The sequence below is a fragment of the Streptomyces collinus genome (assembly GCF_031348265.1).
In the GTDB taxonomy this organism is placed as follows: domain Bacteria; phylum Actinomycetota; class Actinomycetes; order Streptomycetales; family Streptomycetaceae; genus Streptomyces; species Streptomyces collinus.
Genome location: NZ_CP133771.1, coordinates 1 through 922,746, shown reverse-complemented (window position 1 = coordinate 922,746; position 922,746 = coordinate 1). Strand labels below are relative to the sequence as shown.

Genomic DNA, 922,746 nt, shown 5'->3' with positions numbered 1-922,746 from the left:
CGTGCTGTCGCCGGACGGGGTGTGCCGCCCGTTCGACTCCGGCGCGAACGGCACGCTCTTCACCAACGGGCTCGGGCTCGTCCTGCTGAAGCGGCTGCGCGACGCGATCGCCGACGGGGACGAGGTGCACGCGGTGATCGCCGGCTCGTCGGTGAACAACGACGGTGCGCAGAAGGTCAGTTTCACCGCGCCGAGCGTCTCCGGCCAGGTCGCGGTGCTCAGCGACGCCCTCCAGGTCTCGGGCGCCAAGCAGACGGACGTCTCCTACATCGAGGCGCACGGCACGGGCACGGCGCTGGGCGACCCCATCGAGATCGAGGCCATCAAGCAGGCGTACGGCGTCGACGGGGCCCCGTGCGGGATCGGTTCGCTCAAGGGCAACTTCGGACACGTCAACATCGCCGCCGGCATCATCGGGCTGATCAAGACGGCCCTGGTCCTCAAGCACCGGTACGTGCCGCCGACGGTCAACGTCGGTGAGGTCAACCCGGCGCTCGAACTGGACGGCTCCCGCTACTTCGTGACCACCGAGGGGCGGCCCCTGGACAGCGACACCGAGACCTGGGCCGCCGTCAGCGCCTTCGGCATGGGCGGCACCAACGGCCATGTCATCCTCAAGAGCTTCGAGCAGGCACCCGCAGAGCCCGCGGCGCCCGCCGACGGCCCGAGCATCCTCACGTTCTCGGCACGCACGGAGGAAGCCCTCGAAGGCCAGGCGGCCGCACTCGCACGGCACCTAGCCGCGCACCCGGACGGTTCGCTCGCCGAGTACGCCTACACGCTGCGCGAGGGACGGACACGGCACCCCCACCGGGCGTCGCTGGCCGCGATCGACCGGACGGAGGCGGTCTCCCGCCTGAGGGCCGGGCGGTACCACAGGGGTACGGAAGCGGGCCCGGACGAGATCGCGTTCGTCTTCGCGGGGCAGGGGACGCAACGCCAGGCGATGGGAGCCGTGCTCGCCGCGAACAACGAGCACTTCTCGCGCCGGCTCGCCGAGGCGACCGCCGCGGTCAACCAGCACACCGACGTCGATGTGACCGCGTTCCTCGGCCCCGACTCCCAGGTCGACGGCATCGACACCTCCGTGGCACAGCCCCTGCTGTTCGCCGTGGAGCACGCGCTGGCGTCCGCCCTGATCGACTCGGGTGTCCGGCCCCGGTACGTCTTCGGGCACAGCCTCGGCGAGATCGTCGCCGCGACCGTCGCCGGCGTGTTCGACCTGGAGGCGGCGGCCGAGTTCGTCGCGACGCGGGCACGGCTGATGGGGCGGTGCGAGACCGGAGCCATGCTCGCGGTCGACCGCCTGGAGCCGTTCACGGACCTGCTCGACGACGCCTCCCTCGTCGTGGCGGCTACCAACTCCCCCCAGCAGTACGTGCTGTCGGGCACCCACGAGGCGATCGCCACGGCAGCGGCACGAGCCGCCGAGGCCGGAACGCACCACCAGCGGCTGGCGACCTCGCACGCCTTCCACTCGCCGCTCATGCGGCAGGCCGCTGACGACTTCCTGGAGTTCCTCAAGCCCCGCGACTTCCGGGCACCGCGCATTCCGCTGGTGTCGAACGTCACCGGACGGTTCCTCACGGAGTACGAGGCCCGCAGCCCCCACTACTGGGCCGACCACCTGCTCCGTACGGTCGACTTCGCCGCATCGGTGCAGACGCTGCGGGACTCCGGCGTGAGCAGGTTCGTCGAGATCGGCCCGGGCCGGTCGATGAGCAACCTGGTGCGGGCGGGCTACGGGCCCGACGCCTCCCAGAACCTCCAGCTGGCCCAGGCGCTGGGGGAGCGGGAGCACGAGGACGAGTCCTTCGCGGACGCCGTCGCGCTCGGCTGGGCCACAGACTCGGAGGTTCCCCTCGGCAGGTACGCGACCGCCGCGCGGATGACGTCCCTTCCCACCTACGCGTTCGAACGCCGCGTCCACTGGGTCGAGCCGACTCTGGGCTTCGCGGCCGACGACCGCGCCGGTGAGCAGGAGGCCCCGCCCCGCACCGTACCGACGGGCACCGCCGAGGCCGTCCTCGACGGCGACCGGGTCCAGAACGCGACGACCACGCCGGCCGACGGCCCGCCGGACCCGGACGATCCGACCGAGGAGATCCGGCGCGTCGTCGGGCGGATCTTCGAAGGCTTCCTCGGGGAGGCCGCCGCAGCCGACAACCGGGGCTTCTTCGAGCTCGGCGGCAACTCGCTCATGGCCATCCAGCTGATCAACAAGCTGCGGGAGACATTCCAGCTGGACTTCTCCGTCCGTGACTTCTACGAGAACAGCTCGGTCACGGCGACCACCCAGGTGGTCACGGCACTGCTGCGGGAGGAGCCCGCACATGTCTGACGACTCCCTCCTGGACGCCGGACAACTGGCACGCCTGAAAGCGAAACTGAGGTCGGGGGACGCACCCGCACCAGCCGGAGACCAGCGGCCACCGGCGCCGGCCCTTCCCGAACTGGGCGTCATCTTCTTCTCCGGACTGAGCGGCGACAGCGATCCCTACGACCTCCTGGTCGAGGTCTCCCGGTTCGTCGACCGCGCGGGCTACAACGCGGTCTGGACGCCGGAGCGGCACTTCACCGAGGTCGGCGGCGCCTATCCCAATCCGGCGCTCCTGGGCGCGGCCGTCGCCGTGATCACCGAGAACGTTCGCATCCGCTCCGGAAGCGTGAACCTCCCGCTGCACGACACCCTGCGGGTGGCGGAGGAATGGGCCCTCGTCGACAACCTGTCGGGCGGGCGCGTCGATCTGGCGGTGGCGCCCGGCTGGCATTCACGGGACTTCGTCCTCAAGCCCGAGGCGTACGAGACCAGGGGCCAGGTGCTCAACGAGTCACGGGAGGAGCTGCGCAAGCTCTGGCGCGGCGTCGCCGTCGAGCGCACCGACCCCGCCGGGGAGCGCCACGACATCCTGACCTTCCCCCGGCCCGTGCAGCCGGACCTCCCCCTCTGGCTCACCTCGTCGAAGAGCGTCGACTCCTGGCGCTTCGCGGGGGAGCAGGGCCTCAACGTCCTGACGGCGCTCATCAACTTCGGGCCGGCCGAGCTCCAGAACCGCATCGGCATCTACCGCGAGGCACGCGCCCGGGCCGGACTCGACCCCGAGGCCGGTGTCGTCTCCTTGATGCTGCACACCTACGTCGGCGCCGACACCTACGAGGCCGTGGAACGCGTCCGGGGGCCGATGATCGAGTACCTGGGTTCCTTCGTCACGCAGCACGCGACGTCGGGACAGGCGGAGGCCCAGGACAAGGCGCGGACCCTGCAGAACCTCGACGCGGACCGGGACGAATTCCTGGAGATGGTGTTCCAGCGGTACGTCTCCTCCAGCTCCCTCATCGGCGATGTGAAGCAGGCCCGGCAGACGCTGGAGGGATTTCGCGACATGGGGGTGGACGAGGTCGCGTGCCTCGTGGACTTCGGACTGTCCAAAGACGAGGTGCTGGCCAGCCTCGGCCGGCTCTCGCAGCTACTTCAGAAGGGAGCCTGACCTGTGCGCACGTACAGCTTCCAGGGCATCGAGCCGCGCGTTCACCCGAGCGTCTACGCGTTCGACGACGTCGTGGTGATCGGGGACGTCGAGATCGGGGAGGACGTCAGTCTCTGGCCGGGCGTCACCGTTCGCGGGGACAAGGGGACGGTGCGGATCGGCCGGGGCTCCAACATCCAGGACCACGCGATGCTGCACTCGGACCCAGGCGCTCCGCTGGACATCGGACGGGACGTCACGGTCGCCCACAGCGCGGTTCTGCACGGCTGCTCGGTCGGCTCCGGTACGGTCGTCGGGATCGGCGCGATGCTGCTGAACGGCGTCTCGGTCGGCGAGAGCTGCCGGGTGTCGGCGGGCGCGGTGCTCAGCGCCGGCCCCGTCTACCCGCCCCGGAGCCTCATCGCGGGCACGCCGCCCTCCGTCCTGATGACGCTGAGCGACAGCGACGTGTCGGTGCTGGACGAGACGGCCGCCGAGTACCGGGAACTCGCCGCGCAGTACCGCACCGGACTGCGCCGGGTCGAAGCGGCGGGCCACGAGCAGCCCCGGACACGGGCCGCTGTCTGATGGAGCAGGTCACTTCCGAGGAAGCGCGACTGCTCAGACGGTACGGGCCCGGTCACCGGCAGGTGGCCGTCTGCTTCCACCACGCGGGCGGTGGCATGTCGTCCTACCGCGGCTGGGCGGATCGGCTCCGCACGCACGTGGACGTGGTCCTGGTCCAGCTCAAGGGGCGCGAGGACCGCACCGCGGAACCGCTCACCGACGACCTCGGTGAGCTCGCCGTGCGCATCGCCCGGGGGATCTGCGAGATGCCCTACGACGAGATCCTGCTCGTCGGCCACAGCATGGGCGCGACCGTCGCGTGGGCGGTTGCCGACGCGATGTGGGCGGTCTACCGGCGGCGCGCGCGTGTGGTGCTGTCGGCCCAGGCCCCGCCGCCGTACACGGACCAGGTCGGCCGGCAGCCGCCGCCAGCGGACCACGACCGCCCCGCGGAGGACCCGGGAGCCTGCGGCGACACCCTGACCAGTGCCGCCGACGCGTTCCACGCGCGTCTCCTGGCCGCTGACCTGGCCTGGATGGCACGCGAGTTCCCCGCGCTGGTCCCACGGCCGCTGCCGGTCGACGTGCACTGCCTGGCGGCCGACCGGGACCCGCTGCTGGCACCCGGGGACATGGCCGGCTGGGCGTCGCTGACGACCCGGCGCTTCTCACGGCGGACGGTGCCAGGGGGACACATGTACCTCCTGACGAATCCGGAGCCCGTCCTCGACCTGGTCGGGGAACTGGCGGTCCACGGCACGACAGACAGGGTGATCGGTGTTGTTCACTGACCCACACGACGGCACGACGGTGCGGGTGGGGCTGCAGCGCAGCACGCCACCGTTCTCCTACGCCCCGACGGCGGAATTCCGTCCCGTCGGCTACTCCGTCGACTTGGCGCGGCTGGCCCTCGACCGGGTCTTCTCCGGAGCGGGCGGGGTACCGCCGCTGGATGCGGTCGAGGTCACCTCCTCGACGAGACAGAGGCTGCTGGCAGAGCGCCGCATCGACATCGAATGCGGGTCGACGACCATCACGCGGGAACGCTCGCGGCGCTGCGCCTTCAGCCGGCCGGTGTTCCGCACCGCGCACCGGATCGCCCTGAAGCCCGGCGCGGACCTGACGGCGGGCCGGCCGCGCGTGGTCGGCATCCAGGGCTCGACGAGCCAGGCCGCCCTGGAGAGCCACGCGGACCTGGGCTTCGACCACGCCTTCGTCGGGGTCCGGTCCATCGGCGAGGCCAGGGACGCCTTCCTGGCAGACCGGCAGATCGACGCCATGGTGGCGGACGAGGTGATCCTCCGCGCACTGCTGCGCGGCTCCGGCGCGCCGGCGGGCACGGAACTTCTGGACGTGCGCCTCGGCGGGGAGAACTACGGATTCATGATGCGGCACGAGGACGCGGCGTTCGTCCGCGCCGTCGACGACGCCCTCGCCGACGTGTTCGCGTCCGAGGAGTACACCCGGCTCGTCGAGCGCTGGTTCGTCGACGAACTGCCCGGTCTCGGCTTCGGCCTGGGCATGGATCCCGCGGACGAGGCCTTCGTGCCGCGGACGAGGAAGACGGGGAAGCACCCTGCCGAAACGGGGGAGACCCTGGCGATGGGAACAGGCGGATTCGATGAACATCACTGAAACCACCGTGCAGGAGGCGTTCAAGGACGTCATGGCCTGCGTGGCCACACCCGTGTCCATCGTGACGGCCATGCCGCGCGACGGCGCGCCGTGCGGAGCGACCGTCAGCGCGTTCGCCTCGCTGTCGGTCACGCCGGCCATGGTGATGGCCAGTCTGGACAGGGGGTCGCGGACGCTCGCCGCGATACGCGACTCGGGGCGCTTCGGCCTCAACGTCCTCGGCGCCGACCAGGACGACCTGGCGATGTCCTTCGCGACCAGGAGCGGGACCGACAAGTTCCGTGACACCTCCTGGGACGTCGACCACGGAGTCCCGCGCCTGGCGCGGAGCTCGGCCTGGATCGCGTCGACCGTGGCCGGCCTGGTGGACGGCGGTGACCACGTCATCGTGCTCGGCCGCGTCGACGCGGCGGAGGCCGCCGGGGGCGAAGCACCGCTGGTCTACCACCGGCGCAGCTTCGGAACCCACCGGCCGCACGGCCTGACCGAGAGCGTGAGGGCGCCGGAATGAGGAACATCCGCATCGGACTGCTCGGCTGCGGAACCGTCGGGGAGGAGTTCGCCGGACTGCTTCTCGAACGGCGATCCGCGATCGAGGACGTCGCCGGGATCTCCCTGGAACTGGTACGGGTCGCGGTGCGCGATCCCGGCAAGCCGCGCTCCGTGGCACTGGACCCGGCGGTCTTCACCACCAACGCCTACGACGTCGTCAAGGCCGAGGACGTCGACCTCGTGGTCGAGTTGATCGGCGGCACCTCACCGGCCGGTGAGCTGGTGACGGCCGCGCTGAACGCCGGGAAGCCGGTCGTGACCGCGAACAAGGAACTCGTCGCGAGCGCGGGTCCCGACCTGTTCGCCGCGGCCGACCGGGCGGGCGTGGACCTCTTCTTCGAGGCGGCCGCGGTGGCCGCCGTGCCCCTCCTGCGGCCCGTCCGGGAGTCGCTGCTGGCCGAGGACGTGACGCGCGTCGCCGGTATCGTCAACGGCACCACGAACTACATGCTCACCCGCATGACGGCCGACGGTCTGGGCTTCGAGGAGGCACTGGCGAAGGCCCAGGAACTCGGATACGCCGAACCCGACGCGAGTGCCGATGTGGAGGGCGCCGACGCGGCGTCCAAGATCGCCATCCTCGCCTCGCTGGCGTTCAACCGGTCCGTCGTGGCCGACGACGTCAGCCGGGAGGGCATCACCGGCCTCCTCGCCGAGGACTTCGAACTGGCCGCCCGGTTCGGATTCGACATCAAACTCCTGGCGGTCGCCGAGCGCTTCACCGGCCCGCCGGATGCGCGGGGCACGATCGGCGCACAGGTCTTCCCCGCGCTGATCTCGCGCGATCACCCGCTGGCGAGCGTGCGGGAGAGCTTCAACGCGGTCTTCGTGACCACGTCCGCGGCCGGTGAGCTCATGTTCTACGGGCACGGCGCCGGCCCCCGCCCCTCGGCGTCGGCGATCCTGGGCGATGTCGTCGGCGCCGCGGAACACCTGGCGCGCGGGACCCACCGGCGCGTCCCCGTCGGCCGGCCGGCGGCCCTGCGGCCCACACGGGACCTGGTGCACTCCTACTACATCCGGGCCGACGTCGACGAGGCACCGGGCGTGCTGTCCGAGGTGACCGGGGTGTTCGGGCGGCACGGCGTGTCGATCCGCACAGTGGACCAGCACGGTTCGGAGTCCCAGGCACGCATCGTGTTCCTCACCTTCCCGGCACCCGAGCACGCACTCCACGACGCGCTGGAGGAGCTGCACGACCTGGACCACGTCCGGGCGGTCGGCCGGGTGCTGCGCATCTACACCTAGCGGCCGGCGTTCCGGCGCCCCGCGACATGTGACCAGGGCCCCGGCGAACCCGCCGGGCCACAGCAGGAGAAGAAGGGTTCGACAGATGTCCCAGCCGATACGGCTCGTCATCCACATCACCACGCTCCCGGGCCGGGGGAAGGACCAGATCGCCGCCTTCGAGCGGACCGCCCCGCTCGTGCGGGCCGAAGAGGGATGCCTCCAGTACGACATGCACCAGGTGTGTGACGCCCCCGACCGCTTCGTCCTGATCGAGCGGTGGTCGTCCGAGGAAGCGCTCGCCGCGCACGACGTCAGCCCGCACATGGTCGAGGCCGACGCGGCCGCCACCGCGTTCAGGGCCGGCCCGGCGACGGTGGTCCAGCTCGTCTCCGAACCCCTCGCCTGACGCACCTACCCACGGCACCCGTCTGCTCACCGGGCTCGCCCCGGTCGTCTCCCCGCCGGTTCGCGTCCGGCGGGGAGACTCGTCTCTTCCACGGAGGGAGAGGACGGGTGGGTGTCGTCACCACCCGGAGATGGGTACCGGCACCGATGGCGACGCCACCGGTGCCCGTGTGAGGCTGGCAGCACCGCCCGGACCGCCGCACCGGCCGTCACGGCCGCGGCCCCGGATCGCGCCGAGAGGCGCACCACGCCACCCCTCAAGGCCCCTGAAGGAGGAGCCCCTATCCATCCCTGCCCGGTGAAACGATCCGTCTGCGCGCCCTCGAAGGTGGTGATCCGTGGGACACGCTGACAGCCTTCTCGCCATGGGAGGAGCCTTCCTGGCCGCCGCCCTCCTCGCCCGCCTCGGCGGCAGGATCGGACTCCCCACCATCCCGCTGTTCATGCTCGCGGGCATCCTGCTCGGCCCCCACACTCCGGGCCTCGTCATCGTCGAGGACGCACACGACTTCGAGATGCTTGCCGCGCTCGGCCTGGTGCTGCTGCTGTTCTACCTGGGCCTGGAGTTCCACCTCGACGATCTCAGGAGCGGCGGCCGGCGCCTGCTGACGGCGGGTGGGATCTACCTGCTGCTCAACGTCGGCGCGGGGCTGGGATTCGGCTTCGCCCTGGGCTGGGGCCTCCGGGAGGCGCTGGTCCTCGCCGGTGTCCTCGGCATCTCCTCGTCCGCCATCGTCACCAAGGTCCTCATCGACCTGGGCCGCATCGGCCGCCCGGAGACGCGCCTCATCCTGGGCGTCATCGTGGTCGAGGACATCTTCCTCGCCCTGTACCTGGCCGCCCTCCAGCCGGTCATCAGCGGCGCCCAGGGCGTCGGCGACATGGTCCTGCAAGGTGCCAAGGCCTTCGGTTTCCTGCTGCTGCTGGCCGCGGCGGCCCGCTACGGCACGAAACCGGTCGGGCGGCTCATCGCGACCCGTGACAACGAACTGCTCGTCATCAGCTTCCTCGGCGTGGCCGTCCTGGTGGCAGGGGTCTCCGAGGTCCTCGGCGTCGCCGACGCCATCGGCGCGTTCATGGTCGGCCTGATCCTGGCCGGTACCCCCTCCGGCCCGCGCATCAGGGACCTCGTGCATCCACTGCGCGACGCCTTCGCGGCCATCTTCTTCTTCGCCTTCGGTCTCTCCATCGACCCCGGCGACATCGTCTCCGTCGTCGGACCGGTCGCCGCCGCGGCCGCACTGACCCTCGTCATGAACGTCCTCGCGGGTCTGCTCGTCGCCCGCGTGTACGGCTACGGCACCGACCCCGCCGCCGAGATCGCGACCACCCTCGTCGCCCGGGGCGAGTTCGCGCTCATCCTGGCAGCCATGGCCGCCGGCGCCGGACTCGACGCCCGGCTCGCCCCGTTCATCGCCGGGTACGTCCTCGTCCTCGCGGTCCTCGGCCCCATCGCCGCCGGACGCGCACACCTGCTCGCCCGTGCGCTCCGGGCGGGGCAGGGCTTCCTGCCCCGCGGCACGTCCCCGGCGCCCGGCACCGAGCCCGAGCACACCGCCCCACCCGCCGCTCCCCAGCACGCCGAGGCCGAGCGCTAGGCGTGCTGCGGCGCTGAGGGCCCGATCAGCCCGACGCGGGTGGCGTAGCGGGGCGGCGATCCCAGGCGGTCCGTCAGGCAGGCCTCACGAGCAGGTCGGCGCGGCGCCGCTCCATGCGACCGTCGCCATGGCGCGCGCCGGACGCGTGCCCTGCCCGGCCCCACGCGGCCATCCGTGACAGCACCCATCCCCGACCCGAACACCCCCTTTCCGGACCGGCGTTCATGAGGGTCGGCCACCGGGAAGAATGAGCATGGGGCCCGATGGCGTAAGCCGTTGGAGGAGGGAGAAGCTGAAGCCCTGGTGAGACAGCCGCGGCCGGCCGCACCGGCGTATCGGCGGCCCGTCTCCCTCCGTACCGCCGCAGGGCCCGACACCCCAGGACTTGTCATGACCTCGGTCGTGCCTGCCTCGAAGCGCTCGGGTTCCGGGAAGGAGAAGCCGTGCCCCAGTCCGAAGACCACCGCCTCGTCGATCTCGAAGCACGACTCGAGCAGGAGGACCCCCGGTTCACCCGGGCCATGAGATCCGGCCGCCCCGCCCGGCCCCGGGAGTACCGGCGTACCGGCGCCTGGTGGGGGCTGGCACTCGGCGTCGCCGTGCTGGCCTGCGGCATCGCCCTGGCCCAGGGGCTGCTCATCGCGGGCGGGCTGGTCCTCGTCGGCATGGCGGCCCAGCTGGCCGATCCGGACCCGGCCCGCATGGCGCACCGGGGCTTCGGACGGCGTTGACGGGGAGGGCCTCCGGGCCCCTCCGGCGCCCCCGGGACACCGGGGCGTTCCGCCGTCGGAGTGCCGTCGTAACCCGTGTGAACGCCCTGGATGGTGGGGCCGCCCGGCATGACTGACGGTGGTTCAGTCGAGGCCGGGTCTCGTGAGCTGGCGAGGCGTCAGCTGCCCGGGTCGCGACGGAAGGACTCACCGATGCGCTCTGCCCGCATGCTGCTCGCAACGGCCACCGCCACGGCCGCCCTCGCGATCACCGCGCCCGCCGCCTACGCCGAGGCAATGGGTGACTGGGACAACGACTCCAGTTCCTACAGCAAGGAGCACCACAAGGACGGCAAGCACCACGAGCCGCGCGGCGGCGTACACACGGGTGGCGGAGCCCTGGCCGCGGTGACCGCGGACGACGAGTGGGACGGCGACAAGGGCGACCACGGGGGCAAGGAAGAGGAGCACGGCAAGGAGAAGGGGCACGAGAAGGGCTCCTGGAAGGGCAAGCACCACAAGCCGCACGGCGGGATGCACACCGGCGGCGGAGCCCTGGCCGCGGTGACCGCGGACGACGAGTGGGACGGCGACAAGGGCGACCACGGGGGCAAGGAAGAGGAGCACGGCAAGGAGAAGGGGCACGAGAAGGGCTCCTGGAAGGGCAAGCACCACAAGCCGCACGGCGGGATGCACACCGGTGGCGGAGCCCTCTCCGCGGTGAACTCCGACGACTGGGGCAACTCCAAGCACGACACGGACACCTTCAAGGAGGACGACTGGGGCGGTAAGCACGACAAGGGCTCCTGGGAGGGCAAGCACGACAAGCACGGCAAGCACGACAAGCCGCGCGGCGGCATGCACACCGGTGGTGGCGGGCTGGCCTCCGCGCCGGGCGTGACCGCGGGCGGGATGGCCGTGCTGGCGGTGGCCGGCACCGGTCTGTACGCGCTGCGACGCCAGAAGGCCTCGCGCGGCACGGTGTGACCGACGCCTGATCCCACAGCAGCCGTGGCCGCCGCACGCGCACCTCGCGTCGCGGCGGCCCGGCTCGTCGTCCCGCGTTCCGTGCCCGCTGCCGTGCCCGAATGAGGTGGTCCTTGATGGCAGCCAGTCCCCCCGCTCTCCCCGGCCCAGACCCCGGCCCCGAACAGTCGAAGCGGCGGCTGCGCACCGTCGTGTCGGTGCTGTGGGCGGTGGCCGCCCTCGTCCTGGCCGTGAGCCTGGTCGGCGGCCGCGGTGGGTCGTCCGACGCCGCAGGCCCGCCGCACGCCCCGCCGGCCGTGGCCGCGAGCCCGGCCGTCCCCGAGGTGCCCGCCACGCCGCCCACGTCCGCCGCGCCGCAACGGTCCGCCGCGCCTCAACGGTCCGCCGCGCCGCAACGGTCCGCCGCGCCGCAACGGTCCGCCGCGGCCGGCGCCGGCCGGCATCTGCCGCGGTCCCGGCCGGTCCGCCTGCTCATCCCCAAGATCTCCGTCGACGCGCCCTTCACCGACCTCGCCATCGGCAGCTCGGGCCAGCTGGAGCCCCCGCCGTCGCACGACACCAACCTCGTCGGCTGGTACGCCAAGGGCCACACCCCCGGAGAGGCGGGTACCGCGATCATCGCGGGGCACGTGGACACCGCGACCTCCCCGGCCGTCTTCGCCGGGCTCAGCGAGCTGAGGAAGGGCGACCGGTTCCAGGTGGCGCGGGCCGACGGCGGCAAGGCGACCTTCGTCGTCTACGCCACGGAGTCGTTCGAGAAGGACGCCTTCCCCAGCGACCGCGTCTACGGCGACACACCGGACGCCCAGGTCCGGCTCATCACCTGCGCGGGTGCCTACGACCGTCAGGCCCGGGACTACACCGAGAACCTGGTCGTCTTCGCCCGCCTCGTCTGACTTCCGGGGCCGCGGCCTGACTTGGTGTTTTACAGTGACATCCAGTTCAGGCGACTGTGGGACCTGTGAGGGATTCGCGAACCATGACGACCGAAACGTTTGAGTTCCAGGTAGAGGCGCGTCAGCTGCTCCAGCTGATGATCCACTCGGTCTACTCGAACAAGGATGTCTTCCTGCGGGAGCTCGTCTCCAACGCCTCCGACGCGCTCGACAAGCTGCGTCTGGAGAAGCTGCGGGACGACTCCCTCGACGCCGATGTGTCGGACCTGCACATCGAGCTCGACATCGACAAGGAGGCCCGCACCCTCACGGTGCGGGACAACGGCATCGGCATGTCGTACGACGAGGTCGGGCGGCTCATCGGCACCATCGCCAACTCCGGGACGGCCGCGTTCCTGGAGGAGCTGAAGGAGGCCAAGGACGCGGCCGGGGCCGAGGGGCTCATCGGCCGGTTCGGCGTCGGCTTCTACTCCGGCTTCATGGCGGCGGACGAGGTGACGCTGGTGACCCGGCGCGCCGGCGAGGGCCAGGGGACCCGCTGGACGTCACGCGGCGAGGCCACGTACACCCTGGAGAGGGTCGACGACGCGCCGCAGGGTACGTCCGTCACGCTCCACCTCAAGCCCGCCGACCCCGAGAACCAGCTGCACGACTACACCTCCGAGTGGACGATCCGGGAGATCGTCAAGCGCTACTCGGACTTCATCACCTGGCCGATCCGGATGGTCCCGGAGGCGAAGGACGGCGAGGGCGCGCCCGAACCCGAGACGCTGAACTCCATGAAGGCCCTGTGGGCGCGTTCGCGCGACGAGGTGTCCGACGGCGAGTACCACGAGCTGTACAAGCACATCAGCCACGACTGGCGCGAGCCCCTGGAGACGGTCCGGCTCCAGGCCGAGGGCACCTTCGAGTACCAGGCCCTGCTCTTCGTCCCCTCGCACGCCCCGCACGACCTGTTCACGCGGGACTTCAAGCGCGGCGTCCAGCTGTACGTGAAGCGCGTCTTCATCATGGACGACTGCGAGGAGCTGCTGCCGCCGTACCTCCGCTTCGTCAAGGGGGTCGTCGACGCGCAGGACCTCTCGCTGAACGTCTCCCGCGAGATCCTCCAGCAGGACCGGCACATCCGGATGATGCAGCGCCGGCTGACCAAGAAGGTGCTCTCGACGGTCAAGGAGATCAAGGCCAAGGACGCCGACCGCTACGCCACGTTCTGGCGCGAGTTCGGCACCGCCCTGAAGGAGGGCCTGGTCACCGACTCCGAGAACCGTGACGCGATCCTCGCGGTGTCCTCGTTCGCGACCACCCACTCCGACGACGAGCCGACGACGCTCGCGCAGTACGTGGAGCGGATGAAGGAGGGGCAGGACGACATCTGGTTCATCACCGGAGAGTCCCGGCAGAGCATCGAGAACTCGCCGCACATGGAGGCGTTCCGTGACAAGGGCATCGAGGTCCTGCTGCTCACCGACGCCGTCGACGAGGTCTGGGTCGACGCCGTCGGCGAATACGAGGGCAAGAGGCTGCGGTCCGTCACCAAGGGCGAGATCGACCTCGACGGCGAGGGCGGGGAGAAGGCCGGCCAGGAGCGCGAGAAGCAGGCCGAGGAGTACGCCGGGCTGCTCGGCTGGATGCGCGAGCAGCTCGACGAGGACATCAAGGAGGTCCGCCTCTCCACGCGGCTCACGGTCTCCCCGGCCTGTGTCGTCTCGGACGCGCACGACCTGACCCCGGCCCTGGAGAACATGTACCGGGCGATGGGCCAGGAGGTGCCGCGCACCAAGCGGATCCTGGAGCTCAACCCCGGCCACCCGCTGGTGAAGGGCCTGCACGAGGCGTACGGGGCGAGCGGGGACCGCACGGAGCTCGCCGAGTCCGCCGAGCTGCTCCACACCCTGGCGGTGCTCGCGGAGGGTGGCCAGCCCAAGGACCCGGCGCGTTTCGTCAAGCTCGTGGCCGACCGCCTGGAGCGCACGCTGTAGCCACTGGGCGGATCAGGGGTGGTCCGGGGTGCCCGCCGTCCGGGCACCGGGCGGGGTCGTGCCGGTGCCGGGCGGGACGATCTCGCCCTGGACCACCCGCGGCGCGGGGGCCGTCCCGGCCTCCTCGTCCTTCGCCGCGCGGGCCTCGGCCTTGAGGATGCGGGCCGCCTTGCCGGCCGAGCGGGTCAGCTCGGGGAGCTTCTTGATCCCGATGACCGCTATGACGACGATGAGAATGATCGCGAACTCGCTCAGTCCGAACATGGTGTCCTGTCCTCTCTCGCCCGGGCCGGGCACGGCGAGAGCGTATCGGGCGGCGAACACGGTGTGATCGCCGTATCGGGATGCGGCAGCAGGTGCCGGCGCAGGTGCGGCAGCATCCCGCGGTCGAGCAGCTCCTGCCGCCAGACCAGCCGGGCGTGCTCCACCTGGTCGGCGGCCGGGGGCACGCCGCGCCGTCGCAGGGCCGTGTGCAGCAGGGCGGCCAGGGTTCCGAGGCCGGTCACGGCCGCCACGAGCGCCAGGGTCCAGCCGGCCGCGACGAGCGATCCGGGCAGCGGGCCGAGGGCGTCGGCGAGGTGCAGCAGACCGCCGGTCAGGAGCAGCGCCGCGGCGGACGTGCCCGCCACGAGCGGTGTGAGCACCGCGAGGGCCGGCAGCAGACTGCCGGTGTCCAGCGGACCCCGCGTCTCGTGCCGGGCGGCCCTGCGCACGGTGAGGTAGGAGCGGTACGGCACTTCGGCCGCCGCCGCGATGTCGTCGGCATGGGCGAGCGCGCAGGTGCGCTGCCGCCCGGCCGCCCGGGTCGGTGCCCAGGGCGCCACGGATGTCCGCGGTGCCCAGCGCGTGGTGCAGTACGGCTTCGAAGTCCGCGCGGTCGTCCGGGCGGAGGCGGGACGGGTCGGCCACATGGTCTCCCGGTCGGTTGCTGATGCGGTCGCCGGGCCCGGCCGCACGCGGTCGGGCCCGGCGGCGCGGTGGTCCGTCAGACGTTGACGCCGAAGTCGGCGGCGATACCGGCGAGACCCGAGGCGTAGCCCTGGCCGACCGCACGGAACTTCCACTCGGCGCCGTGCCGGTAGAGCTCGCCGAAGACCATCGCGGTCTCGGTCGAGGCGTCCTCCGACAGGTCGTAGCGGGCGATCTCCTGGCCGCCCGCCTGGTTGACGACCCGGATGAACGCGTTGCGGACCTGCCCGAAGCTCTGGCCGCGGTTCTCGGCGTCGTGAATGGACACCGGGAAGACGATCTTGTCGATCTCGGCCGGCACGGCGGCGAGGCTCACCTTGACGGACTCGTCGTCGCCCTCGCCCTCGCCGGTGAGGTTGTCGCCGGTGTGCTCGACCGAACCGTCGGGGCTCTTGAGGTTGTTGTAGAAGACGAAGTGCTGGTCCGAGGGGACCTTGCCGGACGCGTCCAGGAGCAGGGCGGATGCGTCGAGGTCGTAGTCGGTGCCGGTGGTCGTGCGGACGTCCCAGCCCAGGCCGACCAGGACGGCGGTCAGGCCGGGCGCCTCCTTGCTGAGCGAGACGTTGCCGCCCTTGGACAGGGAAACTCCCACGGGGTACTCCTTCTTGAGCGTTGACGTGTGCGGTGTGGATGCCACTGCGGATGTCACTCTGAATCTACAGCAATGTAGAAGCAGGCGGCATCGGCCCGACGGATCTATACGATGTCCGCAAGGGCAACGCAGGGCGGTGAAAGGGAGGCGGGGCGGTGACGGGTCCCGGGCAGCGTCCCCGGCGGGGACAGGGCGAGCTGGAGGCGCTGGTGCTGTCGGCGCTGCGGGAGGCGGACGGCCCGGCCACGGCCGGCTGGGTGCAGGAACGCCTCGGCGGTGACCTGGCGTACACGACGGTGATCACGATCCTGACCCGGCTGCTGGGCAAGAGCGCGGTCACCCGGGAGCGGGTCGGCCGGTCCTTCGCCTGGACACCGGCCTCGGACCAGGCGGGCCTGGCCGCCCGCAAGATGCGCAAGGTGCTGGACGCCGAGAGCGACCGAGGGGCCGTGCTGGCCAGCTTCGTCACCGGCCTCGGCCCGGACGAGGAGCGGCTGCTGCGCGACCTGCTGGATCAGGCCCAGAGTGAAGGGGAAGACTGAAGCCTCATGGGGGTCTTCGTCTTTCTGCCACTGATCCTGCCGCTCACCGCCTGGCCGGTCGCCCGCCTCGCCGAACAGCATCTGCATCCGCGCACCGCGACCCGCCTGCTGACCGTGCTGGCCGTGGTGCTGGCGCTGTGCAGCACGGTGTGCCTGGCGCTGGTGATGGTGGTCGGCACCGCGCAACTGCCCGGCAACCCGCTGCCGGACGGCTGGTCCGACCCCGAGGTGCGCGCGGCGGTGCCCTACGACGAGGTCGTGGGCAAGGCCGCGATTCCCGCGCTGTGCGCGGTCGTCGTCGCCTGTGTCCGGACGGTGCGGCGGCACGGGCGGGTACGCCGTCAGGCGCATCGCGCCCTGGCCGGGCTGCGGGAGACGGAGGTGGCGGTGCTCCCCGACGCCGTGCCCTATGCGTACGCGCTGCCGCCCGGAGGCCGCCGGGGCGGTGGGGTGTCGCGCGCCGGCGCCGGGCGTGGCCGTGTCGTGGTGACCACGGCCCTGCTGGACCGGCTCCCGCCGGCCGAGCGCCGTGCCCTGTTCGCCCACGAGCGGGCGCACCTCGCCGCACGGCACGACCGCTACCTGCTCGCCGTGCAACTGGCGGCCCGCGCCAACCCCTTCCTGCGGCCGCTGCCCACCGCCGTGGCGTACACGGCGGAGCGGTGGGCGGACGAGGAGGCGGCCCGGGTGATCGGCAGCCGCCGCACCGTGGCGAGGGCGATCGGCACGGCCGCGCTCGTCTCGCGGGGCACCCCGCTGCCCACCCTCGCGGGACTCGCGGCTCCCGGCCCGGTGCCGCGCCGGGTGGCGGCGCTGCTCGGCCCGGCCCCCGCCGTGCGCCCTTGGCCGCCGGCGTTCACGGCGGTCGGACTGGCCGCGTGGGGCGCGGCGGCGGGTACAGCCGTCTCGGCGATGTCGTCCGCGAACGCGGCCGTGACGATGTTCCTCATCCTGCACGCGGCGACACCGCTCTGACCAGCGCGCCCGAGCGGTAGGGCGCGCCCTGAGGGGCGCGGGGAACTGCGCGACAGGCCGCAACGGCGCCGCACCCGGCAGGTATCGGGAAGTTCCACCCCGGGAGCCGCCGGGGTCCGGCGTCAGCCCTTCCTCTTCCTCTGCGCGGCGGGCCCTGAGGGGCGCGGGGAACTGCGCGACAGGCCGCAACGGCGCCGCACCCGGCAGGCATCGGGAAGTTCCACCCCGGGAGCCGCCGGGGCCCGGCGTCAGCCCTTCCTCTTCCTCTGCGCGGCGGGCCCTGAGGGGCGCGGGGAACTGCGCGACAGGCCGCAACGGCGCCGCACCCGGCAGGCATCGGGAAGTTCCACCCCGGGAGCCGCCGGGGTCCGGCGTCAGCCCTTCCTTCCTCTGCGCGGCGGGCCCTGAGGGGCGCGGGGAACTGCGCGACAGGCCGCAACGGCGCCGCACCCGGCAGGCAACGGGAAGTTCCACCCCGGGAGCCGCCGGGGCCCGGCCTCAGCCCTCCTCTTCCTCCTCGTCACCCTCGAAGAAGTCCCCGACCTCGTCGACGACTTCGCCCGCGACCATGCCGCCGCCGACGCCGGCCGCGAGTCCCGCCGCACCCGCAGCGACGGCCGTGCCCATGCCCGGCCCCGAGCGGCGGCCTTCGCGGTGCCCGGCCTCGTGCCCGTGGCAGGGGGTGCGGGCGGAGGGAGGTCGCGCCGAGCGTCCCCGCGTGGCGGGATCGGCCGAGAAGGGGGCACCCCCGACGCGACAGTGCCGCAGCCCGCCTCCACGGCGGACTGCGGCACCCGGACCCGCTGACCCGGTGTCAGCAGTCGCGTCGCTCAGCCCACGACCCGGCCCAGCTCGATCCGGTCTATGTTCGGCGCCCAGGCGGCGGCGTTGCCGAACGTCACCTTGTTCGCGCCCTTCGCCAGATCGACCGGGACGCCGACCGTCCAGTAGTCGTCCCAGCTCCAGGTGTTCTTGAACGTGACCTTCCGCGGTGCGGCGTCCCCGACCCTGATGTCCGCCGTACGGGACATGATGTCCGTGTTGTAGGCGTGGCCGTTGTCCCGGCGGTCGTTGTGGGCGTAGTGGACGACCATCACATAGCGTCCGGACCTCGGCGCGGTCACCGTGAACTCGGCGGTGCTGGAAGGGCTGTTGCCGAGCCAGCCGATGTAGGAGCCGGCGGACGCGTGCGGGCTGTCCACGAGCTTCGCGCCACCCGCGAGCGTGGCCGAGGCCCCCTCGTAGGAAAGCGTGCCGGAGGTTGAGCCGTCGCCGGAGACGTCGAGGGAGCGGACCGCGGCATGGCCCGACGTCATCGCGACCCGGTTGTTGCCCGCGACGAGGTACAGCCGCAGCGGGCGGCCGGGCGCCGCCGTGACCCTCTCGCCGTGCAGGGCGAGCCCCACCGCCGCCGAGGTCCGCGGAGTCACCGTGTAGTAGCCGTCCCGCGGGGCGTACACGTCGAAGACGGCCTTGTCGCCGGAGCGCAGCACCAGGGCACCCGTGCCCACGCCGGACGAGGACGAGTAGTCGTACGACGGCTTGCCGCTGATGTCCGCCAGGGTGGCCTCGTACGACGCGGAGGCCGCGCCGGTGTCGCTCGTCAGGTCGATCCGGTCGAGCGTGACCTCGGCGTCACCCTTGGACAACACCAACTGGTGTTCCCCCGCCTTCAGCTGGATGCGGACGTCGTTCTTCGCGCGGTAGGTCCAGTTCTCGGTCGAGGGGTAGGTGACCGTCACCGGGTCGGCGCCGTCGACGGTCAGCTTCTGTGTGGCGGGGCCGCCGGACTGGTTGCCGTAGAGGACCGCCAGGTCGTAGGTGCCGTCCTTCGGCACGTTCACCGTGAACGCGACCTTGCTGCCGGGCTGGTTGAGGGAGCCGACGTCCTGGGTGCCGGAGGCGGCGTAGCCGTTGGCGTTGCTCACCGTGCCCTGGGTGTAGACCTTGCCGTCGGTGATGGCGGCGTTCTCGGCCTCGTACGACGCCGACCACGGGACGGAGGCGGCGGCCGGGCTGCCCGAGCCGCCGGGGGTGAGGACGATCCGGTACGCCGACATCTTGTGCAGCCCGCGCAGCGGGACCGTCGCCGAGCCGTCGTCCGCGACCTTCACCTTGGTGCGCGCCAGGACCCGCGGCGCCGCGTGCTGCCCCTCGTACCCCGACCAGGCCGCCTCGGCGACGGTCGCCGTGACCGTACGGCCGAACACGGACCGGGGGACGTTCTTCACGACCACGTCCGAGTCGCCGTCCGCACCGCCGAGCAGCACCTGGGCCTGGCGGCGGGAGGTGTCCAGGGAAGCGAGTCCCTGGAGGGTGTCGACGGTGTTCGGCTGCGGCGGCGTCACCTTCACGGTGTTCCCGGTCAGGCCCGCGTACCAGCGGAACAGCCACCAGCCGCCGTTGGGGATGTTGGAACGCACCACATGGCCGCTGAGATTGCCGGCGGCGTCCCAGTACGCCATGTTGGCGAACACCTTGTTGCGCTCGAACATCGACACCCACTGCACGAGCTGCCCGGGCACGGACAGGTCGCGGCGGTTGGCGTACTCGTCGATGTTGATCTTCAGGGGGGCGATGCCCGCCTCGCGCTCCAGCCTGCGGTAGTCGTCGTAGTGGGCCTGGAAGTCACGCAGGGAGCCGGAGCCGAGTTCGTGCCAGGTCATCACCTGGGGCACCACGTTCTCCCGCTTGGTGAAGGCGAGGAAGTCCTTCAGCAGACGTGTGTGATAGGCGGCTTCGTTGGGTCCGGCGATACGCGCGTCCGGGTCGATCGCGCGGATCCGCTGGTACACCGTCTTCCAGTCCTTGAAGAACCGGTCGCGGTTCTTCTCGTACTGGACCTGGTCCTGGACGTCGAGCTTGTACCAGATCTGGTCGGGCTCGTTGAAGGGGATGTAGACGAAGCGTTCGCTGTTCCGGTCGGCCGATATCTCCTTGACGATCTTGTCGACCTTGGGGAGGTAGTCGTCGATGCCGAGGTCCTCGTACGGCCACTTGGCGTAGATGTCCTGCATCATCACGTTGATCTCGCCGCCGCCGCTGCGGAAGAACGACTTCGAGACCGTGAGCGCGTCGCCGTTGGGGTGCTGGGCGCCGCCCTCCGGCTTCTGCGAGATGCTGGTGATCTTCAGGGGCTCCATCACGGCGTCGCTGGGCACCCCGTCGTCGCTGAGCCCGTAGAGGGAGCCGTTGGCGCCGAGCATCACGGGGCCCTCGGAGGCGCCGAGGTCGACGGTGAGGCGCTGCGGATCGGCTGCGGCTGCCGCGGGACCGGCCGCGGGAAGGGTGGCTGCCATGGCGGCTGCTCCAAGTAGTGCTGCGAACAGGGCGGTTCTGGTACGGGATCTCGTGCGGGTGGGGGTGATCACGCTGCTGGACCTCCAGTCATTTGACGGCTCCACTGGTGATTCCGGACACGATCTTTCGCTGGCCGACGAGGAACACGGCGACCATGGGCAGGCTCATCACCACGACGTACGCGAAGACGAGATGCCAGTTGTTGAGGTAGAGCTGGGCGCTGGCGACCTGGTACAGGTTGAGCGGCAGGGTCGCCCGGTCTCCGCCGCCGAGGACGAAGAACGCGTAGAAGACGTCGCTCCAGGCGTAGAGCGTCACCATGATCGTCGCCGTGGCGATGACCGGCCGGAGCAGCGGCAGGACGATCCGCCAGAAGATCCGCGACGGCGTCGCCCCGTCCATCCGGGCCGCCTCCTCAAGTTCCATGGGGATGGCGCGGATGAAGCCCGTCATGAAGAAGATCGACGTCGACAGGTACATGCCGGTGTAGACGGCGATCATGCCGGGCCGGGTGCCGGCCAGACCGAGCTGGCGCAGCTCCATCACGATGGTGATGACGGCCGGCGGCAGCAGCAGCCCGCTGATGCACAGCGCGTACGCCGCCGACACCAGCCTCGACTTCCGGCGCGCGAACACCCAGGCGGCACCAGCGCCCAGGATCAGCACCAGGACCACGGAAGGCACCACGACCAGCAGGGAGTTGAGGAAGCCGCGCAGCATCTCGCCCTCGGCCAGGGCGTCCGCATAGTTGGCGGCGGGCTGCCAGTGCCGGGGCAGGTCCAGGTTCGGCTTGATCGCCTCAGCCTGCGGCTTGGCCGAGGTGACGGCGACCAGCCACAGCGGCACGCCCACCGCCAGCCCGGCCAGCAGCAGGACCAGGGCGGGACGGCCGTAGCGCCACACCGGGGTCACAGCAGCTGCTCCCTTCGCCGGAGTCCCACGACCAGCGGGATCGCCACGGCGACCACGACGAGGAAGAGCACGAGACTCATCGCGGAGGCCTGCGCGTACAGGCCCTGACCGAAGATCCGGAACATGTAGATGTTGAAGACCTCGGTGGAGGCCGCGGGCCCGCCGCCGGTCGTGGCCTGCACGATGTCGAAGGTGTTCATCGAACCGATCAGCGCCGTGGTGACGTTGAAGGTGACGGCCGGCGCGAGCATCGGCCAGCGCACCGACCAGAACGTCCGCCACGGCCCGGCCCCGTCGATCCGGGCGGCTTCGAGCATGTCGCCCGGGATGCCCTTCAGCCCCGCCAGATAGATCAGCATGGCCAGGCCCATCCACTTCCAGCCGTGGATCAGGGTGACGATCACCAGCGTCCAGGTCGTCGAGCCCAGCCACGGGATGTCGGTGCCCAGCACCGAGTTGACGGCTCCGTCCTGGTCGAGGAGCGCCTGGAAGACGTACCCGGTCGCGAGGGCCGAGATCAGCACCGGCAGGAAGAAGACGGCCCGGAAGAACCGGTTGAAGCGGCTGTCGTCCTCCAGCAGCAGCGCCAGCACCAGCCCGAAACCGTTCTGGAACACCGCCGCCAGCAGCGCGTACACCAGCGTCGTGCGGATCGCGCGCAGCAGCGAACCGTCGTCGGCGATGGTCCGGAAGTTGTCCAGGCCCGTGAAGGCGATGTCCGCGTGGTACGACGACCAGTCGGTGAACGGGTAGTAGAAGTTGAGCAGGTTGGGCACCAGGAAGAACCCCGCGAAGACGGCGATCGCGGGGAGAGCGAACCACCAGGGGTGGTGCACCGCGGCGCGCGGGAGCCGTCCGACGCTCCTGGGCGGGCCGGCTGCCGATGGCTGCTTGCGTGTCCGTACGACCGTGTCCGCCATCGTCAGAACCCGGGTGCGCCCTGGGCCTTGGCCACCTGCGCGAACTGGTCCTGGATCGCCTGCGCGACCTGCTGCGGGCTCTTCTTGCCGAAGATCATGTCGGCCAGGTAGAGGTGCGTGTCGGGGGCGACGATGGCCTTGGCCTGGAACACGCCGATGGCCTTCGGCAGGGCCGCGACCTGGGCCTTGGACGTCTCGGGCAGCCCGCCGGGGGTGGGCACGGACGGCTGCACGGACGGGATCTTCATCGCCTTGATGTAGTCCGGGTAGTCCGGGCCGAGCCAGAAGGCGAGGAACTGCCGGGCCGCGTTCTGCCGCTTCTCGTCACCGGTCTTGAAGGCGACGACCCCGTTGGTCTGGTCGGGGGAGTACAGGCCGGTCGCCGAGGAGTTGGCGACCGGGAACCAGCCGATCTTCTTGTCGATCTCGGCGGTGGAGTACTTGGCCTGCAACTGGCTCTGGAAGGAGGTGACGTTGAGGACCATGCCGGCCTCGCCCTTCCACAGGGCGTCGGCCTGCCCGGTGAACGTGCCCGTGCGGTAGTTCTTCTGGGCGAGCCCGGCGCCGAGCAGCTTGTCCTTGTACTTCTTGACCGCGCCGACCACGACCGGGTCGGTCCACTTCTTCCTGCCGGCGTTCAGGTCCGCCCACCACTGCCGGTCGAGGTCGGTGAGCTGGACCTGCATCTGCCACTGGAGCGGCCACTTGTCGCCGCCGGCCTCGTAGAAGGCGGCCGCGTCGGTCTTGTCTGCGACCTTGTGGCCGAGTGCGAGCAGCTCGTCGTAGGACTGGGGGAAGTCCTTCTCGGCGATGCCCGCCTGCTTGAAGACGTCCTTGTTGTAGTAGACGCCGAGCATGGCCGGGCTGGTGACGATCGCCGCGTAGCGCTTGCCGTCGATGACGCCGAGGGACTTCTCCGTGTCGCCGAGCTTCGAGACCCAGGGCTCGCCGTCGAGCGTGAGGAGGTTCTGCCCTGGCTGGACGAACGGCAGCGTGGAGATGGACGGCTGCCAGAACATCAGGTCGGGACGGTCGCCGGAGGCCAGTTTCGTCGGCACGTTCTGCTCGTAGAGGTCCGGGATCGCCTGGGTGTCGACCTCGGCGCCGGTGGCCTTCTCGAAGGCGTCGATGACCTGCTTGGGCGCGTTGACCGTGTTCTGCGCGGTCCACATGGTCAGCTTCACGCCGTCCAGCCGCGCGGTCGGGTTCACCGCCGTCTGCTCGGCGTCGCCCGCACCGGAGTCCCCGGCGGTGGGATCACTGCACGCGGTGGCGGCCAGCCCCGCGGCACATATCAGCGCCAGGGCGGGGAGAACTCTTCTGTTCATCTCGAGCCTTTCCGAGCAGGCGGTTCGGTTCAGGAAGCGGGACTCACAACTGAGGTGCTCACGGGGGACGTTCAGGTGCCGGAGGGCGGAGGGCCCGAGCTTTCCCGCACCACCAGTTCCGGTACGGACACCGGATGCGGGGCGACCGGCGCGGACTCCTCCAGCGCCCCGTGCAGCAGGGCGAAGGCGGCCCGGCCGAGGCCGGTGAAGTCCAGGCGCACGGTCGTCAGGGACGGGGTGAGGAAGGCGGAGTGCGGGGCGTCGTCGAACCCGGCCACGCTGACCTCGCCCGGCACCGCGCGGCCCCTCTCGTGCAGGGCGCGGAGCACGCCGAGGGCGAGGTCGTCGTTGCCGCACAGGATCGCGGTGACGGACGGGTCCCCGGCCAGCTTCAGCGCCGCCGCGTGTCCGCCCGCAGGACCCCAACTGCTCTGCACCGGGCGGGGTTCCGGGGCGCCCGCCTCCTTCAGCGCCTGCCGCCAGCCGCTGGTGCGGGCACTGGTGCGGCGGGTGCTGGAGGGGATGGCGACGTAGTGCACGGTCTCGTGGCCGAGGGAGAGCAGATGCCGGGTCGCCTGGTAGGCGGCCTCGCGGTCGTCGGTCCACACCCACGGGCTCTCGCCGCCGGGCGGGCTCGCCGGGGTCTCGACCACGCCCACCACCGGCAGCCCGTCGGGCACGGCATCCAGCGCCCGCACACCGGCCGGATCGTAGGCGATCACGATGATCCCGCCGCCGGCGTCCGTCGCGCGTTGCACCTCGGCGGCGACGGCCGCGTCCTCGGCGGATTCCAGCACGCCGATGCCGACCGCGTAGGACGCGGCCCGGGCGGACTCCTCGATGCCCTGGAGGATCGAGGCGTAGCCGTAGTGGGTGGTGTTCGCGGTGAGCACGGTCACGGTGCGGGTGCGCCCGCTGGCCAGGGCGAGGGCGGTGGCGTTGCGCCGGAAGCCCAGCTCCTCGATGGCGGCCAGCACCCGCTCGCGGGTGGCCGGCCGGACGCTGGGATGGCCGTTGATGACCCGCGAGACCGTCTGGTACGAGACCCCGGCGGCCGTGGCGACGTCCCTGATGCTCGCCGGGCGCCTTGTGTGACCGGTCACATTCATGCCAGGATTGTGACCGGTCACACTTGGGTCGTCAAGAGACCGTAACGAGGGATTCACGCGGACCTCCGCTCCCCGGCAACGGGGCGGGGCCAGGAGGGGGAGCACCTTGACCGGCACGGCGGATGCGGCGCACATGGCCTCCAACCAGCGGCACAGTGACTTCACTTGGGGGCACGAGACACTCGCTGCCCGGTTCGCCGTCGCCGCCGACGGGACCTTGCGACTGCTCCGGCTGACCCACCCCGGCGATGATCGCCGCGCCGACCCGCACTCCGCGCTCCCGCTCGTCGAGCTCACCGCCCTCGGCCACGGCAGCGGCTGGTCCGGCCCCCGCTTCACCGGCACGGCTTTCGGCGCGCGGCTCGCCTACCGGAACCACCTGATCGGCAGCCGCGACGGCTGGGAGTGGCTGACCGCCGAACTCCACGACCCGGCAACCGGGTTGACGGCCTTCGTCGAACTCACCTCACCGGTCGGCCTGCCCGTCCTGCGCTCCCGCGTCCGGCTCCGCAACGACGGCCGTGCGCGCCTGGTCGTCCAGTCCGTCAGCAGCCTGCTGCTCGGCGGCCTGCCCGCCCCCGACGCCCTCGACGTCCACCGGGCCCGCAACGACTGGCTCGCCGAGTGCCGTTGGTACGCCGAGCCGCTGCGCGCGTCCGTCGCCGACATCAACACCGACGTCCACGAGCACGACAGCCGGGCCGCCCTCGCCCTCACCGGGCGCGGCAGCTGGCCCACCGACGGCCATCTGGCCATGGGCGCGCTGACCGAGCGGGACGGCGGCCGGGCCTGGGCGTGGCAGGTCGAGTCCCCAGCAGGCTGGCGCTGGGACCTCGGCGAACGCGCACACGGCACCTACCTGGCGCTGAACGGCCCCACGGACGCGGAGCACCAGTGGCGGATCCGTCTCGAACCGGGCGAGGAGTTCACCACCGTCCCCGGTGCCCTGGCCCTCGGGCCGGACCTCGACACCGCGCTGGGCGCCCTCACCTCCTACCGCCGGGCGATCCGCCGCCCGCACCCCGACCACACCGTTCTCCCCGTCGTCTTCAACGACTACATGAACACCCTCATGGGCGACCCGACCACGGCCAAGCTGCTGCCGCTGATCGACGCCGCCGCCGACGCGGGCGCCGAGTACTTCTGCATCGACTCCGGCTGGTACGACGACGACACCCGGGGCTGGTGGGACAGCGTCGGCGCGTGGCAGCCCTCACCGCGGCGCTTCCCCGACGGCGGCATCCGGGCCGTCCTGGACCGGATCCGGGAACGCGGCATGGTGCCCGGGCTGTGGCTGGAGCCGGAGGTCGTCGGCGTGCGCAGCCCCGTCGCGGCCGAGCTGCCGCCCGAGGCGTTCTTCCAGCGCGACGGCGTACGCCTCACCGAGCAGGGCCGCCACCAGCTGGACCTGCGGCACCCGGCCGCCCGCGCCCACCTCGACAAGACCGTCGACCGGATCGCCGGCGACTGGGGCGTGGGCTACCTCAAGCTGGATTACAACATCGTCGTCGATCCCGGCACCCAGGCCGCCGACGACCTCGCACCGGGAGCGGGCCTGCTCGGGCACGCCCAGGCCTACCTGGACTGGCTCTCCGCAGTCCTGGACCGCCACCCCGGCCTCGTCGTCGAGAACTGCGCCTCCGGCGGCATGCGCATGGACGGCGCCACCCTCGCCGTCGCCCAGCTCCAGTCCACCAGCGACCAGCAGGACCCGCTGAGCTACCCGCCCATCGCCGCCTCGGCGCCCGCCGTGGTCCCGCCCGAGCAGGGCGCCGTCTGGGCCTACCCGCAGCCCGAGTACGACGACGACCTGATCGCCTGGACCCTCGGCGGGGCCCTCCTCGGTCGCATCCACCTCTCCGGACACCTGAACCGCATGTCGGATCACCAGCGCGCCCTCGTCCGGGACGCCGTCGACGTCTACAAGTCGATCCGCGGCGACCTCGCCCGGGCCCTGCCGTTCTGGCCGCTGGGCCTGCCCGGCTGGACGGACGAGTGGCTGGCCCTGGGGCTGCGGGCCCCCGGGGACGGCACGGCGTACCTCTCCGTCTGGCGGCGCGGCGGACCGGCGCGACTCCGTATCCCCGTCCGGCACCTGGCGGGCAGGGACGTCCGGGTGGATGTCCTGCATCCGTCGTCGGCGGATGCGGGCGGGGCCGTCTGGGACGGGGAGGGGCTGACGGTGTCCGTGCCGCGCACGCTGGGGGTGTTGCTGATCCGGCTCGGTCAGGAGCCGTGAGACGGTCCGCTCACGCCCGTACGGCGTTCCGCTCCCGCGCCCGATCGCCCGCGTCCCGGCGGAACGCCCACGCCATGTCGGGTTCCATCACCCAGCGGAAGACCCGTCGCACCGGCGGAGTGCACAGTGCGGTCACGAGCACCGCGGCGGCGACCGTCACGAGGATCTCGCCCAGGGGCCGGTGCACCCACGCCGGCTCGTACCAGCCCCAGAACTTGGACCCCTGCGCGACGAAGCCGTGCAGCAGGTAGCCGTAGAGCGTGCCCGCGCCCAGCGCGGTGAACCAGGTGTGGCGGCCGGGCACCCAGGCGAGGAAGCAGGCGACCAGCACCAGCGAGCAGCCGAAGGTCGCCAGCGTCATGACGGGCCCGTACCAGGAGGGGGCGGCGAGTTCCTCGGCGCTGTCGCGGTGGTAGAACCAGGCGCCGCTCATCCGCGGCACGGCCCAGTAGGCCACCGCGAGCGCGCCGGCGAAGACCGGCACGGCCAGGATCCGCGCCGCGCGGCGCCGCACCAGATGGAAGTGCTCGGGCCGCAGCAGCAGACCCAGGACGAAGTACGGCAGGAACTGCAGCGTGCGCTGCAGATCGAGGTCGTTGCCGATGGACGGCGAGAGCGTCGCCAGCATCGCGACGACGAGGGCGATCGGCAGCGGCCACCGCACGCGCTGCCAGATGGGCGTCGTCAGCCGCCAGATGAACAGGGCCGCCAGGAACCAGGTCAGGTAGAGGGGGTCCAGCAGGGTGACCGGCCGGTCCGGCTCCTGGTCGGTCCACCGGGTGAACAGGGTGTACGCCGTCTCGAAGACGAGGTACGGCACGGCGAGCCCGGTGACCAGGCGCCTGATCCGCCCCGGGCTCGCGTCGAACGAGCGCGAGAAGTAGCCGGAGATGACGATGAACGCCGGCATGTGGAAGGCGTACACCACCATGTAGAGCGCGCCGGCCGCCCGGCTGCCGTCCCGCAACGGCTCCCAGGCGTGCCCGATCGCCACCAGCACGATCGCCAGGTACTTGGCGTTGTCGAAGAACGCGTCCCGCCGGCCGGCCGGTTCCGAGGCCGGTACGGGCTGCGGCGCTCGCCGTTCCGTCCCGCCGGCCGTGACCGCGCGCATGCGCAGGGTGTCCTCGCTCATCACGCCTCCCGTGCGGGGTTCGGGCAACCCGGACGAGTGCCTGCGCGTTGTGCCGGGGGTGCGGCGGTGGGGTGCCGGTGCGACATCCCCGCCGCCTGACCACTGCGGAACGACGTAAACCGCTTTCCCGTGCGGTGTAGCGCGGATCACAGCAACGGCGGTGCCGCCCGTGCCCGGAGCACGACGGCACCGCCGCGCCAGGGCGCGGTCAGCTCACGGCGCAGTCCGCGCCGTTGAGAGTGAAGGCCGTCGGGCTGGGGTTCGCGGCCGGCCGGGTGGCCGTGAAGCCGAGGGTGACCGAGCCCGACGCGGGGATCGTCGCCGTGTACGAGGCGGCCGCGACGCTCACCTCGGATCCGCTCTGGGTCGCCGTACCGCCCCACAGGTTGGTGATGCGCTGGCTGTCCGGGAAGGTCCAGCGCAGCGTCCAGCCGTTGATCGCCGAGGTGCCGGTGTTGCGGAGGACGATCTCGCCCTGGAAGCCGCCCGGCCAGCTGCCCGTCACCCGGTAGCCGACACCGCAGGCCGACGGTGAGCCGCCGGGGGAGGTCGTGACCGTCACCGTGCCGGAGCGGGGCGAGCGGTTGCCGGCGGCGTCGCGGGCGTAGACGGCGAAGGTGTGGGAGGTCGCGGGGGACAGGCCGGTGAGGGTGGCGGTGGTCCGGGTGCTGCTGGTGACGGCCGTCTCGGTGCCGCCGCTGATCCGCACGACGTCGTAGCCGGTGACGCCGGTCGCGTCGGAGGCGGCGGCCCAGGTCAGGGTGGCCGACGAGGAGGTCACCCCGGAGGCGGTCGGGGTGCCGGGAGCGGTCGGGGGAGTGGCGTCGCCGCCGTTGCCGGAGTAGATCGCGGCCTCCTTGGCGGTGGCGGCGATGCCGTTCGCGCCGTTGAAGAGCCGCCGGCCCCAGCTGGTCAGCTGGTCCGGGTCGAAGTTCGTGACCATGTCCAGGTACTCGACCCCGCCGCCGTTGCCGCTCCACGACCAGCCGAGGTAGCCGAGGCGGAGCTGCTGGGTGACGGCCAGGATGGTGTCCTCGTCGGGGTTGCCGTCCGAGTGGTCGTGGCCGAACTCGCCGACGACGACGGGCAGTTTGGCGGTCACGAAGCGGTTCAGGTAGTCGGTGATCTCGGCGGCGGTGTCGAAGACGCCATACATGTGGATCGAGAAGACCGTGTTGGCGTCGGGGTCGGCGGCGAAGACCGAGGCGGCGTTGTCGCGCATCGTGAATGCCCAGTCCTGGCCCCAGTTGGGTGCGTCGACCATGATCGTGTGGTCGAGCCCGGCGTTGCGGAGCTTCTGGATCGCGGCCTTGGTGTCGGCCGTCCACGCCGTGTAGTTGGTGTTGCCGTACGGCTCGTTGCCGATGTTGACGATGACGTAGTCCTCCTGGCCGGCCAGGGCGCTCTGCAGGCTGATCCAGTAGTCGGCCGCGCGGGACAGGGTGGTCGCTCCGCTCTGCTCGCCGTAGCCCGTGGTGTCGTGCACCTCCAGGACGCAGATCAGCCGGTTCTGCTTGCACTGGGAGATCACGTTCGTCACGTCGGCGGCGTCGTTGCGGGTCCAGCGGTCACCGTTGGACAGGACCACGCGGACGGTGTTGGCGCCCTTGGCCTTGATGTGGGAGAGGGAACTGATCCGGTCCGGATACCAGGTGTGGGCGTGGTTGACGCCCCGCATCACGAAGTCGTTCCCGCCCGCCTCCAGCAGCCGGCCGTTCTGCACCCGGAAGCCGGCGGGGGCGGCCTGGGCCGGCGGGGTGAGGACGAGGAAGGACACGAAGAGGGCGAACAGGGTGGCGGCCACGGTGGCCAGGCGTGGAGGGGTGGGGGTGGGGCGGAGTCTCATGACGGCTCCATCGGTGGGGGTCGGTCGGGGCACGTTGCCGGTCGCGCTGTGGTGCTGCCGTGCTGAACGGGTCCTGCCGGCGGGGTCGGTGCGGAGAGGCCCGTCACCGGGGGCGTCCGGCCCGGCGCGGCTGTCGTACGGCCGTCATGCGGCCGGTGCGGCCCCCGTGCAGGTGACGGTCGCCGCCGGGGTGCCGGCCGTTGCCGGGGCGGTGGCGACGAATCCGAAGGAGGCGCTCGCGCCGGGAGCGAGGGCGCCGTTCCACGCCGCGTTCCTGACGGTGGCCGTGCCGTCGGCGGCCGTGGAGAGGCTGCCGTTCCAGAGCTGGGTGAGACGCGCTCCGTTCGCCGGTACGACGGTCGCGGTCCAGCCGCGGACGGCGGAGGCCGACGTGTTCGTCACCGTCACCTCGCCCTGGTAGCCGCCCTGCCAGGAGGAGACGGCCCGGAAACGCGCGGTGCAGGCCGCGGGGTCCTCGCCCGGGTCACCCGGATCGTCCGGATCCTGCGGGACGCCGGCGTCGAGAACCGCCGACAGGGCCGGGAACCAGCGGGCGGCGATCTTGTCGTCGCCGGAGGCGTTGGGGTGCACGCCGTCGTAGGTGTCGGCGGCCGTGCTGAAGCCGGTCCACTGGTCGACCACCGTGACGGGGGAGCGGTCGGTGCCGGTCGCCCGGGCCCAGCCGGGAATCCGCGCGTTGAAGTCGACGACCCGCTGTGCGCAGCCGGCGCAACTGCTCGGGTTCATGGGGATGAGCTGCGCGACGAGGATCCGCATGTCCGGGTTGGAGGCCCTCATCTGCGCCACGAGCTTGGTGTAGGCGGCGAGGATGCGGTCGGGGGCGATGCTGCTCCACACGTCGTTCGTGCCGAAGTGCATGACAACGATGTCCGGGCGGGTGGAGGCCAGCCGGCCGGGCAGCAGGTTCTGGTCCGCCACGTTGGTGACCAGTTCGCCGCCGTGCCCCTCGTTGTCCCCGTCGTGCGCCTGGCCGCAGCCCTGCGGGGGGAGGGTGCCGACGAAGTCGATGTCCTGGTATCCGCTGCTGGCCAGCCGGTTCCACAGCACGGCCCGCCAGCAGCCCGGCGAGCCGGTGATCGAATCGCCGAGCGGCATGACGCGCACGGGGTCCGCCGTGGGCGCGGCCAGCGCTCCCGGGGCGAACGTCATGCCGAGGGGGAGGAGCAGGGTGGCCAGGAGGCCGAGAACGGACATGGCGCGTAAGTGCGGGGACGAGTGGGGGGTTCTGTGCATGGTGGTCCCTTCCCTTGATGAGGTGGGAGCGCTCCCACCTCATCAAGCCATCCTTGTCATTGACGCGTCAAGAGGTGTGGCGTCCCGACGGCGGGCCCGGGGGCCTCGAAGGCCCGGCGGGCAGCGGACTTCTCGCAGGTGCGGCCTGTGATCGAGTCACAGCTCCCTATGACGCAGCAGGAAGGACAGTCCCTCCGGGCTGCTCAGCCGCACCACGCGACGGCCGTGCTCTCGGAAGAGGTGACCGAGGCCCGGCCGTCATCGTGTGCTCGGATGACGTTGTCCAGATCATCGAGGCGACCACCAGTTCCCACTGCGGGGTGGATGCACCGGGCTCCGCCGCGGCGATGAAGTCGGCGCAGAACAGGGGCGCTCCGGTCGTCTTCTCGTAGAAGTGCCGGGCCTCGTCGGGCCGATCGCAGGCGAGGACCATGCGATGCGGAGCGCCCGCCAGGCCGGGAGGGAAGCTCCATCCTGGGAAGTGGCGCCGCTGCCAGAGGGAGAAGGCGGCGCCCTCAGGGTCGGTCAGTGTCGCGATGCGGCCCTGACCGCCCGCGTCGAAGGGGGATACGACAAGGCGAGCGCCATGGGCCGTCGCCGCTTCGACACGGCGCTCGATGTCGTCCACCGCCAGGTAGTAGGCGATGTGGGCGGGTGTACCTGGAGGGTAGGCCGGGCTCGCCACGTCGCTGACGCCACCGATCGGTCGGCCGTCGACGGACATCTTGATGGCCTTGCGCCAGTCCTCCTCGTCCACCGCGAAGCTCCAGCCGAGCGTCGTGGACAAGAAGGCGGCGGTGCCGGCCGGGTCGCGGGTTTTGAGGTCCATCCAGCAGAACTCGTTCAATGAACCCGGACGGGTCGTCATCTCGTGCTCCTTGTCGTCCCGATGCTGGGTATCGCGCCCCCGGACGGCTCCGCAAGGGAGTTTCCGCCACCGCGCACGCGGAAGTGCCGGCGGGGAAGCCGGAAGAGGGCCCCGCCCGTTGGCCGGAAACCGCCAGGACTTTTGCCGGGCCATGAGGCATTCATGACCGGATGCCCAGGGAGTCGAGTCCATGATGGTCGGCGTTGGTAAGGCATGCCTTGGCTAACCCGCCTGTGCGGGGCCGGGGCGTTGGGCCGGGAGGGCCGGTACATGTGGGGCGACGCGTTTCCGAGCTTTCTGATCGGGCTGAGGGAAGGACTCGAAGCCGGGCTCATCGTCTCCGTGCTGGTCGCCACCCTCGTACGGGCCGGGGCCAGGTCGCGACTGCCGCAGGTGTGGACCGGGGTGCTGGCGGCGATCGCGCTGTCGATGAGCTTCGGTGCGGTTCTGACCTTCACAGCGGCCTCCCTGCCCACCACCGCGCATGAGGCCTTCGGCGGAACGCTGAGCATCGTCGCCGTCGCCTTCGTCACCGCGATGGTGTTCTGGATGCGGCGATCCGCCCGCGGTCTCGCGGGCGAGATCAGGGAGAAGGTCACCGGGGCCCTGGCCATGGGCGCCGGTGTCCTGGTCCTCACCTCCTTCCTCGCGGTGGGGCGCGAGGGCCTGGAGACCGCGCTGTTCCTGTGGACCACGGCCCGCGCGGCGAACGAGTCGGCCGGGCCCCTCACCGGCGCCGGCATCGGACTCGTCCTGGCTGCGGCCCTGTGCTGGGGGTTGTACCGGCGGGTCCTGCGCATCAACCTCACCCGCTTCTTCACCGCCACGGGCGTGGTGCTCATCGTCATCGCCGCGGGCGTGCTCGGCTACGGGTTGCGCGACCTCCAGGAGGGCACGGTCCTGCCCGGCGGGACGGCCTACGCCTTCGACTTGAGCGGCAGCGTCGACGCCGGAGCCTGGTACAGCACGCTGCTCCAGGGCGTGCTCAACCTGACTCCGGCGATGACCTGGCTCCAAGTGGCCGGGTACGTCGGGTATCTCGCCGTGGTGATGACGCTGTTCGTGCGGGAAGTGCGGGAACAGTCGGGTGCGGGTGCGGGCGCCCCTGCCGGTGCCGGTGCCGATGCCGGTGCCGGTCAGCGTGTGGGCTCCGGCGGGGCGGTCGCCGGCGGGAAGCGTGCGGCGGCCCCCCGTGCGGCCCCACCGGCCGACCCGCCGTCCGCCCGGCCCCCCGCCGCCGAGCCGCCGCCCACCCTCACCAGCGCACCCACCCCCACCACCGCACCCACCCGCCGCCGCCCCGCCTGGCTGATCCCCGTCGCCGTAGTCGCCGTCCCGGCTCTCCTGGCCGGCCTTGTCGTCGCCCTGGCGGACCCCAAGCCCGCCGCCGGCGAGACCGTCGCCGTCTCCGAAACGGCCTGCGGGCAGGGGTTCACCGCTCCCGAACCAGGGCGGCAGGACTTCCTGATGCACAACACGGGGAACCAGACCTCCGAGGTGTATCTGATCGACCCGACCTCGAACGCGGTCTACGGCGAGATCGAGGGGCTGGCCCCCGGTACCACCCGGGACCTGGTCGCCACCGTGTCGGGCGGGACGTACGCCTGGCGCTGTGTGCCGGCCGACGGCAAGGCCGTCACCTCCAAGGTGGTCCGGGTCGGCGGCGCCGCCGGCGCCTACGCCGTCGTCCCCGTCTCCGAGCGGGATCTGGCCGCGCCGCTCAAGGCGTACCGGGCGTACGTGGACCGGGGGCTGGCGACCCTCGTCACCCAGACCGGGAAGCTCAGTGACGACATCCGCGCCGGGCACCTGGGCACCGCCCGCGCCGACTGGCTGACGGCCCACCGCACCTACGCCTCCCTCGGCGCCGCCTACGGCACCTTCGAGGACTTCGACCAGAAGATCGACGGGCGTCCCGACGGTCTGCCGGGCGGCGTGCACGACAAGGACTTCACCGGCTTCCTCCGCATCGAGTACGGGCTGTGGCACGGTGAGCCGGCGGCCGGACTCAAGGGCGTGGCGCAGCAGTTGGCCGAGGACGGCGCCGGACTGCGAAAGGCCTTCCCGCACCAGGACTTCGACTCCTCCGACCTGCCCCTGCGCGCCCACGAGATCCTGGAGAACACCCTCCAGTTCGAACTGACCGGCGACACCGACCAGGGCAGCGGCACCGGACTGGCCACCGCCGACGCCAACCTCGCCGGCACACGCGAACTGCTCGCCGTACTCAAGCCGTTGCTCACCACGCGCGCCCCCCGTCTGCTGCCCACCGTCGACGCGGACATCGCGCGGCTGCAGAAGCTGCTCGACTCCGCTCACCACGGGACCGGCTGGACCCCCGTCGACCGGCTCGACCACGCGGCGAAGGCCCGGCTCGACGGAGCCACGGGGCAGCTCCTCGAAGACCTCTCGCCGGTGCCGGACCTGCTCGAAGTCAGGAAGTCCGCATGAGCGCCGGGCGACGCGACCACCCCGCAGAAGACTCCGAAGGGAACCCCCTGATGCCGTCCGCCGACACGCCGCCGCCGGGCTGCCCCGCCCACGCCGGCCGCCGCTCCTTCGTGAAGACGGCCCTGGGCGCCGGGGCGGCCGGAGCCGTCCTGGCCGGGGGCGGAGTCGCACTCGCCGGGAGCGGCGGCGCGAGAGCCCATGCGGCCGAGCAGCAGAGCGCCGCCCCGGTGGCCTTCCACGGCACCCACCAGGCGGGGATCCTCACCCCCGCGCAGGCCGCCGCGGCATTCGTCTCCTTCGACGTCATCGCCGAGAGCCGCAAGGGCCTGACCGAGTTGCTGCGAACGCTCACCGACCGGGCCCGCTTCCTCACCTCAGGCGGCACGCCCGAGGATCTCGGTGTCGGTGCCCCGCCCTCGGACAACGGCATCCTCGGTCCGGTCGTCCCGGCCGACGCGCTCACCGTCACCGTGGGTGTCGGCGCCTCCCTGTTCGACGACCGGTTCGGGCTCGCCCGGGCCAAGCCGCGCCGGCTCACGCCCATGCGGACCTTCCCCAACGACAACCTGAATCCCGCCGAGTGCCACGGCGACCTGTCCCTGCAGATCTGCGCGGCCCGCCAGGACACCGTGCTGCACGCGCTGCGCGACATCGCCAAGCACACCCGGGGCGCGCTGCAGATCCGGTGGCGCGTCGACGGGTTCCAGAACGTGCCCCGGCCCAGCGGCACCCAGCGCAACCTGCTGGGCTTCAAGGACGGCATCGTGAACCCGGACGTCGCCTCGGCCCGCGAGATGGACCACCTGGTGTGGGTCGGCGAGGGACAGGGTGAGCCCTCCTGGGCGGCCGGCGGCAGCTACCAGGTCGTCCGGATCATCCGGATGCTCGTGGAGTTCTGGGACCGGGTCTCGCTGTCCGAACAGGAGCTGATGCTCGGCCGGCGCAAGGACACCGGCGCCCCGCTGGACGGCGCCCGCGAGACCGACAGCCCGAACTACGCCAAGGACCCGCGCGGCACCGCGATCCCGCTCGACGCGCACATCCGGCTCGCCAACCCGCGCACCGCGAAGACCGACAACTCCCGGCTTCTGCGCCGGGGTTACAACTACGACCGGGGCGTCGACGACGTCGGCGACCTCGACATGGGACTGGTCTTCTGCTGCTACCAGCAGGACGTGCGCCGCCAGTTCGAGGCCACGCAGACCCGGCTGATCGACGAGCCGCTCGTCGACTACATCTCCCCGACCGGTGGCGGCTACTTCTTCGCCCTGCCCGGCGTGCGGGACTCCTCCGACTGGCTCGGCAGGGGGCTGCTTTCGGCCTGACGCGCCGAGGCCCGGCCCGAAGTCCCGTCCGTGCCGGAGGTGTTGACCGCGCATTGAAAACGTTTTAGCTTCCCTTCACCGGACACGCCGACGTGAGGGGGAACCGTGGCAACTGGCTTACGGGAACGAGCAGGTGCGAAGGGGGTGAGTCCCAGCCGCCGCCCCTCCGGAGGGGCGCAGGGCGCGCGTAAAGGTTTTCAGAGCTGTAAGAACAGGACGCTGTTCCTGCTCATGCTCCCCGGCGTCGCCTACTTCCTGCTGTTCCACTACGGCGCACTCGTGGGCAACGTCATCGCGTTCAAGGAGTACGTTCCGTTCGACGGCCTGTGGGGCAGCCCCTGGGTGGGGTCCGGCAACTTCCGGCGCATGTTCGAGGACGAGGCCTTCTGGGACGCGGTCCTCAACACCCTCTGGATCGCCGTCCTCCAGTTGGTCTTCTACTTCCCGGTGCCGCTCGGCCTCGCCCTGTTGCTGCACACCCTCACCTGGAGCTCGGTGCGCCGGTTCGTGCAGTCCGTGGCGTATCTGCCGCACTTCATCTCATGGGTGATCGTCGTCGCGCTGTTCCAGCAGGTGCTCGGCGACACCGGCCTGCTCAACAGCGGCCTGAGTGGGGCCGGTCTGCACACGGTCGACATCATCGGCGATCCGGACGCCTTCAAGCCGCTCGTCGTCGCCCAGGTCATCTGGAAGGACGCCGGCTGGGGCACGATCATCTTCCTCGCCGCGCTCGCCCAGGTCGACGAGCAGCAGTACGAGGCGGCCGCCATCGACGGCGCCGGGCCCTGGCGGCGGTTCTGGCACGTCACCCTGCCCGCCATCCGCCCGGTGGTCGTGCTGCTGCTCATCATGCGGCTCGGCGACATCCTCTCCGTCGGCTTCGAGCAGATGCTGCTGCAACGCGACGCGGTGGGCCCCGAGGCCGCCGAGGTCATCGACACCTTCGTCTACCACCAGGGCATCGTCGGCGGCGACTACGGGTTCGCTGCGGCGGCCGGGCTGTTCAAGGGGCTCGTCGGCGCCCTCCTCGTCTACGCGGCCAACAAGGTCGCCCACCGCCTCGGCGAACAGGGGGTCTACCGGTGAGCGCGTCCGCCCGGCCCGGCTGGATGGAGAAACCACGGCCCCTCACCCAGGCCGCCAAGGCCCTCGCCCTGACCGCGGTCGTGCTGCTGGTGTGCGTGCCGTTCCTGGTGATCGTGTCGACCTCCCTGGCCTCCACCCAGGAGGTCGTCGACAACGGCGGCTGGGTGCTGTGGCCCACGGAGCCCACGCTCGACGCCTACCGCGACATCTTCGACGGCGGCATCGTCACCCACGCCCTCGGCGTCAGCGCCGGAGTGACGATCGCCGGCACCCTGCTCAGCCTCGCCTGCACGGTCACCCTGGCCTACGCGCTGTCCCGGCCCGGTGTCTTCGGCGGCAAGCCCGTCCTGCTGCTGGTGCTGTTCACGTTCCTCTTCCCGCCCGGCATGATCCCGAGTTTCCTGCTCGTCAAGGAACTCGGCCTGCTCGACTCCTACGCCTCGCTGGTCCTGCCCGTCCTGGTCAACGTGTTCAACCTGGTCGTCCTGCGCGGCTTCTTCCAGTCGATCCCCGAGGAGCTGTACGAGGCGGCCCGGCTGGACGGGGCGGGGGACTGGCGGGTGCTGGTGTCGGTGGTGCTGCCGCTGTCCAAGGCCGCGCTCGCCGTCGTCGGCCTGTTCTACGCCGTCGCCTACTGGAACTCCTGGTTCTACGCGTCGCTGTACCTGGAGAGCGACCACTGGCCGCTCCAGCAGGTGCTGCGCACCTATGTGGTGGCCGGGGCCGGGCTCACCGACGCGACCACCGGGGAGGCCACCGTCACCGCCCCGCAGACCGTGCAGATGGCGGTGCTCGTGATCGCCACCGTGCCGATCCTTCTGGTCTATCCCTTCCTGCAGAAGTACTTCACCAAGGGCGTGCTCACCGGCGCCGTCAAGAGCTGACACGAGGTGGTTCATCCATGCCCAGCATGTCCCGACGCACCCTCCTGCGCTCCCTGGCCGTGGGCGGCGCCGCCGTCTCCGCCCCCGTCCTGCTGACCGCCTGCTCCTCGGGCTCCGGTGACGGCGACGTCTCCAACGCCGGGAAGAAGCTCGCGCCGTGGCCGTCGTACCGGCCCGCGACGGGTCCGAAGCCCGATCTCGCCCCCACCGCCGCCGGTGTCCAGGCCGGATACACCTCCTACCCCTCCGACCTGGTCAAGTCCGTCTCCCGCACCCCCGGCGACGGCTCCACCGTCCGCGTCATGACCGTCTCCTTCGGTACGCCGCCCAAGCCCGCCTCCGCGAACCGGTTCTGGGCGGCCGTCGAGAAGGCCCTCGGCGTGAAGATCGAGTACACGATCATCTCCCAGGCCGACTACCAGAAGAAGATGGCCACCGTCATGGCGGGCGACGCCGACGCGCTGCCCGACATCATCAACATGTTCACCGGCTTCACCCTGCCCAGGGAGGCGCAGTTCGTGCAGCGCCGCGCCGAGGACCTCACGCCGTACCTGTCGGGCGACGCGATCACCGACTACCCCAACCTCGCCAACATCCCCACCCACGCCTGGCGCGACATGGGCCGTATCGGCGGGCGTATCCACGGAGTCCCGCTCGAACGCCCGCTGCCCGGCTCGACCCTGTGGATCAACCAGGACATGTTCGCCGACTCGGGCATGAAGGCGGGCTGGAGCGCTGAGGACTTCACCGCCGTAGCGAGGAGGGGCACCCGTGGGAAGACGCACATGCTCGGCGCCGCCAACGGCTCCCTGTTCGGCAACGGCTTCCACTCCGCCGCCCACAACGCGCCCCAGCGCTGGGCCGTCACTGATGACGGCACCTTCCTGACGGCGGCGGCCGACGAACGCTACAAGGCCTCGATCGCCTTCCAGGCACGGCTGCGCAAGAACGGCTCCTACCACCCCGACGCCACGTCCATCTCCCAGATCGACCTGACAACCCTCTACTACAACGGCACCGTCGGCTCCATGCAGGACGGCTTCGGCGCCTACCTGCCCAAGTACCGGGAGTCACGGGGCAAGATGACCCCGGCTCCGGCCCTCCCGTACGGCGTGGGCGGCGAGCCCGGCGGCATCGTCGCCGCCCGCCGCTCCTTCGGCTACACCGTCCTCAAAAAGGCGGACGAGGAACGCGTCCGGCTGCTGCTGCGCATCCTCGACTACCTCGCCGCGCCGTTCGGCAGCGAGGAATGGGAACTCGTCCACTACGGCGTCGAGGGCGTCCACTTCACCCGCGGCAAGGACGGCTCACCCGAGCCCACCCGGCTCGGCGAGGTGGAGAACAACACCAACCTGCCGCTGAAGTACCTCGCCGAAGGACCCCAGGTGCTGTTCGTGCCCGGCATGCCCGACGCCGTACGGGCCCTGCACACCTGGCAGCGCAAGGTCGTGCCGCACGCCATCCGCGACGCCTCCTACGGGCTCCAGTCCCCCACGAACAACTCCCAGGGCGCCACGCTCAAGACGTTCCTCGACGACACCGTGACCGGGATCATCGCCGGGCGCCTGCCGTTGTCGGAGTGGGACGCGGCCGTCAAGAAGTGGCGGAGCCGGGGCGGCGACAGAATGGCCGACGAGTACGCGAAGGACTACGCGGCCAACACCTGAACAGCGGTGGGCGGAAGAGGAGACGCGGGGGATGGGGAACGACATGGGGTCCAAGGGGCGGGTCACGATCCGCGAGGTCGCCGAGCGGGCGGGCGTGTCCACGGCGACCGCCTCCCGCGCCCTCAGCGGCAACCACCCGGTGCCCGCCGCGACCAGGGCCCGGGTCCTGCGCGCCGCCCGCGACCTCGACTACGTCGCCAACGCGCACGCCCGCGCCCTGGTCGGCGGCGGCCGCAAGATGGCCGCCGTCGTGGTCCGCCAGGTCACCAGCCCCTTCTACGCCCAGGTCGCCGAGGGGGTGGAGGCCGAGGCCGCCGACCGCGGCTGGCTGTGCGTGGTCGGCGCCACCGGCGGCGACGCGCAGCGTGAGATGGAGTTCGTGCAGCTCATGCGGGAGGAGGGCGCCCGGCTGGTCATCCTGGTCGGCGGGGTCGTCGAGGACGACGCCTACCGCGAGCGCGTCGCCCACTACGCCCACGCCCTCGACTCCTCCGGAGCCCGGCTCGTGCTCTGCGGCCGGCCCGCGCCAGGGCCCGAGATCCCCGCGCTGGTCGTGGAGTTCGACAACGAGGCCGGAGCCCGCGCCGTCACCGGCCACCTGCTGTCGGCCGGGCACCGGGGGATCGTCTTCCTCGGCGGCCTGCCCGGCAACACCGCCCTCGACGCCCGCGTCACCGGCTACCGGGCCGCCCTCGCCGAGCACGGGCTGCCGGCGGAGGCCGCGCAGGTCGTCGACTGCGGACTCGGCCGCGCCGCCGGCCACCGGGCGATGACCGAACTCCTCAAAGCCGAACGGGAGTTCACCGCGGTCTTCGCCGGGGACGACATGGTCGCCGCCGGTGCCCTGCGCGCCATCGCCGACGCCGGGCTGAGCGTCCCCGGGGACATCTCCGTCGTCGGCTACAACGACATCCCGCTCGCCGAGGACTTCAACCCGCCCCTCACCACCGTCCGCACCCCCGCCGAGGAACTCGGACGCGCCGCCGTGCGCATCGCCCTGCGCGACCCCGAGCACGCCGCCGGGGCCCATCATCTGCTCGGCACCCACATCGTCGTCCGCGACAGCGTCGGCCCGCCCCCGCCCGGGCGCGCCCTGTGACCAACGGAGGAACCGCACCCCCATGAGCGCGCCGCACGTGTCGCTCCCCGACCCGACGCACCTCCCCAACCTGCCCCGCCTGCCCCCCGCCGAGCCGTTGACCTCGCCCGTCACCGGCTGGACCCGCGCCCACTGGGAGGCCGTCGCCGACCGCCTTCTGGACGCCCTGACGCCCTACGCCTCGCCGGGCCTGGCCCAGTACCGTCTGCCGGGGCGGCCCAGCCACTCCGGGCCCTGGTCGGACGGACTGGAGGGCTTCGCCCGCTCCTTCCTGCTGGCCGCGTTCCGCATCGCCGGTTCGGGCGGGCGGGAGACGCCCGGCCTGATCGAGCGGTACGCGGCCGGGCTGGCGTCCGGCACCGACCCGCGCAGCCCCGACCACTGGCTGCCCGTCACCGACCGGAGCCAGCCCATGGTCGAGGCGGCCTCCGTCGCGATCGCCCTGCACGAGACCCGCCCCTGGATCTGGGACCGGCTCGACGACCGCGTACGGCAGCGGATCGCCGACTGGCTCGGAGGCTTCCTCGGAGCGGTCGTCAACGACTCCAACTGGCGGCTGTTCCAGGTCATCACCGAGGAGTTCCTCGCCTCCGTCGGCGCCCCGCACAGCCGCGCCGAGATCGACGCCGGGCTGGCCCGCCTGGAGGACTGGTACCGGGGCGACGGCTGGTACACCGACGGCGACGGCCGCAAGTTCGACTACTACAACGCCTGGGCCCTGCACCTGTACCCGGTCCTGTGGGCCCGTATCGCCGGGCCGCGCGCCGATCCCCTGCTGGTGGCGGGGCACCGCGCACGCCTGCGCACGTTCCTCCACGACCACCAGCACTTCTTCGGCGGCGACGGCGCCCCGGTCCACCAAGGCCGCTCCCTCACCTACCGGTTCGGTACGACGGCGCCCCTGTGGGCGGGCGTGCTCGCCGACGCCACTCCGCTCCCGCCCGGCCGTACCCGCCGCCTCGCCTCCGGGGCGCTGCGGCACTTCGCGGAGCGGGGCGTGCCCGACGAGCGGGGGCTGCTCACGCTCGGCTGGTACCGGCCCTTCCTCCCGGTCACCCAGCGCTACTCGGGCCCCGCCTCCCCGTACTGGGCGAGCAAGGCCTTCCTCGGCCTGCTCCTGCCCGCCGACCACCCCGTGTGGACCGCGCCCGAGGAACCCGGCCCGGTCGAGACGGGCGACGTCCGCCTCGCGTTACCCGCCCCGGGCTGGCTGCTGCACTCCACCGCGGCCGACGGGATCGTACGGCTGGTCAACCACGGCAGCGACCGCCTGCCGCCCCCGCCGGCGGCACCGGACGACAGCCCGCACTACGCCCGCCTCGCCTACTCCAGCGCCACCGCCCCCGAGACACCACCGGCCCCGCACACCGGCCCCGACAACCACATCGCCCTGCTGGCCCCCGACGGCACACCCACCCGGCGCGGCCGCATCCACCCCCTCGCCGTCGAGGGCGCCCGTGCCGCCTCCTGGCACCGGGCCGTGCTCCCCGGCAGCGGCGAAGGGCATCGCGTCGAGACGGTCAGCGTGGTGCACGGCCCGTGGGAAGTACGCGTGCACCGCGTGGACGCGCCACCCGGCACGCCCGTACGCGAGGGGGGATGGGCCGTCGCCGACGACACCGCACCCCCGCTCGGCAGGACCGGCCCGGGCAGGGCGCTGGCCCGGCGCACGGACGGTCTGACCAGCACGATCGTGGGACTGCACGGGTGGCTGGACGCCCGGGCGGCGGTGGCCCACGCGGCCGGCGCCAACGCCTACGGGCACCACTCGGCGACCCCGTACCTCACCCTGCCCGCACACCCGGGCGGCACCCACCTCCTGGTCACCCTCGTCGTGCTGAGCTCCGACCCGGAGGTGAACGGCGACCTGAACGTGAACGGCGACCCTGAGAGGAACGGCGACCGAGAGACGAACGGCGGCCGAAAGACGAACGGCGACCCGTACGCGCGAGGTTCAGGAACGCGCGTACGGGTCGCCGTGTCCGGTGAGGTGGAGATCCGCTTCCCGGACGGCACCCGGGAGCGGGTGCCGTGACAACCGGGTCAGGCCGCCTCGGCGCGGCCCCGCGTCACCGCCTTCCTCAGCAGCGGCCACACCAGCAGCAGCACGATCACCGCGTACACGGTCACCGCGAACGGCGTGTTGACCAGTCCCGTCACACTGCCGTCGCTGATCTGCAGGGCGCGCCGCAGCTGCTGCTCGGCGTTCGGGCCGAGGATCACACCGATCACGGCGGGCAGCACGGGAAGCCCGTAGCGGCGCATCCCGAAGCCGATCAGGCCGATGATCAGCAGGATCACCAGGTCGATCACCTCGCCGCCGACCGCGTACGCGCCGACCGCCGCGAAGAACATGATGCCCGCGTACAGGTACGGCCGGGGGATGCGCAGCAGCTTCGCCCACACCGGTGCCAACGGCAGGTTCAGCGCGAGCAGCAGCACCATGCCGACGAAGAGCGAGGCGATCAGGCCCCACACCAGGTCGGGTTCGCGCTCGAAGAGGAGCGGGCCGGGCTGGATGCCGTACTGCTGGAAGGCGGCCAGCATCACGGCCGCGACCGCCGTGGTCGGCAGACCGAGCGTCAGCATCGACACCAGGGTCCCCGCCGCCGAGGCCGACGCCGCCGACTCCGGGCCCGCGACGCCCTCGATGGCACCCTTGCCCCACTCGTCCTTGTGCTTCGACAGGCGCTTCTCCGTCACGTACGACAGGAAGGTGGGTATCTCCGCGCCGCCCGCCGGGATCGCGCCGAACGGGAAACCGATGAACGGGCCGCGCAGCCACGACTTCCAGGTCCTGTTCACGTCGTCGCGCCCGAGCCAGGGACGCCCCACCGGGATCGGCTCCGGCGGCCTGCGCCGCAGATGGGCCGCCACCCACAGGGCCTCGCCGATCGCGAAGAGCCCGACCGCGACGATCACCACGTCGATGCCGTCGGCCAGTTGGAGCGAGCCGAACGTCAGACGCTGCTGGCCGGTCATCTGGTCCAGGCCCACCAGCCCCAGCGTGAGGCCGATCAGCAGGGAGGCGAGACCCCGGATGCGGGACGATCCCAGCACCGACGTCACCGCGATGAACGCCAGCACCATGATGGCGAAGTAGTCCGGCGCGCCGATGTCCACGGCCAGTTTCGCGACCGTCGGCGCGAGCGCCACCAGCAGCAGCGTGCCGATCAGGCCGCCCGCGAAGTGCCCGACGGCGGCCGCCGCGAGGGCCTGGGCGCCGCGCCCGGACTTGGCCATGGGGTTGCCCTCCATGGCCGCCACCACCGCCGCGCTCTCTCCGGGCGTGTTGAGCAGGATGGAGGTGGTCGAGCCGCCGAACATCGCACCGTAGTAGATGCCGGCGAACATGATGAACGCGCCGATCGGGTCGAGCCCGTACGTCACCGGCAGCAGCAGCGCGACCGCCATCGCCGGGCCGATGCCCGGCAGCACGCCGATCGCCGTGCCGAGCAGCACTCCGATGACGGCCCACAGGAGGTTGATCGGCGTGAGGGCTGTACCGAAGCCGTCCAGAAGGGAGTTGAAGGCATCCATGTCACAGCACTCCCATCAGCGGACCGCCGGGCAGGGGCACTCCGAGCAGGTTGTTGAAGACGGTGTAGGTGACGAGGGAGAGCCCGGCCGCTATGAGCGGATCACGGTCGATCCTGCGGCTGCCCAGCGCGTAGGCCGCACCCCAGAAGAGCAGCGCGCCCGCGATGGGGAAGCCGAGCGGTTCGATCAGCACGGCCGCGCCGAGGAACACCCCGGCGAGCAGCAGCACGGTGCGCCAGTCGGCGGGCTCGGACAGGTCGATGTCCTCACCGCCCTCGGCCTGGCCCCGGCCGCCGCGCAGCACGTCCAGGGCGAGCAGGGCGGCGATGACCAGCAGTCCGGATCCGACCACGATCGGCACGGTCTTCGGGCCGACCGGGCCGCGCTGGGCGATGTCGACGTCCATGGTGAGAGCGTCGGTCAGGACGAGGACGCCCAGGGCCAGCAGCAGTGCGCACACGCCGAGTTCGGAGTGCTCCCGCAGCCACGAGCGCCGCTCGCCGCCGGTCTCGGCGGGGGGAATGTCGGTCTGTGTCGTCACAGTCCCAGCTCCTTCAGCACCGAAACCACGCGCTTGTCCTCGGAGTCGAGGAACGCGCCGAACTTCTCACCGGTGAGGAAGGCGTCGTCCCAGCCGTTCTGCTCCAGCGACTTGCGCCACTCAGCCGAGTCGTGGAGCTCCTCGACGAGCTTCACGAGCTTGTCGCGCTCCCCGTCGTTCAGGCCGGGCGGGGCGACGATGCCGCGCCAGTTGGTGAAGTTCACGTCGTAGCCCGCCTCCTTCAGCGTGGGCGCGTCCAGCCCGTCGACGCGCTTCGGGCCGGTGACCGCGAGGAGGCGCAGCTCGCCCGCCTTGATCTGGTCCAGGTACTCGCCCACCCCGGAGACACCGAAGGCGACCTTGTTGCCGAGGATCGAGGCGAGCAGTTCGCCGCCGCCGTCGAAGGGGATGTAGTTGACCTGCTTCGGGGAGATCCCGGCGGCCCGGGCCATCAGCATCGGCGCGAGGTGGTCGGGCCCGCCGGGCGACGAGCCGCCGCCCACCGGGAGCTTGCCGGGGCTCTCCTTCCAGGCGCCGATCAGGTCGTCGATCGTCTTGTACGGCGAGTCCTTCGCCACGACGACCACGTCCTGCTCCTCGGTGAGCCGGGCGATCGGCGTGGTGTCCCCGAGCGTCTTCGGCGCGTCGTTGGAACGGACGGCGCCCACGACTCCGAGGCCCATGGACATGGCGAGCTTGCCGTTGCCGTGCTCGCTCACCAGCCGGCTCAAGCCCACCGTGCCGCCGGCACCGGGCAGGTTGAACACCTCGATGTTGTGGGTGAGTCCGGCGTCCTCGGCGTTCTTCGCGGCCGTGCGGGCCGTGATGTCGTAGCCGCCGCCGGGCGTGTTGGGGACCATGAAACGCAGGCCCGGGATCTGTGTGCCGGTCTCGGAGCCGCTGCCGGTCGTCAGCAGCGGCGGTCCGACGAGCACGAGCACGGCGGCCCCGAGCAGGGCGAGGGGGGTGCGCAGGCGCACGAGTGCCACCACCTGTCGGTACGTCGATGCGGGTAGGGATACGCCCTGTGGGGGAGGGTGACGTGGGCCACATGGTGCCCGGGCTCCGGTGGGCTGTCTCCCTTCCGGAAGCAACGGAGGTTTTGGTCATTGCGGTCGCAGGAAGCGCCGCCGGGCGCGAGCCGAACGCACGGGGCCCCGGCGCGTGCGCGCCGGGGCCCCTCGATCAACGGTCACTGATCCGTGTGGACCTCCAGGGCGGCCCGCACGGCCGACTCCAACGCCCCCTCGATCCACGCCGGTTTGACGGACGTGTGGTCCCCGGCGAAGTGCAACGGCCCCTCACGCTGGGGGATGACGGGCAACAGCTCCGTGTGCTGCCCGGGCAACAGCACCGACGCCTCCCCGTAGGCGTACGGGTCGCGCAGCCAGCTCTGGGTACGCCCCGCGCCGGTGTAGAACACCTCGATGCGCCGGCCGTAGACCTGCTGCAGACCGCACAGCGCGTGCGGATACCGCGCCTCGTCGTCCAGGGAGTCCCAGCGCAGGGCATCGTCGGCCCAGCTGTAGGACGCCAGGACCACACCCCCCGCGCTGCCCGGGACCGGGTGGGACGGGTTGAACATGAAGCGGTTGGCGTTGTCCGACACCGAGCCGCCGCCCACGACACCGGCCGCCTCCGGCTGGTCGCGGCCGATCGCGCGGTTCGCGGCGTAGTGGGTGCGCTGAGCCTGCGTGATGTGCCCGCCGGGCACCGAGGGGTGCGCTCCGAGCAGGCTGCCGTCCGCGGGGGCCTTGCCGCTGCGGTAGGCGTCGTACAGGCCCGGGTCGACGGCGTTCAGCTCGCGCTTCCAGTCGTCCTCGTCGAACTCCCACCAGCGGCGGCTGAACTCGAGCAGCACCTTGGTCGCGCTGTCGTAGTGCAGCTCGCAGACCGCGCGGCGCTTGCGGTAGGACAGCGGCGGGTCGATCTGCACATGGCGCAGCCCGGAGAACGGCACCGTCACCACGGCGACGTCGGCCGTGAACTGCTCGCGGACGACCGGGCCGTCGCGCCCCTCGGACACGGTGTCCACCCACACGTGCGGGCCCTTGCTCCGCACATGCCCGCCGTCCGCGGAGGGCCGGTCGGGGTGGTGGTACTGGATGCGCGTCACCCGCCGGTCGAACCGCACCTCCTTGCGCACGCGTTCGAGCAGGGCGTCCGGCAGCACGGCCGTGCCGCCCTCCAGCTCGTAGAAGGGCGTGTCGGGGCTGATGAGGGAGGAGCCGATGAAGCTGTGGATGAAGGACAGCGGGAGACGTGAGGTGAGGTTCTCCAGGGTGCCGATCAGGTCGACGGTCCGCTCGTCGAGCCCCGCGTGCTCGGTGAGGAAACGGAACATCGACCAGTCGCCGAACCGCTTCACCACCCGCGCCCAGCCCCGCAGCCGCTCCGGCAGCGGTTTGTCGACCCGCTTGCCGTCCCGGCCTACGTGACTGAACTCGTCGCGCACGGGGTCCAGCGCGGCACGCAGGATCGCTGCGGCGGGGATGTCCCAATGGGCCTTCGGTACGCCGAAGGACCGGTTCACGCGCCGGGGGGAGCGGGCGTAGTCGGCGCGCCGCACGCGGATGCCGTTGACGTGGATCCAGGTGCGCGCGGCGGGACGTCCCTCCTCGTCGACGTCGACGTAGTGGAAGCGCTGCTTCTTCAGATCGAACCGGTCGATGAGTTCCATCACCAGCGGATGGCTGCCGGGGATGCGCATCGCGCCCGCCTCGGCGTACTGGCCGGGATCCGCGAAGGGCTGCCCGGCACCTTCGTGGCCGCCCTTTCGGAAGGTCTTGATGCGGCCGCCCGCCCGGTTGCCGTTGGCCTCCAGGACCGTCACCCGGTGCCCCGCCTCCTTCAGCAGCCAGGCGGTCACCAGCCCGGACGGGCCGGCGCCGATGACGAGGACGTCCTTGGGGCGGGTCCGTCGCGCCGGCAGTCCGTCTTTCAGGACGCGCACGTAGCGCGGAACGAGGGGGCGGTCGTCGGAGTCCAGGACGAGCAGGGCACGGGCGACGGCGAGGCATCTGTCGAAGTCGGCGCCGCGACCGCCGCCGGGAAGGGCCGGGGCGAGCGGCGCGGCCGACGCGGGCAGGGCCGTGGCGGTACCCCCGGCCAGGACCGTCGCCACCGTGGCCGTGCCGGCCACCGCCGCGAACTCCCGCCGGGAGAAACCATCTTCAGAGCACACCATCGCGTGATCATCAATCATGGCGATCTTTGTAACGGCGGCCGTGACGGGCCGCCGCCGTTCGCCCCGGCGTTGCCCCTAAGGAGCGAATCAGAGGCAAAACCCTCACGTCACAGCGGATCCACCGCCCACGACGTGCCCGGCGAACCCGAAGGGATGAACGCGCTGCGAACCGCGTCCGCCGCCGCGAACGGGCCTCCACACTGCGACTGCGTATCCACAACCCTGATCTCCGGCCGTCCCGCCCGGCGCATCGCGCACGCGGCGCCGGCGGGCCGCACGAGAGCCGGGGACGACGAAGGGGGAAGGGTGGCGCAGCGGCGCACTCTGTTGGGCGACCGGGCCCGTTACTGGTTCGACAGCACGCTTGCCCGCGGTGCCTCGGCCCTGGTCGGCTGGATGGCGCTGCTGTGTCTGACCGTCGTCGTACCGGCCAGCGCCCTTGTGGTGTGGACCGACCCGCACGCTCCGCAGTCCCTGCCGGACCGGCTGGTACAGGTCTGGCGCCTCACCGGGGAGACCCTGCGCCTGGGCGGGGCGACCGGCACGCCGCTGCGCGTGACGATGTCGGTGCTGCTCGCCCTGGTGGCGCTGCTGTACGTCTCGACGCTGGTCGGCCTGATCACGACGGCGCTCACGGAGCGGCTCACCGCCTTGCGGCGCGGCCGGTCGACCGTGCTCGAACAAGGGCACGTCGTGGTCCTGGGCTGGTCGGAGCAGGTGTTCACGGTCGTCGGCGAGCTGGTGGCCGCCAACGCCAACCAGCGGCGCGCGGCGGTCGCGGTGCTGGCCGACCGCGACAAGACCGCGATGGAGGAGGCGCTCGCCACGAAGGTGGGACCCGTCGGCCGGACGCGGCTGATCTGCCGCAGCGGCCCCACCACCGACCCGGCCGTTCTCACCCTGACCAGTCCGGCGACGGCCGGTGTCGTGCTGGTCCTGCCCCGCGACGAGCCCGACGCCGATGCCGAGGTCGTCAAGACGCTGCTGGCGCTGCGGGCGGCCCTGGCCGGGCTGAAGAACCCCCCACCCGTCGTCGCCGCCGTCCGGGACGACCGCTACCGCCTGGCCGCCGGCCTCGCCGCCGGCCCGGGCGGTGTCGTCCTGGAGAGCGACACCGTCACGGCCCGGCTGATCGTCCAGGCCGCCCGCCGCCCCGGGCTCTCCCTGGTCCACCAGGAGCTCCTCGACTTCGCCGGCGACGAGTTCTACCTGGTCGGCGAGGAGTCCCTGACGGGCCACCCGTTCGGCGACGCGCTGCTGTCCTATCCGACGTCCAGTGTCGTCGGACTGGTGCACGGCGACACCCCGCTGCTCAACCCGCCGCCGCAGACGACCGTCGGCGCGGACGATCTGCTCATCGTCATCTCCCGCGACGACGACACGGCCTGGCCGGGGGAGTGCGGGCAGTGGGTCGAGAAGGCGGCGATGGCCTCCGGACCCGCGACGCCCGCGCGGCCGGAGCGGGTCCTGCTGCTCGGCTGGAACCGCCGGGCGCCGCTCATGGTCGAGCAGCTGCGCCGCCGCGCCCGGTCCGGGTCGGTCGTCGACGTGGTGGCGGACGGCGGTGAATCGACGGTCCGGCAGGTGCGCGAGTCCCAAGTGCCCGAAGGCACCGGCCTGACCCTCACCCTCCACCCGGGGGACGTCACCCGCCCCGAGACCCTCCGGCGTCTGGACGTGCACTCCTACGACAGCGTGATCGTCGTGGGCGAGGACCCCGCTCCCGGACAGCCCCCGGACCAACCCGACAACCGCACGCTCGTCACCCTGCTGTTGCTACGACAGCTGGAGGAGGCGTCCGGGCGTGAACTACCCGTCGTCACCGAGCTGGTGGACGACCGCAACCGGGCGCTGGCACCTCTCGGACCCGGAGCCGACGTGATCATCAGCGGCAAGCTCATCGGCCTGCTCATGGCACAGATCTCCCAGAACCGGCGGCTCGCGGCGGTCTTCGAGGAGCTCTTCTCCGCCGACGGCACCGGCATCCGCCTGAGGCCGGCCGGCGACTACGTGCTGCCCGGCTGTGAGACGGCCTTCGCCACCGTCGTGGCCGCGGCACGCGGGCGCGGCGAATGCGCCATCGGCTACCGGAGCCACGACGACGCCTCCACGAGTCCGGATCACGGCGTGCGGGTCAATCCGCCCAAGTCCGAGCGCCGCCGTTGGACGGCCGACGACGAGGTGATTGTCGTGGGGACGGACTGAGGGAGAGCCGGGGGTTCGACGAGTGGAGAACAGCTCCTTGCGGCGAGCTGAACTTGGGGCGTGACGACCCCGCCCGGCACAAGCGATTCACATGCCCGTGATCCTTGTGAAGAAACCTGGGAATTCGACTGTGTGTTCGTCCATGTGCAGGGCACCAGAGGGAGCGGAGGTTGATAACTATGGTTCCCCTGCTTCTCGTCCTGCTGCTGGCCCTGGTCCTTTTCGGTGCGGGCTTCGCACTGAAGGCCCTCTGGTGGATCGCGGTGATCGTGCTGGTCCTGTGGCTGCTCGGCTTCGTGCTGCGTACCGCGGACAGTGGTGGCCGCCGGGGCCGCTGGTATCGCTGGTAGACCGGCGAATCGCCGCCTTGTGGCGAGCAAAACGTCAGGAATGGGGTAAACGAAAATGGCCCGATTCTCTTCCAGGAAAGGCGTTCCTTTTCCATGGCCGATACACAAGACGTCGTAGAACTCATTCTTCAGGACCACCGGCGCATGGAAGACCTCTTCCGGCGGATGCGCAGCGTCGAGGACGACCGGGCGGGTGCCCTGCGGGAGTTCGCGGACCTGCTGATCGCCCATGCGCAGGCCGAGGAAGCCGAGGTCTACCCGGCGCTCAAGCGGTACAAGAACATCGATGACGAAGAGGTCGAGCACGGCGAGCACGAGCACGACGAGGGCAACGAGGCCCTCCTGGAGCTCCTCCTGGTCGAGGAGGTCGGCTCCGACGAGTGGGACTCCAAACTCGAAGAGCTGGTGGAGGCCGTCAACCACCACGCCGACGAGGAGGAGCGCACCATCCTCAACGGCGCACGGGAGAACGTGGCGATGCAGCGCCGTCAGGAGCTGGGCCGGGCGTTCGTGCAGGAGCGCGAGCGTCAGCTGAAGGCCGGCTGCGGCTCCGTGGAGAACGTCCGCAAGATCGTCGAGTCCTGAACCGGCATGCCGGCCCTGATGGCCACCGCTCGCGGGCGGTGACCATCAGGGCCGGTTGCCGTCGCGGACGGCTCACCTGGCACGGACGGCCTGGCGCGCACGGCGCACCTAGTGGGTGTCGTGAGCGGCGCAGTCGGCGTCCCGCGCCGGCAGCCGCCCCGTGGCGAGGTACGCGTTGACCGCGGCGTCGGCACAGGCCGACCCGTAGACGCCGTACACCGCGTGCTGGTCGGCCCCCTTCAGGGTGACCAGGCGCGAGGAGGGCCACATCGCGCGGACGGCCTGGGCGCCGTCGTAGGAGGTGCGCGGGTCCCCGGTGGCGTTCACGAGGAGGGCCGGCAGGTCGTCCCGGATCCTGGTGGGCCGCTCGCGCGGCCGGTCCCAGAACGCGCACGGGTTGATGTTGTCGGTGACGGGCGCGAAGAGCGGGTCCCCGGCGCGGGCGCGCTGGACGTCACGCCAGTACACCTCGGGATCACGCGGCGCGGCGTTGTCGCCGCAGATGATCGCCGTCTGCGCGCTGCCGTAGCGGGAGTCGGCGCCGGTGAGCACGAACTCCAGCACCCCGGCCAGCCACGGCGACGGCGTCACCCGCTCCCCTCGCGAGGCCCGGAGCATGTCCCGCACGCCCTGGGCGAAGTCCCCGTAGGCGGCGTCGTTGTGCTGCGAGAGCCCGTTGAGGGCGACGAGGGGCATGACGTGCTCGTCCAGCCGGTGCTCGCCGAGCCGCAGCGGGGTGCGGGCTGCGGCGGCCCGGACCCGCTCCACCGTCGCCAGCACCTCGCCGCGCGTACGGCCCAGCCCGTAGGCCGTGTCGCGGGCGGCGGCCCAGGAGGCCCAGCCCTTCAGGGCGTGGCGGTTGGCCGGCTCGGTTCCCCGCCACAGCCGGGCGCTGTAGCGCTCCGGGTCGATCACACCGTCCAGGACGACCCGGTCCGTGCGGCCCCGGAACATCGAGGCGTACACCTGGCCGAGGTAACTGCCGTACGAGTAACCCAGGTAGGAGATCCGCCGCTCGCCGAGCGCGGCCCGGACGACGTCCATGTCGCGGGCGGTGTTGCGGGTGGTGGCGTGGGGCAGCGCGTCGCCCGCGTGGCGGCGGCAGCGGTCGGCGAGGCCCTTCGAGAAGGCCGCCATGCGGTCGAAACCGGCCCGGTCCTCACCCGCACCGCGCCAGGCCGATCCGGTCGGCCAGCGGCAGTCCAGCGGGGTGCTGCGGCCGATGAAACGGGGGTCGACGCCCACCACGTCGTACCGTGCGGCCATGTCCTTCATCGCCTCGCGCACCCAGGGCGGATCGCCGAGCGAGGTCCCACCGGGGCCGCCGCCGTTGAGGAGCAGGGGACCGACGCGGCGGGCGGTGTCCGTGGCGCGGATCCGGGAGACCGCCACGGTGATCGTCCGGCCGCCGGGGTGGGAGTAGTCGAGCGGTACGGTCACGTCGGCGCAGCGGGCGCCCGCCTGCGCCAGTTCCTTGCCGGTGGTGTCGTCCGGCCCGAGCACGCAGCTCTTCCAGGTGAGGTGCTGCCGGTGGTAGCGGGCGAGAGGGTCCTCGGCCGCCTCGGCCGTGGCGGTCAGCGCGGTGCAGGCCAGTGCGGCGGCCGTCAGGGCGAGGACGGCTCGTCTCGCGGTTCCCGGGGAGCGGGATAACACGTGGGGGGTCCTTTCTGTCGCCGATGTCCCCTCGGCGGGCCAGCAGGGACATGCCGCCGAGGGGTGCTGTGCGACAGAACGGTAGGGACGGCCCGCCGTCCGATCACTCCGGCTGGCAGCCGGTTCGTGGTGGGGTCAGCCCCACCGGAGAAGTGGTGGAATGCCGTTTCCACAGCGGGGGCGGCGCCCCGAATCTCCGCCCCAAGCTGGGACAATGCTCGGGCAGACCTTGTGCAGGTCGCCGCAGGGGGGTTGTCCAGACATTCTCTCGCGCCTAGGGTCCCTTCCGAGTGCAAGCGCTTTCCAAGCGCGTGTCCGCAGGCTGTCCGAGGAGCGCCGCATGTCCTTGTCCCCCACCCGCCGCCGCGTGGCCGTCGTCGGCACCGGAGCCATCGTCAGCGGCAGCCATCTGCCCGCGCTGCGGGCCCACTCCGACCGGGTGGAACTGGTGGCCGCCGTCGACGTGGACCAGGAGCGCCTCGACGCCTTCCGCGAGCTGGCCGGTGAGCAGGTCGCCGGGTACACCTCGATGGACGCGATGCTGGACGCCGTACGCCCCGACCTGGTTCTGATCGGGACGCCGCCCTCCCTGCACCGCGACCAGACGGTGGCCGCGCTGAAGGCGGGCGCCTGGGTGCTGTGCGAGAAGCCGCTGACCCTGTCGCTCGCCGAGTACGACGAGATCGCCGCGGCCGAGGAGGCCTCCGGTGCCTACGCGGCCGTCGTCTTCCAGCACCGCTACGGCTCCGGCGCCGTGCACGCCCGCGAGCTGATCGCGAGCGGCGAGCTGGGCGCCCCGCTGGTCGCGCACTGCCAGACGACCTGGCGCCGGGACGCCGCGTACTACGCGGTGCCGTGGCGCGGGAAGTGGGCCAGCGAGGGCGGCGGCCCGACCATGGGCCACGGCATCCACCAGTACGACCTCCTCCTGCACCTGCTCGGTGAGTGGGAGGAGATCCGGGCCATGGCCGCGCGCCTGGTCCACGACACCGAGAGCGAGGACGTCTCCACCGCCCTGGTGCGGTTCAGGAGCGGCGCCCTCGCCACCGTCGTCAACAGCGTGCTCTCCCCGGACGAGGTGAGCCGCATCCGCATCGACTGCGCGGACGCCACGGTCGAACTCACCCACCTGTACGGCCACAGCAACGACAGCTGGGCCTACACCCCGGCCCCGCACGTGGCCTCCGAGCGCGCCACGGCCTGGCGCACCCCCGTGGCCGACGTGCCGAGCTCGCACACCGCCCAGTTGGGCACGCTTCTCGACGCCTACGACACCGGCACCCGGCCCCCGGGCAGCGGCCGCGACGCCCGCGCCACCCTGGAGTTCGCCGCCGCCCTGTACAAGGCGGCGTTCACCGGCAGCTCGGTGCACGCGGGGGAGATCGGCCCCGGTGACCCCTTCTACGAGGCCATGCACGGCGAGTACCCCGACTGGGCCCCCAAGGAGCGCGCATGACCATCCGCGTCACCCACACGCACGGCGAGGCCATCGCCGTCACGGCAGGCGGCACGGAGATCCTCCGCTACGTCTACCGCCCCGACCCGGACCCCTTCGAGTCGCGCAAGCCCTACGCCCACCCGGTGCGCACCCTCTCGGGCCGCACGGTCACCGGCTACCGCCCGAACGACCACCGCTGGCACAAGGGCCTGCAGATGACCGCGAGCCATCTGTCCGGCCAGAACTTCTGGGGCGGCAACTGCTACGTCCACGGCCAGGGCTACCTCCGCCTGCCCGAGCGCGTCGGCTCGATGCGGCACGACGGCTTCGCGGACTTCACCGTCGAGGACGACCGCCTCGCCTTCACCGAGAACCTCACCTGGATCGAGAACGGCGGCGAGGAGTGGGCGCGCGAGGTGCGCGGCCTGACCGTCCACTCGGTGGACGAGGAGGCCGGCTCCTGGGCCCTGGACTGGTCGATCCGCCTCACCAACACCCGCTCCGAACCGCTGGTCTTCGGCTCCCCGACCACCGCGGGCCGGGAGATGGCCGGCTACACCGGACTCCAGTGGCGCGGCCCGCGCGACTTCACCGGCGGCACGGTCTTCGCCCCGGACACCGACGCCGACGCGGGCAAGCTGATGGGCACCCAGGGCCCCTGGCTCGCCTTCACCACCGAGCACGACGATGTCGACGGCCACTCCACCCTGGTCTTCGCGCACGCGCCGGAGAACCTCGACGCGGCCTCCCCGGTCCACGAGTCGCACTGGTTCGTCCGCTCCGAGCCCTTCCCCACGGTCGCGTTCTCCTGGGCCTTCTTCGAGGAGTTCGAGCTGCCGCCGGGCGAATCCTTCGCCTACCGCTACCGGCTGGTGATCGCCGACGGCGCCTGGGACCGCGACCGGGTCGGCACACACCTGGAAGGCCTGGCGTGGTGAGCGGACCCGGGCACGCCGCACTCCCGCACCCGCTGCCCGGCGCGATCGGCCTGTCGCACCTCAGCGCCTACGACTGGGAGGCCGCCGACGGTGTCTGCGGCGGCAGCCCGCACCTGCACCTGGTGTGTACGGAGGCGTACGTCGTCACCGGTGGCCGGGGCGCGGTCCAGACGCTGAGCCCCGACGGCTACCGGGACATCCCCCTCGAAGCCGGCTCGATCGCCTGGTTCACGCCGGGCACCGTGCACCGCATGGTGCAGGGCGGCGATCTGCGTATCACCGTGCTGATGCAGAACAGCGGCCTGCCCGAGGCCGGGGACGCCGTGTTCACCTTCCCGCCCGAGGTGCTCGCCGACCCCGACCGGTACGCCGCCGCCGCTGCCCTGCCGCCCGGCACCGGACCGGAGACGGCGGCGGCCGCCCGGCGCCGCAGGGACCTGGCCGTCGAGGGCTACCTCGGGCTGCGCGAGGCCCTCGTGAACGGCGACAACGGCCCGTACCTGGAGTTCCAGCGGGCCGCCGCACGGCTCGTGCGCGACAAGGTGCCCACCTGGCGGAAGCTGTGGCGGGAGGGTGCCCTGGCCACGGCGGAGCGCACCGGCGCCCAGCTCGACGCCCTGGCCGCGGGCGTTCCCGCCCACCTCGGCGAGGCCACGGCGTACGAGGCCGCGCCCACCCGGCTCGGAGGCTTCGGCATGTGCGGCCGCCGTGACGAGTACGCGCTGCCGGGCACCACGCTGCCGAACCACGGGGAGTAGCGGGGGCAGCAGGGGGCGAGGGGGATCCGAGAGGGATCCGAGCGGGACCAGAGGGGGGCTCAACCGAAACTCCGTATCGAGAGGAGTGACCTCGGCATGCCCGGAAACAGGACAAAGGGGTTCTGCGCGTCGGCCGTCGCACTGGCACTGTGTGCCGTGCTGGCGGGCTGCGGAGGATCCGGGGAGTCCGCCGGCGGCGGCAAGGTGGTGCTGCGCTACACGTGGTGGGGCAACCCCGACCGCGCGGAACGCACCGAGCGGGCCGTCGCGCTGTTCGAGCAACAGCACCCGGACGTCGACGTGACGACGTCGTTCTCCGGCTACGACGCCTACAAGCAGAAGCTCGCCACCCAGGCCGCCGGCGGTGACGCCCCGGACGTGATGCAGCTGGACTACCGCCAGATCGACCAGTACGCCTCCGGCGGAGTCCTGCTCGACCTCGCGCGCCAGAAGTCCGTCCTGCGCACCTCCGAGATCGACCCGGGCCTGCTCGCCACCGGCCGTGTCGACGACGTCCAGTACGCGATCCCGCAGGGCCGCGGCACCGAGACCGTCGCCTACGACGTCCGGACCTGGAAGAAGTCGGGCGTCCCGCTGCCCGGCAAGAGCTGGACCTGGAGCCAATGGGCGGACACGATGCGGGCCCTCGCGAAGAAGACCGGCAAGCCCGGGGCGACCGACCCCGGTCAGAGCGAGGACGCCTTCGAGGTCTGGCTGCGCGGCCAGGGCAAGGCCCTCTACACGAAGGACGGCGGGCTCGGCTTCACCGCCGCCGACCTCACCCGCTGGTGGACCTTCACCGACGAACTGCGCCGCGAGGGCGCCGTCTCGCCCGCCGAGCAGACCACCCAGCTCGACGGCTCCGTCGAGAACACCCCGCTGGGACGCGGCACGTCCGTCACCGACGCCAACTGGGACGCCCCCGCGAGCGGCTTCGTCGCCCTGATACCGACCGGCATCGCCCTCGCGCCCGTGCCGTCCGGCGAGGACGGCACGCCCGGCCAGTACTTCAAGCCGTCCATGTTCCTGGGCGTCTCGGCCCGCACCGGCCACCCGAAGGAGGCGGCTCAGCTCGTCGACTTCATGATCAACGACCGGGAGGCCGCGAAGATCCTCGGCGCGAGCCGCGGCATCCCCGTCAACGAGACGATCCGTGCCGAGATCGGCCCGCAGCTCAAGGACTTCGACAAGACCATCGCCGGCTTCCAGGCGTCCCTGGAGGGCAAGCTCAAGGACCCGCCCCAGGCCCCGCCCTCGGGCGACAACGCCCTCCAGAGCACCTTCCAGCGCGACTACGACCAGGTGTCCTACGCACGCATGTCGCCCCGCGAAGCGGCCGAGAACTACGTCACCGAGGCGAAGGCGGAGCTGAGGTCATGACCACCACCGCGATCCCCCCGGAGGCGAGGAACGCCCCGGCCGCCGCCCCGAAGCGCCGCCCCCAGCGTGAACGCGAGGGCGCCGCCTGGGTGTTCCTCTCACCCTGGGTGCTCGGCGCGATCGTCCTGACACTGCTGCCGATGGCCGTGTCGCTGTACCTGTCGTTCACCGACTACGACCTGTTCAGCCCGCCGAAGTGGGTGGGCCTGCGCAACTACGTGCAGATGTTCACCGAGGACCCGCGCTACTGGCGCTCGGTCGTGACGACCCTGATGTACGTCCTGGTCGCCGTGCCCCTGCAACTCGCCCTCGCCCTGGTCGTCGCCCTCGCCCTGAAGGGCATGAAGCGCGGCAAGGGCTTCTACCGCTCCGCGTTCTACGCGCCGTCCCTGCTCGGCGCGTCGATGTCCATCGCGCTGGTCTGGCGGGCGGTCTTCAACGACGGCGGCACGGTCGACAACCTGCTCGGCACCGGTGGCTGGGTCAACAAGCCCGGCTGGGCGCTGCTGGCCGTCGCCCTGCTGACGGCCTGGCAGTTCGGGGCGCCGATGGTCATCTTCCTCGCCGGGCTCCAGCAGATCCCCGCCGAGCTCTACGAGGCGGCGGCGGTCGACGGGGCCGGCAAGTGGCGGCAGTTCCTGTCCGTCACCGTGCCGATGCTGTCCCCGGTGCTCTTCTTCAACCTGGTCCTCCAGACCATCCAGGCCTTCCAGGTGTTCACCCCCGCCTTCGCCGTCAGCGCGGGCAAGGGCGGACCGGCCGACTCGACCCTCGTCTACACCATGTACCTCTACGACCGCGGCTTCGTCGCCTCCCACATGGGCTACGCCTCCGCCATGGCCTGGGTGCTGCTCCTCGTGATCGGCATCGTCACGGCGGTGCTCTTCCGCACCTCGCGCTCCTGGGTCTTCTACGCCTCCGAGGGGGACCGGTGACCTCTACGACCGTTGTCCGCAAGCCCGTTCGGTGGGGCCGCGTCGCCCTGCACGTGGGCTGCCTGGCCGCCCTGCTGGTCATGCTGTACCCGCTGGCCTGGCTGCTGGCCACCTCCCTCAAACCGGCCGACGAGGTCATCGCCAGCCTCGACCTGCTGCCCAGCCACCTGGAGTGGTCGAACTACAAGACCGCGCTCGACGGCGTGAACGACGTCTCCATCTGGCGGCTGCTCGCCAACTCCCTGCTGATCGCGGGCGGTGCGGTCCTCGGCAACGTCATCAGCTGCTCGCTCGCCGCCTACGCCTTCGCGCGCCTCAGGTTCCGCTTCCGCGGGCCCCTGTTCGCCTTCATGATCGCCACGATCATGCTGCCGCACCACGCGGTGCTGATCCCGCAGTACATCATCTTCAACCAGCTCGGCCTGGTGAACACCTACTGGCCGCTGATCCTGCCGAAGTTCCTCGCCACCGAGGCGTTCTTCGTCTTCCTCATCGTGCAGTTCATGCGCGGCCTGCCGCGCGAGCTGGAGGAGGCGGCCCGCATCGACGGCTGCGGACCGTTCCGCAGCTTCTTCCAGGTCGTCCTGCCGCTCACCCGGCCGGCCCTGATCACCACCGCCATCTTCACGTTCATCTGGACCTGGAACGACTTCTTCACCCAGCTCATCTACCTCTTCGACCCGGACAAGTTCACCCTGACCCTCGCCCTGCGCTCCTTCGTGGACGCTTCCAGCACCTCGGCGTTCGGCCCGATGTTCGCCCTGTCGGTGATCGCGCTGCTGCCGATCGTGCTGTTCTTCCTCGCCTTCCAGCGGTTCCTGGTGGAGGGCATGGCCAGCTCCGGACTCAAGGGGTGAGCGGGATGCCCCCACGCGAGGCGGACGAGGTGTTCGGCCCGCGCATGACCCTGTTCGCCGACGTGCTGGCCGTCGGACTCGCCACGGCCGCGGCCTGTCTGCCCCTGGTCACGGTCCCGGCCGCGCTGTCGACGGCGTGCGCCGTGCTGCGCGGGGCGGGACAGGGCCGGCCCGTCACGGCGGGGCGCTACGTCGCCCTGCTGCGGCGGCGGTTGCGCGCGGGTGACCTGGTTGCGGGAGCCGTTGCTCTCGCGGGCCTGCTGCTGCTCGCCGCCGACCTGGCGCTGGCCGGGGCCGGGCTGCCGGGGGCGCGGCTGTTCGCGGTGGCCGCCGCGGCGATCGGCGGGTGCGCGGCGGTGATCGGCCTGCGGGCCTGCGGGCGCCCCGAGTCCCTCACCGACTGGCGTGCGGCGGTGCGCGGGGCGAGCCGGGACGCCGTCACGGACGTGGGCGGCAGCGGTCTCGTCCTGCTCGCCGTGGCGACGGCCGCGCTGTGCGCCTGGATGCTGCTGCCGCTTGCCTTCCTCGCCCCCGGGCCACTGGCCCTGGCACTCACGGCGGTCGACGTACGCCGGTCCGCCGGCGTTCTCCTCCACTAGCCGGTAATTCAGCTGCTGTTGGGGCACCTCGGGTGTGAGCACCGGCAGGAGGTGGTCATCCTCTCGTCGTGAACCTGCGACGCGATGGCCTGGTCGCAGCCTCATGGAGGTGTGGGATGCACGAGGACCTCAAGAGGGTCTGCGCGGCATACGGCGGCGGTACCCAGACCTCCTGCCACGGCACGGCGTGGACGTACTGCCAGGCGGTCAGGGCCTTCGGCTGACGGCTCGTCCCTGCGGCGCGCGCCGGGCGCGGGGAAGCCCGCGCCCGGCCCGGGACTCACCGGCGCGGGGCGCCGCCGATGCTGATCCGCGGCCAGGAACGGGCCGCCGCGAGCAGCGCCTGTGTCCTCGCCGAAGGGGTGGCCGCTGCCGCCGCCAGGGCCGCCGCCGCGCTCGCGATGCCGAGGACCGCACCCGCCGCCACGTCGCCCGGGTAGTGCACGCCCGTGTGGACGCGGGAGTAGCCGACGGCGCTCGCCAGCGCCCCGAGCGGAACCGCCGCGGGCGGCAGGACCACGCCGACGGCGGTGGCGAACGCGACCGCCGACGCGGTGTGCCCCGACGGGAACGAGGCCGAGGTCGGCATCTTGACGTGCCGGTCCACCGTCACCCGCGCGGCCTCCCGGTCGGGCCGCGCGCGGCGCACCAGGCGCTTGCCGAGCAGATTGGCGGAAGCCGATGCCACGGCGATCGCGCCGACGCCGGCCAGGGCGGCCTTGCGCGGCCGCTTCCCGCTCAGGGCCAGGACCGCGGCGATGCCGAACGAGATCTTGGAGTGATCGGCCGCGTGGGACAGGTGGCGCAGCGTCCGGTCCAGGGTCGGCGTGGGAGTGGCGGCCACCGCCGCGTACAGGGCGCCGTCCACGGCCCTGAGATCGCCGAACACGGCGCTCAGGAGCCGGCCGGCTCCGCCCGCGGAGTCCCGGGCGTTCCGAAGCGGACGGGGGGCGTCCGCGTCTGTGATCGTCGGATCGGTCATGTGCTTCTCCCCGCAGTGGCCTTCCCCAGCAAGGTACCGGCTCACGCCCGGCGCACGCTCGGCGCCCCTGCGAGCCGGTACCTCCCGAGTGCCCGGACGGCGGACGGCCACCCCCGTGAGCCGCGACACTGAGCACATGTCACCTCTGCCCCGCCGGGTCCTGCACGCGCTGGAGCGTTTCCACGCCGCCCGCCCCTGGGACCACAACGCCCACTTCCACCCCTGGATCCTGCGGCAGCTCCCCGGGCGGGTGGGCAGCGCGCTGGACGTGGGATGCGGCACCGGCGACCTGGCCCGGCTGCTGGCCCGCCGCGCGCAGCGCGTGCACGGCGTCGACGCCGACCCGGAGATCACGGCCCGGGCGCGGGAACTGACCCCGGCGGCGGCCCCGGTGACGTACACGGCGGCCGACGCGCTGACCGGGCTCGGTGAGCGGTCGTACGACGTCATCACCTGCGTCGCCGCCGTCCACCAGCTGCCCTTCGACCGGGCGCTCAGGACCTTCCGCGACCATCTGGCCCCCGGCGGCACCCTGGTGATCGTCGGCGTGGCCCGGGAGCGGACGCCCGTCGACCATCTGCTCGGCGTCGCGTCGATCCCGCTCAACATCGTCATGGCGCTGCTGAAGACCCGGGGCCGCCCCGTGCCCCGCCCGGTCTCGATGACCGCCCGCACCCGTCCGGCGGACCTGACCTTCACCGAGATCGTGCGTGAGGCCCGGGCCGTCCTCCCCGGCGTCCGCCTGCGCCGCCGTCTGCTCTGGCGCTACACGCTGGTATGGCGCCGCCGGTGACCCGCCGGCGGTCCGGAAGGTGCGCGCCGGCACCTCAGCCGGCGGCCCGGAAGGTGCGCAGCCGCAGCGAGTTGCCGACCACGAAGACGGAGGAGAAGGCCATGGCCGCCCCGGCGATCATCGGAGTGAGCAGGCCGGCCGCGGCCAGCGGCAGGGCCGCCACGTTGTAGGCGAAGGCCCAGAACAGGTTCGAGCGGATGGTGCCGAGCGTCCGGCGGGCCAGCCGGATGGCGTCCGCCGCGGCCCGCAGGTCGCCGCGGACGAGGGTCAGGTCACCGGCCTCGATCGCGGCGTCCGTGCCGGTGCCCATGGCGAGGCCCAGATCGGCCTGGGCGAGGGCCGCCGCGTCGTTGACACCGTCACCGACCATCGCCACCGACCGGCCCTCGGCCTGCAGCCGTTTCACGACGTCGACCTTGTCCTGCGGGAGCACCTCGGCGATGACCTCCCCGATGCCCACCTCCCGGGCGACCGACCGGGCCACCGCCTCGTTGTCCCCGGTCAGCAGGATCGGCGTGAGCCCGAGCGCCCGCAGCCGGCCGACCGCCTCCGCGCTGGTGTCCTTCACCGCGTCGGCCACCTCCAGCACCGCACGCACCTCACCGTCCCAGGCGACCGCGATGGCGGTGCGCCCGGCTTCCTCGGCCGTGACTCGGGCCCGGGCCAGCCCCTCGGGAAGCTCCATGGCCCACTCGGCCAGCAGCCGCTCCCGGCCCACGAGCACCGCGTGGCCCTCGACGACGCCCTGCACACCGAGCCCGGGCACATTGGCGAAGTCCTCGGGTGCCGGCAGCGCACCCAGCTTCTCCAGCGCCCCGTCGGCGACGGCCCGGGCGATCGGGTGCTCGGAGGAGTGCTCCAACGCCCCGGCCAGCCGCAGCACTTCGGCCTCGTCCGTGCCCTCGGCGGTGTGCACGGCCAGCAGGGTCATACGGCCGGTCGTGACGGTGCCGGTCTTGTCGAGGACGACGGTGTCGACCCGGCGCGTGGACTCCAGGACCTCCGGACCCTTGATGAGGATGCCGAGCTGGGCGCCCCGCCCGGTGCCCACCATCAACGCGGTCGGCGTGGCCAGCCCCAGGGCGCACGGGCAGGCGATGACGAGGACGGCGACCGCCGCGGTGAAGGCGGCCGTCAGCCCGACGCCGTTGCCCAGCCAGAAGCCCAGCGTGCCCAGCGCGAGGGCGATCACCACCGGCACGAACACGGCGGAGATCCGGTCCGCGAGCCGCTGTGCCGCGGCCTTGCCGTTCTGCGCGTCCTCCACGAGCCGGGCCATCCGGGCCAGCTGCGTATCGGCGCCCACGCGGGTGGCCCGTACGACCAGCCGCCCGCCGACGTTGATCGTGGCGCCGGTGACCGGGTCGCCCGAGCCCACCTCCACGGGCACGGACTCGCCGGTGAGCATCGAGGCGTCCACGGCGGAGGATCCCTCGACGACCGTCCCGTCCGTGGCGATCTTCTCGCCGGGCCGGACCAGGAAGCGGTCGCCGGCCTTCAAGTCCGTGACGGGAACGGTCTCCTCCCGGCCGCCGTCCCGCAGCACCGTGACGTCCTTCGCGCCCAGCTCCAGCAGCGCCCGCAGCGCGGCACCCGCCTTGCGCTTGGCACGGGCCTCGAAGTAGCGCCCGGCCAGGATGAAGGCGGTCACGCCCGCGGCGGCTTCCAGATAGATGTTCCCGGCGCCGTCCGTGCGCTCGATGGTCAGCTCGAAGGGGTGCGTCATGCCCGGCGTCCCCGCGGTGCCGAAGAACAGCGCCCACAGCGACCAAAGGAACGCGGCCGAGGTGCCCACCGAGATCAGGGTGTCCATGGTGGCCGCGCCGTGCCGCGCGTTGGTGAACGCCGCCTTGTGGAAGGGCCACGCGGCGTACGTCACGACGGGCGCGGCCAGGGTGAGCGACAGCCACTGCCAGTACGCGAACTGCAACGCCGGAACCATGGCCATGGCCACCACGGGGACCGACAGCACCACGGCCGTGACCAGGCGCTCGCGCAGCGGCCGCAGCTCGTCGGTCTCGGGGGCCTCGTCGGTCTGCTCCGCGGGAGGTGCGGGCTCCCGCGCGGTGTACCCGGTGGCCTCGACGGTGGCGATGAGGTCGCCGACGGAGACGCCGCCGGAGTAGCTGACCTTCGCCTTCTCGGTCGCGTAGTTGACGGTGGCGGTGACCCCGTCCATGCGGTTGAGCTTCTTCTCGACGCGCGCCGCGCAGGAGGCGCAGGTCATACCGCCGATGGCGAGCTCCACCTCGGCGTCCGTGCCGGTCGTCGTACCCGTGCTCATGGCTCAGACCCTCCCGGTCAGCTCGTAGCCGGCCTCGTCGACGGCCTCCGCGACCGCGGCGTCGTCGGGCTCGGCGGAGCCGGTGACGGTGACGTGCCCGCTGTCGAGGTCGACCTCGACACCGCTGACGCCGTCCAGCTCGCCGATGACCCTGGTCAGCGTGGCCTTGCAGTGGCCGCAGGACATTCCGGAAACGGCGTAGGTGGTGGCGGGCATCGGGTGCCTCCTCTGGGTGAATCCAACAGATGCGGAGATACGGGGCGGGGGTATCCCCTCGCCGACTTCATGTATACCCCTGAGGGGTATATGATGCAAGTGTCGGAACGCCTTGACTGGATACCCCCCAGGGGTATTGTGACGTGTATGGAGGCCCCGCATCCGAGCGGGAGGCCCGGTACCTGAAGGAGCCGACGGCCATGAACACCGGACTGAGGATCACCACTTTCGCGGCCGCGCTGGCAGCGACCTTCGGCGCGGCCTACGGCGTCGGACAGGGCGTAGACCCCGTGGCCGCCGAGAACCAGCCGAAGCACGAGGGCGAACACACCCGGCCCGTGCCGGAAGGGGAGAAGGGCGGCGGCCACACCGGCCACGACACGCCCCCGGCCGGCGGGCTGCAGATCTCCGAGGGCGGCTACACCCTCGATCTCCAGACCCCGCGCGTCACCGCGGGCGAACAGGCCGGCCTGCGCTTCACCGTCCGGGACGCCGACGGCCGCGCGGTCACCGCCTACCAGCGCGAGCACGACAAGGAACTGCACCTCATCGTCGCCTCACGCGACCTGGTCACCTACCGTCATCTGCACCCGACCCGCGCCGCCGACGGCACCTGGAGCACCCCCGTGGACCTGCCCCGCGCGGGCGGCTACCGCGTCTTCGCGGACTTCACCCCGGCCGGGAAGGACGCCGAGAACCTCACCCTCGGCGCGGACCTCGCCGCCTCCGGCCCGTACGAGGCCCGGCCCCTTCCGCCCGCGAGCACCACGGCCCGGGTCGACGGCTACGAGGTGAAGCTGTCCGGCGGCCCGCAGCCGGGCAGGGCGAGCGAACTGAAGCTGAACGTCTCCCGCGACGGCAAGCCCGTCACCGACCTCCAGCCTTACCTCGGCGCCTACGGCCACCTGGTCGCCCTGCGCTCCGGCGACCTCGCCTACCTGCATGTCCACCCGAACGGCGAACCCGGCGACGGCACGACCAGGCCCGGACCGGGCATCTCGTTCACGGCCACCGCACCCAGCTCCGGCGCCTATCGCCTGTTCCTCGACTTCAAGCACGACGGCAAGGTCCACACGGCGGCGTTCACCGTCCGCGCCGGGGGAGCGGCGGCCGGCTCCGGTACCCCCGAGGGGCATGCGGAGGACGGCCACGGGCACTGAGCGTCAGCCGAGCGCCCGGTCCAGGTTGAACGCCGCGCTGATCAGCGCGAGATGCGTGAACGCCTGCGGGAAGTTGCCCTGCTGCTCCCCGGTGTGGCTGATCTCCTCGGCGTACAGACCCAGGTGGTTGGCGTAGGTCAGCATCTTCTCGAAGGCCAGGCGCGCCTCGTCGATCCGGCCCGCGTGCACCATGGCCTCGACGTACCAGAACGAGCAGATGGAGAACGTGCCCTCGTCGCCGCGCAGCCCGTCGGGGCTGGCCCGGGTGTCGTAGCGGTAGACCAGTGAGTCGGACACCAGTTCCTCGGTGAGCGCGTCCAGCGTCGACAGCCACTTCGGATCGGTGGGGGCGATGAACTTCGTCAGCGGCATCATCAGCACGGCCGCGTCCAGCACGTCACCGTCCTCGTGCTGGACGAACGCCCCGCGCTCCTCGGACCAGCCCCGGCTCATGATCCGCCGGTAGATCGTGTCGCGGCACTCCCGCCAGCGCGGCAGGTCGGCGGGCAGGCCGCGCCGGTTGGCCATCCGGATGGCCCGCTCGATCGCCACCCAGCACATCAGCCGCGAGTACAGGAAGTTCCTGCGCCCGCCCCGCGTCTCCCAGATCCCCTCGTCGGGCTGGTCCCAGTGCGCGCACACCCAGTCCACCAGCTCGCACACGTCGTCCCAGTGACCGCTGGAGATGGGCTTGGCCCACTTGTCGTAGAGGTAGATCGAGTCGATCAGCGCGCCGTAGATGTCCAGCTGGAGCTGGTCGGCCGCCGCGTTGCCGACCCGTACCGGCGCCGAGCCGTGGTGGCCCTCCAGATGTCCGAGGGTGCGCTCGGGCAGCTCGGTGCGGCCGTCGATGCCGTACATGATCTGCAGCGGGCCGGAGACCTTGCCGTCGCCCGGGCTGATGTGCCGCGTCACGAAGTCCATGAAGGCCTCGGCCTCTTCGGTGAAGCCCAGTCGCAGCAACGCGTAGACGCAGAACGCCGCGTCGCGCACCCACACGTACCGGTAGTCCCAGTTGCGTTCCCCGCCGAGTTCCTCGGGCAGGCTCGTCGTCGGCGCGGCCACGATCGCCCCGGTCGGCGCGTAGGTGAGCAGCTTCAGCGTCAGGGCCGAGCGGTGCACCATCTCCCGCCAGCGGCCCTTGTACCGGGACGCCGACAGCCAGCGCCGCCAGTACGCCACCGTCGCCGCGAACTGCTCCTCCGCCTCCGTGCGGGCACAGCGCCGGGGCGTCACATCGCCGCCGACCTTGTCCAGCGCGAACACCGCCGAGTCGCCCTCGGAGAGCTTGAAGTCGCCGCACACGTCCGGCCCGTCGGCCTCCAGCGGCACGGTCGCCGTCAGTGCGAGCGTCAGCCCGTCGGTCTCGAACTGTGCGGTGTCACCGGTCAGCCGGACGGTGTGCGGCAGGGAGCCGTAGTCGAACCGGGGCGCCACCCGCGTACGGAACGGGATGGAGCCGCGCACGCACACCACCCGCCGGATCAGCCGGTGCCGCTCCGCCTCGGCCGGCCCGCCGCCGACCGGCATGAAGTCCTGCACCTCGCCGACCCCGTCCTCGGTGAAGAACCGGGTGATCAGGACGTTGGTGTCGGGAAAGTAGAACTGCTTGGTCCGGGCCGGCACGGTCGCCGCCAGCTCGAAGCAGCCGCCGCGCTCCGCGTCCAGGATCGAGGCGAACACGCTCGGCGCGTCGAAGGCCGGACAGCAGTACCAGTCGATCGTGCCGTCGGTCCCCACCAGGGCGACGCTGCGCAGATCGCCGATCAGCCCGTGCTCGGCGATCGGTACGTACCGCCGGCCGCCCGGCACGCCCCGGTCCTGTGCCGTTCCGCCCATGACAGCCTCCCTGCCCGGTAGGCGCCTCAGCCCAAGCCTAGAGCCGCCGCCGGCGGACCGCCGCTGCCGGACGGCTGCCGGACGCCGCCGTCAGACGGTGACGACCCGCAGCCCGGCCTCCTCGAAGCGCCGCACCGCCTCCGGGTCGGCCGCCGTGTCCGTGACCAGGGTGTCCACCGCCTCGGCCGCGCAGATCCGGGCGAAGGCCCGCTGCCCGAGCTTGCTGGAGTCGGCGGCGACCACCACCCGCTCCGCCCGCTCGCACAGCAGCCGGTTGATCGCCGCCTCGGCCTCGTCGTGCGCCGCCGCACCGTGCGTGACGTCGAAGGCGACGACACCGAGCACCGCCACGTCGACGGTGATCTGCCCGAGCACCCCGTCCGCGAGCGGCCCGACCAGCTCGTACGACTGGGCCCGCGCCACCCCTCCGGTCAGCACGATCTTGAACTGGGGCCGCACGGCCAGCTCGTTCGCGATGTTCAGCGCGTTCGTCACCACGGTCAGCGCGGGCGCCCCGGACACCAGATCCCCGCGCACCGCCAGCGCCCGCGCCACCTCGGTCGTGGTGGTTCCCCCGGTCAGCCCGACCGCCTCGCCCGGCGCCACCAGCTCCGCCACCGCCTTGGCGATGCGCTGCTTCTCGGAGGCGTGGCGGGCCGTCTTGTAGCGCAGCGGCAACTCGTACGACACGCCGTGCACGACCGCGCCGCCCCGGGTGCGCACCAGCATCTGCTGCTCGGCGAGCCCGTCGAAGTCACGGCGGATCGTCGCCGCCGACACCCCGAGCTCGGCCGCCGCGTCCTCGACGTCCAGCCGGCCGCGCTCCACGAGCAGTTCCAGCAGCGCCTTCCAGCGGGCGTCGCGCGACATCCGCACCTCCACGTCCTCGATCTCAGGGCGACCCTAGCGCACCCGAAGCGGCCGAATGCTTGATGATGCTCGAAACATGGGACTATCTTGCAGGAACAATCAGAATGGAGGGTGCGGGATGACGCATGTCGAGGACGAGCTGACCAGTCAGCCCGAGTGCTGGGCACGCGCCGCGTCGCAGGCGGCCCACCACGCGAAAGTGCTGCCCGCGCCGGGGGAGCGGGTCGCGATCGTCGGCTGCGGCACCTCGTACTTCATGGCGCGGGCCGCCGCGGCCCTGCGCGAGGGCGCGGGCCAGGGCGAGACCGACGCCTTCGCCGCCTCGGAGTTCCCCCACGGCCGCCGCTACGACCGGGTCGTCGCCCTCACCCGCTCCGGCACCACGACCGAGATCCTGGACCTGCTGGGCCGGCTGAAGGGCGCGACCCGCACCACCGCCATCACCGCCGACCCGGACACACCCGTGCGGACGGCCGCCGGCGACCTCGCCGTCCTGGACTTCGCGGACGAACGCTCCGTCGTCCAGACCCGGTTCGCGACCACGGCCCTCACCCTGCTCCGCGCCCACCTCGGCCTCCACCCCGACGCGGCCGTCACCGACGCGCGCACCGCCCTGGCGGAGCCGCTGCCCGAAGGGCTGGTGGAATGCGGGCAGTTCACCTTCCTGGGGCGCGGCTGGACCGTCGGCCTGGCCGACGAGGCCGGACTGAAGATGCGCGAGGCTGCGCTGGCCTGGGCGGAGGCCTACCCGGCGATGGAGTACCGGCACGGCCCCATCAGCGTCAGCACCCGGGGCACGGCGACCTGGATGCTGGGCGACGCGCCCGACGGACTTGCCCAACAGGTGCGTGACACGGGCGCGTTGTGGATCGCCGGGCGCCTCGACCCGCTCGCCGAACTCGTCCGCGTCCAGCGCCTCGCGGTCGCCGTCGCCGCGTCCCGCGGACTGGACCCCGACAGCCCGCGCCACCTCACGCGCTCGGTGATCCTCGCGCCCTGACTTCAGGACTCCGCCCGGATCGCGCCGCCGTCGTGAGGCCTGACTCGTCGTCCGTCGCCGACCGCCGCCCGCCCGGCTGCGCTCGCACGGGAAGGGACCGCCACCGCGTCGACCCCCCTCCTCCGCCCTGCATCTGCACGCACCACGCCCCCTTCGGGCCGGCCGAAAGACGCAGTCCCTCTCGGCCGGCCCGATCCGAACGACAGGCCCCAGGAGACCCCGTGCCTCTGACCACCACCGGCGACCTCGTCACCCGCGCCGCCGCGGCCGGCTCGGCCGTCGCCTCCTTCAACGTCATCACCCTGGAGCACGTCGAGGCCGTCGTCGCGGGCGCCGAGTCGGTGTGCGCCCCCGTCGTCCTCCAGGTCAGCGAGAACGCGGTGAAGTTCCGCGCCGGACAACTGCTCCCGCTCGCCCGCGCGGCCGTCGCCGTGGCCGAACGTGCCGCCGTGCCGGTCGCGTTGCACCTCGACCACGTGCAGAGCGACGCCCTGCTGCGCCAGGCCCCGGACGCCGGCTTCAGCTCCGTGATGTACGACGCGGCCCGCCTGCCCTACGCCGAGAACCTCACCGCGACCCGGGCGGCGGTCGACTGGGCACACACCCAAGGACTCTGGATCGAGGCCGAGTTGGGCCAGATCGGCGGCAAGAACGGCAGACCCCCGCTGGACGCGCACGCCCCCGGCGCCCGCACCGACCCCGACGAGGCGCGATCCTTCGTCGCCGACTCGGGCGTGGACGCCCTGGCCGTCGCCATCGGCAGTTCCCACGCCATGACCACCCGCACGGCGGCCCTCGACCACGCCCTGCTCAAACGCCTGTCGGCCGCCCTGGACGTCCCGCTCGTCCTGCACGGCTCCTCCGGTGTCCCGGACGACGAACTCACGGCGGCCGTCGCCGGAGGCATCACCAAGGTCAACATCGGCACGGCCCTGAACATCGCGCTGACCGGAGCGGTCCGGGATTTCCTCACCGAACGCCCCGAGGCGGTCGACCCGCGCAGCTACCTGACCCTCGCCCGGGAGGCGATGACCCGAACGGTCGCCAGGACCCTCCAGACCCTGGGCTGCGCTAGCGCTTGACGGCCTTCAGCACCACGAACTTCGGATCGCTCGCGACGAGCCGGCTGTTGCCGAACAGCTTGCGCAGCTTGACGTGGTAGCCCAGATGCCGGTTGCCGACCACCCACAGCTCCCCGCCCGGCCGCAGCGTGCGCCGCGCCCCGGTGAACATCCGCCAGGCCGTGGCGTCCGTCGTCGCCTGGTGGGAGTGGAACGGCGGGTTGCTGAGGACCACATCGACACTGCCGGAGGGCACGCCCGCCAGACCGTCCCCGACCCGGAACTCGGCATGCCCCGGCGCGCCGTTGGCCTGGTACGTGGCCTCCGCCGAGGCCACGGCCTGGAACGACTCGTCCACGAACAGCACCTCGGCGTCCGGGTCGGCCAGCGCCACCGACGTACCCACCACGCCGTTGCCGCACCCCAGGTCCACCACCCGGCGCCCCCGCCCCTGCGGCAGATGCCCGAGGAAGAACCGCGTCCCGATGTCGAGCCGGTCGGCGCAGAAGACCCCCGCGTGATTGACGACGGTGCCTCCCGCGGCGGGGCCGATGCCGTCCGGCAGCGTGTAGACGTACGGCCACGGGTTGGCGGGCCGCTCCAGTGCCGGGTCCGGCGCGCAGAAGATCAGCCGGGCCTTCTTCTCGGCGAGCGAGGTGCGGGTCGGGCCGAGGATCCGCTCGAAAAGCTGCAGCGTCGAGGTGTGGATCTCCTTCACCATGCCGGTCCCCACGACGACCGTCCCCGCGTGCACGGCAGGCGCCAGCCGCAGCAACTGATCCTCCAGCAGCGCCAGGCTCTTCGGCACCCGCACCAGCAGCACGTCGATCCGCTCAGGCGGCGGATCCTGCGTGGTGAGCAGTCGCACCGCACCCGGCTCGGCACCCGCCCGCGCTACGTTGGCGCGGGTCGCCTCCTGCGCGAGGAAGGAGTCGCTGATCTGCACCGGCCGGTGCTCCGCCAGCGCCGTGACCAGCGCGCCCCACCGGTCCCCGACGACCACGACCGTGCCGTCCAGCGGCACCCGCTCCGCGGCCAGATGCCTCAGCAGGTACTCGTCGGAGGCGTCCCAGGCGCGCAGCCCGGCGCGCGGGTCCTCGGGGAAACGGGTCAGCGCCGGCTCGCCCCACGGCGTCGTCATACGGTCGTTCATCGTGCGACCAGGCTAGCCGAGCCGCAGCTCAGGGCGTGTCGTGCACCATGGAGGGCATGGACGCCGAGCTGTTCCCCAGGCCGCGAGCGCAGATCGCGCCCGGCGCCGTGCACCTGCCCGGCTGGCTGGACGCGGATCACCAGCGGGAACTGCTCGACTCCTGCCGCGAGTGGGCCCGGCCCCCCGCCGGCCTGCGCACGGTCCGCACCCCCGGCGGCGGCACCATGACCGCCCGCCAGGTGTGCCTGGGCTGGCACTGGTACCCGTACGCCTACGCCCGCACGGTCGCCGACGGGGACGGCGCGCCGGTGAAGCCGTTCCCGCGATGGCTCGGCGAACTGGGCCGCCGGGCGGTCCGCGACACCCTCGCAGGACCCGCTCCGGACTACGACATCGCCCTGATCAACTTCTACGACGCCGACGCCCGCATGGGCATGCACCGCGACAGCGACGAGAAGTCCGACGCACCGGTGGTGTCGCTGAGCCTCGGCGACACCTGCGTCTTCCGCTTCGGCAACACCGAAACGCGCACCCGGCCCTACACCGACGTCGAGCTGCGCAGCGGCGACCTGTTCGTCTTCGGCGGCCCGTCCCGCCTGGCCTACCACGGAGTCCCCCGCGTCCACGCGGGCACGGCACCGCCCGGGCTCGGCCTCACGGGCCGTCTCAACATCACGCTCCGGGTCAGCGGCTTCCGGCACCCGGCCGAGCGGAGCCCCGCGGCTCCGTGACGCCCGGCGGGCAGGCTCGGCCACCATCCCGGCGGATCATGGGAGACTCGCCCTCATGAGCGGGAAGGCGGACCCCCGGCAGGCGGGGGATGGGAGCACCTCGAGGACGCGGCTGGACCGGGGGCGCGCGGCGCTCGGACCCGCGCTGGAGCTCGTCCACACCGGACGCGCACCGACCCGGGCCGTGCTCACCGCCGAGCTCGGGGTGACGCGTGCGACGGCCGGCGCGGTCGCCGCCGAGCTGGAGGCACTCGGGCTGATCCGGGTCGACGCCCGGCCCGGCGCCGCAGCCGGATCGCAGGGCAGGCCTTCCCACAAACTGGCCGTCGCCGACGACGGACCCGTCGCGCTCGCCGCGCAGGTGCACGCCGACGGCTTCCGGGCGGCGCTGGTCGGCTTGGGCGGCCGGATCGTCGCCACCGCGCCCGGCTGCGAGGTCGTCGACGCCGACCCGGCCAAGGTGCTCGCCTCCGTCGTCACGGCCGGCGCCGAGCTGCTGCGCGAGACCGGACTCCGGTGCGTGGGCGCGGGCCTCGCCGTACCCTCCGCCGTCGCCGAACCCGAGGGTCTGGCGCTGAACCCCCTCCACCTGGCCTGGCCCGCGGGCGCGCCCGTGCGGGACATCTTCGCCGAGCAGGTGCGCGCGGCCGGCATCGACGGGCCCGCGTTCGCCGCGAACGACGTCAACCTCGCCGCGCTCGCCGAGCACCGGCACGGCGCCGGCCGCGGCGCCCGGGACCTGCTGTGCGTGGCCACCGGCCACCGCGGTGTCGGCGGCGCGCTCGTCCTCGACGGCCGCTTGCACCGGGGCAGTTCGGGCCTCGCGCTGGAGGTCGGGCACCTCACCGTGCACCCCGAGGGCCGCCCGTGCCACTGCGGCAGCCGCGGCTGCCTCGACGTGGAGACCGACCCGCTGGCCTTCCTCACCGAGGCCGGACGCGAACCGGGCCCCGAGGTCTCCCTGCTCCAGCAGTCCATCGACCTGATCCGCCACCACCACGACGACCCGGCCGTCCGCACCGCCGCCGAAGCGCTGATCGACCGCCTCGGCCTCGGCCTCGCGGGCCTGGTCAACATCCTCAACCCGGACCGCATCATCCTCGGCGGCCTGCACCGCACCCTCCTCGACGCCGACCCCGCCCGCCTGCGCGCCGTCGTCGCCGACCGCAGCCTGTGGGGCCAGAGCGGCGGCGTCCCCATCCTGCCCTGCACCCTCGACCACAACAGCCTGGTCGGCGCGGCGGAACTGGCGTGGCAGCCGGTCCTGGACGATCCGCTGGGAGCGCTGTCCTCGCGCGGGTGACCGGTCAACCGGGCGTGCTCCCGCGAGGCTGACCCCACGGGTATCAGGCTTGAGCGCGCCGCTTGCGGGAAGGCGCGCCGCTGAGCGGGCAGGCTGGGGACCGGACAGTCCGCCCGCGACCGCACCACCGAGGAAGTTGACGCAATGACCCACCAGCTCACCGTGAGCGTCCTGGGCACCGGCATCATGGGTGCCGCGATGGCCCGCAACCTCGCCCGGGCCGGTCACACGGTCCATGCCTGGAACCGCACCCGCGCCAAGGCCGAGCCGCTGGCCGCCGAGGGCGTGCGCATCGCCGACAGCCCCGAGCAGGCGGTGCGGGACACCGACATCGTCCTGACCATGCTCCACGACGGCCCCGCCGCCCTGGAGACGATGCGCGAGGCCGCTCCCGCCCTGCGCCCCGGCATCGCATGGGTGCAGTCCAGTACCGCAGGCCTCGACGGCGTCGCCGAGCTGGCCGCCTTCGCCCGCGAGCACGGCCTGCTCTTCTACGACGCACCCGTCCTGGGCACCCGCCAGCCCGCCGAGGCCGGGACACTGACCGTGCTCGCGGCCGGCCCCGTCGAGGGGCGCGAGAAGGTGACGCCGGTCTTCGAGGCGGTCGGCGCCCGGACCGTCTGGTCCGGCGAGGACGGAGCGGAGGGCGGGGCCACCCGCCTCAAGCTCGTCGCCAACAGCTGGGTCCTCGCCGTCACGGCCGCCGCCGGCGAGGCCCTCGCCCTGTCGAAGGCCCTCGGCGTCGACCCGCACGGCTTCTTCGACCTCGTCGCCGGCGGCCCGCTCGACATGGGCTATCTGCGCGCCAAGTCGGATCTCGTTCTCGAAGGCAGGCTCACACCGCCCCAGTTCGCGGTGAGCACCGCCGCCAAGGACGCCCGGCTCATCGTCCAGGCCGGCGCAGGCCACGGCGTCCGGCTGGACGTCGCCGAAGCGGCCGCCGCCCGAATGGAGCGCGCCGCCGCACAGGGCCACGCCGACGAGGACATGGCCGCCGCCTACTTCGCCAGCTTCGACGAGAAGACCGACTCCTAGGAGGTTCCCTCATGTCCAAGCCGCCGCTGCCGCCCGAGGCCGACGCCCTGCTGAGCCGGCCCAACCCGTGCGTCATGGCCACGCTGCGCTCCGACGGTGCACCGGTCTCCACCGCCACGTGGTACGCGTGGAAGGACGGCCGCGTCCTGGTCAACCTCGACGAGGGCCGGGTACGCCTGAAGCATCTGCGCCGCGACCCGCGCGTCACCCTCACGGTGCTCGCCGGCGACGACTGGTACACCCACGTCACCCTCATCGGCCGCGTGACCGAGACGTACGCCGACGAGGACCTGGCCGACATCGACCATCTCGCCCGGCACTACACCGGCAAGCCGTACCCCGACCGCGTCCGCCCCCGGGTGAGCGCCTGGATCGAGGTCGACCGCTGGCACGGCTGGGGCTCGATGAAGGACAGCGACCAGGCCGGCGGCTGAGGCCGGGGACCAGGCGGGTCAGGGCCACTCGGCCCCGAACGCCCGCCCCGGATTCTCCGTGAGGATGCGCCTCACCAGCTCCTCGCCCACGGCGTCCACGAGCCGGGGCCGCACGCGGCGCAGCAGGTACGGCATCCCGGGGCCGCCGTCCACCGAGCGAGCGGCGGCCGTGGTGGTGTCCGCGCCCAGCAGCAGCCGGTCGCCGAACCCGGCGTCGGCGAGGGCCCGTACGGCGTCCGGCATCCGCCAGTCCGTGGCGTGGTGGGCGAGCGACGGCCCGTCGAAGGCCAGATAACAGCCGTACTCCGCCGCCTGCCGGTGCACCACCAGGTCGGGGGAGCGGTTGAGGTGCCCGAGCACCACCCGGTGCGGCGGCACCCCCAACTCCCCGCACAGCAGGTCCAGTACGTCCAGCGCCCCGGTTCCCCTCTCCAGGTGCACGGCGATCGCCGCGCCCGTGGCGCGCTGCGCCTCGGCCGCCGCCGTCATGGTCCAGCGGGCGTGCGCGTCCAGGGTGTGGAAGCCGCCCGCGACCTTGACGAGCCCCGCCGGCACCCCCGATGTCCCGATGCCCTCGGTGAGTTCGGCGACGAAGACCTCGGCGAGCCGGCTCCGCAGCCCGGCGAGCGTGTCCTCGTCGTAGTGCACGGCCTGGTGCAGGCCGGTCGCGGCGACCACGTGCACACCCGTCTCCCGGGACAGGGGCGGCAGATCGGCGGCCCGCCGCCCGAGCCCGTACGGCGTCCACTGCACGACGGTCCCACCGCCCTGCTCCCGGAACGCCACCAGCTCCGCCCGCGCCGCCGCCATGCTGCGCAGCTCCTGGCCGGGCAGCCGGGGACTGCCGAAGAACAGATGGTCGTGGGCGTCGCACACACCCAGGTCTGCGGGGGACACGTCCCCCAGCACCGTGCGGACCGCGCTCACCACCGGCGTCCCCGGGGCAGCCGGTCCCGGCCCGGCGCGGACAGGTGCAGCACCTCGAACACCTCGCCGTCGGCCGTGGGCGTGTCATGATCCCAGTGCTCCCAGAGGGAGAAGTGCACCAGCTCCCAGCGGCTCGTGTCGACGGCCGCGGCGGCGAGGACGGCCCCGCGCTCCCCGGCCAGCCGCCGGGCCTCGCCCACGGATTCCGCCGCGGCGTCGGCCAACCGCCCGCTGTCCGGCACCGGTTGGCGCCGCCGCACCGCGAACCGCGCCTGCGAACCGCCCCCTTCCTCGTACGCGAGCCCCGTCCACTGCCGCACCGACGGACGCCCGAAGTCGTCACTGACCCCCTGGAACCCGCCGCCCCACAGGAAGGCGTTCATACCGTCCACGGTGTTCCAGAGGTAGAACGGCGCGTACTGGTCGACCGGCGAGCCGCGCAGGCCGCGCTCGCGTATCAGGTATGCCTTGACGCCGAGCCCTTCCCGGTCGTCGAGGAGGTGGCCGCGGCGGGCGACGCGGTCGCGGATGAGGCCCATGTCGTATCCGGCCGGCAGGGTGAGCTCGTACTGCATGGCGTACAAGGAAGCCTCCTCAAGAAGTCCGGGGTGCCAGCAGGGAGAGGAGCCCCCGGACCCCCGCGTCGAACGCGGCGGGGGAGCCGGACGCGCGGGCGAGGACGTAACCACCCTGGACGGTCGCGACGACCGCCGCCGCGATCTCGCCGCCGTCGAGCCCGGGCGCGAACTGGCCCTGAGCCTTACCTTCCTCGACGATCCCGGCGATCCGCCCGCGCAGCCAGTCGAGCGTCTCGTCGACCGGTGCGCGCAGCTCGGCGCTCGCGATGACGTCCGGATCCATCGTCAGCCGGCCGACCGGGCAGCCCCGCAGCACGTCCCGCTCGCGCCGCAGATACGCCTCGATGCGCTCGTACGGCGTGCCCGGGCCGTCGAGCACTCCCGCCGCGGTGGCGCGCATCTCCTCGGCGGTCCGGCGGATCGCGGCCAGTGCGAGATCGGGCTTGCCCTTGAAGTGGTGGTACATGCTGCCCTGCCCGGCGTCCGCGCGTTCCAGGATCGCCTTGGGGCTGGTGCCCACGTAGCCACGCTCCCACAACAGTTCGCGGGTGGACTCGATCAGCCGTTCCGGGGTGCTCATGCTCGCACTGTACATACCAGTAGTTACAGAAGTCGAGGGGTGCGGAGCAATGGAGAGCCGTCCGTCTACTCCCCGTGGGGTACGGGCGGTGCCGCTGGCCGTACGACGACCCGGGGCGCCTGCCGGAGGACTCTCGTAAGCGACACGAGCCATCGAGTGATCGAGGAGTCGGACGACATGCAGACCCTGGCGAACTTCGGCGACGGCGGCGGGCCCGGCCCGTGGATCCTGCTCTTCCCGGTGATCTGGGCGCTGGTGATCGGCGGCGGCGTCGCGCTGCTGCGCCGCTCCGTGTGGCGTGGCCGCCGCGGCGGTCCCTGGCGGCAGTCCGCCGTCAGGGACGACTCGCCCATCGCCGTACTCGGCCGCCGCTTCGCCTCCGGCGAGATCGACGAGGACGAGTACTGGCGCCGATTGTCCGTACTGAACGAGGAGTTCGGCCACAAGGGAGGTGTGGCGTAAGGGCGGCCGCCGCGACTCAGGGCCCTGGTCGTCGTGACCGTCGCGGCCGGCGCCCTCCCCGTGCCGCTTCCGGCCCGGCGCGCGCCGCCGGGCCCGAGCGTGCTGCCGGCGGTCGCCACGGGGTGACGTGCGCCCCCGGAGCGCCCCCGGGGGCGTACGCCCCCGAGGCTCCTCAGGGGAGGGTGGTCACCGCCCGGTCAACCGGCAACGGCGGACCGGGCGGGAGCATGGTCGGGCCGGAGCCCGTCGGCGGAAGCCCCGACCTCGGCGAACCGGCGCGCGGGCTTGTCCAGGACCGTGCGCCGGGCGTGAAGCGACGGCGCGGTCACCGCGGGGGCGGACGTCGGCAGGGTGAACCACACGACCTTGCCGGACTCGCCGTCCGGCCGGACGCCCCAGCTCTCGCTCATGGCGGCCACCATCGCGAGCCCGCGCCCGCAGGTCGCCAGCGGTTCGGCGTCGTCGACCACGGGCATCCGCGGGTCACCGTCGCGCACCGAGACGGTGAGCCGGTCGAGCAGCAGCTCTATCTCCACGGTGCACGTCTTGTCGGGCTGGGCATGGCGGTGGACGTTGGACAACAGCTCCGTCACGCCGAGCGAGGCCCGGTCGATCAGGGGATCCAGATGCCAGTAGCGCAATTGCGCAGATACGATTCTGCGGACCTGGCCGATCCGCGACGGCAGGGCTTGGAGCTCCACCGTGCAGTGCCTGCTTGGGTAGCTGATCACGGCTGCGACTCCCCGACGTGAGGTCCGGAAGAACACGGAGTTCGGATCCAGCAGGGCGCCTGCGTGACACTGCCGCCTGCTGTCGTGGCCGGCGGGCTGGTTCGCAGCGTTATCGCCGGTAAACCCAGAGTGACGTGAGACCAGAGTGGCGTAGGGGATGAAGTACCGCAACTCGCGGACATCTCAGTCGCCACGCCCCGCTGCCCTGCGCACGGCTTCGATGAACCGCCGCGCCGCCGGCGGGCCCGGCTCCCCCGGGGCGGGGTCGTGGTCGCCCAGAGTGAGCAGGTACCGCTGGCCGTTGAGGTCCGCCGTGGCCCGGTCATCGGGGCCGAACCAGGGCTTGGAGGCGCGCACGGCCTGCACCGGCGCGCTGTCGATCTCACTGCCGTAGCTGGTCAGCAGTTGGAGCCGGCCGTCGCTGATCCGGACCTGCCCGGCCCGGGTGAGCGAACGCAGCCGCTTTCCGATCCGCACGCCCGTGGCCCTGAACTCCGGCTCTCCCATGCCACCCGCCCCCTAGTGCGCGTCGGTGTACCGGCCCGCTCCGCGCGGTGCCCGGTACGGGGTCGTGTCCTGATCCAGTGTGCCCCGTCCGGCCGAAGGGTCCCCTCCGGGGTGGTGCACCCGGACGAAGGTTCCCCTCCGGGGTGGTGCGCCCGCTCGCCCGGTCCGGACCCGGCCCGGCCGTGCGGTGTGCCCCGCCGGCCGTCGCCCCCCGAGAGGGTGGTGCCCGTGCCCGAGGCCTGCCCCGGGAGGCGGTCGTACCCTGCGCTCACCCCGTCCGGGGCCTTGGTCCCGCCGAGCAGTCTGCCCCCGCCCGGCGTCGAGCACCAGTGCCCGCGCCCCCCTCTCCGGGGGCGCCCGCAGCACACTCGCCCATGCGCTCCCTGGACCGCGCGCCCCCTTGCCCCGGGCCCTGCCCCTGGGGGCGCTTTGGGGGGCTCAAAGATGCGTTTATGCAGGTGAGAAGCGTGCTCAAGGTGCTTATGATCGGTGTGCCGGCCGTGCGCCCCCTTGCCGGCGCGCAGCGTTAGGAGCCCCCGTGAGTACCCCCCAGCAGACCCGGACCGGCGTGACCCTCGACGTCGACCACAGCGACGCCGCCTACCGGGCGTGGCTCAAAGAGGCCGTCCGCAGAGTCCAGGCGGACGCCAACCGCTCGGCCGACACACACCTGCTGCAGTTCCCCCTGCCGCAGCGGTGGGGCATCGACCTGTACCTGAAGGACGAGTCCACCCACCCCACCGGCAGTCTCAAGCACCGGCTCGCCCGCTCCCTCTTCCTCTACGGCCTGTGCAACGGCTGGATCCGGCCGGACCGGCCCGTCATCGAGGCCTCCAGCGGCTCGACCGCCGTCTCCGAGGCGTACTTCGCGAAGCTGATCGGCGTGCCCTTCATCGCCGTCATGCCGCGCACGACGAGCGCCGAGAAGATCCGCCTCATCGAGTTCCACGCCGGCCGATGTCACTTCGTGGACGACCCCCGCACGATGTACGAGGAGTCCGCCCGCCTCGCGGCCGAGACCGGCGGCCACTACATGGACCAGTTCACCTACGCCGAACGGGCCACGGACTGGCGCGGGAACAACAACATCGCCGAGTCCATCTTCCGCCAGCTGCGCCTGGAGCGGTTCCCCGAGCCGGCGTGGATCGTCGCCACCGCGGGCACCGGCGGCACCTCCGCGACCCTCGCGCGCTACGTCCACTACATGCAGTACGACACCCGCGTCTGTGTGGCCGACCCCGAGAACTCGTGCTTCTTCGAGGGCTGGACCACCGGCGATCCGGACGTCACCTGCGACTGCGGCTCCCGTATCGAGGGCATCGGCCGGCCCCGCATGGAACCGAGCTTCGTGCCCGGCGCGATCGACCGGATGATGAAGGTGCCCGACGCGGCCAGTGTCGCCGCCGTACGCGCCCTGGAACGCGCCATCGGCCGCAAGGCCGGCGGCTCCACCGGCACGGGCTTGTGGAGCGCGCTGAAGATCGTCGCGGAGATGGTGTCCGAGGGTCGGCAGGGCAGCGTCGTGACCCTGCTGTGCGACCCCGGGGACCGGTATCTCGACAAGTACTACTCGGACGCCTGGCTGACCGCCCAGGGGCTGGACATCCAGCCGTACACGGCCGCGATCGACTCACTGCTGAAGACGGGCGTCTGGCCGGACTGAGCCCCCGGGTCCTCAGACCTTCAGCCGCCGGTCCAGCGCCCGCACGGCGTCCCGGAAGGCGCGCGCCTGACCTGCGCGCGCCACCTTCACCGCCAGCCGGTACGCAGCGGTCCCGTCGGTGGCGAAAATCCACCGCACCCGGGTGCCGCCGCCGGCCGGCGCGAGCCGCCACTCCTCGGCCAGCGCCCGCACGCCCGGCAGATTGGTGACGTCCACGCGGTAGGCGTACAGCCCGGGTCCCTTCGCCGCGATGACCGTCTCACGGAACCGGATGCCACCGGTGAGCGTGATGTCCCGCCCCGCGCCGGCGCCGACCGGGCGGGCGGCCGACACCTGCGCGAACCACTCGGCCCAGCCGGGCACGTCCTCCAGCGCGCCGTACACCGCCTCCGGCGGAGCGGCCATGTCCCGTTCGAAGACATGCCGGACGGGAGCCGTCGCCACGAAGTCGAGTTCCACCGGGCGCAGTCGACGGGGCATGGGCGCAGCCCTCCTGGACGGGAGCGGGCGATGACCGGGTGCGCCACCCTAGCTGAGCTACCGTCAGATGTCTGCGCCGTCCTCGGGCTCCCCGGCCACCACCAGCCGTCGCAGATGTTCCGCGACGACCCCGCGCGCGTCGTCCGGCAGGCCGGCGTCCGTCACGAGCGTGTCGATCCGCTCCAGCGAGGCGAACGAACTCAGCCCCACCTTGCCCCACTTGGTGTGGTCCGCGACCACGACCACGCGGCGGGCGGACTGCACGAGCCGCCGGTTCGTCTCGGCCTCCGCGAGGTTCGGCGTCGACAGGCCGGCCTCGACCGATATGCCGTGCACCCCGAGGAACAGCAGGTCGAAGTGGAGCGCCGCGATCGCCTGGTCGGCCACCGGCCCCACCAGCGAGTCGGAGGGCGTGCGCACCCCGCCCGTCAGCACGACCGTGGCCGCGCCCTGCCGCGGGCCCGAGGTGCGCTGCGCCGCGTGGAACACATCGGCGACCCGCACCGAATTGGTGACCACCGTCAGGTCCGGGACGTCCAGCAGCTGGTGCGCCAGCGCGAAGGTCGTCGTGCCGCCCGACAGGGCGATCGCGGCGCCCGGCGCGACCAGCTTGGCCGCGGCGCGTGCGATGTCCTCCTTGGCGGTCAGCTCCAGGCCGGACTTGGCCTCGAAGCCCGGTTCGTGGGTACTGGCCTCGACCACCGGGACCGCGCCGCCGTGCACCTTTTCCAGCACGCCCTGGCGGGCGAGCGCGTCGAGGTCACGGCGGACCGTCATGTCCGACACGCCGAGCTTGCGGGTCAGCTCGTTGACCCGGACACCGCCCCGGCGGCGAACCTCGTCGAGGATCAGGGATCGCCGCTGCTCCGCGAGGAGGTTCTGATTCTCGCTCACGTACGCTCCGGTCCTTTCGCCTCAATGCCGTCCGACACCCCCCGCACCGGCTCCGACTAGGGCATTCTCCCGGGCCGCGGTGCGAGGACGTCCCATCCTCGCATGTCGCGGAGCGGAGAGCGCCACCACGCCCACTCGTCGCGCACATGCCACCGGTGGCTCAGCCGTCACAACGCTTCATCACGGATCGGGGAGATTCCGTGACAGGAGGTGTGCGGCGCCGCGGAAGTGGAGATCCTTGTGCCCGCACGGACAGAGCCGACGGCGTGTCACGGGGGAAGTGCGAATCAGTGGAACGTGCGCAGGAACATGCGTCGACCGGCGGGTCAGACGGTCCCGCCACGCGGCCCGGCGAGCCCGGGACCGCCCTGGAACTCCTGGTCCACGGCGTCGGCGGAACCACGCCGCAGGAGATGCTCAACGATCCGCGGACGGTACGGATCACCGGCGACGACACGGCGGCCGTCTTCCGGCGCGCCGACGACGTCGACGCCGAGCACACCCCTGACGACCGTCGCCGTGAAGGGCCGGTGCCCGAGGCCTACGTCTGGTGCAACCTCACCTCCGGCAACGGCACCCGCGCCCTGTGGCTGTTGCTGCTGCCGTTCATGGTCGTCAACCTCGCGCACTGGATGCGCCCCTCCGCCCACGGCCGCCGCCGCACCGTACGCCTCTACGGCCTCCTGGTACGGCTCACGGCACTCACCCTGACGGCGCTGCTCGTGGCGGCCGCCTGTGAGGTCGCCCTCGACCTGGCGGCCTGGCAGTGCGCGGGCACCACCGCCTGCGCCGACCGCCACACCTGGCTGGGCTTCCTCTCGCCCACCGTCTCGGACGGCGGCTGGTGGAGCGCCCCCGGCCGCAGGCTCGCCCTCGCCGCCGTCGTGCCCACCGCCCTGACCGTCCTCCTCTGGTACCTGTCCCGGCGCACATGGAGCGACTACGAGTCCCAGCAGCCCATCGAACGTGCACCCGAGCCCGAAGGAGACGGCGGCCCGACCGCACTCGGCCGGCCCGGGTTCTGGTACGGGCGCCGGCTGGTGGCCCGGCTGCGCGCCGCGCACACCGCCGCCGGACTGATCACGGTCGCCGCCGCGGTCGGCAGCGCCGCCGCCCGCTTCGACCGGCGCCCTGGCGGCCCCGCCGTACTCGGCGTTCTGGGCCTGGTCCTGGAGGCGGCCCTCGCGGCCTGCGCGGTCGCCGTGGTGTGGGTGGTGTGCCGCCGCGGCCGCAGCGAGAGACGGCTGGACCGGAAACTCGACGAGCGTTTCGTACGGCGCCTGCCGCTCGTCGCGCTCGTCCTGCTCGCCCTCGCCCTGCTGTACGCCGGATGGGAGCGCCCCGGGTGGACGTCGGAAGGCCGGCTGCCGGGTGATGCGACCTTCGGCGGGATCGCCCTGGTCCAGGGCCTGCTCGTGATCGTCCTCGGCGTCGTCGCCCACGCCCTGCACCGCACCGACCCCGACCGGCGGGCGGTGCTGCGGGGCCTGGGCGGACCGGCCGTGGCGATGCTGGCCTGCGCGCTCGGCGGCGTCATGTCCGGCGGTGTGTCGCAGCGCGTGTCCGACTGGCTGGACGGCACCGGAGCGTCACTCGAGGGCCCGCCGGTCCTGCTGACCTGGCAGGCCTCCGTGATCCCGCCCCTGCTCGTCGTGCTGCTCGGGCTCATCGGCTGGCTGGCCCACCGCGCCTGGCAGCTCGCCCGCGCCGAGCGGGCCGCCGTGGCACTCGACTACCCGGACGAGGACCTCGACCCCGCCCGCACCCGCCGGATCGCCTACACCCGGGCGATGGCCGCGCTCACCGACCGGGGACCCCGCATCGTCGCCGTCACCTCCGGCGTCACCCTGCTGCTCGGCGCCGGAGCCCTCGTGGGCGCCCTCGCCACCGACGAGACCCCCGGCGAGGCCGCGCAGGGCGCCTACCCCGTCGTCCACGGCGCCGCCGAGACCTCGCAGGCCCTCGGCTCCTGGCTGATCGGCCTCGGCTTCCTCCTCTTCGTCACCTGGGGCCGGCGTGCCTACAAGGACGCCTCGGCCCGCCGCACCATCGGCATCCTGTGGGACGTGGGCACCTTCTGGCCCCGCGCCTCCCACCCCTTCGCCCCGCCCTGCTACGCCGAGCGCGCGGTGCCCGACCTGACCTGGCGGATGGCCACCTGGACCCGTGCCACCGGCGGACGGCTGGTCATCTCCGGGCACTCTCAGGGCAGCGTCCTCGCCGCCGCCGCGGCCTGGCAACTCACCCCGTCAGCCCGCAAACGCGTCGCGCTGCTGACCTACGGCTCCCCGCTGGAGCGCCTCTACGGCCGCTGGTTCCCGGCACACTTCGGACCTGACGCGCTCAGCTCCCTGCACCGTGACGTCGACTGCTGGCGCAACCTCCACCGGCTCACCGACCCCATCGGCGGCCCGGTGCGCCTGCCCGGCGACAGCGGCCCGCAGGTCGACCACACCCCCCTGAAGGACCCCCTCGCCTACGGCCGTACCGATCTCCTGCCGCTGCCCGCGCCGATCCTCGGTCACTCCGACTACCAGGCCGATCCGGTCTTCGCCGAGGAACGCCGCAGGCTGCTGGCGCGGCTGCGGCCCGAGGGCCCGGCGGCCGGGGAAGTGCCTGCGCCGCGCCACCAGCCCGAGCCGCCCGCCGCGTGAGGGGCCCTCAGGGCAGCTGGAGGCCCTCAGAGCAGCTCGGGCAGATCCTCGGCGTAGAGCAGGGTCAGGTCGTCCGTGCTCGGCTCCGCCACCTGGGCGACCCGGCTCGCATGCCGTTCGACCATGGCCTCGAACGTCTGCCGAGCGGTACGGCCGTTGCCGAACGCCGGGCCCTTGGGCAGCACCGTGAAGTACTTCCGCAGGGCCTCCGCCGCGCCCGGCGCCAGCCGGTACTCGTGCTCCTCGGCCTGCTGCTCCACGATCCGCAGCAGATCCTCAGGGCCGTAGTCGCTGAAGGTGATGGTCCGGGAGAAGCGGGACGCCACGCCCGGGTTGACCGACAGGAAGCGCTCCATCTCGGCCGTGTAGCCCGCGACGATCACCACGACCGCGTCCCGGTGGTCCTCCATCAGCTTCACCAGCGTGTCGATGGCCTCCTTGCCGAAGTCGCGGCCCGCGTCCTCCGGGGACAGCGCGTACGCCTCGTCGATGAACAGCACGCCGCCGCGCGCCTTCTCGAACGCCTCTTGTGTGCGGATCGCGGTGGAGCCGATGTGCTCGCCGACCAGGTCGACCCGGGACACCTCGACCAGGTGGCCCTTCTCCAGCACGCCGAGGGAGGCGAGGATCTCGCCGTAGAGCCGCGCGACCGTCGTCTTGCCGGTGCCGGGGGAGCCGGTGAAGACCAGGTGCCGCTTGACCGAGGCCGCCTTCAGACCGGCCTGCTGCCGGCGCCTTCCGACCTCGATCATGTCGGTGAGGGCGCGCACCTCGCGCTTGACGCTCTCCAGGCCCACCAGCGCGTCCAGTTCACCGAGGACGTCCTTGGAGGTGCGGGCCGGCTGCTCGGGCTCGGCGACCGGCGCCGGGGGCTCCGGCTCGGTGCGCTGTCCCGGGACCGCGCCCAGCAGGCCGGGGGAGTGGCTCACCGTCTGCACGGCCGTCGCCCGAGCCGTGGGCGTACGCAGCCCGGCGCTCTCGTCGCTCGTGCAGTCCTCGACGAGCGGGCCCGCCCCGGACGCGGCGTCCGCGCCACTGTCCGCGAACTCGTAGCCCCCGCGCGCGCACCGCTCCGTGCGGCACTTGCGCAGCGTCGTACGGCTGCCGTCGATCACGTGGAAGCCGTAGCCGCCGCTGCCCGTGACCCGGCAGTTCTGGAAGCTGCCGCGGCCGCCGGCCGAGACGTAGACGCCTGCCTCCGCCGGTGAGTCGATCGTGCAGCGCTCCACGGTCGGGTCGGCGCCCTTGGTGACGATCACGCCGGTCTGGGTGCCGTCCACCGTGCAGTTGCTGAGGGTGCCGCCGCTGCCGTGGTCGCGGAACCAGGCGCCCGTCGCCGCGTCCCGGATCCGGCAGTCGTCGAGCTGCGCGGTCGCGCCGTCGCTCACCGACACCGCCGTGTTGCGCACCTGGGACAGGTCGCTGTCGACGACGTCCGCGCGCGAGCCGCGGTCGAGGACGAACAGCGCGTCCGGCACGTCGTGCACCCGGCAGGAGTCCAGGACGGCGGTGGCGCCGTCGCTGACCCACACCGCCGGATAGTCGCCCGTGCTGTCGAAGATCTCGCACTGGTTGGCGTCCACCCGCGTGCCCGGGTCCCACACCGACAGGCCGTTGCGCCCGAACTGCCGCACCGTGGTGCGCGTCAGCGTGAGAACGGAACGGGAGCGCAGGTCGACCGCGTTCTCCGGGATGTCGTGGATGCGGCAGTCGGCGAGCGTCAGCACGGCGTCCGTGTCGAGCGTGACCCCGTCGGCCGTCGTGCGGTGCACGTCGCAGTCGGTGAGGTGCGCCGTGGCGCGGCCGGTGATCTGCACACCGCTGCCCCGCACTTCGTAGATCTCGCAGCCCACCGCCTCCAGCGCCGAGTTCTCCCCGGTCGCCGACAGGCCCGAGCCCGACGTGTGGTGGATCCGGCAGCGCTCCAGGCGGGGGTGGGCGCCGCCGCGCACCGCCACGCCCGCCTGGCCGGCCGCGACGACCTCGCACTCCTCGAACACCCCGCCCGCGCCGTCGAGTACGGCGATGCCGATGCCCGCAGGGTTGTCGACCGCGCAGCGCCGGACCGTGGGCCGGGCGCTGCCGCGTACCTCGATCCCGGCCGCCGACCGCGTCACGACCCGCACGTCCCGCAGCTCGGGGGTGCCCTCCTCCACCAGCACGGCAGGGGCGGCGGCGTCCTGGCCCTCCACATGGAGGTCCTGCACCACCGCAGAGGCGCGCACGGTCAGCGGCACGCCGTCCACGGGCGCGATCCGCACGGAGCCGGGGGAGCCCTCCGGGCCGCGCAGGGTCACCGCGCGCTGCAGGACCAGGTTCTCCCGGTAGGTGCCGGGCGCGACGGTGAGGACGTCCCCGTCGGCCGCGGCCTCCAGGGCGGCGGCGAGCGATGCGTACTCACCCGTGCGGCGCCGCCACCGCGACGTGCCGGTGTGCGTCACCTGGACCGTGCCCTGTGCCATGGTGTAGCCGTGCCCCCACCTCGGTCGTACTGATGGCTCGTCCGCCCTCGGGGCGCGTCCCTGGGGCTCGCTCGCGCGCGGGTTGTGCCGAACTGTTCGGCCGGACCACCGTAGCGTGCGCGCGGGCGGTGGGTTGACCAGAGCCGGAAGGCCGTCAGCTGCCGGTGCCCGTCCTGCCCCAGTCCGGGCCCGCCTTGTCCCATGCCTGGTCCCAACGGGCGTACCGGCGGCGGACCATGCGCCAGACGATCAGCCGTCTGCCGGCCTCGATGAGACCGCCCGTCGCCAGGGCGGCGCCGAAGCCGGCTAGGACCGCGTGCGTCGACGCCGTCGCGGAGTCGAGCGGGCGGCCCACCATCCGGCCGTGCCGGTCGGTCCATATCCGGAACTCGTCGCCCTGCTGGGGGTTCTTGAGGCTCGCCAGGACGGGACCCTGGTGCGGGGTGCCGTCCGGCGCGGTCCAGTCGGCGAGGACACGGGTGCGCAGATCCCTGCCCGACGAGGTCTCCGGGTCGGCGTCCAGCGGGGAGCGGTCCAGCTTGCGGACCACGGTGGCCGTCACCAGGTGCCGTGCCTCGTGCTGTGTCCGGACGGAGCGCTGCAGGGCGTCCTCCGCCGTCCCCCCGACGAGCGAGCCGGCCACCGGGGCGGCCAGCAGGATCAGCATCAGGGCGGCCAGTGCCACCCAGGCCTCGGCCAGGTCGGTCGCGCGGCACAGCGGATTGCGCCGCCAGCGCCAGAGTCCGCTGATCGCTCGCACCGCCTGCACCCCCTTCCCGCTCCGTGATACTCCCCCGGCGGAGCCGCCCACGCATGGACCCGGCGAAGAGAGAGCGACATCACTTCCCCCGGGGTCTCTCATGCATTTCTCACACAGGCCAACGGCCGGGCCCGCGGGACGGTTCCCGCTCGGCCCGAAGCGCTATGCGAGGATCCTGACCGGGTCCCCGACCCGGATCGTGCCGCGGGACAGCGGCACCAGGTTCTGACCGAAGACCAGCTTGCCGTCGAGGCGGCGGTGGCGGCCCAGGCTGAACAGGGGCTCGTGGCCACGCTCGCCGGTGCCCTGGTCGGTGGTGGTCACCACGCACCGGCCGCAGGGCTTGGCCACGCGGAAGGGCACTTCCCCGACGGAGATGCGCGACCAGTCGTCCTCGGCCCAGGCGGAGGTGCCCGCCACGACCACGTTCGGCCGGAAGCGGTTCATGGGCAGCGGGCCCTCGCCGGCGTGCTCGCCCTGCGCGATCAGGGAGTTGAGGGCGTCGAGCGAAGCCGTCGTGGCGAGCAGCAGCGGAAATCCGTCGGCGAAGGAGACTCTCACCGGGCCTGGCGTACTCCGGGGCGAGGGGCCGGCGGGTGGCCGGGTCGTCCATGTACACCAGGCGCGCGTCGGAGCCGAGGCAGGAGCTGACCCAGGCGTGCGCGGTCTCGTCCTCGGCCGGGACCGCCTCGACCTTGTCGCGGAAGATCTCCACCGGCACACTCGCGACGGGCCGGGGAACGGGCACCGCCAACGGCGGCATGCCGGGCGCGGACAGACGGACGCCGCCACCGGGCTGAAGCTCGGCGGCGACGAGCGCGAGGCGAGGGTGCCGGCGTTGCGTGACGACCTTTCCCCCGTCGTCGATCAGCACCCAGCGCCGGTCTCCGGCCAGGCCCCAGGGCTCCACGACGGCCTCCCGGGGCGCCAGGCCCCGGACCGCCTTGACCGGATGGATGTGAATCGAGTGCAGGTGAGCGTTCCCCATGGGGCCATCGTGCCAGCCGGCACCGGCAACCCCCGGAGGTCGGCTCAGTACCCGCGGTACTGCTGGTTGTTGTACGGGTCCTGATAGGGAGCCGGGGCCGGCCGGGGAGCCGCGGGGCGCATCGCCTCGTAGCCCGCGGGTGCGGCCGGGCGGGGCTGCTGCGGCTGGGGGCCGGGGTAGCCGCGCGGAGCGGTGGCCTGCTGCGGGATGTACGCCGCGGGCGCCTGCTGCAGCGGTGAGGGCTGCTGCGCCTGCGGATAGCCGTAGGCGGGCTGGGAGGGGGCTGCCGGCAGGGCGGGCAGCGCCGACGGGAGGGCGGGCAGGTTGCCGCCCGGCATGTCGTACTGAGCGGGGACCCGGATCGGTGCGATCTGCGGGGTGCCCCGCTCGGCGACGAGCTTGTCGTAGATCGGGGTGTCCGGGAAGGAGGCGGAGTAGTAGCCGCCGCCATAGGTGGAGCGGGGGGAGGTCATGGCACATAAGTTAAGCCCACGATGTGCTGGTTGGGGAGACCGATAAGAGGGTTGTTTTCCGTGTCCGCAGTGACCTGGGATCCCCAATGCGAGCGAACTCGGCAAAATGGGGCGCCGAACGAGGGTCTGATCGTGTAAAGGCCGAGTTCCGGGCCGGTTACCAGGGGTTGGCCGCCGGTCTTCCGGCCGCCGGCGTGGGGGACTTCGACGCGGCGGGGAATTAGGTTGTGCGCACGGAACTCGACGGACCGCCGGGACGGCCCGGCGCGGTGACACGCAATGGGGGCGGACATGCAAATGCTGAAAGGTTCAAATACTCCGGTGCCCACCGCGGCCTTGCGGGTGGAATTGGGGTGGCGGGCCGGAGCGGGCGTGCCCGACGCCGACGCCTCCGCTTTGCTGCTGGTAAGCGGAAAGGTCCGCTCGGACGCGGACTTCGTCTTCTACAACCAGCCCGCGCACTCCTCCGGCGCGATCCGTCACGAGGGAAAGCGCACCACCGACGGCCGGGTGACCGACGCGCTCCTCGTCGACCTCGCGCGCGTGGAACCCGCGATCGAGACGGTCGTCATCGCCGCCTCCGCCGACGGCGGCACGTTCGGAAACGTTCCCGACCTGTACATCGAGGTCCAGGACGCGGCCCAGGGCACACCGGTGGCCCGCTTCGACAACCCGGGTGCCACAACCGAAACCGCTTTCGTGCTGGGCGAGTTCTACCGCCGCCAGGGCGCCTGGAAGTTCCGCGCCGTCGGTCAGGGCTACAGCAGCGGCCTCGAAGGACTGGCCACGGACTACGGCATCACCGTGGACGAGCCGCAGCAGGCGGCACCGGCCCCGGCCGTCGCTCCGGCGCCCCCCGCGGCCACACCGCCCGCCGCGTCCACGCCCCCGCCGATGCCGCAGCCCGCCGCGCCGCCCCCGCCCGCGCCCGTCCGTCTCACCAAGGTGACGCTCACCAAGGCCGCCCCCTCCGTCTCGCTCACCAAGCAGGGCGGCACCTCCGGCGCGTTGCACGTGAACCTCAACTGGGAGGTGCGCAAGCAGTTCTCCGGGTGGAGCAGCAAGTTCGGGCGCCCGACCGCGCTGCACTCCGACCTCGACCTCGACCTGTGCGCCCTGTACGAACTCAACGACGGCAGCAAGGGCGTCGTTCAGGCGCTCGGCAACAGCTTCGGAGCGCTGCACCAGCCTCCGTACATCCACCTCGACGGCGACGACCGCACCGGCGCCGTGTCGGCGGGGGAGAACCTCACCGTCAACCTCGACCACAAGAACGCCTTCCGCCGCATCCTCGTCTTCGTCACCATCTACGAAGGAGCCCGTTCCTTCGCCGACCTCCACGCATCGGTCACGCTCCAGCCGCAGCACGGGGCGCCGATCGAGTTCTCCCTCGACGAGTGCACCGTCCCCTCACTCGTGTGCGCGCTCGCCCTGATCACCAACACCGGCGGCGACCTGATCGTCCAGCGGGAGGCGCGCTACCTGGTGCCCGAGCGCGGGGTGAGCCCGCAAAGGACCGTCGATTACGCCTACGGGTGGGGCATGAACTGGACCCCCGGCCGCAAGTGACCCCCTGGGTGCCGTCAGCCCTCGTCGGGCAGGGCGTCCGGGCGCGTGTAGGTGCGGCCCTTCCAGGCCGCACCCCGCCCCCGGTAGTGCTGCACCGCGGAATCGACGGTCATGAGGAGATAAAGGAACGCGGTGAACGGCAGCAGGGGAGCGAGCCACAGCGGCTGCCGGTAGTAGCGGAGCATCGGGACGTACGTCCCCGCCATGACGAGCCACGCGAGGCCGCCGAGGACCGCCGCCGGCGTACGGCCGGCGGCGAGACCCGCCAGGGCCGCCACGGGCGGGACCAGATACACCAGTGCCAGCCCGGCGACCGTCCCGGCCAGCAGCAGCGGACGATGCCGCAGCTGGGCGTACGCACTGCGCGACACCATCCGCCACAGGTCGCGCAGCCGCGGATACGGCCGCACGCTGTCCACCCGCTCCGCGAGCCCCAGCCATACGCGGCCCCCGCTCCCCTTCACGGCCCGGGCGAGCGCCACGTCGTCGATCACGGCGTGCCGGATCGCCTCCGGGATCCGCGCCCGCTCGGCGGTCTCCGCCCGCAGCAGGACGCAGCCCCCGGCCGCGGCCGCCGTCCGGCCCTCCCCGGCGATCCGCCGGAAGGGGTAGAGCTGCGCGAAGAAGTAGACGAACGCCGGCACCACGAGCCGTTCCCAGACGCTCTCCACCCGTAGCCGGGCCATCTGCGAGACGACGTCGAACCCACCGGAACGGGCCGCCGCCACCAGCTCGCGCAGACTGTCCGGCCGATGGGCGATGTCGGCGTCCGTCAGGAGGACGTACTCGGGCTCACGCGCGCGTGCCAGCCCGAGACCGTGGCGCACCGCCCACAGCTTGCCGGTCCAGCCCGCCGGCGGCTCACCCGGCGAACCCACGGTCAGCGGCAGCCCACCGTGCCTGCGCGCCAGCTCGCGCGCGAGATCACCGGTGCCGTCCGAACTGCCGTCGTCGACGAGGAAGATCTCCGCCCGCCCCGGATAGTCCTGCGCGAGCAGCGACGGCAGCGCGGCCGGCAGCACGGCCGCCTCGTCGCGCGCCGGGACGACGACGCACACCGACGGCCACTCGTCGGGCTCCACACGCGAAGGCAGCCGCACGTCGGTGCGCCAGAAGAAGCCCTGGCCGAGCAGGAGCCACAGCCAGGCGAGCAGTGATCCAGCGGCAGTCCACACAACGGCGCTCACGCGCGCAGTCTGCCCCACCCGGCCTGCCCGGGACGGCTCATCGTCTATCGTGATCGGGTGAAGATCGCGCTCATGGACTCCGGAATCGGTCTGCTGGCGGCCACCGCCGCGGTACGGCGGCTGCGCCCCGACGCCGATCTCGTGCTCTCCCTGGACCCCGACGGCATGCCGTGGGGCCCGCGCACTGCGCAGGACCTCACCCATCGTGCCCTGGCCGTCGCCGAGGCCGCTGCCGCGCGCCGCCCCGACGCCCTGATCGTCGGCTGCAACACCGCGACCGTGCACGCGCTCACCGCCCTGCGCGCCCACCTCGAACCGGCACTGCCGGTCATCGGCACCGTCCCGGCGATCAAGCCGGCCGCGGCCGGCGGCGGGCATCTCGCCATCTGGGCCACCCCGGCCACCACCGGCAGCCCCTACCAGCAGGGCCTGATCCGGGACTTCGCCGGGGGCGTGCCCGTCACCGAAGTGCCGTGCTGGGGCCTGGCCGAGGCCGTGGAACACGCGGACGAGGCGGCGATCGACGCGGCCGTGACCGCGGCCGCCGCCCTCACTCCGGACGACGTGACCACCGTCGTCCTCGGCTGCACCCACTACGAACTGGTCGCCGAACGCATCCGGACCGCCGTCCAGCGTCCCGGCCGCCCGCCCCTCGTGCTGCACGGCTCCGCGGGAGCCGTGGCCGCCCAGGCCCTGCGCCGGCTCGGCGAGCAGCCCGCGCCGGGAGCCACACCGCACGGCACACTCACCGTGCTGCTCAGCGGACGCGAGGGCACACTGCCCGCCCCCGCCCTGGCGTACGCCGAAGGGCGCTTGATGCAGGCGGTCACGCCCGCCCGCTGACCGGGACCCGTCACCGACGGTCATCGGCGAGCCGGATCAGCCCGGCGCCCGGCCGGCGCAGTCACCCTCCGCCACACGGTAGCTGCGGAGCGAAATCTGAGTACCCTCAATGACATGAGGGACCACCGCCACGGCGAGAACGCCGCCCACCCGCCCTCGGCCGTCTGGACCGGCCGTGCCACCAACCGGGTGCAGTGGCTGCTGGCGCTCGTGGGTGCCGCCTGCATGGGGCTCGGCATCGAGCTGGCCGTCGACTCGGCATGGACGTCCGGCGTCGCCCCGCTGGTCATGGCCGTCGTCGGGTGCATCGCCGCCGGGCTGCTGGTCCTCTTCGGAACGCTCGCCTTCGTGCACGTCGCCCTGCGGGTCGACGAGGAGCACCTGGAGGTGCGCTGCGGCCACATCGGCGTACCCCGCCGCCGCATCCCGCTCTCCCAGGTGGCCGGCGCCACGTACATCTCCCACGTCACCCCGCGCCACTGGGGCGGCTGGGGATACCGATGGCGGCCCGAGAAGGGCACCGCGGTGGTCGTCCGGCGTGGTGAGGGCGTCGAGCTGGAGCTGTGGGACGGCCACACCTTCACGGTCACCGTGGACGACGCTGAGGCGGCCGTACGGGTCATCGAGGCACGGCTGCGGCCGACCAAGCCGGGGGCTCCCGCGCACTGAGGCCCCGCCGGTCACCCGCCGGCGGCCGTGATCACCGGCTGTCACCACGCGGGGGTGCGTCCCGCTCCCCGTGCCTGTGTCTCCGGAGTACGGCTCGACGGTTCGAGGGGGCGCGCCGTGGCCATGCCCGCCAGCAGGCCCGCTCCCACCGACACCGCCGTGAAGCTCAGCGCGTTGCCGATCGCGGCGATGGCGGCGAGCGCCGTCAGGGCCGCGCCGGCGGTGAGCGCCACCGGGGTCGGACGCGGGCCGCGCCACAGCGCGTACAGGACCCAGCCGAACGCAGTCGCGAGCAGGACCACGCCGACGACCCCCTGCTCTGCCGCCTGCTGCAGGGGTGCCGAGTGGGGCTTGCCGTCGGACAGCAGCGACTGGGCGGACGTCGTGCTCAGCTCCCCGAAACGGCCCGGGCCGGCCCCCAGGGCGGCGTCGTCGCCCAGCAGATGCCACGCGTCCTGCCACAGCAGCACGCGGTGCGGCGTCAGCCGCCCCTCCAGAGCGGCCAGGAACCCGCCCGGTACGGCCTGCGCGGCGACCGCCCAGACCAGCCCGGTCACCATGGCGGCGACCGCGGCCAGTACGGCCATCCCGGCGCCGCGGTGACGGGTGCGGCCGGCGGCCAGAGAGCACACCAGCACCGCGAGACAGGTCACGAAGCCGGTGGTCGAGCCGAGCACGGCCGCCAGCACCGCCGTGCCCGCGGCCAGCAGACGCAACGCGAACCGAACGGCCGGAACCGGCGCGGACCAGGCCGCACAGCACGCGGCACCGGCCGCCAGCGTCAGGACGGCGGCCGTGCCCCCTGCGTGCCCGAGGGGCGCGGCGATCTGCGGGCCCGGAGCGAGGTGCGGAACGGCCACCGTCAGCGCGATGCCGGCCAGCGCCCCGGCGAAGGGCGCGCCGACCGGCAGCAGCGCCCCGCTGATCCGCCCCGCGGCGTACCCCGCGGCCACGGCAAGCACCGCCAGGAGAACCCCCTCGGGCCTGCCGTCGTGCACGGCCGCCGTGATCAGTGACCAGGCTGCGCAGGTGCCCAGCACCACGACACCCGCCGCGTCGGAAACGATTCGTCTCTCGCCGTCCGCGTCCGGTCCGGACACGGACGTCACCCCACTGGAACCCACCCCGCCCGCCCCCCGGCGCACCATCGCCCCCGACTTGTGAAGACCCCGGCCGCACGGGCCGCCGAGGGCCGTACGACTGAGGCTTGGCACACGGTAACGGCTGGTGGGCGGTTTGGGGATGTGTCGTGACGAAATGAACAGGGAGTCCACGACGCCTACCGCGCTGTCGGCCCCAAGGTCACGCGCCTTAGACTCCGGGAGTGACCGTCACCGCAACCTCCGTCGGCGAGTCGGACCAGCTGGAGCCGCGGACCGCGCCCGGGGCGCGGACGTGGGCCCGGCGGCTCGTGCGTCTCGTTCCGGCCGCCGCAGCCGCGCTCTCCGGCCTGCTCCTGTACGTCTCCTTTCCGCCCCGCACCCTGTGGTGGCTGGCGCTGCCGGCCTTCGCCGTCTTCGGCTGGGTGCTGCGCGGCCGCGGCTGGAAGGCCGGGCTGGGCCTCGGCTACCTCTTCGGCCTCGGCTTCCTGCTGCCGCTGCTGGTGTGGACCGGAGTGGAGGTGGGGCCGGGACCCTGGCTCGCGCTGGTGGCGATCGAGGCTCTCTTCGTCGCCGCCGTCGGCGCCGGCGTCGCGGCCGTGTCGAAGCTGCCCGGCTGGCCGGTGTGGGCCGCCGCCGTGTGGATCGCCGGCGAGGCGGCACGCGCGCGTGCGCCCTTCAACGGCTTCCCCTGGGGGAAGGTCGCGTTCGGTCAGGCGGACGGCGTGTTCCTGCCGCTCGCCGCGGTGGGCGGCACCCCAGTGCTCGGCTTCGCTGTCGTGCTGTGCGGTTTCGGCCTCTACGAGGTCGTCCGCCTCGCCGTGGAACGGCGGCGGACCGGTGAGGTACGGCGCTCCGCCGCTGCCCTGGGTCTGCTGAGCCTGGCCGTCCCGGTCGTGGCCGCCGTCGCCGCCCGGCCCCTGGTCAGCGACACGGCGGAGGACGGCAGCGCCACCGTCGCGGTGATCCAGGGCAACGTGCCCCGCGCCGGACTCGACTTCAACTCACAGCGGCGGGCCGTGCTCGACTACCACGCGCGCGAGACGGAACGCCTGGCCGCCGAGGTCAAGGCGGGCAAGGTCGCGCAACCCGACTTCGTGCTGTGGCCGGAGAACTCCTCCGACATCGATCCCTTCGCCAACCCCGACGCCCGCGCCGTCATCGACACGGCGGCCAAGTCCATCGGCGTGCCCATCTCGGTCGGCGGTGTCGTCGAGCGGGACGGCAAGCTGTACAACGAGCAGATCCTGTGGGACCCGGCGAAGGGCCCCGTCGACACCTACGACAAGCGCCAGATCCAGCCGTTCGGCGAGTACCTGCCGTTCCGTTCGCTGATCGGGGCCATCAACAGCAACTGGACCTCGATGCAGCGACAGGACTTCAGCCGGGGCACCAAGCCGGGCGTGTTCACCATGGACGGCGCCAAGGTCGGGCTCGTCACCTGCTACGAGGCCGCCTTCGACTGGACCGTGCGCTCCGAGGTCACCGACGGCGCCCAGATGATCTCCGTGCCCAGCAACAACGCCACCTTCGACCGCAGCGAGATGACGTACCAGCAGCTCGCCATGTCCCGCGTGCGCGCGGTCGAGCACAGCCGGACCGTGACCGTGCCGGTGACCAGCGGAGTCAGCGCGATCATCATGCCGGACGGCCGCATCACCCAGAAGACCGGCATGTTCGTGGCCGACTCCCTGGTGCAGAAGGTGCCACTGCGGTCCTCGCAGACCCCCGCCACCCGGCTCGGCATCCTGCCGGAGATCGCCCTCGTGCTGGTCGCGGCCGGCGGACTCGGCTGGGCCGTCGGCGCCGGACTGCGCGGACGACGCGCCGGTGACGTGTAGCCGTACGCAGTCCCCACACCGCCTGAATCGCGCCGGGGCGCCGGAGGCGGCCCATTAGGGTCGACGGCATGGCTACTCCCGACTTCATCCGCACACTCCGTGCCTCGGCCGGTCATCAGCTGCTCTGGCTCCCCGGGGTCACCGCCCTCGTCTTCGACGACGAGGGCAGAGTGCTGCTCAACCGCCGGGCCGACACCCGCCGGTGGTCCGTGCTCGGCGGCATCCCCGACCCGGGGGAGCAGCCCGCGGCCTGCGCGGTACGGGAGGTCTACGAGGAGACGGCCGTGCGCTGCATCGCCGAACGGGTGGTCGTCGTCCAGGCACTGCAACCCGTGACGTACGAGAACGGTGACACCTGCCAGTACATGGACATCACCTTCCGCTGCCGGGCCGTCGGCGGGGAGGCGAAGGTCAACGACGACGAGTCGCTGGACGTGGCCTGGTTCGACGTCGACGCGCTGCCCGAGCTGAACGAGTTCGGCCTGCTCCGGATCAAGCAGGCCCTGTCGGACGACCCCACATGGTTCGACCCCACTGCCTCCAGCTGAACTATGGGGCGTGACCACATGGGGTGGGGCAGGGACGCTGCCTAGGGTCGAACCATGACCGCGCCCCATGCCCTCCCGGCCCCCCACGCCTCCCCGCTCGACCTGGGCGGCCGCACCGCGCTCGTCACCGGCGCCGCCGGCGGCATCGGCCGTGCCTGCGTGCTGCGGCTCGCGGCAGCCGGGGCCAAGGTGAGAGCCGTCGACCGGGACGCCGCGGGCCTGGAGGCACTGGCCGGACACGGGCGCGGCCTCGCCGGCACGGTGGAACCGCACGTCCTCGACCTCACCGACCTGGACGCCGCCGAAGTCGCCGCAGCGGGCACCGACGTCCTCGTCAACAACGCCGGGCTCCAACTGGTGCGCCCCATCGAGGAGTTCCCGCCGGAGGTGTTCCACACGGTGCTCACCGTGATGCTGGAGGCACCGTTCCGGCTCATCCGCGGGGCCCTGCCCCACATGTACGGGCAGGGGTGGGGCCGCATCGTGAACGTGTCGTCCGTCCACGGCCTGCGCGCCTCGGCCTACAAGTCGGCCTATGTGGCCGCCAAACACGGGCTGGAGGGACTGTCCAAGACCACCGCCCTCGAAGGCGCGCCCCACGGTGTCACCTCGAACTGTGTGAACCCTGCCTATGTGCGCACCCCACTGGTCGAGAAGCAGCTGGCCGACCAGGCACAGGCGCACGGCATCCCCGCAGAGCGCGTGCTGTCCGAGGTGCTGCTGCAGGACAGCGCCGTCAAACGGCTGATCGAACCGGAGGAGGTCGCCGAGGCGGTGGCGTATCTGTGCGGTCCGCAGGCCTCCTTCGTGACCGGTGCCTCGCTCGTGCTCGACGGCGGCTGGACCGCCCACTGAGCAGCCACTTCCGTCCGCCCGGGGGAGTTGTCCACAGGGCTGACGGGACCGGCCGGTCATGGTGAATCCTGTGAGCATGTCCAGCGATCACGTGCAGTCCGCCGAAATGCCGTTCCTCGAGCTCCTGGCCCGGGGCGCGTCGGCCGACGCCTACGAGCAGCCTGAACTGCTCGCGCGTGCCGAAGGGCGCCCGGCGGAGTGGATCGCCGCGCTCCGGCAGGCCAAGCCGCTGGCCCTGCGCGTACGCGCCGAACTGGAGGGACGACGGCGGCGCGAGGCCGAGCTGTCCGCCCTGTTCGAGACCGCCCACGACCTCGCCGGGCTGCGGGACCTCGACGCCGTGCTCCAGGCGATCGTGCAGCGCGCCCGCTCGCTGCTGGGCACGGACGTCGCCTACCTCAGCCTGCACGACACCGAGCGCGGCGACACCTACATGCGGGTCACCGAGGGCTCGGTCGCGGCCCGGTTCCAGCAGCTGCGGCTCGGCATGGGGGAGGGGCTCGGCGGCCTGGTCGCACAGACCGCGCGCCCCTACGTCACCGACGACTACTTCAAGGACGACCGTTTCCAGCACACCCTCACCATCGACGCGGGCGTGCGGGACGAGGGGCTGGTGGCCATCCTCGGCGTGCCGCTGACGCTCGGGCACCACGTCATCGGCGTGCTGTTCGCCGCCGACCGCCGCGCCCGGGTCTTCGAACGGGAGCAGATCGCCCTGCTCGGCTCCTTCGCCGCCCTCGCCGCGGCCGCCATCGACACCGCCAACCTGCTCGCCGAGACCAGATCGGCCCTGGCCGGCCTGGAGCGTGCGAACGAGATCATCCGGGACCGCAGCGGCGTCATCGAGCGCGCCTCCGACGTGCACGACCGGCTCGCCGAACTCGTCCTGCGCGGCGGCGGGGTGCACGACGTGGCCGCCGCCGTCTCCGAGATCCTCGACGGCACGGTCGAGTTCGCCGAGGCCGCCGCCGCACCCGCCGGGGCCCTGGAGAAGTCCGGAGCGCAGGGACACGCGGTGCTGCACGATGACGACTGGATCGCCGCCGTCGCCGCCGGGGGCGAACTGCTCGGCGCACTGGTGCTGCGGGGCCACCCGGGGCTCGACCCGGTCGACCAGCGCACCCTGGAGCGTGCCGCGATGGTCACGTCCCTGTTGCTCCTGGCCCGCAGATCCGCCGCCGAGGCCGAGCAACGCGTGCGCGGTGAGCTGCTCGACGACCTGCTGGACGCCCGTGACCGCGACCCGCGTCTGCTGCGGGAGCGCGCGGCCCGGCTGCACGCCGACCTCGACGCTCTGCACGTGGTGCTGGCCGCGCGGCCGGCGGGCGATGCCGCCGACGCCGAGCAGGAGACCGACGCTCGCAGACGCCTGGCAGCGGCGGCGTCCCACCTGGCCGCTACCGGGCACGGCCTGGCCGCCGCCCGCGACGGCGGCACCGTCCTGCTGCTGCCCCTCGGCTCCGGCGACACCGCCACGGACGTGGCCCGCCGTGCCGCCCGGCATCTGGGCACGGCGGTCCACGCACCCGTCACCGTCGGCGCGTCCGCACCGGTCGAGGACCTCGCCACCCGCCCCGAAGCCGTGGCCACGGCCTACGCGGAGGCCCGCCGCTGCCTCGAAGCCCTGTGTGTCCTAGGCCGCTTCGGGGACGGAGCCGCCGCCGAGGACTTCGGCTTCCTCGGGCTGCTCCTGGCCGGCGACCGGGACATCCCGGGCTTCGTCGACCGCACCATCGGCGAGGTCGTCGCCTACGACCGCCGACGCGGCACGGAACTGCTGCGCACCCTCGACGCCTACTTCGCCTGCGGCATGAGCCCCGCCCGCACCAAGGACGCACTGCACGTCCATGTGAACACCGTCGCCCAGCGTCTGGAACGCGTCGGCCGCCTCCTCGGCGACGACTGGCAGAGCCCGGCACGGGCACTGGAGATCCAACTCGCCCTGCGTCTGCACCGGTTGTCGGCACCGGAACAGCCCTGACCCCCGTACGCGGAACGTACGGGGGCAGGCCGGCCACAGTCCCGGGCCGATCAGGCGCGGGCGTCCTCCGGGGCGGCGGCCGTCCGCTCTGCTCCCTGGCCTGAGGGAGGAGCGACGTCGGCCAGGTCCCGGTGGCGCGTTTCCTTGGCCGCCGCCACTGCGACGACCGTGAGCACGGCGGCGGCGATGACGTACAGGGAGATCGGCGTGGAGCTGCCGTAGTCGGACAGCAGCGCGGTGGCGATCAGCGGGGCGGGCGCACCCGCCGCGACCGAGGCGAACTGCGCACCGATCGAGGCACCGGAGTAGCGCATGCGCGTCGCGAACATCTCGGAGAAGAACGCGGCCTGGGGCGCGTACATCGCCCCGTGCAGGACCAGCCCGACGGTCACGGCGAGGATCAGGTTGCCGAAGCCGCCGGTGTCGATCAGCGCGAAGAAGGGGAACATCCACAGCCCGACACCGACCGCACCCATCAGATACACGGGCCGGCGGCCGATCCGGTCGGACAGCGCGCCCCACCCGGGGATGACGGCGAAGTGCACGGCCGAGGCGATCAGCACCGCGTTGAGCGCGGTCTGCTTGGAGACACCGGCCGAGGTGGTGGCGTAGACGAGGATGAACGCCGTGATGACGTAGTAGCTGATGTTCTCCGCCATGCGCGCGCCCATGGCGACCAGGACGTCACGCCAGTGGTGCCGCAGCACGGAGACGAGCGGCGTCTTCTCGGCCTCCGCGGCCACGTCCGCCTTGCGGGCCTCGGCCTGCGCCAACGCCTGCTTGAAGACCGGCGATTCATCGACAGACAGACGAATCCACAAACCGACGATCACCAGCACCCCGGAGAGCAGGAACGGGATCCGCCAGCCCCAGCTGCCGAACGCTGCGTCCGACAGCAGGGCCGTGAGCAGCGACAGCACACCGGTGGCCAGGAGCTGTCCCGCCGGCGCGCCGGTCTGCGGCCACGACGCCCAGAACCCACGCCGCCGCGCGTCGCCGTGTTCCGACACCAGCAGCACGGCACCGCCCCACTCACCGCCGAGCGCGAAACCCTGGACCAGCCGGAGCACGGTGAGCAGCACCGGCGCGGCCGACCCGATGGTGGCGTGCGTCGGCAGCAGCCCGATGGCGAACGTGGCCCCGCCCATCAGCAACAGACTCAGCACCAGGAGCTTCTTGCGCCCGAGCCGGTCGCCGTAGTGCCCGAACACCAGCGCGCCCAGCGGCCGGGCTGCGAACCCGACGGCGTACGTCAGGAACGACAGGAGAGTGCCGACGAGCGGGTCGGAGTCCGGGAAGAACAGCTTGTTGAACACGAGCGCTGCGGCGGAGCCGTAGAGGAAGAAGTCGTACCACTCGATGGTGGTGCCGATGAGGGACGCGGCGACGATGCGCTTGAGGTTGCCCTGGGGTGGGGGAGCGGTGGGTGCGGAGGCCATGGGCGCCACTTCCTCGTGTGCGGTGGGGACGGGTACGTGTCGGCACACGGTAGGAAGATGCAGGTCAGGGGCACATGTGGTGGGACTACATAGTTCGCGGGCGGGGTGTGCGTGTCGCCCCCATGCCAGTGCTTCAAGGGCCGTCCTGAGGGCTTCATCGGCGGCTGATCAGACAGAGTCCATGTTGCGTAAATTGGGGGGATTTGATGCTGGCGTGCTTACTCCCGTGCTGGTTCGGTAGCGACAGTCACATGGTTTGACAGGGAGCTGAGACCTGGGGGGGGCATGAAGATCGGCTCTGCGGTGAACGAGATGTTGGCCTGCGCATGGTCCGCAACTTGGACTTGTGATGCGGCGGGCGTCCCAGCCTGCGACCAGGTCCGTTGGTAGACCGCACGGGGCGACGCGAATGGCGACTCCTGCACTCTCCACTGAGGGCTGCCTGCCGGGAGTGTGCTTGCCGGGGGGGCGCCGAATCGACCGCTGGGAAAGGATGTTGACGGGGGCCACAAGCCGCGGACGGCTGGTCCGGGTATGTCCGGATCTTGGTTCGAAAGTGTTCGTGGTGATGAGCGCTGCTCGGTGAACTTCGCGAGATCACAGAATCCGGTCCTCCGACTGGGCCGCTCGTCCGGTGCGAGCCGAGCTGCCCCGTCACTGGCGCAATCGGTCGAGAGTAGACCTCGTTCGGGTGAAGCGGCGCTGCGTGTCCTGAGACAGCGGCTGCATCTGGTGATCCTCAGGTACGTCGGTCTGTGACATCGAGAGGAGTGGGACTGCTCATGAGTCCGGATGTGCATAGTGGCGAAGGGGCGGACACAGCCGACTCGCGACGCCGCAGGTTGACGATCGCCGGCGGGCTCATGGTCGGGGGCTTCCTTCTCAATGTCATCTTGACCGCCGCACTTCATCCTTCAGGGGAGGAAGACGACCATCCGGCGATCTTCACTGAGTACGCAGAGAGCGGCGCCTGGATCGCGGTTCATCTGGGCCAGTTCATCGGCGTCCTGGTGACGCTGAGTGGCCTGCTCGTGCTGTACCGCGTCCTGCGCGGTGCCGACGGGCCTCCCCTGGTTGCGCAGCTCGCGGCAGCGGCAGCTGTTGCGACTGCCGCAATCTGGGCTGTTCTGCAGGGACTGGATGGCGTGGGGCTGAAGCAGGCCGTCGACTCATGGGTCGGCGCGTCGGGCACTGAGAAGGAGATCCGCTTTGCCAACGCTGAGACCGTGCGCTGGCTGGAATGGGGATTCCAGAGCTACTTCCGCATCATGCTTGGCCTGACCCTCGCGCTCTTCGGGGCTGCGATTCTCGTTGGTCGCCGGGTTCCTGGCTGGCTGGGGTGGACGGCGCTTGTGGCAGGGGTGTGCTCTTTGATCTTCGGCGTCGACGTGGGCTACAGCGGCCTGGCCAGTGGGCTTCAGGACGTCCTCGGCATCGCCATTTTCATCCTCGTCCTGGTCTTCGCCATCGGAGTGCTCGTCACTGGAGTGCGCGTGCGCGGCCGGCACCACAGCTGAGCGAAACACGCGCGCCAGCGGTCGCCGTGCCTCGTCTCCATCGATGAATCGCTGCCCCGTCGGCACTGCGGAGATCCGGCCGACTTGGGCGACCGGGTCTCTTTCTGCTCGAAGCCAGAACGCCATGACGACGACACCGGCAGCCTCCGGCGGACTCATCACCCTGCTGCTGATGCGCAAGGGTCCTTCACCACTGGCCAGTCAGCCCGTAAAACAGCCGCAGAACGAGTCTACGGGTGCGTAGGCCGGCCTGGGCAGCCGGAGGATTCCACACACGACTCACCCCGAGGCCGTCTGCCACCGGCACCAGGCGGCCCTCGCCATTCCGATCGCGGTGAACTCCGCGCTGAAGCCGAACCGATCCCCCGCGCCACGGCGATCGGTCACCCAGCGATGGGCAGGGAAGCCGTCGGCGCGACACAGCCGTCGCCGCACACCACACTGCCAACTAGGGACGCATCCCAGGAGATGCCATGAACACCGCAACGAAGGTCACCACGTTCGCCGCCTCCTTCGCCGTCGTAGTCGGCGCCGCTTACGCCCTGGGCACCGTCATCGGGCCGGTCGCGGCTATGGTCGACCCTGCCGGCCATCCCACCCGCAAGCCGTCGGAAGGGCATGCGGACGGTCACCAGGCCAGCGCCCATGAAGCGCCTCCAGCCGGCGGGCTGCAATCATCCGACGGCGGCTACACCCTTGAGCTGAAGACCCCCCACCTGGAAGCCGACCGACGCGCTGAGCTGCGCTTCGCCATCCGCGACAAGGAAGGCCGGCCTGTCACTGCCTACCGCACAGAGCACGGCAAGCAGCTGCACCTCATCGTCGCCTCCCGCGACCTGTCCTCCTACCAGCACCTGCACCCCACCCGCGCTGCGGACGGCACGTGGAGCGCACCCATCACGCTGCCCGACGCAGGCGACTACCGGGCCTTTGCCGACTTCACCCCGGCTGCCGAGGGCAGCAAGAACCTCACCCTCGGAGCCGACCTTGCGGCCTCCGGCACCTACCAGCCCAAAGCCCTGCCCGCACCGTCCCGGACCGCCGAAGTCGACGACTACACCGTCACCCTCGACGGCCGACTGCGCCCCGGCTCTGCCCAGGAGCTGACGCTGACGGTCTCCAAACAGGCCCGTCCCGTCACCGACCTGCAGCCTTATCTCGGCGCCTACGGCCACCTCGTGGCGCTGCGCTCCGGCGACCTGGCCTACCTGCACGTCCACCCCCACGGCACGCCCGGCGACGGCACCACCAGGCCCGGCCCGGACATTTCCTTCACCGCGACCGCCCCCAGCGCCGGGGCATACCGCCTCTTCCTGGACTTCCAGCACAAGGACACCGTGCGCACCGTGGCCTTCACCGTCCACGCTGCGGAGAGCGGCGAAGAGCCGTCGGGGCCCGCTGGCGGGTCGGACAGCGGTGATCACCAGCACTGACCCACGGTCACCATGATCATCGCGTACCGCCGACACCTACCCACTGCCGCTGGTGGACGCCTCAGTAGACGGCTACCGCACGGAGAAGGTCTTCCGTGAAGCGACCGCAGGTAATCAGCCTCGACGGCCATGCCGGGGTGCCGGCATCCGTGACCGGGAGGCCGACTCATTGCGGTGAGCGCGACGACTCAAACTGCGCTCCCTTCTGGCCTTCGCCGTGGCACGGCCTCGCCTCCTCCTCGACTTCCGCTGGCGCGCCCGTAGCAGACGCCTCAAGCGCGGCGTCCCCGTTGAAGTAGTGCCCCGGGGAGGTGCCGACGGTACGGCGGAATGCCACGAGAAACGCGCTTGGTGTCGCGTAACCCACGGCGTGTGCGACCCGGGAGACGGATGCCTTCGGCCAGGAGGGGCAGGGCGGCCCGCAGCCGCATATGGGTGCGCCAGCGGTTGAAGCTCATGCCCGTGTCGTGGACGAACAGCCGTGTCAGAGTGCGTCGGCTCACTCCGACGGCCCGTGCGTGCGCCTCCAGGCTCCGCGGGATCGGCAAGCAGGGCGTCGGCCACGGCGCGTACGCGTTCGTCGACGGGATGCGGCACATCGATGGGCCTAGTCGGCAGAGGGTGCAGCAGATCCAGTTCGACTGCCTCGGCCCGCAGTCGCACGTCGTCGGCGAGGTCCTGGGGTTGAGGTAGGCGATCAGGTGGGCCAGCAGCCTGTCGACGCTGACCGGAGTGGGTTCCGTCCAGTCCAGACCGCACCGGTCCGGTTCGAGGTAGAGACTGCACAGCACCGCATCGCGGGTCGCACCGGTTCGGTGGACGACCCCCGCGGGCAGCCACAGTGCCCGGGTGGGCGGCAGAACCCGATAGGCGTCGTCGACGGCGACGCCGAGCACACCGCGTCGAGTCCAGGCCAGCTGGTGCTGTGGGTGGCTGTGCGGGGGGATCCACTCCCCAGACGACAAAGGAAAGCAGGGGCGGGCGCCGAACAGCGCCCGCCCCAGTGGGGCAGCGTGCTCCGCTCCCACTGGCCAAGCCGGTGGCGCCCGCGGACCGGCTACGCGGCCTCTCCGTCTTGGGATGTGAGAGTCCCGGGTCCCGCGCTGACCGATGCTCCGCCGCCCGCCACTTGAGACATACCCCCGGGGGGTATATGGTTTCTGGTGTGAGGCCCCCGGGAACGGGCCACACTGGACGGGATTGGGGATGAAAGGTCATGGACCACAGCGCTCATCACGCCGGCACGGAGCACGATCACGCCGCCCACCACGCTCCCGCTGATCAGGCGGCGCACCACGGCGGGCACGCAGGGGCGTCCTGGGGGACGGCGGCAAAGGCGACGCTGCACTGCCTGACCGGCTGCGCCATCGGCGAGATCCTCGGCATGGTGATCGGTACCGCCCTGCTGTGGGGCAACGTGCCCACCATGGTCTTGGCGATCACACTCGCATTCCTCTTCGGCTACTCCTTCACCCTGTTCGCGGTCCTCCGGGCCGGCTTGGACCTCAGGTCCGCGATCAAGGTCGCGCTCGCCGCCGACACCGTCTCCATCGCCGTGATGGAATTCGTCGACAACGCGATCATCGCTCTCACCCCGGGCGCGATGGATGCCCATCTGTCCGACGGGCTGTTCTGGTCCGCCCTGCTGGGCGGATTCGGTGTCGCCTTCCTGATCACCACCCCGGTCAACAAGTGGATGATCGGCCGCGGCAAGGGCCACGCCGTCGTCCACGCCTACCACTGACCTGCCCGAGCCGGCGCGCGCCTGGGGTGCCCCCTGAGGGGGGCGCCCCAGGCGCGTTTGTCACGCCTCCTGATGGCTATCCGGAGAGTGCAGCGCCGCAAGTCGAAGAATTAGGCCGCCCCGCCCGCCGGCCTGCGGCAGACAGAGGAGACGATCCCTGACGGCCACGTCAAGGACATGCTCGCCACGTACCCGGCCGATCTCGGCGACGTCGGCCGCGAGAAGCTCACCCGCTGCATCGAAGAATGCTTCGCCTGCGCCCAGGCATGTACGGCATGCGCCGACGCCTGCCTGTCCGAGGGCATGGTCGGCGATCACACCAAATGCATCCGCACCGACATGGACTGCGCCGACATCTGCAACGCCACGGCGTCCGTCCTGTCCCGTCGGTGCAGCAGAGGTGAGGCTCGGGCTTCTGCAGAAGATCACCGACGAGTACACCCCCGACCGGTTGGTCCTGCGGGACCCGGTCTGGATGACCGACTTCCGGCTCCACAACCGCGGCGCCGCCCACTACCGCTCGGGCCCCTGCCTCCTCGCCGGCGACGCGGCCCATATCCACAGCCCGGTCGGCGCCCAGGGCATGAACACCGGCATCCAGGACGCCCTCAACCTGGGCTGGAAGCCCGCCCTCGTGTGCCGGGGCAGGGCACCGGAGGGGCTGCTGGAGACGTACGAGATCGAGTGCGCCCCGGTCGGCCGCAGCGTGCTGCGCTTCACTGACCGCGCCTTCACCATCGGCACCAGCCGCAACCCGCTCATCCGCCTGGCCTGCACTCGACTCGCCCCGCGCCTGACCCCGTTGGCGCTACGCGCGACAGGACCTCGTGGGCGGGTGTTCCGTACGGTCTCTGAGCTGGGCATCCACTACCGACGAAGCCCCGCCTCCACCGCGGGCTCGCGGCCACCGAGGAAGGGGCCGCGAGCGGGCGACCGGCTCCCCGACATTCCGCGCGGGCTTCAGGCGCGGAGTTCGGGGCCGGGCTGGCACCTGCTTCTATCCGGGCCGCCCGCGCTTTGGCCCGACGAACGCTTCGCCTCAGTCTTGCGCGGACGGGACGACCTGATCAGCGTGCACCGGCTGGGCGGGGAGAGCCCGTGGCCGGACGCGGCCCAGGGGCTCGTACGCCCTGACGGCTACCTCGGCTAGTCGCGCGCGGTGCACACCTCGAAGGGCTGCGCGCTTACATCGAGCGTTGGCTGCCCGTACAACAGTGTTGATTCGTACGGCGCGCAGGCCCTTGAGTGGGGCGCATGAGGCATGGGCGGGCATGTGCTTGTCGCTCTTGGAGTCGAGGCCGAGCCGGGCGTAGAAGGCGCGGGCCGCCGCCATGTCGGCGACGACGATGCCCACGGGGTTGAGCCGGGGCTCTGGCACGGCAACCTCCAGAAGGTGGTCAGGCGCGCGGATGGGTCTCGTACATGCGGATCGCGACGACGATGCCGGAGGCGGCGGTGAGGGCGGCGACAGTCCAGATGGCGGTGGTGAGGCTGTAGGCGTCGGCAAGGACTCCGGCGACCAGCGCGCCCACGGCGAAGCCGCCGTCCCGCCACAGGCGGTAGACGCCCACGGCTCGGGCGCGCCAGGCGGGGTGGGCGACGTCGCCGATCACGGCGAGCAGGGTCGGGTAGACCAGCGCGGTGCCGATGCCAAGAAGGATCTGGGCGGTGGCCCACAAGGAGAAGGTGGTGGAGGCGGCGACGAGAGCGATGGCAGCTGCCTGCAGCAGCATGCCCGCGGTGATGAGGTGTTTGCGTCCGATGTGGTCGGACCACGAGCCGGTGAGCATCTGGCCCGCGCCCCACACGGCGGGGTAGAGGGCTGCGAGGACGCCGATCTGGGCGATGGACAGGCCGTGGGCGGCGAAGAGCAGGGGGAAGATGCCCCAGGCGAGGGCGTCGTTGAGGTTGTTGACCATTCCGGCCTGGCTGGCTGCGGACAGGGCCTTGTCGCGGAGGCTGGTGAGGCGGGCGATCTGGCCGGTGGTCAATTCGGCTTCCGAACCCGGCTGTGCGGGGTGCTGGGCGGCCTCGGCGCGGGCGTGCTCGCGAGTCTCGCGGACGAAGATGGTGGACAGACCCAGGGCGCGGTCGACGCGATCTCACCCGAACCTGGGAAACGGCACACACGGGATCCGAGGGTCATGCGAAGGCCGGGCATGAGGAGAAGGGTGGCGATCATGAGGCCATGACGCCGGGAGGCCTCCAGATCTGACGGGGCGGCTACAGGCTCGACCTGAAGACCCCGCGACTCGAAGCCGGAAAGAAGACCGACCTGCGCTTCGCCGTCGCACAAGACGGGACAGGCCGAAACGTCACCGCGAACCAGCGCGAACACGGCAAGGAACTCCACCTGATCCTCGCCTCACGCGACCTCACTGGCTACCGGCACCTACACCCCGCCCGCGCGGCAGACGGCACTTGGTCCACCCCGGTGGACCTGCCCAAGGCCGGCGGCCACCGCGTCTTTGCAGACTTCAAGCCCAAGGGCGGAGACGCGCTCACTCTCGGCGCGGACCTCGCGACGTCCGGTCCTACGAGCCCGCAGCACTACCCGGGCGCAACACGATGGCGAGGATGGACGAGTAAGAGGTGAAACTCGACGGCGACGCGACCCCTGGCAGGGCCAGTGACCTGACGCTGACGGTGACGAAGGATGGCAAGCCGGTCCGCAACCTTCAGCCTTGCCTGGGTGCATACGGCCACCTCGTCGCCCTGCGGTCCGGCGACCTCGCCACGGCGGCCGGATCAGGTCGCCTGAGCACTCCCCGCAGCAAACAAGCCATTCATCTGACAAGTTAACCCAGTGTTTCGGCACGGGTGGTCGATCACTTCCAGAGAGCCGCTAGGATCACGGCATGGTTACGGCTTGGTCGCCCTGGCGCATCGTCAGGACCCGCTCTGGTGCGGGTCCGCTGCTGCGCGTACTGGCCATGGCCGTGCTCCTGTTCGGCGTCCTCGTGACGCACGGCGTGCACGTGGATAGTGTCAAGGGACACCTCTCCCCAAGCGCAACGGCCTTCACCGCACCGTCGGACGGCGGCGTTCGCGATGCAGGCCTCGTGCCGACGCTGTCCGCCGCGGATGCCGACGATCACCATGGGAGCCATGGGCCGTCACATCCTGGCGAGCACTGCGTATCCGGACAGCCTCAGCAGGCTTCTGCCCTGGTATCGCCCTGCTTTGCAGCGTCGGTTCGCGAATCGACCAGTTCCTACGACGCCTCAACCGTTCGAGGGCCGACCGCTGGTGGGCCCATGGACGGTGAGTCTCCCGTGGCTCTCAGAGCAGCCTCCGTGGTGCGGCAGGTCTAGAGGTACGCAGTTCCTCCAACCGGCCTGCCGGATGTCACCGGTTCGGCTGGTAACGCGCGACGAGCGTCCTGCCCCGTACTCATGATGGGTCGTCCCCGTTCGTCGAAGCCGTCCTGCCCCCACCCATGTCTGCGCCTCACTCCGTGCTTGCCGGAGACGTGGCAGCAGCGCGGAGGACCTGTGTCGACCCATTCCCGTACGCCCTTGCACGCCCTACGGACCCCATGCGGCTCACCGTCGTCCCGCCGATTCGTCTCGGCGATCCGCGGCGCCCTCGTGATGGCGCTCGTGCTCTGCGCCGTCCTGCATGGCGTATCTGAGGAGACGCACGAGTCGGTGTCCGTGTCCGCCGCATTCTCCGCGACGGCAGCGGACAAGGACCCTCACGGCCCCCACGCTCCCCACGGGGCCGAGGAGTGTGCGGCGGACGTGATCGTGCGCACCGCGGCCCAGCCGGCCGAGGAACGAGCCCTCGGCGCGATGGCCGTCGTACTCCTTGCCGTGTCCGTGGTGGCCGGGAAACCCCTCCTAGGGCGCGACCGCCGTAGACGTCGGAGCGCACGCACCGGCCGCGCGGCGCTCGCTCGCACGTCGCGGTGGCGGATCTAGACCACTTGCTTGCAGCCGACCGACTTCACGGCTGCCGCGTGCCCATGGCCTGAGCACGGACGCCTCGTCCGCCCATGACCAGGACGCGCGAGATGAACCGCACAGGTATTCATCGAGCGAGAGTGAACACACAGACATGCAGTCATTGACCAAGGCCGCGACCTCCTCCGGCCGGTCCGCCCTGTCCGGGCTGGTGGGCAACACCCCGCTGCTGCGAGTGTCGGAGCCGCTGGCCCCGACCGGGCGTGGCTTCTGGGCGAAGCTCGAAGGCTTCAACCCCGGCGGCATCAAGGACCGTCCCGGGCTGCACATGGTGGAGCGGGCCCGTGCCCGTGGCGACCTGCGGCCCGGCGGACGGATCATCGAGTCCACCAGCGGCACCCTGGGCCTGGGGCTGGCCCTGGCCGGGATGGTGTACGGCCATCCGGTCACCCTGGTCACCGATCCGGGGCTGGAGTTGTCCATGACCCGGCTGCTGACCGCGTACGGCTCCCAGGTCAACGTCGTCTCCGAGCCTCATCCCACGGGCGGCTGGCAGCAGGCCCGCCGCGAGCGCGTGCAGCGGCTGTTGGCGCAGCACCCCGGCTCCTGGTGCCCGGACCAGTACAGCAACCCCGACAACGTCGCCGCCTACACACCGCTGGCTCTAGAACTCGCCTCCGAGATGGGCCACATCGACGTGCTGGTGTGCAGCGTCGGCACCGGCGGCCACTCGGCCGGAGTCTCCCGCGTCCTGCGCCAGCTCTACCCCGAGCTGACCGTCGTCGGCGTGGACACCATCGGCTCCACGATTTTCGGCCAGCCCGCCCGGCCCCGGCTGATGCGCGGCCTCGGCTCCAGCATCTACCCCCGCAACGTCGCCTACGAGAACTTCTCCGAGGTGCACTGGGTCGCCCCGCACGAGGCCGTGTGGACGTGCCGCCAACTGGCCGCCTCCCACTACGCCACCGGTGGCTGGAGCGTGGGCGCGGTCGCGCTGGTGGCCGGCTGGCTGGCCCGGACGATGCCGGCGGACGCACGGATCGTCGCGATCTTCCCCGACGGTCCGCAGCGTTACCTGGGGACGGTCTACGACGACGACTACTGCGCCGCCCACGGCCTGCTGGAGTCGCCACCGTCACCCGAACCGGAGCTGCTCGGCCGCCTGGACGAGAAGGAGGTCACCCGCTGGACCCGGTGCACCACGGTCGTCGATCCCCTCACCCTGCAAGGCGCCCAGGGCGGATCGGATGTCGAGGCCGACGCTTCGGAGGAGGACCGGTGAAGGGGCTGCTCACCCAGGTCCGTTCGTACGAAGGCAGCGTCCAGCTGTTGATGGTGAACCAGTTCACCATCAATCTCGGCTTCTACATGTTGATGCCCTATCTGGCCGCCCACCTCTCCGGAACGCTCGGGCTGGCCGGCTGGATCGTGGGACTCGTCCTCGGCGTACGGAACTTCAGCCAGCAGGGCATGTTCCTGGTCGGGGGCACGCTCGCCGACCGGCTCGGCTACAAGCCGATGATCGTCGCCGGGTGCGTGCTGCGCACCCTCGGCTTCGCGACGCTCGGACTCGTCGACTCCCTGCCCGCCCTGCTCGCCGCCTCCGCGGCCACCGGGCTGGCCGGTGCGCTGTTCAACCCGGCCGTGCGGGCGTACCTCGCGGCCGACGCGGGGGAGCGCAGGGTCGAGGCGTTCGCCCTGTTCAACGTGTTCTACCAGGCAGGCATCCTGCTCGGCCCGCTGGCCGGCATGGTGCTGACCGGCGTGGACTTCCGCATCACCTGCCTGGTCTCCGCCGGGATCTTCGCCCTGCTGAGCGTCGTACAGATCCGCGCGCTGCCCGCCAGGAGGTCACAGGACGCCAAGCAGCGGGACGCTCACGCCGGCCAGGGTGTGCTCGCCCAGTGGCGCGGCATCCTCGCCAACCGGCCGTTCCTGCTCTTCTCCATCGCCATGATCGGTTCCTACGTCCTGTCCTTCCAGGTCTACCTGGCATTGCCGCTGGAGGTGCGCCGGCTCGGCGGCGACGGGGAGTCCGGCACGGCTGCCGTGGCGATGCTCTTCGCCGTCTCCGGGCTGACCACGATCCTCGGTCAGACGCGAGTGACGGCGTGGTGCAAGGCGCGGTACGAGCCAGGACAGGCACTCGTGCGCGGACTGGCAGCGTTGGGGCTGGCCTTCGTGCCCCTGCTGCTCGCCACCGCCGTGCCGGTACCGGAGTCAGGGGTCGGATTGTGGCTGCTCGCGGCGGTTCCGCCGACGCTCGCCGCGCTGCTGCTGGCCATCGGCACGATGATCGCCTACCCGTTCGAGATGGACACCATCGTCCGCCTCTCCGGTGACCGCCTCGTCGCCACCCACTACGGGCTGTACAACACGATCTGCGGCATCGGCATCACCGTCGGAAACCTCGGCACGGGCGCCGCGCTCGACGCCGCCCGCGCGGCCGGGTTGCCCGCGCTGCCCTGGATCACGCTGTGCGCGCTCGGCCTGGCCTGCGCGGCCGCCCTGTACGGCCTGCACCGCACCGGCCGACTGGCGCCGCCGGCCTCCGAGCCGCTCGCCGCGACCGTCTGACCCACCAACCCTCCGGCCCCAGGGGTGGGGCACCACACGGTGCCCCACCCCTACTGGGCCCTGCCCTCTTCCAGGAGTCATTCATGCCCGCTCCTGCGGTGCCCTTCCCCGAGCCGACCCCGTTGCAGCTCCGCCCCTTCCGGGCAGTGCGCTACGACGCGGACCGTGTCGGCGACCCGTCCGAGCTCCTCGCCTCGCCCCACGACAGCCTTCACCCAGCCCAGGTTCGCGCGCTCCGACGCCACCCGCACCACGTGGCGCGACTGCTGTACGCGGACGCACCGCATGGCGCCGCATGCGAAATGGCGCGCTGGCTGCGACGCGGCGTACTCCGCCGGGACGAGCGGCCCGCACTGTACGTCTACCAGCAACAGCGTGGCGCCCGGATCCTCCAACGTGGCCTCATCGGCGACCTGTTGCTGCCACACCAGGCGGGACAACTGCTGCCGCACGAAGACGTGTCGGCTCATGTGGTCAGGCAGCGCGCTGCCCATATGTCAGGGCTGCGCGCCCAATTGGAGCCGCTGCTGCTGGCCCACCGAGGCACAGAGTCGACGACCGCACAGCTCGTGGACCACACCACCCGCCGAACGCCTGTCGCCGTCGCCCGGACCGGACAGATCACCCACATATTGTGGGCCTGTGACGACCCCGCGGAACTCGCCCGTCTGGTCAGTGGTCTGTCCGTACGGCAGGCACTCATCGCCGACGGCCACCACCGCCACGCCGCCTGCCTCCAGCTGAGCGGCGATGCGGCAGGCCCGTGGACCAGCAGCCTCGCTCTCCTGGTCGATACCGTCACGTCTCCGCTTCGGCTCTCCGCGATCCATCGACTGCTGCCGGCACTGGAACCGGAGAAAGCCGCACGCAACGCGGCCGAAGTGGCCCGAGTACTCCCGCTGCCAGGAGGGCCGCATCCGCCCGAGCCCGGCGAACTCATACTGACCGGCGGGGGAGAGGCCTGGAGCATCACACATCCTGATCCTCGAGCCCTGGAAGAAGCCCTGGCGGATCGTCCAGCCAGTGGGCGCAGCTCCCCGCTGCCGTCAGCGACCACCTGCTGCTCCGCCACGCCTGGTCCGTGCCTGACCTGCCCGGTGCCGTGACGTACTTCCACGACATCCGCCAGGCCACGGCCGCCGTGTCCGCTCCTGGTAGCGGCAGCGCGCTCCTGTTGCCGGTGATCAGTCAGGACACGGTGTGGGAACTGGCCGGTGCCGGCGTGCTGTTGCCCCGGAAGTCCACCTCGTTCGGTCCCAAGCCGACGGCCGGTCTGGCGATGCGCGTGCTGGGCCTGTCGTAGCGCCGTTTCGGTGGTTTCGACGGGGTGTGCCGCTATGTGCTCTGTGGGCTGTAGTGGCCCAGGAACATGTCGACGCCGCTGGTGATGAGACGGTCGGTCAGGTCCTCGTCGATATGTGTGCCGTAGGAGCTGAAGACCATGTGGGGAAAGACCAGAAGCCCGTAGAACTGGATGATCGCCACCTGTAGCTCGGGGATCACGAGTCGGCCTTGATCCGCAAGGGTGCGCAGGGCGCCTGCGACTGCGGGGTGGTGGCTTTCCGTGCCGCGGTGTCTCCAGGCCTCGCCCAGCTCGGGGAAGCGGTGGAGCTCGGCGGCGACGAGGTTGCGCAGGGCGGTGACCTCGCGGTTGGTGCGGACGGCGTGGACCCAGGTGCGGGCCGCCTCGACGAGGGCGGCCCGCAGGTCCCCGGCTTCGGCCAGGCCCTCCAGCGCGGCCGACGACTCTCCGGCGAGCGGCTCGTCGAGCGCGGTCGTGATCACCGCGGTGAACAGGGCTTCCTTGCTGCCGAAGTGGTTGTAGACGGTCACCTTCGAGACGCCTGCCTCGGCGGCGATGCTGTCCATTCCCACGCCGAAGCCCTCCCGCAGGAACAGCTCGCGGGCGGCCCGCAGGATGGCCTGCCGCTTGAGCTCTGCGCGGGGCCCGCTGGGGGGCCGTTTGACGCTGTCCACGCTCATGACCTCGACCCTAGCACTCACCTGAACTGAACTGTTGAGTTCATATGAACTGAACGGTACGGTTCAGATTGGAGCCGGTCGAGCAAGGCCGTGCGCGCGAAAGGGGACTCCGTGCCTTCTGTGACTCATACGGTGACCGCTTCACCACAGACTGGCGACCCGCCGGTCCGGCGATGGCTCACCCTCGCCGTCGTGAGCGTGAGCCTGCTGGTCGTCGGGCTCGACACCACCGTGTTGAACGTCGCCCTGCCGACCCTCGTCGGTGATCTCGGCGCCTCCACCAGCCAGTTGCAGTGGATTGTCGACAGCTATGCGCTGATGTCCGGCAGTTTGGTGTTGTTTTGCGGCAGTCTGGCGGACCGGCTGGGCCGCAAGTGGATCTTCATGTCGGGGCTGGCGCTGTTCACGGTGGCGTCCGTGGTTGCCGCTTATGCCGGCTCGGTCACCACCCTCGTGCTAGCGCGTGGAGCCATGGGTGTCGGCGAGGCGTTGATCATGCCGACCACGCTCGCCGTCATCGGGAACGTATTCCCGCGCGGTGCCGACCGCACCAAGGCGATCGGCATCTGGTCGGCGGCCGTCGGCGTCGGGACGGTGATCGGGCCGATGGTGGGTGGCTGGCTGCTGAGCCACTACTGGTGGGGCTCGGTGTTCCTGATCAACCTCCCCATAGGTATCGCGGGTCTGATCGCCGCCGCCCTCGTGGTGCCCGACTCTCGCGCCCCCGAGAGCGGACGGCTGGACCCGGCGGGGGCACTGCTGTCCGTCGTGGCCGTGGCGAGTGTGCTGTGGGCAGTCATCGAGGGGCCCGACCGCGGCTGGACGAGCCCCGCAGTGCAGGCCGCCTTCGCGGCGGGCGCCCTCCTGCTGGCCGCCTTCGTCGCCTGGCAGCGCAAGACCGGCTCGCCGATGCTGCCGCCTCGGATCTTCCGGCACCGTGCGCTCGCGGCTGGTGACTTGCTGGTTTTGCTGGGAGCGTTCACGCTGATCGGCACGCTCTTCGTGGCCGTACAGCACTTCCAGTTCGTGCTCGGATACAGCGCCGGGCAGACCGGAGTGCGGCTCGGCCCCGCCGCGCTCGCCCTGCTGGTCGCCGGCCCGCTGGCGGGTGTCCTCGCGCCGCGCCTCGGCATGCGTACGGTATCGGCCGGCGGGCTCGCCCTACTCTCCGCCTCCGCCGCGGTGCTCGCCACCACCGAGGCAACGGACGGCTACGACCTGGCGCTTGTGGCGATGTTGCTGCTGGGAGCGGGCGCCGGGTTCGTCATCACCGCCACCAGCGACGCCATCGTCGGCTCGCTGCCAGAAACCGACCTCGGCGTCGGCTCGGCCACCAACAGCGCCGCCATACAACTCGGAGCGGCGACCGGAGTCGCGGTCATGGGCAGCCTGCTTTCCGACCGCTACCGCAGCGGACTCGAAGCCACCCCTGCCCCTGTTCCCGAGGGACTCCTGGAATCCGCCAAGGACTCCCTCGGCACCGCGCTCGCACTCGCCGAACGCCTGCCCGGCGAGGCCGGAGCCTCGTTCGCCGAAGCTGCCCGCCGTGCCTTCGTCGACGGCATGGGACCAGCGATGTTCGCCGGAGCAGGCGTCACGGCGGCAGGTGTGCTCCTCGCCCTTCTCCTCGCGCCGTCCCGAGGCGCGGGCACGACCGGAACAACGCACCAGAAGGACTCGTCATGACCCACTCCGCAGCCGGTGCCCCGCACACGGCCGAACACGACCCTCCTCCGCCCGCCGACCTGCGCCGCTGGGCAGCCCTCGCACTGATCTGCCTCGCCCAGTTCATGCTGATCCTCGACGTCACCGTCGTGAACGTCGCCCTGCCCGACATGGCGGCCGACCTCGGCCTCGGCCGGGAGACGCTGACCTGGGTGGTCACCGCCTACACCCTCTGCTTCGGCGGGTTGATGCTGCTCGGCGGCCGACTCGCCGACGCTCTCGGCGCCCGCCGGACCCTGCTCGTCGGCCTCGCTCTCTTCACCGCCGCCTCACTGGTCACTGGTCTGGCCCAGAGCGCCCCGGCCCTGCTCGGTGGCAGGATCGGCCAAGGCGTCGGCGCGGCCTTGCTGTCCCCGGCCGCGCTGTCCATCGTCACCACGACCTTCCACGGTGCGGAACGCACCAAGGCCCTCGGTGTCTGGGCGGCGATCGGCGGCACCGGTTCGGCTGCCGGCGTGCTCCTCGGCGGGGCTTTGACCGACGGTCCCGGCTGGCAGTGGGCCTTCTTCGTCAATGTGCCGGTCGGACTGCTCCTGTTGGCCGCCCTGCCCACCCTCGTGCCGGCCCGGGCCCCGCAGCCCGCGCGGCTCGACGTACCTGGTGCGCTCCTCGTCACCACGGGTACGGCCGCCCTGATCTACGGCCTGGTGAAAGCGGGGGACGCCGGCTGGGCGGCCGCCTCGACCCTGCTGCCGCTGGCAGGTGCGGCGGTCGCATACGCGGCCTTCGCGGGGGTCGAACGAACCAGTCGCGCCCCACTGATGGACCTGCGGATGTTCACTCGGCGGCCGGTGCTGGCGGGAGCGTTCTTGATGTTGATCGCCACGGGCCTGCTGATCGCGTACTTCTTCCTCGGGTCGATCTATCTCCAGCACATCCGCGGCTTCAGTGCACTGAAGACCGGCGTGGTTTTCCTGCCCGTCGCCGTGGGCACCGGTATCGGCGCCCACCTCGCCTCCCGGCTCGTGGGCCGGATCGGCAGCCGTCCGACGGCCGTCGCCGGCATGGCCGTCGCGGCCGTCGGCACCATCCCACTGACCCGGTTGTCCGAGACCGGCGGTGTGTACGGCGGGCTTCTGCCAGGCTTCGTCATCGCCTCCCTCGGCCTCGGCGCGGTCTTCGTCACCGCCACCACGACCGCTCTGGGCATGGTCGGGCACCGGGAGGCAGGGCTCGCCTCGGGAGTCGTCAACACCTTCCACGAGGTGGGTGGCTCGGTCGGCGTCGCCGTCGTCTCGACCGTCGCAGCCTCCGGCTTCGAGCGTGGCTCGGTGGAAGGCTTCGGCGACGCGTTCACGGTGTGCGCCGTGGCGGCCGCTATCGGCGCCGTCGTGTCCCTGGGGCTCGTCCCGCGAGGCAAACCGCAGTCGACGGGTGGCCCGCATGTGCACTGACCAGAGCCCCTTTCCACACCTGGCTGCCACCCGCTCAGACCGACGCCCCGTCCGCCGGGTCGGCGATCCTCGCCGGGGTGTCGCTGAAGATGGGGACGTACGGCTTGCTGCGCATCGCCATGCCCGTCCTGCCCCGACGCCTGGCGCGAGTACGCCCTTGTCTTCGTGGTCGTCGGTGTGGTCTCCGTGCTCTACGGCGCTCTGATTGCCCTGGACCGTGAGCCACATCCACGGTCTCGGTCTGGACCTCGCCGACCAGCGCCTGTACGTCGCCACCCACGAAGGCGTCTACAGCCCCGACGCCGAGGGGGAGCCGGAGCTGGTCGGGAACAGCAAGGACGACTTCATGGGCTTCACCGTGTCCGGTGCGAGGACCTTCTACGCCAGCGGCCACCCGACCTCTGGTGGCAACAAGGGGCTCATCAAGAGCACCGACGCAGGCAAGACCTGGAAGTCCCTGTCCTTGTCCGGCGAGTCCGACTTCCATGCCCTGGACTTCGCCCGCGGCACGGTCTACGGCTACGACTCCACCAACGGTCTGGTGCGCACGACCAAGGACGGCGTCTCCTGGAAGGAGGGCGCGCGGGTGGAAGCCGTCGACATCGCGGTCAGCCCGCAGGAACCCGACAACGTGCTCGCCACCACCGCCGACGGCGTAGCCCGGAGCGCCGATGGCGGCAGCACCTTCGCCAAGGGTGAGAAGCCCGTGATGGCCTTCCTCTCCTGGGCGGCGAAGGACGCCTTGTACGGCATCGACACCTCCGGCGGCGTACACCGCAGCAGCGACGGCGGCAGCACCTGGAAGAAGGCCGCCACCGTGCCGGGCGGCCAGCCCCAGGCTCTCACCGCCGTCGGCGCTGAGCACATCCTGGCAGCCACCCAGACCGGGGTGTACGAGTCGAAGGACGGCGGCAATGCGTTCACGAAGCGCCTCGCCGTCGAGACGAGCGGCGCCCACTGAGCGGTATCTCCCCACGCCGGAGACCCCGTACCGGAGTCTCCGGCGTGCACGTACGCCCTGCGGTGCCCCGAGAGTTCCAGGGACTGTCCGCAGGAGCTTCGGCCTGTGAGTCATGCACCCCGGGCGGGACGCCCGGGCGGAGTCCGCAGCCTCACGGCAATGAGTGACGCAGGGAAGTCGGGGCGACGGAGGCGTCAGCCGGCCATCATGACGAGCATGGCGCACATTGTGCCGCCCATGCCGATGTGGGCCGTCAGCGCTGCGCCCGGTGACGTACCCGGCGGGCGACGGCGGCTGCCTGCTGCCGCGTGTGCCCGGCGCTTGTTCCCTCCTGGCCGGGCCTTGTCCCATACGGAAAGGGCGAGGGACGCGACGAACACCACGATCGCGTCGGGCAGGGCGAGAAGCCGCCGTGCCCAGCGGCCCCTTCCTGCGCCGCGGCCCGCACCCGACTGCCGATCCGTGCCGCGCAGTCGTGCCCAGACGGACGCGACGATCGATAGCAGGAAGTACACGGCCAGAGCGAGCAGAACGGCACGCCACACAGAAGCGGAGCCTCCCGCCGCAGCGCTGTGGGCGGCGCCGGCCGTCATGTCGTGCGAGGTCATCCCAGAGGAGTGCTCCATGCCCGCCATCCCGGCGTGGCCCACGCTCTCGGAGGCGTCGGACGTCCCGGCGGACCCCTGGCCATGCCCGTGGTTCATGCCCGCCATCGAGTGCCCGCCCAGAGCCAGAGCCGGCGCGGAGTCGGTGCCCGGCATGGCCAGCGTCATGATCACCATCGCGGCACTGCCGATGACGTGGTGTGCCCAGCGGCGACCGTGTTGCCAGCCGTGCAGCCGGGCGTGGCGCACGGACAGGGCCACACCGCCGAGGCCGACGGCGGTGAAGGCCGTGACCCACCACAAGCCGTGGTCTCCGAAGCTGGCTGCCGTCGCGGGAAGGAACATCACGGCCATGCCACCGGCCATGACGACGTCGCCTCCGGCCGCGAACCGGGCCTCTCCGCTGTCCGCCGCGGCGAGCCGGGCTGCGCTCACGACAGTCACGAGTACGGAGACGGCCGCCAGCGTCCACGTCAGAGCCGGACTCCCCATTGCTGCCCTCCGCATCGACCGGCCGTCGCGTGCGCTGTGGTTAGCGGGCGCGTCGACGTGGGTCGTCCTCTGGCTGTCACCTATGGATGCCCTCAGTACGTAGTGGGGCCAAGAGGTGTTCAGCGAGCGGGAGTTTCCTCTGTGGGTGTCAGTGCGGTTAAGACCGTGTCCTACGTGGTGAGGCGGACGAATCGTTTGTAGCAGCAGTAGGAAGATGCAGGTCAGGGGCACATGTGGTGGGGCAACATAGTTCGGAGGGCGGCTATGCGTGCGCCCACCATGCCGACTCACCGGAAGGGCGACTCAGGGGCTTGAAGGTGGTCGCAACGAGTGCTGTCCGTGACGCGCAGTTCGGAGTGAGGTGGTTACGAGGGGGGCGCGGGCGCCGTTGCACTCGGTTGTTCTCTTGGGAGCACCCCGTTCTCCGGCTCCTCCGCAGCGGTTCGGCGTTCCGGTTGCTGTCGGCGGGCGGCCGATGCGGCGGCGGTGACTTGGTCGATCGGGGTCTGAGCAGGAGGTTCCCGGGAGCGGTGCAGGAATCCTGCGCGAGCAGCCGACCCGCCGCACGACGGCAGGCCCCGGTGCGACATACTCTCCCGATGAGTTCACGCCACTCCCCGGTCAGCCGGCCGATCACGATACGGAGGGCCGTCGCGCGGGATGCCAAACGGCTCACGCGGCTCGTGCGTGGCTCAGGCGCCTACGCGGGTAAGTACGCAGCCGCAGTCGCGGGCTACCGGGTCGGGCCTGATTACATCGAGGCCCACCGCACCTTTGTGGCCGTCGGCGCCGACGAGTATGGAGGCCGGATCCTCGGGTTCTACTCGCTCGTCCTCGCTCCACCGGAGCTCGACCTGCTGTTCGTCGACGACGAAGTGCAAGGACGGGGTATCGGACGGCTGCTCGTCGCGCACATGCAGTCCGAGGCCCGTGCCGCCCGGCTCGACCGTGTCAAGGTCGTGTCGCATCTTCCCGCCGAGGACTTCTACCACCGCGCAGGTGCAGTGCGGATCGGGACCGCGCTCGCGAACCCGCCCGCTGTGCCGTGGGACCGTCCCGAATTCGAGTTTCGCGTTTCTCCGGAATGACGCGGTGTGCCGGTTCGCACTGCGGGCCAGCGGCGCACCTGGGCCGGACAAGGGCATCGGGCGGACCGGTGTGTGACGCACGGATCGCCGTCTCGGTGCATCGAGAGTAGCTGTCATGGGCAGGTATTTGGGCGTTTGATTCCTCCCCCACGAGGAGTGAGCGCGTGATGAGCGCCCCCACCACGGCCCCCGTCCCCACCCCCACGGCCCCCGGCGGACTGCCACTGATCGGGCATGGACTCCGCCTCGTCCGTGACCCCCTGCCGTTCATCACCTCGCTGCGCGAATACGGCAGGGTGGTGCGCATACGCATCGGCCCCACACCCGCCTACGTGGTCACGGACCCCGCACTGACCCGCCAGGTTTTGGTGACCGACGCCGCCCACTTCCCCAAGGGCGGCAAGTACTACGATGCGCTGCGGGTCTTTCTCGGTGATGGAGTCGCGACCGTCGCCGACGGCGACACTCATCTGCGCAACCGCCGTCTGATGCAGCCCATGTTCAGCAGGGCGCATATCGCCGAGCGCGGCAACGCCATGATCGATCAGGTGCGGACGATGGTCGGCGCCTGGCCCGCGGCCGAGCCGCGCGACATGTTCGCCGGCATGAACGAGATCACCCTGGCTACGTTCCTCGTCGCCGTGTTCGGCGCGGACCTGCCCGCACACCTGGAGGGCGAGTTCACCGCCCTCATGCCCGAGATCATGAAAGGGACGATTCGGCAGGTCATCCTTCCGCCCTGGATCACGCGGCTGGCGCTGCCCGCCAACCGCGCGCACGCCGACCGTGTCGCCCGCCTGCGCGCCCTCATCGACCAGGCCATCGACCATCACATCGATGTCACCGCACCCGGATCCGCTTCGGCGGACAGTGCGTCCGGCGCCGAGGCGTGCCCGCATGCGTCCGAGGCGCGCCGGGAGCAGAGGGGCCTGTTCGAGACCCTGCTCGGTGTTGAAGACCAACTCGGCCGTCGGCAACTCCAGGACGAGGCCATCACCCTCCTGGCCGGCGCGATCGAGACCACCGGCACCACACTCGCCTGGGCGCTGTACGAGATCGCCGGCAATCCCGCCGTCGAACGACGTCTTCGCGAGGAACTGGCCTCGGTGTGCGAGGACCGGCCGCTGCGCTACGACGACATCGACCAACTCCCGTACGCCCGACGGGTTCTGCAGGAGGCCATCAGAAAATACGGACCGTCCTGGATGGTGACGCGGACCGCCGCGCGCGACATCGTCCTCGGCGGACACCTCATACCCGAGGGCGCCGATGTCGTGTGGAGTCCCTATCTGCACCAGCATGACTCCTCCCGTTTCCCCGACCCGGACACCTTCGATCCGGACCGTTGGGAGGCAGACCGCGTCGCGGCCACCCGGGGGTCCTTTCTCGCCTTCGGCGACGGCCGCCGCAAGTGCATCGGAGAGAACTTCGCGTGGATTGAGCTGCACATCATCCTCGCGACCGTCCTCCAAACCTGGCCCCGGTTCAAGGTGATCTCCCGTCCACCGCGGGCCCAGGCCGTCATCACAGTAAAACCCGACGCCTTGGCCATGGAGTTCCACTCGGACTCGGCCGGCTGACGGGTCGGTCGAGCAGCCCTCATGAGGGCCCCGTCCGCCTCCGCCCGCTGCGCAGCCGCTTCCTGACCTGCGAGGTCTACGACGGCAGCCTCACCCCCCGGATCCGCCGCGCGAGTCATACCGGCGAAGGCGGACGCGGCCTGCAACTCGTCGCCGCGATGTCGCGGCGCTGGGGCGTCCGCTACCTCCACGACGGCACATGCATCTGGGCGGAGCAGGACCTGCGGCCCACTCGGGCCGCGGGGGAAGGTGGGCGTGCGGGCGTTCCCGCGTAGCCGCGGGTGCTGCCGCACTGTTCAGCGCGTTCAGCAGTCGATGGTGACGCCCCTTCCCATGACGCGGGAGACGCACACGCACATCGCCCGGCGGGGCATCACGGCCGGCAGCGCGGCGGCAGCGTAGCGCTCGGACGTGCCGGGCAAGAAAGTGCGGCGCCTCGGCACTGACACCGTTCTCGAACTGTCACCGGCCTCCGGCCGGGCCGCAGGATGACGCAGGCGGCCGGGCAGGCGGCCGGTCAGTTCTCCTGGAGCACGGAGAGGACGTTCCCGGCGGGGTCGGTGAACCAGGCGATCGCGGCAGGGCCGCCGTTGCCGACCCGGACGATGCCCTTCGCGTCGTGATCGAATTCCGAGTAGCGCTCCATGGTCACGCCGCGCCGATCCAGTTCGTCGACGGCGGCCTCGATGTCGTCCACGGGGAAGTTGAGGATTGTGAACGTGGCAGGAGTGTGCGTCTCCTTGGGGTAGACGAAGACCTGCGCGCCGCTGCCGAGTCTGATCGTCAGCATCCGCATGTCCCCCTCCCCGGTCTCCTCCACCTGGAGACCGAGCGTCTCACCGTAGAACCGGCGGGCTTCGCCGAGGTCGTCGACCGCGAAGCCACTGAACGCCTGGGACTGTCCGAACATGCCGTGTGTCTCCTTCGTGCGTGAGCCGTCCTGACACTTCAGGCCACACCACACGCGCCCCAGTCCCGCGCACGCCACGCGGACAGCGTCCGGATGGTCGCCCCCCTTCACCCCCGAAACCGTGAAGACGCGGGACACGAGTCCTGCCGCGCCGCCGTCACCTGGCGTTGCCGGCCCTGCGGGCCATGAGGGTGATCAGGTCGAACAGCACGGTCGCGGCGGCGATCGAGGTGATCTCGGCGTGGTCGTAGGCGGGAGCCACCTCCACCACGTCGCCGCCTACGATGTTCAATCCGGTCAACCCGCGCAGGACCTGCAGGAGTTCCCGGCTGGTCAGGCCGCCGGACTCGGGCGTGCCCGTGCCCGGTGCGAAGGCCGGGTCGAGGACATCGATGTCGACGGACAGGTAGACCGGGAGGTCGTCCACCCGTTCGGTGATCGCCTGGATCGCGCCGGCCGTGCCGAGCAGATCGATGTCGCCGGCGCGGATCGTACGGAAGCCGAGCCGCTTGTCCGCGTCGAGGTCCGCCCGGTCGTAGACGGGGCCGCGGATGCCCACATGGATGGAGTGGTCCTCGATGAGCAGGCCCTCCTCGAACGCGCGGCGGAACACCGTGCCGTGGGTGGTCGGCGCGTGGAAGTAGGTGTCCCAGGTGTCCAGGTGCGCGTCGAAGTGCACCAGGGCGACGGGACCGTGCCCGGCCACCGCCGTCCGCAGCATCGGCAGCGCGATCGTGTGGTCGCCGCCGATCGCCAGGACCCGGCGTCCGCCGTGCGCCACGTCCCGGGCGTGGCCGGTGATCTGGCCGAGGGCCGTGTCGATCGAGTACGGGGTCACCGGGACGTCACCGGCGTCGACGACCTGGAGGGCGGTGAACGGCGAGATGTCCAGCTCCACGTGGTACTCCGGGCGCAGGTGCCGGGACGCCTGACGGACCGCCATCGGGCCGAACCGTGCGCCGGGCCGGTAGGACGTGCCGGCGTCGAACGGTACGCCCAGGACGGCGACGTCGTAGTCGCCGACCCGGTCGATCTCCGGCACCCGGGCGAAGCTTCCGCTTCCGGCGAAGCGCGGAACGGCCATGCCGTCCACGGGGCGTACCGGGTCACGGGACGGGTCGGGCATGGGGGTTCCTCTTCCGGGTTCCGGGAGTGTTCAGGCACGGGCGCGGGTGGAGCCGCCGTTGGGCTGGAGGATCTGGCCGGTGATCGCTCCCGCGCCGGGGGAGGCCAGGAAGGCGACGGTTGCCGCGATGTCGACGGGCTCGGCCAGTCGGCCGACAGGCATCAACCGCCGGTAGCGCGCCCGCATCTCCTCCAGTGTCACGCCGGCGTCGGCGGCGTCCACCCTGAGCTGATCGGTGTCCACGTAGGACGGGGCGACGCAGTTCGTGCGGATCCCCTGGGGACCCAGTTCGCGGGCCAGTCCCTTGGCCAGGGCGATCAGCCCGGCCTTCGAGGCGGCGTAGGCGGTGGCGTTGCGCTGCCCGATCACGCCCCACTCAGAGGCGATGACCACGATCCGGCCGTGGCCGAGGGCCCGCATGCCGGGCAGGACGGCCTGGACGACCCGGAAGTGCCCGGACAGGTTCACCTCGATCTGGTGCCACCAGTCCTCGGGTTTCTGGTCGAGGAACGGGCCCATCGACATCGTGGCGGCGTTGGCCACCAGAACCTCCACCGGGCCGGCCAGCCGCCGGAGCCGGTCCAGCATGGCGGCCACCGCGGCCGGGTCGGCGATGTCGGCGGGCGCGGCGATCCCGCCGATGCGCTCGGCCAGTTCGGACAGCCGCCCGTCGTCGGTGACGTCGTTCACGGCCACGGTGTGACCGTCGGCGGCCAGCCGCAGCGCGCAAGCCCGGCCGATGCCCTGGGCGGCTCCGGTGACCAGGGCGATGCCGCTGTGCCCGGGGGGTGCAGCCGATGTCATGTCAGATCACCGCCCCGGCGTTCGGGGACAGCACGTCCCCGCAGTACATGCGGCCCTCGGTGGCCAGGTGGAGCACTGTGTGCGCGACCTCGGCCGGGGTGACCAGCCGCCCGAGCGGCAGCGTGGCCAGGTAGGCCGGATCGCGCCAAGCGGAGTCCGGGGCCAGCAGCGGGGTGTCCGTGGGGCCGGGAGCGACGATGTTGACCCCGATTCCCGAGTCGGCCACCTCCAGGGCCAGCGACTTGGCGAAGCCGAGCACCGCGCCCTTGGCAGCCACGTAGTGCAGGTCGCCGGTGCTGCCCGCGAGGGCCAGCTCGGAGGAGATCACCACCACGGTGCCCGTGCCGGCGGCGAGAAGGTGCGGCAGGGCGGCGGCGCAGGTGTTGACCGTGCCGCCCAGGGCGACGGCGAGCATGCGGTTCCACTGGTCGGTGGTGATGTCGCCGACGTCGACGCCGTCCTCGTAGTACCCGGCGGCGGTCACCACCAGGTCCAGGCGGCCGAACCGGCCGGCCGCGCGGTCGACGGCGTCCGCGACCGCGCCGCGGTCGGCCACGTCGGCTATCAGCGGCAGGTCCGTGGGGGAAGGGCGGAGGTCCAGCCCGGCGGTACGCCAGCCCGCCTCGCGCAGCACCTCGGCGGTCGCGGCGCCGATACCGCCCGCGGCGCCGGTGATCAGGGCGACCGGAGCGCTCATGCTCCGCCCTCGTCGAGCGCCACCGAGCGGAGGGCGGGGGCCGCCGGTGCCTCGCGACCGGGCCGGAACGCCCACCGGCTCACCAGCACGCCGATCACTCCCAGCACCCCGGTCATGATCAGCAGCCCCCAGTCGAGGTACCACACTCCGTTCAGGGCGCGCGGCCAGGCGATGTTCACCGACTCGAAGACCACCCATGCCCCGGCCGCGAAGGTCACCGGCGTGCCCCACCGGCCCATGGACACCTCGCCGGGCTCCCAGGTGCCGCGCAGCCGGACGTAGACCGCGCCGAGCACGGGCAGCGCGTAGGAGAGGTAGAACCCGGCGTTGGCGAAGGAGAGCAGCAGGGCGTAGATCTTCGACGTGCTGATGAAGAGCAGGGATCCGGCGACGACCACGGTCAGCGCGATCGCGTTCCGCGGCACCCGCTCGGGTCCGGACAGGGTGCCCAGCAGCCGGGAGCCCGGGATGACCCTGTCCCGGGCGCCGGCCCAGATGGACCGGCTCACCGCTGCCTGCACCGCCATCAGGCTGGCGGTGAACCCGACGACCAGGGCGATGAGCAGTGCCTTGCCGGTCGAGGAGCCGAGCCGTGTCTGCAGGGTGGTGGACACCGGGTCCGCGTCCTTCCCGCTCAGTACGGTCGCGATGTCCGGCATGGCCAGCAGGATGCCGAGGCTGGCGAACATGACGAGCAGGCCGACGGCCGCCAGGGCCAGCGGCATGGCCTTGGGCAGCACCCGCCGGGACTCCTTGACCTCCTCGGCGATGGAGCCGGCCGACTCGAATCCGACGAAGGACCAGCCCGCCATGGCGACCGCGCCGAGGAACGGCCCGAAGAGCCACTGGGCGCCGTGTGCGGTGTCGCCGCCGCTCAGCAGGGTCGAGAAGGCGTGCTCCCGGTGCACGAAGAGCAGCACGATCCCGATGCCCAGGGTGGCGACGAGCTCCGCCGCAAGGCTGCAGTACAGCAGTACCTTCAGGACCCGGCCTCCGATCATGTTGGCGGCCGAGCCGAACAGCAGCACTCCCAGCGCGATCAGCGCCTGCGTCGTACCGCTGACGCCGGTGAGGCCGATCGCCTCGATCAGGAATCCGGACGCCGCGTAGGACAGGGCCGACAGCGCGAGGGTGAGTCCCCACATGTACGCCCAGTTGGTGAACCATCCGTAGCGGGGACCGATCAGGTGGCGTGCCCACTGGTAGACGCTGCCTTGCAAGGGCCAGCGGGACACCAACTCGCCGAAGACGCCGGAGACCAGCAGCTGGCCGACGAGGACGACCGGGAACGCCCACCAGAAGGCGGGGCCGGCGGTCACGACGCCCAGGGCGAACACGCCGTACAGGCCGACGATGGGGGAGACGTCCGAGAAGGCGAGGGCGAACGCCGATCTCAGCGTGTACTGCTGCTTGAGTTCTTCGCCGGCGGTGGTGCCGGTTTCGGCGGCGGGCAGGCCCGGCGGGGCGGTGGTGGTGTTCTCGGGCATGACGGTTCCTGTCGAAGGGGCGGCCGGCCGGGCCGCCGTGGGCGTACGGACGTACACGACAGGCGCCGTTGCCCGTGGTGCGAGAAGTGGGGGGGAGAGGCAGGACACACGTGGCCCCCGGTGTCAGGGGCGCCGCGGTACCCAGTACGCCTGTTCGGGGATCCGGGGCTGCGGACACGTGCGCGGGACGAGGTCCAGGGAGGCGGTGTGGCGGGCGACCTCGGCGACCGTGGTGATCCACAGGCCGGGCAGCTCCTTCATCCGCTCGATGAGCCGCTCCAGCGCCTCGGCGCGCGAGGGGCGGCCGGACAGGAACGGGTGGCAGGTGAGGACGAAGCAGGCGCCGAGGCGGTGCATGGCCTCCAGCTCCCAGGTCCACATCTCCAGCGCCTTGGCCGGGCTCTCGATCACACCGGAGCCGATGAGCCCGGGCAGGAACGCGTACTGCTCCCAGTCGTCCAGGCCCCAGGAGACGGGTACCTGCACGATGCTGCCGGCCTGCGGCCGTTCGTCCACCGCCAGCCGGTAGGGATGGTCGGCGTCCATGAGGCTGGAGTCGTACAGGAATCCGCGATCCTCAAGCAGCCGCGGCGTGTGGTAGTTCAGCTCCCACATCGGCGCCCGGTAGCCCACCGGCGTGACGCCCGCCACCTCCTGGAGGGCCTTGATCCCCAGGTCCAGCATGTCGGCCTCGGTCCTGGCGTCCATTCCCGCGGTGTTCTCGTGGAAGTAGCTGTGGTGGGCCACTTCGTGACCTGCCTCGGCCACCGACCTGACGGTCGCGGGGTAGCGGTGTGCCGTGTATCCGGGGACGAAGAACGTGGCTTTGAGGCCGTGGCGTTCCAGCATGTCCAGGATCCGGGGCACCCCGACCAGCGGTCCGTACGACTGGTGACTCATCGGGCTCATCCGGTCGACCGACGAGATGTCGGTGCTGAGCACGGCGGCTTCGGCGTCCATGTCGAAGGTGAGACAGGCGGCTGCGGTGAAGCCCTCGGGCCAGCCGATGGGGCCGGCCGCGGTGTTCACGTCACGCTGGTGGCCATCGGATCGGGTCATCGCCGCACACTCCGCTCGCTTCTGGGTGCGCACAGCATGCGAACGGGACCCGCGGGTCCGCCATGCGACCCGGACGCAGATCTTCCGCCCCGTGTCATACCCAGGTATGAACGGTCAAGCTGCCCCAGCGCCGGTAACAAGGAATTCACGCCGGTCTCATCACCGGAGTGACCGGCGTGCATAGGTTCACCGCCGGAGAAGCCGCAGGCCGGGGTCCGGGAGGCGAGGCAGCGATGGCGGTGACCGTGGGCGAACTTCTCGCGATGCCGCACCTGCAGATGTCGTTGCACGCCGGGGCCCGCGGCCTGGACCGCGAGGTCAGCTGGGTGCACCCGTCCGACCTGCCCAACCCCTGGGCATGGCTCGCCTCGGGCGAGTTGCTGCTGACCAACGGCACCGGCATGCCTGCCGATCCACCAGGTCAGGCCTCCTTCATCGAGCAGCTCGCCGAGGCGGGCCCCAGCGCCTTCGGGCTGGGCCTCGGCACCGGGGGCCCGCCGCTGACCCGTGCCCTCACCGAGCGGGCCGACGCGCTGTCGCTGCCGGTGGTGTCCGTGCCGTACAGCGTGCCGTTCAGCGCGGTCGCGCGGGCGGTGGCCGACGTCAACGAACGTGAGGGCGCCCGGCAGCTCGCGAGTGTCGCGCGGCTGTACGCGTTGCTGCGGACCTCGATGGCCAGGGGCCTGTCCGGACCGGAGATGTTCGACAGGCTCGGCCGGGAGCTGGACGCGCGACTGTACCTGGTCGATCCCGAGACCGGCCTGTCGCTGTTCGACGACGGACCCGAGACCGGCTTCGCCGACGCGCTGGCCGCCGAGTTCGCGGCCCATTCCCGTGCCATGCCGGGCGTGCTGAGGCTGCGCCGCCGGGAGAGCGACGGCCGGTGGGCCACGGCGCTGGCCGTCGCCGTGCCGGGCGATCAGCCGACGGCGCTGGTCGCCGAGCCGACCGGGGAACAGCCGCCCGGTCTCGGACTGCTGCAACACGTCGCGACGGTCGGCGCGCTGGAGCTGGCGCAGCTCGCGGCGGACCGGGAAAGCCGCCGTCGCCGGGGCGCCGACCTGCTGCTGCACCTGCTGGAGCGCAGGCTCGATCCGACGGCGGCCGAGCACCAGTTGGCGGACAGCGGCATCGCACCGGCCGGCTCCGTCTTCGTCCTCACCCCTGCCGCCTGCGACAGCGTCGCCGACGAGGTCCACCGCCGTCTGTCCCGACCACGGGTCCCTCACCTGCTGTTGCGCCGCGACGACAGCCTGCACATCGTGATGGACGACCGTCCGGAGCTACTGGAGCAGATCTCGCTGGGAACCTCGGCGCCGATCGGCGTGAGCGACCGGATCGGCACGGCGGGGCGCGTCGCCGAAGCCCGGCAGGAGGCCCGCTGGGCGCTGGGCGCCGCCAAGGCCGAGAACCGGCGTGTGGTCCGGTACGGCGACGAGACCGCGCTGCCGCTGCCCCGTACCCCTGCCGAGGCCCAGGTCCTGGTGTCCAGGGTGCTGGGCGCGCTGATGGCGCACGACGCCGAGCACGGCACCGAGTACCTGCATACGCTCCGGGTCACCCTGCGCAGCAATCGGTCGTGGCGGCTGGCCGCCGACGAACTGCACATCCACAAACAGACCCTCGGCTACCGGCTGCGCAAGATCGAGCAGTTGACCGGACGCGGGGTCACGCAGACCGATCACATTGCGGAGCTGTGGTTCGCCGTGCGGGCCCACGACCTGGTCCACAGCCGCGGTCCGGTGCGCGGCTGACGCCGATGACCGCGGCACGCGGGAAGGCCCCGCCCGACCGTCAAGTACCAGCCGGGGAACCTGAGATCGAGGAAAGGGCGTCGAGGCGCCCCTCGGCCGCGGTGACCTCCCAGCGGCGGGCGTACGGGGCACCTCCCGGACCGGTGTCAGCGAGCAGCAGCCCAGCGGATCCGACAAGGCCGGGGGCGAGGGTCCGGCCCACGCGGTGCGGCAGGGTCGAGCGGTGCAACGTCCAGCGGTGGCCCACGACCCGGCCGAGTGACACCTCGCAGTCGAGCATCTGCCGGGCCCGGCCGAGGTCTCCGGCTCCCGCCACCAGTTCCGCCAGCGGGGCGTGGGCCGGCAGCGGCTCGGGACGGCTGCGGCCGTAGCCGAACCACGTTCGCGTGCGCACCAGCAGGGCGATGGCGCCGGAGTCCGGATCCGCCAACTCCACGGCTGCGCAGGGCAGGCCGGCGCCCGCGCCGGGAAGCCAGTGCTCGGTGTACGGAGCGTGCAGGCCTGTCTCCATCAGCATCGGTCCTCGCCAGGTCAGCACCCCGGCGTCCGGAACGGACGTGGGCGCGAAGTCGACGGCGCGGTTCCAGTGGAAGGCCCCGTCGGCGTGGTGCAACCGCCCGGCGAACCCCTCCTGCCGCGCCAGGTCGAGCAGCTGTCCGAAGCTGAGGTCACCGAGGCTCCGGCTGCCTTGGGGGTGCGGCCGGTCAGCGGCCTGACGCAGGTCGGCGTAACGGGTGGGCCCCTGGAGCCAGGTGACGGTGCTGGTGGCATCGCGACTGCCGTCGCCCTCGACAAGAAGGGAGCGATGCCAGGCCCCCGTCAGCTCGGCGAGGACAGGACTGGTGTGTGCCACGCGGTCCAGCAAAGCGGCGGCCTGTTACGGCCCTGGCACTGCCGCATGACGTTCCCTTCCCCGATGCCGCTGGTGGTGCCGCGCCCGGGCAGCCCCCGTGTGGCGCGTTCCCGTTCATACCCGGGTACGGACGTGCCCCGGAGTTCTGTGTCCCGGTCGCATGGCCGAGCGCCATGACCGCCCACCAGCCTGGTCGCAACCGCCGGGTGACCGGGTGCGCAGGACACTGTCCGACGGGCCCCGGCCGCCCCGAGACTCTTGCTGGAGGACCCATGGAATCGTCGAGGCCGACGAACCGCGCCGTGCGCGAGGCGCTCATCGAGAGGCTGGGGAGACGGGGCTTCCTGCGCGCCGCGGCAGCCGTGACCGGGGCCGCCGGGAGCCTGCTGGGCGCCCAGGCCGCTTCGAGTGCGCCGAGTTCTCCGTCCGCCGCCGCGCCTTCCCTCTTCCCCCGCGAGATCCTGCAGCCCGGCAAGGGACCCATCCACGGGCAGCACTACCTCCGCTCCCTCCCGGACCAGGTGCGGTGGGGCTACGTGCCGGCTCTGGACAGCGAGCCCGTGGCGCGTATGCGGTCCGGGGAGACGATCACCGTGGACACGGTGTCGCACGAGGGCATCCTGGAAGACCAGGGCCGCGACCCGGTGGCGTACTTCGGACGGCGGGGAGTACCGCGCGACCAGGTGCTCGACGACGCCGTCGCGATCGCCGCGGACTACTCCCGCACCGAGCGCGACTTCGACGTGGACGGTCCGCACGTGGTCACGGGGCCGGTCTACGTGGAAGGCGCCGAGCCGGGAGACGTCCTGAAGGTCGAGATGCTCTCGATGCTGCTGCGCGTACCGTACGGCGTCGTCTCCAGCCGCCACGGCAAGGGCGCCCTGCCCCGGCTCGCCGGAGGCGGCGTGCCGGCGGGGATCACCCTGGAGGAGATCATGCCGCCGGTGGGCACGGACGGGCGGGCCACCGGTGATCCCACCCGTTACGGCGACGTCTCGGTCTTCACACCGGTGCGCCGCGGGCGGAACGGCGTGCCCAGTGGTGTGCTGCCGCGCGGCGGTTCCGGCGAGGTCGTGTTCCCGCTGCACCCGTTCATGGGGATGATGGGTGTGGCGTTCGCCCCAGCCGACACCCTCACCGCCCCCTCGCTGAACTCCATCCCGCCCACGCTCGGCGGCGGCAACATCGACATCAACCTGCTGGGTGTCGGTGCCACCTTCTTCCTTCCCGTGTACGCCGAAGGCGCGCTGTTCTACACCGGTGACTCCCACATGGCCATGGGCGACGGCGAGGTGGCGCTGACCGCCATGGAAGGGTCCCTGCGCGCCACGTTCCGGCTCACCGTGTGCAAGGCGGGTTCGGGCGACGCGCCCTCGGTCGCCTTCCACTACCCGTTCGCCGAGACCTCTGACGCCTGGGTGCCCATCGGACTCTCCGACCCGGACGGTTCCCGGAACGGCCAGGTCAACGACCTGAACATCGCGATGCGCCGGGCGGTGGTCAACGCGCTGGACTTCCTCCAGGACGACATCGGCATGGACCGGGCGGTCGCCTACGCCTACCTGTCCGCGGCGGCCGACTTCGAGATCTCGCAGGTCGTCGACCGCACCGTGGGCGTGCACGGGGTCATCCGCAAGGACCACTTCACCGCCCAGTAGGACGAGACACCCCAAGTGCCACCCGGATACACGAAGTTAACTTCTGGGACGCAGGCGTGAGACCCGTCCACCCCACCATCGCAATACCTGTCACTCGACAGGTAACCCTGATCGATCGGAGGTGCCGCGATGGGCCGGCCTGAACTCGCCCCTGAGCAAGGCCCCGACGGTGGCGTCACGAGCAGTCCCGCTCCCGTCGGCTACCAGCAGGAACTTCGCCGGGGGGTGGGCAGCTTCGCGTCGTTCGCCGCGGGCTTCTCCTTCGTGTCGATCCTCACCACCGTCTTCCAGCTGTTCGGCCTCGGCTTCGGCCTCGGTGGGGCGGCGTTCTTCTGGACCTGGCCGCTGGTCTTCGCGGGCCAGCTGCTGGTCGCGCTCTGTTTCGCCGAACTGGCGGCACGCTGGCCCATCTCCGGGGCGATCTACCAGTGGTCGAGCCGGCTGGCCGGGACCACGACGGGCTGGTTCGTCGGCTGGATCATGATCATCGGCCAGATCCTCACCGTCGCGGCGGCCGCGATCGCGGCGCAGGCGGTGCTGCCGGGCATCTGGTCCGGATTCCAGATCGTCGGCGGAGCGGGAGCCGACCCGTCGGTCGGCTCCCCGACCGGTGCGCAGAACGCCGTCCTCCTGGGCTGCCTCCTGCTGGTGATCACCACGGTGGTGAACATCCTCGGCATCCGCCAGATGGCCGCCGCCACCAGCATCGGTGTGGCGGTCGAGATCGTCGGCGTGATCGCACTGGTGCTGGTGCTCTTCTTCCTGCCCGAGCGGGGCCCGGAGGCGGTGGCCCACACCACCGGCTGGGCCGGAGACGGCGGCTACTTCGGGGCCTTCCTCGCGTCCTCGCTGATGGCGGCGTACGTCATGGTCGGCTTCGACTCGGCGGGCGAGCTGGCGGAGGAGACGCACAGCCCGCGCCGGACCACTCCCCGGACCATCCTGCGGGCACTGGTCCTCTCGGGCGTCGGCGGTGCGCTGCTGATCCTCTCGGGACTGATGGCGGCGACCAGCCTGACCGACGGGAACCTCGCCACCGGCGGTCTCTCCTGGGTGCTCACCGACCGGCTCGGAGACGTCCTGGGCCGACTGCTGCTGTGCTGCGTCGCGGTGGCGGTGTTCGCCTGCACCCTCGCCGTGCAGACCTCCGGCGCACGGATGATCTACTCCATGGCCCGCGAGGGCGCCCTGCCGTTCCACCGGCACCTCGGCAAGGTGTCGGCCCGCACCGGTACGCCGATCACCACGTCGGTCGTGGTGGGCGTGGGTGCCGCGATCGCGCTCGTGGTCAACCTCCGACAGTCGGCGATCTTCACCGCCCTCGCCAGCCTCTGCATCGCCATGCTGTACCTGGCCTATCTGGGCGTGACGCTGCCGCAGTTGGCCGCCCGGATCCGGCACCGGGGGCTTCCCGCGGGCGTCGACGAGACGGGCCGGCCGCTGTTCTCGCTGGGGCGCTGGGGCCTGGCGGTCAACACGCTCGCCGTGCTCTACCAGGTCGGCATGACGGTCAACCTGATCTGGCCCCGTCCGGAGATCTACGACCTCACCGACGGCACGTGGTGGCTGCGGTGGAGCGCCCTGCTCTTCATCGGGCTCAGCCTCGCCGTAGGCGCCGCCTACTTCCTCGCCCGCCGGCTGCACCGCCGCATCGAGTTGAGGCACGTACCCCACACGCACGTCGAGCCGCCCGCCCAGGAGGCCGCAGCCGTCGCCGAGCCCGCCTGAGCCGCTCGGCGGCCTGCGGCCCTGACGACGCGACCGTACGCACCGACGACGTAACCACGAAGGGATGACGGGACATCCATGACCACAGCCGAAGAGCCGACGGCCACCGCACCGCACGACCAGGACCCCACCGGGCAGCCGTCCGGAGACGTCACCGCCCAGGACGTCACCGGGCGGCTCTCCGCCGGAGTCCGTGATCTGCACCAGACCGACAGTGTCCGAAGTGCCCAGGACGACGCCCGCGCCCAGGGCGGGCAGGCGAGCGAGTGGATGCCGTACCTCCCGGCGTCCGGCAGCCCGCACTGCCCGCCCGGCGTGGACCCGGCCACCCTGGTGTGGGCGGAGACGGTGGCACCCGGCGGCTACACCCACAAGGTCCTCGCCCGCGGCACCCGGCTGCGCTTCGACGACCCGACCGGTGACGCCTGCGCCCACCTGCTGCTCTTCAACGCCCTGGAACCGGCCGAGCGCATCAACGTCGCCGACACCCAGAAGATCCCGTGGCAGGCCTACCTGGGCGAGAGCCACCCGCTGCTGTCCGGCGACGGCCGGGTCCTGGCCGTGATCACCGGTGACTCCTCCGGCCGGCACGACGCCTTCTGCGGCACCACCACCGACGCCTGGAACGAACGCAAGTACGGCGACGCCCGCCCCCACGGGCCGTCACCGTCCGGCCGCGGACTCTTCCTCAAGGCGGCAGCCAAGCACGGCCTGTCCCGGCGCGACCTGCCGCCCAGCCTCTCCTTCTTCCAGGGCGTACGCGTCGAGGCGGACGGCGCCCTCGCCTGGCGGGGCAGCGCCGGCCCCGGCACGCATGTCGAACTCGTCGCGGAAATGCCCCTGTTGGTGCTGGTCGCCAACGTCGCCCACCCCTTGGACCCGCGCCCCGGCTACGTCGTCGGGCCGCTGCGCGTGCACGCCTGGCGGTCCGCCGCCACCGGACCGGACGATCCGCGGTTCACCGCCACACCCGAGCTGCACCGGGCGTACCTCAACACCGTCGACTACTGCGAAGCCCGGGGGCTGTGACATGGCGACCACGCAGACCGAGAGCACGCCGACCACCTACCCGACCGCCTCGGGCGGCACCCTCGCCTCCACCGTCCCGGTCGGCGCGGTGTACGCCGAGGGCTCCCCCTTGCACTGGGGAGCGAGCCTGGTGGAGGGCGCCGTCGTCCTGGACGAGGAGGTGGCCCCCAACGCGCCCTGGTCGGCGGTGGTGAAGGAGGGACACATCCTGACGATCGTCGACGTCGGCGGCAACCAGTCGGGCGACTGCCTGCTCTACGACGCCGACGACCCCGAGGAGCGCTACAGCGTTCCCGACACCCTCGCCTGGCAGGGCAACGCCTATGTGCGCACCGGAACCGTGCTGCGCAGCAACGAGGGCCGCCCGCTGATGACCGTCGTCGCCAACGAGATCGACCGGCAGGACACCATCGGGGGCGCCTGCGGCAAGGAGTCCAACACCCTGCGCTACGGCCACCACGTGATGTTCCATCACGGCTGCCGCGAGAACTTCCTCGCCGAGGCCGGCCGGCGCGGTCTCGGGGTCCGGGACATCGTCTCCAACCTCAACTGGTTCATGAACGTGCCCGTCGAGGCGGACGGCGCGCTGGGCATCGTGGACGGCATGTCGGCGCCCGGCCGCCGGGTCGCGGTGCGCGCCGAGACGGACGTCCTGGTGATGGTGTCCAACTGCCCGCAGATGAACAACCCGTGCAACGACTTCAACCCGACCCCGCTGCGGATGATCGTCGTGGACCCGCAGGGCGCCGGCAGCCCGGCGAGCCCCGTTGCGGGCCGCCTCGGGTCCGCGACCACCCCAAAGGACGCCGCGTGAGTCGCCCCACCACTGTTCTTGTCGCCAACCGCGGTGAGATAGCCCGCCGTGTCATCCGCACCGCCAGGAAGATGGGCCTGGGCACCGTCGCCGTCTTCTCCGACGCCGACCGGGCCGCCCCGCACGTCCGCGAGGCCGACCACGCCGTCCACCTGGGTCCGGCGCCCGCACGCGACTCGTATCTGCGCGGCGACGCCATCATCGAGGCGGCGCTCACCCATTGCGCCGGAATCATCCACCCGGGGTACGGCTTCCTCTCCGAGAACGCCGCCTTCGCCCGTGCCGTCGAGGAGGCCGGCCTGCGTTTCGCGGGCCCGACCGCCGACCAGATCACCGCCTTCGGCGAGAAGCACACCGCCCGCGCCCTGGCCAAGGCGGCCGGAGTTCCGCTGCTGGCCGGGACGGAGCTGCTCGCGAGCGCCGAGGAGGCCGTCGCCGCGGCCGAGTCGATCGGGCTGCCCGTGATGGTCAAGGCCACGGGCGGTGGCGGCGGCATCGGCATGCGGGCCTGCGCCACCACCGACGAGGTGCACGAGGCCTTCGCCGCCGTGGCGGCTCTCGCCGCGTCCAACTTCGGGTCGGCCGGGGTGTTCCTGGAGCGCCTGGTGCGCCCGGCCCGCCACATCGAGGTGCAGGTCTTCGGCGACGGCACCGGCCGGATCGCCGTGTTCGGCGACCGCGACTGCTCGCTGCAGCGCCGCAACCAGAAGGTGATCGAGGAGGCCCCGGCCCCGGCCCTGCCCGACCGTGTCCGCGCACTGCTGCGGGACTCGTCGCACCGGCTCCTCGCCTCGATCGGCTACCGCGGCGCGGGGACCGTGGAGTTCGTCTACGACCCGGTGCGTGAGGAGGCCGCCTTCCTGGAGGTCAACACCCGGCTCCAGGTCGAGCACCCGGTGACCGAGGAGGCGTACGGCGTCGACCTCGTCGCACTCATGCTCACCCTGGCCCGCGACGGCAGGGTCGACGACGAGGTGTTCGAGCGGGAGTGGACGCCCGCCGGACATGCCGTGGAGGCCCGTGTCTACGCCGAGGACCCCGGCAAGGACTCGGCTCCCTCCCCGGGCCTGATCACCCGGGCGGCCTTCCCCGGCCAGGGCGCCGACGAGATGCCCGGCGTCCGCGTCGACGGCTTCGCCGAGACCGGCCTGGAGGTGTCGCCGTACTACGACCCCATGCTCGCCAAGGTGATCGCCAAGGGCCCCGACCGCGACACGGCGTTCGACGTGCTCGGCCGGGCCCTGGCCGCCAGCCGGGTCGACGGCGTCGTCACCAACCTGGGCCTGCTGCGCTCGCTGACCGTGCGGGACGAGGTGCGCGGGGCCGTGCACAGCACCAGCACCCTCGCCACCACCGCCGACCCCGAGCCGCGCATCGACGTCCTGGTGCCGGGAGCGATGACCACCGTCCAGGACCTTCCCGGCCGGCTCGGCCACTGGCATGTCGGCGTGCCCCCGAGCGGGCCCTTCGACCCCGTCTCCTTCGCCGAGGCCAACCTGGCCGTCGGCAACCCGGCCGGGGCGCCCGCGCTGGAGGTCACCGCGGGCGGGCTGACCCTGCGGTTCTCGGCCGCCTGCGTGGTCGCCGTCACCGGCGCCCCCCTCCCGGTCACGGTGGACGGCACCGCGGCGGCCCTGTGGGAGCCGGTGCCGGTCCCGGCGGGCGGCACCCTGGTCCTCGGCGCCTGCCACGGTCCCGGCCTGCGCAGCTACGTGGCCGTCCGGGGCGGCCTCGACGTACCCGCATACCTGGGCAGCGCCTCGACCTTCACCCTCGGCGGCTTCGGCGGGCACGGCGGGCGTGCCCTGCTCGCCGGAGACGTCCTGCGGCCGGGGGCCGGAGCAGTCGCCGGTGGCGGCCCGACCCCGCCCGAGCGCCGGCCCGCGATCCCCTCCCACTGGCGGATCGGTGTCACCGAAGGCCCGCACGCGGCCCCCGAGTTCTTCACCCGCGACGACATCGACACCCTCTACGCCACCGATTACCGGGTGCACCACAACTCGGCCCGCACCGGTATCCGCCTGATCGGGCCCAAACCCCAGTGGGCCCGCCAGGACGGCGGCGAGGCCGGGTTGCACCCCTCCAACATCCACGACACGCCGTATGCGGTGGGCGCCCTCGACTTCACCGGCGACACGCCCATCATCCTGGGCCCCGACGGGCCGTCCCTCGGCGGTTTCGTCTGCCCCGCGGTGGTCGCCAGCGGCGAACTGTGGAAGCTCGGACAGCTGTGCCCCGGCGACACCGTCCGCTTCGTACCGGTCAGGGAAGCCGAGGCCGCCGCCCTGGACGCCCGCCGTGCCTCACCCGCGCTGATCAGCGCGGGCGGAGACGGCGACGACGGCATACTCGGCCGTGTGGAGGCCACCGACGACCGCCCCTGCGTCACCTACCGCCGGGCCGGAGACGACAACGTCCTCGTCGAGTACGGCCCCATGGTGCTCGATCTCGGCCTGCGGATGCGCGTGCATGCCCTGCAGGAGGCCCTCGCCGCGCACGCGCCCGACGGAATCGTCGACGTCACCCCGGGCATCCGCTCCTTGCAGATCCACACCGACGCCCGCCGGCTGAAGGCCGGCGACCTCACCGTCCTGCTGCGCGAGCTGGAGGACGAAGTCGCGCCCACGAACGAGCTGGTGGTCCCCTCCCGCACGGTGCGATTGCCACTGAGCTGGGACGATCCGGCGACCCGGCTCGCCATCGAGCGGTACATGGCGGGGGTGCGCGACGACGCCCCGTGGTGCCCGTGGAACATCGAGTTCATCCGCCGCGTCAACGGCCTGGACACCGCCGACGACGTCTACCGCACCGTCTTCGACGCCTCCTACCTGGTGCTCGGCCTCGGCGACGTCTATCTCGGCGCCCCCGTCGCCACCCCACTCGACCCGCGGCACCGCCTGGTGACCACCAAGTACAACCCCGCACGCACCTGGACCGCGGAGAACTCCGTGGGCATCGGCGGCGCTTATCTGTGCATCTACGGCATGGAGGGACCTGGCGGCTACCAGTTCGTCGGCCGCACCGTGCAGATCTGGAACCGGTTCCGCAAGGGCGGACTGTTCGAGGACTCGCCGTGGGCGCTGCGCTTCTTCGACCGCATCGAGTGGTACCCCGTCACCGCGGAGGAACTGCTCGAACTGCGTGCCGAGACCGACGCCGGCCGCGGCGCCTTCCCGACCGAGGAAGGGGTCTTCTCGATCGCCGAGTACAACGCCTTCCTGTCCGCCGAGGCCGACTCGATCGCCGCCTTCCGGAAGCGGCAGAGCGCCGCGTTCGAGGCCGAGAAGCAGCGCTGGCGGGCCGCCGGCGAGTTCGACCGGGACGACGATCCCGGGCCCCCGGCCGCGAGTGCCGCCACGGTCACCGTTCCGGACGGCGCGTTCCCGGTCACCGCGCCGTTCACCGCCACCGTCTGGCAGACCGTCGCCGAGCCCGGCGCCGTCGTCGCCGAGGGTGACCCGATCCTCTCCCTGGAGGCGATGAAGATGGAGTCGAAGGTGAGCGCCCCCGCCGCCGGCACGCTGGAGATCTACGTGAAGCCCGGCGAACAGGTCGCCCCCGGCCAGGTCCTCGCGGCGGTGAGGGCATGAGCGCCCTGACACCGACCGCACGCGTCGAGGCCGCCTATGACCGCATCGAGAGCGCCGGCCGGCCCGAGATCTGGATCCACCTCAGGCCCCGTGACGAGGTGCTCGCCGAGGCGGCCGGGATCGACCCGGCGCTGCCGTTGGCCGGCCTGGTCGCAGCCGTCAAGGACAACATCGACGTGGCCGGCCTGCCCACGACCGCGGGCGCCCCCTCGTACGCCTACCGGCCGCAGGCCGACGCGCCCGCGGTGGCGAGGCTGCGCGCGGCCGGCGCGGTGGTGCTCGGGAAGACCAACCTGGACCAGTTCGCCACCGGCCTGGTCGGCACCCGCAGCCCCTACGGCGCGGTCCGCAACGCCTGGGACACGGCCCGCATCTCCGGCGGGTCGTCCTCGGGCTCCGCCGTCGCCGTCGCGCTGGGCATCGCCGACATCGCGCTCGGCACCGACACGGCCGGTTCAGGACGGGTGCCCGCCGCGCTCAACGGCATCGTAGGGGTCAAGCCCACCAAGGGCCTGGTGCCGGTGACCGGGGTGGTCCCCGCCTGCCGCACCCTCGACTGCGTGACCGTCTTCGCCCGCGACCTGCGGCTCGCCCGCATCGCCACGGAGATCGCCGAGGGCCCCGACCCTGCCGACCCGCTCTCCCGCACCGGCCCTCAACTCCCGCCGCCACCGGCGCGCCCAAGGGTCGCCATCCCGGCTCAAGAACATCTGGCGGGCATGGCCGAAGGCTGGCGCGAGGCCTTCGGCGCCACGGTCGCCCGCCTGGCGAGCACCGGAACGGACATCGTCGAGGTCGACATCACTCCGCTCCTCCAGGCCGCAGAACTGCTGTACGGCGGCGCGTTCGTCGCCGCGCGGTACGCCGCCGTGGGCGAGCACCTGGAGAAGCACCGCGACCTGACCGGGACGGACCTCGACCCCACCGTGGCCTCCATCGTGCTGGCCGGCCGGGAGAAGACCGCCGCCGACTGGGCCGCGGACACCGCCCGGCTCGCCGCCCTCGGCGCCGCCGGACGCGCGGCCCTCGACGGCTGCGCCGCGCTCCTGACCCCGGCCACCACCTGGCACCCCACCCTCGACGAGGTGGCGGCCGATCCGGTCGGTGCCAATGCCCGGATGGGGCGCTTCACCAACTTCGCCAACCTGCTGGACTACGCCTCGCTCGCCGTTCCCGCCGGGTTCGTGGACGGCCTGCCGTTCGGCGTGATGTTCACCGGACCGGCGTTCTCCGACCGTGCCCTGGCCGCCCTGGCCGAGCGGCTCGCCAATCCGGGGCTCGACCTGTTCGTGGTGGGCGCCCACCTCACGGGGCAGCCGCTCAACGCCCAATTGGTGCAGGCCGGCGGCACGCTGGTGGGCCCGGCGCGCACCGCAGACGGCTACCGGCTGTACGCCCTGGCCACCGAACCGCCCAAACCGGGCCTGGTCAGGGTGCCCGAGGATGGTCCGGGCGCCGGCACCGGGCCGGGCCGAGGCCCCGTAGCGGGCGGCGGGGCGGTAAGAGGTATCGAGGGCGAGATCTGGCGGCTGCCGGCTTCGGGGTTCGGGACGTTCACCGCCGCCGTTCCGGCGCCGATGACCATCGGCACCGTAGAGCTGGCCGACGGACAGCGAATCAGCGGCTTCCTCGTGGAGCCGTACGCCGTCGAAGGCGCACCCGACATCACCCGCTTCGGCGGCTGGCGGGCCTACGCCGCGTCCGCGTGACCGTCGGGCGAGCGGGCCGTGCTCCGGCTGCCGAGCACGGCAGAGGTCCGCGACCGGGGTGGCAGGATGGGGTTATGTCGATCATGCGTCCCCGCCAGGGCAGGCCCCGGCACACGCCGCCGTCCGACCCTGGCACTTCGGCCCGGGAACAGATCCTCGACGCCGCCGGAGCGCTCTTCGTCGAACGCGGGATCGCCAGTACCAGCACCCGGATGATCGCCGAGCGGGTGGGCATCAGACAGGCCTCGCTCTACTACCACTTCGCCACCAAGGAGGAGATCCTCGCCGAGCTGCTGGCCACCTCCGTGCGGCCCAGTCTGCAGATGGTGGAGCGGATCCAGGCGCTCGTGCCCGAGTTGGCGACCCCGGCCGCGGCGCTCTACGCGGTGGCCGCGATGGACGTACGCACCCTCAGCCGCACTCCGTACAACATCGGCACCCTCTATCTGCTCCCGGAGGTACGGACCGAGCGGTTCGACGCCTTCCGCGCCGAGCGGGGCCGGCTGCAGGAGAGCTACGGCACCCTCGGCGCCCTGGCGGCAGCCGAGGGTGTCGCCCGCTCCCTGCCCGCCGAGCGGCTCGGCGAACTGCTGATCCAGTTGGTGGAGGTCGTCATCCAGATACGGCGTTCCCGTGAGCCGGAAGCGGCCGATACGGAGGTCATCGCGTCGGCGTGCCTGCGGCTGTGCGGGCTCGGCGAGTCGGAGGTGGCCGCCGCCCGGGATGAGTCACAGGTCCTGCTGAGCCGCTTGGAATGACCGGCGGCGCACCGGGCGCACCACCATGCGCATTCGGTACCGGCTCAGCGAGCACCCTTCGGCCGCGCACCCTGCCGACGGGCGTACAGAGGGACGGTGTCTACTTGTCCCAGATCCTGCGGTACGCCTCGCGGTAGCCCTCCGAGTCCCAGGACAGTGCGCCGCCGCTGGTGGCGGCGGTGGTGACGTGGACGGGGGCGACGTATCCGCTGGCCGGCTTGCCGGCGAAGGAACGGTTGAACTCGTCGATGATCTGCCAGCCCTGTTCGGACAGCGGTTCCGGCACGGTGGCGGCCTGGAAATCCTTGCTATTGATGCGCTGGAAGGCCGAGGGATCACCGTCACCGGCCCCGATGTTGAGCGGGGCACCGTCGCCCTGCCTGCCCGCAGCACGCAGGGCGGGGGCCGCGTGGTCGAAGTACAGGTCGTTGATGGCGGCGGAATGGGTCCACCTGTCGCCGAAGCGGGAGGCCAGGGAGGAGACCCTCTTGGTGGTGAGGCTGCCCGCCCGGGGGATGGGCACGTTCTCGTAGCTCAGCAGTCTGACGCCGGAGCAGGTGGCGAGCTTCTTCTTGATCAGATCCGACTTTCGCTTGGCGAAGGGGATCGTGGCGTCGGTGAACAGGACGACGCCCGCGCGGCCATTGGACCGGGCGATGATCCAGTCGGCGCTGATCTTCGCGACTTCCTCGACCCTGGTGGTGATGTTGCTGAACAGCTTCGGATTCCTGCTGGGGCCGGGAGCGGCGACGGCGTGCCAGCCGATCAGCGGGATGCCGTCCGCGTTCGCCTGCTCGACCTGTGCGGCGACGGAGGTGGGATCGAAACCGCCGATGACGATGCCGTCGGGTTCGAGGGCCAGGGCCTCGGCGAAGGCGGCCTTGATTCCGGCGGGCGTGCCCTGGCCGTCGAGGGTGCGGACGCGCCAGTCGATGATGCCGGCGGCTTCCTGGACGCCCTTGGCGACGCCCGCCGCGCCGGGATTGGTCAGCGTCTGGGCGATGTAGACGATGGTCTTGCCGGGGACGGCTCGGGGCCCACTGGTCGGCCCCGACCAGGGGGCGTTGACGTCCTCGGCCGTCTTGACGGCCCGCTTGGCCTCGGCGAAAGCGGTGGGGCATCCGGGGCTGGACGAGCCGTTGGGGGAGGCGGCGACGGATCCGCCGGCGGTGGAAGCGCTCTCGCAGCCGGTGGTGAGGGTGATGGCGGCCGAGGCCAGGAGAGCTGTGGCCGTCACGGCCGCCTTGCGGGTGGGGTGCACGGGGTCTCCAACACGTTCGAGGCAGGGCAGGGCTTGGGGGGGAGCGTGGGTCGGCGGCGATTCCCGCGGGTGGCCACGGTCGTGAGGATCAGACCGGCGACGGGAGGAGGGGACCCCGAGTCCCGCGGGTGGCGATGCCCGGCGGTGGCCCGGGTGGCGCAGGGCGGCAGCGCGTTCCCGGGCCGAGGGGCGCGTTCGACTGGTCGGCCCGCGCCGACGTCCGCACTGAGCACCCTGGATCGATCAGCGGTGTGCCGTACGGCGGGCGCCTCACCGGGCGAAGCATTGCACTGGGGAGATACTTCGCAAATATTCCGTCATCGATTCTTTATGGCCCAAACTTTGTCATGTCATGGTAAAAGCGGTACTCTCGCCCAGTTGGTTCCGGACACTTGGCGCGATCCCTTCGCTCCTATCAGCGACGAAGGCCGCGAAAATGTCACGTCCGGTGCCGGCCGGTCGGCGGTCCGTGAGCACGGCATCCCCGTCACCGCTCAGCACCACACCGAAGGAGGCCCGGGTGTCCGCCACCACTGGGAACCCGCCGCACGCGCCGGACCCGCCCAGGCATGCCCGCCGGACTCCGCGGTTTCGCCGCAGGGCGGCGACCCTTCTCGACCGGTGGCCCTTCCGGCGCAAGCTCAACGTCCTGGTGATCGCGCCCATCGCGGTCGTCGGCGTGCTGCTCGGCGTCGGCGCCTACGGCCAGGTACAGCAGGCGCGGGACGCCGACCGGATCGCGGACCTGGTGCGCGACAGTGAACAGGTCGCGCGGCTCATCAACGACGTACAGGCCGAACACCGGCAGGCGCTTCTGCTCTCCGTGCAGTACGACTCGGCCCGCCCCGGAGCCCCACTGCCGCCGACCTCCGACTACCGACGGGCGCAGCGCAGCACCGACGCGCAAGCTGCCGCCGTGCGTTCGGCGTTCGCCTCCGGCCTGCCGCATGAGGAGGCGCAGGCGCTCGACTTCATTCGCGGCCTCGGTGTCCTGCGCGAAAAGCTCGAACGGGGCTATGTCCCCGCCGCCAACATCGACCCGGCGTACGCCTCCGCGGTCGAGTACCTGATCGACGGCATCGGCCTGGGGCGCTACTCCGGCACCACGTCGTCCTCGGTCATGACGATCCTGGACACGGTGCTGCGCGCCGACGCGTCCCATGCGGCCTTTGAGAGCGCCGTGTTCTCCGCCCAGACCAGGGACGCCAACGCCCTCACCGAGTACAGCCGGGCGGTCGGCGCCCGCAAGCTCTACGACCATCAGCTGGACCGGTTCGAGCGCATCGCCGCACCGGCGCAGGTCCTGCGCATGGACGGTATGCGGCGCAGTGCCGAACAGTACGGTGTCGAAGCCCGGTTCGCGGAGCTGCAGATCGATCCCGGGGCCCTGCAGGGCCAGACGCCGAAGCAGCTGCGCAAGGCGATCGCCGATGGGACCCGGCAGTCCGAAGCCCGGCTCGGCATCACCAGGTCGCTGATCGAGCAGACCGCCGCCCGGGCCGACGCCGTCTCCGCGGATGCCTTGCGGAACGCCGTCTACCTGCTCGGTCTGACCCTGCTCGGCTTCGCCGCCTGGCTGACCTTGTGCGTCCTGATCCGGCGTTCGGTCGTGCGCCCCCTGGAAGCCCTGACCCGCTCCGCCCAGGAGGTCGTCGACGTGGCGGGCGAGGAACTCGCCCGGGTCTCCGACGACGAGTCCGACGACAGCACCCCCCTGCGACCGAGGTCGATCCCGGTCCCGGTCCGTGACGAGATCGGCGAACTGGCCGAGGCGTTCAACCAGGTTCAGGTCACCGCCGCCCAGTTGCTGGAGCGGCAGGTGCTCAGCCGGCGCAACGTCGCCGAGATGTTCGGCAACGTCGGTCGCCGGGTGAGCAACCTGACGACTCGTCAGCTCATGCTGATCGACGCCGTCGAACGCGAGGAGACCGACCCCGAACTGCTGGAACGGCTGTACAGCATCGACCACATCGCCGTACGCCTCCAGCGCAACGCCGACAGCCTGATGCTGCTCGCCGGAATCAGGGAGACCGGCGCGGAGGCCCGGCCGACCCCCCTGGCCAACGTCATCAGGGCGTCGCTCGGCCAGATCGAGGGCTACCAGCGGGTGTCCCTGCGGGCCGAGACGGAGGTCACGGTCGCGCCCGACATCGTCGGTGACCTGACGCTGATGCTCGCCGAACTGCTGGAGAACGCGGTCGCGTTCTCGCCCTCCCATACGCCCGTCGAAGTGGCCGTCCGCCCCGGGACCGACGTCACCGAGGACGGCGGGGCGCTGATCGAGGTCATCGACCACGGCCTCGGCATGAGCGCGGAGCGCCTCGCCGAGGAGAACGCCCGGCTCGTGCGCCGGGAACGGCTCGACCTCGTGCCGACCAGGGTGCTCGGCCTCTTCGCGGTCGGCAGTCTTGCCCGGCGGTGGGGCGTGCGCGTGTCCCTGAGCCGCACGCCGGGCGGCGGGGTCACCGCAACCGTCTGGATCCCCGCCTCGCTCCTGCTGGCCATGGGTCCCGAGGGCCCCGAAAACGCCGGGCAGCCCGTGGTCGTCAGGCAGTCCGTGGACGTCAAGCAGCCCGCGGACGCCGAGCAGCCCGTGGACACGGGCCTGATCGGGGCCGTGGCGGCGTTCCCGGTGAGGTCCGGGCAGGAGACCGCCGCGCCCGCGCCGTCGCGCGTACCGGTCTCCGGCACCGGTGTCACCGAGCCGTCGGCGGCCCCCTCGTCGCACGACGCGCTTCCCCGGCGCCGCCCGGCGCGCACCGCCGCAGGACCGGCCGTCGCGGAACGGGCCGTCGAGGACGCCGACGGGGAGCGGTCGCCAACCTCGGGCGAACAGCGTGCCGCAGACGACTCACGGCCCCTGCGGCGGCGGGTACGGGGCGCGACGCTCGCCAGGACCTCTCCGCGGGCGGACCGGGGGGCGCCGCAGGTGCGGCAGCCCGCCGACGCCGAGGCCGTCCGCACGGAGCTCGACGAGTTCGAGGCAGCCGTACGCAGGGCGGAGCAGGACAGTGCTCATGCCCGGAGGGAACCAGCACCATCGCACCATCGGCAATCCCAGAAGGAGTCCGGCAGTGACCACGTCGACAGCTGACAGCAGTTCCGAGCGGCCCGAACCCACCGATCTGCGAGCCGCCGCAGCCGATTTCACCTGGCTGCTCGACCGGTTCGCCACGGAGACCGCCGGTGTGGTCGACGCCATCGCCGTGTCGTCCGACGGCCTGCTGATCGCGGTCTCCCAGCTGCGTGAGCACGCCGACTCCGAGCGGCTCGCCGCGATCGTGTCCGGCCTGACGAGTCTCGCCGCGGGCGCCTCCGGCAACTACGGGCTCGGCAGCCTCAACAAGGTCATCATCGATCTGGAGGGCGGCCATGTGCTGGTGTCGGCCATCGGCTGCGGCGCCGTCCTGGGAGTGGTGACCTCCAAGGAGGCGAAGCTCGGCAACATCGCCTACGAGATGACTCTCTTCGCCAACCGGGCCGGGGCCGCGCTCACCCCCCAGCTGGTGCTGGAGCTCAAGAACAGTGTCGGTGCGGCCCCGGCCGGCTGACCGTCCCCCGCCGGGGCACGGATACAGGCAGCCGGGGCACGGACACAGACACTTCGGAAAGGGATCGTGATGGCCGTCGGCGGACTACCACCCGACGCAGCGGGGCACGCCGGGGGCTCACCGGACCCGGCCGGCGGCCGCGCCCCCGCGATCCGGCCGTTCCTGCTGACCGCAGGCCGGGTGTCGGGGGGCGGCGCGGCGTTGCCGATCCCGGTCGAGACCCAGCTGGTGTCGACCTCGGCGGGGCTCGCCGTCCTGCACTCGCTCACCTTCGAACATCACGACATCATCGCGGCCTGCCGACGGCCGCAGTCGGTGGCGGAACTGGCCGCCGGGCTGCGACTGCACCTCAACGTGGTCCGCGTGCTGGCCGAGGACCTGCGTGCCGCAGGGCATCTGGCGGTCCACCGGCCGAACGCCGGAACCGCCCAGGATCTCTCCGTACTGCGAAGGGTTATCGATGGTCTTCGTGCCGTCCCCGACTCACGGGGGACACTCCGTGACACCAGTTGAACAGCCGCCGACGCCGGTCAAACTGGTCATAGCCGGCGGCTTCGGCGTCGGCAAGACGACGACCGTGGGTTCGATCTCCGAGATACGGCCGCTCACCACGGAGGCCGCGATCACCGAGGTCGCGGCAGGAGTGGACGATCTCACGCACACTCCGGGCAAGACCACCACCACGGTCGCCATGGACTTCGGCTGCATCACCATCGACCCGACGCTCAAGCTGTACCTGTTCGGCACCCCGGGCCAGGACCGGTTCGGCTTCATGTGGGACGACCTGGTGGAGGGCGCCCTCGGCGGTCTGGTGATCGTGGACACGCGCCGACTGGACGACTGCTACGCGGCGGTGGACTACTTCGAGCACAAGGACGTCCCCTTCGCGGTCGCCGTCAACGCCTTCGACGGGCAGGTCGAGCACGACCTCGACGAGGTGCGGTGGGCACTGGACATCGCCGAGCACGTTCCGCTGATCGTCTTCGACGCACGGAAGACGGGCTCGGTCCGCGACGCGCTGCTGGTCGTACTGAACGTGGCCCTGGCCCGGGCCGAAGCGGCCCTGGCACCTCGAACGTGAATGACTGCCGGCGTGTGCCTGGTCAAGCACGGTCCCAGACGACCCGGAGTCCTTCGGCGGCGGCGAATCGTTCGAGGTGCACGGCGATGACGTGCCGGACATGGGACAGGGCCTCCTCGTCCGGACCGGTGGAGGCGAGGCGCAGGGTCGTGTCCTCGTACGTCATGGCACAGGAACCGCCTGCGAGCTGTCAGTCCGTCCGGGGCAAGGGCCGACTGGGGGAGCAGGCCGATACGGCGGGCGGCCTCCCGGGCGGGCAGCCGCGCCAGGTCCCGGCCGTCGAGCAGTACCGCGCCGCCCGCGGGCCGGTGCAGTCGGCTCAACCCGGCCAGGAGCGTGCTCTTCCCACAGCCGTTCGGTCCGACGACGGCGGTCAGGCGGCCGGGTGGGAGAGCGAGCCCGACGGTGTTCACGGCGATCGCCTGTCCGTGGGCGAGGGTGAGGTCGTCGGCGCGTAGTACGGCCGACGGGGTGGCCGCGGTCGCCGAGGTCTCCGGCATGCGGCCAGCGGCGCCGTTCCCCGAGGGCGTCGTGGGTGTCGCCCGGGCGGAGTGACGGCCGCCTGCGCAGAGGTCGGTAGTGAGGGCGTGGCGGGCAGAGGCAGGGGCAGGGTCGTCGCGGCATCCGGGGACGGAGTCGTGGCGGGGCGGGTCATGGCAGCCTCCGGGGGCGCGATGCGAGCAGGAGCCAGAGCAGGTAGGGGCCGCCGATGACGGCCGTGACGAGGCCGGCCGGGACTTCGACGGGTGCGGCGAAACGTGCGTCCGGCGGTGTCGGCGAGGAGGACGAGCGTCGCTCCGGCCAGTGCGCTGCCGAGGACGGGAACGCCGTGCGGACCGCAGATGCGGCGGGCGGCTTCGGGGGCGAGCAGGGCGGCCATGCCCAGCGGTCCGCCGACGGCGACCGCGAGCCCGGCGCACACGACCGCGACCGCGAGCGCGCCGAGCCGTACCGCCCGCACCCGCACTCCGAGTCCGGCCGCCACCGAGTCGCTCAGGCGCGGCACGGTGAGCCGCCGTCCTGCCAGCAGGGCGAGCGGCAGGCACCCGGCGAGGCCGTAACCGAGCAGGGTCACCGGCGTGGCGGGACGTGCGTTGAGGCTGCCGACCGCCCACGGGAACGCGGCGTTCGCGGCATCGATCGGCGCACGGACCAGCAGCAGGCTGGTGATCGAGGCGAGCACCGCGCCCACCCCGAGCCCCAGGACGACGCAACCGATGCCGAGCTTCTCCGTGCGGGCAGGGCCCGGCTATGCGGGCGTGAAAAGCCCCAGCGACGCACTGACGGCAGGACAAGGCCGTGCCGCAATCCATTGCGCAGCCTCAGTAACTGGTTCGCCTCAGGTGTGGCGGCCGGCAACGCCGCCGACGGAATGAACGCTGCCCACTCCACCCCAGTGATCACGACGCCACGTGTACCACGTCATGCGGCCGGGGCCCTCTGGCCGCGCATCCGCACTGGGCGACAACCGGTGAGGCGTGGCCCAGACTCGAAGGGAGACTGCCCGAGCGCGTCCGAGGGGCCGGGCCCATGTATGACGTTCCGTTCTGGTTGTGGGCGGTGTTCGCCGTCACCGTGCTGGTGTCGCTGGCGGTCGATCTGCTGGCGCACCGGCAGGCTCATGTGATCGGTTTCCGCGAGGCCGCCGCGTGGAGCGGGGTGTGGGTGGGACTGGCGATCGTCTTCGGTGTCGTGGTGTATCTCGTGGTCGGCACCACGGCCGGGGTCGAGTACACGACCGCCTGGCTGCTGGAGAAGAGCCTGTCCGTCGACAACCTCTTCGTCTTCGCGCTGATCTTCGGCTACTTCCAGGTGCCGCGCGCCTACCAGCACCGCGTGCTGTTTCTCGGCGTCCTGGGCGCTCTCGTCTTCCGCGGCGTCTTCCTGGGCGCGGGCGTGGCGGTGGTCAGCCGCTTCACAGCCGTGCTGTTCGTCTTCGCCGCCATCCTCTTCTGGAGCACCTACAAGATCCTCAAGGGCGAGGAGGAGAGCTTCGACCCCGGCAAGAGCCTGGCCGTGCGACTGCTCCGCAAGGTCGTCCCGGTGCGGGACGAGTACGCCGGGCCGCACTTCTTCGTCAAGGAGGCCGGGCGGCGGGTCGCCACCCCGCTCCTGGCCGTCGTAGCCGCGATCGAGGCCGCCGACCTCGTCTTCGCCGTCGACAGCGTGCCGGCCGTGCTGGCCGTCAGCAGCGACGCCTTCATCGTCTACACCAGCAACGCCTTCGCCATCCTCGGCCTCCGCGCCCTGTACTTCATGCTGGCGCGGCTGCTCGACCGGTTCCACTACCTCAGCACGGGCCTGGCGGTCATCCTCGCCTTCATCGGCGTCAAGCTCATCCTCCAGGCCACCCACGAGACGATCAGCACCGCCGTTCCCGAAATACCCTCGCCCATCAGCCTCGCCGTCATCGCCACCGTCCTGGCCGTCTCCGTCGCGCTCAGCATGCTGCGACCACCGCTCGGCGATGCAGACGGCACGCATTCCGCTCAGCCCGCCGAGCCCGGCAGGCCCGAGAGCTCGCCCCAGGGTGGCACCACCGAACTGCCTGCCCGCCAGGACCCCGATGCACCGCCCGACGTCAGGTGACCACACCCACGGGACGTCAAGCAGACCGCAGCGACTGATTCAGCCCCGGAAAGCCATGCCAAAGCTACTCCAAAGTTACGCAAAGCGGTCGTAAAGTATCAGTTATGAGTAGTGAGCAGAAACCACCGGCGACCACGCCGCCCACCTACGTCTGCCGCTCATGCAAGCAGCGGGTGGATGCCGTGGTGGAACGACACAAGAGCATGGGCGTCTACGTCCCCCACTGGACCGCAGGCCCCTGCCACAACCCGCGATGCGACCACTATGTACCGGAGCAGATACCGATCAGCTCGGTCCGCAGCAGCGTCTGGAAGGACGTCGCGGGCTGGACCGGCCGCTGACCGGAGCGCGCTCTGCGAGTGATCATGTCACCGCCCTGAGTGCACTGGCAGGGTAGCGGGTTCCAGAACGCGAAAGCGGCTGAGCCATAGCCCCTGGTGGCAGGGCACTCCGCAGCGTCGACCCTGGCGTGGCCGGCCGCCGACGCACGATCGGGGAAGGTGGCCAAGATCGCCCTGACCGGCGACTTCCCCGCCGCCGATGGGCGGGCCTACGCCGATCACTTCGCGATCGAGGGCGGTGCCATGCCCTTCCCGGGCTGGAATTCCTTCGAGGGCGCGGACGCCGCCGACCGGGACCAGCAGGCCCGGGACCGCTTCGAGTCCGCCGCGCTTCCTGTCCCCGAGGCGGTCGCCAGGGGAGTCGTACGCCTGACCGACGAGCGCCGTTTCGACGTCCCTTTTGTTGTTGTCTGCCCCGAGTGCACTCCTGCCCAGGTCGAGGCGTGGATCGCCGCCCTGAGAGTCCCGAGCTCGCCCGCGTTACCCACCTTGAGTACGTGGACCTCGACTCGGGCCGTTCGGTCTGCTGACCCACTGAGGGGGAGTGAACCGGTGTCGCGGCCCCGGCCGAGGCCGCCGATCATCGGTGAAGGACCCGTCGTGGGAAAGCCGCTACCCGGGACGCACCACCATCGACATCGCGGGACTCACCACCTGGTCGCTGTTCGAGCCGTACGCGGACAGCGCCTGGATGCGCCGGGGCGCCGACTACGAGCGCCTCAAGGACAGGCTGACCGAGGAACTGCTGGGCCAGGTCTTCCGCTTCTGCCCCCAGCTGGAGGGCCGCATCGACCACACCGAGCTGGCGACGCCGCTCAGCTTCAATCACTTCCTCGGCAGGGAGAGGGGCGACTTCATGTCCCTCGCCCACACCCCGCAACGGTTCGCCCTGCGTGACCTCGGCGCCCACACCCACGTCTCCGGCCTCCTCCTCACCGGCCAGGACGTGGCATCGGCCGGCGTCAGCGGCGCCATCATGGGCGGCGTCGTCGCCGCCTCCGCAGCCCTGGAGCGCGACGCCCTGGAAGACCTCGCGACCGCGTGACCTCTTGCTGCGCCGCCCGGACGTGAGCAGGCCGGGACGACGGTTCGGTGACGACACAACGCCCGGAAGGGAGCCGGGCGTTGCTGCCCGAGTCCGAAGGCGAGCACGACCAAGAGCGGACGCACCCAGGACGAGGCCGCCACCCGCCTCGTGACCGCACTGCGCGGCGCCCTCATCGGCTGGGCGGAGGGCCGGAGAACTCCCGCCCGGCTGACGGGACAGCCGGGCAACAGCCTCTCCTGCGACACCGGGCAGCGCTGCGGAGCGCCGCCCGGTGAGTATTTCGGCGCGCTCACGCGTGGTGGTGAGTGTCCGCCATCACGAACAGCCGAGCACCCGGCCGGCCCGAGCCCGGCCCGCACCTGAGCGAAGAGAGACCACACACATGGACGTCAGCGCCCACATCGAAGCCGTCTACGAGAACCTCCGCCGACGCGACCCCGGCGAGACGGAGTTCCACCAGGCGGCACAGGAAGTCCTGCACACGATGGGGCCCGTGCTCGAGACGCACCCGGAGTACGTCGAGGCCCGCATCATGGAGCGGCTCTGTGAGCCGGAACGGCAACTGATGTTCAGGGTTCCGTGGGTGGACGACCAGGGCACGGTACGGGTCAACCGCGGTTTCCGGGTGGAGTTCAACAGCGCCCTCGGACCGTACAAGGGCGGCCTGCGCTTCCATCCCAGCGTCAACCTCGGCATCGTCAAGTTCCTCGGCTTCGAGCAGATCTTCAAGAACGCGCTGACCGGCATGGCGATCGGCGGCGGCAAGGGCGGCGCGGACTTCGACCCCAAGGGCCGCTCCGACGGCGAAGTGATGCGCTTCTGCCAGGCGTTCATGACGGAGCTGTACCGCCACCTCGGCGAGCACACGGACGTGCCCGCCGGGGACATCGGCGTGGGCGCCCGCGAGATCGGCTACCTCTTCGGCCAGTACAAGCGGATCACCAATCGCTACGACGCCGGCGTGCTCACCGGCAAGCCGGTCGGCTGGGGCGGATCCCACGCCCGCACCGAGGCCACCGGCTACGGCGCGGTGTACTTCGCCCAGGAGATGCTCGCCACCCGGGGACAGCACCTGGACGGGCGCCGCGTGGTGATCTCCGGGTCGGGCAACGTGGCCGTGTACGCCGCCGAGAAGGTGCACGCGCTGGGCGGCCTCGTGGTGGCCTGCTCGGACTCCTCCGGCTACGTGGTCGACGAGGACGGCCTCGACCTGGACCTGCTCAAGGAGATCAAGGAGGTGCGCCGGGACCGGATTGCCGCCTACGCCGAGGCCCGGCCGGCCGCGCGGTTCTCCGCCCGGGGTTCGGTCTTCGACGTGCCGTGCGACATCGCCCTGCCGTGCGCGACCCAGAACGAGCTGAACCAGCAGGACGCCGTGGCCCTGGTGAAGAACGGCGTGCTCGCCGTGGCCGAGGGCGCCAACATGCCCTGCACGCCCGACGCGGTCGAGGTGTTCCGGGACGCCCGGATCCTGTTCGGACCGGGCAAGGCGGCCAACGCGGGCGGGGTCGCCACCTCCGCGCTGGAGATGCAGCAGAACGCCGCCCGTGACAGCTGGACCTTCGAGCGGACGGAGGACCGGCTCGCCGGCATCATGCGGCAGGTCCACGCCGAGTGCCGGACCACTGCCGCGACCTACGGGGGCGACCCCGACGACTACGTGTTCGGCGCCAACGCCTCCGGCTTCCTCCGCGTCGCCGAAGCGATGACGGCACAGGGAGTCGTATGAGAACCGAAGCACGCCGACAGGCCCCTTGCCCACCGACTCGCTGACTCCGACCGGCTGGTGGCGCTCGCCGAGAGGCGGAGCATGAGCTTCGCCGTCGGTTTCCACCAGCGCTACGCCCTGGGCGCACAGGGCGCGGACCATCCGCGCGAGCTGATCCTGATGCAGAAGAACCGGGTAGGGGGCGGCCCGCACGGTACGTCGCGGTGGCCGGTCAGTCCCCCCCCGCGGCCAAGCCGTCGGCCACGGCAAGCAGTGGACGCATCCGACCGAGGAGGCTTCCCGGCTGATGCGGCAGTCGGTCGGACCCTGCCGGGGGAGGGGTGGCCGCGCTGGGCGCCGGCCGGCATGAGGCTGCGCGGGATGACCTCCTGGGGCAGGGTCGGTCGCGCTGGCCGAGGTGATCAGACGCCTGTCCAGTACGGGATGCGCCGGCCCGCTCAGTGCTGGAGCGAGGTGGACCGGTGCGGGCTGCGGAGCACGAGGAGGGTGATCTCGCTGGGGGCGAAGACGCGGAACGGCGGGCCCCAGAAGCCGGTGCCTCGGCTGGTGTAGAGGAGGGTGCGGGGGCCGTGGTGGCTGAGGCCGGCGAGGGCGGGCTGGTCGATGCGGACCAGGTGGTGGAAGGGCCAGATCTGACCGCCGTGGGTATGGCCGGAGAGCTGGAGGTCGATGCCGGCGGCTGCCGCCCGGTCGACGAACTTGGGCTGGTGTGCCAGGAGCAGGACGGGCACGTCGGGGTCGGCGCCGTTCAACGCTCCGGCGAGATGGGCGCGGTGGCCTGCCAGGCCGGAGGACTCGGCGGTGACGTCGTCCACGCCGGCGACCACGAGGGTGTCGCCGCCGCGTTCGAGCAGCAGATGGCGGTTGCGCAGGGGCTCCCAGCCCAGCTCGTCCATCAGGTCGACCCATCCCTGGGCCTCGCTGTAGTACTCGTGGTTGCCGGTGACGTACACCCGGGCCCGGGTGGCCCGCACGGTGCCCAGTGGGGTGGCCTGGGCGCGGCGGCGTTCGGCCGTGCCGTCCGCGATGTCGCCGGTGTGGCAGACCAGATCGGCTTCCAGCGTGTTCACCGTCTCGCACACCTTCGCCGACCAGCGGGCGCGATCGAGCGGGCCGTAGTGGGTGTCGGTGATGAGGACGACGCGCAGCCCGTCCAACCCGGCACCCAGTCGCGGGAGCTGAACGTCGAGTCGGCGCACGCGCGGCACACGGCGGGCCTCGGCGTACCCCCAGGCGAGCAGTACGGCGGTCACGCCGAGGACGGCCCAGGTGACGATCCTGGCGCGGTCCTGAGTCTCGCCGACGCCGACCACGGTCAGGGCGAGCCGCAGCAGGACGCCGAGCAGAACGGACCAGGTGAACAGGACCCAGCCGGCGCCCAGCAGGGTGTCACCGACGATCGCCGCCCGGTCCTGCTGGCGCCTGCCGTGGCCGCGTGCCATCGCGAGCGGCATACCTACGAGACCGAGGGCGAACAGGGCCGTGCCGAGCAGCGTGACGGGCAGTGGCCAGTGCTGGCCGCCGTGCAGGAGCACCCAGCAGGGCACGGCCCACAGCAGAACGGGGGCGATCAGGGGGATGAAGCGCATCAGGCGGTGCAGTCGGCTCGGCCGCGGTGCCGGCGCTTCACCTTCGGTGGGCCGGGTGCTGCTGGTGTCGGTCACGCTGTTCCTCCCTGACCGGGCTGCCGTCTCGCGCACTGTATCCGGTCGTCCTCGGCCGGCCGGAGTGGCGTTCATGGGGCGCCCCCTGGGGCAGGCGAAGGCGGCGGAATCCGCGACGCGGCAAGTGGCAGGGGGGCATCAACTCGGGGCTCACTGACCGGACGAATCCGGCTCACGTAGTGATTCGGCGCGCAGGGCGAGGATGAGGTCGAGGCGGCTGTCCGGTTCGTCCAGCGCGTCGCCGAAGAGCTGCCTGAGCCGACGCAGGCGGTAGCGGACCGTTTGCGGGTGGAGGTGGAGACGGGCGGCGACGTCAGGCACGTTGCTGCCGCTGAGCAGCCACGCCAGCAGCGTCTCGGCGTGCCGCGAACGCTGTCCTGCCGAGACCGTGTCCAACGGCGCGAGCACATGCGACCGCAGTTCGCCGAGCAGCGGTTCGTCGCTGTGCAGCAGGAGTGTTGACAGGTGGTCCACACAGCGCACGACTCCCTGCCGGGGCAGAATCCCACGGCCCATCAAACCGAGCGCGCGCGTGGCCCACAGCAAGGACCGTGCCGCCTGTGTCACGGACACCGTGGGACCGACCGCGGCGGGGCGGTCGCGTAGGGACAGTGCGAAAGCCCGCCCGGCGGAGTGGCTCTGGTTGTGCGGATCCGGCACCAGCATGCGGGGTGGCCGGGACTCCATGTCCACGAGGACGTCAGAGGCGGTCAGCGGCCACGTCTCCTCCCGCAGGTCGGTCGACGTCGCGAGGGCGATCACCGCGACCTGCCGGGGGACCGGCCAGCGCGCGGCGTGCGCACAGTCGTGCACGGCTTCCGGCGACACCGGACGATCGCCCAGCAGCAGGCCGATCAGACGGCGCCGGTTTCGCTCCACCTGGTCGGAACTGCGCAGCTGTTCCTCGGCATACCCCCGGGCTGCCGCCTCCGCCACTTCGTGCGCCGTGTGCAACGCCAGCTCGCCGAGCGCGGAAACCACCGCCGTGCCCAGCCCCAGGCCCTCCGCCGTGTGGCTCAGCCGGCGCCAGGCCTGCATCCCCCCTACACGCAGCGCAGACTGCAGGGCATCCAAGCTGCGGTCTGCTTTGGCCATGGTCCGCCCCAGTTCGTGGTACCTCGCGGAGACGGCGTCACCTTGACTCTGGGGGTCGGCGATCAGATCGACGAAGAGCGTCAGCGCCTCCACGGCCACGGATCGGAGTTTCGGTGTGGAGGGCCCGGCATACTCGGGAACGTGCTTGAGTATCGCCTCTACCACCTCGTCGGCAACCTCCTTGAGGTCGTTCCGTAGCGGTTCGGCCAGCGCGGGCGGTATCGAACCGGCTTCAGGGCTGCTCGGCACACCGTGCGGAGCGGGTGCTGCCACGGGACGTTCCTTTCGGCCGGAGAGGATTCACCGGCTGGCTGTCGCCGGTGGAACGGCCTGGCGGCCTGACATTGGACGCGCGATCGCCATCGGTGTCCGGGGAGGACAGGTGGAGACTAGTCAAACGGCAGGGATGGGCCAACACGCCTGCCGCTGTCGCCGTAGCCGTCGCTGCAAGCTGTTCACCTTCCAGCCCGTCGGCGGATCGCGGCTGTGCCCACGGCCTGGGCGGGCGGGGGACCGGCGAGCGCGCTCTCCCACAGCAGGCCACGGGCGGTGATGGCCGGGCCGGACCGGCCCCACCGCGTTACGCGTCGCGAGCGCCCGCCTGCCGGGTAGCCGCCCGCAGCAGGGGGCGGCTCAGGCCGCCGGCCCTCAGGATCCCACCGACACCGGCGGCGGAGCACGCCGCGAGACTGAGGACGGCTGCCCGGGGCGCCGGTCCTTCAGGCCCTGCTGGCCCAGTGGTCCGAAGCACTGCCGGGCCTGCTCGACGGCCGCGCGGCGCGACGTGCCGCCGAGCATCAGGGGCAGCGCCGCCCCGGCCGTCACCGTTGACGGTCGGCGGGATACCTGCCGGCGGCGGACCGCAGTTCGGACACCATGCCGATCTCCAAGGCGCGCTGCTCCTCCTGTAGGTGCCGGATCCGGGTTGACCGATCCCAGGACTGGTACATCGGGTTGGTCCAGCAGCCGCAGGATGCTGGGCGGGATGTACGACGGCACCACGTCGGGGCCCGGGAGCACCTGTTCGAGGCGGGTGACGTAGTCGACGGAGATCTCGGCCAGCAGGGCCAGCCCCTCTCGCCGCAGCCCGGCCGCGCGCCGCTGTCCGCCGGTCGGCAGCCTGGTCCGGCCGCTTACACGAGCTGTCGCTCGATTCAGAACGCCGTGTAGCCGCCGTCCACGGGAAGGACGGCGCCGGTGACGTACGACGACTCCGGGCCGGCGAAGAAGAGGACCGCGTCCGCGATCTCTTCGGGTGTGGCGAGCCGGCCCATCGGGATGGAGTTCTCCCTGCTGCGCCGGTAGGCAGCGGGATCGGGCTGTCGCTGGAACGATGCCTCGATGACGGGCGTCATGGTCAGACCGGGCGCCACCACGTTGACGCGGATGCCGCGGTCCGCCCATTCGACGGCGGCGCCGCGCGCGAGCGCGATGAGGCCGCCCTTGGCGGCGGAGTACAGGGTCTGGTTCGGCATGCCGACCATGCCGAGACGCGAGCCGACGCACACCATCGAGGCCCCCGACTCCGGTGCCAGCGGCATCAGGTGCTTCATGACGAGGAAGGCACTCAGGAGGTTGCCGTGCAGCACCTCGCGTGCATCTGCGTAGCTCATCTCCTGAAGGGGGCTGGACGCCTGGTGCCCGTGACAGAGGACGACTACCCCGACCCCACCCAGGTGGTTCGCTGCCCGGTCGGCGAGCTCGGACACGAACGTCTCGTCGTTGAGGTCTCCGGGGAGGTAGACGTCGTCGGAATGATCCTCGGGCGGCTGGGGCCGCCGTCCGGTGAGCAGCAGGTTGCCTCCCTCACGGCGAAAACGGGAGGCGACTGCCTGACCGATGCCGCTCGTCGCTCCGGTGATCACGGCGTTGACGTTCTGAAGTCTCATGTGTGCCCTCATCGGACCTGGGTGTCGGACGGACCGGTAGTACGGGGGACGCGGTTGACGACCGGCCGGACCAGCCCTCGGGCTGGACGATGTGACGAAGGAGCGGCGCGCCCCCGTCGCAGCAGGGTCCCTATGCCACGGGTACGGCGATGTACTTGTACTCGAGGAACTCGTCGATGCCGATGGTGCCGCCTTCGCGGCCGAGGCCGGATTGCTTGATGCCGCCGAAGGGGGCGGCGGGGTTGGAGACGAGGCCGGTGTTGAGGCCGATCATGCCGCTTTCGAGGCGTTCGGCGACGCGCAGGGCGCGGTTGAGGTTCTGGGTGAACAGGTAGGAGGCGAGGCCGAACTCGGTGTCGTTGGCGGCGGTGACGGCTTCGTCTTCGGTGTCGAAGGTGCGGATCGCTGCGACGGGGCCGAAGATCTCGGTGTCGGTGATCTGGGAGTCGGGGGTGATGCCGGTCAGGACGGTGGGCGGGTAGAAGCAGCCGGGTCCTTCGGGGAGTTGCCCGCCGGTGAGGACGGTGGCGCCGCGCTTGACGGCGTCGGAGACGAGGTCGTGGGCCTTGCTGCGGCCGGCGAGGTCGATGAGGGGGCCGACGTCGGTGCCGGGCTCGGTGCCGTCGCCGACGGTCAGGGCGGCCATGCGGGCGGCCAGGCGGGAGGCGAACTCTGCGGCGATGGAGGTGTGGACGAAGATGCGGTTGGCGGCGCAGCAGGACTCGCCCATGTTGCGCATCTTGGCGACCATGGTGCCTTCGACGGCGGTGTCGAGGTCGGCGTCGTCGAAGACGATCAGGGGGGCGTTGCCGCCCAGTTCCATGCTGGTGCGGATGACGGTGTCGGCGCACTGGGCCAGCAGGATCCGGCCGACGCCGGTGGAGCCGGTGAAGGACAGCTTGCGGATCTGGCCGCCGCGCAGGAGGGGTTCGACGACTCCGGCGGCGTCGGTGGTGGTGATGATGTTGAGGACGCCGTCGGGCAGGCCGGCTTCGGTCAGGATCGCGGCGAGGGCGAGGCTGGTCAGGGGGGTTTGGGGGGCGGGTTTGAGGACGATGGTGCAGCCGGCGGCGATGGCGGGACCGATCTTGCGGGTGCCCATGGCCAGGGGGAAGTTCCACGGCGTGATCAGCAGGCAGGGTCCGACCGGCTGGCGGGTGACCAGCAGACGGTTCTTTCCGTCCGGGGCGGTCATCAGGCCGCCGTCGATGCGGACGGCTTCCTCGGAGAACCAGCGGAAGAACTCCGCGCCGTAGGCGACTTCGGCGCGGGCCTCGGCCAGGGGCTTGCCCATCTCCAGGGTCATCAGCAGCGCGAGGTCCTCGGTGCGCGCGATGATCAGGTCGTAGGCGCGGCGCAGGATCTCGCTGCGGGCGCGGGGTGCGGTGGCGGCCCAGGCGGCCTGCGCGGCGACCGCCGCCTCGACGGCACGCTGCCCGTCGGCGGGTGAGGCGTCGGCGACCCGGCACAACTCCTCACCCGTGGCCGGGTTGTCGACGGACAGAGTCCGGCCGGACTCCGCGTCCCGCCAGCCACCGCCGATGAACAACTGCTTGGGAACATCACGGACGACGGTCGTGGTCATGACTGTGTCTCCTAGAACTTGAGTCGCGTGATGGGCAGCGCTGAGGACAGCCGCGGCCGAGGAAGCACGGGGCCCCGGGGGGGGGAGAGAGAGGGGCTGGGCCCCGTGCTTGGTCGACGGTCGTGAGTGAGCCTGCTTGCTGTTGAGCACCACGCCTACGGCAGGGAAGGGCGCCGGGGCTGGAAGCCTGTGGCTCAGGTGAGGGGTTCGACGGGGAGAACGCCGCCTTGGGTGTTGCGGTGGCCGCTGAGTTTGCGGACGAGGGCGACCAGGGTGAGGGCGAGGATGGCCAGGGCGATGAGGACGGCGCTGACGGCGGTGACGGTCGGGTCGACGTCGAACTGGAGGGCGTTGAAGACCAGGACCGGCAGGGTGCGGGTGTCGGGGGTGGACAGGAACTGGGCGATGAAGAACTCGTCGAAGCTGGTGATGAAGGAGAAGATCGCGGCGGCGATCAGGCCGGGGGTGGCCAGGGGGAAGGTGATACGCCGGGCGATGGTCATGCGGCTGGCGCCCATGCTGGCGGCGGCGTCTTCGAGGCGTTCGTCGATGCCGCGCAGGGTGGAGATCATGATGAGGACCGCGATGGGTGCGGCGAGCACGGTGTGGCCCAGGGCGATGGCCAGGGGGCTGCCGAGCATGCCGGCGGGTTCGAAGAACAGGAACAGCCCGAGCGCGATGACGACTTGGGGGATGAGCATGGGGGCCAGGACCAGGCCGTAGACGGCCGCGTGCAGCGGGAGCCGGCCGCGGGCCAGGGCGGTGGCGGCGGTCACGCCCAGGATGAGGGAGAACACGGTGGTCAGGGCGGCGATGAGGCTGGACAGGGCGATGGAGGTGGCCCAGTTCCCGCCGGGCGCGGCCATCTGCTGATACCAGCGGGTGCTGTACTCCTGCGGCGGGAAGGTCCCGATGCCGTCGGCGCCGAAGGAGGTGACCAGGATGATCACGATGGGCAGGGCCAGGAACAGCAGGATCGCACTCGCGCTCAGGGCGCGGCCGATGTGTCCGGCCCGGGTGGGAGGCAGTTCCATCATGAGCTGCTCCTTCGCTGGTGGGTCCTCTTGCGGCGGAGCCTGGCCAGACCGAGCACGCCCAGGCCGGCGAAGGTCAGCAGGAGCAGGATCACGCCGAAGGCGGCGGCGGAGTTCCACTGGTCCTGCTTCATCACCTGCTGGTCGATCAACGCCGCGACCACGGTCTGCTTGTCACCGCCCATCAGGGCGGGGGTGATGTAGTAGCCCAGGCACAGGATGAAGCTGAGCAGCCCGGCGGTGCCGATCCCCGGAGCGACCAGCGGCAGATACACCCGTCGGAAAATCGTCAGGCGGGAGGCGCCGAAGCCTGCCGCGGCGGCCAGGAGCCGGCCGTCGACCCCGCGCATCACACCCTGCAGTATCAGGACGGTGTAGGGGAGCATCACGGAGGTGGTGCCGATGACCACACCGGTCTCGTTGTAGAGCAGGGAGAACGGTGCACCCGGGACGTGCGCGGAGGTCAACAGGGTGTTGATCAGGCCGTGTTCACCCAGCATGATGATCCAGCCGTAGGTGCGCACCAGAGCACTGATGAAGTGCGGCACCACCACGATCAGCATCGCCAGCGCCGCGAACACCGGCCGCATCCGTGCGATGGCATGCGCCAGGACGAACCCCACCAGCAGGCTCAGCACCGCGGTCTCCGCGGAGATTCTGAGCGTGGAGAGCAGAACCGACAGGTTCACGCCGCTGAGGGCGTCGATGTACCAGTGGAAGGTGAAGCCGCCGCTGTCGCCCTCCAGGCTCAGGGACAGCACGCCGATGATCGGGTAGACGAACAGCACCAGCAGGAACACCGTGACGGGCACGGCGTTGACCAGCGCGATGCGGGAGCGGTGTCCGCGCTTGGCGGATGTTTTCACGCGCACCTTGCCGGGTGCGACAACAGTGCCGGCCACAGCATCAGCCCCCGTCCCTGGTGTCGAAGACACTGACGTCCTCAGGGTCGGCGCTCACACACACCCGCTCACCCACCCGTGGCGGGACGGCTGCGGTCTCGATCCGCAGCGGGGGCGTGTCCGCAGCCGCACCATCGAGACGGACGGTGATGCGGGTGAGTGAGCCGACGTAGACGGCTGTTTCGACGGTGCCGGTGCAGCAGCTTTCCTCGACACCGGTCAGGCGCAGCTTGCCCGGCCGCACCGCGGCCCGCACCTGCTGCCCCGGCGCGCAGGCGTGTGCGCGGGCCTTGAGCAGGCCGCCGGTGTCCAGCCGCACCGGCGTGCAGCCGTCCGCGGTGGACTCCTCGACCGTGCCCGACAGGAAGTTCGCGGAGCCCAGGAAGTCGGCGACGAAGGGGGTGCGGGGGTGTTCGAACAGGCCGCGGGGGGTGTCGAACTGCTCGATCCGCCCGTCCTTCATGATGGCGATCCGGTCCGACAGGACCAGCGCCTCCTCCTGATCGTGGGTGACGTAGATGACGGTCAGGCCCAGTTCACGCTGGATGGTCTTGATCTCGGTCTGCATCTGATCGCGCAGTTTCTTGTCCAGCGCACCCAGCGGCTCGTCCATCAGGACGATCGGCGGGCGGTAGACCAGGACCCGGCACAGGGCGACGCGTTGCTGCTGGCCTCCGGACAGCTCACGCGGTTTCCGTCCGGCGAACTTCGACAGGCCGGCCGCCTCCAGGGTTTCCCCCACCCGGCGGCGGATCTCCGCCTTCGCCACCCCCCGCAACTGCAGGGGGAAGGCGACGTTCTCCTCGACGGTCATGTGCGGGAAGAGCAGGTACTGCTGGAAGACGAAACCGAAGTCACGCTTGCCGGGGTTGAGCTGGGTGATGTCGCGGCCGTCGACGGTGATGGTGCCGGAGTCGGGCTCGGTGAACCCGGCCAGCATCATCAGCGTCGTCGTCTTGCCCGAACCGGACGAGCCGAGGAACGTGACGAACTCACCCGCCGCGATCTCCATGTCCACACCATCGACCACCGTCGTCCCGCTGTAGGACTTCCGCAGCCCCGCCACCGACAACGACCTACCCGTCGGCGCGCTGGACGCCGGGGCCAGGACGGCGGCGAGATCGTCGGCTGACAGCTTCCCGGTGGTCAGACTCTGGGTCCGCTCAGGCATCGGCCCACTCCTGCCAGCGCTTGGCGACGGCGTCACGGTTCTTGTCCCACCAGGCGACATCGGCGTCGAACCCGGTCTTCAGGTTCTTGGGCGACGTCGGCTGGTTGACCAGATCGTCCTCGGAGAGCAGCTTGATGGCCGCCGGCACGACCGGGCTGCCCGAGTAGAGCTTGGAGAACGCCGCCTGCACCTCGGGACGCAGCGAGAAGTCGATCAGCTTGTAGGCGGCGTCCGTGTTGTCCGCGCCCTTGGGGATGCCCCAGCCGTTGGTCATTCTGCGGGCGCCGTTCCACTGGTAGGCGACCGGCTGGCCCTGCTTGATCAGCTCATCCGCACGACCACCCCACAGGCTCGTCGCCACGACTTCCTTGCGGCCGAGCAGCACCGCCGGCAGGGCGCCGGTGTTCCAGAACTTCTTCACATCGCCACGGATCCGCGACATCGACGCGAACGCCCGGTCCACGTCCAGCGGGTACAGCTTGTCCAGCGGCACACCGTCGGCCAGCAGCGCGAACTCCAGCTCGGGAAGGTCGACCTCCACACTCTGCAGAGAGCGCGGGCCGCTGAAGGAGTGCGTGTTCCAGAAGTCGGCCCAGTTCCTCGGGGCGCGCTTGAGGCTGTCCGTACGGTAGGCCATCACGCTCGCCCAGACGTTCTTGCCGACCGCGTGCTCCGGCAGCTGAGCCTGAGCGATACCGGAGCCCTTGACGCTCTTCAGCCGGTCGTAGTCCACGGGCTCCAGACAATCCAGACGCGCCATCTTCTGGAAGATCAGCAGCCCGTTGTCCATCAGGTCGACCTGCGGACGACCCTGCTTGACCTGGGCGATGACCTGCGCCGACTGGTAGTTGACCGTGGTGACCGTGATACCGGTCTCCTTGGTGAACGGCTCATAGATCGCCTTCACCAGCGCGTCGTTGTAGGCGCCACCGCTGTTACTGACGACCAGCCGCTTCTTACCGCCGCCCGACGAGGTGCGGCTCTCGCCGCTGCCCATGAGGGTGCCGCATCCTGTCACTGCCGTGGCTGCGGCCAGTGCGCCTGCGGTGCGGAGTACGGTTCTGCGTCCTATCCGGTTGCCTTCCATGGCAGGGCCTCCTGGAAATCGCTGGGTATACGGGGGGAATCCGTGATGCGGGGACGTATTGGTCCCGGCGGAGGGGGGCTGGAACGCCGTAATGACGGACGGAAACGCGCGGGGCTCAGGCCGCAGTGCGCGAGACCGGGGGAAGAGAAGGAAGGAAATGGAGCGCGCGGTGGTGCGGCACGCTATCGCAAGAGCGGCAGTATCACGACGGTGCATTTCTATCGTTTTGATTACCGTCGGGCCGGCAGTGCATTCGGAGAATGGGGGAGGAGAGGCATTCGCCGGGTTATCGCCCCGCACGGCACCACAAGTCGTCAGAAGGGATCGGGTGTGTGCCGTGCGGGACAGGTGTAGCCACGGATCAGATGCCGAGCATCGTGTTGAGGTCGTCCAGGGACTTCACCGTCACGTAGTCGTATCCGTGAGTCACCGGGTCGTATCCGCGGTCCAGCAGAACCAGGTTGCGGAAGCCCATGTCGTGCATGGACTGGTGGTCGTAACGGGTGTGCGAGGCGACGTGCACGAAGTCCTCGGGGGACGCGTCGAGCTTCTCCAGCATGTACTCGAACGCGGCGTACCGGGGCTTGTAGTAGCCGGCCTGCTCAGCGGTGAGGACCGCGTGGAAGTCCGCGCCGAGCTTGGGCACGCTCTCCGCGAGGAAGGAGTCGTCGGCGTTGGAGAGGATCACCAGCTTGTAGTGCTCGGCCATCTTCTTCAGCGGCTCCACCACGTCCGGGTGGGGCCCCCAGCTGCGGACGCCGTCGGCGAAGCGCTTGCCCGCCTCCGGGGCGGCCTTGATGCCCCACTTGCGGCAGACCCGCTCGAAGGAGTCCTGCAGCACCTGCTCGTAGGGGTAGTACTCGCCGCGGACCTGGTCGTAGCGGTAGCCGCGGAACTCCCGGACGAACTGGTCCCACTGCTCGGCGGGGATCTGGTCGCCGACGAGTTCGTACGTGATGGGGGTGATCGGGTATTCGATCAGCGTGCCGTAGCAGTCGAACGAGACGTACTTCGGTCGGAACTGCAGTGAGGGAATGGCCATGGATATGCTCCAATCTCTTTCTTGGGGGTCGGACAGTGCCAGATTTTCAGGAATGCCCGGGATTGGCTTCCCTTAGGTGCGCGACGACGTCGTCCAGGCGCACGGCCAAGGAACGCTCGACATTGATCCAGTCGTCCTTGGCGTGATCCAGGATGTACTCGCGCCGTTCGGGTGCGCGCTCCGCGCGCCAGTTCGTGATCAGCGCGCGCAGAGTGAGTCGTGCCAGCGCGGCAATCGGGAGCAGTGGAAGTTCCGCGTCCTGGATCGGCCGCTCTCGCTGGTAGCCGGCGACGAAGGCGCAGGCGTCCCGCCAGGGATGTTCCGGCGTCGTGCCGAGCAGGTTCGCCATGGGAACGGCGGGGTCGAAGATCACCGCACTGCGCACGGTGTCGCCGAAGTCGATGACTCCGGTGACGAAGTGATCACTGTTCGGATCCACCACAATGTTGTAGGGGCTGAAATCGCCGTGGATCACTTGCGTCTCGAGATCGCTCAGCCTCGGGACGACGGCGGTATCGAAGTGCCTGAAGACGGTCTCGGCCATCCGGCGGTGCTCGGGGTTCGGTGTGTACTCGAGCAGACCGGTCAGCTGGTGGAAGTGCCGGATGTCCCAGACCAGGCCACGTCGGTCTGCGGGGTGCGTGAACGCCATCAGTGCCTCGTCGACCCGCGCCAGCATCTCGCCCGCCTTGGCGAGCTGCTCGTCGTCCGGGCTCGTGTGTGCCATGACCGGACCCGCGACGAACTCGAACACCCGCAGGATCCGGGTCCTGCCGTCGCTCAGCCGGATGGCCACGCTGTCTCTGCCGTCGGCGGTGAGCTTCACCCGCTGGATCGGCAGCTGCGGTGCGGCGCTTTCGAGGAAGCGCATCGCAGCGGTCTGAAGATCGACGACCGCTTCCGCCTCGTCCGGCGGTGAGACCTTTACGAGGTGGTCGCTCGTGTCTGTCCGGAGCCTGAACGTATCGTCCTTCTCTGTGGCCAGTCGCCCCAGGCGTCCGTTGAGGCCGTAGTGCTTCTCAAGGAAGATGCTCACCAGCATCACGTCGATGGGCTCGTGGGACGACGTCAAGCCGCTCTCCTCGAAGAGGCGTCGAGCAAAATCGGCAGCCGGTGAGGTGTTCACGGGCAATCCCTTCAGACAGCCTGCTACAGACGGTTTTTCGCGACCTCGGCGAAGGTCTCCAGGAAGCGGGTCACATCGGCGGAGTCGAAGGCCAGCGGAGGGCGGATCTTCAGCGTGTTCGCCGACGTGCCCGTGCCGTTGATCAGGATGCGGCGGTCGCGCATGTCGTTGATGACGTCTTCGGCAAGTGCGCGGTCGGGCTCGAGAGTCTCCCGGTCCTTGACGATCTCCACACCGACGAAGAGACCGGCGCCGCGGACCTCGGCGACGTAGGGAGAGTCCTTGGTGATCTCCCGCAGCCCCGCGCGCAGAGCGTTGCCGTTCTCTAGGACGCGCTGCTGCACGTTCTCCTTCTCGATGACGTCCAGCACCGCGGCGCCTGCGGCCACGGGGATGGAACTGCCACCGAAGGTGTTGAAGTAGCGGACGTTGCGTCCGAACTCCTCGCAGACCTCGGGGCGGAAGACCACACCCGAGATCGGCAGGCCGTTGCCCATCGGCTTGCCCATCGTGACGATGTCCGGCAGCACGCCGTGGCGGCTGAAGCCCCACATCGAGTCCCCCAGCCGGGCGAATCCCGACTGGACCTCGTCCGCGATGTAGACCCCGCCGGCCGCGTGCACCTCCTCCACCACGGCCTGCATGTAGCCCGGGGGGTCGGTGAAGATGCCGTCACTGCTGTAGGCGCAGTCGGTGATCAGCGCGGCGAGCCGGTAGCCGTGGCGCTCGAGGTCGTCGATCGCGCCGCGCACCTGCTGCCGCATGTGCTCGTCGAGCGTGGAACCGGGCGCGACGAGGCGTGGGTCGGGGGCGTCGATGAGCCGGACGTTCGGGCCGAGTGGCGAGCCCGCACCCAGGGTGGGTGAGAAGCTCGCCACCTCCCGGGTGATGCCGTGGTAGGCCCAGCGGGTGACGATGATGCCCTCGCCGCCCGTGTGGAACCTCGCCACCCGCATGGCCAGGTCGTTCGCCTCCGAGCCGCTGCACGCGATGCTCAGCTTCGACAGCTCCTCGGGGAAGGTCGCGAGAAGCCGCTCCGCGTAGGCGACCAGTGCTTCCTGGACGTAGCGCGTGTTGGTGTTGACCGCCGTCATCTGCCGGGCGACGGCCTCGGCCACGTGGGGGTGGGCGTGCCCGACGCACGGGACGTTGTTGTAGGCGTCGAGATAGTCGTTGCCGTCACGGTCGACCAGGTGGGCGCCGTGACCGGAGACGAACTCGACCGGCTCCTTGTAGATGAGTGTGTAGCCGGGGCCCAGCACCCGCTCGCGGCGGTGGATGGTCTCTTGGATGTGTTCGGGGAGTCCGCTCACCGCGCCCGGGTCGAAACGGTTGGGGTAGTGGGCGATCGCCCGACTGAGCGTCGAAGTCATCTGCAGGCACACCTTCAGTCTGGTTTCGTCGAGGTTGCTCGCTGCTGTGGCTGAGACCTTACCATCGTTCGTTCCAGTTCCAATCTGAAACTAGAAAGATTTTTGGCTGGCTCTGCATGGCGGTTCAGGCATTGAGAACCCGCTGGTAACGCCCTTGGGGGAAAGGGAAGTTGGGGTCCCGCCCAGGCGGGTCGGAGCGTCGCTCGTCGGCCTGTGGCGCTGGCCTGTTTTGAGCCACTGCGGAACTGAGATCCGGCGCCCGGCCTGGGGGAGGGGAACGGGGGGCGGGGACCGGCTTCACGGGAGGGAGACCGCGTCGACTTCGGTGGGCGAGTGGTGAGGGCGGCCCTTACGGGAGCTGAGACCGGTCGAGGAGATGGGCGGTGCTCTGTGCCCCGGGGTTGGGGTCGAGGAGTTCGGCGAGGTGCAGGGCGTGGGTGTCCTGGTCGCCGGTGAGGTGGTCGATCTGGGTGGCGCAGCTGAAGCCGTCGGCGATGACGGGTCGTCCGTCGAGGCGGTGGAGGCGCGGTGTGAGGGCGAGGTCGGCGACGGCGACGGAGGTGTCGTAGTGCTGGGTTTCGAAGCCGAAGTTGCCGGCCGGTCCGCAGCAGCCTTCGGCCTCGTCGACTCGGTGTACGCCGAGACGGCGGAGGAGGTCGGCGGGGCGGTGGCCCTTGAAGGTGGCGTACTCGTGGCAGTGGGTCTGGGGCACGACGTTGTCGGGCAGGGGCGGTGGGGTCCAGCCATCGTGGGCGAGGTCGGTCAGGGCGCCGGTGAAGGTGTGGACGCGGTCGCCGACGCGGATTGGGCGGGCTGCGTATCCGGCGAGGGCCGAGGTCTTGGGGAGCCAGCCCAGGGAGCAGTGGGAGCGGGGGCGCAGGCGGAAGCCGATGCGCACATGCACGCACCCGGCGCCGGGTGGCCGTACAGCACACCCGTCAGCTCGCGCGTGACGAGCGCCCGCGGCGGAACACGGTAATTCGAGGCGTCATAGGCATACGGGCCCGTCGCCCCCGGCCCCGTCTTCACTCGCAGACCAGGCGCCAGCTCGGCGAGACGTACGACCAGGGATGTGAGGGGGGCCCTCATAGGTCCACCGCCCGTGCTCTCAGCGTCTGTCCGACGCCTACTTGATGACGTCCATGAACTTGTAGAACCCGCCGGCGAAGGGCAGGAACCAGGGTGGGCCGAAGTGGCCCGGGATCCGCTTGAAGGGCAGGTCGCTCCACGGGTTGGCGGCCACGGTCCCGTTCATGTACTCGGCCATCTGCCTGCCCATGTGCGTCGCCATCTGGACGCCGTGGCCGGAATAGCCGAGCGAGTAGAAGAGTCCGTCCTGTTCGCCGGCGTGCACCATCCGGTCCATGCTCATGTCGACCAGCCCGCCCCAGCAGTAGTCGACGCGCGTCTTCGAGAGCTGCGGGAAGACCTCGGTCATCGCCTTGTGGAGGATGCGTCCGCTCTTGGCGTCCGACTGCTGGTTGGATCCGGCGAACCGGGCGCGGCCACCGAACAGCAGCCGGTGGTCCGGCGTGATCCGGAAGTAGTTGAGCAGGTTGAGGGACGTCGATGCCATCCGCCGGTTCGGGAGAAGCATGTCGCAGACGTCCTGGCCCAGCGGTTCCGTCACGATGATGAAGCTGCCGACGGGCGCGATCCTGACCTGATGCCAGCGGAACGGCCTGCTGGTGTAGCCGCTGGTCGCCACGAGCACCTGGTCCGCCTCGATGGTGCCGCGCGGGGTGACCAGCTTGTGCTTCGTGCCGCCGAGCCTGTCGATCTTCTCGACCGGTGCCTTCTCGTGGATGGTGACGCCGGTCCGCGCGGCCGCCTCGGCAAGGCCCTTGGTGAACTTGCCGACGTGCAGCCCCGCGCTCCTGGACTCGACCATGGCGCCGTGGTAGCAGTCGGAGCCGACCTCGGCAGGGAGTTCGCTCCGGGGAACCAGGCGGGTCTCGAGCCCGAGACGGCCGGACATGATCTCGTGGGTCTTGCGCAGACCGTCGAAGTGAGCAGGCTTGGATGCCAGGTTCAGCTTGCCCGTGCGGGCGAAGTCGCAGTCGATGTTCTCTTCCTTGACGAGGGTCTCGAGAGTGTCGACCGCGTCGTGGTAGGCCATCAGGTACGCCTTGGCGGTGTCGAATCCGTAGCGGGAGACCGCGGACCGGAAGCCGATCGACATTCCCGTGGTGGCCATGCCGCCGTTGCGGCCCGATGCTCCGAATCCGACCGTGTCCTTCTCGAAGACGTGCACGTCGGCGCCCTGGCGTGCCAGGTGCAGTGCGGCCGACAGGCCGGTCAGGCCGGCGCCGATGATCGCCACGTCGACGCGCCCGCCGATGTCTGTCCTGGACCGGTCCGGTCCCTGGGGAGCGGTGTCGAGCCAGTAGGGGGTGAACTTCATGTCGCTGCTCTCTCCTGCCAGTGCCGTCAGCCGCTCGGGGTGTCGGAAGGTGCTCGCTGCTGCGCCCAGACCCTACCACTCTTAGTTCCAGTTCCAACCTGAAACAATAAGCTCTTGGATATGCGGTCCGGCGATCGATGCGGGCAGGGGATGTGGACGTGGCGATCCTGGGGCGATCCGGAAGCTGCGGATCCGTGTACAGCGGCTCAATCTAGACGCCGAGCGGACGGGCGACCAGCGTCTTGCGCAGGGGATATACCGCTGGGCGGCGTCGGACGCGGGCGGGAAGGGGTTGATCACGAGTGGTAGGGTCGCCGGCACACGGTCAAGTCGCCCTGCATCATGGGGCGATCAGCCCGGCGGCGTCACTGCGCCGCGGCTGCTGACCACACAGGGGTCCACCGTCTGATCGATGTTCGCTGCCGACAGTCAGTTGGTCATCGACCCCCGGCCTCCTGGCCTGCGCCGCGGTGCGGCGAATCTGGCGGGAAGGCTTCGGGGACCCTTCGGAGTGCATGACAGATGAGCCGAGAACCGTCCGGCACGACAGAAGACGAGGGAGAGGGCCCTGAGGGCACCCTCCAGCGGACCCGATCGACGACCGCAGGCGGGCGCGGACAGCCTTACGTCACTCCGCCGAAGCCCGCGATCATCACACCCAGGCCGGTCCCGGCAGGACCGGCGCACCGCGCTCGCTATGGTCGTCACGTGACCTCGAACCCCACTCCCCGCGACCACAACAAGGCGTCGGTTCTCGACGTCGTCCTCTCCCACGCGCCCCTGACCCGGAACCAGCTGATCGAGCTGACCGGTCTGAGCAAGGCCACGGTGTCCAGAGCGGTGGAGGAGCTCAGGGCCGACGGGTTCGTCGTCGACGGCGGAATGGACGAGGTCACCGGCCGCGGCCGTCGTTCCACCTATCTCGATCTGCCCGGCACGACCGGGCATGTCGCCGGCATCAGCTTCGGTGCGCAGACCACCGGTGTACTGGTGACCGACCTCAGGGGCCGCGAGGTGCACCACCTGGCTGTTCCCACCGCAGACCACCAGGAGGTCGAGGACGCCGCACGCTGGCTGGTCGACCTGATCGCCGAGGCCGCCGACTCCGCGCAGGGCCCGCTGCGTCAGATCGTCGCCGCGGTTCCCGGCCGGGTCCGGGGCGGCACGGAGATCTTCGGCCCCGCGGAGTCGATGAAGATCTTTGAGGGCTCCGGTCTTCACCGGGCCATCCAGGATCTCGTCGACGCCCCCGTGCTTCTCGACAGCGATGCCAACGCGGCCCTGCTCGGGATCCTCACGAACGACGCCACCATCTCCAATGCCGCGCTCTTCAGCGTCAGCACCATACTGAACTTCGCCAGTTGCACCGAGCACGAGCTGGCCCGGGGGAACACGCCCACCTTCGGCGACATCGGTGTGCTTTCCTCCGGGGCCGGCAACGAGATCCTCGACGAACTGCTGAGTACCAGGGGCCTTCTCAGGATCGCGCGTAAGCGCGGGCTCGAGCTCGAACGCATCGAGGACCTCTGGCTGGAGCCCCAGCCCGAGGGTCCGCGTGCCGAGGTGCTCGAGGCGTTCACGACGGCGATCGTCACTGCCGTCAGCGTCGTCGCAGTGACGCTGGACCCCGAGTCGGTCTACTTCGTGGGCCGTCTGCGTCCGCTCGTCGACGAAGTGGTTCCCGAGGTGCGCCGGCGACTGGAGCGGAGTCTTCCGGCGGTCCCGGAGATCAGGACGGTGCCGCATCTGATCGGTATCTCGACCGCGCAAGGGGCGGTCTACGCGTGCCTGACGATGGCTCAGGAAAGGCTGCACGAGGCGGTACTGGGGGCGCGCCGCCAGGGCCAGGCCGCCGAGCAGTCCCCGCCGGCCTTCTGAGCCGACGGCCGCTACGACCAGGGCAGGACCAGCGTGCCCCAGGCGACGACCGGGCCGAGGGCGACGATGCCGCCGGTGTAGCCGATGACCTGGCGGTAGAAGCGGCGGGGGTCCACCCCGCGGGCGTTGCTGAGGACGAGTGCGCCGTTGGTGGAGAAGGGAGAGGTGTCGACGATCGTCGTGGAGACGGCGAGAGCGGCGATCAGCCCGGCGGCGCTGAGGTGGCTGGAGAGCAGCAGCGGTACGGCGATCGGGATGATCGCGGTGAGGATCGCGGTGGATGAGGCGAAGGCGGAGGTGATGGCCACGGTGAAGCACAGCAGCAGGGCGACGGCGACCGGTGCGCCCAGGCCCGCCGCGTGCTCGGAGATGTTCTCGATGATGCCGGCCTTCTCCAGCATGGCGATGTAGGTCATCATGCCCGCGACCAGCAACAGGGTGGACCAGCTGACGCCGTCCACGGCCTTCTCCTGCCGCTTCATGTCCACCAGCGCCAGCAGGGCACCGGCCGCGAGGGCCAGGAAGCCGATCTCCAGATGGAAGCCGAGAGCACCGACCACGAGCGCCACCAGGCAGGCGAGGGTGAGCCACTGACGCCAGTCGGGCCTGCCGGACACGGCGAGGTCCTCGCCCACGGCCGTTTCCTCGGAGCCCTCGGCCGGTGGGGCGGGGCGCTTGGCGAGCAGCACGTACGTGAGTGCCGAGAGCACCAGGTTGATCAGGAAGCTGGCGCTGAACAACGTCACCGCGGAGACGTGCAGTTCGGTCTTGTCGACCAGGCCGAGCACCAGCGCACCGGACACGGCGAGCGGGGAGAACGCGCCCGCGTGTCCGCCGCTGATCACCATCATGCCGACGACCAGCGGGTTGAGCTTGTAGCGGTAGGCGAAGTTCATGCCGATCGGCGCGAGGATGGCGACCGCGGCAGGGGTGAAGGTGCCGAACGCCGTCAGCAGGGCGGCCACCAGGAACAGCACCCAGGGGATGAGCGCGACCTTGCCGCGCACCAGCCGTACCCCGGCCGCGACGAGCCAGTCGATGGTGCCGTTGCGGCGGGCGACGGAGAACAGGTAGGTGACCCCGACGATGGTGACGAAGAGCTTCGCCGGGAACCCCTCGAAGATCTCGTCCTCGGTGAGGCCGAGTGAGGCGGTGCCGACGGCGAAGGTGGCGACGAAGGCGAGGATGCCCAGGTTGATCGGCAGCATCGTGCCGACCACGAACATCACCAGCAGCGCGCCTATGGAGATCACTTCAGCAGACATCTTTGTCCTTGGTGCGATGGGGGAGGGGCGCGCCCGGGGGCGCGAGGGGTGTCCCGGTGCGGACGGCTGGGGGACCGGCCGACCGAGGTGATGTCCGTCCCGGTTCAGGCGGCTTGCGTGCGGCCGCTTTCCGGGACGTAGATACGGGCGTCGGCGAGCAGCCGTGCCGCGCGTTGCACGGTGACCCGCTGCGGCAGGCCGTCCCGTACGTCGGTGCAGCGGACCGCGACGATGCCGGCGGGTGTGCCGAGACGCAGCCATTCCTCGGGCGGGCCGCTTGCGGTCCGGCAGACCACGGAGCCCTCGACGAGCCCGGCCGCCGCGACGGCGACGGCGGAGGTCAGGCCGATCGCGGGGTGCGGGGCGTTCATGCTGAGCATGCGCACCGAGATGTCGTAGTCCCCGGCCGCGATCTGCTCGCCCAGGGTGGTGGTGTACGGCACCGGCGGGGCCACCAGGCCCACCTTGGGCACCGCGTCACCGGGTTCTTCGCCCGGCTTGAGCAGTCCCATCAGCGGTGCGGCGGTATGACGCACCGCGCGCAGCCAGGGCACGTCCGCGGCCATCCGTTCCAGTGGTTCGGCGGCAGTGCGTCCGGCGCCGAGGGCGTCGATGAGGACGACGGGTGCTCCGGCGTCCACCATGCTCACCCGTACCGGCTCGGCGGCAGCGATCGGCAGATCTTGCGCGGCCTGCCCGGTGGGGAGCAGTGAACCGGTGGAACCGCCGGCCGGATCGCGGAAGGTGAGGCCGACGGCGACCCCGCCGGCCCGGGTGCCGGGTACGGTCTGGCGGCCGAAGTGGTGCACGACGCCACCGGTGGTGTCCACCAGCCCTTCGAGGACCGCGCCGGTGTTGGTGTTGCGCATCACCACACGGGTCCGGTCGCCGGTGATGGCCACCATGCCTTTCGCCACCGCGTACAAGGCGACGCCTGTCGCGCAGTTGCCGCAGTTGCTCGTCCACTCGACCGAGCCGGTGCCGATGCCGACCTGGGCGAAGAGATAGTCCACGTCCACGCCGGGTTCGGGGGAGGCGCCGACCACCGCCGCCTTCGAGGTGGTGGGGGTCGCCCCGCCCACGCCGTCCAGTTCCACGGGATCGGTGGCGCCGTACGCGGAGACCAGCAGCTTCCCCAGTTCGGCACGGCCGGCGGGGACGTCGACCTGGTTGAACAGCCAGCACTTGCTGGTGCCGCCACGCACCAGGGTCGCGGGAGTGTGCACGTCTGAGCTCTTCCTTGGTCGACGGGGGGAGGGAAGGCCGGGGCGGTGGTTGCGGGCGCATTGCCGGCCGGTGAACCGCTCGGCGATTGCGGAGACCTTGGCAGAGGCGTGACTTCGGAACAATCGCAGTTCGCTTCACCTGGGTTTAGTTCAGCTAAAGTCGCAGGCATGCTGAACGTGCGCCGACTGCTGCTGCTGACCGAGGCCACCGAGCGCGGTTCGCTCACCGCCGCGGCCGGGGCGCTGGGCATGACCACCTCCGCCGCCTCCCAGCAGATGTCCCTGCTGGAGCAGGAGGCCGGGCAGCCCCTGATCGAGCGGCTGCCGCGCGGGATCCGCCCCACCCCGGCGGGTGCCGCGCTGGCCGAGCGCGGTCAGGCGATCCGCCGTGAACTGCGCGCGGCACAAGCCGACTTGGACTCCTTCACGGCCCTCGACCAGGGCACTTTGCGGCTCGGTTCCTTCCCCACGGCCAGCGCGTCCCTGCTGCCGCTCGCGCTCACCCGCTTCCGTCGCCGGCACACCGGCATCCGTATCGAGGTGCGTGCCGGGGTCCTCGCCGAGCTCCGGGAAATGCTGCACACCGGCGAGGTGGAGCAGGGGCTGCTCTGGGACTACGAGTGGAACCGCCTCGACGATCCGGCGCTCTCCCTCACCCACCTCCTGGACGACCCCACGGTGCTGGTCGTCCCCGCGGACTCACCGCTGCGCAGCCATCCCGCCGTGCGCCTCGGCGACCTCGCCGACCAGGAGTGGATCATCCGGGCCGACAACCACCCCGTCGCCGACGTCCTGCGCCGAAGCTGCCGCCAGGCGGGCTTCGAGCCGCGCATCGCCTACTCCTCGCACGACTACCAGGAGGCACAGGCCATGGTCGCCGCCGGGCTGGGCATCGCCCTTGCCCCTCGCCTGGCCCTCACCAGCCGCCGCAGCGACGTACGGCTCCTGCCGTTCGCCTCCGACGTACCGACGCCCACCCGCCGCATCCTCCTGGCCCGGGCCACGGCCCGTCCCGCCACCCCGCCCGCCCAGGCGATGGCCCGCGTCCTGCGCACGGTGGCGCAGCGGTTCACCGCCCCCGGGCTGCACCGGGCCCAGCTCGGTGCGGTACGGCGCGGCTGAGAAACGGAGCGGCCCATGTCCGGGCCGGCCGGTCGGCCGGTCTCGGGGACGGCTGCCGACCGCCTAGGGCAGGGCCTGCTCGGCCCAGATCACCTTGCCCTGCGGGGTGTAACGGGTGCCCCAGCGCTCAGCCATCTGCGACACCAGGAACAGGCCCCGGCCACCCTCGTCCGTCGACGCGGCGTACCGCAGATGCGGTGACGTGCTGCTGCCGTCGGCCACTTCGCAGATCAGCGTGCGGTCGCGGATCAGCCGCACATGGATCGGCCCGGACCCGTAGCGGATGGCGTTGGTGATGAGCTCGCTCAGGATGAGCTCCATGGCGAAGCCGAGCTCCGCCAGGCCCCATGCGTCGAGCCTTCGGGACACGGCGTCGCGCATGCCCGCGACGGCGGCGGGGTCCGGTGGTACGTCCCAGTCGGCGACCTGGTCGGGCGGCAGTTGCCGCGTGCGGGCGACGAGCAGGGCGACGTCGTCCTTGGGACGCTCGGGGAGCACACGGTCCAGCACGTCCCGGCAGGTCTCCTCGGGCGGTCGGCCGGGGTGGCCGGTGAGCACATCGCGCAGCAGCGCCATTCCCACGTCCAGGTCGCGCCTGCGGTCCTCGATGAGGCCGTCGGTGTACAGGACGAGCTGGGTCCCCTCGGCGAGGCACAGTTCCGCGGTCTGGAACGGCATGCCGCCGAGGCCAAGGGGCGGGCCGGCGGGCACGTCCGGGAAAGTGACGGTCCCGTCGGGCCGGACCAGCGCCGGGGCCAGATGCCCGGCCCGCGCCATGACGTAGCGGCGCGTCACGGGGTCGTAGATCCCGTACAGGCAGGTGGCACCCACGACACCCGCCGCGCTCTGAGTCGCCTCGTTCTGGTCGATGCTTCCGACCAGGTCGTCCAGATGGCTCAGCAACTCGTCGGGTGGCAGATCCAGGGCGGAGAAGTTGTGCACCGCGGTACGCAGCCGTCCCATCGTGGCGGCGGCGTGGAGGCCGTGACCGACCACGTCGCCGACGGCCAGCGCCACCCGGCCGCCCGGCATGGGGATCACGTCGAACCAGTCTCCGCCCACGCCCGACTGGGCGGGGAGGTAGCGGTAGGCGATGTCGAGGGCGCTCTGCTCGGGCATGGCCTGCGGCAGCAGACTGCGCTGGAGGGTGACGGCCAGGGCGTGCTCGCGGGTGTAGCGGCGGGCGTTGTCGATGCTGATCGCGGCACGGGCCACCAGCTCCTCCGCCAGTGACACGTCCTCCTCGTTGAAGGGCTCGTGCTGCCGCGTGCGCCAGAAGCTGGCCATGCCCAGCACGACGCCACGGGCCTGGATGGGGGCGGTGATGAGGGAGTGGATGCCGTAGTCGATGACCGCCTTGGCCCGCTCCGGGTCCTGCACGCGCCAGCCCGTGGCGGAGGGCAGATCGCTCACCAGCTGGGAGCGGCCGCTGCCGTAGCCGCGCGCATGGGGCGTGGAGGGAAGGTAGTCGAACAGCCGGCCCTGTTCCGTGAGCGGATGGTCGTCCACGATGCCCGACACCGCCGCGCGTCGCATGTCCGTCCCCGTGGGGGCCGGCTCCTCGCCGTGCAGGACGGCGTCGGCCAGGTCCACGGTGACGAAGTCCGCGAACCGGGGGATCGGGACCCGCGCCAGCTCGTCGGCAGTGCGCAGCACGTCCAGGGTGGTACCGATGTGGAGCCCGGCGTCGTACAGCAGCCTGAGCCGCTCCCGGGCCACCTCCGCCCGGCCCGTCACCGCCTGTAGCTCGGTGGAGTCGCGCAGGGTCACCACCGTTTCCCGGGGGCCGCCCTCGCGACCCGTTGGCCGCTGGTTGACCGCGAGCAACCGATCTCCGGCGAGGTGCACCTCGTCGGTGGCCTCGCGCCCGGAGGCGAGCAGCGCCCTCATCTCGGGATCGAGGCCCGGCAGTTCCGGGACGAGCCGCCCCTCGATGTCCGAGGGCAGCTCCAGCAGCCGTCTGGCCTCGTCGTTCGCCAGCATCAGCCGTCCGTCGGCGGCCACGATCAGCACCCCTTCCCGAACGGAGTGGAGCACGGTGTCGTGGTGCTCGTACATCAAGGTCATCTCGTCCGGGGCCAGGCTGTGAGTCTGCCGACGCAGCCGTCTGCCCAGCAGTGCCGTCACGCCGATGGACAACAGGAGCGCTCCGGCCCCGGCGCCCAGGATGATCGGTAGTTGCCGGGTCAACTGACTTTCGACGTTCTCGACCTTCATCCCGGCCGAGACGAGCCCGACGACCTCGCTGCCGGCGCCCTTGATCGGCACCGTGGCCTGCACCTCGCGACCGAGCGGGCCGTCGACGCTCTCCACGTAGAGCTTCCCCGCCAGCGACGGTGCGATCTCGCCCACGAACCGCTTTCCGATGCGGTCCGGCAAGGGGTGCGTGTACCGGATGCCCTCGGTGTCCATGACCACGATGAAGTCGACGTCGGCGGCCCGGCGTGCCGCTTCGGTGAGCGGCTGGAGGATCTTGCTGGGGTCAGGGGTCCGCAATGCCGCGCGGACACCCGGTGAGTGCGCGAAGGTCTGCGCCACGGCCGTGGAGCGGCGCCGCGCCTCGGCGCTGGTGTCCCGCTCCGACTGCAGGATGAGGGCGAAGACACCGCAGGCTACGAGCAGCACCACCAGGGCCACCTGGAAAACCAACACCTGCCCGGCCACGCTGCGCGGGCTCTTGCTGATCAGGCGCTTGACCGACAGGCGTCGAAAACGGGCGATAGGACTCGCCATGCGACCTTTCTAACACCGGTGATCCCGACTGGCCAGGGCGCGCCCCGGCCGGCCCGGCTGACCGCGGGCGTCTGGCCGGCCGTACCTCGCGTGGACTCGACCCCTCCAGGTACGGCCTCGACCCCTCCGGACGCGGCCGTGACCCCTCCGGGCAGGGCCGCCGGCCGCGCAATCTCGCGCAGGTCGCATGATCCCTCCGCGCCCCGTGTCCCATTAGGTCGATATGATGCTTTTTGTGATCTCGTCTGCACGGCTGTGGCGCCGTCGCCCCGCCTACAGCGGCCGATGGGAAGCCTCCAGGCTGTCGCCCCTGGTCCTGACCGTTCTCATCGCCGGCCTGGCGTTCTCCACACCCAGGGAGATCGCCTTCAGCCGCCTTCTGCCCGCCGCGCCCGCACTCGCGGCCGCGATGTGGCCCGTGCTCCCCACGATGGTGCTGGGGGCGTTCTGCTTCCTGCTCATGATCGTCCTCAGCTTCTTCCACACCGATCTGGGGACGCAGTACACCTCGGCCGCGATCATCGCCGTAACCTTGGCCGCCGCCTACGGCAGCCATGTACGGCTTCAGCGGGAGGAGACGCTCTTCCAGGTCCGTCTCGTCGCCGACGCGGTCCAGAAGGTGCTGCTACGCCCCCTGCCGCGCCGCATCGAGGGCATCGAGCTCGAATCGCTGTATCTGGCGGCCCAGGAACAGGCCAGGGTCGGCGGCGACTTCTACGAGGCGATCGGTACACCGCACGGGGTCCGGCTGCTCATAGGCGACGTACGAGGCAAGGGCCTGTCCGCGGTGGGGGCGGCCTCGGCGGTGATCAGCTGCTTCAGGGAGGCCGCCTACGACGAGCCCGACCTGCGGGGCATCGTCCACCGCCTGGAGACCACCGTCACGCGCCACAGCGCCGCATTCCCCGTCCAGGACCAGCCCGAGCACTTTGCCACGGCCCTGCTCGCCGAGATCCCGCACGACGGCGACCGGCTCCTGATTCTCAACTGCGGGCATCCCCCGCCGCTGATCGCGCATTGCGGCAAGGTCCGCATCCTGGAGCCCACCCTCCCCTCCCCGCCCCTCAACCTCGCAGCGCTCATCGGTGACCGCTACTGGGTCGACATCGTCCCCTTCGCCCCGGGCGACCGATTGCTGCTCTACACGGATGGCGTATCCGAGACCCGGGACCATGCCGGGCGGTTCTTCCCGTTGCCGGACTGGATGCGGCGGCAGGACACGGAGCGCCCCCGCGAGCTGCTCGACCGGCTGCACGGGGATCTGCTTCAGCACAGCGGCGGAAGGCTCGGCGACGACATCGCGGCCCTCGCGCTGAGACGCACCACCGCGCAGGACAGGGGAGCCCTCGGCGCCGCGGACTGAATCCCGGTGCCGGGTGGAGGACCTCCTGTGTCACACGGGAGCCCGGGACCCCCGGATCGGCGTGGGCGCTCACTGCCGTGATGCCGCTCCTCTGGATCCGTCCGCCTGACAGGTTTCCGGAGCCGACCCCGCTCCTGGTCGCTGCTCAGCCCGTGTGCAGGACGCGCAGGCGGTCCGGCTGTGCCGGATCCCGGTCGACGACCTGGATCGGGGCGCCGGCCCACTGCCACACATCGATGCCCGGCACGCGGGAGAACCGGATCTGCCCGCGCGTGCCGTCGGCCGCGGCACGCGGCCAGGGTGCCGCGATGCGCGACCGGTCGGTGCCGTGAGCACGGAGCACCTCGGCGAGGAGGGTGACCGTGTCGTAGCCCTCGAAGGCGACGAAGGAGGGCGCTTCGGCCAAGTGCTCGCGCAGGGCCGCCCCGACCCGTGCGCCGAGGGGGGTGAGCCGCTCGGGCAGGTAGCGCAGGAACGGGATTCCGGCACCGTCGACGCCCAGCAGAGCCGCCCACTCGGTGAACTCGGGTTGCCCGGCCGGAGCGCCGATCAGGAGCTGCGCGAGGCGCGGGTCGCGGCGGACGGACCTGACGATCGACACCGCCGGATCCGGAAGGCCGGCCAGCACGAGGAGGACTGTGGCGCGCTGGTCGACCAGCTCGTCGCACACGGCCGCGGGGGAGAGGGCGCGCGCGTCGAGTTCGACGACGCTGCCGCCGCGTGGAGTGACGTACTCCCGCAGAACGCGGGCCCCGGACGCCCAGTAGACACTCGGCTCGGCCGCCACGGCGATCCGGTCGCGGCCCGCGCGGAGGAGAAAGTCCGCGTAGACCTGCCAGCCGCGGGACTGCGGCGGGGAGAGGCGCGCGACCCAGTCCGTCGGCCGGTCGGTGAGCGCGTCGAGAACCGCCGACGAGCAGAGGAACGGCAGGCCGAGGGCGTCGGCCCGGGTGGCGGCGGCGCGCGCGACGACACTGTGGTACTCACCCGCCAGAGCCGCCACGCCAAGGCGGGTCAGTTCCTCGACCGCAGCCTCGGCCTGCCGCGGATCAGCCGCGGTGTCCCGGACGACGAGTTCGAGCGGTGTCCCGGCGATTCCACCGCCGTCATTGACGTCGCGAACGGCCGATTCGAGCCCGGCGAGCAGGTGTCGGCCCGCCTGGACCCAGCCGGGCCGAGTCAGCGGGACGAGGGCGCCGATCCGGACGGACTCGCCGGGATCGCCGAGGGGCATGGCCCGGTCGTACGGCTGCATGTCGTCTCGCCGCGTCGGGCGCTGGTGTTCGGCCATGCCGGCCATTGCATACACCCCGCCGCCGGCAGGCAACCGGTTTGGTGAGGGCTACTGGGCGACCGGTTTCCTGATGCGGTCCGTCTCGTCCTGGACGAGCAGGGAGAGCAGGGAAGCCACGGACAGGCCGGCTTCGGCCGGGTGGCGCAGCACCTTGTCCGGCTCGATGCGGTAGTTGTTCGTGCGCCCGTCCCGGGTGTGGGACAGGTAACCGTCCTGCTCCAGGTCGGAGATGATCCGCGAGACCGCGCGCTCCGTGAGCCGGCAGCGGGCGGCGATGTCGCGGATGCGGGCGTTCGGGTTGTCGGCAATGGCTGCCAGAACGCGCGCGTGGCTGGTGATGAACGTCCATCCGGTGTGGGACTCGGGCACTCCGACCATGCGCAGCATTTTAAGGGACACCGTTGCCGGAACGTAGATACGTGACATACTTTTCATGCAACAGATGACGTGCTCCCGTTCGGGAGAGCCAGACAAGGAGCTCGAAGGTGCCCTGGGAAGAGGCCGGTATGCCCGCGCTCACGCGTGACACCGGTGCCATGCCGCTGCCGCAGCGGGCCCCCGCGCTCACCCCTCCGGGGGCTGCCCTGTCGCAGTACGGCCGGCACGGAGCCCGGGTCGTCGTCGCCCGTGGCGCCTACGACATGGACTCGATCACGCCCTTGGCGGACGCGCTGGACGCCGCGGTCAGGGAGTGCCCGAAGGTGATCCTGGACGCCTCCGGCATCACCTTCGCGGATTCGACGCTGCTGAACCTGCTGATCCTCACCCACCAGGCGGGCACCCTGCGCGTGGTCGCGCCGTCACCGCAGCTCCAACGGCTCTGTGAGATCACCGGAGTCGACAGCATCCTGGAGACACGGGATTCGGTCGATGACGCAGCCGTCTCCTGAGCCGCCTCGGCGTGCTCACGTCTTCTTCACAGAAGAGGGCCGGCGGCATAGCCTGCCAAAGATCCGTCCGGCAGCGGCGGAGACAGGCCTCGCCCTGGCGTGTGCGGCACTGCCGTAGACCTTGATCCAGGCGTCGCCTGAAGGGCTCGGGACAGGGTGTCGCTGTTCGGCCGAGGGCGGCGGCTCCTGCTTTGTTCAGGGCTTGAAACGTGGGTTAACCTGCGGCGTATTTCCACATCACATACACATCCGTGACGGCGGAGATACATGCACGACAACCGGGCCGCCCATCGGCCCGGGGGTTCCGAGTTCTCGGATTCCGAGGGCTCTTGGGGAGCGGAACGAGGGTGCGCATGACCAGCGACAGCACGGGCGTCGTCGATGCGGTGCCGGGCGACCAGGAGTTGCGACGACTGCTGGCCGGCCTGACAGCCGTACGCGACGGGGACTTCGGCACCCGGCTGCCGGACGACGCGGACGGCCTCATGGGCGACATCGCCAAGGTCTTCAACGGCATGGTCGACCAGCTGTCCGTGTTCACCTCCGAAGTCACCCGTGTCGCCCGCGAGGTCGGCACCGAGGGCACGCTCGGCGGTCAGGCGGAGGTGCCGGGCGTCTCGGGCACCTGGGCCGACCTCACCGACTCGGTCAACGCCATGGCCGGCAACCTGACCACCCAGGTCCGCGACATCGCCCAGGTGGCCACGGCGGTGGCCAAGGGCGACCTCTCGCAGAAGATCGACGTGCCCGCCCGCGGCGAGATCCTCCAGCTGAAGGAGACCGTCAACACGATGGTCGACCAGCTGTCCGCGTTCGCCGACGAGGTCACGCGCGTCGCCCGCGAGGTGGGCAGCGAGGGACGGCTCGGCGGGCAGGCCCAAGTGCCGGGCGTGGCCGGGGTCTGGCGCGATCTGACCGACTCCGTGAACCACATGGCGGGCAACCTCACCAGCCAGGTCCGCTCCATCGCCCAGGTCACCACGGCGGTCGCCGAGGGCGACCTGTCGCAGAAGATCACCGTGGACGCGCGGGGCGAGATCCTGGAGCTGAAGAGCACCATCAACACGATGGTCGACCAGCTGTCCGCGTTCGCCGACGAGGTCACGCGCGTCGCCCGCGAGGTCGGCACCGAAGGCCGCCTCGGCGGCCAGGCGGACGTCAAGGGCGTCAAGGGCACCTGGCGCGACCTCACCGACTCGGTGAACTTCATGGCGGGCAACCTCACGGGTCAGGTCCGCAACATCGCCCTGGTGGCCACGGCGGTGGCCAAGGGCGACCTGTCGCAGAAGATCACCGTGGACGCGCGGGGCGAGATCCTGGAGCTGAAGAGCACCATCAACACGATGGTCGACCAGCTGTCCGCGTTCGCCGACGAGGTCACGCGCGTCGCCCGCGAGGTCGGCACCGAAGGCCGCCTCGGCGGCCAGGCCCAGGTGCGCGGTGTGTCGGGCACCTGGAAGGACCTCACCGACAACGTCAACGTGATGGCGTCGAACCTGACCGGCCAGGTCCGCTCCATCGCCCAGGTCGCCACCGCCGTGGCGCGCGGCGACCTGTCGCAGCGCATCACCGTGGAGGCCGCGGGCGAGGTCGCGGCGCTGGCCGAGGTCATCAACACGATGGTCGACACGCTGTCGGCCTTCGCCGACGAGGTCACGCGTGTCGCCCGCGAGGTGGGTACCGAGGGGCGCCTCGGCGGCCAGGCGCACGTGCCGAACGTCGCCGGCACCTGGAAGGACCTCACCGACAACGTCAACTCCATGGCCAACAACCTCACCGGCCAGGTGCGCAACATCGCGCTGGTGACGACCGCGGTGGCCCGGGGCGACCTGTCGAAGAAGATCGACGTGGACGCCCGCGGCGAGATCCTCGAACTCAAGACGACGATCAACACGATGGTCGACCAGCTGTCCGCGTTCGCCGACGAGGTCACCCGCGTCGCCCGCGAGGTCGGCACCGAAGGACGCCTCGGCGGACAGGCCGAGGTCGAGGGCGTCTCCGGCACCTGGAAGCGCCTCACGGAGAACGTCAACGAACTGGCGGGCAACCTGACCCGTCAGGTCCGCGCCATCGCCGAGGTCACCAGCGCCGTCGCCGAGGGCGACCTGACCCGGTCGATCAACGTGGAGGCGTCCGGCGAGGTCGCCGAACTCAAGGACAACATCAACTCGATGGTGGAGTCCCTGCGCGAGACCACCCGGGCCAACCAGGAGCAGGACTGGCTCAAGACGAACCTCGCCCGGATCTCGAGCCTGATGCAGGGCCACCGCGACCTGCCCGTGGTCGCCGAGCTGATCATGGACGAGCTGGTCCCGCTGGTGTCGGCCCAGTACGGAGCCTTCTACCTCGCCGAGGACGGCGACGACGGGCCCGAACTGCGGCTCGTCGGCTCCTACGGCTACCCGGAGGAGAGCACCAGGCCCGCCCGCATCGCCTTCGGCCGCACCCTGGTCGGACAGGCCGCGCGCAGCCGGCGCACCATCATGGTGGAGGAGCTGCCGGACGGCTACGTCACCATCTCCTCGGGCCTCGGCCAGGTGGTGCCGTCCGCGCTGGTGCTGCTGCCCATCGTGGTGGAGGGCCAGGTCCTCGGCGTCATCGAGCTGGCGTCGGTCACACGCTTCACCCAGATCCACCGGGACTTCCTCGCCCAGCTGATGGAGACCATCGGCGTCAACGTCAACACCATCGTGGCCAACGCCCGCACCGACGAACTGCTGGTCGAGTCGCAGCGCCTCACGGTCGAACTCCAGGCCCGCTCCACGGAGTTGCAGGTGCAGCAGGAGGAACTGCAGCGCTCCAACGCGGAACTGGAGGAGAAGGCCTCGCTGCTGGCGGCGCAGAACCGGGACATCGAGGCGAAGAACCTGCAGATCGAGCAGGCCCGCCAGGAACTGGAGACCCGCGCCCAGCAACTGTCGCTGGCCTCGAAGTACAAGTCGGAGTTCCTGGCCAACATGAGCCACGAACTGCGCACCCCGCTCAACAGCCTGCTCATCCTGGCCCAGTTGCTGGCACAGAACCCGTCCCGCAACCTCACGCCCAAGCAGGTCGAGTACGCGCAGATCATCCACTCCGCCGGTTCCGATCTGCTCCAGCTGATCAACGACATCCTCGACCTGTCGAAGGTCGAGGCCGGAAAGATGGACGTCACACCCGAGCGGGTGACACTGCGGCAGCTCATCGACTACGTCGAGGCCACCTTCCGGCCCATGACGACGCAGAAGAGCCTGGACTTCACGGTGACGACCGCCCCCGGCGCGCCCGCGGACGTGCTCACGGACGACTCCCGGCTGCGTCAGGTGCTGCGCAACCTCCTGTCGAACGCCGTGAAGTTCACCGAGCAGGGCGGCGTGGAGCTGAGCATCGAGCCCGCGTCGGACGACGAGGTGCCCGCGGGCGTGGTCCGGGGCGCCGCCGTGGTCGCCTTCCGCGTCAAGGACACCGGAATCGGCATCCCCGAGCAGCATCTGGAGACGATCTTCGGCGCCTTCCAGCAGGCGGACGGCACGACGAGCCGCAAGTACGGCGGCACCGGCCTGGGCCTGTCCATCACCCGCGAGATCGCCCAACTGCTCGGCGGCGCCGTCACGGTGCACAGCACGCCCGGCCAGGGCAGCACCTTCACCCTCTTCCTGCCCGTGGCCCGCCCCGACTTCGAGGAACTGCTCAGCCACGGCAGAACCCTGGAGCGGGTCCCGGCGGACCCCGTGCCGGAGGGGCTGGCCGGTTCGGTGCCGGTGCCCCAGATCGGGCCCGGCCCCCGGCCCCGGCGCCTGCTCGTCGTGGAGGAGCGCTCGCGCGGTCTGCTGACCCTCGTCGCGGAAAGCGTGGTCGCCGACCTGACACACGGCCGCGCCGACGGTGCTCAGCGGCCCGCGGTCGACATCATCACCGCCGTCGGAGCGCAGGAGGCGGCCGGTGCGCTGGCGTCCGAGCCGTGCCACTGCGTCGTCCTGGAACTGGGCATGCGCGACGACGAGGCGTCCCGCTTCCTCCAGGCCCTGGAGGGCGACTCGGCGCTGACGAGCGTGCCGGTGCTGGTGCACAGCAGCCATCCCACGGACGTGCCCCTGGACGAGACGCTGCGTTCCCGCTCGGCGGACGGTGCGCTGGAGCTGCTGTCCAGCCTCGACGAGCTGCGCGAGCGCATCGCCCTGCACCTGTCCGCCGAGGAGCCCGGCGACGTGCTGTCCCTCGTCCGGACCGAAGGGCCGCAGCATCTGACGCCGCCCTCCGTCGACGACGCTTCGGCCGGCCGCACCGTCCTCGTCGTCGACGACGACGCGCGGAACCTCTTCGCGCTGAGCGGGATCCTGGAGCTGCAGGGCTTCCGGGTCCTGCACGCCGAGAACGGGCGCAGAGGCATCGAGACGCTGGTGAACAATCCGGACATCGCCATCGTGCTGATGGACGTGATGATGCCGGAGATGGACGGCTACACCGCGACGGCCGAGATCCGGCGGATGCCGCAGTACGCGGAACTGCCCATCATCGCCGTCACGGCGAAGGCGATGCCGGGCGACCGGGACAAGAGCCTCGCCTCCGGGGCCAGCGACTACGTCACCAAGCCCGTCGACACGCGCGACCTCATGGCCTGCGTCCGCCGCTGGCTGCCCGCATGAGCACCCCGGCGCCCGGCCCGCCGACCGGCGGACCGGGCGCCCCGCAGCGCCTGTCGTTCCGCGCCCCAGGGCGCTCCAGCCGAGGAGCATCCACACCGTGAGCATGTCCGAGCAGCCGCGCGAACCGGGTCAGGACGGTGAGCCGGAGCGCCACTCGGCCACCGGACCCGGGTCTGCCCCGCCGTCGGTGACGTCCGATGCCGGGCCTCCGGCCACCGACGCCGGGCCTCCGGCCGCCGACGAGGAGCCGAAGACCTCCGACGAGGAGGCGAATGCCGCCGACGCGCGGTCCGAGACCTCCGACGGTGACGTGGCGGCGCCCTACGAGAACGAGGCGGGGCCCGACGGGCTGCCGTGGGCTTCGCCGGGCGAGTCGTGGGCCTCCGACGACCCGCCCGCCGACCTCATCGAGGACCTGTCGTCCGCTTCCCCGGTGGGCCGGCTCGCCGCCACCGTGGAGCGGCTCAGCCGGGAGGTACGGGCCGCCCAGGCGGAGGCCGAAGGGCGTGCCCTGATCGAGCTCGCCAAGGGTGTCCTCGTCGAACGGCTGAAGTGCGGGCCGGCCCAAGCCGCCCGGCAGCTCGCCCAGTTGGCCGAGCAGGCTCAGGTCACCCCCCTGGAACTCGCCGTCGACGTCATCAACCAGGCCGCCCGGGACCGGATGTCGGAGGTGACGGACGCCTTCCTCGCCGCCACCCGGGCCGCCGACGAGGCCGAGACCGAATCGGCCGCCGTACGTCTGCGCGCGGCCGAGAGCGGCGTCCTGGCGGCGGACGACGCCCAGGCCGTCGCCGACGCCCTGCTGGAGCAGGCGCTGCGCCCCCTCGGCGCCGTGGCCGTGGCCATATGGGCCGCGGGCGCCGACGGTTCGCTCACCCTCGCGGGCAGCGCCGGCTTCTCCCCGGCCGAGGCCGCGCGCTGGCGTTACGTCCCGCCGGACGTGGTGACCGTGGCCCGGCGGGGCCTCATCGAGCGCGAGGGGCAGTGGATCACCACCCTCGGCGCGACCGGGCTGCCCACCATCGGCCTGCACCACCATCCGGACGGCGGCCGGGTTGCCCTGCCCGCCGGCACCGGCGGCCGCATCCACGGCGTGCTGGAGATCGCCTGGCCGGACCCGCTCTCGCCCCAGCCCCCGCAGATCGTCCGCCAGGTGGAGGCGCTGGCCGAACTGTGCGCCCACACACTGGAGACGCACACGCCGTCCCAGGGCGCGGCCCACGAGCCGAGAGTCCTGCCGGACGCCGCCGAGCTGATGGACCTGGCCGACGGACTGCACGACCCCGCCCTCGTCCTGGTGCCGCACCTCGACGGCGACGGACACCTGGTGGACTTCCGCATCCAGCACGTCAACAGCCGGTTCCTGGACCCGGCGGGCAGGCCACGGGCGGTCGTGAACGGCGCCCTGCTCCTGGAGGCCTATCCGATGGCCGCCGGGGACAGCGAGCTGTTCCAGCGCGTCGAGCGGGTCTACGCCACCGGTGAGCCCTTCCGGGCCCGCCGCATGAACCTCACCGCCCTCGTCGACCAGGTTCCCCTCTCCGCGGTGGCCGACATCAGCATCAGCCGCCACGGCATGTCCGTGCTCCTCATCTGGCGCATCGAGGACGAGGCGGCGCGACTGGCGAGCCTGCTCCAGCACGCCCAGCGGCTCGGCCGCATCGGCGGGTTCGAGGAGAACGTGCTCACCGGCGAGATCACCTGGAACGGGCAGCTGTTCGACCTCTACGGACGCCCGCAGACGAGCACCCCGGTCCCCCTGGAGGAGCTGCCGGCCCACGCCCACCCGGACGACGGCGTCTCCATCCGCCGCTTCCTGCGCACGCTGCTGCACCATCGGCGGCCGGCGGCCGCCGCTTTCCGGCTCCAGCGGCCGGACGGCGTGACCCGGCACATCCGGATCGTCGCCGAACCGGTGCTCGACACCGACGACCGGCTGCTCCTGGTGCGCGGCGCCTGCCAGGACATCTCGGCCCAGCACTGGACCGAGGTGGCGCTCGCCGCAACCCGTGACCAGCTGGCGCACACCGAGCAGCAGGCCACCGAACGCAACCGGCTGACCCTGCAGCTGCAGCACGCGATCATGCCTCCCACCCAGGCACCGTTGCAGGTGGCCGGGCTCCAGGTCGCCGTCCGCTACCGGCCCGCGGAGACCGAGCAGCTGGTGGGCGGTGACTGGTACGACGCCGTCGTCCTGCCGTCCCGCAAGGTGCTGCTGTGCGTGGGGGACGTGGCCGGGCACGGCATCGAGGCCGCCACCAGCATGGTCGTCCTGCGCAACGCGCTGCGCGGCCTCGCGGTGACCGGCGCCGGGCCGGGCCAGTTGCTGTCCTGGCTGAACATCGTGGCGCACCACCTGACCGGCGCCGTCACCGCGACGGCGGTGTGCGGACTGTACGACCCCGTCCGGCGGACACTGCGCTGGGCCCGCGCGGGACATCTGCCGCCCGTTCTCGTCCGGGACACCGAAGCTGCCCCCCTGCCCCTGGTCAAGGGCCTGCTGCTGGGCGCCGTCCCCGAGGCCGTCTACGAGGAGACCGAACTCCAACTGGAGCCTGAGGACACCCTGTTGATGTACACGGACGGCCTGGTCGAACGCCGTGACCGGCCCGTGGAGGAGTCCCTGACCCACCTCCTGACCACCGCCCGCACGGCCCCCAGCACACTCGACCAGCAACTGGACCGCCTCCTGACCTACAGCAAGTCGGACACCGACGACGACACGTGCATCGTGGGCATCCGGGTCGGATGAGGGACGCGAGTCCCGAAGGAGCGGACGGTCTCCCTCCGCGCGGCGCTCACCCCGGCTGTCACAGATCCGGGCCCCGCCCTGTCTCTCCGGGGGTACGAGGAGTGGCTGAAGCGGAACTGACCCGGTCGGCTAGTGGCGGTCGGTGACCCTGCGGGCCGACCGCCGACGTGAGCCGGGCCGGTGCACTGATGTCCGGGCGGGGACTCATGGGACATGGCCCGGCACCCGGCTCAGGTTCCGGGGAGGATACGGCGCGTTTCGTAGGCCCACATCGCGATCTCGACCCGGTTGCGGGCGCCGAGTTTGGCCATCAGGCTGGCCAGATGCGTCTTCACCGTGCTGAGGCTGATGTGCAGTGCATCGGCGATCTCGGTGTTGGTCAGTCCGCGAGCGACGGCGAGGAGCACCTGCTCCTCGCGGGCGGTGACGGGGGAGACCGGCTGGGCCACGGGCCGGCCGGCGGGCAGGTCCGCAAATGCCTGGAGCAGACGGACGGTGACGCTGGGCGCGATGAGCGCCTCACCGTCGGACGCCGACCGTACGGCCTGGGCCAGAAGGTCTGGTCCCGTGTCTTTGAGGAGGAATCCGCGGGCGCCGGCACGCAGTGAGCCGTAGACGTACTCGTCGAGGTCGAACGTGGTGATGACGACCACGGCCAGTGGGTCGGCGACGCCCGGCCCTGCGATCTGCCGGGTGGCCTCCAGCCCGTCGAGTACGGGCATGCGGATGTCGAACAGGCAGACGTCGGGGCGTAGTTCGCGGGCCAGACGTACCGCTTCCCGGCCGTCGGCGGCCTCGCCGACCACCTCGATGCCGGGCTGGGCGTTCAGCATGATCCGCAACCCGGTGCGGATGATCGTCTGGTCGTCAGCGACGAGGACGCGAATGGACACCGCTCTCGCTCCTCGCTCTCGGCAGTTCGGCTTCGACATGCCAGCCCCGGTCGGTACCCGGGCCGACTCGTAGTGTGCCGCCGAGCAGGGTCGCGCGCTCGCGCAGTCCGGTAAGTCCGTATCCGTCGCGACCCCGGCCGGTGCGCCGGCCGTTGTCGCGCACGCTCACCCGTACCGTGTGCCGTTCCGCGGCGACCCGAACGACGAGCTCGGTCGCGTCGACCGCATGGCGCAGCGCGTTGGTCACCGACTCCTGCACGATCCGGTAGACGGCCGCGTCCACGGCCGGGGGCAGCGCGTCCAGTTCGCCGTCGAGCCCCAGGTCGACCCTGAGGCGAGCACCCGGGGTGCGCACCAGGCGCTCCAGATCCGCGACTCCGGCAGGGGGTGCCAGCTCGGCGCCGACCCCGCGGTCGCGCAGCGCGGCGACCATGGCGCGCATTTCCTCCAGCGTGCGTGCCCCTTCCTCCTCGACCCCCTCCAGCGCCTCGACGGCGGCGGACGGGTCGGTGCCCGCGAGCACCCGGCCCGCCTGGGCGATGATCACCATGGCCGACACGTGGTGGGCCACCGTGTCGTGCAGTTCCCGGGCGAGCTGCTCGCGCTCGCGGGAGCGCACCTGCTCCAACTGCCGCTCGCCGGCAGTCACCCGGAACCGCACGGCAGCCCCGACCACGCCGGGCAGCAGCAGGAAGACGAAGCCGACGACATTTTCGAGGACCGGGGTCTCGTCCGTGACGGAACACAGCGCGCCGGCCGCGAGGATCACCGCGCCGCCCAGCACGATCTCGCGTCCCGATCCCCACCGGAGCAGCGCGTACACCAGCATGAGCACGACCGCGCCGGTGTACAGGCCGACGGGCTCGCGCGGTTCGGCGACGAGCGAGGCCACCTGAAGCAGGATCACCGAGCCGAACGCCAGCGTCACCATCGCCAGCGGGCGGGTCCGGCGCCACAGGAGCAGCAGGCACAGCCATATGGCGAACACCACCGCCACCGGCCGCCACACGACGTTCTCGCGCAGGGTGGCCTCCAGCGCCACCCCGGCAAGGCCCGCGGCGAGCAGCGCCCAGTCCCGCCGCACCCGGGCGGGCGCGTCGGGCGGCCGGGGTTCGGTCCACAGGGTTCGCAGGTCGTCTCGGAGCACGGTTCTCAGCCTAAGGACCGCGGCGTGCCGCGCATCGGCCGAAAGGACGGGTCGTCACTCCGCCCCCGGGCCGACGGATCCGCGGCCCGCGGGCCGATGCCGCGGAGCGCCGTGGCGACGAGCCTCGGCATCGGCGGCCGTACAAGGACGGCCGACGAGGTGGTTGGAGGACCCGATGCTCTCGAAAGCCCTGTTGCGCCTGGGCGCAAGCGCCGCCCGCCATCCCTGGCGGGTGATCGCGGCATGGCTGATCGCCGCCACGCTCGCCGTCCTCGCCGCCATCGCCTTCGGCGGGCGGACCGCGGACTCGATGACCGCTCCGGGACTGGACTCCCAGCGGGCCGCGGAACTGATCGAGCGGGCAGGCACCGGCCAGGAGGGGATGACCGCCCAAGTGGTCGTCACCCCCCTCGACGACGGTACGACCTTCTTCGACGACGACGGCGCGCGCACCGCTCTCACGCGGCTGCGGGCCGAGGTGAAGCGGCTGCCGCACGTGCTCGGCACGAGCGACCCGGCTGGGGCGCTCGACGCGGGCGGGGACACCGCCGTGCGCGACGGCCTCGTCTCGGCCGACGGGCGGATCGCGGTCGTCCGGGTGCAGTACCCCGACCAGAGCCGGCTGTCGGCCGAAGACCTCGACGCCCTCGTCGATCTCGGCGACCGGCTGCGCGCCGAACTGCCCCTGCGCATCGAGATGGGCGGGAACCTCTTCTACGCCTTCTCCGACCCCGACGGCGGCGCGAGCGAGCTGATCGGCCTCCTCGCCGCGGCCGCGATCCTGTTCCTGGCGTTCGGTTCGCTCGTCGCCGCCGCGCTCCCGATCGGCATGGCGGTCTTCGGGCTGACCGTCGGGGTCGCCACGATGACGGTACTGGCGGGGGTGACAGAGGTCCCCACCTTCGCGCCGGTCCTGGGCAGCATGGTCGGGCTCGGAGTGGGCATCGACTACGCGCTGTTCGTGCTCGCCAGGCACCGGGAGTACCTCGCGTGCGGGCTCGATCCGCAGGCGGCGGCCGGACGAGCGGTGGCAACGGCCGGGCGGCCGGTGGTCTTCGCCGGCGGCACCGTCGTCGTGTCGATCCTCGGCCTGGCGGTCGCGAACGTGCCGTTCATGACCGTGGGCGGGCTTGCCGTCTCGATCGTCGTCCTGACCATGGTGCTCGCGTCGGTGACGCTGCTGCCGGCCTTCCTCGGCGCGGCGGGCCCGCGCCTGGCCCGGGCCGGCCGGATCGGCCGGGCTCTGCAGACCAGGAAGCCGGGCCGACTCGCACGGCGGCGGGACCCGGTGGCAGGCGCCGCCCACGCCGCCGGGTGGCGTCGCTGGATCGGGCACGTCAGCCGGCACCCGGTGCCGTACGCGGTCGGCGCGGCGGGGCTGCTGCTGACCGCGACGCTGCCCGTGCTCGGCCTGCGCGTCGGCCTGCCCGACGACGGCTCACTGCCCCCCAGCCGTACCGAGCGCCGGGCCTACGACCTCGTCGCCGAGGGGTTCGGCCCGGGCACCAACGGTCCCCTCGTCATCGCGGCGGACCCCACCGGTGATCCGGGAGTGCTGGACCGACTCGTCGGGGCGGTCGCGGCGGATCCGGGCATCGCATCCGTCGCGCCGACGCACATCGATCGGGCCACCGGCATCGCGACCCTCGTGGTGTTCCCGACCACCAGCCCTCAGGACAAGGCCACGGCCGACACCATCGCCCGGCTGCGCACCGACGTGCTGCCCACGGCGATCGGGCACGGCCCGGCCAGGGCCCACGTCGGCGGCGCCGCCGCGAGCCTGTCCGATGTCGGCCAACGCACCAGCCAACGCCTGCCGGTGTTCGTCGCCGCCGTGCTGGCGATGTCGTTCCTGCTGCTGATGCTGGTCTTCCGCTCGATACTCGTACCGCTCAAGGCGGTACTGCTGAACCTGCTGAGCATCGGCGCGGCCTACGGCATCATGGTCGCGGTCTTCCAGTGGGGCTGGGGAGGAGCACTCATCGGGCTGGAAGCGACGGTTCCGATCGTGTCGTTCATCCCGATGTTCCTCTTCGCCATCCTGTTCGGCCTGTCGATGGACTACGAGGTGTTCCTCCTCTCCCGCGTACGCGAGGAGTACCTGCGCACCGGCGACAACGTCACGGCGATCGTGGAGGGCGTCTCGCGCACCGCCCGGATCATCACCTCGGCCGCCCTCATCATGGTGGCGGTCTTCCTGTCCTTCGCCGTCGCCGACGACCCCTCCACCAAAATGTTCGGGCTCGGCCTGGCCACCGCGATCTTCATCGACGCCACGGTCGTGCGCATGGTGCTGGTACCGGCGACCATGACACTCCTCGGCCGGACCAACTGGTGGCTGCCGAAGTGGCTGGACCGGATGCTTCCCCGCGGCCCGGTCGGCACCGACGCCACCGACGCGGAATCCACGGGTGAAGCCCCGCGTCCACGGCTGGTTGACCGTTGACTCAACTCCTGCCCGCCCATGGCGTCCGGCACCTCAGCGCGCCACCCAGGGCATATCGAGTCATGATCATCGGGTGGTCCTGGTGAGGTCCTTGATCCAGATCATCGAGGCGCGCAGGTGGAGACCGGCTTCGAGCTTGTGCCCGTTTTGCTCTTCGAGCGCCCTAGTCCGCGTAACGCGGCTCCCACTGCGCCCGGGCGACCGCCTCGCGGAGTTCTTCCTCCGTGGCCTGCGGGGCCACCCCGTCCTCGACGGCGGCGAGGGCCGCGGCCAGGGCGATCTCGCGGGCGGACTCCCGCATCCCGGCCAGCGGCGGCAGCAGCGGCACGGGGCCGTCGTCGCCGTCCGCCGCCCGCACGGCGCACCGAGCGACGGCCCGGGCTGCGGCCACGAGCATGCGGTCGGTGACCCGGGCGGCCCGGCTCGCGGTCACCGCGAGGCCCATGGCAGGGAAGACGTACACGTTGTTCGACTGCGCCACCGGCACCTCGTGCCCGTCGACCGTCAACGGCGGGAAGGGCGAGCCGGTGGCGATCAGTGCCCGCCCGTCGGTCCAGCGGGTGAGGTCCGCGGGCTCGGCCTCGGAGTGCGAGGTGGGGTTGGAGAGCGGGAAGACCACGGGCCGTTCGCAGGTCGAGGCCATCTGCCGCACGATCTCCTCGGTGAACGCGCCGTGTGCCGTCGACAGCCCGATGAGCGCCGTCGGCTCCACGCGGCGCACCACTTCGGCGAGACCGGTGCCGTCCCAGTCGGCCACCTCGCCCTCGTCCCGAGCGAACACCCGCTGCTGCGGGGTCAGTTCGGAGCGAGAGGACACCAGCAGGCCGTCGACGTCGAGGATCCAGAACCGGGCCGTGGCCTCGTCCTCCGGCAGGCCTTCGTCGATCATGGCCGTACGGATCATGTCGGCGACGCCGATGGCGGCCGACCCCGCGCCCAGGATCACCACGCGCTGCTCGGGCAGCGGCGTGCCGGCCACGTTCGCCGCGGTGGACAGGGCGCCGAGCGTGACGGCGGCGGTGCCCTGGATGTCGTCGTTGAACGTGAGCAGCCGGTCGCGGTAGCGGGCGAGGATCGGGTGGGCGTGTGCGGTGGCGAAGTCCTCCCACTGCAGCAGTGTCCCGGGCAGCTCCGCCTCGACCGCCGAGACGAACGCCTCGATCATCTCGTCGTATTCGGCGCCGGTCAGCCGCCGGTCGCGCCGGCCCAGGTAGCGGGGGTTGTCGAGCAGCGTCTCGTTGTCGGTGCCGACGTCCAGCAGGATCGGCAGGGTGCGGGCGGGGTGGATGCCGCCGATGGCCGTGTAGAGGCTGAGCTTGCCGATCGGGATGCCCATTCCGCCGACCCCCTGGTCGCCCAGGCCGAGGATGCGCTGCCCGTCGGTGACGACGATGACGTCCACGTCGTGGTCCCGGTGCGGGCGGTTGCGCAGGATGTCCCGGAAGCGGTGCCGGTCCTCCCAGGTCAGGAACAGACCGCGCGGCCGCCGGTAGATCTCGCTGAACTTCTGGCAGGCCTCACCCACCGTCGGCGTGTAGACGACGGGCAGCAGTTCCTCCAGGTACTCGGTGACCAGGCGGTAGAAGAGGACCTCGTTGGTGTCCTGGAGCTGCCGCAGGTAGATGTGCCGGTTGAGGGGCTTGTCGTAGCCGTGGAACGCCTCGTAGGCGCGGGCGACCTGCTCGTCCAGGCTCTCCACGGCGGGCGGCAGCAGCCCGTCGATGCCCAGCTCCTCGCGTTCGCGCCGGCTGAAGGCGGTGCCCCGGTTGACCAGGGGGTCGGCCAGGGTCGTCACGGCGGGGCTGGTGGTGGGGCGGGGGTGATGTGTGGGCTGATCCATGAGGTAACGCCTTCCCGTGACGCGCCGGTTCGTGCGGGTGACGTGTGCCATCCGGATGAATACCGGCCCCCTGGAAACGTCCCCCGGCCACCGATGAGTTCCGCACCGCCGTCCGGTCTACCTCTCCGTACGGCCCACCGCGCCCCAACGCCCCTCAGGAGACAGTGACATGAGTGTGACGACACCTCAGGCCCAGGCCCCGCGGACCCCGTCCGGCCTTCTCTCCACACGCCCCGTGTGGCTGGTCGGCATTCTGGCCACCCTCGCCGGAGCCGTCGTGACGGAGGCGTTCGCGCTCGTCGCGCGGGCCGCCGGTGTCCCGATGGAAGCCGCGAGCCCCGGGGCCACGGAGGCCGCGGAGATCCCGGTCGGCGGCTTCTTCGGCGGGGTGGTGTTCTGGTCGGTCGCCGGAATCGTCCTCGCGGTCGTCCTCGCCCGCTGGGCCAGGCAGCCCGCCCGCACCTTCACCGTGACCACCGTCGCCCTCACCGCACTGTCCCTCGCCGGCCCGGCCGTCGCCCCGCACACCGCCACGTCCACCCAGATCGTCCTCGCCGCGTCCCATGTGGTGGCCGCCGCGGTCGTCGTCCCGCTGCTGGCGCGCAGGCTCTCCTACGTGCGGCGCTGAACACGCCCCACCCCCTCCACGTCACCGACACGGGCCCGTCGCGCCTCGGCGCTGACGGGCCCGTCGCTGTGCTCCCGTCCCGCGCCGTCCCCTGCCCGCCACCCCGAACGGCCCAATCCCACTGCGCCGCAGGAGGCGACCGTCGATGAACGGTGTGACCGTGGTGGAAGGGATGCGTGTGCACCCAGGGACGAGGAGGCGCGATGGCGGCAGCATGGGCCGAGGGCGGCACGAAGAGCGCTGCCCCGAGGGGCGGCACCGGCCCGTCCCCGGGCGTCTTCGAGCAGCTCGGCTCCGTCGCCGACGCCGTCCTCTACGAGGGCTACCTCCTCTATCCCTACCGCCGCTCCTCCACCAAGAACCGCGTCCGCTGGCAGTTCGGCGTGCTGTTCCCCCGGGACTGGGTGGAGGCGGACGGCCCCGTCACGCCCGGCGTCTCCGGCTCCGCCGACTCCTGGTACCAGCAGACCGAGTGCCTGCTGCGGGTGCGGCAGCCTGGCAGCGCCCGCGTCCGGGTACGCGTGCGCCACCTGCAGATGCAGCGCAAGCAGGTGCAGGAAGCAGGCCACCGCCCCGTCGAGTCCCTGCGCACCGGCGACGGCACGGTACATCTGACCTTCGACGAGGCCCTGCCACGCGAGTGCGAGGTGGAGGTTCCGCTCGACGAACTCCTGCGGGGCGGACACACCTTCGCGGTGGGCGCCGCGGCAGGTGAGGACGTCGAGACACTGCCGGAAGGCGCCGGGCGGGTGGTGCGCACCCGCGAGGAGCTCCGGGCCGAGACCACCGTCACCGCCGACCGGCTCTCCGACGACCTCTGCCGGATCCGCGTACGGACCACCAACACCGCGCCCGCCCCGCCACCGCGCACCACCCGCGACGAGGCGCTGCGCCGGGCCCTCATCGCCACCCACACCCTCCTCGGCGGCGACGGGGCGGAGTTCGTCTCGCTGATCGATCCTCCGGCCGGCCTGGAAGCACCCGTGCGCGCGTGCCGCAACGAGTTCACCTTCCCCGTGCTCGGCGGCGAGGCCGGCGACACCGGACCCGTCGTGCTGTCCGCGCCGATCATCCTGCCCGACCACCCCCAGGTCGCCCCCGAAAGCCCGGGCGACCTGCACGACGCCGCGGAGATCGACGAGATCCTCACCCTGCGCACGATGCTGCTGACCGACGAGGAGAAACGCGAGGCGCGGGCCACCGACCCGCGGGCCGCGGCCATCCTCGACCGGGTCGACACCATGCCGCAGGAGGTCTTCGAACGACTGCACGGCGCCGTCCGCTCCCTGACACCGGCCACCCCGACGGCGCGCGCCGGCCGGCTTCCTGATGCCGTCGGCTCTCCGGCACCGGGCACCCTCGCCGCGACGCCCGCGGACCGGCTGTCCGGCGCACCGGTCACCCTCGCCGCGACGCCCGCCGACCGGCTGTCCGGCGCTGCCGGCTCTCCGGCCCCGGCCACCCCCACCGCACCCGCCGACCGCCCCGCCTGGTGGCAGGAGGGTGCCGACGACGGGCTCTCCCCGGCCAGCGACACCGTGCTCGTCGACGGCGTCCCCCTCGGCGGCGGCAGCCGGGTCCGGCTCCGCCCCCGGGGACGTGGCGCCGACGCCCAGGACATGTTCCTGGCCGGGCGCACCGCCGAAGTCGCCGCCGTCTTCCACGACGTGGACGGCAGCGTGCACCTCGCCGTCACCCTCGACGACGACCCGGCCGCCGAACTCAACAACTGGTACGGCCGCTTCCACTACTTCCGGCCCGACGAGCTCGAACCCCTCGGGCCCGCCGGATTCCCGGACGAGCCGTCGGCACCGGCTCCCGCCGCAGCTCCGGCGCGGCACACGTCCGACTCCGAGACCCCCGCAGCGGAGGCCGAGTGACATGACCACCCACAGCAGCACCGCCGAAGTCAGCAAGGAACCCGAACGGTCCGAGGACCGGCAGGGCATAGACGAGATCCACATCCTCTGGATCTCCGAGGGCATGAGCTGTGACGGCGACACCGTCTCGCTCACCGCCGCCGACCAGCCCTCCATCGAGGACCTGGTGCTCGGGCTGATCCCGGGTTTGCCGAAGGTGAACCTGGTCAACAAGGTGCTCTCGCCCAGCCTGGGCGGCGAGGACTTCCTCGCGCCCTACCGGGCGGCCGTACGCGGCGAACTGGGCCCGTTCATCCTCGTCATCGAGGGCTCGATCCCCAACCAGAACATCATCGAGGGCGACGGCTACTGGACGTCCTTCGGCAACGACCCGGAGACCGGCGAGCCGCAGACGCTCAACTGGTGGATCGACCAACTGGCCCCCAAGGCCTGGGCGGTGGTCGCCGCCGGCACCTGCGCCACCTTCGGCGGCATCCACGCCATGTCCGGCAACCCCACGGGCTGCATGGGCCTGGCCGACTACCTGGGCTGGGACTACACCTCCCAGGCCGGCCTGCCCGTCGTCAACGTGCCCGGCTGCCCGATCCAGCCCGAGAACTTCATGGAGACCCTGATCTGGGTTCTCTACCACGCGGCCGGCTCCGCACCCCCGCCGCCGCTCGACCACATGCTCCGCCCGCAGTGGCTGTTCGGGAAGACCGTCCACGAGGGCTGCGACCGCGGCTCGTACTACGAGCAGGCCAACTTCGCCAAGGACTACAACTCGCCCAAGTGCCTGGTCAAGACGGGTTGCTGGGGTCCGGTCGTCAACTGCAACGTGCCCAAACGCGGCTGGATGGCCGGCATCGGCGGCTGCCCCAACGTCGGCGGCATCTGCATCGGCTGCACGATGCCCGGCTTCCCCGACGCGTTCATGCCGTTCATGGACGAGCCCCCGGGCAGCACCCTGTCGTCCCTCGCCGTCAAGCCGTACGGAGCCGTCATCAGCAGGCTGCGCGGCATGACCAACGAACTCGTCAACCACGAGCCCAAGTGGCGCCACAACAAGCGCAAGCTGACCAGCGGTTACGACCCGCGCTGGCGCCCCTGATGAAACCCGCGACCCCACCCACCACCGACAGCGAGGGGCAGTACCGCAGATGACCACCACCGAGGCCCGGCCCACGGACCGCAAGCCGCCACAGCTCGTGGACATGTCCTGGGACCCGATCACCCGGATCATCGGGAACCTGGGCATCTACACGAAGATCGACTTCGCCAACCGGGAAGTCGTCGAATGCCACAGCACCTCGTCGCTCTTCCGCGGCTACTCGGTGTTCATGAAGGGCAAGGACCCGCGCGACGCCGGGTTCATCACGTCCCGGATCTGCGGCATCTGCGGCGACAACCACACCACCTGCTCCGACTACGCCCAGCAGATGGCCTACGGCGTCAAGCCGCCCCCGCTGGCCGAGCACATCGTCAACCTCGGCGAGGCCGCCGAGTACATGTTCGACCACACGATCTTCCAGGACAACCTGGTCTTCGTGGACTTCTGCGAGGCCATGGTCAAGGCCACCAACCCCGGTGTCCTGGCCCGCGCCGAGCGTACCGAGGCACCCCGCGGCGAGATCCACGGCTACCGCACGATCGCCGACATCATGAAGGCCTTCAACCCCTTCGAGGGCGAGGTCTACAAGGAGGCCCTGAAGGTCAGCCGGGTCACCCGCGAGATGTTCTGCCTGATGGAGGGACGGCACGTCCACCCCTCCACGCTGTACCCGGGCGGCGTCGGCACGATGCCGCAGCCGACCGTCTTCACCGACTACCTCAGCCGCCTGATGCGGGTCATCGACTTCGTGAAGAAGGCCGTCGCCATGAACGACGACGTCTTCGACTTCTTCTACGAGGCGCTGCCCGGCTACGAGGAGGTCGGCCGCCGCCGCACCCTGCTGGGCTGCTGGGGCGCCTTCCAGGACCCCAAGGTCGTCGACTACCGCTACGAGACCATGAACACCTGGGGCAAGGCGATGTACGTCACCCCCGGCATCATCGTGGACGGCGAACTGGTCACCAACAACCTCGTCGACATCAACCTCGGCCTGCGCATCATGCTGGGCAGTTCCTACTACGAGGACTGGGTCAACGAGGACCCCTTCGTCACCCACGACCCGCTCGGCAACCCCGTCGACATGCGCCACCCGTGGAACCAGACGACCGTCCCGGTGCCGCAGAAGCGCGACTTCGACGACAAGTACAGCTGGGTGATGAGCCCCCGTTGGCTCGACCAGCGCACCGGCGACCACCTCGCCCTCGACACCGGCGGCGGCCCCCTCGCCCGCCTGTGGTCGACGGCGCTCAGCGGCCTGGTCGACACCCCGTACATCAAGGCCACCGGCCACAGCGTGCGCATCTCCCTGCCCAAGGGCGAGTCGCTGCCGGAGACCACCCTGGAGTGGCGCATCCCGCAGTGGAGCAACACCATCGAACGCGACCGCGCCCGGCCGTACTTCGTCGCCTACGCGGCCGCCATGGCCCTGCAGTTCCTCGAAGAGGCCATGGGCATGGTGCGCGCGGGCGAGACCAAGGTGTTCGAGAACTACGAGGTGCCCGACGAGGCGATCGGCTGCGGCTTCCACGAAGCGGTGCGCGGCGTCCTCTCCCACCACCTGGTGATCAAGGACAAGAAGATCGCCAACTACCACCCGTACCCGCCCACCCCGTGGAACGCCAGCCCCCGCGACATGTACGGCACCCCCGGCCCGTACGAGGACGCCGTCCAGGGCCAGCCCATCTTCGAGGAGAACGGGCCGGACGACTTCAAGGGCGTCGACATCATGCGCACGGTCCGTAGCTTCGACCCCTGTCTGCCGTGCGGTGTGCACATGTACGTCGGCAAGGGCAAGACGCTGACCACGCTGCACTCGCCGACGTACGGGGCGAACCATGGCTGAGGCCCCCGGCGCACGGCTGGCGGACCCGGACGTCGAGGCCCGCCTCGGCCGGCTCGACGAGCTGCTGGAAGGCCTCGAATCCGCGCCCGGCCCCACGACACGCTCCGCGACCGAAGCTGTGGCCCTGCTGACCGAGGTCTACGGCGAGGCCCTGGCGCGCGTCATGGACCACGCGGACGAGCGGGTGGCCGAGCGCCTCGCCGAGGACGAACTGCTCGGGCACCTGCTGGTGCTGCACGACATCCACCCCGAGCCCGCCGAACGGCGGGCGGCACGCGCGGTCGAACGGCTGCGGCCCGCCGTACAGGAACGCGGCGGCGACGTGGAGTGGGCCGGGGTGGAGGGGCAGGTCGCCCGGGTGCGTCTGACCACGGGCGGCGGCGGATGCGGGTCCGGCTGCGGCGGCGGAGGTGACGAGGTTTCCGACGCGGTCCGCGCGGCGGTGCTCGCCGCGGCGCCCGAGCTGACGGCGGTGGAGCCCCTGACCGAGACGGCCCCCGCCTTCGTCCCGCTGACCACGCTGACGCTCCGGAGCGCACCGTGACCACCGACGGGGCACTGGCCCGCCTCATCCGCTCCTCGGCCGACCGCACCGCGGCGGCCCGGACGGAGGTGTGCGACCTGTGCGCCGCACCGGTCGCCGACGAGCACGCCCACCTGTACGACACCGGGCAGGAGGAGGTGCGCTGCGCCTGCGGCCCCTGCTCGGTGCTGTTCGCCGACGCGGCGGCGGGGGACGGCCAGTACCGGCTCGTGCCCCGGCGCCGGCTCCGGCTGGCCAAGGTCGACACGGCCGTCCTGGGCGTACCCGTCGGCCTGGTCTTCTTCGTGCCCCGGGCGGACGGCACCGTCACCGCCGAGGGCCCGAGCCCCGCGGGAGCCATGCGGTGGGAGGTGGAAACGGCGGCCTGGCAGGAGCTGGCCAGGACGTGTCCGCAGCTCGCAACCGTGGAACCCGAGGTGGAGGCCCTCCTGGTGAACACCGTCCACGGCCTCGACGAGCACTGGATCGTGCCGATCGACGACTGCTACCGGATGATCGCCGTCGTGCGCCGGGAGTGGCGCGGCCTGTCCGGCGGCGGCCGGATCTGGCCGGCCGTCGAGCAGTTCTTCGAGGACCTCACCGAGCGGTCATAGCCACGCACTCCGCAGGTCGGAGGCGAGGAAGGAGAACATCCCATGGGCAGCATCAGAGTGGGCCGGCCCCAGGCGAAGCCCGACACCCCCCGGCATGTCGCCGGCATGCACCAGGGCAACAAGGGCCCGCGCGAGCAGCAGAAGGGCCACCACGAGGACGGCACCGCCGACGCGCGCCGCTCCACAGGCATCCACTGGAAGCGGCATGACGCCCTCGCGGAGACCATGCCGAACATCTCGCCGGGATGAACACCGTGATGAGAACGAGCAGGGAGTCACTGCGATGAAACGAGTACGCAGACCCGTCGCGCGCAGGCGGGGCGCAATGAGCGGACAGCGGGTGCTGAAGGCCGAGGCCGTCGTGGTGGGCGGTGTGGCCCTGGCCCTGCTGTGCTGGGAGTGGCCCAGCCTGAGGCGCGAGGTGCGGCTCTGGCGGATGGCCGGCGGATTCCGCGCCGGCAACCGCTACCCGTGAGCCGGCCGTGCACGAACTGTCGATCGCGACCGCGATCATCGAGCGGGCCGACGAACTGGCCCGGGCGGACGGGACGGGCGCCGTCTCGAAGGTGACCGTCCGGGTCGGCGAACTGGCCGGCGTCGTCCCCGACGCCCTGGACTTCGCCTTCGAGGTGGCCCGCGACGGCACCGCCCTCGCCGGGGCCCGGCTCGTCGTCGAGCAGATCCCCGCGCAGGCCTGGTGCGGCCCGTGCGCCGAGGAGTTCCCGGTGGGCATGCCCCCGTTCTTCTGGTGCCCGCGCTGCGACCAGCCCTCCAGCGACCTGCGCAGCGGCCGGGAACTGGAGATCGCCGGGATCGAACCGGTACCGGTGTAGCCAACAGGCGAAGGGCCCCGCCGATCCACCGGCGGGGCCCTTCGTCCTGTCCGGCGGTCAGCAGATGCGCGGCAGCTGCTCCCCGAGCGGCAGGTCCACCACCCGCGTCCCGCCGAGCCCGGTGGCGACCACCACCATCCCCGGGTGCTCGGCGACGCACTCACCGATCAGCGTCGCCCCGGCACCCTGCGGATGGGCCCGCATCGCCGCCAGCACCTCCTCCGCCTCCGACGGCGGCACGAAGGCGACCAGCCGCCCCTCGTTGGCCACGTAGAGCGGATCGAGCCCTAGGAACCCACAGGCGTTCGCCACCGCGTCCGGCACCGGGATCGCCCGCTCCTGCAGCCGGACACCGGTCCCGGAGGCCCGTGCGATCTCGTTGAGGGACGCGCCCAGGCCGCCCCTGGTGGGGTCGCGCAGCACATGCACGTCCGGGGTGACGGCCAGCATCTCCGCCACCAGGCCCGCCAGCGGCGCGGTGTCGCTGGCGACCTCCACCCCGAACTCCAGCCCCTCCCGGACGCTCATGATCGCCACGCCGTGCAGCCCGATCGGGCCGCTGACGATCACCGCGTCACCGGGCCGGGCACGCTGCGGCCGGACGTCCACCCCGGCGGGTACGAGCCCCACACCGGCGGTGGTGACGTACACGCCGTCGCCGTGCCCGGACTCCACCACCTTGGTGTCACCCGTGGCGATCGTGACCCCGGCGGCCTCGGCAGCCGCCCCCATCGAGCGGGCGATCCGCTCGACGACCGACAGCTGCACGCCCTCCTCCAGGACGAAGGCCGCCGAGAGGTACGCGGGCACGGCACCGCTCATCGCGAGGTCGTTGACGGTCCCGTTGACCGCGAGGTCGCCGAGGCAGCCGCCGGGGAAGAACAGCGGCCGGACCACGTAGGAGTCGGTGGAGAAGGCCAGCCGCGCGCCGCCCAGTTCGAGGACGGCGGAGTCGGCGAGCCCGGCCAGGGTGGCGTTGCCGTAGGCCGGGGTGAAGATCTGCTCCATCAGCTCCGCGGACAGCGCACCCCCGCCGCCGTGCCCCATGACCACCACCCCCTGGTCGCGCAGCGGGGCGGGGCAGGTCCAGTTGGCCGGGTCGACCACCTCGGAGAGTCGCTCAGGCAACGGGGGTCACCTCCTGCTGCGCGGTGCCGCCGGCCTGCGGCGCCGGGGCGTTCATCCGGCGGTAGAGGTAGTAGGCCGCGCAGGCGCCCTCGCTGGAGACCATGGTGGCGCCGAGCGGGGTGCGCGGGGTGCAGGTGGTGCCGAACGCGCCGCACTCGGTCGGCTTGATCAGACCCTGCAGCACCTCGCCGGCCCGGCACTCGGCGGGCTCCTCGGTACGGATGCCGCTCACGTCGAAGCGGTGCTCCGCGTCGTACGCGCGGAAGGCGTCGGTCAGCCGCCAGCCGCTGGCCGGGATCCGCCCGATGCCGCGCCAGTTCCGGTCGGTGACCTCGAAGACCTCCTCGATCATGCGCACCGCGGCCGGGTTGCCCTCCTCGCGCACGGCACGCGGGTAGGCGTTCTCCACCCGGTGCTCACCGCGCTCCAGCTGGCGGACCGCCCGGCGGATGCCCTCCAGGATGTCCAGCGGCTCGAAGCCCGTCACCACCATCGGCACCCGGAACCGCTCGGCCAGCTCCGGGTACTCGGCCATCCCCATCACGCTGCACACGTGCCCGGCGGCCAGGAAGCCCTGCACCCGGCACTCGGGCGCCGTCATGATCGCCTCGACGGCTGGGGGGACCCGCACGTGCGACACCAGCAGGCTGAAGTTGGACAGGCCGAGCCTGCGCGCCTGGTGCACGGCCATCGCGTTGGCCGGGGCGGTGGTCTCGAAGCCGATCGCGAAGAACACCACCTCCCGGTCCGGGTTGCGGCGGGCCAGCTCCAGGGCGTCCAGCGGCGAGTACACCACCCGTACGTCGCCGCCCTCGCCCTTGACCCGGAACAGATCGCGGTCGGTGCCCGGCACCCGGAGCATGTCGCCGAAGGAGCAGAAGATCACCCCGGGCCGCGAGGCGATCTCCAGCGCCTTGTCGATGACCTCCAGCGGCGTGACACAGACCGGGCAGCCGGGCCCGTGGATCAACTCGACTTGTTCGGGCAGCAGTTGGTCGATGCCGTGCCGGATGATCGAGTGGGTCTGGCCGCCGCACACCTCCATCAGGGCCCAGGGCCGGGTGGCGGTGGCACGGATCTCGTCCAGCAGCCGCCGCGCCAGCTGGGGGTCGTTGAACTCGTCGATGTACTTCACCGGGCCTCACTCCCGCTGTCCTGGGGCTCCGCCGCCGCACGCTCTGTCGCGAGGGTGTCGCCCGCCTCCTTGGCCGCCTGCTCCCAGGCGTCCCCGAACTCCTCCTCCAGCAGCCCCAGTTCCTCGAAGAGTTTCAGGGAGGCCAGGGCCGACTCCTCGTCCAGACGCTGGAGCGCGAAGCCGACGTGCACGATGACGTACTCACCCACCTTCACGTCGGACACGTACTCCAGGCACGCCTTCTTCTGCACGCCGCCGAAGTCGATCAGCCCGGTGAGCGGTTCGGCACTGTCGTCGATGGCGACGACCTTGCCCGGCACTGCCAAACACATGGGTCACTCCTCCTGTCGTAGGTGCGCCGCGACCACCAGCTGGCCGAGGGCCAGCCCGCCGTCGTTGGGCGGGACTTCGCCGTGCCGGAGCACCGCGAAGCCGTCTTCGGCCAGCAGCCGCGCGCACTCCTCCTCCAGCAGCGCGTTGGCGAACACACCGCCGCTGAGGGCGACGGTGGCCAGACCGGTGTCCTGACGCGCCCGCCGGCAGACCTCCGCCACCGCCCGCGCCACGCCGCGGTGGAAACGGGCCGCGAGCACGGCGGCCGGGGTGCCGCGCCGCAGATCGGTGATGAGGGCGCCGAGCACGGGTGCCGGGTCGAGTCCGCCGGCGAAGGCGTACGCGGCCGTGTCGGCGCCCCACGCCGAAGCGGCCGCCGCCTCCAGCTCCAGCGCGGCCTGCGCCTCGTACCCCGCGCGGTGGCACACGCCGGCCAGCGACGACACGGCGTCGAAGAGGCGGCCCATGCCGGAGGTCGGCACACAGGCCAGACCGCCGGTCAACTGCCTTTGGAGCACGGCCCGTTCGTCCGGCGCGCACGCGGTCACGCACGGCAGGTCCGCGTCCCACGGCAGCCCCGCCGCCCACAGCCGGGCCAGGGCCAGTCGGCACGGGTTGGCGACGCCCGCGTCGCCGCCGGGCAGCGGGGCGGGGGAGAGGCGGGCGTAGCGCCGGAAGCCGGTGTAGCCGGCGAGGAGGACCTCCCCGCCCCAGACCGTGCCGTCGTCGCCGTAGCCCGTGCCGTCGAAGGCGACACCGATCACCGGGGTCGTGCCGTCGAGGCCGTGCTCGGCCATCGCGGAGGCGATGTGCGCGTGGTGGTGCTGCACCAGCACGGGCGCACGTCCGGCCAGCCGGGCGGCCCACCGCGTCGAGTGGTACCCGGGGTGCCGGTCCGCGGCGACCAGTTCGGGGCTCACGCCGGTCAGGCCGCGCAGCCGCGCGTCCGCCCGCCGGGCCGCCTCCAGGGTGGCCAGATCGCCCATGTCGCCGATGTGCGGCCCGAACCAGGCCTGGTCGCCCGCGCCGAGGCACAGGGCGTTCTTGAGGTCGCCGCCCACGGCGAGGGCGGGCCGCACCGGGACCGGCAGTCGCAGCGGGCGGGGCACGTACCCCCGGGACCGGCGCAGCACCTGCTCGGTGCCGTCGGGCCGCACCCGCAGCAGGGAGTCGTCGCAGGGCGAGGCGATGGGCCGGTCGTGGGCGAGCCAGGCGTCGGCCAGCCCGGCGAGCCGGGTCAGCGCCTCGTCGTCGTCCGTGACGATCGGCTCCCCGGAGCGGTTGCCGCTCGTCATGACCAGCATGCGCGGGCCGGGCGGGTCACCGGGCAGGCCGAACAGCAGGGTGTGCACGGGCGTGTAGGGCAGCAGCACGCCGAGGTGCGGGCTGCCGGGGCAGACGCCGGGCGCGAGACCGTTCGCCTCCGGGCGCCGGCGCAGCAGGACGATGGGGCGCCGGGGGCCGGTGAGGGCGGCCAGTTCGGACGGGGAGACCTCGGCGATCCGCCGTACCTCGTCGAGGTCCGCGCACATCACCGCGAACGGCTTGCCGCCGCGTGCCTTGCGGGAGCGCAGGGTGTCGACGGCCCGGGCGTCGGTGGCGTCGCAGGCCAGGTGGTAGCCGCCGAGGCCTTTCACGGCGACGATCCGCCCGGCCGTCAGCAGCAAACGCGCCGATGCCAGCGCCTCGGCGTCCCGCGCCGGGCGCACCCCGCTCCCGGACGCCGGCACCAGACGCAGCCGGGGACCGCACCCGGGGCAGGCCACCGGCTGGGCGTGGAAGCGCCGGTCCAGGGGATCGCCGTACTCCCGGGCGCACTCGCCGCACATCGGGAATCCGGACATGGTCGTGACCGCCCGGTCGTACGGCATGCCCGTGGCGATGGTGAAACGGGGGCCGCAGTGAGTGCAGGTGACGAACGGGTGCCGGTGCCGGCGGTCGGCCGGATCGCCCAGTTCGCGCAGGCAGTCCGCGCAGGCCGCTGTGTCGGGCGGGAGGAGGGTGCTGCCGGGGGAGCAGTCGGTGGCGCGGATGGTGAAGGTGCCGTCGACGCCGGTGACGGGCAGTTCCTCGACCCCGACGCCGGTGACGGAGGCCAGCGGCGGGGCCTCCTCGGCCAGCCGGTCGCAGAAGGTGCCGACGCCGTCCGGCGGACCCTCCACCTCGATGAGGACACCGCTTGCCGTGTTGCTCACGAAGCCCGTGAGCGCGAGGTCGGTGGCGAGACGGTGCACGAAGGGCCGGAAGCCCACGCCCTGCACGGTGCCGCGCACGGTGACGCGGCGGCGCACGGCCCGGGTGACGGGCGCTGTCACGGGACGAGGCCGGCTTCGGCGCCCTCGTGGGTGTGGGTGTGGGTGTGGGTGTGGGGGCGGGGTGCCAGGGGCGGCCGGTGGGCCGGGGCCGCGTCCCGGACGGCCAGCACGCGTTCCAGCAGGGCGTCGACGCCGGCGCCGGTGCGGGCGCAGGAGCGGAGCACCTCCACCCCCGGGTTGACCCGCTGGACGTTCGCCTCGAAAGCCGCCTCGTCGAACCCGGCCGGCCCGGCCAGATCGGTCTTCGTCAGCACCACGAGATGGGCGGAGCCGAAGGCCGTGGGGTACTTCAGCGGCTTGTCCTCGCCCTCCGTCACCGCCATGAGCACGATCCGCAGGCTCTCGCCGAGGTCGTAGGACGCGGGGCAGACGAGATTGCCGACGTTCTCCACGAACAGCAGTGACGTGCCCTCGGGCAGCCAGCTCTCCACATGGCCGCGCAGCTGCCGTGCCTCCAGATGGCACAGGCCGTCCGTCAGCAGCTGCTTCACCGGGGCGCCCGAACGGGCCAGCCGGCCGGCGTCGTTCTCGGTCGCCAGGTCGGCGGTGAGGGCGGCCACCGGAAGACTCCGCTCCACCGCCCTGGCCAGCACCCGCCCGAGCAGTTCCGTCTTGCCGCTGCCCGGGCTGGACAGCAGGTTGACCACGCTCACACCGCGCCGGGCCAACGTCTCACGCAGGTCCGCGGCCAGACCGTCGTTCTTCGCCAGGACGGCCCGGGTGACCTCGTCCACGGAATCGCACATGGGCGCCGCTCCTCGCGGGTCGGTAGGGAAATCGTTCCGCTACCGATCCTCCGCGCCGCCGCTCACCATGCCCGGCAGCCCGGCCGACGACAGGGGTGCGGATTCGTCCGGGCGGCTCAACGGGGGCGTGGCGGCCGGGTCGGCGAGCAGCACCGGCACCATGGTGTGCAGCGCCGCGACCGCCCGACCGACCGCCTCCCGCACCGTCGCGCTGATGCCCGGCGCGATGTCCTCGTCGGCGGGTGCCCGCAGCTCGGGCTCACAGGCCAGGACCAGGACGCGGGGGAGGGGCTCGTCGCCCAGGTGGGCGGCCAGGGCGAGGACCTTCGCCGGGTCCATGCCGTGCGCCTCGGGCGGGGCGCCGGCCGTGGAGCCGTCGGGCAGGTCCGGCTCGATCAGCGACAGTGTGCCCGGCTCGTGCCCCCGCACGGACGCGTCGACCAGGACGGCCGTGTCGTAGCCGTCGAGCAGTTCGTACGCCAGGTCCATGCCGCGGATGCCGAAGTCTCGCACCCGTACCTCCGGCGGCAGCGGGTCCTGGTCCAGGGCGCGGATCACCTCGGGGCCGAAGGCGTCGTCGGCGAGGAAGATGTTGCCGACCCCCGCCACGAGCAGCCGCGCGCTCATCGCACGTCCCCGGTGGCCAGCGGCCGGGCGGAGCCGTTCGGGAGCTTGCGGACGAAGGCGGACCGCAGCGCGTGATAGGGCGCCTCGGGGTCGAAGAAGACGGCCCGCATCTGGGCGAGTTCGGCCCGCCGGTACTCGGCGAGGGGCCGCGTCAGCTCGTCCGCGTGACGGGTCGTGGGCTTGGCGGTGATCCGGCGCGGAAGGTCCGGGTCCGCGGCCAGGTCGGCGGCCAGGCGCTCGACCTCGGGGGCGAACTCCCGGGCCGCGACGGGCAGCAGGCGGTCCACCAGCCCGAGGCGCTCGGCCGTCGCGGAGCTCACCGGCAACGCCTCGGTCGTCAGCCGCTCGGCCGTCTCGGCACCCACCCGGCGGGGCAGCGAGTACGTCCAGTACTCCGATCCGTACAGGCCCATGTTCCGGTAGTGCGGATTGAGGACGCTGCCCGTGCGGCACCAGACCTCGTCGGCGGCCAGGGCGAGCATGACGCCGCCCGCCGCCGCGTTGCCGCCGAGGGCCGACACCACCAGCCGGTCGGTGGTGCGCAGCACCGCCTCGACCAGGTCGTTCATGGCGTTCAGGTTGGACCAGGACTCGCCCGCCGGGTCGCCCGCCGCCTCGATGACGTTGAGGTGGATGCCGTTGGAGAAGAAGTCGCGGGCGCCGCCGAGCACCAGGACCGAGGTGGGGCGGGTGAGGGCGTACCGCCAGGCGGCGAGCAGCCTGCGGCAGTGGGTGGTGCTCATGGCCCCGCCGGGGAACGAGAAGGCGAGGAAGCCGACCTGCCCGCGCTGCCGGTAGCGGATGTCGGTCCAGGTGGTGCGCTCCGGGGGCAGTTCGAGCGGGGCGGCGATCTCGGGCAGCCAGTACGGGCGGTCGTACGAACCCGGCATGCCCGGGCCGCTGCCGGGCGGGGCCGGGAACCCGGCGAGCACCGAGGCCGCCGGGCGGCGGAACGGCGCGGGGTCACCGGAGCTCTTGCGTGGACGCAGCTCCGGGATCCACACCGCGCCGTCCCGGGTGGCCCGGCAGACCGCGCCGGCCCGGGTCGCGAGCAATTCCCCGGGCTCCCCGCGCAGCCGGTCCTCGGGGTGCCCGCCGTGCAGGAACACCTCCTGGCCGCAGATCTCGTCCCGGACGCCGGGCTGCGAGTCGGCTCCGCGCAGCTTGCGCAGCACTGTCGCCGTGCTGTCGTTCTCCCAGTCGATCCGGCGCTGGTCCTGGCGGAAGTAGTCCCGCCACAGAACGTGGGCCCCGGGTTCGCTCTGCGGGCGCGGCTTGTACGATCCCTCGGCGTAGCGCCGCACGGCCAGCAGCACGGCGGCCGTGGCGGCGTCCGCCACCTCGTTGCGGTACATGTCGCTCTTGCCCGTCGGCGGCACCGGGAAGGTGCCGTCCGCCCACACGTCCCCCGCGTCCATGGCCGCCTCGGCCTGGAGCACCGTCACGCCCCACTCGGACGCCTCCTCGGCGATCGCCCAGTCCAGCGACGACGGGCCCCGGTCGCCGGGCGGCCCCGGATGCACGATCAGGCAGGTGTGCTCCCGCCACACGTCCTCCGGCAGGGCCGACTTCAGCATCGGGGCGACGATCAGCTCCGGGCACCCCTCGCGTACGGCGGCCCGGACCGCGTCGGGGCCGTGCGAGGCGAGCACGACGTCCACGTGGTGCCCCTCGTCCGACAGTTCGGCGAACACACGCTGGGTCAGGCTGTTGAACGCGCTGGCGACGAGCAAGATGTCCATGACACGGCATGGTCGCCCGTAGGGGGAGGACAGCGAAGGACCACGGCGGCGTTTCGCGGCCCTCATGCGCTTCCGGCCGAACGGGCACGCGGGTGCTGCGGGCTTCCGGGCTTCGCCGGAGGCCAGGGCCTCGCGCGGCCGGGCCGCGCTGCCTCGCCCGTCGGTTGCGAGGGCCGTGCGGCCCGGCCGGGGGATACACCCTGTCGCCCGTCACCCGGGCCGACGGGGGTCGGCCATGCGCCGAGGCCGGGGCGACGGGGGTCGGCGATGGACCGGGGCCGGGGCGAGGCGCGAGGCCGGGTCGACGGGGGCCGGCTATGGACGGGGCCGGGGCGAGGCGCGAGGCCGGGCCGATGGCGCGAGACCTGGCCGACGACGGCCGGCCACGCACCGAGACCGGGCGCTCGGCCTGGAGATGCCGTCGCCTGCCCCGCCCTGCCCTCAGGGGCCGACGCCCCGGACCGCGCGGACGGCACCCCGGTCGGCCTCGGCGTCCGCGCGTCCACCGCCCTGGGGCGCTCGCCCGGCCCGCTGGGTCCTGACACCCGCGATCGCGCAACCGCGTGTCGCTCCGACGCGCACAGGCGCCCCGGCACGAGGCGCCCCGCTCGCTCCACCCTGTTCCCCTTGCCCGGGCCGTACGCCTGACGCACGCTGTTCGTATGGGTGCGCAAGACGGCCCAACGCTCATCAACTCCGTCCAGCGGGCCATGCGGCTGCTGGAGGCGGTGAGCGCGCACGAGAACGGCGCCCCGGCCAAGCAGCTGGCGCGCGAGACGCGCCTGCCCCTGGCCACGACCTATCACCTGCTGCGGACCCTGGTGCACGACGGGTACGTGCGCAAGCTGGACGACGGTGGCTTCATCCTCGGCGACAAGCTCCAGACCCTGCAGTCCACCGGGCGCGCCCAGGCGCTGCTCAGCCGGGTCCGGCCCACCCTCGCAGCCCTGCGGGACGAACTCGCGACCGCCGCCTACCTCACCTTCTACGAGGAGGGCGAGATCCGGGTCGCGGAGATCGTCGACGGCCCCGGTACCCCGCGTGTCGATCTCTGGGTGGGTTTCGAGGACGCGGGGCACGCCACCGCGCTGGGCAAGTCCGTCCTGCGCGAACTGGACGAGGAGGCCCGCAGGGACTACCTGTCCCGCCACCACCTCGCCGACCTCACCCCGCGGACCATCACCAGCCTCCCGGAACTGCTCCGGCGACTGGAGACCCCGCCGCTGGCCCCGGCCATCACGGACCTGGAGGAGTACTCCCTCGGCACGGTCTGTGTCGCCGTCCCGGTCTACAGCGGGGACACCGTCGGCTCCCTCGGTGTCTCGCTGCCGTCGAACCGGCTCTCCCGGCTGCCGGAGATCCGCGAACGGCTGCTGCCGACCGCGAGCCGCGTGACGAGAGGCCTCTCGCTCACTATCTGAAAATCCGCTCCTTGCCCGCGCCCCGGCCCACCCCGTTCTCTGGATGAAACGGACATTCCGTGGGCGCGCCCCGAGCCTCGCGCCCCGCTCACAGGTGAGGACCCGATAGGAACATGAGCCATGCGCGAGACCTCGGTGGCGGTCGCCGGCCTGCACGGCCGTTCAGTGTCCGAGTGGCCGGTGCCAGGACGTCGGCCCGCAAACGCGTGCTCGCGCAGCTGGCCGCCGGCACTCCGGCCCTGCCCGCGCTGGTCGTCTGCGTCGTCGTGCTCTCCGGCCTCGCCGACGGTGCCGGGATGATCTGGCTGCCCCTGCTCGTGGCCGGTCCCGCTCTGGCGGCGACGACCAACGGGCCGCGGGGTGTCTTCTGGGCCGGTTTCCTCACCGCGCTGCTCGGCGCCCTGCTCGGGGTCCGGGACGGTGTGCCGGGCCGGGAGCTGGCCGCCGTGCTGGCGGCCCTGGTGACGGTCACCCTCGCGAGCGGCCTGGCCAGCGTCCTGCGCGGGCGGCGGGAACGGGTGCTCGCCGCCGTCCGCTCGGTCGCGGAGACCGCCCAGCACGCGCTGCTCAAGCCCGTGCCGGCGAGGGTCGGGCCGTTCCAGGCGGCCGTCCGCTACAGCGCGGCGGCGGCCGAGGCACGGATCGGTGGGGACCTGTACGCACTGATATCCACCCCGCACGGCGTTCGGCTGATCGTCGGCGACGTACGCGGCAAGGGGCTTCCGGCCGTGGGAACCGCGGCGCTGGTGCTCGGTGTCTTCCGGGAAGCCGCCCACGACGAACCCGACCTCCTCGCCGTGGTCGAGCGGATCGAGCGGAGCCTCGCCCGCAACCTCGGCCACGACGACTTCGTCACCGCCGTGGTCGCCGGGTACCCGCGGGACGGGCACCTGGAGGTCGTGAACTGCGGGCACGCGCCCCCGCTGCTGGTCAGCGCGTCAGGGAGCATCAGCGCCGTGGAGCCCCCGCACCCGGCCCCGCCGCTCGGCCTGCGCGCGCTCGCGGGCCACACACCCGGGCTCCAGACGCTGCCCTTCGCCGACGGCGACCAACTGCTGCTCTACACCGACGGCGTCACCGAGGCCCGCGACGGCGGACGGGCCTTCTATCCGCTCGCCGAAGGGCTGGAACGCCACGTCTCCCACGAGCCGGCGCGCACCCTGGACGCCCTGCACGACGAACTGCTGGCCCACGTGGGTGGCCGGCTGCACGACGACGCGGCCCTGCTCCTGATCCGCAAACCGGTCGCCGGCCGGGCGGTGGCACCCGGGGCGGGCCACCCCGGCCCCACCGCCGCCCGGGCGGCCGAGGCGAAGTGCTGCTCCTGAGAACTGCCGCCTGCCGCGGCGGATCACGCCTCGCGCAGGTCCTTCACCCGGCGGATCTTGCCGACGGAGCGTTCCAGGGTCTCCGGTTCGACGGTCGTCACGTCGGCGGTGATGCCGATGCCGTCCTTGACGGCCTTGGCGATCGCCCCGGCCGCGGCTTCGCGCTGCTCGGGGCCGGCGTCGGGGCGGGTCTCGACGAGGACGGTCATGTGGTCCAGGCGACCGCGCCGGGTCAGCCGGATCTGGAAGTGCGGGGCGACGCCGGGCGTGCGCAGCACGATCTCCTCGATCTGGCTGGGAAAGACGTTCACCCCGCGCAGGATGATCATGTCGTCGCAGCGGCCGGTGATCTTCTCGATGCGGCGGAACGCGGGCCGGGCCGTGCCGGGCAGCAGCCGGGTCAGATCACGGGTCCGGTAGCGGACGACAGGCAGGGCCTCCTTGGTCAGGGACGTGAAGACCAGCTCGCCCTCCTCGCCCTCGGGCAGCACCTCACCCGTGATGGGGTCGACGACCTCGGGGTAGAAGTGGTCCTCCCACACGTGCAGCCCGTCCTTGGTCTCCACGCACTCCTGGGCGACACCCGGCCCGATCACCTCGGACAGGCCGTATATGTCGATGGCGTGGATGTCCGTCCGCTCCTCGATCTCGCGGCGCATCTCCTCCGTCCACGGCTCGGCACCGAAGATGCCCACCCGCAGACTGCTCGCGCGCGGGTCGAGGCCCTGGCGCTCGAACTCGTCGAGCAGGGTGAGCATGTAGGACGGGGTGACCATGATGATCTCGGGCCGGAAGTCCTGGATGATCTGCACCTGGCGCGCGGTCATGCCGCCGGAGGCCGGGATCACCAGACAGCCGGCGCGCTCCGCGCCGTAGTGCGCGCCGAGGCCGCCGGTGAACAGCCCGTACCCGTAGGAGATGTGCACCTTGTGGCCCGGGCGCCCGCCGGCGGCGCGGATCGAGCGGGCGACGAGGTCGGCCCACATCGACAGGTCGTTCTCCGTGTAGCCGACCACCGTGGGGCGGCCGGTGGTGCCGCTGGAGGCGTGCACGCGCCGCACCCGGTCCATGGGGACGGCGAACATGCCGAAGGGGTAGGTGTCCCGGAGATCGGCCTTCGTGGTGAAGGGGAACCGGGCGAGGTCCTCCAGCGAGCGGCAGTCGTCGGGAGAGACCCCGGCGGCGTCGAACTTCTTCCGGTACGTCTCCACGTTCTCGTAGGCGTGCCGCAGGCTCCGGCGCAGGCGGTCGAGCTGGAGCTCGCGCAGCTGCTCGCGCGTCAGGCGCTCCGTGTCGTCGAGCAGATCGTGGGGGAGGGGCTCGCCGCGCCGCTGTCCCCCGGGCGCCGTGGCCCCGGAGGCCGTCGTCTCGCTGGTCATCTATGACTCCTCCGGGCTCGTGCTCCTGATGCTCCGGCTGCGGCCCCGGAACTCCGCGATCACCTCGTCGCCCCGCCGGACCGTCACGTCGTAGAGGCCGCTGCGCCCGTAGCGGGTGCGCTCCTCGGCCCGGGCCACGAGTTCGTCACCCTCGTACGCGGGGGCCACGAAGGTGATGTCCGCGCCCGCCGCGACGGTCACCGGGCCGTGGCTGTTGCAGGCGCAGGCGAAGGCGCTGTCGGCGAGCAGGAAGACATAGCCGCCGTGGACGATCCCATGGCCGTTCACCATCGCCGGGGTCACGGTCATCCGCAGCGTGGCGGTCCCCTCACCCTGCTCCCGCAGCTCGATCCCGAGCCCGCGGGAGGCCTCGTCCGCGGCGAACATCGCCTCCGCGGGCGGCCTCGCGTCAACGGTATGGGTCACTTCTCGCACCACCTCACGTACCGACCGAACATTCGGTTAGCTGGCGTTGCCATGTAATCGAGCCGCTTCGAGGCCTGTCAAGGGTCCAGGGCTTCCCCAAGGGGTCTTACCAAGGCGCGCCGACGTGTCCTACGATGGACCGAACGAATGGTCGGTTGGGAAGTGGGACGGATGGATACGACACGCTCCAGCCCTGCGGGGACGGACGGCGCCGAGCCGGATCTCCAGCAGCACTTCGACGGGACGATCGCGCGGGACCAGCGGATCGAGCCGCGCGACTGGATGCCGGAGGGCTACCGGAAGACACTGATCCGGCAGATCGCGCAGCACGCGCACTCGGAGATCATCGGCATGCAGCCGGAGGGCGAGTGGATCACCCGCGCGCCGTCGCTGCGCCGCAAGGCCATTCTGTTCGCCAAGGTCCAGGACGAGGCCGGGCACGGGCTCTACCTCTATTCGGCGGCGGAGACGCTGGGCGCCGACCGCGCGGACCTGACCGAGCGCCTCATCGAGGGCCGCCAGAAGTACTCGTCGATCTTCAACTACCCGACGCTGAGCTTCGCGGACGTCGGCGTGATCGGCTGGTTCGTGGACGGCGCCGCGATCTGCAACCAGGTGCCGCTGTGCCGCTCCTCCTACGGGCCCTACGCGCGCGCCATGGTGCGGATCTGCAAGGAGGAGTCCTTCCACCAGCGGCAGGGCTACGAGCTGCTGATGACGATGATGCGCGGCACCCCGGAGCAGCGCGAGATGGTGCAGGACGCCGTGAACCGCTGGTGGTGGCCGTCGCTGATGATGTTCGGCCCGCCCGACGACGCCTCGCCCAACTCCGCGCAGTCCATGGCCTGGAAGATCAAACGGCACAGCAACGACGAACTGCGCCGGCGCTTCGTCGACATGACCGTCCCGCAGGCCGAGAAGCTCGGCGTGACGCTCCCCGACCCGGAGCTGCGCTGGAACGAGGAGCGGGGCCACCACGACTTCGGCACGCCCGACTGGGACGAGCTGATGCGGGTCATCAAGGGCGACGGCCCGTGCAACGACCAGCGGATGGAACGGCGCCGCACGGCCCACGAGGAGGGCACCTGGGTGCGCGAGGCGGCCACCGCCCACGCCGCCAAGCAGGCGGCCCGCGAGCGGAAGGGAGCGGTGGCATGACCGCCGACAAGCAGGACTGGCCGCTGTACGAGGTGTTCGTACGCCGCAAGCGCGGCCTGAACCACGTTCATGTGGGATCGCTGCACGCCGCCGACGACCGCATGGCCCTCACCCACGCCCGCGACCTGTACACCCGGCGCAACGAGGGCGTCTCGATCTGGGTCGTGCGCTCGGAGCACATCGCCGCCTCCACCCGCGACGAGAAGGACCCGTTCTTCGAGCCCAGCGCCGACAAGGTCTACCGGCACCCGACCTTCTACGACATCCCCGAAGACGTCCCCCACATCTGAAGGACAGGGCATGAGCGACGACCACGTCTACATGACCCTCGCCGAGGGGCATGACGACGACACCCGCTGGGCCTACGGCACCGGCTTCGAGGACCCCCTGCACGGCGTGGACACCACCGTGCCCGACGACGTGGACGCCCTTGAACTGGCCGCCCTCTGCGTCACCTTGGCCGACGACGCCCTGGTCTGCGCCCAGCGGCTCGCCGAGTGGACCACCCGCGCCCCCGAGCTGGAGGAGGAGGTGGCGCTCGCCAACATCGGACTCGACCTGCTCGGCCAGGCCCGCCTGCTCTACTCCCGCGCGGGGCAGGCCGACGGCACCGGCCGTGACGAGGACGCCTTCGCCTACTTCCGCGACGCCGGCGACTTCCGCAACGTACGCCTGGCCGAACTGCCCAACGGCGACTTCGCGTTCTCCATCGTGCGGCTGCTGGTGCTCGCCAGCTGGCGCCTCGCGCACTTCGAGCGGCTCACCGCACACCGTGACCCGGTGCTCGCGGCCATCGCCGCCAAGGGCGTGAAGGAGCTGACCTACCACCGCCAGTACGCGGCCGAGTGGGCCGTGCGTCTGGGGGACGGGACCGAGGAGTCGCACCGGCGGATGCGCAGGGCGCAGGAGCAGGTCGCGCCCTACCTGGGCGAGCTGTTCACGGCGTACGACGTCCGGGACGAGGTCGTCACCGTGCTGCGCCAGGTCACCGAGGCCGCCGGGCTGCCCATGCCGGTCTACCGCCCGCTGCCCGGCTCGGGCCGCACCGGGGAGCACACCGAGCATCTCGCCCCGCTGCTCGCCGAGTTGCAGGGTGTGGCCCGCGCCCACCCGGAGGCGACATGGTGACGGCACTCCTGGACGAGCGACGGGCCCGGCGCATCGCCGAGCAGGTGCCCGACCCCGAACTGCCCATGCTCACCCTGGCCGACCTCGGCGTGCTGCGCGAGGTGAGCCTGACCCCGGACGGCACGGTGGTCGCGAGCCTCACCCCGACCTACTCGGGCTGCCCGGCGATGGCGGAGATGCGCGCCGGCGTCGCCGCCCGGCTGCGCGAGGCGGGGTACGAACGCGTGGAGATCCGCACGGTCCTCCACCCGCCCTGGAGCAGCGACTGGATCACGGCGCACGGCCGGCGCAAGCTCGCCGAGCACGGCATCGCCCCGCCCGGCGCCGCGCCCGCGCGCGCCGCCGGCCCGGTCCCGCTCGTGCTGTCGCCGACCCGCCGCTCCGTGCCCTGCCCCCGCTGCGGTCACCCCGACACCGAGGAGACCTCCCGCTTCGGCGCCACGTCCTGCAAGTCCCTGTGGCGCTGCCTCGCCTGCCGCGAGCCGTTCGAGTACGTCAAGGAGATCTGATGGAGGACCTGATGGAGCCGGCCCCCGCCCCGGCGGCACGCGCACGTGCCCGCCGACGTCCGGTCTTCCACCCCCTGCGGATCGCCGCCGTGCAGCCGCTGTGCGAGGACGCGGCAGCCGTCAGCTTCGACATCCCGGCCGAGCTGGCCGAGGAGTTCACCTTCGCGCCCGGCCAGTCCCTCACCCTGCGCCGCGACATCGACGGCCGGGACGAGCGCCGCTCCTACTCGATCTGCGCCCCCGCCGGCACGGCACCGCGCATCGGCGTCCGCGTGGTGCCGGGCGGCCTGTTCTCCTCCTGGCTGGTGCACGACGTACGCCCCGGCGACACCGTCGAGGTGATGGCGCCCACCGGTGCCTTCACTCCCGACCTCACCACCCACGGCCACCACGTCCTGATCGCCGCCGGCTCCGGCATCACCCCCATGGTCTCCATCGCCGAGTCCGTCCTGGCCGCCGACTCCCGCTCGCGCGTCACCCTCCTCTACGGCAACCGCCGCACTGGCACCGTGATGTTCGCCGACGAACTCGCCGACCTGAAGGACCTCTACCCGACGCGGTTCCAGCTCGCCCACGTCCTGTCCCGCGAGCCCCGCGAGGCCGAGGTGCTCTCCGGCCGTCTCGACGCCGAACGGCTCTCCGCCCTCGTCGACGCCCTGGTCGACGTGGACTCCGCCGACCACTGGTGGCTGTGCGGCCCGCACGGCATGGTCCGTGCCGCCCAGGAGGTCCTCACCGGCCTCGGCGTACCCGCCGACCGCGTCCACCAGGAGCTCTTCTACGCCGACGACGAACCCGTCCGCGAGGTCCACCACGCCGAGACCGGCCCCACCGGCCCGGTCAGCCAGGTCACCGTCACCCTCGACGGCCGCTCCACCACCTCCCCCCTGCCCCGCGACCGCACCCTCCTGGAAGGGGCCCAACAGACCCGCCCCGACCTGCCCTTCGCCTGCAAGGGCGGTGTCTGCGGCACCTGCCGTGCCCTGGTCACCGACGGCAAGGCCGACATGCGCCGCAACTTCGCCCTCGAACCGTCCGAGGTCGACGCGGGCTACGTCCTCACGTGCCAGACGTTCCCGGTGTCCGAGGCGTTGACGGTGGACTTCGACACCTGAGTCTCGCCTCCTCACCGCTCCTGACCGGCGCGCAGGACCCGCAACACCGTGAGGGCCACGTGGAGTTCGGTGCGGCGCTCGCCGGATTCGAGGTCGGTGTCGAGGAGGCGTTCGACGGTGCGCAGCCGCTGGTACAGGGTCTCCCTGGACAGGCCGCCGCGTCGGGCCGCCGTGGTCTTGTTGCCGGCGGCGTCGAGGTAGTGGCCCAGGGTGGCCAGCAGGTCGGTGCCGTGCCGGGTGTCGTGGTCGATGAGCCGGCCCAGCCGGCGCTCCGTGTAGTCCTGGATGCGGGTGTCCTCGCGCAGCGCGTACAGCAGCCGGCGCAGGCCGATGTCCGGCAGCTCGTGGAAGGAACGGTCCGCGGGGAGGGGCTGGCCGGGCGGGGTGGCCTCTATGACCCGGGCCGCCTCCCGGAACGAGCGTGCGCTGTCGGCGAGATCCGCCACCTCCGAGCCCACGCCGACGATCGCCTCCGGCGTCAGCGCCAGCGCGGTGCGGCTGAGGCGTTCGGCCACGGGCCGCCAGGGCTGGGCGGGCCGCAGGGCCAGCAGGACGCCGAGGCGGTGGGGGGACAGTTCGCCGACCAGGGCCGGGACCCCGGCCGACCTCAGCTCCCGGTGCAGCCGGGTCTCCGGCTCGGCGCCCGCCCCTCCGGATCCCAGGTCCACGAGGACGGCCAGGAAGACACCGGCCTCCGTGGGCAGTCCCAGCGCGGCGCAGCGGGCCCGGACGTCCTCGGCGGAGTGGTGGCGCTGCTCCGCCAGCTCGCGCAGGGCGTTGCGGTGGGCCGTGTGCTCCCACGGCGTGGAGTGGATGAGCCGGGCCACGGTCAGGGCCATCGCCGTCCGCTCCAGGACGGTGACGTGCTCCGGACCGAAAACCGGCCCGTCGGCGGGCAGCATGGCCAGTCGCCCCCAGCGTTCGCCCTGGTAGGAGACGGGCGCGGTGAGCCAGCCCTCCGGGCCGCCCACCCCGGTGTGGTCGCCCGGCCCGGCCGCCCGGGAGCGCTGCTCCCAGTCCCCGAGCGCCTGCTCCACCGTGCTCCCCGAGGGCTCGCAGATCAGCGCCTGGTGCACCAGGTTCTCCAGCACGACCGTCCGGCCGCTCATCTCCGCCGCCGCGCGCACCACGTCCTCCGGCCCCGCCCCGCGCAACGTCAGAGCCGTGAACGCCTCGTGGATCCGCTGCGTCCGCCGCATCGCGTCGGCCTGGTTGCCGAGGATCAGCGCGTGCACGACCTGCGTGACCTCCAGGAAGTTGACGTCCCGGGCGAGGGTGACCAGAGGCAGCCCCCGGGCCCGGCACGCCTGCACGAGGGCGTCGGGCGGCCGGTGGTAGCGGCGTACGAGTTCGATGACCAGGGCGGCCGCCCCCACGTCGGCGAGTTCGTCGACGTAGCGGCGGACGCCCGCGGCGTCCTCGGGCAGCGGCATGCCCGTCGTCAGGACCAGCTCGCCGCCCTTGAGGAAGGAGGCCGGGTCCGTCAGCTCGGTGATGTGCACCCAGCGCACCGGCCGGTCCAGCTCGGTCAGGCCCGTCACGACCTGGGGCTGTCCGGCGGCCAGGACCGGCAGGGCGAGGACGTCCGCCAGAGTCGGAGCGCGACCGGCCGGGGCGGAGTCACGGCCGGCCGGCGGGGGGTGAACGGTCACGGGGCCTCCCTGCGTGCCCGGTCACTCTGACAAGCCGGGCTGACCTGCGCAAGAGCTGTCCACGGGAGGGACAGACGGGGCCCGGGGGGACCGCCGGTTGACACAACGTCCGAACAACGGGTTCGGGCTGGACAGATCACGCGTTGTCACCCTTCGCGGCGGCTTGGATGCTCGGACCGGAGCTGAGCCAAGCAACCAGACCTCGTCGTACGGCCGGGAGACACCATGACCGCACTGTCGCCGCACCTTCGCCAGGCCACGCCCGTCGTGGCGGCCCGGGGCGAGGGCGTCCACCTCTACGGTGAGGACGGCCGCCGCTACCTCGATTTCACCGCCGGTATCGGCGTCACCAGCACCGGGCACTGCCACCCCAAGGTCGTGGCGGCGGCGCAGGAGCAGGTGGGCACGCTGATCCACGGCCAGTACACGACCGTCATGCACCAGCCGCTGCGCCGCCTGGTCGACAAGCTGGGTGAGGTACTGCCGGCCGGCCTGGACAGCCTGTTCTTCACCAACTCCGGCAGCGAGGCCGTCGAGGCGGCGCTGCGGCTGGCCCGCCAGGCCACCGGAAGGCCGAACGTCATCGTCTGCCACGGAGGCTTCCACGGCCGTACGGTCGCCGCCGCCTCCATGACCACCTCCGGCATCCGCTTCCGGTCCGGGTTCTCGCCGCTGATGAGCGGCGTGGTCGTCACTCCGTTCCCGACGGCCTTCCGGTACGGCTGGGACGAGGAGACCGCCACCCGCTTCGCCCTGAAGGAACTCGACTACACCCTCCAGACGATCTCCTCGCCCGCCGACACGGCAGCGATCATCGTCGAGCCGGTCCTCGGCGAGGGCGGCTACGTCCCCGCGAACCGCGCCTTCCTGGAAGGCCTGCGCGAGCGGGCGGACCGGCACGGCTTCCTGCTGATCCTCGACGAGGTGCAGACCGGAGTCGGCCGCACCGGCCGCTTCTGGGGCCACGACCACTTCGGCGTCACCCCCGACATCCTCGTCACCGCAAAGGGCCTGGCCAGCGGCTTCCCCCTCTCCGGCATCGCCGCCTCCGAGGAACTGATGACCAAGGCGTGGCCCGGCTCGCAGGGCGGCACGTACGGCGCCAACGCCGTCGCCTGCGCCGCCGCCTGCGCGACGCTCGACGTCGTACGCGACGAGAAGCTCGTCGAGAACGCGGAAGCCATGGGCAAGCGGCTCCGCCAGGGGCTGGAGGCCGTGGCCGACCGGACCCCGGGCATCGGCGACGTCCGCGGCCTCGGCCTCATGCTCGCCACCGAGTTCGTCACCGAGGACGGCAGCCCCGACTCCGAGACCGCCGCCCGCGTGCAGCGCGCCGCGATCGACGAGGGCCTGCTCCTGCTGCTGTGCGGCGCCTCGAACCAGGTCGTCCGTATGATCCCGGCCCTCGTGATCGACGAGGCGGGCGTCGACGAGGGCCTTCAGGCCTGGGCGAACGCGGTCGAGGCCGGTACGTCGGGAGCTGGAGAGCGATGACCACCGCCACCCGCGACCTGGCGGGTCTGACGGCCCGGCTCGCCGAGCTGGCGCCCGGTCTGCGGGTGGAGACCGGGCCGGGGGCCACCGGCCCGTATGCCTATGACGCCTCCAACTACCGTGTGCCGCCGCGGGCGGTGGTCTTCCCGCGCACCGCCGACGACGTGGTCGCGGTGCTGCGGGCCTGCCGGGAGGCGGGAGTGCCGGTCACGGCCCGGGGCGGCGGCACCAGCATGGCCGGCAATGCGGTCGGTCCGGGTGTGGTCCTGGACTTCTCCCGGTACATGAACCGGATCCTGGACATCGACGTCGAGGCGCGCACCGCGCGGGTCGAGGCCGGTGTGGTCCTTGACGCGCTGCGCAGCGCGACCGCCCTGCACGGGCTGGACTTCGGTCCGGATCCGTCCTCGCACAGCCGCTGCACGCTGGGCGGCATGATCGGCAACGACGCGTGCGGGAACCGGTCGGTGCGCGACGGGCGGACCAGCGGGCACGTCGAGGCCCTGGAGATCGTGACGGCGGACGGCGTGCGGGCCGTCGCCGACCGCTCCGGGCTGCGGGCCGCCGAGCCGGGCGACGCGGAGGCTGTGCGGCGCGTCGCCCGGCTCGAAGCGGATCTCAGACGGCTGGTGGAAGAGCGTCTGGCATTGATCCGTACCGAGCTGGGCCGGATCCCGCGTCAGGTGTCCGGCTTCCAGTTGCATCACCTGCTGCCGGAGAACGGGTTCGACATGGCCCGTGCCCTGGTGGGCACCGAGGGCACCTGTGCGGTCGTCACCGCCGCGACGGTCCGCCTGGTGGCGACCGCACAGGCCTCGACGCTGCTGACGCTCGGCTACGAGGACGTGGTCGCGGCGGCCGAGGACGTGCCGGAGATCCTGCGCTGGTCGCCCAGCGCGGTGGAGGGCATGGACGAGGCGATCGTCGCCACCATGCGGGCCCGCCGCGGCGCTGATTCGGTGACGGGGCTGCCCGAGGGGCGGGCCTGGCTGTACGTCGAGCTCGAAGGCGACGACCAGGCCGCGGTCGACGCCCGGGCCGCCGAGCTGCTGGATGTGCTCAAGGCCCGGGGGCGGATGACCGGCGGCCGGGTCGTGGAGACCCCGGCCGAGCGGCGTTCGCTGTGGCGGGTGCGTGAGGACGGGGCGGGGCTGGCGGCCCGGCTCGTGGACGGCGGGGAGTCGTGGCCCGGCTGGGAGGACGCGGCCGTCGCGCCCGAGAGCCTGGCCGCCTATCTGCGCGGCTTCCGCAAGCTGCTGGCCTCGCACGAGCTGACGGGTGTGCTGTACGGGCACTTCGGCGCCGGCTGTGTGCATGTGCGGATCGACTTCGACCCGGCGACGGAGACGGGCCGGACGGTGATGCGCCGGTTCGTGACCGAGGCGGCGGCACTGGTCGTGGAGCACGGCGGCACCCTGTCCGGTGAACACGGTGACGGACGCTCCCGCAGTGAGCTGCTGGAGGTCATGTACAGCCACCGCATGATCGCCGCGTTCGCCGCGTTCAAGAAGGTCTTCGACCCCGATGGCCTGCTCAACCCTGGCGTGATCGTTGACCCTGCCCCGTTGGATGCGGACCTCGCTCTGCGTGAACTGCCGCTGGTGGAAACATCGTTCGGCTTTCCGCATGACGAGGACGGTTTCGCGGGCGCGGTGCGCAGGTGCGTCGGTGTCGGCCGGTGCCGCAGTGACGCGGGCGGAGTGATGTGCCCCAGCTACCGGGCCACGGGCGAGGAGAACGCCTCCACCCGCGGCCGGGCCCGGATGCTGCAGGAGATGGTGCGCGGCGAAGCGATCGAGGACGGCTGGCGCTCGACCGAGGTCAAGGACGCCCTCGATCTGTGTCTGTCGTGCAAGGCCTGCTCCAGCGACTGCCCGGTCGGTGTCGACATGGCCACCTACAAGGCGGAGTTCCTGCACCAGCACTACAAGGGACGTCTGCGCCCCCGCTCCCACTACTCACTGGGCTGGCTGCCGCGGACCTCCGCCCTGGCCGGATACGCCGCCCGACCGGTCAACGCCCTGTTGCGCGGACCGCTCGGCAAACTCCTGGCCCGTGTCGGTGGCGTGACCACGAAGCGCCGGATCCCGGCCTTCGCCTCCCGGCGGGCCCTGCGCAAGACCCTGCGCACAGCCAAGGCGGCAGAGCCGACGAAGGCCGTGTTGTTCGTGGACAGCTTCACCCGCGCCTTCCGCCCCGAGATCGCCGGAGCCGCCGGCCGTGTGCTCGCCGACGCGGGCGTTCCCTGCACGCCCCAGGACGGCCTGTGCTGCGGACTGACCTGGGTCAGCACCGGACAGCTGAACGTCGCCCGCAAGATCATGGCCCGTACGGTCGCCGCGCTCGACAACGGTGACGACCGGCCGATCATCGTGGCCGAACCCAGCTGCGCCGCCGCGTTGAAGCGTGACGTGCCCGAACTGCTGGGCAGCGAGGCCGCCCGGCGCGTCGCCGACCGCGTCCACACCTTCACCGGGGCCCTCACCGAGCTCGCCGATGAGGGCTGGAGCCCGCCGCCGCTGCCCGAGGACGTCGTGCTCCAGACCCACTGCCACGAGTACGCCACCTTCAAGGGCCGCCGCCCCGCCGACCTCCTGCGCCGCCTCGGCGTGCGCGGCGTCGACGAGGCCGAGGGCTGCTGCGGACTCGCGGGCAACTTCGGATTCGAGGCAGAGCACTACGACACCTCGATGGCCGTCGCCGACCTCGCCCTCAAGCCCCGCATCGACCACCTCGACGGACGCCCCGTCGTGGCGGACGGCTTCAGCTGCGCCACCCAGATCGACCACCTCGCCGGTGACCGGGGCGTCCGCGCCCTGCACCTCGCCGAACTCCTCGACCCCGCCGCCGATCACACAGGAGAGACACCATGACCGAGGTACTGACCCAGTTGTTCATCGGCGGTGCCTGGGTGGACGCCGCGGACGGCGCCACCATGCCCGTCGACGACCCCGCGACCGGCGAGATCCTCTGCCACGTCGCCGACGCCGGCCCCAAGGACGCCCGGCTCGCCGAGGAGGCCGCCGTCCAGGCCCAGGCCGAGTGGGCGCGCACGGCACCCCGGGCCCGCAGTGAGATCCTGCGCCGCGCCCACGAGATCATCCTTGAGCGCACCGACGAACTCGCCCACCTGATGACCTCCGAGATGGGCAAGCCGCTCGCCGAGGCCAGGGGAGAGGTTGCCTACGCGGCGGAGTTCTTCCGCTGGTTCTCCGAGGAGGCCGTCCGCATCGACGGCGGTTGCGGCACCCTGCCCGACGGCCGTAACCGCATGCTGCTCTCCCGCCGCCCGGTCGGCCCCTGCCTGCTGATCACGCCGTGGAACTTCCCGCTGGCCATGGGCACCCGCAAGATCGGCCCGGCCATCGCGGCGGGCTGCACGATGATCCTCAAGCCCGCCCCGCAGACCCCGCTCTCCAGCCTCGCGCTGGCCGGGATCCTCAAGGAGGCCGGTCTGCCGGACGGTGTGCTGAACGTCGTCACCACCTCCCGGGCCGGCGAGGTGTGCGAGCCGCTGCTGCGCGGCGGCCGGATCCGCAAGCTGTCCTTCACCGGCTCCACCGCCGTCGGCCGGCTGCTCCTCGCGCAGTGCGCCGACACCGTCGTACGGACCTCGATGGAGCTGGGCGGCAACGCGCCGTTCATCGTCTTCGACGACGCCGACCTGGACGTGGCCGTGGACGGGGCGATGGTCGCCAAGATGCGCAACATGGGCGAGGCCTGCACCGCCGCCAACCGCTTCTTCGTCCACCGGTCGGTCGCCGGCGAGTTCGGCCGGCGGCTCGCCGAGCGGATGGGCGCGCTCGTGGTGGGGCCCGGCACCCGGGGCGGCGTGGACGTCGGCCCGCTGATCGACGCCAACGGACGCGCCAAGGTGGAGGAGCTCGTCGCCGACGCGGTGGAGCGCGGCGCCGAGGTGCTCGTCGGCGGTCGGAGGCCGGAAGGGCCCGGCAACTTCTACCCGCCGACCGTGCTCGCCGGCGTCGACCCCGCAAGCCGTCTGATGGACACGGAGATCTTCGGCCCGGTCGCCGCGATCCTCACCTTCGACGACGAGGACGAGGTCCTGCGCCGCGCCAACGACACGCCTTGGGGTCTCGTCGGTTACGTCTTCACCCAGGGGCTGGACCGGGGCCTGCGCGTCAGCGAAGGTCTGGAGGTCGGCATGGTCGGCCTGAACACCGGCCTCGTCTCCAACCCGGCGGCCCCGTTCGGCGGGGTCAAGCAGTCCGGGCTCGGACGCGAGGGCGGCCGGGTCGGGATCGACGAGTTCCTGGAGTACCAGTACGTGGCCGTGCCCGTGCGGTGAGGACCTCCGCCTCGCCCGCCCACACAGCCCATTGGGTGATCTCGGTCGCCGTGTCGGCGACCATGCGGCCCCACTCGGGCAGCCGGCTCTCGTCGTAGCGCGACTCCGGCATCGAGACCGCCACGGAGGCGAGTGGTGTGCCGTCGGCGTCGAGGACGGCGCGGCGATCGCGCACACGCCGGGGCGGAACTGGTTGCGGTTGACCGCGTAGCCCTCGGCGCGCACGCGGGCGAGTTCCGTGCGCAGCCGCGCCGCGTCGACCGGCGTGGACGCGCTGTAGCTCTTCAGCCCGCGTGTGATGACCGCGTCGAGGTCGTCCCCGGAGAGGTGGGCGAGCACTCGGTGCCCGGTCGCGGTGGCGTGCAGGGGTGAGATGTCGCCGGTGGCGTGGAAGGTCCGTACGACGTGGTCGCAGTCGACGCGGTGGTCGGCTTCTCCTGGGACCGCCTCCCGCACGCGGGCGAGGCCAACGGCCTCTACTACGCCATGGGTTACTGCGGCCACGGCGTCCAGATGGCCACCTACATGGGCCGCGCGGTCGCCGAGATGATGGACGGCCGCCCCGAGGCCAACCCCCTGCGCGGCCTCGGCTTCCCCAAGGTCCCGGTCCCTTTCTACAACGGCACCGCCTGGTTCCTGCCGTTCGGCGGCGCCTACTACCAGGCCAAGGACAAGCTGCGCTGAGTCCCGGCATCACGGACAGGGAATGAAGACATGAATCAGTCTTCATGTGTTCCTGTATGGTGAGAGGCGCCGACGCGCCCCCGCCAGAAGGACCCCTGATGACCTCCACCCTCACGCCGCAGCCGGTCGAACGGACCAAGCCCGAGCGCCCCGGCGCGGTGGCCCGGCGGCGTACCCGCGTCCTCGCCCTCCCCGAGGCACGCTGGGCCGCCGCGGCCACCGTCTGCTTCCTGCTCGCCCTGCCCTTGCAGCTGACCGGCGCCCCGGCCTGGACCTGGGGCCCGCTGTACGCACTGTCGTACGTCACGGGCGGCTGGGAGCCGGGGTGGGAAGGGCTCAAGGCGCTGAAGGAGCGCACCCTCGACGTCGACCTGCTGATGGTCGTCGCCGCCCTGGGCGCCGCCTCCATCGGGCAGGTCATGGACGGCGCCCTGCTCATCGTCATCTTCGCCACCTCGGGTGCGCTGGAGGCCCTGGCCACGGCCCGCACCGCGGACTCCGTGCGCGGTCTGCTCGACCTGGCCCCCGCCACGGCCACCCGGCTGAGCCCCGACGGCGGTGAACAGGCGGTGTCCGTCGAGGAGCTGGCAGTCGGCGACACCGTCCTGGTACGCCCCGGCGAGCGTGTCGGAGCCGACGGCCGGGTGCTGGACGGGGCGAGCGAGGTGGACCAGGCGACCATCACCGGCGAGCCGCTGCCCGTGCCGAAGGAGCGGGGCGACGAGGTCTTCGCGGGCACCCTCAACGGCACCGGCGCACTGCGGATCCGGGTGGAGCGCGACGCCTCCGACTCGGTGATCGCCCGGATCGTGCGCATGGTGCAGGAGGCGTCCGAGACCAAGGCGCCCACGCAGCTGTTCATCGAGAAGGTCGAACAGCGCTACTCGCTGGGCATGGTGGCCGCGACCCTGGCCGTCTTCCTGGTCCCGCTCGCCTTCGGTGAACAGCTCACCGACGCACTGCTGCGCGCCATGACCTTCATGATCGTCGCCTCGCCGTGCGCGGTCGTGCTGGCCACCATGCCGCCGCTGCTGTCGGCCATCGCCAACGCCGGACGGCACGGCGTGCTCGTGAAGTCGGCCGTGGTGATGGAGCGGCTCGGTCAGGTGGACGCGGTCGCGCTGGACAAGACCGGCACGCTCACCGAGGGCAGCCCCCGCGTCACCGATGTGCGGCCGCTGCCCGGATCCGGGCTGGAAGAGGACGAGGTGCTGACGCTGGCGGCCGCCGCCGAGCGGCCCAGTGAGCATCCGCTGGCCCGGGCGGTGGTGGACGCCGCCCGCGAGCGCGGCCTCGGCCTGCCCGACGCGGCGGACTTCACCTCCGCGCCCGGCCTGGGAGTCACCGCCGTCGTCGGCGGCCGCACGGTCACCGTGGGCGCACCGGCCCGGCTGCTGGACGTCACCCCCGGCGCCGCTGCGGAACTGGAGGAGTCCGGCCGTACCGCCGTCCTGGTCGTCGTCGACGGCACCCCCGCCGGGCTGCTCGGCATCGCCGACCGGCTGCGCCCGGACGCCGCCGCCACGGTCGCCTCCCTCGCCACGCTCACCGGCACCGCCCCGGTGCTCCTCACCGGCGACAACCCCCGGGCCGCCGCGCACCTCGCCGCCGAGGCCGGCATCGACGACGTGCGCGCCGGGCTGCTGCCGCAGGACAAACTGGCCGCCGTCCAGGAGATGGAGCGTGCGGGCCGCAAGGTGCTGGTCGTCGGGGACGGCGTCAACGACGCACCCGCCCTGGCCGCCGCGCACACCGGGATCGCCATGGGCCGGGCCGGGTCCGACCTGGCCCTGGAGACCGCGGACGCCGTCATCGTGCGCGACGAACTCGCCGCGGTCCCCGCCACCGTCGCCCTGTCCCGCCGCGCCCGCAGGCTGGTCGTGCAGAACCTCGTCATCGCGGGGGTGTTCATCGCCGGACTCGTCGTCTGGGACCTGGCCGGTGACCTGCCGCTGCCGCTGGGCGTCGCGGGCCACGAGGGCTCCACGGTCCTGGTCGGCCTGAACGGGCTGCGGCTGCTGAGGGAAGGGGCCTGGCAGCGCGCCGCCGCCGGGGGAAACGGCTGACGAACGTCCCTCAGCGCACCGGTGGGGGCCCGCTGCTGGCGCGCACCACCAGGTCCACGGGCACCAGGGTGTCGACGCGGGGCCGGTCGCCCGCGCCGTCGATGCGGTCCAGGAGGAGCCGCAGCGAACGGGTGCCGATCTCCGCGAAGTCGGTGCGGACGGTGGTCAGCGGCGGCAGGAAGTGCGCCGCCTCCGGGACGTCGTCGTAGCCGACGACGCTGACGTCCCCGGGGACGGACCGCCCGGCCTCGTGCAGGGCGTGCAGCAGGCCGAGCGCCATCTGGTCGTTGGAGGCGAACACCGCCGTCACGTCGGGGCGCCGGGCCAGCGAACGCCCCAGGTCGTAGCCGGAGTCGGCGCTCCAGTCCCCGACGAGAGGGGCCGGCACGGCGACACCCGCGGCCCGGAGTGTCGACTGCCAGCTCGCCAGCCGGTGGTCGGCCGAGGTCCAGCCGGTCGGGCCCGCGATGTGCCACACGGTCGCGTGCCCGAGGCCGAGGAGGTGCTCGGTGGCCTTGCGGGCGCCGGTGCGCGAATCGCCGGTGACCAGGGGAGTCTCCTCGTCGAGCGCGCTCTCCAGCACCACCAGGGGAGTGCCCAGGCCGGTCGTCTCGGCCAGCGCCCGGCCCACCCACAGCTGCGGCGCGATCGCGATCACGCCGTCCGCGCCCTCGGCCGACAGCCGGTCGACGGCCTCGACGACGGTGTCGTGGTCGGCCGTGTCCAGGGCGATGGAGCTGACGAGGTAACCGGCCTCCTGGGCGGCCGTGTTGATCGCGGTCAGGATCGAGGCGGGCCCGTAGCGGGCGGCGTCGAAGGAGATGACTCCGAGCATCCGGGTCCTGCCACTGGCCAGGGACCGCGCACTGCGGCTGGGCCGGTAGCCGAGCGTGCGCATGGCCTGTGAGACCGCCTCGCGCGTCTCGGGACGGACGGCCGGATGGTCGTTGAGCACCCGCGACACGGTCTGCTTGGAGACGCCGGCCATCCGGGCCACGTCGGCCATCACCGGGCGCGCCCCCGCGAAGTTGCGCCTGCTGCGGCCCTTGGGCACAGGGCCGTCGGGGGCGCTCGGTGTCATGGCGGATGATTCCTCGACGTCGGTACGGCGGTCCTGAACCCGCCCGGCAGGAGCACAGCATAGGCCGGACACCAGGTCCGGAACGTCTTCAGCCGGTCCGGACCGTCCAGCGGCGCGTGACCACCCACGCGGCGTCCAGGACCCGCGCCTCCCGCCAGGCGCGGTCCGGCCGCCCCGGCACCTGCACGGGCGCGTCCGGGGCGAGCGGCAGCACCTTCAGCCGCAGGCCCTCCGTGCGCAGCGCCCCGCCCGGCAGCCGGTCCAGCCCGATGTCCCAGTCCCGCCCCGACCAGAACTGGTCGGCGACCAGAGTGTCTCCCACGCAGGCCCGTGCCAGGTCCCCCGTCCAGCGCAGCCGCAGCAGCACACCGGAGGGGTTCTGAAGCAGGTCCTCCGGTACGTCGACCCGGTACTCGGCGGCCGCCGCGTCCATGTCCTTCTCGCCCGGCACACTCGCCCGGCCCTGCACGCCGGTCACCGGCCCGGGCGCCGGGCCTCCGGGCCTGACGGAGGTGACGGTCGCGACGGTGCCCGCCGGCGGCCCGGCGTCGACCGTGTAGCGCGTGAACACGCCGTCGGCCGCCTCCCGGACACCGGCCCCGTCCGCCACCAGGGCGGAGTCCGGTGCGGGCAGCACCGCGAACGTCGGCTCGGCTGACGGGCTGTGCAGCCGCACCTCGCTTCGGTGCTCGTCGAAGACGACACCGTCCCCGCACAGCACCAGCCGTTCGGCCCCCCACGCCCGGCCGCGGTAGACCGTGCGGGCCGTCGCCGCGTCCAGGACCAGCAGGCCGACGCGCGAACCGTCGGCGGTCTCCACCTCGACCAGGGCATCGGTGCCGGGCCGCACGCCGCTGACCAGGATGCGACCGGCGACCGGCGTGATCTCCCCGGACGGTACGGCGACGGACGCCACCGTGTCGGCGTCCAGGGCGAGTTCGGGCGCGATGCCGTCCGTCGCGGACAGCACCAGGACCGTACGGCCGTCCGCCTCGACGGTGCACACGGGCTGCGCCGTGGCCCACTCCAGCCGCAGCCCGGCCACGTCCAGCCGGAGCGGCCAGCAGAAGTACGCGCCGGAGGGCACGGTGACGGGAGCGCTCGGCAGCGTCAGCGGGGACGTGTGCGGGAAGTCGACCGTGAAGGCCGTGCCCGGGTGGTCCGGCAGCGGCTCGTGCGGCTGGTGGTTGGTCACGAAGAGGAAGCCCGAGGTGCCGTCGGTCCGCACGGCCCAGCGCAGGGTCTCTCGGTCGTCCTGCCCGGCCGGTGATCGCTCGGGCAGCACGGACCGCATGGGGGCGATCCGGTGCCCGAAGTCGGCCAGCAGCAGGTGCTGGAGGCGCAGTTCGTGGTAGGAGGGCCGCACCTGCCCGTACTCGCCGAGCGGGGCCTGGAAGTCGTAGGTCAGGACGGGCAGGTCGTTGGGGTAGCCGGTGGCGTGCGACTCCTGCAGGGAGGTCAGCTCGCCGGCCGGGTTCGTGCCGCCGTGGAACATGTAGTAGCCCTGCCACACCGACCCGCAGCCGATCTTGGTCAGCGCGAGGGCACCGACGTCCTCGGCCTCCACCCTCGGCCGCCGGTGATAGGCCACCGCCATGCCGCCGCCCAATTCGCAGGTGGCCCAGGGGAACCGGTCCGCCGGAGCCGGGTCCGCCCCGCGTACGGTCGTGGGCCGCAGGTCGGCGCCGATGCCCTCGTCGTCGCGCTCGTGGGTGAAGAAGAAGTGCTTGCGGCAGGTGTCGGGCCAGCCGCCGTCGGCCTCCGTCCAGAACGCCTCCGAGTAGCCGCCGTACAGCGGGAACAGGTCCTCGCCCGGCAGCCTGACCCCGCCCCAGGCGGTCGACGTCCACAGCGGCGCGCTGAGCCCGGCCTCCTGGGCGAGGCGCTTGAGCGTGCGCAGATGGCCCGGTCGGTCGTAGAGCTCGTTCTCGATCTGGATCGCGATGATCGGGCCCCCGTTCGCCCGTTCCCACCCCCTCAGCCGGCCGGCGATCTCCGTGAACCAGGTGCGGACGGGCTCCAGGTAGGCCGGGTCATCGGTGCGCGGTGCGCTCGTCCGTGCCAGGAGCCAGTCGGGCAGGCCGCCGTTGCGTACCTCGGCGTGCGACCAGGGGCCGATCCGGGGGATGAAGTCCAGGCCGTGGCGGGCGCAGAGTCCGGCGAAGCGCCCGAGGTCGCGGTCGCCGTCGAAGCGGACGCGGCCCTCGGCCTCCTCGTGGTGGATCCAGATCACGTAGGAGGCCACGGCGGTCACCCCGCCCGCCTTCATCTTCAGCAGCTCCTCCTCCCACTGCCCGTGCGGGTAGCGGGAGTAGTGGAACTCGCCGGAGACCGGGAACCAGGGGCGGCCGCCCCTGGTCAGCCAGCGGCTGGTGACCTCGATCGGGTCGGGCACGCCCGGCGCGTCCGAGAAGGGCAGGTGGCCGGTCAGCGGGGGAGGGGCGGGCGGGGGCACATGCAGGAGATGGGTCACCAGGTGTTCTCCGGGCCGAGGTCGGGGGTGTCGGTGAGCAGGGCACGGGTGGCGGTGCAGCCGTGCAGCTCCAGCAGGACGAGTTCGTTCGGGCCCGGGCGCAGCACCGGCGCGGGGACGTACAGCGTGCGCTGCGGGCCGCGGTTCCAGTAGCGGCCGAGGTGGAAGCCGTTGACCCAGGCCTGGCCCTTCGTCCAGCCGGGCAGGGCGAGGAAGGCGTCCGCCGGGGCGCCGACCTCGAAGGTGCCGCGGTGGAACGCCGGCACGGTGACCGGCGCGTCACCCGCCGGGGCGAACGGCAGCGCGTCCGGGACCGGCGGCAGCGGGCGGCAGTCCCAGCCCGTGAGGTCCGTGCCGTTGAAGGAGACGGGTCCGAGCAGCCCCTTGGGCGCGCCGATGCGAGGGCCGTAGTTGACGCCGCCCATGTTTTCGACGAGGACCTCCAGCGTCGCACCGGGACGCGGCACCCGCACGGGCAGCGACGTGTCGTGGCGTTCGCTCTCCAGCACGCCGACGGGCGCGCCGTCGACGAAGACCTGGGCACGGTCGCCCACCCCGCGGGTGAAGTGCAGCAGCCCGTCGCCGTCGGCCGGGAGGGTCGTGCGGTAGAGGGCGTAGCCGGTGCGCCCGCCGAGCTCGTCCATGGTCACGGGCATATCGGTGCGCACGGCCGCGGCGAGCGAGCCGGCCAGGGGCAGGAGCGCCGCACGGCTGCTCAACTCGACCGGCGTGGGCGGGAGTTTGGGGCCCGGCGCCGGGACGGGTTCGTCCGGCACGGTGGCATGGCGGGCGATGACCTCGCGGAAGGCGTGGTACTTCGGGCCCGGGTCGCCGCACTCGGTGAGGGCGGCGTCGTAGTCGTAGGACGTGACGGTGGGGGTGTAGGCGTGTTTGTGGTTGGCGCCGTTGGTGAAGCCGAAGTTGGTACCGCCGTGGAACATGTAGATGTTGACGGAGGCCCCGGCGGACAGCAGCCGGTCCAGGTCGGCGGCGGCGTCGGCCGCGTCCCGCACATGGTGCGGACCGCCCCAGTGGTCGAACCAGCCGATCCAGAACTCGGCACAGAACAGCGGGCCTTCGGGCCGGTGTTCGCGCAGTCGTGCCAGGGATTGCTCGACGCGGCTGCCGAAGGTCCCGGTGACCAGGACGCCGGGCAGGCTTCCGGTGGCGAGATGCTCCGGGTCGGCCTGGTCGCAGGTGAACAGCAGCTCCTCGACGCCGCGGGCGCGGAAGGCGTCGGCGAGGTGCTTCAGATAGGCGGAGTCGTCGCCGTAGGCCCCGTACTCGTTCTCCACCTGCACGCCGATGACGGGACCGCCCGCGGCGGCCAGGTGTGGCCGCAGCGCGGGCAGCAGCAGGTCGAGGTAGCGGTCGACGGCACCGGTGAAGCGGGGGTCGCTGGTGCGCAGCCGGATGTCCGGGTCGGAGGTCAGCCAGTCGGGCAGGCCGCCGCCGTCCCACTCGGCGCAGATGAACGGCCCGGGACGCAGCAGCACCCGCAGTCCCTCGTCCTGGGCGAGCCGGAGGAACCGGGGCAGGTCGAGGAAGCCGTCGAGGAGCAGGGGGCCTTCGGGGTCGGGCTGGTGGTGATTCCAGGGGATGTACGTCTCGACCGTGTTGAGGCCCATCAGCCGCGCCTTGCGCAGCCGGTCGGACCACAGTCCGGGGTGGACGCGGAAGTAGTGCAGCGCGCCGGAGATGATCCGGAACGGCTCGCCGTGCAGCAGGAATCCGTCGGACGTCGTGGTCAGGGCGGGCATGCGGAAGCTTCCCTTCGGGACAGAGGAGTGGAGTCAGCGGGAGCGGGTGGCACGGATGAGCCAGAGCGTGGCGGCCAGGCAGAGCGCCGAGACGCCGCACAGCAGGAGCGGCACGGCGCGGACCCCGGACCACTCGATGGCCTTGCCCAGCGCCGGCCCCGCGGCGACACCGCCGGCCATGGAGGCCGCGATGACCAGGGCACCGGCCCGCCGGGCCCGCGGGGCGGCGCGGTTCAGCCACGGCAGCCCGGTGGGGAAGATCGGCGCGATGAACAGACCGACACCGGCATACGCGTAGGGCGCGAGGACCGGGACGGTCGCGGCCAGCAGGCACACCGTCATGCCCGCGCAGGAGACGGTGATGATGGTCTGGGGGGAGAAGCGCAGCGCGAGCGGGGCGACCAGGAAGCGGCCGACGGTCATCATCAGCCAGTACACGGAGGTGGCGGTCGCGGCGACGCCCGCGCCGTAGCCGACGGTCTCCAGATGCGTGGGCTCCCAGCCGCCCACACCGGCCTCGATGCCGACGTGCAGCACGTAGAGGACGACGAAGACGGCGATCACGGAGCCGAGGCTCCGCCCGAGCACGCCTCCGCCGGGGCCCGGCTCTCGGGCCGCGACGGGCGCCCGGCTCCGCACGCCCCTCAGGCACAGCAGCAGCGGCAGGTTGGCAAGGGCGAAGACGAGGAAGACGGCCGGGTAGTGCTCCGAGCCGACCGCGCCGATCACGGCGGGGCCGAGGATGGCGCCGATGCCGAAGTGGGCGTGGAGGATGTTGAGCATCGCGGTCGAACGGTCGCCGAAGCCCACGGCGAACAACTGGTTGAGGCCGTAGTCGATACCGCCGAAGCCCACCCCGGCGACCAGGGCAGCCGCCAGGGCGGCGGGCCAGGCGGGCGCCAGCGCGAAGCCGGCCGCGCCGACGCCCATCAGCAGATACGAACCGCCGAGGATGTGCCGGTTGCCGATCCGCCCGTAGAGCCGGTCGGACAGCAGCACCCCGGCCACACCGCCGACGAAATGCGCGCTCAGCCCCAGCCCCGCGGCGGAGGGCGCCAGCCCGAACTCCGCGCGGAAGGCCGGGATCGCCGGCCCGTACAAGGCCTGCAACACCCCCATGAGGACGAAGCCCACGCAGGAGGCGACCACGGCGGTCCTGCTGAACAGCGGACCGGGCTGGGCGGGGGAGAGACGGGCAACGCGCTCTTCGATCACGCGGACTCCGAAGGACGGGCCACCGGGTGGTGGGCGGAGGGCACAGGCGCGTACGTCTGGATCAGGGAGTGATGTTACCGGTAACATGCGTCGGGTCAACAGCCCCCGGCGGCCTGGGCGTCCTTCGCCGGCCCTTCATCCCCCGGGTCGCCACGAGATCTCCCCGGACCTCCCACCAACCCCGGAGATCGAGCAGGGTTGCCCCGGTCCCGTTCGGGTACGCGAGCAGGACCGTTCCCGGGGCGGATCATGCCCGGGGCGGGCCGCACGACCGCCGCTACCAGGGAATCTGCCATGGAGACACCCGCAAACGACCCCACGCCCACGCCCGCCCAGCGGGCTCTGGACGTCCTCTCCGAGAACACCGAGGACACGGCGGCTCTCGACGCGCTCGCCAACAGCGACGTGCTCATCCCCGTGCCCGACGACGCCAACGACTCGGACGCCGCCAACCCCTCCGCGGTGGCGCTGCCGGTGCTGGAGCAGCCGGGCGGCGAACCGGTGGTGCCCGTGTTCACCTCCGAGGTGGAGATGGCCGGGCTGCTGCCGTTCGTCTCCCGCTACCGCCTGGTGCCCCTCGGGGCGCTCGCCGCGCAGTGGCCGGCCGACGACCTGTCGCTCACCATCGACGGCAGCTCGGAGCACCGCCTGACGCTGACCTCGGAGGGAGTGCGCACCCTGCTGGCCCGCTAGGAAGCGACGCAGGCCCGCTGGGAAAGCGTCGCCGGCCTGCTAGGAGGGCGACGCCGGCCCGCTAGACAAGCGACCGGCGCGATCCGGGCCTGGGCGGCTCCTCGCCCAGCGCCCGGGTCAGTGCTGCCCGCTGCAGCGGGAGCACCTCGGCGTGCAGGTCACGGCCCTTGGCCGTCAGTGCGACCCACACGCCCCGGCGGTCCTCCACGCACACCGACCGGGCCACCAGCCCGTCCTTCTCCAGCCGGGCGATCAGCCGCGACAGCGCGCTCTGACTGAGGTGGACCCGCCCCACGAGGTTCTGCACGCGGCACTGCTCGCCCTCCTCGGGCGCCGCGGTCGCGAGTATGTCCAGGACCTCGAAGTCGGACGCGCCGAGGCCGTGCGGGTGCAGCGCCCGGTCGATCTCGCACATCGTCCGCGCGTGCGCCGACAGGATGTCCCGCCACCGATCCTCAAGCTGCCCGCCAGCCGTCTTCGCCGCCATATGGGAACGGTAACACCGGAGCACGGTTCCATGACCGTGCATGCAGACGGGCGCCCGGCCCGTACGCAGGGCCTTTAGGTCGACTCCCGCTTCACCAGCTCCGTCGGCAGGATCACCGCCGCCGGATCCTCGCCCCCGATCTGCGCGAGCAGCACCCGCACCATCTCGCTGCTGATGCGGTCCCAGGGCTGCCGGATCGTCGTCAGCTCGGGCCCCGCGGCCACCGCGGCCGGTGAATCGTCGAAACCGCCGACGGCCACGTCCTGCGGCACCCGCCGCCCCGCCCGGTGCAGGGCCGTGAGCACTCCCTGCGCCATGAGGTCCGAGGCGACGAACACCGCGTCGACGTCCGGCGCCCGCGCCAGCAGCCGCTCGGCGCCCGCCTCACCGCTCGCCCGGCTGTAGTCGCCGGAGACGACCAGCCGCTCGTCGAACTCCAGGCCCGCCTCCGCCAGCACCTCTTGGTAACCGGCGAGGCGCTCGACACCGCCGGGTGTGTCCAGCGGGCCGGTCACCGTGCCCACCCGGCGCCGCCCGAGCGACAGCAGATGGCGCACCATGTCGCGAGCGCCGTCACGGTCGTCGGCGGCCACGTAACTGACCTTGGAGGCCAGCCCGATCGGCTTCCCGCACGCGACCAGCGGCACCCCCGCCTCGCGCAGCCGCTCGGCGACGGGATCACCGGAGTGGCTGGAGACCAGCAGCACCCCGTCGACGTGCCCGGCGGTGATGTAGCGCGTGATGCGCCGCCGTTCGTCCTCGGTGCCCGCCAGCATCAGCAGCAGCGGAATGTCGTGCGCGGCGAGCGCCTGGGTGCAGCCGCGCAGCAGGACGTTGAAGTTGGGGTCCTCGAAGAACCTCTCCTGCGGCTCCGTGAGCAGGAAACCGATCGAGTCGGACCGCCCGGTGATCAGAGAGCGGGCGTGCCGGTTGACCACGTAACCCGTTCTGCGGATGGCCGCGTTGACCGCCTCCTGGGCGGCCGGACTGACGTAGTGCCCGCCGTTGAGGACGCGCGAGACGGTGCCGCGCGAGACACCGGCCTCGCGGGCCACGTCATGGATCGTGGGCGGCCTGCGCCTGCCTCCCGTAGCGTTCACGGTCACGACTTTACGGCTCCGGAGAGCAGATCCAGACTCCAGAACCGCTGGATGACCAGGAAGAGGGCGACCAGCGGGAACACCGCGAGCAAGGCCCCGGTGATCACCAGGGTGTACAGCGCCGGGGTGTTGGCGCCCTGCTCCAGCAACGTGAACAGGCCGAGCGTGATCGGGAACTTCTCGTCGTCGCTGAGCATGATGTACGGCAGCAGGAAGTTGTTCCAGATCGCCACGAACTGGAAAAGGAAGACCGTCACCATGCCGGGGACCATCATGGGCAGGGCGATCCGCGTGAAGATCCGCCACTCGCTCGCCCCGTCCATGCGCCCCGCCTCGATCACGTCGGCGGGCACCGCGGCGGCGGCGTAGATCCGCGCGAGGTAGACGCCGTACGGGAAGAGGATCTGCGGCAGCAGGACGGACAGGTACGAGTCGGTGAGGTCGGCCTTCGCCAGCAGCAGGTACTGGGGGACGGCCAGGATCACGGGCGGCATCAGCACCCCCGCGAGCAGCAGGTTGAAGAGCGTCTCACGGCCGCGGAAACGGTAGACCGCGAGCGCGTAGCCGCTGATCGCCGACACACATGTCGACAGCAGAGCCCCGAGGCCGGCGTACAGCGCGGAGTTGGCCATCCACTGCCAGTAGACGCCGTCGCGGTAGGCGTTGAGATCCCGGATGTTGCCGGCGAAGCCCGTGCCCGGCAGGAACGTGAACGTGGAGAACAGCTCCCGCCCGGACTTGGTGGCGGCGATGACCACCCAGGCGACCGGGAGCAGGCAGTAGAGCGAGCCCAGCAGCAGGGTGGCCGTGGGGATCAGGGCGATCCGGCGGCGCAGCGGCGGGCGGCCCTGGGCGGTGCCGGGCGTGCTGCCCGCCACCGGCTCGGTCTGGGGGACGGCGAGGGAGCTCATCGGGCTGCCTCCTGCTTCTGGCGACGGTTCGCGGCCCGCAGGAAGCCGAAGGAGAGGAGGAGGGTGGCGAAGGCGATGATCACGGCCTGCGCCGCTGCCCCGTAGATGTCACCCTCACCGAAGGCGTCCCGGTGCACCTTCATCAGCGGGCTCCACGTCGTGGACACCGAGTTGGTGAGCGGCTTGAGGGTGGTCGGTTCGTTGAACACCTGGAGCGTCGCGATGATCGAGAAGAAGAAGGTCAGCACCAGCGAGGGCGACACCATCGGGATCTTGATCCGCAGCGCGATCTGCAGCGGGGTGGCGCCGTCGAGCTTCGCCGCCTCGTACACCTCCGCCGGGATCGCCTGGAGCGAGGTGTAGATGACGATCATGTTGAAGCCGGTGCCGCCCCAGACCGCGATGTTCGACAGGGCCAGGAACAGCGGCCCGCCGTCCAGCAGGTCCGGCTGCGGCATCCCGAGCCTGTCGAGCACGAAGTAGAAGGGGCTGACGTCCGGCAGGTAGAGGAAGCCCCACAGCAGGGCCGCCACCACACCGGGGATGGCGTACGGCAGGAAGATCGCGAGCCGGGTGACGGGTGCGAGCCGCACCTTCTCCGAGTCGAGCATCAGCGCGAACAGCAGGGCCAGGCCGAGCATGACGGGCACGACGATGCACCCGTAGCCGAGCACGCGCAGGGTGCCGTGCAGCAGTTCGCTGTCGGAGAGGGCGTCGGTGTAGTTCTCCAGGCCGGCCCAGATCTCCTTGCGGGCGCCGGAGCCGAGGCCGAGGCCCGACACCTTCACCTTGCGGAAGCTGAGCCAGACCGCGTAGCCGATGGGCAGCGCGAAGAACAGCGCGAAGAGCAGTACCGCTGGGAGGAGGAAAAGATAGGGGGCGCTTCGCGCTCGTTCGAGGGTGGTGGTGGGAGACGGGTGGGCGTACGGGGCCCCCTCGGCCCCGTACGACCGCCGGCGTGCCGTGCTTTTCACTCCGCGACCTCGAAGCCCTGCTTCTTCATGTCGGCGACGGTGTCGGCCTGCATCTCGTCCAGCGCGGCGCCGAAGTCCGACGTGCTCTTCGCCGCGGCGCCGAAGGCGTCCTTGAACGTGGTGTACGCGACGTTCACGTTCGGGCCCCAGGCGGAGGGCGCGGTGGTCTCCGCGATGTCGGCGGCCTTGGTGTAGAAGTCGGCCTGGTTGGCGAAGTAGGCCGGCGGCTTGAGGAAGGCGCCGCTGGTCTGGGCGTTGGTGGCGGCCGGGTAGATGCCGCTCTCCTTCGCCAGCGCGTTCAGGGCCTCGCTGTCGGTGTTCAGCCAGGCGGCGAACTTCGCGGCGGCGGCACGGTGTTCGGAGTCGGTGGTCACGGCGGTGGAGGAGCCGCCCCAGCTGCCGGTGCTGTTGTCGCTCGCGGACCACTGAGGGAGCGGGGCCATGGCCCACTTGCCCTTGGTGTCGGGCGCGGCCGTGGTCAGGGTGCCGGGCGCCCACACGGCGCTGACCCAGGCGATCTGCTTGCCGGTGTTGAGCGCCTTGTTCCAGGCGGGCGTGTACATCGGCTGGTTGTCGATGGCGCCCTCCTTCACCAGGCCGCCCCAGAACTTCGCGACCTTCCGCGTCGCCGCGTCGTTGATGGAGACCTTCCACTGGTCGCCGGACGTCGTCCACCACTTGGCGCCCGCCTGCTGGGCGAGGCCCGCGAAGAGGCCCGAGTCGTTGGCGGAGAAGGTGGTGAGGTCCTTGTCCGGAGCCGCCTTCTTCAGCTTGCGGGCGGTCTCGGCGAACTCGTCCCAGGTCGTCGGCACGGTGAGGCCGTACTCCTTGAACAGGTCCTCGCGGTAGTAGAACATCATCGGCCCGATGTCCTGCGGGACCGCGTAGACCGCGTCCGTGCCGAGCGTGGTCTGCTGCCAGACGCCGCCGGCGAACTTGTCCTCGGCCTCGCCGACGTTCTTCGAGATGTCGGCGAGCGCGTCGTTGCTGACGAGGGTGGGCAGCGCCTGGTACTCCGCCTGCACCAGGTCGGGCGCCTTGCCGGCCTTGTGCGCGGTGAGGATCTTGGTGACGAGCGTGTCACCGGACGCCTGCTTCTTCACCGTGACGGTGATCTGGTCCCTCTTGCCCGGCCCCTTGTTCCACAGGTCCACGACCTTGTCCATGCCGGGCGTCCACGTCCAGTACGTCAGCGAGGCCGGCCCCGACTCGGTCTCGCTGTCCGCGGATTCCGAGCCGCAGGCGGCGAGGGTGGTGGCGCCGAGGGCGATGGCGACGGCGGTTCTCACGAGGCGGCGGCGCTTCGTGTACGGCATGGATCTCTCCCCTGACCTGGGGTCCTCGCCTGCTGCGAGGACCTGCCATGCTTCTGTGAGCGTTCACAGTAGAGAAACATCCCGGACACTTGTCAATGGTTGTTGCTGTGCGGTTATGTTGGGCTCCGCACTGCGAAGTTGTGTGTGCACGTTCCCAATCCGTCGATCGACCGGGAGACCTTCCATGCCGGAGACCACCCCCAGGGGCCTCACCAGGCTCGCCTTCGGTGGGGACTACAACCCCGAGCAGTGGCCGGAAAGCGTCTGGCAGGAGGACGTCCGGCTGATGCGGGAGGCCGGCGTCACGATGGTGAGTGTCGGGATCTTCTCCTGGGCGCTGCTGGAGCCCTCACCCGGCCGTTACGACTTCGGCTGGCTGGACCGGCTCCTGGACCTGCTGCACGAGCACGGCATCCGCGTCGACCTCGGCACGCCCACCGTCGTCCCGCCCGTCTGGTTCTACCGGGCCCACCCCGAAGCACTGCCCGTCACCGCCGAGGGCGTGCGCTACGAGTTCGGCTCCCGCGCGGCCATCTGCCACAGCAACGCGGACTACCGCTCCGCCGCCGCGGCCATCACCACCAAGCTCGCCGAGCGCTACGGCGACCATCCGGCCCTGGCGATGTGGCACGTCCACAACGAGTACGGCGTCCCCGTCTCCGCCTGCTACTGCGCGTCCTGCGCCGCCCACTTCCGCCGCTGGCTGGCGACCACGTACGGCACGGTCGACGCGGTCAACGAGGCCTGGGGCACGGCCTTCTGGGGCCAGCGCTACGGCGGCTTCGAGGACATCAACCCGCCCCGGCTCACCCCCGCGGCCGTCAACCCCGGCCAGGCGCTGGACTACAAGCGGTTCGCCGACGCCACCATGCGCGAGAACTTCCGGATGGAGCGGGACATCCTGCACCGCCTCTCACCCGGCGTCCCGGTCACCACCAACTTCATGACGGCGCTGAGCCAGTGCGACTCCGTCGACTACTGGGCCTGGGGCCGTGAGGTCGACCTCGTCACCAACGACCACTACCTGATCACCGACGGCCGCCGCACCCACGTCAATCTGGCGATGGCCGCCGACCTCACCCGGTCCGTCGCGGGCGGCGCCCCCTGGCTGCTGCTGGAGCACTCGACCTCGGGCGTCAACTGGCAGCTGCGCAACCCCGCCAAGGCCCCCGGCCAGATGGCCCGCAACTCCCTCGCCCATGTGGCGCGTGGCTCCGAGGGCGCCCTGTTCTTCCAGTGGCGCCAGTCCCGGCGCGGTGCCGAGAAGTTCCACTCGGCGATGGTCCCGCACGGCGGCACCGACACCCGCGTGTGGCGCGAGGTCGTCGAACTCGGCGCGAGCATGGAGGTGTTGAGCGAGATCCGCGGCACCCGCACCGAGGCCGACGTGGCCGTGCTCTGGGACTGGCACTCGTGGTGGGCGCAGACCCTCGACTGGCGCCCCAGCGTCGACCACGATGCCCGCGAGCGCGCCGACGCCTTCTACGAGGCCCTCTACGACCGCCACCTCACCGTCGACTTCGCCCACCCGGAAGCCGACTTGTCGAGGTATCCCCTTGTCGTCGTACCGGCCCTGTACCTGATGACGGAGGCGGCCGGGCGCAACCTCAAGGCCTACGTCGAGCAGGGCGGTACGCTGGTCGTCTCCTTCTTCTCCGGCATCGTCGACCAGCACGATGCCGTCCACGAGGGCGCCTACCCGGGCCCCCTGCGGGACGTCCTCGGCCTCACCGTCGAGGAGTTCTCCCCGCTGCTGCCCGGCGAACGGGTGCGCGTCACCGGCCCCGACGGGACAGAGCTGTCCGCCGACGTGTGGACGGAGTTCGTCGTGCCGCGCGGCGCCGAGACCGTCTCGGCCTACGCCGACGGCCCGGCCGCCGGGCTGCCCGCCGTCACCCGGCACCGCCTGGGCGAGGGCACCGCCTGGTACGTCTCCACCCGGCTCGGCGCCGACGGTCTCGACGCGCTGCTCGGCCGGGCGGGCGAGGACGCCGGGCTCGCCCCGCGCACCGATCTGCCCCGGGACGTCGAGGTGGTCCGCCGCACCGGCGCATCGGGCACCTACCTCTTCGCCGTCAACCACACCGGCTCCGACGCCAAGGTGCCGCTGGAGGCCGCCGGCACCGAGCTGCTGACCGGTGACCGCGCCGCCGGCCGCCTCGCGGTCCCGGCCGGAGCCGTCCGGATCGTCCGGCTCGACGGCTGAACCGACTCCCTCCGCCCGCGCGAGCCACGAGCCGCGGGCGGAGGGATCCTCACCCGCCTCCGCGTGAGAGGCACTCCGCCTCCACCTGAGAGGTACTCCCCAACACCCCCACGTCGAAGGGACGACGGACGACGATGTTCCATCCCAGACGCACCCTCAGGGCCCTGCTGCTCCCGCTCGCCGCGGGCCTCGCCCTCACCGCCCTGCCCGCCGGCCCGGTCCACGCCGCGAGCACGCTGACCAACGTCGGCTTCGAAGCCGACGGAGCGGGCGCCGCGACCCCGAACGGCTGGTCCGAGTACGGCGACACCGGCGCCTCGTTCACCGAGTCCGGCGGCCACGGCGGCAGTCACCGCCTCAGCCACTGGTCCTCCTCGGCCTACAAGGTGGAGACCTACCAGTACCTGTCCGGACTCACCAACGGGAACTACAAGCTCACCGCCTGGGTGCGTTCCGGCGGCGGGCAGAAGTCCGCGTACCTGGCGCTGAAGAACTGCGGTGGCGCCGAGCAGCGCACCGACCTGCCGGTCTCGTCCAGTGGGTGGATCCGGATCGTCGTGCCGGTCACGGTGACCGGCAACCAGTGCACGATCAGCGTCAACAGTGACGCGAACGCGGGCAATTGGATCAATGTCGACGACCTGACCTTCACGTCCGGCACGACCGGTACGTCGATCAAGGGCGCCGACATCTCGTCGCTGGCCAAGAGCGAGGCCAAGGGCGGCGTCTACCGCAACAGCTCGGGCACCGCCGCCGACCCCCTCTCCGTCCTCAAGGCGTCCGGGATGAACTACGCCCGCCTCAAGGTCTGGGTGAACCCGGCCGACGGCTACAACAACAAGGCCCGCGTCCTGGCCACGGCCAAGCGCGTCAAGGCCCAGGGCATGAGGCTGCTGGTCGACTTCCACTACTCGGACTTCTGGGCCGACCCCGGACGCCAGGACAAGCCCGCCGCCTGGACCGGACACTCCTACGGGCAGCTGAAGACGGACGTGTACAACCACACGTACGACGTGCTGAACGCCCTGAAGGCGCAGGGCACCACCGCCGACATGGTCCAGGTCGGCAACGAGATCAACGGCGGCATGCTGTGGAACGAGGGATCCACCTCCGACTGGACGCGGCTGGCCGGTCTGCTCAACTCCGGCTACGACGCGGTCAAGGCGGTCAACCCCTCCACCACCGTGGCGCTGCACCTCGCCGAGGGCGGCGACCTGGAGGGCACCCGCTGGTGGTTCGACAGCGCGCGCTCCAACGGCGTGAAGTTCGACGCGATCGGCCTGTCGTTCTACGGCTACTGGCACGGCACCCTGGCCGACTTCCAGACCACCCTCGACGACGCGGCCGCCCGCTACGGCAAGCCGGTCTTCGTCGCCGAGACCGCCTACCCGTTCCGCCTCGACAGCGAGGACGCCCACGAGAACATCATCGACACCAGCGCCGAACTGGTCCCCGGCTACCCGGCGAGCGTGACCGGCCAGACCCGGTGGATGAACGACATGATGAGCATCGTGGAGGCCGTCCCGAACGGCCGCGGCCTGGGCGTCTTCTACTGGGAGGCGACCTGGACCGCGGTGAACGGCAACGGCTGGGACCCGACCGACGCGGCCTCCGGCAACGCCTGGGAGAACCAGGCGCTGTTCGGCTACGACGACCGGGCGCTCTCGTCGATGTCCTGGTTCCGGCACCGCTGAGGGCGCGGGGGAGGGGCCCGGCTTCCGGGCCCCCTTCTCTCTTGACGCGCCCCTGCCGAACTCCGTCTTTCCGTATGGCAGTTCGGTATCGGTCAACGATGCCGAACCCCGGACGCGGCGGCATCGGCTGCGAGACAGTGGGAAGACGCGGTGAGAGGGCGAAGCCGCGAGGCAGGGGCACGACATGCTGAGGACTCCCACGGGCGAGACGCGGCTGCGCATCCTGGCCTGGCTGAAGGAACCCCCGGCCGCGGCGGACGGTGTCACCGCGGACGCCGTCGCCGAGCGGTTCTCGCTGCCACGCCCGGTCGCCATCACCCATCTCCGGCTGCTGGAGGCCACCGGCATGCTGCGCACCAGCAGATCCGCGGGCCGCGTGTGCTACCACCGCGACGACATGCGGATCGCGGAGGTCGCCCGGATGTTTGAGAAGGGCTGGTAGGCGACCCGGTATGGCGGTATCGCCCCCGACGGTGAAGGACACGCGCGCGATGGATCGTCCCACGGCACTCGTCCCACGCCACTACGTCGAAGTGGGCCCCGGCCCCGAGGACGTGGTCGCCGACCCGCGCGGCCGGGTCCTCACCGGCGTCGCGGACGGCCGCATCCTGCGGCTCGACGCCCTCGCCGACCCGGTCGCGGCCCGCGTCGAGGTGATCGCCGAGACGGGCGGCAGGCCACTCGGGCTCGAACTCCTCCCGGACGGCGACCTGCTGGTGTGCGACGCCGAACGCGGACTCCTGCGCGTCGGCACCGGCGACGGCACGGTCCGGGTCCTGGCCGACTCGGTGGCGGGCGAGCCGCTGCGCTTCTGCAGCAACGCCGTCTCCCTCTCCGACGGCAGCGTCTACTTCACCGTGTCCAGCCGCCGGTACCCGCTGGAGCACTGGATCGGCGACATCGTCGAACACACCGGAACGGGACGTCTGCTGCGGCTCGCCCCCGGCGGTGACACACCCGAGGTGGTGCTGGACGGCCTGCAGTTCGCCAACGGGGTCGCCGCCGGCGCCGACGAGTCCTTCCTCGTCGTCGCCGAGACCGGCGCCTGCCGGCTCCTGCGCCACTGGCTCACCGGGCCGAAGGCCGGACGGAGCGAGCCCTTCGCCGAGAACCTCCCCGGCATGCCCGACAACCTCTGGCGCGACGCACCCGACGGACCGATCTGGGTCGCGCTCGCCGGGCCCCGCGTACGGGCCCTCGACCTGCTCCACCGCGCCGCGCCCGGCGTCCGTGCCGCCGCCGCGCGTCTGGCCGTGCGCGCGCCCTTCCGCCCCACGGGCACGGTCGGCGTCATGGCCTTCGACGACCAGGGCCGCGTCGTCCACCACCTGGCCCGCCGCCACTCCGGCTACCGCATGGCCACCAGCGTGTGCGCGGCGGCCGGGCACCTCGTCCTGGGCAGCGTCCGGGAACGGGGCGTGGCGGTCTGCGAGGCACCCGCCCCGACATGACCCCGCTCCGCTCCCGGGGTTAACCTGAACGCGGCCGCGGGCATCCACCGCGGCGCGGCGGTGGGGCCCGCCGTACCCGAACCGCGGCAGTGACGCCGCCAACGGTCCCTACTTGCGACGGCACGCGCCCGCACGACCCGGGCCCCGGCGAGTAGGAGACGTACCACCATGACGGCCCCCGAAAAGCGCCTCCGCCTTCCGGTCCGGCGACCGCCCTCCTGGCGCGCCCAGGCGCCCGTCGTCGCGGCCGTGTCGCTCGGGGGAGCGGTGGGCGCGACCGCCCGCTACGCGGCCTCCCTCTGGTGGACCACGCCCCCGAAGGGCTTCCCCTGGACGACCCTCGGGGTCAACATCGCCGGCTGCGCCGTGATCGGTGTGTTCATGGTGGTCATCACCGAGATCCGGCCCGCCCACCCCCTCGTCCGCCCCTTCTTCGGCACCGGCGTCCTGGGCGGCTTCACCACCTTCTCGACCTACGCCGTCGACATCCGCAGACTCATCGACGGCGGCCAGGCCGGCACCGGCCTGGCCTACCTCGCCGCGACCCCGCTCGCGGCGCTCACAGCGGTGTGGCTCGCGGCCGCGACGACCCGCCGCGCCCTGAAAGGGAGGCAGCCATGACGAGACTCACCGGCAGCGCCCTGCGCCTGACCGTCCTCATCGGCGAGAGCGACACCTGGCACCACAGGCCCCTCTACTCGGAGATCGTCCACCGGGCCCACGCGGCGGGCCTCGCGGGCGCCAGCGTCTTCCGCGGCATCGAGGGCTTCGGCGCGTCCTCCCTCATCCACACCTCACGGCTGCTGTCCCTGAGCGAGGACCTGCCGATCGCGGTCGTGATCATCGACACCGCGCCGCGCGTCCGCGCGTTCCTCCCGCAACTCGACGACATCGTCACCGAAGGGCTCGTGACCCTGGAGGACTGCGAGGTGATCCGGTACGCCGGACGCGGGGACGATCCCGGCACAGCGGACAGGAAGGGTAAGAGGTCGTTGTGAACTGGCTGCTGGTCGTCTGCGGCGCGATGGTCGGCGCCCCGCTGCGCTACCTCACCGACCGAGCGGTCCAGTCCCGGCACGATTCCGTCTTCCCCTGGGGCACCTTCACGGTGAACGTGGCCGGCTGCCTGGTCCTCGGTCTCCTCACCGGAGCCGCCACCCACCTCCAGTTGCTGCTCGGCACCGGCCTGTGCGGGGCCCTGACGACCTACTCGACGTTCTCCTACGAGACGCTGCGGCTGGCGGAGTCCGGGGCGCGTCTGCAGGCCGCCCTCAACGTCGCGGTCAGTGTGACGGCCGGTGTCGCCGCGGCCTTCGCGGGGGCGGCACTGACGCGTATGTGAGGCGCGTCCATGAGATCCGTTCTCGTACGGGTGTAGTAGGACGGTCCCCTCCGCTCCAGCCCCCGAGCAGAACTGGATCCCATGAGCGTCATCAGCGTCGGTCAGGCCGTCGTCCTCGGAGCCGTCGAGGGGGTGACCGAGTTCCTGCCCGTCTCCTCGACCGGCCATCTGAAGATCGTCGAGGGGCTGATGGGCATCCCCGTCGACGACGACGCCGTGGTCGGGTTCTCGGCCGTCATCCAGGTGGGCGCGATCGCCGCGGTGCTCGTGTACTTCTTCAAGGACATCGTGCGGATCGTCTCCGCCTGGGGGAGGGGCCTGCGCGACCGCGAGGAGCGGTACCACCACGACTACAAGTTCGCGTGGTGGGTCATCTGTGCGACGATCCCGATCGTCGCCGTCGGGCTCGCCGCCAAGCCGCTCATCGAGGGGCCGCTCGCCTCGCTGTGGGTGGTCGCCGGCTCGCTGATCGTCGGCAGCGGCGTGATGTGGGCGGCTGACCAGATGGGCCGGCACAAGCGCGGCGAGGACGACACCTCGTTCAAGGACGCGATGCTGGTCGGCAGCTCCCAGATCCTCGCCCTGCTCTTCCCCGGCTTCTCGCGCTCCGGCGCCACCATGTCCACCGCGCTCATCCTCGACCTGGACCGCGTGGCCGCCACCCGGCTCTCCTTCTTCCTCGGCATACCCGCCCTGACGGGCGCCGGCCTCTACGAGCTCAAGGACGCCCTGGGCACCGGGGTGGGGGCGGCGCCGCTCGCCGTCGGCACGGCCGTCTCCTTCGTCGTGGCGTACGCCTCCATCGCCTGGCTGCTGAAGTTCGTCGCCAAGCACTCGTTCAACGCGTTCGTGATCTACCGGATTGCGGTGGGCGTGCTGCTGTTCGGGCTGCTCGGAGCGGGTGCCCTGCACAGTTGAGTGGTCTGCCGGGAGGCGCCGTCGGCTGTCTGCGGCGCCATCGTGGCTCGTCGCGCAGTTCCCGTGCCCCTTTGGGGCGCCCCCTTGACAGGGGCCTCCCGTCGCCCGGAGTATCTCCCCCGTGAACCTGTCAGACAGCCGGACAGCCGGACAGCCTGTGCGACGCGTGAGTGCCATGGAAGCGGTGCTGGCGCACCTGCGCGGTGCCATCGAACGTGGCGAGTACGCCATCGGCGACAAGCTCCCCTCCGAGGCGGAGCTGTGCCGGGCCCTGGAGGTCTCCCGGCCGGTGCTGCGCGAGGCGTTGCGGGCGCTGCAGACCATGGGTCTGACCGTGTCCCGGACCGGCAAGGGCACCTTCGTCGTGGCCAGTACCGTCGAGGACCCCACCTTCGGCGACTACGCGGCCAGCGACCTGCTGGAGGTGCGCCGCCACGTCGAGATCCCGGTCGCCGGGTACGCGGCCCGGCGCCGCACCCCGGAGAACCTCGACCACCTGGCCCACCTGCTGGACCGGATGGAGCGGGAGACGGACACCACCGCGTGGGTCGCCATGGACACGCTGTTCCATCTCGCCGTGGCCGAGGCGGCCCAGAACCCGGTCTTCCGCCGGGTCATCGAGGAGATCCGGGACGCGCTGGCCCGCCAGTCGGCCTTCCTCAACGAGCTGGGCGGCCGCCGCGAGCAGTCCAACCGCGAGCACCGGGCGATCGTCGAGGCGCTGATCGACGGTTCCGAGAACGACGCGGTGGAGGCCATGGCACACCACCTCGACCGCGTAGAGACGACCCTCACCGACATCGTGCGTCCATCGCGCACGGACACCCCCATGGAAGGCGGACCCGAGGCGTGAGCGAGCAGTCCCTGCACAATGAGGTGCAGAAACGTTCCGTCCATGTCGATGCCGGAGACGAGGGCTACAGCAAGTCCCTGAAGTCCCGGCACGTCAACATGATCGCCATCGGCGGAGCGATCGGCACCGGCCTCTTCCTCGGCGCGGGCGGACGCCTCGCCGACGCCGGCCCCTCCCTCTTCATCGCGTACGCGGTCTGCGGCCTCTTCGCCTTCCTCGTCGTGCGCGCCCTCGGCGAACTCGTGCTGTACCGGCCCTCCTCCGGCGCCTTCGTCTCCTACGCACGCGAGTTCATGGGGGAGAAGGGCGCCTACACCGCCGGCTGGATGTACTTCCTCAACTGGGCGACCACCGGCATCGCCGACATCACCGCCGTCGCCACCTACACCCACTACTGGGGCATGTTCTCCGACATACCCCAGTGGGTGATCGCGCTGATCGCCCTGGCGGTCGTCCTCACCGTCAACCTGATCTCGGTGAAGATCTTCGGCGAGCTGGAGTTCTGGTTCGCGATCGTCAAGGTCGGCGCACTGGTCGTCTTCATGTGCATCGGCATCTTCCTGCTGGTCACCCAGCACCCCGTCGACGGCCACACCCCCGGCCCGTCCCTGATCGGCGACAGCGGCGGTGTCTTCCCGCACGGCCTGCTGCCCATGCTGCTGATCATCCAGGGCGTCGTCTTCGCCTACGCCTCCGTCGAACTGGTCGGCGTCGCCGCCGGCGAGACCGAGAACCCCGAGAAGATCATGCCCAAGGCGATCAACTCGATCATGTGGCGCGTCGGCGTCTTCTACGTCGGCTCGGTCGTGCTGCTGTCGATGCTGCTGCCCTGGAACAAGTACACCGCCGGGGAGAGCCCCTTCGTGACGGTGCTCTCCAACATCGGCGTGCCGGCGGCCGGCGGCGTGATGAACCTCGTCGTCCTCACCGCCGCCATGTCCTCCCTCAACTCCGGCCTGTACTCCACCGGCCGCATCCTGCGCTCCATGGCCATGTCCGGATCCGCGCCCAGGTTCACCTCGGTGATGAGCCGCAGCCAGGTCCCCTACGGCGGCATCCTGCTCACCAGCGGCATCTGCGTGCTCGGCGTCGGACTCAACTTCGTCGTGCCCGCCGAGGCGTTCGAGATCGTGCTGAACTTCGCCGCGATCGGCATCCTCGCCACCTGGGGCATGATCATGATCTGCCACCTCCTCTTCTGGCAGAAGACCCAGAGGGGCGAACTGACCCGCCCGGGCTACCGGCTGCCGGGCTCCCCCTGGACCGAGATCGTGACGCTGGCGTTCCTCGCCTCCGTCCTGGTCCTCATGTACGCCGACGGCGGCGCGGGACGCACCACCGTGCTGTGCCTGCCGCTGATCGTCGGGGCACTGGTCGCCGGATGGTTCGCCATCCGCGGCCGTATCGCGCGCAAGTCCACCACCGGAGCCGGCGCGTGAGGAACGCGCCGCTCCCAGAGAAGCAGGCAGTGATGTTCAGCAGTTCCCTCGCGGACGCACCCCTTGTCCGTGAACCCGTCCACGCCCCCGTCGCCCACCTCATACGCGGCGGAATCGTCGAAGGCATCCACTACGGCTCCGTCGTCGTCCTCGACGCCGACGGAGGGGTCGCGCTCCAGATCGGAGACATCGAGGCCGCCTTCTACCCCCGTTCCGCGATCAAGCCCGTCCAGGCCGTGGCCATGGCCCGGGCGGGGCTGCCGCTCGACGGCGAGCTCCTGTCCCTGACGGCGGCCAGCCACTCCGGAGAGGAACGCCACCTCGCCGGTGCCCGGCGCATCCTCGACCTCGCCGGGCTCACCGAGGACCATCTGCGCAACGTCACGGACATGCCGTTCGACCCGGTCGTCCGGGACGCCTGGGTGCGCGAGGGCCGGCTGCCCTCGCGGCTCGCGCAGAACTGCTCCGGCAAGCATGCCGCCATGCTCTACACCTGCATGCTCAACGGCTGGCCCCTGGAGAACTACCTCGACCCCGGCCACCCGCTCCAGCAGGCCATCGCCGAGATCGTCGAGGACCTCACCGGTCAGCGCATCGCCCGGGTCACCGTCGACGGCTGCGGCGCACCCCTGTACTCCATCTCCCTGCACGGCCTCGCCCGCGCCACCGCCCGGATCGTCACCGCCGCGCCGGGCACCCCCGAGGCCCGGGTGGCCGACGCCATGCGCGAGCACGCGGAGATGGCCTCCGGCTCCGGACGGGACGTCGCCGCGCTGATGCGGGCCGTGCCGGGGCTGTTGTCCAAGGACGGCTTCGAGGGCGTGCAGGTCGCTGCGCTGGCTGATGGGCGGGCCGTTGCGGTGAAGATCGCGGACGGGGCGAACCGGGCGCGGGTCCCCGTGACCGCCGCCGCGTTGGCCCGGGCCGGTGTCGACCCGGCGCTGCTCGCCGAGTTCGCGGGTGAACCCCTGCTCGGGGGCGGGGAGCCGGTGGGGTCGGTGCGGGTGGTGCGTGCCCTGGATCCTCTTCCGGCGACGGCTCACCGGTAGCACTGGGCCGCATCCCGACGGGGCACTGCCCGTCGTCGACGGTCCGACGGCCGTCCGTGGTGGTTCGCGCAGTTCCCCGCGCCCCTGAAGGGCGTGTATCCCACCCTCAGTTTCACGCAGAAAGAGGACCCTCACCGTCATGACCGCCACCACCCGCTCCGAGCACGATCTGCTCGGCGACCGTGACGTTCCCGCCGAGGCGTACTGGGGTGTGCACACCCTGCGGGCCACGGAGAACTTTCCGATCACGGGGATGCCCATCTCCGCCTACCCGCACCTGATCGACGCGCTCGCCGCCGTCAAGGAGGCCGCCGCCCTCGCCAACGAGGAACTCGGCCTGCTGGACTCCAAGAAGGCCGCCGCCATCGTCGAGGCCTGCCGTGAGATCCGGGACGGAAGGCTGCACGACCAGTTCGTCGTGGACGTCGTCCAGGGCGGTGCCGGCACCTCCACCAACATGAACGCCAACGAGGTCGTGGCGAACCGGGCGCTGGAACTGCTGGGCCACGCCAAGGGCGAGTACGGCTTCCTGCACCCCAACGAGGACGTCAACCTCGGCCAGTCCACCAACGACGTATACCCGACCGCCGTCAAGATCGCGACGGTGTTCGCGGTGCGCGGGCTGCTCGACGCGATGTCCGTCCTGCAGGACACGTTCGCCCTCAAGGCCGTCGAGTTCCGCGACGTCCTCAAGATGGGCCGCACCCAGTTGCAGGACGCGGTACCCATGACCCTGGGGCAGGAGTTCTCCGCGTACGCCGTCATGCTGGACGAGGACCGGGCCCGGCTCGCCGAGGCCGTCCAGCTGATCCATGAGATCAACCTGGGCGCGACCGCGATCGGCACCGGCCTCAACGCGCCCGCCGGATACGCCGAGGCGGCCCGCCGCCACCTCGCGGCCATCACCGGACTGCCCCTGGTGACCGCGGCCAACCTCGTCGAGGCGACCCAGGACTGTGGCGCGTTCGTGCAGATGTCCGGCGTGCTCAAGCGCATCGCGGTCAAGCTCTCCAAGAGCTGCAACGACCTGCGGCTGCTGTCCTCCGGCCCGCGCGCCGGCCTCGGCGAGATCAACCTGCCGCCGGTGCAGGCCGGTTCGTCGATCATGCCCGGCAAGGTCAACCCGGTGATACCCGAGGTCGTCAACCAGGTCGCCTTCGAGGTCATCGGCAACGACGTCACCATCACCATGGCCGCCGAGGCCGGACAGCTCCAGCTCAACGCCTTCGAGCCGATCATCCTGCACTCCCTGTCGGAGTCCATCACGCATCTGCAGAGCGCGTGCCTGACCCTGGCCGAGCGCTGCGTGGCCGGCATCACCGCCAACACCGAGGCGCTGCGCACGAGCGTCGAGAACTCCATCGGTCTGGTCACCGCCCTCAACCCGCACATCGGCTACACCGCCGCCACGGACATCGCCAAGGAGGCTCTCGCCACCGGCCGTGGCGTGGCCGAACTCGTCCTGGAGAAGGGCCTGCTCCCCGCCGAGACCCTCGCCGCCCTGCTGCGCCCCGAGGTCCTGGCAGGCAGTGGCCACAGCCCGGCCTGACCCGCACGAGCGCACCCGGACCGGCGGAGGGACAATGGCGATCATGACATCGTCGTCGACCTTCCAGCCGGTCCTGGAGCGCATCGCCGAGGAGATCGAGCGGACCCCCGGCAGAGGCCGGCCCGCCGACTACATCCCGGCGCTCGCCGCCTGCGACCCGCGCAGCTTCGGCATGGCCGTCGCCGACCTCGACGGCGCGGTGTACGGCGTGGGGGAGTGGCGCCGTCCGTTCTCCGCGCAGTCCCTCACCAAGGTCTTCACCCTCGCCCTCGACCTGGCCCGTGAGGGCGACGTCCTGTGGGAGCACGTGGGCCGCGAGCCCTCGGGCAACCCCTTCAACTCCCTCGTCCAGCTGGAGTACGAGAACGGCATTCCCCGCAACCCGTTCATCAACGCGGGCGCCCTCGTCGTCACCGACCGGCTGCACACCCGTACCGGCGACGCCTCGGGCGAACTGCTGTCCTTCCTGCGGACGGAGAGCGGCAACCCCGGCCTGACCTTCGACCAGGAGGTCGCCGCCTCCGAGTCCGCCCACGGCGACCGCAACGCCGCGCTCGGCCACTTCATGGCGTCCTACGGCAACATCGACAACCCCGTGCCGACGCTCCTGGAGCAGTACTTCCGGCAGTGCTCGATCGCCGCGTCCTGCGCCGACCTCGCGCTCGCCACGAGCTTCCTGGCCCGGCACGGCATCCGCGCCGACGGCACCCGCCTGCTCACCCGCAGCCAGGCCAAGCAGATCAACGCGATCATGCTGACCTGCGGCACCTACGACGCCGCGGGCGACTTCGCGTACCGCGTGGGCCTGCCCGGCAAGAGCGGGGTCGGCGGCGGCATCATCGCGGTCGTGCCCGGGCGCTGCACTCTGTGCGTGTGGAGCCCGGGCCTGGACGAGCGGGGCAACTCGGTGGCGGGCGTGGCGGCGCTCGACCGCTTCACGACCCTGACCGGCGTGTCGGTCTTCTGACCACCTTCCGCCCCCCGGGGCGCCGGTGTGGCAGGACCCTGGCCGCGTCGGACAGACTTCGGCCGGTGATCACCGGCCGGTCACACACGGGACGCCCGCCGGAGAGGGGAGCGTCCCCTCCCGGTCATGCGCCGTTGACACGCTGCCCGAGTGTTGGCCATGGCTTCCCCCGTCGATCTCCGCCGCTGCCAGGTACTCGGCCTGGCCGGTACCGCCTGCCTCGCCCTGGGCGGTGAGACGGCCGGCGCCCTGCCCGTGGCGGATCTCCTCCACCCGGCATCCGCCCGCGCCGCCCTCGGCCTGGTCGGCGTGTACTTCGGCGTCGTCCTGCTGATCGCGGCCTGGCTGCTGCTGGGCCGGCTGGTCCGCGGCCCGAGACCACCCGCTCCCCGGGACCTGCTGCTCGTCCTCGCCGTCTGGGCGGCCCCGCTGCTGATCGCCCCGCCGCTGTTCAGCCGCGACGTCTACAGCTACCTCGCCCAGGGCGCGATGGTCGAGGCGCACATGGACGTGTACGCGCACGGGCCGTCCCGGCTCGGCGGCCCGCTCGCCGACGAGGTCGCCCCGATCTGGCGGCACACCGGCGCCCCGTACGGCCCGGTGTTCCTCGCCGTCGCGGCGGCCCTGTCCGGTCTGACCCGGGGTGAACTGCCCGCCGGACTGTTCGGGATGCGGCTCGTCGCCCTCGCCGGCGTGGCCCTGATGGCGGCCGCGCTGCCCCGTCTCGCCCGCCACAGCGGCGCCGACCCGTCCGCCGCGCTGTGGCTCGGTGCCCTCAACCCGCTGGTGCTGCTGCACCTGGTCGCGGGCGCCCACAACGACGCCGTCATGCTCGGCCTGCTCGGCATCGGCCTGGTGGCGGCACTGGGCCGGTGGCCGGTCCTCGGCGCCGTCCTCGTCACCCTCGCCGCCCTGGTCAAGGCGCCCGCCGTGCTCGGTCTCGCCGCCGTCGTCGTCCTCCAGACCCGCGCGGGGCGCAGCCCGTTGAAGGCCCTGGTGCCGACCACCGTCGCAGCCGCCGCGACCACCGTCGCCGCGACGGGCGTGGCCGGCACCGGATACGGCTGGGTCGGCGCCCTGAACACCCCCGTCTCACCCCAGAACTGGGCCCTGACCACCCTCCTGGGGCGCGCCACCCGCGCCCTGCTGGAGCACCTCGGCAGCGGTCTCGCGCCGCTGGCGGTCCCCGCCTGGCACGCGCTGGGCATCGTGACCGCGGTGACCGCGATCGTGCTGATCTGGCTGCGGCTGCGCCCCCGGCCCGTGTACGCGCTCGGCCTGTCCCTGGCGGCGGTGGCCGCGCTCGGCCCGGCGATCCGCCCCTGGTACGCCCTGTGGGGCCTGTTCCTCATCGCCGCCGCCGCACCCAGTACGTCCGTACGCCACCGCACGGCGGCGGTGACCGGCGTGCTCGCGCTGTGCGTCCTGCCCAGCGGCGGCCCCGCGGACCCGGGACAACTCGTGCTGGCCCTCTCCGGCGGGGCACTCGCGGTCGTCGTGCTGTTGCAGGCCCGCCAGGCCGAACTCGCCCCGGCGCCGGGAAGCGCGGCATGACCCCGGCCCTGCCGCGCACCGACCGGGGCCGGCTGCTGCTGGTGCTCGCCCTCGCCACGCTGGTGACGCTCTTCACCGCGACCGTGCCGCTGCTGCGCGACTGGTTCGACCTGCGCGTCTACTACGGCAGCATCGACTCCTGGGCCCACCACGGCGGCCGCGTCTACGACTACCGGGTGCCCGGCACGCCGTACGGCTTCACCTACCCGCCGTTCGCCGCCGTCGCCATGCTGCCCATGGCCCTGCTGGGTCTGCACGCCGCGATCGCCGTCGCCCTGCTGCTCAACCTGGCCGCCCTGGCCGTGGTCCTGCGCCTGCTCGCCGGGCCGGACTGGCGACGCCACGGCTGGTACGGCTGGGCCCTGACCGCCTGTCTGCTCGCCCTGTTCGAACCACTCCGCGACACCTTCAGCTTCGGGCAGGTCAACCTCCTGCTGCTGGCGCTCGTGCTCGCCGACGCGACGCTGCTCGCCACCGGACGCGGGCGCCTGGCGGGCGTCGGTATCGGTCTCGCGGCCGCGATCAAGCTCACGCCCGCGCTGTTCATCGGTCTGCTGCTGCTGGCCGGACGCCGGCGCGCGGCGGCGGTCGCCACGGCCGTCGCCGCGGGGGCCACAGCCCTCGCGGCCGGGGTGGACCCGGACGCCTCGCGGTTCTACTGGACCGAGGCGCTGTGGGACACCGACCGCGTGGGGCGCCTCGGTTACGTCTCGAACCAGTCCGTGCAGGGCGTCCTGGCGCGGCTCGGCGAACCGGACCGCGCGGTGTGGGCGGTGGCGGTCCTGCTGATCCTCGGTGTGTGGGCGCTGCGGACGCGCCGGGCGGCCGCAGCGGGGGACTGGGCGGCCGCGTTCGCCCTGACCGGTCTCGCCGCCTGCCTCGTCAGCCCGATCACGTGGGTGCACCATCTCGTCTGGCTGCTCCCGTCCTTCGCCGTGCTGGTCCGCGCGGGGCGCCCCCGGGTGGCGGGCGCCCTGTACGCGGTGCTGTGCACGAGCGTGGTGTGGCTGTGGTTCGACGACGCGTCCGGCGTCGCCGGGTTCCTGGGGAGCAACACCTACGCCTGGATCACTCTGGGCCTGCTGCTGTGGCTGCCGGCCGGTCAGCTCCGGCCGGGCCTGCGGACCGGAAGCCGCAGCACCAGCACCACGACCGCCGCGCCCGTACCGACGGCGCCCGCGATCAGCCCCGCCTCCGTCCAGACGGACCCCTGTACGGCCGCCGCGACCGCGGGCGGGGTCGTCACCGCGGGTCGCGCGGGCGCGGGCGGCGCGCCGAGCGAGCCCACCGCCTCGACCTTGCCGGCCGATCCGAAGCCCCAGTCGAGCAGCGAGCGCGCCTCCTCGTACACGGCGGACCCGTCGCCCTCCTGAGGGTTCATCACCGTCACGACCAGGGTGCGCCCGTCGCGCCGCGCAGCCGCGACGAGCGTGCTGCCGGCCTCGCTGGTGTAGCCGTTCTTGATCCCGATCAGCCCCCGGTACGGCTTCACGCCCTTGGCGCCGCTGAGCAGCCGGTTGGTGTTGAGGATCGGGTACGACCCGCTGCCGCCACCGGGGAACTTGGCCTCGACCGTGGCGCAGTACCGGGCGAAGTCGGGGTTGCGCAGCCCCGCCCGCCCGAACACGGCCAGGTCGTACGCCGACGACACCTGGCCCGGTGCGTCGTAGCCGTCGGGCGACACCACGCGGGTGTCATGGGCGCCGAGGGCCCGTGCCTTGGCCTGCATCCGCTCGGCCGTGAGCCGCCAGCCGCCGTTGAGCTCGGCCAGGACGTGCACGGCGTCGTTGCCCGAGTTGAGGAAGACGCCGCGCCACAGGTCGGCGATCCGGTACGTATGGCCCTCGGCGACCCCGACCAGGCTGCTGCCGGCCCCGATGCCCTTCAGCTCCCGTGCGCGGACCGTGTGCCGGATGCCCGACGGCAATCCGGGCAGCACGGTGAGGGCGAACAGGGTCTTCAGGGTGCTGGCCGGGGGCAGCTTGCGGTGCGCGTTGTGCGCGGCGAGCACCTCGCCGGTGCGGGCGTCGGCCACCACCCAGGACAGCGCGGAGACCTTCGGGACGCGAGACGCCCCGGCGCCCAGGCGGACCTGGGTGCCGGGGCGGTACAGCAGAGAGGGGTGCGGAGCCGCGGCTCTCGGCCCGCCCGGCGGGGTGGGCTCCGCCCCGCCGGGGTCGGCCGTGGCCGCGGTGGGCGTCAACGCCATGAGCCCCGCGAGGCAGAGGACACCCGCCGACACGGTCACGCGGGAAGGGAATCCGATGGTCATATGAGCAACGTAGAAACGGGTGTGTGCCGCACGGCGACGACGGGGCCGCACACCGCGCTCCGGCACCCGAATGGATGAGCGCTGCGCGTCAGCCCGAGGGCAGGGTCGGCTGGATGCGCCGCAGGAACGTCGCGTTGTCCGGTGTCTCGCGCATCCGCCCCAGGAGCGTCTCCAGAGCGTCCTGCCCGTCCCGGCCCTGCAGCACGCGCCGCAGACCGTGGACGGCCGCCAATTCGGCGTGCGGCAGGAGGAGTTCCTCGCGGCGGGAGCCCGAGGAGATGATGTCGACGGCCGGGAACACACGGCGGGACGCCGGGTCCCGGCTCAGGCGCAGCTCCATGTTGCCGGTGCTCTTCAGCTCCTCGAAGTAGAAGTTGTCGGCCCGGGAGCCGGTCTCCACCAGGGCCGTCGCGAGGATCGTGAGGGAACCGCCCTCCTCGGCCGACCGGGCGGCCCCGAAGAACCGCTTCGGGCCGGTCAGCGCGGAGGCGTCGACGCCCCCGGTGAGGATGCGGCCGCCGGATGCGGCCGCGTTGTTGTGCGCCCGGCACAGCCGGGTCAGCGAGTCGAGGAGGATGACGACGTCCTCGCCGGCCTCGACGAGCCGCTTGGCGCGCTCGAGCACGAGGTCGGCGAGCGCGATGTGCTGCTTGGCGCTGCGGTCGAACGTCGAGGCGTACACCTCGCCCCGCACGCAGCGCCGCATGTCGGTGACCTCCTCGGGCCGCTCGTCGAGCAGCAGCATCATCAGCCGGCACTCGGGATGGTTGCCGGTGACGGCGGCCGCGAGCTGCTGGAGGAGGACGGTCTTGCCGGTCTTGGGCGGGGCCACGATGAGCCCGCGCTGGCCCTTGCCGACCGGCGCGATCAGGTCGACGACGCGTCCGGCCAGTCCGGCGGCCGGGTGCTCCAGCCGCAGCCGCTCGTGCGGATGCAGCGGTGTCAGGTCCCGGAAGCCGCGCCGGTCGCGCAGGTTCCCGGCGGTACGGCCCTCGATCCGTACGACGCCGGTGAGGCCGTGCCGGTCGCCGAGTACGCCCTCGACGAGGTCGCCCTTGCGCAGGCCGTGCCGGCGGATCAGCGCGGGGGAGACCGCGGCGTCGGCCGGCGTTGGCAGGCAGCTTTCGCCGCGCAGGTGCCCCTTCCCGCTCGCGTCGACGTCGAGGACGCCGGTCACGGTCCGGTCCGGGGACTGCTGCTGTACGGGTGGGTTGTCCAGTGTGGTGGTCATGGTGGTGTGTGTCCTTTCACGGACGGCAGGCATGGGACATGCGAGGGGAGGGGGAGAGGGCCGCGAGGGAAGGGCCTGGGGCACGCTTCAGGGCGGCGGAGGAACAGCACCTCGAATACGACGGAAGACGTCGTGGTGCTGGAAAGGATGAAGAGAGAGAAGAACTGGCACCGGCGCCCACAAAGAGGGGCGTGCACGAGTGCTCTTCACACTGTACCACCGAAAGAGGTGGTACAGGGCGGGGTTGTCTCAGTGCGTGGCCAGCAGCCCGTACAGCAACGGGATCCGCGGCTCGGGCAGGCGCCACCAGCCGGACTCCGTACGGGCCATCTGCGGCCAGCGCGGCCAGGGAAGTTCGTCACCTTCCCGCAGCCGCCGCACGGCGAGTCCCGCCCCCGTCAACGCGGTGAGGACCTCGCCCATTCCGTGCATCCACTCGTAACTGTCCGTGGCGCCCTCGACGGCCGGGCCGTCCGTGTAGGTGTGGGTCCCGTCGCGGTGCACCGGTCCGGCGCCGCCCAGATAGTCGTGGCGCAGGAGCAGTTCGGGTCCCTCACCCGGAGCGGGCTTCGGCCCGAGCGAGTTGAGCAGGGGATGGAACTCGACGACGTACAACCGGCCCCCGGGCCGCAGGAGTCGGTGAATCGTCTCCGCCCACCGGTCCAGGTCGGGGAGGTAGCAGAGGGCTCCCTTGCCGGTGTACACGACGTCGAACCGCCGCCCGTCCAGGGCCTCGACGGCGTCGTACACGTTCGCCCGGACGTAACTCACGTCGGCGCCGGCGCTCGCCGCGATGTCCTGGGCGGCCGCCACGGACGCCTCGGAGAAGTCGAGGCCGACGGCCCGGGCGCCGCGCCGTGCGAAGGCGATGGTCTCCGTGCCGAGATGGCACTGGAGATGCAGTACGTCACGCCCGGCCAGCTCGCCGAGGTCCTCCCACTCGAACGGGGCGAACCAGCGCTCGGGGTCGAGGTCCTCGTCGAGACCGTAGAACCGGCTGGCGAGATGGACGGGCGTGCGGGCGTCCCAGTTCGCCTGGTTGGCCCGCATCAGCCGGTCGTGCTCGGCGGACGTCATGGGGACATCCAACCGTGAACCGGCCGCGGGTGCCGGGAGAACGCGGGAAACGGATCGGTGGACGTGTCGCTCAGACCGAGCGGGCGCGCGCCTCCTCGGCGATCCGCTCGAACTGCTCGCCCATGGCCGCCGCGAGGGCCTGCGCCCCCGACAACGGGCGCACCATCACCGTGAATTCGTCGATGAGCCCGTTCTCGTCGAGATGGATGAAGTCGCAGCCGTTGATCTCCCGGTCGCCCACGCGCGCGGTGAAGACCAGGGCGTGGTCGCGGCCGTTCACGTCGTTGATCTCCCGCACGTAGCGGAAGTCCTGGAAGACCACGGAGACGGCGCGCAGGATCGCGGCCGTGATCGCCTTCCCGGCGTAGGGCTTGAACACGACCGGGCTGGTGAAGACCACGTCCGGCGCCAGCAGCGCCTCGGCGGCGTCGAGGTCGAGCTTCTCGACGGCCTCTCGGAATGCACGCATCGAATCCGCCTTAGTCAATTTGTTGAGTAGGTGCGGAGTAGATTAGTCAACCGTTGATACGGTGTCCACATGTCTCTCAAGTACGCGGTTCTCGCCGCGCTCCTGGAGGGCGAGGCCTCGGGGTACGAGCTGTCGAAGGTCTTCGACGTGTCGCTGGCCAACTTCTGGGCCTCGACCCCGCAGCAGCTCTACCGAGAACTGGAGCGCCTCGCGCAGGACGGACTGATCGAGGCCAGGGTGGTGCGCCAGGAACGGCGGCCCGACAAGCGCATGTTCACGCTGACCGAGGCCGGCCGTGAGGACCTGCGCACGTTCGCCGCCGCACCGCCCCGGCGTCCCACCGCCATCCGCGACGAGCTCCTCATCAAGATCCAGGCGATGGACGGCGCTGATCCCGGGGCGACCCGCGCGCTCGTCGAGGAGCGCGAGGCGTGGGCCCGCGGCAAGCTCGCCCGGTACCGGCGCGTGCGCGAGCGCCTCCTGGCCGGCCGCAGCGAGGAGGAGTACCTCAGGGAGGCCGACCGCGTCGGCCCGTACCTCACCCTGATGGGAGGCATCGGCTTCGAGGAGGAGAACCTCCGCTGGTGCGAGCGCGTGCTCACCGTGCTGAAGCGGCGGGCCCCCCTGGAAGGGGCTCCTGACGCGTCTGCGCGGCATCGCGCCCTAGGCTGAGCCGATGTTCAGCCCCGAAGGCCCCAGCCTGCGCGAGCTCGCCGTCCAGGCACTGTCGTCCGTCGAGCGCGGCTACGACCTGCTCGCGCCGAAGTTCGACCACACGCCGTTCCGGACACCCGACGCGGTCCTCGACGCCGTCGGCTCGCTGCTGCGGCGGACCGGGCCCTACGACGCCGGGCTCGACCTGTGCTGCGGCACCGGAGCGGGCGCCGGGGTCCTCGCACAGGTGTGCCGCGAGCGGGTCATCGGCGTCGACTTCAGCGCGGGCATGCTCGACGTCGCACGGAAGCAGGCCGGGCCGACGGGCCCGCCGGTCTCCTGGGTCCGGGCCGACGCCCGTGCCCTGCCCTTCGCGCCCTCCTTCGACCTGGTGGTGAGCTTCGGGGCCTTCGGGCACTTCCTGCCCGGCGAACTGCCCTGGCTGTTCGCGCAGGTCCGGTCCGTCCTGCGGCCGGGCGGCGCCTTCGCGTTCCCGCTGGTCGCCCCGCCCCGCCCGGGCTCGCCCGGCTACTGGACGCTGCTCGGCTTCGACACCGTGATGCGGGTGCGCAACGCGCTCTGGCGGCCTCCGTTCGTCATGTACTACCGCGCGTTCCGCCTGGGGGACGTGCGGCGCGAACTCACGGAGGCCGGCTTCCGGGTGGAGCTCCACGCACTGCCCGAGTTCGGCCGGCGACCGGACGGCAGCCCCCGGGTACGGCTCGTCATGGCCCGGCTGCCGGAACCGCCCCGGAGCCCCCGGTAGTCCGCGTCAGCCGCGCAGGAAGTTCAGCAGGTCGTCGTCGAACGCCTTCTCGAAGTCGCCGACCAGGCCGTGCGGCGCGCCCGGGTACACCTTCAGCGTCGCGTCCTTGACGAGCTGGGAGGTCCGGTGGGCCGAGGCGGCGATCGGCACGATCTGGTCGTCGTCCCCGTGCGCGACGAGCGTCGGCACGTCGATGCGCCCGAGGTCCTCGGTGAAGTCGGTTTCCGAGAACTGCGCGACGCAGTCGTAGGCGCCCTTCAGCCCGGCCTGCATGCTCCACATCCAGAACGCCCGCCGCACGCCCTCCGACACGGCGGCGCCGGGCCGGTTGAAGCCGTAGAAGCTCTCGCTCAGCTCCCAGTAGAACCGCGACCGGTCCGCCGCGACGCCGGCCCGGATCCCGTCGAAGACCTCCTTCGGCGTGCCCTCCGGATTGGCCTCCGTCCGCAGCATCAGCGGCGGCACCGCGCCCAGCAGCACCACCTTGGCGACCCGCGCTGTCCCGTGCCGCCCGATGTAACGGGCCACCTCGCCGCCGCCGGTCGAATGCCCCACCAGGACCGCGTCGCGGAGGTCCAGCGCCTCGATCAGCTCGGCGAGGTCGTCGGCGTAGCGGTCCATGTGGTTGCCCTGCCAGGGCTGCCCGGAGCGGCCGTGCCCGCGGCGGTCGTGTGCGATCGCCCGGAAGCCGTGCTCGGCGACCTTCCGGGCCTGTCCGTCCCAGGCGTCCGCGTTGAGGGGCCAGCCGTGGCTGAACACCACCGGCTGCCCCTCGCCCCAGTCCTTGTAGTAGAGCTCGGTTCCGTCGGAGGTCGTGAACGTGGCCATGGGGATCCTCTCGAAAGTTGCCTGGGGGAGCCGTGCGGGGAAGCCGTGCCGTGTTCCGATGATCTCCGTCATCTCCGGTGACCGGTGCCGGCGGTCCGCCGAACGGGTGACCGCCGCTCGTCCGCCGGGGCCTGTACCGCCCGGCCCGGCAGTGTGAACTCGTAGACCAGTGCGTCCCGTTGGGCGTCCACCACGAGGTCGGTGATCTCCAGCGGGCGCGCGTACTGGTCGTGCACCCGTCGCGTGACCCGTACCGACGGCGTGCTCGCGAGGGGCGTGATGGCATCGCGGTGGTGCAGGGTCAGACCGGCCCGGCGCATCCAGTCGTAGGCCCGCCGCAGCTGCGCGGCGGCGGTGCCGTCGGCGCGGTCGCGATAACGCGCCAGCTCCTCCACCTCCGCGAGCGCCACGGCGGAGAACGAGGTGACGGCGGTCCGCAGGCCCTGTCCGTCGGCGGTCGCGTACCGGTAGCGGTGGACCAGGGTCGGGCGGCCGGGGGCCAGCTCCAGGGCCTCGGCGTGGTCCGCCGGGGGCGGCTCCCAGGTGACCGTGGCGCGGGCGACGCCGCCCGGGGCCGCCGTCCGGGCCCCGACCGGGAAGGTGAGCGACGCCGGGGTCTCGACCGGCAGGCCGGGCAGGGTGGCGTGACTGCCGCGCCGGTCGGTGGCGACGAGGCCGTCGCGGCGCAGCAGCTCCAGCGCCTGCCGTACGGTCTCCCGGCTGACCCCGAAGTGACCGGCCAGCCGCCTCTCCCCGGGCAGTCGTTCACCCGGCGGGACGATGCCGTCACGCATCTCGCCGAGCAACTCCGTCGCGATCCGGCTGTACAAGGGCTCTCCCTCGGCCGGCGGGGGGTCGTGCGGGGTGGTGCGGGCCATGCCGCCCCTCCTGTGGGTGACGTTCGGTAGCCGTGCGGGCTCGGTGCGCCACCACATCTAGCATTGGTCTAAACCAGCTGGGAAGGGTGGCCGGGCGGTTCGGCCGAAACCGGCCCGCCCGCACCCGCCCTCACAGTGCGCCGTACAACGCCTCGACCAACGCCGTCTTCCGCGGGTCGTTGGCGATACGGGGTCCCATCCGGTTCATCACATAGCCCAGGGACACTCCTGCCTCCGGGTCGGCGAGTCCGCAGGAACCGCCGAAGCCGTCGTGTCCGAAAGCGCGCGGGTTGGGCCCGTACGAGCCGTCGGGGCCGCTGAGCCAGAGCCCGAGGCCGACCTCCGTCTCGTGCTCGAACCCGGCGCCGAGTACCAGGTCCCGGCAGCTGCCCTGCCCCTCGCGCACCCGCTCCGCCGTCTGAGGGGACAGGATGCGGCGGCCCCCGTACGAGCCGCGCCCCGCGAAGACGCCGTACAGCCCGGCAACGGCACGCGCGGTGCCGTGCCCGTTCGCCGCCGGGATCTCGGCGGCCCGCCACCCTGGGGTGCCGGTCGCGACGGCGGACACCGCCGGGTTGGTCAGCGCCGCGACGGCCGCGGGCGCCAACTGGGCGAAGACGGCCGCCTGTTCGGTGTTCGCCGTGACCGCAGGCGCGACCAGCTCGGCCGCCCGGCCGGCATCCAGCTCCGGCAGTCCGATGCGGAAGTCGATGCCGAGCGGCCCCGTCACCTCCCGCGCCAGGAAGGCCCCAGGCCGCAGCCCCGACACCCGCCGTACGACCTCGCCGACCAGGTGGCCGTAGGTCAGCGCGTGGTAGCCGGACCGGGTGCCCGGCTCCCACCAGGGCTCGGCCGCCGCCAGCCGCTGGGTGGTCAGTTCCCAGTCGTAGAGCTGCTCCAGCGTGTGCGGCTCGCGCAGGCCGGCCAGGCCGGCCCGGTGGGACAACAGGTGCCGGACGAGGACCTTCTCCTTGCCCGCCGCCGCGAACTCGGGCCAGTACACGGCCACCGGCGCGTCCAGGTCCAGCAGACCCCGGTCGGCGAGGATGTGCGCGCACAACGCCACCGGCCCCTTGGTCGTGGACCACACGTTGACCAGGGTGTCCCGCTCCCAGGGGCGGGAGCGGGCCGCGTCCGCCCAGCCACCCCACAGATCCACCACGGTCTCGCCGTCGACGGTGACGGCCACCGCGGCGCCCAGCTCGTCCCGCTCCCGGAAGTTCTCCTCGAACGCCCTGCGTACCGCCGTGAACCGCGCGTCGCAGTGACCGTGCACCTGTATCCCGTTCCCGGACATGAGCCCCCTCCGCCGGCCGTTACCGGCCCGGGCCGCCGCGTCGCGGCCCGGGCGCGATGAACGTACCGACTGGTCGGATCGGGTGGAAGGCCGTCGGGGGTGAACGGCCGGATCAGATGTACGAGCGCATCCAGCGCAGCTTGAGCGCCTGCTGGAACGGACCGCCGCCCTCGTGGTCGTTGAAGTCGTAGACCTCGATCGTCTTGTCCTCGTGGCTCCAGGCGTTGAACGCCGCGAAGACGGTCGAGGGCGGGCAGGTCTGGTCCTCCAGGGCGGCGGAGAAGAGCGCCGGTGCCCGGCCGCGGGCGGCGAAGTGGACGCCGTCGAAGTAGGACAGCGTACGCAGGGCGTCCTCGGTGCGGCCGCGGTGGGTCTTGAGGAAGAGGCCGATCTCCCGGTACGGGTGCCGGTCCGTGATCGTCGCCGCGCGCGGGAAATCGCACAGGAACGGCACGTCCGGCGCGATGCCCGCCAGGTCCGGGACCAGGCCGCCGACCGCGATCGTGATGCCGCCGCCCTGGCTGGAACCGACGGCCACCGTGCGCGCCGGGTCGGTGAGGGGGTGCGAGCGGGCCGCCTCCACGGCACGCACGGCGTCCGTGTAGACCCGGCGGTAGTAGTAGTTCTCCGGGGCGTCCATGCCGCGCGTCATGAAGCCGGGGTACGCGGGCGCACCGCCCACCGGGTCCGCCGTGCCGCCGCCCCCACCCCAGGCGCTGCCCTGCCCGCGGGTGTCCATCACGAAGTGCGCCCGGCCCGAGGACGCCCACAGCAGATGCTCGTGGGGCAGCCCGCGCCCGCCGCCGTAGCCGATGAACTCCACGACCAGTGGCAGCGGGCCCTCCGCCCCGGCCGGGAGCGTCAGCCAGCCCTTGACCGGGTGACCGCCGAAACCGGCGAACGTCACGTCGAACACCTGCACGGTGGACAGGCCCGTGTCGACCGGTTCGAAGCGGGCGTCCAGGTCGTGCCCCCGCGCCTCCTGGAGGGTCTTGGACCAGAACGCGTCGAAGTCCTCCGGTTCGGTGGCCGCGCTGCGGTACTCGCGGAGTTCGTCGAGCGGAAGGTCGAACAGGGCCATGTAGGACCGCCTTGGATGAGGACCAGCTACGAGGGCAGTGCGGATGATCACACTACGTGAGTGATCGGAGGACTGACCAGGGTGTCGTTCCGGCCTCACTCCGGGGCGCCGGCCACCGGCGTGGAGGTCCGCCGCCGCCTCTCACGCGTCGCGGTGCGTCCACTGCGGTTCCGTACGGGCCCAGGCCCGGTCCCACTCGGCCAGCCGGTGGCGCAGCGCCACCCGGCGCACGAGGAAGTGGCCGAAGAGCACCACGAGCACCGCACCGCCCGCCGCGCAGGTACCGATGGTGAGGGTGTGCTGCCACACCGCCGCTCCGTCCACCGGCGGCAGTACGTTCCGGCCCCGGTCGTCGAACCAGACGTCCACGGTCTCGCCCTGCCGGGTGTCCGCGGGAACCCGGGCCGTCGCGGTGCGCGTGCCTTCGCCCGGCTCGGTCCAGCGCACGGTCGCCCGGTAGGCGTGCTGTCCGCCCGCCTGCACCGAGGGCAGCGAGTCGTCGTTCCTGTCGACCACCTCGGCCCGGACGCGGTGCCGCTCGGCCCGTTGTTCCGCCGACACCGACCGCGCCTCGCCGTGTGCCCACCAGGCGGCGGCCGTTCCCGCCAGTGGCGCGCCCACGAGGATGAGGACGGCGACCACCAGTACCGTCCACGCTTCCACGACATCCGACCGGCGCCGCAGCGGACTGCTCCGCCAACGCCAGCCGCGCACCCGTGTTCGCATGTACACCTCCTCGCCGTCACCCCGCGGCCGGAGGCCCGGACCGGCCGTGCGCCGCCGCTCCCTCCGCATCACGCCACGCGTGCGAGTGCCCTCACGGACGGAGTACCCCTCCGGCGCCCGCCGATCGCCACGGGTTCGTGGGCACAGCGGAGCGGCCCGCGGTGGCCCTCCGGCTGGGTGCCCGGCGCGACCGCGGCAAAACACCGGGGTCAGCCGAAACGCTCGATGCGGATCCGGTCCACCGGCTGACCGGCCGTCACGAGCAGCCGGGAGGCATGCTCGGCGAAGGAGTTGGAGCCGCACACATAGGCCTCCCACCCACCGGCAGGCTGCTCGGCCAGGAGCGGCGCCACATGTGCGGCCGCCATACGTCCCACCGCCACACCCTCTGGCGCGCTCCGGGTGAAGACGGCGGTCGTCTCCGCGCCCAGCTCCCGGGCGTAGACCAGCTCCTCGGGGCTGCGCGCGGACACCACCAGCCGCAGCGGCACGGTCAGGTTCCGGGCCCGGTGGTGCCGGATCATCGACATCAGCGGTACGACGCCGGAGCCGGCCCCGATGAGCAGCGCGGGCCGGTCGCCCGGCCAGGCGAAGAAGCCGCTCACCGGCCCCCGCACCTCGACCCGGTCGCCGGGCCGGGCGACGGTGTGGAACCAGCCCGACACCTCGCCGCCCTCGACGTGATCCAGGGTCAGCTCGATGTGTCCGGAGTCGTCCGGAGCGGACGCGATCGAGTAGTGCCGCTGAGCCGCGTAACCGTCCTCGGCGGTCAGCCGCACCATGAGGTGCTGGCCGGGCAGATGCCCCGGCCAGTGCGGCACCGCGAGCCGGAAGGTGGTCACCCGCGGGGTCTCGCGGCGGATCCCGGTGACGGTGGCGGTCTGCCACTCGGACGCGGCCTGCTCGCTCACGGCGATGCGCCCGGGCACGGCGAACCGCGTGGGGGGCACGAAGGTCTCAGTCACCGGCGTACCTCTGCTCCTCCCAGGGGTTGCCCCGTTCGTGGTAGCCGTTGCGCTCCCAGAAGCCCGGCTCGTCGTGGTCGAGGATCCGCAGGCCCGCGATCCACTTGGCGCTCTTCCAGAAGTACAGGTGCGGCACCAGCAGCCGTGCCGGGCCGCCGTGCTCGGGGGCGAGGGGCTTCCCGTCGTACTCCCAGGCGATCCAGGCGCGTCCGCCGGTCAGGTCGGCGAGCGGGAGGTTCGCGGTGTAGCCGGTGTGCGAGTAGGCGACCGCATGGGTGGCCGACGCGTGGGGCCGGGCCGTGTCCAGGAACGCGTCCAGGGACACACCGGCGAACCGCACCCCGAACTTCGACCAGCTCGTCACGCAGTGGATGGCGCCCTCGTACGCCGACGGCGGCATCCGGTGCGCCTCCTCCCAGTCCCAGGTGCGGGGCTCGGCCACCAGTCCGTCGATGCGGAAGGTCCAGTCGGCGGACGCCAGCTCGGGGGTGACCTCGGCCGACAGCACGGGCCAGTCGTCGCCCGCGTCGTACTGGCCGGGTGGCAGGCCGGGGTCGGCGACGCGCGGTCGCCCGGTGAAGCCTCGGGTGATGTGCATGCGGTGGTGCCTCCGGGCCGGGCCGGCGGTGCCCCGCCGTACCGGTGTGCTCGGTGTGTGCGTCCTCAACCGTACGTGCAGGCCGTCCTGGCCCCGGCGGCCGGGACCGGGCCTACGCGTTGTAGCGCACGAGGTACTCCGCGAACCGGCTCAGGTCCTCCGCCGGCCAGCCGGCCAGGCGCTCCCGGAAGGCCGCCCGGCGGCTCTCGGTGACCTGGGCCAGGATGTGCCGCCCGGAGCGTGTCAGGTGCAGCACCTGGACACGCTGGTCCGCCGGGTCGGGGCCGCGCTCGATGAGGCCGGCGCGCTCCAGCCCCGCCACCTGGCGGCTGACGGTGGACTTGTCGAGGGCGTAGTGGGCGGCCAGGTCGGTGGCCCGGCATCCGCCGCTCTCCTCCAGGTGGCCCAGCAGCGTGTACGACACCAGGGACAGCTCGGGGTGCATCCGGCCCGCGGCGGACCGGGCCCGGCGGGCGAAGACCGTCATCTCCCGCTGGATGGTCTCCACGGCGTCGGCGCTGTGCACGGGACCTCCCTCATCACGGTGCTGCACGGCTTCTTCCATGGTTGCACAACCCAACCACTTGACCGGACGGCGTCACGATCGCCGTACGGGGCGGCCGGTGCGTCGGGTAGGGTTGCCGTCCGGCCGGGGAGGGACCCGGTCGTCGGAAGCCGGGGAGGTGAGACCCATTACCGCTGTGTCAGCTCGGGTGCTCTCCCCTCGACGTCGCGCGGATCGCCGGTCGTAGGCGATCTCCGGAGCGCCCTTCGGTTCCCGAAAGGCTCTGGGCTTCCATGCCGTCTGTGTCTTCCTCCGTCCCCCCTTCCGTGCCGCCGTCCCGTGACGCGCTGGTCACCGCCCTGCGTACCGCGGGGTGCGTCTTCGCCGAGGACGAGGCCGGGTTGATCCTCGCCACCGCGCGCACCCCGGCCGAGGCCGCCGCCATGGTCGAGCGCCGCGTCGCCGGTCTGCCGCTCGAACTCGTCGTCGGCTGGGCCGAGTTCCGGGGACTGCGCATCGCCGTCGCCCCCGGTGTCTTCGTGCCGCGCCGGCGCACCGAGTTCCTGGTGGAGCAGGCCCTGGAGCGGGCGCCCCGGGCCGCCGTCGTCGTGGATCTGTGCTGCGGCTCGGGTGCCGTGGGAGCGGCCTTGGCCCACGCGCTCGGCGATGTCGAACTGCACGCCTCCGACATCGACCCGGCCGCCGTGCGATGCGCCCGCGGCAACGTCGCCGCCGTCGGCGGCCAGGTCCACCAGGGCGATCTGTTCGAGGCGCTGCCCGTCGCGCTGCGCGGCCGCGTCGGCATCCTCGCGGCCAACGTGCCGTACGTGCCGAGCGACGAGATCGGCCTGCTGCCGCAGGAGGCCCGTGACCACGAGCCGCTGGTCGCCCTCGACGGCGGCACGGACGGCCTCGACGTGCTGCGCAGGGTCGCGGCCGAGGCGCCCCGCTGGCTCGCCCCCGGCGGCTGCGTCCTGGTGGAGACGAGCCGGCACCAGGTCCCGGCCGCCGTCGAGGCCTTCGCGCGCACCGGCCTGGCGGCACGGCTGGCGGTGTCGGAGGAGCGTTACGCCCACGTGGTGACCGGCGTCAGGCAGTAGAGCCCACAGGCCCTTGGTCCGGCGGGGTCGCCCGCGCGATGAGCAGCGCCACGTCGTCGAAGTTGTCCGGCTCGTGCAGGGTGCGCAGCAGCAGGTCGCAGACCTCTTCCAGCGGCCGGTCGGGCCCGTCGAGCAGGGACAGCAGGGTGCCGAGCCGTTCGTCGAGCGGGTCGCGCCGGGTCTCGACGAGGCCGTCGGTGTAGAACACCAGCCGGTCGCCGGGTTCGAGGTCGACGGTGGTGGTGGAGAAGGCGACACCGCCCACGCCGAGCGGCACGCCGGTCGGCAGGTCGAGCAGCTCCGGGGGCAGGCCCGGCCGGACGCGCACCGGCGGCAGATGTCCGGCGTTGGCGATCCGGCACTGCCGCAGATGCGGGTCGTGAACGGCGTAGACGCAGGTGGCGATGGTCTGTTCGAGACCGGCGGTGATCTTGTCGAGGTGCTCCAGGAGCACGTTCGGGTCGAGGTCGAGGGAGGCGAGGGTGTTGGTCGCCGTGCGCAGCCGCCCCATGGCCGCCGCCGCGGGGATGCCGCTGCCCATCACATCGCCCACGACGAGCGCCGTCTTCCCGGCGTCGAGCGGGATCACGTCGAACCAGTCGCCGCCGACCTCGCTCGTGGCCCCGGCCGGCTGGTAGCGGGAGGCGACCTCCAGCCCGCCGGTGACCGGCGGATGGCTGGGCAGCAGGCTGCGCTGCAGGGTGAGCGCGGTCTCGCGGGCGCTCTGGTACCAGCGGGCGTTGTCGATCTGCACGGCGGCCCGTGCGGCCAGCTCGCGCGCCAGCAGCAGGTCGTCCTCGCTGAACGGCAGCGGATTGCGAGTGCGCTTGAGGTCCAGGGCCCCCAGCACCTCGCCCCGCGCGATCAGCGGCACCGCGAGATACGAGTGCACCCCCGCCCGGCCCAGCAGCTCGGCCGCCTCGGAGGAACGGGCGATGCGGTCCAGGTCCTCGTCCTTGACCTCCGGCAGCATCACGGGGCTCGCCGTGCGCACGCACTGGGTGACGAGCCGGTCGGGGGCGTACCGGGCCACCTGCCCGGGCGGGTCGGCCGCCTCCAGCGCCTCGGCGGAGTCGTACCCCTGCACCGCCAGCGCGCGGATCACGGCCGACTCGGCGGGGCCCAGGCTGGTGCGCCGGCCCTGCACCACCGCGTCCAGCAGGTCGACGGCCGCGATGTCGGCCAGCTCCGGCACGGCCACCTCGGCCAGCTCGCCGGCCGTGCGGTCCAGGTCCAGCGTGGTGCCGATCCGGCCCGAGGCGTCGGCGATCAGAGCCAGCCGCCGGCGGGCGGCCTCGGCCTCGATGCCCGCCCGGTACTGCTCGGTGACGTCGACGATCGAGACGGCCACGCCCAGCACGGTCCCGAAGGCGTTCTCCAGCCGGTACAGCGAGATCGACCAGGCGTGGTCCTGGTGGGGGTCGGCCGGGGTGCGGCCGATCGTGGACTGGTCGACGACCGGTGTGCCCGTCTCCAGGACCCGGCGGGTCGCCTCCTCCAGGGCGTCGACGTCCATCCGGGGCACGACCTCCCGGGGCGTGCGGCCCAGGTGGTCCTCGGCCGGCACACCGTTGATCTCCTCCAGTGCCCTGTTGACCGAGACGTACCGCAGCTCGGTGTCCAGCACGGCCAGCCCGATCGGGGACTGCGCGATCATCCGCGTCGACAGCGCCACCTCCCGCTCCAGCCGGTGCACGGTCGTCTGGTCGGCGCACAGCCCGAGCGCGTAGACGTCGCCCTGGTCGTCCAGCAGGCGCATGTTGCGGAACTCCACCAGCCGGGTGCTGCCGTCCTTGCGTCGGATCGGGAAGGCCCCCGCCCAGCTCTGCCCGGTGCCCATGACATCGGCGAACAGCTTGACCACGAGGTCGACGTGCTGTTCGTGGACCATGATCCGGGCGGCGTACTGCCCGAGCGCCTCCCGCGCCTCGTACCCGAACAACTCCTCGGCCTGCGGGCTCCACAGCACGATGCGGCCCTCGGCGTCCAGGACCACCGAGGCCACGCGCAGCACGTCGAGCAGCCCGCTCGGGCGCGCCGACCCGCGCACCGGACCGTCACCCTCGGACTCGGGAGACCCGGCTGCACTCATCCCACGCCCCGCCTTCGCCGTCCTCGCGGCACGCCGTCATGTGCCGACACCCCATGTTCTACCGCGCGGAGCCGCTTCCCGAAGGCCCCTTCCGTCACCTTCCACCATCTCCCAACGCGGCGCGGGCCGCCCCGCAAACCCGTCACCGGAAGCGGTGCACCGCCGGTAGTGCTCACCGGAAGGTGGTGCTTTGCTGGGGTAGGGGCGGATACGGCATCCGGTGGCCACGAGAGGAGCGATCACGATGGCGATGGACCATGAGCGACCGCACCCCCACTCCGTCTCGGTGGAGATCAGCGGGTGCAGCAAGCACGACGCCCGGATCGTGTTCGACGCGCTGTGCTCCTGCTTCGAGTCCGACCGGTGCGCCGACGACGTGCCCGAGGAACTGCACGAGACCCGCCCGACCGTGTGGCTCGGCACCTTCGACGTCGCCGACGAACACGAGGGCGCGCAGCCGGTTCACCTGTCGTCCTCCGTGGAGGCCGACCTGCACGGCGGCTACTGGGCGATCGAACGGTTCCGCACGACCCTGGACTCGCTGTTCGACGTGCACGATCTGAGCACGGTCTCCGGCGACCAGGAGAAGGAACTCCACGTGCGTCTGCAGAGCCGGTGACCGCTCCCCACCGAACCGGCCGCCTTCCGGCGCGACCGGGAATGCCCTGACGCCCCGTAGGGCCCCTGGTCAGGGTCCTCCTGTGCCCTCCATCACCTTGTGCAACTAGTTGCACAAACCTGCGGTAGTCCTCTACAACTACAGGCACGACACCGCGCACGGAGGGCCCCATGAGCCGTTACCCGCACCTGCTGACCCCCCTCGATCTGGGCTTCACGACCCTGCCCAACCGGGTCCTCATGGGCTCCATGCACGTCGGCCTGGAGGAGGCCGAGGGCGGCTTCGCGCGCATGGCCGCCTTCTACGCCGCCCGCGCCCGCGGGGGAGTGGGCCTGATCGTCACCGGCGGCATCGCCCCGAACGACGAGGGGCGCCCCTACGAGGGCGGCGCGAAGCTCACCACCGAGGCGGAGGCGGAGCAGCACCGGGTCATCACCGAGGCCGTGCACCGCGAGGGCGGGCGGATCGCGATGCAGATCCTGCACTTCGGCCGGTACGCCTACCACAAGGACCTCGTTGCGCCGAGCCCCGTCCAGGCGCCGATCAGCCCCTTCCCGCCCCGCGAGCTCACCGACGCCGACATCGAGCGGACGATCGGGGACTACGTCCGAGCCGCCCGCCTCGCCCGGCAGGCCGGCTACGACGGCGTCGAGATCATGGGCTCCGAGGGCTACCTCATCAACGAGTTCATCGCCCTGCAGACCAATCAGCGCGCCGACCGCTGGGGCGGCGCGTACGAGAACCGGACACGCTTCCCGCTGGAGATCGTGCGCCGGGTGCGCGAGGCGGTCGGCGAGGACTTCATCGTCATCTACCGGCTGTCCATGCTCGACCTCGTCCCGGGCGGCTCGACGCTCGACGAGGTGATCACGCTCGCCAAGGCCGTGGAGGCCGCCGGGGCGACGATCATCAACACCGGCATCGGCTGGCACGAGGCCCGCATCCCCACCATCGCGACGTCCGTGCCGCGCGGCGCGTACACCTGGGTGACCAAGCGGCTGATGGGCGAGGTGTCCGTCCCGCTCGTCACGACCAACCGCATCAACACCCCCGAACTGGCCGAGGAACTGCTCGCCGAGGGCGCCGCCGACATGGTGTCGATGGCCCGTCCGATGCTCGCCGACCCCGACTTCGTCACCAAGGCGGAGGCCGGCCGGCCCGAGGCGATCAACACCTGCATCGGCTGCAACCAGGCCTGCCTCGACCACACCTTCAGCGGCCTGATCACCTCCTGCCTGGTCAATCCCCGCGCCTGCCACGAGACCGAGCTCGTGCTCTCCCCGACCCGGCTGCGCAAGCGCGTCGCGGTCGTCGGCGCCGGCCCGGCCGGGCTGGCCTGCGCGGTCTCCGCCGCCGAGCGCGGGCACGACGTGACGCTGTTCGACGCGGCGAGCGAGATCGGCGGCCAGCTCAACGTCGCCCGCAAGGTTCCGGGCAAGCAGGAGTTCGACGAGACGCTCCGCTACTTCCGCACCCAGCTCGACTGGCACGGCGTCGACGTCCGGCTGAACACGCCCGTCACGGTCGCGGACGTCGACGGCTACGACGAGGTCGTCGTCGCCACCGGCGTCACCCCGCGCACCCCGGAGATCCCCGGCGTCGACCATCCGAGCGTGGTCGGCTACCTCGACGTCCTGCGCGACGCTGCCCCCGTCGGCGACCGGGTCGCGATCCTCGGCGCGGGCGGCATCGGCTTCGACGTCGCCGAGTTCCTCACCGACGGCGGCGACAAGGCCCACGAGGACCCGGCCACCTACTTCCGCCAGTGGGGCGTCGACATGGACTACAGCGGCCCCGGAGGCCTCGCCGCGCCCGAGCGGCCCGCCCCGCCGCGCACCGTCCACCTGCTCCAGCGCAAGACCTCCAAGGTCGGCGCCGGTCTCGGCAAGACCACCGGCTGGATCCACCGCGCCGAACTCAAGCACCGCGGCGTCACCATGGTCCCGGGCGTGCGCTACGACCGGATCGACGACGCCGGAGTGCACATCACCGTGGGCGAGGAGAGCACGGTGCTGGAGGTCGACACGGTCGTGCTCTGCACGGGACAGGAGCCGCGCCGCGCCCTGTACGAGGAGCTGCTCGCCGCCGGGTGCAGCGCGCACCTCATCGGCGGCGCCGACGTGGCCGCCGAGCTGGACGCCAAGCGCGCCATCAAGCAGGGCACCGAGCTCGCGGCCGCCCTGTAGTGCGGTGACCCGTCCCTAGGATGAGGCCATGTCACTCCCGCACGCGATCCTCACCGCCCTGCTCGAGAAGCCGTCGTCCGGGCTGGAGCTGACCCGCAGGTTCGACCGGTCGATCGGCTACTTCTGGTCGGCGACGCACCAGCAGATCTATCGCGAGCTCGGGAAACTGGAGGCCGACGGCCTCATCAGGGCCCTGCCCTCACAGCAGCCGGCCCGCGGGCAGAAGAAGAGCTACGAGGTCCTGCCCGCGGGCCGCGCCGAACTGGCCCGCTGGACCTCCGCCTCCCAGGACCCCAAGCCGCACCGCGACACCCTGCTGCTGCGGCTCAGGGCGGCGGCCGTGGTCGGCACGGCGGGCCTGGAGACCGATCTGCGACGCCATCTGGAGCTGCACGAAAGGCAGCTGGCGGAGTACGAGGAGATCGAGCGGCGCGACTTCCTGCCCGGCCGCGACGGCACCGAGGACCGGCTGCGGCATCTGGTGCTGCGGGCCGGCATCGACCTGGAGACCTTCTGGACCCAGTGGCTGCGGCGCGCCCTGGCGGACTTCGCCGAACTCCCGGACGGCGAGCCGACCTGAGCGTCCCGGCCGTCCTCGCCACGACATGACGTCGGCCCGCCCGACCGGAGCGCTTCGGAAGGGGCGGGCCGCCGTTCGCACCGGGTCAGAGCCGGTGCGGCTTGTTGCGCCGGCGCAGGTACCAGGCCGTCCCGAGCAGACCCGATGCGACCAGCGTGCCGCCCGCCACCAGCGTGACGGTGCCGTAGTCCGTCGAGGACCCGCCGACCCCGCCCATGACGCCGCCGGACGGCGAGGCCGAGGGGGTCACGGACCGCGAGGGGGAGGGGGCGGTGGACACCACGACGGACTGGGTGCCGGCGGTGGTGCCGTCCGAGCAGATGACGATCACGGTGTACGTGCCCGGGGTGACGCTCGACCAGGCGGCGGACTGGCTCGTGGACGTCCCCGACAGCGTCACCTGGCGGCCCTGGGCGAAGCTGCCCTGGCTGCTGGTGAGGAGCGAGGCGGTGCCCCAGCTGCCGTTGATCTGCGTGCACGAGCTGGTCGTGACCGACACCGTGGACCCCGTGGTGCTCACGGAGATACCCGGGCCCGCGACAGCGGCCGAGGCCAGGGCGAGGGGCAGCGCGGCGGCGACTGCCACGGTCAGGCCGGAGCGGAGAACTGGCGATGAGTTGCGCATGTGGACTGCCCTCCGGCGGCACGGTTGGCGGTACATCCCTTGCGCCGCCGAGGGTCGGGGAACGCCCGTGCTGCCTCGGGGCCAGCCAATGCGCCCCGGGCCTCCGCCGCACTCCGAGCGCCCCCGAGCAGGTGACGGGTTCCCGCACCCGGCCGAGCCGGGGGGTACGTCAGCGCCCCGCGCCCGTCGTCACCGCCCGCTCCGCCGAGAAGCCTCCCCAGGTGCCGTCCGGCAGCATCGCCCGGATGCGGACCCGGTGGGTGACACCGGGCTTCCGTCCCACGTAGAAGCTGTACGCAGCCCGGTCGCGCGGTGCACCGCCGCCGTACACCAGGGACGTGGCGGGCCGGCCGTCCAGCTGGATCTGGTACTCGGCGACCTCACCGTCCACGCGGGGCGGCACCCAGCTCAGATCGACGTGGTACGCCCCGTCCTCGCGGTGGCTCGTCGCCCGGAAGCCCGTGGGGGCCGTGGCGCGTCCGTCGTCCGTGCCCGGGGTGGTGAGGCGGACGGTGGGACTGACGGGGGAGACGTTGCCCGCCGCGTCCCGGGCCCGGACGGTGAAGGCGTAGTGCGTGCCGGGCCGCAGCCCCGTCAGCACGGTGGCCGTGTGGCCCCCGCCCACACTGTGGATCTTCGTATCTCCCTGGTGGATGTCGTACGAGACCACGCCCCGGTCGTCCGCCGAGGCGGACCAGGACAGCCGGACGGCCCGGCTTCCGGCCGCCCGGCCTTCGGGCTCCGCCGGGCGGGTCGGCGCGGAGCGGTCGTCGGCGACGGCCGCGGGTGTCCTCGCCCGCACCGGGCGGCTCGGCGGGCCGAGCCGCCCGGCGGCGTCGCGCGCCCGTACGGAGAAGGCGTACTGCGTCGAGGGCCGCAGCCTGGTGACGTCCACCATGTGCTTCGAACCCGGCACCTCGGTGACCTTCGTGGTGCCGCGAAACACCTCGTAGGCCTCCGCCCCGGCGATCACGTTCCACATGACGTGCACACTCGTCGCGCTGCCCGCCGCGGCGGTGACACCCGTGGGCGCACCGGGCACGGCACCGCCGCCCCCTTCCTCCGCTCCGGCCCAGCCGCAGGAGGCGACCAGCACGAGGGCGCCGCAGAGCGCCAGGTGGCGCAGCAAGGACGTCAGGGCTGTGGAACGGCTTCGCACGGCACTGCCTCCCGGGGGTGACGCACGTAAATGGTCCGGACCAATATGACGCTGTTGGCGCGATCACATCAAGAGGGCGTCGCCCGTGGCGCGGAAGCCGCCTCCGGGAGGGAGCGTCACCCCCCGCCGGGCGCGACCACCCGGGAGAGTTACGTATGCTGAAGTCCTCACGGCCGAACTCCTGGCGGACACCGAGGAGTTCGGGCCTGTCGCGCGGACAGCTGTCGTCGTAGATCCCGCGCCGGCGCAGGCGGCCGGGCGGCCGGAGTCTCACACGGACTCAGGCCCCCGGCCCTTGTCGGGGGTTGGGGACGTGCACCGTCTGGCCCCCCAACGGTGGCCGGGTGATCGCCCCGGGCCCAGATTGGGCTGAGTGCCCGTCAGGTCCCCCACGAGAGGCTCCCGTATCGTGCGTGTCCAGTCGCTCACCCTGGCCGCGGCCAGCGCCGCCCTGCTCGCCACGACGACACCGCCCGCCGCACAGATCCCCCCCACGGTAAGGCGCGAGAGCACCGTCAGTGCCGCCGAACTGCTCGCCAAGGTGCGGGACTGCGCTCCCATCTCGCACGGCCGCTACCGCAGCGACAACGGCGCTCCCGCGAACATCCCGGTCTGCGGCACCCGCGAAGCGGTGTTCTGGAAGGCCGACATGGACATCGACTGCGACGGCCGCCCCGGACCCCGCTGCAACAGCCGCACCGACCCGTACTTCGCCGCGAGCACGGCCTACGCCCAGTCCGACGGCCGCCCGCTGAGCGCCGAACGTCTGCCCTTCATCGTCGTCCCCGCGCCGAGCAGCCTCTGGGACTACCGGGATCACGGCATCGGCGGCGGTTCGGTGGTGGCGGTCGTCCACCGAGACCGGGTGCGGTACGCGGTCGTCGGCGACACCGGCCCGCAAGGCATCATCGGGGAGGCGTCCTACGCGACCGCCAAGGCCCTCGGTATCCGCGCCGACCCGCACGGCGGCGGTGCCCCCTCCGGCGTCACCTACATCGTCTTCAAGAACACCAAGGTGTCGCCCATCGAGGACCACGCGGAGGCCGTGACGGAGGGGGAGCGGTTGGCGAGGCGGTTCGCCCACTGGACCCGGGCCGAAGCGGAGTGAGCGGCTGACGAGGTGTCACGGCGCGGACGGGCTGCGGCCGGAGGGGCCCGGCCGCAGCCGTCGCTCACACCTTCCGGTAGGTGTACGCCTCCGTGGCGGCCGCCTCCACCGCCGCCAGGTCCGCCCCGGTTGACGCCGTGACGACCGCGGCGACGGCACCCTCCACGAAGGGCGCGTCCACCAGGCGCGTGCGCTCCGGGAGTTCGTCGCCCTCCGCGAGCAGCGCCTTCACCGTGAGCACAGCGCTGCCCAGGTCGGTCAGGACGGCGACCCCGGCGCCGCGGTCGACGGACGCGGCCGCCGCGGCGATCAGTTCCGAACTCGTACCCAGCCCGCCGCCCTCGTTGCCGCCCGCCGGAGCGACGGGCACCACCGGGCCACCGCCGGCGAGACCCTTCGCCAGCTCCGCGACCGACGCGGCCACCTCCGCGCTGTGCGACACCAGCACGATTCCCACCAGCTGCTCGTCACTCACCTGCGGCCTCCACGAGTCCGGCGATCAGCAGCGCCGACGACGTGGCGCCCGGGTCCTGGTGGCCGATGCTGCGCTCGCCCAGATAACTGGCCCTGCCCTTGCGGGCCTGCAGGGGTGTCGTCGCCACGGCGCCCTCCTCCGCGGCGGTCCGGGCCGCGGCGAACGAGTCGCCGAGCGCGTCCACCGCGGGCACCAGCGCGTCGATCATGGTCTTGTCGCCCGGGGCGGCGCCGCCCAGCGTCATGACCGCGTCCACCCCCGCCCGGAAAGCCTCGGCCAGCTGCTCCGCGCTGACCTCACCGGCATCGCCCAGAGCCTTGCCGGTACGGCGCAGCAGCGTCCCGTACAGCGGCCCCGAGGCGCCGCCGACCGTCGAGATCAGCTGGCGTCCGGCCAGTGTCAGAACCCCGCCCGGCGTGCCCGGGGCCTCCTTCTCCAGGGCGGCCACGACGGCCGTGAACCCGCGCTGGAGGTTGCTGCCGTGATCGGCGTCCCCGATGGGGGAGTCGAGGGCGGTGAGCCGTTCCGCCTCACGGTCGACGGACGCGGCGGTGGCCGTCATCCAACGGCGGAAGAAATCGGCGTCGAGCACTGGATCTCCTTGCCTGGTAGGTATGTGGTGATCCTCTACCTCCTGTGTGTCACACGCCCCAGCGCAGACCCGGGGTCTTCACCGGCGCGTCGTACAGCCGCAGCAGCTCCTCGTCGACCTGGCACAGGGTGAGCGAGGCGCCCGCCATGTCCAGGGAGGTGACGTAGTTGCCCACGAGGACGCGGGCCACGGGGACACCGCGCTGGGCGAGCACCCGGTGCACCTCGGCGTTGAAGCCGTACAGCTCCAGCAGCGGCGTCGCACCCATGCCGTTGACCAGGACCAGCACCGGATTGCGCGGCTGCAGGTCCTCCACCACCGCCTCGACGGCCGCCTCGGCGATCTCGCCGGAGGTCATCATGGCGCGCCGCTCCCGGCCCGGCTCGCCGTGGATGCCGATCCCCAACTCCAGCTCACCCGGCGGCAGATCGAAGGTCGGGCTGCCCTTGGCCGGGGTGCTGCAGGCGCTCAGCGCGATCCCGAAACTGCGGGAGCTCTCGTTCACCTGCCGGGCGATGGCCTCGACCCGCTCCAGCGGCATGCCCTCGGCGGCGGCGGCGCCCGCGATCTTCTCCACGAACAGGGTCGCGCCCGTCCCGCGCCGCCCGGCCGTGTACAGGCTGTCGGTCACCGCCACGTCGTCGTTGACCAGCACCTTCGCGACCTGGATGCCCTCGTCCTCGGCCATCTCGGCGGCCATGTCGAAGTTGAGCACGTCACCGGTGTAGTTCTTCACGATGAACAGCACGCCGGCCCCGCCGTCCACGGCGGCGGCCGCGCGCAGCATCTGGTCGGGCACGGGGGAGGTGAACACCTCGCCCGGACAGGCCGCCGACAGCATGCCGGGACCCACGAATCCACCGTGCAACGGCTCGTGCCCCGAGCCTCCGCCCGAGATCAGCCCCACCTGTCCGGCGACGGGGGCGTCCCGCCGTACGATCACCCGGTTCTCCACGTCCACGGTCAGCTCCGGGTGGGCAGCCGCCAGACCGCGCAGCGCGTCCGCGACCACGGTCTCCGGGACGTTGATCAGCATCTTCACGGGAACCTCCTAGACAACCTAGTAGATGAGCCCTTGAACTCCAGCTTCGCAGGCCACATTACGTTTGACCAGTTGTCGATCTTGGCGTCAGCCGACCGCGGTTACGAACCGTCAGGTACGGGATGGCGGCGCTTGGGCGCACCAGATCGTCTTGCCGTTGCCGGTGTGCCGGGTGCCCCATCCCTGGGTGAGCTGGGCGACCAGCAACAGGCCCCGGCCGCCCTCGTCGAAGGCGCGGGCCCGGCGCAGGTGCGGGGCGGTGTTGCTGGCGTCGGAGACCTCGCAGATCAGCGAGGAGTCGCGGATCAGTCGCAGTCTGATCGGCGGCTCGCCGTACCGGATGGCGTTGGTGACCAGCTCGCTGACGACCAGTTCGGTGACGAACGCCGCCTCCTCCAGGCCCCAGGCGTCCACCTGGTCGACGGCGAACTTCCTGGCGTGCGGCACCTGCGCGGTGTCGGGCTCGACGTCCCAGTCCGCGACGTGGTGGGGATCCAGCGCGCGCGTGCGAGCGAGCAGCAGGGCGGCGTCGTCGGTCCGGCTGTCCAGGAGCATGTCGTCCATCACCGTGTCGCACAGGTCCTCCAGTGAGGTGGTCGAGTGGTGCAGGACCCGCTGCAGTTCGGTGATCCCTTCCTCGACATCGCGCTCGTGGCTCCTCACCAGCCCGTCGGTGTAGAGGGCCAGCAGGCTGCCCTCGGGAAGTTCCAGCTCGGCGGCCTCGAACGGCAGTCCGCCGACGCCGAGCGGCGGACCCGGATGGGCGGGTACCGGGGGCCGGGTGCCGTCCGGGGCGATGATCAGCGGCAGCGGATGGCCGGCGCTCGCGAACGAGAGGCGGCGGGAGACGGGATCGTAGACGGTGTACAGACAGGTGGCGCCGGACTCGCCGGCCGGCTGGAAGTGGCCGTCGGGCCGGTGGTCGCCGGCGAGGTGCAGGACCAGATCATCCAGGTGGGTCAGCAGCTCGTCGGGCGGCAGGTCGACGTCGGCGAGAGTGCGCACCGCCGTGCGCAGCCTGCCCATGCTGGCCGAGGCGTGCAGACCGTGGCCGACGACATCGCCGACGACCAGGGCGACCCGGGCACCGGACAGCGGAATGACGTCGAACCAGTCACCGCCCACTTCCGCGCCGGTCCCGCCGGGCAGGTAGCGGGATGCCACCTCGACCGCCTCCTGGTTCGGCAGCACCTGCGGCAGCAGGCTGCGTTGCAGGGTCAGCGCGGTGGTGCGCTCGCGCGAGTACCTGCGGGCGTTGTCGATGGCGACGGCCGCCTTTGCGGCCAGCTCCTCGGCGAGGATCAGGTCGTCGGCGGTGAACGCCTCGGGCCGGTCGAGGCGGGAGAAGGACACGACCCCGAGCAGCGCGCCGCGCGCCCGGAGCGGCACGGTGATCCGCCCGGTCAGCCCGTCGTCGGCGATGGACCCGTCGATCACCGGGTTGCCCGGTGGCCAGTGGGCCGGGTCGGCGGCGAGTCCGGGCCCGAAGGCCCATTCACCGCCCTCGCCGGGCTCAGCGGTGAGCTCGACCGCGGACCTGCCGGTGGCCATGCAGCGGGCGGCGACCGAACCGGGTGCGTGGGTGACCGGTGCCATGGCCTCCGGAGCCTGGTCGGCGTCCACCTTCGTGCTGTGCTGGGCGGCACGGCTGAGCCTGATCGTCTCGCCGGGGTCGAACGCGGACACGGAAGGCGGTTCCTCACCGCGCAGCACCTCCTCGAAGAGATCCACGCTGACGCGGTCGACGAATCCCGGCACCGGGGTCCTGGCCAGTTCCTGGGCGGTGCCGATCACGTCGAGTGTCCGGCCGATGCCGCCGCTGGCCTCGTTGAGGATCAGCAGCCGTTGCCGGGCCCAGTACTCGGCGCTCATGTCGAAACCCCAGTTGGCGATCGCGCAGACCCGGCCCGCGGCATCCCGGACGGGCCAGATGCTGGTGGCCCAGGCATTGGCGTAGTCACTGCCGCGAGGACGGAAGACGGTGATGAGACGCGCGGGCTCGCCCGTCCTCGCCACTTCGGAGAGCTTGTCGGTGTAGGGCTTGTCGTCCCTTTCGGGAAACAGCGTGCGGTCGAATTCGGGAAGCACCTCGCGGTACTTCTTGCCGAGCACCTGCTCCTCGGAGTGCGCTATCACCCGGCCCGAGGAGGCGTTGATCCACAGGAAGCGCAGCTCAGGGTCGTAGACGCCCAGAGCGAAGGGACACTGCTCGAAGGCCCGGTCGGCGACCACCGGGCGGCGTCCCCAGCACTGGACGGTCACCGCGTGTCCCATCGACCGCCCGTCGGGGCCGAACAGCGGGTGAGCGGTCAGCACGGCGTCCACCGTGGAACCGTCCCGGTGCCGCAGGGCTGTGAACCCGGTGGGGTCGGGGCCGGCGCCATAGCCCTCGGGGAAGCCGCGGGGCGGGGGATCGACCAGCAGGTCGGCCACGGGGCGGCCGACGGTCTCCTGCGCGGTCCAGCCCAGCAGCAGCCGGCCCCCTTCGCTCCAGCCGCTCACCATGCCGTCCGGGTCGACCTCGACAACGGCAGTGGGCGCGTCCTGCTTGCCGGCCATCTCCACGCGGCACGCCTCCGTCCGGACAGCGGTCCCCTCAGGGCTCGTTTCCAGCGGCCGCTTCCAGCCTAGGTCCGCCGCGGCGTCACGGCGCCCCGGGACCGGAATGCCGGGGCGGTGCGGGGCGACCGAGTATCGTCGAAGCGCTTCGACGATACTCGGTCGTCAGCCGCGACGCCGCAGCCGACGGTCGGGCGCCGGGTGGGCCGAGCAGGGAAATCCAAGGCGCTCCCGAGCGCCCCGGATCAGTAGCCGTAGATCATCTTGTAAGCGACCTCCGGGAGGAACTGTCCCGCCGAGGAGCCGCTTCCCACGCCGCAGTTGCCGTCGGACTCTCCCGGCACCTTGATCCACAGGAGCATTTCGGCACTCCCACCCAGCTGGGTGGGAGTGCCGATACGGCGGCCTGAAGGGTTGCACCACTGGCCGTTGGAGCCGTTGCCGTTGCGGCTGGTGTCCACGACGAACGGCTTGGTGTAGCCGTACCGGGCGCCGAGTTCCCTGTTGACGGCGTTGCCGTACGCGGTGTTCTCGGCCGTGGTCAGGTAGTTGGAGACGTTGAGCGAGAACCCGCGGGCTTGCCGGACACCCGCTTCGTGAAGACGCTGGGCCATGGTCGCCGCGCTCGCCCAGGCCGGGTTGCCGGCGTCGAGGTAGACCCAGGTGTTGGGGGCCTGGCGGTTGAACTCGGCGAGCGCTCCGGTCAGCATGCTCTCGCGTTCGTCGATCTGGGCCTGGGTCATGCAGCCGTAGTCCCCCAGGGAGTCCGGTTCGAGGACGACGACGGCCGGGCGGCCGGCTATCCCGCCCGCGAACTGGGCGATCCAGTTCCTGTAGGCGGACGGCGAGGAGGCTCCGCCCGCGGAGTGTCCGCCGCAGTAGTCGCGGTTGTAGATGTTGTAGGCGACGAGGACGGGCAGTTTGTCCCGGGCGTCAGCGGCGCCCGTGTACGCGCCGGTGGCGGTGCCGATGGTGCCGCTCCAGGAGCCGAACCAGCGGGCCGTCGGGGTGTTGGCGATGGCGGCGTTGACCGCGGACGCCCGGCCGTCACCGGGGTTGGCGGCGACCCACCGCTTCGCGCTGGAGTCGGGGTCCACGTAGAACCCGTTGGTCATGGTCGTCGGGTCCGCCGCGTGGGCGGCCGGGGCGGCGGCGAGCGCCAGCGGCAGGGCGGAAAGCGCTGCCACCAGGGCGGGGAGGATGCGGCGCATGGCGGGTACCTCGGCTTTCTGGCAGGGGTACGTTCGAAGGTCGGCGGTGAGCGGAGGGGGGAGCGCTCCCGCCGGGAGGGCTCCCCCTCGGCACGTCGGTCAGCAGGTCGGGTTGGTCTGGGTCAGGAGGCCGAGCCGCCACGGGAGAAGGTTGTAGTCGCCACCCGCGTTGGGGTTCATGCCCTGGTAGAGGTACTGGAGCCGGCAGGCCGGAATGGTCAGTGTCTGGTCGTAGCCGGCCCGGATCATCTCGCCGTGACTGATGTCCCGCGTCCAGGCGCCCGAGGGGAAGGAGACGTTGTTGGCCCGTGCGAACGGGTTGCTCTCGGACGCGGCCAGCTGTGTCCAGGAACCGGCCAGGCTGCCCGAGGTCCACGAGCGGAAGTAGCGCCGGCCGTCCGATCCGATGGCCTCGACGAGCAGCAGGTACTGGTTACTGCCCTGCACCTTGTACACGTTGCTCGCCTCGAACATCGCGTACTTCGAGTCCCGGGCCGCGATGACGGTGTTGGTGAAGCCGTTCGGGAACTGGCCGACGGTCGTCTGCGAGCGGTACAGATGCCCGTTGTCGTCGGAGGAGAACAGGTAGCAGTTGCCGCTGTCGCAGATCACCCACATGTCGACCCAGTGACCGTTGCCGATGTTCTGCCGGATGATGTCCGGCATCGACGCGTAGAAGTGGCGCGGCGCGCTCCAGCCGTTCGGGTTGCTGATGTCGGGGTTGGTGGAGTACGAGGCGTTGCCCGTCTGGTACACGAGGTACCACAGGCGTTGCGGCGCGTAGTAGAAGACCTGCGGCGCGGCCCGGTACCCCTTCCCGATGGCGCTGCGGTCCAGGTAGTGGTGCGTGGCGGAACCGGCCTGGGACCAGTCGCTGAAGTTCAGGTACACCAGGTTGTAGCCGGACGAGCCCGCGGTGCTCGCGAACACGTGGTACTTGCCGTTGTACTGGACGACCGTCGGGTCCTTGATCCCGGCGATGTTGTGGGTCGCGTCCGGCTTCGGCGCGATCAGCGGGCCACTGGAGCTCCACGAGTAACGGTTGGGCAGAGCAGCGGTGTTGGTGGCTCCGCGTGAGTCGGCGGACGTGGTGCGGGTGGCGGCCGGTGTGCCGCTGGTGAGGGCCGGTGTGCGGCTGGTGACGGTGGACGTGGCGCGGGTGGCGGCCGGCGTGCCGCCCATCGCCGTCAGCGTCGCGCTGTACGCCGGCTTCTTGTTGCCGTTGCGGTCGAACAGCAGCGGGTTCTCGCCACTGCGCCAGGAGTCGCTGTCTCGGATGCCCCAGACGGTGATCCCGGTGCAGCGCGCGACGTTCATGCAGGCCCTGACCGTGTTCGCGTAGGCAGTCGGCGGCGCCTGCGCGATGTCCAGCTCCGTGATCTGGACGTCCACCCCGAGGGCGGCGAAGCTCGACAGCGTCGTCTGGAAGCTGCCGGGCGGGCCGCCGGCGCCGAAGTGGGCCTGGAGGCCGACGCAGTCGATGGGCACCCCGCGCGACTTGAAGTCACGCACCATGCGGTAGACGCCCTGGGTCTTGGCGTCGCTCCAGTTCTCGATGTTGTAGTCGTTGTAGCAGAGCTTGGCCGCCGGGTCGGCCGATCGGGCCGTGCGGAACGCCTGCTCGATGAAGCCGGTGCCCAGCACGTCCCGGAAGACCGAGCTGCGCATCTGGCCGCTGCCGCCGTCCGCGAAGGCCTCGTTGACCACGTCCCAGGAGTGGATCCGGCCCTTGTAGCGGTTCATGACGGTGGTGATGTGGTTGTTCATCACGCCGCGCAGCGTGTTCGCGTCCCTGATGGAGCCGACCCAGCCCGGCAGTTGGGAATGCCAGACCAGGGTGTGGCCGCGCAGGCGCTGACCGCGGGCCTGGGCGCGGTTGGCGATCTGGTCCGCGCGGCTGAAGGTGAACGAGCCCCGGGTCGGCTCGGTCGCGTCCCACTTCATCTCGTTCTCGGCCGTGACCGAGTTGAACTCACGGTCCAGGATGCCGGTGTACGTGCCGTCGCCCAGCCGTCCGGCCGACACGGCGGTTCCGAAGTACCGTCCGGACTGGGCGGCCTGGGCGCCCAGGGTGGAGGCCTGCACGGCGTCGGGCGCGCCGGTCGCCGTCCCGGGTGTTACCAGGACGGTCGCGGCCAGCAGGCCGAGGACCGAAGCCCGGCGACAGCCGAGCCGTTTCAGCAGGTTCATGGGTCTCCTCGTGAGGGTCGTGGGGGGTTGCGTGGGGCGATCGGCGGGCCGGGCGCGGCGTGAAGAAGAGTCGCCCGCAGGACGGCACTTGATGGAGTCATGACATATCCATGCGTGGCGTTCGCGCCTTGCCGCGTACGAGAGGAGCGCTGCATCAGGTTCGAGATGTCGAACGTGCATCGATTTGTCGAGCATTCTGGATGATAGAAGGGCCGTGGGTCTCGTCAATCCTTCTCGCAGGATTCGATTTCCACATCGAAACATTCGCAACCAACGGGCCATATCGCGGCAGGTCAGGCGCCTGCTCGACAGGGACGGCCGTAGTGTCGACATGGTCGAGCCTGTGACGGTCATCCTTGGCGTTATGAGTTTCCGAATGGCATGCGAAATTTCGAACCCCTGTAGGGCGTCGCTGATGCCGAGACGATCAGTCGGACGACTGCTCCGTGACGCACACCTATAGACATCCGATCTATTTCACAGCGACGATGTTCGCGCCGCCGACAGATGTCGATGTGGCGTCACTTTCCTGCGAAAGAGCCGATGAATAGGTCGGGAGATCTCACCGTGAGCGATGGAACCCAGCCGCAGCGACGCAGCGTTCTCAAGTTCGGCGGTGGCCTCGCCTTCGCGCCTCTGCTCGCTCAACTCACCGGCGGATCACCCGCACCGCAGGCCGTCGCCGCAGGGGGCCCCGACTCGGCGGCCGTCCCGTGGCCCACTCTGTCGCGCGAGGCGCTGACCTACTCGGTGCCCGCCGCGGACTGGCAGTCACAGGCCCTGCCCATCGGCAACGGCCGGCTCGGGGCCATGCTCTTCGCCGATCCCCACGAAGAGCGCATCCAGTTCAACGAACAGAGCCTCTGGGGCGGTGTCAACAACTACGACAACGCCCTGGCGGGCAAGCCGGACAGCGACTTCGACACCGGCATGACGGGCTTCGGCTCGTACCGGAACTTCGGCGACCTCGTCGTCACCTTCGCTCCCCGTGCGACTCCGAAGGTCACGGCTCCCGGAGGACCGGGCAGCAGCAGCTCGTCGGAGGGCGTCGACAAGACGTACGACGGTGACGCGAACACCAAGTGGTGTATCGAGGGGCCGGGTTCCGAGGTGCGGTGGCAGGTCGAGCTCCCCGCCCCGGCCACGGTGGCGAGCTACCGGCTGACGAGCGCCAACGACGTACCGCAGCGCGACCCGCAGGAGTGGACGTTCTCCGGTTCCACCGACGGCACCGCCTGGACCACGCTCGACAGGCGCACGCTGGACGCCCCCTTCGAAAAGCGTTTCCAGACACGGGAGTTCACCTGCGCCGACACCGCGGCCTACCGCTTCTACCGGTTCGACTTCGTCCCGAAGGCAGGCGTCAGTCACTTCCAGGTGAGCGAGATCGGTCTGGCCGGAGTCGACCTCGGCGCGGGCGGCACGATGTACCTGTCGTCGCCGAGCGGGCACTCCGAGGGGTCCGGGGCCGGGTCCCGGCCCACGGACATATCGCGTTCGGTGGACCGCGATCCGGCCACGGTCTGGCGGGTCGGCGCGGCCGCACCGGCGGTCGTCTGGCAGGCGGACCTGCCCCGCGCGGTCGCCGTCACGTCCTACTCACTGACCTCGGCCCCGGACCGTCCGAAGGACGACCCCGCGCGGTGGCGGTTCGAGGCGTCGCAGGACGGGCGCACCTGGACGACCCTCGACACGCAGAACCCCTCCACACCCTTCGCCGGCCGCGGTGAGACCCGGACCTTCCGGTTCGCCAACAGCACGGCCTACCGCGCCTACCGCCTCACCCTGACCCCCCGCGCCTCCTCCACCGGTCTGCAGATCGCGGAGATCGCGCTGGAAGGCAAGGGCTTCGACACGCGCACCCAGCGCGCGGTCGTCGACTACCGGCGCTCCCTCGACTTCGTGAACGGCGTCCACGTCACCCGCTTCGGAGCGCCGGGACGACGCGTCCTGCGTGAGGCGTTCGCCGGCCGGTCCGCGGACGTCATGGTCTTCCGGTACACATCGGAGCGCGCCCGGGAACTCTCCGGGGCGATCTCGCTGACGTCCGGACAGGACGAGGCCCCGACCACCGTCGACGCGGCCGCCGGGCGCATCGGCTTCAGCGGCGTCATGGGCAACGGCCTCCAGCACGCGTGCACCGTCCAGGCCGTGCACACCGACGGCGACCTCCGCTCCGACGGTGCGACGCTCCGGTTCAGCGGCTGCACGACGCTGACCCTCTTCCTCGACGCCCGCACCGACTACAAGCTCGACGCCGCCGCCGGATGGCGCGGAGCCGACCCGGCGCCGGTCGTCGCCAGGACGCTCCGCAGGGCAGCCGCCCGGTCCTACGGCGCGCTGCGCGACGAGCACACCGCCGAGACGCGTGCCCTGATGAACCGTGTCGCGGTCGACTGGGGCACCTCCGGCGCCGACGTCCTGGCCCTGCCGACCGCCGCCCGGCTGGAGCGCTACGCGGCGGGCGGGGAGGACCCGACGCTGGAGCAGACGATGTTCCACTACGGCCGGTACCTGCTGATCGGTTCCTCCCGCCCGAACGGCCTGCCCGCCAATCTCCAGGGCCTCTGGAACGACAGCAACCAGCCCGCGTGGGCCTCCGATTACCACACCAACATCAATGTCCAGATGAACTACTGGGGCGCCGAGACGACGAACCTGCCGGAGTGTCACGAGGCACTCGTGCGGTTCGTCGAGCAGGTGGCGGTGCCCAGCCGCGTCGCGACCCGTAACGCCTTCGGTGAGGACACACGCGGCTGGACGGCCCGCACCAGCCAGAGCGTCTTCGGCGGCAACGCCTGGGAGTGGAACACGGTCGCGAGTGCCTGGTACGCCCAACACCTTTACGAGCACTGGGCGTTCACCCAGGACCTGGACTACCTCCGTACCGTCGCCCATCCGATGATCAAGGAGATCTGCGAGTTCTGGGAGGACCACCTCAAGGAGCGCGCGGACGGGCTCCTGGTCGCACCCGACGGCTGGTCCCCCGAGCACGGACCGCGCGAGGACGGCGTCATGTACGACCAGCAGATCATCTGGGACCTGTTCCAGAACTACCTCGACTGCGAGTCGGTGCTCAAGGCGGACCCCGCCTACCGGGCCAGGATCGCGGACCTGCAGGCGCGTCTCGCACCCAACAAGATCGGCAAATGGGGCCAGTTGCAGGAGTGGCAGGAGGACATCGACAGCCCCACCGACATCCACCGCCACACCTCGCACCTGTTCGCGGTCTACCCGGGCCGCCAGATCACCCCGAGGACACCGGACTTCGCGGCCGCCGCCCTCGTCTCGCTGAAGGCGCGGTGCGGCGAGAAGGAAGGTGTCCCGTTCACGGCCGGGACGGTGTCGGGGGACAGCCGCCGCTCGTGGACCTGGCCCTGGCGGGCGGCCCTCTTCGCCCGCTTGGGCGACGGGCACCGCGCCGGGATCATGCTGCGCGGACTGCTGACGTACAACACGCTGCCCAACCTGTTCTGCAACCACCCGCCCTTCCAGATGGACGGCAACTTCGGCATCTCGGGCGCCGTGGCGGAGATGCTCCTGCAGAGCCACGACGGCGTCATCCACCTGCTGCCCGCCCTGCCGGACGACTGGAAGGCCGAGGGTTCCTTCACCGGCCTGCGCGCCCGTGGCGGTTACGAGGTCGGCTGCACCTGGCGGAACGGGAAGGTCACGTCGTTCGGCATCACGGCCGACCGGGCCCGGAACCGCAGCAAGGTCACCGTGCGGGTGAACGGCACCGACAGGAAGGTGAAGCCTGCCAGGCCCTGACCGGGTCGTCGGCGTGTGCGGGGAGGTGCTTGCCGAAGCGGGCGGCCCGGGGTCCGCCGGGTCAGCCGCGTCGTACGAGCACGCTCAGGGAGTTGGCCAGCACGATGGCCCCGATGCCCGCCCACTCGGCCCAGCCCAGCTGCTGGCCGAGGCCCAGCAGACCCACCACGGCGGCCAGAACGGGGTTGACGCTCATGAAGAGCCCGAAGGCCTGGGCCGGTACGGTGCGCAGCGTGAACAGGTCCGCGAGGTACGGCACGGCGGAGGACAGGACACCCGCGGCGACGGCGCAGCCGACGGCCTGCGCGGTCGGCGGCTGCCGGAGAACGAGCAGGACTCCGGCCGGCAGGAACATCACAGCCGACAGCCCCGCCGCCGCGGCGGAACCCTGGGCGCCCGGGATGCGCCGTCCGACGGTGCGGTTGAGCAGGATGTACGACGCCCAGCACACCGCGGCCAGCAGCCCCAGCCCCATTCCCACGTAGTCGGCGGACGGCTGAGGCCGCATCAGGACGACGACCCCCGCCGCCGCTGCCACCGCACAGCACGCGTCCACCCGGCGCCGCGCGGCGGCCAGCGCGATGCCGAGCGGGCCGAGGAACTCCAGCGTCACCGCGAGGCCCAGCCCGATGCGGTCGATGGCGCTGTACAGGGACAGGTTCATCGTCCCGAACACGACGGCGAGCGACAGTACGGGCCACCACTGCCGCCAGGTGAAGGACCGCAGCCGGGGCGGGCTCACCGTCCACAGCACGACGGCGGCCACGTACTGGCGGACCGCGACGACGCCGGCCGGCCCGATGACGGGGAAGGCGAGGGAGCCGATCGCGGCGCCGGTCTGGTTCGACAGCCCGCTGCCCACCATCGTGGCCACACCGGCGAGACGACGCCGGCCGTGCCCCGGGTCCGGGAGTGCGCCCGGGTGGACGGGCTCTGCGGGACGGTCGGCAGGGGCGGCGGGAACGGAGGCGGCGCGCATGCCCTGATCGTGGGCCCGGGGTGACTCTTGCGCACAATGCGTTCTCGGTTCGATCTATACGCTGACCTCATGGATGTGGAGCTCCGTCACCTGCGCTGTCTCGTCGCGATCGTCGACGAGGGCACCTTCACGGATGCCGCCCTCGCCCTCGGCCTCTCCCAGGCAGCGGTCTCCCGGACCCTCGCCTCGCTCGAACGGGCCCTGGGCGTACGGCTGTTGCGCCGTACGTCCCGGGCGGTCACCCCGACCACGACCGGGCTGCGGGTGGTGGCCCGGGCCCGGCGGGTGCTCGGTGAGGCGGACGAGTTGGTCAGGGAGGCCACCTCGGGCCACTCCGTCCTGCGCATCGGCTACGCCTGGTCGGCGCTCGGCCGCCACACCTCGGCCTTCCAGCGCCGCTGGGCACAGGGCCGCCCCGCGACGGAACTGCACCTCGTCCGGGTCAACTCGGCCACGGCCGGACTGGCCGAGGGCGCGTGCGACCTGGCCGTGGTGCGCAGACCTGTGGAGGACCGGCGGCTCGACTCGGCCATCGTGGGACTGGAGCGGCGCATGGTCGCCCTGGCCGCGGACGATCCCCTGGCCGGACGCCGCTCGGTACGGCTGGCCGACCTGAGCGGCCGCACCCTGCTGATCGACCGTCGGACCGGCACCACCACCCCCGACCTGTGGCCGCCCGACTCCCGCCCGGCGACCGAGGAGACGCACGACGTCGACGACTGGCTCACGGTCATCGCCACCGGCCGCTGCGTCGGCATGACCGCGGAGTCCACCGCCCACCAGTACCGGCGCCCCGGCATCGTCTACCGACCCGTACGCGACGCCGAACCCATCGCCGTGCGCCTCGCCTGGTGGCACGACGAGCCCCACCCCGCCACCCAGCCGGCGATCGAACTCCTCACCGCCCTCTACCGCAACGACTGACGCCGCCCGGGCGCGCCGGGGCGGCGGCCGGCCGGATCGGCTTGCTGCGTCAGGCCCGTGGGGAGCCTGCCGCGATGAGAGGGTCGGCTTCATGTCCACTTCAATGCTCGCCCGCCCGGTCCGTCTGGCGGCCGTGGCCCTCGCCGCCGTCGCGACCCTCACCGCCTGCGGCGGCCTGCACGCCCCGGACACCACGCCGGGGGCGGCCTCCCGGCCGTCCGGCGCCACCTCGCCCAGTGCCTCCCGGCCGTCCGGCGCACCCTCTCCCAGTGCCAGTGCCAGTGCCAGTGCCAGTGCCTCGGGAGCCTCGCCGTACGTGGAGCCGGGCGCCGGTGACGGGGCGCCGCACCACAACGAGAACAACGCCTACCGCCGGGCCGGCGAGATGGCTCCCGCCCACGCCGCGGACGCCGAACGGGAGGCCGCCCGTATCAGGCCGGTGCTCAAGCGGCTGTGGGAGCAGCGGAAGTGGAACCCGGCGACCGTCCGGACCGCCCTGCTCCGGCTCGGCTACGAGGAGGAGCGGGTGGCGAAGGACGGCAGGCGTCTCGGCGGCACGCTCACCGTCACGGGGCTGCCCTCGCGCTGGGAGGGCGACGGCCCTGTCACGCCCGAGGGGACGCGTGTCGCCCTGCGCGTGCACGACGACGCCTGCGTCACGGCCTTCCTGCAGAAGTCGAACTTCGCGGTGTCGACCAACGGCCCGTACCCCGAGACCGGCTGCTTCCAGCCGCCGTACGGCCACTGAGAACGCCATGCGCCCGCCCGGCCCTGCGGTGAACGGCCGCTGATCCGGACCGTCAGCGGATGAGCACACCGGCCGCCGCGCCCACCCCGGCGGCACAGGCCAGGACCGCGCAGGCACCGGCCGCGTGACGCCGCAGCAGGGCCCTCCGCAGCTCGGCGTAGCGGCTCTCGTACTCCTGGCGCAGCTCCGCTGCTCGTCGTACGGTGCCGAGCATCAGCTGCCGGGTGACATCGAGGCGACGGCCGACGTAGTGGGCGGTGAGTTCCTCGGCCTGGGCCGTGGTCAGCCACGGCATCCGCGCGCAGAGATCCTCGGCCTCGTGCTGTGCCTCGTCACGGTGGGAGTGGGCGAGAAGGTAGCCCTCGGTCTCGTCGGCCAATACGCTGCTCGGCTCACCGGCCGGTGTCCCGCGCCTGACGCGTCTCACCGCCGGTCGCCCTTGTGCCCCTCGGCGTCGAGCCAGTGCTGCACCAGGAACTTCACGCCCGTCGGCACGGCGATCAGGAAGAACCCGAACGACGTGATCAGACAGAGGTGCCCGATGTTCTTGCGATCGGTGGTCGTCAGGCAGGAGACGACCACCTTCCCTCGGCCGCGGCGCTCCACCGTCAATACGGGCGCAACCGGTTCAGTGAGTGTCGCCATCAGTTCCTCGATCGGCAGCAACGGAGCACGGACGCCTTCCGCCCGGAGGAACCTATTGCGTCTGGTTCATCACCCTTGTCTGTCGCCGAGTGTCCCTGGGCCGAATGGCGGAGTGATCCATTCGACCGGGCGGCGGCCTCGACGCCGGTTGCGCACGATCGCGACGACCGCGAGGGAGGCGAGGAGGTCGGTGAGTGCGGTGAGTGCGGTGAGTGCGGTGAGTTCGGTGAGTCCGGGGAGAACCCTCTCGTTGCCGCGAGCGGCACCCCAAGGACGTCCTTTCCGTCGTAAGCGATTTCTGTATCTGTGTCATGTTTTGTTCCAGCGCGTGTGCGGCACTCGGTAACCCGCGGGCGGGCCCCCGGAAGGTGGTCACCGCTGCGTGCGGTGCGCTTCCGCGCGCCGGAAATCCGGCCCGGCCGCCGGGCGGAACAGAAGGTGTCGATGACGACGATCGGCGTTGAAGAGGAGTACCTGCTGCTCGACCCGGTCACGGGCCTGCCGGTACCTCAGGCGGACAAGGTGCGCGCCGCCGCGGGCGTGGGGCATCTCGTGACCGACCAGGAGGTGCAGTACGAGCTGCTCCAGGCGCAGGTCGAGGTGGCCACCCCGGTCTGCGACACCCTGGAGGAGGTCGGCGGTCATCTGCTGCGGCTGCGGCACGCCGTCGGTGTGGCCGCGGAGGAGCACGGCTGCCGGATCGGGGTCTGCGGGACACCACCGCTGCGGCATGGCCGCCCCATAGCCGTCACCGACCAGGCCCGCTACCGGGCCATGGTCACCCTGGCACCCCAACTGGTGGCGGAGCAACTGGTCAACGGCACGCACGTGCACGTCGCCGTCCCCGACCGGGAGGCGGGCGTGCAGGTCCTGAACCGGATCCGCTTCCGGCTGCCGACGCTGACGGCCATGGCCGCGAACTCCCCGCTCTGGGACGGCCACGACACCGGCTTCGCCAGCTGGCGCACGGTGATCTTCAGCCGGTGGCCGGTCAGCGGCATGCCCCCGCACTTCGAGGACGCCGCGGACTACGACCGGCGCGTGGAACGGCTCCAGGAGTCCGGCCTGATCTCCGACACCGGGCAGCTCTACTGGCAGGCCCGGCTCTCGGCCACCTATCCCACCATCGAGGTGCGGTGCCCGGACGTCCAGCTGCGGGCGGACGAGGCGGTCATGCTCGCCGCGATCATCCGGGCCCTCGTGGAGACCTCACTGGCGGAAGCGGCCGCCGGCACGCCCCTGCCCGACTGCGCGCCCGAACTGCTGCAGGCCGCCATGTGGCACGCCGCCCGCTACGGGCTCGGCGACACCCTGATCGACCCGGACGGCAGACCGCATCGCGCCGGCGACGTGCTCTACGAATTCCTGCGGCACGTCGCCCCCGCCCTCGACGCCTCCGGCGACAGCCGTCAGGTCACCTCCCTGATCCACCGGCTGCTGCAGGACGGCACCGGCGCGGACCGGCAGCGCGCCGCTCTCGCCCACGGCGGTCTGCGCGCGGTCACCGAGCTGATCAGCGCGCAGAGCACGATGCCGTGACGCCGCGGAACGGCTCGTCGGGCCGCCGCCGCGCGGGTCGTGGCGACGGCGGCGTGGGCGTGGTGCGGGCTGGCGGCCGGCTCGTCGAGGAGGAGGACCGCGGGCGCCGGCCCGTACGGAGGGGCGAGGCCGCTGATCTTCGTCACGGCGGGGGACCTGCGGGGACCCCCGGCGGTGAGAAGCCGCTCGGGTGCGAACGGTGGCCGTGAACCGACCCCGCGGAAGCCTGCCCGGCGCGGCCGATGCGGCCCTCGGTCCCGTCACGGCCATGGAGGACCGCACGAAGGACGCGGTCTGCAAGGTGATGGGACAGGACCGAGCGCGGTCAGACGGGCAGGACGAACGGAGGGTGCGCACCGTTCAGGAAGTAGTCCCCGACGTCCCTCAGCCGGTGCCCGACGGGCTCGTACAGGGTGTGGGTCCGGGCGTTGCGCCAGAACCGGTCGAAGCCCAGCCGTGCCGAGGCGGAGCGGGCGCCGATGATGTCGAGGGCTCGGGCGGTGGACTCCTGGGCGGCCCTGGACGCGGCGGCTTCGGCCATGGCCACGAGGACGGAGATCTCCGCGTACTCCTCGTAGGTCAGGTCCTCGCCGTGGTCCAGTCCCTCCTGGACGGCCCGGCGCGCCTGGTCGGCCAGCGCCGACGCCGAGCGGGTGAGCACGGTGAGCTCCCCGTACGCCGTCAGCACCTGCGGATCCTGCGGGGAGCCGACCGGCCAGTCCGGGTGCCGGTGGGAGGGACCGGTCCTGCTGTACTCACGGGCCTCGGCGAGCACGCCCTCCGCCATGCCGAGCCGGAGCTGCACCGACAGCAGGCGGCCGACCGGTGACATCAGGGCCGTCAAGGGCGACAGGACGTCCTCGTCCGACGAGAGGGACCCCAGTACGTCGTCGGCGGTGACCGGCACGGCGTCGAACTCCGCGCTGCCGCCAGCCGCCAGCCGCTGCCCGAAGGGGTCGGCGTCACCGTCGACGACCACGCCCGCGAGGGCGGGATCCACCACGAGCGCGAGGGGTTCGCCCGTCTCGGCCCGGACCGCCCGTACGGTGAGACGGTCGGCGACCAGGACGCCGGCGGCATAGCTCTGCCGGCCGTCGAGGACGTACCCCCGCGTGTCCTTGACGAGCGTCAGCGCCGGTTCCTGCCGGGCCAGGCCACCGCCCCAGCACCACTGCTCCGCCGCGGACCGCCGCTCCAGCCGGGCGGCAAGGGCCGCTCCGGCGAGGAACCGGGCGCTCCAGGACGTGAAGTAGTGACAGCCGAGCAGCTGGCCGATGGCGCCGTCGGCCGCCGCGATCTCCCGGACCACGGCGTACGCCTCGGTCCAGTCGGCGCCGCCGCCACCGGTATCGGCAGGGACGAGAAGCGTCAGCAGTCCCGACTCGCGCAGCCGCGACACCTCGTCGAAGGGAGGCTTGCCCGCCTGGTCCCTGGCCACCGCGTCCGTGGCGAGGTCCTCCGCCGTCTCGCGGGCCACGCGCAGCCAGTGCGCACGGCCGGGCCCGGCCTGGTCGGACTCCGCGGCCGGGCGGGACGGCGCCGGGGCAACGCCCGTCACAGGGATCTCCTCAAGTCCGTTTGCGCAGTGGGGCGTTGAGCCTCACCGGCGGGAAAGGTGTGTGGGCCATGCGCATCATCCTGCGCAGGAGTGCAAGGCGCCGTCAATACTTTCCTAGTAATTCGATAGGGAAGGTAGGGAAGGAGCCGCGCGCCGGCCGATCCCAACTCCCGGCCACCTCCGCGGGCTGGGACCCGCGCGCCGGATGGGGTCACGAACTGACCGCATCCCGTGCGACGGTGAGCGTGCACGCCGCCCGGACACCTGGACCACGGGTCGGCACACGACGCAGAGGCCGAGGTGCACCGATGACCGTTCTCGACGCCCGGGCGCTCAACCGCGCCACCCTCGCCCGGCAGTTGCTCCTCGATCGCGCCGACCTGCCGGTCCTGGACGCCGTCACGCACCTCTGCGGCCTCCAGGCGCAGGAACCGCAGGAGCCGTTCCCCGGCCTCTGGTCGCGGCTGCGGACGTTCGACCCGGCGGAGCTGTCGGACCTGCTGACCGGGCGGCGTGTCGTGCGCACCCACCTCATGCGCCGCACCGTCCATCTCGTCACCGCCGACGACGTCCTGGCCTGGCGCGCCCGCCACGACGGCATGCTGCGCCAGCGGGTCCTCGGGGTCTACCGGCGCGAGCTCGACGGGGTCGATCCCGGCGAACTCGCCACGGCGGGCCGGAAGGCCATGGCGGACGGCGAACCCCGCTCCATGCCCGAACTCGCGCGCGCCGTCGCCGACCGCTGGCCCGCGGCCGGGCCCCGGCCCCTGGGGGAAATGCTGGTCGCCGCCCTCCTGCCGACGGTCCAACTGCCGCCGCGCGGACTGTGGCGTACCAAAGCCGGAGTGCGCTACGCGCTGATCTCCTCCTGGCTGGGGCGCGAGGTCGACCCGCCCACGACGGACGGCTCCGACCCCGTCGGCCAGACTTTGGTACGGCGCTACCTGACGGCCTTCGGCCCCGCCGCCTCGGCCGACCTGCGCGCCTGGTGCGGCCTCGCCGGACTGCCCGCCGCGGTCTCCGCCCTGCGCGGAGAACTGGTCGCCTTCCGCGACGAACGCGGCCGCGAACTGCTCGACCTCCCCGATGCCCCCCGCCCCGACCCTGGCACGTCGGCGCCCGTGCGGTTCCTGCCGGCGTTCGACAACGCGATCCTCGGCTACCACGACCGCAGCCGCATCATCGACGACGCGCACCGCCACCTGTCCGTCGCCGGCGAGCGCGTCGTACTGGTCGACGGCAGGGTCGCCGCGACCTGGACCGTCGAGGCGGACACGGTGCTGGTGAACCCGCTGCGCCGCTTCTCCCGGGCCGACCGCACCACCGTCGCCGAGGAGGGCAGCGCGATGGCCTCCTTCCTCTCCGGCGGCGAGAGCGACCGGGTACGGATCGCGGCATCTCCCGCGTGAACCACGCCCTCACCCCTTCGCGACGAGCCGCCCCGCACTGATCGGCGAGCGTCAGCGGCAGTCAGGCGCACACTGGAAGGGTGCTGCCGGTGCTCACGAGGGGGTGTCGGCCCATGAAAGCGTCAGAGCGGGTGACCGTGCGGTGGTGGCGGTGGCGACGCAACGCGCTCAAACGGCGCGTCGACGTCGTCGAGGCCTGGGTCGTGCTCGCCGGCTGGGTGCTCGCCCTGCTGGGCGGGCTGGTCGCCGGGGTGACGGCCGCGGGCACGGTCGAGCGAGCCGCCGAACGGCAGCGGGCCGAGAGCCGCCAGGTCACGGCGGTGGTCGTCGAGGACGCGCCCGGCCCGTCTCCGGCCCGCACGGCGAGCGATCACCGGGTGTGGGGCAAGGTGCGGTGGACCGGGCCCGACGGCTCCACGCACCGGGAGGAGGCCCGGGTAGCGCCCAGGGCCCCCGCCGGAAGCACCATCTCCGTCTGGGTGAACCGGAGCGGTGACCTCACGAGCCCACCGGTGTCCAGCGGCGAGGTGTGGCTCCACACCTCGATGGGCGGCGCGCTCGCGGGGGCTTCCGCGGGCGGTGCGGTCCTGGGAGCCGTCTGGCTGACCCGCCTGGCCCTGGACCGGCGGCGCCTGGCCCAGTGGGACGCGGAGTGGGAGCGGATCGACACGCGCAGGGGCTGGAAGACGGGCTGAACGCGGCGGCACCACCGGGCTTACAGCCCACTCCGGCCGGTCGTCGTGGACGTCCGCGCCGGTTGTCCCGGCGGCTCGATCAGGTCCGGCCGGCCGTGTCCTGGTCCTCGTCGAGTGCCTCGTGCGCGCCGGGGGGAGCCGGCACGCCGCGTCGGCTGGAGCGTCCGGTCAGACGCGTGGCCAGCGGTTCCGTCCACCGGGCGGTGAGAGGGCCGAGCAGGACCAGGATGAGGACGTACGCCGTGGCCAGGGGGCCGAGGGAGGGCTCGATGCCGGACGTGACGGCCAGCCCGGCGATGACGATGGAGAACTCGCCGCGGGCGACGAGCGTGCCGCCGGCGCGCCAGCGGCCCCTCGGCCCGATGCCCGCACGGCGCGCGGCCCAGTAGCCCGTGGCGATCTTCGTGGCCGTGGTGACGGCGGCCAGGGCGAGGGCGGGCAGCAGCACCGGCGGAATGCTGGCCGGGTCGGTGTGCAGGCCGAAGAAGACGAAGAACACCGCGGCGAACAGGTCCCGCAGCGGCGCGAGCAGACTCGTCGCGCCCTCGGCGACCTCACCCGACAGCGCGATGCCGACCAGGAAGGCGCCCACCGCCGCCGACACCTGCAACTGCTGGGCCACCCCGGCCACCACGAGCGTCACACCGAGGACGACCAGGAGCAGTTTCTCGGGGTCGTCGCTGGAGACGAAACGCGAGACGAGGCGGCCGTAGCGCACCGCGAGGACCAGCACCAGGGCCAGCACGCCCACGGCGATGGCCAGCGTGACGCCGCCCGCGGCCAGGCTCACCCCGGCCAGCAGGGCCGTGACGATGGGCAGGTACACCGCCATCGAGAGGTCCTCCAGGACGAGGATGCTCAAAATGGCCGGGGTCTCCCGGTTTCCCAGCCGCCCCAGGTCTCCGAGGATCTTGGCGATGACGCCCGACGAGGAGACCCAGGTGACACCGGCCAGGACGACGGCGGCGACCGGGCCCCAGCCGAGCAGCAGGGCCAGGACCGCGCCCGGCAGGGCGTTGAGGACGGCGTCGAGGAGCCCGGCGGGGTAGTGGGTCCTGAGGTGGGAGACGAGGTCGGTGGCCGTGTACTCCAGGCCCAGCATGAGCAGCAGCAGGATGACACCGATCTCGGCGCCGACGGCGACGAAGTCCTCGCTGGCGCCCAGCGGCAGCAGCCCGCCCTCCCCGAAGGCGAGCCCGGCCAGCAGATAGAGGGGGATCGGCGAGAAGCGGAAGCGCCCGGCGAACCGGCCGAGCAGCCCCAGCCCGAGGATGAGGCAGCCGAACTCGATCAGGAAGACGGCGGAGGACTGCATGGCGGGTCACTCCCGCCCGAGTATCGCGGCGGCCGCCTCCACGCCCTCGCGGGTCCCGATGACGATGAGGATGTCGCCACCGGCCAGCCGGAAGTCCGGGGTGGGGGAGGGGATCGCCTCCGCCCGGCGCAGCACCGCCACCACGGACGCCCCGGTCTCGGTACGGATCCGGGACTCGCCCAGCAGCCGCCCGTTCCAGTGCGAGGAGCCGGGCAGTTCGATCCGCTCGGCGACGAGCCCCAGGTCGGTGGTGGACAGCAGGTTCGGCGTGTGATGCTCGGGCATCAGGGCGTCGATGAGCGTGGCCGCCTCCTCCGGTGCCAGCCGCACCGACAGGTCGCACGCGTCCGGGTCGTCCTCGCGGTAGGCGCTGACCGTCCGGTGCCCGTCCCGGTGCGCGACCACCGAGAGACGCCGGCCGTGGTCCCGTGTCGTCAGGTCGTAGCGGACCCCTATGCCCGGCAACGGGGTGCTGCTGAGGCGTGGCGCGCTCATCTCCGTCCCCCTTCGGTCGCGTTGCCTGCGCGTTCCTGCCTGTGGGGGGCCGCGCCCGGACGAGCGCCCAGATCCGGCCTGTGTGGCTCATCCTAGGCGGCGGGGCGCGACCGTACCCCCCTTGCGTGGGCTATCGGGAGGGCTGCGGGAAGGGGGTTGCGGGCGGGACGGGTGTGGCCGTGGGCAGCCGGGCGGTCGCCCCCTCGACCTGCCGCACCGTGCTCTCGCCGGGCCGGTCGCCCGTGCCCGCGCCGGTGGACAGCTGGGACCAGGCCCCCAAGGCCAGGGCGACGGCTGCCGCGGTGGCGGCGACCCGTCCCACGCGCCGGACCTTGGCCCGGCGGTCCAGGTCCTGCCACGCCACGCGCACCCACAACTCCTCCGGCTGCCACAGGTCGCCGACGGCGTGCGGAGGCTGTAGCCGCCGCCCGGCCGCCCGTTCCTCGGCGGAGGGCTCCCGGGGAGCGGAGACGCGTATGGCGGACTCGCTGTCCGTGAGGAATCTCAGCCACACGTCGTCGGGGGCCGGGGGGATGCCTGGCGGCTCGTGGGGTGTTCCCCGTCCGTCATGCTCATCGGTGGTCACGTCCCGTCATCCCCTCTCCGACCGTCGGCCCGCTCACTGCGCGGCGCAAGATCAGTATGCCGCCCGGGCCCCGGAGCCGCCGCCCCGTCCGGGCCCGCACAACGCGTCCGAGACCGAGTTGGAACGTGCCGTACGGCGGGAGCGCCCGGCCGCGCTCCCGCCCATGGGTCAGACCGCCGCCGGCAGGACGTGGTCCCCGACCTTGTCGGTGCTCAGGCACAGCGAGCAGACGACCGCGTCGTGCGTCCGGCACGCGGCGACGTCCGGCCGCTCGAACTGCTGCCGGCACACATGGCATGTGTAGGCGACGGAGCTGGGGTTGCCGTCCTCGTCCAGGAGGGGATCGGCGATGCCGTCGTCGGTGCGGCGCAGGTAGTACCTGCCCTTGGTGACCACGGCCATCAACGGAGTGAGGACGAAGGCGATGACGGCAGCGGCGACGGGGGAGTACGGCTGGAGCGTGTCGCCGAGGGCGTGGAAGTACATCGCGATGGACAGCCCCGAGGCGGCGACGAAGGAGACGACCCCGACGGGGTTGACGGCGTAGAGCATGCCGCGGCGGAACTCGGGGGCGTGCGGGGACAGCTTCAGCACGTACTTGTTGATGCCGATGTCGGTGGCCACCGTGACGACCCAGGCGATCGCGCAGTTCGAGTAGAAGCCCAGGATGCTGTTGAGGAAGCTGAACATGTCCGCCTCCATCAGCGCGAGCGCGAAGCCCAGGTTGACCAGGACGAAGACCATCCGGCCCGGGTAGCGCTTCGTGACCCGGGTGAAGGAGTTGGTCCAGGCGAGGGAGCCGGAGTAGGCGTTCGTGACATTGATCTTGATCTGGCTGATCACGACCAGGGCCACGGCCAGCGGGAGGACGATCCAGGACGGCATCATCGCGTCGAAAGCGTGCTTGAACTGCTGGATCGGCTCGGGCGCGGCGGAGGCGCCGACCTCGGCGATGATGTACACCGCGAGGAACACGCCGATGGCCTGCTTCAGCGCGCCCAGCACCACCCAGCCCGGACCCGCCATCACCACGGCCGTCCACCAACTGCGCTTGTTGGCCTCGGTCTTGGGAGGCATGAAGCGCAGGTAGTCGATCTGCTCGCCGATCTGCGCGATCAGCGACAGGCACACGCCCGCGCCGAGCAGCACGGAGGCGGTGTTGACGCCGCCGTCCCCGTCGGTGCCCGCGTAGGCGAGGAACCGGTCGACGGTGCCCGGGTCGGTGGCGACCAGGTAGACCAGCGGGCCGACCATCAGCAGCAGCCAGACGGGGGTGGTCCACACCTGGAGCTTGCTCAGCGCCGACATGCCGTAGATCACCAGGGGGATCACCATCAGGGTGGAGACCAGATAGCCCAGCCAGAGCGGCAGTCCGAGGCCCAGCTTCAGGCCCTGCGCCATGATCGAGCCTTCGAGGGCGAAGAAGATGAAGGTGAAACTGGCGAAGATGACGCTGGTGATGACCGAGCCGAAGTAGCCGAACCCGGAGCCGCGGGTGATCAGGTCCAGGTCGATGTTGTAGCGGGCCCCGTAGTAGGCGAGCGGGAAGCCCGTCACGAAGATGACGACGGCGGCGACGGCGATCGCGAGCAGCGCGTTGCCGGTGCCGTGGGCGAGGCCGATGCCGGCTCCGATGGAGAAGTCGGCCATGTAGGCGATGCCGCCGAGCGCGGTCGTCGCCACCACCATCGGAGTCCAGCGCCGGTAACTGCGCGGCGCGAAGCGGAGGGTGTAGTCCTCCAGGGTCTCCTTGACGGCCTGGTCCGTACCCCGCGGTGCCTCCTGCGCGGGTTCCGGACCGGTGACTTCTGCCAGTCGTGGCTCGGTGCTCATGCCACGCCTCCTCGCTGCGGGTTGGGGACGACAAGGCAGGCACGGTAGGCAGCGGTCGTTACCCCTAAATACTTCCTGCGTGAAGGGAATGTTTCGGAGGCATCTCATCGGGCGCCAGGGGCAGTTGCCGGGCCGACTACGGCACCCCGAGGATGAACAGCACGTACCCGGCGTACGACCCGGAGGCCAGCGCGGCCGTGCCGAGGACCGTGGCCAGGGACGGCCATCGGAGCCGGCTCATGGCGAGGGCGAGCGGGACGAACAGCGGGAAGAGCGGGAGCAGATAGCGCGAGACGTTGCCGAAGTACTGCTGGGTCGTCATCACCATGAGGTAGGACAGGACCGTGTAGACGACGAGCACGGCGGGCGGTCGCATCCGCAGCAGCAGCACGGTCAGCACCGGCACCATCAGCACCACGCAGACGCCGATGACGTCCTCGAAGGGCATCGCGAACAGGTAGTCGAAGTGACCGACCGGGATGGACGTCAGCACGTTGAACGTGTGGACTCCCCAGTCGAACTTGTGGGCCCAGGCGCCGTCCTGCAGCTTGGAGTAGCCGTTGATGTCGCCTATCCGGTAGTTGACCCAGGCGAGGTAGCCGAACAGGCCCAACGGTGCGATGGCCACGGCGGCGAGCGGGCGCCGCACCCCGTCCTCCCGGCGGCGCAAGGACAGCGCCACGGCCACGGCCAGGGCGGCGACGAGCGCGACGGCGGTGGGCCGGCAGAGTCCCGCCGCGCAGGTCAGCAGGCCGGCGGTGAGCCAGCGGCGGGACATGACGGCGTGACAGGCCCACGCGGCCAGCGCCGTGTAGAGGCTCTCCGAGTAGCCCGACCACTCCGTGCCCGAGCCGGGCCACACCGCCCACAGCCCGGCCGCGACCAGACCGGCCCGGTGGCCGCCCAGCCGCTTCGTCACGGCGTAGACGCCGAGGGCCGCGACGAACGAGGCGATGACGGAGACCGTCATGCCGGCGCCGTACAGGCCCAGTCCGGTGCACTCCGAGACCAGTCGCATCAGGGTCGGATACAGCGGGAAGAACGCCGCCGAGTTGCCCTCCAGCGTGATCAGGCCCTTCGCACCCGGGACGGGCTCCAGTGCGGGGTCGTACCCGTGCTCGGCGATCTGCTGGTACCACCAGCCGTCCCAGCTGGCCAGGACATCCCAGGCGTGCTCCCCGCCGCCGAAGCGCGGGTTCTTCTTCCGGAAGTCGCCCGCCGAGTCCAGCAGATACATGAAGACGGCGAAGCCGGCCAGCTTCAGCACGCCGTATGTCAGCAGCACGGGCCCGTAGCGGACGGCGGCGCGCACCCTCGGCCGCAACTCCCGTTTTCGGTACGGTACTTCGGGGCCGCTGGCGGTGGAGGGCGGCCGGCGCAGCTGGATGGTGCTCATGGCGAGACGGATCCTGTCGTACGGCGGGCCGGGAACACCCAGGCCCGGAAGAGGAGGAAGCGCAGCAGCGTCGCGGCCAGATTGGCGGCGATCAGCGTCACCAGCTCGACCCGATGGCCGGCCCCGGGCGCGAGGTGGTGGAGGACGGCCAGTGAACCGCTGGTCAGGGCCAGCCCGACCATGAAGGCGGCCAGGCCCTTGAGCTGGTGGCGGAGCGCGCCGTCGCGGCCCCGCACCCCGAACGTGAGCCGCCGGTTGGCCGCCGTGTTGGCGATCGCGCTGGCGAGCAGGGCGAGCCCGTTGGCGGCCTGCGCTCCCGTCGCCGGTCTGAGCAGGGTGTACAGCAGCAGATAGCACAGGGTGCTGGCGGCACCGACCGCGGCGAAGCGCACCGCCTGCCGGGCCAGACCCGCCGGCAGCTCCCCGTCGAGGTCGCCGTCTCTGCGGCGCAGCGCGGTCAGCGGCAGCCGGCCGCCGGCCAGGGCCCGGCCCAGCCTGGCCATGCCCCGCAGATCGGCCAGTGCCGTGGAGAGGATGTGGACCCGGCTGTCGGGGTCGTCCACCCAGTCCACCGGCACCTCGTGGATGCGCAGCCCCGCGCGCTCGGCGATCACCAGCAGCTCGGTGTCGAAGAACCACTCGCGGTCCTCCACCAGCGGCAGCAGCCGCTCGGCGACGTCCCGCCGCACCGCCTTGAACCCGCACTGCGCGTCGGAGAACCGCACGGCGAGCGTGGAGCGCAGCAGTCCGTTGTAGCAGCGGGAGATGATCTCCCGTTTGGGCCCGCGCACCACCTGCGATCCCCGGGCCAGCCGGGTGCCGATGGCGATGTCCGAGTGACCCGAGATCAGCGGCGCGACCAGCGGCAGCAGTGCGGCGAGGTCGGTGGACAGGTCCACGTCCAGATACGCGAGCACCGGCGCGCGGGAGCGTGACCACGCGGTGTGCAGCGCCCGGCCCCGCCCCTTCTCGGCGAGCCGGATCCAGTCCGTGCCGGGCAGTTCCGCGGCCAGCCGTGCGGCGATCCGCGGGGTGGCGTCGGTGCTGGCGTTGTCGGCGATGGTGATGCGGAAGGCGTAGGGGAAGGTCTCGCCGAGGTGCGCGTGCAACCGCCGGACGCAGGGTTCCAGGTCGTTCTCCTCGTTGTACACGGGGACGACCACGTCGAGGACGGGTTCCGGGTGGTGCGCGGGCAGGGGTGCCCGCCGGGGCAACGCGGACGGCCCGGGTATCGGGCGGTCGATCAGGGCCGACCGCCGTACGGTTCGCATGGCTGTTTCACGGTCCTCTTCTGGCGCGGGGCATGCCCGGTCGCCGGTTTTGGGCATGCCGAAGGCGCCCGTGGCGGGTGGTGCGGTGAAGGAGGCTCGGGGCGAGGGCGCCCTGGCGGGGAGGGCCGCTCAGGCGGCTACTCGGGGTAGACCGATGCCGAGGGTTCCTCGGAGTCCACCGGGGACGGCGGGACCGTCGTCGGTGTGGGGGAGGGCGCCGGCGTGGCGGGCGGCGTCGTGCCGGACCGGCTCTCGGAGGACGTGGCCGTCGGCGTGGGGTCCCGCGCCGGCTCGCTCGTCGGCCCGGACGGTGTGACACCGCCGGTCATGGTCGCGGGCAGGGTCGTCTCGGGCTGCTCGGTCGGCGTCGTGCTCGGCGCCGGTGGTGCGGTGGTCGGTGTGCTGTCCGGCGAGGTCGTCGGACTCGTCGTCGGCTGCGGACGGTGATCGGCGGGCTGGGCGCGGGTGAGCATGCTGGGCAGCAGGGCCAGCCCGACACTGAGCCCGGCCACCGCCACGGCGGAGCCGCCCGCCTTCCACAGCAACCGTGACCGGCGGCGGGAGCGGATGCCCGCGTGCAGCCGCTGCCGGTGCTCGGGCTCGTAGGGGGTGTGCTGCTGGGTGTCGCGCATCAGCCGCGACAGGTCCCGCTCGAAGTCGTCCATCGGTTCTCCTTTCACCCCACGGGCCTGACGGCGTCGGACAGGATCTGGCGGAGCCGCGCGACTCCGCGCGACGCATGGGACCGGGCTGTGCCCACCGGGCAGCCCAGGGCCTGGGCGACCTGGGACTCGGGCAGGTCCTCGTAGTAGCGCAGGACCACCGCGGCCCGCTGCTTCGGCGACAGCAGGGCCAGCGCCGCCTCCAGTCGCGAACGCTCCGCGACGGCGGAGGACATGTCGCCCGGGTCGGCCCGGTCCGGCAGTTGCTCCACCGGGCGCTCCCCCCACCAGCGCCGCCGCGCCGAGCGGGCCGCCAGCCGCACCAGCACGGTGCGGACGTACGCCTCCGGAGCCTGCTCGGCGACCTTCGGCCAAACGAACCACAACTTGACCAAGGCTTCCTGCACCAGATCCTCGGCACGCTGCCGGTCACCCCCCGTGAGCAGACGCGCGACATGGAGCAGCGCCGACCAACGGGCGGCCGCGAACTCGTCGAAGCCGTCCGCCCGAACCTGCTCCATCCTCACCGTCCTGCGTCTCAGTGGCCCCCTACACCTCTCAAAAGACGCTGGACCCCACCCCACGCTGCACCCTAAACCTGTGATCCACCTCACTCTGTCTGGGGCAGGGCATGGAAAAGGGCCCGTGCACAGGCACGGGCCCTCTTTTACGAAGTGCTGGACGAGCCGGTGGCGGTTCAGCGGGCTCCCGGGCCGCCGCTGCCGAAGCCGCCGCTGCTGCCCTCGTTCCAGCGCGGGCGCGTCTGCGAGGCGCTGGTCCGGTCGCTCTGGTTGCCGTGCGTCTTCAGCTCGTGCGGCGTCAGACGCTCCTCACTTCTCGGCATCTCGTCGGGCTCGCGGCGCTCCAGCGTCTCGCGGACCGGGCCGCCGTCGGGGAGCCTCGGCTGCTCGTCGGGCCGCGGCGGACGCCGGCGCTTGTGCCGCAGGCCCAGGATGAAGGCGCCCAGCAGCAGGGCCACGACCACCAGACCGGTCACGACGAACCCGAAGCCGGGGGCGTCGCCCGCGGCCATCTCCATCCATGCGCTATTCATGGCGCGCGGGTACCCCTGGTCCCCACCATGAACCCGGTCCCCTCGGCCGGGGGAGGGGAGCGGCCCGTGAACGGTTCTCCGCTGCGAACACCGGTTTGACCGACGTCGAGCGGGGCTACCCGCGCGGTGTGACTTCGACGACATCCCAGCAGGAGCTGTTCCGGTTCCTGGAGGACCGTTTCGCCTGTGCGCAGGCGTGCACCGAGTGCGCGCGGGCGTGCGCGCTGCGCGCAAGCCTCGTGGATCCCGACGGCACCGAGAACCAGGAACTCGTACGACGCAAGGGCATCATGTGCGCGGAGGTCTGTGACGCGACCTGCCGTGTGCTGTCCGAGCAGAACCAGGTGGACGAGAGCACCATCCGGGTCCAGGTGGAGTGGTGCCGGACCGTGTGCCTGGAGGCCGCCCATGTCTTCGACCGGCAACCAGGAGCGGAGGACTCGGCGGCGGCATGCCGCGCCTGCGCGCGGGCGTGCACGGACTTCCTCGCCACGCTGAACTGACCGACACCATTCCCTCTGACCGACACCATTCCCTATTTCTGGAACACGTTCTACGGTGTGCGCCGACAGGACCGGCCTTGGGAGCCTGGAGGCGCCGTGCACCTCGAATACACGCCCGAGCAGCAGCGGCTGCGCACCGAACTGCGGTCCTACTTCGCCGAACTGGTCCCGGACCACCTGTACGCCCGGCACGGCGACCCGGCCGCACAGAAGCGGTTCTACCGCGAGACCATCCGGCGGCTCGGCATGGACGGCTGGCTCGGCGTGGGCTGGCCGAAGGAGTACGGCGGGCGCGGCCTGACGGCCATGGAGCAGTTCATCTTCTTCGACGAGGCCGCCCAGGCCGGCGTCCCGCTGCCGCTCATGGCGCTGAACACCGTCGGCCCGACGATCATGCAGTACGGCACCGACGAGCAGAAGGCGTACTTCCTGCCGAAGATCCTCTCCGGCGAGATCGACTTCGCCATCGGCTACAGCGAGCCGGGCGCGGGCACCGACCTCGCGTCCCTGCGCACCAGGGCGGTACGGGACGGCGACGAGTACGTCGTGGACGGCCAGAAGATCTGGACGACCAACGGCGACACGGCCGACTGGGTGTGGCTGGCCGTGCGCACCGACCCCGACGCCCCGCCGCACAAGGGCATCACCATGCTCCTGGTGCCGACCACCGACCCCGGCTACTCCTGCACCCTGATCAACACCCTCGCCTCGCACGACACCACCGCCAGTTACTACGAGAACGTCCGCGTCCCCGTCTCGCGCCGGGTCGGCGCCGAGAACCAGGGCTGGCGGCTGATCACCAACCAGCTCAACCACGAGCGCGTGACCCTGGCCGCCCACGGCACCATGGCGATCCGGGCCCTGCACGACGTGCAGCGCTGGGCGATGGAGACCAAGCTCGCCGACGGCCGCCGCGTCGCCGACCTGCCCTGGGTACGCCGCCTCCTGGCCCGCACCCACACCCGGCTGGACGCGCTGAAACTGCTCAACCGGCAGATGGTCGGCGCGGTCCAGAACGGCACCCTCACCCCCCAGGACGCCTCGGCCGTCAAGGTCTACGGCTCCGAGGCCCGACGCGACGCCTACGCCTGGCTGATGGAGATCGTCGCGGCCCCCGGCGCCCTCAAGGAGGGCTCGGCCGGAGCGGTCCTGCGCGGCGAACTGGAACGCGGCTACCGCTCCGCGGTCATCTTCACCTTCGGCGGCGGCAACAACGAGATCCAGCGGGAGATCATCTCGTGGATCGGGCTGGGGATGCCGAGAGTCCGGCGCTGACGGGCTGTACGAGGTCCCTTGGGGATCACCCCCGCTCGGGAACGACCGCCACGGGACAGGCTGCGTGGTGGAGCACGGCGTGCGTGACGCGGCCGATGCGGGGACCGAAGCGTCCGTGATGGTGCCGCGCGCCGACCACGAGGAGGGCGGCGTCGGCCGAGGCGTCGAGCAGTGCGGCACGGGCAGGGCCCTCGACGACCCGCCGGCGCACCTCGACCCCCGGAAGCTCCCCGGCCGGCTCGCGCAGCCCGGTCTCCAGAGCCTCGACGGCACGCTGCCGGTGCACTTCGACGGGTTCGCCGGTGAACGGGGCGTGGTCGGTCGCCTCGTCCGCCGGGAGGCACCAGGCCCGCACCGCCTCGAGCGGCACGCCGCGCCGGGCCGCCTCCCGGAAGGCGAACCGCACCGCCACCGAGTCCGCCGGCTTGTCGGGGACTCCCACGACGACACGCCGCTCCCGGCTCCGCGGCCCGGTCCGGTCGGCATGGTCGCCGCGCACGACGATCACCGCACCGTCGGCCCGCCCGGCCACGGCCAGACCGACCGAGCCCAGCAGCAACTCGGCGGCGCTTCCCCGTCCGCGAGACCCGATGACCAGCACGGAGGCCTTGCGTGCCGCACCAAGGAGCACGGATACCGGCCCCTCGGGTACGACCTCGGTGGTGACATCGGTGCCGGGAACGCGCTGCCGGGCGCGCTTCGCCGCTGCCACCACCAGGACGGCGGTGAGTATCTGCTCCGACGGTCCCGGGGCCGCGGGGAACACGGCCTGTTCGTAGCGCTCCCACAGCGAGGCGTACACCACGTGCAGCGGAACCTCGCGCAGCGCTGCCTCGTCAGCGGCCCACAGGCTCGACTCGGAGCCGTCCACCCCGACGATCACCGGCCCGTCCACCGCCCTCATCCCTCTCTGTGTGCCGCGTCAGTGTCGTGCGACGACGGCAACCGGGGGCATCGGCGTGATGCCGGACCGCGTGCGCCCGTCCAGGACGCCGTTCGCCGGGCTGTTCGTCATCGTCGCCCTCGGCATCCCGTTCCGCATCCCGTTCGAGCCCCCTGGTGTCAGCCTGTGCCTCCAGGGGGTGCGACACCACGGGCCGCCCGGGCACCGTCATGGGGACCTTCGGCCTCGATGAGGCGGCTGCGACGGGTCGGGTGGCTCTGTTCGCGAGACCGGCGGGCTTCGACAGCGGTTCGGGAGGCAGCGCGGCGCCGGCGAGCGATGAGGCGGCTGCGACGGGTCGGGTGGCTCTGTTCGCGAGACCGGCGGGCTTCGACAGCGGTTCGGGAGGCAGCGCGGCGCCGGCGAGCGATTCAGGTGTTCACGAGTCACGACAGCACTGAGCATTCCCGGCGGGCCGGCGCCCGGCCGCTCCCGGGCAGGTGTCCCGGCGTTGGGAGAGGCCTCAGGCGGGCAAGGAGGCGAGCCAGTCGGTCAGGAGCCGGTTGATCTCGGCGGGGCGCTCTTGCTGGATCCAGTGGCCGCAGCCGTCGAGGATCCGGGAGGAGACCAGGCCGGGCAGGGTGGTGGGGTACGCCTTGATCGCATCGGCCATCCACGTGGTGGAGGCGTCCAGGCCGCCACCGATGAACAGGGACGGCTGGGTGATGGGGGCGCCGTCGAAGCCGGCGAGATCTTCCCAGTCCCGGTCCATGTTCCGGTAGCGGTTGAGCGCCCCGCTCACGCCGGTCCGCTCGAACTCCCCGGAGTAGACGTCCAGGTCGTCTTCACTGAGCCAGACCGGCAGCCGGCCGGTGGGGAAGCGGTCGCGCAGCCTCCCGCCCCGGCTGACGAAGTACGGGCCGGGTGCGTCGGGTGCGGGCATGGTGTCGGCGGACAGGGCGGCGTAGAAGCCGGCGAGCCAGCCGCGCACGTCGGGCTCGATCTCGGCCTCGGCCCGGCCGGGCTCCTGGAAGTAGGAGACGTAGAACTCCTCGTCCCCGCCCAACTGCGCGAAGACCTCGCCGGGCCGCGGCCCGCCACGCGGGGCGTAGGGAACACCGAGCATCCCCACCGCGCGGAAGACGTCCGGCCTGACCAGGGCGGAGTTGGCGGCGATGGCCGACCCCCAGTCGTGTCCGACGATCACCGCGGACTGCTCGCCCAGGGCGTGCACCACGGCGGCGTTGTCCTCCACCAGCTCCAGCATCCGGTACGCCTCGGTGTCGCCGGGCCTGGAGGAACGGCCGTAGCCGCGGACATCGATGGCGGCCGCGCGGTACCCGGCTGCGGCCAAGGCCGGCAGCTGGTGGCGCCAGGAGTACCAGGATTCCGGGAAGCCGTGCACGAGCAGCACCAGTGGCCCGGTGCCCTGCTCCACCAGGTGGATCCGGCCCGCGGGCGAGGTGACCAGCCGGTGTGTGACTGCCGTGGCCTGCTGCGACATGACTCCTCCTGGATCCTCGATCTGCCCTGCGCCGAGATCGCTCCCCGATCATGTGGTCGGCGGCTGGGGCGTGGCGAGGCTTGTTGCGGTTTCGGCAAAGCGAACCCCGGCTCCGCCGGTCTCCGGCCGTCCGGGCAGGGGCGATCGGCCCCGTCTCCGGCCGCGCCGGATCCCCTGCCCGAGATGGGCCGAACGTCCTCGGCCGGGGCCCGACCGTCCCTGCCCCCGATGGAGCCGGAGTGGGACCGTGTCAGTGAGACCCCCTGCTGCACGTGATGGCAGCCCGACGGATTGGCGGTGGGGATCATGGAACTGCCCTTGATCGTGGGCGTCGACGGATCTGACGGCAGCATCCTGGCCATCGACTGGGCGGCGGACGAGGCCGTCCGCCACGGTCTGCCGTTGCGGCTGGTCCATGCCTCGCTGTGGGAACGCTATGAAGGCGCCTTGCCGTCGCTGGGCCGGGAGCGCCCGTCGGAGCGGGTGATGGCGGACCACATCGTGGCTTCCGCCGAGGAACGTGTCCGTCGCCTCCACCCCGACCTGAAGGTGACGGGCGAGGCGGTGGCCGCAGAGGCGGTGGCCGCCCTGCTGAGCGAGGGCGACAACGCATCCGCCCTGGTGACGGGGTCGCGCGGTCGGGGAGAGCTGAAGGGAGCGCTGCTGGGCTCGGTGAGCCTCGCGGTCGCCGCCCGTGCGTACTGCCCGGTCATAGTGGTCCGGGGTGACAAGGCCGGTCTGGCCGGCACGCACGGTCGGATCCTGCTCGGGGCCGGGGACCCCGACACGAGTGCCGAGGCCGTACGCTTCGCGTTCCGCGAGGCCGAGGCCCGCGGGTGCGAGCTGGACGTCGTCCGCGCATGGCGCCTTCCGATGAACGAGAACGCCGACCCCCCGGCGCCGGCCGAGACTCCCGTCTACGAGCACGAGGCACAGGCCTCCGACCTGGTGGACGCGCTGGTGGCCGACGTCATGGCCGACCATCCGGCCGTGCGGGTGCGCCGGGCCACGGTCGAGGGACCCGCCCGCAAGGTGCTGGTGAACCGCTCGGCCGCCGCCGACCTCGTGGTCGTGGGCGCACGGCGCCGGTCCGGCCACTTCGGCCTCCAGCTGGGCCGGGTCAGCCACACCCTGCTGCACCACGCGGACTGCCCCGTCGCGGTCGTGCCCCAGCGGACCTGACCGGCGGAAGGCCTGTGCCGGGCCGATGAACGTCCCGGTTTCGCGCGACACGCTCCTGTCGCGGGTATCCGGGGCGCTGTCCGCTTCGGGCGACATTGGTCCGGCAGCGGCCTTCATCCAGGCCTCCCGACTCCGAAGCCGTGAAGGGGACAGTCGCATGACGGCCTGGACCTGGGAGTACGAGGGATACGATCCCGCACACCAGCGTCTGAGGGAGGCGCTGTGCACCCTGGGCAACGGCCGCTTCGCCACGCGCGGAGCACTGCCCGAGTGCGCGGCGGACGACGTGCACTACCCGGGTACCTACGCGGCCGGCTGCTACAACCGGCTCACCTCCGACGTCGCGGACCGCCACGTCGAGAACGAGGACATGGTCAACCTGCCCAACTGGTTGCCGCTCCGCTTCCGGCCCGCGGGCGGTCGATGGCTCACACCGGACAGCGCGCCGGTGCTCGCCCACCGTCAGACCCTCGTCCTGGACGCGGGACTCCTGGACCGCGTCACCCGGTACGGCCTGGACGACGACCGGGTGCTGTCCGTACGGCAGCGACGTCTCGTGCACATGGGCGATCGAACCTCGCCGCCCTGCGCACCGAGTTCGCGGGAGAGACGCTCGGTCTCCGTGTGGGCACGGTTCATGGTGGCGTCGGCCTCGTCCGCCGAGAACCGCAGTACGGCGATGGGGCCGAACGGGCCCCGTAGGGGACCAGCGGCCCCTGCCCGCCGACCGCCCCCCTGAAGGAACCTGAAGACGGAACCCGGATCAGGAGGTGGACAGCATGTCCCGCACCATCATGGTCGGCCTCGACGGCTCGTCCGAGAGCCGGGCCGCTGCCGAATGGGCGGCTCGTGAGGCCAAGCTGCGCAGTCTCCCCGTGCGGTTGGTTCATGTCCGGGAGCCGGTCCCCGATCCACTGGCTCAGGCTCCGCTGCTCGGGGCCGAGACCCAGCAGCACTGGAGCGAACAGATCCCACGGGAGTCCGCGGAGGGGCTCCGGTCGCGTCACCCAGGGGTGGACGTGACCACGGTGCACGTGGAAGGCCGCCCCGCCGACGTCCTGGTCGGCGCGGCCGAGGACGCCGACCTGCTGGTCCTCGGCTCCCGCGGCATGAGCGGGGTCGGTGGGTTCTTGGTCGGATCCGTGGGCCAGGCCGTCGTCGCCCGCACGGACGTGCCGGTGGTGCTGGTGCGGGAGGGGGAGCAGGCAACCGACGAGCACGGCATGGACCCGGCCGGCATACCGTCGGCGGCGACCTCGTTCCGCCCGGTCCTGCTGGGCCTGGACACCCGCAGCCCCGACGACACGGTCATCGCATTCGCGTTCGAGGAGGCGGCCCGTCGCGGCACGGCCTTGCGTGTCGTGCACGGCTGGAACCCGCCGCCGTACAACATCTACGGCCTTTCCGACGGCGTCAGCCTCTACGACGAGCTGACCCAGAAGAACGCGGAGGAGCTCAGCGACGTACTGCGTCCCTGGCGGCACAAGTACCCGGCTGTCGAGGTGTCCGAGGAAGCGTGTGCCGGCGGCGCCGCGAGCGAACTCGCCAAAGCCTCCCGCGAGGCCTCCCTGGTCGTCGTGGGCCGGCGGATCCGGCGCAGCCCGTTCGGCGCGCACATCGGCTCCGTCACTCATGCGGTACTGCACCACGCCACGGCGCCCGTCGTGGTCGTGGCACACGAGTGATCTGCTCCCGCGGGAAGTCCCCGGCCGCGCCGACCGTGCTACAGACGTGCCGCGTGGTCGGGTACGTAGGTCTGCAGGTCGCGCGGTGGACGCTGGTAGCCGGTCGAGGGCGGCCGGTCCGGCAGCTCCAGCACGGGCGGCGGCACCTCGTGGTACGGCACGGAGTCCAGCAGATGGGCGATCATGTTCAGCCGGGCGCGGCGCTTGTCGTCGCTCTCGACGACATACCACGGGGCCTCGACGATGTCGGTGTGCACCATCATCGCGTCCTTGGCCCGCGAGTACGCCTCCCAGCGGCTGATCGACTCCAGGTCCATCGCTGACAGCTTCCAGCGGCGCAGCGGATCCTCCAGGCGCCGCCGGAAGCGTTCCTGCTGCTCGGTGTCGCTCACCGAGAACCAGTACTTGCGCAGCAGTACGCCGTCCTCGGTCAGCATCCGCTCGAAGATCGGGCACTGGCGCAGGAAGAGCTGGTACTCCTCCTTCGAGCAGAAGCCCATCACGTGCTCGACACCGGCCCGGTTGTACCAGGACCGGTCGAACAGCACGATCTCCCCGGCGGCCGGCAGGTGCTCGACGTACCGCTGGAAGTACCACTGGGTGCGTTCCCGCTCAGTGGGTTTCGGCAGCGCGGCGATCCGCGCGACACGCGGGTTGAGGTGCTCGGCGACCCGCTTGATGGTGCCGCCCTTGCCGGCGGCGTCCCGCCCCTCGAACACGATGACCAGCCGGGCTCCCTCGGTGCGCACCCACTCCTGAAGTTTCACCAACTCCGTCTGAAGGCGCAGCAGTTCGCTCTCGTACGCCTTACGCGCCAGCCTCGCCGCCTGCTTGTCCGCCATGCCGCCTCCGCGCACCTCGGTGCCGTCGGGCCTCCGTTCCAGCACCGTACTGCCCGGCCGGGAGCCGCGCACGACAGGTCGCCCCGGTGGGGGAGCCGCGCCCGTGGCCGGAGCGGCTTCCGATCGGGGGGAGCGTGTCAGATCCCCGGACTCGGCCGTCGACCCGTCGGCGGACCCGTAGGCTACCAGCACCTCCCCCCTCATGACTGTTGCGCCACCTCACAGCCTGCGCAGCCGGTTGCCGGTGATCGCCTCCGGGGCCGGCTCGTCCGGGCGGCGCCAGGAGTCGTCGAAGTGGTGGGTGAGGTGGTCGACGACCGCGACCACGCCGTCCGTCTGGCGGCACATCTCCTTCTCCTCGTCGTCCACCACCGGCAGGCCGCTGATCCGGTGCTCGGCGAGCAGCCGGGCCACCTCCTTGAACGGAGTGCCGTACTCGGCGCGGACGACGTCGGACGTCATCAGGGCACCGACCTTGCTCTGTTTCATGGAGCCCGCCTTCCTTCCGTGCTGCGCGCGTTCATCGGAGGCGGCGCAGGTAGGGGTCGTGTGTACGGCGTGGCAGCAGCCGGATCCGGGCGTCGAGGGCGAAGACGCGCTCGGGCAGGGCGAGCACCGGATTGACATCCGCCTCCACCAGCTGCGGCAGGTCGCTCGCCATCCGCGACAGCCGCACGGCCCGCCCGCGTGCGGTGTCGACGCCGTCCGGAGCCGGGACGGTGCCGGGCGGGCCAGCCAGCGGGCGCGCTCGGCGGCATGGGCGAGTGCCCGCGCCGCCGCCTGCGGGTCGGCGTACGCCGGCACCCGCCCTGTGTCCGAGGGCAGCAGCCGCATCGCGGCCGCGACGGCGGTGGGCACCAGTGCGACGAGTACCGCGTCGATGCCGTCGTGGGCTGCGAGCCGGTCCAGACAGGCACGCAGCTGCTCCTCGGAGACCGCCGCCGTCGCGTCGACGGGGTTGGCGGTGCCAGCGCCTCGCGGCAGCACGGCCGGCAGACCCTCGACCAGGCCCGGTGGCAGCGGGGGCAGGGCCAGCCAGGCCTCCGCGGCAGCACACCTGCGCCACCCGCGTTGGTCACGACGACGACCCGGCTTGCCGCGGGCAGCGGCTGGGAGTGCAACAGGGCGGCCGTCTCCAGCAGTTCGGGGATCGTACGGGTGGCGGTGATCCCGGCCTGGGCGAAGAGCGCCCGCCGGGTCATGATCGTCGTGGCGGCCGCCGCGGTGTGCGAGGCGGCGGCATGGCGGCCGGCCTCGGTACGCTCCGCGTCGACGGTAAGGAAGGGCATACGGCGGGTGACACAGCGCGCGGTGCGGGAGAAGGCGCGCGGATTGCCGAACGACTCCAGGTGCAGCAGCGCCAGGTCGGTGCGCCCGTCGGACTCCCACCACTGGAGCATGTCGTTGTCGCTGACGTCGTACTTGTCGCCGAGCGAGACGAAGCCGGACACGCCGATGCCGAGCCGCTCCAGACCGCCGAGCAGTGCGATACCGACCCCGCCGGACTGCACGGCGACCCCGGCGAGGCCCGGCGCGGGGTGGGCGGCGGCGAAGGTGGCGTCGAGGCGGACCCGGTCCTCGGTGTTGGCCAGGCCCCGGCAGTTGGGGCCGACGAGGCGCATGTCGTGATCACGGCAGGCTGACAGCAGTTCCTTGGACTGCTCGGCGTCGAGCCCGGCGGAGACGACCAGCAGGGCACGGACGCCGAACTGCCCGCACTCCTGCGCGACTTGCGCTACGCCCTCGGCCGGTACGGCGATCGTCGGCTGTCGGTGACCGCTTGCTCCGCCGAACGGGGATGGTCTTCGCCGATCCGGATCAGGCCGACTTCACCCGTCGGTGACCCGGACCGGGAGCAGCCCGGATGATGATCACCGGTCGGCGGGCGCCGCGGGGCGGGCGGTGTGGAGCTGTGGGACGCCTTGCGTGACGACCTCCGTCGAGTGGCCACCGAGGACGGAATCGAGGGAGTCTGGAGGAAGGCGGCGAGCCAGGTCCCGGCGGCGGTGCCCGCTCGCCCGGAGGGCCGCGAACGGCCTGGTGTGCAGCCGATGGGAGAAAGCCCATGAAGGTCGGAGTGCTGACCGGCGGCGGTGACTGTCCCGGTCTCAACGCGGTCATCCGCAGCGTCGTCCGCAAAGGCGTCCAGGAGTATTCGTTCGATTTCGTCGGTGTGCGGGACGGCTGGCTCGGTCTGCTCAAGAACCACATCGTTCCCCTGGACGTCTCCAGCGTTCGGGGGATTCTTCCCCGCGGCGGGACCATCCTCGGATCCTCCCGCACGAACCCCTTCAAGCACGAGGACGGGCTGCGTCGGGTGCAGGACACCCTCGCCGCGAACGAAGTGGACGCACTCGTCGTGATCGGCGGAGAGGACACGCTGGGGGCGGCCACGGAACTGAGCCGACTGGGTGTCAACCTGGTCGGGGTGCCGAAGACCATAGACAACGACGTCTCGGGCACCGACTACACCTTCGGCTTCGACACCGCCGTCGGTATCGCGACGGAGGCCATCGACCGCCTTCACACCACAGCCGAGTCGCACATGCGCGCCCTCGTGGTGGAGGTGATGGGCCGGCATTCCGGATGGATCGCCCTGCACGCCGGCATCGCGGGCGGCGCCAACGTGATCCTCATCCCCGAGCAGCCGTTCGACATCGATCAGGTCTGTGAGCAGGTGAAGCGACGGTTCCAGATCAACTACGCGCCGATCGTCGTCGTGGCCGAAGGGGCCGTCCCCAAGGAAGGACAGATGATTCTCAAGGACCGGTCGCTGGACGAGTTCGGCCATGTGCGGCTGTCCGGCATCGGCGAATGGCTGGCCCAGGAGATTTCGGCGCGGACGGAGAAGGACGCTCGCACCACGGTCCTGGGACACATCCAGCGCGGCGGCACACCGAGCGCCTTCGACCGGTGGCTGGCCACCCGTTTCGGACTGCATGCCATCGACGCGGTCCAGGCTGGGGACTTCGGCTGCATGGTCGCCCTGCGGGGCACACGGATCGTCCGCGTGCCCCTCGCGGACGCCACCGCGGAGAACAAGGTGGTGGATTCGTCGCTGTACGACGAGTTCGAGGCGTTCTACGGCTGAGCGGGCAGTCACTCTGTGTGCGGTACGACCGCCACCGGACAGCGGGTGTGGTGCAGCACCGCATGGGTGACCGGGCCCAGCCGGCCTTCAGCCGCCCGGGGTGCGGTGCGGCGGCCCACGACGAGCAGGTCCGCGCCCCGGGAGGCGGTCAGAAGCGCTTCCGCGGGGTGAAGGAGCATGAGGTCGCTGCCGACCGTCACCCGGGGGTGCTTCTCCTGCCACGGACGCAGGGCGTCGGAGAGCCGGAGGACTTCTTGGTCCTCCCAGGTCGCACGGTCCTCCTCGGTCACCACCAGAATCCTGGAAGAGACCGATTCGGCGGGAAAGGCCCAGGCCTGCACCACGTGCAAGCGTGCCGCGCGAGCATCGGCGGCCGAGAACGCGAAGTCGGCCACCGCACCGAACGGCCGGTGCGCGTCGAAGCCCAGGACGACCTGGCAGGTGGTGGGTGCCGCGAACGCCCCGTTCACGAAGGCTCCGGGGCGGTGAGGGACGAGCACGACGGGGCAGGGTGCCGCTGCCGCCGTCCGCAGGGCCACCGAGCCGACCGCCAGCCCCTCGAAACCGCCCGTGCCCCGGGTGCCGACGACGAGGAGTCCGGCATCGCGTGCCGCCGTGAGGAGAGCCTCGGCCGGGCCTTCATCGGACTGCGCGCACTCCACCGGGAGGTCAGGGTGGCGGTCGGCGAGGTCCGCGACCGTCCGCTGGAGCAACTGGGCGCCCATGTGGTGCAACCGCTCCAGGGCCGGCCGCGGAACGACGGGGCCGGGAAGCCGCGGAGAAGAGTGCAGCAGTCGCAGCGGAACGCCGCGCAGCGCGGCCTCACGCGCAGCCCAGTCGGCCGCGACCGCAGCGAACTCGGACCCGTCGATGCCCGCCAGCACAGGGGGACGCATCCTGGCCTCCTTCGTCCGGCCCCGCCTCGCGGGCGGCACAGGCCGTTCTCCTCACTTCCACTGTTCCACGGAGGTCCCGCTCCGGCGCCCGGACCCGCTCCGGCGCCCGGACCGGCTGCGGTGCCCGGCCGCCGCGGCCCGCTCCGGCCCCGCAGTGCCTTCACCGGCGAATCCGCCCAGGCGCACCGGCGGCGGACCTTCGAAGTCCTGGAGACCGGGCTGCGTGCGCCGCCGACGGAGGAACAACCGGACGTCGAGGTGCGCCGGCGGATCGTCTCGAAGGACGGGCCCGGACCGTGCTGCCCGACGCTTCGGCCGAGGCCGCCCTGCTCGTGGTGGGCGCCAGGCGGCCCCACGGTCGCGTCGCCTCCCGCATCGGCCGTGTCACGCATGCCGTGCTGCACCTGCGGCCTGCCCCGTGGCGGTCGTCCCCGAACGGCCCTGACTCCGGCCCGGGCCGGTCGGCCCCCGGACGACCCCGGACAGCCCATGCGAGGGCGCCCCCCGCCGCCGGATACTCGAAGAGCCGGAGAGCCGGGAGGAGGCCGGCATCAGGCGCGAGGAGACCGCCGTGGTCCGGGAGGAGACACCATGCATCACGACAAGGTCGGCTCCGTGATGACCATGGACGTGGTGCGGGCCGTGTACGACACGTCGTTCGAGGAGGTCGCCCGGCTGCAGGCCGACCACCGGATCGGCGGACTGCCCGTGGTGGACGACGAAGAACGAGACGGAGATCGCCGTCGCCATGGCCCGGCGTACCGACGGCGTCGTCGCGGTCGTCGACCAGCTCACCTGGAGGCTGGACGACACCCGGCTGCGGTCGGACGGACAACTGCCGCACGGCGTGGCCGACGACCGGCTGCGCAACCTGTGAGAGGAGGCGGCCCGCCATGCCGACGAACGTGCTCGTCGCCTACGGGACGACGAACGGATCCACCGCGGAGATCGCCGGGACCATCGCCGAGGTCCTGCGCAGGGAGGGGCTGACGGCCGAAGCCCTCCCGGCCGGCGCCGTGCCGAGCGTGGCGGCCTACGACGCCGTCGTGGTCGGCGGCGGCCTGTACGCGGGCCACTGGCACAAGGACGCCCGCCGCTTCGTCCGCCGCCATCGGAAGGACCTGGCCCGGCGTCCGCTGTGGTTCTTCAGCAGCGGCCCGCTCGACCCCTCGGCCTCGGAGCGGGACATCCCGCCCGTACCGGGGGTGAAGCGGGCCATGGCCCGGCTCGACGTCACGGAGCACGTCACCTTCGGCGGCTGCCTCCGCGAGGGAGCGAAGGGCTGGGTCGCCCGGATGATCCTGCGCAACGGAAAGGGCGGGGACTTCCGCGACTTCGAGCGGATCGAGGCATGGGCGGTGCGGATCGCCCACGAGCCGGCTCCCGGATGACGCGACCCGCCCGGCTCTCGTATGACGCGACGGGACCGGCTCCCCTGGGACGCGATCAGACCATCGCTTCGCCGGCCGTCTCCACGGGGGACGTGTCGGCGCCCCGGGGCATGCCGGGAAGCACTTCGAAGACCCCGGCCAGACCGGTGTGCCGCAGGACGCGCGCGAGACGGGTACTGCCGGTGATCAGGCGCAGCCGGCCGTGCCGCGCCCGGACGCGGTTCCGTACCCGGCACAGGATCCCCAGCCCCGCGCAGTCGATGAACGACACCGGACGTAAATCCAGCACCAGGTCGGGACAGGGGCCGGCGGTCACGTCGTCGAGGCGGACCCTCAGCGCCGGTGCCGTGAGCAGGTCGAGCTCCCCGTGCAGCGTGACGACACGTGCCGTGTGCTCCGGGAGCGGCGCGGACGTGCCGGGGATGTCGGGCATGGAACGAGCAGAGCCCGGCGGGCCGGGCGTCCGCCAGGGCCGATCGGCCCCGGTCACCCGGGCCTTAGGGACATATGAGGTGCGGAACCCCGGCCGGACCCGCCCGCGATGCCCCGACGGCCCGGTGGCCGGGGCCGACCGGCCCAGGCGCGTCCGACCGATCCGCGCCAAGCTGGAACTGCGGGTGCACGCCCCGCACATCGCCGCGCCAAGGTCAGGAGGTGTCGCCATGAAGGCCTACGTCTTTCACGGTCCCGGACAGTCCGCGTGGGAGGACGTCCCGGACCCCGGTGTCCGGGAGCCGACCGATGCCATCGTGCGCGTCGACGACGTCACCCTCTGCGGAACGGACCTGCACATCCTCAAGGGCGACGTCCCCGAGGTGCGCCCGGGCACGGTGCTGGGCCACGAGGCGGTCGGCGAGATCGTCGACGTCGGCGGCGACGTACGCACCGTGCGGCCGGGCGACCGTGTGCTGGTCTCCTGCATCACCGCCTGCGGCCGCTGCCGGTACTGCCGTGAGGGCACGTACGGGCAGTGCCGGGGCGGCGGAGGCTGGATCCTGGGCCATCTGATCGACGGCACCCAGGCCGAGTACGTGCGGGTGCCGTACGCGGACCTCTCGGTGCACCCCCTGCCCAGCGCCCTGGACGGCAAGGACGCCGTGCTGCTGGCCGACATCTTCCCGACCTCGTACGAGGTCGGCGTGCTCAACGGCCACGTGCGGCCCGGAGACACCGTCGCCGTCGTCGGAGCCGGACCCGTCGGACTCGCGGCCGTCGCGACGGCCCAGTTGTTCGCTCCGGAGCGCATCATCGCGGTGGACCTCGCCGCCGCGCGGCTGGAAGCCGCCAAACACCTCGGTGCTGACGCCGTCGCGGACGCCCGGGAGGCCCCCGAGCAGCTGATCGCGGACCTCACCGGCGGACTGGGCGCGGATGTCGTCGTCGAAGCGGTAGGCGTCCCGGAGGCCTTCGAACTCTGCACGCGCATCGTGCGGCCCGGCGGCCACGTCGCCAACGTCGGCGTGCACGGCAGGCCCGTGACCCTCCATCTGGAGGACCTGTGGATCAAGAACGTCACCATCACCACGGGGCTGGTGGACACGTACTCCACCCCCACCCTGCTCCGGATGGCGGCCGCGGGCCGCCTGCCCACCGGTCAGCTGGTCACGCACACCTTCCCGCTGAACCACATGGAGGAGGCCTACGACGTCTTCGCCCGGGCCGCCGACACCGGCGCGCTCAAGGTCGTGCTCGGCGAGGAGCCGCACGAGGAAGTCGTCCCCTACCGGGCGGCCTGACGAACGAGAGAGGTGACGCGTCATGACCGAACGGCCTTCGTCGCCCGCCGTGGAGGGCCGCCCGATGGGCGACCTCGGCCGGCGGATCACCCAGCGGCGTACGGAACTCGGCCTGAGCCGGCAGGAGACGGCCGCACGGGCGGGCATGTCTCCGGCCTACCTCCAGTACCTGGAGGAGCGGCCCCCGGCCGATCCGGGCGCCGGCACCCTCCTGCGGCTGGCGGGAGCACTGAAGACCACGGTGTGGCACCTGACCGGCGGCGACACCGAGCTGCCGCCGGGCCTCGGCCGGGCCGCCCGCACACCCCGGTTCACGGAGCTGACCGAGGCGGAGTGCCGCTCGCTGCTCTCCACACACGGGGTGGGACGCCTCGCCGTGCCCGCGGACGCCGGGCCGGTCGTCGTCCCGGTCAACTACAGCGTCGTCGAGGGCGGGATCGTCTTCCGCACCGCACCCGGCACGACCCCGGCGCAGGCGGACGGCCACCAGGTCGCCTTCGAGGCCGACCGCATCGACGAGGCGTTCAGCGAGGGCTGGAGCGTGCTGGTGCGGGGACCCGCGACCACCGTGACGGATCCGGACGACGTCGCCCTCCTCGAAGAGCAGGCGTACAGCACACCCTGGGCGGGAGGGCGGCGCGACCTGTGGCTGCGTATCGAGCCCGTCTCCGTCACGGGGCGCCGCATCACGGTGGCCTGAACGCGTTCACCCCCGGCCGCTCACAGCGCGCCGCCGCTGCCGTAGGGGGCGTACAGGTCGAGCAGCCGGACCCGCGACGCGTGCAGCCGGTGGGCGACCACCCGGCCGACCCAGTCCGCGATCGCGCGGCCGAACTCGGGGTCCCGGGCACACATGGCCCGTACGGCTTCCGCGTCGAACTCGTGGGCGCGCACCGGGCTCACCGCCTCCGCGCCCAGCTGCCACACGTACGGCGGGAAGTGCCACGACCAGCCGACCAGCTCGCCGTTCCCCAAGGACTCGATCACAGCGGCCCGTCGCCCCGGGACATGCAGGTCGAGCACGACCGTCCCGGTGCGCACGATCCAGAACCGGTCGGCGTGCCGCCCTTCCTCGAACAGGCGTGTGCCCGTGTCGAAGGACACCTCGCGGGCCACCCGCATCAGCCGCTCGCGATGCCCGGCGGTGAGGCCCGTGGCCAGGTTGGTGGTGGAGGTCATGGCTCGGCTCCCTTCAGGACCTTGGACTGCTGACCTCAGCCTGTGCCCTGCCCCGGCGGCGCACCACGGGCCGAACGGCCCCGGCCGGGGGCCCGACCGCCCCTCGCGTGCGCTGCCGCAGACGCGGCGGTGAGAGCGGATCCCCAGGGTCACTGGGGCATGGGGCATGGGGCATGGGGCGTGGGGCTGCGGCTGACGAGCGGGCGGCCGGAGGTCCCGTACCGCCGTCCGGTCTTCCGCCGACCGACGTCGAGCTGCCCGACCGGGCGATCGGCGTGGAACCGGGGGAGACCTGTCGGCCGGTGCTCACGGACCACGGAGACGTGACGTGCGCCCTCCCGTCCCGCGCGACACCCGGCACGCTCGTCAGGCGCCGGGCGCAGCCGTGCCCCGGCCGTCCAGGACCAGTACCGCGACGTGCAGGGACGTGCGCTGCAGGCCTGATTCGAGGTCGCAGCCGAGGAGCCGTTCGATGGTGTGGAGGCGCTGGTAGTAGGCCTGCCGTGACATGCCGGCCAGCTTCGCCGCGACCGACTTGTTCCCGGCGGCCGTCAGATAGGCACGCAGCGCCGGCAGCAGGTCGCCGCCGTTGCGGTCGTCGTGCTCGATGAGGCGGGTCAGATGGCGTTCCGCGTACCGCTGGAGGCGGGTGTCCTCGCGCAGGACGCCCAGGAGTTCCGGCAGTTCGACATCGGCGGGGACGTAGAACCACCGCTCGGGGGAGGCCGGCGTGATGGCCTCGGCCGTCTGCTCGGCCTCCTGCCACGACCGGGCGATGCCGGAGAGGTCGGTCACCCCCGGGCCGACGGCGACGACGGCCTCCGGGCCGAGTTCCTCGCGGGCGAGACGGCCGATCCGCTCGGCGACCGGCTGCCAGGCGCTGGCCTGCGCCAGCGCGAGGAGCACGCCGATCCGGCCCGGGGCCGTCTCGCCGACCAGTGCGCGGACGCCGGTCTGCGTCAGAGCCTTCGCGATCCGTTCGTCGAGCTGCTCGCCCTCGCCACCGGGACAGGTGTGACGGATGACCATGGCGAAGAGGCGGTGCCCGAACGCCGGCAGACCCAGTGCCTCGGCGCGGGCGCGGGCGTCGGCGGGGGAGCGGAAGCGTCGTTCGTACAGGTCACGCAGTACGGAGCGGTGGGCGCGGCGCTCCCACCAGGCCGGCCCGGCCAGACGGGCCATGGTCAACGCGACCGCCGCGCGCTCCAGGATCAGGAGGTGCTCCGGGTCGGGCTCCGTGTTCAGCCGGTCCTCCAGCAGGACCAGCCGCCCCCACAGCCCGTGATGGTCCTGAACCGGGGCGATCAGCCACCCCTCCGGACCGCTCGGCGCGAGCTTCTCCAGGGTCGGCGCGGCCCGCGAGCGCCGGGACCAGGCGGACACGACCGGCTCGTAGGGCCGGCCGAGCAGCTCGCACATCAGGACCCGGTGGGTGAGATCCTCCAGTACCACCGGGGCTCCGGCGAGCTCCGCGGTGGTGTGCACCAGTTCCTCGGGTCCGGCCCCTCGCAGCGTCAGAGCGGTGAAAATGTCCTGGATATCCCGCCCGCGGCGGAGCAGTGCCCCCTGGGCGTCCAGGATCAGCGCGTGCACCGTCTGCGTGACGTCGATGAAGCGGACGCCGCGGGCCAGCTCGACCAGCGGCACCTCGCGGGCCCGGCAGGCGGCCACCAGCTCCTCGGGCACCCTCCGGTAGCGGTGACCGAGCTCCACGATCAGGCCCGCCGCACCGACGTCGGCCAGCTGATCGACGTAGCCCCGCAGCTTGGATGCGTCGTCCGGGTACGGCATGCCGGTCGTCAGCACCAGCTCACCGCCCTCCAGGAAGTCGGCCGGATTGAGCAGCTCGGTGACGTGTACCCAGCGCACCGCACGGTTCAGCTGTGACTCACCGGCCAGAACGCGCGGCATCCCTTCAGTGAGCACCGGCAGGCGCAAAACCTCCGCGATGGTGAGGAAGTGCCCGCTTACGGGGGGTCTGGGCGGCATAGAGGGTGCTTTCTTCCTGAGGGGTCGGGGGTCACCTTCGCACCGGCCCACCGCCGTGACAAGAGGCGGAGTGGCACTTTCCGAAGCTTGGACGCCTGCCGTGACAGACCGTCTCGAGAAGGCCGTCAGGTGGAACAGAGTGTGGGTTGACCTGCGTGTTCGCTCGGGTCGAAAGTGAACGCCATCCCCAGTGGGACACGGACCGCAAGAGTCCGCACGGTGTCCGCTCGGTGCTGGGGATCCCACCGTCACCCATGCCACCTCCGGCGAAAGGAGCGACCTCATGCGCCGCACCCCGAAGCGCGTCGCCGTCATCGGCGCCGGCAGCATGGGCAGCCAGGCCATGTGGCGGCTGGCCGCCCGTGGAGCCGAGGTCATCGGCTATGACCGGTACGCGCCGGGTCACGACCGCGGCGCGGCCGGGGGTGAGAGCCGCATCTTCCGCTCCGTGCACCTCGGTGACCCCGGCTATATCCCGCTGCTGCGGCTCGCCGACCGGATGTGGGACCGGCTCCAGCGTGAAACCGGCTTCTCGCTGCGCCGTCGCAGCGGATGTCTGGTGATGGGCGAGACCGTGTCTCCGCCCATGCGCCTCCTCCTCTCCGCCGACACCACCCACCAGCTGGACCACGAGGTGCTGGACCGGGAGGAACTCGCCCGTCGCTACCCGCAGCACCGCCTCCCGGACGGGCACACCGCCGTGCTCGACCGGATGGGCTGCATCATCAGGCCCGAGGCATCGATCCAGGCCGCCGCCGCCCGCGCCGAGCAACTGGGCGCCCGGCTGCGCCGCTACACCCCGGTGCGCGAGATCGCCCCCGCGGCGGGCGGGGGAGTGCACATCGTCACCGACCAGGGCACGGACCACGTGGACACCGCGGTGGTGACCGTGGGCCCCTGGGTCAACACCCTGCTCCCGGACCTGCCGCGGGCCGTCGACATCCGCCGGCTGGTCAGTTCCTGGCACATCCCCACCCGCCACGACTGGTTCGCGGGCGGAGCCCCCGCCTTCGTCCGCAGCACACCCCACGACTGCTACGGACTCCCGTCGCCCGACGGCATCTCGGTCAAGCTGGGCCTCTCCTTCGCCCGCTATCTGCCCGTCCCCGACCCCGAGCGGCTCGACCGCACGGTCCGCCCCGAGGAACTCACCACCTTCCGCGAGCTCATCGGCGAGCTGATGCCCGACCTGAACCCCGACCCCATCCGGCTGTCGGTCTACATGGAGGGCTACACGACGTCCGGAAACCCGCTCGTCGGCCATCTCCCCGGCGAGGACGACATCGTCGTCATGGCCGGATTCTCCGGCAGCGGCTTCAAACTCTCGCCCGCCATGGGGGAGATCGCCGCGGACCTGGCGCTCGACGGCACGACGGAGCACCCCGTCGGCTTCCTCGCACCGGCAGGAGTCGGCGCCGCCTGAAGCGCTGTGGCCCGTAACCAGTTCCCCGAACCAAGAAAGTGGAGCACTTCCATGCCCATTCCCTCGTTCCAGTTCCGCCCGAAGTACGTCTCCTTCGACTGTTACGGCACGCTGATCGAGTACCCGATCACCCCCATCACGCGTGAACTCGTCGGCGACCAGATCCCCGCCGAGCAGTGGGACCAGTTCGTCCGGGAGTTCCGCGGCTACCGCTACGACCAGGTCCGCGGCGCGTACTACGCCTACGAGCAGGTGCTGCAGGACTCCTTCGAGCGGGTCTGCCGCAAGTGGGGCATCAAGGCCGCCCCGGAGGCGGGCAAGCGCTTCGCGGACGGCGTGCGCAGCTGGGCCCCGCACGCGGACATTCCGGAGCCGCTGAAGAAGATGGGTGAGAACTACAAGCTGGTCATCCTGTCCAACGCGGACGACTCCTTCCTGGAGGAGAGCGTGCCCCGCCTCGGTGCGGACTTCCACGCGGTGTTCACCGCGGAGCAGGCCGGCTACTACAAGCCCCGCTACGCCGCCTTCGAGTACATGCTCGACCAGCTCGACGCGTCCCCCGAGGACTTCGTGCACGTCTCCTCGCACACCCGCTACGACCTGATGCCGATGCACGACATGGGCTTCCGCAACCTGATCCTCCTGGACCGCGGCTACGACCCCGTGACCCACGGCTACGACTACGTGCCGGTCAAGTCCCTGGACGAGCTCAACCAGATGCTGGGCATCTGACGCGCGACGCACACCCGCTCACTCAGCACCTTCTTTCCGACAGGCGCCCGGTCTCGCGTGGCCGCCCATGAGCCCCGCGCGTTTCCGGCCGTCGGCTGACGACGTCCCACCCCCCCCCGTGCGATCCCCACGTCGTCCCCGCATCACGGATTCCCCGTACCCCCGCATCACGGATTCCCCGTATCCCCAGCGTTCTTCAGGAGGCACCGCCATGGAAAGCAACCGGACAGGCCGCAGAACCGTACTCCGCACCGCAGGCGCTGTTGCCGCCGCGATGCAGGTCAACAGGCACCTGAGCATCCCGATCGTCACGACCGCCCTGGCCCTCGCGCTCGCCGCGTGCGGGGCGAGCGGCACCGGGCAGAACGTGGGGGCGAAGGGCACGACGCAGGGTGGAGGTGCCGGCGCGTCGGCCGAGCACACCGACGACATCTCGGTGGGTGTGAAGCCGGACCCGAAGGCGGTGAAGCTGCTGCCCGCGGCGGTGAAGGACAAGGGCACGCTCTCGGTGGCCATGGACCTGGCCTACCCGCCCACCACGTTCATGGCGTCGGACAACAAGACCCCGATCGGGTTCAACCCGGACATGTCCCGGCTGATCGCCGCCAAGCTCGGCCTGAAGCTGCAGATCAACAACGTCAAGTTCGACACCATCATCACCGGCCTGCAGGCCGATCGGTACGACTTCACCGCCTCCACCATGGGTGCCACCAGCGACCGGCTGAAGGTGCTCGACATGATCGACTACTTCAAGGCCGGCACCGGGGTGTCCGTCCCTTACGGCAACCCGCAGAAGCTGGGCACCCACACGCTGTGCGGGCACCGCGTCGCCGTCACCTCCGGCAGCACCGCGGAGCTGCAGTGGCTGCCTCAGCTGTCCAAGCAGGACTGTACGAGCAAGGGCAAGCCGGCCATCAACGCGGTGACCCTGCCCAGCGTGAACGACGCTCTGACCCAGCTGGTCTCCAAGCGGATCGACGCGGTGATGTACGACTTCATCGCGCTCGAGTGGGCGGCCCGGCAGCAGCCCAAGACGTTCGATGTCCTCAAGCCCCTGGTGGCCACCAAGCCCGTGGCCGTCGCGCTGAAGAAGGAGTCTGCGCTGACCCCCGCGGTGAAGGCTGCCGTCCAGTCGATCATCGACGACCCCAAGTACACCCAGGCGCTGGGCCGCTGGGGTCTCAAGGACCTCGGGATCAAGACCGCGGCCATGGCCGTCCCGCAGGACTGACATGTCCACGGATCTGATCGGTACGAAGACCAGGAGCCGACCGGTGTCACAACTGCTGGCCGAAGAAAAGAAGCGGATCACGCCGAAACGACCGCGTGACTATGTCACCTGGGCCGTCGCGATCGCGATCGTCGCCGGTCTGGTGTGGACCGCGGTGACGAACGAGAACTATCGCTGGCCGGTGGTGTTCAGCTACTTCACCACGCAATCGATTCTCAACGGTCTGCTGATCACGCTTGTTCTCACCGCGGTCAGCATGGCGCTGAGCACCCTGCTCGGGCTGGTCCTGGCGGTGATGCGGATGTCGCATCAGCGGCCCGTTTCCGGGCTGGCCCAGCTCTACATCGCCTTCTTCCGCGGCACCCCGGTGCTCGTGCAGCTGATCTTCTGGTTCAACATCGCGGCGCTGTACCCGCACATCTCGATCGGTATCCCGTTCACCGACATCTCCACGCCGGTGAACGTGAACGCGATCATGACTCCGTTGACCGCGGCCGTGGTGGGGCTGACGCTGAACCAGGCCGCGTACATGTCCGAGATCATCCGCGGCGGGTTCGCCTCGGTTCCTCGCGGACAGCATGAGGCCGCGGAGTCCCTGGGCATGTCGGGATTCACCAAGCTCCGGCGCGTGATCATCCCGCAGACCATGCCGTCGGTCGTTCCGGCCACCGGCAACCAGGTGATCGGGATGCTCAAGGAGACCTCGCTGGTGAGCGTGCTCGGCGTCGCCGACCTGCTGAACAGCGCACAGTCGATCTACGCCCGCAACTACCAGACCATTCCGCTGCTGATCGTGGCCAGCCTCTGGTACCTGATCATGACGCTGGTGCTGAGCGTGCCGCAGTCCATGATCGAGCGCCGTTTCTCCCGCTCGACCCGGGTGCGGCTGACCCCGGCCGCCACGTCGGCCGAGCCGGAGGCGGGCCAGCCCGTACCCGCCACGAGGGAGTCCCTGCTGTGAACGCCGACGGAACGATCGTCGCACGCAAACTGTGCAAGAGCTACGGACGTCACCAGGTCCTGCGTGACATCGACCTGACCGTCGCGGCCGGTGAGATCTCGTGCATCATCGGGCCGAGCGGATCCGGCAAATCGACACTGCTGCGCTGTATCAACGGCCTGGAGACCATCGACCGCGGTGTCCTCAAGGTCAACGGGGAGGACTTCGGCTACGTCGAGAAGGACGACGCCTACCACGCCGTGCGCCCCAAGCGGCTGGCCCAGCAGCGCACCCGCATCGGCATGGTCTTCCAGCAGTTCAACCTGTTCCCCAACATGACCGCCGAGGACAACGTCATGTCCGGACCGGTGCTGGTGAAGAAGAAGAACCGTGAGGCCAGCCGCGAGCAGGCGCGAGAACTGCTGGCCAAGGTCGGCCTCGACGGATGCGGCCACAAATACCCCGCCCAGCTCTCCGGCGGCCAGCAGCAACGCGTGGCCATCGCCCGCGCGCTCGCGATGGAACCCACCATCATGCTGTTCGACGAACCCACCAGCGCACTGGACCCCGAACGCGTGGGCGAAGTACTCGCCGTCATGCGTGACCTCGCCGGCAACGGAATGACCATGCTGCTCGTCACGCACGAGATGGGCTTCGCCCGAGAGGTAGCCGACGAGGTGCTGTTCATGGACGGCGGCGTCGCGGTCGAACGCGGCGACGCCCGCGAAGTCCTCGGCAACCCCCGTGAGAAGCGAACCCAGGCGTTCCTCGAAAGGGTCCTGTAGAAGCGGCTGGGACTGACGCAACTTCCGCACCCTGCCGGCCCCGGTCCTCAACGCCCTCCGGTTCGACGTCGATCCGACCGTCACAGCGCTGACAGCGCCGTCGGCCGGGCTCCTGGTGGTGCCCGGCCGGGCCCCGCCCCCTTCGAAACTCCCCGCTAAGGACCCGACATGAAGACGATTCCCTACTGGATAGAAACCGCCGGGGCGTTTCCCGACCGATCCGGCAAGCCCGTCACCGAGGACACCGACCTGGTGGTCGTCGGGGCAGGCCTGACGGGTCTGTCCACCGCCCTGCACTCCGCGCGCAAGGGCGCCCGCGTCACCCTCGTCGAGAAGGGCCAGATCGGCTCCGGTGCCTCCGCACGCAACGGCGGCATGGCCAACCTCGGCTTCACCATCGGTGTTCGCCAGGCCATCCGCCGATACGGACTGGAGCGGGCCGGCGAGATCTACAACTCCTACGGCGAGGCCGTGGACACCGTCGAGCGGCTCGTGAACGAGGAGTCCATCGACTGCCAGTTCCGTCGCGTCGGACGCCTGGGCGTCGCCTCCCGTCCCGCTCACTTCGAAGCCAAGAAGGCCCAGCAGCGCGACCTGGCCCAGTACTTCGGGCACGAGACCACCCTGGTCGGCAAGTCCGAGCTGCGTTCCGAGATCGGATCCGACGCCTACCACGGCGGTCTGCTCGACCCGTTCAGTGCCGCTCTGCACGTCGGCCGTTTCGTGCGCGGCATGGCCGAGGCGTGCGAGCGCACCGGTGTGGAGATCCACGAGCGCAACGCGGCCATCGGCGTGCGGCGCACCGCCGCCGGCCGGTTCGAGGTCAGCACCGAGCGCGGTGTCATCCGTGCCGGGCAGGTCATGATGGCCACCGACGCCTACACCGACAAGAACTTCCCCTGGCTGCGCCGCCAGCAGGTGTGCCTGGGCAGTTTCATCATCGTGACCGAGCCGCTCGGCGAGGAACTCGCCCGGGACATCATCCCCAAGGCCCGTCTCATCGTGGACTCCAACCAGGTCTGCCACTACTTCCGGCTCACCCCGGACAACCGGCTGCTGTTCGGCGGCCGTGCCCGCTTCGCGCCGTCCGACCCCACCTCGGACAAGAAGAGCGGACAGGTTCTGTTCCGGGAGATGTGCGAGATCTTCCCTCAGCTCTCCCGCACCAAGATCGAGTACGTGTGGGGCGGTTCCGTCGGCTTCGCGATGGACCGCATCGTGCACGCCGGGCAGACCGATGACGGCGTCTACTACTCCCTGGGCTATGCGGGCCACGGTGTGCAGATGGCCACCCACATGGGGCAGGTCATGGCCGAGGTGATGGACGGTCACCCCGAGGTCAGCCCGGTCCGTGACATCGCCCCGCCCCGCATCCCCCTCTACAACGGCACCGCCTGGTTCCTGCCCTTCGCCGGCGCCTACTACAAGACGCTGGACCGCATCCGCTGACCGGTCGGCAGCACCTCTTACGCTTCCAAGGAGATACCCACGATGACTGTCGTCCGTGATGTTCCCAAGCAGTTGTTCATCGGCGGGGGCTGGCAGGACGCGGAGTCCGGCCGGACTCTGTCCGTCGACAACCCGGCCACGGGTGAGGAGTTGTGCCGGGTCGCCGACGCCTCACCCGCGGACGGGCAGCGTGCCGTCGAGGCGGCGGTCGCCGCGCAGGCCGCCTGGGCCGCCACCGCACCCCGCGCCCGCAGTGAGATCCTGCGCCGCGCCTACGACATCCTCATCGCGCGCACCGAGGACCTCGCGCTGCTGATGACGCTGGAGATGGGCAAGCCCCTGGCCGAGGCCCGCGCCGAAGTCGCCTACGGCGCGGAGTTCTTCCGCTGGTTCTCCGAGGAAGCCGTCCGCATCGACGGCGGCCTGACCACCGCCCCCGACGGCCGCAACCGGCTCCTGGTCACCCGCCAGCCGGTCGGACCCTGCCTGCTGATCACGCCGTGGAACTTCCCCCTGGCCATGGGCACCCGCAAGATCGGCCCCGCCATCGCCGCCGGCTGCACCATCGTCCTCAAACCCGCCCCCCAAACCCCCCTGACCAGCCTCGCCCTCGCCGCGATCCTGACCGAAGCCGGACTGCCCGACGGCGTCCTCAACATCATCACCACCACCGACGCCGCCGGAGTCGTCGAACCCCTCCTGCGCGGCGGCCAGATCCGCAAACTGTCCTTCACCGGCTCCACCGGCGTCGGCCGGATCCTGCTCGCCCAGTGCGCCGACACCGTCATCCGCACCAGCATGGAACTCGGCGGCAACGCCCCCCTGATCGTCTTCGACGACGCCGACCTCGACACCGCCGTCGAAGGCACCATGGTCGCCAAGATGCGCAACATGGGCGAGTCCTGCTGCGCCGCCAACCGCATCTACGTCCACACCTCCATCGCCGCAGAGTTCGCCTCCCGCCTGGCCGCCCGCATGGCCGCCCTGACCGTCGGCGACGGCACCGAGCCCGGCACCGACGTCGGCCCCCTCATCGACCTCGCCGGCCGCAGCAAGGCCCACGACCTCGTCTCCGACGCCGTCAAGCGCGGCGCCACCGTCCTGACCGGCGGGCAACTCCCCGAAGGGCCGGGCTGCTTCTACCCGCCCACCGTCCTGACCGGTATCGCACCCGAGTCGCAGATCATCGACACCGAGATCTTCGGCCCCGTCGCAGCGATCCGCACTTTCGACACCGAGGACGAAGCCGTCACCGCCGCCAACGACACCGAGTTCGGCCTGGCCTCCTACCTGTTCACCCAGAACCTCGACCGCGCCCTGCGCGTCGCCGAACGCCTCGAAAGCGGCATGATCGGCCTCAACACCGGCCTCGTCTCCAACCCCGCCGCCCCCTTCGGCGGCATCAAGCAATCCGGCCTCGGCCGCGAAGGCGGCACCGTCGGCATCGACGAGTTCCTCGAGTACAAGTACATCGCCGTACCCGTCGGAGCCTGAGATGCCCGACCGCCTCGTCGTCCTCTACCGGGGCAACCGGCCCCCCGCCACCGCACTCATCGAACGCCTCGCGGACACCGTCTACGCCACCGAGGAGGAACTGCCCTACCTCCTCCCCGGCGCCGACGCCCTCCTGGCCTGGGTCACCATCACCCCGGCCATCCGCGAGGCCTGGCCCGACACCCCCGAGAAGGCGCCCCGCTGGGTGCACGCCTCCTCGGCGGGCGTCGACTCCTTCCTCTTCCCCGCCCTGGTCGAGGATCCGGGCGTCACGCTCACCAACGCGCGTGGCGTCTACGACCGGCCGACGGCCGAGTACGTCCTCGGACTGATCCTCGCGCTCGCCAAGGACTTCCCCGGCACCTGGGAACACCAGCAGCGCCGCGAGTGGCGTCCGCGTCCCAGCGACGGCATCACCGCACGCACCGTTCTGGTGTGGGGCACCGGGCCGATCGGACGTGCCATCGCCCGGCTGTTGCGCGCCGTGGGCATGCGGGTCTGCGGCGCCGGCCGCACGGCCCGGTCCGGCGACCCCGACTTCGGTACGGTCCACGGTTCGGCCACCGTCCCCGCGGCCCTGGCGGAGGCGGACTACGTCGTCCTGGCCGCACCCCTCACCCCGGACACCCGGGGCATGGTCGACGCCCCCGTGCTGGCCGCGATGAAGCCGGGAGCCCGGCTGATCAACGTCGGCCGGGGCGGCCTGGTCGACGAGGAGGCGCTCATCGACCACCTCTCCGCGGGCCGGCTCGCCGGTGCCGCCCTGGACGTCTTCGGCCAGGAGCCCCTGCCGGCCGGGTCCCCCCTGTGGGACATGCCCGGCGTGATGATCTCCCCGCACACGGCGGGCGAGACCACCGCCGAGCGGGAGGCACTCGTCGAGGTGTTCCTCGACAATCTCACCCGGCACGTCGAGGGCCGCCCCCTGCGCAACGTCGTGGACAAGCGGCGCGGTTACGTGATCCACGAGGAGTCCCCCGCCTGACGAGCGAGGAGTTGACGCCCCGGCGGTGGTCTCCACCGGCCGGGGCGTTCGCTATGCGCCTTTCCCCCGTCCCCGTACGCTGCCCGTCACCGCCAGCACGGACAGCACGACGAGGGCGGCTGCCGGGCCCAGCACGGTCCAGGGGGCCAGTTCGGCGTACGGCTGGTTCTCCGAGAGGAGGCGGCCCCACTCGGGGGTGGGCGGCTGCTCGCCCAGGCCCAGGAAGCCGAGCGAGGCCAGGACCAGGACGGTCGTGGGCAGGCGGAGCAGGGCGTTGCGCAGGAGCGCCGGGATCACCGAGGGGAGCAGGTGGCGGCGCATCAGGTGCAGCCGCCCGGCGCCGAGTGCGACGGACGCGGCGATGTGCCCGCCGGCGCGTTCCTGCTCCAGCAGCGCGGCGGTCTGGGCGGCGTACGGAGTCCAGCCCACCGCGCAGACCGCGCTCGCGGCGCCCCACACCGAGGGTCCGGTCACACCCGCGATCAGCAGGCCCGCGAGGACGGCGGGCAGCGTCGACACGACCTCCGTCGGGCCGGCGCTCGCCCGCGGTGCCATGCCCAGCAGCAGTCCGGTGACGGCGCTGACCGCCGTGACGGCCAGGGCGACCCCCGCGGTGCGCAACGCACCGTGACCCAGCCGGGCCAGCAGGTCACGGCCCAGGGCGTCCGTGCCCAGAGGGTGGTCGAGGGACGGCGGCAGCAGCCGTGCCGCCGTGTCGACCTGGAGGGGGTCGCGCAGGAGGCCCGCGGTGACCAGGGCGAGCAGGACGAGGGCGCAGACGGTGGTGATCCAGCGCAGGGAGGACGGCACCGTGAGCGGGGGGCGGTGCAGGGCGGGCAGGGCGCCGTCCCGCAAGGGCCGTCCGAGGAGGGCGTGACGCAGGGCGCGGATCACGATGCCCGCGCTCACGCCGAGCAGGACCAGAGCCAGCGTCGCGGTCTGCAGCACCGGGAGGTCTTGGGCGACGGCGGCTTCCAGGGCGAGTCGGCCGAGCCCCGGGATGTTGAAGATCATCTCCACGGCGACCGCACCGCCGACCAGCGCCACGACGGTCGGCAGCAGCTGCGGCAGTATGCCGGGCAGGGTGCGGCGCAGCGCGTTGCGGGCGATGCGGCCGGACGGGAGGCCGACGGCGTAGGCCGTGCGCGCCCAGGGTTCGTGGAAGGCGGGGGGCAGCGCCTGGTCGAGCATGCCGCCGAGCATCGCGCCCGACGGGATGCCGAGGGCGAGTGAGGGCAGCAGCATCGACTGCGGGCCCTCCCACCCGCTGGACGGGAACCAGCCCCACCACACCCCGCACACGGTGGCCAGCACCGAGGCGAGCAGGAACTTCGGCAGCGACGCGAGGACGGCGGCCGTGGTGCCCGCCCGGTCCTGCCGCAGCCGGCGCCGGGAACCGAGGAAGACCGTACGGGCGCACACCAGTCCGGCGACCAGGGCCGTGACCGCGAACGCGCCCAGCATCAGCGTCAGGGAGACCGACAGGGCCGTGCCCACCTGCGGCATGACCGGTGCGCCGGAGACCCACGAGACGCCCGCGTCCCCGCGCGGCAGGCCGCCCAGCCAGTGGGCGAGGTGGACCAGCGGGCCCTCGTCCAACCCCAGTTGGACGCGCACGGCGGCGAGTTCGGCAGGTGTGGGGTTCTGGTCGGCGGAGCGCGCCCGCAGCACGGTCCGGGCCGGGTCGGCTCCGGACAGCCAGGGGAGCAGGGCCACGGCGCCGAGCAGTGCGCCACCGGCGAGCACACGGCCGGCCGCCGCCGGCCAGGGGGACGGGCGGGCGGCGGCGGGGGCGTGCGCGAGGCTCATGCCGGTTACTTCAGGTGCGTGTCGACGTCGATGAGGGACCGCTCGCGCGGGTCGAGGATGACGCCCTCGACGTCGGCGGCGATGCCCTGCACGGCCTGCTCGTGGACCAGCGGCACCACCGCGTCGGTGCGCAGGATCTCCGCCTCGGCCCGCATGATCTTCCGCTGGCGCCCGGCGGTGTCCCGCTCGGCTGCGGCCGCCCGGATGGCCTTGTCCACCGCGGGGTTCTTCAGGCCGGCGATGTTGTAGACGCCGTCGCTGGTGAAGTCGCTGGCGAGGTAGTCGACCGCGTCGCCGGTGTCGAGGAGCGTCACCCGCGAGAAGACGAGGGCGTCGTACTTCCCAGCGAGGAGGTCGCCCTCCATCTGCGTGTACTCGCGCACGTCCTGCTTCACGGTGAACCCGGCCTTCTCCAGCTGCTGCTGGAGCACGGTCGCCGCCTCGGGCAGCTCGGCCCGGTTGGTGTAGGTGGCCAGCCGCAGCGTCCTGTCCTGGGAGGCGGTCTTCACCTCGGCGGCGGTCGCGGCCTTCGTACGGCCCGTCACCTGGACGCGCTGGTCGGCCGCCCAGGGAACGGCGGGCCCGAACAGGCCCTGCCCGGCGTCGGCGTAGCCGCCGAAGACGGAGTCCACCAGCGCGGAGCCGTCGACGGCCTCGCGGGCGGCGGCGCGCAGACCGGCGTCGGTGAACAGGCCGCTGCCGGTGTTCAGGATCAGGCTGTCGGTGCGCACCGAGGGGACCTCGTGCCGGGTCTTGCCGTCGAGCAGTTTCGCCTGGGCGGTGGGGATCCACTCGGCGATGTCGGCCTCGCCGCCGCGCAGGGCGTTGGCGCGGGCCGTCCCGTCCGCGATCCAGCTGACGTCGATGCCGGGCGCCTTCGCCTTGCCGCCCCAGTAGCCGTCGAAGCGGTCGAGGGCGGCCTTGGTCTTGCCGCTCAGCCGGGTGATCTCGAACGGACCGGTGCCGGTGCCCGCGGGGCTCACGGCGCCGTCCTTCCCATACGCCTTCGCCGACAGGATCGCCAGCGCGGGGCTGGCCAGCCGCAGCGGCAGCACCGGGTCGGGCGACTTGGTGGTGAGGGTGACGGTGTCGGCGTCGTCGGCCTTGGCGGTCAGTGACACGTCGCTCAGGACGCGGGGCTTGGGCTTGGCCGCGCCGGCGTGGTCGAGCGCGTTGACGACGGCCTGGGCGGTCAGCTCGGTGCCGTCCTGGAACTCGGCCTCGCGCAGCTCGAAGGTCCAGGTGGTGTCGCCGTTCTGCTTCCAGGACTTCGCCAGGGCGGGCTTGGCCGTGCCGTTCTTGTCAAGGGCGGTGAGTCCCTCGGCGACGGACAACTTGCTCAGCACAGTGGCGTCGTTGCTGTACGGGGACAGCGCCTGTACCGGCGGCACGGCCAGCGCGACCCGCAGCCGTCCGCCCGATCCCGTCCCGGCGCCCGCGTCGCTGTCGCCCGGTGCGAAGCAGCCGGCCAGCAGAGGGGTGAGAGCGAGCGCCGCTATGAGACCGCGGGAGGTGGTGCGCATGTCAGTTCCTGTCGTGCGGGAGATCGGCGGCGTCAGCATATAAGGGGAGGCTTACCAAACTCTCGCCGGGTAGGTGAAATCTCAACGACTGGACCGCCGCGGTTCGGAAAAGAACATCTCGACCCGCTGTTCGACCTGTGCCATCGTGTCCGCCGGGGTGGAGGTGAGGCGCATGACCGGCGCGGACCCGGGACTGTTCGGTCCCGCATCGGTGACCTGGCAGGTGCACAGCGACCCCGTGATGTGGATCGCGGGCGTCCGGGCGCTCTACCTCCAGGCCCTGCATCCGCGCGCGGTCCGCGGGGTCATGCAGAACTCCGACTTCCGGCGGGACGCCTGGGGCCGGCTGATGCGCACCGCGAGCTTCGTCGGAACGACGACCTACGGCACCACCGACGCCGCCGAGCGCGCCGGTGCCCGCGTCCGCAGGATCCACCGCATGCTGACCGCGACCGACCCGGACACGGGCGAGCGCTACGGCGTCGACGAACCCGCCCTGCTGATGTGGGTGCACTGCGCCGAGATCGACTCGTACCTTCACGTCGCCCGCCGGTCCGGCTTCCGGCTCACCGACGCCGAGGCCGACCGCTACCTCGCCGAACACCTGGAGAGCGCCCGCCTCGTGGGTCTCGACCCCGGCGCCGTACCGGGCAACCGGGCCGAGATGGCCGCGTACTTCGACAAGGTGCGCCCGGACCTCGCCGCCGGACCCGAGGCACGCGAGGTGGACGACTTCCTGCTCCGCCCGCCGACGCACCCCCTCCTCGTACCGGCGCGCGAGGTGCTGTGGCGGCGCGTGGCACATCTGGCGTACGCCTCCCTGCCGCCGTACGCCCACGAGTTGTACGGCAGACCGGCCCCCGCACCCGCCACCGTCACCCGCCAACTGCGCCTCGCAGGCCTCCTGCTGCGCCGCGTTCCCGCACGTGTGCGGTGGCAACTCCCGCCCAAACACATCCTGCGGGCCATGGCGAGGCTCGGCCCCGGCGCCCGCCCGGCACCGTACAAACTCGGACGATAGGCCGCCATACTGGGTGGGCCAGGGGGGCGGGCGAACAGCTACCGGGGGGAGCGTCGCGCGACATGGGGGACAGCAGGCTCATCCAGGGCCGGTACCGGCTGCTCGATCTGATCGGGCGCGGCGGCATGGGCGAGGTGTGGCGGGCACGGGACGAGTCCCTGGGCCGGCACGTCGCCGTCAAGTGCCTCAAACCGCTGGGCCCGAACCACGACCACGCCTTCACCCGCGTGCTGCGGGAGCGGTTCCGCCGCGAGGCCCGGGTGGCCGCCGCGCTGCAGCACCGCGGCATCACCGTCGTGCACGACTTCGGCGAAGCCGACGGCGTCCTCTACCTCGTCATGGAGCTGCTCGACGGCCGCAACCTCAGCCAGCTCCTGGAGGACAACAAGCAGCACCCGCTGCCGGTCGCGGACGTCATGGAGATCGCCGAGCAGGTCGCCGCCGCCCTCGCCTACTGTCACGAACAGAACATCGTGCACCGGGACCTGAAACCCGCCAACATCGTGCGGCTCGGCGACGGCACGGTGAAGATCTGCGACTTCGGCATCGCCCGCCTCGGCCACGACATCGGCTTCACCTCCCGGCTGACCGGCACCGGCATCGCCATGGGCACCCCGCACTACATGTCCCCGGAACAGATCGGCGGCGACGGGGTCGACCACCGCAGCGACCTCTACTCCTTCGGATGCGTCCTGTACGAGATCGCCACCGGCGTACCGCCGTTCGACCTCGACGACGCCTGGGCGGTCCTCGTCGGCCACCGCGACACCCCGCCCCGCCCGCCGCGCGAGCACCGCGCCGAACTGCCCGAGTACCTGGAGCGGGTCGTCCTCGACCTGCTCGCCAAGGAACCCGGGCAACGACCCGACGACGCCCGCGAGCTGGCCCGCCGGATCAGCGCCCACCGGGCCGCTCCGGCGTGCGTGCCCGCCGTCGCCGCGGCCCGCCCGGTCCCCGGCGGGCCGGCCGGCGCGGGCCGGCTGCCGTCCTGGACCCGCGGCATGACCACCGGCCACAAGGCGACCGGCACCGGGCTGCGCACCACGCCCCCGGACCCGTCGGCGGGACTGTCCGGCGAGTGGATCGCACGGCCCGCCACCGGCCCCGTCATCGAAGAACCCGCCCCCGCGCAGCGGCCCGCCCCGCCCACGGAGGTCCTGACCGCCCTGGCCGGCCGGCACAACGCGGGCCTGAGCCTCGGACGGCTCGGCCGCTGGGCGGAGGCGGGCGAGGTGCACCGGGCGGTCGCCGCCGAACGCGAGCACCTCCTCGGGCCCGACCACCCCGACACCCTCGCCAGCCGCTACGAGGTCGCCTTCACCCTCAGCCGCACCGGCCGCGCCGCGGACGCCCTGCGCGAGTACAAGCACGTCGCCGAGGCCAGGATCCGCACCCTCGGCGCCGACCACCCCGACACCCTGGCCGCCCGCCAGGAGATGGCCTACGTGCTCGGCCAGCTGGGCCGCCCCTTCGACGCCCACCGTGTCTACACCTCGGTGCTCACCGCCCGCGAGGACACCATGGGCCCCGACCACCCCGACACCCTGCGCTGCCGCCACAACCTCGCGTTCAACCTCAGCCGCCTCGGCCGCCTGGAGGACTCGTACCGCATGGCCCGCGAGGTGGCCACCGCCCGCGCCCGTGTGCTCGGCCCGGACCACCCCGACACGCTCGTCACCCGCTACGAGGTCGCCTACGCGCTCGGCCAGCTGGGCCGCTGGCCCGAGGCCCTGGAGACCTACCGCGAGGTCGCCGAGGCCCGCGGCCGCGCCCTCGGCCCCGACCACCCCGACACCCTCGCCGCCCGGCACGAGATCGGCATCAGCCTGGGCCGCCTCGGCCGCAGCGCTGAAGCCCTGGACCTCTACGGCGGTCTGGCCGGGGACCGCAGCCGCAGCCAGGGCCCCACCCACCCCGAAACCCTGCGCGCCCGCCACGGTCGCTGCGTCAATCTCGGACGGCTCGGCCGCTGGGCGGAGGCCCTCAACGAATCCCGGGAGGTCGCCGCCCTCCGCGAACAGGTCCTCGGCCCCGACCACCCGGACACCCTGGTCAGCCTGCGCGAGGTCGCCGTCGGCCTCGGCTGGCTGGGCCGCTGGGCCGACGCGCTCACCGAGTACCGGCGCGTGGCCACCGCCCGCGAACGCGTCCTCGGCACCGACCACCCCGACACCCTCGCCAGCCGCAACGACGAGGCCCACTGCCTGGAACAGCTCGGCCGCGGCGCCGAGGCCGTGGCCCTGTACCGAAGAGTGGCGGCCCTGAGAGAGCAGCGGGCCGCGGCGGCTCGCTGACCCCGAGCGGGCGGGCAGGCGCCGTCTGGCCGACCCGGATCACCCCGTGTTACCAAGAACCATGACCGCACCCGAGGGACCCCGCGCACACCGGACGTACGACGCCGTCATCGTCGGCGGCGGCCACAACGGCCTGGTGGCCGCCGCGTATCTGGCCCGGGCCGGGCGCTCCGTGCTCGTGCTGGAGCGGCTGGACCACACGGGCGGCGCGGCGGTGTCCACCCGTCCCTTCGCCGGGGTCGACGCCCGGCTGTCCCGCTACTCGTACCTGGTCAGCCTGCTGCCGAAGAAGATCGTCCGGGACCTCGGCCTGGACTTCCGGGTCCGCACCCGTACCGTCTCCTCCTACACACCCGCCGAGCGTGACGGGCGGCCCACCGGTCTCCTCGTCGGCGGCGGCGAGCGGCGCACCCGTGAGGCGTTCACCCGGCTCACCGGCTCCGACCGCGAGTACCGGGCGTGGCAGGCGTTCTACGGCATGACCGGCCGCGCCGCCCAGCGGATCTTCCCGACCCTCACGGAGCCGCTGCCCTCCCGCGACGAACTCCGCGGCCGCCTCGACGACGAGGAAGCCTGGCGGACGCTCTTCGAGGAGCCGATCGGCACCGCCGTAGAGGAGCGTTTCGACGACGACCTGGTGCGCGGCGTCGTCCTCACCGACGCCCTCATCGGCACCTTCGCCGACGCCCACGACCCCTCCCTGAAGCAGAACCGCTGCTTCCTCTACCACGTGATCGGCGGCGGCACCGGCGACTGGGACGTGCCGGTCGGCGGCATGGGAGCCCTCACCGACGCCCTCGTCGGCACGGCACGCGCGGCGGGCGCGGTCCTCGCCACCGGTCACGAGGCGCTGCGCATCGCCACGGACGGCCGAACCGCCGAGGTCACGTATCGCACGGCCGACGGCGAAGGCACCGTCGCCGCCCGCCACGTCCTGGTGAACGCCTCACCGCAGGCCCTGGCCGACCTGACGGGCGGCACACCTCCGGCGCCCGCCGAGGGCGCCCAGCTCAAGGTCAACATGCTGCTCAAGCGGCTGCCGCGGCTGCGCGACAGCTCCGTCGACCCGCGGGAGGCCTTCGCCGGCACCTTCCACATCGCCGAGGGCTACGAGCAACTGGCCACCGCCCACGCCCAGGCCGCCGCCGGGGAGCTGCCCGCCGCGCCGCCCTCCGAGATCTACTGCCACTCGCTCACCGACCCGACCATCCTCGGGTCCGGCCTGGCCGAGCAGGGCTACCAGACGCTCACCCTCTTCGGCCTGCACACCCCGGCCCGCCTGTTCGAGCGGGACAACGACGCCGTACGCGAGGACCTGCTGAAGTCGACCCTCGCCCAGCTCGACGCCCATCTGGCCGAACCCCTCGCCGACTGCCTGGCCACCGACGCGGACGGACGCCCCTGCATCGAGGCCCGGACCCCGCTCGACCTGGAGCGGGACCTCGGCCTGCCCGGCGGCAACATCTTCCACCGCGAGCTGAGCTGGCCCTACGCCCAGGACGGCACCGGCCGCTGGGGCGTGGAGACCGGGCACGCCAACGTGCTGCTGTGCGGGGCCGGTGCGGTGCGCGGGGGCGGGGTCAGCGGGGTACCGGGGCACAACGCGGCCATGGCCGTGCTGGAGAACACCGGAGGGTGACCGCTCAGTCGGCCTCCCGCGTCCACCCCACCGCCTTCAGGCGCGCCCCGTCCGCCGGACGCGTCTCGTCGAACAGGACGCCCCCGGGCGCCTCCACCCGCAGTCCGTCCACGTAGCAGCCGCGCCCGACGTACAGCCGGTCCGTCGCGTACCGCCAGCGCAGGGCGAGTTCTTGTGCGGCCGGGAGGCCGGCGGTGAGCTTGTGCCAGACGCGGCCGGACCAGCCGGTGACCGAGCCCGAGGGGTGCTGCTCGGGGTCCTGACCGCGTCGGGACGTCGTGAAGGGCACCGGCTGCCAGCTCGTGCCGCCGTCGGTCGTGGCCTCCAGGACCAGGACGTCGGCCTTGGGCTCGGTGTCCCACCACAGCGCGCAGCGCAGCCGCGCCCGCCCGGCGGAGGTGTCGAGCACCGGGAGCGTGAGGGTCGCCGTGGTGGAGAGCGCCGTCCCGGAGAACCAGGCCGTGCGTCCCCGCGCCGGCCGGACCGGCACGGCTCGCGCCATGCTGTTCGCCGCGGCGACCCTGGGCGCCGAACCGGAACGCCAGCTCCGCACCGGATGGACCGAGTTGCCGAGGACGACGAGGAACGAGTCGGTCGTCGGGTCGAGCACCAGCGAGGTGCCCGTGAAGCCGGTGTGCCCCGCACTGCGCGGCGTGGCCATCGCGCCCATGTACCAGTGCTGGTAGAGCTCGAAGCCGAGGCCGTGCTCGTCCCCGGGGAAGGCCGTGTTGAAGTCGGTGAACATCAGCTCCACCGACTCCGGCGTCAGGATCCTGGACCGCCCGTAGACACCGCCGTTGAGCAGCGTACGGCCGAGCACCGCGAGGTCCCACGCGTCGGAGAACACGCCGGCATGGCCCGCGACCCCGCCCAGGCCGAAGGCGTTCTCGTCGTGCACCTCGCCCCACACCAGGCCCCGGTCCAGGCCGGACCACGGTGCCCGCGCGTCCTCCGTGGCCGCGATCTTCGGCCGCCAGGACGCGGGCGGGTTGTAGCGGGTGCGGCGCAGGCCGAGCGGCCCGGTGATCTCGTCCCGGAGCAGCACGTCCAGGGCGCGGCCCGTGACCCGTTCCAGCACGAGCTGGAGCGAGATGAGGTTCAGGTCCGAGTACAGGTACGCCGTGCCCGGCGCGCTGACCGGCGCCTCGTTCCAGATGCGCTGGAGCTTCTCCTCGTACGTCGGCGCGCTGTACAGCGGGATCCAGGCGCGGAAACCGGAGGTGTGCGTGAGGAGCTGACGGATCGTGATGTCCTGCTTGCCCGCCCGCGCGAAGTCCGGCAGGTATGAGGCGACCTTCGCCTCCAGTTCCAGTGCGCCCCGTTCCATCTGCTGCACGGCGAGGATCGAGGTGAACAGCTTCGACACCGACGCCAGGTCGAAGACGGTGTCCTCGGCCATCGGGATCTGCTCGCCGGGCGGGAACTCGATGCCGGTGTCGGTCTTCTCGTCGTAGGCCCGGTAGCGCACCGCCATGCCGATGGGCCGGTGCAGTGCGACCGTGCCACCGCGTCCGGCGAGCAGGACGGCGCCCGCGTACCAGGGGTGCTCGGGGGAGGGGCCGAGGAACGCCTCCGCGTCGGTGACGAGCCGGCGCAGGTGGGAGGAGAGCAGCCCGGCGCGGGCGGCGGAGCCGTGCCGCAGGGTGGGGCGATGGCGGGTGCCCGCCGGAGCGGCCGAAGCGGGCCCGGTGGGCAACGGGGAGAGGGCGAGCGCGCCGCCCAGGGCCAGCCCTGCCCGGCCCAGTTGACGTCGAGTCAGTTCGCCGCTCGCAGGTCTGTCGGTCACCGCACACACCCCTTCGTCTCCACCGTCTCGCATGTCCCGTGCAGTATGTCCGCCGCACGTCTCCGCATACAGACCGCACGCACGAACCGACCACGGCCTGAATCTGACGGAGCATCAGAAAACCCCTTCCGTCCTCCGGAGGACTCCGGCATCCTGCGCCCATGCAGACGGAGCTGAGCCAGACACTGGGAATCGAGCACGCCGTCTTCGGCTTCACGCCGTTCCCCGCCGTCGCCGCGGCCATCAGCCGGGCCGGCGGCTTCGGCGTGCTCGGCGCGGTCCGCTACACCGCCCCCGACGAGCTCAAACGCGACCTGGACTGGATCGAGGCACACGTCGACGGCAGGCCGTACGGCCTGGACGTCGTCATGCCGGCGAAGAAGGTCGAAGGCGTCACGGAGGCCGACGTCGAGGCGATGATCCCCGAGGGCCACCGGCAGTTCGTCCGGGACACCCTCGCCAAGCACGGCGTGCCCGAACTCGCCGAGGGCGAGGCGTCCGGCTGGCGCATCACGGGCTGGATGGAGCAGGTCGCCCGCAGCCAGCTCGACGTCGCCTTCGACTACCCGATCCGGCTCCTCGCCAACGCCCTCGGCTCACCACCCGCCGACGTCATCGACCGCGCCCACGACCAGGACGTCCTCGTCGCCGCACTCGCGGGCAGCGCCCGGCACGCCCGCAAGCACCGGGACGCCGGGATCGACATCGTCGTGGCGCAGGGCTACGAGGCGGGCGGCCACACCGGCGAGATCGCCTCCATGGTGCTCACCCCGGAGGTCGTCGACGCCGTCGCCCCGCTGCCCGTGCTGGCGGCCGGCGGCATCGGCAGCGGGCAGCAGGTGGCCGCCGCACTCGCCCTCGGCGCCCAGGGGGTGTGGCTGGGCTCCCTGTGGCTGACCACCACGGAAGCGGACCTCCACTCACCCGCCCTGACCCGCAAACTCCTCGCGGCCGGCTCCGGAGACACCGTCCGCTCCCGGGCGCTGACGGGTAAACCGGCACGCCAGTTGCGCACCGAGTGGACCGACGCCTGGGACGACCCGGACGGGCCAGGCACCCTCCCCATGCCGCTGCAGGGGCTGCTGGTCGCCGAGGCCGTCTCGCGCATCCAGAAGTACGAGGTCGACCCGCTGCTCGGCACCCCGGTCGGCCAGATCGTCGGCCGGATGACCAGCGAACGCAGCGTCCAGGCGGTCTTCGACGACCTCACCCGCGGCTTCGAGAAAGCCGTGGACCGCGTCAACCGCATCGCCGGAAGGAGCGGACAGTGAACACCCATGCCCCCGTGGGCTTCTGGGCCCAGGCCACCGCCGACCCCGACCGCGCGGTCATGGTCGCCCCCGACGGCGAGGAGTGGACCGCCGGGCGCCTGCACGCCGCCGCCAACCGGCTCGTGCACGGCCTGCGCGCGGCCGGGCTGCACCGCGGCGACACCTTCGCGGTGGTCCTGCCCAACGGCGTCGAGTTCCTCACCGCGTACCTCGCCGCCAGCCAGGCCGGGTTCTACCTCGTGCCCGTCAACCACCACCTGGTCGGACCGGAGATCGCCTGGATCGTCTCCGACTCCGGCGCCAAGGTCCTCCTCGCCCACGAGCGCTTCGCCGACGCGGCCCGCGCCGCCGCCGACGAGGCCGGCCTGCCGGGCACCCACCGGTATGCCGTGGGCACGGTCGACGGCTTCCGCCCGCACGCCGAACTCCTCGACGGACAGCCCGAGTCGGCACCCGCGGACCGCACCCTCGGCTGGGTCATGAACTACACCTCCGGCACCACCGGACGCCCCCGCGGCATCCGCCGCCCACTGCCCGGCAAACCGCCGGAGGAGGCCTACCTCGGCGGGTTCCTCGGCATCTTCGGCATCCGCCCGTTCGACGACAACGTGCACCTGGTCTGCTCGCCGCTCTACCACACGGCCGTCCTGCAGTTCGCCGGCGCGTCCCTGCACATCGGCCACCAGCTGGTCCTCATGGACAAGTGGACGCCCGAGGAGATGCTCCGCCTCATCGACGCCCACCGCTGCACCCACACCCATATGGTCCCCACCCAGTTCCACCGCCTGCTGGCCCTGCCCGGCGAGGCGAAGGACCGCTACGACGTCTCCTCGATGCGCCACGCCATCCACGGCGCCGCGCCCTGCCCCGACCATGTGAAACGGGCCATGCTCGACTGGTGGGGTCCCTGCGTGGAGGAGTACTACGCCGCCAGCGAGGGCGGCGGCGCCTTCGCCACCGCCGAGGACTGGCTCAAGAAGCCCGGCACCGTCGGCAAGGCCTGGCCCATCAGCGAACTCGCGGTCTTCGACGACGACGGCAACCGGCTGCCGCCCGGTGAACTCGGCACCGTCTACATGAAGATGAACACCGGCGGCTTCTCGTACCACAAGGACGAGGCGAAGACCCGCAAGAACCGCATCGGCGACTTCTTCACCGTCGGCGACCTCGGCCACCTCGACGAGGACGGCTACCTCTTCCTGCGCGACCGCAAGATCGACCTGATCATCTCCGGTGGCGTCAACATCTACCCGGCCGAGATCGAGTCGGCCCTGCTCGCCCACCCGGCCGTCGCGGACGCCGCCGTCTTCGGGATCCCCCACGACGACTGGGGCGAGGAGGTCAAGGCGGTCGTGGAACCGGCCCCCGGACACCGCCCAGGAGCCACCCTCGCCGCCGACCTCCTCGACCACTGCGCCCACCGCCTCGCCGGCTACAAGCGGCCCCGGAGCGTCGACTTCATCACCGAGATGCCCCGCGACCCCAACGGCAAGCTGTACAAGCGGCGGCTGCGGGAGCCGTACTGGGAGGGCCGGACGCGCCCGGTGTGAGACCGCCCGGCTCCTCCCCGCGCACGGTCAGCGGCGCTCGTGCACCCGCACCACCTTCAGCTTCGGCGAGGACAGGATGTCCTTCTCGCAGAAGCGCGATGTCACCCACCGCTCACCGGAGAACAGCCGCGTCTGGTCGGCGTGGTGCGGCGACTTCGGGTTCGACGACTGGGAGTACGTCAGCAGCGTGCGCGCCACCGGGCAGCGACTGCCGTCCCAGCCGACCGCCTGGAGGTGGCTGGAGCCGAACGGCACCTCCGTATAGCCGCCGGCGGCCGCGTCCCACGTCGGCTCGATCACGTTCCACACCCCGAGCCGCCCCGCACCGCCCGGCACGGGCAGACGCTTGCCGTCGCGGACGACGAACTGGTGCGCGCCGAGCGGCGCGTCGAGGGCGATGCCGGCGGCCCGCAGCTCGCCCACCGCGTCGGCGAGGGCGGTGGCAAAGCCGGGAGTGTCCGTGTTCAGGGTGTTCGGGGTGCGGACCGGGTCCGCCGCCGAGAACGGCACCTTCCACAACCGGTCGGCCGGCACCGCCTGTTCGAGCCTGCGCCAGAACCGGTCGAAGAGCAGCGCTCCCCGGCTACCGGTGTCCATGGTGCGGTCCCACGCCTTCAGCACCCCGCAGGCCTCCGACACGTCGACGGCCTTGCCGTCGCCGCCCGTCGCCGCACCCCCGGGCAGCGCGGCGCACGCCCGAGCCACGTCACCGACGGCGAGATCACCCGCCGGCACCCGGTTGGCGAACTGCTGCCGTTGCAGGTCGCGCACGGTCAGGCCACCGCGGTCCGCCATCGCCGCCACGTCCTCGATCGCGCCACGGGTGCGCAGGCCGAGCTGTGTGCCGACCGTGCCGAAGATCCGCTCATAGCCGGTGAGCAGCCGGTCGGTGTTCGTCATCCACGCGGTGCCGTTGGAGTTCTCCGCGTACGGGGCGTCCTTCAGCGTCGGCATCCTGGCCGGGCCGAAGATCCCCGGCACGACGGCGTCGGAGTCACCGCCGAGAGCGCAGTCGCCGCGCGAGCCGTCGAGGATCGCGATCCCGGACGCCGGGTACGTGGTCCTGCCGAACTCCGTCGAGCAGCGCCGGGCCAGGTCGTCGGTGATGCGGGGGAGCACCTGCGACTGGGTGTAGAGGGAGTGCCCCGCGCGGTCGGCGGCGAGCGTGTTCACCCAGGGCAGGCCCTGGTGCCGGTCGAGGGAGGCGAGGACGCCGGCCGTGCTCCGCGCCTTGCTGAAGCCGAGCGAGGTGTCGGCGAAGCGGAGGTTCGCGGCGTTGGGGTCGTTGAGGGCGTACGCCGTCCTCCCGGTCCACGGCAGCGGGACCTGGGGGCTGAGGGCGGTGACGACCGGCCCGTAGCGGGTCCACCACTGGGTGCGGGTGACCGGCGTGCCGTCCTTCACCGAGACCGTCACGGTCCGCTTCGTCATGCGCTCCGGCCGGCCGTCCACGAGGTACGTCGTGGGATCGGCCGGATCGAGCGTCAGCTGGTGGAAGTTGGCCGGGATGCCGGTGGAGACCGTGTGGCTCCACGCCACATGGGCGTTGAACCCGACGGAGATCGCCGGGGTGCCGAGCAGGGACCCGCCGGACACGTTCAGCTCGCCCGGGATCGTCTGCTGCGACTGCCAGAACCGGCGCCCGCCGTCCCACGGGTAGTGCGGGTTGCCCAGCAGCAGACCACGGCCGTTCGCCGTCGTGTCACCGCGGAAGGCGACCGCGTTGGAGCCCATGCCGGGATCGCCCCACAGCTCCTGCGCCGCCTTCGCCACGGCCTTCGCACCCGGTGTGCGGGCGGACGGAGCGCCGGAGGGCGCGGTACCACCGGCAGGCGGCTGCGCCGCCGTGATCGTCTCCACGAACCGGCCCTGGCCGGATATCGAGGCGATGGCCAGGCCACGCGCCGCCACGTCCAGCTCGGTGACCGGCCGCACCCAGGGCGCGCCCGCACAGGCCGGATCCCTGACCTTCTTCTGCTTCAGCCAGGCGTTGTACCCGGCAGCCCAGCCCCGCATCATGTCCCGGACCTCACGGCTCGGCCCCACGGGAGCCGGCTCGGCCAGGTGCTTCTGCACCGTGCGGGTCTCGCGGACCCCGCGGAAGTACAGGTCGCTGGCGAGGTTCGTCCTGGCCGCCGAGAGATCGCCCCCGGCGGATGCGTCGGCACCGAAGTACCGGGACCGCTCGCCCCGCAGCGTCACGAACCCGTCGGCGAGCGTGCACACCTCGTCGGCGGCCTGCGCCCAGCCCGTACCGAAGCCCAGGCCGGCGTAGTTCTTCGCGAGGATGTGCGGAATGCCGTACTCGGTGTAGCGGATGACGGCGGACAGGCCGTCGCGGGAAGGGTGCTGCTCTGCTCGCTGCTGGGTCGTGGCTGCTGCCGCGGGTAACGCGGACGCGGCGGTGAACAGGGCCGTGGCCCCGAGAACGAGTCGTCTCAGACGACCGCGCATCGTGTCCTCCAACATCGTCGGGGGATGGAAGTGCCGACAGTACGCACCTGATGCGAACGTCTGTCGGCTTCATGACACCGGACGCCGTCGGCACCGGCGGGGTTGCTCATGGCCGAACACCGCCCCTCCCGTGCCGACCGGGGTCCTTGACCTCCACGGGCCGTGAACCGAGGATCATGTGTCATGACGACGTCCGGACACGGCAGCACGGTCGACGCGGTCCTGCGGCGCAGCGCCCGGCGCACACCGGCGCGCGTCGCGGTGGAGTACGCCGAGCGGAGCTGGACGTACGACGAACTCGACACCGCCGTCTCCCGCGCGGCGAGTGTCCTCCTCGACCAGGGGCTCACTCCCGGGGACCGGGTCGGCGCCTACGGCCACAACTCCGACGCCTACCTCATCGCCTTCCTGGCCTGCGCCCGCGCCGGACTGGTGCACGTACCCGTCAACCAGAACCTGACCGGCGACGACCTCGCCTACATCGTCGGCCAGTCCGGCAGCTCCCTCGTCCTCACCGACCCGGACCTCGGGCCGCAACTGCCCGCAGGGGTAAGGGCGTTGCCCCTGCGCGATGCCGACGACTCGCTGCTCGCGCTGCTGCCCGGGGCACCCGTGTACGACGGCCCCGAGCCGCGCACCGAAGACCTCGTGCAACTGCTGTACACCTCCGGCACGACCGCCCTGCCCAAGGGCGCGATGATGACGCACCGGGCCCTGGTGCACGAGTACCTGAGCGCGATCACCGCCCTCGACCTCAGCGCGGGCGACCGCCCTGCGCACTCCCTGCCGCTGTACCACTCGGCGCAGATGCACGTCTTCCTGCTGCCCTACCTCACCGTCGGCGCGACGAACATCATCCTCGACGCACCCGACGGCGACCGGCTCTTCGACCTGATCGAATCGGGCCGCGCGGACAGCCTGTTCGCGCCGCCCACCGTCTGGATCGCCCTGGCCGCACGCCCCGACTTCGCCACCCGCGACCTGAGCGGACTGCGCAAGGCCTACTACGGCGCGTCGATCATGCCGGTCCCCGTACTCGAACGGCTCCGGGAGCGCCTGCCGGGCCTGGCCTTCTACAACTGCTTCGGCCAGAGCGAGATCGGACCCCTCGCCACCGTGCTCGCGCCCGACGAACACAAGGGCCGCATGGACTCCTGCGGCCGGCCCGTGCTGTTCGTCGACGCGCGCGTGGTCGACGAGGACGGCAAGGACGTACCCGACGGCACCCCCGGCGAGATCGTCTACCGCTCCCCGCAGCTGTGCGAGGGCTACTGGGACAAGCCCGAGGAGACCGCCGAGGCCTTCCGCGACGGCTGGTTCCGCTCCGGCGACCTCGCGGTACGCGACGCGCACGGCTACTACACGATCGTCGACCGGGTGAAGGACGTCATCAACTCCGGTGGCGTCGTCGTCGCCTCACGCCAGGTCGAGGACGCGCTGTACACCCACCCCGCAGTCGCCGAGGCCGCGGTCGTGGGCCTGCCGGACGAGCGGTGGATCGAGGCGGTGACGGCCGTCGTCGTCCCGCGCGGCGACGTCTCCGAGGCGGAACTGATCGACCACGTCCGCGGGAAGCTCGCCCGCTTCAAGGCGCCGAAGCGGGTGGTGTTCGTGGACGAACTCCCGCGCAACGCCAGCGGGAAGATCCTCAAGCGGGAGCTGAGGAACGAACTCGGGAACGGGTAGCGCGCAACGGGCCGGACAACCCGGTTGTGCCGGACCGGCCCCGGACACCAGGATCGGCGGCATGCCGATCTTCCGCGCCCCGGACGGGACCCGACTCACCTATCACCTGCGCGGCGAGGGCGAGCCGCTCGTCGTGCTGCCCGGCGGCCCCATGCGGGCCTCCGCCTACCTGGGGAACCTGGGCGGCCTGGACGCCCATCGGCAGCTGGTGCTGCTCGACCTGCGCGGCACGGGGGAGTCCGAGCTGCCTGCGGACCGGGGCACGTACCGCTGCGACCGGCTCGTGGACGACGTCGAGGCGTTGCGGCTCCAGCTGCGCCTGGAGCGGATGGACGTGCTCGCGCACTCGGCGGGCGGCAGTCTCGCCATGCTGTACGCGGCCCGGCATCCGCAGCGGCTGGGACGGCTGGCGCTGATCACCGCCACGCCATGGGCCCTGGGCATGCCGGCGACGGCCGGGGACCGGCTGGAGGCGGCCCGGCTGCGCGCGTCCGAACCCTGGTTCGCGGACGCGTTCCCGCCGTTCGAGGCATGGCTGGAGGGCAAGGGCGACTTCGACCCGGTGTTCCTCCCGTTCTTCTACGGGCGGTGGGACGACTCCGCCCGGGCCCACGCCGACCGTGAGGAGGCCGAGACCAACGACGACGCGGCCGAGGTCTACGGTGCCGACGGCGCCTACGAACCGGACGCGACACGCGGTGCGCTCGCCCGGGTGAGAACCCCCGTGCTCGTCCTGGCCGGTGGAGTCGACGGCGGCCCGAGTCCGGCGCTCGCCCGGCAGGCCGCACAGGCCTTCCCGGCCGCCGAGTTCGCGGTGCAGCCGGGTGCGGGGCACTACCCGTGGCTCGACGACCCGGACCGGTTCGTGCGGCGCGTGGCCGGCTTCTTCGCCTGACGCGGCCGGCGCCCCTCTGCTGTCGGCAGAGCGGCCCCGGACCGGCACCGTTCTTCGCCTACCGTGCCGTTATGGACAACCGACCGTGCTCCGTGCGGGCGAACGGCATCACACTGGCCTACCGAGCCTGGGGACCGCAGGACGCACCGCCCCTCGTGCTGCTGCACGCCCGCGGGGCCGACGGCGCCGACTGGGCGGAGATCGCCCCCGCTCTGGCCACGGGGGCAGCGGTGCCCCGCCGCGTGTACGCCCCCGATCTGCGCGGACACGGCGGGAGCGACCGGCCCGGCGGATACGCGTACGAGACCCTGCGCGACGACCTCCACGCCTTCCTCGGTGCGCTCGGCATCGACCGGGCCGACGTCGTGGGCCACTCGCTCGGCGGCGCCGTCGCCTACCTGCTCGCCCAGCGCAGTCCGCGGCTCGTGCGGCGGCTCGTCCTGGAGGACGTGCCCGCGCCCTTTCCGCTGGACCCGCCGCGCCCACCCGCCGAACGGCCCGCCGGGGACCTGCCGTACGACTGGGCGATGATCCTCGCCACCGACGAACAGCGCAACGCACCGAATCCCCTGTGGTGGGACCAGATGGGTCGGATCACCATGCCCACACTGCTGATCGGTGGCGGGCCGAGCAGCCCGGTCCCGCAGGAGCAGATCGCCGCTTTCGCGGAACTGCTCCCCGACGCCCGGCACATCACCGTCGACGCGGGGCATCTCGTGCACGAGACCCGCCCGGAGGAGTTCCTCGCGGCCGTGGAGGACTTCCTCAGCCCTGCGGACCGTACGCCGTCATGAAGCGGTCGCGGAACTTGTCCATGCCCCACCGGGGGGCGTTCGCGGCCGGCTTGAGGCCGTCCGTCCAGTTCCAGCCGGCGACCCGGTCCAGGACCTTCTTGTCCTTGGCGACGATGGTGATCGGCACGTCCTTGCCGGTGTCCCCGGCGGTGACGGTCGGCACCGGCTGGTGGTCGCCGAGGAAGACCAGCACCGTGTCCTCGTCGCCGTAGCGCTCGACCCACTCGGTCAGGCTCCGGATCGAGTACTCGATGGCCCGCCGGTACTCGGTGCGCACCTTCTCCGGGTCCTTCCAGACCTCCGTGGGGTTCGTGCCCTCCTTCTTGATCCGGTGGAACACCGAGCCGTCGCCGAGGTCGTCCCAGTCGATCATCCGCGCGATGGGGGACCAGGGGTTGTGGCTCGACGCCAGGATGATCTCCGCCATGATCGGCTCGCGGTCCTTCTTGCCGTGCTCCAGGCGCTGGAAGGCCTCCATGCTGAACTGGTCGGGCACGGGCGTCCAGCTGAAGTACGGGCCGTGGTAGCCGAGGTGCTCGGAGTCGTAGATGTGGTCCAGGCCGAAGTACTTCCCCTCCGGCCAGGCCCGCCGAACCCCCGGCACGATGCCGACGGTCCGCCAGGCGCCCGTCTTCCCGAAGTAGTTCGTCAGCGTCATGCGATCGCTCGTGGTCAGGTTGCGGTACCGCTGCTGGTTCTTGATCCACAGCCCGGACAGGAAGGTCGAGTGGGCGAGCCAGCTGCCCGCGCCCGTCACCGGCGACTGCAGCCAGCCGCTGCGCGACTCGAACCCGGCCGCCTTCAGCCGGCCGGTGCCCTCCTTGAGGACGGCGTCGGTCTGCTGCGCCATCGCCGGGTCGTCGATCGCGACCCGGCCGTAGCTCTCGATGAACGTGAACAGGACGTCCTTGCCGCGCAGTCCCGTGAGCAGCTGGTCGGGCGGCGTCTTCGCGAAGGCGTCGACGGCGGCCTGCTTCTCGAAGACCCGTGCGTCCTTCAGGCCCGCCCGGACCTGCTCCACCCGGTTGCCCAGGAACTCCGCGTTGCCCTTGGTGGCGATCGGCACCGTGCCGATCTGCAGGCCCAGGGTCATGCAGGTGATCCACGCCGTGCCGAGGATCAGCGTCGTACGGGCGGCGACGGGCCGGTGCCGGACCATCAGCTCGGTGAGCCGCACCACGGAGAGGGTCGTGAGGACCAGCACCGCGACGAACAGGACGATCACGCCGGTCACGGCCAGCACCTGGCCGGTACGGCCGAACGTCTCCCTCAGGAAGTCCGTGCCGTTCTCGATCAGGATCCAGTCCAGCACCAGGTCGAAGGGCCGGGCCAGGATCTGGTAGAAGCCCATGTCGACGAACTTCAGGATCGTGACCAGCCCGAGGAACGCGCCCATGACCACGGCAGTGATCCGGCGGGCCTTCGGCGGCAGGGCGAGCAGCAGGCCCGCGAGCAGTACGCCCTCGGCGGGAATCCTGACGAACGAGGCGAACTCGATCTTCTCGACCTGGTTCGGCACGAGCAGCGCGAACAGCACGAGGGCACCCGCCAGCACGGTGGTCCCCATGCTGACGCCGCGGGCCGCACGGGGGTAGCGGCGCCGCCAGCCGAACCAGCCGGGCTTCAGCGCACCGGGGGGCCCGTCGGAACCCGGGCCGGGAGCCGTGTCCGGGTCAGGGGCCGGGTCCTGGCCGGCGTCCACAGCCGTGTCCGGTGAGGTCTCCACCGCCGTGTCCGGCTCGTCCTTCGGAGCGGTGTCCGGCGCCGGTTCCTCAGCTGCGTCCGGTTCCGTCTCCGTAACCGTCTCCGGTTCCGTGCCCGGTTCCGTCTCCACACCCGTGTCCGGTTCCGCCTCCGGCTTCCCCGCTTCGGGCCGTTCCCCAGCCGGATCCTTCGCCGCCGTGTCGTCATCCGGTTCCGCTCCGCCCTCGGTCGGGTCCGAGAGCTGACGGGAGCGAGTGAAAGGCGGCACCCGGTGGTCCTTCCGTGCGGTCTTGCTGGCATGGCTGACAGAGCCCGGAGACCGAGCCTGCCATCACCAGTACGTCCGCACGTCACCCGGGGTTCAATGTTCCGGCCGGAGAATCACCCGTCCGCAGCCACCGCCACCTCCCGGGCCCACCGATAGTCCGCCTTGCCGCTCGGCGACCGCCGGATCGACTCGGTGATCACCAGCCGGCGAGGGAGCTTGTAACCGGCGAGCCGGTCACGGCAGTGCGTGCGGATGTCCTCCAGCGACAGCCGTGCCGCACCCTCGCGCAGTTGCACCACCGCCGCCACATGATGGCCCCACCGGGGGTCCGGCACTCCGGCCACCAGCGCGTCGTAGACGTCCGGGTGCGACTTGAGGGCCTGCTCGACCTCCTCCGGGTACACCTTCTCGCCGCCGGTGTTGATGCACTGCGAGCCCCGGCCCAGGACGGTGACCACGCCCTCCTCGTCGACGGTGGCCATGTCGCCGAGCAGCACCCACCGCTCACCGTCCCTGACGAAGAAGGTCGCGGCGGTCTTGGCCGGGTCGTTGTAGTAGCCGAGCGGCACGTGTCCGCACTGGGCGATCCGGCCCACCTCACCGGCCGGCACCGGCGCGTAGGTGGCCGGGTCGACCACCTGGGTGCGGGAGTTGACCCGCACCCGGAAGCCCCGCTCCGGGCCGGAGTCCTCGGTCGCCGTCCCGTTGAAGCCGGACTCCGAGGAGCCGAAGTTGTTCAGCAGCATGGCGTTCGGCACCAGCGCCTGGAACTGCCGGCGCACCGTGTCCGACATGATCGCGCCGGACGACGACACACTGAACAGCGACGAGCGGTCGATGTGCCGCAGCGGACCGCTCAGCGCGTCGATCAGCGGCCGCAGCATCGCGTCGCCCACCAGCGAGATGCTGCTGACCCGCTCCTTCTCCACGGTCCGCAACACCTCCTCCGGCACGAACTTGCGGTGGATGACGACCCGCTGCCCGAAGTTGAAGCCGATGAACGCGGTGAGGGTGGAGGTGCCGTGCATCAGCGGGGCCGTCGGGAAGAACGTGATCCCCGCGCCACCGGCCGCGACCCGCTCCGCCAGCTCCTCCGGCTTCTTCACCGGCTCCCCGGTCGGAGCGCCCCCGCCGAGGCCCGCGAAGAACAGATCCTCCTGCCGCCACATCACGCCCTTGGGCATCCCGGTCGTGCCGCCGGTGTAGATGATGAACTGGTCGTCCGCCGAGCGGGCCGGGAAACCACGCTCGGGCGACCCGGCGGCCTCCACCTGCGCGAACTCCGCGCACGGCACCTCCGCGGCTCCCGGCGGCGGAGTGCCCACCCGGATCAGATGCCGCAGCTTCTCCGCCCGGGGACGCGCCGCCGCCACCCGGTCCGTGAACTCGGCGTCGAAGACCAGCGCCGCCAGATCCGCGTCCCGGTAGAGGTACACCAACTCCTCTTCGACATAGCGGTAGTTGACGTTGACCGGCACGATCCGCGCCTTCAGGCAGCCCAGCACCGTCTGCAGGTACTCCACACCGTTGTAGAGGTGGAGCCCGAGGTGCTCGCCGGGGCGCAGCCCGCTGTCGAGCAGGTGGTGCCCGACGCGGTCGGCCGCCGCGTCCAGCTCCGCGTACGTCAGGCGTCGTTCCGTGCCCGTGCCGGGGTGGTCGGCGTACACCAGCGCCTCACGGCCGGGGACGACGTCGACGACCGACTCGAACAGGTCGGCAAGGTTGTACTCCACCGCTCCTCCTGACCCCGGGCGTGCCTGGCATCGGACGGTTCGCCGGTCATCAGAGCAAAGGGCGGTCCAACTGTGAAGGGTCTCCGCGAAAGAATCTGACTGTCTGTCAGAAAACCCTTGAAGTGCTTCCCGCCCTACTGCAACCTGTTCTCGTTCCAGGAGACGGGAGTTCGCCATGGGCGGGACGGAACACCTCACCGTGCAGCGCGAGGGCGCCACACTGGTGCTCACGCTCAACAGGCCGGAAGCCAGGAACGCGCTCTCGCTGCCGATGCTCGTCGGCCTCCACGACGGGTGGCTGGAGGCCGACGCGGACGACTCGGTCCGCTCGATCGTCTTCACCGGCGCGGGCGGCTCGTTCTGCTCCGGCATGGACCTCAAGGCCCTCGCCGGGAACGGCATGGCCGGAGAGGAGTACCGCGACCGGCTCAAGGCCGACCCCGACCTGCATTGGAAGGCGATGCTGCGCCACCACCGCCCGCGCAAGCCGGTGATCGCCGCCGTCGAGGGGCCGTGCGTCGCGGGCGGCACCGAGATGCTCCAGGGCACCGACATCCGCGTCGCCGCCGAGTCCGCCACCTTCGGCCTGTTCGAGGTGAGGCGAGGCCTATTCCCGATCGGCGGTTCCACGGTCCGCCTGCAACGCCAGATCCCGCGCACCCACGCCCTGGAGATGCTCCTCACCGGCCGCCCCTACAGCGCCCGCGAGGCCGCCGCCATCGGCCTGGTCGGCCACGTCGTCCCCGACGGCACGGCACTCGACGCGGCGCTGGAGATCGCCGAGCGGATCAACTCCTGCGGCCCGCTGGCCGTCGAAGCCGTCAAGGCCTCCGTCTACGAGACCGCCGAGATGACCGAGTCCGACGGCCTCGCCGCCGAACTCGCCCGCGGTTGGCCGGTCTTCGACACCGCCGACGCCAAGGAGGGCGCCCGCGCCTTCGCGGAGAAGCGACCGCCCGTCTTCAAGCGAGCCTGACCGTGCGCGATCAGGCGAGCCCGACCGCGCGCGTTCACGCGAGCCCGACCGTGCGCGCCCGAGAGAAGGAGCCCTCCGGCATGCCCGAAGTCCTCAAAGCCCCCCTCGTCGTCGAGTTCCCCTTCACCCGCTCCCTCGGCCCCGTCCAGAGCGCGTTCCTCACCGGCCTGCGCGAACGCGTCGTCCTCGGCGTCCGCACCGGCGACGGCCGCGTCCTCGTCCCGCCCGTCGAGTACGACCCCGTCACCGCCGAGGAGATCGGCGACCTTGTCCACGTCGGTCTCACGGGCACCGTCACCACCTGGGCCTGGAACCACGAACCCCGCCGGGGGCAACCCCTGGACACGCCCTTCGCCTGGGTCCTGGTGCAACTCGACGGCGCCGACACCGCCCTCCTGCACGCCCTCGACGCCCCCGGCCCCGATGCCGTCCACACCGGCATGCGCGTTCGCGTCCGCTGGGCCGGGGAACGCACCGGTGCCATCACGGACATCGCCTGCTTCGAGCCGTACGACGGAGAGGCCTCCACCGTCACCGTCCACGCGGGCGAGTTCGAGGACCCCGTCACCGGCATCGTCGCCGCCGCCCGCCTCGACTACACCTACTCGCCGGGGCGCGCCCAGACCGCCTACATCGACGCCCTCTCCGGCCGGCGCACCGTCGGCGAACGCTGCCCGTCCTGCCGCAAGGTGTACGTCCCCCCGCGAGGCGCATGCCCCACCTGCGGGGTGGCCACATCCGAGCAGGTCGAGGTGGGCCCGCGCGGCACAGTCACCACGTTCTGCATCGTCAACATCAAGGCGAAGAACCTCGACATCGAGGTGCCCTACGTCTACGCCCACATCGCCCTCGACGGCGCCGGCCTGGCCCTGCACGGCCGGATCGGCGGCATCCCCTACGACGAGGTCCGCATGGGCCTGCGCGTCGAACCCGTCTGGACCGAGGGCGCCCGCTACCCCGACCACTACCGGCCCACCGGCGAACCCGACGCGGACTACGACACCTACAGGGAGCTGCTGTGACGAGCGCACCGCGGGACCGCGAGATCGCCGTCGTCGCCTTCGCCCAGACCGACCACCGGCGCACCAGCGAGGAGCTCTCCGAGGTGGAGATGCTGATGCCGGTGCTGCACGAGGTTCTCGACTCCACCGGCCTGAAGACCGCCGACATCGACTTCACCTGCTCCGGCTCCAGCGACTACCTCGCCGGCCGTGCCTTCTCCTTCACCCTCGCCCTCGACGGCGTCGGCGCCTGGCCCCCGATCTCCGAGTCGCACGTCGAGATGGACGGAGCCTGGGCCCTGTACGAGGCCTGGACGAAAATCCTCACCGGCGACGCCGACACCGCCCTGGTCTACGCGTACGGCAAGTCCTCGCCCGGCTCCGTACGCGACGTCCTGACCCGCCAGCTCGACCCCTACTACGTGGCGCCCCTCTGGCCCGACTCCGTGGCACTCGCCGCCCTCCAGGCGCAGGCCCTCATCGACGCCGGCGACACCGACGAACCCGCCCTCGCCGCCGTCGCCTCCCGCAACCGCGCGGCGGCGAGCACCAACCCTCACGCACAACTGCGCGGCCCCGTGCCGCAGGGCGACCATCTCCTACAGCCCCTGCGCACCGGCGACTGCCCGCCCATCGGCGACGGCGCGGCCGCCGTGATCCTCGCGGCGGGGGACCGGGCCCGTGACCTGTGCGCACGCCCCGCCTGGATCCGCGGCATCGACCACCGCATCGAGGCCCACGGCCTCGGCGTGCGCGATCTGACGGACTCGCCGTCCACCCGGCTGGCCGCCGAGCGGGCCGGAGCCTTCGAGCGGCCCGTCGACACCGCCGAACTGCACGCGCCCTTCTCCTCACAGGAGGTCGTCCTGCGCAAGGCCCTCCGCCTGGGCGAGGACGTGGACGTCAATCCGTCCGGCGGCGCCCTGGCCGCCAATCCGATCATGGCCGCCGGCCTGATCCGCATCGGTGAGGCCGCCGCCCGCATCCACCGCGGCCGGTCCGACCGCGCCCTCGCCCACGCCACGTCCGGCCCCTGCCTCCAGCAGAACCTGGTCGCCGTACTCGAAGGGGAACCCCGATGAGCAAGGAGCCCGTGGCCGTCGTCGGCATCGGCCAGACCAGGCACGTCGCCGCACGCCGGGACGTGTCCCTCGCCGGACTGGTCCGGGAAGCGGCCCGGCGGGCGCTCCGGGACGCCGAGCTGACCTGGGCCGACATCGACGCCGTCGTGATCGGCAAGGCCCCCGACTTCTTCGAGGGCGTCATGATGCCGGAGCTCTACCTCGCCGACGCCCTCGGCGCCGTCGGCAAGCCCATGCTCCGCGTGCACACCGCCGGCTCCGTCGGCGGCTCCACCGCGCTGGTCGCCGCGAACCTCGTCGCGGCCCGCGTCCACGGCACGGTCCTCACCCTCGCCTTCGAAAAGCAGTCCGAATCCAATGCCATGTGGGGCCTCTCCCTCCCCATCCCCTTCCAGCAGCCCCTGCTCGCCGGGGCCGGCGGGTTCTTCGCACCGCACATCCGCGCCTACATGCGCCGCAGCGGAGCGCCCGAGACGGTCGGCGCCCTCGTCGCTTACAAGGACCGCCGCAACGCGCTCAAGAACCCCTACGCCCACCTGCACGAACACGACATCACCCTGGACAAGGTCATGGCATCGCCCATGCTGTGGGACCCGATCCGCTACTCGGAGACCTGCCCCTCCTCCGACGGGGCCTGCGCCATGATCCTCACCGACCGCGCCGGGGCCGCCCGGGCACCACGGTCACCGGCCTGGATGCTCGGCGGCGCGATGCGCAGCGAACCGACCCTCTTCGCCGGCAAGGACTTCGTCTCCCCGCGGGCGGGGCAGGACTGCGCCGCCGACGTCTACCGGCAGGCCGGGATCACCGACCCCCGCCGCGAGATCGACGGCGCCGAGATCTACGTGCCGTTCTCCTGGTACGAGCCCATGTGGCTGGAGAACCTCGGCTTCGCCGGCGAGGGCGAGGGCTGGAAGCTCACCGAGGCGGGCGTGACCGAGCTGGACGGGGACCTGCCCGTCAACATGTCGGGCGGCGTGCTGTCCACCAACCCCATCGGCGCCTCCGGCATGATCCGCTTCGCGGAAGCCGCCCTTCAGGTGCGCGGGCAGGCCGGAGAACACCAGGTGGACGGGGCGCGCAGGGTCCTCGGACACGCCTACGGCGGCGGATCGCAGTTCTTCTCCATGTGGCTGGTGGGCGACCGGCCCCCGGACTCCTGAAGAGTCCCCTCCACGTGCCCTGTTGGCCGTGGGACACGATCGCTAGGCTGGCCGCGGACGACGAATCGGGAGGAGCACGGACGTGGCCGAGACCACCACCCAGCAGCGCCCGCTCACGGGCTGGGACAAGCCGGAGCTGGACCTCACCAACGCACAGTGGCAGTCCAGCAGCCGAGGGCGGGGGGATGTCCAGATCGCCTTCGTGGAAGGCTTCATCGCCATGCGGAACAGTGCCCGCCCGGAGAGCCCTTCGCTGATCTTCACGCCCGCCGAGTGGGGCGCGTTCGTGTCGGGAGCGCGGGAAGGAGAGTTCGACCTCACCTGAGGACGGGCCGGACCCTGCCGGACGGCCGGGAGCCGACGGCCGATCCGGGGGTGTTCCGCCCCCATTTCCGGACACGCGACCGGAGGCGACTTCCCGGAGCCACCGGCTGAGTCAGGCTGGCCCCCAGGAGGGGACGGCCGGATCCCGGAGGTGAGGACCCATGAGCACCCTGCCCGTCGTCGCGGCGGTCGACGGTTCGGACGACAGCCTGCGCGCCCTGGAGTGGGCTGTCGACGCCGCTCGCCGGCGCGCGGTACCCCTGCGCGTGGCGCACGTCCGCCAGTACGCCCACTGGGCACAGCCCGAAGTCCTCGCCGCCGGGCCCGCGGACCCGCGGGACGACCCCGTTCTCACCCAGGTCCGCACCCACCTGGAGGGCCGCGCCGACCAGCCGGACACGGAGTACGTCGGCCTGGAGGGCGCGGCCGGTGCGTTCCTGCCCGAACTGGGTGCCACCGCCCAGCTGCTGGTGCTCGGCTCCCGGGGCCGTGGCGGTTTCGCCAGTCTGCTGCTCGGCTCCAACAGCATGGCCGCCGCCCGCGACGCCGAGTGCCCCGTCGTCGTGGTGCCCCGGCCCGGACGCGAGGTCCACGGCGAGGCACCGGGCGGTCCCGGCCCGCGCGTGGTCGTCGGCCTGAAGGTGGACGGCCCCGACGAGGCCACGCTCGAGTTCGCCTTCGCCGAGGCCACCCGGCGCGGTGCCCGGCTCCAGGCGGTCGCCGCCTACCCCTGGCCCGCGCAGCCCTGGATGATGCCCGGGGAGATGCCCCCGCCGATCGTCGACCAGGACGTCATCGAGGACGAGACCCGGATCCTCGCCGACGGCTTCCTCGCCCCGTACCGCGAGCGGCATCCTGACGTCCCGATCCAGGTGATCCCGGCGGCGGGCGACGCGGCCGGCTACCTCGTCGCGGCCTCCCGGGACGCCGACCTCGTCGTCGTGGGCCGCCATCGGCGGCGTCTGCTCTCGCCCGTGCACATGATGGGCTCGGTCACCCACGCCGTCCTGCTGCACGCCGCGAGCCCCGTCGCCGTGGTGCCGCCGGCGATCTCCGCGGACTGACCTCGCCCTCATGGATACAGCCGTGCCTGTCGTCAGCCGCATGCGGGATCCGATCGACACGGGCGCCCGGCTCGCCCTCGACCTGGCCCTCCCCGTCCGCCACGACGGCAAGGGCGGCTTCGCCGACGACCTGACCGCCCCGGCGGGCCTGACTGCCCGGCGATCTGACCGCCTCGGCGGACCTGGCGCCTGGGTCCGGGCCCACCCCGAGATCCTGCCGCGCACCGCCCGCGACCGATCCGACGGCAAGGACGGCCCGGCCGCCACCCCGGACTCCTCCCGGCGAGTTGATCACGAGGACATCGCCACCGGCACGGCACCGCGGTCGGCGGCCGGTGATGGCGGCACTGCCGGGTTCACCGCCGACGCCGCGCAGCTCGACGCCGCGCAGCTCGCCGCCGTGCGCGAGCCGCGGGACGCCGTGCGGGCGCTCTTCGCCCGGCCGTGCGTCCCGGCGAGCCCAGCTCCGCGGACGCGGGCCGCCTCGTGCCGTGGCGTGAAGCGGCGCGGCTCCTCAACGAGGCCGCCGCCCACACCCCCACCGTGCGGTTCCTGGACTGGCCCGAAGACACCGCCCCGGTCGTCCGGCAGAGGCCCGTCCGCTCCGGCGACGATCTGACGGCGGCCCTCGCGCACGCCGTGATCGCGTTCCTCGCGAGCCCCGACCGCGACCGGCTGCGGGCCTGCCACGCACCACGCTGCGTGCGGTACTTCCGCAAGGAGCACCCGCGTCAGGAGTGGTGCACACCCCGCTGCGGCAACCGCGCCCGCGTGGCCCGCCACCACCAGCGGCACAAGGCCCCGGCCTGAGCCGCCCGCCACCGTCCCGGCGGGCCCGACCGCGCACGGCACCGGGCGGCGACCCGGCCCGTCCCGACCGCCGCCCGCCCCGCACTTCGCAGGCCGGGACACGTACCATGGGCGACATGTCGTTCCTCCGCCGCCGCAGCGCCACGCCCGCCGGGCCCGACTTCGACGTACTGGCCATGGACCCGGGCGACTGGCCCGGCAACCTCGGTGCGGGACTGCTGCCCGCGCCCGACGGCACCTGCCAGGGCGTCTTCCTGCGCTACGACCTGTTCGGCGGTCGCGGCCCCGCAATGATCATCGGCAATCTGCCGGAGGGCTCCCCGGCCCGCGAGGTCCCCGAGGGAGAGGTCCCCTTCGAGGTCGCCCAACTGCTGCTGGCCCTGGAGAACGACGAGGAGGTCACCGTCGTCAGCACCGAGGACGTACCGGTGATGCAGGGCGACAACCTCCTGATCGTGCGGCGCGTCAAGCTTTCCGAGAGCCGGATCTCCTGCGTGCAGTTCGACCGCAGCGACAACGTCCTCGTGACCATCGCCGCCTGGGACCGCCCCATCACGGACGACCTCTACGCCCTCCTCAAGCCGCTGCCCGCGGAACTCTTCCAGCAGGGCTGAGCCGAACCGACCGCACACGAAAAGGGCCGCTGCACGCCTGCCCCGGCGTGCAGCGGCCCTTTCGTCCCCGTCAGCGAGTGCCGACCGCCGCGCGCACGGCGCGCCGGGCCAACTGGCAGTCGTCGTGCAGCCGCCGCAGCAGCAGCCTCTGCTCCTCGCCGGACGGCGCAGCAGCCGGGTGGGCCGTGCCCGGTGCCGCCGGGGCCGCGTCGTGCATGGAACGCTGCACGGCCGTCTCGTAGGTACGGATCTCACGGGTCAGCACCAGCATCAGATTCACCAGGAAGGCATCCCTGGACGCAGGCCCCGCCGACTGGGCGATCTGGCTGATCTGACGGCGGGCGGCCGGTGCGTCCCCGAGCACCGACCACAACGTCGCCAGGTCGTAGCCCGGCAGGTACCAGCCGGCATGCTCCCAATCCACCAGCACTGGACCGGCCGGTGACAGGAGCATGTTCGACAGCAGTGCGTCGCCGTGGCAGAACTGGCCCATGCCCTGCCGGCCGGCCGTCTGCGCGATGCCGTGCAGCAGCTTCTGCAGGTCGCCCAAATCCCGGTCGGTGAGCAGGCCCAGCTCGTGGTACCGGGAGATCCGGGCCGCGTAGTCGAGCGGGGCGTCGAACGTGCCCGCCGGCGGCCGCCAGGCGTTCAGCCGGCAGATCGCGCCGAGTGCCGCTCTGATGTCCGCCCGGGGCGGTGCCTCCGCCGGGTGCCGTTGGAGCGCCGCCACCCGGCCCGGCATCCGCTCGATCACCAGGGTGCAGTTGTCCGGGTCCGCTGCGATCAGTCTCGGCGCCCGCACGGGAGGGCGGTGCCGGACGAACGAGCGGTACGCCGCTATCTCGTGGCGGATCCGCTCGGACCAGGCGGGGGAGTGGTCGAGTAAACACTTGGCGACAGCCGTGCTCCGACCGGTCGTACCGACCAGGAGCACGGACCGTCCGTTGCGGCGCAGGACCTGCACCGGGGCGAACTCCGGGCAGATGCGGTGCACGGACGCGATCGCCGTGCGCAGCTGCGCGCCCTGGGGGCCGGACAAGTCGAGTCTCCCGCTGAGCGGTTGGGTGCCGATGACCGCGCCGCGCCTGGCCCTGCCCGCACCGAGCACGGGGGCCGCCGGCCGCGCGGGGGCGAGGTAGGGGCCGCTGTCCGTGGGACGCGGGTGCAGCGACCGGGGCGGTGCGGACACGGAGGATGATGCTGCGTACATGGGCGAAACAGATCCCTTCGTGTGCCTGCGACGACAGCGCACCACCCGGCCCGGAGGCCCGGGAGAACCCTGGGGAGTGTCCCTGGCGACCGGGTCGGGGTGGCGCGTTCCTACCTGACACCGGATGGCCCGTGGCACACCATCTGGCGCACCCTGGCGAACCCTGGCGAATAGTCGCCCGGCAAGTCTCCTCGGGCTACTGTCAACTCAGCCGAGAACCTGGGGGCTTGACGTGAGCGGACAACCCAATACCCGGCTCGCGGACCTGTTCGGCCTGGCCGGCTGGTCCAAAGGCGAACTCGCGAGGCTGGTCAACCGGCAGGCGGCGGCCATGGGCCACCCCCAGCTGTCGACCGACACCTCCCGGGTGCGGCGGTGGATCGACACGGGAGAGATCCCGCGCGATCCGGTGCCGCGGGTGCTGGCGGCTCTGTTCACCGAGCGTCTCGGCCGTGTCGTGACCATCGAGGACCTCGGTCTGGTCCGGCACGGGCGTGCGGGGAAACGGCAGGGCGGCGGGAGCGCCGAAGCTCCCGACGGCGTGCCGTGGGCGCCCGAGCGGACGGCTGCGGTCCTCACCGAATTCACGGGAATGGACCTCATGCTCAACCGACGCGGCTTGGTGGGCGCGGGCGCCGCGCTCGCCGCGGGATCCGCACTCAGCAACGCCATGTACGACTGGCTGCACACCGACCCTTCCCTCGCTGCCGACGCCCCCGACCTCGACCACCCCCTGCACGCCGACCCCGCTGGGTTCGACCGCTACGAGGCCGCCCCCATCGGGTCGCAGGAGATCGAGGAACTGGAGCGCTCGGTCGAGGTGTTCCGCGCCTGGGACGCGGCCCGCGGCGGCGGGCTCCAGCGCAAGGCCGTGGTGGGCCAGCTCAACGAGGTGGGCGGCATGCTCGCCTACCGTCACCCACCCCACCTCCAGCGGCGCCTGTGGGGCGTCGCCGCCAACCTCGCCGTCCTCGCAGGCTGGATGTCGCACGACGTCGGTCTGGAGCCCACGGCCCAGAAGTACTTCCTCATCGCCGCGCACGCGGCCAGAGAAGGCGGGGACCGCCCCCGCGCGGGCGAGGCCCTGTCCCGCGCGGCACGCCAGATGGTGCACCTGGGCCGGCCGGACGACGCCCTGGACCTGATGAATCTCGCCACGTCCGGCTCCGGTGACGAGGCATTGCCCCGCACCCGGGCGATGCTCTACACCATCGAGGCCTGGGCGCAGGCGTCCATGGGCAAGGGCCAGGCGATGCGCCGCACGCTGGGGCGGGCGGAGGACCTGTTCGTCTCCGACAAGGCCGACGTGCCGCCGCCGGACTGGATGCAGACCTTCAAGGAGGAGGACCTCTACGGTATGCAGGCCCTGGCCTACCGCACGCTCGCCGAGTTCGAGCCGGGCGCGGCCGCCCATGCCCAGCACTACGCGGAGAAGGCCCTGGCCCTGCGGGTCGACGGCCGGCAGCGGTCGAAGATCTTCGACTACCTGTCGATGGCGTCGGCCTGCTTCATCGCGGACGACCCCGAACAGGCGGACCGGTACGCGCGACTGGCCCTGGTGTCGATGGGGTCCAATTCCTCCCACCGCACCTGGGACCGGCTGCGCCAGATGTACCGGCTCACCGCCGAGTACTCGGGCTACCCGAGGATCCAGGAGCTGCGGGAGGAGATCAAGCTCGCCCTGCCGAAGACGAAGGGCAGGGACGGCAACCGCGCGCAGGCCTGATTTCCCCGGAAAACCCGAGTTCCCGGAAAGCCCGAGTTCCGGTTCCCTACGACACCACCTTGACGACGAGCACACAGGCGTTGTCCTCGCGCCCGTCCTCGCCGAACTCCCGGACCACGGTGCGTACGCAGTCCTCCGCGGTGCGGTTCCCGGCCAGGCGCGGTGCCAGGCCGAGGAGGAGGTTCGCCGCCGCCGCTCCGGTGTGCCCCGGCACCAGCCCATCGGTGTACAGGAGCAGCAGGTCGCCCACGCGGAGCGTCTCTTCGGCCTGCCCGTAGACGGCGCCCGAGGTGGCGCCGAGCAGGACGCCGTCCGGTGTGTCCAGGGCGCGCCCCGTCCCGTCGCGGAACAGCAGCGGGGCGGGGTGTCCGGCCTGCGCCCACACCAGGGTGCGGGTGGCGGGCCGGTAGCGGCAGCAGACGGCGCTGCCCAGAGCGGGTTGCACGGTGGCGTCGAGTAACTGGTTCAGCCAGGCCATCACCTGCCCCGGCTGCGCACCGGCCATGGCCATGCCGCGTACGGCACCGAGCAGCATGGTCATGTTCGATGTGACGCCGACTCCCTGGCCGGTGAGATCGCCGACGCTGAGAAGCGTTTCGCCGTCGGTCAGTTCGAGGGCGTCGTACCAGTCGCCGCCGATGAGCGTGCGGGTGGACGCCGGCAGGTGGTGGGACGCGAGGTCGAGGGCCCTGGCGCCCCGGTGCGGGAGCCGCAGGGAGCCGCGCCACGGCGGCAGCACGGCCTCCTGCAACTCGACCGCGAGCCGGTGTTCGCTGCGCGCGGCGTCCTGCCGGTGGCGGAGCGAGTCACGGGTCTCGCTCACCACCCTTTGGCTGCGGCGCAGTGCGCTGACGTCACGCAGCACGGCCCACATCGAGGCGGTGCTGCCGTCGGTGTCGAGCACCGGTTCGCCCATCATGTGCACGGTCCGTACGTCGCCGGCCCGGCGGGCAATGCGGAACTCGCCGTCGATGGGCCGGGCGTCGACGAGGCAGCCGGTGACCATCGCCGTCAGCTTCGGCCGGTCCTCGTCCACGACCAGTGACGGCAGTTCGTCGAGGGTGAGCGGGGGAGCGGCCGGGTCGCGGCCCAGGATCCGGTAGAGCTCGCCCGACCAACTGGCCTCGTCCGTCAGCAGGTTCCACTCGGCGCTGCCGACCCGGCTGAGCAGGGAACCCTGTGTGGGGAGGGGTGCTTCCGGGGCCGCCGCCGTGGGCAGGGGGCCGTCCCGCAGCTGGGCCAGGTGTTCGTCGAGGTCGTTCAGCTGGTGCAGGGCCAGGTCGTACAGGGCGCGCTGCCAGCGCTCACGCGGGTGGTCCGATGCCGCTTCCTCGGAGTCGCGGCGCACCGCGTCCACCTCGCCCTTGAGCCGCCGCGTCTGCGATATGAGCGCGTCGACCGAGCCGCGTCCTGGCGGCTGGGCGGCTGGGCGGTCCGCGGAGAGGTGGGACGGCATGACGCACTCCGATGCGGGGACGGTTCGACCAAGGCGGACGGAGGGACCGTTACGACTGTTGCACAGCCCGCGACGGCCTGTAAGGGATTCGGCAACACACGATACGGTGGTGCTTCTGGCATATGCCACAGTCTCGCGGAGCTACTCCGGGGTAGGTGGGGAGGGTCCTTCCCGGAGGCTCAAGTCGTAGGTTACACAGGGCATTTGGCGACCCATGGGAAACACCCGCACGAGGTTCATGCGGGTGTTCGATGCTCCTGTGTTCGAGCCCTGGTCAGTACCGCAGCACCCCGGCCATGCCGTCCGCCTCCCCGAGCGTGCCGTCCGGGACGAAGCGGACATCGGCTCCGGTCTCCAGGCACTGTTCGACGATCTCGTCCACGATGTCCTCGCGGGAGTCGAGGTCGCCGCTCTCGGCGAGGATCAGATGGTCCCCGGCGTCGCGGACCGTCACGCGGTAGTTCTCCTCGACGGCCAGCAGCCGGACGCGGCCGTCCCGGGCGCTCTGCCACAGCTCGTCGACACCGGCGGCGAACTCCCGTCGGCCGCGGGCCGTTTCGAGGGCGCGGGTCACGGCGTCCGTGCTGCGGCGGGCCTCCGCCTCGACCACCGGGCGCACGGCCTGCCACACGGTCTCGTGGGTCCCGTGGGCGAGCCCGCCGTGCGGGACGTGCACCGCGCCGCGGGCGGTGCCGCCGACCTCGTCCAGCAGGGTCAGGGCGGCCGGCTCGCCGGTGACGTACAGCTGCCGCGGGTGGTCGCGCAGCACGGCGTTCATCGCGGTGCCGGCCTCGCGCAGGAACTGGCGGGTGCGTTCCTCCCGGAAGGCGCTCGGTGTGTCGCCGATCCGCTGCTGCCGCTCCGGGTCGAAGTTCTCCACGCGCCGGGTCATCGGGAAGCCGCCGACCCGGGCCTCGGCGACCCGGTCGACGCCGCCGTTCCACAGGGTGACGCGGTCCGCGGCGAGCGACAGGACCCAGAAGGGCCGCCCGGCCGTCTGGGCGGAGACGAGGTTGCGGGTGAGGAAGGTGTCCGAGAGCACCACGCGTTCGGGTACGGACCTCGCTACCGACCACACCTGGTGTTCGCCCGGAGCGGCGAAGATCACCAGGCCGTCCTCGGCGTGTGTCAGGTCGACCTCGGTCATGGCCCGGTCCAGGTGCCCGGCGACCTCGGTGCGTCGCTCACGGGTGACGGCCGGGTCGGCCTCCAGCTGCCTCTTGGCCTCGGCCACCGCGTTGCGCAGCCGGACCTGGTCCTGGGCGTTGTAGGGATCGCGCCGATGGGTCGGCGTCAGCACGGAGACCGCGGGGTAGGGGCGCGGGCGCCGCAGTTCGGCAAGGGTCGCGGGACTCAGAACGCTCTCCATGACAGAACGATAGAGCGAATTCCCGACTGGGGCATTTGGGGCAATCGATCTCACTCGTCGTCGCGGTCGGAGCCGCAGGAACTGCCGTCCGGAGGGAGCGTTCCGTACAGCAGGAAGGCGTCGACCTTGCCGTGCACGCACTTCGACGAGCCGTAGCCGGTGTGTCCTTCGCCGCGGTTGTCGAGCACCACGGCCGAGGAGCCGAGCCGCCTGGCCGTCTCCACCGTCCAGCGGTACGGCGTGGCCGGATCGCCCCGGGTGCCGACAAGCAGCATCCTCGGCGTGTCGACGTCCTTGACGTCGTCGCGGATGTAGTCGGTGCCCTTGGGGCGGCCATAGCACATCAGCACCTGGGTGAGCCGGTAGCGGCCGAAGACCGGTGAGGCCTCCTCGTAGCGGGCGCGCAGCCGGCCGAGGTCCTCGGTGACCTGCGCGGCGGCGGGGCGGTCCGGATCGTCCGCGCAGTTGACGGCCATCAGCGCCGCCGGCAGGTTGTCGAGCGGCACGTCCGCGGGGTCGGTGAGCCCGGCGTGCGGGCCGCGCTTCGGCGGGAGGGTGAAGCCCCCGGACAGGAACGCCTCCAGGCCGCTCGGGTCGCCGTCCTCCAGCAGCCGGCCGACGGCCCGCTGCAGCGAGGGCCACAGCTCCCTGCTGTAGAGGCCCTGCCCGAGAGCGCCGGCGAAGTCCTGGCCGGAGAACGCCTCGCCGAAGTCGTTCGGCAGCGGATCCTTGTCGAGCGACTCGACCACCTGTACGACATGCTTCCGGGCTTCGCGCGGGTCCCGTCCGAACGGGCAGGCGATGTCCTCGGTGCACCAGGTCAGGAAGTTCTCCAGTGCGGTCTGCTGCCCCCGGGCGCTCGCCACACCCTGGTCGGACAGGGGCTCGGTCAGCGTGTCGACGCCGTCCAGCACCATCCTGCCGACCTTGTCGGGGTGCTGGGCCGCGTACACCGCGCCGAGCCGGCTTCCGTAGGAGAAGCCCAGGTAGTTGAGCTTGTCGTCGCCGAGCGCGTCGCGTATGACGTCCAGATCGCGGGCGGCGTTGACCGTGCCGATGTGGGGCAGGACCGGGCCCGAGTGCTCGGTGCACTCGGCCGCCGCCGTGCGCAGCTCTTCGAGCACGGCCTCCGGATCGGTCACGTCGGCATTGCCGTCGGTGGCGTCCAGGGCGCTGTCCGAGGCGTTTCCGCAGCTGACCGGCGAGGACCGGCCGACGCCGCGCGGGTCGAAGGAGACCACGTCGTAGCCGTTCGTCAGACCCATGAAGTCCTTGCCGCCCATGGCGAGTTGGGCCACGCCCTGGCCGCCCGGGCCGCCGAAGTTCAGCAGGACCGATCCCCGCGAGGTGCCCGTGGCCCGGTAGCGGGCGACGGCGACGTCGAGGGTGCCCTGCCCGGGCTTGGTGTAGTCGAGCGGGACGGTGACCTTCCCGCACTGGAGGTCCTTCGGCATGTCCATGCCTTCGCATGCGGACCAGGTGACCTTCTGGTCGTAGAAGCGCGTGAGGCCGGGCGGCGGGCCGTCGGCGGCCGGCAGTGCTGTGCCCAGCAGGGCGAGCCCGGCCGTACCGGTGACCGCGCAGCGCCGTATCGAGGGGCGCGTGGACAGCTTGGCCAGCATCGATGCCTCCAGGGCGCGGGGCGTCCCGCGGCGGACCGGGACCGGCGCCCTCGCTCACCATAAGCGGGCCCCGGAAGCCTCGCCTCCGGGCGGGGGGAGCCGGGCGGCGAGCCGTGTTCCGCGCTGCCGGCCCCGGCGAAGCCCGCATGCGGAGTCGGCATACGAAGGGCTTTACCGCTAGTTCGACAACCGGGCCGCTCGATGGAGTGAAAGACCGATAAGCCATAACTCGGACCGGCCGCCTCGCGTTCTCTCCGGTGCGGGTGAGTGCCCGCGACACGATGTCTGGAAGGCAGGGGTCCCATGAGACGCCTTACGGAGTGATCGCCGTCGCCGCCGCCTCGGGCGCGATGGCCGTGACCGTCCCCGCGTACGCCGGTTCCGGTGCGGATGGCTCGACGGCCGGTTCGCCCGGGGTGGTCTCCGGCAACACCGTCCAGTTGCCGGTGCACGTTCCGGTGAACGTGTGCGGGAACACCGTGAACGTGGTGGGGCTCCTGAACCCCGCCGCCGGCAACACCTGCGCGAACGAGGACGACGGGCGGGCCGGCCGCCCGGGCACGTCCGGCGGCGCGGTCGCCGAGGCCGGCGGAAAGGATTCACCGGGCGTGGTCTCCGGCAACGGCGTGCAGTTGCCGGTCGACCTCCCGGTCGACCTCACGGGCAACTCCGTGAACGTCGTCGGTATCGGCAACCCGTCGACCGGCAACGAGTCCTCGAACACGCCCGGTGACCAGCGCCCGGTCCGTCCCCAGCGCCCGCAGGAGCCGGTCCCGGAGCGGACCCCGCCGTCCCGGCCGAACCCGGCCCCCGAACCGGCCCCGCACAGCGGCCCGCGCGCCGTCCCGCACGCCACCGGCGCCCTGGCCCACACGGGCACGGACCACACCCTCCAGGCCCTCGCCGCGAGCGCGGCACTGGTCGCCGGGGGAGTGGTGCTGCGCCGGAGGCTCCGCCCGGGGTCGGACGGCTGACGGACGCGGGCTACACCGCCTCCGCCACCCCCGTGAGCAGCACCATCCCCGAGTCCCCGTAGTCGGGCAGGGTCGGGTCCACGTCGATGTGCGTCACGTCCAGGTCCCGGGTCAGGGGCGTGAAGACCTCCGTCACAGTCGCCGGGCTCACCGGGCAGCCGGGCCAGCGGGAGGCCGGACCGATGCGGTACGTCGGCATGTTCTCCATGAACGCGGCGACCAGGTGGCCGCCCGGCCGGACCGTGCGGACGAAGGCGCGGCAGAGGTCGGCGAACTCCGCGAAGTCCTCCGTGACGCTCTCGGCGACGAAGTGCATGGAGGCGAGTCCGTACGCGCCCGGCGGCAGGGTCCGGACGTCGGCGTGGACGACGTTCACCGGGGCCAGCGCCCCGGCGAGGGTCGCGGGCACCTGGGGGTTCAGCCGTCGGCACAGGGTGTGGAAGGGCAGCCAGCTCGCGTCCAGACGGTGGCAGATCTGGTCCTCCAGGTAGGCGATGTTGCTCGCTCCGGCCTCCACGGCGTCGATCCTGCGGCACGCGGCGGACGCCAGTATGAGCGGGTACAGGTTGGGTCCCGCCCCGAACTCCACCGAGCGGGCGATCCGGCCGGGCGGGAGGCCCCGGTAGAACGCGGAGTGGTGCGCGATGACCGCCGCGTCCGACGCGTGCACCTCGCGGTAGTTCTCCGCGAGGTAGTCGGAGACCGGCCAGCGGTCCCAGTCCACGTCGTCGTTGTGCGTCGTCATGGCCCTCTAGCCCTTCAGCCGCAGCGGGAAGCGTTCGGACAACCGGGTCAGGCTCCCGTTCAGATGGTCGATGTCCTCGTCCGAGTTGAGGGCCGTGAGCTGGATGCGGAACCCCACCCGGTCCCGGGGGACCAGCGGGTACGCCGCCAGCGTCACATAGACGCCCTCCTGCCACAGGAACGCGGCGACCGCGTCCAGGTCCGCGGGGTTCGCCAGCGGCACCTCCACGATCGGCAGCCGGTCCGAGTTGAGGGTGCTCACCCCCATGCCCTCCAGGTGGTCGAGGACCCGGACCGTCTTGCGGTACAGGTCCGCCCGGATCGCGTCGCCCCGGCGCTCGTTGACGTCCAGCCCGGCCAGCGCGGTCGCCAGTGACGCCGTCGGTGACGGCCCCGAGTACAGATAGGGCGCCGCCGCGGTCTTCAGCCGGTTCTTCAGCTCCGGCGGCAGGGCGAGGAACGCCAGCAAGGACGAGTACGCCTTGGAGAACCCGCCCACGAGCACGATCCCGTCGTACGACTCCCCGGTGTGCCGCACCACGCAGTTGCCGCGCATGCCGTACGGGCACGTCTCGTCCGGCCCGCGCTCCCCGATCACGCCGAAGCCGTGCGCGTCGTCGACGTACAGCGTCGCCCCCTCGGAGCGGCACACCGCCGCCAGGGAGGGCAGATCGGGGATGTTGCCGCTCATGCTGTTGACGCCGTCGAGGCACACCAGCCGGGGCGTGCCCGGCGGGGCCCCGGCCAGCAGGGCACGCAGTTCGTCGAGCCGCTCGGCGTGGAAGCGGTGCAGGGTGGCGCCCTGGGCCCGGGCCACCACGCAGCCGTCGTAGACCGTGCGGTGCGCGGTCGCCTCCACGAAGACGTGTCCGTCCTCCGCGATGGCCGGGATCACCGAGGAGTGCACCAGCGTCAGCGTGGGCAGCAGCAGCGTGTCCGGCGCGCCCAGCAGCGCGGCGAGCCGCTCCTCGATGTCGGGGTACAGCCGCGGACTGCCCAGCAGCCGCGACCAGCTGGGATGCGTGCCCCACCGGCGGACCGCGGGATCGACCGACTCCATGACCTCCGGGTCCCAGTCGAAGCCCAGGTAGTTGCACGACGCGAAGTCGATCAGCCAGTGGTCACCGCTGCGGATGTGCCTCCCGCGCACTTCGTCCAGGACCGCGTCGCTCATCGGGCTGGTGCGCCGCAGGTGCTCCAGGTCCGCCCAGCGGGCTTCGCGGCGACCGCGGGCGGCGTCGATACGGGGCCTCGGGGTCTGCGGGGTTGCGAAGGGGCGGGCGGTCGGCTCCCGCAGGACGTGCGCGCTCTGCTCCACCGTCAGCGGCCGGGCGAACAGGAACCCCTGCCCGAACCGGCACCCCATGCCGGCCAGCAGATCCCGCTGAGCGGTGTCCTCGATGCCCTCAGCGATGACCTGCAGCCCCAGGGTGTCGGCGATCCGCACGATGCCCTCGACCAGGGCGACCTGCTGGGCGTCCTGTGCGATGTCGTCGATGTACGACTTGTCGATCTTCAGCACGTCGATGGGGAAGTCCCGCAGGTAGCGCAGCGAGGAGAAGCCGGTGCCGAAGTCGTCGACCGCGATGTGCACCCCGAGTTCCTTCAGCGTGTTCAGCACCGTCTGGAGCCGGTCGTCGCGGTGCAGCAGGACCGTCTCCGTCAGCTCCAGCTGCAGCGATCCGGGTTCGAGCCCCGGGGTGCTCAGCGCCTCCCCGACCTGCTCGATGAACCCGGCGTCGCGGAACTGACGGGCGGAGACGTTCACGCTGACGTACGGCGGGCGGCCGGGGCCCGGCAGCCGTTGCAGCCCGATGATGTCGCTGATCGCGTTCTCCAGCACCCACGAGCCCAGCGAGGCGATGTGCCCGGTCTCCTCCGCCAGGCTGATGAACTGCTCCGGGGCGACGGGCGGCCGGTGTTCGTGCGGCCAGCGGACCAGCGCCTCGAACCCGACGACCTCGCCCGCCGCGATGTCCACGACCGGCTGGTAGCGCAGCGCGAACGCCTTGTCGGCGACCGCCTGGGCCAGCTGGGACTGCAGATCGTGCCGTTCCACCATGCGGCTGCGCAGCAGTGGCTTGAAGCGGCGCCACTGCCGCTTGCCCGCCGCCTTCGCCGCGTACAGGGCGAGGTCGGCATGGCCCAGCAGTTCCTCCGCGTCGGTGCTGTCGCGCGCGGTGGCCACGCCCACGCTGGCGGACACCGTCACCGACTCGTCGGCCAGCTCGAAGGGCCGGCTCAGGGTCTGGATCACCTGGGCCGCGAGCAGTTCGGCGTCCACCGGCTGCTTGGCGTCCTCCATCAGCACGGCGAACTCGTCGCCGCCGAGCCGGGCCGCGGTGTCGGTGCGACGCAGCGTCCGGGACAGCCGGTTGCCGACCGCGACCAGCAGCTGGTCGCCCGCCCGGTGCCCCATGGTGTCGTTGACCAGCTTGAAGTCGTCGAGGTCGATGAAGAGCAGACAGGTCAGGGACGACTCGCGGCGGCCGCGCAGCAGGGCGCGTTCGATCCGCTCCAGCAGCAGCGTCCGGTTGGGCAGACCGGTCAGCGAGTCGTGGAAGGCCCGCTGCGTCAGCTCCTGCTCCAGCCGCCGCTGCTCGGTCACGTCCCGCAGGGTCACCACCAGACCGGACACGGTCCGTTCGTCCCGGAAGTCGCTGAAGCGGACCTCCACCTCGACGCGCCCTTCCCGGCGCCGCACCCACCAGTGGTCGTGGCCCGCCCCGGAACCCCGCTCCCGTACGACGGCCAGCTCCCGGGCCGCCCGCTCCCGGTCGCCGGGGTCCACCAGTTCCGGCAGGGACACGCCGAGGAGTTCGTCGGTGCCGAAGACGGACCGCGCGGACGGGCTGGCGTACCGGATGGTGTCGTCGTCCTCCAGGATCAGGATCACGTCGGAGGCGTTGCGGACGAGGGTGCGGAAGTACGCCTCGTTCTCCCGCCGGATGACCTCCTGGCGCAGCGCGACGCGCTCCATCGCCAGACCCGCGTGCGAGGCCAGGATCTCCAGGGAGCCCCAGGTCTCGTGGAGCTGCCGCTCGGGGGCGGCGACCAGCAGGGTGCCCGGCACGGCTCCGGACGGGCGGTCGGGCTGGGTCATGGGGCACACCAGGACCGACGGCAGGTTGTCGAGCGCGGAGGCGACCTCGGGGTCGAGGACGGCCGGGCTGACCAGCCGGGTGCCGTGGGCGCCCAGGTCCGTCGCCTGCTCGGTGGGGAGCAGCAGCGTCCGGTGCGGTGTGTCCCGGCCCATCAGCCGGTCGACCGCCTGGTGGCAGGACCGGTCGACCTCTTCCTGCCGGAAGGCGGAGACCAGCGACGCGGCGGCTCCGCGCAGGGCCAGCTCCCGCGTCACCGCGTGGCGGTGCGCCACGACCATCCCCGCCAGCCGCAGGATCACGAGCAGGAACAGCACGCCCGAGAAGACCGCGATCACGGCGGCGTCCCGGGTCTGGCCGCTCAGCCCCTCCCAGAGCAGGATCCCCGGCGCGATGAGCGTGGCCACGGCGAGCATGACCAGCCGCCGCGGCGGCGGCAGCAGGGACTCCCGCTGCGGCATGGAAGCCGTCAGCTCGACCATGGAGGGCTGCAGTGCCGCCAGGCCCCAGGCGGTGTAGAAGACGACCCAGCCGAGATCCAGCAGGCTGCCGGTCTGCCAGACGTCGTTCAGCTGCAGGATCCCGTACGCGATGTCCGTCACGAGCAGGGTCACCGTGCCGGCGACCAGCAGGCGTACGGCGCGATTGGAACCGTCGACCGGGCTGGGGGTGAGCAGCCTGATCAGCAGGGCCAGCACGAGGATGTCGCCGAGGGGGTAGGCGATGCTGATGGCCCGCTGCTGCCACGTCAGCCCCTGCAGCACGGTCAGCGGCTGCACCAGGTACACCCACACGGGCAGCGCCAGGCCTGCGGTGACGATCAGCGCGTCGAGCAGGCTCGGCAGGTCGCGGTTGGCCCAGCGGTGGCGCACCAGGCCCGACAGACCGATCGCGATGAGCGGGTACATGGCCAGGTAGCAGGCGTCGGCCGGGGAGGGGAACGGGTTGGAGGCTCCCAGGTACTGCTCCATCACGAAGTAGTACGTGTCGCCCGCGATGAACACGAGCAAGCCCGCGGCCAGGACCCACCAGGGCCATGCGTGGGCGGGCCGGTGCAGGCGTGTGCCGATCAGGATGGCGCCGACACCGGCCAGCCCCATCACGGCCCACATCACGGGAACCATCACCGGGATGGTCATGTACACGACGGTAACGATCGCGACCAGGGCGACGTAGACGGCCATGAGCCGACGTGCCGGCAGCGAGGACATGTGCCTCCCCCCGTCGGGGAGACCGGGGCGTACGCCTGGTCTTACACCTGGTCCAATTGGAATCGATCATAGGTTCGTCCGAGCGGCCCTGCATCTCGGGCGGATGTCCGTCCGGGTCGGACCCGGTGCTTCCCCGTGCTGTCTCAGCGGTGTCCGCGGTGGAACCTGATGTGCAACTCCCTCACCTGCTGCGTCAGTTCGGGCACCGGGCCGTCCACGGTGACACCGGGTGCGACCTCCTGTACGGGGAGTGGCCGGACCGGTGCCGCTGGAACACCCAACTCGTCCAGCCAGGTGGTGAGTTGCCCGGACGAGGCAACGTAGACGATGCGCCCGAGGCCGACCCAGGCGTGCGCTGCCGCGCACATCGGGCAGTGCTCGCCGGAGGTGTAGACCGTGGCGGCCGCCCGCTCCCCGGGGGTGAGGTGCGCCGCCGACCAGCGCGCCAGCTCGAACTCGGGGTGCCGGGTGCGGTCGCCCGAGGCCACCCGGTTGTGGTCCTCGCCGAGGACGGTGCCGTCTCCGCCCACCAGGACCGAACCGAACGGCTCGTCCCCGGCCTCCAGCGCCTCGGCCGCCAGTTCCACGCAGCGGCGCAGATGCGGCAGATCCGTGTCCTTCACGACCATGGGGCGGCCTTTCCCGTGACGATGTGATCAACAGGACCCTAGGGCGCCGGGGCGCGGGGCGGAAGGAACGGGGCCGCAGGCCGGGAGGGTGCCGCCGGGCCGGAAAACCGCTTGCCGTCCGGCCCGGCCGCTGCTGAGGTCTGCCCATGGATCATGCTGAGTTGCTCGCCCTGTTCGACCGCGACCTGCGTGCGGGAGCGCGGCCGGACGGCCCCGATGCCCGGGTCGAGCGGACCGGCGGCGTCGTCCGCCAGGTCGCCTCCGCCCAGGGCTGGAACGGCGTCGTGTGGTCCGCCCTCGACGAGGCCGGGGCGGACGCGGCGATCGCCGCGCAGATCGGCCACTACACCGGGCTCGGCCTCGACTTCGAGTGGAAGCTGTACGGGCACGACCGCCCGGCCGACCTCGGACGGCGGCTGTGCGCGGCCGGGTTCACGCCCGGGGCCGAGGAGACGCTGATGATCGGCGAGGCCGACGGCCTGGCCCACGGCACCGAACCGCCCGAGGGCGTGCGCGTCGTGCCGGTCACCGGCCCGGCGGGCGTCGATCTGGTGGCCGACGTCCACGAGAAGGCGTTCGGCGCGGACAGCTCCTGGCTGCGCCACCAGCTCCTCGCCCGGCTGGCGGCCGACCCGGACACCGTCGTCGCCGTCGTGGCGATGGCCGGCGGCGAGCCGGTGAGCGCGGCCCGCATGGAACTCGTACCCGGTACACCCTTCGCCGGGCTGTGGGGCGGCGGCACCGTCCAGCACTGGCGGGGCCGCGGCATCTACCGCACGCTGGTGGCCCACCGCGCCCGCGCCGCCGCGGCCCGCGGCTACCGCTACCTCCAGGTCGACGCCTCCAGTCAGAGCCGGCCGATCCTGGAACGCCTCGGCTTCGTGCCGCTGACGACCACGACGCCGTACGAGTACACCGCGTAGCCGAGCGGGGCGGGGTGCGGATGTCACGTCCGGGGCCGCCCGATCCGTCGCAGTGTCATGACGACGAACGGGACGAGTCAGAGCATCCTCCTCGCCGGCGCGAGCGGCGTCCTCGGCCGGCACATCACCCGCGCCCTGACCGAGGCGGGCCACAAGGTCACCGGCCTCGGCAGGAGCAGGGAGAACGGCATCCGAGCCGACCTCATGGACCGCGACGCGCTGCTGCGCGCCGTCGACGGGCACCGCTTCGACACCGTGGTCCACGCCGCGACGGCCCTGCGCAAGCCCCCCATGCGGGACCGTGACATGTACGCCACCGACGCCCTGCGCACCGAGGGCACGGCCCACCTCGTCGAGGCCGCCCGCGCCACCGGCGCCCGCCGCTTCGTCGTGGAGTCCATGGCCTTCGGGTACGGCTACGGCGACCACGGCGACCGCCCGCTCACCGAGGACGACCCCTTCGGCCCGCGCGGCGCCACACCGGCGCTGGAGCGGCACATCGCCGGCATGCGGACCAAGGAGCGGCTCGCCTTCGAAGCGGAGGCCCTGGACGGCATCGCGCTGCGCCTCGGCCTGTTCTACGGCCCCGGCGGCACCGAAGCCCTGCTGCCCCTGTTGCGACGACGGCAGCTGCCCCTGCCCGGCGACCGGGGCCGGGTGCTGCCGTGGGTGGAGCTCACGGACGCCGCCCGCGCGGTGGTGGCCGCGGTGGAGCGCGGCCGGCCGGGGCAGGCGTACAACATCGCGGACGGCACCCCCATGGGGTTCCGCGCCCACGTCGAGGCGGTGGCCCGGACGTTCGGGCTGCCGAAGCCGTTGCACGTGCCGCTGTGGTTCTTGAAGCCCATGTCGTACGCGCACACCGTGATGTCGTCCCGGCTCCGCATGTCCTGCGCGAAGGCGGAGCGCGAACTCGGCTGGACGCCGCGCTATGCGTCGAGCCACGAGGGGCTCGCCGCGCTGCGGCCGACGAGCCACCTCTGAGACCCGGGCGGCCGGAGGTGCCTCGCCGGCAGTCGTAGCGGACATGGGCGGGCCGGTCCGGGAGGCGGACCGGCCTTCGGCTCCTTTCCGGCGTTCGCTACGGCCTCGGCTGGGCCTTCGCCGCCGTTCCGGCGCACACCAGCCCCAGGACCACGGCCAGTGCACCGATGATGATGTTGTTCCACACGACACCGGCGTCCGGGCTTTCGCCAACGATCCACGGCGAGATGATCATCCAGACCCCGAGGGCACACATGGCCCAGCTCAGGCCGTACATGCGCTCGGGAGCACGAGTGAAGCCGAGCGCCAGCAGGCCGATCGCGATACCCATGATCAGGTTGTGAGTCACGAGTGCCGGCTGGCTGGTCGTGTAGTGGACTATCCACGGGGAGGCGGCGCAGTACAGACCGAGCAGGAACACCGGTCCGTCCACGAGCGCCACATCGCGGCCGCCGAGCACGCGGGCGTACCGATCCCGCATCTCGGAGGCATCAGGGTGGCTGGTGATGTCACCTCTGGTGGGCGAGACGTTGGCCATGACTCGTCTCCTTCATGGTGCAGGGCGTCCGCGTCTGGAGTGGTATGCGGTAAACGCCGCGTAAGCATCATTCTGCTCTTATGTCCTCTTTATGTGTAGAGGTCGGCGCGAGGTGCGGAATCTACCCGGCGGTACATGTCCGGCCGGATCGGGGGCATCCGGATGTGTACGACAGTGACCGATCGACGTCGCCCGGCGGGCGGCGCTGGACAGGGGAGGGCAGCGGACGTGACTACGGCCATCGGCGCGAAGGTGTTGGAACGGTTCCCGGCGGGGTCTCCGCGCGGATCGTGGCCGGCGGAGGAGTACGCGGCCCGCCGCCGCGCCGAGGGCGAGGACGCCACTGTCGTGATGGACCTGGAGTCGGACGCGTTCCTGGTGGTCGTCCCGGCGGACGAGGACTGAATTCCTCCGTCCCGCACGGCCCTTCAGGCCGCTCTTCGTGAAATCCGCGGTCCGCAATACGAGATGGGCCGCGGATTTCTTGACGGGTGCCGTCCCCCGCTGCCACGATCCATGGCATGACCATGCGACTGGACCTCACGCGGCGACGCCACGTCGACCTCGCACGCGTCTCCAGCGCTTCCTGTCGCGCCGCAGCCTGAATCTCCCGGCTCGCCGCTTCCCCTCACCGCTTCATCCGTCGTCGGACGACTCTCGTCGTGCCGAGCGGACGCCCTGTGCGGTGCATTTCCCTCACGCCTGAATTCAGCGCTCCGGCACGCCCTTCTCCACTGGCGTCCCCGCATTCACGGTGCCCCGCGCAGTCGCGCCTCCTCCCGGAAAAGAGAGCCCATGGCCACCGTCCTGTCCGTCTCCGGCAGCCCCTCCGCCTCCTCCCGAACCAGCCGACTGCTGCGCCATCTCGACCAGCGGCTGGCGGCCCAGGGCCATGATGTGATTCCGCTCGACGTCCGCACGATCCCCGCCGAAGCCCTGCTCGGCGCGGACTTCCGCCACCCCGCCATCGTCGAGGCCACCGAGCTGTTCGCGCGGGCCGACGGCGTCGTCGTCGGCACACCCGTCTACAAGGCGTCCTACTCCGGTGTCCTGAAGGCCTTGCTGGACCTGCTCCCGCAGTACGCCCTCGCCGGCAAGACCGTGCTGCCGCTCGCCACCGGCGGCAGCGTCGCCCATGTCCTGGCCATCGACTACGCGCTGCGCCCGGTGCTCAACTCCATGGGCGCGGCCCACATCGTGCAGGGCTGGTTCACCCTCGACAAGGACCTCGCCGTGCAGGACGACGGCTCCCTGGCCGTCGCGCCGGCCGCCACCGAGGCACTCGGCCAGGTGGTCGACCAGTTCTCCGCCGCCCTCGGCCGCACCCCGCTGCTGGCGGTGGCGGGCTGACCCCCGCCCGCCGCCGCGCCGCCGCACCACCCCCTCGATCGGAGCCCCCGTGCCCCTCACCTTCCACTGGTTCCTGCCCACCAACGGCGACAGCCGCCATGTCGTCGGCGGCGGTCACGGCACCCCGGCCACCGCGTCCGGGCGGGACCGGCCGCCGACGGTCGCCTACCTGAGCCAGATCGCCCGGGCCGCCGAGGAGGTGGGCTTCGCGGGTGCCCTCACCCCCACCGGCGCCTGGTGCGAGGACGCGTGGCTCACCACGGCGATGGTCGCCCAGCACACCGAACGCCTGAAGTTCCTCGTCGCCTTCCGGCCGGGGCTGATCTCACCCACGCTCGCCGCACAGATGGCCGCCACCTTCCAGCGGCAGACCGGCGGACGGCTGCTGCTCAACGTCGTCACCGGCGGCGAGGACAAGGAGCAGCGCGCCTTCGGCGACTTCCTCGCCAAGGACGGCCGGTACCGTCGCACCGGTGAATTCCTGCACGTCGTCAGGGGGTTGTGGGAGGGCAGGACCGTCGACCTGCACGGCGAGCACATCCGGGTGGAGGACGCGGCGCTGGCGCGGGTCCCCGACCCTGTGCCCGAGGTCTACTTCGGCGGCTCCTCGCCCATCGCCGGTGAGATCGCCGCCCGGCACTCCGACGTCTACCTCACCTGGGGCGAACCGCCCGCCCAGGTCGCCGAGAAGATCGCCCGGATCCGGTCGCTGGCCGAAGCACAGGGCCGCACCCTGCGCTTCGGCATCCGGCTGCACGTCATCACCCGCGACACCGCCGAGCAGGCCTGGGCCGAGGCGGACCGGCTGCTCGACGGCTTCGACCCGGACACGGTGGCATCGGTGCAGGCCGGCCTCGCCCGCAGCGAGTCCGAGGGGCAGCAGCGCATGCTCGCCCTGCACGGCGGCCGACGCGACCGCCTGGAGATCCACCCCAACCTGTGGGCCGGCATCGGCCTGGTGCGCGGCGGGGCGGGCACCGCCCTCGTCGGCAGCCACGACGAGGTCGCCGAGCGGATCAAGGAGTACCACGCCCTGGGCATCGACGAGTTCATCCTCTCCGGCTATCCGCACCTGGAGGAGGCGTACTGGTTCGGCGAGGGCGTCCTGCCGCGCCTCGCCGTGCAGGGACTGTGGCGGCACCCCGGCGGCAAGGAGACCGCGTCCGCGGCTCCGGCCCCCTTCGTGCCGGTCGCGAGCTGACGCTCTGTTGGTTCCGTTCCGGAAGATCAACCCTGGAGCCGTGGGCGGGCGTCCTGGTCACCGAGGGGGCAGCCCTGCCCCGCGGTGACCAGGAGGCACACACATGAAGCAACGCGCCGCACGCACCGTCTCGATCGCCCTGGCCGTGGTGCTCTCCGCCGGCACGGCGGCACTCGCCCCGGCGGCGCAGGCGGCCCAGCCGAAAGACGGCCACGAGGCGACCCGGACCGCGTTACGCGCCCTGGTCGAGCAGGGCGGTCTCCCTGGAGCGGCGGCCACCGTCCATGACGCCCAGGGGAGTTGGTTCGGGCGGTCCGGCCACGCGGACACCGGCACGGGTCGCAAACGGACGGCCGGCGAGCACTTCCGCGGGGCCAGCATCACCAAGACGTTCGTCGCGACCGTCATGCTCCAACTGGAGGCGGAAGGCAGACTGGACCTGGACGACACGGTCGAGCGACGGCTGCCCGGCCTGCTGCGCGGCAACGGCCACGACGGCAGCAGGGTGACGCTGCGTCAACTCCTCAACCACACCAGCGGCATCCCGAACTACACCGACGACCCCGGCTTCCTCCACGACGCCGCGGGGCCCGGATTCCCGGAGCACCGGTACGACACCCACACACCCGGGGAACTCGTGGCGATCGCTCTGCGGCGCCCACCGCAGCCCGGCCCGGAGAACGAACCGTCGTACTCGAACACCAACTACGTCGTCGCAGGCATGGTCATCGAGAAGGTCACCGGGCGCGGCTACGCCCAGGAGATCACCCGCCGCATCCTCCGGCCCCTGAAGCTGCGCGGAACGTCGTTCCCGGGCACGGCACCCAAGATGCCGAAGCCGCACCCCGTCGGCTACTCCCGGCTCCACCAGGACGCCCCCGACGCCGAGATCCACGACGCCACCGAACAGAACATGACCTGGCTGGGTGCGGCCGGTGACGTCATCTCCACCAGCGGCGACCTCAACCGGTTCCAACGCGCCCTGGTAAAGGGCCACTTGCTGCCGCCGCGGCAGCTGAAGGAGATGTTCGACGAGGTTCCGGCCGGGCCGGGCATCGGATACGGACTCGGAGTCGAGTTCGCGCGGTTGTCCTGCGGTGTGAAGGTGGTGGGCAAGAGCGGCCGGACGAACGGTTCCCTGTCCGCGATGGTCGGCACCCAGGACGGCGAGCACCAGCTCACGTTCAACATCAACGGCGACTGGCTCCCGGACTCCTCCCTCTACATCGACGTCATAGAAGCGGAGTTCTGCGGGAAGCCCCCGTCCCGGACGGACCGGACGGACCGGACGGAGGCCATGCCGGGCCTCCGCTAGCCGGACGCCAGCGAGCCGAGGTGCATCCGGCGTGCCTCGGCCGTCTGGCCCTGAACCAGCAGGAACATCCCCTCGCGCGCCAGCCGCTGTGCCCGGCTGCCCAGGTCCATGGCGCGCCCGCCCCCGGCGACGATCGCCGCGGTGGTGGCAGCGCGCAGGAGGTCGTACGCGCGGGTCTTCACGGCCAGCCGCTCCGGTACGCAGCCGGGCGCGGCGGGCCGGTCGGCCAGGGCGTAGGCGTCCCGCCGGACCTCGTTGAGCCGGGCCCGCAGCGACCGGGCCGTCTCCTCGCCGTCCGGGGTCCGCGCCACCAGGTCCAGCGCCGCGTACGCGACCCCGAACACGGCCGGACTGGCGTTGGCGGCCCGGGGCAGGTCGACCTGGGCGAACTCCTCCTGCGACGTGCGCAGCACGACGGCCTCCTCCGGGATCCGCAGGCCGTCCAGCTCCAGAGACACCGTGCGCGCGGCGGTGAGAGCCGCGAGCCGCATCGGCGCCGACGCCCTCAGCCCCGGCTGCTCGCGCGCCTCGGCGAACACGAACACCACCTCGGCCGTGTCCGTCACCCCGGCCAGCAGCATCACGTCGTTCAGTCCCCAGCCCGTGTACCAGGGCACCCTGCCCTCGAACCGCCAGCCGCCCTCCTCGCGGACGGCCCGCACGGGCACCCGGGGGAAGGCACGGACATGGGCGAACGCGATGCCCGCCATCAGCTCGCCGACCGCCAGTGGCCGCAGCAGCTTCTCCCGGACGGGCGAGTCGTACGTGGCGAGCAGCTTCACCGGTGTGTGGTGCTGTGTCTGCACGAACCAGGTGGAGCAGCACGCCCCGGCCAGGATCTCCGCGGTCTCCCGCGCCACGGCCACGGGTGCGTCCGCCCCGCCGTACTCCTGCGGCGCGACCACACCGAGGAGCCCCGCCCGCTTCACCGCCTCGACATGGCTCGCGGGCACCCCCTCCTGGTCGACGCGCTCGGCCTGCGGGAGGAGCAGATCGCCGGCCAGTCGCTGGGCGCGGGTGACGAGGGGATGGGGTGTGGTGGTCATGGGAGGAATTCTCGCGGCCGGGCGGCGCGGGGCGCCGATCCGGGGGGTGTGTCGCCGATCGGCCGGCCGCACGTCCGACGGGCGCGGACCGGGGCGTGCCGTCAGGGACGCGCATCCAGCTCCGTGAGGACGTCGAAGTCCAGCCCGTCGGCACGTGCCAGGTAGATCCGCTGGCGCACATGGGCGTCCCGGAGGTGGAGCAGCCCGCGCGGGCCCTCGTACGAGACAGACCCCGCACCGGCCGCCGCGCCGACCGCCGAGACGTCCAGGGCCCCGGCCCGTTTCAGCAGCGCCGCCAGCAGCAGCACACCCTCGTAGCAGGACTCGCCGAGGCTGCCGAGGGCGGGCGCCTCGACGCCGTAGCGGGCGGCGTAGCGCCCGTGGAATTCGAGGGTGTCGCGATTGGCCAGCGAGGCGAAGAACCCGGCCGTGCTGTAGAGGTCCTCGGTGGCCTCCGGGCCGCTCGCCACCAGCATGTTCTCGTCCATCAGGGTGCTCAGCCGCAGGCAGCGCGCGTCCAGGCCGTACGCCGCGAACTCCCGGTTGAAGCGCACCGCGTCGCTGCCGACGAGCAGCATCAGCACCGCGTCGGCGTCCGAGCGCTCGACGCGGCGCAGCACCGGCTCGAAGTCGTGGGTGCCGAGCGGGAGATAGACCTCGCCGGCGACGCAGCCGCCGTCGGCCCGGGCGTACCCGCGGGCCGAGCGGGCCGTGTGCCGCGGCCACACGTAGTCGTTGCCCACGACGAACCAGCGCCGTACCCCGCGCTCGCGCGCCAGCAGCTCCATCGCCGGCCGGAGCTGATCGCGCGGGGTCTCGCTCGTCAGGAACACCCCCGCCGTGTCCTCCCCGCCCTCGTACAGCGCGGTGTACACGTACGGGACGCGGTGCGCGATCCGCGGTGCCAGCGCCTGCCGTACGGAGGAGATGTGCCAGCCGGTGACGCCCTGCACGGCACCCAGGTCCACCAGCGCCCCGACCTCGTCGGCGACCTCGTGCGGCGCGCCCGAGCCGTCGACCGGGACCAGCCGCAGCTCCCTGCCGAGCACCCCGCCGTCCCGGTTGACCTCCTCGGCGGCCAGCCGGGCGCACAGCTCACACGTGGGCCCGAAGATCCCGGCCGGCCCCTGAAGGGGGAAGACGAGAGCCACGCCGAGCACGGAGTCGTCGGCCGTGAACCACTCGGGCGCGGGGAGGTCGTGCCGGAACATGGCGTCATGATTCCGGCTCCCCGGGACGAACTCCAGTGCGTCTCCTACGATGGACACTCCCTCAGCACCTAGGAGAGCAGGGATGCCCAGCCCCACCCCGCGTCGGCCCGACGACCTCGTGCAGTTGCTGACGCGGGCCGAACGACTCGCGGCGCGGCGATTGCAGGTCGTGCTGGAGGCGGAGGGCTGCTCGCTGGACGCATGGCGAGTCATGGCGTCGCTGTCGGACGGCGAGGGGCACCACATGACGGGGCTCGCGGAGGCCGCTTTCCTGCCGCCGCCGACGCTGACCAAGCTGGTCGACCAGCTCGTCGACCAGAACCTCGTGCACCGCAGGGTCGACCCGTTCGACCGCCGCCGCATCCTCGCCCATCTCACGCCGCGCGGCCAGGAGTTCTGGCAGCGCGTCGACCAGGTGGTCCGCGCCGCCCGGCCCTCGCTCGGCGAAGGCGACGACGACCGGCTGCGGTCCCTGCTGGACCGGCTGGCGGCGTCGCTGGAGGACCCGGCGCACGTGTGAGCGCCGGACGCCGGGCGCCGGAGCGCGCACGGACGGGTCGCCGGTCGCGCCGAGCCGGCCGGGGAATGACGAGGCGTCAACCAGCACGGACGCCGGCAGGTCTGTACCTGACTGGTCTACACCCTTGACTGGTACAGACCAACGCGGTTGAGTGTGGCTCCACAGCCCCCACCACGGCCGCCCCCACGCCGTGACCGGACCCCCGGTGCGTGCGGTCGAGGGCCTGCTTCGCCCTGCCCTCGTCAGGTGCGGCCGTGCTCCGCGAAGGAGTTGAACCCCGTGTCGAGACGCCGCATCTCCGCAGTCCTGGCCACCCTCGCCCTCGCCGGCACCGCGCCGGTGCTCCTGCCCGCCTCGAACGCCTCGGCCGCCGCCTGCTCCAGCTACCCGAACTGGACGGCCGGGAAGTCGTACAACGCCGGTGACATCGTCCGCTACACCGACGGCAAGGCGTACATCGCCGAGCACGCCAACCCGGGCTACGACCCGGTCATCAGCACCTGGTACTGGGAGCCGTACGCCTGCGACAACGGTCCCGGCACGCCCAACGCGCGCTTCGTGGTGAGCGAGGCCCAGTTCAACCAGATGTTTCCGAACCGGAATTCGTTCTACACCTACAGCGGGCTCACCGCGGCCCTCAGCGCCTACCCCGGCTTCGCCAACACCGGCAGCGACACGGTGAAGAAGCAGGAGGCCGCCGCCTTCCTCGCCAACGTCAGCCACGAGACCGGCGGTCTGGTGCACGTGGTCGAGCAGAACACCGCCAACTACCCGCACTACTGCGACTGGGGACGGCCCTACGGCTGTCCGGCCGGGCAGGCCGCCTACTACGGCCGCGGCCCGATCCAGCTGAGCTGGAACTTCAACTACAAGGCCGCGGGCGACGCGCTCGGCATCGACCTGCTGAACAACCCCTGGCTCGTCCAGAACGACTCGGCCGTCGCCTGGAAGACCGCCCTGTGGTACTGGAACACCCAGACCGGCCCCGGTTCCATGACCCCGCACAACGCCATGGTGAACGGCGCCGGGTTCGGCCAGACGATCCGCAGCATCAACGGCTCCCTGGAGTGCGACGGCAAGAACCCGGCGCAGGTGCAGAGCCGCGTGAACAACTACCAGCGGTTCACCCAGATCCTGGGCACGTCACCCGGAGGCAACCTGTACTGCTGACGCGGAACCGTGCGGCGTGGTGTCATGCGGGATGTCATGAACCTGACGGTTGATCGAAGGGCATCCCTCATGCGCCTACGCACCCCCCACGCCCTGCTCGCCACGGCCGCGGCACTGGCCGCCGCGGTCGTGGCCCCCCAGCCCGCCGCTGCCGCCGCCGTTCCGGCCCCGGGCCCGTACTACGTCCAGAGCGCCACGACCGGGCTCAACGCGGCCGACAACGGCGGCGCGGTCGAGCAGCACAGACCCCGCGGCAACGAGGACCGCCAGCAATGGCAGTTGAAGCCGAGCGGGTCCTCCTACCTCCTGGAGAACACCGTCGCGCCCGGCAGCTGCCTCGGCCGCAGCGGCGACCAGGCCGCGACCGTCGCCTGCGCGAGCGCCGACGCCGGGTGGGAGATCGACCCGATCGGCGCCGACCGCTACACGCTCAGGGCCCCGGGAACCACCCGCCACCTCACACTCGCACCCAAGCCGCCCGGCGCCACCTACCCCGCCCGGCTCGCCGTCGGCGGATCCGGTGACCTCGCCGCCTGGTACCTCACCCCCGTGAACCCTGTCACCGGCCCCATGCCGCCGCAGGACCGCCGCACCCTGGACCAGGTCACGTTCCTCACCACCCACAACGCCTACGCCAACGGCGTCGACGGCGGCTTCGCCCCGCCCTTCGTCAACCTCGTGCCCAACCAGACCCGCGGCATCGAACGCCAACTGGCCGACGGTGTACGGGGATTCATGCTGGACGTGCATCAGACCCCTGACGGCGCGATCCTCTGCCACAACAGCTGCACCCTCGTCAGCAGGCCCGTCGCCCTGTGGGTCGACCTCCAGCGCATGGTCGACTTCCTCAAGGCCCACCCCGACCAGTTCGTCACCGTCTTCCTGGAGGACTACGTCGACCCGGCCGTCCTGCGCGCCGAACTCGCCCGCGTGAGCGGCCTGTCGGACGTGCTCTACCGGCCCGATCTCACCGGCGTGCGGCAGAACGGCTGGCCGACGATGACGGAGCTGGCCGCCGCCGGCGACCGGCTGCTGATCTTCACCGACCACAGCCGCTCCGCCGACCAGGCCGCGGGCCTGACCCGGGACAGCTTCGGCGTCATGTACCAGCGCGAGTGGACCGTCGAGAACTACTGGTCCATGGGCTCCGGCCTCGGGACCTCCGACTTGTCCTGCTACAGCCGCTGGTACGGGGCCGACACCAACATTCCGCTGACTCGCACCGAACCCGGGTTCCGCCCGCTGTTCGTCATGAACCACTTCCGGGACGTCCCGCTCACCGGCACGGCCGGCACGGACAACACCAAACTCGCCGACCGCGCCCAGAGGTTCTGCCGGCCGGCCGCCCGCAAGAAGCCCAACTTCCTCGCCGTGGACCACTACGACCGTGGCAACCCGGCCTCCGCCGTCACCACCCTCAACTCGTACACGTATCCGTAAACCGGCTTCGCCGGCCCATGTGCCGTGTGTGAGACTCCGCCGATGAGCTCACAGACGATCACCGCGGATGCCGCGGGCACCTGGAAACTCGGCGACCTGCCCGTCCACCGCCTCGGCTTCGGCGCGATGCGGCTGACGGGCAGCGCCGCCTTCCACCACGGCACACCGAGCGACCGCGACCGGTCGATCGCCGTCCTGCGCCAGGCGATCGACCTCGGCGTCAACCACATCGACACGGCGGCCTTCTACTTCTCCTCGCTGCGCTCCGCCAACGAACTGATCAACAGCGCGCTCGCGCCCTACCCCGACGACCTGGTCATCGTCACCAAGGTGGGCCCGTACCGGGCCTACGACGGGGAGTGGGGCACCTCCGCCCGGCCCGAGGACCTGCGCGGCCACGTCGAGGAGAACCTGCGCCAGCTCGGCCGCGACCACCTGGACGTGGTCAACCTGCGCCGGATGCCGACGTACGACTCCATCGCCGAGCACTTCGGGGCACTCGCCGAACTGCGCGAGGCAGGCCTGATCCGCCACCTCGGCATCTCCAACGTCACGCCCCGTCATCTCGCGGAGGCCCGGGCCATCGCCCCCGTGGTCTGCGTCCAGAACCGGTACGCGCTGGACCGCCCCGACCCCGACAGCGACGAACTCCTCGCCATCTGCGGCGAACAGGGCATCGCCTTTGTGCCGTTCTACGCCGTCGCGGGCGAGGCCGCCGAGCGGGGCGCCGCCACCGCCCACGACGAGGGCGTCCGAGCCGTGGCCCGGGCCCACGGCGCGAGCCCCGCCCAGATCCGCATCGCCTGGACCCTGCACCAGGGCCCCCATGTCCTCGCCATTCCCGGCACCGGCAACCCCGGGCACCTCACGGAGAACGTGGCGGCGGGCGCGATCCGTCTCACCGACGAGGAGCTGAACCGGCTCAACAGGCCACGCCAGGAAGCCGGCTGAGCCACCACTACACAGTCCAGACGCCCTCCCGCATGAGATGCCTGCGCGGCAGCTCCTGCACCTCGCACCACGCCTGCACCGCGTGCGGCCGCACCCGGAAGAACGCGTACGACGCGTGATCCCCGCGCGGATCCCAGCCCGTCTTCGCGCGGAACGCCTCGACCGCCACCGGCGGCACGTCCCGCATCGGGTAGGTGCGCACCTCACCGTCGACCAGCACGACGTCCCGGGTGTCCCCGAGGGCCAGCCGGGTCCGCCCGCCGTCCCGCAGATTGCGGCCGGTGGGGTTGGTCAGCCGGGTGCACAGCCACACGGCCTCGTCGTGCCACACGAACCACAGCGGCACGAGACAGGGCACACCGTCCGTGTCGGCCGTCGCGACCCAGATGTCCATCTCGCGCTCCAGGCGCCCCAGCAGGTCGGCCTTGCGCTGCTCGGGGGTGCGGGGCGGCTCGGTGATCTTCATGGAGGGGAGGCTAGCGGGCGGAGGGAGCGGGGCGCCTCCGTCGGCAGCCCTAAGCCCGGGGCCTAGGACCCCTGGTCGAGGTACTGCGCCGCGCCCTCACCGAGCGACCAGTCCGCCGACTCGTTCTCCGTCAGGACGACGAACACGTTCCGCGGCTCCGTGCCCGCGTACGCGTGGGCCAGCTCGGCGATTCTTCGGTACAGCGCCTGCTTCTGCGCGGGGGTGCGGCCGGACCGCAGGGTGATCGCGACGTACACGATGCCGTCGTCGCGGTGCACGCCGAGGTAGTCGTCGTGACGCAGGGTGCCGCTCGTGCCGTCGTGGTCCGTCAGCACCTGGAACCGGTCGTCGGGCGGGATGCCGATGGTCTGAGTCAGGGCGTCGTGCACCGCCCGGCCGAGGGCGGCGAGGCGCTCGGGACCGGCCCGGAGCGTGTCGATGCGGACGAAGGGCATGGGATCTCCGGGGGTCGTCGATCGGGAGTGTACATACTAGTAGTTACAGTCGTGGAGCCAGAAGTCGGCCAGGTAGTTGGCATCCCCCGGGTTTTACGTATAACCTCTCCGGTCAACCGCCCGCTCCGAGAGGTCCCGATGCGACGTATCGCCCTGGTCACCCTCGTCGTCGACGACTACGACGAGGCGATCCGCTTCTACACCGACGCCCTCGGGTTCCGGCTCGTCGAGGATGCGCCCCGGCCCGACGGATCGCGCTGGGTCGTCGTAGAACCGGGTGCCCGGGGGGCCGCCACCGGTCTGCTGCTGGCCCGTGCCAAGGGGGACGGTCAGGCCGCCCGGGTCGGGGACCAGACCGGTGGGCGGGTCGGCTTCTTCCTGCATACCGACGACTTCGCCCGCGACCACGCCCGCATGAGCGCCGCGGGCGTGACCTTCCTGGAGGACCCGCGGCGCGAGCCGTACGGCACCGTCGCCGTCTTCCAGGACCTGTACGGCAACCGCTGGGACCTGCTCCAGCCCGCCGGCTGACCCCGTCCCGCTGCTTCGAACCACCCGCCCGAGGAAAGACCCGCCATGACTGCTACGCGCGTAGACGCCGATCTGATCCGCCGCCTCCCCAAGGCCGTTCTGCACGACCACCTCGACGGCGGCCTGCGCCCCGCCACCGTGGTGGAGCTGGCCGACGCGGTCGGCCACACCCTGCCCACCACCGACCCGGACGAGCTCGCCGCCTGGTACTACGAGGCCGCCAACTCCGGCGACCTGGTGCGCTACATAGCCACCTTCGAGCACACCCTCGCCGTGATGCAGACCCGCGAGGGCCTGCTGCGCACGGCCGAGGAGTACGTGCTCGACCTGGCCGCCGACGGCGTCGTCTACGGCGAGGTGCGCTACGCCCCGGAGCTGAACACCAACGGCGAGCTGACCATGGCCGAGGTCGTCGAGACCGTCCAGGAGGGCCTGGCGGCGGGCATGGCCAAGGCGGCCGCCGCGGGCACGCCGGTGCGGGTCGGCACCCTGCTCTGCGGCATGCGGATGTTCGACCGGGTGCGCGAGGCCGCCGACCTGGCCGTGGCGTTCCGCGACGCCGGAGTCGTCGGCTTCGACATCGCCGGTGCCGAGGACGGTTTCCCGCCCGCCGACCACCTCGCGGCCTTCGAGCACCTGCGCCGCGAGAACGTGCCCTTCACCATCCACGCCGGTGAGGCCCACGGCCTGCCCAGCATCCACCAGGCGCTCCAGGTCTGCGGCGCCCAGCGCATCGGGCACGGCGTGCGGATCACCGACGACATCCCGGACCTCACGACCGGCAAGCTCGGTCGCCTCGCGGGCTGGGTGCGCGACCGGCGCATCGCCCTGGAGATGTGCCCGACGTCCAACCTCCAGACGGGCGCCGCCACCTCGATCGCCGACCACCCGATCACCGCGCTCAAGGACCTCGGCTTCCGCGTCACCCTCAACACCGACAACCGGCTGGTGTCGGGCACCACGATGACCCGCGAGATGTCCCTGCTGGTCGAGCAGGCGGGCTGGACCGTCGAGGACCTGCGCACGGTCACCGTGAACGCCCTGAAGAGCGCGTTCATCCCCTTCGACGAGCGGAACGCGCTCATCCGGGACGTGGTGCTGCCCGGTTACGCCGCCGCGCTCTGAAGCAGCCCTCGGAGGTAGGCGGCCTGTCCGACGTGCTGGAGATCGTCGGACAGGACGCTGACCAGCCGGACGCCCAGGGTGACCGGCGGGTCCCAGCGCTCGTCGATGACCCGTTCCAGGTCCTTGGCGGCGAGGCCCCGCAGGGCGTCCAGGCTCTGGTCGTGCACGGCGTCGTAGTAGCCCGTCAGCAGCTCGCCCGAGTCGACCCGGACCCGTGCGACCTTGGCGGGGCTGTGGCCGTAGCCCGTGTCGCGGCGGGGCAGGTCGAGACCGAAGCGCTTCTCCCAGTCCTGGGACAGCCACACCTGGTCCAGGCCGAAGGCGTCGGCCATGTGGTCGTCCTGGACGCGGGTGAGGTGCCAGACCAGCCAGGCGATCGAGTTGGTGTCGGGGGAGGGGCGGGCGGTCAGCTCGTCCGGCCCGAGCCCCCCGACGGTGGCGTGGACTTCTTCGCGGATGCGGCTGAAACCGTCGATGAGGATGTCCTTCGCATGCATACGTCCACCATCGCGCATGGCCGGGCATCACGCGTCGGGAATCCAGCTCCCGTGGAAGCCCAGTGGCACCCGCCCCGGGAGATGGATCCGGGCCACCGGCTCCCCGGTGAAGTCCTGGGCCGCGAGGATCACCAGGTCCGACGCCCCGCGGTCGGGGTCGTGCACGTACGCGACCGCATACCCGTCGTCCTCCGCGGCCCTCCCGTCGCACGGGTCGGACGGCACGAACACGGCCTCGCTCGCCGCCGCGCCCCCGGGCAGCCGGTGGACCTCGGACGTGCCGCGCAGCAGGTCGTGCTTGATGAGCGCGTTGGCGAAGGCCCCGTCGGGCGGTGTGCCGTCGACCGCCTGGTAGGCGAGCGACATCTCCGCGGCCGCGGCCGAGTAGCCGTACCGGTGCCGGCGGGACACCAGCGCCTCGTTGACCCGGGGGAACTCCTGGGGGCGGTCGTCGAGGGTCCTGGTCCGCACCCGCCCTTGCCGCAGGTCGACCGTCCAGCGGTCGAGCCGGGGTGTACCCGCTCCGTAGGGGCCGCCCGAGCCATTGCCGGCGACGAGGAACGGCGCGTCGAAGTTGGTCATGTCGACGACGATGCGCGGCCCCTCCTCGTACGCGTTGAGGGTGTGCGAGTAGTAGACCGGGTCCACCTCGAACCAGCGCACCGCGCCGCCCGCGCGGGGCAGCACGCCGACCCGCGCCGGATGCCGGTCGTTCCAGACGTACGGCACGATGTCGCCGCGCCCGGCGGCCGCCGGGTCGAAGGTGACCGGCATGTCGAGGATCACCACGTGGTTCTCGGTGAGCGCGAAGTCGTGGATCTTCGGTGCGTCCGCCACCGGGATTTTCGTGGTCCGCACGACCCGGCCCGTCGGGCCGAACACCAGGTGCCGGACGTGGTCCCAGGTCGGGTAGTAGGCGATCGCGTGCAGCTCGGCGGCTTGCACGTCGAACTTGGTGTGGGCGGTGAGCGGGCCCTTCAGGGTGCCCCGGAAGTCGTACGGACCGACGGTGTTCAGCTCGTCGTCGAGCTCGTAGGGCAGCGGCCCGCTCTCCTGGAGGGCGAGGATCCGCCCGCGGTAGGGGATCACATGGGTGTTGCACGGGAAGTCGTCCGGCGGCACCGGGCCCGGCCAGGGCTCCCCGAGCTTCTTCGCCACCTGCGAGGACCGCACCCAGCGATTGCGGTACCACTCCGCCCGGCCGTCGCGCAGCCGCACGCCGTGCACCATGCCCTCGCCGAGCATCCAGTGGTGGGCGCGCGGGTCCTCCAGGCCCAGGACGTTGGGCCCGTTGCGCAGACAGCGACCGTGCAGCGCGCGCGGGATGGCGCCGGTGACCGGCAGGTCGAAGGCCGTCAGCTCCTCGGTGACCGGCTCGAACGCGCCCTCCAGGAAGGGGAAGCGGCGCGGTGCCGCGGGCGCCGCCATGGCCGGCTGCATGGCCGTGCCGGTGCCGACGAGCGCGCCTGCCGCCGTGATCGCCGCCGCGCCGCGCAGCACGTTCCGCCGGGTGTGATCCGTCATCTCGCCCACTCCTGACCGCAGTTGCCCTCCGGGACGGTCACGAGTCCGCTGCGCGGGACGGATCGGGTCAGGAGGGGTGGACACCCTCCTGGGGTGGTGCCACACCCCCTGTTTCCAGCAGGGCCATCAGGGCCCGGGCCGCCGGACTGGTCGCCTGCTCGGGCGGCAGCAGGGCCACCGTCTCGTACACGGCGTCTCCGGCGCCCTTCACCGGCAGGGCGGTCAGGGAGGCACGCTTGTGCCGGAAGTGGCGCGGCACGACGGCGATGCCGAGATCCTCGTCCACGAGATCTAGGAGGCTGTGCACGTCGTTGACCTCCAGGGCGACGCTCCGGCGCACGCCCGCGGCGGCGAACGCCGCGTCGGTGGTACGCCGCGGCCCCCAGTCCGGATGGAAGTCGACGAAGACCTCACCGCCCAGATCTTCCGGCGTCACCGCCACCCCGGCCGCCGCGAGCCGGTGGCTCGGATGGCACAGCACGGTCATCGGCTCGCTCGTCAGCGGCACGGCCCGCAGCTGGTCGGTGTCCTCCTGGGCGGTGCGCACGGCGAACGCCAGGTCCAGGCGCCCGGCCGCGACCTCCTCCGCGAGGGCCCCCGAGCCCGCCTGCCGCAGACAGATCTCCACGTCCGGGTGGCTCCGCCGGAACGCTGCCAGCAGCCCCGCCACGTGCACCCCGGCGATGCACTGCTCGGACCCGAGAGCCAGCATCCCGCGCAGCACGCCCTGCACCGCGGCCACCGCCTCGTGGGCCGAACGGACCTGCGCGAGGATCCGCTCCGCCTCGCCCAGCAGCGCCCGCCCGGCCGGGGTGAGCGTCACCCGGCGGGTGGTCCGTACGAACAGCGGCGTCTGCAGCTCCCGCTCCAGCGCCCGGATGGATGCCGAGAGGCCCGACTGGGAGACCAGGAGGCGTTCTGCCGCCCGGGTGAAGTGCTGGTCCTCGGCGACCGCGACGAAATGCTGCAGGTGGCGCAGTTCCATGACTGAGAAGCGTAGCCGCTGAATTCCATCGGATTCTTCTGTTGGACGCATGGGCGCAGGTCACGCCAGAGTGGACACCGGTTTCCCCTCCGACCGTGCCAACCCCTCTGGAGTCGCGTTGTACACCGCACACCCCGACCGCTACGCGGACATGCCCTACCGGCGCACCGGACGCAGCGGCCTGAAGCTCCCCGCGCTGTCGCTCGGCCTGTGGCACAACTTCGGCCCGGACCGGTCCGTCGAGACGCAGCGCGCCATCCTGCGCCGCGCCTTCGACCTCGGCGTCACCCACTTCGACCTCGCCAACAACTACGGCCCGCCGCCCGGCGCCGCCGAGTCCGCGCTGGGCGAGTTCCTGAAGACGGACTTCGCGCCGTACCGCGACGAGCTGGTGATCTCCACCAAGGCCGGCTATCTGATGTGGCCCGGTCCGTACGGCGAGTGGGGTTCCCGCAAGTACGTGCTGTCCTCGCTGGACCAGAGCCTGAAGCGGATGGGCCTGGACTACGTCGACGTCTTCTACTCGCACCGCCCCGACCCGGACACTCCGCTGGAGGAGACGATGGGGGCCCTGCACTCGGCGGTGCAGCAGGGCAAGGCACTGTACGTCGGTGTCTCCAACTACTCCGCGGAGCAGACGCGCGAGGCCGCCCGCATCCTGGGCGAGCTGGGCACCCCGCTCCTCATCCACCAGCCCCGCTACTCGATGCTGGACCGCCGCCCCGAGGACGAGGGGCTGCTGGACGCCCTCGACGAGCTCCAGGTCGGCTCCATCGTCTTCTCCCCGCTGGAGCAGGGCGTGCTCTCGGCCCGCTACCTCGACGGCATCCCCGAGGGGTCCCGGGCCGCGAGCGACAGCCCCTTCCTGAACTCCGACGCGCTCACCGAGGACCTGGTGGGCCGGCTGCGCGGCCTGAACGACATCGCGAAGGGCCGCGGCCAGACCCTGGCCCAGATGGCACTGGCCTGGGTGCTGCGCGGCGGCCGGGTCACCTCCGCACTGGTCGGCGCGAGCAGCGCGCAGCAGATCGAGGACAGCGTCGGCGCCATCCGCAACCTGGACTTCGACGCGGACGAACTGGCCCGGATCGACGCCATCGTCAAGCAGTAGCAGGCCGGCCCGCCCGGGGGCGTCCCCCCGGGCTGCACGGTCAGGAGCCGATCCGTTCCTCCAGGCGCACGGTCACCGTGTCGCCCTCCTCCTTGCCGATGGCCTTGCGGACGTCGGCCTTCACGGGCAGCTTGTGCGTGCCGTCCCCCAGCGCCATGAAGGAGCTGCGGAACGGATGCCCGTCGATCGTCCCGCGGACCTTGACCAGGCCGCGGGTACCGAAGAACTCGACGGACCGGGGCCAGACCAGATAGGTCCAGCCGCCCTCGGCGGGGCTTTTGCGCAGGACCGCGGTGAACTCCGCGTCCAGAACTCCCGTGGTGGCCATGACGTCCTCCGGTGCTCGGCGGCCTCTTCCCCACATCAGACCGCCGGACACCGGGAAACTCATCGTGTGCCCGCTTCACGCCCGGCGGGCACCCGGTCCGGCGCGAGCACGGCGCGGTGGCGTGACGACCGTCGGAGCCGCCGAGCCGGAACCCGACCCCCGGGATCTGCTCGCGGGCCGCCGGATCGCCCAGGCGCTTCCTGAAGGTCGTCCCTGCTGGTCAGGGCCCGTACCCCGGTCGCGGTGAGCCCGGTACGGCCACCCTGTCAGCGCCCGCCCGGAGCGTCGATTTCCTCCGGACTCACAGGCCGGTGCGACGGCTCGCCGGGTTTCGGCCAACCCGGGAGGTGAATATGCCAGGAGAGTGGCCGGAAAGTCGTGGTGACAGTGATTCAGTAGTGAACATACTGACCTGCGAGAGCGCTTTTCACATGGGGCGACGGCGCCCTCACGCACAGCACGCGAGCCGCAGGAGAAGTGAGGCCGGCAAGGCAGACGGGCGGGCGACGGGGGAGGGTCACGTGCACGACGAGTTTCTGTGCCACGTCACGGCGTACGGAGTCTGCGACGGCCGCCGGATCGGAGTGCCCCTCGGTACCTACCGTGCGCCCACCCTCGCCCTCGCCCTGTGGTGGCTGCGCGACCGCGCCTCCTGGATCGCCCAGCGCCTCGACCCCCAGCCCGACGCCGAGCACTTACCGCCGGGCGCGCTCGTGCCGGTCGCCCACACCGTGCCCGACGTGCCCGGGCTGCTGCGCGCCTGGTGCGCCGATCCGGCCCAGCAGGAGCGGGTCGCCGAGGAATTGGCGGCCGGACGGCTGGTGCGCATCGCCACCAGCGACGACACCACCGAATACGAACTGCTCGCCGAGTCCGTGGATGCCCTGCGGATGCAGCGCACGGCCCCCTTCGTCGGCATCTCCGTCGGCTGACCTGCCGCAGCCGCGCTCGCCCAGGCGCACAACAGGGCAAATCGGTAGAATCTTGACCATGGCGCAACCCTCGGTAGCACCAGAACTCGTCCTGGAGACAGAGACGGGCAGCACCGTGATGATCCCGGGCCGTGACTACCACGTAGGGCGCGACCCGATGTGCGACATCGTCATCGACGACGACCGGGTCTCCTGGCACCACGCGGTGCTGAAGCCCGAGGACGGTCACTGGACCATCGAGGACGAGGACAGCACCAACGGCACCTACGCCGACGGCAGGCGCATCCATGAGCGGGACGTAGGGCCCGGCACCGTCATCCGCTTCGGCAATCCGGCCGACGGACCGCGCATGACCCTGACGGGCCGCCCAGCCCCCGCACGACGCGCCCCGGAACGCCCCTCCGCCGTCTCCATGCCGTCCCACACGAGCACCTACCGCCGGCCCACGACCGTACGTCCGCTGCCCACCCGCACCGTCCGCATCGGCCGCGCCCCCGACAACGACCTGGTCATCGACGACCTCGTGGTCTCCCGCCGGCACGCCGAGCTGCGCGCCATGCCCGACGGCACCTACGAGATCACCGACCTGGGCAGCCACAACGGCACGTACCTCAACGGCAGCCCCGTCACCAGCGCCCCGGTCGGCCAGGGCGACATCGTCGGCATCGGCCACTCGGCGTTCTGCCTCGTCGGCGACCAGCTCCAGGAGTACGTCGACACCGGCGAGGTCTCCCTCGACGTGCAGGACCTCGCGGTCGCCGTCGACCACGGCCGCAAGACTCTCCTCGACCACGTGTCGTTCCCGGTGGGGGAGAAGTGCCTGCTCGCCGTCGTCGGCCCGAGCGGCGCCGGCAAGTCCACGCTCCTCAACGCCCTCACCGGCCAGCGGCCCGCCAACCACGGCACCGTCCTCTACGACGGCCGCGACCTCTACCGCGACTACGCCGAACTGCGCCAGCGCATCGGCCTCGTCCCGCAGGACGACATCCTGCACGCGCAGCTGACCGTCCGCAAAGCCCTCTCCTACGCCGCCGAACTGCGCTTCCCGCAGGACACCGCCAAGGCCGAGCGGCGCGCCCGGGTCGACGAGGTCATCCGCGAACTGGGCCTGGAGCAGCGCGCCGACCAGCCCGTGCACAGTCTGTCCGGCGGCCAGCGCAAGCGCGTCAGCGTGGCCCTGGAACTGCTGACCAAGCCGTCGCTGCTCTTCCTCGACGAGCCGACCTCCGGCCTCGACCCCGGCATGGACCGCTCGGTGATGCACATGCTGCGCGGCCTCGCCGACGACGGCCGCACGGTCATCGTCGTGACCCACAGCGTGCTCAGCCTCGACGTGTGCGACCGGCTCCTCGTCCTCGCGCCGGGCGGGAAGATCGCCTACTACGGGCCGCCCGAGGACGCCCTGTCCTTCTTCGGCTTCGAGGAGTGGCCGGAGGCCTTCGAGGCCTTCGACCGGGACACCGGCCGGGACTGGGCGGGGGAGTACCTCGCCTCGCCCTTCCACGGCCGGTACGTGGCCGACGCCTCCGCGCAGCCCCCGCAGTCGCGGTCCGGGCCCGTCGTCATCACCGCCCCGCCCCGGCCGCGCAGCCGCGGCGCCCAACTCGGCACGCTGGTACGCCGGTACGCTGCCGCGCTGGCCGCCGACCGCACCTTCCTGATCATCATGATCGCGCTGCCGTTCGTCATGGGCGCGATGGCCCGCGCCCTGGCGGGCGGCAAGCTGACGCTGGACACGGCGATGAACGCGCTGCTCATCCTGTGCGTCGGAGCGGTGCTCACCGGAGCCGCCAACGCCGTGCGCGAACTCGTCAAGGAACGCGTGATCTACCAGCGGGAACGCGCGGTGGGCCTGTCCAGATCGGCGTACCTGATGTCCAAGGTGATCGTCCTGGGCGTCATCACCGTCCTCCAGGCGGTGGTGCTCACCTTGGTCGCCCTGCTCGGCGTCGACCTCAACGCACCCGGCGGCGAAGGCGTGCTGATGCCGCCCCTGGTGGAGATCACGGTCGCCGTCGCCCTGCTGGCGTTCACCGCGATGATGCTCGGCCTGCTCGTCTCCGCGCTGGTGCGCAAGGAAGAGGTGACGATGCCGCTGCTCGTGCTCATCGCCATCGTGCAGGTCGTCTTCTGCGGGGCCCTGCTGAAGCTGGCCGACACGCCCGGGCTGGAGCAACTGGGCTGGCTGGTGCCGGCGCGCTGGGCGCTGGCCGCGATGGCCGGGACCGTCGGGCTGGCCCGGATCGTGCCCGACGATCTGACGAAGGACCCGCTCTTCGAGCACTCCGCGGGTACGTGGCTGCTGGACGTCGGGATGCTGGTCGTGCTGTCGGTGCTCTTCGGCTTCCTCGTGTCCCGGCTGCTGCGCCGGCACGAACCGGCCGTGATGCGGAAGTAGGGAGCGCCCTGTGACGACTCCCGGATTCCGGCCCACGCACGTCGTCCCGCAGCACGGGATGCCCGCCTGGGAGGTCCCCGACCCGTCCCGGCCCACGGTGGACCTGGATCCCCTGCTGCCGGTGCAGCTCCTGGAGCGGCAGGGCGACTGGGGGCACGTGCTGTGCTTCAACGGCTGGTCGGCCTGGGTGGACGGGCGCCGCCTGGTCGCCGTACCGCAGGATCCGCCCGCGGCGGACGGGCCGCTCACCCGCGCCGCCGATCCGCGCCCGCTGCTGGGCCGGGCGCAGGAAGCCCTGGCGCGCTACCGCTCCGCGGTGGAGGACCTCGCGGGCGGCCTCGACCGGGAGTCGTTCCGCGCCCGCACCCATGGCATGCGGATCGGCGTCGTCGTGGACGGCGAGTCCGTGTGGCTCTACGACTCCGCCCACGGGCACTGGGTGTACGCCGACGGCGCCCGGATGACCACGTACGCGACGGACGAGACGCCCGCGGCCGGACCGGCGTCCCGCCCCCCGGCCGAAGCGACCGCGCGTCCCCCCACGCGGGCGGTGCCGCCCGCGGGCCCGGTCGGGGCCACCCGCCGGCCCGACACGCGTCCGCCCGAGCCGCAGGGGGCTGCGCGGCCCGAGACACCCGAGCCGGAGAACCCCGCGTCTGCGGAGGCGCCTCAGCTGAAGAGGGCTGAGCCCGCGGAGGCACCGGCGCTGAGGAAGGCTGAGCCTGCGGAGGCGCCTGCGCTGAACAGGGCTGAGCCTGCCGTGGCACCTGAGCCGACCCGGGTGGTTGCAGCGGGGGCACCGGAGCCCGCACGGAGCACGCCGCCTGCGGAGAGCCCTGAGCCGACCCGGGTGGTGTCGCCTGAGGCTCAGGAGTCCGCCGGAGTCGTGTCCTCGGAGGCGCCCGAGCCGACGCGGGTGGTGCCTGCCGAGGCTCCTGAGCCGACCAGGGTGGTTCCCTCGGAGGGGCCTGAGCCCATCCGGGTTGCGCCTGCGGAGGCGCCGGAGCCCACCCGAGTGGTGCCTGCGGAGGTGCCTGAGCCGACGCGGGTGGTGGCGCCGGAGGCTTCGGAGTCCGCTGGGGTTGCGCCTTCGGCGCCGGAGCCGACCTGGGTGGTGCCTGCGGAGGCGCCTGAGCCGACCCGGGTGGTGTCTGCCGAGGCGCCCGAGCCGACCCGGGTGGTGTCTGCCGAGGCGCCCGAGCCGACCGGCCTGGTGTCTCCCGAGGCGCCCGAGCCCACGCGGGGAGCGCCTCCCGAGGCGCCCGAGCCGACCCGGGGAGCGCCTCCCGAGGCCCCTCAACCCACCCGAGTGGCGTCCCCCGACGCCCCCGAGCCCACGAGGGTCGTGACTGCCGGCGCCCCCGAACCCACCCGCGTCGTGTCCCGCGAGGACCGGGACGGGGAGGGTCAGGGGGACCGGCCCGCCAGGGCGACGCCCACGCGGGTCGTCCCGCCCGAGGGTGACCGGCGTTGAACCGCGAGACGAGCCTGTTCTCGGGGCGGCCCTCCGAGCTGATAGGGCAGCAGATCGCCGGGTACCGGATCGAGCAGGAGATCGGGCGCGGCGGCATGGCGGTCGTCTACCGGGCCCGCGACCTGCGCCTGGAACGCACCGTCGCGCTGAAGCTGCTCGCCCCGGAACTCGCCCGCAACGACACCTTCCGCCGCCGGTTCACGCACGAGTCCCGGGCCGCCGCGGCGATCGACCACCCGCACATCGTGCCGGTCTTCGAGGCCGGTGAGACGGACGGCGTGCTGTACATCGCCATGCGCTACGTCGCCGGCAGCGACCTGCGGCACGTCCTCGACCGGGAGGGCCCGATGCCGCCCGTCACCGCCGTGCGCGTCGCCGCCCAGGTCGCCTCCGCGCTCGACGCGGCCCACGACCACGGACTGGTCCACCGGGACGTCAAGCCCGGCAACATCCTGGTCTCCCGCGGCACCGACAGCGACCACCCCGAGCACGTCTACCTCACCGACTTCGGCCTGACGAAGAAGTCGCTGTCGCTGACCGGCTTCACCACCGTCGGCCAGTTCGTCGGCACGCTCGACTACGTCTCCCCCGAGCAGATCTCCGGCAAGCCGGTCGACGCCCGCTGTGACGTGTACGGCTTCGCCTGTGTCGTCTTCGAGACCCTGGCCGGCCATCCGCCCTTCATCCGCGACGACGACATGGCCCTGCTCTGGGCCCACCAGTACGACGAACCGCCGCCGCTGACCGAGGACCGGCCCGATCTCGACCCCCGGGTCGACCCCGTCTTCGCCCAGGCCCTCGCCAAGAGCCCCGACGACCGGTACCCCTCCTGCCTGGCCTTCGTCGCCGCACTGCGCGCCGCGACGACCGGCGGCGGGAAGGGCGGCGCCACGAGGCAGCCCACGCGAGTGGACCGGCAGCTGCCGGGCGTGGGGGAGGAGCGGCCCAAGCCACCGCCGCGCTGGGCCGAACCGGTCTTCGTGGAGCGGACGTAGACCGGGCCTCAGCCCTCGCTGTCGGAACGCACCTCGCCGCGCCGCCGTACGTGGCGGGCCAGCAGCGCCCCGGCGAACCCGGTCACCAGCCCCCACGGGACGGCCAGGCCGACGGCACCCCAGAGCTTGGGTCTCAGGAACAGCTCGCCCCCGAGACCGCCGCCCAGATCCCCGATGCCGAGCACGGACAGGCCGTAGTGCGCGGAGATGCGTCCGACGAGGCAGATCATGAACACCGTGAGCACGAGGGCGACCGCCATGTGCACCGCGTGCTGCCAGGCCCGCACCCGGGCCGGTGACCGGGCCGCCATCACGAACGCGGCTGCCAGCAGCAGCACGACGTCGACGACCAGCAGCCACCACACCCGGCCGTCGTGCTCGGCCAGGGTGCGCAGATTCAGTTCGGAGATGTCCGGGGTGCGCAGCACCTCGTCGAGCACCTGCGGCATGGGCAGCCCGAACGGCCCCTCCACCCTGCCGTTCCAGGTGGCGCCGAGTCCGATCGTCAGCGCGGGCCACACCAGGTTGGGGATGCCGAGCAGGATCACGGCGAACGTCTCCCGCGCGTGCCCCTTGGTCGCCGCGACGATCAGGGCGATGACCACGCCGATGGCGACACAGGCCAGCAGCAGCGCGACCATCGCGTACGCGGCCGGCCGCACCGACGCCTGGAAGCGCAGCAGCCCAGCGGGCAGCGGGGCCCCGCGCGACACCAGCAGCGCCAGCACCAGCACACCGGCCAGCCACACCACGCCGACGAACACGGACAGCGGCACGTCCGTGGTGAAGCCGACCTTCGGCGACGCGCCGAACAGGTCGCCGAGTTCACCCAGCGTGTCGTCCCCGAGGGAGATGTCGAAGGTGTGGCGGGCGGCGAGCGTCAGGCCGATCAGCGCCAGCAGCCACAGGGCCGCCACCCGGCCGGCCCAGCCGGCCAGTTCCCCGGCACCGGCGACCGCCCGATGCCGCAGCGGCCGCAGAAAGCCCCAGGCGACCACCAGCGCACCTGTCAGCGTGACGGACAACGGAATCACCGTCAGACCCGCCTGTGTGTCGGCGAGATCGCCCGCGCTTCCGGCGAGCCTCACCGTGCCGCCGACGGCGGTGACCATCGTGGCCGCGACGACGGGAGCGAAGGAGCCGTCCGGAAGATCCGCGGCCCCGGCCGCCCACAGACCCAGGCCGGCCACCACCGCCATGGCGAGCAGCCCGCCGAGCACCGTGACGAGGGCATGCGCCCAGCCGTGGCGGGCGACGGCGCGCTCGCCGGAGGTGCGTGCCTGGCCGGAGGGGGTGCGCGAACTCACGCTGCCACGCTAAGCAGCCCCCGCGCCCACCGCCCGCCGGAGACGTCCGTCCGCGTCGGCTTGCGGGGCGTACGGGACCGGGGCACACAATGAGCATGTAGTGGAACAAGCGGCCGATACCGGGATCAATCACCCTGGGTGAAGGCCGCAGAGAACCCACGCGGGGAGAAGAACTCGTGAGCGTCGATCCGCCGTCGTCCGGCCGCCCCACAGGACCTCCCTCGGGCCCGCTGTCCGGCCCCTCCCAACCGCCGCCCGGGGGCGGAGGCCCGCCCGCCGAGCCGCCCACCGGAGGCGGCAGGGAGCCGGAGCCCCGGCGGCCGTGGTGGGGGTCCGTGCCGCGTGTCGCGATCATCGCCACCGCGGTGGTGGCCGCCGTCATCCTGGCCGTGGTGCTCTCCCGGCCCGACAACGGCGGCACCGGCGCGTCCGACGGCGGTACCAGCACGGCCAGCGGCGAGGTCTTCCTCCAGCCCGCCGCGGACACGGGCCCCGACGCGTTCACCGAGTCGACTACAGAGGAGAAGAGCTCCGCCTCGCCGGTCTCGCCCTCGGGGGCCACCGAGTCGGCACCGCAGAACGCCGTCCGGGGTGTGAACGGCGACGCGCCGGGCCTGTACGGCGGCACCCGCAACGTCGCCAGCTGTGACGTGGAGAAGCAGATCACGTACCTCGGCGAGTCCCCGGACAAGCAGCGCGCGTTCGCCTCGGTCGCCCGGATCGAGCCGTCCGAGGTCCCCGACTACCTGCGCTCGCTCACTCCCGTGCAGCTCCGCATGGACACCCGCGTCACCAACCACGGCTACAAGGACGGCGCCCCCACCAGCTACCAGGCCGTCCTCCAGGCCCGCACGGCCGTCCTGGTCGACGACCGCGGCGTGCCGCGGGTGCGCTGCGCGTGCGGCAACCCGCTGTCCCCGCCGGTGGCCCAGCAGAGCGCGCCCAGGACGACCGGCGAGTCGTGGCCGGGCTACACGTCGTCGAACGTCGTCATGGTGACGCCCGCCCCGGAGCCGGTCGACGCGTTCGTGATGTGCGAACCCGACGGCGAGTGGTTCGAGCGCCAGCCGGGCGACACGGGCAAGAAGGACCACAAGACCCAGAAGCCCGACAAGCCCTCCCCGTCGGCGAGCGTCACCACGCCCACGGCACCGCCCGACACGACGTCGTCGCAGCCGCCCACCAGCGAACCGCCGACCTCGGACACGGACACGACGGGGCCGACGACGGACGAGCCGCCGACGTCCGACGGCGACACCGGCACCAACACCGGTAGCGACACCGGCGGCGGCGCGACGCAGCAGCCACCGGCCTCCTGACCCGGCACGCCGCCCGGCCCGGCCGGTTCAGGCGGTGCGGACCACCAGGGCGTAGTCCCCGAGTCCGAGCAGCCGATCGGCCGGCAGGTCGCCGTGGGCGGTGACGACCGCCTCGACCCGGCCCGTCTCCGGTTCGAACGCGACATCCTGGACCGTGCCGAGCGTGTCGCCCGTCTCGGTGAGGATCCGCAGACCCGGCAGCTCGTGGTGCGGCGGCACCTCGGCCGGCTCGGCGGTCGTGCGGACCAGCACCGCGTCCGGGCCGACGGCGTGCAGCGCACCCCAGGCCAGCACGGTCTCCTTGCGGGAGTGCCGGCCACGCACCCGGACGTGGGTGACCACTCCGGACACGGCGTCGACCGTCAGCGACCTCAGGGCGCCCACCTCCTCCGCCTCGGCCAGCGTCAGCACCGGCAGGCCCCGCGCCTCGGAGAACAGCATCATGACGCCGTCCCCTCCCGCCCGGCCCGGAAGGCACCGACCCGGGCGACGAAGGCCGGCAGGTCGTCGGCGACGTAGCGAGTGGCGTCCGCCGGGATGACCAGCGCCCGGCCGGAGACGGCGAGTGTCTCGCCGCGCGGCACGTACACCCGGTGCCGGCGGCGTCGGGAGCCCTGCACCAGCGCCTTGCCCGCGGCGATCCGGAACCCGACGACCCGGCCGCCGGCCCCGCCCTCGACGATCACGTCGAGCACGGTGCCGACCTCGGCACCCTCGTCGGTCAGCACCTTCGCGTGCAGCACCCGGCCCTGCTGGGCCTCGCGGCGTGCCACCACCACGGACGTGTCCTGCAGCGCGCGGGCATCGCGGATCATGACCGCGTGCCGCCCCAGCGCGTGCACCCCCGACCAGGGCAGACTCTGCTTCAGCGGACCCGACAGCAGGCCCCGGCCGCTGAGTGTGAAACCGGTGATCCGGCCGGCGGCGGCGTCGAAGACGGTGTCCTTGACCTGGGCGACGGCCTCCCCGCCCAGGGTGACCACCGGCAGGGTCGTCAGGCTCCGCGCAGCCAGCAGCTCGTTCATCGCAGGCTCTTTCCGCCGGGCCGGCGCCGGACCGCGATGACGGTCCCCGACCGGCGGCCCGCCTGCACGGCGAGTGTCACCACCGCGACCGCGGCGAGCGCCGCGATCACCACGACCAGCCAAGTCCACCAGGCCACCGCGCACCTCCGGCGATCCGGCCCGGCCGCCCTCGGCCGGTCCTGATTCCTTCCGGGTGCCCCGCGAAGGGGGGACAATGCCCGGGGGATCGAATGGGGGAGAATCTGTCAGGACTGTGAAGCCCGGCCCGGGGTACGAGCACTGGTGCAGAGCGTCCGGCCAGTCCGGCTTCCCAGAGAGAAAAGAATGATCGACCACCTGGACGAGGCAGTGATACCGACTGGTTTCGACGTGCCCGTTGAACCGCTGAGGCGGGCGGCACACTACACCGGTGAGCAGGGATGCATCGCCGAGGCGCGGTCCTTCGCCGCGCTCTTTCTCGACCAGCTCAGGACCGAGTGGTGCGCGCGGATCGACGAGCGGGTCGACGGCGCCGTACTGCTGGTGGTGAGCGAGCTGGTCACCAACGCCGACCGGCACAGCAACGGGCCGTACATCCTGGAGCTCGTCGGCACCGACAGCGCCGTGACGGTGTCGGTCTACGACAGCAGCTCCGCGCTGCCCCGCATCTTCCCGCGCAACCCCGAGCGCATCGGCCGGCACGGCCTGGAGATCGTCCACGCGCTCGCGGAGCAGGTCAGCGTGGAACGGGTGCCGGTGGGCAAGCGGGTGCGCGCGGTGCTGCCGCTCTCCGAATCAACCCAGGGATGAACCCTCCGGGTGAGATGCGTCACCCGGAAGGAACCCGGACGCAGTGGCGGGCGCCGCCCCACTCCCGCATGGGGGACGGCACCCGCTGGTCGTACGACGGTGTCAGGCGCAGCCCAGCTCGCCCAGCATGCCCTCGCGCAGCCGTGTGATGATCCTCTTGATCAGGCGGGACACGTGCATCTGCGAGCAGCCGAGCCGCTCACCGATCTCCGCCTGGGTGGCCTCCTCCACGAACCGCATGTGGATGATCTGCCGGTCGCGCTCGCTCAGCTCCGCCATGAGCGGGGCGAGCGAGTGGAAGTCCTCGACGAGCCGCAGCCCGTCCTCCTCCACGCCGATGAAGTCGGCCAGGACCGCCTCGCCGCTCTCCGGGCCGTCGCCGGTGAGGGCGGCGTCCAGCGACGACGAGTTGTACCCGTTCGCCGCGATCTGCCCCTCGACGACCTGGCGCTCGGAGATGTTCATCAGGGTGGCCAGCTCGGCGACCGTCGGCTCGCGGTCCAGCCGGCTGGCGAGCTCCTCACGGGCCTTGGCCAGCTCCACGCGCAGCTCCTGGAGCCGCCGCGGCACGTGTACCGCCCACGTCGTGTCCCGGAAGAAGCGCTTGATCTCGCCGACGATGTACGGCAGCGCGAAGGAGGTGAACTCGACCTCGCGCGAGAGCTCGAACCGGTCGATGGCCTTGATCAGGCCGATCATCCCGGTCTGGACGATGTCCTCCATGTCGTCGCCGCGGCCGCGGAACCGGCCGGCCGCGAAGCGCACGAGCGACATGTTCATCTCGATCAGGGTGTTGCGCGCGTACTGGTACTCGTGCGTGCCCTCTTCGAGCTCCGTAAGACGCTGGAAGAACTGGCGGGACAGCTCCCTCGCGTCCCGCGGGGCCACGGACCGCGGGTCCACGACGCCCGGCAGTGCTCCGTCACCCGCGCTGGCCTCGGCGTTCTCTTCGACGACCTGTGCCTTCGACCGGATCACGGCGGTCTCCATTGCCTCTCCCAAGAACGGCTCGCGCGGACATCTGCATAGGTACTCCCGAGTTGCGGGTACCCGGGGCGGCGCGCACCATGCCCCGCAATTTTCCCATGGGCGAAATCGGGCGGAATGTATGCATCCGTGGATGTGGGCGCGGGATTCCACCCAGGGCGGAACGCCGGGCCCTTCCCCCGTCGGCCGGGATTCCTAGGCTGGAGCAGTGAGCAACCACCTGCCGAACGAAGCCCGAGTCATCCCTCTGCGCCCGCACGGCGCGCGCCCCGCCGGAGCACCGCCGCGCCAGGCGCCGCCGGCCCCCGCCGCCAAGGAGCCGCTGTGGCGGGACCTGGTGGGAGACGTGCTGCGCCGTGAACGCCTGGCACAGGAGCGCACCTTGAAGGACGTCGCCGACGAGGCGCGGATCTCCATGCCCTACCTCTCGGAGGTGGAGCGCGGCCGCAAGGAGGCCTCCTCGGAGGTCCTCGCGGCCGCCGCCCACGCCCTCGGACTGAACCTCGGCGACCTGCTGACGAGGGCCCAGGGCGAACTGGTCCGCGTCACCTCGCGCTACACGGCCGGCCGCCGCGGGGCGACCACCTCGTCGCACGACGGAATGTGCCTGGCCGCCTGAGCCGTACCGGCCGGCGCCTCAGACCCTCACGAGGCGCCGGCTGAGCACCTCGTCGGCCAGCCCGTAGCCCACCGCCTCCTGTGCGGTGAACACCTTGTCGCGGTCCATGTCGGCCCGCAGGGCCGCCACGTCGTGGTGGGTGTGCCGGGCCAGCACCTCCTCCACCTGGGAGCGGATCCGCACCATCTCCTTGGCCTGGAGCGCCAGGTCGGACACCATGCCGCGCTGTCCGCCGGCGGCCGGCTGGCCGAGCAGCACCCGGGAGTGCTCCAGCACGAACCGCCGCCCCGGATCCCCGCCGGCCAGCAGCACGGCCGCAGTGGAGGCCGCCTGCCCGACGCAGAACGTGGAGATCGGCGCCTGCACGAATGTCATGGTGTCGTAGATGGCCATCAGCGAAGTGAACGAGCCGCCCGGGGAGTTGATGTAGATCGCGATCTCGCTCTCCGGGGAGGACGACTCCAGGTGGAGGAGCTGGGCGATGACGACGTTGGCGACGCCGTCGTCGATCTCGGTGCCGAGGAAGATGATCCGCTCGGACAGCAGCCGGCTGAAGACGTCGTAGGACCGCTCGCCCTGCGGGGTGCGCTCGACGACGTTCGGAATCGTGTACGAACCCATCACTGCAGCCCCATCCTGCGCCGGGTGGCCGCCGGGCGGACGTCCGCGAGGGACTCCACGACCCGGTCCACCATGCCGTACTCGCGGGCCTCCTCGGCCGTGAACCAGCGGTCCCGGTCGCCGTCCCGGGAGATGGTCTCCTCGCTCTGGCCGGTGTGCTCGGCGGTGATCCGCTCGATGGTCCGCTTGGTGAAGTCCAGGTTCTCCGCCTGGATCTCGATGTCGGCGGTGGTGCCGCCGATGCCCGCCGACGGCTGGTGCATCATGATCCGCGCGTTCGGCAGGGCGTAGCGCTTGCCCGGCGCGCCGACGCTCAGCAGGAACTGGCCCATGCTGGCCGCGAAGCCCATGGCCAGCGTGGAGACGTCGTTCGGGATGAGCCGCATCGTGTCGTAGATGGCGAGGCCCGCGTGCACCGCCCCGCCCGGGCTGTTGATGTACAGGCTGATGTCGGTGTGGGCGTCCTCCGCGGACAGGATGAGCAACTGGGAGCAGACCCGGTTCGCGGAGACCTCGTCGACCTGGGTGCCCAGCAGGACGATGCGCTGCGCGAGCAGCTGGGCGGCCAGATGGTCGTCGAAGCGGGTCGGAGGGGTGTCGCCCTCCTCCGCCCGCGGGGCGAGCGTCGTGAGTGCAGTCATCGGTTCTCCTCGTCGTGGCGACCAGCGCCGTGGACGTGTCGGGGATGTGCCGTCGACTCCACTCTTGACCTCCGGCGATGCCCGCGAACGGTTTCTCTGCCCTCGGCAGATCCGCTACCGGCAGAGCCCTCCGGCTCAGCCCTTGTCGCGCAACTGCCGGAAGAACGCCCGCACATCACCCACCAGCAGGTCCGGCTCCTCCATCGCCGCGAAATGCCCGCCGCGGTCGAACTCCGTCCAGCGGACGATGTTCTCCGTCTGCTCCGCCTTGTGCCGCAGCGGGATCTGGGGGTCCCCGGCGAAGGACGCGACCCCGGTCGGCGCGGTGGAGGGATCCTGCGGGGCGGCGGTCCTCCCACCCCGGGCGTGGGCGCGCTCGTAGTAGATCCGGGCCGACGAACCGGCCGTGCCCGTCAGCCAGTACAGCATCACGTTCGTGAGCATCAGGTCCCGGTCGACGGCCTCCTCGGGCAGCTCCTCCGAGTCCGTCCACTCCTGGAACTTCTCGACGATCCACGCGAGTTGCCCCACCGGGGAGTCCGTGAGCGCGTAGGAGAGCGTCTGCGGCCGGGTGGACTGCACATGGAAGTAGCCCGTGCCGTCGCGGGACCACTCCGCCCACCGCCGCCACGAGGCCAGCGTGCGCTCCCGCTCGGCCGGGCTCAGCGCCTCCAGTTCCCCGGCGGCCGGCTCGACGGCGGCCTGAGCGCCGGGCAGCAGATTGAGGTGGAGGCCGATCACCCGGCCGCTGTGGACGCGCCCCAGTTCTCGGGAGATCGCCGCCCCCCAGTCGCCGCCCTGCGCGCCGAACCGCTCGTAGCCGAGGCGCTTCATCAGTTCGGCCCAGGCGTCGGCGATCCGGCGTGCTTCCCAGCCGGTCTCCCGGGTGGGGCCGGAGAACCCGAAGCCGGGGATGCCCGGCAGCACGAGGTGGAAGGCGTCGGCGGGATCGCCGCCGTGGGCGGCCGGGTCGGTCAGCGGTCCCACGATGCCGGCGAATTCGACGATCGACCCCGGCCAGCCGTGCGTGACGATCAGCGGGGTGGCGTCGGGCTCGGGGGAGCGGATGTGCGCGAAGTGCACCCGTGCGCCGTCGATCTCGGTGGTGAACTGCGGCCAGGCGTTCAGCCGCGCCTCCGCGGCCCGCCAGTCGTAGTCGTGCCGCCAGTACCGCACCAGCTCGCGCAGATAGCCCGACGGAACGCCGTACGTCCAGCCCACGCCGGGCAGCTCGTCGGGCCAGCGGGTCCGGTCGAGGCGGTCGTGGAGGTCGTCGAGGTCGCTCTGCGGTACGTCGATGCGGAAGGGCCGGATGCCGCTGTCGGCGGGCGATGACGTCATGACCGGATGCTAGTTCCGAACGGTGTAGCGGCCATCCGAATGTGACGGCCCCCGGCCGATGAGTTCCGGGGCGAGTGCCGGTCGACAGTGGTGACAGCGTTCGACGCGTGCAGGAGGACTCATGACCACCGACGGTTTCACCACGTGCCTCTGGTTCGACGGCCAGGCCGAGGAGGCCGCCCACCACTACGTCTCGATCTTCAAGAACTCCAGCATCGGCAAGATCGCGCGCTACCCAGAGGGAGCGCTCCAGACCGCCGGCAGTGTGATGACGGTCGAGTTCACGGCCAACGGGCACCGGTTCCTCGGGCTCAACGGCGGCCCGCAGTTCAAGTTCACCGAGGCCGCCTCCTTCATGATCTTCTGCGAGAGCCAGGAGGAGATCGACTACTACTGGACCAGGCTCACCGAGAACGGCGGGGAGCCGGGCCCCTGCGGCTGGCTCAAGGACAGGTTCGGCGTGTCCTGGCAGGTCGTCCCGGACCGGCTCTCCGAGATGATCAGCGACCCGGACCCGGCGAAGGCGTCCCGGGTGACCCAGGCGTTCATGGCGATGAGCAAGTTCGACATCGCCGCACTGGAGAAGGCGTACGCGGGCGAATGATCTCTCCCGTCACACACGGGGGCGGAGCAGGCTCCGCCCCTACGCCGTCTCGGCCAGGATCTCCCCGATCACATGCCGGGAGTTCTCCGCGACCGGCGGGTTGGTGTCCCAGTAGTACGGCAGGGCGATGACCGCGATCGACAGGGCCCAGCCCCGGGCCCGTGCCCATTCGGCCTCGTCGGCACCCACGGCCTCGCGGAAGACGCCGCGGGCGGTGGCGGGCAGCACACACCAGGCGCCGATGAGGTCGACGGCGGGATCCCCGACCCCGACCGTGCCGAAGTCGATGACGGCGCTCAGCCGCCCGCCCGTGACCAGGAGGTTCCCGGCCATCAGATCGCCGTGGGCCCACAGCGGCGGCCCGGTGTGCTCCGGAGCCCGCAGGGTCTCCTCCCACACCCTGGTCACCGCGGCGGTGTCGACCCGTCCCGCGAGCCGCCCGAGCGCCTCCCGCAGGAAGGGGTCGCGGGTCGCCAGCGGCACGCCCCGGTAACCCGGGGGCCCCTCCGACGCGTCGATGCGGCGCAGGGCCGTGACGCACGCCGCCAGGTCCCCGGCGAGCAGGGCGGGCTCCTCGATCCTGCCGGGCACCGGGTTGTGGCCGTCGAGCCAGCCGTAGACCGACCAGGGCCACGGGAACCCGTCACCGGGTTCTCCCCGGCCGAGGGGTTCGGGTGAGGCGGCGGGCAGCCCCGGGCCCAGCCGGGGCAGCCAGCGCAGCTCGTGCGCGATGGCCTCCACGGCGCGGGGATGCCGGGGGAGCCGCACGACCTTGTCCGCACCGAGGCGGAACATGGCGTTCTCCGTTCCGGAGGACTCCAGCCGCCGCAGGGGCAGCCCGGCCCACTGCGGGAACTGCCCCGCGATCAGCCGGCCGACGAGCAAGACGTCGATGGCCAGCTCGTCCTCATGCATCCGCACCGCGCACATGGCGCCCATTCGAGCGGTCAACGCGCCGCCTGTCGAATGGTTTTGGTGACCTCCCGGGCGATGCGCAGGATGCCGGGCGAGCGGACCGGGCAGGGCTTGGGCCGGGTGGTGGTCGGGGCCAGGCAGAAGTGCAGATAGTCGTCGTCGCGGTGCAGGGCCGTGCGGTCGCGGCCGGGCTGTGTGCACAGGCCGGGGCGGGCACGCTCGTGGGCCGTGCACGGCAGGTACTGCGTCCAGGTGTAGCGGTCCGCGGCCGGGCTCACCGCCTTCCCGGCGTCCGCCACGAGGTCGCCCGAGGCGGCGGCCCGCTTCTCGTAGAGCGCGTTGACGCGCCGGACCCGGTCGGGGGTGATCGGGTCCGGGCCCTGGGACACCCAGACGATCCGCGGGCGGCTGCCGCCCCCGGCCGCGGTGATCTGCTCGGTGAGCCGGCGCGCGTCGGCGTCGTAGCGGCGGAAGTACCGGGCCGGGGACTTGTCGTAGGTGATGCCGTCCATGCACGGCGTGTAGCCCCAGGAGTTCCCCCAGAACTGCAGGACCACGAAGTCGGGCCGCAGCCTGCGGACCAGGGCGGCCGCCTTGTCCGAGGCCGGCACGAGGGACCGTTCGGCCGTGCCCTCCAGGTAGTCGCACAGGGTGGTGCCGGAGTAGGGGGCGCCGGTGTACCTCGCCTTCAGATCCCGGCGTAACTCCTGGCCCAGGACCTTCTGGGCCTCCATCGCCAGCGAGTCGCCGAGGAACAGCACCCTGGGTGTCATCCTCCCCGGCTCCGGGCCGGGGGAGGCGGGGGCCCGCTGATGCGTGGTGGCCGACGCGCGCGGCGCGGCCGGTGCCGGCTCCTCGGGTCCGGACGCGGGATCCCCGCACCCGCCGAGGAGCACCCCGGCCAGTATTGCCCCCACGATCCACTGCTTGCGCATACGGCAACTCCCGCCCCGGCCACCGAAACGGCACTCAGGCAAGCACAGCCGGGCGCCGGGGGGAAGACATCCGCCGGACGCGATGGTCCGGGCCGGTGGCCGCGACCACACCGCGGGCGGCCCGCTCGGCGCGCGGGTCGGCCGCCGGGTGGCTAGCGTGAGGAAGCGGACGATTCCACCCATTCGGAGAGGGCCGCGCTCATGGCCGTGCAACCTGAAGGAACTCCCTGCTGGGCCGACGCGATGTTCGGCGACCTCGAAGGAGCCAAGAGCTTCTACGGGGACGTCCTCGGCTGGACCTTCGCCGAGGCGTCCGCGGAGCTCGGCAACTACACGGAGGCCTACGCGAACGGCAAGGCGGTCGCCGCCGTCGTCCCGCCCATGCCCGGCCAGGAGGGCCTGTCGCAGTGGTGCCTGTACTTCGCCGCCGATGACGCCGCCGCCACCGCCGGCCGGATCCGCGACAACGGCGGCGAGGTGCTGATGGAGCCCATGCAGGTCGCCGACTTCGGCACCATGTGCATGGCCCGCGACCCCGGCGGTGTCGTCTTCGGCATCTGGCAGGCGGGCACCCATGAGGGCTTCCAGGCGATGGCCGAACCCGGTGCCTACACCTGGGCGGAGGTCTTCACCCGCGAGCCCGCGAAGTCCGACGCGTTCTTCCCCGCCGTCTTCTCCTACCGGCAGCGGGACATGGAGGACGGCGAGATGGACTTCCGGATCTACGATCTCGGCGAGCGCACCGTGCTGGGCCGGATGAAGATGGGCGAGGACTTCCCGCCCGAGGTGCAGCCGTACATCAACGTGTACTTCACCGTGGAGGACTGCGACGAGGCCGTCGCGAAGGCCACCGAGCTAGGCGGTGCGCTGCGGTTCGGCCCGATGACCACCCCGTTCGGCCGCTTCGCGGCGATCAGCGACCCGCAGGGTGCGTACTTCTCGGTGATCGACATCACGAAGACCGAGGGAGAGATGCCGAAGCTGACCGACGTGGCCTAGGTGCCCGGACCTCCCGGCCGGGCGGCCCCCACGGCCATGGCATGATCGAGCGCATGCGTGAACGTGTTGTGGCCGCGTGTGACGGGGCTTCGAAGGGAAATCCCGGGCCCGCGGGCTGGGCCTGGGTCGTCGCCGACGCTTCCGAGACGCCGGAGCGGTGGGAGGCGGGGCCGCTCGGCAAGGCCACCAACAACGTCGCCGAACTCACCGCGCTGGAGCGGCTGCTGGCGGCGACCGACCCGGACGTGCCGCTCGAGATCCGGATGGACTCGCAGTACGCGATGAAGGCCGTCACCACCTGGCTGCCCGGCTGGAAGCGCAACGGCTGGAAGACCTCCGCCGGCAAGCCGGTCGCCAACCAGGACCTCGTCGTACGCATCGACGAACTCCTGGACGGCCGCTCGGTCGAGTTCCGCTACGTCCCCGCCCACCAGGTCGACGGCGACCGGCTCAACGACTTCGCCGACCGCGCCGCCAGCCAGGCCGCCACCGTCCAGGAGCCGGCGGGCAGCGGCCTCGGCTCCCCCGAGCCGCCGCCCGCCCCGGACACCCCGGCCAAGGCCCCGCGCTCCCGCCCGCGCGCGGCCAAGGCCGCGGGGAGCAAGGGCTCCGCCCGCACGATCAAGGCGAAGTTCCCCGGCCGCTGCCAGTGCGGCCGCTCCTACGCGGCCGGTGAGCCCATCGCCAAGAACGACAACGGCTGGGGCCACCCGGAATGCCGCACGGGCGCGAGCGTCTGATCAGACGTCGAACGTGTAGTGCGGCGTGTGGTCCAGCAGATCCGCCGGGCTCATGTCGTGCCACGGCCGCATCGTCTCGTTGAGGTCGATCACGTTCGGCGTGCCGGCGGCCGGCAGATAGCCGGAGCCGGGGTGCCGGCGCTGCCACTCGGCCCACAGCTTGTCTATGTACGCGTGGTGCAGCCAGAACACCGGGTCGTTGGGGGACACCCCGGTGGCCATCTGCCCGCCGACCCAGACATGGACGCGGTTGTGCAGGTTGACGCCCCGCCACCCTTCGAGGTGGTTGCGGAAGCCGTCCGAGCCGCTGTTCCAGGGCGCCATGTCGTACGTGGACATCGACAGCACTGACTCGACCTCGGCCCGGGTCGGCAGCTCGCGCGTACCGGAACCGAGGGAGCGCCGCAGGAACGTACGGCCGTCGACCCGCACGTTGACCGGCCAGTTCCCGCCGGACGCGGAGAACGGCCCGTCCGTCACCCGGCCGTCCCGCTCCCGCCCGGTGCCCCCGAGGAAGTCGGGCGCCCACAGCGAGGCGCGCGGCGTACGGTCGACGGTCCAGTCCCAGTAGGGCAGCGACACCGACGAGTCCACCGACTGCAGCGCCCGCTCGAACTCCAGGAGGAATCTTCGGTGCCAGGGCAGGAAGGACGGTGAACGGTGCCCGGTCCGCTCGCCGTTGTCGGTGTCGGAGACGATGAAGGCGTTGTGCGTCGTGACGAACTCGTCGTAGCGGCCGCTGCGCTTCAGCTCCAGCAGCGCGGCGACGAAACGCCGCTTCTCGTCGGCGGTCAGGGTGGACTGGTTCTTGCGGACAGCCATGTGCGGTTGCTCCAGATGCCTTGCGGGACGGATCAGTTGGCCGGGAAGGGCAGCAGCGGCGCGCCCTGCAGCTCGTCCACCGCGGCGCGGGCGGCGGCCCGCGGGGTGGCCACCGGGTCGTAGTGGCTGACGACGCTGATCCAGCTGCCGTCGGCGTTGCGCATCACGTGCAGCTCGACCCCGTCGACGAACACCGCGTATCCCGCGCCGTGGTGCCCGTGGTGACCGGACCCGGAGGCCCGACGGCCCTGTATCCGGCGGCCCTTGTAGACCTCGTCGAAGGTTCCGGGGGAGTCGTGGTGCCCGGCGGCCGAGGCCGGGACGACGGCGGACAACGTGCCCGCGCTCGTGGCGAGGACGGCCGCGGCGGTGAGCGCGCTGCGACGACTGAGTTCCGGCATGCGGACCTCCAGGGGTGGGTTCGGCTGATGTCCCCGCATGCCTACCGGACCGCCCGCTACCGGGAGAAATCAACGCGAGCCGGTTGGCTGCGATCCGGGCAATTCCCCTTATGTCGTGCAAGGTTGAACGAAGGTGATCTTGCCCCGCCAGGGTCGCGCGGGGGTCCGGAAGGGGAAGTTCCGCCCGTGAGGGGTGCTGTGGCGGGTGTTTCTGCCGGTGCGGTCCGCTGTCCGTGGTGCGCGTCACGCCGCGAAACTGGCGCGATTCGGCGGTCCGGCCGGCGGCGCCACCGTGCCGCTGCTCTCCGCCGGCAAGCGACAGCTCTCGGCCGGGCCGCCCCGGCGGCACCCCATGGCAGACGCCATCGCCCTGGCCGCCGCGCTGCGCGAACATACGGAGCGTGCGGAGCTCCCGCGCGTCCTCGCCCGCTACGAGCGGGAACGCAAGGCCGCCCCGCTGCAGGAGGCGTACCTCACCCCCTAGGGGCCGAACAGCCGGTCCAGGAAGGCGTTGCCGTACACGCGGTGCGGATCGAGCCGGTCCAGTGCGGCGTTCGCCTCCGCCCACGCGGCCGGGCCGACCGCCGCCGGGACGACGTCGCCCAGCACCTCCTGGTCGCTCCACACGTCGTCGTCCGTGTAGGCCCACCCCTTGGACCACTCCACGCGGGTGAGCGCGGATCCGCCGTCGAACGTACGCAGCAGGAACCGCTCGATCTCGCGCAGGAACGCCTCCGCGTCGGGTGTGCCCGGCAGCGTCAGGACGTCCAGCCACACGGCCGTGTCCCACTCGGGGTGGTCCTCCGGCGGCCGGAGCGCCGACAGCAGCGGCGGACGGGCCCCGGCCACGCCGGTGGCGGCGGGGTCGTCCAGGCCGGTCACCCGGATCTCCACCGAGCCGTTGACCGGGAAGCTGCCCCGGGCGGCGTACGCCTCCAGCCGCTCCCGGTAGAACGCGGCGAACTCGGAGACGACCCGCTGCACCCCGTCCCGCGCGGTGAGGACCGCGTAGCCGTCGGCGTGCACCTGCAGCGTGGTCGGCTTCAGATACAGCAGCGTGTTCTTGGAGGGCCCCCAGAGGTCGGCGGACAGCGTCGTCACCAGCCCGAGGGCGGCGGCCTCGTACTGGGCGGTGCCGAGCACCGGCGCGAGGTACCAGGCCGCCTCCGACGTCATCCGGCCGACCAGCTCCGCCACCGGCGTGGGGACGTTGTCGGAGAACGGATAGTTGTACGGCCGGGTCACCTTCCGCGAGGTCAGCGGCCGGGTGGGGGAGACGCTCCACACCTTCAGCCAGGGATGCCCGGTGAAGGCGAACCAGATGGCCTCGACCCGCCCCGCCTCGTCCAGGAAGCTCGCGAACGTCCGCCCGTCGCCCGAGCCGGGCGCGGCGAACAGCTCTCCGGCCGGGATGTCCGTGCGGCTCACGCACCGCAGGTTCGTGTTCGCGCCGACGCGCAGCACCACCTCGGTGACCAGGGACCGCCCGAGATGCGTCAACAGCGCGGCGCAGTCCGCCCCGTCGCGCTGGAAGGTGCGCAGTGCGTACGCACCGGCCCCGTCGTCCCACACCACGGCCGTGAGGGACAGGATCAGGTTGCTGAGCGAGCCGTAGGTGTGCCCGGGCTGCCGCTGCTCGCCGCGCGCGGGGACGGCCGTGCCGTGGCCGTCGACGGCCAGGACGCCGCCCAGGGTGAGCACGCCGGGAGCGGGTGCCGCGGTGACACCGAGGCCGTGCTCCTCCAGGAAGGTGAGCAGGTCCTCCATGGTGACTCCGGTCCCGGCGCGCACCGCGGTCGGGGAGTCCAGGGCGAGGCCCGTGAGGTGGACCGCGGTGTCGACCAGGAGGACCGGGGCCCCGGGCCGCGTCCCCTCCGTCACCGTCAGCGGCGACCAGCCGTGCGCGGCGCCCCGGGCACGCACCCGCCACCCGTGCCGCCACGCCCAGTTGACGACGGCGACCACCTGGTCCGGGCCGTCCGGAGCACACGCCCACAGACCGTCGGCTGTGATCTCACCGACCCAGTTGCGGTAGGCCGAGCGGTACAGCGCGACGTCCGCCGGGAAGTCGGGCAACTCCGCGGCGGCGGCAGCGGGATCCGCCGGCAGGCCGGGCAGCGCGGCCAGGGCGGCGGCACCGAGGAGGAAACCCCGGCGGGTCCAGGGCGACGCTTCGGACGGGTGGTTGTTCGTTGAACCGGTAGTCACCGGCGTCACACTAGGGGGCCCGCTGACACGTGACGTGTTCCTGTCGCATCGCCTCACTCGTGTGAGTGAATGGTGGGGGCTCGGCGAGCCGGAGGAGAACGTTCCGCGCGGCGCCGTGACGGGTGACAGACTGACGCCCATGGACGAGCGCACATTCGACAGGTCGGGTCAGCACGCCTCCGTCATCGGTCTGGGCACCTGGCAGCTGGGAGCCGACTGGGGAGATGTCGACGACAAGGAAGCCCTCGCGGTACTGGAGACGGCGGCCGAGGCCGGGGTGACCTTCTTCGACACCGCCGACGTGTACGGCGACGGCCGCAGCGAGCAGACCATCGCCGCGTTCCTCAGCGGCCGCCCGGACCTGCACGTCATGGTCGCCACGAAGATGGGCCGCCGGGTCGACCAGATCCCCGCCAACTACGTGCTCGACAACTTCCGCGCCTGGAACGACCGCTCCCGCCGCAACCTCGGCGTCGACCGGATCGACCTGGTGCAGCTGCACTGCCCGCCGACGCCCGTCTACTCCACGGACGAGGTGTTCGACGCCCTCGACACCCTGGTCGAGGAGGAGCGCGTCGCCGCGTACGGCGTCAGCGTCGAGACCTGCGAGGAGGCACTGACCGCGATCGCCCGGCCGAACGTGGCGAGCGTGCAGATCATCCTCAACCCGTTCCGCATGAAGCCGCTGCGCGAGGTGCTCCCCGCCGCCCGTGAGGCCGGCGTCGGCATCATCGCCCGGGTCCCGCTGGCCTCCGGCCTGCTGTCGGGCAAGTACACTCGGGAGACCGTCTTCCCGGAGAACGACCACCGCACCTACAACCGGCACGGCGAGGCCTTCGACCAGGGCGAGACCTTCTCCGGCGTCGACTACGCCACCGGTGTGGAGGCCGCCACCGAGTTCGCGGCGCTCGCCCCCGAGGGGTATACCCCGGCCCAGCTGGCCCTGCGCTGGATCGTCGAGCAGCCCGGCGTCACGACCGTGATCCCCGGCGCGCGCTCGCCCGAGCAGGCCCGGGCCAACGCGGCCGCCGCCCGCCTCCCGGGACTGCCCGGCGAGACGCTCACGGCGATCCGCGACCTCTACGACCGGCGGATCAAGGACCAGGTCGAATCCCGCTGGTGAGACTGGTCCTCACGGCTCCAGGAGCAGCTCCCTCTCCTGCTCCTGGTCGCCGGAGGCGGCCCCGTCGTCGCGTGCCGTGAACGCCCGAGTGAGCGTGTCGCTCGCCCGCCGCACGGCCTGGGGGCTGCCCTGCACGGTGACGGTCACCGGCGCGGACAGCCGCCCGGAACCCTCCCCGCCACCGCCGGCGGGGCCCGTCTGCCTCTCCCCGTCGAAGGTCGCCGTGTGCACCGTCGCGTTCTCGTCGGCGGGTAGCTCGTCCGGGGCCCCGAAGGTGCCCTCCAGGGCGCGGACGACCGCTCGCGCGTCGTCGGCGCCTCCGCCGCTGAGCGTCACGGTGAGCTGCGTACCGGACATGCGTCCACGACCTCCTCAAGCCTGCGTCATTCGCGCCGTCCGTGTAACCGCCCCCTGATCGCTCAAACCGCCGCGATCCCCGGGACGACGAGTCGTTACGGGGAACCCGGGCAAGAGGAGGGCTCAGGTCTCACACCAGGAGGAAACAGTGGCGGACACGGCAGAGGGCGGGGCGATGCGCCGGGGGCGCAACGAGACGGAGGAGGAGAGAGCGGACCGGATGTGGCAGGAGCTCATCCAGGAGGTCCGCGTGGCGCAGATGGGCGTGCAGATCCTGTTCGGCTTTCTGCTCACCGTGGTGTTCACCGAGAAGTACGACGACCTCTCCGGCACCGACCAGACGATCTACCTCGTGACGGTCGTCCTGGGCGCCTGCGCCACCGGGGCGCTCATAGGCCCGGTGTCCCTGCACCGCCTCGTCTCCGGGCGGCGCGTCAAGCCCCAGGCGGTGCAGCTGGCCTCCCGGCTCACCCTGCTCGGCCTCGTGCTGCTGCTCGCCACGACGACCTCGTCGCTGCTGCTGATCCTGCGCGTGGCGACGCACGACGGCTTCGTGCCCTACCTGGTCGCCGGGGTGGTCGCTTGGTACCTGCTGTGCTGGTTCGTCCTGCCGCTGTGGACGCGGCACCGCTACACGTCGAGGTGACGGTACGGCTGCCGGCCGGACACCCGGCCGGCAGCGGCACCACGGCCGGCCCCGGCGGGCCGTGATCAGCCCCCGGCGAGAACGCCCGCCAGGAAGTCGTCGACGTGGACCTCCTCGCGGCCCGGCTGCACCACCTCGTACGTCTCGCGCAAAAACGCGGCGAACCCCGGCGCCCACGCGAACACCACCGCGTGGTGCCGCCCCCCGTCGGCGCGGGCGTCGCCGAGGAACTCCATGCGCAGCTCCTGCCACATGCCCCGCGCCTGAGGCCGCATCCGCACGTCGCCCACCCCCACCGGACGACGCAGCGCCTCACCGAGCATCTCCCGGTCCAGCTGCCACCGGGCGAGGACGCGGCCGTCGTGGCTGAAGACCACGGTGACGGCGAACGGGTCCGCGGCGTCGTAGCTCAGGTGGGCGAGCACGGAGAAACGGTCCGTGTCGCCCGCCTGGAGCTGCACCACCAGGGTCTTGTGGACGAACGAGTTCACGAGGGGGCCTCCGGGAAGAACCGACGTAGAGCCCTCTAGTACCCCCGATCCCGCCGGAATGCTCAGCCGACCGGGTGATTCCCGCGAGCACCCCGCAGCGACTCGATGCAGACGGCGACGGCCCGCTGCAGATCCTCCAGACGCTGCACCATGTCGTCCTCGTAGAACTCCCCGGCGTCGTCGAAGGTCAGCTCCTCGAACACCTTGGTCGCCTTCTGCAGGCTGCTGTAGAACTTCGTGCGCCGCTCCTGCACCCGTAGCCCCGGGTCCGTCTCCACGACCTCGACGACGAGGGACTTCATCGTGTCGTACGCCTCGGCGGCCCACTCGCCGGCGTCCTCGCCCTCGTCCAGCTCGTCGATGAGCGACAGGTGCCGCTCGGCCTCCTGGCGCAGATCGGCGGGCGCGTCGACGGTCTGCCCGGCGGGCGTCCTGATCTGCCCCGACTCGGCGATCTGGCGCACGTAGCCGATCCGGTCGGCCGCCCTGCTCTCCCCGGCGACGGCCTTCTTCAGCTCGTCGGTGCGCACCACGTCCCGGGCCAGCTCCGACTGGAGGTCCGGGTCCTCGCGGACCCGGTCCAGCAGGGCCTGGCGGGCCGCGCGGGCGGTGGAGGGGTCGGCGAGGATCGCGGCACGAAGGGCGGTGGGGTTCTCCGCGACCTCCAGGGCCTTCGTGGGCCGGATGCCCTCCGCCTCGGCCGCCTCGGTGATGGCGGTGCCGCGCTCGGAGGTCGCGCTGTTGCGGGAGACGTAGTAGCTCAGCCACACGTCGGCGTCCGGCAGTTCGACCTCCTGACCGGGCGTCAGCGCCTCGAAGTGCGGGACCATCCCGTCGTCGGCCGCCCGGTCCCACGCCTTGTAGTAGCGCATGACCCGCTCCGGGGAGCAGCCGGCGAGTTCCGCGAACTCCTTCGCGGACACCTTCGACGTCTCGTCCGCGCCCTGCCCGCCGGGCCGCACACTGCGCGCCACCTTCAGCCCGAAGGCCCACCCCCCGGTCCGGGCGTACGCCCCGAACTCCCGCGCGTCCCGCGCGACCGGGTCGGAGACGGGCGCGGGGGCAGCGGGGGACGTCTCGGGCGGGGTGATGGCTACGGTCACGGACGACTCTCCTGGGGCGGGGCAGATCGGATGGCACGAGGTGCGCCCGGAAGCCTAGCGGCACCCGCTGACCTCGCTGTTCACGCCCAGGCGGAGGCGCGTCCGAAAACCGTTGTCCCCGCCGGGCGCGCATGCGCGACGATGTCCGGCATGGTGCGACAGGAGACGGACGTCACGCTGCGCCGCTGTACGGAGTGCCGCGGCCACGCGTACGGCGGCGGCCCCGCCTGTGCCGTCTGCCGTGCCCTGGTGGACGGCATCGTCGAGGGGGAGTGGGCCGCCTTCCTGCGGGAGTGGGACACCGTCGCGGGCGGCGACCAGGAGCGGGCGCTCGCCGAGATGGTCGCGGCCGAACCCCACCGGCACGACTGGCGGATCGTGGACGCCGCCCTCGACCGGCTGGTGTGCCCCGACTGCGGTGGCCGGCTCGCCCGCGGTCCGGCCGGCTGCCCGGCCTGCGACCTGGCGCACGGCTTCCGCTACGCCGCGATCGAGACGGACCGCCCGGGCGTACCGCCCGGCAACGAACACGCGATCCGGGTCAACGTCTCGGTGGTGCGCAGGCCGCAGGTCACCTCGGAGAGCGAAGTGCTCGTCCGGCGACTGTTGCTGCCCTTGCTGCTCGCCGGGTTCCTGCCCACGACGCAGGAGGCCCAGCGGATGAGCGCGCTCGTGAAGAAGAGCCCCCCTGGGCGGAGGGCTCAGTCGCTGGAACGGGCCGTCGAGGCGCTGGCCGAGGGCTTCAGCCGAACGCGTCGCGCAGCGCCGGCAGCAGCGTCTTCTCCGACCAGTCCAGATACGCCGGCTGCGACTCGCCTCCGATCTGCACGAGGGCGACCTCGGTGAACCCGGCCTCGGCGTACGGGCGGACGGCCTCGACGAACGCATCCGGGTCGTCCCCGCACGGGATGGCGTCGGCGACGTCGTCCTGCGTGACGAACTGGGTCGCCGCCTCGAAGGAATCCGGGTGCGGCAGCTCCGAGTTGACCTTCCAGCCGCTGCCGAACCAGCGGAACTGGGCATGTGCCCGCTTGACGGCCGTGTCCCGGTCGGGGTCGTAGCAGACCGGCAGCTGGCCGACCCGGGGCTTGCCCTGGCCGCCGTGCCGGTCGAAGGCCTCCAGCAGCCCGGCCTTGGGTTCCGTGGCGATCACCAGGTCCCCGAGCCGCCCCGCGAGTTCGCACGACCGCTCACCGGAGACGGCGACACCGATCGGCGGCGCCTCGTCGGGGAGGTCCCACAGCCGGGCCGACTCCACGTCGTAGTGCGTGCCGCGATGGTTGACGTGCCCGCCCTTGAAGAGGGCGCGGATGATCTCCACGGCCTCCTCGAACATCTCGTGCCGTACATCGACGGAGGGCCAGCCGCCGCCCACCACGTGCTCGTTGAGGTTCTCGCCCGAGCCCAGCCCCAGCCGGAACCGGCCCTCGGACAGCAACTGCAGCGTCGCCGCCTTCTGCGCCACCACCGCGGGGTGGTAGCGGAACGTCGGGCACGTCACGTACGTCATCAGCGGGATACGGGACGTGGCCTGGGCGGCCGCGCCGAGCACGGCCCACGCGTACGGCGAATGACCCTGCGAGCGCAGCCACGGGAAGTAGTGGTCGGAGGTCACCGAGAAGTCGAAGCCGGCCTCCTCGGCCCGGACCACATGGTCGACGAGGTCACGGGGGCCGGCCTGCTCGGTCATCATCGTGTATCCGATTTGCACCATAACCGGCGAGTCCCCTGACAGCGGGCCCGGAAACGGCTCGATCAAGGCCGCCGACGGGTGCAGGATGCATCCATGAGTGCTTCCCCCCTGCCGACTTCCGGTCCGGCCGCCCAGGGTGTCGACGCCTCCGGCGTGCACGCCTTCCTCGACGCCCTCGAAGCCGCCCCCGAGATCGAGCCGCACAGCCTGATGATCATGCGGCACGGGCACCTGGTGGCCTCCGGCTGGTGGGCGCCGTACACGGCCGAACGCCTCCACCTGCTGTACTCGCTCAGCAAGAGCTTCACCGGGACCGCGGCCGCCCTGGCCGAGGCCGAGGGGCTGCTCGACTTCGACGCGCCGGTGATCTCGTACTTCCCGGAGTTCGAGGCCGACATCACCGATCCGCGCAGCCGGGCCATGCTCGTCCGGCATGTGGCGTCCATGGCCACCGGCCACCGGCGGGACACCGTCGACGAGGCCTTCGGGCGGGACCCCGCCGAGCCCGTGCGAGGGTTCCTGGGGCTGCCGCCCGACGAGGACCCGGGCACGGTCTTCGCCTACAACCAGCCCGCCACCTACACGCTCGCCGCGATCGTCCAGCGGGTCACCGGGCAGTCGCTCAGTGACTACCTGCGGCCCCGGCTGCTGGATCCGCTGGGCATCGGCGAGGTGGCCTGGCGCCGTGACCGTGCCGGCCGCGAGCTCGGCTTCAGCGGCCTGCACGCCACCACCGACGCCGTCGCCCGGCTCGGCCGGCTGTATCTGTGCGACGGGCTGTGGGAGGGCAGGCGGCTGTTGCCTCAGGGATGGGCGGCCCGGGCCTCGCAGCCCCACATACCGACCGCGGGGGCCATGGGTGACGTCGACCGGCAGGACTGGGACCGGGGATACGGCTATCAGTTCTGGACGTCCCGGCACGGCTACCGGGGTGATGGCGCGTACGGCCAGTTCTGCCTGGTGCTGCCGGAGCACGACGTGGTCATCGCGGCGACCGGGGCGACCGAGCTGATGCAGGAGTACCTGAACCTGGTCTGGGAGCATCTGCTGCCCGCCTTCGGACCCGAGCCGCTGACCGGCCGCGAGGGCGCCGACGTACAGCTGCGGGAGCGCCTCGGCCGGCTCGCGCTGCCGCCCGCCCCGGGCCGTCCCGCACCACCGGAGCGGGAGCGGGACTGGACGGCCGCCGCGTTCTTGCGCTCCGCGGAGACCGGGCCGGTCCGGTCGGCCGGGCTCGACCGGGACGCGGACGGCTGGACGCTCACCCTCACCGGGGAAGGTGACCGGCCGGACCACCCGGACCGGCTCGCCCTGCGTCTCGCGGGGGAGGGCTGGACGGTCGCCGGGGAACCCGTGCCGACCGCGGTGAGCGGCGGCTGGACCGATGCCGGCACGCTGGCCGTGGACGTGGTGTTCCTGGAGACCCCGCACCGCCTGGCACTGACCTGCTCCCTCGCCGACGGGACGCTCACCGCGTCCTGGCGCACCCAGCCGCTGCACGGCGGACGGCTCACCACCCTGTGCGCCCCGCGCCGCTCAGTCTGAGCCGGGCCGGAAGGTCTTGAAGAACGTGCGCAGCGCTTCCTGGTTGGCGGCGTCCTCCCAGTCGGCGTCCGGGGTCGTCCAGCGCAGCGAGAAACTCCGGCCGCCGCCCAGCAGGAGACCCCGGCCGAGGGTGTGCACCCGGGTGCCGTCGACGTCGGCGGTCCACTCCATGTCGGCGGCCTTGCGGCCCTGGTACGTCGTCGCGCGGATCGCTCCGATCCGGTCGTAGTCGTCGGCCTGCTTGAGGTTCGGCTCGACGTCGTCCCGCCACACGGTCACGGGGTCCGGACCCGCCTGCTCGCTGTAGGTGACGGCCAGCGTGCGGCCGTCGCCTACAGCGCCGAAGACGACCCGGTACGCATCGCCGTCGCGGTCGGTGTCCAGCCGCTTGAAACCCTCGGGCAGCGCGACGGAGAAGCCCTCGGGCGCCCGGTAGCGCTGGAAGCCGGGTGGCAGGGCCGTGGCCGGGGCGGACGGGGTGGGCGTGGGAGTGGGCGTGGGGGAGGGGGACGACGGAGTGGGGGTCGGGGTGGGGGACTTGGGCGGGCTGGGCGGCCCGGACGGATCAGGGCTGCCGCCGCCGGTGCCCTCGCCCGGCGTGGCGGCGGAGGCCGGCGGCCGGGCCGGTGATTCGGCCGCGTCGTTGCCGCCGTCCGTGCCGGGCAGCCCCTGGGTCGCGGCGAGCACGGCGACCGCCACGGTGACGACGGCCAGGGCCGTCCCCGCCACCATGGTCCGTCTGCTCCACGCCGGGCTCCCCGGCAGCATCGAGGCGTAGGCGCCGCGCAGCCGCGGAACCGGCGTCGCGGCCAGGGCCGCCTCGGGGTCCTCGCTGAGCGCGCGGGTCAGCGCCTCACGCACGACCGGGCGGGTCAGCCGCTCCCGTGAGTCCTTGCGGAGCAGCCCCTGCACGACCTGGGTGAGCGGCCCGGCGCGCACCGGCGTGCGCAGCGGCAGCCGGTCCACGCCCTTCAGGGTGTTCTCCGGACGCCCCCGGTCCCGGAACGGCGGGCGCCCCTCGACCATCGTGTACAGGATCGCGCCCAGCGCCCACAGATCGGCCGCGGGGCCGATGCGCTGGTCACGGGCCTGCTCCGGGGACGCGTACGCCGGTGCCGTCAGACGTGGTGCGAGGGTCGCGCCGGCCAGGCCGAAGCCGGTGACGACGACCGAGTGGTCCTCGCGTACGAACACCTGGCCCGGGCTGAGCTCGCCGTGTGTGATGCCCTGGGCGTGCGCGGCGTCCAGCACGTCGAGCAGCTCCAGACCGATCCGCGACGCCCGCACGTAGTTGAACGTGCCCTGCTCGGAGAGGAGTTCGGCGAGCGGGGTGCCGTCGATCCACTCGTTGACGGTCCACAGGGCGCCGGCCTCCTCCACCGCGTCGACGACCGTGGCGATGCGGCCTGGGCACAGCAGTGCCATGTTCTCGGTCGTGCGCAGCAGGCGGGCGGCGGCCCGGCGCTCCGCCCCGCGCGGGTCCTCCGGAAGACCGATCTGGGTCACGAGGCACGGGCGGGAGAACTCGCCGGTCCCGCTGTCCTCGGCGTACCAGCAGACGCGGTTGGTCTCCCGCTGGATGATCTCGAGCAGCCGGTACCGGCCGGCGACCAACTGGTGTGTGGAGACGTGCGCCCTGCCCATGGCCATCCCTCGCTGGAAACCTGGCTCTCACCTTTTCCAGAGGTACGGGGAGAGAGCCCGTCCGCGTTCAATCGGATCGCAACTCCGTGGTCATTCTTGTCTTTTGTTCAAGAGATGGGAGCAAGTGTGCGAAAGGCAACGGTCTTTCACGGGCTCGGGTGCGATTCACCTCGACCGCCCGGGCCGCCACGGGCGCGAAGAATTCGCCCGCAGCAGGCCCTGGATTAGCAAATTCCGGCCCGGCCTGGAGGTAACCGCCGGTAAATGCGGACGTGTACAACGTCTGAACTCCGAGCCCTCCGATGAATTCCGCGAAGGATTCCCCGACAGCGGCCGGATCGTCAGCGCAGACCGAAGCGACGCGACCAGGCGAACAGGTCGCCCGTCGTCACGTTGCCCCCGCACACCACCAGACCGAGCCTGGCACCGTCGCCGACCCGCTCCAGGACCTGCCGGGCGGCGGGAAGCAGACAGCCGGCCGCCGGTTCGGCCCACACCTTGGCGTGGTCTGCCAGGTCGAGGGAGCCCTGCACGGCCTCCCGGTCCGGAACCACGAGAACCTCCGTGACCAGGGCCGAGACGTGGTCGTACGTCAGCTGCGACACGGACGGGGCGCTGAGGGTGGAGACGATCGACGACAGCGCGACCGGCAGCGGGCCGCCCGCCGCCAGCGCCTCGGACATGGCCTGCGCGCCCTCGGTCTCCACGCCCCACACCCGCACCCCGGGCCGGCGGGCCCGCAGCGCGGCGGCGACACCGGCGATCAGACCGCCGCCCCCGATGCTCACGAGGACGTCGGTGAGCGCACCGGCGTCGGCGGCGAACTCCAGCCCGACCGTGCCCTGCCCGGCGATCACCACCGGGTCGTCGAAGGGGTGGACCAGGGTCAGACCCTCCTGCTGGAGTCGCGTCATGAGCGCGAACGCGCCGTCCATGTCGTCGGTCAGCCGCACCGCGGCGCCGGCCGCCTCCGCGATCTCCACGGCACGGGCGGGTGCCGAGCGCGGCATCACCACCGTGGCCTTCACATCGAGGGCCGCGGCCATGACGGCCAAGGCGATCCCGTGATTGCCGCCGCTGACCGCCACCACTCCGGCGGCCCGCTCGGCCGCGCCCAGCGACAGCAGCTTCGCCGCCGCCCCGCGCGCCTTGAACGAGCCGGTGCGCTGCAGCAGTTCGAGCTTGGCGGTGACCGGCGCACCGAGCAGCTCCGAGAGCCCCGGGCTGTCCACCGTCGGGGTGCGTACGACGTGCCCGGCGATCCGCCCGGCCACGGCCTCGATCTCCGAGATGCCGATCATGGCAGCCATCCTCCCGGCGCGGGGTCGCGGAACGCGCCGTGTCGAACCCTGACGCGGGGGAGGGGGCGAGGTCAAAGGGGTGCGGGTGGCGGAGCGCACGTCGATGGATCGCCGCGGCAGGGGTGGGGCGGTGTGGCCCTGTGCATACCCCCCGGCTGCGCCGAGAGCCCGCCGGGCCGGGGTGCCGGGCTGGTACGGGGCCGCCCGTGCCCGTTCCTGGGGTGCCGCGCCTGGTGCTTGCCCCGCGCCCGTTGACCTCGCCGGAGCTGCCCTGCCCGGCCGGAGGGCGGGCTGGTCGCGTCGGCTCAGGTATCGCGCTGTACGCCCTGTGGCAGGGGTGGGACGGGTGGCCGCGTGCGTGGCCCACCCGGCCGCGCCGAGTGCCCGCCCGGCCGCGCCCAGTGCCCGCCCGGCCAGGGTGCCGGGCCGGTACGGGATCGCCCTTGCCGCCGTCCTGGGCGTTCCGCGTCGGCCCAGGTGGTGCGCCCGGTGCTGGCCCCGCGACCGTTGACCTCGTCGGAGTGCCGATGTCCGCCCGGAGGGCAAGCCGTTCGCGTCGGTTCAGACGTCGCGTCGTACCAGGTACGCGAGCAGCGACCGCAGGTCGGTGGCGGCGTCCGCGGCCAACGGCGCCCCGGCGAGAGCCGCCTCGACTGCTGTGATGTGCCGCCGGGCCTCCGCCATCGCCGCCGAGCGCCCGCCCGCTTCCTCGATCAGCGCCGCCGCCGTCTCCGGCGCGTCCCCCGCATCCAGGAGTGCGGCGACGCGGCCGCCCAGCGGGGAGCCGAGTGCCACCAGCACCGGGAACGTCTTCTTCCGCTCGCGCAGATCACCGTGGACCGGCTTGCCGGTGACACGGGGATCGCCCCAGATCCCCAACACGTCGTCGACGATCTGGAACGCGACTCCGAGATGCCGGCCCGCCCGGTCGAGCGCGGCGGCCGTCTCGGGGCCGGCGCCCCCGAGCACGGCACCCAGCGCTGCCGCGCAGCCCAGCAGTGCACCCGTCTTGCCCTCGGCCATCGCCCGGTACTCGTCCGGTCTCACCCGCTCCGGCCCCGTCCACGGACGGTCGGCGAACAGCAGGTCGTCCGCCTGCCCGCGCACCAGATCACCCAGCGCCACGGACAGCGTCCGAACGGCACCCGCGCCCCGCGGCTGCGCGGCGAGGGTCTCGACGGCCAGGGCGAACAGGGCGTCGCCCGCGAGCACCGCCGGCCCCGTGCCGTAGGCCTTCCACACGGTCGGGCGGCCCCGCCGGTCCGCGTCGCCGTCCATGATGTCGTCGTGCAGCAGGGAGAAGGTGTGCACCAGTTCCACCGCGACGGCCGCCGCCACCCCGGTCCGCCCCGGAGCGCCCGCCGCCTCGGCGCCGAGCACCGCGAGCGCCTGCCGTAGGCCCTTGCCCCCGGAGGCGACGGCCGGTGCGCCGCCGACCTCGCACCAGCCGAAGGAGTACGCGGCCATCTCGCCGACCCAGGGATGCAACCGTCCGACGGCTTCTTCCAGGGCCGGCCGGACCAGGGCGCGGCACCGGTGGAGGACCCGGGGGATGTCGTCGGCGCCGATCGCGAGATCACGAAGCTCGCCCGGTCGTGCCGTCCGAGCGGCCGGGGCACTCCGGCCGGAGCTGATAGCCGTCGCCGCCTTCACCCTCGCCGCCTTCACCGTCGTCGGCAGCGCCGTCACCGTGCCGCCTCCGTCGCACGCCCGACCGCCGGTATGCCGAGTTCCTCGTGGGCCCGGCCCACCATCCGGCGGGCGTGCTGCAGGCCGATGCGCTCCAGCAGGCCGGCGAGGTCGGCGAGTTCGGCCGCCGTCTCGTCAGGGTCGCGGCCCAGGCGGGCCAGGGACTTGGCGAGTCCCAGCCGCGACAAGGCCTCCCCGCGCGGCTCGCTCATCTCCCGGAACTCGTCGAGCGCCTGCTCGTACAGCTCGCGTGCCTGCGCGTAACGCCCCGCCCGGTACAGGACGTTGCCGCGCATCTTGTGGTTGTAGGCCAGTGCACTGGACAGCCGCATCGCGCGGCACGTCGTCTCCGCCTCGCTCAGCAGCTCCAGGGCCCGCTCGGTGTCGCCGTCGCGCACCGACACCACATCGGCCAGCCCGCGCAGCGCCCAGGCGTGGCCGCGCCGGTCGTCGGCACGAGCGGCGATCTCGGCGGCCTCCTCGAACAGCGCGTACGCCGTGTCGTAGCGCCCGGTGTTGCGGTGCATCTGCGCGATGCCCTCCAGCGCCCACACCGTGTGCCGCGCCTCCCCGCGCCGCCGGGCCTCGGCGAGCAACTGCTCGTGCAGCCGGCCGACGGCCTCGTAGTCGCCCTGGATGCGGCCGGTCTCGGCCAGGCCGGCCAGGGAGTAGCCGCGGACGACGATGTCCCCGCCCTGCTCGCCCAGATCGGCCGCCAGCCGGAGCAGCCTGCGGGCCAGCGGGAGCGCGCCGCGCTGCCGGGCCAGTGTGCCGCCGCTCCACAGCGCCCAGGCCATCGCCCCGACGTCCCCGGCCTGCCGGGCCGCGCGGTAGCTCGCCTTCCAGGCCCGGTCCGCGTCCTCGATCCGGCCCAGCCGGCGGTGCGCCTCGGCCACCGCGAGTCCGGACCGCGCCGCCTCCCCGGGCTGCCCGGCGCGCTCGGCCGCCCTCAACTGCTCGGTACCGGCGGCCAGGACGTCGGTCAGTGAGGAGTTGACGGACAGGGTGGTGAGCGCGCCCTGGTACTCCGGGGCGAATGCCTTGCCGTACATCGATGCCTTTCGGTCCGTATGCACACCATGTATACACAGTGCGTATACATGGTGTGCATAGAAGGGAAACCTGCCCTGGCCACAAGGGCCAGGGCATCACCTGTTGCCGGTCAAGACGTCGGCGGCACGGACCGGGTTGCCTCTGAGGCGCAGATCACCTGACGGGCATTCAGTGCTGGCCGGCCTTCTGCGGTGTCGCCTCGCTCGGCCGGACGACGACGTAGCCCTCGCCCTGGAGCAGCAGTTGCACCGCCTCGCCGGAGCCGCCGCGCAGCATGGAGCCGATGGACTGGGAGCGGTGCAGGGAGGTCTGCAGGCCCGCGGTCCAGCCGACGATCGCGTCCGTGTCGACGTACACCGGGTACTGCGGTGAGACGGGGATGACGAGCGGATTGCCCTCGCACACCAGGCCCAGCTTGCCGTGCCCGGTGAAGACGCTGTTGAACAGGCCGCCGCCGGTGATGCCGGCGCCCTTCACGGTCGCGATGCGGTACGACAACGTGGCGTCGAAACACAGGACGTTGCGGCCGTTGACCGTGAACTCGTCACCGGGCTCGACGTCGACGATGAAACAGTTCTGCGCCTCGTGCGCGAACCAGGCCTCGCCCTGCCCGCGCACCGCCATCAGCGGCAGCCCCTCACCGGTGACCGCGCGTTTGAGCATGCCGCCCACGCCCTGGCCCTTGCGCTCGAACTGGAGGTTGCCCCGGTAGGAGATCATCGCGCCCTGCCGGGCGAGCATCTCGCCGTTCACCGTGTAACGGACGCACTTGGAGTTCTCGATCGTCATACCCGGCGTCACGGCCGGCTGCACCATGTGCTCACTGGAAAAGAGTTCACCCTTCATACCGGCATCCTCGCCCGGAGCGTCTCCCTCCGCCAAGATCGCGCGAGACCGGGTCCCGCGGCGTGGTCCCCGGCGTCAACCGCCGAAGAGCTGCGTCCAGTAGGTGCCCGCCCGGCCGCCGCCGGCGAAGCCGATGCCGATGTGGGTGAAGCCCGGATTGAGGATGTTGGCCCGGTGGCCGGGACTGTTCATCCAGCCCTCCACGACGTCGGCGGGGGAACGCTGGCCGCAGGCGATGTTCTCGCCGACGGCCCGCCGGGTCGAACCGGCCGCGGCCGCCCGGTCCCAGGGCTGCGAACCGCCGGGGGCGGTGTGGGAGTAGAAAGCCCGGGCCACCATGTCCGCGCTGTGCGCCTGGGCCGCCGTGGCGAGCAACGGGTCGCCGGCCAGGGGCGGGAGCCCGGCCCGGCCTCGCTCCCGGTTGGTGAGGTCGACGACGGCCGCCGCCGTGCCCGCCAGCCCGTCCGGCGTGAACGGCCTGGCCCACAGCGCTGTCCAGAAGGTGTCACCGGACGGGCCGTCGTGCACGTGGGCGAGTCCGGCGTGGGTGAACGCCGGGTCGTGCAGGGTGCGCCGGGCCCCGTCCGTGCGGACGCAGTACGCGACGAACTCGGCGGCCGTGCGCGGTCCGGACACCAGATGCTCGCCGACGGCGAGGTACGTGAACCCGGAGCCGACGACACGCTGGTAGACGGAGACGCCGTCGGGCGTCTCGACGCCGAGACGCCCGGCGGCGGCCATGGCTGCGGCGTGCTCGCGAGCCGCCGACACCAGGCGGGCGTCCAGGCGGAGGGGTGGCGAACCGGCCGCGGCCCGCGCGGAGTTGACCAAGGGCAGGAAGCCGTCGGGGTCGGGGCCGGGGGCGGAGGGGGAGGCGTCGGGGGGTGTGCCGTCCACGACGTCGACGCCGAAGTCCCGTGCGAGGCCCGCCAGTCCGTCGGCGTACCCCTGTCCCAGGGCGCGCAGCTTCCAGCGGCCGCCGCGCCGGTAGAGCTCCACGAGCAGCAGTACCGTCTCCCGTCCAGGGGGCGGCGGGGTGAAGCGGGCGAGCGGGCCGCCGTTCGCGTCGCTGACCTGGAGCGTGGGGGAGGGCAGGCCGCCGAGCGCGGTCGCGGGGTCCGAGGGGCTGACGACGACGGTGACCCGGGTCGCGCCGGTGCGCAGCCCCGGCGGGTCAACGGTGAGCGTGTCGCCCCGCAGGACGGCTCCCGGCGCCGACGGCTGGTTGTAGAAGACGAAGTCGCCGTCGTCACGGACCTTTCCGCCGTCGTCCGTCACGAGCGCGGACACGTCGAACGGCCCGGGCACCCGGACGCTCACCGCACCGCCGGGGAGGGTCAGATTTCCCCCGGGAACCAACTCGTTCATCGTGCCGCCCTGCCCTCCCCGCGCGGGACCGGTTGCCCGGACAACGGCCGCCGGAGCACAGGGGTTCCCGCACAGGCCTCCCCGTCGCGGCCGCCCCGGCCGACGCCGGGCGCGTCGGCTTCGCGCCCGGCCGGCGCAGCGGCGCGGCACGCCCGCAGGGGCCACCCCGCACAGGGTCGGCGGGCGCCCACTACCGTGTCGTACGCCGGGACGACCAGCAGGTTCCTCGCACACCAGGAACCTCGTCCCGCGACACCGCCCGTATCCGACCGACCGGCCGAAGGAGCGCCGACGATGCCCCGCACCGCACGCCCCCGCTGTCGTGCCGCCCTGGCCGCCCTCTCCACCTGCGTCGCGCTGGGCTGCGGGACCGGCACGGTACCCCCGGGGGACCAGCCGACCCCGCCGCCCGGCGCTCCCACGGCGGCCGGGCGCGGCGTGGTCACCTGGGCCTCCTCCGCGGGCCACGTCGGCGAGGCGGCGAAGGACCGCGGCTACCGGCTGATGGTGCACACCAGCGTCGGCGGCAGCGACCTGAGGGTGCGGCTGTCCAACGCCTTCGGCGACCGGCCGGTGACGTTCGGGAACGTCCACGCGGGACTGCAACGCCGTGGCGCCGCACTCGTCCCCGGCAGCAACAGGCGTCTCACCTTCGGCGGCGACCGCTCCGTCACCGTCCCCGCCGGCGGCATCGTCTACAGCGACCCGCTGCCCGGCCACGTCCCCGCCGGGCGCACCCTCGCCGTCAGCCTGTACGTGCCCCGGGCGGGCGGCCCGCGCACCGGGCACTGGCTGGCGATGCAGACGTCGTACACCACATCCGGCGACCACACCGCCGAGGAGGACGCCGCCCACTGGAAGCGGCGGACCGGCTCCTGGTCCTACCTCGACGCCGTCACCGTGCGGCCCCGCAAGGGGACCGGCGCCGTGGCCGCCCTCGGCGACTCCATCACCGACGGCTGGCAGTCCACGACCGACCGCAACCGCCGCTGGCCCGACTACCTGGCCCGCCGCCTGGCCGCATCCGGCACCACGGTCGAAGGCGTGGCCAACGCGGGCATCGCCGGGAACAAGGTCCTCCTCGACGGTCCCGGGCAGAGCGCACTGAACCGCATGGAACGGGACGCGCTGTCCCTGCCGGGCGTGCGCACCGTGTTCCTCTTCCAGGGCGTCAACGACATCAAGGCCGAGCCCGGGGCCACGGGCGCCGGGCTGATCGCCGGGTACCGCAAGCTGATCGACCGGGCGCACGCGGCCGGGAAGTGCGTCGTCGGCGCCACGATCGCGCCCTACAAGGGCTGGCAGGAATGGGACCCCGCCGGGGAAGCGGTGCGGCGGCAGGTCAACGCCTTCATCCGCGACAGCGGCGAGTTCGACGCGGTCACCGACTTCGACCGCGTCCTGCGCAGTCCCTCCGACCCCGAACGGATGCTGCCCGCCTTCGACGGCGGCGACCACCTGCACCCCAACGACCAGGGGATGCGGGCGATGTCCGACGCCGTCGATCCCGGGAGCCTCGACTGCCGGACCCGCTGACCCCGCACGCCATGCCCCCGCACGCCGCACCCCCCCGGCACGCCACGCCCCGGCGCGGCCCGCCCGGTCAGCCGGAGGCCGACGGCTCCGGGGCGATCAGGCCCTCGCGGTAGGCGATCGCCACGGCCTCGCCGCGGCTCGACGCGCCCAGCTTGGCGAGGATGTTGGAGACGTGGACGCTCGCGGTCTTGCCGCTGATGAACAGCTCCTCGCCGATCTGACGGTTGCTGCGGCCCAGCGCGAGCAGCCGCAGCACGTCCTGCTCGCGCGCGGTGAGCACGGCCGCCCCGCCGTCGCGGCCGGGCCTGTCCGACAGCCGGCCACGACGGATCAGGGTGTCCACCCGGTCCCGCAGGGGCGCGGCGCCCAGGACGTCCGCGGTCTCCCGGACCGCACGGGCCTCGGCCGCGGCCTCCTCGCGATGCCCGGCCGCCACCAGGGCCTCGGCGTACCCGAGCCGGCACCGCGCCCGCTCGTAGACGTCGCCGTAGCCGAACGCGGCCACCGCCTTCGCCCAGGCCGCCTCGTCCGGCCCGGACCGGGCCCGGACCCACTCCGCCTCGGCCCGCGCCAGCCACGCCTGCCCCTCGGGGCCCTGAGTGGTGCCGTTCTCGCCCCGGGCGGCGGTGGCCCGGGCCAGTTCCACCAGGTCCGACGCGGTGTCCGTCCAGCGGCGCGCCCCGGCCTCGTCCCCGGTCAGCCGCAGCCCGGCTGCCGTGTCGGCCACCACCGCCAGCGCCAGAGCGGCAAGCCGGACCGTCACATCGGGACGGGCGCCCGTCTCGTCGGTGAGAGCCGTGACCGTGGACCGCATCCACCGCACCGCTTCCTCCGGATCACCGCGCAGCGCCGCGGCCTCCGTGAGCACGATGCCCGCAACCAGGGCGGCCATCCAGTCGAACGGCCCCTCCAGCAGGGCACGCGCGCGGTCGGCCGCAGCGACGTCACCCCGCGCGAGGGCCACGAACAGCGCGGGGCCCATCGTGTACCCGCCGGCGGCCGGCAGCACCTCTGCGTCGGCCGCCGCCGCGCGCACACACTCGTCCCAGCGGCCCAGCACGTTGAGCACCAGCAGCCGCAGGTAGCGCATCTCCAGCGGATACGGCGACGACAGCAGCCCGGCGCGCCGGGCCCGGTCCAGGCCCTCCGTCAGGAAGGGCACGCACTCCGCCAGGGCACCGGACTCGTAGCAGCCCATGGCCAGGTTGAACAGGGCGCGCAGCTCGACGGGCGCGTTGCCCGAACTCCGGGCCAGTTCCCGGGCCTTGAGCAGCCGCTGACGTCCCTCCGGGCCGCGCCGCCCCTCGCCGTCGAAAACGGCCAGCGAGATCAGCAGGTCCGCCTGGGCGTCGGTCACCCGCAGCCGCTCCGCCACTCCCAGGGCCCGGCGGGCGACCTTCAGCGCGGTCTCGTTCTCCCCGACGTGGCGTGCGGCCAGGACGTGTGTGGCCGCCGCCCACACCCACGTGTGCGACGCAGGCTCCTCGGGGATCATCGCCAGGGCCTCGCTGCTGTAGGCGAACGCCGCCGTCAGGTTGTCCACCCGCAGCAGGTCCCCGGCGAGCGTGTAGCGGACCCGGGCGGCGAGTTCGGAGTCGGTGTCCTGGCCGAGCTCCGCCAGCGCCGACCGGGTGAGGGCGACCGCGCGGTGCAGTTCCCCGGCGTGCGCGGCCGCCGCGGAGGCCCGCAGGGTCAGCGTCACCCGGTCGACACCCCCGCCCGGCGGACGGGCCTCGGCTCCGACGGCCGGCCACAGATCGAGGGCCGTTTCGAGATGCCGCTGCTCCTCGGCCGGCGCGCCGACCTGCTGGGCGTGATCGGCGGCCTCCAGCGAAGCGGCCAGCGCCTCGGCCAGGTCGTGGCTCTCCCGGTAGTGATGGGCGCGCTCGGCGGCACTCTCGGGGCGGTGCCCGCGCCCGGCGAGCAGCCGCGCGAACGCGCCGTGCAGCCTCGCCCGCTCCCCGGGCAGCAGATCGGCGTAGACGGCTTCGCGGGCGAGGGCGTGCCGAAAGGAGTACGTGTCGTCGTCCCCGGCGACGAGCAGTTGCCGCCCCACCGCGGCCCGCAGTGCCGACTCCAGCTCCGTCTCCGGCAGCCCGGCAGCCTCCCGCAGCAGATCGTGATCCACCCGGCGCCCGGCGACGGCGGCGGTCCGCAGCACCTGCTGCGCGGTCTCGGACAGCTGCTCGAAGCGGATCAGCAGCACATCGGCGAGCCCGCTGGGCACCCCACCGGACTCCGTGTCCGTGGCGGCCAGCAACTCCTCCGCGTAGAACGCGTTCCCCTCGGCCCGCTCCACGATCCGCCGCACCGTCGCCTCCGGCAGCGGCCTCGGCTCCAGGGCGCGCACCAGCCGGTCCACATCGGGGTCGGCCAGCGGCCGCAACTCCAGCCGCTCGACGACGGGCAGCCGTATCAGCTCCGCCAGCAAGGGCCGCAGCGGATGCCTGCGGTGCAGGTCGTCGGTCCGGTACGAGGCGAACACCGCCAGCCGGTGCCGGAGCACGCCCCGGCCCAGCAGGAACCGCAGCAGATCCCGCGAGGACTGGTCGGCCCAGTGCAGATCCTCCAGCACGAGCAACAGCGGCGCGACCTCCGCCACATCGGCCAGCAGGCCCGCCATCCCCTCGAACAGTCGCAACCGCCCGTCCACGTCCCGCACGGCATCGGAACCGGCCCCCAGCAGCCGCTCGACCGCGGGATACGCGGCCAGGGCACCCGCGAACCGCTCGTCGGCGGCCAGCGCCCCCAGGATCTCGGTGAACGGCAGATACGGCAGCCCGACGTCACCGAGATCCACACAGTGCCCGGTGACCACGGTCATACCCGTCGCGGCGGCCAGCCCCCCGGCCTCGTCCAGCACCCGGGTCTTGCCGACGCCGGCGTCCCCGGCGATCAGCACGGCCCTGGCCTCACCGCCTCGCGCACGCTCCAGTACACCGGAGAGCCGCGTGAGTTCGGCATCCCGTCCGACGACGGGCGTGGCCGATGACGCCTGCTGCACGGAACCAACTTTCTTTCAGGGGTGCGGGGCTTTGACGTGGTGCGGCTCCGCCGCGTGGGCGCGCGACGGGCCACCGGCCAGCGCGTCCACCGTGCGTCGGAAAGCCTCGGTCTGCTAGGCGCGCAGAATCTTCGCCCAGTCGCCGGGCACCCGCCCCGCCGGCCCCGGCGCGGGCTGGTCGGCCGGATGACTCGCCGGCTCGGCCAGCTCGGGCCCGCCCTCGTACAACTCGTTCGTCTCGTAGTTCCAGTACCAGTCCTCACCCGGCTCGAAGCTCTGCACGAACGGATGCCCGGTCTCCCGGAAATGCCCCGTCGCGTGCTTCGCCGGCGAACTGTCACAGCACCCCACGTGCCCGCACTGCGCACACCGCCGCAGATGGAACCACCACCCGCCCGCCGCGTCGCACTCCGCGCAGCCACTGCCGCTCGGCGCGGCACCCGGGTCGATTCCGTTCTCCGCACTCATGCCGACTCCTCCTCGACCGCTGTCAGCGGAAGCAGTACCTGGAAACGCGTGTCGCCCGGCTCCGACTCCACCTGGATGTTCCCGTGGTGCTTGTTGACCACGATCCGCCAGGAGATGTCGAGCCCGAGCCCGGTCCCCTCACCCACCGGCTTGGTCGTGAAGAAGGGATCGAAGATCCGCCCACGGTCCTCCGCCGGGATCCCGACGCCCGTGTCGCGGAACTCCACCAGCAGCCGGTCGTGGTCCGAGGCCGTCCGCACCGTCAACGTCCCCTCCCCGCCGGCACTGCTCATCGCCGCCACCGCGTTGTCGATGAGGTTCGTCCACACCTGGTTGAGCTCCGCCGGATACGCGGGGATCTCCGGCAGCGTACGGTCGTAGTCCTTGACGACCTTGATCCGCTTGCCGATCTTGCCCGACAGCATCAGCAGCGTGGAGTCGAGGAGTTCGTGCACGTCGGCGTGGCGGAAGGGCGCCCGGTCGAGCTGAGAGTACTGCTTCGCCGCGTCCACGAGGTGCGAGATGCGGGCGGTCGAGTCGTTGATCTCGTCCATCAGCAGCTCGGTCTCGACGGTGTAGTTGAGCCACCCGATCGCGCTGGGCAGGATGTCCTCGTCCACCGCCGCCTTGACCTGGTCCAGCCAGTCCACGTCGAGACCGGCCTGGACGAAGGTGGGCGCGATCCGCCAGCCCTCCGGGATGCCCTGGTCGTCCAGCCAGTCGGTCACGGTGTCCTCCCGGTCGGAGGCCTCCAGCGGACTCAGCGCCGGTGCCTTCGCGACCCGTTCGGCCGTGCGCTCCTGGATGTCGATCAGGTTGGCCATGACCTCCGGGGAGTACGAACCCTGCGCGATGACCGCCAGCTTGTGGCGCATCTTGCCGACCCGTTCCCGCAAAGTCGCCGTCGCCCGCACGGCCGCCGCTGCCGGGTTGTTCAGCTCGTGCGTGAGCCCCGCGGACAACGAGCCCAGCGCCAGCAGCCGTTCACGCTGGCCGATGGCCCGCTGCGCGCTCTTCGAACCGAAGAACAGCCCCTCCAGCAGATGCACGGCCATCGGGAACCACTCCTGCATGATCCCCGCGAACGTGTCGGCGGGCAGCACGAAGAACCGCGTCGGCTCCGTGACGCGCATGGAGTTGTTGTAGACCTGCCGCACCCGGTCGCCCAGATACGCCTGCATCGACCCCGCGTACACCCCGCGCTGGGAGGTCCGGGTCACCTCCACGTCGTCCCCGCCGACCCGGCGGTACAGCACCACCGTGCCTTCGAGCATCACGTAGAAGCAGGTGGCGGGGTCCCCTTCGGCGTACACGGGCCCGGGCTCGAACCGCTCCACGCGCCCCTCGGCGCACAGCCGGCCGAGCTGCTCGGGCGTGAGCTTCTCGAACAGGAACAGCGCCCCGATCTCCTGCGGGTCGCACGGCGCCGTCCGCCCGCTCACGACTGCTCCAGATACCGGTGGACGAGCATCACGGCCATGGCTCCCTCTCCGACGGCGGACGCGACCCGCTTCGCGGACTCGGAGCGGGCGTCTCCCGCCACGAACACGCCGGGCACATTGGTCTCCAGGTGGTACGGCGGCCGGTCCAGCTCCCAGCCCTCGGGCGGGCGGCCGTCGGCGGTCAGATCGGGCCCGGCGAGGATGAACCCGCGCTCGTCCCGCAGCACCGTGCCGTCCAGCCAGCCGGTCAGCGGGGCCGCGCCGATGAACACGAACACCCACTGGGCGTCGACCTGTTCGGTCTCACCGCTGTCCACGTCCCGCAGGGTCAGCCGCTCCAGCCGGCCGTCACCGTGCGCCTCCTCGACGACCGTGCGGGCCCGGACCCGGATGTTGGGCGACTCCTCGATCTGCTGGACCAGGTAGTGCGACATCGACGCCGCCAGCGACTCGCCCCGCACCAGCAGCGTCACCGACTTGGCGCCCCGGGACAGGTACATCGCCGCCTGCCCGGCCGAGTTGGCGCCGCCCACGATGTACACGTCCTGCCCCTGACAGGCGGGGGCCTCCGTCAGGGCGGACCCGTAGTACACCCCGCAGCCGGTCAGGTCCTCGCAGCCGGGCGCCGCCAGCTGCCGGTAGGACACGCCGGTCGCCAGGATCACGCTGTGCGCGGCGACCGCCGAGCCGTCGGAGAACCGGACGATCCGGGCTGCGCCGTTGACCTCCAGGGCCGTCACCTCGCGGGCGGTGAGGATCTCGGCGCCGAACTTCGACGCCTGCCGCCGCGCCCGGTCGGTGAGCTGCGCCCCCGACACGCCGTCGGGGAAGCCCAGGTAGTTCTCGATGCGCGAGCTCTGGCCCGCCTGCCCGCCGGTCGCCGACCGCTCCACCAGCACGGTCCGCAGCCCCTCGGAAGCGCCGTAGACCGCCGCGCCGAGCCCGGCCGGGCCGCCGCCGATGACGACCAGGTCGTAGAAGTCGGCCGTCGGGGTCGTCGCGAGGCCGACCCGGGCGGCGAGGTCGACGGCCTCCGGCTCGACCAGCGGGGTCCCGTCCGGTGTGATCACCACCGGCAGCCGCATCCCGTCCGCGCCGGCCGCGGCCAGCAGCCGCCGCCCCTCCGGCTCGTCGGAGGAGTACCAGCGGTACGGCACCTGGTTGCGGGCCAGGAACTCCCGTACGTCCGAGGAGCGCGACGACCAGCGGTGCCCCACGACCTTGGTGCTGGGCACCGGCCGGAAGTCACTGGACCGCCACGCCTGGAGCAGATCGTCGAGGACCGGGTACAGCTTCTCCTCGGGCGGGTCCCACGGCTTCAGGAGGTAGTGGTCGAGGTCGACGACGTTGATCGCGTCGATCGCGGCGTTCGTGTCCGCGTACGCGGTCAGCAGCACGCGCCGCGCGCCCGGGTAGACGTCCAGGGCCTGTTCGAGGAACTCGATGCCGTTCATCTGCGGCATCCGGTAGTCGGCCAGGATCACCGCCACGAGGTCGCCGCGCAGCTTCAGCTCCCGCAGCGCGTCCAGCGCGGACGCGCCGGACTCCGCCCGCACGATCCGGTACGACGCGCCGTACCGCCGCCTCAGGTCCCGGGCCACGGCCCGGGAGACACCCGGGTCGTCGTCCACGGTCATGATGACGGTCCGCGCCGAATCGGCGGCCTGTGCCATACGTCCCCCACACCGGGCGGTCGACTCACGGCACGGCGCCCCGGAGCACCGCGCCGACCTCCGCCCATCGTATGTTCGATCGCCGCCCAGCGCCCGGATACGGGATCAGCTGTGGAAGGCCCCCAGCACGCAGAACTCGTTGTCCTCCGGGTCGGCGAGCGTCACCCACGGCTGCTCGCCCTGCCCGATGTCGGCGTGCCGCGCACCGAGCGCCAGCAGCCGCGCCACCTCGGCCTTCTGGTCGTCGGGCCGGAAATCGAGGTGGAGACGGTTCTTGACCGTCTTACGCTCCGGCACCGAAGTGAACAGCAGTCCCGGCGTCCGGTCCGCGGTGGGCCGGATCTCGAACTCGTCGGGTTCGTCGTTCACCACCACCCAGCCCAGAGCCTCGGCCCACCAGCGGCCCAGGGCCTCGGGATCGGCCGAGTCCACCATTACCTGCTCCCACTCCAGTGACATGCGGGCAGTGTAGTGAAGACTGATCATGAGCACGTAGGGATTTCGACGAGGGAGAAGCCGGATGACACGCCCGATCACCGCAGGGGTCGACGGATCGCAGGAGAGCCTCGCGGCCCTCGCCTGGGCGGCGCGGGAGGCGGTCCGGCGCGACCGGCCGCTGCGCGTGGTGCACGCCTGGCGGTTCCAGCCGCAGGAGGCGCTGGAAGCGGGGATCGAGGGGGACGCGGACAGCCAGGGCGAGTGGGTGCACAGCGCGGTGACCGAGGCCGTGGGGACGGTCACCGAACGGCATCCGGACCTCGCGGTGACCACCGACGTCATCGAGGGCCCGGTGGCCGACACCCTGGTCGCCGCCGCGGCGGACGCCGAGACGCTGGTCCTCGGCTCGCGCGGGCACGGCCGCATCGTCGGCTTCCTGCTCGGCTCGGTCGGCCAGCAGGTGATCGCCGCGGCCACCCGGCCCGTGGTGCTCGTCCGGTCCGGTGACCAGCCCTCGTCCGAGGCCGCCGGGCGCGAGATCGTCGTCGGCCAGCAGGGCGACCCGGAGGACAGCGCCGAGGCGTTGCGCTTCGCCTTCGAGACGGCCGCCGCGCGCGGGGCGACCGTCCGGGTCGTACGGGCCTGGAACCTGCCGCCCGTCTTCGCCTACAGCCCGGGCTCGCTGAAGCTCCTCGACGAGGCCGGCGGACTGGAGCCGTACGAGAAGAAGCGCCTGGCCGCCGCGGTCCGGCCCTGGCGGGAACGCTTCCCCGACGTGGCGGTCGAGGAGCACGTGGAGATGGGCAGCGCGAGCCAGGTGCTGCTGTCGGTGGCCGGGACGGCCCAGCTGATGGTCGTCGGCCGCCGGGCCCACCGCACGGCCGTCGGGGCCCGCATCGGCTCGGTGGCACACGGGATGCTGCACCATGCCGACTGCCCGGTGGCGGTGGTGCCGCCCGTGTAAGGGCTCCGGTCCCTCATTCCGCCGTCGGCTGCAGTGTCTTGCTGGCCATGGGCAGGATGTTCCGGATGTAGTCCTCGACCACCGCGTCGAGGCCGATGTCGTGCTGGGCCCGCTCGGACAGGTACCAGCGGTGTTCGAGGAGCTGGTGGTAGATCTCGGCCGGGTCCATCGCACCGCGCAGTTCGAGCGGTACGGCCCGCACGGTCGGCCGGAACACCTCCCGCACCCAGCGGTGGGCGAGGACCTCGGGGCGGGCTCCCAGGGGGTCGCCGGGGGCGTAGTCGTCCTGGGTCGCCATCCAGCTCTCCAGGTCGTTCAGCAGCCGCCGGGCCTGGTTCTCCTCCGTGTCGAGACCGGTCAGGCGCAGCAGTTGCCGCTGGTGGTGGCCCGCGTCGACGACCTTGGGCACGAAGCTGACCGTGTCCCCGTTCGAGGCGTGCTCGATCTGCATCTCGGCGACGTCGAAACCGAGGTCGTTCAGGCGGCGGATCCGGCGTTCTATGTAGTGGTACTTGCCCGCCGGGTAGACGGAGGCCCGGGTCAGCTCGTCCCACAGGCCGCGGTAGCGGGCGCAGATCTCCATGCCGAACTCGATCGGGTCCACGGACGGGTGCAGCGCCCCCGACGCCTCCAGGTCCAGCAGCTCGCCGCTGATGTTGACGCGGGCGAGGTCGAGGTCGTACTCACGCTGCCCCGTGCTGAGCTGCGGATGCAGGTCACCGGTCTCGGCGTCCACCAGGTACGCGGCGTAGGCGCCCGCGTCGCGCCGGAAGAGGGTGTTGGACAGCGAGCAGTCGCCCCAGGCGAACCCGGCCAGGTGCAGCCGCACCAGGAGCACGGCGAGCGCGTCCATCAGCCGGTGCATGGTGGCCGGCCGCATGGTCGTCTCGAACATCGAGCGGTAGGGCATCGAACCGCCCAGGTGCCGGGTGACCAGGACGCTCTCCAGCGGGGCGCCGCTCGCGTCGGTGCGGCCCGTGACCACGGCCAGCGGATCCACCGACGGGATGCCGAGCCGGTCCAGGTCGCGCAGCATGTCGTACTCGCGCCGCGCCGGGCGCTCGGCCAGCTCCTTGACGGCGATCACCTCGTCGCCCGCCCGGGAGTAGCGCACCACGTGCCGGGAGATGCCCCGCGGCAGCGGCACCAGGTACTCCTCCGGCCACTCCTCCAGGGGCACGTCCCAGGGCAGTTCCAGCAGGAGCGCGGGGTGCTCCGGGTTGGTCGCGCTGATCTGCAGTGCCATGGGCCGGGTGTCCTTGTCTCGCCGCCGATCGTGACATCAGGTTAGAGGGCGCGTTCCCGGGCCCGGAGAGCGGCGTCCCGCACCGGCCCGCGGTGCACCGGCCCGTGCCCCGGGAGCAGCAGTCCGCCCTCCAGCTCCGCCAGGACGTCCAGGGAGGCCAGGGCGCGGGGCCGCTCGTGGTGGAACATGTCCGGCAGCAGCTGAGGTCCCTCGACCCGCGAGGTGGGGTGCCCGCTGACCAGGGCGTCCCCGGAGATCAGCACCCCGGTGCCGGGCAGGTGGTAGGCGCAGTGCCCGTCGGTGTGACCCGGGGTGTGCACCGGTACCGGCCGTCCGGGCAGGTCGAGCGCGCCCGCCGTCGGGAAGGCCTGGGGAGCCGTCACCGGGACGGGGGTCGTGCCCCCCGAACGCAGCGCGTGCACCGCCCAGGGCAGCACTCCCGGCCGCCAGCCGTTGCGCAGCACCGTCCCGACGGACACCTGGTGCAGGAACTCCCGGCGCGCGTGCGGCACTTCGGCCTCGTGCAGGTAGACGGGCGTGCCGTACGTGGCGCGCAGGTACTCCGCGCTGCCCAGGTGGTCGTTGTGCGCGTGCGTGATCAGCACGGCGGCGACCGCCTCCGGGGAGCTGCCCACCTGCGTGAGCGAGGCGAGGACCTGCTCCCGGTCACCGGGGTAGCCGGTGTCGACCAGCGTGACGGCGTCCGCTTCCGTGAGGATCACCCAGTTGGTGTTCGAACCGTGCACCAGGTAGGTGCCGTCCGCGACTTGCTGTACGTCCGCCCGCATGATCGCCCGCCTCGTGTGGTCCCGGTTACCGGCCCGACGGGAGAAGAAAAGCAGATCCCGCGGCGGACGGAATCGCCGGGTCCGCCGCAACGGGGCCGTGCGGCGGGGGCGTTCACCTGCTCAGCGCGGCTGGACGTTCGGTACGTGCTCAGCGCACGCCGTGCGGACGGAACTGGATGCTGATGCGCGGTTCCGTCGCCCGGGCGCTCTTGGGGATCGCGTGCTCCCAGGTGCGCTGGCAGGAACCGCCCATCACGACGAGGTCGCCGTGGCCCAGGGGGCGGCGCACGGTGTCCCGGCCACCTCGCAGCGGGCGGAGCAGCAGGTCGCGGGGGGCTCCGACCGACAGGATCGCGACCATCGTGTCCTCGCGCGCCCCGCGTCCGATCCGGTCGCCGTGCCAGGCGACGCTGTCCCGGCCGTCGCGGTAGTAGCACAGTCCGGCGGTGGTGAACGGTTCGCCCAGCTCCTCGCCGTAGTGGGCGCTCAACGCGTCCCGTGCCTCGGCCAGCACCGGGTGCGGCAGCCGGTCGTCCGCGCCGTAGAAGGCGAGCAGGCGGGGAACGTCGACGACGCTGTCGTACATCGTGCGCCGTTCCGCCCGCCACGGGACCTCGGCGGCCAGGCGCTCGAACAGGTCGTCCGAGCCGCCGAGCCACCCGGGCAGCGTGTCCAGCCAGGCGCCGAAGCCGAGGTGGGTACGGCTGATCCCGTCGAGAGAGCCGAGACGGAGCTCGTCGGCCTGGTCGAAGAGGGAGCCCTGGAGGTGCATGCAGTCAGCGTACCTCTTAATCGAAAATATGTTCCATGAAACGCTCACTCTTTCGATACATCGATGTATCCAATACAGTCCTGTATCGAAAGGAGGGCCGGGCATGGCTGCCGAGGGAAGCGCCGGGCGCGTGACGAGGCGCCGGGTCCACACCCGCGCCAACCTCCTCGACGCGGCGTTCTCCGTGTTCGCGGCCAAAGGCTTCGGGCACGTCTCGATCGAGGAGGTCTGCGAGGCCGCCGGCTACAGCAGGGGCGCCTTCTACTCCAACTTCTCCAGCCTCGACGAGCTGTTCTTCGCGCTCTACCGCCAGCGGGCCGACCTGATCGCCGAGCAGGTGTCCGGCGCCCTCGCCCTCGACGGGCCGGACCTCGACGTGCCCGCCGCCGTGGACCGCGTCACCGACGTGCTGCTCCTCGACCGTGACTGGCTCCTGGTGAAGACGGACTTCCTCGTGCACGCCGCCCGCGACCCGGAGGTCGCACGGGGCCTGCTCGAACACCGCGCGCGGCTGCGGCAGGCCATCGCCGACCGGCTCGGCCGGGCACGCGGGCACACCGCGCTGCCCGCCGTACTGGGCGACACCGACGGCGCCGCCCGTGCCGTGGTCGCCGCATACGACGGCGTCACCACGCAACTGCTGCTGGACCGGGACGTGGAGCACGCCCGTGCCTGGCTGAAGCAACTGCTCACGGCCCTGCTGACCGATGGCAGCGGCACCCTCGCCCACTCGAAGAACTGAAGAAGGGAACGGTCGCCATGGATGCCGATGTCATCGTCGTCGGAGCGGGTCTCGCCGGTCTGGTCGCGGCGCACGAGCTGACCAGCAGGGGCCGGCGGGTCGCCCTCGTCGACCAGGAGAACGCGGGCAACCTCGGCGGCCAGGCCTTCTGGTCCTTCGGCGGGCTGTTCCTCGTCGGCTCGCCTGAACAGCGGCGCCTGGGCATCAAGGACTCCTTCGACCTCGCCTGGAGCGACTGGCGCGGCAGCGCGGGCTTCGACCGGCTGGAGGACGAGGACTCCTGGGCCGTGCGCTGGGCCCGCGCCTACGTCGAGTTCGCCGCGGGGGAGAAGCGGTCCTGGCTCGACGGGCACGGCATCACGTTCCTGCCCACCGTCGGCTGGGCCGAGCGGGGCGACCTCACCGCACACGGGCACGGCAACTCCGTGCCCCGCTTCCACGTCGCCTGGGGCACGGGCACCGGCGTCGTCGAACCGTTCGTGCGCTACGCCAGGCAGGCCGCCCGCGACGGGCTGCTCACCTTCCACCACCGTCACCGCGTCGACGCACTCGTCGTCGAGGACGGCACCGCCCGGGGTGTGCGGGGCACGGTCCTGGCCGAGGACCCCTCACCCCGGGGTGTCGCCTCCAGCCGCGACGCGATCGGCGAGTTCGAACTCACCGCCCAGGCCGTCATCGTCACCAGCGGCGGCATCGGCGCGAACCACGACATCGTCCGCCGCTACTGGCCCGAACGCCTCGGCACCCCGCCGCGCGAGATGGTCACCGGCGTCCCCGCCTACGTGGACGGGCGCATGCTCGACATCAGCGCGGAGGCGGGCGTCCGGCTGGTCAACCGCGACCGCATGTGGCACTACACGGAGGGCCTGCAGAACTGGGACCCGATCTGGCCCGGCCACGGCATCCGCATCCTGCCCGGACCGTCCTCGATGTGGTTCGACGCCCTCGGCCGCCGCCTGCCCGGGCCCTTCCTGCCCGGCTACGACACCCTCGGCACCCTGAAGCACCTGCGTACCACCGAGGACATCGCCGGCTACGACCACTCCTGGTTCATTCTCTCGCAGAAGATCATCGAAAAGGAGTTCGCCCTGTCGGGCTCCGAGCAGAACCCCGACATCACCGCCAAGGACCGCGCCGGATTCCTCAAGGAACGCATCCTCGGCAAGGGCGCGCCCGGACCGGTCGACGCGTTCCTGCGCAAGGGCGCCGACTTCGTGACCGCGTCCACCGTCGAGCAGCTCGTCGAGAAGATGAACGCGCTCACCGACAAGCCGCTCCTCGACGCGGCCGGGATCAAGCGCCAGATCGAGGCCCGCGACCTGCAGATCGCCAACCCCTACGCCAAGGACGCCCAGGTGCAGGGCATCCGCAACGCCCGCCGCTACATCGGCGACCGCCTCGGCCGGGTCGCCACCCCGCACCGCATCCTCGACCCGGCGGCCGGCCCGCTGATCGGCGTCAAGCTGCACATCCTCACCCGCAAGACCCTCGGCGGCATCCAGACCGACCTGGACTCCCGCGCCCTCGGGACCGACGGCAAGCCGGTCGAGGGACTGTACGCGGCCGGTGAGGTCGCCGGATTCGGCGGCGGCGGCGTCCACGGCTACAACGCCCTGGAGGGCACCTTCCTCGGCGGCTGCCTCTTCTCGGGGCGGGCGGCGGGCCGGGCGGCGGCCAAGCAGACCGCCTGACGGTCGCGGGCCCGTCTCCTCAGCCTTCGAGGAGGCGGGTCAGCACGGCGGCGTGGCTCCGCTGTGGCGTCTTCGACGCGGTCAGCAGCGTCACGTCCCCCTTACGGAGCAGTTCGCGCACGCCGTCGAGGGCCTCGGCGGCCTCGTCGGCGGCGAGCTCCGCCTCGTACCGCTCGGCGAACTCCTCGTAGGAGCCCTCGCCCGCGTGGTACCAGCGCCGCAGCTCCGTCGACGGGGTGATCGCCTTCGGCCACTCGTCCACCCGGGCCGCGTCCTTCGCCAGCCCGCGCGGCCACAGCCGGTCGACCAGGACCCGCACCCCGTCCTCCGGCTCGGCGGGATCGTAGACACGGCGCACGCGCACGCTCATGGTCGACTCCTCTCCGCGGCGACACGGATACGTGCCGCGAGCCTAACCCCGGCCGGACGCCCGCACCCCTGGGGACCGCTGCGGTGCAGCGGGGCATCCCCAGGGGTGCGGGCGTGATGTCAGCCGGAGCGGCGGCGGGCGGCCGTGCGGCGCTTCAGCGCACGCCGTTCGTTCTCGCTCGTCCCGCCCCAGACGCCGATGGACTGCCCGGTGTCCAGGGCCCATTGCAGACACTGCTCCTGCACGGGGCAGCGCCGTCGGCACACCGCCTTGGCCTGCTCCGTCTGCAGCAGAGCCGGGCCGGAGGTGCCGATCGGGAAGAAGAGCTCGGGGTCCTCGTGCCGACAGGCAGCGTGGTCTCGCCAGTTGTCCATCGAAGTCACCTGCATCGCAGTAGAAACGTGCTCTCTCGTCTGCTTACTCCGTTTCGGGTGACCTGTCGATGCGCGCTGAAACAGGGCGTTCCCGGACAGCCGTTCACTGCTCCCGCATGCCCCAGGGGGAGCCGTAGTCCGTCAGCAGGTCCAGGAACGGCCGGGCCGGGAAGGCCTCCGGGCCGAGCACGCCCGCACCGGACCAGGCGCCCGTGGCGAGGAGTTCGAGCGCGACGACGGGATTGACCGCCGTCTGCCACACCACCGCCTGGGAGCCGTACTCCGCCATGGACCACTGGTTGTCGACCACGTGGTACAGGTACACCTCACGTGGCTCGCCGTCCTTCACGCCCCGCACCCAGGTGCCCGCGCACGTCTTGCCGTGCATCCGCTCGCCGAGCGTCGCCGGGTCGGGCAGGCACGCGGCGACCACGTCGCGCGGCGAGACCTTCACCGGTCCGTCCGGCCCGGGCACGGCCACCGGGTCGGTACGGTCCAGGCCCAGCAGATGCAGCGTCTTCAGCGTCTCGACGAACTCCCGGCCCAGGCCGTACTTGAAGGTCACCCGGCGGGCGTCGACCCAGCGGGGTACGAGCAGCACCTCCTCGTGCTCCACGTTCACGCACTCGACCGGGCCGATGCCCTCGGGGAAGTCGAAGACCTCGGGCTCGCTGAAAGGCTCCGTGGTGAACCAGCCCTTGCCCGTCTCGTAGACGACCGGCGGGTTGAGGCACTCCTCGATGGTGGTCCAGATGCTGAAGGAGGGCGCGAAGTCGTAGCCGTCGACGGTCAGATTCGCGCCGTCGCGGATGCCGATCTCCTCGATCTCGTCGAAGAGTTCGTCGGCTGCGTGGCGCGCGAAGACGTCCGACAGGCCCGGCTCCACGCCCATGCCGACGAGGGCCAGCAGCCCCTCCTTCTCCCAGTCGGCGGCCTGCGTGAACTGCTCGTCGCCGAGCTTGACCCCGCACTCCTCGTACGGCCGCTCGGTGTGCGGGCGGGACAGCGACATCGCCATGTCGAGATAGGTGGCCCCCGCGGCGCGGGCGGCACGGAACAGCGGCATCACGAAGCGGGGGTCGGTGGCGTTGAGCAGGACGTCGCAGCGATGCCCCTGGAGCAGACGGGCCACGGCCGCTTCGTCGCCCGCGTCCACCTGCTCCGCGGTGAACCGCGCGTCGCCGTCCAGGGCCGCGACCGCTGCCTCGGCCCGGTCCGGGTCGTAGTCCGCCACCACCATCGCCTCGAAGAACGGCCTCCGGGCCGCGATCCGGGTGATCGCCCCGCCCACACCACCGGCACCCACGAGCAGTACACGCATGACAGAAACTCCCTATTTGCGAAGAACGCGACGCGCCCCTGGGGAGATACAACGCCGCCCCCTGTCATAAGGTCAATGGCGTTGGCATAAGGACCGGGGCCGGTCCCCGGGGAGGGAGCCCGCTGTGCCCAAGCCCGTGGTGCCCGAGGAGAAACGCCGTCGGCGCAGGCCCACCAAGAGCGGCACCGTGCTGTCCGAGGAGCTGATCGTCGAGACCGCGCTGCGCATGCTGCGCGAACACGGCAGCGCGGGACTGACCGCCCGGCGGCTGGGCCTCGCCCTGGACGCCGACCCGAGCACGCTCTACCGCTACTTCCGGGGCATGGACGACCTGACCCTCGCCATCGGCGACGCGCTCATCGGCCAGGCCCTTCAGGGCTGGCGGCCCACGGGGGAGTGGCGGGCGGACCTGCGGTCCTTCGGGCTGCGCATCCACGCCGCGTACCTCGCCCATCCGCAGGCGGCCCTGCTGACCACGAACCGGGTCACGGGCCGGGCCCATGAGCTGGCCGCCGACGAGGCCGTCCTGGACGTCCTGCGCACGGCCGGTTTCCCGCTGCCCGACACCGTGCGCATCTACCACGCCTTCATCGACCAGACCCTGGCCTTCGCCGCCCTGGATGCCGCCTCCCTGGCCCTGCCCAGCGACTCCCTGCACGCCGACGAGGACATGTGGCGCTCGACGTACGCCCACCTGCCCGCCACGACTCACCCGCGCATCGCCGAGGCGGCGCCCCTGCTCGCGACACGCATGCTCACCAGCGCCTATCCGGCGGCCCTGGAGATGCTGCTGGACAGCGCGGCGGCCCGGCTGGAGGCCGTCCGGGACTGAGCCGTCAGGGCCGCAGCGCCTGCGCCGCCGTCGCCGTCACCGTCTCCGCGACCTGCGCCAGCGCCGGCGAGTCGAGCTTCCACTGCTGCCAGTACAGCGGCACGTCGACCGTGCGGCCCGGTGCGATGCCGACGAGCCGGCCGTCGTCCAGCAGCGGATCCGCCTGGGGCTCCGGCACCAGACCCCAGCCCAGCCCGGCGGCCACGGCTTCGACGAAGCCCTCCGAGGTCGGCACGTAATGCCGCAGCGCGCTCGCGCCGCTCCGGCCCCCGGTGAGCCGCCGGACGAAGCCGTCCTGGAAGTCGTCGCGCCGGTCGAAGACCACCACGGGCACCTCCGTCAGCGCCTCCGTCAGGGGTCCGCCGAGGTGCCGCGCGGCGAAGCCCGGCGCGGCCACGGGGAGATAGCGCATCCTCCCGAGCGACCGGACCGAGCAGCCCGGCACGGGGTCAGGGGACGAGGTCACCGCCGCCATCACCGTGCCCTCCCGCAGCAGGGCCGCCGTGTGGTCCTCGTCCTCGCGGCGCAGCTCGAAGCAGAGCCGCAGCTCCTCCGGGACGCGCGAGAGGACGGGCAGGAACCAGGTGGCCAGCGAGTCCGCGTTCACCGCGACCGACACCCGGATCGGCTCCCCGCTGTCGGCCAGCCCCAGCTCCGCGTACGCGTCGTGCTCCAGCCGCGCCACCTGGCGGGCCAGCCGCACCAGCACCTCACCCGACTCGGTCGGCCGCACCGGCTTCGTCCGCAGCAGCAGCACCCGGCCCGTGCGCTGCTCCAGCGCCTTCACCCGCTGGCTGATCGCCGACGGCGTCACATGCAGCGCGGCCGCCGCCGCGTCGAACGTGCCCTCGTCCACGACGGCGAGCAGGGTCCGCACCTGATCCAGCGGAAGATCCGTCATCATCATGCCTGCTAATGATACGTAAGAATCTTTAGCTGGACCCCAGACCGGTGCGTCCGTAGCGTCGACGCCATGACCAGCACCTTCACCGCCGGCGCCGCCGGTTTCGGCACCGGCCTGTCCCTCATCGTCGCCATCGGAGCCCAGAACGCCTTCGTCCTGCGCCAGGGCATCCGCCGCCAGGCCGTCCTCGCCGTGGTCGCCATCTGCGCCCTGTCGGACGCGGCGCTCATCGCACTCGGGGTCGGCGGGGTCGGCGCGGTGGTGGTGCGGTGGCCGGGCGCGCTGACGGCGGTCGGCTGGATCGGCGGCGCGTTCCTGCTGGTCTACGGGGCGATGGCGGCCCGCCGGGTGTTCCGGCCCGGTGGCGACGCGCTGCGGGCCGAGGGGGAGGCGGCCGGATCGGTGCGCCGGGCCGTGCTCACCTGCCTGGCGATGACCTGGCTGAATCCCCACGTCTACCTCGACACCGTGTTCCTGCTGGGCTCCGTCGCCGCCGACCACGGCGAGCTGCGCTGGACGTTCGGCCTCGGCGCGGTGCTGGCCAGCCTGTGCTGGTTCGCCGTCCTCGGGTTCGGCGCCCGGATGCTCGGCCGCTTCCTCGCCAAGCCGGCGGCCTGGCGCGTCCTGGACGGCCTGGTCGCCGCCACGATGATCGTGCTCGGCGCCGTGCTCATCGCCGGAAGCTGACACCTCGGCCGCGGTGGCCGGACCGGCTGGTGCGATAGTGATCCCCGCCCGAAAGATGTAGCGAGCATCGAGGAAGCGGCGCGTGGACACGAGCGAGAGCACCACCGAAGAGCGGGACCCCGATCCGCAGGCGCCCCGGCGGCGCGGCTGGCGGCGCTGGGCCATGGACACCCGCCCCCTGCGCCGCCCCGCCTACCGGCGGTTGTGGGGCTCGACGATCGTCACGGCCGTCGGCAGCCAGCTGACCGCCGTCGCCGTCCCCAAGCAGATCTACGACATCACCGGCTCTTCGGCGTGGGTCGGCGCCGCGAGCCTGGCGGGGCTCGTGCCGCTGGTCGTGTTCGCGCTGTGGGGCGGGGCGATCGCCGACACCATGGACCGTCGCAAGCTGCTGCTGATCACCAACAGCGGCATCGCCGTCACCTCGCTGCTGTTCTGGCTCCAGGCCTTCGTGGGCCTTGAGTCGGTGGGTGCGCTCATGCTGCTGCTCGCCGTGCAGCAGGCCTTCTGGGGCCTGAACGCGCCGGCCCGCACCGCCTCCATAGCCCGGCTGGTCCCCGAGGACGAACTGCCCGCCGCGGGCGCGCTCGGCTCGACCGTGATGCAGACCGGGCAGGTGGCGGGCCCGCTGCTCGCCGGCGCCCTCATCCCCGTCATCGGGCTGCCCGAGCTGTACCTCATCGACGCAGTGGCCCTGTGCGTGACGGTGTGGGCGGTCTACCGGCTGCCGTCGCTGCCGCCCCTGGCCGGAGCGGCGGTGCGGCGCGCGGGCGTGAAGGAGATCGCCGCCGGATTCCGCTACATCTCCGGGCACACGGTGCTGCTGCTGTCGTTCCTCGCCGACATCATCGCCATGGTCCTCGGCATGCCCCGCGCCCTGTTCCCGCAGCTCGCCTCCCAGACGTACGCCCCGTACGGCGAAGGCCTCGCGCTGGGTCTGCTGTTCGCGGCGATCCCCATCGGCGCCGTGCTGGGCGGGCTGTTCTCCGGCACCTTCTCCCGGGCCCGGCGGCACGGCTGGATGGTGATCGGGGCGGTGGTCGCCTGGGGTGTGGCCATCGCGGGCTTCGGGCTGAGCCGCAACCTCTGGGTCGCGGTGGCGTTCCTCGCCCTCGCCGGGGTGGCCGACATGGTCTCCATGGTCTTTCGCGGAGCGATACTGCTGTCCGCCGCCACCGACGAGATGCGCGGGCGCATGCAGGGCGTGTTCACCGTCGTCGTGGCGGGCGGCCCCCGTCTCGCCGACGTGCTGCACGGCACCGCGGGATCCGCCTTCGGCCCCCGCACCGCCGTCGCGGGCGGTGGATTCCTGGTCGTCGCGGTGATGCTGGTGCTGGCCGCCGCCGTACCGGCACTGCGGCGCTACCGCGTCTGACGTCTCACAGCGCTCCCCGCCGGTGCAGGGTGTATTGCTCCATCAGCTTGCCCCGGGTCATCTCCAGCCGGTGCGCGAGCACTTCAGCGACGTTGCGCACCAGCATCATCCCCAGCTCCGGGTCCTCCTCGCACAGCCCCAGCACGGCCTGGGCGTCGAACTCGTAGGCCCGCACCGGGCTGAACGCCACCGCGCCGAAGTCCCAGGTGTAGGGCGGGAACAGCCAGGACCAGCCGAGCAGGTCGCCGGCACCGAGGCTGGCCACGGTCACCCGTTGCAAGGAGTTCACCTGCTGGTCCAGTGAGACGGCGCCCGAGCGGATGACCCAGAAGCGGTCGGCCGTGCCGTCCGCCTCGAAGATCCGGGCGTCCTCGGGGAAGGACACCTCCCGGGCGAGGGTCATGAGACGCTGCCGCTGGGGCGGAGGCAGGGCGGTCAGGAGTTTGATCGCTTTGGTCATGCGGAGCTCCTCGCCGGGCGGTCGACTGCGGTGCTGTCCCTAAAGCCATTTCAGCCGCTGCCGGGGCCGTGGGCACCTCGGCGTACGTGACTTCTTGCGACGGATCGTCCGGGCATGAAAAAGCCCTGGCTGGACGGGGGAGACCAGCCAGGGCCGTAAGCGGTGGCGCACGGAGGACGAGGGGTCGACTCCGTCACCACGTATGAATGAACGGTAAACCATCTAGGCGGTGTATGCGCCCCATGGACCGGGTGGCGTGACCTGTTTCACGCCGGGGAGTCACTCCGCGAGCACGCGGACCGTCTCCAGTTCCGGGTCTTCGGGGTCGGGCAGGTGCATGCCCGCGTCCAGCCCCGTCCGCAAGTACGCCAGCACCGGCTCGGTCAGGCGCTCGCCCGGCAGGACCGCGGGGATGCCGGGGGGATACGGCGTGATCATCTCGGCCGCGACCCGACCGGCCGCCTCGGACACCGACACGGTCTCGACCAGTCCGAAGAACGCGTCCCGGGGCAGCACCGCCTGCTCCATCCGCAGCTGCGATGGCGAGGGCACCTCCACCTTCGGCGCTCCGGGCAGGTCACCGGCCGCCCGGGCGAGGTCCCGCAGTGCTTCCAGCAGCTCCCCGGTGGTCTCCCGGTCGTCGCCGTGGGTGATCTGCGCGCCGATGCGGCGGTGATCCACCAGGTGCGCGTCGATGTGCCGGTGCTCGCGCAGCCAGTCCGCCGCCTGGAAGCCCGTGATTCCGAGGCTGGTGAGGTCGATGACGCCGGGCAGCGGGTCGAGGTCGTCGGCCAGACCCGGGCCGCAGAAGTCGTTCCGGTCGTTGACGTGCAGCCCGTCGATCTCCTCGATGGCGGCCCGGACCTCGGCGGCGAGCTCCAGCGCACCGCCCATCAGCTCCTTGCCGTGCAGCGCCATCTGCCGCCGCCAGCCGTCCAGGCCCGCGAAGATCAGCACCGAGGGGCTGGTGGTGCCCAGCAGGTCCGCCCGCATCCCCAGCAGCTCCGGCGGCACCAGGTCGCCCTGGAGGTGGAAGACCGAGCCCTGCTCCAGGCCGCTGCCCATCTTGTGGATGCTCGTCACACAGATGTCCGCGCCCGCGTCCATCGCCCACGACGGCAGATCCGGATGGAACGGCAGGTGCGCGCCCCACGCCTCGTCGACGATCAGCGGCCGTGAGCGCCGGTGACAGACGTCGGCGATCGCCCGCAGATCCGCGCAGCCGCCGTAGGGCGTGGGACTCGTGACCAGCGCGCCGCGCGCGTCCGGATGCGCCTCGAAGGCCTGCTCGAACTCCTCGGCGGACGGAGGATGGGCGAGGTTCCGCCCGGCATCCCACCGGGGCTCTGTCCAGACCGGCTCGATACCGGAGATGATCAGCCCCGCCACCACGGACTTGTGGGCGTCACGCCCGATCAGCAGCTTCTCGTGCGGGCCCGCGACCGACAGCATCGCGGCCTTCACCGAAAGGGAACTCCCGCAGGTGCTGAAGTAGGTGTGCTCGGCATGCACCGCGTCGGCCATCAGCTCCTGGGCCCGTTGCAGCACCCGGCCCCTGGTGAGCCGGTCGTCCAGACCGCCCGAGGCGAGCACGTCCCCGTGGAACACCGCGTCACCGAGGATCTCCCGGACCGCCGGATCCGCCCCCCGGGCCTGCTTGTGCCCGGGCGGCGTGAACGACAGACGCCCCTTGCGCCGGTACTCGTCCAGTGCTTCCAGAACGGGTGCTCGCGTGTGGTCGGCAGTCATACGCACCGGGTTCCCGGCGTGTGCCCTCGCAATCAGTACGGCGTGCGCCGCGCCATCAGGTCACGCCCGCAGCGGCACCGGCCTGCGCCCGGTCAGCCCTCCGGGGCGTGTTTGCCCGGGGCCACGATCTCGTCAAGCACCCGCAGCACCGCCTCGTACGACATCCGCCGCACGGTCGCGTCCCGGGCCCCCTGCGGGTCCGTCGCGCCCAGCTCCTCGCTCCTGGTCCGCCACGTCCGCTCCTCCTGCACCGCGCACTCCCTCGCACGCTGGATACGCCTCAACAGCTCGTCGGAATCCACCACATCGGTCATGCACACCGCCTACCCGGCCAGAGCACGGAGATGACATCGAGTCACAGCCGTCCGGGGTGTTTTCGGGTCTTCCGGCCGGACCGGAGGTTTGCAGGTGCGGGGAGAGGTGAGCCGAAGAGTAAGACCGCGGTGCTCGCGCGGTGCGCGCCCCGGATGCCGCGGAAGGTCGAGGCAGGCAGGGGGTCCGCGGACCCCGGGGCAGGCCCCTGCGGGCGGCCCCGGAACGCGGTCCGGACCCGTTTTCCGTCCGTGCTGTCAGGGAGCTGCAGAATGTGCGAGGAGCACATGATCGATTCACTGTTCGAGCCGCCCGGCGCCCGCCGGGCCCGGCCGTGCAAACCCGCCGAAGCGCGCCGGGCGGTGGAGCGGGCCGTGGCCGAACGCTGCCGGGCCACCCACACCCCGTGCGACACGGACGCCCTGTCCGACGCACTGCTCGTCGCCTCGGAACTCACCACCAACGCGATCCTGCACGGCGGCGGCGTCACCGACTTCCAGGTGGACGTCGACGGTCCAGGTGTGCGCGTCTCGGTGAGCGACCGCAGCGACGCGCTGCCCGTGACCGCGCCCCGCACCGATCCGCACGGCCGGCTGCGGCACGGCGGCCACGGCTGGCCCATCGTCTGCCGGCTCGCCCGCGATGTCCGGGTGTCGGACCTGCCCGCCGGGGGCAAGTGCATCACCGCTGTCGTCCCCCTGTCCTGAACGCCCGTGAGCCGGCACTCGACAGATTGCACTGCAAAGCGGAGTTTGTTCCACCGGGGTCAGGGCAGACGCAGTTTCGTGCTTCGGACCGGAGGCGCGCCAGCGGGAGCGGTATGACTGCCCCGGAGGCCCTCCAGGCGATCCGGGCAGCGTCCTTCCCGCGGTCAGTCCCTGAAACCACCGTTCAGGAGCGAATCCGCATGCTCATCGAAACGCCCACTCATCGTCCCGGCACGCCCGAAACGACGACCACCGCTTCCCGGCGGCGTCACGACGACGCCCCCGACACCGCCGCCCTCTTCGCCCGGATGGCGGAGCTGGAGGAGGGTCCCGAGCGGGAGGCCGTCCGCGACGAACTGGTCACCCTGTGGCTGCCCATGGCCCACCGCATCGCCGGCCGCTTCCGCGACCGCGGTGAGTCGATCGAGGATCTCCGGCAGGTCGCCGCACTGGGCCTGGTCAAGGCCATCGACCGGTTCGACCCGAGCCGGGGTGCCTTCGAGAGTTACGCCGTCCCCACCATCACCGGCGAGGTCAAGCGGCACTTCCGGGACCGCATGTGGGCCCTGCGGGTCCCCCGCCGTGTGCAGGAGCTGCGCAACAAGGTGCGGGTGGCACGCCGTGAACTCACCCAGAACCCGGGCAGCCCCGAGCCCTCCGTGGCGGACCTCGCCACCCACACCGGCCTGACCGAGGAAGAGGTCAACGCCGGGCTCGAAGCCCTGGACAGCTTCAGCACCCTGTCGCTGGACGCCGAGCTCTCGGCCGACGACGACGGCTACAGCCTCGCGGACACCCTCGGCGCGGCCGACTCGTCCTACGACGTCGTCGTGGACCGCGAGTCCGCCAAGGAAGGCCTGCGCCGGCTGCCGGAACGCGAACGGGCCATCCTCTACATGCGCTTCTTCGAGGACATGACCCAGAGCCGTATCGCCGACCACCTCGGCATCTCCCAGATGCACGTCTCCCGCCTCATCAGCCGCAGCTGCGCCCGGGTGCGCGACGAGGTCCTGGGGCAGCGGGCGGGCAACCGGGGGAGCGGCGGCACCTCCACAGCGGCCTGACCATCCGACCCCACGAGGAGCGAACGACCATGCTGAGGCCCCACCCCGCCGTGCTGCGCCGACTCGTCGACGAGTACGAGGCCCTGGCGGCCGCCGAGGCCGCCCGCGGACCGGCGGAGCCGAACCCCCGGGCACGCGACCTGGCGTACACGCTGTGCGTGTCCACCGGCACCCGGGACGTCAAGCGCGCCCTGGAGGCCGCCCACCAGTTGCTCGCGGCCACACCCGCACCGGCCCGCGAACCCGTGGCGCCGATGGCCGGACCGCGCATGCCGGCCCCGGAGCCCGCCTGATCCCCGCGCGCCCCTGACGCCGGGGGAGACGAGGCGCAACGAGGCCCGGCCGACGGCACAAGCCGCGGCCGGGCCCCTGCGCGTCAAGACGACGACACCCTAGGAGTTCCATGTCCACAGCGGGGCGGGCGGCAGGCGCCGACGACGGCGAGCTGGAGCGCCTGCGCACCGAGCTGCGCGATCTGCGGGCCCGGGCCCGGGTGCGTCCGCTGATCTCGCAGGCGCAGGGCATCCTGCAGGAGCGGTACGCGCTGCCGGACGGGGAGAGCGCCTTCGCGCTGCTGCAGCGGGCGTCCCAGCGCTACAACGTCAAGCTGCACACCCTGGCCGGAGTCCTGGTGACCGCACCGCGCCCCGACGGGCCGGACGCCCTGTGGTTCCCGCGGCGCGTCCGCGGGCCGGAGCCCGAGCTGACCTTCACCCAGGCGCACCGGTCCGGGTCCGGCAGCCGCGGCGCCGTCCTGAAGGCCGTGCTGCGGTCCACCCTGACGGTGACCGGCACCGACATGGGCAACGTGCAGCTCCCCGACCCGGCCCGCGGAGGGCTGCGCATGGAGCAGCACACCGGCCTCACGGCCGACTTCGTCGACTTCTTCGCCCACGTCGGCGAGGACGGCACGTCCTGCGCCCGGGCCGCCCGGGACGTCTCTCAGGTCACCGTGCGTGACGTGGAGAGCGATCCGGTGTTCACCGAACCGGCCCGGCGGGCCATCCTCGCGGCGGGCAGCAGGGCGTGCCACAGCGTCCCGCTGACGACCGAGTCCGGGCTGTGCGTCGGCATGGTCTCGGCCCACATGGACCGGCCCCTGGACGGACTGACCACCGCCCAGACCAAGGCCCTCGACACCGTGGGCGGCCAGGCCGGCCGCTGGCTCGCCTGGCACGACCGCACGGTGGTCCTGGACGCCCTGGAGCACCTGCACACCCTCGGTAGCGCAGGCCGCGGTTCGAGGTTCCGGCGGTCCTGAGCCCGCTCCAGGTGGGGCGCGGCGCCGTACGGCTGGGCCGCCGGCACCCGGCGCGGAAGCGGAATCCCCTGGTCCGGGCGTTGTGCAGGGTGTGTGAACGCCGACCCGGGGCATCCGCACTGCCGGGAGGTCGACATGAACACGAGTGCGATGGCACAGAGCGGTCGGTTCCGGGCCCGGCGGATGGCGCGGGGTTCGGTGACCGAGGGGGCGGCACGGGCGGGTTTCGCCGCCCGGGGCGTGATCTATCTGCTCGTCGGAGCGCTGGCCCTGCAGATCGCCTTCGGCGACACCGGCCGGCAGGCCGACCGCGGGGGAGCGCTGCAGGAACTGGCGCAGAAGCCGTTCGGCGCGGTGCTGCTGTGGGCGCTGGGCATCGGGCTCGTCGGCATGGCCCTGTGGCGGCTGTCCGAGGCGCTCTTCGGCTCGGTCGGCAAGGACGGCCGCAGCGCCCGCAAGCGGCTGATGGCGACGGTCCGCTTCGCCTTCTACGTCTTCGTCGCCTACTCGGTGCTGACGTTCGCGGCCAGCCGCCACCAGAGCGGCGGATCCAGCGACCAGCAGTCCCGGGACGCCACGGCCAGGGCCCTGGAGATTCCCGCCGGCCAGTGGCTGGTCGGTGCCGCGGGCCTCGTGATCGTCGGCGCCGGGGGCTGGATCGCCGTACGGGCGGTGCTGCGCAAGTACCACGACAAGCTGCGGCTGGGGCAGATGAGCCGGCGGACGCGGCAGCTCGTGGACGTCACCGGCGTCGTCGGCGGCGCCGCCCGCGGGCTGGTGTTCGCGGTGGCGGGGATCTTCGCCGTCCGCGCCGCCGTCGACTACGAGCCCGACAAGGCCAAGGGCCTCGACGACACCCTGCGCACCTTCGCCGACACCCCGCTCGGACCCTGGCTGCTGGTGTGCGTCGCGGCCGGGCTGGTGCTCTTCGGAGTGTTCTCGTTCGCCATGGCCCGGTGGCGACGCGTCTGAGCCGCGTCTCGTGGGGAACACGAAGCCAATGAGCGATTCCGAGATTCCGCATGGCGACGGCCGGCCCGTGGACGTGTACCTGGACCTCCTGCGCATCCGGATGGACACGGAGGACTACCGCCTTCTGATGCGCGCGGTGGAACCGGTCCTCGAGGCGATCGAAGAGGAACGCCTGTCCAGCCTCGACTTCGCGCTCGACTCAGGGCCCGACGACGAGCTGCCCCAGGAGGTCCGTGACGAGGTGGCCCTCGTCATCGCCACCGCCGTCACCGGCCGCCTGGACAACGAAGTGGTCGAACTCCACGTCGACGACACCGGCCCGGTCCGGATCGTCACGGACGCCACCACCGCGTCCGATCCGATCCGCCTCGGCGAGATAGCCGACTACATCCGGGACCGGCACAAGCAGACCGAGGAACTGCGGGGCATCGCCGAGGTGAGCGGACTGCCCACGGACTTCTGACGGCAGCGGCCGGCAGAAGCCGGCGGGCGCCTCTCACCCCTTGGGCGCCGCCACCGGCACGCCCAGCGGCCGGGCGAGTCCGACCACGGCCTCGTCCAGCCGCTCCAGATGCCGCAGCACGCGGTCGGTGATGCGGCCGTAGCGCGGTGTGCCGGCGTCGGATCCCAGCAGGGAGGCGATGCTCGGCCCGGTCTCGACCTGCGCGCCCGCGTGCTCGTCGGCGACCCGGGCCGCGATGACCCCGATGTTGCGCACCGTGCGCCCGGCGGCCCCGCGCAGTCGCGGGTCCGCAGCGATCGAGGGGTGCGTGGGCAGCAACTCGGCCGTCGCGGCCAGCGTCCGCGCGTGATAGGCGCACGTCTCCAGCAGCGCCACCACGTACCGGGCCGTGTGACGGCGGGTCCGCAGCGGGGTGACCGGATGGATCAGCGGCTGGGTCGCGGCCCGCAGATCGGCCAGCGCCTGGTCGAGGTCGCGCGCCTTGTCCAGCAGTTCGTCCGCCGGTCCGCCGCTGAGCTGGCCGACCGCCGCCTCGGTGACCTCGGCCAGCCGTTCCAGCACGGTGCCGAGCAGCTCGTTCGTCCGGCGATCCGTCTGCACCGGCAGGACCAGCGCCGCCGCGACCACCCCGCAGACCGCGCCGAGCGCCGTCTCCTGGATCCGCAGCACGAGCACGTCGAGGCTGTAGGTGTGCAGCAGTGTGTACAGCAGCCCCAGCATGGCGGTGACGAAGAACGACATCAGCGTGTACGACAGCGGAGCCGTGTAGAACATCGCGAAGATCAGCACCAGGACCAGGGCGAACGCCGTCCAGGTGTGCCCGCCGACCAGCCCGGCCAGGACGATGCCGGCCACCACGCCGAACACCGTGCCCAGCAGCCTCCGGTACCCCTTGACCAGGATCTCGCCCGTCGACGCGGTGTTGAGGAAGACGATCCAGCACGTCAGCACCGCCCAGTACCAGCGCTGCGTGGACAGCAGCTCGCCGCCCACGATGGCCAGTGAGGACCCGACGGCGACCTGCACGGCCGCCCGCGTGGTGGGCCGCCGCAACCCGGTCTGCTCCTCCTGCTCCGCTCCCTCGCCGCCGTCGATCGCGGCGTCCTCGGCGTCCAGTTCCTCGCGGGAGCGGGCCGTCGCGGGGCTGTCGTCCGACTCGTCCTGTGGGCCGTCCAGGGCGATCCGCAGTCCGAGCACTGCGCGGGCCGACTCGCCGATGCCGCGGAAGACGTCCTGGACGGCGGCCGACGCGGGCGGCAGGTTCTCCTCGTCCCGGTAGCCGAGGAGCCGGTTGCGCACATGGGCCAGCCCGGTGCCGGTGTCGCCGCTGCCGGCCCGCAGCACCAGGGCGTGCAGCGCCTGCAGATCGCGGCGGAGCGTGGCGCCCGCTTCGTCCGGCAGCTCCGGCCCGGCGAGCGACGGGGCGGGCGCGCCCGGCAGGTGCAGGGTGAGCGTGTCGGCTCGCTCGGCGGTCCGGGCGGTCAGCAGCAGCAGGCCGAGCCGCTCCGCGGCGATCTCGGCGTCCGCGATCCTGCGCTGCACCAGCCGCGCCGCAGACTCGTCCGGGGTGCCCTCCTCCAGCCGTCCCTGGATCATCATCGCCGTCTCGTGCAGCCGCGCGGTGCCCTCGCGGACGGCCTCCAGCGCCTTGTCCATCTCGTCCGCGGGAGCGTCGAGCAGTTCGACCTGCGCGGCCACCAGCTGCGCCAGCCGCGCCCGGAAGGCCAGGCGCAGCCGCAGCAGCACACCGGTGGGCGTCGCGGGCACGACCGCGAACCGCATCAGGGCACTGGAACAGAACGCCACGGCCAGGGCACCGCACAACGCGGGCAGGGTGGAGGCCGTGGCGCCGACGAACAGGGACAGGAAGTAGACCTGGAAGCCGATCAGCCCGAGCGCGGTGCCCCGGTCGCCGAACCGGCGGCCGTAGACCGCACAGAAGATCAGGACGACGAAGAAGACGTCACCGACGAAGAGACGCGTGTTGAGGACCGCGCCCAAAGACACCGAGGCCAGGGCCACCGGCAGCCCCAGCGCCAGCGTCACGGCCTGTGCGGCCGGCTGCTTCTCGCGGATGGCGAAGGTGGCGACCATCGCCGCCATGGCCCCCGCCACCAGGATGTGCACATCGGCCCGCAGCAGGGAGAGCACGAGCAGGGTCAGGGCGATCGCGCCGACCGTCCGCAGCCCGGCCGTCAGGCGCAGAAGCCCGGGGTCGGACGCCGCGATCCGGTCCCGCAGTCGTGCCCGCACCGTGCGTCCCGCTGCCCTCACACCGCCGCACTCTCTCCCGACTCACACCAAGATCCGTATCTCAGCATGACATGCCACGGGCGGACGCTCCCGTCCGGCCCGGTCCTACTCCGGCCGGCCGGACCCCTCGACCTGCGCCCGCACCTGCTCCGGCGTCAGATAGGCGTCCGTGTACTCGAAGTCCTTCAGCCGGGCGGCCTTGCGGGCCTGGAACCCCGTCCGCACGAAGTCGTCGCCGGCGACGGCGTTGAGCAGCCAGTTCGTCATCACCCGCGTCTTGGCCACGTTGGTGCGCAGCGCCGACCAGTGGTAGCCGCGGGCCACGGCCTGGGCGGGCAGCCCGCGCAGTTCGATGCCCAGCGGCTTGGAGACCGCGTCGGTGCCGCCGAGGTCGACGACGAGCCCGAGGTCCTTGTGGACGTACGGCTTCATCGCCTGGCCCCGCAGCGACGCGATGACGTTGTCGGCGACGTGCTTGCCCTGCCGCAGCGCGTGCTGTGCGGTGGGCGGGCACATCGCCCCGTCCCCCTTGGCCAGGTCGGGCACGGCCGCCGAGTCGCCGAGCGCGAACACCCCGTCGTCGCCGGGCAGGTTCATCTCCGGGGCGACCGCGAGCCGCCCCTTGACCGTCTCCGCGCCGAGCGTGGCGATGAGCGGGCTGGCGACGACCCCGGCGGTCCAGATGAGCGTGCGGGTGGGGATCACCCGCCCGTCGGTGAAGGTGACCTCCTCGGGACCCGCCTTGGCGATGGAAGTGCCCAGGGAGATCTCGATGCCCCGACGGCGCAGGATCTCCTGCGCGCTGCTGCCGAGCTTGTCGCCCAGCTCCGGCATCAGCTTCGGCGCGATGTCGATCAGATGCCACTTGATCAGCCCCGGGTCCAGCCGCGGGTAGCGCTTGACCGCAGCGTGCGTCAGCCGCTGCAGGCACGCCGCGGTCTCGGTGCCCGCGTAACCGCCGCCGACCACCACGAACTGCAGCCGCGAGGCCCGCTCCACGGGGTCCTGGCTCGCGTCGGCCAGGTCCAGCTGCGAGATGACGTGGTCACGGATGTACGCCGCCTCCGCGAGCGTCTTCATCCCGAACGCGTGGTCCGTCAGCCCCGGGATGTCGAACGTCCGGGTGATGCTGCCGGGCGCCAGCACGATGTAGTCGTAGGGCTCGTTGACGATCTCGTCGGTGATGGTGCGGATGACGCAGACCTTGGACTTCAGGTCCACGCCGATGGCGCCGCCCGGAATGATCCGCGTGCGGTACTTCTTGCTGCGGCGCAGCGAGACGGCGATCGACTGCGGCGTCAGCACGCCGGAGGCGACCTGGGGGAGCAGCGGCAGGTAGAGCTGGTAGGCGAACGGCGTCACCAGCGTGACGTCGGCCTCGTCCGGGGAGAGTTTCCGTTCCAGACGGCGGACGCACTCCACGCCGGCGAAGCCTGCGCCAACCACCAGGATCCTGGGTCGTGTCACGGTGTTCATCCCTTTCTGCGGCTCCAGGCGGTCTGCCTCGAACGCCTTCCGACTGCCCCTGGATCGCTGGTTCGCACCCTTTCGATCCCACCGTGTGTCCCACGGGCGCGCCAGCCGGACGCGGCAGGCAGACGAACGCGTCGATCACCACCATGCCCGCACCGTGGCCGAAAAGCACCAGGCAGGAGTGAAGAACGCGTGCACACCCGGCCAGCCGGACCCGCCGTCAGGAGCCGGTGTCACCTCGGACGTGACACAGCAACAGGCACACGTCGTCGTCGCGCTCGGAATCGCTCAGCAGCGGATGCAGGAGCCGGTCCGCCGAACCCTCCAGGTCCGCGTCCAGCTCCGCGGAACGGAACCCGCCGAGCGCGGAGGCCAGCCGCTCGATACCCGGGTCTATGCCCTGCGCGCGCCGCTCCACCAGCCCGTCCGTGTACAGGGCGAGCGTCGAGCCGGGTGCCAGTTGCTCCGTGTGGTCGGCGATCTCCTGGGTGAGCGGGATGCCGAGCATCGCTCCGGGCTTGGCGTCAAGGGTGCGCACGGTGCCGTCGGGCAGGCGCAGTACCGGTGGCGGATGCCCCGCGGCGGCCCAGGTCAGCGTGGGCTCGTCCGGGTGGAACCGGGCGATGACGGCGGTGGCGTACAGGTCCGGCTGGAGGTGGTGCAGGAACCGGTGCAGCCGGGTCAGCAGCCGGCCCGGGCTGTCGCCGTCGACGGCGTACGCCCGCAGCGCGGTGCGCAGCTGGCTCATCATGACCGCCGCGTGCAGACCGTGTCCGGTCACGTCGCCGATGACGGTGATGAGACCGCCGTCCCGCTGGGGGAACGCGTCGTACCAGTCGCCGCCGATGTTCAGCCCGTGCGTGGCCGGAAGATACCGCGCGGCCAGGCTGAGACCCGGCGTGGCGGGCAGGTCGGTCAGCAGGGCGCGCTGCAGCGTCTCGGCGATGTCGCGGTTGTGCTCGAAGCGCCGGGCGTTGTCGATGGCGATGCTGGCCCGCCGGGTGAGCTCGATCAGCATCACCGCGTCGTCCGGGTCCCAGCGCCCGCCGGGCGGCGACAGCGTCAGGACCCCCAGCGGCGCCCGTCGCGTCGGCAGCGGCACGCACAGCAGCGGCCGCCCGGGATCCAGCGCCGACGGCGGCTGGTCCTCGACGCCGGGCAGGTTGCCCGGGTGGTCGGCGGCGTACTGGGGCCGCCCCGTGCGGGCCGCGACGACGGCGGCGGCCGGATGCGGTGCCGACCGGTGCCTGTCCTCCTCGTGGTCGAAGAGCCACACGTCGACGCTGCTCGCGTACTCCGGCACCAGCAGGTCCGGAAGCCGGCGCACGATCTCCTCGTGATTCAGCGACGCCGTCAGCACGGCGCTCGCGTCCGCGAGGAACGTCAGCCTGCGCCGGGCGCTCTCCGCCTCGTTGCGGGCGCTGCGCTCGGCGGCGAAGGCCTCACGCTGGGCCCGCCCGGCCGCGTCCAGCTCGGCGTGCAGGGCCAGCACGCCCTGGTTGGTCTGGTGCAGCTCCTCGCGGTGGAAGGAGACCAGGTCCTCCTGCTCGGTGAGCTTGTCCAGCACGACGGCCGTGTCCTCGTCGGCGCCGAGCAGCGCCTCCGACAGTGCGGCGGGGTCGGCGGCGACGGTGCCGTCCTCGGCGGCCTCGGCCGTCTCGGGGCAGGGGACCGTGACCTCCCAGAGCGGCTCCCCGGCGGCGCAGGCCTCCGGCGACGGGGTCACCACGACGTGCAGCAGCCCCTCCTCGGCGGGGGAGCCCGCCAGGTCCATGGTCAGCCGCCAGGTGCCGCCCTTGGTGAGGCACTGCCGCAGGTGGGCGCTGAGGGCGGCGGCCAGCCGGGTCCGTTCGACAGTGGGCACACCGTACGCGGCGGCCAGGCGCGCGAGCGAGATGCGGGCGCGGGCCGCGTCGGTGACGGTGGTGATCTGCCAAGTGCGCATCATGGGTGTTCCGGCGGGGTCGAGGTCAGCACGGCCACGGCGGTGTCGTCCCGCACCGGCCGGGCGGGACTGCTGGCGTCACGTATCGTCACGGCGGCCGTCACGGCCGGGTCGGCCGGCGCCGGCCCGGGGCCCGACGGCGGCGTCCAGCGGCTGGGCAGGCCGTCGGTGTGCAGGATCAGCAGGGGGTCGTCCGACCAGTCGGCCTCCTCCTCGCGGAGGGTCGTGGGCCGGTGGACCCCGACGATGCCGGGACGCGACAGCAGGGCGCGCCAGGCACCGCCGGTGCGCAGCCGCGCTCCCACGTTGCCGATGCCGGCGAACCGCAGCCGCCCGGCCGACAGGTCGAGCTGGGCCACGGCGACGGCCGCGCCCCGGGTGTCCCGCAGCGCGTCGTGCAGCCGCCGCAGCGACTCGGCGGGGGAGAGATGGGCCCAGCGGTACAGGGCCGTGACCGCGGCGGACGAGGCGCGCGCGGCCTCCGGCCCGTGGCCCAGCCCGTCCGCCAGCAGCAACGTCACCCGGTCCCCGGCCCGGACCCAGCCCCAGGCGTCCCCCGAGTACTCGGCTCCGCCGTAGGGGATGTTCACCCCGCCGGCCCGCACACCGGCGACCGGCAAGGAACGGTTCTGCGAGGCGGCCCCGGGGCCCGGGGCCGTCGCCGCGCGGTCGTCCCGCCCCGCTCTGCGCGGGGCCCCGCCCGTGGACCCGCTGCCGGTCGGAGGGCCGGTCCGGTCGCCCGGCACGGCGGTGCCCGCTGCCCGCAGGGACATCGCGTGGGTGCCCGGAGTACCGTCGTCCGCCGGGGCAGCCCGGAGGCCGGTCCGGCTTCCCGGTGTGCCGGCGTCCGGAAGGCCGTGGCCCGGTGCTCCGTGGAACCCCGGCTCCGTCTCCCGCGCACGGCCGGCCGTCGCCGGGCCCTGTCCCGGGAAGCCCGGCGCAGCGCCGGGCACCTCCGCGTGGCCCGTCAGGCCGCCGCAGGCAACCGCGCCGAAGGGCGGCTCGCCACCCTGCCACCGTCCACCGGCGGACACCGTGCCTCCGGGCCGCGCCGACGCCCCACCGCCCCGGGGCGTCGCACTCACGCGGGCCACCGCCACCGTGCCGTGGCCGGGAACACTGTGCAGGGCGAAGTCGTCGGAGAGGCGCAGGCACGTGCCGAGGCCCGCGCCGAGCGAGCGCGTCGTGGAGAACCCGTCGCGCAGCGCCGCGGGGACGTCGTTGATGCCCGGGCCGTGGTCGATCGCGGCGATCTGCACCACCCTGGACCCCTCCCGGCCCTCCCGCAGCACGGGCGGGGCGACGACGTCGATGAGCACCTGGCCGCCCTCGGCGTGCTTCAGCAGATTCGTTGCCAGCTCGGTCGCGACCAGCGCGGCCGCCGCGGTCCGCCGCTCGTCCAGCCCGGCCATTGCGGCCGCGCCCTCGGCCGCGACCCGCGCGTCGCGCACCCGGGTCGCGTCGCGCACCGGCACGTCCCACACCCGCGGCATCAGACCTCCTCGCGCGGACGCGGCGGACGGCCCACCCAGCAGGTCACCCGCACCGTGGTGCCCGACCCCGGCGTGGTGTCGATGTCGAAGTCGTGCACCAGGCGCCGCGCGCCGCTCAGCCCCATCCCCAGACCGCCGCCGGAGGTGTAGCCGTCGCTCAGGGCCAGGTCGAGGTCGGCGATGCCCGGCCCCTCGTCGGTGAAGGCGAGCCGCAGGCCCTGCGCGCCCGCACTGCCGACCTGCGTCGCCTCCATCCGTCCGCCACCACCGTGCACCAGGGTATTGCGGGCCAGCTCGCTGGCCGCGGTGACGAGCTTGGTCTGGTCCACCAGGCCGAAGCCGAGCCGGGCGGCGGCCTGCCGTACGTGCTGTCGCACCCATACCAGGTCCATGTCCGACCGGATGGGCAAGCAGGCCTCCACGCCCGCGGCGGTGTGCATCACGGACTCTCCTGACGCGGGCCGCCGGGACGGCGCACCGGGGCCTGCCGCGCGAGGAGTTCCATGCCCGCCTCGGTGCTGAGGGCGGTGCTCAGCCCCGGCAGCGTCAGCCCCAGCTCGACCAGGGTGATGGCGACGGCCGGGCGCATACCGGCCACCACGGTGCGCGCGGCCAGCAGCTTGGCCTGCGCGGCGATCTCGGCCAGCACCCGGCCGAGGAAGGAGTCGACGATCTCCACACCGGAGATGTCGATGAGGACTCCGCGCACCCCGGTACGGGAGATGGTCTCGGCGAGGTCCTGCTGGAGCTGCTGCGCCGTGCTGTCGTGCAGGTCCCCCTGGAGCGTGACGAGCAGGACGTCGCCGAGCCGGAGGACCGGTACGTGGCCCGTCACGGGACGGGGGCGGGCGTCGTTCACCGCTGACCCGCACCCGGGTTCACGATGTCCGCGCCGAGCTCGTGCAACGCGTACCCCAGTGCGTCGGCGAGGTTCGCGCGCGTGATCACGTCCAGGTCGAGCCCGAGATGCACGATGGTCTGCGCGATGGCGGGGCGGATGCCCGAGACGATGCACTCGGCGCCCATGAGCCGTGCCGCGGCGACCGTCTTCATCAGGTGCTGCGCCACCAGCGAGTCGACCGTCGGCACCCCGGTGATGTCGAGGATCGCGAACCGCGCGTGCTGCTCCACGACGGCGTTCAGCAGCGTCTCCATCACGATCTGGCTGCGGGCGCTGTCGAGCGTCCCGATGAGGGGCACGGCCACGATGCCGTCCCACAGCCGGATCACGGGCGTGGCCACCTCCATCAGCTGCATCCGCTGCCGGTCGCTGAGCGCCTGCCACTCGCTCAGCGCCGTCTGCATGGCGACCAGCCGCAGGGTGCCCATCAGCACGGTCAGAGCGGTCGAACAGGCCCTCAGATGCTCGGGCGGTGCCTGTTCCAGATCGGCGGCCAGCAGATTCTCCACGGGCGGTCGCAGGGCGGCCAGTTCGCTGGAGACCTGGGTGTTCGTCAGTCCGGCCCGGGAGCGTGCCGCACCCATCCGGGCCAGCTGCTCGCGCACGCCGCTGAATCCCGCGGCGTCCGGGTCCTCCACCTGGTCCGAGTCGGCCACCTGGGCCAGCGCGTCCACCACGGCCTTGCCCGCTTCCACCGCCTCGTCGCGCGAGACGGTGAACACGGTGCGGAACAGAGGCTCGTCCGCCCACCGCTGGGCGATCTGCTCACGCCGGCGGTGCAGGAAGTCCCTGACCTCGTGGCTGGGCGTGGCGAGCTGTCCGTCCGCTTCGTGCTCCGGCACCTGGTTCTCTCCTCATCCGCGTTGCGTCGACCGAGCCCGCTTCTGGCAACGAGACGGCGATGTGACACTTGCCGGGCGACAACTCTAACCATGCGCCGACCTCGTACAACACCTGCTCCGGCGCAAGTGATCCGGTTCAGGGGGCCGGCGGTCTTAGCCGCCGTCAGCGGCGTGCGCACAGTGAGCCGTCGTCCGGGCAGGGCGGAGCCAGGGCACCGGGCCACCGGCCTTCGCCGGCGCCCTGCCCTGTGGTGCACCCGGACCGTCAGACGTTCGGCCCCTCCGGCTCGCCGGGCTGCTGCGGCCCTTCGTCGACACGGGCCAGGGCCTCGTCGACAGTTTCCGATATCGGCACGGTGATGCTGACGCCGGTCAGGTCGAGGATGCGCCGCACGGCCGGTGCCGGGCTGATGACGTGCACGCTGCCCTCGGTCTTACGGGTCTCCTGGTACACCCGCAGGATGATGTTCATGCCGGACGAGTCCATGAAGGGGACGGACGACAGGTCGAGCAGGAAGTGCCGTCGGCCGTGGTGGAGTTGGTTGGCCAGATGGGCCTGGAACTCGGTCGCGGTGTCGACGTCCAGGTAGCCGTCGACCGTGATCAGGGCCACGTCCTCCCGGGGCACTTCGACTTCCACGGACAGCGGGTTCTGGGCGAGGGGCACGGATACCTCCAACAAGTACTACGGCCTGGGCTGGTCACCTCTGGGGATGACCGCGGTGCGAGGGGATCCCGGTCGTTCTCCGGACTCGAATTCCGTTTCTCATGCGCCTCCCTTCACCGACGGACTCGGATGTCACCGCGCCCCCGCGATTACCCCGGAAACCGACCTCCATGCCCGCTCGGCGGAACATCGCCGGGACCGGCCGCCGGAAGTCGCATGCGGTCGCAGGCGTGTGCGCCGAATGCGCTTGCGGCAGGAGGGTAATTGCTGCTGTGGGACGGGGCGGGCGCGAGGCGCCCGCCGGAGAAGATGCGATCCGCACATCGCCAGGGAGGATGGGGCAGCGTGGCCATCGACAGAATCTGGTCGTACGCGCCGGACAGCGGTCACACGGAGGGGCAGGACCTGACCGGTTTCGCCGTCGCCGCGACCGACGGCACGATCGGGCACGTGGACCGGGAGGCCGCCCCGCACGACATGCGGCACCTGGTCGTCGACACCGGCGTCTGGGTGTTCGGCCGCAGTGTCCTGGTACCGGCCGGGGTCGTCACCGGCATCGACATACCGGGGAGGAAGGTCACCCTGGCGTGCAGCAGGGGAGACACCAAGGCGGCGCCGCGCTTCCAGACCGACAGCGAGACCAGGGACCGGGAGTACCTGCGGGCCGTGGGTGACTACTACGACCGGCTGCCGCCACGCGAGGCGGCCGCGGTCTGAGCCGTTCCGAGCCGGTCACGGGCGCGCCGCGCCCGTGACACGCCCGGCTCACCAGGGCATGAAGACGTGTACGTCCTTGCCCCGGTCGTCGGCCACCACGCTGACCTGGTCGCACAGCGTGTGGATCAGATGCCAGCCGATGCCCCCGCCGCCATTGCGCGGATCGAAGGGGCGAGGGGCCGGCTCGGTGGTGCTGGTGTCGTGCAGGACCACATGCACCCCGTCGAACGTCCGGCGCATGCGCAGCGCGAACGGACCCGGGGCGTACTGGACCGCGTTGGCGGCCAGTTCCGTCACCACCAGCAGGATGTCGTCCCAGTACTCGGGGGCAGAGGGCGGGGAGGAGCGTGCCAGATCACGCAAGAACTCCTCCGCGGCCAGCCGCGCGCCTGTCACGTCATGCGGCTCGCCCACGAAGCTGTTCGTGCGGCTCGGGATCTCCTCGGAGGTCAGGGCGTCGTCCCCACGCGGCTCGGTTGACATATCGCCTTTCCGGCCCGGGCGTCAGCTACGGCTGTCGTCAGGGCTGTCGTCCTTTCTCTTGCGTCGCCACTGTTGCGTGTTCCCGAGGGGACGAGGCCTACGCGTCCGGCCGCACGCTCAGCGGAACACGTTGTCGGAATCGTCCCAGTTCGACGGTTCGTCCGGGGTGCTCGGCCGCCCGGGACGCCTCCGCGACTGGTACATGGCGTCGATCTCGGAAGCGTAGTGCCGCACGATCTCGTCCCGGCGCAGCTTCATCGACGGCGTGAGCAGCCCGTTGGTCACGTCGAACGACTCCGGCAGAACCCGGAACACCCGGATCGACTCCGACGGCGACACGACGCTGTTGGCCGCGGCCACGGCCCGCGCGACCTCCTCCCGCAGCGCGTTCTCCTCCCGGGCCTCCCGCATCTCGCCCTGCATCGCCAGCCCGGCCCGCCAGTGCGCCAGGAACTCCGGATCCAGCGTGATCAGGGCGCCGACGCAGGGCCGGTTGTCCCCGACCACGACCGCCTGGTGGATCAGCGGGTGCATCCGCAGCCGCTGCTCCAGTGCCAGCGGGGCGACGCTCTTGCCGCTGCTGGTGATGATGATGTCCTTCTTGCGGCCGGTGATCGTCAGATAGCCCTCCGTGTCCAGCTGCCCGAGGTCGCCGGTGGCGAGCCACCCGCCGCGCAGCGCGGCCCGGGTGGCGGCCTGGTCGCCCACGTATCCCTGGAACACCGAGGGCCCCCGCACCAGGATCTCCCCGTCCTCGGCCACCTGGATCTCCATGCCCGGCAGGGCCTGCCCGACCGTCCCGGACTTCTCCCGGCCGAGCGGCTGCATCGTCACCCCGCCCGCGGTCTCCGTCAGGCCGTACCCGTCGTGCACGTAGATGCCGATGCCCTCGTAGAAGAGGGACAGCTCGCGGCTGAGGGGGGAACCGCCGGAGGTCGCCCGCCGCACCCGTCCGCCCAGCGCGGCCCGCAGCCTGCGGTACACCGTGCGCTCGTACAGCGCGTGCTGGAGCCGCAGGTCGAAGCCGGGCCCGCGGCCGCGGCCCAGCCGCTGGCGCTCCAGGGCCGCGGCGAAGTCCCGGGCGGTCCCGGCGGCCCGCTCGAAGAGGGCGCCGTGGCCGCCCTGCTGAGCGGTGCGCAGGAAGTTCTTGTAGATCTTCTCCAGGACCGACGGAACCGCGTAGAGGTACGTGGGCCGGAACGACCGCAGCGCCGCGGACAGCGCCTCCCCGCTGAGATCGGCCTGGTGTCCCATCAGCAGCCCGCCGCGCACGCACAGCCCCTGGATCATCAGCCCGTACACATGGGAGAAGGGCAGGAACGCGAGCACGGAGCCCTGCTCCCCGCGCGCCGCCGCCGTGTGGCCCCAGCCCGCCAGCAGCGTGTCGCAGGGGCCGGCGAGGTTGCGGTGGCTGAGCGCGCAGCCCATGGCATGGCCGGAGGTGCCGGAGGTGTAGGCGATGACGGCCGTGGAGTCCGGCAGCACGATGCGGCGCATCGAGTCGACCGTGGCGAGCGGGATCAGCTCGCCGCGCACCATCAGGTCCGCCAGGGCGCCCGCGTCCAGCTGCCAGACGTGGCGCAGCAGCGGAAGCGACGCGCACACCGAGCCGACGGTCATGACGCCCTGCTCGTCCTCGACGACCACGGCCACGCACCCCGCGTCCCGCAGGATCCACTCCACCTGGTCGCGTGACGCCGTCGGGTAGACCGGGACGACCTCGGCGCCCACGGCCCACAGTGCGTAGCACAGGATCGTCCACTCGAACCGGGTGCGCGCCATGATCGCCACGCGATGGCCCGGCGCGATCCCCGAGGCGATCAGCCCCTTGGCGGCGTCCACCACCTCGTCGCGCAGCTCGATCGCCGTCACCTCCTCCCAGGTCGCGGAGGCGGGGTCGGCCCGGCGGGCGAGCATCGGCCGGGCCGGTTCACGGTCCGCCGTCTCGAAGACGCTGTCGGCGAGCCCGCCGGTCAGGGGCGCCACGGCCGGGGGAGCGACGGCGAGGTCGCGCATGCACTGCTCCTGACGTGTACGGGGTGTGACATTGCCGACGGGTACCGTCATCGGCGGTGCTCGAATGTAGTCGAGTCGAGACCCTTCGGGGTCGGAAAATACGGAACTGGACCCGCTGATGATCTCGGCGTGATCGGGGGACCCGGACGGCATGACTCACATCAGCCCCGATCCCGAACCCGAACGCACCCCAGGTCTGGAACCCGGCGGCGGTGTACCGCCGGGCGAGACCCCGCCCGCGGAGAGCAGCATGCCGGAGACGCTGCCCCGCGAGACGCACAACCCCACCAAGGGCTGGGCCAAGGCCCCGCTGACCGTGATCATCGTCGTCACCGTGCTGATCGCGGCGTTCTTCCTGGCCTACGCCCTCGTTCTGATCCTCTGAGCCCACCGTCCGGGCATGCCGGGACGCCTCACGCTTGCGTACGGCGGACGCATTCGGTGACGACGTCCCGCAGATTCCCCGTGCGCTCCATCAGCGCGCGCTGCACCTGAGCCCCGTTGCCCTCCCGCAGCAGCTCGTCACAGGCGGCCTCGGCCCGCGCCAGGTCGCCCGTACCGTCGAGGGCCTCCTCGACGTGACCCAGCAGGGCGCGGACGACGGCTTCGGCGGGCATCCGCCGCATGGTCGCGGGGTGCAGCAGCTCGCCCGCGAGTCCGGACCGCGCCGCCTGCCAGTCGGCCAGCCGCAGCAGACTGACGCTGTGGTCGAGAGGCTCACAGCCGGCTCGCCACTCACGCGCGGCGGTCTCGACCAGCCCCCGCACCAGCGTGGCGATCAGCACGGCCGTGCCGGAATGCAGACAGACGTCCGAGACGCGGAGCTCCACGGTCGGGTACCGCTGCGACAGCCGCGCGTCGAAGTAGATCATCCCGTCGTCGAGGATGGCCCCGGTGGCCACCATGTCCGAGATCAGACGGTGGTACCGCTCGGCCGAGCCGAAGATCTCGGTCGGGCCGGCCGACGGCCAGCGCAGCCACACCCGGCTGCGGTAGCTGTTGTAGCCCGTGTCCTTGCCCTGCCAGAAAGGCGAGTTCGCGCTGATCGCCCGCAGCACCGGGAGCCAGGGCCGCAGCCGGTCGACGACCGCGACGCCCTCCTCGTCGGACTCGACCGACACGTGCACGTGGCAGCCCATGACGAGCTGCTCCCGGGTGGCGATGCCGTACTGCTCCGCCATCCACCGGTAGCGCCGGCCGAAGCCGACGGCGGGGCTCACCGGCAGCGGTGAGGTGGCGAGTGCCGCCACGGTGCAGCCGATCTCCTCCGCGTGCCGCGCCGCCTCCGTGCGGCAGCGGACGATCTCCGCGCGCAGGCTCTCCATGGACGACTGGGGGTGCGTGGCGAACTCCAGCATCTGCTCGTGGAGTTCCTTCTCGAACACGTCCTGATCCGCGCCGTTCTTCTCCGCCCGGGCGAGCACCGCTGCGGACTGCGCCCGCGGTTCCCCGGTCTCCGGATCGACCAGGAGGAGTTCCTCCTCCACTCCCACGGTGCGCACCTGATGCCCGCCCTTCTGTGCCCTGCCGCGTCGTACCACCGGGTGCTCCCGGTGGTACGACCCCCAGTGCCCCTCTCAGCGGGGAGGACACCTGGTAGGACGGCGGGACTTCACCCGGCGAACGGCGTCAGCCACACCGTGGCCAGCGGGGGCAGCGTGATCCGGACATGGCCGTCCTCCGGTTTGACCGGATCCGGGTTGGTGACGCCACTGCCGCCGTAGCGTGTGTCGTCGGTGTTGAGGCACTCCTCCCAGGCGACGACGTCGCCCGGCACCCACAGGCGGTAGTCCTGCCGGACCACGGGGGAGAAGTTCGACACCGCGAGCAGCGGCCTGCCTTCGGCGTCGTAGCGCAGGAACGCGAAGACGTTGTCGTCGGCCGAGTCCACCGCCACCCAGCGGAAACCCTCCGGGCGGGTGTCGCACTGCCACAGCGCCGGAGTCGCCCGGTACGCCGAGTTCAGGTCGCGCACCAGATCGAGCACGCCCCGGTGGTCGCCCGCCGAGTGGTAGCCGTCGTCGAGCAGCCACCACTCCGGGCCGTGCTCCACCGACCACTCGGCGCCCTGCGCGAACTCCTGCCCCATGAACAGCAGCTGCTTGCCGGGGTGCCCCCACATGAAGCCGAGGTAGGCCCGGTGGGTGGCGCGCCGCTGCCACCAGTCGCCGGGCATCTTCGACACCAGCGCCTGCTTGCCGTGCACGACCTCGTCGTGGGAGATCGGCAGGACGTAGTTCTCGCTGTAGGCGTACACCATCGAGAACGTCATCTCGTGGTGGTGGTACTTGCGGTGCACCGGCTCGTGCGCGACGTACTCCAGCGAGTCGTGCATCCAGCCCATGTTCCACTTCAGCCCGAAGCCGAGCCCGCCGGTGTCGGTCGGCCGGGTCACCCCGCCCCAGGCGGTGGACTCCTCCGCGATGGTGACCACGCCCGGGGCCCGCCGGTACACGGTCGCGTTCATCTCCTGGAGGAACCCCATCGCCGCCAGGTCCTCCCGGCCGCCGTAGGCGTTGGGCTCCCACTGCCCGTCCTCGCGCGAGTAGTCCAGGTAGAGCATCGAGGCGACGGCGTCCACGCGCAGCCCGTCGATGTGGAACTCCTCGCACCAGTACACGGCGTTCGCGACCAGGAAGTTGCGCACCTCGGTGCGGCCGAAGTCGAACTCGTACGTGCCCCAGTCCGGGTGCTCCGCGCGACGGTCGTCACCGGGCTCGTACAGCGGCTCCCCGTCGAACCGGGCCAGCGCCCAGTCGTCCTTCGGGAAGTGCGCCGGCACCCAGTCCATGATCACGCCGATGCCGGCCCGGTGGCAGGCGTCGACGAAGAAGCGGAAGTCGTCCGGTGTGCCGAGCCGGGACGTCGGCGCGTAGAACCCGGTGACCTGGTAGCCCCAGGAGCCGTGGAAGGGGTGCTCGGCGACCGGCATCAGTTCGATGTGGGTGAAGCCCATGTCCTTCACGTACGCCGGGAGTTCCTCGGCGAGCTGCCGGTAGGTCAGCCCCGGCCGCCAGGACGCCAGGTGCACCTCGTACACCGAGAACGGCGCCTCGTGCACGGGCGTGTCGGCGCGGTGCGCCATCCACTCGCCGTCGCCCCACTCGTAGTGCGAGGCCGTCACGATCGACGCCGTGTTGGGCGGCTCCTCGCAGCGGCGTGCCATCGGGTCGGCCTTGAGGAAGCGGTGCCCGTGCCGGGAGTGGATCTCGAACTTGTACGCGGTGCCCTCGCCGACACCCGGGAGGAACAGCTCCCACACACCGGAGGCGCCCAGGGACCGCATCGGGAACTGGGTCCCGTCCCAGTGGGTGAAGTCCGTGGCCACCCGCACGCCCTGCGCGTTCGGAGCCCACACGGTGAACCGGGTGCCCTCGACGCCCTCGTGGGTCATGGGCTGCGCGCCGAGGGCCGTCCACAGCTCCTCGTGCCGGCCCTCGCGGATCAGGTGCAGGTCGAGCTCGCCGAGCGCGGGCAGGAAGCGGTACGGGTCGGGCGTCTCCTGCTCACCCTCCTCGTACGCCACGTGCAGCGTGTACGCGGGGACCGTGTCCAGCGGCAGCACGCCCGAGAAGAGACCGTCCCCCTCGGAGACGAGGGCGGTGCGCCTGCCGCCGATCACGACGCTCACGGAGCGGGCGAAGGGGCGCAGCGCCCGGAACACGATCCCGCCCGGGACCGGGTGGGCGCCCAGCAGCGCGTGCGGATCGTGGTGCGCGCCCGCCAGCAGGCGCCCGCGGTCCTCGGGGCTCAGGGCGGGTGCGGTCGTGCTCGGGACCGGGCCGGACGGCTCCGGGATTGAGGTGTCGCGCAGGGCCACGGCTCAGTCTCCTCTCACGGCGAGGCGCTCGATCGCCGCCATCGGTACAGGCAGCCAGTCGGGGCGGTGCCGTGCCTCGTACAGCACCTCGTACACGGCCCGGTCCGTCTCATAGGCGCGGAGCAGTCCGTGCTTCTTGCGGGGGTCCCAGCCGGCGCGGGCGGTGTAGCCCGCGCAGTAGGCCTCGCGGCAGCGGCGGGCCCACTCCGGGCGCCAGGGGCGGCGCTGCCGGGCGGCGTAGTCGAAGGAACGCAGCATCCCGGCGATGTCCCGCACCGGGGAGTGGGCGCTGCGCCGTTCGGAGAGCGGCCGGGACGGCTCGCCCTCGAAGTCGATGACGAACCACTCGCGCCCGGCCCGCAGCACCTGGCCCAGGTGCAGATCGCCGTGGATGCGCTGGGCGGGCGGCCCGGGGTCGCAGCCGGTGAGCGCGGCGAACGCGGTCCGCAGGCCCGGCACGAACGGCTGCAGCGCGGGCACGCAGTGCGCGGCGGCGTCCAGCCGCTCGGTCATCGCGGCCGCCGTCTGCCCGTTCTCCCCGGGCCCGCCGACGGGGAACGCCGACGCCAGCGCCAGGTGCACCTCAGCGGTGGCCGCGCCCAGCGCCCGGGCCTGGACGGTGAAGTCGTCCCCGGCGGCCAGCGCGTTCAGCCCCAGCGTCCAGCCGTCGGAGGCGTCCCGCAGATACGGCTGGAGCACGCCGAGGGTGGCCTTGAACGGATGGTCCGTCTGGAACCAGGCCACGGGCGCGGGCACTCGGTGACAGCCCTGGCGGGCCAGCGCGCCCGGCACCTCCAGGTCCGGGTTGACGCCCGGCTGGATGCGCCGGAAGACCTTCAGGATGTACTCGTCGCCGTACACCAGCGAGGAGTTGGACTGCTCGGCGTCCAGCAGCCGCGGCACCAGCCCCGCGGGCACCTGGTGATCTGGGTCGCAGTCGAAGCGCAGGGGCCCCGCGGAGCCCGGGTGCCGCAGCCGGTCCAGCAGGAGCTGGGCCGAACGGGGGTCGTGCAGCGCGTCGTAGACCGTCAGCCCGGCCAGCGGCCCGTCCTGGACCCGCCCGATGAGCGCCCGCCCGAGCCGCGGCGCCGGATGCTCCCGTACGCCGAGCAGCAGCTGGTAGCAGTCGCCCGCCGGAGGAGCGCCACCGGGCGAGGGCACGCCCGTGTGGCCGGCGTGACCGGCGTGGACCACGAGATGCAGACAGCCCGGGAAGAGCTCGGTCATCGACAGCAGGCCGAGCTCCGTGACGGGCCGGTCCTTGCCCGCGAACCAGCGCTGCCGGGGCAGCCAGTCGCGCAGCAGCCCGCCGAGCGACTCCATGGGCTCGGCCAGGCGCGGGAGGTCCGGGCGCAGGGATGCGGTCTTCGGCATGGTCACGCCTCCTTGTCTCGGCGCAGGCTCACAGTCGCCGGCCGATGCGGGATGCGACTCGATTGAGCCGGAACCAGTAGAAGCCGTGGCCCCCGAGGGTCAGCAGATAGGGCAGCTCGCCGATGGCGGGGAAGCGGACCCCGCCGAACAGCTCCACCGGGTGCCGCCCCGCGAACTCGCGCAGGTCGAGCTCGGTGGGCTGCGCGAACCGCGCGAAGTTGTTGACGCACAGCACCAGGTCGTCCTCGTACTCGCGCAGGAACGCCAGCACCGCGGGGTTGGAGGAGGGCAGTTCGGTGTACGAGCCCAGTCCGAAGGCGGGGTTCTGCTTGCGGATCTCGATCATGCGGCGGGTCCAGTGCAGCAGCGACGACGGCGACGACATCGACGCCTCGACGTTGGTCACCTGGTGGCCGTAGACCGGGTCCATGATCGCCGGGAGGCAGAGGCGGCCCGGGTCGCAGGTGGAGAAGCCGGCGTTGCGGTCGGGTGTCCACTGCATCGGCGTGCGGACGGCGTCCCGGTCGCCGAGCCAGATGTTGTCGCCCATGCCGATCTCGTCGCCGTAGTACAGGATCGGCGAGCCGGGCAGGGCGAGCAGCAGCGCGGTGAACAGTTCGATGGTGTGCCGGTCGTTGTCCAGCAGCGGGGCGAGGCGCCTGCGGATGCCGATGTTGGCGCGCATGCGGGGGTCCTTGGCGTACTCGGCCCACATGTAGTCGCGCTCTTCGTCGGTGACCATTTCGAGCGTCAGCTCGTCGTGGTTGCGCAGGAACATGCCCCACTGGCAGCCCGAGGGGATGGCCGGGGTCTTGGCCAGGATCTCGGAGACCGGGTAGCGGGATTCCCGCCGGACGGCCATGAAGATGCGCGGCATGACGGGGAAGTGGAACGCCATGTGACACTCGTCGCCGCCGCTGGGGTAGTCGCCGAAGTAGTCGACGACGTCCTCGGGCCACTGGTTGGCCTCCGCCAGCAGCACCGTGTCCGGGTACAGGGCGTCGATCTCGCGCCGGACCCGCCTGAGGAACGCGTGCGTGGCGGGCAGGTTCTCGCAGTTGGTGTCCTCGGCCGCGTAGAGATAGGGGACCGCGTCCAGCCGGAACCCGTCGATGCCCAGGTCCAGCCAGAACTTCAGCGCGGCCAGGATCTCCTCCTGGACCCGCGGGTTCTCGTAGTTGAGGTCCGGCTGGTGCGAGAAGAAGCGGTGGAAGAAGTACTGGCCGCGCACCGGGTCGAAGGTCCAGTTCGAGGTCTCCGTGTCGACGAAGATGATCCGCGCGTCCGGGTAGCCCTTGTCGTCGTCGGCCCACATGTAGTAGTCGCCGTAGGGCCCGTCGGGGTCCTTGCGCGACTCCTGGAACCAGGGGTGCTGGTCGCTGGTGTGGTTCATGACGAAGTCGATGATCACGCGCATGCCGCGCTGGTGGGCGGCGTCGACGAACTCCACGAAGTCCGCGAGGTCGCCGAACTCCGGCAGCACGGCCGTGTAGTCGGAGACGTCGTAGCCGCCGTCGCGCAGGGGGGACTTGAAGAACGGCGGCAGCCACAGGCAGTCGACGCCGAGCCACTGGAGGTAGTCGAGCTTGGAGGTGAGGCCCTTGAGGTCCCCGACGCCGTCGCCGTCGCTGTCCTGGAACGAGCGGACGAGCACCTCGTAGAAGACGGCGCGTTTGAACCAGTCGGGGTCCCTGTCCCGTGCGGGAGTGTCCTCGAAGGTGTCCGGTACGGGCTCGTTCACGGTCATGTCGGTCCTGCCCCTCCGATCGCGTGCGCGGCGGGCGGGGACTGGACGTGGAAGACGTGCGCGGGAGCCCGCCCCGGCTCCAACCGCACGTAGTTGTTGCGCCCCCAGCGGTAGGTCTCGCCGGTGAGCTCGTCGCGTACTTCCACCGACTCGTGCCAGTCCAGGCCGAGTTGCGGCATGTCCAGCGAGACCGTGGCCTCCTGGGCGTGGTGGGGGTCGAGGTTGGCGACCACCAGGACGGCATCGGATCCGCCGCGCTTGCTGTACGCGATGAGCGCGTCGTTGTCGGTGTGGTGGAAGCGGAGGTTCCTGAGCCGGTGCAGCGCGGGGTGCTCCCGCCGGATGGTGTTGAGCCGGGTGAGCAGCGGGGTGATGGTGCGGCCCTCGCGTTCGGCGGTGGCCCAGTCACGGTGCCTGAGCTGGTACTTCTCCGAGTCCAGGTACTCCTCGCTGCCCTCCTTCAGCGGGGTGTTCTCACACAGCTCGTAGCCGGAGTAGATGCCCCAGGACGGCGACAGCGTCGCCGCGAGCACGGCCCGGACCTCGAAGGCGGGCCGGCCCCCGTGCTGGAGGTAGGCGTGCAGGATGTCGGGGGTGTTGGCGAAGAAGTTCGGCCGCATGTAGGAGGCGGCCTCACCCGACAGCTCCGTGAGGTACTCGGTCAGCTCCTGCTTGGTGTTGCGCCACGTGAAGTACGTGTACGACTGCTGGAAACCGATCTGGGCCAGGGTGTGCATCATCGCCGGACGCGTGAACGCCTCGGCCAGGAAGATCACATCCGGGTCGGTGCGGTTGACCTCCCCGATCACCCGCTCCCAGAACACCACCGGCTTGGTGTGCGGATTGTCCACCCGGAAGATCCGCACCCCGGCGTCCATCCAGTGCCGCAGCACCCGCACCGTCTCGGCGACCAGACCGTCCATGTCCGCGTCGAAGGCGATGGGGTAGATGTCCTGGTACTTCTTCGGCGGGTTCTCCGCATAGGCGATGGTGCCGTCGGGGCGGTGGTGGAACCACTCCGGATGCTTCTGCACCCAGGGATGGTCCGGGGAGCACTGCAACGCGAAGTCCAGTGCCACCTCCATGCCCAGCTCCCGCGCCCGCCGCACGAAGGCGACGAAGTCCTCCAGCGTCCCCAGAGCGGGGTGCACCGCGTCGTGACCGCCCTCGGGCGAACCGATCGCCCAGGGCACACCGACGTCGTCGGGGCCGGGGGAGAGGGTGTTGTTCTTGCCCTTGCGGAAGGTGGTGCCGATGGGGTGGATCGGCGGCAGGTAGACCACGTCGAAGCCCATCGCCGCGATCGCCGGCAGCCTGCGGGCCGCGGTGGCGAACGTGCCGTGCGGCTGCTCGCGGGTGCCCTCCGAACGCGGGAAGAACTCGTACCAGGAGCCGTACAGCGCCCGCTCCCGCTCCACCAGCAACGGCAACGGCTCACTGCTGGTCACCAGATCCCGCAACGGATGCCGCGCCAGGACCGCGTCCACCTCCGGCGTCAGCGCCGCCGCGAACCGGTCCGCCGTGGGCAGCAGGTCGTCGCGCAGGGCCCGCGCCGCGGTGAGCAGCACGGCGCGGCCGGCTTCCTTCGGCACGCCGGCCGCTGCCCGCTCGTACAGTTCCGCGCCCTCTTCCAGGACCAGGCCCGGATCGATGCCCGCCGGGATCTTTATGCCCGCCGTGCGGCGCCAGGTGGCCACCGGATCGCTCCAGGCCTCCACCCGGTAGGACCAGCGGCCGACGGCGTCCGCGGTGACCTCGGCGCCCCAGCGGTCGCTGCCGGGGACGAGCTCGCGCATCGGCGTCAAGGGGCCGGGCCGGCCCTCGGGATCCTTCAGGACGACATGGGCCGCCACCGCGTCGTGGCCCTCCCGGAACACGGTGGCGGTGACTTCGAACGTCTCACCCACGACCGCCTTCGCCGGCCGGTTGCCGCCCTCCACGGCCGGGCGGACGTCCCTCACCGGGATACGGCCGATGGCCCGGGTCCTCGTCATGGTCCTCACCTCCACCGTGCTCGAAAGCCGGGCCGCGTGGGCCCGGTTCAGGGACTGGATGTGCGGGAAGGGCGTCACCTTCCCGCTGTGGATCTCCGCTCGGGAGCGGGGGATCTGCGCTCAGCCGCCGGCGGTCTTCGTCTGACCGCAGTGGCCGGGCGGGGCCGTTCGGCCGGTTCCTGCGCACAGGCGATGTGCTGCTCCTGGAGGCAGGTGATCTGCTGTTCCTGCAGGTAGGTGACGTGGTTGGTGCGCAGGTACCGTTCGGCCGCGTCCGCGGCCTCCCGCGCGCAGCGCTTGCCCATCAGCACGCAGAGCGTGTAGCCGGAGTCCTCGAAGGTGGTCCGCACCGTGCGGTCGTTCGGTGCCGCGAGCATTACGCGTTCCCAGGCCCGGTAACGCCGCAACTGCCGGGCGACTTCGGCTTTGGCGGGTAGCAGCATGGCGCCGATCACCTTTCGGGGCTCGAGGGGCACGGTCTCCCGACGGTCGGACGGCGGCCGTGCACACAGCGGCGCGGACCCGTAACGGCGATCGAGTTCTTCACACATGGTGCACGTGAGGCGACACAGCGTCTTGTTGGAGCTTCAACCAGTGGTGGTTCCGCTGGGCCGTTCGAGCAGGCTTCTGCCTGCTCACTTGTGCAGTCCCCCGCCTCAACCGTGCGCTCGTGTTGCACGAACGGGCTAGCACCCTCAGGCTGTGGGTGACTCAGAAGCGATAGGCGCTCACGTTCCGTGTTCGGGGCTCGTTCCGCAGGACCGCGGGAGCGAGAAGGAGCTGAGCTTCGCGGTGAGGAGCCGACCGATGAAGACCGCAGTGCCCTGCTACTACCACCTCGACGTGGAAGTCAGCCCGGAACGGGTGGGACAGGTCAGCCGCATTCTGGCCGCTCACCTGAAGTTCTGGGACCTGGACAACCTGGTCCAGCCCGTCTGCGGCGGTGCCGAGATGCTGCTCAACGCCATCGACGAGCACGCCACGGACAAGAACACGTCCATCGAGATGTGGTGGAACCGGCAGCACCTGATCACCGCCATCGGGGACAACGACCGCGCCCTGCGCCCGGACCAGGAGCTGCGAGGCTGCCTGGAGCACCTCGCGGCCATGAGCGACGGCTGGGGCTGCTGCGCCACCGAGACCGGCAGCAAGGTCATCTGGTTCTCGCAGCGCGCCCGCGCCGGCGAACGGGTCCCGCTGGTCCCGACCGCGCCCGCGCCGCGGGAGAGCGAGGGCCTCGATCTGCCCCGCGAGGTCCCGGTCACACAGCTGGCTGCCCCGGCCGTCACTCCGGACGAGGTCCTGGAGGACGCCCGGTGACGCGCCGGCAGACTCGGAAAGGGGTGTCCGCCTGGAGCGGGCGCCCCTACCCGCTGGGTGCGGCCTACGACGGGGAGGGCACCAACTTCGCGCTCTTCAGCGAGGTCGCCGAACGCGTCGAGCTGGTCCTCGTCGGCGACGACGGCACGCACACCCAGGTGCCGCTGAACGAGGTCGACGGCTTCGTCTGGCACGGCTACCTCCCCGGTGTCGGCCCCGGCCAGCGCTACGGCTACCGGGTGCACGGGCCGTGGGCCCCGGCCGCGGGGCACCGCTGCAACCCGGCGAAACTCCTGCTCGACCCGTATGCCCGTGCGGTGGAGGGGCAGATCGACAACCACCCCTCGCTCTACGAGCGCAACCCGGACGGTCCCGACCCGGCCGACAGCGCCGGGCACACCATGCTCGGCGTGGTGACCGACCCGGCCTTCGACTGGGGCGACGACGCCCGGCCCTGCCGGGCCTACGCGGACACGGTGATCTACGAGGCGCACGTCAAGGGCATGACCCGCACCCATCCCGAGGTGCCCGAGGAGCTGCGGGGCACCTACGCCGGGCTGGCACACCCCGCGGTCATCGAGCACCTGACCTCCCTCGGCGTCACGGCCGTGGAGCTCATGCCGGTCCACCAGTTCGTCCACGACGGGGTGCTGCACGACCGGGGCCTCGCCAACTACTGGGGCTACAACACCATCGGCTTCTTCGCGCCCCACAACGGCTACGCCGCCCACGGCACCCGCGGCGGGCAGGTCGCCGAGTTCAAGCAGATGGTGAAGACCCTGCACGCGGCCGGGCTCGAAGTGATCCTCGACGTGGTCTACAACCACACCGCCGAGGGCAACGAGATGGGCCCCACCCTGTCCTTCCGCGGGATCGACAACTCCTCGTACTACCGCCTGGTCGACGGTGACTGGGGGCACTACTACGACACCACCGGCACCGGCAACAGCCTGCTGATGCGGCACCCCTACGTCCTTCAGCTGATCATGGACTCGCTGCGCTACTGGGTGACCGAGATGCACGTCGACGGCTTCCGCTTCGACCTCGCGGCGACGCTCGCCCGGCAGTTCCACGAGGTGGACCGGCTGTCGGCGTTCTTCGACCTCATCCAGCAGGACCCGGTGATCAGCCGCGTCAAGCTCATCGCCGAGCCGTGGGACGTCGGCGAGGGCGGCTACCAGGTGGGCAACTTCCCGCCGCTGTGGTCGGAGTGGAACGGCATGTACCGCGACGCGGTCCGCGACTTCTGGCGCGGTGAGGACCACACCCTCGGCGAGTTCGCCTCCCGTCTGACGGGTTCCCCGGACCTGTACCGGCACAGCAGGCGCCGGCCCCGGGCCAGCGTCAACTTCGTCACCGCGCACGACGGCTTCACCCTGCGCGACCTCGTCTCGTACAACGACAAGCACAACGAGGACAACGGCGAGGGAAACCGGGACGGCGAGAGCACCAACCGCTCCTGGAACTGCGGCGCCGAGGGCGCGACCCGCGACCCGGCGGTGCTGGAGCTGCGCACCCGCCAGCAGCGCAACTTCCTCGCCACGCTGCTGCTGTCCCAGGGCATCCCGATGCTCTCCCACGGCGACGAACTCGGGCGCACCCAGGGCGGCAACAACAACGCCTACTGCCAGGACAACGACATCTCCTGGATCGACTGGCGGCTCACCGAGGAACAGCGCGACCTGCTGGAGTTCACCCGGTACCTCATCCGGCTGCGCACCGGGCACCCCGTGCTGCGACGACGCCGCTTCTTCCTCGGCGAGACCCGGACCCGGGCGGACCAGCCGCTGCCCGACCTGATGTGGCTGGCGCCGGACGCCGGCGAGATGTCCGACGACGACTGGCAGCGCGGCGACGCGCACTCCGTCGGCGTGTTCCTCAACGGCGACGCCATCGCCGAACCCGACCCGCGGGGCCGCCCGGTCGTCGACGACTCGTTCCTGCTGCTCCTCAACAGCCACTGGGAGCCGGTCGGCTTCCGTCTGCCGGACGCCTCCTACGGCGAACGCTGGACGGCCCTCATCGACACGGCCGACCCGGAGGGCACACCGGACGAGGCGGAGTACAAGGCAGGGACGGGCCTGACCGTCGGGGCCCGCAGCATGGTCCTGCTGTCCCGGCCGTCACGGGCGGCGCGCGGGAAGGAGTGACGCGGGTCAGCGGCCGCGGCGCGCGGTCACCGTGAACTGCGCGCCGTCATGGTCCCGCAGCACCGCCTCGTCACTGCCCTTGGACAGCACACTGCCGCCGTGCAGCTCCGCCGCGCGGGCGCAGGCCTCCACGTCGTCGACGGAGAAGTGGACCTGCCAGTGCGGCCGGATCGCGGGGTCGGGGGCCGCCTCCAGGGCGCCGGACTCGATCCGGGCCACCACGTCCCCGCGGCTGCGCAGCACGACCTCGCCGCCCTCGTAGTGGACCTCGCAGCAGCCGGGGCGCTGCGTCGCCCAGTCGAGCACCTCGCCGTAGAAGATCGCCGCGTCGAAGGCGTCACGGGTGTGGAGCGTGATGAAGGCCGGCTGCGCGTTGCGCCAGGTCTCCCAGTCGGTGAAGAGGTCGCCCTCCCAGATGCCGAACGTCGCCCCGTCACGGTCGGCCAGCAGCGCGGCCCGGCCCGGCGGCAGGGAGATCGGCCCGACGGCGACCGTGCCCATGCGCTCCTGCACCCGCGCGGCCGCGTCGTCCGCGCTGCGCACCGCGAAGTACGGCGTCCACGCCACCGCCATCTGCCACATGGCCGCCACCCCCGCGATCCCGGCCACCGGCGAGCCGTCCGCCAGCGCGATCCGGAACCGGTCGCCCAGCTTGGCCGGCCGCCACTGCCAGCCCAGCACGGCCCCGTAGAACTCCTCGGTCGCCTTGACGTCCCGGCTGGTCAGGCTCACCCAGCAGGGCGCGCCGAACACGGAGTGTGATGAGACGACGTCCTTGGTGCCGGAGGAGGTGGGCATGTCGTGGTTCATGGCAGTCGCGTCCTGATCTCGTCGGCCTGGCAGCCACCTGAGGATTGACACCAGTGTCCAACCGGAACCGCTGTGGGCGCCTGCCGAGTACCCCGGCGGGGGCGCCGAAACGGCGTCCGGCCTGGTCCGCCCCGGTGGCACCGGGCGGCCCGAGTGACGACGATGGAGGGGTCGGACACTGCGTCAAGGTACTCAAGCACCCCATGAGACCTCGGGCGCAGCGGCGCACCGGACCCGGAGGTGACCATGCCCACGGACGGGGGCTCGGATCGGATCTTCGCGCTGCAGGAAGAGGTCCAGCAGCTGAAGGAGGCGGTCGTCTCCCACGCCGTCGTGGACCAGGCGATCGGGATGGTCGTCGCGCTCGGCCGGATCTCCCCGGACCAGGGGTGGGCCGTGCTGAAGGAGGTCTCCCAGCACACCAACATCAAGCTGCGCAATGTCGCGGAACTGATCCTCGTCTGGGGGCGCACGGGCGTGATGCCCGAGGAGATCCGGGCCGCCCTGGAGGACGCCCTCGACCGGGCCGGACCGACGCAGATCCCCGGATCGCCGCCGGAGGCGTGACCCGGCGGCGCCGGAACGACCACCCCCCGCTTCAGCGGGCCTCCGTCAGCAGTTCCTCACGCAGATGGGCGAAGCAGCTGCTGAGCAGCCGTGAGACATGCATCTGCGAGATGCCGAGCTGCTCGGCGATCCGGCTCTGCGTCATGCCCTTGAAGAACCGCAGATAGAGGATGATCCGCTCGCGCTCGGGCAGCGCCTCCAGGCAGGGCCTGACGGCCACCCGGTCCACGACGGTGTCGAAGGCCGGGTCGGGCCCGCCGATCGCGTCCCCGAGGGCATAGCCGTCCGTCCCGGGCATCTCCGCCTCCAGCGACAGCGCGGAGAAGCACTCCAGGGCCTCCATGCCGGTGCGCACCTCGCCTTCGGTGAGCTGGGCGTAGTCGGCGATCTCGGCGACCGTGGGGGAGCGGCCCGGGGTGGTCTGCGACAGTTCCTTCGCGGCGTGCCGCACCCGGTTGCGCAGGTCCTGGACCCGGCGGGGGACATGCAGCGTCCACATGTGGTCACGGAAGTGGCGCTTGATCTCGCCGGTGACCGTCGGCACCGCGTACGCCTCGAAGGCGTTGCCGCGGGCCGGGTCGTAGTGGTCGACCGCCTTCACGAGGCCGAGGGCCGCCACCTGGTAGAGGTCCTCCAGGGCCTCGCCACGGCCCCGGAAGCGGACGGCGATCCGCTCGGCCATGGGGAGCCAGGCCTCGACCAGTTCGTCGCGCAGGGCCTTGCGCTCGGGCCCCTCGGGCAGCCGCGCGAGCCGCGCGAACGCCGCGGCGGTGTCGGGCGCGTCGTCGTGGGGGTGCGTTCGGGTGCTGCCGGCGATACGCATGGTGCGCACCTCCCTGAGCAGGTGCTGAATGGACAGACACCGCGGGAGGAGCGGACTCGGTCCTCACGGAGAGCACCGGGGGCCCGGTCTGCCGGCTCCCACGCACGTGCCTCCTGTCCGAAGCACTTCCCTGCCCATCCCCAGGCAGGGGCAAAGTGAAACAATTAAGACAATACGGCAATCGGGTGTCACGGGCGCTCCCAGTCCGCCCGCCGACCGGATCCGCTGCCGTTCCCGAGCGCCCTGGGCGTCTCTTGACCTCCCTCGACCTCGCCATGGGCCGATTAGCTCTGCTACAGAGCTAATCTCGCATGGAGCCGGAGACCTTCCCCGAAGAGCTGGCCGACGCACTCGTCGATGTCCAGCGGCTGATCCGGCGGCGCCTGCGGCGGCAGACGCCCGACCCGCGGCTGCGCGGCGCCGAGGTGGAACTGCTGCGTCTGGTCGTGGTGCGGCCCGGCGTCGGCATCTCCGACGCGGCCAGGGAGCTGGGTCTGGCGGCCAACTCGGTGTCCACCCTCGGCAACCGGCTGGCAGGGGCGGGCTACCTGGTCCGCGAGACCGACCCTTCCGACCGCCGGGCCGCCCGGCTGCTGCCCACCCCCGCCGCCGAGGCGCGGCTGCGCGACTGGCGCCGGCGCCGGGCCGAACTCGTACGCCGCCATGTGGCGCGCCTCGACGAGCCGGACCGCCGGGCGCTCCAGGCGGCGGTCCCGGCCCTGCGCAAGCTGGCCGACACCCTGCACGAGGAAGCCGAGGAGTCATGACGCCCGACACCGCACCGTCCGGGACAGACGCGACCACCTCACCCCCGGCCGACGCCGTCGCCTGCACCGGGCTCACCTACGCCTTCGGCGACCACAACGCCGTGGACGGACTCGACCTCACCGTCCGGCAGGGCGAGGTCTTCGGGCTGCTCGGGCCCAACGGCGCCGGCAAGACCACCGCCATCCGCTGCATCACCACCCTGCTGCCCGTGCCCGCCGGCATGGTCCGCGTCTTCGGCCACGACACCGCCGGGGATCGCATGGCCGTACGCCGCCTGCTCGGCTACGTCCCGCAGCAACTGTCCGCGGACGCCCGGACTCACCGGGCGGGAGAACGTCGCCCTGTTCGTCCGGGTCTTCGACGTGCCCCGCCCGGAACGCGCCGAACGGGTCACCCAGGCCCTGGCCGCGGTCGATCTCGCGGACGCCGCCGACCTGCTGGCCGCCACGTACTCCGGCGGCATGGTCCGCCGGCTCGAACTCGCCCAGGCCCTGGTCAGCGCCCCACGGCTGCTGATCCTCGACGAGCCCACCATCGGCCTCGACCCGATCGCCCGCACCGGCGTGTGGGAGCACATCGGCGCCGTCCGCGAAGCCACCGGCATGACCGTGCTCGTGACCACCCACTCCATGGACGAAGCCGACCAGTACTGCGACCGGGTCGCCCTGATGCACCGTGGCCGGATCCGGGCCCTCGGCCCCACGGCCGAGCTCAGGGCGGGACTCGGCGCCCGGCGCGGCGCCGCGGGGGCCGCCCAGGGCGCGCCGCCCACGCTGGAGGACGTCTTCCGGGACGTGGCCGGCAGCGGTCTCGACGACGAGGCAGGAGATTTCCGCGATGTCCGAAGCACCCGCCGCACCGCGCGCCGTGTCGGCTGACCCCGCCCGCGGCCACGGCATCGACCTGCTGCTGAAACCCCCGCCGCCCCGCGCCGGTTGGCGGCTGCTGCCCGCCCGCGTCGGCGCGATGTGCGCGGTCGAACTGCAGAAGCTGCGCCACGACCGCACCGAGCTCTACACCCGCGCGGTCCAGCCCGCCCTCTGGCTGCTGATCTTCGGTCAGACCTTCACCCGCATCAAGGCGATCCCCACCGGCGGCATCCCGTACGTCGACTACCTGGCGCCCGGCATCATCGCCCAGTCCGCGATGTTCATCGCCATCTTGTACGGCATCCAGATCATCTGGGAGCGTGACGCCGGAGTCCTCAACAAGCTCCTCGTCACCCCCACTCCACGATCGGCGCTCATCACCGGCAAGGCGTTCGCGGCCGGGGTGAAGTCGCTCGTCCAGGCCGTCGTCGTGCTCCTCATCGCCGCTCTGCTGGGCGTGGCCCTGACCTGGAACCCGCTCAAGCTGCTCGCCGTCGCCGCGATCGTCGTCCTCGGCTCGGCCTTCTTCTCCTGCCTGTCGATGACCATCGCCGGCATCGTGCTCAGCCGCGACCGCCTCATGGGCATCGGGCAGGCGATCACGATGCCGCTGTTCTTCGGCTCCAACGCCCTGTACCCGGTGTCCGTGATGCCGGGCTGGCTGCAGAGCGTCAGCAAGGCCAACCCGCTCAGCTACGAGGTGGACGCCCTGCGCGGCCTCCTTCTCGGCACATCCCCCCCATCCGGTGTCCGACTTCGTGGTGCTGTTCATCGCGGCCGCGCTCGGCGTCACCGCCGCCTCGGCCCTGCTGGGCCGGCTGGCCCGTTGATCTTCACTCGTGGAAGTGATGTGCGGCACGCCGGAGCAAGCGCTTTCTCCACCTGTTTCCGGATAACCGCTGGGCACGGCTTGATCACCGATCAAAAAGGATGAACTGCCTGGCCACAGCGCATTCTGCTCATTTGACAGTGCGCTGAGACCACAGATAGGAAGCAGCTTCCAGAGGTCGAGAGGTGCAGCGTGTACGAGCCGAACGTGGTCGGGGACTGGCAGGAGTACGACGAGCACGCCGGTCTGCGCGTCCGCGTCCACCGTCTGGAGCTGGCCGAGCCGCCCCGCGGCCGGGACGACGCCGCCGACGGACTGACGTACTTCTGCCTCCGCGTGACGGTCGAGAACCGCGGCAGCCGCCATCTCGGCGTCCACCTCGAGGACGGCCAGATCGACGTGCGGCTCGGCCCGGACGGGGAGAGTGCCTTCATCGACTGGCGCAACTCGCAGTTCATCGAGGGCTTCGACGTCTATCCGCTGCGCCGGGCCACCGCCGTGCTGTACGCGGCCGGTGCCGAGGCGTCCCTGGGCCTCGTGGACGTCCAGGTGCAGTTGCGCGTCGAGGAGGAGTGGACCGCCCGCCGGCTGTGGGCGGGCGGCATCGGCGCGCACGAGGGCCCTGCCGGGGCCCAGCAGGGTCCGGTGCGGGACAGCCTGGCGCACCAGGTGAGCGTCTTCCTGCGGGACCAGGCGGAGGAAGGCACCGCCTGATCCCGTGTCAGGGTGTCGCGCTGATCAGTGCGGGATGCCGTCGATGATCTCGCGGGCGCCCTGGCGCAGCAGGGCCACGGCGACCGAGGTGCCGAGCGTGGCCGGGTCGAGCCGGCCCGCCCACTCGTGGGCGTTGAGCCGGGTCTTGCCGTCCGGGGTGAACACACAGGCCCGCAGGGACAGTTCGCCACTGCGGTCCACCTGCGCGAACCCGGCGATGGGGCTGTTGCAGTGCCCTTGCAGCACATGCAGGAACATGCGCTCGGCGGTGGTCTCCCGGTAGGTGTCCGGGTCGCCGAGGCCGCTCACGGCGTCGATCAGCGCGGTGTCTCCCTCGCGGCACTGCAGCGCCAGCACGCCCGCACCGATGGGCGGCATCATCGTCTCCGTCGAGAGGATCTCGCTGATCACGTCCTCGCGGCCGATGCGCTCCAGGCCGGAGACCGCGAGCAGCAGGGCGTCCGCCTCGCCGGCGGCCAGCTTCGCCAGACGCTTGTTGGCGTTGCCGCGGAACGGCACACACACCAGGTGGGGGTGCGTGGCGGCCAGTTGTGCGACGCGGCGCACCGAGGAGGTGCCGATCCGCGTCCCGGCCGGCAGCTCGTCCAGGGTGAGCCCGCCCGGGTGGATCAGGGCGTCGCGGATGTCGTCCCGCTTGAGGAACGCGGCGAACACCGTGCCCGCCGGGAGCGGCCGGTCGGCGGGCACGTCCTTCACGCAGTGCACGGCGAGGTCGGCCTCGCCGGCCAGCAGCGCCGCGTCGACCTCCTTGGTGAACGCGCCCTTGCCCTCGACCTGGGACAGATCGCCCATCCACTTGTCGCCGGTGGTCTTCACCGGCACGACCTCGGTGCGCACTCCGGGATGGGCGGCGGCCAACTCGGCCCGGACGCGCTCCACCTGGGCGAGGGCCATGGGGGAGTCGCGGGAGACGATGCGAATCAGTTCGGGGACGGACATGCGGACACGATAGACCCTTCCGCGGGGGCGTCGGTCCCGTACCTCCTCCGACTGCCGGGTATCGGGCGTCAGTTCGGGACGAGCGGATCGCTCAGTTCCACCGCCCGCAGGGCCGCGGCGAGGGCCCGCTCGTCGCCGACGTCGAGGGCGGTGTCGGTGAGCTTCACGACGTGCTCGTCACCGTGCGCGAGGGCCCGTTCCAGTACCTCCTGCGCCGTGCACCGGGGTGCGGGGACGTCCGCGACGGGTTCGGCGGTGGCGTACATGGCGGTGACGGCCGCGGACGCGGTCCACGCCGCGTGCAGGCTCGGTGCCCACAGGGCGCGGGGCAGGGAGCCGAGGGTGCGCAGGACGGCGTTGGGCGCGGTCGCCGCGTGCACGAGCATGGTCGCCTCGCCGTGGCCGTGGGTGGCGTAGCGGTGGGTCGCGGCGCGCACCAGTTCGGCGAGGCGCTCCCGGGCCGTGTCCGGGCCGGTCACGTTCTGCGCCCACAGCGGCAACCGCCGTACGGCCGCCAGCCGGTCGGGGAATCCGCCCCGGGGGTCGGCGATCGGAGGCACGGCGTCCAGGGACCGCGCGGCACTCGGGGCCGCGGGCAGGGCCGCGATGCCGGAGACGGGCCGGTGCCGGGCGGCCCAGTAGCCCAGCCCGTGCGCGAGTTCGGCGAGCCGCGGCGCGTTCTCGTGGGCCCCCAGGGCCCGTACGGCATGCCCGACGCGGATGACGGGATGCGTGGAGCCGCCGTACATCCCGGGCAGCAGCCGCGGCCACCACACGGCGAGGACGTCCCGCCACGGCTGCCCGGTGAGCGCCCGGCCGAAGTACCCGATCCAGTCGGCGGCCCGGCGCGGGTCGCCCAGCGCCGAACGCCAGTCGGCGCCCGTCACGGGAGCGACGGGCCGGGGCAGGTCCTCCAGTTTGTGCCGGTACAGGTCCAGCCACCGGTGCACGGCGTCCGCCCGGCCGTGTGCGGTGAGCGCCTCCACGACCATCGGGGCGTGATTGGTGAGCCGGCCGAGCCGCTCCGGCCCCGAGGCGTGGAGACGTCCGAGGGCGTCTTCGAGGGTCCCTGTCGTGTCGTGCGTGTCCATGCCGGGACGCTATGCGGCCGCCCCGTGCCGGGGGATCGGGCGCGGGGCGGAAGCCGGACCCGGCCGGAGGCCTAGGCCTCCGGCCGGGCCGGGTGCGGTCAGGCGTACGGGTCGAAGGGGATGCCGGAGGGCTTGGCCTTGGCGAGGTGGTTGGCGAAGGTGCCGTCCTTCAGGCCGAAGTTGGCGCTGCCGAAGTCGTACGACGTGAGCTTGTCGCGCACCCCGGCCGGGTAGCCGTTCCAGCCGACCAGGGCCGGGTACTGCCAGGTGCGCTTGTGGTTCTCCGGCGGCTCGTCGTTCCCGTTCGCGGCGCGGAAGCAGTGTGTTCTGATGCCGTCCTTGTGGTAGACGATCTTCGGGTGCGTGCCGTCGAAGCGGATCGCGGACGCCGCGCGCACGGTGAAGCCGCCGTGGTTGGACGTCGACACGTACTTGACCTGGTTGTCCTGCACGAACACCGCGACGTGCTCGAAGTCGTGCCGGTGGCCTCCGATGCCGCTGCCGGCCACCGCCTGGTCCTTCTCGAAGTAGAGGGCGTACAGGATGGCGCACCATCCGTTGTTGCACTTGGAGCGCGCGTAGCCGTTGGTGTTGTCGAGGTCCGAGGCGTCCCGGCAGTTGCCGTTCAGGGCGCCGGTCGGTTTGAGCCCGCCGTTCACGGTTCCGTCCGGGCCGATCGCGGGCGTGGAGTAGCAGCCGTCGGTGTCGTAGTCGTAGGCGGGCTGGTACGTCTGCTCCAGGGCGTCCGCGTTGGCGGGCAGCGCCGACGGTGGGGCGGCGAAGGCCGTGGCGGGGGAGGCGAGGACGAGGGCGGCGGCACCGGCCGCGCCGATGGTCCATCTCCTGCGGTGGGCGAACGGGCGTGACGACACTGCGTCCTCCTTGGTCCGGGCGCAGCCCAACGGCTGTGGGGGAAAGGGAGGTTCAGCTTCCTGGCTGAACGCGTCCATGCCAAGAGGGACGGAGGATCCGAACGGTGAATCAGGGCCCGATAGTTGGGGCGGCCTGTTCGTTTCAGGCCATGTCGTCCGGGATGTCGGCCGCGGCCTCCTCGGGCGCGAGATCGGGCCGGAGTCGCAGCCAGGACGGCTGCCGCAGCAACCCCTCCCGGGTGCGGGTGCTGTAGCGGACCTCGCCGACCAGGCGGGGTACGACCCAGTGCGCGCCCGGAGCGCGCGGAGCGGGGTCGAAGGGGCAGACGTCACTCGCGGCGGCCCCCAGCAGCGCGGCGAGTTCGGTGCGTTCGGCCTCGCTCCAGCCGGTGCCGACGCTGCCGACGTAGCGCAGCCGCCCCGCCGCACGCTGTCCGACCAGCACCGCGCCGGGCAGGCCGGTGAGCCGTCCCTTGCCGGGCTGCCAGCCGCCGACCAGGACGTCCTCGGTGCGCATGTTGCGGATCTTGATCCACGCCCGGGAACGCACCCCCGGTTCGTACACCGAGTCGAGCCGCTTGCAGACCAGGCCCTCCAGACCGTGCTCCTGGGTGGCGCGCAGGGCCTCGGCGCCGTGGCCGACGAGTGCGCGCGGGGTCGACCAGGAGGGTCCGGCGAGGCCGAGGTCCTCCAGTGCCGCGCGGCGCCGGGCGTACGGGAGCCGCAGGAGGGAGTCGTTCCGCAGGTGCATCAGGTCGAACAGCACGAGATGGACCGGGACCTCCGCAGCCCGCCGCGCGGCCCTGGCGGGGGCGTGGGCCAGACCCATCCGGGACTGCAGCAACTGGAAGCTGGCGCGCCCCTGGTCGTCCAGGGCCATGATCTCGCCGTCCAGTACGGCGGGGGTGGCGCCGAGGGCGGTGGCCAGCGGCCGCAGTTCGGGGTAGGCGGCCGTGATGTCGTCACCGGAGCGGGCGCGCAGCAGCACACTGCCGTCCCCGGGCAGATAGACCACCACGCGCTGGCCGTCCTGTTTGGTCTCGTAGGCCCAGCGCGCGTCCTGCGCGGCGGAGGGCAGGGTGCCGGACGTGGCGAGCATGGGCGGGATCAGCGGCAGGTCCACGGGTGAGGTGTCGACGGACCGGCGGGCCGCCACGCGTGTTCTCCGGTTGTTTCCCCTGAACGGGGTGAACCGCTTGATGAACGGGGGGCGCTCGGCGAACGGGGGGAACGAACGCCCAGCGAACGGGGGCTGGGCGAACTAGTGGGGTGAACCACTCGATTTACTTGAGTTACGCAACGAGATGGTACCGTGGTGCTCATGCCCACACCACCGCTCCCCGACGCCCCCTCGCCGGAAGTGACCGAGATCGAGCGTGCGCTCACCCGCATCACCTACCTGAGCACGCGCGCCCGCCGGCACGAACGGCTGATGGCCCTGGCGGGCGTCCCGCTCGACCGCGCCGCCGTCGCCCTGCTGCGACAGATCGCCGACTCCGAGCCGCAGCGGCCGGGGGAGCTCGCCGCCCGGCTGGGCGTGGAGGCCTCGCACGTCACACGCACGGTGCAGCAGTTGCAGAAGTCCGGCTACGTCACCCGCGTCCCCGACCCGGACGACCGCCGCGCCCAGCGCATCGAGCTCACCGACGCCGGGGGCGAGGCCATCGCCAAGGTCCGCGAGGCCGGCGTCCGCGGCATGCAGAGGGCGCTCTCGGACTGGTCCCCGGAAGAACTGCGGCAGCTCGCGACGCTCTTCCACCGCATGGTCGACGACTTCCTCGCCTACGCCGGCGACGAGGAAGGCCAACCCGGCTCGGCCCCGGCCGGCACGGCCTGATCCCGGTCACCGTGCCACCGGATCGCGCGGACCGGACCGCTCGGCTGCCGTCCCCTGCAGCGCCGGCTCGCGCAGGCCGCACAGCAGCAGCCGGCCCAGCGCGGGCAGCGCGATGAGCGGCAGCAGGGCCGACCGCAGGGACGTCGCATCGGCCAGCGCCCCGAGCGCGGGGGCCGCGAGACCGCCGACACTCACGGCCAGGCCCAGCGTGACCCCGCTCGCGGTCCCCGCCCGCCGGGGCAGGAAGTCCTGGCCCAGCGTGATGTGCAGCGAGAACGGCACGTACAGACCCGCCGACGTCAGCGCCACGAACAGGTACACCGGCGACCCGGGCACCAGGACCAGCCCGGCCACGGCCGGGACGGTCAGGGCGTACGACCGGCGCACCACCGCTGTTCGCCCGTACCGCTCGGCCAGCCGGCCCCCGACGAGCGTGCCGGCCGCGCCGCCGGCATAGAGCACGAACAGGGCCGCCGCACCGGCCGCCGCACCGCCGCCGGTGCGCTCCCGCACGTACAGCGCGACGAACGTGCCCAAGCCCACGAGCACCACGGAGCGGCAGACCACCGCCCCGGACAGCCGCAGGAAGGACCCCCAGTCGTCCTCGCCCACGGCGGCGGACGCGGCAGCACTCCTGGCGCCGGAGCCCGCCGAGCGCACCGCCGCCGCGCACAGCGCCGCCCCCGCCAGGGCCGGGACCACCAGCAGGGGAGAGGCGCGCAGCCCGCCCGTGGCCACCACGGCGAAGACCAGCAGGGGAGCCAGGGCGAAGCCCGCGTTGCCGCCGAAGGAGAACCAGCCCATCGCCGTGTGCCGGCCCTGCGCCACGACCCGCGCCACCCGGGCGGCCTCCGGATGGTAGGCGGCCACACCCACGCCCGACACGGCCACCACCGCCAGCGTCAGCGCATAGGAGCCGGTCACCCCGCTCAGGGCGACGCCCGCCCCGGCCGTCAGCGCGCTCAGCGGCAGCAGCCACGGCATCGCCCACCGGTCGGTGAGCACCCCGAACAGCGGCTGCACCAGCGACGACAGCAGGGACGCCGCCAGGACGACACCCGAGGCGGCGGCATAGGAGTAGGCACGCTCGGCGACGAAGTACGGAACCAGAGCGGCCACGGCCCCCTGGTACACGTCCACGCAGGCGTGCCCCAGGGACATCAGGGGGACGGGTCGATCGCGTCTCGAAGTGGTCACCCGGCGATCGTCGTCCGCCGGGCACCTGGCCCGCTTCCGATAATCTGCCGGACTGTGCCGAACATCCGCCACACCCCCACGGCCCCGACCCGCGCCCAGCGGCTCACCGCCGGCGACCGCATCGACGCCCACCGGCACGACGACCACCAGATCGTCTACGCCGGTGCCGGAGTCGTCGCCGTCACCACCGACGCCGGCACCTGGTTCGCCCCCGGCACCCGCGCCATCTGGGTCCCGGCCGGCACCGTCCACGCCCACCGCGCCCACGGCCGGCTCGACCTGCACCTGGTCGGCCTGCCCGCCGCCGACAACCCCCTCGGCCTCGACCGACCGGCCGTCCTCGCCGTCAGCCCGCTGCTGCGGGAGCTGATCCTCGCCTGCACCCGCGACCCCGGCGACGACAGCCCCGAGCGCCGCCGCCTGCGCGCCGTCCTGCGCGACCAGCTCCGGGTCTCGCACCAGCAGCCGCTGCGTCTGCCCACCCCCGCGGACCCGCGCCTGGCCGCCGTCTGCGCCCTCGTGCACGCCGACCCCGCCGACGTGCCCACCCTCGCCGAGCTGGGGGCCGAGACCGGGGTGGGGGAGCGGACCCTCAGCCGGCTCTTCCGGGGCGAGTTCGGCATGACGTTCCCGCAGTGGCGCACCCAGTCGCGGCTCTACCACGCCCTGCGGATGCTGGCCGACGGCCTGCCCGTCACGACCGTCGCCCACCGCTGCGGCTGGTCCTCCGCGAGCGCCTTCATCGACGTCTTCCGCCGCTCCTTCGGCTACACGCCGGGCAGACATCACGGGCACTCCCGGGACCCGGTGAACTGACCTGACTACCGTCCGGTAATAATGCGCGGCAGGCCTTCAGAGGAGGAACCGTGCCCCGGTCCGAACGCTCGCCCCTGCTGCTCGCCGGCCTCCTGGCCACCGCGGGCGTCGCCCACTTCGCCGCCCCACGCCCGTTCGACGCGACCATCCCGCGCGGCCTGCCCGGCACACCGAGGACCTGGACCTACGCCAGCGGCGCCGCCGAGCTCGCGCTGGCCGCCGGCCTGGCACTGCCGCGCACCCGCAAGGCCGCAGCGCTGGCCGCGGCCGCCTTCTTCGTCGGGGTGTTCCCCGCCAACGTCAAGATGGCCGCCGACTGGCGTCACCGCCCCACCCCGCAGAAGACCGCCGCCTTCGCCCGCCTGCCCCTGCAGGTGCCCCTGGTGCTCTGGGCCCGCGGCGTCGCCCGGAACGCGGAGGGCAGGTCGTGACCGCGCGCGTGGAGACCGGCGACGAAGTCGAGGACTTCTCCCTGCCCGACGAGACCGGCACCGTCCGCAGCCTGTCCGAGCTGCTCGCCGAGGGCCCCGTCGTGCTCTTCTTCTACCCGGCCGCCCTGACCCCCGGCTGCACCGCCCAGGCCTGCCACTTCCGCGACCTCGCCGCCGAGTTCGCGGCCGTCGGCGCCCGGCCCGTGGGCATCAGCGGCGACGACGTCGAGCGGCAGCAGGAGTTCGCCGGCCGGCACGGCCTCGGCATGCCGCTGCTGTCCGACGCCGACGGCACGGTCCGCGAACGGTTCGGAGTGAAACGCGGCTTCTCCCTGGCGCCCACCAAGCGCACCACGTTCGTCATAGCGCAGGACCGCACCGTCCTCGACGTCGTACGCAGCGAACTGCGCATGAACGCGCACGCCGACCGGGCGCTCACCGCACTGCGCGCCCACCGGTCCTGACACGGTCACGAATGCAGCGTCGCGGTTGATACAGGGCGGCAAAGGGATAATCCTGGACGATATGGAGGACGCCTCCGCTGCTGCGATCATCGACGCCCGCGGCATCCTGACGGGGTGGAGCGAGGGAGCCCGACGGCTGACCGGCTACCCCGCCCATGAGGCCCTGGGCCGTGCCGCGCGGGACTTGCTCGCCGAGGCCGTGCCGCCCGAGGCGATGTCCGCGCGGTCCGGCACGGTCATGGTGCGGCACCGCGACGGCTACCTCGTCGGGCTGCGCGTGAGGGCCTGCGCCGTGACGGGCCCGGACGGCGAAGCGAGCGGGTACGTGATCACCGCCGCGTCGCCCGGCCCCGGGGAGACGTCCCTCGCCGGCCGTGCCTTCCAGCAGGCGTCCATGTCGATGTCCGTCTTCGACGTCAAGCAGCGCTACCTGCGGCTCAACGACGTCGCGTGCCATGTGATGGGCGTGTCCGAGGAGACGCTGCTCGGCCGGCACTTCCCCGAGACAGTGGAGGAGGCGGAGCACAGCCGCGGCTTCAACTGGCACCTGCGGCACGTCGTCGAGACGGGCCGGCCGCTGCGGTACGAGAGCTACACCGGCGCACCGGCCCTCAACCGGGAGCACGCCTGGGTCACCGAGATGTGGCCGGTGCGGGACGCCGACGGCGAACTCGTGGGGACCGCCCTGGCCGCGTTCGACAGCACCGAGCAGTACTGGGCAAGGCAGCGCCTCGCCCTGCTGAACGAGGCCGCCGCCGCCATCGGCACCACCCTGGACGTGGTCCGCACGGCCGAGGAACTGATCGGGGTCGTGGTGCCCCGGTTCGCGGACTTCGCGAGCGTGGACCTGTTCGACTGGGTGCTCGGGGCCGACGAGGCACCTGCCGCGTCCGCGGAGGAGATCACCCTGCGGCGGGTCGCCCACGGATCCGTCACCGAGGGCACTCCGGAAGCGGCCGTCCACGTGGGAGAAGTGGATGTCTATCCCTCGTTCTCGCCGATCGCCCGGGCCATGCGGGAGGGCCGGGCCATCATCAGCCAGGCAGGGGAGCCGGCGTTCATGCGCTGGGTCGCCGAGCGCAATTCCCGCGCCCCGGAAGGACGCCCCTACCGCATGGGCGTCCATTCGATGATGGCCGTACCGCTGCGTGCCCGCGGCACCACGCTCGGCGTCGCCGTGGCCGTGCGGGTGGCGCAGCCCGACGACTACGCCGACGACGACGCGGTGTTCGCCGAGGAACTCGCCAGCCGGGCCGCGGTCTGCGTCGACAACGCCCGCCGCTTCGCCCGCGAACGCACCACCGCCCTCGCCCTCCAGCACAGTTTGCTGCCCAGGGGCCTGCCCGGCCAGGCCGCCGTCCAGGTCGCCCACCGCTACCTGCCCTCCGGCTCGGCGGCCGGTATCGGCGGCGACTGGTTCGACGTGATCCCGCTGTCCGGCAGCCGCGTCGCGCTGGTCGTGGGGGATGTCGTGGGGCACGGCATCCCCTCCACGGCGACCATGGGCCGGCTGGTCACGGCCGTCCGCACCCTCGCCGACGTGGACCTGCCGCCGGACGAACTCCTCACGCACCTCGACGACCTGGTCACCCATCTCGCCTCGGACGACCAGGGCGACGAGGTCGCCGAGCTGGGCGCGACCTGCCTCTACGCCGTCTACGACCCCGTCGTGCGCCGCCTGAACCTGGCCGCCGCCGGCCACCCCGCACCCGCCCTGGTGCTGCCCGACGGATCCACCCGGCTGATCCCCATGAGCGCGGGGCCCCCGCTGGGCGTGGGAGGGCTGCCGTTCGAGGCGACGGAGCTCCAGCTGCCCGAGGGCTCCGTCGTCGCCCTCTACACCGACGGGCTCATCGAGGACCGCGACCGCGACGTCGACCACGCCACCGACGAGCTGTGCCGGGCCCTGACCGTGCCCACCGACTCGCTGGACGCCCTGTGCGACACCGTGCTGAAGGCCGTACTACCGGAGGAGCCCGGCGACGACGTGGCCCTGCTGCTGGCACGGACCCGGGCGCTGGGTGCCGACCAGGTCGCCACCTGGGACGTCGTCCCGGACCCCGCGGAGGTGGCCGCCACCCGGCAGGCCGCCACCGACCAGCTCACCGCGTGGGGCCTGGACGAGACGGCCTTCGTCACCGAACTCGTCGTCAGCGAACTGGTCACCAACGCCATCCGGTACGGCGCCCCGCCCATCCAGCTCCGCCTGATCCGGGACCGGACCCTCATCTGTGAGGTGTCCGACGGCAGTTCGACCTCCCCGCACCTGCGGCGGGCGCACCAGGACGACGAGGGCGGCCGCGGTCTGCTGCTCGTCGCCCAGCTCACCCAGCGCTGGGGCAGCCGGCAGACCACCCGGGGCAAGACGATCTGGTGCGAACAGTCACTCACCCCGCTGTTCTGACCTCACTCCCCGGCCGCGTCGGAGGCGACCTGGGCGAGCGTGCGGCCGGACTTGGCCGAGCGCGCGCGGCGGGGATCGGGAGCCCCGCGCGTACGGGCCGCGTCCCCGGCCCGCTTCACCAGCAGCCACGCCTCCTCGCCGTCGCCGCCCCGGCCGCCGCGGAACCGGGTCAGGGCGTACTCGCCGCGCAGCTTGGAACCGCTCAGCCGGAACGTGGCGTGCCCGCGCTCCAGCGACCGGGCGAAGTCGACGGGCCGGCCCCGGCGGTCGTGGCTCAGCGGCTCGTACGTGCCGTGGTCCCAGACGATCACCGTGCCGCCGCCGTACTCGCCGCGGGGGATCACGCCCTCGAACTCCTCGTACTCCAGCGGATGGTCCTCCGTGGGCACGGCCAGCCGCTTGTCCTTCGGGTCCGCCGAGGGGCCTCTCGGGATCGACCAGGACTTCAGCACGTCGTCCACCTGCAACCGGAAATCGAAGTGCATCGTGCTCGCGTCATGGATCTGCACCACGAACCGGGGCCCGTCCCCGGCGGACGCACCCCGCCCGCGGGGCTCCCCGGTCCGGTCGAAGTCGCGCTTGCCGCGGTAGTCCCGCAGCCGGTCCCGGTCAGCCACGTGCGACTCCTTCCCGCCTCGCGCGCCCCCGGGTACCCGTCAGAACTCCTCGTGCACCTCGGGGTCCCCGCCGACCCGCCGCCGCGCCCGGTCCGCCACGGCCCGCATCTCGTCCTCGTCCAGCTCGAAGCCGAAGACGTCGAGATTGGCGCGCTGCCGCTCCGGGTTCGCCGACTTCGGGATGGGCACCGCGCCCAGCTGCGTGTGCCACCGCAGCACCACCTGACCGGGCGAGACCCCGTGCGTCTCGGCGATCCGCGCCACGGCGGGGTCCTCCAGCAGGGGCGTGCCCCGGCCGAGCGGGCTCCAGCTCTCGGTGACGATGTCCTTGGACGCGTGGAAGGCGCGCAGTTCGTCCTGGGGCAGCAGCGGGTGCAACTCGATCTGGTTGACCGAGGGCAGCACCCCGGTCTCCCGCTCCAGCCGCTCGATGTGCCCGGCGGTGAAGTTCGAGACGCCGATCGACCGTACGAGACCCTCCTCGCGCAGCTTGATCATGGCCTTCCACGCGTCGACGTACCGGTCCACGCGCGGCAGCGGCCAGTGGATCAGGTACAGGTCGACGTACTCCAGGCCCAGGCGGGCCCGGGACTCCTCGAACGAGGCGAGGGTCTCCTCGTAGCCGTGGTGACGGCCCGGGAGCTTCGTCGTCACGACGATCTCCTCGCGCGGCACCACACCGGAGGCCACGCCGCGGCCGACCCCCGTCTCGTTGCGGTAGTTCGTCGCCGTGTCGATCAGGCGGTAGCCGGCCTCCAGGGCCGAGAGCACCGCCTGCTGCGCCTCGTCGTCGCCGAGCGGCCAGGTGCCCAGGCCCAGGGCGGGGAGCGTCGTACCGTCGTTGAGCGTGTGGGTCGGGATGCTGATCACCGTGGGACCTTCCCGTCGCGTGTGTGTACGGCTGTGTCGCCCCTCCAGCGTCACGGATAAAGTGAGCGGTGATCAACCGGACACGTGGGGGATGAGGACGGCGGACGGCATGGGCAGCGCCGAGGGGAAGCCGGTGACGGGGTCGGGACGTCCCACCTCGCGGGACGTCGCGCGGCTCGCCGGCGTGTCGCACACCGCCGTGTCCTTCGTGTTCAACGGCCGCGCCGCAGGCAACCTGTCGCCCGCCACCCAGGAACGTATCCGGCAGGCCGCCGCCCAGCTCGGCTACCGGCCCGACCCGGTCGCCCGGGGCCTGCGCCGCAGCCGTACGGCCGTGATCGGCCTGGTCACCGACGAGATCGCCTCCTCGCCCTTCGCCGGGCGGCTGCTGCGCGGCGCCATGGACACCGCCTGGGCCGGAGAACACCTCATCCTCACCGTCGACTCCGGCGGCGACCGGGCCAAGGAGGACGCGGCGGTCGCCGAACTCCTCGACCGGCGCGTCGACGGCATCATCTACGCGGCCATGTCCCTGCGCAGCCTCCGCGTCCCCGAGGGCCTGCACCGCACCCATTCCGTCCTGGCCAACTGCCTGCCCGAGGACGGCTCACTGCCCGCCGTCATCCCCGCCGAGCGCGCCGGCGGCCGTAGCGCGGCCCGGCTGCTGCTGGAGCAGGGGCACCGGCGGGTCGCGATCGTCGGAGGGCAGGACGACATCGCCTCGGCGGAGCGGCTGCGCGGCTTCCGCGACGCGCTGCGCGCCGAGGGCATCACCGTCCCCCGGGACTGGGTCGTCCGGACCGGAGGGGAGATCTCCGGCGGCCACGAGGGCGCCACGCGCCTGCTCGACGGCGCGCCGCCCGAGGCCCGGCCCACCGGGATCTTCACCTACAACGACCGGGTCGCCGCGGGCGTCCTGCACGCCGCGACCCGCCTCGGCATCGCCGTCCCCGGCGACCTGTCGGTGGTGGGCTACGACGACCAGGAGCACATGGCCGCCCACCTCGCGCCGCCCCTCACCACCGTCGCCCTGCCCCACCGGGCCATGGGTGAGACGGCCGCGCGTCTTCTGCTCGACTCCATCGGCACCGGCCGGACCCCGCCCGCGACGGTGCGGCGCCTGGCCTGCCCGGTGATCAGCCGCGCGTCGGTGGGGCCAGCGCCCACCCGGTGACGGACGCGCCGGGCGTCACGCTCAACTCCCTGATGTCGTCCGCCCGTTCGTAGACACGCTCGGTGACCGTGGCCCGGTCGCCGACGAACAGCTCGTACAGCGAGCCGTCGACGAGGACGCGCACGGTCAGCTTCTCAGCCGACGGGACCGGCACGACGATCGGTGCCCCTGCCTCCTTGCGGGGCCAGTCGTCGCGGTCCAGCGTCACGGTGCCACCGTCCGGGTCCAGCCGGAGCGTGAGTTCGGCTCCCTCGGCCGACCGCAGCAGAGTGACGGTGGTGTGCTCGCGGGCGGTGACCGTCAGGTCGTAGGCCGCCGGCAGCCCGGCCCGGCCGGGGGCCGTCACGAACGGCTCCGCGGCGCGCAGCCTCCGCAGCTCCGGCGCCGGGGACACGCGCAGCGCCCCGTCCGGATGGACGTCGACGACACGGGGTGCGCTCAGCACACCGGCCCAGTCGGCCTCGCCCTGCTCACGGGCCTCCCACGACCAGCCCCACAGCAGGACGCGGTCCGGTTCCTGGAGCACGGCGGGCGCGTAGAAGTCGCGGCCGTGGTCGAGCAGGCCGGCCGTGCGAGGGGTGAGGCGCAGGTCCGCGTCCAGGCGGCCCGTGAGGTACCCGGTGGTCCACGGGTGCCCGTCCCACAGCGAGACCACCAGCACCCACTCGCCGCCCTGCGCGGCGTACAGCTGCGGGCATTCCCAGCCGGTCGCCCGGCCGCCGAACGCCGCCCTGGCGACCGGGTCGTGGCCGTCGAGGAGCACACCCGTGAACCGCCAGTCGGTCAGGTCGTCGCAGTCGTAGAGCAGGACCGAAGGGGTGCCGTCGGCGTGGCCGGCGCCGACCAGCGCCCAGCGGCGCCCGTCGTGCCGGAAGACGAAGGGGTCGCGGAACATCACCACATCGAGGCCCTCGGGCGGGCCCGTGACCACCGGGACGGGCAGAGGCGTCCAATCGGCCAGCGCCGGGTCGTCCGGGTCCGCCGCCCGGGCCAGGCAGATCGTGCCGAGCCCGGTGTGATCGCGGTCCACCCCGGTGTAGACGGCCGTCGGAACGCCCTCGTCGTCGACCACGCAGCCCGACCAGCAGCCCGCCTCGTCCGGGCCGCCCGGGGTGGGCGTGAGGGCGATCGGATGGTGCTCCCAGTGGGCGAGGTCGGTGCTGGAGGCATGGCCCCAGTGCACGTTGGCGTGCACCGGGGCGTCCGGGTTGTGCTGGTAGAAGAGGTGGTGGCGGCCGCGCCAGCGGAAGGGCCCGTTGGGGTCGTTCATCCAGTTGGCGGGCGGGCGGACCCGGAAGCGCGGGGCGTTGGGGTCCTGTGGGGGAGCGGCGAGGCTCAACGGTTGACTCCTGCGGACGTGATGCCCTCACGCAGAGGGCGCTGGCCGACGACGAACACGGCGACGGCGGGAATCATGGAGAGGACGACACCGGCGAGCACCACGGAGATGGAGCCGGTGCCGAGATTGCCCTGGAGGGAGACCAGCCCCAGCGGCAACGTGTAGTTCTGGCCCGACGTCTCCAGGATCAGCGGGCGGAAGAACTCGTTCCAGTGGTAGTTGAAGGCCAGGACACCGACGATCGCGAGGCCGGGCGCGGCCAGTGGGGCGTACACCGACCGGAAGGTCCGCCAGGGCCCGGCCCCGTCCAGCATCGCCGCCTCGCCGAGGTCCTTGGGCATGCCGAGGAAGTACTGGCGCATCAGGAACGTGCCGAACGCGGTCGGGAAGGCCGGGATGATCAGCCCGAGCAGGGTGTCGGTCAGGCTCATCGACTTCAGTACCAGGAACACCGGCACGATGGTGACCTGCAACGGCACCATCATCGTGGCCAGCACCAGGCCGAACAGCGGCTTCTTGAAGCGGAACTCCAGCCGGGCGAAGGCGTATCCGGCCAGGCCCGCCGTGATCATCTGGCCGACGGCGATCAGGGCCGTGACCAGTGTGGAGTTGAGCGCCAGCAGCCAGACGTCGATCTGGTCGAAGACCCCGCGGTAGGCCTCGGTGGAGGGGTTCGACGGGATGAGCTGCGGCGGGAGGTCGAACGCCTCGGCCGGGGTGCGCAACGAGGTGGACACCGTCCACACCACCGGGCCGAGGGTGAGCAGCGCGCACACGGCCAGACCGGCGATCCGCGCCCACGGCGCGAGCCCGTGCCGCACACGGCTGGAGGACAGGGTTGCTTGGCTCATGGGAGGACTCACCCGGCTCACTGGTAGTGGACGAAACGCCGGCTGAGCCGGAACTGGAGGGCGGTGACCGCCATGATCAGCACGAACAGCAGCACACCCACCGCGGACGCCTCACCGAAGCGCAGCTGCTCGAACGCCGTCTCGTAGATGACCATCACGACCGTGCGGGTGGAGTCGCCGGGGCCGCCGTTCGTGAGGACGTACGGCTGCTCGAAGACCTGGAGGGCGTTGATGATGCCGACGACCGAGGCGACCAGCAGCGTCGGCGAGAGCAGCGGCAGGGTGACGGTCAGGTGCTTGCGCAGGCCCGTCGCGCCGTCCAGGGCGGCCGCCTCGTGGATCTCCTTCGGGATGTTGTTCAGCCCGCCGACGAACAGCAGGAACGAGAAGCCGAACTGCTGCCAGACGTAGACCAGGACCACCGTCGCCATCGCCGCGTTCTCCGACGTCAGCCACGGCACCGGTGCGATCCCGACGAAGCCGAGCGCCCAGTTGATCACCCCGAAGTCCTGGTTGAACAGGTACTTCATCACCACCGAGATCGACGCGGCGGACAGCACCAGCGGGAAGAAGAACGCCGAGCGGAACACCGACCGCAGCCACACCGGCATCCGCCCGTTGATCGTCAGCGCGAGGGCCAGCGCGACGAGCAGTTGCAGCGCCACCGCGAACACCATGAACACCAGCGTGTTGCGGAAGGAGACCAGCACGGTCTCGTCGCCGAACACCTCGCCGTAGTTGGAGAGTCCGGCGTAGGACGGCGAGTCGATGACGTTCCAGTGGAAGAGGCTCAGGATCACCGAGCCGACGATGGGCACGACCGTGAAGATCACGATGCCGACGATCGTCGGCGTCAGGAACAGCGTGGCCAGCAGCCGGGTGCCGCGGTCACGGGCCGAGGGGCCCTGCGGCGCCGGGGCCGCCCGGACCGCGGGGCGTTCGGCGCGCGCGGGCGGTATCCGGGTGTTCGTCATACGTCACGCTCCATGGCCTTCTCCAGATCGCCCTGCATCCGGCGCAACGCGGGACGCACCGAGCGCGCGGAGGCCAGGGCCGTGCCGGTGTGCTTCAGCAGCACCTGCTCGACCTCGGCTACCTGCGGCGGCGCCGGGATGGGTCCCGTGTCGGGGAACCGGTCGAGGGTGTCGTAGAAGACCGGCCAGTGCGCCGGGCCGGTCTTCGCGTAGCGGCCGGCGGTCAGCAGCGAGCGGCGGGCCGGGGTGGTCTGGTTCGTGGCGAACAGCCGCTCCAGGGTGTCCTTGCGGGCGGCGTACTTGATGAACTCCCACGCCTCGTCCTGCATCGTCGAGGTGCGCAGCAGCGCGTAGCCCGCCGCGCCGTACTGCATGCGCTGGGTGCGCCAGCGCGGGAAGTACTGCACGTCGAACCCGTCCCGCTCCATACCGGCCAGGTGCAGTCCGCCCGCCCAGAAGCCGCCCGCCGGGGTGACGCCGACGCGGCCGGTGGAGAACACGCCGATGAGGTTCTGGCCGTTGCCGCCCTCGGGGCGGGTGCACAGGCCGTCCTGGATGAGGGAGGCGAGGTAGTCGTAGACCTCCTCCACCCGGTCGTGCGAGGCCTGCGGCGTCGTCCAGCGGAAGCCCCCGCCGCGGCCCTTGCGCTGCGCGGTGGGGTAGAAGCCGTTCCACAGCCAGTCGCCGCCGGGCGCCTTGGACTCGGCGAGCAGATTGGTGTCGTTCGCGAACAGCCACGGGACCACGCCGCCCCACAGCCGGTTGGTCCAGAAGTACGGCGTGAAGCGGGAGCCGCCCGACCTCTTCATGTCCCGCAGCAGCGCCGTGAAGTCGTCCCGGGTCCAGTCGGCCGGCGGGAAGTCGGCCCCGGCCCGGCGCAGCACCTGGCGGTTGAAGTACATGTCGGCCGCGTTGAACTCGACGGGCAGCTGGTAGAGGCTGCCCTCGTACATCATCGACTCCACCAGCGACGGGTGGACGTCGGTGAAGTACTCCTTGAGCTCGGCCGCGTCCCGCTTGACCCACTTGTCCAGGGCCACCCCGAGCCGCTGCGCGAACAGCTGCACGCCCTCGGTGGCGACGTAGACGAGGTCGGGGGCGGTGCCCGCGGCGACCTGGGTGAGGATTTTCGCGAAGAAGTCCGACCAGTCGACGGCCTGGACCGCGTTGATCCGGAGCTTGATGTCGGGGTGCAGCTCGGCGAAGCCCTCGCGGAGCGTGCGGATGGCCTCCGGCCCGTAGGCCGGGCCCAGCGTGGCGACGACGAGGGAGCCGTCGTCCCGGCCGGGGATGTCGGCTCCGGTGAGCCGGTCCCAGCTCGCGGCGGTGCCGGCCAGGGCGGCGGCGCCCGCGCCGTAGGCGCCGTACCGCAGCAGGGCGCGGCGGGTGAGGTGCGAGTCGGTCATCGTGTGTGGGGCCTAACTCGTGTTAGCCGTGGGTTGATGCCCCAGATGATGTGAGCGCGGAATGGCCCTGTCAAGGCGTGCGGGTGCTTGACCTTTAACGAGTTAGGTCCGAAAGTCCTGATCCCATGAGCCGCAGTTTCCGAGGAGAGGGACGAGGTGTGTGATGCGCGGGATCACCAGGAGAGCTCTGTTCGCCGGGTCGGCCGTGGGCGCGGCCGGCGCTCTGCTGCCGACGGCGGGTCCGGCGGCGGCCGGGCCCCGGACGGCCCGCGCGAGCTACCGCGCCGGGTACCACTTCACCGTCCCCGAGCAGTGGAAGAACGACCCGCAGAGGCCTGTCTGGATCGACGGCAGGTATCACTACTACTACCTGCACAACGCCGACTACCTCGCCGGCGAGATCGGCACGGCCTGGCGCCTGGCCACCAGCACCGACCTGGTCTCCTTCACGGACGGGGGGATCGCCGTGCCCAAGGACACCACGCCCAACGGCGACGTCTGGTCGGGTTCGGCGGTGGTGGACACGCACGACACGGCCGGCTTCGGGGCGGGCGCCGTCGTCGTGCTGGCCACCATGTCACCGCACGACGGCCCCGCCGACCAGGCCCAGTACCTGTACTACTCCACCGACGGCGGCCGCACCTTCACCCCGCACGGCACCGACCCGGTGCTGCCCAACCCCGGCGTGCGCGACTTCCGCGACCCGAAGGTGATCCGCGACGAGGAGCGCGACCGGTGGGTGATGACCCTCGCCGAGAACGACAAGGTCGGCTTCTACCACTCCGCCGACCTCAAGACCTGGACGTACGTGAGCGGGTTCGTCAAGGGCGGCATCGGTGTGCTGGAGTGCCCCGACCTGTTCCGCATCCGCGCCGGGGACGGCACGCCGAAGTGGGTGCTCGGGGTGAGCGCCAACGGCAAGGGAGCCGGGCTGCCCAACACGTACGCGTACTGGACGGGCTCCTTCGACGGCAGCGCCTTCACCGCCGACACGACCGATCCCCAGTGGCTCGACTACGGGTGGGACTGGTACGGGGCGGTCACCTTCGACAAGCGCGGCACCGACGGCACCCTCGACGAGGGGACCCGCTACGCGATCGGGTGGCTGAACAACTGGGACTACGCCCACATCACGCCCACCATCGACAGCGACGGCTTCAACGGCACCGACTCGATCGTCCGTGAGATCACGCTGAAGCGCGCGGGCGACGGCACCTACTACCTGGCGTCCCGGCCGGTCGCCGCGCTCGACCGCTACGTCTCCCGCACGGTGACACTCGGCGACCTGGAGGTCGAGGGCATGCGCCTGCTCGACTACCGGGGCACGGCCTACGAGCTGAGCTGTGAGATCACCTGGGACCAGCTCATGGGCGCGGGGATGCAACTGCGGCGCTCTCCGGACGGCGTCCGCCACATCGACGCGGGTGTCCACCGCGACTACGCCTACCTCAACCGCCGCCCCACCGTGTCCCCCGACATGACGGGCAGATGGCAGGAGAGCCGCAGCCCGTTCGACCCGGCCCGGCGCTCGGTGCGGTTGCGCATCCTGGTCGACCGCACGTCCGTGGAGCTGTTCGTGGACGACGGCCGGTACACGCACTCCTCGGCGGCCTTCCCGTACCTGGTCGACACGGGGCTCGCGCTGTTCACGGTGGACGGAAGGGCGGTGTTCCGGAACACCGTGATCCGCGAGTTCAGGGTGTAGGGAGGGCGTTCCCGCCCTCCCGCGCCCGGCCGGGCCAGGCCGTCAGTTCTCCACGTGAGGGCTGGTCAGGGCGGCGCCGAAGTAGCCCTTCATCCCGCCGGTGGTGATGCCGGCGCTCTTGCCGCACAGGTTGACCGAGCCGTCCGGCACGGGACCCGCTGCCGAGCCGCGGGCGACCCAGACGCAGCCGTCGGAGTTCTCGGTGGGGGCGCCGACGACCGTCTCGGCCTTTCCGTCCTTGGTGAGGTCGGCGAGGTGGACGGCGCTGCCGAACCCGTCTCCGGTCTCCGCGGCGCCCGGGACGCCCGCGGTGTCCTGGGTGTAGCCGGTGGCCCTGGCCGTCGTCAGGCCGGAGGCGGAGCCGCGCAGAAGGACGGCGGTGCCCGCCGAGGCGAGCGACCCGACGGCCTCCTCCGGGGAGCCGACCAGGACGTCGGCGTACCCGTCGCCGTCGACGTCGCCGACGCTCAGGGACTGGCCGAACCAGTCGCCCCACTCCGCGGTGCCGGGGACGCCCGCGGTGTCCTGGTGGAAGACCTTCGGCTGCTGCCCGGCGGTGATGCCCTGGGCGCCGCCGTAGAGGACCTGGATCTCGCCGTCGCGGTGAGCCGCGGGGGTCGGCGCGTTGAAGTGGGAGTCGTCGCCCGCGATGCCGGTGACCAGGTCGCCGTAGCCGTCGCCGTCGATGTCGCCGATCTGCCCCGCGTGGCCGTCGGCGTACGGCAGCTCCACGCCCCGGTTGACGAGCGGGTCTTCGGGGTCGGGGGCGCCCGCGTCGAGCGTCACCGGTCCGCGGATGTCGCCGTCGGTGGGACCGGCCAGGTAGAAGCGCTCGGCCCTGCCGTCGCCGTTCACGTCGCCCATGACCACGCCACGGGCGTTCTCACGCCATTCGAGATAGCGGGCGGCGGCCTGGCCGGTACGGGTGAAGGGGCCGCTGTAGGAGGCGGCGGTGCAGCCCGAACCGACGCCGACCTCCGGGGCGCCGTCGCCGTTCATGTCACCGGTGGCGATGGACATGCCGAACCGGCAATAGGTCATGCCCTCGCCGTACCCGGCCGGAGGGGAGATGTTCGCGCCGTCCCGCAGTCCGTCGGGCCCGCCCCACACCACGGTCACGGAACCCCGTGAGTCGACACCGTCGACGTCCTCGCCCGAGGCACCCACGAGCAGGTCGGCATAGCCGTCCCGGTCCAGGTCGGCGCTGGTCACCGTCCCGCCGAAGCGGTCGGACTCCTCGGCGGTGCCGGGGATCCCGGTGGTGCTCTGTGTGATGACCGTGCGGCGGGTGGTGCTCACCGACGACGCGGAGCCGTAGAGCACGACGACCGAACCGGCCTCCTCCACCGTGCCGTTGGCGGCTGCCGGAGCCCCGACGGCCAGGTCGCGGTAACCGTCACCGTTGAAGTCGTCCTGCACGGCCGCCGTGTTGGCGCCCTTGAAGGGGGCAGCCGCGGACGATGTCGTCGGGGGAAGGGCGACGGCGACGGAGGTGGTGAGCACGGCGGCGGCCATGACTGCTCTGCGCAACGGGACTCCTGGTCTCGATCAACCGATGTCCCCATGACCTGTGAACCGTACGGAAGGTTGTACGTCCGGGCGCGCCGGAGGAGACGGGGCAGGACTTGCTTCACCTCGGCGGAGATCACTGTCACGATCTTCGTGACGGGAACCACGCCCACGACCAGCGGAGCGCTCATGACGACGGACGACCGGACGACGGACGAGGCGGCGCGGGAGGCCGGAGTGGAGGTGCGGCCGGTCGCCGGGTACATCGGGGCCGAGATCGGCGGGGTCGATCTCGCGGCCGACCTCGACGACGCGGTGGTCGCCGCGATCAGGGCGGCGGTGCTGCGGTGGAAGGTGGTGTTCTTCCGGGGGCAGCGGCTGGACCACGCCGGGCACGTGGCGTTCGCGCGCCGGTTCGGCCAGACCGTGGTGCTGCCCCGGCGGGGCAAGGCCTCGCCGCCGGACTTCCCCGAGATCGAGACCACCGCCGACCGGCTGGAGCTGGGCGGACGGTTCGGGATGGAGCACGACGAGTGGCTGCGCCGCCGCCGGCACACCCTGCTGCGCGGCTGGCACTGCGACCACGGTGCCCGCGTCGACCCTCCGGCGGCGACGATCCTGCGCGCCGAGACCGTGCCGCCCTACGGCGGCGACACCACCTGGTCCAACCTGGCGGCGGCGTACGCCGGACTCTCCGTGCCGCTGCGGCAGTTCGTCGACGGACTGCGGGCCGAGCACCGGCTCGGCGTCGGCTACCAGCCACGGCCCGGCGACGACGCGTACGTCCGGCACCTCCTCGACCGCCAGGTCGCCTCCCTGCACCCCCTGGTGCGCGTCCACCCCGAGACGGGCGAGCGGATCCTGTACGTCAACGGCTACTACGTCGAGCAGATCGCCGGCCTCTCCCGGCCCGAGAGCGCCGCGATCCTGGACATGCTGCTGGAGCAGGCGGTCCGGCCCGAGTACACGGTCCGCTTCCGCTGGGAGCCGGGCAGCGTGGCGTTCTGGGACAACCGCGCCACCATGCACCTCGCCCCCGGCGACACCGCCCACCTCGGCCATCCCCGGATCATGCACCGCGTGATGCTCGCCGGGGACGTGCCCGTCGGCGTGGACGGCACGGCATCGGAGCCGATCACCGGGACCGCGCCGGGCCGCTGGTGACCTCGCCCGGCGCGAGTGACGGCGGCACCGCCCGTCAGAAGCCCGGTCGCCATCCCAGCGCCGGGCCCAGCTTCGTCGCCATGTCGGTGAGGATCTGGACGTAGTCCTCGTGCTCGAAGGTGAAGGGCAGCGCGAACGCCACCTCCTCCACCTCCCCGAACGCCGCGTGCGCGTGGAGCCGTTCGGAGATCTCCGCCGAGGTGCCCACCAGGTCCGGAGCGAACAGCAGCCGCGCCGGGCCCTGCGGCGTGGCCGTGCGAGGGGCGCGCTGTGCCGCGTACTCCTCGTAGCGTGCGCGCTGCCCGGGCGAAGCGCTGTCCGTGGGGATGACGACCAGGCCCTGCGAGACCCGGGCCGCCTCGCCCTCGGGGTGGGCGGCGCGGAAGGCGCGGATCTGGGCGAGCTGGATCTCCGCGAAGTCGTAGGGCCCCTCGGGCTCTTCGGCCTTGACGACACTGCTGGTGAGGAGGTTCATGCCGTGCTCGCCCGCCCACCGGGCCGACCGCAGGCTGCCGCCGCCGTACCAGAGGCGGCGGCCCAAGCCCGGGGAGTGCGGCTGCACTCGGTCCGAGAAGACCTCGAAGCCCTCGACCCCGCTGAAGTCCGTCACCGGCTCGCCCCGCACGGCGGCGAGCAGCCGCTCCACGCGCCCGTAGCCGAAGTCCTCGGCATCGGCCGTGTCCGGGTAGAGCGCGCCCTTGACCCGGTCGGCGTGCATGGGCGGGCCCACGCTCACGCCAGGGTTGAGCCGGCCGCCCGACAGCAGGTCGACCGTGGCGAGGTCCTCGGCCAGCCGCAGCGGGTTCTCCCAGCCGAGCGGGGTGACCGCCGTGCCCAGCTCGATACGGCGGGTGCGCTGGGACGCCGCGGACAGGACGGCGACCGGGGAGGAGATGCCGTACTGCAGATGCCGGTGACGCACCCACGCGCTGTCGAAACCGAGCCGTTCGCCCAGCTCGATGATCTCCAGGGTGGACTCGTGGCCCCGGCGCGGGTCGGCCGCGTCGAACAGCCCGATGGTCAGGAATCCCAGCTTGCGCAGCGGTCGTGGGGTCGGCGGCACGAGCCCTCCATCATTGAACCTTCAATGGCCTGTGGTGGTGCCAACCCGGCGAAGGCCCGCGCTGTTCCCGTTCCACCCGTCAGCGCAGCGGAATCGTCACCTCGTCCTCGACCGGCGGGTCGACCTCCTGGGCGCTGTTGCCGGTGGCCGCGTAGCAGCGCAGCCGGACCGACTCCGGGGAGACGTCCAGACGCAGGAAGCACTTGAAGAACGGCGGGCTGTACGTCGCCGAGCCCGGCGAGAACAGCGACGTGTAGATCTTCCGCACGGGCAGCCGGAACCGCTTCGCCTTGTCGGGGCGGCGGCCGGTGCCGAGCAGCCCCGCGACCAGGCGGACGCGCCGGGTGACGCGGGTCGAGGCGCCCGGGGCCCGCGTGGGCTTGATGCCGAGACGCTCGGCGATCACGGCCGTCGCCTCGGCCTCGGTGAGCGTGAAGAAGCGGCGCATCCGCAGCCGGCGGCCGTAGAGCCGGCTGTAGAAGGCCAGGGAGTCGCCGCGCAGCGGGTAGCAGCGGAAGTCCTGCTCCTGGACGCCCGCGACGTTGACGCGGGGGATCGTGTGGGTGGCGTGCATGAACGCGCCGCCCCCGCCCGCGACGACGTACTGGAGTGTGCGGCCGTCGTCCAGCCGGACCGGGTAACGCTGGTAGTTGTGGATGTCGCCGCCGATCGCCGCCACGTAGTGGTGGTCCGGGTCGCGGACGACGGCGTCGACGGTCCCGCCCCCTTCGATCGCGCACGGCTCGCACCGGCCGTCCACGTACAGGGGCGAGCCGGTGACCAGGATCTTCGGGCGGGGCCCCCGGGAGACCTCGCGCAGCCAGGCGCCCTGCTCGGCGTCGAGGGTGCCGAGCAGACCCGTGTCGATGCCGATGATCCGCACCGGCCCGGCGTCGATCGCCCAGTACGGGCCCGGCTGCACGGCCTGTTGGGCGGGGGCGGAGCGTTGCTCGCGTGCCTCGGCGAGGCGCCGGCCGTCCTCCGGGTCCGGCCGGTGCCACAGCAGCGACCGCAGCCAGGCCCGGGTGAGGGGGCGCGGCCGGGGTTCGGGCGGCAGGGGCGGGGCGTCGTCGCAGAAGACGCGCATGAAGCCGCCGAGGTCCTCGTACCAGTCGTGGTTGCCGGGTATCGCGTAGATCGGCGCCCGGTAGTCCCGGTAGGGGCGGAAGAACTTGGTGTCGTAGTCGTCCGCACTGCCCACCGGGTAGATCACGTCACTGGCCAGCACGGCGAAGCGGGTGTCCTGACCGGTCCTCAGAAGCCCCGGCACGACGGCGTACTGGGGGTCGTCGCCCTCGCCGGTGTCGCCGATGACCAGGAACGAGAACCGGTCCGGGTCGTCGCGCCGGATCACCTTGTCGGCCGGCGCCCCGGAGGCCGCCCGCTGCGCCACCCACCGGCTGCGCGTCCCGCCGGTCGGGTCCCCGAACCAGGAGGCGAGCACGCCGTTGCGGGCGATCCACAGCATCCTGGGGTTCAGCCAGGAGATCTTCTCGGCCTTCGGGGGCATCAACCGCTGGTACGCGCCTCGTTCGGTGGTGCCCCAGCCGGCGCCTTCGGCGGTATCGCGTGAGGAGTCAGACACCGGTGCACCGTAACAAGGGGCTCATGACCCGCCCGTGGGCGGGCTGTTCACCGTTCGCGTCCGGACGAGGCCGCCGCCCGCCGGGAAGGGCGCTTGCTGGCCGGGGAGTTGAGGGCCGGGGAGTCCGGCCGGGAAGCGGAGGACCGCTCGCCCAGCACCAGCAGCGGATCGAACATCACCACGACCCCGGCCAGCAGCAGGAAGACGACCGGCCCCAGCAGCATCGGCAGCAGCAGGGACATGGGTGAGTCGCCCTCCCAGGTCCCGCCGGTCATGTCGTGCACATGGACGCTGACCGCGGCCATCCCCGTGTAGTGCATCCCGGACACCGCCACGCCCATCACCAGGCTCGCCCCGAGGCTCGTCAGGAAGCCGCGGATGGTGACGGCCGACCACAGCGCCGCCGTCGCGGCACCGATGGCGATCAGCACGGACAGCGCGACACCGACCGGGTCGTAACCGACCTCGCCGTTCAGCCGCATCGCCGCCATGCCGAGGTAGTGCATACCCGCCACGCCCAGGCCGGTGACCGCGCCCGCGACCGCCAGCGTGACGCCGCCCGTGCCGCGGAAGCCGACGATGAACACCCCGACACCCACCACGGCGACGGCCACGACGAGACTGAGCACCGTCGTGGCCGCGTCGTACCGGACCCGGGTCTCCTCCACGTGGAAGCCGATCATGGCGATGAAGTGCATCGTCCAGATGCCGCATCCGATGGAGGCGGCGCCTAACGCAAGCCAGCCCGCCCTGAAGGAACGTGCGTCGAGCAGCGAGCGCACGATGCACCGCAGCCCCAGCGCCCCTCCCAGACAGGCCATCAGATAGGCCGCCACCGGAGTCACCGCACCGTAGCGGAACCCGTCGACCGTGCCGTCCATGAGCCAACTCCCCCCGAGTCATGGCTGGTTTCCAGCAAGGTCTACGCGCAGGGATCGGGGGATAGCAAGCCCTTACCGCCGGTAGGCGGGCAACTCCTCTTCAGCAGATCCCGATTGGGGTCAGAATGTGCGCTTCAGCAGGTCGAGCAGCGCCGACCAGTGCCGCTCGGCGCCCTCCTGGTGGTACGAGGCGGTGTCGGCCTGCGTGAAACCGTGGGGCGCTCCCGTGTACACCTCGCACCGGTGGCGTACGCCCGCCGCCGTCAGAGCCTCCTCCAGGCGCTCGATCTGCTCCTCGGGCAGCGAGGGGTCCTGGTCGGCGTGGCCGAAGTACAGCTCGGCGGTGACCTTGCCGGCCACCAGGTGGGGGCTGTCCGGGGTGTCCGTGGCCAGCCGTCCGCCGTGGAAGCCGGCCGCGGCCGCGACCCGCTCCGGATAGGTGCCCGCGGTGAGCAGCGAGAGCCGGGCGCCCATGCAGTAGCCGGTCAGAGCGACCGGGCCGTCAACGACGGCCGGGGAACCGGCCAGCCAGCTCAGATACGCACCGGCGTCTCGCATCGCCAGGTCGGGCGTCAGGGCCTGCATGATCGGCACGATGCGCTCGAAGATCTCCGGCCGCGCCCCCGGGTCGATGAACTCGGGCAGGTCGAACAGCGGGGCGCGGCCGTGCCGGTAGAACACGTTCGGCACCAGCACCGTGTAGCCCTCGGCGGCCAGCCGGTCCGCCATGGACCGCAGCTGCGGACGCAGGCCGAAGGCGTCCATGAAGAGCAGGACCGCCGGGTGGGCGGCCCCGTCGGCGGGGTGGGCCAGATACGCGTCGGCGGTGCCGTCCTCGGTGGGGATGTCGACAGCGGTTCCCTGTACGGCGGTCATGGCTGGGCTGCCTCTCTGCGGGGGTGGGGACCAGGAACCCGTCCGCGTGACCGGGCGGATCACGGGCATCGTGACACGCCCGTTCCCGGGGCATTTCGCCCGCCCCCGTCACGTGGTTGAACCGTGAACGGCCCTTGGTTCGCGTTTTACTCGAACCGCGACGGGTCGCCCGCGCCGTGCCGCACGATCTCGGCCTCCCCGCCGGAGAAGTCGACGACCGTCGTCGGCTCCGTCCCGCAGTCACCGGAGTCGACCACCCCGTCCAGCACGTGGTCGAGCAGGTCCTTGATCTCCCAGCCCTGCGTCATCGGCTCCTCCTCGCCGGGCAGCAGCAGCGTGCTGGACAGCAGCGGCTCCCCCAGCTCGGCGAGCAGGGCCTGCGTGACGACGTGGTCGGGGATGCGCACACCGACCGTCTTCTTCTTGGGGTGCTGCAGTACGCGCGGCACCTCCTTCGTCGCGGGCAGGATGAACGTGTAGCTGCCGGGCGTCGACGCCTTGATCGCGCGGAACACGTCGTTGTCGATCCGCACGAACTGACCCAGCTGGGCGAAGTCCTGGCACACGAGAGTGAAGTGGTGCCGGTCGTCCAGCTTGCGGATCGTACGGATCCGGTCGATGCCGTCACGACTGCCGAGGCGGCAGCCCAGTGCGTAACAGGAGTCCGTGGGGTAGGCGACAAGAGCGTCGGCGCGGATGCTGTCGGCGATCTGGCCGATGGTGCGGGCCTGGGGGTTGTCGGGGTGCACGTCGTAGTACTTCGCCATCCGCCGAGCTTATGCCGCCGGTACGGGTCGGCGGCGCAGGAGGGGGCCGGGCCCCGGGGACACGGGCCCCCGCCGTCCGGCGTCCGGGCCGGGAGGAGAGCCCTGCGGACGTGAGGTAACGTCCCCGACCGGTGTGCCGGAAGCGGCGCGAGGAGCGAGGGGAAGGCCCAGGTGACTGGCCGAGAGGACGGGAACCGGCAGCAGGAGACGCAGGCCGGCACGGGCCCGGCGTGGGCGGCCGAACTGCTGGAGCATCTGCGCCCGGCCGGTCGCGACGTCCGCAGAGTCGTCGCCTGGCTCTCCGGCGCCGTGGGCGCGACCGTCGCCCTGCAGGACGCCGCCGGGAACCTCGTCGCCGGAAACCGGCTCCCCCTGGACGCGGACCTGGTCGCCGACATCACCGCCGGCCGGATCGCCTCCGCGGCCTGGGAGAGCCGGGAGAGCCACCTGCGACTGGTCCGGGTGGAGCACCCGTCCCACGCGTGCGTGCTCGCCGTCTCCCGGCAGAGTCCCTTCGACCGGCGGGCCTTTGACATCGTCACCCACACCGCCCAAGTGATCGAGCTGCTGCTCACGGTGAGCGAGTCGAACGCGGCCGGGCACCGGCTGCGCCGGGCCACCGCCGACCTGCGCCTGGCGATCCTTCAGCTGCTCATGGTGGAGGACATCATCGCCGCCCGCCGCGTCGCCGCGGGGCTCTGGCCCGGCCTGCTCGACGCGGAGACGGCGAGCGTGTACGTCGTCGAGGCCGACCCCGCCGCACGCGACCGCGTCGCCGAGGAGTGCCTGGACAGCACCCGGGAGGACGCCCTGGTCGTCCGCTGCCCGGCCATGGACGGGCACGTGATCGTCGTCGGCCCCCGGGAGGCCACGGGCGACGCCCTGCGGTCCCTGGTCCGGCGGCACGCCGACCTCTTCCTCGGCGGCAGCGTCCGGCAGAGCCTCGCCCGGACCGCCACCGCCTACGGGCAGGCCGTCAGCGCCCTCGCCGTCGCACACTTCCGGCCCGACAAGACGGCCGTCTACGCCGAGCGCACCCACCCCGAACGCCTCATGGACCCGGTGGCGCTGCGCGGCTGGACGTCCCGGGTGCTGCGCCCGCTGGACACCCTGCCGCACCACACCCGCGCCGAACTCCTCGCCACCAGCCGGCTCGGCCTGGAGTTCACCGCCGTCAACGCCGCCAAGGTCCTCGGCGTCAGCCGCAACACCGTCCGCGCCCGCATGGAACGCGTCGAGACCCTGCTCGGCACCGACTTCACCGACCTCACGGCCCGGGCGGTCGTCCATCTGGCGCTCAACACCCAGATCGGCCTGCCCGACATCCCGCGCGCAGACGGCACCGAAGACCCCGGGCTGCGGCTCGCCGACCTGCTGTCCGGTCCCGCCGTACGCACCTGGGCGCAGGACCTGCTGGGCCGGCTGGACGCCGACACCAGGAACCCGCGCCGGACGCTGCGCACCTGGATCACCGCCGGCGGCAACGCCGAACGGGCCGCGCAGGCCCTCGGCGTGCACGCCCAGACCGTGCGCGAACACGTCCGCAGCGCCGAACCCGTCCTGGAACGCCAGCTCCTCGCCGCGGGCACCGACCTGTACGAGGTCGTGCTGGCGCACCTGGCCGTGGGCGACCTCGGTCTGCCGGAATTCCGGCGCCCCGCGTGAGCCGGTTCCCCGCCGGGACAACCGGTTGGCCGGGTCCGCGCGGGACGAAACCGGGCCATCCGGACTCAGCTGTGCACGGGTGAGCCCCGCTGAGCGTGCAGTGGGCATCGACACGGTTCACAAGGCCACGGCCCTGGACGTAGGTTCAACCAACAGCGGGGGCACGACCGGAACGGGGGACCGGTCGCGCTCCCGCGCGCTGCACTCACGCGGCGGCGCCCGCCGGTGCCGTCAGCCCCGCAGCCGCACCGGAATCTCCTGCCAGCCGATCGCGATGAACGACGGCACCTGCCGCAGACCCTCGTCGCCTTCGGCCAGGCGCAGGCCGGGGAACCGCTCGAACAGCGCCGGCAGCGCGGTCAGGGCCTCCAGCCGGGCCAGCGGCGCCCCGATGCAGCGGTGCACGCCGATCCCGAACGCCAGATGGTCGTCGGCGCCGCGCGCGGCATCGAACCGGTCGGCGTCCGGCCCGTAGTGCTCGGGATCGAGCCCCGCGGCGGCGTACGTCGTGATGATGGCGTCCCCGGCCGGGATCGTCACCCCGTCGACGACGAGGTCGGTCACGGCGAACCGCAGCGGCAGCGACGCGATCGACGGGTGCGCGCGCAGCGTCTCGTCGACGACGGCGTCCCAGCCGATCTCCCCGGACCGCACGGCCGCCAGCTGCCCCGGACTGCGGAGCAGGGCGACCACCGCGTTGCCGATCAGGTTCACCGTGGTCTCGAAACCGGCGCCGATCACCAGCAGGAGCGTGTAGAGCAGCTCCTCCTCGCTCAGCCGGTCACCGTCCTCGTCCCGGACCCGGATCAGCTCCGTCGTCATGTCGTCCCCGGGGTGCGCGGCCCGGTGCGCGATCAGCGCGGGGAACACCGTCCCGATCTGCCGCTGCACGGACGCCGCGTGCTCCGGGCTCGGGTCGGAGGTGTCCATGAGGGCCGCGATGAGCCGACCGGTGTCCTCCCGCAACTCGTCCGGCACGCCCATCAGTTCGCAGATCATCCGCATCGGCAGCGGATGCGCGAGCCCCGCCTTGACGTCGACGACGTCGCCGCCGGCCGCCTCCAGCGCGTCCAGCAGCTCCGCCGTGATCGCCTCCACCCGGGGCCGCATCGCCTCGGTGCGCCGGTGCGTGAAGCTGGGCGCGACCAGCTTGCGCAGCCGGGTGTGGTCCGGGCCGTACGTGGACAGCATGTTCACCACGCCGACCCAGCCCAGGATCCAGGCCCAGGACGGTTTCTCGGCGATCTCGGGCCACAGCCGCCAGTGCAGCCGCGGGTCCTTGCTGACCCGCGGGTCGAGGATGAGCTCCTTCAGCGTGCCGTACCGCGTGGGCGCCCAGGCGGGGATGCCGCCGGGCAGCTCCACGGGCACGACCGGGCCGAGAGCGCGCAACCGGGCGCTCTCGGCGGCGATGTCTGTGCCTAACGGGTCCAGGGCGATGCGGTCGGTCACGGTCACGGTCGTCCTCCAGGCTGGTCGGGGGAGCGGGGGCTGAAACGGACGGGCAGCGCCGTCAGCGAGCGGTGGAACGGGCCGGGCCGCCACGTCAGGCGCTCGCGCGGCAGCACGGGTTCGAGGTCGGGCAGCCACTGGGTGAGCCGTTCGATCGCCTCGGTGGCGATGAGCAGGGTGTGCTGCTTGACCGGGCAGGAGTGCGGGCCCGCCGACCAGGACAGGTGCGAGGCGTCGGACCGGTGCCGGGCCGCCCCGCGCTCCCGCTCGGCCGCCTCGGCGAGCGCCCCGTAGGAGATCACCACCGGCACCGCGGCCCTGATCCGGGCCCCGTGGAAGGAGACGGACGTACGGGCGTAGTGGATGCCGTAGTTGGCGAGCGGCGTCTCGTGGTGCAGGACCTCCAGCACCGCGTCCGTCACCGGGCGGGCGCCGCTGGTCAGCGTCGAGTAGTAGGCCGGGTTGCCGAGGATCCGGGACAGCGCGTTGGACACCAGGTTGGCCGTCGGCTCGTGCCCCGCGCCGAGGGTGAGGAACACCTGCCAGGTGACCTCCTCGGGAGTCAGCCCCGCCGGGTGGTCCAGCAGCCAGCTCGGCAGGTCGTCACCGCGCCGCTCGGTCTTGGCGGCGATCAGCTCCAGGACGTACCCGCCGAACTCGGCCTCGCCCCGCGCCGCCTGGGCGCCGCCCTCGATCAGCTTGCCCAGCGCGGCGTTCAGCCGGTCGCTCGCGCTGTCCGGCAGCCCGAACAGGCTGTTGAACACCAGCGCCATCAACGGCCGGGTGAACTCGCCCACCAGGTCGGCCTCGCCGCGCGGCCCGATCCGGCTCACCAGCAGGTGTACCGCCCGGTGCACCCGGGCCCGCAGATCGTGCGGCTCCACCAGGTCGAAGGCGTCGATGAGGGAGGTGCGGTAGCGCAGGTGGGCGCCCCCGTCGGCGAACAGGGTGTTGGGCCGCCAGCGCATCATGCCCAGCACCGGCGAGTCGTCGGGGACGGTCGCCTCCCACGGCCGGGGATCGTGCGAGAACGTCTCCGTGTCGTGCAGCAGGTCCAGCGCCGCCCGCCGGTCGGTGACGACGTACGCCGGGACACCGGGGGCGAGTTCCGCCCGGCCGACCGGGCCGTGGGCGCGCAGGGCGGCGTAGTAGGGGTGGGGGTCGCGGGCGAAGCCGTCCTCCCACAGGCGGACGGGCGCCGCGAGGGAGAAGGCCTGCTCGGCGGGGGACGGGTGGGTCACCGGGGCTCCGGGGGAGGGTTGTGGTCGATCAGGTGCTGCACCAGCGCGAGCAGGGCGTCGACCGACGAGTCCGCCTCCCGCGCGTCGCAGGTCACCATCGGGGTCGTGGGCTCCAGATCCAGGGCGGCGCGCAACTGCTCGGGCGTGTGGTGGCGGGGGGCGTCCGGGAAGCTGTTGAAGGCGACCGCGTACGGCAGTCCGGTCTCCTCCACCAGCCCCAGCACGTCGAACGAGGCGTCGATCCGGCGGGCGTCGACCAGCACGAGCGCGCCGAGCGCCCCGTAGGCGACGTCGTCCCACAGCGGCCGGAACCGCTCCTGGCCGGGCGTGCCGAACAGGTACAGCACGACGCCGCCCGGCAGGCTGATCCGGCCGAAGTCGATGGCGACCGTGGTGGTCGACTTGTCCCGTACGCCGGAGAGATCGTCGACCTGCGCGGACACCTCGGTGAGCTGCTCCTCCGTGTGCAGCGGGCGGATCTCGGACACGGAACGGATCAGGGTGGTCTTGCCCACCCCGAAAGGCCCCGTGATCAGGATCTTCACCAAGTCCTGGGCGGTGTCGGGCAGATGGACGTCCGCATCGCCGGGCCGGTCGTCAACGGTGCTTGAGGTCGCGGAGGCCATCGGCCACTCTCTTCAGCAGGTCGGGGTCGAAGCGCCGGGCCGGCGGGATCGGCGCACGGGCCAGTACCAGGTCGCGGTCGAGGAGGTCGGCGGCCAGCACCAGCACCGCGGAGACGGGCAGCCGCAGCAGGGCCGCGGCCTCCACCACCGTCAGCGACCCGTACTCCAGCTCCTCCAGCAGGGCCGCCTGGGCGGCGGGCAGTTCCGCGGGGGCCGCCGCACCGCTGCCCGTGAGGACGGACAGCCGCTCCAGATGGGCACGGCTGGGCCGCGCCACCCCGCCGGTCGACAGGTACGCGGGAACCAGGGGACGGCCGCCACGGCGGTCCGTCATGCCGGCGTGTCGCCGTCGGCACCTCGCGTCCCGGCGGCCATGGCCTTCTCGCCCAGCCGCGCCACCTGTGAGTGCACCCGGTGGGCGAGCAGGTCCAGTCGCACCTCGGGATCGCCGTACGCGGCGACGCAGGTGCCGTGGTCCGTCGGCACGATGAGCACGTAGCCGTGGTCAGACTCGATGACGACCTGCCGGATCTCGGCCCGGTCGGTGTCGGCGAACGCCGCCGCCGCGGTACGGCAGGCGCCCTGCACGGTGCTGGTGATCGCCGCGACCCGCTCGGCCGACGGCCGCGACAGCGCGTCGGTGTAGCCGGTGACGAGTCCGTCCCGGGTGAGCAGGGCGGCGGCCACGACGTGCGGCACCTCCAGGACCGGTTCGAGCACCCATGCCGTGTCCCCCGCTGCGCGGCTGGTCATCGAGCCGTTCCCCCTTCGTCGTCATTGTTGCCGGCGTTCTCGGACGCCGGGTCGGCCGTGGTCGCGGCCGGGGCACCCTCAGGTACGGCTGGGACGGCGCCGGTGTTCGACCCGGCGGCGAACCGCGCTGCCGCGGTGCCCGACTGGAGGGCACCGAGGGCGGCGGCGGACTCCTCAGGGCGGCGGGGGCGGCGCTGTGGCGCGCCTTCGGCCTCGGCGGGACCGGCCGGGGCCGTGGCGCGGCCCCGGCGGCGCCGCTGGGGGAGGCCGCCGCCCTCCCGCGGGCCGTGGTGGCCGGGGGCCGGGGCGTCTGCGTTCTGCTCCTTGCCGTAGCCGTGATCGTGATCGTGGCTTGCGGCGGAGGGAAGCGGCCCGGGCCTGCGCGGCGCGACGGCCGGCTCCGAGCCGGCCGAGTCGCCGGAGCCGTCAGAGCTGTCAGAGCCGTCTGCCGGGGCGGATTCGGGCGCGTGCGGCGGGACGGCTGGGGCGGGCGGGGGCGCCAGGAGGGCGTCGGACAGGCCAGGTCGCGGGGTGGGGTGCGGGCCTGATGAGCCGGATGGACCGGAGCGCGGCTCGGACGGACCGGACTGCGGAGTGGAGCGCGGCTCGGACGGAACGGGCTGCGGGGTGGGACGAGGCCCGGGCGGGCCAGGGTCCGGAACGTGGGACGCGTGGGACCTGCCGGAAACGCTCCCCGCGTCCCGCACGGCCGCCCTCCGGGTCGAACGCGGGGCGCTGGCCGCCGGAGGCAGTTCCTCGGGGTCGATCCGCGTCAGCAGATGACTGTCGACCCGCAGCACCGCCCGCACTCCGCCGTACGGCGACGGCGAGGTCAGGTCCACGCTCAGATCGAACTGCCGGGTCAGCTGGCCGACGGCCGCCAGCCCCATACGCGGCGGGTCGCCGAGCTCGGTCAGCAGGATCGGGTCCGAACCGGCGACCATCCGCTGGGCCCGGGCGCGCTCGTCCTGCGTCATGCCCAGACCGGCGTCGTCCACGGTGACGCACACCCCATGGTGGACCGCCTCCAGATTGACCACGACCTCCGTGTCGGGCGCGGAGTGCCGCAGCGCGTTGTCGAGGAGCTCGGCGACGATGATGGCGACCGGCTCGACGGCGTGGGACACCAGGGCCGTACCGGCCGCGAGGTGGTTGCTGACCCGGACACGCCGGTAGCCCGCGAGCCGGGCCTGACCCCCCGTCACCGCGTCCACCAGATGGGATTCCTCCCGGGCGAGCCCCACCCAGGCCCCGCACACCACCGCGGCGATCTGGGCGCGCCGCAGCGACTGCTCGTTCTCGTGGTCCAGCTCGAACAGGGTCTGGGCCAGCTCGGGGTCGTCGTAGCGCTGCTGCAGTCCGCGCAGGGCGTCCTGCAACCGGTAGAGCGCCGCCTGGATCTCCCGGGTTGCCCCGCGCATCCCCGCCTGCGCCGCCGCGTCGATCCGGGTGCGCTGCGCGGCCAGCTCGGCGTGCAGCCCCTTCAGGACCTGTTCCAGGGCGGCGCCCAGCGACGAACTGGCCAGCTGCGGGTTCAGCGGGCCGGGCTCGGTGACGTGGGAATGTGCGGCCTGCCGGGCCGCGGCGGGCACCCGCCGCGCCGCCAGATGCTCGACCTCGGAAGTGAACGCCCGTGACGTCCCGTCGAGTTGGGCCCGCAACGCGGCCGTCTTGGCGCGCTGCGCGGCCAGTTGCCGCCGTGAGCGCAGCAGACCGCCGCCGAGGGCGAACGCGGACAGTGTGCCGAGGGCCAGGGCGCCGACAGCCAGGTCCGGTACTTCGATCATCGAGTCGATTCCAGGAGGGAGTCGGGCAGGGTCGGGTCCGAGGTGCTCTGGCGAGCCACCCGCAGCACAGTACACACCGTCATCGACTGGTCTCGCACGGTGTCACGCCACTTCGTTCCGAAAGTGACCGGTGTCTGGGGGCTTCCGAGACAACTGTCTGAATTGCCTTAGAGGGTAGGGGAGTTGGTGGTGCGTGCGGGTCTGACCGGCCGGGGCTCGCGACGGTGACCAGGTCGTCACCCCTCGTGACCGGAACCGGCTGTGTGCCCCACAGCAGCAGGGGTACCCGTCCAGCGCCTGAAGAGGGTCCGCTCCGCGAGAAGGAGGCCCGCATGAGCAGTGGATCGGAGACCGGCGGTGTGACCGGTACGCAGGACAAGGACTACAACCTGATCTGGTATGTCGAGGCGTGCCTGAGCAATGCCCTGCGCCTGGAGAGCTACATCCAGGACGCCGAGCGCGCCAAGGACACCGAGGTCGCGGACCTGTTCCGCAAGGCCCAGGCGGACAGCCGCAAGGGTGCCGAACTGGGGAAGGGACTGCTGCGCGCACGCCTCGACGGAGGCTGAGCTTCACCGGCCCCGAAGGCCCGAACCCGGTGGGGTCCGGGCCTGAACCGTGTCAGAGCATCAGAGCCGGAACATCTCGCCGACCCGCTCGGCGAGTTCGTCCTCCGTCAGCGTGCCGTCCACGGTGACGGCGGGCAGCCCCAGGCGCGCGGTCTCCTCGTGCAGTCGCTCGGTGAACAGGGCGTCCCGGACGGCGATGTTGTGCTCTGCCCGGAGCGGGTCACCGGTCCGCTGCGTGAAACTCCCCTCGGATGCGGCACGGCTCCTGAACGCGGCCTGGCGGAATTCCGGTGTGGGAAGCAGCCAGACGGCCTGTCCGGGCTCGGTGAGCAGTGGCTCCACCAGGTGCGGCAGCAGGCGGAATCCCTCGACCACGACAGGCGTCTGCCTGGGCATCCGCGCGAGATCCTCGACGATCAGGCCGAAGGCCTCGCCCCGGAACCAGTGGAACGTGTCGAGCATGGTCCGGGGGGACCGGTGGACCCATCGTTCGTCCATGTCCATGGCCATGAACGCGTGCAGGAGGGGTGCCTCCGCGGCAGTGGTCCGGCGCGCGTGATCCGCCATCACGTCGTCGGTCGCGTAGAGACGCCAGCCATGCCGGACGGCCAGCCGACGGGCGATCGTGGACTTGCCCGCGCCGCTCCCGCCCCCGATCCAGTAGACGTGCCGCACGCTAGTCCCTCTCCTGTGGTCCGGCCCGGTTGTCAGTGGCGGATGCCACGATGCCGGCAGTTCACCATCGCATCCCCGGGGGAGAGGAGTTGACCGTGCGCAGGCCGGTCGAAGGAGACGTCCATGTGCACTACGGGCAGATCTACGTCCAGAGCGACCCGGACAGCTACGGGCCGGGTCTGGACGAGGCGTTCGCCGGGCAGAGCGCGGGGCTGTGCGGGGCGGCGACAGCGGGAGCCCTCTGGCTGAACACCGGCCTGCACACCGGCGAGGTCGGCTTCACCGTCGAGGTGCACGACCACGCCCCACCGCTGGAGTCGTCCTGGGAGGACGTGGTCGAGGTGTCCTTCCGCCCGGCCTCGGCGGACAGCGCGCTCGTGGAGTGGGCGGGGGAGGACTCCTGGGACCTGGGGCTCGACGAGACCGACTACCGGGTGCGCTACTGCGCCACGGGCATGGACCGGGCCCGCGCGGCGGACACCCGCACGGCCGAAGAGCCGCAACTGGACCGCTACCTCCTGCAGTTCTGGCCCGCCCCGCCCGAGCCGGACCGCGTCCTGAAGGAGACCTCGCGCACCGCCGCCCACTGGCACGGCTACGCCCGTGACCTGCCGCCCCCGCCCACCCCCGCCGAGAGAGCCGAAGCCGAACGCCGGGCCCGCCTCGCACAGGAGACGGCGGAACGGGAACGCAGGCTCGCCCGCGAACGCCGGGAGTGGGGCGGCCGGCTGCCCAGCGACGCTCTGCGCACCGTCGGCGGCAACGTCTCGGGGCTGCGCGACTTCGACCCCGGCCTGCTGCACGCCCTCGACGCCGCGGGCCCCGCCGCCCAGCGCGCCGTGGCCCTGCTGGCAGCCCGCCGGGCCTGTGAGGTGGCCGGGCTCACCGCCCTCGACTGGGTCACCGGCGCGCTCACGGCCCTGGCCGAAGGCCGCCCGCTGCCCCCGCCCTTCGACGACGACGACGCCCGCATGTGGCACACCCTCGCCTCCGACCCGGCCTGCCCGGACCGGACCGTCGGCCGGGCGGTCCCGCCCGAACGGCCGCCCTCCCAGGACTCGTCGTCGCCGGGCACGGGTGCCCTGTCGCCCCAGGAGGCGGCAACGCTGGTGGTGGGCCCTGCGAGGGCCGTCGCGCGACAGTCGAGCCCGCCGCCGGCCTCGGATCCCGCTGCCGCAGGGCAGTCGAGCCCGCCGCCGCTCCCGGATCCCGGCCGGTACGGCCTGTTCGTCAGCTTCGGACCGCCGGATCCGTCCCTGCGGATCTCGCAACCGCACGCGGCCCTCCCCGCCGTGACCGGCGCCGCCGCACGCGACCCGCTCCGGGCTGCCGTGGACGCGGTGTACGCGGCCGTCGTCACCCACGGCGAGGACTGGCCCGCCCTCCTCGCGGAAATGGCCTCCCTCTGCCGGGAAGGGCCCGCCCGGTCACCCGGACGTGAGTGACCCCGCCCCTCCGGGTACCCGGCCCGTCCCGCCAGGACCGGCCGGGCGGTCGCGCACGGCACCGGCCCGGCCGGCCGCCGGTCACGAGCCGAAGGAGCCCACGCACATGACGGACGTATCCGGTACCGGCCCCGCTCCGGGCGACGACCGCAAGGTACTCACCAACCGCCAGGGCCATCCGGTCTACGACAACCAGAACCAGCGCACCGTGGGCGCCCGCGGCCCCGCCACGCTGGAGAACTACCAGCTCCTGGAGAAGATCAGCCACTTCGACCGGGAGCGCATCCCCGAGCGCGTCGTGCACGCCCGCGGCGTCACCGCCTACGGTCACTTCGAGGCCTACGGCACCTGGGGCGACGAGCCCGTCAGCCGCTACACCCGGGCCAGGCTCTTCCAGGAGCGCGGCAAGCGCACGGATGTCGCCGTCCGCTTCTCCACCGTCATCGGCGGCCGCGACTCCTCCGAGGCCGCCCGGGACCCGCGTGGTTTCGCCGTCAAGTTCTACACCGAGGACGGCAACTGGGACCTGGTCGGCAACAACCTGGGTGTCTTCTTCATCCGCGACGCCATCAAGTTCCCGGACGTCATCCACGCCCTCAAGCCGGACCCGGTGACGTTCGAACAGCAGCCGGGGCGCATCTTCGACTTCATGTCGCAGACGCCCGAGGCGATGCACATGCTGGTCAACCTGTTCAGCCCGCGCGGCATCCCCGCCGACTACCGCCACATGCAGGGCTTCGGCGTCAACACGTACAAGTGGGTGAACGCCGAGGGCGACACCAAGCTGGTCAAGTACCACTGGATGCCCAGACAGGGCGTGCGCAGCATGACCGAGGAGGACGCGGCCAACGTCCAGGCCGACACCCTCGGCCACGCCACCAAGGACCTGTACGAGGCGGTCGCCCGCGGTGACCACCCGGAGTGGGAGCTGCTCGTCCAGATGATGGACGACCACGACCACCCGGACCTCGACTTCGACCCCCTGGACGACACCAAGACCTGGCCCGAGCAGGACTTCCCGCCGAAGCCGGTGGGCCGGATGGTGCTCGACAGGATGCCGCGGGACTTCTTCGCCGAGAACGAGCAGATCTCCTTCGGCACCGGCGTTCTCGTCGACGGCCTGGACTTCTCCGACGACAAGATGCTCATCGGCCGGACCTTCTCCTACAGCGACACCCAGCGCTACCGGGTCGGCGCCAACTACCTGCAGCTCCCCGTCAACCAGGCCAAGAACGCGGACGTGCGCACCAACCAGCGCGACGGCCAGATGGCCTACCACGTGGACGGCGGGGGCGAGAACCCGCACGTCAACTACGAGCCGTCGATCACCGGCGGTCTGCGCGAGGCCCGGTACCCGACCCACGACGAGCAGGGTCCCGAGATCACCGGCCGGCTCACCCGCAAGCGCATCCCCCGCACCAACGACTACCTCCAGGCCGGACAGCGCTATCTGCTGCTGGAGGACTGGGAGCGCGACGACCTGGTGAAGAACCTCATCGGTCAACTGTCCCAGTGCGCCCGGGCGATCCAGGAGCGCATGGTCTGGCACTTCCTGCTCGTCGAGAACGACCTCGGCCTGCGGGTGGGCGAGGCACTCGGCATCGGCCCGGAGGACGTGGCCGGACTGGAGCCGCTGGCCGGCCAGGACCTCACGGACGAGGATCGCGAACGCCTCGCCCACCTCGGCAAGAACGAGCCGCGCGACGTGGAGGGCCTCACGATGACCCACTGCGTCCCCGACGAGCGGCACGTCGTGACCCGCTGACGGTCACCCCTCCAGGGCCGAACGGGCCACCGCGAGCGCCTGTTCCGCGTAGCCCCGGCCGAACAGCACGGCGTGCACCAGCAGCGGGAACAGCTGGTGCACGCCGACCCGCCCCGCCCAGCCGTCCGCGAGCGGCGCCACCTCCTGGTAGCCGTCCAGCACCCGCTCCAGATGGGGACAGCCGAACAGGCGCAGCATCGCCAGATCCGTCTCCCGGTGCCCGCCGTGCGCGGCCGGGTCGATCAGCCACACCTGTCCGTCGTCCGCCCACAGCACGTTGCCGCTCCACAGGTCGCCGTGCAGCCGGGCGGGCGGCTCGGCAGGCCCCGCCAGCGAGGGCAGTCGCTCGCACAGACGCTCCACGACGGCCGCTTCGCCGGGCAGGACCGTGCCCCGGTCCACCGTCCGCCGCAGGTAAGGCAGTACGCGCTGCTCGGCGTACCAGTGCGGCCAGTCGGTGCCCTGCTCGTTGCGCATCGGGGCGAGCCCGATGTACGCGTCCACCGGCCCGCCCGGTGGCGGCGCCCCGAACGCGGGAGCCCCGGCGGCGTGCAGCGCCGCAAGGTCCCGGCCGAACCGCACCGCCGCCTCCCGGCCCGGCCGCCCCTGTACGACCCGGTCGATGACGAGCCGGCCCTCCTCATGCCCGTGCACGCCGGGCAGCCGCACGCTTCCGACGGCGGCCAGCCACCGCAGCCCCGCCGCCTCGGCACGCGCCGCCCCCGGTTCAGCCGAGTCCTTGACGACCACGACCCGCCCGTCGTCGAGAGTGACCTCGGTGAGAGCCCCCGACAGCGGCCTCTCACCGCTGACCGCCCTCCCGGTGAGCCGGGCCACGACATCGGAACAGACGGTCATACGAGCTCCTTCTCCACCCTCGATCGGGCGTTTCGGCTCCAGGACATGTGCCACGCGGACATGTGCCACGCGCCGGTCACGCGGGACGGTGAAATCCCGCCGCCGGCCGACAGAACCGGCCACCGCCGGGGGAGCAGTCGGGGCATGACGAGTTCACCGTTCCAGCGCACCATCGCCCTGCCCGCCCCCGTGTGCGAACAGGCCGCACAGCACCTGGAGCAGGCCGCGCACCGGGCCATCGACGGAGCTGCGATCCCCCTGAAGGCGTTCCGCACCGCCGCCGACAACGACTTCATCCTGCCGGTCTCCATCGTCGAGCAGGCGGCGGCCTGCCTGCTGGTCCTCGCCACCGAGACCGCCCAGACCGTACGCCCGTCCGCACTGCGCGCCACCATCAGTGTCGCGCTGCGGCTGCGCGACGCCGTACACCTGGCCCATCAGCCCGCCCTCAGCAGCAGGTTCTGGTGAGCCGGGCCCGGACCCTCAGGCAGCGCGGAAGGCGACCACGACCTGCTTGTGGCGCAGCGCCTCCAGCGTGGCGTGCTGCCGCCGGGCCCGTTCGATGAGCTCGTCGAGCGGCCGGGCGTCGAGGCGTTCGTCCGTGGTGGCCAGATCGCGGAGCGTCTCCCAGCCCGCCATCTTGCCCTCCACGCCGAGGGCCAGCGCTTCCAGCTCCCACAGCGTGCTCAACGGGGACCGCCGTACCAGGCTGCCGTTGCTCTTCAGCCGCCCCACCTGCTCGGCCGCCCGGCCCGCGTAAATCTTGTAGCGGCGCACCGGGACGTCCAGGCGCCGCATGATGTGCAGCAGACTCGTCCGGTCGTCGGCGATCTCGGCGGCGACCGGGGCCAGCGCGTCGGCGAGCACCGAGCCCCGGCACGAGCGCAGCAGGTAGCGCACCCGCGCGGTCCCGGCGGTGGCGCCGGCGAGATGGTCGTTGAGGTAGATGCCCAGCAGGGACATGTCGGTGGCCGGGGCACGCTGGGCGCCCGGCGAATCCGCTCGCTGTTCCGTCATGACGCGGCTCCTGTCGTACTCCGGTCCTGCTGCACGGCCACCGTCGTGGTGATCCGCACGAGGCAGGGAGGGCGGGGTGTCGAGCCGGTCCCGAAGCGCACGGGGGGCTCGACCGGGGCGAGGGCACCGAGGCTCTCGCCCTTGCAGGTGGCGGTGGCCGAGACGACCGGGTGCAGATCCCGGGCGCCGTACCACTGGTGCCGTCCGGCCCGGGCACTGCCGTGGGTGCGTGCTCCCAGCAGCAGACGGGCGGGCCGGTCCCACAGTGCGATCCAGCCCGGACGGGTGGCGAGCCGACCCGGGACCGCCCGCAGCGCCAGGCCCGGCAGGTTCCGGCGGCCGGTGCCGAAGCGCAGGTGGATCGGCGGGGCGGTGACGGTCCAGTGCCGGCGGTCGGCGACCCGCACCTCGACCGGTACGACCCGCACCTCGTCGAAGACGTACGTACCGGCGACGAAGTCCGCCGTCTCGCCGGTCGGCGCCAGCAGCAGCCGGTGTCCGTCGGCCTCCTCGACCATCACGTCGCTGAACGGGCCCCACGGCGACCGCGGCCAGTGCCCGAGCACCACCCGGACACCGGACGTCGTGCCGATCCCCGCGATCCAGCCGTCGAAACGCAGCGAGCGCACCGGCGACCGGGCACCTGCGCGACGGGACGGACCAGCGGATTCGCGACCGCGAGGGAACACGCGGGCCGGGTGCCCGGCCCCTCTGCCGCGAAACGATCCGTCGCCCTGGTGCGGTTTCGTCCGTCGGTGGGGCGACACGATCTGTCGCCGCGGTGCGGCTTCGCCCATCGGCGGGGAACGACCCGTTCCGTCGCCGCGGTGCGGCTTCGCCCGTCGGCGTGTGGCCGAGGCCACGTCCCGAACGAGGTCCCGGTCACGCCCGGGCGCCGCGAGCGGCGATTACCGTCTACGACCAGATCCCCGCTCCCTTCCCTCGGACGGCCCGGCAGTGCAAGCAGATCTCACCCCGGTCATCGCGGCCACCGCCCAGTGGCTGACCCGCGCCTTCCCCGCTTCCGGCGGCGCCCTGGCGTCCGCCCTGTGCGAGGTCCAGGCCCGCCAGGCCGTGACGGTCGCGGCCTGGCTCAGGTACCCGACGGCGATGGACGCCGCCCTGCTCGACATGGCCGGACCCGGCGGCTCCGCGCGGCTGGACTGGGTCACCGGCGCCGACGCGGCCCCCTGCGACGACACGGACGCTCACGCCTGGCGCACCTGGGTGGACGAGGTCGTGGCCAGCTGGGCGGCCTGTCTGCTGACCGACCCGGAACTGGCGGCCCGGGCCGTGGCAGCCCTCGCCGACGGCAGCCACGGCACCGCGGCACCGGCCGGGTTCCGCCGCCTCGTCGCCCCCGACGACAGCGACCGGAGCGCGGCGGCCCTGCTGCGCCACCCGGACCTCCTCGCCCCCGTCGCCGACCTGCACCAGAACCAGCTCCTCGACCGCCTGAACCCGGGCCGCACGCTGATCGCCTGACACCCGCGACTCCCCGGCCACCGACCAGTACCGCCACCCGCGGCCGGTTTCCGACGGGCACGGTGGGTGGCTTCCGCCCCGCCGGGACGGCCTGTGCCCGTCGGCTGACGCTCCGCACGGACGGGCCGTGCACGTGCCGCAGCAGGATGTTCATACGGCCGCTCCTCGCTGGGTGTGGTCGCCCCGGCCCGCCGGGTGGCCGGTGAGGGCCGCCACGGCGGCGAGCACCTCGGCGTCGCCGATGCCGTCGAGGCGGGGGTGTCCCGGCAGCGGGCAGTGCCGGGCCCGGGTCCCAAGGAAGCGGGGCCCGTCGCCTCGGCGACGGACCCCGCACGGACGGTGACTGCCCTACTCGAACTTGCCGCGGCCGCTCAGCGCGTCCCGCAGCCGGTCCACCATCCCGGTGCCCGGGGCCAGGAGCTTGTTCGCCGGGGGCTTGTCGGGGGCCGCCGGGTGGGGCCGGGTCGGAGCGGTCTTCTTCGCCTTGCGCACCTTGTCGCCCAGCTCGTTGAGCGCGTCCATCGGACAGGCCTGCCGCAGCCGCGGGAAGAGGTTGCCCTCCTCGTCGGCGATGTGCGAGCGGATCTCGCTCATGAGCATGCCCATCAGCCGGTCGAAGTCGGCGTCGCCCGCGTCACAGCCCTCCAGGTCCTTCATGATCCGCTCGGCCGTGGCGTGGTCCTGGAGCTCCTGGTCGGCGATGGCGTCCCCACCGGCCACGTATTCGCGGACGGCCGGGTAGAGGTAGGCCTCCTCGGCCACCGAGTGCCGTACGAGCTCCATCGTGACCTGGTCGGCGTACACCTTGCGGTCCTGGTGGCCGGACGGCAGTGCCTCGATCCTGCCGAACATCTCCTCGACCTCGCGGTGATCGGTCACCAGCTCGTCGATGACGTTTCCTCCGTGTCCCATGTCCTTCACCTCCAGCGCTCGGGTCCCCCCGGCCCCCTGGGGTTAACGTGCGGTCCCGCCGGTGCAGTACAGGCGGATCAGGCGGTTCAGGCGGGGAGCTTGGCCCGGACGCGCCCGGCCGCGGCGGCGGGGCGTGCGGTGGCGCGTACGGAGCGGCGCACCAGACCCGCGTCGCGCCGCAGACCCCGGGCGGCGTGCGTGCCGCGCCACACCACCGAGGGGCGGGCGCCGGTGTCGTCGGCGGCGATCAGCAGCCCGCCGAGCATGGACAGGTTCTTGAAGAAGTGAATGCGCTGCTGTGCCCGCTCCTCGGGGTCCTCCGCCTCCCAGAAGCGGTGCCCGGCCAGCGTGGTGGGCACCAGCGTGGCCGCGATGGCCAGCGCGGCCGGACGCGGCATGCGCCCCGTGGCCAGCATCAGCCCCGCGGCGACCTGCACGGCGCCGCTGAGGCGTACGACCTGCTCGGTACGGTCCGGCAGGGCCGGGACGCGCTCGGTGACCGGTTGGACGACAGGCTCGGCGGCGTCGGCGACCTGCTCCGGGTCGCGGACGGAACTCAAGCCGCCCGTGAGGAACATCGAGGCCAGCATGGGGCGGCCGAGCACTCGCAACAGACTCATGGCCCTCTCCAGGGAGTCGGTGGGTAGAGCGCTCGCCGGGTTCCCCAGCCGGAGCCGAACCACTCACACCGGCCGGTGCCGCGCCCAGGCCTCCTCGCGCAGCTCCCCGGACCTCCCCGTCGCCATGACACCTCCGAGCCCCCGGCCACCACCCACGACCCCTCCCGTTTCGTCCGTGCCCGGGGTCGACACCGCCGGTGTACCCGCCGGGCCAGGACAGGCGGCGTCACCGTCCTCGGACACGCCCTGGCCGCCGCGACCGGCACACCGTTGGGAGGACCTCCTCACCGGCCAGGTGCTGCACCCGCTCGCCTTGACACACGGCCCTGCGCGCGGACGGCTCCGGGCTCGACGCCGTCGGGCACGGCAGGAACGGCGAGACACCTGTGCCGCCCCTCGACGCCGGCGGTTTCCAGGCGGCCGGCGCCGTACGGGCCACGCCGTACGACCAGCTCGCCTTCCTGGAGGCCCAGCTGCGGCGCGGCGACGCGCCACCGGAGCTCGCCCCCGCCCTGCGCGCGGTACGCCGGCCCGTGCTCCGCCGGGGCCTGACGCACCGCCACGTGCACACCATCGCCTGGTTCCGTCCCCCCACCGACGGCGAGCCGATGTCGGTGTCGCTGCCCGGGGCCGGGGCGGTGCGGTGCGCCGGGCGGCGGACAACAGAAAGCGCCGCCGGCGAACGCCGGCGGCGGAAGGGGGGAAGGGGGCAGGGCCCGCTCAGTGGGCCTGTTGTGCGGCGGCACCCGTCGCGGCGGGCTCCCGGACCGGAAGGTGGTAGACGTGGAAGGCCCGTCCGATGACCGGCTGGGCGACGTTGCGCACCCGCACACCGCCGCTCGTCATGCCGTGCTCCGTGCCGGCGTGCGCGTGCCCGTGCACCGCGAGGTCGGCACCGGCGGTGTCGATCGCCTCGGCCAGCAGATAGCTGCCCAGGAACGGGTAGATCTCCAGCGGCTCGCCCGCCAGGGTGTCCGCGACGGGGGAGTAGTGGGTCAGCGCGATCCGCGCGTCACAGTCCTCCTCACCCAGTTGCTCCAGTGCGGTCCGCAGACCGTCGGCGCTCCGCCGGGAGTACCGGACGAACTCCTTCATGACCGTCTCACCGAACTCCCCGGCGCAGCGGCCGACGAACCCGCCGCCGAACCCCTTGGTCCCGGCGACGCCGATCCGCGCCCCGCGGCTCTCCACGACCGTTCCCTGCCCCTCCAGCACCTGCGCGCCGGCGTCCCGGAGGATGGCCGTGACCTCGTCCGGGCGGTCGTCGTGGTGGTCGTGGTTGCCCAGGACGGCGACGACCGGTACGGCGAGGTCCTGGACCTCCCGGGCCACCACCCGCATCTCCTCGGGCGTGCCGTGCCGGGTGAGGTCCCCGGCCAGCAGCAGGAGGTCGGCGCACTCGGGCAGGGTCTCGAAGGCGGGCCGGAGCACGCCCTGGCTCTCGGGTCCCATGTGGATGTCTCCGACGGCTGCGATACGGATCATGAGAGTTCCTCCGCGTGGTCGGGGGAGGACGCCTCGGTGACCACGAGGTCGCTGTGCACGGGGAAGCCGGCGAGCTCCTCCTCGACGGTGCGCACGATCTCCTCGCGGCAGGGCGCCGAGGGCACGGTGCCGGTGAGCAGCACCGTCCTGCCGCGGGCCTCGACCCGTACGCCCAGTTCACCGAGTTCGCCGGAGGCGAGGCGGTCCTGGAGGTGGGCGATGCGGTACTCCAGGTTCTCGGCGGGCAGCCCGCCGCCCGCGTCCTGTGAACCGAGGGTGCTCATGTAGGTGCTCCTTCAGATGACGTTCAGGCGCTCCAGGAGGAAGAAGAACGCCGCGGGCATGGGCTCGTCCCCGCACTCGCGCCGCACCTGCTCCCAGTCGACCTTCTCCCGCAGCGCACGCGCGATGGGCAGGGCCGCCCCGAAATCGCAGTGGTGCTCGGAGAACGCGGCGGTCAGGCTCCACATCAGATCGGTCGGGGCCAGCACGGGCATGCGCACCGAGTCGACCGACAGCTCCTCGGCCCGCTCCAGCATGTCCGCGCCCACCGGCCGGTGCGCCAACTCGAAGATGATGTCGACCGGCTGCCCGAAACACGTGGCCTTGATCAGCCAGTCCTCCGGCGGCGTGTAGACCGTCAGCCCGGCCTCGCGGAGCGTGGCCGCCACCGCTTCGGCGTCCTCGGGGCGGATCGCGAAGTCGACGTCGTGCTGCATGTTCTTCTCGCCGCCGTGGGCGTACGCGGCCACGCTGCCGGCCAGGGCGAACAGGTGCCCCTTGCGCTTCAGCAGGGCTCCGACCTGTTTGGCCGCCTCCAGGATCGCCTGGTTGCGGTCCAGGGGCAGTTCCTGCGGCGGCTGGTCCGCCTGCGGGTCCTGTGGTGGCGCGGGCTCGGCTCCCTCCGGTGCCATCCGGAGGTCGGGGATCCCCGGTCGCCGGACGAGCGTCGCGTCATCACCGTTCTGCGTCATGACCTCTCCTTCGCCGAACCGGACACTCCGCTCCCGTGCGGTGTCCGGACCCGAGACGGCCTGCTTGCCTGCACTGCGTACGCCGATCGCCTGCACTGAGTACCCGGCGCTCCCGACCCGACACGGACGGCTTACGAGGGCCGCCGGATCCGGCGCGATGCCGCTTCCCGGCGGGGCCGGTTCGCGCCCGGGCCGCAGCTCCCGGACCCCGGGTTCAGGCCGCTGGGCCCTTCCCCCCCGAGTGGCGGTCGGCTCGCCCCCTGCCCGGCCTGGGACGGGCCGGACCGCCCGGCCGTCCATCCCTGAGGGAGCCCCGACAGCAAGCGCTGCGTGGGCGGGGTCCACGACGGCGAGACGGTTCTCTGACACCCGGCCGAACAAGACAAGCGCATACCTCATCAAAAGCGGAATATGGGGCAAAGAGCTGGGAAACCGGATGACGCCGCTGGACAACGCGCTCGTGGAGGTCGACATGAACCAGGAGACATCACGTTCGTCCGATCTTCCGCAGCCCTTGCGGGCCATGGCCTCGGGCCTCAGGCACCTGCCGGGTGCGGAGCAGGTGGGCAAGGTGGCCACGGACGCGCTGGACAGGATCGGCGCGGTCTCGCCGCGCGGCCGCCGGATGGCCGTCTACGCCGGCGCCGGAGTGCTCGGTGTGGCTGGACTGGTGGAGTGGCCGGTGGCGGTGACCGGCGCGGCCGTCGCCTGGCTCACCCAGCCGCGCCCCGGGCAGCGGCCCGACGGCGCGTCCCCGAACGGCGGAACAGCGGCCGGCGAGAGCGGGGAGCGCCCCTCCGCCCCGTCCGGCCGGGACGACGAGGACACCTCCGCGTACGGACCAGGCGGCAGACTCGCCGCCTCCCACTACCGGCACGACCGGCCGGAACAGCACGTCCATGAACAGCCCGCCAAGGTCGGCGACACCGCCACCGCCTCCGCTCTGAAGCAGGTCGCAGAGGCCACCGCGCACCACGGCGAGGAGCAGCCCCACGGGCAGACACACGACAGCCGCCCCACCGGCTGAGTCGGGACAGCAGCAGATGCTCACACGCTTCGACGTCACCCCACTCGTCGGGGCCGTGGCCGGCGCGGCCGCAGGCGCCGCCCGCGGCACCGCCCGATCGGTGACCTCCGCCTACGACACCACCCGCCGCGTCCGCAACGTCGCGCGCAACGCCCTGACCGGCGGGCAGCACTGGAATGCAGGGCAGCGCCTTCACCTCGCGCTGCGGCACTCCGACGGCAAGGCCGATGCCCTCGCCCACAAGCTCGCCGAGGAACTGGTCGAGCACCCGGACGTGCTCACGGCGTACTGGGACGGGGGACTGTCCCGGCTCGTGGTCACCGTGGCCGAGGACGCCGTCACCGACCGCGTCACCGAGCGGGCCACCGCGCTCGCCGCCCGCCTGGGCCTCGAAGAGGGCGCCGACCCCACCATGCGGGACACCAGCCACCCCGGCGATCCCGCCGAGGTGCGCGTCACCGCGGCGGCGATCCTGCTGGACGCCGCCGGCGCGGCAGGCGCCCTGGCCGGCCGGTCCCTGCGGCTTCCGCCCACCTCGCGCATCATCACGGCCACCGTCACGCTGCTGCGCGAGAACCCCCGCTTCCGGGCGCTGCTCCGGCAGCGGTTCGGCACGTCGGGCATGGAACTCGTCCTCGCCGCCGCCAACGCCGCCGCCCACGGCATCGGCCAGACCCCGCTGGCGCTCGTGCTCGACGGCATCCTGCGCGGCAACCAGCTCACGGAGGCGGTGGCCAGGGCGGCGGCCTTCGAGGCGCTGCACGACGACGTCTGCCACCACCAGCGCACCAGCCTGCCCTGCCCCACGGACATCCGGCCACCGCTCAAGGTGACCCCGGCCGCGGAGTACGCCTCCCACGCCAGCACCGGCAGCCTCGCCGGCGCCGCCGCCACCCTCCTCGTCACCCACAGCGCGAACGACGCCGCCGAAGCGGTCCTCGCCGGATCCCCGAAAGCCGCCCGGTACGGACCGGCCGCCTTCGGCGCGACCCTCGGCACCTTCCTCGCCCGCGCCGGGATCCTCCTGCGCAACGGGGAGCGCCTGCGGCAGCTGGAGATCGCCGACGCCCTCGTCCTGCACGCCGACGCCCTGCGCAGCCTGTGCCGGGACGACACCGACGACGGCCTCCCCGACGACCCGGTCCACCCCTTCGCCGAGGCCGTGCTGGACGCCGCCCGCCGGGCAGGACTGCACGTCGTGATCGCGGGCGGCTCCGACCTGAAGGACATCACCCGGCTCGCCGACGAGGTCGCCCCGAGCGCCGCTCCGTTCGGAGACGTCGTACGGGGCCTGCAGGACGAAGGGCACGTCGTCGTGACGGTCGCCCGCCTGGACGCGTCCGGGGACGGGCACGTCGCGGCCGGGCTGCCCGCCGGTGACGTGGCCGTCGCCCTCACCGACGGAGGGGGTGCCGTCTCCTGGGGCGTCGACGCGCTGGTCCCCGGCGGCCTCGCCGACGTCTGGCGGCTGCTCACGGCAATTCCCGCCGCCCGGCGCGTCGGACGGCGGTCGCAGACCCTCGCCCGGGCCGGGGCGGCCCTCTCCGGACTCCTGGTCGCCCGCGGTGGTCAGCCTCCCGGCCTGCACCTCCTGTTTCCCCTCACCCGGCACGCCCCCGTCAACATCGCCGCCGCCAACGCCCTGATCACCGGCTGGCTCGAAGCCGTTCGCGTCGCCCGGGCCACCCCGCCCGAGCCCCGCCTGCACATCCCCTGGCACGCCTTGGAACCCCACGAGGCCCGCGACCGGCTGCGGCGCGACGACCACGACGGAGAGCCCCGCGGACTCACCCTGCTCGCCGACCGCTCACGGCAGCAGGCCGCACGCCTGACCCGGCACCCGGCCGCCACTCCCGTCCGCTGGACCTGGCAGGCGGCCGGCGCCGTACGCCGCGAACTCGACGACCCGCTGACCCCCGTCCTCGCCACGGGCGCCGTCGCCTCGGCCCTGCTCGGCTCGGTCGTCGACGCGCTGCTCGTCGTCGGCGCCATGGACCTCAACGCCGTGACCGGCGGACTCCAGCGACTGCGCGCCGAACAGGCCCTGGCCCGGCTCGCCGCCCGGCAGCAGCCCAAGGCCCGCAGACAGGACAGCCGCAAACGCACCGTGACGGTCGACGCCGCCCGGCTGCGGCCCGGCGACGAGATCAGCCTCGGCGCAGGCGACGTCGTACCCGCCGACGCCCGGCTGCTGGACGTCGACGGCCTGGAGGTCGACGAGTCGGCGCTCACCGGCGAGTCCCTGCCGGTGACCAAGAGCGTCGAGGCCACCCCCGGCCTGCCCGTGGCACAGCGCACCTGCATGGTCTTCGAGGGCACCACCGTCGTGGCCGGACGGGCCACCGCCCTCGTCGTGGACACCGGCGACCGGACCGAGGCCGGCCGGGCCGTCACCCTGGCCGCCCGCACCCCGCCGCCCGCCGGCGTCCAGGCGCGGCTGCAGGAACTGACCCGCAAGGCACTGCCGGTGACCTTCACCGGCGGCGCGGTCGTGACCGGGCTGTCCCTGCTGCGCGGCAGCCCCGTCCGGCGCGCCGTCAGCGGCGGCGTCGCGGTCGCCGTCGCCGCCGTCCCCGAAGGGCTCCCGCTCGTCGCGACCGTCGCGCAGATGGCGGCGGCCCGCCGGCTGTCCCGCCGAGGCGTCCTGGTCCGCACCCCGCGCACCCTGGAGGCCCTCGGCCGGGTCGACACCGTCTGCTTCGACAAGACCGGCACCCTCACCGAGAACCGACTGCGCCTGGTCCGCGTCGCCACCGCCGACGGCACCGTCCTCGCCACCGACGACGAACAGGCCGCACCGGTCGTACGCCTGGCCGCGCGCGCCTGCCCCCAGGAGGAGACGGGGGAGGGCCGCCGGGTCGCGCACGCCACCGACGAGGCCGTCCTCGACGTCGCCCCGCCCGACCAGGGCTGGGCAGCGACGGGCGAGCTGCCCTTTGAGACCCGCCGGGGCTACGCCGCCGCGATCGGCCGCGACGGCGACCCCGGCATGGGCGAACTGCTCGTCGTCAAGGGAGCCCCCGAGACGATCCTGCCCGCCTGCCGGGACCTGCCCGCCCACGCCTGGGACACCGCCCACGAACTGGCCGGGCAGGGACTGCGCGTCCTCGCCGTCGCCCGCCGCGCCTGCCGGGCCGACGACGCCGAGACCGAACTCGACCTGCCCCTCGGCGACCTGGAGTTCAGCGGCTTCGTCGCCCTCGCCGACATCCCGCGCGACACCTCGCACGCCCTGCTCGCGGAACTGCGCCGCTCCGGCATCCTGCCCGTCATGCTCACCGGCGACCACCCCGAGACCGCCCGCGCCATCGCCCTGCAACTGGGCTGGCCGGATGAGACCGAGGCGGTGACCGGCGACGAACTCGTCGCCATGGAACGCCGCGAACGCGTCCGGGTCCTGCGCGGCGCGGGCGTCATCGCCCGGGTCGCACCCGAGCAGAAGCTGCACGTCGTGGAGGCCCTGCAACAGGCCGGGCGGGTCGTGGCGATGGCCGGCGACGGCGCCAACGACGCCGCCGCCATCCGCGCCGCCGACGTCGGGGTCGGCGTCGAGTCCCGCGGCTCGGCCGCCGCCCGCAACGCCGCCGACCTCGTGCTCACCACCGGCGACCTGTCCGTCCTCGTGGACGCGGTCGCCGAGGGCCGCGCCCTGTGGCGCAGCGTCGCCGACGCGGTGAGCATCCTCATCGGCGGCAACGCCGGCGAGGTCGGCTTCAGCGTCCTTGGCACCCTGCTCGCCGGCGCCTCACCCCTGTCGACCCGCCAGCTGCTGCTGGTCAACCTGCTCACCGACATGTTCCCGGCCATGGCCGTGGCGGTCACCCCCAGCAGCGACCCTTCGACCGCGGAACACGCCGCGACCGGCCCGATGAGCCTCGACGTCCTCGGCGCGCCCCTGCTGCGCTCCATCCGCCGCCGCGGCGTCACCACCTGCCTCGGCGCGGTCACGGCGTACCTCATCGGCCGCTTCACCCCCGGCACCGAACGCCGGTCCACCACCATGGCCCTGTGCGGTGTCGTCGGCGCGCAGCTCGTGCAGACCCTTTCCGGACGGCGTCACAGCACACTCGTCTGGGTCACGGCCCTCGGCTCGGCCGCCGTCCTCGCCGCCCTCGTCCAGACCCCCGGCGTCAGCCACTTCTTCGGGTGCACCCCGCTCGGCCCCGTCGCCTGGTCCGGCGTGGCCCTGGCCATCGCCCTGTCGGCCCTGGCTCCCCGTCTGGAGCGCCTCCGCGCGGTCCACGCCCTCTACGACGCCGCGACACGACTCGCCCTGCGCCTGGGCGACCTGAACCGGCAGACCCGGCAGCTCTTCCAGAGCGGGATCGCCGCCCCGGTGGCGTAACGGACGAGCACAGCGGAAGGCCGCCACCACGTGCAGTGGTGGCGGCCTCCTCACGCCCGGTCAGACCTGGCCGCGCCAGGCACCCGTCTCCGCCCCGCGGGCCTCCATGAACTCCTTGAAGCGCCGCAGATCACCGGAGACCTGCCGCTTCACGAAGCCGAGCTTGTCGCCCACGGTCTCGGCCACGCCGCTGGGGTCGAAGTCCATCTGCAGCATGACCTTGGTCGTGTCGTCCTGGATGCGGTGGAAGGTCACCACACCGGCCTGCTGCGCCTCACCGCCCACGGTGGTCCAGGCGACGCGCTCGTCCGGGACCTGCTCGGTGATCTCCGCGTCGAACTCCCGCGCCTGTCCGCCGACCTTCGTGACCCAGTGCGTGAGGGTGTCGGTGCGCTGCTCGATGCGCTCGACACCGTCCATGAACTCGGGGAAGGACTCGAACTGCGTCCACTGGTTGTACGCGGTGTGCACCGGCACGCGGACCTCGATGGATTCCTCTACCTGCGACAAGGCGGTACCTCCCTTTCTCGTCTCTGAGCGGCGGACGGGTACCAGATCTCGCGCGGCTCACTCTTCGTCATCACGAGTTGTCCGACCAGGTGTCCTTTCCGCCTCTCCGGGGGTACTCGGCCCACAACCACGGACCGGGAGGTGATCGCCATGACGGACACGCACCGCACGGCCTCCGCCGCGCCCCGCACGGGGCACGCGCCGGCGGCCGGAGAGGAGCCGGTGGGCGAGCTGGTGCAGCGGGCCACCGAGCAACTGACCGATCTGGTGCGCGGCGAGATGCGCCTCGCCCAGGCGGAGATGACCGAGAAGGGCAAACGCTTCGGGAAGGGCGGCGGCCTGTTCGGCGGAGCCGGCGTACTCGGCTTCGTCACCCTCCAGGCGCTTGTCGCCACGGTGATCGCCGCCCTGGCCGTGCCGCTGCCGGTGTGGGCCGCGGCGCTGATCGTCACCGGCGTGCTGGCCGTGGCCACGGGCCTGACGGCGCTGGCCGGCCGCAAGCAGGTGCACGGCGCCACCCCGCCCGCCCCGCAGCAGACCATCGACAACGTGAAGGCCGACGTGGCCGAGATCAAGGAGAGTGCACAGCGATGACCCAGCCTCCGCACGACGAGCCGACCGCCCGCAGCCAGGAGGAGCTGCGCGAGCAGGTCGAGCAGACCCGCAACGAACTCGGGGACACCGTGCAGGCACTGGCGGACCGGGCCGACGTCAAGACCCGTGCCCGTGAGAAGGCCGTCGCGGTCAGGGAGCAGGCCGGGGCCAAGGCCCAGGAGTGGAGCGGGCAGGCCAGGACCAAGGCCGCGCACATGGCCCACACCGTGGAGGAGAAGCTGCCCGAGCCGGTGAAGCAGAAGGGCGCCGCCGCCGCTCAGGGCGCGAAGGAGAAGGCCGCGCAGGCCGAGCAGGTCTGGCAGGACAAGGCCCCGCAGCAGGTGCGCGACCACCGGGCCGCCCTGCTGGCGGGCGCCGGTGCCGTGCTCGTGGCCTGCCTGCTGATCCGCCGTCGCGGCAAGCGCTGAGCGACAGCGGCTGCGTACGCGACACCCGGCCCCCGTCGCCGCTTGCGGTGGCGGGGGCCCGCACGGCAAGGTCAGGTGCCGTGGCCACCTTGCTGATCGTCCATCACACGCCCTCGCCCCACTGCCAGGCGATGTTCGAAGCCGTCCTCTCCGGGGCGACGGACCCCGACATCGAGGACGTCCGGGTCGTCCGCGTGCCCGCGCTGTCCGCCACCGCCTCCGATGTCCTCGCCGCCGACGGCTTCCTCCTCGGAACTCCCGCGAACCTCGGCTACATGTCGGGCGCCCTCAAGCACTTCTTCGACCAGGTCTACTACCCGTGCCTGGACGCCACCCGCGGCCGCCCCTTCGGCTACTGGGTGCACGGCGGCAACGACGTCACCGGAGCGGTGCGCGGGATCGAGTCGGTGACGACCGGCCTCGGCTGGCGCCGCACCGCCGAGGCCGTGACCGTGACCGGCGAGCCGGACAAGGGCGACCTCCAGCGGTGCTGGGAACTGGGTGCGACGGTCGCCGCCGGGCTCATGGGCTGAACCGAACCGTCGGACCGGTCAGGTCTGTTCCAGCCGGCGGCGGTCCTGCTCGTCCCACGCCCTGGTGTCACGCGGCTGGGTGTACGGCTCCTCCTCGGGCGGATGACCACCGGCGATGGCGCGCTGCCGCACCGTCTCCGCGTCGAACTCCAGCCCCAGCAGGATCGCCAGATTGGTGATCCACAGCCACACCAGGAAGACGATGACACCGGCCATCGTGCCGTAGGTCTTGTTGTACGAGGCGAAGTTGGCGACGTAGACCGCGAAACCGGCGGACGCGACCATCCAGATCAGCAGCGCCAGCAGACTGCCGGGCGTGATCCAGCGGAACCCCTTGACCTTGGCGTTCGGGGCCGCCCAGTACAGGATCGCGATCATGAGCACGACCAGCAGCACCAGGACCGGCCACTTGGCGATCGACCACACCGTCAGCGCGGTGTCGCCGATGCCCAGCGCGTCTCCGGCCTGCTTGGCCAGTCCGCCCGAGAACACCACGATCAGCGAGCTGATGACGGCCAGCACCAGCAGCACGACCGTCACGCCCACCCGCATCGGCAGCAGCTTCCACACCGGCCGGCCCTCGGGCATGTCGTACACGGCGTTGGCCGAGCGGATGAACGCGCCCACGTAGCCGGACGCCGACCACACCGCCAGGACCAGACCGACGATCGCCATCAGCGAGCCGACGCCGGCGTTGCCCTGCAACTGGTCCACGGCCCGGGTGATGATGTCGCCCGCCGAGCCGGGCACGAGCTCGCGGACGTTCTCCGTCACCTTGTCCGTGGTCGACTTGCCGGTGAGGCCCAGCATCGAAACCAGCACCAGCAGCGCGGGGAACAGTGCCAGCACGCCGTAGTAGGTCAGCGCGGCCGCCCGGTCGGTCAGCTCGTCGTCCTTGAACTCCCGGATACTGCCCTTCAGCACCGCGACCCAGGACTTCTTCGGCAGGTCCGTCGGCGTGTCCGGCGCCGCGCGCTCCACTTCGGGGTCCGGCCCGGGCTCCTCGGAAGCGGCGGCGGGAGCCTCGCGGCCCTCCGGCCCTTCGGTCGACCGGCGTTCCCCCTCACGAGCGTCCCGGCCTTCCGCCTCGGCGGTCTCCCGGCGTTCCGCCTCGCGACCGTCCCGGCGTTCCGCCTCGAACCCCGGGCGTGGGCTCTGTGGAGGCGGGGCCTCGGTTTCGTGGCGTTCTTTTCGTCCCGGAATATGCAGCTTCACCATGTGAGCCGAGTAACCCCTGGCGGGGCCCTTAAGCCGCGCTCGTTCAAGCCGGTCCCGGGACGCCGGGTGTGAGGCGCCCCGCGGCGGACCGGCCGGGCCCTCGGCCGGCCGTCGGCACGTGACTTGAGGGAGCGCTCCCACTGCGGGCACGATGCGGCCATGACCACGTCACCCGCCATCCGTCCGTACCGCTCCGAGGACCGCCCGGCTCTCGACGACATCTGCATCCGCACCGCCCACCACGGCGAGGACAGCCGCCCTCACTACGCGGACCCGGGCGTCTTCCCGGCGACCTTCGCGGCGCCGTACGTCCATCTGGAGCCGGACCTGGCCTTCGTGCTGGACGACGGGCAGGGGCAGGCGGTCGGCTACATCCTCGGCGCGGCCGACACCGCGCGCTTCGCCGAGGCCTTCCGCGTCACATGGCTTCCCCTGGTCGCCGACCGCTACCCGGAACCGCCCCGGCCGCCGCGCACCCCGGACGAGGCGATGGCGGGCCTGCTGCACGACCCCGAACGCATGGTGCTGCCCGAACTGGCCGCCCACCCCGCGCACCTGCACATCGATCTGCTGTCCGACTGGCAGCGCCGCGGCTACGGACGCCGCCTGATGCGGACGCTTCTGCAGGCCCTCCACGACAGGGGGGTGCCGGCCGTCCACCTGGCCATGGCGACCGCCAACACCCGGGCCCGGGCCTTCTACGCCCGCATGGGCTTCGAGGAGATCGAGGTGCCCGAACCGGGCGCGGCCACCTACCTCGGACGCGCCACGAAGGAGCTCGACCGGCTCTGACCGACACAGAAGTGGCGCAATCGCGCATTGCACACTCGTGTCATCGGGTGCAGCCTGCGTGGTATGGGAGCGCTCCCACTCGCGAAACATGATCGAAAGTACGAGTGAACGCACGACAACCCCCACACCCGAAAGAGGGAGATCATGAATTGTCATGGTCATGATGTACGCCATCGTGTACGCCTCCCCGGTCTCAGGTCCCGCCTGACCCTCGCCCTGAGCATGCTGGTCGCCGCGCTGCTCAGCCTGATCCCGTGGAGCGGTACGGCTGTCGCCCACGGCTCGGTCGTCGACCCGGCCTCCCGCAACTACGGCTGCTGGCTGCGCTGGGGAGCGATCACCTGAACCCCGCGATGGCCCAGCAGGACCCCATGTGCTGGCAGGCATGGCGGGCCGACGCCAACGCCATGTGGAACTGGAACGGCCTGTACCGCAACGGCTCCGGCGGGAACTTCCAAGCCGTCGTCCCCAACGGCCAGCTGTGCAGCGGCGGCCGGACCGAGGGCGGCCGGTACAACTCCCTCGACGCGGTCGGCGCCTGGAAGACGACGGACATCACCGGCAACTTCACGGTGAAGCTGTACGACCAGGCCAGTCACGGCGCCGACTACTTCCTGGTGTACGTCACGCGGCAGGGCTTCGACCCCACCACCCGGCCGCTGACGTGGAACGACCTCCAGCTCGTCAAGCGCACCGGCAGGTACGCGCCCAGCCAGAACTACGAGATCCCGGTGAGCACTTCGGGGCTGAGCGGCCGGCACATCGTGTACACGATCTGGCAGGCCTCCCACATGGACCAGACCTACTTCCTGTGCAGTGACGTGAACTTCCGCTGACCTGCGCGTCCCCGCCGGACGGCGCGTCCGGCGGGGCTCGGGCCGCCCCGCGCTTCATGAGAGTTCTCCGAAAATTTTCGAAGGGGGTGAACACCCGGCTGCTCCCGTACGTATGGGGCGAGGGGATTTTCATGCCCGGCACGCCACAAGCGCAGGAGAGCACCCTTGGGACGCAACACGCGAAGACGCCCTACCGGCCCACGACGCGCGACCTTCGCCGCATTCGCACTGATCCTGGGCGGAGGCGGCCTGATGGCCGCGAACGTCTACGCCTCGGCCACGGACGGCGGTTCGGGCGGTGACTCCGCCGCTACGCGGTCCGGCACGGGGGTCCGGACCGCGGGCGCCACGATCGACTGTCCGGACGTCGGCACCAAGCTGACCTCGGTCCCCGAACAGGCGCGGGGGGAGGTCGACAAGGAACTCGCCCTCCTGGACGAGCAGATCGCGAAGGCGTATCAGCAGCTGAGCGAAGCGGCACAGCAGATACAGCAGGATCCCGGCTTCGCCGACAACGCGATCGTGAATCCGCTGAAGGAGAAGCGGGGCGCGAGCCTCGAACGCATCGCGATCGCCATCGACCGCGTTGGAGACCGCCCCGAAGGGCTGGAGGCCCTGGCCGCCTGCACCGTGCAGGACGGCAACCAGGCTCCCGCGCAGGGCGAAGGCCAGGACGGCGCCGCCGGCGAGCAGCCCGGCCAGGAGCAGGGCCAGGCCGGCCAGGAACAGGGGAACGGCCAAGGCCAGGGAGCCAACGGCGGACAGGCCGGCAACGGCCCCGTCGCCGCCGACTTCGCGGACATCAACAGTGTCCAGCCCAACGTGAACGACCCCCGCCCACAGGGCGACGCGTCCCGCGGTTCCTTCGCCACCAGTTGCGGTGTGAACGAGAACGGCCTGTTCAACTCCGACAACATCATCGCCGCCCCGGGCGTCACCAACGGCGCCCACCACTTCCACGACTACGTCGGCAACCAGGCCAACAACGCCTTCGCCAGCGACCAGGACCTCGCGAACGCCGAGACCAGCTGCGACGACCAGGGTGACAAGTCGTCCTACTACTGGCCCGTCGTGCGCCTGCAGAACGGCACCCAGGAGCAGGACGCCCAGAAGCCGGGCGGCGGCATCGAGGGCAACGCCGGCGAGATCGTCACGCCGAAGCAGGTCACGCTGACGTTCGTCGGCAACCCGCGCGAGAAGGTCACGGCCATGCCGCGCCTGCTGCGCATCATCACGGGTGACGCCAAGTCGTTCGTGAACGGCCCGGCCAACGCCAACGCCTCCTGGAGCTGCACCGGCTTCGAGGACCGGCAGCTGAAGGACAAGTACCCGCTGTGCCCGCAGGGCAGCGACGTCGTCCGCACCTTCAAGTTCCAGAGCTGCTGGGACGGCCGCAACATCGACAGCGCCAACCACCGTACCCACGTGGCGTTCGCGGACGCCGCCGGGAACTGCCCGTCGGGCTTCCGCCCCATCCCGCAGCTGGTCCAGCGCATCGTCTACGACATCGACGCGCCGAGCCTGCAGGACGGTGGCCGTACGACGCCGCTGTTCGCGGTCGACTCCTTCCCGGAGCAGCTGCACAAGCCGGGCACGGACCACGGTGACTTCATCAACATCTTCGACGAGGATCTGATGGGGGAGATGGTCGACTGCATCAACGGCGGCCGCAAGTGCGGCGCCGGAGCGGGCGGCGGGCAGGACCCGGCACCGGGCGAGGAGCCCCAGGAGCCCACGAAGTCGCCGGAGGCCCCGCAGGAGGAGCCGACGAAGACGCCCGAGGCCCCGCAGGAGGAGCCGACGAAGACGCCGGAGGCCCCGCAGGAGCAGCCGACGAAGACGCCCGACGCCCCGCAGAACGGCAACGGCGGCGGCAAGCCCGGCGACCAGGGCGATGACGGTGACGACGGTGACGACGGCAAGGGTGGGGCCGCGAAGCCCCCGGCGGACAAGCCGGACCCCGAGCCGGACCCCGAGCCGGAGCCCGGCGACGCGTCCACGGCTCCCGGTGGCGCCCGACCGGAGGTGAAGGCGACGGCCTCCGCCGACGGCGGCAACGCCGCCGAGCAGGGCGGCGGTTCGAAGAACGGCGACGACCAGGACACCGACGGCCTCGGCGACTCCCAGGCCGTCGGCCAGGCGACGAGTGCCGCCCCGGCCCCGTCGGCGCCGTCCCGGACGGAGCCGCAGGCGGTCGGCGAGGGCGGCCTGGCCGACACCGGCGCCCAGCTCTGGCCGGCCGCGGCGGGTGCCGTGCTGGTCATCGCGGGCTTCGTCGTCCTCCGCCGGGTGAGGCGCAGCCACATGTGAGGCGGCTGGACATCACGCCCCGGCGTGAGGCGGTGACGGCGGCGGGATCCCACCGGATCCCGCCGCCGTTCCGCGTGTCCGGCCGGGGCCCGCGCACCGGCACCCTTCGACCGCCGCCGAAACACCCACCCTCTAGCGTGGCCCCATGAACCTCACCTGGAACGGCACACGCGGCGGAGGGGCGGCGTGACGCCCTGGGAGATGGCCGCCGTGCTCGCCGCCGGCACGGGCGCCGGGGCCGTCAACGCCGTCGTCGGCTCGGGGACTCTGATCACCTTTCCGGTCCTGCTCGCCACCGGCATGCCGCCGGTCACGGCCACGGTGTCCAACGGCCTGGGCCTGGTCCCCGGTTCCATCACCGCGGCCGTCGGCTACCGCGAGGAACTGCGCGGCCAGCGGCGGCGCGTCCTGCTGCTCGGCATCGGCGCCGTGCTGGGCGGCCTCGCCGGCGCCGTGCTGCTGCTGACCCTCCCCGCGTCGGCGTTCGAACGGATCGTGCCGGTCCTGGTGGGCCTCGCCCTCGTCCTGGTCGCGTGCCAGCCCTGGATCGCGAAGAGAGTGCGCCGCCGTCGCGAGACGGGGAGCAGCCCCGTGCGCCGCGACGGCGGACCGCTGCTGTTCACCGGGCTGACGCTGGCCAGCGTCTACGGCGGCTACTTCTCCGCCGCGCAGGGCATCATCTACGTCTCCCTGATGGGCATGCTGCTCGACGAGACGCTCCAGCGGCTCAACGCCGTGAAGAACGTGCTGGCCGCCGTCGTCAACACCGTCGCCGCCGTACTGTTCCTGTTCTTCGCCCACTTCGACTGGACGGCCGTCCTGCTCATCGCCGCCGGATCAGCGCTCGGCGGCCTGATCGGGGCCAGAACGGGACGCCGCTTCAGCCCGGCCGTGCTGCGCACGCTGATCGTGTCGGTCGGCACCGTCGCCCTCGTCCACCTGGTGCTGCACTGATCCCGTCCCGGCGCGCACGCGGGGCGCCCGGGGGAGGGCCTCGGCCCTCGCGCCCCGGGCGCCCCGTGGAGATCAGTGGCGGCGCCGCTGGTCCCCGTGCTCGTCGGTTCCCTCGGTTTCGATGCGCTCCTTGCGGACCTCGCCGGTGACGGTCTCCTCCTCCGTGACCTCTTCGGTGGTCAGGCGGACCCGCTCCTTCGGCACGGCCCTGGTTTCGACCACGGGTTGCTCCTCGTAGAGCGTGACGTCGTGTTCCGCCTCGGTGATGTCCGGGCCGGTCATCGCCCTGTCCCGGTTCGTGTCGGTGATCGGCTCGCGCTCGACGCGGACCTCTTCATGGCGTACCGGGACGGTGTACTGCTGCTCCTCGGTGACGACGTACTTGCGCAGCCGCGCCCGGCCGGCCTCGCGGCGTTCGACACCGACGTGCATCTCCTCCTCGGACCGCGTCATCGCGTCGTCGGCGGTGCCGGTGGTGCCGGAGGTGTCCGTCGCCCGGCCGGTGCCGGAGTGCGGGTCCTGCCACGAGGCGTCCCAGTCGATGCCGTAGTACTGGTACAGGCGCTGCTCCTCCTGCTCGGACAGGTGGCCGCCGGCGTCTATGTCGACGTTGGGCGCGTCCTTGACCTGGTCCTTGGCGTACGGCACTTCGAGGTGGTCTTCGACGAGGGCCGCGTCGTGGATGGGTACGAAGGACTCGCTGGTGCCGAACAGGCCCGTCCGTACGCTGACCCACTCGGGCTCGCCGGTGACGTCGTCGAAGAAGACGTGCCGGGCATCGCCGATCTTGTCGCCCCTGGCGTCATGGACCGGGTGGTCCAGCACGGTGTCGATCTGCTCTCGGGTGATCATTTGGTATCTCCTGCATTCTCGATTGGTTGGGCGGCGGGGTGCCTACGGTCCGGGGCTGCCGGTCTGCCCGCGTGCTTCCTCGGCCGCTGTCTGTGCGGAGCGGCGGGCCTGTTCGGTGACGTGCCCGGCTTGCTCTCCGGCCTGTTCCTTGGTGGCGCGGGCGGCTTCGGAGGCGGTGTCCTTGACCTCCTGGGCGGCCTGGCGTCCGGCCTGGGTGGCGTCCTCCTTCAGTTGCTGCGCGGACTCCAACGCGGCCTGTTTCACGGGCTCGACGGCCTGTCCGGCCCGCTCCGCCGCCTGCTCCTCGGCCTGCGAGGTGGGCAGCAGTGAGGCGGTCAGCAGTCCCGCGCCGAAGGCGATGAGGCCGGCGGCGAGCGGGTTGCCCTGCGTCTGCCGCATCGCTTGCTCGGGGGCCTGCCGTGCCGCGTCGCCGGCCTGCCCGGCGGTCTGACGAGCGGTGTCGGCGACCTTTCCGGCGGCCTGGCGCGCGGTGTCCGCCGCCTGACCGGTGGATTCCTGTACCGACCGGGCGGCCTGCTGCGTGCGGTCGGAGGTCTGCCCGGTGAACTCCGAAGCGCTGCCCATCACTCGTTCCCTGACCCCGTGCAGAGCGCCGCGGACGCGCCGGGTGCGACGCCGTACCATCCGGCGGGGGCGGGCGCGGTCGGCCAGTCGGGAGACGTCCTCGGACAGTCTCTCCCGGGTGGATTCGATATCGGCCCTTATCTGGTCGGGTGCCGTGCCCATTGCATGTCCTCCTTCAGCGTCTGCAGGGTCTGCTCCGGCTTCGGCGACACGGTGCGCATCCGCGCGCGGCCCCGGCGGTAGAGGACCAGGCCGATCACCGCCCACACTCCGGTGACGATCAGCGCGGCCCATCCCGGGTCCATGACGTTGGCCAGGGCGAACATCGCCGCCAGGGTCAGAAAGACCGCCACCATGTAGCCGGCGAAACCGGCTCCGCCGAACATCCCGGCCGCCTTGCCCGCCTTGGTGGCCTCTTCCCGGATCTCGGCCTTGGCCAGTTCCGCCTCCTGGTGCAGCAACTGCTGCACGTCCGACGTCACCGTCGAGAGCAGCTCTCCCACCGAGCTGTCTTCCTGCCCGCGGTGCTTCGGAGCGTGCCGATGCGGGGCGTGTGGCGTGAGCGACGACATCTCAGACCTCCCCGTGACCCGGCAGCCCGGGCGGCGCCGCGTCCTCGGGCAGGCTCCGGGAACCGGAGGTGCGCGGCTGCGCCGAGCGGTCCGGTCCGGGACCGTCGGCCTTTCTGCCTGCCTTGGCGAGCCGTCCGACGGCGAATCCGGCCACGACCGCTCCGCCGAGGAAAGCGCCGGGGCGCCGGCGGGCGAAGTCCTGCAGGTCGTCGACCAGGCCGCCCACGCCGCGGGTGTCCAGGTAGTCGGCGGCACGGTAGCCGCGGTCGGCCGCCTGCGTCACGAGGCTCCTGGCAGGTGAGTCCGCGTCGGCGCTGTCCGCGAGACCGGACAGGTCGTCCGCCCACTGCCGCATCACCTGCGCTCCGCGACGGGTCTGGCTCTCGGCCTCCTCCGTGACCCGCGTCCGCAGATCACCGGCCATCGCACCGGCCTGTGCCCTGGCCTCACCGGTGACGGCTCTGACCTGGTCGGTGGCGGTGCCGACGACCTGACTCGCACCTTCCCTGGCCTGACCGGCCGTGGCCGTGGCTTCCTGTTTCGCCGTCTGCCCGGCCTGCTGAGCACGACCGGTGCTCTCCTTCGCCATCTCGCTCATGGGTCCTCTCCCTCAGGCACCGCCCGTGGATTCGGTCTCGTCGGGATCCGGACCGCCCGCGGTGACGGCGTACGCCGTCCACCACCGCGCTTCTGCGCGCCCGGCCGACGCGGGGCTCGCCGCCGGCTTCTAGCTCCGGCGGCCGTCCCGCACGCACCCTCCTCGATTAACCACAGCAATTAGGCCAAAACAGAAAAAAGTGAACTTTTCGGGCCTAGAGGTTCGGGCTGACGAGGGAAGCCGTGGCAACCAGCCGGTGCCGTACGCGAGTTGGGGCAGCGCGGGGAGTCGCGTCTCAGTGAGACGCCGAACGCGCCTCGGCCCGTGCCCCTTCGGCGTCGATGTGCGGCACCACCCGGTCCAGCCACCGCGGCATCCACCAGGCGTGCCGCCCGAGCAGCGTCATCACGGCCGGCACCATGAGCAGCCGGACGACGGTCGCGTCGATGAGCACGCTGACGGCCAGCCCCAGCCCGAGCATCTTGACCACGATGTTGTCGCTGACGATGAACGCCGCGAACACACTCACCATGATCAGCGCGGCACAGGTGATGACCCGGGCCGTGATCTCCAAGGCGTGCGCGACCGATCCCTCGGCGTCCCCGGTGCGGAGCCAGGCCTCATGGACACGCGACAGCAGGAAGATCTCGTAGTCCATGCTGAGGCCGAAGACGATGGCGAACATCATCATCGGCACATAGCTCTCGATGGGCACCTTGCCGTGGACGCCGAGAGCGGGCCCGCCCCAGCCCCACTGGAAGACCGCGACGACCACCCCGTACGACGCGGCGATCGACAGCACGTTCAGGACGGCCGCCTTGACGGCGACGAGCAGCCCCCGGAACACGGCCAGGATGATCAGGAACGCCAGACCCACCACGACGGCGATGATCACGGGCAGCTGGGAGGCGACGATGTCACGGAAGTCGACCTGGGTCGCCGTCGTGCCGGTGACGTACCCCTTGGCGTCCGTGCCCTGGACGACGTCCGGCAGCGTGTCGTCGACGAGACGGTTGGTCAGGTCCGTGGTCGTCGCGTTCTGCGGGGACTTGGTCGAGTAGACCGTGCCGACCAGGAGGTCGCCGTCCTGTGTGGGCGTCAGGGGGGTGACGACGGCGGCGCCCTGGACCTTGTCGAGCGACTGCTGGGCCTTCGAGGCCAGGCCGGAGCGCTGCGACTGAGGCACGTTCGTCTGGTCGACGACGACCGTGAGCGGGCCGTTCGAGCCGGGCCCGAAGGCGTCGGCCATCAGGTCGTAGGCCCGCCGGTCGGTGAAGGAGGTCGGGTCGGCGCCGTCACCGATGTGCCCGAGCTGGATGGAGAACAGCGGGATCGCGAGGACCACGACCACGGCGACACCCGCCGACAGGAACCACAGCGGCCTGCGCTCCACCCGCTGCGCGTACCGGTGCCAGGTGCCCTGCGGCGTGTCACCCGCCCCCGCTTCGGTCTCGGCGACGGGAGGGCGCACGTGGAAGCGGTCGATGTGCCGGCCGATGAAGCCGAGCAGGGCCGGCACCAGGGTGAGCGCGCCGACGACGGCCGAGACGACGGTGACGGCGGCGGCGACACCGAGCAGGGAGATGAAGGAGACCCCGGACGCGGACAGGCCCGCCAGCGCGATGATCACCGTGCAGCCCGAGACGAGAACGGCGTGGCCGCTGGTGCTCGCGGCCTGACCCGCGGCCCGTACCGGGTCCATGCCGTCGATGAGGTTCTGCCGGTGGCGGGTGAGCATGAACAGGGCGTAGTCGATGCCGACACCGAGGCCGATCATCGTGGCCAGGGTCGGTGAGACCGTCGCGAAGGTGAAGGCCGCCGCCAGCAGCCCCAGGATGGCGAGACCGCCGACGACGCTGATCAGCGCGCTCAGCAGCGGGACGACAGCGGCGATCACGCTGCCGAACCCGACCAGCAGCACGATGACCGCCACGCCGAAACCGATCAGCTCGCTCACCCGGTCGTCGGCGGCGGGACGGGCGAGCTCGCCGAGCGGTCCGCCGTACTCGACCTCCGCCCCGGCCGACCGCAACGGCTGCACCGCGGTGTCGACGCCGTTGAGGTAGTCGTCGCCGAGCGTCGAGGGCTGCACGTCGAAACGGACGGTGATGTAGGCCGTCTTCTTGTCGTCCGACAGCGGCCCCACGTTCTGTTGGCCGCTCGGAGTGGCCGGGGCGGACAGCGGGTTCTGGGCGGACAGCACGTGCGGGAGCTTCTCCAGATCGGCGATCGTGGTCGACGTCTGGGAGCTCAGCGAGGTCAGGGGCTGCTGGTCGTCGCGCATCACGATCTGGCTGCTGTAGCCGCCGGCCTGGGGATCGTGCGCCTTCAGCACGTCCAGGCCCTTCTGGGCCTGCGCCTGGGGCAGGCTGAAGTTGTCGGAGTACTCCCCTCCGAACTCACGGCTGACGACCTGCAGCGCCACCAGTGCCACCAGCCAGGCGATGATGACGACGACGAAGTGGCGTGCGCACCACTCGCCCAGTCGCCGCAGCACACCCCCGCGCGCGGCCTTCTCGTCCCCTTCACCGGAGCGGCTGTGCGGCATGGACGTCGTCTCCTGTGTCGGCCGGGAGGTCAATGCCGTCCATTAGATGCGCGCGTGATCACTCCGGCCTTTCAGGCACGCGGACGCCGCGGTACTCCGGGCGCCCGTTCCCCCGAAAGGCCCGACCCCGCGGGCCCCGCTTCCGCTCCGCACGCCGTAGCGCACCCGACCCGAGCGCCACGCCGAGCCCCACCAGCGCACTGCCCGCCGCCTGCGCGGGCCCGTAGGAACCCGTGCCGACGAGCGGTGCGGTGCAGGCCGCCGCGACCGGGATGAGGCCCGAGAAGAGCGTGGCGCGTTCCGCGCCGATCCGCTGCATGCCCATGTACCAGCACACGAACCCGACCACGGTGACCACCACCGCCTGCCACAGCAGCGCGGCCGTCTCGACGGTGTCCGGACGCCGCAGCCAGCCGGCGCCGTCGACGAGCAGCCCGACCGCCGCCGACTCCAGCGCGGCGACCGCGCACACCGTGGCGGACAGCAGCCGCGGCCCGAGCGGCCGCAGCACGGGCACCGCGAGCACGGCGAACCCGACCTCCCCGGCCAGGGCGCACACGGAGAAGGCGATGCCGGTGCCGTCCGTGCGCCCCCAGCCCTGCACGGTGAAGGCGCCGACGGCCACCAGCAACGACCCGTACAGCACGACCCGTTGGGGCCTGCGCCCGTCCAGGAGGGGCACGAGCACGGCGACGGCCACCGGTGCGCAGCCCACGAACACGCCGGGCACCGCGGGTTCCGCCGTGCGCTCGGCGGCGATGACGGCCAGGTTGAAACCGACCATGCCGACCGCCGCGAGCAGGGCGAGACGGCTCCACTGGCGGGGTGTCAGGGCCCGCAGCCGGTCGGCGGCGCCTTTCCCGGCCGCCGGGAGCAGTAACAGACAGGCCAGTGCGTAGCGCAGGAACTGGCCGCCCGCGTACGGGTAGTCGCCCAGGACGCTGTTGGCGGTGAAGGATCCTCCGACGAGGAGGCAGGCGAGCGCGGCGAGCAGGGCCCCGCGCGTGGTCGTGGCGTTCATGGGGGTGACGCTAGGCAGCCGGGCGGCCCGGGACGGGGTCCACTTCCCTGCCCGCTTGGTGGACCAATTCCGGCCCGGGCCGGTCGTGTCAGCCGATGTGGTAGCTGTCGCCGTAGACCTTCCAGTCCAGTGGCGGGTTCAGGTCGAGGTTGCGCCGGCGCAGGAAGACGCGCTGCGCGGTGTCGACCCGGCTCGTGTCGCTGTGCGCTTCCTCCTGCTTCATGGCCCACACCCGTGCGTCCAGGAAGGCGTCGAGGTACGTCACCTCGTCACCGCCCTGCGCCGGCGGTTTCGCCGTGCGCTGCGCGCGCCTGCGGATGTTGCGGAAGCTCAGGGGGTCGGTGCCGTCGCCGTGCATGACGATGGCGTCGTAGTACGCGAACTGGCCGAGCACGCGCAGCCCGTCCGCCTTCCCCTGCCGGACCGCCGGGCCGAAGTACACCCGGTCGCGCTCGTCGTCCTGGGCCCGCTGGAACGCGGCGTCCCGGGCCGCCCGGCGCCAGTCGGCGGGGAAGCCGGGGTCGAGTCCGGCATGCGAGTCCGAGCCGTTGACCTCGCGCAGGGCCGGCAGGTACTTCGCGAGGACGTTGCCGGGCCTGCGGTCGGTGTAGAGCTCGACGAGGTCGAGCATGTCGCCGGTGCCGGAGCAGAACCCGATGATGCCGGCGGTGTAGCCGCGGCCGTCGCGGATGTCCTCGATGTACTGGTACTGCGCCTTCCAGTCGAGGGAGGAGTTCTCGGCGCTCGACACGAGCTGCATGGCGATCTCCTTCTTCGCCGGGTCGTCGAGTCCGGTCGCCCGCACGGACGCCGTCGCGGCGACGGGTTTCAGGAACGGGGTGGCCGCGAGGGCCGCGCCGAACAGGGTCAGGGCGGTGCGGCGCGTCGCCGGGGTGGCGGGGTGTCTCACGGGGCCTCCAAGCAGAGTGGGGGGTTGGAAGAGCTGGCCGTGCAGAACTGACAGGAAGGTTTCCTATCATCGAGAGCCCGGAAGGGGAACCGCCGAGGTGAAAGTTCGTACGCCCGAACAAGCGAACCGGCCGGAGAAACCTTGGTGATCTCCGGCGGACGATCGCCTGGTAGAGCTTCGTTAGGTTCTGGGCTGTCTGTGGCTGCTCCGAGGGTTGGGCAGGGAGGGCGACCAGCCGGCCACCCTCGCCGGGCACCAGTGGCAGCGCAACGTCTACGGCTGAGCGACGCCCCGGGAACCAGAAGCCCCTCCCGCACGTCAACTCTTTGCCCACCAAGGGACGAACGGTCGGACCGACCAGCCGGAGAGGGGAATCGCCGTGGACGAGGCGACGACGCAGCAGGGGAGCGAGGCGGAGGGCGCGGCCCGCCGGGCCCGCTTCGGGTCACTGCCGGAGCCGGTGCGCGTGGAGGACATGGTCGAGGAGCGGGCGGCGAGCGTGCCCGACCCGGCGCGCACCGCGTACAACCAGGACGAGTGGCTCGTGCGCTACTGCCTGTGAGGGACCTCGCCCGCTGCCGGGCGGAGGAGGGCGCCGACCGTGGCGGGGGCGCCAGGCCACGCGGCCCGGACGGGCCTGGTGGAGGGGCCCCTCAGGCGCGGCTCCCGGCGCCCAGGCCGCGCAGCCAGCGCACGACGTCGTCGGCGTCCTGGGTGCGGGCGACGTCCAGCGGGGTCATGCCGTCGTAGCCGCACCAGTCGGGGTCCGCGCCCCGTTGGTGGAGGTACTGCGCGGTGGGCAGGTGGCCACCGTGGCAGGCGCCCCAGAACGCACTGGTGATCTCCTCCGGTGACGGCGCCTCGTCCGCTTCGACGCAGGCCCGGACCCGGTCGAGCAGACCGAGCGTGGCGGCGTCCTGGAGAGTGACGCGGGCGCCGTGCTCGACGAGCCGGTGCGCGGCGCGCCACTGGCCGAAGCCCCGGGCGTCGGCGAGCGGGGTGCCGCCGCCGATCACCGCCCCGGGTGCCTCGATGTCGGCCCCGGCCGCGATCAGTGCGTCCAGGACGGGCACGTCGTTGCTGCTGGCGGCCCAGTGCAGCGGCGTCTCCGCGTGCGCACCCTCGAAGCGGGCCTGCGGATCGGCCCCGGCGGCCACCAGGACCGCGACCACCTCGGGGCCCCTGGGGAAGTGACCGGGCCAGTCGGCCGCGATGTGCAGCAGGGTACGCGTGCCCTCGCCGTCCTCGCCCTGCTCGGTGATGCGTGCGGCGGCGAGACCGGGATGGTCGGCGAGCAGCCGCCGGAGCCCGGGCAGATCCCCGGTGCGGATCGCCTCCGTGACGGCGACGGCCAGCGGGTCCCGCGATGTCAGCGTCTGCAAGCCGGCCTCCCGTTGCCGTCAGGGCTCCCGATTCTGCCAGCCGGCGTCCTCCCGCACGGCCGCCCGCGGGAAACGGCCGGACCATCGTTCCCGGCAGTCCTGCCGGCTCCGTACCGGTACCTGCACATCCGTCCCGCAACGGCCGCCCGCGGGTCGTCCGCGAACGCCTGCGGGGCGGGCGGCGCGGTGACGGCCGGACCGTCGGTCCCGGCAGCCCCGCGGCTCCGTTCCGGTACCTGCACATCCGTCCCGCAACGGCCGCCCGCGGGTCGTCCACGGACGCCTGCGGGGCGGGCGGCGCGGTGACGGCCGGACCGTCGGTTCCGGCAGCCCCGCAGCCCAGTATCGATATCTGCACATCCAGCATCAAACCGGGCACCCGTCCCCTATGACATGCCCGGACGCTCCGCCAGGCGTAGCGTCCGGGTAGGAGCGGGAGGACACCATGCCCGGGAGCATCGAGCACCCCGGCGGCGCCGGATCACCGGACGACGCCCTGGGGGCGGCCCTGGCCGACACCGTGCGCGGCACCGGCGCCTCCATCGGCGGCCTCTACCTCATCGAGGAGGCCGAGCCGGTGCTGCGCCTGGTCGCCCTGTGCGGTCTGCCGGTGGCTTTCACCGCCCCCTGGCGGCGGCTCCCGCTGACCGCACCGGTCCCGGTCGCCGACGCGATCCACGACGACACCCTGGTCAGCGTGGCCGGCCAGGACGACATGGCCCGCCGCTACCCCCGCGCCGCCGCCGTCCTGCCCTACCCGTTCGCGCTCGTCGCCGTCCCGCTGACCGGCGTACGGCGCTCCTGGGGCGGCCTCGTGCTGATGTGGCCCGCCGGCCGGCCGCGCCGGGTCACGCCACGGGAACGCGGCCACATCACCTCCAGCGCCCGCCGCATGGCCCGTCTCCTTGACGACGCCCCCCGGCCGCCGTCCCTGCCCGAACTGCCGCGGGTCGTCCCCGTGGACGCCACCCGCCACCCCGCGCAGACCGGCCTGGCCGCCGCCGACTACCTCGAACGCCTCCCCGAGGGCGCCCTGGCCCTCGACCTGGAGGGCCGCGTCACCTTCATCACCGACACCGCGGCCCGCCTGCTCGGCCGCGGCGCCGACCGGCTCCTGGGCACCAGACCCTGGCAGTCCCTGTCGTGGCTCGACGCCCCCGTCTACGAGGACCACTACCGCACGGCGGTGGTCAGCCGCGCCCCCGTCTCCTTCACCGCGCTCCGCCCCCCGGACGAGCCCCTGACCTTCCAGCTCTATCCCGACACCAGCGGCATCAGCGTCCGCGTCCTGCCGAGCACGGAGCAGGCCGGTGACCCGCCGCCCGCCGGCGCGCGGCCGCCCACCGTGGCACCGACGGGACGCCTCTACCAACTCGTGCACCTGGCCGCCGCGCTCACCGAGTCGGTGACCGTGCGCGACCTCGTGGAGCTGATCACCCACCAGATCCTGCCCGCCTTCGGCGCCCAGGGCCTGGTGCTGTCCGGCGTCGACGCCGGGCGGCTGAAGATCACCGGCTACCACGGCTACCCGGCCGAGGTCATGGAGCGGCTCGACGTCCTGTCCCTGGACACCGACCTCACCCCCGCGGGCCAGGTCCTCGCCAGCGGCACCCCCGCCTTCTTCGCCGACCCCGCGGAACTGGCCGCCAGCTACCCCAGAGCACCCCAGATCAGCGGCAAGCAGGCCTGGGCGTTCCTCCCCCTGATCATTTCCGGCCGCCCCGTCGGCTGCTGCATCCTGTCCTACGCCCGGCCGCACACCTTCACCGCCGACGAACGCGCCGTCCTCACCTCGCTGTCCGGCCTGATCGCCCAGGCCCTCGACCGCGCCCGGCTCTACGACACCAAACACCGGCTCGTGCACGAGCTGCAGCGCGCCCTGCTGCCCCGGGCCCTGCCGCGCCTGCCCGGCCTCGACGTCGCCGCCCGTTACCTGCCCGCCGGCCACGGCACCGAGGTCGGCGGCGACTTCTTCGACGTCCTGCGTGTGAACGACACGACCGCGGCCGCCGTCATCGGCGACGTGGAGGGCCACAGCGTCGCCGCCGCGGCCCTCATGGGCCAGGTCCGCACCGCCGTCCACGCCCACGCCACCGCCGGCGCCGCACCCGGCCAGGTCCTGGCCCGCACCAACCGGCTCCTGGCCGACCTCGACTCCGACCTGCTCGTCTCCTGCCTCTACGTCCACCTCGACCTGGCCGGCCGGCAGGCGTCCTTCGCCAGCGCGGGGCACGTGCCGCCGCTGCTGCGGCACGCCCGGCAGCCCGCCCGGGTCCTGGACGTCGACCCCGGCCCGCTGCTGGGCATCGACACCGGCGGCCACTACCCGGTCACCACCGTGCCCCTGTTCCCCGGCACGACCCTCGCCCTCTACACCGACGGCTTGGTCGAACTCCCCGGCACCGACGCCACCCGCACCACGACCGACCTCGCCGGGCACCTGGACGCCGCCGACGGGCAGGACCTGGAGCGCCTCATCGACCGGCTCGTCCGCCACACCACACCCACCGGACAGCACAACGACGACATCGCGGTGCTGCTCCTGCGCGCCATGAGCCTGCCGTCCGGTCAGACCTGACCGGACGGCTGGGCCCGGACCCGCCGGGCCACGTCGCGCAGCTTGAGGTTGTGGTCCTGGGAGATGCGCCGCAGCACGCCGAAGGCCTCGTCCTCGCTCAGCTGATGGCGCTCCATCAGGATCCCCATGGCCTCACCGATGGCGTGCCGCGTCTCCAGGGCGTGTTCGAGCTGGTCGACGGTACGGGCGGTGGACAGGGCGACGGCGGCGTGGGAGGCGAGCAGCCAGCCCGCCGACTCGATGTCCTTGCCGAACGCCCCGGGACGGCGCGAGTAGAGGTTCAGCGCGCCGAACTCCTCCTCGTCCGTGTAGAGCAGGACGCCTGTCATGCTGCCGATCCCGAGGTCGCGAGCGGCCCGGCTGTAGCGCGGCCAGGACGGCTGCGGCCGGGTCATGTCGGCGATGCGGAACAGCCGCTCGCCGTCCACGCGGCGCGCGGCGTCGAAGCAGGGCCCCTCACCGAGCTCGCCCTGCAGCCGGTCCGACTCCTCGACGAGGTCGCCGCACTTGGCCAGCGTCACGGCCCGGCCCTTCGACACCGTCAGGATCCCCGCCGCGTCGCAGCCCTCGACCAGCTCCACCGCCGCCGCCGAGACCGCGTCCAGCGTCGCCTGCACCGAATCCTGGGCGACCAGATCCCGGGCGAGCTGCGCCATCTGCTCGGCGTACCGCCGCCACTCCACCGCCACCACCGCCTTGTTCGCCGGTCCCGCCCACGGTACCCCGCGCCGCTTCGCACGGCCGTTCGGCTGTTCGGCCGGGCGTCCGGGCAGCATGCCCGGAGCCGGGCGCCGTATTCACCGGTACGCCGTCAGCAGCAGCGCCACGTCGTCCGGCCGCTCCTGGGCCCGCCGGGCCGTGCCCACCAGCCGGTCGGCGAGATGCTCCACCGAGTCCGCCGGGGTCTCGGACAGCCGGCGCCGGACCGCGTCGATGCCCGTCTCGATGTCGCTGCCGGGCCGCTCCACCAACCCGTCGGTGTACAGGGCGAGAACACTGCCGGGGGCCAGGGTGAGCGCGGTGACGGGGTACACCGAGTCGGGCTGCACGCCCAGCATGACGCCGCCCGCGAGATCCAGGGTCTCGGCCCGCCCGTCGGGGTGGCGCAGCAGCGGCGGGGGATGACCGGCCCGCACCGCCAGGGCCCGTCCGGTGCCCGGGTCGAGCTCGATGTAGCAGCAGGTGGCGCAGACGTCCGACTCCAGCTCGGTCAGCAGCCGGTTGGTGTGCGTGATGACCTCCTGCGGCGGGCGCTCGCTCGCGGCGAAGGCGTGCACCGCGCTGCGCAGCTGCCCCATCACCGCCGCGGCGCCGACGCTGTGCCCCTCGACGTCCCCGATGACCAGGGCCACGCCACGCCCGGTGGTGATGACGTCGTACCAGTCCCCGCCGATCGCCATGCCCTGCGTGCCGGGCAGATAGCGGCCGGTCGTACGCAGACCCTCGACGGCGGGCAGGCGGTGCGGCAGCAGCCCCTCCTGGAGGCCGCGGGCGACGGCGGACTCCGAGTCGTAGAGCCGGGCCCGTTCCATCGCCTGGGCGGCCAGGCCGCCCAGGGCGGTGAGGGCGGAGCGCTCGTCCGGGGTGAAGCGGTGGGAGGCCTCCCAGCCGAGGATGCACGAGCCGACGGAACGGCCGGAGGCGATCAGCGGCAGGAACGCCCAGGCGTTCATGCGGTCCAGGGTGATGCCCGGATAGGCGAGGGAGAGGTCCTCCGGCGACTCGAAGAACAAAGGGAGCCGGGTGGTGAGCGCGTGGACGCCGGGCAGCTGGGTGTCGAGGGTGACGCCTTCGAACGGGGTCAGGAAGCCCTCCGGGTATCCCGACTCCCACAGCAGGTACATCCGGCCCTCGCGGACGCTGTACAGCGCCAGCTCCCGGGCGCCGAAGGCGGGCAGCAGCTGCTCGGACACGGCCCGGCAGACGTCCCGCACGGTGACCGCCTCGGTGAGCACGCTCGCCATCTGCACCACGTGGTAGAGCGCTCCGGCACGCGCGGCGGTGACCGGCCCGGGCGGGGGCACTGTGGCTGCGAGACCGGGACCGGCGGCGGCACCGTCCTCCTGACCCTGTTCGGCCCCGGTGGGCGGCCCGGTCGGCGAGACCCGGCCGGTCAGGCCGTGCACGTCCGGGTACAGCACGAAGCTCAGCCAGTTCCCTTCGGGATGCCGGACGAGAAAGGACACCGGCTCCTGCGACAGCATCGCCGCCCGGTAGCGGTCCTCGTACGCGGGGTCCCGGAGCCAGGTGATCACTTCCCACGGATAGCGGCCGAAGAGTTCTTCCCGGCCGGAATCCAGCAGCTCCTCGCAGCGGCGGTTGGCGTAGGTCAGGCGGCCCTCCTGGTCCAGTGAGAAGATCCCGTCCGGCAGTCGCTCGGCCGCCTGGGCCGCGGTGAGTCCGCCGGCCGCGTCGACGAGGGCGCCCACCAGGATCCGCGGGGAGCCCGCGCCGGGGTGCACGAGGTGGCCCCACAGTTCGACCGGCCGGTAGCCGGTCTCCTCCGCGCCCCGGGACTCGTCCCGCACCCGGAAGTGCCGGGACCTGACCCGGCCGCCGGCCAGCGCGTCGTGCCGGCTCTCCCGCAGTTCGTGCAGGTCGTCCTGGCTGACACGGGACTCGACGTCCGCGATGGTGCCGCCGTAGTCCGCCCGGTCGATGCCCAGCAGGGCCAGGGCCTCGTCGTCCGCCGCGCACCGGTCGCTGTCCAGGTCCCAGTCGATGAGGCCCACCCGGACCGGATGGGCGCCGGAGATGGGCAGCCGCACGCTGATCGGCTCGTCGTCGTACTCGACGCGATGGGCGGCGGTGCCCGCGCCGGGCGGGCGTGCGGCGAGGCGCTCTTCCATGGCCCGCTCGGCGGGACGCAGCGCGCGGTCCACCGTCTCCGCGTCCATCGGAGCCCGGCTGGCCGAGCGCAGCACGACCAGGACGCCGACGGCCTCACCGCCGGTCCGGACGGGCTGGTAGGCGGAGCCGAAGGAGTAGGGCAGCCCGGCGGTGAAATGCGGGAAGCGCACCATGGTGGCGCGCTCGTCCGGCAGCCACAGCGTCGCGTCGCGCCGGTACGCCTCCGCCATGGGCAGGGCGCCGCCCACCGGCACCCGCCACCAGCTCTTGAGCAGCGAGCGGGGCACGCCGGTGACCATCGCGAGGACCAGTGAGCGCCGGTCGGGGGAGCGCAGGTAGACCAGACCGCCGTAGCCGTCGAGGTCCCGCACGGCCTCCACCAGCGGGTCCGTCAGGGCATCCTCGATCCGGCCCGGGCCGGATGCCGGGGCCCGGCTCCCAGCCCCGTCCCGGCTCCGGCCGTCGGCTGACCGCGGCCCGTCCGGTACGGCGGCTGCCTCATCCATGTCGCGTCCTCCCGGTACGGACGCACCGGACACCAATCGCTCCCCACCAGGATGTGCCATGCCCGGCGGTCCGGCGCGGCAAGTGCAACCTTTCGGTCCGCCCGGTCGTCTCACCCGACATCAGCCACATGCAAGCCTCGGGGGCGGCAATGGTACGAATCAGAAGAGCATGCGCGACTCTCGCGCTCGTGGGCGCAACGGTGGGTGTGGCGGCGGTCCCGGCCGGCGCCGCACCGGACGCCACCTCGCGGTCCACCACGAAGGCCACGACATGTCCGACCGGCTGGGGAAGCCTCGCCAAGACGGACTCCGGCGCCACCGTCGCGCCCATGACGAACGTCAGGACCGGCCGTCACACCTGCTTCGACCGGATGGTCGTCGACGTGCCGGGCGCGGGCAGCGGCGTCGGCTACACCGTCCAGTACGTCAACCGGCTCTACCAGGACGGCTCGGGGCAATACATCCCCGTCGCCGGTGGCGCCGTCCTCGCGGTGCGGGTGGCCGCGCCCGCGTACGACCCGGAGACCGGCGCGGCCACGTATCCGGGCCGGGTGGCGCGCCCGCTGCCGGGCGTGGACCTCACGGGATACCGCACCTTCCGGGACACCCGGTTCGCCGGCAGCTTCGAGGGCGAGACCCAGATCGGCCTCGGCGTCCGCGCCCGGCTGCCCTTCCGGGTGCAGCAGCTGGACGACCGCGTCATCGTGGACGTCGCCCACAGCTGGACCGCCACGGGCTGACCGGACCGCACACCGCGCCCGGCTCCCCGGAGCCGGGCGCGCCGGTCTCAGCCACCGCGCAGCCGGCCCACTTCCTCCAGGGTCCGGGCCGCCGCAGCGGCCAGGCCGGGCCGGTTGCGGACGAAGCGGCGGGCCGCCCGGGCGGGCTCCCGGCCCAGCCAGTGCACGGCTCCCCCCGGCACCGCCCGTACCACCGCTCCCTCGTACACACGCAGGTCGCGCGTCTTGAGCGACTCCTTGTACCGGGCCGGACCGCTTCCCAGATCAAGCATCTCGACGCCGTCGGCAGCCGCGGCCTCCAGCAGCCTCAACTGCAGCACGAGGCCGGGGGAGTACTTGGCGTACGCGCGGTCGTAGGCAGGGAACCACCAGGACAGCACCGTGCGCGACCGCAGCCCGAAGTGCGCGGCCACGGGCCGGTCCGCGGCGTACAGCACGGACAGCACCCCGCGGCACTCCGGGTCCTCGCTCCTCCCGAGCAGCGCCACCAGCCGGGTGATCCACTCCTGGGCGAACCGGTCCTGCCGGCCGGTCCGCCGGTACTGCGCCGACTTCCACTCCATCAGAGCCCGCAGCGCGCCGGGGTCCCGGGCGTCGTACACGAAGCGCACCTCGCCGACCTGCCGGGCGAGCTTGCGCTCCTTGGCCAGGGTCTGTCTGAGGAAACCCGGCGACTGCGCCCGCAGCCGGCGCGCGTACGCCTCGAAACCGTCGCCGATGTCGACGACCGGGGAGTCGAGCTCCTCGACCGCGTGCGCCGCGAACGCCTCCTGACCGGCTTCGAGGTTGTCGAACTCCCAGGACGCCAGCCCGCAGACCCGTAACAGCCGGCGGGCGTCCAGCCGTACGCCGGGGCGCAGCACGGCCCCCTGACTGTCGGACACCCCCAGCCCGATGGCCCGGCCCCGCCCCAGCACCCCGGCTTCGTACGGGAAGAACCCCACCGGGGAGCCGTCGTCCTGCAGTACCGCCACTCGGGCACCCGGCCTGACCCGCCCCACCGCAACGGTGAACAGGGGGTCGAGAAAGGGATTCGCCGGGGCGCCGGACTCCGTCCGGATCTCCCGCCACATCTTCTGGTCGCTGGGGCCGAGTTCGTCCGGCCGCAGAACGAGAACGCGCTTTCCAGGCAACTCTGCCTCCTGTGTCATCGGCATGGGGACACACGAAGGCCTGCACATCACCGCGTACCGGCACCAGGCAGTACTCGGGCCGCACGGCGCAGGCCCTGGTCGGTACTGCCGTCACTCAGCAGCGGAACGTCTGCAACCGGGCGGTGCTCGGGGCGGATCCGACCGCCACCGGACACGGAGGCGTTCCCGCCGCACGCAGGTGCGCACCACTCCCGCCCGGCACGGCCGTCCCGGCCACCACCGGGCTCATTCCGCTCGCCCCCGCGGCCCGCGGCGTCCGTGCCGCGAGCTGCCGCCCGGGCGGCACCTCCTCACACGGACAGGGCTCCTCGGCCCCTTCGGCCCCGGCACCCGGAGCCGCGCCAGGCTCCGTCGCGCCCGCCGCCGACGTGACCGGCAGTGCCGAGCGCGCCTCGTCCGCGAGCCCGGGGGTGAGGGGGTGCAGCAGCATCAGCAGGCAGGCCACCAGACCCACCGCCGCTGCCCAACGTCGCCGCACCATCAGACCCCCGACTCGGCCGGCTGCGCCTTCCAGTAGGCCGAGCCCGGCTCCGCCCCGTCAAGCCCTGGTGTAACGATTCGTCCCACTCGGGCGGGTGCCGCCCGGATTCCAACGGAAAGCGCTGCCGTCCCGCGGGTGTTCAGCCCCCGGCGCCCAGTACCTCGCCCGGCTTCGGCGCCCGCAGGTGCAGCGGCTCGTCGAAACCGCTGAACGACGTGGTGGTGCGCTGCGCGGCGCTCTTGTACACCGTCTTCAGCAGGTACGGCTCGCCTTCCTGGGCGATGGAGAAGATGTACGTGCCTTCCTTGTCCGCCTTGTCGGTCACGATGATCTCGACGGCCCTGGTGTCTCCGACCCGGGTGGAGCCGCCCTTCTTCGCCGTACCGAACGAGTCGAAGGGCCGTTCGCAGGAGGTGAGCCCGTCGCCGCCCGGGGAGTCCGGGTCCACGGGCGTTCTCACCCACAGCTTCTGCTCGCCGGTGACGCCCGGCTTCTTCTTCCACTTCTGCAAGTAGGCCCGGTCCGGGCGGACGTAGTCGGTGGTGCCCAGCCGGATCTGTTCCAGGACGCCGCCGCCGGACCAGGTGGTCCTGGACCTGCACCGGCCGTCCAGGTCCGTCACGAGGTGGCTGGTGACCGTGCCGCCGCTCGTGGTGCGGTTGGTGATGTCGACGGTGACGGAACTCAGCTTCCGCATCGTCGCGTTGGCCTCGTCGAGGAGGTCGCCGGCGGATCTGTCCTCGCCGGTGCCGCCGGCTCCGCAGCCGGCCAGGGCCGTGCTCGCCAGCAGGCAGAGCGCGGTCGTCGTCACGGTGGCCATGGCCCGCACGGAGCCCCCCTGTTGTTCGTGTCGGCCGATGATCAGCAGGGGAGCTTACCCGCCGGCCTCCATCACCGGCCGGGGGTTTCTCCGGCCGGGCGGTCAGGCGTTCCCGGCGGCGCGGTCGGACTCGCTGCGCAGGACGCAGAACTCGTTGCCCTCGGGATCGGCGAGGATCGCCCAGCCCGTACCGTCCGGGTTCCGGTGATCGGCGACGAAGGTGGCACCGAGGTTCAGCAGCCGGTCCACCTCCTGCTCACGCGAGGTCTCGGGGCGCAGGCACAGATGGATCCGGTTCTTGACCGTCTTGGCCTCGGGGACCTGGTTGAAGTGCAGGACCGGCCCCTCCGCGAGCACCACCTGGGTCTCCCGGTCACCCGGTCTGTCCTCCGGATGCAGCGGACGGCCGGTCACCCTGCTCCAGAAGCGGGCCAGCCCGTAGGCATCCACACAGTCGATCGCCACGTTCTGCACTACCGAGACCATGAGCGTGAGCCTTCCTGATCTTCACGCCGCACGCCACCGAGTTGCGGTTGCCGATGCCGAGGCCACGCCCCCGGCGCGCGGAACCGGGCCCACGATGCCGCGTACGCTACCGGTGGCTCCGCCCCGATGGATCTTCGCGTCTGACGCGGTCCGCGGCGGGGGAGCCGTCCAGGACGGCAGTGGCGCAGCCGACGCGTCGGCGGGCACGATGGTCACGGCCGGGTGCGGTCTCGGGCATCCGCCCGCGCCGGCCTTCGAGCGGAGGGACGAGATGGGATCGGCGATGGACGAGCGGTTTCACCGCCGGCAGAGATGGGCGGCCAGGGGCGCCCTGGCCGCGGCCGCCCTGGCGGCCCTGCTGCCGCTCGTCTCCGGAGGTCTGCGAGGGCTGCTCCTGCTCGTGGCGGGCCTCGCGGGACTCGCCCTGACCGCGGCCGCGCTCTGGTGGGTGCTGTCCCGGCGGGGAGCGGTCCGCATCGCGTCGGCCGCGCTGGCCGTCGTCGCGCCCGCAGGCCTCATCACGGCCTTCGCCGCGGCGAACCTGCTGTGGGTCGTCGTCCTGTCCCTGCTCCTGTGGTGCGGGGCGGTCTGGAGCGGTCGCTACGCCCTGCGCAGCACGGGCCTGCGGTCCGTGCGGGTCAAGGAGTACCGCACGCCGCCGCCGCTGCGCCCCTTCCTGCTGCTCAACCCGCGCTCCGGCGGCGGCAAGGTCGGGAAGTTCAACCTCCAGGAGAAGGCCGAGTCGCTCGGCGCCCGGGTCGTCCTGCTCGACCCGGACCAGCACCAGGACGTCACCGCCCTGGCCCGAGCCGCCGTGGCCGACGGAGCGGACCTCCTGGGCGTCGCGGGCGGCGACGGCACCCAGGCGCTGGTCGCCGCCGTCGCCGCGGAGCACGGCCTGCCGTTCCTCGTCATCGCCGCCGGCACACGCAACCACTTCGCCATGGACCTGGGGCTGGACCGGGACGACCCCTCAACCTGCCTCGACGCCCTCACCGACGGCGTCGAACTCCGCGTCGACCTCGGGTTCGCCGACGACCGGCCGTTCGTCAACAACGCCTCGTTCGGCGTGTACGGGGCCGTCGTCCAGAGCCCCGGCTACCGCGAGGACAAGGTGGGCGCGGCCCTGGAGCGGCTGCCCGAACTGCTCACCCGGCAGAGCGGTCCGCGTCTGACGGCCACCGCCGACGGCACCGTCGTCGCCGACCCGCAGGCGATCCTGGTCAGCAACAACGCCTACCGCATGGACGACCCCTTCGGGTTCGGCCGCCGTGAGCGGCTCAACTCCGGGCGGCTGGGCGTGCTCGCCGTCCGCGTGGACAGTGCCGTGGAAGCGGCCGAACTCCTGCTGTCCCCGCGCCCGGAAGGGCTCACCGTGCTCACCGCCCAGCGCGTCGTCGTCGACGCCGACGAGCCGCAGCTGGAGGTCGGTCTGGACGGCGAGGCGCTCACCATGCCCGCCCCCGTCCACTGCCGCATCGCGCGCCGTGCCCTGCGGGTGCGGGTGCCCCGCGACCGGCCCGGAGTACCCGAGGCGCCCCCGCGGCTCGACTGGCGCCGGCTGCGCAAACTGGCGGCCGCGGTCGGCCGCACCGCCGTGCCCACGCGTTCCCGCCGGAGCTGAGCGCCGCCGCACGACGCCCACGAGACGCTGAGGTCCCCCATCCGCGCGGCATGGGGGACCTCGTACGTCGCGCCGTCGGTCAGGCCTCCTTCGGCCCGGCCTGCTGCACCACCTCGAAGGACCACAGCGTCGAGCCGCTCGCCGCGGGCTTCGGCCGCTCGCCGCCCTCGCCGCCGCCCTGGTGGGCGGACTTCATGGGCCCCTCCATCCAGGCCTGGAACGACGCCTCGTCACGCCAGCGCGTGTAGACGAGGTAGGTGTCGGTGCCCTCCACCGGGCGGAGCAGCTCGAACCACTCGAACCCGTCGGAGTTCTCCACGGCGTGCGCACGGGAGGCGAACCGCTTCTCCAGCGTCTCCCGCTGCTCGGCGGGCACGGTCAGCACGTTGATCTTGACTACGCTCATGGGCCCCATCTTGCCCGATGGCCGATCTGCGCAGGTTGAGTACTGCCTCCCCCAAGGTTTTGAACGCGTTCAAATGTGAGCTAGGGTCGTTCTCACACATCGAGGGGGAGACCTTCATGAAGTTCGTGATGCCCGGCGGCACCGGACAGGTCGGCACGGTCCTGAAGCGCGCGCTGAGCGCTGCCGGACATGACGTCGTGGTGCTCAGCAGGCACCCCGCCGGACCCGGCGAAGTGCAGTGGGACGGCGCGACCCAGGGGCCCTGGGCGGCCGAGATCGACGGCTGTGATGTAGTGGTCAACCTGGCCGGCCGGAGTGTGAACTGCCGCTACACGCCCGCCAACCTCCGGCAGATGATGGAGTCGCGGGTCCACTCCGCCCGGGTCGTGGGCGAGGCCGTCGCCGCGGCGGGCAAACCGCCCCGGCTCTGGCTGCAGATGAGCACCGCGACCGTCTACGCGCACCGCTTCGACGCGGCCAACGACGAGGCCACCGGCGTGGTCGGCGGCACCGAACCCGATGTCCCCGGCTACTGGGGGTACAGCGTCGACATCGCCAAAGCCTGGGAGCGGGAGCTGGAGAGCGCGGACACCCCGCACACCCGGAAGGTGGCCCTGCGTGCCGCCATGGTGATGAGCCCGGACCGCAAAGGCGTCTTCGACGTCCTGCTGAGGCTGGCCCGGCTGGGGCTCGGCGGCCCGGTCGCAGGGGGCGCCCAGTACGTGTCCTGGATCCACGACCGGGACTTCGTCCGGGCGGTCGAGTTCCTCGTCGCCCGGGACGACATCGAGGGCCCGGTCAACCTCGCCGCCCCGGGCCCCCTGCCGCAGCGCGCCTTCATGCGCGCCCTGCGGGCCGCGTCGGGCATCCCCGTGGGCCTGCCCGCGACGCGCCGGATGGCGGAGCTCGGCGCGTTCGTCCTGCGCTCGGACACCGAACTGCTGCTGAAGAGCCGCCGTGTCGTCCCCGGCCGCCTGCTCGAAGCGGGCTTCGCCTTCGAGCACCCCGAGTGGCCGCAGGCCGCGGACGACCTCGTACGACGCCTCCGCGGCCGTGCGGTGGGGTGACCCGGTCAGCTCTGCCGCTCGCCCTGCTCCAGGGCCTTGCCGGTCATGTCGGTGACCTGCCCGGCCGGCGGCTCGTCCGCCTCCACCTCGGTACCGAAGTCGGTGAAGTCCATGACCGTGCGCACCGTGACCTTCCCGGGCGCGGACGAGGCGTCGGCGGAGGACCGCTGCGCCGCCTCCGGGGACGTGACGGTCATGTCGATCTGCTGACGGCGCATCCGCCCCTCGTCGTCCAGCCAGACGTCCATCGGCAGGGTCGGGCCGACCTGCTTGCGCAGGGTGTCGCCGTCGGGCAGCTCGGCGACGTCGACGGAAACGCGGTAGTGCGTGGTCTCCACACCGTTGACCGTGGCCGTGCCCTTCTTGGTCACGTCCTTGTCGGAGATCGCCTTGGCGTACGCCGCGGACTGTGCCGGATCGCTCATGGACCGGTCGCCGGTGCCCTGCTGTGCGGCGACCTTCCCCAGATCGATCTTGATCCAGGGCTTGCCGCCGGGCGCCCGGCCCTTGGGCATCTTCTGGTAGAGGACCTGGTCGACCACCCGTTGCTCGATCTGCCGGCCCTGCACCGTGAGCGTCATGACGCTGTCGCCGTCGTCCAGGTCCACCGCGCCCTGCCCGTTCGCGGTCTGCGAGGCGCCCTGGGCCGAGGTACGCACCCGCAGCTTCACCTTGGCGGTGTCCTCCTCGGCCGTCCTGTCGTAGGCCGACCGCACCGCCTGCGTGCCCTGCTCCCGGGCGCCCGTGCTCGATGACGCCGAGGTGCCCTGCGCGCCGTCGCCCGAGTCGCCGTCGTCGCCGCAGCCGACCAGCACCGTCCCCGCCAGGGCTCCGGCGACACCTAAGGCACAGACCCGCCTGCCGTTTCCCGCCCTGCCCATCGAACCAGCTCCTTCTCAGGTGTGTGTGGTGCGGCTCAAGTGCCCAAGCCGGACATGAACACACCTGTGGGGCAGAGAAGTTGGATACCGGGAGGAACAGGCGCCCCAGTCAGTGCCCGCGGCCCCTGAGCTTGCCGAGCAGACGCTGGGCCTGGGCCCGCTTGCGGGGGTCGGCCGCGGCCCGGCGTGCCTGCTCCGCGGCCCGCCGTCCCTGCGGGCTCTTGGCGAACTCCTTGATGCGATTCAGCATTCCGGCCATGACGCACCTTCCTTCCTGTGGTGATGTCGCTTGCCTGTGTAGTGCGCCTACCCCTCGGGCGTGGTGCTCAGGCACACCTCCGCCCGGTCGGTGCGCGACCGAATGTGTTTGCGGCCGGAGTCAGAGGCAAGTCGGTGTCCATGACTGAAGAGAACAAGCGCGCGAATCAGAAGGCGACGACCACCGTACGGACCGCCGAGTCCAAGGCCCGCGGCACGGCGGACAAGGCCACGGGGGCGGCGTCTCAGGCCGCGAAGGGCGCCGCGGGCAAGGCCGGTGAGGCGGCGTCAGCCGCCAAGTCCGGCGCGGAGCGCTCCACCGAGACGGCGAAGGCGGCCGCACAGACCGCGGCCAAGGGCGTCGAGGCGGGCCGCCAGGCGGTCGTCACGGCCTCCGGCCATGTCGCCACCACGGCGAAGACGGCCTGGACGGTCATCGCCCACCGCAAGCTCGTGGCCGCTGGAGTCGGAGCGGGCCTGACCGCCCTGACCGCGGCGTCCTACGCCGTCGGCCGCCGCGCCGAACGCGGTGCGCACGGCCCCCTCACCCGGCTCACCGGCGGACGGATCTGAGCACGGCCGGCGCGATGGACGTGCCGGCACGAGGGAAGCAGGCGGCGTGGCGCGCCACCGGAGGTCCCGGTGGTCCGTGGCGCCGCCTCCTCGTGCTCCGGACCGCCCCCTCCTCCGTTGGCCGGCGCACATCCGTCCCGTACCGGGGTGCCCCTCTCGCGCTGCACCACGGTGACGAGGAAGGATGAGACCGCAAGCGAACGATCAACCCTTACGGAGGAGCGGGCCCATGCAGCACGAGCGAGCGGGAAGTCCGGCCGGACCCGAAGATCTCGTCGATGTCGCTCGGCTGGTCACCGCGTACTACGCGCGCCGCCCCGACCTGGACGATCCGGGCCAGCGCGTCACGTTCGGGACCTCCGGACACCGCGGATCGTCCCTGGCGGCCGCGTTCAACGACGACCACATCGCCGCGACCAGCCAGGCCATCTGCGAGTACCGCGCCGGTCGGGGCATCGACGGCCCGCTCTTCCTGGGCGCGGACACCCACGCCCTGTCGGAGCCCGCGCGCGTGACCGCCCTGGAGGTGTTCGCCGCCAACGAGGTGACCGTGCTGATCGACGACGCGGACGGCTACACGCCGACCCCGGCCGTCTCGCACGCCATCCTCACCCACAACCGGGGCCGCACCGCCGGCCTCGCGGACGGCGTCGTCGTCACGCCCTCCCACAACCCGCCCGCCGACGGCGGGTTCAAGTACAACCCGCCCAGCGGCGGCCCCGCCGCCTCCGACGCGACCTCCTGGATCCAGGACCGGGCCAACGAGATCATCCGGGGCGGCCTGAAGGACGTACGGCGCATCCCCTACGCCCGCGCCCTCGCGGCCCCCACTACCGGCCGCTACGACTTCCTCGGCACCTACGTCGCCGACCTGCCCGGCGTGCTCGACCTGGACGCGATCCGCGCGGCCGGTGTCCGTATCGGGGCCGACCCGCTCGGCGGTGCGTCGGTCGCCTACTGGGGCCGCATCGCCGAACAGCACGGCCTCGACCTCACCGTGGTCAACCCGTACACCGACCCCACCTGGCGGTTCATGACGCTGGACTGGGACGGCAAGATCCGCATGGACTGCTCGTCGCCGTACGCGATGGCCTCGCTCATCGAGCAGCGCGACCGCTTCCAGATCTCCACGGGCAACGACGCCGACGCCGACCGGCACGGCATCGTCACCCCGGACGCCGGCCTGATGAACCCCAACCACTACCTGGCCGTCGCCATCTCCTACCTCTACGCCCACCGCGACCGCTGGCCGTCCACCACCGGCATCGGCAAGACCCTGGTCTCCTCGGCCATGATCGACCGGGTCGCCGCGGACCTGGGCCGCGAGCTGGTCGAGGTGCCCGTCGGCTTCAAGTGGTTCGTGGACGGACTGGCGGGCGGCACCATCGGTTTCGGCGGGGAGGAGTCGGCCGGGGCGTCCTTCCTGCGCCGGGACGGCTCCGTGTGGACCACCGACAAGGACGGCATCCTGCTCGCGCTTCTCGCCTCCGAGATCACGGCGGTCACCGGGAAGACCCCCTCCGAGCACTACGCGGCCCTCACCGCCCGCTTCGGCGAACCGGCGTACGCACGCATCGACGCCCCCGCCTCCCGCGAGGAGAAGGCCCTGCTCGCCAAGCTCTCCCCGGCCCAGGTCAGCGCCGACACCCTGGCCGGGGACGCGGTCACGGCGGTGCTCACCGAGGCCCCCGGGAACGGCGCGGCCATCGGCGGCATCAAGGTGACCACGGACAACGCCTGGTTCGCGGCCCGCCCCTCGGGCACCGAGGACGTCTACAAGATCTACGCCGAGTCGTTCCTCGGCCCCGACCACCTCGGCCGGGTCCAGGAAGAGGCCAAGTCCGTGGTGCTGACGGCCCTCTCCGCCTGACCCCGGCACGGCACAGCCCGGGCCGCCCTCACGTGGCCCGGGCTGTCCGCGCTTTCAGCTGCGCAGGCTGCGGCCGGGCAGGACGACATGCGCCGCCGAGGCCGTCGCGTCCTCGTCGGAGGTGAAGGCGGCGAGTGGCCCGGCGTCACCGGGCTCGGCGCCCTGCGGCCACGGCCGGGCGGCGAAGATGAGGTAGGCGTAGCCGAGTTCGCCCACCGCCTCCAGCCGGCTCTCCGGAGGGACGAACTGCGCCTTCAGGTGCTGCACGGTGAGGACGGCGGGGTCGTGCCCCGCCAGGACTGGACGACCAGGGAGCCCAGGTCGTCGGTGGGCACGGACCTCGTTTCGGGTGCGATCGAGGTCACCGCGGAACCGTACCGGCGTACCGTGGGGACGCGCCCCGCCGTCACCCGACTGGACCAGCCCACGCCGGGCTCTCCACACGGACGAGGGGCCCGAACCCCCGGCGTGCCCGCGGATGCAGGACACTGGATGAAGATCCGACCGGGAAGGACCGAACACGTGATCATCTTCGGTACCAAGGGCTACCTCTACCAGCTGGCGATACTGACGCTGGTGTGCGGCCAGTGCGGGAACCCCGCCGCTCACACGCTCAGGAAGCGCATCACGAAGTTCACCCTGTTCTTCGTCCCGCTGTTCCCGATCTCCACGAAGTACCTGACGCAGTGCACCTTCTGCGGAGCGGAACAGAAGGTGACCAAGGAGCAGGCGGAGCAGCTCCAGTCTCAGGGCACGAACGGCCCGAGCGGCCAGGCGTACGGGCAGCCGCAGCAGCACGACCGGTTCTGATCACGTCGTACGCCCGGCGCAGCTCATCTGCACCTCCACTTCTGCCGCTCGCTGATCACATCCGATGTGGCAAGCCGAGCATCCCGGGTACTCGGCCCGCGCGGGCCCGGACCTGTGTGGGCCGACGGGCCTCCTGCAGTCGATCAGTGAATACGGAGGCATTCAGATGAGCACCATCAAGGAAACCGTGGAAGTCGATGTCCCCGTCCACACCGCCTACAACCAGTGGACGCAGTTCGAGGAGTTCCCGAACTTCATGGAGGGCGTCGAGGAGGTCAGGCAGCTGGACGACCGCCACAACCACTGGACGACCAAGATCGGTGGGGTACGGCGCGAATTCGACACCGAGATCGTCGACCAGCTGGCCGACGAGCGGGTCACATGGCGCACGACCAGCGGAGACACGCACCAGAGGGGCTCCGTCCGCTTCGAGCGCCTCGACGACACCCACACCAGGGTGGAGCTCGTCATGGACGTCGAGCCCAGCGGAGCTGTGGAGAAGGCCGCGGACATGATGGGCACGATCGACCGCCGTGTGAAGGGTGACATGAGGCGCTTCAAGCAGTACATCGAGGAGCGCGGAGTCGAATCCGGCGCCTGGCGCGGGCGTGTCCAGCCGGGCGGCCCCAGCGGCTCCGGCCCCATCCTCTGACACCAGCCGCGCACTTCCGGAACCCGGTCTCCACGGGAGGCCGGGTTCTTCTGTGCCCGCATGTCCCGCTCCGTGTGCAGAGGGCGTGCGGTTTCGGCCAACGTCATGACATGCACCTGTCCATATCGGCCTCCCGGTGGCACGCTGCCCCCTGACCGTCCGCAGTGACACCCCTGCCTGACCGGGTGGAGGCTTCCCGCCGCCCGGCCCCCACAGCAGAAGGAGACCGCGTGATAGGCCGACCCCGCAGCCCCCGCCCGTCCGGCGGCGGCATCCCCGTCCGCCGCTCCGTCCTCGGCGCGCTCGCCGGCATCGCCGCACTCCTGGCGACCGGCGTCACCGCCGCACCGGCGAGCGCCGCACCGGACCCCGGCGCGACGACCCTCTCGGCGCAGGAACGCGCACTGGCCTTCTGGACCCCGCAGCGGATGCGCGAGGCCACCCCGCTCGACCTCCTGACCGTCGACCGCTCCGACGTACGGGCACCGGCGCTGCGCACGGGCAAGGCGACGGTCGTCGCCCCCAGCGTGCCCGCCTCCGCCGCGGGCCCCCTGGCCTTCCCGCACGGCGGCGGACCCTGGTCCGGCGGGGGAGCGGTGACCAAGACCGCGGGCCGGGTGTTCTTCAGCTACCAGGGCCGCACCGCGTCCTGCTCCGGCAACGCCGTCACCAGCGCCAACAAGAGCACCGTGATCACCGCGGGCCACTGCGTGAAGATGGAGGGCGCCTGGCACACCAACTGGGTCTTCGTACCCGGCTACCACGACGGGCAGCGCCCGTACGGCACCTGGGCCGCGTCCAAGACCCTGTCCACGCCGCAGTGGACGGCCAGCGAGGACATCAACTACGACATCGGCGCGGCGGTGGTCGCCCCGCTGGACGGGAAGAAGCTGACCGACGTCGTCGGCGGGCAGGGCCTGGCCTTCAACACCGGCTACAACAAGGCCATGTACTCCTTCGGCTTCCCGGCCGCAGCGCCGTACGACGGCGAGAAGTTCATCTACTGCAGCGGCACCACGACCCGCGACTTCCTGCTCTCCAACGACCACGGTCTGACCTGCAACATGACCGGCGGCTCCAGCGGAGGCCCCTGGTTCACCCAGTTCAGCGAGGCCACCGGGACCGGCCTGCAGTCCTCGGTGAACAGCTTCAAGTACAACTTCTTCCCGAACTCCATGTACGGCCCGTACTTCGGCGCGGACGCCCAGAACCTGTACCAGAGCGCCCAGTCGTCCTGATCCACCGCCCGATCGGGAGCCGGGTGCTCCGCCCCATGGTGGCGGAGGACCCGGCTCCGGGCCGTTGACCGGCTGATGGAGCCCCTGAGACGCGGGCAACCTTCGCGTCCCCCGACGGTCTTTCCCTACGGGGGTGTTCATGGGAGAGGACCATCAGATCGCCTTTCTCCTGCGGGAGTCGGCGCAGCCGGATTCGGAGCGGCGTGCCGCGGCGTTGAAGGGGCTGGGGAGGATCGGCCGGGCCGAGCACGCCCGCGTCCTCGCCGAAGCGGCCGACGATCCCGACCCGGCCGTGCGCGCGGCCGCCGCCCAGGGCCTCGCCCGGCTCGGCGTCCCGGAGGCCGGCGAGGAGGCGCTGCCCCTCCTGATGGGTGACGCGGATCCGGGCGTACGGCGCAGGGCCTCGGTCGCCGCCACCCGGCTCGGACTCGGCGGACCCGCGGTCACCCGGGCCTTCGCCCGCCTGCTGGCCGATCCGGACCACCACGTCCGGATCAACGCCCTGGACGGACTGTCGGTCCTGGGCGTGCCCGGGGACGTCACCGCCCTGGCCGCCCTGCTCGGCGACCCGGACCCCGCCGTCTGGGGACGGGCCCGGACCCTGCTGTACAGGTGCGGAGAAGACCCGGCCGTACGCGCGGAAGTCGTGCGCACGGCCCGCCAGGGCACGGGTACCGCCCGCGCGCGTGCCCTGGAAGGGCTGCCGGAACGCTGCACCGAGCGGCTCCTCGACTCACTGCTCACAGCGCTGCACGACCCTTCGCCCGCGGTACGGATCCAGGCCGCCCGGCGCTTGCTCCCCGTGGAACAACAGCAGGTACAGGACAAGCTGGCCGCGGCCCTGCGCACCGAGGAGCACCCCGAGGTCACCGCTGGACTGCTGTGGGGACTGGGAGGGCGGGGCGACGACCGCGTGACAGGCCCCGCCGTGCGGTGGCTGCGCGATCCCGTCGCAGGGCCCTCGGCCGCGCGTGCCCTGGGCACCGCGGACCCCGGCACGGCAGCCCCGCATCTCCGCACGGCCCTGACCGACAAGACGTTCTCCCCACACACCCGGGCCGCCGCGGCCGCAGCCGTCGGGACCGCCGGCCGCTGGGACGCGGTGTGGCTCCTGCTGTCCCTCCTGGACGACCCCGACGACGTGATACGCGCGGGCGTGCTCGACGGCCTGGGGACACTCGTCGAGAACGGCCTGCGCCCCTGGGAGCGCCACCCCGTGGCCTGGGCCCTGACCGGCCATCTGGCCACCGACGACCGGCACACCTGGCGCACACGCAACGCGCTCGACGGTCTCACCCAGGCCCTGCCCGACGTGCGGCGCCTCGCGGACAACGCTCCGTCCGGCGAGGTCCTGGCCGCCGCGCTGTCCCTGCTCGACGGCGACGACCCGAGCGACGAGCACACCCGCCACGACGTACGGCGCTTCCTGCTCCGCCTCGACGACCCGCACGAACCGGTCCGCTACGAAGCCGTCCTCGGTCTCGAACGCTGGACTGAGGCCGGCGGCTCACTGCCCCCAGGCAGCGAAATGGCCCGTTGCCGGCTGGCGGCCCTCACCGAGGACGCCTCGCCACGCCTGCGCCAGGCCGCCACCCGCCTCCGCGGTCTACTGGACACCGGTCTACTGGACACCGGCCCGACGTAAGCAGATCCGGCCGCAAAGCACCCGCACGCACCGGCGATTTTCGTCCACGTGCGGTCATGCGCCGCATGTCGCCCGCCCGGCCGGTCCACACTGGACCCATGCGCGTGGTGATCATGACGGCTGGATCGCGCGGCGACGTCGCGCCGTACACCGGGCTCGGCGCGGGGCTGGCGCGGAGCGGGCACGAGGTAACGCTCGCCACCCACGGCCTGTTCGCACCCCTGGCCGCCGGATCGGGGGTGCGCTTCCACCCGACCCCGGTCGACCCGCACGCCGTGTCCCACTCCGACCGCGGCCGCGGCCTGCACACCAGCACGACCGGCCTCGGCAAGCTGCTGCGCGCGGCGTCGATGGCCCGGTCCGCGGCCGAGGAGATGACCGACTCCCTCGTCCGGGCGGCCCGCGGCGCGGACATCGTCCTGGCCGCCGGAGCCGTGGCACCGCTGGGCCGCGCCATCGCCGAGGGGCTGAGCCTGCCCAGCCTGGGCCTGTTCCTCCAACCCCAGCATCCGACACGCGAGTTCGGCGCGCCCATGCTCGGCGGACGCTCGCTCGGCACGCTGGGCAACCACCTGGGCGGACGGGCCGTCATCTCCGCCGTCGACCAGGTCTACACCCAGGCCATGCACCGGCTGCGCACCCGGCACGGCATGGCCCTGCGCAGTCCCTCCGCGAGCCGCCGGGCCCACGAGCGGGCCCACTGGCCCGTGCTGCACGGATTCAGCGAACGGGTGGTGCCCCGCCCCGAGGACTGGCGCCCCGGGCTGGACATCGCCGGGTACTGGTGGCCGCACGACACCCGCACCCTGCCCGGCGAGCTGGAGGAGTTCCTGGCCGCCGGACCCCCGCCGGTGTTCGTCGGGCTGGGCAGCGCGACGGTGCCGGACCCCGGTCACCTCAGCGCCGAGATCGTGCGCGCGCTGCGGACGGCGGGACTGCGCGGCATCGTCCAGCAGGGCTGGGCGGGCCTCACCGCCCACAGCGGCGACGATGACGTGATCACCGTGGGCGACGTGCCGCACGCCCTGCTGTTCCCCCGCACGGCGGCCGTCGTCCACCATGCCGGAGCCGGCACCACCGCCGCGGTCCTGCGCGCGGGCGTCCCGACGATCCCGGTGCCGGTGCAGTTCGACGGCGGCTTCTGGGCGGCGCGCTTGGTCGCCCTGGGGACCGCCCCGTGCGCCGTCCCCCTGCGGCGCCTGACCGCCGGCACACTCGCCCCCGCGCTGCGCCGCGCCACGGGCGAGCCCCGGCACCGCGCCCGCGCCGGGGAGCTGGCCCGCGGCCTGGCCGGGGAGGACGGCGTGGCCCCGGTCCTGGCCGCGCTGGACCGGCTCACGCGGTGACCGCAGCGCCCTCCGGGGACGGCTTCCCGCCGCGTGAGCGGGCGTGCAGCCCGATCGCCACGGGAGCCGCGATGAACACCGAGGAGTACGTCCCGACGGCGAGGCCGATGAGCAGCGCCAGGGCGAAGTCCGTGAGCGAGGAGCCGCCCAGCACGGCGAGCGCGGTGAGCATGAACGCCGCGCCCATGCCGGTGTTCACCGTGCGGGGCAGGGTCTGCAGGATCGCCTGGTTCACGACGCCGGAGAACGGCGGCCCGGAGCCGCGCCGGTCCAGTTCCCTGACGCGGTCGAAGAGGACGACGGAGTCGTTGACCGAGTAGCCGATGACGGTGAGCAGGGCCGCCAGGAACACACCGTCGACGGGCTTGCCCAGCCAGGCGAAGACCCCGAGCAGGATGACCACGTCGTGGACGAGGGCGACGACCGCGGCGGAACCCAGCACCCAGCGGAAGCGCGCCGCGAGATAGACGAACTGGGCCCCCAGGGCCACGGCGAGCGCGATCAGCGCGCCTTGACGCAGCTCCTCGCCGAGGCTGGGGCCGATCAGTTCGTCGCGCACCTTGTCCGCCGGTCCGGCGACCTCGCGGAGGGTGCCCGTGACCTCCCCCTCTTCGGCGTCGGTCAGGGGATCGGTACGCACCGTCAGACCCGCGTCGCCCGACGACTGCACCACCGCGCGGGGGAACCCGGCGTCGGCCAGGGCGCTCCGGACCCGGCCGGGATCGACCGGGCTGCTGGTGGAGTACTCGATGAGGCGGCCTCCGGTGAACTCCACGCCCAGGTCGACGCCCCGCACCGCAAGACCCGAGCCGGCCAGCACGAGCACGGCCGCCGAAGTGGCCAGCCAGCGCCGCGGCCGGCGCATCAGGAGCGGGTTGCGGCGGGTGAGGCGCTCGCGGACCGCGCCGGTGGTGGCGATGCCGGTGAGACGGGGGCGGCGGCGTACGCCCGGTCGGCTCGCGGCGAACTCGGCGAGCACCCGGCTGATGACCAGGGCGCTGAACATGGAGGCGAGCACACCGATGCCGAGGGTGACGCCGAAGCCGCGCACCGGCCCCGAAGCCAGGAAGAACAGCAGGGCGGCCGCGATCAGGGTGGTGATGTTGGAGTCGGCGATCGCGCTGAAGGCGTTGCGGAAGCCGGCCGTGAGCGCCGAGCGGATGCTGGGCCGGCGGCGTGCCGCGTACTCCTCGCGCGCCCGCTCGAAGACCAGCACGTTGGCGTCCACGGCCATGCCGATGGCCAGGACGAAACCGGCCAGGCCCGGCAGGGTCAGCGTGGCCCCGAGGGCGGCCAGGGCGGCGTAGGAGACCAGGCCGTAGCAGGCCAGCGCCAGGGCGGCCAGGGCGCCCAGCAGCCGGTAGACCACGATGATGAACAGCGAGGTCAGCGCGGTGCCGATGACGGCCGCCCAGGCACTGGCGGTGATGGCCTGCGCGCCGAGGGTGGGGCCGACCGTGCGCTGCTCGACGGTCTCGACGGGCACGGGCAGGGCGCCGCCGTTGATGAGCAGCGAGAGTTCGCGGGCCTCCTCGGGGCTGAAGGAGCCCGTGATCCGGGTGGCGCCGTCGCGGATGCCGGCCCCGCAGGCGATGGACGGATCGACCTGAGGGGAGGAGATGACCTTGTCGTCGAGGACGATGGCGACCCGCCGCGCCGCATCGCCCGGCGCCTTGCAGGCGGCCTCGCCGGTCAGGCGGGCCCAGCCGTCCCGGCCGGCGCCCTCGAAGCCGACGGTGACGTGCCATCCGGCGCCGCCCTGCTGGTCGAACCGGGCGGCGGCCTCCTTGACGTCCTCGCCGGTCAGCAAGGCGGGTCCGAGGCGCAGCGGAGTGCCGGACTCGTCGGGCAGGACGCGCTGCCCGGGCCGCTTCGGCAGCGGCCGGGACGTCTCGTCGCCGTCCCGGGCGGCGCCGAGCACGGGGTGGAAAGTGAGCTGCGCGGTTCGGCCCAGGACATCGGCGGCCTTCTTCGGGTCCTGCACACCGGGCAGTTCGACGATGATCCGGTGATCGCCGGAGCGCACCAGGGTGGGTTCGGCGACGCCGAGCGCATCGATACGGCCGCGCAGCACCTCCAGGGTGCGGTCGGTGGCCGCGCTGTCGGCGTCGGCCGTGGGGGTGGAGCGGGTCTCCAGCACGATCTGTGTCCCGCCGCGCAGGTCAAGCCCGAGACGGACCGGCACGGTGGCGGCGACGTACAGGGACAGGGCGAGCACGGCGAGGGCGAGCAGCGCTCTCACACGCAGGGAACGGTTCAACGGGAACCTCCGGCAGGCACACCTCGGCAGCGGCCGGCGCGGGCCGCGGCGGGGCGGGTCGGGATGTGAAGGGAACGGGGCGTCAGGTGCCGGAGGACACCGGGGGCGAGCGCCCCTGCTCCTGGTCCGCGGGCGGCTGCGAGGAGGGCAGGTGCCGGCTCGGAGCCTGCGGTGGGCCCGGAACACGGCTGGGGGTGACGTCGGCGCTCCGGCCGCAGACGCCGAGGTGTCCGCGCGGGCCCGGGTGCTCGCCGTGCTGCTCGTGGCGGATGGCCGCCCGGATGACGCAGACGGCGTCACATCCGACGTCGGCGCGCTTCTCGTCGTACCGGTGAGGGGCCGCCGCCGCGGGCGCTGCCGCCGCCCCCGTGCCCGCTGTGCCGGGCGACGGGGCGGCGATGCCGAGTGCGGCGAGCACCGCGAGGAGGAGGACCGCCGGCAGCGCCGCGATCCGGGAGCGGGATCGGGTGCTGCCGACGCCGGGCGCCGTGGGCGCGCTGTGAGGCACCGTTCCCCCTCTCATCGTGGCGCTGCCGGCCGGGCCGGACTTCGGTCAGGGCTCGATCAGTCCGGCGCGGATCGCGTAACGGGTGAGGTCGAGACGGTCGCGCAGGCCGAGTTTCTGCAGCAGGTTGGCGCGGTGGCGCTGGACGGTCTTGATGCTGATGAACAGCAGGTCGGCGATCTCCTTGGACGAGTGGCCCTCGGCGACCAGCTTGAGGACCTCCTCCTCGCGGGGCGTGAGGATCTGGTCCGGGTCCTCCTGGCCGCGGCGGGCCCGGTCCAGGTAGTTGCGGATCAGGGCGGTGACCGCGCCGGGATACAGGAAGGGTTCGTCCCGCATGGCGGCCCGGCAGGCGGCGACCAGGTCCCGGTCGGCCACCGACTTCAGAACGTAGCCGCTCGCACCGGCCTTCAAAGCCTGGAAGAAGTACTGCTCGTTGTCGTGCATGGTGAGCATCAGGATCCGCAAGCCGGGCCTCACGGCTGCCAGTTCGCGGGCGGCCTGCAGACCGGTCAGGCGCGGCATGGCGATGTCGAGCACGGCCAGGTCGACGTCGCGGGTGCGGGCCAGCTCGATGGCCTCGGCCCCGTCACCGGCCTCGGCGACCACTTCGAGGTCCGGTTGCTGGTCGAGGATGAGCCGCACGCCGCGACGGACCAGCGCGTGGTCGTCGGCGAGCAGGATACGGATCGTGCTGGAACCCGTCGGAGCGGGCGGGGCCGTGTCGGGCATCGTCAGAGCTGCTTCCTTGCGAGCGGCGCGGTGAGCTGGACCCGGGTGCCGGCCCGGGGTGCCGGGGTGATGTCGAGGCTGCCCCCGACGAGCAGGGCCCGCTCGCGCATGCCGCGGATGCCGGCGCCCTCGCGGGGTGCCTCGATGCCGCTGCCGTCGTCGGTCACGGTCAGCACCACGCCGTCCTCGGCGCGGCGCAGCGCGACGGTGACCCGCCCGGCGTCCGCGTGGCGGGCGACGTTGGTCAGCGACTCCTGCGCGACGCGGTAGAGGACCAGCTCCGTCTCCGGTGCCAGCGGGGGCAGGTCGGTGTCGAAGCGGCGCGTGACCAGCAGCCCGGTATGGGTGGCGAAGTCCTCGCTGAGCGAGGTCAGCGCGCTGACCAGGCCCAGATCGTCCAGCACGCCGGGCCGCAGCCTTCGCACCAGGCGGCGCACCTCGTCCAGGCTCGCCCGGGTGATCTCCTGCAGTTCCTGCAACTCCCTGCGCTGCGGCTCCGGTACGTCGTCCGCGGAGCGCTTGAGCCCCAGCAGGATCGCGGTCATGCTCTGGCCGACCTCGTCGTGCAGTTCCTGGGCGATGCGACGGCGTTCCGACTCCTGGGCCAGCAGGGCCCGGGCGCTGCTGGCGGCCCGCTCCTGCTCCAGCCGCTCCAGCATGGCGTTGAAGGTACGGATCAGCTCGGCGACCCCGCCGGCCCCGGAAGCGGGCAGGCGCTGGCCGGGGCGCAGCAGGTCCACGGTGGTCATCAGCTTCGTGAGCCGGTCCAGCGGGGCCAGGCCGAGCCTCAGCAGCGCGGCGTTCGCGACGAGCATCACGGCCAGGCCGCCGACCAGGATCACCGCCTCGGTCAGCAGCACCGGCACCGAGACGGTCACCGGTGCCCACAGCAGCAGGGCCGTGGCCGCGCCCAGCACCACGGCGTTGAGCGCGAAGATCCGCCAGAACAAGGACACCGTCCCTGCGCCTCCCCTTCTACGAACTCTGTCTCACCTCCACTGTCGGGCATCGCGGAGCCCACCGCGTTCGCGGTCCGGGCGCTCGAGCAAGCCTGCGCTCAGGCTGCCCCTTCCCACGCGCCACGTATATGGGACCTGGCCCCCATTTCCCCGGGCGCGCACCACCCATGGCCCGGCCGCATGGGTCCCTCGCACCGGTGCAAATGGGGCCCGCGCCCGATGGGTATCCGCCGCGGACCGGGCCAGGCTGGAGCTCACACGACCACCCGGCAGCGGACCGGCGGCCCGGCCACGTCGCCGGGCCGCCCGCCGCGCATGACCGACCCGCGCACCCGCCTTCCGCCACCGAGAAAGGACCGACCATGTCGCTCGACGTCACCCGGGCCGAGCCCCACCCGCACGAGGCCCGCCGGCGCCTGGAACACGCCCGCGCCTCCCGGCTGGCACAGCTGCGTGCCCTCGACGAGACCGAGCGCGGCTCGGACGATCACCTGCTGTCCGCGCAGAAGACCGCGATGGAGGGGGTGCTGAAAGAGATCGACGAAGCCTTCACCCGCATCGACGACGGCACCTACGGCATCTGCGTGGGCTGCGCGAAGCCCGTTCCCGCGGAACGGCTCGAAATCCTGCCCTACACCCGCCACTGCGTCGCCTGCCGGCGCCGCACGGCGTGACCCCGCCCCTACCGACCTCCTACGCCCTGCCGCAAAGGGGTGACGTGGTGAACCACCAGACCGTCGCAGAGAGCACGACGCACCTGTCGGCCGAGGAACTCGCCGCGCTGCGCGAGAACCTCCATGAGCAGCGCCTCTTCCGTCAGGAGCAACTGCGCCTGCTCGGCGGGCCGGTCACCTCCCGGGCCGAGGACCGGCTCCGGCAGCGGGCCGCCGCGCAGACCGAGGTCCGCGTCAAACTCGCCGCCTCCGCCCGCATGGTCCTCACCGACGTCGAAGCGGCCCTCACCCGCATGGACGAAGGCGCGTACGGCGCCTGCCATCTGTGCCGGCGCCCGATCGAACGCGAACGGCTCATGATCGTGCCGCAGGCCCGCTACTGCGCCCGCTGCCAGCAGGTCAAGGAGGCGCAGCCGTGACCGGCGCCCAGGACCTGTCCGGTGCCCCGGCCCGTCACCGGCCGTGGCCCCTGTGCCGGCGGTGCTGCGGCATCGCCCTGGACATGGGCAGCGCCCGCACCCGCGTCTGGCTCGCCGGCAAGGGCACGGTCGTCGACGTGCCCACGGTCACCTTCCCCGGGGCCGGCGCGGTCCACCCCGTCCAGCGGGGCACCATCATCGACACCCCGGGGTGTTCCCGGATGCTCCGGCGCCTGCTCGGCAACCGGCTGCCCCGCTTCACCCGCCCCATGGTCATCGTGACCACTCCGGTCCTGGACGGCGTCTCCTACCGGGCCCGGGCCCGTGCCGCGGTGGAGGTGCTGCGGCCCCGCAGCGTCCTGACCGTTCCCAGTGCCCGGTGCATCGCCCTGGCCGCGGACGCGGACATGTCCCGGCCGCTGGTGGTGGTGGACATCGGCGCCCATCTGACCGAGGTGGTGCTGCTGTGCGACGGCGCCGTCACCGACGCGCACCGCACTGCTCTGGGAACCAGCGACCTCGACGGGGCGACCGCGCCCGAGCAGATCGTCGAAGCGGTGGTCGCGATGCTGACCGCGATCCGCCGCCACGACCGCACCTCGCTCACCGCCGGCGCCCTGCGGCGCGGCATCCTCGTGGCCGGCGGGGGAGCCCTGCGCCCCGACATCACCCATCCCCTCACCGCGCGCCTGAAGGCACCGCTGCGCATCGTCCCGGCCCCGCACACAGCGGCCGTCCGCGGCGCCGCCCGGTTCCTGCAAGCCGCCCACGCCCACCCCTCGGCCCGGGCAGGCCTCCCGCCGGTCGCCCACCCCCGCTAGCCCGGGGATCGACACCGCGTCAGGCGGGCAGCCCGTGGGGGGGGGCAGGCGTGGTGTCCTCCGCGGCGCGGCCGACTCGCAGCCGCCGGTGGGACCCTTCTCGCATGACGCTTCGCTCACCCGGTCGGCCGTGCACGGGAAACCCAGGCGGCCGCTTCGTAGTAGACATGGGGCGCTGACGGGCCGTATCCCAGTCCGTCGTCGACGGTGAAGAGGATGTCGTGATTTCTGATGCGCAGCGTGACCTATTCGATGGGCGTCTCACTTGACGGCTACATCGTCGGGCCGGACGGCGACTTCGGCTGGACGGAACCCGGCGACGACGTCTTCCGCTTCTGGATCGACGAGATCCGGCAGGTCGACGTCCACCTGCTGGGACGACGGCTGTACGAGACGATGCTGTACTGGGAGACCGCCGACCAGGACCCCTCGCTCGACGAAGAGATGCTCGAATGGGCCCGGCTCTGGAAGCCGCTTCCGAAAGTGGTGTTCTCCACCACGCTGACCTCGGTCCAGGGCCACGCCCGCCTGGCCTCCGGCAGTGTGGCGGAGGAGATCGAGCGGTTGCGGGCCGAGCCGGGGGAGGGCGAGATCGCGATCGGCGGCGCGACGCTCGCCGCCGAGGCGGCCGCGGCGGGTCTGATCGACGAATACCGGGCGATGGTCTACCCGGTGCTCGTCGGCGGCGGTATTCCGTTCTTCCCCCGGGACGAGCGCCGGGTGGATCTCGAACTCGTCGAAACCCGCACCTACAGCTCGCGAGTCGTCTACCTCCGCCACCGCGTGACGCGTCAGCAGGCCTGACCCGGGCCGAGGTACGTGCTGACCCCTCATCAAGTCCTCGCCGACTCCGGTATCCCCACGACAGGCGGACGCGACTTGTCTGTGGGGTAAGTCTCGTTCGCCCGAGATCCCCAGGTCAGCACCGGTGTGACCGGCATCGGCCCACCCCCGAACGGCCGTGCCCGGTGGCGTACCGAAGCGCCCAAATCTAGCGTCGTACTAAGATTTCCGGCTTGTTACCGAGCTGGAGCCGGACAACCCCAGGCACACCTGCGGGCCCGCCAGCGCCCCGGAGTCATCCGGGATCGAGACGCGAGGACCGGATGGCAGCCATACAGGAGAGTGACGCTCTCGGCCTGCTCGACGAAACGCTCGGCGCGGAGATCCGGCAGGAGTTCGGGGAGGCGGCCCGCTTCTCGGGGCGTCCGGCGGCGTCACCGCGCACGCTCGTCGACGTGTTCGAGGCCTCCGTGCGGTCGTACCCGGACGAGCCCGCCCTCGACGACGGCATGAGCTGCCTCACCTACCGCGCCCTGGCCGTGGAGGTGGACCGGATGCGGCGGCGGCTCGCCTCCGCGGGAGTCGGGCTCGGAGACCGGGTGGGAGTCCGGGTCCCGTCCGGCACCAACGAGCTCTACATCGCGGTCCTCGCCGTGCTCGCGACCGGAGCCGCATACGTCCCCGTCGATGCCGAAGACCCCGACGAGCGGGCCGACTTGGTGTTCGGTGAGGCGGGCGTACGGGCCGTCGTCGGGGCCGGGCGGCAGATCACCGTGCACCGGCCCGGTACGGCCCCCGCCGCACGCCCCGGTGCCGGACACGACGCGTGGATCATCTTCACGTCCGGCTCCACCGGGAAGCCCAAGGGTGTCGCCGTCTCGCACCGCAGCGCCGCCGCGTTCGTGGACGCCGAGGCCGCACTCTTCCTCACCGAGGAACCGATCGGGCCCGGCGACCGGGTCATGGCGGGGCTGTCCGTGGCGTTCGACGCCTCCTGCGAGGAGATGTGGCTGGCCTGGCGGTATGGCGCCTGCCTGGTACCGGTGCCGCGTTCGCAGGTCAGGAGCGGCGCCGACCTCGGGCCCTGGCTGGTCGAGCAGGAGATCACGGTCGTCTCGACGGTGCCGACGCTCGCCGCCCTGTGGGAGCCGGAGACCCTCAACGACGTGCGCCTGCTGATCTTCGGCGGGGAGGCCTGCCCGCCCGAGCTGGCCCAGCGGCTGGTGACCGAGGGGCGAGAGGTCTGGAACACCTACGGGCCCACCGAGGCGACCGTGGTGGCCTGTGCCTCGCTGATGACCGGTCAGGAGCCGATCCGGATCGGGCTGCCCCTGGACGGCTGGGAGCTGGCCGTCGTCGACGAGGCCGGCGAGCCCGTCCCCATGGGCGGCAGCGGACAGCTGGTCATCGGCGGGGTCGGTCTCGCCCGGTACCTCGATGCCGAGAAGGACGCCGAGAAGTACGCGCCCCTGGAGCCCCTGGGCTGGGAGCGGGCGTACCGCAGCGGCGACCTCGTCAAGGCCGAGCCCGAGGGGCTGGTCTTCCTCGGGCGGGCCGACGAGCAGATCAAGCTCGGCGGACGGCGGATCGAGCTCGGCGAGGTCGACGCCGCACTCCAGGCCCTGCCCGGAGTCGCCGGCGCGGCGGCCGCCGTACGGACCGCTCGCAGCGGCAATCAGCTCCTCGTCGGGTACGTCGTCACCCAGGACGGATGGGACCACGCCACCGCCGTCGAGAAACTGCGGGCCGAACTGCCCGCCGCCCTCGTGCCGTTGCTCGCCCCGGTCGAAGAGCTTCCCACCCGCACCTCGGGCAAGGTCGACCGCAACGCGCTGCCCTGGCCGCTGCGGGACCTGGAGACCGACGGCCCTGCGGAGCAGCTCTACGGCACCGAGGCCTGGCTCGCCGAGCAGTGGACCGCGGTGCTCGGCATCCCGGTCACCGGCGCCCTGGACGACTTCTTCGCGATCGGCGGCGGCAGCCTGGCCGCCGCACAGCTCACCACCCGGCTGCGCACCCGCTACCCGGGCGCGGCCGTCCTGGACGTCTACCAGCAGCCCGTGCTGCGCAAGCTGGCCCGGCGGCTGGAGAAATCCGCGCGGGACGACGAGGCACGGCGCACGATCGCCCCGGTGCCGAGGCGTGCCCAGATCGTCCAAACGCTGCTCCTCGTCCCGCTGTTCACCCTCCTCGGCCTGCGCTGGACCGTGGCACTGGCCGTCCTCGGGAACCTCCTGCCCGCCTACGCATGGCTGCCCACGGCCCCCTGGTGGCTCCTCGCGCTCGGAGCCGTCGTCCTCTTCAGCCCGCCGGGGCGGCTCGCCCTGGCCGCCGGCGGCGCGCGACTGCTGCTCCGCGGTGTCAAGCCCGGCCGGTACCCACGCGGCGGCGGCGTACATCTGCGGCTGTGGACCGCCGAACGGCTGGCCGAGTTCAGCGGCGCGACGTCGCTGACGGGCTCCTGGCTGCAGCGCTACGCGCGAGCGCTCGGCGCCAAGGTCGGCCCGGACGTCGACCTGCACTCCCTGCCGCCGGTCACCGGCCTGCTCAAACTGGGGCGGGGCGCGGCCGTGGAGTCCGAGGTGGACCTGTCCGGCCACTGGCTGGACGGCGACCGGCTGGAGATCGGCACGGTCAAGGTCGGCGCACACGCCGTCGTGGGCACGCGCAGTGTGCTCTTCCCCGGAGCCCGGGTGGGCAAGCGGGCCGAGGTGGCGCCCGGCTCCGCGGTGGCCGGGCAGATTCCCACCGGCCAGCGGTGGGCGGGCGCGCCCGCGGTCAAACTCGGCAAGGCCAAGCGCAACTGGCCCAAGGAACGTCCGCGGCGCGGAACGTCCTGGGGCGTCCTGTACGGTCTCACCGGCCTCGCGCTGACCGCCCTGCCGGTGCTGGCGGCGGTGGCCGCGCTCCTCGTGGCCCGGGTCTTCGTCACGCCGGGCTCGGTCCTCACGGGCGCCGCCCTGGCCGTCGTCCCGGCCACGCTCACCTACGGGGCGACCTACGCGGTGCTGCTGCTGATCGCCGTACGGCTGCTGAGCCTCGGACTGCGTGAGGGGACCCACCCGACGCACAGCCGGATCGGATGGCAGGCCTGGACGGTCACCCAGCTGATGGACCGCTCGCGGGAGACGCTGTTCCCGCTGTACGCCGGGCTGGTGACACCGGTGTGGCTCCGGCTGCTCGGGATGCGGATCGGGCGCGGCGCCGAGGTGTCGACGGTGCTGGCACTGCCCAGCCTGACGACGGTCGGTGAGGGCGCCTTCCTGGCGGACGACACCCTGACCGCGCCGTACGAGCTCGGCGGCGGCTGGATGCGGATCGGACGCGCCGAGATCGGGCGGCGCGCCTTCCTCGGGAACTCGGGGATGACGGCACCCGGGCGGAGCGTGCCGGACGGCGGGCTGGTCGGTGTGCTGTCGGCGACGCCCAAGAAGGCCAAGAAGGGCACCTCCTACCTGGGGCTGCCGCCGGTCAAGCTGCCCCGTGCCGCCGCCGGCGGTGACCAGAGCCGTACCTACGCACCGCCCGCCCGGCTGCTGTGGGCACGCGGTCTGGTGGAACTGTGCCGGATCGTGCCGGTCTTCTGCTCGGCGGGACTGGCGGTGCTGACGATGGCCGCGCTGTGTGCCCTGGGGCCCTGGGCGCCCCTGCTGTCGGGGCTCGTGCTGCTCGCGGCGGGAGGCGGCGCGGCCCTCGTCTCGATCGTCGCCAAGTGGGCGCTCGTGGGGCGGCACCGCAGCGGGGAGCACCCGCTGTGGTCGTCCTTCGTGTGGCGCAACGAACTGGCGGACACCTTCGTCGAGGTACTCGCCGTGCCCTGGCTGGCGGGCGCGGTGCCGGGCACGCCGGTGATGACGGCATGGCTGCGGGGGCTGGGTGCCCGGATCGGCAAGGGCGTCTGGGTCGAGAGCTACTGGCTGCCCGAGACCGATCTGGTGACGCTCCGGGACGCCGCCACCGTGAACCGCGGCTGCGTCCTTCAGACCCACCTCTTCCACGACCGGATCTTGCGGACGGATACTGTGGTCCTCCGTGAGGGCGCGACGCTGGGCCCTGGCGGGATCGTCCTGCCCGGCAGCACGATCGGGGCCCGGACGACGCTGGGTCCCGCGTCGCTCGTCATGGCCGCGGAGTCCGTCCCCGACGACACCCGCTGGCTCGGCAACCCGATCGAGGCATGGCGCCCCTGAGCGCGGGCCACTCGGAGCCGGAGGGCGACGGACCGGCAGGCAGTGGCAGCAGCGCGGCGCAGGGAGACCAGACGGCAGTGGCAGTCCAGCAGGCGGCGGGCGCGGACCCGTACTTCCCGGAGCACGGCGACCCCCGCTACCGGGTGCACCGGTACGAGCTCGCGCTGGACTACCGCCCGGCCCCGAACCGGCTGTCCGGGACGGCCCGCATCAACGCCATAGCGGGACGGGCCCCGCTCGGCGAGTTCGTGCTCAACCTGGCCGACTACAAGATCGGGCGGGTGCGCGTCGACGGACGGCAGCCCCACTACACGCACCGCGGCGGCAGACTGCGCGTCCGTCCCGCCAAGCCGGTCCGAGCCGGGGCGCCCTTCACGGTCGAGGTGCACTGGTCGGGCAACCCCGAGCCGGTCGACAGCCCCTGGGGCGGGCTCGGCTGGGAGGAGCTGGAGGACGGGGCGCTGGTGGCCAGCCAGCCGATCGGGGCGCCGTCGTGGTACCCGTGCAACGACCGGCCCGCCGACAAGGCGTCGTACCAGCTCTCGGTCACCACGCCGTCGGCGTACGCGGTCGTCGCGGGCGGACGCCTGCTGACCCGGACGACGAAGGCGAGCACCACCACCTGGGTGTACGAGCAGTCGGCGCCGACGTCCAGCTATCTGGTCGGCCTCGCGATCGGCAAGTACCAGACGGTCCTGCTGGGCGACCCCGGCCCGGGCGGCGTCCCGCAGCACGGCCACATCCCCGCGCATCTGCTGGGCGACTTCTCGCGGGACTTCGCGCGCCAGCCGCAGATGATGGAGGTGTTCCAGGAGCTGTTCGGGCCCTACCCCTTCGACGAGTACGCGGTGGTGGTGACCGAGGAGGAGCTCGACGTGCCCGTCGAGGCCCAGGGGCTGTCGCTGTTCGGCGCCAACCACGTGGACGGGGCGCGGGGTTCGGAGCGGCTTGTCGCACACGAACTGGCCCACCAGTGGTTCGGCAACAGCGTGTCCATCGCCGACTGGCGGCACATCTGGCTCAACGAGGGGTTCGCGAAGTACGCGGAGTGGCTGTGGTCGGAGCGCTCGGGCGGGCGTACGGCACAGCAGCTCGCGGCTGCCGCACACCGGGTGCTGTCGGCGCTGCCGCAGGATCTGCGGCTGTCGGACCCGGGTCGCAAGTCGATGTTCGACGACCGGCTCTACGAACGCGGCGGGCTCGTGCTGCACGCGGTGCGCTGCGCGCTGGGCGACATCGCCTTCTTCCGCATGCTGCGCGGCTGGGGTCGGCAGCACCGCGGCGGCACGGTCACGACCGAGGCCTTCGCCGCGCACGTGGCCCGCTTCGCGACCGAGCCGGTGGACGAACTGCTGCAGGCCTGGATCCACGGGACGCCGCTCCCGCCGCTGCCCGGGGCCGAGCGGCGGGCAGCGGGCTAGGACCGCCCGCCGCGCGCCTGGTCCTCAGGGTGACTTGTCCTCAGGGTGCTCCACCGCCGTCAGCGGGGGATGCCCACCGCGTCCAGATACTGGTGCATGACCTCCGCCGGGAGGCCCGGGTTGCTCAGGGCCCGGGAGGAGAGCTCCGGGTCCTCGCAGCACTCCAGGACGAGGCCGACGGGCAGGGCGGGGTGCGCGGCGGCCATGCAGCGCACACGCTTCTCGGGGTCGGCGAGCAGCCGGACCACCACGGCGGCCGGAGCTTGCGTGTCGAGTCCCACCAGCCATCTCCTCTCCGGGTCGGGGTCGTCGGCGAAGCGCCGCCCGGCCCCCGCGCGGGGGAAGTTGGGGTGGCCCAGCAGAGCGCCCTTGGTGATGACCTTGCAGTCGAGGTAGGTCTGCAGCACGATCTCGCCGTCGACGGTCGGCTGGTTCTCGCACAGCAGGAGTCTCACGGGATAGTCGTCGTCCTGGGAGAGCAGTTCGACGGCGTCCGCGGGCAGGTGCGGACTGCACGCGGCGCTGCGGCGCAGCAGGACGTGGGCCGACCGTGCGCATCGGCGCAGCCGGTCCGGCTCGGCGCAGCGGAGCACCCATTCGACGGGGGACAGCCGGTCGGCGGGGCTGATGGTGATGTCGACGGCGGCCCGGTCGGTCTCCGTCAGCTCGGGCCGTACCGATACGGCCAGCCGGACGCTGCGCGCGTCGTCGTCGTCCAGCGTCCGGACGAGGTCGACGGCCACGCCGAGGTTGGCCGCCAGTTCGCGCCGGTCCGCCTCTTCGCCGCTCGCGGCGAGCCGTTCGGCGGTCGCCGTGCTCATGGCGCCGTAGCGGATCACCGCCTGCCGGTCGAAGGAACCGAGGTCCGCGTCGAGCAGCAGGTCGGTGTACCCCGCGTCGTCGCGGCAGGCCTCCAGCATGGCTGCTGTGCGCACGGTCCCGTCGGCGTCGTGGAGGAGACGGTTCCGGGTGGTGCCGGGCAGGTGGGGCCACGTGCGGCAGGCTGCCCGCCGGAGCTCCGCGTCCTGGTGGTCGGCGAGACGGGCGACCAGGTCCGCAGCCGTGTACCGGCAGCCGGCCGCGCTCCGGCGGACCCGTGCCTCCCGGTCGGCGAGCAGGCGCTCCTGGGCGGACACGGGAAGGGGATCCACGGGGATGCGGAACCAGTCGGGTCCGTAGGCCAGCGCCTCGCGGACCCGTGCGTCGGGATCGTCGACGAGCCGGGCGCGTTGTTCCGGCGTCACGGAGGGGTTCGCGGCGAACGCCGACCGCAGCCTGTGGTCGGGGTGCGCGACGATCGCGTCGACCACCTCGTCCGGCAGCGCGCGCCAGGCCAGCGCATCCCAGGCCGCGACGGCTTCCTCGTGCAGCAGCCGGGTCAGTACGCCGACCGGTGCCGACGGGTTGCGCGCGATGGCATCGATCGTCTCGCGGTCAGGACACTTGTCGCCCATGGTTCCCCCAGTTCGCCGGCGTACGACGCAGGCCCGCAGATTGTGCTCGTGCCGTGAACGTGAGGTCAACGCCGGTGATCACACCGTCCGCGCACGGGTTCCACCCTCGTTCAGCCGTCGGGCTGTCCAGGCGGCCCCATGGGGGTACCCGACGGTGCCGCCGGTTCGGCGGCCTTCGCACGGGGAGTGCCAACGGGCGTTGACCACGGGCGATTTCGCAGGCGCGGGAGTGGAGGGCGGATGACGCTCGACCGGGGCCTGCTCGACAGGCCGACGGTCCGCCGCCGGGAGCTGACCACCGGCTGGTCGTTCATCGCCGTCGGCGTTTCGGTCGCGACCGTCGTCCGACGGTCCGGCACTTGCGGAGGCTCGGCGTAGGCCGTTTGCCGGATTCGCTGGCGACCTTGCCGGGCATGGGGCTAAAGAATGTCATGAGCACGACTGCCCTTTCCCCACAAGGAGGTCGATCATGCACGTCCGAATGCTGACCGGCGGTGTCGCCGCCGCCTGTCTGGTGGCCTTGTCCCTGACGGGTGGCCAGGCCGCGGCCGCCGTCCCCCGAGCGGCGGACGCTCCGGTCGCCGCCCGGGTCCTGACCTATGACGCCAGCGGCTCCGCGGAGTTCAAGAGCGCCGTCAACCGGGGCGCTGCGATCTGGAACGAGAGCGTCGACGCCGTCGAACTGCGGCCGGTCGCAGCCGGGCAGCGAGCGAACATCCGGGTCCTCGCGGACAACGGCTGGCCGCGCGCCCTGCCCACCACCCTCGGCAACGGCACCGTGTACATCGGGCGCCAGGCCGTCGACCAGGGCTACGACACGATCCGTATCTCCTCGCACGAACTCGGGCACATCCTGGGTCTGCCGGACCGCAAGCCGGGGCCGTGCTCCAGCCTGATGTCCGGCTCCACCGCGGGCACTTCGTGCACCAACCCGTACCCGAACGCGGCGGAGAAGGCGGAGGTCGAGGGGAACTTCGCCGGCGTGCTCGCCGAGCGGGCGCCGGCGGGGCGGGCGGAGGTGATCGTGGACTGACGCGTGCGGCGTCACGCCTGAGAAGGGCTCCCACCCTCGCCGGACCGCTCACCGTCGAACAGCAACGGGCAGCAGCCGCGCCGGTTCCCCGGCAGAGCGGAACCCGTTGTCCGGTCGGCGGTGAGCGGCGGCGCCTCACAGCCGGCGGGAGTGGACGCCGATCGCGCGGTGGAGGGCTTCGCGGCACGCGAGGACGGCGGAGTGCCGGGCGCGGCCCTGGCGTACGACCGTTTCGAGGAGCGGAACGCCCGCCTCGGCTCCGTGGGCGGGATCGCGGCCGGACCGCTGCTCCGGGGTGCGCCGACCGCCGCGGGCCTCGCGGCCGTTCTCGCCGCCTTGCCCGCCGCTCACCTCGCTCTGACGTTCCTCCGTGCCGGACACCTGCTGCTCCTGGGTGCGCAGACGCTGTGGCAGCTCCGCCGCGCCCCATCCATGGTCCCGGCGGAGCCCGGTCGGGTCGTCGGGGACCCGCTGCCCGGCCCACGGCACTCATCGTCCTCTCCGTGCCACCCTCACGCTCGTCTGGCTGGACGGCTGCGTGTTCCTCCTGCCCAAGGCCTGGCCGGTCCTCCACCGGCCCCGCGTCCACCGTGTGCTCGGGCGGGCCACGGGCGTGGTGCTGACCGGCTTCGGCCCCGCCGTGGCCGGCACCACCCCGCTGACGCGGTGGCCGTACGAGACCGGCGGCGTGGTGGCCGTACCAGGCCGCCGACGCGGTGGCCGTACGAGACCGGCCGGCACGGCGGCCGTACGAGACCGGTGACATTGCCGGTCCCCGCGCGGTGGCCGGTCGCCGACAGTGGCACGGCCAGCCCGACGGCGGTGCCCACCGCGGGCACGCGGCGGACGCCCCAGGTCCCGCGTGCCCGCGAACGGCCACCCGCCACGACAGAGAGGACGACTCGTCGTGCAACTCCACCCCCACACCGGCTCATCCACCCGCACCCGCGACACCCTCGGCCGGCGATCCGGGCACCGGGCCGGACGCCTGGCCGCTGTCGTCGCGGTCCTCTCCCTCGCCGTGGGCCTGGGACCCCTGACCGGCCCGGGCGCCCACGCCGCCGACAACCCCTATGAGCGCGGCCCGGCCCCCACCACCGCCGGAATCGAGGCGGCCCGCGGCCCGTACGCCGTGTCGCAGACGTCCGTCTCCTCGCTGTCCGTCACCGGATTCGGCGGCGGCACCATCTACTACCCGACGAGCACCAGCGACGGCACCTTCGGCGCGGTGGCCATCTCACCCGGCTACACCGCTTACGAGTCGTCCATCGCCTGGCTCGGACCGCGGCTGGCGTCCCAGGGCTTCGTGGTGTTCACCATCGACACCCTCACCACACTCGACCAGCCCGACTCCCGCGGCCGCCAGCTGCTGGCCGCACTGGACCACCTCACCGAACGCAGCTCGGTGCGCAGCCGCGTCGACGCCTCCCGCCTCGGCGTCATGGGCCATTCGATGGGCGGCGGCGGCAGCCTGGAGGCCGCCAAGTCGCGTCCGGCTCTCCAGGCGGCGATCCCGCTGACCCCGTGGAACCTCGACAAGACCTGGCCCGAAGTGACCACGCCGACCCTGATCTTCGGAGCCGACGGAGACACCGTCGCCCCCGTCTCCTCCCACTCCGAGCCCTTCTACACGAGCCTGTCCTCCTCGCTGGACCGGGGCTACCTGGAGCTGAACTCGGCGACGCACTTCACGCCCAACTCGTCGAACACGACGATCGCGAAGTACAGCATTTCCTGGCTCAAGCGGTTCATCGACAACGACACCCGCTACGAGCAGTTCCTGTGCCCGCTGCCCCGGCCGAGCCTGACCATCGAGGAGTACCGCGGCAACTGCCCCCATGGTTCCTGACACAGCGAGGGGCCCGGCGGCGGACGTGCGCGACGCGTCCGCCGCCGGCGCCGTGCCGGGGCACAGGCGAGAGGTCCGGTCATTGGGCCGGGGCACAACGCGTCTCGCGGCCAGGCCCGGTCAATGCGCAGGTGGGGCCGTGGGTTTGCCTGACGGGAGGCGCGGACTTCAACCTTCCGGTCTTCCTTACGCACGAGTAACCTCCGTTGGGTGACCGGAGACAGGAGCAGGGTGCGGGCCGCTCCCCGCGCGGGGAGCCGGTACGGCCGGGACGTCCCCCGGCCGTCCGCCGAGGACCGCGGCCATGCCGAACTCGCCCGAGGCCGAAGGCAGTTGTTCGACGGGCCGGTGGACGACGCCCGGGAGACCCTGCTGCTGGCCGCGTCCCTGCTCGCCGCAGGCGCCCCGGACGGGGCCGAGGCCGCACTTCTCTGCGCGGCGGACGCCGCCTGGGCGTCGGGAGACGTCACGGCCTGTCTGACCGTCCTCGACGGCACGGACACCCCGGGGCCGGCAGGCCGGCATGCCGCACCGGTCACCGCCACAGCCGGAGAAGCGGCCTGCGATCGCAGTGCCCCGATCACCGGCGGGGGCGGCAGCGGTCAGACGTCCGGCGGGGACGGCGATGCTCCGTCCGGCCAGGACGGCGGCGTTGCGGGGTCTGGCCTGGATGGCGGCCTTGAGGCGTCGGGTCTGGCCGGCGACGCTCCGGTGTCCGGGCCGGGCGGCAGTGCCTCATTGGCCGGCGGGGACGCGGACGCTCCGGTGTCTGGTCTGGACGGCAGCACCCGGGTGTCTGGTCTGGATGGCGGCGTTGCGGGGTCTGGCCTGGATGGCGGCCCTGAGGCGTCGGGTCTGGCCGGCAGCGCTCCGGTGTCCGGCCCGGGCGGCAGCGCCTCAATGGCCGGCGGGGACGCGGACGCTCCGGTGTGTGGTCTGGACGGCAGCACCCAGGTGTCTGGCCTGGATGGCAGAGCTCCGGTGTCCGGCGCGGGTGGCAGCGCCCCGACGACCGGCGGGGACGGTGACGCCCCGGCGTCCGGCCCGGGCGGCAGCGCTCCGGCATCCGGCCTGGACGGCGACGGCCCGGCGACGCAGCGAGCCGACGGCGGGCCGCCGCCGCCCGGCGCCGAGAACCTCCCCGTCCCTCCCCCCGGAACCCGGCAGCCCGAGCCGCCCGGTTCCGTGCGGGGACGAGAACGCGACCCCTTCTTCCGGGACTACCGCGACGGCATGCGCGCCCTGCTGGCCCGGCGGCCGGAGCATGCCGCCGGGCCGCTGCGGCGCGTACTGAGCCACGTGCGCCACGACGACCCGCCGGAGCGGCTGCTGCGCGCCGCGTCCGCGGCCCTGCTGCTCGGCGACGTCCACGCCGCCCGCGCCGCCGGGGCCCGCGCCCTGGCGGTCGCCCGCAACGCGGAGTGCGTCGCCTCCGAAGCGCGGGCCCTGGAGTACCTGGCCTACGGCGAGCTGCGCGCCGGCCGACACGCGCAGGCGCGCGCCCACGCGGAGGAGGGCGTGCGCGCGGCACTGCTGGCCGGCCATCGCAACACCGCGGCGAGCCACCACGCGCTGCTCGCCCTGGCCGCTTCGATCGAAGGGGACACCGCCGCGGTCGCCGGATACGCCTCGGCCGCCCTGGCCACGGCCCGCCGCCACGGCCTGGCCCAGGCGGCGACCCTGGCCGAGTGGGCCACCGCCCGCGCCGACCTGGCCCGCGGCCGCCCCCTGGACGCCGCCGACCGGCTCGGCCCGCTCGTCGGACCCGGCCCCCGGCGTGGTCACTTCGCCGTGTGGATGCTCGCCGTGCCCTGCTTCGTCGAGGCCGCGGTACGCGCCGGGCAGCCGGAAGACGCCCGGGGGCCCGTCGGCGACCTCGCCCGATGGGCCGACTTCGGCGCCGATCCGCACGCGGCGGCCCAGCTCGCACGCTGCCGGGCCCTGCTCGCCGCGGACGACCGCGAAGCCGACGACCTCTACGTGCGGGCGCTCGCCCTGCACGACGGGGCGGGTGGCGACTTCGAGCGGGCGCGGACCGAGCTGCTGTACGGCCGGTGGCTGCGTCGCCGCCGCCGGCTGCGGGAGGCCCGGGGCCGGCTCGGCGCCGCTCTGGTCGCCTTCGAACGCTGCGGCGCCGGTGCCTGGGCCGACCAGACGCGCGACGAGCTGCGCGCCAACGGAGCCGCGTCGGGGAAGGAGCCGGCCGCCGGACTCGCACGGCTGACCCCGCAGCAACTGCGCATCGCACGCCACGTGGCCGAGGGCGCCACCAACAGGGAGGTGGCCCAGCGGCTCGCCGTCAGCACCCGCACCGTCGACTACCACCTGAGGAACGTCTTCGCCGCTCTCGGCGTGCGCTCCCGCATCGAGCTGGCCCGCATGGTCGACCAAGAGCACCGCTGAACCCCGGAAAATCTCGGCGGCCGGATGGAGAAGACGCCGCACGACCCTGGGGACCGACCGGACGGTATGCCATTCTTCGAAGCAGCACTACGCGGGTGACGACGCCGAACGGGGCAGCGCACCCGTCGGACGCCGCTGCGCCCGGACGGCACCGGGGCTGCCGTGGGGCCGAAGCCGGGGGAGGACCGCCATGCATCCTGCCGCACGCACACGTACGACGTTCCGCGCCGGGCCCACCCCCGTCCCGCAGCCGCGGTCCCGGCGGATCCGGTCGCTGATCGACGCCGACGCGCTGCGTGTCCTGCACCGCGCCGCCCGCGTCCTGCTCGACGACCTGCCGGATCTGACCGACCGGCTGCTGGCGGTCCTGCGCGAACAGGAACCGGCGTACCGGACGGCGCTGGAGAACGACCACGCCGCCACCTGGCAGGAGGTCTGCCGCTCGCTGCGGCACAGCGTGACGTCGCTGCTCGACCCGCGCGGCACCCGCGAGGCCGCCCACCGCTGCACCTGGCGGATCGGCGTCACCCGCGCCGAGCAGGGACTGCCGCTGGATGCCCTGCTGCACGCGTTCCGGCTGGGCGGGTCCCTGGTGTGGCAGCGGCTGGTCGAGGAGACCACCCGCTCGGAGCCCGAGGACATCCGGCTGCTCGTGCACGTGGCCACCGACGTGTGGAACTTCGTCGACGAGCACTGCACCCTCGTGGCGGACGCCTACCGGCAGGCCGAGCGGCAGCTGGCCTGGCGGCGGGAGAACAGGGTGCGCCTGCTGGCAGCGGCCCTCCTGGACGGCACGAGCCGGATCGCGGACCTGCCCGAGACGGCCGAGAGACTGTGCCTGCCGGAGCACGGCCGGTACGTCGTCGTCGCGGTCGCCGGGGGCCGGACGCAGGACCTCCCGCCCGGCGGGAGCGCCTACTGGCACGCAGGGGTGGACGTGGACCACGGCATCGTCCTGGTCGGCGACGGGAGGAGCGGCGACGAGACGGGCGGCGAGGCCGACCGGGACCCCGTCGCGGCACTGGCCCTGTCCACCGATGGCCCCGCGGGCCGCCGGATCGGCGTCGGCAGCGCCGTGACGGGACTCGCCGCCGTAGGCGACGCCCGGCGCCTGGCCGACCTGGCCCTCAGCATCTGCCCGCCCGGCGGCGGCACCGTCCGGCTCACCGAGCATCTGCCCGAGGCGCTGGTCGTCTCCTGCCCGGAACTCGGCGCCACCCTCACCGAGCGGGTGCTGGGCCCCCTGCTGCGCCTGGAACCGGCCGACCGGGACGTCCTGCTGGACACCCTGGTCGCCTGGTTCGCCTGCGAGGGTTCCGCCCAGCGTGCCGGTCAACGGCTCTACTGCCACCGGAACACCGTCCTGAACCGGCTGCGCCGCTGCGAACAGCTCATCGGCCGCTCCCTGGCCCGCCCGCACGACGTGGTGGAGATCAGCCTCGCCCTGACGGCCCGCAGGCTGCTGCGCGGCTGACACACCGGGGAGACCCGCACGCTGCACCCTCTGCCAGGGGCGGTGGCGTGCACCCCTGCCCGGCATCCGCCCGCGCCGCCGGCCGCCGCCCCCTGGGCAGCCGCACAGTCCCCAGCGGACCCCGTTGGGACCACGCAGCCACCGGGCCCCTACACCTGTACCGCCCGCCTGCGCCCGTGCTGTCGTGAGCTGCCCTTCCCCCGAAGCACCCGTGCCCGACGGCACGGATCCGAGGAGCCGTGATGCCCGAAGCACCACCGGACGACGAGCCCGCCCTGCACGTCGAGGGCCTCGACGTGACCTACGGGCGCGCCCTGTCCGCCCTGCGCTCCGTGTCGCTGACCGTCCCGCACGGCACGGTCGTGGCCCTGCTCGGCGCCAACGGCGCGGGCAAGACGACCCTGCTGCGGGCGGTGTCGGGCACCCTGCGCCTGCACCGCGGCGCGGTCACGGCCGGCCGTATCCGCTACGGCACGACGGACCTCGACGGACGCGACCCGGTCGCCGCCGTGCGCGCCGGAGTCGTCCAGGTCCCCGAGGGACGCCGGGTCTTCGCCGGGCTCACCGTCGACGAGAACCTGCGCTCCGGCGGCCTCGGCCTCGGGCGGCGCCGCCCCGACCAGGTCGCCGAGGCCCGGGAGCGGGTTTTCACGCTCTTCCCGCGCCTCGCCGAACGCACCCGGCAGGCGGCTGGACTGCTCTCCGGCGGCGAGCAGCAGATGCTCGCCATCGGCCGGGCCCTCATGGCCGCGCCCCGGCTGCTCCTGCTCGACGAGCCCTCCCTGGGCCTGGCCCCGCAGATGGTGTACCGGATCGCCGAGGTCGTCCGCGAGATCAACGCACAAGGCACCGCCGTGCTGCTGGTCGAGCAGAACGCGGGCATGGCGCTGTCCCTCGCCGACACCGCCCACGTCCTGGAGGTCGGCGAGGTCCGGCTCTCCGGGCCCGCCGACGAACTCGCCCGCACGGACGCCGTGAAGCGCCTGTACCTGGGTGAGACCGACGGTGAGGGGACCAAGACCGCGCAGAGAGCCGGAAGCACCGAGGGGCAGGGAGCCGCGTGACCGTCCGCACCACCGCACCGCCCGAACTCACCGTCACGGATGTGACGGTCCGCTTCGCCGGACTCACCGCCCTGGACGCGGTGTCGTTCACCGTCGCCCCGGGCTCCGTCCACGCGCTGATAGGACCCAACGGAGCGGGCAAGTCCACCTGCTTCAACGTGCTGTCGGGGCTGTGCCGCCCGGCCACGGGCACCGTACGGCTGGGGGACGCCGACCTGACCCGGCTGGCGCCCCACCGCATCGCCGCCCTCGGCATGGCCCGCACCTTCCAGAACATCGTCACCACCCAGGGCACGGTCGCCGACAACCTGATGCTCGGCCGCCACGCCCTGTCCCGCTCCGGGTTCGCCGCCGGCGCGCTGCGCCTGCCGCACGCACGGCGCGAGCAGCGCGAGCACCTCGCCCGGGCCCGCGAGATCGCCGAACTCACCGGTCTGGCACAGCACTTCGACCACCCCGTCGCCCTGCTCTCCTACGGCGACCGCAAACGCGTGGAGTTCGCCCGCGCCCTCTGCCTGGAGCCCAGCGTGCTGCTGCTCGACGAACCGGTCGCCGGGATGAACGCGGCCGAACGTGCCCGCACGGTCGAGGTCGTGCACACCGTACGGGCCGAACTCGGCCTGTCCGTCGTCCTGGTCGAGCACGACATGGGCCTGGTGATGCGGCTCGCCGACGAGGTCACCGTCCTCGACTTCGGCCGCCGCATCGCGCACGGCACCCCGGACGAGGTCCGCAGCGACCCCGAGGTGCTGCGCGCCTACCTCGGCACCGGCGCAGAGCAGGAGGACGCGGCATGACCTCCCTCCTCGACAACGTGTTCAACGGCCTCGCCCTGGGCGCGGTCTACGCTCTCGTCGCCCTCGGCTTCGTCATCATCTTCAAGGCCTCCGGCGTCATGAACTTCGCCCACGGCTCCTTGCTCCTGCTCGGCGGCTACCTCACCGCAGTACTCCACGACGACCTCGGCTTCGCCGGAGCCCTCGCCGTGTCCGTCCTGGTGACGGCGGCCGTGGCCGGAGCCATGGACCGCTTCCTGCTCCAGGCCGGCGGGCCGGACCCGCACACCGCCCATGTGCAGACCATCGTCACCATCGGCGTCGACATCCTCATCCTCACCGACCTGTCACGGCGCATCGGCGGCGATCTGCTCTCGCTCGGCGACCCCTGGGGCGACTCGGTCAGCGGGCTCGGGCCGGTGACCGTCGCGGACAGCCGCATCGCCGCGATCGTGGTCTCCGCCGTCGTCATCGCCGGTGTCTTCGCCCTGTTCCGGTACACCTCCTGGGGCCTGTCGCTGCGCGCCGCGGCCGAGGACGTCGAGGCGGCGTCCCTCATGGGCGTACGGCTGGTGCGGGTCCGCATGCTGGCCTGGTGCCTGGCCGGAGCGCTGGCCGCCCTGGCGGCGGTCTTCCTCGCCGCGTTCCCCGCACCCGGCCTGGAGCGCACGACGGGGCAGATCGCCCTGAAGGCGTTCCCGGCGGCGATCCTCGGCGGCATGGCCTCGCCGCCCGGCGCCCTCGCGGGCAGTCTGCTGATCGGCATGACCGAGGCGCTCGTCGCGGGCTACCAGTCCGAACTGCACGTCCTGGGCGAGGGGTTCGGGGACGTCGCCCCCTACGCGGTGATGGTGCTGGTGCTGCTGGTGCGGCCGACCGGGCTGTTCGGCGGGAAGGCGGCGGTCCGTGTCTGAGCGACTTCCGCGCGCCCGCGCGATCCGGCTGGGCTGGACATGCGCGGCTGTCGCCGTCCTGTGCGCCCTGCCCTTCTACCTCGACGCGTTCTGGCTGCGCATCGGCCTGTTCTCCATGGCGGCGGCCGTCGGCGCGGTGGGCCTCGGCCTGCTCTCCGGCACGGCGGGCCAACTCTCCCTCGGTCACGCCTTCTTCCTGGCCGTGGGCGCCTACGGCTACGTCTGGCTGGCCGGCGAGCCCGGGCCCGGCCTGCCCACCGCCGTGGCCGCCGTCCTCGCGGTGCTGCTCGCCGGGGCGGCCGGCGGGCTCTTCAGCCCCGTCGCCGGCCGGGTGCGCGGCATCTACCTGGGCGTCGCCACCCTGGCCCTGGTCTTCCTCGGCCACCACGTCCTGCTGACCGCCGACTCCGTCACCGGCGGCTTCAACGGCCGCTCGGTGCCGCCCCTGGAACTCGGCGGCTTCTCCTTCTCCACGGACTCCGAACTGACCCTCCTGGGCGTCCCGTTCGGCGCCGAGGAACGGCTCTGGTACCTGGGACTCGCGCTGTTCGCGGTCACCTGGTTCACCGCCCGCGGAATCCTCCGCAGCCGTCCGGGACGCGCCCTGGTGGCGCTGCGCGACAGCGAGACCGCGGCCGCCGTGATGGGCGTGAACGTCTCCCGCTACCGCTCGGCGGCCTTCGTGGTGTCCTCGATGTACGCGGGCCTGGCGGGAGTGCTGCTCGCCCTCTCCTTCCGCCGCGTGGTGCCCGACTACTTCGGCCTCGTGCTGTCGGTCGACTACCTCGCCATGATCGTCATCGGCGGACTGGGATCGGTGGCCGGAGCCACCGCGGGCGCCGTCTTCGTCACCACGCTGCCCCTGCTGATGACCCGCTACGCCGACCAACTCCCGCTGGTGGCCGCGCCCGGCACCACCGACGGCACGGTCGGACCCACCGAGGCCGCCCGCTACCTCTACGGAGCGGCGATCGTCCTCATCCTCCTCTTCGCCCCCGACGGCCTGCACGGCCTGGCCCGCCGCCTGCGCGCACGCCTGCGCAGACGCGGGGCCGCCCCGCCACCCTCCGGTACCACTGCCCCGTCCCAGCCGACCGCGTCGGCCGTACGAGCCAAGGAGCCCACCCCGTGAAGCCCACGCACCACACCGCACCACGCACCAGAACGCTTCTGGCCACCGCCCTCGCGGCCCTGCTGCTCGCGGGCACCGGATGCAGTTCCAAAGCCGGTTCCCCGGGGAGCACCGCCGACGGCGCCGACGGCATCAAGACCGGCCCCGGAGTGACCGGCAAGACCATCAGACTCGGCGCCCTGACGGACCTCACCGGCCCCTACGCCACCCTCGGCAAGAGCATCGTGCAGGCCCAGCAGATGTGGGCGGACGAGGTCAACGCCCGCGGCGGCATCTGCGACCGGCGCATCGAGATCGTCGTCAAGGACCACGGCTACGACGTCCAGAAGGCCGTCACCGCCTACGCCGACCTCTCCCAGGACGTCGTGGCACTGCCCCAGGTCATCGGTTCGCCCGTGATGGCCGCGCTGCTCGACGACATCGAGCGGGACAAGGTGCTCACCTTCCCGCAGGCCTGGGCCGCCTCCCTGCTCGACCGCGACGCGGTCCAGGTCCTGGGCACCACCTACGACATCGACATGATCGCTGCGGTCGACTTCCTCACCCGCACCAAGGGACTCGCCAAGGGCGACACGATCGGCCACGTCCACTTCGAGGGCGACTACGGCGCCAACGCGCTGGAGGGCTCGCGATGGGCCGCGAAGAAGGCGGGCCTCAAGCTGGCCGGCCAGAAGATCAAGGCGACGGACACCGACCTCTCCGCACAGGTCTCGGCCCTGCGCAAGGAAGGCGTCAAGGCGATCCTGATCAGCGCGGGACCCGCCCAGACGGCTTCCCTGGTCGGCGTCGCGGCCTCCCGCGGCCTGAAGGTACCCGTCGTCAGCAGCGCGCCCGGCTACGCCCCGCAGCTGATGAAGACCCCGGCCGCCCCCGCCCTGGCGGCCATGCTGAACGTGGTCAGCGCCGCACCCGCGGTCAGCTCCGAACTGGCCGGGGTGCGCAAGATGGTCGCCGCCTACAAGAAGAAGTACCCGGACTCCCTCGTCGACTCCGGCGTGCTCTCCGGCTACAGCGCCGCTCAGCTGATGGGCACGGATCTGAAGAAGGCCTGTGATAACGGCAGCCTCGCCCGCGAGGACGTGGTCAAGGCCCACCGCTCCCAGTCCGGCGTCGACGTCGGACTCGGCACCGCACAGGACTTCTCCGACAAGGCACAGCCCGCCAACACCTCGACGTACGTGCACAAGCCGGACGCCAAGGCGGTGGGAGCCGCGGTGAACGTCGAAGACGCCCACACCGCGCCGGGCGTCGAGCAGTACCTCGCCTCCCGGACCCCTTGACACCGGGGCCCGGTCTCATCCGGGCGGAGCTCTTCGGCCTGCCGGGCACAGGCGAAGAGTTCCGCCTAGGATCGGTCCGTGATCGCTGATCTGCAGTGCGTGGTGCTGGATTGCCCTGAACCGGCGGAGCTGGCCGCGTTCTACAAGTCGCTTCTGGGCGGCACCGTCAACCAGCCGGACCCGCGGTGGGCACTGAGTGACGCCTGGGCGACGTTGCACACGGCTTCCGGTGTCGTCCTGGCCTTCCAACGGGCAGCGGATTACCGGCCGCCCAGGTGGCCCGACCCGGCCAGGCCGCAGCAGTTCCACCTCGACTTCGGAGTCGCGGACCTGGACCGGGCGGAGAAGCAGGTGCTGGCCCAGGGAGCAGCGGTTCTGGACGCCGGTACGGGCGGGCGGAGTTGGCGGATCTACGCCGACCCGGCAGGGCATCCGTTCTGTCTGGTCCGTCACTGAAACGGCGACCCCTGCGCGTGCTCGGCCGGTCGCCTCAGCCGTGTCGCAGGATGCGTGGGGCGAACGTACCCCCGGGGCCGTCGGCGCGGCCGACCGACCACACCGTCGCCGTGCCCGGCACCGGCGCCAGCCGCAGCGTCCTGGAGTCGCCCTCACCGGCCACCGCCGGTTCGGCGTACCCGGTGAACGACTGGCCGTCCCAGGCGAGGAAGTCCGGCCCGGGGACCCACGGGGGAGTGCTGCCCGGCGGGCCCCACTTCTGCGAGCGGGCCACCGAGACCCAGCCCAGCTCGCCGGACGCGCTGGGCGCCAGTGATGTGATACCGCCGAAGTCGGTGGGCACGGTCACCCGGTTCCACGTCTGCCCGTCCCAGCGGACCAGCAGGGGCGGAATCGGCCGCCCCACCGGGCCGCCGACGAACCCGGCCGTGCCACCCGCCCACACCTCCGTGGGCGAGACCGCCAGCACACTGCCCACGGCCGACCGCGGGAACCCGTCCACGACCGTCTGCTGCCACGCCTGCCCGTCCCAGTGCGACACGGCCGCACCCGAGGCGGTCTCGCCCGCGGCCCAGACGTCGTCGGCCGCCAGCACGTGCAGGCCGTACACGGCTCCCGGCGGTGCCGGCACGTCCTGCCAGCCGCGCCCGTCCCGGCGCAGCAGCACCTGCGCGCCGTCCCGCGAACCGATCAGCCAGGTCTCACCGCCGCCGGTGACGACCTTGGCCGGCACCACGTCCCGGGGCGGCCGGCTCTCGGACCAGGCGACGCCGTCGAAGCGGAGCAGGCGGGCACCGCCCGCCGCGTCGCGACCGACCGCCCAGAGGGCGGCCGGTGAGGTCCCGGCGACGGACAGCAGCTCTCCCTGCCAGCGGATCCCGGGCAGGTCCTGGCGCTGCCACGCCGTTCCGTCCCAGCGCAGCACCAGCGGGAAGCCCGGCGCCTCGCGGCCGACGGCGTCGGCACCCACCGCCCAGGCCCGGTCCGGCCCGAACGCCACGGTCTCGTTCAACCCGGCCTGCGGACGTACCTGCGCGGGGACCGGAACGTGCTGCCAGGACGCGGTGTCCGCCCCGGCCGGGCTCATGCCGGCCAGGATCGTCATGGCGACGGCGAGGGCCGCGACGAACAGTCTTCGTGCCATGGTCAGCCTCCCAGCCGCTCACTCATCAGGTGGGGTCTGGAGCCGTAGATCTCGACGGTGCCGAAGGACAGCAGCGCCGACCCGGCCCTCGCCAGTGCCCGAGGCCTGACGTCGATCGCGTTCGTGCGTTCGGGGCCGTAGGAGAAGGTGGTGCGGGGGCCGTCCACCCGCGCGTACTTCGACCGGAACGCGAGGTCGCTGCGCACCGGCAGCCACAGTGCGCCGTCCGGACCGCGCACCATGGCCGCGGTGTGGGTGTCGCCCAGCGGCGGGTACGTGGTGCGCCAGGCGTGCCCGTTCCAGGTCGTCAGGTAGGTGCGGGCCACGCCGTCGGTGTACTGGCTGCCGCCGACGGTGACCCGGCCGGACGGTTCGGGCAGGATCGTGTGCACGTTGCCGTCCGGCGGCAGCGGCACCTTCGCGTCCCGCCACGTCGTGCCGTTCCAGCGCAGGACCGTCGTCCCGGTGCTGCTGTCCCCCCAGGCCCAGGCGTCGATGGCGGAGCGTGCGGTGATCCCCATGACGTACCGGACCCCGTCGGGCACGGACTGCGCGGTCCAGCCGGAGCCGTCGTAGTGGAGCACCTTCAGCCCGGTGTCGTCCTCGCCCACCACCCACGCGGCACCCGGCACGGCGGCGAAGTCCTGGTAGGTCCACAGGGTCTGCGGCAGCGGCACGGTGCTCCAGCCTCCCGCCGTCCGGCGCAGAATCGCGCCCGAACCCGAGCGGTTGTGCAGGGTCCACATCTCTTCGCCGACGAACTGCACCTTGCCGAGCCCGCCCGCTTCGCCGGCGCCGGGGAAGCCCGTGTCCCGGCTCCACGCCGTGCCGTCCCACCGGTACACCAGGGGCCGCAGCCCGTCGGCGGCGTGCTCGTACCCGGTCGCCCATGCCTCGCCCGGACCGCGGGCGGCGAGATCGGACACCGTCACCGGAGGGGCCGCAGCCGGCACCGGCAGAGCCGACCAGCCCCGTGTCACGGCCGAGGCGGGCGAAACCACCGCGGCACACGCGATCACGAGGCAGACGACGACCGCGCGAAGCCCGTTCACGAGACCTCCCCAGAACGCGAAGGTCGCTCACCTTATGGCCGCTCACCCCTGCTGAACAGACGTCACGCGGCCAATCAGGAGTGCGCACCCGGGAGGTTGTGCGCCGAGGCGGGTGCACGAGATCGTTCGGGGCGAAGCTGCCGGTACCGTCTGTTGGAGGACCTCCGTGACCGATGTCGCGCCCGCGTCGCTGCCCGCCCCGCCCTACTACGCCGTGGTGTTCACCGCCGTGCGCACCGCGGGCGACAACGGCTACGGGGAGACGAACGACCGGATGATGGAACTCGCCGCCGACCAGCCGGGATTCCTCGGTGTCGACTCCGCCCGCGGGGCGAACGGCCTGGGGGTCACGGTGTCGTACTGGAGGGACGAGGAGTCGATCGCAGCGTGGCGGAATCACGCGGAGCACACGTTGGCCCGAGCGCGCGGACGCGAGCACTGGTATGCCTCGTTCGCGCTCCACGTGGCGAAGGTCGAGCGTGCCTACGGGTTCACCCGCCCCGCGGAGCTGTAGCTCCACCATCCCGGCGCAGCGGCGTTACCGCTCTCGGGCGACGGCGGGAGGCATGCTGGTAGCCGAGACCGGCGTACGCACAGCGCGGGTGCCGCGACGACCGAGCGGGGACGCGGGACCCGTGTCCCGGGACAGGTGAGGGGCATCAGGTGGCGGACGACCGGCGAGCGGATGTGCCGCCCGGAACGGAGGCCGCCGTACTGGCGGACCGTCTCAAGGAGCGGATCTACGCGACCATCACGATGATCGCCGTCGTGGTCGGACTGTCCCTCGGTGATGTGGGTTCCCTCGGAGCCGTCGCCACGGTCCTGACGACCGCCCTGGGACTGTGGCTCGCGGCATTCGTCGCCGACCAGCAGGCCCACCGCACGGTCCACCGCCACCTCGCCACCGGCCCCGAGCTGCGCCGCATGCTGTACGTCAGCAGCCCCCTGCTGTCCTGCGCCGTGGGTCCTGCCGTACTGATCGCTCTGGCCGCGCTGGACGTCCTGTCCCTGCACGCCGCGCTGCTGACGGCGGCGGGGGTGGGCGTCCTCTCCCTCTTCCTGTGGGGCTGTCTGGGCGGGCTGCGCATGGGAGGCGGCGCCCTGACGGCGACGATGGCGGGCCTCGCGGACGCGGCGATCGGTGTGGCGGTCGCCCTGGTGAAGGCGGCGGCCGGGCACTGATCCGGCGCCGAGCCGCTGCTGCTGCTCTTCGATCAGGTCGTCCACCTGATCCGCCGTCATGCGCCGCGGGCCGCCATCGCGTTCGACACCAGCGGCGGCGACAGCGTCGAGGCGGCACAGCGGTGGCTGTGACGGCCGCCCGTACCGTCACAGCCGTGCTGCCGCGAGGGCGCCGGGGTCTCCTGCACGGCGGCCCATGAGGCGAGCAGGCACAAGCCGGGGATGCAGGCGAGCCCGGTCAGCTTCTCGCCCGGCGCCCGTCACAGGCCGGCAGCACCACGGGCCCCGCAGCCGCCGCCGGTGACCACCCGCGGCCTACGCCGGGTTACGGTTCGGCACCGGGCGCTGCCACCATGGGGCCGTGGCGTCGCGCAGGGTGTTGGTGCCGCAGTGCACCTCACCCATACCGAGGTGGTACGTGTACCAGTCGTCGATGTACGAGACCTTCAGGCCGACCCGCTGGTAGGCGGCGGTGACGGCTTCCGTGAAGATGTCCGTGCCGCCGATGACGGGTCCCCACTGGCGGGGCGCGAGGTAGCGGTCGCGTCCCAGGAGCACGCCGTTGACCGCACCGGGGACGTAGGCGCTGGTCGTCACCGTCGCCGGAGCCGCCGCCCCCTGGGCGGGATTCTCGGCGAGCCACTTCTGCTGGCCCTGCTCCCGGAGGCTGTCCACGAGGTCGGAACCGGCGCCCATGCGCGTCAGACGCGGCACGGGAACCTCCTGTCCGTCGGCGGTCAGAGCCTCCGAGTCACGGGTGTACAGCGCGGGTACCCGCACGATCTCCGCGTCGGTGACTCCCGTCTCGCGCTTGAGGATCTCCAGGTTGGCCGCGATGCGACGCGCCGCCATCTCGTTGTCGGCCACCAGGTGACGGGAGGCGAGGGCCTGGTCGATGGTCTCCTTGGGCGCCGGCGTGCCACTGCGACCCGGCACGGAGAACATCTTCGTCCTGCCGTGGCCGGCGCCCTTGGCGTCGCGCAGCAGTTGCAGCCCCGCCTTCGGGTCGGCGATGCCGATGCGCCAGCCGCGCGGGGTGTCGGCGGGCAGGAACTGCACGAACTCGTCGACGTGGCCCACGCCCAGCCAGGAGGTGTCCAGCAGCAGCGGGTCCTGCAACCCCTGCGCCGTGAGCATCGTCCGCATCACCTTCGAGGGGCGCGCCCCGCTGTCCTTGCGCTCGCCCATGATGATCCGCCCGGCCGGGAAGGAGCGTCCGCCGTGCGTGTAGGGCGGGATGGTCTCCAGGTTTCCCATGGAGTTCAGTGACCAGTCGTCGGGCTCGGCCCTGTCGGTCACCTGCACGACACCGATGTCCCGGCCGCGCATCCGCTCGAACAGCTCCCGGCCGGCATCCCGGTCCGGCTGGGCGGAACGCAGCATCACGCGCATCACCTGCCGCCGGCCGCCCGGCCCGGTCATGCTGACATAGGCCGGTTCCACGAAGTCCTGGGCCCAGCGGTCGGCGTACCTCTCGAAGGTGACCAGAGGCGTCGTGACCCCGGCCTTCTTGACCTCCTTCTCGAGAGCGGCGACGAACTCCCGCTGGAGACGGCTGTCCGGGCCGTTGCCCTGGACCTTGGACACCATCACCTGCTGGGTGTCCTGAAGGTGGTGCTGCGTGAGCAGCGGCGCGACGCGCAGGGTGACGGCGTCGGAGGTGGACTTCTGACCGGACGTCACCGTCAGCCGGACCACCGCACGGCCGTCCCAGTTCGCCGTGTCGCGGACGACGTCGGTGGCCTCGACGCCGAACTCCACACCGGAGCGCAACTCGGCGGCCGTCAGCCGGGTCGCGGACGTCACCGGGATCCACTTGCCGGCACGCTTGAGGAAGAGGTGCGCGTTGCTTGCCGCCCGTGGCGATCTTCAGACGGCCCGTGGCGTTCGCGGGGAGGCCGGGCAGGGGCACCGAACGGACCCGGGCGAGGTCGGCCGCGTCCTCGGTGCCGTTGACCTTCACGTCGGAGCCGTCGTTGCACGCGGCCAGCTTGGCGTCGGACAGCGGCTCGCCGTCGGGCGCGGTCACCGGGCACCGCTTGGAGTCGTCATCGATGTTGGGCAGGAACACGGCTCCGCGGTCGACGGACCAGGCGTCCTCACCCGTTGTGTCGCTGCCACCGGTGACATCGACACGCCCGTCGCGGTTCACGTCCGCCCGCAGATCGGCGCGTACGCCCGCGTCGGCGGCGAAGGCGGATCCGACCGGCCCCGCCAGCACGGATCCGGCGGCAGCCATGGCCAGGACCACCGACCCGGCCGGGTACAGGCGCGAACGTATAGGTCTCGGTGAACGCACGGCACGTTCCTCTCAGTTGGGGGGCTCCGCCCTACAAGAGGTGGAACTGTGCCTGTGCGTTCACTGTGTTTCGAGAGTTGCCCCGTCAGCGCTTCAGGCGATGGACGCCGCGATGACGGCCGACACGGCGAGGTTGCACGAGGCCGTCACCCAGACCGCGGGATGAGGCTCCGACTCGACCAGCGTCGCGCCCAGGCGGCCCGGTGTGACCAGGTCAACCAGCAGGAACGCCAGCGCCATCATCACCAGTCCCAGCAGCCCGAACGCCGCCGTCGAGACCAGCCCCTTGCCGAAGTCCTCGTACGTCGTCCATATCGACGTGAACACGATGCCGCCGATGCCGAGCAGCGCGGAGCTGAGGACCGTGGCCGCGTTGCGGTTGCGCTGTTCCCAGATCTGCCGCCCGAGCTTTCCAGGCGTCAGCACGTCGACCAGGACGATGCCGAGGAGCAACAGGACCAGTCCCAGACCGCCGTATGCGGCGGCCCGCCCGAGTCCGTTGACGATGTCGCTCATGGGATTGCCAACTCCGAAGCGTAGAGATCAAGGAGAGGCAAAATGTAGCGCACGCGTGCGGCCCGCCGACCGGCGCCCGGTCATCCCTGACGCCGACCGTTTTCCGTCTCCGGACGACACGGGACGGGCACGCGCGATCATGGCCCGATGGAGACTCGATTCCTTGGCATCCCCGAACTCGCCGAAACCCCGTCCGTGGCCGTCGTGGTCGACGTCATGCGTGCCTTCACGGTGGCCGCCTGGGCTTTCGCCCGAGGGGCGGAGAAGATCGTGCTTGCGGAGTCGCCGGAGGACGCCCTGGCGCTCAAGGCACGTCACCCCGGCTGGATGGCGCTCAAGGACGGTCCGCCCGCGCCCGGGTTCGACGCCGTCAACTCACCGGGACTGCTGCGCTCCGCCGACCTCGCCGGGCGGACCGTCGTACAGAAGACGACGGCGGGGACGGTCGGCGCCCTCGCGGTCAGGGAGGCGTCGCTGGTGCTGTGCGCCGGCTTCGTGGTGGCGGAGGCCACGGCCCGGGTCCTGCGGACGCGCGCGTGCGACCGCGTCACGTTCGTGGTCACCGGCGAGGGCGGGCAGGCCGACGAAGACCTGGCGTGCGCCCAGTACATCGCTCTGAGAGCCACCGAGACCGGGACGGAAGCAGCCGGCTTCCTCAAGCGAGCCGGTGAGTCGCGTGCCGCCGCCGAGCTGGCGGACGGGGTGCGTCAGGGCGTCCACCCCGACGACGTCGCGCTCTGCCTCGACCTCGACCGGTTCCCCTTCGCCATGGTGGCGACCTCGGAAGACTCCCTCATGGTCCTCCGCCCCACGATGCCGAGCGCAGGGCCGGGCCGGTGATGCGACGGCTCGCGGGCCCGGGGTGGGGACCCCCTGCCACGCCCGGTCATCAGGGCACCGTAGGGTCCGGTGGCGAGGTGACCCGGCGCCGGCAGCTGCGGACGAAAGGGCCTCCACGTGATGGGAGACGAAAGGGCCTCCCCATGATGGGAAGGGAATCGGCAGTCATGCGCGTCATCGTGGCCCAGGACCTGGGGGAGGAGTTCCGGTGAGCGGAGCCGAGGAATCCGGACCCGTCCTCTTCCACACCAGCGGGCGTGCCGCCCACATCACCCTCAACCGGCCTCGGGCCCTCAACGCCCTGACGCACACCATGGTCCGCCGCATCGACGCGGCCCTGACCGAGTGGGAGCGGGACCCCGCCGTGGAGACCGTCGTCATCACCGGCGCAGGGGAGCGGGGCCTCTGCGCCGGCGGCGACATCCGTGCCATCCACGACGATGCCCGGGACGGCGACGGCACGGCTTCCGCCGGGTTCTGGCGCGACGAATACCGCCTCAACGCCCGCATCGCCCGCTACCCCAAGCCGTACGTGGCGGTGATGGACGGCATCGTGATGGGTGGCGGCGTCGGTGTCTCGGCGCACGGCAGCGTCCGTGTCGTCACCGAGCGGTCCCGGGTCGCCATGCCGGAGACCGGCATCGGCTTCGTGCCGGACGTGGGCGGCACCCGTCTGCTCGCCCTGGCCCCCGGGGAGTCGGGCACGCATCTCGCCCTGACGGGCGCTCAGATCGGTGCTGCCGATGCGCTGTCGTGCGGGCTCGCGGACCATTACATGCCGGCGGCCTCACTACCGGAGTTCCTCGACGCCCTGGCCGGGCTGCCCGTGGACAAGGCCCTGGGCGGCCATGCGCGGACACCCCCGCAGGGCGTCCTGGCCGCCCAGCGCGACTGGATCGACGACTGCTACGCCGCCGACACCGTCGAGGAGATCGTGCGTCGGCTGCTCGCGCACGGCGACCCCGCCGCCAAAGAGGCCGCGGAGACCCTGCTCGCCAAGTCGCCGACCGCCCTCAAGGTCACCCTCGCCTCCCTTCGCCGGGCCCGCACGCTCGGGTCGCTTGAGCGGGTGCTGAACCAGGAGTACCGCGTCTCCTGCGCCGCCCTGGACATGCCCGACCTGGTGGAGGGAATCCGCGCCCAGGTGGTCGACAAGGACCGCCGGCCGCGCTGGTCGCCGAAGACCCTGGACGAGGTCACCGACTCCGATGTCGAGCGCTTCTTCACCCCTCTCGGCGAGCGCGAACTCGGACTTTAGCCGGGGTGCCGGGGCTGCGATGCCTCCCCGGCACCCCACCGTCTTCACGACGTGTCAGAGCATGAGCAGCAGTCGCGTGTTGGCCACGAGCTTTCGGTTGACGCTGGTGCTCTGCACGAAGATGGTGAAGTCGTCATTGTGGTCCGGCTTGACGCGGGCTTCCGCGTCGGGCAGACCGAGCAGGCTTCGCGCTTCGGGCCCCGTGTACACGCGGTCCGTCTTCTTCTCCAGCACGGCGATCTGCTTCTGCGCCTGGATCTTCTCCGACTTGCTCAGTTGGTAGAACGCCGCACCGGTCCGGTAGGTGTGCCCGCACTCGGTGACCCACTCCCTGATGGCCGCGTTGCGGGCCACCGGTATCAGCTGGTACTTCGACGGATCGACCGGCGTGAGGCCGGCCGCCTTGATGGTGTCCTGGTTGACCGCTTCCGCGCCGGTGGAGAACACCGCGCGCGATCCCCGGATGCCCTGGGTGCGGCCCATCATGAAGTTCTCGGTGGCCTGCCGGATGACCTGGCCGGCCTCTTCCAGGCCCTGTGTGCTCGTGGCGTCCCAGATGGCGATGTTGTCCTTGGGGAATCCGCACTGCATGGCCTCGCGCTTGCCCATCTGGTCGGGCACCAGGACGGCCAGCGTCCAGTTGTCCTGCTGCGTCTCGATCATCCGGGCCACGGCCTGGACCAGTTCACGCGGATCCGTGGCCGGGGAATCCGGGCAGCGGTGACTCGCGTTCTCCTGCCCGTCGGTCAGCACGAACGTCAGGAAGCTGTGGTCGCCGTACAGCTGGGCCGTCTGAGCCAGCTCGTGCTGTGACTTCAGCGCGGCTGCCAGGAGGGCCGTCATGCCACCCGTCCGGTACAGCTGCTTCAGGGACGGCATGCGCAGCACGTCCTTGTCGTAGATGACGCACTGCACCTTGTCGGCGAAGACGTACACCGTGACGCGGGTTTCCTGGTCCAGTTCCTTGGACCGGCGGGCCAGATACGCGATCTGCTGATCGGCGACGTCCACGACCTTGTGGCTCAGGTGCGACATGGACGAGCTGGCATCGAGCACTAGAGCAACGTGATTGATGTAGTTCTGGCTTCCGGACATCACAACTCCCCCTTGTTCCGGTGTCCCGGTCGGATGCTCCTACCTTCTCACCCACCACTGACAATCGATCTTGGTTCCGGCGCCGGGCGGCAGGCGTGGGACCGGCATCCGGGGGTATCCGCTTGCCGCTGGACGGGGAGGGGCTGCGACACCTGGGGAGGTCTGAGCAGCCCTTCCCCCACGCCGATGCGGTGGGATCGCCAGGTGCCGAGAGCGCCGGTGTCACGACAGCAGCATGCGCGTCCATGCGACGGCCAGGACAAGGCAGGTGAGCGTGAACAGGCCCTGCACGACGGCGGTGACGGGCATCCTCAGACGGGCGTGCACAAAGGCGCCGGCTGCCGCCAGGGCCGGAGCGCCCCAGATGATGAGCCAGGTCACCGGCGGGGTGTCGCGGCTGTGCGCGGACGGTGAGGAGCGTGGCGACGGCGCGGTTCCCATGCCGACCGCGAACAGCAGCACCCCGGCGACGACGACGATGACGGCGTCGGCGACCAGGAGCAGCAGGGCGACGGCGATGTCGGTCAGCCGGGAGGGGCGCTCGCGCCGCGACGGCGTCGAGGAGTCCTGGTCATCCGTGGACGGTGAGGCCATGACCCGACTGCACCACGGAATGGCGTGTTCAGGACCGTCCCGGACCGTGGAGGAACCCGAATGTGACCATCGGTCACCCCGAATCGACCGGCACGCCCCGCACCACGAGCCGTGCGGCGGGTGGGCACTCGTACCGGACTACAAGCGGATCACGATCAGGGCGATGTCGTCCGGGGCCCCTTCGGCGACGTCGAGGCGGGCCAGCAGGCCGTCGGCCAGTTGGCCGGGCAGCAGAGCGCGGTCCGCGCCCAGGGCCGTCGTCAGCCGTGCCAGGCCGGCGTCGATGTCCTCGTCGCGGCGTTCGATGAGCCCGTCGGTGTAGAGCACCAGGGTGTCGCCCGGCGTGTAGGCGAGGCCGGCCTGGGGGCGGGGGACATGGTGCTCGCGTGCGCCGAGTGGCGGGTCGGTGGCCTTGTCGAGCAGCTCGCAGGTTCCGTCCCGGTGCAGCAGAACGGGCGGTGGGTGCCCGGCGTTGCTGTAGATGATCAGCCTGCTGCGGGTGTCGATGAGCACCTTGACCGCCGTCGCCGCCATCGCACCGTCCACGGACCTGGCATACAGGCCGAGCACCTCCAGCGCTTGCGCGGGGCTGGGAATGGCGCGGATGACGGCGCTCAGGGCGCTGCGCAGCATGCCCATGGCCGCCGCTGCGCGCAGCCCGTGGCCGACGACGTCCCCGACGGCCGCGGCATAGCGGTCGGGCGGCAGGTCGACGACGTCGTACCAGTCGCCGCAGACGTTCAAGGAGGTCGTCGCCGGCAGGTACCGCACGGCGATGTTGTCGTGGCGGTTCAGATCGGGTGCCGAGAGCAGGGCCTCCTGCAGTGTGACCGCGATCTGCCGTTCCCGGGCATGGGCCTGGAGCAGTTCCCGGTTCAGCCGGTGCAGTTCGTCGGTGCGCGCGTACAGCTCGGCGGCCAGGCCCTTCTCCCGCGTGCTGAATTCCTCCCCGAGCTCTCCGGCCCGGCCCGAGTGGAAGAAGGCGGTGACGTCCTCGGCCCGCTGGACGATCCACTTCACCTTGCCGTCCGGGCCGGGAAGCGGAGTGTGGATCTTCGACCACCATCGCTCCTCGAATCCCTCCAGCCGGCCGGGGGCGGGGATGTCGTAGCGCTGGAGCACCAGGACGTCCGGCTTCCCGCTCTCCAGGGCCCGGCTCAGTGACGCCTTCACGTTCTGTTGCGGGTCGTCGGGGGAGCCGGGGCGCGGCGGCAGGGCGTCGAAGAAGTGCTTTCCGATCAGGTCGCGGCTGGTCCGGCCGGTCGTCTGCAGGTACGCCGGATTGACGTAGCGGATCACCAGGTCCGTGTCCAGAACCAGATACGGGCTCGGCGTGGTGTCGAAGAAGGCCGTGAAGTCGATGTCCACCGTCATCACGCGCGCGCGGGCGCATCGTCCGGTTGCAGTCTACGGGTGATCCCCTTCACCGCCTTCGGCTGCTGCGGGGCCCTCGCCCCCGTGACGGACCACTGCGACCGGGCACTGCGCATGGTGCAGGACGGCCTGGCTGACCGAGCCCAGCAGCAGGCCCCGGAAGCCGCCCCGCCCCCGCGCTCCGACGACGAGCAGCTGCGCGTCCGCGCTCGCGTCGATGAGGGTGTGCCGCACCCGGCCGGCCACCGGCTTTCGCACCACCGGGACGTCCGGGTGGCTCGCCCGGGGGCCGGCGAGCGCCGCGTCGAGGACGCGCTCGGCATGCTCCCGCAGGTGCGTCTCGTCATAGGTGACGAAGGGCGGATCGGCCGGTCCGTCGTAGACATCCGCACTCCCTGTCCGGCACACGTGCAGCGCCGCGAGGTCGGCGCCGCGCAGGGACGCCTCGGTGAAGGCGAAACGTACGGCATCCTCGGAGGCGGGTGAGTCGTCGACCGCCAGCAGGACGGGGCCCGACGGGTTCGGGCGCCCCCGCACCACCAGCACGGGGCAGCGGCCGTGTGCGGCGAGGTGCCCGGATGTGGAGCCCAGCAGCAGGCTGCTGAAAGCGCCCAGGCCACGGCTGCCGACCACCACGAGCGAGGCCGTGCGTGAGGCGATCTCCAGCACCACCAGGGGCTCGCCCACGGTGACGTCACGGGTGATGCCCACCTGCGGTGCCACGGCTCGGGCCCGCCGCTCGGCTGCCGCCAGTGTGCCGTCGAGCAGTTCCCGCACCCCCGACCCGGCCGGGTTCCACGGCGGCCCGCCGGCCGGGAGGTGCGAGGACGACCGTCCGAAGGCATGCACCAGCCGCAGCTCCGCACCACGGATCGCGGCCTCATGGCTTGCCGCCCCGACCGCGTCCAGACTCGACGCCGAACCGTCGACTCCCACCACCACCGGCTTCGTCATGGCGGCACTCCTTCCTCAGGGAGGGACCCCGGACCCTTGCCGCGCAGGCGGCCTGTGGACATGCCGCGTGGCGGAGCGCGCCCGGTGTCATGACGGTCCCGGTGCCGTCATCCAGCGCCACTGGGTGAACTGCTCCAGGCTGGCCGTGCCGCCGATGCGGGAGCCGTTGCCGGAGACGCCCATGCCTCCGAAGGGGGCGTTCGCCGCGTCCTTGGCGCACACGTCGTTGATGTGCACCATGCCGGTGCGCAACTGCCCGGCGACAGCAGTCGCCCTCGGTACGGAACCGGAGTGCACGGCGGCCGCAAGGCCGTACGCGGTGTCGTTGGCGATCTCGACGGCCTCCGCTTCGCTGCGGAAGGGCAGGACAGGTGCGACGGGACCGAAGATCTCCTCCGTGTACGCGGGCATGGCCCGGTCGACGCGGTCCAGGACCGTGGGCGGGTAGAACAGTCCCTCGCGTCGGCCGCCCGTGAGCACCCGCGCCCCGGCCGCCACGCTCTCGTCGACGATGCGCTCGACCCTGGTGGCCTGCCCCACGCTGATGACCGGCCCGATGCCGACACCCTCCTCGCGGGGGTCGCCGACGCGCATGGCCAGCGCGTGCCGGACCAGCGCGTCGGTGTACGCCTCGACCAGGTCGGTGTGGACCAGATGGCGGCCGGCGGCTACGCAGGCCTGCCCCTGGTAGCCGAAGGTGCTCACCGCTCCGGCGAGGGCGGCCGCCTCCACGTCCGCGTCCTCGAGCACGACGAGCGAGTTCTTGCCGCCGAGTTCGAGCAGGACCCGTTTCAGGCCCTCACCCGCCACACGGGCCACGGCGCGCCCGGCCGCGGTGGAGCCGGTGAACGCGATCATGGCGACGTGGGGGTCCGCCGCGACCGCCTGCCCGGTATCGGCGCCGCCGGGCAGGACGTGCAGCACCCCGTCGGGCAGGCCGGCGTCCTCGAAAAGCCGGGCGACGAGGACGCCCCCGGACACCGGCGTGAGCGGGTCGGGCTTGAGCAGCACGGTGTTGCCCAGCGCGAGCGCGGGTGCCAGCGCGCGCACGGCGAACAGGAGCGGAGCGTTCCAGGGATTGATGACACCGACGACGCCGAGCGGCACCCGCCACGCCAGGCTCGTGCCACCGGGGGTCTGCGGGGCCAGGACCTCACCCCGAGGCAGCGAGGCGAGTCCGACGGCGTGGGCCAGCTGGGCGAGGGCGGCGGCGATCTCGTAGTCGCCCTTCGCGGGGACGCCGGCCGACTCCCGGACGATCCACTCGCGGAAGGTGTCGCTGCGGTCCCGCAAGACGCCGGACGCCCTCAGCAGCACCGCTACACGATCAGAGGGAGCAGCCGCGGCCCACTCCCCGGCGGCCGCGGCGGCCCGTACGCCCGCCCGGGCGACGTCCGTGGGCGACGCGATGCCGACGTCGGCCAGCGTGTCCCCGGTGGCCGGTTCGATCACCGGGCGGGTGCCGCCGTCGGACTCGCGCCAGCCCGCGCTGAAGATCCTTCCGGCCCACTCGGCCCGGTCCGGCCACCCCTCGCCGATGACAGCCATGAGTGCCACCCTCCGTCCGGGACCGGTGCCGCCGCCCTGCCATGAGGACCGCCGGCCTGTCACGAGGACCGCCATCCTGCCATGAGGACCTGTTCGCGCACATCTGTCACTCTTGATGTCTAGTGTCGTAAAAAGTGAAGGTGCGGCGCACCTCGGGTTCAGTCCGCTCCCCGGCAGACGGCCCCAGGCGGTAGTGAGGCGGGATGAGGTCATGATCGGATCCGCGTCCGCCCGGGACGGGGGCCCGTCGGGCGGCGGGTCGCGGGAACGGGTCGACGAGGCGGCCACGGCCAGGGCCGTCGTCGATGGTCACGGAGTCGTGACCGCGTGGAACGAAGGGGCCCGAAGGCTGCTCGGATACCGGGCCCCGGAAGTGATCGGCAGGAGCGGGGCCCGGCTTCTCTCGGACACCGCTCACCCTCACCTAGCGGACGCGCTGACCGGCCTGCGGAGGTGGAGCGGCACGGCCACGCTGCTGCACCGGGACGGCCACCGGCTCACGGTCGGACTGCTGGCCCATCACCGGGAGAGCGACGGAGAAGACGACTGGCTCCTGGTGTCCCCGGTGACCCGGCCGGCGGCTACGCCGCAGGACGACGCGTTCGTGCGGCGCAGCTTCGCGCAGGCTCCCTACACCATGGCCCTGTACGACACCGGACTGCGGTTGCGCTGGGCGAACGGGGACATGGAACGTGTGATGGGCTTGTCCGAGGCGGAGATGCGCGGTCTTCGGGTGACGGAGATCGTCCTCGACCCGGAGAGCGAGCGGACCGAGGAGGTCATGCGCGCCGCGCTGCGGACCGGTCGCCCCCAGGAGCTCGGAGCCGCGCTGCACCTCGCCGGCCATGAGCGGGAGAGCGTGTGGTCGGTCTCCCTGGTGCCCGTGCGCGACTCCGGCGGGCTGCTCGAAGGCGTCCTGCTGTCGGCGCACGACGTGACGGAGCAGTACCTCGCACGGCAAAGGCTGGTCCTGGTCGACGACGCCAGCCGGCGCATCGGCAGCACTCTGGACCTGCCCCGTACCGCCCAGGAACTCGCCGACGTGGCCGTCCCCCGGTTCGCGGACTTCGTCACGGTCGATCTCCTGCCGTCGATCGAAGGGGGCGAGGACCCGCCACAGGGTCCTCCGCACGGTCCGGTGAAGATGCGCCGGGTCGCCTCCCAGTCGGTCCTGGAGGGCTGCCCCGAAGCCGTGGTGCCGCACGGGACGGTGGCGAACTACCCGGAGCGTTCCACGGCGGCCCGCTCTCTGGCGGAAGGGCGGCCGGTCATCGAGCACATCACACCCGCCGCACTGGCGGACCTGGACCGGACGGCCCCGCAACGAGCGGCACGCATGCGGCAGTTCGGATTCCACTCGGTCCTGGCGGTACCCATGCGCGCACGTGGCCTCACCCTGGGAGTGGCCACCTTCTCCCGCCACCGGCGGCCCCAGCGCTTCGAGCAGGACGACCTGCTGCTGGGCCAGGAGATCACCGCCCGCGCCGCCGTGTGCATCGACAACGCCCGGCGCTACACCCGCGAGCGGGACACCTCCCTCACCTTGCAGAACAGCCTGCTGCCCCAACAACTCCCCGAGCAGGCGGCCCTGGACATCGCCTCCCGCTACCTGCCCGCCAGCGCCCGGGCCGGTGTCGGCGGCGACTGGTTCGACGTCATACCGCTCTCCGGTGCCCGGGTCGCCCTGGTCGTCGGTGACGTCGTGGGCCACGGCATCCAGGCCTCGGCGACCATGGGGCGGCTGCGCACCGCCGTACGCACACTGGCGGATGTCGACCTGCCTCCCGACGAGTTGCTGACCCACCTCGACGACCTGGTCAACCGCCTGGCCGGCGGGGGCGACGCCACGGCACCGCTCGACGGCGACATCGGCGCCACCTGTCTGTACGCCGTCTACGACCCGGTCTCCCGGCACTGCACCGTCGCTCGGGCCGGCCACCCCGTGCCCGCCCTCGTGACCCCCGACGGCACCGTCGAGTTCCTCGGAGTCCCGGCAGGGCCACCTCTCGGCCTGGGCGGCCTGCCCTTCGAGTCGACCGAGCTGGAGCTCGCCGAGGGCAGCCTTCTCGTCCTCTACACGGACGGGCTCGTGGAGAACCGCGTCCGTGACATCGACGAGGGGATCGCCGCCATGCGCGAGGTGCTGGGGCGGCCGGCACATGACCTGGAGGCCACCTGTGACGACCTGCTGAGCACCCTCCTCGCGGACCGCCCCTCCGACGACGTGGCGCTCCTCGTGGCGAGGACGCGAGCCCTCGACGCGTCCCACGTGGCGACCTGGCCGGTGCCGCCGGACCCCGCCGCGGTGGCCGAGATGCGCAAAGCCGCCTGCCGGCAACTGTCCGAGTGGGGCCTGGACGAGGCAGCGTTCGTCACCGAGCTGGTCGTCAGCGAACTGGTGACCAACGCCATCCGGTACGGCCGCCCTCCCGTCGAACTCAGACTGATCTACGACCGCACCCTCGTCTGCGAAGTCTCCGACGGCAGCACGACCGCGCCCCACCTGCGCCGGGCCCGCACCTTCGACGAAGGCGGACGCGGGCTGCTGCTCGTCGCCCAGCTCACCCAGGGCTGGGGCACCCGTCAGATACCCAACGGCAAGATCATCTGGGCGGAGCAGGCACTTCCCGCCGACTGAGGCGCCGCCACTGCGCCCGTGTTCCGCACATCGTCTCCTTCGGGGCCTCTAGGACAGGATCTGGCCTACAGCGCCCGTAACTTCGGAGGAGCAGCCCACACTCGGGAGGACAGCGGATGACCGTACAACCGATCCCGGACGGCTACCACACCGTCACGCCCTGGATCATCTCGCGCGACACGGCCGGGCTGATCGACTATCTGAAGGAGGCGTTCGGCGCGGAGGAGATCGCGCGGGTCGTCGGGGAGGACGGCCGCATCGGGCACGCGGAGGTGCGGATCGGCGACTCGATCGTCATGCCCTTCGACGCACCGCCGGACTGGCCGCCGACGCCCGCCTTCCTGCGCCTCTACGTCGAGGACGCCGACGCCGCGCACCGCAGGGCCGTAGCGGCCGGCGGCACGTCGGTGACCGAGGTGACGCACCTCTTCTTCGGCGACCGAATCGGGCGGGTACGCGACCCGCTGGGCAACCTGTGGTGGCTCCAGACGCGGGTGGAGGACGTCAGCCCGGAGGAGATGGAACGCCGCCTCCGCGACCCGAAGTGGACCGAGGCGATGGCGTACGTGCAGGGCGCCGACTTCTTCCCGGGGGCCCGCGGGTAACGCGCTCCGGCCTTCCGGGGCGGAGGACAGGCCTACTCGTCCGGCGGCAACCGCCGCTCGCCCTCGACCTGTCCGAGGAACTCCCGGAGCACCTGATGCAGGACCTCGGGGCGCTCCAGGTGTACGTCGTGCCCCGCCCCGGGGACGCTCAAGGCCACTGTCTCCGGGCGCTGTTGCAGCATGGCCTCCGTCTCTTGCGCGGGGACGATGCCGGACTGGCCCAGGACGACCAGCGCCGGGCACGTGATGCTCGCCCACTCGTCCCAGAAGGAACGCCGGGCGTTCTCGGTCAGCGCTGCGACCATCACGTCACGGTCGAAGCGCGGCCACCAGCCCCCGTCGCGCTCCTCCAGCCCGCCCGCCCAGCCTTCGCCGACCGCACCGCCGCCGAAGAACTCCACGGCGGCGCGGCGCGAGGGGAACGGCGTCGGCCACGCGTCGAGCATCGCGCCGATCTCGGCCGGCACGTTCGGATCGGCGCGGCCCGGGCCCGCCTCGACGAGGACGAGCCCACGCAGCAGACCGGGGTGCGCCGAGGCGGTGAGCAGGGCGGTGTGCCCGCCCAGTGACTGACCTGCCAGCACCGGCCGGTGCAGGCCGAGTTGCGCGATGACGGCGACGGCGTCGGCGACGTACGCGGCGCGGGAGACATCGCGCGGCCGGCGTTCGCTCGCGCCGTGCCCGCGCTGGTCGACGGCGACGATCCGGTAGCGGGGGCCGAGGTCCCTGGCGAGGCCGTCCCATTCGCCCGCGTGGCCGGCCAGCCCGTGCAGCAGCACGACCGGGGACCCCGATCCACCCCAGTCGCGGCAGGAGATGCGGACGCCCTCGCGTACCACGGTGCGCTGGGTCCAGGTCATGCCGGGTTCTCCAGACGGTGGGCGCGGTCGTCGGTGAGGTGGCGGCGCTCGGGGCGCTGGTGTCTTCGACTTTTCCCGATCAATCTATGTCGGACCCCGGCAGGGTGGGGGCCGAATGAGCTGCCGTGCGGTGGGATCCCTGCCGGACACTCCTCCTTGACCTGAAGTCCGATTGAGCTTCTAGCGTGTCCCGAAGTTGATCTCTGACGGCGGGAGAACACGCTCATGATCCTCGTGACCGGAGCCACCGGGAATATCGGCAGTGCGCTGCTGCGGGAGTTGCACGCATGCGGTGCCGGGCCGGTGAGAGCGTTGACCCGTGACGCCTCACGGGCTGCGTTTCCCGAGGAAGTCGAGGCGGTGGAGGGGGACTTCGCGGTGGCGCAGACGTTGGAGCCCGCCCTGGACGGGGTGCGCTCGCTGTTCCTGCCGTCGCGTACCGGCCCGGACGCGGACATCCTCGCGGCAGCCCGGCGCGCGGGTGTGGAGCACGTGGTGCTGGTGTCGTCCATCACCGTCCAGACGCATCCGCACCTGGGCCCCGCCGATGAGAACCTGACGGTCGAAGGGCTGCTCAAGGACAGCGGCATGGACTGGACGGTCCTGCGGCCGACACAGTTCGCCTCCAACGCCCTGATGTGGGCCGGGCCGATTCGCGACGGGGTGGCGGTCCGCGCGCCGTACGCGGACACCGGACTGCCCACGATCCACCCCGCGGACATCGCCTCGGTGGCGCGGGCCGCACTGACCGGACCGGGCCACCGGGGGCGGACGTACGCCCTGACCGGTCCCGAGCCGGTGACCGCCCGGCAGCAGGTCCAGGCCATCGCGGCAGAGCTCGGGCGGGATGTCCCGTTCATCGAGATCGGCCGGCAGGAGGCTCGTGCCCCCATGGCCGCCGTCTTCGGGGAGGAGGCCGCGGATGCGGTGCTCGACGTCACGGGCGGAGACGTCAATGACGAACTGCTGGCAGTGCGCGACACGGTCTCGCGGGTCACCGGTTCCCCGGCCAGGCCGTTCCGGCAGTGGGCCGCGGAGAACGTCCACAGGTTCCGCTGAGCCGGCGGGCCGGTGAGAACTCCCGTGCTATTCAAGGGGCATGACACTGATCAACACCTCTGGCAGGCCGTTCGACGCGGTGCTGTGCGACCTCGACAACGTGATCCGGTTCTATGACCTGACTCGACTGGCGAGACTGGAACAGCTGGCCGGACTGGCCGAAGGGGCCACCACGAAGGTGGCCTACGCGCCGGAGACGGACCTGCCGCTGCTCCTGGGAAAGATCGGCAAGGAGGAGTGGGTCGAGACCATCGTGCGGGGTCTCGTCGGTGAGGTCTCGGAGCCTCAGGCCCGTGAGCTCGGAACGGCACTGGCCGAGGCGCCTTTCCGGGCTGACGACGAAGTGGTCACGATGCTTCGCCGGATACGGCAGCACATGCCGCTCGTCCTGGTGACCAACGCGACCCTGGAGTTGGAGAGCGACCTCGCATCCCTGGGACTGTCCGACCTCGCACACCATGTCGTCAGCAGTGCCCGGGTCGGAGTGGCCAAGCCCGACCGCGAGATCTACGAGATCGCCGCCGGGCGAGCGCAGACCGCCGTCGAGCGATGCCTTTTCGTCGACGACCGCCTGGAGAACATCGAGGCCGCTGTCGCGCTGGGCATGACGGGAGTGCACTATCGCGAGCCGGAGGACTTGCGAAAGGTGCTGGCTCTCGCGCTCGGTGACTGAGGCCGCGAGGCCGGCCAGGGGCACCTAGAGGACCGGTGGGCCGGCCTCCGTGCGGCGCAGCACCGGCGGCAGGCGGTCAAGGTCGGGGCCGGTCTGGATCTGCCGCTCGTCCCACCAGGTGGCACCCGCGTCGCGCAGGGGACCGATGACGTCCCTGGCCTTGGCCGCGTCCGGGGGTGTGGCGCCGCCCAGGACCAACTCGAAGGGGCGCTCGCAGCCGGCCTGCCGGTGCGCGCGCAGGTATCCGGCCAGTTCCCGTACTTCGGCCACATCAGGTACGTGACCGTGCCGGGCCGTCTCGAAGAGCGGTACCGCGCCGTCCCAGCGGGCTGCCCGCCGCATGGGCGGGCGGCGTGGCCAGAATCCGCCGATCCACACGGGTGGGCCTGGCTGCTGCACGGTGGCGGGCAGCAGCGTCACGTTCTCGGCCTGGTAGTGCCGGCCGTGGTGGTTCACGGGCCGGCCGGTCCAGAAGCTCCGCAGCAACTCCAGCCCCTCGTCCAGGCGTTCGGCGAGCAGACGCGGGTCTGCGGTGTCGCCGAAACTGCGGTACTCGTCCTCGACCGGACCGCCCAGACCCGCGGCGAAGGTCACCCGGTCGCAGCTGAGGTGGTCCAGGGTGGCGACCTGGCGGGCGAGTTGCTGCGGACGGTAACGGGGGACCGGCGTCAGCAGGGTGCCCAGCCGAATGCGTGAGGTCGCCAGTGCGGCCGCCGTCAACAGCATCCAGGGGTCCCCGAAAGGACGCCCCTGGTGATGGCGGTGCAGCACATGGTCCCAGACGAAGAGCCCGTCCCAGCCGGCCTGTTCGGCCGCAGCAGCGACTTTCGCGACGTTCCGCGGGTCCGCGAAGTCCCCGAAGTTGGGGATGTTGATGGAGAAGCGCATACGAGCAGGATGTGCGGTGGGGTGGTCAACGGACCATCGGATTCCTGGCCGGGAGCCTCGTGCACAGGAGCCTCCTGCAACGGAATCAGCCCTTGACGTGCGCGTGTTCCGGCTTCCGGGCCTGCGGAAGATCACGCATGCTGCGCATCGGGCTCATGACGAGGATGAGCCAGGAGGGCGCGACGACACCGGTCATGATCCACATGGCCGGCCGGTAACCGACGGCATCGCCGAGCACGCCGCCCAGCAGGGAACCGAGCGGGATGGTGCTGTGGTTGATCATCATGGCGGTTGCCACGACCCGGCCGAGCAGATGGGGTGGGCAGTAGGTCTGCCGGAAGGTGCCGACCACGATGTTGGCCACGGAGATGCCGAACCCCACGAGGAAGGACCCCGTCGCGAACAGCAGCAGCCCCGGCCCCGCCGTGGTCATCGGCAGCAGCAGCACGAACGGCGACGTGGTCAGCTGCAGGAGGAGCAGGCCCCGCGCCGTGCCGAACCGCCGGCTGATCCGGGTGGCCACCAGCGCACCGACGATGGCACCGGCGCTGCCGCTGGTGAGCAGCAGCCCGACCATGCCCGGGTTCAGCCCGACGGTGCGGACCAGGAACACGACCTGAACCGCCTGATAGCCCATCAGCGCCAGGTTGGTCACGGCGCCCCACGTGACCATCGGCCGCAGGTACCGGTCCCGGCCCACGAAGCGGAGCCCTTCCGCGATCTGCCGCCGGAGAGAGGTGCGTTCCGCGTCGGGATCACGGTCCGGCTCGACGACGCCGATCCGCCGCAGGCAGACAGCGGAGACCAGGAACGTCACGGCGTCGGCCACGAGCGCGGTGACCGCGCCGAGTGCCTGGGCGAGGAGTCCCGCCACCCCGGGCCCGGCGACCTGGGTGGCGGCCGCGCTGCCCTGCAACTTGGCGTTGCCCTCCAGGAGGTCGCGGCCGTCGAGCACGAAGCGGATGTACGCGTGGTAGGCGGTGTCGAAACACACCGCCGCGGTGCCGCAGACCAACGCGACGACGACCAGTTGCTGAAAGGTCAGCGCGTCGAGCCAGGCCGCCGCCGGGACGCTCACCAGGGCCGCGGCGGCTGTCAGGTCACACGCGATCATCAGTGGTCGTTTGCGCCTCCGGTCCACCCATGCCCCCGCCGGGAGGCCCACGAGCAGCCACGGCAGCCACACCGCCGCGGTGAGCAGGCCGACGGCGGTGGAGCCGGCGTCCAGCCCCACGACCGCGATCAACGGCAACGCCACCACGGTGACGCTGTTGCCCAGGCCACTGACGGTTTCGCCCACCCAGAGCAGGCGAAAATCCGGTCGGCTGAAGACTCCCCCGCGCGGTCGGGGCCGGGCAGACGTGTCATTCCTCGGGTTCACCGGAGGCATCATGCCGTGATGGGATGGATTCATGCGCCCTGAGCACTGTGCCACCAGGAACCACATCGAGGTGTGGCATGAGCGAGTGCTCCCGTCCAGTGCGGAACGGATCACGCTCTGGGTGGTGTTGCGCGGTTCGCTCCTTCCGGTCCTGGTCTGGGTCGGCATCGCGTGCTTCGTGTACTTCCTCTACAACCCCGTCGTGGCGATCGTGCTCGGTGGGCTCTTCGCAATCGCGTTCATCGTGGGGTTCGGCCTCCGACGGAGGGCACGGCACTCCGTCCGGTGCAGCGTCTACGGTGCGCTGGGCGGAGTGCTCGACAAGTCCATGGCCGGTTTCTGAGGCGAGGAGCGCCCTCCAGCCGTCCGCGGAACGGGGGCCCTTGACGCGTCGGCAGGTACGGCGCGGTCACCGGCCCACGAGATCGCCCTCGGCGCCGTCGGCCCGGCTGCGCAGGGCCATGTGACCGCCGTGGTGCAGCGGTGTGCTCAGCCGCGGGCGGGCCGCCTCGTGGCCCGTCCGCGCGTCGACGATGTGGACTTCGCCGTGACCGCCGCGGGTGACGGCGACCCAGTCGGAGCCGGGTGAGGCGGCAACGGCCCGGCGCTGGACGCCTTCCCAAGGGGTGCCGCCGCGACGCGGGGCGCCGTCCATCGCGGGCAGGGGGGAGCGGCGGACGATGCCGTCGTCGCCGAGAAGGAGCAGTTCGTCGCCGTCGGGGTGGATGCGGGTGAACGCGGTCCGGCTCCGGGCGAGAGCCAGCCGGAAGACCAGTCCGGGACCGAGTTCCGTCAGGGACGTTCGACCCGTCTCCAGATCGTGGCGCCATGCCTGGTTGGTCCACTCCGGCCACCGCAGCGGGTCGGGAGCGCCGCCGCGCAGTGTGCTCCACAGCGCCGCCCGCCGGGTGTCGAGGCGCAGGTACCAGCCCCGGGCGGGTGCTGCCCACGGGATCACGGCCTCGGCCAGGAGCGTGTCGTCCTTCCTCCGGGCCCGGTGCACACCCTCGCCGGTGGCCACGAACAGGTGTCCCGAGCCGGGAGCGTGGGCGTCGCCGTGGCCGTCGTCGGGCAGCGGCAGGAGTTCGTGCGGTGTGACCACGGGGCAGCCGGGCGGGGCCGCGAGGAGATCCGCGAACCGGTGTGCGGCCAGCGCCCCGGGTTCCCGGTGCCGCAGCACGACCAGCGGGTCGCCGCCGCCCAGCACCGTCACGCCCGGCTCGCCGACCCGGGTGCGTACCCGCGCGGTCTCGTCGGTGGCCAGGTCGACGACCGTCAGCAGGTCCGACCACGGCTCGGCGTTCTTGCCCAGGCCGGTGGTCACGGCCAGCCGGCGCCCGGCCGGGTCGCAGGCGAGGTGCTCGGCCGGCACGGCGACCGGTACGGCGCGTTCCACGAGCTCCTCACCGAAGGGATCGAGGACCAGGAGTTCCCCCCGGCGGTCGTCGACACAGGCCACCCGCCCTCCGGGCAGAGCCAGAAACCCGGCGTGCTCGGAGAGATGGCGGCCGGTGAGGCGTCCTGTGACGGTGCCGTCCGGCACGGTCAGCACATGGACGCATCCGGCCACGTGGTCGGAGACGAGCAGGACGGGTGCGGCAGTGGTCATGGGTCCTCCGAAAGAGTGTCTCCTGAAAACGATTATCATGTATGTTCGGTGAGTTCCCGGCACCTGAGAAGAAGCGAGGGCATCGATGCTGCGCTCACCGTCGAGATTCGTCCGCAGTTGGATCACCGCAGCGTTGGTGGGTTCCGTGCTGGCCGGCTGCGGCTCGTCGTCCGACGAGCCCGCGAGTGACGAGGCCAAGCCCGCGGCGAGGACCGAGGTCACCGTCGAACCCATCAAGGCGTCGACGGAGGTGACCGACACGAACGGCGTCAAGGTCGCCGTGCAGAAGGAACCCGAGCGCATCGTCTGCCTGTTCGCGCTCTGCGACGACATCCTGACCGAACTGGGCATCGTCCCGACGGCCACCAACAGCGCGCTGCTCTCCCACCCCGGTTTCCTGGGGGAGGAGAAGGCCAGGGAAGTCGACGTCATCCCCGGGGGGTTCATCGCCCCGGAGGTGGAGTCGATCCTCTCCCACAAGCCCGACCTGGTCATCGGGCTGGGAGACACCCACGGCAAGCTCGCTCCGGCCCTGAAGGGCGCCACCACGTTCTGGCCCATGCAGCCCGAGACCTGGGAGGACAGCGTCGGTTACCTGCGCGACGCGGCCGCCCTGACCGGCCGCACCGCCGAAGGCGAGAAGGCCGAGAAGGCCTTCCGTGCCAAACTCGCCGAGGCCGAGAAGACGCCGGGCGACAAGACCGCACTCATCATCTACGGCAGTGACGAGAACTTCGGCGTCGCCGCCCCCGAGGCCGACGTCGCCGCGAGCCTGTTCCCGAAGATCGCCCGGTACCCGTGGAAGTCCCGTGGTGTCGAGGGCAGTTACAGCCTGGAGGAGATCCTCGCTCGGAACGTCGACGTGCTGTTCGTCGAGACGATGAGCTTCGGTGACGCGGACGGCAAGCTCTCGGAGAAGCTGGCCGAGAACCCCCTCTGGAGCAAGATCCCGGCAGTGCAGAACGGCGACGTCCACGAGGTGAACTCAGAGGTGTGGGCCAAGGGACGCGGCACCCGTTCGCTGGGCATCGTCCTCGACGAGGCCACGGCCGCGCTGCGGTGAGGGCGCCCCTGCCGGTGCCCGCCCGGGCGCCCGCCGCGGCGGATCGCCCCGCAGCAGACGGACGACCGCCCTCGCGCGGTGCACGAACGTGGCAGCCCGTCCTGGTGGTCGTCCTGCTGGTCGCCTCATCGCTCTGCGCGCTGAGCCTCGGCACCCCCTACGTCCCACCGCACCGGCTGGCCGGTGCGGTGCTGGACGGGGACAGCACCCTCGCCGGGATCGTCGTCACCGAACTCCGCGTGCCCCGCCTTGTGCTGGCGCTCGTCGCCGGTACCTGTCTCGGGGCCGCCGGACTGGTCCTTCAGGAGGCACTGCGCAATCCCCTGGCGGTGCCGGAGATGCTGGGTGTGTCGTCCGGGGCCGCGCTGGGGGTGGCCGCGCCTCTGGTGCTGACGCTGTCCCTGCCTGCCGCCGTCCAGCCCCTGCTGGCCATCGGCGGGGCCGCGCTCGGCGGCGGGCTGACGCTGCTCGCCGCCGGGCTGGGCCGCAGCCCGTCCGCCGTCCTGCTGACCGGAGCCGCGGTCGCCGCCGCGTTGCAGGCGGCGCTGCTCGTGCTGATGGTCATGGCGGACCAGCTGGACCTCCAACTCATCTACCGCTACCTGCTCGGCTCGCTCTCCGCCCGGACCTGGGACGACATCGCGGGCCTGTGGCCGTGGCTGCTCGTCGCGGTTCCCGCCCTGGTGCTGTGCGCGCCCGTGCTGTCGGTGATGCGGCTGGGGGATGAGGATGCCGAGGCCCTGGGCGTGCGCGCCCAGCGGGCGCGGCTCGCCGCGCTGGCCATCGCCGTGGTGCTGATCGCCCCGGTGACGGCGGTGTGCGGGCCCGTCGCGTGGGTGGGTTTCCTCGCTCCGCATCTGGCCCGGTGGTTCAACCCCGCGGCGGGGGCGGTGCGCTGGCTTCCGTGGTCCGCCGCCTGGGGTGCCGCCGTCGTGACGGTCGCCGATGTCCCGGCCCGGCTGGCGCTGGCGCCCGTTGAGACGCCGGCCGGTGCCTGGACGGCTCTGCTGGGGGTGCCGGCCGGGGTCGCGCTGATGCGGTCGGGCGGCCGGGGTCGGGCGGCCCGGTCCGCACCTGCCGTGGGCGAGACGCTGCACGGCCCACGGACGGCTGCATCCGGCGCGGCGGACGAAGTCCCTCGTGCCGGCGCCCCGGACGATGCTCGTCGAGAGGAAGCCGGGGCCGGCGGGACTCGTTTCTCCCCTTCCCGGCCGACCGGAACGGAGGACGTGCGGTGACCCGGCGTTTCGCGGCGCTCGCGGCCCTGGCCGTCGTGTGCGCCGGCGTGGAACTGGTGGCCGGGCGCGGCATGTCCCCGGGCGTGGTCTGGGACGTCGTGAACGGCGGCGGTGACGCGACGGCACGTCACATCTTCTTCCAACTGCGCCTGCCCAGGCTGCTGGTGGCCCTCGGGGCCGGCGCGAGCCTGGCCGTGGCGGGGCTGGTCCTCCAGTCGGCGCTGCGCAACCCGCTCGCCGGGCCCGAGGTGACGGGCGTGACGCCGGGCGCGGTCCTCGGGGCCGTCACCGCGACTGCTCTGGGGCTCGCCGGATGGGACTCGCCGCTGGCCGTCGTCCTCGCGGCCTGTACGGGCGGATGCGCCGGCGCGGCGCTGCTGTGGCTGCTCGCCGGACGCGGCCGTGGCGACCCGGCACAGACCGCCGTGCACGGCGTGCTGGTGTCCGCGGTGCTCGGCGGCCTCACGGCCATGGTGCTCCTGGTGGAGCCGGGCGAACTCGGCAGCGTGGTCCAGTGGTTGGTGGGCACCACCGAGGGCCGGGTGTGGCAGCACTGGCACCTGCTGTGGCCATGGGCGCTCCTCTGGGGGGCCGCGGCCTGGCTGCTGGCCGGACCGCTGACCCTGCTGCGCTGCGGGGACGACATCGCCCTCACGGCCGGCCTGTCCGTCCGTCCGGCGCGGACCCTCGCCCTGCTGTGCGCGGTGGCGCTGACGGCGGGCGCGGTGGCCGCCGTCGGGGCGCTGGGCTTCGTGGGACTGCTCGTTCCGCATCTGGCCGTGGCCGTCTTCGGCGCGGACCTGCGGGTGAGCCTCCCCGGCGCCGCCCTGGTGGGCGCTGTCGTGGTGTGCGGGGCGGACGCCGCCGCGCAGCTGTCCTCGCGGCTGCCGGCACCCGGGCTGGACTCCGGCCGGTTCACGCTGCCGGTCGGGGCGCTCACCGCCTGCCTCGGCGCCGCGCTGTTGCTGGTCGTCGTGCGCCGCACGCCGAGCCGTACGTTCTGAAGCCGACCGAAGGGCAGAGCATGACCGAGTCCGTGGGGATCCACGTCGAGGGGGTCCACTTCGGCTATCCCGGACGACCCGTACTGAGGGGCGTCGACATGACCGTCCGGCCGGGCGAACTGACCGCCCTCATCGGCCTGAACGGCTGCGGCAAGTCGACCCTGCTGCGAGTGGCCGCGGGACTGCTGCGGCCGGACGCGGGGCGCGTACTGCTCGGTGCGGACGACCTCGCCCGGCTGTCGAGGCGCGCCACGGCACGCAGGGTGGCGCTGCTGCACCAGTCCGCCCCGGCCGTACCGGGCATGACGGTGGGTCACCTCGTACGTCAGGGGCGGTACGCGGCACGCGGACCGCTCGGCATGCTGCGCGAGGGCGACGACCCCGTCGTGCGGCGGGCCCTGCGCGATGTCGGGGTGGAGCAGTGGGCCGGCCGTGACGTCGACGCGCTGTCGGGGGGTGAGCGGCAGCGGGTGCGGCTGGCGATGGCCCTCGCCCAGGACACCCGCGTCCTGCTGCTCGACGAACCGACCACCTACCTGGACCTGCACCACCAACTCGACGTGCTGCAGACCGTGGTGCGCCTGCGCGAGGAGCGCGGGCTCACCGTGGTGATGGTGCTGCACGACCTGGCCCACGCGGCCCGGTTCGCCGAGCGGATCGTCGCCCTGCGCGAGGGCCGCGTGGTGGCCGACGGGGCGCCGAAGGAGGTCGTCACACCGGGGCTGCTGGCGGAGGTCCTCAAGGTGGCGGGCCGGGTCGGTGAGGATCCGGAAGGGGGATGGCCGGTGTGTTACCCAGATCACCCCCTCGCAGCTATTGAATATGAAAATCAGATTCATTAGCGTGATGTCACGGCGCTCATCCGAACGCCGTATCTCCCTGACATGAAGGAGAGTTCATGGACAACGAGCAGGTCTTCGCGCCGATCGTCGACCCGGGTCAGCTGGCTCACGACTCGGCTTCCCACTCCAACGCGCTCGTCGAGAACCCCTTCGAGGACACCGAGGAGTAGGCGAGGGCTCAGCTCCCTCGACCGTGGGCCCGCCCGTTTGCCTTCCGGGCGGGCCCACGCCCGTCCCCCGTCCGTCCCGCCCGTCGCCAGGAGGAACGCCGTGTCCCACAGCCGACTCGCACCCGGTGCCGAGGTCGTCGCCGTACCCGGGCGAGGTCTCGCCGTCCGTACCCCCGAAGGGGATTTCCTCACCGTCAGGACCGGCGACGCGGACGAGGGACTCCTGCTCTCCCGGCTCACCGGCGACGGGGCCACGACCCGGGCGGACACCGAACTCGACCGTGTCATCCGTGGGTTCGAACAGGCCGGATTCCTGGCGGACGGCCTCCCGCCCGTCGAGTGGCCGGCCGACCGCCGGCACATCCGGCTGATCGGCGATCCGGTACTGACCGGACCCCTCGCCGCGCACCTGACGGCCCTGGGCGCCGACCCGCGCACCGCTCCGGCCGGCAGCACGCCACCGGCCGGCGTCGACGACCTGCTCGCCACGGCCCCCGCCGCCGTCGTGTGGTGCCTCGACGGTCCCGTGCCCGACGGGCTGTGGGACGCCGCCGACCGGCTGCCCGGGCACGGCGTCGCCTGGCTGCGCTGCCACCGCGAGGGCTGGCAGGCCTACGTCGAGCCGGTCGCCGCCGCTCCCGGAGACGTCACCTCGGCCCACATCCGCTCCCGCCGGCTCGCCGCCACCCCCGCCTACCGCGAACTGGCCGCGTACTGGACCGGGCCCCGCACCCTCGGCGCACCGGTCCGGCTCGCCGTTCCCGCCGCCGCACTGATCGCGGCGCTGCTCGCCGACGACCTCACCCGGTGGGCCACCGCAGCCCCCGACACGGCAGGCTTCCCGGCACGACGCCGGCTGCGCCGCGTCGACCTGCGCACCCTGACCGTCACCGAACACCCCGTCCTGCCGGTGCCCGACGTGGCATCGATGCCGAAGCAGGACGGATGACGGCGTTCAGCACGGCCGTCGACGGGCTCGCCACCGACGTCCGACTCCCCGCCGGCGACGGCCCCTTCCCGGCCGTCCTGGTCCGCACCCCCTACGACCGAGCCGAGCACCGGGCCGAAGCCTGCGGCTGGGCCCGCCACGGATTCGCCGCCGTCGTCCAGGACGTGCGGGGCCGCTTCGCCTCGCCGGGGGAGTGGCGCCCCTACACGAACGAGGCCGCCGACGGAGCGGCGACCGCCCGCTGGATCCGGCGGCAGCCCTGGGGCGACGGCCGGCTGGTGGCCGCCGGCGCCTCCTACGCCGCCCACTGCGCCCTCGTCCTCGCCCTCGACGCGCCCCGGGACGCGCGGCCGGACGCCGTCATCGCGGCCGTGCCCGCCCTCGGCCTCGCGGAGACGGCGCGCGAGGCGTCCGGCGTGGAACGGCTGCGCCCGCGCGCCGGATGGTGGGCCGCCCACGGCGACCGGCGGGACTCCGACGAGAGTGCCCTGGACAAGGCCCTCACCACGGACCCCGGCCTGCTCACCCACCTGCCGCTGACCGCTCTCCCCGAGCGGCTGGGCCGGAGCCTGCCCTCCTGGGCCGATCTGTGGCGCCACCACGACCGCGGGCGCCTCGTGACACGGGCCGCACACGCCGGGCTTCCCCTGCTCGCGGTGGGCGGCCACCACGACCACTTCACCGACGACACCGTCGCACTGTGGCGCACCTGGGGCGGCCCCTCGGCGCGTCTGCTCCTCGGCCCGTGGGGGCACAGTCTCCTCTCCGCGCCGGGCCCGGACGCGGGGCCCGCCCACCGGCTGAACCTCGGCGAGCTGTACGTGCGCTGGGCCCGCCGCGCCCTGTCCGGCGCACTCGCCCCCGGCCGCCACGGCGCACTGGCACTGGGCGGAGCCGACCTGTGGCTGCCCGCCGGCGCCGACGGCGTACCGCGCACACAACGGCCGCGGCTGCTGCACGGCGCCGTGTTCACCGCCGACCCCGACCGGCCCGTGCGCTCCGGCGACCTGACCGTACCGACCGACGGGCCGCCCGACCGCTGCCTGCTGGTCACCCCGCCGCTGCCCCGTCCGCTCGACGTGGTCGGCCCGGTCGGCGCGCGACTGCGGGCCACCGCCCACACACCGTCCGCGGACTGGGCCGCCCGGCTCGTCGCGCTCACCCCGGAAGGGAACGCCGAGCGGCTCGCCGTCGGCGTCGTCCGGCGAGCCGAACCGGCCGGCCGCGCAGCCGAGTTCACCATCGGCCTCGGCCGGCTCACGCGCCGGCTGCGGGCCGGCACCCGGCTGCGCCTGGAGATCGCGGGCCACCACTTCCCGGCCCACGCACGCAACCCCCACACCGGCGACGACCCGGTGACGGCCCGCCGACTGCTCGCCTCCCGGCGCGAGGTCGAACCGGCCGCCGTGGAACTCACGCTGCACGTGCTCCCGTCCCGTCCCACCCCCACCGACCCCGCCGAGGAGATCCTGCGATGACGGCGCTGCCGCTGGAAGCACTCGTCGACCCCGTCTGCGGCATCGTCCGCAAGGTCAAACCCGTCGAGCACCCGCCGGGCACCCCACCCCGCTACACCGCCCTCACGGCCGAGATATCCGACGCCCGCAGACTCGGACTGTGGCCGGCCGACCGGGTCTCCCTCGGCACCACCTTCGGCGACCCCGAGCAAGCCCGGACCGCCGCCATAGCCGAGGGCATGGAGCGGTACTGCGGCAACCGCGTGCCGCCGCCCGGCCACCCCGAGGCCCCCCTGCGCGCCACCGCCGCCGAACTGGCCGAGAAGGGCCTGCGCCTGTACGGCCCCCGGGACCTGCCCGCCTACGCGCCCTGGCAGTACACCCGGGAGAAGTTCCCCTACCGCCCCCTCACTGCCGACACCCCGGCCCTGTGGACGCGCGGAACGGAAGCGCTCGCCGACGGGACCACAGCCGAGGTCTGGGCACCCGTGTCGCTCACCCACCTCAACTGGCGCCAGGGCGACCTGCGCGAGCTGCCCCGCACCCACCACCTCAACTACGCCGGGATCGCCACCGGCCAGGGCCTCGACGACGCCGTGGAACGCGGCCTGCTGGAGATCGTCGAACGGGACGCCCTGGAACTGTGGTGGCATCTGGACGGCCCGGCCCGGGGTATCGACCCGGCGAGTGTGCCCGGCCTCGCCGACGACCTCGCCGGGTCCGCGCTCGACGTCCACATCGTCGAGATGTACTCGGAGTTCGCCCCCTGCATGGCCGCGCTCGTCCACGACCCGCGCCTCGGCCTGTACGCCGCCGGCTTCGCCTGCAAGTACGACCCGGCCGAAGCCGCCCGCAAGGCCGTCCTCGAAGCCGTCCACACCTGGGTCTTCACCCAGGGCCTGACCGGTTCCGACGGCTGGGTCTTCCAGGCCGTCGAGGCCGGACTGCTCGCCCGCGGGCTCTACCTGGAGCACCGCGCCGACGGCCGCTATCTCGACGCGTGCGGCGAGCAGTTCGAGCACGTCCGGGACCTGGGCGCGCACGTGCAGGTGTGGCTGGACGAGCGGATGGCCGCCGAGGCCGGGCGATTCACCGAACCGGCCCTCGGGACCGTGTCCGTCGACGCGGTCGAACCCGGCAGCCGGGAGTGGCTGGAGAACGCGCTGCGCGCGGGCGGCCACCGGGTCATGACCTTCGACCTCACCACCGAGGACGTCGCCGAGACCTCCCTGCGCGTCGCCAGGGTCCTCGTCTCGGGCCTCCTTCCCAACGCCCCGGCGGCCTTCGGCTACTTCGGCTGCCCGCGTCTGTCCGAGGCCGCTGTCGTGCGCGGATGGCGCACCGATCCGCCGAGCGCGCCGCAGGACTTCACCCTGGCGCCTCCGCCGCACATGTGAGGGCCGTCCCCGTGGAACACGCCCGCGAGGACCGCCCGCCGGACCTCGTCGCCGCCCTCGCCCGCGCCCGCACCCCGGAGCGCCCCGGCCCCGGCACACGCGCCGGGGGAGCCGTCCGCGCCTGGCCGGGCCCGCCGACCGCCTTCCCGGAGACCGGGCCGGAGGAACTCGACGTGCAGGACCTGCTGCGCCTCTCCCTGGCGGCCTCGGACGGCTCCGGCCGACTGCGGCCCGCTCCTTCCGCCGGCGCCCTGCACCCGGTGGACACCGAACTGACCGTCGGCGCCGGCTGCTCCCTGCCGCCCGGACGCTACGGCTACGACCCGCTGCGCCACCGCGTGCACCGCCTCGGCCGGCAACCCGACGGCACGCCGCCGGGCGTCACGGCCCGGCTCTCGGTCACTGCACGGCGCACGGTCTCCCACTACGGCCACCGGGCCCGGCCCCTGCTGCTCCTCGACACCGGGCACGCCGCCGCCGCGCTGTACCTGGCGGCCCGCGCGCTCGGAGTGAGCGAGCCCGACGTGCGGCTGGACGGACGCGCCGAGAGCCCACTGGCCGCCGTGCACATCCCGCCGCCCGGCCGGCGGGGCCCGGTGCACCCGGCCGGCAGCGCTCGCGTCCCGGAGCCGTCCGTGGGCCGGCCGGTGCCCGCCGAGCTGCTGGCGCGCCGCAGCGCCTCACCGCCGTTGCCCGGCGCTCCCTCCCTGGACGCACTGCTGGCGGTCCTCACCACCGCCGCGCGGGCAGGCGCCGGTGACCTGCGCTGGTGTGCCGCCGTAGGCCCGCCGCGGCCCGGGCTGGTGGAGCCGGCCGCCGATGGCGCGACCCTGCGGCGGTACGCGGCGGGAGAGGCGCGCCCGACGCTCGCCGCCTGGGCCGCGGGCCAGGCGTGGATCGCGGACGCGGGTGCCGTCCTGCTCGGCGTCGGCTGCCCCGCCGACGCCGACGCCCCGCACATCCGCCGCGCCCACCTGCGGGCCGGGTTCGCCGTCCACCTGGCCCATGTCACCGCCCGGCGCCACGGTCTTGCCGCCCGGCCCGTCGGGTCCTGGCAACAGGCGGACCTCGGCGCCGCGCTCGGCGCCGCCCCGGGCCGGGACTGGGTCGTCCACGCACTGGTCCTCGGCACCCGCCACGCCGACGAGGAGAACACCCCGTGATCGTCCACCCCGAGCTGCGCCGCGCCGCCCGTCCGGCACGGCGCCCCCTGCTCGCGGCCACCCTCCTGCAGGGCGCCGTCACCCTCACCCACCTGGCGCAGGCCGCCCTGCTGGCCCTCGCGCTCGCCGGCCTTGCCCGCGGGGACACCGGCCGGCTGCCGTGGCTGCTGGCCGCGGTGCCGGCCGTCGTCGGCGCCCGCGCCGGGCTCACGGTGTGGCAGCGGCGCACCGCGACCCGTGCCGGGGCCCGGGTCCGGGTGGCCCTGCGGGACGAACTCCTGGCCCACCTGGGCCGGTTGGGTCCCGCACACCTGACCACCGCGCGGGCCGGAGCCGTCCGCACCACCCTCGTCGACGGAGTGGAGGGCGTCGACGCCTACGTCTCCCGCTACCTGCCCCAGCTCCTGGTCACCCTCACGGTGCCGCCCCTGGTCCTCGCCGCCCTGGCCGCCACCGAACCCCGGGCCCTCCTCGGCCTCGTCCCCGCCCTGCTCCTCGCCCTGGCCGGACCACGCGCCTGGGACCGGCTCCTCGCCGCCCGCGGCAAAGAGCACTGGGACACGTACGAAGGGCTCGGCGCCGACTACCTGGAGGCCCTCCAGGGCATGCCCGCCCTGCGCGCCGCGGGCGCGGTCGGACGCACCCGCGCCCGCCTCGAGGAGCGGTCCGCGGCGCTGCACCGCGCAACCGTCGCCAAGCTGCGGGTCTCCCTGGTCGACACCGGCATCACCGACCTCGCCATCCAGGGCGGTACCGCCGCCGCGGCCCTCCTGGCGTGCTGGTCGGCCGTCACCGGATCCACCACCGCGACCGGCACGTATCTGGTGCTGCTGCTGGCCTCGGAGTGCTTCCGCCCCGTCCGCGACCTCGCCCGCGAATGGCACGCCGGATACCTCGGGGCGTCGGCCGCCGATGGCCTCGCGGCGCTGCGTACGGGCGAGCCGGCGGTCGAGGACACCGGAACGGCCTCCGCACACCGGCAGGCTGCGCCCGAACTGCGCTTTCATGACGTCCGGTTCACCTATGGCGGCGCACCGGCCCCGGCCCTGGACGGCGTCTCGTTCACCGCGCAGGCGGGCCGGACGACCGCGATCGTCGGCCCCTCCGGCGCCGGCAAATCGACGCTCCTCGCCCTGCTCCTGCGCCACCACGACCCGCAGGAAGGCCGGATCACCCTCGACGGACGCCCCACGACCGAGTACGCGCTCGACTCGCTGCGGCAGGGCATCGCCGTCGTCTCGCAGGAGACCTACCTCTTCCACGCCACCATCGCCGACAATCTGCGCCTGGCCCGGCCCGGCGCCACGGACGACGAACTGACCGGGGCGGCGCGCGCCGCCGGGATCCACGACGAGATCACCGCCCTTCCCGACGGCTACGCCACCCTCCTCGGTGAACGGGGAGCCACCCTCTCCGGCGGTCAGCGGCAGCGCCTCGCGCTCGCGCGGGCCCTGCTGGCCGACGCCCCGGTGCTCGTCCTCGACGAGGCCACCAGCTCCGTCGACGAGCGCCGCGAGGCGGACATCGTCCGGGAGTTGCCGACCGCCGCGAGCGGCCGGACGGTCCTGGTGGTCGCCCACCGGCTCGCGGCCGTCCGGCACGCCGACCACATCGTCGTCCTCGACTCGGGACGGGTGGACGCCGTCGGCGAACACGCCGGTCTCGTCGAGGCCGGCGGCGTCTACACCCGGCTCGTCGAGGCCGGCCGTGCCCACCGAGGAGAACTCGCCGCATGAGCACCGTCGCCGCCAACCACGCGGACGTACCCGCCCGAGGCGCGCTGCGCGCCCTGCTCCCCGCCCTGGCGGAGCACCGGGCCATGACAGCCCGCACCTGCGCAGCCGCCCTCCTCGAACAGGGCTCCCTCGTCGCGCTGCTGACCCTGGCCGCCCACACCGTGGGAACCGCCGTCATCGACGGGCGGGCGCCCTCGGCCGGCACCGTCACCGCGCTGTTCGCCCTCGTCGCCGTGCGCGCCCTGATGACCTGGCGGGAGATGGACCTCTCGCACGACCTCGCCTACCGGGTGCTGGCGGCACTGCGGGTACGCGTCTTCGACGGACTGGCCCGCAGCGCGCCCGCCCGCGTGGCGGGACGGCGCAGCGGCGACCTCGCCGCTACCGCCATGGCCGACGTGGAAGCCCTGGAGTTCTTCTACGCCCACACCACCGCCCAACTGCTCGCGGCCGGGACGGTCTTCACGGGCGGCTCCGTCGCTCTCGCCACGGTGGAGCCCTGGCTGCCGGCGGCCGTGCTGCCGGTCGCGGCCCTGCTCGCGGCGGCGCCCTTCGCCGACGCACGTGCACGCGCGGTGCGCGGCGGCCGCACCCGGACGGCCGTGGCGCACCTGTCGGCCGACACGGTGGAGACCGTCGACGGGCTGCGTGAACTGCTCGCCTTCGGCGCCCTGGCGCAACGCCGCCGCAAGCTGGCGGAACGGGGCCGGCAGGTGGGTGCCGCCCAGCGCGCCGAGGCCACCTGGGAGGCCGTCGCCGCCGCAGTCCGCGACCTTCTCATCGTGACCGCGGTACTCGGCGTGGTCGCCGCGGCGGCGCACTCCGTGACCTCCGGACGACTGCACGGCGCTTGGGCTCCGGCGGCGATGGCGCTGGCCCTGTCCGTCCTCGGTCCGGTCGCGGAATCGGCCCGCGCCCTGAGCCAGGCCGTGGCACTGCGCGCCGCCGCCTCCCGCGTCGACGCGGCCGTCACGGCGCCCGCACTGGCCCCGCCGCCCACCGCGCCCCGCTCCCTGCCGCCCGGGCCGCTGGGCGTCCGGCTGCACGGGGTGAGCTTCGACTACGGCGGCACACCCGTGCTGGACGGCGTCGAGCTGACCGTCCCGCCCGGGCAGACACTCGCCCTGGTCGGCGCCTCCGGTGCCGGCAAGTCGACCTGCGCCCATCTGCTGGCCCGCTTCTGGGACCCGGCAGCCGGCGCGGTCCAGCTGCTGCCCGGCGACGGCGACCCCGTGGACATCCGGGAGGTCGGCGATGCGGAACTGCGGCGTGCGGTGACACTGGTGGGCCAGGACACGCCCCTCTTCCACGGCACACTCGCCGAGAATCTGCGGCTCGCCGCTCCCGAGGCGGACGACGGGGCGCTGTCCGAGGCGGCACGGCGGTGCGGCGTCGACCGGATCGCCCCGATGGACACCCTCGTCGGCGAGCGCGGCGCCACGCTCTCCGGCGGCCAGCGGGCCCGTATCGCTCTCGCCCGCGCGCTGCTGGTCCGGCCGCGCGTCCTCGTACTCGACGAGTCCACCGCTCACCTGGACAACGCGGGGGACGCCCAACTCGCCACCGCGCTGGAGGAGGAGGGCCGTACGACGATCGTCATCGCGCACCGTCCGGCCACCATCCGCCGCGCCGGGCGCATCGCCGTCCTGGAGGAGGGCCGCATCGTGGAGGAGGGCACCTGGGAGGAGCTCACCGGCCGCCCGGGCAGCGCGCTCAACCGCGTTCTGACCACCACGTCTTGAGCACGGGCGCGGCCGTGATCTCCTGGGCCCGCTACGTGTCGGGAGCCGTTCGGCGGTCCGGCCCGGACAGACAGCCGTCGCACACGCCGGTGAGCTCGACCGTGTGGAAGCCGATGTCACGCGCGGTCCTGGTCACCCACCGCTCGACCTCCTCGGCGTCGACGGCGAGGCTGAGCCCGCACTCCCGGCAGACCAGGTAGTGGCGGTGCCCCTCGTCGGGTCTGGGCCGGTAGAGCCGCTCACCGTCGCTGTCGCGCACCACGTCGACGTGCCCGGCCGTCTCCAGTAAGCGCAGCGTGCGGTAGACGGTGGTCAGCCCCACCGCCACGCCCTCCGCGAGGAGAGCGGCGTGCAGGGTCTGCGCCGAGATGAAACCGTCGCAGGCCCGAAGTGCCGTGAGGACCGCGGTGCGTTGCGGGGTGGTACGCCATGCGCCGGGGGTCGTTCCGTACACGCGTGTGCCTCCCATCGCCTCCGGAAAAGGCCGTCCGGGCGTCGACACGGTGCCCGGACGCGCCCGTGCTCCGGCTAGACGGCCGCCGCCGCCCGCGCGTGCTCGTGCTCCAGATCGCAGACGTCCCCGGTGTCCCACGGAGGGAAGGGATCGTCGGCGGGGAGCTGCTCGCCGACGGCCAGCAGGCATCCGGCCAGGGCGGCACGCAGACCCGGCTCCCGCAGACCGACACCGATGAACACCAGCTCCTGGGCGTGGGGCGCGTCGGTGTCCCGGACCCCGGACGGCTCGAAGCGGGCGACGGATCCGGCCTGTGACCACAGGCCCGTCACGCCCTCACGCCCGGCCAGGGTGAAGAAGCCCTTGGAGCGCAGCACTTGGCCGTGTGCTCCACCGTCCAGTTCTCCGGTGACGAAGTCCCACAGCCGCCCGGGGTGGAACGGCACGGTGGACCGGAAGACCAGGGAGGAGATGCCGTACTCCTCGGTCTCGGGAACGTGGTCGCCGTTGAGCTCCCGCACCCAGCCCGGCGCCTGCTGTGCGCGCTCCAGGTCGAACCGCCCGGTCTCCAGGACGTCGCGCACGCCGATCCGGCCGTGCACGGCGGGGATCAGACGGGCCGTCGGATTCAGCCGTGCCAGCACCCCGCGCACCCGGTCCGCGTCGGCCTCACCGACCAGATCCAGCTTGTTGAGGACGATCACGTCGGCGAACTCGACCTGGTCGATCAGCAGGTCGCTCACGGTGCGCTCGTCGTCCTCGTAGGGAGCCAGGCCCCGTTCGGCCAGGTCGTCACCGGTGCCCAGCTCGGCGAGGAAGTTGGCGGCGTCGACGACGGTGACCATGGTGTCCAGCCGGGCGACGTCCTGAAGGGTGGCGCCGTCGTCCCGGGCGAAGGCGAAGGTGGCGGCGACCGGCATCGGCTCGGAGATGCCGCTGGACTCGATGAGGAGGTAGTCGAAGCGGCCGTCCTCGGCGAGCCGTTCGACCTCCTCCAGCAGGTCGTCGCGCAAGGTGCAGCAGATGCAGCCGTTGGTCATCTCCACCAGCCGCTCCTCCGTGCGGGACAGGGCTGCTTCGCCCCCGCGCACGAGGGCGGCGTCGATGTTGATCTCGCTCATGTCGTTGACGATCACCGCCACCCGCAGGCCCTCGCGGTTGGTGAGGACGTGGTTGAGGAGGGTCGTCTTCCCGGCGCCGAGAAACCCCGACAGCACGGTGACGGGGAGGCGTTGCGAGGGCATGGGCGTCAGCGGCTCGGGCTCGGCCACGGGGGAGTCCTCTCGGTCAGGAGGGTCGTACGGCGTGGATGCACCTCAGCATACGACAACGATTTTCATGTGCGGTACGCGCCGGGATATCGGCCGCAGACTCGTCGGATGTACGGCACAACCCTGTAGGCGAGTTGCGAGTCTTCTGATCGATCACGTTGTGATCGGAGCCACGAGGAGACCATCATCAACCCCATACGCAAGACCCTGATCGCCACCGCCGTCGTCGGTGCCGTCCTCGCGGGCGCGGCCGCCTGCGGAACGGTGGAGCAGCTCTCCGCCGGCCAGAAGCTCGACCGGGCCTTCGAGGAGCTCGGCAAGAAGAAGACACTCTCCTTCGAGCTCGACCTGGACACGGACGTCGCGTCACTGGAGGCGCTGGACGCCAAGTCCGACCCCGCGCCCGGTGAGGAGATCCCGGAACAGGCCGCCGAGTTGCTCAGCGGTGCGAAGATCACTGTGACCGTGCAGTCGAAGCGGCCGCTCGACGAGTCCGGTGAGAAGGACCTCCTCGGCACGGCCCTGAAGGTCAGCACGCCGGACGGCGACCTCGCCGAGTACCGGGTGATCGGCGACTTCATCTACGTCCGTGCCGACATGGCCGCGATGGGCAAGATGGCGGGCAGCCCCGTCCCGGACGCTGACGATCTGCCCCCGGAGGCCGGGGCGATGAAGGACGTCATCGAGGGCAAGTGGGTGAAGATCGACACGAAGGAGATGGAGAAGGTCACCGGCGAGAGCCGGAAGGCCGAGGGCGGCCCCGCGCCCGCGCCGTCCCTCGACGCCAAGACGCAGAAGAAGCTCATGAAGGCCCTCCGGGAGGTCATCGCCCGTGAGGTGAAGTTCAAGACGGCCGACGGAAAGAACGGCACCGAGCACGTCAAGGCGACGGCCCCCTTCCGCACGCTGGTCACCGAGCTGTTCGGCGAGATCCGCCCGCTGGTGAAGGACCTGCCGCCGGGCGTGGAGCTGCCGACGGACAAGGACCTGAAGGAAGCTCCTGACGCCAAGGTGACGGCGGACTTCACGCTGAAGAACGGCGCGCTGTCCCAGGTGGACGTGGACCTCGCCAAGCTGGCCGGGACCGCCGAGGTCAAGAAGCTGGGCCTGACACTGCGGATGCGCGAGGGCGCCAAGCCCACCGTTCCGGCCGGTGCCACGAAGCTCGACCTGAACAAGCTCATGAGCGGCTTCTTCGGCAGCCCGGCGATGGGCGACGCCGAACTGTCGTAACCGGGGACGGCGTGGGGGCCGGTCATGGTGTTCGGACGTGCGGCCCCCCGCGTCGGTGAGGGGCCTGGAACCTCCACCGTCCGGTGCCGGCCGGCCTCCGCTCAGTCGGGTCCCGTCCAGTCGAAGGGGAAGTACTTGCTCGACTTTCCCGAGCGTTCCCAGGAGAAGCCGAACGCGTCGGCCCGGTCGGCGGTGGCCCGCCCCCAGGTGGCGACCTGCCCCGGCCCGACCTCGGCGCCCGGCGCGTTGTGCACCTGGACGCGGCCGCCTTCCGGCGTCGTCGGGCCGGTGAGCGCCTCGGCGGCGGCCGTGACCCGGCCGGGGATCTCGGCTCTCCAGGTGGCCAGGTCCTCGTCGATCTCCACGCGGATCGGCGCGAAGTCCATGCCACGCATCTCGGGCCGGAGCATCTGGCCGAACTGGGCCGGCCAGCCTCCTGCCTCGCCGCCGAAGACGGTCCCGAGCGCGGCGCGCTGCCCGTCGTCGGCGCGTTCGTCGAGGAAGACCGCCGCATACGCGTCGGTGTGCTCGCCGGCCCACACGTTGCCCACGAAAGCGCCCAGCATCAGGACGTTGAGATCGTCGAGGCGTACGTCGCCGTAGTTGCCCTCACGGATGTGCCAGACCAGCACGCCTTCGCAGTCACCGTAGGTCGGGGGCTGCGCGAACGTGCAGGGGCAGGGTATGGCGCATTTGCACACGTCGAACCAGTCGCCGGCCAGATGCCAGCGGGTCCCGGTGCCGTCCTGTTCCGTCATCTCGCTCCCCTCCCGTCGAGCCCGAGGGAGCTCTTCCGGAATGGCGAGACCGCAGGTCGCGAGCCCGCACGCGGATCGCGAGGCGGCCTCTCTTCCAGCTTGCTCCGGACACTCACATGTCGTCCATCGGAGGCGCCGATTCCTGCAGCCCCGGCAGCAGCCAGTCCTGGAACGGCGCCAGCACCGCGAGGACGAGGAAGACCACACCCACCACTCCCGCGAGCAGCGGCCCCCGGGACCACAGCTTCTCCACGAAGATCACGATCGCCAGTCCGGCCATCGCCGCCACGTTCATCACCCCGAGCGGTATGAGGACGACCATCAGTCCCGCGCAACAGCCGACGCAGTAAGCGCCGTGGTGCAGGCCCACCCGTAGATCGCGGACCGGCTGCCGGAACCCGGAGTAGCGCACCAGCTGGCCCATGGGGTCCCGGCAGTGCCGCAGACAGACGTTCTTGAGGGGGCCCAGCTGATAGAGGCCCGCCACCAGGAAAGCGACCGACCCGATCCAGCGTCCCGCTGCCGGGTGATCGCTCACCACGTCACCGGTGAGGTTCAGCGCCGCGTAGGCGAGCAGTCCGAAGGCCGTCCACACCAGCAGGTACCCGCCCAGGAACTCCACGGTGCGCCCCGCCCGGCTCCAACCGGACGTCCGACGCCCGATCCCCCGCACCCAGGTGAGGGCGACCGGTGCCATGGAAGGCAGCATCATGGCCGCCGTCATCGTGACCCAGAGCAGCAGGAACAGCGGCAGCGCCAACCCCATCGTGCCGGGTTCGACCCCCATGTCCCGGGCCTGCGCGACGGTCAGTACCCAGGCGGGCACGGCGATCATGACGACCAGGGACCAGGCGACCGCGAGCTCCCGCGCCGGCAGCAACCCCCCGCCCGCTCCGGTGGGCGCGGGAGACCGGGCGGAGACGAGGACGGAACTCCCAAGATGCCGCATCGGTGCACTCCCTGCGTACTACCCCAGGACAGCACGCGCCCGCTGGCACCGCGACTCCGTCGTTTCCCGCGATGGCGCTGCGGACGAAGGCGGCTCACCCGGGAGCGTGTCCGCGTACCGTGCCGCGGAAGGCGATCGGGCTCTGTCCCGTGTGCTGGTGGAAGAACTTGCTGAAGTGAGTGGCGCTGGAGAACCCGAGGCGGTCGGCGATGCGGGCTGCCGTCTGATCGCTGTGGGCCAGGAGGCGCTTGGCTTCGAGGACGACGCGGCGGTCGATGACCTCCTTGGCGCCGAGGCCGACGGAGGCAAGGGTGGCGCGGGAGAGGGTGCGCGACGAGTAGCCCAGCGCTTCCGCGTAGTCCTCGACCCGGCGGGTGCGGGCGAAGTTCTTCTCCACCGCGTCACGGAAGCGCAGGTAGGTGGCGTCGGGCTCGGCGCTGGGGCGCCCGGCGGGGGAGGTGAGGTGCGCCAGCCGCAGGACGAGGACGGCGAGCAGATGGCGCAGGGCTGCGGTGTGGATTTCCAGGGGCAGATGTCCGAGCGCGTGGAACTCGGAGGCGAGGTGGCCGGCGGCCAGCCGCAGGGCCTCGGCCTCGTCGGCCAGGGGCCGGCGCAGGACCGGAGCGTGCGGGTCGTCCAGACGGGCCCAGGCAGCGGTGGCCGGGTCGAGGAAGTCCTGGCGGAACAGGATCAGGGTGCCCTCGGCGCGGGTCAGGTCGTCCCACTGGTGCACCTGGCCGGGACGGATCCAGAGCCAGGAGCCGGGTTCGAGGGTGTGGGCGGTGAAGTCGACCGGGTGCCGCAGCATTCCGGCGCCGAGGGTGATCAGGTGATGGAAGTCCGGGCGCTGGGGGACAGCGAGCCGCTCGCGGGGCACGCGGCGGCGCAGGTCGGCCAGGGACAGCACCTCGACGCCGGCCGGGGCGCCGGCGGGTGCTGCGAACGAGATCTCCGGGATCCCGCGATCACCATCGTGTCGGTTTTTGACCATCGCCAGTCGCGAGCGTATCCGATTCAAGAGAAGAACAAGGCCGCCGCCAAGGCGTTCTACGACGTGATGTTCAACCAGTGCCGTCCCGCCGAGGCCATCGACAGATACGTCGGTGACACCTACATCCAGCACAATCCCCACGTCGGCGACGGCAAGCAGGCGTTCATCGACTACTTCGAGCGGATGGCCGCCGAACACCCGGGCAAGCGGGTGGAGGTCAAGCGCGCCTTCGCGGAAGGCGACCACGTGATCCTGCACTGCCACCAGACCTGGCCCGCCGAGGAGTACGCCGGCATCGACATCTTCCGTTTCGACGCGGACGGCAAGATCGTCGAGCACTGGGACGTCCTCCAGCTCGTCCCGCCCACGTCCGAGAACGACAACACCATGTTCTGACCGCCCTCGCTGTCTGCCGCATGCTGACGCCAGTCCTAGGCTGGCGTGATGGGTGTTGCGACAGAGGTGCTGATCGTGGACTGGCCGCGTGTGGAGGCGACCGCACCGGCCGCCCGGGAGGAACTGCTCATCGACGCCGCCTTCGGCGAGGTGTACAGCGACGACCTCTCCGAGCACGGCTGGTCGTGGCCTTCGCAGCCGGGCGAGGACTGGTACGGCAGGTATGCCTTCCGGAACTCGCTCGGCTCCTACAAGCCGCACTTCTGGGCCGGCCACCGCTGGGACCACGTACGGGACTTCGTCGAGCCGACGGTGCGCGAGGCGCTGGACCGCTTCAACGACGCCCTGTTCTGGCACGGTCTGGAGGACACCACCAAAGCCGGTTCGGGACTCCCGGAGCTGCCGTGTCCCTGGGACGCGGACCTGTTGCTGTGGTGCCCTCCCGACCACGTGCCGGTGATCGCCGGATGGTGGCGGCAGGCGGCGCCCCGCCTGGAGAGTGTGCGCGAGCCGTTCACCCGGCACGCTGCGGAACCCAGCGGATGGATCCGGGACTTCGCATCGTTCGCCGACCTCCTCACCGACTGGGGAGAGGTGGTCGTACAGGCGGAGCGCCGAGGCTGGGGTGTCGTGGCCCTGCGCTGCTGACCGCCACCGCGGTTGCCGTTCACCTGCGAGGTGAACCCGACCGTCGACACCCCGTCCGGCGTCGTCCCCCTCGGCGCCACCAAGGCCGCATCCGGACTCACGTGAACCGCCCGGGCCGGACGCCGGAGCCGTCGACGTCACCCGCGCTGGCAAGTGATCGGCGCGGGCGCCACCTCAGCGTGAGCGGGCCGGTCAGCAGAGAGGCACCGCGGGCCGCCCAGGGAAGACCGTCGGCGGGGGCGGTGCCGGGATCGCTCGGTGAGCGACGAGCCCGTTCCTCGCCGGCGACCGGCCCTCCTCGGTCAGGAGTTGCTGCGCGCGCCGCCCGGCGCGCATCGCCGTACGCGCCCCGGGCAGCCGCAGCCGCGTCAGGAGATGTAGACGGGATTCTCGCTGCACGAGTTCGTCCAGTGGTGGCTGGAGATGTTGTTGTTCATGACCTCACCGCCACCGGCACCGTTGCTCGGGAACCGGAAGTACTGGAGGTTGTACCAGGAGCCGTTGTTGATGCAGGCCCGGGCTCCCCGGTAGCCGGTGTCCCAGTAGACGAGGACATCCTCGTAGGCGCCCGTGTAGCCGCTGTTCTCCACGCTCGTGGCCCTGTTGCGCAGGTTCCCCGCGGGGGCGCAGGACGACCAGTCCGTGTCGTCGCCGTACCAGGCGCAGTGGGCGCCGTCGCTGTTCTCGCCGTCCCAGGCGTGGAAGCTGCCGTCCGGCGGCCAGACCGAGGCCCTCGCCTCGGCCGCGCCGGCGCTGGTCGCGGGAGTGAGGAACGTCAGCGCGGTGATCGCCACGGCTGACGCCCACGCGGCGTACTTCTTTCTGATCAGCATGGTTCTCCTCAGGGTCGGGTGTGCTGTCGGATGGTGCGCGGGTGGTCGTCGGGTCAGCGCGAGGCGGAGAGGCCGGGGACACGCAGCAGCGCCGCGTGTTCGAGCCGGAGCCTCTCGTTCACCTGCTCGCGGTACTCCGCGCGCAGGCGTTCGCCGTGCCGGCGGTGCAGTCGCTCGGCCACTTCGGACAGGCCGCTGCCGCGGGCGCACTCCGCCTCCGCCACAGCAGTGCTCACCTCCGCCGAGCGGGCCCTGCCCGTCGCCGCGGCCGTCTTGCCGGCCGTGGGAGCGGTGAAGGCGTGCCTGGCCTGGCCGGGGTCGTCGTAGGCATGGCCCTTGCCCCGCATGCACGAGGACCAGTCCTTCACCGCCTTCCGGAAGGCGGGCTCCGCGCCCACGCGTGCCATGCGCAGGCCGGTCAGGTTGTCGGTGAACGTCTTGGTCCGGAACCAGCGGGCGAAGTCGCCGTAGAGCCGGGTCTGCGCCTGCGCCGTGCAGCCGTCGCCGCTGCGCCGTGCCACTCCGCCGCCGGGCAGGGTGACCGACGGGCCGCCCCTGCGGTCCCTCCCGTGGAGCGCCGCCTTGGCCGCGGCCCTCCGCTCGGCGGGCAGGCCCTCGAAGTACCGCCGGTTGGGATCCTCCGTCCGCAGCTTCTCGGCGCGCTCCTGGAGGTCGCTGCCGTAGCCGTGCTCGCGGGCCCACTTCACGTCGTCGACGGCATAGGGAAACTCGCGCTGCTCCGGCACCGGCTTGAGAGGCACCTTCCACAGCCGGAACCCTTGCTGCCGCATGCACTGCCGCAGCAGCGTCTGCTCCGTGTCGTGCAGCAGCTCCCGTTCCTCGGCGCCGAGCGGTTGCGGGGCGGCCGGCTTCGAACCGGTCGCGCGCGGCTTGTCGTCCGCGCAGGCGGTGGCGGTCAGCAGACACGCCACCGCGGCGGCGGCCACGGCCATGCGGCGTGCGCGTCGGACTTCTCCTCCGGCCATGTCAGCACTGCCGGATGATCTGCTGCCAGCTGCCCGGGCCGCCGGTCGACAGATACCAGTCGTTGACGTACCCGAACGCGATGCCGTTGTCGATGCGCATCCAGTAGCGGTAGCCGGAGTTGTCGGCCGCGCCGTCCCCGGTGGTCCAGCAGGCCAGTCCGACCCGGTCACCGTTGTTCAGACGGGGCCAGCCCCACTGGTTGGGGTAGCCGTATCCGGGCCCCTGGCGCACCTGGAGGTAGGAGCCGGGATCGATGCCGGTGACCGTCGTGCAGTTGATGACGTGTCCGCTGACGTTGCACGGGAACACGGACGCCTGCGCCGATCCCGTGGAAAGAAGTCCCGCGCCCAGGACGGCCGCGGCCACCCACGCCGCCCGTGCCCTCCAGCGCCGACTCACAGAACTCACCATCGCTGTTCCCCTTCAGCCCGGTAGCCGACTCAGCCGCCCCAGAGGACCACGGCGGCGCGACGGCCCGCTCCTGACATCTGTCAGGGGCGCTCTCTGCCTGTACGACCGTGGGGGGAGCCCGTCATCACGGGAAGGGCGCCGACGCGCACGAGCCCGTTGTGCCCGCGCTCACATCGGCGCAAGCCGCTCCAACCGGTGGTACTCAACGGGCACGAGACCGCTGTTGAGTTCAACCCCGGCGCATACGTCATTCCTTGCACTCCCGACCCGGTAGCCGAATCGGGCTCGGCACGCACAGAACACAGCAGTCCCGTCGCGGGCGGCATACCCGGGCCGTACGTCTTTGCTCTTCACGCCGGCCAAGGGAACGGGCGGTGTGATCTCGGCGGACCATACGGATCAAGCGTCCAGCAGCGGGGATATTCCGAGACCGTCTTCGAGGAGCCGATCATTCCGTCCGCGGGAGGGCTTTGCGCGCCAATGGTTGTTCAATCAACGATCGGAAAATGATCGACCTGCCCGACGGGCCGCATGCAGAGGCCTTGCGTCAACTCCATCCTCCTGACAGGGTTCGGGAGTCGGTTCTCGGCATTGCGTCCCGGGGGAGACTCGATGTTGTACATCTTTCCGATGGCTCATGAAAGCTCTTTCTGTCCACGGCCCGTGGCCGGCCGCGCTGTCTGACGTCATCCGCAATCAGGATGAGTCGCACACAGCCGGAAGGTCCGTTGGGGAGGAAGAGCGATGGACCATATCTCTGCACCCGTACAGAAGCCGGTACAGCAGCACTTTCGTCACCCGGATCCGCACCTCGGCGGACTCTTATCGGAGATCACCCAGGTACCGATCTGCCGTATCACCGTCGTGGGCTCACTCCGCACCGTCGGGGAGGATCCACGGCACATCAATGCGCTCGCCGAGGTGTGCTCCGAGCTGCCGCCGATTGTGATTCACCGCAAGACGATGACCGTCATCGACGGTGTGCACCGGCTCAGGGCGGTGGAGAACAGCGGTGCCACACACATCAGCGCCGTGCTCTTCAACGGCGACGAGCGAGAAGCCTTCGTGCTGGCGGTCAAGCTGAACAGCAATCACGGACTGCCCCTTTCCCTGGCGGACCGCAAGGCCGCCGCCCGCCACATGCTCGCCGATTTCCCGGAGTGGTCCAACCGGCGGCTGGCGGGGGTCGTCGGCCTGTCGGACAAGACGATCGCAGCGCTCCGGCGGCGGTCGGGTGCGGAACTTCCGCACCCGACCGCCGTACGACTCGGGCGCGACGGGGTGGCCTACCCGCTCGCGGCGGGCGAAGGCCGCAGCCGCGCCCTGATGTACCTCGCCGCGCATCCCGACGCGTCCGCGCAGGAGGTGGCGCGCGCCGCGCACATCTCGCTCACCACGGCGAAGGACGCACGAAAGCGGGCGCGCGCGGTTCAGGAAGGGCCGCAGGCGGCGGCGGAGCCGAACGACGGGCCGGTCCCGGAGGGTGCGGCCGGCCGCCCCGCGATCGTGAAACGTCCCCGGGCACACCCGGTGTGCGCGGATCCCTCGCTGGCGGTCCGGCGGCTGCGGGCCGATCCCTCACTCCGCTTCACCGAGGTGGGCCGGAAGCTGCTGCGGACGTTGGACCCGTCGGCCCCGCAGCCGCATGACTGGGCGGCGATGGCGAACAGCCTCCCGATCCACTGCGCGCCCCTGATCGCCGAGCTGGCACGGCACCACGCCGAGAGCTGGCGGCTCCTTGCGGAATCGTTGACGGAACGGATGAATTCCCGGGACGCTGACGCGTAGGTGCGGACGATTCAGAAGGCGTCGATTCCGACGCCTTCTTTTCGATGCCTCCAGTTGATTCCGTCGACCTCGTCTCCTTGTTTTCTCGTGCACTTTCCCTTTTCCGGAACCTGATCAACCGGAAGCGGGTCCCGTCCGATGAAAGCTGCAATTGTTGAAAATTAGACCTGAGGTTCAAACGGTTGCGCGGCGCTCGGTCGCTTCCTACGATGACTCAAAACCATTCGAAGCGGGGGAGCGGGGGGAACGTGACTTCGTACAGCCCAAGCCATGTTGGGCATGAGCAATCGCCATTGCCTCGCCCCGGTATTCGTGGCGATGTGTCATTACCGGGAATGCAGACGATGCCGACCCATTGGTACAATTTCCTGGGAGATCTGCCCGGCCCGATGCCCGAGGTCAGGGACTCCGGAAGCCCTACCGCCGCTGAAATATCCGCGCAGGTCCGTCCGCGGGTCCTCATCGAGCAGAACGCTCCGAACGAGCAGTGGACAGCGATACCCGAGCCGGTCGCGGAGCGGCTGCGGCAATGCGGCCGGCCGACACCGCTGCACCGGGCACACCGGCTCGAAAAGCATCTCGGTACGGGCGCGAGGATCTACCTCAAGCGTGAAGACGTCCTTCCCAGCGGCAGCTTCAAGCTGAACACCGCGATAGCGCAGGCGTACTACGCGGCCGAGGAGGGGCGGACCACTCTCGTCACCGAGACCGGAGCAGGTCAGTGGGGCATGAGTGTCGCGCTGGCGGCGAAGATGTTCGGTCTGCGGGCCGAGATCTTCATGGTGAGGTGCTCGCTCGAACAGAAGCCGTACCGGCGTCACTACATGGAGCTGCTGGGAGCCGAAGTCCGGCCGTCGCCGTCGACGCACACAGCGATCGGGCGGAAGATCCTCGGGGAAGTCCCGGACCACCCCGGCAGTCTCGGCACAGCCATCAGCGACGCGATCGAGCATGCCCTGGACCGTTCCGCCGCCGCGTATCTCGCCGGCAGTGGGATGCCGCACGTCTACCTCCACCAGACGCTGCTCGGGCTGGAGGTCGCGCAACAGCTCAAGGAAACCCACGGCGAGGACCTGGGCGTCGACGGACGCGGCGACCACCTCATCGCGTGCTCGGGCGGCGGAAGCAACCTCTGCGGTCTCATCGGCCCCCACCTGCGGGCCAAGGCCGACGGAGCGGACCTGCGCTTCCTGGCCGCGGAATCCACGGCGGCTCCCCGGCTCACCCAGGGCGTCTACGAGTACGGCCGCACCGACCTGGGCGGATTCACGCCCGAGGTACTGGGCTACACGATGGGGGAGCGCTTCATCCCACCGCCCAACCACGTCGGTGGCCTGCGCAACCACCACAGCTCCGCCCTGGTCAGCCTGCTGCGCCGGGAGGGCGTCCTGGACGCCGTCGCCTTCGACCAGCGGACAGCGCTGGAGGCGGGCCGTCTCCTGCTGCAGACCGAGGGCCTGTTGCTCGCCCCCGAGGCCGGCCACGCGGTCGCCGCTGCCCTGGACGTCGCGGCCAAGGCCGACGCGCAGAATCTCGAACCGGTCATCGTGGTCCTGGCCAGTGGCGCCGGTTTCCTCGACCTGCAGGGATACAGCGAAGTCCTGCTCGACGCATAGCCGCACCATCGTTCACGGCATCTTGCACCTTGCGATTGGGAAGCCACATGCGCTTGGCGACATTTCAGCCCCAGCTCGGCGATCACTGCGAGACGACCACCCTGCGGAACATGATCCACCACGCCGGCGCCGGCATCTCCGAACCCATGCTGTTCGGCCTCGGCCAGGGGATCGACTTCCAGTACTGGGATGCTCCGGACCCCGGACGCGGTGCGCCGATGCTCACCGGCCGGATCGAGCCCGCCCAGTTGTCCCGCAACGCCTGCTCGGCCCTGGGGGTGGAACTGCGCGAAGCGCAGGCACCCGACCCGGAATCGGCCTTCGCCACGACGATGGAACTCCTCGATGCCGGCCATGTCGTGGGAGTTTCCGTCGACATCTTCCACCTCGACTACTTCTCCTCCAAGAGCCACTTCGCGTCGCACTACATCGCGCTGTACGGGCTCGACGACTCCCTCGCCCACGTGGTCGACACCGACCAGCAGGGCGGCGCCCGGACACTGCCGGCCGAGTCGCTGCGCCGTGCCCGCGCCTCCAGCGAAGGGTTCATGCCGTCGCCCCATCTGTACCTGTACGTCGAGCAGTTGCCCCCGCGGCTGACCACCGACACCGATGCGGTCCTGCGCGAGCAGATCTGGAATGCCATCCGGCTGACCGCCGAGCGGATGACCGGTGACCGCGGCCCGCGCCTCGGTCTCGGCGCCCTGCGGCGGGCAGCGTCCGAGATCGCCGGATGGAACGACACACTCGCCCCCGCGGACGAGGTGGTGCAAGGCGTCGGCCGCTTCTGGCGCTTCGCGGGAACCGGCGGAGCGAACTTCCGGAAGCTCTACCACGCGTTCCTGATCGAAGCGCGACAGCTGTACGGCGCCCGCGAACTCGACCCGTTCGTCGAGGACTTCGACCACGTGCGGCAGCAGTGGGACCAGGTGACCGACATGCTGATGGCCTACCGCGGCGCGGACGAGGGGCGAAAGCAGCTCGAAGCCGTCGCGGCCCGGCTGGACGCCATCGCCGACGCCGAACAGGCCGTCTTCGAAGGGCTGCTCGTACCGGCCACCGAGCGGGCGGGTGAGCCGGCTTGACCGTCACCCGGCTCAAGACCATCTGCCGTATGTGCCACGGCGGATGCGGCGCCGTCGTCGACCTCGTGGACGGCGTCCCCACCGACATCCACGGGGACCCGGACAACCCGACGAGCGAGGGCTACTTCTGCATCAAGGGCAAGGCGTCGCTCGACCTGCTGAGCAGCCCGGACCGGCTCACGACCCCGCTGGTACGGACCGGCCCACGCGGCTCCGGGACGTTCGAACCGGTCAGCTGGGAAGCCGCCCTCGACCGGATCGCCGGCGAGCTCGCCGCGACCATCGCCCGGCACGGCCCCGAGTCCGTCGCCCTCGGCCAGGGGACCGACCGCAACTACCAGGAGTGGGTGTTCCGGCTCGCCAACGCGATCGGGACGCCGAACGTCGTCGGTCCGGCCCACGTGTGCTTCTATCCGCGGGTCATGGCCTCGATCATGACGTACGGCGCCTTCACCTTCTGCGACTACGACGGCGATCCCGAAGTGGTCCTGCTCTGGGGCAGCAACAAGCCCAGCACCCACTCGGACGGCGTGATCGGCGTCAAGCTGCTGCGAGCCATGGAACGGGGCAGCCGCGTCATCGCCGTCGACCCGCGACGGACACAGACCGCGGCCCGCTCCGGTCTGCACCTGGCCGTCCGGCCCGGAACCGACTGCGCACTGGCACTCGGCATGATCAAGATCGTCATCGACGAGGACTGGTACGACCACGACTTCGTCGCCGCCCACACCTCCGGGTTCGCCGAACTCACCGCACACGTCCAGGCGTACGACATCGAGCGGGTCGCGGGGATCACCGGACTCACACCCGGGCTCATCCACGAGGCGACCCGCGCCTACGCCCTCGCTTCACGGGCGTGCATCGAGGCCGGAACCGGTCTGTCGCAGAACGAGAACTCCTTCGACACCCACCGCGCCATCGCCCTCCTCGCCGCGATCTGCGGCAACATCGACGCTCCCGGCGGCGACGTGATCTGGGAACCGATGCCGATCGAGGGTCGGCGCGCCTTCCCCCGCACGGATCTGCTGCCCGAGGAGCAGGCGAGGAAGCGGATCGGCGGCGACAAGCACAAGATCCTCTCGATGTCCGGCTGGGTCGCGCCGGGAGACCTGCACGAGGCCATCGTGACCGGGGTGCCGTACCCGGTCACCTCGCTGGTGATCTTCGGCAGCAACATCCTGGCCTCGCACGAGAACACCGAGCGGGTCCGCGAGGCACTCGGCAAGCTGGACCTGGTCGTCGTGTGCGACCTGTTCATGACGCCGACAGCCCGGTACGCCGACGTGATCCTGCCGACCTCCAGCTGGCTGGAGCGGGACCAGATCGTCGAGTTCAACTCCTACATCGCCGCCCGGCAGAAGATCGCCACGGTCGACGGCTGCCGCTCCGACGAGGAGATCATCCTCGAACTCGCCGCCCGGCTCGGCCTGGAACGGCACTTCTATCCCTCGCTGGAAGCCGCCCTCGACGCCAAGCTGGCCGGCATCGAGCTCACCTGGGAACAGTTCACGAAGATCGGCTACATCCGGAACGAGAAGCGGTACCGCAAGTACCGCGACGGCGGATTCGCGACCCGGTCCGGACGCGTGAACCTGATGAACAACGGGCTGAGGGCCATGGGCTACGAGCCGTTCCCCGTCTTCCGGTACCCACCGGAGGCCGACCCGGCCCTGCCGTACGTGATGACCAGCGCCCATCCGCGCCAGTTCTACAACACCGAGTTCCACCAACTGCCCACCACCGCGCGCAGCCAGACGACGGCGCGGGTGACCGTCCATCCGGACACCGCACAGCGGGAGAACCTCACAGACGGCGAAGAGGTGGTCCTCTTCTCGCGGGCCGGTGCGCGCGGGGTGCGCATGACGGTCAGGATCTCCGACTCCGTCGCACCGAACGTCGTGATGGCGGACGCCGGCTGGTGGTATCCGGGCGAGCCCTCGACCGACGAGTCGCTCCGATCCTCGGTCAATCTCCTGACGACCAACGACCGTTCCGACGTGCACATGGGGAGCGCGACGATGAGAGGTGTAGCAGTGGGAATACGGCGGCTGGAGCCGGACCGTGGCTAGCGCGCGCGGCACCGTCGCCGCCCGGGTGCCGGAGACCGACGAGGGCCTGCAGGGCGACGAACTGGCCCTCAAGTACGACGAGATGCAAGCCCACATCCGGGACAACGGCTGGCTCCAGGAGAAGATCGACGACATCCTGGCGGCGGACATCCGCTCCGGGGAGGTCCTGGAGCTGGGATGCGGCCCCGGCTACCTGGGACTGGAGTGGATCACCCAGGCCGATGACTCCGCCCGGCTCGTCGGCCTCGACATCTCACCGGCCATGCTCCGCCGGGCGAGCGCCAACGCGGCCGGATACGGCGTCGCCGAGCGCTGCGCCTACGAATGCGGCACCGTGCTGGCCCTGCCGTTCGAGGACCACCGCTTCGACCACGTCATCAGCGCGTCCTCGCTGCACGAATGGGCGGATCCTGCGACCGCCCTCGCGGAGATGCACCGCGTCCTCAGGCCGGGCGGCCGCTACTGCGTCTCCGACCTGCGCCGGGACGTCGACCGGACGACGTTCCAGTTCATGAAGGCGAACATCGCGGCCGACATGCGCCCCGGCTTCCGCACCTCGATCCGCTCCTCGTACGTCAAGAGCGAGATCGAGGAGCTGCTGCGCGGCACCGCGCTCGACACGGCCGTCGTGACGGAAGTGCAGATGGGGATCGTCATCACGGGCAGGAAGGAAACGCCATGAACGCACTCGCGGGAAGTTCACCGGCCATCACCGCCACGCGTGACGGGCGCTTCCCCGACCGCCCCGGCTTCGACCGTTCCTGGGAGGAACTCCTCCAGACGTCCAGCACATGGCGGGACCTGGACTGCGGGCAGTACCTGTCGGCCTGGTGCGGATACGCGCCCGGCCACGTCGTCGAGAAGTTCGCCGGGGTCAACCACGTCGGCGTCTACATGGGCGACTACGACAGCGACGACCAGGTCTTCGGCTGGAACGCCTACCTGAACGACCTCCGTGCCTCCGGCCGGATCACCACCGTCGAGATGGGGCCGTCGTACATCTCACCCCGGCAGTACGGCACACCGGGATGGTGGAACTCGATCGCTCTCGCCGACGGACGCGTCATCGAGATGTTCGCGTGCCGCCGGTTCGGACCCTGGGCGGAGCGCTCCGCCGACGAGCGGGGACGTCTCATGTCGCACGTCGCCATCGACGTGCACACCGACGGCGACGTCCGCTACCTCCTGGACGTCCTCGACCGGGACGTCGACCACCTGGAGAACATCGCGTTCACCGAGGCGGACGAACTCGGCCACACCTACGGGCACCTGCGCAACAACGACAGCGGCTCCGTGCTGGAGATCGTCTACGAGGCGCCGCGCGGCGGAACGGGGCAGGGCGATGGCGGTCATTGACATCTCGCCGTACTCCGGTGACCACTGCGAATCCACCGCACTGCTCAACATGCTCCGCAACCACGACATCGAGCTGAGCGAGCCGCTGATCTTCGGGCTGGGACAAGGACTGTCGTTCCTGTACTGGCACTCGAAGCAGATGCCGAACCCGTTCCTCGCCGGCCGCGTCAAGCCGGACCATCTGATGCGCAACGTGGCGGACGCGCTCTCCCTCCAGCTGGGGGCGCAGGAGACGTCCTCACCGGCGAAGGCCGAGGCCACTCTGGTCAAGGCCCTCGACGAAGGCCAGGTCGTGGGGCTCAAGCTCGACCGCTACCACCTCGACTACGCGCGGGAGAACCACCACTTCGCCGCGCACTACGTCGCCTGCATCGGGTACGAGGACGACAGGTTCGTCGTCGTCGAGACCCGGTCGCTCGGTGTCCAGTCGACATCGCGGGAGAGCATGGCCCGGGCCCGGTCCGCCAAGGGGCCGATGTCCTCGCGCAACCTGTCGGTCCGGGTGGACCCGGGCGGGTACGACGAGTCGCTCCTCGCGAAGGCCTGCCAGACCTCGATCCTGGCCACCGCACAGGAGTTCCTGAGCCCGCCGATCACCAACATGGGATTCAAGGGCATCGCGAAAGCCGGCTCGCTCATGCGCGGATGGCACGACCGGCTCGACCGCCCCGTCGAGGCGATGGGCATCGTCGGCACCAGCATGGAGGAAGGCGGAACGGGCGGCGGGCTCTTCCGGACGCTGTGGGCGCAGTTCCTGGAAGAGGCCCACGAGCTGACCGGCATCGAGGCCTACGACGCACTGGCCGTCGAGTACCGCCGCATCGCCAAACGCTGGACGGACGTGGCGAACCTGCTGCGCGACGCCGACGACGCCGGTGCCCGGCGGGCACTCGACGAGGCAGCGTCGATCGTCGACGCGCTCGCGGCCGACGAGCGCGCGGCGATGACCCGGCTGGAGGAGGCGTCCCGATGACCACCCTCACCCGGCCGGCCGGGCACGATCCGCGCAGCAGGCTGCGCGACACCCTCACCTCCCGTGTCGACATCGCGCGGAAGGTCGCCGCGGTCACCTCACTGGACCGCAAGGCGCTCGACGCGTGGGCCGCGGAGGCGCTCGCCGCGACCGTGGAGCACGCCTGCCGCAACTCGCCGTTCTACACAGGCGCCGTCCCGGCCGAGGTCGCCCGAGCGGTCGCGCAGGGCCGCCCGCACGCGTTCGAGGCCATCCCCTTCACGACGCGAGACCATCTCTCCGCCGCCTACCCGCTCGGTATGCTCGCCGTGCCGCGGCGCGAGGTGATCCGGTTCGACGAGAGTTCCGGGACCGGCAACGGGCGCCCGATCGCCGCGTTCTTCACGATGGCGGACTGGCTGGAGAACAACCTCACCGTCGCCGGGCTGCTGGCCGCCGTGCTGGACCGGCGGGACGTGGTGGCCATCGCGGTCCCCTACGAACTGGCCGGGGTGGGCCAGGACCTCGACCGTGCCGTCGAGATCCTCGGATGCACCATCGTGCCGCTCGGCGCGGCCTCACCGTCGTGCACGCCGGACCGGATGGTCGACGCCCTGCTGCGTTCGGGCGCGACCACCCTGGTGTGCTCCGGAACGCGCGCCCTGTTCCTCGGCGAGATCGCCCGCCGCCGCGGCATCGACCCGCGGTGCGACCTCAACGTCTCGAAGATCCTCATGGCGGGGGAGGGCGCGTCGCCGGCCAAGAAGCGGCGCCTGGCCGAACAGTGGGACGCCGTCGCGTACTCGATGTTCGGCATGACCGAGACCAACACGCTGGCCATGTTCTGCCGTGAGCGTGACCTGCACCTGGTCGAGTCACGGACGTTCTTCGAGGTGGTGGATCCGCAGTCCGGGGAGCGGCTGCCGGACGGCTCCGTCGGTGAGCTGGCCGTGACGACGCTCGCGAGCCGGGCCATGCCGCTGCTGCGGTACCGGACCGGTGACGTGTGCCAGATCGAGGCCGCGCCGTGCGCATGCGGCTCCCCGTTGCGCCGGCTGCGCCACCGTGGCCGGATCGGCGACCGCATCCCGGTCGGTGACCGCTGGACCTCCCAGCTGGAGATCGAGGACATCGTCCTGAGCGCCATGACGACCGCGCCGTACTACTTCGCCTTCGACATCGACGGGGACGCCCTGGAGATCGCCCTGCCGCAGTCGAGCAGCGACGAGGCGACCCGGGCATCGGTCGCGGCCGGTGTCCGCGACCGCCTCGGAGCGTCCGCGCGATTCCGGCTGCTGGACACGGACCGGTTCGAGACGGCGCTGCGAACCTCCGCCAAACCGACGATGCGCAACTTCAGTGCCTACGGGGGAGGAGGGGCTGACGGTGAGGGTTGAACTGCCGCTTCCCACACGCATTCCGGTCGACGGGCGCTTCGAGATCGATGACACCTGCATCGACTGCAAGCTCTGCAACGACCTGGCGCCCGACAACTTCGACGCCGACCTCGACAACGACGTGCACTACGTGTGCAAACAGCCCGAGACACCCGACGAACTCGAACGGGTCCTCGACGCATTCGAATCCTGCCCCACCGAATCGATCCGGTACTCAGCGGCACCTAGCGGGGAGTGATGGCGCAATGTCAAGCCTGGACGATCCAGTAAAAGCCGACATGTGCGCCGGCCGGTGGCAGATGACCGAACTGGGACCGGTCGCCGAGAGCTACGACCAGCTGCACCGCATCGACCTGCTCGGCGAGGCGCGGGCCGCACGGGGAGTGCCCGAGGGCACGTACGACTCGACGGTGTGCGCCGTCCTCCAGGCGTCGGAGGTGTGCCTGCTCAACCTGGCCCGGCTGGCGCGCAGGACCCAGACGTGCCTGCTGGCCGACGACATCCCGGCCGCCTCCCGCTACGTCCAGTGGGCCGTCGGGTTCCACCGGCTGCTGCGCAGGCTCGGCACCGTGACGTTCGGCGCCCGCAGCGTCTTCGGAGCCGGCGTGTCCGACGGGGCCACGGCCGTGAGCATCTCCGAATCCGCGGGCTACGCGGCCTACGTCGACGCACTCCGGGGGCTGGAGGACGTCGCCAAGGGGTCGCTGCTGGCCGGTGCGCCCGAGCTGACCCGTTCCACCATCGCCACCAAGAGCATCGACGACTCGCTGTACCGCGTGCTGCACGGCATCCGGACCGGCTGCCACGACGCGACCAAGTGGGAGAGCGACCTCACGGCCGTACCCATCGGGGTGAGCCGGAGCACCGACGAGCTGATCTCCGCCGAGACGCTGGCACGAGCGGTCGCCGCGACCGAGCTGAACGCGGACACGCTGCACGGCGAGTTCGTCGCCCTGCACCAGGTCCCGGAGATTCTCTGCGCCGAGGCGAACGACCACCTGGAGGTCGCGATCCGGGAGATCCGGGCATCGGCTCTGAGCCGCGCGGCACAGCACCTGACGGCCTGCCGGGAGCTGCTCGACCCGGTGGTCGAGGCGCAGCGGGTGATGGCCGAGCACCTGGCGACCGGGGAGTACCACGGATTCCGCACCAACCTGGGGCCCGCGAGCGGCACGCACTCGCTGTCGATCAAACAGCACATGTTCCGGGACCTGTTCAAGCACATGTGGAACGACCTGGAAGTCTGGCTGCACTCGCTCGGCGATTCCTCGCTGGAGGAGACCCTCCGGGACATCGACGCCCGCCGCCACGACGACCCGGAGGCATGGCTGCGGCACACCGTGGTCGACCAGGCCTTCAAACTGCACTCCGCCCACCAGCAGTGGCGGCACGAGCATCTGCACATGCCCCGCAACTGCCTGGGCAGCGGCGGCACCAAATCCATGATCGGCATTCCGGACGGGCCCCAGGCCGTCTACAAGATGCGGGACGCGGCCAACGCCCAGCACTCCCTGGCCGCGATCCACCGGGCACGCCGGACGACCCTGTCGAACGCCGTGCCCGACTCGCCGCTGGCCAAGCTCATCACCGACCCCAGCTCCCTCGACTCCGAGCTGATGCGGGTCGTGGGCGAGGCGACACGCGAGTACTTCCCCCAGGTGCAGGAGCAGAGCTACCAGCCGTTCCGGTCCGGTGCGGCCGAGCGGAACCCGTAGGAGCGCGGACGGTGACCACCACAGGATCCAAAGCCTCTGACAGCGTCATGCCCACCGACGAGATCACCCTGCTGCCGGGCTCCTCCGGCGGAGCCTGGCGGGGGACCGAGTACGTCGCCAGCCTCAAGGACGAGCGGGAGGTCTGGTGCGACGGACGCCGGGTCGACGTGACCGGCGACCCGGGCTTCCGGCCGATGCTGTCCACGCTGGCCGGCCTCTACGACGCCCAGCACCTGCCCGGCCGGGCGGAGACGATGCTCCACCGGTCGGACACCTCCGGCAACCTCGTCAGCCTGTCGTACCTGGCGCCGGGCGACCGGGACGGCCTCAGCCGCAAGTGGGCCAACTCCCACCGGTGGGCGGAGGCCTCCTACGGCCAGCTCTCCCGGATACCCGACTTCATGTCGAACGTCGTGGTCGGCCTCTACGACTACCGGCACGAACTGGCCGAGGTGGACCCCGCGTTCGGGTCCAACGCGGAGAACTACTACCACTACTGCCGCGAGAACGACCTCACACTGACCCACGGTCTGGGCGACCCGCAGATCGACCGTTCCTCGACGCCCGCCGACCGGCCGGAACTGGGCCTGCGAGTGGTGCGGCGCGGCGCCGACGGCATCGTCGTGCGGGGAGCCAAGCAGATCGCGACCCTGGCGCCGTACGCCCACGAGGTGCTCATCTACCTCTCGCCCGCGAACTACCTGCGCGAAGACCCCAGCTACGTCTGCTGGTTCGCCGCTCCGCTGGCCACACCGGGCCTGCGCGTCCTGTGCCGCAGGTCCTACGCCGACGGCTCCGGCGGCCTCTCGGCGCGCTACGACGAGCAGGACGCCATGCTGGTGTTCGACGACGTGTTCATCCCCATGAACCGGGTCTTCCTGCTCGACGACTCCCAGGCGGCCGTCCGCGGGTTCGGCGAGCTGAACAAGTGGTCGCTCTACACCGGCCAAGTGCGCTACTACCACCGGCTGCGCACCATGCTCGGGGTCGCGTCACTGCTGGCCCAGGCGATCGGAGTCGACAAGTTCCGGCAGGTCACGGACCTCCTCGGCGAGCTCACCTCGTACGTCGAGATCGTCCGGCTCGGCCTGGCCGCGATCGACGCCGAGTGCCGGCCCACCCCCTCGGGCCTGCTCGCCCCCGGCTCCACGGCAGCGCTCGACGCCGTCGCCGGCCGCTTCTCGACCCGGGGCTCGGAGATCATCCGGCAGATCGGCGCGTCGGGTCTGATCATGCAGCCCTCGGAGGCCGACCTCGGGACCTCCGAACTGCGCACGGTCCTGGACACCTACATGTGCGGGCGCGACATGGGCGTCGACGAGAAGTCCCGCATCTTCCGGCTCGCCGCCGATCTGGCCGTCGACCGCTTCGGGATGCGCCAGGAGCTCTACGAGACGTGGAACCGCGGTGATCCCGCCCGGGTCCGCTCGATGCTCCATGCCCGCTATCCCGACCTGCAGCGCTGCGAAACCCAGGCCCGCGACCTGGCCGAAGGGCGGAACGACACCACATGAGTCTCGACAACATCCGGCTAGAGGGAGTCACGACCCACAACCTCAAGTCGGTCGACGTCTCCTTCCCCAAGGGGAAGCTGGTCGTCGCCGCGGGCGTCTCGGGATCGGGCAAGTCGTCCCTGGTCATCGACACCCTCTTCGAACACTCCAAGACGCTCTACCTGGGCGCCCTGTCCAGCAAGTCCCTCGACATGGGCGACGGCGACTACCAGTTCGACCGGATCGCGGGGACCCAGCCGCCGGTGGCCCTGCGCCAGCGCGACGGGGGCTACTCCAATCCCCGCTCGACCGTGGGGACCCTCACCGGTCTCGACGGGCTGTACCGGCTGTTGTTCGGCGCCGGCTCGCGGCCGGTGTGCCCGGCCTGTCTCGGCCCGACCGGTCCGGACCTGTTCTGCGACGAGTGCGGCTGCTTCGCCGAACCGCACTCCGCGAAGCACTTCAGCCCCAACCGCAAGGAAGGCAAGTGCCTCCAGTGCGACGGCATCGGCGAACTCGTCGGCTTCTCGCTGGAGAAGATCATCCCGGACCGGTCGAAGACGCTCACCGAGATCTGGGACGGTGCCGACCCGGGGACGTTCGCCGTTCCCAACGTGCGCAAGGCCTTCGAGGCGATGGCAGCGGACATCGGCCTGGACCTCGGCCTGCCGTTCGAGAAACTGAGCCCGGAGCAGACCGAGCGGGTGCTGCACGGCTCGGACACCGTCTACACGCTCAAGATCCGCAAGGTCACCAACGACTTCCGCTTCGAGGGCATCCTCGGCTTCCTGGAACGCGCCTACCGCAACGCGTCGTCGGCCGCCCGCAAGAACGCCTTCACCAACTACCTGGGACGGGAAATCTGCCCCGGGTGCAACGGAGGGCGGCTGCGCCCGGAATCGCTCAAGGCGACGGTGGCCGGGCACACCTTCCACGACTTCCAGAGCGACGAACTGTCGCGGTCGATCACCCGGTTGCGCGACGGACTCGCGTCCGGCGCCGTGCCGGCACAAGTCCGCGAACTCGCTTCCGCGATCGTCAAACAGAGCGCGAACATCGACGACGTCGGCCTCGGACACCTGCAACTGCAGCGGCCCGTCATCACCCTCTCCGGCGGTGAACTGCAACGGTTGCTGCTGGCGCAGCACCTGGCCAGCGACCTGACCGGCGTCATGTACGTCCTGGACGAACCGACCGCCGGTCTGCACGAGGCCGACACCGGGAGGATCCTCACCTCCCTGCGACGGCTGCGCGACCTCGGCAACACGGTCATCGTCATCGAGCACGACGAGTCGGTGATCCGCGCCGCCGACTGGATCGTCGAGCTGGGGCCCGGGGCCGGGTCCCGCGGCGGCGAAGTCGTCTTCGAGGGCCGGTTCGCCGACCTGCTGACCACCGGCGACTCTCCGACGGCGACCGCGATGGCCTCGGACGGGCCGTCGCGTACCAGGACCGGCCTGGCCGACGCGCCCTGGGTCGAGGTGCGCGGCATCACGCGCAACAACGTGGTCGACCAGGCAGCGAGGTTCCCGCTCGGCGCACTGACCTGCGTCTCCGGCGTGTCCGGCGCGGGCAAGAGCTCCCTGGTGGCCGGCATCCACGCGGCGGTCTCCCGGGCCGTCGCCCAGCGGTCGACGGGCGTGACGGCCGGGAACACCGGCATACAGGGAGCCGAAGCCCTGGACGACGTCATCTACGTCGAGCAGCGGCCGATCGGCCGCTCCAGCCGCAGCACGCTCGTCACCTACATCGGCATCAGCGACCACATCCGCGACGCCTTCGCCGGCAGCGCCGACGCGGTCGAACGCGGCCTGGGACGCGGTGAGTTCAGCCCGAACGTCGCCGGCGGCCGCTGCGAGTCCTGCAAGGGACTCGGGCTGGCCGAGATCGAGATGACGCTCTTCAAGAGCGAGTTCATCGTCTGCCCCGAGTGCGAGGGCCGCCGCTTCCAGGAGCACGTCCTCGACGTGCGGCTGGGCGACAAGAACATCCACGACGTGCTGTCCATGACCGTCGAGGACGCCCTCGAATGGTTCGACGCCACGAGCAGCCCCAAGGTCGTCCAAGCCCTCGGCGTACTCAGCGAGTTCGGCCTCGGCTACCTGCAACTCGGCTGCTCGACGACCACGCTGTCCGGGGGCGAGGCGCAACGGCTCAACCTGGCCGGCGAACTGCTCAAGCAGCGCCGCAACCGCACCCTGTTCATCTTCGACGAGCCGACGCGCGGCCTGCACACCGCGGACATCCGGCACCTTCTGGCCCTGTTCGAGCGGTTGATCTCCACGGGCAACACCATCATCGTCATCGAGCACAACGTGAAGGTCATCGCCCTCGCCGACTGGGTGATCGACCTGGGGCCCGGTGCGGGCCGCGAGGGCGGCCGGGTGGTGCACACCGGGACGCCGGAGGACCTCGCGGACAACGCGGAGAGCGTCACCGGCCGGTTCGTGCGCCGCCTGCGCGACGCACCCGCCGCCGTGCCGCCGACCACCCCGGTGGAGAGCCACAGGCGGAGTGCAGCGCCGGACCTCGGGGTCATCGGCGAGCTCCTGCCGCGGGCCGTCACGGTCGTCGCCGGCACGGCACGGCAGTCCGAGCGGAACGGTCCGACACCGTACGGACTGGTCATCGGCTCGCTCACGGTCGTCTCCGACGAACTCGCCCTCATCGGCTTCCTGGTGCGCTCGGGCAGCACCAGCTGGAACGCCATCGCGGACACCGGCCGGTTCTGCGTCAACATCCTCGGCGAGGATCAGCACGACGTGTCCGACGCCTTCTCGCAGGGCAGGCCGGACAGCCGCTTCGACGCCCTCGCGTGGACGCCCTCCGCCAACGGCTGCCCGCGGCTGTCCGGCGCCGTCGGCACCATCGACTGCAGCCTGAAGTCGAGCTACCGGATCGGCGACCACGAGTTCGTCCTGGCGACGGTCGTCAGCGTCGACATGGAGGCCGGCACCGACCGGCGTCCCCTGCTCCGCGCCGAACGGGGCGACAGCGCTCTCGACGACTACGGGTGGCGCCGGTTCGCCCGGGAAGCGGAGGCCAGGTGACGACGACCACGTCCATCGCGACGCACTACGAGCAGTTCCTGGAACTGCTAGCCCGCGATCCCCGCGCCGCGGCGGAAGGCCGCGACACGGTCCGCGCCCGCTACGGCGAACGGGTCGACCCCGCGGGCGGCTCGCAGCCGGTCGTGCTGACCCGCGACGAGTGGATCCTGAACCAGATCGACCTGGCGCTGGCGCTGGGCCGGCTGCTGACCGAGGACGACGTCGTCGTCTCGGCCGTGCCGTACGAACTGTCGTTCATCGGCGCCGAGGTGGACCGCGTGATCGAGATGGTCGGCGCCTCGGTGATCAGCGTCGGGACGAGCCGGACCATCTGCCCGATGCCGCGGCTGCTCGGGCTGATCGAGCAGTACGAAGTGACGGCCCTGGTGTGCTCGCCGAGCTTCGCCGCGGAGCTGGCGAGTCTCGCTCTCTCGCTGGGGCGGCGACCGGAGGACTCGACCGTCCGGACGATCGTCTGCGTGGGGGAGGCCTGCTCCACCGGGCGCCTCGACCGCATCGGCGCCGCCTGGGCGGCGAAGACCTCCGCCCTGTACGGGACGCCGTCGACACCGACGGTCGCCGTCGCCTGCGACCACGGCGCACTGCACCTGTGCGACCACCGGCTGCGGGCGGAGGTCCGCGGGGCCCTGCGCGGCGAGCTGCTCCTGGACGGCTCACCGACCGGCGAACTGGTCGAGCTGTGGCCGGCCGGCCGCCCCTGTGACTGCGGTTCCGCCAGCCGGGTCCTGGTGCCGCTCGGCAGCACGGCGTCGGCGGTACGCGGACCGGACGGGCTGGTCTCGGCGCTGGACGTGGAGCGGGTCGTGTTCGGCCACAGGAGGCTCGCACCGCACTTCGCCTGCGCCGTCCGGGACGGCACCTTCCACGTGACCTGCGCCGTCGCCGGACCTCAAGCGGTCGACGAGGGCGCGATGCGGCGCGCGATCCGCAGCGGCATCGACGAGGCGCTGGGGGTCGAGGCCGAGGTCACGGTCGTCGGCGTGCAGGACTGGAGTACCGCCACGTCATGACCCGCACCCGGCCGTGGCACGCAGCCGCCGCGGCCGATCCACCGGTGGCATCTCGAGGAGACAAGACGCATGAGGGTAGCGGTAGTACAGACCCAGTGGGTCGACGATCACGAAGACGGCCTGCGCAACGCCTACCAGGCCATCGAGGACGTCTGCGGTGCCGGCGACATCGACCTGGTGTGCTTTCCCGAATTCCTGCTCGGCCCGCCGTGGTACATGCCGGGGCAGGACGGTCTGAAAGGACGGACCGACACTCCGATCCCCGGGCCGATCGTCGACGGCTTCCAGTCCCTGGCCCGCAAGCTCAACACGCACATCCTGCTGGGTTCGCTCGTCGAGGACCTGCAGGACGGCATGTACCGGAACACCTCCCTGCTGATCGGCCGGCAAGGTGTCATCACCGGACGCGCCGTCAAGGCACACGCCTTCGGCAACGAGATGGTGGTGTGCCGCCAGGCCGACTCGCTCGGTGTCCTGTCGACCGAGTTCGGGCAGATCGGCATCGCCGTGTGCTCGGACTTCTGGATCCCCGAGGTCGTCCGGCTGCTGGCACTCGCCGGCGCACGCACGATCTTCGTACCGGGCGGGACCCTGGGCCAGAACCAGCCGCTCATGGTGAACGCCCTGCGCACGGCGGCGTACCTGAACGACGTCAACATCGTCTACGCCAGCTCGGTCGGCGTCGTCCGCGGCAAGCGCGGGGACCGGCTCGTGGAGATCCACTTCGCCGGCACCAGCCTGGTCGCCGGCCCGGAGGGCGTGATCGCGCAGGCGGGCAGCGACGCGCCGGAGACCCTCGTCGTCGACCTCGACGAGCCCGCGCACGGCGACGGCCGCCGCTGGCAGCAACTCCGCCGCCCCGACGCCTACCAGGCGCTGCTCACCCCGTACGCCGGCGCGGACCGGGACCTGGCGGCCGAACTGCGGGCGAGCCTGACCGGGGGCGGCCCGGACCGGGGCCGGCCCGCCGGCGCGACCAGTGCACATGAGGGGACTCGTTCGTGACCATCTTCGTAGCCCAACACGCCCGCCGGGCCACCCCCGAGGCGACCGCCGACGCCGTACTCGACGATCTCGACAGCCGGGTGACCGACGAGGCATCGTTCGTCGTCCTCCCCGAGAACGCGTTCACCACCGGCGACGCCGGCCCGGCACTGCCCCGGCCGCTGCGTGAGCGGTGCCTGGACCGTCTGACGGCACTGGCGCGGACCCGCGGCACCTACGTGCTCACCGGCTCGTGGGCGGAGGAACGGCCGGGCGGCGGGCTGATGCAGGTGGCCAGGCTGCTCGACCCGAGCGGCTCGGAGTGCGCCCGGGTGGAGCGGCCCGTCCTGCCCGACGGGACGACCGGCACCGGCGACGACTTCCCGGTCGTCGAGACGCCGTTCGGCCAGGTCGGGGTGCTTCTCGGCCCCGACTTCTGGCTGGTCGAACCGCCGCGCATCGAATGCCTGATGGGTGCGGAACTGCTGTTGGTGGCCGGGTCCCTCGACGGCACGCAGCAGGCCGCGCAGCGCGCCGCGGTGTGGGGCATCGCCACCCTCAACACCGTCGCCGTCGCCTTCGCCGGTTCGCTGGGCGGACGCTGCGGTGGCGGCAGCGCCGTGGCGGCGCCCGAGGGGTTCCTCGCCGAGGCCGGCACCGACGAGGGCGTCATCGAGGCGCCCTGGGACGTGGCGAGGATCCGGCACCTGCGCGAACCCGACCTGCGCTTCCAGCAGACCCTCTGGTTCGGACTGTGGGCGCGCCGGACGGAGCTGTACACGGACCTGACGGCGCAGGTGAGTTGAGATGCGTGCCTCCGGCGCTCCCGCCTCCGACGTCCGACGACGGATCGCGACGGAGCTGGCAGACGACGTGCCGTGGAACCGAGTGCTCAATTCCATCTGCACCGAACCCCATCCGCTGGGAGTGGAGATGGCGTCCGCCGCGGCGCACACCAACCTCGGCGACGTGCGCATCTTCCGCGGCACCAAGCGGATCGAGCGCAGGGTCGTCCGGCTGCTGCTCGACCTGATGGGCAACCCCGGCGGGTCGGGGAGTCTGGTGTCCGGAGGAACCGAGGCGAACCTGATCGCGCTGCTCGTGGCCCGCGAGTCGGCGCGCGCCCGGGGCTGGCTGACCGACCGGCCCGAAGTGGTCGTCAGCAGCACCGTGCACTTCTCCTTCACCAAGATCTTCGGCCTGCTGGGGCTGACCCCGGTCGTCGTGCCGGTCGACGACTCCCTGCGGTTGCCGGCCGGTGAGGTGGCCCGGCGCATCGGCGAACACACCGTCGCGGTCGTCGCGACCGCGGGCAGCAGCGAGTTCGGTGTGGTCGACGCGGTCGACGAGATCGGTCCGGTGGTGGCGGGACGGGACGTGCACCTGCACGTGGACGCGGCCACCGGCGGCTTCATCATCCCGTTCGCCCGTGAACTCGGCCACGACCTGCCCCAGTTCGACTTCAGCGTCGACGGCGTCGACTCGATCACCATCGACCCGCACAAGTACGGACTGGCCAACGTCCCGGCCGGGGCGATCCTGTTCCGGGGCGCCCAGGACGCCGGGCGCTTCGCGGTCGACTCGTTCTTCATCGACACGCCGGTGCACAACACCCTGCTCGGCACCCGCCCGGGCGCCGCCGCGGTGTCGACCTACGCGGTGCTGGAGCACCTCGGGCGGGACGGTTTCCGCGACCTCACCCGGACCAACTTCGAGGTGACGCAGTACCTGGTGGACGGATTGCGCGCCGCCGGGCACGAGCTGTTCGCCGAACCGCAGCTGAACATCGTGGTGGTCAGGATGCCGCACGCGGTCCGCATCTCGCAGCTGCTGGAGTCGAAGGGCTGGATCGTCTCCACCTCGAAGCGCTTCGGCGAAACCCTGCGGCTGGTCGTCACCCGGCACGTGACACCCGCGATGGTGGACGAGTTCCTCCCGGTGCTGGAGCGGGCGTGCAAGGAAGTCGCGGCCGAGGCGGCGCCACGATGAGCCTCTTCCGCGGCGCCCGCACCCGGCTCGCCGCCCTGCAACTGCGGATCGAGCCCGGACAGCGGGACGAGAACCTCGCACGAGCCGCCAAGCTGCTGTCCACCGCACGGGAACGCGAGGCCGACCTGGCGTGCCTGCCGGCGACGTTCGCCACCGGCCTGAACTTCCCGACGCTGCGCACCGACGCCACCACCGAGGACGGCCCGGTCGTCGAGTTCCTCGCCGAGCAGGCCCGCACCCTCGGCATGCACATCGCAGCGGGCGTGCTCCTGTCGGCCGGACGGGACGTCTTCGACGCGGCCGTGCTCGTCGGCCCCGGCGGCGACCCGCTCGGCTGGTACCACCGCGCCTGCGTGTGGGCGGGCGAGTCCGAGTACATCTCCACCGGCTCGCCCGGCGAGGTGATCGACACACCCGTCGGGCGGATCGGACTCCAGGTCAGCTACGACCTGCGCTTCCCGGAGGCCGGCCGGCAGTACCTCGCCCAGGACGCCGACCTCGTCGTCTGCGTGGCCAACCTCTTCGGACCGTTCTCGCACCCGGTGCGCTCCCTGTGCCGTGCCCGGGCCGCCGACAACGAGTGCGCGCTGGTCTTCGCCAGCGGGGTGGGGGAGAACCGCTTCGCGAACATGACCTACGTCGGCCGCAGCATGATCGTCGACGGTCTGGTGCAGGACGCCCGCGAGGACCGGGACGCCGACATCCTCGCCGAGGCCGACCCGGGCAGCCAGGAGGCCGTGATCCACGCGGACGTGCACTGGCGCCAGCGGCGCAAGGTCCGCGCCGGGCTGCCGTTCCACGACGACCTGCGCTCGACCTGGACCACGAACCACGGGGGGCCCGCCTGATGAGGGCAACGCGTATGCAGCCGGAGTCCGGCTGGCTCGGCGACGTGCTCGGGCTGGTCGTGATGGACATGCGGCAGTTCTTCGACAACCGCCTGTTCGCGGTGTCGACGCTGCTGACGTCGGTGTCGATGGTGCTGGCCTTCGGGGCCGCGACCGACCAGATGGTGAGCCCGGCCCCGACGGCCGCCAACTACTTCGGCTTCGTCTTCCCCGGCATCATCGGGGCCGGCATCATGTTCAGCTGCACCTACACCGTCGGCTACACGGTCATCATCGACCGCAACCGCCGCACGATCGAGGACCTGATCCTCTCGCCCCTGTCGTACTCCGGGTTCCTGCTCGCCCGGATCGTCGGTGTCGTACTCAAGTGCCTGTTCCAGTTCGTGCTGGTGCTCCTGCTCGGCGTCGGGGTCTTCGACGCCCGGATCGAGTCGGTGCCGCTGTTCGTCCTGGGCTTCTTCACCGCGTGCACGGCCTTCGCGGGGCTCGGGATCCTCATCGCGACGTACACCAACGAGATCTCGTTCCCTGCCGTCGTGAACATCATCGTCATCCCGCTCATGTACTTCGCCGGGATCTTCTTCCCGCTCGAGAACCTCGGGACGCTCGGCGACGTCTTCGCCAGGCTCCCCCTCTCGGTGCACGTCGACATCTTCCGCGCCGCCACCTCGCCCGACGTCTCGGCCACCGGAGCATCGGTGCTGGCGGTGGCCTACTCGTTCCTGGCCCTCTCCATCGCGGCCTGGGCCTTCCGTAGGAGGATCGGCCATGGCTGACACCCCGACCACCGCGGCGCCGGTCCTGTCGGTCTCCCGGCTCGACCACCGCGTGAGCCCCGACTTCGCCCTGCGCTCCCTCACCTTCTCGGTGAACGCAGGCGAGGGCGTGGCCATCATCGGCACCAACGGCGCTGGCAAGACCACACTGATCCGGCTCGTCGCCGGGCTGCTGCGCCCGTCGGGCGGCGAGGTGCGCATCTGCGGCACCCCGCCCCGCCGCTGGGGGCAGGTCGGCCGCCACATCGGGTACGTCCAGCAGGCCAAGGACCTCCCGGACGGCGTCAGCGTGGAGACGTACGTCAAACACCAGCTCAAGCTCCGGCGGGCCGACCCCGGCCGGTACGAGGAGCTGATCGCCCTGGCCGACCTGGAGCGGTACCGCCACCAATACGTGCGCAGCCTCTCCGGTGGCAGCCAGCGCAAGCTGCACGTCATCTGCGCCGTGGCGCACCGCCCCGACCTGCTGATCCTCGACGAGCCGACCACGGGCCTGGACCCGACGGCCCGCGAGACGCTGCTGGAGCTGCTGGGGAGCCTCAAGAAGGACGGCGTCGGCGTGCTGTTCGCCAGCCATCACCGCGACGAACTGGTCGCGCTGGCCGACTCGGTCGTGGTGCTTCACCAGGGCCGCCAGATCAAGGACGCCTCGCTCGACGCCGTCACCCGGTGGGGCGAGCGCTCCAGCCTGATCCTGGAGGCCTTCACCGAATCCCACCTCGAGCGGCTCCAGGACTGGGCCGGGCAGGAGGCGCAGTCCGGCGGCCCGGTCCGGTCCGTCCGCGCCGCCGACCAGGGCGTGCGGCTCGACCTGTCCGACGGCGACCACCAAGGCACCCTGGCCGAGGTGGTCGCCCGGGCCCACGCCGCCGGCCTCGCACTGCGCTCCGCGTCCTACTTCCAGCCCACTCTGGCGGACGTCGTCCGTTCCATCGTCGACCAAGTCGAACCGGAGGACATCGCATGAGCATCACCACCACGACCACGAGCATGCCGTTCTGGAAGGAGTACCCGGAGCGCGACAGCGAGTGGGTGCGTCAGTACCCCACCAAGCACGTGCCGGTGAACGAGGAGGAGGTGTTCACGCGCAAGCCCATGGGCGTGTACGTCCACATCCCCTTCTGCAACCGGCTCTGCTTCAGCTGCCCGTACATCAAGCACCAGACCGACCGGGACCTGACTCGTACCTACCTGGACGCGCTGAAGACGGAGATCACCAACTACGCCGAGCGGCCCTACATCCAGGACCACGTCATCACCCTCGGCTACATCGGCGGCGGCACCCCGACCGCGCTCACCGCCCCCCAACTCGACGACCTGCTGGGCCACATGTTCAGCAGCTTCAATGTCGAGGAGGGCGCGGACTTCTCCATCGAGACCACCCCCGTCGACATCAGCGAGCGCAAGGCCACCGTCCTGCTGGAACGCGGCATACGGCGCATCAGCCTCGGGGTGCAGACCTTCGTCCCGGAGGAACTGAAGAACATCGGCCGCCCGAACGACCCGGAGATGCTCAAGGAGAGCATCCGGCTGCTGCGCCGGTGCGGCTTCGAGAACATCAACATCGACCTGATGCACGGCATCAACGGCCAGACGATGGAGAGCTGGGAGCACAGCCTCGACGTCGCCATCGACCTCGGGGTCACCTGCATCTCGTTCTACACGTACATGGAGTTCGCGCAGATCTCCACCAAGCGCAGGAAGCTGCCGCCGGTCCCGGAGAAGGCCGTGGTCGACGACATGTTCCTGTTCGCCGCGGAGAAGCTCTCCAAGGCCGGCTTCCTGGGCTACTACGGCGACTGCTTCGCCAAACCCGGCCACCAGCCCAAGTACGGCGAGACGTCGTGGAGCGAGGACATCCCCATCATCCCGCTCGGCCCCACCGCCACCGGGCACCTGCGCGACCACTGGTACTTCAACGAGCCCGACATCGGCCGCTACATCCAGACGGTGATGGAGGGCCGGCTGCCGATCTCCATGGGCAAGCACATCACGAAGTCGGAGTCGATCCGGCGGTCGATGGTGCTGGGCGTCAAGGCCGGGCGGGTCAACCGGGAGCGCTTCCGCCGGATCCACGGCGTCGACTTCATGGAGATGTTCCGCGCCGAGATCGACGACCTGATCGAGAAGGAACTCATCACCGCCGACGAGAACGGCATCGAGGTGACCGGCCCCAAGGGCTGGTACTACCTGGACAACATCTCCAAGGCGTTCTACTCGCCGGAGTTCCGGCGCTACCCGCAGCACCTGGGAGCGGACATCTCCAACTTCATCTCCAGCCGGCCGATCCCCCTGCAGCTCACCACGCGCCCCAAGGACGAGGAGGCCGGCTGTGACCACCACTGAGGCCCGACTGCTGAACCTGACCGAGCGGGTGCCGCAGGCGTCCCCGCACGACGACATCGACAAGGTCCGCTTCTACGACCTCGGCATGCGCCGCTCCGCGCTGATGGCGTACAAGCGGCCGAGCGACCGCATCATGGCCAACGTCCGCGACGGGATGACCGACCTGGTCGAGGTCGGCTTCAACACCGGCCTGCTGTCCCTCCACGTGGCGGGCAAGCTGCCCGACCTGGCGGTGTCCGGAGTGGAGGAGAACCAGAACCTCGTCGACGTCGCCGAGGACAACCTGACGCTGGCCGTCTGGGCCAACAGCGCCGGTGACGTGGAGTTCGAGATGGCCAAGCTGAACCGGCTGCCCTTCCCGGACGACTCCGCCGACATCGTCTTCTCGTTCTCCTCGCTGCACCGCTGGCGACGGCCGGTCGAGACGCTGAAGGAGTGCGCCCGGATCTGCAAGCCCGACGGTGTCGTGATCATCGAGGACATGAACCGGCATGCCGAGGAGGGCCACATCACCTTCATCCTCCAGTTCGTGAAGGAGGGCGGCGACGAGTTCATGCGCTCGTTGCAGGCCGCCTACACCCGGGACGAGGCGGCCGAGCTGCTCAAGGAGGCCGGCCTGGCGGACTGGCAGGTCGTCGAGGAGGACCTCGGCCTGGTGATCTCCTCGCGTCCCCTCGAACCGGTGAGCACCTGATGCCCGGGACGAAGATCGCCGTCGTCCAGATGGAGTCGAAGCTCGGCAAGCCGGAGCAGAACCTGCGCCGCGCCGAGCACTACATCGGTGAGGCCGTCGCGCAGGGAGCGGACCTGATCTGCCTGCCCGAGGCATTCTCCACCTCCGGCAACATCCTGGAGGTCGCGGACGTGTCGGTGACCATACCGGGGCCGGAGACCGACTTCCTGCGCGAGCAGGCGAAGCAGGCCGGCGTGCACCTCGTGGCCGGCCTGCTGGAGCGCGGCGACGACGGCAAGTACTACAGCACATCGGTGCTGTGCGGCCCCGAGGGAACGATCCTCGGCCACTACCGGCGCGTGCACTGCCACGAACTGGAGGCCCGCTACCTCAGCGGAGGGTCCGAATACCCCGTCTTCGACGTCGAGTTCGGGCGGATCGGCCTGATGCAGGGCTACGACATCAACTTCCCCGAGGTCGCGCGGGAGTACTGCCGCCGCGGCGTCGACATCATCGTGTGCTCCGCGCTGGTCCCCGAGATGTTCGCGTACGTGGCGAACATGCGCCTGCCGGTCCGGGCCGTGGACGCCGAATGCATCGTCGCGTTCGCCTCCGGCATCGGCAACAACCTGTACGCCGGCTTCGGCTACATGGGGCGCAGCCAGGTCCTGGCGGACCCGCTGTTCCTGGAAGCCGAACGATTCGACTTCGTCGACGGCGACGAACGGATGGTGGACCTCGGCAAGGAGCCCGGTGTCGGCGTCGTCGAGGTCGACCTGGAGCGCATGCGCCGCTACCGCACCAAAGCCACCCTGAGCGGCGACCTGCAGCCGGCGACGTACTGGCAGTCCTGACGAGAGTGAAGGCCCATGCGCGTACTGCTCATCTCCACCAACAAGATCCGGGTGCCGCGGCCGGCGCTGCCCATCGGCATGGCCTACATCAGCGCCGCGCTCAAGCACGCCGGACACCAGGTCGACGTCCTCGACCTGCTCTGGGAGTCCCGGGAGCTCAAGGCGGTCCGGGAGAAGCTGACCACCGGGACGTACGACGTCGTCGGCATCGCCGTGCGCAACCTGGACAACCTGACGTTCATCGACCCGGTCTTCTTCGGCCCGATGACCGAGAAGATCGTCCAGTGCGTGCGCAAGTACACCAGCGCCACCGTCGTCCTCGGCGGCTCCGGCTTCTCCGTCGAGCCGCTGTCGTTCTTCGAGTACGCCCAGCCGGACTACGGCATCGCCGGTGAGGGCGAGGCCGGCATCGTCCAACTGCTGGACTACCTGGAGTCCGGCGGGCGGCGGGAGTCGATATCGGGGCTCTGCTACCTCGACGACAACGGCAAGTTCTGCCAGAACCAGTCGAGTCAGGCATTCGACCTGGGCGCGCTCGAACCCGACCGGTCCGTGTACGACCCCCGGTACTTCGAGGAGGGCGTCTCGGCGGCCTCCGACCTCACCCGCGACCACCAGCCGGCCATCGAGACCCTGCAGACCAAACGGGGCTGCAAGCTGTTCTGCTCCTACTGCATCATCCGCAAGACCGAGGGCAAGGGCGACCGGTTCAAGGAACCGGCCGAGGTCGTCGGCGAGATCCAGCGGGCGATGGCGGAGAACCCGGCCGTGCGGGAGTTCGAGATCGTCGACGCGACCTTCAACTACCCGATGGAGTACGCGGCCGAGGTGTGCGAGGAGATGATCCGCGCCAAGCTCGACGTGCCGTGGTACTGCCAGCTGACACCGAACGCGGTCACACCGGAGTTCGTGAAGCTGCTGCACGCGGCCGGCTGCATCCGGGTGGACCTCGGCACCGACGCGCTCACCGACGAGGCCCTGGCGGACCTGATGAAGGGCTTCGACATGGCCCGGGTCCTGGAGATCGACCGCCTCTTCACGGCCAGTCCGATCGAGCACACCCACTGCATCTTCCTCGGCGGGCCGGGGGAGACCCCTCAGGCACTGAGGGAGTCGATCCGCTTCACCGAGCGGTTCCTGAACCCGGCCCAGATCTACGCCAACCTCGGCATCCGGATCCTCAGCGGCACCAAGCTCCAGCGCCAGGCCGTCAAGGCGGGCATCCTGCGGGAGGGCCAGGGCACGTTCGTCCCCGCCTTCTACGTGGAGCCGGCGATCCTCGCCGACCGGGACACGCTCGACTTCGTCCGCGACGCCTACCTGAGCCACAAGAACTGGTACCTGTGGTGGGGCCTCGGCGGGCAGAATCTGACGGACCGTTCGACGGAAACCGTCCAGGCCGTGGCCGACATGCACCAGGAGTACGAGTACGTCATGCAAGGCAAGCCCCGGCTGGAACGCGCACCGAAGCCGGTGACCGCCCAGCCGCTCAAACTCACGATCGGCACCAAGTGATCAATGTTCCAACCGCCGCGCACGAACTGTCGAAGACACTCGCGGCCCAGGCAGACCCGGACTTCGCGGTGCGCATGCAGCGCTACTTCCCGCACGAGATCCGGGCCCTCGGGGTCGGCAACGCCGCGGTCGCCCAGATCGCCACCGACTACTTCCGTGACCGGCGCGACACCCCCGCGGCGACACGGCTGCTCCTCGCGGAGGAGCTGCTGGCGCGTGCCGAGTACCACGAGGAGGTGCTCCTGGGCTTCGCGGTCCTGCACAAGGTCGCCAGGACCGGACTCGGCGAGGAGCTTCCGGACCGCTGCCGGCACTGGCTGGAGACGTACGTGTCCAACTGGGCCCAGTGCGACGACATGTGCCTGAAACTGCTGTACCCGTTCTTCCTCGGGCACCTGGAGCTGCTTCCGCGGACCCGGAGCTGGATCGAGTCCGCCTCCCCGTGGGCCAGACGCGCCGCGAACGTGGCCGTCGTGAAGTTCGTCCGGCGCAAGGTGGGCCGTACCGTCTTCGAGCTGCCGCTGTCGCACGTCCTCGACAACTGCGTCCGGCTGATGCACGACGACGACACCTATGTGCAGAAGGGCTCGGGCTGGCTGCTCAAGGTCACCGCCGAGGTCCATCCCGACGAGGTGGCCGAGTTCCTGCGCACCTGGCACACGGAGATGCCCCGCGACACGTTCCGGTACGCGGTGGAGAAGATGGACCCGCGGCTGCGCCGGTCCTTGATGGCACTGGGACAGGGGTGACGCGATGAACGAGACCGGCCGCTACGCCCACCGGCGGGGCATCCACTGCGAGTCGGCCTGCCAATGCGCCGTCCTCGCGGCCGGCGGCTACGACGTCGACGAGGAGATCGTGTTCGGGCTGGACGGAGGCTTCGGTTTCTCGTTCTTCCCCGCGAACGGCAACGCGCCGGACATCGTCGTCGGCAAGCAGGCGATCATGCCGCTCCGGGCGGCACGGCTGATGGGCGTCGAGGTCGCCACGCACACGCCGAAGTCCGGTGACGGCCTGGCCAAGCTGCTCGCATCGGCACCGGCCGTCATGACCCGGGTGGACCTCGGCCTGCTTCCGTACTGGGGTCTGGAGGGCCGCACCTCCTTCGGCGGATACTTCGTCAACGTGGTCCGCCCGCTCGGCGCCGACGCCTTCGAGGTGTCGGATCCGGCGTTCGACGCACCCGTCACCGTGAGCGCGGGGGAGCTGCAGGCGGCCCGGTCCAGCCGCAACTCGCCGCCGCTGAACCCGGACTGGAAGGTGTACGTCTTCGGCGCGCCGAGGCGAACTCCGCAACTGGACCGTGTCGGACCGGTGGCCGTCCGCACCCTGTGCCGCGAGATCCTCAAGCCGGGCAGCCGGAACCTCGGCATACCCGGGATGAAGCTGCTGGCCACGACGGCGGCATCCTGGCCGCAGTCCAAACACGGCGAGGTCGAGGACGTGGACCTGACCGGCCGCGTGGTGCGGACCGATGCGCTGGCGCGTCAACTGCTGCACCTGGGGCGGCAGATCGAGTCCTTCGGCACCGGCGGCGGGCTGTTCCGCCCGATGATCGGCCGCTACCTGACGAGGGTCGCCGACAGCACCGGCGAGACCCGCTACGCCGACGCGGCCTCGCAGTTCCTCGACAGCGGCCGGCTCTGGTCGAACCTGGGATCCGCCCTGCTGACAGCGGGGACCGCCACCGCACGCGACGATCTCAAGACGCTCGTGGACGCAGTGGCGGACACGGCCCGGTCCGCGATGGACGTCGAGAAGCGGGCGCTGACCGCGCTCACCACTCTGTAGACGCGAGGTCGAGACATGCCCACCGAGGACGAGACCGTACTGCTCCAGGGCCCGGCGCGATGGAACGAGCACGCCCGCCGGCGCCGGGCGCAGGGCCCCTTCCGGCCCGACCTGCGCAAGGCACGGCTGCACGGCGCCGACCTGCAGGGCGCCGAGCTCGCCGACGCGGACTTCACCGACGCCGTGCTGACCGAGTCGTATCTGATGTCGGCGGACCTCAGGGGCGCGAATCTCGAAGGCGCCGATCTGTGCGAGGCGTACCTCATCCTGGCCGAGCTGAACGACTGCCGCCTCGTGGGCGCGAACCTCGACGGCGCGGACCTCAGCGGCGCCGATCTGACCGGCGCGGTCCTCGACCCGGGCTTCCGGCGGACTGCCGTGATCTCGGACTACCTCACGATCTGGCCATAGCGAAAGGAGCTCCTCGCATGATCGTTCTGGGCTACAACGGATTCGGCAGGTCCGCGGAAATCTTCGGACGCCTCTTTCGCGCCACCGGCATCGACCGGCACCTGCTGTACGGCCATGACTCGTCCGCCGCGCTCGTCATCGACGGGAAGCTGGTCGCCGCCGTCGAGGAGGAGCGGCTCAACCGGGAGAAGAAGACGTCGAGCTTCCCGGCCGACGCGATGCGCTGGTGCCTGGATTCGGCCGGGATATCCTTCGACGACGTCGACAAGTTCGCCTTCTCCTGGCAGTTCTCCCAGGACGTGGTGAACAAGATGATCACCGAGATCACCGAGGACCACGCGGCGACCGTCGAGCAGAAGTTCGCGCGCCTGGAGCGTCTGGCGGAGACCCATGCGGCGATGTTCAGCGAGGCCGCGACCGAAGCCGACTTCCTTGAGCACACCGGCCACAGGCTGGACCCGCAGAAGCTGGTCCGGGTCCCGCACCACATGGCGCACCTGATGACGGGATACCACCTGTCGGGCGGCGGAGACGCGGCATTCCTGGTCAGCGACGGCCGCGCCGAATGGCTGTCGTCGATCATGGGCGAGGTGCGCGACGGCGAGGTGAAGGTCTTCGACGACATGACCATCGACTCGCGGCACTCCCTGGCGATGTTGTTCTCCGTGGTGACGCGCTACCTCGGATTCGTCCCGAACAACGACGAGTACAAGGTGATGGGGCTGGCCGGCTACGGCCCGCCGCCGGAGCCGAACCCGTTCCTGGAACACGTCGTCGAGATGCGCCCCGACGGCACCTACACGATCCCTTACCCGGCGAACGCCGTACCCGCATACTACGAACTCTTCGATCGCGTCTTCGGCGGAGATGCCGGATGCCGGGAGGAGTTCGACTACCGGGTTCGCGTGGCCAGTGCGGCACAGCACATGCTCGAAACGGTGACCGCCGGCCAGATGCGGACGCTCGAAACCCGCAGTGACCTCCCCCGCGTGATCTTCGAGGGCGGACTGGCCCTCAACTGCGTCAACAACAGCAAACTGCTGGAGCGTTCCCGCTTCGAGGGGATGGACGTCAGCTTCGGCGCCAGCGACGTCGGCGTGGCCATCGGGGCGGCACTGTTCGCCAGTGGGCAGGCGGGCACACCGCCCCGGATCAGCCCGTCGCCCTACCTGGGCCCGGGATACGACGGCCCGGAGATCCAGGCGGCCCTCCAGCAGTACGCCGACCAGGTCGTCTGGCGAGAGCTGGACCCTGGGGACGTGCCGCGGGAGGCCGCGAACCTGATGCGGGAGCGATGCGTCATCGGGTGGTTCCAGGGGCGTATGGAGTACGGTCCGCGTGCCCTGGGCAACCGCAGCATCCTCGCCAACCCGAGGTTCCCCGACATCAAGGACATCATCAACGAACGCATCAAGCACCGCGAGCAGTTCCGGCCCTTCGCCCCCGTGGTCCTGGAGCACCTGGCGCCCGAGGTGTTCGAGCTCGGTAAGAAGACGTCCTCGCCGTACATGACGTTCGTGGTTCCGGTGCGCCCCGAGTACCGGGAGAAGATCCAGGGCGCCTGCCACGTCGACGCCACCTCGCGGATCCAGACGGTCACCGAGCAGAGCAATCCGCTGCTCGCCGAACTGCTGCGTGAGTTCACGGAGGTGACTGGGATTCCCTGTCTGATCAACACCTCGTTCAACGTCGCCGGCGAACCCATCGTCTGCTCTCCTGCCGATGCTCTGTCCTGCTTCCTCAAGACGGAGATGGATCACCTGTTCCTCGGCAACTTCCTGGTTTCGCGAATCTGAACGAGTGGACACCTCCCTGATTCGAGCGCCCGCAATCGTACTTCGGGAGATTGCGCTACGCTCTACGCGAAGGAAGGGAGACAAGAACAAGTGTCGCTATTAGAGGCAGATCCGTACGTCGGTAACCACTGCGAGTCGACCACCCTCGTGAACTTGTTGCGACAGCGAGAGATCGACTTGTCGGAGTCACTCATCTTCGGGCTCGCAGGTGGTTTGTCATTCATCTACTGGCGGACGAAGCAGATGCCGACACCGTTCGTCGGTGGCCGCATCAAGCCCGACACGCTGTCCGACAACCTCGCGAATGCGCTGAACCTGCGACTGTCCGTTCACGAGACGTCGTCGGTGAACCGGGCGAAGGAACACTTGCTGGCCGAGCTCGATTCCGGAACCGTCGTCGGTCTCAAGCTCGACCGCTACTTCCTCGACTACTCCACCGACGACTTCCGGTTCGCGGCCCACTATGTAGCCTGTGTCGGATACGACGACGACCGTTTCGCCCTGGTCGAGACACAGCCGCTCGGTCTGCAATGGGCCTCCGGGGAATCCCTGGCGACCGCGCGAAATGCCCGGGGCCCTATGAGTTCACGCAACCGCGCCTTCACCATCGATATCCCGAAGGGCGGCCTTCCTGACCTGGGTGAAGCCGCCCGGAAAGGCATCAAATCGGCGGCGGAGGACTTCTTGAATCCGCCGATCTCCAACTTCGGGTACAAGGGAATGCATAAAGTCGCCGATCTGATGCCGCAGTGGCTCGACGATCTCGACTCGCCCGCGGAAAGCCTTCCAGAGATCTGCACGATCATGGAGGATGCCGGGACCGGCGGCGGCCTGTTCCGCATGATGTGGGCGGAATTCCTGGCGGAGACGGCCGACATCACCGGCACCGGCGAGTTCCAGGAGATCTCGGACGCCTACCGCGAGGTGTCGAAGAAGTGGACCGAGGTGGCCGGACTTCTGAACGAGGCGGGGGTCGCGTCGTCGCGGGAGTCCCTCCACAGCGCGTCGAAGATCGTGCATGAGGTGGCCGAGAAGGAGCAGCGCCTGATGCATCGCCTCAAGGAGTTGTCGAGCTGACCGGGGCCCGGGCCCGTCCGAAGCCCCGTGCGTCTCCGTCATGGGCTTGCTGCCCGGACGGGCACGGCCGTCACGAGCCCGCACCTCCTGGGACCACACCGGCTTCGGCCTGCTCCGGCCACCGCCGGAGCAGGCCGAAGCCCGTCAGTTGGCATCCCTCAGAACCTGGTGGACGAGGCCCGGGTGACGGCCTTGGCGAGGACGTCGGCGATGTCGTTCCCGTGGGACAGGTGCGGGGAGTGCCCGGACGGAACACGGACGCTGTGGGCGGCACGCGCCGCCCACTGTTCCTGTACCGCGGGTGGCAGCGCGGGGTCCTCGGTGGCCACGACGTACGTCAGGGGCACCTCGGTCGGTGCGGCGCCCAGCTTTTCCGTGAAGGCGCGCATGCCCTGCCAGTTGAGGCGTTCGACGGCCTCGGCGGTCAGGGCGGGGTCGACTCCGCTGAAGACGGACTTCTCGGCGTCTCCCGCCTTGACGGCCAGGCCGTCGGGAGAGCGGATCCAGGTGGGTGGGAAGCCGCCGCCCATCCATTCCATCATCGAGGTGCCTGCCTCCAGGGCGAAGGCGGCGATGTGGACGAGCTCCGCGACCTGGTCCGACTCCGCGGCGGCCCAGGTCGCGGGGACTCCGCCGTAGGAGTGCGCGGCGAGCACGACAGGTCCGTCGACCGCCGCGACAGCAGCGCGTACCACTTCGACGTCCTCGGTCAGCCCCTGTGCCGCCGCGCTGTCGGGATTGCTGCTGGGCAGTTGCACGGCCTGGGAGGCGATGCCCCGGGCGCTGAGCCTGTCCCGCAGGGGGTCGAAGATCCACGGGGTGTGCATCGCTCCGTGCACGAGCACGACGCCGGCGTTCATCTGTGCTGTCCTCAAGTGACGGGGGGTCAGGCGGTCATGGCGTCGCGGACCAGCGCGGTGTCCACGAACTGTTCGAAGCGGACGATCAGGCCGCCGCGCACGACGAAGTGGTGGGCGACCCGGACGTCGATCTTCTTGCCGGTGGCCTTGTTCGCCGCGGTGTAGCGGGCGAGGACGACGACGTTCTCGCCGTCCACGACATAGGTGTCGTCGTGGGCGGTCCAGCCGTCCCACTCCTTGCCCAGCTCTTCCATGACGTTGCTGGTGACCCCGTCGGGGGTGCGGTAGGTGCCGGCCAGGGGGAAGCCGGCCATTTCCGTCCACTCCACGTCGGGGGCGAGGGTGGCGCACAGGGCTTCCAGGTCACCGGCCGCGGAGGCCAGGTACTGGCGGCGTACGACGTCGGCGGGGGTTGTCGACGCTGCGAAGTCGGTCATGGTCAGCCCCACTTCATCTCGCCCTTGGCGACCTTGGCGCCGATCTGGGCGGCGATGAGCATGCCGTTGTCGGGGTAGCGGGCGACGAGCGCCTCGGTCAGGGCTGCGCCGTCGGCGGCCTTGCCCAGCTCTTCGTCGAAGGCGAGCAGGTAGTCGCGGGTGGCGGAGATCGCGGAGGCGTTCGCCGGGGCGTTGGGCAGGCGGTGGCCGGGAACGACCAGCTCCGGCTGGAGGGCTGCCATCTCGTCCAGCAGCGTGATCCAGGCGGCGCGGTCGTCGGGGGTGGGCGTGTCGGCGACCCAGACGTGCTCCTGCTGGAAGAGCAGGACGCCGCCGAGGAGGGCGCGGTGCTCGGCCTGCCAGAGGTAGTGCCGGTCGGGCAGTGAGGCCGGGCCGCCCTTGAGCTCGAAACGGTGTCCTTCGAGGGTCAGGTCGCCGGTCAGGGGTTCGAGGTCGACCAGGCGTGTGGGCAGGTTCGGGCCGAGAGCCTCCCACGCCTTGAGCTTGCCCTCGTAGGAGTGCTTGATGTGCTCGATGGCGATCGGGGTCGCGACGAACGCCGCCTCGGGGAAGGCGTCGGCGAGGACCTCGGCGCCGAAGTAGAAGTCGGGGTCGCCGTGGCTGACGAAGACGGTGGTCAGGGTCTTGCCCGAGTCGAGGATCTCGGCGGCCAAGCGGTGGCCGTCGGCGCGGGTGAAGGCGGCGTCCACCAGCAGCGCCTCCCGCTCGCCGGTGACGAGGGTGGCGGTCTTGTTCTTGCTCCCGGCCGGGAAGTCCAGGTCGAAGACCGTGAAGGAGAGGGTGCTCATAATTGGGGCTCCTTGCGTGGGTGGGGACTGCACAGTCAGGAAAGGGCGGCGAGGCGCCGGTCGACCTCGTCGGCGGTGGCGCGACCGCGGGCCAGGGCGGTCACGCTGCCGCCGTCGACGGCGAGCAGGGTGGGGTAGCCGATGACGCCCAGGTCGGCGCAGCGGCGGAAGTCGTCCGCCGCCGCGTCGTCCGCCTCGGGGGACTCGAAGGCGGCCACCACGGCGTCGGCGTCCAGCCCGGCATCCTCGGCGACCTTCCGGTAGGTGGCGGCCTCGGACAGGCTGAGGCCATCGACGTAGAAGGCCCGCTGGAGGGTGCCGGCCAGCTCCGCCGAGCGGTCGGGGGCCGCCCGGCGCAGGGCGGCGACGCCGCGTGCGGCGGCCTCGGAGTCCATGACGAACGAGCCGTCGGCGATCAGCCGGTCGTACCCCTCGCCGAACCGGGCGCCGGTGAGTTCGGCGATCTGGGCGTTGGCGTCCTGGACGTGTCCGAACTCGCGGATCGGCACCCGGCGCGAGCCCGTGAACAAGCCGCCGCATATCACCTCCACGGGCAGATCGGGGTGGCGGGAGACGACTTCGCGCAGGGTGGGGGAGAACCCGTGCGACCAGCCGCAGAAGGCGTCGAAGGCATAGACGAGCTGCATCGAGGACCTCGGCGTAGGGGTGGGGTGCTCGTGTGGTGCGAGCGGTTCACCTGGACAACATTACCTGACTAGTCAGATATTCCTGAGATCGCGTGTCAGGCGATTCATCCTGATCCACGTGTCGCCGCGGCTCATGAATTCAGCGGGAAGCCGGAGTCAAGGAGGCACAAAGCTTGCGACCGTTCGGACGCATTCACCCCGGGACCGGGGCAACCGCGGGGGATCACCGAAGGCGCGCCCCCGGCGCGGTCGAGGTCCGCCCCGTCGCAGGGAGGCAGGTCGATGGAGTGCCGGCTATGAGGCCGCCGGTCCAGCTGCGCGAGCGGAAGCGGCCACCGGGATGGGGGCTGCACAGTCTTCGGTGAAGCCGGGGCGGCGTGTTCCGTGCCGTTGTGACCCAGGGATGCGAAGGTCCTCGGCGAACCGGTCCCGGTCCCTCGGCCGGCAGGGGCTCCGGGAAGTAGCGCCTGATGTTCTCGTGCCGCACCGGCTGAGCGGCGGGTCTGCCGACTCGGCTACCGACCCTGATGGGCGAGCCGGAACGCGCCGGGGGTCACGCCGGCGTGGCGGGTGAAGAACCTGCCGAAGTTCGTGGGCTCGGGGAAGCCGAGGCGGCGCGCGATCGTGGCCACCGGTTCGTGGGTGTGGGCGAGCAGCCGCTGGGCCTCCAGTGCGACACGGCCGTCGATGACGTGTTTGACGGGTTGTCCGGTGGCGGCCGTGCAGGCGCGGGTGAGGGTCTTCTCCCCGTAAGTTCCTCCACATGACGGAACTGGCCACCCAGCTCGGCTTCTCCAGAAGCCGCGTGTCCCGCGCCGTCGCCCGCCAGGAGTTCCGCGGAGTCCTCGCCCGCTCGGCGTGCCCCAGAGACGCACGAGCGGCCCACGCGGCGGTCACCGATCAGGGCACCGTCCTGCTCGGCCGGCTCAGCGGCCTCTACGAGGTCACTGTGCGCGACAGCCTGACCAGGTTCCACGTACGAGCGGAGCAGCTGGAGGTGCTGGTGCAGCACCTCCAGCCGCTCGTCGACCACGTCGACCGGCCCCTGGCGCTCAGCGCATGCACTCGACGCCAACGTCCGGCGACGCTCGACGCATTGCCCCATTCCACGGGGCACCGCTGAGCCACACGTACGACCGCCGCACGCACACCGTACGGGCCGTGCCGACGACCGTGCTCGTCGTCCCCGTGGCCGTCGCCGCCCGGCGCAGGATGGACCGCCGCCCTCGGACCGAGCTGGGGTGGCCTGCTGGGCCCTTCCCACCGGCATCGGGTCCGGACTGTGCGTGGGACGGGGGTGGGCCGACATCGCCCGGCCGGCCCCCGCGTGGGGCTTCAGCGATCCGGTCGGGCGGGTTGTCGTCGGCCGGGCGGACACGCCGCCCGGCCGCGAGGCGCTTACCCGGCCGGCGCGACGCCGCTGTTAGAAGGTGAGGTTCCAGGCGTCGATCCGCCCGGTGTCCTGCGCGGCGATGTCGCGGACGCGCAGCTTCCACGTACCGGACGCGGTCTCCGACGAGGCGTCGACGGTGTACGTCTTGACCACGTCGTCCGCGCTGTCGCCGTCGGCGAAGTCCTCCAGGGAGTAGACCGACCCGTCAGGGGCGACGAGGGACAGCACCAGGTCGCCGCGGTACGTGTGCTTGACGTCCACGCCGACCTTCAGCGCGGCCGGGGCGTTGCCCGTCACACCGGTCACACTGATCGGAGACTCGACCGTGGCGTTGTCGGCGACGGTGACGTCGGTGGTGCTCTCGAAGTACCGGCCGGGCTGCCCGGTGCCACCGACGGCCTTCAGCGCGTCGACCTGACCCTCCCCGAAGAAGGCGTTCTTCGCCGTGGTGCCGGTGCAGCGGCTGTCGGACGGGCACGCCGTGTCCGTGGACTGGCTTCCCAGCCGCGCGCGGAGATCAGCGGGGGTGGCGGCCGGGTCGGCACTCTTCAGCAGCGCGGCGACACCGGCCACATGCGGTGACGCCATCGACGTGCCGTTCATGTTCCCGTACTTGCCGCCGGGGAGCGTGGAGTAGACGCCGTAGGCTCCGTCGCCGCCCGGGGCCGCGACATCGATGACGTCCCGGCCGAAGTTGGAGTAGGACGCCTTGATGTTCCCGTTGCCCATCGCCGCGACGGTCACGACGCCGGGCAGCTCCGTCGGGATGTCGATGCAGGCGTTGGTGATCGTGCGGTCGACGGGGGTGGAGTCGTTCGGGCTCTCCGAGTCGGAGCGCTTGTTCGCCAGGTCGTAGTTGGAGTTCCCCGCCGCGGCGACCTGGAGGGAGCCCTTGCCCTCGGCGTACTCCTGAGCCCGGCGCACACCCTCGATGATGGCCGCCTGGTCGGGGTCGTCGGGGCAGTTGAACATCCACGGGTCCGTGTAATAGCTGTTGTTGGTGACGTCGAAGCCGCGGTCACCGGCCCACATGAACCCGCAGATGGTGTTCTCGGCGAAGAACATGCTGGTGCTCGGCTCGGCGATGCGCACGGAGGCGATCTTCACGCCCGGCGCGACGCCGACCACTCCCTTGCCGTTCTTCGCGGCGGCGATGGTGCCCGCCACGTGCGTGCCGTGGGTGCCGACGTCACGCCAGGCGCCGGAACGGGTGTCGGCCTTGCCGTACGCGCAGGAGACGGAGTCCGCCGCGTCGAAGTTGGGCGCGATGTCCTGGTGCCGTTCGTCCACTCCGGTGTCGAGCACACCCACCGTGACGGCCGGCGAGCCGGTGCTGACGGCCCAGGCCTTGTCGGCGTTGATCCTGGTCATGTCCCACCGCGCGGTCTCGGTGAGCGTCGTGGAGGACTGTGCGGGAGCACCCGGCAGAGTGGGGGAGTAGGCGTCCGCGGGAACGTCCGAGGTGCGGGTCGCGCCCACCTTCTGCACGCCCGCGACGGAGCGCATCGCGGTGGCGAAGCCGGCGGAGGTGGAGTGCGCGACCACCACGCCGATCGCGTCGTAGTGCGCGAAGACAGAACCGCCGTTCGCCGTCACGGCGTTGCGTGCGGCCGAGGTGTCTCCGGGTGCGGTGATGACGAGGTAGGAGCGGGTCCCGGCCGCCCATCCGGCGGCGCTCTGGGCGAGCTTGCCGGCGGCCGTGGCCGGACCCGGCGGAAGGCCGGTGTCCACGTCGGCCGCGCCGGCGGGCGTGGCGAGCGCGAGGGCCGCTCCGGCGGCGGCGACGGACAGCAGCGACCGTCTGAGACGGTGCTGGGATATGCGGGGGGTTGTCACAGCATCCTCCGAGAGCCCGGGGCAAGGGATGGCGCCGACCGGGCCGTGGGCTGAATGGGTCGACGCAAGATCTCAGATGAGGGCATGACAAGGGAAGAGTCGGCGGCGGATCAATCACCCCGCACAGAGAAGTAGTTGACTCCGCTCCGGATTGATCACGGACACTCGGGGCACGACGTCCCGAACAGCACCGGGGACGTGGCCGGTGCCGCCGCGGGCAGAGACGTCCGGCGAGGGTGCGGCATGATCGGGAGGGTGTGTACGAAGGAGCAGAGGGGTGGCGGGGCTGTGAATGAGCAGGCGGAGATCTCGACGCCGGGGGATGCGGCGAACGACGCCCTGGTGCTGGCCTTCGGCCGGCTGCAGGGGGCCGCGAACCGGCTGGAGTACATCCTGGGCCGGGCGCTGGAGGCGGAGTGCGGCATCAGCCATCTGACGTTCGAGGTGCTGCTCATTCTCGGGCGGGCGGGGGAGCCCGGGCTGTCGATGGGGGCCATCGCCCAGGAGCAGGTCCTGACCACGGGAGGGGCTACCCGCCTGGTGGACCGCATGGTGGCGGCCGGCCTGGTCGAACGGGTCGAGGACCCCGGTGACCGGCGTGCGCGCTTGGTACGTCTGACAGCGCTGGGGGAGGAGACCACGGTCGCCGCGGCCCGGGCGCACGTGGAGAACATCAAGCGCTACTTCCTCGCGCCCCTCCCGGTCGAGGACCGGGACCGGTTCGCCGAGAACCTCCGCGTCCTCAGCCACGCAGCCCGGGACATGCTGCCCCGGCTCCCCTGACAGCTGCCGGGGCTGCGCCACCCACCGGCTCCACTCCACCGGCCAGGGCGGCCCCACCGGCCGTCCCACCGGCCAGGGCGGCCCCACCGGCCGTCCCACCGTCCAGGGCGGCCCCACCGGCCGTCCCACCGGCCGGGGCTGCACCACCCTCCGCCCCACCGGCCGGGACCTCCCACCGCCCGGCGGCGACAGCCGGTGGGAGGCCCTCGCCGCCGGCTGCGGGCCGGTGCTTGCGGCAGTCGGCAAGGGGGAGCGTCAGCGCTTCGTGTAGATGAAGCCCAGCTTGTCGACCTCGTCACCGGCCCGGCCGTGGAACCCGGCGATCTGCCACCCCGACGGCGCGGTGCGCGTGACGCAGTCGGACGTGGTCGTTCCGCCGGACAGGCTCCTGCCGAGGTTCGTGGTGAACCTGGCGGAGAAGATCCGCGTCCGGCCGTCCTTCACGCCCCGGCACAGCTGGGCGGAACCGATGTACTCCCCGCTGCCCAGATTCAGGGACGACGCCGTGCCGCCGGTCCCGCCGTGGCTGAGGACCTTGCCGTTGCCGAGCGTCAGGCCGACGCCGTCGACGCGGGTGCCGCTGCGCAGCGAGAGGCCCACCGGACGCGCGCCCGCCGGCACGGCGTCGATGTCGGTGTAGTAGTCGCCGTGGGGCCCGCCGAACTGGTCGCTGAGCTGGAAGTCCGCGGCACGCGACCAGGAGAAGTCCACCTTGATGGGGTCGTGGTCGGACAGCATGAGCCCGCCGTCGGTGAGGAACCTGGCGTGCTCGTTGTTGTAGGAGGTGGCGTCGAGCGACACGAGTTTGCTGCCCCGGTACAGGACCTTGTCCACGACCTCGCAGGTGTTGGGCACGGTAGGACCGGTCTGGTCGCAGACCAGGGCGTCGCTGCCCTTGGCGGGCGGTGTGCCGCCGCGGATGAGCTGGACCCAGGGGTCGGTCAGACCGTTCGCGGCGGCGAACTCCGCGATGGTGTCCCCCGAGCGCGTGTAGCGCGTGTTGGTGTCGCCCATGACGACGACCGCGTTGCCGGCCGAGTGGGTCTTGATGAAGGCCGACAGCTGGTTGAGGTTGTCCGCCCGCGAGGCCAGGTCGCCGGGGTTCGTGCCGGCGTTGGTGTGCAGGTTGTAGAAGTCCACGTACACGCCCTCGGCGAGGCGCTGACGGATGAACGTGAACCCCTTGGGCGTGAGGCAGTCACCGGAGTCGAACTGGCAGGACTTCCACCGCACCCGCTCGAAGTCGTCGGTGTCGTACGGGAGCTTCGACAGGGTGTTGAGACCGCTGCCGATACCCGCACCCCCGCTGGTGGGGGTGCGGTACGCGTGCGCGGTGTCGCCGGCGTAGAGAAAGGCGTGGTAGTTGAAGTCCTCCTGGACGTTGACCACGTCGTACGGCGCGATCCGCCGGCCGATTTCCGTGGTGGCGGGCTCGCGCGGAGTGGGTGCGGAGGAGATGCTCTCCGGCAGGCCCGCGACGTTGTAGGCGAGGACGCTGAAGGATCCGGACGCGGGGTCGGCGGCAATGGCGGGGGACGTGTTCGTGATGAACCCGCCGATCGCGGCTGACGCCACCACGATGGAGGCTAGAAGTCGGCGCATGGAACCGGAACTCCTGACAACGGGGGGTGGGAGGCCGGAACTTACCCCTGGTAACAGCTCGCCGCCCCTCGCTCGCGTAAGCGAGACCGAATCTTGACCGACGGGTCCGGACCAGGGCCGCGGGGGACCGTGATCCCCGGCCGGCCCGAAGGGATGCTGCGCGATGTCTTGTCGGGGCGCGTCCGGCTGCGTAGATATGTCTGCGCAGTCATGACGGCGCAGTCATACACCCCCCCCGCCCGGAGGCCGAAGCGGGCAGGCCCGCACCGCCGCCTCGCGGGCCCGGCGTTCATCGCCCCGTTCATGGTCCTGTTCCTCCTGCTCTTCCTCGCCCCCCTCGGCTACGCCGCCTACCTGAGCCTCTTCCAGGAACGCCTCATCGGCGGCACGGTCTTCGTGGGACTGGACAACTACGTCACCGCCCTGAAAGACCCCCAACTCCTCTCGGGCATCGGCCGGGTCGCCCTGTTCTTCGCCCTCCAGGTCCCCCTGATGCTGCTGCTGGCCCTGCTGTTCGCGCTCGCCCTCGACAGCGGGCTGCTGCGCCTCGCCCGGGTGATCCGGCTCGGCACAGCCCTGGAGCCGGAGCTGGTCGCCCCCGGCCACCGACTGCCCGGCGCTCCCGTCGACGCCTCCGCCATCGCGGCGACCCGCGACTACCTCGTCGCGTTCGAGGCGGAGCTGGGCAAGGCGGCCGACGGCGCCGCGCTCACCGCCGCCCTCGTCGAGCGCTACCCGGACAACGGCATGCTGATCGCCGCTCAGCTCGGTGCGAAGGTCGCCAAGGGCGAGATGAAGTGGGGCGGATATGAGCGAGTTCGCCACGTCCACCGCCCCGGCCGACGTCGTACGCCGCCGGTACCTGGCCTCGGCGGCCGGCGACCGGGCGGCGCTGCGGGCCACGCTCGCCCCTGACGTGGAGTGGACGGAGATGGCAGGCTTTCCCCTCGCCGGCACCTACCGCACGCCCGAGGGCGTCCCCGTCGGCGTCATGGAGAAGCTCGGCGAGGACGGGGACGTCTGGACCGCCCACGACGACACCTACGTCGCCGACGGTGAGAGCGTCGTCGTCCTCGCCCGCTACACCGCGACTCACAGGGTCACCGGCAGACCGGTCGACGTCCGGGTGGCCCACCACTTCGTGGTGCGCGGCGGCCTGATCGTCCGCTGCGAGCAGTTCACGGACACCGCGCTCGTCCGCGACGCGATGAGCCCGTGAGGCCCTTCTCGTGAAGCCGGCCGTCGTCCGCGTGCGTCGTCAGATCACGTCGTTCAATTCGGCCTGCATCTGCGATGCTTCGGCGTCGCGGGCGACGGTCTGGGCGAGCAGCATCCGCAACACGAGCACGATGAGCGCGACGCCCAGGATGGCCAGGCCGACACCGCCCATGATGACGGTGACGCCCGGATCGTCCCGCTGGCCCGGCGCGTTGAGGATCGTGACCGCGAACCACACGAGGGCGGCCGCCACGATCGCGCCGATCACGGCGTCCACGTAGCGGAAGGCGTCGGGGGAGAACACGGTCCGGCGTCGCACCATCGTCACCAGCCGCCATACGCAGACCAGCACGACCTGGGCCGACACCAGGCCCAGGATCGTGATCACGCGCAGCGGCGTCAGCGGGAGCGACCCGTCCTCCGGGTCGTTCCCGCTGACCAGCGTCCACACCATCAATGCCTGTACGAGCACGGTGCCGACGAGCAGCACCACCAGCACAGTGCGCAGCGCGCACAGTGTCAGCTTTCCCATGCCCCATCCTCCCATCGAGTTGCGATGGGAATCTATCGAATTTCGATAAGTGAGGCAAAGGGGCGAGGCAGGGAGTCGGGCGCCCGGGGGAGTGGCGCGGATCACGGCGGATGCCGGGGAAGTGCGGAACAACGACAGCTGGTTGCCCGTTGAACAAACCGTGGGTGCGGATGGGACAGTGTCCCCGGGCCTCACCATTCGCCCACAGGGACGATCGTTCGGCTGAAGCCCTGTGGAGCCTTTCGCCGAGAGGCGACCGCCATCCGCGCCCACCACAAGACCGCCCCGGCCGTGATTCCCCCGTCCGGCCGGGGCTTCCTCACTTCTCGGGCCCTCCTCACTTCTCCAGGACGAAGACCGGCTTGTGGCCGGCCCGACCGGAGGTCAGCACGTCGGGAATCTCGTCCCAGCCGTGGATGCCGCTGGTGACCAGCTCCGGGTGGAGGGTGCCCGCGGCCACCGCTTCCAGGGTCGGCGTCATGTTCGGCCGCGCGTGCAGCCGAAGACCGCGATCTTCGGGTCGGTGATCCCGGCGACGGTCGGCATCACCGTCTCCCAGCCGAGGGCGAGGTTGTCGCCGATCGAGGCCAGGTGCACGGGGTCGACCCCGGCGGGCAGCTTGGCGAGGTTGAAGTCCGCGTAGGGGACGCGGATGAGTTCGTCGAACGTCCCGCCCCATGCCCCGTTCACCGGCAGGCCGTACTGGGCGTCGCCGTGGCGGAGACAGCGGGCGGTGTGTCCGAGCTCGCACTGTGCGCAGGTGCCGCACGCGATGTGCCAGGCGACGCCGACGACGTCGCCGACCGCGACGTCCGTGCAGTCGGGGCCGGCCTCGACGACCGTGCCCACGCACTCGTGGCCGATCGGGAACGGTCCGAACCCGGAGAACGGCGTCTTGTCGTCGATGACGTGGTGGTCGAGATCGCAGGTCGTCGCCGCGAGCGGGCGGTGATGGCCGGCTTCTCGAACTGGCCCCGGGGGGACCAGTGCACAATCCACGGGAGCTCTTGGACCGTGCTTTCCGTACCGTGAGGAGTATGGCTCACGCCCGGCGCACCGCGTATCCCAGGTACGTCACGACCGGCCTGCTCCCCGGTTCGAGCACCATCTCGACGAGCTCCGGCAACTGATCATCCGTCAGCGTCCCACGCCGGCGCCCGCGCGTCGCCCGCACCAGACTGCGTACATCACGCGGCTTGAACGCCGAGACGTCCTTCGCGGAGAGCCCCGCCCGGTCGAGGGACTCGGCAAGCTCCACCGGGCGGCGCAGCCGGTGAGCGGCGTAGCGGCCCCGGGGCATGATCCGTGTGGTCGGGAGGGCCTGGAAGGCGCCGAGGTAGATGAGGCGGGACACGGGGGTGCGGTTCACCGTGTCGTAGGCGAGGGCTCCGCCGGGGCGCAGCACGCGTGCCGCCTCGGCCAGGACCGCGTCCGGCCGTTCGGTGATCTCCAGGATGTCGGCGCAGTACACGAGGTCGAAGGAGCCGTCCGGCAGGTCGAGTTCCTCTGCCGGTGTCGTCAGATACGTGACGCCCAGCCCGTCGTCCGCGCCCCGGGCCAGGGCCGTCGCGGCGGGGGACGGGTCGGCGGCGACGGTCTCGAACCCCAGACGGGCGAGGCCGCGGGCCAGAAGGCCGCGCCCGCTGCCGACGACGAGCGCCCGGTGGCCGACCGCCGTGAGACTCAGCTCCCCGAGCACACGTCGCAGGTACTCCATCCGTACGGACTGGAAGGTCAGGGCCCGGATGTGGCGGCCGTCGACGGCCGCGGGTGCTGCCGAGTCGAGTGCGATGTGAGGAGCAGTGGGCATGGGCAGGGCTCCCTCGTCGATCAGGATCGGATTTCGTGAGCCGACAGTCGACATGGCTGCCGGAGGAATGTGGACGTGTCCGCTCCGGAACGTGCGTCACTGTCCGCTGTGGCCGGCCCCGGCGTTGATCGCTTCGTCTGCGTGGATGATCGAGCCGAGCAGGGCGCGGGCGGCTTGGAACTGTTCGATGGAGCTGGTCGGGCGCTCACGTTCACGTCTGAGGTCCTGAGCCATTTCCGCACAGGTGGGTGCCAGTACGGCTCCTTCTTCAGCCATGCAGGGCAGCACTTCCCGGATCAGGTCGGTGTTCAGCCCGGCCGCGAGCAGGATCCGCACCCGGCGCACGACCGCCACGTCGGAGTCGTCGAACTCAGAAGTTTGACTCTGACGTCAATGTCAAGGTCCAGCTTACCGTCCACGGCAACGAACCAGAGTATCCAGCAGAGTTCAACCATCGACCCGAAGACTTTGGCCGGCGCGCTGCTCGTCGGTCAGATCCGTCGCGGCGCCCCGTTCATCAACCACGGCCGACCCCCCTGAAAGAGCCCTGCAACGGCGATGAACGGCGGGTCGCCCACGCTCTGCCGCATGACGACCAAGGCTCAGCGACGGACAACGGCTCGGAAAAGCACCACCATCAACGGCCTCCACCTGATCCGCCGTCACGTGGCGGTCTTCATCCGCTTCGCCGGGCTGGGCTGCGGAGTCACCCTGGCGGCCTCGGCGACCCTGGTCCTGCTCTCGCAGTGGATTCCATGGATGGCGGCGAACGTGCTGACCACCGTCGTCTCCACCGTGGCCGCCACCGAGCTGCACGCCCGCGTCTCGTTCGGCCACGGACGGCCCGGCCTGGACGGTCACCTCAAGAGCGCGGCCACCATGGCGGCCGGCTGGCTGGTCACGTCCGCCGCGGTCGGAGCGCTCGCTGCGCTGCGCCCCGGAGCCGGACTCGTCCTGCAGCAGACGGTCTATCTGTCGGCCACCGCGCTCGTCGGGCTCGGCCGCTATCTCGTGCTGCGTCTGTCCGTGTTCGCGCAGCGTGCCCCGCAGCCGGGGGCGGACGACGGCGTCCGGTCGACGGCCGTGTACGACGCGGCGGCGTGAGGTCGGGCCGGCAAGCACCACGGCGCTCGGTGGGAGGAGGACGAGGAGAGGCGGCAGCGCTACGGCGATGCTCCTGGCGATGTCCGCGCGGGGCCTTGGCCGGCCGGCTCGCGATGGTCATGACCGGTCCTCCACTCCACCGCCCATCCGTGAGGCCGAGTGAAACCGCGCTGAAAGGTCGTTGAACGCGCCGCCCCGCAGACTCCGCGGCATGACGACAACGACCGACGCATCCGCCATCGCGGCCACGGGGCTGCGGAAGTCCTTCGGGGACAAGCTGGTCCTCGACGGCATCGACCTCCACGTGCCCACGGGCACGATCTTCTCCCTCCTCGGCCCGAACGGCGCCGGCAAGACCACCGCCGTCAAGATCCTCTCCACCCTGATCACCGCCGATGCCGGCGAGCTGCGGGTCGGCGGCCACGACCTCACCACCGACCCACAGGCCGTGCGCGCCGCGATCGGCGTCACCGGTCAGTTCTCCGCCGTCGACGGCCTGATCACCGGCGAGGAGAACATGCTCCTCATGGCGGACCTGCACCACCTGCCCCGACGCGAGGGGCGCCGCGTCGCCGCCGGGCTGCTGGAGCGCTTCGACCTCACCGACGCCGCGAAGAAGCCCGCCTCCACCTACTCCGGCGGCATGAAGCGCCGCCTCGACCTCGCCATGACCCTGGTCGGCAGCCCGCGCATCATCTTCCTCGACGAGCCCACGACCGGCCTCGATCCGCGCAGCCGCCACAACATGTGGCAGATCATCCGCGAACTCGTCGCGGGCGGCGTCACCGTCTTCCTCACCACCCAGTACCTGGAAGAGGCCGACGAACTCGCCGACCGCATCGCCGTGCTCCACGACGGCAGGATCGCCGCCGAGGGAAGCGCCGGGGAACTCAAGCGGCTCGTCCCGGGCGGACACGTCCGGCTCCGCTTCACCGCCCCGGCCGCGTACCGGTCGGCCGCCTCCGCTCTGCGCGAGGTCACCCGGGACGACGAGGCGCTGGCGCTGCGGATCCCCAGCGGCGGCAGCCAGCGCGAACTGCGTTCCATCCTCGACTGGCTGGACTCCGCCGGGATCGAGGCGGACGAACTGACCGTCCACACGCCCGACCTCGACGACGTGTTCTTCGCCCTCACCGGCCCGGCCGGCGTCCCCAACCAGCCCAAGGAGACCACCCGATGAGCGCCCTCGGCCTCGCCCTCCGCGACTCCTCCACCATGCTGCGCCGCAACCTCCTGCACGCCCGGCGCTACCCGTCCGGCACCCTGAACCTGCTGCTCACACCGATCATGATGCTGCTGCTCTTCGTCTACATCTTCGGCGACGTGATGAGCGCGGGCATCGGCGGCGGCGGTGCGGACCGCTCCGAGTACATCGCCTACATCGTCCCGGGCATCCTCCTGATGACCATCGGCAGCACCGTGATCGGGGCCGCGGTGTACGTCTCCATGGACATGACCGAGGGCCTCATCGCCCGCTTCCGCACGATGGCGGTCTACCGCGGTTCGGTACTGGTCGGGCACGTCATCGGCAGCGTTGTGCAGTCGGTCGCCAGCGTGGTCCTCGTCGGTGCCGTGGGCGTGGCCATCGGCTTCAGGTCCACGGACGCCACGGCACTGGAGTGGCTGGCGGTCTTCGGCCTGGTCACCCTGTTCGCCTTGGCGCTCACCTGGATCGCGGTCGGGATGGGCATGGCCAGCCCCAACCCCGAGGCGGCCAGCAACATGGCCATGCCGCTGATCCTCCTGCCGCTCATCTCCAGCGCGTTCATCCCCGCCGAGACCATGCCGGGCTGGTTCCGGCCGATCGCCGAGTACCAGCCGTTCACCCCGGCCATCGAGACCCTGCGCGGACTGCTCCTCGGCACCGGGATCGGCCACAACGGCTGGCTCGCCGTCGCCTGGTGCCTCGGCCTGACCGCGCTCGGCTACCGCTGGTCGACGGCTCAGTTCAACCGCGACCCGAAATGAGCGCGCGGGCCGCGTCCCGCAACTCGTCCCGCCCCAGGGCGGCGTACTCCGGCACCGCGTCGGCGTACGCCGCCCTGTCGGTCTCCTCAGCCACCCGCCGGGCACGGTCGGCGGACATCGTGGGGAACGTCTGCGGCACGTGCAGCCGCTGCGCCAGCGCCAGCAGCCGCACCGCCGAGGCATCGCCCGCGGCGAGCCGGACCAGGCCGAGGGCCAGAACGTCGATGCCGGACAGGGGAGTCTCCCGGGACGGGCGGAAGCCGTCGGCGAGCAGCGTACGCAGCCGGCTCTCCAGCGCGGTCACCAGGCCGCTGACCAGCTCAAGCCGCCCGGCGTACGCGTGCGCGACCACCGCGTAGGCTTCGATCGCCCGCGCCCAGGCATCCATGCCGGGGTCGGCGTGCGGCGAGTCGCTCGCGCGCACCCGCTCCACGGCCATCCGCCACCGCTTCAGGCCCAGCTCGGTCAGCCCGCGGGCCAGCGCGATCTCGGCCCATGCGGCCATATCGTTCGTCAGGACCGAGGTCTGCTCCGGCGGCCGGCTCAGCTCCACCCGCCGCTGCCACTCCTCGGCCTCTGCCACCTCACCGCGCTGCAGGCAGGCCAGTACGAGCCCTCGGCGCAGGCCCGTCGTGGGCGACTGGTCACTCAGGTGGTTCAAGGCGTCCAGCGCCGCCAGCAGATGCCGGTACGCCTCCTCGCCGAGACCGGCGTCCCCGCACAGCTCGCTGCACCGGGAGTGACCGAGCAGCTTCAGCGACGGGTTGGGCACGGCGTCGACCGCGGCGAGCAGCCGGCGCGCGGAGGACAGCGCACGCTCGTGCTGTTGCTCGTGCTCCCAGAGGTAGCTGGCCACGGCCTCGGCGACGCCCGCCAGCAAGGGCGCGTCGCTGGCGCACAGTTCCTGCAGCGTCTCGTAGCCGGGCGGGCGCATGTCCGGAAGCGCGCACAGCGCGACGGCGAGTGCCCGCAGCAGCGTGTCCGGCTCGGCGGGCGGCAGTCGGCGCAGGGTGACGAGATGGCGTGCCCGGAGCGGGCCGTATCCTACGAACGGGGCGGTGACACAGGCGGCGCAGAGGGAGCGGGTGACCTCGGTGTGCCGGGCGTCGGGGCGGTAGTGCGACAGCGGCACCGCGGTGTCGGCGGCCAGCGCGAAGACCCGGTGGAAGCTCGTCGAGTCGGTGAGCCAGACACCGGCCAGCACCGCTCCGGCCGCGGCGGTGGTGGCGTGATCCTCGCGGGTGAGGGCAAGCCGCAGGGCGAGTACGAGGTTGTCCTGCTCGGCACGCAGCCGCGGCCAGTGCCGCAGCGGCTCGGGCCCGAACAGCACGTCGTGGTTGGCGAGTCCGAAGTCTCGCGCCCAGTTCAGGAACCGGTCGGCGACCGCCTCCTCCTCACCGGCCGCGGCCCGCCGGACGGCGCTGAACTCCCGCACCGTTTCCAGCATGCGGAAGCGGATCCCGGCCGCGGTGTCGCCGGCCTTCAGCAGCGACTGGTCCACGAGCTGCTCCAGCAGGTACAGCGCGTCGCCGCCCTCGCCCAGCAGATGTTCCGCAGCCTCTCCGGCGAAACCGCCGGGGAAGATCGACAGCGCCCGCAGTGCCGCCCGGGCGTCGTCCTCCAGCAGGTTCCAGCTCCACTCCACGACGGCGTGCAGGGTGCGGTGCCGCTCGGGTGCGTCCCGGGTCCCGCCGCGCAGCAGCGCGAACCTGTCGCCGAGGCGGCGGGCGATCTCGGGCACGGACAGCACCCGCACCCGCGCGGCCGCCAACTCCACGGCGAGCGGCAGACCGTCCAGATGCCGGCACAGTCCCACCACTGCGTCGGGCGGAAGCTCTACATCGGGGCGGGCGGCCCGGGCCCGCTGTTCGAAGAGCTCGACCGAGGTCGTCAGGCTCAGTTGGGGCAGCTGGTACACCGCTTCCGAGCTCAGACCCAACGGTGCCCTGCTGGTGACCAGCACGCGCAGGTCCCTGGAGCGCGCCACCAGCTCCCGCACCAGGCCGGCCGCACCCAGGAGGACCTGCTCGCAGTTGTCCAGTACCAGCAGCACGGGGCCGGCGCCGAGGGCGGAGATGATTCCCGCGGTCACCTCCGTCCCGCTGCCGTACGCCCCGACGCCACCGCCAGGCCCCTTCCCGCTGCCGAGCGCCGACGCCACCTCACCGGCCACGTCCTCGTCCGTACCGACTCCGGCCAGCGAGACGAAATGCACCACCCGCTGCTCCGCCTCGCGGCTGACGGCGTGCGCGAGCCGGGTCTTGCCGAGCCCGCCGGGGCCGACGATCGAGACCAACCGCGAGGCGTGCAACAGCCCGGCCACCGACGCGAGATCCTCATCCCGTCCCAGCAGCGGATTCGGATCGTGCGGCACTCCGTACCGGACCGCGGGCGCCTCGACCTGCAGCAGTTCCTGGTGCACGGCCTTGAGCCCGGCGCCCGGGTCGCTGCCGAGGCCGTCGCGCAGCTCGCGCCGGTACGCGTCGTAGCGGGCGAGCGCTGCCGACGGCCCGGCCGTGGCCGCCTCGGCACGCAGCAGCTCGGCCAGTACCTCCTCGTCGCGCGGCGCCCCGGCGAAGACCTCGGTCAGCGGCGCCATGGCCTCGGCCCGTCGCCCCAGCCGGGCGAGCGCGAGCGCGCGGCAGCGCACGAGGGAGCCGTGGACCGGCGCCCGCTCGGCCCGCAGCTCCGCCACCGGGTCGCCCGGCGCGGCGGCGGCGTCCGGGGCCGCGTCCCAGAACGAGAGGCCGTCCTCCGCACTCGCCAGGGCGGCGGCGTGGTCCCCGGCCCGGGCGTACCGGGCGCAGGCCTCGGCGCATCGCACCACCGCCGAACTGTCGACCTGCTCCTCGTCGAGCGCCAGCCGGTAACCGGTCGGGGTGCTGACGACGACGTCGGCACCGAGCTGCGAACGCGTGCGCGAAACCAGGATCCGCAGCGCGTTGGCCGGATTGGCCGGCAGCTGGCCCTCCTGCCACAGCCCGTCCACCAGCCGCGCGGTAGAGCAACCGGAGCGCAACTCGCCCGCGAGCAGCGCAAGCAGCCCTCGCAGCCGGGGCGCGGTGATCTCCCGACCGCGGTAGGCCACACGCGACAGGAGGGTCAACTCGGTCTTCACTCGGTCAGATTATCGACAGCGGACGCTGGGAAGGCCGCGCAGTCCGGGTATGGCCTGACGGTGCCCAGCGGCAACGGCGTCCGCATCGGCTGCAAGGGCAGCTGCGGGGGACGGGATCACCTGTGTGAGTGAGGGTGGTTCCTTTCCTTTGCGACATTCTGCGGGCACGTGCACGCGGCCGGCCGGGCCCCCTGGCGTGGCGTGCGCGGGCAGCGAAAGCGACTGATGCAGCAGTGCATGGGGCGTGGGCGACTGGGACGTGTGCCGCAGGCGAGAACGGCCTTTCAAACGCCCTGTCGTGGGGATGGCCGACCGTGCCGTGGTGAACGTGGGCCAAAGCTGGCAGGGCACCCGATTCGTTCCTACCTTCCAGACCATGCGGCCGGCGGGACGCCTGCGGGGTAGAGGGCGCGAGCGGGGCCGAGCCGCTGACTCTGGAATCAGCCGGCAACCACCTGTGGTGGGCGGTCGGTGAACGCTGAAGGGATGACGATGAGCAGTGCCGACGCGGAAGCCACAGGTGGCGAGCACTCCGATCCTCCGATCAGCACGGTCGCCGGGACCGGGGGTGCGGGATTCAGCGGAGACAACGGCCACGCCGTCTCCGCTCAGTTGAACCGGCCGTACGGGATCGCGGTGGACGGCACCGGAACCGTGTACTTCTCCGACTACAACAACCACCGGGTCCGGAAGATCACGACGGACGGGAAGATCAGCACGGTGGCGGGGACCGGGGCGGCGGGATTCAGCGGGGACAACGGCCCCGCTGCCTCGGCCCAGTTGAACTGCCCGCGGGAGATCGCGGTGGACGGTGCGGGCGCCGTCTACATCACCGACGCCGGCAACCACCGGGTCCGGAAGATCACCGCCGACGGGAAGATCAGCACGTTCGCCGGCACGGGCACGGCCGGGTTCAGCGGTGACGGCGGCCTGGCCACCGCCGCGCGGTTGAACTATCTGCTGGGGGTGGCGGTGGACGGCTCCGGTGCCGTCTACATCGCCGACCACCACAATTGCCGGGTCCGCAAGGTCACAGCCGACGGGAAGATCAGCACCTTCGCGGGGACCGGCTCCGCGGGATTCGGAGGAGACGGCGGTCCAGCGCTTTCAGCCCAGCTCAGGCGCCCGTACGCCCTGGCTGTGGACGACGCGGACGACCTCTGCATCGCCGATGCCGAGAACCACCGCGTCCGGAAGGTCACGGCGGACGGGACGATCAGTACGCTCGCCGGCACGGGCACCGCGGGCTTCGGCGGGGACGACGGCCCGGCCGCCTCGGCCAAGCTGAACCTCCCGCTGGGGGTGGTGGTGGACAGCTCCGGCATCCTCTACATCTCCGACTACCACAACCACCGGGTCCGGAAGGTCTCGGCGGACGGGACGATCAGTACGCTCGCCGGCACGGGCACCGCGGGCTTCGGCGGTGACGACGGCCCGGCCGCCTCGGCCAAGCTGAACTACCCGTTCGGGCTCGCTGTGGACTGCGTCGACACGCTCTACATCGCGGACCACATCAACAACCGGGTCCGCAAGGTCACGTCGGCGAAAATGGCCGGACTGCCCGCTTCCGGCACGGTGGTCTCCTGGGCCAACGTGCGCAGCAGGCTGCGGATGGCGGTCCTGCGTGAGTCCACCAAGGACGGGGCCGAGATCCACCAGTTGCTCGCCGCGTCCAGGGACCATCAACGATGGCGGATGGTCGCGGCGGGGCAGGACGACGGCGATGTCCTCTACAGGTTCGAGAACGTGCGCAGCGGCAAGGTCCTGGAGGTCGTCGGGGCCCAGGAGGCGGCCGGGGCGGTGGTCGCGCAGCGCGCTTACGAAGGCACTGAGGCACGCCACCAGCAGTGGAGGCTGATCCCGGTGGGCTCGGTGCATGACACCCCGCGGGTGTTCGAGATCGCGAACCGCAACAGCGGTCTGCTCCTGCGCGTCGACACCAACGCCTGCACGCCGATCAAGCAGGACGGGGCGGAGGGGCTGCCCCAGAGCCGGCAGTGGCAGTTGCTCCGGGTGTGACGAGCGAGGGGGCAGGGGCGGCCTTGCCCCTGCCCCGTCCCCGCGATCCGGGTGCTACTGGGAGTCGGACGGCTTCTCAGCGGTCGCCTTGGGTGCCTTGGGCGTCTCCGGGGTCTTGGGGGCCTTGGCGTAGTCGCTCTTCTGCGGCCGGTTATCCAGCTCCTCGTCCTTCTGGAGGCCGCTGTGCTCCGTCACCGTCGTACTCGACTTCTTCATGCCGTCGGAGGCCGCCGTGGACACCGACCCGGGGTCCTGGGCGTACTCGGCTTGCGCACGGGCCGACGCCTGTGTGGTCCGGATGAAAGAACCGAGGAAGCCCAGGACGGCCCGCGCTTCGGGCGACTGCTCCTGCACGGTCTTCGCGCGGGAGGACGCCCCGTGGATCGCGTTGTTGAACAGGCTCGTGCTCGTGTCGTCGTACGTGTCCTCGTCGGCGTCCTCGAAGTCGACGTCCGCACCCGGCTGTGGCTTGCTGCCGTCGGTGGTCACCGAGAAGAGCCCCGCGCCCTTGCCCGCGGAGTTGAAGATGTTGTCGAACACCATGGTCGTCACCCCTGGTCGTCGTCGTGGCGGTGCCGGCCGCACCCGGTCAAGGCCCTTTGTGCAGGGCTCGGTCGCTGTCCGTGAGGCTCTCGCAGTCGAACATCGTGTGGTGGACGTCCAAGGCGGAGACGACTTCGGCCAGTCCGTGCATGAGGAAGCCGCCGCCGGCCAGGTCGAGGTCGCCGATGGGGCGGGCGACCACGTCGTCGAGGCCCGGGTAGTCGTCGGACTGCGGGGGAGAGAGGACGGCCACCGGCACGGGGTACTTCACCGCGATCAGGCCCGAGAAGGTCACCGGGATCTCGTAGCAGTACTGCTTACGGCAACGCCGCTGCGTGACGATGGTCTCCACGCGGCCGCCCGGCGGAACCTGGCCGGAAATCTGGGACTTCGAGGCCCAGCTGGTGGTGAGGGAGCCGCCCACGGAGCCCGTGATACCCAGCAGCAGCGAGGCGTTGAGCGTGGCGGTGCCGGTGGCGCTGCCCTGCGTGGTGAAACCCACCGAGTTCGTCACCGAGTTCGACGCGGAGTTCGTCGCCGCGTTTCTCACCGAATTCTCGGTGGAGTTGGCGTTGTCCACCCCCATGTTGTCCTTGCTGTTCTTGTTGGTCACCGTGTTCGCGTTCTTGTTGGCCACCTCGTTCTGACACTGCGTCTGCATCTGCGACTGGAGGTCCAGACGGAGCTGGTTCTGCAACTGCAGTTGGAGCTGCGCGCTGATGCTGCCGCCGAAGGTGAGCTTGGCCTCGCCCTGGAGCGACCACGTGATGCCGTTCGACACGGTGAAATCGACCGAGTCGGTGAAGTTCATCGAGGACGTCTGGCTGCGGTTCACGTAGGCGCGCGAGGAGAACGTGTCGGGCGGGGGCCGGCCGATGTTGCACCGCTCCTCGATCAGTGGCTCCCCGAGGTTCATGTAGGCGAGCCAGCCCCGTTGGAACGCCGAGCCGGGGAAAGCACCGAAGCTCGACTTGTTCACTGAGAACCCGAGGGGTTTGTGCCGCACGCCGTAGTCGTCTACGTAGACCAGGTTGGGGTGGTTGAGGATGGACTGCCAGGTCTGCTCGATGTTCAGTTCCCGTAGGTTCTTCTTCGTCAGCGGCTGGCGTTTGCCGAATCCCAGGTTGTACGCGTTGGAAGACATTTCCCGTCCTCGACTGGAGATGGCCGAATTTCGCTCGGTGAAATGTACACAGGAATCTGCACGCGTTCCGACCATCGAAGCTAGCACGGGACATATTTCTCGGGAAGGTGTCATCGCGTATCACCCTCAATCGGGTGACGATGCCTTGCCGATGACTCAACTCGCCCTATTCGAGGGTAACTTGAGGAAGCGCTCATCGTTTCACCGATGGGTATTCGGTAGTCCTGCCCGAATCGCTGTGACCTCGGTGACTGCCGTGAAGTGAAGGTATTCACTTCGGTTGCGGTAATTCCGCGTCATCGGCCATGTTGCCGATCTGTCGATCACAGCGCTGAGCGTCCGGCGCGTTGCTCTGCACATTCCAGAAAGGCGAGGTTTCTGCGATGTACACCCAAGAACGCACGGCGGTGTCGAATCTGGTGGTCGGCGGCCCGGTGGCGGTGAACAGCTACGACAACGCGATCGTGGCGGCGCTGGTCGAGAACCGGCCCGTCATGCTCGTCCACGCCTTCAACGGCGGCTACCTGCGCCCGGCCGAGCTGAAGGCGGACAGCCACGACAAGGGGGTCAAGCTGGCCACCGCGCTCGACCCGGCCACCAAGGAGGCGCAGGGCCATCTCTGGCACGTCACCCCCGCCGGCTTCTTCGGGCAGCGCCCGCTGTACTTCATCGAGAGCGCCGCGGGACAGGTGACGCCCCAGCCCGCCCCTGCGGGCCAGGCCGACGCCGGGCGCGGTGACGACGGCGTGCCCAAGCCGCAGCGCAGGCGCATCTCCGTCCACCAGGAGGCCCCCAAGACCACGGCCGACACCGTCCAGGTCGGCCTGCCCGACAAGGTAGGCGACAAGTGGCGCGGGAAGAACGGCGCGCCCGAGGACACACAACTCTGGATCGTCACGGTGACGCCGTGGGGCGGGATCACCTTCGTGCCGATCACCCACCCCGACGCCATCCTCGGCTTCAAGGACCACGCGGTGACGGCCGACAGCGAGGTGCGTCTCACCTACAACTGGGGCGGGGACTTCACCGGCACGGTCATCAACACGTTCTACCCGCGGCTGCCCAACGAGTGGAACGTCCCCTACCACCACGTCTTCACGTGATCCGCGGCCACCACCATGCACACCCCGTCCCGATCCGACGCTCCAACCGCCTGGAAGAGGCAGCCCGATGTCCCTGCCCACGCAAGAACTGAAGCTGGAGATCGTCAATGCCGCCACGGGGAAGACCCTCGGCGTCAAGGCAGCGCCGGGCGCGGACGGGACGCTCGTCGTCCGCGACTTCCCCGACGACGGCCCGAGCCCCGAGCAGTGGATGCTGACTCCCGTGCAGCCCACACAAGGCCAGCAGTCCTACGTGATCCGCAACGCGGTCAGCGGCAAGGTGCTCGACGACCCCGCCACAGCGGACCGCGGCGTCCGCCAGTGGGACGCCGCCGCAGGCAAGAAGGGCCAGCAGTGGAACGTCGTCCCCACCGACGGCGAAGCGGGCCTCTACTTCATCGAGTGCCTGACCGACGGCGCCGTCCTCGACCTCGCCGACCCCGGCCCGGACGACACCGTCCAGGTCGTCCTGCGCGAGTACGACGACAGTTCGGAGAGCCAGCGGTGGCGGTTCGTCCCGGACCGGCCCGAGCGCATCAGCGACCCCGTACTGCGCTGGGCGTCACTGAGCCACTGGAACGGCCGCCGGTCCTGGCGGCTGGCCCGCTCGGCAGCGCTGCGGCCGGCTCCCGACGCGACGCCCTCCTTCAGCGACATGCTCCTGGTCCTCGAACGATTCGGCAGCGGCCAGGACGCCGGCGGGTGGAAGGACGACGGGCCCACCCGCGCTGCCCACGGGCATCCCACCTCCTGGGCCGCCGTCGGTGCACGGTTCCTCGCCGACACCACAGGGTCCGGACGAGTGGACATCGTGGGGCTCAAACCTGGGAAGGGGGCTGTGACGTCCGCCGGCCGGGGCGACGGCACGTTCGACGACGACGAGCGGGTCCTGCACCCGCCCGCCCCCTCCCCGAGCCCCGCTGACCTGTGGACCCTCGCGGACACCACGGGCGACGGCAAGCCCGATGTCGTCGTGCTCGCCGCTGACGGCGTCCGCGTCATCCAGCAAGCCGAGGACGGGACGTTCGCGCCCCCGGGCGGTCAGCCGGTCCTCAAGGCGTTCGGACACGGCCGGCAGGCCGGCGGCTGGCAGGCCGACAAGCACCCTCGCTGCCTCGTCGACACCACCGGTGACGGACGTGTCGACATCGTCGGCTTCCACGACGACGGCGTCTGGGTGTCCCCCCAGGACGAGGAGGGAAAGTTCGCACCGCTCACCGCCGAACCGGTCCTCCAGGCGTTCGGCCACGAGGAGAAGGCGGGGAGCTGGCTCGCCGACAAGCACCCCCGGTGCCTTGTCGACACCACCGGTGACGGACGTGTCGACATCGTCGGCTTCCACGGCGACGGCGTCTGGGTGTCCCTCCAGGACGAGGACGGCACGTTCGCCGAACCCTTGTACGTCCTGGACGACTTCGGAGTCGACCAGGGGTGGAAATCGATCGAGGAGCACCCCCGGCTAGTGATCACGACCAGCGGTGGGGGAGCGGTGGACATCGTCGGGTTCGGCCCGCACGGCGTCGTCGTCGCACGCGGGCGCGGCGACGGCACGTTCGAACCCCCGCAACTCGTCCTGAACGACTTCGGGCTCTCTCAGGGATGGACGGGCAAGAAGCACCTTCGCTTCCTCACCGACGTCACCGGCGACGGCAACCCGGACATCGTCGGCTTCGGCGACGAGGGCGTGTGGGTGTCACACAACCAAGGCGACGGCCGTTTCGAGCAAGCCCAGTTGGTGTGCCGCGGTTTCGGACACAACGAGGACGCCGGGGCCTGGCGGGTCGACCGCCACCCCCGCTTCCTCGTCGACATCACCGGTGACGGACGCGTCGACATCGTCGGCTTCGGCGGCCCCGGCGTGTACGTGGCCCGCAACCTCCATCGCCGCTTCAGGACCCGGTAACCCCTGGGATCCGCGTGCTCGACGGCACCCTCCCGCCGGCCGTTGTCCGGCCCTGGCTCCAGGCGCGGCCCGCTGACAGCACCTCAGTCGGTGAAGGGGTCTTCCAGCGTGGGAATACACGGGGACAGCAGCGCCTCCGTGTGCTGCGTGAGCCCGCCCCGGACAAGCCTGAGCACGCGGACCTCGTTCTCATGGCCTGGGTCTTCGTCGTCGCGGACGTGGAGGAGCCCGTAGGAACCGGGGGCGATCCCCGCCACATACTCGAAGAGCCCGACGACGTCGGGCGACAAGCTGTGATTGGAGAAGCCACCGAGGTGGATGAACGGCTCACCGTTCATCCACCTGAGGTCCAGCAGGTAAGGGCTGGCCATCTGAGTGATGCGAAGCCGAAGCTCATCGACGATCTGCCGCAGCCGGTCCGCATCATCGTCATCAACTGCGGTCTCCCTGACCGTGATCCAGCCGTGGTACTCATACATCCCACGATCTTAGTGAGAGGACCTGCGGCATCGGGCCCATGGCAGCAAGCCCCGCGGTCACTGTTCAGAAGCCTGTCGGCTCTCGTTGCCCAGGGAATGTGCGAAGTCGGCAAGAGTGCGGAAGTCGTCGTCCCGCAGGCCGATCCGGGGGTTGACGTGGTGCAGAAGGCCATGCGTGCGGTGGTGGGTGTTCACGTACGCCTGGTCGAGGTCGCTCTGTTCGTCGTCCACCCACGCGAAGTGCCGGCCGTCGGCGTATTCCACGAGGGGAGCAGTCTTCCAGTGGACTCCGTCGGGGCGGTCTTGTAACAGCACGTCACCGAAGTCGACGAAGGGGAGTTCGGGAAGGCCGAGCACCGGGGCAATCCACCGATTGGCCTCCGCCATCCATGTGGTGGCCCAGCACAGCTCGTAGTCCAGCCGGAGCAGGTCCCGTCCATGTTCCGGGTTCAGCCAGACCCGCAGAGTCCGCCTCCGGAACGAAAGGGATCGGTGTTCCTCCGAGGCGCTGCCTTCCAGCGGCACTCTGAGGGTGGTGTAGCCGTCGGGGCGCCTTTCCGGCTTGGCCGCGTAAGGGTTGAGAGGCCCGTCCACATCGAGGAACAGTATGGGTCGGCTCACGCTCTCCCTCCCCCTTCGGAGCGACGGCTACGGTACACAACTCCAGATGCTCTCCTCAGGCGTGCCGTCGAACCACACCGGGCTTTTCGACCCGAAGATCAGCCACCGGAAACGCCTTGGATCGTGGTGCGCGGCGACGGTTCCCAGACCGAGCAGTCGTGGGCGAAGAAGACGCGTCGTGGGTCGAAGTCGGCGAGTCGCTCCAGCCAGGGCTGGTATGGGGGAAGGGGTTGTTCTACACCGTGAAGCGCCGCTTGGCGGGCCATCTGGTCGGAGGCGAAGTGCGAGGCGAAGTCGTGCGCCTGGCCGGCGAGGACCACGCTGCCGTCGGTCTGCCGGAGGACCAGCGATTGATGCCCTGGGGTGTGCCCTGGCGTCGGGATGATCCAGACTCCCGGCCACACCTCGGTTTCACCGGTCAGCTCCTCATAGGCCGCGGCGGGGAAATCGATCAGTTCGTCGACGGTGTAGCCGCCGTTGCGGGCCGTGGTCAGCTCGATGTCCTGGACCAGGACGGGCCTGCCACCCAGGAGAGGGTTCCCACCGCAGTGGTCGAAGTGGAGGTGGCAGTTCGCGACGAGTGAGATGTCGTCGAGCGCGACTCCGGCCGCCTTCAGGGCATCCCGCAGGTCTCGGCGTCGAGGCCGGTAATGGGCTTCCGTTCCGGGATCCGCGCTTCCGATGCCGGTGTCGAAGAGGATCAGCCCCTGCTCGTGTAGCACCAGATACGCAAGCACGGGTTCGACTCGCGGCTGCGGGCCGCCGGTCTCCGACGCGGGCCGGATGAGATACCCCAGATCCAGCCGCCGCACCGCCATGTTCTTCAGCATCCGGCCATCCTGACGGGATTCCGGTGTGCCGTCCGGCCGGTCTGCCGACAGCAGAACGACCACGGGCGTCCGGCGGCTTCCCAACCCCTGTGCAAACCGGCTGGAGTCCTACCGCAGGTCCGTGCTCGGCCGGCGCCGCCAGTCCCATTCCGGGTGATGGCCGAGCAGCGCGAGGAACTCTCGCCCTTCAAGCCACGGGCGTGCCCCCACAGGGGCGAGCAGGATGACGGACGGCCATGACACGAGCCACCACCTCCTCCGCAGCGACGGTATCCGAGCAGCCCCTCAGGTCACTTGACTTGCCGACCGATCCTCCGGCCCGAAGACGACCGAGGTGAACTCGCGGTCCGCGCACAGCCGTTGGGTGGCGGCGCCTGATGCCGAGCCCACGCCTGTGAGTGATCTGTCTCACAGGTTGTCACGGAGATCCATCACGCGGTGTCTTGAGGCCGAACCCTCTTGACGAAGGAAGCGGTATGACGGAGAAGCACGAGGCGGTCCTGATCGGCGGCGAACACGCGGGTGTCAGTTCGCGCCGGCGATCAAGGTGCTCTCAACGGACCGCCCCTGCCGATGCCCTGCGCTGCGGCTGAAGGCCGAGCACGGCGGGGCGCGGGCCGTCGCGGATCGGGCAGCCCGACCAGTCATTCGAGAAAGAGAGACCGGCACATGACCGACCGGACCACCGACCTGGCGACCGAAGCGTTTGTCGCCCACCGGAACCTCCTGTTCACCGTCGCCTACGAGATGCTCGGATCGGCGGCCGACGCCGAAGACGTCCTCCAGGAGACCTGGCTGCGATGGGTCAGGGTCGACCAGTCACAGGTGAGCGACCAGCGGGCGTACCTGGTGCGGATCACGACCCGGCAGGCGCTCAACCGGCTGCGCACCGTGAAGCGCCGCAGGGAGGCCTACGTCGGCCCGTGGCTGCCCGAGCCGCTGCTCACCACGCCGGACGTAGCCGAGGACGCCGAACTCGCCGAGAGCATGTCGATGGCGATGATGCTCGTCCTCGAAAGCCTTTCGCCGACCGAGCGGGCGGTGTTCGTGCTGCGCGAGGTCTTCGTGGTCGACTACGACGAGATCGCCGAGGCCGTGGGCAAGAGCCCCGACGCCGTCCGCCAGATCGCGCACCGCGCCCGTCGGCACGTCGATGCCCGCCGCCCTCGCACCACGGCCTCCCCGCGCCAGACCAGGGCCGCCCTGGAGTCTTTCCAGCGCGCCCTCGAGACCGGGAACCCGCAGGAGTTCCTCGACGTACTCGCCCCGGACGTCGTTCTGCTCAGCGACGGCGGCGGCGTCAAACGCGCCGCTCTCATGCCCGTCATCGGCGCCGAGAAGGTCGTCCGCTTCTACCTCGGCACCTCCGCCAAAGCCGCGGCCACGATCACGTGCGAGCCAACCGTGGTCAACGCCAGCCCCGCCCTCGCCGTACGCCGTGACGGCGAGCTCGACGGCGTCATGGCCGCCCGTGTCGAGGGCGACCGCATCACCGGCCTCTACGTCGTCCGCAACCCCGAGAAGCTGACCCGCGTCACCTCCGAGACCCCGCTCACCCTGCGCTGACGCCGAGGGCTCGGACAGCACCTGTCCACTGCCGCACACCACATGGGGGGGACCACACCGTGACCAGACCAACGGCCGCAGCACAGGGCGGCGGCACCTTCCTCAAGGCCGCGACAGCACTGCAGACCCTGACCCTCTTCTTCCAGTCGGTCACCGCCGGCATGCTGCTGACTTCGTCCCACGGCTACCTGATGCACGACATCGGGTCGAAGGTGATGTACGCGGCCGCCATGCTGTACGTGCTCGCCACGTTCCTGTCCTGGCGCCCGGGCGGCGGATCACCCCGCCCCGTCCTGTACGCCACCGGCTTCCTCCTTCTCGCCTCGGCACAGGTCGCGCTGGGAGTAGCCCACGTGCCTGCGCTCCACGTCCCCCTGGGCGTGGTGATGTTCGCCCTCAGCACCCTGGCCCTTGCTCGGGCACTGGACCCGCGCTCGCTGCCGCGTCCCGCTGTCAGGCCGTAGCCGCCTCGTCAGCGCGGCGGGTCGGCAACCAGCGCCGGAGCCGCGCATGACCAGGTCGGACCCCTACCAGAGAGGCAGGACAACTCATGTCCGTTCGATCCGTGCTCGCAGTGGCCGCCACCGCCGTCCTGATCGGCGGTCTCGCGTTCGCCGAACCGGCCGCCGCGGACCCCTCGGCCCAGCCGGTCGCCGCGAGCGTCTTCACCGTGAGCGTCGGCCGGGCCGGGGCCTTCCTGTCGGCACTGGCCGGCCTCCTCGGCGCGGTGGGCGGCGGCCTGGCCCTGGCCCGCCCCACCAGACAGGGGCACATCCGCACCTGGGCCCGTCGGAACGGAGCCGCAACGGCTCTTGTGGCCGGTCCGGTCGCACTGACCGTCGGCGGGACGATCGCGGCCACCGCCGACGGCGGTCTCGGTACCGGCAACGGGCTCGGCGGCGCATATGTCGCCATGCTGTTGGGCCTCATCTCGGTCACCCTCGGATGGCAGGCCCGCTCCCGCACCCGCCGAACCCGCTGAACGACCGGTACCACCGATGAACCGCCGGGAACGGCCGGGACCTGCTCTCGACGGCGACAGCCCGGACGGCACCGCTTACCGCCCGCTCCCCGCCCGACGGAATCCCACCGAACCTCCCCATCGAGACGTTGCGCGCACCTTACGGGTCGTCACCGACAGGCACGCTTGCGCCGGCTCAGCTCCTGCTCATCACTTCGCGCACCGATCACCCCTGAGCGGTCCCCGACCCGACCCGGAAAAGCCCCTGACCGAGGCTCCAGTTGGGCGGCCGCGCGTCTACCGTGACGAGGGTGCCCCGGCCGGGTCCGCATGCCTGACACGAGCACTCTCTTCACGAGGAGGATCCATGCCGTCAAGGGGCAGATCTGTACTGCGGCGCCTCGCCGCGCGGGGCACGGTCATGGCTGTGGGGGCCGGCATGGCCGTTACCGCCGGCCTCGCCGCCGCTCCCGAAGTCCGCGCGTCGCCCGCTGCCACAGGGCCCCTGCGGTGGGCCCCCTGTGACGACCCGGCGAAACCGGGAGCCGAGTGCGCCACCCTCTCGGTGCCGGTCGACTGGACCCACCCGGAGGGGCCGAAGTTCGATCTGGCCGTGGCGCGCCGCAAGGCCACCGACCCCGGCGCACGTGTCGGCTCGATGGTGTTCGGCCCCGGCGGGCCGGGCGACTCGGGCGTACAGATGGTGGTGGGCAACGTCGGCCGGTTCAGCCCCGAGGTCCGCCGCAGGTTCGACATCGTCAGCTTCGACCCGCGCGGCGTGGGCCGCAGCAACCCGGTGACCTGCTCCAGCGGCCTGCTCGCCGAGCGGCCGTCGCCGGAGCTGAAGAGCCAGGCCGGCTTCGACGCCACGCTGGCGTACAACAAGCGGCTCCGTGCCGACTGCCGGGCCCGCACCGGCCCGGTGTTCGACCACCTCGACACCGCCCAGACCGTCCGTGACGTGGACGCCCTCCGTGTCGCCCTCGGCGAGCGGAAACTGACCTTCCACGGCAGCTCGTACGGCACGCTGCTCGGGGCGCAGTACGCCGAGACCTACCCGCGCCGCGTGCGCGCGATGGTGCTGGAGAGCGTCATCGACCACAGCGTCGCCGCCACCGGTGACTTCCTGCGCGCCGAGGCGGCCTCGGCCGAGGATTCGTTCCGGGAGTTCGTGAAGTGGTGCGACGGGACCGCGGACTGCGCGCTGCACGGCCGCGACGTCCGCGCCGTCTGGCAGGCCCTGCTGACCCGGGCCGGACGCGGCGAGCTGGAGGACCCGGCGAAGCCGGGCAGCCCGCTGTCGTCGCCGGACCTGGTCAACAAGGTCGCGTTCCGGAAGTTCTACGAGGCCGACTACGCGGGCCTGGCCACGGCGATCGCGAGGATGCACGCGGGCAGGCCGCTGCCCGCGTCGCCCACCTCGACAGCGCCGCTGCCTCCGGCCGCACCGGTCTTCTGCTCGGACTGGCACCTGCCGGTACGTGACCACCGGACGTACGCCTCGCTCGTCGCCATGATGAACAGGACCGCGCCCGACCTGCCCTACCTGCTGCCGATCCACATGGTGGCGGCCTGTCTGGGCGCGCCGACCGCCAACCCGCAGCACCGCCTGGACGCCCGCGGTGTCCCGCCGATCCTGGTGTCCAACGCGCTGCACGACCCCGCCACCGGCTACCCGTGGGCGGTCTCGGTGGCCCGGCAGCTCGGCCGCAGCGGCGTGCTCCTCACCTACGAGGGCCACGGCCACGGCAGCGTCACCAGCGGCCCGTGCATGGAGAACGCAGTGGACAGCTACCTCACCGACCTGACACTCCCACCGCGGGGCACCAGCTGCCCCGCCCTGGACCCGGTCAACGCGGCGGGATCGCCGCCTCGGCGGCTGCCTTGATCCGGGCAGCGAAGGCGGGGGCGTCCTTGCGGGCGGCGGTGAGTGCCAGGCCGACGAGCACCTTGCCGAGTCCGTGGCCCTCCAGCACGTTGTGGAGTCGGACCCGCGTCCTGCCGTCGGCCAGCGACTCCAGGTCGTAGCCGCCCTCAGCCACCGCCACGCTGTTCTTGGACACCTCGGTCCACCGGATCCGCGCCGGTGCTTCGAGCTCGGTGATACGGAACTCCCGGGCCGTCTTCACCCCGGCGTCCTTGACCGTGCTGCGGAAGATCGTGCCCACGGCGGTCGGGCTCTCGGGAAGCCGCTCCATCCTCAGCACTCGGGGGCTGAACTGTGGATCGTTGCGCCCGTCGGCGAGGTAGTCGAACACCGCCTCGACGGGCCGGTCGATCTCGGTGGTCGCTTCGAACTGTCCTGACATGAGGGCTCCTCGGTCACTTGGTCCGCGCGGTCGTGAAGGGCCGTCAGTGCGTCCTGCCGTAACGGCATGGAGACTGCCGCGGCGGCATCAGGACCCTACGGGAGCGCCGGGCGTCCCGCGAGGCGACCAGCAGGCCATCAGCGTGCCGGCCTGGAGTGATGAAAGGAGTCTGGCCGTCAGACGGGTGGCCATTGCTCCGTACGCCACACCGCAGATCAGGGAGACGAGCAGGGCCGCCAGGGGGGAGTGGTCCCGCAGGTGGGGATAGATCTGGAAGTGCGTCAGGTAGATGTAGAGCGAGCTGCCCGCCAGCACGCCCGCCAGCCGGTTGACCGGGTCGATGCTGGGCAGGGCGGGCACCCAGAGCAGCAGGACGAAGCCGCCCAGCACGATCGACGTCCGCAGGGTCTGCTCCCCGGGGAAGAGACCGGGCACGGTGACCAGCGCGACCGCGGTCAGCCCCAGGCGCTGTGCCGCCGTGCCGGCCCGGGCCGCCGCCCAGCCCAGCGCGAACAGGAAGAAGACCACGGTCGGGCTCAGGTGGAAGCGGACGTGCGCGAGGCCCCATGGGTCGTAGCGGCCGACGAGCCCCAGGGCGACCAGTGCCAGGGCGAAGCCGAAGGGGGTGCGCCGCTCCGCGCGGTGCAGCCAGGGGATCGCCAGCAGAACCGCCAGCCCGGCCAAGAAGTAGACCAGCGCCTCGACGAACCAGTAGCGCCATTCGGGGTCGGAGTTGTCCTGTTCGAAGAGGCTGTTGGCCAGGACGACGTTGGCCAGGTCGTATTCGCGGGTCAGCAGCATCGCGAAGGCGATCCACACCATGCTCGGAACGGCGATGCGGGCGATGCTCCGCACCGTCCTGCGCAGACGCTCCCGGCGTTCGCCGACGGAGAGGTGGAAGCGCGCGAAGTTGTATCCGGCGACGCCGAGCAGCACGTGGGCGCCGCCCTGGACCAGGAAGACGGGGATGTGCGAGCCGACGACGAGGACGATGCCGACCGCCCGCAGGGCGATGCCCGTCTCCAGGCTGCGCCGCAGCCCGCGCCGCGGGACGGCGGGGGGAGTGCGCCGCGCGGTGTCCGGGGCCCGCAGCACGCGGATCGGTGTGGTGTGCCAGTCGGCGGGCAGCACGCCCAGGGCCTGCTCCAGCCGCAGCGACATCTCGACGTACGAGAGTGAGTCGCCGCCCAGACTCACGAAGCTGCTGTCCTCGGTGACGTCGGTCCGGTCGAGGATCTCGGCGTAGAGGGCACAGAGGTCGTCGTCGCCGGGGGCCGGTGCCGAGGCGGAAGCGTCGCCGGCCAGCCGCCGTACCGCTTCGTAGTCCGTCTTGCCCGAGGCGAGCCGCGGAAGTTCGGCCACCGGCAGCACCTGTATCGCGCGCGGCGGCAGACCGCAGCTCTCGCTCACCAGCCGCCGTACGGCCGTCGCCTCCGCACCCGCCGTGCTCGCCGCGACGACGGTCAGCACGTCGTCGTCGCCCACGCACGCGGCGCTGACGCCGTGTCCTTCCAGTTGCGCCTCGACCCGGTGTGGGTCGAGGCGCAGACCGAGGATCTTGATGAAGCGGCTGCGCCGCCCCACGATCTCGTACAGCCCGTCGGGAGCGCGCCGGGCGATGTCCCCGGTAGGCAGTTCCTCCAGGGTCCGGCCGAGGGCGAGGTCCGCGGGCGTCTCGGCGTAACCGAGCATGACGTTGGGGCCCGAGTAGACCAGTTCGCCGGTGTCGGGCGATGTGAAGCCGTCGACCGGCCGCAGCCGGAAGGAGCCTCCGGGGATCGGCACGCCTATGGTCTCCGGGCGCTCGTGCGCGAGCGCCGGTGGCAGATAGGCCATGCGGGCCGTCGCCTCGGTCTGCCCGTACATGACGAACAGCTCCCAGCCGGATCTCCGGCCCAACTCGGCGAACGCGGCGACTCGTTCGGGTGCCAGGCGGCCACCGGCCTGGGTCACGTAGCGCAAGTGGGGCAGCCGCATGTGGGCGAAGCCGACCCGGTCGAGCAGGTCGAAGGTGTACGGCACCCCGGCGAGCGCGGTGCCGCGGGCCGCACGGAACTCCTCCCAGAAGGCGGTGTCGGCGACCGACCGCTCGGTGAGGATCAGCCCGGCGCCGCGCAGCAGGTGACTGTGGATGACGGACAGGCCGTAGCAGTAGTGCGGGGGCAGGGTCGTCGCCACGCGGTCGGACTGACGGATGCCCAGGTAGCCCGCTATGGACTCGGCGTTGGACTGGAGGTTGTCGTGCGACAGCCGGACCAGCTTCGGTGAGCCGGTCGAACCGGAGGTGCTCAGCAGCAGCGCCAGATCGGGGTGGAGGGTGTGCGTGCTCGTCCGGCGCCGCTCGTCGAGGGTCCAGGTGCCGTGGTCGTCCGGGCGCGCGACGACGTCGGGGTCGTAGGCGGCCGTCAGGGCGTCGATGGTGGAGGTGCTGTCGCCGGGGACGAGCAGGACGGGGTGGCCGCCGGCGAGGGCCGCGAGGTGGACCACGAGCGCGTCGGCCCGGTTGGCACCGGCCAGCAGCACGAGGCGGCGCGTGCGGCCGAGGCGTTCGGCGGTGGCGGCGACCCGCTCCGCGAGCGCCCGGTAGGGGACCTCACCCGATGGCGTGATCAATGCGGTGCGATCTCCGTGAGCAGCGAGGTCACGCGCGAACGGAACCCCCGGTCCACGCGCGGGCGGCTGCGGCGCCGAAAGAGGGGCAAAGCGCGGAAACACCGTGGTCAAAGGGGCCGGGGCAGGTCGGGACGAGTCGATCACGGGCGCGCAACCTTTCTGCGGCAGCGTCCGCAAATAGCACAGATCCCTTGACGGTTAGGCAAGCTTTACCTTATTCATAGCATGTTCACAGCTGGCTTGAAAGCATCGTTTCGCCGCTCGCTGACCCGACGCCGCGACCCGCGGCGTACCGGCGAGCCACCCAGGAAGGCACACCACATGCGACGCCCCTCGGCTCGCCGGATCACCGCGCTCCTCGCGGCCGGCCTGCTCCTGCCCGTCCTCGCCTCCTGCGGCTCCGGCGACGGCAAGGGCGGCTCCGCGGAGGGCGGCGACTCCGCCCTCGTCATCTACTCCGGGCGCAACGAGAAGCTGGTCAAGCCGATCCTGGACAAGCTGGAGAAGGCGGTCGGCGCCAAGGTCGAGGTGCGCTACGGCGACAGCGCCGAACTGGCCGCCCAGATCCTGGAAGAGGGCGACCGCACCAAGGCCGGGCTGTTCTTCTCGCAGGACGCCGGTGCCCTGGGCGCCCTGTCCAAGGAGGGCATGCTCGCGAAGCTGCCGCAGTCGAGCCTCGACGAGGTGGACAAGGCCTACCGCGGCGAGGCGGGCGACTGGGTGGGCCTGTCGGGGCGGGTGCGTGTCATCGCCTACAACCCGGACAAGGTCGCCGAGGGCAAGGTCCCGGACCGGGTGGCCGACGTGACGAAGCCCGAGTGGAAGGGCAAGGTCGGCTTCGCGCCGACCAACGCCTCCTTCCAGGCCTTCGTCACCGGCATGCGCGTCCTGGAGGGAGACGACGCCACCCGGCTGTGGCTCAAGGGCCTGAAGGCCAACGGCAAGGTGTACACCAACAACCTCGCCACCCTCGACGCCGTCGAGTCGGGCGAGGTCTCCCTCGGCCTGGTCAACCACTACTACTGGTACGAGCGGGTCGCCGAGAAGGGCGAGGACAAGGTCGGCGCACAGCTCAAATTCCTGCCCGGGGGAGACCCCGGCGCGCTCATCAACGTCGCCGGCGTCGGCATCCTCAAGGACGGCGGCCAGGCCGGGACCGCACAGAAGGCTGTCGACTACCTGCTGTCCAAGGAAGCGCAGACCTACTTCGCCGACACGACCAAGGAGTACCCGCTGGCCGCGGGCGTCACCAGCAACGTCGAAGGCCTGCCGCCATTCGAGTCCCTGGAGTCCCCGGACATCGACCTGGGCAAGCTCGAATCCCTCCAGGAGACGCTGGCCATGCTCCAGGACGTCGGACTGGTCTAGGAAGCGTGAGAAGACCGGCAGAAACCCTGAGTTCGACGTGACCACATCGGCATCCGGAGGCCGCCCGGCCGGAGCACCCGCTCCCGCCGGGCGCCGCCCCGTCCGCACGACGGATGGGGCCCCCGCCGGCCGCAGACCTCCGTGGGTCCTGCTCGTCCCCGCCTGTGTCGCCGCGCTGTTCGCGCTGCTGCCCCTGGGCTACCTCGCGGTCCGCGCCTTCGAACGCGGTCCGCGCTACGCCTGGGACGTCGTCGGCGACGAGCGGACGCTGCAACTCCTCGCCCGCAGCCTCTCCCTGACGGCCGCCGTCGTGGCAGCCTGCCTGGTGCTCGGCGTCTCCCTGGCCTGGCTGACCGTACGCACGGCCCTGCCCGGGGCACGCGCCTGGTCGGTGCTGGTCACCCTGCCGCTCGCCGTGCCCAGCTACGTCGCCGCCTTCGCGTGGCTGGCCAGCGCACCCCGGACCGCCGGGTTCGGCGGGGCCGCGCTCGCCCTCACCCTCGTGAGCTTCCCCTACGTCCACCTTCCGGTCGCCGCCGCGCTGCGCGGGATCGACCCGGCTCAGGAGGAGGCCGCCCGCTCTTTGGGCCACGGACCGGTGCGCACCTTCCTGAGGGTCACGCTGCCCCAGCTGCGCCCGGCCGCCGCGGGCGGAGCGCTGCTCGTCGCGCTGTACGTGCTCTCCGACTTCGGCGCCGTCTCGCTCATGCGGTACGACACGTTCACCCGCGCCATCCACACGTCCTACCGCGCCTCCTTCGACCGCACCCCGGCCGCCGCGCTCAGCGTCGTCCTGGTGGTGATGACGGTGGCGCTGGTCGCCGCCGAGACCCGCACCCGGGGGCGCGCCGGCCACGCCCGGACCGGCGCCGGCACCGCCCGCCCGGCCGTCCCGGTGCCTCTCGGGCGCTGGCGGATCCCCGCCCTGGCCTGGTGCACCACGCTGGTGGCCGCGGCGGTGGCGTTCCCGCTCGGCACCCTCGGCTACTGGCTGGCCGTGGGCAACTCGGCGACCTGGGACGTGGGCGCGCTCGGGGAAGCCGCCTGGACCACCCTCGGCGTCGCCGCGGCCGGAGCCGCCCTGACCACGCTGTTGGCACTGCCCGTCGGGGTGATCGCCGCACGCCACCGCGGAGGCGGAGCCCGGCTGCTGGAACAGGCCGCCTACGCCGGCCACGCACTGCCCGGCATCACCGTCGCGCTGTCCCTCGTCTTCTTCGCAGTGCGCTACGCCTACCCGCTCTATCAGCAACTGCCCCTGCTGATCGGCGCCTACGCCGTGCTGTTCCTGCCGGTCGCGGTCGCCGCCACTCGCGCCGCCGTACTCCAGGCGCCACCCGTCCTGGAGGACGTGGCCCGCTCCCTTGGCCGTTCGCCCCTGCGGGTGCTGCGGGAGGTGACCGTGCCGCTGGCCGCACCGGGAGTCGCGGCTGGCGCAGCGCTCACCTTCGTGGTCTGCATGAAGGAACTGCCCGCCACGCTGCTGCTGCGCCCCACCGGCGTGGACACGCTGGCCACCCGGCTGTGGACCGAGACCGGATCCGGCTCCTTCGCGGCCGCCGCACCCTACGCCGCGGCCCTCATCCTCCTGGCCGCCGTCCCCTCCTACCTCCTGGGCAGGCACCGCACATGACCGACCACGGCAACGAGCTCCGCATCGAGCAGCTCACCAAGTCCTACCGTTCCGGCGCCCCGGTTCTCCAGGGCCTGGACCTCACCGTTCCGGGCGGGACACTGGCCGCCGTGCTCGGCCCCTCCGGCTGCGGAAAGACCACCCTGCTCCGCGTCATCGCCGGGTTCCTGCGCGCCGACACGGGCACGGTCGCGCTCGACGGACGCACCCTCGCCGGGCCGGGCGTGCACCTGCCGCCGGAACGGCGCCGCATCGGCATCGTGCCGCAGGAAGGCGCCCTCTTCCCGCACATGACCGTGGCCCGCAACGTGGCGTTCGGGCTGACCGGCCTCGACCGCGGCGAGCGCCGCCGCAGGACGGCGGACATGCTCGACCTCGTCGGACTGGCCGGATACGGCGACCGCATGCCGCACGAACTGTCCGGCGGACAGCAGCAGCGCATCGCCCTGGCCCGGGCCCTGGCCCCACGCCCCGCGCTCGTCCTGCTCGACGAACCGTTCAACGCCCTCGACAGCGCGCTGCGCGCCGGAGTCCGGGCGGATGTGCGATCCGCCCTGCGAGCGACCGGGGCCACGGCCCTGCTGGTCACCCACGACCAGCAGGAAGCCCTGTCCACGGCCGACCTCGTCGCCGTCGTACGGCAGGGCCGTGTCGCCCAGTGCGACACCCCCCAGGACCTCTATCGGCGCCCCGCCGACCCTTGGGTCGCCGGTTTCGTCGGCGATGCGGTCCTGGTCCCCGCGACGGTGCACGGGAGCGGCTCCACGGCCACCACACCACTGGGAACCGTGACCTTGACCGCCCCACCGCAAGGCCGCAGCACAGGCACTGTCGTCCTGCGCCCCGAGCAGCTGCAACTGACCGACGCGGACACGGAGGAGGCCGTGCGGGGCACGGTCAGGGACGTCTTCTACTACGGCCACGACGCCAAGGTGACCCTGGCCGTACAGGGCGTCGACGACCCGGTCGACGTCCGCGTCTCGGGGCCGCTGTCGGTGGGCCCCGGCCAGGAGGCCGCGATCCGCGTGACCGGCGAGGCGACACTGCATCCGTAGCCGGCCCGGCCGAACGCGAGCCCGCAGAGGTGATGAGGGCTCAGGCCTGGCCGCTGATCTGCCGCTTGCCCGCCTCGACGGAGACGGGAGACTCCCCCATGCTCTCGAAGACGTACGCCGTGTAGCACGTGCCGCGCCCGATGGCCTGGTGAGCCCGGACGATCGCGATGACCTCGTCCCACTCGCGGGCGTCGAGTTCTCTCAGCCCGGGCCAGCGCACGCACAGGGCCTGCCGGCCGGCCCGGGTGGACGCGGTGCCGGCGAACAGGGCGGAGAGCCGGGCCGCCCTGTGGAGTACGGGGGTGGTCCAGTCGAGGACCCGGTGCGTGGTGAAGCCGGCGGCGGATGCCATCAGCGGGTACCGCTCGTACGGCTCGATGTCGTCGAAGCGCCAGGTGCCGCGTACCAGGCCGTTCGGGTCCAGGGCGCCGATCGGCTGATCGGTACGGGACGTGACGTCCACGAGGACGAGCCGTCCGCCGGGGCGGAGCAGCCGGAAGCATTCGCTCAGGAAGGACGTACGGCCTTCATGGCCGAAATGGAAGGCGGCTTCCAGGCAGTGCACGCGGTCGAGGGAGCCGTCAGGCAGGGGGATGTCCGCCGCCCGCGGTGGCAGGGCCGTCGCGTCCGCGACGGCGAAGCGCACGCCCGAGCGGCTGCCGAAGCGGCGACGGGCCTGGTCGATCTGCGAGGGCTGGATGTCCACCCCCAGCGCCCGGCAGCCGGCGGCGCCCAGCCGCGCCGTCGTGTCACCGCGACCGCACCCGGCGTCGAGGACGAGCTGCCCGGGCCGGGCATCCAGCAGCGCCAGCGACCTGCGGGCCAGACGGCGCTGAAAGAACACCGGCCCGACCAGGGCCGCGAGCGGCAGGGTGGGCAGCGTGAAGTAGCCGATGTTGGCCAGGTCGTCCCAGCCGAGGTGCCGGAGCACCCTGAAGAGCACGCTCTCGTCGCTGTAGGCACCGGCGAGGTCGCCGCTGTCACCCATCCCGCATCCCCTGCTTCCCGACACATCTGTGGCCCGCTGCCTGTATCACCGCCCCGACCTGTATCTACACTGAGCTCATTAGGGATGTTCGTGACATACCGGAACCATCATGCGCTACCAGCGGATGCTCGTACCGGTCCTCGCCCTGGTTCTCGTCATGGTGCCCGCTACCTGCGCGCAGGCACAGGGTGAGGAAGTCCCGCGCGGGCCCACGTTCGCCGCGCGCGCTCTGCAGGCGCTGATCGACGGCATCCAGTTCGGAGTGATCATCGCGATCACCTCGGTGGGACTCTCGCTGATCTTCGGCACCATCCATCTGATCAACTTCGCGCACGGCGAGTTCGTCACCATCGGCGCCACCTTCGCGTTCTTCCTCAACGCCTCCCCGGCCGGTCCCGGATGGCACCTGATCCCCGCCGCCCTCGCCGCGGTGGTCTTCGGCGCCCTGCTGGGCGGGGCGGTCGACCGCGGCATCTGGCGCCCGCTGCGGGCCCGGGGCACCGGGCTGATCAACATGTTCATCGTCACCATCGGGCTCTCGCTGCTGCTGCGCCACGTCGTCCTCGTGCTGTACGGGACCCGGCCCGCCTCCTACGCGCAGTACGACATCCAGAGCGCCCTCGACCTGGGCCCGGCCGGTATCACCCCGCGGGACCTCACCGTCACCCTGCTCTCCGTACTGGTACTGCTCGGCACCGCCGCGCTCCTGCAGAAGACGCGGATCGGCACGGCCGTCCGGGCCGTCTCCGCCAACCGGGACCTCGCCGAGGCGTCCGGCATCGACGTGCAGCGGGTGGTGCTTTTCGTGTGGATGCTCGGCGGCGGGCTGGCCGCGCTCGGCGGTGTCTTCTTCGGCCTGGTGGAGATCGTCACCTGGGACATGGGCTTCAAGCTCCTGCTGCTCATGTTCGCGGGGATCATCCTGGGCGGCCTCGGCTCCGCCTACGGTGCGATGGTCGGCAGCCTCGTCATCGGCATCGTCGCCCAGATGTCCACCCTCTGGTTCCCGGTCGACCTGCAGTACGCGTGGGCGCTGCTCGTCCTCATCCTCGTCCTCCTCGTCCGGCCGCAGGGCATCCTCGGCCGGGCCGAACGCGTCGGGTGAGGGGTGTGCCATGGACTTCTCGGCCATCGTCTCCGACGCCCTGCGCTCGGGAATCGGCCCCATCGCCGCCGTCTACGCCCTCGCCGCGATGGGACTGAACCTGCACTTCGGTTACACGGGCCTGCTGAACTTCGGCCAGGTCGGGTTCATGCTGGTCGGCGGTTACGGGCTCGCCATCACGGTGTCGACGTACGGCGGCCCGATGTGGCTCGGCGTCCTGGGCGGAATCGCCTGCGCGATCGTGCTGGCCCTGCTGCTCGGCCTGCCCACCCTGCGGCTGCGCGCCGACTACCTCGCGATCACCACGATCGCGGCGGGGGAGACGCTACGGCTCTTCTACCGGTCCAGCTGGGCCGAGCCGGTCACCGGCGGGGTGTTCGGACTGCAGCGCTTCGCCAACGACTTCTACGCCCTCAGTCCCATCGAACCCGGCACGTACGGCGTGTGGCTCGTGCGGTTCAGCTCCCGCGACCTCTGGGTGATGATCGTCGGATGGGTGCTGGTGGCCGTGGTCGGAGGCCTCCTCGCCCTGCTGATCCACAGCCCCTGGGGCCGGGTCATCCGGTCGATCCGTGAGGACGAGGTCGCCGCACGCAGCCTCGGCAAGAACGTCTACGCCTACAAGATGCAGAGCCTCGCCCTCGGCGGCGTCATCGGAGCGGTCGCGGGCATGATGCAGGCCATCCAGGTGCAGTCCGTGAACCCGGACAACTACGACCCGGGCGTCACGTTCTTCCTGTACACGCTGCTCGTCCTCGGGGGCGCCGGGCGGATCCTCGGGCCGGTCGTCGGCTCGGTCCTGTTCTGGTTCGTCCTCAGCTTCCTCGACAGCGCGCTGCGCCAGGCCATCGACGCCGGGCACATCTCGCCGGACCTCATCAGCACCTCGGAGGTCGGCGCGGTGCGCTTCGCTCTCGTCGGGGTCGCCCTCATCCTGCTGGTCGCGTTCCGGCCACAGGGCATCCTCGGCAGCCGGAAGGAGATGCTGCTCAGTGGCCGCTGAACCGGTCGTGCCCCGCCCGGGCCGGCTCTCCGCGATCGATCCCGAGCCCGGGGTGCGCAAGCCCGACCCCCTGCTGATCCTGGACCAGGTGACCCGCACCTTCGGCGGCCTGGTCGCCGTGCGGGTCGAACACCTGGAGGTGCAGCGCGGGGCGATCACGGCGCTCATCGGCCCCAACGGCGCCGGCAAGACCACGTTGTTCAACGTGGTGAGCGGGTTCGACCGGGCCGACGGCGGCCGCTGGTCGTTCGAAGGGCAGCCGCTCACCGGCTCCCCGGCACACCGGGTGGCGCGGCGGGGACTGGTCCGCACCTTCCAGCTCTCCAGAGCGCTCGCCCGGCTCACGGTGCTGGAGAACCTGCTCCTCGCCGCCCCCGGGCAACGCGGCGAAGGGGCCCTGCCCGCGCTGCTGCGACCGTTGTGGCACGGGCAGGAACGGGAGTCCGAGCGCCGGGCCGACGAACTGCTGGACCGGTTCCGGCTCGGGCCCCTGCGCGACGACTTCGCCGGCACCCTCTCCGGCGGACAGCGCAAACTGCTGGAACTGGCCCGCGCGCTCATGACCCGGCCGGTGATGCTCCTGCTCGACGAACCGATGGCCGGGGTGAACCCCGCGCTGGCCCAGTCGCTGCTCGGACACATCACGCGGTTGCGGGACGAGGGGCTGACGGTCTGCTTCGTCGAGCACGACATGGACGTGGTGATGGGCATCAGCGACTGGGTGGCCGTCATGGCCGACGGCCGCCTGGTCGCCGAGGGCCCACCGCACACGATCGGCCGGAACACCGCCGTCGTCGACGCCTACCTGGGCAAGCGGCACGACGAGCCGGAGGCGGCCGGCGAACAGGGCGAGGAGGAGTAGCGATGTCCGTCGAGGAGCAGACACCGGTGCTGGCGGCCGACGGGATCGTCGCCGGCTACGTGCCGGGCGTCGACGTACTGCGCGGATGCAGCGTCGAGGTGCGGCCGGGCGAGGTGGTCGGCGTGATCGGCCCCAACGGCGCCGGCAAGTCGACCCTGGTCAAGGCCGTCTTCGGGCTGCTGCGGGTACGCGGCGGGAGCGTGCGGCTGCGCGGCGAGGACGTGACCGGACGGCCCGCGCACGAGATGGTCCGGCGGGGCGTGGGCTACGTGCCGCAGCTGCAGAACGTGTTCCCCACGCTGACCGTGGAGGAGAACCTGCGGATGGGCGTGTATCTACGGCCCAGGGACCACGCGCGGCGGGTCGCGGCGGTCGAGGAACTCTTCCCCCTGCTGGCCGACCGCCGCAAGCAGAAGGCCGGCGCCATGTCCGGCGGCGAGCGCCAGATGCTCGCGATGGCCCGCGCCCTGATGATGGAGCCGCAGCTGCTGCTGCTCGACGAGCCCTCGGCCGGCCTGTCGCCCCTCCACCAGGACCACGTCTTCGACCGGTGCAGAATGATCAACAGCGCGGGCGTCGCCGTGCTCATGGTCGAGCAGAACGCCCGCAGGTGCCTGCAGCTCTGCGACCGCGGCTACGTCCTCGACCAGGGCCGCAACGCGTACACCGGCACGGGCACGGCCCTGCTGCACGACGAGAAGGTGATCGAGCTCTACCTCGGCACGCTCGCCCGCGTCCGTTGATTCCAGCGGTCCGTCCTCTCCGTCACTCCTCGGCCCTGCTGGTCTCGGTGCGCAGGGTCTGCAGCTTTCCTTCGTCGTCGTAGCCGTACACCTCGATCGACGCCTGGCCCGGTTCGCCCTTGTCGGTGAAGTCGAGCGGACCGCTCACACCGTCGTAGTCGATGTCCCTGCCGTCGGCGAGCAGCTCCTTGCAGGCGGCGAACGAGTTGCACTTCTCGCCGTCCTTGGTGATCCCGTTCATCTCCTTCACGTACTCGCCGGGGTCGTCGGACTCCGCCTTCTCGGCGGCGAGCGCGATCGTCGTCACGCAGTCGAACACCTGCGGTGCGAACTGCAGCTCCTTCAGATCCGGCGCGAATTCCTGGAGGTCCTTCACGTACTGCTCGTTCGACGCCGAGGCCGGCGCGGTCCCCTTCATCCCGGAGAGCCTCTCGGGCTGGCCCGGGGCGACCAGCGAGGGCAGTTCCTCGCTGCGCAGGCCGTCGGCGCCGTAGACGCCGATCCGGTCGGGCCCGAGTCCGGACTCGATCATGCCCTGCAGGATCTGGGTGCCTTCCTCGAAGGCGATCACCACGGCGGCGTCCGGCCTGGAGTTCTCGATCTGCTGCACGACCTGGTCGAAGTTGCTGGCCTTCGGGTCGTAGGTCTCGGCCAGCGTCACCGTCGCACCGCGCTCCTCCAGCGTCTTGCGGGTGGCCTCCATCAGGCCGCGCCCGTAGTCGTCCGCCCGGGCGACCAGAGCCACCCGGTCGTGACCGTCGTCGCGGACGACATCGGCCAGGATGGGCCCCTGCAACGCGTCGCTCGGGACGGTACGGAAGTAGAAGCCGTCGTCCTCGTAGTCGGTGAAGGTCGGCGCGGTGTTCGACCCCGAGCACTGCACGACGCCCGCACCGGTCACCCGGTCGATGAACGCCAGCGACATGCCGGAAGCCGCGGCGCCGACGACCGCGTCCACACCGGCCGCCAGGACCCGGTCCGCCGACTGGGCCGCGACGGCCTCCTGGCCCGCCTCGTCACTGGAGACGACGGCCGGCACGGACTTGCCCAGGACTCCGCCGGCGTCGTTGATCTTCTGTATCGCAAACTTCAGCGATTCGATCTGCGGCGGGCCGAGGTAGGCCAGCTGTCCCGTCTCCGGCAGGACGTAGCCGTACTGGAGCTCACCATCGCCCGGCTCGGCCTGGGCGGTGCCCGTCGTACCGCAGACGGCTATCACAAGAGCGGCCGCGCTCGCGAAGATCGCGGACCGCCGTATCGACGCTTTCATCTCCGCCTCCGCTCGTACAGGCGGCGGTGGTCGACTGGCCGGCCATCGCCCGCCATCTGTACATGAGGTTAGATCTCATTCGTAGTCCGTAACAGCACGAAACGTACACTTTTTCGATTGGATGGCCCTCTCGGTAGCGAAGTCGTGGAAGAGGCGAGGCCGCCGGGGTCATGACTCCCGCGCCAGCCGCACGATCGCCGCGATCGACTGGTCGACGTCGTCCTCTGTCGTGGCGTGGCCGGAGACCGAGATGCGCATCAGCCGCCGGCCGCGCCAGGTGGTGGCGCCCGTCCAGCAGGTGCCGTCGTGCTGCACGTCCCGCACCACGCGGTCGGTGCGGGCGTCGTCACCGAAGCCGACGAGGACCTGGTTGAGCGTCACGTCGTTGACCACCTCGAACCCCGCCGCGGTCAGGCCGTCGGCGAAACGGCGGGCGAGGGAGCAGCAGCGGTCCACGAGTGCGGCGACGCCGTCCCGGCCGAGTTCACGCAGTGCAGCCCAGGTGGCGAAGCCGCGAGCGTGGCGGGAGGACTCGACGGTGTAGTCGGCGCCGCCGACCGGAGCGCCGTCGGCGCGGGTGAGGTAGGAGGCGGTGTACGACAGAGCATCGGCGTGAACGGCGGGGCGGGAGCAGAAGGCGTAGCCGCAGTCGTAGGGCACGTTCAGCCACTTGTGGCCGTCGCAGGCCCAGGAATCGGCCAGCTCGACGCCGTCGACGAGGGGGCGGGTCGCCGGGCTCGCGGCCGCCCACAGGCCGAAGGCGCCGTCGACGTGCACCCAGCTGCCCCGGGCGTGGGCGAGATCGCAGACGGTGCGGAGATCGTCGCAGGCGCCGGTGTTCACGTTTCCCGCCTGGGCGCAGACGATCGCCGGCGTGTCCGGGTCGGATGCCAGCACGCGGCGCAGCTCCCCGGTGTCGAGGGCACCGCGTCCGTCCGTGCGGACCGTCTCCACGCAGCCGGTGCCCAGGCCGAGCAGCCGCAGTGAGCGGTCGAGGGTGGCGTGACGCTCCTCGCCCGCGACCACCCGCAGGCGCGGGGCACCGCCCAGCCCCTTGCGCCCGACGTCCCAGCCGGCCTCGGTGAGAAGGTACTGTCGGGCCGCCGCCAGCCCTGCGGTGTTGGCCGCCTGCCCGCCGGTGACGAACCCGGCGGACGCCGTCGCGGGGAGGCCGAGCAGGTCTTTCAGCCAGGCGCCCGCCGCCTCCTCCGCGGCGAGGGCGGCGGGGGAGAGCGCGGCGTTGAAGGCGTTCTGATCCCACCCGGCGGCCAGGATCTCCGCGGCGGTGGCCGCGGGCAGCGCCCCGCCGACGACGAAGCCGAAGAAGCGCGGACCCGCGGAGGCGACGAGTCCCGTCTCGGCAGCGGCCACCAACTCGTCGACCACCGTGAGCGGGTCGGCGGGCGAGCGGTTCAACGGACGGGAGAAGGCGGTGCGCAGGGCTGTGTGGTCCACGGGACGCGCCACCGGCCGCCCCGGCAGCGAACGGCGGTAGGCGGCGGCATGCTCGGCGGCGTGACGGATGATCCTGGTCAGCTCGTCCATGCCCGGACCGTAACCGCCCTTCCGAGCGGGCGGGAACGGCCAATGGGGGGAGACTGGCCTGCCCTGGGGGGCGGCTCGCACCGAGGGCGGCGCTCGCCGCCGGCAGGTTGCCGTGACCGAGTTGAGGCGAGACGGTTCGTCTTGTTACGTTGGAGTCATGGCTTACCTCTTCTTCGTCTGAGTCCGGGCACGGCCCATGCCGCCGTTTCTGCTGCCCGTAGACCCTTCGCATGCCCAAGGGAAAGCCATATGCGCGACCGCGCCCGCACCCCCCCTGCCCACCGTCGCCCCCACCGCCGTGACCCAGCTGTCGGTCAAGGACGTCACCAAGTCCTAGGGCACCCGAACCATCCTCGATCACATCTCCTTCACCGTCCGTCCAGGCGAGAGGGCCGCCGTCATCGGCGAGAACGGTGCCGGCAAGTCCACCTTGCTGCGGCTGCTCGCCGCTGCGGAGAGGCCGGACACCGGGGAGATCACTGTCAGCTTCCCGGGCGGCACCGGCCACCTCGCCCAGGCCCTCGACCTCGATCCGTCCCGCACCGTGCGGGACGCCGTCGACCTCGCCCTGTCCGAACTCCGCAGGACGGAGCGAAAGCTCCGTGCGGCAGAGGAGTCCCTTGCCGACGCGTCGGACGAGGAGCTCGCGGCGTACGGGGAACTGCTGATCGCGTACGAGGAACGCGGCGGATACACGGCGGACGCCCGCGCCGACGCCGCCCTGCACGGCCTCGGGCTCGCCGGGATAACCCGTGAGCGCCCGCTCGGCTCGCTTTCCGGCGGTGAGCAGTCACGGCTCGCGCTCGCCTGCGTCCGGTCGCCGCCCCCGAACTGCTGCCTCTCGACGAACCGACGAACCACCTCGATGCGGCGGCCGTGCACTGGCTGGAGGAGCACCTGCGGGCACACCGCGGCACCGTTGTCGCGGTCACCCACGACCGCGGCTTCCTGGAACGCGTCGCCACCATGATCCTCGAGGTCGACCGGGATGAACGAACCGTGCGCCGGTATGGCGACGGCTGGGCCGGCTATCGCGCCGCGAAGGCCGCCGCCCGGCGCGCCGCGGAGCAGCGGTACGCGGACTGGGCTGAGGAGGTGGCCCGCATGGAGGAACGTCTCGAGGCCGCGGGGAGGCGGCTCGCCACCACCGGTCGGGACCCGAAGCAGGGGTTTGGCAAGCACCGCCGGTCCAGTGAGGCGAAGCTCGGCGGACAGGTGCGCTCCGTCCGGGAGCGCCTGGCCCAACTGCGGCGCAACCCGGTGGCAACACCGCCGGCACCGCTCCGCTTCACGTCGGCGCTGTCGGCAGCGGACGGCCCGGCCACCCGGGGGGCCCTCGCCGAGTTCGATGGCGTACGCGTAGGTGAACGGCTGCGTCTGGACGACTCCTTGGTGATCGCGCCCGGGCAGCGGTTGCTGGTCACGGGAGAGAACGGGGCGGGTAAGACGACGCTCCTGCGTGTCCTGGCAGGCGACCTCGAGCCGGACGCGGGCACGGCACGCCGCCCTGACCGGATCGGCTACCTCCCACAGGAACTGCCCGCGCACTCCACACGGCTCCCGCTGCTCGCCGCGTTCGCCGCCGGGCGGCCCGGACCGCCGGACGAGTACGGCGAACAACTCCTGGCGCTGGGCCTGTTCCGGGAAGAGGACCTGTACGTCCCGGTCGCCGCTCTGTCCGTCGGCCGGCGACGGCGGCTTCAGATCGCGCGCCTGGTGACCCGCCCCGCGGACCTCCTCGTACTGGACGAGCCGACGAACCACATCGCGCTCGACCTGGTCGACGAGCTCCAGACCGCGCTCGCGGCATACCCGGGGGCGGTCGTCGTCGTCTCGCACGACCGCGGCTTCCGTGCGGGCTTCGAAGGGGAGCGGTTGGACTTGCACGATGGCCACAGGCGTTGACCTCGTCGGGCTTTCCTCCGCCGCGAACGGCCTTCACCATCTGTCCCTGAACTGCTCCGCACCCCTGAATCCCCGAACGCTCGTGCGGTGGAGCGGACTGGCGATGAGTTCATCCTCCTCGAACGGTCTACCCGGCGACACGACCGTTCTCGACAGGAGTGCCATGTCCACCATCCAGCCCGTGATCGTGACCGCCCACCAGGACGTTCTGCTCGGCTTCTACATGAAGTTGTTCGGCGCCGAGGAGACCTTCCGGGTACCGGCGGAAGGCCCGCCCTTCTACCTCGGCTTGCGCATCGGCGACACCGACCTCGGACTCGTGGCCCAGGCGAACGCGGGGACCGGGCCGGCGTCGCGAATCCTGCTCAGCATCGGTGTCGAGGACGTCGACGAGACGCTCGGCCGGGTGGTGGCGCTGGGCGGCTCGGTCCGCAGCGGCCCCAACGACATGCCGTGGGGAGAGCGCGTCGCCCACATCTCGGACCCCGACGGAAATCCGTTGAACATCACTCAGCCGATCCCGGCCCGGTGACGCCGTTCCGGGCCACGCGGGAAACCGGCCGGCCGCGACCTCGGCCGCGGGCGGTGACGATACCGTTCCGCCGCGACGCGCAGCGGCGTGTCGCTCGGGCGCAGCAGTCGGGCTGCGGTCCACGGCGTGTACGCCGACGCCGAGCGGGTCGTGCTGCCGCAGGAGTCGGTGGTGCGTCGCCCCGCAGGCGCCGACGCCGTGACCTCCACGGCGGCCTGGCTGATTGCACGGCCGTCCTGGACAGGCCCATTCGCTGGCTCAATGCGCCGGTCGAGAGTTTTTGCGCTGGTTGGCATCGAAGCGTGCTTTCTTCCGACGATTCCCGCACGCGTCGGGACCCCAGGGCACCATACGGCCACGGTTCCTCTCCGTGGCTAGGGGTGCAGTTTCTCGCCCCTCGCCAGCATCGCCACGTACTTCTCGATCCGGCGCGCCCGGGTCTCGGCCTTCTTGGCGTCTTGGAGCCGGTACAGGATCGCGTAGCGGTTCTGCCGGTCCAGTGTCTCGAAGAACTCCGCCGCGGCCGGGTCGGCGGTCAGGGCCGCCGCGAGGTCGTCCGGCACCGTGGCGGTTTTGGCGCCGTCGTAGGCCGCCTCCCAGCGGCCGTCTGCCTTGGCGCGGTCGATCTCGGCCTGCCCCGGTTGACGCATCCGGCCCTCCTCGATCAGGGCTGTCGCCTTGTCCCGGTTGGCCTTGGACCACTTGCTGCGCGGCTTGCGCGGGGTGAACCGCTGGAGCCACCACTGGTCGTCCAACTTGGCCTTCTGGCCGTCGATCCAGCCGTAGCAGAGTGCCACGTCGAGCGCCTGGGCGTAGTCCAGTGCGACAATTCCGGGGCCCTTCTTGCGAAGCTTGAGCCAGATGCCCGGCGAGATGGCGTGGTTCTCGCCGAGCCATGCCTGGAATGCCTCGGCGGATTCGAATGCGACGATCTCCAAGTCCTGAGTCACCCTGGTAGCGAACCACACCCGGCCGATCGTCATCGGTGTCGGCCGGGAAGGCACCCCCCGTGCTCACCTGGTCAACGCCGACGGTTCGCGGCGAGACGGCTGGGCGGTTTCTTCGATCAGTCGGTCGTTGGTGCGGGTGTGCCGTTGACTGCTGCGCACGGGGTGCAGTCCGAGCCCGGGTGGCTGCTGGCGGGACCATCATGAGGTGAGCAATCGCCTGCGACTTCCGGACTGTCCCATCAGGGACTCGGCGCGGTCAGGTACCGCTGGATCGTGGGTGCCAGCCATGCCACGATCTCCGCCCGCGCCAGCCCCACCGCCGGCGGCATCCGCAGTACGTACCGCGTGAGCGCCAGGCCCAGGAGCTGCGACGCCATGAGCGCCGCCCGTGCCGGGACCTGCTCGGGGTCGGGGCACACCTGCCGGGTGACCGGCAGCAGCTGGTCCCTCAGGATGCCCTGCATGCGCTCCGCCCCCGCCTGGTTGGTCACGCCGACCCGCAGCAGGGCGGTGAGGACCTCGTTGTTCTCCCACATGTCGAGGAAGTGCTCGACGAGGATCCGTCCCGTGTTGTGCCGGCGTTCCGCTCCGCTCACGTCCGGCAGTCGCAGGTCGATGGCGACGGCCGCCGCGAAGAGGCCTTCCTTGTTGCGGTAGTACCGCATCACCATCGACGGATCGATGTTCGCGTCCTTGGCGATGGCCCGGATGGTGGCTCGCTCGTAGCCGTCGGCCGCGAAGCGCTCGCGGGCGGCCGCGAGGATCGCGCCGCGGGTGGCGTCGGAGCGGCGGGCGACACCGGAGCCCGGACCCGTGGAGATGCTGTCGCTGCCGTTCATGCCAACAAGCGTAGGCCAACGGGCGTAGGTCAACAAGTGTTCGCCAACAGATGTTTGCCAACGACTGTTGACACCTATCCCGGGCCCCCGCTACCTTCGTCAACGAGTGTTGGCCAACACCCGTTGGCACGCAGTCGATGGCAAGCCGGCGTTGGCAACAGGAGGCCACCATGAACGGCACCGCCCCATACCGCACCGTGATCGTCGTCGGCTCCGGGCCCACCGGCCTGCTCCTCGCCGGTGACCTCGCCACAGCCGGCGTCACCGTGACGCTCGTCGAGAAGCGGCCGCGCAAGATCAGCAACCTCTCTCGGGCCTTCGGGGTGCACGCCCGCACCATGGAGCAACTCGACGCCCGCGGACTGGCCGACGAACTCCTCGCCACCGGCGGCACCATCACCGGCCTGCGGCTCTTCCGTCGCCTCTCCCTCGATCTGAGCACTCTGCCCTCGCGTTTCCCGTTCCTGCTGATCACCCCGCAGTACGAGGTCGAGCGGCTCCTGGAGCGGCGAGCCCGGGAGGCTGGGGTCGAGTTCGCGTACGAGAGCGAGGTCGTGGGGCTGCGGCAGGACGACGAGGGGGTCGACCTCGACGTGCGCGGCGCGGACGGCGCGGTCGTCACCCGCCGGGCCGCCTATGTCGTCGGCGCCGACGGTCACCGCAGCGCCGTGCGGAAGGCGATCGGCCTGGACTTCCCCGGTGTCTCCGTCATCAAGTCGCTGATCCTGGCCGATGTCCGGCTGGCCGAGAAGCCCGAGGGTGTCCTCACTGTCAACGGCCGCGGCGACGCCTTCGCGATGATCGCCTCCTTCGGCGACGGCTGGTACCGGGTCATGGGCTGGAACCGCCGCAACGAGGTCTCCGACGACGCCCCGCTCGACCTCGACGAGGTCAGGGAGATCACCCGCCGTGCCCTGGGCACCGACTACGGCATGCACGACGCCCGCTGGCTCTCCCGTTTCCACAGTGAGGAGCGCCAGGCACCCCATTACCGGGTCGGGCGGATCTTCCTTGCCGGGGACGCCGCGCACATCCACTCGCCGGCCGGCGGACAGGGTATGAACACCGGCCTTCAGGACGCCGCCAACCTGGGCTGGAAACTCGCCGCAGCCGTCCAGGGCCGGGCGCCCGAGGGGCTCCTCGACAGCTACGAGGCGGAGCGCCACCCGGTCGGCAGGGCGGTGCTGCGCAGCAGTGGCGGACTGGTCCGGCTGGCCCGCGCGCGGAACCCGCTGCTGCGTGCCGCCCGCGCTCTGGTCTCCGCGTTCGTCGACATGGCCCCGCCCGTCCAGCGCAAGGCCCTGGGCCAGATCACCGGCATCGGCTACGCCTATCCCGCCCCCCGCGGCACCCACCGCCTCACCGGCACCCGTGTCCCCGACGTCGCCCTGAAGGGCGGCCGGCTCTACGAGGCGCTGCGTGGCGGCCGGTTCGTGCTGATCACACCCGGGACGTACGAAGGCCCCGGTGCCGGTGAGGGGTGGCTGACCGTGGAGCGCTGGGCGGGCGACCGCCGTACGACCGTCCTCGTACGGCCCGACGGATACGTGGCCTGGGCGGCGGAGGGTGCGGATGCGGCGAGGACCGAGGAGGCGGTGGCCCGGTACCGGGGCTAGGCAGTTTCGTTTGGATCAGTCGGTCGTTGCTCCGGGTGTGCCGTTGACGGATGCGCAGTGGGCGCGGATTGAGCCCTTACGACCGGACCGGACGCCGAAGCGAGGAGGCCGCTGGCGGGACCATCGTGAGGTGATCGACGCGATCGCCTGCAAGTTCCAGACCGGCACGCAGTGGGTTCACCTGCCGGAGAAGTACGGCAACTGGCGAGGGGTCTACAACCGGCTGCGGATGTGGGCCGTCGACGGCACGTGGGAGCGGGTCTTCAGCGCCCTGGTGGCCCAGGCCGACGCGGACGAGGACCTCAACTGGGCCGTCTCGGTGGACTCCACGATCGTGCGGGCTCACCAGCACGCGGCCGGGGCCCGCAAAAAGGGGCCCCGGCCGGCGAACCCGGCGACCATGCCATCGGCCGGTCCCGCGGCGGGCTGACCACGAAGATCCACCTCGCTGCCGATGCCCACTGCCGGCCTCTGGCGTTCGTTCTCACCGCAGGCCAGGCGGGTGACGCACCCGCCTTCACCGACGTCATGGCCCGCCTGCGCGTTCCCCGTCGGCGAGGACGGCCCCGCACCAGGCCGGACCTGGTCCTGGCCGACAAGGCGTACTCGCACACGCGACCCCGACGGCCGGGCGATCCTCCCGCTCAAGCGGATCGAGGCACTCGATCAGGTAGTGCAACGGCGCGTCCAGGCGCTCGAAGCCGGTGAGCTGCCGTATCCGGAAGACTGGCCGCTGCCCTCGTGCCTGGAGTGCGGGGCCGCAGTCGAGAGGTGGGGGCGCTCCGGCGGGGGCGAGCATCCGATGGTGTTCCTGTTCTTCCCCTGCGGACACGGTGTCGTGGCGGACCGCGCTGAGGTGCCGAAGCCAGCGTCACAGCACAGGTGAACGAGAAACCACGTGCCCCGGAGCAGCAGTGAGCACCTCGCCAACGGGCCAGCCCGGCGGCGGAGACTTCCACGTGCGGATGACGTTCGGTAAGAGCGGCCCGGCGATCGAGGGGACCTGGGCGGACGGCGAGGTGGCGCTGCGCAAGTTCCGGGCGTTCGTCGGTACGCACGGCAGCGTCCCCCGGGTGACCATCACGCTCGAGGTGGACGCCGGCGAGGAGCGGGAGTCGCTGCGGGCATGGGCCGACGGCGTCGGTTCCGCGACGTCGACACCCTGCTGGCCCGGGCCGCCGAGTCCCTGGACTTCACCCGGCCGGTGGCGCTGTCCCTGGTGGCGCTGTCCAACCTGGGCGACGAGCCCGACGGGGACGACGTGTACGGCCTGCTGAAGAAGTACGTCGCCGCGCTCGCCCCGGGCAGCCATCTGATCCTGTCCCAGGTCACCCCGGACCTGAACCCAGACGCCATCGGGAAGGCGGCCGAGCACTTCCGGCGCAGCGGTACGCCCTTCCATCCGCGTTCTCTGGCCGAATTCGCGCGCTTCTTCGAGGGCCTGGAGCTGCTCGGGCCGGGCCTGATCCCGGTGTCCGGATGGCGGCCGGACCCGCAGGACGTAGCCTGCAGGCGGAGGGCATCGTGCCGGTGTACGCGGGTGTGGCCCGCAAGGCCTGATTCGCGCCGTTCGCCGGACAGGGCGAGGAGCACGGGTCCATACTTGCGACACGTGGCGACACATGTGCCGATGTCCGAATTCGCGCAGTCGCGGCGGGGGTTGACGACGCAGCGGGGGGCTGACGCACACTCATGACGACTCCGACACCGTCCGGCACCGTCCTGTCCACGAGCCCGTGGCGGCTCGACGCGGAGCGCCGTCTGCTCGCGCGGGCCCTGGCCGAGTCGGTGGTGACCGAGGTGGCCGCGGAGGAGCTCCCGCTCTTCGAGCGGCGGGCCCGGAGCCACTTCCGCCCCCGGCTGTGGCGCCGTAGGCCTTTGTCGGTGGACATCCTCGGGCTGCCGACCGACGCGGTGACGCCCGCGGCGCTGTCGGCGGCGGCCGGGGTGCTCGGGGTGATGTCGGCCGAGTTGGTGAGCAGGCTGACCTCGCGCCTCGTGGGCCGGGTGGCGCGGCGTCGGCGACGGGCCGAGGTGGAGCCGCCCGAGCCCGCCGCACCCGCCGTGCCGGCGGCGGCGGAACTGGCCCGCTGGCGCGCGGCCGCGCTGTCGGGCGCCCTGCGTCATGTCTCCGAGCAGCGGGCCGAACGGGTCGCCGACTCCGTGCTGGCGGAGCTCGTCCGCATGCTGGCCACGGACACGACGGACGCCACGGACACTGGGGATCCAGCCCCAGATACAGACACAGAGGGAGACGGTTGAGCGGCGACCGGGCGCTGACGTGTTCGCACGGGCCCTCCTCTTCTGTGCCGCCCTGGCGGCCGCCGCCGTCACGATCGCCTTTCCGGCCACCACCAGCCAGGAGAAAGCCAAGTCCGAGGCCTACAGCCTGTGTTGGCCGGGCGCGCTCAGGTCGTTCCAGTTGACCCTGCCGATGTCCCCGAGGGAACGCGAGATCCTTCGCCAGGCCCCGGTGTGGCCCCCGCAACCGGTACCGGATGGGCACGGACCTGCCCTGAAGCGGTACTTGGAGGAGCACTGCCCGCAGCCCGCGGAGCCCCGGGACGAGTCGCGGGTGGGGCTGGCGCTGGGGATTCTGGGGGTGGGGGGCTTCGTCCTGTACTGGCTCAGCCCGTACCGGCAGATCCTCTTCCGCCGCCTGCTGCGACTGCGCCCGGGATCCGGCTACCGGCCGGACCTCGCCGACGCGGTGCTCCGGCTGGCAGGCGACGCCGGGGTCACCGTCCACGGGGTGTGGCTGAACGCCGACGACTACACCAAGAACGCGGTGGCGTTCGGGCACTGGCGGCGTCGGCACATCGAGCTCGCGAGCGGCATGGAGAAGCTGTTCGACGAGGATCGAGGCACCTTCGAGGTCGTCGTCCGTCATGAGCTCGGCCACATCCGCCACCGCGACCTCGACCTCACCCACGGCATCACCGCGCTGTGGGGCGCCTTCCTCGTACTGCTCGCCGTCGTCTTCTGCTTCGCCGTGTTCGGTGACGCCGCGGAAGGCGCGTACCTGCTGCGGCTCTCCTTCCATCTGGCTCTGCTCGCCTGCCTGTTGTACGCGGCCCGCAACGCCTTCCTGCAGTCCAGGGAACTGCACGCCGACGCGTTCGCCGTACGGGGCGGCCCCACCGGAACGGGCCGGGGGGACGAACGGCGACGGAGGCTGGACACCTTCTTCGTCGATCTGGCCGCCGGACGTGGCGGAAGCGGTCTGCCGTTCGCCACCCACCCCGCCCTCCAGCGCCGCCGGGCGGTCCTGCGCCACCCCGACCTAGCGGGTGAACTCGGTGTGTGGGACGCCGCGTTGACGGGCTGTGTCGCTCTGCTGGCCGTGAACCTGCTGCTGGGCGACAGCTTCAACATCATGCTGTCCGGGTTGCGCCTGGGCTTCCTGGAGCTCAAGACGCTGCGCCCGGTCTACACCTGGCTGGCGCTGCCCCTGCTCCTGCCCGCCGGTGCCGTCCTCGGCACCGGCATCCGGCACACGGTCGCCGCGTGGGGCGGTGCGCGCGGTGGGCGCGACGTGGTGGGGCGGCTCGCGCTCCTCGCCCTGGGGCTGTTCGTGGGGCTGTGCGCCGGGTGCGCGCTGCATCCGAGCCAGACGTTCGGCGACCGGTCCGTGCAGTTGCGCAGTACGTGGTGGAGCCCTGTCACTGACGCCCTCGGGCTCGGCCTCGCGCTGACGGCGGCGCTGACGGTCCTGGCGCTCGCCCTGTTCGCCCTCGCCTGCGTCGCTGTGTGCGGACCACGGGTGGCGTCCTGGTGGGCGGGCGCGTACGGCGTGCTCGTCACGGCGGCCTGGTTCCCGACGGCCCTTCCCGGCGTGGGCGTCCCGTACGTCCGCACCGTGGTGGTCGGGGTCGCTCTGCTCAGCGGCGTGGTGCTGCCGTTCCTGCGCGGCCGGCCGGGTCAGCCGCCCGTTCCCGTTCTGCTGATCCCGGAGGAGTCGGTGACGCGGACCGAGGCTCCGGCCGTGAGGGGGCCGCGGCTCCTGCTGGCCCATGCCGTCACCGCCGCCACGACGGTCGGGGCGGCGGCCGCCGTGGCCCGCCTCCTCGTGAAGACCCCCGAGACGCCGCTCGCCCTCGTGGCCGCCCTGGGCCTGGTCTGCTACGTCGCCGTCCTCGTCGGCGCGGCCGCCGCCCCGCACGACGCGGAGTTCCGGCGCCGGGTCCGGTACGCGGTGGTGTGTCTCGCCGTGGGTGCGGGCGCGTGCTTCCTCCTGATCACGGGGAGCAGACTCCTGGGCCTTATGCCGGGTGTGTTGCTCTGCGTGGCCGCAGCCGGTGTGGCGGTGGCTGGCCGTATCTCCGCGGCCGCTGTCTACGCCGTACGCCACCACCGCGCCGCGGCGACGGTCTCGCGCGTCCCCGCCCCGCAGCCGCATGAGCCCGGCGAACGGACCCGGCGCACCGCGGGGCGGCACCGCTGACGGGAGCTTTCTAGTAGTGCTTCGTTACGTTGAGTCATCTCAGCTGTTTGTGGGCAGCTTCCCGGGGTGAGGTTGGGGGAAGTGGAATGGCTCCGGGGTGAGTTGGCGGAGTTCGTTGCCGATGTGTTCGGGTCGTTGCCGCGGCGGGATCAGCGGCGGTGGGGTGAGTGTTATCTGCGGGGCCTGATGCTCGATGGCCGGCGCAAGTCGGTCCAGCCGATGGCCGAGCGTCTGCCGGACGGGAACATGCAGGCCCTGCAGCAGTTCGTGGACCAGTCGCCGTGGGATCCGCTGCCCGTCAGGCGGCGGATCGCCGAGCGGATGTCCAAAGTTGTCAGGCCCGAGGTGTGGGTCATCGACGACGTGCCGTTCCCCAAGTGCGGCAAAGCGTCGGCCGGGGTGGCCCCGCCAGTACTGCGGAGCGGTCGGCAAACGGGCGAACTGCCAGGTCGCGGTCAGTGTCCATCCCGCCACCGACACCGCCTCGTGCCCGTTGCAGTGGCAGCTGTATCTGCCGCGTGAGTGGACGGACGAACCGGACCGATGCCGCAGAGCAGGAGTCCCCGACGACGTGATGCACCAGGAGAAGTGGCGTCTCGCGCTCGGCCTGCTGGGACACACTCACCGACTGGCAGTTGAAGGCGCCGGTCGTGGTCGCCGATGCCGGCTACGGCGTCAGCACCCCGTTTCGGCTCGGTCTCCAGGAGCGAGGGCTGTCCTATGTCCTGGCCCTGAACGGGAAGGAAGTCGCCCACCCGGAGGACGTCGAGCCGCACCAGCCTGCTTATGGCGGACTCGGGCCGCCCACCCTTCCTCGCTATCGCACCCCACCACGAGCCGTCTGCGTCCTCGCAGCGGAGGCCGGCGCCGATCGGTTCACCGAGGTGACCTGGCGCCAGGGCAGCAAGGCAGCGATGACCTCGCGGTTCGCGGTACTGACGGTGCGGCCTGCGGGCAAGCAGTCCCTCGCCGCGGCTCAGGAGGCGGGCGGCGGCCGCAACCGGTAGGACGGTGTCCTTCCCGTCCAGACACTCCTCGTTGAATGGCCGGACGGCCAGGACACTCCGACGGACTACTGGATATCGAATCTGCCCGCCACCACACCGGCCGCTGACCTGGTGCGGTGGGCGAAGATGCGCTGGCGGATCGAGCACGACTACCGCGAGCTCAAGCATGGCCTCGGACTGGACCACTTCGAGGGCCGCACCTGGCGCGGCTGGCACCACCGCGTCACCCTCGTCACCGCTGCCCAGGCATTCCTCACTCGCAGGCGGCTCGACCCAAGAGTACGCACACCGGTCTGACCTTCTACCAGGTCCTCGACATTCTTCAGGACCTGCAGAGGTGCTGGACCGGTACCTGCACGACCTGCGGGCGCCCCCTACCCAGTGCTCGGAGAAGCCGCAGACAGCCCAGAACCTAAAGAAGCACTACTAGGCAGTTTCGTTTGGATCAGTCGGTCGTTGGTCCGGGTGTGCCGTTAACTGATGTGCAGTGGGCGCGGATCGAGCCGTTACTCCCGGACCGGGCGCCGCAGCGGGGTGGTCGCTGACGGGATCACCGGGAGGTGATCGACGCCATCGCGTTCAAGTTCCAGACCGGAACGCAGTGGGTCCACCTGCCGGAGAAGTACGGCAACCGGCGTGGCGTCTACAACCGGCTGCGGATGTGGGCCGTCGACGGCACCTGGGAGCGCGTCTTCACCACGCTGATGGCCCAGGCTGATGCCGACGAGGACCTGGCGTGGGCCGTGTCGGTGGACTCCACGATCGTGCGCGCTCACCAGCACGCGGCCGGAGCCCGCAAACAGGGGCCCCGGCCGGCGAACCGGCCGACCATGCCATCGGCCGGTCCCGCGGCGGACTGACCACGAAGATCCACGCCGCTGCTGACGGCCGATGCCGGCCCCTGGCGTTCGTGCTCACCGCCGGACAGACCGGTGATGCACCCGCCTTCACCGACGTCATGGCCCGCCTGCGCGTACCCCGCGCGCCGTGGACGTCCGCGCACCAGACCGAACGTGGTTCTGGCGGACAAGGCCTACTCGTCCCGCGCGATCCGCGACCACCTGCGCAAGCGCGGCATCCGGGCGGTGATCCCGGTCCCGGCCGACCAGCGTGGCCACCGGCAGCGACGGGGCAGCCGGGGCGGCAGGCCACCAGCCCTCGACCGGGAGACGTACAAGCAGCGCAACACCGTCGAGCGAACATCGACCGCCTGATGCAGTGGCGGGGCATCGCGACCCGCTAGACCGCGACCATCTACCTGGCCGGACTCCACGTCGCTGGCATCTTCCTCTGGTCCGCCCGGTGATCCAAACGAAGGTCCCTAGGTGCCTCCCGGCTGGATCGTCCCGGCGTCGCGGGGGCGCGGGGCCAGGGCGGTCGAGAGGCGCCGTACCTCACGGCCGCTCTGAAGCGAACGACGGGGCCCGGCAGAGGTGTTGGGCGCACCCCGGCGCCTCGGAGGCATCGTCGCTCCGACGCTGGTCATCCACGGCGACCACGACCACCCGGGAATCGCGGTGATCGCCGAACGACTCGTCACCGGCGTCCCCGGCGCCCGGGGCGAGACGATCCCGGACGCCGACCACTACCTGCCACTCCATACCCCCGAACGTCTCACCGAGCTGCTGCTGTCACATCTGCGCTGACACGCATCACCTGTCAGGGCGCAGCGTCGCCTCGGTGCCGCTCCTGGCGCAGCACTTCGTCGAGGTCGCCGAGCCGGTCCAGGCCCTGCACAGCGCGCCGCATTCGGGCGTTGCCGGACAACCGGTGCCTGTGCCGGTGGAGGAAGGTCCAGTACCCGGCGGTGTAGGGGCACGCCCGCGGGCCGGTGCGGTCGGTGGGCCTGAAGGCGCAGCCGTCGCACAGGTCGCTCATGCGGTGGATGTAGGCGCCCCCGGAGGTGTACGGCTTGGTGGTCATCCGCCCCCCGTCCGCGTACTGGGACATGCCCACCACGTTCGGCACCATCACCCAGTCGTAGCCGTCGACGAAGCAGCGGTGGAACCAGTCGGTGACGGCGGCCGGGTCCCAGCCGCGCTGCAGGGCATGGCTGCCCAGCAGCATCAGGCGGGGGATGTGGTGCGTCCATCCGGTGTCACGGACCTGGGCGAGCACTGTGGCCAGGCAGCGGGCGGTGACCGCCTCCGCGTCGAGTTCGCTGAAGTAGGCCGGCAGCTCTCGTGTGTGCCCGAGTGCGTTGCCGTGCCGGTAGTCCTCGCCGAAATGCCAGTACAGCTGCCAGACGTACTCCCGCCAGCCCGCGACCTGCCGGACGAATCCTTCGGCGCTGTTGACGGGGACGGTGCCTTCCCGCCATGCGTGCTCCGCGTGTTCCACGCACTCGGCTGGGTGCAGCAGCCCCAGGTTCATCGAGGACGACAGCAGACTGTGGGCCATCACCGGGTCGCCGGCCAGCATCGCGTCCTCGTACGGCCCGAAGGACGGCAACCGGTGCGCCACGAAGCGGCGCAGCGCCGACAAGGCCTCACGCCGGGTGGCGGGGAAGAGGCGGGGGCCGTCCCGGCCGACGAACCGCACCCCGTCCTCGCGCTCCCACCGGTCGAGATCCTCGCGCACCTCGGCGTCGATGTCGTCCTCCCGCGGCCGGTACGGCCCCGGCACCCCCAGTGCGGTGGCGCCGCGCGGCGGAGGCTCGCGATTAGCGTGGTCGTGGTTGAAGCGGCCTCCGGCCGGGTGGCCGCCGTCCATCAGCAGGTCGTGCCGTTCGCGCACCCAGCGGTAGAAGTTCTCCTGGAGCAGCCGCCGCCCACCGAGCCCCTCGGCCCAGCCTGCGAATTCCTCGTGCGAGACCAGGAAGCCGCGAGCGGGCAGCACCCGCACCCCCGGCAGGGAACGCACCAGCCGCAGCGCCGCGTACGAGGTGGGGTGGCACACGGTCACCGGCGCGCCGCCCACCGCGCGACGCAGACCCTCGCGGTAGGTCTCCGCCCGCACGTACGTCACCCGCTCACCCAGCTCCGCCGCGCGGTGCCGCATCGCCGAGAGCACCAGATGGGCCTTGGCGCGGTGGAATCGTCTGCGCCGGAAGACCGACTTCGCTTCGACCATCACCACGGGAGCACCGCGGTCGGGTCCCTGCTCACGGACGGGGGTGAGGAAATGCGGGCCGAGCTGGTCGCCGAAGAGCCAGTGCGGGGTGGACATGCAGGGAGCCTTCCGTCAGGGGCGGGGCATGCGGAGGGTTCGCCCACCGGAGCGGTACCGGATGCGGCGGACCGGACAGCGTCCCTCGTACGGGTGCTGCTCAGCCGTTGTCGCCTGGTGCCTTCAATGTCCTGACAGGTGTCAGGAAGACAGCTGCGATCAGGGTGGGTACGTTCCCGGGAATGTCGCAGTGCATCACCGTGCGCTCCACCACCGGTGTGTGCCCCAGCTGACCTGTTCGTTGCCCTGGCCGTCGCCCGGGCCCGGACAAGGTCCGTGTTCCTCTCGCCTCCTCAGGAAAGGAAAGGCATGTCCATTCTTAAGCGGTACGCATCCCTCGCGACGGCAGCCCTGGCCCTGTCGGCCGTCGCGTTGACGGGACCGGCATCCGCGGACACGGCACGAACCCCGGCGGCCTTCGACAAGCAGGCCCGCGCTGCCGGCCTCAGCCGGGACGACGCCGACGCCCTTCAGGCCAAGGTGGACCGCTACCTCGCCCGCCAGGACGGACGACAGGTCTCGGCGAACGAGATCGCCCTGGCCGACGGAGCCAAGCTGACGGTCACCGTTCCCGGCGAGCGATACGTGCGTGACCTGAGCACACCGACCGCAAGCCGGGCCGCGGCACAATGGGAGTGCGACTACACGTACTTCTGCATGTTCCGTCAGACACTCGGCATGGGCGACCGACTCGCGCTGTACCACTGCCAGGACTACGCCCTGCGGGACTGGACCGGCGACGGCTCCTACTACAACAACCAGACCCCCGGCACCCGGGCGGTGTTCAAGAACCAGAACCGCAACGTCATCCACACCACCCTCGGCGCCCCCTTCAGCGTCGCGAGCTATGACTGGACCCCGGTCTGGTTCGTCAGGCCCTGCTAGCGCCCACCCTGGGGCCTTCCAGAGCCGAGACACGCCGTGACCTGGGTTAAAGGGCAGGTTAAGCGGCGGGGTAAAGGTTGGTAGGCTCCGCGTGGAGGAGGACCGACATGGCATCCGAGGAAGAGCTGTTCGCCAACGTGGACGCTCTGCTGGAAGAGGAGCCGCAGCTCCCGCACCCGGCGGAGCGGGCACGGCTGCGAGAGGCTGCCGGCATCACCCAGGCCCGCCTCGCCCAGGCGCTGAAGACCACGACGCAGACGGTGAAAAACTACGAGAACGGCCGCTCGGAGCCGAAGTCGCCACGCCTGGAGGCCTACCAGCGTCTGCTCCGCGGCTGGGCCGAGAAGTACCCCGCACACAGCGCCCCGGTTCCGGGCCCCTCGCCCCAGCCCGGGTCGCGGAATTCGCTCGGGAGCCCACCCGCTTTCGAGGAGAAGGGGCCGGAGAGCGTCACTCCCGGCAGAGCACCCGTCACCCCGGAGCGCAGTGCCCCCCGGCGTACGGTGACAGCGCCGCGGCGCCCGGCTCCGAAGACCCCGCAGCCCGCCGCCGACTCACGGTTCCCGCACGGTCCGCTGGCCGTACTGGACGGGGACGGCTCCGCGTACGGCGTCGACGGCATCGTCCTCGACTGCCCCGCCGCGTCGGTGCCGGAGTTGGTCGAGTGGACTCTGCGCGAGTCCGGCCTCGGCGCACCGCGCCTGCACCGCAACGGCAAGGACTCCGACCCGTTGATCGTCCTCACCGCCGCTGCCGCCGTAAGGCTCGGGCTTCCCGAACGCCTGGAAGGCCATGAGCAACGCCGCTCCCTGCGCCTGCCCGACGACCACCCCGTCGTCAAGCAGGTGACGAAGGCGAAGTGGCAGCTCACCCAGCGCGGGTTCGGCCCGTGGGCGCGCATCTACCGCAAGGCGCACGGCACCCAGCGGCAGTGCGTGCAGCTGGCACTCCTGTCCTGGGACGCACTCGACGAGCGGTCCTGGCCCGGCCTCGCGGACATGGAGCCGGCCGACATCGCCCGCGTCCTCGGTGTCTACGCCCAGCGCGTCATCACCCCGCGCGGCTCCACGGCCGTCTCGGGGCTGGAGCTGATGACGGCGCTGCGCCCGCCCACCCGCGCGGTACGCGACGAAGCGACCGGGAACTGGATCCCCGGCCCCAACCCCGGCAGCCTGGGCACGGAGCCGATGGACCCGGCGCCGCCGGAGGCCACGCCGGAGCACCCCGTGGTCGCCAACTCCGGCTGGAAGGGCGGCTTCCTGAACGAGGAGGCGTACCAGTGGGTCCGCGACGTCGACCTGCTGACCGACGAGGAGTGCCACCTGCCCTATGCGGTCGGCCTGGACCTGAACACGGCGTTCCTCGCGGCCGCCGCCCGGCTCACGGTCGGGCTGTCGGCACCGGACCACTTCCGGGTGCCCCAGTTCAACCCGAAGATCCCCGGCTCGTGGCTGGTGGACCTCTCGCACGTGGAGCTGGACCCGCGCCTGCCCAGCCCGTTCACGCCGACCGGCGAGCGGCCGGTCGGCCCGGCCTGGTACCAGACGCACACCGTCGCCTATGCCCAGGAGCTCGGCTACAACGTGCAGCCGCTGGAGGCGTACCTGCGGCGGGAGACCGGCGCGTACCTGGATCCGTGGCACGACCGGCTCAAGGCCGCCTACCTCGACACCCTCGCCGACCTCGGGGTCACCCGGGACCTGGACGACAGCGCCTTCCTCGCGGCGATGGAGCGGCACAAGGAGGCCGACCCGGCCCTGACCGCCGTCCTCGCGGCGATCAAGGCCACCGTCAAGGGCGGCATCGGCAAGTTGCGTGAGCGCCCCCAGGGGCGGCATTACAAGGAGGGGGAGCGCTGGCCGGCCCTGGAGCGCCCGACCTGGCGTCCCGACATCCGCGCCGCGGTCATCTCCAAGGCACGGGTCAACATGCACCGCAAACTGCTGAACATGTCCCGGATGACGGGCCTGTACCCGCTCGCGGTGCTGTCCGACTGCGTCGTCTACCCGAGCCCCGGCCCCTCACCGTTGGCCTTCCTCCCCTACGCCGCCTCCGGCAAGCCCCAGCCCGGTGGCTTCCGCCTCGGCCCCAGCCCGGGCATGGCGAAACTGGAAGGCGTCCAGGAGATGCTCTGGGCGGTCGACCTGATGGAGAAGGGCCTCAACCCCTCCCGCCACGTCAAGGGCGGCGACGCCGTCCTGGACGAAGGCGAGTAGCGTGTGACCCGGGAAGGGAACTGACGCCGTGGGAGAAATCGACGACGCCATCGAGCGCGCCGACCAGGAGTCCTTCACTCGCCTGCCACCCAGGACGCTCAAGGGCCAGATCAACTTCCTGATGAGGCAGCTGAAGACGACACGGGCCGTCGCAGCGGAGCTCGGGGTGAGCCAGCGGTCGGTGGAGCGCTACCGCACGGGCGAGCGCAAACGCCCGCCGAAGGACATCCAACAGCGGATCGACGCCGCTGTCCGGTCACGATGGCAGCCACAGGTCCGCAGACGCCGGCACAAGGAGGCCGCTACCAGGCGCGGTATCACGGTCGAGACCAGGGCCCGCTTCGGCTACACGGCACCGGTCGGCACAACCGACGACGGCCGCTTCCGCCGCCTCACCGTGCACCTCCCCCCGGCTTACGCCCAGCAGCTGTTCGACGCCCGCGAAGCAGGCGCGACGGACCAGCAACTGCGCCAGATCATCGCCGACGGATTCAGGACCACGTACTTCCAGGACGGCGGAGCCCGGGCAACGGACCTCTCGGACGTCGCCATCAACGACATCGACTACATCGACCTCGACTACTGAACACAGGCTGGGGCGGTTGAGGTGGTGTGCTGGCTTCGAGCTCCTGTGCGCCCCGGCGGGCACCCTGCCGATCGTGCGTGGCGCGGCGCACGGTTCGATCCATGGGGGATACCGGGGAGCTGGAGTGCGTAGGCCGTGGTGACGACAGTGGGTGCCCGCACGGCGAGGTGCTGATGCTTCACCTGGCCCCCGTCAGCCACCCACCAAGACCTCACTGCACTCCGTACACCGGCTCCGGCACCGTCGCCTCAGCGAGGAGCCCCAGCGCGGCCTCCCCGGCCTCGGCCGGGGACCACCGGGCACCCTTGTCCGCCGTGGGACCCGGGCGCCACCCCTCCATGACCGTGATACGACCGCCCTCCGCCTCGAAGACCCGCCCCGTCACACCGGCGGAGGCCGCGGAGCCGAGCCACACGACGAGCGGGGACACATTCTCCGGGGCCATGGCGTCGAAGCCGGTGCCGGGGGCCGCCATGGTCTCGGCGAACGTCGCCTCGGTCATCCGGGTACGCGCCGTCGGGGCGATGGCGTTGACCAGGACGCCGTAACGGCCCATCTCGGCGGCGGCGACCAGGGTCAGCCCGATGATCCCGGCCTTGGCCGCGGAGTAGTTGCCCTGGCCGACACTCCCCGACAACCCCGCTCCACTACTGGTGTTGACGACCCGGGCCACCGGAACACGCCCCGCCTTGGCCTCCGCGCGCCAGTGGGCCGCCGCGTACTTCAGCGGAAGGAAGTGCCCCTTGAGATGGACGCGCACGACGGCGTCCCAGTCGTCCTCGCCGAGGTTCACCAGCATGCGGTCGCGCAGGAAGCCGGCGTTGTTGACCAGGGTGTCGAAGCGCCCGTAGGTCTCGACGGCGGTGCGGATCAACGAGGCCGCGCCCTCCGTCGTGGCGATGTCCCCGCCGTGGACGACCGCCTGTCCACCGCGGGCAACGATCTCGTCGACGACGAGTTGGGCGGGCCCCCTCCCGGAACCGGTCCCGTCGAGCCCGACACCGAGGTCGTTCACGACGACCCTGGCACCCTCGGCGGCGAGGGCGAGGGCGTGCGCCCGGCCCAGTCCGCGCCCCGCCCCCGTGACGATCGCGACACGTTCGCTGCACAGTCCGGACATGCTCGGGGTCCTTCCGCTGGAAGTCTGGAAAACGAGGTCAGTTGCCGGCGGTTGCAGCGTCGAGGAAGGCGGGGCGTTCACCACCGCCATGGACGAGCAGACTCGCACCGCTGATGTACGCCGCGCGATCGGAGGCGAGGAAGACACAGGCGTCGCCCACCTCGTCCGGGTCGGCGAGCCGGCCGAGCGGCACGGTGCGGCCGACGGCCGCGACGCCGTCCTCGTCGCCGTAGTGCAGATGCGACAGCTCGGTGCGCACCATGCCGAGGACCAGGGTGTTGACCCTGACCAGCGGGGCCCATTCCACGGCCATGCTGCGGGCCAGCTGTTCCAGTCCCGCCTTGGCCGCGCCGTAAGCGGCCGAGCCCGGAGACGGACGGCTGCCGCTGACACTGCCGATCATGACGATCGACCCGCCGCCGGGCTGGGCACGCATCTGCTCGTAGGCGGCGAGGGAGGCGGTCAGGGGAGCGAGCAGGTTCAACTCGACGACCCGTGCGTGCCGTTGCGCCCCGCCCTCCTTGAGCATCCGGTACGGCGTACCCCCCGCGTTGTTGACCAGGACGTCCAGCCTGCCGTACTCGCCCCTCACGTCCGTGAAGAAGGCGCCGACGGTGTCCGCGTCACGCACGTCGACCGGGAGGAACCGGGCGGTGCGCCCAGCCGCTTCGACGGGCCGGTCCGCAGGGCGCCGGGCGCAGGTCACCACCTCCGCTCCGGCCTCCAGCAGGGCCCGGGTGATGCCCGCGCCCACGCCCCTCGTTCCGCCGGTGACCACCGCGACGCGTCCGCTCAGGTCGGTGATCGTTGCCATGGGGGACCTCCCGCGAGGCGTACTCCGCTGCTACCTTCATGCCTAACAAACGTTTGGTGGAAAGGTAGCTGATGCGCTCATGGGTGTCTCCACCACAAGCCCCGAAGAGGGCATCGCCGTCGTCACCGTGGACGTCCCACCGGTCAACGCCCTTCCCGTACAGGGCTGGTACGACCTGGCCGCCGCGGTGCGCGGGGCCGGGTCCGATCCGGGTGTGCGCTGCGTGGTCCTCACCGCGACGGGGCGCGGGTTCAACGCCGGCGCCGACATCAAGGAGATGCAGCGCACCGAGGGGTACACGGCGCTCGTCGGCACCAACCGCGGCTGCTACGAGGCGTTCGCGGCGGTCTACGACTGCGAGGTCCCCGTGGTCGCCGCGGTGCAGGGCTTCTGCGTGGGCGGCGGTATCGGCCTGGTCGGCAACGCCGACTCGATCGTGGCGAGCGACGACGCGACCTTCGGGCTGCCGGAGCTGGACCGGGGTGCGCTCGGCGCGGCCACCCACCTGGCCCGGCTGGTCCCGCAGCACCTGATGCGGACGCTCTACTACACCTCGCGCACCGTGACGGCCTACGAACTGCACCGCCACGGCTCGGTCTGGCGGGTTGTCCCGCGCGAGCGGCTGCACGCCGCGGCGATGGAGCTGGCCAGGGAGATCGCCGCCAAGGACGGCCTGCTCATCCGCCTCGCGAAGGCGTCGATCAACGGCATCGACCCGGTGGACGTCCGCCGCAGCTACCGCTTCGAGCAGGGCTTCACGTTCGAGGCCAACCTCAGCGGCGTGTCGGACCGGTACCGCGAGGCGTTCGTGTCGTCCCGGTCATCCAAGCCGTCCCAGTTGTCCGAGCCGTCGGAGCCGCCCGACCCGTCCAAGGGGGGATCGCGTTGAGCGACAAGACGATGACCGCCGAGCACGTGGCCGCCCGGCTCCGTACCGGCATGACGCTGGGCATCGGCGGCTGGGGATCGCGCCGCAAGCCGATGGCCCTGGTGCGCGCACTGCTGCGCTCCGACATCACCGACCTGACCGTGGTGTCCTACGGCGGTCCCGACGTCGGCCTGCTCGCCGCCGCGGGACGGATCCGCACCCTCGTGGCCCCGTTCGCCACCCTGGACTCCGTCCCCCTGGAACCGCACTTCACCGCTGCCCGGCAGCGCGGGGCCTTCGACCTGGTCGAACTGGACGAGGCGATGTTCATGTGGGGCCTGACCGCCGCCGCGCAGCGGCTGCCCTTCCTGCCGGTCCGGGCCGGCCTCGGCTCCGACGTGATGAAGGTCAACCCCCACCTGCGCACCGTCACCTCGCCCTACGAGGACGCCGAGGAACTCGTCGCGGTCCCCGCACTGCGCCTGGACGCCGCGCTCGTCCACCTCAACCGGGCGGACCCGCAGGGCAACGCGCAGTACCTCGGCCCCGACCCGTACTTCGACGACCTCTTCTGCCAGGCCGCTGCCGCCTCCTACGTCTCCTGCGAGCGGATCGTGGACACCGCCGACCTGCTCAAGGAGGCGGGCCCGCAGACGCTGCTGGTCAAACGGGCCTTCGTGAACGGCGTCGTCCAGACCCCGAACGGCTCGCATTTCACCTCATGTGTCCCGGACCATGACCGCGACGAGGCGTTCCAGCAGGCCTACGCCCGGGCCGCCCGCGACCCGGAGGCCTGGCGGAGGTTCACCGAGCGGTTCCTGTCCGGCGACGAAGAGGCGTACCAGGCCGCCGTCAAGGCCTTCCACGAGGAGAGGCAGTCATGAGCAGCGGTGCGACGACGACCGGCGTGACGCGCGCCGAGTACTGTGTGGTGGCCTGCGCGGAGGCCTGGCGCCACGCCGGGGAGGTCCTGGCCAGCCCCATGGGCACCGTCCCCGCCGTCGGCGCCCGGCTGGCGAAGCTGACGTTCGCGCCCGGCCTGCTGCTCACCGACGGCGAGGCCCTGCTGATCGGCGACGTCCCGGCGCTCGGTGCCCGGGCCCAGGTGGTGGAGGGCTGGCTGCCCTACCGACAGCACCTGGCCCTCGTGGCCACGGGACGGCGGCACGTGATGATGGGGGCCAGTCAGATCGACCGCCACGGCAATCAGAACATCTCCTGCATCGGCGACTGGGCGCGCCCCGCCCGACAGCTGCTGGGCGTCCGGGGAGCCCCCGTCAACACCCTCAACAATCCGACCAGTTACTGGGTGCCCAAGCACTCCCCGCGCGTCTTCGTGGAGCAGGTCGACATGGTGTGCGGAGTCGGGTACGACCGTGCGGCCGAGGCCGGCCCCTCGGCCACCCGCTTCCACCACGTCCCGGAGGTGGTCAGCAACCTGGGCGTCTTCGACTTCGCCACCCCTGACCACTCGATGCGGCTGCGCTCGCGGCACCCGGGGGTCACCGTCGAGCAGATCCTGGAGGCCACCGGTTTCGCCCTCACCGTCCCGGACGAGGTGCCCTGCACCCGTGAGCCCACCGCCGAGGAGCTGCGCCTCATCCGTGAGGTCATCGACCCGAAGGACACCCGCGACCGCGAGGTGCCCGCATGAGCGGCACCGCGATCGCCACGGCCATCACCGAACTCGTCGGAGTGCGCACCCCCATCGTCCAGACCGGCATGGGGTGGGTGGCCGGACCCCGTCTCGTCTCCGCCGCGGCCAACGCCGGAGCACTTGGCATCCTCGCGTCCGCCACCATGACCCCGGAGCAGCTCCGCTCGGCCGTGCGCGAGGTCAGCTCCCGCACCGACGCGCCCTTCGGAGTCAACCTCCGGGCCGACGCCTCGGACGCGGGGGAGAGGGTGCGGATCATCCTCGACGAGGGCGTGAAGGTGGCCTCGTTCGCGCTCGCGCCGCGACCGGAGCTGATCGCCCGGCTGAAGGACGCGGGCGTGATCGTCATCCCCTCGGTGGGCGCTCGGCGGCACGCCGAGAAGGTCGCGGCCTGGGGCGCCGACGCCGTACTCGTGCAGGGCGGCGAGGGCGGCGGCCACACCGGCGGCGTCGCCACCACGGTGCTGCTGCCGCAGGTCGTGGACGCGGTGGACATCCCGGTGATCGCCGCCGGCGGTTTCCGCGACGGACGCGGACTGGTGGCGGCCCTGGCCTACGGCGCCGCCGGAGTGGCCATGGGGACCCGCTTCCTGCTCACCTCCGACAGCACCGTCCCCGACGCGGTCAAGGCCCGCTACCTCGCGGCGGGCGTCCAGGACGTCACCGTCACCACCAAGGTCGACGGCCTGCCCCACCGCATGCTGCGTACCGACCTGGTGGACGCGCTGGAGCGCTCCGGCCGCGCGGCCTCCCTGCTGCGCGCCCTGCGGCACGCCTCCGCCTTCAGACGGGAGTCGGGCACGAGCTGGACCGGCCTGGTGCGCGACGGCCTGGCCATGAAGCGCGGCAAGGAACTGACCTGGAGTCAGGTTCTGCTGGCCGCCAACACTCCGATGCTGCTCAAGGCCGCGATGGTCGACGGCCGCACCGACCTGGGCGTGATGGCCTGCGGCCAGGTCGGGGGGATCATCGACGACCTGCCGTCCTGCGCCGAGCTCGTCGACAGGATCATGGCCGAGGCACACGCCACGCTCGGCGGGCTCCCTACCGTCGTGTGAGGACGGGCCGCCGGCTTCATCGCACCGCTCCGCCTGCGAGTACCCGGGCTCGGCACACGGCCGGAGTACCCCAGGCGGTGCGCAGGGGGCGGGCCTTGCGGATCCACAGGGACAGGTCCAGTTCCGCGGTGTAGCCGACAGCGCCGTGGAGGTGGAGGGCCGTACGCGCCGCCCCGTACGCCGCTTCACAGGCCGACACCTTCGCCGCGGCCACCTCCCGGCCCGCCGCCGGGTCGTCCGCCGCCAGGGCCAGGGCGGCGGCGTGGACCAGCGGCTGGGAGAACTCCAGGGCGATGAGGGTGTCGGCCAGACGGTGCTTCACCGCCTGGAACGAGCCGACGGCCACCCCGAACTGGGTGCGCTGCCGCACGTATTCCACCGTGCGGTCCAGCAGTGCCCGTCCGAGCCCGAGGGCTTGCGCGGCCGTCACCAGCGCCGCCACATCGGCGGCGTACGCGGCGGCCGCTGTCACCGCGGGACCCTGCGCGAGCACGACTCCGCCGAGCGGGCGGGCCGGCCTCCGCGCCGGGTCGGCCGACGGCTGCACCGGGCCGTGCGCGTCCGCGAGCCGTACGGTGTCGCCGTCCACGACGAACACCGCGTCCGCGGCGTCGGCGTCCAGCGCGTACGGGCTGCCCCCGGGCGACAGGACGCACAGCGACGCCACCGCCTTGCCCGACGCGAGCTGCGGCAGCCAGACGCCGGCCGCGTCGCCCCCGAGCCGGCCCAGCAGGGCGCCGGCGGCGGCCGTCTCGGCCAGCGGACCGGGCACGGCATGCCGGCCCAGCTCACCGAAAGCGACGGCCAGTTCGACGGGCAGCACTCCCAGACCCTCATGCTCCTCCGGAACGGCGAGGGCGAAGACGCCGGCCTCCGCGAGCCTGCCCCACAAGGCACGTCCGGGTCCGTGGTCGCCGGACGCCCAGGACCGCACGACACCGGGTGTGCCGGCCGATCCCAGCATGCCGTCCAGGGAGCGGGCGAATTCCCGCTGCTCGTCGTCGAGAAGGAAACGCATCACCGGCGTCCCTTCGGCAGGCCGAGCAGCCGCTCGGCGATGATGTCGCGCTGGATCTCGTTGGTGCCGGCGTAGATCGGCCCGGCCAGCGAGAAGGTGTAGCCCTCAGCCCAACTGCCGTGCGCCGGCGCCTCGGTGGCCTCGTCCGACAGCTCGCCGCAGGGGCCGAGCAGATCGAGGGCGGTCTCGTGCAGGGCGATGTCCAGCTCGGACCAGAAGACCTTGCTGAGGCTGGATCCGGCGCCGATCGATCCACCCGCGGCGATGCGTGAGGCCTGCGCGTAGGTGAACAACTGGTAGGCCCGCGCGCCGATCACCGCGTCGGCGACCCGGTCGCCCAGCGCGGTGCCACCGGAGTCGGGGTCCGTGGCCGAGTGCCACAGGGCTGTCAGCCGGTCGGCCGCGGCGGTGAAGCGGCCGGGGCTGCGCAGGGTCGGCCCGCGCTCATTGCCGATGGTGCTCATGGCGACCCGCCAGCCCTGTCCCGGCTCGCCGATGACGTCCTCGTCCGGCACGAAGACATCGTCGAGGAACAACTCCGCGAAGGCGGGCTTGCCGTCCAGCCGTCCGATGGGCCGCACGGTCACGCCGTCCGCGTCCAGCGGGAACATCAGGTACGTGAGGCCACGGTGCGGCCGGCCCGCGTCCGGGTCGCTGCGGAACAGCCCGAACGCGCGGTCGGCGAAGGCCGCCCGGGAGGACCACGTCTTCTGCCCGGTGATGCGCCAGCCGCCCTCCGTCCGTACGGCAACGGACCGCAGCGAGGCCAGGTCGGACCCCGCCTCCGGCTCGGACCAGGCCTGTGCCCAGATCACCTCACCGCTCGCCATGGGCGGCAGGACACGCGCCCGCTGCTCCTTGGTCCCGTACTCGAAGAGCGTGGGGGCGAGCAGGTTGATGCCGTTCTGCGAGACCCGGCCGGGCGCCCCGGCCCGGTAGTACTCCTCCTCGAAGATCAGCCACTCCAGCAGGGAGGAACCCCGGCCGCCGAACTGCTCGGGCCAGGAGACCACCGACCAGCGGTCGGCGAAGAGCGTGCCCTCCCACTCCCGGTGGGCGGCGAACCCCTCGGCGGTCTCCAGCGACGGCAGCGGAACCGACGGCACACGAGCGGTGAGCCAGTCCCGGACCTCGACGCGGAAGGCGTCCTCGGCGGCGGTGAAGTCGAGGTCCATCAGTGGCGGGCCTCCTTCATCGCGCGTACGTCCATCCCGCCGAGCGGGTCGTCGCCGGTCTCGGCGTTGTGGGCGTGGGCGAGATGGTGCAGCCCGAAGACCGAGTCCAGCCCCGAGTGCAGGCCCTGGAGGTCCTCCGCCTGGTTGACGGCGCGCTTGGTCAGAGCCAGCCCCATCCGGGGCATCGCCGCGATCCGCTCCGCCAACTTCAGAGTGATCTGGGTGAGTTCCTCGCGAGGTACGACCCGGTTGACCATCCCGACCTCGTAGGCCCGCCGCGCGCTCATCCGGTCGCCGGTGTAGAGGAACTCCTTGGCGATCCGCGGCGGCATCACCCACGGGTGGGCGAAGTACTCGACCCCCGGGATGCCCATGCGCACCACCGGATCGGCGAAGAAGGCGTCCTCGGAGGCGACGATCAGGTCGCAGACCCAGGCGAGCATCAGACCGCCGGCCACACACGCGCCCTGTACCGAGGCGATGACCGGCTTGGGCAGCTCGCGCCAGCGCCGGCACATGCCCAGATACACCTCGGACTCGCGGGCGAAGCGGCTCTCGGCGCCCGACTTCCGCGAGTGGTCCCACCAGAGTCCGGCCCTGCGGTCGAACGGCAGGTGCGCGTCCCGCTCAGGGGTGCCGATGTCGTGGCCGGCGGAGAAGTGCTTCCCCGCTCCGGCGAGGACCACGACCTTCACCTCGTCGTCGTCCGCAGCGCGGTAGAAGGCCCGGTCCAGGGCGTAGGTCATCGCGGAGTTCTGGGCGTTGCGGTACTCGGGCCGGTCCATCGTCACCAGGGCAAGGGCGCCGCGGCGCTCGTAACGGACGGGCTCGGGGGGCGCAGTGCGGGCGGCGGACATCCGCGGCCTCCTTCCCTAACAAGTGTTTGGTAGGTTAACGTACGGCACGTCAGCCGTCGAGAGCCGCCGGGAGCCGCGCATGAGCACCGCGGAGGAAGACAGGCCGAGGGACGTGCCCTGTTGCCCGCCGACCTCACCGACGACTTGGCCGCCCTACGCGGGCGCGGCGGACCGGTGCCGCGAGAACGCGGCGTGCGCCGAAGGCCCTGCCCTGGAACGGCCCGTCCCCGCCGCCGGACGGCCCTGCGCCGGCAGTCCCTCTTCTCCCGCCCCTCCACGACCCGCGCCGGCTCCCACGAGACCCGGCGCAACATCACCGCCGAGTGCGTCCTCGGCCTGCCGAAGGAGGTACGCCGATGACCTCGGCCCCACCGCCGTACCTGCCCGGCCACCAGCTGCTCACCGGCCGCTGCGCCGTCGTCACGGCCGCCGCCGGTGCCGGGATCGGCGGGGCCACCGCCCGGCGGCTGCTGGAGGAGGGTGCACGGGTCGTGATCTCCGACGCCCACGCCCGCCGCCTGAAGGAGTCAGGGGCGGAGCTGGCCGCCGAGTTCGGCACGGACCGCGTCACCGCGCGGCCCTGCGACGTCACCGACGACGACCAGGTCACCGCACTGTTCGAGCACGCCGAGGAGCACCACGGGCGCCTGGACATCGTGGTCAACAACGCGGGCCTCGGTGGCACCGCCGACCTCGTCGACATGACCGACGAACAGTGGAACAAGGTCCTCGACGTCACGCTCAACGGCACCTTCCGCTGCACCCGGGCCGCACTGCGCCGCATGAAGGCCGCGGGCGCCGGCGGTGTCGTCGTCAACAACGCCTCGGTGATCGGCTGGCGCGCCCAGCGGGGACAGGCCCACTACGCCGCCGCGAAAGCCGGCGTCATGGCCCTCACCCGGTGCGCCGCGGTGGAGGCCGCCGCCTACGGAGTGCGGGTGAACGCCGTCTCCCCGAGCCTGGCCATGCACCCGCACCTCGCCAAGGTCACCACCCCGGAACTGCTGGAGGAGCTGACCGGCCGGGAGGCCTTCGGGCGCTGCGCCGAACCGTGGGAGGTGGCCAACGTGATCGTGTTCCTGGCCAGCGGCTACTCGTCGTACCTGACCGGCGAGGTCCTGTCGGTCAGCAGCCAGCACCCATGAGGCGAGAATGGTCCCGTGCCGAAAAGCAGCGACAGCGACCACAAGAAGACCACGGTGAGCGCGCCCGAACGGCGCGAGGAACTCCTGGCCATCGCGGCCCAGGTGTTCGCCGCGCAGGGCTACAACGCCACGACCGTCCGCAAGATCGCGGACGCGGCGGGGATGCTGGCGGGCAGCCTCTACTACCACTTCGACTCCAAGGAGTCGATGCTGGACGAGATCCTCTCCGGCTTCCTGGACGAGCTCTGGGCCCGGTACGACGCCGTACTCGGCGCCGGACTCGGCCCCAGGGAAACCCTGGAGGCCCTTGTGACCGAGTCCTTCCGGGAGATCGACCGGCACCTCGACGCGGTCGCCATCTACCAGAAGGAGTCCAAGCACCTGGGGACCCAGCCGCACTTCGCGTATCTCGTCGAGTCGCAGCAGAAGTTCGAGAAGGCATGGCTGGGCACGCTGGAGCGCGGAGTGGCCGCCAAGGTCTTCCGGCCCGACCTGGACGTACGGCTCACCTACCGCTTCGTGCGCGACACGGTCTGGGTCGCAGCGTCCTGGTACCGGCCGGGCGGCCGGCACAGCCCCGAGGAGATCGCCCGCCAGTACCTGTCGATGGTGCTGGAGGGCATCGCACTGCACGACTCATAGGCAGTCCTGCACATCGCGGACACAGAGGAGGAGACGCCCATGGCCGAGGCCTACATCGTCGAAGCGGTGCGCACCCCGGTCGGCCGACGGGGCGGCGGGCTGTCCGCCGTCCACCCGGCCGACCTCGGCGCACACGTGCTGACCGCGCTGATGGAGCGCTCCGGCGCCGACCCGGCCGCCGTCGAGGACGTGGTGTTCGGCTGCCTCGACACCGTCGGCCCGCAGGCCGGTGACATAGCGCGCACCTGCTGGCTGGCCGCCGGGCTGCCGGAGGAGGTGCCCGGTGTGACCGTCGACCGCCAGTGCGGCTCCTCGCAGCAGGCCCTGCACTTCGCCGCCCAGGGCGTCCTGTCCGGCACCCAGGACCTGGTCGTGGCCGGCGGCGTGCAGAACATGTCGCAGATCCCCATCGCCTTCGCCACCCGCCAAGCTGCCGAACCACTGGGCCTGACCGAAGGCCCGTTCGCCGGCTCCGAGGGCTGGCGGGCCCGCTACGGCGACCGGCCGGTCAACCAGTTCCTCGGCGCCGAGGAGATCGCCCGCAAGTGGGACATCACCCGGGAGGCCATGGAGGAGTTCGCGCTGCGCTCCCACCTGAGGGCGATCCGGGCGATCGACGAGGGCCGCTTCGACCGGGAGACGGTCGCGTACGGCGACGTGACCCACGACGAGGGCCCGCGCCGCGACACCAGCCGGGAGAAGATGACGGGGCTGCAGCCGCTCGTGGAGGGCGGCCGGCTGACCGCCGCCCTCTCCTCACAGATCTCCGACGGCGCCTCGGCCGTGCTTCTCGCGTCGGAGCGGGCCGTCCGGGAGCACGGTCTGACCCCCAGGGCCCGCATCCACCATCTCTCCGTACGCGGCGAGGACCCGATCCGCATGCTGTCCGCCCCGATCCCGGCCACCGCGTACGCCCTGAAGAAGTCCGGGATGACGCTCGACGCAATCGACCTGGTCGAGATCAACGAGGCTTTCGCCCCGGTGGTGCTGGCCTGGCAGAAGGCGACCGGGGCCGACCCCGAGAAGGTCAACGTCAACGGCGGGGCCATAGCCCTCGGCCACCCGCTCGGAGCCACCGGAACCCGGCTGATGACCACGCTCCTGCACGAGCTGGAACGCACCGGCGGCCGCTACGGCCTGCAGACGATGTGCGAGGGCGGCGGCCAGGCCAACGTGACCATCGTCGAACGCCTCTGACGCGGACACCGGCACTGCGGCGGATACCACTCGCTGCAGTGTGACGCCCCAACTTGTGTAGCGTGGAGGTCAGTTCGACTGATGAGAGGCTGCAAGTGGACGGCGAACGACGGCATGCCGGGATCCAGCTCCCTGAAGGGTCATGGTGGGACTGGGACGTGGTCGCCTGGAGCGCCGGGCAGCTCCGCCTCGCTGCGGGCCATGACCTGACCTACCAGCATGGCCTGGAGCTGGTCTTCGGCGATCCGGTCTTCGTCAGCTGCCCGACGAGCTTCCACGATCCGACGTTCCGCGCCCCGACGCCTGACGAGATGCAGAAGGCCGGTCGTCACCTCGGTGAACACCCGCCCGTCGTGGTCGCATTCGAGGCCGATGCCGGCGGGCAGGAGCCCGTCTCGTGTCTCATCGCCGCCGAACGACTCGACATCGTTCGGGAGACGATCTTGCGGTACTGGCGTGAGGACGCGGCACCGGGCCAGCGCTTCGCCCCCTGGGTGCGGTCGCCGGGCCGGTAGGACAGGCATCCGTCCATGCCGCCGCCACGATGGTGTGCGTGGTCTCAAGGAGCCGAAGCAGTCACGTCCGGACCGGTCAGCGGGACACCCCGTCTTTCAGGCGCCGGTCGGCAACGGCACCCTGACACGCGGGCCTCGAACCTCTGGTCCTCTGCGCCCCGGGCCGCGAGGTGCGATGGGCTCAGAGTGTGGTGTGCTCCCATTCCAAGGGATTGGTATGGATCTGCTGCAGGAGCTGGGCGAAGAGGGTGCCGTCCAGAAGAACGTCGCCGAGTTCCGCGGGGATCCGCTGGTCGTTGATCACTGCGGTGGGTGTGCCGGGCCCTTCGGGTTCCGCCGTACCTCCGGCCCGCTCGTAGGCCTTCTGCGAAGCGGTGACGAAGGCGCGGTACTTCATCGATTTCACGGCCGCATCGAATGCCGGGCTGCGCAGGCCCTCCACTTCGCCGGCCAGTTTCAGCAGGTAGGCGTCGGTGTAGCCGTCGACGCTCTCTTCGGGCTGGTAGAGGTAGAGCATCTCGTGGAACTCCACGAACTTGCCCTCCTCCAGTGCCGCGCGCAGTGCGTTGACCGCCTTCTTCGATCCGCTGCCGCCGACCCGGTCGTCGAGGAAGGAGGCCAGGGTGTACTGCGCCGTCGCGCGGCGGTCGACGAGCGCCTTGCGCAATTGAGGGCCGCCGCCTGAGGTTTCGAACTGCTCGCAGTAGGGGCAGCGCGGATCCTCGTACAGGTGCACCTTCACCTTCGCGTCGGGATCGCGACCGTGATGGTGGTGCCGTCCGCGCCCAGCTTCTCCGGCAGGTCTTCCGCTCCCGAGAACGCGGGCGGCCGTTCCGGCGGCACCTCCGTCCTCCCGCAGCCTGCAAACGCCAGCACCGCGGCAACGCACCACACGACCCGACGCCCCCCACGCACCATGCGCCATCCCCTCCCCGGAAGAGCAGGCTGACTCTAGATCATCGGTGCGACACCTGCTCGGCGGGGTCATCACCCCCGCTCGGGGCCGGCTCGCAGGGGTGCGGCGCCTGTGGGGGTGTGCCGCCGGGCTGCGAGTGCTTGCATGTTCTCCGCCTTGCATGTTCTATGCCATAGACCATAAGTTACTTCGTGGTAGCCCTGTGGGGGCGTCTCATCGTCCGAGGAGAAGAAGGGCCGTGTTCGGTATGCCCCGACCTGCGACGGTCGGTCACGCGGTCGCGTGCGGCGCGGCCATCGGGCCGGTGAGCTCATGAGTCCGCGTAAGAGTGACAGCCGGGAGCGGATGGTGCTCAGCGCTGCGGCGCTGCTGCGCGAGTACGGCGCCGGCGCGACGAGCATCGACCGGGTACTGGCACACAGCGGCGCCCCGCGAGGCTCGGTGTATCACCACTTTCCCGGCGGCCGGGCGCAGTTGATCGACGAGGCGGTGGCGCTCGCCGGTGACTTCATCTCCGGCCTGATCGACGCGGCCGCACGGGCAGACGACCCAGTGGAGGCGGTCGACGCGTTCTTCGGCCTGTGGCGCGAGCGCCTCGTGGAGAGCGACTTCCGGGCCGGTTGCCCGATCGTGGCGGTGGCCGTGGAGACCAACGACGAGGCCCCGCACCTGGCACGCTCCGCAGCCGCGGTGTTCGGCCGCTGGCAGGAGGCGCTGGCGGCCCTGTTCATCCGGCACGGCCTGCCCGAACCACGGGGAAGGCGGCTGGCCGCCTTCATCATCGCCGCGGTCGAAGGCGCCGTGATCATGTGCCGCGCCGAACAGAGCACCGCCGCGCTGGAAGCGGCCGCCACCGAGATTCACGACCTCCTGCTCAGCGCGCTGCGAAACCGGCCCGCCACCGGTCCGGGCAGTGATCAGGGCCCTCCGTCCCACCCACAGTGAGAGAGTCGACATGCCCACACTCGAGCGTCACGACAACGTCTTCGTCCTCGACCTCGGAGACGGCGAGAACCGCTTCCACCCCGACTGGCTCGCCGCCGTCGGCGCCGCCCTGGACGAGGTGGAGAAGGCGGACGGCCCCCGGGCCCTGGTCACCGCCGCGACGGGGAAGTTCTACTCCAACGGCCTCGACCTGGACTGGCTGTTCGCCCACGCCGACCAGCACCAGGACTACGTCGTCTCCGTCCACGAGCTGTTCGCCCGGACACTGTCGCTGCCGTTGATCACCGTGGCCGCGTTGCAGGGCCACACCTTCGCCGCCGGTGCGATGTTCTCCCTGGCCCACGACTTCCGCGTCATGCGCGCGGACCGCGGCTACTGGTGCCTGCCCGAGGCGGACATCAACATTCCTTTCACGCCCCCAATGGCCGCCCTGATCCAGGCCCGGCTGGCCCCGCAGACCGCGCACCAGGCCATGCTCACAGCCCACCGCTACGGTGGAGTTGACGCCTCTGCCGCCGGCATCGTCGACCACGCGGTCTCCGAGGACGCCGTCCGCACGGCCGCCGTCGAACTCGCGCAAGCCCAGGTCAACAAGGCCGGCGACACCCTCGGCACCATCAAGGCCCGTATGTACGGACCCACGCTGGCCGCCCTGCGCGACACCGCCGACCCCCTCGGCTGACGCCGCACACAGCGACCCCGGCGCACCGCACAGCGCGCCGGGCCGCCGCCCCCACCGGTCAGGGCACGGAACTCACGATGGGACGACGCGCATGACAGCCGACGCCACCTGGCACAAGACCGCCTGCATCCTCTGCGAGAACAACTGCGGCATCCAGGTCCAGCTCGACGGCCGCCGCTTCGCCAAGATCCGCGGCGATCAGGAACACGTCGCCACCGGCGGCTACACCTGCAACAAGGCCCTGCGCCTGGACCACTACCAAAACGGCGGCACCCGCCTGACCAGCCCCCTGCGCCGGGAGAAGGACGGCACCTTCACACCCGTCGACTGGGACACCGCCATCAGCGAGATCACCGCCCGGCTCAAGACGGTGCGCGACACCCACGGCGGCAAGTCGGTCTTCTACTATGGCGGCGCCGGTCAGGGCAATCATCTCGGCGGCGCCTACAGCGGCGCCCTGCTGCGCGCTCTCGGCGCCCGCTACCGCTCCAACGCACTGGCTCAGGAGAAGACCGGCGAGGGCTGGGTCGACGCCCACCTGACGGGCGGGCACACCGCCGGTGACTTCGAGCACGCCGAGGTCGCGGTCTTCCTCGGCAAGAACCCCTGGCAGAGCCACGGGGTGCCGCGGGCTCGCACGGTGTTGAAGCAGATCGCCAAGGATCCCGCCCGGACGATGATCGTCATCGACCCGGTACGTACCGAGACCGCCGACCTCGCCGACATCCACCTCCAGGTGCGACCCGGCACCGACGCATGGTGCCTGGCCGGCATCCTCGCCGTCCTCGTTCAGGAAGACCTCGTCGACCACACCTTCCTCGAAGCCCGAACCACCGGTGCCGACACGGTCCTCGATCACCTGAAGACCGTTCACATCGCCCGATGCGCCGAGGTGTCCGGGCTGGAGGAAGACCTGCTGCGCACCACCGCGCGACGGATCGCCGCAGCCTCCAGCGTCTCGACGTATGAAGACCTCGGCGTCCAGCAGGGCCCCAACAGCACGCTCGTCTCCTACCTCAACAAACTGATCTGGCTGCTGACCGGGAACTTCGCGAAACCGGGCGCGATGCACCCCCACTCCTGGGTCGTCCCGCTGGCCCACTACGACACGGACCCGCGCCGCACCCCGGTCACCGGTGCGCGCATGCCGGGTGGCCTGGTGCCGTGCAACGTCATCGCCGAGGAGATCCTCACCGACCATCCCGAACGCTTCCGGGCGATGATCATCGAGTCCTCGAACCCGGCCCACTCACTGGCCGACTCCGCCGCCTTCAGCGAGGCACTGGCCGCCCTCGACCTCGTCGTCGTCATCGACATCGCGCTGACCGAGACCGGCCGCCAAGCCGATTACGTCCTGCCTGCCGCCTCCCAGTTCGAGAAATGGGAAGCCACCTTCTTCGCCTTCGAGTTCCCCCGCAACACCTTCCACCTGCGCGCCCCGCTCCTCGACCCGCTGCCCGGCACCCTCCCCGAACCCGAGATCCACGCGCGCCTCCTACGGGAACTCGGCGGCGCCCCGCGCGTCCCGCTGACGGTGCTGCGCACCGCGGCCCGCCTCGGCCGCACTCCCTTCAAACTGGCCTTCGCAGCCGTCGTCGCACTCGACAAGAAGCTCCTCGGCATGGCGCCCTACCTGCTCTACGAAACCCTCGGACCCACCCTTCCGGCAGGCGCCCGACCCGCGGCCGTACTGTGGGCGCTCGCCCAGCGCATCGCCAAGACCTACCCCGCAGCCATGCGCCGGGCCGGACACACAAGCGCCGACGCCCTCTTCGACGCCATGCTGGGCGGCCGCTCCGGCGTCACGTTCACCGAGGACGAGTACGCCGACGCCTGGAACTACGTGCCCCACCCCGGCCGCCGCATCCCCCTGCCCATCCCCGAACTCCTCGGCCTTCTCGCCGACCTGGACACCACCCCAGCTGTTCACACCAGCGACGACTTCCCGATCGTCCTGGCCGCAGGCCAGCGCCGGGCCTCCACCGCGAACACCATCTTCCGGGACAACACCTGGCGCAAACGCGACCAGCAGGGCGCGCTGCGCGTCAGCCCGCGCGACGCCGAACAACTCGGCCTGGCCGACGGCGCCCTCGCCCAGATCACCACGTCACGAGGCACCGCTCAGGCGGTCGTCGAGATCGATGACCGCCTGCAGCCGGGACACGCGGCCCTGCCCAACGGCTTCGGCCTCGACCTGCCCGTCGCGGACGGTGCAACCGAGCGCACCGGCGTCGCCCTCAACACACTCACCGACCTCACCTGGCGGGACCCCATCGCCGGCACTCCCTGGCACAAGCACGTCCCCGCACGCATCGCACCTCTACCCGCCTGACGAACATCTCGCCCCGCACGGCAGCGGCGCAACCGGCACCACCCAAGGAGACTGATCGTGACCACCACCGACTTCACCGCGATGACCGGCCTGGAACTGATGCGCTGGGTGCAGACCGAACGCCCCGCCGACATCCCGTCCATAGGCCGCCTGCTCGGCATGCGCTTCGACGAAGTCGACCACGGCCGCATCGTCATCTCCCTCGACACCCGCCCCGACTTCGCCAACCCCCTCGGCACCGTCCACGGCGGCATCGCAGCCACCCTCCTCGACTCCGTCATGGGCTGCGCCGTCCACACCACCCTCCCCGCCGGCGCCGGCTACACCACTCTCGAACTCAAGGTCAACTACATCCGCGCCGCCCGCACGGACGGCCAGACCCTCACAGCGGAGGGCACCGTCATTCACGCCGGCCGCCGGACCGCCACCGCAGAAGGCAAGGTGCTGGACGAAGAAGGCAAACTGATCGCCCACGCCACGACCACCTGCATGATCCTTTAGGCGGCCCGGCACCGGCCGACTTCACCTGCCGGTTCACGCCCGGGGCGTGGCCAGGGGCAGGGCGGACGGGGCGCTGAGGAGTCAGCCGCCTGGGGGCGACCTGTGCTTTGACCTCGCCGTGCCGGCTGCTCCGGCGGACCTGGAAGCCGGGGGTTGTCGTAGATGAAGCAGACCAGCAGGACCGCGCGTTCGTGCTCCTGAAGGCTGCGGCCGAGTTCCCCCATGTGCTTCACAAGCCGGTCGGTGGAGGCCACCGGGGGTCGAAGCCGAGTGCGCACGCTCCCGACCTCGCCCCCTTCCAGCAGGCTGCCCTCACCGACCGGCGCCTGCGCTACCGGCACGGACGCGACAACCGCGTGGCCACCTACACCCTCGATCCCCACGGGCTCGTCAACAAAGCCGGCGTCTGGTACCTCGTAGCCGACCACGACGGCGAACCCCGCCTCTTCCGCACCGACCGCGCCCTGTCCGCCACCGTCCTGGACCAGCCCGCCCAGCGCCGCGCCGGACTGGAACTGAGCGACGTGTGGCAAGGTCCGCTCCCTGCCGACCGCCGAAATCCTCCTCGCCTTCGGCCCCGACGCCCAAGTCCTCACCCCCGAAGATCTCCGCCGGGCCCTCACACGCAAGGCAGCAGCGACCGCAGCCCTCCAGGACTCCCGCCAGGACACCCGACGGTCGCTCCTGTGCCGTTCAGCCGATTTTGCGGCGGGGGCATCCCCGCAACCCCCGGCAGCGGAGCCACCTGCTCCCGCAGGCCGCTTCAGAACACGATCATCTCGCGCCGGACAGCCTGCTCGCCGACACCGCCAACGGCAAGACACTCGGCTCGACTTCGTCCCTACGGGCTTCTGGTGGCGAGGTGGCGGCGTGCGAACCAGATCAATGCAACTGTGGTGGGACCCAGGAGTGATGCCGGAGGATCATGCGCGCTGCGGCGCCGGAGGGGGTCAGCCGCATCGTGGTGTTGCGCAGGGCGACGGCCAGCGGGTGGGAGAGCTGCTGGCCCATTCGCCCGGCCTGTCGAGCGGCCCGGGCGACGGCCTGGCTGCGCGGGCGGCGCTCATGGTCGTACCGGGCGAGCGCGGCTTCGACGGTGGGTTCGGCGGCGAGCGCCGCGGTCAGGGTGATGGCGTCTTCCAGTGCCTGGCAGGCGCCCTGTCCGAGGTTGGGGGTCATGGCGTGTGCCGCGTCACCGAGGAGGGCGATCCGGCCGGTCGTGTACGAGGGGAGCGGCGTGCGGATCTCGGCGACGTCGTGGTGCAGTACGGCGGCGGGCCGGGTCGCGTGGAGCAGCATGGGGATCGGGTCGTGCCAGTCGCGGAACCGTCGGCGCAGTTCGGTCAACGGGTCGGCGAACCGCGTGCCGGCGGGCAGGTTGAGGACGGCGTGCCACTCGGCCCGCCTGTCTCGAAAGGCGATGTGCCCGAACTCGGCCCCCCGCCCCCAGGTCAGCTCGAAGTCCGTGCGCAGTTCGACCGCCTGCTCAGTGATGGCGCGCAGCACCGTCGAGCCGCTGTGGACCGGGCCGGGGTGGGCTGGGAAGAGGAAGCTGCGCACCTTGCTGCCGATGCCGTCGGCGGCCACCACCAGATCCGCGTCCAGGACCGTGTCGCCGCAGTCGACTCGCACCGTCGAGGGGCCGACCTGCCGGACCGCGCCGGCCTCGGAGCCGATCAGCAGTGCGGCGGCGGGCAGGGCCTCGCACAGTAGCCGGTGCAAGGTGGAGCGGGGGATGCCCAAGATCGGCGTGCCCACCGCCTTCTCCAGCACCGCGCCGTCCATCCGGGTCAGCCAACCGCCCTTCGGCGTGCGGGTGCCGCCTGTGTACTGGCCTCGCGAGGCGTCCCGTACCACCTGCCCGACGCCGAGTTCGTCCAGTGCCCGCACGCCGTTGGCGGCCAGTGAGATGCCCGCCCCCGCGTCCGCCAGCTCGGATGTGCGCTCGACGACCGTCACGTCCCATCCGATGCGGCGCAGACCGATCGCGGTGGCCAGTCCGCCGATGCCCCCTCCAACCACCACTGCCGTGCTGCCCATGCCGAACCCCCAGTGCTTCTACAGGTGTAGAAGAATCACCCTATCGCAGGCTCTACAGGTGTAGAAAGGAGTCATGGTTTCGGAAAGGCGCACCCTCCTCGCGGACGCGGCTCTCGACGTACTTGCCGACGAAGGGGTCCGGGGCCTGACCCACCGGGCAGTCGACCGTAGAGCGGCGTTGCCGCCCGGCACCACGTCGGCGTACTTCCGCACCCGGGCCGCACTGCTCACCGGGCTGGTCTCCCGCCTGGTCCAGCTCGACCAGGCGGAACTGCAAGCGATCGCCGAGGATTTCCCGCCCATCCGCACGGCCGAGCAACTCGTGGACGGCATGGTGCTGCTCACCCGGCTGCGACTCACCGGCGAGGGCCGCCGCCGCTCGCTCGCCCGGTACGCCTGCACTGTCGAGAGCGTGCGGGACCCCGAGCTGCGCGAGATTCTCGTCCCCCGCGAGAACGCCGGCCGAGAGGCCGTCCGCCTGTTCCTCGCCGGTCAGGGCGTGACGGATGTGGAGAACCGCACCCATACCCTGCTGACCTGTATCGACGGGCTGGTCTTCGACCGGCTGGTGAACGGTGGCGAAGTTCCGCGCGAGCCACTCGAAGGCCTTGTCGCCGCGGCTCTGCGTTAGGCCCCAGCGGCCCGCGGTTCCGGCCCGAGCAGCTTCCGTCGCGTATCGCCTCGATTGCGATGTCCGGTAGTCCTCGATGCTCGCCACGCCCGGTGGACCGTCACGCGCTTCGCCGCGGACCGACCATGACAGCCGGCCCCTGACCCCGTCATCTTCTTCGCGGTCCTGCAAGAGGAAAGAAGAAGACGGGGGCAGGGGCCTTCGTCACGGCGTCACGACGGTTACGGCAGTCGCCCGACCATGGCGTTTGAGTTGGCTCGTGATCAGCATTCGCCACGCCAGACGAGGCTCTTCAGTTCCACTCCCGAGGGAAAGGAGAGCTTGTACTCGCCGGGGCCGGGGTTGAAGTGGAGGCACCTGTCGTAGGTGCGGCCGTCGAAGACCCAGGTGGCCTGGATGTGATCGGATCCGGGGCTGGGAAAGCCGTTGTTCATGATGAAGCCCACCCTGAGCGACCCGGACCAGTTGCCCTCTGTCTTCAGGATCGTAGGACCGTGATAGCCAGAGGACGACCAGGCGCAGACGTTTCCCGTGGGGCAGTCCGGAGGGCTGGGCTCGGCGGATGCGTTGGGCGCGATGGCGATGACGCCGAGGACGGCGGCAGAGGCGGCGAGGGCTGCGGAACTTCGCTTGAGCATGATGATCTCCTCGAGATGTGGATCAGGCTTCGACTCCAGCCGGCCCAGCCATCATTGGGTCACTCCGAGCCGGCGCCCCGAACGGTAGATCGTGTCAGGGGCGTCGCGTCCCTGACACATGTCAGGGTGTGGCGTCCGCCCCCGATTCCCGACCCCATGGCCGTGGTGGGGAAGACGCTGTGTGTTGGTGTCGTGGGGTGCCGTGTGAGTGAAGCGGTGCTTGCGATGGTGGTGGTGTGAACCCGTTGGCCGTGAGTCGGCAAGTACAGGTTGTGAACCCTCACCACCTCCCTGACACCCACCGACCCCATCAACGGACGGACCGTCCATGACCGACCTGGCCGGCGGCGACGCCGGGCTTATCGCGGCTTCACTTGAGGATCCGGAGTGTTTCGCGGTGCTTTTCGACCGTCACGCCCCGGTGATTCACCGTTATGTCGCTCGGCGGCTTGGCCGGGACGCGGCCGATGATGTGACTGCTGAGACGTTTTTGACGGCTTTTCGGATTCGGGCTCGGTTCGATCCGGCTCGTGCCGGGGTACGGCCCTGGCTGTTCGGTATCGCCGCCAAGCAGATCGGCCGTTACCGCCGGCAGGAGGTCCGGGCGCTGAAGCTGCTCGCCCGCACCGGCTGTGACCCGGTCGCCGACAGCTGGACCGACTCCGCCGATGACCGACTCGTTGCCGAGGCCGCCGTCCGCTCGCTGGCCGGGGCACTGGCCCGTCTGTCCGCGGGTGACCGGCATGTACTGCTGCTCTTCGCGTGGGCCGACCTCGGTTACCAGGAGATCGCCGAGGCCCTCGATATCCCCGTCGGTACCGTCCGCTCCCGCCTCAACCGTGTCCGCCGCAAGCTGCGCACCGCAGCCGGTGCGGCCGGCCGCCCCCTCATCGAAGCTCCCGTCCACGAAGGTGATCCCGCATGAACGAACTCTCCGAACTGCGCCGGCTGCGCACCGACGCGCCGCTTCCCGACGCCGGCCGGCTGGCCGTGCCGCGGGCCCGGCTCGCCGCGGCACTCCGGCAGGAAACCCGCGGTGGCCGCGCTGCCCGTCCCGGGCGTCGGATGGTCCTGCTCGGCGCCGCCACGGCAGGGACCCTCGCCGTGACCGCCGGAATCGTCGCGACCCTGCCCGAGGACAGCACGAGCGCCTCTGCGGGGAAGGGCCCCCAGGTGCTGTCGGCAGGCGCCTCCGCCGACGCTCTCGAACTGGCCGCCGCGACCGTCGAGAGGCACGGCGGCAGCGAACCCGGCCCGAAGCAGTGGGTGTACGACAAGAGCACCGTCGTGGTCGGGGGCAAGCCGCAAAGCAGCGAGGAGTGGACCCGCTGGGACGGCACCGGGCACGCCAGTCTGCCCGGCATCCCCCCGGCCGGTGACGTCTCGGATTTCGACCCGGACGAGCTCCAGGTCTGGTACGGCCCCAACCAGGAGGCCAAGTGGAGGAAGGAGGGCTACGACGACCGCTCCCAGCGGCAGTTCTACCGCTTTCTCGCCACCCTGCCGAGCGACCCTGACCGGATGATGCAGCGCATCCGTCAGGAGCATGCCATCGGTGACATCAAGGGGGAGACGCGCGCGCAGCGCGACTGGCGGGAGATCGACGTCCTGTACCGGTCGGTGCTGATCCCGCCGAACGTCCAGGGGGGCCTGTTCCGGGCTCTCGCGAAGATTCCCGGTGCCCGGGTGACGACCGGTGTGAAGGACCCGCTCGGCCGTGCGGCGATCGGCGTGAGCGTTACCTACGCCGGGAAGACGCCTGCGGGCTGGCAGGGCAAGCAGGAGATCTTCTTCGATCCCGAGAGCTACGCCTACCTCGGGCAGACCCGGGACGACGGGGAGATGGTCAGCGCCCGCGCCGCCTGGGGCGTCGTCAACAGGCCCGGCGCCCGCCCCTGAGCACCCGTGAGGGGTGCCCGGTGTCACACGCCAGGGGCCCCTGCTCGCGCTACCGGCACATCTCCGGGCTGCCGCGTCCGCGGTGCCCGGGCCTGCAGTGCGCGCTCAACGCCCGCGCAGGCCGGTGGGGGAGATGGGCAACCCGGCCCGGGCATCATCGCCTCCTCCACGTCCGGGACAATGCGGCGTTCTCCAACTCCTCAGCACGGGACCGGAGTTCGCTCGGGAGTGGTCATGGTCGCTGCCCGGGCTTCTTCAGGCCGAGCCCGGCGGTCCGAGGTACGTCGCTCAAGGGGGCGTCACCAGGACACCTCGCGGACGTCGGCCCGGCTCTGCGGCTGGACCGTGGCGGTGATCTCCGACCGGTGGCGGCTGGCCGAGAACGTCACCGTGAGGGTCTGTGCCCGGGTCCGGCTCGTGCTCACCGTGAACCCCTGGTTCGGCACCGCCGAGATCAGGCACACCGCGTCGTCGCCGAACCGCACGGTGGCCTTGCCGCCCTCGGAGGGCACTGTGTAGACGCCGGCGCCGCCTTCCTGGCATCCCGGACCGTCCGCGCCGGTCGGTGCCCCCGGGGTGCTGGTGCGGCCGGTGGGCGTCGGCGTGGGCGTGGGCGTCGGGCTGGGATCGGTCGCCGGCTCGCTGCTCCGGGGCGGCGGGCTGGGCCTGCGGCTGCTCGCCGACGGACTCGGGGAAGGTTTCGTGGTGGTGGGGCCGGGCCGCGAGGGCTTCAGGGGCTCGCTCGGCGCGGACTGCGCGACCGGCGCGGTCGGCCGGGTCGACCCCACCACGAAGTGAATCGTGAGGATGACAGCGGTGACACTGGCTGCCGTGCAGGCCAGCCATATGATCAGGTAGCGCAGGAGGCGGGACACGACACCATAGTGACGGACCGGCTAACGTGCCTGCTCATGGCCTCCGTACTTGTCGTCGAGGACGACCCCGTCATCCGGGCCGCGCTGATCGAGGTCCTGACCGGGCACGGCTACGCGGTCAGGACCACCCATCAGGGTTTCGAGGCGCTGCGCGAGATCACCCAGAGCCCGCCGGACATCGTGGTGCTGGACCTGGGGCTGCCCGATCTCGACGGCCTGGACGTGCTGCGCATGATCCGGGGCATCTCCCGCGTGCCGGTCCTGGTCGCCACCGCCCGTGACGACGAGAGCGAGATCATCCGGCTGCTCAACGCGGGGGCCGACGACTACCTGGTCAAGCCGTTCTCCGGCGGCCAGCTCGCCGCCCGTCTCGCCGCCGTGCTGCGCCGGGCCGTGCCCGCAGACGTGACTGCGGCCCGGCAGCCCGTCCTGCAGGTGGCAGACCTGCGCATCGACCCGACGGCGCGCACCGCGCACCTGGCCGGCCGGGAACTGCCCCTGACCCGCCGCGAGTTCGATCTGCTCGCCTACCTCGCCGCCCACGCCGACCAGGTCGTCACCCGGCAGCGCATACTCGCCGAGGTGTGGCAGCAGCCGTACGTCGAGGACCAGACGGTCGACGTCCACCTTTCCGCGCTCCGCCGCAAGATGGGCGAGAAGGCGCGAAAGCCCCGCTATCTGCGCACGGTTCGCGGCCTGGGCATCAAATTGGTCAGCTCGCCATGAGACGTGCCCTCGCCGGGATCGCCCTGGCCGTCACCTCGATGGTGGCCCTGTCCTTCCTCATCCCCCTCGCCCTCCTCGTGCGCGAACAGGTACGGGACCGGGCCACCACGGCTGCCGAGCAGCGGGCGTCCGCCCTGTCTCCGGTGCTCGCCCTGACCACCCGGCGCGCCGACGTGCAGCAGGCCGTCGCCGAGCTCGGTTCCTCCGACCAGCTCGTCGTGCGTCTGCCCGACGGCGGCTTCGTCGGCACGTCGCACGCGCCCCGGGACGCGCTCGAGCGGGCCGTGCGCGGGCGCGAGACGCTGGCCGTGGACACCAAGGGCGGCTGGGTCTACCTCCAGCCCGTCGTCCTGCAGGGCGACCGGGTCGCGGTCGTGGAAGCCTTCGTGCCGTCCGCAGATCTCACCCGGGGCGTGGCAGCGTCCTGGGGCGTCATGTCGCTGCTCGCGCTGGGTCTGGTCGGCGGTTCGGTCCTCGTGGCCGACCGGCTCGGCGCCCGTGTCGTCCGCTCCTCGCGCAGTCTCAAGCGTGCCTCACTGGCTCTCGGCTCCGGCGACCTGGACGTGCGGGTCGAACCCGACGGCCCGCCCGAACTCAAGGAGGCCGGTGCGGCGTTCAACACCATGGCCGACCGCGTCCTCGGTCTGCTCGCCGTGGAACGCGAGCTGGTCGCCGACCTCTCGCACCGGCTGCGTACCCCGTTGACCGCTCTCTACCTGGAAGCCGACCGGATGGGGTCGACGCCCAGCGCCCGACGGGTCGCGGAGGCGGCCGGCCAGCTGGAGAGCGAACTGGACTCGATCATCGCCGCAGCCCGTACACCGCTCGCGTCGGCGCGGTCGGCCCGTGCGGCGACCGGCGCGGCGAAGGCGTGCGACGTCGCGGAGGTGGTCGCCATGCGTCTGGACTTCTGGTCGGTCCTCGCCGCCAAGCAAGGACGGCCCTACGAGCGCTCCCTCACGCCGCGACTGGTGCCCGTCGCCTTCCCCGAGGACGACCTCGCGGCCGTCGTCGATGCACTGATCGGCAATGTGTTCCGGCACACCCCGGAGGGCACCGCCTTCGCCGTGCGTGTGGAGCGGGCGGACCGGCACGTGTTCCTCACGGTCGACGACGCGGGACCGGGCGTGGCGGACCCCGACGCGGCGCTCACGCGGGGTGTGAGCGTCGGCGGTTCGACGGGACTGGGCCTGGACATCGTGGCCCGGGCGTCCCGCGCGGCGGACGGCGAACTGACGATCACCCGGGCGCCGTTGGGCGGCGCCCGGGTGCGGGTGTCGTTCGTACTGGCTGACGCGGGAGGGGCCGGCGGCGGGGTGAGGTGACGGGGTTCGGTGACCGGCGCCGACGGCCGGGGGCGGTGAGCGGGGTCAGCGACTGGCGCCGAAGTTCTGCGTCCACCAAGGGCCGCCGTCGCCGAAGTGGACGCCCACTCCCAGCTCCTTGAAGGAGCAGTTGAGTATGTTCGCGCGGTGTCCGGGGCTGTTCATCCAGGACTTCATCACCGAGGCGGCGTCCGCCTGGCCCTGGGCTATGTTCTCGCCCAGGGTCGACCACTTGTACCCCGCGGCCTCGACCCGGGTCGTCATCGTCGAGCCGTCGGGGCCGGTGTGGGACATCACGCCGCTGCTCGCCATGACGTCGCTGTAGTCGTCGGCGGCACGGGTGAGCCGGGCGTTCGCCGTGACCGGCGAGCAGCCCGCCGTGGCCCGCTCCTTGTTGACCAGCGCGAGCACCTGAGCCTCGGGTCCGCCATCGGATTCCGAACCCGACCCGGAGTCCGATCGGGTGCTGCCCGGCCGCAGGCCTCCGGAACCGCTCGCCGACCCGCCGCCGCTGCTCTTCGCCGTCGTCCCCGCGGGTGCCTTCGAGGCGGGGACGGTCGTCTTCCGTGCGCGGGGGGCCGGGCTCGCCGACTGCTTCCGCTTCTCCTTCGGTTTAGCGCTCGGCGAGCTGCTGCTCGCCGTGGTGCTCGGGCTCGCCGAAGCAGAGGCGAGCGGCGCCGTCCGTCCGGCCGTGTCCCCGGCGCCCGGCGTCCTGTCCGTGCCGTTCGCGACCACCCGGTCCGACGCGTCGCCGTCCTCGCCGCTGACGACGGCCATGGTGATCCCGACGCCCGCGATCGCAGCGACGGCTCCCATGGCCAGCGCGGGACCGCGCGTCTTCGGCCCGCTGCGGGGCCGGGCGTGGAAGCGGGACGGGCGAGCGGCTCGGCGGGAACCCATGCAGGACACCTCGGTTGGTCGGTTGGCTGACTCGGCCCCGTGGCCGGTGGCCGCGATCGCGGCCACCGGCCCTGTGGGGGGTGTTCGAGAGCCTAGGACCCGGCAGGGGCGGAGATCTCTGTTCGAAGGTCATCTTCAAGAAGCCTTAAGAGAGCCGCCAAAGTCCGCTGAGAAACGGTTGGAAGCGGCCCGGCCTGTCACGCGCCGGCCAGGTCTCCACCGTCTGCTCCACCACGACACCATCTACCTGTACAAGCGGGGTTGGCTTTGCCGGGGAGGGCGGGAGTCGTTCCGAGCTGATTGCGGGCGCCGCCGGCCGCTGCCGATACCGAGCTGGACGACCCACTCCGGCCTGGCGGGCCGGACGCGCTCGCCGTGCTCGCGTTCGGCTGCGCGAGCAGGATCATGGCCGGGACGGGGATGAGTACCAGTCCTGAAGAACACGATCGAGTGCCGCCCGGCCTGCAGGTCCCCAGTTCGGCTTGCCGCCGGGAAGGCCCCGGTCTCCGTTCTGCCCCATGAGCATCAGGAAGAGGCTCTTCATAGCGGCCAGCCCACGGGCGCGGCGGATCGCCGCCTCGTCTGCAATCGCGTACGTGTCGAAGAACCGTGAAGCGGTGCCCGCGGGGAGCAGGACCCACGCGGCAGCGAGGTCCCACGCCGGATCGCCGGCGAACAGGGCCCCGAAGTCGACGATGCCCGAGAGCGTTCCGGCCGAGACGACGACGTTCGCGGGATGAAGGTCGCCGTGCACCCAGAGCGGCGGGCCCTCCCACTCGGGGGCCGCAACGGCGTCGTCCCAAACGGCCCGGACGTCGTCGGCGAGGTCGTCGGGAACGACGGAGTGGAAGAAATGGTCGAAGCCGTCCGTGCACTTCTTGGGGTGAGCGCCGAAGTCCGAGCTGATCGGCGCCTCGGCGGGCGCCTCCACGTGAAGCGCCCGGAGAAAGCCCGCCAGTGTGTCGGCCGCGTGGGCGCCGCGGCTGATCGAGCCGTGGTCCAGCGGCTCGCCGGGAACCCACGTCATCACGGTCCAGTGTTTGGGGAAGCGCGCGGACGGTTCACCGAACCGCACCGGGTTCGGCACCGGGAGCGGCAGGCGCGGGGCCAGCACCGGTAGCCACCGCCGCTCCTTGAGCTGGAGTTCCGGGGTGGGGTCCATGCGCTGCATACGCACGGCCAACTCGTCCCCGAGGCGCCACATTTGGTTGCCCCAGCCGCCCGCCACCTCGCGGATGGCCAGCCCTGCAAGGTCTGGATGCTGCTCCCGCAGGAGGTCACGAACCAGGTCAGCGGTGATCTCGATCTCGGAGGTGGTCATGCGAAGCCACAGTATCGGGGGCAGAAGGAGCAGCTCTCACTCTTCGGGAATCCAGCCACTCGACCTTCTCTGCGAGATCGCAGTCACTGGCCACACGTGCGCAGGCGGTGGTGCTCCGTCACAGCAGCGTGCGATCCGCACACCCCGCATGCGCGAAGTCCAGTTCGATCTTGTGGGGGAGGGGAGGTGGGTGCGTCTGGGACATCAACGTCGACTCCACGGTGTGCCGGGCCCACCAGCACGCCGCCGGGGCGGGGAAAAGGGGGAGCTGCAGAAGGAGCCGCCTGGCGGCGCTAGCATCGAGTCGGACGACCACGGGCTCGGGCGCTCGCGCGGCGGCCTGACCACCAAGTTGCACCTCGCCGTCGAACAGGGCCAGAAGCCCGCGCCGACAAGGCGTACGCCTTCAGGTAGAACCGCGCTTACCTGCGGCGGCGCGGGATCCCCTGCACCATCCCGGATAAGGCCGACCAGGCTGGCAACCGCAAGAAACGCGGTTCGCACGGCGGCCGGCCGCCGAAGTTCGACCCACAGGACTACAAAGCTCGGCAGGCAGTCGAGTGCGGCATCGATCGCCTCAAGAGGCACCGGGCCGTGGCCACGAGGTACGACAAGCTCGCGGTCCGCTACGAGGCGACCGTCCCCGTCGCGGCCATCCACGAGTGGCTATGACTGACCACGTCACGATGGCGCTGCGTAACAGCTGATGGCCACCGTCTGGTGCGGACTCCACTGCTGCTCGACGGTGGCCATCAGCTCCCAGCCCAGCCGCTCATACAGGGCTGCCGCCGCGGTATCGGATGCGACGACGTCGAGCACCGGATGCAGGCCACGACGCCGCGCTTCCTCCACTGCTTGGCCGATCAGCAGTGCACCGATCCGATGTCCCCTCGCCTGCGGGGCAACGAACAGCCTGCTGACCACGGCGGTCATACCTCGCGTCGATCCGTTCCGCTCGCTCCACAACGCCGGGGCCAGATCGCCTTCGCCGCCTTGCGACAAACTGACATGCCCAACCAGGCCGCCTTCGAGTTCGGCAACCCAAGAGCCCAGCAGGGGACCGTGTGACAGCCACTCGCCGGGCTGGTCCGGCCAGTTCACCGGATAGCCGTCGCGCGCATGGACCTCCGCGAGGACCCGCACGCACTCCTCAACATCGCCATCAGCCCTCTGCCGGACCCAGCGGCTCGGCCTCTCGTCCGGCACCCCGGAGCTCTCGATGTTCACTCCGGCATAGAAAATTAGGCCACAGAGTCACAACCAGCCACTTTTGATACAGGCCCTAGTTGCGGGCCCCGGCTCGGAGCCGGTTCCGGGGGAGGACGGTCATTCGCAGGGCGCGCGGCCGTACGGTGAGCCGGGCGACCTGGCGGATGGCCTGGCCCTCGGCGAGTTCCAGCCGTACCGAACGCAGCATCGTCGCGATCGCCGTGACCATCTCGGTGCGGGCGAAGCGGTCCCCCATGCACTTGTGCTTGCCGTCCCCGAAGGGCAGGAACGCGCCTGGCGGAGGCTCCTGCGCAGCGTCGTTCCACCGGTCCGGGTCGAAGGTGAGCGGATCGGGGAAACGCTCGGGGTCGCGGTGCAGAGCGTGCTGGCAGTAGGCCAGTTCGGTGCCGGCGGGCAGCGTCCACTGGCCGAGACGGGTCTCCTCGGTAGTGCGACGTGTGACCAACCAGCCGGGGTGGTGCAGCCGCAGGGTCTCGGTGATCACCCGATTCAGGTACGGCAGCCGGGCCACGTCGTCGAGGGCGACGGGCCGCTCGCCGAGGACGTCGTCCAGCTCGGCCAGGACCCGGGCCTCGACGGCGGGGTTGCGGGCGAGTTCGTACAGGGCCCAGGACAGAACCGACGCGGTGGTCTCGGTGCCCGCCACGGCCAGGGTGAGGATCTCGGAGCATATCTGATGCCCGGTCAACGGCTCACCGGTCTCCTCGTCGACGGCGCGCAGCAACATGGAGAGCATGTCTCCGGTGTCGTGCCCGGAGGCCTGCAACTCCTCGACGGCTGTGTTGACGGTGGCGCGTACGCCGGCCCGGGCCCGGTCGAAGCGGCGGTTGAAAGGCAACGGCAGGCGCTCGGCCCAGTCGGGCAGCATGAGGCGCACACCGACGCCGTTCATCACCACCGACAGGTCGCTGCGCAGCCGGCGGAAGACGGCGTCGTCGAGGCTGCCGGCGAACACCGTCTTGGCCAGCATGTCGAGACTGAGTCCGACCATCGCCTCGCGTACGTCGAGGGGCTTCCCGGGTTCCCAGCCGGCGACCGTGGCCGTGACCTCGGTGCGCATGATGTCGACGTACCGGCTGATCTCGGTGTGGGCGAACGCCGGTTGCAGCTGACGGCGTTTGCGAACGTGAGGCCGGCCGGTGGCGGTGACGACGCTGTCGCCCAGCAGCTGGCCCAGCTTGTCGTAGAGCCGTCCCTTGTCGAGAGTGGGTGCCAGGGCCTTGAGCATCTGGTGGATCAGGGCCGGGTCCTGGACCACGACGGTGCGCGTTCCGGGTTGCAGGACGATCTCGACGACCGGTTCCCGTGTGTCGCGCAGCGAGTCGATGAAGCCGAGGTTGTCGCGCATTCTCAGAGCGTGGCCGATGAACGGAAGCGATCCGGCAGCCCGAGGTATGGGGAGAGGCGCAGCGGACGTCACGGGTCATCCCTTCACGGTAATCATGGGCGCCCCCTATGGCTTCCCTGCCCCTTCCTCACCGCAATCCTGTCATTGACGTGTCCTGTGCCACGTGGGAGGAGCTGGTCGGAGGGGGGCGCCCCCAGCTGTGCGTTCTCATCCGTGTTGCGGTAGAGGGATCGCTTCGAGTCCGGTGACGGCCAGGGACGTGTCTGACCGGCTACCGTCGGCGGCGTGACAGCGCACGCCGTATCCGGCTCTCCGGTCCCCGCCCGGCTGACACCGCTGGCAGGCTTGGGCGGAGATTTGCCTCAGGGAGACCTTCGGTGGCCCGGCCCGGTGGCCGTCCAGAGTCTGGCCGGCATCTCGGTGGACGACGACCAGAGGAGTTCGAAGCCCTCGCTCATACACCGGCCTCAGCGCTGGAGTTGCGAAGGCAGCGGCACCCAGCGGCGCGGAGCACGGCGATCCATGACTTCCTGGCCGTCGTGGATCCGCAGCCCGGCCGCGGCGCAGGCGTAGGCGAGTGTGTCGGCGTCGTGCGGGAAGGTGGACCGGCGCTGCCAGAAGCGGAAGTGCCAATGTGTGGCCGGGTCGGGCCTGTGCGGATGGAGGCCTATCTCCTCGTGCTCGACGACTGCGCCATCGCGGGCCAGGGTGCCGAATGTCCCGCCCTTGGGGTTGAAGTAGATTCCGTAGGCGGCGGTGCCCGCTGATATCGCCCGCAGTACGGCGTCGTCGCTCGGCATATAGCCGTCCTGCGTGATCGCGCAGCCGCCAGGGGCACCGGGCACGCTCGTCACGCCCACGTAGCGGAGGGACTCGTCGTAGTCCATGGGGTCGAAGGGCGCATGCTCGGCGTCTGTCTTCGGGCACTGCGCGGGGTCGGCGCCGAGCCGCCGGATCACCTCGTCCTCGCTCAGGCCCGGCACGAAGCAGATGCCGAGTCCTTCGGTCCACAGCTCCTGTTCGCCGAAGGCCGCGATGAGCGCGTCCGCCGCTGTGAACGCCGCGGCTTCCTCGGCGGGCAGCTCCACCGCCCCCGGCAGATCCGCGACGAGTGGCGCGAGCGACGTGGTCAGCAGCAGCCGGCCCGGGGACCAGGGTCCGCTCTGCGGCGTCCACGCATCGGCCCCGGCGTCGATCAGCGCTTTGACACTGCCCTTGTCTACGCAGCAGGCGGCGTACCACAGCGGTGTGTGTCCGTCGTCGTCGCGTGCGTCGACCTCCGCCTGATGCGACAAGAGCGCGGCGACCACTTCCGATGCTCCCTGTTCCGCCGTCAGATGCAGCGGAGTGGTACCACGCCATCCGACGCGGGCGTCGGGCGGTGCCCCTGCGTCCAGCCGAGCACGGATCAGGGCCGCGTCCCCCCAGTCCTGATAACCCAGTTGCTGCCAGTCGGCCCGCGGCACAGAGCGCCTGCGGGCTTCCTCCTGGCGGCGCAGCATCTCCCGCTGGTGCCGAGCCAGGGGCGGCGCCAGGAAAGCAGGCGGTCCGCTCACCTCCACGTACCCGAAGGCGTCCGGCTGCTCTGACGGATCCGGCGGCCCGAGCGCTGGCCAGATTTCGAGCGCTTGCGCCGAGGTGGCATGGAGGGCCGCCACGTCGACCGAGGTGCGGGTCTCGGCAATCCCCTCATCCGGCCACTCCACCACCAGCTGAGCCTCTCCGGCGGTTGGCAGTTCTGCCAGATACAGGTCGACGTCGGTCTTGAAGAGGGACCGTCGGGAATGATGCAAGCCGGGATCCAGTGGGATCAGCCCGACCGCTTGCGGTGTGGAAGCCACGGTCACCTGTCCCTGCGAATCGGTGAACTCCACCCTCCGGTCCGTAGTGCCGTCCAGCGAGGTCACCCGGCGGCCGTCGGAGAACAGCAGGCCCACCCGCAACCCGGACTGCCGTCCCGCAGCCGCGCTGTGCCGGCGGGTCCTACGGAAGACCGCCAGATGCAGGGTGGCTGCCTGCGGCCACACGGACCATCCCGTAAGCAGCACCTTCGTGTCCGGACCGGCGCCGAGAACCTCAAGCTGCGGCAGATGCGCAGGAGCGAACCAGTCAACCGGCGGCGCGTACCGCCCGGCGTCCTCTTCCGGCGGGCCCAGCCGGACCAATACCGTCCGCTCGGCGGCCGGTTCCTCCGGTAACACCAGATCGTCGAAGAATCCCATGCACCGATCGTGACAGAGGGGTCTGACAACAGGTCGTGCTGACGGCAGGCTGGGTCACAGATCCGCTGCTGTTCCCCCGAGTATGGCTGGAGCCTCTGTGAACCTGGGCCTGTTGCGGCGACGGCCCGAAGCAGGTGGCCGCTCCGGTCCGTCACCGATGCTCTCGCCCCTCCAGCACTGTCACCTGGTCGTCCGAGCGGGCATCTGCATCTCTCCTTCGGGACCCGCCGGTCAGCACTGTCGGATCTGCTGCTGCCATACGCTGGGGTTGCCGGTGTTGAGGTACCAGTCGTTGACGTAGCCCGACCTCACCCCCAGGTCGATGAGCATCCAGTAGCGGTAGTTGGGGTTGTCCGCCGCTCCGTCGCCGGTCGTCCAGCAGGTGAGGCCGACCTCGTCTCCGTTGAGGAGTGTCCCGTGGGGAACGTTGGCGTACCCGTATCCGGGACCGGTGCGCATCTGCAGCCAGGAGCCCGGGTCGATCCCGGTCACCGTCGTGCAGTTCGTCATGTCCCCGGAGATGCTGCACCGGTGGATGGCGGCGTTCGCGGGCGTCGCCAGGCCCAGCACCGCGGCGGCGGTGGCCAGTGCGGTGATGAGCGCGCCCGTGCGACGGGGTCGAAGTGTCATGGGGATCTGCGTCCTCTCGGGTAACCGGCACCAGATGTCTCCGGCTGGTTCGTCATGCTAGGCAGGCGTGGGACGAACAGGTCCCTGACAGCTGTCAGGGGCGCACGACCTCATAGGTTCCTCATTCTTGCGACGGCACCTTCATGTCGGTGCCGTTCATCGGTGAGGACGAAGCCTCTGCCGTGCTCAGTGCCCAGCCACGGGGGGCGAGAGCCAAGGACCAGGCCAGGGCGAAGACCTCGGTTCGAAGGGCATCTTCAAGAAGCCTTACGAGAGCCGCCAAAGCCCGCTGAGGAACGGCTGGAAGCGTTCCGACGGCGCCGTCACGTTGCCTGACCGGTGGGATGATCTTCGGGTCGACAGGCTGGGAGGGGTCATTCGTGGGGAGTGCGGCATCGGTCACCGTGGGCCTTGCAGGCAGCCGCCCACAGGCGTCATGGACGGGGTGAACTTGCCTGCGGAGCGGGTCTGTTACGGCGCGGTTGCGCCGGGAACGGCGCCAGGCTTGCGGACCGGGGCCTCCAGATAGTGGTCTACTTCCAGGCGGGCCTGGCCCTTGGCGATGAGCAGTTCGTGCCGGGCGACTTCCTTGCCGCCGTCGTAGACGACGACTTCGGAGGCGTGCAGCATCATCCGAACGGTGCGGCCGATCAGTCCCACCGGCACCGAGTAGCGGTTCGTGCGGACACTGACCCGCGCGTATCGGTCCCCCCCGGGGACTGAACAGCCGACCGGTCTCGAACGGCTCCGGCCGAAGTGCGACAGCAGTTGGCGGATCGCGGCCGTGCTCCGCTTGCCGACCGGCTCCCGGTGCACCTCGAAGCTCTGACTCACGGTCATGGCGATGTCCAGTCTCTGCTGGGCGATCAGGCTCGGATCAGGGGTTTCGGGTACCGGCAGTATGGGGTCCCCGTCCCAGGTCGTGTGCCGCCGGTTCGTCTGACGACTGGAGGGGAGTGGCCGTCTGGCTGGCCTCGGGTGACGGACTGTAGCCGGTTTGACGGGGCTGAGGGCTGTGCATGCGGATGCGGCCTTTGCCTGCTCTCTTGGCCTCGTACATAGCTTCATCGGCTTGGCGGAGGAGTTCGTCCGGTGTGACGCCCGGGAGGGCCAGTGTCATGCCGATGGAGGCCGAGACGAGTGCCTCGTTGCCTGCGATCTGGTACGGCTGCGTCAGGGCAGACAGGATTCGCTCGGCGACGTCCTTGGCGCGTAAGGGGTGTGTCCCGGCCTCTCCCTCCAGGAGGGCGGCGAACTCGTCACCGCCGAGTCGGGCTACGGTGTCTTCGGCCCGTACGGATGCCTGGAGCCGACGCGCGGCGTGGATCAGGAGAGCGTCGCCCACCGCGTGTCCGGCCGAGTCGTTGACAGCCTTGAAGCCGTCCAGGTCCATGAAGAGCACTGCGGGTGGGGCTGCGCGAGTGATCCGCTTCCGCAGGGCATGCGCGACTCGGTCGGTGAACAGGGCCCGGTTGGGCAGTCCGGTGAGCGCGTCGTGAAAGGCCAGGTGCTCGAGTACTTCCTGCCGGTTGACCCGGTCGGTCACATCGCGACTGCTGAAGATCATTCCCTCGGTGTGGTGGCTGATCGTCGACTCGACGTGGCGCCAACGTCCGTTGGCGTGACGGACCCGGCAGGACACGCGGCGGCCCGGACCGCGGATGCCTGATGCGGCTTCCTGCCGCAGCGTCTCGACTGCGTGCATCAGGGGCGTCAGATCGTCGGGGTGGCAGTACAGGGGGAGACGGGCACCCAGCAGGTCCTCAGGCCGGTAACCGAAGACGTGATGAGCGGCAGGACTGACGTAGCGTACGCGGCCCTCCAGGCTGACGATGGTGATCACGTCGCGGGTGCCGTCGACCAAGGCGCGGTACAGCGCTTCCCGGGTGGTGGCTTCGCGGGTGATGTGAAGGTGGTCGGCGTGGATGATGCCCTGGCGGATGCCGAGCGCGATAAGCAGCGAACCTGCCAGGACCAACGGAACCACGTTGGTGCGGCCTCCGACCATGGTGTGAGCTGTCAAGGCCAGGACGCAGATGGCCACGGGCACGAAGGCGGCCACGACCCCGACGACGGGCATGATGCGCTGGTCGACGTCCACGACGCTGGTGCCTCCGGCCAGCCATGGGGCAACGGCGATGAGGATTAGGCCCGTGATCGAGCAGGCCGCCGCGCAAGGAATGCCGTACCAGGTGCCGGGGGCCGGCATGAGGATGCGCATCATGTCGCTTGCGGACAAGGCGACGAGGGCCAGGACACCCACCGTTGTCGCTGTGCGCTCAGGACGCTTCAGCGAGTAGCGCATCGCCACCAGAAGTCCAAAGACCAGGATGTCCGTCACCACACGTGCCAGATCCTGCAAGGACCCGAAGGCATCGACGCTTTGGTCTGCACGATGTAGCAGCAGCACCCAGCCCAGTGTGAGCAGGGAGCCGGCGATCATCCATCCGTCCAGGACTCGCCGCAGCCCTACCAGCGTCGTGCCGCCGTCCGCCACCGCGACCACGACCCCGGCGATCGCCACCACCAGACAGAGGGCATTTGCGGTGACCGCCAGCAGCTGGAGGCCGAAGTGGCGGTCACCAGTGAGCTCCCCTTGAAAGGAAGCGAGCTGGCTGACCGCGAGGTGGTTAAGCCCACCCGCCGCCACAGAACCCGCGAAGAGTGCGAGGCGAAGACGCACCCTTCCGGCGGCCGTCCTGGCACGCTCAAGCAGGGACAGAGCGGCCAGACCATGCGCAGCCGGCACTCCGACGCCGACTGGAAGGAACAGCACCGCCGTCGCGCTTGCGCTGATTGCGGCGGCAAGCACGGTTGCCAGTCCCCGAGTCTTGCCCCATCCACATGCCGTCGATGACCAGCCGCTACGAACGGCGTGCATCGAGCCCCACCAACCGGCCTGTCCCAGCCTCATGCGAACCCCCGACGGTCATCGAGCCCAAAGAGGGCAGGCACACCGTGTTTGTGCTGCTCGTGCCGGATTAGAGCGTAGGGAGGTATCCAGCGCCTATCTCCATGAAAGGCGGTAAGTTCACCTGAAAAACGGACGAGGTCGCGGAGGCTGACACTTTGCCAGTTGCACCGTCTCCGTTTCTGGCACACGATGACGGCTTGCTTTGAGCGTAGATGCCCGGTCTTGTCGGAGTCAGAGCTGGAACTGACATCCTTGGCTTCAGCGAGCTGCCGAACCACCACTGGTGGCACCCCAGCGTCCGATTGACACCGCGCGTATTCCCGGAGCCCCCATGAGAGACGCAGTGCTTTCACCCTCCAGCTCGTCAGAGGCGTACGGGTGCAGTTGAGCTCCTGCCATCGCGGCTGCGTTCCTTTCGTCATGCCCTGCTGAAGTAGAGGGGAGGGGGGGTGGGCGGCGCGGCCACAGCCAAGGGGCGGGGCGCGCTTGCCGCGTTGCGCGTCGGTTCCGCCCGACGCGCGCCGAACCCGGCCGAGGCCGCCGACGGTGCAAGGGCCCGGGACAGAGTCGTCGGGGGCGGAGTCCGACTTCGGCGCCGCCCGCCCGAGGCCGAACGAGGAGATTCGGTGGCTTACCGACCTAGTCTGTATCGGCGCCGTGCTGGCCGAGCAGGTCGACGAGCCCGCGAACCGCAGCTACCTCTCGCGCTCTGGACCGGCGCCTGCCTCACCCGTCACCGCGACATGCCGGAACCGATAACACTCTGATCAAGCACTACTAGATCCGCCATCTGATCTCTCGGCCAGCCGTAGGAGGTCGCGCTCTCGGACGTTGGCGGAGCTGCCTTCGCCCGTTTCCCCAGGGCGACCGGGGGTGAAGATACACAGGGGTCCAATCCTGCGTCATGCAGCCCACGGCCTAGGAGACGCAAGTGACTGTCTATGTGTGCTCGTTGAAGACCGACGTCGCGCAGTCGATCCCCGCCGACGGCGCCAACCATATTGTCCGCTTCCCGTTTGGCTCCGGCGAGTCGTACGACGCGCATAACATGCACCAGGCCGTCCAGCCGGACGGCTACACCGTCACCAACTGGGCCACTGACGACCGCTCCGGCCTCATCTGGCCCTCCATCGCGGGCTGGGGCCAGTTGTACGCGATGATCCAGTGGGAGGACGGTTCCTACACTGAGCTGCGGGACCGCTTCGTCCGCGATCCGCTGAACCTGTCCACCGGCTACGATTCGACGGCCACCGATCACCGCCCGCCGTCGCCCGGCATGCAGTGCTTCACCAAGGGCCACGGCCTGTTCACCGCCATCGGTACGCCGCTGGCGCTGCTCGTCTCACACAATGACAGCACCGCCTGCGACCTCGTGCTCGCCGAATTCAAGCTCGTCATCCACACCTGACCGGAAGGCCAACGCGGACCGTTCATGTGGCTGTTGGCGACCCCGCTGGATCGTTCGCCCTCCTCCAGGGCCGGGGATCGGCAACCGGCGGCGCCCCGACCCCGCCTCCGAGCTGCTGACGCGGGGTGTTCAACCGCCCATCGGCTCGCAAATACGCGCCGGTGCTGCTGCGGTCGATGGCTGAGCAGGGCTGGCCGTCGATCTTCGAGGTCGACCACCTGCTGCTGGCGCGGGAGGTCGCGCGGGACCCGGAGGGGTTCAAGCGGCCGTCGTCGCTGGTTCCGACGCGGATCAGGGATCTTGCGCGCTACGACATCGTCACCGGTGCTGGTTGCGTCTCCATCGGGATCCATCACCCCACTTCCCCGTGGAGCCTGCGGATTTCGCAGGTCCCCCGGAGAGGCCCACAGCCTTTCGTGGACTCCCCGGGGAGGCACGACATGCATGAGCCCCTGAAGTGACAGATGGCCGCAAGATACCGGCGCGCCGCCGTATCCGATTTCACGTCAACGGAGGGCCCGTTCAAGGGGTATAGGCATCCTGTGCCACGAAGGGGCGACGCCCCGGGCTCTCAGGCGCCCGGCTGACGGAACCCGTTGGCCTCCAGCGCTGCCGGCTGACCAGCACGTCCAGCCACACGTGAGTGATCCACCGCCACGCGTGGGAACGTGTCCGGCTGCGTCTCCACTGGGGACGCAACACTGGCCCACGACGGTTCTTGGTCGACGGCGGATGGGCAGTAGCCGCAGAACATCACTGAAGTGATAGGGGTCGCGAGAGCGGGCTCATCTCTGCGCGTCGTACCCGACGCATTTATCAATCGGGGCGTCCCGTATGGTTAATCGCGTGACACTTCCCAGCGCCCCGCGTGGGCGTCCCCGAGACAGCCGGGCCCATCAGGCGATCTTGACCGCCACGGCCGAGCTGGTGACTGAAGTCGGCTACGCCGACACCTCCATCGGTGCGGTGGCCGCTCGGGCCGGCGTCGGCAAGGACACCATCTACCGCCGCTGGTCGGGCAAGGCCGAGTTGGTGTACGAGGCGGTCTTCACCCAGACCGAGGCAGCCCCGGCCCCGGATACCGGCAGCCTGACCGGCGATCTCACCGCCCTGCTGGAGGCCCTGATCCAGGAGTTCTCCACCCCGGCCGCGGCCGCTGCCCTGCCGGGCCTGCTGGCCGACTTCGCCGCTGACCCGGAATTGCAGGTCCGCATTCGCTCCGACTTCCTGACCCCGGCCAAGGACGGGCTGGTGCCGGTGTTCGAGCGTTCTGTCCAGCGCGGGGAGGCCAACCCCGGCCTGCCGGTCGACCTGGTACTGGACACACTGGCTGGCGCCGTCTTCTTCCACGTCGCCCTGGTGGGCGAGCAGCCCGGCCCAGGGCTGGCCACGCAATTGGCGGCCATCGTCGGCCGCGGAATCGAGACCCGATGAACGCCTGGTTTCTCGCCGCTGGCATAACGGCCGGCGCGGTCGCAGCCGTCCATGCCGTGGCTGGCGGTCGGGATGTCATCCGGCCACTGCTGGCTGGCAACCTCCCCGATGAGCCCCGCCGTGTCCTGCACGCGGTCTGGCACATGGTCACCGCCGACCTGATCTTGGCCGCCGCTGCCCTGATCTGGCTGGCGCTGGGCAACCGCTCTGGCGGTGACACCATCGCCTGGCTCCTGGCCGCCCACTTCGTGGCCTACTCCGTCGTGTTTCTTATCGTTTCCCTGGCCGCAAGCTGGTCGAAACCGCTGCTGCGCCTGCCGCAATGGATACTGCTGTTGCCGGTGGCGCTGCTCGCGGCGGCTGGCGCAGCGTGAACCGTGGGAGCGCGTGGCCCCTACAGAGCCTCACGACGTTCCGGGCCCGCGAACGAAGCAATTGTCAAGACCTGTCGATGGGAGCCGCACCGACCCAGCGGTGACAGACATCCATGTCACGTTGCTGCCGCACAAGATGGTGACCACGTGTCGGTCGGCGAAGCGAGCGCGTTGCCCTCCGATGCGTGGTCTGTGAGTGCTTGTTGCCGGGTGTGGGGCGTGCTCGGGGCGTCGAGGGCCGGGTGTATCGGCGGGGCCGTGTTGCCTGGGGTGGCCGCTGGGCGGAGAGTCGGCCGTAGGCGTCCAGCAACTGCTCGGCCGGCAGAGCACGCAGGGCCTTCGCGGTGTCGGTGCCGGCGGGGATGTCCAGCAGGCGCAGGTAGGCGTCGGTGTTCTCGGTGGCCTGGTGAGGGTCTGCGGGTCCAGGCCGAAGGGGCCGCTGTGCAGCAGCACCCGGGTGATGGACGAGTTCGTCGCGGGGTGGAGGGCGAGCATCAGGGAGAGTTGAGCGCCCGGCGGACTGCCCGCCGACGGTGACGGTGTGGGCGTCGCCGCCGAAGGAGGCGAGCGTTGTCCTTCACCCGGCGCAGTACGGCGGCCTGGTCCTGGGGGCCGAGGTGGGCCGTGCCGACCTGCGGCAGATAGAGGTAACCCAGCGGCCCCACATCGGAGTTGGCGGTGACGAACACGATGTCGCCCAGCGCGGCGAGGCGTGCGCCGTCGTTAGTCCCAGCCGCCGGAGCCGCTGGTGAAGCCGCCCCCGTGCCACCACACCAGGACCGGGCGGACCACACCGTCCTTCATCGCCCGGCGCGGAGCAAAGACGTTGACGCTCAGGCTGCCCTCCTCGTTGCAGTCCGGCACGCGCGGCCCCTGCACCTTCTCCAGCCTTCGAGGCCGCCTCCTACACCGGCCTCGCAACGCGCGCCGACACCACCGCCCTCACCACACGCCGTCGGCTGGAAGCGCTGGTCGGCGGCCAGGTCCTCCGGCTCGCCACCGAAGTTGACCTTGCCCGGCTGGGCATTCGCACCGAGGCGCTCCTGTGGATCACCGTCGCCCCCGGCGGACTGGAGGAGACAGGACAAGAGCTCAGCCGCCACCCCCAGGTCCGCTTCGCCTCCGCCGTCACCGGCCCCGCCAACCTCCTCGTGGCCGTTGCGGCAGTTGACTGCCGAAACCGCCTGGCAACAGCCTCCCCGATACAGGGATTCGACAACGTCGCTGATTCGTGGACAGCCGACACGAACAAACCCTGTCCATAACTTCGGCTCCGCCGCGTACCCAGCGGGCAGCGCAGGGCTGTCCACGGCCACAGCGAGCATCGGCCTGGGCAAGGACCACGTCATGCCCGGATGCCTTCCACGCCGCGCACTGCCGGACCGGCCGGGAAGGGCACGGTCACCCGGCAGCCTTCAGTGCCGACGGCGGTTCCGCTCTACCGGACCCGCTGCAGGCAGGTCTGGGGCACCTGACCACCCTGCACGATGCGCCACACGCTCCGTGCCTTGCCGCATGTGCGGTAGGCCGGACCACTCTCGGTTCGGGCTACGGCGACAGTGCACGAGGTGACCCGGTGGCCCCGGTGCAGGCTGTGGTGGATCCGGCTGGTGGTCTTCGCGACCGGACGTCGTTCGATGCCGGCCTTCTCACCGTCACCTTCCGACCTGTCACCTCCCACGTGGTGGTGCACGGCTTGGCGGTCTGGAGCGTGGGCTTGTGGTGAGGGGGTGTGGCAGATGCCTGTGGCGTGGCTGATCCCCGGTGAGAATGGCCAGGGCGGCAACGAGGTGAACGCCTGTTTCATGGTCATGGAACCCCGGGGATGCGGCTGGTCGTCACGGCCGCTGGGGGAAGACCGCCTGCCGTAGCCACTGCCTCCGGGCTCCCGCCCGCCGACGAATCTCACGACGGCGAGATCCGATGGGGGCAGGCGGCGTGGCAGCGGTTCACCGCGGCGGGCGCGCCGATACGGTCCGGTGATGGAGTGCAGCGGAGAAGAGCCAGTGTCACAGCAGCGACGCAGCCTGGCACCTCACCGCCCAGCCCTTGTGCGGAGAAGCATCCGCCTCGCCGGCTGAAGGGCCCTGCAGAAAACGTGGGAAGGTCAGACGAGTCCTGATGGGGTACTCAATGTCGTTCATGGGGCGTGACGTGGCTGTCGACTTCGGGACCGCCAACACGCTGGTGTACGTCAGGGGTCGCGGGATCGTGCTCAACGAGCCGTCCGTTGTCGCGGTCAACACCGACACCGGTGGCATCCTCGCGGTCGGCGCCGAAGCGAAGAGGATGATCGGGCGCACGCCCGGCAACATCGTTGTCGTGCGTCCGCTGAAGGACGGTGTGATCGCCGACTTCGAGATCGCGGGGCGGATGCTCCGCTACTTCATCCTGAAGATCCACAAGCGGCGGTATCTGGCTCGTCCGCGGGTCGTCGTCTGTGTGCCCTCGGGCATCACGGGCGTCGAGCGCCGCGCCGTCATCGAGGCGTCGTCCCAGGCCGGCGCCCGCCAGGTGCACATCATCGAGGAGCCCATGGCCGCGGCCATCGGATCCGGCCTGCCGGTCCACGAGGCCACGGGCAACATGGTGGTCGACATCGGCGGCGGCACCACGGACGTGGCGGTCATCTCCTGCGGCGGCATCGTCATCGCCCAGTCCATCCGTGTCGCGGGCGACGAGCTGGACGACGCGATCGTCCAGCACGTCAAGAAGGAGTACTCCCTCCTGCTGGGTGAGCGCACGGCCGAGCAGGTCAAGATCACGATTGGTTCGGCGTACGACCTCGACTCCGACGAGCGCACCGAAATCCGCGGCCAGGACCTGGTCTTGGGGCATCCTAAGACCGTCGTCATCTCTGCGGCCGAAGTCCGCAAGGCGATCGAGGAGCCGGTCAACGCGATCGTCGACGCCGTCAAGACGACCCTCGACAAGTGCCCGCCGGAGCTGTCCGGCGACATCATGGACCGAGGAATCGTTCTGACCGGCGGCGGGGCGCTGCTGCGGGGTCTCGACGAGCGGCTGCGCCGCGAGACGGGGATGCCGGTCCACATCGCCGAGGACCCGCTGGACAGCGTGGCGCTGGGCTCTGGAAAGTGCGTCGAGGAGTTCGAGGCGCTCCAGCAGGTGCTGGACGCCCAGCCCCGAAGATGAGGCCACGTTTCGATGCCGCAAGCGAGCACAGCCTCACGCCGGCCTTCTCGGCAGCGTCCAGGGCGCGCTCCAGCTCCAGCACCGGCGCGCTGTCGGGGGCATCGTCACAGTCCGGCGGGCAGGACGCTGCGGTCAGGCCCGTGGGCGTCCAGCTTCTGCCGCACCCAGCCCGTCGGTCGGCGCGGCCTGAGGACCCCGCGCACCGGCCCGGTCGGCGGCGCCTTCAGGCAGGTCGTGGGGACGGCGTCGTACGAGACCCCCTCAATGCGCTGGCCGTGGGCGGGAGCCTTCACCCACACCGTGTACCGGGCGGGCTCCACAGCACCGGAAAACTGGCGGAGAGGCGGTATCTCCGGGGTGCGCTGTTCGCCTGCGGCCACAAGCGTGAAAACGGCTGGGTGCACAAGGACAACGGCCTAGGTGTTGCGGGTCAGGACGTTGGTGACGGCGCATAGTGGTGGGCAAGGTTGGTGGCGAGGTCGCTGAGGTGAGCCCTGGCTTCGGTGGGTCCGTGCACAGTGATGGCGCTCCCGAACGGCAGTAGTGTTCGCACGTCCTCCAGGTGCAGGAATCGGATCCTTACCTTGTGGCCGGTGGCGGATTCCTCATGGTCGTCCTGGACGAGTCGTTGGCCAAGGATCCGTCGCGCTCGCTCGATTTGGGTCTGGTCGATGGTGGCGCTGACCTCTATCGCGTGGTCGTGTTCCCACTGATCAACGAGCGCTGCAGCGACGGTGGCCAGGGTCTGGTTCTCGCGGATCCGTCGTGGCTGGTCGACTTCTTTCCACGCCGTGATCCGTTCGAGTCGGTACATCCGCGGCGCTCGGGCACAGTCGGCGACGAGGTACCAGATGCCGGCCTTGGCCAGCAGCCCATAGGGATCCACGACCAGGACGCGTGAGCATGACTCGCGTGAGCTGTCGTACTCGATCCGTAGCTGGCGACCGCGCCGCACTGGGCCGATCAGCGAAGCCGGAGTCGTGCCGGAAGTACGGGCCTGGAGCCAGGGACGGCTGTCCACGTGCACTACGTCGGTGAGCGGCAGGAGCTCATGACCTCGACGCGACTGTGTGGCGACGATCTTGGAGAGCGCACGCCGGCTTTCGACCGATGCGTTGAGCTCCGCACGTTGCTTCTCATCCAGCCCGGCGAGCGAGAGTTGATCACGCTCGCCCGGCGTGAGTCGTGTGAGGTCGAGTCCGGACCCGGGCAGCATGGTCACGCCTCCGAGGCGGCCCCGTTGCGCGGTCACCGGCAGGCCGGCGTCGCGGAGCCAGTTCAGGTCCCGGGTGATGGTTCGAAGGGACACCCCGAGCGCCGAGGCAAGTTCCTGTGTGGTCACAGCATTCCTTGATGTGAGGAGCAGCATCAGGGAGAAGAAGCGGTCTGGCGTCACACCCCAAGTTTTTCAGGAATTACGACACGATGTGGCGCATATCCCGGTCAGGCTGGTGGATGCGTACCAACGACCTGTGAGAAGGAACAACCATGACCACATCCGTCGTGTCCATCGTCTATGTGAACGACGCGCCCGCCGCAGCGCGTTTCTACGGCGACCTCCTCGGCATGAGGCCGTCGTTCGAGACTCCGGGATACATCACCTTCGACCTCGGGCCAGGCGCTGACCTCGCTCTGTGGTCCGGCCAGTTCGAGGATCTGTCACCGGATGTCCCGCGTGCCAGTGAGGTGTGCCTGGCCATCGGCGGTGGGCCCGACGAGATCAACGCGATCTTCAAGCAGTGGCAGTCCGAGGGCGTCACGATCCTGCACGAGCCTCATGATGCGGGGTTCGGGCTGACCTTCCTCGCAGCCGATCCTGACGGGAACCGTATCCGCGTCGCGCCGCGGGACTGAAGGTCGCAAAGCGGCAGGCGCGCACGATAGGTGTCGCGCCTGCCGTCGTCTGCCGTCGGGAGGACGACGAGTGCCCCACGCGACGCGCCCCTGAGCGTCGAGGGCCGCGGGCGGCTCGTGAAGCGGTGCCAGGCACGTCCCATCGCCCACGTCGCCGCTGAGACGGGCATCTCCCGTGCATGCGCCAGCAAGTGGGTTAATCGCTGGCGGCTACATGGTGATGCGGTCGGAGTTGTCGGTGCAGGCGGCCATGACCACGAGCAATACAGCCGCGGCGGCGGTGCGGGACACCTTCGTGGTTGCCTCTTGCGGGATCAGCGACGAGCCTCCATTATCAGGAATCCTGATACTTCAAGTTTGTAGCAATGGGGTTCGATCATGTCGTTCAGGGCCAGAATGCAGGCCAGGGGAGTCCAGATGCTGCTCGGCCGAATGATGAGCCGCGTGCACAAGGATCTGCGCTTCACCGACATCCCGAAGCGCACGGAATCCATCCGGGTGGAGACCGGCGCCGGACCGGTGACGTGCACCGTCTACCGCCCGCAGGCCGCCGCCACAGCCCCTGCCCCGGTGTACGTCAACTTCCACGGCGGCGGGTTTGTGATCGCCCGCCCCCAGCAGGATGACCACATCTGCCGCTACATAGCCGCCACGGCCGGCTGCGTGGTGATCAACGTTGACTACGCCGTCGCCCCGCAGCGGCCCTACCCCGCCCCCGTCACTCAGACGTACGACGTCACCGCCTGGGTGGCCGAGAACGGTACCGCCAACAACTGGGACGGTTCGCGACTCGCCGTGGGCGGACACAGCGCCGGGGCGAACCTGACGGCCGCGGTGTGCCGCACCGCTCGGGACCGCGGCACCTTCACGCCCCGCCTCCAGATCATCGACTCCGCACCGCTCGACCAGCTCGCCGACCCGGCCACCAAGCAGTCACCCATCGTCAAGCCCCTGCTCACCCCTCAGCTCATGCGGGTCTTCACCGCCGCCTACGTCCCTGACCCCGCCGACCTCGCCCATCCGCTGGTGTCACCCGGACTCGCCAACGACCTCGCCGGGCTGCCGCCGGCCCTGGTCATCACTGCGGAGAACGACCGCCTGCGCGACGAGGGCGATGCCTATGCCAAGGCCCTGGAAGCCGCTGGCGTTCCGGTCACCCACCGTTGCTTCGAGGGCGTCGACCACTACTTCACCCACACCGGCCCGGTACCGGCCGGGAAGGAAGCCATCGACCTGATGGCCACCACCCTGCGCACCGCACTCACCGCCTGACCACTGACAGGTGCCGACAGTCCTTTGTGACAACACGCTGCCGAAGCCCTCTTCGACCCCGACTTCATCGAGGTTGGCGCCTCCGGGCGGCGGTGGACGCATGCGGAGATGGTCGCCGCCGTGTCCACGCTCCACGGCGGCGCCGAGAGACGCACCCCCAAAACCGGCACGCCCGCCGTTCGTCGATATGGCGCCGCGACGCCGCCGGGGAATTCCGGCTCTGCTACCACCAGGCGACGCCGGTGCCGGACGGGACGGCCCGGCCGTAGGGCCACAGAGATCCTCATGCAACGACCCCGGCCGGCGTAGCGGAAGTGAGAGGGTGACGGCGCGCAGTGACCTGAAGTTGCGTTTTCTGCCGGCGGCGGTCTTCACGCCGCTGTTCGCCGCGGCGGCCCTCGCATTCGCCTTCTGGGCCGCCCGGGCCGACGACGGCGATCCTCTCGGCCCAGGTGTCCTGGTGGCGCCGGCCGTGATCTGCGGGCTGCTGACCGTGACCGCTGTGATCACTCTCGTCGTGGTCGCCCGCCGCCGGAGCGGGACCTGACCCGCCACGAGTGGCACGGACCGCGTGCGGGCTCGGGCCGCGGGTGGACGGCAGACGGGCTCCGCCGTGTTCGACGAGAGGGGCGGCGCAACCGTTTCGCGCCATCCCTGGGGGCGATCAGTGACGGAAGCTGCCCTTCGCCCTCTCCTTGGTTGCTCGGGCCTTGCCCCGTGCCTCCAGTGCGGCGCCCTTGGCGGCGGTGGTGTCCTTGCCCATCGCGTGGGCCAGCTTCCTGACAGCCTTCCCGACAACCTGCTCGGTCGTAGCCTTGGCCTTCTCCCCAGTGCTCATGTCGGTCCCTTCATCGACGCGTCTACGATGCGACTGCCCCTGACGCCGGAGCGGAAACGAGTGCCCGCTTTCGAGTGCTTGGTCACCGAGGTGATGCCGCCGGAAACCTAACCCGAGAAGCATCGCGGCCGTCAGGCGGCGACGGCCACCGCGGCCGGGGTGGCCGTGTCCCTCCGTCGGGTCGGCTTGCGGGTGAGGCGGCGGGACGTCAGGGTGATCGCGGCCCACGTGATGAGAAACAGACGCCGCTGCCGTTCTTGATCGTGGGGTGGATCAAGGCGTAGGAGCCGGTCGTGGGGCTGTGCTGCGCAAACCGGCCCCGAGAGCGGCCACGAAAGGACGCCGCGCTCCGGGGGGCGCTGCGCACCGGCGCTGACCCTTCTGGAAGGGGCGCGGGTACGATGTCGGCTCCGAACGACACGCACCTCAGACGGCCACAGGCGGCCCGAACGACTACTCACGGCTCCTTGCGCGGGCAGCAAGCCACAGTCCGCGCGAGGTGTCCAGCCAGGTCATCGCGCTGCTCAACGGAGCGGAGATGTGACCTCGACCGGCTCCATGAGGCGCACGACACTTACGGCGTTGCTTCAAGCGCCGGCCCTGGGCGGCCGTTCTTCGAGCACCTCAAGGACCTCGACCTTGTTCGCCGGGACGATGTGAGCTCCGGGGAGATACGTTCCGCCCTCACGGGGCATGTCGAGCTCGTCAGCGCAAAGACGCGACGTTGGAGCATCCCAGCGTTCGTGCGGTCTCCAGACGCGACGAGTTGATGTCGATCACGTCGACGCTGGCTGCACCCGTGCGCTTGGCCGGCTCCAGCATCATCAGGCCATCGTGCCCGAACCGTAGATGAGTACATGGCCGGCCGGCTGGCTGCGCAGAACGTCGTACCCGCGTACAGCGCAGGCGAGCGGCTCGATCAGAGCGGCGTCGTCGGAGGATACGTGGTCGGGCAGGACGACGCGGTTGGCGACCGGGCCACGGCGTATTCCGCTGCCCCGCCTGCGTTCGTGACGCCGATGGCCGCCCAGCGCTCGCACAGGTTGTACTTGCCGAGGCGGCAGTAATGGCACTCGCCGCAGCTGAGCGAAGGGTCGACGGCGACACGGGCACCCACGCCCTGTTCGGTGACGTCGCGGCCGACGGCGACTGGTGAGCGCCGTCGTCGCGACCGTGCGCGAGCGGGCTCCGGAGTGCTGCCGCGACGAGAACGGGGACAACTCCGGCTGCCTCATCGGAAAGGACGGGTGGTTCTTCCGGATCCTCGTGGCCGGCCACCGCCGAGGTTGCCGCGGACCTCCTGGCCGCAGAATAGACCGCCCGCCGCCCGCCGCCCTGGCCGAGCGCCACCGCCGGCTGTTCGAGCACCCCGATGACGGCGATGCCCCCGACACGGTCGACCGCATCGGCACCGTCCGGATCGACTTCGGTGCCCAGCGCTCCCTGGACCAGCACTGGCCCGACGAGAACTCCACGTTGACGGCAAGTTCAGGGCTTGTTCGCGTACAGGGCCTCGATGACGTCCGCGTATGCCGCCGTCGCCGCCTGGCGCTTGACCTTCAGGGACGGGGTCAGCAGCCCGTTCTCCTCGGTGAAGTCGCCCTCGACGAGGGTGAACGCGCGGATCGACTCGGCGCGCGAGACGGCCTCGTTGGCGTGGTCGACCGCCTTCTGCACGTCGGCGCGCAGGCGTTCGTCGTGGACCAGCTCGGACAGCGGGGTGTCGGCGGGGAGTTTGCGGACCGCCAGCCAGTGGGCGAGGGCTTCCGGGTCGAGGGTGATCAGGGCGGCGACGTAGGGGCGGTTGTCGCCGACGACGAGGCACTGCCCGACGGGCGGGCGGCTGCGCAGGCGGTCCTCCAGGACGGCCGGGGAGACGTTCTTGCCGCCGGTGGTGACGAGGATGTCCTTCTTGCGGCCGGTGATGGTGAGGTAGCCGTCCTCGTCGAGGGAGCCGAGGTCGCCGGTGGCGAACCAGCCGTCGTTCAGGGCCTCCCCGGTCGCGGACGGGTTGTTCCAGTAGGCGCCGAAGACGATGCCGCCCTTGATGAGGACCTCGCCGTCGTCGGCGATGCGGACGGCGGTGCCGGGGACCGGGAGGCCGACCGTGCCGGGGCGGGGGTCCAGGGGCGGGACGATGGTGGCGGCGGCGGTGGTCTCGGTGAGGCCGTAGCCCTCGTAGATGAGGATGCCGGCCGCGTAGAAGAAGAGGTTCAGGTCGCGGTCGAGGGGGCTGCCGCCGCTGATGGCGTAGCGCACGCGGCCGCCCAGTTCCTTGCGGATTCGGCGGTAGACCAGCAGGTCGTACAGGGCCCACGCGGCGCGCAGTCCGAGGCCGGGTCCGGGGCCCTTGCCCAGGAACCGGTTCATGTGGGCGTGGCCGAAGCGGACGGCGATGCGGTGGGCGCGGTCGAAGGAGGCGCCGCGGCCGAGCTTCTCGGCGGTGGCGCGGCCGGTGTCGTGGATCTTCTCGAAGAGGTACGGGACGCCGACCAGGAAGGTCGGGCGGAACGCCCTGAGCGCCGGGCGGAGTTCGTCGGGCTTGATGCCCGGGCAGTGGCCGATCTCGATGCGGCCCATCAGGCAGGCGATCTGCAGGGTGCGGCCGAGGATGTGCGCGAGCGGGAGGAAGAGGAGCGTCGAGGCGGTCTCGCCGGTGACCTCCTTGAACAGGGGGTGCAGCAGTTCGACGGTGTTGGCGGCCTCGGCGTGCAGGTTGGCGTGGGTGAGGACGCAGCCCTTGGGGCGGCCGGTGGTGCCGGAGGTGTAGCAGAGGGTCGCGGTGGTGTCGGGGGTCAGGGCGGTGCGGCGCTTGGTGACCTCCTCGTCGGGGACGTCCCGGCCGAGGGCGGTGAGGTCGTCGAGGGCGCCGCCGTCCAACTGCCAGACGCGTGGGGGTTCGGGGTGGGCGGCCGTGCCGGTCAGGACGGTGCCGGCGTTCGCGGCCGTCTCGGTGACCACGTGGCGGGCGCCCGAGTCGCGGACGATCCATTCCACCTGGTCGGCGGAAGAGGTGGCGTAGACCGGGACGGTCTGGCCGCCTGCCGACCAGATCGCGAAGTCCAGGACCGTCCACTCGTAGCGGGTGCGGGACATGACGGCGACGCGGCCGCCCGGCTCGAGGCCGGCCGCGATCAGGCCCTTGGCCACGGCGGTGACCTCGCGGGCGAAGGCCGCCGCCGTGACGGGCTGCCAGGTGCCGTGCCGCTCGCGGCGCAGGACCACGGCGTCGGGGGCCTCGGCCGCGTTGGTGGAGGGGATGTCGGCGATGCTGCCGGTCGTCGGGCGGGGCGCGAGGGGAGCCGTGCGGGCCTCGCGGACGATGCCCCGCTCGTCCCTGGCGGTCTCGGGCTTCGTGCGGATCGCCAGGTCGGTGCGGTGTTTCGCCCGTTGCAGATCCTTGCGTACGCCCATGACGGCTCCCGGTCGCGGATGAGGCTGACGTGCTGCCGAACCTATTTACTCTGGAGTCAACTTACTCATAAGTAAGCATGGGTCAATGGGCGGGGTCACATCATGCGGTTCGCGGTGTCGATCGCCTCGGCGAGCCGGCGGATCTCCTCGCTCTCCGTGCTGTCGGCCAAGTCGTAGGCGTGGTCGGCGAGTTCGTCCAGTCGTGGGGCGTCGGGCAGGTCGTGGTCGCCGTGGCCGAGGGCGTCGGCGAAGTAGGCGGCCGTGGCGGCGGTCCGCAGGCCGCGGTTCGCGCTCCAGAGGGAGTCATCCAGGGCGCCGGCCTCCAGGTCGCCGGTCTCCTCGTGCGGGTCGCGGGTCTCGGGGTCGAGCCAGCGGACGGTGGCGGTGGCGAGGTGGCCCCGGGCGCCGGGTTCGGTGCGCACGGCGTACAGGGCGGTGACGGTGTGGCCGGGGCCGACCTCGCCGCCGTCGACCCGGTCGTCGCGGAAGTCCTCGTCGGCGACGCGGCGGTTGTCGTAGCCGATGAGGCGGAACTCCTCGACCGTCTCGGGGTCGAAGGCGACCTGGGCCTTGGCGTCGCGGGCGGTGAGGTCGACGTTGCGCGGGAGCTGCTCGGAGAAGACCTTGCGGGCCTCGCCGGAGTCGGACACGTAGACGGTGTGGCCGTCGCCCTTGTCGGCGAGCCTCTCCATGAGGGCGTCGCCGTAGTCGCTGCCGACGCCGACACCGAAGAGGGTGATGCCGTGCTCGCGGCGTTCACCGGAGATGCGCTCCAGGATGCTGTTCGCGTCGGTGTCGCCGGTGTTGGCGAGGGCATCGGAGATGAGGACGACCCGGTTGGTGGCGCCCTCGCGCAGACCCTCGACGGCCGTTTCGTAGCCGGTCTCGACGCCGGCACCGAGGTTGGTGGAGTCCTGGGTGTCCAGGTCGGAGATGGCGTCCTGGATCTCGTCGCGGTTGCCGCCGAGGCGGGTCATGGACAGGACGGTCTCGGCCTCGTCGCTGAAGGTCACGAGCGCGACCGAGTCGTCGTCGCGCAGCCGGTCCGTCATCACCGAGAGGGACTCCTTGGTGAGGTCCAGGCGGCCTGGTTCGTCCATGGAGCCCGAGACGTCGATGACGAAGGTGAGGGCGGCGGGCGGGCGTTCGCCGCCACGTTCCGAGGTGCGGGTGGCGAGGCCGACGCGAACCAGGGACCAGTCCTCGTCGTCGGTGCGGGCACCGTCGACGGTGACTGAGAAGCCGTCGCCGTCGGGCCGTTCGTAGTCCTGGCGGAAGCTGTTGACGAACTCCTCGGGGCGGACCGTCGACGGGTCGGGCAGCCGGCCGTCGGCCAGGGCGCGGCGCGCGTAGTCGTAGGAGGCGGTGTCGACGTCCAGAGCGAACGTGGAGAGGTGGCCGGGGTCTTCGCGGAGGTCCTCCCGCTCGCTCGTGCCGTCCTCGTCGCCGTAGGCGGGTGCGGGTTCGCCCGCACCGTACCCGGGGCGGTCGGCGGCCTTGCTGCCGTCGCCGGTGTCGCCGCCCCCGCTGCACGCGGTGAGCAGCAGTCCGCTCGCGGCCATGAGCGCGAGCAGCGCTTTTCGTGTCCGGAACCGCTCCATCGTCCTTGCCCCCTACATCCGTTGGCGTCGGCTTCTTGCGACTGTGACGGAGCGGGGGGCCCGAACGTGCGGTACGGGACGTTGCGGAAGTGTCTCGAAGCGGCCACGGGGAGCGGCCTTCGAGACCGGTGGGAGATCCTCCGTTGACCTGGGAGACGACGTCCTTGCGGGCGAGCGCCGCATGGTTCCTCCGCGACAACCGCGCCGACGGCGACGAGATCCACCGCCGCAACCCCCGCACCACCACCGGCGCACGAGCAGCCGACTGTTGAAAGACCTCACGAACGCCTGCTGCCGGTGCCGAACTCGCTGCCCTTGTAGGCGCCGACCGCCGCCGCGCTCGAGGAAGCTCCGTGGTCGGGACGCGCGGGCCCGCATCCACGTCATCATCGACGGGACTCCCAGGCCGGTGTCCTGGGGGGAGGGGGGAGGCCCCATCCACGCAGGCGAAAGTGCTCCTAGAACACAGGCAGGCCCCCAATGGCGGCGGCCCGGGGAGTGGTTGGCGGTCTGCGGCGGCTCTACCCGCGAGTGCCGGGGGTGCGGGCGGCGAGGAGGGTGATGTCGTCGCGGGTGTCGCCGAGGTCGCGGGCCAGGTCTGCACACAGGCGGGGCAGGGGCAGGCCCCGGTGGGTGTCGGTGTACTGGCGCAAGCGGGTCATGCCGGTGTCGATGTCCTGGCTGCGGGATTCGACCAGACCATCGGTGTAGAGCACGAGGGTGGAGCCGGCGGGCAGCATCATGCGTGCGGTGGGGCGCTGCACGGTGGGCCGGAGGCCGAGCAGCATGGCGCTGGGTCCGGTGAGGTAGGTCGATGTGCTCTCGGTGGTCAGGAGAAGGGGCGGGGGGTGCCCGGCGACGGACCAGGACAGTTCCCACCTGCCGTCGGATGACGGACTCAGGCGGGCGAGGATGACGGTGGCGGCGTCGGCGAGGGTCAGGCGGGACTGGGCCGTGTCCAGGCGGCGCAGGATCTGTCCCGGGCCCTCCTCGGGCCGGTCGACGGCCAGGGCGCGCAGCATGTTGCGCAGTTCACTCATGCGGGAGGCGGCCTGGATGTCGTGGCCGGTGACGTCGCCGATGACCAGAGCGATGTCCTCGCCGTCCAAAGGGAAGGCGTCGTACCAGTCGCCGCCGACTTCGGCAGCCCGCTGTGCCGGCTGGTAGTGGGCGGCCAGTTCCAGTCCGGACACCTCGGGCAGGTCGGTGAGCAGGGCACGCTGGAGAGTGGCGGCGATGTCGGCCTGGGCTGCGTGCAGGCGGGCGTTGTCCAGCCCCAGGGCGGTGCGGCGGGCGACTTCGTCGGCCAGTACCCGGTCGGCCTCGTTGAACGGCGGGCTGGCCGCCGCCCTGGCCACAGTGAGCGCCCCGAGTGTCGTGGCACGCAGCCTGAGCGGCACCACCAAGACATCGACGGCCTCCGCCACGCCCAGCAGCCCGGTCTGCGCCGAACCGTCCACAGCCGGACCGGCGGTCTGCTGCATCCCGCCACCCTGCATCACCCGCCGTAGCGCGGCGTGGTGGGCGGAATCCTCGGGCAGCCCCGGTGCCTCGGAGGGACTGGCGGGCAGCACATCGGGCAGGTGGTGCGCCCAGGCGACAGGGCGCAGCGCCTCCCCCTCGCAGAGGTGAACGACGGCGGTGTCCGCGAGCCGGGGCACCAACTGGCGGGCCAGCCGTTCCAGGGACTGCTCGGCCTCCAGGGTGCTGACCATGGCCAGCGTCAGCTCGCTCAGCCACGTGACTTCCGAGAGGTCGTATTCGGCCTGTTCACGCATCGTCTCGCTGTGCGCGTAGCGGTCCGCGCGCTGCCCCTCACGCTTGCGCTGCGCGGAGATATCGTGAAAGACGACCACCGCACCGGCGCCGTGCCCCATCTCCGGCGGCAGCGGGGCCGCGGACCACCACACCGGCAGCGGGCTGCCATCGGCACACAGCAGCACGGCGCGATCCCCGCTGACTCGCTTACCCAGTGCGACCTCCCGCAGTACCGGCCGCTGTTCGGGCACACCGGCCGCGTTGCCGGCGCGCGGGTTGAGGATCGCGTGAGCGTCGACGCCGATCAGCGTGCCCGCCTCATAGCCGAGGAGCCGCTCCGCCCACGGGTTGCAGGCGATCACCAGCCCGCCTTCGTCCACGGCGTACACGCCTGCGCCCGCCGCTTCGAAGAGCGCTGACATCAGCGTCTCGTCCGCCAGCGGGAGCGCGTGGGTGTCCATTTCAGAGAAGCTCTCCACGCTTCGCATTCTGTCCAATCCCTTGGCACCGGCAAAGACGCCTCAGGGACGGCCCGCACCCTCATCGGGGCAGCGGGCCCGTGGCAGAAGCAAGATCTTTGTACGTCCCCAGCACCGTGTCCAGGCCGGTCAGTTCCAGCAGCCGGCGCACCTGCGCTCCGGCGCCCGCGAGCCGCACGCGGCCTCGCTGTGCTTCCGTCGACCGCATCGCATAGACCAGGGTGCCCAGGCACGCGGAGTCCATGAACGTCACGGCTGCCAGGTCCCACACCAGGTGCACCCGGCCCTCGGTGACCAGTTCGGCGACGGCCGTCCGCAGCAGCGGAGCCATCGCGACATCCATGTCGCCCGACAGCACCAGCACCGACCACATCCCGGCGTCCCCGGAGCGCGCCACGCCGGACACCGGAACCAACACAGCGGCTCCTCCTCACCCCAACCTGGAACAGGCCGATCATCCCACCCCGGCAGCACCGGCAGAGCTGCCGGAGCGACGCCTCCGACACCGGCGAAGCCTTCACGGCCCCGCCCGTCCTCACTGAGGCCCTCGCCGCGCTTGCCCGGTTCATGGCTGTCCTTCCGCCCGTGCCCCCGTAACGAGTCCGGCAACAGCGCCCGACGGATACGCGCATGAACAGCTTCCTCCTCAAGCCTTACATGAGCTGAGCGGCAGGTGGAGCATATTGCCGGTCTGGGAGCCGCCGGGTGTGCTCCCATCGAAGGGGGGTAGGAGCGGGACAACGGCCGGTGAGAGCCGGACGTTGCGGCGCGCAGGCCGTACAAAGCCTGGGAGGGCTCAACATGACGGTCACCGTGCAGGCTGATACACAGACAGCTCCACTGCCGGACATACCCGATCCCTCCAAAGTCGCCCCCAGGGACGCCCGGGCACTGTCGAGGCTGTTCTTCGACCGGCTCGCACTGCTGGAGGAAGGCACTCCGGAGCACCAGTACGCCCGCAACACGCTGATCGAGATGAACATCTCCCTCGTCCGTTTCGCGGCGGCCCGGTTCCGCAGCCGCGGGCCGGAGGAGATGGAAGACATCGTCCAGGTCGGCGTCATCGGGCTGATCAAGGCGATCGACCGGTTCGAGATCGCCCGCGAGGTCGAGTTCACCTCCTTCGCGGTGCCCTACATCGTCGGCGAGATCAAGCGCTTCTTCCGGGACACCTCCTGGGCGGTGCACGTACCGCGCCGACTCCAGGAAGTCCGCATACAACTGGCCAAGGCGACCGAAGAACTGCGCAGCAGGCTCGGCCGCACCCCCACCGTCGGCGAACTCGCCCAGCTGATGTGCCTGAGCGAAGAGGAAGTCAACGAAGCCAGGCTCGCCTCCAACGGCTACAACTCGTCCTCCCTGGACGCCGCTATCGGTGGCAGCGAAGCGGGCGAGACCGTGCTGGCGGACTTCATCGGCATCGAGGACGCCGCCCTCGAACTCGTGGAGGACTTCCACACACTGGCCCCCCTCCTCGCCGAACTGAACGAGCGCGACCGGCGCATCATCCACATGCGGTTCGTCGAGGAACTCACCCAGGCCCAGATCGGCAAGCACCTCGGCGTCTCCCAGATGCACGTCTCCCGGCTGCTCACACGCACACTGAAGCAACTGCGCGACGGGATGCTCACCACCCGCTGAACCCCCGGACCGCGGTCGGCCCGTGCATGTGTTGTGCTAGTTGCGGCCCCCAGCAGCCGAGCAGCACATCCACCGCCGAGTACCGATGGAGACGAGGGCCCCAGCCACCCGCGGGGGACGACCAGCACGCCGAAGGGCAGGCGAGGAGCGTTGCAAGGACGACGCGGGGCCACGGCGTCCTGCCCCGCTGAACCGGGGCCAGGCCAGGGCGAGCGCCATCACGGTCACCAGCAGACACCCGATGAGGGGATCGCCCGAGGTCCACCGACGGCTCTCGACATCGGAGTCGGTAGGGGCTTCATGGCAACAGCCGTCTCTCCTTCGCCGCCGCCACCGCCCCGGACCGCGTCTCCACGCCCAACTTGTCATAGATCCGGCTCAGATGGGTCTTGACCGTTGCTTCGCTGATGAACAGAGCCCGGGCGATCTCCCGGTTGCCCAGACCGCGGGCGAGCTGTCCGAGGATCTCGCGCTCGCGCGGGGACAGGGCTGGACATGGGCTGCGCAGCCGGGTCAGGAGCCGGTCGGCCACGGGTGGCGACAGCGCGGTGCGGCCGGAGGCCGCGTTGCGGATGGCCGTGAACAGTTCGTCGGGCTGTTCGGCCTTGAGCAGGTACCCGGTGGCACCGGCCTCAATGGCGCGGGTGACGTCCGCGTCGGTGTCGAACATGGTGAGCACCAGGACACGGGGGCCCACGCCATCTTCAGTCAGGCGCCGGGTGGCCGTCACACCGTCCATGCCACCGTCGAGCTGGAGGTCCATCAGGACGACGTCGGGGCGCAGCCGAGCGGCCATGGCGAGCGCCTCCTCCCCGGTGGCCGCCTCACCGACCACGTCGATGCCGTCGGCACTGGACATCAGGGCGCGCAGTCCGGCGCGTACGACGGCGTGGTCGTCACACAGCAGCAGCCGAACGGGCGGCGCGGACAAGGGTGTACTCACCGGACGGGTTCCTTGAGGAGGGAGGCGGGCTGTGCGGAGGCGACGGGCCGCGCGGGGGCCAAGGAGGCCAGCGGGAGTGTCACGGACACGACGGTTCCCTCGCCTTGTGCGGACTCCACCGTGAGCGTGCCGCCCGCCTGCCGGGCGCGGATGCGCATGGCCGGCAGCCCGTGCCCCCGCTCCCGGTCCGGTTGCGAGGTCAAGGGGCTGCCTGCGCCGGACGTACCGCCGGCCTCGTCCTCGCCGACACCGCGGCCGTTGTCGGCGACGTCCAACGAGACCTGGTCCTCCAGACAGGTCAGAGTCACCACGGCCCGGGTCGCCGCCGCGTGTTCGCGCACATTCGCCAGTGCCCCCTGGGCGATGCGCAGGAGCGCCGCCTCGACTCGTTCCGGCAGCCGGTCCGGCTCGCCGTCGAGCCGGAACTCCACGGTCAGACCCGGACGGCTCTCCCGTTCGGCGAGTACGGCGAGCGCGTCGGGGAGTGTGTGCTCGGCGAGATCGGCCGGCGCCAGGTCGTGTACCAGACGGCGGGCCTCCGCGAGGCTGCGGGAGGTGATCTCGGCCGCGTCGCGAAGGTGCACGCGGGCCGTGCCCGGGTCCGCCTGCCAGACGCGGTCGGCGGCCTGGAGCAGCATCCCTTGGCTGGACAGGCCCTGCGTGACGGTGTCGTGTATCTCCGCGGCCAGCCGCTGCCGCTCGGCCAGAACACCCGCCCGCCGTTCGGTGGCCGCGAGCTCGTGGCGGGTGCGGACAAGATCGTCTATCAGAAGGCGCTGCCGGGTCCCTTGGCGCTGGAGATGGACCAGTACGGCAGTGGCTACCGCGGCGACAGCCGGCGGAGCCACCACCATGTTCGGGTTGAGCGAGCCGTCCGCCACGCGTACCTGGGAGATCACGACCAGCGCGGTGAGCAGGGCCGACAGCGGTACCGCCACCCGCGGGGGCAGCGCGTGCAGACCGGCGAACAGCAGGGGCATTGCACACCAGGTGGCGCTCGGCGCGAGGACCAGCAGGACGACCCAGACGGCGGACACCGAGCCCAGCCAGAGCAGATGACGGGAGGTCGGAGGAGAGCCGGGGCGGGGCGGCGGAGCCAGGAAGCGGCCCAGGACGTAGAGCAGGCCGAAGGCCGCGAACAGCGCTACCGCCCACCCGGTGGGGGCGCCACCCTGGTCTCGAGTCAGGAAGCGGGCCAATGAGGAACCGAGCAGCAGGAAGAACGCGGCGTGCACGGTCGTGGCCAGCCAGCGCTCCTCCGGATCGGAGCGGTGCATCCCGGAGTGGTTCATCCTCCGTGTCTAACGCGCCGGGCCCCGGATCGCATCAACCGATCGGCTGACATGCGGACCGTCCGAATCGCCTCGGGACCGAAGCCCGTCGGCCGAACCGGACCCACCGCCAGCGCACCGATGCTGGTACCACGACCCGGAGCGCCACCCGCAGTCGCCTCTCCCGAAGCGCCGCCTGCGAGACATCCCTCCGCAAGCTCCACCCCCACCCGAACTCCACTCGGGAACCAGCCCCCTAGAAGGGTAGGAACGATCCCATGCCCGGCAGGAACCTCACTGTCAACCGCGCCACCCTCGGCCACCGCATCGGCTACGCCCTGCGCCACCCCGACCGGGTGCCCCGCCATCTGGCCCGCGCCACCCGAGACATGTGGCTGCGGCACCGCCACACCGACCACATCTCCTACTACCGGGCCGTCATGCGTTCCGACACCCGGACCAACCCAAACGCGGCGGTGGGCAGCAGCAGCCGTGAGCGGTGGCTCGCGCTCGGAGCCATGCAGTTCGACTACCTGATCGGCCACGGCCTGCGCCCCGAACACCGCATGCTGGAGATCGGGTGCGGCAACCTGCGTGGAGGCTGGCGGTTCATCCGCCACCTGGAGCCCGGCCACTACTACGGCATCGACATCTCACCCGACATCCTCCACGCCGCGCAAGAAACCATCGTGGACATGGGCCTGCGACAGCGGCTGCCCACGCTGACCCCGGTACGGGATCTGACGCTGCGCTTCCTGCCCGACGCCCACTTCGACGTGGTGCACGCGCACAGCGTCTTCTCGCACTCGCCGCTCCCCGTCATCGAGGAGTGCCTGGCCCACGTCGGCCGGGTGCTCACACCGGGCGGCTGGTTCGACTTCACCTTCGACCGTACAGAGGGCGAAGAACACCACGTCCTTCGTGAGGACTTCTACTACCGCACCGAAACCCTCCTCACGCTGGCCGCGCGCCACGGCCTGCGTGCCCGCTTCATGGACGACTGGGAGGCACTGCCACACGGCCAGTCGAAGATCCGTGTGACCCACGCCGCCCCGAACTGACCGCTGCGGGCCCGCGCACTTGCCACGTCAGCCCGAAGTAATTAGGTGATCCAGGCATCAGGGCGGAAGTGCACCGCCTCACCCCGATGCAGGCGCTGCAGGATGTTCTCCACTAGTACGGCACCCCAGCCGAAGTAGGCGTGGTTCCAGGCAATGTCGTCGGTGTGCACGATGGCGGAGTTGGGCACTACCTCGCGCAGCCGCTCGGCCAGGGTCGTCTTGCCGGCGCCGCCCCGGCCGTCGATCGTAATCACCTGCGGACGTCCGGTGACGTCGGGTGATGCATCGCACAGCTGCCGAACGGCGTCGAGCACGGTCACCACCCGCCAGCCAACGGCCTCGACCTCGCCTGGACGCAGACGCATCGGCACCCTGTCTCCCGAGGAGAGGACACGCGTCCGGCCAGCCCGGACGGTCCACCGGTCGCCTCACCTTATCGAGGTCCCGGTCGAGCGGCCACGTCCGAGTCGGCCGGCGACACTCGATCCGCTTCGCCAGCACCCCGTGCCGACCGCGGGATGGGTGGCGAGTGCCGTGGGGCACTGAGAACCACCAGACGGAGGACCGAGCGGTGGTGTCACCACGTCAGATCCCAAGCGACGAGGCCGGTTGAAGAGAGGTCACTGATGACCTCACTTCTCGCTGAGTCTGATCAGGCAGGAGCGGCCCGGGCGACTTCCGACCTCATGTCGCATCCACGGAAATGACACAGCCACCTGAGATGACCGGAAAACCCCCAGGTCACGACATCGGACGGCCCTCAGGCCGTCGAAATATTCCCGTGCCGTGCCACCGGTGGACGTGCAGACTCGCCCCATGGCGGATATGCAGGCGTTTCAGGATGCGGTCACCAGCTGGGCGACAGGGGGTCCCGACGGGCCGGCGCGCGATCTGGCGGAATGCCTGGGAGTACGGACCGCGGTCCTCCTGGAAGGGCTGAGCGATTTCGCGGCTGTCGAGGCGCTGGCTGCCCGGCGCGGCCGGGACCTGGCTGCCGAGAAAGTGTGTGTCGTGCCGATGGGTGGGGCGATGAGCGTCGGCCGCTATGCCAGGCTCCTCGGGCCGCCCGGCCTCGGTCTGCGTCTGACAGGTTTGTGCGACGAGGGGGAAAAGGGCTTCTACGAGCGCGGTCTGACGCGGTCACAGGCATCGCTCCAGGACATCTACGTATGCACCGCAGACCTGGAGGACGAATTCATTCGCGCGCTCGGCACGTCAGCAATCGAGGAGATCTTCCGCTCTGAGGGCGACTTCCGAGCTTGGCAGTCCTTCCAGTGTCAGCCCGCACAACAGGGCCGGCCCCGGCACCAGCAGGTGCGGCGCTTCCTCGGCACGAAGAAGGGCCGCAAGATCCGCTATGGCCGTCTCCTTGTCGACGCCCTCGCCCCGGACCGGACACCGCCCCCGCTCGATGGTCTCCTCGCGAGTCTGTGAGGGCGTGGACGGACGGCCGTCTCGCCCCGAACCGGTGGCAGGAGTACTTCCAGAACCTCTATCAGCTGGTGCGCGAGATGCCGGAGGTGTGAATCGAGTCCAGGGGGCGAGCGCCCCCGTGCGCGCGTTGGGTCTTGATCCCCCCGGGCGTCACCGCGCGCGGGCGGCCCGCGCCTCGCGCTCGTCGGCGATCCGGTCCAGTTCGCGCATCGCCTCGGCGTGGGCGCTCATCCGCCGACTGACGCTGCCGCTGGTGAACAGGACCGCTCCGGCCACGGACACCGGCACGGACAGTGCCAGCACGGCCACGGCCTCCGGCCAGTCGCGCTCGTTCTGGCAGTAGTCGCCGCGGCCCGGACCCTCGTTGGCCGTGCCGCGCTCCGTCATCAGCCGCGGCTCGCACTCAACGGGATACCGGTCGTCGGGCTTGCGGTCCACCTCGTACGGGGTAAGGAGCAGCAGGGTGCACCAAATCCACAGCAGCGAGGCCACGACCAGCAGCCCGATGCCCCAGGCTCGGGTCCGGTCGGCCCGGTCACGGAAGTCGAGGTCGTACTCACCTGATCGCACGACGGGTGAATCTATCAACGGCTTCCGCTGCGTGCGTCATAGTCCGGTGAGAGGCTGCCCAGCGGGCAGCGAGCAATCTCGACATGAAGAACGACAGCTCCGTGATGAAGACGGCGCACTTCGTCGCCGCCGATGGCTGGGAAGTCGACCTCTCGCTGTGGGCGGACGCTGCCGACTGCGGCCCGTGCCACCAGGGCAACGACTCGCGCTGACCGGACCCCCAGCGGGTCGCGTGGGGTCTCTGGCCGGCCTGAGACCCAGGCGCGCACAGGTGACATTTCGTCGATCCCGCCCGTCGTCGAGGCGCAGCCCGCAAAGGTGTGGCGGGTGACGACCGGCACCCCAGACCTCTGGCACCACTTCGGCCGCTCCCGCGCCGACAGCGACCGCACTGTCCCCAAGACGTTCCACTGGTCGTGGGGACAGAATTCCGGGCCGGGCCCTGAGATCCTGGGCGACCTGACCGGCCGATGCGTGGGCGACCTCGGCGCCGGGGCGGCCCGGCACGCCGCGCACCTGGCACTTCTGCACCAGCCCGCGCGGGTCATCGCGGTCGACGCCTCACCGGCCCAGCACGCCATGGCGCAGGATTTGTACGCGCACCTGGCTCCGCGCCTGCGCATCGTGCGCTCCGACGTGGTGGCCCACCTGCAGGCGATGAGCGACACGTACGATGTGCTGTACAGCGTCTTCGGCGCTGTGGACTTCACCGAGCCGCGCGAACTACTGCCGGCGGCGGCCACCGCGCTGCGGCCGGGAGGGCGCCTCGTGTTCGCGACGCTCGCTCACTACGTGTCCGGTGCTCCCGCCAAGGCCGACGTGGAGTCCGCCAACATCCCCGCGAAGACGCCGGACGGCGAGGCGGCCACCATGCGGCGCTGGGTCCTCCAGGAGCATGTGTGGACCAAGCTGCTCGACGAGGCCGGGTTCGCCGAGATCACCACCGACGTGCTGCCCAGCACCACCGAAGGGACGCGCACCGCCGACACGCTGCTGATGAGCGCGCACCGCCGCCCTTCGCCGGCGTAGCCGAGCCCGCAGGGATGGACACGCCGCGGCCACCGCAACCACAGCCTGGCCGAAGGCTTCGAGTGCCAAGGCGGGCTTTACCCAGGTGTTCCATAAGCGTCCCGGGCTTGTGAGACAAGACGCTGGCTTGCTGCCGTCGCTACCGCTGCTACCACCCTGCTACCACCTCTGTGTGACTTCCACGAAGAAGCAGACGCAGGTTCGGCTGGACGAGGGCGTGCTGGAGGCCTGCAAGGCCGCCGCGCGCTCCCGTCACCTGGACTACAACCGGTATGTGGAGCGGCTGATCGTCGAGGACACCACAGGTGCCCGCGCCGCTGGCATGGCAGCTGCCCAGCGGCTGATCGATGAGCACGGCGCGTTCCTCGACGGCTTGGAGCAGCAGCTCGACGCCCCTACGCCGGTCCGCAGCCGGGCGCCGCCGGGTGATCTTGCACGTCGACGAGTCTTGGATCCTCGAGGTAGCCGAGCGGGCCGGCGCCGTGACCCGGCCTGCGACGACTACGGCGTACCCATCGCCGCCGTCGCCCGCCACCGAGGCGAACTCCTCGACACGCCCCTCTACGACGGTCTCTTCGCCCGCGCCGCCGCCCTGGTGCACACCCTGGGCCGCTGCCGATGGCTGGAGGGCTCCAATCTCACCGTCGCCTGCGCCGCCGCCGTCATTTACCTCGAGGCCGGCAACATCCCCGTCAGCCCCACCCGCGAACAGCTCACCGCGCTCGCCCATGAACTGAACGACCCACGCTGCACCACCGCCCGGATCGCCTCCTTCCTGCCCACCTGGAAACCCTGATCCCGGACTGGATGGCGATCGCCTGCGGTGACGGCGACCGACAGGGTGAACGGGGCTCGAGGGGCGTAGCCGTGCCAGAGCTCAGTCCCGGCATGCGTCATACGGCTTTTCCCACAGCTGGGACGTGGCGCCCGCCCCCAGGACTTGTCAGGGATCACGGTTCCCAACTCCGACGCCCTGATCCTGGCGGTGCTCGATCCCCTACGCCAGTGTGACCATTCCACGCCTCCGCCGGCCGGGGCGCCGTCCGCGGTATGCGCCGCCCGGTCCGGTTCTCCCGGCAAGACGGCAGCACCGTGTGGCAGTAAGCCCCTGCCGCCAGGCCGTGGATGAGAACCCCGCGGAATTCAGCCGCCTCCAATCCGCACGCCGAGTCGGAGGCATCCGTAAGAGGAAGAGCGAAAGGCCGTTGCGGTGGGCCGCTCTCACGACCGACGCGCCGACCGTTGCCGATTCCACCGCTCAGTTAGGCGCGTCAGCGGCGGGCCAGGTCGCCGAGAGCCGCCGACGGCATCACTGCTCGGTCGCTCCAAGGGCCAGGTCGGCCGTCGCAAAGCGGTGTTCCGTCGGCTTCAGCACCTCATAGAGGTGGCTGAAGTACTCCGTCTCCGCGGTTCCGGTGAGCACCGCCAGGAGAAACGCCAGACACCCCATGTCGTGGTGCTCCCACAGGGGACCGCGTCCCTCGTTGTACAGCACAGTCCAGTCGTCGGGGGACTGCCCGGGCCGCGCCAGCCAATATAGGAACGCCCCCGTGCCCTCCTCGAATGCCCACGGCAGGACCCATGCCCCCGCCTCCTGCAGGCCGGCCGGTTTGTCCTCGAACTCCCACAGGTCCGCCAGGATCTCCTCCCGTTCCGTCCTCTGTGCGTGCAGGTCACAGTCGTCGTACGCGGAGTAGGGGGCGAGCAGCCAGATCGTCTCGTCAAAAATTCCGTCGCCGTAGATCTCGACGAGCTGCTTGTAGTCGGCGGGCAGAGCCGTGCCGAGGTCGCTCTCGGCTAGAGCCCAATCCACTGGAGGAGGTGACTCGGCGGGCGGTGGACAGAGTCGAACAAGCACGTCGAGGGCGATCATGAAACGGACGCTACCGCACACCGGCCAACCCCCGTATGGGGCGGCAGCCCGAGGGAAGACCCATAGCTCAGCCGACTGGCACCCGCCTGCCTGAGTGGAGTCACACTCCTCGCATGCTCGAATCCCAGTTCAGCAACTGAGGGAGAGGCGGTGGGTGGGGCAGAAGGGCAGAAGAACAAGCAAAACGCAAGCTCGACGGCGATGAGTGTGCCCTGCCCATACCGGCTGTCGGAGGAGGCCTACTGGCAGCTACTGGAACAGCTGGCCGACCTGTCCCCGGCCAGCCGCCTGGGCAACATGCGGCGGACGGTGACCCAGCTTCGACGAAGAGCGCCACCACCGCGACTGCGCTCATCTGGTTTCAGATTCAGCCCTACCTCCCAAAGGGATCGGCCGGTACGCCAGAGCCTGGCCGACTACCTCATCAGCCGAAAGCTCCCGCTCCGGCGGCCAGAAGATCAAGCCGCTGACATGACCAGACGGGCATGCCAGGGCTCTGTCCAGCCTGCCCAGCCAGCCGTCCACCTCGTCCTTTGAGGCGTAGTCCGCATCCATGATCCGCTGCACAAGCGCGGCCGCCTCCGCACGACTCATCTCCATAGGCCTCATCACGTCCCTCCACCAACTCACCCTAACTAAAGGCGTGATCGCCGGTTGTGGCCTCGTCCGATGCAGCGCAGCACTTGCATGGCCGGAGGAAACATGGCTCTTGCATGGCTCGCAGCGCCGTATCGGGGAAACGAGTGGCGGCTATACGCGCCTGCGGGTCGGCACGCTGTCGACCTTGCGGGCCTCCGGTGCACCGATGGGGCCTGCAGGGTCCATCGTGGCCGAACGGCGCCGGGAGTGGCAATGAGGGCAAGTGTCGGGAGCCGGCCGTCCGCGGAGCCTCACCCCTGCGATCAGGAACCCACAGACTCAGTCACGAAGCCTGACCCTCGTTTGCGGCTGGTGACACGGTTCTCACCATCCGATTCGCCGCAATCGCCACGACGGCCGGCACTACGATGCCGACCACGTTCCAGCCCAAGGTTGCGTACTCCAGCAGGAAGCCCCGGCGGAGCAGGGCCTGGCGAGAGGTCTCCTTCACATCGCTCACCGTGCGGGCCGCCCCCCCCGCAGCCCCGCACGGCCAGTAGCGGGGCAGAACCCTGAGTGTCAAGGAGACATCAGAAGACACGCACTTATTAGCCGGGCTGCGGCGTGGCGCCTCCCTCACCGACGCGCTCCGGGGCTGTCGGTTATTCGTGCAGTTGAGACACATCCATCGTCATGACCTGCAAAATCTCAACTGCACGCATAGAAACTGAGGTTGAGCCATCTGAGTGATTGAACTGCTATGAGGGGATGCAAGTGCTCCTGATGCTCTCGGTGGCAAGCCTGTGACCTGGGATGCCGCATCTCTATCGAGAATGTCTCAACTTTACGGATGGTTTCTTGGAGTTGGGGTCCTGTGGGGTGCGGAGAAATTGATCTTGGTTGGGGGAGTGGGGAGCCGCTCCGAGAGGGGCGGGCGGAGGCGTGGAGTAAGCAGGCGTTCGTCAAAGTGCACCCGAGCGGGGTGCTGTACCTCCGTAGCTGGCGAGGGTGGCGTCCCAGAAGTGGTGGCGGCTGGCCATGCACGGCCGTCCTGTTGGCACTGTCGGTCTTAGGGGGCTGCGGCAGTTGCGACCGACCACACCCGTGTGGCATTAAACGCAGGCGATTCGTCTCCGAACCGCCCCCGGCTGTCAGGGGCTCAAGGGGCCGAGACTTGGGAAAAGTCTCACGGCTAGGCCCAGCACCCGTCGATCCGCAGCGCTTTCGCCAGCGCAGCGGAAACACCCATCAGGTGATCACGGACCGGAGGAGGGGGCGGGTGCGCGCCTGCGGGCAGGCGACGGTTCGCGACCGGCGGCGCAGGCATCACGACGACGCACGTGCAGCGCGCCGGGTCGGTCTCGCCCCGGCGCGCACAAAAGGCCAGCGACCGAGTGGGAGGGCCCATTACGCTCCCTGAATGTCTGACAAGCGGCCTCCGGGCACGTTGGGTGTTGACCTGCGCAAGCCGGGACTTCGTCCCTGTGGGCTGTGCGGTGAGGTGCGCGGGATGACGAAGGCGCATGTGCCGCCGCAGGTAGCTGGCAACCGAGGCAAGGTGACCAGCGCAACCGTTCGGGTCCACAACAACGTACGCAGCGTGGGTCGGCTCGACGCGGGCGGCATGTGGATGCGCGGACTCTGCGGCGACTGCAACAGTCTCGCAGGACTGAACTACGACAGCGCTTATGGCGACTTCGCCAAGGCTCTGGACACCTACCAGCGGGCGCGCTCGCTCCTGTATCTTCCGCGGGCTGACCCAGCGCCGCCCGTACGCGTCGCACCAGGCCGGGTCGCCCGGTCGATCCTGATCGGTATGTTTGCCACCACTCCACAGCTGCGGGTGATGTTCCCGGGACTCGCCGTCGACCTTCGCGGGCGGCGCTCTCACATTGCGCTGCCCGACGGAGCCTCGCTGCGCATGGCCCTGTATCCCCTGAGGTGGACGCGCCTGGCCAGCATGTTCAACAACTACCGGGTGCTGCAGGCTGTACTACAATGTGTTCTCCGAGGTCTACTTCCGCCCGCTGGCGTGGGCCCTGATACCCAGCGACCGCGGGTACGACGAGCACATGGGCGAGTCCGTCTTCGACAACCTCGGATGGGCAACCGTGGACGCCTGGCTCCAGTACGGCGATGACGTCACAGGGGTCGATCTGCGCGACCTCTGCCGCCGCGGCATCCCCCACGTGCGGCACCCGCTGTCCGGGCACGAACAGGACAACTGGGTCCAGCTCTTCAACGACAAGATCACGGCCATCATCGAAGGCGAAATTCCAAGCTGACGCGCTGAGCCACGGGCGGGAACGGACAGCCCCCGGCTGGATAATGGCCGTCACGCTCGATCCACCCGCGTCCCGTCGGCCGCCGGGCGGGATACCCCAGGGGGTTCCAGCACGCTCGATGGCCGGCAGTCCACACCGCGCATGCCAGGAGAGCACGTTGATACAGCAGCAGTTCCCTTGGCAGCGGCGCGTGTTCGTGCTAGACGAGCCCCCTGCTCAGGGCCGTTACGGATGGCCGCCCAGCTACGCACAGGCTGGTGTGCCGCTGGCCCAAGAGCGGGCCACCGCGATCATCGTGTTGCGTGGCGAACGCGGCATGGGCAAGACGTACGCCCTGCGCCAGGAACACGATGCCCTCCTGTCCGCCGGTCTGCATCCCGCCTGGCTCGACCTGAAACGGTGCACCACGACCCGCAGGGCGCAGAGTCACCTGCAAGCAGCACTTACGCCCCCCACCGAACCAGGGGAGTGGCACATCCTCCTCGACGGCCTGGACGAGGGCCTCAACGACCTCCCCCAGCTGGACCAGCTCCTGCTGGAGGCGCTCGAGGATGTGGCCGAAGCAGACCGCGAAAGGCTTCGCCTGCGGATCACCTGCCGCAGCGCCCGCTGGCCGGCCCGGTTCGAAGAAGCCCTGCGCACAGACTGGCAACCCGACCAGATAAAGATCATGGGCCTGGCCCCACTAGGCCCCGACGACGTAGCCATCGCAGCTGAGATGGTCGGCGTGCCGGACACTGCTGCCCTGCTCGAGTCGATCCAGCAGCAGGGACTAGTCGCGCTGGCCACCCACCCGGTCACGCTGCTGCAGCTCCTCGACAACTACGCCCTTCACGCCCACCTGCCGGCAACGGTGCACGACGCCTACCTCCAGGCATGCCTGCGCCTGTGCACCGAGCACCGCCGCCCCACCAACCCGACCCAGCTCCAGGCGCAGGCATCACCCGAACACCTGCTGGCCGTCGCGGCCCGGCTGGCGGCCACGATGCAATTTGGTCCATACACCGCGGTGACCGAGGACGAATCCGGTACGCCGACAGACCTGCGCCTGTCACGGCTCGACGGCCTTAATGAACCCGGACACCTTGGCGGCAACGTCCCGTGCACCCTGTGGAATCTGCGGCAGGTCACCGAATCAAGCCTGCTGGTCCCGACCGGTGACCTGCGCTGGACCTTCGCCCACGACAGCTACCGCGAATTCCTCGCCGCGCACTTCCTGCGCATGCACCACTTGCAGCCGCACCCCCAGCGCCAACTGCTGTGGATCGGAGACGGCGAAGCCCGCCACATCATCCCCGCCCAGCAGGAAGTCGCCGCCTGGCGCACCACCAGCGACGCCACCCTCTTTGCCGACCTCCTGCGCGACGACCCCCTCGTCCTGCTCCTGGCCGACCTGCCCAGCCTGCCCGACACCGACCGAGAGCGCGCAGTTGACGCCCTGCTCTCCCTGCTCGAACGGGATGACACGGTAAGTCTCGACCACAGCCTGCTGCACCGCCTCAACCACTGCCGACTGGCAGACCAGCTGCGTACCCGCCTGCAGGAGCCCGGCGAGCCCCGTCTGACGTATGCGGTAGTCAGCATCGCCCGGGCCTGCCCCCACCCCGAACTCGCCGACGACTTGCTGGACGTGGCCGAAGACGCCCGCTACGACACAGGCGTGCGCACCGCTGCCCTAGCCGGCGTCACCGAGCCTACGCCGGACGCCCTCACCCGGATCATGGACCTGACCCGAGATCCCTCGCCCGAGGTGATCGCTGCGGCCCTGCGCCACCTCTATCCCGGCCATCTAACGGCGACCGGCTACCTCGACCGCATCCGCGACCCGGACCCGGCGTTCGTGGGCACAGCCTTCATCCTGCGCAATGAGGCACCGGCACAGCTCGACGGCAGCACCATCGCCGAAGCAGCCCAATGGGCCGGACGTGCCCTTCGCGCGGGAGATGCCCAGCCCACCAGCCCCGGCTTGGCCCTGGCCGTGCTGGCCCGTGCGGTCACTCTCAACGAGGACACCCCCGCCCTCGACCTCGTGCCCTTCATCGGCGAGGGACTGCTCGGCCTTGCCGACGACGAGGACCGCCTGCACAGCTCGCTCCTGCAGACCCCTCTGGAAGACCTGGCTCAAACTCTGGACAGCTGTCCCCAGACCCGGCGCCTGCTCGCCCGCCACATCCTGCAGCACGCCGAGGACGATCCCTTCTACACCGTGCTGGCCGGCATCCCCGGCGGCTCCTTCCTGCCCGGTGCCGACCTGCTGTACTGGATGGAGCACTGGGACCAGCTCACCGCCATCAACCCGGCCCGCGCCCAGCAGGCTGTCCGCTTCGCGCCCCCCGACGATCCTGAAACCAAGGCACGTGCCGATGCCGCGCGCCGCGCCCATCCCACGCTCGCCGAGGCCACGGCATTCTGGGAGACTTATCAACGCGATCAGCAAAAACGCGCTGCCCGGGCCGAAGCGCAACGGCAGCAACAGCGCTCTGATCCGGCCGCCCTGAGCACGGCCATCGACGAGGTTCTCGCCGCCCGCAGCCCAAGCGTCCTGACCGCGTGGAACGCCCTCCTGAACTGCCTGCGGCGCACGCCGGACGGCTCACCAGCGCAACATACCGGTGGCGTGTCCACGCTGGCCGCCCGGGCACCCTCACGTCCCGCCACCGGCACCGACCCCGCCCGGCGCCTCAGCCAGGCAGCCGCTCACCTCCTGAGCGAACTCCCCCCGCTGACCACAGCTAACTTCCGCCCAACCTCCACCGCCCGCCCGCCGTCCGCAGAACTCACCGCCTTCGCCCTCGTCGACAACCCGGCAGCACTACACGCCAGCCCCGAGCACTGGGCCGGCTGGGTCGTCGCCCTCGCCCAAAGCCCCGCCTACGATGACGAGGAACGCCAGCTACAGCGCGCCTGGATGCCACTGTGCGTTGCGCGTGCCGAAGACCAGCTGCCCCCGCTGCTGCTGGATACCCTCGACCACGTCACTGGCCAGACCCTGCGCGACCTGGTAAATGCCATGGAACGGGATCCCTCCCACAGGCTCCGAACCGTCCTGTCTGCCTGGGCACGGCACAGCGACCGCAGCCCCGAGCAGTGGTACGCCGTTCTTGACGAACTCGCGGCCGCCGAAGACCCCAACGCCCTGGGCCACCTGGTAGACGCCCTCGACGCCGATCCGCGCGGGCACGAGCCCGGCTCGCCGCCACGGCAACGCTGGCTTTTCGCCGCCCGTGCCCTGCTGCGTCACGACATCCTTCCTGACCACTGGCCCGCCCTGCGCCGCGGCTTGGCCGACGCCACAGTCTTGGCGGAGTACGGCAACCTGCTCACCGGCCTGTCGACCGGCCCCGATGGATGGCCCTTTGACCACCTCGACGACGACGCACTGGTCGATCTCTATGCTCTCCTTCTGAAGGACATCGGCATCGCACGCCTGCAACGGCCCCTGCGCAGTGGCTTCATCCAGGATGAAGACCGCCTCGTCGACTTGCTGCGCCACCTGCCGCGCATCCTCGCCTCCCGCGAAACCCACCACGCGGCAGCCGCCCTGCACCAGCTCGCCCAGGCCTACCCGCACGTATGGCAACTGCGCATGCTCGCCCGCGCCACCGCCCGCACGGCGGCGGACCACAGCATCCGGCCCCTCGAGCCCGAACAGCTGATCCGGCTCGTCACCGACCACCAGGCACGCCTCGTCCGCGACGCCCGCCAACTCCTCGATCTGGTCCGTGAATCTCTGGCCGCCCTGGAGGAAGACCTTCAGGGCTACAACGGAACGGCCGTCACCCTCTGGAACCGTAACCAGCACCGCTTCAACTCCAGTACCCAGTGCTGGCCCTGCTGGGAAGACGACCTCAGCGACGCCGTCGCCTCCTTCCTGCGCCGTGACATCGGCGGCCACCGCGTCGTCGTCAACCGGGAAGTCCAGGTACGACGCGACGGCCTGCCCGGCTGCGCCACCGACGTCCAGATCGAAGCCCCCGCTTCTCCCGACACGGGCCAGCACACCCTCAGAGTCATCATCGAGGCCAAGGGATGCTGGAACCCAGAGCTGCCCACCACCGCCCGAACCCAGCTGCGCGCCTACCTCAGCGAACCCGACACCGCGGGCCTGCTCCTGGTCGGCTACTTCGACTGCACGCGCTGGAACACCAAGAAGCGCAGCTGCCCCGCGACCAACCACGGCATCGACGACGTCCGCCGCGAGCAACACGAGCAGGTACGTCAACTGACCCACGAGGGCACACTGCTGGCCGCAGCGCACGTACTGGACTGCCGGCTGCCTAGCGAGGACAGCGACTGGCGCAAGACGACTGACGATATGGCGTAGACGCCCGGCCTGCCGCGGCAGTCCTCAACTCGAGCCGCGCGCCCAAGCCGTCCGCACGTGGCGAGAGGGCAGGACCGCACCGTGAAACATCACCATCGTCAAGGCACCGCAGGTCCGGCTGGCGCCCACCAATCTGACCCATCCCAACAGCCTGCGTCTGCGGGACCGCGCTGTCCCGCGGCACCACCCAGACCAGCGCCCGTAGCGTCGCCACGCACAGGTTGGGGCCGCCGCGGACGAAGCCAACGCACCTGCACCGGCCCCCTCCAGCACACCCCTTGTGGCCCATCCGGAGACCGGGGAGAGGCGGGCGGGCAAGGAGGGATCCCGCGCTGGGGCCTGCGTGTGTCGGCAAGGGGCGTACGCTCATAGTCGTCGCTCGCTGGATGGGGCGCTCGTTGATGGGCGTGGACAGCAGTATCCCGCTGAGCCGTTCCTCCGCTTTCAGCGGGGGGCGGCGGCCTGCCATATGAGTGACTGCTTCTACCGGCAGAAGCAGCTGATCGTCTCCTGTCAGATCCCGCCTTCCCCCGGCTGCCACGTAGGTGCTGCCAGCCCAGGCGCAGTGTGGGAGGCGGTCATCGACGCCGACCGGCTGCCAGCACGTCGGACGGGCGTGAGGTGAGCGGATCCGCATTCCGCTCGGCCGAGGAGGCGCGCGAGTGAGTCTTGCCGGGCCTGGGCCTTCGCGGTCTGGCATCTCGCGTTGTCAGAGGGCGGGATTAGGCTCCGCGTGTGATGATTCCTGCACCTTCGCAAGCTGATCTCGACTGGGCCATATCCATGGCCTCACGGCATGGCAGCCATGCAGAGGTTCACGGCGCAGGAGTGGCCGAGTTGGCTGCGGCGCGGGGCGTGCTGCGCCGCGCAGAGACCGGTGAGAGCGTCACGAACGCCGTGCTGCTGGCCGCCCACGATCTACTGCACACGCGGGTGCCGCCCCAGCTCGGTGACAGCAGCCTGCGGCGCCTCGCCGAATTCCTCGTCGGCAGGGGAGTGGTACCCAAGCCCGGCGACTACGAGGGCCGGTGGTGGCTGTGGTGGCCCAAAAGCGGCCGCGGCCCCTGCCGCGACTGCGGCAAGATCCGCTCCCTGACCCGCTATTCGGCCCGATTCGCAAACGAGTACCGCTACCTGTGCGCACGCTGTCGCGGCGCTGAACGCCAGCACATGGCCCACCAGGCTGACAGACTGCTGGGGCGCCAGCCGACATCGGTACCCGCGCCCGCCCCCCTCACGTCGCCCATCGAAGCACCAGCGGTAGGCACAAGCACGCCCTCTCCCTCAGGTCGCGACTGGGAAAACTACGCGACCCGGCTCGAGGAGCTGCTGGGAGCACTGGACTGGGCAGGATTCGACCTGCCGGAAGAGTGGGACACCGACTTCGACCCGCAGGAAGGCCCCCTGCTGTTCGCCACCCTCTGGCGCGGCGACGGCGGCCTGGACGTTCAATACGAACCTCACCAGCAGACCCTGCACCTGCAGCCCTTCGACGATGTGACGGGGGACTGGCCCGAGTCCTACTCCCTGCTGGAAGACGGCATCGCAGTTCCCGTCGCCCCATCGGGGCAAGCCATCACCGCCGTCGCTGCCGCCGCCGGACAAGCCGGGCTGCTCGACGCCACCCACGTGCAGGTTGCCGAGGCCGCACCGCCCGAGGCCAAGCAGGAGTTCACCCTGCGCAGAATGCGCCGGATCTTCCAGCCAGCTGCCGACTTCCGGCAGCTCCCGCTGCCCGCCCTGCTCCGGGAAGTCACCGAGAACGAAAGGCTCAACGCCTACCTGGAGTGGGTGGTCGACATGACTGGCTGGGACGTCGCGCCCGACATCGTGCCCGACGCGGCCGCCCTGGGCGTAGCCGCCTGGTGCTGGCGCAACAACACCGCAGTCGAAGACCACCACCTGGACACAGACGTACAGATGGCGCGCGTCAACATCGCCGTCACCCGCATCACCCGACAGCACGTCTGCCCATGGGCGGGCATCGATTGGGACAGCATCAAGAACGCCCTGATGGACCCGCAATGGGCCCTGCCCGACGGCACCCCAATCTGTTCACTGTTCGGCCCGGGCTGGACGGAGGTAGCCGCCACCGTCACGGCGGAACTCGACCGCTGGCGCCACCTCGACCACGAGGTGCTCGGCCCTCAGACGACGATGATCCTTATGAGTATCGGCGGCTCCACCAGCTACACCGACTCCTGGTGGGGACAAGGACGCTGGCTCAGTATGTGCCGCCGCGTCATCGACGACGCCACGACTGCCGGCCTGTCTCTGCCTCCGCCCTACGACCAGCGCGGCCCCGATGCCCTGCTGGCCGACCTCGATGCCCCCGACGAGGTCCCCGCCCCGGTTCTCGGCTGGCTCATCGACTTGCCGGATGCCGGCGTCCATGGGCCTCGCGGGCTGCGCATGCACCACGTCACCCGACCTAACCGGCACAGTTGGGACCCGTACTGGCTCACCGAGTCGTGACAACCCCTGACTCACGGTCCGATTGCCCAGTCCCAGTCACCCCAGTGGACCTCGGCCGCCACGTGGGCCCAGTACCCCGTGCCCGGCGTGGCGGCCAACACTGCGGGCCTGCGGCTGCAGTTCGGCCCTTGAGCCGACCACGGTCGGCGAGGAGTCCAGAGTCCCGGTCCCGGCGCTGCTGCACGTGGCGTGCGGCGACAGCGTCAGGGTCCTGGTCCGGGGCCTGAAAGCGGAGACGCGCTTTGGGGCACTCGCCTGCAGGTCCCAGGGGCCCTGCATCATACGAACGAACGCTTCACCCCAGTGACAGGAAGTAGCATGCTCGATTTTCACGAGTTGGCGTCGGATGGCGAGGACCTGGAGCAGATGGTCCGGGAACTGGCCCTGGCTCTCGGTTACCGGGCCAGGTGGTCCGGCCGGGGTGCGGACGGCGGGCGCGACCTCTTGCTGGAGGAGCCGGGGGACGCCCTACTGGGGGCGAAAACGCGCAATTGGGTTGTCTCGTGCAAGCACATGGCTCACGCCAAGGGCGGTGCCGGACGCTCGGTCAACGGTGAGGACCTCGGGAGTGCTGGCGGCATCGTGGACGCCGTCGCCCAGCATGACGCTGACGGCTTCCTTCTGGTCTGCTCCACCCAGCCCTCGAGCGCTCTGGTCTCTCGGCTGGAGGCGATCGAGCGGGGCAAGGGCGTGCACACCCATGTCTGGGACGGGGTGGAGCTCGAGCGCATGCTCACCACCCCCCGGGGCTGGGCGGTGGCCCAACGGTTCCTCCCCGTGAGCGCCGAGGCCAGCGGGTGGAAAATCTTTGCCACGAGTGAGCCGAACCGTTTCATCGGCATCACGCAGGGCTTCTACCTCCGCATCGCTAACCGGCACGGGAGCGCCCTCGGGTTCCAGCTCGGCAGTGTCACCGAACGTCTGGACCGAGCCGCCTCGATCGAACTGCCCGTCGGGCACGAGATCCGTCCCCGAGGCGTCTTCTACGACGACAAGAACGGCGGATTCAGCTGGTACTTCGACTACCTGTACGGCCCTCGCGGCTGGCGGCATGAGGAGATCGAACCGCCGATGGAAGAGAGCACGCTGCTTCAACGGCTCGGCGACGGCGGGGTGACCTTTGAAGACGGGCAATTCGACCACTTCGAAATCGTCTTCAGGCGGGTCTACCGCGGAAGCGACACCTACGATGCCGACCACTACGGGTACTACGAGCATGTCCCCAGCTACGTCTAGGATAAGCCGATCCTGCCACGGAGTTCTCCGTCTCGGCGCGTGAGGCGCTGAAGGCATCGCAGCCGGTCTCCTGCAGGCCCTTCCGGCTTACGGCACCTGACGGCCACACCCTAGAGCAGTACGCCGGTGCCGCCGCCTGTGGCGAGAGGGAGCGTCGGCCTGGTGAGGCGACGGCTGCAAGCGTGTTGACCGCGCGGAAGCCTCAAGGGTGGCCCACGCAGATGTGCCGTTCCACAGGCTGATCTGGTGTCCGCCGGCCACGGCCAGCATCGGCCCGTGAGACGTGCGGGGGAGTGTCCATGATGCGGGCCGCGCCCCGGCCGGGCACGGGACTTTCGTCCAGAAGTTCTCCGGAGTGCGAGCCTTCACCCCACCCCGCCTCTCAAAGGACTCGGCGCCAGCGAAGACCTCATCCGCCGTTTGGTCAGCCACGACACCGGCCTGCTCAACCTGATCGACCAGCACCTGGCCCAGCGCTTGGGCCGCCCTCCCGGCCGGGGACGCAGCGGCAACAACTGTGTCTAACAGACACGATTCCCGGCCGGCCGCCACCACCCGCCTGCCGGCCTGCGCAAACTGCGCAAGCACGCTCCTCACCTGCTGCCTCAAGTCACCTCCGGCGACCTCAGTGTCAACAAGGCCCTCATCGAGGCCGGGCTGAGGGGAGCGCACCATCTCCGTCCCGGTCTCCCGCCCGGAAAAGACCGCAGACGTCCAGAGACGGCACCTCGCCCCTGACCAGCTGGCCGCTCTGGCAGCACTCCTCGCCCCCGCACACACCCAGTAGCAGCAAGGCCGCGACTGAGACCCGCAACCACCACCCGGCCGAAAACGACCCGTGCCGCGACCGTGCCGCACACCCCCGCAATGGACGACGTCCCGGCTCGGCACTGGCGCTCCACCCATGCCTGCGGGGATTCCTAGGCCCGCTTGCAGGCATTGGTCCGCCAACTGATCGCCAGACAGGGTGAGTTCACTCAACTTCACTTTCCCCCGCATGGCGCTTGTGCCCTTAAAGTGATCACGACCGGCGCCAGGGCCGCTCAGTCCGGCTGGCGTCCGCTGTGACGAACTCCCTGAACAGGACAGCCATGGGTGCATTCGAGGCCATCGACGAACTCATCGCCACTGCTCGCATCCCGCTCCCCGCCCCCCGGCCTGCGGCGCCGTATACGCCAGCAGCTCCACCTCGCCGCCGACCAGGTCGCGCAGGCCTGCGGCGCGGGGCGCCTCAGCCTCCTGGATGACGGGCCTGAACGGACTCACGCAGGCCGAGTTGCCCATGGACACCAGCCCACCGGCAGCAGCCGACGGAGTCCTCCGCATCACGCAACCCTGCGTCCTGTGCGGTCACCCGGCCCATCAGCAGGTCGCCGGAACCTCACCCCCGAAGACTCGTACTCCACGGCGGTTCTTCCCCTGCTAGGTGAACGGTGCCTTAGGTCCATGCCCTGGGCCGCTTGTCTGTCCGAGGGAGGGTGGGCGGTGTCAGATGGTGCGGCTGCGGCCGATGGCCAGGGATTCCAGCAGCTCCTCGGTGATGCGCTCCTGCTTGTTCCAGATCGCTTTCTGGGCGCCCTGGCTGACGAGCTGGGACAGGGCCCGCAGGTAGCCCTTGGTGCGGCGGTGCAGGTATTCGTGCAGGTTGGTCAGGTCGTCCGGCTGGTGGTGGTGCAGGCACAGGTTCTTGTCGAACTTGCGGACGATCTTCGTGAACAGTTTGTGGCCGTCCGTGTCGTAGCCGATCCGGCTGGTGCGCAGGGTGGCGTAGTCGCCCCAGATCTCCTCGTTGTCGGCCAGGGCGGTTTCCCGGTCCCGGGTCAGGGGGTCGACGATGGAACGGGCGGCCCGTCCGGCGAAGAGGAAGGTGGCGCCGGTGCTTTCACTGATCTCTTCCAGGTAGGCGAACGACTCCTCGGCGTCCGCGCCGGCCCGCAGCTGCTCGATGCCGTCGATGAGGACCAGCAAGGTGGAGCTGTTGCGCATCACATGGCAGATGGAGCGGGTGGGGTCGCTGCCGCCGTCGTGCTTGAGGCCGAGGAAGGAGGCGAAGGCGGCCGGCCAGTTCCGCCGTCCGCCGCGGGCCAGGGGAGGCACCCGCAGCGCGATCACCGGGATGCGGCTCTCGTCCGGCTCATACAGGCGGGCGATCTTGTTCTCGTAGTGGCGGCCGATGTACTGCAGGATCTCGGTCTTGCCGGTGCCGCGGGGGCCTTCGATGATGACGCCGGTCTTGCCGTGGATGCGTTCCCGGTTGGCCAGCAGATGCTCGTGGACGACGACCAGGGCCCGGCCGATGGCGGGGGTGACCACGGTCGGCATCAGGGCGTGATAGCGCAGCCGCAGGTCGTTGTCGGCGACTTCCGTGCCGGGCGGCGGGCTGTCGGCCAGGTCGGGCCGGGTGCGGTCCAGGGTGGCGAAGGTGCGCCAGTTGCTCAGGGTGTTCAGCCATACCGGCCGGGGCGCGGTGAACACCGGCGTGGGGGCGGGCGAGTCGATGAGCAGACGGATGTCGTCGTCTTCGATCTCCTCGATGACCGGTGGCTGCGTCATGGCCTGTCCTCCTGCGGGGGGTTGGTTTCGGCGGGCAGGTCCAGCAGGTGACGCGCGGCGCTGTCGAGGCTGTCGTCCAGGTCACCCAGATCCGCCAGGAGCGAGGACACTTCGGTGTCCGCGCCGCCCGGAGCGTCCGGTCCGTGGGCGGGCCCGGGCGCGATCTCTTCTTCCGCGGGGGAGTACAGGCTCGGCTCGTCCAGCTCCAGCACCGTCAAGGGTCCCAGCGCGTCCAGGTCCAGCGCCTCCGCGTCGGCGAACGGGTCGAAGACGCCGTCACCGGACGGCGCCCATCCGCCATCCAGCCCCGGCACGGGCGCGTAGCCGTCGGGCACGCTCACCACACCCGGGTCGTCCGGACCCTGTCCCGCCCGCTCCAGCAGGTCGGCCAGGACCTGCGCGATGGCTTCGTCCTGCGTGTGGCGGCCGCCGCGCGCCACAAACTCCGCGGTGGCCGAGTCCCACAGGTGCTGTGTCCACGGGGCGCCGATCAGGTGCTGGTGCTTGAAGACGGCAGTGATCCACTCGCCGGAGCGGTGGTCGCGCAGCCACACCTGCTCGGGCGTATAGGGGTTGTAGCGCAGCTCCCACCCGTCACGCTTCTTGCCCTTGAGCCCCGACGGCGTGTTGCGGACCTCCTCGAGTTCCCCTTTGAAGTTGTCGTAGGTGCGGTTCTTGAACCGGATGCCGTCATCGCGCACCCCGACCCAGGCGGTGGGCAGCAGCTGGAGGTAGTCCGCAAAGCCCAGCGGGATCGGCAGGTAGCCAGCCGCCTGCACGCCCGCGGCGTACATCTGGTTCGGAGTCAGCGGCGGCAGGTTCGGCTCGTAGGGGCTGCGCAGCTCCTCATGCGGCCGTGCCTGCCAGCCGACCGCGATCCACTCCTGCAGCAGATCGTCCAGCTCCTGCAGCGTCCACAGCCGGTCCGGATCGATCTCTTTCCCGCGGCGGCTGAAGTCCCGCCCGGTGTAGGAGTTGACGTGCTGGCTGAACAGCGACTTGATCGACTCGAAGGTCCGCTCGACGATCGCCTTGTCGGTCGGGGTGCGCTTGCGCGCCGGACGCACAGAGATCCCGAGGTAGGAGCAGGCGTCGAAGAAGGTCTGCCCGGTGAAGACCGTGCCGTGGTCGATCACGATCGTCTCCGGAATGACGACCGGCCGGGCCGCGGCGTGCTCCATCCGCGCGTCGACTTCCAGCAGTTCCTCGTACGGCAGATCCGAACGGGCCGCGGACGCGGCCGCGTCGAAGCCGGGCCGCATCGGGGCCGGCACCATGCACAGCGCCAGCAGCAGCGAGGCGTCCACTGCCTTGGTGGCCCGCCCCTTGCTGGTGCCGGTGCTCAGCAGCGCCCTCGTCTGCTGCCGGGTCTTGCGCCGGCCAGCAGTCTTGGGCCGCAGCACGACGGCGATGATGCTGCGCGTGAAAACGTCGATGGCCGCCGTGAGTTCCACCTGGGTGGGCTGTCCGTCATCGCCCAGCACTTTGACATCCAGCGCGGTGGAGTCGATCTGCACGAGCTCGCCCGGCGCGGTGGCGGTGGTCACAGCAAACGGCGGGGCCGGGCGGTTGAGACGGTCCTTGCGGCGCCGGGTGGGATCCCGCAGCTGCAGCGCGTCGATCCCCAGCCGCTTCAACAGCGCGTACAGCGTGGGCTCGGCCGGCACCTTCACGCCGGGGCCCAGCCTGGCCCGTGCCGCGCGCCGCAGGTTCTTGAACAGCGTGCGGGCGTCGGTGGCGGCTTCTTCTTTCGCCTGACGTTCCTGCAGCGCCAGCAGCAGGTCCACCACCCGAGCATCGGTGCGCCCGTTCACCGTTGTCTGGCGGGTACGCCGCTTATCGATGAGCCCCCAGATGTCCTCGCGAAGAAAGGCCAGCCGCTTGCGCTGGACCGTCTTCCACGACACGTTCCACCCCAGCACGGCACGCAGCTCGGCGGCCTTGCGTTCATAGCGCTCGACCAGAGTGAACAGCTCCGGGTCATAACCTTCCCGCGGTCTGCTGCCCTCGGGGACCTCCGGCAGCAGACCGGTGTCGACCTCGATGACGTGCCGCCGCCACATCCGTGCTTCATGGGCGCACTCGGCGCTGACCCCCTCCAGCATGGACCAGTTCGGCAGCGGCTCCGCCGACACCGGCCGGCCCGACCGGTCGAGCACGGCGAAGTCCTCGGCCGCGGCCAGGAACTGAATCGGCACCGACACCGCAGGCGCCGTCCCACCCGGGGCAGGCTCCAGATGCACCGTCGTACCCGACAGGGCCGAGACGCCATAGTGGCTGCCCAGCCAGCGCACCTGGTCGCCGGACGCCAGAATGCCGCGCGGCGCCAGGCCGGCGGCCGGGGGCCGGCTCTCCGGCACCACGCTCACGCTGTCTCCCCCTCAAGGGGCTGCCCCATCGCCGACGGCATCCGGCCCGACAATCTGATCACACTGCTCGGGCCCATGGCCTTGTTCCACTCCATGCCCAGCTCCTGCCGCCACAGCAGGTGATACAGGCGCGGCAGCGTCGACAGCCGCGGCAGCCCCGTCGCCCGTACCCCCTCCTCCAGCCCGCAGGGAGTCCGGAACGCGGCCTTCAGAGCCTGCTCGACCTCCCGGTCGCCGCACCGCGGGTGCCGGTAACGCGACACCCACCGCAGATTCGCCAGCGCCATAGGTCCCGGAATCCGCGGCATCCCCAGCTCCCAGCCCGCCTCCTGACAAGCCTGGCGCAGTACCTGCTGCTGACGCTGCCACCGCGGACTCGGCCCGCTCGCCGGAGGGCAGGCAACGACCAGCGTCGCCCCCTGGTCCGTGCGCACGAAGAAGTCCGGCACGACGCTGCGCTCCCGGCCCCGCGCACGCCACTTGATCTTCGCGGACCATGCGGTGAACTCCGTCACCGACGGGTTGAAATCCAGCAGCATGGCCACCGCCAGCACGTTCATGGACCGGCAGCCCACATGCTTGCCGGTCGTGGCGGCCCACCACCAGGTAGCAATGCTGCGCTGAGAAGGATGCCGGGCAGGACGCCACACCTCGCCCCGGCGGGTGAGCGGAACAGAGCCCGCACAGGCGACGGGGACCGTAATGCTCCTGCTGCCGTCCTCAACGCGGTGGACGACCTCCAACGCTGCAGTCACCGTGGCCCTGGCCCCTTTCCGTGCACCCCAGTGCTGGTCAACTGCCCACCCCATGGATCGAGTTGACTCTAGGGCCGGGTGAACGCCGCAGGATCAAAAACCCGTCATCCTCACCGGCCGCAGAACGCCTCAGCGGTGCGCCCCGAGGCCCATGACGGGCTGCCAGCCCCCCTGCCCGGGCCGCTGCCCTGCACGATCACACAGAGCCTCTGGCACGCCGCAGCCCCCCACACTGCTCCTGTCCAGCATGATCCACCGTGACCGGATTACGACGGCGGCCCCCGCACTCCTGTCACATTCGGTGCGTGCGAGAAGAACATCCCGACGAGAGCGAACTGTGCGCACGGGTGGACGGGCTCCTCGCCGACCTCTCCGCGCAGCGGATCCCCCTGCCCCCGCCCCGCGAACGGACGCGCCTGCGCACCGCCGCAGGCCTGTCCGCCGAACAAGTGGCAGACGCCCTTTCCTGCCGGGCCGGGGACATCGCAGCATGGGAAGCCGGAACCCGTGAGCCGTGCATGCCGCGCCGCGCCGCCTACGCCCGCCTGCTGGACGGTCTCAAGACCCTGGAGCAGCCACCGCAGACCAAGATCCCCGCCCGTCAGGAGCCCACGGCGCCCGCCGCCCGGACCGAGCAGCCCACGCTCTTTCCCACCGCCGACCAGGTGCCACCGCCACCGCGCAGGCCTGTTCCCAGCCAGCGGCTCGTCACCCCCACCGGGCCACTGGCCGTCATCGCCTACACGGACACCTTCGTCGCACACTTCACCAACAAAACCCAGCTCCCGCTGGACGCCAGTGACCTTACCGGCCTTCTGCAGTGGACCCTGGACAGCGGCCTGAGCCGGGAAGCGCTCTCCCCGTTCGACCAGGCCGGAGACCCGCTCCTTGTCCTGACCCCCGCAGCCAGCACTGCACTACACCTGCCTGCCGAACTCGACGACCGCGTCACGCTGCGCCTACCCGAAACCCACCCGGCCCTAGACCGGCTACGCCCGGCAGGCTTCCAGCTCACCCGCCGAGGCTTCGGCCCCTGGCCCCGTATCTACCAGCCCGTCGCCAACAAGAAGCGAGCCTCCGTACAGCTGGCCGTGATGGCCTGGGGAGCCCTGTCCCAGGACGGCTGGCACCTTCCCACACTCTCGCCAGCCGACCTCGCGCACCTGCTGGGCCTCTACACCGAACGCCTGCTGACCCCCCGCGGCTCCACAGCCGTATGCGGCCAGGAACTGATGACCGCCCTGAGGCCGCCGACCAAACCCGTCCGTGACCCTTCCAGCGGCACATGGGTTTCCGGCCCCAATCCCGGCGCACTACGCCAGGCGCTGGACCCCGCGCCCCCGGAAGCCCCCGATGCTCACCCTCTTGCCGAAGGCCGCCCGCCCGAGCAAGCCATGCAGGAAGAAGCCTGGGACTGGAGCCGCCAGCCCGACCAGCAGGAAACATCCCAATACCTGCATGTCGTCGGGCTCGACACCAACCTCGCCTTCCTCAGCGCAGCATCCAGCCTCATCGTCGGTCTCAACGCCCCGCCCCGCCATGCCCTCGCCCCCACCTTCGACAAGAAGATCCCGGGCTGCTGGTACTGCGACCTGTCACAAGCCGACCTGGACCCCCGCCTGCCCTCACCCTTCACCGCCACCGGCCAGGCCCCGACCGGACCCGCCTGGTACACCACCCCCACCCTCGAATACGCCCAGACCCTCGGAATGGACGTCCGCCCGATCGAGGCCTACCTGCGCGACGAACCAGGCCGCTACCTCGACCCGTGGTACAAGCGGCTGAGGAACGCCTACATCGACACCATGGCTGACCTGGGCGTGCACGAAAAAATCCCCCAGGCCGACTACCTGACCGCCATGCGCAAGCTCTCCACGGCCGACCCCGCCCAGCTCGCCCTGCTCGCCGCCATCAAAGCCACCGCCAAGGGAGGCCTCGGAAAACTCCGCGAAGGCCCCCGCGAACTCACCGGCCCCTACACGCGCTGGCCCGCCCTGGACAAACTGACCTGGCGCCCGGACATCCGCGCCGCCGTCGTCGCCAAGGCCCGCGTCACCCTGCACAGCAAAATGCGCAACCTGGCTGAACAGACCGGCCGCTACCCCCTCGCCGTCCTGTCCGACTGCGTCCTGTACCCCGCCCGCACTCCCACCGCCCTCGACATCGTCCCCAGCGGACCCGACCAGCAGGGCATGAAGGGCTTCATCCGCCTCGGGGTCAACCCGGGCTTCTCCAAGGAAGAGGGCGTCCAGAGCATGCCCTGGTACCAGCACCAACTGGCCCAGGGACTCAATCCGGCCCGCTACATCAAGAACGAGCCCGCCGGCACGTGAGTGAACACTCGCCTGCCGTAGCCAGCGGCATCACCACCGACCATCGCTCAACCGCCGTGCTGCCACAGCGTGCTCGTCATCGGCGCACCCAGCCGCCACGGAAGACACGAAACCTCTTCCCACCCCCCGTAATCAGGAACGACACGATGCGGCTCCAACAGCGGCAACGGCACACTGCGCGGCACCGCCCGCTCCTCCTGCCGTGCCAAACGCGTCACCACAGGCACCGTGTTGCGATGCGCCATCAGCCACGCTTCCAGAGCACGATGCCCCCCGTCAGCCATCTCCCGCCCCATGCCGAGCCGTTCCCCCACCCATGCCGTCCACCGGCCCGTCGACCAGCCCGCCGGACCTCCCGCAAAACTGCGCCCCACCGCCCGCTGCCGCTCACGCACCGCCATTGCCTCCGCCACGACGACGGCCTCCGGATACACCACCAACGGCACCGCCCACAGCGCCGAACGATCCACCCCCAAGATCTCCTGCCGGCGCCGCCAGACTCCCCGCCAAGCCATCTGACGGCACTGCCACCAATACACGGCCACCTGCTGCGCATCCGCCATCAACGCCCGCGCATAAGGGCCCATGCGCCGCTCCAGTCTGACTCGCCGCACATGCGCATCCACAGCCTCAGGCAGCCGCTCCAGCCCGACCTGGACCTCTCCCTGCGCAGTCGCCGTCCACCGCCCGTGACGAACACACACCGCCCACTGCTCCCCGGAAACCCGCCACACCGGCCGCTCGCCGAGCCCCACTGCGCACAGAGCACAGGCCCGCACCGGCAGCCGCCCCTCCGGCCACGACTCGATCTCCACCTGACGACGCGCCCGCGCGCCAATCCTGCAATCCACCAACGACACCAGCGCCTGGACCACTTGTTCCACCGACCGCCCGCTGACCAGCGCCAGCCGCTGGCGCGCTACCGGCCCCAGACGCACCTCCTCAAACCTCGGATCCGCCCGTTTGACCGTCCGGGGCGCTCCGATATGCCGCGCCAGCTCCTCGAAACGCATCCCGTTGCATTCCGCCAGCCGCCACAGATACGACGCCACTGTCTCGCCCCGTACCATCACCACACGCCGCGGCAGCGGCGCGACCGGCTCTTCGATCCCCATCGGGCGATCGTGTCAGCGCTGACCAACAGCACCGCAGAAACAGGCCACCCCCGCGACGAAAGCCCTCTCGAGTTGACCCTCCGTCTGAGCGCCGACACCGTACAAGAAGCCCTCGACCGGGCCGACTCCCGCCACTGGACCCGCAAACCACCCCGCTCCATACATGCGCGACTGGCCTACCTCCTCAGCCAGACCCGCCAGGATGCAACTACCCTCGCCAACCTGCTCCAGGTGACCTCCGCAGAGCTCGACGCGCTCCGCGCATCTCCACAGACACCCGCCGGCGATCCGCTGCACCAGGCCGTGGAACGCGAAGTCCTCCGTCGCTGGCAACCCCGCGTCCGCCGCCGCGCACACGCCGCCATCATCGCCAACAACGGCCAGATGATGCTGAGCTTCCGCGCCTGGCTGGGATTCACCGCGGCCGCAGGTTCAAGCGACGACCCCCGCCTGCGCTTTCTCACGTTGAGCCTTCAAAGCCCCTACCCGCACCATCTGTTCACCGCCCAGCACCGTAATGCCCCAGAGCCGGAACTGCGCGCCATCCTCAATAACGCCCTCAGCGCCTGCTACTTCCACCGAAACCGGCCAACGCCCACAGGCGAAACCGTCAGCCTGGAACGCATCGACTACCTAGAGTTCCACTATTGAGCGGGCCGACCACCCAGCAGGCGGCCCTGCCGCACACCAAGTCCGCGTGAAGGACTGGCCTGCTCCGGCCCTTCCTGATCGCGAAGAGCAGCTGATCGCCAGCGCCGTGCAGCAGACGTGTACCCGCGCTGAGAACGACCTCGACATCGCCGGACGAAAGGCGGTGGTCGCCCAGCCGTGCCAGGCCTGCGGCGGCCTGCTCGAATGCACGGAGGATCCGGCGCCACACCCCTCGTCCACTGCACTGGATGCGGGCGGACCTGGGGAGATGGAGATGGGTACCCCTTGACGGCCGAGCCGCCGCTCCTGCTTCGTGCATGGGCCGGTTGCGTAAAGTGTCCACTCCTCGGCCGTAATTGCGCATCCCGCTGCAGGTTGGACGGTCATCGAGGTACTGGACGGGGGGTCGTCCAGCCACGTGACCACCCGAACGGGCGAGTGGTGAGCAAGCACACAAAGCCGCGGTTTTATTGGCTTTTTGAGAATTCCAAGCTGGAAGATTCCACCAAGCGCAGAGGGCCCGCCGGCAACCTCCTACAGCCTCCAGCGGACCCTCATTCGGGCGCATGTTCCCTTGGAAGGACAGGACCCTCAGGTGGACCGTACACAGCTCGTCGGCGGCAAGCCGCCCGTTTCGAAAGCGATCCTCGTCACGTTGAATGCCCTCATTGCTTCTGATGTGGGCTTCCTCGTGGGCATCTTCGCGGGGACCATGGGCGACCTCGCCTTGGACGCCGCAACAGGCGTCGGAGCTGGCGCCGCCGCTGGAGCATTCGGAATTGGGATGCGCGTCGTGACATTCATCCGCAGCACATCGCACCGCTGATCGCCGGGGCCCCGCACGGATCGCGTGCGGGGGCCCGCGCGTGCGCACGCGGCGGCCGCCCGGCACGGCACCGTCCACATGTCCGCCGATCTGGACGAAGCTGTGATGCCGCGCGCCGCCGAGGTACCGGAGGACTGGCCATGAGCGAACCCACCGACGACGAGTACGCCGCTCACGTCGACCACATCGTCCACCAAGCCCAGAAACTCGACGGCTGCAAACAGCTCATCTTCGACGACGTGCGTGCCCGGGGCGAGAACACCGACGACGTGCGCATCACCGTCGGCCACCGCACCTAGAACGGCGGTTTCGAGGCGACTGAGTTGATGAGCTCAAGATGGATGGATGAGCCGGAGCAGCAGCCCGACGGGTAACTGATCGACGCAGGCCAGACGTCCCGTCACGACGACGCGGGAGGGCGTGCCGGCGACGGCCGGCCGCAGGGCATGCTGACGCTCGCACATGAGCACTGGGGGCACCGGCCCCACGTCGGGTGTCGCTCTCCCTGCATCAGTGCTCGTCCTGATCTGGTCGAGAAGGTGCTTCTTGCGGCTGAAGGGGGCTGACACCTCAAGCGTCATCGAATGCCATACGGGTGCGCTGCACCACGGCGGTCAGCTCATCGAGGAGTGCGGCCACCGCGGCCTGGGCATCGACTGCGTCGATCTCCCGCTCGACGCGCCAATGTTCCTGGCGCCTGTTTCCGTCAGGCAGCCGCTGTTCGGTTTCCACCACGGCGTGAAGACGCAGCCGCTCGTCGTCCAGAACCTGGATGGCTGCCGCCGCGGTCAAGGTATGTGACTGGCGAGGAAGGCTTTCCACCACGCAAAGGATGCCGCGTTCGTAGTGGATGACCTCTCCGGGGACTCCAGGACTTCGGGCGCGCAGGCGCTCGGGGACGGCCGTGCTCTGGGAGTGGCTGTCCACCTCGGTCCCGGGCCACAAGCCCAGCTGCGAAACGAGCCTCGCGGCACCTTCCTCGAGTTGCTCAACTCTCTCTTGGATGAGGGTCTCGGCGGCCTGGCGGCGAGCGGCGGCTGCGGTCTCGGCATCGCGCAGCGCCAGCAGTCGCTCGGCCAGGGAGCCTTCCCGCCGCGCAGCGGGCCAGGACTGGGTGGAGAGCGAACGAGATCGTGGGACGGATCCTTGGAAGGGGAAACAGTGGAGCCTGCGGTTGAGGAACTGCAGATACTCCACGGTGACGCCCGGGTAGGGCTCGAGAGCCTCCAGCAGGTCGTGCACCTTCTCCTGGGCGAAGGCGCTGCCCAAGACGACGCCGGTGAGCGCGGATCTGATGTCGACGTAGTCGAAATCGGTGGACTGATTCAACAGGATGAGCCGGTACTCGGCCTCGCTGTCCCAGTCGATGTGCTTGCGGAAGAACAACGAATCCCTATTGGCCTCTGCGTAGGCCAGTGCCACGGCATCCGCCCCGAACTCGGCGACCTGCCCGACATCGATTCCCCGGGTGGGAGGACCGTCCTGGCTGCGGAGGTAGCGGACCGGGCCGTGGAAGGCGAAGGATGCCGGACCGCTGTGTTTGAGGAGGGACTTGACGAGCTTGTCCCGGTCGAACCTGAGGCACACGCCGGTGTGCCCGGCTCCGTAGTGTGCCCACAGCGAAAGGTGGGCCCACCCCCGCAGCGCGTCGGGGTTGAACACGCTGGACGGCAGAGCCACATCCTGGGTCAGGCATCCGACCTTGGTGTGCAGGCGCAGCTGCCGGTCGATCTCGTCCCAGAGAGGGAAGCCGGCGTCGAGATCCCTCTGATCGTGATGCGCGCTGAGCGTCGGGTAATGCGGCTGTGATTCCCACAGATCGTTGGTCGACTTGTAGGGCGACAGGCGCAGATTTCCCGTGGGGAGGATGTGGCCGACTGCCGCTGTGGTGTTGGTGTAGTGGAAGAGGTGGCCGGTTGTGGTGCGCGGGGCCGTGGCCACTTCATATTCGCTGTAGGTCTCGAACGCAGAGGCCGGATGCGCGGGTGCTCCCCAACCGCCTGAGAACTCATTTTCAGTGGTCATCCCAATGCCCCCTTTTGCTGTCCTGCCCGGCGCGGGCCGGCGCGGCTCACGTGTGACACTCTACCCCTATTGTCGTCACAATGACGACAATAGGGGTAGAGTGTCACCAGTCAGCGACACCACGGCCCCGAGAGCCGGCAAGCCCCTTCAGGTAGCGGCGGCGGTGCTACAGAAGATGATCGCCGATGACCCTCTTCCCGAGGCCGCAGCACGAGAGGCCGTCGGCGACGTTCGTCGCCGACGGCCGACTCGTCGCCCAGGAAGAAGCAAACCGGGCCGTCAACGCCCTACGTGCTCGCGACCACGGGACGGGATCCCTCGCTGCGCAGTTTCCCCTCATCGCCCAGCAGTGGCATCCGCACCGAAACGGCGAGCTCACCCCGACGCAGCTCACTGCCTACACCACCTGTACAGATGGCTCCGCAAAAGGGGCATCCGCTTGCTCGTGCCTTTTGCACCTCAAGGCGAGTGAACAGCCGAACTCGCGAGGCGGCTCGGGAGCCGCCTCCATCGGCACCTGGCGCCCGTGGCACAGTCCGATGTCAGTGGCTGGCGAAAGAATGAGGGTGACGCAGCAGTCCTGGCAGGGCGCCGTATCTGGACCGAGGTTGCCGCAGTCGTGTCCAGCGACCTGCCAGTGTTGAGGGTCCTCACCAGCCGCGCTGGTGTGCACCGTTGCCCCTGCCCAGTAGTGGAGGTTCACCGTCGTGGCAAGCGCGCTTGTCGCCCCCTTCCGTTCCCGTCGTGCGTCCGACCCAGAGGACAACGACGGCATCTCCGGCGAAACACCCCCGCAGGCCGCAGAGTTCACTTGTCGCGCGGCAGTGCTGGTCCGTGTCCCTCGGGGCGAGGAGAACATTGCCGGTGAGCTGTGGGAGCGGCACGGCCTGCAGTTCTCCCAGGTGGAGGACGCCGGGCAGGATGAGGCTGAGGGGATGCTCTACCGCGTGGAGGTGCGCCTGCAGGGAAGCCGCTGGGGTGCGTTGAGTGAAGCTGAGCGCCGCGTCATGACCGCGTTGGCGGGCCGAGTGACCGCGCACATCGGCGACGCCACGCTGCTGGAACCCGAGGACACCCAAACGGCTGTGAGTACCTGGCACGTGTACCGCAAGACCGACTGGGGATCCGGATGGCTGCGGACCCCTGCCGCACGGCTGTGGGTCCGGGTGGGGGCAGCGGATGTGCATCGCCGGGTGCGACTGGACGGTCCGGGCACACGGGAGGAGGCTTTGGCGGCTCTTCGCCGGACACCGAGCCTGGGAGGCGTGGCCTTCAACGACACCCGCCACGACGTGCGGCCGGGAATCGCGCCCGCCCAAGCTCTGCGCCCACAGGACCCTGCCCCCTGGCATACCCGGGCCTTCGGGCTTCCCGCCATGACGGTGGCGGCTGCCACGATGCTCTTCGGCTGGACGCTGGCCGGCCTTGGTCTGTGGTGGCAGATCGCGCTCGCGCCACTGCTGCCAGCAACCGCTTGGCGGGTGGGCACTTGGGTCGCTGACCGGGAACAGCACTCCAGAGCGATCATCTGGCTGTGCGGGCTTGCCCTTGTCGGCATTATGGGTGCCTGCGGTTACATGGCCCGGGTGATCTTCACAGCACTCGGAGGCATGCCGGAGCTGTGGCGGGTGGGGTTGGCGCTGTGCGGCCTGCCAGTACTGCGGGGTTGCGTGTATGCGGTGCGTCAGAGCTGGTTCTCCCGCAACGCCGCCGCCCTGGTACCGATCGCTGTTCTCCCCCTGGCGTGGGTGCTGCCCTGGATGGGGCGGCTGGCCCAGGGCGTCTACCTGACCGTGTGCCTCGGCATTCCTCTCTCGGCTGCCAACGCCGATCCTCTCTGGATGTATCTCGCCGGCATGAAACCGGCCGGCCTGTGCGTCATCGCCGCATTGTGCGGGCTGGCCGCGCTCGGCTGGGCCCGGCACTTCTACTGGGTCACCGGCTCGAAGTCCTACTGCATCGCCACCGTCGGCACGCTCACCGTGATGATGATGACGGCGGCCATGATCCTGGGTCTGTCTTCCGCCACCACCGCCGCACAACGCACCGCCGCCCAGGCCGCGGCCGGGCATGATCCTTCTGCCTTCTTCGGCATCAACGCCCGACTGGTCTGCGTGAGCCCTCTCGACGAGGCGAAGACGGCCGTCCAGCCGGGACCGCTGCCCACCGGCCATCCCGTCCTCGCTTTCCATAGCACCGGCGACGAAACCTGGCTGTGGGATCCGCAACGGGCCAAAGGCACCGCCAACCCCGCGGACAAGGCGCTGCGCGTGCGCACCGATCAGATCGCGACCCGCCCCGCTGAGCGCGGAACCCACACATGCCCCGCGCTGTAGCTCCCGGTTCGTAGAGCTGGTCCGGGTCGGGCGGCGAAGGTACCGAGCGATCATGACCAGTACAGATGAGCAGGGGCCGGTGCGGTGGGAGCCGTGGGCCAGGGCCAGCAGGTTCTGGCTGGCGTGCCAGCGCTGTTGAGCACCCGGCTGAGCAGTAGAGGCCAGCGCGAACCGGCTTCAGGCCCAGCAGGTTCTCAAGCTGCGGCCACGGCTCTTGCATGCCGCCATCCCGTCAACCACTCGTCTGCCCCGGGCGCTCCCGCCGGCAGCGTACGCCGCAGGGCGCCGGACTGCGCAGCGCGATCGCGCAGGGTCCGCAGGCTGATGCGCACCCCGTGCTCGTCCTCGACGAGCCACTCATGTGATGAGACTGGCCCCCTCGGCAGGCCGGGCCGAACTGCGTCCTGCTCGAATGCAGGGGCCGAGCCATACCGGTGATGCTTGATGCGCCCCAGCGCATCGAGGTGGGCCGGGACCGTAGGCCATGGCGGCAGTGCTCACGGCGACCTCGTCGCGTCGTCCACGCCCACAAGACGCAGCACCTTAACGTCATAGTGCACTGCTCCGACAGGACGGCAGGGCCGGGGGCGGTCCTGCGCCGCGCGCCCTGGTGAGGGCCGCCCTCCAAAGCGTTGCGCTTCATCCGCCCACCGCCCCACACATCGGCAAGTGGCCGCAACCGGTCACCGCATGACAGGGGCCGCGCCGGTCACGGGCTGTGCACGGCCGCAGGCCGACGCCTGCCCCGCCTCGCGTGCCTGCACAGACGAGACCGGCGAGGCAGCCGTGCGCAGGCCCCACCGCGGGCGAGACGTGCCAGCAGAGACACGCGTGCCTGCTGGCCTGCGCTGGCTGTCAGTATGGCATCGACGATGAACCGCCCCTGGTTCACCAAGTGGAGGGCCCCGGGATGCCGACCTCGATTGCCAGCCGTGCCGCCAAGCTCATGCAAGCCGTGCAGAGCGGTCCGATCCGCACTCGATGGCACTGGCTCGACTACAACTTCAATCCGAGGACGCGCGGCTTCGTGACGGTGGCAGGGCCCACGGTCATGGCCCTGGCGGCTGGTGACGCAGTGATGCCGGGCTTTGCTGCAGAGCAGCTCAAGCGGCTCGAGTCGTTCGGCGGGGTCGAAAAAAGCCGAGGCCACTACCAGCAGATTCTGGCCTGGTACTGCGAAGTCCTGGTCGTAGCGCATCTGGCTGCCTACGCCTGGCCCGCTCCGGTGGCCTTCGAGATGGAGCCGACTGCCGGCGACGCAAAGGCCAACCCCGAGGTCGTCATCAAGCTTGATGGCGTTGGAGCCCTGGGAGTGGAGGTCAAGGCCGCCGACCTGAGCACCCATCTGAAGCACCGGGCATCGAACCCCTGGCAGCTCAATGCACGCACCACAGTGTCTCCGCAATCGCTCGGCAAAGCCGTCACGCTTCCTCGCGACAACCCGGTGAAGGACTTCCTGGTCAGCGCAGACAACAAGTTCGCGGCCTTCCGCGCCTTGGACCCCGACTTCCGGTCGGTGCTCGTCATCGTGTGGGACGACTTCGTCAACGAGCCTCTGACCGCTTTGACCTCTCCCGCATCGGGACTGTTCACGGCGAACTCCTTCCACCGCGTTGACGGCCGCGCCGTCGAATATCCGAACGTGGACGCGGTCCTGCTGGTCAGACACCAGCACCAGGTGGTGGAGGGTCTGGCGGGCCAGCCGCTTATCGACGAGCGGGCCCACCTCCTGGACTACGGCCAGCCCGGCAGCTTCCCCCCGCACGCGCTGGTCACGAACCCGGCAGGACGCCCATTGCCGGCCGAATTCCTGGCGGCGTTGCACGCTGTTCCGCTCCAGGCGCTGAACGCTGCGGCGGAGTACAACCCCGGCGAGATCGTGATGTGGGCCGGCACCGCCGACGACCCAACAGACTGATGCACTCGAGGACTCGCAGGTCCCAGGTGACTGGGCACGCGTCACGCGGGCCGACACCACAACCACGCCGCCGCAGCACAGATCTTGCTCGTCTCAGCGACCAGGACTCACCTGATACCTCCAGGGAAGCCAAGACCTTGGCCCGACGCCGGCACATCCGGTGTAAGACGGGCTAGGGCGCGCCTGCCGACGGAATGGATGTCGTCGAGGGCCGGATCCAGGGAGGTGACATCCCGCTGGAAAAGCTCAAGTTGTTCGGAGGCGGTGCAGATGCTGATCAGCAAGGGGATCAGCCCCTGCCAGGCGTCAGCCGGAGAGCGACGGCTGATGGAATCGGCGCAGTCCAGGTAGTGGCGCACCCGAGGGTTGCTCGCACGGACCTGCTCGATGTGCCGCACAGCGGGATCTGGCAGGCCGGCCCGGCACGCCAGACGCAGCGCAGGCGCCGCCTCCACCAGAACGGCGAGCACATGGCGCACCGTGCACAAGGTGTCGTAGTCCGTCTCACCCAGCTGCCGCGCTTTGTCGGCCGCGAGTGCCCCATGCGGCAGGGCGGTCCGTTCACCGGAACACTCGGCCTGTGAGGCGATGGCCTGCATCTCGGCGAACGCCTGCGCGGACAGGAGTTCATGACCCTGGGAACCGAAGGACTCCCTCAGGGCCTCCACCATCATGTCCGCGCCGAACTCGTGCTCGCCCAGCACCGCGGCGGCTGCGAACGTCGCCAGCCCGTATGCGTCGGCCCGGCTGTGCGGATCGGCCGGGTGGACGCGGCCGCCTGCCCGGCGTGCGCTGCGGACCCGGTGATAACGCCGCGCGTAATACGCATGCGCGGCAGCAAGCGCGGCGTCCGCACGCTGCTCCGGATCGTCACCTGCCGCCTCGACGGCTCGTTCGACGACTGCCAGCGCACTGGAGCGATCCTGAGCGATGTACCACGTCAACGCCTTGCGGACGCCGCGCTCCGGCAGCGGGACCCACGTGGCCACAAACGCCTCAGCCGACCGCGGATGCACCGTGAAAACGCGGAGCACGGCCTTCTCAAGACGTGTCTTGCTGGCCGTGGCCACAGCCAGCGCCTCGGCGACCACCGCCGTATCCGCAGTGATCTCCGACACCGACCCGGCCCCTCGGCCCAGACCACGCCGGGCGCCCCACGGCAAAACCCCGAACTCCCGCCAGCGCCTGATTTTGGCGAAGCTCACGCACAGCCCCCGCGTCCGAAGGAGCTCGGCCAGCTCACGTTCAGCCGCACTCGGCTCCTTCCACGCCACTGCATCAGCCTATTTACAACCCCGCGATTTCGCCGCCCCGCCGACGAATCCGTCGATGGCCTACTGGAGCACGCACCCGCCGCCTGATCGGTGCCCGCGCTCACCCCTGGCCAGTAGGAGGATTCATGACCCGACCCACCCGCCGCACCCCACGCCGCCTGGTGCACGCCGCCAGCTTCGCAATGCTCCGTGGCGCCGCATACGCGACCGGCAGCACCGTCATGACCATCCTGCTGCTGTGGCTGGTCTCACGATGATCCGTAGGTCCGCCTGCCCGCACATCCACGCATCCGGCGACGCCGGTGCGGCAGACCAACGGTTTGCTCTTACGGATTTCGCACCAGACCACGTCGGTAGAGAACGATGACGTTGCCGATGCGATCGGCCGCCGGGAATGCCGCGGCCGACGCCGACAGAGGATTCAGCACAACCATCTCCCCGGTGCCCGGTGCCCGGTGCCCGGTGCCCGGTGCCCGGTGCCCGGTGCCCGGTGCCCGGTGCCCGGTGCTGGCCGCGGTCGCAGGTACCGGCAGGTGCCGCAGCCGTGGCTGCTTCCCCCGTACTGCCGCGGCCGCCGACCACCACCCTTCTCGGCTTCCGGACGCCGGTACGCCGGAATCCACCGTCATGCCGCGCTCAGGAGTCCGCGCAACAGCTCCCGGCTGTTCTGCGGCGACGGGCTGTCGCGCTGCAGGCCGTCAAGGACATCCGCGTATGAGCCGGTGTGGTCGGGCTTGTCGAGGTAGACGGCACCGTCGAGCTGTTCAATGAAGACGACATCGGGCACATCGGTGTCGCAGAAACTGAACAGGGTGAAAGGCCCCGCCGCGACCGGGTGGCCGCTCGAACTGAACGGCATCACCTGCAGGCGCACATCGGGCCGCTCGGAAGACTCGATCAGATACTCCAGCTGCCGCCGCATCACGGCACTGTCGCCGAAGGGGCGCCGCAGCGCCCCCTCGTCCACCACGGCATGCAGCACGCGACCATGCTGCGCCTGAAACAACTCCTGGCGCTTCATCCGCAGCGCCACCCGCCGCTCAACATCGATCTGGCTCACCCGGGGCGCACCCACGCTGCCGCACACCACACGCGCGTAGTCCTCCGTCTGCAGCAGGGCAGGCACACACTGCACGTCGTAGGACCGGATCGTCGACGCGGAAGCCTCCAGCCCCAAAAAGGTGGAGAACCAACTGGGCAGAACGTCGTAGTACTGCTGCCACCAGCCCGGCGCATTGGCTTCCCTGGCCAACGACAAGAACCTGGCACGCGCCTGAGCATCTTCCACGCCGTACAGCGTCAGCAGGGCGGCGACGTCCGCTCTCTTGAAGCCGACCCGGCCCAGCTCCATCCGGCTGATCTTTGTCTCCGAGACGCCGACAGCCGCAGCAGCCGCCTGGACAAACAATCCACGCTCCAGCCGCAGTTGCCGTAGCTGCGTGCCGAGCTGCAGGCGCCGCACGACCGGATTGGGCCCAGCAGCCACCATCTCGGAGAGTTCCCCGTCACCCTCCCCACCACCACGGGCCGAAACCGAACCCCCAGGCCCACCGGCGGATACCAGCCCGGACAGCCGCGCTGCATTCATCAGGTTGGCGCGCCCTGCACCCGAGTCGCCCGCCCTGTCCCGCGCCTCACCGATCCTGCGGATCGCACGGGCCTGGCTTCGGGACGTGCGGGCACGCAGCTGCTGCGCGCCCGGAGCGCCCAGTGAGGAACTCTCCAGCAGAACATCGAAGTTGTGGACATGCTCACCCACAGCGATCACCACCTCGACGCGACTGCGCCTTCTGTCTCCACCGGTACAGCAGGCCTTCAACGGCCCGGACCGACGGCTCACCCAGAATCTGACAGATCTCCTGCTGCGTGTAGCCGTCCAGTAACAGAGCCACCGCCGCCTGCGTCCGTGACTCCCCGATGCACTCCAGCTCCTCCAGGACCTGCAGCTTGGCACCCACCTCATCGGCGGCACTCAGCGGATGGACCGGATTCTCATACACAGCCTTCTGCCGCTGCATGGCCAGGCGCTGACGCTCCTGGCTGCTGCGGTACCGGCGGAACTCGTTGGGAAAGTAGGTCAGGCAGGCGCCCATGAAGTAGGTCGTGATGCTGGCTCCGCCCTCATAACTCCAGCCACCATCGATCAAGGCCCTTTGCCGGAAGGACGGCAGCGCCTGAGCCACCGTCATCGTCGCCAGCTCCTCGCGGAGATCACTGTCCGACGCCAGCGCTTCAAGATCGAGTTCGTGCGGTCTGAGCCCGTAGCCACGCTCGGCCGCTAACCGGAAGATGTATCCGGAGTGCAACCAGCCACGCAGCACCGAAACGCCATAGCGGACCAGCTCCTCCACGAAGTGCTCGTACTGCCGTCCCTGAAAGCCCTGACGGGCCAGCACCAGCACCAGCTGCCGGTCCCTCAGCCTCCGGTCAACGCTGCGCTGCAGTCGCCGGCTCGCCCGTCCAAACCGTGCATCCATGCGGAGCAGATCACCCTGAGACACCGGCGCGCTGAAATCGCGTTTCTCGCGCTGCTCTGGAGGTTGTAGGTCCCGGGCGGACGCGGCGGCGGACTGCCCATCCGCGACATCGCCCTGCATTCCCTGTCCCCTTTGCTGTCTGCGGCCCGCCCCCACGCGGCAGGGGGTCGCCTTCGTTGCCCCCTTGTAGGTGGCAGACCTGGCAGCACCCCACGGGTTCTTCCGAAGATTTTTCGCGGGAACCGTGAGAGGAGAAGACGCCGTGGGCTGACGGCAGGAGCGCGATGTAGGAGCGGTCGTCTGACGCTCCAACCAGCAGGAGAAATCCAGTGACCTCCGCCCCCACCCCGCCCCAGGACTCCGAACCGTTTTTGACCTTGCACGCAGCCGTCGTACTCGTTGCGGCCTTCCTCATCGGATCGACTGTGGGCGGCCTGACCCACCTCACCGGCACACCGGCGCCCGGGGCGATTCTGGCGGGTCTCCTTAGCGCAGGAGCCAGTATCCCCGCACTACGTCACCTCATCCGGTGACAACGAGCGGCGGCCTGGCGCCCGAACACAACGAGCCCAGGCGCGCCAGCAGTTGAGGTCCTACATCCGACGGCAGCTGTAGCCGCTCGAACCTCAACAGCCGCCAAGCGCGCTGCCGCCAACCCCAGGCCTCGAGTACGCGAATGACCAGGGCGACCGGGACCAACCCACCGGTCTCCCTCGGGAAGCGTCGACGTGAGCTTCCCCACCCCTCTCAAAGCAACCGCGTGCCATTGCAGCATGTGCCGTGGGAGGCTCGGCACATGCGTCCGCGATCGAACCGCCCGGGGCGCTCCAGCTCCAGGGCCACAGCGGCCTCGAGGACGACCGGCTCCACAGACATCGAGGTGTAAGCAGCCGATCATGAAAAGAGGCGGGGCAGCTCGCCGCGTCCGCCGGGGGCCCTTGCGGCTGCCAATGCGCGAGCTCGCCGGCCTGCCCGCTTCGGCCGTGCGCCGGTGCGTTCCCTTTTCCGGCAACGCGATCACCCGACCCCTGCTCCGGATGAGAGACGTGGTGGTGCGTGGGGCCTTGAACGGGCTCGCCGCCGTGCCTCAGCTCGGGGTGGCCTCCCTGTTCGTCGGCGACCACGCCGTGCAGCCAGCGCAGCCTGTGCGTGGCTCGACCAGCTCGGCTCTCCCCATAGGACACGGTCTTGGTTGGCCGGTGAGGGACCGAAGCGAGACAATGGAACTGAGTTCACTCCCGAGCTGGGAGAGGGTTTACGTCTCTATATGTGCTGAATTCAACATCCTTGCGACCTGTGTCCTAGCGGGCCAGCACAGCGGCTGAGTCAGCCCAGACGTGGCGCCTCTGGCTACCAGTGATTGCACCTGTTCTACGTCGAGTGGCATGGGCCGGGGGCGCGGACGAGGACAGCCATGAAGCAATCACCTGCTGATCAGGGCGGTGCACGGCTGCTTGCTGGGCGGTATCGATTGGTCGAACAGCTCGGTCATGGGGGCATGGGCACAGTTTGGCGAGCTCACGACGAATTGCTCGATCGCGAAGTCGCGGTGAAGGAAGTAAGCGTTAGCGGTCTGCCACCGGAGGAACAGTCCGTATTGCATGTCCGGATGCAGCAGGAGGCCCGGGCCGCAGCTCGCATCAAACATCCAGGCGTGATCATGGTGTACGACGTACTGGAGGAAAGCGGCAGACCCTGGATCGTCATGGAGCTGATCGACGGCCAGTCTCTTGCGGACATCATCGACACTGAGGGAACCCTGTTGCCTCGGGACGCCGCCCGCATCGGGGCGGTGGTGGTGGCCGCCCTGGACAAGTCCCATCAGCTCGGCGTTCTCCATCGTGACGTCAAACCGGCCAACGTGCTGCTGGAGCGAAGCGGCAGGGTTGTGCTCACCGACTTCGGCATCGCGCTCTTCGAAGGTTCCCCTGGGCTCACCCGCACCGGCGACATCGTGGGCTCGCCTGACTACCTCGCCCCTGAGCGCGCTACGGGACACCGGCCAGGTCCGCCCTCAGATCTGTGGTCCTTGGGCGCAACTCTGTACGCCGCAGTCGAGGGCCAGTCACCCTTCCGGCGAACATCAACGCTGGGGACGCTGCAAGCCGTGATCACCGACCCGCTACCCGAACCACGCCACGCCGGGCGTCTTGCCCCGGTCATCGCGATGTTGCTGCGCAAAGACCCGGACGCGCGGCCCAGCGCGCCGCAGACGCAGCACATGCTCGAGGAGGTGGCTGCCGGAGCGACAGCCACCGACGAAACACACCCCGCCACCCAGGTAGTGCCTTCCCAAGAAACGGAAGCCATTGCTGAAGCACCCGCCGGCCAGACCTCACAGCTGACGCCTCCAACGGCCCGACCGCCATACGACGCAGAGGCTCCGGACCGCCGGCGAGAAACCGCACGTGGCACCCCTCCAACGGCCACCGCACCCTCCACCAGAAACTCACACCCGGAGGAAATGCGACGCGCCGGCGGCGGTCGGCGCACCAGGCTGCTGGTCATACTCGCCGCTGCACTCGCGATAGTGGTAATCGCCGGGCTGGTCTGGACACTCACGTCCAAGAGCGGCAACAAGCCTGCTACCTCTCCGCAGACCACCACATCCGCAAGCCCCTCCGTGACCGCTCCCTCACCAGCAGACCAGGCCTCGTCCCTGGATCAGTTGCTCGACCGCAGTGCGGGATCTCGGAGCAGCGTTGTCAGCGCCGTCAAGGCTGTGGAGGCGTGCAGTTCACCAGCATCGGTCTCAGCAGCGAGCACGGCCCTGAAGAATGCCGAGCAAGAGCGCTCCACACTTATCAGCGAACTTGATGCACTCGACCTGTCCCGAGTCTCCGGCAGCGCCGACGCGACAACGCATCTGCGTACAGCCTGGCAGCACAGCCAGGATGCCGATGCCGCATACGCCGCTTGGGCCGATGCGATGGCCAGCGGCGGATGCACGCCTGGAAGCGCACCGCATGACGACAACTACAAGACCGCCAGCGCCTCCAGCTCTCAGGCGACCTCCGCTAAGAACGCCTTCATCCAACGATGGAATCCGATTGCTGAGCGATACGGACTCCCTACCAGGACGTCGGACCGGATCTGAACCGACAGTAGCCGGGCAGCCGCAGCCCTCGTGCAACGGGAGTCTCCTGGAATGGCGGGTGGGGCGCTCTGGCGGACGCCTCGCTCAGGTAGGGGTGGCGCATCAGCAGCACCGCCGGCGCCGTGTACCAGACTCCGTAATACAGGCTCGTGAGATGCACGGCGCCGAGCGCCATGGTGTCCTGGAAGAGTCCGAGGGCCCAGCTCGGGATGGGCCGACCGTACGCACGGAGCCGCCGGACATGAAACGCGCCTGCCTAAGAATCGCCCTCGCCGCGGCACTGGTGGTGCCGTCCACAGCTTCAGTGAGCCTGCCGTCGACACCGGCCGTCGCAGCCACCGCGTGCCCGGTCCGCTTCCTCGGCCTGCACGGCTTGAACGAACAAAGCGATCTGCACTCTCCCCCCATCAACGCGACCTGGAAGACGTTCGAGTCCGCGGTCGCCGCGAAGGGGGCCCGACCGAAGCGGGACTCCATCAGCTTCCCTGAGGTGACGACGCAGGAATTCCTGGACAAGACGCGCAAGAGCCGGACTGGGGTGGAGCCGGATGTGAACGCAGGCGTCCAGGCTGTCCAGCGCGCCATGGACCAGGCAGTCAGGAAGTGCCCCACAACGAAGTTCGTGCTCGCCGGGTACTCCTTGGGCGCATGGGTCATCGACAAGTTCCTCCTCACCGACTCTCGCCGTCGGCCCCTGATCCTCGCTGCCCAGCTTTATGGTGATCCGCAGTGGAACGAGCCCGGGAAGGGACAGGGCCTGGCCGTCATCCTCGGCCGCGGCCTGCGTACCAGCTACCCTCCATCTGCCGACCGTGTGCAAAGCCTGTGCAACCACCGTGATCCGATCTGCGAAACCGGCTACCGAGCAGGGACACTGGACCTCACACGCCGGATCGCCGATACGCTGAACGTGAAGTGCCCCGGCTCCTCTCACTGCTATCCCAGCCAATCCACCACGCAGGGCGGGCAATTCCTCGCCTCCAGAGTCGACGTCGATTGGAACAACCGCACCTACCGTCTGACATGCGACGACATCGTCAACAAGGCGGTGCCGGTCACGGTCCGCAACGGCCGTGGGACCGCGCGAGGAAGCGGTCTCGAGGGCTATGACCGCTGGGAGGTACAGATTCAGCGCATTACCCGGGGAACTGTGCCGCGCGTGGGGGATGTGACCGCCGTGCTGTTCTTCTGCAGCCCTCAGCCGAGCAACTTCGCGCTGCAGGAGCTGCGCGTGTACCGCACGGCTGACGGCCGGGAAGTCGGCCGCACACCGACGTTCCAGGTCGACGAGCTGCCCCCGCAGTACCAGCCGGACACCGTGAGGTTCAGCCGCGGTCGCCTCCTTGCAGACGTCGAGTTCTACGGGTCTGGAGACAGCCATGCCGACGGCCCATCGATACTGCGACACGTCACCTGGCGCTGGGATGGCAGGCAGTTCGTGAAGCAATCCGAGGTCGACGCCCAGACGCCCGACAAGGTCGACCTGAGCACCCAACGCGTTACCGTCAACGGAATCGGCCCCCTGCAGACCGGTATGACCCGCGCCGAAGCCGAGCGGGCGATCGGTGCCCGTATCCCCGATGGACCGGGCGGCCCGCACTGCAAGGATCTATCCGTCGAAGGAGGGCCGGAGGGACTGCTGTTGCGGTTCAACAACGATGAACGGCTCGTCGCAACCTATGTCCTCGCCCCCTCGTCAATCTCTACCGCATCGGGGATCCACCGGGGCAGCACACGAGACGAGGTACTGGAGACATACGCCGGCGAAATCGAGGAGCCGAACACCGGCGACCTCGTCTTCACCCCGAGCGGGGCACAATTCCAAGGCATGGTCATTACCTTCGCCATGGACGACAACGACACTGTAGACCGCTTCATAGCCGGGGACGAGGACTTCACTCAACCTCTGCCCTGTGGTGGCGACTGAGCCGGTGTTGGGCTCAGGAAACGCATCGGTCGCAGAGCACGGCACGTGGCCGCCGCCGGGGGGCGTTCGCACTCTGCAGGTCAGCAGGCGCAGCACACTGGCAATTCCCTCCGCGAGTCATCGTCAAAGCCTTCAAGGCTGGTCGAACGCACAGCTTTCGGGGACTCGAGGTGCAGGTGGCCGAGTCTTGCAGGCGCCGCCGCATCCAGATTGGCACCTGGAGCCGAGGCCTCACCACCTGCGGACCGAGGCCCCATGGCCAGAAGGCGTCACGAAAGCAGCATCCGCGTCCATATAACGGCCAGGAACGCGCAGGCGAGCGCGGACAGGCTCTGCACGACAGCGCTGACCGGCATCCTCAGGCGGGGCGTGGACTATGAACCGCTCCGGGATCGGTGGAGCCTCTATGCGTTGACTCCAGCCGCCGGTTGGGGCTGGTGTTGAGCGTAGTGGTTGGTCTCGTGCTCGTGGGGCGGGATGTGGCCGATGGCGGTGTGAAGGCGCTGGTAGTTGAACCAGTCGACCTATTCTGCGGTGCCGAGTTCGACGTCGGCGAGGTCGTGCCAGGGCCTCTTGGGTTTGATCAGTGCGGTCTTGTAGAGGCCGATCTGGGACTCCATGAGCGCGTTGCCCAGGGCGTCGCCGACCGTGCCGATCGAGGCGTCGATACCCGCCTCGAGGAGGTGAGCGGTGAACGCGAAAGAGGTGTATTGACTTCCGGCATCCGAATGATGAACCAGCCTCGGGCCAGTGGGAGTTCCGGCACTGTCGCGGCGCCACAGGGCCATGTCGAGGGCGTCGAGGACGAGCTGGCCCGCTTGCTGGTGGCGGCGGACCAGCCCACGATCGCCCGCGGGAGCACGTCCATGACGAAACGCGACGTAGACGAGACCGGGCCAGGCGGCGACATAGATGTAGTCCGCGACCCATCGCTCGTTCGGCCGGGACGCCGTGAAGTCGCGTTGCAGCAGGTCAGCTGCCCGATCATGGCCGTCGTCCCGGACGGTGGTGCAGATCTTCTTCCCTCGCCGGGCGCCCTCCAGGCCCAGGTCGCGCATCAGCCGTGCGACGGTGCAGCGGGCGACCGATATGCCCTCGCGATGCAGTTGCCTCCAGACTTTCCTGACCCCGTAGACGCTGAAGGTGTCCGTGTGGATGCGTCTGATCTGCGTCTTCTTTTCGGTGTCGCGGGCTGTTCGGGTGCTGGGGGTGCGGTTCTTCGCCGCGTAGTAGGTGCTCGTCGCGATCTTCAGCCCGTGGCTGGTCAGGACTCGGCAGATCGGCTCGACTTTGAACACCTTCCTGAACTCGTCGATGAACGCTACGAGCGCTTCGACGGCCGGTCGAGCTCGGTCGCGAAGAGAGCTGAGGCCGCCTTGAGGATTCCGTTCGCCGCCGCAGTTCGGCGTTCTCCGCCTTCAGGCGCTTGATCTCTGCAGCCTCGCCCGATGTCACGCCCGGACGCCGGCCGGCATCGACTTCGGCTTTGCGGACCCAGGCCCGCACCGTCTCAGCGGCACCGATCCCGAGCTTCGCGGCGACCGCCTTCATCGCGGCCCACTCGGTCGGGTGATTCGGGCGGACCTCCGCGACCATACGCCCCGCGCGCTCACTAAGCTCAGCGGGATAGAGGGACGGACGTGCCATGACTCGATCCTCCCAGGGAATCGAGCCTCCATCAGATCCGGAGCGGCTCACGAAAGAGGGCCCGTCAGCAAGCTGACAGACCCTCATACAAGACCGGGGCTGGCTCCCGGCGCGCTTGACGCCGGAGGACGCCCATCGCGCCAAGGATCGGAGTCAGGAGCGCGTGTGCCAGCGGGCGGTGCACCTCGCAGCATGGTGGTTCCGGCGTGCATGCCTGTAGTTTCGCCTGTGCCTTAGCCTGGGCACCGGCAGGGAGTCAGGACTTTCCTTACGTTGCGTCGACTCCGTGACCGGCTGCACATCGCGTTTGCCTTGCCCATTCTCCCGACTGCCAGCATCGGCGGACCCCGGGCACCCGTACCCCCATCCACGAATGATCATTTGTACGACTACTTCAGCCAGAACCGGTGCTGCCACGCTTGAATGATCGCCACCTGGTGCGACTACAACCAGCACTAGCGTCACGCACACCACTGCAGTCAGAGAGAGAATCCGTGGTAAAGCCGGAGTCTTGCTCCATTGCATGAACACTGTCAGCTCCGTTTCCCCCTTCGAACGGCACGCTGGCCGCCCGTCACCTACCTGTAGCCAAGTCTTCCCACATGCGGCGAGCATGGGCATAGGTGCGCGGCGCAGGACAGCACGTGCTCTGGGGGGCTCAAAGAGGGCTCACTCAAGGTAAAGACTTAGTAATCCCCAAGTTGGTTCGTAACATCAGGACACGGAGAGCAGATCGGGGTCATGATGGTCCATCAACGGGAACCCAACCGACAGCTGGAGCAGCTGCTCAGTGAGGCACACTTCTCGCGCAAAGGGCTGGCCCGGCGGGTGGCGAAGCTTGCCGCGGAAGAGGGGCTCAGCGTTCGCTGTGATCATACGTCCGTAGGTCGATGGCTTGCTGGCTCCGTTCCTAGAGACCCCACCCCCGCTCTGCTGGCACAAGTCTTCTCCGAACGCGTAGGTCGCATGGTGACTCCGCGAGACTTGGGCATGGATGCCGTGTCCGAGGATCAGACGGTTGGTCTTCGCTACCCCAAGACCGTGCACGACGCCGTAGATACAGCTTCACTTCTATGGAGGTACGACGTGGAACGCCGAGAGTTTCTCATCGGCTCTGCATTTGCGGCTGGGGCCGTGTCAGCTGCCAGTCGTGACTGGTTGATCGGCAATTCGCGGAAGGAACTAGGCTACGAAGGTGGCACCGCATTCGTCAGCATGTCTGACGTGGAGCAAGTGCGTGCACTGGGAGAAGAATTTGAGAGGATGAGCCACACCTTCGGATCACAGAAGATCCGTCGGTATATGGTTGACTACCTGCGCCATGAAGTGGGTCCTTTGCTCAAGCGGACTCGCACAGAGAAGGTCGGACGGGAATTACTCCATGTAGCCGCCGAGTTCACTGCAGCTGCGGGGTACATGGCCGTCGACTGCAATGATTTAAATCTCGCTGAGCGCTACTACATTCAAGCGCTTCGCCTGGCGGATGCAGCGGACTCACGCCGTTACGGAGCTCAGGTGATGGCCACCCACATGGGACACCTCGCGCTTTATGCCGAGCACCCCAGAGAAGCTGTGCAGCTTGCAGAGGCCGCCCGTTCGGGAACCCGACAGAAGACTGAACCCCTAGCAGCTGCAGTCACCTGGGTGGTGGAAGCTAGGGGGTATGCCCGGATGGGCGATACCCTCGCCTGTCAACGAGCCCTATCGCAGGCCGAGCGATACTTCTGCCGCTCGAACCCGTCGGAGGCTCCGCGGTACCTCAGGTACTTCCAGCAAGCCTACCTGTCGGACGCTTTCGCGCACTGTTTCAGGGACCTGAACCAACCTCACAAGGCAAGCGAGTTCGCCCGTCTCGCCCTCCGCGATCTCCCAAGCACTCACACTCGCCGCCGGGCGATCAACACAGGCATCCTCGCGCATGCATGTCTGGCGAACAACGAGCCCGAGGAGGCCGCTGCGCACGGGCTCGAAGTCGTGCGACTGGCCAGTAGCCTGAGGTCACCACGCGCACGCAACAGGATCGCGACTCTGCACGCAGGCTTTCTCCCTCACCAGAAGGCCCCAGGGGTAGCAGTCTTCCTAAAGCGGGCCGATGCCCTACTGCAACAGGGATCCGTGCAGGCGGTTTAAGTCCTCTGTTGACCCTGTGCTCGCATCGCTACGATCCTGACATGAGCTACGCACCGAAACGGGTCTCGGCAGGGTTGGTGATCCTTGTGGGCCCGCCAGCAGTGGGTAAGAGCACCTTCGTGCAGCACCTAGTTCAGACGGGGAAGATCTCTCAAGAGGCAGTAGCATCTACCGATGCGATTCGAGAAGAACTTGCTCGCAGCAGTGTTGTCTCGGCTAGGGACACCTCACACGCTGAGCTTGTCGCTGATGAGCGTGACCGTCAGCTCCTGAAGACCCTCGCAGCCGGGTGCACGGCGCTAGCGGAGTCAACGAACGTCACACGAAGGGCTCGTGCGCGCTTAGTCGCGATCGCCAGACAACAATGCATCACGGTAACGGTATTACGCTTTGAGCAGAGTCGTGAAGTGCTGTTTCAGCAGAATGCAGAGCGAGAAAGGCGTGACGTCTCGGACGCTGTAGTTGGCGACCTCGCATCCATAATGGATCAGGAAGCCGATCGTGGCCAGCTCTACGCAGATGGCGCGGCATGGGTGCACGACGTCCCGGGGCGCGGACAAGGAATCTCAGCAGCCGAAGCAGCTCAGCTCTTCGCATTCAACAGGTTTATCCGTCGTTGACTCCTTAGTGATCTAGCCGGACTTCTGTATCCGTCCTGGTCAACGGCCTGGCGATGAGCAGTCTAACGAGTCCGTGCACGGTAAGCGGTGAGACATCGCGAACTTCAATGTGACCTGAGTTCATCTCTGCCGTGACGGGTCAGATCCGCGGGTTGCAGGTGGGACAGCAGACTGGCGATCGCTTGGACGGTGTCGCTCGTATGCTCGCGGCGGCCGAGGTGGCGGGCCAGGGCCCGCCAGTTCTTGAGAGGGGCGATGCCGTGCCCAAAACGGACACGTAGAGTGCGTTCTGCGCTGGCGCTCGTGCATCTCCTCGTACCAGTCCGGGGGTTCTTCTTGAACTTGCAGTGCGGCGGGATCGCTACCCGGCCGCCTGTCTGGGCGCCCAGTCCTTGGTAGCCGGCATCGGCGAGGATCTCGACCGCGGGTCCGTCGGCCAAGAGCCTGACCAGTCCTAATCGGGCCGTGCTGGGCTGCACCACAACAGGCGGCCTTCGCCGTCCGCGACCACCATGGACTTGATGGCGTTCTGCTTGTTCATGCTGGAGATGAACTTGTGGCGGTCCTTGCGTCCGGCAGCAAGCCGATGGACACGGATCTCGGTGCCGTCGATGATGCCGGTCGTGCCACTCGTGCCGAGATGGTCGACGACCTCGGCCAGAGACCGCAGCCGCACATCGGGGCTAACGGTGCAGCCTTGCTCTGCGAGCAGGGGCCGCACCTCACCGATGGCTCGGGTGATGGTGGAGCGGTCGACGCCGAACCAGCAGGCCAGCATGTCATGGGTCGCCCCGTGACGAAGATGGACGAGGTTCGCCAGGAGCCGGTCGACGACCATCAGTCGGTGCTTCGTGTTGGCGCCCACGGCCCGCCTCCTCACGCGAGCGGCAAGCCTCGCCCGCTCACGTTCCTGTCACAACGGGCCGATCCCTGAAGGAGTTCAGCAATCACTCCTGCAGTCAGCCCCGTGATCCCGCCGATTGCTGATGATCACCGCACGCGTCGAGTTCCCCACCACCCGACCATGATCAACTATCCAGCCTCGACGTCTCACCGCTTATCGTGCACGAGCTCGTTCGGGTCCCGGGGGCCGGTCGACCTGTGAAGGGTGGCCGTATGGGTGATGCGGCATGTGCCTGGCGGGAAGTTCTCGATCGAGGCACGGCTACGGTCGTGGTCATTGCTGATTCGAAGCCCCCTGCGGGGCAACCCGCTTGGCGGGTGGTCGGGTGCGTTTTGGACAGCTCAAGCCGCATTCGGACAAGTGTGCGTGACGCGGGCCACACTTGATTGACTCGCTCAGTGACTCTGCATTAACTCTGTGCTTTCTGTGTGAAATTTGTGACGGAGGGTGGGCTCCGTGATGCGGGGGGTGGGGTCTGTGTTGGTTCTGCGTGCGCGAAGAACGCGCGGGGTCTTGCTGGGGGGTGTGGCCGCCTCGTTGGTGCTGTCGGCGCTGCCGATGTTGCCGGCGACGGCTGCGGCGCAGTCAACAGCCGCTGCGGCGAAGGCGAATGTGGTCGATGAGACGACTGCGCTGGAGCAGGCGGCATCCTCCGGCGAGCCCGTGGAGGTGACGGCGGATCGTACGGAGTACTCCACGACGCACGCCAACCCGGACGGAACGTTCCTGCTCACCCAGTCCTCAACGCCCCAACGTGTCCACCAGGAGGACGGCAGTTGGGCGCCGGTCGACCCTGATCTGGAGCGCCGGCCTGACGGCCGGATCGCCCCCAAGGGAGCTGTGGTCGACCTGTCGTTCTCCGGCGGTGGTTCCGGCTCTGACATGCTGCGGATGGGCAAGGACGGCCGGTCGATCACCCTTGGCTGGACCGATGCGCTGCCGGAGCCGACCCTGAAGGACGCAACAGCCACCTACGCCAACGTGTTGGACGGCGTGGATCTGCAGCTGACCGCGACCGCCGAGGGGTACCGCGAGGTCCTCGTCGTGAAGACGCCTGAAGCTGCCGCCAATCCCGAGCTCGAGCAGGTCAAGCTCACCGCATCCGGAGACGGTCTGACCGTGGTACCGGGCGCCGGTGGCGGACTGCGGGCCGTCGACGAGGACGGCAACGCCCTCTTCCGCGGGCCGGCTGGCCAGATGTGGGACTCGGCCGGCGATGCCGAGTCCGGCCCGCAGCCCCAGCTCTTGGCGGCCGACGTGCCGACCGCCGTGAATGAGCCCAAGAAGGACGACCCTTCGCAGCCCGGCAACGGAGACGCCAGCGCGGTCCTGCCCGTCAAGGTCGACAACAACACCGTCGCCGTACACCCCGACCTCGACCTGCTGCGCGGCAAGGACACCGTCTACCCGGTGTTCATCGACCCCTCAGTCGGCCTGGGAGCCCAGGAGCGCACGAAGATCTCCTCCGACGGCGACAAGTTCTGGATGTTCGACGGCGACAAGGGCGTCGGCAAATGCGGAACGGCTGACGGCTACTCGTGCGGTAGCGGCTACATCGATCGCATGTACTTCGAGTTCGCGCCCACGAAGCTCTCGGGCAAGCACGTCCTGGACGCCACCTTCCGGGCCCGCGAGACGTGGTCATACAACTGCACGCCCTACTGGGTTGATCTGGAGCGCACCGACAACATCTCCGAGGGCACCCGCTGGCCGGGCCCCAAGCAGCTGGACCAGATGGGCGACCGGTACGTTTCCGCCGGGCGCGGTGGTCTGTGCTCGCCTGACCAGCCCGACGCCTGGATCGAGTTCAACGACAACCCCGACGAGGCGGACGAGAACCTGAAGAACACCGTCCGCTCATTCGCGGACGGCAAGATCAACCGCCTGACGCTGATGCTTCGGGCCAAGGATGAAGGCGAGCCGCGCGCCTGGAAGCGCTTCGACGACAGCGCAGAGTTGCAGGTCATCTTCGCTTACAAGCCGGGCACGCCCACGGACGTCGGTCTCATCCCCGGTGATGGCAGCACCGCGTACTGCAAGAAGTCCTCGAGTGATCCGTTGATCGTCACCCGCGACAACCCGGTCGTACAGGCCCGCGTCCAGACCCGGGTCGAGTCCAACAAGGGCGACCAGGAGGGCTCCCTGCAGGCCGAGTACGTCGTGGAGCGCGGAGACGACGCGGCCTGGCACCAGGTGTGGACCGGCCATGCGCCAGATACCGGCTGGCATCCCGACGGCACGCTGGAAAAGCTCCGCATGAGCAAGCGCGCCGACGGGGGCCTGTACCGCTACAAGGCCCGCACCCAATCCCACTGGTCCTACAGCGGAAAGTCCGGCGATCTGTTCTCCGGCTACAGCTCATGGTGCTACTTCAAGATCGACTCGACGGCGCCGAAGCCACCCCGTATCACCGCCGGCTCCCCGTACGCCGAGTGCGCTACCAACGTCTGTGAAGGAAAGGGCGGCCCAGGCGTTCCGGGCTCCTTCACCTTCCAGCCCAACACAGCCGACATCAAGACCAACGGCAAAACAGACGTCACCGGCTACGAATGGAAGCTGCTGTCCACCCCGGCCAAACCCGTCGCCGGCACCCTCAAGGTCACCGTCCCGAACGTGACCCCGCCGCTGTCAGGCACCCAGGTGCTGTCGGTGCGGGCCAAAGACGTCTACAACCGGTGGGGCGCCTACCAGGAGTTCACCTTCAAGGTAGCCGCGGCCGAAGCGGCCGTGGGTCGCTGGCATCTCGACGGAGTTCCCGGCTCGGGCACCGTGACCGCCAAGGACACCGCTACTGTCGGTACCCGGCACGACGCCACACTGGTCGGTGAGGAAGGGACCGGCTGGTCCACCAGGGCCCGTCGCGGCGAGGCGGACTACGCGCTGCGCCTGAACGACGACACCAGCGACCCGGCACAGCAGACCGGCTACGCGGCCACGTCCGCCCCTGCCGTCAACACCCGGGACTCCTTCACCGTCTCCGCCTGGGTGCAGCTCTCCAACGCCTCAGCCAACCGGGCCGTGCTGTCCGCGCCGGGAACCAACGGCAGCTCCTTCACGCTCTACTACTCCGCCGCGTACAAGAAGTGGGTCTTCAACCGCGCCGACAAGGACACAGTGAACCCGGTGTACGTCCGCTCAATGTCCGACCAGGAAAACCCGCCGCTCAACGTGTGGACGCACGTGGCGGGCGTCTTCAAGACCGAAGGCGATGACAACCTTCCGGACACCGACCCGGCCAACGACACCATCCAGCTGTTCATCAACGGCCAGCCCCAGGGCCAGCCGGTCGGCCTGTCCAAGGCCGCACCCACCTACACCCCGTGGACTGCAGGCGGGGGACTGCAGTTCGGCCGCTCCAAAACGGGCGGCAAGTACGTCGACCACCACTTCGGTCTGCTCGACGAAGCCGCTGTGTGGCAGCGAGCCCTGCAACCGGCGGAAGTCGCCAACGAAGCCAGGATCCTGCAAGACGGAGTACCGGCCAACGAACTGGTCGCACACTGGGACGCCACCACAGCCAAGGGCACCCAAGTCGCCGAAACCACGGCCTACCCGCTCTCGTCGATGGCCCTGTCCGGCTCTGGCGCCACGCTGAATGAGGAAGACAACGCGCTGTTCCTTAACGGCACAGCCGGATACGCCACCGCCGCCGGCCCGGTAGTCGACGAGACCGGCTCGTTCACGGTGTCGGCGAGCGTCCGTCTCGATTCAGCGGCCCTCAACGCCAAGCCGGTCGGCTACCAGGCGCAGGTGGCAGCCCAGCGCCTGAGCTCAGAGTCCTCCTGGGCTCTGTGGGTCACGAAGCCCGGCGACGACATCTACCAGTGGAAGTTCACCCGCACCGCAGTGGGACCGGACGGCAAGGTCACCCAGAGCGCACAGGTGCCCGCAGCAGACGTGGCCGCCACCGACACCTGGGTCCAGATCACAGGCACCTTCGACGCCCAGGAGACCTGGGAGTGGACCGATCCGACCGACGGCACCACCGAAGCCCGCTATGGCCAACTCCACCTCTACGTCGGCGAATTCGACCAGCCCTCGGAACAAGCAGCTGGCTTCACCACCCCGCAGCAGGGCAGTGGTGAGCTGAGCCTGGGACGCGGAACCGCCTCGGGTAAGACCGGCAACTATCTGCCCGGCGGTCTGCAGGACCTCAGGGTCTGGACCGGAGCCATGACCGCTGACCAGGTTCGCTCCCAGGTGCTGGACACGCCCGACAGCACCTGAGACATGCCCTGAGCCGGATCTGCCGGTGCTGGGTGGCCGGCCGCGCGAGCGCGCCAGGCCACCCAGCACCGGCAGACCGGACCCCCTTTCCTCCTTCTTTCCACCGTCTCAACGGCCCGCGTCCGGCGCGCCGCCCCGGCGCCGTACAGGAAGACACCACATGAACCCCCTCGGCATACCCGGCTCTAGCCCGGGCCGCAGGAGCGAGATCACCAGACGCTGGTCCCGCCGCCTGGCCGCAGCCACCGGACTGGCCATGCTCCCCGGCCTGCTCACACCCGTAGCATTCGGCGCCGAACCCGACCCCCTGGGCGCTCCCCGCCTGCAAAAGCCCCGCTCGGCCAAGGTCAGCCCGTTCACTGCGAAGGTGAACAAGAAGGCCGCCGCCACGGTGAAAAAGTCCGAGGAAGCGGACCAGGCAGCCATCACCCGCGCACGCCGTGACCGGTCCAAAGAGACCACTTGGCCCAAGGCCGGCAAAGCACAGGTGAACCTACCGGCCAGGGGCACCGCCAAAGCCACACCCGGGTCCCTGCCCATCACCCTGACTGCCCCGGGCAAGGGCCAGACGGCTGAGCCCGTCACGGTTGAGGTGCTCGGCCAAAAGGCCGCGGCGAAGCTCGGCATCAAGGGCGTCGCCCTGAAACTTACGGGCCCGAAGAACGGCGGGAAGACGCAGCTGGGCCTGGACTACTCAGCCTTCGCCTCCGCCTACGGAGGCGACTGGGCCGGCCGCCTGCAACTGACGCGCCTGCCCGGCTGTTCGCTGACCGATCCAGCCACAGCGAAATGCCGCAAACGCCTCCCACTCGATTCCACCAACGATCGCTCCAAGAGGCAGGTATCGGCGCCCGTCAACCTGCCGTCTTCCGGCACACCGATGATGCTGGCGCTGGCGGCCGGGACACAGTCCGGGGCCGGTGACTACAAGGCCACCCCGCTGTCGGCCTCCTCGACCTGGGAAGCGGGCGGCTCGTCGGGCACGTTCACTTGGTCCTATCCGTTGCGGGTACCGCCGGCCGCGGCCGGGCCCCAGCCCACGCTGTCCATCTCGTACGACTCCGGCGCTGTCGACGGACGCACCGCGAGCACCAACAACCAGGGCAGCCAGATCGGCGAGGGCTTCGACCTGACCTCGTCCTACATCGAGCGCAAGTACGGCTCCTGTGACGACGACGGCCAGGACGACAAGTTCGACCTGTGCTGGAAGTACGACAACGCCTCCCTCGTCCTCAACGGCCAGGCCACCGAACTGGTCAAGGACGACACCACCGGCAAATGGCGGCTGAAGAACGACGACGCCTCCAAAGTCACCCGCTCCACCGACGCCGACAACGGTGACGACAACGGCGAGTACTGGACGGTCATCACAGGCGACGGCACCAAGTACGTCTTCGGCCTGAACAAACTCGAGGGCGCCGGAACCGACGACCGCACCAAGTCGGTGTGGACCGTACCCGTCTTCGGCGACGACGAAGGTGAGCCCGGCTACGCAGACGGCACCTCGTTCTCTGGCCGCGCCAAGACCCAGGCCTGGCGGTGGAACCTCGACTACGTCGAAGACACCCACGCCAATGCCATGTCCTACTGGTACACGGCTGAGCACAACAACTACGACAAGCTTGGCGACGACAACACCGGCACCGACTACGTCCGCGGCGGCTACCTCAAGGAGATCCGCTACGGCCAGCGTGCCGGCGCCTTGTTCTCCGGCTCTCCCGCCGCCTCGAACAAGGTGGTCCTCGACTACGCGGAACGCTGCCTTGCCTCGGGCACCGGTTGTGACGCGCTGACCGAGGACAAGCGGGACAACTGGCCGGACGTGCCGTTCGACGCGGTTTGCAAGGACGGCGACAAGTGCACCGGCAACACCGGCCCGACGTTCTTCACACGCAAGCGGCTGACCACCGTCACGACCTATGCGTGGAATGCGGCGGCCACGACCCCCGCCTTCGATCCGGTGGACGTCTGGTCCTTGAAGCAGAACTACCTGGACCCGGGTGACACCGGTGATTCGACGGATCAGTCGCTGTGGCTGGAGGAGATCAAGCACACGGGCAAGCGCGGAACCGACCTGTCGCTGGACCCGGTCAAGTTCACGCACGAGATGCTGGCTAACCGGGTCGACGGAACCGACGACATCTTGCCCCTGCACAAGCCACGTCTGAAGAGTGTCATCTCCGAGACCGGCGCGAAGACCATCGTCACCTACCTGGACGCCGACTGCGTCGCCGGTCAGACCATGCCCAAGGTCGACCGGAACACCAAGCGCTGCTACCCGGTGTACTGGTCTCCCAACGGCGAGAAGGACCCCATTCTCGACTGGTTCCAGAAGTACCCGGTGAGCTCGGTGCAGACCGTCGATGAGCGCGGCGGCTCGGAGGCGCTGGAGCACACCTACCAGTACAGCGGCGGCGGCGCCTGGCACTACGACGAGGACCCGCTCACCCCGGCCAAGGAGCGCACATGGTCCATCTGGCGCGGCTTTGAGAAGGTTACCCACCTCGCCGGCATTTCGACGGGAACCCAGAGCAAAACGATCACTCTGTACCTGCGCGGCATGCACGGCGACCGCGTCCTGGGACCGGACGGCAGGACTCCCGATCCAGACGCCCGCAGGACGGCAGAAGTCGCCGGTATCAAGGCCGGCAAGATCACTGACTCTGACCAGTACGCGGGCTTCACCCGCGAGACCGTGACCTACAACGGCACGGCCGAAGTTGCCGGCACGATCAACGATCCCTGGTCAAAGCGCACCGCAACTCAGCACAAGTCGTATGCGGACATTGAGGCGTACTACGTCCGCACCGGTGCCAGCCACTCCCGCACCAACATCACCAGCAAGCTCGACCCCTACGACCGGGTGCGCACGGTAAAGACCACCTTCGACGACTACGGCATGGCCGCCACCGTCGAAGACCAGGGCGACACAGCCGTTACCGGCGACGAGAAGTGCACCCGCACCTGGTACGCCCGCAACGACGCCAAGGGCATCAACTCCCTCGCATCGCGCACCCGGACAGTGGCCAAGGCTTGCTCCACCGCCGACTCGGCACTCGACCTCCCGGCAGACTCCAGCCGTCCCGGCGACGTCATCACCGACACCGCCACCGTCTACGACGACGCGACAGCCACCGCATGGTCGGCCGCTCAGACACCCACCAAGGGAGACCCGACTTGGACCGGACGGGCCAAGGGCTACGGCAGTGACGATGCGCCCGCCTGGCAGAAGGTGGCCACCTCAACCTTCGACACACTCGGCCGCCCGCTGATCGTCAAGAACACCAACGGCCTGCAGATCTCCAAGACCACCTACACACCGACCGCAGCCGGCCCTCTGACCACAACCGCTGCCGAAGACGCCAAGCTGTACAAGACGACGACCAACGTCGACTTCGCCACAGGCACGCCACGGAAGGTCACCGACCCCAACAACAAGGTCACAGAAACCGAGTACGACAGCCTCGGGCGCCTGACCAAAGTCTGGCTGCCCAACCGCCTCAAGGCACTGAACAAGACGCCGAACCAGATCTACTCCTACAACGTCACCAGCTCCGCAATGTCCTGGGTATCCACCGGGACCTTGAAAGGCGACGGCTCCGGCTACAACACCAGCTACACCTTCTACGACTCACTGCTGCGCACCCGCCAGACCCAGTCACCGACCCCGCAGGGCGGCCGGCTCATCTCGCTAAACCTCTACGACACCAGAGGCCTGACAGTCAGCCAGCAGACGGACATCTGGGACAGCACCTCAGCCCCCGCAGCCACCCCGGTACAAACCTCCGCCGGCCAGGCCCCGCTACAGACGGACACCACCCACGACGGCGCCGGCCGCCCGACCAAGGCGGTCACCAAGGCACACGGCGCTACGCGCTGGACGACCACCACGTCCTACACCGGTGACACGGTCAGCACCAGCGCCCCCAACGGCGGCCAAGCCACCGCAGAAGTGACCAACGCTCTGGGCCAGACAACCGAACGCCGTGAGTACGGCGGCCCGCAGCCGACTGGAACCGACTTCACCAAGACCGCCTTCACCTACACCCCGGCAGGCCAGCAGGACACCATCACGGGCCCTGACCAAGCCAAGTGGTCCTACATCTATGACCTGTTCGGCCGGCAGGTCACGGCCACCGACCCGGACAAGGGCAAGAGCACCACCGAGTACAACACCCTCGACCAGGTCGTCAGCACCACACCGAACAGCGACACGAACAAGAAGCTGCTCTACGACTACGACGACCTCGGCCGCAAGACGGGCATGTGGCAGGTCGCCAAGACGGACAACAACAAGCTCGCAGCCTGGACGTTCGACACCCTCGCCAAAGGCCAGCAGGACACCGCGGTCCGCTACGACGGTGGCCTGGCCGGCAAGGAATACACCCAGAAGATCACCGCCTACGACAACCTCTACCAGGTCACCGGCAGCCAGCTGCTCCTGCCCGACACCGAGCCACTGGTGACGGCAGGCATCCCGAAGACCATGTCGTTCAGCACTGGCTTCAACCTGGACGGGACGACCAGCCAGTACGCCTCGCCGGCGATCGGTGGACTGCCCGCCGAGACGGTCTCTTACGAGTACGACTCGACCGGCCACCAGATCAGCTCCAAGGGCACCACCGGCTACCTCCAAGGCGCGACGTTCTCCCCTCAGGGTGATCTCGGCCAGCTCGCCTTGGGCATGGACCCCGCGGACTCGTCGAAGAAGGCGTACCTCAACTGGTCCTATGAGCCGGGCACCCGACGACTCACCCGCGCCTGGGTCACTGATGACGTGCACGGCTATATGCCGCAGGAGCTGAAATTCACCCAGGACGACGCCGGCAACGTCACATCGATCTTCGACGGCACCACCCAGGGCGGAACGACTAAGACAGACTTCCAGTGCTTCGCCTACGACGGCCACAGCCGTATGACCGAAGCCTGGACACCCAAGACCGCAGACTGCGCGACCTCCGGCCGCGTGATGGCCAACATCGACGGCACAGCCCCCTACTGGACCTCCTACACCTATAACCCGGCAGGCCAGCGCAAGACTGAGACCAAGCACACCTCTTCGGGCGACCAGACCACTACCTACACCTACGACGACACGACGAAGGACACCAAGCCGCACACCCTGGACAAGACCACCGGTGCTCGGACCGGCAGCTACTCCTACGACAGCAGCGGAAACACCACCTCCCGCCTTGGCCCGACCGCCCAGCAGGCGCTGACCTGGAACCCCGAGGGTGAACTGACCAAGCTCACCGAGAGCACCAAAGAGACCACCTACCTCTACGACGCATCCGGCGAACTGCTGATCCGCAGAGCAAAGGGCGACGGAGACACCGTCCTCTACCTGCCCGGCGGCAACGAGATCCGCCTCACCACCAAGGGCACCACGAAGACCCTCTCCGGCACGCGCTACTACACCGCCAACGGCCAGACCATAGCGGTGCGCACAGCGGTGTCGGGTTCCTCTGGCACGAAGCTCAATTTCCTAGCCGCAGACCACCACGGCACGTCGAGCCTTCTCCTGGATGCGACCACGTACACAGTCACCAAGCGCTACAGCACACCCTTCGGTGACGTGCGAGGCACCAAGGCGACCACATGGCCCGACGACAAGGCCTTCCTCGGTAAGCCGGCAGATACGTCAACGGGCCTCACTCACATCGGCGCCCGCGAATACGACCCATCGGTCGGCCAGTTCATCAGCATCGACCCGATAGTGGCACCGGACGACCCGCAGACGCTCAACGGATACAGCTACGCGGGCAATTCACCAGTCACCTCCGCCGATCCCACCGGCCTGTGCAGGGCCGACCAATGCGGCGTCGGCACTCCCAAGGGGGACGGCTCCGGTGACATCATCGAGGATGGCCCGATCGATCCAGGAAACCCGAGCGCTGGCAGCTGCCACAAGGGATCATGTGGTCCGATCGACTACCACGACTACAACAACAACAAGGGGACGGCCAGTACTAGCAGCTCCGGGAAAACCAGCAGCGCAGGGGACAGCTACTGGTGCAGTGGCGCTAACGCGTCCGGAAGGTGCATGGCGGCCGCTGGGCCGAGTGATACGAAAGAAAATCACGGCAATAGCGACAACTGGATGTTCGGTCCTCAGCCGGACAAAGGCTTCAAAGAGATACTAAGATCACTCTTTGAAGGTCCCATATGTAATCCCGGCTACCCATGCGAGAGCATCGAGTTCAAAACCGGTGTCGTGCAGGTCGGACCTGGCGGTAGACCAACTCCGGGCCCTCGAAGGATGCCTCTCGGCTTCCCGAACTCCGCGCAATTCCAAGGATTCAAGTCGGATCTTTCCGCAGGGTTGAGGCGTATCGGGTACGAAGACGTGACCCCCATAATGCAGGGAAGTTCTGTGACTGGCAGGAGTTACAAGACTGGCCGCCCATTCGGGTCTCACAGTGACTTCGATGTGGCGTTGGCTGGAGAGGGCATCTTGGCGCAAGCGAAAGCGGCTGGCGTTAAGCTTCGCTCGGGTGGAACTCGTACCGAGCCCCTGAAGGGAGCCAACCTCGAAAGGATGGGGCTCGGCGATCTACGGAGGAGCCTCACGGAGTCGACCGGCCGAGAGGTAAACTTTATGATCTATGGATCGGTCAAGGGTGCGACCGGCAGATCGCCCAGCATCCTCCTTCGGCCGTGATGACAAAGAGGGAGTACTGGTGCCAGCGCGTTTCGCCTTGCTCGGGACAAAACAAACCAACATTGCAGACGTCGCCCGTTCGGTCGGCGATGCTTTGGGTCGAACGCTCTCCCTTAGGGAGAGTTCATACCGGGGCGGAGAGTATTTCTTCAATCGCGATAGCGACGGCACCGAGCTCTCCGTCGAGCAAAACGTGCGGGATGAAGAGGGGCAGTACGTGGAACCCGAATATTCCCACTACCGTGTTCTCGTCTATGTCAATTATGGCAACTCTGCGATAGAGCGAAAAGTTGCCGATATTCCGGGTCTGCATTTCCTTCGAGTCGAGACCGTATGAGGCCGAGGTAGTGTGGATGGCTTCGTCAGGGAGTTAGCCGGGAAGTGTAAGCCCGGCCACCCGCAGTATGCTGGCCCTGCGGCCGCCATCTCCTAGCATCTGTCTTCGAGTTGATTTCCATAGCAGGAATGACGCGAGACTGACCGCTGCATCGTAGGGGGTGGCGGTCTCGTCACATTCCGTGGAATTTTTGCAGAAGCCTTTGACGCCGCCCTGAGATCTGCCGTGCCCCGTTGCTGTACAGGTCGTCGACCATTCCATGAGTGGTGCTGCGGGCAAATATCCGTCGGACGGTCAGGTGGCGGGTGTGTAAGTGACGGTCCGGTCGTGGCAGGAGGCGGCGAGGTCGGTCAGGGCGGCCAGCTCGGTGTCATCGGCGGTGAGGTTCCAGCGCAGTTTGGTGGCGGTCCATTCGGCGGCGTAGCGGCAGTGGACGTCGGTGGCCGGGGGCATCCACTGAGCCGGGTCTTGGTCTGCTTTGCTGCGGTTGGAGCGGGCGGTGACCGCGACGAGCGAGGTCTCCTGGCCTTGGTCGTTGGCGTAGGCCTCGCGACGCCGCGCGGTCCAGGCGGAGGCGCCGCTGTCCCAGGCTTCGGCCAAAGGAACCATGTGGTCGATGTCCAGGCCGGAGGCGGACGTCACCGTGGTCTGGTCGTAGTACGACCACCAGGTGCCGCCGGTGAGCCGACACCGGGGGCCCACGGCCGGCGCTTCGACGGCTTCGTTGATGAGGACTTCGTTGCGGGTGGTGCAGCCGTCGGCCGGGTCGTCGCCCGCATTCCAATGTTTGAATGCCTCGCGGGTGTAGCCGTTGCGGGACTCGGTGGCCAGCGGCAGGCTCGCGACGGCTTCGGCCAGAGGAACGGTCTCAGCAGCATGGGCGGGCGTGCCAGCGGTGAGGGACAGGGCGGCGAGGAGCGCGGCGGGCAGGCCGAGCAGCAGAGCGGTACGCATGTACCTGTTGGTAGCGGCCTACCTGGGGCGCACGGGCGGGGGACAGAGATGCGCCCCTCGTGTGAGTGCAATGGTCGTACCGGAGAAACGGTACAGCTCGAAGGGTGTTCACGCGGCGAGGGCAGTCCCGCGGCGCCCGGACTGCGCGTTCGTGATGGTGCTGGGCGGGGATTGCCTCGCGCAGGTTCTGGACGTGGCGGTGGACCAGGCGGGTGCGTCAGCCGTCCGGCAGCGCGGTCAGGGCGGCGACCGCGGCGTGCAGGCATGGTCGCTGTCGTGATGGGCGCAGGCGGCCGCGTCGATGTGCAACGCGCGCGTCAAGCTGCCGCCGGAACCAGGCGGGATCGCACGATCCGCGTTCCGACCAGCGACCGGCACCTTGTGTTCACGGTCCGTCCTGGACAGCATCGGGCGTGAGGTTAGGAGTTGAGGTTCTGGCGCACGTCCAGATAGCAGCGCAGCCGTACGCCGGGCTCTCCAGGGGCCCGGGTCGTACGGTCCGCCGACGCGGTCGCCCACCGTCCGGCGAGTGCCTCCTGAATAGCGAACGCGGTCTGGTCGTCGGCGGCTGCGACTTCGACCACGGCCAGGCCCGGTTGTGCCACGTGTGCTTCGTTGATCGGCTTCATACAAGGCTCTACGCCAAGGAGCCCATAGAAGTTCTGCGACCGCGGGGTTCTTCACACTACCGAGTAGAAGAACGATGGCTCGGCGGCCAACGAGCAAGCTTTCCCGCCGACGTCACAGGCTGCCACGCGGGCCCGCGGTCTGAGTGGCGTGGCACGGTGTGGTGCACTGCCGGAATAGCGGTGGAGCGTCTGCGGCTCTGAGACTCGCTTTCGCCGCGACCGACCGCAGCGGCCTGTACAGGCTGTTCACGGACTGCACGCCAGGACCCGGGTACGGGCGGATCGGAGCCGTCGAAGGAGCCGGCATCTCGCCGCTGGGCGTGTGGAGTTGAGCGTGTGGCTGTCGCTTGCCGATTACCTCATCGCAATAGCTGATGCCCTGCACGAGAATGCCGCGGGGAGTGCGTGGACGGCCACCAGGACACCGAGGTGCCCAGCCCCGCCGATCGAGCCTTGGTGTGGGGCGGTCCGACGCATCCGCGCGAGCCGGACTGGACACGCTTCACGTAGCCCCGCGACCGGAACCTTACAGCGTGCTCCACCCACAGGCCTGGTCAGCCAACGGGCCAGACCCGTCAGCCGTTCTCGCGGCGTTCGAACCCGGAGTGCGATGAAGAACCCCGTACTCGTCGGCCAGCCGCGTCTGTGCGGAACGAACTTGACGCCGAGGCCGCGGAAGGTGCCCCCGTGTTCTGGTCCCGCGGCGAGCCTGGGTGCTCATTGACGGTCCCTCAGTCCACACCTAAAATACATGCCAAATCAGATATCGGAGTTTGCACAAGGGGGGAGTGGGTGATGGACATGCTGTTGACGACGGGGCAGGCAGCCGATGAACTCGGCTGCGCCGTCACGACCTTCCGTCGTCTCGTGCATGCCGGACTGCTCCCTGGCATCTCCAAGCGTGGCGTGCGCGTTATGACCCCCCTCAGCGTGGTGCAGGCCCTCAGTGCGCGCCGCGACGCGCCCCTGCAGCAGTTGGGCAACTCAGAGATCGCTGTGCTGCGCGTGGACGCCGCCCAGCGCGTCGAGGACGCTGACCGTGACTGGATCGGCTTCGCCGCCGACCTCACGCCCGACGATCTGTTGAGGGCGCTGCGGGGTTGGTGGCGGTGTGATGCGGCAAGTACCGCAGCCGGGGGAGTGCTGCCTGTCACGCTGTCCGGCTACGTAGTGGCGGTACTGACCGGCCTCGAGTGCTGGGAGAAGAACACTCAGGGTCGCCACTCTTTCCCGGATGCCCGCCTGGCCGGCTACGTCACCGACCTGGCCGCCCCGCACATCGCGATCACCTCAAGCCTCGAAAGCGACCGCCGACTCGCCCAACTGCTGCTGGGCACTCGGCTCGCCTCCCACTCGGGCGGGGCCATCGCCTACGTCACCACCCACTCCACGGTCGGCTGACCCCGGTCCGGACAAGGAACGCCCGATGGACGCACAGAGCTACAGCACCGCGCTTGCCGATCTGCGCACCGTGCGGGACCAGATCAAGAAAGCCCGGGCCGCGCTGGCGAAGCTGGAAGCGGACCGGGACAAGCGGATCATCCAGCTGGCCTCCCATGACAAGGCGAAGGCGGAGCGGATCGCCCCCGCGGCCGGGCTGGGCGTGGCCGACGTCGTCTCCCTCGCTCCCGCCTTGGCCCCCGACAGCCTTGCCGCAGACAACGACCCGCAGCCCGAGGCTCACAAACCGTCCACGGACCAGGACACTGCCGAAACCACACCGCCTCCGCGGCAGCAGGCAGCCGCCGCTCCCGCCATGACCTCGGCTTCTGCCCACTCCGCCGCGGCCGACACCATCGGTCCGAAGCAGCAGCACAAGGCCGAGACGCCGCGGGAGCTGCCCTCCGTTCCCGCCGGCAGCAGCGGCGACGCTTGGTTCGCCCACACCCCCAACCTCGCCTCCACCCGGCCCAACTTCACCCAGCAGGCCCGCTCCACCGTCTTCCTGGACACCACCACCGGCGTCCTGGTCCACCGCAACCAGACCCACCACCTCGACCTCGCCGCCCGGACAGCCGCGGACATCCTCACTGCCGTCTTCCACGCCGTCCCCGAGGGCGTGGAACGGATCTACATCACCGCAGGCGACCCCTGGCACCGCGATGCCGACCGCTACCCCTACCTGCGCGACGCCGTCTCCGCCTGGCTGAACGCCCCCACCCCTGGCTGGCGCACCGACACCGGCCGCGGCCGTGACCGCATGGCCGGACACTTCGTCCATGCCCGCAACCCCGTCGGCCGCTACCAGCGCGAACACGGCGAACACCACGTGGAGATCCGCTCGGTGGGGGAGTGGTTCGATGTCGACGGCGACGACCCCGCAACCGTCCGCGACGCCTTCGTGCTCCTGTGGCAGGCCCTGCGCCGCCACTGGCCCGATGCCGTCGTCATGGGCTCCCCCTCCCAGACCGGCCGCGACCTGTGGACCCGCACCATCCCCACCCGCGGCCAGCACGCCGACGGCTTCCCTGTCCTCTCCGAAGAACTGCGCGGCCTGCTGCACGCCACCGCCGGACAAGGCCGCAACGAACTCATCACCCCGCCCCGCGTACCCGACCAGCTGCCCCAGCTCGTGGAGTACGACCGCACCTTCGCCTACGCCAAGCACACCTGGAAATCCCCCGTCGGCACCCCCCGCCGCATCACCGCCACCACCTTCGCCGCCTGGTCGCAGAAGGAGCAGATGCGCGCCCTGTACGGGTGTGGGCACTGGCAGGTACGCGTGAGTGTCCCCGACACCTGGAACCACGTCGGCCTTCTCCCGGCTCCCGCGCCCGGGGACCGCGCCTGGCACTACCCGGCCGAACCCGGCACTACCTTCACCACCTGGGCAGGCGGCCCCGAAATCCACACCGCCCTGACCAACCCCATGACGCCGTGGAAGATCGAAATCCTCGACGGCATCCTGTGGGAGGACGGAAAACCCCTCGACGACTGGGCCAGGAAACTGAAAGAAACCTGGACCAACCTCTCCGCCCAGGCCCACTTCCAGGGCAACCCCGAACAGGCCCGCGCCGCTCACCTCGCCTCCCGCGCAGTGCGCTCCATCCTCCTGTACGGCATCGGTGCCTTCGCCCAGCGGCCCCGCATGGTCACCGGTACTACCCCCCGCAGCATGGAGCGCGATGTACCGCCGGATGCCGAGATCATCGGCTTCGACGACGAACTGATCACCTGGCAGAAGCCCACCGGTTTCGCCCGCGACCCCAACGCCCACCCCGAATGGGCCGCCGCGATCTGGTCCGGAGCCCGCGCCGCCCTGCTCACCCAACGCCACCGCGACGAGAACACCTACGCCGGCGCCCTGCACACCCCGCCCGGCACCGTCGTCGCCTTCCGCACCGACGCCCTCTACCTCACCCAGCCCCACAACTGGCCCTACCACCACCAGCCTGGTGACTACCTTCTGCGCGGCCACCTCACCGGCCCCCACGCCGCACCCGCCACCGAGGAAGAACTCCTCGCGCTGCGGGATGCCGGGCGTGCGGCCCTCACCCCTGAGCGGGAGGCCTGATGCCGCGCCGCACCCGCCGTAACCCGCCAGGCGACCAGGGCGAGCTGAACGAAGCAGCCCGCCTCGCCGACCGACTCCAACAGGCCGGCTACACCCGACGCGACATCGCCCGCATCCTCGACCGCGATCCCTCCCTGGTCTCGCAGTTCTACACCAGGAACAAAGGAGCGGCCTTCGTCCCTGCCCTCCGCCAGGTCCTGGCCGCCGTCGAGACCGGCGGCATCACCGACCTGCCCGAACTCACTGCCATCGCCGCCCGACACACCAGGCGGCGCACCACCGCCTCCGGCGCCCGCGCCCGCGTCCGCACCAAGGCCGTCCTCATCACCCCCACCGGCACCGGAACCGGCCGCGCCGGCGCCCAGGCCATCGCCTCCGGCTCCGCCCGCCTGCGCCCCCTGATCGCCGAAGCCGCCCGCCGCGGCCTGCGCATGGCCTTCACCGTCCGCCTCGCCAAAACCGGCTACCTGCACCCCTCCGGCAGCCGCACCGATTCACCCGGCATCCGCCGCGACGTCACCCAACGTGCCGACCACACCGAGGAACGCTCATACGGCTCCGCCCAGACCGGTGGCTTCGATGCCACCGACTTCGCCCTCCGCGTCGACGCCGCAGCCGGCGATGTCACCGCAGCCGTGCACCAGTGGCTGGTCGAGACCGGGCGCATCCGCCCGGACGCCCACATCACCCACCTGGAGATCCGCACCTGGCGACCACGATGACCCGGCCCGAACAACCCACCCCAGCGCACGATCAGTGATCGGCGGCCTCGGGCTGAGCCTCGGCTTCGGGCGCTGCGGCCGGCTCCGGGGCAGGGGCGGCGTAGAAGACGGACCTGCCCTGCTTGGAGCGCTCCGCCTGGCTCTTGGCCACCAGCCCCTCCAGCGTGACGCGCACGACCTTGGCCGCGATGTCACGGTCGGGGTGGGCCTGGCCGAGCACTGTAGAAATTTCTGCTGCGGAGCGCGGTTCCTTCTGCTCGGCAAGGTGGTGGCGAAGGAGCTCCACCAGCGTGGGCTGAGCCGCCTTCGCAGAACTCGCCGCCTTGACTGAGGGCTTCTTCGCCGTCTTCTTTGCCGGCGCTGCGGTGGACTTGCGGGCCTTCTGCTTCCCGGCGGTCGCGGCACCGGCCTTCTTTCGCCGGGGAGAGGGAACCTTCGTCTGGGACTCGGCTGCAGGCTCGACCGATGCCGTCGGGATGCCGAGGACCTGCCGCATGTTCACCAGCACGGCGTGGTCATTCTGCAGGGATGCAAGCTGCTCCTGCAGGGAGGCGATTTCCGCACCGATACGTTCCTGCTCCTTGAGGTTGGTCTCGAGATCGCCGGTCACTTGGGCGATGTACTGCGACGCCAGTTCCGTGGCAGGAGTTGTCGTCTCGGGCATGATGCTGGCCTTTCCTCGGCGTGTGACCACGATGCGGGTGATGCCTGTCTCCGGCGTGCGAAGTCCCGGCCCGGCCTGGAGAGCGCATGTGCCGCACGATGCTCTGGTGTAGAGATGGTACGGACAGGTAGATCCGGTTGTTCCCATCTGAGTCATGTCATGTGCTCGATGCCTCCTTGAAGGCTGCGCGGTCCGGGCGCCAACGAGTCCGTCCACAGGCATGAGTTCGGGCCTGCGGTTGACGCAGTTGCCAGCACACCTCGTCGGTCTCCCGGTTGAGATGCCATGCCTCCAGAGTGCCGGTGGTCACCAGCCGGTCGAGGATGTCCCCTGTCTGCTGCGGGGAATGTCCGCACAGGCTCGCGAGGATGTCCATTTCGGTGCCGTGTTCGGCCTGGCTAGGGGGGTGGGCGGCCAGCACGAGGGCAGTCAGCCGCAGGGCGGGCGCCGCGGCTGGCAGCGCCAGCGGTGCGGGGTGCAGGGCCCAGTGGGCGGCGCGGCAGCGAGCGCGGCGTCCGGGCGCCTGGTCCAGGACCGCGGCATCGAGCAGCCGCAGCTGCAAGGGCAGCGCGCGGAAGTCCGGCAGCTGCAGCCAGCCAGCGTGGGCCAGCTCCCGCCACAACTCGCCGCTTCCGCGCAGGCGCATGCCTCGCAGCAGACCTGCCGGCAGCCGGACCTGGCCGCAGGCATCGGTGCGCAGCGCGCACTGCAGGGCCAGCAACCGGGCCGCAGGAGAGGTGAACCTGGGTAGTGCTGTGCCCAGGTAGGTGAGCATCTCTCTCACTCGCAGCCGCTCCTGGATCCCAGGGTGAGCCCGGCGTGCGGAGGGGGAGGAGCAGGCAAAGGAACGCGGCCGGGGTCCGGAGAGGGTGTCAGGCACCACGGCGGTATGGCTGGTCGCGGCCGCACAGGCTGCGCACGTGTCGGCCAGCCGCCAGGTGCGGCCGGAACGGTCGCGGGTAAGTGCGAGCAGTACCGGCCCGGCGCAGCCGCGGTGACGTGGATGCCACAGGCAGCCCCGCACTCGGCACTGGCAGCTGCGCAAGTGGGCGGGCAACGCTTCGGCGTGTGCGTGGTGGGCCAGGTGAGCCAGGACAGCCGACCGTGCCGAGTCCCCTGTGAGTGACAGCGTGCGCGCGGTGCAGGAGGGGCAGACGAGAGTGGGAACGCCCGCTCGCGGACGTAGTTCCACTGTCCAGATGCGCCGCACTGCGGCGTGCGCGCCGGCAAGCCTCATGGGCTGTTCGTCCTCCCGTCTGTCTTGCGCCGACCTAGCCGGTGCTCCGGCAGCAGAGGGCCGGAGTACGCACGGTAGTGCAGATCTCTGCACCGCGATCCAGCTATCCCACCTCGACAAATAGTGCAGAGGTCTGCACTGACAGGGCAGGGTTCTGCACCGTCGGATGGTGGAGTGACGATCTTGCCGCCGGATCCGGACCTCACCGCACTGCGCGTCAACCTCGCGCGCCTGCGAGGAGAGCGCGGCTGGACCTTCGATGAACTCGCCGAACGCAGCGGCCTGGCCCGGCGCACCCTCATCGACCTTGAACACGGCCGCACCACCGGCAGCGTCACCACCTGGCACGCCCTCGCCCACACCTTCGACGTGCCCATCGAGCAGCTCCTCGGCACCCTCTGCCGCGACCACACCCCGCCCGGCACACACGGCTCCTGACACCCCCGCAACCGACCTCCGTGCCAGACCGCGAATCACTCGAATGGCGAGCCTGAATCGAACGTGAGGCCACCTGGGAGAGCGCCCGTTCGAGGCTGTTGGGCCGACCGGGGGACACACGCCCCGCCCTGTTGCGCATCGCAGCGTGCCGCCTGGCACGGTCCGGGCCATGTGCTCCATGCCCGCCTCCGCCGGCCGACACTGGGACGGCAGCAGCCGCATCACCCGCCATCACCGCCCCGTGCAGATCGCCGGAAACAGCCCCAGCCGCCTGCTGCGCGCTGGCCAAAGCGGCCGATGCCGCCAGTGCGGCAACCGCATCGACCTCTACCAGCGCGCCGACCAACGGCCCATCGCACTGCACCCCGCCGAACTGGCCACCACGCACGTCCCCGAATCCTGCCGATGGCACCTCAGCAGCGGCATCGCCTTCCCTCACGGTGACGGCAGCCCGTGGTGCCGCATCCCCCACGTCGTGCTCTGTCCTCGTCGCACCCCCCTCTGCCGCCCCGGCCCCCGCCTCGAGGCGATCCGCCGCCAGCTCGCCATCCACACCCGCCGTCTGACCGACACCGGCGCCTTCACTCCCTCCCCGCCACCCACCAGTTCAGAAGCCACCGACATCGATACCGACAGCCCCTCCCGTCCCGTCGTGCAGATGCTGCTGTGCCGCTACCTCGCCGAGCAGGCGGTCGAACACATCCGCTGCGTGGCGCAGACCCGACACCGTCACCGCTGCGCGCAGCCCGTCCTTACCCCCACCAACCCCGCCGGCGCCTGGAGGCTGCTGCCCACCGGCCCCCACCGCGCCCAACTCACCCTGCGCGACGCCTTGATGGCCGTCTACGACCTGGGCCACCTGCCCTACAGCGAACAGCTGCGCTGGCGAGCCCAGTGCTGCCCGCAACACGCCGCCACCGCCTACGCAGCCGACCTCGCCGTGGCCGAATGGCAGCCCTTCGACCCCCTTCTGCACGCCGCACACATCCGCACTCGCCCGCCCCAGCCTCCGGCACGCCAGCTCAGAGGCCGGTGACGATGCCGCACCACGCCCTGGAAATCACACTCACTCGACCCCTGAGGCCAGCCGAACTCCGTCAAAGCGCGCAAGCCTGGCCGCTCGCCGCCAACCACAATGCCACCCGCCTGATGGCCCTGGTGGGTGCCAAAACCCCCGAACGCGCCGCCCATCGTCTGCGTCGGCGCCTCGCCGCCCGGCTGCCCCTCGACGTGATCACCACCCACTACCCGGACGCGCACGGACAAGTCCTGCTCAACCTCGCCTTCCCGCCCGCCATCCACACCGTCATCGCACGCGATGCCCGCCACGCGGGCCTCACCCCCGAACGCTTCGTACGAGAGGCCCTACAGCGAGCCCTGGCCGAGCACGCAGACCAGGAAGCCGACCGCCTCGACCGCGCCGTACGCCACCTACTCACCCGCACCACCCCCGCGCACCTGCTGTCCGCCGTGGGGCACGCCCTCACTCAGCCCCAGCAAGGAACCACACCATGAACCCGACCGACGAACAGACCGCAGCAGCCGATGCCTTCCACGCTGGCGACCACCTCGCCCTGCAAGCAGGCGCCGGCACCGGCAAGACCACCACTCTCACCCTGCTCGCCCGCACCACCACACGCCGCGGGCGCTACCTCGCCTACAACCGAGCCATCGCTCAGGACGCGCGCACTCGCTTCCCAGCCACCGTCCAGTGCAAAACCGCCCACGCCCTCGCCTACGCCGCCGTCGGCCACCGCTACACCAACCGCCTGAACGCACCCCGCCGCCCAGCCTGGCAGACCGGCCAAGCCCTAGGCGTCACCAAAGCAGTCCGCATCGGTGACCGCGACGTCTCCCAACGCGCCCTGTCCAACGCCCTGCTGCGAACGGTGACCCGCTTCTGCCACACCGCCGACGAGAAGATCAGCCGCCATCACGTGCCCCAACTGCGCGGCCTGGAAGACACGGGCCTGCACTGCGAGCTCGCTGCCCACCTCCTGCCCTACGTCCGCAAAGCCTGGAACGACCTGCAGAACCCCGATGATGGAGCCGTCCGCTTCGACCACGACCACTACCTCAAGATGTGGGCCCTCACCCAGCCCAGAATCGTCACCGACTTCCTGCTCCTGGACGAGGCACAGGACACCAATCCCGTCGTCGAACAGATCTTCCTCAACCAGCGCGGCCACGCCCAGCTGGTCATGGTCGGCGACTCCGCCCAAGCCATCTACCAGTGGCGCGGCGCCAAGGACGTCATGACTGGCTTCGACGGCACCCAGCTCACCCTGTCCAAATCGTTCCGCTTCGGCCCTCAACTCGCTGAGGAAGCCAACCGCTGGCTCCACCTCGCCGACGCCCCCATCCGCCTCACCGGGACCGAGACCGTGCCCACCGAACTCGGCTTTGTCGCCCACCCCGACGCGGTACTGTGCCGCACCAACGTCGGCGCCATGACCCAGGTCATGGCCCTGATGGACGCAGGACACCGCGTCGGGCTGGTCGGAGGAGGGGACAGTCTGCGCGCTCTGGCCGAAGCAGCCCGTGACCTGAAAGAAGGCCACCGCACGTATCACCCTGAACTCGTGCTCTTCCCTACCTGGGGAGAACTGCAGGACTATGCCACCCACGATCCGGCCGGACGCGACCTGCAGCCGTTCGTCGAACTCGTCGACACCCACGGAGCCGATGCCATCCTGGCAGCCGTATCGGGACTCGCCCCCGAAACACATGCAAGCGTGAGCGTCTCCACCGTGCACAAGGCCAAAGGCCGAGAATGGGGCAGCGTAAGGGTCGCCGATGACTTCACCCCACACCAGAAGACGAACGCACCACCAGACCACCCAGCTCGCGATGCACTCATCACGATCGTTGACGCCGAAGCCCGCCTCGCCTATGTGGCAGTTACCCGCACCCGCCGCCGCCTCGATCTCGGCGGACTTTCATGGATCGACCATCAGCCGTGTCGAGGGCAAAGCTGAAGATCAGGCTTGTGGCGGTGTTTTCTCCTCAGAGACCACGGCGATGAGGCGAACAATGTTGCGACCGGCGTGAACATTCCACTCACATGGGCGGCGCTTCCCGGGAAGCGCTGAGGACACCCTCCTGGCCCACTCGGCGGAGCGCCACACAGCCTGACGCGGACGGCGGCACGTTCCGTCCAGAATGAACCGTGCCGATAAGGCTAGACGGCGATGGTGCGCTCCCGCCTGAGGCGAGGATCCGGCGCGTATCCCGCCCACACCATGCCGGTAGCCGCTGAGGGTACGCCTCCTGAAACTGGCCCTTCGATGCCCTCGTCAGGCAGCAGTCAGCCCTGCTGCGCCTTCCTGGTCTCGGCCGAAGACTTCACTGAAGGAGAAGGCGCGGGAGGCGGGTACGAGGTAGTAGGAACTACCGGAGCCGTGGACAGTTCGGGGACCGGTATACCCGGTCATGAGGACGTCATGGGGACTGAGCACGTCCAAATTGTCGAAGACGTAGCAGACCGGCAGCTGAGTCCAGGCGACCAGATGGAGGTGGGCCATGACAGCAGCCTTCTCTACCGCGTGACGACTGGTGGTGCGGCTGGTCATCCGGCTCTTGCAGTCGATCATGAAGAGTTCGCGGCCCTTGGCGGCTATCAGATCGGGGGCCCAGCGCAACGCGCTGTCGGTGCCTCGCAGCGCACAACGGACCCCCTCACTCAACACGCCCTGACCCCACGCGTCAACGGTCCATCCGCGGTGGTTCAGTTCCTCAGCGACGCGCTGCTCGTGTGCGTCGCCAACGTCCTTCCGCTGCTGAAAGCTCGGCATACGGGGGAGTGTTGCGCATCGGCGGCGCGCCAAAACAATGCACGCACGAGCTCAGGCCAGTGCTGGCCATTGGTGTTAGCGGTCATCGTGGTTCATTGGCGTCCATCAGTGTCCGCCGGTGTCCCACCGTGTCTCACTCAGGGCGGGAGCAGTCGACCGAAAAGTGATGCTCGCCCTTCCCAATAGGGACGGTGTCAGGGGGCCAGCAGTATGGGTGCACTGCGCCTCACGGCAGGCCGGTGCTGTGGGGGAAGAGTGAGCTGCGCAGCTCCGTTAGGTTCGCGGCCTCATCGAGGTTTGTCGCTGCGCAGTTATCAGTCGGTGGACAGGTGTCACACCAACCCTTTCGAGACAATTGTCGATACGCCTCTAAGTCCCCTTCCGGGTGCACATCTGCAGGTGAGACCACCGCGGCATCTGTAAGTGGCCTTCGGGACGGCCGACGGTGCCCACTTTCCCGGTTTTCTCGGCGTCTGTGTTGCCGCAGGTCACCAGCATTGCGCTTGCCCTGGCAGCGTGCCGTGCGCTCGCGTGGCCGGTTCAAAGCGACCACACATGATGATTCATCAGTTTCTGTCAGTGCCCGCTGATACACCCATTTCAGTGACGGGCCGTGCCTCGGCCCGCTGGAGCGTGAGGGGACGCTATGGGGCAGGTGCCGGAGGGCTACCACCGTGTACGAGGGCACATCCGCCGCAATCCGAGGCCCAAAGGCGCCAAGCGCTTGAGCGCCTGGATGATTGCCGGGCTGATCGCCGGGGTCTGGCTGTGGGGGCAGGTGTTCGGGTTCGACGAGGCTGCTTCAGCGCCGCCGGTCACCCCGCAGCCTTCTGTCTCCGCATCGGCCGGCCGCTGATGGCCCAGTGGCGGTCGCTGTTTCGACGTCCCCGCGGCCAGGCCGAATGGCTGGCTGCAGCCCTCGTCGCCGTCGCGGTGGTGGTCCTGGCCATCCGGATGGTCACAACGGTGGGGGAGATGCTGCTGCGTGGGTGGCCGGTCGTGCTGGCGGTTGCCGCAGCGGCCGCTGGCATCCTGGTGTGGCGCGTGCTGCGTGTGGCGGCCCAGCGCCGCCGTGCGGCCGAGCGGGTGGCCGCACTGAGGATCACGCTGGCGCAGTTCGACGCCATGGGCGATGAGGAGTTCGAGTACGCGCTGCGGGATCTGCTGATCCGTGACGGATGGTCTGCCCGCAAAGTGGGCCAGGGCGGTGACCAGGCCGCGGACGTCATCGCCCAGCACCCCCACCACGGGCGGATTGTGGTGCAGGCCAAGCACACCCGTGTGGGCGGCAAGGTCGGCTCATCCGTGATGTACCAGGTCAACGGAACCGCCGGGCCCGTCCATGGAGCCGATCACGCGGTCGTCGTCACCAACGGAGCTTTCACCCACAACGCCAAGCAATGGGGCGACCGCCACAACGTCCGCTGGATCGACCGCAACCAGCTCCTGCGCTGGGCCGAGCACGGCACCGCATTACAGGAACTGCTGCGCCTGCCGGCCAGGGCCAGGCGTATGCCGCTCAGGCGCGTGGCCGCGTGAACGCACATCGGATGAGGGGGGTTTGGTGTTCGACGGAGACGGCTCGCTCGACCCGTTCTTGAAGTTCCTGCTGTGCACGGTCGTGCTCCTAGGGGTGGCCAAGACACTGTGGGCATGGCTGACCGACGACGTGGCGCGGTGGTTCACCTTCGACATCTGGCACTGGATCACCGAACACCCGTGGTGGTCGGCACTCAGCCTGGCGGCGCTGATTGCCCTGGCGGCGCTGGTCCGGCGGGCCACTGCAGACGGCGGCGTCGTTTACGCCGAACCCTACGAGCCAGCAGCAGGTCCCGAGCCGGCGATGCTGACGTACCGGATGAAACAGCTGTCGGCCATGACTGCGACCGAGTTCGAACAAGCATGCGCCGAAATGCTGGCCCGCGACGGGTTCGACCGCCCGCTCCGGGTCGGTGGCGCGGGAGACCTCGGCGCCGATGTCGTGGCCTACGACGACGAGAACCGCAAACTCGTCCTGCAATGCAAGAAGTACGCGCGTCCGGTCGGGTCAAAGGAGGTCCAGACGTTCAACGGGACCGCCCGCCCGGAACACCGCGCCGATCTGGCTCTGATCATCGGCCTTAACGGCTTCACCCAGCCTGCCATCGACTTCGCTCAACGCCACAACCTCACCCTCGTCGGCCGCTACGAGCTCAAGCGCTGGGCCCACGGAGAACACCTCTACTCCGTTCTCATCCAGCAAGACTCCACCGCATGAGGCACGGGTCCAAGAACACCCTTCCGCGGCATAGATGTTCGGCAGGGGGATCCCGGTGTAGAGGACGAACAGCACACCCTGCAGTGTCCTGCGGGCATCGATCCGCTTGCGCCTAGGATGCCGGCCGCCGTTCGCGCTTGGCAGCAGCGCTCGATCACCGCCCCACAGCTCGTCACTGATCTCCAGGCTTCTGCCGTGCTTGAGGACAGCGCAGAGGTCAACGGAGCTGCTCAGGTGCGTGTGGAGGTGCCAACTGGCGATGGTGCCGGTCCTGCCGCGTCGAGCCTTTGACGCAGGACGTGGGCGACGGCGCGGTGTTGTGGGGTTTCGCCAGAAAGGGCGGTAAGGAGGGAGTGCTCGATTTCGAGGTAGGGAGCGGTGCGGCTGGTGAGTTGAGGGAGCGCTTGTGCGGTGGGGGAGCGCATGCGGCTGCTGATCCCCTTCAGGGCCGAGGCGAAGGGCGAGAGATAGGTCTCCAGCAGGGAGACAACCCGGTGGGTTTGGCTGGACTCGCCCAGCGCGAGAAGGCTTTGCCGTACTCCGGGTAGGAAGTCGTAAGTGATGCCGCCGTAGGAATCGTCATCATCGATGGGGGATTCGACGCTCACGAGGAGTCCGCTGGTCAGTACGGCGGATAGATCGCGGGTGGTGGCGGCGGGAGCGAGTTCGGCAGCAATGAGCTGCATGATGAAGCGGTTCAGCGGTGCTGCCGCCAGCAGGACGGCCAAGTTGAAGGCGTGCTCCGGGGCGGTGGTGTGGAAGTCGGTGATGAGTTGGTCTGGGCCCGGCGCATCATCGTGGGCCGGCGTAGGGGAGGGGACCACGGAGCGCAGAGAGGGGGTAGTGATCGTGAGTGCTTGCTGGTGGACCAGGAAGTCGGTCAGGAGCAGGCGGGTCCATTGATCGAGCCACCGTTTGCGGATCTCGAGGACCGGGATCAGGACGCTTTCCTGAGGTGTGAGAGTGCCGCTTTGAGGAACGGCGACCTGGCTGTCGGTGGTGGGCGTTGTTTCCAGGTCCTTGTTTGGACAGCACGGGTGGGGGGCGCGCAGCTGTATGGGCTGGGTAGGGATGCCGGCCAAGGACCAGTGGTGATGGGGCAGGACGTGGAGGATGGCTACGGTGTGGGAGGTGGCCCACTGGTGCAGATCTTCCCAGAGCAGACGTCGATGCCAGGCTGCTCCGACACCATCGGTCAGCACCAGAGTGATCTTGGGGCGGTCCGGCGAGAAGCGTTCGACGTGCAGGACGGGGGCGTCTGCCGAGGTGAACAGATCGGAGCGGTGGGTGGGGCGGCGGTTGTGCATCTTGACGACCTGGACGCTGTGAAAGCAGGGCAGATCGTGAGCGCACGCGGCGATCGCGTTGGCGACCGGGTACCAAGCCGTCATGGAGGGGCTGGTGTCGACGACCAGGACGAGGTCCCAACCGGGCGCCGCGGGGGCATCGGCGAGGCCTTCGGGCGGATCGTAGATGCTTGCGGCCAGGCGGGCAGGGGTTCCTCCCAACTGGCTGAAAGGGCTAAGTGCTGAGGTCGCCGCTTCCACCGCTGCCGCTGGCGAGACGGTCGGCCAGGTGGGAGGTGGTTCACGAAAGACCGGCGCAAGAGTCAGCGTGTTGCGCCACTGGTCGTCCACAGCGGGGACTGGTGCTGCCGTGACGAGCCACGGCTGAGTGTCGAACAGCGTCACCGAGCTACCACCTCATCCGGTGAGGTGAGGGCCTTAAGAACAGGCAGGGGCCGGGTCGGGTCGTCCCACAGCAGCGTCAGGTCGCTCAACGCTTCGGAGCCCAGGCAGTCCTTGTTTTGCTGCAGCTGTCCGAGGCGTGCCGGCAGTTCGGCTAGTGGCCCCGTGTCGATGAGGTCCCGCACGTACTTGCGGAATGAGCCCGAGCTGCAGTCGCTGCGGTGCCACAAAATCGCTGGCACGCCGGAGCGGATGCCGTCCAGTAACTGCTGTTGACCTTCTTCCCTGTCCGGAGGAGCGGTCAGTACCAGCAGTGGCTCGGAGGGCTGGACGCTGGGAGCAGCATCAGGCTGCTCCATAGGGGTCTCGTGTGCGTTTCGCTCGTGTGAGGAACTCGAGATCATCTGATCCCACCGGCGTTGCCATGAAGAATGCGCCGCCGGTGTTTCCAGACGGTCCAAGCTGCGGACCACAACCCGGTTGTGCGCCGGGCCTTCGGCACCGGGCCGGCACCACTGGACGACCGGCAGGTTGGCCAGGGTGAATGGAAGCCAGAACTCGATGGTCAGTGGGCCGGACTGGCCGATATGGGCCATAGCCTGCTGCAGCCGTTCGTATACGAGCGGGCCCAGATCCTGGCGGCGCACCCGTGCATCACTGTCCCGTACGGGGGGTGCGTCGGCGGTTTGCCCATCCTGGTGCCAAACCTGAAGAACGCAGTGGTCGTCGCCCAGCCCGTCCGCAAGCAGCACGAACATCACACGGCTCTCACGGCTTTCGCGGTGGTGCGCTGGTGCGGCCATGACGTTGTGGCGGCATGCTGTCAGCTGCTCTTGCAATTCTTGGGACTGGGCGTACTGGTCGGTCCAGGAACGCAGTTCTTGCGCAGCTGAGGAGTCCAGGACGGGAGCCAGGTGCTCCAGGAAGACCAGGAACAGCGGAAGTCCGTTGGGCAGGGCATTGCGCCGGAGTAGATACAGCGCCACGCTCCAGGCATCCGTACAGTGCTGGGGCAGGTGCACGGGGAAGGGATGCAGGCAGGCGCGGGCGAGAGCCCGCGCTTCAGAGGTTGCCTGCCCCTGAAGTAGCCGCCTGAGCACAATCAGGTCCTCATCACCCAGTCGGGTACGGGCCAGTTGCAAGTCAGACAACATGCGTAGTTGCGCCGTGACTTCGGCATCACCGGTCACGGTGCCGACCACGCGTGCCAGAGCGTCGGCGGCCTCTGTGGGCTCGCCCTGTTCCATGCAGCGTGCCACGATCCAGGACAAGTGTTCTTCCGGAAGCTGAGTGGCGGACTCGTCGCCAGAAAAGGTGCGGTCTAGCGCGTGAGCCAACATCCTGGCCAGCGCTCTGCGCGCTGGTACCTCAGACAGCAATGGCGCCGTACGCAGCACTTCGACCATGGCTTTCTCCACCGCCTTGTGCGGCACCGCGCCCCAAAGGGCCCGCCAGTGATAGGCGGCGCTAGATGCCCCCAAGCCTTCCACCCCCCGTGACAGATCCGGGCCTGCCATCCCCATTGTGTAGTTTTCCCCGCTGGTACGACTTTCGGGTAAACATGCCGTTCCGGCCAAGGCACAAACCGGCTGCCTTTGATGTGGCCGCTGATTTACCGGGCGGACACGAAGAGGGATCGGTAAGAATCAAGGAGTGGGGGATGCAAGCAGCTGGGCGGCCTGGGCTGCCGCCGTGACGAGTCTGGCGACGCTGATCGTGACCACTGTGGTGGGCGGCCGGCGAGAGCAGCACCGGTGGGCCAGAGATGCGCTGACCGACGCTTTTGTGGCGTTCCTGGAGGCCAGTTGGGCTCACTCCGACGCGGTGCGGTCTCGGTCTGAGCAGAGTTGTGCGGAACTGGAAGCCACACTGAGGCTGTACCGGGAGATGCGCTCGCAGTTGACGCGGCTGCGGTTGCTGGCCTCGGAGGACGTGGTGAAGGCCGGGGAGGATCTGCTGCGCTGCCAGCGCAGTGTGCAGGAAGCCGCTCCGGGGCCGGCGCGGGAGACCGCATTGGGTGAGGCCTCTGCCCAGCGGCGTGCGGTCGTTGATGCAGCCAAGAAGGAGATGGGTCTGTGATGCGTCAGATGACATAGCGCCCCAGTCTGTCCTCGATACCGGTACGAAGCTCTGTCAGCAGTGCTCGTGTCTGTGGCGGCAACAGTTTCGACTGCAACTCTTCGGATAGTGTTTCTGCCACCTTGGTGAAATACGGCTCCTTGCCTGTGGATGTTCGCGGGCCCGGCAGCCAGTGATTGACGATGTTGCGGACGGCCGATGCCAGGATCGGGTCCTCACGTGCGCACAGTGCTCCCAGTAACGGCGCCAACTGGCCCCAGTAACCCAAGGCGATCAGCCGGGCCCGTTCCATACTGGGATGCATGTCTCCGGTGTCGCGCCCCATCTCCTCGAGGAAGGCGATGACCGGAGCAACGTCCAAGTCGGGATCCTCCAGCGCGGCCAGCATGCCCAGGTAGCCGATCGCGGTGACGGCATGGGCGGCCAGCGTCACTTCAACGAGGCCGTGGTGACCGTGTGCATGCCGGATCACAGTCCGTACGTTGTACTCGTCGACCGCAACCTGCCTGACGAAGTCCAGCTCATCCGGCAGCCCGACGCTGGCGGCCAACAAGACAAACCGGTGAGCGGCTACCCCGTCGGCCGTGGCGGGTTTAAGATCCCCCAGACGTTCGCTCAGGCTGGGCGTCAAAGACACCGGCTTCACATACGGTGCATCGAGTAGGACGTCTGCGCTGCCCAACAGGGACAGCAATGAGGCATCGAGCCCTTGTGCCCGCCACGCAGGCGAGTGGCTCTGCTCGTGGAGGAACAGCGGGATCTCCGCCCGCGGCGGCAGCGCACGTCGCCAGGTCGTGCACCACGGCCAGTGCAGGGCCTCCTGTACCAGGCCCTGTGCAGCCAGAGCCTGCTGCACGCGCAATGCCAGACGGCGACCGGTGTCCTGGTTGAGGGTTTCGGCAGCGCTGACGAAACTGGAGACCGCCTCCACCATGTCCGCGTCCATGCCGACCAAGAACGGTTCTAGCAGTTGTTCCAGTGACTTATGTCCATCAGGAGGCAAGCAGTGCAGGAATGCGGCCACCACCGACAACGACCATGCGGTGCCGTGAGCTGCCACCTCAGCCAGCAGGTCCACACTCACGACGTCCTTGGCCGCGAGAATGTAATGGGCGGCCATGGCTGCCAGGCCCTCATCGCCCACGATGAGGAGTTGTTTCCACTGATCGCAGCCAAAGCCCACGGCGCCCAGGACACTGTCGTCGAGCAGTGCCGAAACCGCTGAGGCGGCCGGCGCGTCGGCCCGTCGGGCCGTGACAGCTGCCTGCAGCATCTCGCCCCATCCGGGGCACTCGGCTAGTCCGGCCCGGAACCGGTACTCCAGCAGCGTCTCCACAGCCCCCACGGCTGTCAATTCTTCGAGCACCTGCAGTCGTTCGGCGTTCAGTGCGTCAGCCGTCGCGGTGTCGGCCGTCATGCGCAACGCTGCATCAAGCGCGCTCAACTGTGATGTACATGCCTGCGCGTATATGCCCTGGCGGGTCCTATCGGGACGCACGTTCAGCTGCCTCAGGGCCTGCCAGGCTTGACGCAGAACGTCCCAGGGCTGGCTGGGATCTACGCGGGCCCATGCATGGCCAGCCAACTCGTTGAGCCGTGCCACCTGGATGCTGCGCAGGGCCTGCACTACGACGCGGATGTCACCTCCTGCGGTACTTCTTTGGCCCGCTTCGTCCAGGAGGCCGCTGATGACGTCCGTCAGGTGCTGTGTGGCACCGGGTACGGACCACTGGTGCATCATTACCAGGCCGTCCAGCGCCGCTTGCGCAGCCTCTGCGGCACTTTCGGGCGCTGAGGCGGCCCTGACCAGCACGTTCTGAGCTGACGGCACGGCGTACTTAGCCAGGGCGTAAGCAGATTTCTTCCACGCGGGAACTCCGCTGTAGGGCGAGCGCAGTACCTCATACTGGTGGCGAAGAAAGGCGTCGTGGACTTCGCGCGTGCATGGCTCTGGTGCCGCCTGCAACAGCAGCGCGCCGTACCAGGCACTGGCTTTGACTCCGGCTTCCACCACCGTTAGTACGGTGCGCGGGTGTGTGTGTTCATCGGCGACGAGGAGTACTGCGGTCTCCCGCCATCCATGACGCAAAATCAGTTCTCGTACCCGTGTCAACTGGTCCGCTGGGTACTGCTGCAGTGCAATAGCCGCACAGTAGGACTGCACCAGCGGGTCACGGAAGCTGATCCGTCTGCTGGATTCGACAATGACGCTGGTGACCAGCAATGCGGCAAGCAGCTCCTGCGCAGTACATGATTGAGTACTGGACGCCCGGGCGGTGCCGTCTAGCGCGTCCAAGGCCTGCTGCCGCTCAAGGGAGCCAGCAGAGCCGAGTTGTTCAGCCAGCCGGGCAAGTCCTCCCAGCAGTCTGTCGGAACTGATCTTCTTCGCCGGAGCGCTGTCCAACAGGTTGTCCAGGTACTTGCGGACCAGCCCACCAAGATTGGTTGGTACCTGCCCCGTCTCCACGAAATGGTGAACCAGTAGCCGCAGGAACTGCGGCTTGCCCGCTAGGCCTCGCAGCGCTGCCGCACCCGGGTCCGCGAACAGACGGCTCTCCAACTCTGCCAGGGGCTCTTGCCAGCCGTCCTGACGGCGCTTGCGTAACACTTCGGTCGCATACGTTCGTGCCGCGTCCTCACGAACTGTGTGGACCACGACTGTCGGCCATCTGAGCACGCTCGGATGGAAATCACCTGCACGCTGACAGACCAGCAGACGCAACCGGGGCTGGCGAGCCCGCACCCGCTTGATCCAGGCGAGGATCTTCCGCTGGTCTCGCTCGGCGACCACGTGCAGGTCATCGATCGTCAGATGGACGGCACCTAGAGCGATCAGATGTCCCAGCTGGTCCTCCGACAGTGCCTGTCCCACATCGGTCAGCTGCAGCAGGAACTTCGCTACCGTGCGTTCCGCGCTGTGACGCTGCTGCAAAAACTCCATGATCTGCGATGCAGTGGCCTGAAGCGGCAGCAGCGGCCTGTTCGGCACCGCATGGTGATCAGCGGTCGCGCGTATACGCAGCTCACGCGTGATTCTCGATTTGCCGCCCCCCGGCTCCGCCAGCAACACTGCCGCCGGGTGCTGCTCCAGGAGAGCCAAGCAGTCCTGACCCTGCACAGTCAAAGCTCCGTGCCCCTGCCGCACGTAGGCTTCTCCCGGTTGGAGCTGACGTCCCTCCATGCGGATGTAGGTGTCGTCGCCGCCCCACACGCTGTTTTCCGTCCGTGCGGCAGCCATGTAGCGCTGATGCAGAGCGCGCCGGACCTCCAGCAGAGGCCCTGTGGATAATCGCTTGATCACCCTTGTGTGAAGGGCGGCGTCCGTAATGGTCGCCGCAGCTTCAGCAAGCAGGCTTCCGGTTACGGCGTCACCCTGATCGACTGCGAGCAGAACCCGCACGAGAGACTCCTGGTCCTGACTTCGCCAGTGACGCAGAACGCCAACCGGAGACAGGAACTCGCCGGCCACCCCGGCGGCAGCCGCAGACGCCCGCACACGCTCTGGTGCCTCCGGACAGGACCACTTGAAAGTGCGGCAGGCCGACAGAATCAGATGCTCGAAGTAGTGGCGCGACCACTGCTCATGGCATTCGGCTGGCACCGCGTCCCGAATACCGCACCGCACCTGCCAAAGGAGCCGCAGACAACGCTCCAGAGCGGGATTGTCCTCGGCCAGGCTCTGCGCCAGGGTGTCAGCTGTCCTCGTGAGCACCTCAGCCTCCTGATGAGACTGCAGCAGCGTCAGAAGGCCGAGGTAGCGCTGCAGTCGGACCATCTCCAGCCACGACAGGTGCGCCATGCAGTCACGCAGAATGCAGAGCTCCAACCAGGAGACGTCCGTGAGCGTGAAGTGTTCTCTCTTGAAGGTCGCGAAATCGATCAAGTACGGAGTGCTCCCCGACAAGATCACGTTTCTGGGGTTCAGGTCTCCATGCACGGCAGACCGCGCCCGCGGACCAGCATCTGCGACAAGCACCTCGTGCAAAGCTGCAAGAGGGTGCCCGACCGTTACTCCCTCAAATCGCAGGGTCTGGTCACTGTCGCTCTCGAAGAACGAGTCCCCATCTGCATAGTGCTCTTGCAGAAACGCCGACCACTGCTCCGCACGCACCGCGGTCAGCCGCCCCTGCACCTCAATGGTGCGACCGGAACGGACCTTGCCGGCCTGCTGCGGCTGGGAAGCTGCCCCAACAAGATCCACACGCAACCGCGTGGAGTGGTAGTCGCCCCATACTGAAGTCCCGTCCACGGTGATGTTCTCCAACGTGAACTCCGCTCGCTCGCCCGCCCGCAAGGACCGGCCTGGCCCCGGCGGCGAGGTCGTGCTGCGTAAAACCTCTGAGGACGACGGCTGAGGAAAAGAGTCATCAGGCCCGGGGTTCCCATGCACCAGCCGCACGGCGGAACCGCTGCCCTCAACCTTGTCGACCTCCAGCCGGAGGTCGTCGCCGAGCGATCGGTTCTCTCCCTCCAAAGCCGCTTCCTCAGTAAACGTGGCGGCATACAAGTTCGAAGACAGTGACCGCAGTACCGTGGTCAGGGTGTCGGAGCACTCCGCCAGTCGTGTTGGCGACGCTACGGCGCTCGCGACGAGATCTTCCAAGGACTCGAGGCTGCCCGGGGCGTGGTCCCAGGCGCTGACATGGCGGTACACCACCACACTATGGGGGCGTTCCCGCCCACGTTCATCGTGAACAGCCCGGCTTACAGCAGCGATGGGAACATAAAGCGACGAGTCGAACGTGGACTTGAGATCCTTGTAGGCGTTCCACTCTTTGACGGCTTCGGCGTACGGCAGAAGTTTGGCCACCTGCAGGGACAAGGCCCCCTTCTTGCGTTTTACACTGATCTTTAGGACGTCCGCGCCGCCACGCCCTCCGGCCAGCCGGCCGTGCACCGTCACCGACTTCACATCAGCGGGCCACCTGCCCTGATCGCGGCACTGGAGGTCGGAAGCTCCCTCATCACTGCTGACTGCCACGTTCAGCAGGGCATCCTTGATGCGAGCCTGTTCCGTATCGTCCAGTCCACAGTCCGCGTCAAATGAAATCTTCGGCTGCCCCAAAACATACCCCCCGGGCATCGTGAAGCCCTGCATCACTATCTCGCCGTGTAGACGTGATAACGGTCCGTCAGTGTAGTGGCAGCGTGGACGCACGCAGGACGAAACCCCGCAACTCCACCTCTCGCTACCCCCGTTTGGGTGTGAGCAGCTGAGATCGATCAAGAGGGTGCACGGCCGTACACGGCCGTCGGTCCAGAGGAGAACCGGTCTTGAACGCAGTAACTGGAGCTCACGGCAGCCGTCGAGTGGGCGCCCTTGAGATCGCGTACTACGGGCAGAGGCATCGGCATACTTCCCGTGTACAAGTCTGAGCCCGCTGGACGACTCCGCCGCCGGGATGAGCAATCGCGCGGAGCATATCTGGGCTGCCTTCGTTGCAGCAGACACAGCCAGCGCACGGACATCTTCGGCGCTACAGACCTCCCACGATGTTGCTGTGGTGCTACGGGAGGCTCATCCGCCTGACCTCGTAAGGGGTCCTAACAAAGGCGTTGGACGTGGCGGTGGGTGATCAGGCAGGTGGCGAGGCCGAGGAAGGCTTCGTGGATGTCGTCGCGTCGTTCCCAGCGGATGCGCAAGCGACGGAAACCGTGCAGCCAGGCGATGGTCCTTTCGACCACCCAGCGGAAGACACCGAGGCCGGAGCCGTGTGTCTGGCCCCGTTCGGCGATCACTGGCCGAATGCCTCGCTGCCATAGAAGTCGGCGGTACTTGTCGTGGTCGTAGCCCCGGTCCGCGAGGAGCGCGTCAGGTCGGCGTCTGGGCCGGCCGACGACGCCGGCCACGGCGGGACCTTGTCGATCAGTGGCAGGAGTTGGGTGACGTCATTGCGGTTTCCGCCGGTCAGCGACACCGCGAGCGGGATGCCCTGGCCGTCGGTGAGGACGTGGTGCTTGCTGCCCGGCCGTGCGCGGTCGACCGGGCTGGGTCCGCTTTTGGGCCTCGCCGGGCCGCCCGGACGTGGGAGGAGTCGATCACTGCCCTCGACGGATCCCGCAGAAGGCCTGCCGGTCCGGCACCCGAGGCCGGCCCTCGACCAGCTTCGGCGCTGGCGCGGGCAGCAACGGCTCGATGAGCGACCACAGTTCATCCGACACGATCCACGGCCGCGACTGACGCTTCCCCACGGCCAGACCAACGGCCATCCAAGCCGGAAGTCACATGATCAACGGCTTCTGTTAGGAGCTCTAAGCCACGGTCAAGCGCCGCGCCTACATCGGCACTACCGCATGCGGGTGGCCTACGCCAAACACGGCGGTGCAGGTGCCTGCCGCGACGGGGGAGGCGCGGCAGGCACCGACGCCAGTCTGGCACGACGACGTCACGCGTGCTGGCTGCGCCGCCCGTCTTTGGCCTCACCTGCGAGTATCCGGTTCCTGTGCGTCCAGAGCTTCCTGCGCTCTTCGCGCCTCAATTCTCGATGAGGCGGTTGACCTACTCACCTCGTAGAGTGCGCCGCCCAGCCGACGCGACCCGTTCGAGGACGAACCAACGCTCGACTTCCTCATCAGGGCCTCCGGGCCATGGGGAAACTGTCGAGACCTCGGTGCAGACCTGGGACGGCGACGGCTTCGGCACCTTCCTCACCTCGCTTGCCGAAGACTTCCGGGGCTGAGAAGAAGCACGTACCTGGCACTCCCTCTGCTACGACCTGACCCAGAGCCCGCGGCGGTCGGCATTGTCACGGTCACAGCAGCACGGTACTGGCGTTCTGGTGAGTCACCGCAGCTGGGTAAGCGGTTTGGGGCCAGGCCGAGTGGCGGGTCGCCCCCCCGTCAGGCGGCGGACCATGACCCCGATCGTCGCCCGAGGGATCATGGTCTCCGAGTGAGCCGGGCCGCTCTCGTAGTGGCGAGCCAGGCGCCGGTGGACAGTGATCCACGACAGCGTGCGCTCGATCACCCTCTGCTTCTGCTGCACTTGGAAGTCGCGCTGGCCAGGGTCTCTGCGGACGATCTCGAGCTCCCGGCCGAGCTGCTGTTGCTCGGGTCAGGCCGATTTGTGTTCGTCGGCGCCACTTCCGAGCCTCCGCTGGGGAATCCGTCTGCTGGCGGATGGTGCAGCGGCGCGGGCTGCAGCACGGGATGCCGCCTGGTGTGCCAGTCGGCCATGGGAGGCAGAACGTGCAGCAATTGCTCAAGCGCGGGTGGCGTACTACCGAGCCGCACCCGAGCGGCAGCCAGCCGGTTCATGTGGCCGGTGCTGAGGATCATGTCTCCGACAAGGTAACCCCGAAGGGCCTTGCTAGCGATGCCCGCGTGCCGAGTCAGCAAGGGAAGGAAAGGCGGTCCGTAGAACCGGTGGAGGGCCCGGAGATCGGTTATGAGCAGGTGGCGGTCCACCTGAACGGCACGCTGACGCGGCCACGCAGAACGAGGCGGCTTGGCCCACGGCGCCTGTACAGCCTGATTCGCCGCAGCCGTGTTGCCCGAGCCTGTCGCGCCGCGGTCAGGCCCTTCAAACTGCCGCTTCAACGATGCCGAGTTGCTGCAGCATGCCAAGGACGTCCCAGTTCCACCAACCCTCCGCGATCTTGCCCGCACGGATGCGGTGGATTGCGATACCCGTGATCTCCACCTCCTTCTGGGTTGCGGGAAACCCCATGTACTCGCCGGTGTGGGTTCCATGACATGTCCACCGAGTCGTCACATCGTCGCCGTCAGCAGTCTGTTCCAGATCCCTGAACTGGAGGTCAAAGGCCGACAGATAGCCGGCGACCTTTTCTCTTACTCCGGCAGGTCCATACGCATCCACCTTGTTGGCGGGATCGTGGTCTTGGTAGTCGGGGTGAAATAGCTCATCGATCAGGTCGAGGTTGCGGCTATTCAGGACCTCATTGAAGTACTGGTGGATGATGGCCTTGTTGTACTGCTGGTCTCGGACCACATCGAGGCCCACCAGTGCCGGCTTCTCGTCGCAAAGAGCCACAATTTCCCGGAACATCCGGCTCGTCTCCGGCAGTTGCAGGTTTCGAATCGCTTCCTCGTACGACGGATACTCGACGATCTCCACGTAGTGGTCCGGCTCGGAACGGTCCTTGCCGACGATACTGTGGGTAGCGGTGCGCTTGCCCTTGATCTGCTCGACCCATGAGTCCATGAGGCGGTTCACTTCGCTGAACCTAGCCGTCTTGCAGTCGATGAGGAGTAGGCCTGGCCTCTGCGGCCCCTCGTCGAACGCGGCTCCGCCGCGCGCTTCTTGATGCAGCTGGGTGATTTGGGAGAGCGCGTGTGCCCAGCGAGTGGCGGCATCCTTGGACCCCGGGAGGACAGTCCCCTCTTCCAGAGGCTCAGCACGCTCAGTGCGGCTCCTTACGCGCTCTGCGGCACTCTCCCCCCTAGGAGTCGCGCGCCAGGAGCTGTGCCTCCTACGGTCGTTGAACGCGAGCCCTCGGGCGTTAAGCAAGCGCCCGTTTCGACTGATCTCAGAGGGATCTACACCCAGGCGTCCAGCGAGCATGGCATTGGTCAAACCAGGCTCCTTGGCAATCTCCACGAGCATGCGCGCTGCATGCGTGTTGGGGTCGACGGTCTGCTCCCAGACGACTTGCTCCGCTCTGTCCAGTGCAGCCTGTACTACCTCAGCCAGAGCAGAGACCATGCCGACCAGCTCAGGTGCAGTCTGGTCTGGTGGCAGCTCGGCGTAGGCGTCCCGTAGTGCGTCGAGGCCGGCACGCAGGCTGTCCTGGTCGGCCAACAAGCATGCGTCCACAACCCAATGGCTAACAGATGTGGCCCACCGGTCAGCGGCATCCTCACTGTGTGGCGCCTCCTCACCCAGGAAGGCAGTCCAATCGTGAACTTCGTCCAGCAGCCCTCGTCGGTCTGCAGGGGTGATCCCTTGTTTACGCAGAGTGCTCATCATGCTACCCACCCCATGGCAAAGCCTCTCAAAACGGATAAAATGGACTGTGGAACCTGCTTGAACTATGACGCCAATGTCATATGAGTGTCAAGTGTGGGGCGCTTATGGATCTCGCCGATGCTTACGTGAAGGCGTATGACCGAATGACCCCGTGCGCGGGGGCGCGCTGCGATCGGATGCGGCCCGATGCCCTCCGTGTCGCCGAGCGAGTGCAGTCGGCCGTAGAACGTTCCGGCGGGATGGCTCTTCCAGCGAACTGGCTTTCCGGCCCTGCACCGAGTGTCAAGCTCTTCGGTGTGTTGCTGGGCCTCCATCAGGTCTTGCTGGACGCCGACCGCGAGCGGGACGACTTGAGCACGCAGCGCCGAAAGGTCCTCCGAGGTCGCCTCACGAGAACAGGGCGACTGAACACGAAGAGCACCAAGGGCGCCCTTGTGTACGCGCGCACAATGTGCGGCCGACCCGACCGCGTGCGATACCAGTTGGATGAGTTTCTACCTGTGCTCCGTCGCATACCGGAGAATGAGTGGAAGCTCATGCAGGTCAGGCATGCCAAGGCGGTCCTGGACCTGGATGCCTCCAGAGCGAAGGACATCCCGGAGACCGAGCCAACAGCGCCGCTTCTGATTGCACAGCTTCCCTTCCTTGCGGATAAGGACGACCTGGATTGGGGCCCTGAGGGTGAAGACCGGTACCGCGTTGCCCCACGAACAGACCGTCTGAGAGGCCACATCAAGGCCGCCCTTGCCGAACTTGATGACAGCAAGGCGCACTTGGGAATCCTGCCGGAGGCGAGTCTGAATGATGATCTGCTGGCTATCTGGCGGGATGTGATGGTCAATGGGCGGCGTCCTTCGGGTAGCAGGTTGACTTGGATACTGGTCGGCACGGGTCCGGTGAAATCCGTCGGCCCTCCTCCTTGTGTTCCCGACATTCCCCCCAATAGGGCCGTCCTTCTTCACCGCCGCACCGGAAGAGAGCTACTGGCACAGGACAAGCAGTTCGGGTTCACCCTCGACGCCGACCGCCAGCAGGAGTACGACCTGCGCGATCCATCTCGGTGTGACCTAGGCGGAGTGACTCGAGGTGAGTGGATCGCCGAAGGCGAGAAGCTGAACATCCTCGAGAGTCACAGCGGGCGGTACGCGATCCTGATCTGCGAAGACGTCGGCAGGCTACTCAAGACCGGTCACACCCTCGCCGTCGCTGGGGTGAGTCATGTCCTTGTCCCTGTTCTCGCCGCCGCTATGCACAAAAAGGGATGGTCAGGGAGGGCCGCCGAAGAACTTGCCCGGGACGCTGGCGCCGCCGTTGCTGTCAGCAACGGCTTGGCCATCCATCGATACATCCCGGCACAGCATTGCGCCAACAATCCATACTGTCCGGCTCCAACACTTCTCGCCGCGACGCCAGCGCGCACAAGGCCCATCCAGAGTTACGTTAGCTATGCCCCGAAGGAAATCGGCCTGCCAGAGGACCTGGCGGTCGTCGATTCTCGCGTAGACGCCCTGACACCGCGATGCTTCCTCATGTAAAGCGGGATCCACACAGAACTAATGGGTCACCGCGCGGCAAGTAAGCTGCGGCCATCGCCCGCCGCCAGCGGTTCACCGGTATCCGCGTCCCCCGAAATCACCAGGCCACCAGCCTGTCAGCTGGCCCCCGCCTCGATCGATCGGCAACCGCAAACAGGCCCCGCTCACGCCGGACACGCTCCTCAGCCGTCAGTCCAACGCCATCGGGTATCTCCCCTCCGACATAGCGCAGACCGCGCCGACCGTCTGTAACCCACAGACTTACAAGCCAATCTCATTTGGCGTGTTCGATAGGTTGCTGCGGTGGGGATCATTGAGCGGCTGGTGCCGGATGAGCTGTGGGAGTTGTTCCAGCGAGTGGTGCCGGAGACGCCGACTCGTCCCCAAGGCGGAGGCCGGCGTCGGCATGGTGACTGGGAGGTGCTGGCTGCGATCGCGTTCGTGGCCACCTCGGGCTGCACCTTGCAACAGTTGCCGTCCGCCTCGTTCGGGCCGTCGGGAGCGACAGCTCACCGGCGCTTCACGGAGTGGTCGAAGGCCAGGGTGTGGGCGAAGCTTCACCGCCTGGTCCTCGATGAGCTCGGTGTCCGCGGCGAGCTGGACTGGTGCTTCTAGGATGCGTCGGCGTAAGCGAGATGGGTGCCGCAGAGGGTGCAGCGGAAGAGCATGGCGGTCGCCCCGTCGCCCAGGTGGGTCAGGAAGTGCTCAAGCTGGATTTCGTCGTGCCAGCCGTCGAGGCGCATGTCGGTCCGCAGCTGGTCGAGGGCTTCGGGGTGCGCCGCCAGTTCGGTGTATCCGACTTCGCCGATGAAGGCGGCCGCGTCCTGGCAGTGGACGAGCCAGTGCGGGTCCTGCCAGGCGTGGAAGCCAGGGGTGCGGCGGGTGACCTCGTGCAAGACGTCCTCGCTGACACCGTCGAGCCCGTAGGAGTCAGTGAATTCACCCACGAAGCGTCCAGCCGCGCTCCCGTCTGAGATGCACCACGGACAGAAGCGTCCGTTGACCTCGTGTGCCGTGTAGAAGGTGGCCGTGTAGATCCATCCCGTGTTGCGCTTGCAGCAGGCACACGTCTCGGCGGCCGCGCGGATGGACCCGCTTGCCAAAGGGTCTGGGTGATAGCGGAAGAAGGGCAGGCTGGCACTCATCGCCGGTTCCCGATCTGTGCCCTGGTGGCCATGCCTACTGATCCCATGGAGAGCAGTCTGTCCGCGAGCGGGTCGCCGATCAAGCGCGGCGTTGGACTCCTCGTGACCAGCCAATTGAGACAGCTTGTAAGACCGTGTCCTACGTGGTGAGGCGGACGTTCGGGGACCGTGGAGTTGGATCGTGCCGGATGGGCTGTGGGAGATCGCGAAGCCGTTGATCCCACCGTCGCGAGTGCGGCCGCAGGGCGGCGGAACGCAGGACACGCCTGATGAGACGCTGTTCGCGGCCATCATCTACGTCCTAGTCAGCGGCTGCGCCTGGCGCCAACTGCCGCCTTGCTTCGGCATATCGAAGTCGACTGCTCACCGCCGCTTCCTGATCTGGTCGAGAGCCGGTGTCTGGGGCCGCCTGCACGAGGCCGTGCTGCACCGACTCGACGACGCCGGCCTCATCGACGTCACCCGCGTCGTTCTCGACACAGCGCACGTCAGGGCTAAAGGGGGGCGAACACACAGGTCCGAGCCCCGTGGACCGGGGCAAGCCGGGTTCCAAGATGCACATCCTGTCGGACGCGAACGGACTGCCTCTCCTCGTCGGCGTCTCGGCCGGCAACACCCACGACAGCGAAGGGCTGAAGCCCATGATCGAGGGTCACCAAACGAGACACGACCCTCACAACGGCCGGTACTTCAAGCCTCAGCGCCTGCACGCGGACAAAGCCTACGACCGTGCCGACCTGCGTAGATGGCTTCGATGGAAGCGGATCGGAGTGCGCATCGCGCGCAAAGGCATTGAATCCAGCGAACGATTAGGGCGGCGCCGCTGGGTCATCGAGCGGACCATGTCCTGGCTGTCCGGCTACCGCCGACTCAGCCCACGCTACGAACGCAATCCCCGCAACTACCTGGCCTTTCTCGGACTCGCCGCCGCTCTGTGCTGCTACAAACGGCTCGTCCGCCTCACCACGTAGGACACGGTCTAAGTAGTGCGGCGGGCGGCCAGACTCGCTGGGCATTCTGAACGGGAGCAGGCCCGTCCGCGAGGTCATGCCAGTTCTGCGAGGTTGTGCAAATCGTCACGGACGAGGCTGTCGCGTTCGGGCGCACTCAGCCAGCGTGCCTGGGAGCCGCGGTGGTCCTTTTCGACCCACAGCACGTCGTGCACCGTCTCGGCGACTGGACGCAGGTGGCTGATGACGGCAAGCAGTGTGTCGGTGCCGACGTGCGTGCGCAGGACCTGCAGGGCGCTATCGAGGGAAGCGCTGTCCAGGGTGCCGAAGCCTTCGTCGAGGAAGAGGCTTTCCATGCGGGTGCCGCTTCGGCCGTGCATCTCCATCAGCGCGAGGGAGAGGGCGAGCGATGCCTGGAAGGTTTCCCCGCCGGAGAGGGTGCGTGAGCTGCGGCGGGTATGGCTGGTGAGGCTAACGATGTCGAAGTCGTCTGCGAAACCCAGCCGTCCGCCGGAGAGCTGCTGCAGCAGCTCACTGCCGTGCGCGAGCAGAGCACGGGTGCGCAGGTCGGTGAGGTGGCCGAGGAATTTTCCGTCCGTCATATGGGTGCTCACCGCCTGCCAGGCAGCCAGCTGGCGTTCGCCTGCGGCCAGGGCATCTGCCAGTTGTTCCTTGTGGGGGATCTGGGACTCGGCCTTCTCCGCGTTGCTGAGGGCGCGTTCGGCTTCGTTGCGCAGGGTGCCGGCGTGGCTGCTCAGGCCGTCGAGGAGGGTGGGGTCCAAAGGATCCGTCTCCCCGGACATCTGCAGCATCGTGGTGCTGGGGTAGGCGACCGCCACCTCCTGGGCATGCGCAGAGAGCCGTGTGGTCAGCTCCGCCATGGCCGCGCGGGCCGCGGTGTCGTGTCCGTCCAGTGCCGTCAGCAGCAGCGTGCCAGCGGTTTTCAGAGCTGCGGCGTACTCCTCCGTAGCTGCAGGGTTGCTGGCCACGCCTGGGGGAGGCAGTGCGGGGCGTGCGGACTCCTCGACCAGTGCTGCTGCGCTGCTGGCGCTATCCGCCCAGCGCTGCAGCCGTACTTCGAGTTGATGCAGAGGGTCAGTGACCTCTCGCTGTTGGCGTCCTGCCAGTTCGCTCTGCTCGACAAGCAGCTCCTGCGCACGTGTCTGCAGTTGGGCCTGTTGTCCGGCCAGTTCCTGCTGGCGGCTCTGTTCGTGGCGCACTGCCTCGGCCGCGGCTGCCAGATGATCGGCGGTGGGCAGCTGCGGAGGTGGGGGCAGCGCGGTCCGTACGGGTTCTGGCATTGCGGACAGGCTTGCCAGCAGGCTGCGCTGCTCGTTCTTGAGGTGCTCGCTCCGTTTTCCAGCCTGCTCGCGGGCCTTGCCTGAGTCCTGTGTGGCTTTTTCCAGCACAGTGCGATCCGCGCCCAGTTGGGCTTCTGCCTGTGCCAGCGCACTCCTGCCGGCATCGGCTGCTTCCTGCAGCTGAACGACACGGCCGCGGGCGACCTGTAGGAGGACACCGGTCAAGGTCTCCCGCTCGACGGCAGTTGGCTGTGCGCCGTCGGTCAGGCGGGCAAGGGATGTCGCGACCGCGGTCTCCAACTCCTTGGCGAACGCAGCCGGCTGGGGGTGGTCGGTGCGCGAGGCGAGTTCCATCGCCTGCTCACGCACCGCAGGAAGGGACGCTTCGAGCTGAGCGGCGGCTTCCTTGACCTGCTGCTCGTGTTCCTGCAGGGTCCGCTGAAGCCCCTCGACCTCGTGCGTGTGGCGGGCGTGTTCCTGCTCGGCGCTGCTCAGCGCGGCGGAGGTACTCTCTACCGCGGCCGCGGCTTGAGCGAGGGCTTTGTCGTCCTGCGGCTGCGGCGGTTGGTAGTCGTCGGGCAGTGGTCGGGCACAGACGGAGCAGCCGTCCCCTGGGACCAGTCCATCGCCCGCGGTGTGTGCGGCCTCCTGGCGCCGGATGCCGTCCAGCACGTCCTGCGCCGCGACCACCGCGGCCCGCGCCTTGTCCGGGTCGCTACCGGGAGGATCCTGCAGGAGGGTACTGAGCCTCTTGCTGGAAGTGGCGCGGTTGGCACGCTGGAGGGCCAGTACGCCGGCTGCTTCGCCGGCGTGCCGGACGGCGGTCGTCAGTGCCTGCAGCACCTCGTTGGCGGCAGTGGCATCCTCGTCGGTGTCCTGCGCCTGTGCACCCAGCTCGGCGACGTGTGTCTCGGCGTTCTTCAGCTCGTCGGCACGCCGGGCCAGGGCCTCTTCCTCGCTCGCGAGCTCGTCCAGGAACTGGGCGTGCTCCGCCTGCCCCTGCGCAAGGGTGCTGAGCCTGCCGGGCATGTCCCCGAGAACCTGGGCGGCTGCCGCCAGGACGTCGGGAGCCAGCCCCGCTGCGACGGCCCTCTCCTGCTCGGCAGTGACAGCCGTGAGGCCGTTCTGGACGGCGGTCTCGGCTGCGGCGTTGGCTTCCTGCAGTTGCTGCAGTTCTTCCTGGGCCTGCCGGACAGAGGCCGTGATGCGGCCGTAGTCGGCCACGCACCGCTCGGCGAGTTCGGCAGCGGCCTTCACACTGAGGCGGGCATGCTGCGACGTCTGTGCGGCCTCGGTCTGCAGCCGGCGCAGTTCGGCCAGCCGGTCGTCGAGGTCTGAGGCGCCGAGGAAGGCTCGTTCGTGCCGCTGCCGGTCTGCCTGGGCCTGAGCGCCCGGGTCGGCAAGCAGCCGGGCGTCTTCCTGCCGTGCCTGGCTGATGAGGTCCTTGATCCGGCTGACGGCTCCGTCGGCGAGCTGGCGTACCCGCTGCAGCTCGTCGACACCGAAGAGGGACTTCAGGATGCGGGCACGCTCGGCGTCACGTGCGTTGAGCAGGTCGCCGAAGCGTCCTTGCGGGACCAGGACGGAGGATTTGAAGGTGATGTAGTCGATTCCCAGGAGTTCGCGGACGGCCGCGTCGACAGCGCGTGCGCCGTCGGTGTGCTTGCCGTCCGGGTCCGTCAGCCGTGCCTGGGTTCCGCGGGTGGCGTGGAAGACGCGGTGTGCCCGCCATTCACGGCCGTCCACGCGGAACACGAGGTCGACGCTCATGGCCTGGCAGTCGTCGGAGCGCAGCTGGGCCGTCTGGTCGGTGAAGGAGCACCTGCCGTACAGGGCGACGGCGATGGCTTCCAGGATGCTGGTCTTGCCCGCGCCGGTGTCGCCGAGGATGCCCACGAGGGTCTTGCCGGTGAAGTCGATCTCGCAGGTGCCGGGGTAGCTGCGGACCCCCGAGAAGGTCAGGCGGACGATCTTCATGAGGTGGTCTCCGTACCGCCGTGTGCGGCGCTGGTCCAGGGGCTGGCGATGGCTTCGGCGAGCAGATGCTCGGCGGGGCAGGGAGTAAGGCCGGAGTCCGGTGTGCTCAGCAGGTCCGCGAACGCGGCCACGACCTCGTCGGCGTGCTGCCCGGGGGTGCCGGCACCGGCGAGGTAGGCGCTGAACGCTGCAGTGACGTCGAGTTGCCCGTCGTCGGCCGCGTCGGCGCCCGACAGGACGGTGGCCCGGGTGGCCGCGCACTCTTCCTCGAAGTCCACCAGCACAGCGTCTGGTACCAGGTCGGCAATCCGCTCTCCGAGCCGGGGGACTGGCTCGTCAGTGCGGATGACTGCCTTGAGGTAGACGCCGGTGTACTGGGCAGCAGCGGCGCCGAGTTCCTCCAGGGTGCCGTCGAAGCGGGCCAGGCGCCGTCCGGAGCGCAGTGTGTGCGGGGTGGTGAGCGTGCGCCGGCCGGGGGCCGCGTCGACGACGGTGACGCTTTTGGTCTCTTCGCTCTCGCCGAAGTCCATCTGCAGGGGACTGCCGGCGTAGCGGGCGGGCAGACGCCCGCTGCCGACGGGCTGGGGTTTGTGGATGTGTCCCAGGGCGCAGTAGGCGACCTGCGGGAGGGCGTCCGCGGCGGTGGCATACGGCTCGCGTGCCTCCCACATCCGCTCGCTGTAGGAGGGCACGGCGTTGGCCACGTACTGGTGGGCGGTGAACAGCAGCACGTCGCGGCCGGGGTCGTAACCGTTGAGCAGCCGGGCGAGCAGCCCGTCCTGCAGTTCCCGCAGACCGGCCGCGTAGGCGCCCTCGGTGGTCCCGAAGCCGGGGAACAGATGCAGATAGCGGTTGGGGTGCACGTATGGCAGGGCGGCCAGGCGGATGCGCTCGTGTCCGTCGTGACTGTCGAAGTCGAGCACGGTGCCCGGTTCCGTGTCGCCCCGGCTGTGCACGAAGTGCAGGCGGCCCTGGTCGGCGTCGGGCCGCAGCGTGCACACATAGGCCAGCAGGTCGAAGAGTTCGGGGGAGTCGTGGTTGCCGCCCAGCACCACGGTGGGTGCGATGCTCGCGAGGCTGTCGAGGCAGCGCATCGCGCGCAGGATGTCCTTGTGGGCGGGCCGGTAGGTGTCGAACAGGTCGCCGCTGTGCACGATCAGATCCGGCTGCACGGACTCCGCTATGGCGATGATCTCGGCCAGGACGGCGTCGAACTCCTCGTCCCGGGAGCGGCGCCCCAGGGTGCGGCCCAGATGCCAGTCGGATGTGTGCAGGGCTTTCATGAACGGCTCTCCTCGGTGACGGCAGGACTGCCCGATGCCCACTGCGCAGCGGCAGTTGGCGAAGTGCCGACGACTCTACAGCAGCAATCACAGGAGAAGACTGGAAAACCTTGGAATACGGTAGAGTGGTGGCCATGCACGAGCATCTGGACGCACTCGAACAACGCATGCATCAGCTGCAGCAAGCCATGCGGCGTGCCCAACTGGCCCGTGACAGCGACCAGGTCCAACAGCTCCGTGGCGAACTGCGGCGTGCCCAGCGCGCCTGGGACGCCCTCTTCGCGCAGACCGAAGAGGGCGAGGAGAGCAACACTTCCGATGGCGGCGAGAACAGCGCTCCGGCGCAGGACGCTCCCGCAGAGCCGCAAACCCTGCTGCCCGCACGTGAACAGGTCCACCAGGTCCTGACCCTGCTCGCCGTGCCGGCCGCCCCCAAGCTCATCAGCACCGTCCATGAAGCCTTCTTCGCCGGTGGGCTGGCCCCCTCCCGGCTGACCAGCCTGCGCCGTGACGAGGAACGCTCCTACCGCAGCGCCCCCGGTGCCCGCCCCTACTACCTGTGCCCGGCGCTCACCTCCGACTTGCTCTCACCCGCTCGCGGCCTGCTCACCGTCAGCACCTGGTCTTTGGAACACCGGATCGTCGGCCCGCTCAGTGCCCGCGTCCACTTCCTCACCAGTGCCCTGAACATTGCGGATGCCGCCGAACGCCTCGACATGACAACCCTGCCGCTGCCCGTCCGCCAACTCCTCGTGCGCTACGCCCAGAACATCCCCGGTGCCCAGCCCCCCATGCCGCACCCTGGCCCGGCCGTAGCACCCCTCGACCTGGCCCTGCTGCGCCGTGCCGCCGAGGATGAACTCACCCTCCACACTGCCAGCGACACCACCACCCGCACCCAGGCTGCCGCCCGTGCCCGCAGCCAACTCGACGCCGCGGCACTGCTGTTCGGAGGGTCCTTCCAGTCCGCCCGCCGCCTGCGCTCCGTCCCCTGACCGCCTGCGCCCTGTCCCCGCAAGGAAGATCTGTGAGTCAGCTCAACGACCGGCTCGTCGCGCTGCGCGGCCCCGTCCCTGCCAAAGGGCACGACGCCCGCACGCTCGCGGCCCTGACCGCCAACCCCGGCTGCAACCGCCGGGCCCTGCTCGACGCTGCCGGTATCGACAAGGACGCCATCGCCGTCCATCTGGGCAAACCCCGCCCGCTCGTCAAGTCTTCCCTCGCTCTCAGGAGCGGAGCCACCTTCGAACAGCAGGTCAAGGCCGATGGCTGCGCCGAACTGCTGCGTCTGCTGCGTGACGTCCTGAATCTGCCGCTGCCTGAAGCCGCCCACACCGACCTCGCGGTGGTCGGCACCCAGGACGCCACCCCCCAGGTGCGTTACATCCACACCCGCAATGCCGTACTGGAAGCGCTCCGTTCCACGAGCCCCGCCCGCACACTGCTGGACCACCCCATCCTGCAGTTGACCGTCGCCGGTCACCCGGTCTACCTCGAGCCCGACGTCGTCGCCTTCCAGATCGACGGCGTCTTCCACATCATCGAGATCAAATCCTTCGCCGTCGTCGACCAGCAGGCGAACGGGACAAAAGTGGCCGCCGCCGTCACCCAGGCCGCCGCCTACGTCCTCGCCCTGCGCGAACTCCTCGCAAAAGAAGGCATCGACGGCGACAGGGTCTCCCACGACGTCATCCTCGTCACGCCCCGCAACTTCACCCGCCGGCCCACCGCCAGCGTCGTCGATGCCCGCAAGAAGATCGCCGCCCTCACGAGGCAACTCAACCGGCTCACCCGCGTCGAACCGCTCCTCGACGCACTGCCAGCCCGTATCACGTTCGACCTGATCCTCGACCAGGACAAGCGGCCCACCCGCGACCCCAAGGAACTCACCGCCGCCTTGCAAGCCACCACCACCCGCTACACCCCTGCCTGCCGCCATTTCTGCGACCTGGCCTACGTCTGCCGAGGCGAAGCCCGCGATGACGGATCGATCGACGTCCTGGGCAGCGACATCAGCGACGACCTCGGCGGCATCGACCACATCGGCACCGCCCTGCGCCTCGCCGACGGCACCCGCACCCCCGCCGCCGACCAGGCCGACCTGGCCGCCGCCCTCCGGCACGCCCACGCCGTCCGCACCCAACTGCGGGAGTCCGCATGAGCCGACTGTCCACCCTGCTGCGCCTTGAGGCAGCCGAGACCGAAACAGTGCAGGACGCCAGCATGGTCGGCCACTTCCACCTTGCCGAGCAGCCACTGATCTTCCTGCCGCTCAACCGCTCCGGTACCGAAGCGACCTTGCTGGCCGTCATGTTCGGCGACGAACCGGACCGTCCCCAGCTCCTGGTCGCACCGCCCCATGGACGGCCCGCCGCGTTCCTGGAAGAACTGGCCGGCCACATCCTCACCTACATCGAAGGCTTCCAGAACACCGAATACCTGCCCGCGAAAGGCAAGAAGCCTGCCCGCGAGCGTCATACCCATGCCCCCCAACTCCTGGTCGCCAACCGAAGGTCCCTTCCCTACGTCGGGCGGCTGGGCCGTGCCCTGCGTTTCACCGAGCCGCCCGAAGGTAGCGACCCGGCCCGCAGCGTCGGCCGCCTCGGCCAGTGGCTCACCTTCTTCGCCGACCACGCCGAACAGCCCGGCTCCGCCCTCCTGCTGGCCCTGACCGATCTGCTGGCCACCCGCTGGATCACGGGCCAGAGCCGCCTGGAGGACGAGTATCTTGCCGCCCTCCTGGCCTGGATCGACCCTCCCCCCGGCACAACAGGCCTGCGTGCCGCCCTCGATGCCGAAAACCCCCAAGTCCCCGGCCCCGACGGCCAACTGCACCGGCCCGCCGGCCCGGCCACCGACCCCTCCTTCGACAGCCTCGAACTCGACCCCCTGCTGACGGCCTACGACGACGCCGCCAAAGAAGGCAACGCCGCCGCGATGATCAGGCTCACCGACCGGCTGCACACCCTCCTGCACAACTACCTCAAGCCCACCTGGGACGACGCCTGGCACGCCCTCGGCCTGCTGCGCAACCTGCCCCAGACTCACGACGCGCAGCGCCGCTGGGCCGCCGACCGCGACCGCTTCACTGCCTACACCACCTACCTCGCGGCCGACGGACGCCCCCAGCCCATCAAGGACGATCCCGTCTCCGCCGCCCGCCGGCTCGCCCGCATGGAACTGGCCCAAGGAGCCTTCGACGCCCACCGCGCTTTGGAGGACCCTTACTTCATGGCCGAGCGGCGCACCACCGGAGAAGCCGTCGCCGGCACCGTCACCGAGGTCGACGCCCACCACACCGTCCCCGGCGCCCGAAGCCCCAAACTGCGCCCGCGCCTGACCCTGCACACCACCGACCCAGTACGCCTGGACATCGGCCATCTGCTCGCCGGACCCCACAACCCCCGCGTGCACATGGCCGTACGTGCCATCACTCCTCATGGCCAGGGCACGGACCTCCTGCTCGAAGTGATGACGCTCACCGGCACTGTGAACAAGCCCAGGACCGACTCCGTCCCCGCCGTCGGTGATCTGCTCGAGCTGACCTTCGCCCCCGAGTTCTTCAGCCGGCCCCCGTTCCCCCGCCGGGAGAACACTCCCTGGACCCACGGCGGCCCCCAGCACAACCACCCGGCCGCTGTCCTGGAGGAGACCGAGGAGCCCCAGCCGTGACCCAGCCACCGATCCCGCCCACAGAACTGGCCGGCCAAGCGGTCACCGCCGTCCTGACCGCACTGACCGGCACCACCGCGCGGCCCCTCGTCGTCGACTCGCCCCCCGGCGCAGGGAAATCGACCCTGGTCGTAAGCGCAGCCCGTGCCCTTGCCGACGCCGGCGAACAGTGCATCATCATCGCCCAGACCAACCACCAGGTCGACGACCTCCTGGTCAGCCTCGCCGATCCAGAAGCGCCCCGGCTGCGCCTGGGACGCCTCGCCGGGCACAACTACGAGGCGCCCGAAGAAGTCCTGGCCCTGACCGACACCATCATCAGCAAAGACATCAAAGACGTCCTCGCCTGCGACGTGATCATCGCAACCGCCATGAAATGGGCGTACGTAGACGGTCCCCGCTGGAAGTGGGCCATCATCGACGAGGCCTACCAGATGCGCTCCGACGCCCTCCTGCTGATCGCCAAGCTCTTCGACCGGGCCCTCCTCGTCGGCGACCCCGGACAACTCGACCCGTTCTCCATCGTCAGCACTCCCCGGTGGACCGGGCTGCCCCACGACCCCCTCAACAACGCCGTCACCGTCCTGACGAACCACAACGACACCAGCACCCACACCCTGCCCGTCTCCTGGCGGCTTCCCGCCTCAGCAGCCGGCATCGTCTCCCGGGCCTTCTACCCCTTCACCCCCTTCCAGCCCGCCACGGCCCCCGCCACCCGCGCCCTCACCTTCACCATCAACGCTTTGCACAACCCCTTCGATGCAACTGTCGAGGAAGCTGCACGCACCGGGTGGGCCCTGCACGAACTCCCGCCCCGCCACACCGCACGCATCGATGCCGAGGCCGCCCACGCCACCGTCGCCCTGGCCTCCCGCCTCCTGGAGCGCGGAATCGAGGCCGTCTGCGAGAAGTACCCCTCGGGTCGGCGCCTGCAGCCTGCCGACATCGCCATCGGCACCGCTCACCGGGAGCAGGCCCGTAGCATCCAGCAACTCCTCAACCGCAGCCCCCACGCCCGAGGAGTGCGTGCCGACACCGCCAACCGCCTGCAGGGCCGCGAGTTCGCCGTCACCATCGTCCTGCACCCCCTCTCCGGCCGCCGCGACGCCTCCACCTTCCACCTCGAAGCCGGCCGCCTGTGCGTGCTGGCCTCACGCCACCGTCACGCCTGCATCATGGTCGCCCGCGCCGGTATCGCCGACCTCCTCGACCGCCACCCCTCCAATGAGCCCGTCGCCCTCGGCGTCCCCGCCAAGTTCCCCGACGGCTGGGAAGCCCACCAGCACGTCCTCGACCACCTCTCCCAGCACCGCGTCCCCGCCGCCTGACCGCCCCGCACCGGAAGCCGCATCCTGCCCATGGCACCCACCGAGCTGACGCTGCGCCCTCACCAAAAAGACGCGGTCGCCGCAGCCACCAAGACCCTGACCAGCCACCCCCGCGCGAGCGTGATCGCCGCCTGCGGCACCGGCAAGACCCTGATCGCCGCCCGCACCGCCGCCCGCGTCGCTCCACGCGGCCGTGTGCTGGTGCTGCTGCCGACACTGGACCTGCTGTCGCAGACGATCCGCTCCTGGCACCTGGCCGGCCGCAAGGGGACCGCCGTGGCGGTGTGCTCGGCCCGTCAGGCCCTCGACCACGAGCCGCTCGGCGCTGACATCCCGCTGACCACCGACCCCGCGGACCTGACCGCCCTCACCGTCACATCCCGCCCCGGGCCCCTCACCGCCTACGCCACATACGCCTCCCTGCCCGCGGTGGTCGCCGCCCACCGCGACCACCGCCTGCCCCCCTGGGACCTCGTCGTTGTCGACGAGGCCCACCGCACCGCCGGCCGCCTGGGCAAGGCCTGGGCCACCGTCCACCACGACGACCAGGTCCCCACCGCCCGGCGCCTCTACCTGACCGCCACCCCGCGCGTCTGGGACCCCGATGACAGCCCGGACGAGAACACGGAGGCGATGGCCTCCATGAACGACGAGAACCTCTTCGGCCCCGTCGCCTACCGGCTCCCCCTCTCCGACGCCATCGACCTCGGCCTGCTCGCCGACTACCAGATCCTCGTCCCCGTCGTCACCGACGAAGACCTGCGCGACTGGCTCGCCACCGGACCCGGGGCGGGCGTCGACGGACTGCGCCTGGCCGGCCGCCAGGTCGCCGCCCTGCGTGCCATCCACGATCACCAGTTGCGCCGCATCCTGACCTTCCACCACCGCGTCGCCGACGCCCGCGCCTTCGCCGCCACCCTGCACGACACCGCCGCCACCCTGCCCAGCCACCTGCGCCCCGAAGGACTGTGGGCGGACTGGATCAGTGGACGCCACGCCCCCCAGGTCCGCCGCCGCCTCCTTTTGGAGTTCGCCTCCCACGCCAGCCCCGACGCCCCGGCCGTGCTGTCCAATGCACGCGTGCTGGGGGAGGGCATCGACGTGCCCGCCATCGACGCCGTCGTCTTCGCCGACCCCAAGAACAGCCCTGTCGACACCGTCCAGGCCGTCGGCCGCGCCCTGCGCCAGCAGCCTGGTGCAGGAAAGAAGGCCACCCTCGTCGTCCCCGTCTACCTCACCCCGGGCGAAGACCCCGACGACCTCCTCGGCGCCGACGCCTACACCCCGCTGTGGCACACCATCCAGGCCCTGCGCGCCCACGACGACCGCCTGGAGGCCCGCCTGGCCGACCCCCGCACGTACCGCCCCACCATGCCTGCGGACGATCCCGAGGCATGGCTGCACTTCGACCGCCCCGCCCAGGCAGAAGAAGTCGCCCTCGCCCTATCCCTACGTGTCCTGGCCCCCAAGAGCGCCGAATGGCGCCGCGGCCTGACCGCGGCCCGCCGATACCACCGCGCCCACCACCACCTGGACGTCCCCCAGACCTATCAGGACCCCGCTGACTACCCACTGGGCCGCTGGCTTACCTGGCAACGCCACCTGCACACCGCCGGCGCCCTCGACCCAGCCCGTACCCAGGCCCTCGAACGCCTCGGAATCATCTGGGATCCCCGCCAACAGGCCTTCGACCGCGGCCTCGCCCACGCCGCCGCCTACGCCGCCCGCTACGGCCATCTCGCTGCCCCCGTCGATGAGGTCCACGACGACTATCCCCTGGGGCGCTGGCTGGCGACCCAGCGCACCCGCGCCAGCCGCCTCACCGCAGAACGGGCAGCTGCCCTCACGGCCTTGGATCCGTGGTGGAACCCGCCCTGGCCGATCGCCTGGCAACGGGCCTACCACGTCGCGCGCAGAGGCCCGGACGAAGCAGGGACGGCGGACGCGGGGGAGTGGCTCAAGACTCAGCGTGCCCACGTTGATCACTTGCACCCAGGGCAGCTCACTCTCCTCGCCCAACTGGGACGTGACCCGGTACCTGCTCCCGGCTCCCAAGCAAGCGGCCGACTGCCCGCGAGGGAACGCGCCTTCCTGCGCGGGCTGGCTGCCGCACGGTCCTTCCTTGAGCGGGAAGGCCACCTCGATGTGCCCCAACGGCACATCGAGACCTTCGACGACGGCGACCCCGTGCGCCTGGGACAGTGGCTGAGCAACGTGCGACGCCGTCGTTCCGCGCTCAGTTCCCAGCGGCGGGCGGCTCTTGCCGAGCTCGGCCTGTGAGCAGGCGTCAGACAAGCACCGGCAGCGGGGCGAGCCAGATATTCGATAATTTGTTCGTTTAGCCGTGTTTGTCAGTGCCGCCTTCTAAGGTGAGGCCTCATCCGCCTCGGCTGAGGACGGGCACGGCGTCTCGTATACGTGTGAACTGGGGGAGAACGCGTGGACTTTGAGGATGTCGCAGGGCTTCACGATCACCCGGCATGGCGGCTGTTACGGGCTGACCATGCCCCGCTGGTGCTGGCATTCTGCGGTGCGGTGTTCGTCGATGAGAACGCCCGAGGCGTCCCCGAAGCGGTCCTCGTCTCCCGTCTGGACGACCAGCTGTATGACCTCAACGAGCGGGGAGCAGGTTCGTTTCCGCGGCCGGCCGCGGCCTATCTGACGGAGTGGACCGCCAACGGATGGCTGCGCAAGTACTACCCGCCCGGTGAGGACGAGGCGCACTTCGACGCGACCAGCGCCCTGGAGAAGGCGGTTGCCTGGGTCCGGGGGCTTCCCGCCCGTTCCTTCATCGGAACCGAGTCCCGGCTCAACACGATCGTCGCCCTTCTGCGGCAGATGGCGTTCGGGACCGAAACCGATCCGCAGGCACGGATCGACGAGCTGAGCCGCGAACGCGACGCGATCGACACCCAGATCGCGCAGCTTCGTGCCGGCGAGGTCGACATGCTGTCTCCGCTGGCCCTGCTCGACCGCTACCAGCAGGTTGAGACTACCGCGGTCGAACTCCTGCGGGACTTCCGCGAGGTCGAGGCAAACCTCCGGGAACTGGACCGGCGCCTTCGCCACGACGTCGCCACCGCAGAAGGCGGCAAAGGCGATCTGCTGGCGACGTTCCTCATGGATCGCGAGGCGATCGCCGAATCAGACCAGGGCAGGAGCTTCCAGGCGTTCTTCGACTACCTGCTGTCCCCGCAGCGGCAAGAAGAACTCCGCGACCTGCTCGGGCAGGTGAACCTGCTGCCCCAGCTCGAAGGCAAAACCAACCGCAACCTGTTGAAGATCCCGTTCGCATGGCTGGAGGCTGCCGAGAACACCCAGAACACAGTGCGCCAGCTCACCGAACAACTGCGCCGCTTCCTTGCCGACCGCGGCCAGGACGAGAACCGCCGCGTCCAGGACTTGGTTCGCTCCATCCAGCGCCGCATCGCGGAACTCGTCGGGCACAAGGACCTGCCGGGCCTGGAACTGGACCTTCCTCAGGTGGAGCTGGCACTGCCCATGGAACGGCGGCTGTACATGCCCATCGAACGGGTGGAGCTGGACAGCACTGTCGAGGAAGCGCTCGACGACGCGACGGAGCTGGACATCTCGGAACTCATTGGCGGCGTATTCGTGGACCCGGAGATCCTCGCCATGCAGGTGATGACAGCCGTCCGCGCGAGCCCCAGCGGACAGATGACCTTGGCCCGCGTCCTCGAGCAGCATCCTCTTACCCAGGGACTGGCCGAGCTGCTGACCTACTTCCAACTGGCCCGGCCAGGCCTAGGCGTCGTGATCGATCCGGACCGCACCTGGGAGCTCGTCTACGACAGGGTCGGCTCAGCCGGCCGCACCGCGGCCACCGTCCCGCGGGTGACCTTCGTACGCAACGACGACGGCGAAACCGCCGCCGAAGGGGAGTAGCCGTGAGTGACACGTTGACCGTGCCCGTGGTGAACCTGCTGAAAGCAGGCGTGCTCTACCAGAGCGACGCCCCCGGCGTCTGGGACCAGATCCTCGCCCACCAGGCCGCCATCGGCGACTACCTGGCCGTCCTGGGCCTGCACCTCGTCATCGATCCCGCCGAAGGATACGCATTCGCACGGCAACGCGATCCGGACACGCGAGACGACGGCGCCAGCGTGCCCCGGCTCGTCACGCGCCACCGGCTGTCCTTCGCCGTCAGCCTGATGCTGGTGCTCCTGCGCGGCCGGCTCGCGGACAGCGACGCCACCTCCTCCGACACCCGCCTGCTGCTGTCCCGCGACGACCTGGTGGACATGGTCCGCGGCTTTCTGCCTCCGCGCAGCAACGAAGCCCAACTCGTCGACCAGATCGAGATCCACATCAAGAAGCTCTGCGACCTCAAGGTACTCAGAGCCACCAAGCAAGCCGGCTGGTACGAGGTACGCCGCCATCTCAAGACACTGGTCGATGCCCAGGTACTCGGCGACTACCACGACCTCCTCGCCACCTACCGCGACACCCTCGACGCCCCGAAGGACGACGTATGAGCCTGACCACCGCCGCGGTGCCCCTTCCCCAGGAGTACACCCCCGCCGACGACGCTCCCGCCGTCGGCCCCGGCTTCAGACTCACGCGGATCGAAGTGCTGAACTGGGGCACCTTCCACCGCACCGTCTGGTCCTTCAACACCGACGGCGCCAGCGCCCTGCTGACCGGCGCCGCCGGATCGGGAAAATCCACCCTGGTCGACGCCATGACCACCCTGCTGCTCCCCGCCCACAAGATCGCCTACAACAAGGCCGCCGGAGCCGAGGCCAAAGAGCGCGACCTGCGCTCCTACGTCCTGGGCTACCACAAGAACGAGCGAGTCGAAGCCACCGACAGCACCCGCCCGGTGGCACTGCGGGACGCCACCAGCTACAGCGTGATCCTCGGTGTCTTCACCAACTACACCCTCGGCACGTACGTCACCCTCGCCCAGGTCTTCTGGGTACCCGACGCCAACATCAGCCAGCCGGACCGCTTCTTTCTGACCGCCGATCGTCCCCTTTCCATCGAAGCCGACTTCACACGCTTCGGCACCAGCATCACCGACCTGCGCCGCCGCCTGAAACAGACCGGCGCCGCCCTCTACACCAGCTACCCCGCGTACGGGAAGGCGCTGCGCCGCAGCCTCGGCATCCCCAGCGAGCAGGCCCTTGACCTGTTCCACCAGACCGTGTCGATGAAGGCAGTCGGAAGCCTCGACGACTTCGTCCGTGAACGCATGCTCGAACCCTTCGACGCCCAGGCGGCTGTCGACAAGATCGTCGCGCACTTCGACGCGCTGACCGCCAGCCACGCCGAGGTCGTGCGGGCCCGTCAGATGATCGAGCACCTGACGCCCCTCGTGGAGGCGTGTGACCGCTGCGATGCCATCCAGGCACAGATCACGCTCCTGACCCGGCGCCGCAACGCCGTGCCCCTCTTCTTCGCCCAGCGCCGCGAAGACGCCCTGACGCAGCTCGGCGTGGACCTCCACACCCGCATCCGGCAGCTCACCGAAGAACAGCACAAGCGCGCCCAGCACCTGGACGGACTGCGATTGGCCGCGGAGGGGCTCAGGCGCCGTATCGACGGCGCCGGAGGCGAACGGCTGGTGGAACTGAGGGCCAGGATCGACGAGCTCGGCCGCGAGCGGGACCGCCGCCGCAAACGGTCGGGCGAGCACCAAAGCTGGCTCGAGCGGGCCGGACTCCCACCGGTCAACGACCCGGCATCGTTCCACGAACGCACCACTCAGATCAGCCGCGCCCGCGAACAGGCCACCCAGCACGAACAGCAAGCCCGCCAGGAACTCGATGAGCTCGCCGTAGCCCGCCACGCCAACACCACGGCGACCGAAGCGATCCGGCGGGAGATCACCAGCCTGCACAGCCAGCGCTCCAGCATCCCGGCCCGCCTGCTGGACCTGCGCCGGGACCTGGCCGCCGCTGCCGGCGTGGCTGTGGAAGAACTCCCCTTCGCCGGTGAACTCATCCAGGTCCGGGACAGCGAAACGGAGTGGGCCGGAGCCGCCGAACGCGTCCTGCGCAGCTTTGCCCTGTCTCTTCTGGTCCCCGAAGCCCACTACGCGAACGTCTCGCACTGGGTGAACGGCCGCCACCTGGGACTGCGACTCGTGTACTACCGCGTGCCCGCACATATCCGGCCGACAGAACTGCCCACGGACCCCAGCTTCTTGACAGGCAAACTGGAACTCAACCAGGACAGCTGGGCCCACGACTGGCTCGCCACCCAGCTGCGCTCCCGGGCCGACTACCACTGCGCGGGCGACCTCGACACCTTCACCCGCTCCACCCGCCCGGCCGTCACCAAGCAGGGCCTGATCAAGAACGGAGGCGGCCGCCACGAGAAGGACGACACCTCCCGGGTCGACGACCGCCGTTCCTGGGTCCTCGGCTGGACGAACCAGGCCAAGCTGACAGCCCTCCTCGAGGAAGCACAGCGCCTCACCCAGGAGAGCGCCGAGATCACCGCACGCACCCGCGCTCTCAAGCAGCAAGAGAGCTCCAGGTCCGGCATCCGTGATGCTCTCGCCCTCCTCGCGAATGTCGAGAACCACCACGAGATCGACTGGCAGGCGGCTGTCCTCGAACTCGAAGAACTGCAACAGCGCAAGCGGACCCTGGAGACCGAGGCCGGCCTGGACAAGCTCACCACCGAGCTGCAGGAGGCCGAAGAAGGAATCAAACACGGCACCAAGGACTTCGACACCAGCCAGGAACACCTCGGCAGTCTCCGCAACGAACACAAGCGCGTAGCCGCCCAGCTGGACAAGACCACCGCACTCCTCCAGCGTGCCGATCTCACCGACGTGACAGAACACCGTGACGCACTCACTGCGTTCCTGCCCGGCCCCACTGACAGCGTGCAGCACCTTCTGGAGCAGTTGGACGCCGCGGAGACCCTTGCCGCACAGCAGCTTCTGCACACCCGCGAAAGCCGCACTGAGACATACCGGCGCGCCGCCTCACAGACAGCCTCGAAGATGGCGACCTTCCGGGACACCTACCGTCAGTTCACCACCGACCTCGACAGCAGCATCGAAGCAGCGGACGGCTACCGGCAACTGCACAACCGTCTCACCGACGACGACCTCCCCCGCTTCGAGACCCAGTTCCTGCAGTACCTGCGCACCAACGTCATCCGCGACATCGCCTCCTTCCAAGCTCACCTCAGCGCCCAAGAGCAGCAGATCCGCGAGCGCATCGAGGTCATCAACGCCTCGCTAGCCGCCATCAACTACAACCCCGGCCGCTACATCCGCCTCAACGCCGCGCCCACCCCAAGCGTCGAGATCCGCGACTTCCGCCGGGACTTGCGCACCTGCACCAGCGACGCCCTGGCCACCGATCCCGACGACACCTACACCGAGGAGAAATTCCTCCAGGTCAAACAACTCCTCGACCGCTTCAAAGGACGCCCCGAGCACACCCGCCACGACGCCGACTGGACCGCTCGCGTCACTGATGTCCGCCGCTGGTTCATCTTCAACGCCAGCGAAGTGAACCGCGCGGACGACACCGAACACGAGGTCCACTCCGATTCCGGCGGCAAGTCAGGCGGACAGAAAGAAAAACTCGCCTACACCATCCTCGCCGCCTCCCTCGCCTACCAGTTCCGCATCGACTCGGGCAACAGCAAGACCTTCCGCTTCGTCGTGATCGACGAAGCCTTCGGACGGGGCGACGACCCCTCCGCGCACTTCGCACTCGATCTGTTCCAGCGCTTGGGCCTTCAGCTGCTCGTGGTCACCCCGCTACAGAAACTGCACGTCATCGAGCCGCACGTCACACGAGTCGGCTACGTGGACCGCCCCGACACAGTCCGATCCCGCCTGAATACGCTCACCATCGAAGAATTCCGGGCTGCCCGCATGAAGGCAGCCCAGATGCCGGCCTCCCGACCTGGGTCTCAGCCATGACCACACGCCAGTGGACCAGCCCCGAAGACGTCATCGAAAGCCTGCGCCGAAAATGGAACAGCGGCCGCTACCTGGCCGCAGCCGCACAGGGGCATCCCTTCGAGCCCATCTCCGTCCCTCTCAAAGGCCCCACCTCCACCGACGTCAACCGCCACTACAGCAAAGCCCTTGAATGGGCACAGTCCTGGGCAGCACACCACCACCCCCACATGCGGATCCAGACCAAAACCATCGGCGGACACCACAACACGCCGACGAACACGATCCCCATCCGGATCTGGGTGGACACCCTGCACCAACTCGTCACCCTGCTGCAGACGACCGCCGAAGCCGACCTTTTCCACTCCCTCCACGCCACCACAGCCACCACGGACCCAGCCCTCACCGAGTGGATGGCCGCCCACCCCATGAAGGTCCTCAAAGCAGCCCCCCACTGGCAGCGCCTCATCGACACCGTCGCGTGGTTCCGCAACCACATCGCAGCCCCGGTATATCTACGGCAGATCGACGTCCCCGACGTCGACACCAAATTCATCGAGGCCCACCAAGGAATCCTCGGCGAACTCCTCGACCACAGCCTCCCCGCCGACCGCATCCACCACGAAGCCCCAAGGAACGACCTCGCCGCCCGCTACGGCCTGCTCAGCAAGCCCGCCTACGTACGCCTGCGCCACCTCGACAACCCACCGGGCCCCTACAGCGAACTCACCGTCCGAACCAGCGAACTCACCGCAGCACCACCAGGCACCCATACCGTCATCGTCCTCGAAAACGAGATCACCTACCTCTCCCTGCCCCCCACACCCGGCACCACTGCCCTCCTGGGCTCCGGCTACGCCGCCTCGCTCCTACGCCACCTGCCCTGGCTCGCCGACATCGATCTCTGGTACTGGGGCGACATCGACACCCACGGCTTCGCCATCCTGAGCCGGGTACGCAGCCATTTCCCGCACACCCGATCCCTCCTCATGGACCGCCACACTCTCCTTGCCCACCGAGCGCACTGGGGCGAAGAGAAAAACCAGACCACCGAACCACCCGCACACCTCACTTCGGCAGAAGCCCAACTGGAACAAGACTTGCGCCGGGGCACCTACCAGCCGCATTTGCGCCTGGAGCAAGAACGCATCCCCATCAGCGCAGTAGCCCACGCCGGGCCGTGGGCGGACAGCAACAGCACCCACCTCCCCGAACCCTAACGACCCACCAGCACCCCCGACCTGCATGATCTCGCCGCGCAGGTCAAAGACGTCCACTTCGGCCTGCGCGATGCCTGGGTCGACGCACTCACCTTCCCCGGCCGTGGCTTCAGCCTCTACAGAGCGGGCCAGCCCGACGAGCACGCCGCCAGCCTTCCGCCAGGACCTCGCCGGCACCTGCGTCCGCACGTCGAGGTCCGCGAAGTCCCGCAGGTACATCTGTGGACCATGCCGTCAAAGCGGTCGGTGTGCAGGTTAGTGAAAAGCTGTCAGTACTGTGTCACAAATGGCCTGTAGCCCCGACCAGTCCTGCGTCGCCATCGCGGACGGGGAGTCGGTTGCTGTGCGCACCTTGGTCTGGAAGGCCTGCTGCAGCGCAGCCTTATTGGTGATCTCGCCCTGGTAACGGTTCATGCCGGGAACGAAGGAGCGCCACTGCACCGGCGGCAGTGAGCCATCTTCCCGCACGAGCAGGTCGCGGCCCAGGTAGAGCTCGATCGAACAGGCGGCGCCGTTGATGTCGGCGTGTTCCTGGCGTCCTTCAGGAGCGTCGCACGTAGGCGGGCCGATCGTGGGGTAGCGGCGGGCCAGCTCAAGATCGGGGTAGCGCAGGGCTCGGAGGTTGGCCGGTAGCGTGTCGGGCCGCAGGGCGCGCAGCGCATCGCAGCCCGCCGTGTCGTTGTCGAAGAGCCCGACGACCCGGTTGGCGATACCCGCAGCGGCAAAGGTCCGGAGGGTGGACGCCAGGGGTCCAGCCCCGCCGGCGGGCCGGTATGCGAAGTCCATGAATCGCACCAGATCCTTCAGATGCGGATACAGCAAGGCGAAGCCCGGCTCCAGGATGGCCACATCGGAACGGCCCTCGGTCAGCACCACCAGGGGAGTGCACTGCGAAGCCTCAAGACGCAGCTGATCAACGGCAGCGGAGGCGCCAGCGAAGGTCTGCCAGCCTTCCGCCGTGCCCAGCGCCAAGCGGACCGTCGCTGCGGGGACAACACTCAAAACGGCCCGGAGGAGCACGTGTTCCTCCTCCACCGCATGGCTCATGAGCCGGTAAGCGGCTTCGGAAAGTTGGCCCGCGCCGCCGACGGCGTCCTGGATGTCCTGCACCCACGCTGCCAGGGTGTAGTCCCGCGTGCATACGCGCGATCCGTCACCGTCCGATTGGCAAGCGGGGCAGTTCAAGTCGTGGTAGGTCTCCAACGGCTTCAGCAGGCTGTCCATGAATGCCATCGCCACGGGCTCGGTGATGCCCATGGCATCGAGCCGATCGGCGATCAAGGGCCCCGCGCCGACAAGGTCTCTCATCGGCAGCCCTTGCGGAAGCCGGTGGCCGAACGACGCGGCCTCCTTGGCGCTCAACTCCCTGTACGCATCCATGTTATTGGTGAACGCGGAGAGAACACGGTCGCCGATGCCCTCGTGGAAGCTGCAGACGCGGACGTCACCGACGTACAGGCCCGATAAGTCCATGAACTCCATGCTGTGCATGGTCCCAGGGGCTCTGCTCGGCTACACGCGGGTTTTCGCCGCCAGAAGCCCATGCCAATAGAAGGACGGCGGCGGACTCTGTGGCCGCGCCCGTATCCACAGGGAGCGCGATCAGGCCGGCGGGATGCCGATGGGATGTCGCCCCGTCTTGGAGCTGAGCCAGGAGGCGGCACGCCCCGAAAGGTCACCACGGGACAGCAGGAGTGCCCTCGGCCGTCAGCCCGTTCGCCAGCATCGCCTGCCACTGCCGGCCGGGGTCGTCGTCCTTGCGCCGTGCAGCCAGGTCCTCCAGCGCTTGCCGGTTACCCGCGTCGGCAGCGAGCCGAGCGAAGTGTTCGGCCCGCGTGAACTCGCCCGCCACTTCGAGGTGCTCGGCGAGCAAGCCCGGCGCCCATGCCAGGGCCTCGTCGTAGGCCCGCCACAGCAACGGCATCACCTGCTCGCCTGTGCGGTGCTGTGCCAGGCGACGCAGCGCCCAGGAACGCTGGCTGGCTGGTGCCTGCCAGGCAAGCTGCTCCGCCGCCTCCAGCCGACCCTCCTGCTCGCGGCCCCTGACCAGCTCCCACAAGGGCGTGGTGTAGCCGCGTGCCGCAGCGTGCAAGGCCCACTGGTCGGCCTCACCGGCCAGGCCGGCTTGCTCGGCCCGCTCCACCAGCGCCCGGACGGCCTGTCTCACCCGGGCGGCTGCTGCACGCTCCAACAACACCCGGCGCACGGCATCGGGAACCTGCTCGTCGTGCAGGGCGCTGTGAGCCAAGGCCCACAGCGCCCACGGGTTCGCCCGGGCCACTTCACTCTGCAGCAGCGACTCCGCCTCCTGCGTGTGCCCGCGCTCGCGCAGACGGCGCAGCAACTGCTCCAGCCCCCAGGCGTTCCCGGCCTCCGCGACCTCCCTGAGCGCACCGTCACCCGCCGTCGCACCCTGCGTGCCGTCCAGCAGAGCCACCAGCTGGCGCAGCGCCCACGTCTGTCCGGACGCCATGGGCAGCACGGCCGGGTCGAGGTACTCGCGAAGCGACCGGCCGCCCATCTCGAAGTCGATGAGGGCCACTCCGGCTTCCCGCTGCCGACGGCGGCGTTCGAAGACAGCGATCGCATGCCGGTACAGGCGGGCGGCATCCGCGCTGCGGCCGTCGGCCTCAGCCTGCTCGGCGAGTTCCTTCAAGGGCGTGGCCTCGCCAGCGGAGAAGGCCTCCCGGGCGGCCTGCTCCGCCTCGGCCGCGGACCCGCCCGCCAAAACAGCCAGCTCGCCCAGCGCACGACGGTCGCCCGCCGCCCGCAACACTGCCCGCGCCCCCTCCAGGTCGCCTCGCTCGCGCAGGTCGCCCGCGTAGGCGCGCAGAACCTCCGGATCGCTGCACCGGGCGACCTCGGCATACCAGCGGCCCGCCTCCTGTGTCTCACCGTCCAGCATCAGGGCACGGGCCAGATGCAGCTGGGCAGTGGCGTTACCCCGGCCGGAGGCCTCCCGCACCAGCTGCTCGGCCTGCTGATACTCCTCCTGCTCCAGCAGCGGCATCAGCAGATCCTCCAGAACATCGCCGTCACCGGCGAGCGCGGCCTGCTCCTGGACACGGCGGGCTTCGCCGGCCCGCTGACGCTCCTGCCACAGCCAGGCCAGAGACTGCCCGGCCTGAAGGTCACCCAGATCCAGAGCCCGCTGATACAGGCCGGCGGCCTCGGCATCACGCCAGCGTGCCTGCGCCGCCTGTCCCAGCGCCCGCACGAGGTGAGCATCGGGCAGGTGGCTGCGGGCCGCGCGCCAGAATGAGGCCGGGGGAGCCGAGAACCGGCGCTCCGTCCGCCCGACATGGTCCATGTAGTCGGCCAGCCGGAACCCGTCCTGCCCGCTGTCCGCCGGCCGGGCCCGTACACGGCTGAGCAGCCCCCGTACGCCCTTGCTTGGCTGCTGTGTGTAGGCGAGGGCGTCCTCCAGCCAGTCCTCGCCCAGCGCGTCGTAGGCATCGTCGCTGAGATAGCCCTCGGCCGCGGCCTGGAGGAATTCCCGCTCCACCAGCGTCACGCCGCCCAGCCGGCTCGCGTCCATGGCGGCACTGATCACCGCACGCGCCGCGGGCGGGGCCGTACGGTAGCGCTCCAGCAGGGCCGGAGCCCCTGCCAGGTACTGGGTGATGCGGCCCTTCGCCGTATGAGCCAGCGCGTCGGCCAGCCGGGGATCGTGGCCGCCCACCGTCCGCGCATCCTCCAGCTCCTGCGCCTCGAACGCGGCCGGCACGTGCACGGCCTTGCCCTCGAGCAACGCCCGCGCCTGCGCATACGAATCGGGCCTGCCCGCCACGCGTGAGGCGGTCAGCGTGTCCCAGAACTCCGGCCAGGCAGTCCCCAGCACGAGCACCGGCCCGTTCGTGCTGTCCTGCAACATCTCCCGCAGACCAGCCGCAACCTGCTCAGCGCCCGCGCCGGCCTGCTCGCCGACGTACTGCTGCAGCTCGTTGAGCCAGATCGCGGTACGCGGCGCGATGCCCTCCTGCAACGCGTTTGCCAGAGCCCGGGCTGGCGACGGGTCGAGTGGATGCCACAGCCGCCATCCGGCCGGCAGCTCGGCCACCGCCTCCCAGCACGCCCTCGTCTTGCCCGAGGACGACTCACCGACCAGCACCACCATCCGGCTCGCACCGCCGACGGCCTGTTCCACCACCCCACGAACCACCTCATCGTGGGCGCGCCGCACGTACAGCGGCAACGCCCCCGGCACCGCGGCCGCCACGTCGACGGGCCGGTGCACCTCCCACTCGCTGAACGCCTCCTCAGGCCGCAGCTCGGCGACCAACCGGCCCCGGACCGGCGCCCGCAGCGCGGGCCCGTCTCCCGGGACCGGGCGAGCAGGACGGCCGCCACGCCGCTGCCGCCGCTCTTCAACGGCGCCCTCCCACAGCCTCAACCACCCCCCAGGCGCCCCCGCACGGCCCGTCTGGCGAGCCTGCTGGGCGAAGAAGGAGACCAGGAACTGCACCACCCGCGCCTGCGACGGCACGGACCGCCCCGCCAGCCAATCACTCAACGAGGACGTACTCAGTCCGACGGACGGCCGCTGCAGTCGCCCCTGACGCACCACCGCCGCCAAAGGGGGCGAACCCGCCCCCTCATACAGGTCCTTCAGCATGGCCGTAAAAGCCCGCGCTGCCGTGCCCTGTTCCACCAGCACCCCGGTATCCACTCGTCCGCCCACCCCTGCCCCGGAAAACCCGCCATATGGGCACTGACCAGCGTAGACGCTCCCCACCCTCCATCCGGAACATCGCCGGAAACCTGCCGGACGGAACCCAATAGGCCACCAAGAGACCCGCCGCACCGGCGGAACACCCAAGGAGGCCACGCCCATGTACCGACTGCTCGACCTGCTCAACAGCCACCTCGCCACCACCCTGTTGGCGACCCATTCCCTCACCGTCGGGGGACTCGCCCTGACCGCCGTGTACGCACCGACGGCCCAGCGCCGGCAAGCC

792 protein-coding genes and 38 pseudogenes (1 of these 830 only partly in view) are annotated in these 922,746 nt (G+C 71.3%); 449 read left to right on the top strand and 381 right to left on the bottom strand.

Translation table 11 applies throughout. The features are described from left to right. The 13 genes from RFN52_RS04140 to htpG form a co-directional block, all read left to right on the top strand. Positions 1-2,341 carry the 3' portion of a type I polyketide synthase gene (locus RFN52_RS04140; RefSeq protein WP_184842443.1) on the top strand. 659 nt of this gene lie to the left of the window's left edge, so only the last 2,341 of its 3,000 coding nucleotides appear in the window; the start codon falls outside the window, past its left edge; its stop codon occupies positions 2,339-2,341. Beyond that, positions 2,334-3,488: a MupA/Atu3671 family FMN-dependent luciferase-like monooxygenase gene (locus RFN52_RS04135; RefSeq protein WP_184842440.1), complete on the top strand. Its 1,155-nt coding sequence runs from the start codon at positions 2,334-2,336 to the stop codon at positions 3,486-3,488. The genes RFN52_RS04140 and RFN52_RS04135 overlap by 8 nt, the downstream gene beginning before the upstream one ends. Positions 3,489-3,491: 3 nt before the next feature. Then, positions 3,492-4,055 (top strand): gamma carbonic anhydrase family protein, encoded by a 564-nt coding sequence (locus RFN52_RS04130; RefSeq protein ID WP_184842437.1) that lies wholly within the window; start codon positions 3,492-3,494, stop codon positions 4,053-4,055. Next, on the top strand, positions 4,055-4,825 hold the full coding sequence (locus RFN52_RS04125; protein ID WP_184842434.1) for a thioesterase II family protein: 771 nt from the start codon (positions 4,055-4,057) through the stop codon (positions 4,823-4,825). Before RFN52_RS04130 ends, RFN52_RS04125 begins: the two co-directional genes overlap by 1 nt. After that, positions 4,815-5,669, top strand: coding sequence for a transporter substrate-binding domain-containing protein (locus RFN52_RS04120; protein WP_184842432.1), 855 nt, complete (start codon positions 4,815-4,817; stop codon positions 5,667-5,669). The genes RFN52_RS04125 and RFN52_RS04120 overlap by 11 nt, the downstream gene beginning before the upstream one ends. Further along, complete coding sequence (locus tag RFN52_RS04115; RefSeq protein ID WP_184842429.1) at positions 5,656-6,180, top strand: flavin reductase family protein; 525 nt, start codon at positions 5,656-5,658, stop codon at positions 6,178-6,180. Before RFN52_RS04120 ends, RFN52_RS04115 begins: the two co-directional genes overlap by 14 nt. Next, positions 6,177-7,469, top strand: a complete 1,293-nt coding sequence (locus tag RFN52_RS04110; protein WP_184842426.1) for a homoserine dehydrogenase — start codon at positions 6,177-6,179, stop codon at positions 7,467-7,469. The genes RFN52_RS04115 and RFN52_RS04110 overlap by 4 nt, the downstream gene beginning before the upstream one ends. Positions 7,470-7,554: 85 nt before the next feature. Continuing rightward, on the top strand, positions 7,555-7,857 hold the full coding sequence (locus tag RFN52_RS04105) for a putative quinol monooxygenase (protein ID WP_184842423.1): 303 nt from the start codon (positions 7,555-7,557) through the stop codon (positions 7,855-7,857). Positions 7,858-8,194: 337 nt separating this feature from the next. Then, positions 8,195-9,454 carry a cation:proton antiporter gene (locus RFN52_RS04100; protein ID WP_184842420.1) on the top strand — a complete coding sequence of 420 codons (1,260 nt, stop codon included), beginning with the start codon at positions 8,195-8,197 and terminating at the stop codon, positions 9,452-9,454. 443 nt (positions 9,455-9,897) lie between these two features. Next, positions 9,898-10,185 carry a DUF3040 domain-containing protein gene (locus RFN52_RS04095; protein WP_184842417.1) on the top strand — a complete coding sequence of 96 codons (288 nt, stop codon included), beginning with the start codon at positions 9,898-9,900 and terminating at the stop codon, positions 10,183-10,185. A gap of 192 nt (positions 10,186-10,377) precedes the next feature. After that, on the top strand, positions 10,378-11,151 hold the full coding sequence (locus RFN52_RS04090) for a hypothetical protein (protein WP_184842414.1): 774 nt from the start codon (positions 10,378-10,380) through the stop codon (positions 11,149-11,151). Between the two features lie 116 nt (positions 11,152-11,267). Beyond that, positions 11,268-12,047, top strand: coding sequence for a class F sortase (locus tag RFN52_RS04085; RefSeq protein WP_184842412.1), 780 nt, complete (start codon positions 11,268-11,270; stop codon positions 12,045-12,047). An 83-nt stretch (positions 12,048-12,130) separates the two neighbouring features. Continuing rightward, positions 12,131-14,029: a molecular chaperone HtpG gene (htpG, locus tag RFN52_RS04080; RefSeq protein ID WP_184842409.1), complete on the top strand. Its 1,899-nt coding sequence runs from the start codon at positions 12,131-12,133 to the stop codon at positions 14,027-14,029. Between the two features lie 12 nt (positions 14,030-14,041). Here the strand turns inward: htpG and RFN52_RS04075 are convergent, their stop codons facing one another. From RFN52_RS04075 to RFN52_RS04065, 3 genes are all read right to left on the bottom strand, one after another. Then, positions 14,042-14,293 carry a twin-arginine translocase TatA/TatE family subunit gene (locus tag RFN52_RS04075; protein ID WP_184842406.1) on the bottom strand — a complete coding sequence of 84 codons (252 nt, stop codon included), beginning with the start codon at positions 14,291-14,293 and terminating at the stop codon, positions 14,042-14,044. Further along, a complete protein-coding gene (locus tag RFN52_RS04070; RefSeq protein WP_311240887.1) occupies positions 14,281-14,853 on the bottom strand; it encodes a hypothetical protein in 573 nt (190 codons plus the stop codon). The genes RFN52_RS04075 and RFN52_RS04070 overlap by 13 nt, the downstream gene beginning before the upstream one ends. A 161-nt stretch (positions 14,854-15,014) precedes the next feature. Then, a complete protein-coding gene (locus tag RFN52_RS04065; protein WP_184842403.1) occupies positions 15,015-15,590 on the bottom strand; it encodes a TerD family protein in 576 nt (191 codons plus the stop codon). Positions 15,591-15,745: 155 nt separating this feature from the next. Here RFN52_RS04065 and RFN52_RS04060 point away from each other — a divergent pair, with 155 nt between their 5' ends. Both RFN52_RS04060 and RFN52_RS04055 read left to right on the top strand, forming a co-directional pair. Next, positions 15,746-16,132: a BlaI/MecI/CopY family transcriptional regulator gene (locus RFN52_RS04060; protein WP_184842400.1), complete on the top strand. Its 387-nt coding sequence runs from the start codon at positions 15,746-15,748 to the stop codon at positions 16,130-16,132. A 6-nt stretch (positions 16,133-16,138) separates the two neighbouring features. Then, positions 16,139-17,107 carry a M56 family metallopeptidase gene (locus RFN52_RS04055; protein ID WP_184842397.1) on the top strand — a complete coding sequence of 323 codons (969 nt, stop codon included), beginning with the start codon at positions 16,139-16,141 and terminating at the stop codon, positions 17,105-17,107. Positions 17,108-17,605: 498 nt separating this feature from the next. Here the strand turns inward: RFN52_RS04055 and RFN52_RS04050 are convergent, their stop codons facing one another. The 6 genes from RFN52_RS04050 to RFN52_RS04025 all read right to left on the bottom strand — a co-directional run bounded on the left by RFN52_RS04050 (position 17,606) and on the right by RFN52_RS04025 (position 24,676). Next, positions 17,606-17,734, bottom strand: coding sequence for a hypothetical protein (locus tag RFN52_RS04050; RefSeq protein ID WP_268254265.1), 129 nt, complete (start codon positions 17,732-17,734; stop codon positions 17,606-17,608). Positions 17,735-17,937: 203 nt separating this feature from the next. After that, a complete protein-coding gene (locus RFN52_RS04045; RefSeq protein WP_184842394.1) occupies positions 17,938-20,406 on the bottom strand; it encodes a CBM35 domain-containing protein in 2,469 nt (822 codons plus the stop codon). 88 nt (positions 20,407-20,494) lie between these two features. Continuing rightward, entirely contained in the window at positions 20,495-21,319 is an 825-nt protein-coding gene (locus RFN52_RS04040) for a carbohydrate ABC transporter permease (protein ID WP_184842391.1), read from the bottom strand. After that, entirely contained in the window at positions 21,316-22,239 is a 924-nt protein-coding gene (locus RFN52_RS04035) for a carbohydrate ABC transporter permease (RefSeq protein WP_184842388.1), read from the bottom strand. Before RFN52_RS04035 ends, RFN52_RS04040 begins: the two co-directional genes overlap by 4 nt. Before the next feature lie 2 nt (positions 22,240-22,241). Continuing rightward, positions 22,242-23,567 (bottom strand): ABC transporter substrate-binding protein, encoded by a 1,326-nt coding sequence (locus tag RFN52_RS04030; protein ID WP_184842386.1) that lies wholly within the window; start codon positions 23,565-23,567, stop codon positions 22,242-22,244. Between the two features lie 71 nt (positions 23,568-23,638). Beyond that, a complete protein-coding gene (locus tag RFN52_RS04025; protein WP_184842383.1) occupies positions 23,639-24,676 on the bottom strand; it encodes a LacI family DNA-binding transcriptional regulator in 1,038 nt (345 codons plus the stop codon). A gap of 133 nt (positions 24,677-24,809) precedes the next feature. Here RFN52_RS04025 and RFN52_RS04020 point away from each other — a divergent pair, with 133 nt between their 5' ends. Then, a complete protein-coding gene (locus RFN52_RS04020) occupies positions 24,810-26,915 on the top strand; it encodes an alpha-galactosidase (protein ID WP_184853783.1) in 2,106 nt (701 codons plus the stop codon). A 10-nt stretch (positions 26,916-26,925) separates the two neighbouring features. Here RFN52_RS04020 and RFN52_RS04015 read toward each other — a convergent pair whose 3' ends face one another. The 4 genes from RFN52_RS04015 to RFN52_RS04000 form a co-directional block, all read right to left on the bottom strand. Beyond that, complete coding sequence (locus RFN52_RS04015) at positions 26,926-28,050, bottom strand: acyltransferase family protein (RefSeq protein WP_373308580.1); 1,125 nt, start codon at positions 28,048-28,050, stop codon at positions 26,926-26,928. A 208-nt stretch (positions 28,051-28,258) separates the two neighbouring features. Further along, positions 28,259-29,896 carry a cellulase family glycosylhydrolase gene (locus RFN52_RS04010; protein ID WP_184842380.1) on the bottom strand — a complete coding sequence of 546 codons (1,638 nt, stop codon included), beginning with the start codon at positions 29,894-29,896 and terminating at the stop codon, positions 28,259-28,261. 144 nt (positions 29,897-30,040) lie between these two features. Next, entirely contained in the window at positions 30,041-31,150 is a 1,110-nt protein-coding gene (locus RFN52_RS04005) for a GDSL-type esterase/lipase family protein (protein ID WP_184842377.1), read from the bottom strand. A 166-nt stretch (positions 31,151-31,316) separates the two neighbouring features. Further along, positions 31,317-32,018, bottom strand: coding sequence for a VOC family protein (locus RFN52_RS04000; protein ID WP_184842374.1), 702 nt, complete (start codon positions 32,016-32,018; stop codon positions 31,317-31,319). A 270-nt stretch (positions 32,019-32,288) separates the two neighbouring features. Between RFN52_RS04000 and efeU the strand changes: the two genes are divergently transcribed. The 7 genes from efeU (at position 32,289) to RFN52_RS03965 (ending at position 42,565) form a co-directional block, all read left to right on the top strand. Beyond that, the gene (gene efeU, locus RFN52_RS03995) at positions 32,289-34,469 is read left to right on the top strand and encodes an iron uptake transporter permease EfeU (protein ID WP_184842372.1); all 2,181 of its coding nucleotides are present in this window, start codon (positions 32,289-32,291) and stop codon (positions 34,467-34,469) included. A 50-nt stretch (positions 34,470-34,519) separates the two neighbouring features. Beyond that, the gene (efeB, locus tag RFN52_RS03990; protein WP_184853781.1) at positions 34,520-35,794 is read left to right on the top strand and encodes an iron uptake transporter deferrochelatase/peroxidase subunit; all 1,275 of its coding nucleotides are present in this window, start codon (positions 34,520-34,522) and stop codon (positions 35,792-35,794) included. Positions 35,795-36,025: 231 nt separating this feature from the next. Beyond that, positions 36,026-36,880, top strand: coding sequence for an ABC transporter permease (locus RFN52_RS03985; RefSeq protein WP_184842369.1), 855 nt, complete (start codon positions 36,026-36,028; stop codon positions 36,878-36,880). Further along, positions 36,877-37,764 carry a carbohydrate ABC transporter permease gene (locus tag RFN52_RS03980; protein WP_184842367.1) on the top strand — a complete coding sequence of 296 codons (888 nt, stop codon included), beginning with the start codon at positions 36,877-36,879 and terminating at the stop codon, positions 37,762-37,764. Before RFN52_RS03985 ends, RFN52_RS03980 begins: the two co-directional genes overlap by 4 nt. A gap of 17 nt (positions 37,765-37,781) precedes the next feature. After that, positions 37,782-39,431: an extracellular solute-binding protein gene (locus RFN52_RS03975; protein WP_184842364.1), complete on the top strand. Its 1,650-nt coding sequence runs from the start codon at positions 37,782-37,784 to the stop codon at positions 39,429-39,431. A 43-nt stretch (positions 39,432-39,474) separates the two neighbouring features. After that, positions 39,475-40,530, top strand: a complete 1,056-nt coding sequence (locus RFN52_RS03970) for a LacI family DNA-binding transcriptional regulator (protein ID WP_184853780.1) — start codon at positions 39,475-39,477, stop codon at positions 40,528-40,530. Positions 40,531-40,552: 22 nt separating this feature from the next. Next, positions 40,553-42,565 (top strand): DUF2264 domain-containing protein, encoded by a 2,013-nt coding sequence (locus RFN52_RS03965; protein ID WP_184842362.1) that lies wholly within the window; start codon positions 40,553-40,555, stop codon positions 42,563-42,565. Between the two features lie 8 nt (positions 42,566-42,573). On the opposite strand, the gene RFN52_RS03960 is transcribed toward RFN52_RS03965, so the two are convergent. From RFN52_RS03960 to lgoX, 4 genes are all read right to left on the bottom strand, one after another. Then, entirely contained in the window at positions 42,574-44,070 is a 1,497-nt protein-coding gene (locus RFN52_RS03960) for a tripartite tricarboxylate transporter permease (protein WP_184842359.1), read from the bottom strand. Between the two features lies 1 nt (position 44,071). Next, entirely contained in the window at positions 44,072-44,611 is a 540-nt protein-coding gene (locus RFN52_RS03955) for a tripartite tricarboxylate transporter TctB family protein (protein WP_184842357.1), read from the bottom strand. Next, positions 44,608-45,591, bottom strand: a complete 984-nt coding sequence (locus tag RFN52_RS03950) for a Bug family tripartite tricarboxylate transporter substrate binding protein (protein ID WP_184853779.1) — start codon at positions 45,589-45,591, stop codon at positions 44,608-44,610. The genes RFN52_RS03955 and RFN52_RS03950 overlap by 4 nt, the downstream gene beginning before the upstream one ends. Before the next feature lie 212 nt (positions 45,592-45,803). After that, positions 45,804-47,816, bottom strand: coding sequence for an L-glutamate oxidase LgoX (gene lgoX, locus RFN52_RS03945; RefSeq protein WP_374050148.1), 2,013 nt, complete (start codon positions 47,814-47,816; stop codon positions 45,804-45,806). A 288-nt stretch (positions 47,817-48,104) separates the two neighbouring features. Here lgoX and RFN52_RS03940 point away from each other — a divergent pair, with 288 nt between their 5' ends. From RFN52_RS03940 to RFN52_RS03930, 3 genes are all read left to right on the top strand, one after another. Then, positions 48,105-50,003 carry a CASTOR/POLLUX-related putative ion channel gene (locus tag RFN52_RS03940; RefSeq protein ID WP_184842354.1) on the top strand — a complete coding sequence of 633 codons (1,899 nt, stop codon included), beginning with the start codon at positions 48,105-48,107 and terminating at the stop codon, positions 50,001-50,003. Positions 50,004-50,182: 179 nt separating this feature from the next. Continuing rightward, complete coding sequence (locus tag RFN52_RS03935; RefSeq protein WP_161367449.1) at positions 50,183-50,353, top strand: DUF5670 family protein; 171 nt, start codon at positions 50,183-50,185, stop codon at positions 50,351-50,353. A gap of 93 nt (positions 50,354-50,446) precedes the next feature. After that, on the top strand, positions 50,447-50,938 hold the full coding sequence (locus tag RFN52_RS03930; RefSeq protein ID WP_184842351.1) for a hemerythrin domain-containing protein: 492 nt from the start codon (positions 50,447-50,449) through the stop codon (positions 50,936-50,938). 108 nt (positions 50,939-51,046) lie between these two features. Here RFN52_RS03930 and RFN52_RS03925 read toward each other — a convergent pair whose 3' ends face one another. Further along, positions 51,047-52,591 carry an alpha/beta hydrolase gene (locus RFN52_RS03925; RefSeq protein ID WP_184842348.1) on the bottom strand — a complete coding sequence of 515 codons (1,545 nt, stop codon included), beginning with the start codon at positions 52,589-52,591 and terminating at the stop codon, positions 51,047-51,049. Between the two features lie 340 nt (positions 52,592-52,931). Here RFN52_RS03925 and RFN52_RS03920 point away from each other — a divergent pair, with 340 nt between their 5' ends. The 8 genes and pseudogenes from RFN52_RS03920 to RFN52_RS40225 all read left to right on the top strand — a co-directional run. Further along, complete coding sequence (locus RFN52_RS03920; RefSeq protein ID WP_184842345.1) at positions 52,932-54,047, top strand: Gfo/Idh/MocA family protein; 1,116 nt, start codon at positions 52,932-52,934, stop codon at positions 54,045-54,047. Then, positions 54,044-54,967 carry a DUF6807 domain-containing protein gene (locus RFN52_RS03915; protein WP_184842342.1) on the top strand — a complete coding sequence of 308 codons (924 nt, stop codon included), beginning with the start codon at positions 54,044-54,046 and terminating at the stop codon, positions 54,965-54,967. Before RFN52_RS03920 ends, RFN52_RS03915 begins: the two co-directional genes overlap by 4 nt. Beyond that, on the top strand, positions 54,961-55,725 hold the full coding sequence (locus tag RFN52_RS03910) for a cupin domain-containing protein (RefSeq protein WP_184842339.1): 765 nt from the start codon (positions 54,961-54,963) through the stop codon (positions 55,723-55,725). The genes RFN52_RS03915 and RFN52_RS03910 overlap by 7 nt, the downstream gene beginning before the upstream one ends. Positions 55,726-55,821: 96 nt before the next feature. Further along, complete coding sequence (locus RFN52_RS03905) at positions 55,822-57,105, top strand: ABC transporter substrate-binding protein (protein ID WP_184842336.1); 1,284 nt, start codon at positions 55,822-55,824, stop codon at positions 57,103-57,105. After that, positions 57,102-58,040 (top strand): carbohydrate ABC transporter permease, encoded by a 939-nt coding sequence (locus tag RFN52_RS03900; RefSeq protein ID WP_184842333.1) that lies wholly within the window; start codon positions 57,102-57,104, stop codon positions 58,038-58,040. The genes RFN52_RS03905 and RFN52_RS03900 overlap by 4 nt, the downstream gene beginning before the upstream one ends. Next, positions 58,037-58,897, top strand: a complete 861-nt coding sequence (locus RFN52_RS03895; RefSeq protein WP_184842330.1) for a carbohydrate ABC transporter permease — start codon at positions 58,037-58,039, stop codon at positions 58,895-58,897. Before RFN52_RS03900 ends, RFN52_RS03895 begins: the two co-directional genes overlap by 4 nt. A 5-nt stretch (positions 58,898-58,902) precedes the next feature. Next, positions 58,903-59,496, top strand: coding sequence for a hypothetical protein (locus tag RFN52_RS03890; RefSeq protein WP_184842327.1), 594 nt, complete (start codon positions 58,903-58,905; stop codon positions 59,494-59,496). A gap of 119 nt (positions 59,497-59,615) precedes the next feature. Beyond that, positions 59,616-59,720 (top strand): annotated as a pseudogene (locus RFN52_RS40225) (phospholipase); the annotation flags it as partial. A 56-nt stretch (positions 59,721-59,776) separates the two neighbouring features. Here RFN52_RS40225 and RFN52_RS03885 read toward each other — a convergent pair. Further along, positions 59,777-60,478: a phosphatase PAP2 family protein gene (locus tag RFN52_RS03885; protein WP_184842324.1), complete on the bottom strand. Its 702-nt coding sequence runs from the start codon at positions 60,476-60,478 to the stop codon at positions 59,777-59,779. A 136-nt stretch (positions 60,479-60,614) separates the two neighbouring features. Here RFN52_RS03885 and RFN52_RS03880 point away from each other — a divergent pair, with 136 nt between their 5' ends. Beyond that, positions 60,615-61,271: a class I SAM-dependent methyltransferase gene (locus RFN52_RS03880; protein ID WP_184842321.1), complete on the top strand. Its 657-nt coding sequence runs from the start codon at positions 60,615-60,617 to the stop codon at positions 61,269-61,271. Between the two features lie 34 nt (positions 61,272-61,305). On the opposite strand, the gene RFN52_RS03875 is transcribed toward RFN52_RS03880, so the two are convergent. Together RFN52_RS03875 and RFN52_RS03870 are read right to left on the bottom strand one after the other, a co-directional pair. Beyond that, entirely contained in the window at positions 61,306-63,555 is a 2,250-nt protein-coding gene (locus RFN52_RS03875) for a heavy metal translocating P-type ATPase (RefSeq protein WP_184842318.1), read from the bottom strand. Between the two features lie 3 nt (positions 63,556-63,558). Beyond that, positions 63,559-63,771, bottom strand: a complete 213-nt coding sequence (locus tag RFN52_RS03870) for a heavy-metal-associated domain-containing protein (RefSeq protein WP_184842316.1) — start codon at positions 63,769-63,771, stop codon at positions 63,559-63,561. Positions 63,772-63,971: 200 nt separating this feature from the next. Between RFN52_RS03870 and RFN52_RS03865 the strand changes: the two genes are divergently transcribed. After that, positions 63,972-64,931, top strand: a complete 960-nt coding sequence (locus RFN52_RS03865; protein WP_184842313.1) for a DUF8832 domain-containing protein — start codon at positions 63,972-63,974, stop codon at positions 64,929-64,931. 3 nt (positions 64,932-64,934) lie between these two features. On the opposite strand, the gene RFN52_RS03860 is transcribed toward RFN52_RS03865, so the two are convergent. Both RFN52_RS03860 and RFN52_RS03855 read right to left on the bottom strand, forming a co-directional pair. Further along, positions 64,935-66,770, bottom strand: coding sequence for a glycoside hydrolase family 15 protein (locus RFN52_RS03860; RefSeq protein ID WP_184842310.1), 1,836 nt, complete (start codon positions 66,768-66,770; stop codon positions 64,935-64,937). A 90-nt stretch (positions 66,771-66,860) separates the two neighbouring features. After that, positions 66,861-67,640, bottom strand: a complete 780-nt coding sequence (locus tag RFN52_RS03855; protein WP_184842307.1) for a DeoR/GlpR family DNA-binding transcription regulator — start codon at positions 67,638-67,640, stop codon at positions 66,861-66,863. Positions 67,641-67,758: 118 nt separating this feature from the next. Here RFN52_RS03855 and RFN52_RS03850 point away from each other — a divergent pair, with 118 nt between their 5' ends. Both RFN52_RS03850 and RFN52_RS03845 read left to right on the top strand, forming a co-directional pair. After that, positions 67,759-68,640 carry an SIS domain-containing protein gene (locus RFN52_RS03850; RefSeq protein WP_184842304.1) on the top strand — a complete coding sequence of 294 codons (882 nt, stop codon included), beginning with the start codon at positions 67,759-67,761 and terminating at the stop codon, positions 68,638-68,640. A 221-nt stretch (positions 68,641-68,861) separates the two neighbouring features. Continuing rightward, entirely contained in the window at positions 68,862-69,722 is an 861-nt protein-coding gene (locus tag RFN52_RS03845) for a class II fructose-bisphosphate aldolase (protein WP_184842301.1), read from the top strand. Here the strand turns inward: RFN52_RS03845 and RFN52_RS03840 are convergent. After that, complete coding sequence (locus RFN52_RS03840) at positions 69,712-70,842, bottom strand: methyltransferase (protein ID WP_184853777.1); 1,131 nt, start codon at positions 70,840-70,842, stop codon at positions 69,712-69,714. The two genes, RFN52_RS03845 and RFN52_RS03840, sit on opposite strands and share 11 nt — an antisense overlap. Positions 70,843-70,910: 68 nt before the next feature. On the opposite strand from RFN52_RS03840, the gene RFN52_RS03835 reads away from it, so the two are divergent. The 4 genes from RFN52_RS03835 to RFN52_RS03820 all read left to right on the top strand — a co-directional run bounded on the left by RFN52_RS03835 (position 70,911) and on the right by RFN52_RS03820 (position 74,357). Beyond that, positions 70,911-71,585, top strand: a complete 675-nt coding sequence (locus RFN52_RS03835; protein ID WP_184842298.1) for an alpha-ketoglutarate-dependent dioxygenase AlkB family protein — start codon at positions 70,911-70,913, stop codon at positions 71,583-71,585. Between the two features lie 55 nt (positions 71,586-71,640). Then, positions 71,641-72,888, top strand: coding sequence for an ROK family protein (locus RFN52_RS03830; protein WP_184842294.1), 1,248 nt, complete (start codon positions 71,641-71,643; stop codon positions 72,886-72,888). Positions 72,889-73,032: 144 nt separating this feature from the next. Next, complete coding sequence (locus tag RFN52_RS03825; protein ID WP_184842291.1) at positions 73,033-73,923, top strand: NAD(P)-dependent oxidoreductase; 891 nt, start codon at positions 73,033-73,035, stop codon at positions 73,921-73,923. An 11-nt stretch (positions 73,924-73,934) separates the two neighbouring features. Then, the gene (locus RFN52_RS03820; protein ID WP_184842288.1) at positions 73,935-74,357 is read left to right on the top strand and encodes a PPOX class F420-dependent oxidoreductase; all 423 of its coding nucleotides are present in this window, start codon (positions 73,935-73,937) and stop codon (positions 74,355-74,357) included. Positions 74,358-74,375: 18 nt separating this feature from the next. On the opposite strand, the gene RFN52_RS03815 is transcribed toward RFN52_RS03820, so the two are convergent. Genes RFN52_RS03815 through RFN52_RS03805 form a run of 3 tightly spaced genes read right to left on the bottom strand, consistent with a single transcriptional unit; the run spans position 74,376 to position 76,442 of the window. Further along, entirely contained in the window at positions 74,376-75,284 is a 909-nt protein-coding gene (locus RFN52_RS03815) for a phosphotriesterase family protein (RefSeq protein WP_184842285.1), read from the bottom strand. Then, the gene (locus RFN52_RS03810) at positions 75,281-75,868 is read right to left on the bottom strand and encodes a DUF4865 family protein (RefSeq protein ID WP_184842282.1); all 588 of its coding nucleotides are present in this window, start codon (positions 75,866-75,868) and stop codon (positions 75,281-75,283) included. Before RFN52_RS03810 ends, RFN52_RS03815 begins: the two co-directional genes overlap by 4 nt. A gap of 10 nt (positions 75,869-75,878) precedes the next feature. After that, positions 75,879-76,442, bottom strand: coding sequence for a TetR/AcrR family transcriptional regulator (locus tag RFN52_RS03805; RefSeq protein ID WP_229856885.1), 564 nt, complete (start codon positions 76,440-76,442; stop codon positions 75,879-75,881). Between the two features lie 177 nt (positions 76,443-76,619). Here RFN52_RS03805 and RFN52_RS03800 point away from each other — a divergent pair, with 177 nt between their 5' ends. Continuing rightward, positions 76,620-76,904 (top strand): SHOCT domain-containing protein, encoded by a 285-nt coding sequence (locus RFN52_RS03800; protein WP_184842276.1) that lies wholly within the window; start codon positions 76,620-76,622, stop codon positions 76,902-76,904. A 197-nt stretch (positions 76,905-77,101) separates the two neighbouring features. On the opposite strand, the gene RFN52_RS03795 is transcribed toward RFN52_RS03800, so the two are convergent. Next, positions 77,102-77,635, bottom strand: coding sequence for an ATP-binding protein (locus RFN52_RS03795; protein WP_184842273.1), 534 nt, complete (start codon positions 77,633-77,635; stop codon positions 77,102-77,104). Between the two features lie 183 nt (positions 77,636-77,818). Then, positions 77,819-78,142 (bottom strand): hypothetical protein, encoded by a 324-nt coding sequence (locus RFN52_RS03790; RefSeq protein ID WP_184842270.1) that lies wholly within the window; start codon positions 78,140-78,142, stop codon positions 77,819-77,821. A gap of 538 nt (positions 78,143-78,680) precedes the next feature. On the opposite strand from RFN52_RS03790, the gene cds1 reads away from it, so the two are divergent. Further along, the gene (gene cds1, locus RFN52_RS03785) at positions 78,681-79,805 is read left to right on the top strand and encodes an L-cysteine desulfhydrase Cds1 (RefSeq protein ID WP_184842267.1); all 1,125 of its coding nucleotides are present in this window, start codon (positions 78,681-78,683) and stop codon (positions 79,803-79,805) included. Between the two features lie 12 nt (positions 79,806-79,817). On the opposite strand, the gene RFN52_RS03780 is transcribed toward cds1, so the two are convergent. Together RFN52_RS03780 and RFN52_RS03775 are read right to left on the bottom strand one after the other, a co-directional pair. Then, a complete protein-coding gene (locus RFN52_RS03780) occupies positions 79,818-80,285 on the bottom strand; it encodes an SRPBCC family protein (RefSeq protein ID WP_184842264.1) in 468 nt (155 codons plus the stop codon). A gap of 63 nt (positions 80,286-80,348) precedes the next feature. Next, complete coding sequence (locus tag RFN52_RS03775; protein ID WP_033307013.1) at positions 80,349-81,179, bottom strand: DeoR/GlpR family DNA-binding transcription regulator; 831 nt, start codon at positions 81,177-81,179, stop codon at positions 80,349-80,351. 290 nt (positions 81,180-81,469) lie between these two features. On the opposite strand from RFN52_RS03775, the gene RFN52_RS03770 reads away from it, so the two are divergent. Further along, on the top strand, positions 81,470-83,833 hold the full coding sequence (locus RFN52_RS03770) for a hypothetical protein (protein WP_184842261.1): 2,364 nt from the start codon (positions 81,470-81,472) through the stop codon (positions 83,831-83,833). A 26-nt stretch (positions 83,834-83,859) separates the two neighbouring features. Here RFN52_RS03770 and RFN52_RS03765 read toward each other — a convergent pair whose 3' ends face one another. The 4 genes and pseudogenes from RFN52_RS03765 to RFN52_RS03750 all read right to left on the bottom strand — a co-directional run bounded on the left by RFN52_RS03765 (position 83,860) and on the right by RFN52_RS03750 (position 88,516). Then, positions 83,860-86,295, bottom strand: a complete 2,436-nt coding sequence (locus RFN52_RS03765; protein ID WP_184842258.1) for a right-handed parallel beta-helix repeat-containing protein — start codon at positions 86,293-86,295, stop codon at positions 83,860-83,862. A 154-nt stretch (positions 86,296-86,449) separates the two neighbouring features. After that, positions 86,450-87,055, bottom strand: a complete 606-nt coding sequence (locus RFN52_RS03760; protein ID WP_184842255.1) for an Rv1733c family protein — start codon at positions 87,053-87,055, stop codon at positions 86,450-86,452. A 162-nt stretch (positions 87,056-87,217) separates the two neighbouring features. Then, a pseudogene (locus tag RFN52_RS03755) lies at positions 87,218-88,043 on the bottom strand (MOSC domain-containing protein). 44 nt (positions 88,044-88,087) lie between these two features. Next, a complete protein-coding gene (locus RFN52_RS03750; protein ID WP_184842252.1) occupies positions 88,088-88,516 on the bottom strand; it encodes a DUF6643 family protein in 429 nt (142 codons plus the stop codon). Positions 88,517-88,813: 297 nt separating this feature from the next. On the opposite strand from RFN52_RS03750, the gene RFN52_RS03745 reads away from it, so the two are divergent. Further along, positions 88,814-90,085, top strand: a complete 1,272-nt coding sequence (locus RFN52_RS03745) for a TerD family protein (RefSeq protein ID WP_184853776.1) — start codon at positions 88,814-88,816, stop codon at positions 90,083-90,085. 14 nt (positions 90,086-90,099) lie between these two features. Here RFN52_RS03745 and RFN52_RS03740 read toward each other — a convergent pair whose 3' ends face one another. Further along, positions 90,100-91,290, bottom strand: coding sequence for a glycosyltransferase (locus RFN52_RS03740; RefSeq protein ID WP_184842248.1), 1,191 nt, complete (start codon positions 91,288-91,290; stop codon positions 90,100-90,102). Positions 91,291-91,329: 39 nt separating this feature from the next. Here RFN52_RS03740 and RFN52_RS03735 point away from each other — a divergent pair, with 39 nt between their 5' ends. Continuing rightward, entirely contained in the window at positions 91,330-92,115 is a 786-nt protein-coding gene (locus RFN52_RS03735; protein ID WP_184842245.1) for a glutamate racemase, read from the top strand. Between the two features lie 114 nt (positions 92,116-92,229). Beyond that, positions 92,230-92,784, top strand: a complete 555-nt coding sequence (locus tag RFN52_RS03730) for a hypothetical protein (protein WP_184842242.1) — start codon at positions 92,230-92,232, stop codon at positions 92,782-92,784. Between the two features lie 41 nt (positions 92,785-92,825). Here the strand turns inward: RFN52_RS03730 and RFN52_RS03725 are convergent, their stop codons facing one another. Continuing rightward, positions 92,826-93,893: an O-antigen ligase family protein gene (locus RFN52_RS03725; protein WP_311240886.1), complete on the bottom strand. Its 1,068-nt coding sequence runs from the start codon at positions 93,891-93,893 to the stop codon at positions 92,826-92,828. Positions 93,894-94,108: 215 nt separating this feature from the next. Between RFN52_RS03725 and lnt the strand changes: the two genes are divergently transcribed. The 4 genes from lnt to RFN52_RS03705 all read left to right on the top strand — a co-directional run bounded on the left by lnt (position 94,109) and on the right by RFN52_RS03705 (position 99,109). Next, on the top strand, positions 94,109-95,725 hold the full coding sequence (gene lnt, locus RFN52_RS03720; RefSeq protein ID WP_184842235.1) for an apolipoprotein N-acyltransferase: 1,617 nt from the start codon (positions 94,109-94,111) through the stop codon (positions 95,723-95,725). Positions 95,726-95,793: 68 nt separating this feature from the next. After that, positions 95,794-96,273 (top strand): NUDIX hydrolase, encoded by a 480-nt coding sequence (locus RFN52_RS03715; protein WP_184842232.1) that lies wholly within the window; start codon positions 95,794-95,796, stop codon positions 96,271-96,273. Between the two features lie 54 nt (positions 96,274-96,327). Further along, a complete protein-coding gene (locus RFN52_RS03710) occupies positions 96,328-97,128 on the top strand; it encodes a 3-hydroxybutyrate dehydrogenase (RefSeq protein ID WP_184842229.1) in 801 nt (266 codons plus the stop codon). Positions 97,129-97,204: 76 nt separating this feature from the next. Then, positions 97,205-99,109, top strand: a complete 1,905-nt coding sequence (locus RFN52_RS03705; protein ID WP_184842226.1) for a helix-turn-helix domain-containing protein — start codon at positions 97,205-97,207, stop codon at positions 99,107-99,109. Positions 99,110-99,159: 50 nt separating this feature from the next. Here the strand turns inward: RFN52_RS03705 and RFN52_RS03700 are convergent, their stop codons facing one another. Further along, on the bottom strand, positions 99,160-100,548 hold the full coding sequence (locus RFN52_RS03700; protein ID WP_184842223.1) for an MFS transporter: 1,389 nt from the start codon (positions 100,546-100,548) through the stop codon (positions 99,160-99,162). 782 nt (positions 100,549-101,330) lie between these two features. Between RFN52_RS03700 and RFN52_RS03695 the strand changes: the two genes are divergently transcribed. Both RFN52_RS03695 and RFN52_RS03690 read left to right on the top strand, forming a co-directional pair. Then, positions 101,331-102,065: a hypothetical protein gene (locus tag RFN52_RS03695; RefSeq protein ID WP_184842220.1), complete on the top strand. Its 735-nt coding sequence runs from the start codon at positions 101,331-101,333 to the stop codon at positions 102,063-102,065. A 473-nt stretch (positions 102,066-102,538) separates the two neighbouring features. After that, on the top strand, positions 102,539-103,498 hold the full coding sequence (locus RFN52_RS03690) for a DUF8832 domain-containing protein (RefSeq protein ID WP_184842217.1): 960 nt from the start codon (positions 102,539-102,541) through the stop codon (positions 103,496-103,498). A 277-nt stretch (positions 103,499-103,775) separates the two neighbouring features. Here RFN52_RS03690 and RFN52_RS03685 read toward each other — a convergent pair. Then, a pseudogene (locus tag RFN52_RS03685) lies at positions 103,776-104,526 on the bottom strand (helix-turn-helix transcriptional regulator); the annotation flags it as partial. A 188-nt stretch (positions 104,527-104,714) separates the two neighbouring features. Here RFN52_RS03685 and RFN52_RS03680 point away from each other — a divergent pair. The 3 genes and pseudogenes from RFN52_RS03680 (at position 104,715) to RFN52_RS03670 (ending at position 106,392) form a co-directional block, all read left to right on the top strand. After that, on the top strand, positions 104,715-105,242 hold the full coding sequence (locus RFN52_RS03680; protein ID WP_184842214.1) for a DUF4396 domain-containing protein: 528 nt from the start codon (positions 104,715-104,717) through the stop codon (positions 105,240-105,242). Positions 105,243-105,419: 177 nt separating this feature from the next. Beyond that, positions 105,420-105,629, top strand: a pseudogene (locus tag RFN52_RS03675) (four-helix bundle copper-binding protein); the annotation flags it as partial. A gap of 13 nt (positions 105,630-105,642) precedes the next feature. After that, entirely contained in the window at positions 105,643-106,392 is a 750-nt protein-coding gene (locus RFN52_RS03670) for an FAD-dependent monooxygenase (RefSeq protein WP_311240885.1), read from the top strand. A gap of 247 nt (positions 106,393-106,639) precedes the next feature. Here the strand turns inward: RFN52_RS03670 and RFN52_RS03665 are convergent, their stop codons facing one another. Further along, a complete protein-coding gene (locus RFN52_RS03665; RefSeq protein WP_311240884.1) occupies positions 106,640-107,233 on the bottom strand; it encodes an MFS transporter in 594 nt (197 codons plus the stop codon). Positions 107,234-107,478: 245 nt separating this feature from the next. Between RFN52_RS03665 and RFN52_RS40295 the strand changes: the two genes are divergently transcribed. The 6 genes from RFN52_RS40295 to RFN52_RS03640 all read left to right on the top strand — a co-directional run bounded on the left by RFN52_RS40295 (position 107,479) and on the right by RFN52_RS03640 (position 113,027). Beyond that, positions 107,479-107,838, top strand: a complete 360-nt coding sequence (locus RFN52_RS40295) for a DUF8832 domain-containing protein (RefSeq protein WP_508162252.1) — start codon at positions 107,479-107,481, stop codon at positions 107,836-107,838. Further along, complete coding sequence (locus RFN52_RS40290) at positions 107,835-108,044, top strand: DUF8832 domain-containing protein (protein WP_508162248.1); 210 nt, start codon at positions 107,835-107,837, stop codon at positions 108,042-108,044. Before RFN52_RS40295 ends, RFN52_RS40290 begins: the two co-directional genes overlap by 4 nt. A 1,257-nt stretch (positions 108,045-109,301) precedes the next feature. Further along, positions 109,302-110,429 (top strand): PLP-dependent cysteine synthase family protein, encoded by a 1,128-nt coding sequence (locus RFN52_RS03655; protein ID WP_184842211.1) that lies wholly within the window; start codon positions 109,302-109,304, stop codon positions 110,427-110,429. Next, positions 110,426-111,724, top strand: coding sequence for an MFS transporter (locus RFN52_RS03650; protein ID WP_184842208.1), 1,299 nt, complete (start codon positions 110,426-110,428; stop codon positions 111,722-111,724). The genes RFN52_RS03655 and RFN52_RS03650 overlap by 4 nt, the downstream gene beginning before the upstream one ends. 83 nt (positions 111,725-111,807) lie before the next feature. Beyond that, the gene (locus RFN52_RS03645) at positions 111,808-112,830 is read left to right on the top strand and encodes a DUF1015 domain-containing protein (protein ID WP_311240883.1); all 1,023 of its coding nucleotides are present in this window, start codon (positions 111,808-111,810) and stop codon (positions 112,828-112,830) included. Next, the gene (locus tag RFN52_RS03640; RefSeq protein WP_311240882.1) at positions 112,806-113,027 is read left to right on the top strand and encodes a hypothetical protein; all 222 of its coding nucleotides are present in this window, start codon (positions 112,806-112,808) and stop codon (positions 113,025-113,027) included. Before RFN52_RS03645 ends, RFN52_RS03640 begins: the two co-directional genes overlap by 25 nt. A 32-nt stretch (positions 113,028-113,059) precedes the next feature. Here RFN52_RS03640 and RFN52_RS03635 read toward each other — a convergent pair whose 3' ends face one another. After that, the gene (locus tag RFN52_RS03635) at positions 113,060-113,707 is read right to left on the bottom strand and encodes a TetR/AcrR family transcriptional regulator (protein WP_184842205.1); all 648 of its coding nucleotides are present in this window, start codon (positions 113,705-113,707) and stop codon (positions 113,060-113,062) included. A gap of 90 nt (positions 113,708-113,797) precedes the next feature. Between RFN52_RS03635 and RFN52_RS03630 the strand changes: the two genes are divergently transcribed. From RFN52_RS03630 to RFN52_RS03615, 4 genes and pseudogenes are all read left to right on the top strand, one after another. After that, positions 113,798-115,393 carry a DHA2 family efflux MFS transporter permease subunit gene (locus RFN52_RS03630; protein ID WP_311240881.1) on the top strand — a complete coding sequence of 532 codons (1,596 nt, stop codon included), beginning with the start codon at positions 113,798-113,800 and terminating at the stop codon, positions 115,391-115,393. After that, positions 115,390-116,826, top strand: coding sequence for an MFS transporter (locus RFN52_RS03625; protein ID WP_184842199.1), 1,437 nt, complete (start codon positions 115,390-115,392; stop codon positions 116,824-116,826). The genes RFN52_RS03630 and RFN52_RS03625 overlap by 4 nt, the downstream gene beginning before the upstream one ends. A gap of 8 nt (positions 116,827-116,834) precedes the next feature. Continuing rightward, positions 116,835-117,039 (top strand): annotated as a pseudogene (locus tag RFN52_RS03620) (proton-conducting transporter transmembrane domain-containing protein); the annotation flags it as partial. 4 nt (positions 117,040-117,043) lie between these two features. Continuing rightward, positions 117,044-117,787: a F510_1955 family glycosylhydrolase gene (locus RFN52_RS03615; RefSeq protein ID WP_311240880.1), complete on the top strand. Its 744-nt coding sequence runs from the start codon at positions 117,044-117,046 to the stop codon at positions 117,785-117,787. 194 nt (positions 117,788-117,981) lie between these two features. On the opposite strand, the gene RFN52_RS03610 is transcribed toward RFN52_RS03615, so the two are convergent. Continuing rightward, positions 117,982-118,884, bottom strand: a complete 903-nt coding sequence (locus RFN52_RS03610; RefSeq protein WP_311240879.1) for a DUF5134 domain-containing protein — start codon at positions 118,882-118,884, stop codon at positions 117,982-117,984. Positions 118,885-119,483: 599 nt separating this feature from the next. Here RFN52_RS03610 and RFN52_RS03605 point away from each other — a divergent pair. Beyond that, positions 119,484-119,972, top strand: coding sequence for a GNAT family N-acetyltransferase (locus tag RFN52_RS03605; protein WP_184842193.1), 489 nt, complete (start codon positions 119,484-119,486; stop codon positions 119,970-119,972). 167 nt (positions 119,973-120,139) lie between these two features. Continuing rightward, the gene (locus tag RFN52_RS03600) at positions 120,140-121,552 is read left to right on the top strand and encodes a cytochrome P450 (RefSeq protein ID WP_184842190.1); all 1,413 of its coding nucleotides are present in this window, start codon (positions 120,140-120,142) and stop codon (positions 121,550-121,552) included. 517 nt (positions 121,553-122,069) lie between these two features. Here the strand turns inward: RFN52_RS03600 and RFN52_RS03590 are convergent. From RFN52_RS03590 to RFN52_RS03565, 6 genes are all read right to left on the bottom strand, one after another. After that, positions 122,070-122,462 (bottom strand): VOC family protein, encoded by a 393-nt coding sequence (locus RFN52_RS03590; RefSeq protein WP_184842187.1) that lies wholly within the window; start codon positions 122,460-122,462, stop codon positions 122,070-122,072. Between the two features lie 157 nt (positions 122,463-122,619). Beyond that, positions 122,620-123,588 carry an agmatinase gene (gene speB, locus RFN52_RS03585; RefSeq protein WP_184842186.1) on the bottom strand — a complete coding sequence of 323 codons (969 nt, stop codon included), beginning with the start codon at positions 123,586-123,588 and terminating at the stop codon, positions 122,620-122,622. Positions 123,589-123,618: 30 nt separating this feature from the next. Beyond that, positions 123,619-124,392: an SDR family NAD(P)-dependent oxidoreductase gene (locus RFN52_RS03580; protein WP_184842183.1), complete on the bottom strand. Its 774-nt coding sequence runs from the start codon at positions 124,390-124,392 to the stop codon at positions 123,619-123,621. A gap of 1 nt (position 124,393) precedes the next feature. After that, the gene (locus RFN52_RS03575) at positions 124,394-125,089 is read right to left on the bottom strand and encodes an SDR family NAD(P)-dependent oxidoreductase (protein ID WP_184842180.1); all 696 of its coding nucleotides are present in this window, start codon (positions 125,087-125,089) and stop codon (positions 124,394-124,396) included. Beyond that, entirely contained in the window at positions 125,086-126,576 is a 1,491-nt protein-coding gene (locus tag RFN52_RS03570; RefSeq protein ID WP_184842177.1) for an APC family permease, read from the bottom strand. The genes RFN52_RS03575 and RFN52_RS03570 overlap by 4 nt, the downstream gene beginning before the upstream one ends. Positions 126,577-126,699: 123 nt before the next feature. After that, positions 126,700-127,635: a polysaccharide deacetylase family protein gene (locus RFN52_RS03565; protein ID WP_184842174.1), complete on the bottom strand. Its 936-nt coding sequence runs from the start codon at positions 127,633-127,635 to the stop codon at positions 126,700-126,702. Positions 127,636-127,868: 233 nt separating this feature from the next. On the opposite strand from RFN52_RS03565, the gene RFN52_RS03560 reads away from it, so the two are divergent. After that, positions 127,869-129,389, top strand: coding sequence for a PucR family transcriptional regulator (locus RFN52_RS03560; RefSeq protein WP_184842171.1), 1,521 nt, complete (start codon positions 127,869-127,871; stop codon positions 129,387-129,389). Between the two features lie 40 nt (positions 129,390-129,429). Here the strand turns inward: RFN52_RS03560 and RFN52_RS03555 are convergent, their stop codons facing one another. Next, complete coding sequence (locus tag RFN52_RS03555) at positions 129,430-130,242, bottom strand: hypothetical protein (protein WP_184842168.1); 813 nt, start codon at positions 130,240-130,242, stop codon at positions 129,430-129,432. Between the two features lie 272 nt (positions 130,243-130,514). Between RFN52_RS03555 and RFN52_RS03550 the strand changes: the two genes are divergently transcribed. From RFN52_RS03550 to RFN52_RS03520, 7 genes are all read left to right on the top strand, one after another. Further along, positions 130,515-131,900 (top strand): acetamidase/formamidase family protein, encoded by a 1,386-nt coding sequence (locus RFN52_RS03550; RefSeq protein ID WP_184842165.1) that lies wholly within the window; start codon positions 130,515-130,517, stop codon positions 131,898-131,900. Positions 131,901-132,029: 129 nt separating this feature from the next. Beyond that, a complete protein-coding gene (locus tag RFN52_RS03545) occupies positions 132,030-133,628 on the top strand; it encodes an amino acid permease (RefSeq protein WP_184842162.1) in 1,599 nt (532 codons plus the stop codon). A 78-nt stretch (positions 133,629-133,706) separates the two neighbouring features. Beyond that, complete coding sequence (locus tag RFN52_RS03540; RefSeq protein WP_184842159.1) at positions 133,707-134,657, top strand: urea amidolyase associated protein UAAP1; 951 nt, start codon at positions 133,707-133,709, stop codon at positions 134,655-134,657. A 1-nt stretch (position 134,658) separates the two neighbouring features. Next, the gene (locus RFN52_RS03535; RefSeq protein ID WP_311240878.1) at positions 134,659-135,471 is read left to right on the top strand and encodes an urea amidolyase associated protein UAAP2; all 813 of its coding nucleotides are present in this window, start codon (positions 134,659-134,661) and stop codon (positions 135,469-135,471) included. After that, a complete protein-coding gene (uca, locus tag RFN52_RS03530) occupies positions 135,468-139,061 on the top strand; it encodes an urea carboxylase (RefSeq protein ID WP_184842156.1) in 3,594 nt (1,197 codons plus the stop codon). Before RFN52_RS03535 ends, uca begins: the two co-directional genes overlap by 4 nt. After that, a complete protein-coding gene (locus tag RFN52_RS03525) occupies positions 139,058-140,770 on the top strand; it encodes an allophanate hydrolase (protein WP_184842153.1) in 1,713 nt (570 codons plus the stop codon). Before uca ends, RFN52_RS03525 begins: the two co-directional genes overlap by 4 nt. 74 nt (positions 140,771-140,844) lie before the next feature. Then, positions 140,845-141,528 (top strand): TetR/AcrR family transcriptional regulator, encoded by a 684-nt coding sequence (locus RFN52_RS03520; RefSeq protein ID WP_184842151.1) that lies wholly within the window; start codon positions 140,845-140,847, stop codon positions 141,526-141,528. A 100-nt stretch (positions 141,529-141,628) separates the two neighbouring features. Here the strand turns inward: RFN52_RS03520 and RFN52_RS03515 are convergent, their stop codons facing one another. Next, complete coding sequence (locus RFN52_RS03515; protein WP_184842148.1) at positions 141,629-142,789, bottom strand: substrate-binding domain-containing protein; 1,161 nt, start codon at positions 142,787-142,789, stop codon at positions 141,629-141,631. Positions 142,790-143,309: 520 nt separating this feature from the next. Between RFN52_RS03515 and RFN52_RS03510 the strand changes: the two genes are divergently transcribed. The 4 genes from RFN52_RS03510 to RFN52_RS03495 all read left to right on the top strand — a co-directional run bounded on the left by RFN52_RS03510 (position 143,310) and on the right by RFN52_RS03495 (position 147,421). Beyond that, the gene (locus tag RFN52_RS03510; RefSeq protein WP_229857095.1) at positions 143,310-145,883 is read left to right on the top strand and encodes an ATP-binding protein; all 2,574 of its coding nucleotides are present in this window, start codon (positions 143,310-143,312) and stop codon (positions 145,881-145,883) included. Next, on the top strand, positions 145,864-146,340 hold the full coding sequence (locus RFN52_RS03505) for a roadblock/LC7 domain-containing protein (protein ID WP_059422253.1): 477 nt from the start codon (positions 145,864-145,866) through the stop codon (positions 146,338-146,340). Before RFN52_RS03510 ends, RFN52_RS03505 begins: the two co-directional genes overlap by 20 nt. Before the next feature lie 69 nt (positions 146,341-146,409). Next, positions 146,410-146,853 carry a DUF742 domain-containing protein gene (locus tag RFN52_RS03500; protein ID WP_184842143.1) on the top strand — a complete coding sequence of 148 codons (444 nt, stop codon included), beginning with the start codon at positions 146,410-146,412 and terminating at the stop codon, positions 146,851-146,853. Continuing rightward, positions 146,801-147,421 (top strand): GTP-binding protein, encoded by a 621-nt coding sequence (locus RFN52_RS03495; protein ID WP_184842140.1) that lies wholly within the window; start codon positions 146,801-146,803, stop codon positions 147,419-147,421. Before RFN52_RS03500 ends, RFN52_RS03495 begins: the two co-directional genes overlap by 53 nt. Before the next feature lie 22 nt (positions 147,422-147,443). Here RFN52_RS03495 and RFN52_RS03490 read toward each other — a convergent pair. From RFN52_RS03490 to RFN52_RS03480, 3 genes and pseudogenes are all read right to left on the bottom strand, one after another. Then, positions 147,444-147,596, bottom strand: a pseudogene (locus RFN52_RS03490) (DUF2218 domain-containing protein); the annotation flags it as partial. Positions 147,597-147,609: 13 nt separating this feature from the next. Further along, positions 147,610-147,921, bottom strand: a pseudogene (locus RFN52_RS03485) (ATP-binding cassette domain-containing protein); the annotation flags it as partial. After that, positions 147,831-148,604 carry an iron chelate uptake ABC transporter family permease subunit gene (locus tag RFN52_RS03480; protein ID WP_311240877.1) on the bottom strand — a complete coding sequence of 258 codons (774 nt, stop codon included), beginning with the start codon at positions 148,602-148,604 and terminating at the stop codon, positions 147,831-147,833. The pseudogene RFN52_RS03485 and the gene RFN52_RS03480, both read right to left, overlap by 91 nt. Before the next feature lie 347 nt (positions 148,605-148,951). Between RFN52_RS03480 and RFN52_RS03475 the strand changes: the two genes are divergently transcribed. The 6 genes and pseudogenes from RFN52_RS03475 to RFN52_RS03450 form a co-directional block, all read left to right on the top strand. After that, positions 148,952-150,010: a TerC family protein gene (locus tag RFN52_RS03475; protein WP_229857097.1), complete on the top strand. Its 1,059-nt coding sequence runs from the start codon at positions 148,952-148,954 to the stop codon at positions 150,008-150,010. A 104-nt stretch (positions 150,011-150,114) separates the two neighbouring features. After that, positions 150,115-150,351, top strand: a complete 237-nt coding sequence (locus tag RFN52_RS03470; RefSeq protein WP_184842134.1) for a hypothetical protein — start codon at positions 150,115-150,117, stop codon at positions 150,349-150,351. A gap of 90 nt (positions 150,352-150,441) precedes the next feature. Beyond that, positions 150,442-150,866 (top strand): annotated as a pseudogene (locus tag RFN52_RS03465) (alpha/beta fold hydrolase); the annotation flags it as partial. A 71-nt stretch (positions 150,867-150,937) separates the two neighbouring features. After that, a complete protein-coding gene (locus RFN52_RS03460; RefSeq protein WP_311240876.1) occupies positions 150,938-151,396 on the top strand; it encodes a phytoene desaturase family protein in 459 nt (152 codons plus the stop codon). A 385-nt stretch (positions 151,397-151,781) separates the two neighbouring features. After that, entirely contained in the window at positions 151,782-153,128 is a 1,347-nt protein-coding gene (gene gdhA, locus RFN52_RS03455) for an NADP-specific glutamate dehydrogenase (RefSeq protein ID WP_184842131.1), read from the top strand. 3 nt (positions 153,129-153,131) lie between these two features. Beyond that, a pseudogene (locus RFN52_RS03450) lies at positions 153,132-153,308 on the top strand (gfo/Idh/MocA family oxidoreductase); the annotation flags it as partial. 257 nt (positions 153,309-153,565) lie between these two features. Here the strand turns inward: RFN52_RS03450 and RFN52_RS03445 are convergent. The 13 genes from RFN52_RS03445 to RFN52_RS03380 form a co-directional block, all read right to left on the bottom strand. Then, a complete protein-coding gene (locus RFN52_RS03445; RefSeq protein WP_184842128.1) occupies positions 153,566-154,792 on the bottom strand; it encodes a metallophosphoesterase in 1,227 nt (408 codons plus the stop codon). 150 nt (positions 154,793-154,942) lie between these two features. Further along, on the bottom strand, positions 154,943-156,160 hold the full coding sequence (locus RFN52_RS03440) for a PucR-like N-terminal domain-containing protein (RefSeq protein WP_184842125.1): 1,218 nt from the start codon (positions 156,158-156,160) through the stop codon (positions 154,943-154,945). Between the two features lie 881 nt (positions 156,161-157,041). Continuing rightward, complete coding sequence (locus RFN52_RS03430; RefSeq protein ID WP_184842122.1) at positions 157,042-157,776, bottom strand: SDR family NAD(P)-dependent oxidoreductase; 735 nt, start codon at positions 157,774-157,776, stop codon at positions 157,042-157,044. A 130-nt stretch (positions 157,777-157,906) separates the two neighbouring features. Next, positions 157,907-159,361, bottom strand: a complete 1,455-nt coding sequence (locus tag RFN52_RS03425; protein ID WP_184842120.1) for an NAD-dependent succinate-semialdehyde dehydrogenase — start codon at positions 159,359-159,361, stop codon at positions 157,907-157,909. Positions 159,362-159,555: 194 nt separating this feature from the next. Continuing rightward, positions 159,556-160,398 (bottom strand): ABC transporter permease, encoded by an 843-nt coding sequence (locus tag RFN52_RS03420; protein WP_229857042.1) that lies wholly within the window; start codon positions 160,396-160,398, stop codon positions 159,556-159,558. Further along, complete coding sequence (locus tag RFN52_RS03415; RefSeq protein ID WP_311240875.1) at positions 160,395-161,261, bottom strand: ABC transporter permease; 867 nt, start codon at positions 161,259-161,261, stop codon at positions 160,395-160,397. The genes RFN52_RS03420 and RFN52_RS03415 overlap by 4 nt, the downstream gene beginning before the upstream one ends. A 40-nt stretch (positions 161,262-161,301) precedes the next feature. Next, positions 161,302-162,468 carry an ABC transporter ATP-binding protein gene (locus RFN52_RS03410; protein ID WP_311240874.1) on the bottom strand — a complete coding sequence of 389 codons (1,167 nt, stop codon included), beginning with the start codon at positions 162,466-162,468 and terminating at the stop codon, positions 161,302-161,304. After that, on the bottom strand, positions 162,461-163,555 hold the full coding sequence (locus RFN52_RS03405; RefSeq protein ID WP_184842117.1) for a polyamine ABC transporter substrate-binding protein: 1,095 nt from the start codon (positions 163,553-163,555) through the stop codon (positions 162,461-162,463). Before RFN52_RS03405 ends, RFN52_RS03410 begins: the two co-directional genes overlap by 8 nt. Before the next feature lie 361 nt (positions 163,556-163,916). Continuing rightward, positions 163,917-164,597 (bottom strand): haloacid dehalogenase type II, encoded by a 681-nt coding sequence (locus RFN52_RS03400; RefSeq protein ID WP_184842114.1) that lies wholly within the window; start codon positions 164,595-164,597, stop codon positions 163,917-163,919. Positions 164,598-164,643: 46 nt separating this feature from the next. Further along, on the bottom strand, positions 164,644-165,723 hold the full coding sequence (locus tag RFN52_RS03395; RefSeq protein WP_311240873.1) for a phosphotransferase: 1,080 nt from the start codon (positions 165,721-165,723) through the stop codon (positions 164,644-164,646). A gap of 23 nt (positions 165,724-165,746) precedes the next feature. Next, complete coding sequence (locus RFN52_RS03390; RefSeq protein WP_184842111.1) at positions 165,747-167,096, bottom strand: aspartate aminotransferase family protein; 1,350 nt, start codon at positions 167,094-167,096, stop codon at positions 165,747-165,749. A 349-nt stretch (positions 167,097-167,445) separates the two neighbouring features. Next, positions 167,446-167,994, bottom strand: a complete 549-nt coding sequence (locus tag RFN52_RS03385; RefSeq protein ID WP_311240872.1) for a (Fe-S)-binding protein — start codon at positions 167,992-167,994, stop codon at positions 167,446-167,448. A 228-nt stretch (positions 167,995-168,222) separates the two neighbouring features. After that, entirely contained in the window at positions 168,223-169,500 is a 1,278-nt protein-coding gene (locus RFN52_RS03380) for an NAD(P)/FAD-dependent oxidoreductase (protein WP_184842108.1), read from the bottom strand. A 708-nt stretch (positions 169,501-170,208) separates the two neighbouring features. On the opposite strand from RFN52_RS03380, the gene RFN52_RS03375 reads away from it, so the two are divergent. After that, positions 170,209-171,378, top strand: a complete 1,170-nt coding sequence (locus tag RFN52_RS03375; protein WP_184842105.1) for an ROK family transcriptional regulator — start codon at positions 170,209-170,211, stop codon at positions 171,376-171,378. Positions 171,379-171,389: 11 nt separating this feature from the next. On the opposite strand, the gene RFN52_RS03370 is transcribed toward RFN52_RS03375, so the two are convergent. Both RFN52_RS03370 and RFN52_RS03365 read right to left on the bottom strand, forming a co-directional pair. Then, complete coding sequence (locus tag RFN52_RS03370) at positions 171,390-172,631, bottom strand: SLC13 family permease (protein ID WP_184853771.1); 1,242 nt, start codon at positions 172,629-172,631, stop codon at positions 171,390-171,392. A gap of 116 nt (positions 172,632-172,747) precedes the next feature. Next, the gene (locus RFN52_RS03365) at positions 172,748-173,869 is read right to left on the bottom strand and encodes a PrpF domain-containing protein (RefSeq protein WP_184842102.1); all 1,122 of its coding nucleotides are present in this window, start codon (positions 173,867-173,869) and stop codon (positions 172,748-172,750) included. Positions 173,870-174,037: 168 nt separating this feature from the next. Here RFN52_RS03365 and RFN52_RS03360 point away from each other — a divergent pair, with 168 nt between their 5' ends. Beyond that, on the top strand, positions 174,038-174,991 hold the full coding sequence (locus RFN52_RS03360) for a LysR family transcriptional regulator (protein ID WP_184842100.1): 954 nt from the start codon (positions 174,038-174,040) through the stop codon (positions 174,989-174,991). Positions 174,992-175,054: 63 nt separating this feature from the next. On the opposite strand, the gene RFN52_RS03355 is transcribed toward RFN52_RS03360, so the two are convergent. Continuing rightward, on the bottom strand, positions 175,055-177,724 hold the full coding sequence (locus RFN52_RS03355) for a SpoIIE family protein phosphatase (RefSeq protein ID WP_184842098.1): 2,670 nt from the start codon (positions 177,722-177,724) through the stop codon (positions 175,055-175,057). Between the two features lie 235 nt (positions 177,725-177,959). Here RFN52_RS03355 and RFN52_RS03350 point away from each other — a divergent pair, with 235 nt between their 5' ends. Further along, entirely contained in the window at positions 177,960-179,087 is a 1,128-nt protein-coding gene (locus tag RFN52_RS03350; RefSeq protein WP_373308621.1) for a PP2C family protein-serine/threonine phosphatase, read from the top strand. 145 nt (positions 179,088-179,232) lie between these two features. On the opposite strand, the gene RFN52_RS03345 is transcribed toward RFN52_RS03350, so the two are convergent. Next, positions 179,233-180,342 carry an ABC transporter substrate-binding protein gene (locus RFN52_RS03345; protein ID WP_229857061.1) on the bottom strand — a complete coding sequence of 370 codons (1,110 nt, stop codon included), beginning with the start codon at positions 180,340-180,342 and terminating at the stop codon, positions 179,233-179,235. An 87-nt stretch (positions 180,343-180,429) separates the two neighbouring features. Continuing rightward, complete coding sequence (locus RFN52_RS03340; protein WP_184842089.1) at positions 180,430-180,759, bottom strand: helix-turn-helix transcriptional regulator; 330 nt, start codon at positions 180,757-180,759, stop codon at positions 180,430-180,432. A 107-nt stretch (positions 180,760-180,866) separates the two neighbouring features. Between RFN52_RS03340 and RFN52_RS03335 the strand changes: the two genes are divergently transcribed. The 3 genes from RFN52_RS03335 to RFN52_RS03325 all read left to right on the top strand — a co-directional run bounded on the left by RFN52_RS03335 (position 180,867) and on the right by RFN52_RS03325 (position 188,648). Beyond that, positions 180,867-181,271, top strand: coding sequence for an STAS domain-containing protein (locus RFN52_RS03335; RefSeq protein WP_229857048.1), 405 nt, complete (start codon positions 180,867-180,869; stop codon positions 181,269-181,271). A 353-nt stretch (positions 181,272-181,624) separates the two neighbouring features. Further along, a complete protein-coding gene (locus RFN52_RS03330; RefSeq protein WP_184842086.1) occupies positions 181,625-185,896 on the top strand; it encodes a HAMP domain-containing protein in 4,272 nt (1,423 codons plus the stop codon). Positions 185,897-185,999: 103 nt separating this feature from the next. Continuing rightward, positions 186,000-188,648, top strand: a complete 2,649-nt coding sequence (locus RFN52_RS03325) for a SpoIIE family protein phosphatase (protein ID WP_229857062.1) — start codon at positions 186,000-186,002, stop codon at positions 188,646-188,648. Positions 188,649-188,878: 230 nt separating this feature from the next. On the opposite strand, the gene RFN52_RS03320 is transcribed toward RFN52_RS03325, so the two are convergent. Together RFN52_RS03320 and RFN52_RS03315 are read right to left on the bottom strand one after the other, a co-directional pair. Then, complete coding sequence (locus RFN52_RS03320) at positions 188,879-189,541, bottom strand: response regulator (RefSeq protein WP_184842084.1); 663 nt, start codon at positions 189,539-189,541, stop codon at positions 188,879-188,881. Continuing rightward, complete coding sequence (locus RFN52_RS03315; RefSeq protein WP_184842081.1) at positions 189,516-190,688, bottom strand: sensor histidine kinase; 1,173 nt, start codon at positions 190,686-190,688, stop codon at positions 189,516-189,518. Before RFN52_RS03315 ends, RFN52_RS03320 begins: the two co-directional genes overlap by 26 nt. 175 nt (positions 190,689-190,863) lie before the next feature. Here RFN52_RS03315 and RFN52_RS03310 point away from each other — a divergent pair, with 175 nt between their 5' ends. Next, on the top strand, positions 190,864-193,134 hold the full coding sequence (locus tag RFN52_RS03310) for an MMPL family transporter (RefSeq protein WP_184842077.1): 2,271 nt from the start codon (positions 190,864-190,866) through the stop codon (positions 193,132-193,134). Between the two features lie 163 nt (positions 193,135-193,297). On the opposite strand, the gene RFN52_RS03305 is transcribed toward RFN52_RS03310, so the two are convergent. Next, positions 193,298-194,974 carry an NAD-dependent malic enzyme gene (locus tag RFN52_RS03305; RefSeq protein WP_184842074.1) on the bottom strand — a complete coding sequence of 559 codons (1,677 nt, stop codon included), beginning with the start codon at positions 194,972-194,974 and terminating at the stop codon, positions 193,298-193,300. A gap of 169 nt (positions 194,975-195,143) precedes the next feature. On the opposite strand from RFN52_RS03305, the gene RFN52_RS03300 reads away from it, so the two are divergent. From RFN52_RS03300 to hypA, 9 genes are all read left to right on the top strand, one after another. After that, on the top strand, positions 195,144-195,602 hold the full coding sequence (locus RFN52_RS03300; protein WP_184842071.1) for a DUF6069 family protein: 459 nt from the start codon (positions 195,144-195,146) through the stop codon (positions 195,600-195,602). A 203-nt stretch (positions 195,603-195,805) separates the two neighbouring features. Beyond that, a complete protein-coding gene (locus RFN52_RS03295) occupies positions 195,806-197,482 on the top strand; it encodes a hypothetical protein (protein ID WP_184842069.1) in 1,677 nt (558 codons plus the stop codon). 1 nt (position 197,483) lies between these two features. Then, positions 197,484-198,572 (top strand): NADH-quinone oxidoreductase subunit B family protein, encoded by a 1,089-nt coding sequence (locus tag RFN52_RS03290; RefSeq protein WP_184842065.1) that lies wholly within the window; start codon positions 197,484-197,486, stop codon positions 198,570-198,572. Between the two features lie 49 nt (positions 198,573-198,621). After that, positions 198,622-200,415 carry a nickel-dependent hydrogenase large subunit gene (locus RFN52_RS03285; protein ID WP_184842062.1) on the top strand — a complete coding sequence of 598 codons (1,794 nt, stop codon included), beginning with the start codon at positions 198,622-198,624 and terminating at the stop codon, positions 200,413-200,415. Continuing rightward, positions 200,408-200,959, top strand: coding sequence for a NifU-related iron-sulfur-binding protein (locus RFN52_RS03280; protein ID WP_184842059.1), 552 nt, complete (start codon positions 200,408-200,410; stop codon positions 200,957-200,959). The genes RFN52_RS03285 and RFN52_RS03280 overlap by 8 nt, the downstream gene beginning before the upstream one ends. Then, a complete protein-coding gene (locus tag RFN52_RS03275) occupies positions 200,956-201,552 on the top strand; it encodes a DUF5947 family protein (protein ID WP_184842056.1) in 597 nt (198 codons plus the stop codon). Before RFN52_RS03280 ends, RFN52_RS03275 begins: the two co-directional genes overlap by 4 nt. A 42-nt stretch (positions 201,553-201,594) precedes the next feature. Further along, positions 201,595-201,801, top strand: a complete 207-nt coding sequence (locus RFN52_RS03270) for a hypothetical protein (RefSeq protein ID WP_107460245.1) — start codon at positions 201,595-201,597, stop codon at positions 201,799-201,801. 76 nt (positions 201,802-201,877) lie between these two features. Continuing rightward, positions 201,878-202,027: a hypothetical protein gene (locus RFN52_RS03265; protein ID WP_184842053.1), complete on the top strand. Its 150-nt coding sequence runs from the start codon at positions 201,878-201,880 to the stop codon at positions 202,025-202,027. A gap of 7 nt (positions 202,028-202,034) precedes the next feature. Beyond that, positions 202,035-202,385 carry a hydrogenase maturation nickel metallochaperone HypA gene (gene hypA / locus RFN52_RS03260; RefSeq protein WP_184842050.1) on the top strand — a complete coding sequence of 117 codons (351 nt, stop codon included), beginning with the start codon at positions 202,035-202,037 and terminating at the stop codon, positions 202,383-202,385. 57 nt (positions 202,386-202,442) lie between these two features. On the opposite strand, the gene hypE is transcribed toward hypA, so the two are convergent. From hypE to RFN52_RS03225, 7 genes are read right to left on the bottom strand one after another with little or no spacing between them, the layout of a single operon-like run. Next, a complete protein-coding gene (hypE, locus tag RFN52_RS03255; RefSeq protein WP_184842047.1) occupies positions 202,443-203,513 on the bottom strand; it encodes a hydrogenase expression/formation protein HypE in 1,071 nt (356 codons plus the stop codon). Beyond that, positions 203,506-204,648 carry a hydrogenase formation protein HypD gene (hypD, locus tag RFN52_RS03250; protein ID WP_184842044.1) on the bottom strand — a complete coding sequence of 381 codons (1,143 nt, stop codon included), beginning with the start codon at positions 204,646-204,648 and terminating at the stop codon, positions 203,506-203,508. The genes hypE and hypD overlap by 8 nt, the downstream gene beginning before the upstream one ends. Next, positions 204,645-204,980 carry a HypC/HybG/HupF family hydrogenase formation chaperone gene (locus RFN52_RS03245; protein ID WP_229857049.1) on the bottom strand — a complete coding sequence of 112 codons (336 nt, stop codon included), beginning with the start codon at positions 204,978-204,980 and terminating at the stop codon, positions 204,645-204,647. Before RFN52_RS03245 ends, hypD begins: the two co-directional genes overlap by 4 nt. Positions 204,981-204,983: 3 nt before the next feature. Beyond that, positions 204,984-207,296, bottom strand: a complete 2,313-nt coding sequence (gene hypF / locus RFN52_RS03240) for a carbamoyltransferase HypF (RefSeq protein ID WP_184842041.1) — start codon at positions 207,294-207,296, stop codon at positions 204,984-204,986. Continuing rightward, positions 207,293-208,042 carry a hydrogenase nickel incorporation protein HypB gene (gene hypB / locus RFN52_RS03235; protein ID WP_184842038.1) on the bottom strand — a complete coding sequence of 250 codons (750 nt, stop codon included), beginning with the start codon at positions 208,040-208,042 and terminating at the stop codon, positions 207,293-207,295. The genes hypF and hypB overlap by 4 nt, the downstream gene beginning before the upstream one ends. Positions 208,043-208,081: 39 nt before the next feature. Beyond that, positions 208,082-208,669, bottom strand: coding sequence for a hydrogenase maturation protease (locus RFN52_RS03230; RefSeq protein ID WP_184842035.1), 588 nt, complete (start codon positions 208,667-208,669; stop codon positions 208,082-208,084). Further along, positions 208,666-210,411, bottom strand: coding sequence for an enoyl-CoA hydratase-related protein (locus RFN52_RS03225; RefSeq protein WP_184842032.1), 1,746 nt, complete (start codon positions 210,409-210,411; stop codon positions 208,666-208,668). Before RFN52_RS03225 ends, RFN52_RS03230 begins: the two co-directional genes overlap by 4 nt. A gap of 662 nt (positions 210,412-211,073) precedes the next feature. Between RFN52_RS03225 and RFN52_RS03220 the strand changes: the two genes are divergently transcribed. Then, entirely contained in the window at positions 211,074-211,832 is a 759-nt protein-coding gene (locus RFN52_RS03220) for an IclR family transcriptional regulator (protein ID WP_161367896.1), read from the top strand. 113 nt (positions 211,833-211,945) lie between these two features. Beyond that, on the top strand, positions 211,946-213,160 hold the full coding sequence (locus RFN52_RS03215) for a PP2C family protein-serine/threonine phosphatase (RefSeq protein ID WP_184842029.1): 1,215 nt from the start codon (positions 211,946-211,948) through the stop codon (positions 213,158-213,160). 23 nt (positions 213,161-213,183) lie between these two features. Here RFN52_RS03215 and paaK read toward each other — a convergent pair whose 3' ends face one another. Beyond that, complete coding sequence (paaK, locus tag RFN52_RS03210; RefSeq protein WP_184842026.1) at positions 213,184-214,539, bottom strand: phenylacetate--CoA ligase PaaK; 1,356 nt, start codon at positions 214,537-214,539, stop codon at positions 213,184-213,186. After that, positions 214,540-214,926, bottom strand: coding sequence for a hydroxyphenylacetyl-CoA thioesterase PaaI (gene paaI / locus RFN52_RS03205; RefSeq protein WP_184853767.1), 387 nt, complete (start codon positions 214,924-214,926; stop codon positions 214,540-214,542). A gap of 210 nt (positions 214,927-215,136) precedes the next feature. Between paaI and paaA the strand changes: the two genes are divergently transcribed. The 5 genes from paaA to paaE are packed head-to-tail and all read left to right on the top strand — an operon-like array spanning position 215,137 to position 218,875. Then, the gene (gene paaA / locus RFN52_RS03200) at positions 215,137-216,123 is read left to right on the top strand and encodes a 1,2-phenylacetyl-CoA epoxidase subunit PaaA (RefSeq protein WP_184842024.1); all 987 of its coding nucleotides are present in this window, start codon (positions 215,137-215,139) and stop codon (positions 216,121-216,123) included. After that, a complete protein-coding gene (gene paaB / locus RFN52_RS03195) occupies positions 216,120-216,413 on the top strand; it encodes a 1,2-phenylacetyl-CoA epoxidase subunit PaaB (protein ID WP_184842021.1) in 294 nt (97 codons plus the stop codon). Before paaA ends, paaB begins: the two co-directional genes overlap by 4 nt. Before the next feature lie 10 nt (positions 216,414-216,423). Further along, the gene (gene paaC, locus RFN52_RS03190) at positions 216,424-217,251 is read left to right on the top strand and encodes a 1,2-phenylacetyl-CoA epoxidase subunit PaaC (RefSeq protein ID WP_184842018.1); all 828 of its coding nucleotides are present in this window, start codon (positions 216,424-216,426) and stop codon (positions 217,249-217,251) included. Then, entirely contained in the window at positions 217,245-217,760 is a 516-nt protein-coding gene (paaD, locus tag RFN52_RS03185) for a 1,2-phenylacetyl-CoA epoxidase subunit PaaD (protein ID WP_184842015.1), read from the top strand. Before paaC ends, paaD begins: the two co-directional genes overlap by 7 nt. Then, on the top strand, positions 217,760-218,875 hold the full coding sequence (paaE, locus tag RFN52_RS03180) for a 1,2-phenylacetyl-CoA epoxidase subunit PaaE (RefSeq protein WP_373308622.1): 1,116 nt from the start codon (positions 217,760-217,762) through the stop codon (positions 218,873-218,875). The genes paaD and paaE overlap by 1 nt, the downstream gene beginning before the upstream one ends. 11 nt (positions 218,876-218,886) lie before the next feature. On the opposite strand, the gene RFN52_RS03175 is transcribed toward paaE, so the two are convergent. Then, positions 218,887-220,527, bottom strand: coding sequence for a PucR family transcriptional regulator (locus RFN52_RS03175; RefSeq protein WP_184842012.1), 1,641 nt, complete (start codon positions 220,525-220,527; stop codon positions 218,887-218,889). Positions 220,528-220,752: 225 nt separating this feature from the next. Between RFN52_RS03175 and RFN52_RS03170 the strand changes: the two genes are divergently transcribed. From RFN52_RS03170 to RFN52_RS03160, 3 genes are read left to right on the top strand one after another with little or no spacing between them, the layout of a single operon-like run. Beyond that, positions 220,753-222,021 (top strand): aspartate aminotransferase family protein, encoded by a 1,269-nt coding sequence (locus tag RFN52_RS03170; protein WP_107460228.1) that lies wholly within the window; start codon positions 220,753-220,755, stop codon positions 222,019-222,021. Beyond that, a complete protein-coding gene (locus RFN52_RS03165; protein ID WP_184842009.1) occupies positions 222,018-224,894 on the top strand; it encodes an FAD-binding and (Fe-S)-binding domain-containing protein in 2,877 nt (958 codons plus the stop codon). The genes RFN52_RS03170 and RFN52_RS03165 overlap by 4 nt, the downstream gene beginning before the upstream one ends. Beyond that, positions 224,891-226,330: an NAD-dependent succinate-semialdehyde dehydrogenase gene (locus RFN52_RS03160; protein WP_184842005.1), complete on the top strand. Its 1,440-nt coding sequence runs from the start codon at positions 224,891-224,893 to the stop codon at positions 226,328-226,330. Before RFN52_RS03165 ends, RFN52_RS03160 begins: the two co-directional genes overlap by 4 nt. A 216-nt stretch (positions 226,331-226,546) precedes the next feature. On the opposite strand, the pseudogene RFN52_RS40220 reads toward RFN52_RS03160, so the two are convergent. Then, positions 226,547-226,786 (bottom strand): annotated as a pseudogene (locus RFN52_RS40220) (IclR family transcriptional regulator domain-containing protein); the annotation flags it as partial. Between RFN52_RS40220 and RFN52_RS03150 the strand changes: the two are divergent. Next, positions 226,736-227,014, top strand: a complete 279-nt coding sequence (locus RFN52_RS03150; protein ID WP_229857050.1) for an FAD-dependent oxidoreductase — start codon at positions 226,736-226,738, stop codon at positions 227,012-227,014. The pseudogene RFN52_RS40220 and the gene RFN52_RS03150 sit on opposite strands and share 51 nt — an antisense overlap. A gap of 98 nt (positions 227,015-227,112) precedes the next feature. Next, entirely contained in the window at positions 227,113-229,080 is a 1,968-nt protein-coding gene (locus tag RFN52_RS03145; RefSeq protein ID WP_184842003.1) for a heavy metal translocating P-type ATPase, read from the top strand. 10 nt (positions 229,081-229,090) lie between these two features. On the opposite strand, the gene RFN52_RS03140 is transcribed toward RFN52_RS03145, so the two are convergent. The 4 genes from RFN52_RS03140 to RFN52_RS03125 all read right to left on the bottom strand — a co-directional run bounded on the left by RFN52_RS03140 (position 229,091) and on the right by RFN52_RS03125 (position 235,561). Continuing rightward, positions 229,091-230,161 (bottom strand): LacI family DNA-binding transcriptional regulator, encoded by a 1,071-nt coding sequence (locus RFN52_RS03140; RefSeq protein ID WP_184842001.1) that lies wholly within the window; start codon positions 230,159-230,161, stop codon positions 229,091-229,093. Positions 230,162-230,249: 88 nt separating this feature from the next. Beyond that, positions 230,250-232,634 carry a beta-galactosidase gene (locus RFN52_RS03135; RefSeq protein WP_184841998.1) on the bottom strand — a complete coding sequence of 795 codons (2,385 nt, stop codon included), beginning with the start codon at positions 232,632-232,634 and terminating at the stop codon, positions 230,250-230,252. Next, positions 232,631-234,394 carry a glycoside hydrolase family 35 protein gene (locus RFN52_RS03130; RefSeq protein ID WP_184841995.1) on the bottom strand — a complete coding sequence of 588 codons (1,764 nt, stop codon included), beginning with the start codon at positions 234,392-234,394 and terminating at the stop codon, positions 232,631-232,633. The genes RFN52_RS03135 and RFN52_RS03130 overlap by 4 nt, the downstream gene beginning before the upstream one ends. Before the next feature lie 33 nt (positions 234,395-234,427). After that, positions 234,428-235,561: an MFS transporter gene (locus RFN52_RS03125; RefSeq protein WP_374050210.1), complete on the bottom strand. Its 1,134-nt coding sequence runs from the start codon at positions 235,559-235,561 to the stop codon at positions 234,428-234,430. Positions 235,562-235,903: 342 nt separating this feature from the next. Here RFN52_RS03125 and RFN52_RS03120 point away from each other — a divergent pair, with 342 nt between their 5' ends. Then, complete coding sequence (locus RFN52_RS03120) at positions 235,904-236,302, top strand: SseB family protein (protein ID WP_107460221.1); 399 nt, start codon at positions 235,904-235,906, stop codon at positions 236,300-236,302. A 61-nt stretch (positions 236,303-236,363) separates the two neighbouring features. On the opposite strand, the gene RFN52_RS03115 is transcribed toward RFN52_RS03120, so the two are convergent. From RFN52_RS03115 to RFN52_RS03095, 5 genes are all read right to left on the bottom strand, one after another. After that, positions 236,364-236,789, bottom strand: coding sequence for a MarR family winged helix-turn-helix transcriptional regulator (locus tag RFN52_RS03115; protein WP_184841989.1), 426 nt, complete (start codon positions 236,787-236,789; stop codon positions 236,364-236,366). A 74-nt stretch (positions 236,790-236,863) separates the two neighbouring features. Continuing rightward, complete coding sequence (locus RFN52_RS03110) at positions 236,864-237,895, bottom strand: LacI family DNA-binding transcriptional regulator (RefSeq protein WP_184841986.1); 1,032 nt, start codon at positions 237,893-237,895, stop codon at positions 236,864-236,866. Then, positions 237,892-238,800 carry a carbohydrate ABC transporter permease gene (locus RFN52_RS03105; protein WP_184841983.1) on the bottom strand — a complete coding sequence of 303 codons (909 nt, stop codon included), beginning with the start codon at positions 238,798-238,800 and terminating at the stop codon, positions 237,892-237,894. Before RFN52_RS03105 ends, RFN52_RS03110 begins: the two co-directional genes overlap by 4 nt. After that, positions 238,797-239,774 carry a carbohydrate ABC transporter permease gene (locus RFN52_RS03100; RefSeq protein ID WP_184841981.1) on the bottom strand — a complete coding sequence of 326 codons (978 nt, stop codon included), beginning with the start codon at positions 239,772-239,774 and terminating at the stop codon, positions 238,797-238,799. The genes RFN52_RS03105 and RFN52_RS03100 overlap by 4 nt, the downstream gene beginning before the upstream one ends. Continuing rightward, the gene (locus tag RFN52_RS03095) at positions 239,771-241,090 is read right to left on the bottom strand and encodes an ABC transporter substrate-binding protein (protein ID WP_184841978.1); all 1,320 of its coding nucleotides are present in this window, start codon (positions 241,088-241,090) and stop codon (positions 239,771-239,773) included. The genes RFN52_RS03100 and RFN52_RS03095 overlap by 4 nt, the downstream gene beginning before the upstream one ends. A 184-nt stretch (positions 241,091-241,274) precedes the next feature. On the opposite strand from RFN52_RS03095, the gene RFN52_RS03090 reads away from it, so the two are divergent. From RFN52_RS03090 to RFN52_RS03020, 15 genes are all read left to right on the top strand, one after another. Then, positions 241,275-243,296 carry a beta-galactosidase gene (locus tag RFN52_RS03090; RefSeq protein ID WP_184841976.1) on the top strand — a complete coding sequence of 674 codons (2,022 nt, stop codon included), beginning with the start codon at positions 241,275-241,277 and terminating at the stop codon, positions 243,294-243,296. Between the two features lie 134 nt (positions 243,297-243,430). Further along, the gene (locus RFN52_RS03085) at positions 243,431-244,990 is read left to right on the top strand and encodes a glycoside hydrolase family 53 protein (protein ID WP_184841973.1); all 1,560 of its coding nucleotides are present in this window, start codon (positions 243,431-243,433) and stop codon (positions 244,988-244,990) included. A 184-nt stretch (positions 244,991-245,174) separates the two neighbouring features. Continuing rightward, positions 245,175-245,432 (top strand): ArsR/SmtB family transcription factor, encoded by a 258-nt coding sequence (locus tag RFN52_RS03080; protein WP_184841970.1) that lies wholly within the window; start codon positions 245,175-245,177, stop codon positions 245,430-245,432. A gap of 49 nt (positions 245,433-245,481) precedes the next feature. Further along, on the top strand, positions 245,482-246,441 hold the full coding sequence (locus tag RFN52_RS03075) for an SMP-30/gluconolactonase/LRE family protein (protein WP_184841968.1): 960 nt from the start codon (positions 245,482-245,484) through the stop codon (positions 246,439-246,441). A gap of 168 nt (positions 246,442-246,609) precedes the next feature. Further along, positions 246,610-247,062, top strand: a complete 453-nt coding sequence (gene crcB / locus RFN52_RS03070; protein ID WP_184841965.1) for a fluoride efflux transporter CrcB — start codon at positions 246,610-246,612, stop codon at positions 247,060-247,062. Beyond that, a complete protein-coding gene (locus RFN52_RS03065; RefSeq protein WP_184841962.1) occupies positions 247,059-247,439 on the top strand; it encodes a DUF190 domain-containing protein in 381 nt (126 codons plus the stop codon). The genes crcB (RFN52_RS03070) and RFN52_RS03065 overlap by 4 nt, the downstream gene beginning before the upstream one ends. Then, complete coding sequence (crcB, locus tag RFN52_RS03060) at positions 247,436-247,783, top strand: fluoride efflux transporter CrcB (RefSeq protein ID WP_184841960.1); 348 nt, start codon at positions 247,436-247,438, stop codon at positions 247,781-247,783. The genes RFN52_RS03065 and crcB (RFN52_RS03060) overlap by 4 nt, the downstream gene beginning before the upstream one ends. Positions 247,784-247,864: 81 nt before the next feature. Next, positions 247,865-248,701 (top strand): undecaprenyl-diphosphate phosphatase, encoded by an 837-nt coding sequence (locus RFN52_RS03055; protein ID WP_184841957.1) that lies wholly within the window; start codon positions 247,865-247,867, stop codon positions 248,699-248,701. 175 nt (positions 248,702-248,876) lie between these two features. Further along, the gene (locus tag RFN52_RS03050) at positions 248,877-249,554 is read left to right on the top strand and encodes a FadR/GntR family transcriptional regulator (protein ID WP_184853765.1); all 678 of its coding nucleotides are present in this window, start codon (positions 248,877-248,879) and stop codon (positions 249,552-249,554) included. Next, positions 249,551-250,993 carry an amino acid permease gene (locus RFN52_RS03045; RefSeq protein WP_184841954.1) on the top strand — a complete coding sequence of 481 codons (1,443 nt, stop codon included), beginning with the start codon at positions 249,551-249,553 and terminating at the stop codon, positions 250,991-250,993. Before RFN52_RS03050 ends, RFN52_RS03045 begins: the two co-directional genes overlap by 4 nt. Positions 250,994-251,025: 32 nt before the next feature. Next, positions 251,026-252,042, top strand: coding sequence for an asparaginase (locus tag RFN52_RS03040; RefSeq protein WP_184841951.1), 1,017 nt, complete (start codon positions 251,026-251,028; stop codon positions 252,040-252,042). 139 nt (positions 252,043-252,181) lie between these two features. Continuing rightward, complete coding sequence (gene aspA, locus RFN52_RS03035; RefSeq protein WP_184841948.1) at positions 252,182-253,591, top strand: aspartate ammonia-lyase; 1,410 nt, start codon at positions 252,182-252,184, stop codon at positions 253,589-253,591. A gap of 34 nt (positions 253,592-253,625) precedes the next feature. Continuing rightward, positions 253,626-254,558 (top strand): glutaminase, encoded by a 933-nt coding sequence (locus tag RFN52_RS03030; RefSeq protein ID WP_184841945.1) that lies wholly within the window; start codon positions 253,626-253,628, stop codon positions 254,556-254,558. Positions 254,559-254,717: 159 nt separating this feature from the next. Then, positions 254,718-256,112: a polyprenol phosphomannose-dependent alpha 1,6 mannosyltransferase MptB gene (mptB, locus tag RFN52_RS03025; RefSeq protein ID WP_184841942.1), complete on the top strand. Its 1,395-nt coding sequence runs from the start codon at positions 254,718-254,720 to the stop codon at positions 256,110-256,112. Further along, entirely contained in the window at positions 256,109-257,485 is a 1,377-nt protein-coding gene (locus tag RFN52_RS03020) for a glycosyltransferase 87 family protein (RefSeq protein WP_308432052.1), read from the top strand. Before mptB ends, RFN52_RS03020 begins: the two co-directional genes overlap by 4 nt. 59 nt (positions 257,486-257,544) lie before the next feature. On the opposite strand, the pseudogene RFN52_RS03015 reads toward RFN52_RS03020, so the two are convergent. From RFN52_RS03015 to RFN52_RS03000, 4 genes and pseudogenes are all read right to left on the bottom strand, one after another. After that, positions 257,545-258,321 (bottom strand): annotated as a pseudogene (locus RFN52_RS03015) (D-alanyl-D-alanine carboxypeptidase family protein); the annotation flags it as partial. Positions 258,322-258,472: 151 nt separating this feature from the next. After that, the gene (gene rho / locus RFN52_RS03010; RefSeq protein ID WP_184841936.1) at positions 258,473-259,615 is read right to left on the bottom strand and encodes a transcription termination factor Rho; all 1,143 of its coding nucleotides are present in this window, start codon (positions 259,613-259,615) and stop codon (positions 258,473-258,475) included. Positions 259,616-259,864: 249 nt separating this feature from the next. After that, the gene (locus tag RFN52_RS03005) at positions 259,865-260,692 is read right to left on the bottom strand and encodes a class I SAM-dependent methyltransferase (protein WP_184841933.1); all 828 of its coding nucleotides are present in this window, start codon (positions 260,690-260,692) and stop codon (positions 259,865-259,867) included. 70 nt (positions 260,693-260,762) lie between these two features. Continuing rightward, the gene (locus RFN52_RS03000) at positions 260,763-261,161 is read right to left on the bottom strand and encodes a nuclear transport factor 2 family protein (protein WP_184841930.1); all 399 of its coding nucleotides are present in this window, start codon (positions 261,159-261,161) and stop codon (positions 260,763-260,765) included. A gap of 69 nt (positions 261,162-261,230) precedes the next feature. Here RFN52_RS03000 and RFN52_RS02995 point away from each other — a divergent pair, with 69 nt between their 5' ends. Together RFN52_RS02995 and RFN52_RS02990 are read left to right on the top strand one after the other, a co-directional pair. Further along, a complete protein-coding gene (locus RFN52_RS02995) occupies positions 261,231-261,833 on the top strand; it encodes a PadR family transcriptional regulator (RefSeq protein WP_184841927.1) in 603 nt (200 codons plus the stop codon). Positions 261,834-261,837: 4 nt separating this feature from the next. Then, positions 261,838-262,581, top strand: a complete 744-nt coding sequence (locus RFN52_RS02990; RefSeq protein WP_184841924.1) for a class I SAM-dependent methyltransferase — start codon at positions 261,838-261,840, stop codon at positions 262,579-262,581. 6 nt (positions 262,582-262,587) lie between these two features. Here the strand turns inward: RFN52_RS02990 and RFN52_RS02985 are convergent, their stop codons facing one another. From RFN52_RS02985 to RFN52_RS02950, 8 genes are all read right to left on the bottom strand, one after another. Then, positions 262,588-263,409: an alpha/beta fold hydrolase gene (locus RFN52_RS02985; RefSeq protein WP_184841921.1), complete on the bottom strand. Its 822-nt coding sequence runs from the start codon at positions 263,407-263,409 to the stop codon at positions 262,588-262,590. 68 nt (positions 263,410-263,477) lie between these two features. Further along, on the bottom strand, positions 263,478-264,287 hold the full coding sequence (locus tag RFN52_RS02980) for a GntR family transcriptional regulator (RefSeq protein WP_229857052.1): 810 nt from the start codon (positions 264,285-264,287) through the stop codon (positions 263,478-263,480). A gap of 130 nt (positions 264,288-264,417) precedes the next feature. Beyond that, positions 264,418-265,584, bottom strand: coding sequence for a serine hydrolase domain-containing protein (locus RFN52_RS02975; protein WP_184841918.1), 1,167 nt, complete (start codon positions 265,582-265,584; stop codon positions 264,418-264,420). A gap of 112 nt (positions 265,585-265,696) precedes the next feature. Further along, positions 265,697-266,665, bottom strand: coding sequence for an acetylxylan esterase (locus tag RFN52_RS02970; protein ID WP_184841915.1), 969 nt, complete (start codon positions 266,663-266,665; stop codon positions 265,697-265,699). A 141-nt stretch (positions 266,666-266,806) separates the two neighbouring features. Beyond that, positions 266,807-267,391, bottom strand: coding sequence for an Rv1733c family protein (locus tag RFN52_RS02965; protein ID WP_184841913.1), 585 nt, complete (start codon positions 267,389-267,391; stop codon positions 266,807-266,809). 209 nt (positions 267,392-267,600) lie between these two features. After that, the gene (locus RFN52_RS02960) at positions 267,601-268,356 is read right to left on the bottom strand and encodes a ferredoxin reductase (protein WP_184841910.1); all 756 of its coding nucleotides are present in this window, start codon (positions 268,354-268,356) and stop codon (positions 267,601-267,603) included. Further along, positions 268,349-268,954: a sulfite oxidase-like oxidoreductase gene (locus tag RFN52_RS02955; protein ID WP_184841907.1), complete on the bottom strand. Its 606-nt coding sequence runs from the start codon at positions 268,952-268,954 to the stop codon at positions 268,349-268,351. The genes RFN52_RS02960 and RFN52_RS02955 overlap by 8 nt, the downstream gene beginning before the upstream one ends. 112 nt (positions 268,955-269,066) lie before the next feature. Further along, positions 269,067-269,519: a MarR family winged helix-turn-helix transcriptional regulator gene (locus RFN52_RS02950; RefSeq protein WP_373308624.1), complete on the bottom strand. Its 453-nt coding sequence runs from the start codon at positions 269,517-269,519 to the stop codon at positions 269,067-269,069. Positions 269,520-269,752: 233 nt separating this feature from the next. Here RFN52_RS02950 and RFN52_RS02945 point away from each other — a divergent pair, with 233 nt between their 5' ends. Next, the gene (locus RFN52_RS02945; RefSeq protein WP_184841901.1) at positions 269,753-270,559 is read left to right on the top strand and encodes a putative protein N(5)-glutamine methyltransferase; all 807 of its coding nucleotides are present in this window, start codon (positions 269,753-269,755) and stop codon (positions 270,557-270,559) included. On the opposite strand, the gene RFN52_RS02940 is transcribed toward RFN52_RS02945, so the two are convergent. Further along, on the bottom strand, positions 270,549-272,651 hold the full coding sequence (locus tag RFN52_RS02940; RefSeq protein WP_184841898.1) for a SpoIIE family protein phosphatase: 2,103 nt from the start codon (positions 272,649-272,651) through the stop codon (positions 270,549-270,551). The genes RFN52_RS02945 and RFN52_RS02940 overlap by 11 nt on opposite strands. A gap of 250 nt (positions 272,652-272,901) precedes the next feature. Here RFN52_RS02940 and RFN52_RS02935 point away from each other — a divergent pair, with 250 nt between their 5' ends. The 3 genes from RFN52_RS02935 to RFN52_RS02925 all read left to right on the top strand — a co-directional run bounded on the left by RFN52_RS02935 (position 272,902) and on the right by RFN52_RS02925 (position 276,036). Beyond that, positions 272,902-273,270 carry a hypothetical protein gene (locus tag RFN52_RS02935; protein ID WP_062931277.1) on the top strand — a complete coding sequence of 123 codons (369 nt, stop codon included), beginning with the start codon at positions 272,902-272,904 and terminating at the stop codon, positions 273,268-273,270. A 170-nt stretch (positions 273,271-273,440) separates the two neighbouring features. Then, a complete protein-coding gene (locus tag RFN52_RS02930; protein ID WP_191848359.1) occupies positions 273,441-275,456 on the top strand; it encodes an NADPH-dependent 2,4-dienoyl-CoA reductase in 2,016 nt (671 codons plus the stop codon). A gap of 28 nt (positions 275,457-275,484) precedes the next feature. Continuing rightward, the gene (locus RFN52_RS02925) at positions 275,485-276,036 is read left to right on the top strand and encodes a PadR family transcriptional regulator (protein WP_191848360.1); all 552 of its coding nucleotides are present in this window, start codon (positions 275,485-275,487) and stop codon (positions 276,034-276,036) included. A gap of 85 nt (positions 276,037-276,121) precedes the next feature. Here the strand turns inward: RFN52_RS02925 and RFN52_RS02920 are convergent, their stop codons facing one another. Both RFN52_RS02920 and RFN52_RS02915 read right to left on the bottom strand, forming a co-directional pair. Then, positions 276,122-276,661, bottom strand: coding sequence for a hypothetical protein (locus RFN52_RS02920; RefSeq protein WP_191848361.1), 540 nt, complete (start codon positions 276,659-276,661; stop codon positions 276,122-276,124). Positions 276,662-276,830: 169 nt separating this feature from the next. Beyond that, entirely contained in the window at positions 276,831-277,820 is a 990-nt protein-coding gene (locus RFN52_RS02915) for a fibronectin type III domain-containing protein (protein ID WP_229857053.1), read from the bottom strand. Between the two features lie 409 nt (positions 277,821-278,229). Between RFN52_RS02915 and RFN52_RS02910 the strand changes: the two genes are divergently transcribed. Beyond that, entirely contained in the window at positions 278,230-278,928 is a 699-nt protein-coding gene (locus tag RFN52_RS02910) for a glycoside hydrolase family 75 protein (RefSeq protein WP_191848362.1), read from the top strand. 64 nt (positions 278,929-278,992) lie between these two features. Here RFN52_RS02910 and RFN52_RS02905 read toward each other — a convergent pair whose 3' ends face one another. The 6 genes from RFN52_RS02905 to RFN52_RS02880 form a co-directional block, all read right to left on the bottom strand. After that, positions 278,993-279,403: a PTS-dependent dihydroxyacetone kinase phosphotransferase subunit DhaM gene (locus RFN52_RS02905; RefSeq protein ID WP_191848363.1), complete on the bottom strand. Its 411-nt coding sequence runs from the start codon at positions 279,401-279,403 to the stop codon at positions 278,993-278,995. Then, positions 279,396-279,995, bottom strand: a complete 600-nt coding sequence (gene dhaL / locus RFN52_RS02900; protein WP_191848364.1) for a dihydroxyacetone kinase subunit DhaL — start codon at positions 279,993-279,995, stop codon at positions 279,396-279,398. Before dhaL ends, RFN52_RS02905 begins: the two co-directional genes overlap by 8 nt. Before the next feature lie 49 nt (positions 279,996-280,044). Next, positions 280,045-281,037, bottom strand: a complete 993-nt coding sequence (gene dhaK, locus RFN52_RS02895; RefSeq protein WP_191848365.1) for a dihydroxyacetone kinase subunit DhaK — start codon at positions 281,035-281,037, stop codon at positions 280,045-280,047. A gap of 111 nt (positions 281,038-281,148) precedes the next feature. After that, the gene (locus RFN52_RS02890) at positions 281,149-283,596 is read right to left on the bottom strand and encodes a SpoIIE family protein phosphatase (RefSeq protein ID WP_184854696.1); all 2,448 of its coding nucleotides are present in this window, start codon (positions 283,594-283,596) and stop codon (positions 281,149-281,151) included. 245 nt (positions 283,597-283,841) lie between these two features. After that, positions 283,842-284,807: a glycoside hydrolase family 6 protein gene (locus tag RFN52_RS02885; protein ID WP_184854242.1), complete on the bottom strand. Its 966-nt coding sequence runs from the start codon at positions 284,805-284,807 to the stop codon at positions 283,842-283,844. Between the two features lie 99 nt (positions 284,808-284,906). Then, complete coding sequence (locus RFN52_RS02880; protein WP_184854243.1) at positions 284,907-286,997, bottom strand: glycoside hydrolase; 2,091 nt, start codon at positions 286,995-286,997, stop codon at positions 284,907-284,909. Between the two features lie 567 nt (positions 286,998-287,564). Between RFN52_RS02880 and RFN52_RS02875 the strand changes: the two genes are divergently transcribed. Continuing rightward, positions 287,565-290,768 carry a glycosyl hydrolase family 95 catalytic domain-containing protein gene (locus RFN52_RS02875; protein ID WP_184854244.1) on the top strand — a complete coding sequence of 1,068 codons (3,204 nt, stop codon included), beginning with the start codon at positions 287,565-287,567 and terminating at the stop codon, positions 290,766-290,768. A gap of 61 nt (positions 290,769-290,829) precedes the next feature. Here RFN52_RS02875 and RFN52_RS02870 read toward each other — a convergent pair whose 3' ends face one another. Continuing rightward, positions 290,830-291,747, bottom strand: a complete 918-nt coding sequence (locus tag RFN52_RS02870) for an EamA family transporter (RefSeq protein WP_184854245.1) — start codon at positions 291,745-291,747, stop codon at positions 290,830-290,832. 69 nt (positions 291,748-291,816) lie between these two features. Here RFN52_RS02870 and RFN52_RS02865 point away from each other — a divergent pair, with 69 nt between their 5' ends. Beyond that, positions 291,817-292,671 (top strand): LysR family transcriptional regulator, encoded by an 855-nt coding sequence (locus RFN52_RS02865; protein ID WP_184854246.1) that lies wholly within the window; start codon positions 291,817-291,819, stop codon positions 292,669-292,671. A gap of 91 nt (positions 292,672-292,762) precedes the next feature. After that, positions 292,763-293,419 carry a hypothetical protein gene (locus RFN52_RS02860; protein ID WP_184854247.1) on the top strand — a complete coding sequence of 219 codons (657 nt, stop codon included), beginning with the start codon at positions 292,763-292,765 and terminating at the stop codon, positions 293,417-293,419. A 52-nt stretch (positions 293,420-293,471) separates the two neighbouring features. Here the strand turns inward: RFN52_RS02860 and RFN52_RS02855 are convergent, their stop codons facing one another. Together RFN52_RS02855 and RFN52_RS02850 are read right to left on the bottom strand one after the other, a co-directional pair. Next, positions 293,472-293,846 (bottom strand): hypothetical protein, encoded by a 375-nt coding sequence (locus RFN52_RS02855; RefSeq protein WP_229857054.1) that lies wholly within the window; start codon positions 293,844-293,846, stop codon positions 293,472-293,474. Then, on the bottom strand, positions 293,843-294,085 hold the full coding sequence (locus tag RFN52_RS02850) for a hypothetical protein (protein ID WP_184854747.1): 243 nt from the start codon (positions 294,083-294,085) through the stop codon (positions 293,843-293,845). Before RFN52_RS02850 ends, RFN52_RS02855 begins: the two co-directional genes overlap by 4 nt. A gap of 423 nt (positions 294,086-294,508) precedes the next feature. On the opposite strand from RFN52_RS02850, the gene RFN52_RS02845 reads away from it, so the two are divergent. Then, entirely contained in the window at positions 294,509-295,603 is a 1,095-nt protein-coding gene (locus RFN52_RS02845; protein ID WP_184854248.1) for a carboxylate-amine ligase, read from the top strand. Between the two features lie 325 nt (positions 295,604-295,928). Here RFN52_RS02845 and RFN52_RS02840 read toward each other — a convergent pair whose 3' ends face one another. Then, complete coding sequence (locus RFN52_RS02840) at positions 295,929-297,161, bottom strand: acyl-CoA dehydrogenase family protein (protein ID WP_184854249.1); 1,233 nt, start codon at positions 297,159-297,161, stop codon at positions 295,929-295,931. Positions 297,162-297,469: 308 nt separating this feature from the next. On the opposite strand from RFN52_RS02840, the gene RFN52_RS02835 reads away from it, so the two are divergent. Further along, positions 297,470-298,570, top strand: a complete 1,101-nt coding sequence (locus tag RFN52_RS02835) for a winged helix DNA-binding domain-containing protein (RefSeq protein WP_184854250.1) — start codon at positions 297,470-297,472, stop codon at positions 298,568-298,570. Between the two features lie 113 nt (positions 298,571-298,683). After that, positions 298,684-299,265 (top strand): Rv1733c family protein, encoded by a 582-nt coding sequence (locus tag RFN52_RS02830; RefSeq protein ID WP_184854251.1) that lies wholly within the window; start codon positions 298,684-298,686, stop codon positions 299,263-299,265. 79 nt (positions 299,266-299,344) lie between these two features. Here the strand turns inward: RFN52_RS02830 and RFN52_RS02825 are convergent, their stop codons facing one another. The 9 genes from RFN52_RS02825 to RFN52_RS02785 all read right to left on the bottom strand — a co-directional run bounded on the left by RFN52_RS02825 (position 299,345) and on the right by RFN52_RS02785 (position 307,877). After that, positions 299,345-300,580: a cation:proton antiporter gene (locus tag RFN52_RS02825; RefSeq protein ID WP_184854252.1), complete on the bottom strand. Its 1,236-nt coding sequence runs from the start codon at positions 300,578-300,580 to the stop codon at positions 299,345-299,347. Between the two features lie 6 nt (positions 300,581-300,586). Further along, complete coding sequence (locus tag RFN52_RS02820) at positions 300,587-301,075, bottom strand: cation:proton antiporter regulatory subunit (RefSeq protein WP_184854253.1); 489 nt, start codon at positions 301,073-301,075, stop codon at positions 300,587-300,589. A 130-nt stretch (positions 301,076-301,205) separates the two neighbouring features. Next, complete coding sequence (locus RFN52_RS02815; RefSeq protein WP_184854254.1) at positions 301,206-301,661, bottom strand: hypothetical protein; 456 nt, start codon at positions 301,659-301,661, stop codon at positions 301,206-301,208. 168 nt (positions 301,662-301,829) lie between these two features. Next, complete coding sequence (locus tag RFN52_RS02810; RefSeq protein ID WP_184854255.1) at positions 301,830-303,494, bottom strand: purine-cytosine permease family protein; 1,665 nt, start codon at positions 303,492-303,494, stop codon at positions 301,830-301,832. A 136-nt stretch (positions 303,495-303,630) separates the two neighbouring features. Next, the gene (locus RFN52_RS02805) at positions 303,631-304,890 is read right to left on the bottom strand and encodes a putative hexosyltransferase (RefSeq protein ID WP_184854256.1); all 1,260 of its coding nucleotides are present in this window, start codon (positions 304,888-304,890) and stop codon (positions 303,631-303,633) included. Next, positions 304,887-306,161, bottom strand: a complete 1,275-nt coding sequence (locus RFN52_RS02800) for a bifunctional glycosyltransferase family 2/GtrA family protein (RefSeq protein WP_184854257.1) — start codon at positions 306,159-306,161, stop codon at positions 304,887-304,889. Before RFN52_RS02800 ends, RFN52_RS02805 begins: the two co-directional genes overlap by 4 nt. A 137-nt stretch (positions 306,162-306,298) precedes the next feature. Continuing rightward, positions 306,299-306,826 (bottom strand): cellulase, encoded by a 528-nt coding sequence (locus tag RFN52_RS02795; RefSeq protein ID WP_184854258.1) that lies wholly within the window; start codon positions 306,824-306,826, stop codon positions 306,299-306,301. An 11-nt stretch (positions 306,827-306,837) separates the two neighbouring features. Then, positions 306,838-307,344 (bottom strand): SigE family RNA polymerase sigma factor, encoded by a 507-nt coding sequence (locus RFN52_RS02790; RefSeq protein WP_184854259.1) that lies wholly within the window; start codon positions 307,342-307,344, stop codon positions 306,838-306,840. A 176-nt stretch (positions 307,345-307,520) separates the two neighbouring features. Beyond that, on the bottom strand, positions 307,521-307,877 hold the full coding sequence (locus RFN52_RS02785) for a DUF6479 family protein (protein WP_184854260.1): 357 nt from the start codon (positions 307,875-307,877) through the stop codon (positions 307,521-307,523). A gap of 128 nt (positions 307,878-308,005) precedes the next feature. On the opposite strand from RFN52_RS02785, the gene RFN52_RS02780 reads away from it, so the two are divergent. Together RFN52_RS02780 and RFN52_RS02775 are read left to right on the top strand one after the other, a co-directional pair. Next, positions 308,006-308,380, top strand: coding sequence for a four-helix bundle copper-binding protein (locus RFN52_RS02780; protein ID WP_031103717.1), 375 nt, complete (start codon positions 308,006-308,008; stop codon positions 308,378-308,380). 96 nt (positions 308,381-308,476) lie between these two features. Next, positions 308,477-309,655 (top strand): acyl-CoA dehydrogenase family protein, encoded by a 1,179-nt coding sequence (locus tag RFN52_RS02775; RefSeq protein ID WP_184854261.1) that lies wholly within the window; start codon positions 308,477-308,479, stop codon positions 309,653-309,655. A 25-nt stretch (positions 309,656-309,680) separates the two neighbouring features. Here the strand turns inward: RFN52_RS02775 and RFN52_RS02770 are convergent, their stop codons facing one another. Then, complete coding sequence (locus RFN52_RS02770) at positions 309,681-310,559, bottom strand: universal stress protein (RefSeq protein ID WP_184854262.1); 879 nt, start codon at positions 310,557-310,559, stop codon at positions 309,681-309,683. Between the two features lie 502 nt (positions 310,560-311,061). Then, positions 311,062-312,042 (bottom strand): alpha/beta fold hydrolase, encoded by a 981-nt coding sequence (locus RFN52_RS02765; protein WP_184854263.1) that lies wholly within the window; start codon positions 312,040-312,042, stop codon positions 311,062-311,064. 306 nt (positions 312,043-312,348) lie between these two features. Between RFN52_RS02765 and RFN52_RS02760 the strand changes: the two genes are divergently transcribed. From RFN52_RS02760 to RFN52_RS02750, 3 genes and pseudogenes are all read left to right on the top strand, one after another. Continuing rightward, positions 312,349-313,224, top strand: a complete 876-nt coding sequence (locus RFN52_RS02760; RefSeq protein ID WP_184854264.1) for a universal stress protein — start codon at positions 312,349-312,351, stop codon at positions 313,222-313,224. 157 nt (positions 313,225-313,381) lie between these two features. After that, positions 313,382-313,833: pseudogene (locus RFN52_RS02755) on the top strand (glycoside hydrolase family 65 protein); the annotation flags it as partial. 170 nt (positions 313,834-314,003) lie between these two features. After that, a complete protein-coding gene (locus RFN52_RS02750; RefSeq protein ID WP_184854265.1) occupies positions 314,004-314,909 on the top strand; it encodes a universal stress protein in 906 nt (301 codons plus the stop codon). Between the two features lie 38 nt (positions 314,910-314,947). Here RFN52_RS02750 and ppk2 read toward each other — a convergent pair whose 3' ends face one another. The 4 genes and pseudogenes from ppk2 to RFN52_RS02735 all read right to left on the bottom strand — a co-directional run. Continuing rightward, a complete protein-coding gene (gene ppk2, locus RFN52_RS02745) occupies positions 314,948-315,751 on the bottom strand; it encodes a polyphosphate kinase 2 (protein ID WP_184854266.1) in 804 nt (267 codons plus the stop codon). Between the two features lie 219 nt (positions 315,752-315,970). Continuing rightward, positions 315,971-316,240 (bottom strand): CBS domain-containing protein, encoded by a 270-nt coding sequence (locus tag RFN52_RS40040; RefSeq protein ID WP_374050147.1) that lies wholly within the window; start codon positions 316,238-316,240, stop codon positions 315,971-315,973. Between the two features lie 31 nt (positions 316,241-316,271). Then, a complete protein-coding gene (locus RFN52_RS40035) occupies positions 316,272-316,412 on the bottom strand; it encodes an acetate--CoA ligase family protein (protein ID WP_374050209.1) in 141 nt (46 codons plus the stop codon). A gap of 12 nt (positions 316,413-316,424) precedes the next feature. Then, positions 316,425-317,511: pseudogene (locus RFN52_RS02735) on the bottom strand (bifunctional acetate--CoA ligase family protein/GNAT family N-acetyltransferase); the annotation flags it as partial. A 305-nt stretch (positions 317,512-317,816) separates the two neighbouring features. Between RFN52_RS02735 and RFN52_RS02730 the strand changes: the two are divergent. Next, positions 317,817-318,842, top strand: a complete 1,026-nt coding sequence (locus RFN52_RS02730; protein ID WP_184854267.1) for a 6-phosphofructokinase — start codon at positions 317,817-317,819, stop codon at positions 318,840-318,842. A gap of 8 nt (positions 318,843-318,850) precedes the next feature. Here RFN52_RS02730 and RFN52_RS02725 read toward each other — a convergent pair whose 3' ends face one another. Beyond that, the gene (locus RFN52_RS02725; RefSeq protein ID WP_184854268.1) at positions 318,851-319,738 is read right to left on the bottom strand and encodes a universal stress protein; all 888 of its coding nucleotides are present in this window, start codon (positions 319,736-319,738) and stop codon (positions 318,851-318,853) included. A gap of 390 nt (positions 319,739-320,128) precedes the next feature. Between RFN52_RS02725 and RFN52_RS40030 the strand changes: the two are divergent. The 3 genes and pseudogenes from RFN52_RS40030 to RFN52_RS02715 form a co-directional block, all read left to right on the top strand. Then, positions 320,129-320,407 (top strand): annotated as a pseudogene (locus RFN52_RS40030) (hypothetical protein); the annotation flags it as partial. 79 nt (positions 320,408-320,486) lie between these two features. Then, positions 320,487-320,615, top strand: a complete 129-nt coding sequence (locus tag RFN52_RS02720; RefSeq protein WP_311240869.1) for a hypothetical protein — start codon at positions 320,487-320,489, stop codon at positions 320,613-320,615. 16 nt (positions 320,616-320,631) lie between these two features. Continuing rightward, a complete protein-coding gene (locus RFN52_RS02715) occupies positions 320,632-321,129 on the top strand; it encodes a flavodoxin domain-containing protein (RefSeq protein ID WP_184854269.1) in 498 nt (165 codons plus the stop codon). Positions 321,130-321,184: 55 nt separating this feature from the next. Here the strand turns inward: RFN52_RS02715 and RFN52_RS02710 are convergent, their stop codons facing one another. Further along, the gene (locus RFN52_RS02710; protein WP_184854270.1) at positions 321,185-321,562 is read right to left on the bottom strand and encodes an STAS domain-containing protein; all 378 of its coding nucleotides are present in this window, start codon (positions 321,560-321,562) and stop codon (positions 321,185-321,187) included. Positions 321,563-321,791: 229 nt separating this feature from the next. Between RFN52_RS02710 and RFN52_RS02705 the strand changes: the two genes are divergently transcribed. Together RFN52_RS02705 and RFN52_RS02700 are read left to right on the top strand one after the other, a co-directional pair. Then, entirely contained in the window at positions 321,792-322,865 is a 1,074-nt protein-coding gene (locus tag RFN52_RS02705) for a zinc-dependent alcohol dehydrogenase family protein (RefSeq protein ID WP_184854271.1), read from the top strand. A 22-nt stretch (positions 322,866-322,887) separates the two neighbouring features. Further along, positions 322,888-323,565 (top strand): helix-turn-helix domain-containing protein, encoded by a 678-nt coding sequence (locus tag RFN52_RS02700; protein WP_184854272.1) that lies wholly within the window; start codon positions 322,888-322,890, stop codon positions 323,563-323,565. Positions 323,566-323,585: 20 nt separating this feature from the next. Here the strand turns inward: RFN52_RS02700 and RFN52_RS02695 are convergent, their stop codons facing one another. After that, positions 323,586-324,044, bottom strand: a complete 459-nt coding sequence (locus RFN52_RS02695) for a Crp/Fnr family transcriptional regulator (protein ID WP_184854273.1) — start codon at positions 324,042-324,044, stop codon at positions 323,586-323,588. Between the two features lie 366 nt (positions 324,045-324,410). Continuing rightward, positions 324,411-326,033 (bottom strand): PucR family transcriptional regulator, encoded by a 1,623-nt coding sequence (locus RFN52_RS02690; RefSeq protein ID WP_184854274.1) that lies wholly within the window; start codon positions 326,031-326,033, stop codon positions 324,411-324,413. Positions 326,034-326,316: 283 nt separating this feature from the next. Between RFN52_RS02690 and solA the strand changes: the two genes are divergently transcribed. The 8 genes from solA (at position 326,317) to RFN52_RS02650 (ending at position 335,072) form a co-directional block, all read left to right on the top strand. Beyond that, positions 326,317-327,456 carry an N-methyl-L-tryptophan oxidase gene (gene solA / locus RFN52_RS02685; protein ID WP_184854275.1) on the top strand — a complete coding sequence of 380 codons (1,140 nt, stop codon included), beginning with the start codon at positions 326,317-326,319 and terminating at the stop codon, positions 327,454-327,456. Between the two features lie 51 nt (positions 327,457-327,507). Next, entirely contained in the window at positions 327,508-328,188 is a 681-nt protein-coding gene (locus tag RFN52_RS02680) for a haloacid dehalogenase type II (protein ID WP_184854276.1), read from the top strand. 211 nt (positions 328,189-328,399) lie between these two features. Further along, a complete protein-coding gene (locus RFN52_RS02675) occupies positions 328,400-329,419 on the top strand; it encodes an ABC transporter substrate-binding protein (RefSeq protein WP_229857058.1) in 1,020 nt (339 codons plus the stop codon). A 1-nt stretch (position 329,420) separates the two neighbouring features. Further along, a complete protein-coding gene (locus RFN52_RS02670) occupies positions 329,421-330,380 on the top strand; it encodes an amino acid ABC transporter permease (RefSeq protein WP_229857059.1) in 960 nt (319 codons plus the stop codon). Further along, complete coding sequence (locus RFN52_RS02665; RefSeq protein ID WP_184854277.1) at positions 330,377-331,144, top strand: amino acid ABC transporter ATP-binding protein; 768 nt, start codon at positions 330,377-330,379, stop codon at positions 331,142-331,144. Before RFN52_RS02670 ends, RFN52_RS02665 begins: the two co-directional genes overlap by 4 nt. A gap of 168 nt (positions 331,145-331,312) precedes the next feature. After that, positions 331,313-332,593 carry an NAD(P)/FAD-dependent oxidoreductase gene (locus RFN52_RS02660; RefSeq protein ID WP_184854278.1) on the top strand — a complete coding sequence of 427 codons (1,281 nt, stop codon included), beginning with the start codon at positions 331,313-331,315 and terminating at the stop codon, positions 332,591-332,593. A 42-nt stretch (positions 332,594-332,635) separates the two neighbouring features. Further along, the gene (locus RFN52_RS02655) at positions 332,636-334,087 is read left to right on the top strand and encodes an NAD-dependent succinate-semialdehyde dehydrogenase (RefSeq protein ID WP_184854279.1); all 1,452 of its coding nucleotides are present in this window, start codon (positions 332,636-332,638) and stop codon (positions 334,085-334,087) included. 1 nt (position 334,088) lies between these two features. Continuing rightward, positions 334,089-335,072, top strand: coding sequence for a D-2-hydroxyacid dehydrogenase (locus tag RFN52_RS02650; RefSeq protein WP_184854280.1), 984 nt, complete (start codon positions 334,089-334,091; stop codon positions 335,070-335,072). A 51-nt stretch (positions 335,073-335,123) separates the two neighbouring features. Here the strand turns inward: RFN52_RS02650 and RFN52_RS02645 are convergent, their stop codons facing one another. Together RFN52_RS02645 and RFN52_RS02640 are read right to left on the bottom strand one after the other, a co-directional pair. Continuing rightward, positions 335,124-336,881 carry an ABC transporter permease subunit gene (locus tag RFN52_RS02645; protein ID WP_184854281.1) on the bottom strand — a complete coding sequence of 586 codons (1,758 nt, stop codon included), beginning with the start codon at positions 336,879-336,881 and terminating at the stop codon, positions 335,124-335,126. 5 nt (positions 336,882-336,886) lie between these two features. After that, complete coding sequence (locus RFN52_RS02640) at positions 336,887-338,404, bottom strand: ABC transporter substrate-binding protein (RefSeq protein ID WP_184854282.1); 1,518 nt, start codon at positions 338,402-338,404, stop codon at positions 336,887-336,889. A 172-nt stretch (positions 338,405-338,576) separates the two neighbouring features. Here RFN52_RS02640 and RFN52_RS02635 point away from each other — a divergent pair, with 172 nt between their 5' ends. From RFN52_RS02635 to RFN52_RS02625, 3 genes are all read left to right on the top strand, one after another. Next, positions 338,577-339,425 carry an oxygenase MpaB family protein gene (locus RFN52_RS02635; protein WP_184854283.1) on the top strand — a complete coding sequence of 283 codons (849 nt, stop codon included), beginning with the start codon at positions 338,577-338,579 and terminating at the stop codon, positions 339,423-339,425. A gap of 62 nt (positions 339,426-339,487) precedes the next feature. Beyond that, complete coding sequence (locus RFN52_RS02630) at positions 339,488-341,719, top strand: serine/threonine-protein kinase (protein ID WP_184854284.1); 2,232 nt, start codon at positions 339,488-339,490, stop codon at positions 341,717-341,719. A 61-nt stretch (positions 341,720-341,780) separates the two neighbouring features. Further along, positions 341,781-343,358, top strand: coding sequence for a phytoene desaturase family protein (locus RFN52_RS02625; protein WP_184854285.1), 1,578 nt, complete (start codon positions 341,781-341,783; stop codon positions 343,356-343,358). Between the two features lie 4 nt (positions 343,359-343,362). On the opposite strand, the gene RFN52_RS02620 is transcribed toward RFN52_RS02625, so the two are convergent. Then, on the bottom strand, positions 343,363-345,177 hold the full coding sequence (locus RFN52_RS02620; RefSeq protein WP_184854286.1) for a serine hydrolase domain-containing protein: 1,815 nt from the start codon (positions 345,175-345,177) through the stop codon (positions 343,363-343,365). A gap of 128 nt (positions 345,178-345,305) precedes the next feature. Here RFN52_RS02620 and RFN52_RS02615 point away from each other — a divergent pair, with 128 nt between their 5' ends. Continuing rightward, positions 345,306-346,415, top strand: a complete 1,110-nt coding sequence (locus RFN52_RS02615) for an NAD(P)H-dependent flavin oxidoreductase (protein WP_184854287.1) — start codon at positions 345,306-345,308, stop codon at positions 346,413-346,415. Next, a complete protein-coding gene (locus RFN52_RS02610; protein WP_184854288.1) occupies positions 346,412-347,965 on the top strand; it encodes an acyl-CoA synthetase in 1,554 nt (517 codons plus the stop codon). Before RFN52_RS02615 ends, RFN52_RS02610 begins: the two co-directional genes overlap by 4 nt. A 27-nt stretch (positions 347,966-347,992) precedes the next feature. Here the strand turns inward: RFN52_RS02610 and RFN52_RS02605 are convergent, their stop codons facing one another. Then, positions 347,993-350,419 (bottom strand): penicillin acylase family protein, encoded by a 2,427-nt coding sequence (locus RFN52_RS02605; RefSeq protein WP_184854289.1) that lies wholly within the window; start codon positions 350,417-350,419, stop codon positions 347,993-347,995. A 183-nt stretch (positions 350,420-350,602) separates the two neighbouring features. On the opposite strand from RFN52_RS02605, the gene RFN52_RS02600 reads away from it, so the two are divergent. From RFN52_RS02600 to RFN52_RS02590, 3 genes are all read left to right on the top strand, one after another. Then, a complete protein-coding gene (locus RFN52_RS02600; protein WP_184854290.1) occupies positions 350,603-352,105 on the top strand; it encodes an acyl-CoA synthetase in 1,503 nt (500 codons plus the stop codon). A gap of 61 nt (positions 352,106-352,166) precedes the next feature. Beyond that, positions 352,167-353,000, top strand: coding sequence for an alpha/beta fold hydrolase (locus RFN52_RS02595; protein WP_184854291.1), 834 nt, complete (start codon positions 352,167-352,169; stop codon positions 352,998-353,000). A 71-nt stretch (positions 353,001-353,071) separates the two neighbouring features. Continuing rightward, a complete protein-coding gene (locus tag RFN52_RS02590; RefSeq protein WP_184854292.1) occupies positions 353,072-353,794 on the top strand; it encodes an alpha/beta fold hydrolase in 723 nt (240 codons plus the stop codon). Here RFN52_RS02590 and RFN52_RS02585 read toward each other — a convergent pair. Together RFN52_RS02585 and RFN52_RS02580 are read right to left on the bottom strand one after the other, a co-directional pair. Further along, a complete protein-coding gene (locus tag RFN52_RS02585) occupies positions 353,766-355,766 on the bottom strand; it encodes a sulfatase (protein ID WP_184854293.1) in 2,001 nt (666 codons plus the stop codon). The two genes, RFN52_RS02590 and RFN52_RS02585, sit on opposite strands and share 29 nt — an antisense overlap. A gap of 113 nt (positions 355,767-355,879) precedes the next feature. Next, positions 355,880-357,499: an acyl-CoA synthetase gene (locus RFN52_RS02580; protein ID WP_184854294.1), complete on the bottom strand. Its 1,620-nt coding sequence runs from the start codon at positions 357,497-357,499 to the stop codon at positions 355,880-355,882. Positions 357,500-357,674: 175 nt separating this feature from the next. Between RFN52_RS02580 and RFN52_RS02575 the strand changes: the two genes are divergently transcribed. The 9 genes from RFN52_RS02575 to RFN52_RS02535 all read left to right on the top strand — a co-directional run bounded on the left by RFN52_RS02575 (position 357,675) and on the right by RFN52_RS02535 (position 364,533). Then, on the top strand, positions 357,675-358,475 hold the full coding sequence (locus RFN52_RS02575; protein ID WP_184854295.1) for a crotonase/enoyl-CoA hydratase family protein: 801 nt from the start codon (positions 357,675-357,677) through the stop codon (positions 358,473-358,475). Positions 358,476-358,555: 80 nt separating this feature from the next. Continuing rightward, positions 358,556-359,497: a Zn-ribbon domain-containing OB-fold protein gene (locus tag RFN52_RS02570; protein ID WP_184854296.1), complete on the top strand. Its 942-nt coding sequence runs from the start codon at positions 358,556-358,558 to the stop codon at positions 359,495-359,497. Next, complete coding sequence (locus RFN52_RS02565) at positions 359,494-360,558, top strand: thiolase family protein (protein WP_184854297.1); 1,065 nt, start codon at positions 359,494-359,496, stop codon at positions 360,556-360,558. The genes RFN52_RS02570 and RFN52_RS02565 overlap by 4 nt, the downstream gene beginning before the upstream one ends. Continuing rightward, complete coding sequence (locus tag RFN52_RS02560) at positions 360,555-361,721, top strand: thiolase family protein (protein WP_184854298.1); 1,167 nt, start codon at positions 360,555-360,557, stop codon at positions 361,719-361,721. The genes RFN52_RS02565 and RFN52_RS02560 overlap by 4 nt, the downstream gene beginning before the upstream one ends. Before the next feature lie 82 nt (positions 361,722-361,803). Then, entirely contained in the window at positions 361,804-362,046 is a 243-nt protein-coding gene (locus tag RFN52_RS02555) for a DUF397 domain-containing protein (protein WP_010033039.1), read from the top strand. Between the two features lie 160 nt (positions 362,047-362,206). Beyond that, positions 362,207-363,109 carry a universal stress protein gene (locus RFN52_RS02550; protein WP_184854299.1) on the top strand — a complete coding sequence of 301 codons (903 nt, stop codon included), beginning with the start codon at positions 362,207-362,209 and terminating at the stop codon, positions 363,107-363,109. Between the two features lie 22 nt (positions 363,110-363,131). Next, complete coding sequence (locus RFN52_RS02545; protein ID WP_311240868.1) at positions 363,132-363,728, top strand: hypothetical protein; 597 nt, start codon at positions 363,132-363,134, stop codon at positions 363,726-363,728. 20 nt (positions 363,729-363,748) lie between these two features. After that, positions 363,749-363,919, top strand: a complete 171-nt coding sequence (locus RFN52_RS02540) for a CGNR zinc finger domain-containing protein (protein ID WP_311240867.1) — start codon at positions 363,749-363,751, stop codon at positions 363,917-363,919. A gap of 116 nt (positions 363,920-364,035) precedes the next feature. Further along, a complete protein-coding gene (locus RFN52_RS02535) occupies positions 364,036-364,533 on the top strand; it encodes a glycosyltransferase family protein (RefSeq protein ID WP_062931252.1) in 498 nt (165 codons plus the stop codon). 70 nt (positions 364,534-364,603) lie between these two features. On the opposite strand, the gene RFN52_RS02530 is transcribed toward RFN52_RS02535, so the two are convergent. Beyond that, the gene (locus tag RFN52_RS02530) at positions 364,604-365,743 is read right to left on the bottom strand and encodes an aminoglycoside phosphotransferase family protein (RefSeq protein ID WP_184854300.1); all 1,140 of its coding nucleotides are present in this window, start codon (positions 365,741-365,743) and stop codon (positions 364,604-364,606) included. Between the two features lie 232 nt (positions 365,744-365,975). Here RFN52_RS02530 and RFN52_RS02525 point away from each other — a divergent pair, with 232 nt between their 5' ends. After that, the gene (locus RFN52_RS02525; RefSeq protein ID WP_184854301.1) at positions 365,976-367,469 is read left to right on the top strand and encodes a DNA-binding protein NsdB; all 1,494 of its coding nucleotides are present in this window, start codon (positions 365,976-365,978) and stop codon (positions 367,467-367,469) included. Between the two features lie 46 nt (positions 367,470-367,515). Here the strand turns inward: RFN52_RS02525 and RFN52_RS02520 are convergent, their stop codons facing one another. The 3 genes from RFN52_RS02520 to RFN52_RS02510 all read right to left on the bottom strand — a co-directional run bounded on the left by RFN52_RS02520 (position 367,516) and on the right by RFN52_RS02510 (position 371,916). After that, the gene (locus RFN52_RS02520) at positions 367,516-368,925 is read right to left on the bottom strand and encodes a PP2C family protein-serine/threonine phosphatase (RefSeq protein ID WP_184854302.1); all 1,410 of its coding nucleotides are present in this window, start codon (positions 368,923-368,925) and stop codon (positions 367,516-367,518) included. Positions 368,926-369,199: 274 nt separating this feature from the next. After that, the gene (locus RFN52_RS02515; RefSeq protein WP_184854303.1) at positions 369,200-370,294 is read right to left on the bottom strand and encodes a baeRF3 domain-containing protein; all 1,095 of its coding nucleotides are present in this window, start codon (positions 370,292-370,294) and stop codon (positions 369,200-369,202) included. A gap of 50 nt (positions 370,295-370,344) precedes the next feature. After that, entirely contained in the window at positions 370,345-371,916 is a 1,572-nt protein-coding gene (locus RFN52_RS02510; protein ID WP_184854304.1) for an alpha/beta hydrolase, read from the bottom strand. Between the two features lie 320 nt (positions 371,917-372,236). Here RFN52_RS02510 and RFN52_RS02505 point away from each other — a divergent pair, with 320 nt between their 5' ends. Beyond that, on the top strand, positions 372,237-372,890 hold the full coding sequence (locus RFN52_RS02505) for a chaplin (RefSeq protein WP_184854305.1): 654 nt from the start codon (positions 372,237-372,239) through the stop codon (positions 372,888-372,890). Between the two features lie 10 nt (positions 372,891-372,900). Here the strand turns inward: RFN52_RS02505 and RFN52_RS02500 are convergent, their stop codons facing one another. The 3 genes from RFN52_RS02500 to RFN52_RS02490 all read right to left on the bottom strand — a co-directional run bounded on the left by RFN52_RS02500 (position 372,901) and on the right by RFN52_RS02490 (position 378,575). After that, positions 372,901-373,635, bottom strand: coding sequence for a class I SAM-dependent methyltransferase (locus RFN52_RS02500; protein WP_184854306.1), 735 nt, complete (start codon positions 373,633-373,635; stop codon positions 372,901-372,903). A 6-nt stretch (positions 373,636-373,641) separates the two neighbouring features. Beyond that, entirely contained in the window at positions 373,642-377,919 is a 4,278-nt protein-coding gene (locus RFN52_RS02495) for an aminotransferase class I/II-fold pyridoxal phosphate-dependent enzyme (RefSeq protein ID WP_184854700.1), read from the bottom strand. Between the two features lie 170 nt (positions 377,920-378,089). Continuing rightward, entirely contained in the window at positions 378,090-378,575 is a 486-nt protein-coding gene (locus RFN52_RS02490; RefSeq protein WP_184854307.1) for a nucleoside deaminase, read from the bottom strand. Between the two features lie 146 nt (positions 378,576-378,721). Between RFN52_RS02490 and RFN52_RS02485 the strand changes: the two genes are divergently transcribed. Next, on the top strand, positions 378,722-379,498 hold the full coding sequence (locus RFN52_RS02485; RefSeq protein WP_184854308.1) for a GNAT family N-acetyltransferase: 777 nt from the start codon (positions 378,722-378,724) through the stop codon (positions 379,496-379,498). A gap of 57 nt (positions 379,499-379,555) precedes the next feature. Further along, complete coding sequence (locus tag RFN52_RS02480; protein WP_184854309.1) at positions 379,556-380,482, top strand: NAD-dependent epimerase/dehydratase family protein; 927 nt, start codon at positions 379,556-379,558, stop codon at positions 380,480-380,482. Between the two features lie 97 nt (positions 380,483-380,579). Here RFN52_RS02480 and RFN52_RS02475 read toward each other — a convergent pair whose 3' ends face one another. Continuing rightward, complete coding sequence (locus RFN52_RS02475; protein WP_184854310.1) at positions 380,580-381,020, bottom strand: SPW repeat protein; 441 nt, start codon at positions 381,018-381,020, stop codon at positions 380,580-380,582. A 240-nt stretch (positions 381,021-381,260) separates the two neighbouring features. Here RFN52_RS02475 and RFN52_RS02470 point away from each other — a divergent pair, with 240 nt between their 5' ends. The 5 genes from RFN52_RS02470 (at position 381,261) to RFN52_RS02455 (ending at position 384,886) form a co-directional block, all read left to right on the top strand. Next, on the top strand, positions 381,261-381,425 hold the full coding sequence (locus tag RFN52_RS02470) for a DUF8839 family protein (protein ID WP_491590965.1): 165 nt from the start codon (positions 381,261-381,263) through the stop codon (positions 381,423-381,425). 116 nt (positions 381,426-381,541) lie between these two features. Next, a complete protein-coding gene (locus tag RFN52_RS40025; protein WP_350710819.1) occupies positions 381,542-381,625 on the top strand; it encodes a putative leader peptide in 84 nt (27 codons plus the stop codon). 190 nt (positions 381,626-381,815) lie between these two features. Beyond that, complete coding sequence (gene ssuE, locus RFN52_RS02465) at positions 381,816-382,370, top strand: NADPH-dependent FMN reductase (protein ID WP_184854312.1); 555 nt, start codon at positions 381,816-381,818, stop codon at positions 382,368-382,370. Between the two features lie 49 nt (positions 382,371-382,419). Beyond that, positions 382,420-383,571: an LLM class flavin-dependent oxidoreductase gene (locus RFN52_RS02460; RefSeq protein ID WP_184854313.1), complete on the top strand. Its 1,152-nt coding sequence runs from the start codon at positions 382,420-382,422 to the stop codon at positions 383,569-383,571. A gap of 103 nt (positions 383,572-383,674) precedes the next feature. Further along, complete coding sequence (locus RFN52_RS02455; protein ID WP_184854314.1) at positions 383,675-384,886, top strand: serine hydrolase domain-containing protein; 1,212 nt, start codon at positions 383,675-383,677, stop codon at positions 384,884-384,886. On the opposite strand, the gene RFN52_RS02450 is transcribed toward RFN52_RS02455, so the two are convergent. Both RFN52_RS02450 and RFN52_RS02445 read right to left on the bottom strand, forming a co-directional pair. After that, a complete protein-coding gene (locus tag RFN52_RS02450; protein WP_184854315.1) occupies positions 384,883-385,932 on the bottom strand; it encodes an acyl-CoA dehydrogenase family protein in 1,050 nt (349 codons plus the stop codon). The genes RFN52_RS02455 and RFN52_RS02450 overlap by 4 nt on opposite strands. 101 nt (positions 385,933-386,033) lie before the next feature. Further along, positions 386,034-387,143 carry a substrate-binding domain-containing protein gene (locus RFN52_RS02445; RefSeq protein WP_184854701.1) on the bottom strand — a complete coding sequence of 370 codons (1,110 nt, stop codon included), beginning with the start codon at positions 387,141-387,143 and terminating at the stop codon, positions 386,034-386,036. Between the two features lie 82 nt (positions 387,144-387,225). On the opposite strand from RFN52_RS02445, the gene RFN52_RS02440 reads away from it, so the two are divergent. The 4 genes from RFN52_RS02440 (at position 387,226) to RFN52_RS02425 (ending at position 391,224) form a co-directional block, all read left to right on the top strand. Beyond that, positions 387,226-387,663, top strand: a complete 438-nt coding sequence (locus RFN52_RS02440; protein WP_184854316.1) for a MarR family winged helix-turn-helix transcriptional regulator — start codon at positions 387,226-387,228, stop codon at positions 387,661-387,663. Positions 387,664-387,942: 279 nt separating this feature from the next. Then, positions 387,943-388,833, top strand: a complete 891-nt coding sequence (locus RFN52_RS02435) for a glycoside hydrolase family 19 protein (protein ID WP_107460042.1) — start codon at positions 387,943-387,945, stop codon at positions 388,831-388,833. 69 nt (positions 388,834-388,902) lie between these two features. Further along, the gene (locus tag RFN52_RS02430; RefSeq protein WP_184854317.1) at positions 388,903-390,273 is read left to right on the top strand and encodes a phosphoinositide-specific phospholipase C-related protein; all 1,371 of its coding nucleotides are present in this window, start codon (positions 388,903-388,905) and stop codon (positions 390,271-390,273) included. A gap of 42 nt (positions 390,274-390,315) precedes the next feature. Beyond that, positions 390,316-391,224: an oxidoreductase gene (locus tag RFN52_RS02425; RefSeq protein ID WP_184854318.1), complete on the top strand. Its 909-nt coding sequence runs from the start codon at positions 390,316-390,318 to the stop codon at positions 391,222-391,224. A gap of 7 nt (positions 391,225-391,231) precedes the next feature. Here the strand turns inward: RFN52_RS02425 and RFN52_RS02420 are convergent, their stop codons facing one another. Both RFN52_RS02420 and RFN52_RS02415 read right to left on the bottom strand, forming a co-directional pair. Beyond that, the gene (locus RFN52_RS02420) at positions 391,232-391,690 is read right to left on the bottom strand and encodes a pyridoxamine 5'-phosphate oxidase family protein (RefSeq protein ID WP_184854319.1); all 459 of its coding nucleotides are present in this window, start codon (positions 391,688-391,690) and stop codon (positions 391,232-391,234) included. A 62-nt stretch (positions 391,691-391,752) separates the two neighbouring features. After that, a complete protein-coding gene (locus RFN52_RS02415) occupies positions 391,753-392,145 on the bottom strand; it encodes a tautomerase family protein (protein WP_107460046.1) in 393 nt (130 codons plus the stop codon). Positions 392,146-392,283: 138 nt separating this feature from the next. Here RFN52_RS02415 and RFN52_RS02410 point away from each other — a divergent pair, with 138 nt between their 5' ends. Next, positions 392,284-392,676 carry a VOC family protein gene (locus RFN52_RS02410; RefSeq protein ID WP_184854320.1) on the top strand — a complete coding sequence of 131 codons (393 nt, stop codon included), beginning with the start codon at positions 392,284-392,286 and terminating at the stop codon, positions 392,674-392,676. A gap of 45 nt (positions 392,677-392,721) precedes the next feature. Then, positions 392,722-393,801 carry an adenosine deaminase gene (locus RFN52_RS02405; RefSeq protein ID WP_184854321.1) on the top strand — a complete coding sequence of 360 codons (1,080 nt, stop codon included), beginning with the start codon at positions 392,722-392,724 and terminating at the stop codon, positions 393,799-393,801. Here the strand turns inward: RFN52_RS02405 and RFN52_RS02400 are convergent. From RFN52_RS02400 to RFN52_RS02390, 3 genes are all read right to left on the bottom strand, one after another. Then, positions 393,783-394,298 carry a mycothiol transferase gene (locus RFN52_RS02400; protein WP_184854322.1) on the bottom strand — a complete coding sequence of 172 codons (516 nt, stop codon included), beginning with the start codon at positions 394,296-394,298 and terminating at the stop codon, positions 393,783-393,785. The two genes, RFN52_RS02405 and RFN52_RS02400, sit on opposite strands and share 19 nt — an antisense overlap. 27 nt (positions 394,299-394,325) lie before the next feature. Continuing rightward, a complete protein-coding gene (locus tag RFN52_RS02395) occupies positions 394,326-395,822 on the bottom strand; it encodes a carotenoid oxygenase family protein (protein ID WP_184854323.1) in 1,497 nt (498 codons plus the stop codon). Positions 395,823-395,889: 67 nt separating this feature from the next. Further along, positions 395,890-396,807, bottom strand: a complete 918-nt coding sequence (locus RFN52_RS02390) for a LysR family transcriptional regulator (RefSeq protein ID WP_184854324.1) — start codon at positions 396,805-396,807, stop codon at positions 395,890-395,892. A gap of 118 nt (positions 396,808-396,925) precedes the next feature. Here RFN52_RS02390 and mgrA point away from each other — a divergent pair, with 118 nt between their 5' ends. Next, positions 396,926-397,918: an L-glyceraldehyde 3-phosphate reductase gene (mgrA, locus tag RFN52_RS02385; protein WP_184854325.1), complete on the top strand. Its 993-nt coding sequence runs from the start codon at positions 396,926-396,928 to the stop codon at positions 397,916-397,918. A gap of 40 nt (positions 397,919-397,958) precedes the next feature. On the opposite strand, the gene RFN52_RS02380 is transcribed toward mgrA, so the two are convergent. Then, positions 397,959-398,246 (bottom strand): DUF1905 domain-containing protein, encoded by a 288-nt coding sequence (locus RFN52_RS02380; protein WP_107460052.1) that lies wholly within the window; start codon positions 398,244-398,246, stop codon positions 397,959-397,961. Positions 398,247-398,767: 521 nt separating this feature from the next. Between RFN52_RS02380 and RFN52_RS02375 the strand changes: the two genes are divergently transcribed. The 4 genes and pseudogenes from RFN52_RS02375 to RFN52_RS02360 all read left to right on the top strand — a co-directional run bounded on the left by RFN52_RS02375 (position 398,768) and on the right by RFN52_RS02360 (position 404,045). Beyond that, positions 398,768-399,178, top strand: a complete 411-nt coding sequence (locus tag RFN52_RS02375; RefSeq protein WP_184854326.1) for a hypothetical protein — start codon at positions 398,768-398,770, stop codon at positions 399,176-399,178. Positions 399,179-399,236: 58 nt separating this feature from the next. Continuing rightward, a complete protein-coding gene (locus RFN52_RS02370) occupies positions 399,237-401,576 on the top strand; it encodes an ABC transporter ATP-binding protein/permease (protein ID WP_184854327.1) in 2,340 nt (779 codons plus the stop codon). 10 nt (positions 401,577-401,586) lie between these two features. Next, positions 401,587-402,141 (top strand): annotated as a pseudogene (locus RFN52_RS02365) (hypothetical protein); the annotation flags it as partial. Positions 402,142-403,046: 905 nt separating this feature from the next. Next, on the top strand, positions 403,047-404,045 hold the full coding sequence (locus RFN52_RS02360; RefSeq protein WP_184854328.1) for a serine/threonine-protein kinase: 999 nt from the start codon (positions 403,047-403,049) through the stop codon (positions 404,043-404,045). Positions 404,046-404,053: 8 nt separating this feature from the next. On the opposite strand, the gene RFN52_RS02355 is transcribed toward RFN52_RS02360, so the two are convergent. Next, entirely contained in the window at positions 404,054-405,352 is a 1,299-nt protein-coding gene (locus RFN52_RS02355; protein ID WP_184854329.1) for a streptophobe family protein, read from the bottom strand. Between the two features lie 176 nt (positions 405,353-405,528). Between RFN52_RS02355 and RFN52_RS02350 the strand changes: the two genes are divergently transcribed. After that, the gene (locus tag RFN52_RS02350) at positions 405,529-406,671 is read left to right on the top strand and encodes a DUF6777 domain-containing protein (protein WP_229857070.1); all 1,143 of its coding nucleotides are present in this window, start codon (positions 405,529-405,531) and stop codon (positions 406,669-406,671) included. 27 nt (positions 406,672-406,698) lie between these two features. On the opposite strand, the gene RFN52_RS02345 is transcribed toward RFN52_RS02350, so the two are convergent. The 3 genes from RFN52_RS02345 to RFN52_RS02335 are packed head-to-tail and all read right to left on the bottom strand — an operon-like array spanning position 406,699 to position 407,833. Next, positions 406,699-407,115, bottom strand: coding sequence for a PRC-barrel domain-containing protein (locus tag RFN52_RS02345; RefSeq protein WP_184854330.1), 417 nt, complete (start codon positions 407,113-407,115; stop codon positions 406,699-406,701). Further along, positions 407,112-407,696: a PRC-barrel domain-containing protein gene (locus tag RFN52_RS02340; protein WP_184854331.1), complete on the bottom strand. Its 585-nt coding sequence runs from the start codon at positions 407,694-407,696 to the stop codon at positions 407,112-407,114. Before RFN52_RS02340 ends, RFN52_RS02345 begins: the two co-directional genes overlap by 4 nt. Next, on the bottom strand, positions 407,693-407,833 hold the full coding sequence (locus tag RFN52_RS02335; protein ID WP_184854332.1) for a hypothetical protein: 141 nt from the start codon (positions 407,831-407,833) through the stop codon (positions 407,693-407,695). Before RFN52_RS02335 ends, RFN52_RS02340 begins: the two co-directional genes overlap by 4 nt. A 187-nt stretch (positions 407,834-408,020) precedes the next feature. Here RFN52_RS02335 and RFN52_RS02330 point away from each other — a divergent pair, with 187 nt between their 5' ends. Further along, positions 408,021-408,485: an ATP-binding protein gene (locus tag RFN52_RS02330; protein ID WP_184854333.1), complete on the top strand. Its 465-nt coding sequence runs from the start codon at positions 408,021-408,023 to the stop codon at positions 408,483-408,485. 102 nt (positions 408,486-408,587) lie between these two features. On the opposite strand, the gene RFN52_RS02325 is transcribed toward RFN52_RS02330, so the two are convergent. Continuing rightward, the gene (locus RFN52_RS02325; protein WP_184854334.1) at positions 408,588-409,475 is read right to left on the bottom strand and encodes an RNA polymerase sigma factor SigF; all 888 of its coding nucleotides are present in this window, start codon (positions 409,473-409,475) and stop codon (positions 408,588-408,590) included. Positions 409,476-409,680: 205 nt separating this feature from the next. Here RFN52_RS02325 and RFN52_RS02320 point away from each other — a divergent pair, with 205 nt between their 5' ends. Next, positions 409,681-410,091 carry a helix-turn-helix domain-containing protein gene (locus RFN52_RS02320; RefSeq protein WP_184854335.1) on the top strand — a complete coding sequence of 137 codons (411 nt, stop codon included), beginning with the start codon at positions 409,681-409,683 and terminating at the stop codon, positions 410,089-410,091. 18 nt (positions 410,092-410,109) lie between these two features. Here the strand turns inward: RFN52_RS02320 and RFN52_RS02315 are convergent, their stop codons facing one another. The 3 genes from RFN52_RS02315 to RFN52_RS02305 all read right to left on the bottom strand — a co-directional run bounded on the left by RFN52_RS02315 (position 410,110) and on the right by RFN52_RS02305 (position 412,694). Continuing rightward, positions 410,110-410,712: a ClpP family protease gene (locus RFN52_RS02315; RefSeq protein WP_184854336.1), complete on the bottom strand. Its 603-nt coding sequence runs from the start codon at positions 410,710-410,712 to the stop codon at positions 410,110-410,112. After that, the gene (locus tag RFN52_RS02310; protein WP_184854337.1) at positions 410,712-411,353 is read right to left on the bottom strand and encodes an ATP-dependent Clp protease proteolytic subunit; all 642 of its coding nucleotides are present in this window, start codon (positions 411,351-411,353) and stop codon (positions 410,712-410,714) included. Before RFN52_RS02310 ends, RFN52_RS02315 begins: the two co-directional genes overlap by 1 nt. A 135-nt stretch (positions 411,354-411,488) precedes the next feature. Further along, on the bottom strand, positions 411,489-412,694 hold the full coding sequence (locus tag RFN52_RS02305) for an epoxide hydrolase family protein (protein WP_184854338.1): 1,206 nt from the start codon (positions 412,692-412,694) through the stop codon (positions 411,489-411,491). Positions 412,695-412,815: 121 nt separating this feature from the next. Between RFN52_RS02305 and RFN52_RS02300 the strand changes: the two genes are divergently transcribed. Beyond that, the gene (locus RFN52_RS02300; RefSeq protein WP_184854339.1) at positions 412,816-413,298 is read left to right on the top strand and encodes a VOC family protein; all 483 of its coding nucleotides are present in this window, start codon (positions 412,816-412,818) and stop codon (positions 413,296-413,298) included. Between the two features lie 39 nt (positions 413,299-413,337). Here the strand turns inward: RFN52_RS02300 and RFN52_RS02295 are convergent, their stop codons facing one another. Both RFN52_RS02295 and RFN52_RS02290 read right to left on the bottom strand, forming a co-directional pair. After that, positions 413,338-414,237 (bottom strand): aminoglycoside phosphotransferase family protein, encoded by a 900-nt coding sequence (locus tag RFN52_RS02295; protein WP_373308632.1) that lies wholly within the window; start codon positions 414,235-414,237, stop codon positions 413,338-413,340. An 8-nt stretch (positions 414,238-414,245) separates the two neighbouring features. Beyond that, the gene (locus RFN52_RS02290) at positions 414,246-415,148 is read right to left on the bottom strand and encodes an SGNH/GDSL hydrolase family protein (RefSeq protein WP_184854340.1); all 903 of its coding nucleotides are present in this window, start codon (positions 415,146-415,148) and stop codon (positions 414,246-414,248) included. 201 nt (positions 415,149-415,349) lie between these two features. Between RFN52_RS02290 and RFN52_RS02285 the strand changes: the two genes are divergently transcribed. Both RFN52_RS02285 and RFN52_RS02280 read left to right on the top strand, forming a co-directional pair. Further along, complete coding sequence (locus RFN52_RS02285) at positions 415,350-416,147, top strand: VOC family protein (protein ID WP_184854341.1); 798 nt, start codon at positions 415,350-415,352, stop codon at positions 416,145-416,147. A gap of 41 nt (positions 416,148-416,188) precedes the next feature. Beyond that, positions 416,189-416,887: a ribonuclease H family protein gene (locus tag RFN52_RS02280; RefSeq protein WP_184854342.1), complete on the top strand. Its 699-nt coding sequence runs from the start codon at positions 416,189-416,191 to the stop codon at positions 416,885-416,887. Here RFN52_RS02280 and melC2 read toward each other — a convergent pair whose 3' ends face one another. Then, entirely contained in the window at positions 416,888-417,709 is an 822-nt protein-coding gene (gene melC2, locus RFN52_RS02275) for a tyrosinase MelC2 (RefSeq protein ID WP_184854343.1), read from the bottom strand. Between the two features lie 32 nt (positions 417,710-417,741). After that, positions 417,742-418,110, bottom strand: a complete 369-nt coding sequence (gene melC1, locus RFN52_RS02270; RefSeq protein WP_184854344.1) for an apotyrosinase chaperone MelC1 — start codon at positions 418,108-418,110, stop codon at positions 417,742-417,744. Positions 418,111-418,327: 217 nt separating this feature from the next. Between melC1 and RFN52_RS02265 the strand changes: the two genes are divergently transcribed. Then, the gene (locus RFN52_RS02265; RefSeq protein ID WP_184854345.1) at positions 418,328-418,594 is read left to right on the top strand and encodes a hypothetical protein; all 267 of its coding nucleotides are present in this window, start codon (positions 418,328-418,330) and stop codon (positions 418,592-418,594) included. On the opposite strand, the gene RFN52_RS02260 is transcribed toward RFN52_RS02265, so the two are convergent. Continuing rightward, positions 418,591-420,318, bottom strand: coding sequence for a cholesterol oxidase substrate-binding domain-containing protein (locus RFN52_RS02260; RefSeq protein ID WP_184854346.1), 1,728 nt, complete (start codon positions 420,316-420,318; stop codon positions 418,591-418,593). The two genes, RFN52_RS02265 and RFN52_RS02260, sit on opposite strands and share 4 nt — an antisense overlap. A 139-nt stretch (positions 420,319-420,457) precedes the next feature. Between RFN52_RS02260 and RFN52_RS02255 the strand changes: the two genes are divergently transcribed. Further along, positions 420,458-421,441: an aldo/keto reductase gene (locus tag RFN52_RS02255; protein WP_184854347.1), complete on the top strand. Its 984-nt coding sequence runs from the start codon at positions 420,458-420,460 to the stop codon at positions 421,439-421,441. Positions 421,442-421,450: 9 nt separating this feature from the next. On the opposite strand, the gene RFN52_RS02250 is transcribed toward RFN52_RS02255, so the two are convergent. Continuing rightward, positions 421,451-421,798, bottom strand: a complete 348-nt coding sequence (locus RFN52_RS02250) for a hypothetical protein (RefSeq protein ID WP_184854348.1) — start codon at positions 421,796-421,798, stop codon at positions 421,451-421,453. 175 nt (positions 421,799-421,973) lie between these two features. On the opposite strand from RFN52_RS02250, the gene RFN52_RS02245 reads away from it, so the two are divergent. Beyond that, positions 421,974-422,444: a DUF6328 family protein gene (locus tag RFN52_RS02245; RefSeq protein ID WP_373308631.1), complete on the top strand. Its 471-nt coding sequence runs from the start codon at positions 421,974-421,976 to the stop codon at positions 422,442-422,444. A gap of 65 nt (positions 422,445-422,509) precedes the next feature. Here the strand turns inward: RFN52_RS02245 and RFN52_RS02240 are convergent, their stop codons facing one another. Both RFN52_RS02240 and RFN52_RS02235 read right to left on the bottom strand, forming a co-directional pair. Continuing rightward, positions 422,510-422,935: an SsgA family sporulation/cell division regulator gene (locus RFN52_RS02240; protein ID WP_062924942.1), complete on the bottom strand. Its 426-nt coding sequence runs from the start codon at positions 422,933-422,935 to the stop codon at positions 422,510-422,512. A gap of 62 nt (positions 422,936-422,997) precedes the next feature. After that, positions 422,998-424,038 (bottom strand): hypothetical protein, encoded by a 1,041-nt coding sequence (locus RFN52_RS02235; protein WP_184854350.1) that lies wholly within the window; start codon positions 424,036-424,038, stop codon positions 422,998-423,000. A gap of 150 nt (positions 424,039-424,188) precedes the next feature. Between RFN52_RS02235 and RFN52_RS02230 the strand changes: the two genes are divergently transcribed. Further along, positions 424,189-424,884 (top strand): hypothetical protein, encoded by a 696-nt coding sequence (locus RFN52_RS02230; protein WP_184854351.1) that lies wholly within the window; start codon positions 424,189-424,191, stop codon positions 424,882-424,884. Here RFN52_RS02230 and RFN52_RS02225 read toward each other — a convergent pair. After that, positions 424,781-425,752: an LLM class F420-dependent oxidoreductase gene (locus RFN52_RS02225; RefSeq protein ID WP_184854352.1), complete on the bottom strand. Its 972-nt coding sequence runs from the start codon at positions 425,750-425,752 to the stop codon at positions 424,781-424,783. The two genes, RFN52_RS02230 and RFN52_RS02225, sit on opposite strands and share 104 nt — an antisense overlap. A 72-nt stretch (positions 425,753-425,824) precedes the next feature. Between RFN52_RS02225 and RFN52_RS02220 the strand changes: the two genes are divergently transcribed. Continuing rightward, entirely contained in the window at positions 425,825-427,276 is a 1,452-nt protein-coding gene (locus RFN52_RS02220; RefSeq protein WP_184854353.1) for a serine hydrolase domain-containing protein, read from the top strand. Here RFN52_RS02220 and RFN52_RS02215 read toward each other — a convergent pair. The 6 genes from RFN52_RS02215 to RFN52_RS02190 form a co-directional block, all read right to left on the bottom strand. Then, positions 427,268-428,920 carry a serine/threonine protein kinase gene (locus tag RFN52_RS02215; protein ID WP_184854354.1) on the bottom strand — a complete coding sequence of 551 codons (1,653 nt, stop codon included), beginning with the start codon at positions 428,918-428,920 and terminating at the stop codon, positions 427,268-427,270. The two genes, RFN52_RS02220 and RFN52_RS02215, sit on opposite strands and share 9 nt — an antisense overlap. Positions 428,921-429,261: 341 nt before the next feature. Beyond that, entirely contained in the window at positions 429,262-430,221 is a 960-nt protein-coding gene (locus tag RFN52_RS02210) for a threonine/serine dehydratase family protein (protein ID WP_184854355.1), read from the bottom strand. A gap of 561 nt (positions 430,222-430,782) precedes the next feature. Continuing rightward, the gene (locus RFN52_RS02205) at positions 430,783-431,910 is read right to left on the bottom strand and encodes a polyprenyl synthetase family protein (protein ID WP_374050146.1); all 1,128 of its coding nucleotides are present in this window, start codon (positions 431,908-431,910) and stop codon (positions 430,783-430,785) included. Beyond that, positions 431,907-432,962 carry a tetratricopeptide repeat protein gene (locus tag RFN52_RS02200; protein ID WP_184854356.1) on the bottom strand — a complete coding sequence of 352 codons (1,056 nt, stop codon included), beginning with the start codon at positions 432,960-432,962 and terminating at the stop codon, positions 431,907-431,909. The genes RFN52_RS02205 and RFN52_RS02200 overlap by 4 nt, the downstream gene beginning before the upstream one ends. Before the next feature lie 169 nt (positions 432,963-433,131). Beyond that, positions 433,132-433,809 carry an AIM24 family protein gene (locus tag RFN52_RS02195; protein WP_184854357.1) on the bottom strand — a complete coding sequence of 226 codons (678 nt, stop codon included), beginning with the start codon at positions 433,807-433,809 and terminating at the stop codon, positions 433,132-433,134. Between the two features lie 75 nt (positions 433,810-433,884). Then, the gene (locus RFN52_RS02190; protein ID WP_184854358.1) at positions 433,885-435,177 is read right to left on the bottom strand and encodes a CAP domain-containing protein; all 1,293 of its coding nucleotides are present in this window, start codon (positions 435,175-435,177) and stop codon (positions 433,885-433,887) included. A gap of 294 nt (positions 435,178-435,471) precedes the next feature. On the opposite strand from RFN52_RS02190, the gene RFN52_RS02185 reads away from it, so the two are divergent. Then, positions 435,472-436,713, top strand: coding sequence for an SGNH/GDSL hydrolase family protein (locus RFN52_RS02185; RefSeq protein WP_184854359.1), 1,242 nt, complete (start codon positions 435,472-435,474; stop codon positions 436,711-436,713). A 67-nt stretch (positions 436,714-436,780) separates the two neighbouring features. Here the strand turns inward: RFN52_RS02185 and RFN52_RS02180 are convergent, their stop codons facing one another. The 5 genes from RFN52_RS02180 to RFN52_RS02160 all read right to left on the bottom strand — a co-directional run bounded on the left by RFN52_RS02180 (position 436,781) and on the right by RFN52_RS02160 (position 443,759). Next, complete coding sequence (locus RFN52_RS02180) at positions 436,781-439,717, bottom strand: helix-turn-helix transcriptional regulator (RefSeq protein WP_184854360.1); 2,937 nt, start codon at positions 439,715-439,717, stop codon at positions 436,781-436,783. Between the two features lie 114 nt (positions 439,718-439,831). Continuing rightward, positions 439,832-440,185, bottom strand: coding sequence for a UBP-type zinc finger domain-containing protein (locus tag RFN52_RS02175; protein WP_184854361.1), 354 nt, complete (start codon positions 440,183-440,185; stop codon positions 439,832-439,834). Next, entirely contained in the window at positions 440,182-441,627 is a 1,446-nt protein-coding gene (locus RFN52_RS02170) for an ATP-binding protein (RefSeq protein WP_184854362.1), read from the bottom strand. The genes RFN52_RS02175 and RFN52_RS02170 overlap by 4 nt, the downstream gene beginning before the upstream one ends. Further along, positions 441,624-443,300, bottom strand: coding sequence for an NAD(P)/FAD-dependent oxidoreductase (locus RFN52_RS02165; RefSeq protein ID WP_184854363.1), 1,677 nt, complete (start codon positions 443,298-443,300; stop codon positions 441,624-441,626). Before RFN52_RS02165 ends, RFN52_RS02170 begins: the two co-directional genes overlap by 4 nt. A gap of 105 nt (positions 443,301-443,405) precedes the next feature. Further along, positions 443,406-443,759, bottom strand: a complete 354-nt coding sequence (locus RFN52_RS02160) for a VOC family protein (protein ID WP_184854364.1) — start codon at positions 443,757-443,759, stop codon at positions 443,406-443,408. 61 nt (positions 443,760-443,820) lie between these two features. Between RFN52_RS02160 and RFN52_RS02155 the strand changes: the two genes are divergently transcribed. Next, positions 443,821-444,702, top strand: coding sequence for a universal stress protein (locus tag RFN52_RS02155; RefSeq protein WP_184854365.1), 882 nt, complete (start codon positions 443,821-443,823; stop codon positions 444,700-444,702). 13 nt (positions 444,703-444,715) lie between these two features. On the opposite strand, the gene RFN52_RS02150 is transcribed toward RFN52_RS02155, so the two are convergent. The 3 genes from RFN52_RS02150 to RFN52_RS02140 all read right to left on the bottom strand — a co-directional run bounded on the left by RFN52_RS02150 (position 444,716) and on the right by RFN52_RS02140 (position 447,508). After that, positions 444,716-445,948, bottom strand: coding sequence for a DUF4032 domain-containing protein (locus RFN52_RS02150; protein WP_184854366.1), 1,233 nt, complete (start codon positions 445,946-445,948; stop codon positions 444,716-444,718). A 41-nt stretch (positions 445,949-445,989) separates the two neighbouring features. After that, complete coding sequence (locus RFN52_RS02145) at positions 445,990-446,736, bottom strand: MBL fold metallo-hydrolase (protein WP_184854367.1); 747 nt, start codon at positions 446,734-446,736, stop codon at positions 445,990-445,992. Between the two features lie 148 nt (positions 446,737-446,884). Beyond that, the gene (locus tag RFN52_RS02140) at positions 446,885-447,508 is read right to left on the bottom strand and encodes an alpha-ketoglutarate-dependent dioxygenase AlkB (protein ID WP_184854368.1); all 624 of its coding nucleotides are present in this window, start codon (positions 447,506-447,508) and stop codon (positions 446,885-446,887) included. 103 nt (positions 447,509-447,611) lie between these two features. On the opposite strand from RFN52_RS02140, the gene RFN52_RS02135 reads away from it, so the two are divergent. Together RFN52_RS02135 and RFN52_RS02130 are read left to right on the top strand one after the other, a co-directional pair. Next, complete coding sequence (locus RFN52_RS02135; RefSeq protein ID WP_184854369.1) at positions 447,612-448,250, top strand: TetR/AcrR family transcriptional regulator; 639 nt, start codon at positions 447,612-447,614, stop codon at positions 448,248-448,250. Positions 448,251-448,267: 17 nt separating this feature from the next. Beyond that, positions 448,268-449,941 (top strand): FAD-binding dehydrogenase, encoded by a 1,674-nt coding sequence (locus RFN52_RS02130; protein ID WP_184854370.1) that lies wholly within the window; start codon positions 448,268-448,270, stop codon positions 449,939-449,941. Between the two features lie 19 nt (positions 449,942-449,960). Here RFN52_RS02130 and RFN52_RS02125 read toward each other — a convergent pair whose 3' ends face one another. From RFN52_RS02125 to RFN52_RS02115, 3 genes are all read right to left on the bottom strand, one after another. After that, a complete protein-coding gene (locus RFN52_RS02125) occupies positions 449,961-450,311 on the bottom strand; it encodes a DUF488 domain-containing protein (protein WP_184854371.1) in 351 nt (116 codons plus the stop codon). A 119-nt stretch (positions 450,312-450,430) separates the two neighbouring features. Beyond that, positions 450,431-450,685, bottom strand: a complete 255-nt coding sequence (locus RFN52_RS02120) for a WhiB family transcriptional regulator (protein ID WP_030844076.1) — start codon at positions 450,683-450,685, stop codon at positions 450,431-450,433. 103 nt (positions 450,686-450,788) lie between these two features. After that, complete coding sequence (locus RFN52_RS02115) at positions 450,789-452,006, bottom strand: saccharopine dehydrogenase family protein (protein ID WP_184854372.1); 1,218 nt, start codon at positions 452,004-452,006, stop codon at positions 450,789-450,791. A gap of 124 nt (positions 452,007-452,130) precedes the next feature. Here RFN52_RS02115 and RFN52_RS02110 point away from each other — a divergent pair, with 124 nt between their 5' ends. Next, positions 452,131-452,838, top strand: coding sequence for a TetR/AcrR family transcriptional regulator (locus tag RFN52_RS02110; protein WP_184854373.1), 708 nt, complete (start codon positions 452,131-452,133; stop codon positions 452,836-452,838). A 4-nt stretch (positions 452,839-452,842) separates the two neighbouring features. On the opposite strand, the gene RFN52_RS02105 is transcribed toward RFN52_RS02110, so the two are convergent. After that, positions 452,843-453,742 carry a LysR family transcriptional regulator ArgP gene (locus RFN52_RS02105; protein ID WP_184854705.1) on the bottom strand — a complete coding sequence of 300 codons (900 nt, stop codon included), beginning with the start codon at positions 453,740-453,742 and terminating at the stop codon, positions 452,843-452,845. A 69-nt stretch (positions 453,743-453,811) separates the two neighbouring features. Here RFN52_RS02105 and RFN52_RS02100 point away from each other — a divergent pair, with 69 nt between their 5' ends. Together RFN52_RS02100 and RFN52_RS02095 are read left to right on the top strand one after the other, a co-directional pair. Continuing rightward, positions 453,812-454,429, top strand: coding sequence for a LysE/ArgO family amino acid transporter (locus RFN52_RS02100; RefSeq protein WP_184854374.1), 618 nt, complete (start codon positions 453,812-453,814; stop codon positions 454,427-454,429). 82 nt (positions 454,430-454,511) lie between these two features. Beyond that, positions 454,512-455,804, top strand: coding sequence for an MFS transporter (locus RFN52_RS02095; protein WP_184854375.1), 1,293 nt, complete (start codon positions 454,512-454,514; stop codon positions 455,802-455,804). Positions 455,805-455,808: 4 nt separating this feature from the next. Here RFN52_RS02095 and RFN52_RS02090 read toward each other — a convergent pair whose 3' ends face one another. The 3 genes from RFN52_RS02090 to RFN52_RS02080 all read right to left on the bottom strand — a co-directional run bounded on the left by RFN52_RS02090 (position 455,809) and on the right by RFN52_RS02080 (position 458,327). After that, positions 455,809-456,264 carry a cyclic nucleotide-binding domain-containing protein gene (locus tag RFN52_RS02090; protein WP_184854376.1) on the bottom strand — a complete coding sequence of 152 codons (456 nt, stop codon included), beginning with the start codon at positions 456,262-456,264 and terminating at the stop codon, positions 455,809-455,811. Between the two features lie 279 nt (positions 456,265-456,543). Next, positions 456,544-458,013 (bottom strand): aminotransferase class I/II-fold pyridoxal phosphate-dependent enzyme, encoded by a 1,470-nt coding sequence (locus RFN52_RS02085; RefSeq protein ID WP_184854377.1) that lies wholly within the window; start codon positions 458,011-458,013, stop codon positions 456,544-456,546. Positions 458,014-458,105: 92 nt separating this feature from the next. Beyond that, entirely contained in the window at positions 458,106-458,327 is a 222-nt protein-coding gene (locus tag RFN52_RS02080) for a hypothetical protein (protein ID WP_184854378.1), read from the bottom strand. A 270-nt stretch (positions 458,328-458,597) separates the two neighbouring features. Here RFN52_RS02080 and RFN52_RS02075 point away from each other — a divergent pair, with 270 nt between their 5' ends. From RFN52_RS02075 to RFN52_RS02050, 6 genes are all read left to right on the top strand, one after another. Then, positions 458,598-459,032 carry an ATP-binding protein gene (locus RFN52_RS02075; RefSeq protein WP_184854379.1) on the top strand — a complete coding sequence of 145 codons (435 nt, stop codon included), beginning with the start codon at positions 458,598-458,600 and terminating at the stop codon, positions 459,030-459,032. A 200-nt stretch (positions 459,033-459,232) separates the two neighbouring features. Further along, positions 459,233-460,096 (top strand): SigB/SigF/SigG family RNA polymerase sigma factor, encoded by an 864-nt coding sequence (locus tag RFN52_RS02070; protein ID WP_184854380.1) that lies wholly within the window; start codon positions 459,233-459,235, stop codon positions 460,094-460,096. A 29-nt stretch (positions 460,097-460,125) separates the two neighbouring features. After that, positions 460,126-460,389, top strand: coding sequence for a DUF5133 domain-containing protein (locus tag RFN52_RS02065; RefSeq protein ID WP_184854381.1), 264 nt, complete (start codon positions 460,126-460,128; stop codon positions 460,387-460,389). Between the two features lie 110 nt (positions 460,390-460,499). Beyond that, positions 460,500-461,357 (top strand): ANTAR domain-containing protein, encoded by an 858-nt coding sequence (locus RFN52_RS02060; protein ID WP_184854382.1) that lies wholly within the window; start codon positions 460,500-460,502, stop codon positions 461,355-461,357. A 135-nt stretch (positions 461,358-461,492) separates the two neighbouring features. Next, the gene (locus RFN52_RS02055; protein ID WP_184854383.1) at positions 461,493-462,329 is read left to right on the top strand and encodes a DUF1206 domain-containing protein; all 837 of its coding nucleotides are present in this window, start codon (positions 461,493-461,495) and stop codon (positions 462,327-462,329) included. A 28-nt stretch (positions 462,330-462,357) separates the two neighbouring features. Further along, positions 462,358-462,792, top strand: a complete 435-nt coding sequence (locus tag RFN52_RS02050; RefSeq protein WP_062924908.1) for a hypothetical protein — start codon at positions 462,358-462,360, stop codon at positions 462,790-462,792. A gap of 33 nt (positions 462,793-462,825) precedes the next feature. On the opposite strand, the gene RFN52_RS02045 is transcribed toward RFN52_RS02050, so the two are convergent. From RFN52_RS02045 to RFN52_RS02005, 9 genes and pseudogenes are all read right to left on the bottom strand, one after another. Beyond that, positions 462,826-465,066 (bottom strand): FUSC family protein, encoded by a 2,241-nt coding sequence (locus RFN52_RS02045; protein WP_184854384.1) that lies wholly within the window; start codon positions 465,064-465,066, stop codon positions 462,826-462,828. A gap of 84 nt (positions 465,067-465,150) precedes the next feature. Then, a complete protein-coding gene (locus tag RFN52_RS02040; RefSeq protein ID WP_184854385.1) occupies positions 465,151-466,521 on the bottom strand; it encodes an NAD(P)/FAD-dependent oxidoreductase in 1,371 nt (456 codons plus the stop codon). Between the two features lie 217 nt (positions 466,522-466,738). Next, the gene (locus RFN52_RS02035) at positions 466,739-468,466 is read right to left on the bottom strand and encodes a PP2C family protein-serine/threonine phosphatase (protein ID WP_184854386.1); all 1,728 of its coding nucleotides are present in this window, start codon (positions 468,464-468,466) and stop codon (positions 466,739-466,741) included. Continuing rightward, positions 468,463-469,182: pseudogene (locus RFN52_RS02030) on the bottom strand (SpoIIE family protein phosphatase); the annotation flags it as partial. The pseudogene RFN52_RS02030 and the gene RFN52_RS02035, both read right to left, overlap by 4 nt. 303 nt (positions 469,183-469,485) lie before the next feature. Then, positions 469,486-469,956: pseudogene (locus RFN52_RS40215) on the bottom strand (ATP-binding protein); the annotation flags it as partial. Next, a complete protein-coding gene (locus RFN52_RS02020) occupies positions 469,956-470,396 on the bottom strand; it encodes an anti-sigma regulatory factor (RefSeq protein ID WP_184854707.1) in 441 nt (146 codons plus the stop codon). The pseudogene RFN52_RS40215 and the gene RFN52_RS02020, both read right to left, overlap by 1 nt. Then, complete coding sequence (locus tag RFN52_RS02015; protein WP_184854387.1) at positions 470,396-470,815, bottom strand: STAS domain-containing protein; 420 nt, start codon at positions 470,813-470,815, stop codon at positions 470,396-470,398. Before RFN52_RS02015 ends, RFN52_RS02020 begins: the two co-directional genes overlap by 1 nt. Continuing rightward, a complete protein-coding gene (locus RFN52_RS02010; RefSeq protein WP_184854388.1) occupies positions 470,812-471,699 on the bottom strand; it encodes an STAS domain-containing protein in 888 nt (295 codons plus the stop codon). Before RFN52_RS02010 ends, RFN52_RS02015 begins: the two co-directional genes overlap by 4 nt. Positions 471,700-471,964: 265 nt before the next feature. Continuing rightward, positions 471,965-472,366 (bottom strand): STAS domain-containing protein, encoded by a 402-nt coding sequence (locus RFN52_RS02005; protein WP_184854389.1) that lies wholly within the window; start codon positions 472,364-472,366, stop codon positions 471,965-471,967. 309 nt (positions 472,367-472,675) lie between these two features. On the opposite strand from RFN52_RS02005, the gene RFN52_RS02000 reads away from it, so the two are divergent. Beyond that, positions 472,676-473,083 carry a PRC-barrel domain containing protein gene (locus tag RFN52_RS02000; protein ID WP_373308629.1) on the top strand — a complete coding sequence of 136 codons (408 nt, stop codon included), beginning with the start codon at positions 472,676-472,678 and terminating at the stop codon, positions 473,081-473,083. A 48-nt stretch (positions 473,084-473,131) separates the two neighbouring features. Here the strand turns inward: RFN52_RS02000 and RFN52_RS01995 are convergent, their stop codons facing one another. Then, positions 473,132-473,566: an ATP-binding protein gene (locus tag RFN52_RS01995; protein WP_184854391.1), complete on the bottom strand. Its 435-nt coding sequence runs from the start codon at positions 473,564-473,566 to the stop codon at positions 473,132-473,134. 117 nt (positions 473,567-473,683) lie between these two features. Next, the gene (locus tag RFN52_RS01990) at positions 473,684-475,582 is read right to left on the bottom strand and encodes an AMP-dependent synthetase/ligase (RefSeq protein WP_184854392.1); all 1,899 of its coding nucleotides are present in this window, start codon (positions 475,580-475,582) and stop codon (positions 473,684-473,686) included. 151 nt (positions 475,583-475,733) lie between these two features. Here RFN52_RS01990 and RFN52_RS01985 point away from each other — a divergent pair, with 151 nt between their 5' ends. Then, on the top strand, positions 475,734-475,967 hold the full coding sequence (locus RFN52_RS01985) for a DUF6480 family protein (protein ID WP_107460137.1): 234 nt from the start codon (positions 475,734-475,736) through the stop codon (positions 475,965-475,967). Between the two features lie 28 nt (positions 475,968-475,995). Here RFN52_RS01985 and RFN52_RS01980 read toward each other — a convergent pair whose 3' ends face one another. The 6 genes from RFN52_RS01980 to RFN52_RS01955 form a co-directional block, all read right to left on the bottom strand. After that, entirely contained in the window at positions 475,996-477,084 is a 1,089-nt protein-coding gene (locus RFN52_RS01980) for a glutamate--cysteine ligase 2 (RefSeq protein WP_184854393.1), read from the bottom strand. Between the two features lie 110 nt (positions 477,085-477,194). Then, positions 477,195-479,402 carry a 1,4-alpha-glucan branching protein GlgB gene (glgB, locus tag RFN52_RS01975; RefSeq protein WP_184854394.1) on the bottom strand — a complete coding sequence of 736 codons (2,208 nt, stop codon included), beginning with the start codon at positions 479,400-479,402 and terminating at the stop codon, positions 477,195-477,197. 3 nt (positions 479,403-479,405) lie between these two features. Then, on the bottom strand, positions 479,406-480,776 hold the full coding sequence (locus RFN52_RS01970) for a maltokinase N-terminal cap-like domain-containing protein (protein ID WP_184854395.1): 1,371 nt from the start codon (positions 480,774-480,776) through the stop codon (positions 479,406-479,408). 28 nt (positions 480,777-480,804) lie between these two features. Further along, the gene (gene treS / locus RFN52_RS01965; protein ID WP_184854396.1) at positions 480,805-482,523 is read right to left on the bottom strand and encodes a maltose alpha-D-glucosyltransferase; all 1,719 of its coding nucleotides are present in this window, start codon (positions 482,521-482,523) and stop codon (positions 480,805-480,807) included. After that, positions 482,520-484,517 (bottom strand): alpha-1,4-glucan--maltose-1-phosphate maltosyltransferase, encoded by a 1,998-nt coding sequence (locus tag RFN52_RS01960; protein WP_184854397.1) that lies wholly within the window; start codon positions 484,515-484,517, stop codon positions 482,520-482,522. Before RFN52_RS01960 ends, treS begins: the two co-directional genes overlap by 4 nt. Positions 484,518-484,591: 74 nt before the next feature. Beyond that, positions 484,592-484,960, bottom strand: coding sequence for a DUF5133 domain-containing protein (locus tag RFN52_RS01955; RefSeq protein WP_184854398.1), 369 nt, complete (start codon positions 484,958-484,960; stop codon positions 484,592-484,594). A 364-nt stretch (positions 484,961-485,324) separates the two neighbouring features. Between RFN52_RS01955 and RFN52_RS01950 the strand changes: the two genes are divergently transcribed. Together RFN52_RS01950 and glgX are read left to right on the top strand one after the other, a co-directional pair. After that, entirely contained in the window at positions 485,325-485,837 is a 513-nt protein-coding gene (locus RFN52_RS01950; RefSeq protein ID WP_184854399.1) for a pep a2, read from the top strand. After that, positions 485,834-487,987 (top strand): glycogen debranching protein GlgX, encoded by a 2,154-nt coding sequence (gene glgX / locus RFN52_RS01945; protein ID WP_184854400.1) that lies wholly within the window; start codon positions 485,834-485,836, stop codon positions 487,985-487,987. The genes RFN52_RS01950 and glgX overlap by 4 nt, the downstream gene beginning before the upstream one ends. Before the next feature lie 6 nt (positions 487,988-487,993). Here glgX and RFN52_RS01940 read toward each other — a convergent pair whose 3' ends face one another. Beyond that, positions 487,994-488,797, bottom strand: coding sequence for a VOC family protein (locus tag RFN52_RS01940; RefSeq protein ID WP_161366599.1), 804 nt, complete (start codon positions 488,795-488,797; stop codon positions 487,994-487,996). Positions 488,798-489,043: 246 nt separating this feature from the next. Here RFN52_RS01940 and RFN52_RS01935 point away from each other — a divergent pair, with 246 nt between their 5' ends. Beyond that, positions 489,044-489,364: an ANTAR domain-containing protein gene (locus RFN52_RS01935; protein ID WP_033311803.1), complete on the top strand. Its 321-nt coding sequence runs from the start codon at positions 489,044-489,046 to the stop codon at positions 489,362-489,364. Between the two features lie 31 nt (positions 489,365-489,395). Here the strand turns inward: RFN52_RS01935 and RFN52_RS01930 are convergent, their stop codons facing one another. Continuing rightward, the gene (locus RFN52_RS01930; RefSeq protein ID WP_184854401.1) at positions 489,396-490,187 is read right to left on the bottom strand and encodes an RNA polymerase sigma factor SigF; all 792 of its coding nucleotides are present in this window, start codon (positions 490,185-490,187) and stop codon (positions 489,396-489,398) included. 311 nt (positions 490,188-490,498) lie between these two features. Here RFN52_RS01930 and RFN52_RS01925 point away from each other — a divergent pair, with 311 nt between their 5' ends. The 4 genes and pseudogenes from RFN52_RS01925 to RFN52_RS01910 all read left to right on the top strand — a co-directional run bounded on the left by RFN52_RS01925 (position 490,499) and on the right by RFN52_RS01910 (position 493,367). Beyond that, complete coding sequence (locus RFN52_RS01925; protein ID WP_184854402.1) at positions 490,499-490,954, top strand: MarR family winged helix-turn-helix transcriptional regulator; 456 nt, start codon at positions 490,499-490,501, stop codon at positions 490,952-490,954. Continuing rightward, positions 490,951-491,833, top strand: a pseudogene (locus RFN52_RS01920) (ABC transporter ATP-binding protein). Before RFN52_RS01925 ends, RFN52_RS01920 begins: the two are co-directional and overlap by 4 nt. Next, positions 491,793-492,654: pseudogene (locus RFN52_RS01915) on the top strand (ABC transporter permease). Before RFN52_RS01920 ends, RFN52_RS01915 begins: the two co-directional pseudogenes overlap by 41 nt. A 191-nt stretch (positions 492,655-492,845) precedes the next feature. Beyond that, positions 492,846-493,367 (top strand): hypothetical protein, encoded by a 522-nt coding sequence (locus tag RFN52_RS01910; protein ID WP_107459081.1) that lies wholly within the window; start codon positions 492,846-492,848, stop codon positions 493,365-493,367. Positions 493,368-493,391: 24 nt separating this feature from the next. Here the strand turns inward: RFN52_RS01910 and hemC are convergent, their stop codons facing one another. The 4 genes from hemC to ligD form a co-directional block, all read right to left on the bottom strand. Beyond that, positions 493,392-494,327: a hydroxymethylbilane synthase gene (hemC, locus tag RFN52_RS01905; protein WP_184854403.1), complete on the bottom strand. Its 936-nt coding sequence runs from the start codon at positions 494,325-494,327 to the stop codon at positions 493,392-493,394. 68 nt (positions 494,328-494,395) lie between these two features. After that, positions 494,396-495,418 carry a questin oxidase family protein gene (locus RFN52_RS01900; RefSeq protein WP_184854404.1) on the bottom strand — a complete coding sequence of 341 codons (1,023 nt, stop codon included), beginning with the start codon at positions 495,416-495,418 and terminating at the stop codon, positions 494,396-494,398. Positions 495,419-495,516: 98 nt separating this feature from the next. Next, entirely contained in the window at positions 495,517-496,290 is a 774-nt protein-coding gene (locus RFN52_RS01895) for an NPP1 family protein (protein ID WP_184854405.1), read from the bottom strand. Between the two features lie 142 nt (positions 496,291-496,432). Continuing rightward, the gene (ligD, locus tag RFN52_RS01890; protein ID WP_184854708.1) at positions 496,433-497,413 is read right to left on the bottom strand and encodes a non-homologous end-joining DNA ligase; all 981 of its coding nucleotides are present in this window, start codon (positions 497,411-497,413) and stop codon (positions 496,433-496,435) included. 198 nt (positions 497,414-497,611) lie between these two features. On the opposite strand from ligD, the gene RFN52_RS01885 reads away from it, so the two are divergent. Further along, positions 497,612-498,127 carry a MarR family winged helix-turn-helix transcriptional regulator gene (locus tag RFN52_RS01885; protein WP_184854406.1) on the top strand — a complete coding sequence of 172 codons (516 nt, stop codon included), beginning with the start codon at positions 497,612-497,614 and terminating at the stop codon, positions 498,125-498,127. Positions 498,128-498,133: 6 nt separating this feature from the next. Here the strand turns inward: RFN52_RS01885 and RFN52_RS01880 are convergent, their stop codons facing one another. Beyond that, entirely contained in the window at positions 498,134-499,288 is a 1,155-nt protein-coding gene (locus RFN52_RS01880; protein ID WP_184854709.1) for an MFS transporter, read from the bottom strand. 90 nt (positions 499,289-499,378) lie between these two features. Here RFN52_RS01880 and RFN52_RS01875 point away from each other — a divergent pair, with 90 nt between their 5' ends. From RFN52_RS01875 to RFN52_RS01860, 4 genes are all read left to right on the top strand, one after another. After that, on the top strand, positions 499,379-500,140 hold the full coding sequence (locus tag RFN52_RS01875; protein WP_184854407.1) for an AraC family transcriptional regulator: 762 nt from the start codon (positions 499,379-499,381) through the stop codon (positions 500,138-500,140). A gap of 50 nt (positions 500,141-500,190) precedes the next feature. Continuing rightward, a complete protein-coding gene (locus tag RFN52_RS01870; RefSeq protein WP_184854408.1) occupies positions 500,191-500,571 on the top strand; it encodes a DoxX family protein in 381 nt (126 codons plus the stop codon). Then, positions 500,568-501,035, top strand: a complete 468-nt coding sequence (locus RFN52_RS01865; RefSeq protein WP_308432040.1) for a peroxiredoxin — start codon at positions 500,568-500,570, stop codon at positions 501,033-501,035. The genes RFN52_RS01870 and RFN52_RS01865 overlap by 4 nt, the downstream gene beginning before the upstream one ends. A 61-nt stretch (positions 501,036-501,096) precedes the next feature. Continuing rightward, entirely contained in the window at positions 501,097-503,439 is a 2,343-nt protein-coding gene (locus RFN52_RS01860; protein ID WP_184854409.1) for a SpoIIE family protein phosphatase, read from the top strand. 2 nt (positions 503,440-503,441) lie between these two features. Here the strand turns inward: RFN52_RS01860 and RFN52_RS01855 are convergent, their stop codons facing one another. Continuing rightward, a complete protein-coding gene (locus tag RFN52_RS01855) occupies positions 503,442-504,056 on the bottom strand; it encodes a DNA polymerase ligase N-terminal domain-containing protein (RefSeq protein WP_184854410.1) in 615 nt (204 codons plus the stop codon). A gap of 39 nt (positions 504,057-504,095) precedes the next feature. Further along, complete coding sequence (locus RFN52_RS01850) at positions 504,096-504,926, bottom strand: aldo/keto reductase (RefSeq protein WP_184854411.1); 831 nt, start codon at positions 504,924-504,926, stop codon at positions 504,096-504,098. 109 nt (positions 504,927-505,035) lie between these two features. On the opposite strand from RFN52_RS01850, the gene RFN52_RS01845 reads away from it, so the two are divergent. After that, positions 505,036-506,100, top strand: a complete 1,065-nt coding sequence (locus RFN52_RS01845) for a LacI family DNA-binding transcriptional regulator (protein ID WP_184854412.1) — start codon at positions 505,036-505,038, stop codon at positions 506,098-506,100. Here RFN52_RS01845 and RFN52_RS01840 read toward each other — a convergent pair. From RFN52_RS01840 to RFN52_RS01825, 4 genes are read right to left on the bottom strand one after another with little or no spacing between them, the layout of a single operon-like run. After that, complete coding sequence (locus RFN52_RS01840) at positions 506,063-507,439, bottom strand: glycoside hydrolase family 32 protein (protein ID WP_184854413.1); 1,377 nt, start codon at positions 507,437-507,439, stop codon at positions 506,063-506,065. The genes RFN52_RS01845 and RFN52_RS01840 overlap by 38 nt on opposite strands. Then, complete coding sequence (locus RFN52_RS01835; protein WP_030853770.1) at positions 507,436-508,290, bottom strand: carbohydrate ABC transporter permease; 855 nt, start codon at positions 508,288-508,290, stop codon at positions 507,436-507,438. Before RFN52_RS01835 ends, RFN52_RS01840 begins: the two co-directional genes overlap by 4 nt. Positions 508,291-508,307: 17 nt before the next feature. Beyond that, the gene (locus RFN52_RS01830; RefSeq protein WP_184854414.1) at positions 508,308-509,264 is read right to left on the bottom strand and encodes a carbohydrate ABC transporter permease; all 957 of its coding nucleotides are present in this window, start codon (positions 509,262-509,264) and stop codon (positions 508,308-508,310) included. Continuing rightward, positions 509,261-510,670, bottom strand: a complete 1,410-nt coding sequence (locus RFN52_RS01825) for an extracellular solute-binding protein (protein WP_184854415.1) — start codon at positions 510,668-510,670, stop codon at positions 509,261-509,263. The genes RFN52_RS01830 and RFN52_RS01825 overlap by 4 nt, the downstream gene beginning before the upstream one ends. Positions 510,671-510,833: 163 nt before the next feature. On the opposite strand from RFN52_RS01825, the gene RFN52_RS01820 reads away from it, so the two are divergent. Continuing rightward, positions 510,834-512,375, top strand: a complete 1,542-nt coding sequence (locus RFN52_RS01820) for a glycoside hydrolase family 32 protein (RefSeq protein WP_184854416.1) — start codon at positions 510,834-510,836, stop codon at positions 512,373-512,375. Between the two features lie 42 nt (positions 512,376-512,417). On the opposite strand, the gene RFN52_RS01815 is transcribed toward RFN52_RS01820, so the two are convergent. Beyond that, positions 512,418-513,905 (bottom strand): FG-GAP-like repeat-containing protein, encoded by a 1,488-nt coding sequence (locus RFN52_RS01815; protein WP_229856994.1) that lies wholly within the window; start codon positions 513,903-513,905, stop codon positions 512,418-512,420. Between the two features lie 168 nt (positions 513,906-514,073). On the opposite strand from RFN52_RS01815, the gene RFN52_RS01810 reads away from it, so the two are divergent. Then, positions 514,074-515,048 carry a TauD/TfdA dioxygenase family protein gene (locus RFN52_RS01810; RefSeq protein WP_184854417.1) on the top strand — a complete coding sequence of 325 codons (975 nt, stop codon included), beginning with the start codon at positions 514,074-514,076 and terminating at the stop codon, positions 515,046-515,048. A gap of 34 nt (positions 515,049-515,082) precedes the next feature. Here RFN52_RS01810 and RFN52_RS01805 read toward each other — a convergent pair whose 3' ends face one another. The 5 genes from RFN52_RS01805 to RFN52_RS01785 form a co-directional block, all read right to left on the bottom strand. Continuing rightward, on the bottom strand, positions 515,083-516,111 hold the full coding sequence (locus tag RFN52_RS01805) for an LLM class flavin-dependent oxidoreductase (RefSeq protein WP_184854418.1): 1,029 nt from the start codon (positions 516,109-516,111) through the stop codon (positions 515,083-515,085). A 79-nt stretch (positions 516,112-516,190) separates the two neighbouring features. Beyond that, positions 516,191-517,696 carry a metallophosphoesterase family protein gene (locus RFN52_RS01800; protein WP_184854419.1) on the bottom strand — a complete coding sequence of 502 codons (1,506 nt, stop codon included), beginning with the start codon at positions 517,694-517,696 and terminating at the stop codon, positions 516,191-516,193. 47 nt (positions 517,697-517,743) lie between these two features. Continuing rightward, a complete protein-coding gene (locus RFN52_RS01795; RefSeq protein ID WP_184854420.1) occupies positions 517,744-518,577 on the bottom strand; it encodes an MHYT domain-containing protein in 834 nt (277 codons plus the stop codon). A gap of 120 nt (positions 518,578-518,697) precedes the next feature. Beyond that, positions 518,698-519,453: a dienelactone hydrolase family protein gene (locus RFN52_RS01790; RefSeq protein ID WP_184854421.1), complete on the bottom strand. Its 756-nt coding sequence runs from the start codon at positions 519,451-519,453 to the stop codon at positions 518,698-518,700. Positions 519,454-519,599: 146 nt separating this feature from the next. Beyond that, positions 519,600-520,220, bottom strand: coding sequence for an L-threonylcarbamoyladenylate synthase (locus RFN52_RS01785; protein WP_062924872.1), 621 nt, complete (start codon positions 520,218-520,220; stop codon positions 519,600-519,602). Positions 520,221-520,391: 171 nt separating this feature from the next. Here RFN52_RS01785 and RFN52_RS01780 point away from each other — a divergent pair, with 171 nt between their 5' ends. After that, positions 520,392-521,885 (top strand): helix-turn-helix domain-containing protein, encoded by a 1,494-nt coding sequence (locus tag RFN52_RS01780; RefSeq protein WP_184854422.1) that lies wholly within the window; start codon positions 520,392-520,394, stop codon positions 521,883-521,885. 231 nt (positions 521,886-522,116) lie between these two features. On the opposite strand, the gene RFN52_RS01775 is transcribed toward RFN52_RS01780, so the two are convergent. From RFN52_RS01775 to RFN52_RS01750, 6 genes are read right to left on the bottom strand one after another with little or no spacing between them, the layout of a single operon-like run. Continuing rightward, on the bottom strand, positions 522,117-523,343 hold the full coding sequence (locus tag RFN52_RS01775) for a cytochrome P450 family protein (protein WP_184854423.1): 1,227 nt from the start codon (positions 523,341-523,343) through the stop codon (positions 522,117-522,119). Further along, a complete protein-coding gene (locus RFN52_RS01770) occupies positions 523,340-524,578 on the bottom strand; it encodes a cytochrome P450 family protein (protein ID WP_184854424.1) in 1,239 nt (412 codons plus the stop codon). The genes RFN52_RS01775 and RFN52_RS01770 overlap by 4 nt, the downstream gene beginning before the upstream one ends. Continuing rightward, on the bottom strand, positions 524,575-525,204 hold the full coding sequence (locus tag RFN52_RS01765) for a GTP-binding protein (protein WP_184854425.1): 630 nt from the start codon (positions 525,202-525,204) through the stop codon (positions 524,575-524,577). Before RFN52_RS01765 ends, RFN52_RS01770 begins: the two co-directional genes overlap by 4 nt. Then, positions 525,176-525,538, bottom strand: coding sequence for a DUF742 domain-containing protein (locus tag RFN52_RS01760; RefSeq protein ID WP_184854426.1), 363 nt, complete (start codon positions 525,536-525,538; stop codon positions 525,176-525,178). Before RFN52_RS01760 ends, RFN52_RS01765 begins: the two co-directional genes overlap by 29 nt. Next, positions 525,535-525,957: a roadblock/LC7 domain-containing protein gene (locus RFN52_RS01755; RefSeq protein ID WP_184854427.1), complete on the bottom strand. Its 423-nt coding sequence runs from the start codon at positions 525,955-525,957 to the stop codon at positions 525,535-525,537. Before RFN52_RS01755 ends, RFN52_RS01760 begins: the two co-directional genes overlap by 4 nt. Next, a complete protein-coding gene (locus RFN52_RS01750) occupies positions 525,954-527,744 on the bottom strand; it encodes an ATP-binding protein (protein ID WP_184854428.1) in 1,791 nt (596 codons plus the stop codon). The genes RFN52_RS01755 and RFN52_RS01750 overlap by 4 nt, the downstream gene beginning before the upstream one ends. 332 nt (positions 527,745-528,076) lie before the next feature. On the opposite strand from RFN52_RS01750, the gene RFN52_RS01745 reads away from it, so the two are divergent. Continuing rightward, positions 528,077-528,313 (top strand): hypothetical protein, encoded by a 237-nt coding sequence (locus RFN52_RS01745; RefSeq protein WP_184854429.1) that lies wholly within the window; start codon positions 528,077-528,079, stop codon positions 528,311-528,313. A gap of 60 nt (positions 528,314-528,373) precedes the next feature. Here RFN52_RS01745 and RFN52_RS01740 read toward each other — a convergent pair whose 3' ends face one another. Continuing rightward, positions 528,374-528,988 (bottom strand): hypothetical protein, encoded by a 615-nt coding sequence (locus tag RFN52_RS01740; RefSeq protein WP_311240866.1) that lies wholly within the window; start codon positions 528,986-528,988, stop codon positions 528,374-528,376. A gap of 95 nt (positions 528,989-529,083) precedes the next feature. Here RFN52_RS01740 and RFN52_RS01735 point away from each other — a divergent pair, with 95 nt between their 5' ends. Together RFN52_RS01735 and RFN52_RS01730 are read left to right on the top strand one after the other, a co-directional pair. Further along, positions 529,084-530,433 (top strand): hypothetical protein, encoded by a 1,350-nt coding sequence (locus tag RFN52_RS01735; protein ID WP_311240865.1) that lies wholly within the window; start codon positions 529,084-529,086, stop codon positions 530,431-530,433. A 106-nt stretch (positions 530,434-530,539) separates the two neighbouring features. Further along, positions 530,540-532,198, top strand: coding sequence for a catalase (locus tag RFN52_RS01730; RefSeq protein WP_184854431.1), 1,659 nt, complete (start codon positions 530,540-530,542; stop codon positions 532,196-532,198). Between the two features lie 3 nt (positions 532,199-532,201). Here the strand turns inward: RFN52_RS01730 and RFN52_RS01725 are convergent, their stop codons facing one another. Then, on the bottom strand, positions 532,202-533,056 hold the full coding sequence (locus RFN52_RS01725) for a fructosamine kinase family protein (protein WP_184854432.1): 855 nt from the start codon (positions 533,054-533,056) through the stop codon (positions 532,202-532,204). A 144-nt stretch (positions 533,057-533,200) separates the two neighbouring features. Here RFN52_RS01725 and RFN52_RS01720 point away from each other — a divergent pair, with 144 nt between their 5' ends. Then, positions 533,201-533,524, top strand: a complete 324-nt coding sequence (locus tag RFN52_RS01720) for a hypothetical protein (protein ID WP_184854433.1) — start codon at positions 533,201-533,203, stop codon at positions 533,522-533,524. Between the two features lie 15 nt (positions 533,525-533,539). On the opposite strand, the gene RFN52_RS01715 is transcribed toward RFN52_RS01720, so the two are convergent. Next, positions 533,540-534,073 carry a hypothetical protein gene (locus RFN52_RS01715; RefSeq protein WP_184854434.1) on the bottom strand — a complete coding sequence of 178 codons (534 nt, stop codon included), beginning with the start codon at positions 534,071-534,073 and terminating at the stop codon, positions 533,540-533,542. After that, positions 534,070-534,702, bottom strand: coding sequence for a hypothetical protein (locus RFN52_RS01710; RefSeq protein ID WP_184854435.1), 633 nt, complete (start codon positions 534,700-534,702; stop codon positions 534,070-534,072). Before RFN52_RS01710 ends, RFN52_RS01715 begins: the two co-directional genes overlap by 4 nt. A 328-nt stretch (positions 534,703-535,030) precedes the next feature. Here RFN52_RS01710 and RFN52_RS01705 point away from each other — a divergent pair, with 328 nt between their 5' ends. Continuing rightward, positions 535,031-535,558: a hypothetical protein gene (locus RFN52_RS01705; RefSeq protein WP_184854436.1), complete on the top strand. Its 528-nt coding sequence runs from the start codon at positions 535,031-535,033 to the stop codon at positions 535,556-535,558. A gap of 348 nt (positions 535,559-535,906) precedes the next feature. Here the strand turns inward: RFN52_RS01705 and RFN52_RS01700 are convergent, their stop codons facing one another. Beyond that, a complete protein-coding gene (locus tag RFN52_RS01700; RefSeq protein ID WP_184854437.1) occupies positions 535,907-536,470 on the bottom strand; it encodes a hemerythrin domain-containing protein in 564 nt (187 codons plus the stop codon). Positions 536,471-536,556: 86 nt separating this feature from the next. Further along, positions 536,557-537,090, bottom strand: coding sequence for a DoxX family protein (locus tag RFN52_RS01695; RefSeq protein ID WP_161367492.1), 534 nt, complete (start codon positions 537,088-537,090; stop codon positions 536,557-536,559). A gap of 168 nt (positions 537,091-537,258) precedes the next feature. Here RFN52_RS01695 and RFN52_RS01690 point away from each other — a divergent pair. Then, positions 537,259-537,701: pseudogene (locus RFN52_RS01690) on the top strand (serine hydrolase); the annotation flags it as partial. A 109-nt stretch (positions 537,702-537,810) separates the two neighbouring features. Here the strand turns inward: RFN52_RS01690 and RFN52_RS01685 are convergent. Genes RFN52_RS01685 through RFN52_RS01675 form a run of 3 tightly spaced genes read right to left on the bottom strand, consistent with a single transcriptional unit; the run spans position 537,811 to position 539,549 of the window. Continuing rightward, positions 537,811-538,575, bottom strand: coding sequence for a metallophosphoesterase family protein (locus RFN52_RS01685; RefSeq protein WP_184854438.1), 765 nt, complete (start codon positions 538,573-538,575; stop codon positions 537,811-537,813). After that, positions 538,572-538,859: a BON domain-containing protein gene (locus RFN52_RS01680; RefSeq protein WP_184854439.1), complete on the bottom strand. Its 288-nt coding sequence runs from the start codon at positions 538,857-538,859 to the stop codon at positions 538,572-538,574. Before RFN52_RS01680 ends, RFN52_RS01685 begins: the two co-directional genes overlap by 4 nt. A 12-nt stretch (positions 538,860-538,871) precedes the next feature. Beyond that, positions 538,872-539,549, bottom strand: coding sequence for a nucleotidyltransferase family protein (locus RFN52_RS01675; protein ID WP_184854440.1), 678 nt, complete (start codon positions 539,547-539,549; stop codon positions 538,872-538,874). 436 nt (positions 539,550-539,985) lie between these two features. On the opposite strand from RFN52_RS01675, the gene RFN52_RS01670 reads away from it, so the two are divergent. Both RFN52_RS01670 and RFN52_RS01665 read left to right on the top strand, forming a co-directional pair. After that, positions 539,986-540,576, top strand: a complete 591-nt coding sequence (locus tag RFN52_RS01670) for a hypothetical protein (RefSeq protein ID WP_311240864.1) — start codon at positions 539,986-539,988, stop codon at positions 540,574-540,576. A 16-nt stretch (positions 540,577-540,592) separates the two neighbouring features. Next, positions 540,593-544,921, top strand: coding sequence for a cation-translocating P-type ATPase (locus RFN52_RS01665; RefSeq protein WP_184854441.1), 4,329 nt, complete (start codon positions 540,593-540,595; stop codon positions 544,919-544,921). A 60-nt stretch (positions 544,922-544,981) separates the two neighbouring features. Here RFN52_RS01665 and RFN52_RS01660 read toward each other — a convergent pair whose 3' ends face one another. Next, positions 544,982-545,431, bottom strand: coding sequence for an SRPBCC family protein (locus RFN52_RS01660; RefSeq protein ID WP_184854442.1), 450 nt, complete (start codon positions 545,429-545,431; stop codon positions 544,982-544,984). Positions 545,432-545,581: 150 nt separating this feature from the next. On the opposite strand from RFN52_RS01660, the gene RFN52_RS01655 reads away from it, so the two are divergent. From RFN52_RS01655 to RFN52_RS01645, 3 genes are all read left to right on the top strand, one after another. After that, positions 545,582-546,025, top strand: a complete 444-nt coding sequence (locus RFN52_RS01655; RefSeq protein WP_184854443.1) for a phage holin family protein — start codon at positions 545,582-545,584, stop codon at positions 546,023-546,025. Continuing rightward, a complete protein-coding gene (locus RFN52_RS01650; protein ID WP_184854444.1) occupies positions 546,022-546,453 on the top strand; it encodes a DUF3618 domain-containing protein in 432 nt (143 codons plus the stop codon). The genes RFN52_RS01655 and RFN52_RS01650 overlap by 4 nt, the downstream gene beginning before the upstream one ends. A gap of 80 nt (positions 546,454-546,533) precedes the next feature. Beyond that, a complete protein-coding gene (locus tag RFN52_RS01645) occupies positions 546,534-546,986 on the top strand; it encodes a flavodoxin family protein (RefSeq protein WP_229856998.1) in 453 nt (150 codons plus the stop codon). A gap of 18 nt (positions 546,987-547,004) precedes the next feature. On the opposite strand, the gene RFN52_RS01640 is transcribed toward RFN52_RS01645, so the two are convergent. Further along, the gene (locus tag RFN52_RS01640; RefSeq protein ID WP_311240863.1) at positions 547,005-548,204 is read right to left on the bottom strand and encodes a YihY/virulence factor BrkB family protein; all 1,200 of its coding nucleotides are present in this window, start codon (positions 548,202-548,204) and stop codon (positions 547,005-547,007) included. 159 nt (positions 548,205-548,363) lie between these two features. Between RFN52_RS01640 and RFN52_RS01635 the strand changes: the two genes are divergently transcribed. The 4 genes and pseudogenes from RFN52_RS01635 to RFN52_RS01620 all read left to right on the top strand — a co-directional run bounded on the left by RFN52_RS01635 (position 548,364) and on the right by RFN52_RS01620 (position 553,096). Next, complete coding sequence (locus RFN52_RS01635; protein WP_184854446.1) at positions 548,364-548,996, top strand: GNAT family N-acetyltransferase; 633 nt, start codon at positions 548,364-548,366, stop codon at positions 548,994-548,996. Between the two features lie 144 nt (positions 548,997-549,140). Next, positions 549,141-549,832, top strand: a pseudogene (locus RFN52_RS01630) (lytic polysaccharide monooxygenase auxiliary activity family 9 protein). Positions 549,833-550,084: 252 nt separating this feature from the next. Continuing rightward, on the top strand, positions 550,085-552,142 hold the full coding sequence (locus tag RFN52_RS01625) for a DUF1996 domain-containing protein (protein ID WP_184854447.1): 2,058 nt from the start codon (positions 550,085-550,087) through the stop codon (positions 552,140-552,142). A 186-nt stretch (positions 552,143-552,328) separates the two neighbouring features. After that, positions 552,329-553,096 (top strand): sulfite exporter TauE/SafE family protein, encoded by a 768-nt coding sequence (locus RFN52_RS01620; protein WP_184854448.1) that lies wholly within the window; start codon positions 552,329-552,331, stop codon positions 553,094-553,096. Between the two features lie 72 nt (positions 553,097-553,168). Here RFN52_RS01620 and RFN52_RS01615 read toward each other — a convergent pair whose 3' ends face one another. The 8 genes and pseudogenes from RFN52_RS01615 to RFN52_RS01580 all read right to left on the bottom strand — a co-directional run bounded on the left by RFN52_RS01615 (position 553,169) and on the right by RFN52_RS01580 (position 560,182). Continuing rightward, entirely contained in the window at positions 553,169-553,948 is a 780-nt protein-coding gene (locus RFN52_RS01615) for a YsnF/AvaK domain-containing protein (RefSeq protein WP_184854449.1), read from the bottom strand. 42 nt (positions 553,949-553,990) lie between these two features. Continuing rightward, the gene (locus RFN52_RS01610) at positions 553,991-554,533 is read right to left on the bottom strand and encodes a hypothetical protein (RefSeq protein WP_311241266.1); all 543 of its coding nucleotides are present in this window, start codon (positions 554,531-554,533) and stop codon (positions 553,991-553,993) included. Between the two features lie 81 nt (positions 554,534-554,614). Beyond that, positions 554,615-554,695, bottom strand: a pseudogene (locus RFN52_RS01605) (DUF3618 domain-containing protein); the annotation flags it as partial. Then, complete coding sequence (locus RFN52_RS01600) at positions 554,671-555,036, bottom strand: phage holin family protein (protein ID WP_311240862.1); 366 nt, start codon at positions 555,034-555,036, stop codon at positions 554,671-554,673. The gene RFN52_RS01600 and the pseudogene RFN52_RS01605, both read right to left, overlap by 25 nt. 70 nt (positions 555,037-555,106) lie before the next feature. After that, positions 555,107-555,703: a hypothetical protein gene (locus tag RFN52_RS01595; RefSeq protein WP_184854452.1), complete on the bottom strand. Its 597-nt coding sequence runs from the start codon at positions 555,701-555,703 to the stop codon at positions 555,107-555,109. 295 nt (positions 555,704-555,998) lie between these two features. Continuing rightward, positions 555,999-558,251, bottom strand: coding sequence for an MMPL family transporter (locus RFN52_RS01590; RefSeq protein ID WP_184854453.1), 2,253 nt, complete (start codon positions 558,249-558,251; stop codon positions 555,999-556,001). A 58-nt stretch (positions 558,252-558,309) separates the two neighbouring features. Next, positions 558,310-559,272 carry a DMT family transporter gene (locus tag RFN52_RS01585; protein WP_184854454.1) on the bottom strand — a complete coding sequence of 321 codons (963 nt, stop codon included), beginning with the start codon at positions 559,270-559,272 and terminating at the stop codon, positions 558,310-558,312. A gap of 88 nt (positions 559,273-559,360) precedes the next feature. Continuing rightward, a complete protein-coding gene (locus tag RFN52_RS01580) occupies positions 559,361-560,182 on the bottom strand; it encodes a chitosanase (protein ID WP_311240861.1) in 822 nt (273 codons plus the stop codon). Between the two features lie 379 nt (positions 560,183-560,561). Between RFN52_RS01580 and RFN52_RS01575 the strand changes: the two genes are divergently transcribed. Beyond that, a complete protein-coding gene (locus RFN52_RS01575; RefSeq protein ID WP_062924825.1) occupies positions 560,562-560,744 on the top strand; it encodes a hypothetical protein in 183 nt (60 codons plus the stop codon). Positions 560,745-560,835: 91 nt separating this feature from the next. On the opposite strand, the gene RFN52_RS01570 is transcribed toward RFN52_RS01575, so the two are convergent. Beyond that, on the bottom strand, positions 560,836-561,564 hold the full coding sequence (locus RFN52_RS01570; protein WP_184854455.1) for an ankyrin repeat domain-containing protein: 729 nt from the start codon (positions 561,562-561,564) through the stop codon (positions 560,836-560,838). A gap of 445 nt (positions 561,565-562,009) precedes the next feature. On the opposite strand from RFN52_RS01570, the gene RFN52_RS01565 reads away from it, so the two are divergent. Continuing rightward, positions 562,010-564,142 carry a SpoIIE family protein phosphatase gene (locus RFN52_RS01565; RefSeq protein WP_184854456.1) on the top strand — a complete coding sequence of 711 codons (2,133 nt, stop codon included), beginning with the start codon at positions 562,010-562,012 and terminating at the stop codon, positions 564,140-564,142. Here RFN52_RS01565 and RFN52_RS01560 read toward each other — a convergent pair. Both RFN52_RS01560 and RFN52_RS01555 read right to left on the bottom strand, forming a co-directional pair. Beyond that, the gene (locus RFN52_RS01560) at positions 564,133-564,798 is read right to left on the bottom strand and encodes a GAF and ANTAR domain-containing protein (RefSeq protein ID WP_373308618.1); all 666 of its coding nucleotides are present in this window, start codon (positions 564,796-564,798) and stop codon (positions 564,133-564,135) included. The two genes, RFN52_RS01565 and RFN52_RS01560, sit on opposite strands and share 10 nt — an antisense overlap. A 141-nt stretch (positions 564,799-564,939) precedes the next feature. After that, positions 564,940-567,498: a SpoIIE family protein phosphatase gene (locus RFN52_RS01555; RefSeq protein WP_184854458.1), complete on the bottom strand. Its 2,559-nt coding sequence runs from the start codon at positions 567,496-567,498 to the stop codon at positions 564,940-564,942. Between the two features lie 149 nt (positions 567,499-567,647). On the opposite strand from RFN52_RS01555, the gene RFN52_RS01550 reads away from it, so the two are divergent. After that, positions 567,648-568,238, top strand: coding sequence for an AMIN-like domain-containing (lipo)protein (locus RFN52_RS01550; protein WP_184854459.1), 591 nt, complete (start codon positions 567,648-567,650; stop codon positions 568,236-568,238). Positions 568,239-568,285: 47 nt separating this feature from the next. Here the strand turns inward: RFN52_RS01550 and RFN52_RS01545 are convergent, their stop codons facing one another. From RFN52_RS01545 to RFN52_RS01535, 3 genes are all read right to left on the bottom strand, one after another. Beyond that, on the bottom strand, positions 568,286-569,389 hold the full coding sequence (locus RFN52_RS01545; RefSeq protein WP_184854716.1) for a GNAT family N-acetyltransferase: 1,104 nt from the start codon (positions 569,387-569,389) through the stop codon (positions 568,286-568,288). Positions 569,390-570,012: 623 nt separating this feature from the next. Further along, positions 570,013-570,693, bottom strand: coding sequence for a hypothetical protein (locus RFN52_RS01540; RefSeq protein WP_184854460.1), 681 nt, complete (start codon positions 570,691-570,693; stop codon positions 570,013-570,015). 102 nt (positions 570,694-570,795) lie between these two features. Continuing rightward, positions 570,796-571,179 carry a VOC family protein gene (locus RFN52_RS01535; protein ID WP_184854461.1) on the bottom strand — a complete coding sequence of 128 codons (384 nt, stop codon included), beginning with the start codon at positions 571,177-571,179 and terminating at the stop codon, positions 570,796-570,798. A 271-nt stretch (positions 571,180-571,450) separates the two neighbouring features. Between RFN52_RS01535 and RFN52_RS01530 the strand changes: the two genes are divergently transcribed. Beyond that, positions 571,451-572,803 carry a diacylglycerol/lipid kinase family protein gene (locus tag RFN52_RS01530; protein ID WP_184854717.1) on the top strand — a complete coding sequence of 451 codons (1,353 nt, stop codon included), beginning with the start codon at positions 571,451-571,453 and terminating at the stop codon, positions 572,801-572,803. Between the two features lie 79 nt (positions 572,804-572,882). Here RFN52_RS01530 and RFN52_RS01525 read toward each other — a convergent pair whose 3' ends face one another. Continuing rightward, the gene (locus RFN52_RS01525; protein WP_030853536.1) at positions 572,883-573,209 is read right to left on the bottom strand and encodes an antibiotic biosynthesis monooxygenase family protein; all 327 of its coding nucleotides are present in this window, start codon (positions 573,207-573,209) and stop codon (positions 572,883-572,885) included. Positions 573,210-573,325: 116 nt separating this feature from the next. On the opposite strand from RFN52_RS01525, the gene RFN52_RS01520 reads away from it, so the two are divergent. After that, on the top strand, positions 573,326-574,276 hold the full coding sequence (locus RFN52_RS01520) for a DUF1731 domain-containing protein (RefSeq protein ID WP_184854462.1): 951 nt from the start codon (positions 573,326-573,328) through the stop codon (positions 574,274-574,276). A gap of 5 nt (positions 574,277-574,281) precedes the next feature. On the opposite strand, the gene RFN52_RS01515 is transcribed toward RFN52_RS01520, so the two are convergent. Both RFN52_RS01515 and RFN52_RS01510 read right to left on the bottom strand, forming a co-directional pair. Further along, positions 574,282-575,157, bottom strand: a complete 876-nt coding sequence (locus tag RFN52_RS01515; protein WP_184854463.1) for an SCO4651 family lipoprotein — start codon at positions 575,155-575,157, stop codon at positions 574,282-574,284. A gap of 109 nt (positions 575,158-575,266) precedes the next feature. After that, positions 575,267-575,416: a hypothetical protein gene (locus tag RFN52_RS01510; RefSeq protein ID WP_167345921.1), complete on the bottom strand. Its 150-nt coding sequence runs from the start codon at positions 575,414-575,416 to the stop codon at positions 575,267-575,269. Positions 575,417-575,556: 140 nt separating this feature from the next. Here RFN52_RS01510 and RFN52_RS01505 point away from each other — a divergent pair, with 140 nt between their 5' ends. Both RFN52_RS01505 and pgm read left to right on the top strand, forming a co-directional pair. Further along, positions 575,557-575,988, top strand: coding sequence for a hypothetical protein (locus tag RFN52_RS01505; RefSeq protein ID WP_184854464.1), 432 nt, complete (start codon positions 575,557-575,559; stop codon positions 575,986-575,988). Positions 575,989-576,217: 229 nt separating this feature from the next. After that, the gene (gene pgm / locus RFN52_RS01500) at positions 576,218-577,858 is read left to right on the top strand and encodes a phosphoglucomutase (alpha-D-glucose-1,6-bisphosphate-dependent) (protein ID WP_184854465.1); all 1,641 of its coding nucleotides are present in this window, start codon (positions 576,218-576,220) and stop codon (positions 577,856-577,858) included. 54 nt (positions 577,859-577,912) lie between these two features. Here the strand turns inward: pgm and RFN52_RS01495 are convergent, their stop codons facing one another. Next, a complete protein-coding gene (locus RFN52_RS01495; protein WP_229857039.1) occupies positions 577,913-578,155 on the bottom strand; it encodes a DUF5949 family protein in 243 nt (80 codons plus the stop codon). A 225-nt stretch (positions 578,156-578,380) separates the two neighbouring features. Here RFN52_RS01495 and RFN52_RS01490 point away from each other — a divergent pair, with 225 nt between their 5' ends. The 5 genes from RFN52_RS01490 to RFN52_RS01470 all read left to right on the top strand — a co-directional run bounded on the left by RFN52_RS01490 (position 578,381) and on the right by RFN52_RS01470 (position 583,549). Beyond that, positions 578,381-578,668, top strand: a complete 288-nt coding sequence (locus tag RFN52_RS01490) for a zinc-ribbon domain-containing protein (protein ID WP_184854467.1) — start codon at positions 578,381-578,383, stop codon at positions 578,666-578,668. Between the two features lie 166 nt (positions 578,669-578,834). Next, positions 578,835-579,320, top strand: coding sequence for an SRPBCC family protein (locus tag RFN52_RS01485; RefSeq protein WP_184854468.1), 486 nt, complete (start codon positions 578,835-578,837; stop codon positions 579,318-579,320). Between the two features lie 230 nt (positions 579,321-579,550). Further along, on the top strand, positions 579,551-580,558 hold the full coding sequence (locus RFN52_RS01480) for a trypsin-like serine peptidase (RefSeq protein ID WP_184854469.1): 1,008 nt from the start codon (positions 579,551-579,553) through the stop codon (positions 580,556-580,558). A 139-nt stretch (positions 580,559-580,697) separates the two neighbouring features. Further along, positions 580,698-582,203, top strand: coding sequence for a HEAT repeat domain-containing protein (locus RFN52_RS01475; protein WP_184854470.1), 1,506 nt, complete (start codon positions 580,698-580,700; stop codon positions 582,201-582,203). A gap of 98 nt (positions 582,204-582,301) precedes the next feature. Further along, the gene (locus RFN52_RS01470) at positions 582,302-583,549 is read left to right on the top strand and encodes a glycosyltransferase (protein WP_184854471.1); all 1,248 of its coding nucleotides are present in this window, start codon (positions 582,302-582,304) and stop codon (positions 583,547-583,549) included. Here the strand turns inward: RFN52_RS01470 and secD are convergent. From secD to RFN52_RS01450, 4 genes are all read right to left on the bottom strand, one after another. After that, on the bottom strand, positions 583,539-585,809 hold the full coding sequence (secD, locus tag RFN52_RS01465) for a protein translocase subunit SecD (RefSeq protein WP_184854472.1): 2,271 nt from the start codon (positions 585,807-585,809) through the stop codon (positions 583,539-583,541). The two genes, RFN52_RS01470 and secD, sit on opposite strands and share 11 nt — an antisense overlap. An 82-nt stretch (positions 585,810-585,891) precedes the next feature. After that, on the bottom strand, positions 585,892-586,317 hold the full coding sequence (locus RFN52_RS01460) for a hypothetical protein (RefSeq protein WP_184854473.1): 426 nt from the start codon (positions 586,315-586,317) through the stop codon (positions 585,892-585,894). A 45-nt stretch (positions 586,318-586,362) separates the two neighbouring features. After that, entirely contained in the window at positions 586,363-587,046 is a 684-nt protein-coding gene (locus RFN52_RS01455; protein ID WP_184854474.1) for a response regulator, read from the bottom strand. Between the two features lie 2 nt (positions 587,047-587,048). Then, a complete protein-coding gene (locus RFN52_RS01450) occupies positions 587,049-588,002 on the bottom strand; it encodes a sensor histidine kinase (RefSeq protein ID WP_184854475.1) in 954 nt (317 codons plus the stop codon). A gap of 365 nt (positions 588,003-588,367) precedes the next feature. On the opposite strand from RFN52_RS01450, the gene RFN52_RS01445 reads away from it, so the two are divergent. The 6 genes from RFN52_RS01445 (at position 588,368) to RFN52_RS01420 (ending at position 596,313) form a co-directional block, all read left to right on the top strand. Then, the gene (locus tag RFN52_RS01445; RefSeq protein WP_184854476.1) at positions 588,368-588,679 is read left to right on the top strand and encodes a TraR/DksA family transcriptional regulator; all 312 of its coding nucleotides are present in this window, start codon (positions 588,368-588,370) and stop codon (positions 588,677-588,679) included. A gap of 44 nt (positions 588,680-588,723) precedes the next feature. After that, positions 588,724-589,098, top strand: coding sequence for a TraR/DksA family transcriptional regulator (locus RFN52_RS01440; protein WP_184854477.1), 375 nt, complete (start codon positions 588,724-588,726; stop codon positions 589,096-589,098). Next, the gene (locus RFN52_RS01435) at positions 589,095-589,919 is read left to right on the top strand and encodes a rod shape-determining protein (RefSeq protein WP_311240859.1); all 825 of its coding nucleotides are present in this window, start codon (positions 589,095-589,097) and stop codon (positions 589,917-589,919) included. The genes RFN52_RS01440 and RFN52_RS01435 overlap by 4 nt, the downstream gene beginning before the upstream one ends. A 231-nt stretch (positions 589,920-590,150) precedes the next feature. Next, entirely contained in the window at positions 590,151-590,723 is a 573-nt protein-coding gene (locus tag RFN52_RS01430) for a dihydrofolate reductase family protein (RefSeq protein WP_184854478.1), read from the top strand. Positions 590,724-591,025: 302 nt separating this feature from the next. Continuing rightward, positions 591,026-594,892, top strand: coding sequence for a Pls/PosA family non-ribosomal peptide synthetase (locus tag RFN52_RS01425; RefSeq protein ID WP_184854479.1), 3,867 nt, complete (start codon positions 591,026-591,028; stop codon positions 594,890-594,892). Positions 594,893-594,969: 77 nt separating this feature from the next. After that, positions 594,970-596,313, top strand: coding sequence for a M1 family metallopeptidase (locus tag RFN52_RS01420; RefSeq protein ID WP_184854480.1), 1,344 nt, complete (start codon positions 594,970-594,972; stop codon positions 596,311-596,313). A 59-nt stretch (positions 596,314-596,372) separates the two neighbouring features. On the opposite strand, the gene RFN52_RS01415 is transcribed toward RFN52_RS01420, so the two are convergent. Then, positions 596,373-597,767, bottom strand: a complete 1,395-nt coding sequence (locus RFN52_RS01415) for a hypothetical protein (protein ID WP_311240858.1) — start codon at positions 597,765-597,767, stop codon at positions 596,373-596,375. Between the two features lie 240 nt (positions 597,768-598,007). On the opposite strand from RFN52_RS01415, the gene RFN52_RS01410 reads away from it, so the two are divergent. Both RFN52_RS01410 and RFN52_RS01405 read left to right on the top strand, forming a co-directional pair. Then, positions 598,008-598,145 (top strand): hypothetical protein, encoded by a 138-nt coding sequence (locus RFN52_RS01410; RefSeq protein WP_184854748.1) that lies wholly within the window; start codon positions 598,008-598,010, stop codon positions 598,143-598,145. Between the two features lie 91 nt (positions 598,146-598,236). Continuing rightward, positions 598,237-598,800 carry a snapalysin family zinc-dependent metalloprotease gene (locus RFN52_RS01405; RefSeq protein WP_184854481.1) on the top strand — a complete coding sequence of 188 codons (564 nt, stop codon included), beginning with the start codon at positions 598,237-598,239 and terminating at the stop codon, positions 598,798-598,800. Between the two features lie 135 nt (positions 598,801-598,935). Here the strand turns inward: RFN52_RS01405 and RFN52_RS01400 are convergent, their stop codons facing one another. After that, a complete protein-coding gene (locus RFN52_RS01400; protein ID WP_184854749.1) occupies positions 598,936-599,289 on the bottom strand; it encodes a hypothetical protein in 354 nt (117 codons plus the stop codon). 49 nt (positions 599,290-599,338) lie between these two features. Here RFN52_RS01400 and RFN52_RS01395 point away from each other — a divergent pair, with 49 nt between their 5' ends. The 10 genes and pseudogenes from RFN52_RS01395 (at position 599,339) to RFN52_RS01350 (ending at position 610,148) form a co-directional block, all read left to right on the top strand. Next, complete coding sequence (locus RFN52_RS01395) at positions 599,339-599,563, top strand: hypothetical protein (RefSeq protein ID WP_184854482.1); 225 nt, start codon at positions 599,339-599,341, stop codon at positions 599,561-599,563. Between the two features lie 144 nt (positions 599,564-599,707). Further along, complete coding sequence (gene bdeA / locus RFN52_RS01390) at positions 599,708-600,649, top strand: bis(hydroxyethyl) terephthalate hydrolase (protein WP_184854483.1); 942 nt, start codon at positions 599,708-599,710, stop codon at positions 600,647-600,649. 1,015 nt (positions 600,650-601,664) lie between these two features. Continuing rightward, positions 601,665-603,052: pseudogene (locus RFN52_RS40210) on the top strand (helix-turn-helix transcriptional regulator); the annotation flags it as partial. 190 nt (positions 603,053-603,242) lie between these two features. Next, positions 603,243-604,526 (top strand): PucR family transcriptional regulator, encoded by a 1,284-nt coding sequence (locus RFN52_RS01380; protein WP_184854484.1) that lies wholly within the window; start codon positions 603,243-603,245, stop codon positions 604,524-604,526. A 242-nt stretch (positions 604,527-604,768) separates the two neighbouring features. Then, positions 604,769-605,590, top strand: coding sequence for an ABC transporter ATP-binding protein (locus RFN52_RS01375; RefSeq protein ID WP_184854485.1), 822 nt, complete (start codon positions 604,769-604,771; stop codon positions 605,588-605,590). Beyond that, the gene (locus tag RFN52_RS01370) at positions 605,587-606,387 is read left to right on the top strand and encodes an ABC transporter ATP-binding protein (protein WP_184854486.1); all 801 of its coding nucleotides are present in this window, start codon (positions 605,587-605,589) and stop codon (positions 606,385-606,387) included. Before RFN52_RS01375 ends, RFN52_RS01370 begins: the two co-directional genes overlap by 4 nt. Next, positions 606,384-607,280: a branched-chain amino acid ABC transporter permease gene (locus RFN52_RS01365; protein ID WP_184854487.1), complete on the top strand. Its 897-nt coding sequence runs from the start codon at positions 606,384-606,386 to the stop codon at positions 607,278-607,280. Before RFN52_RS01370 ends, RFN52_RS01365 begins: the two co-directional genes overlap by 4 nt. After that, positions 607,273-608,412, top strand: coding sequence for a branched-chain amino acid ABC transporter permease (locus RFN52_RS01360; protein WP_374050145.1), 1,140 nt, complete (start codon positions 607,273-607,275; stop codon positions 608,410-608,412). The genes RFN52_RS01365 and RFN52_RS01360 overlap by 8 nt, the downstream gene beginning before the upstream one ends. Continuing rightward, positions 608,409-609,692 (top strand): ABC transporter substrate-binding protein, encoded by a 1,284-nt coding sequence (locus RFN52_RS01355; RefSeq protein ID WP_184854488.1) that lies wholly within the window; start codon positions 608,409-608,411, stop codon positions 609,690-609,692. The genes RFN52_RS01360 and RFN52_RS01355 overlap by 4 nt, the downstream gene beginning before the upstream one ends. A 78-nt stretch (positions 609,693-609,770) precedes the next feature. Beyond that, complete coding sequence (locus RFN52_RS01350) at positions 609,771-610,148, top strand: VOC family protein (protein ID WP_184854489.1); 378 nt, start codon at positions 609,771-609,773, stop codon at positions 610,146-610,148. A gap of 34 nt (positions 610,149-610,182) precedes the next feature. Here RFN52_RS01350 and RFN52_RS01345 read toward each other — a convergent pair whose 3' ends face one another. Together RFN52_RS01345 and RFN52_RS01340 are read right to left on the bottom strand one after the other, a co-directional pair. Further along, positions 610,183-611,292 (bottom strand): hypothetical protein, encoded by a 1,110-nt coding sequence (locus RFN52_RS01345; protein WP_184854490.1) that lies wholly within the window; start codon positions 611,290-611,292, stop codon positions 610,183-610,185. A gap of 2 nt (positions 611,293-611,294) precedes the next feature. Continuing rightward, on the bottom strand, positions 611,295-612,344 hold the full coding sequence (locus RFN52_RS01340) for a hypothetical protein (RefSeq protein WP_184854491.1): 1,050 nt from the start codon (positions 612,342-612,344) through the stop codon (positions 611,295-611,297). Between the two features lie 166 nt (positions 612,345-612,510). Here RFN52_RS01340 and RFN52_RS01335 point away from each other — a divergent pair, with 166 nt between their 5' ends. After that, the gene (locus tag RFN52_RS01335; RefSeq protein WP_184854492.1) at positions 612,511-612,858 is read left to right on the top strand and encodes an antibiotic biosynthesis monooxygenase family protein; all 348 of its coding nucleotides are present in this window, start codon (positions 612,511-612,513) and stop codon (positions 612,856-612,858) included. Between the two features lie 149 nt (positions 612,859-613,007). Beyond that, positions 613,008-613,526 carry a hypothetical protein gene (locus RFN52_RS01330; protein WP_184854493.1) on the top strand — a complete coding sequence of 173 codons (519 nt, stop codon included), beginning with the start codon at positions 613,008-613,010 and terminating at the stop codon, positions 613,524-613,526. A 315-nt stretch (positions 613,527-613,841) separates the two neighbouring features. On the opposite strand, the pseudogene RFN52_RS01325 reads toward RFN52_RS01330, so the two are convergent. Together RFN52_RS01325 and RFN52_RS01320 are read right to left on the bottom strand one after the other, a co-directional pair. Beyond that, a pseudogene (locus tag RFN52_RS01325) lies at positions 613,842-615,765 on the bottom strand (protein-arginine deiminase domain-containing protein). A gap of 153 nt (positions 615,766-615,918) precedes the next feature. Next, the gene (locus tag RFN52_RS01320) at positions 615,919-616,341 is read right to left on the bottom strand and encodes a DUF350 domain-containing protein (protein ID WP_184854494.1); all 423 of its coding nucleotides are present in this window, start codon (positions 616,339-616,341) and stop codon (positions 615,919-615,921) included. 147 nt (positions 616,342-616,488) lie between these two features. Between RFN52_RS01320 and RFN52_RS01315 the strand changes: the two genes are divergently transcribed. Together RFN52_RS01315 and RFN52_RS01310 are read left to right on the top strand one after the other, a co-directional pair. Next, a complete protein-coding gene (locus tag RFN52_RS01315; protein ID WP_184854495.1) occupies positions 616,489-617,181 on the top strand; it encodes a 2-phosphosulfolactate phosphatase in 693 nt (230 codons plus the stop codon). Positions 617,182-617,389: 208 nt separating this feature from the next. Next, on the top strand, positions 617,390-618,439 hold the full coding sequence (locus RFN52_RS01310; protein WP_184854496.1) for an enoyl-CoA hydratase/isomerase family protein: 1,050 nt from the start codon (positions 617,390-617,392) through the stop codon (positions 618,437-618,439). A 54-nt stretch (positions 618,440-618,493) separates the two neighbouring features. On the opposite strand, the gene RFN52_RS01305 is transcribed toward RFN52_RS01310, so the two are convergent. The 5 genes from RFN52_RS01305 to RFN52_RS01285 form a co-directional block, all read right to left on the bottom strand. Further along, positions 618,494-619,534 (bottom strand): vWA domain-containing protein, encoded by a 1,041-nt coding sequence (locus RFN52_RS01305; RefSeq protein ID WP_184854497.1) that lies wholly within the window; start codon positions 619,532-619,534, stop codon positions 618,494-618,496. Positions 619,535-619,756: 222 nt separating this feature from the next. After that, positions 619,757-620,128, bottom strand: a complete 372-nt coding sequence (locus RFN52_RS01300) for a DUF6234 family protein (RefSeq protein WP_184854498.1) — start codon at positions 620,126-620,128, stop codon at positions 619,757-619,759. Positions 620,129-620,266: 138 nt separating this feature from the next. After that, positions 620,267-621,502, bottom strand: coding sequence for a SpoIIE family protein phosphatase (locus RFN52_RS01295; protein ID WP_184854722.1), 1,236 nt, complete (start codon positions 621,500-621,502; stop codon positions 620,267-620,269). 33 nt (positions 621,503-621,535) lie between these two features. Continuing rightward, a complete protein-coding gene (locus tag RFN52_RS01290) occupies positions 621,536-622,456 on the bottom strand; it encodes a universal stress protein (RefSeq protein ID WP_184854499.1) in 921 nt (306 codons plus the stop codon). An 87-nt stretch (positions 622,457-622,543) separates the two neighbouring features. Next, entirely contained in the window at positions 622,544-624,004 is a 1,461-nt protein-coding gene (locus RFN52_RS01285) for an aldehyde dehydrogenase family protein (protein ID WP_184854500.1), read from the bottom strand. A gap of 211 nt (positions 624,005-624,215) precedes the next feature. On the opposite strand from RFN52_RS01285, the gene RFN52_RS01280 reads away from it, so the two are divergent. Continuing rightward, positions 624,216-626,642: a SpoIIE family protein phosphatase gene (locus tag RFN52_RS01280; RefSeq protein WP_184854501.1), complete on the top strand. Its 2,427-nt coding sequence runs from the start codon at positions 624,216-624,218 to the stop codon at positions 626,640-626,642. A 116-nt stretch (positions 626,643-626,758) separates the two neighbouring features. Continuing rightward, positions 626,759-627,247, top strand: a complete 489-nt coding sequence (locus RFN52_RS01275) for a VOC family protein (RefSeq protein WP_184854502.1) — start codon at positions 626,759-626,761, stop codon at positions 627,245-627,247. Positions 627,248-627,279: 32 nt separating this feature from the next. Here RFN52_RS01275 and RFN52_RS01270 read toward each other — a convergent pair whose 3' ends face one another. Next, on the bottom strand, positions 627,280-628,107 hold the full coding sequence (locus tag RFN52_RS01270) for an alpha/beta fold hydrolase (RefSeq protein WP_184854503.1): 828 nt from the start codon (positions 628,105-628,107) through the stop codon (positions 627,280-627,282). Positions 628,108-628,332: 225 nt separating this feature from the next. Here RFN52_RS01270 and RFN52_RS01265 point away from each other — a divergent pair, with 225 nt between their 5' ends. Together RFN52_RS01265 and RFN52_RS01260 are read left to right on the top strand one after the other, a co-directional pair. Then, positions 628,333-629,166 (top strand): SDR family oxidoreductase, encoded by an 834-nt coding sequence (locus RFN52_RS01265; protein ID WP_184854504.1) that lies wholly within the window; start codon positions 628,333-628,335, stop codon positions 629,164-629,166. A gap of 40 nt (positions 629,167-629,206) precedes the next feature. After that, the gene (locus tag RFN52_RS01260; RefSeq protein ID WP_184854505.1) at positions 629,207-629,839 is read left to right on the top strand and encodes an HAD family hydrolase; all 633 of its coding nucleotides are present in this window, start codon (positions 629,207-629,209) and stop codon (positions 629,837-629,839) included. A 24-nt stretch (positions 629,840-629,863) separates the two neighbouring features. Here the strand turns inward: RFN52_RS01260 and RFN52_RS01255 are convergent, their stop codons facing one another. Both RFN52_RS01255 and RFN52_RS01250 read right to left on the bottom strand, forming a co-directional pair. After that, positions 629,864-630,727: an LLM class flavin-dependent oxidoreductase gene (locus RFN52_RS01255; RefSeq protein WP_184854506.1), complete on the bottom strand. Its 864-nt coding sequence runs from the start codon at positions 630,725-630,727 to the stop codon at positions 629,864-629,866. Between the two features lie 85 nt (positions 630,728-630,812). Then, a complete protein-coding gene (locus RFN52_RS01250) occupies positions 630,813-632,108 on the bottom strand; it encodes an MFS transporter (RefSeq protein ID WP_311240856.1) in 1,296 nt (431 codons plus the stop codon). Between the two features lie 85 nt (positions 632,109-632,193). On the opposite strand from RFN52_RS01250, the gene RFN52_RS01245 reads away from it, so the two are divergent. Beyond that, the gene (locus RFN52_RS01245; RefSeq protein WP_311240855.1) at positions 632,194-632,451 is read left to right on the top strand and encodes a hypothetical protein; all 258 of its coding nucleotides are present in this window, start codon (positions 632,194-632,196) and stop codon (positions 632,449-632,451) included. A 66-nt stretch (positions 632,452-632,517) separates the two neighbouring features. On the opposite strand, the gene RFN52_RS01240 is transcribed toward RFN52_RS01245, so the two are convergent. Then, positions 632,518-633,717 (bottom strand): YncE family protein, encoded by a 1,200-nt coding sequence (locus tag RFN52_RS01240; protein ID WP_184854508.1) that lies wholly within the window; start codon positions 633,715-633,717, stop codon positions 632,518-632,520. Positions 633,718-633,802: 85 nt separating this feature from the next. Here RFN52_RS01240 and RFN52_RS01235 point away from each other — a divergent pair, with 85 nt between their 5' ends. From RFN52_RS01235 to RFN52_RS01185, 11 genes are all read left to right on the top strand, one after another. Beyond that, complete coding sequence (locus tag RFN52_RS01235; protein WP_184854509.1) at positions 633,803-634,780, top strand: ABC transporter substrate-binding protein; 978 nt, start codon at positions 633,803-633,805, stop codon at positions 634,778-634,780. Positions 634,781-634,884: 104 nt separating this feature from the next. Further along, complete coding sequence (locus tag RFN52_RS01230; RefSeq protein ID WP_374050144.1) at positions 634,885-636,018, top strand: FecCD family ABC transporter permease; 1,134 nt, start codon at positions 634,885-634,887, stop codon at positions 636,016-636,018. Continuing rightward, entirely contained in the window at positions 636,015-637,022 is a 1,008-nt protein-coding gene (locus tag RFN52_RS01225; RefSeq protein ID WP_184854510.1) for a FecCD family ABC transporter permease, read from the top strand. The genes RFN52_RS01230 and RFN52_RS01225 overlap by 4 nt, the downstream gene beginning before the upstream one ends. A 20-nt stretch (positions 637,023-637,042) precedes the next feature. Next, complete coding sequence (locus tag RFN52_RS01220) at positions 637,043-637,864, top strand: ABC transporter ATP-binding protein (protein WP_184854511.1); 822 nt, start codon at positions 637,043-637,045, stop codon at positions 637,862-637,864. Between the two features lie 56 nt (positions 637,865-637,920). Continuing rightward, positions 637,921-638,034 (top strand): streptamidine family RiPP, encoded by a 114-nt coding sequence (gene amiA / locus RFN52_RS01215; RefSeq protein ID WP_244310224.1) that lies wholly within the window; start codon positions 637,921-637,923, stop codon positions 638,032-638,034. Between the two features lie 100 nt (positions 638,035-638,134). After that, entirely contained in the window at positions 638,135-638,983 is an 849-nt protein-coding gene (locus RFN52_RS01210) for a hypothetical protein (RefSeq protein WP_184854512.1), read from the top strand. Beyond that, complete coding sequence (locus tag RFN52_RS01205; RefSeq protein ID WP_184854513.1) at positions 638,980-640,461, top strand: CocE/NonD family hydrolase; 1,482 nt, start codon at positions 638,980-638,982, stop codon at positions 640,459-640,461. Before RFN52_RS01210 ends, RFN52_RS01205 begins: the two co-directional genes overlap by 4 nt. Further along, positions 640,458-641,837, top strand: coding sequence for a YcaO-like family protein (locus RFN52_RS01200; protein WP_184854514.1), 1,380 nt, complete (start codon positions 640,458-640,460; stop codon positions 641,835-641,837). The genes RFN52_RS01205 and RFN52_RS01200 overlap by 4 nt, the downstream gene beginning before the upstream one ends. Before the next feature lie 11 nt (positions 641,838-641,848). Then, a complete protein-coding gene (locus RFN52_RS01195; RefSeq protein ID WP_311240854.1) occupies positions 641,849-643,000 on the top strand; it encodes a nitroreductase family protein in 1,152 nt (383 codons plus the stop codon). Continuing rightward, entirely contained in the window at positions 642,997-644,736 is a 1,740-nt protein-coding gene (locus tag RFN52_RS01190; RefSeq protein ID WP_184854516.1) for an ABC transporter ATP-binding protein/permease, read from the top strand. The genes RFN52_RS01195 and RFN52_RS01190 overlap by 4 nt, the downstream gene beginning before the upstream one ends. Then, positions 644,733-646,478, top strand: coding sequence for an ABC transporter ATP-binding protein (locus tag RFN52_RS01185; protein ID WP_184854517.1), 1,746 nt, complete (start codon positions 644,733-644,735; stop codon positions 646,476-646,478). The genes RFN52_RS01190 and RFN52_RS01185 overlap by 4 nt, the downstream gene beginning before the upstream one ends. A gap of 31 nt (positions 646,479-646,509) precedes the next feature. On the opposite strand, the gene RFN52_RS01180 is transcribed toward RFN52_RS01185, so the two are convergent. Beyond that, positions 646,510-646,932: a Fur family transcriptional regulator gene (locus RFN52_RS01180; protein ID WP_311240853.1), complete on the bottom strand. Its 423-nt coding sequence runs from the start codon at positions 646,930-646,932 to the stop codon at positions 646,510-646,512. 74 nt (positions 646,933-647,006) lie between these two features. Next, a complete protein-coding gene (locus tag RFN52_RS01175; RefSeq protein WP_184854724.1) occupies positions 647,007-648,176 on the bottom strand; it encodes a GTP-binding protein in 1,170 nt (389 codons plus the stop codon). Positions 648,177-648,467: 291 nt separating this feature from the next. Between RFN52_RS01175 and RFN52_RS01170 the strand changes: the two genes are divergently transcribed. Next, a complete protein-coding gene (locus RFN52_RS01170; protein WP_184854519.1) occupies positions 648,468-649,436 on the top strand; it encodes a hypothetical protein in 969 nt (322 codons plus the stop codon). Between the two features lie 101 nt (positions 649,437-649,537). Here the strand turns inward: RFN52_RS01170 and RFN52_RS01165 are convergent, their stop codons facing one another. From RFN52_RS01165 to RFN52_RS01155, 3 genes are all read right to left on the bottom strand, one after another. Beyond that, positions 649,538-650,194, bottom strand: coding sequence for a DUF1326 domain-containing protein (locus RFN52_RS01165; protein WP_184854520.1), 657 nt, complete (start codon positions 650,192-650,194; stop codon positions 649,538-649,540). A gap of 112 nt (positions 650,195-650,306) precedes the next feature. Continuing rightward, complete coding sequence (locus RFN52_RS01160; protein WP_184854521.1) at positions 650,307-651,143, bottom strand: DUF2182 domain-containing protein; 837 nt, start codon at positions 651,141-651,143, stop codon at positions 650,307-650,309. A gap of 94 nt (positions 651,144-651,237) precedes the next feature. After that, positions 651,238-652,134, bottom strand: a complete 897-nt coding sequence (locus RFN52_RS01155) for a helix-turn-helix transcriptional regulator (RefSeq protein ID WP_184854522.1) — start codon at positions 652,132-652,134, stop codon at positions 651,238-651,240. Here RFN52_RS01155 and RFN52_RS01150 point away from each other — a divergent pair. Both RFN52_RS01150 and RFN52_RS01145 read left to right on the top strand, forming a co-directional pair. Next, positions 652,117-652,530, top strand: a complete 414-nt coding sequence (locus tag RFN52_RS01150) for a nuclear transport factor 2 family protein (protein WP_311240852.1) — start codon at positions 652,117-652,119, stop codon at positions 652,528-652,530. The two genes, RFN52_RS01155 and RFN52_RS01150, sit on opposite strands and share 18 nt — an antisense overlap. 48 nt (positions 652,531-652,578) lie before the next feature. After that, positions 652,579-653,178 carry a hypothetical protein gene (locus RFN52_RS01145; RefSeq protein WP_184854523.1) on the top strand — a complete coding sequence of 200 codons (600 nt, stop codon included), beginning with the start codon at positions 652,579-652,581 and terminating at the stop codon, positions 653,176-653,178. Between the two features lie 368 nt (positions 653,179-653,546). Here RFN52_RS01145 and RFN52_RS01140 read toward each other — a convergent pair whose 3' ends face one another. Genes RFN52_RS01140 through RFN52_RS01130 form a run of 3 tightly spaced genes read right to left on the bottom strand, consistent with a single transcriptional unit; the run spans position 653,547 to position 655,409 of the window. Further along, on the bottom strand, positions 653,547-654,011 hold the full coding sequence (locus tag RFN52_RS01140) for a peptidase inhibitor family I36 protein (protein WP_184854524.1): 465 nt from the start codon (positions 654,009-654,011) through the stop codon (positions 653,547-653,549). Positions 654,012-654,064: 53 nt separating this feature from the next. Continuing rightward, positions 654,065-654,997, bottom strand: coding sequence for a hypothetical protein (locus tag RFN52_RS01135; RefSeq protein WP_184854525.1), 933 nt, complete (start codon positions 654,995-654,997; stop codon positions 654,065-654,067). 1 nt (position 654,998) lies between these two features. Then, a complete protein-coding gene (locus tag RFN52_RS01130) occupies positions 654,999-655,409 on the bottom strand; it encodes a hypothetical protein (RefSeq protein ID WP_184854526.1) in 411 nt (136 codons plus the stop codon). 744 nt (positions 655,410-656,153) lie between these two features. Here RFN52_RS01130 and RFN52_RS01125 point away from each other — a divergent pair. The 28 genes from RFN52_RS01125 (at position 656,154) to RFN52_RS00990 (ending at position 688,021) form a co-directional block, all read left to right on the top strand. Next, entirely contained in the window at positions 656,154-657,197 is a 1,044-nt protein-coding gene (locus RFN52_RS01125; RefSeq protein ID WP_184854527.1) for a ParB/RepB/Spo0J family partition protein, read from the top strand. Between the two features lie 335 nt (positions 657,198-657,532). Then, positions 657,533-658,813, top strand: coding sequence for a TrpB-like pyridoxal phosphate-dependent enzyme (locus RFN52_RS01120; RefSeq protein ID WP_311240851.1), 1,281 nt, complete (start codon positions 657,533-657,535; stop codon positions 658,811-658,813). A 47-nt stretch (positions 658,814-658,860) separates the two neighbouring features. Then, positions 658,861-659,898 (top strand): BtrH N-terminal domain-containing protein, encoded by a 1,038-nt coding sequence (locus RFN52_RS01115; protein ID WP_184854529.1) that lies wholly within the window; start codon positions 658,861-658,863, stop codon positions 659,896-659,898. Further along, on the top strand, positions 659,895-661,967 hold the full coding sequence (locus RFN52_RS01110; protein ID WP_311240850.1) for a molybdopterin-containing oxidoreductase family protein: 2,073 nt from the start codon (positions 659,895-659,897) through the stop codon (positions 661,965-661,967). Before RFN52_RS01115 ends, RFN52_RS01110 begins: the two co-directional genes overlap by 4 nt. After that, positions 661,960-662,649, top strand: coding sequence for a class I SAM-dependent methyltransferase (locus tag RFN52_RS01105; protein ID WP_184854530.1), 690 nt, complete (start codon positions 661,960-661,962; stop codon positions 662,647-662,649). Before RFN52_RS01110 ends, RFN52_RS01105 begins: the two co-directional genes overlap by 8 nt. Then, positions 662,646-663,323, top strand: a complete 678-nt coding sequence (locus RFN52_RS01100; RefSeq protein ID WP_184854531.1) for a hypothetical protein — start codon at positions 662,646-662,648, stop codon at positions 663,321-663,323. The genes RFN52_RS01105 and RFN52_RS01100 overlap by 4 nt, the downstream gene beginning before the upstream one ends. Continuing rightward, positions 663,310-664,296 (top strand): BtrH N-terminal domain-containing protein, encoded by a 987-nt coding sequence (locus RFN52_RS01095; RefSeq protein WP_184854532.1) that lies wholly within the window; start codon positions 663,310-663,312, stop codon positions 664,294-664,296. The genes RFN52_RS01100 and RFN52_RS01095 overlap by 14 nt, the downstream gene beginning before the upstream one ends. After that, positions 664,293-665,672, top strand: coding sequence for a phenylacetate--CoA ligase family protein (locus tag RFN52_RS01090; RefSeq protein WP_184854533.1), 1,380 nt, complete (start codon positions 664,293-664,295; stop codon positions 665,670-665,672). Before RFN52_RS01095 ends, RFN52_RS01090 begins: the two co-directional genes overlap by 4 nt. After that, a complete protein-coding gene (locus RFN52_RS01085) occupies positions 665,662-665,910 on the top strand; it encodes a ferredoxin (protein ID WP_184854534.1) in 249 nt (82 codons plus the stop codon). Before RFN52_RS01090 ends, RFN52_RS01085 begins: the two co-directional genes overlap by 11 nt. A 7-nt stretch (positions 665,911-665,917) precedes the next feature. Further along, positions 665,918-667,387, top strand: coding sequence for a hypothetical protein (locus RFN52_RS01080; RefSeq protein WP_184854535.1), 1,470 nt, complete (start codon positions 665,918-665,920; stop codon positions 667,385-667,387). Positions 667,388-667,398: 11 nt separating this feature from the next. Beyond that, a complete protein-coding gene (locus tag RFN52_RS01075) occupies positions 667,399-668,901 on the top strand; it encodes a 4-hydroxyphenylacetate 3-hydroxylase N-terminal domain-containing protein (protein WP_311240849.1) in 1,503 nt (500 codons plus the stop codon). Next, positions 668,898-671,930: a flavin reductase gene (locus tag RFN52_RS01070; RefSeq protein ID WP_184854536.1), complete on the top strand. Its 3,033-nt coding sequence runs from the start codon at positions 668,898-668,900 to the stop codon at positions 671,928-671,930. The genes RFN52_RS01075 and RFN52_RS01070 overlap by 4 nt, the downstream gene beginning before the upstream one ends. Further along, positions 671,927-672,961, top strand: coding sequence for a phenylacetate--CoA ligase family protein (locus tag RFN52_RS01065; RefSeq protein ID WP_184854537.1), 1,035 nt, complete (start codon positions 671,927-671,929; stop codon positions 672,959-672,961). Before RFN52_RS01070 ends, RFN52_RS01065 begins: the two co-directional genes overlap by 4 nt. Before the next feature lie 69 nt (positions 672,962-673,030). Further along, entirely contained in the window at positions 673,031-673,966 is a 936-nt protein-coding gene (locus RFN52_RS01060; protein ID WP_184854538.1) for a carbon-nitrogen hydrolase family protein, read from the top strand. Continuing rightward, positions 673,963-674,751 carry a carbon-nitrogen hydrolase family protein gene (locus RFN52_RS01055; protein WP_184854539.1) on the top strand — a complete coding sequence of 263 codons (789 nt, stop codon included), beginning with the start codon at positions 673,963-673,965 and terminating at the stop codon, positions 674,749-674,751. The genes RFN52_RS01060 and RFN52_RS01055 overlap by 4 nt, the downstream gene beginning before the upstream one ends. A 1-nt stretch (position 674,752) precedes the next feature. Further along, complete coding sequence (gene mfnA / locus RFN52_RS01050; RefSeq protein WP_184854540.1) at positions 674,753-675,934, top strand: tyrosine decarboxylase MfnA; 1,182 nt, start codon at positions 674,753-674,755, stop codon at positions 675,932-675,934. After that, complete coding sequence (locus RFN52_RS01045; RefSeq protein WP_184854541.1) at positions 675,931-676,782, top strand: carbon-nitrogen hydrolase family protein; 852 nt, start codon at positions 675,931-675,933, stop codon at positions 676,780-676,782. The genes mfnA and RFN52_RS01045 overlap by 4 nt, the downstream gene beginning before the upstream one ends. A gap of 14 nt (positions 676,783-676,796) precedes the next feature. After that, positions 676,797-677,558, top strand: coding sequence for an ABC transporter permease (locus RFN52_RS01040; RefSeq protein WP_184854542.1), 762 nt, complete (start codon positions 676,797-676,799; stop codon positions 677,556-677,558). After that, positions 677,551-678,525, top strand: a complete 975-nt coding sequence (locus tag RFN52_RS01035; protein WP_184854543.1) for an ABC transporter ATP-binding protein — start codon at positions 677,551-677,553, stop codon at positions 678,523-678,525. The genes RFN52_RS01040 and RFN52_RS01035 overlap by 8 nt, the downstream gene beginning before the upstream one ends. After that, complete coding sequence (locus RFN52_RS01030) at positions 678,522-679,904, top strand: coproporphyrinogen-III oxidase family protein (protein ID WP_184854544.1); 1,383 nt, start codon at positions 678,522-678,524, stop codon at positions 679,902-679,904. The genes RFN52_RS01035 and RFN52_RS01030 overlap by 4 nt, the downstream gene beginning before the upstream one ends. After that, on the top strand, positions 679,891-680,598 hold the full coding sequence (locus tag RFN52_RS01025) for a class I SAM-dependent methyltransferase (RefSeq protein WP_184854545.1): 708 nt from the start codon (positions 679,891-679,893) through the stop codon (positions 680,596-680,598). Before RFN52_RS01030 ends, RFN52_RS01025 begins: the two co-directional genes overlap by 14 nt. Next, positions 680,598-681,431, top strand: a complete 834-nt coding sequence (locus tag RFN52_RS01020; RefSeq protein ID WP_184854546.1) for a carbon-nitrogen hydrolase family protein — start codon at positions 680,598-680,600, stop codon at positions 681,429-681,431. Before RFN52_RS01025 ends, RFN52_RS01020 begins: the two co-directional genes overlap by 1 nt. A 15-nt stretch (positions 681,432-681,446) precedes the next feature. After that, positions 681,447-682,946 (top strand): B12-binding domain-containing radical SAM protein, encoded by a 1,500-nt coding sequence (locus RFN52_RS01015; RefSeq protein ID WP_184854547.1) that lies wholly within the window; start codon positions 681,447-681,449, stop codon positions 682,944-682,946. Next, the gene (locus RFN52_RS01010) at positions 682,943-683,695 is read left to right on the top strand and encodes a DNA alkylation repair protein (RefSeq protein WP_311240848.1); all 753 of its coding nucleotides are present in this window, start codon (positions 682,943-682,945) and stop codon (positions 683,693-683,695) included. Before RFN52_RS01015 ends, RFN52_RS01010 begins: the two co-directional genes overlap by 4 nt. A 4-nt stretch (positions 683,696-683,699) precedes the next feature. Next, entirely contained in the window at positions 683,700-684,737 is a 1,038-nt protein-coding gene (locus RFN52_RS01005) for a BtrH N-terminal domain-containing protein (protein WP_184854548.1), read from the top strand. A gap of 15 nt (positions 684,738-684,752) precedes the next feature. Then, the gene (locus RFN52_RS01000; protein WP_184854549.1) at positions 684,753-685,148 is read left to right on the top strand and encodes a pentapeptide repeat-containing protein; all 396 of its coding nucleotides are present in this window, start codon (positions 684,753-684,755) and stop codon (positions 685,146-685,148) included. A 17-nt stretch (positions 685,149-685,165) separates the two neighbouring features. Continuing rightward, on the top strand, positions 685,166-686,944 hold the full coding sequence (locus tag RFN52_RS00995; protein WP_184854550.1) for a carbamoyltransferase family protein: 1,779 nt from the start codon (positions 685,166-685,168) through the stop codon (positions 686,942-686,944). A 90-nt stretch (positions 686,945-687,034) separates the two neighbouring features. Beyond that, entirely contained in the window at positions 687,035-688,021 is a 987-nt protein-coding gene (locus RFN52_RS00990) for a BtrH N-terminal domain-containing protein (RefSeq protein WP_184854551.1), read from the top strand. Between the two features lie 158 nt (positions 688,022-688,179). Here RFN52_RS00990 and RFN52_RS00985 read toward each other — a convergent pair whose 3' ends face one another. The 5 genes and pseudogenes from RFN52_RS00985 to RFN52_RS00965 form a co-directional block, all read right to left on the bottom strand. Beyond that, positions 688,180-688,881 (bottom strand): alpha/beta hydrolase, encoded by a 702-nt coding sequence (locus RFN52_RS00985; protein ID WP_184854552.1) that lies wholly within the window; start codon positions 688,879-688,881, stop codon positions 688,180-688,182. A gap of 26 nt (positions 688,882-688,907) precedes the next feature. Continuing rightward, positions 688,908-689,318 (bottom strand): nuclear transport factor 2 family protein, encoded by a 411-nt coding sequence (locus RFN52_RS00980; RefSeq protein WP_311240847.1) that lies wholly within the window; start codon positions 689,316-689,318, stop codon positions 688,908-688,910. A gap of 2 nt (positions 689,319-689,320) precedes the next feature. Further along, positions 689,321-690,127, bottom strand: a complete 807-nt coding sequence (locus RFN52_RS00975; protein WP_184854554.1) for an MBL fold metallo-hydrolase — start codon at positions 690,125-690,127, stop codon at positions 689,321-689,323. A gap of 35 nt (positions 690,128-690,162) precedes the next feature. Further along, on the bottom strand, positions 690,163-690,774 hold the full coding sequence (locus tag RFN52_RS00970) for a DsbA family protein (protein ID WP_184854555.1): 612 nt from the start codon (positions 690,772-690,774) through the stop codon (positions 690,163-690,165). Between the two features lie 515 nt (positions 690,775-691,289). After that, positions 691,290-691,526: pseudogene (locus tag RFN52_RS00965) on the bottom strand (helix-turn-helix transcriptional regulator); the annotation flags it as partial. An 11-nt stretch (positions 691,527-691,537) separates the two neighbouring features. Between RFN52_RS00965 and RFN52_RS00960 the strand changes: the two are divergent. Next, positions 691,538-691,897: a winged helix DNA-binding protein gene (locus RFN52_RS00960; protein WP_184854750.1), complete on the top strand. Its 360-nt coding sequence runs from the start codon at positions 691,538-691,540 to the stop codon at positions 691,895-691,897. 300 nt (positions 691,898-692,197) lie between these two features. On the opposite strand, the gene RFN52_RS00955 is transcribed toward RFN52_RS00960, so the two are convergent. Further along, positions 692,198-693,898 carry a S8 family peptidase gene (locus tag RFN52_RS00955; protein WP_374050208.1) on the bottom strand — a complete coding sequence of 567 codons (1,701 nt, stop codon included), beginning with the start codon at positions 693,896-693,898 and terminating at the stop codon, positions 692,198-692,200. A gap of 393 nt (positions 693,899-694,291) precedes the next feature. Between RFN52_RS00955 and RFN52_RS00950 the strand changes: the two genes are divergently transcribed. Further along, a complete protein-coding gene (locus tag RFN52_RS00950; RefSeq protein ID WP_107459102.1) occupies positions 694,292-694,786 on the top strand; it encodes a MarR family winged helix-turn-helix transcriptional regulator in 495 nt (164 codons plus the stop codon). Between the two features lie 255 nt (positions 694,787-695,041). Here the strand turns inward: RFN52_RS00950 and RFN52_RS00945 are convergent, their stop codons facing one another. Beyond that, a complete protein-coding gene (locus RFN52_RS00945; protein ID WP_184854556.1) occupies positions 695,042-696,388 on the bottom strand; it encodes a jacalin-like lectin in 1,347 nt (448 codons plus the stop codon). Between the two features lie 210 nt (positions 696,389-696,598). On the opposite strand from RFN52_RS00945, the pseudogene RFN52_RS00940 reads away from it, so the two are divergent. The 3 genes and pseudogenes from RFN52_RS00940 to RFN52_RS00930 form a co-directional block, all read left to right on the top strand. Then, positions 696,599-696,958: pseudogene (locus RFN52_RS00940) on the top strand (sugar ABC transporter permease); the annotation flags it as partial. Positions 696,959-696,961: 3 nt separating this feature from the next. Beyond that, positions 696,962-697,192 (top strand): annotated as a pseudogene (locus RFN52_RS00935) (MBL fold metallo-hydrolase); the annotation flags it as partial. A 4-nt stretch (positions 697,193-697,196) separates the two neighbouring features. Then, positions 697,197-697,607: a nuclear transport factor 2 family protein gene (locus tag RFN52_RS00930; protein ID WP_184854557.1), complete on the top strand. Its 411-nt coding sequence runs from the start codon at positions 697,197-697,199 to the stop codon at positions 697,605-697,607. A gap of 39 nt (positions 697,608-697,646) precedes the next feature. On the opposite strand, the gene RFN52_RS00925 is transcribed toward RFN52_RS00930, so the two are convergent. The 5 genes from RFN52_RS00925 to RFN52_RS00905 form a co-directional block, all read right to left on the bottom strand. After that, entirely contained in the window at positions 697,647-698,138 is a 492-nt protein-coding gene (locus RFN52_RS00925; RefSeq protein WP_184854558.1) for a DUF2975 domain-containing protein, read from the bottom strand. A 337-nt stretch (positions 698,139-698,475) separates the two neighbouring features. Next, positions 698,476-698,619, bottom strand: coding sequence for a hypothetical protein (locus RFN52_RS00920; RefSeq protein WP_311240845.1), 144 nt, complete (start codon positions 698,617-698,619; stop codon positions 698,476-698,478). Continuing rightward, positions 698,616-699,137 carry an alcohol dehydrogenase catalytic domain-containing protein gene (locus RFN52_RS00915; protein ID WP_311240844.1) on the bottom strand — a complete coding sequence of 174 codons (522 nt, stop codon included), beginning with the start codon at positions 699,135-699,137 and terminating at the stop codon, positions 698,616-698,618. Before RFN52_RS00915 ends, RFN52_RS00920 begins: the two co-directional genes overlap by 4 nt. Positions 699,138-699,180: 43 nt before the next feature. Further along, positions 699,181-699,948: a methyltransferase domain-containing protein gene (locus tag RFN52_RS00910; RefSeq protein WP_184854559.1), complete on the bottom strand. Its 768-nt coding sequence runs from the start codon at positions 699,946-699,948 to the stop codon at positions 699,181-699,183. 96 nt (positions 699,949-700,044) lie between these two features. Beyond that, on the bottom strand, positions 700,045-700,302 hold the full coding sequence (locus tag RFN52_RS00905) for a MerR family transcriptional regulator (protein WP_311240843.1): 258 nt from the start codon (positions 700,300-700,302) through the stop codon (positions 700,045-700,047). A gap of 234 nt (positions 700,303-700,536) precedes the next feature. On the opposite strand from RFN52_RS00905, the gene RFN52_RS00900 reads away from it, so the two are divergent. The 3 genes from RFN52_RS00900 to RFN52_RS00890 all read left to right on the top strand — a co-directional run bounded on the left by RFN52_RS00900 (position 700,537) and on the right by RFN52_RS00890 (position 703,020). Further along, on the top strand, positions 700,537-701,052 hold the full coding sequence (locus RFN52_RS00900; RefSeq protein WP_311240842.1) for a GtrA domain-containing protein: 516 nt from the start codon (positions 700,537-700,539) through the stop codon (positions 701,050-701,052). A 211-nt stretch (positions 701,053-701,263) separates the two neighbouring features. Further along, positions 701,264-702,232: an ATP-binding cassette domain-containing protein gene (locus tag RFN52_RS00895; RefSeq protein WP_184854560.1), complete on the top strand. Its 969-nt coding sequence runs from the start codon at positions 701,264-701,266 to the stop codon at positions 702,230-702,232. Continuing rightward, on the top strand, positions 702,229-703,020 hold the full coding sequence (locus RFN52_RS00890) for an ABC transporter permease (RefSeq protein ID WP_184854561.1): 792 nt from the start codon (positions 702,229-702,231) through the stop codon (positions 703,018-703,020). The genes RFN52_RS00895 and RFN52_RS00890 overlap by 4 nt, the downstream gene beginning before the upstream one ends. Here RFN52_RS00890 and RFN52_RS00885 read toward each other — a convergent pair. Continuing rightward, entirely contained in the window at positions 703,001-706,138 is a 3,138-nt protein-coding gene (locus tag RFN52_RS00885) for an ATP-binding protein (protein ID WP_184854562.1), read from the bottom strand. The genes RFN52_RS00890 and RFN52_RS00885 overlap by 20 nt on opposite strands. A gap of 492 nt (positions 706,139-706,630) precedes the next feature. On the opposite strand from RFN52_RS00885, the gene RFN52_RS00880 reads away from it, so the two are divergent. Beyond that, complete coding sequence (locus tag RFN52_RS00880) at positions 706,631-708,157, top strand: NHL domain-containing protein (RefSeq protein ID WP_184854731.1); 1,527 nt, start codon at positions 706,631-706,633, stop codon at positions 708,155-708,157. Positions 708,158-708,211: 54 nt separating this feature from the next. Here RFN52_RS00880 and RFN52_RS00875 read toward each other — a convergent pair whose 3' ends face one another. Further along, a complete protein-coding gene (locus tag RFN52_RS00875; RefSeq protein ID WP_184854563.1) occupies positions 708,212-708,700 on the bottom strand; it encodes a hypothetical protein in 489 nt (162 codons plus the stop codon). 46 nt (positions 708,701-708,746) lie between these two features. Beyond that, entirely contained in the window at positions 708,747-709,844 is a 1,098-nt protein-coding gene (locus tag RFN52_RS00870) for a flagellar basal body L-ring protein FlgH (RefSeq protein ID WP_184854564.1), read from the bottom strand. 383 nt (positions 709,845-710,227) lie between these two features. Between RFN52_RS00870 and RFN52_RS00865 the strand changes: the two genes are divergently transcribed. Next, on the top strand, positions 710,228-710,947 hold the full coding sequence (locus RFN52_RS00865; protein ID WP_184854565.1) for a hypothetical protein: 720 nt from the start codon (positions 710,228-710,230) through the stop codon (positions 710,945-710,947). A 67-nt stretch (positions 710,948-711,014) separates the two neighbouring features. Next, complete coding sequence (locus RFN52_RS00860; protein ID WP_184854566.1) at positions 711,015-712,850, top strand: FG-GAP-like repeat-containing protein; 1,836 nt, start codon at positions 711,015-711,017, stop codon at positions 712,848-712,850. An 83-nt stretch (positions 712,851-712,933) separates the two neighbouring features. Here the strand turns inward: RFN52_RS00860 and RFN52_RS00855 are convergent, their stop codons facing one another. The 3 genes from RFN52_RS00855 to RFN52_RS00845 all read right to left on the bottom strand — a co-directional run bounded on the left by RFN52_RS00855 (position 712,934) and on the right by RFN52_RS00845 (position 714,780). Beyond that, positions 712,934-713,329: an Imm7 family immunity protein gene (locus tag RFN52_RS00855; protein ID WP_184854567.1), complete on the bottom strand. Its 396-nt coding sequence runs from the start codon at positions 713,327-713,329 to the stop codon at positions 712,934-712,936. 57 nt (positions 713,330-713,386) lie between these two features. After that, positions 713,387-713,950, bottom strand: coding sequence for a hypothetical protein (locus RFN52_RS00850; RefSeq protein ID WP_184854568.1), 564 nt, complete (start codon positions 713,948-713,950; stop codon positions 713,387-713,389). A 98-nt stretch (positions 713,951-714,048) separates the two neighbouring features. Continuing rightward, positions 714,049-714,780, bottom strand: a complete 732-nt coding sequence (locus RFN52_RS00845; protein ID WP_184854732.1) for an N-acyl homoserine lactonase family protein — start codon at positions 714,778-714,780, stop codon at positions 714,049-714,051. Positions 714,781-715,449: 669 nt separating this feature from the next. Between RFN52_RS00845 and RFN52_RS00840 the strand changes: the two genes are divergently transcribed. From RFN52_RS00840 to RFN52_RS00825, 4 genes are all read left to right on the top strand, one after another. Then, positions 715,450-716,346, top strand: a complete 897-nt coding sequence (locus RFN52_RS00840) for an RNA polymerase sigma-70 factor (protein WP_184854569.1) — start codon at positions 715,450-715,452, stop codon at positions 716,344-716,346. A gap of 59 nt (positions 716,347-716,405) precedes the next feature. After that, positions 716,406-716,810, top strand: coding sequence for a hypothetical protein (locus RFN52_RS00835; RefSeq protein WP_184854570.1), 405 nt, complete (start codon positions 716,406-716,408; stop codon positions 716,808-716,810). A gap of 86 nt (positions 716,811-716,896) precedes the next feature. Continuing rightward, entirely contained in the window at positions 716,897-717,328 is a 432-nt protein-coding gene (locus tag RFN52_RS00830; protein ID WP_184854571.1) for a DUF6223 family protein, read from the top strand. Between the two features lie 346 nt (positions 717,329-717,674). Continuing rightward, positions 717,675-719,195: an alpha/beta hydrolase gene (locus RFN52_RS00825; protein ID WP_184854572.1), complete on the top strand. Its 1,521-nt coding sequence runs from the start codon at positions 717,675-717,677 to the stop codon at positions 719,193-719,195. Here the strand turns inward: RFN52_RS00825 and RFN52_RS00820 are convergent. Both RFN52_RS00820 and RFN52_RS00815 read right to left on the bottom strand, forming a co-directional pair. Then, positions 719,158-719,616, bottom strand: coding sequence for an SRPBCC family protein (locus RFN52_RS00820; protein WP_184854573.1), 459 nt, complete (start codon positions 719,614-719,616; stop codon positions 719,158-719,160). The two genes, RFN52_RS00825 and RFN52_RS00820, sit on opposite strands and share 38 nt — an antisense overlap. Positions 719,617-719,703: 87 nt before the next feature. Further along, on the bottom strand, positions 719,704-722,229 hold the full coding sequence (locus tag RFN52_RS00815) for an AMP-binding protein (protein ID WP_374050143.1): 2,526 nt from the start codon (positions 722,227-722,229) through the stop codon (positions 719,704-719,706). Between the two features lie 321 nt (positions 722,230-722,550). On the opposite strand from RFN52_RS00815, the gene RFN52_RS00810 reads away from it, so the two are divergent. From RFN52_RS00810 to RFN52_RS00800, 3 genes are read left to right on the top strand one after another with little or no spacing between them, the layout of a single operon-like run. Then, on the top strand, positions 722,551-723,597 hold the full coding sequence (locus RFN52_RS00810; RefSeq protein WP_184854574.1) for an iron ABC transporter substrate-binding protein: 1,047 nt from the start codon (positions 722,551-722,553) through the stop codon (positions 723,595-723,597). Positions 723,598-723,634: 37 nt separating this feature from the next. Next, a complete protein-coding gene (locus tag RFN52_RS00805; RefSeq protein ID WP_184854575.1) occupies positions 723,635-725,230 on the top strand; it encodes an ABC transporter permease in 1,596 nt (531 codons plus the stop codon). After that, complete coding sequence (locus tag RFN52_RS00800) at positions 725,227-726,285, top strand: ABC transporter ATP-binding protein (protein ID WP_184854576.1); 1,059 nt, start codon at positions 725,227-725,229, stop codon at positions 726,283-726,285. Before RFN52_RS00805 ends, RFN52_RS00800 begins: the two co-directional genes overlap by 4 nt. Positions 726,286-726,325: 40 nt before the next feature. Here RFN52_RS00800 and RFN52_RS00795 read toward each other — a convergent pair whose 3' ends face one another. Then, entirely contained in the window at positions 726,326-727,273 is a 948-nt protein-coding gene (locus RFN52_RS00795; RefSeq protein WP_184854577.1) for a class I SAM-dependent methyltransferase, read from the bottom strand. A 109-nt stretch (positions 727,274-727,382) separates the two neighbouring features. On the opposite strand from RFN52_RS00795, the gene RFN52_RS00790 reads away from it, so the two are divergent. Genes RFN52_RS00790 through RFN52_RS00775 form a run of 4 tightly spaced genes read left to right on the top strand, consistent with a single transcriptional unit; the run spans position 727,383 to position 730,986 of the window. After that, complete coding sequence (locus RFN52_RS00790) at positions 727,383-728,378, top strand: branched-chain amino acid ABC transporter permease (protein ID WP_184854578.1); 996 nt, start codon at positions 727,383-727,385, stop codon at positions 728,376-728,378. Between the two features lie 10 nt (positions 728,379-728,388). Further along, positions 728,389-729,381, top strand: a complete 993-nt coding sequence (locus RFN52_RS00785; protein ID WP_184854579.1) for a branched-chain amino acid ABC transporter permease — start codon at positions 728,389-728,391, stop codon at positions 729,379-729,381. After that, complete coding sequence (locus RFN52_RS00780) at positions 729,371-730,243, top strand: ABC transporter ATP-binding protein (RefSeq protein ID WP_184854580.1); 873 nt, start codon at positions 729,371-729,373, stop codon at positions 730,241-730,243. Before RFN52_RS00785 ends, RFN52_RS00780 begins: the two co-directional genes overlap by 11 nt. Positions 730,244-730,245: 2 nt before the next feature. Further along, positions 730,246-730,986, top strand: a complete 741-nt coding sequence (locus RFN52_RS00775) for an ABC transporter ATP-binding protein (protein ID WP_184854581.1) — start codon at positions 730,246-730,248, stop codon at positions 730,984-730,986. A gap of 22 nt (positions 730,987-731,008) precedes the next feature. Here the strand turns inward: RFN52_RS00775 and RFN52_RS00770 are convergent, their stop codons facing one another. Further along, a complete protein-coding gene (locus RFN52_RS00770; protein WP_184854582.1) occupies positions 731,009-732,256 on the bottom strand; it encodes an ABC transporter substrate-binding protein in 1,248 nt (415 codons plus the stop codon). A 168-nt stretch (positions 732,257-732,424) separates the two neighbouring features. Next, positions 732,425-733,801, bottom strand: a complete 1,377-nt coding sequence (locus RFN52_RS00765) for a pyridoxal phosphate-dependent decarboxylase family protein (protein ID WP_184854583.1) — start codon at positions 733,799-733,801, stop codon at positions 732,425-732,427. A gap of 349 nt (positions 733,802-734,150) precedes the next feature. Here RFN52_RS00765 and RFN52_RS00760 point away from each other — a divergent pair. After that, positions 734,151-735,706: pseudogene (locus RFN52_RS00760) on the top strand (ABC-F family ATP-binding cassette domain-containing protein). A 163-nt stretch (positions 735,707-735,869) separates the two neighbouring features. Next, positions 735,870-736,238 (top strand): VOC family protein, encoded by a 369-nt coding sequence (locus RFN52_RS00755; RefSeq protein WP_184854584.1) that lies wholly within the window; start codon positions 735,870-735,872, stop codon positions 736,236-736,238. 374 nt (positions 736,239-736,612) lie between these two features. Here RFN52_RS00755 and RFN52_RS00750 read toward each other — a convergent pair whose 3' ends face one another. Together RFN52_RS00750 and RFN52_RS00745 are read right to left on the bottom strand one after the other, a co-directional pair. Further along, entirely contained in the window at positions 736,613-737,221 is a 609-nt protein-coding gene (locus RFN52_RS00750; protein ID WP_184854734.1) for a YdeI/OmpD-associated family protein, read from the bottom strand. Positions 737,222-737,427: 206 nt separating this feature from the next. Next, on the bottom strand, positions 737,428-738,027 hold the full coding sequence (locus RFN52_RS00745; protein ID WP_184854585.1) for a TetR/AcrR family transcriptional regulator: 600 nt from the start codon (positions 738,025-738,027) through the stop codon (positions 737,428-737,430). A gap of 170 nt (positions 738,028-738,197) precedes the next feature. On the opposite strand from RFN52_RS00745, the gene RFN52_RS00740 reads away from it, so the two are divergent. From RFN52_RS00740 to RFN52_RS00705, 8 genes and pseudogenes are all read left to right on the top strand, one after another. Further along, the gene (locus RFN52_RS00740) at positions 738,198-739,643 is read left to right on the top strand and encodes an FAD-dependent monooxygenase (RefSeq protein WP_184854586.1); all 1,446 of its coding nucleotides are present in this window, start codon (positions 738,198-738,200) and stop codon (positions 739,641-739,643) included. Positions 739,644-739,680: 37 nt separating this feature from the next. Next, a pseudogene (locus RFN52_RS00735) lies at positions 739,681-740,333 on the top strand (IS5 family transposase); the annotation flags it as partial. A gap of 457 nt (positions 740,334-740,790) precedes the next feature. After that, a pseudogene (locus RFN52_RS00730) lies at positions 740,791-741,203 on the top strand (SAM-dependent methyltransferase); the annotation flags it as partial. Between the two features lie 132 nt (positions 741,204-741,335). Continuing rightward, on the top strand, positions 741,336-741,905 hold the full coding sequence (locus RFN52_RS00725) for a hypothetical protein (RefSeq protein ID WP_184854588.1): 570 nt from the start codon (positions 741,336-741,338) through the stop codon (positions 741,903-741,905). A 19-nt stretch (positions 741,906-741,924) separates the two neighbouring features. Then, positions 741,925-744,087, top strand: a complete 2,163-nt coding sequence (locus RFN52_RS00720) for a M48 family metalloprotease (protein ID WP_184854589.1) — start codon at positions 741,925-741,927, stop codon at positions 744,085-744,087. A 66-nt stretch (positions 744,088-744,153) separates the two neighbouring features. After that, positions 744,154-745,391: pseudogene (locus RFN52_RS00715) on the top strand (IS701 family transposase). 143 nt (positions 745,392-745,534) lie between these two features. After that, a pseudogene (locus tag RFN52_RS00710) lies at positions 745,535-746,334 on the top strand (IS5 family transposase); the annotation flags it as partial. 193 nt (positions 746,335-746,527) lie between these two features. Further along, positions 746,528-746,740, top strand: coding sequence for an alpha/beta fold hydrolase (locus tag RFN52_RS00705; protein WP_184854592.1), 213 nt, complete (start codon positions 746,528-746,530; stop codon positions 746,738-746,740). A 13-nt stretch (positions 746,741-746,753) separates the two neighbouring features. On the opposite strand, the gene RFN52_RS00700 is transcribed toward RFN52_RS00705, so the two are convergent. Further along, positions 746,754-748,262 carry a cryptochrome/photolyase family protein gene (locus tag RFN52_RS00700; protein ID WP_184854593.1) on the bottom strand — a complete coding sequence of 503 codons (1,509 nt, stop codon included), beginning with the start codon at positions 748,260-748,262 and terminating at the stop codon, positions 746,754-746,756. A gap of 309 nt (positions 748,263-748,571) precedes the next feature. Between RFN52_RS00700 and RFN52_RS00695 the strand changes: the two genes are divergently transcribed. The 3 genes from RFN52_RS00695 to tpg (RFN52_RS00685) all read left to right on the top strand — a co-directional run bounded on the left by RFN52_RS00695 (position 748,572) and on the right by tpg (RFN52_RS00685) (position 751,949). Continuing rightward, complete coding sequence (locus RFN52_RS00695) at positions 748,572-749,147, top strand: hypothetical protein (protein ID WP_184854594.1); 576 nt, start codon at positions 748,572-748,574, stop codon at positions 749,145-749,147. 107 nt (positions 749,148-749,254) lie between these two features. Then, entirely contained in the window at positions 749,255-751,363 is a 2,109-nt protein-coding gene (gene tap, locus RFN52_RS00690) for a telomere-associated protein Tap (RefSeq protein WP_184854595.1), read from the top strand. A gap of 28 nt (positions 751,364-751,391) precedes the next feature. Then, positions 751,392-751,949 carry a telomere-protecting terminal protein Tpg gene (gene tpg / locus RFN52_RS00685; protein ID WP_184854596.1) on the top strand — a complete coding sequence of 186 codons (558 nt, stop codon included), beginning with the start codon at positions 751,392-751,394 and terminating at the stop codon, positions 751,947-751,949. Positions 751,950-752,160: 211 nt separating this feature from the next. On the opposite strand, the gene RFN52_RS00680 is transcribed toward tpg (RFN52_RS00685), so the two are convergent. Both RFN52_RS00680 and RFN52_RS00675 read right to left on the bottom strand, forming a co-directional pair. Then, positions 752,161-753,069 (bottom strand): SDR family oxidoreductase, encoded by a 909-nt coding sequence (locus tag RFN52_RS00680; protein WP_184854597.1) that lies wholly within the window; start codon positions 753,067-753,069, stop codon positions 752,161-752,163. A 37-nt stretch (positions 753,070-753,106) separates the two neighbouring features. Continuing rightward, positions 753,107-753,883, bottom strand: coding sequence for an SDR family oxidoreductase (locus RFN52_RS00675; RefSeq protein ID WP_184854598.1), 777 nt, complete (start codon positions 753,881-753,883; stop codon positions 753,107-753,109). A gap of 79 nt (positions 753,884-753,962) precedes the next feature. On the opposite strand from RFN52_RS00675, the gene RFN52_RS00670 reads away from it, so the two are divergent. From RFN52_RS00670 to RFN52_RS00655, 4 genes are read left to right on the top strand one after another with little or no spacing between them, the layout of a single operon-like run. After that, on the top strand, positions 753,963-754,772 hold the full coding sequence (locus RFN52_RS00670) for an enoyl-CoA hydratase family protein (protein WP_184854599.1): 810 nt from the start codon (positions 753,963-753,965) through the stop codon (positions 754,770-754,772). Beyond that, complete coding sequence (locus RFN52_RS00665) at positions 754,769-755,635, top strand: CoA transferase subunit A (protein WP_345615457.1); 867 nt, start codon at positions 754,769-754,771, stop codon at positions 755,633-755,635. Before RFN52_RS00670 ends, RFN52_RS00665 begins: the two co-directional genes overlap by 4 nt. Then, the gene (locus RFN52_RS00660; RefSeq protein ID WP_184854600.1) at positions 755,632-756,405 is read left to right on the top strand and encodes a CoA-transferase subunit beta; all 774 of its coding nucleotides are present in this window, start codon (positions 755,632-755,634) and stop codon (positions 756,403-756,405) included. Before RFN52_RS00665 ends, RFN52_RS00660 begins: the two co-directional genes overlap by 4 nt. After that, positions 756,402-757,466: an NAD(P)H-dependent flavin oxidoreductase gene (locus RFN52_RS00655; RefSeq protein ID WP_184854601.1), complete on the top strand. Its 1,065-nt coding sequence runs from the start codon at positions 756,402-756,404 to the stop codon at positions 757,464-757,466. The genes RFN52_RS00660 and RFN52_RS00655 overlap by 4 nt, the downstream gene beginning before the upstream one ends. A gap of 16 nt (positions 757,467-757,482) precedes the next feature. Here the strand turns inward: RFN52_RS00655 and RFN52_RS00650 are convergent, their stop codons facing one another. The 3 genes from RFN52_RS00650 to RFN52_RS00640 are packed head-to-tail and all read right to left on the bottom strand — an operon-like array spanning position 757,483 to position 760,516. Beyond that, positions 757,483-758,484 (bottom strand): acyl-CoA dehydrogenase family protein, encoded by a 1,002-nt coding sequence (locus RFN52_RS00650; protein WP_184854602.1) that lies wholly within the window; start codon positions 758,482-758,484, stop codon positions 757,483-757,485. Next, positions 758,484-759,659: an acyl-CoA dehydrogenase family protein gene (locus RFN52_RS00645; protein ID WP_184854603.1), complete on the bottom strand. Its 1,176-nt coding sequence runs from the start codon at positions 759,657-759,659 to the stop codon at positions 758,484-758,486. Before RFN52_RS00645 ends, RFN52_RS00650 begins: the two co-directional genes overlap by 1 nt. Continuing rightward, on the bottom strand, positions 759,659-760,516 hold the full coding sequence (locus RFN52_RS00640) for an enoyl-CoA hydratase (protein WP_184854604.1): 858 nt from the start codon (positions 760,514-760,516) through the stop codon (positions 759,659-759,661). The genes RFN52_RS00645 and RFN52_RS00640 overlap by 1 nt, the downstream gene beginning before the upstream one ends. 192 nt (positions 760,517-760,708) lie before the next feature. Between RFN52_RS00640 and RFN52_RS00635 the strand changes: the two genes are divergently transcribed. The 5 genes from RFN52_RS00635 to RFN52_RS00615 all read left to right on the top strand — a co-directional run bounded on the left by RFN52_RS00635 (position 760,709) and on the right by RFN52_RS00615 (position 764,015). Continuing rightward, on the top strand, positions 760,709-760,876 hold the full coding sequence (locus tag RFN52_RS00635; RefSeq protein ID WP_184854605.1) for a hypothetical protein: 168 nt from the start codon (positions 760,709-760,711) through the stop codon (positions 760,874-760,876). Further along, complete coding sequence (locus tag RFN52_RS00630; RefSeq protein WP_184854606.1) at positions 760,873-761,661, top strand: SDR family oxidoreductase; 789 nt, start codon at positions 760,873-760,875, stop codon at positions 761,659-761,661. The genes RFN52_RS00635 and RFN52_RS00630 overlap by 4 nt, the downstream gene beginning before the upstream one ends. A gap of 15 nt (positions 761,662-761,676) precedes the next feature. Continuing rightward, positions 761,677-762,303 (top strand): TetR/AcrR family transcriptional regulator, encoded by a 627-nt coding sequence (locus tag RFN52_RS00625; protein WP_184854607.1) that lies wholly within the window; start codon positions 761,677-761,679, stop codon positions 762,301-762,303. A gap of 39 nt (positions 762,304-762,342) precedes the next feature. Further along, the gene (locus RFN52_RS00620; RefSeq protein ID WP_184854608.1) at positions 762,343-763,500 is read left to right on the top strand and encodes an acetyl-CoA C-acetyltransferase; all 1,158 of its coding nucleotides are present in this window, start codon (positions 762,343-762,345) and stop codon (positions 763,498-763,500) included. A 95-nt stretch (positions 763,501-763,595) separates the two neighbouring features. Next, positions 763,596-764,015 (top strand): hypothetical protein, encoded by a 420-nt coding sequence (locus tag RFN52_RS00615; RefSeq protein WP_184854609.1) that lies wholly within the window; start codon positions 763,596-763,598, stop codon positions 764,013-764,015. A 181-nt stretch (positions 764,016-764,196) separates the two neighbouring features. Here the strand turns inward: RFN52_RS00615 and RFN52_RS00610 are convergent, their stop codons facing one another. Next, positions 764,197-764,751 (bottom strand): DsbA family protein, encoded by a 555-nt coding sequence (locus tag RFN52_RS00610; RefSeq protein ID WP_374050142.1) that lies wholly within the window; start codon positions 764,749-764,751, stop codon positions 764,197-764,199. 492 nt (positions 764,752-765,243) lie between these two features. Here RFN52_RS00610 and RFN52_RS00605 point away from each other — a divergent pair, with 492 nt between their 5' ends. The 5 genes and pseudogenes from RFN52_RS00605 to RFN52_RS00585 form a co-directional block, all read left to right on the top strand. Further along, positions 765,244-765,876 carry a TetR/AcrR family transcriptional regulator gene (locus tag RFN52_RS00605; RefSeq protein ID WP_311240841.1) on the top strand — a complete coding sequence of 211 codons (633 nt, stop codon included), beginning with the start codon at positions 765,244-765,246 and terminating at the stop codon, positions 765,874-765,876. A gap of 10 nt (positions 765,877-765,886) precedes the next feature. After that, entirely contained in the window at positions 765,887-766,558 is a 672-nt protein-coding gene (locus RFN52_RS00600) for an enoyl-CoA hydratase-related protein (RefSeq protein ID WP_184854610.1), read from the top strand. Positions 766,559-766,649: 91 nt separating this feature from the next. Beyond that, positions 766,650-768,890, top strand: a complete 2,241-nt coding sequence (locus RFN52_RS00595) for a molybdopterin-dependent oxidoreductase (RefSeq protein ID WP_184854611.1) — start codon at positions 766,650-766,652, stop codon at positions 768,888-768,890. Positions 768,891-768,947: 57 nt separating this feature from the next. Next, positions 768,948-769,391, top strand: a complete 444-nt coding sequence (locus RFN52_RS00590; RefSeq protein WP_229857026.1) for a PaaI family thioesterase — start codon at positions 768,948-768,950, stop codon at positions 769,389-769,391. A 191-nt stretch (positions 769,392-769,582) separates the two neighbouring features. Beyond that, positions 769,583-769,807 (top strand): annotated as a pseudogene (locus tag RFN52_RS00585) (WYL domain-containing protein); the annotation flags it as partial. A gap of 466 nt (positions 769,808-770,273) precedes the next feature. Here RFN52_RS00585 and RFN52_RS00580 read toward each other — a convergent pair. Continuing rightward, the gene (locus RFN52_RS00580) at positions 770,274-771,431 is read right to left on the bottom strand and encodes an FAD-dependent monooxygenase (protein ID WP_184854612.1); all 1,158 of its coding nucleotides are present in this window, start codon (positions 771,429-771,431) and stop codon (positions 770,274-770,276) included. A gap of 73 nt (positions 771,432-771,504) precedes the next feature. Between RFN52_RS00580 and RFN52_RS00575 the strand changes: the two genes are divergently transcribed. Next, a complete protein-coding gene (locus RFN52_RS00575; protein WP_184854613.1) occupies positions 771,505-772,062 on the top strand; it encodes a TetR/AcrR family transcriptional regulator in 558 nt (185 codons plus the stop codon). A 263-nt stretch (positions 772,063-772,325) separates the two neighbouring features. Here RFN52_RS00575 and RFN52_RS00570 read toward each other — a convergent pair whose 3' ends face one another. Then, on the bottom strand, positions 772,326-772,700 hold the full coding sequence (locus RFN52_RS00570; RefSeq protein ID WP_184854614.1) for a peptidase inhibitor family I36 protein: 375 nt from the start codon (positions 772,698-772,700) through the stop codon (positions 772,326-772,328). Positions 772,701-773,028: 328 nt separating this feature from the next. On the opposite strand from RFN52_RS00570, the gene RFN52_RS00565 reads away from it, so the two are divergent. Beyond that, entirely contained in the window at positions 773,029-773,625 is a 597-nt protein-coding gene (locus RFN52_RS00565; RefSeq protein WP_184854615.1) for an RNA polymerase sigma factor, read from the top strand. Next, positions 773,622-774,599: a CU044_5270 family protein gene (locus RFN52_RS00560; RefSeq protein WP_184854616.1), complete on the top strand. Its 978-nt coding sequence runs from the start codon at positions 773,622-773,624 to the stop codon at positions 774,597-774,599. The genes RFN52_RS00565 and RFN52_RS00560 overlap by 4 nt, the downstream gene beginning before the upstream one ends. Before the next feature lie 299 nt (positions 774,600-774,898). Here the strand turns inward: RFN52_RS00560 and RFN52_RS00555 are convergent, their stop codons facing one another. Then, entirely contained in the window at positions 774,899-775,111 is a 213-nt protein-coding gene (locus RFN52_RS00555) for a hypothetical protein (RefSeq protein ID WP_184854617.1), read from the bottom strand. A 79-nt stretch (positions 775,112-775,190) separates the two neighbouring features. On the opposite strand from RFN52_RS00555, the gene RFN52_RS00550 reads away from it, so the two are divergent. From RFN52_RS00550 to RFN52_RS00540, 3 genes are all read left to right on the top strand, one after another. After that, on the top strand, positions 775,191-775,397 hold the full coding sequence (locus tag RFN52_RS00550; RefSeq protein ID WP_311240840.1) for a hypothetical protein: 207 nt from the start codon (positions 775,191-775,193) through the stop codon (positions 775,395-775,397). 113 nt (positions 775,398-775,510) lie between these two features. Beyond that, positions 775,511-776,200 carry a response regulator transcription factor gene (locus tag RFN52_RS00545; protein WP_184854618.1) on the top strand — a complete coding sequence of 230 codons (690 nt, stop codon included), beginning with the start codon at positions 775,511-775,513 and terminating at the stop codon, positions 776,198-776,200. Next, entirely contained in the window at positions 776,197-777,525 is a 1,329-nt protein-coding gene (locus RFN52_RS00540) for a sensor histidine kinase (protein WP_184854619.1), read from the top strand. The genes RFN52_RS00545 and RFN52_RS00540 overlap by 4 nt, the downstream gene beginning before the upstream one ends. Positions 777,526-777,570: 45 nt before the next feature. On the opposite strand, the gene RFN52_RS00535 is transcribed toward RFN52_RS00540, so the two are convergent. The 8 genes from RFN52_RS00535 to RFN52_RS00500 form a co-directional block, all read right to left on the bottom strand. Then, complete coding sequence (locus RFN52_RS00535) at positions 777,571-778,425, bottom strand: CAP domain-containing protein (protein ID WP_184854620.1); 855 nt, start codon at positions 778,423-778,425, stop codon at positions 777,571-777,573. 403 nt (positions 778,426-778,828) lie between these two features. Next, a complete protein-coding gene (locus RFN52_RS00530; protein ID WP_184854621.1) occupies positions 778,829-779,746 on the bottom strand; it encodes an aminoglycoside phosphotransferase family protein in 918 nt (305 codons plus the stop codon). A gap of 681 nt (positions 779,747-780,427) precedes the next feature. Beyond that, positions 780,428-780,889, bottom strand: coding sequence for a GNAT family N-acetyltransferase (locus RFN52_RS00525; RefSeq protein ID WP_184854738.1), 462 nt, complete (start codon positions 780,887-780,889; stop codon positions 780,428-780,430). Between the two features lie 139 nt (positions 780,890-781,028). Then, a complete protein-coding gene (locus RFN52_RS00520) occupies positions 781,029-782,396 on the bottom strand; it encodes a cytochrome P450 (protein WP_184854622.1) in 1,368 nt (455 codons plus the stop codon). Between the two features lie 395 nt (positions 782,397-782,791). After that, entirely contained in the window at positions 782,792-784,546 is a 1,755-nt protein-coding gene (locus RFN52_RS00515) for an ankyrin repeat domain-containing protein (protein ID WP_184854623.1), read from the bottom strand. Between the two features lie 231 nt (positions 784,547-784,777). Then, positions 784,778-785,176 carry an SH3 domain-containing protein gene (locus tag RFN52_RS00510; protein WP_184854624.1) on the bottom strand — a complete coding sequence of 133 codons (399 nt, stop codon included), beginning with the start codon at positions 785,174-785,176 and terminating at the stop codon, positions 784,778-784,780. A 471-nt stretch (positions 785,177-785,647) separates the two neighbouring features. Beyond that, positions 785,648-786,016: a Mu transposase domain-containing protein gene (locus RFN52_RS00505; RefSeq protein ID WP_311240839.1), complete on the bottom strand. Its 369-nt coding sequence runs from the start codon at positions 786,014-786,016 to the stop codon at positions 785,648-785,650. Between the two features lie 37 nt (positions 786,017-786,053). Next, positions 786,054-787,988, bottom strand: a complete 1,935-nt coding sequence (locus RFN52_RS00500) for a sensor domain-containing diguanylate cyclase (RefSeq protein ID WP_184854625.1) — start codon at positions 787,986-787,988, stop codon at positions 786,054-786,056. A 1,033-nt stretch (positions 787,989-789,021) separates the two neighbouring features. On the opposite strand from RFN52_RS00500, the gene RFN52_RS00495 reads away from it, so the two are divergent. The 4 genes from RFN52_RS00495 to RFN52_RS00480 all read left to right on the top strand — a co-directional run bounded on the left by RFN52_RS00495 (position 789,022) and on the right by RFN52_RS00480 (position 791,306). Beyond that, entirely contained in the window at positions 789,022-789,498 is a 477-nt protein-coding gene (locus tag RFN52_RS00495; RefSeq protein WP_184854626.1) for a hypothetical protein, read from the top strand. A 176-nt stretch (positions 789,499-789,674) separates the two neighbouring features. After that, complete coding sequence (locus RFN52_RS00490) at positions 789,675-789,959, top strand: hypothetical protein (protein WP_184854627.1); 285 nt, start codon at positions 789,675-789,677, stop codon at positions 789,957-789,959. 445 nt (positions 789,960-790,404) lie between these two features. After that, a complete protein-coding gene (locus tag RFN52_RS00485) occupies positions 790,405-790,932 on the top strand; it encodes a TetR/AcrR family transcriptional regulator (RefSeq protein WP_311240838.1) in 528 nt (175 codons plus the stop codon). After that, complete coding sequence (locus RFN52_RS00480; RefSeq protein WP_184854629.1) at positions 790,929-791,306, top strand: hypothetical protein; 378 nt, start codon at positions 790,929-790,931, stop codon at positions 791,304-791,306. The genes RFN52_RS00485 and RFN52_RS00480 overlap by 4 nt, the downstream gene beginning before the upstream one ends. 723 nt (positions 791,307-792,029) lie before the next feature. Here RFN52_RS00480 and RFN52_RS00475 read toward each other — a convergent pair. Beyond that, complete coding sequence (locus tag RFN52_RS00475; RefSeq protein ID WP_311240837.1) at positions 792,030-792,170, bottom strand: carboxylesterase family protein; 141 nt, start codon at positions 792,168-792,170, stop codon at positions 792,030-792,032. Between the two features lie 1,269 nt (positions 792,171-793,439). Here RFN52_RS00475 and RFN52_RS00470 point away from each other — a divergent pair. After that, positions 793,440-794,459: a rod shape-determining protein gene (locus RFN52_RS00470; protein WP_184854630.1), complete on the top strand. Its 1,020-nt coding sequence runs from the start codon at positions 793,440-793,442 to the stop codon at positions 794,457-794,459. Between the two features lie 104 nt (positions 794,460-794,563). Here the strand turns inward: RFN52_RS00470 and RFN52_RS00465 are convergent, their stop codons facing one another. Beyond that, on the bottom strand, positions 794,564-794,752 hold the full coding sequence (locus RFN52_RS00465; protein ID WP_184854631.1) for a hypothetical protein: 189 nt from the start codon (positions 794,750-794,752) through the stop codon (positions 794,564-794,566). Positions 794,753-794,889: 137 nt separating this feature from the next. Then, positions 794,890-795,855, bottom strand: a complete 966-nt coding sequence (locus RFN52_RS00460) for a helix-turn-helix transcriptional regulator (protein ID WP_184854632.1) — start codon at positions 795,853-795,855, stop codon at positions 794,890-794,892. Positions 795,856-795,947: 92 nt separating this feature from the next. Here RFN52_RS00460 and RFN52_RS00455 point away from each other — a divergent pair, with 92 nt between their 5' ends. The 3 genes from RFN52_RS00455 to RFN52_RS00440 all read left to right on the top strand — a co-directional run bounded on the left by RFN52_RS00455 (position 795,948) and on the right by RFN52_RS00440 (position 798,132). After that, positions 795,948-796,313, top strand: coding sequence for a VOC family protein (locus RFN52_RS00455; RefSeq protein ID WP_184854633.1), 366 nt, complete (start codon positions 795,948-795,950; stop codon positions 796,311-796,313). Between the two features lie 417 nt (positions 796,314-796,730). Next, positions 796,731-797,585: an alpha/beta hydrolase gene (locus RFN52_RS00445; RefSeq protein ID WP_311240836.1), complete on the top strand. Its 855-nt coding sequence runs from the start codon at positions 796,731-796,733 to the stop codon at positions 797,583-797,585. A 322-nt stretch (positions 797,586-797,907) separates the two neighbouring features. Continuing rightward, the gene (locus tag RFN52_RS00440) at positions 797,908-798,132 is read left to right on the top strand and encodes a hypothetical protein (protein ID WP_184854635.1); all 225 of its coding nucleotides are present in this window, start codon (positions 797,908-797,910) and stop codon (positions 798,130-798,132) included. A gap of 117 nt (positions 798,133-798,249) precedes the next feature. Here the strand turns inward: RFN52_RS00440 and RFN52_RS00435 are convergent, their stop codons facing one another. The 4 genes and pseudogenes from RFN52_RS00435 to RFN52_RS00420 form a co-directional block, all read right to left on the bottom strand. After that, positions 798,250-798,423, bottom strand: coding sequence for a hypothetical protein (locus RFN52_RS00435; RefSeq protein WP_184854636.1), 174 nt, complete (start codon positions 798,421-798,423; stop codon positions 798,250-798,252). 686 nt (positions 798,424-799,109) lie between these two features. Then, positions 799,110-799,573: pseudogene (locus RFN52_RS00430) on the bottom strand (alcohol dehydrogenase catalytic domain-containing protein); the annotation flags it as partial. A 338-nt stretch (positions 799,574-799,911) separates the two neighbouring features. Further along, positions 799,912-801,837 (bottom strand): AMP-dependent synthetase/ligase, encoded by a 1,926-nt coding sequence (locus RFN52_RS00425; protein ID WP_184854637.1) that lies wholly within the window; start codon positions 801,835-801,837, stop codon positions 799,912-799,914. 95 nt (positions 801,838-801,932) lie between these two features. Continuing rightward, positions 801,933-803,438 carry a vWA domain-containing protein gene (locus tag RFN52_RS00420; RefSeq protein ID WP_184854638.1) on the bottom strand — a complete coding sequence of 502 codons (1,506 nt, stop codon included), beginning with the start codon at positions 803,436-803,438 and terminating at the stop codon, positions 801,933-801,935. A gap of 143 nt (positions 803,439-803,581) precedes the next feature. Here RFN52_RS00420 and RFN52_RS00415 point away from each other — a divergent pair, with 143 nt between their 5' ends. Beyond that, positions 803,582-803,710, top strand: a complete 129-nt coding sequence (locus RFN52_RS00415; protein ID WP_268254276.1) for a hypothetical protein — start codon at positions 803,582-803,584, stop codon at positions 803,708-803,710. Between the two features lie 249 nt (positions 803,711-803,959). Here the strand turns inward: RFN52_RS00415 and RFN52_RS00410 are convergent, their stop codons facing one another. After that, entirely contained in the window at positions 803,960-805,675 is a 1,716-nt protein-coding gene (locus tag RFN52_RS00410; RefSeq protein ID WP_184854639.1) for a SpoIIE family protein phosphatase, read from the bottom strand. A gap of 61 nt (positions 805,676-805,736) precedes the next feature. Beyond that, entirely contained in the window at positions 805,737-806,093 is a 357-nt protein-coding gene (locus RFN52_RS00405) for an STAS domain-containing protein (protein WP_184854640.1), read from the bottom strand. A 383-nt stretch (positions 806,094-806,476) separates the two neighbouring features. Between RFN52_RS00405 and RFN52_RS00400 the strand changes: the two genes are divergently transcribed. Next, positions 806,477-807,316, top strand: coding sequence for an RNA polymerase sigma factor SigF (locus tag RFN52_RS00400; protein ID WP_184854641.1), 840 nt, complete (start codon positions 806,477-806,479; stop codon positions 807,314-807,316). A 298-nt stretch (positions 807,317-807,614) separates the two neighbouring features. On the opposite strand, the gene RFN52_RS00395 is transcribed toward RFN52_RS00400, so the two are convergent. Together RFN52_RS00395 and RFN52_RS00390 are read right to left on the bottom strand one after the other, a co-directional pair. Beyond that, positions 807,615-808,247, bottom strand: coding sequence for a response regulator (locus RFN52_RS00395; protein ID WP_374050207.1), 633 nt, complete (start codon positions 808,245-808,247; stop codon positions 807,615-807,617). 8 nt (positions 808,248-808,255) lie between these two features. Further along, complete coding sequence (locus tag RFN52_RS00390; protein WP_311240835.1) at positions 808,256-809,551, bottom strand: sensor histidine kinase; 1,296 nt, start codon at positions 809,549-809,551, stop codon at positions 808,256-808,258. 257 nt (positions 809,552-809,808) lie between these two features. Here RFN52_RS00390 and RFN52_RS00385 point away from each other — a divergent pair, with 257 nt between their 5' ends. Continuing rightward, entirely contained in the window at positions 809,809-810,591 is a 783-nt protein-coding gene (locus tag RFN52_RS00385; protein WP_184854643.1) for a class I SAM-dependent methyltransferase, read from the top strand. Positions 810,592-810,632: 41 nt separating this feature from the next. Here RFN52_RS00385 and RFN52_RS00380 read toward each other — a convergent pair whose 3' ends face one another. Then, a complete protein-coding gene (locus RFN52_RS00380) occupies positions 810,633-810,962 on the bottom strand; it encodes a hypothetical protein (protein ID WP_311240834.1) in 330 nt (109 codons plus the stop codon). A 445-nt stretch (positions 810,963-811,407) separates the two neighbouring features. On the opposite strand from RFN52_RS00380, the gene RFN52_RS00375 reads away from it, so the two are divergent. Further along, positions 811,408-812,025, top strand: coding sequence for a TOPRIM nucleotidyl transferase/hydrolase domain-containing protein (locus RFN52_RS00375; RefSeq protein ID WP_184854644.1), 618 nt, complete (start codon positions 811,408-811,410; stop codon positions 812,023-812,025). A gap of 150 nt (positions 812,026-812,175) precedes the next feature. Here RFN52_RS00375 and RFN52_RS00370 read toward each other — a convergent pair whose 3' ends face one another. Continuing rightward, positions 812,176-812,595 carry a hypothetical protein gene (locus RFN52_RS00370; protein ID WP_184854645.1) on the bottom strand — a complete coding sequence of 140 codons (420 nt, stop codon included), beginning with the start codon at positions 812,593-812,595 and terminating at the stop codon, positions 812,176-812,178. 83 nt (positions 812,596-812,678) lie between these two features. On the opposite strand from RFN52_RS00370, the gene RFN52_RS00365 reads away from it, so the two are divergent. From RFN52_RS00365 to RFN52_RS00355, 3 genes and pseudogenes are all read left to right on the top strand, one after another. Continuing rightward, positions 812,679-812,807 carry a hypothetical protein gene (locus RFN52_RS00365; RefSeq protein WP_311240833.1) on the top strand — a complete coding sequence of 43 codons (129 nt, stop codon included), beginning with the start codon at positions 812,679-812,681 and terminating at the stop codon, positions 812,805-812,807. A gap of 115 nt (positions 812,808-812,922) precedes the next feature. Next, positions 812,923-813,624: a class I SAM-dependent methyltransferase gene (locus RFN52_RS00360; protein WP_229857035.1), complete on the top strand. Its 702-nt coding sequence runs from the start codon at positions 812,923-812,925 to the stop codon at positions 813,622-813,624. Between the two features lie 425 nt (positions 813,625-814,049). Next, positions 814,050-814,420 (top strand): annotated as a pseudogene (locus RFN52_RS00355) (fic family toxin-antitoxin system, toxin component). Positions 814,421-814,933: 513 nt separating this feature from the next. Here the strand turns inward: RFN52_RS00355 and RFN52_RS00350 are convergent. Together RFN52_RS00350 and RFN52_RS00345 are read right to left on the bottom strand one after the other, a co-directional pair. Beyond that, positions 814,934-815,437, bottom strand: coding sequence for an SMI1/KNR4 family protein (locus RFN52_RS00350; RefSeq protein ID WP_184854647.1), 504 nt, complete (start codon positions 815,435-815,437; stop codon positions 814,934-814,936). 411 nt (positions 815,438-815,848) lie between these two features. Further along, the gene (locus RFN52_RS00345) at positions 815,849-816,097 is read right to left on the bottom strand and encodes a bacteriocin immunity protein (RefSeq protein WP_229857036.1); all 249 of its coding nucleotides are present in this window, start codon (positions 816,095-816,097) and stop codon (positions 815,849-815,851) included. Positions 816,098-818,076: 1,979 nt separating this feature from the next. Here RFN52_RS00345 and RFN52_RS00340 point away from each other — a divergent pair. From RFN52_RS00340 to RFN52_RS00325, 4 genes are all read left to right on the top strand, one after another. Further along, complete coding sequence (locus RFN52_RS00340) at positions 818,077-818,361, top strand: hypothetical protein (protein WP_311240831.1); 285 nt, start codon at positions 818,077-818,079, stop codon at positions 818,359-818,361. A gap of 157 nt (positions 818,362-818,518) precedes the next feature. Beyond that, positions 818,519-822,685: an NACHT domain-containing protein gene (locus RFN52_RS00335; RefSeq protein WP_311240830.1), complete on the top strand. Its 4,167-nt coding sequence runs from the start codon at positions 818,519-818,521 to the stop codon at positions 822,683-822,685. Between the two features lie 735 nt (positions 822,686-823,420). Beyond that, entirely contained in the window at positions 823,421-825,160 is a 1,740-nt protein-coding gene (locus tag RFN52_RS00330; RefSeq protein ID WP_184853760.1) for a hypothetical protein, read from the top strand. A gap of 318 nt (positions 825,161-825,478) precedes the next feature. After that, a complete protein-coding gene (locus RFN52_RS00325) occupies positions 825,479-826,396 on the top strand; it encodes a restriction endonuclease (protein ID WP_184853761.1) in 918 nt (305 codons plus the stop codon). 1,119 nt (positions 826,397-827,515) lie between these two features. On the opposite strand, the gene RFN52_RS00320 is transcribed toward RFN52_RS00325, so the two are convergent. The 4 genes from RFN52_RS00320 to RFN52_RS00305 form a co-directional block, all read right to left on the bottom strand. Then, the gene (locus tag RFN52_RS00320; protein WP_184853762.1) at positions 827,516-827,722 is read right to left on the bottom strand and encodes a hypothetical protein; all 207 of its coding nucleotides are present in this window, start codon (positions 827,720-827,722) and stop codon (positions 827,516-827,518) included. Positions 827,723-827,884: 162 nt separating this feature from the next. Then, positions 827,885-828,949: an AAA family ATPase gene (locus RFN52_RS00315; RefSeq protein ID WP_184853763.1), complete on the bottom strand. Its 1,065-nt coding sequence runs from the start codon at positions 828,947-828,949 to the stop codon at positions 827,885-827,887. After that, the gene (locus RFN52_RS00310; RefSeq protein WP_311240829.1) at positions 828,946-831,318 is read right to left on the bottom strand and encodes an integrase; all 2,373 of its coding nucleotides are present in this window, start codon (positions 831,316-831,318) and stop codon (positions 828,946-828,948) included. The genes RFN52_RS00315 and RFN52_RS00310 overlap by 4 nt, the downstream gene beginning before the upstream one ends. Continuing rightward, the gene (locus RFN52_RS00305; RefSeq protein WP_311240828.1) at positions 831,315-832,127 is read right to left on the bottom strand and encodes a TnsA-like heteromeric transposase endonuclease subunit; all 813 of its coding nucleotides are present in this window, start codon (positions 832,125-832,127) and stop codon (positions 831,315-831,317) included. Before RFN52_RS00305 ends, RFN52_RS00310 begins: the two co-directional genes overlap by 4 nt. 251 nt (positions 832,128-832,378) lie before the next feature. Between RFN52_RS00305 and tap (RFN52_RS00300) the strand changes: the two genes are divergently transcribed. Beyond that, positions 832,379-834,406 (top strand): telomere-associated protein Tap, encoded by a 2,028-nt coding sequence (tap, locus tag RFN52_RS00300; RefSeq protein ID WP_311240827.1) that lies wholly within the window; start codon positions 832,379-832,381, stop codon positions 834,404-834,406. A gap of 47 nt (positions 834,407-834,453) precedes the next feature. On the opposite strand, the gene RFN52_RS00295 is transcribed toward tap (RFN52_RS00300), so the two are convergent. Beyond that, positions 834,454-835,521 (bottom strand): TniQ family protein, encoded by a 1,068-nt coding sequence (locus tag RFN52_RS00295; RefSeq protein WP_184854650.1) that lies wholly within the window; start codon positions 835,519-835,521, stop codon positions 834,454-834,456. Between the two features lie 9 nt (positions 835,522-835,530). Here RFN52_RS00295 and tpg (RFN52_RS00290) point away from each other — a divergent pair, with 9 nt between their 5' ends. The 3 genes from tpg (RFN52_RS00290) (at position 835,531) to RFN52_RS00280 (ending at position 837,297) form a co-directional block, all read left to right on the top strand. After that, entirely contained in the window at positions 835,531-836,172 is a 642-nt protein-coding gene (gene tpg / locus RFN52_RS00290) for a telomere-protecting terminal protein Tpg (protein ID WP_184854651.1), read from the top strand. Between the two features lie 595 nt (positions 836,173-836,767). Beyond that, positions 836,768-836,998 (top strand): hypothetical protein, encoded by a 231-nt coding sequence (locus RFN52_RS00285; protein WP_184854652.1) that lies wholly within the window; start codon positions 836,768-836,770, stop codon positions 836,996-836,998. A gap of 140 nt (positions 836,999-837,138) precedes the next feature. Then, positions 837,139-837,297, top strand: coding sequence for a hypothetical protein (locus RFN52_RS00280; RefSeq protein WP_184854653.1), 159 nt, complete (start codon positions 837,139-837,141; stop codon positions 837,295-837,297). Between the two features lie 271 nt (positions 837,298-837,568). Here the strand turns inward: RFN52_RS00280 and RFN52_RS00275 are convergent, their stop codons facing one another. Next, complete coding sequence (locus RFN52_RS00275; protein ID WP_184854654.1) at positions 837,569-839,023, bottom strand: DUF2971 domain-containing protein; 1,455 nt, start codon at positions 839,021-839,023, stop codon at positions 837,569-837,571. 707 nt (positions 839,024-839,730) lie between these two features. Here RFN52_RS00275 and RFN52_RS00270 point away from each other — a divergent pair. Then, the gene (locus RFN52_RS00270; protein WP_184854655.1) at positions 839,731-841,359 is read left to right on the top strand and encodes a hypothetical protein; all 1,629 of its coding nucleotides are present in this window, start codon (positions 839,731-839,733) and stop codon (positions 841,357-841,359) included. 910 nt (positions 841,360-842,269) lie between these two features. Next, entirely contained in the window at positions 842,270-843,277 is a 1,008-nt protein-coding gene (locus RFN52_RS00265) for a hypothetical protein (protein ID WP_184854656.1), read from the top strand. 107 nt (positions 843,278-843,384) lie between these two features. Here the strand turns inward: RFN52_RS00265 and RFN52_RS00260 are convergent, their stop codons facing one another. Beyond that, positions 843,385-844,551 (bottom strand): hypothetical protein, encoded by a 1,167-nt coding sequence (locus tag RFN52_RS00260; RefSeq protein ID WP_184854657.1) that lies wholly within the window; start codon positions 844,549-844,551, stop codon positions 843,385-843,387. Between the two features lie 125 nt (positions 844,552-844,676). Between RFN52_RS00260 and RFN52_RS00255 the strand changes: the two genes are divergently transcribed. Then, the gene (locus RFN52_RS00255; RefSeq protein WP_311240826.1) at positions 844,677-844,808 is read left to right on the top strand and encodes a hypothetical protein; all 132 of its coding nucleotides are present in this window, start codon (positions 844,677-844,679) and stop codon (positions 844,806-844,808) included. Positions 844,809-845,176: 368 nt separating this feature from the next. On the opposite strand, the gene RFN52_RS00250 is transcribed toward RFN52_RS00255, so the two are convergent. Beyond that, a complete protein-coding gene (locus RFN52_RS00250) occupies positions 845,177-846,040 on the bottom strand; it encodes a helix-turn-helix domain-containing protein (protein WP_184854741.1) in 864 nt (287 codons plus the stop codon). 262 nt (positions 846,041-846,302) lie between these two features. Then, entirely contained in the window at positions 846,303-847,148 is an 846-nt protein-coding gene (locus RFN52_RS00245) for an RNA polymerase sigma factor (RefSeq protein ID WP_184854658.1), read from the bottom strand. A gap of 1,294 nt (positions 847,149-848,442) precedes the next feature. Between RFN52_RS00245 and RFN52_RS00240 the strand changes: the two genes are divergently transcribed. Continuing rightward, positions 848,443-850,125 (top strand): serine/threonine-protein kinase, encoded by a 1,683-nt coding sequence (locus tag RFN52_RS00240; protein ID WP_184854659.1) that lies wholly within the window; start codon positions 848,443-848,445, stop codon positions 850,123-850,125. Positions 850,126-850,279: 154 nt separating this feature from the next. Beyond that, positions 850,280-852,052, top strand: a complete 1,773-nt coding sequence (locus RFN52_RS00235) for a cutinase family protein (protein WP_184854660.1) — start codon at positions 850,280-850,282, stop codon at positions 852,050-852,052. Positions 852,053-852,576: 524 nt separating this feature from the next. Here RFN52_RS00235 and RFN52_RS00230 read toward each other — a convergent pair. Further along, on the bottom strand, positions 852,577-853,350 hold the full coding sequence (locus RFN52_RS00230; protein WP_311240825.1) for an IS3 family transposase: 774 nt from the start codon (positions 853,348-853,350) through the stop codon (positions 852,577-852,579). Positions 853,351-854,440: 1,090 nt separating this feature from the next. Between RFN52_RS00230 and RFN52_RS00225 the strand changes: the two genes are divergently transcribed. Next, positions 854,441-855,829 carry an NsdA family TPR-like regulatory protein gene (locus tag RFN52_RS00225; protein WP_486388995.1) on the top strand — a complete coding sequence of 463 codons (1,389 nt, stop codon included), beginning with the start codon at positions 854,441-854,443 and terminating at the stop codon, positions 855,827-855,829. A gap of 41 nt (positions 855,830-855,870) precedes the next feature. Further along, complete coding sequence (locus RFN52_RS00220) at positions 855,871-856,449, top strand: ATP-binding protein (protein WP_184854662.1); 579 nt, start codon at positions 855,871-855,873, stop codon at positions 856,447-856,449. A 454-nt stretch (positions 856,450-856,903) separates the two neighbouring features. Here RFN52_RS00220 and RFN52_RS00215 read toward each other — a convergent pair whose 3' ends face one another. Further along, positions 856,904-857,314: a helix-turn-helix domain-containing protein gene (locus tag RFN52_RS00215; RefSeq protein ID WP_311240823.1), complete on the bottom strand. Its 411-nt coding sequence runs from the start codon at positions 857,312-857,314 to the stop codon at positions 856,904-856,906. Positions 857,315-857,911: 597 nt separating this feature from the next. Between RFN52_RS00215 and RFN52_RS00210 the strand changes: the two genes are divergently transcribed. The 3 genes from RFN52_RS00210 (at position 857,912) to RFN52_RS00200 (ending at position 868,578) form a co-directional block, all read left to right on the top strand. Further along, positions 857,912-861,580, top strand: a complete 3,669-nt coding sequence (locus RFN52_RS00210) for a laminin G domain-containing protein (RefSeq protein WP_311241206.1) — start codon at positions 857,912-857,914, stop codon at positions 861,578-861,580. Positions 861,581-861,740: 160 nt separating this feature from the next. After that, positions 861,741-868,241: an RHS repeat-associated core domain-containing protein gene (locus RFN52_RS00205; protein ID WP_311240822.1), complete on the top strand. Its 6,501-nt coding sequence runs from the start codon at positions 861,741-861,743 to the stop codon at positions 868,239-868,241. 19 nt (positions 868,242-868,260) lie between these two features. Next, entirely contained in the window at positions 868,261-868,578 is a 318-nt protein-coding gene (locus tag RFN52_RS00200; RefSeq protein WP_184854664.1) for a hypothetical protein, read from the top strand. A gap of 294 nt (positions 868,579-868,872) precedes the next feature. Here the strand turns inward: RFN52_RS00200 and RFN52_RS00195 are convergent, their stop codons facing one another. Continuing rightward, entirely contained in the window at positions 868,873-869,532 is a 660-nt protein-coding gene (locus tag RFN52_RS00195; protein ID WP_184854665.1) for an HNH endonuclease family protein, read from the bottom strand. 419 nt (positions 869,533-869,951) lie between these two features. Then, positions 869,952-870,161 carry a DUF6207 family protein gene (locus RFN52_RS00190; protein WP_184854666.1) on the bottom strand — a complete coding sequence of 70 codons (210 nt, stop codon included), beginning with the start codon at positions 870,159-870,161 and terminating at the stop codon, positions 869,952-869,954. Between the two features lie 795 nt (positions 870,162-870,956). On the opposite strand from RFN52_RS00190, the gene RFN52_RS00185 reads away from it, so the two are divergent. Genes RFN52_RS00185 through RFN52_RS00175 form a run of 3 tightly spaced genes read left to right on the top strand, consistent with a single transcriptional unit; the run spans position 870,957 to position 874,397 of the window. Next, positions 870,957-871,562 carry a helix-turn-helix domain-containing protein gene (locus RFN52_RS00185; protein ID WP_311240821.1) on the top strand — a complete coding sequence of 202 codons (606 nt, stop codon included), beginning with the start codon at positions 870,957-870,959 and terminating at the stop codon, positions 871,560-871,562. 25 nt (positions 871,563-871,587) lie between these two features. Continuing rightward, positions 871,588-873,675 carry a hypothetical protein gene (locus RFN52_RS00180; protein ID WP_184854667.1) on the top strand — a complete coding sequence of 696 codons (2,088 nt, stop codon included), beginning with the start codon at positions 871,588-871,590 and terminating at the stop codon, positions 873,673-873,675. Next, complete coding sequence (locus tag RFN52_RS00175) at positions 873,675-874,397, top strand: helix-turn-helix domain containing protein (protein WP_184854668.1); 723 nt, start codon at positions 873,675-873,677, stop codon at positions 874,395-874,397. The genes RFN52_RS00180 and RFN52_RS00175 overlap by 1 nt, the downstream gene beginning before the upstream one ends. A 31-nt stretch (positions 874,398-874,428) precedes the next feature. On the opposite strand, the gene RFN52_RS00170 is transcribed toward RFN52_RS00175, so the two are convergent. Then, a complete protein-coding gene (locus tag RFN52_RS00170; RefSeq protein WP_184854669.1) occupies positions 874,429-875,061 on the bottom strand; it encodes a hypothetical protein in 633 nt (210 codons plus the stop codon). Positions 875,062-875,218: 157 nt separating this feature from the next. Next, positions 875,219-875,836 (bottom strand): hypothetical protein, encoded by a 618-nt coding sequence (locus tag RFN52_RS00165; RefSeq protein ID WP_311240820.1) that lies wholly within the window; start codon positions 875,834-875,836, stop codon positions 875,219-875,221. A 636-nt stretch (positions 875,837-876,472) separates the two neighbouring features. Between RFN52_RS00165 and RFN52_RS00160 the strand changes: the two genes are divergently transcribed. The 4 genes from RFN52_RS00160 to RFN52_RS00145 all read left to right on the top strand — a co-directional run bounded on the left by RFN52_RS00160 (position 876,473) and on the right by RFN52_RS00145 (position 879,714). Beyond that, on the top strand, positions 876,473-876,736 hold the full coding sequence (locus tag RFN52_RS00160; RefSeq protein ID WP_184854670.1) for a helix-turn-helix transcriptional regulator: 264 nt from the start codon (positions 876,473-876,475) through the stop codon (positions 876,734-876,736). 169 nt (positions 876,737-876,905) lie between these two features. Beyond that, positions 876,906-877,772 carry a DUF6083 domain-containing protein gene (locus RFN52_RS00155; RefSeq protein WP_311240819.1) on the top strand — a complete coding sequence of 289 codons (867 nt, stop codon included), beginning with the start codon at positions 876,906-876,908 and terminating at the stop codon, positions 877,770-877,772. Further along, the gene (locus RFN52_RS00150) at positions 877,769-878,251 is read left to right on the top strand and encodes a hypothetical protein (RefSeq protein WP_184854671.1); all 483 of its coding nucleotides are present in this window, start codon (positions 877,769-877,771) and stop codon (positions 878,249-878,251) included. The genes RFN52_RS00155 and RFN52_RS00150 overlap by 4 nt, the downstream gene beginning before the upstream one ends. Further along, a complete protein-coding gene (locus tag RFN52_RS00145) occupies positions 878,248-879,714 on the top strand; it encodes a UvrD-helicase domain-containing protein (protein ID WP_184854672.1) in 1,467 nt (488 codons plus the stop codon). The genes RFN52_RS00150 and RFN52_RS00145 overlap by 4 nt, the downstream gene beginning before the upstream one ends. Positions 879,715-880,032: 318 nt before the next feature. On the opposite strand, the gene RFN52_RS00140 is transcribed toward RFN52_RS00145, so the two are convergent. Beyond that, positions 880,033-880,530 carry a PDDEXK family nuclease gene (locus tag RFN52_RS00140; protein WP_184854673.1) on the bottom strand — a complete coding sequence of 166 codons (498 nt, stop codon included), beginning with the start codon at positions 880,528-880,530 and terminating at the stop codon, positions 880,033-880,035. A gap of 646 nt (positions 880,531-881,176) precedes the next feature. Between RFN52_RS00140 and RFN52_RS00135 the strand changes: the two genes are divergently transcribed. From RFN52_RS00135 to RFN52_RS00125, 3 genes are read left to right on the top strand one after another with little or no spacing between them, the layout of a single operon-like run. Continuing rightward, a complete protein-coding gene (locus RFN52_RS00135) occupies positions 881,177-881,386 on the top strand; it encodes a hypothetical protein (RefSeq protein ID WP_184854674.1) in 210 nt (69 codons plus the stop codon). Continuing rightward, entirely contained in the window at positions 881,386-882,069 is a 684-nt protein-coding gene (locus tag RFN52_RS00130; protein WP_184854675.1) for a restriction endonuclease, read from the top strand. Before RFN52_RS00135 ends, RFN52_RS00130 begins: the two co-directional genes overlap by 1 nt. Before the next feature lie 25 nt (positions 882,070-882,094). Continuing rightward, on the top strand, positions 882,095-882,787 hold the full coding sequence (locus RFN52_RS00125) for a restriction endonuclease (protein WP_184854676.1): 693 nt from the start codon (positions 882,095-882,097) through the stop codon (positions 882,785-882,787). 48 nt (positions 882,788-882,835) lie between these two features. On the opposite strand, the pseudogene RFN52_RS40010 reads toward RFN52_RS00125, so the two are convergent. The 3 genes and pseudogenes from RFN52_RS40010 to RFN52_RS00115 form a co-directional block, all read right to left on the bottom strand. After that, a pseudogene (locus RFN52_RS40010) lies at positions 882,836-883,001 on the bottom strand (IS5/IS1182 family transposase); the annotation flags it as partial. Positions 883,002-883,017: 16 nt separating this feature from the next. Further along, positions 883,018-884,478: an SAV_2336 N-terminal domain-related protein gene (locus tag RFN52_RS00120; RefSeq protein WP_184854677.1), complete on the bottom strand. Its 1,461-nt coding sequence runs from the start codon at positions 884,476-884,478 to the stop codon at positions 883,018-883,020. Then, complete coding sequence (locus RFN52_RS00115) at positions 884,475-885,881, bottom strand: VMAP-C domain-containing protein (protein ID WP_184854678.1); 1,407 nt, start codon at positions 885,879-885,881, stop codon at positions 884,475-884,477. The genes RFN52_RS00120 and RFN52_RS00115 overlap by 4 nt, the downstream gene beginning before the upstream one ends. A gap of 286 nt (positions 885,882-886,167) precedes the next feature. Between RFN52_RS00115 and RFN52_RS00110 the strand changes: the two genes are divergently transcribed. Further along, entirely contained in the window at positions 886,168-886,554 is a 387-nt protein-coding gene (locus RFN52_RS00110) for a hypothetical protein (RefSeq protein ID WP_184854679.1), read from the top strand. Positions 886,555-886,558: 4 nt separating this feature from the next. Here RFN52_RS00110 and RFN52_RS00105 read toward each other — a convergent pair whose 3' ends face one another. The 3 genes and pseudogenes from RFN52_RS00105 to RFN52_RS00090 form a co-directional block, all read right to left on the bottom strand. Beyond that, positions 886,559-891,652 (bottom strand): hypothetical protein, encoded by a 5,094-nt coding sequence (locus tag RFN52_RS00105; protein WP_184854680.1) that lies wholly within the window; start codon positions 891,650-891,652, stop codon positions 886,559-886,561. A gap of 446 nt (positions 891,653-892,098) precedes the next feature. Continuing rightward, positions 892,099-892,764, bottom strand: a pseudogene (locus RFN52_RS00100) (IS5 family transposase). A 1,312-nt stretch (positions 892,765-894,076) separates the two neighbouring features. Then, positions 894,077-895,483, bottom strand: a complete 1,407-nt coding sequence (locus tag RFN52_RS00090; RefSeq protein WP_311240818.1) for an ester cyclase — start codon at positions 895,481-895,483, stop codon at positions 894,077-894,079. 104 nt (positions 895,484-895,587) lie between these two features. On the opposite strand from RFN52_RS00090, the gene RFN52_RS00085 reads away from it, so the two are divergent. Further along, positions 895,588-897,018 carry a carbon-nitrogen hydrolase family protein gene (locus tag RFN52_RS00085; protein WP_184854682.1) on the top strand — a complete coding sequence of 477 codons (1,431 nt, stop codon included), beginning with the start codon at positions 895,588-895,590 and terminating at the stop codon, positions 897,016-897,018. 303 nt (positions 897,019-897,321) lie between these two features. Further along, a pseudogene (locus RFN52_RS00080) lies at positions 897,322-897,624 on the top strand (transposase); the annotation flags it as partial. 5 nt (positions 897,625-897,629) lie between these two features. On the opposite strand, the gene RFN52_RS00075 reads toward RFN52_RS00080, so the two are convergent. Continuing rightward, positions 897,630-898,163 carry a CbrC family protein gene (locus RFN52_RS00075; protein ID WP_184854683.1) on the bottom strand — a complete coding sequence of 178 codons (534 nt, stop codon included), beginning with the start codon at positions 898,161-898,163 and terminating at the stop codon, positions 897,630-897,632. 178 nt (positions 898,164-898,341) lie between these two features. Here RFN52_RS00075 and RFN52_RS00070 point away from each other — a divergent pair. Beyond that, positions 898,342-899,134, top strand: a protein-coding gene (locus tag RFN52_RS00070) for an IS5 family transposase (protein WP_311241205.1) whose coding sequence is annotated in 2 segments (ribosomal slippage) — positions 898,342-898,661 and positions 898,660-899,134 — 795 coding nt in all. Because the reading frame shifts where the segments join, the coding sequence is not laid out codon by codon here. Positions 899,135-899,208: 74 nt separating this feature from the next. Here the strand turns inward: RFN52_RS00070 and RFN52_RS00065 are convergent. Together RFN52_RS00065 and RFN52_RS00060 are read right to left on the bottom strand one after the other, a co-directional pair. Further along, positions 899,209-902,391 carry an AAA family ATPase gene (locus tag RFN52_RS00065; RefSeq protein ID WP_184854684.1) on the bottom strand — a complete coding sequence of 1,061 codons (3,183 nt, stop codon included), beginning with the start codon at positions 902,389-902,391 and terminating at the stop codon, positions 899,209-899,211. Further along, positions 902,388-903,674 (bottom strand): metallophosphoesterase family protein, encoded by a 1,287-nt coding sequence (locus RFN52_RS00060; RefSeq protein ID WP_184854685.1) that lies wholly within the window; start codon positions 903,672-903,674, stop codon positions 902,388-902,390. The genes RFN52_RS00065 and RFN52_RS00060 overlap by 4 nt, the downstream gene beginning before the upstream one ends. A gap of 134 nt (positions 903,675-903,808) precedes the next feature. Between RFN52_RS00060 and RFN52_RS00055 the strand changes: the two genes are divergently transcribed. The 9 genes from RFN52_RS00055 to RFN52_RS00015 all read left to right on the top strand — a co-directional run bounded on the left by RFN52_RS00055 (position 903,809) and on the right by RFN52_RS00015 (position 917,788). Next, positions 903,809-904,669 (top strand): hypothetical protein, encoded by an 861-nt coding sequence (locus RFN52_RS00055; RefSeq protein ID WP_184854686.1) that lies wholly within the window; start codon positions 903,809-903,811, stop codon positions 904,667-904,669. Positions 904,670-904,701: 32 nt separating this feature from the next. After that, the gene (locus tag RFN52_RS00050) at positions 904,702-905,835 is read left to right on the top strand and encodes a hypothetical protein (protein WP_184854687.1); all 1,134 of its coding nucleotides are present in this window, start codon (positions 904,702-904,704) and stop codon (positions 905,833-905,835) included. Further along, a complete protein-coding gene (locus RFN52_RS00045; protein ID WP_184854688.1) occupies positions 905,832-907,346 on the top strand; it encodes a hypothetical protein in 1,515 nt (504 codons plus the stop codon). Before RFN52_RS00050 ends, RFN52_RS00045 begins: the two co-directional genes overlap by 4 nt. Beyond that, entirely contained in the window at positions 907,343-908,674 is a 1,332-nt protein-coding gene (locus RFN52_RS00040; protein WP_311240817.1) for an AAA domain-containing protein, read from the top strand. The genes RFN52_RS00045 and RFN52_RS00040 overlap by 4 nt, the downstream gene beginning before the upstream one ends. Positions 908,675-908,704: 30 nt before the next feature. Continuing rightward, positions 908,705-910,954, top strand: a complete 2,250-nt coding sequence (locus tag RFN52_RS00035; protein ID WP_184854689.1) for a DEAD/DEAH box helicase — start codon at positions 908,705-908,707, stop codon at positions 910,952-910,954. A 159-nt stretch (positions 910,955-911,113) separates the two neighbouring features. Then, positions 911,114-912,580 (top strand): DUF3375 domain-containing protein, encoded by a 1,467-nt coding sequence (locus tag RFN52_RS00030; RefSeq protein WP_184854690.1) that lies wholly within the window; start codon positions 911,114-911,116, stop codon positions 912,578-912,580. Positions 912,581-912,582: 2 nt separating this feature from the next. Next, positions 912,583-913,170 carry a DUF4194 domain-containing protein gene (locus RFN52_RS00025; protein WP_184854691.1) on the top strand — a complete coding sequence of 196 codons (588 nt, stop codon included), beginning with the start codon at positions 912,583-912,585 and terminating at the stop codon, positions 913,168-913,170. Continuing rightward, positions 913,167-916,589, top strand: coding sequence for an ATP-binding protein (locus RFN52_RS00020; protein ID WP_184854692.1), 3,423 nt, complete (start codon positions 913,167-913,169; stop codon positions 916,587-916,589). The genes RFN52_RS00025 and RFN52_RS00020 overlap by 4 nt, the downstream gene beginning before the upstream one ends. Continuing rightward, the gene (locus tag RFN52_RS00015) at positions 916,586-917,788 is read left to right on the top strand and encodes a Wadjet anti-phage system protein JetD domain-containing protein (RefSeq protein WP_184854693.1); all 1,203 of its coding nucleotides are present in this window, start codon (positions 916,586-916,588) and stop codon (positions 917,786-917,788) included. Before RFN52_RS00020 ends, RFN52_RS00015 begins: the two co-directional genes overlap by 4 nt. Before the next feature lie 255 nt (positions 917,789-918,043). Here the strand turns inward: RFN52_RS00015 and RFN52_RS00010 are convergent, their stop codons facing one another. Both RFN52_RS00010 and RFN52_RS00005 read right to left on the bottom strand, forming a co-directional pair. Continuing rightward, positions 918,044-919,270, bottom strand: coding sequence for a hypothetical protein (locus RFN52_RS00010; protein ID WP_184854694.1), 1,227 nt, complete (start codon positions 919,268-919,270; stop codon positions 918,044-918,046). Positions 919,271-919,463: 193 nt separating this feature from the next. Then, positions 919,464-922,445 (bottom strand): hypothetical protein, encoded by a 2,982-nt coding sequence (locus RFN52_RS00005; RefSeq protein WP_311240816.1) that lies wholly within the window; start codon positions 922,443-922,445, stop codon positions 919,464-919,466. Positions 922,446-922,746 lie beyond the last annotated feature (301 nt).

Excerpts from the sequence above, each read along its gene's own strand:
- RFN52_RS04135 (WP_184842440.1), top strand. The coding sequence starts at position 2,334 with ATGTCTGACGACTCCCTCCTGGACGCCGGACAACTGGCACGCCTGAAA.
- RFN52_RS04125 (WP_184842434.1), top strand. The coding sequence starts at position 4,055 with ATGGAGCAGGTCACTTCCGAGGAAGCGCGACTGCTCAGACGGTACGGG.
- RFN52_RS04115 (WP_184842429.1), top strand. The coding sequence starts at position 5,656 with ATGAACATCACTGAAACCACCGTGCAGGAGGCGTTCAAGGACGTCATG.
- RFN52_RS04110 (WP_184842426.1), top strand. The coding sequence starts at position 6,177 with ATGAGGAACATCCGCATCGGACTGCTCGGCTGCGGAACCGTCGGGGAG.
- RFN52_RS04105 (WP_184842423.1), top strand. The coding sequence starts at position 7,555 with ATGTCCCAGCCGATACGGCTCGTCATCCACATCACCACGCTCCCGGGC.
- RFN52_RS04090 (WP_184842414.1), top strand. The coding sequence starts at position 10,378 with ATGCGCTCTGCCCGCATGCTGCTCGCAACGGCCACCGCCACGGCCGCC.
- RFN52_RS04085 (WP_184842412.1), top strand. The coding sequence starts at position 11,268 with ATGGCAGCCAGTCCCCCCGCTCTCCCCGGCCCAGACCCCGGCCCCGAA.
- htpG (WP_184842409.1), top strand. The coding sequence starts at position 12,131 with ATGACGACCGAAACGTTTGAGTTCCAGGTAGAGGCGCGTCAGCTGCTC.
- RFN52_RS04075 (WP_184842406.1), bottom strand. The coding sequence starts at position 14,293 with ATGTTCGGACTGAGCGAGTTCGCGATCATTCTCATCGTCGTCATAGCG.
- RFN52_RS04055 (WP_184842397.1), top strand. The coding sequence starts at position 16,139 with ATGGGGGTCTTCGTCTTTCTGCCACTGATCCTGCCGCTCACCGCCTGG.
- RFN52_RS04050 (WP_268254265.1), bottom strand. The coding sequence starts at position 17,734 with ATGGGCACGGCCGTCGCTGCGGGTGCGGCGGGACTCGCGGCCGGCGTC.
- RFN52_RS04045 (WP_184842394.1), bottom strand. The coding sequence starts at position 20,406 with ATGGCAGCCACCCTTCCCGCGGCCGGTCCCGCGGCAGCCGCAGCCGAT.
- RFN52_RS04035 (WP_184842388.1), bottom strand. The coding sequence starts at position 22,239 with ATGGCGGACACGGTCGTACGGACACGCAAGCAGCCATCGGCAGCCGGC.
- RFN52_RS04030 (WP_184842386.1), bottom strand. The coding sequence starts at position 23,567 with ATGAACAGAAGAGTTCTCCCCGCCCTGGCGCTGATATGTGCCGCGGGG.
- RFN52_RS04025 (WP_184842383.1), bottom strand. The coding sequence starts at position 24,676 with ATGAATGTGACCGGTCACACAAGGCGCCCGGCGAGCATCAGGGACGTC.
- RFN52_RS04020 (WP_184853783.1), top strand. The coding sequence starts at position 24,810 with ATGGCCTCCAACCAGCGGCACAGTGACTTCACTTGGGGGCACGAGACA.
- RFN52_RS04015 (WP_373308580.1), bottom strand. The coding sequence starts at position 28,050 with ATGAGCGAGGACACCCTGCGCATGCGCGCGGTCACGGCCGGCGGGACG.
- RFN52_RS04010 (WP_184842380.1), bottom strand. The coding sequence starts at position 29,896 with ATGAGACTCCGCCCCACCCCCACCCCTCCACGCCTGGCCACCGTGGCC.
- RFN52_RS04005 (WP_184842377.1), bottom strand. The coding sequence starts at position 31,150 with ATGCACAGAACCCCCCACTCGTCCCCGCACTTACGCGCCATGTCCGTT.
- RFN52_RS04000 (WP_184842374.1), bottom strand. The coding sequence starts at position 32,018 with ATGACGACCCGTCCGGGTTCATTGAACGAGTTCTGCTGGATGGACCTC.
- efeU (WP_184842372.1), top strand. The coding sequence starts at position 32,289 with ATGTGGGGCGACGCGTTTCCGAGCTTTCTGATCGGGCTGAGGGAAGGA.
- efeB (WP_184853781.1), top strand. The coding sequence starts at position 34,520 with ATGCCGTCCGCCGACACGCCGCCGCCGGGCTGCCCCGCCCACGCCGGC.
- RFN52_RS03985 (WP_184842369.1), top strand. The coding sequence starts at position 36,026 with ATGCTCCCCGGCGTCGCCTACTTCCTGCTGTTCCACTACGGCGCACTC.
- RFN52_RS03975 (WP_184842364.1), top strand. The coding sequence starts at position 37,782 with ATGCCCAGCATGTCCCGACGCACCCTCCTGCGCTCCCTGGCCGTGGGC.
- RFN52_RS03970 (WP_184853780.1), top strand. The coding sequence starts at position 39,475 with ATGGGGTCCAAGGGGCGGGTCACGATCCGCGAGGTCGCCGAGCGGGCG.
- RFN52_RS03965 (WP_184842362.1), top strand. The coding sequence starts at position 40,553 with ATGAGCGCGCCGCACGTGTCGCTCCCCGACCCGACGCACCTCCCCAAC.
- RFN52_RS03960 (WP_184842359.1), bottom strand. The coding sequence starts at position 44,070 with ATGGATGCCTTCAACTCCCTTCTGGACGGCTTCGGTACAGCCCTCACG.
- lgoX (WP_374050148.1), bottom strand. The coding sequence starts at position 47,816 with ATGATTGATGATCACGCGATGGTGTGCTCTGAAGATGGTTTCTCCCGG.
- RFN52_RS03935 (WP_161367449.1), top strand. The coding sequence starts at position 50,183 with ATGGTTCCCCTGCTTCTCGTCCTGCTGCTGGCCCTGGTCCTTTTCGGT.
- RFN52_RS03930 (WP_184842351.1), top strand. The coding sequence starts at position 50,447 with ATGGCCGATACACAAGACGTCGTAGAACTCATTCTTCAGGACCACCGG.
- RFN52_RS03920 (WP_184842345.1), top strand. The coding sequence starts at position 52,932 with ATGTCCTTGTCCCCCACCCGCCGCCGCGTGGCCGTCGTCGGCACCGGA.
- RFN52_RS03915 (WP_184842342.1), top strand. The coding sequence starts at position 54,044 with ATGACCATCCGCGTCACCCACACGCACGGCGAGGCCATCGCCGTCACG.
- RFN52_RS03905 (WP_184842336.1), top strand. The coding sequence starts at position 55,822 with ATGCCCGGAAACAGGACAAAGGGGTTCTGCGCGTCGGCCGTCGCACTG.
- RFN52_RS03900 (WP_184842333.1), top strand. The coding sequence starts at position 57,102 with ATGACCACCACCGCGATCCCCCCGGAGGCGAGGAACGCCCCGGCCGCC.
- RFN52_RS03890 (WP_184842327.1), top strand. The coding sequence starts at position 58,903 with ATGCCCCCACGCGAGGCGGACGAGGTGTTCGGCCCGCGCATGACCCTG.
- RFN52_RS03885 (WP_184842324.1), bottom strand. The coding sequence starts at position 60,478 with ATGACCGATCCGACGATCACAGACGCGGACGCCCCCCGTCCGCTTCGG.
- RFN52_RS03880 (WP_184842321.1), top strand. The coding sequence starts at position 60,615 with ATGTCACCTCTGCCCCGCCGGGTCCTGCACGCGCTGGAGCGTTTCCAC.
- RFN52_RS03875 (WP_184842318.1), bottom strand. The coding sequence starts at position 63,555 with ATGAGCACGGGTACGACGACCGGCACGGACGCCGAGGTGGAGCTCGCC.
- RFN52_RS03870 (WP_184842316.1), bottom strand. The coding sequence starts at position 63,771 with ATGCCCGCCACCACCTACGCCGTTTCCGGAATGTCCTGCGGCCACTGC.
- RFN52_RS03865 (WP_184842313.1), top strand. The coding sequence starts at position 63,972 with ATGAACACCGGACTGAGGATCACCACTTTCGCGGCCGCGCTGGCAGCG.
- RFN52_RS03860 (WP_184842310.1), bottom strand. The coding sequence starts at position 66,770 with ATGGGCGGAACGGCACAGGACCGGGGCGTGCCGGGCGGCCGGCGGTAC.
- RFN52_RS03855 (WP_184842307.1), bottom strand. The coding sequence starts at position 67,640 with ATGTCGCGCGACGCCCGCTGGAAGGCGCTGCTGGAACTGCTCGTGGAG.
- RFN52_RS03850 (WP_184842304.1), top strand. The coding sequence starts at position 67,759 with ATGACGCATGTCGAGGACGAGCTGACCAGTCAGCCCGAGTGCTGGGCA.
- RFN52_RS03840 (WP_184853777.1), bottom strand. The coding sequence starts at position 70,842 with ATGACGACGCCGTGGGGCGAGCCGGCGCTGACCCGTTTCCCCGAGGAC.
- RFN52_RS03835 (WP_184842298.1), top strand. The coding sequence starts at position 70,911 with ATGGACGCCGAGCTGTTCCCCAGGCCGCGAGCGCAGATCGCGCCCGGC.
- RFN52_RS03830 (WP_184842294.1), top strand. The coding sequence starts at position 71,641 with ATGAGCGGGAAGGCGGACCCCCGGCAGGCGGGGGATGGGAGCACCTCG.
- RFN52_RS03825 (WP_184842291.1), top strand. The coding sequence starts at position 73,033 with ATGACCCACCAGCTCACCGTGAGCGTCCTGGGCACCGGCATCATGGGT.
- RFN52_RS03820 (WP_184842288.1), top strand. The coding sequence starts at position 73,935 with ATGTCCAAGCCGCCGCTGCCGCCCGAGGCCGACGCCCTGCTGAGCCGG.
- RFN52_RS03805 (WP_229856885.1), bottom strand. The coding sequence starts at position 76,442 with ATGAGCACCCCGGAACGGCTGATCGAGTCCACCCGCGAACTGTTGTGG.
- RFN52_RS03800 (WP_184842276.1), top strand. The coding sequence starts at position 76,620 with ATGCAGACCCTGGCGAACTTCGGCGACGGCGGCGGGCCCGGCCCGTGG.
- RFN52_RS03790 (WP_184842270.1), bottom strand. The coding sequence starts at position 78,142 with ATGGGAGAGCCGGAGTTCAGGGCCACGGGCGTGCGGATCGGAAAGCGG.
- RFN52_RS03780 (WP_184842264.1), bottom strand. The coding sequence starts at position 80,285 with ATGCCCCGTCGACTGCGCCCGGTGGAACTCGACTTCGTGGCGACGGCT.
- RFN52_RS03765 (WP_184842258.1), bottom strand. The coding sequence starts at position 86,295 with ATGGCACAGGGCACGGTCCAGGTGACGCACACCGGCACGTCGCGGTGG.
- RFN52_RS03750 (WP_184842252.1), bottom strand. The coding sequence starts at position 88,516 with ATGACCTCCCCCCGCTCCACCTATGGCGGCGGCTACTACTCCGCCTCC.
- RFN52_RS03745 (WP_184853776.1), top strand. The coding sequence starts at position 88,814 with ATGCTGAAAGGTTCAAATACTCCGGTGCCCACCGCGGCCTTGCGGGTG.
- RFN52_RS03730 (WP_184842242.1), top strand. The coding sequence starts at position 92,230 with ATGAGGGACCACCGCCACGGCGAGAACGCCGCCCACCCGCCCTCGGCC.
- RFN52_RS03715 (WP_184842232.1), top strand. The coding sequence starts at position 95,794 with ATGGCTACTCCCGACTTCATCCGCACACTCCGTGCCTCGGCCGGTCAT.
- RFN52_RS03710 (WP_184842229.1), top strand. The coding sequence starts at position 96,328 with ATGACCGCGCCCCATGCCCTCCCGGCCCCCCACGCCTCCCCGCTCGAC.
- RFN52_RS03705 (WP_184842226.1), top strand. The coding sequence starts at position 97,205 with ATGTCCAGCGATCACGTGCAGTCCGCCGAAATGCCGTTCCTCGAGCTC.
- RFN52_RS03700 (WP_184842223.1), bottom strand. The coding sequence starts at position 100,548 with ATGGCCTCCGCACCCACCGCTCCCCCACCCCAGGGCAACCTCAAGCGC.
- RFN52_RS03695 (WP_184842220.1), top strand. The coding sequence starts at position 101,331 with ATGAGTCCGGATGTGCATAGTGGCGAAGGGGCGGACACAGCCGACTCG.
- RFN52_RS03690 (WP_184842217.1), top strand. The coding sequence starts at position 102,539 with ATGAACACCGCAACGAAGGTCACCACGTTCGCCGCCTCCTTCGCCGTC.
- RFN52_RS03680 (WP_184842214.1), top strand. The coding sequence starts at position 104,715 with ATGGACCACAGCGCTCATCACGCCGGCACGGAGCACGATCACGCCGCC.
- RFN52_RS03655 (WP_184842211.1), top strand. The coding sequence starts at position 109,302 with ATGCAGTCATTGACCAAGGCCGCGACCTCCTCCGGCCGGTCCGCCCTG.
- RFN52_RS03645 (WP_311240883.1), top strand. The coding sequence starts at position 111,808 with ATGCCCGCTCCTGCGGTGCCCTTCCCCGAGCCGACCCCGTTGCAGCTC.
- RFN52_RS03635 (WP_184842205.1), bottom strand. The coding sequence starts at position 113,707 with ATGAGCGTGGACAGCGTCAAACGGCCCCCCAGCGGGCCCCGCGCAGAG.
- RFN52_RS03625 (WP_184842199.1), top strand. The coding sequence starts at position 115,390 with ATGACCCACTCCGCAGCCGGTGCCCCGCACACGGCCGAACACGACCCT.
- RFN52_RS03610 (WP_311240879.1), bottom strand. The coding sequence starts at position 118,884 with ATGGGGAGTCCGGCTCTGACGTGGACGCTGGCGGCCGTCTCCGTACTC.
- RFN52_RS03605 (WP_184842193.1), top strand. The coding sequence starts at position 119,484 with ATGAGTTCACGCCACTCCCCGGTCAGCCGGCCGATCACGATACGGAGG.
- RFN52_RS03600 (WP_184842190.1), top strand. The coding sequence starts at position 120,140 with ATGAGCGCCCCCACCACGGCCCCCGTCCCCACCCCCACGGCCCCCGGC.
- RFN52_RS03590 (WP_184842187.1), bottom strand. The coding sequence starts at position 122,462 with ATGTTCGGACAGTCCCAGGCGTTCAGTGGCTTCGCGGTCGACGACCTC.
- speB (WP_184842186.1), bottom strand. The coding sequence starts at position 123,588 with ATGCCCGACCCGTCCCGTGACCCGGTACGCCCCGTGGACGGCATGGCC.
- RFN52_RS03580 (WP_184842183.1), bottom strand. The coding sequence starts at position 124,392 with ATGACATCGGCTGCACCCCCCGGGCACAGCGGCATCGCCCTGGTCACC.
- RFN52_RS03575 (WP_184842180.1), bottom strand. The coding sequence starts at position 125,089 with ATGAGCGCTCCGGTCGCCCTGATCACCGGCGCCGCGGGCGGTATCGGC.
- RFN52_RS03570 (WP_184842177.1), bottom strand. The coding sequence starts at position 126,576 with ATGCCCGAGAACACCACCACCGCCCCGCCGGGCCTGCCCGCCGCCGAA.
- RFN52_RS03565 (WP_184842174.1), bottom strand. The coding sequence starts at position 127,635 with ATGACCCGATCCGATGGCCACCAGCGTGACGTGAACACCGCGGCCGGC.
- RFN52_RS03560 (WP_184842171.1), top strand. The coding sequence starts at position 127,869 with ATGGCGGTGACCGTGGGCGAACTTCTCGCGATGCCGCACCTGCAGATG.
- RFN52_RS03550 (WP_184842165.1), top strand. The coding sequence starts at position 130,515 with ATGGAATCGTCGAGGCCGACGAACCGCGCCGTGCGCGAGGCGCTCATC.
- RFN52_RS03545 (WP_184842162.1), top strand. The coding sequence starts at position 132,030 with ATGGGCCGGCCTGAACTCGCCCCTGAGCAAGGCCCCGACGGTGGCGTC.
- RFN52_RS03540 (WP_184842159.1), top strand. The coding sequence starts at position 133,707 with ATGACCACAGCCGAAGAGCCGACGGCCACCGCACCGCACGACCAGGAC.
- RFN52_RS03535 (WP_311240878.1), top strand. The coding sequence starts at position 134,659 with ATGGCGACCACGCAGACCGAGAGCACGCCGACCACCTACCCGACCGCC.
- RFN52_RS03525 (WP_184842153.1), top strand. The coding sequence starts at position 139,058 with ATGAGCGCCCTGACACCGACCGCACGCGTCGAGGCCGCCTATGACCGC.
- RFN52_RS03520 (WP_184842151.1), top strand. The coding sequence starts at position 140,845 with ATGTCGATCATGCGTCCCCGCCAGGGCAGGCCCCGGCACACGCCGCCG.
- RFN52_RS03500 (WP_184842143.1), top strand. The coding sequence starts at position 146,410 with ATGGCCGTCGGCGGACTACCACCCGACGCAGCGGGGCACGCCGGGGGC.
- RFN52_RS03495 (WP_184842140.1), top strand. The coding sequence starts at position 146,801 with ATGGTCTTCGTGCCGTCCCCGACTCACGGGGGACACTCCGTGACACCA.
- RFN52_RS03475 (WP_229857097.1), top strand. The coding sequence starts at position 148,952 with ATGTATGACGTTCCGTTCTGGTTGTGGGCGGTGTTCGCCGTCACCGTG.
- RFN52_RS03470 (WP_184842134.1), top strand. The coding sequence starts at position 150,115 with ATGAGTAGTGAGCAGAAACCACCGGCGACCACGCCGCCCACCTACGTC.
- gdhA (WP_184842131.1), top strand. The coding sequence starts at position 151,782 with ATGGACGTCAGCGCCCACATCGAAGCCGTCTACGAGAACCTCCGCCGA.
- RFN52_RS03430 (WP_184842122.1), bottom strand. The coding sequence starts at position 157,776 with ATGAGACTTCAGAACGTCAACGCCGTGATCACCGGAGCGACGAGCGGC.
- RFN52_RS03425 (WP_184842120.1), bottom strand. The coding sequence starts at position 159,361 with ATGACCACGACCGTCGTCCGTGATGTTCCCAAGCAGTTGTTCATCGGC.
- RFN52_RS03420 (WP_229857042.1), bottom strand. The coding sequence starts at position 160,398 with ATGATGGAACTGCCTCCCACCCGGGCCGGACACATCGGCCGCGCCCTG.
- RFN52_RS03410 (WP_311240874.1), bottom strand. The coding sequence starts at position 162,468 with ATGCCTGAGCGGACCCAGAGTCTGACCACCGGGAAGCTGTCAGCCGAC.
- RFN52_RS03405 (WP_184842117.1), bottom strand. The coding sequence starts at position 163,555 with ATGGAAGGCAACCGGATAGGACGCAGAACCGTACTCCGCACCGCAGGC.
- RFN52_RS03400 (WP_184842114.1), bottom strand. The coding sequence starts at position 164,597 with ATGGCCATTCCCTCACTGCAGTTCCGACCGAAGTACGTCTCGTTCGAC.
- RFN52_RS03390 (WP_184842111.1), bottom strand. The coding sequence starts at position 167,096 with ATGACTTCGACGCTCAGTCGGGCGATCGCCCACTACCCCAACCGTTTC.
- RFN52_RS03380 (WP_184842108.1), bottom strand. The coding sequence starts at position 169,500 with ATGAAGTTCACCCCCTACTGGCTCGACACCGCTCCCCAGGGACCGGAC.
- RFN52_RS03360 (WP_184842100.1), top strand. The coding sequence starts at position 174,038 with ATGCTGAACGTGCGCCGACTGCTGCTGCTGACCGAGGCCACCGAGCGC.
- RFN52_RS03355 (WP_184842098.1), bottom strand. The coding sequence starts at position 177,724 with ATGGCGAGTCCTATCGCCCGTTTTCGACGCCTGTCGGTCAAGCGCCTG.
- RFN52_RS03345 (WP_229857061.1), bottom strand. The coding sequence starts at position 180,342 with ATGCAGCCGTACGACCGGGCCATGCCCCTCGGCGATCCCGGCGAGTCC.
- RFN52_RS03340 (WP_184842089.1), bottom strand. The coding sequence starts at position 180,759 with ATGGTCGGAGTGCCCGAGTCCCACACCGGATGGACGTTCATCACCAGC.
- RFN52_RS03330 (WP_184842086.1), top strand. The coding sequence starts at position 181,625 with ATGACCAGCGACAGCACGGGCGTCGTCGATGCGGTGCCGGGCGACCAG.
- RFN52_RS03325 (WP_229857062.1), top strand. The coding sequence starts at position 186,000 with ATGTCCGAGCAGCCGCGCGAACCGGGTCAGGACGGTGAGCCGGAGCGC.
- RFN52_RS03310 (WP_184842077.1), top strand. The coding sequence starts at position 190,864 with ATGCTCTCGAAAGCCCTGTTGCGCCTGGGCGCAAGCGCCGCCCGCCAT.
- RFN52_RS03305 (WP_184842074.1), bottom strand. The coding sequence starts at position 194,974 with ATGGATCAGCCCACACATCACCCCCGCCCCACCACCAGCCCCGCCGTG.
- RFN52_RS03300 (WP_184842071.1), top strand. The coding sequence starts at position 195,144 with ATGAGTGTGACGACACCTCAGGCCCAGGCCCCGCGGACCCCGTCCGGC.
- RFN52_RS03295 (WP_184842069.1), top strand. The coding sequence starts at position 195,806 with ATGGCGGCAGCATGGGCCGAGGGCGGCACGAAGAGCGCTGCCCCGAGG.
- RFN52_RS03290 (WP_184842065.1), top strand. The coding sequence starts at position 197,484 with ATGACCACCCACAGCAGCACCGCCGAAGTCAGCAAGGAACCCGAACGG.
- RFN52_RS03285 (WP_184842062.1), top strand. The coding sequence starts at position 198,622 with ATGACCACCACCGAGGCCCGGCCCACGGACCGCAAGCCGCCACAGCTC.
- RFN52_RS03280 (WP_184842059.1), top strand. The coding sequence starts at position 200,408 with ATGGCTGAGGCCCCCGGCGCACGGCTGGCGGACCCGGACGTCGAGGCC.
- RFN52_RS03270 (WP_107460245.1), top strand. The coding sequence starts at position 201,595 with ATGGGCAGCATCAGAGTGGGCCGGCCCCAGGCGAAGCCCGACACCCCC.
- RFN52_RS03265 (WP_184842053.1), top strand. The coding sequence starts at position 201,878 with ATGAGCGGACAGCGGGTGCTGAAGGCCGAGGCCGTCGTGGTGGGCGGT.
- RFN52_RS03245 (WP_229857049.1), bottom strand. The coding sequence starts at position 204,980 with ATGTGTTTGGCAGTGCCGGGCAAGGTCGTCGCCATCGACGACAGTGCC.
- hypB (WP_184842038.1), bottom strand. The coding sequence starts at position 208,042 with ATGTGCGATTCCGTGGACGAGGTCACCCGGGCCGTCCTGGCGAAGAAC.
- RFN52_RS03230 (WP_184842035.1), bottom strand. The coding sequence starts at position 208,669 with ATGAGCGCGCGGCTGCTCGTGGCGGGGGTCGGCAACATCTTCCTCGCC.
- RFN52_RS03225 (WP_184842032.1), bottom strand. The coding sequence starts at position 210,411 with ATGGACATCTTGCTCGTCGCCAGCGCGTTCAACAGCCTGACCCAGCGT.
- RFN52_RS03220 (WP_161367896.1), top strand. The coding sequence starts at position 211,074 with ATGGGTGCGCAAGACGGCCCAACGCTCATCAACTCCGTCCAGCGGGCC.
- RFN52_RS03215 (WP_184842029.1), top strand. The coding sequence starts at position 211,946 with ATGAGCCATGCGCGAGACCTCGGTGGCGGTCGCCGGCCTGCACGGCCG.
- paaK (WP_184842026.1), bottom strand. The coding sequence starts at position 214,539 with ATGACCAGCGAGACGACGGCCTCCGGGGCCACGGCGCCCGGGGGACAG.
- paaI (WP_184853767.1), bottom strand. The coding sequence starts at position 214,926 with ATGTTCGCCGCGGACGAGGCCTCCCGCGGGCTCGGGATCGAGCTGCGG.
- paaA (WP_184842024.1), top strand. The coding sequence starts at position 215,137 with ATGGATACGACACGCTCCAGCCCTGCGGGGACGGACGGCGCCGAGCCG.
- paaB (WP_184842021.1), top strand. The coding sequence starts at position 216,120 with ATGACCGCCGACAAGCAGGACTGGCCGCTGTACGAGGTGTTCGTACGC.
- paaC (WP_184842018.1), top strand. The coding sequence starts at position 216,424 with ATGAGCGACGACCACGTCTACATGACCCTCGCCGAGGGGCATGACGAC.
- paaD (WP_184842015.1), top strand. The coding sequence starts at position 217,245 with ATGGTGACGGCACTCCTGGACGAGCGACGGGCCCGGCGCATCGCCGAG.
- paaE (WP_373308622.1), top strand. The coding sequence starts at position 217,760 with ATGGAGGACCTGATGGAGCCGGCCCCCGCCCCGGCGGCACGCGCACGT.
- RFN52_RS03170 (WP_107460228.1), top strand. The coding sequence starts at position 220,753 with ATGACCGCACTGTCGCCGCACCTTCGCCAGGCCACGCCCGTCGTGGCG.
- RFN52_RS03165 (WP_184842009.1), top strand. The coding sequence starts at position 222,018 with ATGACCACCGCCACCCGCGACCTGGCGGGTCTGACGGCCCGGCTCGCC.
- RFN52_RS03160 (WP_184842005.1), top strand. The coding sequence starts at position 224,891 with ATGACCGAGGTACTGACCCAGTTGTTCATCGGCGGTGCCTGGGTGGAC.
- RFN52_RS03145 (WP_184842003.1), top strand. The coding sequence starts at position 227,113 with ATGACCTCCACCCTCACGCCGCAGCCGGTCGAACGGACCAAGCCCGAG.
- RFN52_RS03140 (WP_184842001.1), bottom strand. The coding sequence starts at position 230,161 with ATGACACCGAGCGCCCCCGACGGCCCTGTGCCCAAGGGCCGCAGCAGG.
- RFN52_RS03130 (WP_184841995.1), bottom strand. The coding sequence starts at position 234,394 with ATGCCCGCCCTGACCACGACGTCCGACGGATTCCTGCTGCACGGCGAG.
- RFN52_RS03120 (WP_107460221.1), top strand. The coding sequence starts at position 235,904 with ATGGAGACACCCGCAAACGACCCCACGCCCACGCCCGCCCAGCGGGCT.
- RFN52_RS03115 (WP_184841989.1), bottom strand. The coding sequence starts at position 236,789 with ATGGCGGCGAAGACGGCTGGCGGGCAGCTTGAGGATCGGTGGCGGGAC.
- RFN52_RS03105 (WP_184841983.1), bottom strand. The coding sequence starts at position 238,800 with ATGAGCTCCCTCGCCGTCCCCCAGACCGAGCCGGTGGCGGGCAGCACG.
- RFN52_RS03095 (WP_184841978.1), bottom strand. The coding sequence starts at position 241,090 with ATGCCGTACACGAAGCGCCGCCGCCTCGTGAGAACCGCCGTCGCCATC.
- RFN52_RS03090 (WP_184841976.1), top strand. The coding sequence starts at position 241,275 with ATGCCGGAGACCACCCCCAGGGGCCTCACCAGGCTCGCCTTCGGTGGG.
- RFN52_RS03085 (WP_184841973.1), top strand. The coding sequence starts at position 243,431 with ATGTTCCATCCCAGACGCACCCTCAGGGCCCTGCTGCTCCCGCTCGCC.
- RFN52_RS03080 (WP_184841970.1), top strand. The coding sequence starts at position 245,175 with ATGCTGAGGACTCCCACGGGCGAGACGCGGCTGCGCATCCTGGCCTGG.
- RFN52_RS03075 (WP_184841968.1), top strand. The coding sequence starts at position 245,482 with ATGGATCGTCCCACGGCACTCGTCCCACGCCACTACGTCGAAGTGGGC.
- crcB (WP_184841965.1), top strand. The coding sequence starts at position 246,610 with ATGACGGCCCCCGAAAAGCGCCTCCGCCTTCCGGTCCGGCGACCGCCC.
- RFN52_RS03065 (WP_184841962.1), top strand. The coding sequence starts at position 247,059 with ATGACGAGACTCACCGGCAGCGCCCTGCGCCTGACCGTCCTCATCGGC.
- RFN52_RS03055 (WP_184841957.1), top strand. The coding sequence starts at position 247,865 with ATGAGCGTCATCAGCGTCGGTCAGGCCGTCGTCCTCGGAGCCGTCGAG.
- RFN52_RS03050 (WP_184853765.1), top strand. The coding sequence starts at position 248,877 with ATGGAAGCGGTGCTGGCGCACCTGCGCGGTGCCATCGAACGTGGCGAG.
- RFN52_RS03040 (WP_184841951.1), top strand. The coding sequence starts at position 251,026 with ATGTTCAGCAGTTCCCTCGCGGACGCACCCCTTGTCCGTGAACCCGTC.
- aspA (WP_184841948.1), top strand. The coding sequence starts at position 252,182 with ATGACCGCCACCACCCGCTCCGAGCACGATCTGCTCGGCGACCGTGAC.
- RFN52_RS03030 (WP_184841945.1), top strand. The coding sequence starts at position 253,626 with ATGGCGATCATGACATCGTCGTCGACCTTCCAGCCGGTCCTGGAGCGC.
- mptB (WP_184841942.1), top strand. The coding sequence starts at position 254,718 with ATGGCTTCCCCCGTCGATCTCCGCCGCTGCCAGGTACTCGGCCTGGCC.
- RFN52_RS03020 (WP_308432052.1), top strand. The coding sequence starts at position 256,109 with ATGACCCCGGCCCTGCCGCGCACCGACCGGGGCCGGCTGCTGCTGGTG.
- rho (WP_184841936.1), bottom strand. The coding sequence starts at position 259,615 with ATGACCACCACACTGGACAACCCACCCGTACAGCAGCAGTCCCCGGAC.
- RFN52_RS03005 (WP_184841933.1), bottom strand. The coding sequence starts at position 260,692 with ATGACGTCCGCCGAGCACGACCGGCTGATGCGGGCCAACCAGGCGAAC.
- RFN52_RS03000 (WP_184841930.1), bottom strand. The coding sequence starts at position 261,161 with ATGCGTGCATTCCGAGAGGCCGTCGAGAAGCTCGACCTCGACGCCGCC.
- RFN52_RS02995 (WP_184841927.1), top strand. The coding sequence starts at position 261,231 with ATGTCTCTCAAGTACGCGGTTCTCGCCGCGCTCCTGGAGGGCGAGGCC.
- RFN52_RS02990 (WP_184841924.1), top strand. The coding sequence starts at position 261,838 with ATGTTCAGCCCCGAAGGCCCCAGCCTGCGCGAGCTCGCCGTCCAGGCA.
- RFN52_RS02985 (WP_184841921.1), bottom strand. The coding sequence starts at position 263,409 with ATGGCCACGTTCACGACCTCCGACGGAACCGAGCTCTACTACAAGGAC.
- RFN52_RS02980 (WP_229857052.1), bottom strand. The coding sequence starts at position 264,287 with ATGGCCCGCACCACCCCGCACGACCCCCCGCCGGCCGAGGGAGAGCCC.
- RFN52_RS02975 (WP_184841918.1), bottom strand. The coding sequence starts at position 265,584 with ATGTCCGGGAACGGGATACAGGTGCACGGTCACTGCGACGCGCGGTTC.
- RFN52_RS02970 (WP_184841915.1), bottom strand. The coding sequence starts at position 266,665 with ATGGCCCTGTTCGACCTTCCGCTCGACGAACTCCGCGAGTACCGCAGC.
- RFN52_RS02965 (WP_184841913.1), bottom strand. The coding sequence starts at position 267,391 with ATGCGAACACGGGTGCGCGGCTGGCGTTGGCGGAGCAGTCCGCTGCGG.
- RFN52_RS02955 (WP_184841907.1), bottom strand. The coding sequence starts at position 268,954 with ATGCACATCACCCGAGGCTTCACCGGGCGACCGCGCGTCGCCGACCCC.
- RFN52_RS02950 (WP_373308624.1), bottom strand. The coding sequence starts at position 269,519 with ATGGAAGAAGCCGTGCAGCACCGTGATGAGGGAGGTCCCGTGCACAGC.
- RFN52_RS02945 (WP_184841901.1), top strand. The coding sequence starts at position 269,753 with ATGCCGTCTGTGTCTTCCTCCGTCCCCCCTTCCGTGCCGCCGTCCCGT.
- RFN52_RS02940 (WP_184841898.1), bottom strand. The coding sequence starts at position 272,651 with ATGAGTGCAGCCGGGTCTCCCGAGTCCGAGGGTGACGGTCCGGTGCGC.
- RFN52_RS02935 (WP_062931277.1), top strand. The coding sequence starts at position 272,902 with ATGGACCATGAGCGACCGCACCCCCACTCCGTCTCGGTGGAGATCAGC.
- RFN52_RS02930 (WP_191848359.1), top strand. The coding sequence starts at position 273,441 with ATGAGCCGTTACCCGCACCTGCTGACCCCCCTCGATCTGGGCTTCACG.
- RFN52_RS02925 (WP_191848360.1), top strand. The coding sequence starts at position 275,485 with ATGTCACTCCCGCACGCGATCCTCACCGCCCTGCTCGAGAAGCCGTCG.
- RFN52_RS02920 (WP_191848361.1), bottom strand. The coding sequence starts at position 276,661 with ATGCGCAACTCATCGCCAGTTCTCCGCTCCGGCCTGACCGTGGCAGTC.
- RFN52_RS02890 (WP_184854696.1), bottom strand. The coding sequence starts at position 283,596 with ATGGCCGGCAAGCAGGACGCGCCCACTGCCGTTGTCGAGGTCGACCCG.
- RFN52_RS02885 (WP_184854242.1), bottom strand. The coding sequence starts at position 284,807 with ATGCGCCGCATCCTCCCCGCCCTGGTGGCAGCGCTTTCCGCCCTGCCG.
- RFN52_RS02880 (WP_184854243.1), bottom strand. The coding sequence starts at position 286,997 with ATGAACCTGCTGAAACGGCTCGGCTGTCGCCGGGCTTCGGTCCTCGGC.
- RFN52_RS02870 (WP_184854245.1), bottom strand. The coding sequence starts at position 291,747 with ATGCGCGCCGCCTCCGTTCCCGCCGCCCCTGCCGACCGTCCCGCAGAG.
- RFN52_RS02865 (WP_184854246.1), top strand. The coding sequence starts at position 291,817 with ATGGATGTGGAGCTCCGTCACCTGCGCTGTCTCGTCGCGATCGTCGAC.
- RFN52_RS02860 (WP_184854247.1), top strand. The coding sequence starts at position 292,763 with ATGTCCACTTCAATGCTCGCCCGCCCGGTCCGTCTGGCGGCCGTGGCC.
- RFN52_RS02845 (WP_184854248.1), top strand. The coding sequence starts at position 294,509 with ATGACGACGATCGGCGTTGAAGAGGAGTACCTGCTGCTCGACCCGGTC.
- RFN52_RS02835 (WP_184854250.1), top strand. The coding sequence starts at position 297,470 with ATGACCGTTCTCGACGCCCGGGCGCTCAACCGCGCCACCCTCGCCCGG.
- RFN52_RS02830 (WP_184854251.1), top strand. The coding sequence starts at position 298,684 with ATGAAAGCGTCAGAGCGGGTGACCGTGCGGTGGTGGCGGTGGCGACGC.
- RFN52_RS02825 (WP_184854252.1), bottom strand. The coding sequence starts at position 300,580 with ATGCAGTCCTCCGCCGTCTTCCTGATCGAGTTCGGCTGCCTCATCCTC.
- RFN52_RS02820 (WP_184854253.1), bottom strand. The coding sequence starts at position 301,075 with ATGAGCGCGCCACGCCTCAGCAGCACCCCGTTGCCGGGCATAGGGGTC.
- RFN52_RS02810 (WP_184854255.1), bottom strand. The coding sequence starts at position 303,494 with ATGAGCACCGAGCCACGACTGGCAGAAGTCACCGGTCCGGAACCCGCG.
- RFN52_RS02805 (WP_184854256.1), bottom strand. The coding sequence starts at position 304,890 with ATGAGCACCATCCAGCTGCGCCGGCCGCCCTCCACCGCCAGCGGCCCC.
- RFN52_RS02800 (WP_184854257.1), bottom strand. The coding sequence starts at position 306,161 with ATGCGAACCGTACGGCGGTCGGCCCTGATCGACCGCCCGATACCCGGG.
- RFN52_RS02795 (WP_184854258.1), bottom strand. The coding sequence starts at position 306,826 with ATGGACGACTTCGAGCGGGACCTGTCGCGGCTGATGCGCGACACCCAG.
- RFN52_RS02790 (WP_184854259.1), bottom strand. The coding sequence starts at position 307,344 with ATGGAGCAGGTTCGGGCGGACGGCTTCGACGAGTTCGCGGCCGCCCGT.
- RFN52_RS02785 (WP_184854260.1), bottom strand. The coding sequence starts at position 307,877 with ATGAATAGCGCATGGATGGAGATGGCCGCGGGCGACGCCCCCGGCTTC.
- RFN52_RS02770 (WP_184854262.1), bottom strand. The coding sequence starts at position 310,559 with ATGAGGGCGGTGGACGGGCCGGTGATCGTCGGGGTGGACGGCTCCGAG.
- RFN52_RS02765 (WP_184854263.1), bottom strand. The coding sequence starts at position 312,042 with ATGTCGCAGCAGGCCACGGCAGTCACACACCGGCTGGTCACCTCGCCC.
- RFN52_RS02760 (WP_184854264.1), top strand. The coding sequence starts at position 312,349 with ATGGAACTGCCCTTGATCGTGGGCGTCGACGGATCTGACGGCAGCATC.
- RFN52_RS02750 (WP_184854265.1), top strand. The coding sequence starts at position 314,004 with ATGTCCCGCACCATCATGGTCGGCCTCGACGGCTCGTCCGAGAGCCGG.
- ppk2 (WP_184854266.1), bottom strand. The coding sequence starts at position 315,751 with ATGGCGGACAAGCAGGCGGCGAGGCTGGCGCGTAAGGCGTACGAGAGC.
- RFN52_RS40040 (WP_374050147.1), bottom strand. The coding sequence starts at position 316,240 with ATGAAACAGAGCAAGGTCGGTGCCCTGATGACGTCCGACGTCGTCCGC.
- RFN52_RS40035 (WP_374050209.1), bottom strand. The coding sequence starts at position 316,412 with ATGGCGAGCGACCTGCCGCAGCTGGTGGAGGCGGATGTCAATCCGGTG.
- RFN52_RS02730 (WP_184854267.1), top strand. The coding sequence starts at position 317,817 with ATGAAGGTCGGAGTGCTGACCGGCGGCGGTGACTGTCCCGGTCTCAAC.
- RFN52_RS02725 (WP_184854268.1), bottom strand. The coding sequence starts at position 319,738 with ATGCGTCCCCCTGTGCTGGCGGGCATCGACGGGTCCGAGTTCGCTGCG.
- RFN52_RS02720 (WP_311240869.1), top strand. The coding sequence starts at position 320,487 with ATGGCCCGGCGTACCGACGGCGTCGTCGCGGTCGTCGACCAGCTCACC.
- RFN52_RS02715 (WP_184854269.1), top strand. The coding sequence starts at position 320,632 with ATGCCGACGAACGTGCTCGTCGCCTACGGGACGACGAACGGATCCACC.
- RFN52_RS02710 (WP_184854270.1), bottom strand. The coding sequence starts at position 321,562 with ATGCCCGACATCCCCGGCACGTCCGCGCCGCTCCCGGAGCACACGGCA.
- RFN52_RS02705 (WP_184854271.1), top strand. The coding sequence starts at position 321,792 with ATGAAGGCCTACGTCTTTCACGGTCCCGGACAGTCCGCGTGGGAGGAC.
- RFN52_RS02700 (WP_184854272.1), top strand. The coding sequence starts at position 322,888 with ATGACCGAACGGCCTTCGTCGCCCGCCGTGGAGGGCCGCCCGATGGGC.
- RFN52_RS02695 (WP_184854273.1), bottom strand. The coding sequence starts at position 324,044 with ATGACCTCCACCACCAACCTGGCCACGGGCCTCACCGCCGGGCATCGC.
- RFN52_RS02690 (WP_184854274.1), bottom strand. The coding sequence starts at position 326,033 with ATGCCGCCCAGACCCCCCGTAAGCGGGCACTTCCTCACCATCGCGGAG.
- solA (WP_184854275.1), top strand. The coding sequence starts at position 326,317 with ATGCGCCGCACCCCGAAGCGCGTCGCCGTCATCGGCGCCGGCAGCATG.
- RFN52_RS02680 (WP_184854276.1), top strand. The coding sequence starts at position 327,508 with ATGCCCATTCCCTCGTTCCAGTTCCGCCCGAAGTACGTCTCCTTCGAC.
- RFN52_RS02675 (WP_229857058.1), top strand. The coding sequence starts at position 328,400 with ATGGAAAGCAACCGGACAGGCCGCAGAACCGTACTCCGCACCGCAGGC.
- RFN52_RS02670 (WP_229857059.1), top strand. The coding sequence starts at position 329,421 with ATGTCCACGGATCTGATCGGTACGAAGACCAGGAGCCGACCGGTGTCA.
- RFN52_RS02660 (WP_184854278.1), top strand. The coding sequence starts at position 331,313 with ATGAAGACGATTCCCTACTGGATAGAAACCGCCGGGGCGTTTCCCGAC.
- RFN52_RS02655 (WP_184854279.1), top strand. The coding sequence starts at position 332,636 with ATGACTGTCGTCCGTGATGTTCCCAAGCAGTTGTTCATCGGCGGGGGC.
- RFN52_RS02650 (WP_184854280.1), top strand. The coding sequence starts at position 334,089 with ATGCCCGACCGCCTCGTCGTCCTCTACCGGGGCAACCGGCCCCCCGCC.
- RFN52_RS02645 (WP_184854281.1), bottom strand. The coding sequence starts at position 336,881 with ATGAGCCTCGCGCACGCCCCCGCCGCCGCCCGCCCGTCCCCCTGGCCG.
- RFN52_RS02640 (WP_184854282.1), bottom strand. The coding sequence starts at position 338,404 with ATGCGCACCACCTCCCGCGGTCTCATAGCGGCGCTCGCTCTCACCCCT.
- RFN52_RS02635 (WP_184854283.1), top strand. The coding sequence starts at position 338,577 with ATGACCGGCGCGGACCCGGGACTGTTCGGTCCCGCATCGGTGACCTGG.
- RFN52_RS02630 (WP_184854284.1), top strand. The coding sequence starts at position 339,488 with ATGGGGGACAGCAGGCTCATCCAGGGCCGGTACCGGCTGCTCGATCTG.
- RFN52_RS02625 (WP_184854285.1), top strand. The coding sequence starts at position 341,781 with ATGACCGCACCCGAGGGACCCCGCGCACACCGGACGTACGACGCCGTC.
- RFN52_RS02620 (WP_184854286.1), bottom strand. The coding sequence starts at position 345,177 with ATGCGAGACGGTGGAGACGAAGGGGTGTGTGCGGTGACCGACAGACCT.
- RFN52_RS02615 (WP_184854287.1), top strand. The coding sequence starts at position 345,306 with ATGCAGACGGAGCTGAGCCAGACACTGGGAATCGAGCACGCCGTCTTC.
- RFN52_RS02605 (WP_184854289.1), bottom strand. The coding sequence starts at position 350,419 with ATGCGCGGTCGTCTGAGACGACTCGTTCTCGGGGCCACGGCCCTGTTC.
- RFN52_RS02600 (WP_184854290.1), top strand. The coding sequence starts at position 350,603 with ATGACGACGTCCGGACACGGCAGCACGGTCGACGCGGTCCTGCGGCGC.
- RFN52_RS02595 (WP_184854291.1), top strand. The coding sequence starts at position 352,167 with ATGCCGATCTTCCGCGCCCCGGACGGGACCCGACTCACCTATCACCTG.
- RFN52_RS02590 (WP_184854292.1), top strand. The coding sequence starts at position 353,072 with ATGGACAACCGACCGTGCTCCGTGCGGGCGAACGGCATCACACTGGCC.
- RFN52_RS02575 (WP_184854295.1), top strand. The coding sequence starts at position 357,675 with ATGGGCGGGACGGAACACCTCACCGTGCAGCGCGAGGGCGCCACACTG.
- RFN52_RS02570 (WP_184854296.1), top strand. The coding sequence starts at position 358,556 with ATGCCCGAAGTCCTCAAAGCCCCCCTCGTCGTCGAGTTCCCCTTCACC.
- RFN52_RS02560 (WP_184854298.1), top strand. The coding sequence starts at position 360,555 with ATGAGCAAGGAGCCCGTGGCCGTCGTCGGCATCGGCCAGACCAGGCAC.
- RFN52_RS02550 (WP_184854299.1), top strand. The coding sequence starts at position 362,207 with ATGAGCACCCTGCCCGTCGTCGCGGCGGTCGACGGTTCGGACGACAGC.
- RFN52_RS02535 (WP_062931252.1), top strand. The coding sequence starts at position 364,036 with ATGTCGTTCCTCCGCCGCCGCAGCGCCACGCCCGCCGGGCCCGACTTC.
- RFN52_RS02530 (WP_184854300.1), bottom strand. The coding sequence starts at position 365,743 with ATGTACGCAGCATCATCCTCCGTGTCCGCACCGCCCCGGTCGCTGCAC.
- RFN52_RS02520 (WP_184854302.1), bottom strand. The coding sequence starts at position 368,925 with ATGCCGTCCCACCTCTCCGCGGACCGCCCAGCCGCCCAGCCGCCAGGA.
- RFN52_RS02515 (WP_184854303.1), bottom strand. The coding sequence starts at position 370,294 with ATGGAGAGCGTTCTGAGTCCCGCGACCCTTGCCGAACTGCGGCGCCCG.
- RFN52_RS02510 (WP_184854304.1), bottom strand. The coding sequence starts at position 371,916 with ATGCTGGCCAAGCTGTCCACGCGCCCCTCGATACGGCGCTGCGCGGTC.
- RFN52_RS02500 (WP_184854306.1), bottom strand. The coding sequence starts at position 373,635 with ATGACGACGCACAACGACGACGTGGACTGGGACCGCTGGCCGGTCTCC.
- RFN52_RS02495 (WP_184854700.1), bottom strand. The coding sequence starts at position 377,919 with ATGGCCGTCTACGTCGCCCTGGTCGCGATCGTTACCGTCGTGTACATG.
- RFN52_RS02490 (WP_184854307.1), bottom strand. The coding sequence starts at position 378,575 with ATGGTCGTGAAGGACACGGATCTGCCGCATCTGCGCCGCTGCGTGGAA.
- RFN52_RS02485 (WP_184854308.1), top strand. The coding sequence starts at position 378,722 with ATGGATCATGCTGAGTTGCTCGCCCTGTTCGACCGCGACCTGCGTGCG.
- RFN52_RS02480 (WP_184854309.1), top strand. The coding sequence starts at position 379,556 with ATGACGACGAACGGGACGAGTCAGAGCATCCTCCTCGCCGGCGCGAGC.
- RFN52_RS02475 (WP_184854310.1), bottom strand. The coding sequence starts at position 381,020 with ATGGCCAACGTCTCGCCCACCAGAGGTGACATCACCAGCCACCCTGAT.
- RFN52_RS40025 (WP_350710819.1), top strand. The coding sequence starts at position 381,542 with ATGACCATGCGACTGGACCTCACGCGGCGACGCCACGTCGACCTCGCA.
- ssuE (WP_184854312.1), top strand. The coding sequence starts at position 381,816 with ATGGCCACCGTCCTGTCCGTCTCCGGCAGCCCCTCCGCCTCCTCCCGA.
- RFN52_RS02455 (WP_184854314.1), top strand. The coding sequence starts at position 383,675 with ATGAAGCAACGCGCCGCACGCACCGTCTCGATCGCCCTGGCCGTGGTG.
- RFN52_RS02450 (WP_184854315.1), bottom strand. The coding sequence starts at position 385,932 with ATGACCACCACACCCCATCCCCTCGTCACCCGCGCCCAGCGACTGGCC.
- RFN52_RS02445 (WP_184854701.1), bottom strand. The coding sequence starts at position 387,143 with ATGTTCCGGCACGACCTCCCCGCGCCCGAGTGGTTCACGGCCGACGAC.
- RFN52_RS02440 (WP_184854316.1), top strand. The coding sequence starts at position 387,226 with ATGCCCAGCCCCACCCCGCGTCGGCCCGACGACCTCGTGCAGTTGCTG.
- RFN52_RS02430 (WP_184854317.1), top strand. The coding sequence starts at position 388,903 with ATGCGCCTACGCACCCCCCACGCCCTGCTCGCCACGGCCGCGGCACTG.
- RFN52_RS02425 (WP_184854318.1), top strand. The coding sequence starts at position 390,316 with ATGAGCTCACAGACGATCACCGCGGATGCCGCGGGCACCTGGAAACTC.
- RFN52_RS02420 (WP_184854319.1), bottom strand. The coding sequence starts at position 391,690 with ATGAAGATCACCGAGCCGCCCCGCACCCCCGAGCAGCGCAAGGCCGAC.
- RFN52_RS02415 (WP_107460046.1), bottom strand. The coding sequence starts at position 392,145 with ATGCCCTTCGTCCGCATCGACACGCTCCGGGCCGGTCCCGAGCGCCTC.
- RFN52_RS02410 (WP_184854320.1), top strand. The coding sequence starts at position 392,284 with ATGCGACGTATCGCCCTGGTCACCCTCGTCGTCGACGACTACGACGAG.
- RFN52_RS02405 (WP_184854321.1), top strand. The coding sequence starts at position 392,722 with ATGACTGCTACGCGCGTAGACGCCGATCTGATCCGCCGCCTCCCCAAG.
- RFN52_RS02400 (WP_184854322.1), bottom strand. The coding sequence starts at position 394,298 with ATGCATGCGAAGGACATCCTCATCGACGGTTTCAGCCGCATCCGCGAA.
- RFN52_RS02395 (WP_184854323.1), bottom strand. The coding sequence starts at position 395,822 with ATGACGGATCACACCCGGCGGAACGTGCTGCGCGGCGCGGCGGCGATC.
- RFN52_RS02390 (WP_184854324.1), bottom strand. The coding sequence starts at position 396,807 with ATGGAACTGCGCCACCTGCAGCATTTCGTCGCGGTCGCCGAGGACCAG.
- RFN52_RS02380 (WP_107460052.1), bottom strand. The coding sequence starts at position 398,246 with ATGGCCACCACGGGAGTTCTGGACGCGGAGTTCACCGCGGTCCTGCGC.
- RFN52_RS02370 (WP_184854327.1), top strand. The coding sequence starts at position 399,237 with ATGGCGCAACCCTCGGTAGCACCAGAACTCGTCCTGGAGACAGAGACG.
- RFN52_RS02345 (WP_184854330.1), bottom strand. The coding sequence starts at position 407,115 with ATGATGCTGTTCTCCGAGGCGCGGGGCCTGCCGGTGCTGACGCTGGCC.
- RFN52_RS02340 (WP_184854331.1), bottom strand. The coding sequence starts at position 407,696 with ATGAACGAGCTGCTGGCTGCGCGGAGCCTGACGACCCTGCCGGTGGTC.
- RFN52_RS02330 (WP_184854333.1), top strand. The coding sequence starts at position 408,021 with ATGATCGACCACCTGGACGAGGCAGTGATACCGACTGGTTTCGACGTG.
- RFN52_RS02325 (WP_184854334.1), bottom strand. The coding sequence starts at position 409,475 with ATGGAGACCGCCGTGATCCGGTCGAAGGCACAGGTCGTCGAAGAGAAC.
- RFN52_RS02315 (WP_184854336.1), bottom strand. The coding sequence starts at position 410,712 with ATGGGTTCGTACACGATTCCGAACGTCGTCGAGCGCACCCCGCAGGGC.
- RFN52_RS02310 (WP_184854337.1), bottom strand. The coding sequence starts at position 411,353 with ATGACTGCACTCACGACGCTCGCCCCGCGGGCGGAGGAGGGCGACACC.
- RFN52_RS02305 (WP_184854338.1), bottom strand. The coding sequence starts at position 412,694 with ATGACGTCATCGCCCGCCGACAGCGGCATCCGGCCCTTCCGCATCGAC.
- RFN52_RS02300 (WP_184854339.1), top strand. The coding sequence starts at position 412,816 with ATGACCACCGACGGTTTCACCACGTGCCTCTGGTTCGACGGCCAGGCC.
- RFN52_RS02295 (WP_373308632.1), bottom strand. The coding sequence starts at position 414,237 with ATGGGCGCCATGTGCGCGGTGCGGATGCATGAGGACGAGCTGGCCATC.
- RFN52_RS02290 (WP_184854340.1), bottom strand. The coding sequence starts at position 415,148 with ATGCGCAAGCAGTGGATCGTGGGGGCAATACTGGCCGGGGTGCTCCTC.
- RFN52_RS02285 (WP_184854341.1), top strand. The coding sequence starts at position 415,350 with ATGGCCGTGCAACCTGAAGGAACTCCCTGCTGGGCCGACGCGATGTTC.
- RFN52_RS02280 (WP_184854342.1), top strand. The coding sequence starts at position 416,189 with ATGATCGAGCGCATGCGTGAACGTGTTGTGGCCGCGTGTGACGGGGCT.
- melC2 (WP_184854343.1), bottom strand. The coding sequence starts at position 417,709 with ATGGCTGTCCGCAAGAACCAGTCCACCCTGACCGCCGACGAGAAGCGG.
- melC1 (WP_184854344.1), bottom strand. The coding sequence starts at position 418,110 with ATGCCGGAACTCAGTCGTCGCAGCGCGCTCACCGCCGCGGCCGTCCTC.
- RFN52_RS02255 (WP_184854347.1), top strand. The coding sequence starts at position 420,458 with ATGGACGAGCGCACATTCGACAGGTCGGGTCAGCACGCCTCCGTCATC.
- RFN52_RS02250 (WP_184854348.1), bottom strand. The coding sequence starts at position 421,798 with ATGTCCGGTACGCAGCTCACCGTGACGCTCAGCGGCGGAGGCGCCGAC.
- RFN52_RS02245 (WP_373308631.1), top strand. The coding sequence starts at position 421,974 with ATGCGCCGGGGGCGCAACGAGACGGAGGAGGAGAGAGCGGACCGGATG.
- RFN52_RS02230 (WP_184854351.1), top strand. The coding sequence starts at position 424,189 with ATGGTGCGACAGGAGACGGACGTCACGCTGCGCCGCTGTACGGAGTGC.
- RFN52_RS02225 (WP_184854352.1), bottom strand. The coding sequence starts at position 425,752 with ATGGTGCAAATCGGATACACGATGATGACCGAGCAGGCCGGCCCCCGT.
- RFN52_RS02220 (WP_184854353.1), top strand. The coding sequence starts at position 425,825 with ATGAGTGCTTCCCCCCTGCCGACTTCCGGTCCGGCCGCCCAGGGTGTC.
- RFN52_RS02215 (WP_184854354.1), bottom strand. The coding sequence starts at position 428,920 with ATGGGCAGGGCGCACGTCTCCACACACCAGTTGGTCGCCGGCCGGTAC.
- RFN52_RS02210 (WP_184854355.1), bottom strand. The coding sequence starts at position 430,221 with ATGATCGGCATCTCGGAGATCGAGGCCGTGGCCGGGCGGATCGCCGGG.
- RFN52_RS02200 (WP_184854356.1), bottom strand. The coding sequence starts at position 432,962 with ATGTACGGCAAGGCATTCGCCCCGGAGTACCAGGGCGCGCTCACCACC.
- RFN52_RS02195 (WP_184854357.1), bottom strand. The coding sequence starts at position 433,809 with ATGAAGGGTGAACTCTTTTCCAGTGAGCACATGGTGCAGCCGGCCGTG.
- RFN52_RS02190 (WP_184854358.1), bottom strand. The coding sequence starts at position 435,177 with ATGAACGAGTTGGTTCCCGGGGGAAATCTGACCCTCCCCGGCGGTGCG.
- RFN52_RS02185 (WP_184854359.1), top strand. The coding sequence starts at position 435,472 with ATGCCCCGCACCGCACGCCCCCGCTGTCGTGCCGCCCTGGCCGCCCTC.
- RFN52_RS02175 (WP_184854361.1), bottom strand. The coding sequence starts at position 440,185 with ATGAGTGCGGAGAACGGAATCGACCCGGGTGCCGCGCCGAGCGGCAGT.
- RFN52_RS02165 (WP_184854363.1), bottom strand. The coding sequence starts at position 443,300 with ATGGCACAGGCCGCCGATTCGGCGCGGACCGTCATCATGACCGTGGAC.
- RFN52_RS02160 (WP_184854364.1), bottom strand. The coding sequence starts at position 443,759 with ATGTCACTGGAGTGGGAGCAGGTAATGGTGGACTCGGCCGATCCCGAG.
- RFN52_RS02155 (WP_184854365.1), top strand. The coding sequence starts at position 443,821 with ATGACACGCCCGATCACCGCAGGGGTCGACGGATCGCAGGAGAGCCTC.
- RFN52_RS02150 (WP_184854366.1), bottom strand. The coding sequence starts at position 445,948 with ATGGCACTGCAGATCAGCGCGACCAACCCGGAGCACCCCGCGCTCCTG.
- RFN52_RS02145 (WP_184854367.1), bottom strand. The coding sequence starts at position 446,736 with ATGCGGGCGGACGTACAGCAAGTCGCGGACGGCACCTACCTGGTGCAC.
- RFN52_RS02140 (WP_184854368.1), bottom strand. The coding sequence starts at position 447,508 with ATGCACCTCCAGGGCTCCCTCTTCGACCAGGCCGACGAGCTCCGTCTC.
- RFN52_RS02135 (WP_184854369.1), top strand. The coding sequence starts at position 447,612 with ATGGCTGCCGAGGGAAGCGCCGGGCGCGTGACGAGGCGCCGGGTCCAC.
- RFN52_RS02130 (WP_184854370.1), top strand. The coding sequence starts at position 448,268 with ATGGATGCCGATGTCATCGTCGTCGGAGCGGGTCTCGCCGGTCTGGTC.
- RFN52_RS02125 (WP_184854371.1), bottom strand. The coding sequence starts at position 450,311 with ATGAGCGTGCGCGTGCGCCGTGTCTACGATCCCGCCGAGCCGGAGGAC.
- RFN52_RS02120 (WP_030844076.1), bottom strand. The coding sequence starts at position 450,685 with ATGGACAACTGGCGAGACCACGCTGCCTGTCGGCACGAGGACCCCGAG.
- RFN52_RS02115 (WP_184854372.1), bottom strand. The coding sequence starts at position 452,006 with ATGCGTGTACTGCTCGTGGGTGCCGGTGGTGTGGGCGGGGCGATCACC.
- RFN52_RS02105 (WP_184854705.1), bottom strand. The coding sequence starts at position 453,742 with ATGATGACGGATCTTCCGCTGGATCAGGTGCGGACCCTGCTCGCCGTC.
- RFN52_RS02100 (WP_184854374.1), top strand. The coding sequence starts at position 453,812 with ATGACCAGCACCTTCACCGCCGGCGCCGCCGGTTTCGGCACCGGCCTG.
- RFN52_RS02090 (WP_184854376.1), bottom strand. The coding sequence starts at position 456,264 with ATGACCAAAGCGATCAAACTCCTGACCGCCCTGCCTCCGCCCCAGCGG.
- RFN52_RS02085 (WP_184854377.1), bottom strand. The coding sequence starts at position 458,013 with ATGACTGCCGACCACACGCGAGCACCCGTTCTGGAAGCACTGGACGAG.
- RFN52_RS02080 (WP_184854378.1), bottom strand. The coding sequence starts at position 458,327 with ATGACCGATGTGGTGGATTCCGACGAGCTGTTGAGGCGTATCCAGCGT.
- RFN52_RS02075 (WP_184854379.1), top strand. The coding sequence starts at position 458,598 with ATGTGCGAGGAGCACATGATCGATTCACTGTTCGAGCCGCCCGGCGCC.
- RFN52_RS02070 (WP_184854380.1), top strand. The coding sequence starts at position 459,233 with ATGCTCATCGAAACGCCCACTCATCGTCCCGGCACGCCCGAAACGACG.
- RFN52_RS02065 (WP_184854381.1), top strand. The coding sequence starts at position 460,126 with ATGCTGAGGCCCCACCCCGCCGTGCTGCGCCGACTCGTCGACGAGTAC.
- RFN52_RS02060 (WP_184854382.1), top strand. The coding sequence starts at position 460,500 with ATGTCCACAGCGGGGCGGGCGGCAGGCGCCGACGACGGCGAGCTGGAG.
- RFN52_RS02055 (WP_184854383.1), top strand. The coding sequence starts at position 461,493 with ATGAACACGAGTGCGATGGCACAGAGCGGTCGGTTCCGGGCCCGGCGG.
- RFN52_RS02050 (WP_062924908.1), top strand. The coding sequence starts at position 462,358 with ATGAGCGATTCCGAGATTCCGCATGGCGACGGCCGGCCCGTGGACGTG.
- RFN52_RS02040 (WP_184854385.1), bottom strand. The coding sequence starts at position 466,521 with ATGAACACCGTGACACGACCCAGGATCCTGGTGGTTGGCGCAGGCTTC.
- RFN52_RS02035 (WP_184854386.1), bottom strand. The coding sequence starts at position 468,466 with ATGATGCGCACTTGGCAGATCACCACCGTCACCGACGCGGCCCGCGCC.
- RFN52_RS02020 (WP_184854707.1), bottom strand. The coding sequence starts at position 470,396 with ATGCACACCGCCGCGGGCGTGGAGGCCTGCTTGCCCATCCGGTCGGAC.
- RFN52_RS02000 (WP_373308629.1), top strand. The coding sequence starts at position 472,676 with ATGCGATCCGCACATCGCCAGGGAGGATGGGGCAGCGTGGCCATCGAC.
- RFN52_RS01995 (WP_184854391.1), bottom strand. The coding sequence starts at position 473,566 with ATGTCAACCGAGCCGCGTGGGGACGACGCCCTGACCTCCGAGGAGATC.
- RFN52_RS01990 (WP_184854392.1), bottom strand. The coding sequence starts at position 475,582 with ATGCGCGACCTCGCCGTCGCTCCCCCGGCCGTGGCGCCCCTGACCGGC.
- RFN52_RS01985 (WP_107460137.1), top strand. The coding sequence starts at position 475,734 with ATGACTCACATCAGCCCCGATCCCGAACCCGAACGCACCCCAGGTCTG.
- RFN52_RS01970 (WP_184854395.1), bottom strand. The coding sequence starts at position 480,776 with ATGCCGAAGACCGCATCCCTGCGCCCGGACCTCCCGCGCCTGGCCGAG.
- treS (WP_184854396.1), bottom strand. The coding sequence starts at position 482,523 with ATGACCGTGAACGAGCCCGTACCGGACACCTTCGAGGACACTCCCGCA.
- RFN52_RS01960 (WP_184854397.1), bottom strand. The coding sequence starts at position 484,517 with ATGACGAGGACCCGGGCCATCGGCCGTATCCCGGTGAGGGACGTCCGC.
- RFN52_RS01955 (WP_184854398.1), bottom strand. The coding sequence starts at position 484,960 with ATGCTGCTACCCGCCAAAGCCGAAGTCGCCCGGCAGTTGCGGCGTTAC.
- RFN52_RS01950 (WP_184854399.1), top strand. The coding sequence starts at position 485,325 with ATGAAGACCGCAGTGCCCTGCTACTACCACCTCGACGTGGAAGTCAGC.
- RFN52_RS01940 (WP_161366599.1), bottom strand. The coding sequence starts at position 488,797 with ATGAACCACGACATGCCCACCTCCTCCGGCACCAAGGACGTCGTCTCA.
- RFN52_RS01935 (WP_033311803.1), top strand. The coding sequence starts at position 489,044 with ATGCCCACGGACGGGGGCTCGGATCGGATCTTCGCGCTGCAGGAAGAG.
- RFN52_RS01930 (WP_184854401.1), bottom strand. The coding sequence starts at position 490,187 with ATGCGTATCGCCGGCAGCACCCGAACGCACCCCCACGACGACGCGCCC.
- RFN52_RS01925 (WP_184854402.1), top strand. The coding sequence starts at position 490,499 with ATGGAGCCGGAGACCTTCCCCGAAGAGCTGGCCGACGCACTCGTCGAT.
- hemC (WP_184854403.1), bottom strand. The coding sequence starts at position 494,327 with ATGTCCGTCCCCGAACTGATTCGCATCGTCTCCCGCGACTCCCCCATG.
- RFN52_RS01900 (WP_184854404.1), bottom strand. The coding sequence starts at position 495,418 with ATGGACACGCACGACACGACAGGGACCCTCGAAGACGCCCTCGGACGT.
- RFN52_RS01885 (WP_184854406.1), top strand. The coding sequence starts at position 497,612 with ATGCCCACACCACCGCTCCCCGACGCCCCCTCGCCGGAAGTGACCGAG.
- RFN52_RS01880 (WP_184854709.1), bottom strand. The coding sequence starts at position 499,288 with ATGTCCCTGGGGCACGCCTGCGTGGACGTGTACCAGGGGGCCGTGGCC.
- RFN52_RS01860 (WP_184854409.1), top strand. The coding sequence starts at position 501,097 with ATGGAGGACGCCTCCGCTGCTGCGATCATCGACGCCCGCGGCATCCTG.
- RFN52_RS01845 (WP_184854412.1), top strand. The coding sequence starts at position 505,036 with ATGGGCAGCGCCGAGGGGAAGCCGGTGACGGGGTCGGGACGTCCCACC.
- RFN52_RS01835 (WP_030853770.1), bottom strand. The coding sequence starts at position 508,290 with ATGAGCCAAGCAACCCTGTCCTCCAGCCGTGTGCGGCACGGGCTCGCG.
- RFN52_RS01830 (WP_184854414.1), bottom strand. The coding sequence starts at position 509,264 with ATGACGAACACCCGGATACCGCCCGCGCGCGCCGAACGCCCCGCGGTC.
- RFN52_RS01825 (WP_184854415.1), bottom strand. The coding sequence starts at position 510,670 with ATGACCGACTCGCACCTCACCCGCCGCGCCCTGCTGCGGTACGGCGCC.
- RFN52_RS01820 (WP_184854416.1), top strand. The coding sequence starts at position 510,834 with ATGCGCGGGATCACCAGGAGAGCTCTGTTCGCCGGGTCGGCCGTGGGC.
- RFN52_RS01810 (WP_184854417.1), top strand. The coding sequence starts at position 514,074 with ATGACGACGGACGACCGGACGACGGACGAGGCGGCGCGGGAGGCCGGA.
- RFN52_RS01795 (WP_184854420.1), bottom strand. The coding sequence starts at position 518,577 with ATGGACGGCACGGTCGACGGGTTCCGCTACGGTGCGGTGACTCCGGTG.
- RFN52_RS01790 (WP_184854421.1), bottom strand. The coding sequence starts at position 519,453 with ATGACCGCCGTACAGGGAACCGCTGTCGACATCCCCACCGAGGACGGC.
- RFN52_RS01785 (WP_062924872.1), bottom strand. The coding sequence starts at position 520,220 with ATGGCGAAGTACTACGACGTGCACCCCGACAACCCCCAGGCCCGCACC.
- RFN52_RS01765 (WP_184854425.1), bottom strand. The coding sequence starts at position 525,204 with ATGGCCTCCGCGACCTCAAGCACCGTTGACGACCGGCCCGGCGATGCG.
- RFN52_RS01760 (WP_184854426.1), bottom strand. The coding sequence starts at position 525,538 with ATGACGGACCGCCGTGGCGGCCGTCCCCTGGTTCCCGCGTACCTGTCG.
- RFN52_RS01755 (WP_184854427.1), bottom strand. The coding sequence starts at position 525,957 with ATGACCAGCCGCGCAGCGGGGGACACGGCATGGGTGCTCGAACCGGTC.
- RFN52_RS01750 (WP_184854428.1), bottom strand. The coding sequence starts at position 527,744 with ATGATCGAAGTACCGGACCTGGCTGTCGGCGCCCTGGCCCTCGGCACA.
- RFN52_RS01745 (WP_184854429.1), top strand. The coding sequence starts at position 528,077 with ATGAGCAGTGGATCGGAGACCGGCGGTGTGACCGGTACGCAGGACAAG.
- RFN52_RS01730 (WP_184854431.1), top strand. The coding sequence starts at position 530,540 with ATGACGGACGTATCCGGTACCGGCCCCGCTCCGGGCGACGACCGCAAG.
- RFN52_RS01725 (WP_184854432.1), bottom strand. The coding sequence starts at position 533,056 with ATGACCGTCTGTTCCGATGTCGTGGCCCGGCTCACCGGGAGGGCGGTC.
- RFN52_RS01720 (WP_184854433.1), top strand. The coding sequence starts at position 533,201 with ATGACGAGTTCACCGTTCCAGCGCACCATCGCCCTGCCCGCCCCCGTG.
- RFN52_RS01715 (WP_184854434.1), bottom strand. The coding sequence starts at position 534,073 with ATGACGGAACAGCGAGCGGATTCGCCGGGCGCCCAGCGTGCCCCGGCC.
- RFN52_RS01700 (WP_184854437.1), bottom strand. The coding sequence starts at position 536,470 with ATGGGACACGGAGGAAACGTCATCGACGAGCTGGTGACCGATCACCGC.
- RFN52_RS01695 (WP_161367492.1), bottom strand. The coding sequence starts at position 537,090 with ATGAGTCTGTTGCGAGTGCTCGGCCGCCCCATGCTGGCCTCGATGTTC.
- RFN52_RS01685 (WP_184854438.1), bottom strand. The coding sequence starts at position 538,575 with ATGATCCGTATCGCAGCCGTCGGAGACATCCACATGGGACCCGAGAGC.
- RFN52_RS01680 (WP_184854439.1), bottom strand. The coding sequence starts at position 538,859 with ATGAGCACCCTCGGTTCACAGGACGCGGGCGGCGGGCTGCCCGCCGAG.
- RFN52_RS01675 (WP_184854440.1), bottom strand. The coding sequence starts at position 539,549 with ATGACGCAGAACGGTGATGACGCGACGCTCGTCCGGCGACCGGGGATC.
- RFN52_RS01670 (WP_311240864.1), top strand. The coding sequence starts at position 539,986 with ATGACGCCGCTGGACAACGCGCTCGTGGAGGTCGACATGAACCAGGAG.
- RFN52_RS01665 (WP_184854441.1), top strand. The coding sequence starts at position 540,593 with ATGCTCACACGCTTCGACGTCACCCCACTCGTCGGGGCCGTGGCCGGC.
- RFN52_RS01655 (WP_184854443.1), top strand. The coding sequence starts at position 545,582 with ATGACGGACACGCACCGCACGGCCTCCGCCGCGCCCCGCACGGGGCAC.
- RFN52_RS01650 (WP_184854444.1), top strand. The coding sequence starts at position 546,022 with ATGACCCAGCCTCCGCACGACGAGCCGACCGCCCGCAGCCAGGAGGAG.
- RFN52_RS01640 (WP_311240863.1), bottom strand. The coding sequence starts at position 548,204 with ATGGTGAAGCTGCATATTCCGGGACGAAAAGAACGCCACGAAACCGAG.
- RFN52_RS01635 (WP_184854446.1), top strand. The coding sequence starts at position 548,364 with ATGACCACGTCACCCGCCATCCGTCCGTACCGCTCCGAGGACCGCCCG.
- RFN52_RS01625 (WP_184854447.1), top strand. The coding sequence starts at position 550,085 with ATGGCCGCGAACGTCTACGCCTCGGCCACGGACGGCGGTTCGGGCGGT.
- RFN52_RS01615 (WP_184854449.1), bottom strand. The coding sequence starts at position 553,948 with ATGATCACCCGAGAGCAGATCGACACCGTGCTGGACCACCCGGTCCAT.
- RFN52_RS01610 (WP_311241266.1), bottom strand. The coding sequence starts at position 554,533 with ATGGGCAGCGCTTCGGAGTTCACCGGGCAGACCTCCGACCGCACGCAG.
- RFN52_RS01595 (WP_184854452.1), bottom strand. The coding sequence starts at position 555,703 with ATGAGCGAGATGGCGAAGGAGAGCACCGGTCGTGCTCAGCAGGCCGGG.
- RFN52_RS01590 (WP_184854453.1), bottom strand. The coding sequence starts at position 558,251 with ATGCCGCACAGCCGCTCCGGTGAAGGGGACGAGAAGGCCGCGCGCGGG.
- RFN52_RS01585 (WP_184854454.1), bottom strand. The coding sequence starts at position 559,272 with ATGAACGCCACGACCACGCGCGGGGCCCTGCTCGCCGCGCTCGCCTGC.
- RFN52_RS01565 (WP_184854456.1), top strand. The coding sequence starts at position 562,010 with ATGCCCGGGAGCATCGAGCACCCCGGCGGCGCCGGATCACCGGACGAC.
- RFN52_RS01560 (WP_373308618.1), bottom strand. The coding sequence starts at position 564,798 with ATGGCGCAGCTCGCCCGGGATCTGGTCGCCCAGGATTCGGTGCAGGCG.
- RFN52_RS01555 (WP_184854458.1), bottom strand. The coding sequence starts at position 567,498 with ATGGATGAGGCAGCCGCCGTACCGGACGGGCCGCGGTCAGCCGACGGC.
- RFN52_RS01550 (WP_184854459.1), top strand. The coding sequence starts at position 567,648 with ATGGTACGAATCAGAAGAGCATGCGCGACTCTCGCGCTCGTGGGCGCA.
- RFN52_RS01545 (WP_184854716.1), bottom strand. The coding sequence starts at position 569,389 with ATGACACAGGAGGCAGAGTTGCCTGGAAAGCGCGTTCTCGTTCTGCGG.
- RFN52_RS01540 (WP_184854460.1), bottom strand. The coding sequence starts at position 570,693 with ATGGCCACCGTGACGACGACCGCGCTCTGCCTGCTGGCGAGCACGGCC.
- RFN52_RS01535 (WP_184854461.1), bottom strand. The coding sequence starts at position 571,179 with ATGGTCTCGGTAGTGCAGAACGTGGCGATCGACTGTGTGGATGCCTAC.
- RFN52_RS01530 (WP_184854717.1), top strand. The coding sequence starts at position 571,451 with ATGGGATCGGCGATGGACGAGCGGTTTCACCGCCGGCAGAGATGGGCG.
- RFN52_RS01525 (WP_030853536.1), bottom strand. The coding sequence starts at position 573,209 with ATGAGCGTAGTCAAGATCAACGTGCTGACCGTGCCCGCCGAGCAGCGG.
- RFN52_RS01520 (WP_184854462.1), top strand. The coding sequence starts at position 573,326 with ATGAAGTTCGTGATGCCCGGCGGCACCGGACAGGTCGGCACGGTCCTG.
- RFN52_RS01515 (WP_184854463.1), bottom strand. The coding sequence starts at position 575,157 with ATGGGCAGGGCGGGAAACGGCAGGCGGGTCTGTGCCTTAGGTGTCGCC.
- RFN52_RS01510 (WP_167345921.1), bottom strand. The coding sequence starts at position 575,416 with ATGGCCGGAATGCTGAATCGCATCAAGGAGTTCGCCAAGAGCCCGCAG.
- RFN52_RS01505 (WP_184854464.1), top strand. The coding sequence starts at position 575,557 with ATGACTGAAGAGAACAAGCGCGCGAATCAGAAGGCGACGACCACCGTA.
- pgm (WP_184854465.1), top strand. The coding sequence starts at position 576,218 with ATGCAGCACGAGCGAGCGGGAAGTCCGGCCGGACCCGAAGATCTCGTC.
- RFN52_RS01485 (WP_184854468.1), top strand. The coding sequence starts at position 578,835 with ATGAGCACCATCAAGGAAACCGTGGAAGTCGATGTCCCCGTCCACACC.
- RFN52_RS01475 (WP_184854470.1), top strand. The coding sequence starts at position 580,698 with ATGGGAGAGGACCATCAGATCGCCTTTCTCCTGCGGGAGTCGGCGCAG.
- RFN52_RS01470 (WP_184854471.1), top strand. The coding sequence starts at position 582,302 with ATGCGCGTGGTGATCATGACGGCTGGATCGCGCGGCGACGTCGCGCCG.
- RFN52_RS01455 (WP_184854474.1), bottom strand. The coding sequence starts at position 587,046 with ATGCCCGACACGGCCCCGCCCGCTCCGACGGGTTCCAGCACGATCCGT.
- RFN52_RS01445 (WP_184854476.1), top strand. The coding sequence starts at position 588,368 with ATGTCGCTCGACGTCACCCGGGCCGAGCCCCACCCGCACGAGGCCCGC.
- RFN52_RS01430 (WP_184854478.1), top strand. The coding sequence starts at position 590,151 with ATGCGCAGCGTGACCTATTCGATGGGCGTCTCACTTGACGGCTACATC.
- RFN52_RS01425 (WP_184854479.1), top strand. The coding sequence starts at position 591,026 with ATGGCAGCCATACAGGAGAGTGACGCTCTCGGCCTGCTCGACGAAACG.
- RFN52_RS01415 (WP_311240858.1), bottom strand. The coding sequence starts at position 597,767 with ATGGGCGACAAGTGTCCTGACCGCGAGACGATCGATGCCATCGCGCGC.
- RFN52_RS01410 (WP_184854748.1), top strand. The coding sequence starts at position 598,008 with ATGACGCTCGACCGGGGCCTGCTCGACAGGCCGACGGTCCGCCGCCGG.
- RFN52_RS01405 (WP_184854481.1), top strand. The coding sequence starts at position 598,237 with ATGCACGTCCGAATGCTGACCGGCGGTGTCGCCGCCGCCTGTCTGGTG.
- RFN52_RS01380 (WP_184854484.1), top strand. The coding sequence starts at position 603,243 with ATGCATCCTGCCGCACGCACACGTACGACGTTCCGCGCCGGGCCCACC.
- RFN52_RS01375 (WP_184854485.1), top strand. The coding sequence starts at position 604,769 with ATGCCCGAAGCACCACCGGACGACGAGCCCGCCCTGCACGTCGAGGGC.
- RFN52_RS01365 (WP_184854487.1), top strand. The coding sequence starts at position 606,384 with ATGACCTCCCTCCTCGACAACGTGTTCAACGGCCTCGCCCTGGGCGCG.
- RFN52_RS01345 (WP_184854490.1), bottom strand. The coding sequence starts at position 611,292 with ATGGCACGAAGACTGTTCGTCGCGGCCCTCGCCGTCGCCATGACGATC.
- RFN52_RS01320 (WP_184854494.1), bottom strand. The coding sequence starts at position 616,341 with ATGAGCGACATCGTCAACGGACTCGGGCGGGCCGCCGCATACGGCGGT.
- RFN52_RS01315 (WP_184854495.1), top strand. The coding sequence starts at position 616,489 with ATGGAGACTCGATTCCTTGGCATCCCCGAACTCGCCGAAACCCCGTCC.
- RFN52_RS01305 (WP_184854497.1), bottom strand. The coding sequence starts at position 619,534 with ATGTCCGGAAGCCAGAACTACATCAATCACGTTGCTCTAGTGCTCGAT.
- RFN52_RS01300 (WP_184854498.1), bottom strand. The coding sequence starts at position 620,128 with ATGGCCTCACCGTCCACGGATGACCAGGACTCCTCGACGCCGTCGCGG.
- RFN52_RS01295 (WP_184854722.1), bottom strand. The coding sequence starts at position 621,502 with ATGACGGTGGACATCGACTTCACGGCCTTCTTCGACACCACGCCGAGC.
- RFN52_RS01290 (WP_184854499.1), bottom strand. The coding sequence starts at position 622,456 with ATGACGAAGCCGGTGGTGGTGGGAGTCGACGGTTCGGCGTCGAGTCTG.
- RFN52_RS01285 (WP_184854500.1), bottom strand. The coding sequence starts at position 624,004 with ATGGCTGTCATCGGCGAGGGGTGGCCGGACCGGGCCGAGTGGGCCGGA.
- RFN52_RS01280 (WP_184854501.1), top strand. The coding sequence starts at position 624,216 with ATGATCGGATCCGCGTCCGCCCGGGACGGGGGCCCGTCGGGCGGCGGG.
- RFN52_RS01275 (WP_184854502.1), top strand. The coding sequence starts at position 626,759 with ATGACCGTACAACCGATCCCGGACGGCTACCACACCGTCACGCCCTGG.
- RFN52_RS01270 (WP_184854503.1), bottom strand. The coding sequence starts at position 628,107 with ATGACCTGGACCCAGCGCACCGTGGTACGCGAGGGCGTCCGCATCTCC.
- RFN52_RS01265 (WP_184854504.1), top strand. The coding sequence starts at position 628,333 with ATGATCCTCGTGACCGGAGCCACCGGGAATATCGGCAGTGCGCTGCTG.
- RFN52_RS01260 (WP_184854505.1), top strand. The coding sequence starts at position 629,207 with ATGACACTGATCAACACCTCTGGCAGGCCGTTCGACGCGGTGCTGTGC.
- RFN52_RS01255 (WP_184854506.1), bottom strand. The coding sequence starts at position 630,727 with ATGCGCTTCTCCATCAACATCCCCAACTTCGGGGACTTCGCGGACCCG.
- RFN52_RS01240 (WP_184854508.1), bottom strand. The coding sequence starts at position 633,717 with ATGACCACTGCCGCACCCGTCCTGCTCGTCTCCGACCACGTGGCCGGA.
- RFN52_RS01235 (WP_184854509.1), top strand. The coding sequence starts at position 633,803 with ATGCTGCGCTCACCGTCGAGATTCGTCCGCAGTTGGATCACCGCAGCG.
- RFN52_RS01220 (WP_184854511.1), top strand. The coding sequence starts at position 637,043 with ATGACCGAGTCCGTGGGGATCCACGTCGAGGGGGTCCACTTCGGCTAT.
- amiA (WP_244310224.1), top strand. The coding sequence starts at position 637,921 with ATGGACAACGAGCAGGTCTTCGCGCCGATCGTCGACCCGGGTCAGCTG.
- RFN52_RS01205 (WP_184854513.1), top strand. The coding sequence starts at position 638,980 with ATGACGGCGTTCAGCACGGCCGTCGACGGGCTCGCCACCGACGTCCGA.
- RFN52_RS01200 (WP_184854514.1), top strand. The coding sequence starts at position 640,458 with ATGACGGCGCTGCCGCTGGAAGCACTCGTCGACCCCGTCTGCGGCATC.
- RFN52_RS01185 (WP_184854517.1), top strand. The coding sequence starts at position 644,733 with ATGAGCACCGTCGCCGCCAACCACGCGGACGTACCCGCCCGAGGCGCG.
- RFN52_RS01175 (WP_184854724.1), bottom strand. The coding sequence starts at position 648,176 with ATGCCCTCGCAACGCCTCCCCGTCACCGTGCTGTCGGGGTTTCTCGGC.
- RFN52_RS01165 (WP_184854520.1), bottom strand. The coding sequence starts at position 650,194 with ATGACGGAACAGGACGGCACCGGGACCCGCTGGCATCTGGCCGGCGAC.
- RFN52_RS01160 (WP_184854521.1), bottom strand. The coding sequence starts at position 651,143 with ATGCGGCATCTTGGGAGTTCCGTCCTCGTCTCCGCCCGGTCTCCCGCG.
- RFN52_RS01155 (WP_184854522.1), bottom strand. The coding sequence starts at position 652,134 with ATGGTCAAAAACCGACACGATGGTGATCGCGGGATCCCGGAGATCTCG.
- RFN52_RS01145 (WP_184854523.1), top strand. The coding sequence starts at position 652,579 with ATGGGTGTTGCGACAGAGGTGCTGATCGTGGACTGGCCGCGTGTGGAG.
- RFN52_RS01140 (WP_184854524.1), bottom strand. The coding sequence starts at position 654,011 with ATGCTGATCAGAAAGAAGTACGCCGCGTGGGCGTCAGCCGTGGCGATC.
- RFN52_RS01135 (WP_184854525.1), bottom strand. The coding sequence starts at position 654,997 with ATGGCCGGAGGAGAAGTCCGACGCGCACGCCGCATGGCCGTGGCCGCC.
- RFN52_RS01130 (WP_184854526.1), bottom strand. The coding sequence starts at position 655,409 with ATGGTGAGTTCTGTGAGTCGGCGCTGGAGGGCACGGGCGGCGTGGGTG.
- RFN52_RS01125 (WP_184854527.1), top strand. The coding sequence starts at position 656,154 with ATGGACCATATCTCTGCACCCGTACAGAAGCCGGTACAGCAGCACTTT.
- RFN52_RS01120 (WP_311240851.1), top strand. The coding sequence starts at position 657,533 with ATGCAGACGATGCCGACCCATTGGTACAATTTCCTGGGAGATCTGCCC.
- RFN52_RS01115 (WP_184854529.1), top strand. The coding sequence starts at position 658,861 with ATGCGCTTGGCGACATTTCAGCCCCAGCTCGGCGATCACTGCGAGACG.
- RFN52_RS01100 (WP_184854531.1), top strand. The coding sequence starts at position 662,646 with ATGAACGCACTCGCGGGAAGTTCACCGGCCATCACCGCCACGCGTGAC.
- RFN52_RS01095 (WP_184854532.1), top strand. The coding sequence starts at position 663,310 with ATGGCGGTCATTGACATCTCGCCGTACTCCGGTGACCACTGCGAATCC.
- RFN52_RS01090 (WP_184854533.1), top strand. The coding sequence starts at position 664,293 with ATGACCACCCTCACCCGGCCGGCCGGGCACGATCCGCGCAGCAGGCTG.
- RFN52_RS01080 (WP_184854535.1), top strand. The coding sequence starts at position 665,918 with ATGTCAAGCCTGGACGATCCAGTAAAAGCCGACATGTGCGCCGGCCGG.
- RFN52_RS01070 (WP_184854536.1), top strand. The coding sequence starts at position 668,898 with ATGAGTCTCGACAACATCCGGCTAGAGGGAGTCACGACCCACAACCTC.
- RFN52_RS01060 (WP_184854538.1), top strand. The coding sequence starts at position 673,031 with ATGAGGGTAGCGGTAGTACAGACCCAGTGGGTCGACGATCACGAAGAC.
- mfnA (WP_184854540.1), top strand. The coding sequence starts at position 674,753 with ATGCGTGCCTCCGGCGCTCCCGCCTCCGACGTCCGACGACGGATCGCG.
- RFN52_RS01045 (WP_184854541.1), top strand. The coding sequence starts at position 675,931 with ATGAGCCTCTTCCGCGGCGCCCGCACCCGGCTCGCCGCCCTGCAACTG.
- RFN52_RS01040 (WP_184854542.1), top strand. The coding sequence starts at position 676,797 with ATGCAGCCGGAGTCCGGCTGGCTCGGCGACGTGCTCGGGCTGGTCGTG.
- RFN52_RS01035 (WP_184854543.1), top strand. The coding sequence starts at position 677,551 with ATGGCTGACACCCCGACCACCGCGGCGCCGGTCCTGTCGGTCTCCCGG.
- RFN52_RS01030 (WP_184854544.1), top strand. The coding sequence starts at position 678,522 with ATGAGCATCACCACCACGACCACGAGCATGCCGTTCTGGAAGGAGTAC.
- RFN52_RS01020 (WP_184854546.1), top strand. The coding sequence starts at position 680,598 with ATGCCCGGGACGAAGATCGCCGTCGTCCAGATGGAGTCGAAGCTCGGC.
- RFN52_RS01015 (WP_184854547.1), top strand. The coding sequence starts at position 681,447 with ATGCGCGTACTGCTCATCTCCACCAACAAGATCCGGGTGCCGCGGCCG.
- RFN52_RS01005 (WP_184854548.1), top strand. The coding sequence starts at position 683,700 with ATGAACGAGACCGGCCGCTACGCCCACCGGCGGGGCATCCACTGCGAG.
- RFN52_RS01000 (WP_184854549.1), top strand. The coding sequence starts at position 684,753 with ATGCCCACCGAGGACGAGACCGTACTGCTCCAGGGCCCGGCGCGATGG.
- RFN52_RS00995 (WP_184854550.1), top strand. The coding sequence starts at position 685,166 with ATGATCGTTCTGGGCTACAACGGATTCGGCAGGTCCGCGGAAATCTTC.
- RFN52_RS00985 (WP_184854552.1), bottom strand. The coding sequence starts at position 688,881 with ATGAACGCCGGCGTCGTGCTCGTGCACGGAGCGATGCACACCCCGTGG.
- RFN52_RS00980 (WP_311240847.1), bottom strand. The coding sequence starts at position 689,318 with ATGACCGACTTCGCAGCGTCGACAACCCCCGCCGACGTCGTACGCCGC.
- RFN52_RS00975 (WP_184854554.1), bottom strand. The coding sequence starts at position 690,127 with ATGAGCACCCTCTCCTTCACGGTCTTCGACCTGGACTTCCCGGCCGGG.
- RFN52_RS00970 (WP_184854555.1), bottom strand. The coding sequence starts at position 690,774 with ATGCAGCTCGTCTATGCCTTCGACGCCTTCTGCGGCTGGTCGCACGGG.
- RFN52_RS00960 (WP_184854750.1), top strand. The coding sequence starts at position 691,538 with ATGACGGAACTGGCCACCCAGCTCGGCTTCTCCAGAAGCCGCGTGTCC.
- RFN52_RS00945 (WP_184854556.1), bottom strand. The coding sequence starts at position 696,388 with ATGCGCCGACTTCTAGCCTCCATCGTGGTGGCGTCAGCCGCGATCGGC.
- RFN52_RS00930 (WP_184854557.1), top strand. The coding sequence starts at position 697,197 with ATGAGCGAGTTCGCCACGTCCACCGCCCCGGCCGACGTCGTACGCCGC.
- RFN52_RS00925 (WP_184854558.1), bottom strand. The coding sequence starts at position 698,138 with ATGGGAAAGCTGACACTGTGCGCGCTGCGCACTGTGCTGGTGGTGCTG.
- RFN52_RS00920 (WP_311240845.1), bottom strand. The coding sequence starts at position 698,619 with ATGACGCCGACCCTGGAAGCGGTGGCCGCGGGCACCCTCCACCCGGAG.
- RFN52_RS00910 (WP_184854559.1), bottom strand. The coding sequence starts at position 699,948 with ATGCCCACTGCTCCTCACATCGCACTCGACTCGGCAGCACCCGCGGCC.
- RFN52_RS00900 (WP_311240842.1), top strand. The coding sequence starts at position 700,537 with ATGACGACCAAGGCTCAGCGACGGACAACGGCTCGGAAAAGCACCACC.
- RFN52_RS00895 (WP_184854560.1), top strand. The coding sequence starts at position 701,264 with ATGACGACAACGACCGACGCATCCGCCATCGCGGCCACGGGGCTGCGG.
- RFN52_RS00890 (WP_184854561.1), top strand. The coding sequence starts at position 702,229 with ATGAGCGCCCTCGGCCTCGCCCTCCGCGACTCCTCCACCATGCTGCGC.
- RFN52_RS00880 (WP_184854731.1), top strand. The coding sequence starts at position 706,631 with ATGAGCAGTGCCGACGCGGAAGCCACAGGTGGCGAGCACTCCGATCCT.
- RFN52_RS00875 (WP_184854563.1), bottom strand. The coding sequence starts at position 708,700 with ATGGTGTTCGACAACATCTTCAACTCCGCGGGCAAGGGCGCGGGGCTC.
- RFN52_RS00870 (WP_184854564.1), bottom strand. The coding sequence starts at position 709,844 with ATGTCTTCCAACGCGTACAACCTGGGATTCGGCAAACGCCAGCCGCTG.
- RFN52_RS00865 (WP_184854565.1), top strand. The coding sequence starts at position 710,228 with ATGTACACCCAAGAACGCACGGCGGTGTCGAATCTGGTGGTCGGCGGC.
- RFN52_RS00860 (WP_184854566.1), top strand. The coding sequence starts at position 711,015 with ATGTCCCTGCCCACGCAAGAACTGAAGCTGGAGATCGTCAATGCCGCC.
- RFN52_RS00855 (WP_184854567.1), bottom strand. The coding sequence starts at position 713,329 with ATGTATGAGTACCACGGCTGGATCACGGTCAGGGAGACCGCAGTTGAT.
- RFN52_RS00845 (WP_184854732.1), bottom strand. The coding sequence starts at position 714,780 with ATGCTGAAGAACATGGCGGTGCGGCGGCTGGATCTGGGGTATCTCATC.
- RFN52_RS00840 (WP_184854569.1), top strand. The coding sequence starts at position 715,450 with ATGACCGACCGGACCACCGACCTGGCGACCGAAGCGTTTGTCGCCCAC.
- RFN52_RS00830 (WP_184854571.1), top strand. The coding sequence starts at position 716,897 with ATGTCCGTTCGATCCGTGCTCGCAGTGGCCGCCACCGCCGTCCTGATC.
- RFN52_RS00825 (WP_184854572.1), top strand. The coding sequence starts at position 717,675 with ATGCCGTCAAGGGGCAGATCTGTACTGCGGCGCCTCGCCGCGCGGGGC.
- RFN52_RS00820 (WP_184854573.1), bottom strand. The coding sequence starts at position 719,616 with ATGTCAGGACAGTTCGAAGCGACCACCGAGATCGACCGGCCCGTCGAG.
- RFN52_RS00810 (WP_184854574.1), top strand. The coding sequence starts at position 722,551 with ATGCGACGCCCCTCGGCTCGCCGGATCACCGCGCTCCTCGCGGCCGGC.
- RFN52_RS00800 (WP_184854576.1), top strand. The coding sequence starts at position 725,227 with ATGACCGACCACGGCAACGAGCTCCGCATCGAGCAGCTCACCAAGTCC.
- RFN52_RS00795 (WP_184854577.1), bottom strand. The coding sequence starts at position 727,273 with ATGGGTGACAGCGGCGACCTCGCCGGTGCCTACAGCGACGAGAGCGTG.
- RFN52_RS00790 (WP_184854578.1), top strand. The coding sequence starts at position 727,383 with ATGCGCTACCAGCGGATGCTCGTACCGGTCCTCGCCCTGGTTCTCGTC.
- RFN52_RS00785 (WP_184854579.1), top strand. The coding sequence starts at position 728,389 with ATGGACTTCTCGGCCATCGTCTCCGACGCCCTGCGCTCGGGAATCGGC.
- RFN52_RS00775 (WP_184854581.1), top strand. The coding sequence starts at position 730,246 with ATGTCCGTCGAGGAGCAGACACCGGTGCTGGCGGCCGACGGGATCGTC.
- RFN52_RS00770 (WP_184854582.1), bottom strand. The coding sequence starts at position 732,256 with ATGAAAGCGTCGATACGGCGGTCCGCGATCTTCGCGAGCGCGGCCGCT.
- RFN52_RS00765 (WP_184854583.1), bottom strand. The coding sequence starts at position 733,801 with ATGGACGAGCTGACCAGGATCATCCGTCACGCCGCCGAGCATGCCGCC.
- RFN52_RS00755 (WP_184854584.1), top strand. The coding sequence starts at position 735,870 with ATGTCCACCATCCAGCCCGTGATCGTGACCGCCCACCAGGACGTTCTG.
- RFN52_RS00750 (WP_184854734.1), bottom strand. The coding sequence starts at position 737,221 with ATGACGATCGGCCGGGTGTGGTTCGCTACCAGGGTGACTCAGGACTTG.
- RFN52_RS00745 (WP_184854585.1), bottom strand. The coding sequence starts at position 738,027 with ATGAACGGCAGCGACAGCATCTCCACGGGTCCGGGCTCCGGTGTCGCC.
- RFN52_RS00740 (WP_184854586.1), top strand. The coding sequence starts at position 738,198 with ATGAACGGCACCGCCCCATACCGCACCGTGATCGTCGTCGGCTCCGGG.
- RFN52_RS00725 (WP_184854588.1), top strand. The coding sequence starts at position 741,336 with ATGACGACTCCGACACCGTCCGGCACCGTCCTGTCCACGAGCCCGTGG.
- RFN52_RS00700 (WP_184854593.1), bottom strand. The coding sequence starts at position 748,262 with ATGTCCACCCCGCACTGGCTCTTCGGCGACCAGCTCGGCCCGCATTTC.
- RFN52_RS00695 (WP_184854594.1), top strand. The coding sequence starts at position 748,572 with ATGTCCATTCTTAAGCGGTACGCATCCCTCGCGACGGCAGCCCTGGCC.
- tap (WP_184854595.1), top strand. The coding sequence starts at position 749,255 with ATGGCATCCGAGGAAGAGCTGTTCGCCAACGTGGACGCTCTGCTGGAA.
- RFN52_RS00680 (WP_184854597.1), bottom strand. The coding sequence starts at position 753,069 with ATGTCCGGACTGTGCAGCGAACGTGTCGCGATCGTCACGGGGGCGGGG.
- RFN52_RS00675 (WP_184854598.1), bottom strand. The coding sequence starts at position 753,883 with ATGGCAACGATCACCGACCTGAGCGGACGCGTCGCGGTGGTCACCGGC.
- RFN52_RS00670 (WP_184854599.1), top strand. The coding sequence starts at position 753,963 with ATGGGTGTCTCCACCACAAGCCCCGAAGAGGGCATCGCCGTCGTCACC.
- RFN52_RS00660 (WP_184854600.1), top strand. The coding sequence starts at position 755,632 with ATGAGCAGCGGTGCGACGACGACCGGCGTGACGCGCGCCGAGTACTGT.
- RFN52_RS00655 (WP_184854601.1), top strand. The coding sequence starts at position 756,402 with ATGAGCGGCACCGCGATCGCCACGGCCATCACCGAACTCGTCGGAGTG.
- RFN52_RS00650 (WP_184854602.1), bottom strand. The coding sequence starts at position 758,484 with ATGCGTTTCCTTCTCGACGACGAGCAGCGGGAATTCGCCCGCTCCCTG.
- RFN52_RS00645 (WP_184854603.1), bottom strand. The coding sequence starts at position 759,659 with ATGGACCTCGACTTCACCGCCGCCGAGGACGCCTTCCGCGTCGAGGTC.
- RFN52_RS00640 (WP_184854604.1), bottom strand. The coding sequence starts at position 760,516 with ATGTCCGCCGCCCGCACTGCGCCCCCCGAGCCCGTCCGTTACGAGCGC.
- RFN52_RS00630 (WP_184854606.1), top strand. The coding sequence starts at position 760,873 with ATGACCTCGGCCCCACCGCCGTACCTGCCCGGCCACCAGCTGCTCACC.
- RFN52_RS00620 (WP_184854608.1), top strand. The coding sequence starts at position 762,343 with ATGGCCGAGGCCTACATCGTCGAAGCGGTGCGCACCCCGGTCGGCCGA.
- RFN52_RS00605 (WP_311240841.1), top strand. The coding sequence starts at position 765,244 with ATGAGTCCGCGTAAGAGTGACAGCCGGGAGCGGATGGTGCTCAGCGCT.
- RFN52_RS00600 (WP_184854610.1), top strand. The coding sequence starts at position 765,887 with ATGCCCACACTCGAGCGTCACGACAACGTCTTCGTCCTCGACCTCGGA.
- RFN52_RS00595 (WP_184854611.1), top strand. The coding sequence starts at position 766,650 with ATGACAGCCGACGCCACCTGGCACAAGACCGCCTGCATCCTCTGCGAG.
- RFN52_RS00580 (WP_184854612.1), bottom strand. The coding sequence starts at position 771,431 with ATGGGCAGCACGGCAGTGGTGGTTGGAGGGGGCATCGGCGGACTGGCC.
- RFN52_RS00575 (WP_184854613.1), top strand. The coding sequence starts at position 771,505 with ATGGTTTCGGAAAGGCGCACCCTCCTCGCGGACGCGGCTCTCGACGTA.
- RFN52_RS00570 (WP_184854614.1), bottom strand. The coding sequence starts at position 772,700 with ATGCTCAAGCGAAGTTCCGCAGCCCTCGCCGCCTCTGCCGCCGTCCTC.
- RFN52_RS00565 (WP_184854615.1), top strand. The coding sequence starts at position 773,029 with ATGACCGACCTGGCCGGCGGCGACGCCGGGCTTATCGCGGCTTCACTT.
- RFN52_RS00560 (WP_184854616.1), top strand. The coding sequence starts at position 773,622 with ATGAACGAACTCTCCGAACTGCGCCGGCTGCGCACCGACGCGCCGCTT.
- RFN52_RS00545 (WP_184854618.1), top strand. The coding sequence starts at position 775,511 with ATGGCCTCCGTACTTGTCGTCGAGGACGACCCCGTCATCCGGGCCGCG.
- RFN52_RS00540 (WP_184854619.1), top strand. The coding sequence starts at position 776,197 with ATGAGACGTGCCCTCGCCGGGATCGCCCTGGCCGTCACCTCGATGGTG.
- RFN52_RS00535 (WP_184854620.1), bottom strand. The coding sequence starts at position 778,425 with ATGGGTTCCCGCCGAGCCGCTCGCCCGTCCCGCTTCCACGCCCGGCCC.
- RFN52_RS00530 (WP_184854621.1), bottom strand. The coding sequence starts at position 779,746 with ATGACCACCTCCGAGATCGAGATCACCGCTGACCTGGTTCGTGACCTC.
- RFN52_RS00515 (WP_184854623.1), bottom strand. The coding sequence starts at position 784,546 with ATGGGATTCTTCGACGATCTGGTGTTACCGGAGGAACCGGCCGCCGAG.
- RFN52_RS00510 (WP_184854624.1), bottom strand. The coding sequence starts at position 785,176 with ATGACACTTCGACCCCGTCGCACGGGCGCGCTCATCACCGCACTGGCC.
- RFN52_RS00505 (WP_311240839.1), bottom strand. The coding sequence starts at position 786,016 with ATGACCGTGAGTCAGAGCTTCGAGGTGCACCGGGAGCCGGTCGGCAAG.
- RFN52_RS00490 (WP_184854627.1), top strand. The coding sequence starts at position 789,675 with ATGGCTGAGCAGGGCTGGCCGTCGATCTTCGAGGTCGACCACCTGCTG.
- RFN52_RS00480 (WP_184854629.1), top strand. The coding sequence starts at position 790,929 with ATGAACGCCTGGTTTCTCGCCGCTGGCATAACGGCCGGCGCGGTCGCA.
- RFN52_RS00470 (WP_184854630.1), top strand. The coding sequence starts at position 793,440 with ATGTCGTTCATGGGGCGTGACGTGGCTGTCGACTTCGGGACCGCCAAC.
- RFN52_RS00455 (WP_184854633.1), top strand. The coding sequence starts at position 795,948 with ATGACCACATCCGTCGTGTCCATCGTCTATGTGAACGACGCGCCCGCC.
- RFN52_RS00445 (WP_311240836.1), top strand. The coding sequence starts at position 796,731 with ATGCTGCTCGGCCGAATGATGAGCCGCGTGCACAAGGATCTGCGCTTC.
- RFN52_RS00435 (WP_184854636.1), bottom strand. The coding sequence starts at position 798,423 with ATGAGCACTGGGGAGAAGGCCAAGGCTACGACCGAGCAGGTTGTCGGG.
- RFN52_RS00425 (WP_184854637.1), bottom strand. The coding sequence starts at position 801,837 with ATGGGCGTACGCAAGGATCTGCAACGGGCGAAACACCGCACCGACCTG.
- RFN52_RS00420 (WP_184854638.1), bottom strand. The coding sequence starts at position 803,438 with ATGGAGCGGTTCCGGACACGAAAAGCGCTGCTCGCGCTCATGGCCGCG.
- RFN52_RS00400 (WP_184854641.1), top strand. The coding sequence starts at position 806,477 with ATGACGGTCACCGTGCAGGCTGATACACAGACAGCTCCACTGCCGGAC.
- RFN52_RS00390 (WP_311240835.1), bottom strand. The coding sequence starts at position 809,551 with ATGAACCACTCCGGGATGCACCGCTCCGATCCGGAGGAGCGCTGGCTG.
- RFN52_RS00385 (WP_184854643.1), top strand. The coding sequence starts at position 809,809 with ATGCCCGGCAGGAACCTCACTGTCAACCGCGCCACCCTCGGCCACCGC.
- RFN52_RS00375 (WP_184854644.1), top strand. The coding sequence starts at position 811,408 with ATGGCGGATATGCAGGCGTTTCAGGATGCGGTCACCAGCTGGGCGACA.
- RFN52_RS00365 (WP_311240833.1), top strand. The coding sequence starts at position 812,679 with ATGAAGAACGACAGCTCCGTGATGAAGACGGCGCACTTCGTCGCCGCC.
- RFN52_RS00345 (WP_229857036.1), bottom strand. The coding sequence starts at position 816,097 with ATGGAGATGAGTCGTGCGGAGGCGGCCGCGCTTGTGCAGCGGATCATG.
- RFN52_RS00325 (WP_184853761.1), top strand. The coding sequence starts at position 825,479 with ATGCTCGATTTTCACGAGTTGGCGTCGGATGGCGAGGACCTGGAGCAG.
- RFN52_RS00320 (WP_184853762.1), bottom strand. The coding sequence starts at position 827,722 with ATGCGGAGGACTCCGTCGGCTGCTGCCGGTGGGCTGGTGTCCATGGGC.
- RFN52_RS00315 (WP_184853763.1), bottom strand. The coding sequence starts at position 828,949 with ATGACGCAGCCACCGGTCATCGAGGAGATCGAAGACGACGACATCCGT.
- RFN52_RS00305 (WP_311240828.1), bottom strand. The coding sequence starts at position 832,127 with ATGGGGTGGGCAGTTGACCAGCACTGGGGTGCACGGAAAGGGGCCAGG.
- RFN52_RS00295 (WP_184854650.1), bottom strand. The coding sequence starts at position 835,521 with ATGGGGATCGAAGAGCCGGTCGCGCCGCTGCCGCGGCGTGTGGTGATG.
- RFN52_RS00280 (WP_184854653.1), top strand. The coding sequence starts at position 837,139 with ATGAGCGAACCCACCGACGACGAGTACGCCGCTCACGTCGACCACATC.
- RFN52_RS00275 (WP_184854654.1), bottom strand. The coding sequence starts at position 839,023 with ATGACCACTGAAAATGAGTTCTCAGGCGGTTGGGGAGCACCCGCGCAT.
- RFN52_RS00265 (WP_184854656.1), top strand. The coding sequence starts at position 842,270 with ATGCCGACCTCGATTGCCAGCCGTGCCGCCAAGCTCATGCAAGCCGTG.
- RFN52_RS00255 (WP_311240826.1), top strand. The coding sequence starts at position 844,677 with ATGACCCGACCCACCCGCCGCACCCCACGCCGCCTGGTGCACGCCGCC.
- RFN52_RS00250 (WP_184854741.1), bottom strand. The coding sequence starts at position 846,040 with ATGGTGGCTGCTGGGCCCAATCCGGTCGTGCGGCGCCTGCAGCTCGGC.
- RFN52_RS00245 (WP_184854658.1), bottom strand. The coding sequence starts at position 847,148 with ATGCAGGGCGATGTCGCGGATGGGCAGTCCGCCGCCGCGTCCGCCCGG.
- RFN52_RS00240 (WP_184854659.1), top strand. The coding sequence starts at position 848,443 with ATGAAGCAATCACCTGCTGATCAGGGCGGTGCACGGCTGCTTGCTGGG.
- RFN52_RS00235 (WP_184854660.1), top strand. The coding sequence starts at position 850,280 with ATGCACGGCGCCGAGCGCCATGGTGTCCTGGAAGAGTCCGAGGGCCCA.
- RFN52_RS00225 (WP_486388995.1), top strand. The coding sequence starts at position 854,441 with ATGATGGTCCATCAACGGGAACCCAACCGACAGCTGGAGCAGCTGCTC.
- RFN52_RS00220 (WP_184854662.1), top strand. The coding sequence starts at position 855,871 with ATGAGCTACGCACCGAAACGGGTCTCGGCAGGGTTGGTGATCCTTGTG.
- RFN52_RS00210 (WP_311241206.1), top strand. The coding sequence starts at position 857,912 with ATGTTGCCGGCGACGGCTGCGGCGCAGTCAACAGCCGCTGCGGCGAAG.
- RFN52_RS00205 (WP_311240822.1), top strand. The coding sequence starts at position 861,741 with ATGAACCCCCTCGGCATACCCGGCTCTAGCCCGGGCCGCAGGAGCGAG.
- RFN52_RS00195 (WP_184854665.1), bottom strand. The coding sequence starts at position 869,532 with ATGCGTACCGCTCTGCTGCTCGGCCTGCCCGCCGCGCTCCTCGCCGCC.
- RFN52_RS00190 (WP_184854666.1), bottom strand. The coding sequence starts at position 870,161 with ATGAAGCCGATCAACGAAGCACACGTGGCACAACCGGGCCTGGCCGTG.
- RFN52_RS00185 (WP_311240821.1), top strand. The coding sequence starts at position 870,957 with ATGGACATGCTGTTGACGACGGGGCAGGCAGCCGATGAACTCGGCTGC.
- RFN52_RS00180 (WP_184854667.1), top strand. The coding sequence starts at position 871,588 with ATGGACGCACAGAGCTACAGCACCGCGCTTGCCGATCTGCGCACCGTG.
- RFN52_RS00175 (WP_184854668.1), top strand. The coding sequence starts at position 873,675 with ATGCCGCGCCGCACCCGCCGTAACCCGCCAGGCGACCAGGGCGAGCTG.
- RFN52_RS00170 (WP_184854669.1), bottom strand. The coding sequence starts at position 875,061 with ATGCCCGAGACGACAACTCCTGCCACGGAACTGGCGTCGCAGTACATC.
- RFN52_RS00165 (WP_311240820.1), bottom strand. The coding sequence starts at position 875,836 with ATGCTCACCTACCTGGGCACAGCACTACCCAGGTTCACCTCTCCTGCG.
- RFN52_RS00155 (WP_311240819.1), top strand. The coding sequence starts at position 876,906 with ATGTGCTCCATGCCCGCCTCCGCCGGCCGACACTGGGACGGCAGCAGC.
- RFN52_RS00145 (WP_184854672.1), top strand. The coding sequence starts at position 878,248 with ATGAACCCGACCGACGAACAGACCGCAGCAGCCGATGCCTTCCACGCT.
- RFN52_RS00140 (WP_184854673.1), bottom strand. The coding sequence starts at position 880,530 with ATGCCGAGCTTTCAGCAGCGGAAGGACGTTGGCGACGCACACGAGCAG.
- RFN52_RS00135 (WP_184854674.1), top strand. The coding sequence starts at position 881,177 with ATGGGGCAGGTGCCGGAGGGCTACCACCGTGTACGAGGGCACATCCGC.
- RFN52_RS00130 (WP_184854675.1), top strand. The coding sequence starts at position 881,386 with ATGGCCCAGTGGCGGTCGCTGTTTCGACGTCCCCGCGGCCAGGCCGAA.
- RFN52_RS00115 (WP_184854678.1), bottom strand. The coding sequence starts at position 885,881 with ATGGTCGAAGTGCTGCGTACGGCGCCATTGCTGTCTGAGGTACCAGCG.
- RFN52_RS00105 (WP_184854680.1), bottom strand. The coding sequence starts at position 891,652 with ATGCAGGGCTTCACGATGCCCGGGGGGTATGTTTTGGGGCAGCCGAAG.
- RFN52_RS00090 (WP_311240818.1), bottom strand. The coding sequence starts at position 895,483 with ATGATGAGCACTCTGCGTAAACAAGGGATCACCCCTGCAGACCGACGA.
- RFN52_RS00085 (WP_184854682.1), top strand. The coding sequence starts at position 895,588 with ATGGATCTCGCCGATGCTTACGTGAAGGCGTATGACCGAATGACCCCG.
- RFN52_RS00075 (WP_184854683.1), bottom strand. The coding sequence starts at position 898,163 with ATGAGTGCCAGCCTGCCCTTCTTCCGCTATCACCCAGACCCTTTGGCA.
- RFN52_RS00065 (WP_184854684.1), bottom strand. The coding sequence starts at position 902,391 with ATGAAGATCGTCCGCCTGACCTTCTCGGGGGTCCGCAGCTACCCCGGC.
- RFN52_RS00060 (WP_184854685.1), bottom strand. The coding sequence starts at position 903,674 with ATGAAAGCCCTGCACACATCCGACTGGCATCTGGGCCGCACCCTGGGG.
- RFN52_RS00055 (WP_184854686.1), top strand. The coding sequence starts at position 903,809 with ATGCACGAGCATCTGGACGCACTCGAACAACGCATGCATCAGCTGCAG.
- RFN52_RS00045 (WP_184854688.1), top strand. The coding sequence starts at position 905,832 with ATGAGCCGACTGTCCACCCTGCTGCGCCTTGAGGCAGCCGAGACCGAA.
- RFN52_RS00035 (WP_184854689.1), top strand. The coding sequence starts at position 908,705 with ATGGCACCCACCGAGCTGACGCTGCGCCCTCACCAAAAAGACGCGGTC.
- RFN52_RS00020 (WP_184854692.1), top strand. The coding sequence starts at position 913,167 with ATGAGCCTGACCACCGCCGCGGTGCCCCTTCCCCAGGAGTACACCCCC.
- RFN52_RS00015 (WP_184854693.1), top strand. The coding sequence starts at position 916,586 with ATGACCACACGCCAGTGGACCAGCCCCGAAGACGTCATCGAAAGCCTG.
- RFN52_RS00010 (WP_184854694.1), bottom strand. The coding sequence starts at position 919,270 with ATGGAGTTCATGGACTTATCGGGCCTGTACGTCGGTGACGTCCGCGTC.